793 protein-coding genes, 7 tRNA genes and 18 pseudogenes (1 of these 818 running past the window's edge) are annotated in these 922746 nt (G+C 60.0%); 401 read left to right on the top strand and 417 right to left on the bottom strand.

Annotated features, from left to right (window positions below; all coding sequences use genetic code 11):
* Window positions 1-173 precede the first annotated feature (173 nt).
* Complete coding sequence (locus tag N2A98_RS16350) at window positions 174-839, top strand: peptidase C39 family protein (RefSeq protein WP_069558224.1); 666 nt, start codon at window positions 174-176, stop codon at window positions 837-839.
* Window positions 840-971: 132 nt separating this feature from the next.
* Here N2A98_RS16350 and pbpG read toward each other — a convergent pair whose 3' ends face one another.
* Window positions 972-1895, bottom strand: coding sequence for a D-alanyl-D-alanine endopeptidase (gene pbpG, locus N2A98_RS16345; protein WP_078803412.1), 924 nt, complete (start codon window positions 1893-1895; stop codon window positions 972-974).
* A 669-nt stretch (window positions 1896-2564) separates the two neighbouring features.
* On the opposite strand from pbpG, the gene N2A98_RS16340 reads away from it, so the two are divergent.
* Together N2A98_RS16340 and N2A98_RS16335 are read left to right on the top strand one after the other, a co-directional pair.
* Window positions 2565-3452 (top strand): fimbrial protein, encoded by an 888-nt coding sequence (locus tag N2A98_RS16340; RefSeq protein ID WP_161952170.1) that lies wholly within the window; start codon window positions 2565-2567, stop codon window positions 3450-3452.
* 143 nt (window positions 3453-3595) lie between these two features.
* Window positions 3596-4710: pseudogene (locus tag N2A98_RS16335) on the top strand (IS110 family transposase).
* A gap of 309 nt (window positions 4711-5019) precedes the next feature.
* Here N2A98_RS16335 and folD read toward each other — a convergent pair.
* Window positions 5020-5874, bottom strand: coding sequence for a bifunctional methylenetetrahydrofolate dehydrogenase/methenyltetrahydrofolate cyclohydrolase FolD (folD, locus tag N2A98_RS16330; protein ID WP_078803388.1), 855 nt, complete (start codon window positions 5872-5874; stop codon window positions 5020-5022).
* Window positions 5875-6148: 274 nt separating this feature from the next.
* On the opposite strand from folD, the gene N2A98_RS16325 reads away from it, so the two are divergent.
* From N2A98_RS16325 to N2A98_RS16280, 10 genes are all read left to right on the top strand, one after another.
* Window positions 6149-6225, top strand: a tRNA-Arg gene (locus N2A98_RS16325).
* A 32-nt stretch (window positions 6226-6257) separates the two neighbouring features.
* Window positions 6258-6333, top strand: a tRNA-His gene (locus tag N2A98_RS16320).
* 56 nt (window positions 6334-6389) lie between these two features.
* Window positions 6390-6474: transfer RNA gene (locus N2A98_RS16315), tRNA-Leu, on the top strand.
* A 77-nt stretch (window positions 6475-6551) separates the two neighbouring features.
* Window positions 6552-6627: transfer RNA gene (locus N2A98_RS16310), tRNA-His, on the top strand.
* Window positions 6628-7026: 399 nt separating this feature from the next.
* The gene (tig, locus tag N2A98_RS16305; RefSeq protein ID WP_014718988.1) at window positions 7027-8337 is read left to right on the top strand and encodes a trigger factor; all 1311 of its coding nucleotides are present in this window, start codon (window positions 7027-7029) and stop codon (window positions 8335-8337) included.
* A gap of 91 nt (window positions 8338-8428) precedes the next feature.
* Window positions 8429-9064 (top strand): ATP-dependent Clp endopeptidase proteolytic subunit ClpP, encoded by a 636-nt coding sequence (gene clpP, locus N2A98_RS16300; protein WP_003192255.1) that lies wholly within the window; start codon window positions 8429-8431, stop codon window positions 9062-9064.
* A 112-nt stretch (window positions 9065-9176) separates the two neighbouring features.
* On the top strand, window positions 9177-10460 hold the full coding sequence (gene clpX / locus N2A98_RS16295) for an ATP-dependent Clp protease ATP-binding subunit ClpX (protein WP_003192254.1): 1284 nt from the start codon (window positions 9177-9179) through the stop codon (window positions 10458-10460).
* Window positions 10461-10648: 188 nt separating this feature from the next.
* Window positions 10649-13045, top strand: a complete 2397-nt coding sequence (gene lon, locus N2A98_RS16290; RefSeq protein ID WP_003192252.1) for an endopeptidase La — start codon at window positions 10649-10651, stop codon at window positions 13043-13045.
* A 148-nt stretch (window positions 13046-13193) separates the two neighbouring features.
* Entirely contained in the window at window positions 13194-13466 is a 273-nt protein-coding gene (locus tag N2A98_RS16285; RefSeq protein WP_003174819.1) for an HU family DNA-binding protein, read from the top strand.
* 228 nt (window positions 13467-13694) lie between these two features.
* Window positions 13695-15569, top strand: coding sequence for a SurA N-terminal domain-containing protein (locus N2A98_RS16280; protein ID WP_044274626.1), 1875 nt, complete (start codon window positions 13695-13697; stop codon window positions 15567-15569).
* 81 nt (window positions 15570-15650) lie between these two features.
* On the opposite strand, the gene nhaA is transcribed toward N2A98_RS16280, so the two are convergent.
* Window positions 15651-16994: a Na+/H+ antiporter NhaA gene (gene nhaA, locus N2A98_RS16275; RefSeq protein WP_069558216.1), complete on the bottom strand. Its 1344-nt coding sequence runs from the start codon at window positions 16992-16994 to the stop codon at window positions 15651-15653.
* 283 nt (window positions 16995-17277) lie between these two features.
* On the opposite strand from nhaA, the gene N2A98_RS16270 reads away from it, so the two are divergent.
* Window positions 17278-18069: a DUF2242 domain-containing protein gene (locus N2A98_RS16270; protein ID WP_047711202.1), complete on the top strand. Its 792-nt coding sequence runs from the start codon at window positions 17278-17280 to the stop codon at window positions 18067-18069.
* A gap of 875 nt (window positions 18070-18944) precedes the next feature.
* On the opposite strand, the gene N2A98_RS16265 is transcribed toward N2A98_RS16270, so the two are convergent.
* Window positions 18945-19979 carry an AraC family transcriptional regulator gene (locus N2A98_RS16265; RefSeq protein ID WP_078803386.1) on the bottom strand — a complete coding sequence of 345 codons (1035 nt, stop codon included), beginning with the start codon at window positions 19977-19979 and terminating at the stop codon, window positions 18945-18947.
* A 4-nt stretch (window positions 19980-19983) separates the two neighbouring features.
* A complete protein-coding gene (locus N2A98_RS16260) occupies window positions 19984-21114 on the bottom strand; it encodes a carbon-nitrogen hydrolase family protein (protein WP_047711200.1) in 1131 nt (376 codons plus the stop codon).
* Between the two features lie 211 nt (window positions 21115-21325).
* On the opposite strand from N2A98_RS16260, the gene N2A98_RS16255 reads away from it, so the two are divergent.
* The gene (locus N2A98_RS16255; protein WP_044274621.1) at window positions 21326-23365 is read left to right on the top strand and encodes an NADPH-dependent 2,4-dienoyl-CoA reductase; all 2040 of its coding nucleotides are present in this window, start codon (window positions 21326-21328) and stop codon (window positions 23363-23365) included.
* 56 nt (window positions 23366-23421) lie between these two features.
* Complete coding sequence (locus N2A98_RS16250) at window positions 23422-24384, top strand: pyridoxal-phosphate dependent enzyme (RefSeq protein ID WP_275622327.1); 963 nt, start codon at window positions 23422-23424, stop codon at window positions 24382-24384.
* Between the two features lie 620 nt (window positions 24385-25004).
* Here the strand turns inward: N2A98_RS16250 and N2A98_RS16245 are convergent.
* The 3 genes from N2A98_RS16245 to N2A98_RS16235 form a co-directional block, all read right to left on the bottom strand.
* The gene (locus N2A98_RS16245) at window positions 25005-25559 is read right to left on the bottom strand and encodes a cytochrome b (protein ID WP_044274678.1); all 555 of its coding nucleotides are present in this window, start codon (window positions 25557-25559) and stop codon (window positions 25005-25007) included.
* A gap of 114 nt (window positions 25560-25673) precedes the next feature.
* Window positions 25674-26501: a phosphonoacetaldehyde hydrolase gene (gene phnX, locus N2A98_RS16240; RefSeq protein WP_069557973.1), complete on the bottom strand. Its 828-nt coding sequence runs from the start codon at window positions 26499-26501 to the stop codon at window positions 25674-25676.
* Between the two features lie 101 nt (window positions 26502-26602).
* Window positions 26603-27727 carry a 2-aminoethylphosphonate--pyruvate transaminase gene (locus tag N2A98_RS16235; RefSeq protein ID WP_044274676.1) on the bottom strand — a complete coding sequence of 375 codons (1125 nt, stop codon included), beginning with the start codon at window positions 27725-27727 and terminating at the stop codon, window positions 26603-26605.
* A 112-nt stretch (window positions 27728-27839) separates the two neighbouring features.
* Here N2A98_RS16235 and N2A98_RS16230 point away from each other — a divergent pair, with 112 nt between their 5' ends.
* The gene (locus N2A98_RS16230) at window positions 27840-28694 is read left to right on the top strand and encodes a LysR substrate-binding domain-containing protein (protein ID WP_044274675.1); all 855 of its coding nucleotides are present in this window, start codon (window positions 27840-27842) and stop codon (window positions 28692-28694) included.
* Here the strand turns inward: N2A98_RS16230 and N2A98_RS16225 are convergent.
* Window positions 28670-29560, bottom strand: coding sequence for a LysR substrate-binding domain-containing protein (locus N2A98_RS16225; RefSeq protein WP_032896540.1), 891 nt, complete (start codon window positions 29558-29560; stop codon window positions 28670-28672). The genes N2A98_RS16230 and N2A98_RS16225 overlap by 25 nt on opposite strands.
* A gap of 258 nt (window positions 29561-29818) precedes the next feature.
* Here N2A98_RS16225 and N2A98_RS16220 point away from each other — a divergent pair, with 258 nt between their 5' ends.
* Entirely contained in the window at window positions 29819-31144 is a 1326-nt protein-coding gene (locus tag N2A98_RS16220) for an MFS transporter (RefSeq protein WP_032896542.1), read from the top strand.
* Window positions 31145-31253: 109 nt separating this feature from the next.
* A complete protein-coding gene (locus tag N2A98_RS16215; RefSeq protein WP_044274673.1) occupies window positions 31254-31958 on the top strand; it encodes a YebC/PmpR family DNA-binding transcriptional regulator in 705 nt (234 codons plus the stop codon).
* 122 nt (window positions 31959-32080) lie between these two features.
* Here the strand turns inward: N2A98_RS16215 and N2A98_RS16210 are convergent, their stop codons facing one another.
* Together N2A98_RS16210 and zapE are read right to left on the bottom strand one after the other, a co-directional pair.
* Window positions 32081-33379, bottom strand: a complete 1299-nt coding sequence (locus N2A98_RS16210; protein ID WP_275622326.1) for a protein kinase — start codon at window positions 33377-33379, stop codon at window positions 32081-32083.
* A 38-nt stretch (window positions 33380-33417) separates the two neighbouring features.
* Window positions 33418-34512: a cell division protein ZapE gene (zapE, locus tag N2A98_RS16205; RefSeq protein WP_275622325.1), complete on the bottom strand. Its 1095-nt coding sequence runs from the start codon at window positions 34510-34512 to the stop codon at window positions 33418-33420.
* A 190-nt stretch (window positions 34513-34702) separates the two neighbouring features.
* Here zapE and N2A98_RS16200 point away from each other — a divergent pair, with 190 nt between their 5' ends.
* The 7 genes from N2A98_RS16200 to N2A98_RS16170 all read left to right on the top strand — a co-directional run bounded on the left by N2A98_RS16200 (window position 34703) and on the right by N2A98_RS16170 (window position 41019).
* Entirely contained in the window at window positions 34703-35194 is a 492-nt protein-coding gene (locus N2A98_RS16200) for a spore coat U domain-containing protein (RefSeq protein WP_143480635.1), read from the top strand.
* Window positions 35188-35733: a spore coat protein U domain-containing protein gene (locus N2A98_RS16195; RefSeq protein WP_044274670.1), complete on the top strand. Its 546-nt coding sequence runs from the start codon at window positions 35188-35190 to the stop codon at window positions 35731-35733. The genes N2A98_RS16200 and N2A98_RS16195 overlap by 7 nt, the downstream gene beginning before the upstream one ends.
* An 18-nt stretch (window positions 35734-35751) precedes the next feature.
* Window positions 35752-36294, top strand: coding sequence for a spore coat protein U domain-containing protein (locus N2A98_RS16190; RefSeq protein ID WP_003192220.1), 543 nt, complete (start codon window positions 35752-35754; stop codon window positions 36292-36294).
* Between the two features lie 2 nt (window positions 36295-36296).
* The gene (locus N2A98_RS16185; RefSeq protein WP_003192218.1) at window positions 36297-36785 is read left to right on the top strand and encodes a spore coat U domain-containing protein; all 489 of its coding nucleotides are present in this window, start codon (window positions 36297-36299) and stop codon (window positions 36783-36785) included.
* A 26-nt stretch (window positions 36786-36811) separates the two neighbouring features.
* Window positions 36812-37600 (top strand): molecular chaperone, encoded by a 789-nt coding sequence (locus N2A98_RS16180; RefSeq protein ID WP_056787933.1) that lies wholly within the window; start codon window positions 36812-36814, stop codon window positions 37598-37600.
* Between the two features lie 72 nt (window positions 37601-37672).
* Entirely contained in the window at window positions 37673-40021 is a 2349-nt protein-coding gene (locus N2A98_RS16175) for a fimbria/pilus outer membrane usher protein (protein ID WP_275623616.1), read from the top strand.
* A 77-nt stretch (window positions 40022-40098) separates the two neighbouring features.
* Entirely contained in the window at window positions 40099-41019 is a 921-nt protein-coding gene (locus N2A98_RS16170; protein WP_003192215.1) for a spore coat U domain-containing protein, read from the top strand.
* Here the strand turns inward: N2A98_RS16170 and N2A98_RS16165 are convergent.
* Window positions 41016-41753, bottom strand: coding sequence for an anti-sigma factor (locus tag N2A98_RS16165; protein WP_044274668.1), 738 nt, complete (start codon window positions 41751-41753; stop codon window positions 41016-41018). The two genes, N2A98_RS16170 and N2A98_RS16165, sit on opposite strands and share 4 nt — an antisense overlap.
* Window positions 41750-42256, bottom strand: coding sequence for a sigma-70 family RNA polymerase sigma factor (locus tag N2A98_RS16160; RefSeq protein ID WP_078803380.1), 507 nt, complete (start codon window positions 42254-42256; stop codon window positions 41750-41752). Before N2A98_RS16160 ends, N2A98_RS16165 begins: the two co-directional genes overlap by 4 nt.
* A 196-nt stretch (window positions 42257-42452) precedes the next feature.
* Here N2A98_RS16160 and N2A98_RS16155 point away from each other — a divergent pair, with 196 nt between their 5' ends.
* The 5 genes from N2A98_RS16155 to N2A98_RS16135 all read left to right on the top strand — a co-directional run bounded on the left by N2A98_RS16155 (window position 42453) and on the right by N2A98_RS16135 (window position 47889).
* Entirely contained in the window at window positions 42453-44060 is a 1608-nt protein-coding gene (locus N2A98_RS16155) for an amino acid adenylation domain-containing protein (protein ID WP_275622324.1), read from the top strand.
* Window positions 44053-45339: a membrane protein gene (locus N2A98_RS16150; protein ID WP_044274665.1), complete on the top strand. Its 1287-nt coding sequence runs from the start codon at window positions 44053-44055 to the stop codon at window positions 45337-45339. The genes N2A98_RS16155 and N2A98_RS16150 overlap by 8 nt, the downstream gene beginning before the upstream one ends.
* A gap of 47 nt (window positions 45340-45386) precedes the next feature.
* Complete coding sequence (locus N2A98_RS16145; protein WP_032896566.1) at window positions 45387-46151, top strand: enoyl-CoA hydratase-related protein; 765 nt, start codon at window positions 45387-45389, stop codon at window positions 46149-46151.
* A gap of 119 nt (window positions 46152-46270) precedes the next feature.
* Window positions 46271-47353: a catalase family peroxidase gene (locus N2A98_RS16140; protein WP_275622323.1), complete on the top strand. Its 1083-nt coding sequence runs from the start codon at window positions 46271-46273 to the stop codon at window positions 47351-47353.
* A complete protein-coding gene (locus N2A98_RS16135; RefSeq protein ID WP_078803376.1) occupies window positions 47350-47889 on the top strand; it encodes a cytochrome b in 540 nt (179 codons plus the stop codon). The genes N2A98_RS16140 and N2A98_RS16135 overlap by 4 nt, the downstream gene beginning before the upstream one ends.
* Before the next feature lie 52 nt (window positions 47890-47941).
* On the opposite strand, the gene N2A98_RS16130 is transcribed toward N2A98_RS16135, so the two are convergent.
* On the bottom strand, window positions 47942-49093 hold the full coding sequence (locus N2A98_RS16130) for a M14-type cytosolic carboxypeptidase (protein ID WP_044274661.1): 1152 nt from the start codon (window positions 49091-49093) through the stop codon (window positions 47942-47944).
* A gap of 464 nt (window positions 49094-49557) precedes the next feature.
* Complete coding sequence (locus N2A98_RS16125; RefSeq protein WP_171905479.1) at window positions 49558-49908, bottom strand: DUF3077 domain-containing protein; 351 nt, start codon at window positions 49906-49908, stop codon at window positions 49558-49560.
* Between the two features lie 130 nt (window positions 49909-50038).
* Between N2A98_RS16125 and N2A98_RS16120 the strand changes: the two genes are divergently transcribed.
* Complete coding sequence (locus N2A98_RS16120; protein ID WP_044274660.1) at window positions 50039-50674, top strand: S24 family peptidase; 636 nt, start codon at window positions 50039-50041, stop codon at window positions 50672-50674.
* Here the strand turns inward: N2A98_RS16120 and N2A98_RS16115 are convergent.
* From N2A98_RS16115 to N2A98_RS16100, 4 genes are all read right to left on the bottom strand, one after another.
* The gene (locus N2A98_RS16115; RefSeq protein ID WP_275622322.1) at window positions 50671-52596 is read right to left on the bottom strand and encodes an acetyl/propionyl/methylcrotonyl-CoA carboxylase subunit alpha; all 1926 of its coding nucleotides are present in this window, start codon (window positions 52594-52596) and stop codon (window positions 50671-50673) included. The two genes, N2A98_RS16120 and N2A98_RS16115, sit on opposite strands and share 4 nt — an antisense overlap.
* Window positions 52593-53399 carry a gamma-carboxygeranoyl-CoA hydratase gene (locus tag N2A98_RS16110; RefSeq protein ID WP_044274658.1) on the bottom strand — a complete coding sequence of 269 codons (807 nt, stop codon included), beginning with the start codon at window positions 53397-53399 and terminating at the stop codon, window positions 52593-52595. The genes N2A98_RS16115 and N2A98_RS16110 overlap by 4 nt, the downstream gene beginning before the upstream one ends.
* A 133-nt stretch (window positions 53400-53532) precedes the next feature.
* A complete protein-coding gene (locus tag N2A98_RS16105) occupies window positions 53533-55140 on the bottom strand; it encodes a carboxyl transferase domain-containing protein (RefSeq protein ID WP_275622321.1) in 1608 nt (535 codons plus the stop codon).
* Between the two features lie 11 nt (window positions 55141-55151).
* Window positions 55152-56315, bottom strand: a complete 1164-nt coding sequence (locus N2A98_RS16100) for an isovaleryl-CoA dehydrogenase (RefSeq protein WP_032896578.1) — start codon at window positions 56313-56315, stop codon at window positions 55152-55154.
* Between the two features lie 150 nt (window positions 56316-56465).
* On the opposite strand from N2A98_RS16100, the gene N2A98_RS16095 reads away from it, so the two are divergent.
* Together N2A98_RS16095 and N2A98_RS16090 are read left to right on the top strand one after the other, a co-directional pair.
* Window positions 56466-58103, top strand: a complete 1638-nt coding sequence (locus tag N2A98_RS16095) for an AMP-binding protein (RefSeq protein ID WP_275622320.1) — start codon at window positions 56466-56468, stop codon at window positions 58101-58103.
* Window positions 58104-58201: 98 nt separating this feature from the next.
* Window positions 58202-62908: an NEL-type E3 ubiquitin ligase domain-containing protein gene (locus tag N2A98_RS16090; protein ID WP_275622319.1), complete on the top strand. Its 4707-nt coding sequence runs from the start codon at window positions 58202-58204 to the stop codon at window positions 62906-62908.
* Between the two features lie 548 nt (window positions 62909-63456).
* Here N2A98_RS16090 and N2A98_RS16085 read toward each other — a convergent pair.
* From N2A98_RS16085 to N2A98_RS16075, 3 genes are all read right to left on the bottom strand, one after another.
* Window positions 63457-64356, bottom strand: coding sequence for a hydroxymethylglutaryl-CoA lyase (locus N2A98_RS16085; protein WP_044274655.1), 900 nt, complete (start codon window positions 64354-64356; stop codon window positions 63457-63459).
* 16 nt (window positions 64357-64372) lie between these two features.
* Window positions 64373-64765: a MerR family DNA-binding transcriptional regulator gene (locus tag N2A98_RS16080; RefSeq protein WP_032896584.1), complete on the bottom strand. Its 393-nt coding sequence runs from the start codon at window positions 64763-64765 to the stop codon at window positions 64373-64375.
* 710 nt (window positions 64766-65475) lie between these two features.
* A complete protein-coding gene (locus N2A98_RS16075) occupies window positions 65476-66411 on the bottom strand; it encodes a LysR family transcriptional regulator (RefSeq protein WP_032896586.1) in 936 nt (311 codons plus the stop codon).
* A gap of 151 nt (window positions 66412-66562) precedes the next feature.
* Between N2A98_RS16075 and N2A98_RS16070 the strand changes: the two genes are divergently transcribed.
* Window positions 66563-67792 (top strand): acyl-CoA dehydrogenase, encoded by a 1230-nt coding sequence (locus tag N2A98_RS16070; protein WP_032896588.1) that lies wholly within the window; start codon window positions 66563-66565, stop codon window positions 67790-67792.
* Between the two features lie 130 nt (window positions 67793-67922).
* Here the strand turns inward: N2A98_RS16070 and N2A98_RS16065 are convergent, their stop codons facing one another.
* Both N2A98_RS16065 and xthA read right to left on the bottom strand, forming a co-directional pair.
* Window positions 67923-69254, bottom strand: coding sequence for a phosphate ABC transporter substrate-binding/OmpA family protein (locus tag N2A98_RS16065; protein WP_275622318.1), 1332 nt, complete (start codon window positions 69252-69254; stop codon window positions 67923-67925).
* 616 nt (window positions 69255-69870) lie between these two features.
* Window positions 69871-70683 (bottom strand): exodeoxyribonuclease III, encoded by an 813-nt coding sequence (xthA, locus tag N2A98_RS16060; protein WP_044274028.1) that lies wholly within the window; start codon window positions 70681-70683, stop codon window positions 69871-69873.
* A 166-nt stretch (window positions 70684-70849) separates the two neighbouring features.
* Between xthA and N2A98_RS16055 the strand changes: the two genes are divergently transcribed.
* From N2A98_RS16055 to N2A98_RS16045, 3 genes are all read left to right on the top strand, one after another.
* Window positions 70850-71500, top strand: coding sequence for a GNAT family N-acetyltransferase (locus tag N2A98_RS16055; protein ID WP_275622317.1), 651 nt, complete (start codon window positions 70850-70852; stop codon window positions 71498-71500).
* A 64-nt stretch (window positions 71501-71564) separates the two neighbouring features.
* The gene (locus N2A98_RS16050; protein ID WP_044274025.1) at window positions 71565-73292 is read left to right on the top strand and encodes an autotransporter assembly complex family protein; all 1728 of its coding nucleotides are present in this window, start codon (window positions 71565-71567) and stop codon (window positions 73290-73292) included.
* A complete protein-coding gene (locus N2A98_RS16045) occupies window positions 73292-76978 on the top strand; it encodes a translocation/assembly module TamB domain-containing protein (protein ID WP_275622316.1) in 3687 nt (1228 codons plus the stop codon). Before N2A98_RS16050 ends, N2A98_RS16045 begins: the two co-directional genes overlap by 1 nt.
* 410 nt (window positions 76979-77388) lie before the next feature.
* Here N2A98_RS16045 and N2A98_RS16040 read toward each other — a convergent pair whose 3' ends face one another.
* From N2A98_RS16040 to N2A98_RS16005, 8 genes are all read right to left on the bottom strand, one after another.
* On the bottom strand, window positions 77389-79869 hold the full coding sequence (locus N2A98_RS16040) for a fimbria/pilus outer membrane usher protein (RefSeq protein WP_275622315.1): 2481 nt from the start codon (window positions 79867-79869) through the stop codon (window positions 77389-77391).
* Between the two features lie 85 nt (window positions 79870-79954).
* Window positions 79955-80704: a molecular chaperone gene (locus N2A98_RS16035; protein WP_275622314.1), complete on the bottom strand. Its 750-nt coding sequence runs from the start codon at window positions 80702-80704 to the stop codon at window positions 79955-79957.
* A gap of 73 nt (window positions 80705-80777) precedes the next feature.
* Window positions 80778-81368: a fimbrial protein gene (locus N2A98_RS16030; RefSeq protein ID WP_047711176.1), complete on the bottom strand. Its 591-nt coding sequence runs from the start codon at window positions 81366-81368 to the stop codon at window positions 80778-80780.
* Window positions 81369-81476: 108 nt separating this feature from the next.
* Entirely contained in the window at window positions 81477-82124 is a 648-nt protein-coding gene (locus tag N2A98_RS16025; RefSeq protein WP_032896601.1) for a response regulator, read from the bottom strand.
* Between the two features lie 22 nt (window positions 82125-82146).
* Window positions 82147-85296, bottom strand: a complete 3150-nt coding sequence (locus tag N2A98_RS16020; protein WP_275622313.1) for a hybrid sensor histidine kinase/response regulator — start codon at window positions 85294-85296, stop codon at window positions 82147-82149.
* Window positions 85297-85382: 86 nt separating this feature from the next.
* Complete coding sequence (locus N2A98_RS16015; protein ID WP_125970330.1) at window positions 85383-86570, bottom strand: EAL domain-containing response regulator; 1188 nt, start codon at window positions 86568-86570, stop codon at window positions 85383-85385.
* Window positions 86557-89358 carry an ATP-binding protein gene (locus N2A98_RS16010; RefSeq protein ID WP_275622312.1) on the bottom strand — a complete coding sequence of 934 codons (2802 nt, stop codon included), beginning with the start codon at window positions 89356-89358 and terminating at the stop codon, window positions 86557-86559. The genes N2A98_RS16015 and N2A98_RS16010 overlap by 14 nt, the downstream gene beginning before the upstream one ends.
* 104 nt (window positions 89359-89462) lie before the next feature.
* Window positions 89463-89852: a hypothetical protein gene (locus N2A98_RS16005; protein WP_161952171.1), complete on the bottom strand. Its 390-nt coding sequence runs from the start codon at window positions 89850-89852 to the stop codon at window positions 89463-89465.
* A 384-nt stretch (window positions 89853-90236) separates the two neighbouring features.
* On the opposite strand from N2A98_RS16005, the gene N2A98_RS16000 reads away from it, so the two are divergent.
* Genes N2A98_RS16000 through N2A98_RS15985 form a run of 4 tightly spaced genes read left to right on the top strand, consistent with a single transcriptional unit; the run spans window position 90237 to window position 94902 of the window.
* On the top strand, window positions 90237-90710 hold the full coding sequence (locus N2A98_RS16000) for a MarR family transcriptional regulator (protein ID WP_014718945.1): 474 nt from the start codon (window positions 90237-90239) through the stop codon (window positions 90708-90710).
* Window positions 90707-92158 (top strand): efflux transporter outer membrane subunit, encoded by a 1452-nt coding sequence (locus N2A98_RS15995; RefSeq protein WP_275622311.1) that lies wholly within the window; start codon window positions 90707-90709, stop codon window positions 92156-92158. Before N2A98_RS16000 ends, N2A98_RS15995 begins: the two co-directional genes overlap by 4 nt.
* Window positions 92159-92173: 15 nt before the next feature.
* Window positions 92174-93373, top strand: coding sequence for an HlyD family efflux transporter periplasmic adaptor subunit (locus tag N2A98_RS15990; RefSeq protein WP_014718943.1), 1200 nt, complete (start codon window positions 92174-92176; stop codon window positions 93371-93373).
* Window positions 93373-94902, top strand: coding sequence for a DHA2 family efflux MFS transporter permease subunit (locus tag N2A98_RS15985; RefSeq protein WP_003192178.1), 1530 nt, complete (start codon window positions 93373-93375; stop codon window positions 94900-94902). The genes N2A98_RS15990 and N2A98_RS15985 overlap by 1 nt, the downstream gene beginning before the upstream one ends.
* A gap of 151 nt (window positions 94903-95053) precedes the next feature.
* Here the strand turns inward: N2A98_RS15985 and lpxH are convergent, their stop codons facing one another.
* On the bottom strand, window positions 95054-95803 hold the full coding sequence (gene lpxH, locus N2A98_RS15980) for a UDP-2,3-diacylglucosamine diphosphatase (protein WP_034133801.1): 750 nt from the start codon (window positions 95801-95803) through the stop codon (window positions 95054-95056).
* Entirely contained in the window at window positions 95800-96306 is a 507-nt protein-coding gene (locus tag N2A98_RS15975) for a peptidylprolyl isomerase (RefSeq protein WP_014718940.1), read from the bottom strand. The genes lpxH and N2A98_RS15975 overlap by 4 nt, the downstream gene beginning before the upstream one ends.
* A gap of 237 nt (window positions 96307-96543) precedes the next feature.
* Here N2A98_RS15975 and N2A98_RS15970 point away from each other — a divergent pair, with 237 nt between their 5' ends.
* Window positions 96544-98244, top strand: a complete 1701-nt coding sequence (locus N2A98_RS15970; RefSeq protein ID WP_047711167.1) for a glutamine--tRNA ligase/YqeY domain fusion protein — start codon at window positions 96544-96546, stop codon at window positions 98242-98244.
* 15 nt (window positions 98245-98259) lie between these two features.
* Window positions 98260-99642 carry a cysteine--tRNA ligase gene (cysS, locus tag N2A98_RS15965; protein WP_275622310.1) on the top strand — a complete coding sequence of 461 codons (1383 nt, stop codon included), beginning with the start codon at window positions 98260-98262 and terminating at the stop codon, window positions 99640-99642.
* A gap of 218 nt (window positions 99643-99860) precedes the next feature.
* Here the strand turns inward: cysS and N2A98_RS15960 are convergent, their stop codons facing one another.
* The 8 genes from N2A98_RS15960 to N2A98_RS15925 all read right to left on the bottom strand — a co-directional run bounded on the left by N2A98_RS15960 (window position 99861) and on the right by N2A98_RS15925 (window position 109113).
* Complete coding sequence (locus tag N2A98_RS15960; protein ID WP_044274005.1) at window positions 99861-100196, bottom strand: DUF6124 family protein; 336 nt, start codon at window positions 100194-100196, stop codon at window positions 99861-99863.
* Between the two features lie 1087 nt (window positions 100197-101283).
* Window positions 101284-101622 (bottom strand): Na+/H+ antiporter subunit G, encoded by a 339-nt coding sequence (locus N2A98_RS15955; RefSeq protein WP_014718935.1) that lies wholly within the window; start codon window positions 101620-101622, stop codon window positions 101284-101286.
* Entirely contained in the window at window positions 101619-101897 is a 279-nt protein-coding gene (locus N2A98_RS15950; RefSeq protein ID WP_003192168.1) for a K+/H+ antiporter subunit F, read from the bottom strand. The genes N2A98_RS15955 and N2A98_RS15950 overlap by 4 nt, the downstream gene beginning before the upstream one ends.
* Window positions 101894-102382, bottom strand: a complete 489-nt coding sequence (locus N2A98_RS15945; RefSeq protein ID WP_275622309.1) for a Na+/H+ antiporter subunit E — start codon at window positions 102380-102382, stop codon at window positions 101894-101896. The genes N2A98_RS15950 and N2A98_RS15945 overlap by 4 nt, the downstream gene beginning before the upstream one ends.
* Window positions 102379-104061, bottom strand: a complete 1683-nt coding sequence (locus N2A98_RS15940) for a monovalent cation/H+ antiporter subunit D (RefSeq protein WP_275622308.1) — start codon at window positions 104059-104061, stop codon at window positions 102379-102381. Before N2A98_RS15940 ends, N2A98_RS15945 begins: the two co-directional genes overlap by 4 nt.
* Complete coding sequence (locus tag N2A98_RS15935; RefSeq protein WP_003192163.1) at window positions 104058-104402, bottom strand: Na+/H+ antiporter subunit C; 345 nt, start codon at window positions 104400-104402, stop codon at window positions 104058-104060. The genes N2A98_RS15940 and N2A98_RS15935 overlap by 4 nt, the downstream gene beginning before the upstream one ends.
* Window positions 104402-107323, bottom strand: a complete 2922-nt coding sequence (locus N2A98_RS15930; protein WP_044267887.1) for a monovalent cation/H+ antiporter subunit A — start codon at window positions 107321-107323, stop codon at window positions 104402-104404. The genes N2A98_RS15935 and N2A98_RS15930 overlap by 1 nt, the downstream gene beginning before the upstream one ends.
* 860 nt (window positions 107324-108183) lie before the next feature.
* A complete protein-coding gene (locus tag N2A98_RS15925; RefSeq protein ID WP_044274620.1) occupies window positions 108184-109113 on the bottom strand; it encodes a DMT family transporter in 930 nt (309 codons plus the stop codon).
* A 92-nt stretch (window positions 109114-109205) separates the two neighbouring features.
* On the opposite strand from N2A98_RS15925, the gene N2A98_RS15920 reads away from it, so the two are divergent.
* Window positions 109206-109769: an XRE family transcriptional regulator gene (locus tag N2A98_RS15920; protein ID WP_044274619.1), complete on the top strand. Its 564-nt coding sequence runs from the start codon at window positions 109206-109208 to the stop codon at window positions 109767-109769.
* A 23-nt stretch (window positions 109770-109792) separates the two neighbouring features.
* Window positions 109793-111187, top strand: coding sequence for an FAD/NAD(P)-binding protein (locus N2A98_RS15915; RefSeq protein ID WP_078803361.1), 1395 nt, complete (start codon window positions 109793-109795; stop codon window positions 111185-111187).
* Window positions 111188-111290: 103 nt separating this feature from the next.
* On the opposite strand, the gene N2A98_RS15910 is transcribed toward N2A98_RS15915, so the two are convergent.
* Genes N2A98_RS15910 through N2A98_RS15895 form a run of 4 tightly spaced genes read right to left on the bottom strand, consistent with a single transcriptional unit; the run spans window position 111291 to window position 115914 of the window.
* The gene (locus N2A98_RS15910) at window positions 111291-112544 is read right to left on the bottom strand and encodes an HlyD family efflux transporter periplasmic adaptor subunit (RefSeq protein ID WP_275622307.1); all 1254 of its coding nucleotides are present in this window, start codon (window positions 112542-112544) and stop codon (window positions 111291-111293) included.
* On the bottom strand, window positions 112534-114018 hold the full coding sequence (locus N2A98_RS15905) for a TolC family protein (RefSeq protein WP_275622306.1): 1485 nt from the start codon (window positions 114016-114018) through the stop codon (window positions 112534-112536). The genes N2A98_RS15910 and N2A98_RS15905 overlap by 11 nt, the downstream gene beginning before the upstream one ends.
* Window positions 114011-115210, bottom strand: coding sequence for an ABC transporter permease (locus tag N2A98_RS15900; RefSeq protein WP_275622305.1), 1200 nt, complete (start codon window positions 115208-115210; stop codon window positions 114011-114013). Before N2A98_RS15900 ends, N2A98_RS15905 begins: the two co-directional genes overlap by 8 nt.
* Entirely contained in the window at window positions 115207-115914 is a 708-nt protein-coding gene (locus N2A98_RS15895; protein WP_275622304.1) for an ABC transporter ATP-binding protein, read from the bottom strand. Before N2A98_RS15895 ends, N2A98_RS15900 begins: the two co-directional genes overlap by 4 nt.
* A gap of 355 nt (window positions 115915-116269) precedes the next feature.
* On the opposite strand from N2A98_RS15895, the gene N2A98_RS15890 reads away from it, so the two are divergent.
* Together N2A98_RS15890 and N2A98_RS15885 are read left to right on the top strand one after the other, a co-directional pair.
* The gene (locus N2A98_RS15890) at window positions 116270-117001 is read left to right on the top strand and encodes a TetR/AcrR family transcriptional regulator (RefSeq protein WP_032880606.1); all 732 of its coding nucleotides are present in this window, start codon (window positions 116270-116272) and stop codon (window positions 116999-117001) included.
* A 327-nt stretch (window positions 117002-117328) separates the two neighbouring features.
* Window positions 117329-121231: a hypothetical protein gene (locus tag N2A98_RS15885; protein ID WP_275622303.1), complete on the top strand. Its 3903-nt coding sequence runs from the start codon at window positions 117329-117331 to the stop codon at window positions 121229-121231.
* 81 nt (window positions 121232-121312) lie between these two features.
* Here the strand turns inward: N2A98_RS15885 and N2A98_RS15880 are convergent, their stop codons facing one another.
* Complete coding sequence (locus tag N2A98_RS15880) at window positions 121313-122374, bottom strand: FUSC family protein (protein ID WP_275622302.1); 1062 nt, start codon at window positions 122372-122374, stop codon at window positions 121313-121315.
* Between the two features lie 152 nt (window positions 122375-122526).
* Entirely contained in the window at window positions 122527-124143 is a 1617-nt protein-coding gene (locus tag N2A98_RS15875; RefSeq protein ID WP_078803356.1) for an NADP-dependent glyceraldehyde-3-phosphate dehydrogenase, read from the bottom strand.
* A gap of 138 nt (window positions 124144-124281) precedes the next feature.
* On the opposite strand from N2A98_RS15875, the gene N2A98_RS15870 reads away from it, so the two are divergent.
* The gene (locus N2A98_RS15870) at window positions 124282-125160 is read left to right on the top strand and encodes a Dyp-type peroxidase (protein WP_275622301.1); all 879 of its coding nucleotides are present in this window, start codon (window positions 124282-124284) and stop codon (window positions 125158-125160) included.
* Window positions 125161-125281: 121 nt separating this feature from the next.
* On the opposite strand, the gene N2A98_RS15860 is transcribed toward N2A98_RS15870, so the two are convergent.
* Together N2A98_RS15860 and N2A98_RS15855 are read right to left on the bottom strand one after the other, a co-directional pair.
* Window positions 125282-125995 carry a carbonic anhydrase gene (locus N2A98_RS15860; protein ID WP_228391104.1) on the bottom strand — a complete coding sequence of 238 codons (714 nt, stop codon included), beginning with the start codon at window positions 125993-125995 and terminating at the stop codon, window positions 125282-125284.
* 129 nt (window positions 125996-126124) lie between these two features.
* The gene (locus tag N2A98_RS15855; RefSeq protein WP_044274609.1) at window positions 126125-126646 is read right to left on the bottom strand and encodes a DUF3087 family protein; all 522 of its coding nucleotides are present in this window, start codon (window positions 126644-126646) and stop codon (window positions 126125-126127) included.
* A 114-nt stretch (window positions 126647-126760) separates the two neighbouring features.
* Between N2A98_RS15855 and N2A98_RS15850 the strand changes: the two genes are divergently transcribed.
* Complete coding sequence (locus N2A98_RS15850) at window positions 126761-126940, top strand: hypothetical protein (RefSeq protein ID WP_044274608.1); 180 nt, start codon at window positions 126761-126763, stop codon at window positions 126938-126940.
* A gap of 12 nt (window positions 126941-126952) precedes the next feature.
* On the top strand, window positions 126953-127153 hold the full coding sequence (locus tag N2A98_RS15845) for a DUF6021 family protein (RefSeq protein WP_044274607.1): 201 nt from the start codon (window positions 126953-126955) through the stop codon (window positions 127151-127153).
* Window positions 127154-127183: 30 nt separating this feature from the next.
* Here the strand turns inward: N2A98_RS15845 and N2A98_RS15840 are convergent, their stop codons facing one another.
* Window positions 127184-127420: a DUF6555 family protein gene (locus N2A98_RS15840; RefSeq protein WP_003192128.1), complete on the bottom strand. Its 237-nt coding sequence runs from the start codon at window positions 127418-127420 to the stop codon at window positions 127184-127186.
* Window positions 127421-127540: 120 nt separating this feature from the next.
* Between N2A98_RS15840 and N2A98_RS15835 the strand changes: the two genes are divergently transcribed.
* The gene (locus N2A98_RS15835) at window positions 127541-128374 is read left to right on the top strand and encodes an arylamine N-acetyltransferase (protein WP_044274606.1); all 834 of its coding nucleotides are present in this window, start codon (window positions 127541-127543) and stop codon (window positions 128372-128374) included.
* Window positions 128375-128499: 125 nt separating this feature from the next.
* Window positions 128500-129252 (top strand): outer membrane beta-barrel protein, encoded by a 753-nt coding sequence (locus tag N2A98_RS15830; RefSeq protein WP_044274605.1) that lies wholly within the window; start codon window positions 128500-128502, stop codon window positions 129250-129252.
* 61 nt (window positions 129253-129313) lie between these two features.
* On the opposite strand, the gene N2A98_RS15825 is transcribed toward N2A98_RS15830, so the two are convergent.
* The 24 genes from N2A98_RS15825 to N2A98_RS15710 all read right to left on the bottom strand — a co-directional run bounded on the left by N2A98_RS15825 (window position 129314) and on the right by N2A98_RS15710 (window position 156447).
* Window positions 129314-129628: a hypothetical protein gene (locus N2A98_RS15825; protein ID WP_044274604.1), complete on the bottom strand. Its 315-nt coding sequence runs from the start codon at window positions 129626-129628 to the stop codon at window positions 129314-129316.
* Window positions 129618-129968: a toxin gene (locus N2A98_RS15820; protein ID WP_003192123.1), complete on the bottom strand. Its 351-nt coding sequence runs from the start codon at window positions 129966-129968 to the stop codon at window positions 129618-129620. The genes N2A98_RS15825 and N2A98_RS15820 overlap by 11 nt, the downstream gene beginning before the upstream one ends.
* A 238-nt stretch (window positions 129969-130206) precedes the next feature.
* On the bottom strand, window positions 130207-131670 hold the full coding sequence (gene nuoN / locus N2A98_RS15815; RefSeq protein ID WP_003192122.1) for an NADH-quinone oxidoreductase subunit NuoN: 1464 nt from the start codon (window positions 131668-131670) through the stop codon (window positions 130207-130209).
* Between the two features lie 7 nt (window positions 131671-131677).
* Window positions 131678-133210 (bottom strand): NADH-quinone oxidoreductase subunit M, encoded by a 1533-nt coding sequence (nuoM, locus tag N2A98_RS15810; RefSeq protein WP_014718913.1) that lies wholly within the window; start codon window positions 133208-133210, stop codon window positions 131678-131680.
* 55 nt (window positions 133211-133265) lie between these two features.
* Window positions 133266-135119: an NADH-quinone oxidoreductase subunit L gene (gene nuoL / locus N2A98_RS15805; protein WP_044274602.1), complete on the bottom strand. Its 1854-nt coding sequence runs from the start codon at window positions 135117-135119 to the stop codon at window positions 133266-133268.
* Complete coding sequence (gene nuoK / locus N2A98_RS15800; protein WP_003174727.1) at window positions 135116-135424, bottom strand: NADH-quinone oxidoreductase subunit NuoK; 309 nt, start codon at window positions 135422-135424, stop codon at window positions 135116-135118. The genes nuoL and nuoK overlap by 4 nt, the downstream gene beginning before the upstream one ends.
* Before the next feature lie 2 nt (window positions 135425-135426).
* Window positions 135427-135930, bottom strand: coding sequence for an NADH-quinone oxidoreductase subunit J (nuoJ, locus tag N2A98_RS15795; protein ID WP_003174726.1), 504 nt, complete (start codon window positions 135928-135930; stop codon window positions 135427-135429).
* A 9-nt stretch (window positions 135931-135939) separates the two neighbouring features.
* Window positions 135940-136488, bottom strand: a complete 549-nt coding sequence (gene nuoI, locus N2A98_RS15790; protein ID WP_003174725.1) for an NADH-quinone oxidoreductase subunit NuoI — start codon at window positions 136486-136488, stop codon at window positions 135940-135942.
* Between the two features lie 11 nt (window positions 136489-136499).
* On the bottom strand, window positions 136500-137507 hold the full coding sequence (gene nuoH, locus N2A98_RS15785; RefSeq protein WP_003174724.1) for an NADH-quinone oxidoreductase subunit NuoH: 1008 nt from the start codon (window positions 137505-137507) through the stop codon (window positions 136500-136502).
* Window positions 137504-140218 carry an NADH-quinone oxidoreductase subunit NuoG gene (gene nuoG, locus N2A98_RS15780; RefSeq protein ID WP_044274601.1) on the bottom strand — a complete coding sequence of 905 codons (2715 nt, stop codon included), beginning with the start codon at window positions 140216-140218 and terminating at the stop codon, window positions 137504-137506. Before nuoG ends, nuoH begins: the two co-directional genes overlap by 4 nt.
* Before the next feature lie 135 nt (window positions 140219-140353).
* Window positions 140354-141709, bottom strand: a complete 1356-nt coding sequence (nuoF, locus tag N2A98_RS15775; protein WP_032896666.1) for an NADH-quinone oxidoreductase subunit NuoF — start codon at window positions 141707-141709, stop codon at window positions 140354-140356.
* Window positions 141706-142203: an NADH-quinone oxidoreductase subunit NuoE gene (gene nuoE, locus N2A98_RS15770; protein WP_003174721.1), complete on the bottom strand. Its 498-nt coding sequence runs from the start codon at window positions 142201-142203 to the stop codon at window positions 141706-141708. Before nuoE ends, nuoF begins: the two co-directional genes overlap by 4 nt.
* A 2-nt stretch (window positions 142204-142205) precedes the next feature.
* Window positions 142206-143990 (bottom strand): NADH-quinone oxidoreductase subunit C/D, encoded by a 1785-nt coding sequence (gene nuoC / locus N2A98_RS15765; protein WP_003192111.1) that lies wholly within the window; start codon window positions 143988-143990, stop codon window positions 142206-142208.
* A gap of 71 nt (window positions 143991-144061) precedes the next feature.
* Entirely contained in the window at window positions 144062-144736 is a 675-nt protein-coding gene (locus N2A98_RS15760) for an NADH-quinone oxidoreductase subunit B (protein WP_003174719.1), read from the bottom strand.
* A gap of 10 nt (window positions 144737-144746) precedes the next feature.
* Window positions 144747-145160 (bottom strand): NADH-quinone oxidoreductase subunit A, encoded by a 414-nt coding sequence (locus N2A98_RS15755; RefSeq protein WP_003192109.1) that lies wholly within the window; start codon window positions 145158-145160, stop codon window positions 144747-144749.
* Between the two features lie 659 nt (window positions 145161-145819).
* A complete protein-coding gene (gene aceA, locus N2A98_RS15750) occupies window positions 145820-147145 on the bottom strand; it encodes an isocitrate lyase (protein ID WP_003174717.1) in 1326 nt (441 codons plus the stop codon).
* A 494-nt stretch (window positions 147146-147639) separates the two neighbouring features.
* Window positions 147640-148377: a secretin N-terminal domain-containing protein gene (locus N2A98_RS15745; RefSeq protein WP_275622300.1), complete on the bottom strand. Its 738-nt coding sequence runs from the start codon at window positions 148375-148377 to the stop codon at window positions 147640-147642.
* Window positions 148378-148604: 227 nt separating this feature from the next.
* Window positions 148605-149027: a GNAT family N-acetyltransferase gene (locus tag N2A98_RS15740; protein ID WP_044274599.1), complete on the bottom strand. Its 423-nt coding sequence runs from the start codon at window positions 149025-149027 to the stop codon at window positions 148605-148607.
* Complete coding sequence (locus N2A98_RS15735; protein ID WP_275622299.1) at window positions 149020-150186, bottom strand: cupin domain-containing protein; 1167 nt, start codon at window positions 150184-150186, stop codon at window positions 149020-149022. Before N2A98_RS15735 ends, N2A98_RS15740 begins: the two co-directional genes overlap by 8 nt.
* An 84-nt stretch (window positions 150187-150270) precedes the next feature.
* The gene (gene purB, locus N2A98_RS15730) at window positions 150271-151641 is read right to left on the bottom strand and encodes an adenylosuccinate lyase (protein ID WP_044274597.1); all 1371 of its coding nucleotides are present in this window, start codon (window positions 151639-151641) and stop codon (window positions 150271-150273) included.
* Window positions 151642-151766: 125 nt separating this feature from the next.
* Entirely contained in the window at window positions 151767-152390 is a 624-nt protein-coding gene (hflD, locus tag N2A98_RS15725; protein ID WP_003192101.1) for a high frequency lysogenization protein HflD, read from the bottom strand.
* Window positions 152387-153511 (bottom strand): tRNA 2-thiouridine(34) synthase MnmA, encoded by a 1125-nt coding sequence (gene mnmA / locus N2A98_RS15720; protein WP_275622298.1) that lies wholly within the window; start codon window positions 153509-153511, stop codon window positions 152387-152389. The genes hflD and mnmA overlap by 4 nt, the downstream gene beginning before the upstream one ends.
* A gap of 59 nt (window positions 153512-153570) precedes the next feature.
* Window positions 153571-154017, bottom strand: coding sequence for an NUDIX hydrolase (locus N2A98_RS15715; RefSeq protein ID WP_275622297.1), 447 nt, complete (start codon window positions 154015-154017; stop codon window positions 153571-153573).
* Between the two features lie 204 nt (window positions 154018-154221).
* Window positions 154222-156447, bottom strand: coding sequence for an NADP-dependent isocitrate dehydrogenase (locus tag N2A98_RS15710; protein ID WP_275622296.1), 2226 nt, complete (start codon window positions 156445-156447; stop codon window positions 154222-154224).
* 483 nt (window positions 156448-156930) lie between these two features.
* Here N2A98_RS15710 and icd point away from each other — a divergent pair, with 483 nt between their 5' ends.
* Entirely contained in the window at window positions 156931-158187 is a 1257-nt protein-coding gene (gene icd / locus N2A98_RS15705) for an NADP-dependent isocitrate dehydrogenase (protein ID WP_005789095.1), read from the top strand.
* Window positions 158188-158262: 75 nt separating this feature from the next.
* Here the strand turns inward: icd and cspD are convergent, their stop codons facing one another.
* Complete coding sequence (cspD, locus tag N2A98_RS15700) at window positions 158263-158523, bottom strand: cold shock domain-containing protein CspD (protein WP_080751168.1); 261 nt, start codon at window positions 158521-158523, stop codon at window positions 158263-158265.
* A gap of 225 nt (window positions 158524-158748) precedes the next feature.
* On the opposite strand from cspD, the gene clpS reads away from it, so the two are divergent.
* Window positions 158749-159117: an ATP-dependent Clp protease adapter ClpS gene (gene clpS / locus N2A98_RS15695; protein ID WP_005789091.1), complete on the top strand. Its 369-nt coding sequence runs from the start codon at window positions 158749-158751 to the stop codon at window positions 159115-159117.
* 29 nt (window positions 159118-159146) lie between these two features.
* Entirely contained in the window at window positions 159147-161417 is a 2271-nt protein-coding gene (clpA, locus tag N2A98_RS15690; protein ID WP_003192090.1) for an ATP-dependent Clp protease ATP-binding subunit ClpA, read from the top strand.
* 840 nt (window positions 161418-162257) lie between these two features.
* Here clpA and infA read toward each other — a convergent pair.
* The 3 genes from infA to aat form a co-directional block, all read right to left on the bottom strand.
* The gene (infA, locus tag N2A98_RS15685) at window positions 162258-162476 is read right to left on the bottom strand and encodes a translation initiation factor IF-1 (protein WP_002553999.1); all 219 of its coding nucleotides are present in this window, start codon (window positions 162474-162476) and stop codon (window positions 162258-162260) included.
* A gap of 100 nt (window positions 162477-162576) precedes the next feature.
* Window positions 162577-163284 (bottom strand): arginyltransferase, encoded by a 708-nt coding sequence (locus N2A98_RS15680; protein ID WP_044274593.1) that lies wholly within the window; start codon window positions 163282-163284, stop codon window positions 162577-162579.
* 56 nt (window positions 163285-163340) lie between these two features.
* Entirely contained in the window at window positions 163341-164021 is a 681-nt protein-coding gene (gene aat / locus N2A98_RS15675) for a leucyl/phenylalanyl-tRNA--protein transferase (RefSeq protein WP_047711149.1), read from the bottom strand.
* Window positions 164022-164497: 476 nt separating this feature from the next.
* On the opposite strand from aat, the gene ftsK reads away from it, so the two are divergent.
* The 6 genes from ftsK to cysG are packed head-to-tail and all read left to right on the top strand — an operon-like array spanning window position 164498 to window position 171999.
* Window positions 164498-166906, top strand: coding sequence for a DNA translocase FtsK (gene ftsK / locus N2A98_RS15670; RefSeq protein ID WP_044274591.1), 2409 nt, complete (start codon window positions 164498-164500; stop codon window positions 166904-166906).
* Window positions 166907-166960: 54 nt separating this feature from the next.
* On the top strand, window positions 166961-167584 hold the full coding sequence (gene lolA, locus N2A98_RS15665) for an outer membrane lipoprotein chaperone LolA (protein WP_032896679.1): 624 nt from the start codon (window positions 166961-166963) through the stop codon (window positions 167582-167584).
* A gap of 27 nt (window positions 167585-167611) precedes the next feature.
* On the top strand, window positions 167612-168937 hold the full coding sequence (locus tag N2A98_RS15660) for a replication-associated recombination protein A (protein WP_044274590.1): 1326 nt from the start codon (window positions 167612-167614) through the stop codon (window positions 168935-168937).
* Entirely contained in the window at window positions 168934-169308 is a 375-nt protein-coding gene (gene crcB, locus N2A98_RS15655) for a fluoride efflux transporter CrcB (RefSeq protein WP_003192080.1), read from the top strand. The genes N2A98_RS15660 and crcB overlap by 4 nt, the downstream gene beginning before the upstream one ends.
* Before the next feature lie 15 nt (window positions 169309-169323).
* Window positions 169324-170604: a serine--tRNA ligase gene (gene serS / locus N2A98_RS15650; protein ID WP_047711147.1), complete on the top strand. Its 1281-nt coding sequence runs from the start codon at window positions 169324-169326 to the stop codon at window positions 170602-170604.
* Entirely contained in the window at window positions 170605-171999 is a 1395-nt protein-coding gene (gene cysG, locus N2A98_RS15645; protein ID WP_003192077.1) for a siroheme synthase CysG, read from the top strand.
* Window positions 172000-172124: 125 nt separating this feature from the next.
* Here the strand turns inward: cysG and N2A98_RS15640 are convergent, their stop codons facing one another.
* The 6 genes from N2A98_RS15640 to tusD form a co-directional block, all read right to left on the bottom strand.
* Entirely contained in the window at window positions 172125-173120 is a 996-nt protein-coding gene (locus N2A98_RS15640; RefSeq protein ID WP_275622295.1) for a glutathione S-transferase family protein, read from the bottom strand.
* An 88-nt stretch (window positions 173121-173208) separates the two neighbouring features.
* On the bottom strand, window positions 173209-174210 hold the full coding sequence (locus tag N2A98_RS15635; protein ID WP_275622294.1) for a glycosyl transferase family protein: 1002 nt from the start codon (window positions 174208-174210) through the stop codon (window positions 173209-173211).
* The gene (locus N2A98_RS15630) at window positions 174207-174542 is read right to left on the bottom strand and encodes a TusE/DsrC/DsvC family sulfur relay protein (protein ID WP_014718893.1); all 336 of its coding nucleotides are present in this window, start codon (window positions 174540-174542) and stop codon (window positions 174207-174209) included. Before N2A98_RS15630 ends, N2A98_RS15635 begins: the two co-directional genes overlap by 4 nt.
* On the bottom strand, window positions 174539-174817 hold the full coding sequence (gene tusB, locus N2A98_RS15625; RefSeq protein WP_044274586.1) for a sulfurtransferase complex subunit TusB: 279 nt from the start codon (window positions 174815-174817) through the stop codon (window positions 174539-174541). The genes N2A98_RS15630 and tusB overlap by 4 nt, the downstream gene beginning before the upstream one ends.
* On the bottom strand, window positions 174817-175167 hold the full coding sequence (gene tusC / locus N2A98_RS15620) for a sulfurtransferase complex subunit TusC (RefSeq protein ID WP_078803341.1): 351 nt from the start codon (window positions 175165-175167) through the stop codon (window positions 174817-174819). The genes tusB and tusC overlap by 1 nt, the downstream gene beginning before the upstream one ends.
* Before the next feature lies 1 nt (window position 175168).
* The gene (gene tusD, locus N2A98_RS15615) at window positions 175169-175561 is read right to left on the bottom strand and encodes a sulfurtransferase complex subunit TusD (RefSeq protein WP_032896695.1); all 393 of its coding nucleotides are present in this window, start codon (window positions 175559-175561) and stop codon (window positions 175169-175171) included.
* Window positions 175562-175718: 157 nt separating this feature from the next.
* Between tusD and N2A98_RS15610 the strand changes: the two genes are divergently transcribed.
* Window positions 175719-176894 carry a CaiB/BaiF CoA-transferase family protein gene (locus N2A98_RS15610; RefSeq protein ID WP_032896697.1) on the top strand — a complete coding sequence of 392 codons (1176 nt, stop codon included), beginning with the start codon at window positions 175719-175721 and terminating at the stop codon, window positions 176892-176894.
* 629 nt (window positions 176895-177523) lie between these two features.
* Here the strand turns inward: N2A98_RS15610 and N2A98_RS15605 are convergent.
* Window positions 177524-178018, bottom strand: coding sequence for a SprT family zinc-dependent metalloprotease (locus N2A98_RS15605; protein ID WP_003192067.1), 495 nt, complete (start codon window positions 178016-178018; stop codon window positions 177524-177526).
* A gap of 128 nt (window positions 178019-178146) precedes the next feature.
* Window positions 178147-178749: a Yip1 family protein gene (locus tag N2A98_RS15600; RefSeq protein ID WP_003192065.1), complete on the bottom strand. Its 603-nt coding sequence runs from the start codon at window positions 178747-178749 to the stop codon at window positions 178147-178149.
* Between the two features lie 390 nt (window positions 178750-179139).
* On the opposite strand from N2A98_RS15600, the gene ttcA reads away from it, so the two are divergent.
* Window positions 179140-179964: a tRNA 2-thiocytidine(32) synthetase TtcA gene (gene ttcA / locus N2A98_RS15595; protein WP_047711140.1), complete on the top strand. Its 825-nt coding sequence runs from the start codon at window positions 179140-179142 to the stop codon at window positions 179962-179964.
* 67 nt (window positions 179965-180031) lie between these two features.
* Window positions 180032-180703 carry a DNA-3-methyladenine glycosylase I gene (locus N2A98_RS15590; RefSeq protein WP_034127867.1) on the top strand — a complete coding sequence of 224 codons (672 nt, stop codon included), beginning with the start codon at window positions 180032-180034 and terminating at the stop codon, window positions 180701-180703.
* 89 nt (window positions 180704-180792) lie between these two features.
* On the opposite strand, the gene N2A98_RS15585 is transcribed toward N2A98_RS15590, so the two are convergent.
* The 3 genes from N2A98_RS15585 to arsC are packed head-to-tail and all read right to left on the bottom strand — an operon-like array spanning window position 180793 to window position 182157.
* Window positions 180793-181209: a DUF2069 domain-containing protein gene (locus N2A98_RS15585; protein ID WP_044274584.1), complete on the bottom strand. Its 417-nt coding sequence runs from the start codon at window positions 181207-181209 to the stop codon at window positions 180793-180795.
* The gene (gene wrbA, locus N2A98_RS15580; RefSeq protein WP_003192060.1) at window positions 181193-181807 is read right to left on the bottom strand and encodes an NAD(P)H:quinone oxidoreductase; all 615 of its coding nucleotides are present in this window, start codon (window positions 181805-181807) and stop codon (window positions 181193-181195) included. The genes N2A98_RS15585 and wrbA overlap by 17 nt, the downstream gene beginning before the upstream one ends.
* A complete protein-coding gene (gene arsC / locus N2A98_RS15575; protein WP_047711139.1) occupies window positions 181804-182157 on the bottom strand; it encodes an arsenate reductase (glutaredoxin) in 354 nt (117 codons plus the stop codon). Before arsC ends, wrbA begins: the two co-directional genes overlap by 4 nt.
* A gap of 115 nt (window positions 182158-182272) precedes the next feature.
* On the opposite strand from arsC, the gene N2A98_RS15570 reads away from it, so the two are divergent.
* Window positions 182273-182734 carry a TlpA disulfide reductase family protein gene (locus N2A98_RS15570; RefSeq protein ID WP_003192057.1) on the top strand — a complete coding sequence of 154 codons (462 nt, stop codon included), beginning with the start codon at window positions 182273-182275 and terminating at the stop codon, window positions 182732-182734.
* Between the two features lie 657 nt (window positions 182735-183391).
* On the opposite strand, the gene N2A98_RS15565 is transcribed toward N2A98_RS15570, so the two are convergent.
* From N2A98_RS15565 to N2A98_RS15550, 4 genes are all read right to left on the bottom strand, one after another.
* Window positions 183392-183796: an META domain-containing protein gene (locus tag N2A98_RS15565; protein ID WP_032896704.1), complete on the bottom strand. Its 405-nt coding sequence runs from the start codon at window positions 183794-183796 to the stop codon at window positions 183392-183394.
* The gene (locus N2A98_RS15560) at window positions 183793-184233 is read right to left on the bottom strand and encodes a hypothetical protein (protein WP_003192054.1); all 441 of its coding nucleotides are present in this window, start codon (window positions 184231-184233) and stop codon (window positions 183793-183795) included. The genes N2A98_RS15565 and N2A98_RS15560 overlap by 4 nt, the downstream gene beginning before the upstream one ends.
* 71 nt (window positions 184234-184304) lie before the next feature.
* Window positions 184305-185294, bottom strand: coding sequence for a 2-hydroxyacid dehydrogenase (locus N2A98_RS15555; RefSeq protein ID WP_069557865.1), 990 nt, complete (start codon window positions 185292-185294; stop codon window positions 184305-184307).
* Between the two features lie 147 nt (window positions 185295-185441).
* Window positions 185442-188195: a response regulator gene (locus tag N2A98_RS15550; RefSeq protein WP_047711137.1), complete on the bottom strand. Its 2754-nt coding sequence runs from the start codon at window positions 188193-188195 to the stop codon at window positions 185442-185444.
* Between the two features lie 205 nt (window positions 188196-188400).
* Between N2A98_RS15550 and N2A98_RS15545 the strand changes: the two genes are divergently transcribed.
* Together N2A98_RS15545 and N2A98_RS15540 are read left to right on the top strand one after the other, a co-directional pair.
* Window positions 188401-189129, top strand: coding sequence for a response regulator transcription factor (locus tag N2A98_RS15545; protein ID WP_078803337.1), 729 nt, complete (start codon window positions 188401-188403; stop codon window positions 189127-189129).
* Entirely contained in the window at window positions 189116-190474 is a 1359-nt protein-coding gene (locus N2A98_RS15540) for a sensor histidine kinase (protein WP_275622293.1), read from the top strand. The genes N2A98_RS15545 and N2A98_RS15540 overlap by 14 nt, the downstream gene beginning before the upstream one ends.
* 3 nt (window positions 190475-190477) lie before the next feature.
* Here N2A98_RS15540 and N2A98_RS15535 read toward each other — a convergent pair whose 3' ends face one another.
* Window positions 190478-190993, bottom strand: a complete 516-nt coding sequence (locus tag N2A98_RS15535) for a DUF2062 domain-containing protein (protein WP_003192045.1) — start codon at window positions 190991-190993, stop codon at window positions 190478-190480.
* A gap of 135 nt (window positions 190994-191128) precedes the next feature.
* Here N2A98_RS15535 and N2A98_RS15530 point away from each other — a divergent pair, with 135 nt between their 5' ends.
* From N2A98_RS15530 to murB, 8 genes are all read left to right on the top strand, one after another.
* Window positions 191129-193354, top strand: a complete 2226-nt coding sequence (locus tag N2A98_RS15530) for a DNA internalization-related competence protein ComEC/Rec2 (RefSeq protein ID WP_275622292.1) — start codon at window positions 191129-191131, stop codon at window positions 193352-193354.
* 108 nt (window positions 193355-193462) lie between these two features.
* Complete coding sequence (locus N2A98_RS15525) at window positions 193463-194098, top strand: MotA/TolQ/ExbB proton channel family protein (RefSeq protein ID WP_003192043.1); 636 nt, start codon at window positions 193463-193465, stop codon at window positions 194096-194098.
* The gene (locus N2A98_RS15520) at window positions 194095-194523 is read left to right on the top strand and encodes a biopolymer transporter ExbD (RefSeq protein ID WP_014718877.1); all 429 of its coding nucleotides are present in this window, start codon (window positions 194095-194097) and stop codon (window positions 194521-194523) included. The genes N2A98_RS15525 and N2A98_RS15520 overlap by 4 nt, the downstream gene beginning before the upstream one ends.
* The gene (lpxK, locus tag N2A98_RS15515) at window positions 194523-195533 is read left to right on the top strand and encodes a tetraacyldisaccharide 4'-kinase (protein ID WP_275622291.1); all 1011 of its coding nucleotides are present in this window, start codon (window positions 194523-194525) and stop codon (window positions 195531-195533) included. The genes N2A98_RS15520 and lpxK overlap by 1 nt, the downstream gene beginning before the upstream one ends.
* Before the next feature lie 24 nt (window positions 195534-195557).
* On the top strand, window positions 195558-195743 hold the full coding sequence (locus N2A98_RS15510) for a Trm112 family protein (protein ID WP_003174668.1): 186 nt from the start codon (window positions 195558-195560) through the stop codon (window positions 195741-195743).
* Window positions 195740-196504: a 3-deoxy-manno-octulosonate cytidylyltransferase gene (gene kdsB / locus N2A98_RS15505; protein WP_044273961.1), complete on the top strand. Its 765-nt coding sequence runs from the start codon at window positions 195740-195742 to the stop codon at window positions 196502-196504. The genes N2A98_RS15510 and kdsB overlap by 4 nt, the downstream gene beginning before the upstream one ends.
* Window positions 196504-196968, top strand: a complete 465-nt coding sequence (locus N2A98_RS15500; protein WP_044273962.1) for a low molecular weight protein-tyrosine-phosphatase — start codon at window positions 196504-196506, stop codon at window positions 196966-196968. Before kdsB ends, N2A98_RS15500 begins: the two co-directional genes overlap by 1 nt.
* Window positions 196965-197984, top strand: coding sequence for a UDP-N-acetylmuramate dehydrogenase (gene murB, locus N2A98_RS15495; protein WP_044273963.1), 1020 nt, complete (start codon window positions 196965-196967; stop codon window positions 197982-197984). The genes N2A98_RS15500 and murB overlap by 4 nt, the downstream gene beginning before the upstream one ends.
* A 71-nt stretch (window positions 197985-198055) precedes the next feature.
* On the opposite strand, the gene N2A98_RS15490 is transcribed toward murB, so the two are convergent.
* The gene (locus N2A98_RS15490) at window positions 198056-198727 is read right to left on the bottom strand and encodes a Bax inhibitor-1/YccA family protein (RefSeq protein WP_003192030.1); all 672 of its coding nucleotides are present in this window, start codon (window positions 198725-198727) and stop codon (window positions 198056-198058) included.
* Window positions 198728-198879: 152 nt separating this feature from the next.
* On the opposite strand from N2A98_RS15490, the gene N2A98_RS15485 reads away from it, so the two are divergent.
* Window positions 198880-198970, top strand: a tRNA-Ser gene (locus tag N2A98_RS15485).
* A gap of 127 nt (window positions 198971-199097) precedes the next feature.
* Here N2A98_RS15485 and N2A98_RS15480 read toward each other — a convergent pair.
* The 3 genes from N2A98_RS15480 to N2A98_RS15470 are packed head-to-tail and all read right to left on the bottom strand — an operon-like array spanning window position 199098 to window position 200645.
* Window positions 199098-200162 carry a tyrosine-type recombinase/integrase gene (locus tag N2A98_RS15480; protein WP_275622290.1) on the bottom strand — a complete coding sequence of 355 codons (1065 nt, stop codon included), beginning with the start codon at window positions 200160-200162 and terminating at the stop codon, window positions 199098-199100.
* A gap of 4 nt (window positions 200163-200166) precedes the next feature.
* Entirely contained in the window at window positions 200167-200403 is a 237-nt protein-coding gene (locus tag N2A98_RS15475) for a DUF4224 domain-containing protein (RefSeq protein WP_275622289.1), read from the bottom strand.
* A gap of 11 nt (window positions 200404-200414) precedes the next feature.
* Window positions 200415-200645 (bottom strand): hypothetical protein, encoded by a 231-nt coding sequence (locus tag N2A98_RS15470; protein ID WP_275622288.1) that lies wholly within the window; start codon window positions 200643-200645, stop codon window positions 200415-200417.
* A gap of 174 nt (window positions 200646-200819) precedes the next feature.
* On the opposite strand from N2A98_RS15470, the gene N2A98_RS15465 reads away from it, so the two are divergent.
* A complete protein-coding gene (locus N2A98_RS15465) occupies window positions 200820-201011 on the top strand; it encodes a hypothetical protein (RefSeq protein ID WP_275622287.1) in 192 nt (63 codons plus the stop codon).
* 35 nt (window positions 201012-201046) lie between these two features.
* On the opposite strand, the gene N2A98_RS15460 is transcribed toward N2A98_RS15465, so the two are convergent.
* Together N2A98_RS15460 and N2A98_RS15455 are read right to left on the bottom strand one after the other, a co-directional pair.
* Window positions 201047-201367, bottom strand: coding sequence for a hypothetical protein (locus N2A98_RS15460; RefSeq protein WP_275622286.1), 321 nt, complete (start codon window positions 201365-201367; stop codon window positions 201047-201049).
* Window positions 201364-201765, bottom strand: coding sequence for an HNH endonuclease (locus N2A98_RS15455; protein ID WP_034117614.1), 402 nt, complete (start codon window positions 201763-201765; stop codon window positions 201364-201366). Before N2A98_RS15455 ends, N2A98_RS15460 begins: the two co-directional genes overlap by 4 nt.
* A gap of 128 nt (window positions 201766-201893) precedes the next feature.
* Here N2A98_RS15455 and N2A98_RS15450 point away from each other — a divergent pair, with 128 nt between their 5' ends.
* The 3 genes from N2A98_RS15450 (at window position 201894) to N2A98_RS15440 (ending at window position 204394) form a co-directional block, all read left to right on the top strand.
* Entirely contained in the window at window positions 201894-203066 is a 1173-nt protein-coding gene (locus N2A98_RS15450) for a hypothetical protein (RefSeq protein ID WP_275622285.1), read from the top strand.
* Between the two features lie 387 nt (window positions 203067-203453).
* On the top strand, window positions 203454-203687 hold the full coding sequence (locus N2A98_RS15445; protein ID WP_275622284.1) for a hypothetical protein: 234 nt from the start codon (window positions 203454-203456) through the stop codon (window positions 203685-203687).
* 59 nt (window positions 203688-203746) lie between these two features.
* Window positions 203747-204394 carry a hypothetical protein gene (locus N2A98_RS15440; protein WP_275622283.1) on the top strand — a complete coding sequence of 216 codons (648 nt, stop codon included), beginning with the start codon at window positions 203747-203749 and terminating at the stop codon, window positions 204392-204394.
* A 44-nt stretch (window positions 204395-204438) separates the two neighbouring features.
* On the opposite strand, the gene N2A98_RS15435 is transcribed toward N2A98_RS15440, so the two are convergent.
* Window positions 204439-204828: a hypothetical protein gene (locus N2A98_RS15435; RefSeq protein ID WP_275622282.1), complete on the bottom strand. Its 390-nt coding sequence runs from the start codon at window positions 204826-204828 to the stop codon at window positions 204439-204441.
* A gap of 74 nt (window positions 204829-204902) precedes the next feature.
* On the opposite strand from N2A98_RS15435, the gene N2A98_RS15430 reads away from it, so the two are divergent.
* Window positions 204903-205556 carry a hypothetical protein gene (locus N2A98_RS15430; protein ID WP_275622281.1) on the top strand — a complete coding sequence of 218 codons (654 nt, stop codon included), beginning with the start codon at window positions 204903-204905 and terminating at the stop codon, window positions 205554-205556.
* On the opposite strand, the gene N2A98_RS15425 is transcribed toward N2A98_RS15430, so the two are convergent.
* Both N2A98_RS15425 and N2A98_RS15420 read right to left on the bottom strand, forming a co-directional pair.
* Entirely contained in the window at window positions 205553-205927 is a 375-nt protein-coding gene (locus tag N2A98_RS15425) for a hypothetical protein (RefSeq protein WP_275622280.1), read from the bottom strand. The genes N2A98_RS15430 and N2A98_RS15425 overlap by 4 nt on opposite strands.
* An 81-nt stretch (window positions 205928-206008) precedes the next feature.
* The gene (locus N2A98_RS15420) at window positions 206009-206131 is read right to left on the bottom strand and encodes a hypothetical protein (RefSeq protein ID WP_275622279.1); all 123 of its coding nucleotides are present in this window, start codon (window positions 206129-206131) and stop codon (window positions 206009-206011) included.
* Window positions 206132-206314: 183 nt separating this feature from the next.
* On the opposite strand from N2A98_RS15420, the gene N2A98_RS15415 reads away from it, so the two are divergent.
* Complete coding sequence (locus N2A98_RS15415) at window positions 206315-206968, top strand: hypothetical protein (RefSeq protein ID WP_275622278.1); 654 nt, start codon at window positions 206315-206317, stop codon at window positions 206966-206968.
* Window positions 206969-207129: 161 nt separating this feature from the next.
* On the opposite strand, the gene N2A98_RS15410 is transcribed toward N2A98_RS15415, so the two are convergent.
* Window positions 207130-207729, bottom strand: a complete 600-nt coding sequence (locus N2A98_RS15410) for a hypothetical protein (RefSeq protein ID WP_275622277.1) — start codon at window positions 207727-207729, stop codon at window positions 207130-207132.
* A gap of 156 nt (window positions 207730-207885) precedes the next feature.
* Between N2A98_RS15410 and N2A98_RS15405 the strand changes: the two genes are divergently transcribed.
* Window positions 207886-208665 carry a TIR domain-containing protein gene (locus N2A98_RS15405; protein ID WP_186931863.1) on the top strand — a complete coding sequence of 260 codons (780 nt, stop codon included), beginning with the start codon at window positions 207886-207888 and terminating at the stop codon, window positions 208663-208665.
* A 102-nt stretch (window positions 208666-208767) separates the two neighbouring features.
* Here N2A98_RS15405 and N2A98_RS15400 read toward each other — a convergent pair whose 3' ends face one another.
* The 4 genes from N2A98_RS15400 to bet form a co-directional block, all read right to left on the bottom strand.
* Window positions 208768-209256 carry a hypothetical protein gene (locus tag N2A98_RS15400; RefSeq protein ID WP_186931864.1) on the bottom strand — a complete coding sequence of 163 codons (489 nt, stop codon included), beginning with the start codon at window positions 209254-209256 and terminating at the stop codon, window positions 208768-208770.
* Window positions 209257-209337: 81 nt separating this feature from the next.
* A complete protein-coding gene (locus N2A98_RS15395) occupies window positions 209338-209691 on the bottom strand; it encodes a hypothetical protein (RefSeq protein WP_186931865.1) in 354 nt (117 codons plus the stop codon).
* Window positions 209692-210033: 342 nt separating this feature from the next.
* Entirely contained in the window at window positions 210034-211662 is a 1629-nt protein-coding gene (locus N2A98_RS15390) for a YqaJ viral recombinase family protein (protein WP_275622276.1), read from the bottom strand.
* Complete coding sequence (gene bet, locus N2A98_RS15385) at window positions 211659-212465, bottom strand: phage recombination protein Bet (RefSeq protein WP_275623615.1); 807 nt, start codon at window positions 212463-212465, stop codon at window positions 211659-211661. The genes N2A98_RS15390 and bet overlap by 4 nt, the downstream gene beginning before the upstream one ends.
* A 135-nt stretch (window positions 212466-212600) precedes the next feature.
* On the opposite strand from bet, the gene ykgO reads away from it, so the two are divergent.
* Window positions 212601-212756, top strand: a complete 156-nt coding sequence (ykgO, locus tag N2A98_RS15380; protein ID WP_019816741.1) for a type B 50S ribosomal protein L36 — start codon at window positions 212601-212603, stop codon at window positions 212754-212756.
* On the opposite strand, the gene N2A98_RS15375 is transcribed toward ykgO, so the two are convergent.
* The 6 genes from N2A98_RS15375 to N2A98_RS15350 form a co-directional block, all read right to left on the bottom strand.
* Window positions 212757-212960: a hypothetical protein gene (locus tag N2A98_RS15375; RefSeq protein WP_275622275.1), complete on the bottom strand. Its 204-nt coding sequence runs from the start codon at window positions 212958-212960 to the stop codon at window positions 212757-212759.
* Complete coding sequence (locus N2A98_RS15370; protein WP_034136250.1) at window positions 212957-213148, bottom strand: hypothetical protein; 192 nt, start codon at window positions 213146-213148, stop codon at window positions 212957-212959. The genes N2A98_RS15375 and N2A98_RS15370 overlap by 4 nt, the downstream gene beginning before the upstream one ends.
* Window positions 213145-213567 (bottom strand): hypothetical protein, encoded by a 423-nt coding sequence (locus N2A98_RS15365; RefSeq protein ID WP_275622274.1) that lies wholly within the window; start codon window positions 213565-213567, stop codon window positions 213145-213147. The genes N2A98_RS15370 and N2A98_RS15365 overlap by 4 nt, the downstream gene beginning before the upstream one ends.
* 145 nt (window positions 213568-213712) lie before the next feature.
* Window positions 213713-214477 carry a hypothetical protein gene (locus N2A98_RS15360; protein WP_275622273.1) on the bottom strand — a complete coding sequence of 255 codons (765 nt, stop codon included), beginning with the start codon at window positions 214475-214477 and terminating at the stop codon, window positions 213713-213715.
* Window positions 214478-214549: 72 nt separating this feature from the next.
* The gene (locus N2A98_RS15355; protein ID WP_275622272.1) at window positions 214550-214804 is read right to left on the bottom strand and encodes a hypothetical protein; all 255 of its coding nucleotides are present in this window, start codon (window positions 214802-214804) and stop codon (window positions 214550-214552) included.
* A gap of 585 nt (window positions 214805-215389) precedes the next feature.
* The gene (locus tag N2A98_RS15350) at window positions 215390-215641 is read right to left on the bottom strand and encodes a DUF1654 domain-containing protein (protein WP_275622271.1); all 252 of its coding nucleotides are present in this window, start codon (window positions 215639-215641) and stop codon (window positions 215390-215392) included.
* A 243-nt stretch (window positions 215642-215884) separates the two neighbouring features.
* Here N2A98_RS15350 and N2A98_RS15345 point away from each other — a divergent pair, with 243 nt between their 5' ends.
* Window positions 215885-216373: a DUF2846 domain-containing protein gene (locus tag N2A98_RS15345; protein WP_275622270.1), complete on the top strand. Its 489-nt coding sequence runs from the start codon at window positions 215885-215887 to the stop codon at window positions 216371-216373.
* 142 nt (window positions 216374-216515) lie between these two features.
* Here N2A98_RS15345 and N2A98_RS15340 read toward each other — a convergent pair whose 3' ends face one another.
* From N2A98_RS15340 to N2A98_RS15320, 5 genes are all read right to left on the bottom strand, one after another.
* Entirely contained in the window at window positions 216516-216842 is a 327-nt protein-coding gene (locus tag N2A98_RS15340) for a DUF2388 domain-containing protein (protein ID WP_275622269.1), read from the bottom strand.
* Between the two features lie 149 nt (window positions 216843-216991).
* Window positions 216992-217336 carry a hypothetical protein gene (locus N2A98_RS15335; protein ID WP_275622268.1) on the bottom strand — a complete coding sequence of 115 codons (345 nt, stop codon included), beginning with the start codon at window positions 217334-217336 and terminating at the stop codon, window positions 216992-216994.
* An 85-nt stretch (window positions 217337-217421) separates the two neighbouring features.
* Entirely contained in the window at window positions 217422-218339 is a 918-nt protein-coding gene (locus N2A98_RS15330) for a hypothetical protein (RefSeq protein WP_275622267.1), read from the bottom strand.
* Between the two features lie 126 nt (window positions 218340-218465).
* Window positions 218466-218702 carry a hypothetical protein gene (locus tag N2A98_RS15325; protein WP_275622266.1) on the bottom strand — a complete coding sequence of 79 codons (237 nt, stop codon included), beginning with the start codon at window positions 218700-218702 and terminating at the stop codon, window positions 218466-218468.
* Complete coding sequence (locus tag N2A98_RS15320) at window positions 218702-219370, bottom strand: LexA family transcriptional regulator (protein ID WP_275623614.1); 669 nt, start codon at window positions 219368-219370, stop codon at window positions 218702-218704. Before N2A98_RS15320 ends, N2A98_RS15325 begins: the two co-directional genes overlap by 1 nt.
* A gap of 82 nt (window positions 219371-219452) precedes the next feature.
* Between N2A98_RS15320 and N2A98_RS15315 the strand changes: the two genes are divergently transcribed.
* From N2A98_RS15315 to N2A98_RS15280, 8 genes are all read left to right on the top strand, one after another.
* The gene (locus N2A98_RS15315; RefSeq protein WP_019816752.1) at window positions 219453-219665 is read left to right on the top strand and encodes a Cro/CI family transcriptional regulator; all 213 of its coding nucleotides are present in this window, start codon (window positions 219453-219455) and stop codon (window positions 219663-219665) included.
* Window positions 219666-219715: 50 nt separating this feature from the next.
* Complete coding sequence (locus N2A98_RS15310) at window positions 219716-220333, top strand: hypothetical protein (RefSeq protein ID WP_275622265.1); 618 nt, start codon at window positions 219716-219718, stop codon at window positions 220331-220333.
* Window positions 220334-220443: 110 nt separating this feature from the next.
* Complete coding sequence (locus N2A98_RS15305) at window positions 220444-221244, top strand: replication protein (RefSeq protein ID WP_275622264.1); 801 nt, start codon at window positions 220444-220446, stop codon at window positions 221242-221244.
* A complete protein-coding gene (locus N2A98_RS15300; protein ID WP_275622263.1) occupies window positions 221234-222040 on the top strand; it encodes an ATP-binding protein in 807 nt (268 codons plus the stop codon). The genes N2A98_RS15305 and N2A98_RS15300 overlap by 11 nt, the downstream gene beginning before the upstream one ends.
* 1 nt (window position 222041) lies before the next feature.
* Window positions 222042-222557, top strand: a complete 516-nt coding sequence (locus N2A98_RS15295) for a hypothetical protein (protein WP_275622262.1) — start codon at window positions 222042-222044, stop codon at window positions 222555-222557.
* Entirely contained in the window at window positions 222554-222736 is a 183-nt protein-coding gene (locus tag N2A98_RS15290; RefSeq protein WP_072433970.1) for a hypothetical protein, read from the top strand. Before N2A98_RS15295 ends, N2A98_RS15290 begins: the two co-directional genes overlap by 4 nt.
* Window positions 222733-223404 carry a recombination protein NinG gene (locus tag N2A98_RS15285; RefSeq protein ID WP_275622261.1) on the top strand — a complete coding sequence of 224 codons (672 nt, stop codon included), beginning with the start codon at window positions 222733-222735 and terminating at the stop codon, window positions 223402-223404. The genes N2A98_RS15290 and N2A98_RS15285 overlap by 4 nt, the downstream gene beginning before the upstream one ends.
* Window positions 223401-223946 carry a hypothetical protein gene (locus tag N2A98_RS15280; RefSeq protein ID WP_275622260.1) on the top strand — a complete coding sequence of 182 codons (546 nt, stop codon included), beginning with the start codon at window positions 223401-223403 and terminating at the stop codon, window positions 223944-223946. The genes N2A98_RS15285 and N2A98_RS15280 overlap by 4 nt, the downstream gene beginning before the upstream one ends.
* A gap of 593 nt (window positions 223947-224539) precedes the next feature.
* Here N2A98_RS15280 and N2A98_RS15275 read toward each other — a convergent pair.
* A complete protein-coding gene (locus N2A98_RS15275) occupies window positions 224540-224782 on the bottom strand; it encodes a hypothetical protein (RefSeq protein WP_275622259.1) in 243 nt (80 codons plus the stop codon).
* Between the two features lie 131 nt (window positions 224783-224913).
* On the opposite strand from N2A98_RS15275, the gene N2A98_RS15270 reads away from it, so the two are divergent.
* Genes N2A98_RS15270 through N2A98_RS15260 form a run of 3 tightly spaced genes read left to right on the top strand, consistent with a single transcriptional unit; the run spans window position 224914 to window position 226123 of the window.
* Window positions 224914-225252 (top strand): hypothetical protein, encoded by a 339-nt coding sequence (locus N2A98_RS15270; RefSeq protein ID WP_003175039.1) that lies wholly within the window; start codon window positions 224914-224916, stop codon window positions 225250-225252.
* Window positions 225249-225593 (top strand): hypothetical protein, encoded by a 345-nt coding sequence (locus N2A98_RS15265; protein ID WP_275622258.1) that lies wholly within the window; start codon window positions 225249-225251, stop codon window positions 225591-225593. Before N2A98_RS15270 ends, N2A98_RS15265 begins: the two co-directional genes overlap by 4 nt.
* A gap of 56 nt (window positions 225594-225649) precedes the next feature.
* Window positions 225650-226123 (top strand): proteasome subunit beta, encoded by a 474-nt coding sequence (locus N2A98_RS15260; protein ID WP_275622257.1) that lies wholly within the window; start codon window positions 225650-225652, stop codon window positions 226121-226123.
* A 214-nt stretch (window positions 226124-226337) separates the two neighbouring features.
* Here N2A98_RS15260 and N2A98_RS15255 read toward each other — a convergent pair whose 3' ends face one another.
* Window positions 226338-226664 carry a hypothetical protein gene (locus N2A98_RS15255; RefSeq protein WP_212614238.1) on the bottom strand — a complete coding sequence of 109 codons (327 nt, stop codon included), beginning with the start codon at window positions 226662-226664 and terminating at the stop codon, window positions 226338-226340.
* Between the two features lie 74 nt (window positions 226665-226738).
* On the opposite strand from N2A98_RS15255, the gene N2A98_RS15250 reads away from it, so the two are divergent.
* The 28 genes from N2A98_RS15250 to N2A98_RS15115 all read left to right on the top strand — a co-directional run bounded on the left by N2A98_RS15250 (window position 226739) and on the right by N2A98_RS15115 (window position 252360).
* Window positions 226739-227362 (top strand): putative metallopeptidase, encoded by a 624-nt coding sequence (locus N2A98_RS15250; protein WP_275622256.1) that lies wholly within the window; start codon window positions 226739-226741, stop codon window positions 227360-227362.
* A gap of 31 nt (window positions 227363-227393) precedes the next feature.
* On the top strand, window positions 227394-227855 hold the full coding sequence (locus N2A98_RS15245; RefSeq protein WP_275622255.1) for a DUF2280 domain-containing protein: 462 nt from the start codon (window positions 227394-227396) through the stop codon (window positions 227853-227855).
* Window positions 227842-229143, top strand: a complete 1302-nt coding sequence (locus N2A98_RS15240) for a terminase family protein (protein ID WP_275622254.1) — start codon at window positions 227842-227844, stop codon at window positions 229141-229143. The genes N2A98_RS15245 and N2A98_RS15240 overlap by 14 nt, the downstream gene beginning before the upstream one ends.
* Entirely contained in the window at window positions 229140-230558 is a 1419-nt protein-coding gene (locus N2A98_RS15235) for a DUF4055 domain-containing protein (RefSeq protein ID WP_275622253.1), read from the top strand. The genes N2A98_RS15240 and N2A98_RS15235 overlap by 4 nt, the downstream gene beginning before the upstream one ends.
* On the top strand, window positions 230533-231618 hold the full coding sequence (locus N2A98_RS15230; protein ID WP_275622252.1) for a minor capsid protein: 1086 nt from the start codon (window positions 230533-230535) through the stop codon (window positions 231616-231618). The genes N2A98_RS15235 and N2A98_RS15230 overlap by 26 nt, the downstream gene beginning before the upstream one ends.
* Before the next feature lie 430 nt (window positions 231619-232048).
* Window positions 232049-232777 (top strand): hypothetical protein, encoded by a 729-nt coding sequence (locus N2A98_RS15225; protein WP_073842713.1) that lies wholly within the window; start codon window positions 232049-232051, stop codon window positions 232775-232777.
* Between the two features lie 12 nt (window positions 232778-232789).
* Window positions 232790-233752: a major capsid protein gene (locus N2A98_RS15220; protein WP_169918319.1), complete on the top strand. Its 963-nt coding sequence runs from the start codon at window positions 232790-232792 to the stop codon at window positions 233750-233752.
* 46 nt (window positions 233753-233798) lie between these two features.
* The gene (locus tag N2A98_RS15215; RefSeq protein ID WP_275622251.1) at window positions 233799-234392 is read left to right on the top strand and encodes a hypothetical protein; all 594 of its coding nucleotides are present in this window, start codon (window positions 233799-233801) and stop codon (window positions 234390-234392) included.
* A 55-nt stretch (window positions 234393-234447) separates the two neighbouring features.
* On the top strand, window positions 234448-234951 hold the full coding sequence (locus N2A98_RS15210) for a DnaT-like ssDNA-binding protein (RefSeq protein WP_275622250.1): 504 nt from the start codon (window positions 234448-234450) through the stop codon (window positions 234949-234951).
* Window positions 234952-235034: 83 nt separating this feature from the next.
* Window positions 235035-235358 (top strand): helix-turn-helix transcriptional regulator, encoded by a 324-nt coding sequence (locus N2A98_RS15205; protein ID WP_236530949.1) that lies wholly within the window; start codon window positions 235035-235037, stop codon window positions 235356-235358.
* A 48-nt stretch (window positions 235359-235406) separates the two neighbouring features.
* Window positions 235407-235775, top strand: a complete 369-nt coding sequence (locus tag N2A98_RS15200; RefSeq protein WP_275622249.1) for a hypothetical protein — start codon at window positions 235407-235409, stop codon at window positions 235773-235775.
* Complete coding sequence (locus N2A98_RS15195; protein ID WP_275622248.1) at window positions 235772-236428, top strand: hypothetical protein; 657 nt, start codon at window positions 235772-235774, stop codon at window positions 236426-236428. Before N2A98_RS15200 ends, N2A98_RS15195 begins: the two co-directional genes overlap by 4 nt.
* Window positions 236425-236841 (top strand): phage tail terminator-like protein, encoded by a 417-nt coding sequence (locus N2A98_RS15190; RefSeq protein WP_275622247.1) that lies wholly within the window; start codon window positions 236425-236427, stop codon window positions 236839-236841. Before N2A98_RS15195 ends, N2A98_RS15190 begins: the two co-directional genes overlap by 4 nt.
* Before the next feature lie 503 nt (window positions 236842-237344).
* Window positions 237345-238001, top strand: a complete 657-nt coding sequence (locus N2A98_RS15185) for a phage tail protein (protein ID WP_275622246.1) — start codon at window positions 237345-237347, stop codon at window positions 237999-238001.
* 3 nt (window positions 238002-238004) lie between these two features.
* On the top strand, window positions 238005-238385 hold the full coding sequence (locus tag N2A98_RS15180; protein ID WP_068931883.1) for a phage tail assembly chaperone: 381 nt from the start codon (window positions 238005-238007) through the stop codon (window positions 238383-238385).
* A gap of 47 nt (window positions 238386-238432) precedes the next feature.
* The gene (locus tag N2A98_RS15175) at window positions 238433-238702 is read left to right on the top strand and encodes a DUF1799 domain-containing protein (protein ID WP_275622245.1); all 270 of its coding nucleotides are present in this window, start codon (window positions 238433-238435) and stop codon (window positions 238700-238702) included.
* A complete protein-coding gene (locus N2A98_RS15170; RefSeq protein WP_275622244.1) occupies window positions 238699-242031 on the top strand; it encodes a phage tail tape measure protein in 3333 nt (1110 codons plus the stop codon). Before N2A98_RS15175 ends, N2A98_RS15170 begins: the two co-directional genes overlap by 4 nt.
* Complete coding sequence (locus N2A98_RS15165) at window positions 242031-242369, top strand: phage tail protein (protein WP_275622243.1); 339 nt, start codon at window positions 242031-242033, stop codon at window positions 242367-242369. The genes N2A98_RS15170 and N2A98_RS15165 overlap by 1 nt, the downstream gene beginning before the upstream one ends.
* Window positions 242370-242380: 11 nt before the next feature.
* Window positions 242381-243133 (top strand): phage minor tail protein L, encoded by a 753-nt coding sequence (locus N2A98_RS15160; RefSeq protein ID WP_275622242.1) that lies wholly within the window; start codon window positions 242381-242383, stop codon window positions 243131-243133.
* 2 nt (window positions 243134-243135) lie between these two features.
* Window positions 243136-243891: a C40 family peptidase gene (locus N2A98_RS15155; protein ID WP_275622241.1), complete on the top strand. Its 756-nt coding sequence runs from the start codon at window positions 243136-243138 to the stop codon at window positions 243889-243891.
* Window positions 243892-243923: 32 nt separating this feature from the next.
* A complete protein-coding gene (locus N2A98_RS15150; protein ID WP_275622240.1) occupies window positions 243924-244310 on the top strand; it encodes a hypothetical protein in 387 nt (128 codons plus the stop codon).
* A 19-nt stretch (window positions 244311-244329) separates the two neighbouring features.
* Entirely contained in the window at window positions 244330-244749 is a 420-nt protein-coding gene (locus N2A98_RS15145) for a hypothetical protein (protein ID WP_275622239.1), read from the top strand.
* A 97-nt stretch (window positions 244750-244846) separates the two neighbouring features.
* On the top strand, window positions 244847-245269 hold the full coding sequence (locus tag N2A98_RS15140; protein WP_232103950.1) for a hypothetical protein: 423 nt from the start codon (window positions 244847-244849) through the stop codon (window positions 245267-245269).
* 54 nt (window positions 245270-245323) lie between these two features.
* The gene (locus N2A98_RS15135) at window positions 245324-245917 is read left to right on the top strand and encodes a tail assembly protein (protein ID WP_275622238.1); all 594 of its coding nucleotides are present in this window, start codon (window positions 245324-245326) and stop codon (window positions 245915-245917) included.
* 59 nt (window positions 245918-245976) lie between these two features.
* Window positions 245977-249837, top strand: a complete 3861-nt coding sequence (locus N2A98_RS15130) for a phage tail protein (RefSeq protein ID WP_275622237.1) — start codon at window positions 245977-245979, stop codon at window positions 249835-249837.
* A 306-nt stretch (window positions 249838-250143) separates the two neighbouring features.
* Entirely contained in the window at window positions 250144-251013 is an 870-nt protein-coding gene (locus N2A98_RS15125) for a hypothetical protein (protein WP_138761596.1), read from the top strand.
* A gap of 40 nt (window positions 251014-251053) precedes the next feature.
* A complete protein-coding gene (locus N2A98_RS15120; RefSeq protein WP_275622236.1) occupies window positions 251054-251797 on the top strand; it encodes a hypothetical protein in 744 nt (247 codons plus the stop codon).
* A 2-nt stretch (window positions 251798-251799) separates the two neighbouring features.
* Complete coding sequence (locus tag N2A98_RS15115) at window positions 251800-252360, top strand: tail fiber assembly protein (RefSeq protein WP_275622235.1); 561 nt, start codon at window positions 251800-251802, stop codon at window positions 252358-252360.
* A gap of 93 nt (window positions 252361-252453) precedes the next feature.
* Here the strand turns inward: N2A98_RS15115 and N2A98_RS15110 are convergent, their stop codons facing one another.
* A complete protein-coding gene (locus tag N2A98_RS15110; RefSeq protein ID WP_170876021.1) occupies window positions 252454-252615 on the bottom strand; it encodes a hypothetical protein in 162 nt (53 codons plus the stop codon).
* Between the two features lie 204 nt (window positions 252616-252819).
* Here N2A98_RS15110 and N2A98_RS15105 point away from each other — a divergent pair, with 204 nt between their 5' ends.
* From N2A98_RS15105 to N2A98_RS15095, 3 genes are read left to right on the top strand one after another with little or no spacing between them, the layout of a single operon-like run.
* A complete protein-coding gene (locus N2A98_RS15105; RefSeq protein WP_065936687.1) occupies window positions 252820-253560 on the top strand; it encodes an SGNH/GDSL hydrolase family protein in 741 nt (246 codons plus the stop codon).
* Window positions 253561-253619: 59 nt separating this feature from the next.
* A complete protein-coding gene (locus tag N2A98_RS15100) occupies window positions 253620-254045 on the top strand; it encodes a structural protein (RefSeq protein WP_275622234.1) in 426 nt (141 codons plus the stop codon).
* A complete protein-coding gene (locus N2A98_RS15095; protein ID WP_275622233.1) occupies window positions 254042-254566 on the top strand; it encodes a lysis system i-spanin subunit Rz in 525 nt (174 codons plus the stop codon). Before N2A98_RS15100 ends, N2A98_RS15095 begins: the two co-directional genes overlap by 4 nt.
* Here N2A98_RS15095 and N2A98_RS15090 read toward each other — a convergent pair.
* The 3 genes from N2A98_RS15090 to N2A98_RS15080 all read right to left on the bottom strand — a co-directional run bounded on the left by N2A98_RS15090 (window position 254553) and on the right by N2A98_RS15080 (window position 256175).
* Window positions 254553-255239, bottom strand: a complete 687-nt coding sequence (locus tag N2A98_RS15090) for an SOS response-associated peptidase family protein (RefSeq protein ID WP_275622232.1) — start codon at window positions 255237-255239, stop codon at window positions 254553-254555. The genes N2A98_RS15095 and N2A98_RS15090 overlap by 14 nt on opposite strands.
* A 284-nt stretch (window positions 255240-255523) precedes the next feature.
* On the bottom strand, window positions 255524-255877 hold the full coding sequence (locus N2A98_RS15085; protein ID WP_275622231.1) for a hypothetical protein: 354 nt from the start codon (window positions 255875-255877) through the stop codon (window positions 255524-255526).
* 88 nt (window positions 255878-255965) lie between these two features.
* A complete protein-coding gene (locus N2A98_RS15080; protein ID WP_019816802.1) occupies window positions 255966-256175 on the bottom strand; it encodes a hypothetical protein in 210 nt (69 codons plus the stop codon).
* 462 nt (window positions 256176-256637) lie between these two features.
* Here N2A98_RS15080 and N2A98_RS15075 point away from each other — a divergent pair, with 462 nt between their 5' ends.
* The 5 genes from N2A98_RS15075 to N2A98_RS15055 all read left to right on the top strand — a co-directional run bounded on the left by N2A98_RS15075 (window position 256638) and on the right by N2A98_RS15055 (window position 261059).
* Window positions 256638-256835: a hypothetical protein gene (locus N2A98_RS15075; protein WP_069558233.1), complete on the top strand. Its 198-nt coding sequence runs from the start codon at window positions 256638-256640 to the stop codon at window positions 256833-256835.
* A gap of 350 nt (window positions 256836-257185) precedes the next feature.
* The gene (locus tag N2A98_RS15070; protein WP_069558232.1) at window positions 257186-257503 is read left to right on the top strand and encodes a hypothetical protein; all 318 of its coding nucleotides are present in this window, start codon (window positions 257186-257188) and stop codon (window positions 257501-257503) included.
* A gap of 151 nt (window positions 257504-257654) precedes the next feature.
* Complete coding sequence (locus N2A98_RS15065) at window positions 257655-258395, top strand: hypothetical protein (RefSeq protein ID WP_275622230.1); 741 nt, start codon at window positions 257655-257657, stop codon at window positions 258393-258395.
* 133 nt (window positions 258396-258528) lie between these two features.
* Window positions 258529-258798, top strand: a complete 270-nt coding sequence (locus N2A98_RS15060; protein ID WP_044273968.1) for a hypothetical protein — start codon at window positions 258529-258531, stop codon at window positions 258796-258798.
* 143 nt (window positions 258799-258941) lie between these two features.
* Window positions 258942-261059, top strand: a complete 2118-nt coding sequence (locus N2A98_RS15055; RefSeq protein ID WP_078803329.1) for a TonB-dependent receptor — start codon at window positions 258942-258944, stop codon at window positions 261057-261059.
* Window position 261060: 1 nt separating this feature from the next.
* Here the strand turns inward: N2A98_RS15055 and N2A98_RS15050 are convergent, their stop codons facing one another.
* On the bottom strand, window positions 261061-262878 hold the full coding sequence (locus N2A98_RS15050; protein ID WP_044273970.1) for a sigma-54-dependent Fis family transcriptional regulator: 1818 nt from the start codon (window positions 262876-262878) through the stop codon (window positions 261061-261063).
* 352 nt (window positions 262879-263230) lie between these two features.
* Here N2A98_RS15050 and N2A98_RS15045 point away from each other — a divergent pair, with 352 nt between their 5' ends.
* From N2A98_RS15045 to N2A98_RS14990, 12 genes are all read left to right on the top strand, one after another.
* Complete coding sequence (locus N2A98_RS15045; protein ID WP_003192018.1) at window positions 263231-264325, top strand: ABC transporter ATP-binding protein; 1095 nt, start codon at window positions 263231-263233, stop codon at window positions 264323-264325.
* Window positions 264325-265422, top strand: coding sequence for an ABC transporter ATP-binding protein (locus N2A98_RS15040; RefSeq protein ID WP_186608015.1), 1098 nt, complete (start codon window positions 264325-264327; stop codon window positions 265420-265422). Before N2A98_RS15045 ends, N2A98_RS15040 begins: the two co-directional genes overlap by 1 nt.
* Window positions 265419-266285 (top strand): sugar ABC transporter permease, encoded by an 867-nt coding sequence (locus N2A98_RS15035; protein ID WP_005789024.1) that lies wholly within the window; start codon window positions 265419-265421, stop codon window positions 266283-266285. The genes N2A98_RS15040 and N2A98_RS15035 overlap by 4 nt, the downstream gene beginning before the upstream one ends.
* Before the next feature lie 10 nt (window positions 266286-266295).
* Complete coding sequence (locus N2A98_RS15030; RefSeq protein ID WP_044273973.1) at window positions 266296-267096, top strand: carbohydrate ABC transporter permease; 801 nt, start codon at window positions 266296-266298, stop codon at window positions 267094-267096.
* Between the two features lie 11 nt (window positions 267097-267107).
* The gene (locus N2A98_RS15025) at window positions 267108-267380 is read left to right on the top strand and encodes a DUF2160 domain-containing protein (protein ID WP_014718862.1); all 273 of its coding nucleotides are present in this window, start codon (window positions 267108-267110) and stop codon (window positions 267378-267380) included.
* Between the two features lie 158 nt (window positions 267381-267538).
* Window positions 267539-269281, top strand: a complete 1743-nt coding sequence (locus N2A98_RS15020) for an ABC transporter substrate-binding protein (protein WP_003192009.1) — start codon at window positions 267539-267541, stop codon at window positions 269279-269281.
* Window positions 269282-269428: 147 nt separating this feature from the next.
* A complete protein-coding gene (locus tag N2A98_RS15015) occupies window positions 269429-269623 on the top strand; it encodes a hypothetical protein (protein ID WP_044273976.1) in 195 nt (64 codons plus the stop codon).
* Entirely contained in the window at window positions 269623-269898 is a 276-nt protein-coding gene (locus N2A98_RS15010; RefSeq protein ID WP_044273978.1) for a type II toxin-antitoxin system RelE/ParE family toxin, read from the top strand. The genes N2A98_RS15015 and N2A98_RS15010 overlap by 1 nt, the downstream gene beginning before the upstream one ends.
* 208 nt (window positions 269899-270106) lie before the next feature.
* A complete protein-coding gene (locus N2A98_RS15005) occupies window positions 270107-271486 on the top strand; it encodes an iron-containing redox enzyme family protein (RefSeq protein ID WP_275622229.1) in 1380 nt (459 codons plus the stop codon).
* Window positions 271487-271497: 11 nt separating this feature from the next.
* The gene (locus tag N2A98_RS15000) at window positions 271498-272442 is read left to right on the top strand and encodes a class I SAM-dependent methyltransferase (RefSeq protein WP_047711124.1); all 945 of its coding nucleotides are present in this window, start codon (window positions 271498-271500) and stop codon (window positions 272440-272442) included.
* Window positions 272443-272448: 6 nt separating this feature from the next.
* Window positions 272449-273567, top strand: a complete 1119-nt coding sequence (locus N2A98_RS14995) for a carboxylate-amine ligase (protein WP_275623613.1) — start codon at window positions 272449-272451, stop codon at window positions 273565-273567.
* Between the two features lie 84 nt (window positions 273568-273651).
* The gene (locus tag N2A98_RS14990) at window positions 273652-274896 is read left to right on the top strand and encodes a zinc-dependent alcohol dehydrogenase (protein ID WP_137204451.1); all 1245 of its coding nucleotides are present in this window, start codon (window positions 273652-273654) and stop codon (window positions 274894-274896) included.
* 544 nt (window positions 274897-275440) lie between these two features.
* Here the strand turns inward: N2A98_RS14990 and N2A98_RS14985 are convergent.
* Window positions 275441-275872, bottom strand: coding sequence for a hypothetical protein (locus tag N2A98_RS14985; protein WP_034134520.1), 432 nt, complete (start codon window positions 275870-275872; stop codon window positions 275441-275443).
* Window positions 275873-275966: 94 nt separating this feature from the next.
* Window positions 275967-276755: a helix-turn-helix transcriptional regulator gene (locus N2A98_RS14980; RefSeq protein ID WP_078803322.1), complete on the bottom strand. Its 789-nt coding sequence runs from the start codon at window positions 276753-276755 to the stop codon at window positions 275967-275969.
* Between the two features lie 85 nt (window positions 276756-276840).
* Between N2A98_RS14980 and N2A98_RS14975 the strand changes: the two genes are divergently transcribed.
* From N2A98_RS14975 to N2A98_RS14965, 3 genes are all read left to right on the top strand, one after another.
* Window positions 276841-277839, top strand: a complete 999-nt coding sequence (locus N2A98_RS14975) for a bile acid:sodium symporter family protein (RefSeq protein ID WP_078467623.1) — start codon at window positions 276841-276843, stop codon at window positions 277837-277839.
* Window positions 277840-277926: 87 nt separating this feature from the next.
* The gene (locus tag N2A98_RS14970) at window positions 277927-278289 is read left to right on the top strand and encodes a type 1 fimbrial protein (RefSeq protein WP_275622228.1); all 363 of its coding nucleotides are present in this window, start codon (window positions 277927-277929) and stop codon (window positions 278287-278289) included.
* A gap of 112 nt (window positions 278290-278401) precedes the next feature.
* Window positions 278402-279592, top strand: a complete 1191-nt coding sequence (locus tag N2A98_RS14965; RefSeq protein WP_078467624.1) for a sugar transporter — start codon at window positions 278402-278404, stop codon at window positions 279590-279592.
* A gap of 644 nt (window positions 279593-280236) precedes the next feature.
* Here N2A98_RS14965 and N2A98_RS14960 read toward each other — a convergent pair.
* Both N2A98_RS14960 and N2A98_RS14955 read right to left on the bottom strand, forming a co-directional pair.
* A complete protein-coding gene (locus tag N2A98_RS14960) occupies window positions 280237-281436 on the bottom strand; it encodes an NAD(P)/FAD-dependent oxidoreductase (protein ID WP_275622227.1) in 1200 nt (399 codons plus the stop codon).
* 111 nt (window positions 281437-281547) lie between these two features.
* A complete protein-coding gene (locus N2A98_RS14955; RefSeq protein ID WP_275622226.1) occupies window positions 281548-282543 on the bottom strand; it encodes a helix-turn-helix domain-containing protein in 996 nt (331 codons plus the stop codon).
* A 286-nt stretch (window positions 282544-282829) separates the two neighbouring features.
* Here N2A98_RS14955 and N2A98_RS14950 point away from each other — a divergent pair, with 286 nt between their 5' ends.
* Both N2A98_RS14950 and N2A98_RS14945 read left to right on the top strand, forming a co-directional pair.
* A complete protein-coding gene (locus N2A98_RS14950) occupies window positions 282830-284383 on the top strand; it encodes a DUF726 domain-containing protein (protein ID WP_069558752.1) in 1554 nt (517 codons plus the stop codon).
* Window positions 284384-284425: 42 nt separating this feature from the next.
* Complete coding sequence (locus N2A98_RS14945) at window positions 284426-285745, top strand: Nramp family divalent metal transporter (RefSeq protein WP_003191984.1); 1320 nt, start codon at window positions 284426-284428, stop codon at window positions 285743-285745.
* 25 nt (window positions 285746-285770) lie between these two features.
* Here N2A98_RS14945 and N2A98_RS14940 read toward each other — a convergent pair whose 3' ends face one another.
* The 3 genes from N2A98_RS14940 to N2A98_RS14930 form a co-directional block, all read right to left on the bottom strand.
* The gene (locus tag N2A98_RS14940; RefSeq protein WP_044274539.1) at window positions 285771-286148 is read right to left on the bottom strand and encodes a type II toxin-antitoxin system VapC family toxin; all 378 of its coding nucleotides are present in this window, start codon (window positions 286146-286148) and stop codon (window positions 285771-285773) included.
* The gene (locus N2A98_RS14935) at window positions 286145-286504 is read right to left on the bottom strand and encodes a type II toxin-antitoxin system Phd/YefM family antitoxin (RefSeq protein ID WP_223816927.1); all 360 of its coding nucleotides are present in this window, start codon (window positions 286502-286504) and stop codon (window positions 286145-286147) included. The genes N2A98_RS14940 and N2A98_RS14935 overlap by 4 nt, the downstream gene beginning before the upstream one ends.
* Window positions 286505-286644: 140 nt before the next feature.
* Window positions 286645-287577: a LysR family transcriptional regulator gene (locus N2A98_RS14930; protein ID WP_275622225.1), complete on the bottom strand. Its 933-nt coding sequence runs from the start codon at window positions 287575-287577 to the stop codon at window positions 286645-286647.
* Between the two features lie 118 nt (window positions 287578-287695).
* Between N2A98_RS14930 and N2A98_RS14925 the strand changes: the two genes are divergently transcribed.
* The 6 genes from N2A98_RS14925 (at window position 287696) to N2A98_RS14900 (ending at window position 291026) form a co-directional block, all read left to right on the top strand.
* The gene (locus tag N2A98_RS14925; protein ID WP_044274536.1) at window positions 287696-288184 is read left to right on the top strand and encodes a DMT family transporter; all 489 of its coding nucleotides are present in this window, start codon (window positions 287696-287698) and stop codon (window positions 288182-288184) included.
* Between the two features lie 4 nt (window positions 288185-288188).
* A complete protein-coding gene (locus tag N2A98_RS14920) occupies window positions 288189-288644 on the top strand; it encodes a DMT family transporter (protein WP_044274535.1) in 456 nt (151 codons plus the stop codon).
* Between the two features lie 88 nt (window positions 288645-288732).
* Window positions 288733-288903: a putative metallothionein gene (locus N2A98_RS14915; RefSeq protein WP_019816816.1), complete on the top strand. Its 171-nt coding sequence runs from the start codon at window positions 288733-288735 to the stop codon at window positions 288901-288903.
* 115 nt (window positions 288904-289018) lie between these two features.
* On the top strand, window positions 289019-289795 hold the full coding sequence (locus tag N2A98_RS14910) for a helix-turn-helix transcriptional regulator (protein ID WP_275622224.1): 777 nt from the start codon (window positions 289019-289021) through the stop codon (window positions 289793-289795).
* A 69-nt stretch (window positions 289796-289864) separates the two neighbouring features.
* Window positions 289865-290038 (top strand): DUF1427 family protein, encoded by a 174-nt coding sequence (locus N2A98_RS14905; RefSeq protein ID WP_078467628.1) that lies wholly within the window; start codon window positions 289865-289867, stop codon window positions 290036-290038.
* A 28-nt stretch (window positions 290039-290066) separates the two neighbouring features.
* Complete coding sequence (locus tag N2A98_RS14900) at window positions 290067-291026, top strand: zinc-binding alcohol dehydrogenase family protein (protein ID WP_044274531.1); 960 nt, start codon at window positions 290067-290069, stop codon at window positions 291024-291026.
* 112 nt (window positions 291027-291138) lie between these two features.
* Here the strand turns inward: N2A98_RS14900 and N2A98_RS14895 are convergent, their stop codons facing one another.
* From N2A98_RS14895 to N2A98_RS14885, 3 genes are all read right to left on the bottom strand, one after another.
* A complete protein-coding gene (locus N2A98_RS14895; RefSeq protein WP_275622223.1) occupies window positions 291139-292170 on the bottom strand; it encodes a purine nucleoside permease in 1032 nt (343 codons plus the stop codon).
* A gap of 14 nt (window positions 292171-292184) precedes the next feature.
* Window positions 292185-293135: a nucleoside-specific channel-forming protein Tsx gene (locus tag N2A98_RS14890; RefSeq protein ID WP_275622222.1), complete on the bottom strand. Its 951-nt coding sequence runs from the start codon at window positions 293133-293135 to the stop codon at window positions 292185-292187.
* A 178-nt stretch (window positions 293136-293313) separates the two neighbouring features.
* Window positions 293314-294240, bottom strand: coding sequence for an AraC family transcriptional regulator (locus N2A98_RS14885; RefSeq protein ID WP_275622221.1), 927 nt, complete (start codon window positions 294238-294240; stop codon window positions 293314-293316).
* Between the two features lie 254 nt (window positions 294241-294494).
* Between N2A98_RS14885 and N2A98_RS14880 the strand changes: the two genes are divergently transcribed.
* Together N2A98_RS14880 and N2A98_RS14875 are read left to right on the top strand one after the other, a co-directional pair.
* Window positions 294495-295268, top strand: a complete 774-nt coding sequence (locus N2A98_RS14880; protein ID WP_275622220.1) for an L-iditol 2-dehydrogenase — start codon at window positions 294495-294497, stop codon at window positions 295266-295268.
* 638 nt (window positions 295269-295906) lie between these two features.
* Window positions 295907-296554 (top strand): isochorismatase family protein, encoded by a 648-nt coding sequence (locus N2A98_RS14875; RefSeq protein ID WP_078803299.1) that lies wholly within the window; start codon window positions 295907-295909, stop codon window positions 296552-296554.
* A gap of 3 nt (window positions 296555-296557) precedes the next feature.
* Here N2A98_RS14875 and N2A98_RS14870 read toward each other — a convergent pair whose 3' ends face one another.
* The 7 genes from N2A98_RS14870 to N2A98_RS14840 are packed head-to-tail and all read right to left on the bottom strand — an operon-like array spanning window position 296558 to window position 302996.
* Complete coding sequence (locus tag N2A98_RS14870; protein ID WP_044274518.1) at window positions 296558-297589, bottom strand: ABC transporter substrate-binding protein; 1032 nt, start codon at window positions 297587-297589, stop codon at window positions 296558-296560.
* Window positions 297590-297602: 13 nt separating this feature from the next.
* Window positions 297603-298700, bottom strand: a complete 1098-nt coding sequence (locus N2A98_RS14865; protein ID WP_275622219.1) for an FAD-dependent oxidoreductase — start codon at window positions 298698-298700, stop codon at window positions 297603-297605.
* Entirely contained in the window at window positions 298697-300040 is a 1344-nt protein-coding gene (locus tag N2A98_RS14860; protein WP_275622218.1) for an FAD-dependent oxidoreductase, read from the bottom strand. The genes N2A98_RS14865 and N2A98_RS14860 overlap by 4 nt, the downstream gene beginning before the upstream one ends.
* Window positions 300037-300327 carry a (2Fe-2S)-binding protein gene (locus tag N2A98_RS14855; protein ID WP_275622217.1) on the bottom strand — a complete coding sequence of 97 codons (291 nt, stop codon included), beginning with the start codon at window positions 300325-300327 and terminating at the stop codon, window positions 300037-300039. The genes N2A98_RS14860 and N2A98_RS14855 overlap by 4 nt, the downstream gene beginning before the upstream one ends.
* Window positions 300327-301121 (bottom strand): ABC transporter permease, encoded by a 795-nt coding sequence (locus N2A98_RS14850; protein WP_044274510.1) that lies wholly within the window; start codon window positions 301119-301121, stop codon window positions 300327-300329. The genes N2A98_RS14855 and N2A98_RS14850 overlap by 1 nt, the downstream gene beginning before the upstream one ends.
* Window positions 301122-301125: 4 nt before the next feature.
* Entirely contained in the window at window positions 301126-301971 is an 846-nt protein-coding gene (locus N2A98_RS14845; RefSeq protein WP_275622216.1) for an ABC transporter permease, read from the bottom strand.
* Complete coding sequence (locus N2A98_RS14840; protein ID WP_069558403.1) at window positions 301968-302996, bottom strand: ABC transporter ATP-binding protein; 1029 nt, start codon at window positions 302994-302996, stop codon at window positions 301968-301970. Before N2A98_RS14840 ends, N2A98_RS14845 begins: the two co-directional genes overlap by 4 nt.
* Window positions 302997-303237: 241 nt before the next feature.
* Here N2A98_RS14840 and N2A98_RS14835 point away from each other — a divergent pair, with 241 nt between their 5' ends.
* The 3 genes from N2A98_RS14835 to N2A98_RS14825 all read left to right on the top strand — a co-directional run bounded on the left by N2A98_RS14835 (window position 303238) and on the right by N2A98_RS14825 (window position 306718).
* On the top strand, window positions 303238-304068 hold the full coding sequence (locus tag N2A98_RS14835; RefSeq protein WP_044274504.1) for an IclR family transcriptional regulator: 831 nt from the start codon (window positions 303238-303240) through the stop codon (window positions 304066-304068).
* A gap of 80 nt (window positions 304069-304148) precedes the next feature.
* On the top strand, window positions 304149-305504 hold the full coding sequence (locus tag N2A98_RS14830; RefSeq protein ID WP_275622215.1) for an MATE family efflux transporter: 1356 nt from the start codon (window positions 304149-304151) through the stop codon (window positions 305502-305504).
* Between the two features lie 41 nt (window positions 305505-305545).
* On the top strand, window positions 305546-306718 hold the full coding sequence (locus tag N2A98_RS14825) for an MFS transporter (RefSeq protein ID WP_275622214.1): 1173 nt from the start codon (window positions 305546-305548) through the stop codon (window positions 306716-306718).
* 6 nt (window positions 306719-306724) lie between these two features.
* Here the strand turns inward: N2A98_RS14825 and N2A98_RS14820 are convergent.
* Window positions 306725-306910: pseudogene (locus N2A98_RS14820) on the bottom strand (type II toxin-antitoxin system HicB family antitoxin); the annotation flags it as partial.
* Window positions 306911-307143: 233 nt separating this feature from the next.
* Here N2A98_RS14820 and N2A98_RS14815 point away from each other — a divergent pair.
* Both N2A98_RS14815 and N2A98_RS14810 read left to right on the top strand, forming a co-directional pair.
* On the top strand, window positions 307144-321177 hold the full coding sequence (locus tag N2A98_RS14815) for a non-ribosomal peptide synthase/polyketide synthase (RefSeq protein ID WP_275622213.1): 14034 nt from the start codon (window positions 307144-307146) through the stop codon (window positions 321175-321177).
* A gap of 3 nt (window positions 321178-321180) precedes the next feature.
* Window positions 321181-333036, top strand: coding sequence for a non-ribosomal peptide synthetase (locus tag N2A98_RS14810; protein ID WP_275622212.1), 11856 nt, complete (start codon window positions 321181-321183; stop codon window positions 333034-333036).
* Window positions 333037-333181: 145 nt separating this feature from the next.
* Here the strand turns inward: N2A98_RS14810 and N2A98_RS14805 are convergent, their stop codons facing one another.
* Both N2A98_RS14805 and N2A98_RS14800 read right to left on the bottom strand, forming a co-directional pair.
* Window positions 333182-335623 carry a TonB-dependent siderophore receptor gene (locus tag N2A98_RS14805; protein WP_275622211.1) on the bottom strand — a complete coding sequence of 814 codons (2442 nt, stop codon included), beginning with the start codon at window positions 335621-335623 and terminating at the stop codon, window positions 333182-333184.
* Between the two features lie 118 nt (window positions 335624-335741).
* Window positions 335742-337394, bottom strand: coding sequence for a cyclic peptide export ABC transporter (locus N2A98_RS14800; protein ID WP_275622210.1), 1653 nt, complete (start codon window positions 337392-337394; stop codon window positions 335742-335744).
* 202 nt (window positions 337395-337596) lie between these two features.
* Here N2A98_RS14800 and N2A98_RS14795 point away from each other — a divergent pair, with 202 nt between their 5' ends.
* Window positions 337597-338424, top strand: coding sequence for a N(5)-hydroxyornithine transformylase PvdF (locus N2A98_RS14795; protein ID WP_044274493.1), 828 nt, complete (start codon window positions 337597-337599; stop codon window positions 338422-338424).
* A gap of 109 nt (window positions 338425-338533) precedes the next feature.
* Here the strand turns inward: N2A98_RS14795 and N2A98_RS14790 are convergent, their stop codons facing one another.
* Genes N2A98_RS14790 through pvdM form a run of 3 tightly spaced genes read right to left on the bottom strand, consistent with a single transcriptional unit; the run spans window position 338534 to window position 342072 of the window.
* Window positions 338534-339406: a formylglycine-generating enzyme family protein gene (locus tag N2A98_RS14790; RefSeq protein ID WP_275622209.1), complete on the bottom strand. Its 873-nt coding sequence runs from the start codon at window positions 339404-339406 to the stop codon at window positions 338534-338536.
* 29 nt (window positions 339407-339435) lie between these two features.
* Window positions 339436-340704, bottom strand: a complete 1269-nt coding sequence (locus N2A98_RS14785) for an aminotransferase class V-fold PLP-dependent enzyme (protein WP_047711094.1) — start codon at window positions 340702-340704, stop codon at window positions 339436-339438.
* Between the two features lie 18 nt (window positions 340705-340722).
* Entirely contained in the window at window positions 340723-342072 is a 1350-nt protein-coding gene (pvdM, locus tag N2A98_RS14780) for a pyoverdine-tailoring dipeptidase-like protein PvdM (RefSeq protein WP_275622208.1), read from the bottom strand.
* A gap of 142 nt (window positions 342073-342214) precedes the next feature.
* Here pvdM and N2A98_RS14775 point away from each other — a divergent pair, with 142 nt between their 5' ends.
* The gene (locus N2A98_RS14775) at window positions 342215-343843 is read left to right on the top strand and encodes a PvdJ/PvdD/PvdP-like protein (RefSeq protein ID WP_275622207.1); all 1629 of its coding nucleotides are present in this window, start codon (window positions 342215-342217) and stop codon (window positions 343841-343843) included.
* Between the two features lie 9 nt (window positions 343844-343852).
* Here the strand turns inward: N2A98_RS14775 and N2A98_RS14770 are convergent, their stop codons facing one another.
* Window positions 343853-344395 (bottom strand): thioesterase family protein, encoded by a 543-nt coding sequence (locus N2A98_RS14770; protein ID WP_044274483.1) that lies wholly within the window; start codon window positions 344393-344395, stop codon window positions 343853-343855.
* Between the two features lie 109 nt (window positions 344396-344504).
* Between N2A98_RS14770 and N2A98_RS14765 the strand changes: the two genes are divergently transcribed.
* Both N2A98_RS14765 and N2A98_RS14760 read left to right on the top strand, forming a co-directional pair.
* On the top strand, window positions 344505-345461 hold the full coding sequence (locus N2A98_RS14765) for a helix-turn-helix domain-containing protein (RefSeq protein ID WP_275622206.1): 957 nt from the start codon (window positions 344505-344507) through the stop codon (window positions 345459-345461).
* Between the two features lie 589 nt (window positions 345462-346050).
* Window positions 346051-346416, top strand: coding sequence for a hypothetical protein (locus tag N2A98_RS14760; protein WP_275622205.1), 366 nt, complete (start codon window positions 346051-346053; stop codon window positions 346414-346416).
* Between the two features lie 121 nt (window positions 346417-346537).
* On the opposite strand, the gene N2A98_RS14755 is transcribed toward N2A98_RS14760, so the two are convergent.
* Window positions 346538-347260 carry a pirin family protein gene (locus N2A98_RS14755; RefSeq protein WP_078803283.1) on the bottom strand — a complete coding sequence of 241 codons (723 nt, stop codon included), beginning with the start codon at window positions 347258-347260 and terminating at the stop codon, window positions 346538-346540.
* A gap of 181 nt (window positions 347261-347441) precedes the next feature.
* Here N2A98_RS14755 and N2A98_RS14750 point away from each other — a divergent pair, with 181 nt between their 5' ends.
* Both N2A98_RS14750 and N2A98_RS14745 read left to right on the top strand, forming a co-directional pair.
* Complete coding sequence (locus N2A98_RS14750) at window positions 347442-348392, top strand: GlxA family transcriptional regulator (RefSeq protein ID WP_038450439.1); 951 nt, start codon at window positions 347442-347444, stop codon at window positions 348390-348392.
* Between the two features lie 150 nt (window positions 348393-348542).
* Window positions 348543-349991, top strand: coding sequence for a winged helix-turn-helix domain-containing protein (locus N2A98_RS14745; protein ID WP_044269572.1), 1449 nt, complete (start codon window positions 348543-348545; stop codon window positions 349989-349991).
* On the opposite strand, the gene N2A98_RS14740 is transcribed toward N2A98_RS14745, so the two are convergent.
* Together N2A98_RS14740 and N2A98_RS14735 are read right to left on the bottom strand one after the other, a co-directional pair.
* Window positions 349938-352700 (bottom strand): winged helix-turn-helix domain-containing protein, encoded by a 2763-nt coding sequence (locus N2A98_RS14740; RefSeq protein WP_275622204.1) that lies wholly within the window; start codon window positions 352698-352700, stop codon window positions 349938-349940. The genes N2A98_RS14745 and N2A98_RS14740 overlap by 54 nt on opposite strands.
* Window positions 352701-352758: 58 nt before the next feature.
* On the bottom strand, window positions 352759-353157 hold the full coding sequence (locus N2A98_RS14735) for an AraC family transcriptional regulator (protein ID WP_003191911.1): 399 nt from the start codon (window positions 353155-353157) through the stop codon (window positions 352759-352761).
* A gap of 205 nt (window positions 353158-353362) precedes the next feature.
* Between N2A98_RS14735 and N2A98_RS14730 the strand changes: the two genes are divergently transcribed.
* The 5 genes from N2A98_RS14730 (at window position 353363) to N2A98_RS14710 (ending at window position 358639) form a co-directional block, all read left to right on the top strand.
* Window positions 353363-354271 carry a LysR family transcriptional regulator gene (locus N2A98_RS14730; protein ID WP_003191909.1) on the top strand — a complete coding sequence of 303 codons (909 nt, stop codon included), beginning with the start codon at window positions 353363-353365 and terminating at the stop codon, window positions 354269-354271.
* A gap of 217 nt (window positions 354272-354488) precedes the next feature.
* Window positions 354489-355079, top strand: a complete 591-nt coding sequence (locus N2A98_RS14725) for an antibiotic biosynthesis monooxygenase (RefSeq protein ID WP_034134487.1) — start codon at window positions 354489-354491, stop codon at window positions 355077-355079.
* Complete coding sequence (locus N2A98_RS14720) at window positions 355076-356914, top strand: amidohydrolase (protein ID WP_034134486.1); 1839 nt, start codon at window positions 355076-355078, stop codon at window positions 356912-356914. The genes N2A98_RS14725 and N2A98_RS14720 overlap by 4 nt, the downstream gene beginning before the upstream one ends.
* A 29-nt stretch (window positions 356915-356943) precedes the next feature.
* Window positions 356944-357561 carry an isochorismate family cysteine hydrolase YcaC gene (gene ycaC / locus N2A98_RS14715; protein ID WP_003191905.1) on the top strand — a complete coding sequence of 206 codons (618 nt, stop codon included), beginning with the start codon at window positions 356944-356946 and terminating at the stop codon, window positions 357559-357561.
* A 196-nt stretch (window positions 357562-357757) separates the two neighbouring features.
* Entirely contained in the window at window positions 357758-358639 is an 882-nt protein-coding gene (locus N2A98_RS14710; protein ID WP_078803279.1) for a LysR family transcriptional regulator, read from the top strand.
* On the opposite strand, the gene N2A98_RS14705 is transcribed toward N2A98_RS14710, so the two are convergent.
* Both N2A98_RS14705 and N2A98_RS14700 read right to left on the bottom strand, forming a co-directional pair.
* The gene (locus tag N2A98_RS14705) at window positions 358626-359663 is read right to left on the bottom strand and encodes an AraC family transcriptional regulator (RefSeq protein ID WP_069557765.1); all 1038 of its coding nucleotides are present in this window, start codon (window positions 359661-359663) and stop codon (window positions 358626-358628) included. The genes N2A98_RS14710 and N2A98_RS14705 overlap by 14 nt on opposite strands.
* 1 nt (window position 359664) lies before the next feature.
* The gene (locus N2A98_RS14700) at window positions 359665-360579 is read right to left on the bottom strand and encodes a GGDEF domain-containing protein (RefSeq protein ID WP_044269586.1); all 915 of its coding nucleotides are present in this window, start codon (window positions 360577-360579) and stop codon (window positions 359665-359667) included.
* 854 nt (window positions 360580-361433) lie between these two features.
* Between N2A98_RS14700 and N2A98_RS14695 the strand changes: the two genes are divergently transcribed.
* The 5 genes from N2A98_RS14695 to N2A98_RS14675 all read left to right on the top strand — a co-directional run bounded on the left by N2A98_RS14695 (window position 361434) and on the right by N2A98_RS14675 (window position 367938).
* On the top strand, window positions 361434-363947 hold the full coding sequence (locus N2A98_RS14695; RefSeq protein ID WP_275622203.1) for a TonB-dependent receptor: 2514 nt from the start codon (window positions 361434-361436) through the stop codon (window positions 363945-363947).
* Window positions 363948-364118: 171 nt separating this feature from the next.
* Window positions 364119-365984, top strand: coding sequence for a phytase (locus N2A98_RS14690; protein WP_275622202.1), 1866 nt, complete (start codon window positions 364119-364121; stop codon window positions 365982-365984).
* 47 nt (window positions 365985-366031) lie between these two features.
* Entirely contained in the window at window positions 366032-366724 is a 693-nt protein-coding gene (gene tolQ, locus N2A98_RS14685) for a protein TolQ (protein ID WP_047711082.1), read from the top strand.
* 15 nt (window positions 366725-366739) lie between these two features.
* The gene (tolR, locus tag N2A98_RS14680) at window positions 366740-367186 is read left to right on the top strand and encodes a protein TolR (RefSeq protein WP_275622201.1); all 447 of its coding nucleotides are present in this window, start codon (window positions 366740-366742) and stop codon (window positions 367184-367186) included.
* Window positions 367183-367938, top strand: coding sequence for an energy transducer TonB (locus N2A98_RS14675; protein ID WP_047711080.1), 756 nt, complete (start codon window positions 367183-367185; stop codon window positions 367936-367938). Before tolR ends, N2A98_RS14675 begins: the two co-directional genes overlap by 4 nt.
* Before the next feature lie 869 nt (window positions 367939-368807).
* Here N2A98_RS14675 and N2A98_RS14670 read toward each other — a convergent pair.
* From N2A98_RS14670 to N2A98_RS14645, 6 genes are all read right to left on the bottom strand, one after another.
* Window positions 368808-369755: a D-isomer specific 2-hydroxyacid dehydrogenase family protein gene (locus N2A98_RS14670; RefSeq protein ID WP_044270765.1), complete on the bottom strand. Its 948-nt coding sequence runs from the start codon at window positions 369753-369755 to the stop codon at window positions 368808-368810.
* Window positions 369752-370921: an acyl-CoA dehydrogenase family protein gene (locus N2A98_RS14665; protein ID WP_047711078.1), complete on the bottom strand. Its 1170-nt coding sequence runs from the start codon at window positions 370919-370921 to the stop codon at window positions 369752-369754. The genes N2A98_RS14670 and N2A98_RS14665 overlap by 4 nt, the downstream gene beginning before the upstream one ends.
* A gap of 160 nt (window positions 370922-371081) precedes the next feature.
* On the bottom strand, window positions 371082-372422 hold the full coding sequence (locus N2A98_RS14660) for an LLM class flavin-dependent oxidoreductase (RefSeq protein ID WP_275622200.1): 1341 nt from the start codon (window positions 372420-372422) through the stop codon (window positions 371082-371084).
* A gap of 10 nt (window positions 372423-372432) precedes the next feature.
* A complete protein-coding gene (locus N2A98_RS14655) occupies window positions 372433-373407 on the bottom strand; it encodes an ABC transporter substrate-binding protein (RefSeq protein WP_275622199.1) in 975 nt (324 codons plus the stop codon).
* A gap of 82 nt (window positions 373408-373489) precedes the next feature.
* Complete coding sequence (locus tag N2A98_RS14650) at window positions 373490-375073, bottom strand: rhodanese-related sulfurtransferase (RefSeq protein ID WP_275622198.1); 1584 nt, start codon at window positions 375071-375073, stop codon at window positions 373490-373492.
* Window positions 375070-375681 (bottom strand): cysteine dioxygenase, encoded by a 612-nt coding sequence (locus N2A98_RS14645; protein WP_044270771.1) that lies wholly within the window; start codon window positions 375679-375681, stop codon window positions 375070-375072. The genes N2A98_RS14650 and N2A98_RS14645 overlap by 4 nt, the downstream gene beginning before the upstream one ends.
* Window positions 375682-375894: 213 nt before the next feature.
* Here N2A98_RS14645 and N2A98_RS14640 point away from each other — a divergent pair, with 213 nt between their 5' ends.
* The gene (locus N2A98_RS14640; protein WP_032896831.1) at window positions 375895-376800 is read left to right on the top strand and encodes a LysR family transcriptional regulator; all 906 of its coding nucleotides are present in this window, start codon (window positions 375895-375897) and stop codon (window positions 376798-376800) included.
* A 617-nt stretch (window positions 376801-377417) separates the two neighbouring features.
* Here N2A98_RS14640 and N2A98_RS14635 read toward each other — a convergent pair.
* The gene (locus tag N2A98_RS14635; RefSeq protein ID WP_044270773.1) at window positions 377418-378203 is read right to left on the bottom strand and encodes a DeoR/GlpR family DNA-binding transcription regulator; all 786 of its coding nucleotides are present in this window, start codon (window positions 378201-378203) and stop codon (window positions 377418-377420) included.
* A gap of 120 nt (window positions 378204-378323) precedes the next feature.
* On the opposite strand from N2A98_RS14635, the gene N2A98_RS14630 reads away from it, so the two are divergent.
* A complete protein-coding gene (locus N2A98_RS14630; RefSeq protein ID WP_069559003.1) occupies window positions 378324-379484 on the top strand; it encodes an alpha-hydroxy acid oxidase in 1161 nt (386 codons plus the stop codon).
* 192 nt (window positions 379485-379676) lie between these two features.
* Here the strand turns inward: N2A98_RS14630 and N2A98_RS14625 are convergent, their stop codons facing one another.
* Window positions 379677-380603, bottom strand: coding sequence for an alpha/beta hydrolase (locus N2A98_RS14625; protein WP_275622197.1), 927 nt, complete (start codon window positions 380601-380603; stop codon window positions 379677-379679).
* Between the two features lie 165 nt (window positions 380604-380768).
* Here N2A98_RS14625 and N2A98_RS14620 point away from each other — a divergent pair, with 165 nt between their 5' ends.
* From N2A98_RS14620 to uvrA, 8 genes and pseudogenes are all read left to right on the top strand, one after another.
* The gene (locus N2A98_RS14620) at window positions 380769-381356 is read left to right on the top strand and encodes an NUDIX domain-containing protein (RefSeq protein WP_034135859.1); all 588 of its coding nucleotides are present in this window, start codon (window positions 380769-380771) and stop codon (window positions 381354-381356) included.
* A 548-nt stretch (window positions 381357-381904) separates the two neighbouring features.
* Window positions 381905-382522: a transcriptional repressor LexA gene (gene lexA / locus N2A98_RS14615; RefSeq protein WP_044274343.1), complete on the top strand. Its 618-nt coding sequence runs from the start codon at window positions 381905-381907 to the stop codon at window positions 382520-382522.
* The gene (imuA, locus tag N2A98_RS14610; RefSeq protein ID WP_003191873.1) at window positions 382522-383136 is read left to right on the top strand and encodes a translesion DNA synthesis-associated protein ImuA; all 615 of its coding nucleotides are present in this window, start codon (window positions 382522-382524) and stop codon (window positions 383134-383136) included. Before lexA ends, imuA begins: the two co-directional genes overlap by 1 nt.
* A 7-nt stretch (window positions 383137-383143) precedes the next feature.
* Window positions 383144-384559, top strand: coding sequence for a DNA polymerase Y family protein (locus N2A98_RS14605; protein WP_275622196.1), 1416 nt, complete (start codon window positions 383144-383146; stop codon window positions 384557-384559).
* Window positions 384556-384678, top strand: a pseudogene (locus N2A98_RS14600) (outer membrane lipoprotein carrier protein LolA); the annotation flags it as partial. The gene N2A98_RS14605 and the pseudogene N2A98_RS14600, both read left to right, overlap by 4 nt.
* A 14-nt stretch (window positions 384679-384692) precedes the next feature.
* Window positions 384693-387764: an error-prone DNA polymerase gene (locus N2A98_RS14595; protein WP_275622195.1), complete on the top strand. Its 3072-nt coding sequence runs from the start codon at window positions 384693-384695 to the stop codon at window positions 387762-387764.
* 100 nt (window positions 387765-387864) lie between these two features.
* A complete protein-coding gene (locus N2A98_RS14590) occupies window positions 387865-389577 on the top strand; it encodes an ATP-binding protein (RefSeq protein ID WP_044274337.1) in 1713 nt (570 codons plus the stop codon).
* Window positions 389574-392093 carry an excinuclease ABC subunit UvrA gene (gene uvrA, locus N2A98_RS14585; RefSeq protein ID WP_275622194.1) on the top strand — a complete coding sequence of 840 codons (2520 nt, stop codon included), beginning with the start codon at window positions 389574-389576 and terminating at the stop codon, window positions 392091-392093. Before N2A98_RS14590 ends, uvrA begins: the two co-directional genes overlap by 4 nt.
* Window positions 392094-392242: 149 nt before the next feature.
* On the opposite strand, the gene tkt is transcribed toward uvrA, so the two are convergent.
* Window positions 392243-394300: a transketolase gene (gene tkt, locus N2A98_RS14580; protein ID WP_275622193.1), complete on the bottom strand. Its 2058-nt coding sequence runs from the start codon at window positions 394298-394300 to the stop codon at window positions 392243-392245.
* A gap of 175 nt (window positions 394301-394475) precedes the next feature.
* Between tkt and N2A98_RS14575 the strand changes: the two genes are divergently transcribed.
* Window positions 394476-394700, top strand: coding sequence for a DUF465 domain-containing protein (locus N2A98_RS14575; protein WP_003191862.1), 225 nt, complete (start codon window positions 394476-394478; stop codon window positions 394698-394700).
* A gap of 755 nt (window positions 394701-395455) precedes the next feature.
* Here the strand turns inward: N2A98_RS14575 and N2A98_RS14570 are convergent.
* The gene (locus N2A98_RS14570) at window positions 395456-396832 is read right to left on the bottom strand and encodes a VOC family protein (protein ID WP_044274332.1); all 1377 of its coding nucleotides are present in this window, start codon (window positions 396830-396832) and stop codon (window positions 395456-395458) included.
* Between the two features lie 198 nt (window positions 396833-397030).
* On the opposite strand from N2A98_RS14570, the gene N2A98_RS14565 reads away from it, so the two are divergent.
* On the top strand, window positions 397031-399667 hold the full coding sequence (locus tag N2A98_RS14565; protein ID WP_275622192.1) for a glucosidase: 2637 nt from the start codon (window positions 397031-397033) through the stop codon (window positions 399665-399667).
* Between the two features lie 128 nt (window positions 399668-399795).
* Here the strand turns inward: N2A98_RS14565 and N2A98_RS14560 are convergent, their stop codons facing one another.
* On the bottom strand, window positions 399796-400110 hold the full coding sequence (locus N2A98_RS14560; RefSeq protein ID WP_275622191.1) for an SCP2 sterol-binding domain-containing protein: 315 nt from the start codon (window positions 400108-400110) through the stop codon (window positions 399796-399798).
* 56 nt (window positions 400111-400166) lie between these two features.
* Entirely contained in the window at window positions 400167-400877 is a 711-nt protein-coding gene (locus N2A98_RS14555; RefSeq protein ID WP_044274326.1) for a histidine phosphatase family protein, read from the bottom strand.
* A gap of 194 nt (window positions 400878-401071) precedes the next feature.
* On the opposite strand from N2A98_RS14555, the gene sohB reads away from it, so the two are divergent.
* Window positions 401072-402097 (top strand): protease SohB, encoded by a 1026-nt coding sequence (gene sohB, locus N2A98_RS14550; protein WP_032896860.1) that lies wholly within the window; start codon window positions 401072-401074, stop codon window positions 402095-402097.
* Between the two features lie 133 nt (window positions 402098-402230).
* Here sohB and dhaL read toward each other — a convergent pair whose 3' ends face one another.
* The 7 genes from dhaL to N2A98_RS14515 all read right to left on the bottom strand — a co-directional run bounded on the left by dhaL (window position 402231) and on the right by N2A98_RS14515 (window position 409593).
* The gene (gene dhaL, locus N2A98_RS14545; RefSeq protein ID WP_044274324.1) at window positions 402231-402875 is read right to left on the bottom strand and encodes a dihydroxyacetone kinase subunit DhaL; all 645 of its coding nucleotides are present in this window, start codon (window positions 402873-402875) and stop codon (window positions 402231-402233) included.
* Window positions 402876-402878: 3 nt separating this feature from the next.
* On the bottom strand, window positions 402879-403880 hold the full coding sequence (locus N2A98_RS14540) for a dihydroxyacetone kinase subunit DhaK (RefSeq protein ID WP_275622190.1): 1002 nt from the start codon (window positions 403878-403880) through the stop codon (window positions 402879-402881).
* A gap of 157 nt (window positions 403881-404037) precedes the next feature.
* Window positions 404038-405153: an alcohol dehydrogenase catalytic domain-containing protein gene (locus N2A98_RS14535; RefSeq protein WP_032876099.1), complete on the bottom strand. Its 1116-nt coding sequence runs from the start codon at window positions 405151-405153 to the stop codon at window positions 404038-404040.
* Between the two features lie 27 nt (window positions 405154-405180).
* The gene (locus N2A98_RS14530) at window positions 405181-405936 is read right to left on the bottom strand and encodes an SDR family oxidoreductase (protein ID WP_125970192.1); all 756 of its coding nucleotides are present in this window, start codon (window positions 405934-405936) and stop codon (window positions 405181-405183) included.
* Between the two features lie 153 nt (window positions 405937-406089).
* Window positions 406090-407097: a substrate-binding domain-containing protein gene (locus N2A98_RS14525; protein ID WP_056788110.1), complete on the bottom strand. Its 1008-nt coding sequence runs from the start codon at window positions 407095-407097 to the stop codon at window positions 406090-406092.
* A gap of 34 nt (window positions 407098-407131) precedes the next feature.
* Window positions 407132-408109: an ABC transporter permease gene (locus tag N2A98_RS14520; protein WP_003191840.1), complete on the bottom strand. Its 978-nt coding sequence runs from the start codon at window positions 408107-408109 to the stop codon at window positions 407132-407134.
* Window positions 408106-409593, bottom strand: coding sequence for a sugar ABC transporter ATP-binding protein (locus tag N2A98_RS14515; RefSeq protein WP_044274314.1), 1488 nt, complete (start codon window positions 409591-409593; stop codon window positions 408106-408108). The genes N2A98_RS14520 and N2A98_RS14515 overlap by 4 nt, the downstream gene beginning before the upstream one ends.
* Before the next feature lie 262 nt (window positions 409594-409855).
* Between N2A98_RS14515 and rpiB the strand changes: the two genes are divergently transcribed.
* The 3 genes from rpiB (at window position 409856) to N2A98_RS14500 (ending at window position 413336) form a co-directional block, all read left to right on the top strand.
* Window positions 409856-410317 carry a ribose 5-phosphate isomerase B gene (gene rpiB / locus N2A98_RS14510; RefSeq protein WP_044274312.1) on the top strand — a complete coding sequence of 154 codons (462 nt, stop codon included), beginning with the start codon at window positions 409856-409858 and terminating at the stop codon, window positions 410315-410317.
* A 63-nt stretch (window positions 410318-410380) separates the two neighbouring features.
* Window positions 410381-411361 carry a sugar-binding transcriptional regulator gene (locus N2A98_RS14505; protein WP_005788844.1) on the top strand — a complete coding sequence of 327 codons (981 nt, stop codon included), beginning with the start codon at window positions 410381-410383 and terminating at the stop codon, window positions 411359-411361.
* Window positions 411362-411767: 406 nt separating this feature from the next.
* Window positions 411768-413336 (top strand): TerC family protein, encoded by a 1569-nt coding sequence (locus N2A98_RS14500; protein WP_275622189.1) that lies wholly within the window; start codon window positions 411768-411770, stop codon window positions 413334-413336.
* Between the two features lie 85 nt (window positions 413337-413421).
* Here the strand turns inward: N2A98_RS14500 and N2A98_RS14495 are convergent.
* Window positions 413422-413646 (bottom strand): annotated as a pseudogene (locus N2A98_RS14495) (thioredoxin family protein); the annotation flags it as partial.
* A gap of 326 nt (window positions 413647-413972) precedes the next feature.
* Here N2A98_RS14495 and N2A98_RS14490 point away from each other — a divergent pair.
* From N2A98_RS14490 to N2A98_RS14455, 8 genes are all read left to right on the top strand, one after another.
* Window positions 413973-414821 (top strand): transporter substrate-binding domain-containing protein, encoded by an 849-nt coding sequence (locus N2A98_RS14490; protein WP_034125742.1) that lies wholly within the window; start codon window positions 413973-413975, stop codon window positions 414819-414821.
* A gap of 52 nt (window positions 414822-414873) precedes the next feature.
* On the top strand, window positions 414874-415536 hold the full coding sequence (locus N2A98_RS14485) for an amino acid ABC transporter permease (protein ID WP_044274307.1): 663 nt from the start codon (window positions 414874-414876) through the stop codon (window positions 415534-415536).
* Window positions 415537-415548: 12 nt separating this feature from the next.
* On the top strand, window positions 415549-416211 hold the full coding sequence (locus N2A98_RS14480) for an amino acid ABC transporter permease (protein ID WP_003191826.1): 663 nt from the start codon (window positions 415549-415551) through the stop codon (window positions 416209-416211).
* A complete protein-coding gene (locus tag N2A98_RS14475; protein ID WP_044274305.1) occupies window positions 416208-416990 on the top strand; it encodes an amino acid ABC transporter ATP-binding protein in 783 nt (260 codons plus the stop codon). Before N2A98_RS14480 ends, N2A98_RS14475 begins: the two co-directional genes overlap by 4 nt.
* A 14-nt stretch (window positions 416991-417004) precedes the next feature.
* On the top strand, window positions 417005-417394 hold the full coding sequence (locus N2A98_RS14470) for a RidA family protein (protein WP_032896881.1): 390 nt from the start codon (window positions 417005-417007) through the stop codon (window positions 417392-417394).
* Window positions 417395-417558: 164 nt separating this feature from the next.
* Window positions 417559-418323, top strand: coding sequence for an IclR family transcriptional regulator (locus N2A98_RS14465; RefSeq protein ID WP_275622188.1), 765 nt, complete (start codon window positions 417559-417561; stop codon window positions 418321-418323).
* A 9-nt stretch (window positions 418324-418332) separates the two neighbouring features.
* Complete coding sequence (locus tag N2A98_RS14460; protein ID WP_275622187.1) at window positions 418333-419541, top strand: amino acid deaminase; 1209 nt, start codon at window positions 418333-418335, stop codon at window positions 419539-419541.
* A 128-nt stretch (window positions 419542-419669) separates the two neighbouring features.
* A complete protein-coding gene (locus N2A98_RS14455) occupies window positions 419670-420575 on the top strand; it encodes a sugar kinase (RefSeq protein ID WP_275622186.1) in 906 nt (301 codons plus the stop codon).
* Between the two features lie 120 nt (window positions 420576-420695).
* Here the strand turns inward: N2A98_RS14455 and N2A98_RS14450 are convergent, their stop codons facing one another.
* The 13 genes from N2A98_RS14450 to N2A98_RS14390 form a co-directional block, all read right to left on the bottom strand.
* A complete protein-coding gene (locus N2A98_RS14450; RefSeq protein WP_003174397.1) occupies window positions 420696-420971 on the bottom strand; it encodes a peptidylprolyl isomerase in 276 nt (91 codons plus the stop codon).
* Between the two features lie 43 nt (window positions 420972-421014).
* Window positions 421015-423552 (bottom strand): PAS domain-containing protein, encoded by a 2538-nt coding sequence (locus N2A98_RS14445; RefSeq protein WP_275622185.1) that lies wholly within the window; start codon window positions 423550-423552, stop codon window positions 421015-421017.
* A 138-nt stretch (window positions 423553-423690) separates the two neighbouring features.
* Window positions 423691-425646, bottom strand: coding sequence for an acetoacetate--CoA ligase (locus N2A98_RS14440; RefSeq protein ID WP_275622184.1), 1956 nt, complete (start codon window positions 425644-425646; stop codon window positions 423691-423693).
* Window positions 425647-425775: 129 nt separating this feature from the next.
* Complete coding sequence (locus N2A98_RS14435) at window positions 425776-426549, bottom strand: 3-hydroxybutyrate dehydrogenase (RefSeq protein ID WP_003191811.1); 774 nt, start codon at window positions 426547-426549, stop codon at window positions 425776-425778.
* Window positions 426550-426556: 7 nt separating this feature from the next.
* On the bottom strand, window positions 426557-427948 hold the full coding sequence (locus tag N2A98_RS14430) for a GntP family permease (RefSeq protein ID WP_003191810.1): 1392 nt from the start codon (window positions 427946-427948) through the stop codon (window positions 426557-426559).
* A 281-nt stretch (window positions 427949-428229) separates the two neighbouring features.
* Window positions 428230-429639 (bottom strand): sigma 54-interacting transcriptional regulator, encoded by a 1410-nt coding sequence (locus N2A98_RS14425; RefSeq protein ID WP_275622183.1) that lies wholly within the window; start codon window positions 429637-429639, stop codon window positions 428230-428232.
* 153 nt (window positions 429640-429792) lie between these two features.
* Entirely contained in the window at window positions 429793-431364 is a 1572-nt protein-coding gene (locus N2A98_RS14420) for an ABC transporter ATP-binding protein (protein WP_047711053.1), read from the bottom strand.
* Between the two features lie 10 nt (window positions 431365-431374).
* Window positions 431375-432397: an ABC transporter permease gene (locus N2A98_RS14415; protein ID WP_003191804.1), complete on the bottom strand. Its 1023-nt coding sequence runs from the start codon at window positions 432395-432397 to the stop codon at window positions 431375-431377.
* Entirely contained in the window at window positions 432397-433455 is a 1059-nt protein-coding gene (gene yejB / locus N2A98_RS14410) for a microcin C ABC transporter permease YejB (protein ID WP_005788805.1), read from the bottom strand. The genes N2A98_RS14415 and yejB overlap by 1 nt, the downstream gene beginning before the upstream one ends.
* Window positions 433455-435314: an extracellular solute-binding protein gene (locus N2A98_RS14405; RefSeq protein ID WP_275622182.1), complete on the bottom strand. Its 1860-nt coding sequence runs from the start codon at window positions 435312-435314 to the stop codon at window positions 433455-433457. Before N2A98_RS14405 ends, yejB begins: the two co-directional genes overlap by 1 nt.
* Before the next feature lie 130 nt (window positions 435315-435444).
* Window positions 435445-435726 (bottom strand): peptidylprolyl isomerase, encoded by a 282-nt coding sequence (locus N2A98_RS14400; protein WP_003208024.1) that lies wholly within the window; start codon window positions 435724-435726, stop codon window positions 435445-435447.
* 108 nt (window positions 435727-435834) lie between these two features.
* On the bottom strand, window positions 435835-436329 hold the full coding sequence (locus tag N2A98_RS14395; protein ID WP_056788147.1) for a DUF1543 domain-containing protein: 495 nt from the start codon (window positions 436327-436329) through the stop codon (window positions 435835-435837).
* A gap of 619 nt (window positions 436330-436948) precedes the next feature.
* A complete protein-coding gene (locus tag N2A98_RS14390) occupies window positions 436949-437464 on the bottom strand; it encodes an Hcp family type VI secretion system effector (RefSeq protein WP_014718214.1) in 516 nt (171 codons plus the stop codon).
* 468 nt (window positions 437465-437932) lie between these two features.
* On the opposite strand from N2A98_RS14390, the gene tssA reads away from it, so the two are divergent.
* Genes tssA through N2A98_RS14315 form a run of 15 tightly spaced genes read left to right on the top strand, consistent with a single transcriptional unit; the run spans window position 437933 to window position 455201 of the window.
* On the top strand, window positions 437933-439477 hold the full coding sequence (gene tssA / locus N2A98_RS14385; protein WP_275622181.1) for a type VI secretion system protein TssA: 1545 nt from the start codon (window positions 437933-437935) through the stop codon (window positions 439475-439477).
* 25 nt (window positions 439478-439502) lie between these two features.
* A complete protein-coding gene (gene tssB / locus N2A98_RS14380; RefSeq protein WP_069558577.1) occupies window positions 439503-440000 on the top strand; it encodes a type VI secretion system contractile sheath small subunit in 498 nt (165 codons plus the stop codon).
* Between the two features lie 27 nt (window positions 440001-440027).
* The gene (gene tssC / locus N2A98_RS14375) at window positions 440028-441506 is read left to right on the top strand and encodes a type VI secretion system contractile sheath large subunit (RefSeq protein ID WP_044274274.1); all 1479 of its coding nucleotides are present in this window, start codon (window positions 440028-440030) and stop codon (window positions 441504-441506) included.
* Between the two features lie 14 nt (window positions 441507-441520).
* Window positions 441521-441922, top strand: coding sequence for a type VI secretion system baseplate subunit TssE (gene tssE, locus N2A98_RS14370; protein ID WP_044274272.1), 402 nt, complete (start codon window positions 441521-441523; stop codon window positions 441920-441922).
* Window positions 441912-443699, top strand: a complete 1788-nt coding sequence (gene tssF, locus N2A98_RS14365) for a type VI secretion system baseplate subunit TssF (RefSeq protein WP_275622180.1) — start codon at window positions 441912-441914, stop codon at window positions 443697-443699. The genes tssE and tssF overlap by 11 nt, the downstream gene beginning before the upstream one ends.
* Window positions 443663-444685 carry a type VI secretion system baseplate subunit TssG gene (gene tssG, locus N2A98_RS14360; RefSeq protein ID WP_044274269.1) on the top strand — a complete coding sequence of 341 codons (1023 nt, stop codon included), beginning with the start codon at window positions 443663-443665 and terminating at the stop codon, window positions 444683-444685. Before tssF ends, tssG begins: the two co-directional genes overlap by 37 nt.
* Window positions 444682-446193: a sigma 54-interacting transcriptional regulator gene (locus N2A98_RS14355; RefSeq protein ID WP_275622179.1), complete on the top strand. Its 1512-nt coding sequence runs from the start codon at window positions 444682-444684 to the stop codon at window positions 446191-446193. The genes tssG and N2A98_RS14355 overlap by 4 nt, the downstream gene beginning before the upstream one ends.
* 35 nt (window positions 446194-446228) lie before the next feature.
* The gene (locus N2A98_RS14350) at window positions 446229-446360 is read left to right on the top strand and encodes a hypothetical protein (protein ID WP_003191783.1); all 132 of its coding nucleotides are present in this window, start codon (window positions 446229-446231) and stop codon (window positions 446358-446360) included.
* A gap of 11 nt (window positions 446361-446371) precedes the next feature.
* Window positions 446372-447568, top strand: coding sequence for a type VI secretion system-associated FHA domain protein TagH (gene tagH / locus N2A98_RS14345; protein WP_275622178.1), 1197 nt, complete (start codon window positions 446372-446374; stop codon window positions 447566-447568).
* A gap of 5 nt (window positions 447569-447573) precedes the next feature.
* Window positions 447574-448059 carry a type VI secretion system lipoprotein TssJ gene (gene tssJ, locus N2A98_RS14340; RefSeq protein ID WP_044274263.1) on the top strand — a complete coding sequence of 162 codons (486 nt, stop codon included), beginning with the start codon at window positions 447574-447576 and terminating at the stop codon, window positions 448057-448059.
* A gap of 1 nt (window position 448060) precedes the next feature.
* Complete coding sequence (gene tssK, locus N2A98_RS14335) at window positions 448061-449389, top strand: type VI secretion system baseplate subunit TssK (RefSeq protein WP_044274261.1); 1329 nt, start codon at window positions 448061-448063, stop codon at window positions 449387-449389.
* Between the two features lie 5 nt (window positions 449390-449394).
* Window positions 449395-450255 (top strand): type IVB secretion system protein IcmH/DotU, encoded by an 861-nt coding sequence (gene icmH / locus N2A98_RS14330; protein ID WP_069558582.1) that lies wholly within the window; start codon window positions 449395-449397, stop codon window positions 450253-450255.
* A gap of 16 nt (window positions 450256-450271) precedes the next feature.
* Window positions 450272-453637: a type VI secretion system membrane subunit TssM gene (tssM, locus tag N2A98_RS14325; protein WP_275622177.1), complete on the top strand. Its 3366-nt coding sequence runs from the start codon at window positions 450272-450274 to the stop codon at window positions 453635-453637.
* 5 nt (window positions 453638-453642) lie between these two features.
* Window positions 453643-454365: a PP2C family serine/threonine-protein phosphatase gene (locus tag N2A98_RS14320; RefSeq protein WP_044274255.1), complete on the top strand. Its 723-nt coding sequence runs from the start codon at window positions 453643-453645 to the stop codon at window positions 454363-454365.
* Window positions 454362-455201 carry a serine/threonine-protein kinase gene (locus N2A98_RS14315; RefSeq protein WP_078803257.1) on the top strand — a complete coding sequence of 280 codons (840 nt, stop codon included), beginning with the start codon at window positions 454362-454364 and terminating at the stop codon, window positions 455199-455201. The genes N2A98_RS14320 and N2A98_RS14315 overlap by 4 nt, the downstream gene beginning before the upstream one ends.
* Before the next feature lie 8 nt (window positions 455202-455209).
* On the opposite strand, the gene N2A98_RS14310 is transcribed toward N2A98_RS14315, so the two are convergent.
* A complete protein-coding gene (locus N2A98_RS14310) occupies window positions 455210-455539 on the bottom strand; it encodes a DUF6388 family protein (protein WP_003191771.1) in 330 nt (109 codons plus the stop codon).
* Window positions 455540-455550: 11 nt separating this feature from the next.
* Window positions 455551-455805 (bottom strand): hypothetical protein, encoded by a 255-nt coding sequence (locus N2A98_RS14305; protein ID WP_228391207.1) that lies wholly within the window; start codon window positions 455803-455805, stop codon window positions 455551-455553.
* A 345-nt stretch (window positions 455806-456150) separates the two neighbouring features.
* Between N2A98_RS14305 and N2A98_RS14300 the strand changes: the two genes are divergently transcribed.
* From N2A98_RS14300 to N2A98_RS14255, 10 genes are all read left to right on the top strand, one after another.
* Entirely contained in the window at window positions 456151-458220 is a 2070-nt protein-coding gene (locus tag N2A98_RS14300; protein WP_044274251.1) for an EAL domain-containing protein, read from the top strand.
* A 647-nt stretch (window positions 458221-458867) separates the two neighbouring features.
* Window positions 458868-459863 (top strand): HOASN domain-containing protein, encoded by a 996-nt coding sequence (locus tag N2A98_RS14295; protein ID WP_047711040.1) that lies wholly within the window; start codon window positions 458868-458870, stop codon window positions 459861-459863.
* 39 nt (window positions 459864-459902) lie between these two features.
* Window positions 459903-460889, top strand: a complete 987-nt coding sequence (locus N2A98_RS14290) for an HOASN domain-containing protein (RefSeq protein WP_078803256.1) — start codon at window positions 459903-459905, stop codon at window positions 460887-460889.
* Window positions 460890-460919: 30 nt separating this feature from the next.
* On the top strand, window positions 460920-462353 hold the full coding sequence (gene purB / locus N2A98_RS14285; protein ID WP_275622176.1) for an adenylosuccinate lyase: 1434 nt from the start codon (window positions 460920-460922) through the stop codon (window positions 462351-462353).
* Entirely contained in the window at window positions 462353-463801 is a 1449-nt protein-coding gene (locus tag N2A98_RS14280; protein WP_275622175.1) for an adenylosuccinate lyase family protein, read from the top strand. Before purB (N2A98_RS14285) ends, N2A98_RS14280 begins: the two co-directional genes overlap by 1 nt.
* A gap of 45 nt (window positions 463802-463846) precedes the next feature.
* Window positions 463847-464920, top strand: a complete 1074-nt coding sequence (locus N2A98_RS14275) for a class I SAM-dependent methyltransferase (protein ID WP_044273072.1) — start codon at window positions 463847-463849, stop codon at window positions 464918-464920.
* A 110-nt stretch (window positions 464921-465030) separates the two neighbouring features.
* Window positions 465031-465360, top strand: a complete 330-nt coding sequence (locus N2A98_RS14270) for a hypothetical protein (protein WP_003191756.1) — start codon at window positions 465031-465033, stop codon at window positions 465358-465360.
* A gap of 97 nt (window positions 465361-465457) precedes the next feature.
* On the top strand, window positions 465458-465904 hold the full coding sequence (locus tag N2A98_RS14265) for a GNAT family N-acetyltransferase (RefSeq protein ID WP_078803253.1): 447 nt from the start codon (window positions 465458-465460) through the stop codon (window positions 465902-465904).
* A gap of 4 nt (window positions 465905-465908) precedes the next feature.
* Window positions 465909-466169 carry a hypothetical protein gene (locus N2A98_RS14260; RefSeq protein ID WP_044273073.1) on the top strand — a complete coding sequence of 87 codons (261 nt, stop codon included), beginning with the start codon at window positions 465909-465911 and terminating at the stop codon, window positions 466167-466169.
* Window positions 466170-466569: 400 nt separating this feature from the next.
* A complete protein-coding gene (locus N2A98_RS14255; RefSeq protein ID WP_044273074.1) occupies window positions 466570-466854 on the top strand; it encodes a DUF1652 domain-containing protein in 285 nt (94 codons plus the stop codon).
* Here the strand turns inward: N2A98_RS14255 and N2A98_RS14250 are convergent.
* Window positions 466829-467191: an NUDIX domain-containing protein gene (locus N2A98_RS14250; protein ID WP_032896941.1), complete on the bottom strand. Its 363-nt coding sequence runs from the start codon at window positions 467189-467191 to the stop codon at window positions 466829-466831. The genes N2A98_RS14255 and N2A98_RS14250 overlap by 26 nt on opposite strands.
* Window positions 467192-467317: 126 nt before the next feature.
* Between N2A98_RS14250 and N2A98_RS14245 the strand changes: the two genes are divergently transcribed.
* Together N2A98_RS14245 and N2A98_RS14240 are read left to right on the top strand one after the other, a co-directional pair.
* Window positions 467318-468295, top strand: a complete 978-nt coding sequence (locus tag N2A98_RS14245; protein WP_044273078.1) for a Gfo/Idh/MocA family oxidoreductase — start codon at window positions 467318-467320, stop codon at window positions 468293-468295.
* Window positions 468296-468340: 45 nt separating this feature from the next.
* On the top strand, window positions 468341-468970 hold the full coding sequence (locus N2A98_RS14240) for a ribonuclease T2 (RefSeq protein ID WP_044273079.1): 630 nt from the start codon (window positions 468341-468343) through the stop codon (window positions 468968-468970).
* A 13-nt stretch (window positions 468971-468983) separates the two neighbouring features.
* Here N2A98_RS14240 and N2A98_RS14235 read toward each other — a convergent pair.
* Window positions 468984-469587, bottom strand: a pseudogene (locus N2A98_RS14235) (response regulator transcription factor).
* A gap of 182 nt (window positions 469588-469769) precedes the next feature.
* On the opposite strand from N2A98_RS14235, the gene N2A98_RS14230 reads away from it, so the two are divergent.
* A complete protein-coding gene (locus tag N2A98_RS14230; protein ID WP_275622174.1) occupies window positions 469770-471383 on the top strand; it encodes a hybrid sensor histidine kinase/response regulator in 1614 nt (537 codons plus the stop codon).
* On the opposite strand, the gene N2A98_RS14225 is transcribed toward N2A98_RS14230, so the two are convergent.
* Window positions 471373-471708, bottom strand: a complete 336-nt coding sequence (locus tag N2A98_RS14225; protein ID WP_044273082.1) for a hypothetical protein — start codon at window positions 471706-471708, stop codon at window positions 471373-471375. The two genes, N2A98_RS14230 and N2A98_RS14225, sit on opposite strands and share 11 nt — an antisense overlap.
* Before the next feature lie 176 nt (window positions 471709-471884).
* Here N2A98_RS14225 and N2A98_RS14220 point away from each other — a divergent pair, with 176 nt between their 5' ends.
* Entirely contained in the window at window positions 471885-472367 is a 483-nt protein-coding gene (locus N2A98_RS14220) for a GNAT family N-acetyltransferase (protein WP_275622173.1), read from the top strand.
* Window positions 472368-472992: 625 nt separating this feature from the next.
* Here the strand turns inward: N2A98_RS14220 and N2A98_RS14215 are convergent.
* Both N2A98_RS14215 and N2A98_RS14210 read right to left on the bottom strand, forming a co-directional pair.
* Window positions 472993-473460: a copper chaperone PCu(A)C gene (locus N2A98_RS14215; RefSeq protein ID WP_275622172.1), complete on the bottom strand. Its 468-nt coding sequence runs from the start codon at window positions 473458-473460 to the stop codon at window positions 472993-472995.
* The gene (locus N2A98_RS14210) at window positions 473460-474068 is read right to left on the bottom strand and encodes an SCO family protein (RefSeq protein ID WP_003191741.1); all 609 of its coding nucleotides are present in this window, start codon (window positions 474066-474068) and stop codon (window positions 473460-473462) included. The genes N2A98_RS14215 and N2A98_RS14210 overlap by 1 nt, the downstream gene beginning before the upstream one ends.
* A gap of 181 nt (window positions 474069-474249) precedes the next feature.
* On the opposite strand from N2A98_RS14210, the gene N2A98_RS14205 reads away from it, so the two are divergent.
* Entirely contained in the window at window positions 474250-474633 is a 384-nt protein-coding gene (locus N2A98_RS14205; RefSeq protein WP_275622171.1) for a DUF2946 domain-containing protein, read from the top strand.
* A gap of 62 nt (window positions 474634-474695) precedes the next feature.
* On the top strand, window positions 474696-475241 hold the full coding sequence (locus tag N2A98_RS14200; protein WP_275622170.1) for a putative natural product biosynthesis protein: 546 nt from the start codon (window positions 474696-474698) through the stop codon (window positions 475239-475241).
* A gap of 31 nt (window positions 475242-475272) precedes the next feature.
* Here the strand turns inward: N2A98_RS14200 and N2A98_RS14195 are convergent, their stop codons facing one another.
* Window positions 475273-475749: a hemerythrin domain-containing protein gene (locus N2A98_RS14195; RefSeq protein WP_044274139.1), complete on the bottom strand. Its 477-nt coding sequence runs from the start codon at window positions 475747-475749 to the stop codon at window positions 475273-475275.
* 298 nt (window positions 475750-476047) lie between these two features.
* On the opposite strand from N2A98_RS14195, the gene N2A98_RS14190 reads away from it, so the two are divergent.
* Window positions 476048-476254 carry a hypothetical protein gene (locus N2A98_RS14190; RefSeq protein WP_032896961.1) on the top strand — a complete coding sequence of 69 codons (207 nt, stop codon included), beginning with the start codon at window positions 476048-476050 and terminating at the stop codon, window positions 476252-476254.
* A 60-nt stretch (window positions 476255-476314) separates the two neighbouring features.
* Here the strand turns inward: N2A98_RS14190 and N2A98_RS14185 are convergent, their stop codons facing one another.
* Together N2A98_RS14185 and N2A98_RS14180 are read right to left on the bottom strand one after the other, a co-directional pair.
* On the bottom strand, window positions 476315-476875 hold the full coding sequence (locus tag N2A98_RS14185) for a type 1 glutamine amidotransferase domain-containing protein (RefSeq protein WP_275622169.1): 561 nt from the start codon (window positions 476873-476875) through the stop codon (window positions 476315-476317).
* 30 nt (window positions 476876-476905) lie between these two features.
* Window positions 476906-477409, bottom strand: a complete 504-nt coding sequence (locus N2A98_RS14180; RefSeq protein ID WP_047711030.1) for a DUF4142 domain-containing protein — start codon at window positions 477407-477409, stop codon at window positions 476906-476908.
* A 256-nt stretch (window positions 477410-477665) separates the two neighbouring features.
* Between N2A98_RS14180 and acpP the strand changes: the two genes are divergently transcribed.
* Both acpP and N2A98_RS14170 read left to right on the top strand, forming a co-directional pair.
* A complete protein-coding gene (gene acpP / locus N2A98_RS14175; protein ID WP_275622168.1) occupies window positions 477666-477902 on the top strand; it encodes an acyl carrier protein in 237 nt (78 codons plus the stop codon).
* Between the two features lie 161 nt (window positions 477903-478063).
* The gene (locus tag N2A98_RS14170; protein ID WP_275622167.1) at window positions 478064-478858 is read left to right on the top strand and encodes a class II aldolase/adducin family protein; all 795 of its coding nucleotides are present in this window, start codon (window positions 478064-478066) and stop codon (window positions 478856-478858) included.
* 33 nt (window positions 478859-478891) lie between these two features.
* Here N2A98_RS14170 and N2A98_RS14165 read toward each other — a convergent pair whose 3' ends face one another.
* Window positions 478892-479746 (bottom strand): helix-turn-helix transcriptional regulator, encoded by an 855-nt coding sequence (locus N2A98_RS14165; protein ID WP_275622166.1) that lies wholly within the window; start codon window positions 479744-479746, stop codon window positions 478892-478894.
* A 109-nt stretch (window positions 479747-479855) separates the two neighbouring features.
* Between N2A98_RS14165 and N2A98_RS14160 the strand changes: the two genes are divergently transcribed.
* The 3 genes from N2A98_RS14160 to glsB all read left to right on the top strand — a co-directional run bounded on the left by N2A98_RS14160 (window position 479856) and on the right by glsB (window position 481648).
* Window positions 479856-480266, top strand: coding sequence for a hypothetical protein (locus tag N2A98_RS14160; RefSeq protein ID WP_044274127.1), 411 nt, complete (start codon window positions 479856-479858; stop codon window positions 480264-480266).
* 73 nt (window positions 480267-480339) lie between these two features.
* Window positions 480340-480684: a hypothetical protein gene (locus N2A98_RS14155; protein ID WP_275622165.1), complete on the top strand. Its 345-nt coding sequence runs from the start codon at window positions 480340-480342 to the stop codon at window positions 480682-480684.
* A 55-nt stretch (window positions 480685-480739) separates the two neighbouring features.
* The gene (gene glsB / locus N2A98_RS14150; protein ID WP_056787397.1) at window positions 480740-481648 is read left to right on the top strand and encodes a glutaminase B; all 909 of its coding nucleotides are present in this window, start codon (window positions 480740-480742) and stop codon (window positions 481646-481648) included.
* A 59-nt stretch (window positions 481649-481707) separates the two neighbouring features.
* Here glsB and N2A98_RS14145 read toward each other — a convergent pair.
* The 8 genes and pseudogenes from N2A98_RS14145 to N2A98_RS14110 all read right to left on the bottom strand — a co-directional run.
* Window positions 481708-481794, bottom strand: a pseudogene (locus N2A98_RS14145) (outer membrane lipoprotein carrier protein LolA); the annotation flags it as partial.
* Between the two features lie 42 nt (window positions 481795-481836).
* Window positions 481837-482076 (bottom strand): DUF6124 family protein, encoded by a 240-nt coding sequence (locus N2A98_RS14140; protein WP_032896978.1) that lies wholly within the window; start codon window positions 482074-482076, stop codon window positions 481837-481839.
* Between the two features lie 426 nt (window positions 482077-482502).
* Window positions 482503-482592: pseudogene (locus N2A98_RS14135) on the bottom strand (outer membrane lipoprotein carrier protein LolA); the annotation flags it as partial.
* A gap of 166 nt (window positions 482593-482758) precedes the next feature.
* Window positions 482759-483568 (bottom strand): PDZ domain-containing protein, encoded by an 810-nt coding sequence (locus N2A98_RS14130; RefSeq protein ID WP_052439807.1) that lies wholly within the window; start codon window positions 483566-483568, stop codon window positions 482759-482761.
* Between the two features lie 189 nt (window positions 483569-483757).
* Window positions 483758-483907 (bottom strand): annotated as a pseudogene (locus N2A98_RS14125) (saccharopine dehydrogenase); the annotation flags it as partial.
* A gap of 63 nt (window positions 483908-483970) precedes the next feature.
* Window positions 483971-484738 carry a methanethiol S-methyltransferase gene (gene mddA / locus N2A98_RS14120; protein ID WP_275622164.1) on the bottom strand — a complete coding sequence of 256 codons (768 nt, stop codon included), beginning with the start codon at window positions 484736-484738 and terminating at the stop codon, window positions 483971-483973.
* Between the two features lie 720 nt (window positions 484739-485458).
* Entirely contained in the window at window positions 485459-486703 is a 1245-nt protein-coding gene (locus N2A98_RS14115) for a saccharopine dehydrogenase family protein (protein ID WP_047711026.1), read from the bottom strand.
* A 28-nt stretch (window positions 486704-486731) separates the two neighbouring features.
* Window positions 486732-487829, bottom strand: coding sequence for a carboxynorspermidine decarboxylase (locus N2A98_RS14110; RefSeq protein WP_032896982.1), 1098 nt, complete (start codon window positions 487827-487829; stop codon window positions 486732-486734).
* 345 nt (window positions 487830-488174) lie between these two features.
* On the opposite strand from N2A98_RS14110, the gene metE reads away from it, so the two are divergent.
* Window positions 488175-490463 (top strand): 5-methyltetrahydropteroyltriglutamate--homocysteine S-methyltransferase, encoded by a 2289-nt coding sequence (gene metE, locus N2A98_RS14105; protein ID WP_275622163.1) that lies wholly within the window; start codon window positions 488175-488177, stop codon window positions 490461-490463.
* Between the two features lie 126 nt (window positions 490464-490589).
* Here metE and N2A98_RS14100 read toward each other — a convergent pair whose 3' ends face one another.
* The gene (locus N2A98_RS14100; protein ID WP_275622162.1) at window positions 490590-491744 is read right to left on the bottom strand and encodes a DUF1624 domain-containing protein; all 1155 of its coding nucleotides are present in this window, start codon (window positions 491742-491744) and stop codon (window positions 490590-490592) included.
* A 62-nt stretch (window positions 491745-491806) separates the two neighbouring features.
* Here N2A98_RS14100 and N2A98_RS14095 point away from each other — a divergent pair, with 62 nt between their 5' ends.
* A complete protein-coding gene (locus tag N2A98_RS14095; protein ID WP_120248136.1) occupies window positions 491807-492349 on the top strand; it encodes a DUF924 family protein in 543 nt (180 codons plus the stop codon).
* Here the strand turns inward: N2A98_RS14095 and N2A98_RS14090 are convergent.
* Complete coding sequence (locus tag N2A98_RS14090) at window positions 492346-493785, bottom strand: hypothetical protein (RefSeq protein ID WP_275622161.1); 1440 nt, start codon at window positions 493783-493785, stop codon at window positions 492346-492348. The genes N2A98_RS14095 and N2A98_RS14090 overlap by 4 nt on opposite strands.
* 146 nt (window positions 493786-493931) lie before the next feature.
* On the opposite strand from N2A98_RS14090, the gene yfcF reads away from it, so the two are divergent.
* Window positions 493932-494564 carry a glutathione transferase gene (gene yfcF, locus N2A98_RS14085; protein ID WP_044274110.1) on the top strand — a complete coding sequence of 211 codons (633 nt, stop codon included), beginning with the start codon at window positions 493932-493934 and terminating at the stop codon, window positions 494562-494564.
* On the opposite strand, the gene N2A98_RS14080 is transcribed toward yfcF, so the two are convergent.
* Window positions 494544-494810 carry a hypothetical protein gene (locus tag N2A98_RS14080; RefSeq protein ID WP_044274108.1) on the bottom strand — a complete coding sequence of 89 codons (267 nt, stop codon included), beginning with the start codon at window positions 494808-494810 and terminating at the stop codon, window positions 494544-494546. The genes yfcF and N2A98_RS14080 overlap by 21 nt on opposite strands.
* Before the next feature lie 138 nt (window positions 494811-494948).
* Between N2A98_RS14080 and N2A98_RS14075 the strand changes: the two genes are divergently transcribed.
* On the top strand, window positions 494949-495593 hold the full coding sequence (locus N2A98_RS14075; RefSeq protein WP_275622160.1) for an ATPase: 645 nt from the start codon (window positions 494949-494951) through the stop codon (window positions 495591-495593).
* 45 nt (window positions 495594-495638) lie between these two features.
* Window positions 495639-495980 (top strand): hypothetical protein, encoded by a 342-nt coding sequence (locus tag N2A98_RS14070; RefSeq protein ID WP_032896991.1) that lies wholly within the window; start codon window positions 495639-495641, stop codon window positions 495978-495980.
* Window positions 495981-496125: 145 nt separating this feature from the next.
* Here N2A98_RS14070 and N2A98_RS14065 read toward each other — a convergent pair whose 3' ends face one another.
* Complete coding sequence (locus tag N2A98_RS14065; RefSeq protein WP_275622159.1) at window positions 496126-496872, bottom strand: creatininase family protein; 747 nt, start codon at window positions 496870-496872, stop codon at window positions 496126-496128.
* 30 nt (window positions 496873-496902) lie between these two features.
* Window positions 496903-497631, bottom strand: coding sequence for a murein L,D-transpeptidase catalytic domain family protein (locus N2A98_RS14060; protein WP_032896994.1), 729 nt, complete (start codon window positions 497629-497631; stop codon window positions 496903-496905).
* Between the two features lie 39 nt (window positions 497632-497670).
* Here N2A98_RS14060 and N2A98_RS14055 point away from each other — a divergent pair, with 39 nt between their 5' ends.
* The gene (locus tag N2A98_RS14055) at window positions 497671-499272 is read left to right on the top strand and encodes a L,D-transpeptidase family protein (protein ID WP_275622158.1); all 1602 of its coding nucleotides are present in this window, start codon (window positions 497671-497673) and stop codon (window positions 499270-499272) included.
* Between the two features lie 134 nt (window positions 499273-499406).
* Here N2A98_RS14055 and N2A98_RS14050 read toward each other — a convergent pair whose 3' ends face one another.
* A complete protein-coding gene (locus tag N2A98_RS14050) occupies window positions 499407-500798 on the bottom strand; it encodes a HAMP domain-containing sensor histidine kinase (RefSeq protein ID WP_047711019.1) in 1392 nt (463 codons plus the stop codon).
* A complete protein-coding gene (locus tag N2A98_RS14045) occupies window positions 500776-501459 on the bottom strand; it encodes a response regulator transcription factor (RefSeq protein ID WP_003191687.1) in 684 nt (227 codons plus the stop codon). Before N2A98_RS14045 ends, N2A98_RS14050 begins: the two co-directional genes overlap by 23 nt.
* Before the next feature lie 807 nt (window positions 501460-502266).
* Here N2A98_RS14045 and N2A98_RS14040 point away from each other — a divergent pair.
* On the top strand, window positions 502267-503172 hold the full coding sequence (locus tag N2A98_RS14040) for a hypothetical protein (protein WP_014718774.1): 906 nt from the start codon (window positions 502267-502269) through the stop codon (window positions 503170-503172).
* A 237-nt stretch (window positions 503173-503409) separates the two neighbouring features.
* Here the strand turns inward: N2A98_RS14040 and N2A98_RS14035 are convergent, their stop codons facing one another.
* The gene (locus tag N2A98_RS14035) at window positions 503410-504318 is read right to left on the bottom strand and encodes a MurR/RpiR family transcriptional regulator (protein WP_003191682.1); all 909 of its coding nucleotides are present in this window, start codon (window positions 504316-504318) and stop codon (window positions 503410-503412) included.
* A 284-nt stretch (window positions 504319-504602) separates the two neighbouring features.
* On the opposite strand from N2A98_RS14035, the gene iolC reads away from it, so the two are divergent.
* The 13 genes from iolC (at window position 504603) to N2A98_RS13970 (ending at window position 518641) form a co-directional block, all read left to right on the top strand.
* The gene (iolC, locus tag N2A98_RS14030) at window positions 504603-506540 is read left to right on the top strand and encodes a 5-dehydro-2-deoxygluconokinase (RefSeq protein WP_275622157.1); all 1938 of its coding nucleotides are present in this window, start codon (window positions 504603-504605) and stop codon (window positions 506538-506540) included.
* A 149-nt stretch (window positions 506541-506689) separates the two neighbouring features.
* The gene (gene iolE, locus N2A98_RS14025) at window positions 506690-507577 is read left to right on the top strand and encodes a myo-inosose-2 dehydratase (RefSeq protein ID WP_047711017.1); all 888 of its coding nucleotides are present in this window, start codon (window positions 506690-506692) and stop codon (window positions 507575-507577) included.
* Window positions 507578-507580: 3 nt separating this feature from the next.
* The gene (gene iolB, locus N2A98_RS14020) at window positions 507581-508369 is read left to right on the top strand and encodes a 5-deoxy-glucuronate isomerase (protein ID WP_044274097.1); all 789 of its coding nucleotides are present in this window, start codon (window positions 507581-507583) and stop codon (window positions 508367-508369) included.
* Between the two features lie 26 nt (window positions 508370-508395).
* On the top strand, window positions 508396-509217 hold the full coding sequence (locus N2A98_RS14015) for a TIM barrel protein (RefSeq protein WP_047711016.1): 822 nt from the start codon (window positions 508396-508398) through the stop codon (window positions 509215-509217).
* 148 nt (window positions 509218-509365) lie between these two features.
* Window positions 509366-511297 carry a 3D-(3,5/4)-trihydroxycyclohexane-1,2-dione acylhydrolase (decyclizing) gene (gene iolD / locus N2A98_RS14010; RefSeq protein ID WP_275622156.1) on the top strand — a complete coding sequence of 644 codons (1932 nt, stop codon included), beginning with the start codon at window positions 509366-509368 and terminating at the stop codon, window positions 511295-511297.
* 19 nt (window positions 511298-511316) lie between these two features.
* Window positions 511317-512327, top strand: coding sequence for a Gfo/Idh/MocA family oxidoreductase (locus N2A98_RS14005; RefSeq protein WP_044274092.1), 1011 nt, complete (start codon window positions 511317-511319; stop codon window positions 512325-512327).
* A 153-nt stretch (window positions 512328-512480) separates the two neighbouring features.
* Window positions 512481-513509: a Gfo/Idh/MocA family oxidoreductase gene (locus N2A98_RS14000; protein WP_069558263.1), complete on the top strand. Its 1029-nt coding sequence runs from the start codon at window positions 512481-512483 to the stop codon at window positions 513507-513509.
* Between the two features lie 126 nt (window positions 513510-513635).
* On the top strand, window positions 513636-513812 hold the full coding sequence (locus N2A98_RS13995) for a hypothetical protein (protein ID WP_200888201.1): 177 nt from the start codon (window positions 513636-513638) through the stop codon (window positions 513810-513812).
* A gap of 49 nt (window positions 513813-513861) precedes the next feature.
* Window positions 513862-514797, top strand: coding sequence for a sugar ABC transporter substrate-binding protein (locus N2A98_RS13990; protein ID WP_003191671.1), 936 nt, complete (start codon window positions 513862-513864; stop codon window positions 514795-514797).
* A gap of 64 nt (window positions 514798-514861) precedes the next feature.
* A complete protein-coding gene (locus N2A98_RS13985) occupies window positions 514862-516415 on the top strand; it encodes a sugar ABC transporter ATP-binding protein (protein WP_275622155.1) in 1554 nt (517 codons plus the stop codon).
* 26 nt (window positions 516416-516441) lie between these two features.
* On the top strand, window positions 516442-517464 hold the full coding sequence (locus N2A98_RS13980) for an ABC transporter permease (protein WP_003191668.1): 1023 nt from the start codon (window positions 516442-516444) through the stop codon (window positions 517462-517464).
* A 410-nt stretch (window positions 517465-517874) separates the two neighbouring features.
* Window positions 517875-518279, top strand: coding sequence for a TraR/DksA C4-type zinc finger protein (locus N2A98_RS13975; protein WP_003191666.1), 405 nt, complete (start codon window positions 517875-517877; stop codon window positions 518277-518279).
* A 158-nt stretch (window positions 518280-518437) separates the two neighbouring features.
* Window positions 518438-518641, top strand: coding sequence for a hypothetical protein (locus N2A98_RS13970; protein ID WP_044274085.1), 204 nt, complete (start codon window positions 518438-518440; stop codon window positions 518639-518641).
* Here the strand turns inward: N2A98_RS13970 and N2A98_RS13965 are convergent, their stop codons facing one another.
* The 3 genes from N2A98_RS13965 to N2A98_RS13955 form a co-directional block, all read right to left on the bottom strand.
* Complete coding sequence (locus N2A98_RS13965; RefSeq protein WP_044274083.1) at window positions 518642-518884, bottom strand: DUF2789 domain-containing protein; 243 nt, start codon at window positions 518882-518884, stop codon at window positions 518642-518644.
* A 68-nt stretch (window positions 518885-518952) separates the two neighbouring features.
* On the bottom strand, window positions 518953-519183 hold the full coding sequence (locus tag N2A98_RS13960) for a hypothetical protein (protein ID WP_003191661.1): 231 nt from the start codon (window positions 519181-519183) through the stop codon (window positions 518953-518955).
* Between the two features lie 110 nt (window positions 519184-519293).
* Window positions 519294-519569, bottom strand: a complete 276-nt coding sequence (locus N2A98_RS13955) for a hypothetical protein (RefSeq protein WP_078467545.1) — start codon at window positions 519567-519569, stop codon at window positions 519294-519296.
* Window positions 519570-519967: 398 nt separating this feature from the next.
* On the opposite strand from N2A98_RS13955, the gene N2A98_RS13950 reads away from it, so the two are divergent.
* Both N2A98_RS13950 and N2A98_RS13945 read left to right on the top strand, forming a co-directional pair.
* A complete protein-coding gene (locus tag N2A98_RS13950) occupies window positions 519968-520417 on the top strand; it encodes a hypothetical protein (protein WP_275623612.1) in 450 nt (149 codons plus the stop codon).
* A gap of 131 nt (window positions 520418-520548) precedes the next feature.
* Window positions 520549-521556 (top strand): ABC transporter substrate-binding protein, encoded by a 1008-nt coding sequence (locus N2A98_RS13945; RefSeq protein ID WP_044274079.1) that lies wholly within the window; start codon window positions 520549-520551, stop codon window positions 521554-521556.
* A 141-nt stretch (window positions 521557-521697) separates the two neighbouring features.
* Here N2A98_RS13945 and N2A98_RS13940 read toward each other — a convergent pair whose 3' ends face one another.
* The gene (locus N2A98_RS13940; RefSeq protein WP_275622154.1) at window positions 521698-523824 is read right to left on the bottom strand and encodes a TonB-dependent receptor; all 2127 of its coding nucleotides are present in this window, start codon (window positions 523822-523824) and stop codon (window positions 521698-521700) included.
* A 91-nt stretch (window positions 523825-523915) separates the two neighbouring features.
* Window positions 523916-524305: a DUF2946 domain-containing protein gene (locus tag N2A98_RS13935; protein ID WP_044274076.1), complete on the bottom strand. Its 390-nt coding sequence runs from the start codon at window positions 524303-524305 to the stop codon at window positions 523916-523918.
* A gap of 93 nt (window positions 524306-524398) precedes the next feature.
* On the opposite strand from N2A98_RS13935, the gene N2A98_RS13930 reads away from it, so the two are divergent.
* The 4 genes from N2A98_RS13930 to N2A98_RS13915 all read left to right on the top strand — a co-directional run bounded on the left by N2A98_RS13930 (window position 524399) and on the right by N2A98_RS13915 (window position 530935).
* Window positions 524399-524836, top strand: a complete 438-nt coding sequence (locus tag N2A98_RS13930) for a DUF3995 domain-containing protein (RefSeq protein ID WP_014718756.1) — start codon at window positions 524399-524401, stop codon at window positions 524834-524836.
* Between the two features lie 308 nt (window positions 524837-525144).
* Window positions 525145-526311: an efflux RND transporter periplasmic adaptor subunit gene (locus tag N2A98_RS13925; protein ID WP_078467543.1), complete on the top strand. Its 1167-nt coding sequence runs from the start codon at window positions 525145-525147 to the stop codon at window positions 526309-526311.
* Entirely contained in the window at window positions 526308-529484 is a 3177-nt protein-coding gene (locus tag N2A98_RS13920; RefSeq protein WP_275622153.1) for an efflux RND transporter permease subunit, read from the top strand. Before N2A98_RS13925 ends, N2A98_RS13920 begins: the two co-directional genes overlap by 4 nt.
* The gene (locus tag N2A98_RS13915) at window positions 529481-530935 is read left to right on the top strand and encodes an efflux transporter outer membrane subunit (RefSeq protein WP_275622152.1); all 1455 of its coding nucleotides are present in this window, start codon (window positions 529481-529483) and stop codon (window positions 530933-530935) included. Before N2A98_RS13920 ends, N2A98_RS13915 begins: the two co-directional genes overlap by 4 nt.
* Before the next feature lie 659 nt (window positions 530936-531594).
* On the opposite strand, the gene N2A98_RS13910 is transcribed toward N2A98_RS13915, so the two are convergent.
* Both N2A98_RS13910 and N2A98_RS13905 read right to left on the bottom strand, forming a co-directional pair.
* Window positions 531595-532887: a sorbosone dehydrogenase family protein gene (locus N2A98_RS13910; protein ID WP_275622151.1), complete on the bottom strand. Its 1293-nt coding sequence runs from the start codon at window positions 532885-532887 to the stop codon at window positions 531595-531597.
* Complete coding sequence (locus tag N2A98_RS13905; protein ID WP_044274068.1) at window positions 532884-533309, bottom strand: DUF2231 domain-containing protein; 426 nt, start codon at window positions 533307-533309, stop codon at window positions 532884-532886. The genes N2A98_RS13910 and N2A98_RS13905 overlap by 4 nt, the downstream gene beginning before the upstream one ends.
* Window positions 533310-534075: 766 nt before the next feature.
* Here N2A98_RS13905 and N2A98_RS13900 point away from each other — a divergent pair.
* Both N2A98_RS13900 and N2A98_RS13895 read left to right on the top strand, forming a co-directional pair.
* The gene (locus N2A98_RS13900) at window positions 534076-534873 is read left to right on the top strand and encodes a nucleotidyltransferase domain-containing protein (protein WP_275622150.1); all 798 of its coding nucleotides are present in this window, start codon (window positions 534076-534078) and stop codon (window positions 534871-534873) included.
* Window positions 534866-535315 (top strand): NUDIX domain-containing protein, encoded by a 450-nt coding sequence (locus N2A98_RS13895; RefSeq protein ID WP_275622149.1) that lies wholly within the window; start codon window positions 534866-534868, stop codon window positions 535313-535315. Before N2A98_RS13900 ends, N2A98_RS13895 begins: the two co-directional genes overlap by 8 nt.
* A 58-nt stretch (window positions 535316-535373) precedes the next feature.
* Here the strand turns inward: N2A98_RS13895 and N2A98_RS13890 are convergent, their stop codons facing one another.
* Window positions 535374-535934, bottom strand: a complete 561-nt coding sequence (locus N2A98_RS13890) for a cysteine hydrolase family protein (protein WP_275622148.1) — start codon at window positions 535932-535934, stop codon at window positions 535374-535376.
* Between the two features lie 145 nt (window positions 535935-536079).
* Between N2A98_RS13890 and N2A98_RS13885 the strand changes: the two genes are divergently transcribed.
* Entirely contained in the window at window positions 536080-538278 is a 2199-nt protein-coding gene (locus N2A98_RS13885; protein WP_275622147.1) for an OsmC domain/YcaO domain-containing protein, read from the top strand.
* A 116-nt stretch (window positions 538279-538394) separates the two neighbouring features.
* Here N2A98_RS13885 and N2A98_RS13880 read toward each other — a convergent pair whose 3' ends face one another.
* The 4 genes from N2A98_RS13880 to N2A98_RS13865 all read right to left on the bottom strand — a co-directional run bounded on the left by N2A98_RS13880 (window position 538395) and on the right by N2A98_RS13865 (window position 543226).
* On the bottom strand, window positions 538395-539561 hold the full coding sequence (locus tag N2A98_RS13880) for a cystathionine gamma-synthase (protein ID WP_275622146.1): 1167 nt from the start codon (window positions 539559-539561) through the stop codon (window positions 538395-538397).
* Entirely contained in the window at window positions 539558-540934 is a 1377-nt protein-coding gene (locus N2A98_RS13875) for a cystathionine beta-synthase (RefSeq protein ID WP_153474815.1), read from the bottom strand. The genes N2A98_RS13880 and N2A98_RS13875 overlap by 4 nt, the downstream gene beginning before the upstream one ends.
* Before the next feature lie 565 nt (window positions 540935-541499).
* The gene (locus N2A98_RS13870; RefSeq protein ID WP_044270776.1) at window positions 541500-541982 is read right to left on the bottom strand and encodes a VOC family protein; all 483 of its coding nucleotides are present in this window, start codon (window positions 541980-541982) and stop codon (window positions 541500-541502) included.
* A gap of 59 nt (window positions 541983-542041) precedes the next feature.
* The gene (locus N2A98_RS13865; protein WP_078803225.1) at window positions 542042-543226 is read right to left on the bottom strand and encodes an MFS transporter; all 1185 of its coding nucleotides are present in this window, start codon (window positions 543224-543226) and stop codon (window positions 542042-542044) included.
* Window positions 543227-543320: 94 nt separating this feature from the next.
* Between N2A98_RS13865 and N2A98_RS13860 the strand changes: the two genes are divergently transcribed.
* The gene (locus N2A98_RS13860) at window positions 543321-544229 is read left to right on the top strand and encodes a LysR family transcriptional regulator (protein WP_275622145.1); all 909 of its coding nucleotides are present in this window, start codon (window positions 543321-543323) and stop codon (window positions 544227-544229) included.
* Between the two features lie 143 nt (window positions 544230-544372).
* Here N2A98_RS13860 and N2A98_RS13855 read toward each other — a convergent pair whose 3' ends face one another.
* Both N2A98_RS13855 and N2A98_RS13850 read right to left on the bottom strand, forming a co-directional pair.
* Window positions 544373-545176 (bottom strand): hypothetical protein, encoded by an 804-nt coding sequence (locus N2A98_RS13855; RefSeq protein WP_153474818.1) that lies wholly within the window; start codon window positions 545174-545176, stop codon window positions 544373-544375.
* On the bottom strand, window positions 545169-547499 hold the full coding sequence (locus N2A98_RS13850) for an AAA family ATPase (protein ID WP_275622144.1): 2331 nt from the start codon (window positions 547497-547499) through the stop codon (window positions 545169-545171). Before N2A98_RS13850 ends, N2A98_RS13855 begins: the two co-directional genes overlap by 8 nt.
* Window positions 547500-548088: 589 nt before the next feature.
* Here N2A98_RS13850 and N2A98_RS13845 point away from each other — a divergent pair.
* Window positions 548089-548487, top strand: a pseudogene (locus N2A98_RS13845) (transposase); the annotation flags it as partial.
* 246 nt (window positions 548488-548733) lie between these two features.
* On the opposite strand, the gene N2A98_RS13840 reads toward N2A98_RS13845, so the two are convergent.
* The 3 genes from N2A98_RS13840 to N2A98_RS13830 all read right to left on the bottom strand — a co-directional run bounded on the left by N2A98_RS13840 (window position 548734) and on the right by N2A98_RS13830 (window position 551278).
* Window positions 548734-549741, bottom strand: coding sequence for a hypothetical protein (locus tag N2A98_RS13840; protein WP_153474820.1), 1008 nt, complete (start codon window positions 549739-549741; stop codon window positions 548734-548736).
* Window positions 549732-550703 (bottom strand): hypothetical protein, encoded by a 972-nt coding sequence (locus N2A98_RS13835; protein WP_153474821.1) that lies wholly within the window; start codon window positions 550701-550703, stop codon window positions 549732-549734. Before N2A98_RS13835 ends, N2A98_RS13840 begins: the two co-directional genes overlap by 10 nt.
* A 272-nt stretch (window positions 550704-550975) precedes the next feature.
* Complete coding sequence (locus N2A98_RS13830) at window positions 550976-551278, bottom strand: hypothetical protein (RefSeq protein ID WP_153474822.1); 303 nt, start codon at window positions 551276-551278, stop codon at window positions 550976-550978.
* Between the two features lie 498 nt (window positions 551279-551776).
* Here N2A98_RS13830 and N2A98_RS13825 point away from each other — a divergent pair, with 498 nt between their 5' ends.
* The gene (locus N2A98_RS13825) at window positions 551777-552991 is read left to right on the top strand and encodes an aldose 1-epimerase family protein (RefSeq protein ID WP_275622143.1); all 1215 of its coding nucleotides are present in this window, start codon (window positions 551777-551779) and stop codon (window positions 552989-552991) included.
* Between the two features lie 259 nt (window positions 552992-553250).
* Window positions 553251-553766 carry a GNAT family N-acetyltransferase gene (locus N2A98_RS13820; protein ID WP_044270790.1) on the top strand — a complete coding sequence of 172 codons (516 nt, stop codon included), beginning with the start codon at window positions 553251-553253 and terminating at the stop codon, window positions 553764-553766.
* A 603-nt stretch (window positions 553767-554369) separates the two neighbouring features.
* Here N2A98_RS13820 and N2A98_RS13815 read toward each other — a convergent pair.
* Both N2A98_RS13815 and N2A98_RS13810 read right to left on the bottom strand, forming a co-directional pair.
* Window positions 554370-554990: a LysE family translocator gene (locus N2A98_RS13815; RefSeq protein ID WP_275622142.1), complete on the bottom strand. Its 621-nt coding sequence runs from the start codon at window positions 554988-554990 to the stop codon at window positions 554370-554372.
* Window positions 554991-555147: 157 nt separating this feature from the next.
* Complete coding sequence (locus N2A98_RS13810; RefSeq protein WP_275622141.1) at window positions 555148-555345, bottom strand: DUF6429 family protein; 198 nt, start codon at window positions 555343-555345, stop codon at window positions 555148-555150.
* A 66-nt stretch (window positions 555346-555411) separates the two neighbouring features.
* On the opposite strand from N2A98_RS13810, the gene N2A98_RS13805 reads away from it, so the two are divergent.
* Window positions 555412-555933 carry a DUF2867 domain-containing protein gene (locus tag N2A98_RS13805; protein WP_275622140.1) on the top strand — a complete coding sequence of 174 codons (522 nt, stop codon included), beginning with the start codon at window positions 555412-555414 and terminating at the stop codon, window positions 555931-555933.
* Window positions 555934-556011: 78 nt separating this feature from the next.
* On the opposite strand, the gene N2A98_RS13800 is transcribed toward N2A98_RS13805, so the two are convergent.
* The 22 genes from N2A98_RS13800 to N2A98_RS13695 all read right to left on the bottom strand — a co-directional run bounded on the left by N2A98_RS13800 (window position 556012) and on the right by N2A98_RS13695 (window position 585552).
* Window positions 556012-556368, bottom strand: a complete 357-nt coding sequence (locus N2A98_RS13800) for a VOC family protein (protein WP_044272990.1) — start codon at window positions 556366-556368, stop codon at window positions 556012-556014.
* 69 nt (window positions 556369-556437) lie between these two features.
* Window positions 556438-557925: a methyl-accepting chemotaxis protein gene (locus N2A98_RS13795; protein WP_275622139.1), complete on the bottom strand. Its 1488-nt coding sequence runs from the start codon at window positions 557923-557925 to the stop codon at window positions 556438-556440.
* Between the two features lie 183 nt (window positions 557926-558108).
* Window positions 558109-560262, bottom strand: coding sequence for a TonB-dependent siderophore receptor (locus tag N2A98_RS13790; RefSeq protein ID WP_275622138.1), 2154 nt, complete (start codon window positions 560260-560262; stop codon window positions 558109-558111).
* Window positions 560263-560473: 211 nt separating this feature from the next.
* Window positions 560474-561235 (bottom strand): PIG-L family deacetylase, encoded by a 762-nt coding sequence (locus N2A98_RS13785; protein WP_044272987.1) that lies wholly within the window; start codon window positions 561233-561235, stop codon window positions 560474-560476.
* 484 nt (window positions 561236-561719) lie between these two features.
* Window positions 561720-562379, bottom strand: coding sequence for a glycosyltransferase (locus N2A98_RS13780; protein ID WP_275622137.1), 660 nt, complete (start codon window positions 562377-562379; stop codon window positions 561720-561722).
* On the bottom strand, window positions 562376-562975 hold the full coding sequence (locus N2A98_RS13775) for an SAM-dependent methyltransferase (RefSeq protein WP_275622136.1): 600 nt from the start codon (window positions 562973-562975) through the stop codon (window positions 562376-562378). Before N2A98_RS13775 ends, N2A98_RS13780 begins: the two co-directional genes overlap by 4 nt.
* Complete coding sequence (locus tag N2A98_RS13770) at window positions 562972-563730, bottom strand: PIG-L family deacetylase (RefSeq protein ID WP_047710992.1); 759 nt, start codon at window positions 563728-563730, stop codon at window positions 562972-562974. The genes N2A98_RS13775 and N2A98_RS13770 overlap by 4 nt, the downstream gene beginning before the upstream one ends.
* Complete coding sequence (locus tag N2A98_RS13765; RefSeq protein WP_275622135.1) at window positions 563727-564725, bottom strand: acyl-CoA dehydrogenase family protein; 999 nt, start codon at window positions 564723-564725, stop codon at window positions 563727-563729. The genes N2A98_RS13770 and N2A98_RS13765 overlap by 4 nt, the downstream gene beginning before the upstream one ends.
* A 1-nt stretch (window position 564726) precedes the next feature.
* On the bottom strand, window positions 564727-566886 hold the full coding sequence (gene glgX, locus N2A98_RS13760; protein WP_153474829.1) for a glycogen debranching protein GlgX: 2160 nt from the start codon (window positions 566884-566886) through the stop codon (window positions 564727-564729).
* Between the two features lie 121 nt (window positions 566887-567007).
* The gene (locus N2A98_RS13755) at window positions 567008-567277 is read right to left on the bottom strand and encodes a DUF2934 domain-containing protein (protein ID WP_003191595.1); all 270 of its coding nucleotides are present in this window, start codon (window positions 567275-567277) and stop codon (window positions 567008-567010) included.
* 23 nt (window positions 567278-567300) lie between these two features.
* Entirely contained in the window at window positions 567301-570051 is a 2751-nt protein-coding gene (locus N2A98_RS13750) for a malto-oligosyltrehalose synthase (RefSeq protein ID WP_275622134.1), read from the bottom strand.
* Complete coding sequence (gene malQ, locus N2A98_RS13745; protein ID WP_275622133.1) at window positions 570048-572132, bottom strand: 4-alpha-glucanotransferase; 2085 nt, start codon at window positions 572130-572132, stop codon at window positions 570048-570050. The genes N2A98_RS13750 and malQ overlap by 4 nt, the downstream gene beginning before the upstream one ends.
* The gene (gene treZ / locus N2A98_RS13740; RefSeq protein WP_275622132.1) at window positions 572129-573874 is read right to left on the bottom strand and encodes a malto-oligosyltrehalose trehalohydrolase; all 1746 of its coding nucleotides are present in this window, start codon (window positions 573872-573874) and stop codon (window positions 572129-572131) included. The genes malQ and treZ overlap by 4 nt, the downstream gene beginning before the upstream one ends.
* A gap of 31 nt (window positions 573875-573905) precedes the next feature.
* A complete protein-coding gene (gene glgA / locus N2A98_RS13735; RefSeq protein WP_078467083.1) occupies window positions 573906-575462 on the bottom strand; it encodes a glycogen synthase GlgA in 1557 nt (518 codons plus the stop codon).
* A gap of 455 nt (window positions 575463-575917) precedes the next feature.
* Entirely contained in the window at window positions 575918-576871 is a 954-nt protein-coding gene (locus tag N2A98_RS13730; RefSeq protein WP_275622131.1) for a D-2-hydroxyacid dehydrogenase family protein, read from the bottom strand.
* 25 nt (window positions 576872-576896) lie between these two features.
* On the bottom strand, window positions 576897-577910 hold the full coding sequence (locus N2A98_RS13725) for an alpha/beta hydrolase (RefSeq protein WP_044274196.1): 1014 nt from the start codon (window positions 577908-577910) through the stop codon (window positions 576897-576899).
* Between the two features lie 196 nt (window positions 577911-578106).
* Window positions 578107-581949, bottom strand: a complete 3843-nt coding sequence (locus tag N2A98_RS13720; RefSeq protein WP_275622130.1) for a hypothetical protein — start codon at window positions 581947-581949, stop codon at window positions 578107-578109.
* A 110-nt stretch (window positions 581950-582059) separates the two neighbouring features.
* Window positions 582060-582482: a YqaA family protein gene (locus tag N2A98_RS13715; protein WP_275622129.1), complete on the bottom strand. Its 423-nt coding sequence runs from the start codon at window positions 582480-582482 to the stop codon at window positions 582060-582062.
* Between the two features lie 3 nt (window positions 582483-582485).
* Window positions 582486-582932: a DUF411 domain-containing protein gene (locus N2A98_RS13710; RefSeq protein ID WP_275622128.1), complete on the bottom strand. Its 447-nt coding sequence runs from the start codon at window positions 582930-582932 to the stop codon at window positions 582486-582488.
* Between the two features lie 93 nt (window positions 582933-583025).
* Window positions 583026-583484, bottom strand: coding sequence for an SRPBCC family protein (locus N2A98_RS13705; RefSeq protein ID WP_044274188.1), 459 nt, complete (start codon window positions 583482-583484; stop codon window positions 583026-583028).
* A gap of 128 nt (window positions 583485-583612) precedes the next feature.
* The gene (locus N2A98_RS13700; RefSeq protein WP_275622127.1) at window positions 583613-584467 is read right to left on the bottom strand and encodes a calcium-binding protein; all 855 of its coding nucleotides are present in this window, start codon (window positions 584465-584467) and stop codon (window positions 583613-583615) included.
* A 152-nt stretch (window positions 584468-584619) separates the two neighbouring features.
* On the bottom strand, window positions 584620-585552 hold the full coding sequence (locus tag N2A98_RS13695) for an AraC family transcriptional regulator (RefSeq protein WP_275622126.1): 933 nt from the start codon (window positions 585550-585552) through the stop codon (window positions 584620-584622).
* A gap of 103 nt (window positions 585553-585655) precedes the next feature.
* Between N2A98_RS13695 and N2A98_RS13690 the strand changes: the two genes are divergently transcribed.
* The 5 genes from N2A98_RS13690 to N2A98_RS13670 are packed head-to-tail and all read left to right on the top strand — an operon-like array spanning window position 585656 to window position 590061.
* On the top strand, window positions 585656-586216 hold the full coding sequence (locus N2A98_RS13690; RefSeq protein ID WP_275622125.1) for a carboxymuconolactone decarboxylase family protein: 561 nt from the start codon (window positions 585656-585658) through the stop codon (window positions 586214-586216).
* Window positions 586217-586255: 39 nt separating this feature from the next.
* Window positions 586256-587317, top strand: a complete 1062-nt coding sequence (locus N2A98_RS13685) for an acyl-CoA dehydrogenase family protein (RefSeq protein ID WP_275622124.1) — start codon at window positions 586256-586258, stop codon at window positions 587315-587317.
* Window positions 587314-588117: an ABC transporter ATP-binding protein gene (locus N2A98_RS13680; RefSeq protein ID WP_069557672.1), complete on the top strand. Its 804-nt coding sequence runs from the start codon at window positions 587314-587316 to the stop codon at window positions 588115-588117. The genes N2A98_RS13685 and N2A98_RS13680 overlap by 4 nt, the downstream gene beginning before the upstream one ends.
* Window positions 588104-589303, top strand: a complete 1200-nt coding sequence (locus N2A98_RS13675) for an ABC transporter substrate-binding protein (protein ID WP_275622123.1) — start codon at window positions 588104-588106, stop codon at window positions 589301-589303. Before N2A98_RS13680 ends, N2A98_RS13675 begins: the two co-directional genes overlap by 14 nt.
* Window positions 589300-590061, top strand: coding sequence for an ABC transporter permease (locus N2A98_RS13670; RefSeq protein ID WP_044274176.1), 762 nt, complete (start codon window positions 589300-589302; stop codon window positions 590059-590061). Before N2A98_RS13675 ends, N2A98_RS13670 begins: the two co-directional genes overlap by 4 nt.
* A gap of 76 nt (window positions 590062-590137) precedes the next feature.
* Here N2A98_RS13670 and N2A98_RS13665 read toward each other — a convergent pair whose 3' ends face one another.
* Together N2A98_RS13665 and N2A98_RS13660 are read right to left on the bottom strand one after the other, a co-directional pair.
* A complete protein-coding gene (locus N2A98_RS13665; protein WP_275622122.1) occupies window positions 590138-594967 on the bottom strand; it encodes a hypothetical protein in 4830 nt (1609 codons plus the stop codon).
* Window positions 594968-595191: 224 nt separating this feature from the next.
* Window positions 595192-595323, bottom strand: coding sequence for a hypothetical protein (locus tag N2A98_RS13660; protein ID WP_256557817.1), 132 nt, complete (start codon window positions 595321-595323; stop codon window positions 595192-595194).
* Between the two features lie 172 nt (window positions 595324-595495).
* On the opposite strand from N2A98_RS13660, the gene N2A98_RS13655 reads away from it, so the two are divergent.
* Window positions 595496-595690 carry a hypothetical protein gene (locus N2A98_RS13655; RefSeq protein ID WP_014718591.1) on the top strand — a complete coding sequence of 65 codons (195 nt, stop codon included), beginning with the start codon at window positions 595496-595498 and terminating at the stop codon, window positions 595688-595690.
* A 10-nt stretch (window positions 595691-595700) separates the two neighbouring features.
* Here the strand turns inward: N2A98_RS13655 and N2A98_RS13650 are convergent, their stop codons facing one another.
* Window positions 595701-596081 (bottom strand): hypothetical protein, encoded by a 381-nt coding sequence (locus N2A98_RS13650; protein ID WP_003191568.1) that lies wholly within the window; start codon window positions 596079-596081, stop codon window positions 595701-595703.
* Between the two features lie 238 nt (window positions 596082-596319).
* Between N2A98_RS13650 and N2A98_RS13645 the strand changes: the two genes are divergently transcribed.
* The 3 genes from N2A98_RS13645 (at window position 596320) to N2A98_RS13635 (ending at window position 601706) form a co-directional block, all read left to right on the top strand.
* Window positions 596320-598599 (top strand): acylase, encoded by a 2280-nt coding sequence (locus tag N2A98_RS13645; RefSeq protein ID WP_275622121.1) that lies wholly within the window; start codon window positions 596320-596322, stop codon window positions 598597-598599.
* A 214-nt stretch (window positions 598600-598813) separates the two neighbouring features.
* Window positions 598814-598887, top strand: a tRNA-Cys gene (locus N2A98_RS13640).
* 392 nt (window positions 598888-599279) lie between these two features.
* Window positions 599280-601706, top strand: a complete 2427-nt coding sequence (locus tag N2A98_RS13635; RefSeq protein ID WP_275622120.1) for a DUF4062 domain-containing protein — start codon at window positions 599280-599282, stop codon at window positions 601704-601706.
* Window positions 601707-601794: 88 nt separating this feature from the next.
* On the opposite strand, the gene N2A98_RS13630 is transcribed toward N2A98_RS13635, so the two are convergent.
* The 4 genes from N2A98_RS13630 to N2A98_RS13615 form a co-directional block, all read right to left on the bottom strand.
* Window positions 601795-602859 carry a tyrosine-type recombinase/integrase gene (locus tag N2A98_RS13630; protein WP_275623611.1) on the bottom strand — a complete coding sequence of 355 codons (1065 nt, stop codon included), beginning with the start codon at window positions 602857-602859 and terminating at the stop codon, window positions 601795-601797.
* Window positions 602860-604371: 1512 nt separating this feature from the next.
* Window positions 604372-605259: a DUF2971 domain-containing protein gene (locus N2A98_RS13625; RefSeq protein WP_275622119.1), complete on the bottom strand. Its 888-nt coding sequence runs from the start codon at window positions 605257-605259 to the stop codon at window positions 604372-604374.
* A 70-nt stretch (window positions 605260-605329) separates the two neighbouring features.
* The gene (locus tag N2A98_RS13620; protein ID WP_275622118.1) at window positions 605330-605956 is read right to left on the bottom strand and encodes a hypothetical protein; all 627 of its coding nucleotides are present in this window, start codon (window positions 605954-605956) and stop codon (window positions 605330-605332) included.
* A gap of 510 nt (window positions 605957-606466) precedes the next feature.
* Window positions 606467-607480, bottom strand: a complete 1014-nt coding sequence (locus N2A98_RS13615) for a hypothetical protein (protein ID WP_275622117.1) — start codon at window positions 607478-607480, stop codon at window positions 606467-606469.
* A gap of 912 nt (window positions 607481-608392) precedes the next feature.
* On the opposite strand from N2A98_RS13615, the gene N2A98_RS13610 reads away from it, so the two are divergent.
* Window positions 608393-609112 (top strand): META and DUF4377 domain-containing protein, encoded by a 720-nt coding sequence (locus N2A98_RS13610; protein WP_275622116.1) that lies wholly within the window; start codon window positions 608393-608395, stop codon window positions 609110-609112.
* 216 nt (window positions 609113-609328) lie between these two features.
* Window positions 609329-609496 carry a hypothetical protein gene (locus tag N2A98_RS13605; RefSeq protein ID WP_177327566.1) on the top strand — a complete coding sequence of 56 codons (168 nt, stop codon included), beginning with the start codon at window positions 609329-609331 and terminating at the stop codon, window positions 609494-609496.
* Window positions 609497-609546: 50 nt separating this feature from the next.
* On the opposite strand, the gene N2A98_RS13600 is transcribed toward N2A98_RS13605, so the two are convergent.
* On the bottom strand, window positions 609547-610488 hold the full coding sequence (locus N2A98_RS13600; protein ID WP_275622115.1) for an aromatic alcohol reductase: 942 nt from the start codon (window positions 610486-610488) through the stop codon (window positions 609547-609549).
* A gap of 96 nt (window positions 610489-610584) precedes the next feature.
* Here N2A98_RS13600 and N2A98_RS13595 point away from each other — a divergent pair, with 96 nt between their 5' ends.
* The 4 genes from N2A98_RS13595 (at window position 610585) to N2A98_RS13580 (ending at window position 613647) form a co-directional block, all read left to right on the top strand.
* The gene (locus tag N2A98_RS13595) at window positions 610585-611034 is read left to right on the top strand and encodes a helix-turn-helix domain-containing protein (protein WP_275622114.1); all 450 of its coding nucleotides are present in this window, start codon (window positions 610585-610587) and stop codon (window positions 611032-611034) included.
* A 122-nt stretch (window positions 611035-611156) separates the two neighbouring features.
* Entirely contained in the window at window positions 611157-611765 is a 609-nt protein-coding gene (locus N2A98_RS13590) for a LysE family translocator (RefSeq protein ID WP_275622113.1), read from the top strand.
* Window positions 611766-612312: 547 nt separating this feature from the next.
* Window positions 612313-612570, top strand: coding sequence for a hypothetical protein (locus N2A98_RS13585; RefSeq protein ID WP_275622112.1), 258 nt, complete (start codon window positions 612313-612315; stop codon window positions 612568-612570).
* A 93-nt stretch (window positions 612571-612663) separates the two neighbouring features.
* Window positions 612664-613647, top strand: coding sequence for a GlxA family transcriptional regulator (locus N2A98_RS13580; protein WP_044274164.1), 984 nt, complete (start codon window positions 612664-612666; stop codon window positions 613645-613647).
* 23 nt (window positions 613648-613670) lie between these two features.
* Here N2A98_RS13580 and N2A98_RS13575 read toward each other — a convergent pair whose 3' ends face one another.
* The 5 genes from N2A98_RS13575 to N2A98_RS13555 all read right to left on the bottom strand — a co-directional run bounded on the left by N2A98_RS13575 (window position 613671) and on the right by N2A98_RS13555 (window position 620172).
* Window positions 613671-614918, bottom strand: a complete 1248-nt coding sequence (locus N2A98_RS13575) for an FAD-dependent oxidoreductase (RefSeq protein WP_275622111.1) — start codon at window positions 614916-614918, stop codon at window positions 613671-613673.
* A 2-nt stretch (window positions 614919-614920) separates the two neighbouring features.
* Window positions 614921-616492 (bottom strand): aldehyde dehydrogenase (NADP(+)), encoded by a 1572-nt coding sequence (locus tag N2A98_RS13570; RefSeq protein WP_275622110.1) that lies wholly within the window; start codon window positions 616490-616492, stop codon window positions 614921-614923.
* 131 nt (window positions 616493-616623) lie between these two features.
* A complete protein-coding gene (locus N2A98_RS13565) occupies window positions 616624-617571 on the bottom strand; it encodes a dihydrodipicolinate synthase family protein (protein WP_275622109.1) in 948 nt (315 codons plus the stop codon).
* A gap of 37 nt (window positions 617572-617608) precedes the next feature.
* Window positions 617609-618535, bottom strand: a complete 927-nt coding sequence (locus tag N2A98_RS13560; protein ID WP_275622108.1) for a 4-hydroxyproline epimerase — start codon at window positions 618533-618535, stop codon at window positions 617609-617611.
* 11 nt (window positions 618536-618546) lie between these two features.
* Window positions 618547-620172 carry an APC family permease gene (locus N2A98_RS13555; RefSeq protein ID WP_078803133.1) on the bottom strand — a complete coding sequence of 542 codons (1626 nt, stop codon included), beginning with the start codon at window positions 620170-620172 and terminating at the stop codon, window positions 618547-618549.
* Between the two features lie 188 nt (window positions 620173-620360).
* Between N2A98_RS13555 and N2A98_RS13550 the strand changes: the two genes are divergently transcribed.
* Window positions 620361-621152, top strand: a complete 792-nt coding sequence (locus N2A98_RS13550) for an AraC family transcriptional regulator (protein ID WP_153474841.1) — start codon at window positions 620361-620363, stop codon at window positions 621150-621152.
* Window positions 621153-621350: 198 nt separating this feature from the next.
* On the top strand, window positions 621351-623414 hold the full coding sequence (treS, locus tag N2A98_RS13545; RefSeq protein WP_047710965.1) for a maltose alpha-D-glucosyltransferase: 2064 nt from the start codon (window positions 621351-621353) through the stop codon (window positions 623412-623414).
* A 121-nt stretch (window positions 623415-623535) separates the two neighbouring features.
* Here treS and N2A98_RS13540 read toward each other — a convergent pair whose 3' ends face one another.
* The gene (locus N2A98_RS13540) at window positions 623536-623964 is read right to left on the bottom strand and encodes a glycine zipper domain-containing protein (RefSeq protein ID WP_034135058.1); all 429 of its coding nucleotides are present in this window, start codon (window positions 623962-623964) and stop codon (window positions 623536-623538) included.
* Window positions 623965-624188: 224 nt separating this feature from the next.
* Between N2A98_RS13540 and N2A98_RS13535 the strand changes: the two genes are divergently transcribed.
* Entirely contained in the window at window positions 624189-624647 is a 459-nt protein-coding gene (locus N2A98_RS13535; RefSeq protein WP_003191546.1) for an Hsp20 family protein, read from the top strand.
* 65 nt (window positions 624648-624712) lie between these two features.
* On the opposite strand, the gene N2A98_RS13530 is transcribed toward N2A98_RS13535, so the two are convergent.
* Window positions 624713-625609, bottom strand: a complete 897-nt coding sequence (locus N2A98_RS13530; RefSeq protein ID WP_047710963.1) for a LysR family transcriptional regulator — start codon at window positions 625607-625609, stop codon at window positions 624713-624715.
* Window positions 625610-625779: 170 nt separating this feature from the next.
* On the opposite strand from N2A98_RS13530, the pseudogene N2A98_RS13525 reads away from it, so the two are divergent.
* The 15 genes and pseudogenes from N2A98_RS13525 to N2A98_RS13455 all read left to right on the top strand — a co-directional run.
* Window positions 625780-625893 (top strand): annotated as a pseudogene (locus tag N2A98_RS13525) (hydrolase); the annotation flags it as partial.
* Between the two features lie 65 nt (window positions 625894-625958).
* Entirely contained in the window at window positions 625959-626585 is a 627-nt protein-coding gene (gene ycaC / locus N2A98_RS13520; RefSeq protein ID WP_003191542.1) for an isochorismate family cysteine hydrolase YcaC, read from the top strand.
* An 841-nt stretch (window positions 626586-627426) separates the two neighbouring features.
* Complete coding sequence (pstS, locus tag N2A98_RS13515; RefSeq protein WP_044274067.1) at window positions 627427-628458, top strand: phosphate ABC transporter substrate-binding protein PstS; 1032 nt, start codon at window positions 627427-627429, stop codon at window positions 628456-628458.
* Between the two features lie 74 nt (window positions 628459-628532).
* Entirely contained in the window at window positions 628533-629498 is a 966-nt protein-coding gene (gene pstC, locus N2A98_RS13510) for a phosphate ABC transporter permease subunit PstC (protein ID WP_003191517.1), read from the top strand.
* Window positions 629498-630391 carry a phosphate ABC transporter permease PstA gene (gene pstA, locus N2A98_RS13505; RefSeq protein ID WP_003191515.1) on the top strand — a complete coding sequence of 298 codons (894 nt, stop codon included), beginning with the start codon at window positions 629498-629500 and terminating at the stop codon, window positions 630389-630391. Before pstC ends, pstA begins: the two co-directional genes overlap by 1 nt.
* Before the next feature lie 76 nt (window positions 630392-630467).
* Window positions 630468-631229 (top strand): phosphate ABC transporter ATP-binding protein PstB, encoded by a 762-nt coding sequence (gene pstB, locus N2A98_RS13500; RefSeq protein ID WP_019817112.1) that lies wholly within the window; start codon window positions 630468-630470, stop codon window positions 631227-631229.
* 54 nt (window positions 631230-631283) lie between these two features.
* A complete protein-coding gene (locus N2A98_RS13495) occupies window positions 631284-631982 on the top strand; it encodes a hypothetical protein (RefSeq protein ID WP_032897161.1) in 699 nt (232 codons plus the stop codon).
* Window positions 631982-632599, top strand: coding sequence for a hypothetical protein (locus tag N2A98_RS13490; RefSeq protein WP_069557752.1), 618 nt, complete (start codon window positions 631982-631984; stop codon window positions 632597-632599). Before N2A98_RS13495 ends, N2A98_RS13490 begins: the two co-directional genes overlap by 1 nt.
* A 369-nt stretch (window positions 632600-632968) precedes the next feature.
* Complete coding sequence (locus N2A98_RS13485) at window positions 632969-634828, top strand: calcium-binding protein (RefSeq protein WP_044274062.1); 1860 nt, start codon at window positions 632969-632971, stop codon at window positions 634826-634828.
* A 324-nt stretch (window positions 634829-635152) separates the two neighbouring features.
* Window positions 635153-636820 carry a ShlB/FhaC/HecB family hemolysin secretion/activation protein gene (locus tag N2A98_RS13480; protein WP_275623610.1) on the top strand — a complete coding sequence of 556 codons (1668 nt, stop codon included), beginning with the start codon at window positions 635153-635155 and terminating at the stop codon, window positions 636818-636820.
* A 33-nt stretch (window positions 636821-636853) separates the two neighbouring features.
* Window positions 636854-653776 (top strand): hemagglutinin repeat-containing protein, encoded by a 16923-nt coding sequence (locus tag N2A98_RS13475; protein ID WP_275622107.1) that lies wholly within the window; start codon window positions 636854-636856, stop codon window positions 653774-653776.
* Window positions 653769-654092 (top strand): hypothetical protein, encoded by a 324-nt coding sequence (locus N2A98_RS13470; RefSeq protein WP_275622106.1) that lies wholly within the window; start codon window positions 653769-653771, stop codon window positions 654090-654092. The genes N2A98_RS13475 and N2A98_RS13470 overlap by 8 nt, the downstream gene beginning before the upstream one ends.
* A gap of 467 nt (window positions 654093-654559) precedes the next feature.
* Complete coding sequence (locus tag N2A98_RS13465) at window positions 654560-654874, top strand: hypothetical protein (RefSeq protein ID WP_275622105.1); 315 nt, start codon at window positions 654560-654562, stop codon at window positions 654872-654874.
* Window positions 654875-655118: 244 nt separating this feature from the next.
* On the top strand, window positions 655119-655490 hold the full coding sequence (locus N2A98_RS13460) for a hypothetical protein (RefSeq protein WP_122993389.1): 372 nt from the start codon (window positions 655119-655121) through the stop codon (window positions 655488-655490).
* A gap of 175 nt (window positions 655491-655665) precedes the next feature.
* Window positions 655666-655872 (top strand): hypothetical protein, encoded by a 207-nt coding sequence (locus N2A98_RS13455; protein WP_275622104.1) that lies wholly within the window; start codon window positions 655666-655668, stop codon window positions 655870-655872.
* 118 nt (window positions 655873-655990) lie between these two features.
* Here the strand turns inward: N2A98_RS13455 and N2A98_RS13450 are convergent, their stop codons facing one another.
* Window positions 655991-656167, bottom strand: coding sequence for a DUF3606 domain-containing protein (locus N2A98_RS13450; protein ID WP_275622103.1), 177 nt, complete (start codon window positions 656165-656167; stop codon window positions 655991-655993).
* A 185-nt stretch (window positions 656168-656352) separates the two neighbouring features.
* Window positions 656353-656439: transfer RNA gene (locus N2A98_RS13445), tRNA-Leu, on the bottom strand.
* A gap of 239 nt (window positions 656440-656678) precedes the next feature.
* Here N2A98_RS13445 and N2A98_RS13440 point away from each other — a divergent pair.
* Window positions 656679-657155, top strand: coding sequence for a hypothetical protein (locus N2A98_RS13440; RefSeq protein WP_275622102.1), 477 nt, complete (start codon window positions 656679-656681; stop codon window positions 657153-657155).
* 527 nt (window positions 657156-657682) lie between these two features.
* On the opposite strand, the gene N2A98_RS13435 is transcribed toward N2A98_RS13440, so the two are convergent.
* The gene (locus N2A98_RS13435; protein ID WP_275622101.1) at window positions 657683-658210 is read right to left on the bottom strand and encodes a DinB family protein; all 528 of its coding nucleotides are present in this window, start codon (window positions 658208-658210) and stop codon (window positions 657683-657685) included.
* Between the two features lie 124 nt (window positions 658211-658334).
* On the opposite strand from N2A98_RS13435, the gene N2A98_RS13430 reads away from it, so the two are divergent.
* On the top strand, window positions 658335-659033 hold the full coding sequence (locus N2A98_RS13430) for a tellurite resistance TerB family protein (RefSeq protein WP_047710926.1): 699 nt from the start codon (window positions 658335-658337) through the stop codon (window positions 659031-659033).
* Here N2A98_RS13430 and N2A98_RS13425 read toward each other — a convergent pair.
* The 8 genes from N2A98_RS13425 to N2A98_RS13390 all read right to left on the bottom strand — a co-directional run bounded on the left by N2A98_RS13425 (window position 659030) and on the right by N2A98_RS13390 (window position 667279).
* Window positions 659030-659842, bottom strand: coding sequence for a hypothetical protein (locus N2A98_RS13425; RefSeq protein WP_078467055.1), 813 nt, complete (start codon window positions 659840-659842; stop codon window positions 659030-659032). The genes N2A98_RS13430 and N2A98_RS13425 overlap by 4 nt on opposite strands.
* Before the next feature lie 18 nt (window positions 659843-659860).
* Entirely contained in the window at window positions 659861-660208 is a 348-nt protein-coding gene (locus N2A98_RS13420) for a DUF2493 domain-containing protein (protein WP_005788155.1), read from the bottom strand.
* A 64-nt stretch (window positions 660209-660272) separates the two neighbouring features.
* Window positions 660273-662987, bottom strand: coding sequence for a magnesium-translocating P-type ATPase (mgtA, locus tag N2A98_RS13415; RefSeq protein ID WP_044273943.1), 2715 nt, complete (start codon window positions 662985-662987; stop codon window positions 660273-660275).
* Window positions 662988-663223: 236 nt separating this feature from the next.
* The gene (locus tag N2A98_RS13410) at window positions 663224-663517 is read right to left on the bottom strand and encodes a hypothetical protein (protein ID WP_078803127.1); all 294 of its coding nucleotides are present in this window, start codon (window positions 663515-663517) and stop codon (window positions 663224-663226) included.
* 318 nt (window positions 663518-663835) lie between these two features.
* The gene (locus N2A98_RS13405; RefSeq protein WP_275622100.1) at window positions 663836-664447 is read right to left on the bottom strand and encodes a LysE family transporter; all 612 of its coding nucleotides are present in this window, start codon (window positions 664445-664447) and stop codon (window positions 663836-663838) included.
* Window positions 664448-665125: 678 nt separating this feature from the next.
* Window positions 665126-665608, bottom strand: coding sequence for an arsenate reductase ArsC (locus N2A98_RS13400; RefSeq protein ID WP_044273938.1), 483 nt, complete (start codon window positions 665606-665608; stop codon window positions 665126-665128).
* Between the two features lie 11 nt (window positions 665609-665619).
* Window positions 665620-666903 carry an arsenic transporter gene (locus N2A98_RS13395; RefSeq protein ID WP_044273936.1) on the bottom strand — a complete coding sequence of 428 codons (1284 nt, stop codon included), beginning with the start codon at window positions 666901-666903 and terminating at the stop codon, window positions 665620-665622.
* A gap of 19 nt (window positions 666904-666922) precedes the next feature.
* Complete coding sequence (locus N2A98_RS13390; RefSeq protein ID WP_044274039.1) at window positions 666923-667279, bottom strand: metalloregulator ArsR/SmtB family transcription factor; 357 nt, start codon at window positions 667277-667279, stop codon at window positions 666923-666925.
* Window positions 667280-667456: 177 nt separating this feature from the next.
* Between N2A98_RS13390 and N2A98_RS13385 the strand changes: the two genes are divergently transcribed.
* From N2A98_RS13385 to N2A98_RS13370, 4 genes are all read left to right on the top strand, one after another.
* Entirely contained in the window at window positions 667457-667672 is a 216-nt protein-coding gene (locus N2A98_RS13385; protein WP_003191339.1) for a hypothetical protein, read from the top strand.
* A gap of 71 nt (window positions 667673-667743) precedes the next feature.
* A complete protein-coding gene (locus N2A98_RS13380; RefSeq protein ID WP_275622099.1) occupies window positions 667744-668439 on the top strand; it encodes an AzlC family ABC transporter permease in 696 nt (231 codons plus the stop codon).
* Window positions 668436-668747, top strand: a complete 312-nt coding sequence (locus N2A98_RS13375) for an AzlD domain-containing protein (RefSeq protein WP_047710921.1) — start codon at window positions 668436-668438, stop codon at window positions 668745-668747. The genes N2A98_RS13380 and N2A98_RS13375 overlap by 4 nt, the downstream gene beginning before the upstream one ends.
* Before the next feature lie 172 nt (window positions 668748-668919).
* A complete protein-coding gene (locus tag N2A98_RS13370) occupies window positions 668920-669273 on the top strand; it encodes a hypothetical protein (RefSeq protein WP_069557747.1) in 354 nt (117 codons plus the stop codon).
* A 148-nt stretch (window positions 669274-669421) separates the two neighbouring features.
* Here the strand turns inward: N2A98_RS13370 and N2A98_RS13365 are convergent, their stop codons facing one another.
* The 11 genes from N2A98_RS13365 to N2A98_RS13315 form a co-directional block, all read right to left on the bottom strand.
* Entirely contained in the window at window positions 669422-670126 is a 705-nt protein-coding gene (locus N2A98_RS13365) for a YoaK family protein (protein ID WP_275622098.1), read from the bottom strand.
* A gap of 69 nt (window positions 670127-670195) precedes the next feature.
* Entirely contained in the window at window positions 670196-671830 is a 1635-nt protein-coding gene (locus N2A98_RS13360; RefSeq protein WP_153474872.1) for an ABC-F family ATP-binding cassette domain-containing protein, read from the bottom strand.
* A 124-nt stretch (window positions 671831-671954) separates the two neighbouring features.
* Window positions 671955-673004, bottom strand: coding sequence for a DNA topoisomerase IB (locus tag N2A98_RS13355; protein WP_275622097.1), 1050 nt, complete (start codon window positions 673002-673004; stop codon window positions 671955-671957).
* 74 nt (window positions 673005-673078) lie between these two features.
* On the bottom strand, window positions 673079-674158 hold the full coding sequence (gene modC, locus N2A98_RS13350) for a molybdenum ABC transporter ATP-binding protein (RefSeq protein WP_275622096.1): 1080 nt from the start codon (window positions 674156-674158) through the stop codon (window positions 673079-673081).
* A 5-nt stretch (window positions 674159-674163) separates the two neighbouring features.
* Window positions 674164-674844 (bottom strand): molybdate ABC transporter permease subunit, encoded by a 681-nt coding sequence (modB, locus tag N2A98_RS13345; protein ID WP_044273925.1) that lies wholly within the window; start codon window positions 674842-674844, stop codon window positions 674164-674166.
* On the bottom strand, window positions 674845-675597 hold the full coding sequence (gene modA, locus N2A98_RS13340; RefSeq protein WP_069557743.1) for a molybdate ABC transporter substrate-binding protein: 753 nt from the start codon (window positions 675595-675597) through the stop codon (window positions 674845-674847).
* Window positions 675598-675708: 111 nt separating this feature from the next.
* Window positions 675709-676773, bottom strand: coding sequence for a nitronate monooxygenase (locus N2A98_RS13335; RefSeq protein ID WP_047710914.1), 1065 nt, complete (start codon window positions 676771-676773; stop codon window positions 675709-675711).
* A 71-nt stretch (window positions 676774-676844) separates the two neighbouring features.
* Window positions 676845-677918 carry a bifunctional DNA-binding transcriptional regulator/O6-methylguanine-DNA methyltransferase Ada gene (ada, locus tag N2A98_RS13330; RefSeq protein ID WP_044273922.1) on the bottom strand — a complete coding sequence of 358 codons (1074 nt, stop codon included), beginning with the start codon at window positions 677916-677918 and terminating at the stop codon, window positions 676845-676847.
* A 75-nt stretch (window positions 677919-677993) separates the two neighbouring features.
* Entirely contained in the window at window positions 677994-678659 is a 666-nt protein-coding gene (gene alkB, locus N2A98_RS13325) for a DNA oxidative demethylase AlkB (RefSeq protein WP_275622095.1), read from the bottom strand.
* Between the two features lie 3 nt (window positions 678660-678662).
* A complete protein-coding gene (locus N2A98_RS13320) occupies window positions 678663-678830 on the bottom strand; it encodes a hypothetical protein (RefSeq protein ID WP_098951408.1) in 168 nt (55 codons plus the stop codon).
* Between the two features lie 26 nt (window positions 678831-678856).
* Window positions 678857-679159: a DUF1883 domain-containing protein gene (locus N2A98_RS13315; RefSeq protein WP_003191319.1), complete on the bottom strand. Its 303-nt coding sequence runs from the start codon at window positions 679157-679159 to the stop codon at window positions 678857-678859.
* Window positions 679160-679371: 212 nt separating this feature from the next.
* Between N2A98_RS13315 and N2A98_RS13310 the strand changes: the two genes are divergently transcribed.
* On the top strand, window positions 679372-679722 hold the full coding sequence (locus tag N2A98_RS13310) for a hypothetical protein (protein WP_003191317.1): 351 nt from the start codon (window positions 679372-679374) through the stop codon (window positions 679720-679722).
* Between the two features lie 145 nt (window positions 679723-679867).
* Window positions 679868-680098 carry a hypothetical protein gene (locus N2A98_RS13305; protein WP_032897196.1) on the top strand — a complete coding sequence of 77 codons (231 nt, stop codon included), beginning with the start codon at window positions 679868-679870 and terminating at the stop codon, window positions 680096-680098.
* 5 nt (window positions 680099-680103) lie between these two features.
* On the opposite strand, the gene N2A98_RS13300 is transcribed toward N2A98_RS13305, so the two are convergent.
* The 11 genes from N2A98_RS13300 to N2A98_RS13250 all read right to left on the bottom strand — a co-directional run bounded on the left by N2A98_RS13300 (window position 680104) and on the right by N2A98_RS13250 (window position 688927).
* Window positions 680104-680385 carry a hypothetical protein gene (locus N2A98_RS13300; RefSeq protein WP_032897198.1) on the bottom strand — a complete coding sequence of 94 codons (282 nt, stop codon included), beginning with the start codon at window positions 680383-680385 and terminating at the stop codon, window positions 680104-680106.
* A gap of 141 nt (window positions 680386-680526) precedes the next feature.
* The gene (locus N2A98_RS13295; protein ID WP_044273919.1) at window positions 680527-681495 is read right to left on the bottom strand and encodes a fimbrial protein; all 969 of its coding nucleotides are present in this window, start codon (window positions 681493-681495) and stop codon (window positions 680527-680529) included.
* Window positions 681496-681591: 96 nt separating this feature from the next.
* Window positions 681592-682116: a fimbrial protein gene (locus N2A98_RS13290; RefSeq protein WP_032897202.1), complete on the bottom strand. Its 525-nt coding sequence runs from the start codon at window positions 682114-682116 to the stop codon at window positions 681592-681594.
* Window positions 682117-682127: 11 nt separating this feature from the next.
* On the bottom strand, window positions 682128-682607 hold the full coding sequence (locus N2A98_RS13285) for a fimbrial protein (RefSeq protein ID WP_044273918.1): 480 nt from the start codon (window positions 682605-682607) through the stop codon (window positions 682128-682130).
* A gap of 13 nt (window positions 682608-682620) precedes the next feature.
* On the bottom strand, window positions 682621-683115 hold the full coding sequence (locus N2A98_RS13280) for a fimbrial protein (RefSeq protein ID WP_275622094.1): 495 nt from the start codon (window positions 683113-683115) through the stop codon (window positions 682621-682623).
* 10 nt (window positions 683116-683125) lie between these two features.
* Entirely contained in the window at window positions 683126-683698 is a 573-nt protein-coding gene (locus N2A98_RS13275; protein ID WP_044273917.1) for a fimbrial protein, read from the bottom strand.
* Between the two features lie 20 nt (window positions 683699-683718).
* Window positions 683719-684480 carry a fimbria/pilus periplasmic chaperone gene (locus N2A98_RS13270; protein ID WP_069557738.1) on the bottom strand — a complete coding sequence of 254 codons (762 nt, stop codon included), beginning with the start codon at window positions 684478-684480 and terminating at the stop codon, window positions 683719-683721.
* Window positions 684477-687089 (bottom strand): outer membrane usher protein, encoded by a 2613-nt coding sequence (locus N2A98_RS13265; protein ID WP_275622093.1) that lies wholly within the window; start codon window positions 687087-687089, stop codon window positions 684477-684479. Before N2A98_RS13265 ends, N2A98_RS13270 begins: the two co-directional genes overlap by 4 nt.
* Before the next feature lie 19 nt (window positions 687090-687108).
* Window positions 687109-687669, bottom strand: a complete 561-nt coding sequence (locus N2A98_RS13260; protein ID WP_069557737.1) for a fimbrial protein — start codon at window positions 687667-687669, stop codon at window positions 687109-687111.
* 51 nt (window positions 687670-687720) lie between these two features.
* Window positions 687721-688242, bottom strand: coding sequence for a fimbrial protein (locus N2A98_RS13255; RefSeq protein ID WP_032897213.1), 522 nt, complete (start codon window positions 688240-688242; stop codon window positions 687721-687723).
* Between the two features lie 499 nt (window positions 688243-688741).
* Window positions 688742-688927, bottom strand: coding sequence for a hypothetical protein (locus tag N2A98_RS13250; RefSeq protein ID WP_003191311.1), 186 nt, complete (start codon window positions 688925-688927; stop codon window positions 688742-688744).
* A gap of 309 nt (window positions 688928-689236) precedes the next feature.
* Here N2A98_RS13250 and galU point away from each other — a divergent pair, with 309 nt between their 5' ends.
* Window positions 689237-690076, top strand: coding sequence for a UTP--glucose-1-phosphate uridylyltransferase GalU (galU, locus tag N2A98_RS13245; protein ID WP_003173830.1), 840 nt, complete (start codon window positions 689237-689239; stop codon window positions 690074-690076).
* A gap of 150 nt (window positions 690077-690226) precedes the next feature.
* On the opposite strand, the gene N2A98_RS13240 is transcribed toward galU, so the two are convergent.
* Window positions 690227-691819, bottom strand: a complete 1593-nt coding sequence (locus tag N2A98_RS13240) for a hypothetical protein (RefSeq protein WP_044273909.1) — start codon at window positions 691817-691819, stop codon at window positions 690227-690229.
* A gap of 249 nt (window positions 691820-692068) precedes the next feature.
* On the opposite strand from N2A98_RS13240, the gene gorA reads away from it, so the two are divergent.
* Complete coding sequence (gene gorA / locus N2A98_RS13235; protein ID WP_044273907.1) at window positions 692069-693427, top strand: glutathione-disulfide reductase; 1359 nt, start codon at window positions 692069-692071, stop codon at window positions 693425-693427.
* Here the strand turns inward: gorA and N2A98_RS13230 are convergent, their stop codons facing one another.
* The gene (locus tag N2A98_RS13230; protein ID WP_044273905.1) at window positions 693428-694435 is read right to left on the bottom strand and encodes a DNA-binding protein; all 1008 of its coding nucleotides are present in this window, start codon (window positions 694433-694435) and stop codon (window positions 693428-693430) included.
* A gap of 169 nt (window positions 694436-694604) precedes the next feature.
* On the opposite strand from N2A98_RS13230, the gene N2A98_RS13225 reads away from it, so the two are divergent.
* The 3 genes from N2A98_RS13225 (at window position 694605) to ahpF (ending at window position 697930) form a co-directional block, all read left to right on the top strand.
* Entirely contained in the window at window positions 694605-695537 is a 933-nt protein-coding gene (locus tag N2A98_RS13225) for a site-specific integrase (RefSeq protein ID WP_078467039.1), read from the top strand.
* Between the two features lie 133 nt (window positions 695538-695670).
* Entirely contained in the window at window positions 695671-696234 is a 564-nt protein-coding gene (ahpC, locus tag N2A98_RS13220; RefSeq protein WP_003191303.1) for an alkyl hydroperoxide reductase subunit C, read from the top strand.
* A gap of 130 nt (window positions 696235-696364) precedes the next feature.
* Window positions 696365-697930, top strand: coding sequence for an alkyl hydroperoxide reductase subunit F (gene ahpF, locus N2A98_RS13215; RefSeq protein ID WP_125970096.1), 1566 nt, complete (start codon window positions 696365-696367; stop codon window positions 697928-697930).
* 62 nt (window positions 697931-697992) lie between these two features.
* On the opposite strand, the gene gloA is transcribed toward ahpF, so the two are convergent.
* Window positions 697993-698514, bottom strand: a complete 522-nt coding sequence (gene gloA, locus N2A98_RS13210; RefSeq protein ID WP_003191301.1) for a lactoylglutathione lyase — start codon at window positions 698512-698514, stop codon at window positions 697993-697995.
* A 179-nt stretch (window positions 698515-698693) separates the two neighbouring features.
* Here gloA and N2A98_RS13205 point away from each other — a divergent pair, with 179 nt between their 5' ends.
* Entirely contained in the window at window positions 698694-699230 is a 537-nt protein-coding gene (locus tag N2A98_RS13205) for a DUF4946 domain-containing protein (RefSeq protein WP_153474904.1), read from the top strand.
* Window positions 699231-699341: 111 nt separating this feature from the next.
* Here the strand turns inward: N2A98_RS13205 and N2A98_RS13200 are convergent, their stop codons facing one another.
* Both N2A98_RS13200 and N2A98_RS13195 read right to left on the bottom strand, forming a co-directional pair.
* Window positions 699342-699707: a histone-like nucleoid-structuring protein, MvaT/MvaU family gene (locus tag N2A98_RS13200; RefSeq protein WP_275623584.1), complete on the bottom strand. Its 366-nt coding sequence runs from the start codon at window positions 699705-699707 to the stop codon at window positions 699342-699344.
* Window positions 699708-699901: 194 nt separating this feature from the next.
* The gene (locus N2A98_RS13195; RefSeq protein WP_275623583.1) at window positions 699902-701446 is read right to left on the bottom strand and encodes an EAL domain-containing protein; all 1545 of its coding nucleotides are present in this window, start codon (window positions 701444-701446) and stop codon (window positions 699902-699904) included.
* A gap of 290 nt (window positions 701447-701736) precedes the next feature.
* Here N2A98_RS13195 and N2A98_RS13190 point away from each other — a divergent pair, with 290 nt between their 5' ends.
* The 6 genes and pseudogenes from N2A98_RS13190 to N2A98_RS13165 all read left to right on the top strand — a co-directional run bounded on the left by N2A98_RS13190 (window position 701737) and on the right by N2A98_RS13165 (window position 707528).
* Complete coding sequence (locus N2A98_RS13190) at window positions 701737-702297, top strand: fimbrial protein (protein WP_032897223.1); 561 nt, start codon at window positions 701737-701739, stop codon at window positions 702295-702297.
* A gap of 53 nt (window positions 702298-702350) precedes the next feature.
* Window positions 702351-703124, top strand: a complete 774-nt coding sequence (locus tag N2A98_RS13185; RefSeq protein WP_052439805.1) for a fimbria/pilus periplasmic chaperone — start codon at window positions 702351-702353, stop codon at window positions 703122-703124.
* Between the two features lie 2 nt (window positions 703125-703126).
* Window positions 703127-705748: a fimbria/pilus outer membrane usher protein gene (locus N2A98_RS13180; RefSeq protein WP_275623582.1), complete on the top strand. Its 2622-nt coding sequence runs from the start codon at window positions 703127-703129 to the stop codon at window positions 705746-705748.
* A gap of 35 nt (window positions 705749-705783) precedes the next feature.
* Window positions 705784-706788 carry a fimbrial protein gene (locus N2A98_RS13175; RefSeq protein WP_275623581.1) on the top strand — a complete coding sequence of 335 codons (1005 nt, stop codon included), beginning with the start codon at window positions 705784-705786 and terminating at the stop codon, window positions 706786-706788.
* Window positions 706789-706796: 8 nt separating this feature from the next.
* Window positions 706797-707174: pseudogene (locus tag N2A98_RS13170) on the top strand (fimbria/pilus periplasmic chaperone); the annotation flags it as partial.
* A gap of 81 nt (window positions 707175-707255) precedes the next feature.
* Complete coding sequence (locus tag N2A98_RS13165) at window positions 707256-707528, top strand: hypothetical protein (protein WP_345774702.1); 273 nt, start codon at window positions 707256-707258, stop codon at window positions 707526-707528.
* On the opposite strand, the pseudogene N2A98_RS13160 reads toward N2A98_RS13165, so the two are convergent.
* Window positions 707529-707819, bottom strand: a pseudogene (locus N2A98_RS13160) (LysR family transcriptional regulator substrate-binding protein); the annotation flags it as partial.
* A 489-nt stretch (window positions 707820-708308) separates the two neighbouring features.
* Here N2A98_RS13160 and N2A98_RS13155 point away from each other — a divergent pair.
* From N2A98_RS13155 to N2A98_RS13145, 3 genes and pseudogenes are all read left to right on the top strand, one after another.
* Window positions 708309-708503: pseudogene (locus tag N2A98_RS13155) on the top strand (EamA family transporter); the annotation flags it as partial.
* 246 nt (window positions 708504-708749) lie between these two features.
* A complete protein-coding gene (gene hppD / locus N2A98_RS13150) occupies window positions 708750-709826 on the top strand; it encodes a 4-hydroxyphenylpyruvate dioxygenase (RefSeq protein ID WP_032897233.1) in 1077 nt (358 codons plus the stop codon).
* A gap of 164 nt (window positions 709827-709990) precedes the next feature.
* Entirely contained in the window at window positions 709991-711193 is a 1203-nt protein-coding gene (locus N2A98_RS13145; protein WP_275623580.1) for a DUF6543 domain-containing protein, read from the top strand.
* A 68-nt stretch (window positions 711194-711261) separates the two neighbouring features.
* Here the strand turns inward: N2A98_RS13145 and rarD are convergent, their stop codons facing one another.
* The 3 genes from rarD to N2A98_RS13130 all read right to left on the bottom strand — a co-directional run bounded on the left by rarD (window position 711262) and on the right by N2A98_RS13130 (window position 714175).
* Window positions 711262-712143, bottom strand: coding sequence for an EamA family transporter RarD (gene rarD, locus N2A98_RS13140; protein WP_032897236.1), 882 nt, complete (start codon window positions 712141-712143; stop codon window positions 711262-711264).
* A 36-nt stretch (window positions 712144-712179) separates the two neighbouring features.
* On the bottom strand, window positions 712180-713190 hold the full coding sequence (locus tag N2A98_RS13135; RefSeq protein WP_275623579.1) for an aldo/keto reductase: 1011 nt from the start codon (window positions 713188-713190) through the stop codon (window positions 712180-712182).
* An 82-nt stretch (window positions 713191-713272) separates the two neighbouring features.
* Window positions 713273-714175: a LysR family transcriptional regulator gene (locus N2A98_RS13130; RefSeq protein ID WP_078467033.1), complete on the bottom strand. Its 903-nt coding sequence runs from the start codon at window positions 714173-714175 to the stop codon at window positions 713273-713275.
* 101 nt (window positions 714176-714276) lie between these two features.
* Here N2A98_RS13130 and N2A98_RS13125 point away from each other — a divergent pair, with 101 nt between their 5' ends.
* A complete protein-coding gene (locus tag N2A98_RS13125; protein WP_275623578.1) occupies window positions 714277-714981 on the top strand; it encodes an SDR family oxidoreductase in 705 nt (234 codons plus the stop codon).
* Between the two features lie 60 nt (window positions 714982-715041).
* Here the strand turns inward: N2A98_RS13125 and N2A98_RS13120 are convergent, their stop codons facing one another.
* The gene (locus N2A98_RS13120; RefSeq protein ID WP_275623577.1) at window positions 715042-715260 is read right to left on the bottom strand and encodes a hypothetical protein; all 219 of its coding nucleotides are present in this window, start codon (window positions 715258-715260) and stop codon (window positions 715042-715044) included.
* Between the two features lie 277 nt (window positions 715261-715537).
* Between N2A98_RS13120 and N2A98_RS13115 the strand changes: the two genes are divergently transcribed.
* A complete protein-coding gene (locus N2A98_RS13115) occupies window positions 715538-716365 on the top strand; it encodes a hypothetical protein (protein WP_152641168.1) in 828 nt (275 codons plus the stop codon).
* Between the two features lie 96 nt (window positions 716366-716461).
* Here N2A98_RS13115 and N2A98_RS13110 read toward each other — a convergent pair whose 3' ends face one another.
* Window positions 716462-717772 carry an MFS transporter gene (locus tag N2A98_RS13110; RefSeq protein ID WP_275623576.1) on the bottom strand — a complete coding sequence of 437 codons (1311 nt, stop codon included), beginning with the start codon at window positions 717770-717772 and terminating at the stop codon, window positions 716462-716464.
* 157 nt (window positions 717773-717929) lie between these two features.
* Between N2A98_RS13110 and N2A98_RS13105 the strand changes: the two genes are divergently transcribed.
* Complete coding sequence (locus tag N2A98_RS13105; RefSeq protein ID WP_078803105.1) at window positions 717930-719033, top strand: sugar diacid recognition domain-containing protein; 1104 nt, start codon at window positions 717930-717932, stop codon at window positions 719031-719033.
* Between the two features lie 29 nt (window positions 719034-719062).
* Here the strand turns inward: N2A98_RS13105 and N2A98_RS13100 are convergent, their stop codons facing one another.
* Entirely contained in the window at window positions 719063-720295 is a 1233-nt protein-coding gene (locus N2A98_RS13100; RefSeq protein WP_275623575.1) for a T6SS immunity protein Tli4 family protein, read from the bottom strand.
* Window positions 720283-722079 (bottom strand): alpha/beta fold hydrolase, encoded by a 1797-nt coding sequence (locus N2A98_RS13095; protein ID WP_275623574.1) that lies wholly within the window; start codon window positions 722077-722079, stop codon window positions 720283-720285. The genes N2A98_RS13100 and N2A98_RS13095 overlap by 13 nt, the downstream gene beginning before the upstream one ends.
* A 325-nt stretch (window positions 722080-722404) precedes the next feature.
* Here N2A98_RS13095 and N2A98_RS13090 point away from each other — a divergent pair, with 325 nt between their 5' ends.
* A complete protein-coding gene (locus tag N2A98_RS13090) occupies window positions 722405-723544 on the top strand; it encodes a glycerate kinase (RefSeq protein WP_275623573.1) in 1140 nt (379 codons plus the stop codon).
* Here the strand turns inward: N2A98_RS13090 and N2A98_RS13085 are convergent.
* The 4 genes and pseudogenes from N2A98_RS13085 to N2A98_RS13070 form a co-directional block, all read right to left on the bottom strand.
* Entirely contained in the window at window positions 723534-724646 is a 1113-nt protein-coding gene (locus N2A98_RS13085; protein ID WP_275623572.1) for a class II histone deacetylase, read from the bottom strand. The genes N2A98_RS13090 and N2A98_RS13085 overlap by 11 nt on opposite strands.
* Window positions 724643-725795 (bottom strand): annotated as a pseudogene (locus N2A98_RS13080) (MFS transporter). Before N2A98_RS13080 ends, N2A98_RS13085 begins: the two are co-directional and overlap by 4 nt.
* Before the next feature lie 21 nt (window positions 725796-725816).
* A complete protein-coding gene (locus N2A98_RS13075) occupies window positions 725817-726689 on the bottom strand; it encodes a transporter (protein ID WP_044273882.1) in 873 nt (290 codons plus the stop codon).
* Between the two features lie 97 nt (window positions 726690-726786).
* Window positions 726787-727758: a helix-turn-helix transcriptional regulator gene (locus N2A98_RS13070; RefSeq protein ID WP_078803098.1), complete on the bottom strand. Its 972-nt coding sequence runs from the start codon at window positions 727756-727758 to the stop codon at window positions 726787-726789.
* 227 nt (window positions 727759-727985) lie between these two features.
* On the opposite strand from N2A98_RS13070, the gene N2A98_RS13065 reads away from it, so the two are divergent.
* Window positions 727986-728498, top strand: coding sequence for a GNAT family N-acetyltransferase (locus N2A98_RS13065; RefSeq protein WP_275623571.1), 513 nt, complete (start codon window positions 727986-727988; stop codon window positions 728496-728498).
* 480 nt (window positions 728499-728978) lie between these two features.
* Here the strand turns inward: N2A98_RS13065 and N2A98_RS13060 are convergent, their stop codons facing one another.
* Window positions 728979-729692 (bottom strand): aspartate/glutamate racemase family protein, encoded by a 714-nt coding sequence (locus N2A98_RS13060; protein WP_044273878.1) that lies wholly within the window; start codon window positions 729690-729692, stop codon window positions 728979-728981.
* A gap of 222 nt (window positions 729693-729914) precedes the next feature.
* On the opposite strand from N2A98_RS13060, the gene N2A98_RS13055 reads away from it, so the two are divergent.
* Window positions 729915-731270 carry a M10 family metallopeptidase C-terminal domain-containing protein gene (locus tag N2A98_RS13055; RefSeq protein WP_275623570.1) on the top strand — a complete coding sequence of 452 codons (1356 nt, stop codon included), beginning with the start codon at window positions 729915-729917 and terminating at the stop codon, window positions 731268-731270.
* A 115-nt stretch (window positions 731271-731385) separates the two neighbouring features.
* Entirely contained in the window at window positions 731386-732057 is a 672-nt protein-coding gene (locus tag N2A98_RS13050; RefSeq protein WP_032897258.1) for a DUF3313 domain-containing protein, read from the top strand.
* 54 nt (window positions 732058-732111) lie between these two features.
* On the opposite strand, the gene N2A98_RS13045 is transcribed toward N2A98_RS13050, so the two are convergent.
* Entirely contained in the window at window positions 732112-733512 is a 1401-nt protein-coding gene (locus tag N2A98_RS13045) for a DUF1254 domain-containing protein (RefSeq protein WP_275623569.1), read from the bottom strand.
* 113 nt (window positions 733513-733625) lie between these two features.
* Window positions 733626-733979 carry a response regulator gene (locus N2A98_RS13040; protein WP_032897262.1) on the bottom strand — a complete coding sequence of 118 codons (354 nt, stop codon included), beginning with the start codon at window positions 733977-733979 and terminating at the stop codon, window positions 733626-733628.
* Between the two features lie 262 nt (window positions 733980-734241).
* On the opposite strand from N2A98_RS13040, the gene N2A98_RS13035 reads away from it, so the two are divergent.
* The 6 genes from N2A98_RS13035 (at window position 734242) to N2A98_RS13010 (ending at window position 745008) form a co-directional block, all read left to right on the top strand.
* Window positions 734242-737739, top strand: coding sequence for a response regulator (locus N2A98_RS13035; RefSeq protein ID WP_069558457.1), 3498 nt, complete (start codon window positions 734242-734244; stop codon window positions 737737-737739).
* A 15-nt stretch (window positions 737740-737754) separates the two neighbouring features.
* A complete protein-coding gene (locus N2A98_RS13030) occupies window positions 737755-738570 on the top strand; it encodes a protein-glutamate O-methyltransferase CheR (RefSeq protein WP_005788281.1) in 816 nt (271 codons plus the stop codon).
* Window positions 738567-739166 (top strand): chemotaxis protein CheB, encoded by a 600-nt coding sequence (locus tag N2A98_RS13025; RefSeq protein ID WP_044273872.1) that lies wholly within the window; start codon window positions 738567-738569, stop codon window positions 739164-739166. The genes N2A98_RS13030 and N2A98_RS13025 overlap by 4 nt, the downstream gene beginning before the upstream one ends.
* Window positions 739160-740353, top strand: coding sequence for a hybrid sensor histidine kinase/response regulator (locus N2A98_RS13020; protein WP_047710888.1), 1194 nt, complete (start codon window positions 739160-739162; stop codon window positions 740351-740353). Before N2A98_RS13025 ends, N2A98_RS13020 begins: the two co-directional genes overlap by 7 nt.
* 78 nt (window positions 740354-740431) lie before the next feature.
* Complete coding sequence (locus tag N2A98_RS13015; protein ID WP_003217591.1) at window positions 740432-740809, top strand: response regulator; 378 nt, start codon at window positions 740432-740434, stop codon at window positions 740807-740809.
* 359 nt (window positions 740810-741168) lie between these two features.
* Window positions 741169-745008 carry a hypothetical protein gene (locus N2A98_RS13010; protein WP_044273868.1) on the top strand — a complete coding sequence of 1280 codons (3840 nt, stop codon included), beginning with the start codon at window positions 741169-741171 and terminating at the stop codon, window positions 745006-745008.
* A 56-nt stretch (window positions 745009-745064) separates the two neighbouring features.
* On the opposite strand, the gene N2A98_RS13005 is transcribed toward N2A98_RS13010, so the two are convergent.
* From N2A98_RS13005 to N2A98_RS12990, 4 genes are all read right to left on the bottom strand, one after another.
* Entirely contained in the window at window positions 745065-746735 is a 1671-nt protein-coding gene (locus N2A98_RS13005) for an ATP-binding protein (RefSeq protein WP_047710886.1), read from the bottom strand.
* Window positions 746735-748234: an ATPase domain-containing protein gene (locus tag N2A98_RS13000; RefSeq protein ID WP_032897276.1), complete on the bottom strand. Its 1500-nt coding sequence runs from the start codon at window positions 748232-748234 to the stop codon at window positions 746735-746737. The genes N2A98_RS13005 and N2A98_RS13000 overlap by 1 nt, the downstream gene beginning before the upstream one ends.
* 102 nt (window positions 748235-748336) lie before the next feature.
* Window positions 748337-749395, bottom strand: coding sequence for a tetratricopeptide repeat protein (locus tag N2A98_RS12995; protein WP_069558455.1), 1059 nt, complete (start codon window positions 749393-749395; stop codon window positions 748337-748339).
* A gap of 70 nt (window positions 749396-749465) precedes the next feature.
* The gene (locus tag N2A98_RS12990; protein ID WP_047710884.1) at window positions 749466-750359 is read right to left on the bottom strand and encodes a bestrophin family protein; all 894 of its coding nucleotides are present in this window, start codon (window positions 750357-750359) and stop codon (window positions 749466-749468) included.
* Window positions 750360-750738: 379 nt separating this feature from the next.
* On the opposite strand from N2A98_RS12990, the gene N2A98_RS12985 reads away from it, so the two are divergent.
* From N2A98_RS12985 to N2A98_RS12965, 5 genes are read left to right on the top strand one after another with little or no spacing between them, the layout of a single operon-like run.
* Window positions 750739-752388, top strand: a complete 1650-nt coding sequence (locus N2A98_RS12985) for an AMP-binding protein (RefSeq protein ID WP_275623568.1) — start codon at window positions 750739-750741, stop codon at window positions 752386-752388.
* Between the two features lie 21 nt (window positions 752389-752409).
* Window positions 752410-753177, top strand: coding sequence for an SDR family NAD(P)-dependent oxidoreductase (locus tag N2A98_RS12980; protein ID WP_078803090.1), 768 nt, complete (start codon window positions 752410-752412; stop codon window positions 753175-753177).
* 12 nt (window positions 753178-753189) lie between these two features.
* Window positions 753190-754374, top strand: a complete 1185-nt coding sequence (locus N2A98_RS12975; RefSeq protein WP_047710882.1) for an acetyl-CoA C-acyltransferase — start codon at window positions 753190-753192, stop codon at window positions 754372-754374.
* A 9-nt stretch (window positions 754375-754383) separates the two neighbouring features.
* The gene (locus tag N2A98_RS12970) at window positions 754384-755511 is read left to right on the top strand and encodes an acyl-CoA dehydrogenase (RefSeq protein ID WP_078803089.1); all 1128 of its coding nucleotides are present in this window, start codon (window positions 754384-754386) and stop codon (window positions 755509-755511) included.
* 11 nt (window positions 755512-755522) lie between these two features.
* Window positions 755523-756296 carry an enoyl-CoA hydratase gene (locus N2A98_RS12965; protein WP_044273861.1) on the top strand — a complete coding sequence of 258 codons (774 nt, stop codon included), beginning with the start codon at window positions 755523-755525 and terminating at the stop codon, window positions 756294-756296.
* Window positions 756297-756990: 694 nt separating this feature from the next.
* On the opposite strand, the gene N2A98_RS12960 is transcribed toward N2A98_RS12965, so the two are convergent.
* The 12 genes from N2A98_RS12960 to arnC all read right to left on the bottom strand — a co-directional run bounded on the left by N2A98_RS12960 (window position 756991) and on the right by arnC (window position 770079).
* Window positions 756991-758142: an acyl-CoA dehydrogenase family protein gene (locus N2A98_RS12960; RefSeq protein ID WP_275623567.1), complete on the bottom strand. Its 1152-nt coding sequence runs from the start codon at window positions 758140-758142 to the stop codon at window positions 756991-756993.
* A 3-nt stretch (window positions 758143-758145) separates the two neighbouring features.
* A complete protein-coding gene (locus N2A98_RS12955; RefSeq protein ID WP_044273855.1) occupies window positions 758146-759249 on the bottom strand; it encodes an enoyl-CoA hydratase/isomerase family protein in 1104 nt (367 codons plus the stop codon).
* Window positions 759250-759379: 130 nt separating this feature from the next.
* Window positions 759380-760090 carry an HPP family protein gene (locus N2A98_RS12950; protein ID WP_003191232.1) on the bottom strand — a complete coding sequence of 237 codons (711 nt, stop codon included), beginning with the start codon at window positions 760088-760090 and terminating at the stop codon, window positions 759380-759382.
* 165 nt (window positions 760091-760255) lie between these two features.
* On the bottom strand, window positions 760256-760432 hold the full coding sequence (locus N2A98_RS12945) for a hypothetical protein (RefSeq protein ID WP_275623566.1): 177 nt from the start codon (window positions 760430-760432) through the stop codon (window positions 760256-760258).
* Window positions 760433-760764: 332 nt separating this feature from the next.
* Entirely contained in the window at window positions 760765-762387 is a 1623-nt protein-coding gene (locus N2A98_RS12940; protein ID WP_275623565.1) for a glycosyltransferase, read from the bottom strand.
* Window positions 762388-763770 (bottom strand): UDP-glucose/GDP-mannose dehydrogenase family protein, encoded by a 1383-nt coding sequence (locus N2A98_RS12935; protein ID WP_044273850.1) that lies wholly within the window; start codon window positions 763768-763770, stop codon window positions 762388-762390.
* Window positions 763767-764180 carry a 4-amino-4-deoxy-L-arabinose-phosphoundecaprenol flippase subunit ArnF gene (gene arnF, locus N2A98_RS12930; protein ID WP_275623564.1) on the bottom strand — a complete coding sequence of 138 codons (414 nt, stop codon included), beginning with the start codon at window positions 764178-764180 and terminating at the stop codon, window positions 763767-763769. Before arnF ends, N2A98_RS12935 begins: the two co-directional genes overlap by 4 nt.
* Window positions 764177-764524, bottom strand: a complete 348-nt coding sequence (arnE, locus tag N2A98_RS12925; RefSeq protein ID WP_044273847.1) for a 4-amino-4-deoxy-L-arabinose-phosphoundecaprenol flippase subunit ArnE — start codon at window positions 764522-764524, stop codon at window positions 764177-764179. The genes arnF and arnE overlap by 4 nt, the downstream gene beginning before the upstream one ends.
* Window positions 764521-766176: a lipid IV(A) 4-amino-4-deoxy-L-arabinosyltransferase gene (arnT, locus tag N2A98_RS12920; RefSeq protein ID WP_275623563.1), complete on the bottom strand. Its 1656-nt coding sequence runs from the start codon at window positions 766174-766176 to the stop codon at window positions 764521-764523. Before arnT ends, arnE begins: the two co-directional genes overlap by 4 nt.
* The gene (gene arnD, locus N2A98_RS12915) at window positions 766173-767057 is read right to left on the bottom strand and encodes a 4-deoxy-4-formamido-L-arabinose-phosphoundecaprenol deformylase (protein WP_275623562.1); all 885 of its coding nucleotides are present in this window, start codon (window positions 767055-767057) and stop codon (window positions 766173-766175) included. The genes arnT and arnD overlap by 4 nt, the downstream gene beginning before the upstream one ends.
* A complete protein-coding gene (gene arnA / locus N2A98_RS12910) occupies window positions 767057-769048 on the bottom strand; it encodes a bifunctional UDP-4-amino-4-deoxy-L-arabinose formyltransferase/UDP-glucuronic acid oxidase ArnA (RefSeq protein WP_044273842.1) in 1992 nt (663 codons plus the stop codon). Before arnA ends, arnD begins: the two co-directional genes overlap by 1 nt.
* A complete protein-coding gene (gene arnC, locus N2A98_RS12905) occupies window positions 769045-770079 on the bottom strand; it encodes an undecaprenyl-phosphate 4-deoxy-4-formamido-L-arabinose transferase (RefSeq protein ID WP_003191219.1) in 1035 nt (344 codons plus the stop codon). Before arnC ends, arnA begins: the two co-directional genes overlap by 4 nt.
* Window positions 770080-770490: 411 nt before the next feature.
* Between arnC and N2A98_RS12900 the strand changes: the two genes are divergently transcribed.
* A complete protein-coding gene (locus tag N2A98_RS12900; protein WP_275623561.1) occupies window positions 770491-771303 on the top strand; it encodes a hypothetical protein in 813 nt (270 codons plus the stop codon).
* Between the two features lie 108 nt (window positions 771304-771411).
* The gene (locus N2A98_RS12895) at window positions 771412-772326 is read left to right on the top strand and encodes a tyrosine-type recombinase/integrase (protein WP_078467350.1); all 915 of its coding nucleotides are present in this window, start codon (window positions 771412-771414) and stop codon (window positions 772324-772326) included.
* A gap of 556 nt (window positions 772327-772882) precedes the next feature.
* Here N2A98_RS12895 and N2A98_RS12890 read toward each other — a convergent pair.
* Window positions 772883-774094 carry a multidrug effflux MFS transporter gene (locus N2A98_RS12890; protein ID WP_044273838.1) on the bottom strand — a complete coding sequence of 404 codons (1212 nt, stop codon included), beginning with the start codon at window positions 774092-774094 and terminating at the stop codon, window positions 772883-772885.
* A gap of 157 nt (window positions 774095-774251) precedes the next feature.
* On the opposite strand from N2A98_RS12890, the gene N2A98_RS12885 reads away from it, so the two are divergent.
* Entirely contained in the window at window positions 774252-775865 is a 1614-nt protein-coding gene (locus N2A98_RS12885) for a methyl-accepting chemotaxis protein (RefSeq protein WP_275623560.1), read from the top strand.
* A 119-nt stretch (window positions 775866-775984) separates the two neighbouring features.
* On the opposite strand, the gene N2A98_RS12880 is transcribed toward N2A98_RS12885, so the two are convergent.
* A complete protein-coding gene (locus N2A98_RS12880) occupies window positions 775985-776539 on the bottom strand; it encodes a hypothetical protein (RefSeq protein WP_275623559.1) in 555 nt (184 codons plus the stop codon).
* Window positions 776540-777234: 695 nt separating this feature from the next.
* Here N2A98_RS12880 and N2A98_RS12875 point away from each other — a divergent pair.
* The 5 genes from N2A98_RS12875 to N2A98_RS12855 all read left to right on the top strand — a co-directional run bounded on the left by N2A98_RS12875 (window position 777235) and on the right by N2A98_RS12855 (window position 781573).
* Window positions 777235-778068 (top strand): phytanoyl-CoA dioxygenase family protein, encoded by an 834-nt coding sequence (locus tag N2A98_RS12875; RefSeq protein ID WP_275623558.1) that lies wholly within the window; start codon window positions 777235-777237, stop codon window positions 778066-778068.
* A gap of 13 nt (window positions 778069-778081) precedes the next feature.
* Window positions 778082-778498 (top strand): RidA family protein, encoded by a 417-nt coding sequence (locus N2A98_RS12870; protein ID WP_044273831.1) that lies wholly within the window; start codon window positions 778082-778084, stop codon window positions 778496-778498.
* Between the two features lie 90 nt (window positions 778499-778588).
* Window positions 778589-779251, top strand: coding sequence for a TetR/AcrR family transcriptional regulator (locus N2A98_RS12865; RefSeq protein WP_044273829.1), 663 nt, complete (start codon window positions 778589-778591; stop codon window positions 779249-779251).
* 181 nt (window positions 779252-779432) lie between these two features.
* Window positions 779433-780917, top strand: coding sequence for an FAD-dependent oxidoreductase (locus tag N2A98_RS12860; RefSeq protein ID WP_275623557.1), 1485 nt, complete (start codon window positions 779433-779435; stop codon window positions 780915-780917).
* Window positions 780917-781573, top strand: a complete 657-nt coding sequence (locus N2A98_RS12855) for a c-type cytochrome (protein ID WP_275623556.1) — start codon at window positions 780917-780919, stop codon at window positions 781571-781573. The genes N2A98_RS12860 and N2A98_RS12855 overlap by 1 nt, the downstream gene beginning before the upstream one ends.
* 89 nt (window positions 781574-781662) lie before the next feature.
* On the opposite strand, the gene N2A98_RS12850 is transcribed toward N2A98_RS12855, so the two are convergent.
* The 12 genes from N2A98_RS12850 to N2A98_RS12795 form a co-directional block, all read right to left on the bottom strand.
* Window positions 781663-782325, bottom strand: a complete 663-nt coding sequence (locus N2A98_RS12850; RefSeq protein WP_044273826.1) for a hypothetical protein — start codon at window positions 782323-782325, stop codon at window positions 781663-781665.
* Between the two features lie 39 nt (window positions 782326-782364).
* Complete coding sequence (locus tag N2A98_RS12845; protein WP_047710867.1) at window positions 782365-783021, bottom strand: c-type cytochrome; 657 nt, start codon at window positions 783019-783021, stop codon at window positions 782365-782367.
* A 9-nt stretch (window positions 783022-783030) separates the two neighbouring features.
* The gene (locus N2A98_RS12840; protein WP_044273823.1) at window positions 783031-784509 is read right to left on the bottom strand and encodes an FAD-dependent oxidoreductase; all 1479 of its coding nucleotides are present in this window, start codon (window positions 784507-784509) and stop codon (window positions 783031-783033) included.
* Between the two features lie 185 nt (window positions 784510-784694).
* Window positions 784695-786062: an FAD-dependent oxidoreductase gene (locus tag N2A98_RS12835; RefSeq protein ID WP_044273822.1), complete on the bottom strand. Its 1368-nt coding sequence runs from the start codon at window positions 786060-786062 to the stop codon at window positions 784695-784697.
* A gap of 11 nt (window positions 786063-786073) precedes the next feature.
* The gene (locus N2A98_RS12830) at window positions 786074-787312 is read right to left on the bottom strand and encodes a thiolase family protein (protein ID WP_047710865.1); all 1239 of its coding nucleotides are present in this window, start codon (window positions 787310-787312) and stop codon (window positions 786074-786076) included.
* Between the two features lie 13 nt (window positions 787313-787325).
* Entirely contained in the window at window positions 787326-788885 is a 1560-nt protein-coding gene (locus tag N2A98_RS12825; RefSeq protein WP_044273819.1) for an AMP-binding protein, read from the bottom strand.
* Between the two features lie 10 nt (window positions 788886-788895).
* Entirely contained in the window at window positions 788896-790029 is a 1134-nt protein-coding gene (locus N2A98_RS12820; protein WP_044273818.1) for a DUF5938 domain-containing protein, read from the bottom strand.
* A gap of 54 nt (window positions 790030-790083) precedes the next feature.
* Entirely contained in the window at window positions 790084-791367 is a 1284-nt protein-coding gene (locus N2A98_RS12815; protein ID WP_275623555.1) for an acyl-CoA dehydrogenase family protein, read from the bottom strand.
* A 242-nt stretch (window positions 791368-791609) separates the two neighbouring features.
* Window positions 791610-792554, bottom strand: a complete 945-nt coding sequence (locus N2A98_RS12810; RefSeq protein WP_044273816.1) for a YCF48-related protein — start codon at window positions 792552-792554, stop codon at window positions 791610-791612.
* Window positions 792555-792564: 10 nt separating this feature from the next.
* A complete protein-coding gene (locus N2A98_RS12805; protein WP_044273815.1) occupies window positions 792565-794967 on the bottom strand; it encodes an efflux RND transporter permease subunit in 2403 nt (800 codons plus the stop codon).
* 8 nt (window positions 794968-794975) lie between these two features.
* Complete coding sequence (locus N2A98_RS12800; RefSeq protein ID WP_080751083.1) at window positions 794976-796559, bottom strand: DUF1302 domain-containing protein; 1584 nt, start codon at window positions 796557-796559, stop codon at window positions 794976-794978.
* A gap of 81 nt (window positions 796560-796640) precedes the next feature.
* On the bottom strand, window positions 796641-798065 hold the full coding sequence (locus tag N2A98_RS12795; protein ID WP_044273812.1) for a DUF1329 domain-containing protein: 1425 nt from the start codon (window positions 798063-798065) through the stop codon (window positions 796641-796643).
* A gap of 403 nt (window positions 798066-798468) precedes the next feature.
* Here N2A98_RS12795 and N2A98_RS12790 point away from each other — a divergent pair, with 403 nt between their 5' ends.
* Together N2A98_RS12790 and N2A98_RS12785 are read left to right on the top strand one after the other, a co-directional pair.
* Entirely contained in the window at window positions 798469-799050 is a 582-nt protein-coding gene (locus N2A98_RS12790; RefSeq protein WP_199520597.1) for a TetR/AcrR family transcriptional regulator, read from the top strand.
* 207 nt (window positions 799051-799257) lie between these two features.
* Window positions 799258-799824 carry a helix-turn-helix domain-containing protein gene (locus tag N2A98_RS12785; RefSeq protein WP_044273809.1) on the top strand — a complete coding sequence of 189 codons (567 nt, stop codon included), beginning with the start codon at window positions 799258-799260 and terminating at the stop codon, window positions 799822-799824.
* Window positions 799825-799922: 98 nt separating this feature from the next.
* On the opposite strand, the gene N2A98_RS12780 is transcribed toward N2A98_RS12785, so the two are convergent.
* Genes N2A98_RS12780 through N2A98_RS12770 form a run of 3 tightly spaced genes read right to left on the bottom strand, consistent with a single transcriptional unit; the run spans window position 799923 to window position 805652 of the window.
* Window positions 799923-801332: an efflux transporter outer membrane subunit gene (locus N2A98_RS12780; protein WP_275623554.1), complete on the bottom strand. Its 1410-nt coding sequence runs from the start codon at window positions 801330-801332 to the stop codon at window positions 799923-799925.
* 3 nt (window positions 801333-801335) lie between these two features.
* On the bottom strand, window positions 801336-804467 hold the full coding sequence (locus tag N2A98_RS12775) for an efflux RND transporter permease subunit (RefSeq protein ID WP_044273807.1): 3132 nt from the start codon (window positions 804465-804467) through the stop codon (window positions 801336-801338).
* A 27-nt stretch (window positions 804468-804494) separates the two neighbouring features.
* A complete protein-coding gene (locus N2A98_RS12770; protein WP_047710859.1) occupies window positions 804495-805652 on the bottom strand; it encodes a MexC family multidrug efflux RND transporter periplasmic adaptor subunit in 1158 nt (385 codons plus the stop codon).
* A 119-nt stretch (window positions 805653-805771) separates the two neighbouring features.
* On the opposite strand from N2A98_RS12770, the gene N2A98_RS12765 reads away from it, so the two are divergent.
* The gene (locus tag N2A98_RS12765; protein ID WP_044273804.1) at window positions 805772-806383 is read left to right on the top strand and encodes a helix-turn-helix domain-containing protein; all 612 of its coding nucleotides are present in this window, start codon (window positions 805772-805774) and stop codon (window positions 806381-806383) included.
* Here N2A98_RS12765 and N2A98_RS12760 read toward each other — a convergent pair.
* The gene (locus N2A98_RS12760) at window positions 806370-806516 is read right to left on the bottom strand and encodes a hypothetical protein (RefSeq protein ID WP_169918921.1); all 147 of its coding nucleotides are present in this window, start codon (window positions 806514-806516) and stop codon (window positions 806370-806372) included. The two genes, N2A98_RS12765 and N2A98_RS12760, sit on opposite strands and share 14 nt — an antisense overlap.
* Window positions 806517-806683: 167 nt before the next feature.
* On the opposite strand from N2A98_RS12760, the gene N2A98_RS12755 reads away from it, so the two are divergent.
* Together N2A98_RS12755 and N2A98_RS12750 are read left to right on the top strand one after the other, a co-directional pair.
* Entirely contained in the window at window positions 806684-807685 is a 1002-nt protein-coding gene (locus N2A98_RS12755; RefSeq protein ID WP_044273803.1) for an AraC family transcriptional regulator, read from the top strand.
* 2 nt (window positions 807686-807687) lie between these two features.
* On the top strand, window positions 807688-808740 hold the full coding sequence (locus N2A98_RS12750) for an AraC family transcriptional regulator ligand-binding domain-containing protein (RefSeq protein ID WP_345774698.1): 1053 nt from the start codon (window positions 807688-807690) through the stop codon (window positions 808738-808740).
* Between the two features lie 2 nt (window positions 808741-808742).
* On the opposite strand, the pseudogene N2A98_RS12745 reads toward N2A98_RS12750, so the two are convergent.
* The 3 genes and pseudogenes from N2A98_RS12745 to N2A98_RS12735 all read right to left on the bottom strand — a co-directional run.
* Window positions 808743-808886 (bottom strand): annotated as a pseudogene (locus tag N2A98_RS12745) (DUF1810 family protein); the annotation flags it as partial.
* 12 nt (window positions 808887-808898) lie between these two features.
* Window positions 808899-810206 (bottom strand): HAMP domain-containing sensor histidine kinase, encoded by a 1308-nt coding sequence (locus N2A98_RS12740; RefSeq protein ID WP_044273800.1) that lies wholly within the window; start codon window positions 810204-810206, stop codon window positions 808899-808901.
* On the bottom strand, window positions 810203-810943 hold the full coding sequence (locus N2A98_RS12735; RefSeq protein ID WP_275623552.1) for a response regulator: 741 nt from the start codon (window positions 810941-810943) through the stop codon (window positions 810203-810205). The genes N2A98_RS12740 and N2A98_RS12735 overlap by 4 nt, the downstream gene beginning before the upstream one ends.
* A 304-nt stretch (window positions 810944-811247) precedes the next feature.
* Here N2A98_RS12735 and N2A98_RS12730 point away from each other — a divergent pair, with 304 nt between their 5' ends.
* Both N2A98_RS12730 and N2A98_RS12725 read left to right on the top strand, forming a co-directional pair.
* Window positions 811248-811508, top strand: coding sequence for a DUF2790 domain-containing protein (locus N2A98_RS12730; protein WP_275623551.1), 261 nt, complete (start codon window positions 811248-811250; stop codon window positions 811506-811508).
* Between the two features lie 30 nt (window positions 811509-811538).
* Entirely contained in the window at window positions 811539-812750 is a 1212-nt protein-coding gene (locus tag N2A98_RS12725) for a cytochrome c biogenesis protein DipZ (RefSeq protein ID WP_275623550.1), read from the top strand.
* A 201-nt stretch (window positions 812751-812951) separates the two neighbouring features.
* On the opposite strand, the gene N2A98_RS12720 is transcribed toward N2A98_RS12725, so the two are convergent.
* The 5 genes from N2A98_RS12720 to N2A98_RS12700 form a co-directional block, all read right to left on the bottom strand.
* Window positions 812952-813728 carry an alpha/beta hydrolase gene (locus tag N2A98_RS12720; RefSeq protein WP_275623549.1) on the bottom strand — a complete coding sequence of 259 codons (777 nt, stop codon included), beginning with the start codon at window positions 813726-813728 and terminating at the stop codon, window positions 812952-812954.
* A 25-nt stretch (window positions 813729-813753) separates the two neighbouring features.
* Window positions 813754-814263, bottom strand: coding sequence for a cytochrome P460 family protein (locus N2A98_RS12715; protein WP_275623548.1), 510 nt, complete (start codon window positions 814261-814263; stop codon window positions 813754-813756).
* Between the two features lie 24 nt (window positions 814264-814287).
* Window positions 814288-815361 (bottom strand): alpha/beta hydrolase, encoded by a 1074-nt coding sequence (locus N2A98_RS12710; protein ID WP_275623547.1) that lies wholly within the window; start codon window positions 815359-815361, stop codon window positions 814288-814290.
* A gap of 62 nt (window positions 815362-815423) precedes the next feature.
* The gene (locus N2A98_RS12705) at window positions 815424-816791 is read right to left on the bottom strand and encodes an epoxide hydrolase family protein (protein ID WP_044273789.1); all 1368 of its coding nucleotides are present in this window, start codon (window positions 816789-816791) and stop codon (window positions 815424-815426) included.
* 258 nt (window positions 816792-817049) lie between these two features.
* Window positions 817050-817550, bottom strand: coding sequence for an Lrp/AsnC family transcriptional regulator (locus tag N2A98_RS12700; protein ID WP_047710852.1), 501 nt, complete (start codon window positions 817548-817550; stop codon window positions 817050-817052).
* Window positions 817551-817669: 119 nt separating this feature from the next.
* Here N2A98_RS12700 and N2A98_RS12695 point away from each other — a divergent pair, with 119 nt between their 5' ends.
* Both N2A98_RS12695 and N2A98_RS12690 read left to right on the top strand, forming a co-directional pair.
* Window positions 817670-818704 (top strand): histone deacetylase family protein, encoded by a 1035-nt coding sequence (locus N2A98_RS12695; protein WP_275623546.1) that lies wholly within the window; start codon window positions 817670-817672, stop codon window positions 818702-818704.
* 105 nt (window positions 818705-818809) lie between these two features.
* Window positions 818810-820240 (top strand): amino acid permease, encoded by a 1431-nt coding sequence (locus N2A98_RS12690; RefSeq protein ID WP_044273784.1) that lies wholly within the window; start codon window positions 818810-818812, stop codon window positions 820238-820240.
* Between the two features lie 72 nt (window positions 820241-820312).
* On the opposite strand, the gene N2A98_RS12685 is transcribed toward N2A98_RS12690, so the two are convergent.
* The 7 genes and pseudogenes from N2A98_RS12685 to N2A98_RS12655 all read right to left on the bottom strand — a co-directional run.
* On the bottom strand, window positions 820313-820561 hold the full coding sequence (locus tag N2A98_RS12685; RefSeq protein WP_014718439.1) for a CsbD family protein: 249 nt from the start codon (window positions 820559-820561) through the stop codon (window positions 820313-820315).
* A 135-nt stretch (window positions 820562-820696) separates the two neighbouring features.
* Window positions 820697-821305, bottom strand: coding sequence for a dTMP kinase (locus tag N2A98_RS12680; protein WP_047710850.1), 609 nt, complete (start codon window positions 821303-821305; stop codon window positions 820697-820699).
* A gap of 143 nt (window positions 821306-821448) precedes the next feature.
* Window positions 821449-823176: a hydrogenase maturation protein gene (locus tag N2A98_RS12675; RefSeq protein ID WP_275623545.1), complete on the bottom strand. Its 1728-nt coding sequence runs from the start codon at window positions 823174-823176 to the stop codon at window positions 821449-821451.
* A gap of 470 nt (window positions 823177-823646) precedes the next feature.
* On the bottom strand, window positions 823647-824630 hold the full coding sequence (locus tag N2A98_RS12670) for a hypothetical protein (protein ID WP_275623544.1): 984 nt from the start codon (window positions 824628-824630) through the stop codon (window positions 823647-823649).
* A 172-nt stretch (window positions 824631-824802) separates the two neighbouring features.
* Window positions 824803-825795 carry an alpha-xenorhabdolysin family binary toxin subunit B gene (locus N2A98_RS12665; RefSeq protein ID WP_078803078.1) on the bottom strand — a complete coding sequence of 331 codons (993 nt, stop codon included), beginning with the start codon at window positions 825793-825795 and terminating at the stop codon, window positions 824803-824805.
* A gap of 17 nt (window positions 825796-825812) precedes the next feature.
* Window positions 825813-826913, bottom strand: coding sequence for an alpha-xenorhabdolysin family binary toxin subunit A (locus tag N2A98_RS12660; protein ID WP_275623543.1), 1101 nt, complete (start codon window positions 826911-826913; stop codon window positions 825813-825815).
* A gap of 245 nt (window positions 826914-827158) precedes the next feature.
* A pseudogene (locus N2A98_RS12655) lies at window positions 827159-827260 on the bottom strand (IS5/IS1182 family transposase); the annotation flags it as partial.
* 218 nt (window positions 827261-827478) lie between these two features.
* On the opposite strand from N2A98_RS12655, the gene N2A98_RS12650 reads away from it, so the two are divergent.
* A complete protein-coding gene (locus N2A98_RS12650; RefSeq protein ID WP_275623542.1) occupies window positions 827479-828384 on the top strand; it encodes a LysR family transcriptional regulator in 906 nt (301 codons plus the stop codon).
* Window position 828385: 1 nt separating this feature from the next.
* Here N2A98_RS12650 and N2A98_RS12645 read toward each other — a convergent pair whose 3' ends face one another.
* The 5 genes from N2A98_RS12645 to N2A98_RS12625 all read right to left on the bottom strand — a co-directional run bounded on the left by N2A98_RS12645 (window position 828386) and on the right by N2A98_RS12625 (window position 833985).
* The gene (locus tag N2A98_RS12645; RefSeq protein WP_044273778.1) at window positions 828386-829318 is read right to left on the bottom strand and encodes a cupin; all 933 of its coding nucleotides are present in this window, start codon (window positions 829316-829318) and stop codon (window positions 828386-828388) included.
* A gap of 158 nt (window positions 829319-829476) precedes the next feature.
* Window positions 829477-830808, bottom strand: coding sequence for an LLM class flavin-dependent oxidoreductase (locus tag N2A98_RS12640; protein WP_047710843.1), 1332 nt, complete (start codon window positions 830806-830808; stop codon window positions 829477-829479).
* 22 nt (window positions 830809-830830) lie between these two features.
* Window positions 830831-831784 (bottom strand): ABC transporter substrate-binding protein, encoded by a 954-nt coding sequence (locus N2A98_RS12635; protein WP_069557521.1) that lies wholly within the window; start codon window positions 831782-831784, stop codon window positions 830831-830833.
* 165 nt (window positions 831785-831949) lie between these two features.
* Window positions 831950-833278, bottom strand: coding sequence for an ATP-binding protein (locus N2A98_RS12630; protein WP_275623541.1), 1329 nt, complete (start codon window positions 833276-833278; stop codon window positions 831950-831952).
* Entirely contained in the window at window positions 833275-833985 is a 711-nt protein-coding gene (locus N2A98_RS12625; protein WP_275623540.1) for a response regulator, read from the bottom strand. Before N2A98_RS12625 ends, N2A98_RS12630 begins: the two co-directional genes overlap by 4 nt.
* Before the next feature lie 163 nt (window positions 833986-834148).
* Here N2A98_RS12625 and N2A98_RS12620 point away from each other — a divergent pair, with 163 nt between their 5' ends.
* Window positions 834149-834481, top strand: a complete 333-nt coding sequence (locus tag N2A98_RS12620; protein ID WP_044273771.1) for a hypothetical protein — start codon at window positions 834149-834151, stop codon at window positions 834479-834481.
* Between the two features lie 107 nt (window positions 834482-834588).
* Window positions 834589-835458: an oxaloacetate decarboxylase gene (locus N2A98_RS12615; RefSeq protein WP_044273770.1), complete on the top strand. Its 870-nt coding sequence runs from the start codon at window positions 834589-834591 to the stop codon at window positions 835456-835458.
* 97 nt (window positions 835459-835555) lie between these two features.
* Here N2A98_RS12615 and N2A98_RS12610 read toward each other — a convergent pair whose 3' ends face one another.
* Window positions 835556-836362 carry a hypothetical protein gene (locus tag N2A98_RS12610; protein WP_275623539.1) on the bottom strand — a complete coding sequence of 269 codons (807 nt, stop codon included), beginning with the start codon at window positions 836360-836362 and terminating at the stop codon, window positions 835556-835558.
* 148 nt (window positions 836363-836510) lie between these two features.
* Between N2A98_RS12610 and N2A98_RS12605 the strand changes: the two genes are divergently transcribed.
* Together N2A98_RS12605 and N2A98_RS12600 are read left to right on the top strand one after the other, a co-directional pair.
* Window positions 836511-836891 (top strand): RidA family protein, encoded by a 381-nt coding sequence (locus N2A98_RS12605; protein ID WP_275623538.1) that lies wholly within the window; start codon window positions 836511-836513, stop codon window positions 836889-836891.
* A 769-nt stretch (window positions 836892-837660) separates the two neighbouring features.
* Window positions 837661-839640, top strand: coding sequence for a U32 family peptidase (locus N2A98_RS12600; protein WP_275623537.1), 1980 nt, complete (start codon window positions 837661-837663; stop codon window positions 839638-839640).
* Between the two features lie 44 nt (window positions 839641-839684).
* Here the strand turns inward: N2A98_RS12600 and N2A98_RS12595 are convergent, their stop codons facing one another.
* Entirely contained in the window at window positions 839685-840593 is a 909-nt protein-coding gene (locus N2A98_RS12595; protein WP_275623536.1) for a DMT family transporter, read from the bottom strand.
* A 108-nt stretch (window positions 840594-840701) separates the two neighbouring features.
* Here N2A98_RS12595 and N2A98_RS12590 point away from each other — a divergent pair, with 108 nt between their 5' ends.
* From N2A98_RS12590 to N2A98_RS12575, 4 genes are all read left to right on the top strand, one after another.
* Window positions 840702-841145 (top strand): Lrp/AsnC family transcriptional regulator, encoded by a 444-nt coding sequence (locus tag N2A98_RS12590; RefSeq protein ID WP_032897385.1) that lies wholly within the window; start codon window positions 840702-840704, stop codon window positions 841143-841145.
* A gap of 211 nt (window positions 841146-841356) precedes the next feature.
* Window positions 841357-841680 carry a thioredoxin domain-containing protein gene (locus N2A98_RS12585; RefSeq protein ID WP_275623535.1) on the top strand — a complete coding sequence of 108 codons (324 nt, stop codon included), beginning with the start codon at window positions 841357-841359 and terminating at the stop codon, window positions 841678-841680.
* 344 nt (window positions 841681-842024) lie between these two features.
* The gene (locus tag N2A98_RS12580; protein WP_275623534.1) at window positions 842025-843371 is read left to right on the top strand and encodes a cation:proton antiporter; all 1347 of its coding nucleotides are present in this window, start codon (window positions 842025-842027) and stop codon (window positions 843369-843371) included.
* 55 nt (window positions 843372-843426) lie between these two features.
* The gene (locus N2A98_RS12575; RefSeq protein WP_047710833.1) at window positions 843427-843774 is read left to right on the top strand and encodes a helix-turn-helix domain-containing protein; all 348 of its coding nucleotides are present in this window, start codon (window positions 843427-843429) and stop codon (window positions 843772-843774) included.
* Here the strand turns inward: N2A98_RS12575 and N2A98_RS12570 are convergent.
* The 3 genes from N2A98_RS12570 to N2A98_RS12560 all read right to left on the bottom strand — a co-directional run bounded on the left by N2A98_RS12570 (window position 843765) and on the right by N2A98_RS12560 (window position 844754).
* Complete coding sequence (locus N2A98_RS12570) at window positions 843765-843899, bottom strand: hypothetical protein (RefSeq protein ID WP_003191171.1); 135 nt, start codon at window positions 843897-843899, stop codon at window positions 843765-843767. The two genes, N2A98_RS12575 and N2A98_RS12570, sit on opposite strands and share 10 nt — an antisense overlap.
* Before the next feature lie 11 nt (window positions 843900-843910).
* Window positions 843911-844123, bottom strand: a complete 213-nt coding sequence (locus N2A98_RS12565) for a hypothetical protein (RefSeq protein ID WP_047710832.1) — start codon at window positions 844121-844123, stop codon at window positions 843911-843913.
* A gap of 85 nt (window positions 844124-844208) precedes the next feature.
* Window positions 844209-844754: a hypothetical protein gene (locus tag N2A98_RS12560; RefSeq protein WP_014718415.1), complete on the bottom strand. Its 546-nt coding sequence runs from the start codon at window positions 844752-844754 to the stop codon at window positions 844209-844211.
* A gap of 407 nt (window positions 844755-845161) precedes the next feature.
* Here N2A98_RS12560 and N2A98_RS12555 point away from each other — a divergent pair, with 407 nt between their 5' ends.
* Together N2A98_RS12555 and N2A98_RS12550 are read left to right on the top strand one after the other, a co-directional pair.
* Window positions 845162-846571, top strand: a complete 1410-nt coding sequence (locus tag N2A98_RS12555) for a circularly permuted type 2 ATP-grasp protein (protein WP_032897394.1) — start codon at window positions 845162-845164, stop codon at window positions 846569-846571.
* 2 nt (window positions 846572-846573) lie between these two features.
* Window positions 846574-847524 (top strand): alpha-E domain-containing protein, encoded by a 951-nt coding sequence (locus N2A98_RS12550; RefSeq protein WP_044273752.1) that lies wholly within the window; start codon window positions 846574-846576, stop codon window positions 847522-847524.
* A gap of 103 nt (window positions 847525-847627) precedes the next feature.
* Here the strand turns inward: N2A98_RS12550 and N2A98_RS12545 are convergent, their stop codons facing one another.
* Window positions 847628-849889: an ATP-dependent DNA helicase gene (locus N2A98_RS12545; protein ID WP_275623533.1), complete on the bottom strand. Its 2262-nt coding sequence runs from the start codon at window positions 849887-849889 to the stop codon at window positions 847628-847630.
* Entirely contained in the window at window positions 849886-851532 is a 1647-nt protein-coding gene (locus N2A98_RS12540) for a VRR-NUC domain-containing protein (RefSeq protein ID WP_275623532.1), read from the bottom strand. The genes N2A98_RS12545 and N2A98_RS12540 overlap by 4 nt, the downstream gene beginning before the upstream one ends.
* A 189-nt stretch (window positions 851533-851721) precedes the next feature.
* On the opposite strand from N2A98_RS12540, the gene N2A98_RS12535 reads away from it, so the two are divergent.
* On the top strand, window positions 851722-851946 hold the full coding sequence (locus tag N2A98_RS12535; protein ID WP_003191162.1) for a YgdI/YgdR family lipoprotein: 225 nt from the start codon (window positions 851722-851724) through the stop codon (window positions 851944-851946).
* A gap of 121 nt (window positions 851947-852067) precedes the next feature.
* Here the strand turns inward: N2A98_RS12535 and N2A98_RS12530 are convergent, their stop codons facing one another.
* The 10 genes from N2A98_RS12530 to N2A98_RS12485 all read right to left on the bottom strand — a co-directional run bounded on the left by N2A98_RS12530 (window position 852068) and on the right by N2A98_RS12485 (window position 869248).
* Entirely contained in the window at window positions 852068-853492 is a 1425-nt protein-coding gene (locus tag N2A98_RS12530) for a lipase (RefSeq protein ID WP_275623531.1), read from the bottom strand.
* Between the two features lie 180 nt (window positions 853493-853672).
* Window positions 853673-856780, bottom strand: coding sequence for an autotransporter serine protease (locus tag N2A98_RS12525; protein ID WP_275623530.1), 3108 nt, complete (start codon window positions 856778-856780; stop codon window positions 853673-853675).
* Window positions 856781-856962: 182 nt separating this feature from the next.
* A complete protein-coding gene (locus tag N2A98_RS12520; RefSeq protein ID WP_275623529.1) occupies window positions 856963-859920 on the bottom strand; it encodes an autotransporter serine protease in 2958 nt (985 codons plus the stop codon).
* A 125-nt stretch (window positions 859921-860045) separates the two neighbouring features.
* Window positions 860046-861386, bottom strand: a complete 1341-nt coding sequence (locus N2A98_RS12515; protein WP_003191155.1) for a TolC family outer membrane protein — start codon at window positions 861384-861386, stop codon at window positions 860046-860048.
* Window positions 861387-861388: 2 nt separating this feature from the next.
* Entirely contained in the window at window positions 861389-862702 is a 1314-nt protein-coding gene (locus N2A98_RS12510; protein ID WP_044273740.1) for an HlyD family type I secretion periplasmic adaptor subunit, read from the bottom strand.
* A complete protein-coding gene (locus tag N2A98_RS12505) occupies window positions 862699-864450 on the bottom strand; it encodes a type I secretion system permease/ATPase (RefSeq protein WP_047710824.1) in 1752 nt (583 codons plus the stop codon). The genes N2A98_RS12510 and N2A98_RS12505 overlap by 4 nt, the downstream gene beginning before the upstream one ends.
* A gap of 100 nt (window positions 864451-864550) precedes the next feature.
* On the bottom strand, window positions 864551-864919 hold the full coding sequence (locus N2A98_RS12500) for a protease inhibitor Inh/omp19 family protein (protein ID WP_003191151.1): 369 nt from the start codon (window positions 864917-864919) through the stop codon (window positions 864551-864553).
* A 48-nt stretch (window positions 864920-864967) separates the two neighbouring features.
* Entirely contained in the window at window positions 864968-866401 is a 1434-nt protein-coding gene (locus tag N2A98_RS12495) for a serralysin family metalloprotease (RefSeq protein WP_044273737.1), read from the bottom strand.
* Window positions 866402-866770: 369 nt separating this feature from the next.
* Window positions 866771-867874, bottom strand: coding sequence for a P1 family peptidase (locus tag N2A98_RS12490; protein ID WP_044273734.1), 1104 nt, complete (start codon window positions 867872-867874; stop codon window positions 866771-866773).
* A 9-nt stretch (window positions 867875-867883) separates the two neighbouring features.
* A complete protein-coding gene (locus N2A98_RS12485; RefSeq protein ID WP_032897426.1) occupies window positions 867884-869248 on the bottom strand; it encodes an APC family permease in 1365 nt (454 codons plus the stop codon).
* Window positions 869249-869446: 198 nt separating this feature from the next.
* Here N2A98_RS12485 and N2A98_RS12480 point away from each other — a divergent pair, with 198 nt between their 5' ends.
* Entirely contained in the window at window positions 869447-870232 is a 786-nt protein-coding gene (locus N2A98_RS12480; RefSeq protein ID WP_003191146.1) for a helix-turn-helix transcriptional regulator, read from the top strand.
* Between the two features lie 2 nt (window positions 870233-870234).
* On the opposite strand, the gene N2A98_RS12475 is transcribed toward N2A98_RS12480, so the two are convergent.
* The 6 genes from N2A98_RS12475 to N2A98_RS12450 form a co-directional block, all read right to left on the bottom strand.
* Window positions 870235-870702, bottom strand: coding sequence for a M10 family metallopeptidase C-terminal domain-containing protein (locus N2A98_RS12475; protein WP_047710822.1), 468 nt, complete (start codon window positions 870700-870702; stop codon window positions 870235-870237).
* A 325-nt stretch (window positions 870703-871027) separates the two neighbouring features.
* Window positions 871028-871498 carry a M10 family metallopeptidase C-terminal domain-containing protein gene (locus N2A98_RS12470; RefSeq protein WP_275623528.1) on the bottom strand — a complete coding sequence of 157 codons (471 nt, stop codon included), beginning with the start codon at window positions 871496-871498 and terminating at the stop codon, window positions 871028-871030.
* A 312-nt stretch (window positions 871499-871810) separates the two neighbouring features.
* Window positions 871811-872890, bottom strand: coding sequence for a polyamine ABC transporter substrate-binding protein (locus N2A98_RS12465; protein ID WP_069558124.1), 1080 nt, complete (start codon window positions 872888-872890; stop codon window positions 871811-871813).
* 60 nt (window positions 872891-872950) lie between these two features.
* The gene (locus N2A98_RS12460; RefSeq protein ID WP_003191142.1) at window positions 872951-873292 is read right to left on the bottom strand and encodes a cupin domain-containing protein; all 342 of its coding nucleotides are present in this window, start codon (window positions 873290-873292) and stop codon (window positions 872951-872953) included.
* A gap of 26 nt (window positions 873293-873318) precedes the next feature.
* Window positions 873319-874725 (bottom strand): FAD-dependent oxidoreductase, encoded by a 1407-nt coding sequence (locus N2A98_RS12455; protein WP_275623527.1) that lies wholly within the window; start codon window positions 874723-874725, stop codon window positions 873319-873321.
* Window positions 874726-874774: 49 nt separating this feature from the next.
* Window positions 874775-875584, bottom strand: a complete 810-nt coding sequence (locus N2A98_RS12450) for a helix-turn-helix domain-containing protein (protein WP_003191139.1) — start codon at window positions 875582-875584, stop codon at window positions 874775-874777.
* A gap of 257 nt (window positions 875585-875841) precedes the next feature.
* Here N2A98_RS12450 and N2A98_RS12445 point away from each other — a divergent pair, with 257 nt between their 5' ends.
* A complete protein-coding gene (locus N2A98_RS12445; protein ID WP_275623526.1) occupies window positions 875842-876114 on the top strand; it encodes a DUF1652 domain-containing protein in 273 nt (90 codons plus the stop codon).
* A 542-nt stretch (window positions 876115-876656) separates the two neighbouring features.
* Here the strand turns inward: N2A98_RS12445 and N2A98_RS12440 are convergent.
* Complete coding sequence (locus N2A98_RS12440; protein ID WP_275623525.1) at window positions 876657-879119, bottom strand: UvrD-helicase domain-containing protein; 2463 nt, start codon at window positions 879117-879119, stop codon at window positions 876657-876659.
* A 217-nt stretch (window positions 879120-879336) separates the two neighbouring features.
* On the opposite strand from N2A98_RS12440, the gene N2A98_RS12435 reads away from it, so the two are divergent.
* On the top strand, window positions 879337-880032 hold the full coding sequence (locus N2A98_RS12435) for a pirin family protein (RefSeq protein WP_044273697.1): 696 nt from the start codon (window positions 879337-879339) through the stop codon (window positions 880030-880032).
* Window positions 880033-880166: 134 nt separating this feature from the next.
* On the opposite strand, the gene pgm is transcribed toward N2A98_RS12435, so the two are convergent.
* From pgm to N2A98_RS12415, 4 genes are all read right to left on the bottom strand, one after another.
* On the bottom strand, window positions 880167-881810 hold the full coding sequence (gene pgm / locus N2A98_RS12430) for a phosphoglucomutase (alpha-D-glucose-1,6-bisphosphate-dependent) (RefSeq protein WP_044273695.1): 1644 nt from the start codon (window positions 881808-881810) through the stop codon (window positions 880167-880169).
* Between the two features lie 398 nt (window positions 881811-882208).
* On the bottom strand, window positions 882209-883612 hold the full coding sequence (locus tag N2A98_RS12425; protein ID WP_078468111.1) for a PLP-dependent aminotransferase family protein: 1404 nt from the start codon (window positions 883610-883612) through the stop codon (window positions 882209-882211).
* Between the two features lie 36 nt (window positions 883613-883648).
* On the bottom strand, window positions 883649-885073 hold the full coding sequence (locus N2A98_RS12420) for a hypothetical protein (RefSeq protein ID WP_275623524.1): 1425 nt from the start codon (window positions 885071-885073) through the stop codon (window positions 883649-883651).
* Window positions 885074-885778: 705 nt separating this feature from the next.
* Window positions 885779-886801 (bottom strand): zinc-dependent alcohol dehydrogenase family protein, encoded by a 1023-nt coding sequence (locus tag N2A98_RS12415; RefSeq protein ID WP_032891964.1) that lies wholly within the window; start codon window positions 886799-886801, stop codon window positions 885779-885781.
* A gap of 268 nt (window positions 886802-887069) precedes the next feature.
* Here N2A98_RS12415 and N2A98_RS12410 point away from each other — a divergent pair, with 268 nt between their 5' ends.
* Window positions 887070-887984, top strand: a complete 915-nt coding sequence (locus tag N2A98_RS12410; protein WP_020301481.1) for a LysR substrate-binding domain-containing protein — start codon at window positions 887070-887072, stop codon at window positions 887982-887984.
* A 154-nt stretch (window positions 887985-888138) separates the two neighbouring features.
* Here the strand turns inward: N2A98_RS12410 and N2A98_RS12405 are convergent, their stop codons facing one another.
* The 6 genes from N2A98_RS12405 to N2A98_RS12380 form a co-directional block, all read right to left on the bottom strand.
* Window positions 888139-888900: a 1,6-dihydroxycyclohexa-2,4-diene-1-carboxylate dehydrogenase gene (locus N2A98_RS12405; protein WP_044273691.1), complete on the bottom strand. Its 762-nt coding sequence runs from the start codon at window positions 888898-888900 to the stop codon at window positions 888139-888141.
* Between the two features lie 10 nt (window positions 888901-888910).
* The gene (gene benC / locus N2A98_RS12400; protein ID WP_275623523.1) at window positions 888911-889933 is read right to left on the bottom strand and encodes a benzoate 1,2-dioxygenase electron transfer component BenC; all 1023 of its coding nucleotides are present in this window, start codon (window positions 889931-889933) and stop codon (window positions 888911-888913) included.
* A gap of 10 nt (window positions 889934-889943) precedes the next feature.
* Window positions 889944-890432, bottom strand: a complete 489-nt coding sequence (gene benB / locus N2A98_RS12395) for a benzoate 1,2-dioxygenase small subunit (protein ID WP_034135573.1) — start codon at window positions 890430-890432, stop codon at window positions 889944-889946.
* Window positions 890429-891805 carry a Rieske 2Fe-2S domain-containing protein gene (locus N2A98_RS12390; protein ID WP_153475358.1) on the bottom strand — a complete coding sequence of 459 codons (1377 nt, stop codon included), beginning with the start codon at window positions 891803-891805 and terminating at the stop codon, window positions 890429-890431. Before N2A98_RS12390 ends, benB begins: the two co-directional genes overlap by 4 nt.
* A gap of 107 nt (window positions 891806-891912) precedes the next feature.
* The gene (locus tag N2A98_RS12385) at window positions 891913-892860 is read right to left on the bottom strand and encodes an AraC family transcriptional regulator (RefSeq protein ID WP_275623522.1); all 948 of its coding nucleotides are present in this window, start codon (window positions 892858-892860) and stop codon (window positions 891913-891915) included.
* A gap of 117 nt (window positions 892861-892977) precedes the next feature.
* Complete coding sequence (locus N2A98_RS12380) at window positions 892978-894786, bottom strand: ABC transporter ATP-binding protein (RefSeq protein WP_275623608.1); 1809 nt, start codon at window positions 894784-894786, stop codon at window positions 892978-892980.
* A gap of 499 nt (window positions 894787-895285) precedes the next feature.
* On the opposite strand from N2A98_RS12380, the gene N2A98_RS12375 reads away from it, so the two are divergent.
* The 4 genes from N2A98_RS12375 to N2A98_RS12360 are packed head-to-tail and all read left to right on the top strand — an operon-like array spanning window position 895286 to window position 900344.
* Window positions 895286-896899: an ABC transporter substrate-binding protein gene (locus N2A98_RS12375; protein WP_044273714.1), complete on the top strand. Its 1614-nt coding sequence runs from the start codon at window positions 895286-895288 to the stop codon at window positions 896897-896899.
* A complete protein-coding gene (locus tag N2A98_RS12370) occupies window positions 896896-897846 on the top strand; it encodes an ABC transporter permease (RefSeq protein WP_078803052.1) in 951 nt (316 codons plus the stop codon). Before N2A98_RS12375 ends, N2A98_RS12370 begins: the two co-directional genes overlap by 4 nt.
* 3 nt (window positions 897847-897849) lie before the next feature.
* The gene (locus N2A98_RS12365) at window positions 897850-898734 is read left to right on the top strand and encodes an ABC transporter permease (RefSeq protein WP_044273680.1); all 885 of its coding nucleotides are present in this window, start codon (window positions 897850-897852) and stop codon (window positions 898732-898734) included.
* Window positions 898731-900344, top strand: a complete 1614-nt coding sequence (locus N2A98_RS12360; RefSeq protein WP_275623521.1) for an ABC transporter ATP-binding protein — start codon at window positions 898731-898733, stop codon at window positions 900342-900344. Before N2A98_RS12365 ends, N2A98_RS12360 begins: the two co-directional genes overlap by 4 nt.
* Window positions 900345-900368: 24 nt before the next feature.
* Here N2A98_RS12360 and N2A98_RS12355 read toward each other — a convergent pair whose 3' ends face one another.
* Together N2A98_RS12355 and N2A98_RS12350 are read right to left on the bottom strand one after the other, a co-directional pair.
* Complete coding sequence (locus N2A98_RS12355; RefSeq protein ID WP_158497495.1) at window positions 900369-900545, bottom strand: hypothetical protein; 177 nt, start codon at window positions 900543-900545, stop codon at window positions 900369-900371.
* A 138-nt stretch (window positions 900546-900683) separates the two neighbouring features.
* Window positions 900684-901667: a 5'-nucleotidase gene (locus tag N2A98_RS12350; protein ID WP_275623607.1), complete on the bottom strand. Its 984-nt coding sequence runs from the start codon at window positions 901665-901667 to the stop codon at window positions 900684-900686.
* A gap of 151 nt (window positions 901668-901818) precedes the next feature.
* Between N2A98_RS12350 and N2A98_RS12345 the strand changes: the two are divergent.
* A pseudogene (locus N2A98_RS12345) lies at window positions 901819-901881 on the top strand (type II toxin-antitoxin system ParD family antitoxin); the annotation flags it as partial.
* A pseudogene (locus tag N2A98_RS12340) lies at window positions 901880-902118 on the top strand (hypothetical protein); the annotation flags it as partial. The pseudogenes N2A98_RS12345 and N2A98_RS12340, both read left to right, overlap by 2 nt.
* Here the strand turns inward: N2A98_RS12340 and N2A98_RS12335 are convergent.
* The gene (locus N2A98_RS12335; protein ID WP_003191111.1) at window positions 902057-902992 is read right to left on the bottom strand and encodes a helix-turn-helix domain-containing protein; all 936 of its coding nucleotides are present in this window, start codon (window positions 902990-902992) and stop codon (window positions 902057-902059) included. The pseudogene N2A98_RS12340 and the gene N2A98_RS12335 sit on opposite strands and share 62 nt — an antisense overlap.
* Before the next feature lie 918 nt (window positions 902993-903910).
* On the opposite strand from N2A98_RS12335, the gene N2A98_RS12330 reads away from it, so the two are divergent.
* From N2A98_RS12330 to N2A98_RS12290, 9 genes are all read left to right on the top strand, one after another.
* Window positions 903911-904969 carry a phenylacetaldoxime dehydratase family protein gene (locus N2A98_RS12330; protein ID WP_078803033.1) on the top strand — a complete coding sequence of 353 codons (1059 nt, stop codon included), beginning with the start codon at window positions 903911-903913 and terminating at the stop codon, window positions 904967-904969.
* Window positions 904970-905051: 82 nt separating this feature from the next.
* Window positions 905052-905918 carry a transporter gene (locus N2A98_RS12325; protein WP_275623520.1) on the top strand — a complete coding sequence of 289 codons (867 nt, stop codon included), beginning with the start codon at window positions 905052-905054 and terminating at the stop codon, window positions 905916-905918.
* 169 nt (window positions 905919-906087) lie between these two features.
* A complete protein-coding gene (locus N2A98_RS12320; RefSeq protein WP_275623519.1) occupies window positions 906088-907602 on the top strand; it encodes an amidase in 1515 nt (504 codons plus the stop codon).
* A gap of 75 nt (window positions 907603-907677) precedes the next feature.
* Window positions 907678-908271 carry a nitrile hydratase subunit alpha gene (gene nthA, locus N2A98_RS12315; RefSeq protein ID WP_044273674.1) on the top strand — a complete coding sequence of 198 codons (594 nt, stop codon included), beginning with the start codon at window positions 907678-907680 and terminating at the stop codon, window positions 908269-908271.
* A 41-nt stretch (window positions 908272-908312) separates the two neighbouring features.
* Window positions 908313-908969 (top strand): nitrile hydratase subunit beta, encoded by a 657-nt coding sequence (gene nthB / locus N2A98_RS12310; protein ID WP_044273673.1) that lies wholly within the window; start codon window positions 908313-908315, stop codon window positions 908967-908969.
* Complete coding sequence (locus tag N2A98_RS12305) at window positions 908966-910210, top strand: GTP-binding protein (RefSeq protein ID WP_044273672.1); 1245 nt, start codon at window positions 908966-908968, stop codon at window positions 910208-910210. The genes nthB and N2A98_RS12305 overlap by 4 nt, the downstream gene beginning before the upstream one ends.
* A gap of 19 nt (window positions 910211-910229) precedes the next feature.
* A complete protein-coding gene (locus N2A98_RS12300; RefSeq protein WP_275623518.1) occupies window positions 910230-911522 on the top strand; it encodes a methyl-accepting chemotaxis protein in 1293 nt (430 codons plus the stop codon).
* Between the two features lie 69 nt (window positions 911523-911591).
* Window positions 911592-913232: an AMP-binding protein gene (locus N2A98_RS12295; protein ID WP_047710796.1), complete on the top strand. Its 1641-nt coding sequence runs from the start codon at window positions 911592-911594 to the stop codon at window positions 913230-913232.
* Window positions 913229-913810: a TetR/AcrR family transcriptional regulator gene (locus tag N2A98_RS12290; protein ID WP_275623517.1), complete on the top strand. Its 582-nt coding sequence runs from the start codon at window positions 913229-913231 to the stop codon at window positions 913808-913810. The genes N2A98_RS12295 and N2A98_RS12290 overlap by 4 nt, the downstream gene beginning before the upstream one ends.
* 99 nt (window positions 913811-913909) lie before the next feature.
* Here the strand turns inward: N2A98_RS12290 and N2A98_RS12285 are convergent, their stop codons facing one another.
* Window positions 913910-915187: a DUF2254 domain-containing protein gene (locus N2A98_RS12285; protein WP_078466846.1), complete on the bottom strand. Its 1278-nt coding sequence runs from the start codon at window positions 915185-915187 to the stop codon at window positions 913910-913912.
* A 103-nt stretch (window positions 915188-915290) separates the two neighbouring features.
* Here N2A98_RS12285 and N2A98_RS12280 point away from each other — a divergent pair, with 103 nt between their 5' ends.
* The 5 genes from N2A98_RS12280 to N2A98_RS12260 form a co-directional block, all read left to right on the top strand.
* Window positions 915291-916187, top strand: a complete 897-nt coding sequence (locus N2A98_RS12280; RefSeq protein WP_275623516.1) for a LysR substrate-binding domain-containing protein — start codon at window positions 915291-915293, stop codon at window positions 916185-916187.
* Between the two features lie 217 nt (window positions 916188-916404).
* The gene (gene mexE, locus N2A98_RS12275; protein WP_034135660.1) at window positions 916405-917646 is read left to right on the top strand and encodes a multidrug efflux RND transporter periplasmic adaptor subunit MexE; all 1242 of its coding nucleotides are present in this window, start codon (window positions 916405-916407) and stop codon (window positions 917644-917646) included.
* A gap of 15 nt (window positions 917647-917661) precedes the next feature.
* Window positions 917662-920841, top strand: coding sequence for an efflux RND transporter permease subunit (locus N2A98_RS12270; protein ID WP_044273664.1), 3180 nt, complete (start codon window positions 917662-917664; stop codon window positions 920839-920841).
* On the top strand, window positions 920838-922253 hold the full coding sequence (locus tag N2A98_RS12265; protein ID WP_153475376.1) for a TolC family protein: 1416 nt from the start codon (window positions 920838-920840) through the stop codon (window positions 922251-922253). The genes N2A98_RS12270 and N2A98_RS12265 overlap by 4 nt, the downstream gene beginning before the upstream one ends.
* A 209-nt stretch (window positions 922254-922462) precedes the next feature.
* A protein-coding gene (locus N2A98_RS12260; RefSeq protein ID WP_078466848.1) for a hypothetical protein crosses the window boundary here: on the top strand, window positions 922463-922746 show its 5' portion. It continues 241 nt past the right edge of the window; only the first 284 of its 525 coding nucleotides appear in the window; its start codon is at window positions 922463-922465; its stop codon lies off the right edge, out of view.

The raw sequence follows: 922746 nt of genomic DNA, 5'->3' as shown, positions 1-922746 counted from the left end.
CCCCCTGTAGGCGCGAGCTTGCTCGCGAAAAACGTCAACGATGACGCAGGCTTCCTGAATAAACGCGGCGCCTGTAAGTTTTTCGCGAGCAAGCTCGCTCCTACGGGATAGAGAAAGCGCGATTGGGCTATGATCGGGGCCTTTACCGGCAGTTGATCAAGAGAGTGAAAAAATTGCGCTTACGGTCGAACCTTAAAACTTCCTTGCTACTGGCCGTTGCCCTTGGGTTGGCGGCCTGTTCCAGCAACACTCCATCCAAACTGCCTGGCTTGCCCGAGCGCGTCGAACTCAATGGCGTGCCGACCTTTCGCAGTGAGGCTTATCAGAGCGGTCCTACGGCACTTGCCAGCATGCTGTCGCAACAAGGCATTGTCATGACACCGGGTTTGCTTGATAAGCCGCTGCGCCTGCCCGGCGCCGAGGCGGACCTTGAGCGCAACATGCAGGTGCTGGCGCGTGAGTACGGGCTGATGGTGTACCCATTGGACGCCAAGCTGACCGCCGTGCTGGCGCAGGTGGCGGCGGGTTACCCGGTGATGGCGCGGATCAACGCCAGCTATTGGTCCGGGGCGCGTTATGTTGTGGTGGTGGGGTTCAACCAGCAGAAGAGTACGGTGCTGTTGCGCTCAGGCAATGAGCGCCGCTTGAGCATGAGCTTCAGCGACTTTGAGTCGGCGTGGAAGGGCGCGGGCCATTGGGCCATCCTGACCCAGCGCCCGAGCCAGTTGCCCGCCAATGTGGACGCGCAACGCTGGCGCGATGCGGCCAATGCCACCGCGCAGGCGGGGCAGGAGCAGGCAGCGGCGCAGGCACTCAAGGTGCTGGCAGAAAAGAAGTGAAGCTCAAATAATGTGGGAGCGGGCTGTGGGAGCGGGCTTGCTCGCGAAGGCGCCGTACCAGTCGCTGAATGCTTAGGCTGACCCACCGCATTCGCGAGCAAGCCCGCTCCCACACTAAAAACGCATCGTTGCTTATCGACGTACTTCCGTAGCGGTCGCTCGATTCTTGAGGTTTTTATCGGCCTTGTAACGCAGCGCCACATCCGGCACTGCGCCGCCTTTGCCAGTTTCGACCCAGCTACGAATACGGCTGGCATCGGCAAAGTGGGTGAACTTGCCAAAGGCATCCAGGATCACTAGCGACACCGGGCGATTGCCCATGCTCGTCACCAGCACCAGGCAGTGGCCGGCCTGGTTGGTGAAGCCGGTCTTGGTCAGCTTGATATCCCAGTTGGCGCGGTTGATCAGGTGGTCGGTGTTGGAGAAGCCCAGGGTGTAGTTGGGCTTGCGGAACGACACGGTCTTTTCCTTGGTGGTGCTCAACTGGCTCAGCATCGGGAATTTGCGCGCATAGGCCAACAGCTTGCTCAGGTCGCGGGCGGTCGACACGTTATGGATCGACAGGCCGGTGGGCTCCACGTAGTGGGTGCTGGTCATACCCAGGGATTTGGCCTTGGCGTTCATCGCCGCGATAAAGGCTGCGTAACCGCCAGGATAATGGTGGGCCAGGCTCGCAGCCGCGCGGTTTTCCGAGGACATCAGCGCGATCAGCAGCATTTCCTTGCGCGGCATCTGGCTGCCGATTTTCACCCGTGAGAACACGCCTTTCATCTCGGGAGTGTCGGTGATGTTGATGTCGATGTATTCGTCCATATTCTGCTTGGCCTCGAGGACGATCAGGCCGGTCATCAGCTTGCTCACCGAAGCGATGGGCACCACCACGTCGGGGTTGCTGGAATAGATGACCTTATTGGTCTGCAAATCCACCAACATGGCGCTGCCGGAGGCAATCTGCAGCTTGGAGGCGTCACGCGGAGCCAGGGTGGTTTCGGCGGCGTGGGCGAAGGTGCCTGCAAAAGCAAAAAACAGGCTGACAATAGAAAGACGAATTTTCACGCGGATGAACTCGCTAAAAAGTAAGGAAATGCCGTTGTAGAACGGATCTTGTGACAAATGACGTTACATTTTAGGAGTATGGATCAGAAAGCGATAGAGAGCCTTTAAATAAAGGCTCTAAGCCGATGATTGGTTGAGGTTGTAGCGATTTTGTACCCATCACTGCGCGCTCAAGCTTTCCAACTTCTGATGGCCCGTGGTTGCCGAAAGCCATTTTGCATCTGGCCTCAACCGAGGAGCTCAGACATTGGCAAGGCCCAAGCGTTCGCCATCACCACCTGCGGCGATCCCGCTGCTGCCCAGCGAAGCGCGTCAGTCACCCGCGCCGCTATGGTGCTCTCCGAGACGCCTTTAGCTTAGGGCGCGAATAAAGCCTATGCATTGTAGCCGCAGGCTAGCATCGAGGAGAGCGAAAAAAAGGTGCAGATTGTATAGCTGGATCTAGAAAGGGCTGCAAATTTAAGGATCATCTTATGTCGCAGGTGAAATTATCGTGGTGATATGCGCGACTGAAATGTAAGTGGAGTTATTATGAAGAAGTGCGAGTGGTTTGTAAGCTCTATGTTTAGGGGGGTAGGCGCACGGGTATCAAATATAATGTTGGTGTCGTTGCTAGTGTTATCTGATTTGTCATTTGGGGGCGAAACTCCTAGGTGTGGAAATAACCCAGTGAGCGTGCCGTTGGAATTGGCATTTAATGGTCCAAACAATCTTCAGGTAGGCAGAGATGTACCTTTGGGGACAGTTATCTATGAGGAAACGATTTCTGCCGGAGAGGTTCTTTTTCTATGTAAAAACATAACTCATTCAATCGGGATTCAGGATGGTCCTGCGTCTATGCATGGGAACGAAAACACCTTCCCTCTATTGGGGAGCAAAAGTTTATCATGGAGAATTCGTTTGTCCGGCTCTCCGGAGGTTGAAGGCATTGCAACTCGCCCTTATGGCCCAGGCTTGATGTCAAATACTATCTACTCGCTGGGGCCTGGGGTATTTACTCTATACTTGGTCAAGGCTGGAGAGTTTACTAATGATACTGTTGTGCCGACAGGCATTATTGGTACGGTGCGCGGTGGCTCTGGGTATGGGAATACGCTCGGATTGCTCGCCAATATTAAAATTAGAAATGGAAGTCGCCCTATTGTTTCGTCTTGCAGCACTCCAGAGTTTATAGCGGTGAATATGGGGACGTATGTTTCATCGGATTTTGACAGTGGAGAAAGTAAAGCAGTTCCGTTTAGTATTAAGTTGAGTGAGTGTGATGATAGTGTGGCTATTGTTAAATACAGTTTTTTGCCAGCTACCCCAGTGCTCGATCAAAGTAAAGGCGTGGTTTCACTTAATCGAGGATCTACTGCCCGAGGAGTTGGACTAAGGATTACACGGGAGAATGGCGGTGCTGTTATTTTTGGCAACAGCTATCGTGTAGATGGCTTTACTTCTGGTCTTACAAATTTCGATATCCCGTTTCATGCGACGTATTCTCGATTAATAGGTGAGACATTAATATCGGGTACGGCTGATACTGAGTTGACATTTGTCATGACGTATCTATGAAAGTATGAATTCTTGGCTCGGACGGTGGGAGGGGGCGCCCTCTGTAATTGGATGGACTCGCCCAAGCCGAGGCGTCTATGCGCCACGGTGGCATTCTTATAGAAGCCAACGACAGCGAGGGCGAGCCCATGAAAAAGCATACGATGATCAATCAGTCTTTGTCAGCCGATGTATCTACTTGCGTAAACGTCGCGGTAGACCTTGCCAAAAAGGTCTTCCAAGTGGCCGGTGAGAATGCGCTCGGCCAGGTCATATTCGAGGATCGGATTAAGTCACGAGAGGCCTTTCAAACCTTTTTTCTTAAGCTTCCAGCAAACGTGACGGTGCTGGTGGAAACCGGGCCAGGTGCTCAGGCATGGACGCGATTACTGCAAGCACAGGGCAATTCTGTTCGCATCCTACCCTCTCAGCATGTGGCCAATCATCGCAGCGGCCCGAAAAATGATCGCAACGATGCATTGGCGATCCTGCGCGCCGGACGCGACTGTGCGATATCAGCCGTACCGGTCAAAAGGCCTGCGGCGCTTGCAATGCAAGCGTTGCATCGGGCTCGGCAGGGATATATAGGGCGACGTACGGCGGTCGGTAATCAGATGCGTGGCTTACTCCTGGAGCAGGAAGTTTCCATGCCCCAAGGCGAAATGGCCATCAGCCAACGTATCCTCGAATACTGGAAGACGCCACTCAGCCATTACCCGATTTACTGCGCGAACTAATCGCCGAACTGTTAGTTGAATGTGGTCATTTGGGCGAACGCGTCAACGTGTTGACCGGTCGGCTCGAAACAGCGGCGAAGAACGATGAGACAGCCAAGCGATTGATGACGGTGCGCGGAGTTGGCCCGATCATGGTCACAGCACTGTTGGCCAAGCAGGCTGAGCCTGAACGCTTCGCAAATGCTCGACAGTTCGCTGCCTACTTCGGGCTGGTGCCCAGCCAGCACAGCAGCGGAGAAAAAATCCGGCTCGGCAAGATGGGCAAGAACGGTGATGCGTATTTGCGCAGCCTGGCGGTCCAGGGAGCCCGCGCCGTGTTAAGACAGGTGCGACCGGATTCAGAGCAGTCCGACGACCAGCGGCTACAGCGTTGGGTATCTCGCCTAGGGCGCAAGGAGGTGGCGGTGCGTTTGGCCAACCGCAACCTGCGTATCCTCTGGCGGCTCTTGCAAAACGACCAGACTTTTCGACGTCAGCCAGGTAATAGTCAGGAGGCTGAGATGAGCCACGGATTTACAGAGTTCTGCCACCGGGGCGTTTAGCCGCTCCAACCCGTGCTGACGAACATTGACCCCTGGTCAGACCGGCGTGAATTGATGCCTGCGCTCCTACCGGCCCTTGAGGCCTTTTTGTAATGGGCAGATCGCGAGCTGATCCAATGTTGGCCAGAAGCTGTTTGGAGCTTCCTCGGATAGGCCTGATACATAGAAGCAACCGGGTACCAATGTTTTAAAAGCGGGTTGAAAGTGGGGGCGAGTCCATACATAGGAGCGAGCTTGCTCGCTCCTACAAAAAGCCTTAACTGAACGGCATTATGCGCTAAGGCAGGGCTTTTTCATTACGCCTGGTTATTAACCGTGCAGGGTTTCCGCTGCATATAAGGTGTTTTCCAGCAGGCAGGCCCGGGTCATCGGCCCGACACCGCCTGGAACCGGCGTGATCCAGCCGGCACGGGGCAGGGCGGTTTCATACACCACGTCACCCACCAACTTGCCGTCTTCCTGGCGGTTGATGCCCACGTCGATGACGATGGCGCCTTCCTTGATCCACTCACCCTTGACCAGGCCCGGCTTGCCGGCGGCGACTACCACCAGGTCAGCGCGGCCGACGTGGCCGGCCAGGTCCTTGGTGAAGCGGTGGGTGACGGTCACGGTGCAGCCGGCCAGCAGCAGTTCCATGGCCATCGGGCGACCGACGATGTTCGATGCGCCTACCACGACAGCGTCCAGACCATATAGATCGACACCGGTGCTTTCCAGCAGCGTCATGATGCCTTTGGGGGTGCATGGGCGCAGCAGGGGAATGCGTTGGGCCAGGCGGCCGACGTTATAAGGGTGGAAACCGTCGACGTCTTTGTCCGGGCGGATGCGTTCCAGCAGCTTGGAGGCGTCCAGGTGCTCGGGCAGTGGCAGCTGCAGCAGGATGCCGTCCATCTGCGGATCATCGTTGAGGCTGTCAATCAGGTCGGTCAGGGCCTGTTGAGTAGTGTCCGAAGGCAAGTCGTAGGCCTTGGAAATAAAGCCGACCTCTTCACAGTCTTTACGCTTGTGCGAGACATAAACCTGAGAGGCAGGATCGCTGCCGACCAGGATCACCGCGAGGCCAGGCGTGCGCAGGCCTTGCTGGCTGCGCTCGGTGACTCGTTTGGCGATCTGCTGGCGCAGGCTGGCGGCGATTGATTTGCCGTCGATAAGTTGTGCAGTCATTACGCGTGATTAACCATCGAGAGGGGGAAGAAAAGTGCGCGCATTCTCGCATGCCAAGGCGCGAGGGCAAAGGCGCTTGGTCTGCAAATTGCCCTAACCCCTTAAATAAAATCAGTTTTTTTCAAAAAAGATTTGACGGGTATCAGGACGCTCTATACTATTCGTCGCACTTGTCGGGCACAGCCTAGCACTGGTTAGAAGGTCGAGCAGAATTGTTGTCCTGCAAGGCTGGAAACACTTAGTTTGTAATCCTCCAAGAGTACAGATTAATCAGGCGCCCGTAGCTCAGCTGGATAGAGCATCCGCCTTCTAAGCGGATGGTCGCAGGTTCGAGTCCTGCCGGGTGCGCCATTAGGCAGCTTTGGCACAAGTAGCGCTATATGGTGGGCGTAGCTCAGTTGGTAGAGCACGGGATTGTGACTCCCGTTGTCGAGGGTTCGATCCCCTTCGTCCACCCCATATTTTGAAAGGCGCCAGATTAATCGTCTGGCGCCTTTGCTTTAAGAGCTTCAAGCGCGGATGTGGTGGAATTGGTAGACACACTGGATTTAGGTTCCAGCGCCGCGAGGCGTAAGAGTTCGAGTCTCTTCATCCGCACCAATTAAAGCTTTGCTGTGCCGTCAGGCGGGGTAGAGCTCAACAAAGAAGTAGTTTGGTTTCTTTGTTAACGCAATATGGTGGGCGTAGCTCAGTTGGTAGAGCACGGGATTGTGACTCCCGTTGTCGAGGGTTCGATCCCCTTCGTCCACCCCATATTCGAAAGGCGCCAGATTTAACAGTCTGGCGCCTTTTTTGGTTTTGGCGGTTTGAGATTGGGTGGTCGCAGGTGCTGGGCTGCCCCGGCAGGGCGTGTCGTCGTATTTGTGTATCTCGATGATGCTGCGTTGCTTGCCTGTTCTGTTCGCAGGGCGGGCCGTCAGGGAGATGAATGGTTGTTCCTTCTATATATAGAGGGGCGGCGCAGAGCCCTGGCGCAATTTGGCTGTATTTGTCACCGGGGCGAGGTGCATCCGTGCCTTCGTACCGATAAATTGCCGGCTGTTTTCCGCTGTATTTTCAGTAGGGTGACTTCTTGAGTTTGACCCACTAGAATGCATGCCCTTGATTGGGGTCGGAAATGGCCGGCTAACGTCTGTGCAACGAGGAATATCCATGCAAGTTTCTGTTGAAAATACTACTGCTCTCGAGCGCCGCCTGAGCATCACCGTGCCGGCAGAGCGTATCGAGACTGCGGTCAACAAGCGTCTGCAGCAGACTGCCCAGAAGGCCAAGATCGCTGGTTTCCGTCCAGGCAAAGTGCCGATGAGCGAAATCAAGCGTCGTTTTGGTGCCGATGCGCGCCAGGAAGCTGTAGGTGACGTGATCCAGGCTTCTTTCTACGAAGCCGTTGTCGAGCAAAAGCTGAACCCGGCTGGCTCGCCTTCGATTGAGCCCAAGTCCCTGGAAGCGGGCAAGGACCTGGAATACGTTGCCGTATTCGAAGTGTTCCCGGAATTTGAAGTGGCCGGTTTCGACGGTATCGAAATCGAGCGTCTGAGCGCCGAAGTGGCTGATTCGGACCTGGACAACATGCTGGAAATCCTGCGCAAGCAGAACACTCGTTTCGAAGTGGCCGACCGTGCCGCCCAGAACGAAGATCAACTGAACATCGATTTCGTTGGCAAGGTTGACGGCGAAGTCTTCGCTGGCGGCTCCGCCAAGGGCACTCAGCTGGTGCTGGGTTCCAACCGTATGATCCCTGGTTTCGAAGACGGCCTGGTTGGCGCCAAAGCCGGCGAAGAGCGCGTTCTGAACCTGACGTTCCCTGCTGACTACCAGAACCTGGACCTGGCTGGCAAAGCCGCCGAGTTCACCGTGACCGTCAACAGCGTTTCCGAGCCTAAGCTGCCAGAGCTGAACGAAGAGTTCTTCGCCCAGTTCGGCATCAAGGAAACCGGCATCGAAGGCTTCCGCACCGAAGTTCGCAAGAACATGGAGCGTGAGCTGCGTCAGGCCATCAAGTCCAAGGTCAAGAACCAGGTCATGGACGGTCTGCTGGCCGCCAACCCGATCGAAGTGCCTAAGGCCCTGCTGTCCAACGAAGTGGATCGCCTGCGCGTTCAAGCGGTTCAGCAGTTTGGTGGCAACATCAAGCCTGACCAGCTGCCGGCCGAGCTGTTCGAAGAGCAAGCCAAGCGCCGCGTTGTGCTGGGCCTGATCGTGGCTGAAGTGGTCAAGCAGTTCGACCTCAAGCCAGACGAAGACCGCGTTCGCGAAATGATCCAGGAAATGGCTTCGGCCTACCAGGAGCCTGAGCAGGTCGTGGCTTGGTACTACAAGAATGAGCAGCAGATGAACGAAGTACGTTCGGTTGTGCTGGAAGAACAAGTTGTGGATACTGTTCTGCAGAAGGCTAAGGTGACCGATAAAGCGGTCTCTTACGAAGAAGCAGTCAAACCGGCGGAAGCAGCACAAGCCGACTGATTGTCCAACTCGTTGGAAATTCAACCATAAGCCAGCCTCGCGCTGGCTTATGCGTTTTCAAGACATGACTATTTGGGAGTAAATGCAGAGCATGTTCCGTAATTCCTATATTCAGCAGAACTCTGATATCCAGGCCGCAGGCGGCCTGGTCCCGATGGTTGTCGAGCAGTCCGCTCGTGGCGAACGCGCCTACGACATCTACTCGCGCCTGCTCAAGGAGCGAGTGATCTTTCTGGTTGGCCCGGTAGAGGACTACATGGCCAACCTGATCTGTGCGCAGCTGCTGTTCCTTGAAGCGGAAAACCCGGACAAGGACATCCATCTCTACATCAACTCGCCGGGTGGTTCGGTGACTGCGGGCATGTCGATCTACGACACCATGCAGTTCATCAAGCCAAACGTGTCGACCACCTGTATTGGCCAGGCGTGCAGCATGGGCGCCTTCCTGCTGACCGCGGGTGCCGAAGGCAAGCGTTTCTGCCTGCCGAACTCGCGCGTGATGATTCACCAGCCACTGGGCGGTTTCCAGGGCCAGGCGTCGGACATCGAAATCCACGCCAAGGAAATCCTCTTCATTCGTGAGCGTCTCAACACGCTGATGGCCAAGCACAGCGGGCGCACCCTGGAAGAAATCGAGCGCGATACCAACCGTGACAATTTCATGAGCGCTGAAGCCGCCAAGGAATACGGGTTGATCGACGCAGTGATCGACAAGCGCCCCGCATAATATAAGCCGCTCAAAATAGGGCTGGTCGGCATGTCCGACCACTGGCGGGCTTGAAAAAGCCCGCATAAGCCTTCATCTTGTGTTGCAAGCCTATCGGATTTGGATCGAACGAATGACTGACACCCGCAACGGCGAGGACAACGGCAAGCTGCTCTATTGCTCCTTCTGTGGCAAAAGCCAGCATGAAGTACGCAAATTGATTGCCGGCCCCTCGGTGTTTATCTGCGACGAATGCGTCGACCTGTGCAATGACATCATCCGTGAGGAGGTGCAGGAAGCCCAGGCCGAGAGCAGTGCGCATAAATTACCTTCGCCTAAAGAAATCAGCGGCATCCTTGACCAATACGTCATTGGTCAAGAGCGTGCAAAAAAGGTTCTGGCCGTAGCGGTGTACAACCACTACAAGCGCCTGAACCAGCGTGACAAGAAAGGTGACGAGGTTGAACTGGGCAAGAGCAACATCTTGCTGATCGGTCCTACAGGCTCGGGTAAAACCCTGCTTGCAGAAACCCTCGCTCGCCTGCTGAACGTTCCGTTCACCATCGCCGACGCCACCACCCTCACCGAGGCTGGCTACGTGGGTGAAGATGTCGAGAACATCATTCAGAAACTGCTGCAGAAGTGCGACTACGACGTAGAGAAAGCCCAGATGGGTATTGTCTACATCGACGAGATCGACAAGATCTCGCGCAAGTCGGACAACCCGTCGATCACTCGGGATGTTTCCGGTGAAGGCGTGCAGCAGGCCCTGTTGAAACTGATCGAAGGCACGGTTGCGTCCGTACCGCCGCAAGGTGGTCGCAAGCACCCGCAGCAGGAATTCCTTCAGGTTGATACGCGCAACATCCTGTTCATTTGTGGCGGTGCGTTCTCGGGTCTCGAGAAGGTGATTCAGCAGCGTTCCACCCGTGGCGGCATTGGTTTCAGTGCGGAAGTGCGTAGCAAGGAAGAAGGCAAGAAGGTGGGCGAGTCCCTGCGTGAAGTCGAGCCTGACGATTTGGTCAAGTTCGGTCTGATCCCGGAATTCGTTGGCCGTCTGCCGGTCCTGGCCACGTTGGACGAGTTGGATGAGGCGGCTTTGATCCAGATCCTCACCGAGCCGAAAAACGCCCTGACCAAGCAATACGGCAAATTGTTCGAGATGGAAGGTGTAGACCTGGAGTTCCGTACCGACGCGCTGAAATCGGTGGCCAAGCGGGCACTGGAGCGCAAGACCGGTGCACGTGGACTGCGTTCTATCCTCGAAGGCGTATTGCTCGACACCATGTACGAAATCCCCTCGCAGTCCGAGGTGAGTAAAGTGGTGATCGACGAAAGCGTTATCGAAGGCAAGTCCAAGCCGCTGTATATCTATGAAAACAGTGAGCCGGCTGCCAAGGCTGCACCCGACGCGTAAGCGTTCAGCAGTTGCGGTACAAGCAAGGGGCCTCTAGGGGCCCCTTGTTTTTTGGGGCGTTTTTTCGAGACGGTGGTTAAATTCGCGTGTATTCATGCGTTTAACTGCTGGCATTGAGCTTGTTTTTTTTGCATGCAACCCCCATCTTGGTTTCAAGCTTATTTTTGAACTGTCATAGAGGCGAAATCATGAAGACAACCATCGAATTGCCTCTCCTGCCGTTGCGTGATGTCGTCGTCTATCCGCACATGGTTATCCCGCTGTTCGTGGGGCGCGAGAAGTCTATCGAAGCCCTCGAGGCCGCGATGACGGGCGACAAGCAAATCCTGCTGTTGGCCCAGAAGAATCCTGCTGATGATGATCCGGGCGAAGATGCCCTGTATCGCGTCGGCACCATTGCCACTGTCCTGCAATTGCTCAAGCTGCCCGATGGCACCGTCAAGGTGCTGGTCGAAGGCGAGCAGCGCGGTGCCGTAGAGCGCTTCATGGAGGTGGACGGCCACCTGCGCGCGGAAGTGGCGCTGATCGAAGAAGTCGAAGCCCCGGAGCGTGAATCCGAGGTGTTCGTACGCAGCCTGCTGTCGCAGTTCGAGCAGTATGTGCAGTTGGGCAAGAAAGTCCCGGCTGAAGTCCTGTCGTCCCTCAACAGCATTGATGAGCCAAGCCGCCTGGTCGACACCATGGCCGCGCACATGGCGCTGAAGATCGAGCAGAAGCAAGACATCCTCGAAATCATCGACCTGTCGGCGCGTGTCGAACACGTATTGGCGATGCTGGATGGCGAAATCGACCTGTTGCAGGTTGAAAAACGCATCCGTGGCCGCGTGAAGAAGCAGATGGAGCGCAGTCAGCGTGAGTACTACCTGAATGAGCAGATGAAGGCCATTCAGAAGGAACTCGGCGACGGCGAGGAAGGCCACAACGAAATCGAAGAGCTGAAAAAGCGTATCGATGCCGCTGGCCTGCCCAAAGACGCCCTGACCAAGGCCACCGCCGAGCTGAACAAGCTCAAGCAGATGTCGCCGATGTCGGCTGAAGCCACCGTGGTGCGCTCGTATATCGACTGGCTGGTGCAAGTGCCGTGGAAGGCCCAGACCAAGGTGCGCCTGGACCTGGCTCGTGCTGAAGAGATTCTCGACGCTGACCATTACGGCCTGGAAGAGGTCAAGGAGCGCATCCTTGAGTACCTCGCTGTACAAAAACGCGTGAAGAAAATCCGCGGTCCGGTGTTGTGCCTGGTCGGGCCTCCGGGTGTGGGTAAAACCTCCCTGGCGGAATCGATTGCCAGCGCAACCAATCGCAAATTCGTGCGCATGGCCTTGGGTGGCGTGCGTGACGAAGCGGAAATTCGCGGTCATCGCCGTACCTACATCGGTTCGATGCCGGGAAGATTGATTCAAAAGATGACAAAGGTGGGTGTACGCAACCCGCTGTTCCTGCTCGATGAAATCGACAAAATGGGCAGCGACATGCGTGGCGATCCTGCCTCGGCGCTGCTTGAAGTGCTAGATCCCGAGCAGAACCACAACTTCAACGACCATTACCTGGAAGTCGACTACGACTTGTCTGACGTAATGTTCCTGTGCACCTCCAACTCCATGAACATTCCGCCAGCCTTGCTGGACCGGATGGAGGTGATTCGTCTGCCGGGCTACACCGAAGACGAGAAGATCAACATCGCGGTCAAGTACCTGGCGCCCAAGCAGATTTCGGCCAACGGCCTGAAGAAGGGCGAGATCGAATTCGAGGTCGAGGCGATCCGCGACATCGTGCGTTACTACACCCGTGAGGCCGGTGTACGGGGCCTTGAGCGCCAGATCGCGAAGATCTGCCGCAAAGCGGTGAAGGAACACGCGTTGGAAAAACGCTTCTCGGTGAAAGTGGTTGCCGACTCCCTGGAGCACTTCCTGGGCGTGAAGAAATTCCGCTACGGCCTGGCCGAGCAACAGGACCAGGTCGGCCAGGTGACTGGTTTGGCGTGGACCCAGGTGGGTGGCGAATTGCTCACCATCGAAGCTGCGGTGATTCCGGGCAAAGGTCAATTGATCAAGACCGGCTCTCTGGGTGACGTGATGGTCGAATCCATTACCGCCGCGCAGACGGTAGTGCGCAGCCGCGCCCGCAGCCTGGGCATCCCGCTGGACTTCCACGAGAAGCACGACACCCATATCCACATGCCGGAAGGGGCGACCCCCAAAGACGGCCCTAGCGCTGGCGTAGGCATGTGCACGGCTCTGGTATCGGCCTTGACCGGCATTCCTGTGCGCGCCGATGTGGCGATGACCGGGGAAATCACCCTGCGTGGCCAGGTATTGGCGATCGGTGGTCTGAAAGAGAAATTGCTCGCCGCCCACCGGGGTGGAATCAAGACCGTGATCATTCCTGAAGAGAATGTTCGCGACTTGAAGGAAATTCCTGACAACATCAAGCAGGATCTTCAGATTAAACCGGTTAAATGGATTGACGAGGTCCTGCAAATTGCGCTGCAATACGCGCCGGAGCCCTTGCCGGATGTGGCCCCGGAGATTGTCGCGAAGGACGAAAAACGCGAGTCCGATTCCAAGGAAAGAATTAGCACGCATTAATGTGTTGGAGCCTGGGGGCTTCCTTGACAGCTTTTTAGAGCCCTTGTTATAAAGCGGCTCTTAAGTGTCTGTAGGCCATTCAGCACTGGTTTTGCTTTTTACCAAAAAACTTAGAATCATACTCAATAGATATATAAGGGGACTTAGAGTGAACAAGTCGGAACTGATTGATGCTATCGCTGCATCCGCTGATATCCCGAAAGCTGCTGCTGGCCGTGCGCTGGACGCAGTAATCGAATCCGTCACTGGCGCTCTGAAGGCCGGCGACTCCGTGGTACTGGTAGGCTTCGGTACTTTTTCTGTGACTGACCGCCCAGCTCGCACTGGCCGTAACCCACAGACCGGCAAAGCACTGCAAATCGCTGCTGCCAAGAAACCAGGTTTCAAAGCCGGTAAAGCCCTGAAAGAAGCCGTTAACTAAGCTTCGTTCAAGCCTTTGCTTACCCGGGTCGGACGCAGGTCTGGCCTGGCAGCGGAGCGGTAGCTGACCCACGTATCGGGTCGCCACGCCGGGGGTGCAGATTCGAACCCCCGTCCGCTCCGCCAGTTACGAGAAGGCGCATCCTCGGATGCGCCTTTCTTCTATCCGGACTCTACCCACGCTCCACGGTTGCCTAATTTTTGAAGTTCAACCGTTTCTGGGGGACGCATGCTGCAAAATATCAGGGACAATTCACAAGGCTGGATTGCCAAGACCATCATCGGGATCATCGTCGCTTTGATGGCGTTCACCGGTATCGAAGCCATTTTCCAGGCTTCGGGTAATAACAAGCAGGACGTGGCCAAGGTCAACGGTGAAGAAATCACCCAGACCGAGCTGAGCCAGGCTGTCGACATGCAACGGCGCCAGCTGATGCAACAGCTGGGCAAGGATTTCGACGCTTCCCTGCTGGACGAAAAGCTGCTGCGCGATGCTGCCCTCAAGGGCCTGATCGACCGTAAGCTGCTGCTGCAAGGCGCTGCTGATTCCAAGTTTGGCTTCTCGGAAGCTGCGCTGGACCAGGTGATCCTGCAGACGCCGGAATTCCAGGTAGACGGCAAGTTCAACGCCGAACGCTTTGACCAGGTGGTCCGTCAGTTGGGCTACAGCCGCATGCAATTCCGTCAGATGCTGACCCAGGAAATGCTGATCGGCCAGGTTCGCGCAGGCATCGCTGGCAGTGGTTTCGTGACTGACGCCGAGGTGCTGGCATTCGCCCGCCTGGAAAAACAGACCCGCGATTTCGCCACCGTCAACATCAAGGCTGACCCTGCGGCGGTGAAACTCACCGACGACGAGGTCAAGGCCTACTACGACCAGCACGCCAAAGAGTTCATGACCCCGGACCAGGTGGTCATCGACTATCTGGAATTGAAGAAGTCGTCCTTCTTCGACCAGGTTACGGTCAAGGACGATGAGCTGCAGGCTGCCTACGAGAAGGAAACCGCCAACCTCGCTGAACAGCGTCGTGCCGCGCACATCCTGATTGAAGTCAACGACAAGGTCACCGAGGCGCAAGCCAAGGCCAAGATCGAAGACATCCAGGCGCGCCTGGCCAAGGGTGAGAAGTTCGAAGCCCTGGCCAAGGAGTTCTCCCAGGATCCAGGTTCGGCCAACAATGGCGGCGACCTCGGTTTTGCCGGCCCTGGTGTTTACGACCCGGACTTCGAAACCGCGCTGTACGGCTTGAAGCAAGACCAGGTGTCGACGCCGGTGCGTACTACCTTCGGTTGGCACCTGATCAAGTTGCTGGGCGTTGAAGCGCCTGAGGTGCCATCGTTCGCCAGCCTGAAAGACAAGCTGACCCGCGAGCTCAAGGCCCAGCAGGTTGAACAGCGTTTTGTCGAAGCGACCAAGCAATTGGAAGATGCGGCATTCGAAGCCTCTGACCTGGCCCAGCCAGCGTCTGACTTGAAGCTGACCGTCCACACCTCCGCGCCGTTTGGCCGTGAAGGTGGCGAAGGTGTTGCGGCCAACCGTGCCGTGGTCACTGCAGCCTTCAGCCCGGAAGTGCTGGATGAAGGCGCCAACAGCAGCGCCATCGAGCTGGACCCGGAAACCATCATCGTGCTGCGTGCCAAAGAGCATCTCAAGCCGGCCCAATTGCCGCTGGAGAACGTCGCTGCGGCTATTCGCACCCAGATGACCAAGGAGCGCGCGAGCGCTGCCGCCAAAGCCCGTGCCGACGAGTTGATCGCCAGCCTGCGTGATGGCAAGACCGCGCTGGACCAGCCGGTTGACGGTCAGGCCTGGAAGGTGACTGAGGCGGCTACCCGTGGTCAGGAGTCTATCGACCCGGCCGTGCTGCAAGCCTTGTTCCGCATGCCCAAGCCTGCGGCCAAGGACAAGCCGACCTTCACCACCGTGACCCTGCGCGATGGCAGCCTGATGATCGTGCGCTTGAACGGCGTGAACGAAGCGGCGGCCCCTACGGACGAAGAAAAGGCGCAATACCGCCGCTTCCTCGCTTCCCGTATTGGCCAGCAGGACTTCGCGGCCTACCGCAAGCAGCTGGAAACCCAGGCAGACATCAAGAAGTACTGATGCCGGCCTGAATAAAAAGACCCCGACCTGAAAAGGCCGGGGTCTTTTTTTGCCTTTGATAAAGTGAGTGCTGAATGCGCTTTAGGCGTTCTTACCTGCAAACTTGAGCTTGCCCCACGTCAACCCGATCACTGCCGCCAGGGTTGAAGCCGCCAACACGCTCAGCTTGGCAGCCGACAGCAGAGCAGGGTCTGAAAATGCCAGGGACGAGATAAAGATCGACATGGTAAAACCGATCCCCGCCAACAGACCGACCAGGCCAACGCCCGTCCACGTCACACCGTCCGGCAGCTTGCAGATGTTCAGCTTGACCAGCGCGAGGCTCGCCAGCATCACGCCCAGAGGCTTGCCGAGCACCAGGGCGAAGATGACGCCCATGAACACACCGTGGGCCAGCGGGTCATCCAGATTGAAGCCGTCCAGGCTCACGCCGGCGTTGGCCAAGGCAAACAGCGGCATCACGCCGAAGGCTACCCAGGGGTGCAGCGCTGATTGAACCCGCTGCACCGGCGGCAATATTTCCCGCTGGGCTTCGCGCAATTGCTTGAGGGGCGTGGCGACTTGCTGGGCTCCTTCGGCTGGCTGCGAGAACCGGTCCATCAGTTCGTTGAAGGTGCGTTCGATGGTTTCCAGCGGGCGTTCCCGGGTGGGCTTGGAATTGACCGGGGTCATCAAGCCAAGGATCACCCCGGCGAGCGTTGGGTGCACGCCGGTCTTGAGCAGGCCAAACCAAACGATAGCGCCAGGCAGCAGGTAGATCGCCGCCTTGCTGATACCCATGCGTTGGAACACCAGCACCAGGGCCAGCCCGCCTGCAGCAATCACCAAGCCCATGTAGTCGAGGCTGGCGGTGAAAAAGATCGCGATGATCAGGATCGCCACAATGTCATCGATGATCGCCAGGGCCAGCAGCAGGATACGCACGCCACTGGGGATCGACTTGCCCAGCAGCGCGAGCACGCCCACGGCAAAGGCGATGTCGGTCGCGGTGGGCACCGCCCAGCCACTCGCGGCGGCGGTACCGTGGTTGAGCAGGGTGTAGATGAGTGCCGGCATCAGCACGCCGCCCAACGCCGCGCCTAACGGCAGCGTGGCCAGCTTCAGGTTGGCGAGGGCACCGTCTTTGATTTCCTGGCGGATCTCGGCACCGACCACCAGGAAGAAGATGGTCATCAGCCCGTCATTGACCAGAAAATGCAGGGAGCGCGACACGCTGTAGTCGCCCAGCCCGAGGGTGATGGGCGTGTTCCAGAAATGCTCGTAGGTCGCGGCGGCGGGGCTGTTGGCCCACACCAGCGCGACGATGGCGGCCAGCAGCAGCACGATACCGCTGACGGCTTCGATATGTGAAAAGCGCTCGAGGGCGGACAGCGCGCCCTCAGTCAAACGCTGGGGGCGGGGGATGGCGGGGTGTTTATCAGGCACGACAACTCTCCATTGGCGGCCCGACCAATGCTTGGCTTTTAACCTGCGCCGTACTTTATGCAGCAACGCACCCAGGGGCGATGATAGAAAGGTGAGGAATAAGTTGTAAACAAACTTGTCATAGAACCGCGCACATTACGGCTCTTTATCGATCCTATGTGCGCCAGGCTTTTTCCTACTGACGCTGCTGTCTTAGCCTGAGATGTTTTACCGACAGGAATCGCGCTTCAGTGTCGTGTTCTGTTGCACAATACCGTCCGGACCGTTTTCTTCAGGATTTTCAATGTCGACATCATTTCACTTGCGCACTCTCGGGTTGGCGCTGGTGCTGGCGGGCGCTGCGGGCTGCTCGTCACCCAAGACCGCTATCTACGAACATGAGAATTTCGACGACTCCGGTACGTTTTCCCGCGATTACCCGGTCAGCGATGTGGCGGCCTGTGAAGCGGCGCGCCGTGCCCTGCTGAGTCAGGGTTACATCATTACCAGTAGCGATCCGAAGTTGGTGGCCGGCAACAAGAGCTTCCAGCAGACCGGCGAGACCCACCTGCAGATCAGTTTCAATGTGGTGTGCGCCGCTGATGGCAAGGGCAGCAATCACTCGACGATGTTTGCCAACGCCTTGCAGGACCGCTATGCGTTGAAGAAGGTCAACAACTCCGCGAGCCTCGGCGTGGGCGTGCTGGGCTCGGTGTCGATGCCGATTGGCTCCACCGACGACTCGATGGTGAAAGTGGCCAGCGAGACCGTCTCGGCACCCAAGTTCTACGAGCGTTACTTCGCGCTGGTGGACGTGTTCTTGCCGCAGGAAGTGAAACAGGCCGAGCATATCCCCGAGCAGCCCAAGGCCGACCTGGGCGTGCCCGAGCCCAAGGCCGCTCCGGCAGCCGAGAAGGTCGAGGCACCGAAGGAGGTGCCTGTTGCGCCCGCCGCTGCAGAGCCGCTCGCGCCACCACCTGAGGCTGCACCGATTGCACCGGTGACAGAGCCTGCTCCGGTGGCGCCGACGCCGACTGATCCGGCCTTGCCTGCGCCGACAGAAGCGATTCCACCGCTGCCGATGCCTGCGCAATAACGCAATGCTCGAATGTGGGAGCGGGGTGTCAGGTAGAGAAGCGTCGGCTGACAGGTCGCTATCGCAGCATAGGTATCTACACAACTTCGGTACGACGCTGACCCTGTGGCGAGGGAGCTTGCTCCCGTGACGGCCTGCCAGCCGACACTTATCTCCCTGATACCCCGCGGTCAAACTGTGGGAGCGGGCTTGCTCGCGAAGGCGTCCCTGGCAGTCACCACAGTTGGATTGTGTACATATCCATTCCTGCGGTAATGGCCACTTAGGGTTCCGCCCTGACGGCGGCTCACTTTTGAAAAGCGCAAAAGTAAGCAAAACGCTCTTGCCCCACCACTCGGCACCTCGCTTAGGCTCGGTGTGCCCGTAATCCGCCAGTGATTTGGGGGGCCGCCGCCACGCGCCATCCATGGCGCGGGGCGGCTAAACCGGCATCCCTGCCGGTTTACCCCCCAAATCACTGTCGAATTCCGGCCAGCGTGGTTTAACGGGGCGCCTAAGATCAAAAGCAGAGCAAGATCAAGAGCGGCTCGCTTCGCATCGTGGTTACCGTCTGCTGCTACAGCCCATAAGTTGTGTAGATACCTATGGCCATCGCAGGCAAGCCAGCTCCCACATGTTGACCGAGGTTGCGGTTAAGTTAAATCCAGTGATCGCCGCTACGTTTAATCCTGAAGAGCAGGAATGTCACGACGTCGACTTTTTTTCGTCATGACGGCACTTTAGGCTGGGTTCGCAGGTCATTAATCTGCAACCGCTTTCAACATGAAGAAGGAGTCCACCATGGACGATTACCAGGAAGAACTGCTGGAGTACCAGGCATTCGAGCTAGACCCACTGGACCCAGCCGACGATGCTACCGAGCTGTAACACCGACTTCAGGCGGAGTGTCGCTGACTGCGGCGAAATTCCCCTGGGGTCTGGTTGTTCCAGCGCCTGAAGGCCCTTTGGAAGGCTTGGGCCGAAGCAAAACCGAGCAAGTAGGCGATCTCGCCGAACGCCAGTTCCGTGTCGCGAATGTAGGTCATGGCCAGGTCGCGACGGGTGTCATTGAGAATCGCGCGAAACTGCGTGCCTTCCTCGGCCAGTTTGCGCCGCAATGTCCAGGTGGGCAGCTTCAAGCGTGCCGCCACTTCTTCCAGGTCGGGTTCCCGGCCGCCATTGAGCATCGGCCCGAGCAAACGGGTAATGCGCTCGCGCAGGCTGCGGGTGCGGGTCAACTGCTCTAATTCCCTTTCACACAGCTGTAGCAACAGGTGCCAGGTGCTTGGGCAGTGCTGTGGGTTGCGCAGCGCCAGGGTGGGTTGGTTGAGGCGCAGTTGATTGACCTCGGCGCCGAAGTGCACCACGCCCTCTCCCAGTACCCTGTAGTGATCGTGGTAGTCCGGCGCGTCGAATTCGATTTCAATTCGTTGTGCCTGCACCGGCTGTTGCGCCAGGCCCGAGAGTTGCTGCAGCCAGCCGGCGATGATCGAATCCACCACAAAGCGGTTGTAGGCGTTATAGGGGCTGATGGAATAAAACCGCAGCCACGCGCCTTCGGCGTCTTCATGAAAGCTTGATTGCCCGCGATAGTTGGAACCGTACAGCGCTTCAAAGCGTGTGAGCGTCCTTGCGGCTTCGCGCACCGTGGGCGCTTGTGCGGCGGTGACGCCGGCAAGGCCGGCCTGGCTCAAGCGGCTGAGCTGGCCCATGCGCAGGCCCAGGCCAGGGTTGCCGGTCAGTTGGATGGCCGCGTGGCCCAGGCGCATGTAGCGCGGGATCGACAAGCGTGCGCCGGCCTCAGCCAGGCGAGCTGGATCGAGGCCGTATTGCAGCAGCAGGGGTTGCGCGTCCAGGCCGTGGCTGTGGATGGCGTCGGCCAGGGTGTGCACGAAGCCCACCGACAGATCCCCCAGGCGCACCGGCTTCAAGGCGCTACAGCCAGATATTCAGCAGGCGCGCACCACGGGCGTCGCCATCGGCGAAGACTTGCCCATTGCGGCTGAGGAAACTCTGGCCGGCGCTGCCCAGGTCCCAGAACTGCCCGCGCAGAAAGACGCTCATGCCTGCGGTGGCTTGGCTGACGGGTGGCTGGCTGATCAGCGTGAGGCGACGCCAGGCTGCGCCCTCGCTGGTTTCTTCAGGCTTGAGGCTCACTTCTGACGGCGTGGATACGCTCTTGAAGCCACGCCACGGACGCTCCCAGGTGTCGCGGCCGGTGACAAAAGCCGGCACCGCGATCAATTGCGCGCCTTGCTCGTTGAGCTTGCGGTAGTTGTCCGGGTACCAGCTGTCACTGCCCACCAGGATGCCCAGGCGCCCGGCGGGAGTATCGACAACGTTGACGACATGCTCATCACCCGGCTCGATAAAGCCCCGCTCATCGTAGATCGGGTAAAGCTGGCGCTGCGGCTGGCCCAGCGGCAAACCGTCGGCGGCAAACACCACGCTGGCGTTGTACAGCGCGCCGTGGCCGATCTCCAGTTGCCCCTGAATCACGCTTGGGTTGGGCAAGGCAATGGAACCGGCCACCAGGGTCACGCCAAATTCTTTGGCGAGGCCGCCAAACAACACTTGATAGTCGCGGGCCATGGCCGGGGCTTTCATGCGCAGGTACGCATCATCCATGCGGTTGTCGCCGGTGGCGCTGATCCAGGCTTTGGCAAATTGCAGCGGGTTGCTGATCGACAGCCAGTTCATGGCGTCCTTGAGATGAGCGGCCTGGTACAGCTCATTCTTTTCGCCGCCGAGCATCAGCCAGGTGCCGATATGCTCCGGCAGCACCACCACGGTTTTGGCGTTGATCAGCCCCAGGTCCCGAGCGTTTTGCAGGTACGCCGACAGCTTCAGGTGCAGGCGTTCCAGGCTCTGGTAATCGGCAGGGAACAGCTCCGGCTGGATGCCCAGCAGGTTGCCCCGGTCGGCCGGTTCGCCCTCATTGACGGCGAGGGTGATGCGCAGGTCGGACAGGTAATGCGCCACGGGGCGCTCCTGGGTCCAGACCAGATACGCGGCGAGGGAGGCAACCAGGGCCATGATGACGGTGAACGCTAGAAGTTTACGCATGGGGCAACAGACAACAGACCAGGTGCAGGGTTCGCGACTAGGGTAGGGCCCATGGCGTGGCTTGCCAAGGGGCGCTGTGCATTTGGATCAATAACTTGTCAGTTTCAGTCATTGAGCCGTGGTCCACCGCCTCTTAGTCTGTGGGACATAAACCGATGGCACGCCGTTCGAGTGCGCCACGTCCCGTGATGATCCGTTGTGGAGCTGTACCATGACCGCTGCTGCCTACCCGCACCTGCTGGCCCCGTTGGACCTGGGTTTTACCACCTTGCGCAACCGTACCCTGATGGGCTCGATGCACACTGGCCTGGAAGAAAAGCCCGGCGGTTTCGAGCGCATGGCCGCTTACTTTGCCGAGCGCGCCCGTGGCGGCGTGGGCCTGATGGTCACCGGCGGCATTGGCCCCAATGATGAAGGCGGCGTGTATGCCGGTGCGGCCAAGCTGACCACCGAAGAAGAGGCGCGCAAGCACAAGATCGTCACCCAGGCCGTGCACGACGCGGGTGGCAAGATCTGCATGCAGATCCTTCACGCCGGGCGTTACGCCTACAGCCCCAAGCAGGTGGCGCCGAGCGCTATCCAGGCACCGATCAACCCGTTCAAGCCCAAGGAATTGGATGAAGAGGGCATCGAAAAGCAGATCCAGGATTTTGTCACCTGCTCGCTGCTGGCCCAGGTCGCCGAATACGACGGCGTCGAAATCATGGGTTCCGAAGGCTACTTCATCAACCAGTTCCTCGCCGCCCATACCAACCATCGCACCGACCGTTGGGGCGGCAGCTTTGAAAATCGGATGCGCCTGGCGGTTGAAATCGTGCGCCGTGTACGCGAAGCCGTAGGCCCGAACTTCATTATCATCTTCCGCCTGTCGATGCTCGACCTGGTGGAGGGCGGCAGTGTCTGGGAAGAGATCGTGCAGTTGGCCAAGGCCATCGAACAGGCCGGCGCGACGATCATCAACACCGGTATCGGCTGGCATGAAGCCCGTATCCCGACCATCGCCACCAAAGTGCCCCGCGGTGCGTTCAGTAAAGTCACGGCCAAATTGCGCGGTTCGGTACAGATTCCGCTGATCACCACCAACCGTATCAACACCCCGGAAATCGCCGAGCAGATCCTGGCTGAAGGCGACGCCGATATGGTCTCGATGGCGCGGCCGTTTCTGGCCGACCCCGAGTTCGTCAACAAGGCCGCCGCCGGGCGTGCCGATGAGATCAATACCTGCATTGGCTGCAACCAGGCCTGCCTGGACCACACCTTTGGCGGCAAGCTGACCACCTGCCTGGTCAACCCGCGGGCGTGCTACGAAACCGAACTCAATTACCTGCCGGTCAAGCAGATCAAAAAAGTCGCGGTGGTCGGCGCCGGCCCTGCGGGTCTGGCCGCTGCTACCGTGGCCGCCGAGCGCGGGCATCAGGTGACTTTGTTCGACTCCGCCAGCGAGATCGGCGGCCAGTTCAATATCGCCAAGCGCGTGCCGGGCAAGGAAGAGTTCTTCGAGACCCTGCGTTATTTCAAGCGCAAATTGCAGACCACCCACGTCGAGCTGTGCCTCAACACCCGTGTAGACGTTGCGCAACTGGTAGCGGGCGGTTATGACGAGGTGATCCTGGCCACCGGCATCGCACCGCGTACCCCGGCGATTCCGGGTGTCGACAACGCCAAGGTGTTGAGTTACCTGGATGTGATCCTTGAGCGCAAGCCGGTGGGCAAGCGCGTGGCGGTGATCGGCGCCGGAGGCATCGGCTTTGACGTGTCTGAATTCCTCGTGCACCAAGGCGTCTCCACCAGCCTGGATCGCGAGGCGTTCTGGAAAGAGTGGGGCATCGACACTCAGCTGCAAGCCCGTGGTGGCGTGGCCGGGATCAAACCCGAGCGCCATGCGCCGGCCCGTGAAGTGTTCCTGCTGCAACGCAAGGCTTCCAAGGTGGGCGATGGCCTGGGCAAGACCACGGGCTGGATCCACCGCACCGGCTTGAAGAACAAGCAGGTGCAGATGCTCAACAGTGTCGAGTACCTGAAGATCGACGATGAAGGCTTGCATATCCGCATCGGCGCCGAGGGCGAGCCGCAAGTCCTGGCGGTGGACAATATCGTCATCTGCGCCGGCCAGGACCCGCTGCGCGAATTGCACGACGGCCTGGTGGCTGCCGGCCAGAACGTGCACCTGATCGGCGGCGCCGATGTGGCGGCCGAACTGGACGCCAAGCGCGCCATCAACCAGGGCTCGCGCCTGGCTGCAGAGCTGTAATACGCCAAGAGGGGCGGTGTTAGACTACCGCCCCTTTTTCATTCAGATACCTGCCGATGGGCCCTTTCGATTGGCTGCCTCATGCGCCCCTTGAACCCTTGCACCTGGACTGGCTGAACGGAGTCGAGTTGGCCGTGCTGCGCCTGGACCGTATCGACCCGCTGATCAGCGGCAACAAGTGGTTCAAGCTCACCGAGCACCTGGCCCAGGCCCGACATGCTGGGGCCACGGGGGTGATCAGTCTCGGCGGTGCCTACTCCAACCATCTGCATGCACTGGCGGCGGCGGGCAAGCGCTTTGATTTCCCCACCGTCGGCCTGTTGCGCGGCCATCCTCAAGACACACCCACGGTTCTCGACCTCAAAGCACTTGGCATGCAACTGCATTGGCTCGGTTATGGCGGTTATCGGGCGCGGCATGAAGCGGGTTTCTGGCTGCCTTGGCGCGAGCAGTATCCTGGCTTTCATCCGATACCCGAAGGCGGCGGGGGGCTGGCTGGTGCTCGGGGCTGTGGCGTGTTGGTCGAGCAGGCGCGGGCGCAGTTGGGTAACCTCGGTTGGAGCGATTACGACGCCTGGTGGCTGGCGGCAGGTACCGGCACGACGGTGGCGGGGCTGGCGCTGGCGGAGGCGGGTGCGCATTGGGTGTATGGCGCTGTGGCGGTGCCGGATGACCACGGTGTGGCGCAGAACGTGAGTGCTATCGTGCGGGACGGTTATACAGTGCTGGACGCCTGTCGCGGTGGCTTTGCCAAGGTCGATCCGCTGTTGCTGGACTTCATTGAGCGCACCGAACAAGCGTGCGGCCTACCGCTGGAGCCGCTCTACACCGGCAAGGCGCTGTTGGCGTTGAAACAGCAGGTCGAGGCCGGACGCTTCACCCCCGGCACGCGCCTGATCTTCATCCACACCGGCGGCCTGCAAGGCCGCCGAGGCTTCAGCGACGGGCGCAAACCCCTTGTGGGAGCTGGCTTGCCTGTGAAAGCCATAGGTATCTACACAACTTCGGTACGACGCTGAACCTGTGGCGAGGGAGCTTGCTCCCGTGACGGCCTGACAGCCGACGCTGATCTGGCTGAGGCACGGCGATCCAAATGTGGGAGCTGGCTTGCCTGCGAAGGCGGCCTGACAGTCAACGCAGTTGGACCGTGTACATATCCATTGCTGCGGTAACGGCCACTTAGGGTTCCGCTCTGACAGCGGGTCACTTTTGGAAGGACCGGAATGCCGGCCCAGCCAAAAGTAACCAAAAGGTCCTCGCCCCACCACTCGGCACCTCGCTTAGGCTCGGTGTGCCCGTAATCCGCCAGTGATTTGGGGGGCCGCCGCCACGCGCCATCCATGGCGCGTGGCGGCTAAACCGGCATCCCTGCCGGTTTACCCCCAAATCACTGTCGAATTCCGGCCAGCGTGGTTTAACGGGGCGCCTGAGATCAAAAGCAGATCAAGATCAAGAGCGGCTCGCTTCGCATCGTGGTTAGCGTCTGCTGCTACAGCCTACAAAGTTGTATAGATACCTATGCTGCGAAAGCGGGAGTGCAGTAAGAGATACTGTGACTGACACACCGCCTTCGCGGGCAAGCCCGCTCCCACAGGGGAGTTGCGCTTAACTGATGGCCTAAGTTCAGTCCATGAATGGGTTAAAGCCTCCTTCCAGCCGGCATCATGCGCAGCGCCGTGTTATCGCGCATCACGTAGTGATGAAAGATCCCCGCCAACGCGTGCAGCCCAATCAGCCAGTAACCGACCTGGGCGAACAGCACATGCCAGCCTTCAATCTCTTTGGCCAGTGCCTTGTTCTCAGCGATCAATGGCGGCAATTCCATCCCATAAAACATCACCGAATGCCCTTTGGCACTGACGATCAACCAACCGGCAATCGGCAACCCGATCATCAACGCATACAGCGCCCAGTGCATCAGCTTCGCCAGCAGGCTCTGCCATGGCGGCGGTGCCGGCACGATCTTCGGCGCCACCCCCAGGCTGCGGGCAAACAGGCGCAGCCACACCAGCACAAACACGGTAAGGCCGAGCATAAAGTGCATTTCAACAATCAAGGTGCGCGCACCGCTGCCTTTGGGGAATTGGCCGCGCAGTTCAATGCAGGCGTAAACCACCGCCAGCAGCACCACCATCAACCAGTGCAACGCAATCGACATGGTGCTGTAGCGTGTATCGGAATTTTTCCACGGCATCGCTGTGTTCCTCACTCATCAGGGCATACCTCCATTCTTTAGCGATGGAGTGCATTAACTCTATGCCTGTTTTGAGCGCTGCGCTTGTTGCCAATGCCGTTGTCTTGACCTCGGTCAGTAGGCCTGCGGCATTTCCCCGCGGGCCAGGCGCTGGTTGATGTCGCTGATGACCCGCGGCAGGTCGGTAATGGTGTCGATCAGATAATGCGGGCGCGACCCTTCGAACATCGCTTCGATGCGCTGGCGCTCGCTGGCCAGTGTGTCGCTGTCCAGGACGCGGAACTGCTCGTAGGTAAGGCCCAGCGCGTTGCCCGAGCAGGTCAGGGCCACCGTCCACATGCCGGCACGTCGGCCTTCGAGAATGCCCGGCACGGTGTCATCGACCTTCACGCAGGCCGCCACATCATCGATGCCCAGGGCGATCACGTTGGCCAGCGCCTGGGCCGGCCATGGTCGGCCGTTGGGCACTTCGTCAGTGGCCACGACGTGGTCGGCGACGTAGCCGTTGGTGGCAGCCAGGGCCACGACCTTGTCCATCACCTGCTTGGGGTAGCCGGAGCAGGAACCGATCTTGATACCTTGGCCGCGCAGGGCGGCGATGGTGTCGAGGGCACCGGGGATCAGGGCCGAGTGTTCGGCGATCTTCTCGATCTGCAGCGGCATGAAGCGCTGGTAGATGGCGGTCACGTCGTCGTCGGTGGGCGTGCGGCCGAACGCCTGGCGGTAGCGTTCGGCAACCTGCGGCTGGTCGCAGAGGGTGCGGATATGGTCCCACTTGCCCATGCCCATCGGGCCACGGGCCTCCTCGATAGACACCTGCACGTCGAACTCGGCGAAGGCCTCGACAAAGATCTGCGTAGGGGCGAAGGAGCCAAAATCGACCACCGTGCCGGCCCAGTCGAGGATGACGGCCTGGAGGGTGTTGGGGTTTTGATAGTTCATGGTTCAGATCCTGTGGGGTAATAACATTCATCTATGTAGGAGCGAGCTTGCTCGCGAAAAACATCCAGGCACCGCGTTGACTCAGGATGCCCGCGCTATCGTTAACGTGCTTCGCGAGCAAGCTCGCTCCTACACATTTCTTGCAGCACCTCGGCGATGGCCTTGACCGCTGCGCGCATGCCATCGGCGTCGACATGGCCGATGCAGCCCACGCGGAAGGTTTCCACCTGGGTCAATTTGCCCGGGTACAGAATGAAGCCCTTGGCCTTGACCCGTTCGTAGAACGCTTTGAACTGGTAGCGCGGGTCGTCGGGGGCGTGGAAGGTGGCGATGATCGGCGCCTGGATCGCCGCCGGTAGAAAGCTGCGCAGGCCCAATTCGGCCATGCCGTCCAGCAATGCCTGGCAGTTATGCGCATAGCGCTGGTGACGGGCGGGCAGGCCGCCTTCCTCGGCGTATTGCAACAGTGCTTCATGCAGGGCGGCGACCACGTGGGTAGGCGGGGTGAAGCGCCATTGTCCGGTCTTGGCCATATAGCTGTGCTGGTCGAACAGGTCCATCGCCAGGGAATGGCAGTTGCCCTGGGCGGCGGCCAGCGCGGCTTTTTCGGCAAAGACAAAGCCCATGCCCGGTACGCCTTCCAGGCATTTGCCCGAGGCGGCGATCAGCGCGTCGAAGGGGACTTCGCGGGCATCAATCGGCAGCGCGCCGAAGGAACTCATGGCGTCGATGATCAGGCGCTTGCCGTGGCGTTTGACCACCTCGGCAATCTGCGCCAACGGGTTGAGAATACCGGTGCTGGTTTCGCAATGAATCAGCGCGACGTGGGTGATGGCGCTGTCGGCGTGTAACAGGCGATCCACATCGGCGGCAGTGGTGGGCTCGTCTTCGGCGGTTTCAAAGGTGCTGAATTCGCGGCCAAGCACCTCACAGATTTTCGCCAGGCGCTTGCCGTAGGCGCCGTTGATCAACACCAGCACCTTGCCATTGCGGGGGACCAAGGTGCCGATCGCAGCTTCGACGGCGAAGGTGCCGCTGCCTTGCAACGGCACGCAGTGGTGGCTGTCGGCGCCGTTGAGGATTGCCAGCAACTGCGTGCACACGCTGGCGGTGAGCTGGTTGAAGCGGTCGTCCCATGAGCCCCAGTCCACCATCATCGCCTGGCGGGTACGGTTCGATGTGGTGAGGGGGCCGGGGGTCAACAGGATCGGCGCGGCAGGGGTCATGTCAAATCCTCGCAAGGTGTCGGGGGTCAAGCTACGGCGCCTAAATTGCAGTTTGGCTTGTCATCAATCAAATTGTTTGTTGTTATGCGAGCTATCAGTGAGGCCGATAGCTATGAACCTGTTTCAACTGCGCGCATTCGATGCCGTGGCCCGTGAGGGCAGTTTTACCCGTGCGGCGGCTCGGCTGTTTATCAGCCAGCCGGCGGTGACCGGGCATATCAAGGCGCTTGAGGAGCACTACCAGATCCCTCTGTTGCGTCGCACCGCACGCCGGGTGGAGTTGACCGAGGAAGGCGCGCGCCTGGCGGCCATCACCCGCGCTATCTTCGGCTTGGTCGACGAGGCGCAAACCATGTTGGAGGCCAACCGCCAGTTGCTCACCGGGCGCCTGGAAGTGGCGGCGGATGGCCCTCACTTGGTCATGCCGATGATCGCCAGCCTGCGCGCACGCTACCCCGGCATTACCGTGAATCTGCGTTTGGGTAATGCTCAGGAAACTCTGGCGGCGCTGCTGTCCGAACATGCGGATGTGGCGGTGCTCACCGAGGTGGAACCGCGCAATGGCCTGCACTTGCAACCCTTGGACGAGTCACGGATTTGCGCCTTGGTGCCGGCCGCGCACCCGTGGGCCAAGCAGCGCGAGGGTATTGAACTGGCGCAGTTGCATGAGGTGATCATGGTGCTGCGCGAGCCCAGTTCCATCACCCGCCGTACCTTTGATGACGCGTGCCTGGCGGCGAATGTGCAACCCAAAGTGCTGTTGGAACTCGACAGTCGTGAAGCCGTGACCGAAGCGGTGGCGGCAGAGTTGGGGGTGGGTGTGGTGTCGTCGATGGAGGTCAGCCCGGACCCGCGTGTACAGGCGGTGCCGATCCTCGGCGATGGCCTGCTGAACCAGCACATGCTCGGCTGCATGGAGCGCCGCCGCTCGCTGCGCTTGATTCAGGCGTTTTTCGAGTTGGCGTGAAGGCTTTCACGTACGATCTCCAGGAAGGTCGCGACCACGCGGCGTGAACTCTGTTCTTTCAGGCACACCAGGGTTTCTTTCATGCGTTGGGTGCAATCGCGGATGGGCATGGCGTACACCCGCGCGTCGGCGCCGAACTCTGCCGCCGACACCACGCCGACGCCAATCCCGACCACCACAGCTTCGCGGGCGGCCTCGCGGCCTTCCACCTGGATGGCCGGGCGAATGCGCAGGCCGGCCTGGCGCATTTCCTGCTCCAGGGTCTGGCGGGTGACCGAGCCGGTTTCCCGCAGTACCAGCGGGGTGTCATCCAGATCGGCCAGGCAGATTGATTCGCGCCCGGCCCAGGCATGATCCCGTGCGACAAAAGCCAACAGTTGGTCGTCGGGCAGCGGCACTGACAACAGGCGCGCATCATCGACATCGCGCCCCAACAGCGCCAGGTCGGCCTGATAGTTGTAAAGACGCGACAGCGACTCGTCGGTATTGCCGGTTTCGATTTTCACGCTGATCCCAGGGTAGCGTTGGCAGAAGCGCGCGATCTGCGGCAATACGTGCACGGGCGCATCCACCGCCAGGGTGAGAGTTCCGGTGAGCAGGGCACGCGAATCCTGCAGCAATTCTTCGGCTTCGGCCTCGATCACAAACAGGCGTTGGGTAATGGCCAGCAGGCGTTCACCCAGATCGGTCAGGCGCACCGAACGCTTGTTGCGGTGAAACAGCAATACGCCGAAGCGCTCTTCCAGTTTGCGCACCTGGTCGGAAATCGCAGGTTGGGTCAGGAACAGGCGTTCGGCGGCCCCGGTAAAACTGCCGTGAATGGCCACCGCATGGAAGGCTTTGAGCTGGGCATGGGAAACCGACATGGCACATCCTCTTAAAAGCTGAACTTATATTTGAAATACGATAAATCGATTTTACCTATGAGTCAGCCATTGCTTTGATGCTCCTCAGTCGCCGTAGGTTGAGTCCTACAACCACGGCGATCATGGGCGCAGGCACACCGCACCCATCTGACCAATGCCGCGCTATTCAAGGCCCGGTATTGCAGTGCTCAACCATAAAAACAACAGGCGTTTTCTTTCGATTCTGCCGGCACACTCACACCTGAGGTCAGAACCACCATGAATATCCCTATGGGTAGCATCAAGCGTTGGCGCGTGCAGATTTTCGCGATTACCTGGCTGGCGTACGCCGCTTTCTATTTCACCCGCAAAGCCTTTTCGGTGGCAAAGCTGGGGATTGGCGACGACCCGAGTTTTACCCTCGACAAAATGACGATGGCCAACCTGGATGGCCTCTACCTCGCCGCGTATGCCGTGGGCCAGTTCACCTGGGGCATGCTTGCCGACCGCTTCGGGCCACGGGTGGTGGTGCTCGGTGGCTTGCTGATTTCTGCGGCTGCGGCGCTGGTGATGGGCACCTTTGCCACGTTGCCGATCTTTGTTACCTGCATGTTGATACAGGGCTTGGCCCAGTCCACTGGCTGGTCGGGGCTGTGCAAGAACCTCGGCAGTTTCTTCCCGGCCCAGCAGCGGGGACGGGTGCTGGGGCTGTGGAGTTCGTGTTATGCGTTTGGCGGGTTGGTTGCGTCACCGTTTGCCGGTTGGTGGGCTTATACGCTGATCGGCAGCTGGCATGCGGCATTTATTTCCAGTGCCGCAGTGGTGGCCGTGGTGGCCGTGCTGTTCTTTATGTTCCAGCGCAATACTCCACAGGATGTGGGTTTGCCGGCAGTCGAACCCGAGCCGGTGTTGAGTGCCGAGCAGTTGGCCGCCGAGCAGCGCGTCAGCGTACTCGAACCCCTGCGCGCGATCCTGCGCAATCGCACGGTATTGACCCTGGGACTGGCGTACTTCCTGCTCAAGCCGGCGCGCTATGCGATTCTGTTGTGGGGCCCGGTGATCGTCTACGAGCAGATGCCGTCGGTGGGCAAGGTCGGGGCCGCCATCGTGCCCACCGCGTTTGAGTTGGCCGGTTTGCTCGGGCCGGTGTTGATCGGCCTGGCCTCCGACAAGCTGTTCGGCGCGCGGCGCATGCCCGCCTGTGTGCTGAGCCTGTTGGCGCTGACGGTTGCCCTGGCGTTGTTTATGGGCGCGCTGCACACCGGCAGTGTGGTGCTGGTGATGACGTTGCTGTTTGTCATGGGGCTGACGCTGTATGGGCCGGACTCGATGATCAGCAGCACGGCGGCCATCGACTTCGGCACCGCCAAGGCCGGCGCTACCGCAGCGGGCTTTGTCAACGGCTGCGGTTCGGTGGGGGCGATCCTGGGTGGTTTGCTGCCAGGCTATTTCGATACCGTCACGGTTTTTATCGTGTTTGCCGGCGCGGCACTGTTTTCGTCGCTGGTGCTGATGCCCTACTGGAATGCCAGGCCCGCCGTACTGGCCCAGGCCGGGGATTTTGTACCGGACCGCAATGCAGTGATTAAACCCTTGCGCACCTGAGGGCCTTGGCCGGTTTTTTGGTGGAACGAAGCGTTCTCGCGCTATAAACTCTGCCCCCAAAGCGCCGGCCAGTAGACGTTTGGGCGCGATGGAAATAAGAGAGTGAGTCATGGGCGCACAGTGGAAAGTCAAACATAAAGAAGCGGCAGCCAATGCCAAGGGCAAGATTTTCGGCAAGCTGGTGAAAGAAATCACCATCGCCGCCCGCAACGGCGCCGATACCTCCACCAACGCGCACCTGCGCCTGGTGGTGGAACAGGCCAAAAAGGCCTCGATGCCCAAGGAGACCCTGGACCGCGCGATCAAGAAGGGCGCCGGTTTGCTCGGTGAAACCGTGCAATACCACCGCGTGACCTACGAAGGTTTCGCGCCGCACCAGGTACCTCTGATCGTCGAGTGCGTGACCGACAACATCAACCGCACCGTGGCGGAAATCCGCGTGGCCTTCCGCAAGGGCCAACTGGGCGCTTCCGGTTCGGTGGCGTGGGATTTCAACCATGTCGGCCTGATCGAAGCATCGCCGGACACCCCGGACGCCGATCCGGAAATGGCCGCCATCGAAGCAGGCGCCCAGGACTTTGAAGAGGGTGAAGAAGGCGCCACCTTGTTCATCACCGAAACCACCGACCTGGATGCCGTGCAGAAGGCCTTGCCGGAGCAGGGCTTCACCGTGCTGTCGGCCAAGCTGGGTTATATCTCCAAGAACCCGGTCAGCGGTTTGACCGATGAGCAGATGGCAGAAGTCGAGGCGTTCCTGGAAGGCCTGGACAACCATGATGATGTGCAGGATATGTTTGTCGGCCTGGCGGGCTGATGTTTATCTGAGTACACGCGGTCAACCTGTGGGAGCGGGCTTGCTCGCGAATGCGGTAGAACAGCCAATACATCTGTTGACTGTCACACCGCATTCGCGAGCAAGCCCGCTCCCACATTGGTTTAGTGGTGTTGCATAGATTCGAGCAAGACCTCAATTTCTTCAAAGCCCGGCCGCGCCAGCACATCCGGCTGGCAGCAGCGTTGTTGCAGTGCCTGCAAGCTTTCGTCACTGGCCTCAGCCCGCTCCAACAACTCCCCCAGCAACACCCCGAACGCGCGCACTTCAATACGCTGCAGCGCACGGGTTTCCAACGTGTCCGCCGTGGCATGGAAGGACGCCGCGCCAAAGTCTCCCAGCAAGCAATCACCCTCTGCGTTCCACAAAATATTGTGGCCATACAGGTCACCATGGGTAATGCCTTGGCGATGCAGGTGCGCCGCCACCGAAGCGATGCCCCGTGCCATGCGCAGTGCCACCTCCAGGCTGAAACGGGTGGTGGGTGCGTAGACATCCCGCGTGCACGACGCCAGGCTTGGCAGGGCCGCGAGGTTGCGGTAACTCGGGTCGATCAGGTCCATCACCAGGGCGGCCTGGTTGTCGGGGTGGCCGATGACGCGTCCTTCAACCTTGATCAGGTTGGGGTGCAGCCCGGCGGCGATGCAGGCTTGCATTTCATGCAGCGGTGAACCGTCGCTGGTGATGGTGCCCTTGTACAGCTTGACCGCAACCGGCAACGCCCGGGGTTTCCACAGCGCCTTGCGAATGATCCCCGAGGCACCTTCGCCCAGGACTTCGCCCATTTCCAGTTCCTGCCAGGCAATGTTCGGCGTCGCGTCATCACTGCTCACCTGCACGGCCATTTCCACCGGGTTGCCGGCGTAGGCCAGCCAGGTCAGGCTCGGCAGGGACAGCAGCCATTGCGGCAGTTGGGTGAGGCGGTTGGAGGCGATGCGGATCAACTCCAGGTTTTGGCATTGGGCCAGGCTTGGCGGCAGGTCGGTCAACTGGTTACCGGCCAGCATCAACTTTTGCAGCAAGGGACGTTGGCCCAGCTCATCGGGCAACTGGCTGATGCAGTTATCGGTGAGGATCAGCCAGCGCAACAGCGGCGGCAGGGCGGCGGCGGGTACCTGGCTGATCTGGTTGGCCTTGAAGCCGATCATGCTCAGCTTGGCGCACTGGCCCAGGCATTGCGGCAGTTCGGTAAAGGCGTTGTCCGAACAGAACAGCACGCGCAGGTGCGTCAGGCGGTGCAGGTCGTCGGGCAGGCTGCTCAGGGCGTTGCCGGTGAGGTTGAGGATTTCCAGCGAGTCGGCCAGATCGAAAATTTCCCGGGGGAACTCGGTCAGCCCGCAGGCCAGGTCCAGGCGCGTAGCGCCGGCCAATTGGCCAGCCTTGAGTTGGGCGAGGGTATTCATGCAGGGCGCGGTGCTCGGAAAGGGGGCGTAAAAGGCGCTCATGATAGCGGCTCGGGTGCGGTTTGCGGGCACAGGGTGTGCAATTGGCGCAGGCGACTGGCGGTGCGGGCGAGGTCGATGGCCTGGCCTTCCAGGCATGTATCCAGGGGCTGGTGGCCGATCAGCGTCAGTTGCTTGTCCTGGTCGTAGAGCACGTCTACCAGGTTGATAAAGCGCTGCTGCACGGCGATAGGGCATTCGGCCAACTGCGGCAGGCCGTCGATGATCCAGTGGTCGAAGTCCTGGCACAACAACAGGTAGTCCATGACCGCCGTGAGTTGTTCGCACAGGTCGTTGAAGGTGAACGCGATGGTTCGCGCCTGATGGCCTCGGCACTTTAACTGCCGAGTGCCGACCTTCAGGGTTTGCGCCGGGCAATCTGTGGCAGGCAGGCCCAGGCTTTCACGCTGGCCAGCCGTACCTGGCCAGACGTACTGGCCGCCCGTGAAGCGCTGTTGCGCGTGGGCCTGGGCCAGGCTGCGAAAGTCCTGGGGCGCACTGACTTCCAGCACCTCCATGCGCGCGGCGATCAGCTCGATCACCGGTTTGAAGCGTTCGTGGTACAGCGGGTTGGGCAGCAATCCTTCCGGCGGGTAGTTGGAAGTCACCAGCACCAGCACACCGCGCTGGAACAGGGCCTTGAACAAGCGGCTGATGAGCATCGCATCGCCGATATCGTGCACATGGAATTCGTCAAAACACAGCACTCGGCAGCCGGCCAGCAGCTCGTCCAGCGTGACGCCCAGGGCATCGTCATGCCCGCGGTGCAAGAACATGCCCTGGTGCAGCCGGGCGAAGAAGGTGTGGAAATGCACGCGCTGCTTCTCGGCGATGGGCAGCGCCTGGAAAAACCCGTCCAGCAGCCAGCTTTTGCCACGCCCCACCGGGCCATGCAGGTACAGGCTGCGCGTGGCCTGGCCGTTGAGCAGGTGCTGGGCCTCGCGATTCAGGGCGCTAATCGCCCGGATTTGCCCATCACTGAGGGTATAACCCTGTTGTTCGGCCTTTTGTTGAAAATATGCCGGGATAGGCGAGGCGTCCGAGGCGTCGGTTTTTTTACCCAGCAGGCGCTGGAGCAGGGCAAGCACGGCCAAGAATAAACACTCTGTATTGCGGTGGTCGCTCACTGTAAGACGCTCGATGCCATTTGACCAATAGCGAACGGCCCCAAGCCTTGCAAACTGGCACTTTCGGGTTAACTGGCTAACCTCATACACAGTTGTCACCCCTGTATAAGGAATTGGGGCTGTGAAGGGACCGGCGGTATTGGCAGTCATGGGCACGATGCTCTGCAACGCGGCGATTGCTGCGCAACTCCAGGTGCAGGTGCGTATCGACGTGCAACGGGGTTGCCAGTTGGTGGGCACCACCCGTAGTGCGGGCATCGAGCAACTTGGCGTATTGGATTTCGGCAGCGGCCCGCGTCTGGATGACCCGGCCGGCCCCCTGAGTGCGGCCCTGATCAGCCAGCGCCAGCCGCGCCTGGAATGTAACCCCGACACGCCTTACCAGGTGCGCGTTGACGGCGGCCTGCATGGCGGTGTGGGCGAAGTGCGTTATCTCGCCACTGCGACGCCCTCCAGCCGGCCCATCCCCTATCGCATCTATGCCGACGCCGCGCGGCTGATCCCCTTGCCGGTGGACGTGCCCGTCAGTGGCCGCGTGCCGGACACCGGCTCTGTGGAGCTGCCGCTGTATGGGCGCATCGAACCGCTCAAGGACATCCCTGCCGTCGGCCGTTATTCCGACCTGCTCAAGGTCACGGTCACATGGTAAGCCGCTACCTGGCCGTGACGGCCCTGGGCGGCCTGCTGTTGCTGGCGGATGACGCGCAGGCGGCGGTGGTCAACGGCCAGGTCCACGCACGGTTGGTGATCACCGCCAGTTGCGAAGTGAGCAAGGGCGTGGAAACCGCGCCGGTCACCCCCGAAGGCGGCACCGCGCTGTTGGACTTTGGCAGCCAGGGGCCGACCTGGAACGAGACCTTGGACGCGGCGATTTCCGATGGCGACAAGGCGCCGCTTTCGGTGTCCTGCAACCCCTCGGTGGTCAGCAGTTTCACGGTGACCATCGACGGCGGCGCCAACGGCGACGGCACCACACGGCGCCTGAGCAATGGCCGCCAGACCATTCCCTATCGACTCTCGGCCGACCCCCAGGGGCGCAGTGCCTACAGCATCGGCCAGCAACGCAATTTCGTCGTGACCCAGGGCACCCAGGTACCAATCCCGGTATTCGGCTCCGTGGTGGCGAATACCAGGGCCCTACCGGCCGGCATCTACACAGACACCCTGACGGTGACTCTGGATTGGTAAACCATGAGGATGGATATCATGCATGTACTTGTATCGCGAATCGGCCTCTGCGCCCTGGGCCTGGGGCTGGCGTCCAGCCTGAACGCGGCGACCACGGTGACCGGGCAGATCAGCTCCAGCCTGACTTTGATCGCCAGTTGCCAGGTCAACGGCTCCGGAGCGGCCACCGGGCTGAATTTCGGTAGCTTGAATTTCGGCACCACCAACAGCCTGTTTACCAATGCCGACGCCCAGTTGCTCGGCGGCACCGGTACCGGCGGCGCGTTGTCGATCCTGTGTTCGGCTGGCACCGCGCCAACGATCAAGGTGCGTGCAGGCGCCCACGATGGCGCTTCCCCCGGTGGTACCCGAGCGCTGGCCGATGGCGTGGGTAACTTCGTGCCCTACGATTTTTACACCGACAGTGGGCGTTCCGCGCTGTTGGCAATTGACGGCGTGGTGACACTCGCCACCAGTACCGGCGTGGCGCAGACCGTCAACCTTTACGGTCGGGCGGTGGGCAAAGCGGGGCTGCCAGCGGGCACCTACACCGACACGGTGGCCGTGGAACTGACGTTCTAACGATGTGGCCCAGGGTGTTGCTCGCCATCGGCCTGGCGATGCCGTTGCCGCTGTCGGCGGTGGTCAACCAGAGCTTCCAGGTGAGCGCGACCATCACGCCAGGTTGCCTGATCGTGGGCGGCGGCTCCAACTACGGCACGTTGGCCTACGGCAGCTATTCGGCCCTGGCCACCAGCACGGTGACGGCGGCCCTCACTGGCGGTGTAACCCTGCAATGCACGCCGGGCGTGGCCCTGAGCATGAGCGTCGATGGCGGCCTGCACAGCAGCACCGGGCGCAACTTGCAGCTCAACAGTGGCAGCGCGCGAGTGGCATACCAATTGTTTCGCGATGCGGCGTTCAGCCAGAGCCTGGGTATCAGCCAGAGCGTGAGCGTGACGTACAGCGATGCGAGCAACATCAGCCTGCCGATTTACGGGCGGGTGGTTTTACCGGGCAATCAGCCTGGGGGAACGTACAGCGACACGCTGCAGGTGCAGCTGACGTGGTAGGGCTAACGGTTTTAAGGAGGGGTGTTATGGGGTGTGCTTTGCGACGGTTATGGACAGCGGGTTTCGCTTTGGGGGCGTTGTGCTCCGCCGGTTTTGTACAGGCGGCCAGTTCGGTGCTGATCTGGCCCATCGACCCAGTGCTGGAGGCCGACCAACAGGCCAGCGCGCTGTGGCTGGAGAACCGTGGCACCGAGACCGCCAACCTGCAGATCCGCGTGTTTGCCTGGAGCCAGAATGGCTTTGACGAGCAGTACCAGAACCAGCGCGATGTGATCGGCAGCCCGCCGGTGGCCAAAATCGAGCCGGGCCAGAAGCAACTGGTGCGCCTGACCCGCACCCGGGAAGTGCCGCCGGGGCAGGAGTTGGCCTATCGCATCATCATTGACGAAATCCCCTCGGCGCTGCAGGTGCCCACGCCGCCGGAGGGCAAGAACACAGCGGCGGCGATTCGCTTCCAGATGCGTTATTCGGTGCCGTTGTTTGCCTACGGCGCCGGCTTGTGGAGCAAGGACGACGCTACCCGCCAGCGCGACCCCAAGGGCGCGGGCAAGCCGCAGTTGAGCTGGCAAAAGGTCAACGTGGCAGGGCGCAACTACATCGAGGTGCGCAACCAGGGCGCCGTGCATGCGCGGCTCACCGATGCATCATTCAAACAGGGCGGGCAGACGCGGCCGTTGGTGGACGGTTTGCTCGGCTATGTGCTGCCGGGCGCGAGCATGCGTTGGCCGGTGCCGGATGCCGTATCGGCCGACCAGCCGTTGCAGGTACGCGTCAACGGCGCGCCGCAACTGGAGAGCCTGGCGCCCAAGCGATAGCCGTTATGTAGCGCAACGGGCACGCGCCCGGGTTTTAACAGGATGGAGATGTCCATTGAAGGACACAACGCCATGGTGAGTCGTGGTTGGGCTCGGGTTTTATGGCCGTCGGTGGCAGTAGCAAGCGGGCTGTGGGGCGCAGCGATGGCAGGCGACTTGCCGCCGCCGCCCGGCAGCATGGAGGCAGTTGCCAATGCACAGCTGTTTCTGGAACTGGTGGTCAACCAGATGGACACCGGCCGCGTCATTGCGGTCGAGCAGCGCGCTGGCCAGTTGTTTGTGCCGGCCAGTGCGTTGCAGGACGTGGGCATGAAACTGCCCGGTGAGCCGGTCGGCAGCGTAGCCCTGGACCAACTGCCGGGCCTGCACAGCGACTACGACAGCAACGGCCAGCGCCTGTTGCTGGATGTGCCGCCCTCGTGGTTGCAGGAACAGTTCATCGGCAACCGCAATACCTATCCGCGCACCCAGGCCATGAGCAGCTTCGGCGCCTTGCTCAACTATGACGTGTATTTCAATGATACCGACGACGGCGGCAGTTACCTCGCGGCCTGGAACGAAGTGCGGCTGTTCGACACCTGGGGCACCTTGTCCACCACCGGGCAACTGCGCCAGACCCTGTCCGATGGAATCAGCGGCAGCACCCTCAACAATGGTTACCGACGTTACGACACCACCTGGCGTTTTTCCGATGATGAGCGCCTGCTGACCTACGAGGCCGGCGACGTGATCAGCGGTGCGCTGCCCTGGAGCAGTTCGGTGCGCCTGGGCGGGGTGCAACTGTCTCGGGATTTTGCCGTGCGCCCCGACCTAGTCACGTACCCCTTACCGCAATTCGCCGGTGAGGCGGCGGTGCCGTCGTCGGTGGACCTGTTTATCAACGGCTACAAATCAGACACCGCGCAACTGCAACCCGGCCCCTACACCTTGACCAACATCCCGTTCATCAACGGTGCCGGCGAGGCCGTGGTGGTCACCACCGATGCCCTGGGCCGCCAGGTGTCGACCACGGTACCGTTCTACGTCACCAGCACCTTGCTGCAACAAGGCTTGACGGATTTTTCGCTGGCCGCCGGTACCTTGCGCCGTGACTACACCCTGCGGGATTTCGGCTACGGCCCGGGCGTGGCCAGTGGCACGTTCCGCTATGGATATTCCGATAACCTGACCCTGGAGAGCCACGCCGAAGCCTCCAGCGACCTGACCCTCGGCGGGCTCGGCGGTAACCTGCGCCTGGGCAACTTCGGCGTGCTCAATACCGCCCTCAGCCAGAGCCAGTTCGACAGCCGCACGGGCCAGCAACTGAGCCTCGGTTACCAGTACAACAGCACGCGCTACAGCTTTATGTACCAACGGGTGGAGCGCCGCGACGACTACGCCGACCTGACCCTGGTCGATACCCCTTACGCCAGCCTCAGCAAGCGCAGCGAGCAGGTGACCCTGAGCCTCAATCTCCAACGTTTCGGCAGCCTGGGCTTGGGCTATTTCGACGTGCAGGCCGCGGACGACTCGCGCACACGCCTGCTTAACCTGAGTTGGAGCAAACCGCTGTGGCGCAACACCAGCTTTTATCTGTCGGCCAACCGCGAAATCGGCGACAGCAACTGGGCCATGCAGGCGCAACTGGTCATCCCGTTCGACCTCAACGCCAGCCTGGCCTTGAGCGCCGAGCGCAGCAAGGACGGCGCCAGTCGCCAGCGCATCAACTACAGCCGCGCGGTGCCCAGCGAAGGCGGGGTGGGCTACAACCTCGGCTATGCCCAGGGCGATGCCCCCAGCTATCGGCAGGCCGACCTGACCTGGCGCTTGCAGTCGGTGCAGTTGCAGGCTGGTGTGTACGGCAGCAGCGAGGCCATGACGCGTTGGGCGGACGCCAGCGGCTCGCTGGTATGGATGGGCGGCGAAACCTTTGCCGCCAACCGTATCAATGACGCGTTTGTGGTGGTGAGCACCCAGGGTTTCGCCGGCATTCCGGTGCGCTACGAAAACCAGCTGGTGGGCCAGACCGACCGCAACGGCCATTTGCTGGTGCCGTGGAGCAGTGCCTATTACCGCGGCAAATACGAGATCGACCCGTTGAACCTGCCGGCGAATGTGCAAAGCCCCAATGTGGAACAGCGCGTGTCGGTACGCCGGGGCAGTGGTTACTTGCTGGAATTCCCCCTGCGCCGGGTGCTCGCCGCAAGCATCACCCTGGTGGACCGCCAGCACCAGGAATTGGCGCTGGGCAGCCTGGTAATGCACGAGCAAAGCAACACTCAGGCGGTGGTCGGCTGGGATGGCCTGGTGTATCTGGAAAACCTCAGCGCCCATAACACCTTGCAGGTCACGCTCGGTGAGGGCCGCATCTGCCAGGCAACCTTCGATATTGATGAGCAGCAACAGGATGTGCCCTTGATCGGGCCGTTAGTGTGCCAATGAGGGATTGAACAGGGAGTGTTCAGGTGAGGGGCAGCGTAGGGCTATATGGCGTAGGTTTGTTGTTTTGCGGGCAGGCCATGGCGGCGTGTTCGGTGGTGTCCACCGTGCCGGCCAGTTTTGGTTCGATCAGTTCGATGACGGTGCGCACCGCCGCGCAAACCAGCTCTACGGCCAACTCAGGGTTGAGTTGCACCTCGGCGCTGATATCGCTGCTGGTGTCCACCGACCACTTTTACGCCACGATCACCTCGCCCCAGACCGGTTTGGTCGGGCCGACCGGTGATGTGATCAGCTACACGATTTATGGCAATAACAGCACCAGCTATCCCATCACCCGTGGCAGCCAATTCGATTTCGGCGGCGCTGGCGGCATCGCCCAGAGCATCGGCCTGATCGCCGGGCCCGGCGCGAAAACTGTGCCGTTGTACCTGAGCAGCATCACTGGCAGCAACGTCGCCGCCGGGGTGTACACCGAGACATTGAGCATCGCCTGGGTGTGGAATTATTGCTCGGGGATCGGCCTTGGCGGCATTTGCCTGGGACGTGACATTGGCAGCGGCACGGCGTCCCTGACCGTCAACATGACCGTGACCAATGACTGCCAGATCACTGCCCCGAATATCAGCTTTGGCAGCGCGCCGGTGGTCAGTGGGTTTACTGCGGTGACCGGGCAGACCATCAACATCGCCTGCACCAAGGGCAGCGCCTATACCGTGGGCTTGAGCGATGGACAGAACCCGGTGAGTGTCGGCGGCCGGCGGCGCATGATTTCCGGCAGCAACTACCTGGCCTATGACATTTTCCAAAGCGCCGGCACCACACGTTGGGGCAGCGTCGGCGCGGCACGGCGGGCCAGTTCCACGGCCGAGGTCAACCCTGGCAACGGGTTGGGCGTCGGTAGCCAGGTGTACAACTACAACGCCAAGGTCTACACCGACCAGCCCACGCCGCCGGCTGGCACCTATCTGGATAATGTGGTGTTGGACGTCGGTTTTTAGAATGGCGTCTGCAGCGCGGCGGCCTGGTCTACCGGGCTGACCATTGCATAGTTGTAGCCGCCGCCCGACCAATAGTCGGCCTGCAAGCCATCGGCACTGCGGCTGCCGCGAGGCAGGAAACCGTTGTTCGGGCCCGGCGGGCGGATGTAGAAGCTGATGCGCCGGCCTTGGGCGTCCTGGTACAGCACCATGGCCGCCGCGCCTTGGTCGGTGGTGAGCAGGCGCCCGCTGACCGGCTTGAAACCGGCTTGGCTGAGGTCGGGCAGGCGATGGGCCTGGTTGAAATAACGGTCGAGCCAGGCCTGCATGGTGCTGCGGTCCTGGGCGTTGTAGTCGGCGGGCATGATGCCGTCCTGGGCAAACAGGCGGTAGGCCTGCATGGCGTCGGTCATCGGCAGCAGCGGCGGCTGGGTGGCTTCGCGGGCGTGCCAACCGCCAAACCCGCCGAGGCTCACGGCGATCAGCAACAACGCCGCCGTGGCCAAGTGCCGACGGGACTGTTTCTTGATGCGCTGGCGAATCAGAGCCGGGTCTAATGCCGGGTTGTGCGGCTGTTGCAGGGCGCCGCTCAGCGACGCACGCAGCAACTGTGCATCCTGTTGCCAGGCCTGTACCTGGGCCGCCACTTCGGGGTGGCTGGCCAGCCAGGTTTCAAGCACACGGCGATCGCTGTCCAGCAATTGGTGATCGACGTAGGCGTGTAAATCGCGTTCGCTGGGGGGCAGGCTGATCATTTGAGTCTCCGCAGGGAAGGGCCGGTCATTTCGCCATCGCTGAGTTGACGCAACGCTTGGCGCGCGCGGGACAGGCGTGACATCACGGTACCGATGGGCACCTTGAGAATCTCGGCCACCTCCCTGTAGCTCAAGCCTTCGACAGACACCCACAGCAACAGGGCGCGCTGTTCGGTGTTCAGTTGGTCGAAGGCTTGCAGGGTGGATTGGGCCAGCACCGTGCGTTCTACCGAAGGTTGCACGTCATCGCGGCCGGTGAAGAATTCGAGCATGCGCGCATAGCGGCGGTTGCGGCGGTGGGCGTCGAGGAACTGGCGGTAGAGGATTGAAAACAGCCACGCACGCAGGTCGCCCTCGATACGTTTATCGGCCCAGGCGACGATGGCGCGCTCCAGGGTCGATTGCACCAGGTCATCGGCGCTGCTGCTATTGCGCGTCAGGGACACGGCAAAACGCCGCAACCTGGGGATGAGTTCACGTAACTGTTCGTCGAGTTCATGCATGGGATGAGTCTACTCACTTGTGTTGAGGTAGACGTCGGTCTGTGTAGGTTATTCCATGAGCTGTGCAAAGAAACTTCCCCAGGTATGAGTGGGAAGCTTCTGCATAGCTTGAGAGTCTGTAATCTCGTGCGGCGTCCTCTATCCACCCTTGTATCTGTCGGTATTCAGCCGGCAGGCCAACAGAGAGAGGGTGCTCATGACGTATTCACCGAGCGTTAAACAGTTTTTTTCCAACGCCTCGCTGGCTCATTTGCCTGCCGCGCAGCGAGTTCTATTTGAGCAATGGGGATGCGGCCCTTCAGCGCTGACCGCCTACGCCAACGTACACCACGCCATCGAAGCACAAGCGAAGTTGGCGCCACACGCCACAGCGGCGGTGTGCGCGGGCCAACGTATCAGCTATGAACAGCTCAACCGACAAGCCAACCGTTTGGCTGTGTACCTGCTTGCAAAGGGTGTGAAGCGGGGTGACACGGTGGGGTTGTTCGTCGAACGTTCAATTCCCATGCTGGTCGGGCTTCTGGCGGTGTTGAAGGTGGGGGCCGCGTATGTGCCACAGGACGCCAGAATCGTGCCTACCCTGCAGTTGGGCATGGTTCTGGAGTCGTTGTCCAGTCCGGTCATTCTGACGTTGTCGAACTTGCTGGAGCACATTCCGGCAGACGCGGCCTCCCGCTGCTTGTGTCTGGACACGTTCATTGCGCAAACCCCTTGGGTGGCTGAGAACAATGATGGCGTGTCCGCCGAGGTCAATCCCGATGGCCTGTGCTTTGTGCTGTTCACATCCGGAACCACTGGGCGTCCCAACGGCGTGTGTGTCAGCCACCGCAACGTGTGCAACATTCTGTTGACCCAACCTGGGCAGATGGGAATGGCGCCGGGTCGCACTGTTGGGCAGATTCTCAATATCGGTTTTGATATGGCTGCCTGGGAAATACTCGGTTGCCTGGCGCATGGCGCGACCTTACTGATTCGCGGCAAAGATATCGCGCAGACAGCGGCCCAGTGCAACGTGTTGATCGCAACGCCATCGATACTGGCCACCCTGGACCCTTTGCAATGTCCCGACCTCAAGTACGTTGCGGTGGCCGGAGAGGCCTGTTCCCAAGCGCTTGCAGACCGTTGGGCCGAACACTGTACGTTCTACAACGGGTGCGGGCCCACCGAAACCACCATCGTTAACACCTTGCACCTGCACGTACCAGGCACGCCATTGACTATCGGCAGGCCAACACCGAACAACACCGTCTATGTGCTCGATTACCAGGGGCGTGCCTGCGCGATAGGCGAGATGGGTGAGATGTGGGCCGGTGGTACGGGGGTAACGGCGGGCTATCTGAACAACAAGGCATTGACGTTGGACCGGTACCGACCGGATCCCTTTCGCGGCGGCGATGCGGTGATGTTTCGTACGCGAGACCTTGGGCGCTGGGTAGCTGACGGCCGACTCGAACATTTAGGTCGTGTGGATGACCAGGTGAAGGTTCGCGGTTTTCGCGTAGAGCTGGACGCGGTGTCGGCAGCTTTGGAGGCCGGTGCGCACTGCATGCGCGCGGTCACGTTGAAGCTGGACAATCGTACGTTGGTGGCCTTTGTCTCCCCAGCCAACGCTGACATAGAGGCTTGCCGGTTGGCCTGTCAACAGCGCCTGGCCTACTACTGCGTGCCGCAGTTCATCTACGCGGTGGAGGATTTTCCCCTGACCGCCAGGGGCAAGATCGACAAGGCACTGTTGCTGCAAGTGGCCCGAGAGTCGCAGGTGGCGGCGCAAGCGGTTTTGACCCAGGAGCCTGGTCATGATTGATGCGCTGACCCGTACCGTTGTGCCGCCCAAGCCAGCGCTTTGGCGACGCTGGGCTTCACTGCCGATGTTTTCTTATTACAACCGCCTGGCTTCAGGGGTTTTGATTGGCAACGCTGTGTTTGTGCTGTTGGCTCTGGACCTGCAAGCCATTGCGGTGCAGACGCTGTCGGACATGGTGCTGATTAACCTGTCGATCGCCATCCTGATTCGCCAGCAATACCTGATCAATGGCCTGTTTTGGCTGGCGACGCGGATACCGCGTACATGGCCGCTCGGTGTGCGGCGAAGCGCAGCCAAGGTGTACCACTTCGGCGGGCTGCACAGCGGCGCAGCCTTGGCGGCCACGGGATGGTTTGCGGGCTTGGTCGGTGTGCAGGTCACGCAGTATCTGCAGCAACCGGACAGTGTTTCGGCAGGTTCGCTCGGGGTCAGCGTTTTGCTGCTCAGCGTGTTGCTGTTCATGGTGGTTATGGCTCAACCACGTATTCGAAGCCGCTTTCACAACGGGTTTGAACGGGTTCATCGGTTTGCCGGTTGGAGCGCGTTGCTGTTGTTCTGGTGGCAAACGTTATCGACCACATCGAACCTGTTGCACAGCCTTTCGTTCTGGATGCTGGTCCTGCTGACCCTGAGCATCCTGCTGCCCTGGTTGCGGCTGCGCAAGGTTGCCGTTGAACACACGCGGCCGTCCACACATGCCGTGATTACGCGCTTGAGCCACACCTCGCCATTCGCCGGCTCATCCAGCGCAATCAGTCGCAGCCCGCTGTTGGAATGGCACTCCTTTGCCAATATTTGCGCGCCAGGCGAGGCGGGGTTTCGCCTGATCATTTCCCGCGCAGGCGATTGGACCGGGGAGTTTATCGAGGACTTGCCCCGCTACGTATGGGTCAAGGGCATTACCACCGCCGGCGTTGCCAATGTAGAAACCCTGTTCAGGTCTGTGGTGTACATCGCCACAGGCAGCGGGATTGGGCCTGTCATGCCGCATTTGCTCGCAGCGAAGGTTCCTATTCAATTGATCTGGTCCACGCGTAGCCCGAGGAAGACCTACGGCGATGAACTGGTGGAGGAGATTCTGCGGGCCCAGCCACATGCAGTGATCTGGGACACCGATGAGCGCGGTAAGCCTGACCTGGTGCAGTTGGCCTATGGTGCGGTGCAAGCCTGCGGTGCCGAAGCGGTGATTTGTATTGCCAACCAGGCGCTGACTCAACGCGTGGTGCAAGAGTTGGAAGCGCGCGGAATACCCGCCCAGGGTGCCATCTGGGATTCCTGAGACAGCCTGAAGTGTGAGCGATATCAATCAAATCGTTGGAGATGCCTATGAATGTTTTAATGGAACGTCATGACCGCGTAGTCCTGATCAAGCTCAACCGCCCTGAGGCCAAGAATGCGCTGAGTTCGGCGATGATGAAGGAGTTGATCGGCCATTTGGCTGCAGTGGACCAAGACCTTGGGGTCGGGTGTGTGGTGATTACGGGAACCCGCGAGTTTTTTGCGGCAGGGGCCGATATCAAAGAAATGAGCGGCAAATCCTATCTGGACATGCTCAACGAAGACTACTTCGCCGGCTGGGAGGGTTTCACCCGTTTGCGCACCCCCACGATTGCCGCAGTGACAGGCTATGCGTATGGCGGCGGCTGCGAACTGGCGATGATGTGCGACATGATTTTCGCCGCTGATACCGCCACTTTTGCCCAACCAGAAATCAAGCTGGGGGTTATTCCGGGGATGGGGGCGACCCAACGTTTGACAGGGTTGATTGGCAAGGCCAAGACGATGGACCTGGTATTGACGGGGCGGCCAATGACCGCCCAGGAAGCCGAGCAGGCGGGGTTGGTGTCTCGCGTTTACCCGGCCGCGAACTTACTGGATGAAGTACTGGCAGTGGCGGCACAAATTGCCTCCTTTTCTCGAACGGCCACCCGCGCAGCACGACAGGCGGTGGAGCAATCCCTGGAGGTCGGCTTGCACGAAGGTGTGCGTCAGGAGCGTAGGTTGTTTCATGGCCTGTTCGCCACGCCTGATCAGCAAGAAGGCATGCAGGCGTTTCTTCGCAAACGACAGCCATTGTTTAACCAGCGCTAGAACGGAGTGGATCTACCAGCGCGTCTACTACAAAAAAACTACAGTGAACGGGGAATAAGCCTACGTGAGATTCGTCTCATAACACTTTTCCCCTGCGGCCACTGGCCCTGGAGTTTTTTATGGTTGATCACTCTTTACCGCCGCGTCCGCCTCTTAGTACCGCCAGCCTGCTGGTCAGGCTGGCGTGTATTGGGGGCTTAGTGGCGGTGGTGGTAGGGGCATTTGCCTACGTCAATGGCACGCTCGACCCACAACGTCTGCGGCCAAAGACCTTGGTCAATGCCCTGGAAACCAATAACGGCGTGCATCCGGGCTTTCGCCGTAACCATGCCAAGGGCGTGTGCGTGGCAGGGTATTTCCAGAGCAGTACCGAGGCCCGTGCGTATTCCAGTGCTCAGGTGTTCAGCGAGGCCAAGACCCCGATCATTGGCCGCTTTGCCTTGCCCAGCGGCAACCCCTACGCGCCGGACAGCAGTGTGCCGATTCGCAGCTTTGCCGTGCAATTCAGCCAGGCCAACGGCCAGCAATGGCGTACAGGGATGAACAGCATGCCGGTGTTCCCGGTAGGCACGCCCGAGGCGTTCTACCAGTTGCTCAAGGCCGGTGCGCCAGACCCGGCCACGGGCAAGCCGAACCCCTCGAGCATGCCGGCGTTTTTTGCCGCACACCCCGAGACCGCGCCGTTCCTGGCCTGGGTCAAGACCGCCAAGCCATCGGCCAGTTACGCGACTGAAACCTATAACGGCATCAACGCGTTTTACTTGGTGGCTGCCGATGGCACACGCCAGGCCGTGCGTTGGGAGGTGATGCCCCAGAGCCAGGACGCGGCGGGTGATACCGCCCCTGCGGGCAGTGACTTCCTGGAGCAGGATTTGGTACGACGCCTGGCTGCCGGGCCGTTGCGTTGGCAGTTGAACATGACCCTGGCCAACCCAGGCGACCCATTGGATGACGCGAGCAAAACCTGGAGCGGCGCACACAAGGTGCTCAACGCTGGCACCCTTGTGCTGCAAAGCAGCCAGCCCCAGGCAGACGGCGATTGCCGCGATATCAACTTTGACCCGCTGATTCTGCCCAGTGGTATCCAAGCCTCCAACGACCCCTTGCTGGCCGCACGTTCGGCCGCGTATGCCAGTTCGTACCTGCGCCGGGCCGGTGAAGTCAGCCCGTTGCACAGCGCCCCTCAGGAGTCGAAGCCATGAATGCTCAACCACGGTTCTTTGCGCCCCTGGCGCGCGTGCTGCACTGGCTGATGGCGTTGATGATCATCGCCATGCTGTTTATCGGTGCGGGCTTGGCGGCGTCAGTGTCGGAGCGTCATGAGTGGCTGATCCACCTGCACAAGCCGCTGGGCATTGCGATTCTGGCGCTGGTGATCGTGCGCCTGGCGGTACGTTTCTCGACGCGCCAGCCGCCGTTGCCAGCGGATTTGCCGGTGTGGCAAAGGCTGGCAGCCAAGGCTTCCCATGTGCTGTTGTACGCCTTGATGCTGGTGTTGCCGCTGCTGGGTTGGGCGATGATTTCAGCGGCCGGTGACCCGGTGATGCTCAGCAGTAACCTGCAACTGCCCGCGCTGGTGGGGGCGAATGCGCCGTTGTTTGCGTTGTTGCGCAAGGCTCACGGTTATTTAGCCTATCTACTGTTTATCACTGTGCTGGTGCATCTGGCGGCCGCGTTGTTCCACGGTCTGATCCGCCGCGACGGCGTCTTGCAAAGCATGACCGGCAGTAAGGATTGACCGCTTTTTGTGGCGAGCAAGCTCGCTCGCCACAAAGAGCTTGTCACAGGGGTTAGCGCAAACGCTCGACGATATCAGCGACGCTGCTCAACACGTCCTTGCCCAACTGTTTCGAACGATCGCCTGACCAGCCAGTTCGCAGGTTGGGTGCGTCGTCGTTGTCCTTGAAGGGCATTTCCAGGGTCAGGGACAGGCAGTCGTACTTTTCTCCCACCGCGTTGCAGGCCAGGGTCATGTTGGCTTGGCCGGGCAGGTCGCGGGTGTAGCCGTGGGTGGTCTGGAAGTCCCGGGTCAGGTGGCTCAAATGGCTGCGGAAGTGTTTTTCCAAAGCTTCGATACGCGGGGTATAGCCCGGGTTGCCTTCGCAGCCGGCGGTGAACACGTAGGGGATTTCTTCATCGCCGTGGATGTCGAGGAACATATCCACGCCGTATTTTTCCATCTGTTGCTGGACGAACAGGACTTCGGGGCTGAGTTCCTGGCTGGCGCTTTGCCAGGCGCGGTTGAGGTCCTGGCCCATGGCATTGGTGCGCAGGTGGCCATGGAAGGCGCCGTCCGGGTTCATGTTCGGAACCAGATACAGATCAGCGACGGCCAGCAGTTTTTTCAGTTCGTCGTCGCCGTCCTTTTGCAGGCGCTCAATCACGCCCTCCATAAACCATTCGGCCATGTGTTCGCCGGGGTGCTGCTGGGCGATGATCCACACCTTGCGCCGGCCTTCGATCCCTTTGCCACGGCGCAGCAGTTGGATATCGCGGCCTTCAGCGCTCTTGCCGGTGGCCAGCAGGGTGACCCCGGCGTACTTCAGAGCTTGCTCGATCAACCAGTCATGGCGTTCACGGCTGTAGGGTTCGAAGTAGGCAAACCAGACGTGCTTTTGCCGGGTCTGGAGGGTGATGTGCAGGATCTCGCCATCAAAGCGCGTCGGTACCCGGAACCAGTTGATATGGTCGTAGGACGCCACGGCGTTGTAGCCGCTCCAGGCATTTTTGTAAGACGAGCGCCCGGCGTTGCTCAAGCGAAAGGTATGGGTGTGCCCCACATGCATGCCTTCGGCCTTGAAGTGGAACCATTGGTAGTGATCGCTGCGGGTGTCGGGTTTGATTGCCAGCAACAACTGATAGGCGTCACTGGCATCCAGGACCTGGATGTTGCCGCTGTCGAAGTCGGTGCTGATCTTGATGGAGGTCAAGGCCACGGTCATAGTCTGGTTGCCTGAATATGAGTGATGTGGCGGCTATCTTACACAGGGGTTCGGTAAAACCTGGATGCAAAAATTGTTGCAGGGGAGGGGGCGTCATCCGTGACGCCGCGGCAGCTTAGAGTCTATGAGATTGATTCTCAAGCGCTAATTCGCAGATATACGGGCTAGAGCGTTCGGACGACTTTCTTTGAGCGATAGTCTTTTGCTACCATGCGCGCCATCAAGCAACACACAGTCTTCATTAGCCTGAAGCCACGCCAGGGAAACTGGCAAAAAAAAGACCCGGCCAAAGAGCCGGGTCAAAAACCGTGATTAGCCTGATGAGGAGATATTCCAAGAGTCCGACCTAAGGTCTCTTGGTCTATCGACTGATCTCGCGATCAGCTGAGCCCAATAATAATCATTATCATTTGCAAGTCAAATGTTTTTATCCGTGGGATAGAAATATTTTTCTTTCGTGCCTGCTACGCGTTTGCCGCCGCCCCTGGCGCCTGCAACGACCGCTCCACCATCGCTTTCGCCATATCGATCAAATACACCACCGAAAACGCCAGATCACGCTGGTTGCCTTGATGGCTGCACGCCGATTCGTAGGCGGTAGCCGCTGCACTGCGCAACAAGTCCGAGGCGTGTATCAGGGCTTCCTCCTGGCTCACTTCGGGTTTGATCGCGAACATGGCCCCGTCCGAGGCCGGCGTCGACCGATTTTCTTTCAAGTAGTAGTCCAGTGCGCGCTGGGCCGCGCCACTGCTGCACATGTCGTTTACTTCAGTCAGTTCGGATGTTTCGGGCGTTGGGTGCGTGCGGGTCGTCATAAGCGGCAGTACTCCGGTGGGTGTCGAAATCCTTGGGCTTGATGATAGTACGTATCGTATTCCTGTCGTTTTATGGATTACTACAAACTGTTTATTGCCCGCAAAAATGGGCGCCGTATTGTGATGCGCCATGGATAACTGGATAGCGTTGGTCAAAGCCAACATGAAAGACCGCAAGGTCACGCAGGATGAACTGGCGCAGCGCCTGGGCATGTCCCAGGGCGGCATCGGCCATTGGCTCAATAAACGCCGTGTGCCGAGCCTGGCGGACATGAACCGCGTACTGGCCGAACTGGGGTTGGGGTATTTGGAGGTGGCGCTGGAGATTCGTGAACGGGCCACGCAAGCGCCTGAACTGCAAGCGCACTACAACCCGTATTTCCGCTACCCGGTCAGCGACTGGAAGCAGGCCTGCGAGCTGCGTGAAGAGCGGGCACCTTATAGAACCGAGCGCTACGAATTGACCGATTACCACGCTCAAGGTGAGGCATTCTGGTTGCCGGTGACAGGGGACGCCATGACTGCGCCCACGGGCATGAGCATTGCGGCTGGCATGATGATCCTGGTTGACCCGGCCATACCGCCCGAGCCCGGCAAACTGGTGGTGGCCCAATGGGCCGGTAACCCCCACGCCACCTTTCGCCAATTGCAGGAAGAGAGCGGCCAGCACTACCTGGTGCCGCTCAATCCCACTTACCCCAAGGTGTTGCTTACCGACGGTTGTCGCCTCCTGGGGGTGGTGGTGCAGGCCACGGCGAAGTTCTAGTCGGCCGTTTCAAGCTCCACCAACGCGCTGCCTTCGGCCACCATTTCACCTTCCTGGCAGAACAGCGCCTTGACCACCCCGGCGTGGGCCGCACGGATGCTGTGTTCCATCTTCATGGCTTCGAGTACCACCAGTTGAGTACCAGCCTCAACGGTTTGACCCACTTCTACGAGTACTCGCACAATGCTGCCGTTCATGGGGGCGGTGAGGCCGCCTTGATGAGATTGATTGGCCCCGACCGCCGCAATCGGATCGAACAGGCTGACGGCATGCATCTCGCCTTCCCAGCGCAGGTACAGGCTACCTTCATTGCGCACCGCCAGATGGGCACGGCGCACGCCCTGGTGTTCAGTCAGCAATTGTTCGCCGCATAACTGCGCTGAGTGGTCGGCCAGTGTCATCAGCCGATCCTGTCCATTGCAGCTCAGGTGCAGCGACACCTCGGCAGGCAAGCCCGCACGAAAGCCCTGGTTATTTGCCCAAGGCCCATCACCCACCGGCAAGCTCTGCATAAACGCCGCGCCCGCCGCCTGCCAGAACTCATCGTTCAAGGCCCCTGGCGTCGGCAACAGCTCATCCTGATAGCGCGGAATAAACCCGGTGTCCAACTCGGCCGCGGCAAACGCAGGGTGCCCGATGATGCGGCGCAAAAAGCCCAGGTTGGTCTTGAGCCCGCCGACTGCAAACTCATCCAGCATGCTCAATAAGCGCAGGCGCGCCTGTTCGCGGTCTTCGCCCCAGGCAATCAACTTGCCGAGCATCGGGTCGTAGAAGGGCGACACGCTGTCGCCTTGCTCGACGCCGCTGTCCACGCGGCGCCCAGCGCCAGGGCGGCACTCGCGGTACAGCGCCAGGTGCCCGGTGGCCGGCAGAAAGTCATTGGCCGGGTCTTCGGCATACAGCCGCACTTCAATCGCATGACCGTTCAACGCGACCTGTTCTTGCGTGATCGGCAGCGCCTCGCCCTGGGCCACCCGAATCTGCCAGGCCACCAGGTCGAGGCCGGTAATCGCTTCGGTCACCGGGTGCTCGACTTGCAGCCGCGTGTTCATCTCCATGAAGAAAAACTCGCCACGGGCATCCAGCAAAAACTCCACCGTGCCCGCGCCGACATACCCGATGGCCTGGGCAGCGCGCACGGCTGCTTCGCCCATGGCCTTGCGCTGCTCCACACTCAAGCCGGGCGCCGGGGCTTCTTCCACGACCTTTTGATGGCGCCGCTGGATCGAGCAGTCGCGTTCATTGAGGTACAGGCAATGGCCATGTTGGTCGGCAAACACCTGAATCTCCACATGCCGCGGCTTGAGCAGGTATTTCTCCACCAGCATCTGCCCGTTGCCGAAGGACGACAACGCCTCACGCTGGGCGGAAGCCAGGGCTTCAGCCAGCTGGCTGACGTCCTCGACCACCTTCATGCCCTTGCCACCGCCACCCGCCGTGGCCTTGAGCAGCACCGGGTAGCCGATACGGTCACAGGCGGCGCGGAAGGTCTCCAGGTCCTGGGCCTCGCCGTGATAACCCGGCACAAGGGGTACGCCAGCCGTTTCCATCAGGGCCTTGGCCGCGGATTTGCTGCCCATGGCGTCGATGGCCGAGGCGGGCGGGCCGAGGAAGATCAGGCCTGCCGCCTCGATGGCCCGGGCAAAGCCGGCGTTTTCTGAAAGGAAGCCGTAGCCGGGGTGAATCGCCTGGGCGCCGCTGGCGTGGGCGGCGGCAATCAGTTTGTCGATTTGCAGGTAACTGTCGGTGGCTTTGCTGCCGCCCAGGTCGACGCGGATATCGGCTTCACGGCTATGGCGGGCATCGCGGTCGATGGCGCTGTGCACGGCTACGGTGGTCAACCCCATGGCCTTGGCGGTGCGCATGACCCGGCAGGCGATCTCGCCACGGTTGGCCACCAGAACGGTGGTGAGTGTGCTCATGAACGCGGCTCCTGGTCTTGCCAACTTGGCGCACGCTTTTGCAGAAACGCGCGCAAACCTTCCTGGCCCTCGGCGCTCACCCGAATGCGCGCAATGGCGTTTTCGCAATAGCGGCGCAGCGCGGGGGTGAGGGCACCGTTGCCCACTTCACGCAATAAATCCTTACTGGCACGCATGGCCGCCGGGCTGTTTTGCAGCAGGTTGGCGACCCACTGGTCCACCTGTTGATCCAGAGTCTCGGCCGGATAACTTTCCGCCAGCAAGCCGATCTCCCGTGCGCGTTGGCCGCCGAACCGCTCGGCCGTCAGTGCATAGCGACGGGCAGCGCGTTCGCCGATGGCCTGCACCACGAACGGGCTGATCACCGCCGGTGCCAGGCCGATACGCACTTCCGACAGGCAGAACTGCGCATCATCGGCGCCGATGGCCATGTCACAACAACTGATCAGGCCCAGCGCGCCACCGTAGGCGGCGCCTTGTACCACCGCCAGCGTGGGGATTTTCAGCTTGGACAGGTTGTACATCAGCTCTGCCAGTTCCCGGGCGTCGTCCAGGTTGGTGTGGTAGTCCAGCTCGGCCGACTGCTGCATCCAGGCCAGGTCGGCACCGGCGCTGAAGTGCTTGCCACGCCCGCGCAGTACCAGGAAACGCAGGGACGGGTCGCCTTGTACGCGGTCAAGGGCCAGGATCAGCTCGCGGATCATCTGGGCGTTGAACGCGTTGTTCTTGGCTTCACGGCTGAGCCACAGCGTGGCAAAGCCACGGCGGTCGGTGATCAGTTCGAGGGTGTTGAAGTCGCTCATGCAAGGAGCTCCATGATAATGAGAGGCCTCCTGTAGGAGCGAGCTTGCTCGCGAAGATCGTCAACGATAACGCGGGGCTTGAGAATGACCGCGTTGCCCTGAGGTTCTTCGCGAGCAAGCTCGCTCCTACAGGTTACATGCGGAACACGCCGAAGCGGCTCGGCTCGATGGGGGCGTTCAGTGCGGCAGACAAGGCCAGGGCCAGCACGTCGCGGGTCTGCAGCGGGTCGATCACGCCGTCATCCCACAAGCGCGCGCTGGAGTAGTAGGGGTGGCCCTGGGTTTCATACTGGTCGAGGATCGGCTGCTTGATCGCGGCTTCCTCCTCGGCACTGAAACCGTTGCCGGCGCGCTCAGCCTGTTCGCGCTTGACCTGCCCCAGTACCCCGGCGGCCTGTTCGGCCCCCATCACGCCAATCCGTGCGTTGGGCCACATCCACAAAAAACGCGGGTCGTAGGCGCGGCCACACATCCCATAGTTCCCCGCACCAAAGCTGCCACCGATGATCACGGTGAATTTCGGCACCTTGGCGCACGCCACGGCGGTGACCAGCTTGGCGCCATGCTTGGCAATGCCGCCGGCCTCGTACTTCTGACCGACCATGAAACCAGTGATGTTTTGCAGGAACAGCAGGGGAATTCCGCGTTGGCAGGCCAGTTCGATAAAGTGCGCGCCTTTTTGCGCGGCTTCGGCGAACAGGATGCCGTTGTTGGCCAGGATCGCAATCGGGTAGCCATGCAAATGCGCAAAGCCACACACCAAGGTGGTACCGAACAAGGCCTTGAATTCATCGAACACCGAGCCGTCCACCAGCCGTGCGATGACTTCGCGCACATCAAAGGGTTGCTTGGCATCCGCCGGGATCACGCCGTACAGCTCGTCGCTGCTGTACAACGGCGCCACCGGTGGGCGTTGCAGCAGCTCACCTTGCTTGCGCCAATTGAGGTTGGCCACGCTGCGCCGCGCCAGGGCCAGGGCGTGTTCATCGCTGTCGGCATAGTGGTCGGCCACGCCGGAGACCTTGCAATGCACATCGGCACCGCCCAGGTCTTCGGCGCTCACCACTTCACCGGTGGCGGCCTTCACCAGTGGCGGGCCGGCGAGGAAGATGGTGGCTTGCTGGCGCACCATGATCGCTTCGTCGGCCATGGCCGGCACGTAGGCGCCGCCGGCGGTGCACGAGCCCATCACCACGGCGATTTGTGGAATGCCCTGGGCGCTCATGTTGGCCTGGTTGAAGAAGATCCGCCCGAAGTGCTCGCGGTCGGGGAACACCTCGTCTTGGCGTGGCAGGTTGGCGCCGCCGGAGTCCACCAGGTAGATACACGGCAGGCGGTTCTGCTCGGCGATGGTCTGGGCGCGCAGGTGTTTTTTAACGGTCAGCGGGTAATAGGAGCCGCCTTTGACCGTGGCATCGTTGGCCACGATCATGCATTCGACGCCTTCCACGCGGCCGATGCCGACAATCACTCCGGCCGCCGGGACGTCTTCGCCATACACTTGGTGAGCGGCCAGTTGGCTCAGCTCCAGAAACGGCGAGCCCGGGTCGAGCAGACGGTTGATGCGCTCGCGGGGCAACAGCTTGCCGCGAGAGGTGTGGCGCTCCTGGGCCTTGGCGCCGCCACCTTGGTGGACGTGGGCGAGCAGGCTGTGCAGGGCGTCGACCTGTTCAAGCATCGCCGCGCGGTTAGCGGCGAATTCCGCCGAGCGCGGGTTGAGCTGGGTGTGCAGGGTGGCCATGGTGCACTCCTTCAGCGGGTTTCGTTGAACAGTTCGCGACCGATCAACATCCGCCGAATCTCACTGGTGCCCGCACCAATTTCGTAGAGCTTGGCGTCACGCAGCAGGCGCCCGGCGGGGAATTCATTGATATAGCCATTGCCGCCCAGAATCTGGATCGCATCCAGGGCCATTTGCGTGGCGCGCTCGGCGCTGTAAAGAATCACGCCCGCGGCGTCCTTGCGTGTGGTCTCGCCGCGCTCGCATGCCTGGGCCACCGCGTAGAGGTAGGCACGGCTGGCGTTGAGTTGGGTGTACATATCGGCGACCTTGCCCTGGATCAGCTGGAACTCGCCGATGCTCTGGCCGAACTGCTTGCGGTCGTGGATGTAGGGCACGATCAAGTCCATGCATGCCTGCATGATCCCGGTAGGCCCACCGGAGAGCACCACGCGTTCGTAATCCAGGCCGCTCATCAACACTTTCACGCCGCCATTGAGCACGCCGAGGATGTTTTCTTCGGGTACCTCGACATCGTCGAAAAACAGCTCGCAGGTGTTGGAGCCGCGCATGCCCAACTTGTCGAATTTGTTGCTGCGGCTGAAGCCTTTCCAGTCGCGCTCGACAATGAAGGCGGTGATGCCGTGGGGGCCTTTTTCCAGGTCGGTCTTGGCGTAGATCACGTAAGTATTGGCGTCCGGGCCGTTGGTGATCCAGGTCTTGCTGCCATTGAGTACGTAGTGGTCGCCGCGCTTGTCGGCGCGCAGTTTCATCGACACCACGTCAGAACCGGCATTCGGTTCGCTCATGGCCAGGGCGCCGATGTGCTCGCCGCTGATCAGCTTGGGCAGGTACTTGAGTTTTTGTGCGTGGTTGCCGTTGCGGTTGATCTGGTTGACGCACAGGTTGGAGTGCGCGCCGTAGGACAACGCCACCGAAGCCGAGCCACGGCTGATTTCTTCCATGCTCACCACATGCGCCAGGTAACCCAGGCCGGCACCGCCGTACTCCTCGGGCACGGTGATGCCCAGCAGGCCCATGTCGCCGAACTTGCGCCACAGGTCAGCGGGGAACAGGTTGTCGATGTCGATCTGGGCCGCGCGCGGTGCGATCTCCTTGGCCACGAAGGACTGCACCTGGTCGCGCAGCATGTCGATGGTCTCGCCGAGGGCGAAGTTCAGGGACGGGTAACTCATGGACAGGCACCTTAATGTGAGCTTTGTTGTTGTGTGGGCGGGGCGCGGGAGGAGGGCGCTCACCTTTACGTTAACGTAAGCTTGCGTTACGACGCTGTCAATCGTAGTTTACGTATACGTCAACCTACAAAAAAGATAACAGGGGTCGTTATGGATCAACCGCACCCGAGCTACAGCCGTGGCTCCCAGGACAAGACTTTGCTGGCCATGACCATTGGCCAGGCATTCGATCACACCGTCGCGCAGCATCCACAGGGCGAAGCCTTGGTGGTGCGCCACCAGCAGCGGCGCTACACCTGGCGGCAACTGGCCGAGACGGTTGAGCTGCACGCCCGCGCATTCCTCGCCCTGGGTATGCAAACCGGTGACCGCCTGGGTATCTGGGCGCCTAACTGTGCCGAGTGGCTGATCTGCCAGGTGGCGAGCGCCAAGCTCGGGGTGATCCTGGTCAATATCAACCCGGCTTATCGCAGCAGCGAGTTGGATTACGTGCTCAAGCAGTCGGGCTGCCAATGGCTGGTATGCGCCGGTTCGTTCAAGACCTCTGATTACCACGCCATGCTCCAGGCGCTGGAGCCCCAGCTGCGCGGCCTCATCAGCCTCGACCCCAGCCCGCCGCCGGAATTCATGCCCTGGTCGCAGTTGGCGGCCCTTGGCGCCGGCGTGTCGCCCGAGCAACTGCACAGCCGCCAGGCCAGCCTGCATTTCGATCAACCTGTGAATATCCAGTACACCTCCGGCACCACCGGCTTCCCCAAGGGCGCCACCCTCAGTCACCACAACATCCTCAATAACGGTTACATGGTCGGTGAAAGCCTGGGCCTGACGGCAGGGGATCGTCTGGTGATCCCGGTGCCGCTGTATCACTGCTTCGGCATGGTCATGGGCAACCTCGGTTGCATCACCCACGGCACTACCATGATCTACCCCAATGACGGTTTCGACCCGCTGCTGACGCTGAGCGCCGTCGCCGAAGAAAATGCCACCGGCTTATACGGCGTGCCGACCATGTTCATCGCACTGCTCGATCACCCGCGCCGGGCCGAGTTCGACCTGTCCAGCCTGCGCACCGGCATCATGGCTGGGGCGACATGTCCGATCGAGGTGATGCGTCGGGTCATTCATGAGCTGCACATGAGTGAAGTGCAGATCGCCTACGGCATGACCGAAACCAGCCCGGTGTCGCTGCAGACCGGCGCGGATGACGATATCGAACGGCGTGTCACCACCGTGGGCCGCACCCAACCGCAACTGGAAACCAAGATTGTCGACGAGGCTGGTAACACCGTGGCGCGCGGCATGATCGGTGAGCTGTGCACCCGGGGTTACAGTGTGATGCTCGGTTACTGGAACAACCCTGAGGGCACCCGTGAAGCCATCGACGACGCCGGCTGGATGCGCACTGGCGATCTGGCGACCATGGATGATCAGGGTTACGTGTGCATCGCCGGGCGTAACAAAGACATGATTATTCGCGGGGGGGAGAACGTTTACCCCCGGGAGCTGGAAGAATTTTTCTTTACTCATCCGGCCGTAGCGGACGTGCAGATCATCGGTGTTCCAGATGAGCGTTACGGCGAAGAGATTGTTGCCTGGATCAAGTTCCATCCCGGGCAGGTGGCCAACGAGCTGGAGCTATTGAGCTGGTGCAAGGACCGTATCGCCCATTTCAAGACGCCCAGGCATTTCAAATTCGTGGATGAGTTTCCGATGACGGTAACGGGCAAGATCCAGAAATTTCGCATGCGGGAGATCAGCATAGAGGAGTTGGCGTCTACTCGTGGCTGAGGGAGGGTTTAATCGCGGTGTGGGGTATGTGGATACCCCTCTTTGATGGAGCAATGATCGGATATTGATTGTTTGTTCTGTCAAATGGAATTCGGTAAATGAGCGATCTTGATCAACGCGATAGCAGTCAGTCGGGGGCGGCGCAGAGTGTGCACGCGAATGTCATACTGGATCGGGTGCCATCTTGGTATGACGGCGCTACTGCCAAGCACAAAAAGGCATTCGCTGAAACACAGTTAGTCGTGCCGCAGTGGTATACAAATTTATCGCCGCAGAGAAAGTTGGTCGTGACGACGGCCTATACGCGTAGTTTTAGAGCACTGAACAAGCTGGATGCAAAGTTCAGTAAAATGCAAGGTGCTGTGACGTTCTGCGAGCCTCTTCTAGTGGCGGCAATGAAAGAGGAGTTTGGTGAGGATTATGATGTCAGGCGGCTGTTTTTTGCGCGCAAGGTATTTGTGCCTGCTGATCGCTCAAAAGTCTTTGGTCTGGAGGCCACTGGATATTGCCGCTATGAAGGCGTCAGTTTAATCGAGGCCGCGTTAAATAACTTCGCGACCGAAGAGACGCTTGAAGTGGCTGACAAGGATGCCAGTATCATCACACGGTACGATTTTCACGAGCGGTCTCTTGCATTTAATGAGGCCGAGGTCCTCGCTCGTAAAACTCCGATAAAACCCTCCTTGTTTGCAAGTCTGTGCAGAACGTTGGATTTAGGCGCGCAATACTTGAGGTATGTTGAGTCGTTTGTCAGCCCCGTCGATACACCCAACTTAGCTGCGGGTACCTCGGCAAGAGCCCTTCGTCACCTGATGATTGGCGCGACCATGCAGCAGTTGACGTTCGCCGCCGAAGTGGCGCTTGAGCGCCGGCACATCAAGAAAGAGGCCTACCAACTGATACAACAGTTGGTGTGGCATCAGAAGGAGCTGATGTGGCTGGGAAAAACAGTCAGTTGTTCATGTTTGAACGTGTTGGGGCAGCCGTTGGCGAAAATTATTGTTATCGGTCATTTGAATATTTACCCCGTGCACGGTGTATTTGTGTACAAACGCGAACCCTGTTTAGTATTCATTCCGGGAGATCCTGTTTGCATGCTAAAGGAGTACGAAGGCTTAAATGACTTCAAAGTCGATTTGGTGGAGCGATTATGCCAAGCGGATTACCGGCTCTTTTTCAGTCAGTTCGTTCCGCACGCGAGCCGGTCACAATTTTTTACCAAACTGAAGCGGCACCTTGATCCCACTGACCAATTTTCTGAACTTAAAAATTTTGATGCCAACAAGAAAGACATAAAAACATTCACCATGGGTTACGGGCTGCGTCTTTCGTTGTTGTGGCAAGACTATGCTCGGCAAAACGTCGATCTCATGCTCAATAACGCCCAGGCGATCGCCGTTTCCACCGATGCGGCAGAGGTGCGTGCGCGTAACGCGTGGCTGCTTAAGTTAGGCAGCACGGCTCTGAATGTTTTGAACGTGGCAGTCCTTGTCTTTCCAGAACTGGCGCCCGTCATGTTGCTGGTTGGCGCGGTGCAAATGTTGCATGAGATCGGCTCAGGTATAGAGGCGTGGGAAGAGGGGGATAAAAAAGCCGCATGGGCCCACGTTTCAGCCATCGTCTTCAATGCGGCAACAACGTATGTGGGCGCCAAGTTGTTACCGCTTGTCAAGACAGCATTTGTCGAGAGCCTGGCCCACGTGCGTTGCCCTGACGGCAATATCCGGCTGTATTCTCCTGACCTCAAACCCTACCAGCGACAGGTCACACTGCCCGATGGGCTCTCAGCCAATGAGCATGGCTTATATGAACATGAAGACGGCTTATACCTGCGGGAAAACCATACGTATTACCGGGTGGAGAGGGTAGGGACCAGCAATGACTATAAAATCCTGCACCCGGACAACGCGGCAGCTTACACCCCAAAGGTAAGCCGTACGAGCGCTGGCGCTTGGGCCCATGAGCATGAAAGCCCGCTGACACTGACCGATTCGCAGTTGATGCAGCGGCTTGGCCCGACAGCAGAGCGTTTTGCAAATGAACCCCTCAAGCTTGAACGCATTGTGCAAATGTCTGAAACCAATATGGACGCTCTGCGCAAAATGCATGCAGATCAGTCACCACTGCCTGCCCTCCTGGCCGATACCTTGAAGCGATTGGAAATGGACAGTGCAGTGGCGCAGGAACCCAACACGGTCAGCGCCTCACAAAGGGCGGCGCACCTGTCTGAGCTTTTCGCTCAACGCTATGCCGCTGCCGAGAGCGCAGGCAGCGAGGCCGCAAGGTTGATCAAGCGTGTGTTTCCCTCGCTTCCCCAATCCGTTATTGAAGAACTGTTGAACGCTGCCAACTCTGCAGAAATGAGGAGTCTCACCGAACACAATCGCGTGCCGTTGCGCCTGGCGGAAGAGGCTCGCCATTATCAACAGCAAGTGCGTTTGGCGCGGGCTTACGAAGGGCTGTACCGCAAGACCCTGGGTAATGACGATACACAACGCATGGTGCTGCACAGCCTGAGTAAGCTGCCTGGTTGGCCCAGCGACCTGCGCATCGATATCGTCGAGCGGCTGCCCGTAGGGGAGCGTCTGCTGGATTCATTGGGACCTGCGCATGCGGCCGTCAAGCGTCGCTTTATCAAGTTTGGCTCCCAAAATCTTTATGAAGTCCAAGACGATAAGTTTGCGATATTGAGTTCGCAGGCGGATATCTATGGGGCTGTCCAGTCGGCGGTTTCGCCCGAAGATTGGAGGGCGATGAAATTGACCGCTCATGATCGTGGCGCGAGCCTGAAACAGGCGCTGGAGCACATGTCGCTGATGCCGCGCGATGAACTGCGCAGGCTGTTAGGGATGCAGCCTGTCAAACCACGCTACAAACCGCCAATGCGTCTTGCCGATGGCCGCATGGGTTACCCGTTGAGTCCGGTAGTTGGCGCGGGGCGTCGGCCTTATGCGTGTGAAAGGGCAGCGATAGATCTTTATCCGTCACAGTCCATTGAGGAGGTGGAGCAAATGTTGGGGTTGCAAGGCGTCAGCGATATTGCGTTCCTGGCAAAAATGGAAGCACTCAATCGCGAGTTTACGCAACTCAAGACCGACCTGGACGCTTGGCGCGACGCAGGAGAGCAGCAACAACGCAGGGCCCGAGGTCGGGTCGCCAATACACTCAAAGACGCATGGCAGCGTAGGTCATCGCAACAAGCCCAGGCTTCCGAGCAGGAGGGGATGAAATACATCCTGCGCTTGGCCGATGAGCAAATTGGTGAGTTACCTCCGATTACGGCGAACATGGATCATGTGGACTGTCTTGATTTATCGAGAATGTATCTTTCGGACGCATCCTTGCCCTTTTTGAATGGGTTTGGCGGTTTGCGCTGGTTGGATATCAGCTACAGCAACTTCACGCGTTTGCCGGAGTTCGCCAAGGGTGGCGCGGGTCTGACCACGCTCAATTTGAGCGACAATGACATACGGCTGACGGGGCAAAGCCAGGCACGCCTCCAGGGCATGCGGAGTTTGACCACACTGAATCTCTCCCACAACCGTCATTTGGGATGGGCCGCCGACCTGAGCAACATGCATGATTTGAACCGGCTCAATCTGGCGAATACCGGAACGACAACGTTCCCCAGAGGCGTCGAACATCTGAATAACTTGGCCTGGATCGATCTGCATACAAACGCGATGACTGAATTGCCTCAGTACGCCCTCGATCATCCAAGTCGAATCAGTGTGCATGATAATCCTATATCGCAAGAGCGCTTTCCCGATGACCACGTCACCCTCGTCGAGGGGCGCAGGTTATGGCTGCACGATTCTCCCGCAGACATGCAAACCAGTCGCGGCGATATGTGGGACCAGCTCAGCTCCAGTCCTCAGGCTGAGGCGTTTTTCGCCGTGGTGGCGGACACGACACGTTGCGCAGAGTACGTATCCGGCGCCACTCGACCGCAGTTGGCCGAGCGCGTCTGGGACATGATTAAAGCGGTCTATGAGAATCAAAAGACCCGTGACGTATTGTTTAAGTCCGCTGATGGCCGCGCTACCTGTGGTGACGGAAGCGTACTTGAGTTCATGAAGCTGGAAACTGAGCTGTTAGTAGAACAGTCGCGTGAGAGGGTTGGGGAGCATGAAGTAGAAGCGACCTTTATCAGCACTGGCGAGCGGCTTTTTCGCCTGAGGTTGGTGGATATCATCGCTCAGCGTGATGTCGAGGCGCGAGGGCCCGACTTTGCGGAGGAGACCGAAGTTGTTCTTGCGTATCGCACCGGCTTGGCACAGCGGCTGAATTTGCCGATCAAAACCTTCGAAATGCTCTATCGCCAAACCGCGGGTGTGAGCTCAGAGACACTTGATGCTGCTTATCTAAAAGTGCTTGAGGACGAAAAAAACATGAGCGAAAAGAGTCGTTTTTTTGTAGACATGGCGTTTTGGAGGAAGCAGCTTCGCACCCAATATACACAGGAACTCAACGCCCTGACGGCCACCGATTTTGAGTTGATAACTGAAACGCGAGAGGCGTTGGAAGAGGTGACGGAACTGCAAAAAAGCCAGGGTCGTCCTGTAGATCAAGAGGCAAAGCGGGTGTGGCAGCGGGACTACGACGAAGCGATTGACAGCGTTGCTAACCTGCTGGGTAAGAACCGGGATGAGATTCTGACCGACGGTTCCATGACCGATGCTTTTTATAACCAGCAAATGAGACAACTGGGGGCGCAGCGACAAGCCAAGGAGACAGCGGCGATGCTGGCCCTGACGGTCACAGTGCTTAACAATTTCTCAGCGAAGAAGGTGGCATCCGCGTAAGTCAAAAAGTGCGAGCAGCACAAAGGGGACCCGAAGGTCCCCTTTAATTTGTCGTTGCGTGCTCTTTTTTTATTATTGAGGGGCGGCCTGTTGTTGTTTTTGGTAGCCGTGGCCCGTACCGCTTTTTTTTGCGACCCCCATCCGGGGTCAAGAGCAAACGTATTTTTTTGAACGCTGACCTGCTTCTTCGTAAACGATCCAACCAGTGGGTAGCTACCTGAGGTAGTTTTATTTTTCTCTATCCGGTTGCGGGTTGCGGCATGCCGTACCCTGGGAAGCACATCTTCTCCAAAAAAATCTGTTAGCTGCGTCTCTGCCGTGTTGTTTTTGTTATGTCAGAGTCGTTTCGTCTTATTTTTATTAGGTTTGGCGCTTTTTATTCTTGTTATGCCATAGAGATAGCAGAAGGCGTGCCAACTTTTTAAAAGCCTTTGAAATCAATGGTTTGGTTTTTTGGTCGGCATTTTCGTTCAGTCGGTGCGGCCGATTTTGTTCCCGCGTTACCCGTTATGCAGGGGCGCGGTAACACATTGTCACAGCTGTGCTACTTACCCGGCGTTACGTACCTTCGCCACGCGGGACCCGGTTGGCCGTCCCAGCACCTGGCTGATCTGCTGGCCGGCGCCAATCAAGCGTTCCAGGTCGATGCCCGTGTCGATACCCAGGCCGTTGAGCAGGTACAACACGTCCTCGGTGGCGACGTTACCGCTGGCGCCTTTGGCGTAAGGGCAGCCGCCCAGGCCGGCGATAGAGCTGTCGAACACCGTGATGCCCTCCAGCAGGCTGGCATAGATGTTGGCGATGGCCTGGCCGTAGGTGTCGTGGAAATGCCCGGCCAGCTTGTCCCGTGGCACATGCGCGCCGACCACTTCGAACAGGCGCCGGGTAGCGCCCGCCGTGCCAGTGCCGATGGTGTCGCCCAGGGACACTTCATAGCAGCCCATGGCATACAACTCGCGGGCGACCGCCGCCACTTGCTCCGGGGCGATCTCGCCTTCATAGGGGCAACCCAGCACACAGGACACGTAACCGCGTACGCTCACGCCGTGCTGCTTGGCCGAGGCCATGATCGGCGCGAAGCGCTCCAGGCTTTCGCTGATCGAGCAATTGATATTGCGCTGGGAAAACGCCTCGGAGGCCGCCGCAAACACCGCGACTTCCTTGACCCCGGCCGCCAGCGCATCCTCGAAGCCGCGCAGGTTCGGTGCCAGGGCGCCATAGGTCACACCGGGCTTGCGCTGGATCTGCGCAAAGACCTCGGCGGAGCCGGCCATTTGCGGCACCCACTTGGGTGAGACAAAACTGCCGACTTCGATGTAGCTCAAACCGGCGGCGCTCAAGGCGTCTACCAGTTGGACCTTATCCGCCACGCTGATGGGCTGGGCTTCGTTCTGCAAACCGTCGCGCGGGCCGACTTCAACCAGGCGTACGTGGGAGGGGAGAGACATGGCAGTTACCTTCTGGTCAATGGCCGGCTTGGCTGATGGTCTGCGCCAGGGCCTGGGTGCAACGCTCTTCAGCGGTGTCCAGTTCCAGCTTCATCTGTTCGATATCCAGCAGTTGCTGTTCCAACTGCTCACGGCGTTCGGCAATCTTGGCCAGCATGCTGTTAAGTTGGATCTGATTGCCGCCGGTGGGGTCGTAGAGTTCGATCAACTCGCGGCATTCTGCCAGGGAGAAGCCGATGCGCTTGCCACGCAGGATCAGCTTGAGGCTGACCTTGTCGCGCCCCGAGTAAATGCGCTCCTGGCCCCGACGCTCCGGGGCCAGCAAGCCTTGCTCTTCATAGAAACGAATGGCGCGGGTGGTGATGTCGAGCTCGCGGGCGAGGTCGGAGATGCTGTAGGTGGTGCTCATGGCAGTGCTCAAGAAAGTCTTGGCGCTAAGCTAATTACAGGTTGACGTAAACGTCAAGGGCCGCTGCGCAGCCCATCGGAAGCAAGCCCACAGACATAGGTATCTACACAACTTCTGGGCTGTAGCAGCAGACGGCAACCACGATGCGAAGCGAGCCGCTCTTGATCTTGCTCTGCTTTTGATCTTAGGCGCCCCGTCAAACCACGCTGGCCGGAATTCGACAGGGATTTGGGGGGTAAACCGGCAGGGATGCCGGTTTAGCCGCCCCGCGCCATGGATGGCGCGTGGCGGCGGCCCCCCAAATCACTGGCGGATTACGGGCACACCGAGCCCAAGCGAGGTGCCGAGTGGTGGGGCAAGAGCGTTTTGCTTACTTTTGCGCTTTTCAAAAGTGAGCCGCTGTCAGAGCGGAACCCTAAGTGGCCGTTACCTAAATAACGGATATGTACCCAATCCAACTATGTGGACTGTCAGGCCGCCTTCGCGAGCAAGCCCGCTCCCACAGTTGGATCGTGCGGTGTCAGCTAGATTGGCGTCGGCTGGCAGGCCGTTATCGCAGGCAAGCCAGCTCCCACATTTGGATCACGGTGCTTCAGCTAGATCAGCGTCGGCTGGCAGGCCGTCACGAGAGCAAGCTCCCTCGCCACGGGTTCGGCGTCATACCGAAGTTGTGTAGATACCTAGGCGCTCACAGGGGGAGCCCTTCAACTTCAAGCCTGTTGTTTATCCAACTTCTTTTCCTGAGCCGTCACCTGCTGGCACAACTCGATCATCTGTTCACGCATCCAGCGGTTCGCCGGGTCCTGGTCGGTGCTTTCGTGCCAGTACAAATGGGTTTCCACCGGCGGCACGTTGTTGACCGGCAGATGGAACCAGTGCAGTTCATGACGGCGGGCGAAACGCTCGGGCACGGTCATCACCATGTCAGTCTGTTGCAGCACCTGAGAGGCCATCAGGTAATGCTGGGAACGCAGGGCAATCTTGCGCTGGATGCCCATCTTGCCCAGGGCCAGGTCCACATAACCCAAGCCGTTGCGACGGCTGGAGATATGGATATGGGTCAGCGACAGGTAATCATCCAGCGTGAATTTGTCCTTGCCTGCCATCGGATGGCCCTTGCGCATGGCACACACGTAGCGGTCTTCCATCAGCTTGACGTGACGCACCTGCGGGTCGGTGTTGAGCGGCGCATCCACGGCAAAATCCAGGCGCCCGGCCGCGAGTTCCTTGGTGGTTTCGCGGCGTTTGGACAGGAAGCTCTCGATCACCACCGTCGGCGCCAGGCGACGCAGGCGCTGGAACAGCAGCGGCAGGATCACGGCTTCGGTCAGGTCGGTCATGCTGATGCGGTAGGTCTTGGCCGCCTGCTGCGGGTTGAAGATGCGGCTTTCCTGCACCGACACGCGCAGCAACGACAACGCATTGCGTACCGGGCCGATGATGTTCTGCGCCATCGGCGTAGGCACCATGCCTTGGGCAGTACGCACGAACAGCGGGTCGTTGAAGGTCTCGCGCAACCGCGCCAGGGCGTTGGACACCGCCGGCTGGGTGATACCGACAATCTGCCCGGCGCGGGTCAGGTTGGCTTCGGTGTAGATCGCATCGAAGACGATGAAGAGGTTGAGATCGACCTTGCTCAGATTCATTTCGTTGCGCTCTTATTGTTAGGTGCTCATACGCCGATCATATATCGGTGATGAATGTTAATACACGCCGAGAATAGGCTAGGTAAATTATCAGCGCTGTTCTAGCATCGAATGCATGACCTAAACAACCTCTCAGAGAAGGGAGCTGCTCATGGATTTCGCCTATTCGCCCAAGGTTCAGGAACTGCGTGAACGCGTCACTGCGTTCATGGACGCTTATGTCTATCCGGCCGAACCGGTGTTCGAACGCCAGGTCAGCGAAGGTGATCGCTGGCAGCCCACGGCGATCATGGAAGAACTCAAGGCCAAGGCGAAGGCCGAGGGTTTGTGGAACCTGTTCCTGCCGGAATCCGAGTTGGGTGCCGGCCTGAGCAACCTTGAATACGCACCGTTGGCGGAAATCATGGGCCGCTCGTTGCTGGGCCCGGAGCCATTCAACTGCTCCGCCCCGGACACCGGCAATATGGAAGTGCTGGTGCGCTACGCCAACGAAGAGCAGAAGCAGCGCTGGCTCGAACCCCTGCTGCGCGGCGAGATCCGCTCGGCCTTTGCCATGACCGAACCGGATGTGGCGTCCTCGGACGCCACCAACATGGCCGCCCGCGCCGAACGCCAGGGCGACGAGTGGGTGATCAACGGCAAGAAGTGGTGGACCTCCGGCGCCTGCGACCCGCGCTGCAAGATCCTGATCTTCATGGGCCTGAGCAACCCCGATGCACCGCGCCATCAGCAGCACTCGATGATCCTGGTGCCGGTCGATACCCCCGGCGTGAAAATCCTGCGGCCGCTGCCGGTATTCGGCTACGACGATGCGCCCCATGGCCATGCCGAAGTGCTGTTCGATAATGTGCGTGTGCCGTATGAAAACGTATTGCTGGGCGAGGGTCGTGGTTTCGAGATCGCCCAGGGCCGCCTTGGTCCAGGCCGCATCCACCACTGCATGCGTTCGATCGGCATGGCCGAACGCGCATTGGAGTTGATGTGCAAACGCTCGGTCAGCCGCACCGCGTTCGGCAAGCCCTTGGCGCGGTTGGGCGGCAATATCGACAAGATCGCTGACTCACGCATGGAAATTGACATGGCCCGCCTGTTGACCTTGAAGGCTGCGTACATGATGGACACCGTGGGCAACAAAGTGGCGAAAAGCGAAATCGCCCAGATCAAGGTGGTGGCGCCGAATGTGGCCTTGAAGGTTATCGACCGCGCGATCCAGATGCACGGCGGCGCCGGGGTCTCCAACGACTTCCCGCTGGCCTATATGTATGCCATGCAACGCACCCTGCGCCTGGCCGACGGCCCGGACGAAGTGCACCGCGCGGCGATTGGCAAGTTTGAGATCGGCAAGTATGTGCCGCGGGAATTGATGCGCGGCGGGCAGTAACACCGCGTCGCCTGTATTCGCGAGCAAGCCCGCTCCCACACTGGACCGCATTCTCATGGTGGAAATCGGCCAAGTGTGGGAGCGGGCTTGCTCGCGAAGAGGCCAGTGCCCACCACGCAAAACTCAAGCCTCAGTACACCCAAACCTCCACCCGCCGATTCTTGATCCGGCCCTCATCCGCCGTATTGGCCGCCACCGGCATCTGCGCGCCAAACCCGCGAATATCCTTGAGCACCACGCCGCTCTTGACCAGCTCCCGGCGCACTGACATCGCCCGCAATTTCGACAACAAAGCTGCACGTTGTGGGTCATTCTTGGTGTCGCCAAACCCCACCAGCGTCACCTGTTTATCCAGCTTGCCGTGGCTTCTGATATAGGCCACCACCCGCTGCACATCCTGGCGCGCCTTGTTGTCGAGGCTGGCGCTGCCCTCGTCGAAGCGAAAATTCACTGTCAGGCGCTGAGCGTCACGGGCGATGGCCTGGTAGTCGTCGGGCATCGACGGGCGCGGCGCCACGCCAATCGCTTGCACCTGCTGGGCGATAAAGCCATTGGCGGCCACAATCGCCTGGCCCTGGCTGCCTTGGGTAAAGTCCACCAACGCCTTGGCCCACGGGTTGGGGGAAGAGGGCGGCAAGTAGAAGAGCAGTCGGCGTGACAGCGGGTAGTCTTCGGTGGCGATCAGGCTGGTCAGCGGCAACATGGGTTGGGAGTCGCCATCGACAATCGCCACCGCCTTGGCCTGGCGCACAGAGGGCAGGCCGATAAAGCCAATGCCTTGCGGGTCCTTGCTCACCGCATCGGACAGCTGTTCGCTGGATTCAAAGCGCTTGGCCGACGGCGCGAGGGGTTGGCCGCGGCGGCTCAGCACCAATTCCCGGAAGGTGTCGAAGGTGCCGGATTGATCATCCCGGGCATATAAATGAATGGCCCCGCCTGTACCGCCCAGTGCCTCCCAGGTGCTGACTTCGCCGTTGAAGATCTGCGCCAATTGTTCGGTGTTCAGGGTACTGAGCGGGTTACGCGGGTTGACGATAATTGCCAGGCCATCGATGGCGATCACATGCTCGGCGCCTGGGCTTTTCAAGTCACCTAAGGGGGCGAGGTCCACCAGCTCGTTGTCTTTGATCGGGCGGGACGCTGCGGCGAGGTCGGCGCGGTTGTTTTTCAGCGCCGTAAAGCCGGTGCTGGAACCGTGGGCCGCGACCTCGATGGTGACCGTCTGGCCTTGGCGTGTCTTGCCGACCACGCGCTGTTCATTGGCCCCCGCACCCGCTTCAGCGTGTACGTCCTGCAAGCCCTGATGCTCCATCAAACCCTTGACCAGCGCCGGGCCGAGTGCCGCGCCGATGGTGTTGGAGCCCTGGATGCGCAGGGCCGAGCCTTGGTCGGGAATGGGCAGAGGGGCGGCCACGGCGGGGAGGGCGATTGCAAAACACAGGAACAGAACGCGCAGCATCATGCCGGCACCTTCTCAAGCCAAAGGGAGTGCCGCAAGATTAAGTCAGTTGGATTGCAGCCATATGACCGACACAACACGGTTCAAGCTGTGGGAGCTGGCTTGCCTGCGATAGCGGCCTGGCAGCCGACACCTATCTACCTGACACCCCCGCGATCCAATTGTGGGAGCGGGCTTGCTCGCGAAGGCGGCCTGGCAGGTAACACAGTTGGATGGTGTACATATCCATTGCTGCGGTAACGGCCGCTTAGGGTTCCGCCCTGACGGCGGCTCACTTTTGAAAAGCCGGAATGCCGGCCCAGTCAAAAGTAAGCAAAACGCTCTTGCCCCACCACTCGGCACCTCGCTTAGGCTCGGTGTGCCCGAACACAGGCTTGAATCCGTGGGCCGCCGCCACGCGCCATCCCTGGCGCGGGGCGGCTAACCCGGCGTCCTGCCGGGTTACCCACGAATTCAAGCCTGCGTTCGGCCAGCGTGGTTTGACGGGGCGCCTAAGATCAAAAGCAGATCAAGATCAAGAGCGGCTCGCTTCGCATCGTGGTTACCGTTGAGCGCTACAGAGCTGTGTAGATACCTATGGCAATCGCAGGCAAGCCAGCTCCCACATTGGGCCGTATTGTCAGCTCAGTTCCAGCCAGATCGGCGCATGGTCCGACGGCTTCTCCAACCCACGCAGCTCGTAATCCACCCCCGCATCCTTGACCCGTGGCACCAATCCAGTGGACGCCATTATCACGTCGATGCGCAGCCCGCGCTTGGGCTCGTCCTCAAAGCCACGGCTGCGGTAATCGAACCAGCTGAAGCGGTCGGTCACGTCCGGGTTGAGGTGGCGGAAGCTGTCCACCAGGCCCCAGTTCTTCAGGCGCTCCATCCACTCGCGCTCTTCCGGCAGGAAGCTGCACTTGCCGGTTTTCAGCCAGCGTTTGGCATTGTCGGCGCCGATGCCGATGTCGCAGTCTTGCGGGGAAATGTTCACGTCGCCCATCACCACCAGTGCCTGGTCGTTGCTGAACTGGGTTTCCAGCAGGTGCTGCAAGTCTGCGTAGAAGCGCTGCTTGGCCGGGAACTTGGTCGGATGGTCGCGGCTTTCGCCCTGGGGGAAGTAGCCGTTCATGATGGTCACCGGCTGGCCATTTTCGTCGGCGAAGGTGCCCCAGATAAAACGGCGCTGGGCGTCTTCTTCATCGCTGGCAAAGCCTTTGTGCACGCTCAACGCTTCTTTGCGCGAGAGCAGGGCCACGCCGTAGTGGCCTTTCTGCCCGTGGTAGTACACGTGGTAACCCAGGGCCTGCACTTCGGCCAAGGGGAACTGATCATCGTGGACCTTGGTTTCCTGCAGGCCGATCACGTCCGGTTGATGCTTTTCAATCAGCGCCGCCAACTGATGAGGGCGAGCACGCAGCCCGTTGATATTGAAGGAGACGATTTTCATGGTCGGCAGTCCAGTCTGGCAAAAGGGCGATGCTAGCCGACAAGTCGGACGGGGGCCAGCGTGGCGGTAGAGTGAATGCGCTGCTAATGTGGGAACGACTGGAGCTGTGCAGGTTCGTACCCATAAGAACGCCATGTTTGAGTGGCGCCCAGGGAGATTGATTGTTATGCCAGACACTTCGACGGCCACTGCCGAAATCCGCCTGCTCAATAGCGGTTACTCCCGCGAAGCGCGATCCCTGCTGTACCAGGCGTATCGCCATGAGCCGACCTTCGCTTACATCTTCGAAGCCGAGCGGTCGGGCTATGAGCAGCGAGTACGTGCCACTGTGCGCGAACTGGTCAAGCAGCACTTCTTTCAGAAACTCCCGGCCATCGGCCTGTTCGTCAATGACCGGCTGATCGGCATCGCCTTGATTGCACCGCCCCAGCGGCGCTTGGGCATCACCGAAAGCTGGGCCTGGCAAATCCGTATGTGGCTGAGCACCGGGGTGCGCGGTACGCGGCGTTACCTGGAATACCATCATGCCGTCATGGCGTGCCTGCCCACCGAGTCTGTGCATGTGTTGCCGCTGCTGGGCATTCACCCGCAGTTCCAGGGCAAGCACCATGGTGAGCAGTTGCTGGAAGCGGTACACAATTGGTGTGCCGACGATCCGCATTCATCCGGCGTGGTGCTCGACACCGGCAACTCCCGTTACCTGGATTTCTACAAGCGCCAGGGCTATGAGGAAATCGGCGAAGTCGCCTTAGGGCCGGTGCGCGAGCATGTGTTTTTCCATCCCAATCCCCAGGCGTTACATCCTGCAACGGCTTAGAACAGAATTATTCAGACTAATCCGGGTTCATAGTTCCTCCCTCGCTCGTGTAGCATCCGCGCCTATGAAGTTTCCAGGAAGATTTACCAGCGGCTTGATTCTGCTGTTCACAAGCTGCGGCGCATTGGCGCAAAGCGAACTGGACGTGCGGATCAAACCCTCAAACGACGCGCTGAAAGCCAACATCGAAGGCTATATCGGCGGGGTGGGCGATCGTGATGAAGAAGCCTTGCTGCGGTTCAGCCGTGGCGCCGAGGAGCAGGCGCGTAAAGCCGCGCAGGCCCTGGGCTACTATCAGCCACAGATCGCCAGCGATGTGAAAGGCGGCAAAAACCCGCGCCTGACCCTCACCATCGACCCCGGCGAACCGGTGCATTTGCGCAACGTGACTCTGCGGGTCGATGGCCCGGCTGCGAGCCTCAAGGCCTTTCGCGTGCCCGCCAGCGACGACCTCAAATCCGGCGCCGTGCTCAACCACGGCCATTACGAAGACGCCAAGCGCCTGATTCAGAACCAGGCCTCGCGCTACGGCTTTTTCAGCGGTCGCTTCACTAGCCAGAAACTTGCCGTGGACCCTCAAGCGGGCGTGGCCGACATCGAGCTCATTTACGACAGCGGCCCGCGCTACAGCATGGGCAAGGTCAGCTTTACCGGCGACACGCCCTTTGATGAAGAGCTGTTGCAGCGCATGGTGCCGTTCAAACCCGGCACGCCCTATGACTCCGAACTGGTCGCCGAACTCAATCAGAACCTGCAAGCCAGCGGTTTTTTTGAAGGCGTGCGCGTCGACGCCAGCCCCACCGCCGCCACCGATGACGTGATTCCGGTGGCGGTGCAACTGGACACCCGCAAGCCGCGCACCATGGGCCTGGGCCTGGGTTACTCCACCGACGTCGGCCCACGGGGCAAAGCCAACTGGACGCGCCATTGGGTCAACCCCCAGGGCCACAGTTATGGCTGGGAAGCCGAACTGTCGGCGCCGCGGCAGAACGTCGGGTTGTGGTACGACATCCCGCTCGACCCGCCGCTCACCGACAAACTGCGCTTTGCCGGCGGCTACCAGAATGAAGAGATCGCCAACACCGATACCCTGAGCAAGCTGCTCACCATCGGCCCCGAATGGCACAGCAAATTGCCCAGTGGCTGGACGCGGGTGATCTCCCTCAAGTACCAGCGCGAAGAATATCGCCTGGGTAATGACTCGGGCCTGAGTAACCTGCTGATGCCGGGCGTGAGTTATTCCTACCTGCGCAGTGACAACCGCATCGACCCGCACCATGGTTACCGGCTGATGTTCGACACCAAGGTCGCCAAGGAGGGCGCGGGGTCCGACACCAACCTGCTTTACGGCACAGCGACGGTCAAGGGCTTGACCACCTTGTGGGACAACCACCGCTTCCTGGGCCGTGCGCAGTTTGGTGGCAGTGCCACCAACGGCTACAAATCCGTGCCGCCTTCCTTGCGTTTCTTTGCCGGTGGCGACCAGAGCGTGCGCGGCTACGAGTACCAGACGCTGTCGCCCGAGAACGATCGCGGCGACCGCATCGGTGGCCGCTACATGGTGGCCTTGAGCGCCGAGTATCAATATTCCATCACCGATAAATGGCGTATCGCGACCTTTGTCGATCAGGGCAACTCCTTTAACAACCTGGACTTGCCCAGCCTGAAAACCGGTGTTGGCGTCGGCGTGCGCTGGGTGTCGCCGGTGGGGCCGATTCGCCTCGACCTGGCCCATGCCCTCGAAGATCCGGGCGGCGTTCGCTTGCACTTTTCCATGGGGCCTGAGCTGTGATGCGTGGTTTGAAAATAGCGGGGCTGGCGCTGGTCGCCATCCTCGCCTTGCTGTTAGTGGCGCTGTGGTCGGTGCTCGGCACCCAGGCGGGCAGTCGCTGGGCCCTGGGCCAGGTGCCAGGGTTGAGCGTGGAAAATTTCCAGGGGCGTCTGGGCGGGCAATGGAGCGCCGATCATTTGCTGTGGCAGCAGGACGGCAGCCGGGTCGAGCTGAATGCGCCGATATTTGACTGGTCGCCCGGCTGCCTGCTGCGCATGACCCTGTGCATCAACCGACTGGATGTGGAACAGGTCAGCCTGGAGTTCGCCCCCAGTGCTGAAGAGAGCGACAGCGGGCCGATTCAACTGCCCGACCTGAAGCTGCCGGTTGCCCTGCAGTTGGGCGATGTGCGCATTGGCAGCCTGCTGTTCAATGGCAGTGAAGAACTCAAGGGCCTGCAATTGGCCGCGCACTGGACCGCCGCCGGCTTGCAGATCGACTCGGTGCACCTGCAGCGCGACGATCTGGTGCTGGACCTTGCGGGCCTGCTGCAACCTACCGGCGATTGGCCGCTGAATGCCACCGGCAACCTGAGCTTGCCCTATGCCCCAGGCGGTGCCCCCTGGACGGTCGCGCTCAAGATCGACGGCGACCTGCTCAAAACCCTCAAGCTCGACGCCAACAGTAGCGGCTACCTGCCGGCCAAGCTCACTGGCGAGCTGCAACCCCTGGCGGAAAACCTGCCGGCGCAGGTGCACATCACCTCCGAGTCGTTCAAACCCAGCGCAGACCTGCCCGATACCCTGCAACTCAACCAACTGGACCTGAGCGCCAAAGGCGACCTGAGCAATGGCTACCAGTTGCTGGGCAAGGCCGTGCTACCGGCCGAAAAAGGCCCGGTGGATTTACTGCTCAAGGGCAAGGTCGACGCCAAGGGCGCGCAGATTGCCGGCCTGGACCTGACGGCCGGCGACAAGCAAAGCCTCAAGCTCAGTGCCAACCTGGACTGGCAACAAGGCTTCAGCGCTGACGCCAAGATCGACTGGCTGGATTTTCCCTGGCATCGCCTCTATCCGGTCATCGACGAACCGCAAGTGGCCTTGCGCACCTTCAACGGCGAAGTCTCCTATAAGGACGGCAACTATCTGGGCAATCTCAAGGCCGACCTCGACGGCCCGGCGGGCAAGTTCAATGTGGTCACGCCGTTCAGTGGCGACCTCAAGCAAGTCTTCCTGCCTGAGCTGAAGCTGAGCGCCGGCCAGGGCAAGGCCGAAGGCCACCTGAACCTGCAATTTGCCGACGGCATTGCCTGGGACACCGCCCTGGATCTGTCGGCGCTGAACCCGGCCTATTGGGTTGCGGAGCTGCCCGGCACCCTGGCCGGACCGCTGCGCAGCAAAGGCGAGTTCAAGAATGAACAGCTCAAGCTCAACGCCGACCTGGACCTCAAGGGTCGCCTGCGCGGCCAAACCGCCGTGCTCGCGGCCAAGGCCGAAGGCGCTGGCGAACAATGGACCCTCGCCAACCTGGACATCCGCCTGGGCGACAACCGCATCAACGGCAGCGGCAGCCTGCAACAGCGCCTGGCCGGGCAGATCGACATCAAGCTGGCACGCCTGGCCCAGCTCTGGCCGCAACTGCGCGGGCAAGTCAACGGGCGTGTCGAGGTGGCCGGCACCTTGAAAGCCCCTCAAGGCAAGCTCGACCTCAAGGGCCAGCAACTGGCCTTTGCCGACAACCGTCTGCAAAGCCTCAACCTGGACGCCAACCTCGACAGCGCCCAACGCGCCAAGCTCGACCTCAAGGCCAACGGCATTCAAAGCGGCGAGACGCAAGTCGGCAACCTCACCGCCAGCGCCCAGGGCGATATCAAGAACCAGAAAGTCCAACTGGCCCTGACTGGCCCGCTGGTCAAACTGGCCCTGGCCCTGGACGGCAACCTCGACAAAGACAACTGGCGCGGGCGCCTGGCCAGCGGCGACGTGCAAGCCGGTGGCCAGGACTGGCGGCTGCAAGCCCCGGCGAAGATCGAACGCCTGGCCGATGGCAAGCTGACCTTCGGCGCGCACTGCTGGGTCTCCGGCGGCGCCAGCCTGTGTGGCGAAGACCAGCGCCTGATGCCCGAGCCGAAGCTGCGTTACCACCTCAAGCAATTCCCCCTCGACAGCCTCGCGGCGTTCTTGCCCAAAGACTTCGCCTGGCAGGGCAGGCTCAACGCTGATGTGCAACTCGACCTGCCCCAGAGCGGCCCAAAGGGTGTGGTTGCGGTGGACGCCAGTGGCGGCACCTTGCGCGTGCGCGACAAGGGCCAGTGGCTGGATTTCCCCTACGACACCCTGAAACTGGAAACCACCCTCAACCCCAAGCGCATCGACACCCAGCTGAATTTCCGTGGCGGCAAGCTCGGCGAGTTGTTGTTGCAGGCGCAGATCAACCCGCTGCCGAACAACAAACCGATCACTGGCACCTTCAGCCTCGCCGGCCTGGACCTTTCCGTCGCGCGGCCCTTTGTGCCGATGGTGGAAAAACTCACCGGCAAGCTCAACGGCAATGGCCGCATCTCCGGCGGCTTGCTTGCGCCTTTGGTCAACGGCAACCTGAACCTGGTGGGCGGCGAAGTCTCCGGGCCCGAACTGCCCATCAGCCTCGAGGGCCTGAACCTGCAGGCGCAGATCGCCGGCGAAAGCGTGCAGCTCAACGGCGCCTGGCACAGCGGCAAGGCCGGGCAGGGCAGCCTTACGGGCCAGATCGACTGGGGCCGCGCCCTGGTGGTCGACCTCAGCCTCAAAGGCTCGCAACTGCCGGTGACGGTGGAACCCTACGCCAAGCTGGAAGTGGCCCCCGACCTGAAAATCAGCCTCAAGGACGACAAACTGGCGATTGCCGGCAAAGTCCACATTCCCCGTGGCGACATCACCGTGCGCGAACTGCCGCCTTCGACGGTCAAGGTCTCCGACGACACCGTGATCATCGGCAGCCAGACCGAAGAGGGCAAACCGCCGATGGCCATGGCGATGGATATCGACGTGGAAGTAGGCGAAGACCAGCTCAACTTCGCCGGCTTCGGCCTCACCGCCAAGGTCCAGGGCCATGTGCACATCGGCGACAACATGGACACCCGCGGCGAGCTGTGGCTCAACGACGGCCGCTACCGCGCCTACGGCCAGCGCCTCAACGTGCGTCGCGCACGGCTGCTGTTTGCCGGGCCGCTGGACCAGCCCTTCCTGGACATCGAAGCCGTGCGCGTGGTGGTCGAACCGTCCCGCACCGTGACCGCCGGTATACGCCTGAGCGGCAGCGCCGAACAGCCCACCACGCAGATCTTCTCCGAGCCGACCATGGCCCAGGAAGATGCGCTGTCGTACCTGGTACTGGGCCGTTCGCGCACCAACACCGGCGAAGACAACAACATGCTCGCCGAAGCCGCCCTGGGCCTGGGCTTGATGGGCAGCGCCGGGGTGACCACGGATATCGCCAATAAGCTGGGGATTCAGGATTTTGATCTTGACACCCAGGGTACGGGTAACAGCACCGCGGTGGTGGCCAGCGGAAAAATCAACGAGAAGCTCAGCCTGCGTTATGGGGTAGGGGTGTTCGAACCGGCTAACACCATTGCCTTGCGTTATTTGTTGAGCAAGAAGGTGTACCTTGAAGTGGCGACGGGTGTGGCCAGCTCTCTGGATATCTTTTACAAGCGCGATTTCTGACCGGTACGCTGTAAAAAAATGTGGGAGCGGGCTTGCCCGCGAAGGCGGCGTGTCAGTCACCGAACCTGCAACTGAACCACCGCTATCGCAGGCAAGCCAGCTCCCACACTGGTTATGGATTGCCCACAGAATCAGCGCCGGGCACAGATCCCTGTGGGAGCGGGCTTGCCCGCGAAGGCGGCGTGTCAGTCACCGAACCTGCAATTGAACCACCGCTATCGCAGGCAAGCCAGCTCCCATACTGGTTATGGAATACCCACAGAATCAGCGCCGGGCACAGATCCCTGTGGGAGCGGGCTTGCCCGCGAAGGCGGCGTGTCAACCACTGAATCTGTAACTGAACCACCGCTATCGCAGGCAAGCCATCTCCCACATTTTGTTCTGTATGCATCAGTTAAATAGCGGCCCCTCTAAGGACGGCAACTCAACTCCACTCGCTCATAGTTCAGCGCCTTATCACGTTGTGGCAACGCATAAGCCGCCTCGCACCGCCGCCCTTGCCAACTAATCACCAGGGTGCCCGTGTCGGCCTCAACCAACGCCAGCGCCTTGCCGCCAGGGTCGGCAATTGCGATCTGCTTGCCCGCGCTGTCTTCCAGCGCCGCGCCAAACGGAATCGGCTGGTGCTGGGCATCGAACAAGGCAAACTGTACACGCCGCCCAGTCTTGCTGGCATAGCGCGCCAGCACCACTGCACCGCGTCGCGGCACCACTTGCTGGGTGGCGTTGTCGATCTCGATATCGGTGCCCAGGTCACGGGTGTCCAGGCTGATCCAATTGACGCGATAGGGTTGCGCGTTGGGCACTACGGCAAAGCCATTGCTGCCGGTCTTGGCGCCGGAGTAACTGCCGATCTTCGCGCCTTTTACCCCTTCGACCTGCGCCAACGCAAAGGTCTCACCCACGGTTTGCCCAAGGTTGATGCCGCCCGCGTGGCCTACCACGGAACCGGCCAGGTTGAGGTTCTGCGAGTTATACCCACGGCCCTGGCTGTAACCGGCACTGATGTCCATCATCGAGGTGCGAGTGCTGAGGTTGGCCGAGCCGGTGCTGCCGCCGGTGCTGCTGTTACCGCCTTGTACCGAGTAATAGGTGTCGCTGTCTTCCGACAGGTAGCCGTTGATGCCCACTTGCGTGGTGTCGCTGGCTTTCTGCGTGCTTGCGGAGACAAAGGCTCGCGGCGCGCGGGGTTTTGAGCCCAGAGGGAAGGACAGCGACAGGTTGACCAGCGTGTCGTTGTTCGCTGGCCCATAGTTGCCGACATCCTTGGTGTAGGTTGCGCCAAGGTTGTAACTCACCTCGCCCCAATAGTTGCTGTAGCCCGCCGACAGGCTTTGCGATCCCCCACGCCCCCAGTAACGCTGGTCACTAGCGTTCACGTAAATAGTGCCATATTGCTGGTTGCGGCCAAGGCTCTGGTTGATAGTCAGATCGGTGCGGGTTTTCGAGTTGCCCGTGCGTTTCCGGCCTTCATGGCTCAGCTCTTCGACGTGATCGCTGAGGGTGCGGTAGCCCTCGGTGGAATAGCGATAAGCGGCGAGGGTGAAGCTGGTATCGGTGCCGGCAAACGTCTTGGCATACAAGGCCCGTACACTGTTGCCCGTCACCGCCTGGCCAAAGGTGCGGCTGACCGAGTGGGTCAGGTCCAGGGACACCGCACCGATGGAGGTATTACGGCCAGCGCCGACGGACATGGCCTGGAAATTTTCCGTCGCCTGGGCGCCGATAATCCCGGACAGGTTGCTGCTGATGCCGTAGGCCAGGGTGCTGCTGACGAACTGCGGCGACTTTTGATCATCGCTGTTGCTGTTGTACTGCCCGGCCGACACGCTGTATTTGAGCTGACCCTGGCGCACCATGATTGGCAAGCTGGAAAACGCCTGCACCGTGACCCGGCGTCGGCCATCAGCTTCGATAATCGTCACTTCCAGGTCGCCGTTGGAGCCGCTGGGGTAAATGTCGCTGATCTCGAATGGGCCCGGCGGCACGTTGGCTGTGTAGAGGATGTAGTTATTCTGGCGAATCTCCACGGTCGCGCTGGACTGGGCGATACCGCGAATGATGGGCGCATAACCGCGCTCGCTGTCGGCGCGCATGCCGTCGTCGGAGGCCAGCTTCAAACCGCGATAGCGCACGCTGTCGAACAGGTCGGCGTCAGAGAAAATATCCCCGGCACTGAACTGGCCCTTCAACGCCGTGACGTCATGTTGCAGGTAGCTGCGGTTGCTCTTGAACGTATTGGGGCGGCCAGTGCTGCTGCTGAAGTTCGATTCGTTGCGCAGCCGCCAGCCGCCCAGGTTGATGCCATTGCGCAGGCCGATGTTGTTGGAGAGCGTGGTCTCACCCAGGTTGCTGTTGCGGCTGCTGCTCAACTGGTAGTTGATGAACGCGGCGGGCACACCATCGTCCCATAAGGCCGGGTCTACATAGCCGCGCCGGCCGCGCTCCATGGCGCTTTGGGGCACACTGACCAGCAAGCGCAGGCGCGGCACGTCGTAGCGCACGCTGGCCTGGTCGATCAGGGCGGGCAGGTTGATGCAGGCGTTGGGGTCATCGCCGGCCAGTTTGCCGGCCGCTTGCAGCCTGGCGATATCGACCCCCAATTGCTGCACCGTCTCAAGGGTCAGGCACGCCTCGGTTTTGCCCGTGGCCGGGTTGTGAAGAAAGTCGATATCGCGACGGCCCACCAGGGTGTCGTTGCCGTACAGGTCGACCCGGTAGTTGCCGGGCAGCACAGTGCTGCTGGCGAGCAGCGCTTGTACGTCGACGGCGGAGGCTGCTCCCTGCAGGAACGAGGTATTGAAGTGTTCTTCGTCGTCGGCCAGGCAGGCGTTGCTGAAGATCAGGGCCACCGACAGCGGTGCCAATCCTTGGTACTTGAATACAAACATGCAGGAACCCTATATCACCTCCGATACGAACTAACGGAGCGAAGATAAATACAGTGAAAGTGCGACCGCTGGATAAACGGGCGTATTAAGAAGCGTCTTTTATTGCACTGGCCTGCACAGCGGCCGAGTGGGAAAGTTGCACGCTATAACGGTCTTGTGCGCCGTAGTCGTTAATGCTGCGAAACAACAAGTTGGGTGACTGCCCGGGCGTGAAGTGTTTCAGGGTGAACTCTTTTTGTTCGCCGGGCGCAATCATCAATGAATCAAATGGTTGCTCGCGCAGTGCACCCGAGGTCAGGGTGATTTCGGCAATGGACACGTGATACAGACCAGGGTTGTTCACCACCAGCAGACTTTTGCCGCCACGCTCAACCAGACGCCATTTCAATGTGGCGGGTGCCAGGTAAGCCTCGGCCTTGAGCCCGGCAGGGCGGAAGAACACCTTGATGCGCTGGCGTACCGCGAGCTGCAAGGTGTTCTGGGTCTTCGAAGCCTTGGGAATCTCCTGCACGTTGAGCCACATCACCGACTCGCGGTCGGTGGGCATGCCCGTGCCCTCATAGATCACCCGCAACAGTTGCTGTTCGTCGTTGCTCACCCGCACCAAGGGCGGGGTGACGGCAAAGGGTACCGAGGTGGCCTCGCTGCTGTCGGCGTCGATCCAGGACTGGATCAGCACGTCTTCACCGCTGTTACGCACGGTGATGCCGGCTTCCTTGTGCTTGCCGTCGAACACCAGGCGCGTGCTGCTCAACGAAATACCGGCTACGGCCTGGTTGACCATCAGCAGGCCCAACAGGCCGACGCAGAAGGACAATGATTGACGATAAAACATGATGACTACCGCGCAAAATGAATGAATGTGCAGGGCCGCCTGGCCCTGCACGGACCCGTAAAGCTCGTGCGGGTTATTCGTATTGCAGGGTGAACGGCAGGGTCGCGTCGCCACGACCGGCTACAGCCAGTTTCGGATCGGTACCGGTGGTGACATAGGCGGCCGAGAATTTCAGCGAGGCGTTGCTGTCCTGCAGGTTGCTTTCGATTTTCGCGGTGGCGGGTGAGCTCAGGTCGATCAGGGCGCCATTGCCATCCAGCAAGGCAATACCGATATTCTTGGCGGCGCCCAGGCCGTCGATGACTTTCAACACGCCAGTGCCAGTCACAAGGCCGCTGCCTTTGCCAGAAGTCGGTTGGAAGAGCATGGCCACCTTGGTACCGGCGTTGCAGTTGACCTTCATCTCGAAGTTCTCGGCGCTCAGCGTGCCGCTACCTTTTGGCGCGGTGGAGGTGCCCATGTCCTTGATCGACACTTCACCCATGTTCACCGAAATGGTCTTGTTGGTGCCGGCGCCTTCAACGGAGCAGGCATCGTTGTTGATGGTGCCGGTGAAGTTGATGGTGCCGCTGCCGGCCTTGGTCGGAACAGGGTCGGCTGCCAGGACATTGCCTGCTGCGGCGAAAATCGACAGGGCCAGAAGTGCTCGAGAGAACGTTTTCATGTTGCTTATCCATAATTGGGGTTGAAGCAACACAATAAAGCGTCAGCACTTAGTGGAGAATCAGACGATCCTTAGAAAATAGAAAGTACAATTGTGCCCGAAGTGTTTTTAGTTGAACAAGTTGCGCTCTATGCAATAAGTCAACAGGTCTTGATCACTGCTTACTTCAAGCTTTCGCATCGCCGACACCTTTTGGGTACTGATAGTCTTTGCACTTCTGTTCAACCCGCGCGCAATCTCGTTGACACTTTGTCCCGAAACAAACAACCGCAAAATTTCATGCTCCTTGGGAGACAACCGCGTGAAGCGTTCATCCAGACCCGCACCGTCATCCACGACTGAGATCGGCTGTGGCCAGTTATGGCGAACCGGGTTGCCACGGGCAATAGCTTGGAGCGCGGCCTGGATTTCGTCATGCAGCTGGTTTTTCTGAATCACGGCCAACACCCCGAGCTCTTGCAGGCGCGTCAGGATCAATGGGTTGGAAATCATCGTCAGCACCACCACCCGTATGCTGGGAAAGTGTCGAGTCAGGTACTCCACCAACTTGAGGCCATCACCATAGGGCGAATCGCCGGGCATGTTGAAGTCGGTGACCACCAGGTCCACCGGACCGGACGCCAGCAAGTTGACCAGTTCATTGGAACACACGGCCTCGCCCACCACGCGAAAGCGTGGGTCACGCTCGATCAGTTCGCGCACCCCGACCAGTACGATGGGGTGATCATCGGCAATGACAACGTTGAGGGTATCCATGGGTTGATATTCCAAAGTGAAATTATTCAAGGGTATCGAGCAAAGCGTTCAATCGTGCGAGGTTCTGTTGCACGTCCAGCGCGAGGGCGGGCGTGATGGCCATTCCGGTCAGGCGACATTCCAGTTCGACAAACGCGCTGGCCATCGCCTGAAGCTGTACCGAGCCCACGGCCCCGGCCATGCTGTGCAGTTGCTGCGCCACGGCATTGGCATCACCGCTTCCTAAGGCCGCCAAGGTGGTCTGCACATCCTGGCGCAGGGTGGTGACAAACAGCGCGCGCATTTTTGGTGACAGCGTGGGGTGTTCGACCACTGGCGGCAGGACGATCTGGCAATGTTTCTCCAGTTCGGCGCGCAAGGTCGCCAGGTTCAGCGGCTTGACCAGCCACGCCTGCATGCCGACAGCGGCGCAGCGTTCGCCTTCCTCGCGAAGGGCGTTGGCGGTGATGCCGATGATCGGCAGCGTTTTATCCTGCTGGCGCAGCGCTTCGGCCAACTGGTAGCCGTTCATGAGTGGCATATTCACATCGGTCAACACCAAGTCGTAACGCCCGGGCAGCCACTGCGCCAGGGCTTGTTCGCCATTCGCCGCCACCACCACCGAGCAACCCAGCGCTTCGAGTTGTTCCTTGATCACCGCCGAGTTGATCACATTGTCTTCGGCCACCAATACGCGCAGGTTCAACTGACGGGGTTTTGCCGGGCGCGTGGGTGGGCTGTGCGCGTCGGCATCGTGGTGTGCCAGGACAATTGCGTTGGCAATCGCGCGCACATCGTGGGCATCGACGGCCCAGGCCGAACCTGACAATTGTGGCGGGTTGGGCCCGCCGGGTGTCGCGATGACGTGAGGCCCGAGCCAGGCGGGGGGATTGGCGAGTGGCGCAAGGTCAACCAGCAGCGCCGAGGGCGGCGGCACGTCAGCGGTGACAGCGCGGCTGTCCAGGCCAAACCGCGCCAGCCAGTCGATCAGGTGTTGCGCCAGTTCAGCTACCGGCGCACGTACATACACCGCCGGGGTGCCGGGTGCGAAGGTGGGGCAATCGGCCAGGCTGCCGAGCACAGTTTTCAGGGCCAGGTGCAGGGTAAAGCTGCTGCCCAATCCGGGCTCGCTGACCACCCTCAACTGGCCTTGCATCAGCTCGCACAACCATTTGCAGATGGCCAGGCCCAATCCCGCACCTGCTTGGCTGGTGGCATCGTTGACCTGGTAGAAAGGGTCGAACAAGCGCTGTTGCTGGGCCTGGGAAATTCCCACGCCGGTGTCGCTGACTTGCCACTGCACCTGCGCGTTTTCCAACACCCGCACCCGTAGCACCACTCGACCGTTATCGGTGAACTTGATTGCATTGCTCAACAGGTTATTGAGGATCTGGCGAATGCGCAGCGGGTCGCCGCGCAGCCTGTCCGGCAAGGTTGCGTCGATGCAGGCGTACAGTTGCAAGCCCCTGGCCTGGGCGAAGGCGCTGTAGGTACGCACGCTGTCTTCGGTCAGCTCCAGCGGGCAGAAGTCCTGGTGTTCCAGGATCATTTGCCCGGCTTCGATCTTCGACACGTCCAGCACGTCGCTGATCAACTGGAACAAGGTGGCGGACGAGCGCTGGATAGTGTGCAGGTAATCCTGCTGGCGTGGGGCGAGGGCGGTCAGGCCGAGCAGTTCCAGGGTGCCCAGCACGCCATACAGCGGTGTGCGGATCTCATGGCTCATGGTCGCGAGGAAGCGGCTCTTGGCCTGGTTGGCCGAGTCGGCGGCTTCGCGGGCAGATTCCAGGGCGGCGGCATCTTCGATGTGCCGGGTTACGTCATGCAGCGCGCATAGCCAGGCATCCTGACCCTGGTAGCGCGTAGGCACGAAATCGACGTGCAGGTGACGCCCGTTGATTTCAAGATCGGTCTGCCCGGCCTCGCTGTGCAACTTGAGCAGGCTTATCAATCGTTGGCTGTCATGCCAGGCTTGAGAGCGCTGATTTTGCAGAAGCACTTGGTGATCACTGCGGCGGATCACACACAGCCCGGCGGGTGCCGTGTCGATCACCGTGCGGCTGAACGCCTCGCTTTCAGCGGTGCTGGCATGGGCGCGTTGCGCGGGCAGGATCACCCGTGCGGTGTACCAGCGATTGGCTGCCCGACTGCAGCCGAGCACTGCCAGCACCAGCGCAACCAGGCACAGCAACGGCCACAGCGCGTACTTGAGAAAGCGGTGCAGGCTAATGACGTAGATAGCCGTCCAGTGTTGTTCGCCAGGACTGGTGAGCTTGAACACCAGCCCGTCGCGGCTGAAATTCAAGCCCTTGGCCAGCATTTGTCCGTCTTTCAGAGTGCCTGTTAACACTTGGCCTGCGGGAGTGACCAGGGTGAAGTCATCGTAGATCGACCATTGCAGCAACCGCTCGATGTTATTGATCTGCGCCAGGTTCAACAGCGAGCCCAGCACCACCCGAGTACTGGCCCCCGCGATGGTTGAAAACTCGCCAGGCAGATTGATCTCCACGTAAGCCAGCAGTATCGGTGCAACGTCACCGGGGGCCGCCGGGTAGGGCGCCCAATGCACCTGATTGTCCCTCTGCGAGGTTTTTTTTGTTTCCAGGCGCTGATTCAGTTGGGTCATCACCTCGACCAACGCGTTCACCCGTGTCGGTCCTGCCCCGCGCAGTCGGCCGGCTGAGGGCACCGTCACGTCAAAATTGCCAGGGCCATTGAGCAGCATCACTTGGGGCGACTGATAGTGCGAAGTTGCCCAGAACGCACTGTAATAGGCGGCCAGATAGGTGCCCAGAGCAAAGATGTTGGGGGATTGATCGGCGGTGATCTTGTCCGGATTGATCTTCAAGCTATACGGTAAGGAGAATGGCAGGGCGCGACCTTCATACACGTTCGGCCCCTCTTCGGGCAGTGGTCTTTGCATAGGGGGCGGCAGGGAAGTCGAGGGCTTGATCTCACCTTTGACGCTTTCCAGTGCCGCATTGCGCAGAAAAACCTCGTGCTCGTGGATATTTTCCATCAAGCGGGCGAAGTGGAAGTCCAAGGTATCGCGCTGTTCATCAAGCATGCGCAGCACACCCAGGTAGCTGATGCCCAGCAACAGCGGCACCAGGGCGCCGAGCACCAGCAGGCCTTTATTCAGGCGCGAGGAACTGCTGGCGAGTTTTTCCAGGAAGGCGTTGGGCGGGTGCATTACTGCGCCTGGACGAAGGTGAGGGAGCTGCTTGTGAACACAATGACCTCTATAGCAAGCGACGTTCGGCCACACGCTTGCGCGGATCAATACACGTTCGCCGGCCCGTCATGGGTCAGCAATTGCTGGAACTGATCCGAAGACACGGCGTGGGAAATCAGGAAGCCTTGTACCTGAGTGCAGTCGATCTTACGCAACAGTGCAAGTTCTTGCGCGGTTTCTACGCCTTCGGCCACTACCGTCAGGCCCAATTGGCGGCCCAGGCTGACAATGCTGGTCAGCGCCTGGGCCAGTTCTTCGTTGGCGTTGCAGCCCTGCACCAGCGCTCGGTCGATTTTCAACTCGGTGAAGGGCGCGGACACCAGGTTCATGTACGAGCTGTAGCCCTTGCCAAAATCATCCTGGGACAGGCCGAAACCCTTGATCCGCAAGCGGCAGGCGCCGGCGTAGAAGTTGCTGATGTCATCCGGGACCGAGCATTCCATCAACTCAAAGCAGATGCGCGCGGGCAAACCTTGGTGTGCCAGTACGAAAGCGAGGATGCGATCGGGCAGGTCGTGGCTGTTGAGCAGGTGAGTGGGCAGGTTGATCGACACAGGAATGTCATAGCCGTGTTGGCGCCACTGGGCCTGGGCCACCATCGCCTGTTCCAGCACCCGCCACAACAGGCGTTCTTCGAGGCCGAAGGCAATCAACGCCGGCAGGAACGCGCCGGGCAGCAAGGTGCCGTGGTCGGGGTGAATCCAGCGCACCAGAGCTTCGGCGGCGACGATGCGGCCGTTGTCCAGGGCCTTCTTGGGTTGGAACCAGGCTTGCAGTTCGTGATTGTCCAGGGCATTGACCAGGCTCTGGCGGTCGATGCCGGGTTGGGTTTCGGCGAGCAGGGTGTGGCGCAGCCCCTGCAGTTGATCAATCAGGCAGCGCAGGGCGGCGGCATTGACCGGCTTGGAAATCAGCCCTATGACCTTCACTTGCAGGTTGCTCGCCACCAGGCTGGCGCCCATCAGCATACGGCGCGACGCCGCACTCATGATCGCCAGTGCCGGTCGCGAGGTTTGCGCGGCCAGGCCCTGGATAAATTGCACACCGTCCATGCCGGGCATCAGCAGGTCCGTCAGCACCAGGTCGAAGTCGCGGTTTTTCAGGCAGGCCAGGGCGGCTTCACCGTCCCTGGCAAACGCCAGGTCAAACTCGCCCAAGGTGTTGAACAGGTTCTGCAAGTACAGGTGCTGGAAGGGGTGATCTTCAACAATCAGAATGCTACAGGGTTTCATGGGCAGCTCGTTCGTAGGGAGCCAGGGCGGTGAACAAGGCTCGCAGCGTAAAAGGTTTGATCAGGCAGTGATTCATGCCGGCGGCCAGACACAGGGCGTCTTCACCACGCATGGCGTTGGCGGTGGCGCCGATGATGGGGGTTGTACAACCCAGCTCGCGCAGGGCCTTGGCCAGGTCGTAGCCATTGAGCTTGGGCATATTGACGTCGGTGAGCACAATGTCGAAGCCGCCGTCGTGCCAGAGCGACAAGGCTTCTTCACCATCTCGGGTCAAGGTCACGCTGCACCCAAGCTCTTCGAGCTGGTCGCGCAGGATCAGTTGGTTGATGACGTTGTCTTCTGCCACCAGGATATGCAGGCCCAGCGGGCTCAGCTCGCGCGGTTCGCAGGTTGGTTGGGGCAGGGCTGGTCGGCCGCCCTGGGCATGGCGCACCGCTTGCTGGATCGCCTTCAGGTCATTGAGGTTGACACTCCAGCCATCGCCGCGAAATTGCGGCTCGTAGGCACCGTCGCAACGGGCGATGACCCTTGGCCCCTGCCAGGGCAGGCGTGGGCGGGAGTCCGGCGGATCGGGGTACAGCTCAAGCAACACGCCAGCGGCGTCCGACTCCATCCCCACCGGCACGCCGATTTGCGGCCGGGCGCCCCAGAGGCGCAGCCAACCGCTGATGTTTTGCGCCAGTTCATGCACGGGCGAGACCACGTATACCCTCTCCGCCGTCAGTGTCTGTGGCATGGCCGACAGCAGCCTGGATGAACGTTGTTCCAACGGCGCCGCCAGGGAAAAACTGCTGCCCAGGCCCGGTTCGCTGACCATGCGCAGGGTGCCATTCATCAAGTGGGTCAGGCGCAGGCAAATGGGCAGGCCCAGGCCGGTTCCGGCCATCACATTGTTGTTGCCTGTGGTCTGGTAGAACGGTTCGAAAATAAACGCCTGGTCTTGATGGGCTATCCCCTTGCCGGTGTCCGAGACCTGCCATTGCAGACACACCCGCTCGCCTTCGCGGCTGAGCACCTGGACCCGCAACACCACGCGCCCGGCGTCGGTGAACTTGACGGCATTGCTCAGCAGGTTGTTGAGGATCTGCCGCAGTCGGCTGATATCCCCCAGCAACGGCTCCGGCAGTTGCGGGTCGAGGCAGGCGTACAGTTGCAAGCCTTTGCTCTGCGCTGCGGCGGCGTAGCCCTGCACCACCTCTTGCACCAGGGCCTGCACAGAGAATTCGCTCAGTTCCAAGGCCAGTTGCCCGGCCTCGATTTTCGACACGTCCAGCACATCGCAGATCAACTGCAGCAAGGTGGCGGAAGAACCCTCAATGGTGCGCAGGTAGCTTTTCTGCTGGGCATCCAGATGCGTGCGACCGAGCAACTCCAGGGTTCCAAGCACGCCGTACAGCGGCGTGCGGATTTCGTGGCTCATGGTGGCCAGGAACAGGGTCTTGGCTTCGTTGGCGGCGTCCGCAGATTGGCGCGCCTGTTGCAACGCTGCTTCGATCTGAGTGCGCGCACTGATGTCGCTGAACGCACATAACAGCACATCTTCACCTTTGTAACGGGTGGGGGCGCAGCTCAGGTATAAGTGACGGCCGTCGGCGGTCTCGAAGTAATCCGTGAGGCAGGGCGCCGTGGGGTCGAAGGCATTGCGTATCCAGCCCGGGCCCAATTGCTCGCCGCACTCACCCAGCCATTGTCGGGCTAGGGTGTTATCCAGCACCACCTGGCCATCGGTGCGGCGCAATACGCACAGCGCCACGGGCGCAGTCTGGATCACGTCGCGGCTGAACAGCTCACTTTCCACCAGCGCCTGGAGACGGTGCAGCGCCGGAGTAATGAAGCGGTGCTCCAGGCGGCGGGTCAGCAGGCACACCAGGCTGATACTCAGCAGGCAGAACGCCAGCGCGCCGAAGATTTGCGGCCATAGCGCCTGCACCACGGCGAGCAAATCAATGGAGTAGGTGAGTTGCCAATCCGAGGACTTCAACTGCTTGCGCAACACCAACTGTTCGGGAAACCAGCCAGCGCCGACAAACCCGAAGAAGTCCTGTTGCCGCAGCAGTGGCAAGTTCTGCCCAGGCGGAGGTGTATGGCTATTGCTGAACAGCGCCATGCCCTCGGCGTTGAACATCGTGAACTCGCCGGCACTGTGGTCGTTCAAGGCACTGGAGACTTCGTGGTCGTCCATTTCCAGGCCGAGCCAGCCGGAGTTCACGTCCCGCTCGTCCAGGCGAATAATGATATACAACCGTGAATGCCCATTGGACGCATGGGTCAGCCATAACTCTTGAAGAGTTTTCGACGTCTTGAGGGCGGTCAGTTGATTGAGCATGCCCTGGGAAAACACGGTGGTGACCGGTGCGGTGCTGTACAGCCGCAGCACACAGCCCTCGGTGTCGACATACAGCAGGTTGAGCTGCTTGGCCTTCAGGTAGTCACGCATGCGCTGGGTCAGCCAGATGCTCCATTGCTGGCCCGGTGTTTGCCCCAGCAACAGGCGGATCTCCTCATCGGATACCGGCGCGTTCAGTTCGGTTTTACGCGTGGCTGATAAGCTCAGACTCTCCAACAGCGCTTCACGGGTGGTGAAAAAGGTATGCGCTTCAGCTATGGCGCTGCTCATGTAGCTGCGCCGCTGGGAGATTTCATTGTTGAAGGTAAACAGCAAAAAGCTGTACACGCCACCGAGAATCCCTACCAGCAGTACCAGCGCAAAAACGCGCAACAGCCGGCGCGCGGCGTTGGGGTTGGAAAGGACCGGGCTGATCTGGTGGAGGTAGTTCTTTAATCTCATCCCGGCACTTTAGGGAAGGCCAGGTGTAGGGAAAATCAGACGATCCTTAGATTGTTACAGGTAGTTCACGATGAAGGTCACATCCGTGTTGGCGCTGCCCGCCTTCAGGGTGCCGGTGGGCAAGCGGTAATACGCCGCCGACAGGGGGATCTGGAAATGGGTGCCAGTGGGGCTGAAGGCATTGAACGGGTAGGTGGTGTCCAGTGCGCTGTGCTGCTCCGGCTTTTTTCGAAGTCCTTAAGCTGATAGTCGTCGCCCATGGCGACCGGGACGGCGGGTGTCTGGCAGGAGGCTTTATTGACTACGATCGGGTTGCTCAGGTTGAATATTTTCAGTATCAGGTAATCGTTGCTCAGGGTGGCCAGGTTGCCTGCATCAATCTTGGCTTTTTCCGCCAGTGGGCCGGTCTTCAAGATTTCCAGCCTCACCCCCCCCCGCGCTGCCGATGGCATAGGTTCTGTCCGCAGATGGGATGGGTTGATATCCTGGTTCATAGCGATCTGTACCCGTCATCCAGATACGGAAGGAAAGCCCAGATTTGCCAAGCGGGAAAGTCGTCTGCTTGGCGAACGTGTCGCCCGGGACGGGATTGATCAAAATGCCATACCTCGAGTTATCCCTGCAGTACCAGGTGTGACCGGTGCTTTGCAGCGTCTCAGTAGACGCGCTTTTAAGTACTTCATGGGCAGGGCTATACGAGTTGTTCCAGAATCTCCTACCTTAACTAGCACAGATACCGTAGCCCATCAGGCAATCCTTAGACCTCATGCTCATCCCTCAACTACCAAGCAACCTAATTATTCCATTTGACATTCGCTGCCTAAGCAGTAACATCTCGTCACACATTCACTGCCTAGGCAGTAATAAGGTGACTTTCGATGCCTCACTTCACCCCTGACAACTTCCACAACTGCCACCTCGGCCTGTTGCTGGGCCGCGCTGCCATCCTCAAGGACCGCATCATCGACACCCATATGGAACCCCACGGCATCACCGCCGCGCAGTTCAAGGTGTTGATCATCATGGCCCAGTTCGGCGTCGATACCCCGGCGGAGCTGTGCCGCAACCTGTCCCTGGACAGCGGCTCGATGACGCGCATGCTCGACCGGCTGGAGCAAAAAGACCTGCTCAGCCGCAAGCGTTCCGAGCTGGATCGTCGCCAGGTGCAGTTGGTATTGACCGCCGAAGGCCAGCGCCTGGCGGACATGCTGCCGCACATTGGCGCCAAGGCCCTCAACCAGTTGGCCGGCGTGCTTGAGCCGGGCGAGCTGGAAACCCTGGAGCGGATCCTGAAGAAAATGCTGATCGCTGCGGGTGACCCCATCACGATCCAGCGGGTAGGTCGATCATGAACACACGCGCACTCAGCTTGGTGCTGGCGGCGATGACGTTGGCCGGTTGTGCCAACTACAGCGGCCTCGATACCCAGGGCCAGCGCCTCGACGCCAATACCCTGCACACCGGCAAGTCCCTGAGCGGCGTGACGCTGTCTAGCGCCGCCTGGCCGGCTGCTGACTGGTGGAAAAGCTTGGGCGACCCACAGCTTGACGGCCTGATCCAGGAAGCCCTGCAGAACAGCCCCGACATGCAAGTCGCCGACGCCCGCGCCCACCAGGCCGAAGCGGCTGCCTATGCCGCCAACGCGGCGCGCATGCCGACCCTGGATGCCAGCGCCGGCGTGAGCCGCTCGCGCCTGGCCAAGGACCAAGACCCACGCGGGCAGGGCGATGCCTATTCGACGGTGCGCAACATCGGCGCCAGCTTCAATTACAACTTCGACCTCTGGGGTGGCCAGCGCGCCGCCTGGGAAGCCGTGTTGGGCGAGGCCCGTGCTGCCGAAGTCGATCAGCAGGCTGCGCGCCTGACCCTGGCCGCCAACGTGGCCAAGGCCTACAGCGACCTGGGCCAGGCCCATATCGTGCGTGACCTGGCCGTCGATGACCTCAAGCGCACCCGCCAGATGCTCGACCTGAGCAAGCGCCGCCTGAGTTCCGGTATCGACAGCGAGTACCAGTACCAGCAGACCGAGAGCCTAGAAGCCAGTTCTCAGTCGCAACTGATTGACGCGGAAAAACAACTGCAAAGCGCCAAGATCGCCCTCGCCGTATTGCTCGGCAAAGGCCCGGACCGCGGTGACGAGTTGGCCCGCCCAGTGGTGCTCAAACCCAGCGCCGTCGCGGTGCCCGCGGTATTGCCTGCCGAGCTGCTCGGTCGTCGCCCGGACCTGGTCGCCGCACGCTGGCGAGTGGAGGCGGCGAGCAAGAACATCGACGCCAGCAAAACCCGCTTCTACCCCAACCTCAACCTGAGCGCGAGCGCAGGTGCCGAGTCGTTGCTGGGGGATGCGATGTTCGGTTCGGCCAGCCGCTTCTTCAATATCGCACCGACGATTTCGCTGCCGATTTTTGATGGCGGCCGCCTGCGCGCCGACCTCGATGCCCGGGATGCCGACTACGACCTGGCCGTGGCCCAGTACAACAAAACCCTGGTGCAAGCCTTGGGTGATATCGGCAACAGCCTGTCCCAACTGCGCGACACCGGGCGGCAGATCCAGGCCCAGCAACACGCGGCCGACATCGCGCAGCAGTCCTACGACACCGGGGTGCAACGCTACAGCTCAGGCATCGGTAACTACCTGGATGTGCTCAGCATCGAGCAGCAGTTGCTACAGGCCCAGCGTCAGCTGGCCACCCTGAATGCGGCGCAGATCGACCTGTCGATTCAATTGATGCAGGCCCTGGGTGGCGGGTACCACGCCAACAGCGTGGCCGCGACCACCCCAGCTACACGCACGGAATAATTTGAGGTATTTGTCATGGCCACTGCCGAAAGCACCAACGCAACCGAACAACCCAAAGACACCAACCCGCGCAAACGCAAAGTGATGCTGATCGGCCTGGCGCTGATCGTCATCCTCAGCGTGGTCGGCGTGTGGGCCTGGTATGAATTCTACGGGCGCTTCAATGAAAGCACCGACGACGCCTATGTGAACGGCAACGTGGTGGAAATCACCCCGCTGGTCACCGGCACCGTGGTCAGCATTGGCGCCGACGATGGCGACCTGGTGCACGAAGGCCAAGTGTTGATCAACTTCGACCCCAACGACGCCGCCGTCGGCCTGCAAAGTGCCCAGGCCAACCTGGCCCGCACCGTGCGCCAGGTACGCGGTTTGTACAGCAACGTCGATGGTATGAAAGCCCAGGTCAATGCGCAGAAAGCCGATGTGCAAACCGCCCAGGACAACTACAACCGCCGTAAGACCCTGGCCCAGGGTGGCGCGATTTCCCAGGAAGAACTGTCTCACGCTCGCGACAGCCTGACCGCCGCCAAGAACGCCTTGACCAACCTTGAGCAACAACTCAAAACCACCAATGCCCTGGTGGATGACACGGTGATTTCGTCCCACCCCGATGTGCAAGCGGCCGCCGCGCAACTGCGCCAGGCGTACCTGACCAATGCGCGCAGCACCTTGATCGCGCCGGTCACCGGCTATGTGGCCAAGCGCACCGTGCAACTGGGCCAGCGCGTGCAGCCGGGTACCGCGTTGATGGCGGTGATCCCGCTGGACCAGCTGTGGATCGATGCCAACTTCAAGGAAACCCAACTGCGCGATATGCGCATCGGCCAGCCGGTGGATATCGAGTCGGACATCTACGGCAGCGACGTGAAGTACAGCGGCACCGTCGACAGCCTCGGCGCCGGCACCGGCAGCGCGTTCGCCTTGCTGCCTGCACAGAACGCCACCGGCAACTGGATCAAGATCGTGCAGCGGGTACCGGTGCGCATCCATATCAACGCCGAAGAGCTGGCCAAGCACCCGCTGCGGGTGGGCTTGAGCACCGTGGTCAACGTCGACCTGCACGACCAGAGCGGCCCGGTGCTGGCGCAACAGGCGCCGCAAAAAGCTTCGTTCACCACCAACGTGTATGACCGCCAATTGGCCGAAGCCGATGCCATGATCAACCAGTTGATCCATGACAACAGCGTCGCCGCTCCCAAGGCTGCGCAACGCTGATGAGCAATAACGCCTCGTTCACGCCACCCAGCCTGTTGATGGCCACTATTGGCCTGTCGCTGGCGACCTTTATGCAGGTGCTCGACACCACCATCGCCAACGTGGCGTTGCCGACCATCTCCGGCAACCTGGGGGTGAGTTCGGAGCAGGGCACCTGGGTGATCACCTCGTTTGCGGTGAGCAACGCCATCGCCTTGCCGCTCACCGGTTGGTTGAGCCGGCGCTTTGGCGAGGTGAAGCTGTTTTTGTGGGCGACCCTGCTGTTTGTGCTGGCGTCGTTCCTGTGCGGTATTTCCACCTCGATGCCTGAGTTGATCGGCTTTCGGGTCCTGCAAGGCTTGGTGGCGGGGCCGCTGTACCCCATGACCCAGACCTTGTTGATTGCGGTCTACCCACCCGCCAAGCGCGGCATGGCCCTGGCGTTATTGGCGATGGTCACGGTGGTAGCGCCGATTGCCGGGCCGATCCTCGGTGGCTGGATCACCGACAGCTACAGTTGGCCGTGGATCTTTTTCATCAACGTGCCCATCGGGATCTTCGCGGTGATGGTGGTGCGTGCGCAGCTGAAAAAACGCCCGGTGGTCACCAGCTACCAGCCGATGGACTACGTAGGGCTGCTGAGCCTGATCGTCGGGGTTGGCGCCTTGCAGATCATCCTCGACAAGGGCAATGACCTGGACTGGTTTGAGTCCAACTTCATCATCATCGGTGCGGCCATTTCGGTGATCGCCCTGGCGGTGTTCGTCATCTGGGAGATGACCGACAAGCACCCGGTGGTCAACCTGCGGCTGTTCGCGCACCGTAACTTCCGGATCGGCACCATTGTGTTGATCCTCGGTTATGCGGGCTTTTTCGGCATCAACCTGATCCTGCCGCAGTGGCTGCAAACCCAGATGGGCTACACCGCCACCTGGGCCGGGCTGGCGGTGGCGCCCATCGGCATTTTGCCGGTGCTGATGTCGCCGTTCGTGGGCAAGTACGCGCACAAGTTCGACCTGCGCCTGCTGGCGGGCCTGGCGTTCCTGGCGATTGGCTTGAGCTGCTTCATGCGCGCCGGTTTCACCAACGAAGTGGACTTTACCCACATCGCCATGGTGCAGTTGTTCATGGGCATCGGCGTGGCGCTGTTCTTCATGCCGACCTTGAGCATCCTGATGTCCGACCTGCCGCCGCACCAGATTGCCGATGGCGCGGGGCTGGCGACCTTCCTGCGTACCTTGGGCGGCAGCTTCGCGGCGTCGCTGACCACCTGGATCTGGATCCGCCGGGCCGACCAGCACCATGCCTACATGAGCGAGAACATGACCGTCTACGACTCGACCACCCGCGATGCGTTGCAGGCGCTGGGCGGGGCAGGGCAGAAGGCCTATACCCAACTGGACCAGATCCTCACCAGCCAGGCGTACATGATGTCCACCGTGGATTACTTCACGTTGCTGGGGTGGATGTTCATGGGCTTGATGTTGCTGGTGTGGCTGGCCAAGCCGCCGTTTACGGCGAAGGCCGGGCCGGCGGCTTCAGGGCACTGACTTGAGGTTGTACTCAGTCAAGAATGTGGGAGCGGGCTTGCTCGCGAATGCTGAGTGTCAGTCGATATGGCTGTGACTGATACACCGCATTCGCGAGCAAGCCCGCTCCCACAGTTGGATCTCTGTTCACATTGACCGGTGTTGTGCTTGATCAGGCGCCAGGCAATGCTAACTGCGGGTTGACGAAGTCAAACGCCGCCAGTTGAAAGCCTTGCTCATCCACCTGCAATGCCCAGCCTTGCTTGTCCCAGTCCCCCAGCACAATGCGCTTGGCCGCCTGGTCGCCGATCTGCAACTTATGGATGGCGGGGCGGTGGGTATGGCCGTGGACCAGGGTGCGCACGCCAAACTGCTGCATCACCCGTGGCACTTCTTCAGGCGTGACATCGACAATGTCATTGGCCTTCATACGCACCTGCGCGCTGCTCTCACTGCGCAGCTTGCGCGCCAGTTTGTGGCGTGTGCCCAAGGGCAGGTGGCGCAGGATAAACAGCACAATCGGGTTACGCAGGATGCGCCGCAGCTTCATATAGCCGAGGTCGCGGGTGCAGAGGCTGTCGCCGTGCATCAACAGCACAGGCTCGCCATACAACTGCACGACCGTCGGGTCCTTGAGCAAGGTAGCGCCTGCCGCTTTGCAGAACGCCTTGCCGATCAGGAAATCGCGGTTGCCGTGCATGATGAAAATCGGGGTGCCGCTGTCGCTCAGCTCGCGTAGAGCCGCGCAGATGGAACGCTGGAAGGGGGTCATGCCATCGTCGCCAATCCAGGCTTCGAAGAAGTCCCCCAGAATGTACAACGCCTGGGCGCCACGGGCGCGGCCGTGGAGCAGATCCAGAAACGCCCGGGTGATGTCCGGGCGCTCCTCTTCCAGATGCAAGTCTGAAATCAGCAATATCACGCTTCGATGATCTCGGCTTTCTCGACGATCACGTCTTCGGCTGGAACGTCCTGGTGACCGGCCTTGGAGGTGGTCGATACGCCTTTGATCTTGTCGACAACGTCAGTGCCTTGGGTGACTTTACCGAACACTGCGTAGCCCCAACCCTGCACGTTCTTGCCGCTGTGGTTCAGGAAGGCGTTGTCGGCGACGTTGATGAAGAACTGCGCGGAGGCCGAATGCGGCTCCATGGTACGGGCCATGGCGACGGTGTACTTGTCGTTGGAAAGGCCGTTGTCCGCTTCGTTCTGGATGCTTGGACGCTTGTCTTTCTTCTCTTTCATGCCAGGCTCGAAACCGCCGCCCTGGATCATGAAGTTGCCGATGACACGGTGGAAAACGGTGTTTTCGTAGTGGCCGGCTTTGACGTATTCGATGAAGTTGGCGACGGTGATCGGCGCTTTCTCGGCGTTCAGCTCGATGACGATGTCACCGTGGTTGGTGGTCAGTTTGACTTGAGTCATGTTCGCTACTCTTTTCAGGGAATTCGTGGGTGTGGGCGCCTGGGCACCTTACCTGTCTGGCTAAACGACGGCCAAGGCGCGCAGTTTAGCGTGCCCTGCGGGAATTTCGAGGTGGTTTTTTACCGCCCGGGCAATTAATTGGCCGCGCTCTGTATGTGTCTTGACTGCTTCGGCTATTATGAGCCCTTTGTTTTATCTGGCCCCACCTGGCCACGCACCTGTCTGTTCAAGGATCCTATGAGCAAGCCCACTGTCGACCCTACCTCGAATACCAAGGCCGGACCTGCCGTCCCGGTCAATTTCCTGCGCCCGATCATCCAGGCGGACCTGGATTCGGGCAAGCACACGCAGATCGTCACCCGTTTCCCGCCTGAGCCCAACGGCTACCTGCACATCGGCCACGCCAAGTCGATCTGTGTGAACTTCGGCCTGGCCCAGGAGTTCGGTGGCGTCACGCACCTGCGTTTCGACGACACCAACCCGGCCAAGGAAGACCAGGAATACATCGACGCCATCGAAAGCGACATCAAGTGGCTGGGCTTCGAATGGTCCGGTGAAGTGCGCTATGCCTCCAAGTATTTCGACCAGTTGTTCGACTGGGCTGTCGAGCTGATCAAGGCCGGCAAGGCCTATGTGGACGACCTGACCCCGGAGCAGGCCAAGGAGTACCGTGGCACGCTGACCGAACCGGGCAAGAACAGCCCGTTCCGCGACCGTTCGGTGGAAGAGAACCTGGACTGGTTCAACCGTATGCGCGCCGGCGAATTCGCGGACGGCGCCCGCGTGTTGCGCGCCAAGATCGACATGGCCTCGCCGAACATGAACCTGCGCGACCCGATCATGTACCGCATCCGCCATGCCCATCACCACCAGACCGGTGACAAATGGTGCATCTACCCGAACTACGACTTTACCCACGGTCAGTCGGACGCCATCGAAGGCATCACCCACTCCATCTGCACCCTGGAGTTCGAAAGCCATCGCCCGCTGTACGAATGGTTCCTGGACAGCCTGCCGGTACCGGCGCACCCGCGTCAGTACGAGTTCAGCCGTCTGAACCTGAACTACACCATCACCAGCAAGCGCAAGCTCAAGCAACTGGTCGATGAAAAACACGTACATGGCTGGGATGACCCGCGCATGTCCACCCTGTCGGGCTTCCGTCGTCGTGGCTACACCCCGGCGTCGATCCGCAACTTCTGCGACATGGTTGGCACCAACCGTTCCGACGGTGTGGTCGATTTCGGCATGCTGGAATTCAGCATCCGCCAGGACCTGGATGCCAACGCCCCGCGCGCCATGTGCGTGCTGCGCCCGTTGAAAGTTGTGATCACCAACTACCCGGAAGGCCAGGTCGAGAACCTCGAACTGCCGCGTCACCCGCAGAAAGAAGAGCTGGGCGTGCGCAAATTGCCGTTCGCCCGCGAAATCTACATCGACCGTGATGACTTCATGGAAGAGCCGCCAAAAGGCTACAAGCGCCTGGAGCCGAACGGCGAAGTGCGCCTGCGCGGCAGCTACGTGATCCGTGCGGACGAAGCGATCAAGGACGCCGATGGCAACATCGTCGAGCTGCGTTGCTCGTACGACCCGGACACCCTGGGCAAGAACCCTGAAGGCCGCAAGGTCAAGGGCGTGGTCCACTGGGTGCCGGCCGCTGCCAGCATCGAGTGCGAAGTGCGCCTGTACGATCGTCTGTTCCGCTCGCCAAACCCTGAAAAGGCCGAAGACAGCGCCAGTTTCCTCGACAACATCAACCCTGACTCCTTGCAAGTACTCACTGGTTGTCGTGCAGAGCCATCGCTTGGCGACGCACAGCCGGAAGACCGTTTCCAGTTCGAGCGCGAAGGTTACTTCTGCGCAGATATCAAGGACTCGAAACCTGGTGCTCCGGTATTCAACCGTACCGTGACCTTGCGAGATTCGTGGGGCCAGTGATTTAAGGGAAACATCGTGCTAACGATCTACAACACGCTCAGCAAGACCAAAGAAGTCTTCAAGCCGCTGGATGGCAACAAGGTGCGCATGTACGTGTGCGGCATGACCGTGTACGACTACTGCCACATCGGCCACGGCCGCAGCATGGTTGCCTTCGACCTGGTGACCCGCTGGTTGCGTTTCAGCGGCTATGACTTGACGTACGTGCGCAACATCACCGACATCGACGACAAGATCATCAACCGTGCCAACGAAAACGGCGAGTCGTTTGATGCGCTGACCGAACGCATGATCGCCGCCATGCACGAGGACGAGGCGCGCCTCAACATCCTCAAGCCGGACATGGAACCGCGTGCCACGGACCACATTCCTGGCATGCACGCGATGATCCAGACCTTGATCGACAAGGGCTACGCCTACGCCCCGGGCAACGGCGACGTGTACTACCGCGTCGCCAAGTTCATGGGTTACGGCAAGCTGTCGCGCAAGAAGATCGAAGACCTGCGCATCGGCGCACGTATCGAAGTCGACGAAGCCAAGCAGGACCCGCTCGACTTCGTGCTGTGGAAAGCCACCAAGCCGGGCGAGCCGAGCTGGGAGTCGCCGTGGGGCCCTGGGCGTCCGGGCTGGCACATCGAATGCTCGGTGATGTCCACCTGCTGCTTGGGCGAGACCTTCGACATTCATGGCGGCGGCAGCGACCTGGAGTTCCCGCACCACGAAAACGAAATCGCCCAGAGCGAAGCTGCCACTGGCAAGACCTACGCCAATGCCTGGATGCACTGCGGCATGATCCGCATCAATGGCGAGAAGATGTCCAAGTCCTTGAACAACTTCTTCACCATCCGCGACGTGCTGGAAAAGTACCACCCGGAAGTGGTGCGCTACCTGCTGGTGTCCAGCCATTACCGCAGCGCCATCAACTACTCCGAAGACAACCTCAAGGACGCCAAGGGCGCCCTGGAGCGTTTCTACCACGCGTTGAAAGGCCTGCCCGCGGTTGCACCGGCTGGCGGCGAAGCCTTCGTGGCACGCTTCACCGAAGTGATGAACGACGACTTCGGCACCCCGGAAGCCTGCGCCGTGCTGTTTGAGATGGTGCGCGAGATCAACCGCCTGCGCGAGACCGATATCGACGCAGCGGCAGGCCTGGCGGCGCGCCTGAAAGAGCTGGCCAGCGTGTTGGGCGTGTTGCAGATGGAAGCGGATGACTTCCTGCAAGCGGGCGCTGAAGGGCGTGTGGATGCCGCTGAGGTAGATGCACTGATCCAAGCGCGTCTGGCGGCTCGCAGCAATAAAGACTGGGCGGAATCCGACCGTATCCGCGACCAACTGACCGCGATGGGTGTGGTGTTGGAAGACGGCAAGGGTGGGACGACGTGGCGGTTGGCTGACTGACCGTTGATAGCTGCACGCTGAATAAAAAACGCCCCGACTGGTTCGGGGCGTTTTTTTGCACACTGTTTAACGTTTCACTCGATCCACTGTGGGAGCTGGCTTGCCTGCGATGACGTAGTGTCAGTTACCGAAGATGTTGGCTGACCCGCTGCAATCGCAGGCAAGCCAGCTCCCACATTTTTTACCGTGCCCACTTTGCGAACTCTTCCGTTTCAGATTTATGTGTGAGTTGGATGGTCTTTGAGGCTTAGTGTTTTATCCACCATTAACTGGATCCCCTCCAGCATCCGACAAATCCCCAGAGCCACGCTGCGAGGATTGCCGTCGATCTCAAAAGCCAAGTGGCTTGCCAGTGCATGAACCGACGCTAGATCCTCCGATGCGTTGACCAGCAGCGTCTCGACGTCTAGTCCTTCGCGCACGGTAAACAAGCCATGGCCCTCAGCAGACGGCTCTGGTTTCTCAGACGGATTCAGATAGTGGTTGATTGCTCGATGAGCAGCAGGGTGACGCGTGATTGAATCTGAAGGTGGATTAGGACTGTCTTTAATCATGGCGAAGCTCCTAGAGTATTGGAGTCACCACCCCTCGCTGCGAAACGATATTGGGGTGGCAGCTGTACGCAGGTTCGCAGACCGGGACTCTAGGCACCCGGCATACCCGAAGGTATCCCGCGCACAGCCGCCATAACATCAGGCATAAAAAAGCGCCCGCTATCTTGAGGTGGACGCTGTGCGTCTAGAGTTTAACCGAGCTGCGAAACCCGGTCGCTGAATTTGCAGCGACCGCCGAAGATTAGGCAGGCATCTTCCGAGGGGCAACCCTAAAACGCTGTCGGAAATTTCTGGCTGGGCGTCGATGCTTAGATGGATCAGGTGCCAGCTGAGGTAATGGTTACCGCCAAGAACCGCTTTGCTGATCGACCGGGCGCTTCCCGGTGTGGCGCGTAGCGCGATGATGCTGAGCTGGCGCAATGGGCGGCGCGTATCTGCTCGATTGCCTGGCGCCAAACCAAATGTGGGAGCTGGCTTGCCTGCGATGGCCATAGGTATCTACACAACTGAGTGGACTGTAGCAGCGGACGGTAACCACGATGCGAAGCGAGCCGCTCTTGATCTGGCTCTTGATCTGGCTCTTGATCTGCTGTTGATCTTGATCTTAGGCGCCCCGTTAAACCACGCTGGCCGGAATTCGACAGGGATTTGGGGGGTAAACCGGCAGGGATGCCGGTTTAGCCGCCCCGCGCCATGGATGGCGCGTGGCGGCGGCCCCCAAATCACTGGCGGATTACGGGCACACCGAGCCTAGGCGAGGTGCCGAGTGGTGGGGCAAGAGCGTTTTGCTTACTTTTGCGCTTTTCAAAAGTGAGCCGCTGTCAGAGCGGAACCCTAGGTGGCCGTTACCTAAATAACGGATATGTACTCAGTCTGATCCTAAATCCCGGTAGGCTGTCAGGCCGTCTTCGCGAGCAAGCCCGCTCCCACAGGTTGATCGCGGGGTGCCAGGTAGATGGGCGCCGGCTGTCAGGCCGTCACGGGAGCAAGCTCCCTCACCACAGGTTCAGCGTCGCACCAAAGTTGTGTAGATACCTATGGCTATCGCAAGCCAGCTCCCACATTTTTACTGCGTTCGCCTGATGAATCAGCGGCGGCTGCTGACTTCGGCGGGGACGTCATCACCGGCCATGCGTTTGCGGAACAGGGCGGTTCGCGCCAACAGCAGTGTGGTGACCGGCACGGTGATCGCGAGCAAAATCGGAATCAACCAGCCGTGCAACACCGGCCCGGATTTGAGCGTTGAAAAGTAGATGATCGACGCCAACGCCACGCTCCAGGCCCCCAACGTCGAGGCGAGTGCCGGCGGGTGCATGCGTTGAAAAAATTCTTTCATCCGCAGCAAGCCAATCGCGCCAATCAAGGCAAACAGGCTGCTGAGCAACAGCAACGCCGCCACGATAATTTCAACCCATAACGGCATCATTCAATCACCTCGCCACGCAGCAGGAATTTGGCCAGGGCGAACGAGCCGACGAAGCCGAACAGCGCGATCAAAAGCGCCGCTTCAAAGTAAGTGTCGCTGGCATAGCGAATACCCAGGGTCAGCATCATCAGCATCGCCAGGATGTACAGGTAGTCCAGCGCCAGTACCCGGTCCTGGGCCGAGGGGCCTTTGAACAGGCGCACCAGGGTCAGCACCATGGCCAGGGAGAACAGGAACAGGCTGAACAGGATCGCATTGGCGAGCAGGGCGCTCATTCGAAGATCTCCATCAGGGGCCGTTCGTAGGCGTGCTTGAATTGCTGGATAAACGAGGCTTCGTCACCCAGGTCGAAAACGTGCAGCAGCAGGATGCTGCGGTCCAGGGCCAGTTCCGACCAGACGGTGCCGGGGGTCACGCTGGTGATCATCGCCAGCACGGCCAGGCCGTTGGCGTCGCGCAGGTCCAGGGGGATCTTGATAAAGCGCGAGCGCGGTGGGCGGGAGCCGCAGGTGAGTACGCCCCAGGCCACGTGCAGGTTGGAGATGATCACGTCGAGGCCGACCCGGAAAAACAGGCGGATGATCACCCCAGGGCGGCGGATGCGAATCGGCAGCGGGCGCAGCGGCGCCATCAGCAGCGGGGCAAGAAAGCCCAGCAGTGCGCCCAGCAACAGGTTGCCGGGGCTGATCGACAGGTTCAGCACCAGCCACAACACCCACAACGCCAACGACAACCAGGGAGCCGGGAACAGACGCTTCATGGTTGCACCTCCAGGGCGGCGGCCTTGGCTTCAGGGCTGGGCACTGGCCGGGTCGCGAGCACTGCCATCACGTAGTGTTCCGGGTTGTTCAGGCTGTCGGCGGTGGCTTGGGTGTAGCGCATCAGCGCCTCGGCCTTGAAGGTCAGCGCGATGCTCAACCCCAGCAGCAGGAAGATCGGCACACATTCGTAGCGGCGCAGCAGCGGTGATGGGCGTTCTTCCGGGGTCCAGAAGCGCTGGATACCGAGGCGGGCGAACGCGATGAGCGAGGCCAGGCCAGAGAGAATCAGCAGCGCCACCAAGCCCCAGGCCGCTGGGCGGATGGTCTCATCCACGGCGTTGCCCAGGCCCAGTGGGTTGATCAGCGCGCTCAACAGGCTGAGCTTGCCGATAAACCCGGACAGTGGCGGCATGCCGATAATCAGCAGCGCACAGGCGATAAAGCTCAAGCCGAGAAAGGCCATGGTCCAAGGGATGACCTGGCCGATCACCGCTTTTTGCTCATCGTCCAGGTTCACGCCCGGGCGCGGATGCAGCGATTCCATGGCTTTGGGCAGCGCATCGATCTCTTCATCCAGTGGCAGATCGTTGGCCGAACGCGAACGCTCGATCAATTCCGCCAGCAAAAACAGCGCACTCAGTGCCAGGGTGGAGCTGACCAGATAGAACAGCGCCCCAGCGGTCAGGCTCGGCTGGGCAAACCCGACGGCCGACAGCAGGATCCCGGCCGACACCAGGATGCTCAGGCTGGCCATGCGCTCCAGGCGCTGCGCCGCCACCATCGCCAGTGCCGCGCAAATGATGGTCGCCATGCCGCCGTACACCAGCCAGTCGCCGCCAAACAGCGCCGAGGCGCCGGCCTGGCCGGAGAACAGCAGGGTCCACAGGCGCAGCACGGTGTACACGCCAACCTTGGTCATGATCGCGAACATCGCCGCCACCGGCGCGCTGGCCGAGGAGTAGGCGGGCGCCAGCCAGAAGTTCAGCGGCCACATGCCAGCCTTGGCCAGGAACGCCGTCGCCAGGATCGCCGCACCGGCATGCAACAGGCCGCGATCGGCCTCTGGCACCAGCGGGATCTTCAATGCCAGGTCAGCGAAATTCAGCGTACCGGTGACGCCGTAGATCATCGCCGCGCCAATCAGGAACAGCGACGACGCCAGCAGGTTGATCGCAATGTAATGCAGCCCCGACGACACCCGCGCGCGGCCGGAACCGTGCAGCATCAGACCGTAGGAGGCGGCCAGCAGCACCTCGAAGAACACGAACAGGTTGAACAGATCGGCGGTGAGGAAGGCGCCATACAGCCCCATCAGCTGGATCTGGAACAGGGCATGGAAGCTGGTGCCCGCACGGTCCCAGCGCGCCATGGCGAACAGCAGCGCACTCACGCCGATCACCCCGGTAAGCACCAGCATCATCGCCGACAGTTGATCCACCACCAACACGATGCCGAACGGTACCTGCCAGTTGCCCGGCAGGTACACGCCGATAGAGCCGGGGCCGCCTTGTTGCGTCCAGTACAACAGCAGCACGGCAACGCCCAGGCCGACGATGCTGGAGCACAGATTGATCTGGGCTTTGAGCGGGCGGCGTTTCTCGCCCAGCATCAGCATCAGCCCGGCGGTGAGCAGCGGCAGCAGGATCGGCGCGACGATCAGTTGATTCATCCACGTCATTCCTTGGGCTCCCGGCCGTCTACATGGTCAGTGCCGGTCAGGCCCCGGGATGCCAGCAGCACCACCAGGAACAACGCGGTCATGGCGAAGCTGATGACGATGGCCGTGAGCACCAGGGCCTGAGGCAGTGGGTCGGTGTAGTTGAGCAGGTCTTGGGGCACGCCGTCCTTGATGATCGGCTCCTTGCCGATAAACAGGCTGCCCATGCTGAAGATGAACAGGTTGACGCCGTAGGACAGCAGGCACAAACCCATGACCACTTGGAACGTCCGTGGCCGCAGGATCAACCAGACGCCGGAGGCCGCCAGGACCCCAATGGCTATTGCGATGACTTCTTCCATCAGGCGGCTCCTTCGGTTGCAGCAACCACTTTGGGCTGGTTGCTCGGTTTATGCGCGCGCACCGACTGGTGGCCGAGGGCGGTAAGCATCAACAGGGTCGAGCCCACGACCATGGCGTACACGCCGACGTCAAAGAACAGCGCACTGGCGATATGAATGTCGCCCAGTAACGGCAGGCTCAAATGCCAGGTATGCGTGGTGAGGAACGGGTACCCGGCGAACAGCGCACCCAGCCCGGTCAAGGTGGCCGACAGCAGGCCGAAGCCCATCCAACGCATCGGCCGCAGGCTCATCTGCGCCTCGACCCACTGGGTACCGGCGACCATGTATTGCAGGATAAACGCCACCGACATCACCAGCCCGGCGACGAAACCACCACCCGGTTGATTGTGGCCACGCATGAACAGGTAGAACGACACCACCAGCGCAATCGGCAGCAGCAGGCGCACCAGCACCGCCGGCACCATCATAAAGCCCAGGGCGGTGTCGCTGGCCTGGCGCGGGTTGACCAGATCGGTCGCCACGTCCGGCGCCAGTTGGCGTTGTTGGGGCGGTAACTCCATGCTTTCCTTGGAAGGGCGGAAGCGGCGCAGCAAGGCGTACACGGTCAAGGCCACGGCGCCGAGTACGGTGATTTCGCCCAACGTGTCGAAGCCACGGAAGTCCACCAGCATCACATTCACCACATTGCTGCCGCCGCCTTCGGGCAGGGCGCGGCTGAGGTAAAACGAGGAGATATCGTTGGGCGTCTGGCGGGTCAGCATCGCGTAGGACAACAGCGCCATGCCGCCGCCGACCGCGGTGGACAGCAGCAAGTCACGCAGGCGACGGATACGCGCCTTGCGCAGCGAACTGGGCAGTGGCGAGACTTCTTCGATCCGCCGTGGCAGCCAGCGCAGGCCCAGCAGGATCAGCACGGTGGTGACCACTTCCACCACCAGTTGGGTGAGGGCCAGGTCCGGTGCCGAGAACCATACGAAGGTGACGCAGGTCATCAGGCCGCACACGCTGACCATGGTCAGGGCCGCCAGCCGGTGGTACTTGGCTTGCCAGGCGGCGCCAAGAGCGCAGGCAATCGCCAGCAACCACAGGGTGACGAAGACGATGGAACCCGGGATTTTCGGGCGGTCGCCCCAGCTGAGGCCACTGTTGATCATCGGGATCATCGCGCCGATCACTGCCAGCAGCACCAACAGGAACAACTGGGTTTGCAGGCGCTTGGTGCTGATGCGCTTCTCGATGCGGCGCACGCCGCGCATCATCACCACCAGGCAGCGCTCGAAACCGCGCTTGCCGTTGAAGTAGCCGATCAGCGGTGGGTATTCGAAGCGGCCACGCTTGAGTTGCTTGCGCAGCAACAGGTACAGCACCACGCCGCCGGTCATCGCCACCAGGCTCATGATCATCGGCGCGTTCCAGCCGTGCCAGATCGCCAGGCTATATTCGGGCAAGGTACCGCCCACCACCGGCAGGGCGGCAGCGGCGAGGATCGAGCCGACCACCTGGGCCGGGAAAATCCCCACCAGCAGGCAGGTGAACACCAGCAGCTCGACCGGTGCGCGCATCCAGCGCGGCGGCTCGTGGGGCGTGTGCGGCAAGTCGGTGGCGGGCGGGCCGAAGAACACGTCCACGGTAAAGCGCAAGGCATAGGCCACGCTGAACGTACCGGCGATGGTCGCGATCAGCGGCAGGGCGATTTCCACCCATTGGGTCGACGAGATAAACACGGTTTCGGCAAAGAACATCTCTTTGGACAGGAAACCATTGAGCAACGGCACCCCGGCCATGGACGCACTGGCGACCATCGCCAGGGTCGCGGTAAACGGGATCAGGCGCACCAGGCCACTGAGCTTGCGGATATCCCGCGTGCCGCTTTCGTGGTCGATGATGCCCGCGGCCATGAACAGCGAAGCCTTGAAGGTGGCGTGGTTGAGAATGTGGAAGACGGCGGCAACAGCGGCCAGCGGGCTGTTAAGGCCCAGCAGCAGGGTGATCAGCCCGAGATGGCTGATGGTGGAATAGGCCAGCAGGCCTTTGAGATCGTTTTGAAACATGGCGCAGTAAGCGCCGAGGAGGAGAGTGAGGGCGCCGGCACCGCCGACGATCCAGAACCATTCTTCGCTGCCGGACAGCGATGGCCACAGGCGGGCCAGCAGGAACACGCCGGCCTTCACCATCGTCGCCGAATGCAGGTAGGCCGAAACCGGTGTCGGTGCCGCCATGGCGTGGGGCAGCCAGAAATGAAAGGGGAACTGCGCGCTTTTGCTCAAGGCGCCGATCAGCACCAGGGCGAGCATGACCGGGTACAGCGAATGCGCGCGAATCTGATCGCCCGCCGCCAGCACCTGGTCCAGGTCATAGCTGCCGACGATATGCCCCAGCAGCATCACCCCCGCCAACAGGCACAAACCGCCTGCGCCAGTGACCATCAGCGCCATATACGCACCACGGCGCGCATCGGCACGGTGGTGCCAATAGCCGATCAGCAGGAACGAAAACAGGCTGGTCAGTTCCCAGAAGAATACGATCTGGATCAGGTTGCCGGAGATCACCAGGCCAAGCATGGCGCCCATGAACGCCAGGAAAAACGCAAAGAAACGCGGCACCGGGTCGTCCGGTGACATGTAGTAGCGCGCATACAGCGACACCAGCGTGCCGATGCCCAGCACCAGCATCGAGAACAGCCAGGCGAACCCATCCATGCGCAACACGAAGTTCAGCCCCAGGCTGGGCAACCACATAAATTCTTCGCGGATCACACCACCGTGGGCGATCTGGGGGTAGAGCAGGGCGACTTGAATAGTACCGACCAATGCCACAAGGCCGGCCAACAGGGATTCGGTGTTACGTGCGTTATGCGGCAGCAAGGCCGCCAGACAGCTGCCGATAAAAGGCAGAAGCAGTAGAACTATCAGGGACATAGGCTTCTAATCTGCGGGAGTTTGGGATGCATCATACGTGCCGCTTTCACGATCACCAAACGCCAAGATGTGGCAGGATCCTACAAGGTAGGCTGAAACTTCCCATTTGGCACTGTTTGAACCTGCGCTTGAATTAAAAAGCCGACCTCTGTGGGAGCCGTTATCTGCAGCGACGCCGTACCTGTGGCGAGGGAGCTTGCTCCCGTGACGGGCTGACAGTCGACGCTTATCTCCCTGACATCCCACGATCCAATTGTGGGAGCGGGCTTGCCTGCGATGGCGGCCTATCAGCCGACACTTCTCTACCTGGCACCCCACGATCCAATTGTGGGAGCTGGCTTGCCTGCGATGGCGGCCTATCAGCCGACACTTCTCTACCTGACACCCCACGATCCAATTGTGGGAGCTGGCTTGCCTGCGATGGCGGCCTATCAGCCGACACTTCTCTACCTGACACCCCACAATCCAACTGTGGGAGCGGGCTTGCTCGCGAAGGCGGCCTGGCAGTCAACACAGTTGGAGCGTGTACATATCCATTCCTGCGGTAACGGCCACCTAGGGTTCCGCTCTGACAGCGGGTCACTTTTGGAAGGACCCAAAAGTAACCAAAAGGTCCTCGCCCCACCACTCGGCACCTCGCTTAGGCTCGGTGTGCCCGTAATCCGCCAGTGATTTGGGGGGCCGCCGCCACGCGCCATCCATGGCGCGGGGCGGCTAAACCGGCATCCCTGCCGGTTTACCCCCCAAATCACTGTCGAATTCCGGCCAGCGTGGTTTGACGGGGCGCCTGAGATCAAGATCACAAGCAGATCAAGATCAAGAGCGGCTCGCTTCGCATCGTGGTTACTGTTGATCGCAAACTACCCCTGCCGCTCCTGCTCCAACGCCTCTGCCAGCTCAACGGCCTTCTGCCCCTTGGTCTTCAACTCGCTCACAATCACCGCCACCACAATCAGCACCGCCCCCAACATCGCAATCGGCGGGAACCGCTCCCCGGCGATTCGCCCAACAACGCCTGCCCACACGGGCTCACCGGCATAAATCAACGTTGCCCGGGTTGGCGACACACTTTGCTGGGCCCAGTTCATCGCCACTTGGATCACCGCACTGGTCAAGCCCAGGCCCACGGCACTGAACAGCAGCAGCCAGGAAAAGCCCGGCAACGCCTCGCCCATGGGCACCACCATCATGAATGACAGCACCGAAGCGGTGGCCAGTTGCACCACGGTCACCCGGCGAATATCCACCTGGCCGGCAAATGCGCTGATCAAGATGATCTCGGCCGCTATTGCCACTGCACCGACCAGCGTGGCGATTTCACCTGGGCTGAAGTTCAACGAAGCCCCCGCCGGGCCGGTCAACAGCATCAACCCGGCAAACGCCAGCATGATGCCGATGCTGGGCATCAACCCGGGGCGACGGCCCAATACCAGCCACTGCAACAGCGGCACGAAGGGTACATACAAGGCGGTGATAAACGCCGACTGGCTGCTCAAGATGGTTTGCAGGCCGATGGTCTGCAAGCCATAGCCGAACATGATTGCCACACCGATAAACACCCCGGCCTTTAGTTCGAACAGGGTCAGGTCGCGCAGGGTGCGCAAGGAAAAGAGCCCCACCACAATCGTCGCCGCCGCGAAGCGCAGGCCGACAAAGAACATTGGCCCGCTGACGGCCATGGCGTGCTGCACCAGCAAAAAGGTGCCGCCCCAGATCATGGTGATCACCACCAGGATGCATTCGGCTTTACTGAAACGGTTGAAACGCGAAGGGGAGTTCGGGGCGGTCATGGCGGCTCGGTCTTGCAAGGGGAAAGCACGGACCGCACAATGCGCCGCACGCTGGGCAGTATACTGCGCACACCTACTCATTGAGCAATATAGTGCACAAAGAAAATCCGCAACGGGCCTCGGTCCTGCAGCACGTCAGCCACAACGTTCGTCGCCTGCGCCATGCCGCCGACCTGAGCCAGACCGCGCTCTCGGAAAAATCCGGTGTCAGCCGGCGCATGCTGGTGGCGATTGAAGCGGGGGAGAAGAACGTCAGCTTGTCGACCCTGGACCGTGTCGCCGAAGCGTTGGATGTGGCATTCAGTGACCTGATCCAGGCGCCGGATGTGCGCGATCATAGCCGTATCAACGAGTTGGCCTGGGCGGGCGAAATTGCCGGTAGTAAGGCGGTGTTGCTGGCCAAGGCCACGGCACGGCGTGAGGTCGAATTATGGGAGTGGCGGCTTGAGCCCGGTGATCGCTATTGCCCGGACCCTGACTTGGAAGGGTGGAGCGAACAGCTGTTTGTGTTCGAGGGCAGACTGACGCTGGTGATAGGTGATCAGGAAAATGTGATCGAAGCTGGAGAGTTCTTTATGTTCGCCAGCCACCAGCCCCATGCTTATCGCAATGATGGGGACGCGGCGGTGCGATTTGTTCGAAATGTGGTGATTTGAACAACACTCAGGGGTGAGCCAGCATGAGTCAATCAACCCGCAATGCTGATGTACTGATCATCGGCGGCGGCCTGAGCGGTACGATGCTGGCCGTGCAACTGCTGCGCCTACCGGGCACGCGGCGCATCCTGATAGTCGAACCCCGTGCTGAACTGGGGCGAGGCGAAGCCTACAGCGCGGTCGAATTGGGCCATACGCTGAACGGCAATGCCGCCCGCATGAGCGTTGACCCGGACAATACCGACGACCTCACTCAGTGGCTCACCGACTACATCAGCGCCGGGGGATGGCCCGAGTCGTATCAACAGCATGTGCCCATCAGCGAACTGTTCCCGCCGCGGGGGATTTTTGGACTGTATGCCCAGCAGCGCTTGGCTGAAGCCAAGGCGCGGTCCACCTCGACCGTCGAGCACATCCGTGCCGAAGCGGTGGACCTGCAAGTCGATGCAACCTCGGCGCTGTTGACGCTCGATAATGGCGAGCAACTGCGGGGCGCCTTTGCGGTAGTGGCCACCGGCATGTTCCCGGCGGCGCGTACCCCGCAAACCGAATCCACAGGTTTGAACGCCGCTGCGCTGGATCCTTGGGATGTACGCGCAATGACCCAATTGGACCCCCAATCGACGGTACTGGTCATCGGCTCCGGCCTGACCATGGTCGATGCCGTGGTCTCCCTGGAACAGGCCGGGCATCGCGGGCCTATCGAGGTTTTTTCGCGCCACGGCTTGTTGCCCCATGTACGCCGGCAACCGCCGAGCTGGAACGACTTCCTCGCCGCCGACCACAGCCTGAGCAGCCCCCGACAGTTGCTGCGTGAGGTGCGACGCCAATGCCAGCTCGCGTTGGGGCAAGGCACAGACTGGCAGGCGCCGTTGGACACGGTGCGCGGGCATATCGCGCGGCTGTGGAGCCAGGCCAGTGAGGCTCAGAAACGCCAGTTCGTGCGGCATGTGCGGCCTTGGTGGGAAAGCCATCATCACCGTTCGCCGCCAATGAGTGCGCAACTGGTGGAGCGCTTGCAGGGGGAAGGGCGGTTGCGGATCCGTGCGGCGTCGTTCAAGGGCTTGATGCCGTCGCAAGAGGGGGTCGCCATTACGGTGCGCTACCGTGGCGAGGATGTGATCACCCAGGTGTGGGGCGCTGCGCTGATCAATTCCAGCGGCATCGAATACGACTGGCGCCGGGTGGCCCGGCCTTTGCCGCAGCAATTGCTCAAGCGCGGGTTGGTCCAGCCTGGGCCGTTGGCGCTGGGGATTGCGGCGGATGCGTGCGGCGCAGTGCTGGATGCTCGCGGCCAGGTCAGCCCGCGACTGTTCGCCATGGGGCCGCCGTTGCGGGGCATGTGGTGGGAGAGCACGGCGGTGACCGATGTGGCGCTGCAGGCCAAGGCGCTGGCCGCCAGGCTGGCACAGGCTTGAATGTGGGAGCTGGCTTGCCTGCGAAAGCGGTAGTGCAGTAACGGATGCAATGGCTGACACACCGCCTTCGCGAGCAAGCCCGCTCCCACATCTTGATCTCCTTTTATCGTGAGATTTTCACAAACCCGGATTTCAGCCCAAACACCTCAACCCCCTGGGGCGTCGATTGCCCAGTGGTCACTTTTACCCGCTGCACCGGCTGATCCATCGCCGCCCGATACTCCACGGTCATGTCCGCCTGGATCGCCTGGCTGGGAATCACGATCGCCTGGTCATTGTTATAAGTGACGATGGTCAACCGCGCACTCATGCCCAGGCGCACCCGCTGCAACTGTTGGGGCGTCAGCTTGGGGATCGACAAGGTCACCGGAAACTGCGCGCTGCCCTGGCTGTCGCTGGCGATGGCCAAGCCGCTGACCACGCTGACCGAACCCGTCAGCCGTTCGCCGTCAAAGCCATCGCCCATCACTTCAACGGCCTGGCCCTGACGCAACTGGTTGATATCCAGCTCTGAGACCTTGGCGACGATTTTCAACTGTTCGATATTGGCCAGGCCGAACAGCACCTGGCCCTGGCTGACCTTGCTGCCGGCCTGCACCGGCGCGTTGTTGTTGCCGCCACCTTGAGCCGTGTTGGTGCTGCCGGGGGCCGGTACCACAATGCCGGAGAAGGGCGCCTTGACCTCCTTGCCTTCGAGCAGTGTTTGCAAGGCTTCGTACTTCACTGTTGCATTGGTCAGCTCCATCTCTGCGATCTGCCGGTATTCGCCCTGGCCTTGGTCCAGGGCTTGTTGCAGCTCACTGCGCGCCGCCGCCAGGTCCAGTTGCTGCTGTTGAGTCTGCTGCTTGAGGTCGTCCAGTTCGTTGCGGGGGATGATGCCGCGCTTGAACAGGTTTTCGCTCTCGGTGAGTTTGCGTTGGGTGTTACTCGCGGTCATTTCAGCGGTGCGTAAACTGCGACGGGCACGGCTGACGGTGGGGCTGCTGCCCCAGTCCTGCATTTCCTGCACCGTGCGCCGGGCCTTGAGTTGCGCGGAGAGCGCATCGCGCAGTTGTACTTCAAGCGTCGCCGGGTCCATGCGCAACAGGACCTGGCCGGCCTCGACGCGCTGGCCTTGTTCGACCAGGTTGGCCAGCACATTGCCGTCGAATGGTGCCGTCAGGACGACGGTGGTGTCCGGCTCGATCTTGCCCACCAGGCCGATTTGGTGCACCAGTGGGTCGGGCTTTACGGCCAGCCACTGTTCGCCTGTACCCGCCTGCTCAGCCCCGCTGCGTTGACTGAGCAGGCCGGCGGCCGCGCCGGCCAACAGCAGGATCAAGGCAACGGCCAGCAGCGATTTTTTATTAATAGTCATTGAGGGCAATTTCCCAACTTTCCAGCGTCATGCCCAGGGTCAGATCGAGCTGAGTCTGGGCGTTCAAATAAGCGATCAGCGCATTGAGCTGGGCATTTTCGGCGTTGCGCAGGTCGGTTTCAAAGCTCAGCACCTGGAAGTTGGTGGAGCGCCCGGCACTGAGTTTTTCCCGCTCGATCTCGATCTTGCGCCGCGACAACTCCACGGCGCGCTTGGAGATTTCATATTGGCGCCAGCGGGTGCCGAGGTCACGCACCACATTGTTGACGTTGCGCTCCAGTTCCTGGCGAGCGTCGGTAATGCGGATTTCCTGGTCTTCTACGTTCACCCGTGCACGCACTTCGGCCTGGCGCGTGCTGATATCGCCAATAGGGATCTGCACTTGCACCCCGGCGTAACTGTCCCAGGTGCGGTTATTGTTATGGCCGTCGTCGTTATCGGTGGCGGCGCGTATCTGGTTGGCGCCGGCCACCAGGTCCACCTGCCAGCGCCCGGAATCCTTGGCGATGACCAGGTTAAGATCGGCCTGCTGGCTGCCGAGCAGGGCGGCGAGGTATTCCGGTTGCTGGTTTTGCGCGAGGTTGAAGGCCTGGCGTTTGTCGATCTCCATGGGGCTGGCTTCCAGGGCCTCGGTGGCGCGCACCGGTGTCGACAGGTCCAGGGCCAGCAGGCGCAGCAAGGCCAGGCGGCTGGTGTCGAGTTGGTTGCGGGCTTCTTCCACGCCTAGTTGTTGGGTGGCGATATCGGCCTCGGTCTGCACGATCTCGAACTCGGCCATGCGCCCGGCGCTGATCAGCGCCTTGTTCACCTCCAGCAAGGTCGTGGAGCGCTTGAGGGCTTCCTGCACGATCACCAGTTGTTCCTGGGCGCGCAGCAATTCTCGGTAGGTGGCGATGATCTGGCTGATGGTCTGCGCCACGGTGGCCTTGAGGTTCAGGCGGTTGGCCTGCTCGGCCAGGCGCGACAGGCGCAGCGGTGCGGTGGTGGCATCCCAGCCGGCGCCACGCATCAGCGGTTGGATGATCGCCAGGTCCAGGCCGTCGCTGCGGTAGCGACCGGCGCGGTTGGCGTTGTTCAACTGCTGGGTCCAGGCCATGCTCAAGCGCGTGCCGTATTCACCCAACAGGCTGCTGGTGGGCGCGACGTTGGCGTTGCGCGCGTTGTCCTGGGAGCCGCGGGTGCTGCGGTAATAGCTGTTGAGGGTGAGCTTGGGGTTGAACACGTCTTCGGCCACGCGCAGGTCGAACTTCTGCGCCACCCGTTGCAGGTAGGCGCTGCGGATCGCCGGGTTATTGCGCAGGCCCAGATACACCGCGTCGCCGAGGGTCATGGTGGTGGCTTGGGCATTCAGCGAGACGCTACGCTCGTAGCCGCTGCGGGTGGTGCTCGGTGCCTGGGGGTTGATGACCACGTCGGCGGCCATGCCCGGCAGGCTGATCAGCATCAGCATCAGCACTAGCAGGTACTTATTCATCGCGCAGGGCCTCGACCGGCTGCAAGCGTGAGGCCGACACCGCCGGGTAAATGCCAAAGAACAAACCCACCAGCAACGTGCTGCCCACGCCCAGGGGTAGGGCAGCCACTGCCAAGGCAAAGGCCCAGCCCGACAACCACGCATACAGCCAGGCAGCGGTCATGCCCAGCACCGCGCCGCACAGCGCACCCACGGCGGTGAGGGTGACCGCTTCGAGCAAAAACAGGTTGCGGATGTCTCGCTGGCGCGCGCCCAGGGCCATGCGGATGCCAATCTCGCGGCGGCGTTCCGAGACGTTCATCAGCATCACGTTCATCACCCCCACACCGCCGCCCACCAGGGAGATCGCGCCGAGGGCCAGCAGCAGGTAGGCGAAGGTGCGGCTTTGGCGGGTCATGCCATCGATCATTTGCTGGGGCACCGTGATGTCGACGTCATGGTCGGTGAGTTGGGGCTGCAGCGCGGCGGTGGCGTCCCTGGCGATACGTTCCATGTCCTGCCTCGGCGCCGCGCGGATGATCAGGTTGTTGATCTGTGGGGTAGCGTAGATGCGGCGCATGCCCTCGGCGGGGATAAACAATGATTCGTTGGCTTGCACCGGCATCAGCATGGCCCGGGGCTGGTTGTGCAGGATGCCCACCACCAGAAACAGGTAGTCGTTGATACGTACACGGTCGCCCAGTTGCAGCGGGTCACCCGGCGCGCCGAGGGCCTGGGCGAGTTGGTCGCCGATCACCCCGTAGGTTTCGTTGGCATCGAAGGGTGACAGGAAGCGCCCCTCACGCAACGCTAGTCGCATGGCGTCCTGGATACCGGCAGTACTGCCGACAAAGCTGGCATTGGTGGTGCGCCCATGAAACACGATGGGCCCGCTGAACAGGCTGAGCGCGCCAATATGGGCAATGCCTGGCACTGCCTGGCGCACCGCGTCGAGGTCCAGCTGTGTGCGCATCGGCACGTTGCTGCTGCCCTTGGGCGGGAACTGGGCGATGAGGGTGTCGGTGCCCATGTCCTTGAAAATCATCGCCGCATCTACCGCCGCGTTGTGGCCGATATTGATCAACGCCACCACGGAGGAGCTGCCGATGACGATCCCCAGGAGCGCCAGGATCGAACGCTTGCCCAGGGTGCGCAGGCTGATAAAGGCTTCGTGCAGCAACTGGCTGAGGCTCTGCTCGACCCGCAGGCTCATGGGCGCCCGGCCTCATGCACCACACCATTGCGCACCAGGATCTTGCGCTCCAGGCGCTCGGCAATGTGGGGGTCGTGGGTGACGATGATCAGCGTCACCTGTTGTGCACGGTTGAGGTTCAACAGCAGGTCCATGATCTCTTGGGCGGTGGTGCTGTCGAGGTTGCCGGTGGGTTCGTCGGCCAGAATCACCGAGGGGTTGCCAACCAGGGCGCGGGCAATGGCCACGCGCTGGCGCTGGCCGCCGGAGAGGTCGGCAGGGCGATGGTGGGCGCGTTCGGCGAGGCCGACCTGTGCGAGCATACGTTGGGCGTGTTCCACCGATTCATGCCGCGACACGCCGCGATAACTCAAGGGCAGCGCGACGTTGTCCAGGGCACTCAGGCGGGGCAGCAGGTTGAAGCTCTGGAACACGAAACCGATCTGCTGGTTGCGGATCGCCGCCAGCTCATCGGGGGTGGCGTTGAAAATATCGTGGCCGGCAAAGTGATATTGGCCGCAGTTGGGCAGGTCCAGCAGGCCGAGGATGTTGAGCAGGGTGCTTTTGCCGGATCCAGAGGCACCGAGAATGCCGCAGCTGTCACCGCTGGCGATGGACAGGCACACGTCATTGAGAATGCTCAATTCTTGCCCGGCGAGCTGATAGCGCTTGCCGATGCCTTGCAGGGAAATCAAGCCGGGTTGCGCGGGGGTCTGTGTCATCATGACTACGCCTGCAGTCTCGACGGTGCCGCCTTGCTCCCGGAAAACCCTTGTAACAAGTTCGGAAGCTGCGTGTACGCGTCACGGACTGATTTTATTTCTTGTTTTTAAAATATTGTTTGAATAGTAACTGCCTTCCTGAGGCTTCGCCAGCCATGGAGGTAGAGCGGTTTTACCGGTTGAAACGATTTTTTCGCCGTGTCTCAGGGGCGGGTAAATATCCATCGGCTAGCCTCAAAAGCCCGGTTATACAGGCTTTGCAAGATATGGCGGAGTGTCACTACTTGCTTTCGACGGGCCGCCCCGGTATAAAAAATCAAATTATTTTTTAAAACAATATTTCCGCCGTGGAATCCATATGGTCGCGAAGAAACTCAGCGCTCCAAACGTTACCAAGACTCGACTGCTGGATGCGACAGAGGCTCTCTTCATCAAGTACGGCTATGACGCCGTGTTGTTACGGCAGATCACCGAACGTGCCCAGGTCAACCTGGCGGCGGTGAACTACCACTTCGGGGACAAGGACTCCCTGATGAAAACCCTGCTGATGCAACGCCTGGAGCCGCTCAACGAGCAGCGCCTGGAACTGCTGGCCCGCTGTGAAGCCGAATCCGACGGCCCGCTGGATTGCGACACGCTCCTGGGCGTGCTGTTTGCCCCGGCCATGGGCCTGGAGCGCAGCGACCCGGCCAGCGGGGAAGGGCGTTCGTTCATCCGCTTCCTGGGCCGGGTCTACAGCGACACCTCGCCGTTCATCCAGGAATACCTCAAGGTGCATTACCAGCCGGTGTTCCAGCGCTTCTTCGAAGCCTTCGCCCTGGCCCTGCCGGACCTGCCACGCAATGAGCTGGGCGTACGCCTGCAATTTGCCCTCAAGGCGATTTCCGGGGTAATGGCCGGCACCGAACTGCGCCTGCTGATGAACTCCATGAGCCTGGGCCGACCGGCCACGGATGCCGAGGTGATGGCCAAGTTGATCACGCTGGTGTCGGCAGCGATTCGCGTGCCGCAGCAGAGTGCCGAGGCTGAAACGGCGTTGGCCAAGGTGCTGGAGACCCAGCGCGCCATTCGCGAACAGGCCACACGCTGAAACCCATCCCCAACCCCTGTAGGAGCGAGCAAGCTCGCTCCTACAGGGTGAGGCCGTTTCTTGACCAAAACCCAGGCAAAAAAAAGCCCGCTGGGGCGGCGGGCTTGATATGCAACGTTTGTAACGGATGAGGCTTCACACTACGTCTCGGCTTGTGAATAAAACGTGAAAAATATGTAAGAAGAAGTGTGAATTTGCTTTACGGCTTACATGCATGTGAACGAGCAGGGTTATTACCGCTGGTCAGAACTGTCAATTCTCACAGGTGACGGGTTGTAGTTGAAGGGGCTTTTATTTCCACAGCGATCCCCGCTCAGGAGAAAAAAGATGCCGACCAAGCCTGCGAGTAAAAAAAATAGCGTTGCAGCCAGCCCCAGCCCCAAGAAAAAATCTGCCGGCACGCATAAAACGACGGCCGCAGAACAGCCGTCGGTTTCCGTCCTTCCTGTAGCGAATAAAAAAAAGACCCCGCCGAAAAAAAAAGCATCGCTGCCTAAAGGCCCGGCACAACCCACAGTCGTTCAAGATCTCGACTCCCCCTACCCTGTGCCCAACCAAGTCATTCCGGTTCTGGGAGCGGCCTACGGGATTGGTTATCGTCATATCAAAGATGGTTTGACCTATGTCTTTGAGCGTTGGTCCGACTGTAAAGAGGGCGATACATATCATATATGGATGAACGGGATACACATGCAAGAGGGTAAAGTTAATTCCGTCAATAAAGATGATCCACGTTTTTTTCTGGTAATTCCCAGAACGACCCTGCTGCACTATTTTGTCAATAATGTATATGGAGAAGTCATCCGGGGCGGCCCGGGAACACCAAGTACTTCAGTACCGCAACGTATTCTGATACTGCACACGTTGCCCGGTGGGGATGGCAATTGCGACGGTTCCTACCACCGTGGATTGACGTTTACGCTCTCCGATGTCTATGTCGACTCCGTGGTTGCGGCTCGAGGTGTGACATGCACCATCCACAAGTGGGTGAACATGCGGGTCAATGACCTGGTTATGTTCTACTGGGGAGAGCACCGCTATGAGTTACCCCCTTTGCGTAATGATCAAGTCGGTTCCGACCTTACGTTCACTATCGAACCTACTTTTTTAAATGCAGCGGGCAGCGGCCATTTTGTCGTGCAGTTCTATTTGTACGACGAGGTCTTGGATGTGTCTGGACCTTGCCACCGATGGAGCAAGCCGACTCCTGTCAACGTTGACCTTAACCTGACGTTGCTGGATGAGCCTGAGATTGTCGAGGCGGATGCGGCAACACTGCTCTTGGAAGCTGATGAGTTACATGGTCAACCTGCCACAGGTTCAGTACTGATTCGCAGAAATGATCCGAACTTTATCAGGGGGGATTTCCTTATTTGGAAGGTGGAAGGCAACACGGTGGATGGCGAGAATGTTTCCTATGGGTTTCGCTTGGAAGTTGAACTGGCGAATTACAACGACATTGCAATTCCCAACGCGTTTATCCGTTCTCTGATCCAAAGCACCTTGAAGATCTCCTATGTTCGTGAACGAGGCATGCTGGCATCCAGATCAACCATCTATGCGGTCGCTGGAGTCCTTTATACCTTGCCTCAGCCCGACGTCGTCCAGGCGCATGGTCCATTTGTGGAGCCGGACTTGCCATACATCACTGCGGCAATGCCTGACTACACCCCACCCGGTAATGCAGGGGATAGCCTGCGAGTCAATATTATGGGGGATAACAAGGATGGCAGTGTCGAGCACGAATTCAGCGATCGCGCCGCCGGAACTCATCCCCGTTTCCGGGACTTCCTGAACGCCGCCTATGCACGATTCGAAGGACTGCTTCGTACCCGCGTCTATTATGGTGTCACGGGGCCAGTAAACATACGCGAGTCCGAACGTCGATATATCCAGATCGGGCGTCCGGCGCGCAGTTTAATCGCGCCGCTTATTCAGGAGGCAGACGCCACCAACAATGTTAATCCGGACAGCATCGGCAGCGTCGCGACGTTTGAGGCCCGTGCAGAGTTCAGGGCCGGCGATGAAGTTATTATCAAATTCGTGGGATCGGTAACGGGAACAATCTCATCCTCCTATGTACTGGCTGTGAATTCCAACCCTTTTCTTGCTGATATTCCTAAACAGCTGATAGACGGCAATAAAAATGGCACGCTCACTATCAGTTATGTGCGCAGGCGGTTTGCCGTGGATGAGTTGTCCGAAGAGGCGACCTATACCATTGGCAGGGCATTGGGCTTGCTGTCCCTGCCCGAGGTCCTCGAGGCGACAACAGGGCCGGATGAACTCGACCCGTGGCTGGTAGTAAATACCGGAGCCACAGTACGTTGCCGCTATGATGAACCCAAGGACGGCGATACCGTCGAAGTCTGTTGGCTAGGGCTGGTCGGCGGCGGCGTACACTTTGAAGTCAAGGATGCGCAAAGCGGAGATGCTTATGTCGATGTGATCGTTCCGCCGGAAGCGATTGGCTTCAGTATTCATCCGTCTGGGCGTGATATCGACGTATCGTTTAAGGTGGTGCGTAATGGTTTTCCCACAGACTCACCAACCCTCACCTTGAACTTGCTGACCTTGAGCCATGTGCCTGGCGCAACGATTGATAGCATCGGCGAAAGCGCCGTTCTCGAAATACCCAAGTTACAAGACCTTGACCAGACCCGTGTGCTTCCCTGGCCATACATTGCACTTAAACAGAAGATGTATAAACGCTACATCGGAACCTTTAACAATGATGACGCCTATTACGAGGAGACATTTGCAGGTCGTGAAGTCTCATTCAACGATGTGAACGATGGACCCGCGTCTTACACGCCTGTTGGCAGATTGCGCAATCTGCAAGAGTGGACGCCCTTAGCCATTGAATTTGGTGTGACGTTTAATCACAGTAGCAACGCTGGTGACATTGTATGGTTCGAGACTCGCCATTATATGGTTCAGACCGAGTCCAATGTCTTCCCTCATCCGCAAATCAGGTATTCTTCTCCTCCGGACGGGCCTGAAGTTGTTATCAGTCCCATCACCGTTGAAAATAAATGTCAGATGTTGGTGACCTACCCGAACATGAACCAAGGGGGAGAGGATCTGATTACGCTGTATTTGATCGACTCACAGGGAACGTCGATTGAAGTGGGTACGCTGCCTGGGCTTGACGGCGGCACGGTGACGTTCAATATCAGCAATGAGCTGGTTGGGGCGGCAATTAATACTACAATCCAGTTTCAGTATGAGGTGATATTGGGGCGTGGTGGGCAAGGCTCTTCGGAAGTTCAGATAGTGCATGTCCAGGCGATCCCTCTGGGCAGTCTGCCAAGAGCCTTTATCAATAATATTGGCAATGGAGGCACCATAAATCCTGCCAGTCTGACTGGTAATGCTGTGTTGAGGATGGGCAAGTGGCCGTATAGTCAGGAAGGCCATATTGCCTGGTTAATAGTGTCTGCCCCAGGAGCGAGCACGCAGGAATTGCTGGTAGCGCACAGCGTTACCGCTAGTGAGGCTGCCAATGGCTTTATAAACATCACGGTGTTGCGCAGTTGGCTGATGTCTGTGCCAAATAATGGAACCGTTACTATAACGCCGCATGTGAACTTCAATAAGCAGAATGATAAGCCAAAAGCGGTGGCCTTCCCGCAGACGCAGTACCGAATCATGCATACTACAGCATTGGTGTTCAATCAGGTGACGGTGTATTTGAACAGGAAAACGTACCTAATAGACGGATATCCAAATGTTTTGCCAGCTTTTGGTGCGGGTAATCAGGTCCAATATATGGCATCCGGCGGAACTCCTCCGTATATCTATTCTACCTCCAATGCCAATGTCGCCAATGTCACTAGCAATTCAGGATTAGTCACCGTGCGAGGTAATGGCACTGCATATATCAGCGTGCGTGACTCGTCATTCCCCGCACAGACGCGAAGTTACGCCGTTGTTGTCAGTAATGTGGTTCGCTGCCTTGATTTGGGTAATGGTACTGTTCCCACAAATCGGTCGGTCGCTGCCAACGCTGGCAGGCGCCTGCCCAGCCTGACAGAGGCTCGAGAAATTCATGCGGCGTATGGCGCTCGTTGGCCGATAGGGGGCGGCTACTTTGATTGCACGTCGACGTTCTCCCATTCTGAATGGTTTAGTAATTACTACTATGTAATCAACGTCAAAAACGGTGATACAGGGACAGCCAAGGATCACTTTCTTGGTGGTTACAGCAATGCTATCGGGCTGCTCTGAACAGGACTTGTTGTCATGAAATAGTAACGGGAGGGCTCACGATGAAGCTCTCCCGTACTTATTCACTGAGTTGCGTTAGCTTCAGATGCGCCAGCGTGCTGAGGTCGTCGCAAGCCGCTCGCGCATTCCCTCCACATTCTGCGCCAACTGCACTGTCAATAATCGATACCCATCCAGAGCACTGTAAACCGGTTCACCCAGCGTGGACTCACGGGCAGTGGTGTGTCCGCTACGCTCCAACCGCTCCGTCACCCCCGACTTCAGCGCCCGAGCCATCCCCACCAGTTGCACCCGAATCTGCCGATGCTCGGCCTTCAACATCACCCGCATCCTTGCCGTGGCCTGCTCATCGCGCGGGTCCGGCCGGGTATTGCCCAGAATCTCCAGAGTGCTGATGCACATACGTAAGTGACGCTGGATCGCGTCCAGTTCAGTCATGGAAATCCGCACTTCCTTGGACACCGAAGGCATCAGCGAACGCAGTTGCACCATCGCCCCGTTCAAGCGGTTGAGCAGCTTGAGGTGTTCGTCGTCGGTTACCGATTGGCCATTGATGATCCGGCTATAAATCTGCGCGCAGTCACGCAGGGCGCTGGCCAGGTTGTAGCGCCACGAATACACGGCGTACAACGGCAAGGCAAAGGAAAACGCCAGGGCCAGCACGATGCCAATGAGGATATCGACGGTGCGCCACAGGCCATCGGAGATCGGGTTGTCGCCGTGGCCGGCGACGATAAATACCGTGATCGCCGACAGCAGCGCGATGTAACCGCCCTTGCCGATGGCGTGATAGGAAAAGAACCCGCACACCACCGACATCAGCAGGTAGGTGAGCAATGGCAGGCCGAAGTATGCCTGTTGCACCACCAGCAGCAAGCCGACGCTGGCGCCGATCAAGGTGCCGTAGGCGCGCTCGACGGCTTTCTTGCCGATATTGCCGTGGTGCTGCAACCCACCGATCACGATCAGCATGGTCACCGACGCCCATTCACCGTGGGGCAGGTTGAGGCCGGTGGTCAGCAGGATGGTTGCCAGCAAACCCACTGATACGCGCGCGGCATGGATCAGCTTGGCATGGCGAAAGCGGCGGTAGGGGTCAAGCAAGGGGCGCAGCAGGCGCCGGGCAAAGAAGGGCAGGTTCATCAGTATTAAAGTGGCCTCGATAAGTAGGGCTGGCTCGGTCTGAATGGTGGGAGCGGGCTTGCTCGCGAAAGCGATGTATCAGTTAAAAGTTTGTTGACTGACACTCCGCTTTCGCGAGCAAGCCCGCTCCCACATTTTGTTCGGCGGCGTTCTTAAAAGATGTAGTCGGTAGTCAGGAAACTCGAATCGCGGTTGCGCAAAATGTCGCTGACCAACGCCTTGTTACTGTCCTGGAACTTGGTCGCCACCAAGGTGCGGATCGAGAACACGCGCAAGGCGTCATGTACCGACAACGTGCCCTCGGCCGAGTTCTTGCGCCCATTGAACGGGAAGGTGTCCGGCCCACGCTGGCATTGGGCATTGATGTTGATGCGGCCCACCTGGTTGGCGAAGGTGTCCACCAGGCGCCCGACTTCCACGGGATCGGTGCCGAAGAGGCTCAACTGCTGGCCGAAATCCGAGTCCAGCACGTAGTCGATCACGGTTTCCAGGTCACGGTAGGGCACGATCGGCACCACCGGGCCGAATTGCTCTTCGTGGTAGACGCGCATCTGTGGGTTCACCGGGTACAGCACCGCCGGGTAGAAAAACGAACCACGGCTGCTGCCGCCCTCGGCATTCATCACCTTGGCACCATGGCGCGCCGCGTCGGCCACCAGCTCGTTGAGGTAATCGACCTTGCCCACTTCCGGCAGTGGCGTCAGCGCCACGCCGTCTTCCCAAGGCATGCCGGGCTTGAGCGTCGCCAGCTTGGCGTTGAATTTCTCGATAAAACGTTCCACCACGTCTTCATGCACGAACAGGATCTTCAACGCGGTGCAACGCTGGCCGTTGAACGACAGCGAGCCGGTGACGGCTTCACTCACTGCGTTGTCCAGGTCCACTTCGGGCAGCACGATCCCCGGGTTTTTGGCGTCCAGGCCGAGCGCAGCGCGCAAACGGTGCGGTTTGGGGTGCAGCTTTTTCAAATCACTGGCGGCCTTGTTGGTGCCGATGAACGCAAAGATGTCGATCTTGCCGCTCGCCATCAGTGCGCTCACCGTCTCGCGGCCGCTGCCGTAGATCACGTTGATTACCCCGGCCGGGAAGCTGTCGCGGAAGGCTTCCAGCAAGGGACGGATCAACAGCACACCCAGCTTGGCCGGCTTGAATACCACGGTATTGCCCATGATCAAGGCCGGGATCAGCGTGGTGAAGGTCTCGTTCAACGGGTAGTTGTAAGGCCCCATGCACAACGCCACACCCAGAGGCACGCGGCGGATCTGGCCGAGGGTGTCTTGCTCCAGTTCAAAGCGGCTGCTGCGGCGGTCGAGTTCCTTGAGGGCATTGATGGTGTCGGTGATGTAGTCGCAGGTGCGGTCGAATTCTTTCTGCGAGTCCTTGAGGTTTTTGCCGATCTCCCACATCAGCAGCTTGACCACCGCATCGCGCTGTTCGCGCATGCGCCGCAGGAACGCCTCGACGTGCTGGATACGCTCTACCACGCGCATCGTCGGCCATGCACCTTGGCCACGGTCGTAGGCGCGCACGGCAGCATCCAGGGCGGTGAGGGCGGTGTCGGCATCCAGCAACGGCGTGCTGCCGATGTGCACGCGCTCATCACCCAGTTGCACCGGGCTTTGCACGCGGGCAAGCGGGCCGTTCCACACCTGCAACTGGCCATCGACCAGGTATTCACGTTGTTCAATGGGCGCCGCCAGGCGAAATTGCTCGGGAATCTGCGCGGTGGAGGTGGGAAACAGCTGGGCGAGCAGGTTGCTGGTGGTCATGTCGCTACCCCTGGAATAGTTGCAAAACATGACTAGAGAGTCACCCAACAAGCGGCTCTAACGCAAGGCTTGCGCGCATTCTTGTTCGCAGCGCGGTGTCCGCCGGGTAAACTGCGCGGCTTTTCAGAAGGAGTTCACATGAGTCAGTACCAGCCGGGCATTCTTGCCGCACCGGTGCCTTTGCAGGCCCGCCATCTGTTTTTCGCCCTCGACTCGCTGCAAGCCGTGCCCGCTGCGCTGGACGCACTGGTGCAGTTGACGGATGCGGCGGCTGTGGTGGGGTTCGGTGAGCCGCTGGTAAAGGCGCTGGGTGCCCAGATCCCAGGGCTGCGCTCATTCCCGGCCGTTAGCGGCCCTGGCGCTCACAACCCCTCGACTCAACAGGCGCTGTGGGTATGGCTGCATGGGGTGGATCGCGGTGAGTTGCTGCTGCGCAGCCGGGCCGTGGAAAAAGCCCTGGCCCCGGCGTTTCGCCGGGTGCAATCGACTGAAGGCTTCCGCTACAAGACCGGCTTTGACCTGACCGACTACGAAGACGGCACCGAAAACCCCCACGACGATGCCGCCGTGGAAGCCGCGCTGACCGACAGCGGCGCCAGCTTCGCTGCTATCCAGCAATGGCAGCACGACCTTGAAGGTTTCGCCGCGTTGCCTGCCCAGGAGCGTGACCACATCATTGGCCGCCGCCATGGCGATAACGAAGAGCTCGACGATGCCCCCGAGTCGGCCCACACCAAGCGCACCGCCCAGGAAAGCTTCACACCGGAAGCCTTCGTGGTGCGCCGCTCCATGCCCTGGGCCGAAAATGGCCAGGCGGGGCTGATGTTCCTCGCATTTGGTCATTCTTTCGATGCGTTCGAAGCGCAGTTGCGACGCATGAGTGGGTTGGAAGATGGGATTGTCGATGGCCTGTATCGCATCAGCAAGCCGTTGACGGGGGGCTATTACTGGTGCCCGCCGCTGAAGGACGGGCGCCTGGACCTGGGCGTGGTTTTTGAGACGCGCCGCTTGCCTTGAGCGATCATTGCCTCCTGTAGGAGCGAGCTTGCTCGCGAAAAGCGTCAACGATAACGCGCGCCGCCTGAATCAACACGGCGCCTTCGCGTTTTTCGCGAGCAAGCTCGCTCCTACAGAAAGCTTAACCGAGCATTTTCACCTTGCCGCTGTGCAGCTTGTACACGCCGCCCACTATCAGCAGTTTTCCCGCCGCGACCGCATCGGCCAGCAGGCTTGATTCAGCCATGAGCCGCGCCATGGTGTCGGCGACATTTTGTGCAATGGCGTTTTCCAGCAGGTCGCCGGGCGCTTTCAATACCTTGTTCACCGAGGGTTTGAAAGTATCGGCCAAGCCCTGGATCTTGCCGGGGAAGCGGGCGTTATCCTTGACCACCTTGACCCCTGCTGCGACGGCGCCGCACTGGTCGTGCCCCAATACCATGATCAACGGCGTACCCAATACGGCCACGGCATATTCGAGGCTGGCAAGCCCGTTATCGGTGACGAAATTGCCCGCGACCCGTACCGCGAAGAGGTCGCCCCGGGCGGTGTCGAAGGCGTACTCCGGAGCGATCCGCGAATCGGCGCAGCTCAACACCGCGACAAACGGATTTTGCCCGCCCACCAACGCTTCGCGTTCGCTCATAAAATCATGACGCTTGGTCACGCCATCGGCGTAACGCCGGTTGCCTTCCATCAGCCGCTGCAGGGCAAGCTGTGGGCTGAGGTCGTTGGTGGGCTTGGGCAAACTCGCGGGTGTCGGGGCTGCGTGCACCAGGGAGGGCATTGCGGCGGCAAGCAGGCTTGCACCTGCGCTGACGGCAGCCAGCTGCAGGAAGTGTCGTCGGTCTTTCATAGAGGGGTGGCGATCGCACATAGGCAAGGTTCTCAAACGGGTTTAGAGAGGGAGGTGCCTAGAGTGGGAATGACCGCCTTGAAAGGATGTAAGAATTGTCTTGTTTTTTAGTCCAGGCGCTGACCGGCCTTATGCATTTTTCAGACTGTCCAGCCAGGCTGGGTCCAGCCGGGTTTGCGCAATATCGATGCCCAGCGCCTGCATCTTTGCCTTGTGGGCCTCGATCTCGCCCACCAGTTGCGCCTGGGCGCTGGAGTTGGCGTCCAGCTCGTGCATCTGCGTCAGCCCCAGGTGATAGAAGCGCAACAGCTTGATGGCTGCCGGGTCGTTGGCCTGCACCCGCTCGCTGACCTTGTGCATCACATTGGTCACGCTCATCAGGCTGCGCTTGAGCTGCCAGCCATACACCGCCGACGCCATCCAGGGTTGGGTCCAGAACGGGCCACGCACCAGCGCGACCGTGATCAGCACGCCGGCGAATACGCCGCCGACGTTGAAGCGAAAATTATCACCGCCAGGCTCACCGAACAGCATCACTGCCAGGCTCGATAACAGCATGGCCAAGGCCAGGAACAGCACGGCAATGACCAGTGTGCTGCGGCGGGTCTGTTGGCGATAGGTGGCGGGGTCGCAGGGTTTGAGCTCAAACATCCGGGGCAGGTCTCCAGAAAGGGCGCTCATCTTCTCATGCTTGCAGCAATGAAGTTGAACGATAGCCGAGGGCGATTTCTCTAAAACGGTGAACCCTTCATGAGGTCAGCCGTCATGCCCGACTATAAACAGCCACCGCCTGGTACACCCGACCCGCACCGCACTCCCGGTGAAGAGGAGCGCGACAACGATGCGTTGCGCCCCAATGACCCGAAAGAACGAGGCCCGGAAGACGATGTGCAGCGCGTCGAAGAAGACCTGGAAAACCTCCACGACAAAGCCCGCCCGCTTTAACAGGAGAACCTGATGAACAAGCGTACCGATGGCCCCCATTCCAACGAACATGCCAGTGGCAAGGATGAACTGGGCTTCGACCCGGACTCGCCGGACCTGGCCGACCCGCAGGTCGATCCAATCGGCCCGGCAATTGCGCCGCTGGACAAAAAGGACGAGGAGACAGCGAAAAAAAAGCCGCCCTACGATCCGTTGGGCGACTTGAAGCAGTGAACCAAGCCCCGCCTGTGTGCGGGGCTTTGTTTATCTGGGCGGGGACCAACTGACGTCGCTGATACCGTATTTTTCCGCCCAGGGCCGGGTGGTCTTTTTCACCTGCTCGTGGCCCACGCGGCCGATGCGGCTGACATGGGCAATGTCGGCATCGACGGCCGCCCAATGCCAGGCCTCGGCGTTGTTCATCACCTCGGCGCGCACCACGAAAGACTTGGGTTTACCGTGTAGCTGATAGTGGACGGTGTAGATTTTTGCGGTACTCATGTTGCCTCCCAATCTTGTTATAGATGGATAGGCTGGCGCTCCAAAAGGTTCATTCAAAATGACAACGCACACACAGGCGCGGCATAGTGACGCTCTCGCCCTGCGCCCAAGGATCGCGCCATGTACACACTCGCCAATAGCCGCCTGTACCTGCAACGCCTGGGCTATGCCGCGCCACCGCCGCCCACCCTGCAAACCCTGCGGGACCTGCAACTGCGCCATGTGTGCACCTTCGCCTTTGAAAGCCTGTCGACCCTGATGCATGCACCGGTGCCGATCGACCTGCCCAGCGTCGAGCGTAAGGTGCTGCATGAGGGGCGTGGCGGCTATTGCTACGAGTTGAACCAGCTGTTCCTGGCGCTGTTGCTGGAACTGGGCTTTGAGGCCCGTGGGATCACCGGGCGCGTTGTGATCGGCGGCCCACCGGACGCCCACACCGGGCGTACCCATCGCTTGAGCCTGGTGACCCTCGACGGCGTGCGCTATATCACCGATGTCGGTTTTGGCGGCATGGTGCCCAGCAGTCCGTTGCACCTGGACACCGAAGCGCCCCAGGCCACCGCTCATGAACCTTATCGACTGACGCTCAATCAAGGCAGCTACACGCTATGGGCCCAGGTGGGCGAGGAGTGGCGTGGCCTGTACGTGTTCGACCTGCAAACCCAGGCCGACATCGACTATGAAATCGGCAACTGGTACGTCTCCACGCACCCTGGCTCACCGTTCGTAGGGCAGTTGAAAGCCGCGCTGCTTGCGCCCGGTAAACGTCATACCTTGGCCAACGCCCGCTATGCCCTTCATTATCTGGGTCAACCCAGCGAAAAGCGCACGCTCAAGAGTGCCGATGAGTTACTGGGACTGTTGCGCGACACCTTCGGCATTCGGCTGCCGGAGCAGCCTCAACTTCGCGAAGCCGTTGAACACCTGATTCGCATGAATCCTGAAGAGTCTTGAAATAGAGCCTTCGCTGAACCGTTTTTTCTCCATTTTGGTGCAAATCAGTTCGAACTTTTCGCAAACGCCAGGGTTCGAACCGATTCCTGAATACTTTGCCCACCTTAAAATGGAGATGTAAAACGATGTCCAAACTATTCGGAAAACTCCTCAAGAACACCTCGTTGCTGGCCCTGGTGGCTGCGCCTGGCGTGGTGTTCGCAGCACCTTCCACCGACCCGATTTCCACGTTCGGGATCATGGGCAGCTACAACGACTTCAAACTTGAAGGCGGTAGCGAAAGCGACAAAGACCACATGCCTGAAGCCGGCCTGTTCTACAACTTCGGCAACAAGCTCACTGCCGAGTCGGGCTTTATCTACCAGGCCGGTATCGAAGCCAAGTACGGCGAAAAAAGCGATAACAAACTCAAGGAAGGCCAGGCCGACCTAGACCTCGGCTGGCGTGCCGCGCTGGATGCGCGCAATTTTGTCGACGTGATCGTGGGTGGTGGCTACAGCTGGACCCGCTACGAGCCGGACACCAATGGCTACGACATGAAGCTCACCAACAAGTCGCCGTTTGCCAAGGCCGCTTTGGGCTACAACCACCAGTTCGATGACATGACCCTGCGCGTTGAAGCCGGCGCCCGTCACACCATCGACGGCCGCGCCAAGCTCAAGGTCGACGGCGTCGGCAGCGACACTGTGGACCTCAAGGACCGCACCAACCCTTACGCCGAAGTCAGCCTGCTGATGAACCAGAAGGGCGACCTGCCAGTGATGGCGGGCCTGTACTACACCCGCACCGAGTACAAGCTCGATAACGATTCCTATGTGGCCGACAACACCAAGCTCAAGCGTGATGAGTATGGTTTCAAGGTGGGTATCGCGTTCTAACGCTGTTTACGCTGTAAAAACGCCCCGAATGCTCGGGGCGTTTTTTTTCGGCTATTGCAGGTCAGCCCAATGCGGCAAGTTGCGCCACGGTTTCCGGAAAGCGCGCCACCAGTCGTATCAACGTGACAGCCTGCGCATTCGGCTTGGCCCGGCCTTGCTCCCAGTTCTCCAAGGTGCGGGTGTTGGTGCGCAGGTACATGGCGAATACCGAGCGGGACAGGTTGAGTTGCTGGCGTACGGCGATTACCTCGTCAGCGCGCAGTGGCGCCAGCTTGTTGAGGTGCGCTTTGTGGGTGCGCAGGGTGATTTTGCCCTGGCGTTCATCGGCCAGGGCGTCGAAGCCTTCGACCAGTTCGGAAAAGATTTCACGTTTCATGGTGTGTTCTCGCTTTGATTTCCCTGTCTAGCATGTGTTTAAGGGCTTTCTTGTGTTGGGGTGTCAGGTCGTTCTGTTCGTGTTTGCCGTACAAAGTGAATAACCAGAATTGCGTACCGCCTGACCACCAGTAGTAAATGACCCGCAGGCCACCGCGCTTGCCTTTGTTTCGTCGCTCATCGACGAACCGAACCTTTCTCAACCCGCCCGTTCCTTCGATCACGTCTCCCGCTTCTGGGTTTTTCATCAACTCCTGCTGAAAACCGTGAAAAAGCTCATCACTCAGATAGTCCCTGCGATGCCGTTCGAATGCCGGCAGTTCGATAAATAGAGCATCCATGTTCTGTACGTAGCCTGCGTATAGTTTGGTGGCCCACTCGCGACGGGTCAAGTGCCCGAGCTGTGGGAACTTTCTTAAAACGCAAACACCTTAAGGCCGCATCCAGCGGGGAAGATGCCGGATGAGGAGGCAGATTGAAGAGGAAATTTCAGCGAGTAGAGAAGGGAAAAAGCCAAGCTACAGAAACGCAAAACGGCGCCCAAAGGCGCCGTTCTGTTTACTGCATCAACCTAAGCGATCAAACGCCCAGCACCGCGTGCTGCACCAGGGTGAGCAACGGTTGTGGGTACACGCCCAGGAAGAAGGCGAGCAGGGCGATAGCCAGCAGCATCACGCCACCGGCTTTCTGTTCCCAGTGCAGCTCGGCATCCACCCGGCGCAGGTTTGGCTCGATCAGGTACAGGGTGACCATCACGCGCAGGTAGTAGAACACGCCGATGGCGCTGCCCAGTACCAACGAGGCTACCAGCCACCATTCGTGGGCCTCAACACCGGTCGCGACGATGTAGAACTTGCCGATAAAGCCCGCGGTCAGCGGAATACCGGCCAGGGACAGCATCATCACGGTGAGCACGGCGGTCAGGTACGGACGGCGCCAGAACAGGCCGCGGTATTCGTACAGCGCGTCGGCGTCACGGCCTTTGTACGGCGACGACATCAAGGTGATGACGCCGAAAGCACCCAGGCTTGTGATCACGTAGGTGACCAGGTACACGCCGATGGCTTCCACGGCCAGGCCTTTGCTCGCCACCAGGGCGATCAGCAGGTAGCCGAAGTGGGCGATGGACGAATAACCCAGCAGACGCTTGAGGTTGTTCTGGGTCAGGGCCAGCAGGTTACCGAACAGGATCGACGCGATGGCGATCACGGTCAGCACGTTGCTCAGCACGCCGGTGTTGGCGGCGGGGGAGATCTGGAACAGACGCACCATCACCGCAAACACCGCCACTTTCGACGCAGTGGCCAGGAACGCCGCCACCGGCGCCGGGGCGCCTTCGTACACGTCCGGGGTCCACAGGTGGAACGGCACCAGCGACAGCTTGAACGCCAGGCCGATCAGCATCATCGCCAGGCCCAGTTGGGCAATCGGCGCCGGGCTGTTGGTGGCGGCCAGGGCGTGGCCGATACCGGTGAAGCTCAGGCTGCCGGCTTCGGCGTAGAGCAGGGCCATACCGAACAACAGGAACGCGGAACCGGCAGCCGACAGCACCATGTACTTGATGCCGGCTTCCAGGGAGCGCTTGTTGAAGAAGGCGTAGGCCACCAGGCCGTAGGTCGGGATCGACAGCAGTTCCAGGCCGATGAACAGGCCCGCCAGGTGCTGCGCGCTGACCAGCACGATACCGCCGGCCGCAGCCAGCAGGATCAGCAGGTACAGCTCTTCCTTGTTGCCCGGGTAGCCGGTGCCGCCTTCGCCGAGGTAGGCGTGGGCGAGGGTGACGCAGGCCAGGGTCGCCACCAGGATCAGGGCGATGTACAGCAACGCGAAGTCATCGACCATCATCAATGGCGTGACCGCCAGTGGCGCGACCTTGAGGGCCGGGATGATCGACAGCAGGGCCAGGTTCAACCCGGCGCAGGACAGCAGGAACGTTTGCGAGTGATTGCGGCGCCAGGCGATTGCCAGCATCACCACCACGATGGTGAGGCTGGTAATCAGCAGCGGCGCAAGCGCGATAAAGTGTTGGATCGTGAATTCCATAGCGCTCTTACCGGGCCGAAGCGAGTTGGGAGAAGGCGGTGCCGAACCACTGCTGCACGCCATGCATCGTTGCGGCAGAAGTGTCCAGGAACGGTTGCGGGTACACGCCGATGAAGATCAGCAATACCGCAAGGCCGAGCACCATGATCAGTTCGCGCGCATCCATCCCTTGCAGGACGGTGTCGGACTTGGCCGGGCCGAAATAGGCGCGGTGGATCATGATCAGCGAGTAGACCGAACCGAACACCAGGCCGGAGGTGGCGATGGCGCTGATCCACGGCGTCTGCACAAAGGCACCCATCAGGATCAGGAACTCGCCGATGAAGTTACCGGTACCCGGCAAGCCCAGCGACGCGGCGGCAAAGAACAGGCTGATAGCCGGCAGGTACGCGATGCGCGACCACACGCCACCCATTTCCCGCATGTCACGGGTATGCAGACGCTCGTACAACTGGCCACTCAGGATAAAGAGGGCAGCGGCCGAAACACCATGGGCCAACATCTGGATCACTGCGCCCTGCAGCGCCAGTTGGCTGCCGGAGTAGATGCCGATCAGTACGAAACCCATGTGGGAAACGGACGAGAAGGCAATCAGACGCTTGATGTCGGTTTGGGCGAAGGCCAGGAACGCACCGTAGAAGATCCCGATCAGACCCAGGGTCATGGCGATCGGCGCGAATTCGGCCGAAGCATTCGGGAACAGCGGCAGGGCGAAACGCAGCAGGCCGTAGGCGGCGGTCTTCAACAGGATACCGGCCAGGTCCACGGAACCGGCAGTCGGCGCTTGGGCGTGGGCGTCAGGCAACCAAGAGTGGAACGGCACCACCGGCAGCTTCACCGCGAAGGCGATGAAGAAGCCCAGCATCAGCACGTACTCGGTGGTCAGCGACATCTTGGTCTTCAACAGGTCGGCGTAGTTGAAGGTAATCACGCCGGTGTTGTTGAAGTTGACCAGTACCAGGCCCAGGATCGCCACCAACATGATCAGGCCGGAAGCCTGGGTGAAGATGAAGAACTTGGTCGCCGCGTAGATTCGGGTTTTCTTGCCGTCCGAAGAACTGTGACCCCAGAGCGCGATGAGGAAGTACATCGGCACCAGCATCATTTCCCAGAAGAAGAAGAACATGAACAGGTCCAGCGCCAGGAACACGCCGACAACACCGCCCAGGATCCACATCAGGTTCAGGTGGAAGAAGCCCACGTGACGCTGGATCTCTTTCCAGGAGCAGAGTACCGAGAGGATACCCAGCAGGCCGGTCAGCAGGATCATCAACAGCGACAGGCCGTCGAGGGCCAAGTGCACGTTGATGCCGAAGCGCTGGATCCACACGTGCTTGAATTCAAGCGCGAAGGTGGGGTCGACACCCGGTGCCGGAGCGAATGAATAGTCACCATGGGCCCACAGCCAGAGGCCGAGCGCGAGTTCCAGGGACATGGTCAGCAACGCAATCCAGCGGGGGAGGGTGGCGCCGAAGCGTTCACCCATCCAGCAGAGCAGGCCGCCGATAAAGGGGATCAGGATTAGCCAGGGCAGAATCATGACGGGCTCGTTTCCTTTCGCAAGTTCGCAAAGTACGCAGTGCACTTAAACATAGTCAGACCGCTACCACGACGATGGCGCCGATCACCAGAACGGCACCCGCCGCCATGGACGCTGCATACCAACGCAATTGGCCGGTCTCGCTGCGGCTCAGGGCGGTGTGACCGGCCTTGGCGGCACGCGGGATCAAACCGATGGTCTGGTCGAGCGGGTCTTTGCGCAGCACGTGGCTGATCGCAAGGTAAGGTTTGACGAACAGTTTGTCGTAGATCCAATCGAAGCCCCAGGCGGCGAACCACCAGGCCGACAGGAAGCGACCAATGCCACTGTTGGCCACGGCGGTCACGAAGCGACGCTTGCCGAGGAACAGCAGGGCCGCCAGCAGGATACCGGCGATGGCGATGGCGCCCGAGGCGATTTCCAGGCTGTGCTGGGCTTCGCCGCCGGCATGGCCGACGCTTTGTGGCAACACACCGTGCAGCGGCGGGGTGATCATCGCGCCGACGAAGGTCGACAGTACGATCAGCACAGACAGCGGCAACCAGTGGGAGATGCCGTGGCCTGCGTGCGCTTCGGTCTTGGCTTCACCGTGGAAGGTGATGAAGATCAGGCGGAAGGTGTACAGCGAGGTCATGAACGCACCCACCAGGCCTGCGTACAGCAGGTTCTGGTTACCGCTGGCAAAGGCTTCCCAGAGGATTTCGTCCTTGGAGTAGAAACCGGCGGTCACCAACGGCAGGGCGGCCAGGGCGGCACCACCGACGATGAAGCTGGCGTAGGCCAGTGGCAGTTTCTTCCACAGGCCGCCCATCTTGAAGATGTTCTGCTCGTGGTGGCAGGCCACGATCACCGCACCGGAGGCGAGGAACAGCAGGGCCTTGAAGAACGCGTGGGTCATCAGGTGGAAGATCGCCGCGTCCCAGGCGCCAACGCCCAGGGCCAGGAACATGTAGCCGATCTGGCTCATGGTCGAGTAGGCGAGGATACGCTTGATGTCGGTCTGCACCAGCGCGGCGAAGCCGGCCAGTACCAGGGTTACGCCGCCGACGATGCCCACCAGGTGCAGGATGTCCGGCGCCAGGGTGAACAGGCCGTGGGTACGGGCGATCAGGTAGACACCGGCGGTCACCATGGTGGCGGCGTGGATCAATGCCGATACCGGGGTAGGGCCGGCCATCGCATCCGCCAGCCAGGTTTGCAGCGGCAGTTGCGCAGATTTACCCACGGCGCCGCCCAGCAACATCAGGGTCGCCAGGGTGATCCAGAAGTCACCGACCTGGAATTTCTGCGGAGCCAGCACCAGCAGTTCCTGGATGTTCAGCGTGCCCACCTGTTGGAACAGGATGAACAGGCCGATGGCCATGAACACGTCGCCGATGCGGGTGACGATAAACGCCTTGAGTGCTGCGTTACCGTTGTTGCGGTTGCTGTAGTAGAAACCGATCAACAGGTACGAGCACAGGCCCACGCCTTCCCAGCCGAAGTACAGGAACAACAGGTTATCGCCCAGCACCAGGAACAGCATGCTGGCGATAAACAGGTTGGTGTACGAGAAGAAGCGCGAGTAACCCGCTTCACCGCGCATGTACCAGGACGCGAACAGGTGGATCAGGAAGCCCACACCCACCACCACGCCGAGCATGGTGATCGACAGGCCGTCGATGTAGAGGGCGAAGTTGGGCTTGAAGCCCTCAACCGCCATCCACTGCCACAGCACCAGGGTGTAGTGGCCGCCTTCAGGCGGGGCCACGTTGAATTGCCAGATGACGTAGGCGGCCACGATGGCCGACAGGCCGATGGAGCCCACGCCGATCAGGGCCGAGAGGTTTTCCGACCAGCGCCCGCGAGAGAACGACAGCAGCAGGAAACCGATCAGGGGGAATACGAAAGTCAGAAAGATCATGTTCATCCGCGCATCTCACTGGCAGCGTCGATATCAAGCGTGTGGAAGCGACGATACAGCTGCAGCAGGATCGCCAGGCCAATACTGGCTTCGGCGGCTGCCAGGCTGATCACCAGGATGAACATCACTTGCCCATCCGGCTGGCCCCAACGCGCGCCTGCCACGATGAACGCCAGTGCCGCGGCGTTCATCATGATTTCCAGGCTCATCAACACGAACAGAATGTTACGGCGAACCATCAGGCCGACCAGGCCAAGGCAGAACAGGATGCCGGCGACCGCCAGACCATGCTCCAAAGGGATAGCAGGCATCGTCATTGCTCCTTGGCTTCGTTGCGGCCCAAGTGGAAGGCAGTGATGGCTGCGGCGAGCAGCAGCATCGAAGCCAGTTCGACCACCAGCAGGTACGGGCCGAACAGGCTGATGCCCACGGCTTTCGCGTCTACGGTGGTGTGGCCGATGGCCTGGCCGCTCTGGTGAGCGAACAGCACATACAGCAGTTCACCCAGCAGCAGGGCTGCGAGGACAACCGGGCCGAGCCAGATGCCGGGCTTGAGCCAGACGCGCTCCTGGGCGACCGAAGCCGGCCCCAGGTTGAGCATCATCACCACAAACACGAACAGCACCATGATGGCGCCGGCGTAGGCGATCACTTCCAGCACACCGGCGAACGGTGCGCCGAGGCTGAAGAAGGTCATGGCCACGGCGATCAGCGAAATGATCAGGTAGAGCAGGGCGTGCACAGGGTTAGTGTTGGTGATCACGCGAAGCGTGGACACCACTGCAATACCCGATGCGAAATAGAAAGCGAATTCCATCTTTCTTCCTTAAGGCAGCAAGCTCTTCACGTTGATCGGCTCGGCTTCGTTTTGTGCGGCGCCTTTTGGCTTACCGGCAACGGCCATACCTGCAACACGATAGAAGTTGTAATCAGGGTTTTTACCGGGACCAGAGATCAAAAGATCTTCTTTCTCGTACACCAGGTCCTGACGTTTGAACTCGGCCATCTCGAAATCCGGGGTGAGCTGGATCGCGGTGGTCGGGCAAGCTTCCTCGCAGAGGCCACAGAAAATGCAGCGCGAGAAGTTGATGCGGAAGAAGTCCGGGTACCAGCGACCGTCTTCGGTTTCAGCTTTCTGCAGGGAAATGCAACCCACCGGGCACGCCACGGCGCACAGGTTGCAGGCTACGCAACGCTCTTCGCCGTCGGGGTCGCGGGTCAGTACGATGCGGCCGCGATAGCGCGGCGGCAGGTACACCGCTTCTTCGGGGTATTGCAGGGTGTCGCGTTTGCGAAAGCCGTGACCGAACACCATCACCAGGCTTCGCAACTGGGTACCGGTACCCTTAACGATGTCGCCAATATATTTGAACATGGGTCAAATCCTCACTGAACCGCGGCAGCGGGCGTGTTCAACAACACGACGGCAGCCGTCACCAGCAAATTGATCAGGGTCAGCGGCAGGCAGAATCTCCAGCTGAAATCCATCACCTGGTCATAACGCGGGCGCGGAATCGAGGCGCGCAGCAGGATGAACAGCATGATGAAGAACGCGGTCTTCAGGAAGAACCAGAAGAAGGCCAACTGCGGCAGGATGCCAAACGGACCGTGCCAGCCGCCGAAGAACAGCGTGACCAGCAGGGCCGAGATCAAGATGATGCCGATGTACTCACCGACGAAGAACATGCCCCACTTCATGCCGGCATATTCAATGTGGTAACCGTCGGCCAGTTCCTGTTCCGCTTCCGGCTGGTCGAACGGGTGACGGTGAGTCACGGCCACGCCAGCGATGAAGAAGGTGCAGAAGCCGAAGAACTGCGGAATGATGAACCACAGGTTCTGTGCCTGGTACTCGACGATGTCGCGCATGTTGAACGAGCCAACCTGCACCACGATGCCCATCAGTGCCAACCCCATGAACACTTCATAGGATACGGTTTGCGCCGAGGCACGCAAGCTGCCCAGCAGGGCGAACTTGTTGTTGCTTGACCAACCGGCGAACAGCACCGCGTATACCGACAAACCGGCCATGGCGAAGAAGAACAGCAAGCCGATGTTCAGGTCCGCCACGCCCCAAGTTGGGGTGATCGGGATGATCGCGAACGCAATCAGCAAGGCGCTCATGGCGACCACCGGTGCCAGGGTGAAGATCACCTTGTCGGCAAACGGCGGAGTCCAGTCTTCCTTGAAGAACATTTTCAGCATGTCGGCAGCGATCTGGAACATACCGAACGGGCCAACGCGGTTCGGACCGTAACGGTCCTGCCACCAGCCCAGCAGGCGACGTTCGACGAAGCTGAGCAGGGCGCCCGCGACGACCACGGCCAACAGGATCACGATGGCCTTGACCACCGAGATGATCACGTCAATTACTTCCGGCGTGAACCAAGTCATTGCGCTGCCTCCTGCAGACCGTCAACGGTTTTGCCGAAAATGGCAGGCGGAATACCGGCGATGCCTTTAGGCAGTGCAACCAGGCCGGCACCCAGCTCGTCATTGATACGCAGCGGCAGACGCAGGGTCTGGCCGGCCACGTTGAGGCTGAGCAGGGCACCGTCGTTGACGCCCAGGCGGTCGGCTTCGGACTTGGCCACGGACACGTAGGCGGCAGGAATGCGCTCTTGCACCGGCGCGGCTTTTGAAGAAGTTTCTTCGCTGCCGAACAGGTGGAAGAACGGCACGACCTGCCAGGTGCCCGGCGCCGGGTTGAACGGACGCGGTACCGCAGCGAACCAGTTCAGCGAGTCACCGCTGGTTTCGATCAGGCGGGTGCCCGGGTCGCCAGCGCGGATATGACCACCGACTTCGTCCTGGAACTTGTTCCAGGCCTGCGGCGAGTTCCAGCCCGGCGACCAGGCAAACGGCACCTGCTGACGCGGTTCGGCCGAACCCGAGTAACCTTCCATGGAGAAGGCAAACGCGGTGTCGTTGTCCTGCGGGGTGCGCGGTTCGTGCACGCTGATGTCAGCACGCATGGCGGTGCGGCCGGAGTAACGCAGCGGCTCACGGGCCAGTTTCAGGCCCTTGATGCGGAACGCAGCGGACGGCGCGGCATCGACAATACGAGCAAGCTGCGGCGCGCTGGCGGCGGTGGCAGCGGTCACGTGGTCGAGTTGGGTCCAGTCGATCGGCTGGTTCAGCAGGGTGGCGCGCAGGGCATGCAGCCAGCGCCAGCCTTCGTGCACCAGGATGCTGGCGTCCATGTACTTCGGATCGAACACCTGGAAGAAGCGCTGGGCGCGGCCTTCCTGGCTGACCAGAGTACCGTCGCCTTCGGCGAAGGTGGCGGCTGGCAGTACCAGGTCGGCGCGGTCGCTGGTGGCGGTCTTCTGGTGGTCGGCGACGATCAGCACCTTGGCAGCGTTGAGCGCAGCGTCAACCTTGGCCGCAGCGGTGCGGGTGTACAGGTCGTTTTCCAGTACCACGATGGCGTCGGCGTTGCCGTCGATCACCGCTTGCAGCGCAGCGTCCACGGACTCGCCACCGAGCATGGCCAGGCCCAGACTGTTGGCTTCCGGCACTACCAGGCTGATGGAACCGTTTTTGTCGCGCAGCTTCAGGGCCTTGGCGATGTTGGCGGCGGCTTCGATCAGCGCCTTGGAACCCAACGAGGTACCGGCAATGATCAACGGACGCTTGGCCGCCAGCAGGGCGTCGGCGATGCGCTGGGCCAGTTCGACGGCTTCAGTATCCAGGCCTTCAACGGCAGGCGCGCTGGCGTCGAGGGCGTGGGCCACGGCGAAACCGAGGCGGGCCAGGTCGTCCGGCGCAGCGTGCACGCATTCTTCGGCGATGTCGTCGAGCTTGGTTTCAGCCAGGGAAGCGATAAACAGCGGGTTCAGCGCGTGCTGGCCGATGTTTTTCACCGCGGCGTCGAGCCACGGCTGTACGCGCATGGCGTCGGCCATTTCCTCGGCCTTGCCTTTGACCGATTGACGCAGGGACAGCGCGATACGCGCGGCGGTCTGGGTCAGGTCTTCGCCGAGCACGAAGATCGCATCGTGGTCTTCGATGTCGCGCATGTTCGGCACGGGCAGCGGGCTGTCGTTCAGCACTTGCAGGACCAGGCGAATACGCTCCAGCTCGCCGGCTTCGATACCGCAGTAGAAGTGCTCGGCACCTACCAGCTCGCGCAACGCGAAGTTGCTTTCGAGGCTGGCGCGTGGCGAACCGATACCCACGATAGTGCGGCCGCGCAACAGGTCGGCGGCTTTATCCAGCGCGGCGTCCAGGCTCAGCTTGGCGCCATCGGCCAGCAGGGGCTGGCGTGGGCGGTCTTCGCGGTTGACGTAGCCATAGCCGAAACGGCCACGGTCGCACAGGAAGTACTGGTTGACCGAACCGTTGAAGCGGTTTTCGATACGACGCAGTTCACCGTAGCGCTCGCCAGGGGAGATGTTGCAACCGCTGGAGCAGCCATGGCAGATGCTCGGTGCGAATTGCATGTCCCACTTACGGTTGTAGCGCTCGGAGTGGGTCTTGTCGGTGAACACACCGGTGGGGCAGACCTCGGTGAGGTTGCCGGAGAACTCGCTCTCGAGCACGCCGTCTTCAACGCGACCGAAGTACACGTTGTCGTGGGCGCCGAACACGCCCAGGTCGGTGCCGCCGGCGTAGTCTTTATAAAAGCGCACGCAGCGGTAGCAGGCGATGCAGCGGTTCATTTCGTGGGAAATGAACGGGCCGAGGTCCTGGTTCTGGTGGGTACGCTTGGTGAAGCGATAACGGCGCTCGTTGTGGCCGGTCATCACCGTCATGTCTTGCAGGTGGCAGTGACCGCCTTCCTCACAGACCGGGCAGTCGTGGGGGTGGTTGGTCATCAGCCACTCGACAACGCTGGCGCGGAACGCCTTGGATTCTTCATCGTCGATGGAGATCCAGGTGTTGTCGGTGGCTGGGGTCATGCAGGACATGACGATACGACCACGGGTGTCGTTCTCGTCGGTGTATTGCTTGACCGCACACTGGCGACAGGCACCGACGCTACCAAGTGCGGGGTGCCAGCAGAAATACGGGATGTCGAGGCCGAGTGACAGACACGCCTGTAACAGGTTGTCCGCCCCATCGACTTCGAGCGCTTTGCCGTCTACGTGGATAGTGGCCATGGTTCAAAGTTCTTCGTTGGCCCGTTGTCAGCGGGCGTGGCTAATGGAATCTTGTTATTCATGTGCATCTACACAGCCTTGAAGGCGTCAGCACATGAGCAGGCGAAGGGCACGGACCCTTCGCCTGTTTAAGCGTTACGCGCCGACTACGATCGGCTTTGCCAGAGGCGGGACGGCGGCGCTGGTGGGCGCGATGCCGGCTTCGAACTCCGAGCGGAAGTATTTGATTGCGCTGCCCAATGGCTCCACGGCGCCCGGTGCGTGAGCACAGAAGGTCTTGCCTGGGCCGAGGAAACCGACCAGGCCGAGCAGGGTTTCGATATCACCCTCGCGGCCTTCGCCATTTTCCAGGGCCATCAGCAGCTTGACGCTCCACGGCAGACCGTCGCGGCATGGGGTGCAGAAACCGCACGATTCACGGGCAAAGAACTGCTCCATGTTGCGCAGCAACGAGACCATGTTCACCGTGTTGTCGACTGCCATCGCCAGGCCAGTACCCATCCGGGTACCCACCTTGCCAATGCCGCCGGCATACATCTGTGCATCGAGGTGCTCAGGGAGCAGGAAGCCGGTACCGGCGCCGCCTGGCTGCCAGGCTTTCAAGGTGTAGCCGTCACGCATGCCGCCGGCGTAGTCCTCGAACAGCTCGCGCGCGGTCACGCCGAACGGCAGCTCCCACAGGCCAGGATTCTTGACCTTGCCGGAGAAGCCCATGAGCTTGGTGCCCATGTCTTCGCTGCCTTCGCGCGCCAAGGATTTGTACCAGTCCACGCCGTCGGCGATGATCGCCGGCACGTTGCACAGGGTCTCGACGTTGTTCACGCAGGTCGGCTTGCCCCACACGCCCACGGCGGCAGGGAAGGGCGGCTTGGAGCGCGGGTTGGCGCGGCGGCCTTCGAGGGAGTTGATCAGTGCGGTTTCTTCACCGCAGATATAACGCCCGGCGCCGGTGTGCACGAACAGTTCGAAGTCGAAACCGGAACCGAGGATGTTCTTGCCCAGCAAGCCTGCGGCCTTGGCTTCTTCCACGGCACGGTTCAGGTGCTTGGCGGCGGTGGTGTACTCGCCACGCAGGAAGATGTAGCCACGGTAGGTCTTGAGCGCACGGGCACTGATCAGCATGCCTTCGATCAGCAGATGGGGCAGTTGCTCCATCAGCATGCGGTCTTTCCAGGTGTTGGGCTCCATTTCATCCGCGTTGCACAGCAGGTAACGGATGTTGATGGATTCGTCTTTGGGCATCAGGCCCCACTTCACGCCGGTGGGGAAGCCCGCACCGCCGCGGCCTTTGAGGCCGGCGTCCTTCACGGTCTGGACGATATCGTCCTGGGCCATGTCGGCGAAGGCTTTGCGCGCCGCCGCGTAACCGTTCTTGGCCTGGTACTCGTCGAGCCATACCGGCTCGCCGTCGTCACGCAGGCGCCAGGTGAGGGGGTGAGTCTCGGCCGAACGCTTGATCAGGTTGGCCGGGCCGAAGGAAGTCAGGGTCATGGGTAGCCCTCGAGCAATTGGGTGACGCCAGCGGGCTGTACGTCACCGAATGTGTCGTCGTCGATCATCAACGCCGGCGCCTTGTCACAGTTGCCCAGGCAGCACACCGGCAGCAGCGTGAAGCGGCCGTCCGGGGTGGTCTGGCCGAGGCCGATGCCCAGCTTGTTCTGGATCTCGCTGACCACGGACTCATGGCCGCCGATGTAGCAGACCATGCTGTCGCACACACGAATGATGTGGCGACCCACCGGCTGGCGGAAGATCTGGCTGTAGAACGTGGCCACGCCTTCAACGTCGCTGGCGGGGATGCCGAGGATCTCGCCGATGGCGTAGAGGGCGCCGTCGGGCACCCAGCCACGTTCCTTCTGGACGATCTTCAGGGCTTCGATAGACGCCGCGCGCGGGTCTTCGTAGTGATGCAGCTCGTGCTCGATGGCCGAGCGCTCGGTTTCACTCAAGGTGAAACGGTCTGTCTGGATAAGCGTGCTGTTCATGCTTAGCGGTCCACGTCGGCCATAACGAAATCGATACTACCCAGGTACGCAATCAAGTCCGCGACCATCTCGCCTTTGATCACCGAAGGGATCTGCTGCAAGTGGGCAAAGCTTGGGGTACGAATCCGGGTGCGGTAGCTCATGGTGCCGCCATCGCTCGTCAGGTAATAACTGTTGATACCCTTGGTCGCTTCGATCATCTGGAAGGATTCGTTGGCCGGCATGACCGGGCCCCACGAAACCTGCAGGAAGTGCGTGATCAGGGTTTCGATGTGCTGCAGCGTGCGCTCTTTTGGCGGCGGCGTGGTCAGCGGGTGATCCGCCTTGTACGGGCCGGCCGGCATGTTGCGCATGCACTGCTCGATGATCTTCAGGCTCTGGCGCATTTCTTCGACGCGCACGATGCAACGGTCGTAGGCATCGCCATTGGCCGCCAGCGGTACTTCGAACTCGAAGTTCTCGTAGCCGGAGTATGGGCGCGCCTTACGCAGGTCGAAGTCGCAACCGGTGGAACGCAGGCCGGCACCGGTGACGCCCCATTCCAGGGCCTCTTTGGTGTTGTACTGCGCGACGCCGATGGTGCGGCCTTTGAGAATGCTGTTGTCCAGGGCGGCTTTCTGGTACTCGTCCAGACGCTTGGGCATCCAGTCGATGAATTCCTTGACCAGGCGCTCCCAGCCGTTCGGCAGGTCGTGGGCCACACCGCCAATGCGGTACCAGGCCGGGTGCAGGCGGAAACCGGTGATGGCTTCGATAACCTTGTAGGCACGCTGACGGTCGGTGAAGGTGAAGAACACCGGGGTCATGGCGCCGACGTCCTGGATATAGGTGCCCAGGAACAGCAGGTGGCTGGTGATCCGGAAGAACTCGGCCATCATGATGCGGATGGTGTCGACGCGGTCCGGTACCTTGATGCCGGCGAGCTTCTCGACCGAGAGCACGTACGGCAGGTTGTTCATCACGCCGCCGAGGTAGTCGATACGGTCGGTGTACGGGATGAAGCTGTGCCAGGACTGGCGCTCGGCCATCTTCTCGGCGCCACGGTGGTGGTAGCCGATGTCCGGGACGCAGTCGACGATCTCTTCGCCGTCCAGTTGCAGGATGATCCGGAAGGCACCGTGGGCCGAAGGGTGGTTCGGGCCCAGGTTGAGGAACATGTAGTCCTCGTTGGTGCCGGAGCGCTTCATGCCCCAGTCTTCGGGGCGGAAGCGTGCGGCTTCTTCTTCCAGTTGCTGCTTGGCCAGGTTGAGGCTGAACGGGTCGAATTCGGTGGCGCGGGCAGGGAAGTCCTTGCGCAGCGGGTGACCTTCCCAGGTCGGCGGCATCATGATGCGCGTCAGGTGCGGGTGGCCGGGGAAGTCGATACCGAACATGTCCCAGACTTCACGCTCGTACCAGCTGGCGTTCGGCCAGATACCGGTCACGGTCGGGATGCTCAGGTCGCTCTCGCTCAGGGCAACCTTGATCATCACGTCGCTGTTACGTTCCAGCGACATCAGGTGGTAGAACACGGTGAAATCGGCGCCGCTCGGCAGCCCCTGGCGCTTGGTGCGCAGACGCTCGTCCACGCCATGCAGGTCATAGAGCATGACGTACGGCTTGGGCAGGTTGCGCAGGAAGGTCAGGACTTCGACGAGCCTGGCACGCGCCACCCACAGCACCGGCATACCGGTGCGTGTGGCCTGGGCGGTGAAGGCGTCAGGGCCAAAACGGTTATTGAGTTCGACAACCACATCCTGGTCGTCTGCCTTATAAGGCGGGATGTACAGAGCACTGCCTGTAGTCATGGTTTTTTATCGCTTTCGGTCAACGTAAAGAATGAAGCCAGGTTTTCGTTCTATAAAAGAAGCGGGCTGGATCAGACTTCGTCGGGGCTGCGCAGGTTGGTGACTGCGATTCGCTGTTCGCGGCGCTGTTCCTTTTGAGACGGCATCTCGGCGCGATAAACGCCTTGATCACCGACCACCCAGGACAGTGGGCGACGCTCCTTGCCAATCGATTCCTGCAACAGCATCAAGCCTTGCAGGAACGCTTCGGGACGGGGCGGGCAGCCAGGCACGTAGACGTCCACGGGCAGGAACTTGTCCACCCCTTGAACGACCGAGTAGATGTCGTACATGCCACCGGAGTTGGCGCACGAACCCATGGAGATAACCCATTTTGGTTCGAGCATTTGCTCATAGAGACGCTGGATGATCGGCGCCATCTTGATGAAGCAGGTACCGGCGATAACCATGAAATCCGCCTGGCGCGGCGAGGCCCGGATCACTTCGGCGCCAAAGCGCGCGATGTCGTGGGGCGCCGTGAAGGCGGTGGTCATTTCCACGTAGCAGCACGAAAGGCCGAAGTTGTACGGCCACAGGGAGTTTTTACGCCCCCAGTTGACCGCGCCACTCAGCACGTCTTCCAGCTTGCCCATGTAGATGTTTTTGTGGACTTGGTCTTCTAACGGGTCGGAAACGGTTTCCCGTTCGCCGATGGGGTACTGCTCGTTAGGAGCATCCGGGTCGATCCTGGTGAGATTGTATTGCATTGCCAAAGCCTCATTGTTTCAGCTTCGCCTGCCGCTTGCGACGAGCTTCCGGAGCCCAGTCAAGGGCGCCCACTCGGAACAGGTAGACAAGACCTGCCAACAGAATTGCTATGAAAACGAGAGCTTCGACGAATCCGGTCCAGCCGCTTTCGCGGACGGACACAGACCATGCAAAGAGAAAGAGGGCTTCGATATCGAAGATCACGAACAACATCGCGACCAGATAGAATTTGGCTGAGAGCCGCAAGCGGGCGCCACCTGTAGGCAGCATGCCGGATTCGAACGGTTCGTTTTTGCTGCGGCCCCAGGCTTTTGACCCGAGGAGGCTGGACACGCCGAGCATGAAGGCGCAAAGGCCTACAACACCGAGAAGGAAAATGGCAAAGCCCCAGTTGTGGGCCATGAGTCCTGTCGCGTCGGTCATGCTGGAAATCCTTAACAGAGAGCAAAGGTCTCTGAGCTCGAAAAAGTAACGATGCAGTGACGATATGTCGCACTGCAATCAATCGCGGTGATTTTATGGCTAAACACCGGGCAAGTAAAATTCCCAGGGCGAAATTATTCGGTGGAATAAGCACATAGTGCACCTTCTTGGGGCTGTAGCCCTTGTGGTGTGGGCATTAGCGGGCTTTTCATCAAATATGTTTTGTTTAAGCTGTAACGAAGTTTTCAAGCGCCAAATGATAATGAATATTGTTTGCGCGGGGTTTAAGCGAGTGTTTCTCATGTGGCGCGGGAAGTTAGCGTTACTTGCTTGAGTGTCGCTTAGTTGTCGCAACGGCTCTTTTACCCGATTGGGCTTGTGCGGATACCGCTCTGGATCAATGTTTTGCGCAAAATCTTCAAGCTACCTCGATTCCCCTGTGGGAGCGGGCTTGCTCGCGAATGCGGTCTGTCAGCTTAAAGGTGTGCTGGCTGAACCGGCGCATTCGCGAGCAAGCCCGCTCCCACATTTTGATTCGCGTAGTGTCAGCCAGATTTTCAGTCGTGCAAAAAAAACGCCCCGAACCAGTCGGGGCGTGATTGTTGCGCGGCACTGCGGTTAGGTCTTCCGTGGGGCCGCAGTGGCCGTGTACGCGGTACTTAGTGGAACTGTTCTTCTTCGGTCGAACCGGTCAGCGCAGTCACGGACGAGGTGCCGCCCTGGATCACGGTGGTCATGTCGTCGAAGTAGCCGGTGCCCACTTCCTGCTGGTGCGCCACAAAGGTGTAGCCTTTGGCGGCGTCAGCGAATTCCTGCTCCTGCAGCTTCACGTAGGCCGTCATGTCGTTGCGGGCGTAGTCGTGCGCCAGGTTGAACATGCTGTGCCACATGTTGTGGATACCCGCCAGGGTAATGAACTGGTGCTTGTAGCCCATGGCCGACAGTTCGCGCTGGAACTTGGCGATGGTCGCGTCATCCAGGTTCTTCTTCCAGTTGAAGGAAGGCGAGCAGTTGTAGGACAGCAGTTGGTCCGGGTATTCCTTCTTGATCGCTTCGGCAAAGCGGCGTGCTTCGTCCAGGTCCGGCTTGGCGGTTTCGCACCAGATCAGGTCGGCGTACGGGGCGTAGGCCAGGCCGCGGGCGATGGCCTGGTCGAGACCGGCGCGCACTTTATAGAAGCCTTCCTGGGTGCGTTCGCCGGTGACGAACGGCTGGTCGTACGGGTCGCAGTCCGAGGTCAGCAGGTCTGCTGCGTTAGCGTCGGTACGCGCCAGGATGATGGTCGGCGTACCGGCCACGTCAGCAGCCAGGCGAGCAGCGGTCAGCTTCTGTACGGCTTCCTGGGTCGGTACCAGTACCTTGCCGCCCATGTGGCCGCATTTTTTCACCGAAGCCAACTGGTCTTCGAAGTGCACGCCGGCAGCGCCTGCCTCGATCATGCTCTTCATCAGCTCGTAGGCGTTGAGTACGCCGCCGAAACCGGCTTCGGCGTCGGCCACGATTGGCGCGAAGTAGTCGATGTAGCCTTCATCGCCCGGGTTCTTGCCGGCTTTCCATTGGATCTGGTCGGCACGACGGAACGAATTGTTGATGCGCTTGACCACGGTTGGCACCGAGTCCACCGGGTACAGCGATTGGTCGGGGTACATGGATTCAGCGGAGTTGTTGTCCGCTGCCACTTGCCAGCCGGACAGGTAGATCGCCTGGATACCGGCTTTTACCTGCTGGACTGCCTGGCCGCCAGTGAGGGCGCCCATGCAGTTGACGAAATCTTTGTCGGGACGGAAGGACGGCTTGGCGCCTTGGGTGACCAGGTTCCACAGCTTCTCGGCGCCGAGTTTTGCAAAGGTGTGCTCAGGTTGAACCGAGCCACGCAGGCGGACGACGTCAGCAGCGGAATAAGCGCGGGTTACGCCTTTCCAGCGTGGGTTTTCAGCCCAGTCTTTTTCAAGGGCTGCAATTTGCTGTTCGCGTGTCAGTGCCATGGGGAAAAACCTCGTCGCGTCTTGTTTGAAGTATCCGTTTGCCAGCCCGGCATTCGTTGCCTGGGTAGGGTTGCTCGCTGACCAGAAGCTTTGGTGTTCAAGTCAAATCTGACGGAGGGAGGCGACGGGATGAACGATGGGGCTCAAAGGGGGAGTTGAGCAGGTAAGGGCAAACTGCGAACAGTCTTCGGGCGTCGTGGGCCTTTGTACGATCCATCAGTGTGTAGCCGGGTTACCTGGTTAGCTTCCGTCCCTCGGGACAACTTCGTTCCAGTCGCAACCAACGTCAAACACACCTTGTGGGCGGTACAGACACGAATCGGCTCAGGTGGGTAGCTTAGAGCGACGATCCGAAGGCCCTTGCCAGGGCCTCTGATTAGCGGGAGCGAGGCCATCATGCCCATGCTTTTTTGGCTCGTCAAATGTTTTGTAGTGCTTTTTTTCAAGCACTACATCTTTAGTCTAATGCGACTTGCCAGTCAGTTTTCGGTGCTTCAGTTCAGGGTGTCGACCTTGACCCGTAAAGTCAGGTCGTCGCGGCCCCGAGTAGAGTAGCTGCGGGTTGTAGAGGATTTGTCCGCCTGTGTTTCACGATTGATGCCGGCCAGGGGGATCCACTCGCCCAGGCGGCCGCTGACAGTTGTGTCGGTGCTTTGCACGTTCACTACATCGGGACGTTCCTGGCTCATGCGGTCACGGTTGGTACTGATGGCCAGGTGCACGGTCTCGCCAGTGACGCTGGCGGTCACGTAAAAGCCTTGGGTGACGTTGCGATACTGGGTCTGGTTTTGCAGGCGGCCATAGCTGTCCTGCTGCGTGGTGGTCAGCGGCACGCTCTGGCCGACCTGTATGAGCGCGGGCACGCCTTCGCTGGCCTGAATCTGCTGCACGCCACCGTCGCGGCTGGCAGTGCCGTAGCTGATGATGCGGGTCTGGCTGTCGCCGCTGTTCTGCTGGTTGTTCTCGTTGGTGTCGACGGTGATCAGCAAGCGTTTGGCTGGTGTATCCAATTGGCCGAGCAGTGCGCGCAAGCCCTCGATCTTGGCGGGCTCGGCGTTAACGATAAGCTGGTTGCCGTAGGCGCTGACGGTGCCGTCCTTGCCGATGAAGTTTTGCGCGACCGGCAACAGGTCGGCACTGGTGCGGTTGTTCAGGTTGACGACTTCGGTGGCGGCCATGGCGCAAGCGCTGACGGTCATCAGGAGGGCGGTGAGCAGGGTGCGTAGGGACATGTCCGTTATCTCTGCGAGTCATTTGCTTGATAGTGCCAGTTTGTCGGCCTGGCAGGGTGCAAGTTGAATCGTAGACGGCAAAATGCCCTGGCAGGCAGGGCATTTAGGGTGTTGCTGAGATAGTCTTCGCGAGCAAGCCCGCTCCCACATTTGACCGAGTACATCCTTTGGAATGCGGTTGAATGTGGGAGCGGGCTTGCTCGCGAAGGGCGCGACTGGGTCTCGAATCAGCCCCCGCGCACCATATCCACATGCGGAATCCCGACTTCAAGAAACTCATCGCTGACAATCTTGAAACCCAGCCGCTCATAGAACGGCGCCGCATACACCTGCGCACTCAGGAACTGCCGGGTCTGGCCACGTTGCTCGGCCACGCCAATCACCGTTTCCATCAGCTTGTCGCCGACTTTCAGCCCGCGCCAGTCCTTGAGTACCGATACACGGCCAATCTCGCCGCTGGGCAGCAGTCGAGCAGTCCCAATCGGGAAATCGCCTTCGAATGCCAGAAAATGCACCGCATCGGCATCGTCCGCGTCCCACTCCAGTTCAGGCGGGACCGATTGTTCGGCGATAAATACCGCTTCACGAATGCGCCGAATCTCGTCGATATCCTTTCGCCAGTCCGCGACACTTACGTGAATTTTATTCATCCGCGAACCCCAGGCTGCCTTGCTTGACCAGTTCGCACAGCAGGTCGCGACCGTCTCCGTCGGCCAGCCACTCGCCCAGGTTTTCGCTGTGCAGTGCATCGGCCGAGCACACCAGCTTCAACAGTTCACGCAGTTTGCCCGGCAGGTAACGGCTCTGGCCGCTGGCGAACAGCAGTACGTCGTCGTCCACTTCGGACCAGGCCAGGCGCGCGCTCGGGTTGCGCACCAGGATCGCGCCGTCTTGCAGGCTGTTGATGAAGTCTTCTTCGTCCAACTCTTCGCCGGCTACCAGTTCCGGGTAGCGTGGTTCGGTCATGAACTGGCCGAACCAGGTCAGCAGCATGCGCTCATCGCTCATGTGCTCGGCGAGCAGGCCCTTGAGGCGGTCCAGTGCGTCGCCCTGGATCTGGTGCGGGTCGCTGACTGGCTGGGCGTCGGCGTCGGTGTAGCGCTCTTCGTCGGTCAGGTACTGGCTGAGGAAGTCGGTGAAGTGGGTCAGCACTTCAGCGGCGCTCGGTGCGCGGAAACCTACGGAATAGGTCATGCAGTCGTCTTCAGCAATACCGAAATGCGCCAGGCGCGGCGGCAGGTAGAGCATGTCGCCCGGCTCCAGCACCCATTCGGCGCTTTCTTCGAATTCGGCGAGGATGCGCAGGTCTGCGTGTTGCAGCAATGGGCTTTCGGAATTGCACATCTGGCCGATCTTCCAGTTGCGCTTGCCTTGGGCTTGCAGCAGGAACACATCGTAGTTATCGAAATGCGGACCGACGCTGCCACCCGGTGCGGCGAAGCTGATCATCACATCATCGATACGCCAGCTCGGCAGGAAGCGGAAGTGCTCCAGCAGCTCAGCCACTTCCGGCACGAACTGGTCGACCGCCTGCACCAGCAGGGTCCACTCGCGCTCGGGCAGGGTGCTGAAAGCGTCTTCGGCGAACGGGCCGCGGCGCAGTTCCCACGGGCGCTCGCCGTGTTCGATCACCAGGCGCGACTCGACTTCTTCTTCCAGGGCCAGGCCTGCCAGTTCGTCGGCGTCGATCGGGCTTTCGAAGTCAGGGATGGCCTGGCGGATCAGCAGCGGTTTTTTCTGCCAGTAGTCGCGCAGGAATTCCCGTGCCGTGATGCCGCCCAGAAGTTGAAGAGGGATATCAGGATTCATGTGTAACCTATTGAAAAAAAGCACTTTTAAGACAGGAATAAAAACGCCCGGCGCGGCCGGGCGTCTCAAAGGAGCTTGCTTGGATCAGATGCGCTTGGCTTGCTCTACAGCGTTGCCGATGTAGTTGGCCGGGGTGAGCAGCTTCAGCTCGGCCTTGGCCGCGGCTGGCATGTCCAGGCCGTCGATGAAAGTTTGCAGCGCCTCAGGGCTGATACCCTTGCCGCGCGTCAATTCTTTCAGCTTCTCGTAGGGGTTTTCGATGTTGTAGCGGCGCATCACGGTCTGGATCGGCTCGGCCAGTACTTCCCAGCACGCGTCCAGGTCAGCGGCAATCTTCTGCTCGTTGAGCTCCAGCTTGCTGATGCCTTTGAGGCTGGCTTCGTACGCGATCACACTGTGGGCAAAGCCCACGCCGAGGTTGCGCAGTACGGTGGAGTCGGTCAGGTCGCGCTGCCAGCGGGAGATCGGCAACTTGCTGGCCAGGTGCTGGAACAGGGCATTGGCGATACCCAGGTTGCCTTCGGAGTTCTCGAAGTCGATCGGGTTGACCTTGTGCGGCATGGTCGAAGAACCGATTTCGCCGGCAATGGTGCGCTGCTTGAAGTAGCCCAGGGAGATGTAGCCCCAGATATCGCGATCGAAGTCGATCAGGATGGTGTTGAAGCGTGCAATCGCGTCGAACAGTTCGGCGATGTAGTCGTGCGGTTCGATCTGCGTGGTGTAGGGGTTGAAGCCCAGGCCCAGCTCGTCTTCGATGAAGGCGCGGGCGTTGGCTTCCCAGTCGATCTCAGGGTAGGCCGACAGGTGGGCGTTGTAGTTGCCTACGGCGCCGTTGATCTTGCCCAGCAATGGCACGGCGGCGACTTGGGCGATCTGGCGCTCCAGGCGGTACACCACGTTGGCCAGTTCTTTGCCCAGGGTCGTCGGCGAGGCCGGCTGGCCGTGGGTGCGCGACAGCATCGGCACGGCAGCGAAACGGATCGCCAGCTCGCGGATGGCTTCGGCGGTCTGGCGCATCAGCGGCAGCATCACGTCATCACGGCCTTCACGCAGCATCAGGGCGTGGGACAGGTTGTTGATGTCCTCGCTGGTGCAGGCAAAGTGGATGAACTCGCTGACCTGGGCCAGTTCCGGCAGTTGGGCCGCTTGCTCTTTGAGCAGGTATTCGATGGCTTTTACATCGTGGTTGGTGGTGCGCTCGATCTCTTTCACACGCTCGGCGTGCTCCAGGGAGAAGTTTTCCGCCAGGGTGTTCAATACAGCGTTGGCCTCGGCGGAAAACGCCGGCACTTCGCTGATGGCGGAGTGAGCGGCCAGGCGCTGGAGCCAGCGCACTTCAACCAGGACACGGGCACGGATCAGGCCGTACTCGCTGAAAATAGGGCGCAGGGCCTGGGTTTTGCCGGCGTAGCGGCCGTCAACAGGGGAAACCGCAGTGAGCGAAGAGAGCTGCATGGGGTGTTCTCGGACAGTCGGGCAACGAAATGGGGCGCGTATCATACATGAAAAAATCCGCCGGTCCGTCGCCAACTGACCGGCGTATTACGCGTAATGGCTTGAAAACAGCCTGTTGGTGCGACTTATTCGTTGCGCATCAACGGGTAAAGCTCTTTGAGCAATTTGCGCCGGCTGATCACCAACTGCCAGCGATGACCGCCCAGCTGGCGCCATAGGCGTGCCGAACGAATACCGGCCAGGAGCAGGGCACGGATTTTTGACGCGTTGTTGGGTTGCTGCAGGTTGCGCATGTCGCCGTGCACCTGGATGCGCTGGCGCAGGGTGCTCAAGGTGTCCTGGTACAGCGCACCACAGGCTGCGATCACGTTTTCGTGAGCCGGGCCGAAGTGTTCTACCTGGGACTGGATCTGCGGCAGGCGCTTGCCGATGGTGTCCAGCAGGTCGTCGCGCTTGGCCAGCTGGCGCTCAAGGCCAAGCATCGACAGGGCGTAGCGCAACGGTTCACGCTGCAAGGTGCTAGGGTCGCGCTCCAGGGCGCCGATCAGGGCGCGATAGCCTTCGCGCAGGGCCAGGTCGTCGCCGCCGTAAACCTCAAGGGTGTCCTTGGGGTCGCGGATCAGCAGACTGCCGAGCATGCAGGTCAGGCCGGCTTCCGTGACCTGGCCGGTCTTGGCGATCTTGTCCACCAGTACCGCAGCGAGAAACACACCGCCAAGGGCCGTCAATTGCTCCTGGGTCGGGCTCATGCCGGGTTGCTCCAGGCTTGCGCGACTTCAATCACGCCGCCGCCCAGGCAGATTTCGCCGTCATAGAACACCACGGACTGGCCAGGGGTGACCGCGCGTTGCGGGTCATCGAAGGTGGCGCGGTAGCCGGTGGCGGTCTTTTCCAGGGTGCAGGGCTGGTCGCTCTGGCGATAACGCACTTTGGCGGTCAGGCGGCGCGGGCTGCTCAAGTCGATAGGGTTGACCCAATAAATTTCGGAAGCGAGCAGGGCGCCGGAGAACAGCAGCGGGTGCTCGTTGCCCTGGCCGACCACCAGCACGTTGTTCTCCAGGTCTTTGACCAGTACGTACCATGGCTCTTCACCGGCGTCCTTCAAGCCGCCGATGCCCAAGCCCTGGCGTTGACCGATGGTGTGGTACATCAGGCCGTGGTGGCGGCCGATCACTTCACCGTCGGTGGTCTTGATCTCGCCCGGTTGCGCCGGTAGGTATTGCTTGAGGAAATCGCTGAAGCGCCGCTCGCCGATAAAGCAAATGCCGGTGGAGTCTTTCTTCTTGGCGGTGGCCAGGCCGTGTTTCTCGGCAATCTTGCGCACTTCGGGTTTTTCCAGCTCGCCGACCGGGAACAGAGTCTTGGCGATCTGTTCACCGCCCACGGCGTGCAGGAAGTAGCTCTGGTCCTTGTTCGGGTCCAGGCCCTTGAGCAATTCGGTGCGGCCATCGATATCGCGACGGCGCACGTAGTGGCCGGTAGCTATTAGGTCGGCGCCGAGCATCATGGCGTAGTCGAGGAACGCCTTGAACTTGATTTCGCGGTTACACAGGATATCCGGGTTCGGCGTGCGGCCGGCCTTGTATTCGGCCAGGAAGTGCTCGAACACGTTGTCCCAGTACTCGGCGGCGAAGTTGGCGGTGTGCAGCTTGATACCGATCTTGTCGCACACGGCCTGGGCGTCCGCCAGGTCGTCCATGGCGGTGCAGTATTCCGTTCCATCGTCTTCTTCCCAGTTCTTCATGAACAGGCCTTCCACCTCATAACCCTGCTCCATGAGCAGAACGGCGGAAACGGAAGAGTCCACGCCGCCGGACATGCCGACGATGACGCGCTTCTTTTGTGTGTCAGAAGGGGCTGTATCACGCATAGGGTTTCAACGGGTGTCTTGAAAAAGGACGCGATTCTAGCAGGCCTGGGCCCGCAAGGCTAAAGAGAAGGGCGGATCAATTCGAGACTGTGGCGCTGGCCGGCCAGGTAATCATCGATGCAGCGGATAATCAGCTCGCTGCGCCAGTCGTCGCGCACCGCCATCAGCTCGTCACGGGTCAACCAGCGGGCGCGCAGGATGCCTTCGTCGAGTTGATAGTCCGGGTGGTGTTTCACTGCCTTGGCGATAAAGCAGACCCGCTGGTAGGTCACGCCATTGCTCGGTGCGGTATACAGGTAGATGCCGACGATGCCGGTGGCTTCCACGTCCCAGCCGGTTTCTTCCAGGGTTTCACGCACGGCGGCTTCGGTAAGGGTTTCATCCGGGTCGAGGTGGCCTGCCGGCTGATTGAGCACGGCGCGGCCACCCTTGAGCTCTTCGACCATCAGGAAACGGCCGTTGTCTTCAACGATGGTAGCGACGGTGATGTGGGGGAGCCAGGTCATTGCGAACCTCGGTATCTGGAAGGTGGCATGCTCAATGTGGGAGCTGGCTTGCCTGCGATGGCGGTGTGTCAGCTACGCCTGTATGAACTGACAGACTGCAATCGCAGGCAAGCCAGCTCCCACATTTGATTGGGTTTCTTCAATGAAGTCCCTACAAACAGAAACCCCGGCACTTGGCCGGGGCTTCTTTGCATCCTTACAACCTTACTTCAACTTGGCAATTGCCGCATTGAGGGTGTTGCTTGGGCGCATGGCTTTGCTGGTCAGCTCTGGGTTCGGCGCGTAGTAGCCGCCGATGTCCACTGGCTTGCCCTGTACGGCGTTGAGCTCGGCAACGATGGTTGCTTCGTTCTCGGCCAGGGTTTTGGCCAGTTCGCCAAATTGCGCTTGCAGTGCAGTGTCTTCGGTCTGGGCGGCCAGGGCTTGTGCCCAGTACAGCGCCAGGTAGAAGTGGCTGCCGCGGTTGTCGATGTTGCCGACTTTGCGCGATGGCGACTTGTTGTTGTCCAGAAACTGGCCGGTGGCCTGGTCCAGGGTCTTGGACAGCACCAGGGCTTTCGGGTTGTTGTATGTCACACCCAAATGCTCAAGGGACGCGGCCAGGGCCAGGAACTCGCCCAGGGAATCCCAGCGCAGGAAGTTTTCTTCCAGCAGTTGCTGCACGTGCTTTGGAGCCGAACCGCCAGCGCCGGTTTCGAACAGGCCGCCACCGTTCATCAGTGGCACGATCGACAGCATCTTGGCGCTGGTGCCCAGTTCCATGATCGGGAACAGGTCGGTCAGGTAGTCGCGCAATACGTTGCCGGTCACCGAGATGGTGTCCAGGCCCTTGCGGGTGCGCTCCAGGGTGAACTTCATCGCGTCGACCGGGGCCATGATGCGGATGTCCAGGCCTTCGGTGTTGTGGTCTTTCAGGTATGCCTGAACTTTCTCGACGACTACACCATCGTGGGCGCGCTTAGGGTCCAGCCAGAAGATGGCCGGGGTGTTGCTGGCGCGGGCACGGTTGACGGCGAGCTTGACCCAGTCCTGGATCGGCGCGTCTTTGGTCTGGCACATGCGGAAGATGTCGCCAGCTTCGACGTTCTGTTCCATCAGCAGGTTGCCCTGGCTGTCGGTGACGCGGACAACGCCGTCAGCCTTGATCTGGAAGGTCTTGTCGTGGGAACCGTACTCTTCGGCTTTCTTTGCCATCAGGCCAACGTTTGGCACGCTGCCCATGGTGGTTGGGTCGAAGGCGCCATTGGCCTTGCAGTCTTCGATGACCGCCTGGTAGATGGTGGCGTAGCAGCGATCCGGGATCACGGCCTTGGTGTCGTGCAGTTGGCCGTCGGTGCCCCACATCTTGCCGGAGTCACGGATCATCGCTGGCATCGAGGCGTCGACGATCACGTCGCTCGGCACGTGCAGGTTGGTGATGCCTTTGTCGGAGTTGACCATCGCCAGGGCAGGGCGCGCGGCGTAGACCGCCTGGATGTCGGCTTCGATCTGCGCCTGCTGGTCGGCCGGCAGGGCCTTGATGCGGGCGTACAGGTCGCCGATGCCGTTGTTCAGGTTGAAGCCGATCTGCGCAAGCAACGGGGCGTGCTTGGTCAGGGCGTCTTTATAGAACTCGGCAACGATCTGGCCGAACATGATCGGGTCGGAGACCTTCATCATGGTGGCTTTCAAGTGAACCGACAGCAGCACGCCTTGCTTCTTGGCGTCTTCGATTTCAGCGGCGATGAAGCTGCGCAGGGCTTTCTTGCTCAGCACGGCGGTGTCGATGATTTCGCCGGCCTGTACGTTGGTCTTTTCCTTCAGGACGGTGGTGGTGCCGTCCTTTGCAACCAGCGCAATTTTGACAGCGTCATCGGCTTCGATCTGCACGGCTTTTTCGCTGCCGTAGAAGTCGCCGTTGTTCATGTGGGCAATGTGCGACTTGGAGTCGGCAGCCCAGGCGCCCATCTTGTGCGGGTGCTTGCGTGCGTAGTTCTTGACCGACAGCGGTGCGCGACGGTCGGAGTTGCCTTCGCGCAGGACCGGGTTCACGGCGCTGCCCTTGACCTTGTCGTAACGTGCACGGGTTTCTTTTTCCGCGTCGGTGGTTACGGTTTCAGGGTAGTCCGGCAGGGCATAGCCCTGGGCCTGCAGTTCCTTGATCGCGGCTTGCAGCTGCGGGGTCGAGGCGCTGATGTTGGGAAGCTTGATGATGTTGGCTTCAGGCGTAACGGCCAGGTCGCCCAGTTCGGCGAGGTGGTCCGGGATGGCCTTGGTGCCCAGTTGCTCGGGGAAGCTTGCGAGGATGCGCCCGGCGAGGGAAATGTCGCGGGTTTCCACGGCAATATCAGCGGAAGCGGTGAAGGCCTCTACGATAGGCAGCAGTGAATAGGTGGCGAGGGCTGGGGCTTCGTCGGTGAAGGTGTAGATGATCTTCGAGCGGGTGGGCATATTCGGATTAACTCTCTTCTTTGCTGAAAGCGTGCGCAGAAACTCGAGATGCGCCGGGTAGAGCGCGTTCGTTCAAAGTCATCCATGAGCGAAATGTCGAGGTTTCTTCGCGGTGATGTTGGTTTGCATCAGTCGAGCGTCAAGCGGGTGGGCTATGGTAATAGTCCGGCTTTCTGGCGAAAGGCTACGTTCTAGAGCGGTCCGCCGTCGTGACTCTTTGGTCAGCGGCGGCATTATACATAGGTCGCTATGCTTACGCTGAGCCTTCATGAAAAAGGAGGCTCGTCCATTGGTCTAAAGGTCGCAGGCGCACAGGGTAGTGGGATGTGCTCAAGATTGGCGCTTTTCCCTTTGCTTTCAGGCTTGTAGGCCACCAAATGTGCTGTTTTCGATGCAAATGAGCATGGCGTGAGGTTTCAGTCGCCATTTATCTGGAGTAGGCTCGAACGCAGCCAGATGTTCAATCCATAGATGGAGTTCAGCATGGGATACAAGAAGATTCAGGTTCCGGCAGTCGGCGACAAAATCACCGTCAATGCAGACCATTCTCTCAATGTTCCTGACCAACCGATCATCCCCTACATCGAAGGTGACGGTATTGGCGTCGACATCAGCCCGGTGATGATCAAGGTGGTCGACGCCGCTGTTGAAAAGGCTTACGGCGGCAAGCGCAAAATCTCCTGGATGGAGGTGTACGCTGGCGAAAAGGCCACGCAAGTCTACGACCAGGACACCTGGCTGCCCCAGGAAACCCTGGATGCGGTCAAGGATTACGTGGTGTCCATCAAGGGTCCGCTGACCACGCCAGTCGGTGGCGGTATCCGTTCGCTGAACGTGGCCCTGCGTCAGCAACTCGACCTGTATGTATGCCTGCGCCCGGTGCGCTGGTTCGAAGGCGTCCCCAGCCCGGTGAAAAAGCCTGGCGACGTGGACATGACCATCTTCCGTGAGAACTCCGAGGATATTTACGCAGGCATCGAGTGGAAGGCCGGTTCGCCGGAAGCGATCAAGGTGATCAAGTTCCTCAAGGAAGAAATGGGCGTTACCAAGATCCGTTTCGACCAGGATTGCGGGATTGGCGTCAAGCCGGTCTCCAAGGAGGGCACCAAGCGCCTGGCGCGCAAGGCCTTGCAGTATGTGGTGGATAACGACCGCGACTCGCTGACCATCGTGCACAAAGGCAACATCATGAAGTTCACCGAAGGGGCCTTCAAGGAGTGGGCCTACGAGGTGGCGGCTGAAGAGTTCGGCGCGACCCTGCTCGACGGCGGGCCGTGGATGCAGTTCAAGAACCCCAAGACCGGCAAGAATGTAGTGGTCAAGGATGCCATTGCCGACGCCATGCTCCAGCAGATCCTGCTGCGCCCGGCTGAATATGACGTGATCGCCACGCTCAACCTCAATGGCGACTACCTGTCCGACGCCCTAGCAGCGGAAGTGGGCGGCATCGGCATTGCACCGGGGGCCAACCTGTCGGACACCGTGGCAATGTTCGAAGCTACCCACGGTACTGCGCCTAAATACGCGGGCAAGGATCAGGTCAACCCTGGGTCATTGATCCTGTCGGCGGAAATGATGCTGCGGCATATGGGCTGGGTCGAGGCGGCGGATCTGATCATCAAGGGCACCAACGGCGCGATTTCGGCCAAGACCGTGACCTATGATTTCGAGCGTCTGATGGATGGCGCTACGCTGGTGTCGTCGTCGGGCTTTGGTGATGCGTTGATCAAGCATATGTAAACAGGCAGAAAAAACCGGCCGCCCTGATGAATCGGGGTGGCCGGTTTGCTTTGAGTGCTTAATTTCAGTGGCGGGTCAGGCCTGTTGCTTCTCTGATTTTTCTACCTTTGTTTCTTTCACGCCTGTAGTGGCAGGCGCATCTACAATATTTACGGCATGCGTGCCTTTTGGCCCTTGAATGATTTCAAAGTTGACACGCTGTCCCGCTTTCAGTGTTTTGTAGCCATCCATCTTGATCGCTGAGAAATGCGCAAAAAGGTCTTCATCCTTGCCGTCTTCAATAATGAATCCGTAACCCTTGGCATTGTTGAACCACTTGACCTTACCACTTAGCATCGCCATATCCCTCTGCACCAGACTCCATCACTGGAGTATCATCCTGTCTATCCGTCCTAACCCGAATAAATAAGGTTGACTGCGCGGACCTTTTTTACCCACTGTGGGCTCTATTCGTTGTAACACCGTTTCGCCGATAGTCAAGGTGACCAAAGGGTCAGAGTTGAAATTCTGACAGGTCGCCCCCACCACTGTAATTGAACCACTGACGAACCTTTCTTTCCCATGCATGCAAACAGCCAGATTCGACTAACATTCAATCAGGATCGCCCGGATCAGGAACATGACGACGACGGTTCTGCAGGCATTGCTGTTCAGGAGGCGAAGCCTGCTTTACAGGCGCCGCCGATGTACAAGGTGGTTTTGTTTAATGATGACTACACACCGATGGATTTCGTCGTCGAAGTGCTCGAGGTGTTTTTCAACCTGAACCGCGAGTTGGCGACCAAGGTAATGCTGGCCGTTCACACAGAAGGACGGGCAGTATGTGGAGTGTTTACCCGCGACATCGCCGAGACAAAGGCCATGCAGGTCAACCAGTACGCCAGGGAAAGCCAGCATCCGCTACTCTGTGAAATCGAGAAGGACGGTTAACGCCGACCACTTGGGTATGAGGTGAAGCTATGTTAAACCGCGAGCTCGAAGTCACCCTCAATCTTGCCTTCAAGGAGGCTCGTTCGAAGCGTCATGAATTCATGACCGTCGAACACCTTTTGCTGGCACTTTTGGATAACGAAGCTGCCGCCACCGTTCTACGTGCGTGCGGCGCCAACCTTGACAAGCTCAAGCATGACCTGCAGGAGTTTATCGACTCCACCACGCCACTGATCCCCGTGCATGACGAGGACCGCGAAACCCAGCCAACCCTGGGCTTCCAGCGGGTATTGCAACGTGCTGTGTTCCACGTACAGAGCTCCGGTAAGCGTGAGGTCACAGGCGCGAACGTGCTGGTGGCGATTTTCAGCGAACAGGAAAGCCAGGCCGTGTTCCTGCTCAAGCAGCAGAGCGTTGCCCGTATTGATGTGGTCAATTACATCGCCCACGGTATCTCCAAGGTGCCTGGGCACGGCGATCATTCCGAGGGTGAGCAGGACATGCAGGACGAGGAGGGCGGTGAGTCTTCTTCTTCCAGCAACCCGCTGGATGCCTATGCCAGCAACCTCAATGAAATGGCGCGCCAGGGGCGGATCGATCCGCTGGTGGGGCGTGAGCATGAGGTTGAGCGTGTAGCGCAGATCCTGGCGCGTCGTCGCAAGAACAACCCCTTGCTGGTGGGCGAGGCGGGCGTGGGTAAAACCGCGATTGCCGAAGGCCTGGCCAAGCGCATTGTCGACAACCAGGTGCCAGACCTGTTGGCCAGCAGTGTCGTCTACTCCCTTGACCTGGGCGCGTTGCTCGCCGGGACCAAGTACCGGGGCGATTTCGAGAAGCGCTTCAAGGCGTTGCTCGGCGAGCTGAAAAAACGCCCTCAGGCCATCCTGTTTATCGACGAGATCCACACTATCATTGGCGCCGGTGCGGCTTCCGGTGGGGTGATGGACGCTTCCAATCTGCTCAAGCCGCTGCTGTCCTCCGGTGATATCCGCTGCATTGGTTCGACCACGTTCCAGGAGTTTCGCGGCATCTTCGAAAAAGACCGTGCCCTGGCGCGTCGCTTCCAGAAAGTCGACGTGTCCGAGCCCTCGGTTGAAGACACCATCGGCATCCTGCGCGGGCTCAAGGGGCGTTTTGAAGCGCACCATGGCATCGAGTACACCGATGAGGCCTTGCGTGCGGCGGCTGAGCTGGCGTCGCGCTACATCAACGACCGGCACATGCCAGACAAAGCCATCGATGTGATCGACGAGGCGGGTGCCTACCAGCGCCTGCAGCCAGTCGAGAAGCGCGTGAAGCGCATCGACGTGCCTCAGGTCGAGGATATCGTGGCCAAGATCGCGCGGATTCCGCCAAAACACGTCACCAGTTCCGACAAAGAGCTGCTGCGTAACCTGGAGCGCGACCTCAAGCTCACCGTGTTTGGTCAGGATGCGGCCATCGACTCGTTGTCCACGGCGATCAAGTTGTCCCGTGCGGGCCTCAAGTCGCCGGACAAGCCAGTCGGTTCGTTCCTGTTCGCAGGCCCGACCGGCGTCGGCAAGACCGAGGCGGCTCGCCAGTTGGCCAAGGCCATGGGTATCGAGCTGGTCCGTTTCGACATGTCCGAGTACATGGAGCGCCACACTGTGTCGCGCTTGATCGGCGCGCCTCCGGGCTATGTCGGCTTCGACCAGGGCGGCCTGTTGACCGAGGCGATCACCAAGCAGCCACATTGCGTATTGTTGCTCGATGAAATCGAAAAGGCGCATCCGGAAGTCTTCAACCTGCTATTGCAGGTCATGGACCACGGCACCCTGACCGACAACAACGGGCGCAAGGCGGATTTCCGCAACGTCATCGTGATCATGACCACCAACGCCGGTGCTGAAACCGCGGCGCGGGCTTCGATCGGCTTTACGCATCAGGATCACTCGTCTGATGCCATGGAAGTGATCAAGAAGAGCTTCACGCCGGAGTTCCGCAACCGCCTGGACACCATTATCCAGTTTGGTCGCCTCAGCCATGAGGTCATCAAAAGCGTGGTGGACAAGTTCCTCACCGAGCTTCAAGCGCAGTTGGAAGACAAGCGCGTGCAGCTGGATGTGACGGAAGCGGCCCGCAGTTGGATCGCAGAGGGCGGCTACGATGCGGCAATGGGTGCACGCCCAATGGCGCGTCTGATCCAGGACAAGATCAAACGGCCATTGGCCGAAGAGATCCTGTTCGGCGAACTCTCCGACCATGGCGGCGTGGTGCACATCGACCTCAAGGACGGCGAGCTGACCTTCGAGTTCGAGACCACCGCGGAAATGGCCTGATAGCAGGCTGCAACACACCAAAAAGGCGCCGAAAGGCGCCTTTTTGCTGCCTGCAATACGATTTGCGAGACAATGACGGTCAACTGTGGCTTGCCTGCGATAGCGGTGGTTCAGTTAACGATGCAGTGACTGACACACCGCTTTCGCGGGCAAGCCCGCTCCCACAGGGGGCCTGTGCCAGGCGCTGATTCTTTGGGCAATACATAACCAGTGTGGGAGCTGGCTTGCCTGCGATGACAATCCTTCAGTAGCACAGCTTTAGCTGGCCCGCCGCTATCGCAGTATCTGTATCTACACAGCTTTGTGGGTTTGTAACCGTCAACGGTAACCACGATGCGAAGCGAGCCGCTCTTGCTCTTGATCTGCTTTTGATCTTAAGCGCCCCGTCAAACCACGCTGGCCGGAATTCGACAGGGATTTGGGGGGTAAACCGGCAGGGATGCCGGTTTAGCCGCCCCGCGCCATGGATGGCGCGTGGCGGCGGCCCCCCAAATCACTGGCGAATTACGGGCACACCGAGCCCAAGCGAGGTGCCGAGTGGTGGGGCAAGAGCGTTTTGCTTACTTTTGCGCTTTTCAAAAGTGAGCCGCCGTCAGGGCGGAACCCTAAGCGGCCGTTACCGCAGCAATGGATATGTACACCATCCAACTGTGTTGACTGCCAGGCCGCCTTCGCGAGCAAGCCCGCTCCCACAGTTGGGTCGTGGGGTGTCAGATAGATATGGGCCGGCTGTCAGGCGGCCATCGCAGGCAAGCCAGCTCCCACAGAGTCAAGTGGTGACTGTTAAATCCTGCGCACACAAAAACGCCCGGCATAACCGGGCGTTTTGTATTGACTTGCTTAGCGAGCGCGGTAAGTGATGCGCCCTTTGCTCAAGTCATAGGGCGTCAGCTCGACGCGCACTTTGTCACCGGTAAGAATACGAATGTAGTTCTTGCGCATCTTGCCGGAGATATGCGCGGTTACGACGTGCCCATTTTCCAACTCCACACGAAACATGGTGTTGGGCAGGGTGTCGACGACAGTGCCTTCCATTTCGAAGCTGTCTTCTTTCGACATGCAGTAAAGCCCTCGGTATCCAGTGAATGGCCCGGTGCAACTGCGCCAGGCAAAAGCGGCGTGCATTGTGCCCGAAAAAGGGTGTTCAAGCCAAGGGGTTCTAGTTAAGCGTGACCCATCTTTGATTAATCAGCAGCTCAATGGGCCGATATTGGGTCTTGTAGTTCATCTTTTTGCAGTTCTTGATCCAGTATCCGAGGTACACCGCTTCCAGCTCCAGGCGCAGCGCTTCGCCTATTTGCCACAGGATGGCGAAGCGCCCGAGGCTACGGCGTTCTTCGGTCGGTTCATAGAAGGTGTACACCGCCGAGAGGCCATTGGGCAGCAGGTCGGTGACCGCCACGGCCAGCAGGCGGCCGTCGAGGCGGAACTCGTAGAAGCGCGAGAAGGGCAGGTCACGCACCAGGAACGTGGAAAACTGGTCGCGGCTGGGCGGAAACATATCGCCGTCGGCGTGTCGCTGTTCGATATAACGTTGGTAGAGATCGAAATATTCTTCGCTGTATTGGGGTTTAGTGGCGTGTACGGTCAAGTCGGCGTTGCGCTTGAGAATGCGTTTCTGGTTACGGTCGGGCGAAAACTGCGCCACCGGGATGCGCGCAGGCACACACGCATTACAGTTCTGGCAATGGGGGCGGTACAGGTGGTCGCCGCTGCGCCGAAAGCCCATCTCGGACAGGTCGGCATACACATGCACGTCCATGGGCTGGCTGGGATCGAGGAACAGCGTGGTGGCCTGCTCGTCGGGCAGATAGCTGCATGAGTGGGCTTGAGTGGCATAGAACTTCAAGCGCGCCAGCTCGGTCATGATCAACCCTCGGGATAAGCTTTGAAATAAGTGTAAGCCACGTGCGCGAAAGTCGCCTAGGAAACCCACGGCCCAGCGTTGGGTTGGTCCAGATGTTTGTGCAGGAATTCAGCGAAGGCGCTGCGCGGTATGCCGCGGGCACCCAGGCTGTGCAGGTGATCGTTGGGCATCTGGCAGTCGATCAGCACAAACCCCCAGGCTTGCAGTTGCCGGGTCAGCGTGGCGAAACCGAATTTGGAGGCGTTGTCGGCGCGGCTGAACATGGACTCGCCAAAAAACAACTGGCCCATCGCCAGGCCGTACAGGCCGCCCACCAGTTCGCCCTGGTCCCAGACCTCGACGGAGTGCGCATAGCCGCGTTGGTGCAGCTCCAGGTAGGCCTGCTGGATGCCTTCGGTGATCCAGGTGCCATCGGCGTAGGCGCGGGGCGCCGCGCAGGCTTGGATGACGGCGGCGAAATCCTGGTCGAAGGTCACGGTATAGCGCTGCTGGCGCAGTAATTTGCCCAGGCTGCGGGAAACATGCAGCTCGTCGGGGAAAATCACCGTGCGCGGGTCGGGTGACCACCAGAGGATAGGCTGGCCTTCGGAGAACCAGGGGAAGCAACCATGGCGGTAGGCCTGGATCAATCGTTCGGCCGACAGGTCGCCACCGGCGGCGAGCAGGCCGTTGGGTTCGCGCATGGCCTTGGCCAAGGGAGGGAATGTCAGGGTATCGCGTTGTAACCAGGTCAGCATGGCATCCAGGCTTACGGAAGGGGAGGGGAGTGGCAGGTCATTCGCCTGCGCCGCAAGCGTTGATTATTGACGACCCGGCGCCATGGGGCCAGCCCGAATAGGCTATTGGACAGGATTAGCATAAGCGGGTGTTTCTGCAACTCTGCACACAGGGTGTGGTCGTAATCGGGTCTGGCGCATGCCGGCCCTTTGCCAAGCTTGCCTGGATTGCTAAATACAGCTCATAAGCCTTTGTCAGCAAAGGCAATGCATGCTCAAATTGTGCCTGCAGCCAGGTGAGCGGCAAGTGTGTGGCATCGCGCACGCAAACCCGTACAATGCGGCCATTGTGGCGTTATCGCCATTTCACCTATCCGTCACCGGGTGTTAAAAGTAGATTCAGCAACATTCGTTCATTTTTCAGCTGCTCCGGATAGAGCAGTCGTGTGTAGTCATTCAACAGATGGACGCGCTAAAGGCGCAGGAATAGACCCGTTTTGAAGAAATCCGCCGCAGCACCTAAAGCAGCAGTCGTACCGGCCTGGCGCCAGCACCTGCATTACCGACTCAAGGAAGGCGCACTGATTGCCATCGGTGCGCTGTGCCTGTTCCTGATGATGGCCTTGCTCACCTATGGCAAGGACGATCCGGGCTGGAGCCATAACAGCAAGATCGATGATGTGCAGAATTTCGGCGGCCCGGTAGGTTCCTACAGCGCCGATATCCTGTTCATGATCCTGGGTTACTTCGCCTACATTTTCCCGCTGTTGCTGGCGATCAAGACCTGGCAGATCTTCCGCCAGCGTCACGAGCCGTGGCAGTGGAGCGGCTGGCTGTTTTCCTGGCGCCTGATCGGCCTGGTGTTCCTGGTGCTGTCGGGCGCGGCGCTGGCGCATATCCACTTCCATGCACCGACCGGCTTGCCGGCGGGCGCGGGCGGGGCCCTGGGCGAAAGCCTTGGCGACCTGGCGCGCAGGACCCTGAATATCCAGGGCAGCACCCTGATGTTCATCGCGCTGTTCCTGTTCGGCCTCACGGTATTCACCGACCTGTCATGGTTCAAGGTGATGGACGTGACCGGCAAGATCACCCTCGACCTGTTCGAGTTGTTCCAGGGCGCCGCCAACCGCTGGTGGGCCGCCCGTGTCGAGCGCAAGCAAATGGTGGCGCAGCTGCGTGAAGTGGACACCCGTGTCCACGAGGTGGTGGCCCCAAGTACGCCGGATCGACGCGAGCAAGCCAAGGTCAAGGAGCGCTTGATCGAACGCGAGCAGGCCCTGAGCAAGCACATGTCGGACCGTGAAAAGCAGGTGCCGCCGGTGATCGCCCCGGCTCCGCCCAAGGCGCCGGAGCCCAGCCATCGCGTGCAAAAAGAGAAGCAGGCACCGCTGTTTATCGACAGCGCCGTCGAAGGCACCTTGCCGCCGATCTCGATTCTGGACCCGGCCGAAAAGAAACAACTCAACTATTCCCCCGAATCCCTGGCGGCCGTCGGCCACCTGCTGGAAATCAAGCTCAAGGAATTCGGCGTCGAAGTGTCGGTGGACTCGATCCATCCGGGCCCGGTGATTACCCGTTACGAAATCCAACCGGCCGCCGGGGTAAAAGTCAGCCGCATTTCCAACCTGGCCAAAGACTTGGCGCGTTCCCTGGCCGTCACCAGCGTGCGCGTGGTGGAAGTGATCCCGGGCAAGACCACCGTGGGTATCGAGATCCCCAACGAAGACCGCCAGATCGTGCGCTTCTCCGAAGTGCTGTCGACGCCGGAATACGACAACTTCAAATCGCCGGTCACCCTGGCGCTCGGCCATGACATCGGCGGCAAGCCGGTGATTACCGACCTGGCGAAAATGCCGCACCTGCTGGTAGCCGGTACTACCGGTTCCGGTAAGTCGGTGGGTGTGAACGCCATGATCCTGTCGATCCTGTTCAAGTCCGGGCCGGATGACGCCAAGCTGATCATGATCGACCCGAAGATGTTGGAACTGTCGATCTACGAAGGCATCCCGCACCTGCTGTGCCCGGTGGTCACCGACATGAAGGACGCCGCCAACGCCCTGCGCTGGAGCGTTGCCGAGATGGAGCGCCGCTACAAGCTGATGGCGAAGATGGGCGTGCGTAACCTGTCGGGCTTCAATGCCAAGGTCAAGGAAGCCCAGGACGCCGGCACACCGCTGACCGACCCGCTGTACAAGCGCGAAAGCATTCACGATGAAGCACCGCTGCTGACCAAGCTGCCGACTATCGTGGTGGTGGTCGATGAATTTGCCGACATGATGATGATCGTCGGCAAGAAGGTTGAAGAGCTGATCGCCCGTATCGCCCAGAAGGCGCGGGCGGCGGGTATCCACTTGATCCTCGCGACCCAGCGGCCGTCGGTGGACGTAATCACCGGTCTGATCAAGGCCAACATCCCGACGCGCATGGCGTTCCAGGTCTCCAGCAAGATCGACTCGCGTACCATCATCGACCAGGGTGGCGCCGAGCAACTGCTGGGCCACGGTGACATGCTGTACATGCCGCCGGGGACCAGCCTGCCGATTCGCGTTCATGGCGCCTTTGTTTCCGATGACGAAGTGCACCGCGTGGTTGAAGCCTGGAAACTGCGCGGGGCGCCAGAATATAACGACGACATTCTCGCTGGCGTGGAAGAGGCCGGCAGCGGCTTTGACGGTGGCAGCAGCGGTGGCGACGATGATGCTGAAACCGACGCGCTCTACGACGAAGCCGTGGCTTTCGTACTGGAAAGCCGCCGCGCCTCGATTTCGGCAGTGCAGCGCAAGCTGAAAATCGGCTACAACCGCGCCGCCCGCATGATCGAAGCCATGGAAATGGCTGGCGTCGTGACCGCAATGAACACCAATGGCTCGCGTGAAGTCATCGCCCCCGGGCAGATGCGCGACTGATTCCGCGCCGCGTGGCAACACGCGGCGTGCCCTGACTACTCAATGAGGACTCCCATGCGCTTTATCCGCATGCTGTTGTTGCCGGCCCTGGCCCTGACCGCTGTTTCGGCTCACGCTGACCCGGCCTCCGTCGCCAGCCTGAAGAACCTGTTGGACAAATCCCAGACCCTCACCGCGCGCTTCTCCCAGCTGACCCTGGATGCCGGCGGCACCCAGTTGCAGGAAACCGCCGGTGAAATGGCCGTGCAGCGCCCAGGGCTGTTCTACTGGCATACCGAAGGCAAGGCGGAGCAGACCATCGTTTCCGACGGTAAGAAAGTCACGCTGTGGGACCCGGACCTGGAACAGGCCACCATCAAGAAGCTCGATCCACGCCTGAACCAGACCCCGGCGCTGCTGTTGTCGGGTGATGTGTCGAAAATCAACGACAGCTTCGACATCACCTCCAAGCAGACCAGCAACGTCATCGAGTTCACCCTCAAGCCAAAATCCAAGGACACGCTGTTTGACACGCTGTCGCTGTCGTTCGGCAACGGCGTGATCAACAACATGCGCCTGGTCGACAGCGTCGGCCAGCGCACCGATATCCTGTTCTCCGGGGTCAAGGCTAACCAGCCGGTGCCCGCGTCCAAGTTCAAGTTCGACATCCCCAAGGGTGCCGACGTGATCCAGGAATAAACTGCCCAGAGGTTTCAAACGCTGCCCATGGATCTGTTTCGAAGTGACCCGATTGCCCAGCCATTGGCCGCGCGCTTGCGTTCGACCAACCTGGATGAGTACGTCGGTCAGGAACACCTGCTCGCTCGCGGTAAGCCCCTGCGCGAAGCCCTGGAGCAGGGTGCGCTGCATTCGATGATTTTCTGGGGCCCGCCGGGCGTGGGCAAGACCACCCTGGCGCGGTTGCTGGCGAAAGTCTCGGACGCGCACTTTGAAACGGTCTCGGCGGTGCTCGCCGGGGTCAAGGAGATCCGCCAGGCGGTGGAAGTCGCCAAGCAGCAGGCCGGGCAATACGGCAAGCGCACTATCCTGTTCGTCGACGAAGTGCATCGCTTCAACAAGTCGCAGCAGGATGCGTTCCTGCCTTATGTCGAGGACGGTACGCTGATCTTTATCGGCGCCACCACCGAAAACCCATCCTTTGAATTGAACAACGCGTTGCTGTCACGGGCGCGGGTCTATGTGCTCAAGAGCCTGGATGAAGCGGCGATGCACAAGTTGCTGCACCGCGCCTTGAGCGAAGACAAGGGCCTGGGCAAGCGTCAACTGAGCCTCAGCGATGAAGGCTTCAAGATTTTACTGACCGCCGCTGATGGCGACGGGCGGCGCTTTCTCAACCTGCTGGAGAACGCCTCCGACCTGGCCGAAGACGGCGGCGAGATTGGTGTCGATCTGTTGCAAAGCCTGCTGGGTGACACGCGCCGGCGTTTCGACAAGGGCGGCGAAGCCTTCTACGACCAGATTTCCGCGCTGCACAAATCCGTACGAGGTTCCAACCCTGACGGCGCGCTGTATTGGTTTGCGCGCATGATCGACGGCGGTTGCGACCCGCTGTACCTGGCGCGCCGTGTGGTGCGCATGGCCAGCGAAGACATCGGCAATGCCGACCCACGCGCCCTGAGCCTGTGCCTGGCCGCCTGGGAGGTGCAGGAGCGCCTCGGCAGCCCGGAAGGCGAGTTGGCGGTGGCCCAGGCCATCACTTACCTGGCCTGCGCGCCCAAAAGCAACGCGGTGTACATGGGCTTCAAGTCGGCCCTGCGTGCGGCCGCCGAACATGGCTCCCTCGAAGTGCCGCTGCACCTGCGCAACGCGCCGACCAAGTTGATGAAGCAACTGGGGTATGGCGACGAATACCGTTATGCCCACGATGAGCCGGACGCCTATGCGGCCGGCGAAGACTACTTCCCGGATGAGCTGGCGCCGCAGCCGTTCTATCAGCCGGTGCCCCGTGGCCTGGAGCTGAAGATCGGTGAAAAGCTCAATCATCTGGCCACCCTCGACCGTCTGAGCCCCCGGCAGCGGAGAAAATCATGATTCCATTGGTGGTCGCGGTTTCGGCGGGAGGTATCGCCGGTACACTGCTGCGCTTTGCTACCGGCAATTGGATCAACGCCAATTGGCCGAAACACTTCTATACGGCGACGCTCGCCGTTAATATCGTGGGCTGCCTGTTGATCGGCGTGTTATACGGCCTGTTTTTGTTACGCCCGGAAGTGCCTGTCGAGGTACGTGCCGGCCTGATGGTTGGCTTTCTTGGCGGCCTGACGACTTTTTCATCCTTTTCACTGGATACCGTGCGCCTGCTGGAAAGCGGGCAAGTGCCGCTGGCGATTGGCTATGCGGCCATCAGCGTATTCGGCGGGCTGCTCGCCACCTGGGCTGGCCTGTCCTTGACCAAACTTTGATAACGAGAGACCGACATGCTCGATTCCAAACTGTTACGTAGCAACCTTCAGGACGTAGCGGACCGCCTGGCATCCCGTGGCTTTGCCTTGGATGTTGCGCGCATCGAAGCGCTGGAAGAACAGCGCAAGACCGTCCAGACCCGCACCGAAGCACTGCAGGCTGAACGTAATGCGCGCTCCAAGTCCATCGGCCAGGCCAAGCAGCGCGGCGAAGACATCGCGCCGTTGATGGCGGATGTCGAGCGCATGGGCACTGAGCTGTCCGACGGCAAAATCGAGCTGGAAGGCATTCAGACCCAATTGGACTCGATCCTGCTGGGCATTCCGAACCTGCCCCACGAATCCGTGCCGGTCGGCGAAGACGAAGACGGCAACGTCGAAGTGCGCCGCTGGGGCACGCCGAAAACCTTCGATTTCGAGATCAAGGACCACGTCGCCCTGGGCGAATTGACCGGTGGCCTGGACTTTGAAACCGCAGCAAAAATGTCCGGCGCACGCTTTGCCTTGCTGCGCGGCCCGATTGCGCGCATGCACCGTGCCCTGGCGCAGTTCATGATCAACCTGCACACCGGCGAACACGGTTACGAAGAAGCCTACACCCCGTACCTGGTTCAGGCGCCGGCGTTGATGGGCACCAGCCAACTGCCGAAATTCGAAGAAGACCTGTTCAAGATCAGCCGCGACGGCGAAGCCGACCTGTACCTGATCCCGACGGCCGAAGTGTCGCTGACCAATATCGTCGCCGGCGAAATCCTCGACGCCAAGCAACTGCCGTTGAAGCTGGTGGCCCACAGCCCGTGCTTCCGTAGCGAAGCCGGCGCGTCGGGTCGCGACACCCGTGGCATGATCCGCCAGCATCAGTTCGACAAGGTTGAGATGGTGCAGGTAGTAGAGCCGTCGACCTCCATGGACGCCCTGGAAGGCCTGACTGCCAACGCCGAGCGCGTGCTGCAGCTGCTGGAGCTGCCTTACCGCGTACTGGCCCTGTGCACGGGCGACATGGGCTTCAGTGCCGTGAAAACCTACGACCTGGAAGTGTGGGTGCCGAGCCAGGACAAATACCGCGAGATTTCGTCGTGCTCCAACTGCGGTGACTTCCAGGCCCGTCGCATGCAGGCGCGTTTCCGCAACCCGGAAACCGGCAAGCCGGAGCTGGTGCACACCCTCAACGGTTCGGGCCTGGCCGTAGGCCGTACCCTGGTGGCCGTGCTGGAAAACTACCAGCAGGCCGACGGTTCGATCCGTGTACCTGAGGTGCTCAAGCCGTACATGGCGGGCGTTGAGGTCATCCGCTAAATGGAATTTCTGCCGCTGTTTCATAACCTGCGCGGCAGTCGTGTGTTGGTCGTCGGTGGTGGGGAGATTGCCTTGCGCAAATCCCGGCTGCTGGCCGACGCCGGCGCGGTGTTGCGGGTGGTTGCTCCCCAGATCGAAAGCCAGTTGCGTGAGCTGGTACTGGGCAGTGGCGGGGAACTGATGTTGCGCGGTTATCAGGAGGCCGACCTGGACGGCTGCACCCTGATTATCGCGGCCACCGACGATGAGCCACTGAATGCGCAGGTGTCCAGTGATGCCAAGCGTCGCTGCGTGCCGGTCAATGTGGTGGACGCGCCAGCGTTGTGCAGCGTGATCTTCCCGGCGATTGTCGACCGTTCACCCTTGGTGATTGCCGTCTCCAGCGGCGGTGACGCGCCGGTACTGGCACGCCTGATTCGTGCCAAGCTGGAAACCTGGATTCCCTCCACCTACGGGCAATTGGCTGGGCTGGCCGCGCGTTTTCGGGCTCAGGTCAAAGGTTTGTACCCGGATGTGCAGCAACGCCGGGCGTTCTGGGAAGAAGTGTTCCAGGGCCCGATTGCCGACCGCCAGTTGGCCGGGCAGGGTGAGGAGGCCGAGCGCCTGTTGATCGAAAAGGTCAATGGCGCGCCGCCTTATGCGCCCGGTGAGGTGTACTTGGTGGGCGCGGGCCCAGGTGACCCGGATTTGCTGACCTTCCGTGCATTGCGCCTGATGCAGCAAGCCGACGTGGTGCTGTACGACCGTTTGGTGGCGCCGGCGATTTTGGAACTGTGCCGTCGGGATGCCGAGCGCGTGTACGTCGGCAAGCGTCGTGCCGATCACGCGGTGCCTCAGGACCAGATCAACCAGCAACTGGTCGACCTGGCCAAGCAAGGCAAGCGCGTGCTGCGCCTTAAAGGTGGCGACCCGTTCATCTTTGGCCGTGGTGGCGAAGAGATCGAAGAATTGGCGGCCCACGGCATCCCGTTCCAGGTGGTGCCGGGCATCACCGCAGCCAGTGGTTGCGCGGCTTATGCCGGGATTCCGCTGACGCATCGCGACTATGCCCAATCGGTGCGCTTCATCACCGGCCACCTGAAGAACAATACCTCGGACTTGCCCTGGCAGGACTTGGTCGGGCCGTCGCAGACCCTGGTGTTCTACATGGGCCTGATTGGCTTGCCGATCATTTGCGAGCAGTTGATCAAACACGGGCGTGCCGCAGATACCCCAGCAGCGCTGATCCAGCAGGGCACCACGTCCAACCAGCGCGTGTTCACCGGCACCCTGGCCGACTTGCCGCGCATGGTGGCGGAGCATGAAGTGCATGCGCCGACATTGGTGATCGTGGGTGAGGTGGTGGTACTGCGTGAGAAGCTCAAGTGGTTCGAGGGCGCCCAGTCCCAAGTCTGAACGACTGACCCACTGTAGGAGCGAGCTTGCTCGCGAAAAACTCAAAGACGCCAAGGGCTACCTGATAGCGCTGCGTTATCGTTGGCGTTCTTCGCGAGCAAGCTCGCTCCTACAGGCGGTTTATGTCAGCTCCATACACCTTTGCCGTGCAATGCATGGCGATCATGCTCGGTATCAAACCCCTGCAACGGCCCCTTCGGCACAATTCCCGTCGGGTTGATCGTGCGATGGCTGGCATAGTAATGCCCCTTGATATGCTCGAAATTTACCGTCTCGGCCACCCCTGGCCACTGATACATCTCCCTTAGCCAGTTCGACAAGTTCGCATAGTCGGCAATCCGCCGCAGGTTGCATTTGAAGTGGCTGTAATACACCGCATCAAAACGAATCAGCGTGGTGAACAGCCGCACATCGGCTTCGGTCAGGTACTCACCGGCCAGATAACGATGGCTGCCCAGGTGCTGTTCCAGATGATCCAGCTCGGCAAACACATCATCAAACGCGCTTTCATACGCCTGTTGTGAGGTGGCGAAGCCTGCGCGGTACACACCGTTGTTCACGGCGGGGTAGATGCGTTCGTTGAGGGTGTCGATGGTCGGGCGCAGGGCTTGGGGGTAGAAATCCAGGGTATTGCCGGTCAGCTCATTGAACGCACTGTTAAACATGCGGATGATCTCCGCCGATTCATTGCTGACGATGCGCTTGAGCCGTTTGTCCCACAGCACCGGCACGGTGACGCGCCCGGTGTAGTCGGCGGTATCGGCGGTGTAGCGTTGGTGCATGAAGTTGAAACCGTCGAGGTTGTCGCCGCTGGAGCCGTGGGCCTTGTCGAAGGTCCAGCCGTTTTCCAGCATCAGCCAGCTGACCACCGAGACGTCGATCAGGCTTTCCAGGCCTTTGAGCTTGCGCAGGATCAAGGTGCGGTGCGCCCACGGGCAGGCGAGAGACACATAGAGGTGATAGCGACCGGCCTCGGCCTTGAAGCCGCCTTCGCCACTCGGGCCTGGCGCGCCATCGGCGGTCACCCAGTTGCGGCGTTGCGCCTGTTCCCGTTGGAAAGCGCCGTCTGCGCTACTTTCGTACCACTGGTCCTTCCACTGTCCGTCGATCAATAAACCCATGACTGGCTCCTTGGCTGATAAGCGTTGGAGCCCAGTCTAAAGGGATGAGTTCGAACTAAAAGCGCAAAGAACCGGCGTGAATGATCGATTAAATCGATTTATCCCGCGCGTCCCAGTACTGCTGGGCCAATTCGAACGCCTGTTGCCGTGGGTGGCCAAGGCCGCGCAGGGCCAACGCCATGGTGGCGATCAACGCCAGTTGCGGGTAGCTGTCTTCAACGTCGCCGCGCCACAGCGCTTTGAGGTGCTCGGGCTCAAGCGTTGCCGGCTTGATGTGGCGCTGGTCGGAGAGGGCGGGCCACTCTTCGTCCCAGCTCTGGCCGCCAGTGGTGCCATACAAGTGACTGAGGGTGTCGGGGTTGATCTCGATCTCACCGCCGTCGCCCTTGACCACAATCACGTTGTCACCCAGCAGGCCGCTGGCATCACGATGCACGCCCTGGTAACCGGGGTGGAAAATGCTTTGCAGGCCACAGCGCGCATTCAGTGGGTTGAGCAGGCGCGCCAAGGAATGGATAGGCGAACGCAGGCCCAGGGTGTTACGCAGGTCGATCATGCGTTGCAACTGTGGCGCCCAATCACCCAGCGGGATAAACGCCAGGTTGCCGTGGGCAAAGGCGCTCTCGACCTGTTGCCAATCGCGGCACAGCGGGATGTTCAAGCTGTCCAGCAATTGTTCGGTGTACAAGCGCCCCGCGGTGTGGGCGCCGCCGCCGTGCATCAGGATGCGCACGCCGTTCTGTGCCAGGCATTTGGCTGCCAGCAGGAACCACGGCAGGTGGCGCTTTTTACCGGCGTAGGTTGGCCAGTCGATATCCACGTTCAACGCAGGTGCGTGCAGGCGCTCACGGACCGCTTCGGTGAAACCGGCGAGTTCTTCCGGGCTTTCTTCCTTGTGGCGCAGCAGCATCAGGAAGGCGCCGAGCTGGGTGTCCTCGACCTTTTCGTCGAGCAGCATGCCCATGGCCTCCCGCGCTTCCTCACGGGTGAGGTTGCGCGCGCCGCGCTTGCCTTTGCCGAGGATGCGCACGAACTGCGCAAAGGGATGCTCTTGGGGTGTTACGAGAGTCAGGGGGGCAAAGTCGGTCATAAGCAATTCGTCGGCCTGGGCAGGCCCGCCAGCTTGGCGGCGAGTTTGGCGGGAGTGCCGTTGAACAGTTTGTTGAGGTGCAGGCTGTTGCCCTTTTCCGGGCCCAGCTTCAAGGCGGTGTACTTGATCAGCGGGCGCGTGGCGGGAGACAGCTGGAATTCGGTGTAGAACTGGCGCAGCAGGGTGAGGATTTCCCAGTGTGCCGGGGTCAGCTCCAAGGCTTCGGCAGCGGCCAGGGCATTGGCCACTTCATCGGACCAGTCGTTGAGGTCGACGAGGTAGCCGTCCTTGTCCAGTTCCAGGGTGCGTGCGCCGACGGTCAGGGTGTTCATAGCCAGGTGTTGACCTTGTCGTAGTCGATGGACAGTTGCACGAAGCCTGGGTAATCGACACTGTCAGCCCAGTCGGGCAGCGGCAGGTTGCGCGCCTGCATGTCTTCGGCCAGCACAAACACCTTCACGCCTTTGGTTTGCAGGGCGGGCGTGTGCAGGCCGTAGGCACCGTCACCACACAGCAGAATTGCGTCCTCGGCCCCACAGAGGCGCAGGCAACTGTCGAGGCGGCTGTCAGTAAACGGGGAATGAGACACCACATGTAGAGTCGACATCAGAGGGTAATCACCTGGTCGTAACGGTCAATCAGCTGGGAAATGGCTTGGCTGTCGAGCGACTGCGCGTTGGCGGGTGGCGGCAGCCCGCGAGCGGACAGGCTATGGCTGCACGCGAACACGTCGTCAATGCCGAACAAGCCCAGGGCCTGCAGATTGGCACTCAGGTCTTTCTGTTGCACGGCTTTGGCGGCTTGGTTCGGCGCCAGTTGGAACACACCGTCATCCAGAAACAGCAGGCCAATGGGCAGATCGAACGCGCCACCGGCCAGCACGATATCCAGCGCTTCCCGCGCACTCGGCCCGGACCACGGGGCCTGGCGGCTGATCACCAGCAAGGATTTGGACATGTTACGGCCCTCCAAAACAGATCAGTCGGTCGGCGTCCTGGATCGCGTCATGCAATTGGCCCAGGCCCGACAACGCCCAGGGGGCTTCCAGGTTGACCGCGCTGCGTTGATAGCGCGCAGCTTCCTCGGCATTCAGCACACCCCGGCGCAGAGCAGCGGCGATGCACACCACGCCGTCGAGCTGGTGCTGGCTGACAAACTCGCGCCATTGGCGCGCAGTGTCTTGCTCATCCTGGGGCGCGACAATGTTGTTGGACGCGCTGTACACGCCGTCCTGGTAGAAAAACAGCCGCACAATCTCATGCCCGCCGGCCAGCGCTGCCTGCGCGAACAACAGGGCGCGGCGCGAAGAGGGCGCGTGGGCGGCGCTATACAGTGCAATCGCGAACTTCATGGAAGACTCTGCCAACAAACGTCGGCCAATGATAAAGCCGCCGCCGCGAAAAAGCCCGCCGTGATCAAAACGGTCACTGTGGTTGATTGTTCTGACGATTGCCGGCAGGCGCCCGGCTGCCTAGTCTGTGGGTATTCGCAACCCAACTGGAGTCTCTATGTCAGGTCCCTTGGCGTCCCTCAAAGTGTTGGATTTTTCCACCTTGCTGCCCGGCCCATTTGCCTCCTTGATGCTGGCGGACATGGGCGCCGAGGTGCTGCGCATCGAATCGCCCACGCGGATGGATCTGTTGCGTGTGTTGCCGCCCCATGATCGTGGCACCTCGGCCAGCCACGCCTACCTCAACCGCAACAAGCGCAGCCTGGCCCTGGACCTCAAGCAGGCCGAGGCGATCGAGATCGTGCGTGAGTTGGTCAAGGGCTATGACATCCTGCTCGAACAGTTCCGCCCCGGCGTCATGGAGCGCCTGGGCCTGGGCTATGAGGCGCTGAAGGCGATCAACCCGCGGCTGATCTACGTGTCGATCACCGGCTACGGCCAGACCGGCCCCTATAAGGACCGCGCCGGGCACGATATCAACTACCTGGCGCTGGCCGGCGTGGCCAGCCATACCGGGCGCCAGGACACCGGCCCGTTGCCCCTGGGCGTACAACTGGCGGATGTGGCGGGCGGTTCGCTGCATGCCGTGGTGGGCTTGCTGGCGGCGGTGATTGCCAGGCAGCAAAGCGGGGTGGGGCAATACCTGGATGTGAGCATGACCGATTGCTCGTTCAGCCTGAACGCCATGGCTGGGGCCGGTTACCTGGCTTGCGGGGTCGAGCCTGGGTGGGAGAACCATGTGCTCAATGGCGGGAGTTTCTATGACTATTACCGCACACGCGATGGGCGCTGGATGTCGGTGGGCAGTCTGGAACCGGGGTTTATGCAGCAGCTGTGCGAGGCATTGGGGCGGCCGGAACTGGCGGCACACAGCGTGACGCCCGAACGCCAGGCCGTGCTTAAGCAGGCGTTGCAGGTGGAGTTCGAGAAGCGCAGTTTTGACCAGTTGTGTGAGTTGTTTGCCGGGGTGGATGCGTGTGTGGAGCCGGTGTTGAGTCTGAGTGAGGCGGTGGAGCATCCACAGTTGAAGGCGCGGGAGCTGGTCAGCCAGGTGCCCCGGGGGGACGGCTCGACACAAGCGCAATTGGCCTGCCCGCTGAAGTTCTCCGAGGGGTTGCCGGCGCCCAGGCATATTGGGGTGGCGGTGGGGGCGCACAGTGATGAGGTATTGGTGGCGTTGGGGTTCGGTGTTGAGCGGATAGAGCAATTGCGCCAGGCCAAGGTTGTGGGTTGACTGAAAGGGCGCTTTCGCAGGCAAGCCAGCTCCCACATTTTGATTGCGTTCACAGATCCAAATGTGGGAGCTGGCTTGCCTGCGATGAGCATAGGTATCTACACAACTGTGTAGTTCGCAGCAGCCTCCTGTAACCACGATGCGAAGCGAGTCGCTCTTGATCTTGATCTGCTTGTGATCTTGATCTCAGGTGCCCCGTCAAACCACGCTGGCCGGAATTCGACAGGGATTTGGGGGGTAAACCGGCAGGGATGCCGGTTTAGCCGCCCCGCGCCATGGATGGCGCGTGGCGGCGGCCCCCCAAATCACTGGCGGATTACGGGCACACCGAGCCTAAGCGAGGTGCCGAGTGGTGGGGCAAGAGCGCTTTGCTTACTTTCGCGCTTTTCGAAAGTGAGCCGCCGTCAGGGCGGAACCCTAGGCGGCCGTTACCGCAGCAATGGATATGCACTCGGTATAACGGTGTCGACTGTCAGGCCGCCTTCGCGAGCAAGCCCGCTCCCACAGTTGGGTCGTGGGGCGTCAGGTAAATAGGCGTCGGCTATCCGGCCGTCACGGGAGCAAGCTCCCTCGCCACAGGTTTAGCGTCGTACCGAAGTTGTGTAGATACCTATGCTGCGAAGAGGCCCTCATTCCACCCGAGTTTCTCCAGTGAACACCAGAGTCTGCCGACACCGCCGACACAAATACCGCCGCCCCTGGTTCACCAGCCCATGGCGCTGCGGTGAAAACGGAAAGTCACTGTCCGCACACGGGCAGCGGTAAATATAGCGAGTCACCTGCCGGCGCTTGACCTCGTAGGTGTGGCAACGGTCGGGCGGCAGTTCGTAAACCCCGCGCATGATCAGCTGCCATTCCTCGCCATGGGGCTGGATGCGCTCGCCAAACAACTGGTGGGCAATCAGGTGCGCCACTTCGTGGGCCACGGTCTGCTTGAGAAAGTGTTGGCTGTTTTCACGGTACAACTGAGGGTTGAAGCGCAGCAGGTTCTCGTGCAAATGCGCGACACCGGCTTTCTGGCCCCGCAGCTTGAGGCTGACCTGGGGGCGTTTGAAGCTTCGTTTGAAAAAGGATTCGGCTTGCAGGAAACAATCTTCGACGCGGGTATTGAGTTGCTCGGGCATGCTGTACATATCTCCAGAGACGCCCAGTATGCCGCAAAGCAGGGGGTTTCCGAATCTGTCAGGCGCCGAATGGTCATGCATAACGCACAAAGCCACCTTGCGGTGGCCTTGCCTGCGGTTTTTTTTGGTCAACTGGTGTAGATCGGCCCGACGCCCAGGCCCCAGACGATCACGGTAAAGGCCATGATCGCCACCAGCACCACCAGGCCGACGGCCAGTACCGAACTGGAAAACAGGAAGCCTTCATCCGGGTCGATACTCATGAAGGTCGGCAGCCCTACATACAACAGGTACACCGTGTAGCAGATCGCCGCCGTGCCCACCACCATGCCCAGCCACATATGCGGGTAGAGCGCCGCCAGCCCGCCGATAAACAAGGGCGTGGCGGTGTAGGTGGCAAACGCCACGCAGCGGGCCATGCTTGGGCTGGCGTCGTAGGTGCGAGCCATCCAGTGAATGAACGCGCCCATCACCGCCACGCCGCACAGCATGGCCGCGTAAGACATGAGGGTCATCCACAGCGCGCTTTCCTGGGTCAGCATCACCGGAGCGCGGTTGCCGATAACCCAGCCGACCTGGGTGGTGCCAATAAAGGCGGAAATGGCGGGAATCGCCGCGAGAATCAGGGTATGAGTGAGGTACATGTGGCCGATGCTTTCTTCTTTATCGCCACGGATTTCCCGCCATTCCTGGTCGGGATGGGTAAACAGCCCCACGACGTGATGGATCATGCCAGTCACTCCTGTCGTTATTACCATCGCCCCCCATCGGAGCGCCCACGGGCCAAATGGCCTGAAAGGTCTGGATAGAATGTGCGACCTCAAGTCGCAGTATAGGAAGGGATGACCGGAATAACCGTAGGGCCTTTAGAGCAAATTGCGCTGTAAAAAGTGGGCTTAATCGCGTTAGGGTCTGGCAGCTTGATTTACTGTGAAAGCGTTTTAGGTGGGAGCGGGCTTGCTCGCGAAAGCGGTGGATCAGTCGATATGTCAGGTGACTGATCCACCGCTTTCGCGAGCAAGCCCGCTCCCACACAAGCCCAACTCCCACATTGGAACTTGGCCGCTCATATAGCTAAAATACCCGGCTTTTCGTCACACACCTTTGCGGATCCAAGCGCCATGGGCACTCTTACAGTCAACCAGAACAAACTGCAAAAACGCCTGCGTCGCCTGGCCGGTGAAGCAGTCGCCGATTTCAATATGATCGAGGACGGCGACAAGGTCATGGTCTGCCTCTCGGGCGGCAAAGACAGCTACACCATGCTCGACGTGTTGTTGCACCTGCAAAAGGTCGCACCGATCAAGTTCGAGATCGTGGCGGTCAACATGGACCAGAAGCAACCCGGTTTCCCTGAGCATGTGCTGCCGGCCTACCTGAAAGAACTGGGCGTCGAGTACCACATCGTCGAGAAAGACACCTACTCGGTGGTCAAGGAGCTGATTCCGGAAGGCAAGACCACCTGCTCGCTGTGCTCGCGCCTGCGCCGTGGCACGCTCTATACCTTTGCCGATGAGATCGGCGCGACCAAGATGGCCCTGGGTCATCACCGCGATGACATCGTCGAGACCTTCTTCCTCAATATGTTCTTCAACGGCTCGCTCAAGGCCATGCCGCCCAAGCTGCGCGCCGATGATGGGCGCAACGTGGTGATCCGCCCGCTGGCGTATTGCAACGAGAAGGACATCCAGGCTTACTCCGACTTCAAGCAATTCCCGATCATCCCGTGCAACCTGTGCGGCTCCCAGGAAAACCTGCAGCGCCAGGTGGTCAAGGAGATGCTGGTGGACTGGGAGCGCAAGACCCCAGGGCGTACCGAAAGTATCTTCCGCAGCCTGCAAAACGTGATCCCGTCGCAGTTGGCCGACCGCAACCTGTTCGACTTCACCAGCCTGAAAATCGATGAGACCGCCGTATCGCGTTTCGTCAATGTAGTGAACCTCTGAGTCTTCCCAAGGCTCTAGTACACGGCGCTTGCGGGCGCCGTTTTCAATTCGACTGACAGGAGAGGGCATGCGCGATTACAAGTGGCTGCACGAATATTGTCTGAACCGTTTCGGTTCGGCGGCCAAGCTGGAAGCCCATCTGCCGGTGCCCAAGACTCCGGCGCAATTGCGCAAGATCACCGATGACCGTTACCTGTCGACCTTGGCGCTGCGAGTGTTCCGCGCCGGTTTGAAGCACAGCGTGGTCGATGCCAAATGGCCGGCGTTCGAGCAGGTGTTCTTTGGCTTCGATCCGGAAAAAGTCGTGCTGATGGGCGCCGAGCACCTGGAACGGCTGATGCAAGACACCCGCATCATCCGTCACCTGGGCAAGCTCAAGAGTGTGCCGCGCAATGCGCAGATGATCCTGGATATCGAGCAGGAAAAAGGCAGCTTCGGCGCATTTATCGCCGATTGGCCGGTGACGGATATCGTCGGGCTGTGGAAGTACCTGAGCAAGCACGGCCACCAGCTGGGTGGGCTGTCGGCGCCGCGATTTTTGCGCATGGTCGGCAAGGACACTTTCGTGCCGAGCGATGACGTGGTGGCGGCGCTGAATGCGCAGAAGATCGTCGACAAGGCCCCGACCAGCCTGCGCGATTTGGCGACGGTGCAGGGTGCCTTCAACCAGTGGCATGCCGAGAGTGGGCGGCCGATGTGTCAGCTGTCGATGATGTTGGCCTATACCGTCAACCATTGAAACCGCGGTGATGCCTTCGCGAGCAAGCCCGCTCCCACAGGGGAACGCATTCCACCTGTGGGAGCGGGCTTGCTCGCGAAGGCTGACTTTCAGGCGCCCGGGGCTTCGGCCAGTCGCCGGTTCAGTTGATGCCGCCAACGCACATACAGCAACGCCGTGCAAAACACCGCCAGGCTCGCGAGCATCTCCAGCACACCGAACCACTGGCGGTTCGGGTCATACGCCGCCAGCGCGCCCTTGATGAAATACAGGTTCACCACAAAACACATCCACGAATGCCCGCGTGCGCTGCCCATCAGCATGCCTGGCGCAAGTATCAGCAACGGCACCAGTTCGATCAGCAGGATGACCCACGGGCGCGCCCCATGCAGGTCGGCGACCAACAGGTAGTACACGCACAACAAGCCCACCAGGCCCAAAAACGCCAGCAGGCTCAGCGCGCGTGCCACCTTGACCCGTGGCTCCAGCCACTCTCGTGGCGGCAGGACCTTAGGCTTCCTGGCCACGGCCGTTCTCCAGCAGCGTGGCGGTCTTGGCCAGGCGCAGGCCCAGGGCCCGGCACAGGGTGATTTCATGTTGGTCGAGCATGCGCTTGCCATCTGGCCCGGAATGGTGGCTGGCGCCATATGGCGTGCCGCCGCCCTGGGTGTCGAGCAGTGCCTGTTCGCTGTAGGGCAGGCCGGTGATCAGCATGCCGTGGTGCAGCAGCGGCAGCAGCATCGACATCAGCGTGGTTTCCTGGCCGCCATGCAGGCTGGCGGTGGAGGTGAACACGCCGGCTGGCTTGCCCACCAACGCGCCGGTAAGCCACAGGTTGCTGGTGCCATCGAGGAAGTACTTGAGCGGCGCGGCCATGTTGCCGAACCGGGTCGGGCTGCCCAGGGCCAGGCCCGAGCAGTGCTTCAGGTCATCCAGGCTGGCATACAGCGCGCCTTCGTCGGGAATGCTTGGTGCCACCGCTTCGCACTCGGTGGAAATCGCCGGCACCGTGCGCAACCGCGCCTCCATTCCGCCTTGCTCGATACCCCGGGCAATCTGCCGGGCCATCTCGCTCACCGAGCCGTTGCGGCTGTAATACAACACCAGCACATAGGGCGTACTCACGGCAGAATCTCCAGCACGTTCTCGGGCGGGCGGCCGATGATGGCTTTATCGGCGGTTTCCAGGATCGGGCGTTCCATCAGCTTGGGATGGGCGGCGATGGCGGCGATCAACTGTGCTTCGTTCACGCTGGCATCGGCCAGGTTCAGGGTTTTGTATTCGTCTTCACCGGTGCGCAGCAGTTGGCGTGCGCTGATGCCAAGCTTTTTGAGCAGGGCCTTGATTTGCGCGGCATCCAGCGGGGTTTCCAGGTAGCGCACGACGGTCGGGGTGAGGCCGCGGGCTTCCAGCAGTTCCAGCGCACCGCGCGATTTCGAGCAGCGCGGGTTGTGATAAAGCGTCAGATCGGTCATGTGCGGGTCGCATCTTGCGTAAGGTGGCGGGTATTCTACCTGCGCTGGCGCCTGTCCTTAAACCGTAAGAGGCGATAGGCCGCAGCCAACGTTCATTTTTGCGAAGGAATACCCCATGACAAGGCGACTGATCGGTGCATTGGCGATCATCACAACCCTGCTGCTCAGCGGCTGCGGTAACGATTACGGCGTTGACCAATATGGCCAGAAAGTGGCGGCCGAACGCCTGGACAAACAGTGGCTGGTGGTCAACTACTGGGCCGAATGGTGTGGCCCGTGCCGCACGGAAATCCCCGAGCTCAATGCCCTGGCAGAACAATTGAAAGGCCAGAATGTCGGGGTGTTCGGCGTCAACTTCGACAATGTGCAGGGTGAAGAACTGAAGGCCGCCAGCGACAAGCTGGGGATCAAGTTCACGGTACTGGCCCAGAACCCGGACGGGATTTTCGAGATTCCGCGCAGCGAGGCTTTGCCGGTGACCTACATCATCGACGATAAGGGCAAGGTGCGTGAGCAGTTGATGGGGGAGCAGACGGCGGAAGGGGTGTTGGCCAAGCTCAAGGCCCTCAAAGGCTAGAACTGTGGGAGCTGGCTTGCCTGCGATGGCCATAGGTATCTACACAACTTTGTGAGATGTAACAGCAGACGGTAACCACGATGCGAAGCGAGTCGCTCTTGATCTGCTTTTGATCTTAGGCGCCCCGTTAAACCACGCTGGCCGGAATTCGCCAGGGATTTGGGGGGTAAACCGGCAGGGATGCCGGTTTAGCCGCCCCGCGCCATGGATGGCGCGTGGCGGCGGCCCCCCAAATCACTGGCGGATTACGGGCACACCGAGCCTAAGCGAGGTGCCGAGTGGTGGGGCAAGAGCGTTTTGCTTACTTTTGCGCTTTTCAAAAGTGAGCCGCCGTCAGGGCGGAACCCTAAGTGGCCGTTACCGCAGGAATGGATATGTACACAACACAACTGTGTTGACTGCCAGGCCGCCTTCGCGAGCAAGCCCGCTCCCACAGGTTGATCGCGGGGTGTCAGGGTAGATTGGCATCGGCTGGCAGGCCGTCACGGGAGCAAGCTCCCTCGCCACAGGTCCAGCGTCGCCTCGAAGTTGTGTAGATACCGATGCTGCGATGGCATCGCTGCGGTGTACCTGATACACCGCGTCGTCCGCATCGCAGGCAAGCCAGCTCCCACAGAACCAGAGGACACCGCGTTAATACAGGCGCGTGCGCCTAGGTCAGCCTTCTTCGAGCCATAAGCGGATTGGCTTGCCTTCGGCCGGCCAGAACCGCGTCTGTTCGATCGGCGAGATGTCCCAGCGCTGCACGCTTTGCAGGGCCTGGAAGAAGCGATGCTCTTGCTCCATCAGGGCTTCGGCGCACATTTTTCGGGTGCTGCCGACCGGGCCGAAGCTGAGCTTGTTGCCTTCGACGGTGTACGGTGCAAACCAGTGGTTGCAGCCGCCATTGCCATAGGCCCGGCCATCGGCACCCAGGGTGACGGTCAGGTGCGCGTAGTCCATCAACGGCCGCTCACCGATCCATTCCACTACGTAGCTGTGGTCGCGCTCGAGCTTGGCGCCATCGGCGGCGCAGCCTGCCAGGCTCATGCCGATTGCGGCGAGCAGCAGCCGGCCTTTCATTGCGCGGCCTGCTGGCATTTCGGGCAACGGTGCTTATCGCCTTCGCTGGCCCAGCCCAGTTCTTTGATACGCGCGTTGGCGGCCGGTTGCAGGGGGGCCTTGGTCAGCTTGGTTTCTACCGCGAATTCAAACTCCAGCACGGCGTCGCAGCTGTCGCAGTTGACCTTCCAGGTGTGAATTTCCAGTTCGCCGAACTTCGGCCCTTGGGCCATGGCGACCCACTGGCCCGCCGGGCGGATGGAGTAGCGCGCGTCACCTTCGACGGTCAGTCGCATCGACAGGGTTTTACTGCCGCGCAGGCTGACGATCAGGACGTCGCCATGTTTGATCGAACCACCGTTGCCGGTGACCTGGTAACGGCCCGGCACCAGGGCGCGGCATTCGATCAGGGTGTGTTGCGGGCTCAGCAAGCTGAAGCGGAAATCGTGTTCGGCCATGGATCCTCCAAATAGGCGCGGCATCCTATCACGGGTGCCGGCCTATCATGAGCCTGGTATGTGACCGCTGATCATCCCTCGACCAGGTTCTGCGCCCGACCATCGGCCCACGCGGCAATGTTGGCCAATGTGGTGCCGGCAATCGCCGCCAGGGCTTCACGGGTGAGGAAGGCCTGGTGCGCGGTGATGATCACGTTGGGGAAGGTCAGCAGGCGCGCGAGCACGTCGTCTTGCAGGGGCAGGTCCGAGCGGTCTTCGAAAAACAACTGCGCTTCTTCTTCGTATACGTCCAGCCCGAGGTAGCCCAACTGGCCAACCTTGAGTGCTTCGATCAGTGCTGGCGTATCGACCAGGCCACCGCGCCCGGTGTTGATCAGCATCGCGCCGGGTTGCATCTGCGCGAGCGAGCGGGTATTGATCAGGTGTTTGCTGTCGGCGGTCAATGGGCAATGCAGGCTGATGATCTGCGCCTCGGCCAACAGTTCAGGCAGGCTTACGTAGCGGGCCCCGAGGTCCTGCACCTGTGGGTTGGGGAAGGGATCGTAGGCCAGCAACTGGCAGCCGAAGCCGGCCATGATCTTGGCGAAGGTCGCGCCGATTTGCCCGGTGCCAACCACGCCGACCGTTTTGCCGACCAGATCGAAACCGGTGAGCCCGTGCAGGCTGAAATCACCGTCGCGGGTGCGGTTGTAAGCACGGTGCAGACGGCGGTTGAGCGCCAGAATCAGCGCGACGGCGTGCTCAGCCACCGCGTGGGGCGAATAGGCGGGTACGCGCACGATGCTCAGGCCCAGGCGTTGGGCGGCCGGCAAGTCGACATGGTTGTAGCCCGCCGAGCGCAGGGCAATCAGGCGCGTACCGCCCTTGGCCAGTTGCTCCAGCACGGGGGCGCTGAGGTCGTCGTTGATAAAGGCGCAGACCACCTCGTGGTGTTCGGCCAGGGCCACGGTATCGAGGTTCAGGCGTGCCGGTTGGAATTGCAGTTCCAGGCCGGCCGGCAGCGGTTCGCCGAGGAAACTCTCGCGGTCGTAGGTTTGGCTGCTGAAGAGAATGACGCGCATTAAAAAGGCTCCCTGCAATGACAGAATAGATGCGTACCTGTAGGAGCGAGCTTGCTCGCGAAAAACGTCAACGATAACGCGTTCATTCTGGTTTAACGCGGTGTTCTCTGGTTTTTCGCGAGCAAGCTCGCTCCTACAGTCGGACGGTCAGGCACTCACTCTGGCTTCACTGGCCAACCGCGCAATCGCCATGTCCAGTTCGTCCAGCGCGGCCATGGCCTTGGCGTCATCCTGTTTGAGCAGGGTTTCGGCGCGCTGGCAGGCCGCCCGCAATTGCGGTACGCCACAGTAGCGGGTGGCGCCGTGCAGGCGGTGAACGCGTTCGATCAAGGCATGGTTGTCATTGGCTTCGCGGGCGACGGTAATCGCCAGGCGATCAGCCTCCAGGGAGGCCAGCAGCATGGCGAGCATATCGGCGGCCAGGTCGGCCTTGTTGGCGGCTAGGCGCAGGCCTTCTTCGTGGTCGAGTACCAAGAGTTGCACGCCCTGGGCCGCACCTTCGTGGGTGCGCTCCGGGCCTTGGTTACGCAGCGCCAGGCCGGTCCATTTCAAGACCACCTGGGCCAATTGCCGCTCGCTGATGGGCTTGGTCAAGTAGTCGTCCATGCCGCTTTGCAGCAGGGCGCGTTTTTCGTTGGCCATGGCGTGAGCCGTGAGGGCCACCACCGGCAGCGGCGTGCCGTGGCGCTCGCTTTCCCACTGGCGGATCGCCTCGGTGCTCTGGCGGCCGTCCATGCCGGGCATTTGCACGTCCATCAGCACTAAATCGAAAGTTTCCTGCTTCACGGCGTCGACGGCCGCGTAACCGCTTTCCACCGCCTGCACCTTGGCGCCCATGTCTTCCAGCAGGGTTTGCACCAGCAACAGGTTGGCCGGGTTGTCGTCCACGCACAGCACCCGTGGCGCACGGCTGGACAACGGCTCACCGGGTTCGCTGCGCGAAGGGCGCGGGCTGATCAGGTCGGCCAGGGAGCGGCGCAGCTTGCGCGTACAGGCGGGCTTGGCCTGCAATTGGCTGTTGGGGTTGGGCACCGATTGGTTGAACAGCATCTGCTCGGTGGTCGGGCACAGCACCAGCACCTTGCAGCCTAGGTGTTCAAGGTCCCACAGGTGTTGGTTGAGGCGCTCGGGCGGAATGTCATTGGCCGTGACACCGAGCACCGCCAGGCTGATGGCCTGTTCGGTCTGGTGGGCACTGGTGATGCCGTTGGTCAGGCTTTCCAGGGTATTGAAAGGCGTGACTTCCAGGCCGCAGTCTTCCAACTGATGTTGCAGGGCCTGGCGCGCCAGTTCGTGGTTTTCCAGCACGGCCACACGCCGCCCCAGCAGCGGCGCGGCGGGCAGGTCTTCGACGTCGTCGCGGGTTTTGGGCAGGTTCAGGCTGATCCAGAATTCGGAGCCTTCTCCCGGCGTGCTGTCGACGCCGATTTCGCCGCCCATCTGCTCGATCAACCGCTTGGAAATCACCAGGCCCAAACCGGTGCCGCCGGGCTGGCGCGACAGCGAGTTGTCGGCCTGGCTGAATGCCTGGAATAGGGCGCGCACATCCTGGTTGGACAGGCCGATGCCGGTGTCTTGCACACTGATGCGCAATTGCACGCTGTCTTCCTGCTCATCCTCGATCATCGCTCGGGCCACAATGGTGCCTTCGCGGGTGAACTTGATCGCATTGCTGATCAGGTTGGTCAAAATCTGCTTGAGCCGCAGCGGGTCACCCACCAACGCCAGGGGCGTGTCGCGGTACACCAGGCTCACCAGTTCGAGCTGCTTGGCATGGGCGGCGGGGGCGAGGATGGTCAAGGTGTCTTGCAGCAAGTCGCGAAGATTGAAAGGCACGCTGTCGAGCACCAGTTTGCCGGCTTCAATCTTCGAGAAATCGAGGATTTCGTTGATGATGCCCAGCAGGTTATCCGCAGATTTTTCGATAGTGCCCAGGTAGTCCAACTGGCGCGGCGACAGCTCGCTTTTTTGCAACAGGTGAGTAAAGCCGAGGATGCCGTTGAGCGGCGTGCGGATTTCATGGCTCATGTTGGCCAGGAATTCCGACTTGATGCGACTGGCTTCCAGGGCTTCCTTGCGTGCCAGGTCCAGCTCGATGTTCTGGATCTCGATGGTTTCCAGGTTCTGGCGCACGTCTTCGGTGGCCTGGTCGATGCTGTGTTGCAGCTCTTCCTGGGCATTTTGCAGGGTTTCGGCCATGCGGTTGATGCCGGATGCGAGTTGGTCCAGTTCCTGGCTGCCCAAGGGTGGCAAACGTGTTTCCAGGTTGCCGTCCTTGAGCTGGGCCACCGCTTGCTTGATCTGGCCAATCGGCGAATTGATGGTGCGGCTGATACGCAGGGCGAGGGCGGCGGTGCACATCAGGCCGATGGCGATCAGTAGCAGGCTGGCGAACAGGCTGCGATAGCCACGCAGCAACATGCCATTGTGAGACAGCTCCACTTCGACCCAACCCAGCAGGCGGTCTGCCTCATCCGGAATCAACTCGCCCGCCAGGTTGCGATGGCGGCCAAACACCGGCAGTAAATAGCGAGTGGCATCGTTGCCGGTGCGCTGCAACAGGTGCGAGCTGTTGCCGGTGGGCGGCAGGTTGAGCATGGTCGGGCCAGCGTGGGCCAGGGAAGAGCGGTCTGGCGCCAGGAACGACACCGCGCGCACATCCGGCTGCTCCAGGGACTGGGTCGCGATGCGCTCCAGCAGGTCGGTGTTGTTGTGGCCCAGGGCAGGTGCCACCAAGGGTGCCAATTGCTCGGCGATCATTTCGCCGCGTTGCAGCAACTGGGTCTGCAGCTCCGAGAGCTGCATCCAGGTGAAATAGCCGCCCAACAACAGCGCCATCAGGCTGGTCGGTAATAAGGTCAGCAACAGTACGCGGCCTTTTATCCCCATTCTTCTAAGCACGCCACTCTCCTGCTACCACGTTGTTATCAATCATCCACGCCGGCATCCGGCCCGCGCCACCTGCGCAGTGTAGCCATTTGCGCGGCCTGGAATCTTGCAAATTAATGACATGCGGCAATCTTCGGGCCATTCGGCGCCGGGTGGCGATTGCCTGTGAACGTTTAATCTTGAATAATCAGTGATTGAGAATGACTTGCAGACGCTAATGACTCCCGCAGCAGTTGGCCTACCCAGTATCCTGACCATCGAAGACGACCCGGTGTTGGGCGCCTATGTGCACGAGCAGCTTGGCCGCAGTGGCTTCCAGGTGACCTGGTGCCGGAACGGTCAGCAGGGCCTGCAACTGGCCCGTGCCCAGGCCTTCGACCTGGTGCTGATGGACATTCTGCTGCCGGGGCTGGACGGTTTGTCGATCCTCACCCATTTGCGCCAGAGCCACGCCATGCCGGTGATCCTGATGTCGGCCCTGGGCGCTGAAGCCGATCGTATCAGCGGTTTTCGCCTGGGCGCGGACGACTATCTGCCCAAACCGTTCAGCATGGTTGAACTGTGCGTGCGTATTGAAGCGATTCTGCGCCGCGTTGCCCTGGACCGCCGACCCGAGCCGCCGCGTGCCCCGGCACCCGAAGATGCCCGCATGCTGCACTTCGATGATGAGCGCTGCGATGTGTCCTGCCAGGACCAGTGGGCCGGGCTCACGCGCAGCGAATACCGCCTGCTGGAAACCCTGCACCGCAATACCGAAGAAGTCCTCAGCAAAGCCTTCCTGTATCAGCAGGTGTTGCAGCGCGGTTATGCGCCCCATGACCGCAGCCTCGACATGCACGTCAGCCAGATCCGCCGCAAGCTCAAGGCCATCGGTTACATCGAGCGTGAAGTGCGCACCGTGTGGGGCAAGGGCTACGTGCTGAGTGGTCACGATGAAGGGCTTTGAGCGACTGCCCGGCAAACACTCGTTGTTCTGGAAGCTGGCCTGCCTGTTGATCGCCTTCTGTTTGCTGATGATTTGGCTCAGTTGGTCGTGGGGCCGCTACATGGAACAGCAGAGCGCGTACCTGTCCGACAAGTCGCGGGAGATTCTCACTGGTTATGCTGCGGGCGCCGAACTGGCGTGGAGCACACAAGGCAGCGCGGGCGTAGATGCCTGGCTGCAGCGGATGGCCGAGCGTGAAAGCACTTGGGTCGGGGTGATCGGTAATGACCTGCAGTCCCTGAGCAGCACGCCCTTGAGTGATAAGGAAAGCCAGCGCCTGACGTTCTTGCGTGGATTGGATTGGCCGGTCAGCCGGCATGTCATCGGTTTGCCCTGGATGAAGGTGCCGTTTCCGGTCGACCCTGGCGCGGGATCGCTGGTGATCGAGTTGCCGCAGCGTTTTATGCCAGGGCGCTATCAACTGTTCTGGCGAGTGGTCACCAATGGTGTGATTCCCGGTCTATTTACCCTGTTGCTGTGCATCGGCCTCTATCGGCTGCTGATCATGCCCCTCAATCAATTGCGCGAGCAGGCCAATGCCTGGCGTGCCGACCAACTCAATACGCGAATGTCCCGTGATGCCACCAGCCGCCAGGATGAACTGGGCGAGCTGGGCCGCGCCTTTGACCATATGTCCGAACGCTTGCAGGGCACGGTGCGTTTGCAGCAGCAGTTGCTGCGCGATATGTCCCATGAACTGCGCACACCCTTGAGCCGCTTGCGGGTGGCCTGTGACAGTGAGCAAGACCTGGCCAAACTGCGCGAACGCCTGGGCCGGGAAATCGACGCCATGCAGCGCCTGGTGGAAGACAGCCTGCAACTGGCCTGGCTCGACAGCGAAACAACGCCGCTGCCCCAGGAAGATATTCAGCTCCAGGCCTTGTGGGATATGTTGCGCGAGAATGCGTGTTTTGAAAGCCACTGGCCGGCCTCGCGCTTGCCATGCCTGTTACCGGCGGACAGTTGGGTGCGCGGCAACCTGAATGCACTGGCCCAGGCCCTGGAAAATATCCTGCGCAACGCCATACGCCACTCGCCCAAGGGCGGCTGCGTGCAACTCGACGGCTGTCGTGAGGGCGACTATTGGCATATCTGGCTGCAGGATCAGGGCCCGGGGATTGCCGAGGGTGACTTGGAGCGCATCTTCGCGCCCTTTACCCGCCTGGACGGCTCGCGGCCCGGCGATGGCGGTTTCGGCCTGGGCCTGAGCATTGCCCGCAACGCCGTGCAGCGCCAGGGCGGTCGCTTATGGGCAGAAAACACCGGGCAGGGGCTGCGGGTGCATTTGCACTTGCTGGCCCGTTAGCGCTCAGCGCCTACGCAGTTTGCGTTTTTTCCACTGGTGCGCCACCCACCAGCGCCAGTACGCCATGGTCAGGCAATAGGCCAGGGCGCCCAAAACTACCCCCAATACCACCGAACCCAGCAAGAATGGCTGCCACAGTGTGCTCAACTGGCCGCTGATCCATTCCCACGTCAGGTTATCGGGCAAGCTGCGTGGCGGCACGTTCATCAGCCAGGCGCCGGTCATGTAGGTGCAGATGAACACCACCGGCATGGTGATGGGGTTGGTCAACCACACCAGGCTGATGGCGATAGGCATATTGCCGCGCACCGAGATCGCGAGCACTGCGGCGAGCAACATCTGCAACGGAATCGGGATAAACGCCGCAAATAAACCCACCGCCATGGCGCGCGCCACGGAGTGCCGGTTCAGGTGCCAGAGGTTGGGGTCATGCAGCAGCGTGCCAAGAAACTGTAATGACTTGTGTTCCCTGATACTGCTGGGATCGGGCATGTACCGTTTGAATAAGCGCCGGGGCATAAGGGGTCCACGTCAATTCGAGGGGCAAGTATGCCCGGATTCTATAAACAGAAAATTCAGACTTTGTGACAAAACATCATAGGCGCTGTCGTTCAGCCGGCTAAGACTGAGTGGATCACGGAGAAAGGATGATCCATGAAGACAGGGATGTTGGCGTTGGCGCTGGGGTTGCTGACGTTGCGTTGGTTGCCGGCGCTGCCGCCCGGCGCCGTGCTATTGGCCATGCTGGTGCTGGCCTTGATGCTGTTGCCTTTTCGGTCCTATCCCTTGGCGTTCTTCCTGGTGGGGTTGAGCTGGGCTTGCTTCAGCGCGCAGCGGGCGCTGGATGATCGATTGCAGCCAGCTCTGGACGGACAGACTCGCTGGGTGGAGGGGCGTGTGGTCGGCTTGCCTCAGCAGACGGGTACGGGCGTGCGCTTTGAACTGGCCGACGGCCGGTCGCGCAAGGGTCGGCTGCCCAAACGTATTCGCGTGTCCTGGCACGGCGCGCCAGTGGTGAACAGCGGCGAACGCTGGCGCCTGGCGTTGACGCTCAAGCGGCCTGCGGGCCTGCTCAATTTCCATGGGGTTGACCATGAAGCCTGGCTGCTGGCCCAGCGTATCGGTGCCACTGCAACGGTAAAAGACGGTGAACGTCTCGCACCGGCCCGCAATGCCTGGCGCGATGCTGTTCGCCAGCGCCTGATGGCGGTGGATGCCCAAGGCCGCGAGGCAGGGCTGGCGGCGCTGGTGTTGGGCGATGGTTCCGGTCTGGCGCCTGAGGATTGGCAGGTGTTGCAGGACACGGGCACGGTGCATCTGCTGGTGATTTCCGGGCAGCACATCGGCTTGTTGGCGGGCTTGATCTACGGCTTGGTCGCGGTATTAGCGCGCTATGGTTGCTGGCCCCGAACCTGGCCGTGGCTGCCGTGGGCGTGCGGCCTGGCATTTGGCGCAGCACTGGGTTATGGCCTGCTGGCAGGGTTTGGCGTGCCGGTGCAGCGGGCTTGTGTGATGGTCGGCCTGGTGTTGCTGTGGCGTCTGCGGTTCCGCCATTTGGGGCTATGGTGGCCGTTGTTGCTGGCGCTGAACGGCGTGCTGGTGCTGGAGCCCTTGGCCAGCCTGCAGGTGGGGTTCTGGCTGTCGTTTGCGGCGGTCGCGGTGTTGCTGTTGGCGTTCGGCGGGCGCCTGGGACCGTGGAGCGTCTGGCAGGCGTGGACCCGGCCCCAGTGGTTGATTGCCATTGGCTTGTTTCCGGTGTTGCTGGTGCTGGGTTTGCCCATCAGCCTCAGCGCACCGGTGGCCAATCTGTTTGCCGTGCCGTGGATCAGCCTGGTGGTGCTGCCCTTGGCGCTGCTGGGCACGGCGTTGTTGTGGGTGCCGCTGGCGGGGGTAGGTGTGCTGTGGCTGGCCGGCGGCGCGCTGGACGGATTGTTCAAGGGCCTGGCGCTGCTGGCCGGGCAATTGCCGGCTTGGGTGCCACCCGAGGTGCCGCTGGGGTATTGGCTGGTCAGCCTGATGGGCACGGTGATGTTACTGCTGCCCAAAGGGGTGCCGTTCCGAGTGCTGGGCTGGCCCATGTTGTTGATGGCCGTTTTCCCGCCCAGGGAGTGGGTGCCCCACGGACAGGTCGAGGTGCTGCAACTGGATGTCGGCCAGGGGCAGGCACTGATCCTGCGTACCCGCCACCACACGTTGCTCTACGATGCCGGGCCGCGCTCGGGGCCTGTCGACCTCGGGGCGCGCGTCGTGTTGCCGTCGTTGAAAAAACTCGGGGTAGGGCAGTTGGACATGATGCTGCTCAGCCATGCCGACGCTGATCACGCCGGTGGTGCGGCAGCAGTGGCTCGGGGGCTGCCCGTCAAACGCGTGGTGGGCGGCGAAACCGAGGGCTTGCCAGCCTTTTTCGCCACCCAGCCCTGTACCAGCGGCGAGCGCTGGGAATGGGACGGTGTGTCGTTTGAACTGTGGCAGTGGGCGGGTGGGCTTGAGGGCAATCCGAGGTCGTGCGTGCTGCACGTCCAGGCCAATGGCGAACGCCTGCTGCTCACCGGCGACATTGATCGCGCCGCCGAACAGGCATTTCTGGCATCGCCGCTGGCGGTTCCGACCGACTGGCTGCAGGCCCCGCACCATGGCAGCCGCAGTTCTTCGTCCTGGTCTTTCGTGCAGCGGTTGGCGCCCACCTCGGTGTTGATTTCCCGCGGGCGCAGCAATACGTTCGGCCATCCTCATCCGCAGGTCCTGGAACGCTACCAAGCACTGGGCAGCCGGGTGTATGACAGCGCCGAACAGGGCGCCGTGCGCATACGCCTGGGGGCGTTTGTGCCTGCGACCGTTGCGCGCAGCCAGCGTCGTTTCTGGCGCGAACCGTTACCGTAATCAGGTGTTACCAACGTCTCGAACCGCGACAGACGGACCTGTAGCCGGTGAACCCCTCTGTTGACCCTATATGGTAAAGTGGCGCACTTTTTCGAGGGGACATTCACTGTGTGGGAATTGGTCAAATCCGGCGGCTGGATGATGTTGCCGATCATTCTGAGCTCCATCGTCGCACTCGGCATCGTCGCCGAACGCCTGTGGACCCTGCGCGCCAGTCGCGTCACCCCCGAGCACTTGCTGGGGCAAGTCTGGGGCTGGATCAAGAACAAGCAGCTCGACAAGCAAAAACTCAAGGAACTGCGTGCCAATTCGCCACTGGGTGAAATCCTCGCCGCCGGCCTGGCCAATTCCAAGCATGGTCGCGAGATCATGAAAGAGTGCATTGAAGAAGCGGCCGCCCGGGTTATCCATGAGCTGGAGCGCTATATCAACGCCCTCGGCACTATCGCCGCCATGGCGCCGTTGCTCGGTTTGCTCGGCACGGTCCTGGGCATGATCGATATCTTCAGCGCGTTCACGGGCTCGGGCATGACCACCAATGCGTCGGTACTGGCCGGGGGGATCTCCAAGGCCCTGATCACCACTGCCGCGGGCTTGATGGTGGGTATCCCTTCGGTGTTCTTCCACCGTTTCCTGCAGCGGCGCATTGATGAGCTGGTGGTCGGTATGGAACAGGAAGCCATCAAGCTGGTAGAAGTGGTGCAGGGCGACCGTGATGTGGACCTGGTCGAGGGCAAAGCGTGAAATTTCGCCGCAAGCAACGGGAAAATGTCGATATCAACCTCGCGTCGTTGATCGACGTGGTGTTTATCCTGCTGCTGTTTTTTGTCGTGACCACCACCTTCACCCGCGAAACCCAGCTGCGTGTCGACTTGCCTGAAGCGGTAAGCGGGTCGCCTGCCGAAGACCAGCAGGTCAAGCAACTGGACATCGCCATCAGCGCCGAAGGGGTGTTTTCGGTGAATAACCAGTTGCTGGAGAAAAACGACCTTGCCAGCCTGATGGAGGCCTTGCAGAAGGAATCCGGCGGCGACACCCAGTTGCCGCTGTCCATCAGCGCCGATGGCAAGACCCCGCATCAAGCCGTGATCACCGCCATGGACGCTGCCGGCAAGCTCGGTTTCAGCCATTTGCGCATGACCACCGTCGAGGCGGCGAGCCCGCCCTGATGGCCATGTCCGAGCGCTTACTCAAGGCCTGGTACGAGGGCCACCCGGCACTGACATTGTTGCGGCCACTGGAATCGCTGTATCGCCGCGTGGTGCAACGTAAGCGTGCGCGCTTCGTGGCGGGCGAGGGCGAGATTTATCAAGCGCCGGTGCCAGTGGTCGTGGTGGGCAATATCACTGTAGGCGGCACCGGCAAGACGCCGTTGATCCTGTGGTTGATCGAGCACTGCCGCCGCAGCGGTTTGCGCGTGGGCGTGGTCAGTCGAGGCTACGGTGCCAAGCCGCCGCAGTTGCCGTGGCGGGTCGAGGCCGGCCACAGTGCCGAGGTGGCCGGTGATGAACCCTTGCTGATCGTGCAGCGCAGTGGCGTCCCTTTGATGATCGACCCCGATCGCAGTCGCGCGGTAAAGGCCCTGCTGGCCAGTGAACCTCTGGACCTGATCCTCTCCGATGACGGCCTGCAGCATTACCGCCTGGCCCGCGATCTTGAACTGGTGCTGATCGATGCCGCCCGCGGCCTCGGCAACCGCCGCTGTCTGCCTGCCGGGCCGTTGCGCGAACCGGTGGAGCGCCTGCACAGTGTGGATGCGGTGCTTTATAACGGTGCCGTCTCGGACCGTGAAGAGGGTTTTGCCTTCCGCCTGCAGCCCACAGCGCTGGTCAACCTGCACAGCGGCGAGCGCCAGCCGGTCACCTATTTCCCGCAGGGCCAGCAGGTGCATGCGGTGGCCGGTATCGGTAACCCGCAACGTTTCTTCAATACCCTTGAAACGCTACACTGGCAGCCGCTGCCCCATGCTTTTGCCGACCACGCGCCCTACAGCGCCGAGGTCTTGAGTTTTACTCCGTCATTGCCGCTGGTCATGACCGAAAAGGACGCGGTGAAGTGCCGCGCCTTTACCCAGCCCGACTGGTGGTACCTTGCGGTGGATGCGGTACCGTCGCCGGCGTTCGTCGCCTGGTTCGACACGCAGCTGATGCGTCTGCTGACCAACCGTCTCTTGCCTTAAAACGCTTCTTTCCAGGAAACACTCATGGACACCAAACTGCTCGATATCCTCGCTTGCCCGATCTGCAAAGGCCCGCTCAAGCTCAGCGCCGACAAAACCGAGCTGATCAGCAAAGGTGCCGGCCTGGCTTACCCTATCCGTGATGGCATCCCGGTGATGCTCGAAAGCGAAGCCCGTACCCTGACCACCGATGAGCGCCTGGATAAATGACCACCGCCTTTACCGTTGTCATCCCCTCGCGCTATGCCTCGACGCGCCTGCCGGGCAAACCGTTGCAAATGATCGGCGATAAGCCGATGGTTCAGCTGGTGTGGGAGCAAGCGTGCAAAAGCAGCGCCGAGCGCGTGGTTGTGGCCACCGATGACCCGCGTATTATCGAGGCGTGCAAGGGTTTTGGTGCCGAAGCGGTCCTGACCCGCGAAGACCATAATTCCGGCACTGACCGCCTGGCCGAAGTGGCGACCAAGCTTGGTCTGGCCCCCGACGCTATCGTGGTGAACGTGCAGGGTGACGAGCCGTTGATCCCGCCAAGCATCATTGACCAGGTCGCAGCCAACCTGGCTGCCGACGCCGAAGCGCGCATGGCGACCCTGGCCGAGCCGATCGAAGACCTTGAGACGCTGCTCAACCCGAGCGTGGTGAAGGTCGTCAGCGATATCAACGGCCTGGCCTTGACGTTCAGTCGTTCAGTGCTGCCCTGGGCGCGCGATGCCTTCGCCAAGCGCCCTGATGTGTTGCCGGAAGGTGTGCCGTATCGCCGCCATATCGGCATTTACGCTTACCGCGCCGGTTTCCTGCATGACTTCGTCAGCTGGGGCCCGTGCTGGCTGGAGAATACCGAGTCCCTGGAGCAACTGCGTGCGCTCTGGCACGGCGTGCGTATCCACGTGGGCGATGCCTTGGAAGCACCGCCAGCCGGTGTCGACACTCAGGAAGACCTCGAACGCGTCCGTCGCCTGCTGGGCGCCTGATGGAAGTTCTGTTTGTATGCCTGGGCAATATCTGCCGCTCGCCAACCGCTGAAGGCATCTTGCGCCATAAATTGCGCGAAGCCGGCTTGGCGGGCCAGGTTGAGGTGGCGTCTGCTGGTACCGGCGAATGGCATGTCGGCAACCCGCCGGACCAGCGCAGCCAACGTGCGGCGCTGGCGCGTGGCTATGACTTGTCGAGCCAGCGTGCCCAGCAGGTTTCCCGCGCGGACTTTGCCCGCTATGACCTGATCCTGGCCATGGACAACAGCAACCTGCGCAACCTCAAGGCCATGCAGCCGGGGCAGGGCAAGGCGGAGCTGGATCTATTCCTGCGTCGCTTTGATGGCGAAGTGGACGAGGTGCCAGACCCTTACTATGAAGGTGAGCAAGGTTTCGAACGGGTCCTGGACCTGATCGAACGCGCCTGTGATTTATTGGTGATCGAATTGAAGGGGCGGCTATGACCTTGCAAGTGCTTGCGCAGGTATCGCTCAAGCCATTCAACAGCTTTGGCATCGATGTGAGCGCGCAATTGTTCGCGGAAGCCCACAGTGATGCTGACGTGCGCGAGGCCATCGCCTATGCCTCGGCACACGCGGTGCCGTTGCTGGTGATCGGTGGCGGCAGCAATTTACTGTTGACCCAGGATATTCCGGCGCTGGTGTTGCGTATGGCGACCCAAGGCATTCGCGTGCTGAGCGACGATGGCACGCACGTGGTGGTCGAAGCCGAAGCGGGTGAAGCCTGGCATCCGTTTGTGCTGTGGACGCTTGAACACGGCTTTTGCGGCCTGGAAAACCTCAGCCTGATCCCCGGCACTGTCGGTGCCGCGCCGATGCAGAACATCGGTGCCTATGGCGTAGAGATCAAGGATGTCTTCGCCGGCCTAACCGCGCTGGATCGCCAGACGGGTGAACTGCGGGACTTCAGCCTCGACGAATGCAACTTTGCTTACCGTGACAGCCTGTTCAAGCACGAAGTCGGGCGTTGGCTGATCCTGCGGGTACGCTTTGCCCTCAGCCGCGCCACTCACCTGAAACTCGACTACGGCCCGGTGCAACAGCGCCTGACCGCGCAGGGCGTCACCCACGCCACGCCAAGCGATGTGAGCCGCGCGATCTGCAGCATTCGCCGCGAGAAACTGCCAGACCCGGCAGAGCTGGGCAATGCGGGCAGCTTCTTCAAGAATCCGCTGGTGCCCCAAGCCCTGGCTGTGGAGCTGCAAAGCCAGTATCCAGACATGGTGGCCTATCCTCAGGCCGACGGCCAGATGAAACTCGCCGCCGGCTGGCTGATCGACAAGGCCGGTTGGAAGGGCTTCCGGGAGGGCGATGCGGGCGTGCACAAGCTGCAAGCGCTGGTGCTGGTCAACTACGGCACCGCCACCGGGCAGGAGATTGCCCAGCTGGCGCTACGCATCCAGCAAGATATCTTCACGCGCTTCAAGGTCGAGCTGGAAATGGAACCCAATCAGTACTGAGCTTTATCGGGCCTGAAAATGAAAATGCCCCGTATCTTGCGATACGGGGCATTTTTTATGGCGCTGGCTGATCAGTCATCGCGGCTCATGATGCCGAAGATCTGCAACAGGCTGATGAACAGGTTGTAGATCGACACATACAGGCTGATGGTCGCCATGATGTAGTTACGCTCACCGCCATGGATGATGGCGCTGGTCTGGAACAGGATGCACACCGAGGAAAACAGCACAAAACCCGCGCTGATCGCCAGTTGCAGGCCGCTGATCTGGAAGAACATGCTGGCCACCACGGCCGCCAGCAACACGAAGAAACCTGCGGTGATGAAGCCACCCAGGAAGCTCATGTCCTTACGGCTGATCAGCACGTAGGCCGACAGACCACCAAACACCAGGGCGGTCATGGCAAATGCCGAACTGACCACTTCCGCACCGCCGGCCATGCCCAGGTAACGGTTGAGGATCGGGCCGAGGATAAAGCCCATGAAACCGGTCAAGGCAAACGCCGACACCAGGCCCCAGGCCGAGTCACGCAGCTTGTTGGTCAGGAAGAACAGACCGTAGAAGCCGATCAACACGACAAAGATATTCGGGTAACCGACGCGCATCTGCTGGGCCACGTAAGCCATCACGCCGCTGAATGCGAGGGTAAGGGCGAGCAAGCCGTAGGTGTTGCGCAACACGCGGCTGACTTCAAGCTGCTCAGCCTGCGCGTTGCCATTCACTGCGTAATTCTGTTCGCGCATGGCGACACTCCTTCAGTTTTGAAACGTTCAGTCGCAAAGATCATAACAGACGCCCTGTAACAAGCGATGCAGAGAGTTTGACAGTGTGTTTCATTCGGGTATTATGGCGCCCGCTGACACGGGATGGGCTACTATAATCCTGTGATGCACAAGGGAAATTGGCAGAGTGGTTGAATGCACCGGTCTTGAAAACCGGCGGACGTTAATAGCGTCTCCAGGGTTCGAATCCCTGGTTTCCCGCCAAGATTCACACGAAAGCCCCGCGAATGCGGGGCTTTTGCGTTTCTGGGGTTTGGTTCGGCAGAAAACCTAAAGCCTCATCGTTTCCGCATCATTTCAGGCAGTTTCCGCAACTTGTGGCGTATCTCGGTCAGCGTGTCGGCTTCACGATCTCCCCGACACGTCGGTAAACCGTCTCGGTTATCCGCTTGTCCGTATGCCCCAGGAGGCGGCTGGCGTCGCCTAAATCAAGGATCTCACTGGCAGCTTTTGGCCGTATGTCACGGAACTGAAACTGTCGAATACTCGTCGCAAGAACGCCGTCGCCTGCCTCTCTGGCGATGGCTATTGCTTTGTCGCGAGCGTCGTCAAAGCGTAGGCGGAGCATGTGCTTGGTCACCTGCCTGCCGTCTTCGGTGATTATAAGGTAGGGGTTTCGTACGCCACGCGAGCGCCTTTGCTCTATCAGTCTTGCAACCAGGGCGCCCAAATCGTTGAGTGCACCAGCAGCGGTCAGGCGAATTCGCAACTTCTTAGATGTCTTGCCCTGGGACACCTGCAGGAATTCGCTAACGGCGTCAGCCTCCCGCATCGACAGCGTGTCCGCCGGGCGCTGGGCGGTCAGGTAGGCCAGGTCCATCGCGTCACGTAGCTCTGAAGCCGCGACTGCGTACACGGCCCCCCAGATTTCCTCTGTGGCATAGAAGTCTCGAGGCACCTCTTTGTTCTTGCGTACGCCGGCGGCAGGGTTATTCTCGGTTAGCCCCCACTCCCGCGCTATGTTGTAGATGTGGGAAAGCAGGGATATCTCCCTATTGGCCCGAACTTTGGCAGTCCGGCTGTCCCGGTACTGCGCGATGATCTGTGGCGAAACTGCATCAATAGGAGCGTCGTTGAAAGCCTTGCGAAGCTGTTTAAGGCTCAGCAGGTTGTCGCTCTGCGTCTTGGGCTTCTTGCCTGGGATGATCTCCCGCTCGTAACGGTCAAACACCTGGGTCAACAGGGCGTTCTTTTTCGGTACCGGCTTGCAATCAAGCTTTGCCCATTCAGCCTTGGCGACATCCAAATCACCCCCGAGCGGGATTTCCACCCGCTTCCCGTCTTCATTCCTCCCGTCGTAGTAGTAGCCCACCCATTCTTTACCGCCTTTCAGCGTGCGTACGCGCCGAATCATTCGCGGCGGCAGGTCCCTGTTTGCCGCCTTTTTCGCTCGCATCGTTTTATCCTACCCGTGACAAGTCCAACGACCAGGCTTCGGCCGCAACGTTTTCTGCTGACGGTTTTACGCCTGCCAGCTTCATCCGGGCGTATACCCGGCCCACAACTGGCCTGCGCGCCCGGGTGAGCACGTACTTCCATCCATGCAGGTTGAGCCACGCGATCTGGCGCGAGGGGATCATATAGCCAGTGATTGCCGCAATCTCTTCTTCGGCGAGGGTTTCGCTTTGCATTTCCATTGTGTGCACCTCTATACCTCTGGTTTGTCGAGAGGGCTCGCGGGGCGTGCCGTCTTGATGATGTGGATGGCCAAGCCAAATGTGATCAGCAGCCAGGCGCAGGTGCCCACGAAGGCGTAGAGCAGTGCCTCGGTGGTGCCGGTGTCTAGCAGGTCGAGCCCGAGCCAGCCGAACCAGCCGAGTGTTCCCACCAGGTACAGCAAAGCGCCCAGCAGTATCAGGGTGAGTTTCATAGCGAACATGGGGTGTCCTTGCCGCGCTGGGCGGCATATACGGGAATTGAGTGATAGCTTTCTGCCTATCTTTCAAACAGGTCCGAAGCGGTGTACAAAAGGGTTCAATTAAGTTCGTGATGAGGCATGGACGTGTCACACAACTTCGATGCTCCGATAGCGCACGCTTACCGGGGCCACGTAATGTTTCTCAAGTTTGTCTGGAACCGCCCGAATGACGAGGCCCCTATTGGTGCCAGGATCATTGAGCCGGTGCATATTGATGGTCTGGGGGAAGTTGCAGCAGAGTTGGAAGGCCCTTGGCCTGATTACCCGACTGCGCTGGATGAGGCGATGGTTGCGGCCGAGCGTTGGATCGATAGCCAGCTGCCTTAGGTCGGCTCACCGGCAGGCATGTAGGGGGATTGGGGTTAGGCTTGTTTGGGGCGGAGGTAGCGCTGGCACTGACACTGCAAATCGTCGCAGTGCAGCTCGCCAACCCATTCAGGGAATTGGTCGCCCTCGTAACGCTCAATGAGGGAGTGAACGAGCCCGGTGCGCTTCACGTCTCTAACAAAGCGATGCAGGTCTTTGGTGTTGTCATCGCGATCTGGGCTATCCCAGCGGCTCATTACCAGAAGACCGCAATTTGTCTTTCCGTGGTCCATCCAGCCGAGACTCTTCGGTGTATCGTTCATGGCCTTGGCCCCTTGTAGATGAAGACGTAGGCGAACCAGAGGGGGGGCGATCATGGCTGCTGCTCCTTTTCGAAGTGGAACACCACCGGCGCGCCTGTCTCGGCGATCAGGCCATATGCCTTGGCCAGGCGGTAGATTGGGGTGTAGTTGTTCAGCGACTCGACGTGTCTTGAGATCCAGCTGCGCCAACCTTCCAGCGTCTGACCGCCCTTGCTGATGTTGCAGGGCGCGCAGGCAGGCATCATGTTCTCCAGCACGTCATGCTCGGGTCGCAGTGGCTTGCCCGATACCAGTTTCCAGGTGCCGGCAGCGGTCTGCTTGGACAGCAGCTCACGCACGACAGGCGCCAGGTGGTCGGCGTGCCACCGATCACCCAGCAGAACACCGCAGTAGGCGCAGTGACCGCCGTATTTCAGGCGCACTTGCTCGCGCTCAGCTTTCTTCAGGCGCATAGGTATCCTTGCCGCTATAGCGGCTGACTTTGAAGGGGGAGGGGGGTAGCATCGTTATGAGATATGCTGGTTAAAGTTAGCTATTTTTCTGTTGTTCGAACGTGGTGCGTGTGACGGAGTGGTGAGTGATGAGTAATTTGTTTTGTCGATCACAGAATGATTTTGCACGGAAGTACTTATTTAAAAGCGTGCCCGTGAGTAAGGTTGATGCTGATAACTTTCATGTGGCACATCAAAATTTAAAATCATCTCTTTTTGAAAACTTGATGTTGTTTGATAAAGTGTCTCATAAGGTATACGGGGAGAATGTGCCGCTTACTCTGATGTTGACTTTTATGGAGGTTAAGCAGGTGGAGGAGTTGATTGAGCAAAATGCGTTAGAATTCGTACTTTGGACGCCATTTATTGCTCATTGGGATAGTGGTATATCTGGTTTAAATCCGCTGGTTTCAGGGGTTCAAACAGAACCAGTGTATTCCGATCCTGAAGCATCTTTAGAGGCGGGCTTAAGGTTTTATACTAAGCCAATGAAGCGTCGTGAGCGGCGAACTTTATTAAGAAAGGCACGAGACTGTTATAAGGTACCGAAGCCGGAGCTCAGCCATAGCGCAGTTCAACTTGCTCAATCTGCTTATAGAAGCTCAAAGCTAGACGTGTATGGATTCAACTCTATGGATGTTGACTTGATGGAGTTGAAAAAACCGCAGAGAGAGCTACTAGGAAGATGCGCAGAAGATCTGCTTCAGTTTTCTTTTCTCCTTGAGAGCGGAATGGTGTCGTTTGGAGAAAAGGAGTTTTATAGTTTTTTTGAGAGTTCTGTTGCAAAGTTGGAACAAGCTTATCCAGTTGTTAAGAGTTATTCTGAGTTGGCTAGGATTGAAAATTTACCAAACTTCGCCGAGGCCTTCTCAAAAATTAATGATCCATTTTCAAATCTGATAAAACTTAGAGGCAAAGGGAAGAGCAAGAAGTTTCGAGCGTGGTTGGCGCAGGTGTCCGCCGATGAACGACTTACTGATCAGATAGCTGCTGAGTATTTGAACGCTGTTGCGAATGCAAAGGGCTTTTTTCAGACCTTCAAAGGAAAGATGGTCAAAAATGTGGCAATGACTTCGATTGGTATGGGGGTGGGTACCCTCATCGCCGGCCCACTCGGTACTCTTGTTGGACCTGCCGCAGTAAAAATATTGGAGCCAGTCGCCGACGTTGGGCTTGATTTAATGGATGAGTTTTTGATTTCCGGACTGACTAAAGGTTGGACCCCCAAGATGTTCATCGAGGATTTTCGTAAGCTTGTATGACCCGCTACCCTTAGTGAGGGCAATCTTAATATGCATGCAATATTGCCCTGTACCGCCCTCTATATTTAGTTCAGCGGGGTGGGTGACGTTGCGCTTCATATGGTGCGCTTTTTGGTGTAATCCATGTCCAGCCTGCAAGCGATGCGGCGGGCCTCGAAAAATGATGATGGCGACAGCAGTGCAGTAGTCTAAAGCCCGCTCACTGTTGAAGTCATAGCGCAGGTGTCGTACGAAATCGGACCAAGTTGCTGGATTTAGGTTGGCCCCGGCTGCCAAGCTCGGAAGCTGTTCTTGCCGATGTGTTTCTGTAGGCATGGGGAGTCCTTGCCGGGCCATGCCCGGGCGGTGTGGTGCTACGATGGCCCCTTCCTCTAAATGGGCTGGACCATGACAAAGCACGATATTTACGATGAGATCGAAGGCTTTCAGGTTTGGAACTACATGGAGTGCGACAAGGACGATGAGGGCCGGGAGACCTGGCGAATCAACGTCGAGGTGAAGCGCGGTAGTGAAGTGGTGGTGCCGGTTGTCGCCGGTGACCGAACCTATGTTGACCGTGGCCTGGCGCAGGTTGCTGGGCGTGAGGTCGGGGCCAGGCTTATTGCTGAGAACGGAGTATAGGTAATGTGTGTAGATGGTTAAATCTCGTTTACATATTTTTAAATTAAAGGAGGCAGTAAGTGAAGCTTGGTAAAATTTTTGGCTTAGTGGTGAGTTTTTGGTTTGCCTCCGTTTTCGTTGTGCTGATAGCTTTTGCATTTGCTATATATTTTTATAAGGGCAGCTTTGGCGGCGGGTTCTCTAGCACTTCGGCAGACTGGTCTAATTTTGGTGGATATATTGGTGGGACACTTGGGCCGTTAGTGTCTTTTATTACGCTGTTGGCAGTTTTGAAAACTGTCTATCTTCAGCGCGAACTTCTGGATACTCAGCGCGCCGAGTTTAAATCCATGCAGGCGCTCCAGCGCGAGACTTTTGACTCTCAACAAGAGCAAATTAAGCAAGCCTCGGAAGCAACGAGGCTTGGCCAATACGATCGAGTTGTTGATCACTTGCTAAGCATGGTTGATCGCCACTCCGCCTTATACGAGAGCTTAGTTTCTAGAGCCACACAGGGCGCCCAAACTCTTTTGGAGTGGTCTCTTAAGGGGCAGCCAGTTAAGCAGGAGCAGATGCAGAAGTTATACAAGGAAATTGAAGCGAACAAAGCAACTATTACAAAGCTAGCCGCTCTTTCGATTGATTTGTCAATGAAGCGCTACGAAACCATAGAAGATCTGCGGGAGTTCTACCGCTCAGAAATGTTTAAAATATTAGATGACGCCTAAGGTTGCATCAAAGCCAAAGGTTGAGCACCTAAAACAAAGACTGATTAGGCAGCATTGCTCTCTTGGCTTAGCGGCCATTCAGTAAACCCAACCTTTGGCGCCTTTGTCTTCGGGTTGATTATCAGTTTGCCCTGGGCGTCGACCAGCGTGCGCTTGGCCTTTATCCGCATGTCGCGGCACTTACTGCCCTTGCGCGCAAGCTCAATGAAGTGCTCTGCATACTGCGGTGCGTCGAAGAGCGGGCTTAGCTGTTTTACCCTGACCCCCCCCATGATCTGTTCGGCCTTCTGGGCGACCTTGTACAGCCAGTCATCAACCGACAGTTCGATCTTGTGGCCGGGGCGCTTTGGGTCGGGCCGGGTGGTTTTGACGGTCTTTCTGGCCTCGGCCATGGCGACATCAAGGGTCATTCCAAACACTGCAAAGGTGCTCATGGGTTATCTCCAAGCGTGCGCCTGCCTCGCCGGCTGGCGTGATTCGTTGATATGGGGTATTACGGGTGACCAAAATGGAGTCAGTAGGTGAATCTGTGGGAATTGAAAATTTGATGGTCACGCTTTATCGCGTGCCTGAAATCAAGGCGATAGTCGATACAGGCACAGACTGGGTCACCTTGTTTGGCTTTCTATTAACTGCCATCGCAGTTGTTGCAGGTTCGATATACAACAGCTCGACATTTCAGCGGACGATTTCAAGTCAAGAAAAGTTAGCAGAACGCAATGCGGTAGCGTTGCGGTATCAGAGTAAAACTGAGGCATTAGCGAAAAGCAGACAGGAATGGATCAATACGCTCCGAGAGGAGGTCGCCGGCATTCTTTCTATCGGAAACGACGTTCATACGCTGTCACAGGCAATCGTCGATACGTCCTGGGTGGAAGGCGCAACCGTAGAAGAGTTCAGAAGGAATCAAGATATTTACGAAACAAAGTACGCTGAGTTCTCATCCAAGCTTTCTCGGGCACGATTTCATTTTGCTAAAATTGAACTGCTGATCAATCCTAATGAAGTTGAGTCAAAAGAGTTACTTGCTGCCTTAAACAATTACGTTCAAGCTGCGGCTACTTATTCAAAAATTATTGATATTGGCGGTGTTGTAGTCGCGAAAGCACAAATTATTTTGAAAAGTGAATGGGAAAAAGTTAAGCGTATGGAAGATGCCTAACTAGGAGTATCTGCCAAAAATATCTCATCTTCTGGTTCTGGCGGATCGTCGGCGAGCGACTTCAGCCCGGCTGCCCTGATGATCTGCGACACCTTTTCAGTAACGACAAAAGGTGTCGTGACACACTTGAGCATCTGCGCCTGAGTTTCGAAGTCGGCGGCGATTAGGTTTATGAGGAGCCGCTGGTGGATATCCTGCTGGTTGTTGATGCCGTGGGCCTTCATCACCTTGCGAAGATCGCCCTTGAACACCCCGGCCACTTCAACCGTAAACTTCTCGACGCCCAATGCAGCGTCCTTCGCTGCTGCCTTCTCGCGCTTGCGTCGCTGCTTCAAGGCTTCCGCCGTCGGCTGCTGTTCTTCCTCGGCCATGGCCTACCTCTTCGATTTCATGTGCTGGCAAATCAAGCCATGCCTGGCGCCTGCGTTGTCGCACCTGGTTGTTGATCCGCCTCATGGGGTGTCGGCGAACTTGAAGCCGTTCTCCTGGGCGATCAGCGTCACGCGCTTGATGTGCATGCCCAGGTTCTTCGCTGTCACGCTGGCCACGACGCCCTTGGCTGCTTCGGCACGCACGGAAGGTGCAAGCTTGTCGCGTTCTTTGCGCAGGCGTTCGTGGTGCGCTGTGGTGCCGTTGAATGGCCCGTCGACGCCGACGCGGCGCCACAGCTAAACTGACAGACAATTCTGCTGGTTTCTGTAGGCATTGGTACTCCTCGCTGACATACTTGCTGTCATTAGGTGCTTACTAGGGAAGTTATGAATATCTGTCTTGCTATCACTGATGTTGATTGGTCACTAACCAAGGATGTTTTTAGTCTGGTCGGAACCGCTGTTTCACTCGTTGGTGTGAGTGCCGCTATTTATTTCGGATCCCAGGGCTTATCTGCTTGGAGAAAACAGCTCAAGGGCAGTTCAGACCACAGCTTGGCAATGGAGGCATTGGTCGAATTGTTTACATTTAGAGACGCATTATTTGCTGCGCGCGCATTCGTTTTTCTCCCCAATGCCTTCGACTTCGGTGTTTCTTCAATATCGCTAGAGGCACAAGTTGCGCGATACGTAGTATTCTCGGATGCTATGAAAGACAAGCATGCTGCGGTGCTTTCAGCGAAAGCTCGTCTCGAAGCTGCGACGCTTGGATGCGAAGCAGCCTGGGGAAGGGGTGTAGTAGAGCCGTTAAACAGGTTAAAAGAGTTGTACCGCGAATTGGAGGCGGCTGTAAAAAAACTCCTTGTCAATGCTAATCCTGAAATGACTGAGCAAGCTAAAGAATTTTATTGTGGGTTATTTCAGGCAGATAAAGTTATCGCTTTCGAAACGGCGGAGCAGGCATCCGCGGCTTTTACGACTGACCTCATTCAGGCATTGGCTGATATGGAAGTGTTTTTGAAGTCCAAGCTGTCTAGCTAAGTAGCTCTGCATTAATTAGAACTTGTGTCGGGGATTTCGTACTGCTATTTAATGCGTGGGGTTATTTATGCCAATAGGCGCTAGTAATTGAAAAGCCTTTTCCTCGCGGGGCCGGCGTTATCTTTGTATAAGGGAAGGCGCTGGCGGGCAGCGCCGTAGGGTCAGGCGGCAGGTCGTTCTGCGATGAAGTAGTCCCATGCGGCCTTGTCGCCCTGGGCCACATACCATTTCAGCTCTGCGCCTTCTTCCGTGTCAGTGACCGAGCCGCCGTACTGGGCGCCGGGGAAAGTGAACAGTCCTTTGTTGCCGCACCAGGGGTAACCGCCGGTGAACTCGGTGAAGGTGACCCCAGGCCCGGTGGCCACCACCCTGATCTTGAACTCTTCGAATCTTGCATTGCGTGCCGCGACCTCGGCTTCATGTCTGGATTTGCACTCCGTAGAGCAGTAGACCACGCGGGCATCGAACACCAGGTCCAGTGCGATATCGGTTTCGGTTTCTTCATCCCAGTAGCTGGCATCACTATCGCACTTGGCGCCGCAATGGTTGCAGCCGAACCACCAGCCTGCGTCGATGTAGGCTTTTGCCGGGATAAAGCGCTGGCCCGCATATTGGTCGGCCCAATGCGCTCGCCGGCATGACACTGCGCTGAAGTCCGTGCCAATCTCATCCGCACTCTGGCGCCTGGCCGCCGCGTTCGAGGTGGCAAATTGAATGTTGGATTCTTCAGGGTCGTTGGTCTCTACGGAGTAGGCCAGCACGTTGCGTGACGCTTGATTGACTTATGGCTTTTTCTCATGGTGTTCCTCAATGCACATGCTTCCATCCGTGATCGGATGCAACGGGGGTGGTGGATTTATTAATGCTGGCTATGAGACATTAGCGTCTCGTAATTATTAGACGTCTAGGGACAGGTCATGAAGGTTTTCATCAGTTGGTCAGGCACTCGCAGTCAAGCAGTCGCCGAATTAATGAATGAATGGATTAAGTGTGTTCTTCAGGCGTCAAATCCCTGGATATCTACCCGAGGGATTGATAAGGGCTCTATCTGGTTTTCAGAAATATCTGACCAATTGAAGGATACGGCTGCTGGTATCGTCTGCCTCACCCAGGAGAATAAAGATAAGCCTTGGATACTTTTTGAAACTGGTGCCTTGGCAAAGGGGCTTAATACCAATCGGGTTTGCACTTTTTTGATCGATCTAGAGCCCAAAGATATTGAAGATCCACTCGCTCAGTTTAACCACACGACTGCTGATTCAGACAGCATGTGGGGTTTAATTAGCTCTCTAAATAGCTGTTTAGACGTACAGCGGCTTAGTGATAAAGTCTTAAGGCAGGTGTTTGATACCTATTGGCCGCAATTTGATGCAAAATTTAAAGATATATTGGAAACTTTTCCTGCTAAAGCAAATATCCCTCCTAGAACTGATAAGAGTATTCTTTCAGAGATTCTAAATAATACTAGAGTGCTTTCTAATCGTATCCGGGAATTAGAAGTTCGAGGTGAGGACGCTGGTGCTAAAAGAGATATGTCGAGGACGCCAATATTCGTATTTAGTGAGCTGGTGTCTAAGGTTTTGAAGTGGCGAGCCGAGGGCGTAAGTGAAGAGGGTTGTGCTGAGCGATTAGCTAGCATGGGTGTTCATCGCGCGGGTATAGAGCATGTAATATCAAACACTATGAAGGGTGATTGATGAGGTGCTCTGTCGAGGTGTCTTTACGCTGTTCCAAATTAGTATTGTTTATCTCGGTAAGGCGCCATATTCGTGACCGGACGCAGCGAGTAGGGTGGGTTGTCAGTCGTTCTCGCCGTCGTCTTCGGCGTTCATTTGGAGCGATTCGGCGAAGCCTGCTTGCCGTAATTTACGCGCCACGTTTTCAGATACAGTCATAACGTGGCGCGGAATTACGAGCAGGTAAGCGGACTTCTCGGCGCCCAGCGAGTGGGCGTGCGCGATCAGTCGCCAGATAGTGGCTCGATCCTTTGTCTCGCCCAGGTCGGCGGTGAGCGCCGCCAGTCGTTCGCGCATCCTTTCGCGGAAGTAGTGGCGGATGATGTCGGACGGCCCTTTGACTTTCGGCGGCGCCGGCGGCAGATCCTCGGCCTGACCATTCAGCACTAGCAGCTGCACCGCCTCGCTGACTTCCTCTATCTCATGCCGGCGCATCAACTCGCCGAGCATCTGCCGGGTACCGTACGGGACTGTGTGCCGCAATTCGTGCTCGCCCAGTTCCTGCCGTTTCTCGGCAAGTTTGGCTGTACGTTCCTTCTGTTCGGCAGCCATGGCCTACCTCTTCTATTCCGCTGGCCGGCAGGGCGAGCCAGGTTTGACGTTTGCGTTGCTGTGGTCTAGATACGCGACGCATCAGCCAGCCTTTGGGAAGTCGAGCGAGTGATCAGCAATCAGGCGCCGACAAAGCGTCTCGCTGATGCCGACGTGCTTGCTGGCCTTGTACCGGGTCATGCCTGATTTCTTGCATTCCAAAAGCTGGGCGCAGATCACCACTTCGTCGTCCGCCGTGATAACTCGGCCGCGCTTCGTTTTCGGGGCAATTCGCGCGTAGCCGTAAGGCCGCATCGGTTCGTGCGAAATCCTCGGGCTGTCTTTGCCTACACCTGGCCGGATGAATTGAGCTGTTCCGCCAGATGCGAAGAAGGCAGCTTTCGCCGCCTCCAGGTTCGCTTGTTCCTGATTGTGTACTTCAAGTGTCGGATGCATTCCGGGCACCTCTTGAGCGATTGTCGATATTGATGTGATTGATCTCGGCGATCTCGCGCAGTGCGGCACGGGTGATACCTAAGGCAGAACAGATCTCTGCCTGGTGGGTGCGTGATTCGGCTAGCGCTTTGACCTGAGTGACCAACGAGGCCCTGGCCCTCCGTCGCGCTTCCATCGTCTTGGCTGTGCAGGTTGAGAACTCGACACCATGCTCTGCGGCGATCCGGTTAAGTGCGCGAGTGGACCTGCCGAGGGCCTTAGACGCGGCAAGAATGCCCGCGTCGACGTAACGGGGCAGGGCGGCGGCTACCTCTGGATCAGCAGCCTTGTGGGCGTCCCATCTCATGCTGCCGCCTTGCTGAGTGTCACTCCGGCCATGCTGAAGGCTGAACCCTGGACTGCGACCATTGCGTCGAGCGCTTCCCAGTTCACCAAAAGCAGCGTGATCGGTGCCTGACCATATGCCACCGCTTTGATCAGTGCCTCGAAGTCCGTCACGTTGGCCTGCAGCGCTACCTGCTCGACCGCGTGGCTCGTTACTGGCTTAGCAGCTTGGGCTACGGGGACCGCTGCCTGGACCGGAGCAGTGCGGACAGGCTCTGGTGTTGCCACCTTCTCCATGACCGGCTCTGGCTTGATGGTCGCCAGGTGCTGGGCTTCCTGCTCTTCAGCAATGCGCTTCGCGTCGGCCTTTTCCTTCTCCGCCTTCTGGTGTTCGGAGATTCGGAATTTGATCAGCGTCACCAGGTCATCGTTGGCTTTGGTGACCAGCTGCTGCACGTCGCTGAACAGGAAAGCGTGATCAACGGCGAGCTCCGCCAGGCTGGTCAGGTTCAAGCGAATACTGTCCGCTGCCTGACTTGCATCGATCTTCGCCCGGGCCAGCTCGGTATCTACTGCGTCCTGGAGGCTGGCGATGGTGCGCTTGTTCTTCATGGCGCCGGCGAAATCAGAAACGACATGAGGCAGTGTGACTTTGCCCAGCGTCTTGTTGATTGCGGCGATGTGATCCGCCAGCGCCAGTTCGGCTTTTTGCTTGATGTTGGTCTTCACCAGAAGCTCTTGAGCCTTCACCAACTTGTCGACCTTCAGGCGGGTCTCGCGGGCATGCGCACCGATGCGATCCAGCGACGAAAACAGCTCGTCGATACTTTGGGTCTGCGACAGGGCTTGCTTCTTGGCGACAGCGACAGCTTCCTCGACATCGCCACACCATTTGACCGCCTTCTTTGCGTCGGCGAAGTCCTGGTCCGTAGAGAGCGTAGTTTTCACCGAGTCGATGACAGCCAGCGCCGAGTCTTCGAACACCTTCAGGTTGCTGGCGGTAACCATGCCGGTCAGCTCGATGTGCAGGGCTGGCAGCTCGTCAGGTGCCTTGCCGACGACGATTGAAGGCGCGTCGGCCATCTCGAAGTTGGCCAGGTCTGCCTCGAACTGTTTCCAGCCTTCGATCAACTGGGCCGCGCGCCCGGCGACGGGCCGGTACTCCATGTGCACGAAGTTTTCCGACGTGCCATCCGAGCAAACAAAGATCACTCGCTCGGCGCCGCTCACCAGCAGTTGCTGCTCAAGCTGCCAGTAGTAGTGCGGGGCCAGGTCGCCGGCCCTCACCTGAGCCACGACCGACTCATTCCAAAGCTTGTGCTCGAACAGCGTCTCGCCGAGCATTGTGGCGCCGTCCATGGAGGCGAGCAGATTGCCCTCGGTAGCGACGATCGGATAAAGCTCTTCGCCGATCAATGCCTCGGTCAGTGGGCGCGCCAGGGCTTCGGTTGCGTGTCCCTTGTCGAAGACAAACTGCTGAGAAGGTGTGACGTCCGGCGTGATGCCCGTCTTCTTGGCGATCAGCAGGTCGGTGCGGGATTGATACTTAGAGGCGCCCATCATTGCCGGAGCTTCGGAGGCGGTGCGGAACTTGGCGCGGAGGGCAAGCCACTCGGCAGAGCCTTGAGCTACGTTGTGAATTTTCATGCTGCGTCTCCATCGAGGGCTTTGAGGTTGGTGATGGTTTCGATCTGGTCATCGCGCAACGAGTACTTGCTGATGACGTTGGAAATAATGTGTTCTGGACTAGTGCGACCGGCGTCGATCAGTGGCTGCCACTTCTCGATGTTTTCAGCCAGCAGCTCGTCGGGATAGGCAGGCTTGGCGTCCGGTTCCGGTGGGGGCTGCCGCGCCGGCGAAACGTCTTTGGCGGCGTCCTCGAATGTCTTTCCTTCCATCTCGTCAGCCGTTGGCGCAGATCCGACTTCGGGGAATGCTTTGCGCAGAGCCTGGGCCTCGGCGCATTTGGCGAGCTGGGCAAATGCTCGACGCTTCCACATGGCGTTGGGCGCCGCGGTGTCCTTGCTTGATGTTGCGTAGTTTTCAAGCCAGCGCTCATTGGCCGTGTATTCGGCAACCAAGCCGTTGCTCATCTGCCGCTTGACGGTCACGCGGCACCATTCGGGATAAGTGACCTCTACACCGCTCAGCTTCGCAGTTACTGGCGGGCCGTATTCCGGCTCGCTGATTCCGGCGTACTGGCCGGTGCGTGCCGCCTGGATGCGGTAAAGGCCGATGCCGGGCATCACCGTGTCCTGCATCTTTTTCGTCTTGGAGTTCCAGATCGGAACGATGTGCACCGGCTTCAACATCGGGTCCAGGAGTGCGGCCTGGCAGTAGGCCAGGACCATCACAACCGAGTTCTTTTCAGCGCCGGGGTAGAGGCTGCTGCTCAGCACTTCAACGAGCGCGGCCTCCGACATTGGAGGTGTGTTGTCGTCCTGCTTCATTACTGCGGACATGGGGAATCCTTGCCGCGATGCTCGCAGCGATAAAAGGGGAAGGGGAAATAAGAGTTGATAAACGTTCTTATTCGTATTTAAGATACGTAATAACATTTCAACTCAACGCAAGGAGCCTCACCTATGAAAGTGCTGTCCTCACTCAAAGAAGCGAAAAACCGTCACCGCGACTGCCAGATCGTTATGCGCCGTGGCCGGATCTACGTGATCTGTAAATCCAATCCAAAATTCAAAGCGCGGCAGGGCAGTGCGAAGAACAAGAACAAGGGGAAAGGCTGATCAGTCTGCTTGCTGATCCTGCTGCTGAACCCGGTAGCGCAGGACCTGGAGCACTCGACCGCCGTAGCCTGGTTCTGCGAATTGCTCAACCGGTGGACCGAAGAAACCACGTCGTTCGGCCAGGCTGTAGGCCTCGCGCAGGTTGTGAGCGCTGATGTCTTCAAGCTGCTCGTCGATCAGGGATCTAACCGGTGTGGTACTCATTGAATCTCCTTACGCCGCCGGCTGACATCCAGTAGACGGGCGCTATACCAGTGGAATTCTTCTGCGTTGATGGCGCCGGAAGTAAAGTGTCGGACGATCAAACCCTCGGCTAGGATCTCGTCGAGCGCTGGCTTGTCTGGATCTTCAAGAGCGAAAAGCGCTTTATCGATCTCAACGTATGGGCTCACAGTTCGTTGTCCTCGGCCTGGGCGATAAGAGCGTCATCAACCAAAGGCTGAAGTAGGCGTTCGGCAATCTCGCCAAGCTTCCCAAGTGAGTGGTCACTCTGGCCGAGCAGCTCCAATGCTTCCGATTTCACCCTTGAGCCCGCCATCCCAGCGATCAGTAAGTAGCCCAGGGCTGGAGCATCGACGCCGCAGTCGGCAAGTAGGTCGTTGGCGTACTCATCGACAGCCAGTGCGAACTGGTAGGCCGTGACGCCTTGTTGGGGGTGCGAGTGGCGCTTGAAGATCACGCTGCCACCTCTGGCAAGCTCTTCGGCTGCGTTGTACAGCCATTCGCTGCGAGCCAATTGCTGAGAGGTTTCGCTCACCGGAGGCTGCATTTGTTCGTCGTGCTCAAACTGAGGTTTGCGTAGTGCTGACATGGTCGCCTCCAAAGTGGCGGGTTTTTCACCTGTATTCGTCAACACTCATGCCTCCCGCTGGTTGCCGATGGGCGCGGGGTGAGTGCTGACGTAATAGAGGTGGGGAAGGGTGCCGGTCTTTCCCGGCTGTCATAGCGTTGGTTGTTCAGTCGTAGATGCCGTAGCTGAACTCATCCTCATCGCAGTCGACAATGATCTTCGAAGAGCCGAAGTAGAGCGCTGCGACCATCTTCTCGAATGGAGAGCGGAATCGCAGGGTCTGGCTGATCTTCTCGCCGTCAATTTTGGCGGAGTACACAGTGCCAACCTCACGCCCCTTTTCGTCACGATCCTTGCCGTTACGGTCGAAGCTAATGTGGATGGCGTTGTCGAGCATGTATTCGCTGCGCTCAGAGCTTCTGGAGTAGCTCGAAGCACTGTGGTCTTTGGGCTTCTTATCGAAGTAGATATGCAGGCCGCCATAGTCAGACGGCTGGAAACGAATGTCTGGATGCTCCCAGTGCTCCTCTGCGGCGGACTCTTTATGGTCCTCGACGAAGGCTTCCATCAGGGCCTCCAGGCTGATCACCTCAGGCATCGCGTCCTTGTCTAACACCTCGTCGATTTGCTGCTGCGCCAGGCGCACCATGTCGGCCTCGACGCCGCTGTTTTCCCACTTCTCTTTAAGAGCGGCCGCAATCATGGCGTTGTAGCGCGTCAGTTCAAAAATGGTGGTCAGGTTGGCCGGAAGCGCAGCCTTGATCGCCTCCTCAACTTGCTTGCCCATGTCGCCATAACGGCCGAAGCAGTTGTCGACCACACTGGTGAACATCTTTTTGACGTGCTCGTCGATGATTTCGACTGGCTTGTCGCTGTTTGCAAAAGCGGTGACTCGCTCGGCCAGCAGCGCTTGAAGTGTTTGTTCGCTCATTTGAGGCTCCGTGCTTGATCGGTTGTTTTCCCAATGCCCACCGCTCTAGATGGGCATCAGTGAAAAGGTCCGTCATGCTGCGAACAGCTCTTGCTGGTGTGGTTGAGGCGAACAGCGCTGGAGTCCGGCGCGTATTGCTGACTCCAGCAGTTGGGCGTCTTGCTCAAGCTCAGGGAATTGCCCGGCAAATTCGCTAACCGCGCTGCGCAGCCCGGCTGCCTCACGCTGCAGAGTTGGAATCACGATGCTGATCATGTTGCCGATCGTGCGCAGATCCAGGCTGCACTCCCGGCAGAGCCAGATGTAATCGAGCATGTACTTGGGCATGTGCTTCTCCTTCTATCGGGACACTGCTCGGATGGTCGACAACGGCACTTTGGCTTCGATCATTCGAGACAGACTGTAAGGAACCGTGCTGCCGCTCTGCTTAGCAAGTCGGCATTGTTTGCGGCATTCCTTGTCGGCGGCTTCCTGGTTGTTTGCGCATCCGAACTTCGGCATTTCGTTTACTCCGTTGATTTTCCGGATGACCCTGTCGCCAAGGTCATCGAGGAAATCTGTTTGCCGTGACCCGCTACTGGCGTCGGTCCCCGGCTTGAATCAAATGTTCTTCCAGCCGCGGGCCTTTCGGCTTGTTCTCCCGCTGGATAACTGTTCTTGGCGCTTTACGCTGCACGCCCGGGTCAGTTGCCAACCCTCTGAACCGTTTAGGCCGGTTCATCGCTGCCTTTGAATCTGGGCCGGTGGTGATCCGGCAAGGGATGTAACCAAAGAGCGGCGGGCGGAGGCCCTTTGCAGTGGCTGTGTGTCGCTGCGATGGACTAAATATAAGCTAGCTTATTTTGTGCGTCAATAAGGATGCTTATATATTTTCATGCGAGCGATAAAAAGCCCGCTCAACGGCGGGCTCTTTTATGAGTCGCAGTACTCGCGCCAGCCGATCCTGACGGCGCCATCATCTAGATGCTCGATCCTTATGCCGGCTGTGTCGCCAATATCCTGGATGACCCGGTGCCAGGCTTCAGGGCTTTCGTCGTCGCGCCTGGAAACCTCGACCAACTGAACCCGCTGGACACGGTGAGAGGCGATCAATCCTTGAAGGCGGCGACCCACAAGCTCGTAGGAATTTCTCGGTTTGGGTGTGGGGTATGGTGCCTGGTTCATGCTTCGCTCCTTGCGAACACTGTATGTATACACAGTATTGATGCTGTCATGTGTTGGCAAGAGGGCGGTAAGAAGTTTCATGCACAAATGCATAGGTTGTTCCCTGCCTGTCGCCTGTGCAGATTCTGCGAATGAGGAGCAGCAAGGAAGCAAGCGAAGCAAATACTGCTGTGACCCAACAAAGGATTTGATTGATAGCCCATCAGTGTTGATCATCAGTCGCTTAATTAGGATGGAGCGGTTATGACTCAAGCAAGGAAGATCTCAGTATTCGTCTTATTGGGGCTCCTCAGCTCCTGCACGATAACAGGACCAAAATTCACGCCACTTGAAAACGTAGATTCTCAGCGCGGTGTTATCTATGTCTACAGGCCCAGTAACTACGATATGGGCCTAATGTCCGCCTTGATTTCCTTGGATGGAAAGCAGGTAGCATCTCTAGAGAACGGTGGCTACGTAGCCGTGCCTGTAGCGCCAGGTCAGCACACTATCACTCAGAAATGGAAAGCGGGAATTCTGGGGAACTCCAATCTTGAGAGCGGCACCACCACCACTATGGTTGAAGTGCAAAGCTCGGGTGCCTCATACGTCAGCCTCACATCCAGCGGCAAGAGAGTGGAGGCACACCGATTCAATGCGGTTGCGGTTGAGCTGAAATGGCAACTGAATCAAGTCTCTGCCGATCAAGCATTGCCCGAGATTTCTCAATGTAGAAAGGTTGAGGCGATCTAGCTCTAATCGGAGCGCAATAAGTAAAGGCAAATTGCAGACAAAGAAAAGCCCGCGATGGGGAGTAGCGGGCTTAAAGGGATGTTCTCTAGGAGCTGTGGTAACCATAAGCGCCCGACTGTGAAAGGGATGTGAAAGGTTGCGCTCAGTAGGACGTCGCGATTGCCTTGGCGAGTTGCATATCGGACATGAGGGGCGATCTATAGCTCAATCGGTAGTGTCGTGATGCTTGCTCAAACTGTGCACCGCGAATCTCGCCGTCCGAACCGATGAACGCCAGAGCGTCGGTCTTGGCTGACTTGTAAACTTTTGGCGGCTCGGTCGTGAGAGATGTGGTCGCCCCAAATAAAATTGTTGGCGCGGAAATTGTGAGAAATATCGCGGCAGCGATAGGGTTGGCGCCATCACCTGATACGGCCTGTGTGCTGACCGATGCCAGTAGGGCTATCGCCAGGGTCTTCCATGAGTCCATGCTTCGTTGCGTCCGTTGCGTTCAGAGGGCGCCACCATAGCAGAGCAGGACGCTAGCCAGATACAAGAAGCCCGGCGCAGGGCCGGGCTCGATGATGGCTGCTTATGCTGCTACCGCCAGGGTATCGGCTCTCACAAGCACCAGGATATTCACAAGGCGGCCTTCAGAAGGACTTTGCATTCGGCGTCGTATTTTTCACGCAGCTTGGCAGTGCTAGCTGGCGTCATCGGCCCTGGTGTCTCTTTGTGCAATTCCACCATTTTTTGCGCAACTTCTTCCTGGGCCTGCGGGGTGTAGCCAGCGTGCACCAATAGTACATAGGAGGCTCTTGAGGACTGACTGCGGCTTATGTCTGGCTGGTCACCAGCTACTGAAAGCACTTCGTAGTAGGCTGCGCAGTGGATGTCTCTTTCTTTTTTGGTGTCGGCTTGGGCTGTTAAGGAAGTGCAGGTGAAGATGGCGCATAAGGCCATTGGCATCGAGGATAGGCGCATGAAAACGAGTCCATTCGAGAGGGGAGCAGATTTTATCAGCACAAGGAGGAGAAACAAGAAGCCCGGCGCTGGGCCGGGCTTCGATTCAATCGGAGTGTTGAATTGGAAGCTTTAGCTGAGCGCCAGAGCGGCGATGGTCAAGCACTTCCAAAACTTGGTGCTCAGCCTTCAGCTGATCGCCTACGAGGGTTTTTATCTCCTTTAGGCGAACCTTCAAGATATCGCCCTTGCCAAATCGCAGATCGCCGCTCTCAATCATCGAAAGGAAACTTGGATCAACAATTGATGCGTAGAACGTGGACGCACCATCGTGGAATCTCCATTTATTTTCGTCGCGGAAGGCGATGTTCACCAACTGAAGGCTGGCCACTCGCTCGCTTTCATCAAGTCGTTCCTCTTCCTGCTCGGGAGCGATGAAGTTTTCGGCTTCCGTTTCTGATGCCGCTACGAAATCGCCATCAGGCTCGCGAATGGCGAAGTAATCAACTCCGGGGCGCTGGAGTGGTTTGTGCACTACGTCTTGGAAAGCCTTGCGTAGCTTCCAATTTCGGAACAGCGCTAACACCTTTTCCTCGGTGTCGAAATGCTCCTGATCGCAGAAAACCCTGACAACCCCGTCGCTAAGGATTTCAACTTTTGTGATATCTCGATTGCGCACCCACTTGATGAGCTGAAAAACACCCCTCGTTGTTAGGCTCGTAAAGCCGAGCAGGGCGATCAGATTCGCCGCTGCGGTAACCGGGCTACCGGCAAAAAGATCCTGGGCTTGCTGAATCAGACTCTGCGTTACGCCAAGATCAATTCCAAAACTGCCAGTTTTAAAAGATCCTTTGACGCTGACTGAGAGCTTGGTTCGGCCATCGTTGAGCGTGGCATTTGCCTCTTCGAAAAGCTCCCCGAGAGCCAGAAGGGCGGGCGCAAGATCCCGCACCTCCATCTCGCTGGATTGAAGGGCTGGTCCGTCATATACGATTTGCAACGATGCTTTGCTCATGTCTTCCATTGTTGCTTCCATGCGTGATTCTGTCTATTTCAGCCTACGGCTATCGGTCCGAAACCAAAACTCTTTACAGATCCCCGTCGCCCCACTTAGTCACACCGCGCCCGCACAATCCTCCCCGCCTTCACCTCATCCGCTTCTATAGAAGTGATTCAGCGCTATCAGCTCAACCACTGCCACGAAAACGCAGAGCACAACGAAACCTGGGCTGAAGACTCGCTTGCGATGGGATGAACTGCCGTCCGGCCAAATGCCAGCTTCGGCTGTGAAAACCAGCATGAGCGCCAGCAGAGCATAGGTCCACACCTTGCTCCAGAAGCTCTGCTCTCGCCATGAGCTCGACGGTTTTCCAAGGGCGGAGGGCATCAGTAAAACTTCTGCAGCGCCTGCACAACCACGCCCACGATCCGACAGTTCTCGTCGACCGCCTCGATCGGGTAGCTCGGGTTCAACGGTTTCAGGAACAACCGGCCGCCATCGCTGACCAGCTTCTTGAACGTCGCCTCATTGCTATCCGGTAGCTTGGCGACCACGAGCTTACCTGGTGCAACTTCAGCCTCAGTGTCCACAAGGATCAGCGTGCCTTCGGTGATGCTCTGGCCGGCGGGCGCCGTCATCGAGTCGCCTTTGACTGTCAACCAGAAAGCGGGGCCTTTGGCGTCGTACTCCGAAAACTCATACGTGTCCGAGATTCCGGTCGGGTAGGGCTCAACCGCCTCGGCCCAGGATCCGGCAGACACCCAACTGATCACTGGATAGCGGAAGCTCTGAGGATTCTGGGCAGTCAGCGATACGTTCGACTCTTCCTTTTTTGAGTCAATGACCATGGGGCCAATATCGTCCGACAGCCAAATAGCACTCACGCCACATATGTGGGCGAATTTTGGAAGGTGTGCGCTTTGAAGGTTCTTGCCTGTCTCCAGCTGGGAGATCAGGGGCTGCTCAACACCGGAAACCGTCGCCAGTTTTGCCTGGGTCAGCTTCGCGTGTTTCCGCGCTTCTTTTAGACGTTCTGCAAGTGTGCTCATGCACATGAATTTATAAGTTCCCTTATTGGCTTGCAAATAAGCCTGCTTCTACATAGGATATAAGCAGGCTTATTAGGAGGGTTCTCATATGACCCCTATCGAAAGGCTCGTCGACTTCTTCGGCGGGCAAACCAAAACCGCTTTAGCGCTCGACGTATCCCAGGCGGCAGTTTCGTACTGGGTCGCGGGAATTCACCCAATGCGCGCAGAAAAAGCTTTCAGGGCTGAAGAGTTGACCGGCGGAAAGATCACAGCCCGTGAGCTGTGCATGCCCCAAAAGGGATCCCGATCCGCCGCATGACATCCCTGTCCCCCGTTCCATTGAAGCCAGATTAGAAGAGAGTAGTCCCCATGCATACGTCCAGTTCCAGACACACCGTACAAACCCGTGATCAGGTGCTGGTCGCCCACGCTGCAAACCAGATCGCACGCACCAGCTTGAGCCAGGACGACTTCGCTCAGGCGCTGAGCCGCGAGCTTCACCTTTCGTGCCCGGAGAAGGCCGTCGCCAAAGAGGTGCCGGACTTCGCCGCACTGACCACACAGAACGATGTTGCCGAGTTCGTTAAGGCGACCGGCCGCTGGCTCAAGCGTGTTCAGCGCTGGCTGTCCGGCGATCAGGAAATGCCGTCCTGGCTGGAAGAGTCGTGGGTCAACGCCCTTGAGCCTGAGTTCCGCGACCACTGTGTGAACGAACTGGCGAGCCGCCATGGCCTCACCGGTGCCCGCCAGATGACTAGCGACCAATGCGCGAACAAGAGCTTCGGCGCGCTGATCCGGGCGCTGGGCGATGTGATCGACACCGGCAGCGAAGTGTTTGACGACCAGGTGATGTGCGAGCAAGACCTGCCGCACTTGCCCGCGTTCGCCAAGCAGTGCCGTCAGGTCGAAGCGAAGGCGGGGGAGCTGGGGCGCAAGGCTGAGCAGTTGATGAAGGACGCCCGGCCGGATTTGAAATCCATCGCCTGAATTACAGGCACAAAAAAGCCGACGGTCGAGGTCGGCTTCTTCTACAGCGGTAAGCGAGAGAAATCATGCCAAACATTGTTCCGATACACAACCCTCGGGGGTTCACCCGAATGGACAACCAGATGATGGATGGCTTGATGGCCATCGATTTGTCGGCGCGCGAGATGAAGATCGTTTTGTACGTGGCAAAGGCCACCTTGAACTTCAGCACGGGTGCCCATCGCATCCCAGCGGTCGATATCGCTAAGGCAACCCACATCCACCCTGACACGGTGTCGAAGGCAATCTCCGGCCTGCTGCGCCGTCGCGTGCTGTATCGAGAGGGCGGTGCACGCGGTGATATCGGCGTTTGCGACCCAAAAGAGTGGATCTTCGTCGTAGAGCCGAAACAGACCATATCGTCTGATTCGGCTCAAGTGGTCCGAATCGGCTCAGCCGCGAAACAGACCAAAACCGACGACTCCCTTCTTTATACAAAGAAAGAACCCCTATTAACTCTTTCTACGAAAGAGATTAATCCGCCCCAGGAGCCAGCCGAACCTCCAAAGCCTGATCGCAAGGCTCCGTTCGGCATGGCCCAGTTGCTGGCCGACAACCCGCACAGCGTTCCGGAGCAACTGCTGGCCGACTGGCTGACCCAGCGCAAGACTAAGCGCGCAGCGGTGACCTCCACCGTCTGGTCAACCGTGAACGCCGAGTTGGCCAAGTGCGCCGAGGCTGGTATCACCGCAGACGTTGCAATTACCGAAGCGCTAAATTCTGGCTGGCAGGGCTTCAAGGCGTCTTGGGTGATTAAGCGTTTGGCGGAGTCCGCACCGGTGACGGCCCCTCAGTCGCGCCACACCGGATTTGCTGAACGCAACTACACCGATGGCCTGATCCAGCGTGAGGATGGTTCCTATGCGATCTGAGCCAATTCCCCCAGCGCCTGAGCTACCGCCGGGCACCCGCATTCAGCCCGCTGAGTGCGAGACCCACGGCCAGTACGAACAGAAGGTCTTCCCAGTACTCGGCAAAGAGCTGAGAAGTGGTTGCCCTGAGTGCAGTCGGATCATTCGCGAGAAGGCTGAAGCTGCTGAGCTCGCCAACAAGGCGATGGAGCTACGCATGGCCATGGAGCGAAAGCTCGGCGCCGCGCTGATCCCCAAGCGATTTGCCGGGAAAACCCTCGATGGTTACGTCGCCGCCACGTCAGAGCAGCGCAAAGCGCTGAACACCTGCCGCCGGTATGCCGCTGAGTTCAAGCAGATCGCCGAGGTTGGCCGCTGCCTGCTGCTCCTGGGCAAGCCCGGTACCGGCAAGACGCATCTGTCCGTGGCCATCGCCAACGAGATCATGGCCAAGTCGAGCGCCACGGCGGTGTACCGCACCATCGGTTCCGTGCTGCAGGCGATCCGTGCCACGTACGACCGCACCAGCGAACTGAGTGAAAGCCAAATCCTGTCGAGCCTGATCAGCCCCTCGCTGCTCATCCTCGACGAGATAGGAGTGAGCAAGGAAAAGCCCAGCGACTTCGAGCTGACCACACTTTTCGCAATCATCAACGGTCGGTACGAGCAAATGCGACCGACTGTGGTCGTCTCGAACCTTGATGCGAAGGCGCTGCCAGATGCACTCGGTGAGCGCTGCATTGATCGGTTGCGGGAGGGTGGGGTAATCGTCATCCCGTTCGAGTGGGAATCGCAGCGCGGCAAGGAGGGGGTTTGACATGACCAAGCTGGCAAAGCCTCGCCCAATGCCTGTGTACCTGGTGCTGCGCCGCCTGGTAGATCCTGCCACCGGCAAGGAGGTGGCAGCGTTCGTGCCGTCCTCCGACGCCGACCGATCGATCCTGCGCGAGCGTGAATTCAAGATGAACGCGAAGATCCGTGCCGACCTCAAGCAGCCACGTAATCCACGGTTCAATGGCTTGGTCCATGGCCTGGGCCGAGTGTTGAGCCAGAACATCGATAGGTTCTCTGGCAAGCAGTCACACGACGCCATCAAGGCGTTGCAACTGGAGTCTGGCGTGTACTGCGACGAGGAACTGTTCGACATTCCCGGCCTGGGCCAGCTCACCCGCAAGACACCCCGCAGCCTTTCCTACGATTCGATGGGGGAGGAGACATTCCAAGATTTCTGGCGCCAGTGCTGTGCGTACCTGGTACTGCATGATTGGCCGACTCTCACGGAAGAGCGCCTTACCGAGATGGCGGAATTTGAAGCATTCAAGGAGGTTGCATGAGTCACGACAACGGATACGGAAAGCCTTGCCCTAATTGCGGCGAGCCTATGAGCAACATGCCAAGCCTGAACAAGCGCCAGTGCGCTACAGGCTGCAAGGAGAAGTTCGACTGGAAGCTGGCCCAGGGTCAGGCGCCATTGTTCGGTAACAACCGGCAGACAGCCAAGGAGGCTGTATGAAGCGCACCCCGCTGCAACGCAAAACCCCGCTCAAGTCTGGTGCATCACGCCGCAAGCGCTGCCCAGAGTGCCGAGTGATGTTCGCGCCTACCCGTGACTCGCAGGCGGTTTGCGGTGAGATCGAATGCGCGATTGCTCATGGACAGTCCGAGAGGGGGAAAGCGACGGCTCGCAAGGCGCTGGCAGAGGTAGGGCGCCGGGAGATCAAGGTCCGCAAGGAGGCCTTGAAGAGTCGTGCCGACCACATGAAAGATGCTGAGAAGGCCGTACGCGACTACCGACGCACCTATGAACTGAGTATTGGCAGTGGCTGCATCAGCTGTGGCGAGTCGCAGGAATCAATCCTTCATGCCCAGGGCTGGAAGACTGGCGGGGCATTCGATGCGGGCCACTTCCTTGGCAAGGGCGCCCGACCTGAGTTAAGGCTGGTGCCCACCAATATCTGGCTCCAGTGCAAAAGCTGTAACGCGGGTTCATCCAAGTTCGCCCGAAAAGGCGAAACGGTTTCCCAGGGCTTCCGTGCTGGGCTGATCGCCCGAATCGGCCTGGATGCGGTAGAGGCGCTGGAAGCTGACCACACGCCACGCAAAGAAACCGTAGAGCAACTGAAAGCCATCACCGCCGAATACCGGGCAAAGACCAGAGAACTCAAGAGGGCTGCAGCATGACCTATCGCAACGTTGTTTCAGCAGTAGTTCGAGCCCTTGCGGCCGAAACCATTAACTCCGCCGGCGGCTGCGACTTCGAGCCCAAGGTGCAGTGCGCCAAGCAAAAGGGCGAGATCGTCGGCAAGGAGGCTGCTTTCCTGACTGACTGCTGGGTGTTCGGGCGTCTGCACAAGGCGCTCACCCCTGCGCACTGGCGCGCGCTGGTGGCGAAGTACTCCACTCATGAAGAGCGCAAGCACGGCGCCATACTGGAGCTGCTGAGCTCTGTGAAGACGCCAGCGCCGAAACGCTTCCGGGAATGCGCGGTGCTGACCTGGGCCATTCCACCAGTTGCCGGTGCCGAAGGCAAGCGCTCCGCCGCGGTGCTGCCAGCCGCCTGGTACGACATCACCAATTGGGACAACGACGGCAAGCCAGAATCAACTCGGTACCGGTGGCGCTCAGGTATCCGCAAGACGCTGGATGACCAAGTAAACGAGGCACTCACCGCTGCTCAGGAACTCCTCGACGCAGAAGGGCTTATCGAAAGTTGTGCAGCGTAGCAAAAAGCCATTGCAATGAATGAGAAAGTGAGAGAGTATTTATCCATCCTGTCGATCTTGCGCGTTAACGGATCGATGAACCGAGTCCCTACCATAGGATCACCGGCAATTTTGACAGAGTGTTTGCTCGTAGCTGGCGCTGTTTTGTACCTGATTCTTGTAGTACTGAAGTATCTCGCTCAAAAACTGCAGCAGCCAAACGTAGTGGTTACGTCTACGAAGGAGGTTAGTGAAATGGCTAATATCGACACCGCGTTCCTCGACACCAGCATCAATGTTGGCGCCGGATTCGTAGCAAGCACCCTGTTCGCCGCTCTGATTTGAGTCCGAAAGGACTCCACAAACCCCGTCTAAACGACGGGGTTTTTTTATGACTGAAATTTACCTATAGCCAGGACAGTCTTTGGGAGGCTTGGACGTCGATAGCGGGTAGTGCACATACGAGAACAACACCGGCAGCCCGCGCAACCCGACCTCACTGTGCTTTCAAGGTGGTGAGAGATGTATCATTGGGCGTCGACGCTGGGATCGTCTTGGGCAGACAGCGCGGAAAAACGCGCCCACCTACCGCGGCGCGCACTGAGCAAGATCTTTTATTCCTGAATGTCCAGCTCCTGGAAGCCAGACGAGTACCTAGTCGCGAAATATCCTCGCGCTTGCAGTGACTGAAGGACGGCTGCGCGATCGAGCCCTGTTGGAATATTGGACAAATCAACCTGGCGCTGGAAAACCATCCCTTCTAGAAACTTTGAACCCTCCCCAGATATGCGGGGGATACCTTTTCCATCTTCAACGATTAGGGTGCGGTCTTGCACCTGAAAAATATCAACAAGCATTGTTGTGCCTCTTTCCATGGTGACGCCCTATGGCGCTTACCTGAAGTGCTTTGTTATCACGATTCTTTCAGTTTTTACAGGCTCGGCACTGGAAGATCCTTCTCATTCAGCATGCCCACGGAGTAGAGCGCATGGAGTATCTACAGCGCCTGCTCGACAAGATCGACAGGTTCGAATTGTTGATTGCGGGCCTGATTGGGGCTGTTGTTGCGAGCTGGTGGCATAAGGATGATTTGTCCGACTGGCGCGCCTGGATGGTGTTCTTGGTCACCGGCGTCGCCTGTTCGCTGTACCTGACGAGCATGGTAAGCGCGTACCTGAATGTCACTGAGCCGAAGATCGTCGCCGGGATTGGTTTCCTCCTGGGCACCTTCGGTGGCTCGCTCCTGGCAGCAATCAACCGAGCCATCAAAGCCGCTGACCTCTGGGCGCTTATTCGCCAGCGGTTCGGGGGAGGCAATCCACCATGAATCTTGAACTGATCAACTCCATCGCCTGCGGCCTGATCGCCTTCTGGGCGACCTGGTGCGTACTGAGCGGTAAGGTGAGGGACGGCATTCTCGGGAAGCTGATCTACACCGTGATCGCCATCACGGGTTTCGTCGTGTCGGTGCGGAGCCAGAACATCTTCTTCGGCCCGACCACCGCAGGCCTGACGCTTCATGTGTCCCTGGCCATGGCCGGTGCCCGCCACATATTCATGGTCACGTACTGGCAGACGGTGAAGGCTTGGTTGTGCCGGACATTGAACTGCGAGCATTGCATGAGCTGTCCGAAAGCGCCGGAAGTTATCGAGCGGCGCAAACAGTAATCCGCGCCACGATTTCGAATGCGCCAAATCGTGGCGCGCAATCATGAGGGATGCAGATGACGACCATTGCCTACAAAGACGGCGTGATTGCCTATGACTCCCAGGTAACCCGTGGTGATGTGATCACCTACGACGATTACGAAAAATGCCTTGAGCGCAACGGGGTGAAGTTCTTCTGCTCCGGCGCCGTCTCTGACTATCAGCGCCTGGTTGATGCTTACTTCGGCGCAAAGCCTGAAGGCAACATCGACGTTACGGCCATCGTGTTGGATGGTGAGCAGTTGATGCTGGTTGCAGTGGATGATGCTACTGGTCTGTGGAGGTCGCCGATAATGCTGGATCGCCCCTACGCCATTGGTAGCGGCACGCCCTACGCGTTCGCCGCAATGGACATGGGCGCGACTGCTTATCAGGCGGTAGAGATGGCTGCCAAGCGCGACACCAGCACCGGCGGCACGATCCGTACTGTAGTGCTGGCCGAGATTCTAGAGCCAGGTAACGCGGACGTTGGTCAGGCGCATACGCTCTAAAGATTCTTCGAGACTCTTGGTCCCGACGATTTGGTTACCTTTACCCCCAAGCTTCACGTTCATCAGCAACTCATGAGCATCCACCCGTTCAGGAGCCTCGCCTTGAATTGTCTGCGGTGCATTCATGTGCTCATAGGTCAATTCGTACTTGTGCATTATTTATCTCGGTAAGGGCTAATGGTAGGTGTGCCGCAGGTGAGTGCGGCACTGATGATCAGCTTCGGAAGGGTTCTACTTTCTGGGGCATAGCTGGGAACCACAGCCAGTCGCCCTCTTGCACTGGGTTGTTGAAGTTGCGCTTCACCTCGAACACCCGATCATCCCCGTTGCTTCCGGTTACCGAAAGGATGTGCGCCGATTGCCAGCCCTTGAATGGTTCGGTCTTCAGACCAAGCCAGCCTGCGCGCAGCACCACGGCGCTGGTATTGTCTGCGCCGGTGTAAATGGTCCGTTCGCCTGGGTTAAAGGTGAACGGAACACCGATCAATCGAACCGTTTCATGATCTGAATAGACCTCAACATCTGCAGTAGCTAAGCCCATGTTGCTTTCCTTGCTGACGGAATGATCTTCACCAATACCGGCAACGCGCCACTATTTCAAGCCTAAGGTGAATCATGGATAGGCCATGCCCTCCAGCGTCACTGCTCGAGCTGTCCGATCTATCCGACTTTGGCATCCGCCTGACCCCAGCACCTGAGGTGTGGGAATGGCTCCAGGCAGAGATCCTCGCCGACACCGGCACCATTCACAACGAAGACCATGCTCACCTACTGGATGCAGACATCCGTGTGATGTGGGCGACTTCGAGCTTCGCCAAGCAGGGCCGCACAGTCCTGGGCCAGGCCGAACAGGTAGCGTTCCGCGCGGGTGGATGGCAGAAAGCCCGGATGGAGCAACAGATGCGTGATTGGTTCGGCGATGTGCCGGCCTTCATCATCACCTTGGCTGCGGACTACTGCGCCCAGTGCAGCGACCTTGCGTTCTGCGCGCTGATCGAACATGAGCTGTATCACCTAGCTCACGCGACCGACAAGTACGGTCAACCAGCATTCACCCAAGACGGTGCACCGAAGATCAAGCTGCAGGGCCACGACGTCGAGGAGTTCGTGGGTGTCGTCCGCCGCTATGGTGCAAGCCCTGACGTGCAAGCGTTGGTGGATGCTGCAAACAGTCCTGCTGAGGTGGGGAAATTGAACATTGCGAGGGCCTGCGGAACCTGTCTGCTGAGATCGGCCTGATTTTTGACAGGCTCTAGACGGATGAGAATTTATGGCAGCCCTGAAAAATGAGGTGAAGAGCTTCATCGTTCAGGCGCTGGCGTGCTTTGACACCCCCTCCCAGGTGGTGGAAGCCGTCAAGAACGAATACGGGCTTGTGGTGAGCCGCCAGCAAGTGGAGACGCACGACCCAACCAAGTCTGCAGGGAAGGGGCTGGCGGTGAAGTGGGTGACCCTGTTCCACGATACCCGGAAGCGGTTTCGCGAAGAAACGGCAGACATCCCGATTGCCAACCGTGCCTTCCGTCTCCGTGCCATGAACCGGTTTGTTGAAAAGGCCGAGTCGATGAAGAACATCGGCCTGGCCATGCAGATCCTGGAGCAGGCCGCTAAGGAAACCGGTGACATCTACGTAAACCGGGCCAGGAAGGAAGAAGCCGGCGACGAACCAGTGATCCCGACCCGAATTCAGGTCGACGTGGTGGATGCGAGGAAGCCGAATGCCGAGCCTTAACGTTCCGCAGGCTCAGTTCCTCACGCTGCCCCACAAATTCCGCGCGTTCGTTGCCGGGTTCGGATCAGGCAAGACCTGGGTAGGCTGCTCAGCACTGAGCAGGCACTTCATGGAGTGGCCTGGCGTAAACGCTGGTTACTTCGCACCGACTTACCCGCAGATCCGGGACATCTTCTATCCGACCATGGACGAGGTGGCCTACGACTGGGGGCTGAAGACCAAGATCAACCAGGCAAACCACGAAGTTCACATCTACAGCGGCCGGCAATGCCGCGGCACTGTGATTTGCAGGTCGATGGAGAAGCCGCAGACGATTGTCGGTTTCAAGATTGGCCATGCCCTGGTGGATGAGCTGGACGTGCTGACCGCGGTCAAGGCGCAGCAGGCCTGGCGCAAGATTATTGCCCGGATGCGCTACAACTTGCCTGGGCTGAAGAACGGGGTGGACGTCACCACGACGCCGGAAGGCTTCAAGTTCGTCTTCCTGCAGTTCGTGAAGCAGCTGCGCGACAAGCCATCGCTGAAGGAGATGTACGGCTTAGTCCAGGCAAGCACGTTCGACAACGAGCTGAACCTGCCGGATGACTACATCGCCTCCCTGATGGAGTCGTATCCGCCGCAGCTGATCATGGCGTACCTCAAGGGCCAGTTCGTCAACTTGACGTCCGGCACGATCTACACAGCCTACGACCGCAAGCTCAACGGTTGCTTCGACACCGTGCAGCCCGGCGAGCCTCTGTTCATCGGCATGGACTTCAACGTCGGCAAGATGGCGGCGATTACCCACGTTAAGCGCGACCAAGGGTTGCCCAGGGCCGTGGATGAGTTGATCGACGGCTACGACACACCCGACATGATCCGGCGCATCAAAGAACGCTATTGGCAGCACGATGGGAATGACTTCAAGAAGACGTGCGAGATCAGGATCTACCCGGATGCCTCGGGCGACTCGCGCAAGTCTGTGAACGCCAGTATCACAGACCTGGCCATGCTCAAGCAGGCCGGGTTCGCGGTCATTGCTCCAGCGGCAAACCCGCCGGTGAAAGACCGAATCAACGCAATGAACGCCGTCTTCTGCAATGCGCAGGGCGAGCGCCGCTACCTAGTTAACCCGTTCACCTGTCCAACCTACGCCGACGGCCTGGAGCAGCAGGTGTGGGGCGCAAACGGGGAGCCAGACAAAACCGCCGGTATCGATCACGCGAACGACGCCGGCGGCTACTTCATCCACCGCGAGTACCCGATCATCAAACCGGTCACCGCTATCAAAATGGGATACGCCCGATGAGCAACGACGTCTCCTTCAAGCGGACGGAATACACGGCAGTATTGGACCGATGGGCGACCGTTCGCGACGTGTGCGCGGGCCAGCACCGGGTTGTCGATCGATTGCCGTACATCAACGCACACGATAAGTCGCCGGAGAACGAAGATCGGAACCGGGCTTACCGCGAGCGAGCGGTGTTCAAGAACGCCACCGGGCACACCCGAAACGGGCTGCTGGGCCTGGCCTTCCACAAGGATCCAACGCTGACGGTCCCGAAGAAGCTGGAATACCTGCAGGACAATGCCAACGGCTCCGGGGTGAGCATTTACCAGCACTCACAGGGCACGCTTGAGAAGGTGCTTGAAGCTGGTCGCCACGGCCTATACGTCGATTATCACCAAGACGATGGTATAGGCGGGCACTCGGTGATCCTGTCCTATTGCGCTGAAGACATCATCAACTGGCGCACGGGCATGGTGAACGGCCATAGCGTGTTGACGCTGGTAGTGCTGCACGAATCTCCAGAGATTCGTGACGGATTCGGCTACAAGACGGCTGAACAGTACCGGGAATTGGCGCTGGAGGATGACGGCTTTGTTTGCCGCGTCTGGCGCCGGTCCGGGCCGAAAGGTGGCGGGCCGCTGACTGTCATCGAAGAATTCAAGCCGGAAGGCGTTACGGGGCGCCTCAAAGAGATTCCGTTCACCTTCGTCGGCGCTCAGAACAACGACCCAAGCATTGATGAGTCGCCGCTCTACGACATCGCCATGATCAACCTGGGCCACTTCCGGAACAGCGCCGACTATGAAGACAGTGTGTTCTGGTGCGGGCAGGCTCAGCCGTGGATCAGTGGGCTCGACGAGTCCTGGCGCGACTGGATGGAGAAGAACGGCATCTATGTCGGTTCCAGAGCCCCGATGATGTTGCCGGTCGGAGGCGCTTTCGGCTACGCCCAGCCTGCACCGAATACGCTGGTCAAGGAGGCCATGGCTGACAAGAACCAGATGATGATCGAACTGGGTGCGCGGATGGTGGTGGCGTCACTTGCCACCAAGACCGCTACCGAGTCACGCGGTGATCAGTCGGCCTCCACATCAGTCCTGGCTGGCTGTGTTGCCAACGTCAGCGAGGCCTACACGCGAGCCATTATGTGGTGCTGCGCCTACATGGGCATCGCTGACAAGAAGGTCGCCTACCAGGTGAATCAGGAGTTCGTCGAGCTGACGGCGGATCCGCAGATGATCACGGCCTTGGTTGGCTTGTGGCAGAACGGCGGCTTCGCGAAAGCTGACCTGCGGGCGTACTTGCGCAAGCTGGGGCTAATCGCGCCAGAGCGGACTGACGAGCAGATCGACGGCGAGCTGGAAGAGCAGGGCGATGGTCTGGGCCTAGACGACGAGGACATTGTAGATGGCGGCAAACCAAGCAATCCTTGATGCCACGATTCGCCACGCGGTCTTCCTCGAAAAGCTAAAGGCCGGAGAGGTGGGCAAGTTCGCTCCCTTTCTCAAGGAGATTGACCGCTCGATCCGTGACCGGCTCACCCAGTCGGACCTGACCGAGTACAACGTAAAACGTCTGGAAGCGCTGCTGAAGGAGGTGGATAGCCTGCTGCTGGGCATCTTCGATCGCTATAGCGCGCAACTGAACCTCGACCTGGTGGACATCGCCAATTACGAGGCCGAGTTCGAGGCGACCAGTCTTGCCAGGTCGGCACCGGTTGGCGTGTCGCTCGACGTCGTGGCACCGACGGCCGCTGCAATCCGTACCGCAGTGCTGACGAACCCGCTCAGTGTGCGCGGCACCGGTGGCGGAAAGCTGCTTAAGGCGTTCATTAAGGGCTGGACCAGTGCGGAGCGTGAGCGCGTTACGGGCACGATCCGGCAGGGCTTCTTTGAAGGGCAGACGAACTTCCAGATTATCCGCAACATTCGCGGCACCAAAGCAGCAGGGTACAAAGACGGCATCCTGGCCACCACCAACCGCAATGCCAGCACGGTGGTGCACACCGCTATTCAGCATGTGTCGTCCCAGGCTCGTATGGAGGTGGCAAAGGCCAACACGGATATCGTCGAAGAAATCCAGATGGTGGCGACGCTGGACAGCAAGACAAGCCAGCAATGCCGCTCGATGGATAAGCGCAAGTTTCCGGTGGATTCCGGGCCGAGGCCTCCATTCCACCCGAATTGCCGTACGACCTTCATCCTGCTGACCAAGCTCAGTGCCATGTTCGCCAAGGGCGCTACCCGTGCCTCAGTAGGTGCCAATGGCGGCCAGCAGGTAAGTGCCGACCTCGATTATTACCACTGGCTCCAGCAGCAGCCGGCTGCGTTCCAGGACGTTGCTATCGGCCCAGTCCGGGCCAAGCTGTTCCGGGAGGGAGGATTGACGGTGGAGCGCTTCGCCGAACTGCAGCTTGATCGCAACTTTGCGCCGCTGACCTTGTTGCAAATGAAGGGGCTGGAGCCGCTGGCGTTCGAGCGTGCGGGAATCTAAAAAAACCATGCAAACCCCGCCCAAGTGGTGTGTTTTTTAGGTGGTAGCCTTCTGATGAACTATCAAACGAAGGGCAGCACACATGGAAACAGCATTAGAACGAAGCACCAGGCTTGCAATTGAACTGACTATCAACAGTCTTCGAGCAATGTCAGAGACACTTTGGATTACGGGAGATATCCCGGTGGACGATTGTGCACTGGAATATCCAGACGAACTGATACAGAAGGTCAGAGACGCAGCTGAAGCATCCGGTTTCGGGTGGGTGCAGCTTGACCTGGCGCTGAGCATTAAATGCATACGGATCAATGGACCAAAAGAGTGGGCCAGGCAATAACCAGTTTGGGCCAGCCTGAATGACAGCCTCGGTATATCCGGGGCTTTTTTACGCCTGCAAAGCGGGCAACACATACCCAAGGGGTACATCAACGTGGCAGAAGAGAACGAAATCGACCTGGAAAACCCGGCAATCAAGGCCGCTATCGCGACTGCCGTTGAAGCATCCGTTTCGGGTTTGAAAACCAAGAACTCAGAGCTGCTGGGCAAGCTGAAGGAAACCTCCGGCAAGCTGACCCAGTTCGAAACCCAGTTTGAAGGCATCGACATTGACGCAGTCAAAGGCCTGCTCAGTCGCGCCGGGCAGGACGAAGAAACCAAGCTGCTGACCGAGGGCAAGGTGGACGAGGTATTCAATAAGCGCACCGAGCGCCTGCGTGGCGAGCACGACAAGCAGCTGAAGACGCTCGCCGGTCGCGCTGAGAAGGCTGAAGCGTTCGCCGCCAAGTTCCAGGGCAAAGTCCTGGGCGACTCGGTACGTGGTGCAGCACTGAAAGCCGGCGCATTGCCGGAAGCAACCGACGACATCATCTTGCGCGCCAAAGGCGTGTTCTCACTGAACGAAGAGGGCGAAGCGGTCGCTGTTGACGAGAATGGCCAAACCATCCTCGGTAAAGACGGCAAGACCCCTCTGACTCCGCTCGAATGGGCCGAGTCTTTGCGCGAAAGCGCACCCCACCTGTGGCCAAGGGCTTCAGGGACACATGCCCCGGGCGGGGGCGGCGGCCAGGCTGCATCCAAGCGCTCCGAAATGACCTCCGAGCAGAAGCGCGACTTCCAGCGCAAGCACGGCCAAACCGCATATCTCGCATTGCCCAAGTAAGGGGAAAAAACTATGCCAACGACTGTAAACAGCGACCTGATCATCTACAACGATGAGGCGCAAACCGCATACCTGGAGCGCATCCAGGATAACCTGGACGTGTTCAACGCCTCGTCCAACGGCGCGATCGTCCTCGACAACGAACTGATCCAAGGCGACTTTCGCAAGCGTGCTTTCTACAAGCTCGGCGGCGGTCTGGAACACCGCGATGTCAACTCCGACGGCAAGGTCACCGCGAAGAAAATCGGCGCCGGCGAAGCTGTAGGCGTCAAGGCTCCGTGGAAATACGGCCCGTACCAGACCACCGAAGAGGCGTTCAAGCGTCGCGGTCGTGCAGTAGATGAGTTCTCCCAGATCATCGGCGCCGACGTAGCTGATGCGACCATCGAGGGCTTCATCGAGTACGCCACCGGCGCTCTCAAGGCTGCCATCGGCTCGAACGCTGCCATGGTGGTGTCGGCCAACATCGAAACCGACGGAAAGAAGACCTTGACCCGCGGTATGCGCAAATTCGGCGACAAGTTCGGCCGTATTGCGCTGTGGGTCATGCACTCTTCGGCCTACTTCGACATCGTTGATGAAGCGATTGCGAACAAGGTTTACGAAGAAGCTGGCGTAGTGATCTATGGCGGCCTGCCTGGCACCCTGGGCAAGCCTGTACTGGTGACCGACAAGGCGCCGGTGGATGCGATCTTCGGCCTGCTGCCGAATGCCGTGGTCATCACCGAATCCCAGGCCCCGGGTTTCCGTTCGTACGACGTGAACGACGAGGAAAACCTGGCTATCGGCTACCGCGCCGAGGGTACCGTCAACATCGATGTGCTGGGTTACAGCTGGAAGGAAACCACCGGCGGCACCAACCCAACCCTGGCAGCCGTCGGCTCCGCTGCGAACTGGGTCAAGCACTCGGACAGCAACAAGGTCACCGCCGGCGTGATGATCAATCTCACCACTACGCCACCAGTCGGCGGCTGATAATCACCCCAGGAAGCGGCCAGCAATGGCCGCTACGGAGATTCCGATGGAACTCGTTTACACGAACCAGCTTGACGGCTTTCAGCCGAACAAGCGCTACCGCGTCCCAGGGCTATTCCGTAGCGTTGAGCGCGATGCGACCGCAGTAGCCGTGGTAGGTGACTATCCCGAGATCGTCACGGCGTACGAAGATGCCGGTGTCGACGTTGAGGTTGTTGAGTTGCCGGCGCCTGTTGCTGTCGGCACACAGGTGATCGCATCTGGCGAACTGTCCAAGCTGCTTGCCGATCTGCAAGGCGAGAGTGATGCAATGGTTCTGCTGGTCGACGGCCTGGAGGCTGGCGAAATCCACCGTCCAGAGGCTGGCGCACTGGCATTGCGCTTGTTTGAAGTGCTGGGCACCATCCACGCCTCGGCTGGAGAGCTGACCGCTGAGCGTGACGACCTGGTCCTGACTGTTGACGCACTGCGCGAAGAGATAGAGGCGCTGAAGAAGGCCTCGATCACGCCGCTGGCTGATGAGGCCGGTGAAATCGCGGTGCTGAAAGCGAAGCTCGATGAAGCCAAGATCCAGTATCGGGCCAACGCCTCCAAAGAATCCCTGGAAAAGCTCGTCGCCGAGCTGCCCAAGGCTCGATAATGCTGGCTGCCGGTGGCCCGGCGGCCGATCTCAAACCATTCCAGCGAGTTGACGCATGACACTCATCATCGAGGACGGCACCGGCAAGCCTGACGCCGAAAGCTACGCGAGCGCCGAGGATCTGGCCATTTATGCCGTGAAGTTCGGCACGGTCATCCCCGCAGGCTTTCCTGAGCAGGAAGCGTTGCTGCGCCGGGCCGCCTTGGCGATGGATAGCATGACCTGGAAGGGGCGCAAGATGAGCAGCGAGCAGGCCTTGTCCTGGCCTCGCCGGGAAGTGCTGCTGGATCGTGAGATCAAGCCGAACAACTACCTGCCGGCTCGCATTCAGTATGGTCAGATGGCCTTGGCCGCTGAGATCCATCAGGACGATATCGACCCGGTCGAGCAGCGCAAAGGTGCTGTGCTGCTGGATCGTGTAGAAGGGGCGGTGACGCGGCAGTATGCGGCGATCCCCTCCAGTAGCAGCCGGTTGCTACCGGCTGCGCCGGATCGGCCCAGCGCGACGCAGTTTGCTGATTACCTCCAGAAACGAGGATTGTTTTCTGTGAGGGTATAAAAGAATACTGGCAATGATACAAAAATATCTTGATGGGGTTTGTTTTGATGTATATCTTGGCGCCTCATTTCAGGAGTTAAGCCATGCTACCAAATCCAAAAAGCAGTAATTTCCGTTCAGCTCTCCGTAATGCTCGAAAAGATGCAGGCCTAACTCTCACCGAACTCGCTGATGCCGCAGGTATCTCCAAGGTAATGCCGGGCCGCTATGAGCGTGGCGAGTCCCAACCAACGATGTATACCTGGCAAGAATTGAACAAAGCTCTTTTTGAAGTTGATGACGAAGAAGTTGAAGCGGAAGCCAAGAAGCAGGACGTGGGCGAGTCTCTCTCTGAGTCGACGCTGGAGCAGATTCTAGAAGAGCTCAAAAGCCGTGGTTTTGGCACAGTGACATTGTCATATAGCTGATTTAACGAGCCCAGCCATCGCGCTGGGTTTTTCACATCTGGAGCCCCTATGGCCTTCTACGACGAAATGGCCGTGATGGCTCTGGAGATGATCACAGAGTTCGGCCAGCATGTGACCATCAGCAAAACTGAGCCGGGGGAGTACGACCCGGAGACGGGTGGCGAAGCGCCGGGCGCGACCGTCGAGCAAACTGCCCAGGGCATCCTGCTCGACTTCACCGGCATCGAATTCCAGAACAACAGCCTCATCAAGCAGGGCGACAAGAAGCTCAAGATCGCCGCGCAAGGGTTGACTTGGGTACCGGGTCTGCTCGACAAAGTCGTAGCCCAAGGCCGCACCTGGTCAATCGTGCCACCGCTGAAAGAGGTCAACCCGGCCGGGACGCCGATCCTGTATGAGCTGCAGGTGCGATCATGACGAATAAATACGCGAGCATGAACGGTAGCTTTGCCGAGAATATCCGCGACTTCGCCGAGCGCGCTCAAGCCGGTATTGATGCAACCATCCGGGAGATCGTCATCGAGATCGGCAGCAGCGTTATCCGCATGTCACCGGTGGGCAATCCAGAGATTTGGGCTGCGAACGTCGTTCACCGGCAGGCGAACAAGCGGGCCGCCGATGACTACGACTTCAAGGTCGCGGTCCGCAACACGATCATCAACCTCAGCGAATCGAACTTCACCAAAGCTGGCAAGCTGCGACGCGGCGTGAAATATGCCAAACCCCTGACCAAGACCGAGCGCGGCCAGAACTTCAACGTGAACGGCTTGGTGGCAGGCAAGGACTACGTTGGCGGCCGGTTTCGGGGGAACTGGCAGTTTTCCATCGGCACGCCGGCGGAGGGCACGCTTGACCAGGTCGATCCGGCTGGTGGCGTGACGCTGGCTAAGCTGCGACTTCAGGTCCAGGCACTGACGGCTGGCGAGACGGCCTACATCGTCAACAACCTGCCGTACTCTATTCCTTTGGAGTATGGACACTCCAAGCAAGCCCCAGGCGGTATGGTCCGGATCACCCTGGCCCGCTTCCAACAGATCGTCGACGAAGCCACAAGGAATAACCAGGTATGAGCCACGCCATCATTGCGTCTATTTACGAGGCCAAGCTGATTGCCTGGAGCAAGGCCCGGACGGAGCCGATCAAGGTTGTGTTTGAGAATATCCAGTATGACCCTGCGGACGGCGAGACTTACCTTCGTGCATTCGCGCTACCAGGCGATACCGCCAGTAGCACGCTTGCTGGCGACCATCGTGCGTTCATCGGCATCTACCAAGTCAGCATTGTGGCCCCGGCCGGCACCGGCAAGGCCAAGACGAACCCGCTTGTGGCTGAACTGACCGTGCTGTTCCCGCTGTATGCACGGGACACAAGGTCAGGCGTTACCGTGGTGAGCATGTCGCCTGTTGATCCTGGCCCGGGCATCACAGACCCACCAACATACACCGTGCCGGTTTCGTTCGATTATCGAGCAGACGTCATTTAGGCAGGATCCAGCGGGTGGGTAGGCGTCCCTTGATGGAATAGCATTTGCCACTTGCCAGCCTCAAGTTTCCAGATTGAGGATCTCCGCGCGTATTGCCTTGGTTCACCGTTACGGCTGGATTGGGAGGCTTCGTATACCAGTAGACAAGCGTCCTTGGAGATCACGGTCAGTTTGAAATTACGCGCCAAGATATCAACGCGAGACCTTTGAAGCGGCAAGCTTTCAACGGTATCAGCTTTTGAATAGAAGGCCCCTGAACGACCAATTTCATGGAAGTCTTTGTGCAATAGACGATTGAGTTGCTCAGGGTCATTTCGGACACTTGCTTGATGCAAGCTGATCTCCATGTCTTGAAGCAGGTTGAGTAGCGAGACCTCTGTCACCTTGGTTTTCCCCTTTGCTCCATTCCAGATTTACCTGATTAGCACTTCCACCGCCCATAGGGCAAACCCACTAACCCGCCTCTGTGCGGGTTTTGTCATTTCTGAAAAGAGGAAATACCCATGGCCGGCATCCAAATGCCCAACGGCGCCACCCTTGAGATTGCATCGACTTACGGCACGGCGATCCCTTTCACCGCCCTGACAAACGCCCATCCAGCCGTCGCGACCGCTGCGGCGCACAGCCTGGCCGAGGGCGACATCATTGCCGTAAATTCTGGCTGGACCCGCCTGGAAGGTCGCGGCGTTCGAGTCGGGGAGATCGCCAGCGGCACCTTCGCGCTGGAGAGCGTCAATACGACCAGCATTCAACAGTATCCCGCGGGCTCGGGGATTGGTTCCGTTCGTGAGGTGACGGCCTTCACCGAGATCTCGCAGATTACTGAAATGAATTCCAGTGGTGGTGATCAACAGTTCCTAACCTTCGGCTTCCTGGCTGACGATGATGATCGCCAGATGCCGACCACAAAGAACCCGATCACGCTGACCTTCACCGTCGCCGACGATCCGTCCAAGCCGTATGTGGCTGTCTGTGAGGCGGCGGACGATGATAAGCAGGCTCGCTTGCTTCGCCTGAACCTGCCGGGCGGTAGCAGCATTATCTACAACGGCTACGTGTCGATCACTTCGACCCCGACAATGTCCCGCAACAACCTGATGACCCGTGTGATCAGCCTGGCGCTGACCGGTCGCCCAACTCGCTACGCGGCCACGGTGTAATCCATGGCCAAGTTCAAATTGATCCAGAAACCGACCTTCAAGGCGCCGGTGATGATCCAGCGCGCGGGCTACAACGCTGAAAAGGTGGAGTTCGAGTTCAAGTATCTGGATCGCACCGCGCTGGCCGAGTTGTACACCGGATGGAACGAGCGGCACGACGAACTGGGCAAGCAGGTCGGCGACATGGACCTCAAAGCTTTCACCGCCGCCCAGATCGCCCTGCAAGCCGACCAACTGCTGGATGTGGTTGTGGGCTGGGACATCGAAGAGGAGTTCACGCCTGAAAATGTGCGCATCCTCGTCAACTCGATCAACTCGGCGCCTAAGGCCGTTCTGAACGCTTACGCCGATGCCTTCAGTGAGGCCCGCCTGGGAAACTCCTAAGCGCCTCCCGCGCGCTGTATGAGCCCGGGCCGTCAGATGCAGATTTGATGGCCTTCGGCTTGTCTCGCCAGGACATTCCCGACAAGGAAGTAGGCATCTGGCCCGACAACTGGGACGCCTTCAGAGTCTTCGAGGCCATGAGCACCCAGTGGCGCACAGGCGCGTGCGGTGCTACAGGCATGGACTACAGCGTTCTCTCCGGTGTGATTCGGATGTGTGGCGTACCGCTCAGCCAGCGACAAACCATTTTCAGCGACTTCCGCCGTATGGAAGCTGAAGCCCTGCAGGTGATGGCGGAACAGAGAGAAAACAAATGAGCACCAACTTCGCTACCCTGGGTATTGCGGTCGAGTCTTCGCAGGCCGCAAAGGCTGCTACTGATCTGGATAAGCTGGTCGATTCTGCTGAAGGCGCCCAGAAGGCCATTGATGACCTGGACAAAACAGGCGAAGGCCTGGCCAACACCGGCAAAAAGGTGTCCCAGGCAGAAGCGGATGTTGCGCAAAGTATCGATAAATCGACGGCGGCCAGGGATCGTCAAGCTGGAGCAAGTCGCAAAGCAACTGACAGCGCAGTAGCGGAAATCTCCGTCATCAGTCAGCTCGACAAGGCGATGACGGGCAATATCTCGAGCATGGAATCGCTGGTTCAGGCTGAGGGCTTACTGGAGCGCGCCCGCAAGGGCGGCTTGGTCACCATTGAAGAGCAGGCGAAGTACCAGGATCAGTTGGGAAAGGCCTACGACAAGATTGAAAAGGCAGAAGCCAAAGAGCTGGCGCAGAAGCAGAAGCTGATCGAAGCGGAAAATCGTCAGATTGAGGCGCTGAAGCGTACCGTCAACGGGATTGACCCGGTTACCGCCAAGTTGGCGAAGCTTGAGGCTCAGGAGAAGGCGCTCAACGACCTGCATAAAACTGGTCAAATCGACGCTGAGCGCTACAACGAGGCTCTGGCTAAGATCGGGAAGGACCGGGCGGGGCTGACTGAAGCCACTAGCGCTTTCGACAAGCTGAAGCTCGGTACCCGCCAGGCTCAAGAAAACGTCATGCAGCTGGCTAACGCAATCCAGGCAGGCGATCTGGGCAGTGGGGCGCGCGCGATTGCTCAGTTGGGTGCTGGCGCCGGTGAATCGGCGAAAAGCCTGGCAGGGATGCTGATTCCGGCCGGCCTGCTGATCGCTGTACTCGGCTCTCTTGGCTATGCCTACTTCGATGCGATGAAGCAGGCGCGAGAGTTCAACGCTGCGATCAACGGCGGCACGAATGGCGCGGGGCAAACTATTGCCAGCCTGAAGGATATGTCCGACGGCGCTGGGCGTGTCACCGGGAATCTGTCTGGTGCGCGAGAGGCCGTTGTTTCGCTTGCGTTTGGCGCGGCCACCAGCGGCACCCAGATGCGCAATCTGGCTGAAGCTGCAGCCGCAGTCAGCGAAGTTACCGGTCAGGGGTCGGGCGAACTCGCCAAGTCCTTCGCCACCGCTGGCGATACAGCAACTGAAGCCGCCAGCAAGATCAGCAGTCAGTACGGATTGATCACCCTTGAGCAGTACCAGGTGATCAAGGGGCTGGATGATCAGGGCGACAGCCAGCGTGCCCTGGATGTGCTCAGCGAAGATTTGAATCAGGCCGCCTTGACGCGCCTGAAGACCTACCGCGAGTCGCTATCCGACGTAGAGCGCGACTGGGACAGGATCAAGAACGCCATCAAAGGAGCGTACGCAGAAGTCCGGTCGGAGATATTCCCAGACCTGGCCAAGCAGATCGAGATCACCCAGCGGGTTCTGGATACCCGCAAGGGCGGCGGAATTTCGGGCGCCATCTCTAACGGGCTGAGCTCTTTGAATTCGGCTCTTGGTCTAGGCACCGGTGAGCATGACGACTCAACTGAGGCGCTTGAGAAAAAACTTGCCGACCTGAAGGCCAGGCAGACTGCCAGCGCTAACCTGGCAACCGTCACCGGTGAAAACGCCGACGCAAACCAGAAGGCAATCGAGGCTCAGAAAGCGCTGGATGCGCAACTCGACAACGTCAACCCTCTGAACAAGCGCAAAGCCGGGCTGGAAAAGCTTAATAACCAGTTCAAAGCTCTTTACGAGAATGCAGAAAAGGCAGGGCAGAAGTCGCCACTGCTTGATGGTGTGAGCTACGACGGCAAAACGTTTTCCGGTGGCGCGTACGACATTCTGTTGAAAGGCCTTCAGGATAAAAACAAGGACCCGAAAGCAGCCGGATCCCAGGTCGACTTGACCGGCTTCAACAGCGCCAAGAACGACCTGGCGGCGATCACCGACACCTACAAGAACTACCAGAAGGAACTGGAGGCAGCACAGAAGGCCGGCCTGCTATCTGAGGAAGACTACCTGCTGAGGCGCCAGGCGCTGATCGGGAATCAGCTCGACCAGACAACGGCAGCCTACAAGGTAGAGATTGCAGCGCTTGAGGCCGCCAAGGGCAAGAAAACCACCTCAGCCGCGCAAAGCATCCAGCTAGACCAGAAGATCGCCGACGCACGCGCAGGCATGGTCAAGGCGCAGAAGGACGCTGATAGCCAGCTTGAAGTGCTGGCGACCAATGAGACAGGGCGCCTAGCCAAACAGGAACGTGCCATCAGCACCTACGTGCAGGCGCTTGGGCAGCAGCAGCGAGCCTTGGAGCTTGCCGGGCAGCGCGCCGTACTTGGCGTGGGGCAGGGTGATCGGCAAAACGCGCTCAGTGGCGAACTGAACAGCCAGCAAGACCGGTTTGCTCAGCAGTCGCTGGAGCTGGCCAACCAGAAGTCTGACCCATCGCGCAACATGTCTGAGGAAGAGTTCAAGCGTAAGTCGCAGGCGCTCGCAGACGCGAACAAGGCCGCCACTGACCAGATCCGGCAGAACTATGCGGATGTGGAGGCAGCCCAGGGTGACTGGACGAAGGGTGCTACCTCGGCCTGGGCCAACTACCTGGATTCGGCGCAGAACGTAGCAGGGCAGACCAAAAGTCTATTCGGCAATGCGTTCAGCTCGATGGAGGACTCAATCGTCAACTTCGCTGTGACTGGGAAGCTCTCGTTTGCAGACTTCACCAAGTCAATTCTGGCCGACATGGCGCGCATTGCTACTCGGCAAGCAGCTTCTGGGCTTCTCGGCTCGCTTGTAGGGCTCGGTATATCTGCCGCCGGCTCGTACTTCGGCGGCGGGACTACCACGTCCGCAGGCTCTACAGCGGCAGGGTACAGCCCTGATGTATTGGCGGGCTGGTCTGGCGTGACCCAGGCCAATGGCGGCGCCTGGTCGGGCGGCGTACAGATGTTCGCCGATGGCGGCGCATTCACGAACTCCATCGTCAGCAAGCCTACGGCTTTCGGCATGGCCAACGGTAAAACCGGTGTAATGGGTGAGGCTGGGGAAGAGGCGATCATGCCGCTGACCCGGACGTCGAGCGGCAAGCTGGGCGTTATGGCGATGGGCGGCGGGGCCGGTGGCACGCAGATCAATGTCGAGGTGAATATCGATGGTGACGGTAACGCCTCGTCAACGGCTGACGCCCCTGGCTATGACCTGTTCGGCAAGGAACTAGCGACCTTCGTAGAGCAGAAGTATCAAGAACTGCGCTCGAAGGATATGCGCCAGGGCGGCGTCATCAACAAAGCAATCAAGGGGCGCTGATGGCAATCGAACGATTTACGTGGGCAACAGAGAAGGGCGCGGAGGGTGAAATAACTCAGCGTGTCCGGACCAAGCAGTTTGGCGATGGATACACCCAGTCGGTGGTGGATGGCATTAACAACCGGTCGCAGTCCTGGCCGGTGACCTTTACCGGGCTCAAGCCCCGCATCAAGGACATCATGGCGTTTCTCGATCGACACAAAGGGGCAAGGGGCTTCCTGTGGGAGCCACCCTTAGGAGATCTGGGTCTCTATAAGTGCAACGGCTATAAGCCGGTGCACCGCGGCGGCCAGGTCTACGCCATCACCGCTACCTTCGAACAAACCTTTCATCCTTGAGATAATCGCCCATGGCACTGATCACGGACATCCAGAAACTGGAGCCTGGCGGCGAGATTCGCCTGTTCGAAATTGACGGAACCGAGTACGGCGCGGATTACCTGCGTTTTCACGGTCACGCCATCCCTCACTCAGCCGAGGAACTGCTGGCATATGAAGGCTCGGAAGCGGATCTGCCGGCCAAGTCGATTTGGTGGCAGGGCGCGGAATACGCGGCCTGGCCGGTCCGGATCGAAGGGATTTCTTCCAGTAGCGACGGCACCGCCTCTCGCCCGACGTTCTCAGCCGGCAACATCAACGGTCGCGTCACCGCGCTGTGCCTGGCTTTCGAGGACCTGCTGAAGTTCAAGCTGACAGTTCGCGAGACCCTGGCCCAGTACTTGGATGCGGTTAACTTTCCAGAAGGTAATCCAACTGCCGACCCTACCCAAGAGGCGCTAGAGATCTGGTACATCGACCAGAAAACCAGCGAAGACGGCGAGGCGGTGGTCTGGGAGCTGTCCTCACCGGGCGAGATCGATAACCACGGCCTGCCCGGGCGCCAGATGACCACGTTCTGCCACTGGGCCATGACCAATGGCTACCATGGGCCTGATTGCGGCTACACCGGTGCGGCGATGTTCGATGACGAGGACAACCCCACAGACGACCCGGCCCTGGACCAGTGCAAGGGCTGCTTGTCGTCTTGCAAGTTGCGTTTCGGCGAGAACAACGAACTGTCCTTCGGTGGATTCCCCGCCGTGTCCCTGATTGCCCGGAGCTGACCATGCGAAAACACATCGTTGCGGCGATCCAGGCGCATGCCGCCGCCGAGTACCCGAGAGAGTGTTGCGGTCTGTTGCTTGCCATGGGCCGCGCGCAGAAGTACTTCCCCTGCAAGAACATCGCCACGGAGCCGCACGAGGAGTTCAGGCTTGATCCCGAGGACTACGCCGCAGCGGAAGACCTAGGCGAGGTGATCGGCATCGTCCACTCCCACCCGGACGCCACCAGCCGGCCTTCACCTCATGACTTGGCCATGTGCGAGGCCACGGCGCTGCCCTGGCACATTCTATCCTGGCCCGAAGGAGACCTCAGGACGATCACGCCGTCTGGCGCCGTGCCGCTGCTCAAGCGCCCGTTCGTACACGGCGCATGGGACTGCTGGCAGGTCTGCGCAGATTGGTATCAGCGCGAGTGGGGTCTAGAGTTCGAAGCGTTCCAGCGCACTGACGGCTGGTGGGAGCGAGCGGAAAACGCCAGTCTTTACGAAGAGCAATACGAGGCTGCCGGCTTCGTGCGCGCAGACAACCCTCAGCGCGGTGACATGATTGTTATGCAGGTTGGCCGGACGGTGCACCCGAACCACGCGGGCATATACCTGGGTACCGATCCGGCGCTACCTGGTGAAGACTCAGGCACGTTCGGCCCAGGGCCGTTCCTGTTGCACCACCTTTACGGTAGGCCGTCCGAGATCGTCGTCTACGGCGGGCCATGGCATGACCGTGCACGCCTGATTCTTCGCCACCGCGATGCACGGTGATACAGTCGGCACTTTCAGGACGAGGATCAATCATGCGGATTTTGATAGCGGCGGTGGCAGCGGTGGTGCTGGCGGGGTGCGAAAACACCCCAATATCAGCCGACAAGGCTGACCCTATACCCGCAAACCGAATTTACGCCTTCACACAGAAAGGTGATTCTGAACTAGTCGTTACTCGTGATAGCGGGATGAATCAAGGAGGGTTGAAGTTAAAATTTTATATAGACGGAACGCTGGCAGCAGCTTTCGGTCAAGGTGAAGTTGGTAGGTTTGGTTTGACTCAAGGAACGCATATTCTTGCTATAAGTGATGGCTCGGCTCTAGTCGAATCAGAGGTAGAATTGGCGCCTGGGCAGACGGTAAGGCGTAGGATTTCTGTATCTATGCAAGGTTTCGAGCTCTCACCGACATCACTGTAAACATGCTTTGGAGTGGTTGATGCTGAATGTAAAGCTAAAAGCGCTATTCACGCTGATATGTGTTGTTGTGTTAGCAAATATTTTGGTTGGGTGTTCAATGAAGCCGGTCACCGCACAGGAGGCAAAACCAATATCTTCGGATCGACAATATGCATATAGTGCCGAGGATGAAGCGTCATTGGTGGTTACCCGAGACAAAGGCTTGATCGAGGGTGACGGCGGCATCCGTATGGATGTTCTGATTGATGGAAAGTTAGCGGCAAAAATAAAGGCGGGTGAAGTTGTGCGGTTTGGATTAAAGGCCGGGACGCACATCGTCGCGGTCACTATCGGTAGTACATTGGTGGAGCGTGAGGTAAATCTGAAAGCTGGAGATACAGTTAGGCGTCGCATAACCTATTACAATAATCTTGATATCACGCCGACTGCATTTAAGTGAATGGGCTACAACTCTATTTATATGGGGCTGCTTGGCTATTTATGTCGTTGGTTATTTTTGCTTTAGCCATAATGTAGGAATTTGCCGTAGGGATGATATGCGAATAGTTATAGCAGTGGTAGCGATGGCGATGCTGGCGGGATGCGCCTCATCGGCGATATCGGTTAGGGATGCGAAGCCGGTCCCCACGGATGAGCTTTACGCCTTTCAGTCAAAGCCCTCCGGTGAAAGCGGAAAAGTCACAGTTGTGCGCGACTCCGGCGCGGTTGGCTCGGGATGCGATATCGTAGTGTATGTAGATGGACGCAAAGCGGCGAAAATAGGTACGGGTCAACGGGCTACCTTCTTCCTTCCCCCTGGCTCACCGAGCCTCGGCGCGGGTCTAGCAGGTTCTGGCCTATGTGCTGGCGCGGCCATCCGTACCATCGCAGCAACCGTGCTACCTGGAAAGGAAAGCCTCTACAGGATTAGCGGCGATATTGGCGGTTTCTACATTGGCCCCTATGTCGACTACAACTGAAAGCGAAATAGATGAAACCGCCCCCGGGCGGTTTTTTTACGCCAGGAGAAAGCTATGCGGGCCTCAGCAATCAATTACCAACCAATGACAACCATTCGCTTGCACGGGCAACTCCGGCAGTTCGGGAAGTCGTTCAGACTCGCCGTAAGGTCGCCGGCCGAAGCCATTAAGGCGCTGTGCGTCCAGATCCCTGGTTTTGAGCGCTTTCTGTCGAACGCTAAGTCGCGCGGGTTAGAGTTCGCAGTCTTTCGCGACAAACGAAACATCGGAGAAAAGGAACTGACCTACAACGGTGCCGGTGACATCCGAATTGCCCCGGTAGTAGTGGGCAGCAAGCGCGGCGGCATTCTTCAAACGATTGTTGGCGCAATTCTAATTGTGGTCGGGGTGATCTTCTCGGCCACACCTTTCGGCACACCACTCATAGGTGCAGGCCTCGGGCTTGTCGCTGGGGGCGTCATTCAAATGCTCAGCCCCCAGGCTGGCGGACTCAAGACCAGCGCCGCGCCCGAGAACACACCGGGCTACGCCTTCGGCAGCGCCAAGAACACCACGGCATCCGGCAACCCGGTACCGCTCTGCTACGGCAAGCGGCGAGTGGGCGGTGCGATCATCAGCGCCGCGATCTACGCCGAAGACCAGATGTAACCGACATTCGCAGCAACGCAGCCGCCCACGAGGCGGTTTTTTATTGCCTGGAGAAAAAGATGGGCGACGACAGCAAGATCGACATCCACGGCGCCAAGGGCGGCGAAGAAAAAACAAAAACGCCGACAGAAGCCCCGGACAGTTTGCGATCGGTCGCCGTCGCCAAAATGCTGATCGCCGTGGGCGAGGGTGAATTCGAAGGCACGCCAACGGCCCGTGACATCTACCTCGACAACACCCCCCTTCAAGACCCGCAGGGGAACATGAACTTCCCGAACGTGAAGTGGGAGTGGCGCACCGGCGCAGTGGACCAGACCTATATCCAGGGGATTCCATCGGTCGAGAACGAGACCACTATCAGCACCGAGCTGCGGAGCGGCACCCCATGGGTTAGGGCGATCAACAACACCCAGCTTTCCGCTGTTCGCGTACGCTTCGCCTGGCCGGCGCTCCAGTCCGTGGACACGGGCGGCAACATCAACGGGTACCGGATTGAATACAAGGTTGAACTGGCCACTGATGGTGGAGCCTATCAGCAGGTACTGAGCGAGGCTGTCGACGGCAAGACCACCAGCGTGTACGAGCGCACCCGTCGCATAGATCTGCCCAAGGCAACTACCGGCTGGCTGATGCGCATCACCAGGATCACGGTCAATCAAAACAACAACAAAATCTCCGACAACATGCAGATCGCCGGCTTCACTGAAGTTATCGACGCAAAGATCCGCTACCCGAACACGGCGCTGCTCTACATCGAGTTTTCCGCCGAGCAGTTCCGCAGCATCCCGGCCGTGACGGTCGAGACCAAGCTGAAGAAGATGCAGGTTCCGAGCAACTACGATCCTGTGTCGCGTTCGTACAGTGGCGTTTGGGACGGTACCTTCAAGCAGGCCTGGACCGACAATCCTGTCTGGATGACCTACGACATCACCACCGCTGACCGCTTCGGCCTTGGCCGCCGCATCAAGCCGTGGATGGTGGACAAGTGGGAGCTGTACCGAATCTCGCAATACTGCGACCAACTGGTGCCGGACGGGAAGGGCGGCCAGGAGCCGCGCTTCATCTGCAACTTGAACCTGCAGAGCAAGGCCGATGCTTGGTCACTGCTGCGCGACATCTCGGCGATCTACCGGGGGATGACCTACTGGGCCCAGGGCCAGGTCTTCACCCTCTCGGATATGCCGCGTGCCACTGACTTCGACTTCGCCTACACCCGGGCAAACGTCATCGACGGCAAGTTCACCTATTCCAGCGCGTCGGAGCGCACACGCTACACCCGGGCACTGGTCAGCTACGACAACCCGCTGAACAACTACGACACCGATGTCACCGCGGTGACCGACCAGAAGCTGCAGCGGCGCTACGGCGATAACCCGCTGGAGATCAGCGCTATCGGGTGCACCCGCGAATCCGAGGCCCAGCGCCGCGGTAAGTGGGCGCTGCTGACCAACTCCAAGGATCGGGCCGTAACCTTCAAGGTTGGTTTGGATGGCCGTATTCCGTTGCCTGGCTACGTAATCCCGATTGCTGACGAGCTGTTGGCTGGCCGCGCCATTGGCGGGCGCATCTCGGCTGTGAACGGCAAGGTCATCACCCTGGATCGCGACACCCAGGCCAAGCTCGGCGACCGGCTGATCCTCAACCTGCCAGACGGTAAGTGCGAGGGGCGCACAGTGCAGCTAGTCAGCGGGCGGCAGGTTACGGTCACCGTGGCTTATTCCGTCGTGCCTGAGCCGGAGTTGGTGTGGGCGCTCGATGCTGACGACCTGGCAGTCCCGCTTTATCGTGTGGTCAGCGTAGCCAGACCAGAGCCTGGCGTGTTCGAAATCTCGGCGGTGCAGTACGACCCAAGTAAATTTGCGCACATCGACACAGGCGCTCGCCTGGAAGAGCGCCCGATCAGCGTTATCCCGATCACTGTGGTACCGCCGCCGGCCAGCGTCACGCTGACGTCGAGCTACGCGGTGAACCAGGGCATTGCCATCAGTACCATGAACATCTCGTGGCCAGCCGTCGCTGGCGCCGTCGCCTATGACGTGGAGTGGCGTAAGGACAGCGGCAACTGGATCAAGGTGCAGCGTACGGGCTCGACGAGCGTGGACGTGACAGGCATTTACTCGGGCGCCTACCTGGCTCGGGTGCGTGCGGTGAGCGCCTTCGAAATCTCGTCGATCTGGAAAAACTCCAGCCTAACCAATCTTGAAGGCAAGACGGGCTTGCCGCCGGCGGTGTCGTTCCTGACCACCACCAGCCTGATCTATGGCATCGGCATTCAATGGGGATTCCCACCAGGCTCCGAGGACACCCAGCGGACGGAGATCTGGTACAACCAGTCAGCCGATTTGACGACGGCGGTCAAGCTGAGCGACTTCAGCTACCCGCAGGCCTCGCACGAGATGCACAGCCTGTTGGCCGGGGCGAGTCTGTTCTTCTGGGCGCGCCTGGTTGACCGGACTGGCAACGTCGGCCCGTTCTTCCCTGTGCCCGGCGCCGTCAACGGTCAGGCCAGCAGCAAGCAGAGCGATTATGAGGCGTACTACGCCGAGAAGATCGGTAAGGGCGCCCTGTACCAGAGCCTGCGCGAAGAGATAGAGCTCATCACCGGCGACGGCCCTGGCTCAGTAAATGAACGCCTCGAGGAAGCCAAGCAGGAGCTGGAAGATCTGATCAAGCAAGTGAGCGATGCCCTCGCTTACGACCCGGAAAAGCCCTATCTGAAGGGCGACATCGTGCGGCTGGATCAACGTCTCTACCAAGCGAAAGGCCCTGTGCCTGTGGGCGCAACGCCGCCTGACGCTACGTACTGGATAGATATCGGCACCATCCTTGAGACCACTGATGCACTGGTGTCCCAAGTCCAGATCATCGAAACGAAGATCGAGGAAATCGACGGCAAGGTGTTGGCCACCGCCACCTCAGTTGAGGCGTTACGCTCAGCTGCCCGTGGTGATGATGGCGCCGGCGATCTAGCCGACGCCATCAAAGGCTGGACTTCGACGGCAGATCTGGCGGTCGAGCGTAAAACCCGAGCCAGCGAAAACGATGCGATGGCTCAGCAGCTGCTCACCCTGGGCGCCCAGGTCGGTGACAACAAGTCGTCGCTGACCGTCCTGGAACAGGTGGTTGCCAGTAATCGCGAGACGTCCGCAGCGCAGATCAACCAGCTTAAGAGCGATCTATCTGCGGTCGATCAAAAGGCGACCGGCAATGCACAGGCGCTCACCAGCCTAGACACAAAAGTCACCAACCTGGACGGGAAGATCACATCCCAGTCGTCGAGCAATGAGGCGCTGCGGGCTTCGGTCCGGGGTGACGATGGCTCTGGTGATCTGGCCGGGGCGATCAAGGCGTGGGAGTCCACCGCGGCAATCAGCACCGAGAAGAAGGTGCGTGCATCTGAAATCGAGGCCCAGGCCAAGGTTTCGGAAACGCTCCAGTCGAGCATCGGAGAAACGAGTGCATCCGTAAGATCGGTGAGCGAGACAGTGGTTGGTCTCGACAATAAGGTTTCTGCCCAGGTCACGCTACAGGCGCAGACCATTGTCGGCGGCAAGCGAGTTACTACCGGTCTCGCCTTCGGCTCAAATGGGTCGCAGTCGGAGTTCCTTATCATGGCTCAACGGATGGCGGTCGTGAACGAGATCGACGGCAAGGTTGATCCGATGTTTGTCATTGAAAACGGCCAAGCCATATTTAATACGGCGATTATCAGCAAGGCATTTATTGAGCAGATAGTTCTCGGTATGAGTCTGCGCTCAGCTGCTGTAGACGCTTATGGCAATCCGCTGATTGAGCTGAATATGGCAACAGGCGCATTCGCTCTACGCGGCGCCAAGGATGGCAATACATCGGTGCTTAATAGCAGCGGTATAAAATTCACTTATGCCAATGGCGTCGACGGCATCGACTTGAGTCTTTGATATGGTCGGACTTGTAATTAGGGACAAAAGCACCGGCGCTGTCAGAATTGACATGACAACGTTCATAAGCCAAACGACAGGATTCGTAGAGACGAACGGGCAGAACGGGCAAATCCAAATCCCAGCACCGCCAGCGGGTCGGACATTGTTCTTTACAGTGTCGCCGCTTGTGGATTTGCAGATGGATAAAGGGAAACGGCCCGGTGTTGTTTTAAGTGGCACAGCCTTGTCCTGGGTCTATTCGTATAATACGGCGGGGTGGGGTTTCTTTTCTGCGAACTGTCGGATTTACTATGGGTATTACTGATGTCTAATGCCAAGCTTGTCGTAAGGAAACCTGATGGTTCGTTGCTCTATGATACGGGGAATATCAGTTACGGGTTGGTGAAGAGCGGGTACCTATCTCTCAACTCCAACTGGAGAAGGTGGGTGCTCAGGGCCATAAACGTTGATCCCAACCTCGCCAGTAGCTGGAAAGAGGCTGGCGTTCCTGGGGATGATCAGTATGGGTTTACAGTTGACAATCCTCGATCACCCATCGTGTTTCTAGTCGGCAGAGGCACAGCCACAGGGGTTACCGTAACTGGTAACTCGAAAACCTATTTATATGCCGGAGCAAGTTCTGCGACGAAGTATTATTGTTTCGACTTGATGGGAGATGATGGCTTGCCCGGGCCTTGGTTAAAAACCCGAGACAGGGAGTCAAACGCAATTACATTTAACTCCAATCAGAATCCACTTAATGTCGTTGCCTCAGTGCGTGCGCCAGATCCAGGCCCGCTGGATAGATACGGGAGGCCAGTATTCACTTATATGGGCGGACGTAATGAGCGCATTGCCTTTCAATCGACGTCTGGCTCGGCCATTGTTCACAGTATTGTGGATATCGAAATTCACCCTGGAGTTGAATATGCGGCATTTCTTCCTTGGAATAGGTCGTGCGGTATAATTGATCCAGAAACCATTGCCTCCGGTTATACAACTACGTACGGGATGACAGAAGGGGCGTTTGGCAGGGTGGGCGGTATTTCTTTCTTCTTTGCCCCGCCGGGAAGAACGACTTGGCAGGATTGGCCGGCAGGCAGCGCAGGGTATTCCTACCATAGTTTGCCGATAGAAAGATTTCCTTCCGCCCTCGTTATCAAAACTGCGGGACTTCCTTTTCCTTTTAATTGAATTCAGTAGATGACCTGCATCTACTGATTTGGAGAGTACTATGGCTTCTTGGTTTTCAGAAGGGACCGTAACTGTTACAAACGGTAATGCCGTTGTAAATGGCGTCGGTACAAAGTTTTCAAACTCCCGGGCCGGTGACATGTTTGTTGGCCCAGATAACGGCATCTATCAGGTGATCAACCCATCGAGCGATACCGCTGTCTCGATCTCTCCGGCGTATCGGGGCGCCACTTCAGCGGGTGCCACCTACGGCATCGTACCGGTGAACGGCTACCCCAAGGCCCTGGCTGATGCGGTCAACTTGATGGTTCAGCAGTGGGGCGCAACCCTGGCAGGCCTTGGCCCGGTCGCAAGTATGACCACTGTGCCGGTGGCAAACGGTGGTACCGGAGCTACGAATGCGGCAACTGCCCGAACTAACCTGGGTCTGGGTTCGGCAGCCACACGTTCAGTGGGCGTCGTAACGGGCAACCTGCTTGAGGTTGCGGCAGCGCCGGCTGTGGTAGGCAACTCATCCTTTGCAGTCGAGGGCAGCCGGTTCATCTCCCATCTGGACGGCACTACTACAGGCGGCGCACCTGGCGCACCTAACGCGGTTGGGTTTCGCTCAAGGTTTGCGGATAACAGCCTTTGGGCTGTTGACATCGTTGCTGGCGTTTACCAGACCGCCGCCGGTCTGTACTGGCGTCAGGTGAACGCAAGCGGTGTGTCTCTGGGCTGGCGGCAGATATACGACACCACGAACACCACCCGTGCCCAAGACGGCACCCTCAAGGCGATCTAATCATGGCAAGAGCAGCAATCAACATCGTGGGCGAAACCGGTGCCCTGTTTGACATCACATCGCTCGGTGGCAAGGATGTGGACAGCTACCGGTCCGGTGTGGGCGTGTACTGCGTCACCGGCACCCTGGGCATGGTTCCATTTCCGCCATTGGACCAGGGCTGGGGATACTCGCTGCATCCTTCGGAGAACACCGCGAAGGTCGATATCGTTTTCGCTGAAGGCCTTTTGACCGTGACCGTCACCATGGATGGCGAGCCCTACGATCTGAAAACGATGGTCACGCTTCATATTCTCGTTCCCGATATTCCGCTGGAGGAAGTACCGCCGCTGCCACCAGTCGTGGTGGATCCAGTGGAGGTCGCCCAGGCAGAGATCGTGCGCCTGCGGGCCATCGCGGATTACTCCATCGCGTCGCTCCAGGATGCGGTTGATGTCGACGAAGCCACCGATGCAGGCATGGCCGCCCTGAAGGCGTGGAAGAAATACCGCGTGGCGCTGAGCCGAGTTCCCGAACAACCGGATTACCCTCAAACGATTGAGTGGCCGCACGTCCCCGCGTAAACCCTGGAGCAGATCACCAGCCGCCTTGTGCGGTTTTCTCGCCTGGAGAGAGCAATGGCAGGCGCACCGGCCCAGACTTCGGGGCTTTAGACTTTATTCGAACAGACCGCCGAAGTAGCATGCAGTGACGCCTGCCGCCACCAAACAAATAAAAATTAATCCGACCCTCAGAGTCATGGGTTTTTCGTTGCCGTCAAGGTTGAACATTTCTTCCATTGCTTCAGCTTCTTCCGAGTCTGTGGGCTGGTGCCTCATGGTAAATGCATCCTTTTCTGTTTGATTGAGCGGAGGCTACGAGCGAGCCTAGCCCACGCCTATGACGACACATAAATCATTATTGGCGCCATTCGCCGAGATGAACAGAGGAAAACGGCAGTAATCTGCTGAGGTGGCTCGCAAGCGAGCAGTGATTTGTGAGGCGAGCTATGTACAATGCATGCCTCGAATACGGAGGTTCCGATGCGCAACGCAGTTTTGATGCTTATGATGCTTATGTCTACTGTGGCCCTGGCTGAAAAGAGCCAGCTTGATGAGAACGTGTATTGCCCTAAGCCAGTCAAAGGAACCTACCGGGTTTTATTTGTCGGTGACAGCATTACTCGCCACGCTGTTAACCCATCGACTGTGAAAGATTTGAATTGGACGCATGTCTCAGGCATGGCCTCGTCTTCGCCAAAGTCCGATTTTGTCACCCTGTTGTCGGCAAAAATATCAAAAGACAGAAAACAAAAAGTGGTTGCGTGCTTTCATACCTATGGCGGTGGCGGATCAGTTGCAAGCCGTGTCGCAGGAATGCCGATGGTTCAAACCACAAGTCCTGACTTGGTTGTGATCCAAATCGGGGAGCATGACAGCGCTCTAAGCGATCCTGTCTTGTTTCATCGCCAGTTCGCCACGCTCGTTAGAATGTCTAGGGCCTTGCCCAGCAAGCCAAAGGTAATCGCTGTTGGCCCATGGGCATTAGTACCGCTTAATAAAAATGGGGAATACTCGGACCCAGATGCTGCCGCGGTTGATCGAGAGATGTATAACGTCGCCATTGAAGAGTCGCTTGAATACCTGTCGGTCCGGGATATCGCACAAATTCCAGAGGCGCATGGATACGGTACTGATGTCGGTGTGCAGTGGCACCCGAACGACCTGGGGCACGCAATGTACGCCGCTCGCTTGTTCAGACTATATAAAGCAGTCGAGCAGTAACTAAACGAAAGCACCGAGCCCGGCCACTGCGCCGGGCTTTTTTTCGCCTGGAGAAAAGCATGCCTACCACTGAAACCCGCGGGGTACGTAACAAAAACCCCGGCAACATCGATTACACCCCGGCCAACCAGTGGCAGGGTCAGCTCAATCCTGACCCTGAAGTCGAGAAGCGCTTCGCCAGGTTCGACACCCCGGAGAATGGTATCCGCGCCCTAGGCAAGCTGTTACTGACCTACCAGCGAAAGCATGGGCTGAAGACCGTGAAGGCGATCATCAGCCGGTGGGCGCCGTCGGTAGAGAACGACACCGCGGCATATGTACGCGCCGTTGAGGCGAACACCGGAACGCAGCCTGGTGCCGAGGTCGATCTGACCCGCCCTACGGTTATGGCTGGCTTCGTCAAGGCGATCATCCATCACGAGAATGCAGGATATGCCTACCCTGATGCGGTGTTGGCCGAAGGCGTGCGGAGGGCGCTGGCATGACGCCTGTACAGAAGCTGGCAGGCCTGGCGGTGCTGATCCTGCTGATGATGGCAGGTGCCGCGGGCGTTACCTGGCAGGTTCAAGACTGGCGGCTGGGCAAACAACTGTCCGAACAGCTATCCACGCAGAGCGCCGCGCACCAGGGTCAGCTCGACGCCATCACCAACGAGGTCTGGCGTCAGCAGAAGGCCGAGCAGGACAAGCGCCTGGCCACCGAGCAGCAGCTCGCCACCCTGGACCAACAACACACCAAGGAATTATCCGATGCCCAGCGCAATCAGGCTCGCCTGCGTGATCAGCTTGCTACTGCTGATGTCCGGCTGTCAGTCCTCATCGAGGATTCAGCCAGTAGCTACAACGTGCCTACCGCCACCGGCGCCGTCGGCGTGGTTCATGCAGCCCGTCGAGCCCAACTTGACCCAGCGCATGCGCAACGAATTATCGCCATCACCGACGACGGGGATAACGCCATAATCGCGCTGCGCGCATGCCAGGCGTACGTCAGGGCTATTGCTCGCTGATCGGTTGAATCAGCTCGGGCCCCTTATTGCGCACGTTGCCCACAGCCGTATCGACCTTGAACCATTCGAACACTTCGGACTGCTCGCCCTGGTGCAGAACCATTTGCTCGGCGCGCTCCTTGGGTGTGGCCGGGTCCAACCATTCCCGGGCCAGGTCGGGCGTCAGCACCACGGGCCGCCGGTCGTGGATGTCCACCATGCCCCCGGCGCTGTCGGCGGTGATGATCACGAAGCCATCATGCTCGCTTGGGCCTTCATCAGCGTCAGGTAGCTGGCCAATGGCAGCGCAGAGTATCGGTGCACCATCCCGCCGGCGGATGAGGTACGGCTGCTTCTTGGGTCCACCTTCGTCTACCCACTCAAACCAGTTGTCGATAGGCGTGATCGCCCGGTGAGGCCAGATCGCCCGGAAGAACGGGCCATGGGCTACCTTCTCCACTCGGGCATTTATCGGCGCTGCCCGGTCTTTCGCCCAATGCGGCCGCCATCCCCAGCGAACTGGATCGGCGTGGAGCAAATCGCCCTGCAGATGCAGCAATGCAACCGCAGTTGATGGCGCCACGTTGTACCGCTCAATCGGCTGATCGCCCACGGAGTTCACCAGAGCATTGGGCATACTCAGCGCTGCAACGAAGTCGTGGATTCCCCGGTACTGCGAAAGTCTCCCGCACATAAGCATCTCCGCTTGTCGGGCTCTCTGAACTGCCGCGCACCGACGCTTTTCTAGAGTCTAGACAATGGGCGGGGAGTTTCGTTATGGCGGGATATATTCTGAAAATTAAAGAAATAGACGTCTCTGGTGCACATCGCAAAAAATCTTCGTTTTTTTTGGCAGCGCCGGAGGAAAGGCTCGAGTTTCGTATACTTGTTGCCGATTACCTAAAGCGGAGACGTCTTATTAGAGATGGAGAGTGGCGAGAACTGATCGAGGAAGCAGTTGCGGCCTATGCCGACGAGCTAGGCTAATGGCTGCTTGTAAACGCTAAGCTCGAGCAGCAGTCGCTGATTCTCCCTGAGAAGATGGTCGCGCTGCCCGGTAATGATTTTCACGCTTTGCACTGAGGCAAACGAGTACTGCTGTTCCAGCGTTCTGATCTTTTCCTCAGCCGCAGCGAGCTTTGCCTCTGTCTCGGCCTTTCCCGTCATCAGCAGATCATTCATCTGCACCAGGCCGGCGATATTCGCCCGCGCTCGACGCAGCATGCGCTCGGTCTCCACCAGCTCATCTACGAGAATTGAGCATTGGTGCTGGTACATCTCAAGTGGAGTGGGGCAACCGAGCCAATCATCGGTGTCCATTTCAACGTTCATAGCGTGAATCTCAAATACTGTATGTGCGTACAGTAATCGAGGTTTGGGCGCGGTGCGATTTGAGCCGACGAGCTGTAGGGGCTTACGACTATTCCGATTCCATCAGCACGGCGAGAGTCATTTTGATGAACTCTTCGTTGTGTCCGATCGTGAAGAGGGCGCCTCGCACGTTGTCTGCCACCTCGGCGGAGCCACGCTGCTCCACCCAATTGGACAACTCCAGGATGGATGCTTCGAGGGCAAGTTGGTTTTCGTAGAGTTTGGAAAGCAGGGAAGGGATTAGGTCTGAGTTCGGCATCGTTGTTCCTCCGTGGAGCGAACAGCGTAGCAGGCAAATTATTGAGTGGGGAGATCGTTCGGCAGGACGCCGGAGGAGGGGGAAATCATTTCCGCAACCCAATGCACGCCCCTTGATATATGCGGGCTGTAGGCTTGGTAAAAACTCTGAGTTGCGGAAACGATAAATAGCTAAGGTGTTGATTATTATAGTTAACTCGGCAGTCTTGAAAACCGGCGGACGTTAATAGCGTCTCCAGGGTTCGAATCCCTGGTTTCCCGCCAAGATTTACACGAAAGCCTCGCGAAAGCGGGGCTTTTGCGTTTCTGGGGTTTGGGTGTGCTGATAATCAAAAAAATGCTGTTTTTCGCATTCATACCTTTCAAAGACGAACCACCATTCGTCTAACATCCGGCACTCTCCATCCGTTGCTACCTCTCAATCTTAAGCGCGGATATCCCGAGCGATACACGGAGAGCCAGCATGGAAATCAACGAGAAAGCCCCAGGCAACATTTCCCAGCAAGCGGTTACTCGTAACACCGATAATGAGACGGGGCATGACCCACGGCGCGATGAGGACAATATCCCGCTACCCCCGGATGACGAGGCCCCGATCGAGGAGGACATGTCGGATGTAGACGCGGCGGATTCCGTGGCAAGTGAGCACCCTGCTACCTGAAGACCTCCCGATCAATAAACCCGACCCAGCGCCGGGTTTTTATTGCGGTTTTCGGCGCATTTAATTAACCGTAATCCTTAAGTATTGGCATCGCATAATTGTGAATGGCTTCACGATGCCTCTATGATCAGCACGCACTGTATTGGATCGCTGAGCCTCAACCCTTTGAAGGACATGAGCATGGACAAGCACTTCGGTAATTCAGGCCTTTTCAAAACCACTTCGTATCAAGGCAACGACGCTCACGACGGCTGCAGCACTGCCGACTGGGAGCTGAAAAACAGTGCGCTGAATACGAAGGAGTTTTTGATATGTCCAAAGAACTACTCGGAGTTTTTGCTCTAGGGTTGATGGTGGTCGGTGAGTTTTGTGCAATCTACAGTGAGGTGGTGACCGCCAAGTTGGCCCAGACCGGCAGTGGTTCCTGGGAGGTCTTTGTACTTCCTGTGGTCTTGATGTGTTTTGCAGGGCTGTGCCTGCTGGGTGCCTATTGGCTGGGGTATATGGTTGTCGGTGATATCTGGATTGTCACGGTAGTCTCGGTCACTTCGTTATTGCTTCTGGAGCCTGTGGTGGTCTGGGCGCTGTTTCATGAAGCACCAGGGCGCGGCGCGTTGATCGGGTTCTGCCTGGGCGCCTTGGGGATGCTTGCGACGGTAGTGCTCTAGCACCCCGGGGAATCAAGTGCCGGGTCAGATCAGCATCTGTAGTCCGATGCTTATCTGGCCCGCACCACTGCACTTTTTTCCATTCTGCTGATCTACCCTGTCCCAGCCACCCGACTCACACGGGTGGCCAACAGAATCAGACCCGGTGCCGATGGATCGAACGTCAACTGTTTCCACTTCCCGATGGCCGCTGCTGCTGGCTGCGATATTGATGCTCTGTGCCGCAGGTTGCAGCCAACAACAGGGCCGCGATATCGCCAGGCAGTTCAGCGATGGCAAGCCCGATGAATTCTTCCAGACCAGCGTCGACCGCATGGCCACCCTGGGCATGCGTGACAACCTGCAAAGCCTCTACTTACTGATGAGCAAGCTCTACCTGCGCAACCCCAACCAGTGGCGTCAATCGGGCTATCCGGATGCGGTGACCGCCGCCCGGCAAATCCGCCAGGCCATCGAAAATCGCCAACCCTTGCCCGCACTGGGTGACCGGCGTGACCTGGCTGCCCTGAGCTATTCCCTGAGCCCCGACTTTCGCGGCGACCGCGTCGGCGCGTTCATCTATGCGATTGGCAGCATGCTCGTGACCGCTCACGGCGGGCGCACGCAGTTTTATGTGACCGACTCGATCAACCCGCAGTTTGTCAGCAATGCCGCGCGCAATATCGAAAAGGCCACCTGGTTGCTCAGCCAGCGTCAGGATGCCAACGGCGTGTTGCTGTTGTTTTCCAATGAAATATCGGAGGAGGGCAGTAACCTCAGTTTTGCCGTTGAGTTCGGCAAGATCGTCGCGCGTTTGGACCTGCTTACCCAGATCCTTGATGAGCGCTACCGGCGCATTGGCCTCAATTACGCACAAAGCCTGTTGCTGATGAATTTCCTGCCGGTGCAATAAGGCCCATCGCATCGACCAATCGGTGCGGTGTTTCCCTTTCCGCTGTAGGAAGCGGCCTATCTTGCATCTCGCGGCTTGAAACGCTTGCCTGCGGGCAATAGCCTCGGATTTTTCTTAAACACGAGGCCCTCCCTTGGGTAAACGAAAAACGGTTTGGCCCACGGATCGCGAAATACGCTTGCGGTTTATCCTCTATGCGGTGATCGACGCCGCGACGGCCCAGGGCGTGTCTGCCGAGTTGTTGCTGCCGGCGCATAAGTTATTGCGTGACTCGCCCACGGAAGCCCAGTTGCGCGACACCTTGGGGGAGATTCTCGCCACTGACGAAATGTATGGCTTTCGCTTTGCGCCGGGGTCGGATGCAGATGATCTGCTGCGGGCATTGTCGGCGCCCGATGGCTGAACCTGCCACCGGGTTCGCCGCTGTTTTTAAATCGTCCTTGTCCGTCATTAAGGAGTGACCTGAGGGGCGTGCCTGCCTTCCCATCACTGTTCGCGTGGTGGGCTTGGCCTGGCACGTTCCCGGATTCCAAGGACCTGCCCCCAATGCTGCTGCGCCACCCCCCGTTTATTTTTGCCGCCTTGACCCTCAGTTCGCTGGTACAGGCCGAAGGCCTGCAATTGGCGCCGGTTGAAGTCACCACGGCTGAGGCCAGCGCCGCAGAAATCGCCCAAGCGCAGCTCAAGAGCGTGCCCGGCGGCACCAATTACATCGATATGGACAGCGTGCAACAGGGGCGGGTCAGCAGTAACGAAGACGTTTTCAAATATCAGGCCGGTGTGTACGCCAAGGCGGCCAATAACGAAGGGGTGAAGGTGTCCATTCGTGGCTCGGGCCTGAACCGCGCCCCCGGTGCCCACGCCTCCGGCCTGTATGAAATGTTCGACGGTCTGCCGCTTACCGGCCCAGGTGGTACGCCTTATGAGCTGAAGGACCCGCTGTGGCAAAGCCGGGTAGAGGTGCTGCGTGGCGCCAACGGGTTCGATCAGGGCGCGTTGGCCTTGGGCGGCGCGGTCAATTACGTCACCCGCACCGGCTTGGACGCGCCCAAGCTGCAAGTGCGCTATGAGGTCGGCAGTCGCGGCTATGCCCAGCGCGAAGTCAGTTCCGGGCAAGTGCTGGGGGACGCCGACTATTACATCAGCCTCACCGATTCGGAGTCCGACGGTTATCAGCACCAGAGCGCCGGCAGCGGTAAGGGCATCGCTGCCAATTTCGGCTATCGCTTTAACCCGGACCTGGAAACGCGCTTCTATTTGCGTTATCGCGAAACCACCAACGATTCTCCCGGCAGGCTCACGCGTGACCAGATCAGCCATGATCCGCGTGCCGCCAACAGCCTCAATGCCGCCCGCGATTCAAAGCGCCTGCAACCGGGCTCTACCTGGATTGCCAACAAGACCACCTTGCGGTTGGACGATAATTCACGGGTCGAGGTCGGGCTGGCCTATCACGATTACCCCATGGACCTGCGCGAAGGCACCAACCGCCTCAAGGTCGCCTACACCGATATCAGCGGCACCCTGAATTACATCCGCCAGGACAGCCTGTTCGGCCACGCCAGCACCACCACGCTCGGCCTGCGTACCACCCAGGCGATGCCGAACAATGGAGCGTCGGAATACGTCCGCATCCCTGCGGGCAATACCGCCACTTATGCCCCCGGCACCAGGACCCGCGACTACAGCTACCTGGGTTCCGATACCGTGCTGCATGTAGGCAATGAGCTGGAACTGGTGGAGGATCTGTGGCTGACCACCGGCCTCGCCGCGATCTATACGCGCCGCGAAACCCAGGTCACTTACCCCGACGGCCAGGCGCCGATCAGTCAGCATGATTGGGATTATGCGCCGCGCATTGGCTTGCGTTACGACTTCACCCCGCAGTTGCAGATTTACAGCAACCTGAGCCGCTCGGTAGAGCCACCGCACGCGTGGTCGATGATCTGGGGTTCGAACAAATATTTCGGCCCGGGCAGTGGGGCGGCCACGGGGTTGCAACGCGAAGGTGTGAAGCTGCGCAATCAGACCGCTACCACCCTGGAAATCGGCGGGCGCGGTGAAGCCTGGCTCGGCCAATGGGACCTGGCGCTCTATCGTTCGGAGGTTCGCCACGAGCTGCTTTCGGTGGAGACCCAGGCCCAGACCGCCACCAGCAATGCCATCATCGCCGAGTCCAACGCCAGTCCCACCGTGCACCAGGGTGTGGAACTGAGCCTGCTCAGCCCGCTGTGGGACGGCGGGCGCAGCGGTAAGCTCGACCTGCGCCAGGCCTACACGTTCAGCGACTTCCATTACCGCGACGACGACCGTTTCGGCGACAACACCTTGCCCGGCATTCCCAAGCACTACTACCAGGCGCAATTGCGCTACAGTCACCCGACGGGTTTCTACACCAGCCTCAACACCGAGCATGCATCACGGGTAGCGGTGGACTACGCCAATTCCTACTACGCGGCGGCCTACACCACCCTTGGCGCCACCTTCGGCTACGACGCGCCCAAGCAGGACTGGCAAGCCTGGGTCGACCTGCGCAACCTCACCAACCGCCGTTACGCCAATACCGTCACGCCGGGCTACGACGACAAAGGCATGGACGCTGCACGTTCCACCCCCGCTGATGGGCGGGGTATCTACACCGGCGTTTCCTGGAGCTGGCGTTAAATCAGCCTTCGTGCTGGCGCAGGCGCTTGTACAGGGTGTTGCGACTCACCCCCAGCTCCCGCGCCAGGTGGGAAATATTCCCGCCCACGGCTTCCAGGCGCTGGTTCAGGTCAAGGCGTTCATCCAGGTGTTCGGGTTTGGACTGCGGTACCGTCGCCTGCAAATCCACGAAAAAATCATCAGGCAGATGCTCTGCGCGGATCGGCTGCTCTTCGGCCATTGCCAGCGCCACCTGCAACACGCTACTCACCTGGCGTAAATTCCCCGGCCACGGGTGTTGCTCGAATAACCTCAGCACCTCGGCGCTCAGCCCGGCCCATTGAGTCGGTTCGCGGTGTTGCTGCCACAGTTGCTGGAACAGCGCCTGTTTGTCGGTACGCTCGCGCAATGGCGGCAGTTCCAGGGTCAGCCCGCCGATGCGGTAGTACAAGTCTTCGCGAAAGCGCCCAGCCTGCACCAGCTCGCGCAAGGCGCGGTTGGTCGCCGAGATGATGCGCAAATCCACCGGGAACACCTCGCTGCTGCCCACCGGTTGCACGCAGCGTTCTTGCAGCACCCGTAACAGGCGGGCCTGGGTCGGCAGCGGCATATCGCCGATCTCGTCGAGAAACAGCGTGCCCTTGTCCGCCTTGCGGATCAGGCCGATGCTGCCTTTCTGGTTGGCGCCGGTGAAGGCGCCTTTTTCGTAGCCGAACAGTTCCGATTCCACCAGTTCTGCAGGAATCGCCGCACAGTTCACCGCGATCAACGCCTGGCGGCTGCGGGAACTGGCCTGGTGCAGGGCTTTGACGAACACCTCTTTGCCCACGCCGGTCTCGCCGTGAATCAACAACGGAATGTCTTTTTCCAGCAGGCGCTCGGCCTGGCGCACGGCTTTTTCCACGCGCACATCGCCAAAATGCAGGGTCTGGAGGTTGATCGACGTCGGTGCTGGCGGCGGCGGTTGGCTGAACACCCGGGCTTGCACCGGCATCTGCTTGGGCCGCTTCAACAGGCACTGGAACCGATTGCGTCCCGCCGCCTGCAAGGCGAAGGGCAGCCCTTCCGGTTGGTTGAGCAGCTCCAGCAGCGACACTTTGAACAGGCTGTCGATCATCACCCGCGAGAGGCTGATGCCCAGCAGGTTATCCGCACGCCGGTTGGCCGACAGCACCTGGCCGCTTTCATCAAAGATCAGCAGGCCGGCCCATTGGCTGTCGAGGTTGCTCAGGCCGGTGTTGAAGGTCAGTTGGAAGTGTTCGCCGCGAAACAGGTTGAGGATCAGCCGGTTTTCCACGGTCTGGCTCATCATCTTGACCATGCCCAGGGTGTGGGAGGGCGGCAGGTAACTGTCGCTGGACACATCCAGCACCGCGATGATTTCGCGCTGAGCGTCGAAAATCGGCGCTGCGGAGCCGGTCATGAAGCGGTTGGCCTTGAGGAAGTGTTCATCGTGTTCAATATGCACGGCCTGGGCGCAAGCCAGCGCGGTGCCGATGGCATTGGTGCCGCTGGCGCGTTCCATCCAACTGGCGCCGGGGCTGAAGCCTCGGGCCAGCGTGGGTTCGATAAACCGCTGGGTGCCCCACGAGGTCAGCACCTGGCCCTGATTGTCGGCCAGCATGATCAGGCAATTGGAATTGCTGAGAATGTTTTCGTAGTAGGGCAATACTTCCTGGTGGGTGGTCTGTACCAGGGAATGCTGGCTTTCCAAAAGTTGGCGAATGCCCTCGGCGGGCAGTTGGTCAAAGCTGGGGGCGCTCTGGTGGTCCAGGCCGTAGGCGCGGCAACGGCGCCAGGATTCCTGGATAAGGGTGTCGTGGGTCAAGGGTTCGGCCATCGTGCGACCTTCATTTTTATTGTTATTGTTTTTGCATATCTAACTGAAGAAACCGATTCAAACTGTGGGAGCGGGCTTGCTCGCGAATGCGGTGTATCAGTCGACCGATGATTGACTGACCCACTGCATTCGCGAGCAAGCCCGCTCCCACATTTAGTCTGTGTTGGTTATGAGAGTGTTGTTCACAACTGTTCATTGTCAACCCCGGCAGTGTTCAGTTGTTCAGCCGGATTGTTCACTCCTGAACATCATGATTCACCCATTTCCTTGCACATCAAGCGCTTGCGGTTTTGGCACGAAACTCGCTCTGACAACGGACCCGATTCATTCCAATAATAAAAAAGGTCGTGTCATGTCATTGACCCTGGAACATGTCTCCCGCGTTGTCGACGGCCAAACCTGGATCGACGACGCCAACCTGCGGTTCGAAGCCGGTTCTTTCAACGTCTTGCTCGGTCGCACCCTGTCGGGCAAGACCAGCCTGATGCGCCTGATGGCCGGCCTGGACAAACCCGACAGCGGTCGCATCCTGATGAACGGCGTGGACGTCACGCAAAAGCCGGTGCGCCTGCGCAATGTGTCGATGGTCTACCAGCAGTTCATCAACTACCCGACCATGACCGTGTTCGAGAACATCGCCTCGCCGTTGCGCCAGGCCGGTGTGTCCAATGAGGTGATCCAGAGCAAGGTGCTGGAAACCGCCAAGATGCTGCGCATCGAGAAATTCCTGCAGCGCCACCCCCTGGAGCTGTCCGGTGGCCAGCAGCAACGCACCGCCATGGCCCGCGCCCTGGTGAAAGACGCCGAACTGATTCTGTTCGATGAGCCGCTGGTCAACCTGGACTACAAACTGCGCGAAGAGCTGCGTCAGGAAATGCGCGAACTGTTCAAGGCGCGCCACACCATCGCGATATATGCCACCACCGAGCCCAACGAAGCCCTGGCCTTGGGTGGCACCACCACTATTCTTCACGAGGGGCGAGTGATTCAGAGCGGCAAGGCCGCCGAGGTCTACCATCAGCCGCAAACCGTGCTCGCCGCTGAGCTGTTCTCCGAGCCGCCGATTAACCTGATGCCAGGGCGCATCAGCGGCAACGAAGTGAGCTTTGCCAATTTCGTGCATTTCCCACTCAACGTTGACCTGCGGCCCATTGGCGAAGGCGATTTCCGCTTTGGCGTGCGCCCCAGCCATATCAGCCTGGTGCCCAGCAACGATGATGACCTGGAGCTGGCGGTGACCGTGGAAGTCGCCGAGATCAGCGGCTCGGAAACCTTCCTGCATGTGCGCAGTGAGCACTTCCTGCTGGTGCTGCACCTGCCTGGGGTGCATGAATACGATGTCGACGCGCCGATCCGCGTGTATATCCCCACCCATAAACTGTTTGTGTTCGATGGTCAGGGCCGCTTGGTCCAGGCCCCCGGGCGCCGTGTCGCGAGGGTTGCCTGATGGCCGAGATCCATTTGCGCAACCTGGCCCATAGCTACAGCCCTACGCCTACAGGGCCAGAAGACTACGCCATTCGGGAAATGAACCATGTGTGGGAGCAGGGCGGTGCCTACGCCTTGCTCGGGCCGTCGGGCTGCGGCAAGTCCACGCTGCTCAATATCATTTCCGGCCTGCTCAGCCCGTCCGAAGGCCAGGTGCTGTTTGATACTCAGGTGGTCAACGAGCTCACCCCGGAAAAACGCAATATCGCCCAGGTGTTCCAGTTTCCGGTGGTGTACGACACCATGACGGTATTCGACAACCTGGCGTTCCCGCTGCGTAACCAGGGCATGGCCGAAGCGAAAATCCATAGCAAGGTGCAGGAGATCGCCGAAGTCCTCGACCTGCAAAACCTGCTCAGCAAAAAAGCCCGCAACCTCACCGCCGACGAAAAACAGAAAGTCTCCATGGGCCGTGGCCTGGTGCGCGATGACGTGTCGGCCATTCTTTTTGATGAGCCGCTGACGGTGATCGACCCGCACCTGAAGTGGAAGCTGCGGCGCAAGCTCAAGCAGATTCACGAGCAGTTCAATATCACCATGGTCTACGTCACCCACGATCAACTGGAAGCCTCCACCTTCGCCGACAAGATCGCGGTGATGTATGGCGGGCAGATCGTGCAGTTCGGTACGCCGCGTGAATTGTTCGAGCGGCCCAGCCACACCTTTGTCGGTTACTTCATCGGTAGCCCTGGGATGAATCTGATCGAGGTGCAGGCCAAGGCTGGCGGTGTAGGGTTCGCCAATACCCTGTTGCCGCTGTCCGAAGCGTTGCAGCAACGTCTCAACACCACCGACTACAAAAAGCTCCAGGTCGGCATTCGTCCGGAATTTATCCACGTATGGGACGAGTACAACCCTGACGCCCTGCAAGCCGACGTCGTCCATGTGGAAGACCTCGGCACCTACAAGATCATGACCCTCAACCTCGACGGTGCCACGCTAAAAGTGCGCTTGGCCGAGGACAAGCCGGTGCCGGAAGGGAAGGCCTCCATCAGCTTCCCCGCGCAATGGCTGATGCTCTACGCCGACGATTACCTGCTGGAGGTGGCGCCATGAACAAGGTGCAGAACAACAAGGCCTGGTGGCTGGTGTTGCCGGTGTTCTTGCTGGTGGCGTTCAGTGCGGTGATCCCGATGATGACGGTGGTCAACTATTCGGTGCAGGACATTTTCGACCAGTCCAGCCGCTATTTTGTCGGGGCCGACTGGTACAAGCAGGTGCTGCTCGACCCACGCCTGCACGATTCGCTGCTGCGCCAGTTCATCTACTCGGCCTGCGTGCTGCTGATCGAGATCCCGCTGGGCATCGCCATCGCCCTGACCATGCCCACCAAGGGCCGTTGGTCCTCGCTGGTGCTGATCATTCTCGCCATTCCGTTGCTGATTCCGTGGAACGTGGTCGGCACCATCTGGCAGATTTTTGGCCGTGCCGACATCGGCCTGCTGGGCTCGACCCTCAACGCCATGGGCATCAGCTACAACTACGCGGCCAATACCATGGACGCTTGGGTCACCGTGTTGGTGATGGATGTGTGGCACTGGACCTCATTGGTGGCGCTGCTGTGCTACTCAGGTTTAAGGGCCATTCCGGACGTGTACTACCAGGCCGCACGGATTGATCGTGCATCGGCCTGGGCTGTGTTCCGACATATCCAGTTGCCGAAGATGAAAAGCGTGCTGCTGATTGCGGTGATGCTGCGCTTCATGGACAGCTTCATGATTTACACCGAACCCTTCGTGCTCACCGGCGGCGGGCCGGGTAATGCCACCACTTTCCTGAGCCAGACGCTTACTCAAATGGCCGTCGGCCAATTCGACCTGGGCCCGGCGGCGGCGTTTTCCCTGGTGTACTTCCTGATCATCCTGTTGGTGTCCTGGCTGTTCTACACCGCCATGACCCATTCCGACGCCAACCGCTGAGGCCGCCAACATGAGCAAACGCAAGCTGATTCCATTACTGCTTTACATCCTGTTCCTGCTGGTGCCGATCTACTGGCTGCTGAACATGTCCTTCAAGAGCAACACCGAAATCCTCGGCGGCCTGACTCTGTTTCCGCAGGATTTCACCCTGGCCAACTACAAGGTGATCTTCACCGACCCGAGCTGGTACACCGGCTACCTCAACTCGCTGTACTACGTGAGCCTGAACACGGTGATCTCCCTGAGCGTGGCGCTGCCAGCGGCCTATGCGTTCTCGCGCTACCGCTTCCTGGGTGACAAGCACCTGTTCTTCTGGCTGCTCACCAACCGTATGGCGCCCCCGGCAGTGTTCCTGCTGCCGTTCTTCCAGCTGTATTCATCCATTGGCCTGTTCGACACGCACATCGCCGTGGCCTTGGCCCATTGCCTGTTCAACGTGCCGTTGGCGGTATGGATCCTGGAAGGCTTCATGTCCGGTGTGCCCAAGGAAATCGACGAAACTGCCTACATCGACGGCTATAGTTTTCCTAAGTTTTTCGTGAAGATTTTTATCCCGCTGATTGGCTCCGGTATCGGCGTCACGGCGTTTTTCTGTTTCATGTTTTCCTGGGTCGAGCTGCTGCTGGCGCGCACGCTGACCTCGGTCAACGCCAAGCCCATCGCAGCGGTGATGACCCGTACGGTGTCGGCTTCCGGCATTGATTGGGGCGTGCTGGCAGCGGCGGGGGTGTTGACCATCCTGCCGGGCATGCTGGTGATCTGGTTTGTTCGCAACCACGTGGCCAAGGGCTTTGCCCTGGGCCGGGTCTAGAGGAGTCGATGATGGAATGGATGGCCTGGACCACCCCCACAGCGCTGTTCTTTGGCGGTATTGCCCTGATTCTGGCGGGCATGACCACTTGGGAATTGCGTTCCCCGAGCATCCCGCGGCGCGGTTTGCTGCCGATCAGCACCACCCGTGGCGATCGCTTGTTTATCGGTCTGCTCGGCAGCGCCTACCTGCATTTGCTGGTCATTGGCGTTACCGACTGGAGCATCTGGGTGGCGTCCGCGCTCTCCCTGGTATGGCTGTTGAGTGTGATGCGTTGGGGCTAGCTGTGCGCAACCCTGTAGGAGCGAGCTTGCTCGCGAAAATCGTCAACGATAACGCAGTGCTCCTGGTAGCCCGCGGTGTCTTTGAGTTTTTCGCGAGCAAGAACTAGGCGTCCCCCTCGCTCCTACAAGCCCCGTTTGAAACTAACCTGGAGGTCTCTATGTTGAATAAAAACAATAAGCTGCGACATAGCATTTCATTGGCCGCCGTACTGGCCCTCAGTGGTTTGAGCGCTTCGGCCTGGGCCGATGCGTATGAAGATGCCGCAAAAAAATGGATCGGCAGCGAGTTCAAACCCTCGACCCTTACCGAAGCCCAACAGCTGGAGGAGTTGAAGTGGTTTATCAAGGCGTCGGAGCCGTTCCGTGGGATGAAGATCAACGTGGTGTCGGAAACCCTCACCACCCACGAGTACGAGTCCAAGGTGCTGGCCAAGGCCTTCAGTGAAATCACCGGCATCAAGCTGACCCATGACCTGCTGCAGGAAGGCGACGTGGTGGAGAAGCTGCAAACCCAGATGCAATCCGACAAGAACATCTATGACGGCTGGGTCAACGATTCCGACTTGATCGGTACGCACTTTCGCTATGGCAAGACCGAATCCATCACCGACCTGATGGCCAACGAAGGCAAGGATTTCACCTCGCCCACCCTGGACCTCAAAGACTTTATCGGCCTGTCGTTCACCACCGCGCCGGACGGCAAGATCTACCAGTTGCCCGACCAGCAGTTCGCCAACCTCTATTGGTTCCGCGCCGACTGGTTCGAGCGGCCGGAGCTGAAGGCCAAGTTCAAGGAGAAATACGGCTACGATCTGGGCGTGCCGGTGAATTGGTCGGCGTATGAAGACATCGCCAAGTTCTTCAGCGAAGACGTCAAGGAAATCGACGGCAAGCGCATTTATGGGCACATGGACTACGGCAAGAAAGATCCGTCCCTGGGCTGGCGTTTCACCGATGCCTGGTTCTCCATGGCCGGCGGCGGCGACAAGGGCTTGCCCAACGGCCTGCCGGTGGACGAGTGGGGCATTCGTGTGGAGGACTGCCACCCGGTGGGCTCCAGCGTCACCCGTGGCGGCGACACCAACGGCCCGGCAGCCGTATTCGCCACGCAGAAATACGTGGACTGGATGAAAGCCTACGCGCCACCGGAAGCGGCGGGCATGACCTTCTCTGAATCCGGCCCGGTGCCGTCCCAGGGCAACATTGCTCAGCAGATCTTCTGGTACACCGCGTTTACCGCCGACATGGTCAAGCCGGGCCTGCCGGTGGTGAATGCCGACGGTACGCCGAAGTGGCGCATGGCGCCGTCCCCAGTCGGGCCGTATTGGGAAAAAGGCATGAAGAAGGGCTATCAGGACGTAGGCTCCTGGACCTTCCTCAAGTCCACCCCCGAAAAGCAGAAACTCGCGGCCTGGCTCTACGCGCAGTTCGTGACCTCCAAAACCGTGTCGTTGAAGAAAACCATCGTTGGCCTGACGCCGATTCGTGAGTCCGATATCAACTCCCAGGCCATGACCGACATGGCGCCCAAACTCGGTGGCCTCGTGGAGTTCTACCGTAGCCCGGCGCGCACCGAGTGGTCGCCGACGGGCACCAACGTGCCGGACTACCCGCGCCTGGCGCAACTGTGGTGGAGCAACATCGCCGCAGCGGCCAGCGGCGAGAAAACCCCGCAACAGGCGCTGGACAACCTGGCCAAGGAGCAGGACGCGATCATGACGCGCCTGGAACGCTCCAAGGTGCAACCGGTGTGCGGCCCGAAAATGAACCCCGAGCGTGACGCGCAATACTGGTTCGACCAGCCGGGCGCGCCGAAGCCGAAACTGGCCAACGAGAAGCCCAAGGGCGAAACCGTGAACTACAACGACCTGCTCAAGCAGTGGGAGGCTGCACGTAAGTAATTTCGCTGAATGAGCTGAACACAACGGCACGCTTGCGTGCCGTTGTTTTTTTGTTTGTGGGTGGGCCTCCTGCATTTCATCTGGTGGTCCGAGACAGCCTGCTAGCTTGGGACTAAACTGCTGAGCATTCATACAGGAGGTCATCTCATGGGTGTTCCACTTTCCCCAATTGTTTCCGAATTTGAAACTGAAGAGCAGGCAAGTAGCCATGATCTTTGGTTTCGCGCCAAAGTAGAAAAAAGCCTGGCCAACCCCGGACCTGGTGTGCCCCATGACGAAGTCATGGCGAGGGTTGAGGCGATTATTCTTGAAGCAGAACGCAAGCAGAGGGTCAAAGCCTGATGTTGAGTGTCGTTTGGCTTGATGAGGCTATCAGCGACCTGATTGACATCGTTACTTTCATTGCAGCAGAGAATCCTGGGGCTGCGCGTCGTATTAAGACACGTCTTGAAGGTGCGCCTCTGCCATTGACCGAGCATCCTTACCTGTATCCGAACGGCCGCGTGCCCGGCACTCGGGAAGTCGTCGTTCACCCCAATTATGTCCTGGTGTATCGAGTAACAGCAGAGCGCATCGAGATAGTCAACGTGTTGCACGCTCGGCAGGAGTATCCCTGATTTCCCCTCATATCGCGTTGGGCACGACTATTGACCCAATGCCCCCATCGCAATAACACCGCGACCGCTTGTCTCCAGGTTAACAATCCCATCTGAATTTTCCGCACCTCTCAAGGTTCTGCATCTTAGAAGCGCATGTTTTTCAAGCGCTCTTGCGGGGCCACCTTGTGGGAGGCCCGTTGTAACGGACTTTGCGGAAACTGCCATCATGACACTCCTTACAGCGCTGTCAGGCCAGCCGGCCTCTCTCACCGACTCGGCCCAGGGCCGCCATCAACGGGTGTACCAACAACTGCACGGCGAAACCCAAGATGCCGCCGAATTGGCGCGTGAATACCTGCAGGATCAATTGGCCCTGGTAGAAGCCACCGATTGCGACTTGCCAGAGGCCCCCGAACAGCTGCTGGCCTGGGTAGAGCAGCGCTGCGCCGAGGTGGCCCAGGCCTATGCCGACTATCTGGAACAGCGCCGAAACGGTGGGCCACGGCGGTATTTCCAGAACAAGGCCCATGCGTTGTACTTTCTGCAGTGCGTGGCGCCGACCAAACAGGTCGACGGCGCCTGGCTCTACGGCTTGCTGCGCTATTGGCAAGACCAGCGCTTCGACGGCCTGCTCACCACTTACCTGGAAGAATTGGGCGACGGTGAAGCCGCGCAGAACCATGTGGTGATCTACCGCAAGTTGCTCAGCGAACACGATGCCGACAGCGAAGCCGGCCTTGAGGATGACCATTACCTGCAAGGCGCGCTGCAACTGGCGCTGGGTGTGTGTGCCGACGAGTTCCTGCCGGAGGTCATTGGCTTCAACCTGGGTTACGAGCAACTGCCGCTGCACCTGTTGATCACCGCCTATGAACTCAGTGAGTTGGGCATCGACCCTTATTATTTCACGCTGCATGTCACCATCGACAACGCCAGCAGTGGCCACGCCTGCAAGGCGGCGCAATCGGTGCTGAACCTGTTGCCGCTGGGTGAGGGCAAGGCAGGCTTCTATCGCCGGGTGGCCGCAGGCTACCGCCTGAATGATCTGGGCCTGGGTACCACGTCTATCATCAAACACTTCAACTTGCAGGACGAGGTGGTGGCGATGCTCGAGCGCAAGCGCGCCTTCGGCCAGCACATGCATTCGGACTATTGCCGCTTCGAAGGCCAGACCGTCAACCAATGGCTGGCCCAGCCTGGACAGATCGGCGCGTTCCTCAAGGCCCTGGAAGACAAGGGCTGGATCCAGCACAACCAAGACCCCGCCAACAGCCGCTTCTGGCAACTCATCGAGGGTGCTGGCGCCGCGATGTTCGGGGTGTTCAGCGGTTATGAAAAACAACTGATCCATGACTGGATTGCGGGTGAATGGGTTGCCAGCGAACGCGTGGCGCCCGTGCGGCCGGGACGCGGCAGCCGGTTTTCCCGCGAGCAGCATCGACCAGCGGACCCGGATACCCAGGCCCTGGCGGAGTCGTTGTGCAACCTGCCCGATGTGCAACAGCTCAATGCGCTGATCCCATGGCTGTCGGCACGCCGTCATTGCACGCCTGCCGGGCTGTATGCCACTCGCCGCTTTATCCAACTGCGTGCGCGCCTGCGCTAAGGAATGTGCCTATGTCTGCGCAACAACTGGCTGATCGTGCCTTGTTGAACCTGGGCCGTGGGTTGAAGGAGGGCGGTTATCGCTTTATCACGCCGACGCCCTTGACCCATGAGCGTGTCTATCGGCGGCTGGCGACGCCCCTGGCAATGACGCTGCGCGATGTGTTCGGGTGGTCGATGCCGTTTGATCAAGGCCTGTTGCCCGAGGCGTTGCGTGAGGAGTTGCAGCAAGCGGATGTGATCGAAAAACATGGCGCCCTATGGCGCAGCACGGTGCGTTGGTCGAGCCTCGATGAGCTGTTGTTCGCTCATTCGCCTTATCCCACCGACCAGGCGGACGCGGTGTTTTTCGGCCCCGACAGCTACCGCTTTGCCCAGGTAATCGAAGCCTACCTGCAACAGCGTTTCGAGCCCCTCAAGCGCGCCGTGGACATCGGCTGTGGCGCCGGTGTCGGCGCGCTGGTGATTGCTAAAGCCCGACATGACGCCCAGGTGCTGGCGGTGGATATCAACCCCCGTGCCCTGCGCATGACGGCAGTGAATGCCGAACTGGCCGGGCTGAATAACCTCAGCGTTTACCACAGTGACGTGCTGGCCAGTGTGGAGGGCGAGTTCGACCTGATCGTCGCCAACCCGCCGTACATGAAAGATGACCGCCAGCGCGCCTATCGCCATGGTGGTGGCGCCCTGGGGGAGCAGTTGTCGCTGCGCATCGTCAGTGAGTCCATCGGGCGCCTGGCCCTGGGCGGGAGCCTGCTGTTGTACACCGGGGTGGCGATGGTGGCCGGCAGCGATCCCTTCCTGGAGGCGGTCAAGCCGCTGCTGGGCAGCGATGCCTACGGCTGGACCTACCGCGAACTGGACCCGGACGTTTTTGGTGAAGAACTGGAAAAGCCAGGCTATGAGCAGGTGGAGCGCATTGCCGTGGTCGCGCTGACTGTCACCCGATTGCGCTGAATGCCGATGCTCACCTTTGGTATTGAAGAGGAATACTTCATCACCGACCTGCACAGCCGTCAGATGGTCGGCGAGCCGTCTGCGGCGGTGCTGGCGGCCTGCCGCGAAGCGATTGGCGCGGGCTTCTCCTTTGAGATGTTCCAGGGCCAGATCGAGGCGGCCTCTCCGGTGTTCACCTCCAGCGCCGAAGCGAAGAACTACTTCCGAGCAGTACGCGGCAACCTGGCGCAATCCCTGGCTGAGTTCGGCCTCGGTGTGGTGTGCGCCGGCAGCCACCCCCTGGCCGATTGGCGTGGGCAACGGCCGACCGATCAGGCGCATTTCCGGCAACTGTTCGACGATATTCAATACGTAGCGCGGCGCAGTGTGTTGTGCGGGCTGCATGTGCATGTGCAGGTGCCGCAGGCGTTGGACCGCATCGCGGTGATGAACCAGGTGTCGCCGTGGTTGCCGTTGTTGCTGCTGCTCAGTTGCTCGTCCCCTTTCTGGGACGGCGCGCCCAGCGGCTTTATGAGCTACCGTCAGGCCGCTTGCGACGAGTGGCCCCGCATGGGCGTGCCGGAACATTTCAGCGATTGGGCCGAGTACCAGCGCTACCTGGCCCTGTTGCAACGCCTCGGCGCGATCAAGGCCGATGGCAATGGCTGGTGGGGCATTCGCCCGGCGGCGCGTTACCCCACCCTGGAACTGCGCATGACCGACGCCTGCCCACGGCTGGCGGACTCCTTGGCCCTCGCCACGTTGTTTCGAGTGATGGTCACCCATGCCTGCGCGATGCAGCGTCCTGGCGCTGGTTTCAGTGCCGAGGCGCGCTGGCTGCTCAAGGAGAATCGCTGGCAGGCCAAGCGGTATGGAGCCGCTGGTACCTTTGCGCTGGACGACACCGGCACCCTGGGCAGCGCTGAGCAATGGCTGCAATGTGCCCGACAGACGTTTGCCGCCACCGCAGAGGCCATGGGCGAGCCGCTGTTGTTCGATACCTTGAATGCCTTGCTGCTACGCGGCAACAGCGCGACCGAGCAGTTGCGTTGGCACGCCCAGGCCCAGGCCAGCGGCGCCGATGCGCTTGCCAGCGTGCGCCACGTAGTCGACCTGCTGTTGGCCCAGACGCGCGGCGACCATTGATCGGGTGTCGCTCTACGTCGAAGGAACACTGATGGGGCTGCTGCGCCCTTAATGAGTAACCCCTCAACGGCAGGAGCGCAGAGCATGCGAGCGATGACTTACCAGGGCGCACACAAGGTGCAGGTGGATACCGTGCCCGATCCGATCATAGAACAACCCGACGACATCATTCTGCGGGTCACCGCCACCGCAATCTGCGGTTCGGACCTGCACCTGTATCGCGGCAAGATCCCGACCGTGGAGCACGGCGATATCTTCGGCCATGAGTTCATGGGCATCGTCGAAGAAACCGGCCCGGCCGTCACCGCGGTGCAAGCTGGCGACCGTGTGGTGATTCCGTTTGTGATTGCCTGTGGCGATTGTTTTTTCTGCCAGCTCCAGCAATTCGCCGCCTGCGAAACCACCAACGATGGGCGCGGTGCGATCCTGAATAAAAAAGCCATCCCACCGGGGGCCGCGCTGTTTGGCTACAGCCGCCTGTATGGCGGCATTCCCGGCGGCCAGGCGGAGTGGGTGAGGGTGCCCAAGGCCAACACCGGGCCGTTCAAGGTGCCCGGCACCCTGGCGGATGAGAAGGTGCTGTTCCTCTCCGATATTCTGCCCACCGCTTGGCAGGCAGTGACCAATGCCGGCATTGGCAAAGGCTCTAGTGTGGCGATTTATGGTGCCGGGCCCGTGGGCCTGCTCAGTGCGGCGTGCGCGCAGATGCTGGGCGCCGAGCAGATCTTCATGGTCGACGATCATCCGTATCGTTTGGCCTATGCGCAGAAAATGTACGGCGTGATCCCGATCAACTTCGAAGAAGACGAGGACCCGGCTGACACCATCATCCGCCAGACCGCCGGCATGCGCGGCGTCGATGGCGTGGTGGACGCGGTGGGTTTCGAGGCCAAGGGCAGTACCACGGAAACCCTGCTCACGGCCCTGAAGATCGAGGGCAGCAGCGGCAAGGCCCTGCGCCAGTGCATCGCTGCCGTACGCCGCGGTGGAGTGGTCAGCGTCGCCGGGGTGTATGCCGGGTTTATCCATGGCTTTATGTTTGGCGATGCCTTTGACAAGGGCCTGACCTTCAAGATGGGCCAGACCCATGTGCAGCGGTTCTTACCGGAGCTGTTGGAGCATATCGAGCTGGGGCATCTGCACCCGGAGGCGATCATCACTCACAGGCTGCCCCTGGAGCAGGCGGCGCGGGGGTATGAGCTGTTTGATAAAGCCGAGGAGGAATGCCGCAAGGTGATCCTGCTGCCGGGTGGGAACGACCGGCCGCTGACCGAACCGCTGGACGAACTGACGCCTGAGTTGCGCGTACAAGGGGTTCCCGGGTTCTAGGCCAATACCCGGGAAAATATGGGAGCTTGCCTGCGATAGCGGTGGTTCAGTTGAATATTCAGTGACTGACACGCCGCCTTCGCGGGCAAGCCCGCTCCCACAGGGGATCTGCGCCGGGCGCTGATTTTGTGGGCAATGCATGACCAGTGTGGGAGCTGGCTTGCCTGCGATAGCGGCCTGACAGCCGACACCTATCTACCTGACACCCCACAATCCAACTGTGGGAGCGGGCTTGCTCGCGAAGGCGGCCCAGGCCAAAGTAAGCAAAGCGCTCTTGCCCCACCACTCGGCACCTCGCCTGGGCTCGGTGTGCCCGTAATCCGCCCGCGTGGTTTGACGGGGCGCCTAAGATCACAAGCAGATCAAGATCAAGAGCGGCTCGCTTCGCATCGTGGTTACCGACTGCGCCTACAGCCCACAGAGTTGTATGCTGCGATGGCGGTGTGGCAGTCACTGCATCTGTTACTGCGCTACCGCTTTCGCAGGCAAGCCCCCACTTGGTTCTTCTATGCTTCGAAAGTAGTGTTTCTCACATTAGCCGGTGTCAGGCTGCGGCCTGCGGCTGGATGCGCAGTTCGCCGTCCACATCCTTGACCAGCCCACTGGCGACAAACAGCGGCGCCAGGCGTTTGTGCAGCTGCGGCTCGACAAACTCCTTCACCGTATCCAGCGCCAACACACCACTGAGCGGCAGCTCGGCCTTGGTGTACGACAACCAGGCCTTTTTCAACGCCATCAACACATCACTACCCGCCGTCGAAGCGAAGCGGCGGTGCACGGGCTTACCCTCGAAGGTGAAGGTGTGTTGGAACTCGTAGCCGCTTTCATCGCCGCCGTTGGCCGTGCAGCGCACGCAGGTGCAAGGGCCGTCGCCGAAGGCGCTGCGCAGGTAGGCGTTGAAGTCCACCACGGGCTTGAGTGACAGGCGCTTATCAACCTCGAACAGGTCCCCGGTCATTTTTTCGTCAGTGTTCAACGTCCATTTCCTCGCAGTCGGTTGCTGTGTTTCAAAGCGCGGCACAATACCAGCCGAGCGTGGGTTTGGGGATTATTTGCATCGTGGGAAAGGGTCAGCGGAAGAATTCACCGGGGGTGGAATCAAACTGCTGACGAAACGCGTTGATAAAGGCTGAGGTCGATTCATAGCCACAGCCCAATGCCACATCCGTCACCCGCTCGCCTTGTTCCAGGGCAGGCAGGGCGCTTAACAGGCGCAGGCGCTGGCGCCACGCGCGAAATGTCAGCCCGGTGTCACTCAGGAACACCCGACTGAGGGTTTTTTCGCTGACTCCCAGCTTGCGGCTCCACTCGCCCAACGTCGTCTGTTGCTCGGGGTGCAGGTTGAGGCTGCGGTAGATCTGCCGCAGCCGCGGGTCGTGAGGCAGCGGCAACATCAAATCCACCTGGGGCGCGGCGGCGAGCTGGTCGAGCAGCACTTGGGCCAGGCGTCCGTCCGGCCCGTCCTCGGTATATTCGACCGGCAATTGGCTGAAGTTGCGGATCAACTCGCGTAACAAACTGCTCACCTCCAGCACCTGGCAACGCTCGGCGGCCCAGGCGGTGACGCTGCAATCAAGATACAAACTGCGCATTTCCGTAAGGGGCGAACTGAACACCCGATGGGGCATGCCGGCCGGGATCCACACCGCGCGCTGGGGTGGCGCGACGAAACGGCCGACGCTGGTCTGGATCTCCAATACCCCGGAAATCGCGTAGGACAACTGCACCCACGGGTGGCTGTGGCGTCGCGTCAGCGCCCGATTGGGCAAGGATTCAGTGCGCCCGTACACCGGCCTAGGCAGGCTGGAAAGCCCAGGAACACTACGGCGCACGGCTTTTTCATGTCCTTTAGGCGGCATTTACTGGCTCATTGGCGTTAGTCGGTAACAGGTGGTTACGTTAGAGTCGTCGCGACGCTCTTGGCAACCCCTGGAAGAATTGCTTATGACCCGGCCCCGGTTTCTCCCCGACAACTTCACCCTCACCCTGATCGCCACCGTGATCCTCGCCTCACTGCTGCCCGCCAGCGGCCAGACCGCCGTGGCGTTCGGCTGGGTCACCAACCTGGCCATCGCGCTGCTGTTTTTCCTGCACGGCGCCAAGCTGTCGCGCAAGGCCATCGTCGCCGGTGCCGGCCACTGGCGTTTGCATTTGCTGGTGTTCAGCCTGACCTTCGTACTGTTTCCGTTGCTGGGCCTGGCGCTCAAGCCAGTGCTGTCGCCGCTGATCGGCACCGAGCTGTACATGGGCATGCTCTACCTCTGCGCCTTGCCGGCCACCGTGCAATCGGCGATTGCCTTTACCTCCCTGGCCCGCGGCAACATCCCGGCGGCCATCTGCAGCGCGGCGGCGTCCAGCCTGTTCGGCATCTTCCTGACGCCGCTGCTGGTAGCGCTGCTGCTCAACGTGCATGGGGATGGCGGCTCCACAGTCGATGCGATTGTCAAAATCAGCGTGCAGTTGTTGCTGCCGTTCATTGCCGGGCAAGTCGCCAGCCGCTGGATTGGGGGCTGGGTCGGGCGTAACAAAGCCTGGCTGAAATTCGTCGACCAGGGCTCGATTCTGTTGGTGGTCTACGGGGCTTTCAGCGAGGCGGTCAACGAAGGCATCTGGCACCAGATCCCGCTGTGGGAATTGGGCGGCTTGGTGGTGGCCTGCTGCGTGTTGCTGGCCCTGGTGCTGGTGGCGTCTACGCTGCTGGGCAAGGCGTTTGGCTTTAATCAGGAGGACCGCATCACCATCTTGTTCTGTGGTTCGAAGAAAAGCCTGGCGACCGGTGTGCCGATGGCGCAGGTGCTGTTTGCCGGGGCGAGTATGGGGGTGTTGATTTTGCCGTTGATGCTGTTTCACCAGATCCAGTTGATGGTTTGTGCGGCGTTGGCCCAACGCTATGCCCAGCGGCCGGAGAGCATTCCTGAATTGATGGGGCAGGTGGATCCGTGACGCACCTCTCATTGGCGGGTAAATAAGCTCAAGTTAACCGGCGTGCCGACGACTTACTTCTTAACTAACCCAAGAAGGAGTGTCGGCATGAACGTTCATCGTGTAGCGGTAATGACTGGCCTTCTGGGGCTGTGGGCAAGTACCTGCGGCGCCGCACAAACCGTGGGGCAGGGCACCATCAGGTTCAGCGGCGCCATTGTCGAGTCAGGGTGTGCGACAAATGCGCGCAGCGGTGCGGTGATGGAACTGCGCGGCTGTGCCCAATCCAGTCGTGGCAGCCGAATCGAGGTGCGCAGTGTCGCGCCGGTGGTCAGTGTCGACGCACCCCATGTGCGGCTGGTGGCGGACAGCGGCGAGGGGCGCTATTACGATCAGCGTTACGTGTTGGTAGACCGCGCCGGTAAGCTCATCCAGTCAGGCAACTACATCATTACCATGACTTCGCCTTAGGTCGTCGGGCGACGATCCGCAGCAACAGCGGTGCGAGAAACCTATAGAATGCTCGGCGGCGGCGCTTGTCCTGGGTGGCCGCTTGATCATCGTCAGAGTACCGCGCCCGTCAATGAGCCTTTCAGCCGCAACCCCTCAAGCCAACTGGCAACCGGTCATCGCCCTCGCGCTGGCCGCGTTTGTGTTCAATACCACCGAATTCGTCCCGGTCGGGCTGCTCAGCGCCATTGGCGCCAGCTTTGACATGCCCGTGGCCAGCGTCGGCCTGATGCTCACCATTTATGCGTGGATCGTGTCGCTGACCTCGTTGCCGGTGATGCTGCTGACCCGCAACGTCGAACGGCGCAAATTGCTGATCGTGCTGTTCGGCCTGTTTATCGCCAGCCATATTCTTTCCAGCGTGGCCACCAGCTTCGGCTTGCTGATGGTCAGTCGGGTCGGCATCGCCCTGGCCCATGCGTTGTTCTGGTCGATCACGGCTTCACTGGCCGTACGCCTGGCGCCAGAAGGCAAGCAGGTGCAGGCCCTTGGCTTGCTGGCCACCGGCACATCCCTGGCGATGGTGTTGGGCATTCCCTTGGGCCGTCTGTTGGGCGAGGCCATGGGCTGGCGCACTACCTTTTTGGTGATCGCCGCGTTCGCCGCCGCGCTGGTGTTCTGGCTGGCGCGCACCTTGCCGTTGCTGCCCAGCCAGAACTCCGGCTCCCTGCGCAGCCTGCCGCTATTGTTCAAGCGTCCGGCGCTGGTGGCGCTGTACGTGCTGACGGCGATGACCGTCACCGCCCAATTCACCGCCTACAGCTACATCGAACCTTTCGTCGAGGGCGTCGCCGGCCTGGGCGGCAGTGCCGTGACCCTGATCCTGCTGGTGTTCGGTGGTGCTGGCATCATCGGCTCGTTGTTGTTCAGCCTGGTGCATCGCTTCAACCCCCACCTGTTCGTGATCGGCGCGGTGTCTATCCTCGCCGCGTGCCTGGCGCTGATGCTGCCGTTGAGCGGCGCCGAGTCTTACCTGGTGGGGCTAAGTATTTTCTGGGGCATGGCGATCATGGGGTTTGGCCTGGCCATGCAGTCCAAGGTGCTGGTGCTGGCACCGGATGCCACGGATGTGGCCATGGCGATGTTTTCCGGGATCTACAACATCGGCATCGGCGGTGGTGCGTTGATGGGCAGTTGGGTCGGCAGCCACTTCGGCTTCGCCTGGATCGGCGCGGCGGGCGGTTTGCTGGCGGGGTTGGCGTTGGTGGGGTATTGCCTGGCGATTCGGCGGTTTGGGCAGGGTGGTGCCCCGACGCCAAGCTGATCGGCCCGTATCCAACGGATAACTGCAGGCTATATGTGGGAGCTGGCTTGTCGGGTCGCCGCATCGCTGCGATGGCGGCCTGACAGCCGACACAGTCCTACTGAGTACATATCCATTCCTGCGGTAACGGCCACCTAGGGTTCCGCCCTGACGGCGGCTCACTTTTGAAAAGCGCAAAAGTAAGCAAAACGCTCTTGCCCCACCACTCGGCACCTCGCCTGGGCTCGGTGTGCCCGTAATCCGCCAGTGATTTGGGGGGCCGCCGCCACGCGCCATCCATGGCGCGGGGCGGCTAAACCGGCATCCCTGCCGGTTTACCCCCCAAATCCCTGTCGAATTCCGGCCAGCGTGGTTTGACGGGGCGCCTAAGATCAAAAGCAGATCAAGAGCGACTCGCTGCGCATCGTGGTTACCGTCTGCTGCTACAGCCCACAAAGTTGTGTAGATACCTATGCTGCGATGGCGGCCCGATAAACGACACATTCCCACCTGACACGCCGCGATCAAACTGTGGGAGCGGGCTTGCTCGCGAAAGCGGAGTGTCAGTCACTGCGTCTGTTACTGCACGACCGCTTTCGCAGGCAAGCCAGCTCCCACATTTGACCTTCACTGCCTTGAGCATTGCGTTCGCTTGACTGACTGTTCTACGCCACCGGAATCAACGGATCGGCCGCTGCCAGCGCCACCGCTCTATCCGCCGCCGGTGGGTAGATCCACACGCTATTGATCTGCTGTTTGAGTTCCTTGGCTTCCTGGCCCACCAGCTTAAGCTGACGGTCCCAGCCTTCGGTGTACACCGCGCCCCAGGCGCCGAGGTCGAGGCAGGTGACGTATTTGGGTTGGCTGTAGGTCATGGGGGCTACGCCGATCAGATCGGCGGCGACGTTGTTGCCGGCGTAGCGGCCCAGGGCGATGGCGTGCTGGCAGGACATGGCAGCGACGTTGCCCAGCTCGTCTGTGGCGGCGTAGGCCACGTCGCCAGCGGCGAAGATGGCAGCCTGGCCCTTGACCTTGAGGGTGGCGTCCACGTGCAGGCGGCCCTGGGGATCGCGGGTGCCCTCAACCTGTTCGGCCAGCGGGTTGGCGCGAAAGCCGATGGTCCAGATCACGGTGCTTGATTCAATCCGCTGCCCATCCGCCAGGGTCACGCCACCGGCGTCCACCGAGGCGACCGAGGTGTTCAGTACCCATTCAAGCCCCAGTGCCTGGCTGGCTTCGATGATCGAGGGGCGTATGCCATCGCCCATCGACGCGGCAATCTGCGGCCCGCGGTCTACCACGATCACACGGATGTTGGCCGTTTCACCCAGTGCCGCACGCAGGCGCGCCGGCATTTCGGTGGCGGTCTCGATACCGGTAAAGCCGCCGCCGGCCACCACCACGGTATTGCGGGCCGGACTGTCGGACAGATTTTTGAGGGCCTTGATATGGGCCTCAAGGCGCGCGGCGTCTTCGATCTGATCCACATCGAACACGTGCGCGATGCCGTCCATGTCTGGGCGGTTCAAGCGGCTGCCGGCAGCCACTACCAGGCGGTCGTAGCTGAGGGTGGCCGGTATGCCGGCCGCGTTGCGATAGGTCACTTGCTTATTAGGGGCGTCGATGCTGTCGGCGGCGCCTTGCACAAAGGTCACGCCCACAGCGTCGAACAGCGCATCAAGCGGGGCCAGCATGGTATGCACATCGGGCTCGTAGAACCGCGGGCGAATACGCAGCTCCGCTTGGGGGGCTAGCAGGCTGATGCGCACATCGTTGCGTTCGTGCTTGTCCAGCAGCCGAGCGGCGCTCAAGGCGCTCCACACGCCACCAAACCCGGCGCCGATGATCAGAATATGTTGTTTCATGGGGTTGCTCCAGAGACCAGGTAAGCCGCAAGGCATTGCCGGATCACTGTAAAAGCAGCAGGGTCTGTCCGAAAGGACAGATAACCCTGGATGACTGCCAGGTCAGTCGGCCTAGCGGGAAAAACGCTCGCGGTAGTCGCGCGGTGAGATGGCCAGGTGGCGGTGGAAGGTGCAGCGCATGCGTTCTTCGTCGCCAAACCCGCACAGCCCGGCGATCTGCTCGATGCTGCGCTGGGAGTCTTCAAGCATGCGGCGCGCCGCTTCCATGCGAAACAGCTCAATGGCCTTGGCCGGGGTGCGACCGGTTTTTTGCTTATAGACCCGGGCAAAATTGCGTGGGCTCATATGGCTCTGCGCGGCCAAGCGTTCGACGCTGAGGTCGCTGTCGCGCAGGTTGTCGCTGATCCAGGCATGCAGCGCATCAAAGCCGGCGCTGTCGGCGGTTTGCGCTTGCAGCACCTGGCTGAACTGCGCCTGGCCACCGGGGCGCTTGAGGAACACCACCAGTTCGCGTGCCACTTGCAGCGCCACTTCGCGCCCGCAGTCGGCCTCCACCAGCGCGAGCGCCAGGTCGATCCCGGCGCTGACGCCCGCCGAGGTCCACACCTGGCCTTGCTGTACGAAGATCGCGTCCACGTCCACCTCGATGCTCGGGAAGCGTTGCTTGAGCAGCTCGCACATTGCCCAATGCGTTGCCGCGCGGCGCCCCTCCAGCAAGCCCGCCAGCGCCAGCAAAAAAGTGCCGCTGCACACCGAGGCGGTACGTCGCGCCTGACCGGAGGCGTTGCGCAACCAGTCCACCAGCGCAGTATTGTCCAGCATGGCTTGCTCAATGGCCGGCGCGCCGGGTACCACCAGAGTGTCGATGGCGGCTGGGTCCAACTGCGCCAAAGCCACAGTGTGGACGCTCAAGCCTTCGGCGGTTGGCATCAGCCCGCCCGCCAGGCTGGCGTTGTGCAGCACATAACCTTGCAAGCCGCGTTCGGCCATGGCTTTGGTCGCGGCCCAGAACACCGTCTGCGCGCCGGTCAGGTCGAGCAGGCCCATGTGCGGGTAGGTCAGGAACACCAGAGTGCGGGGTTGGCCAAGCGGGGAGAGTGCGGTCATGCGCTGGTCAGTTGCTCAATTTGGCTCAAGGTGCAGAAGTTTGCGCCCATGACCACCCTCAATTGCTCGGGGTGTTCAAGTTTGCCTGTCATGGTGGCGGTCTCCGGTGAAGGGGCTGGGCCCTGTTTTACCATGTCCCGCCAGTCAGTTTAAGCAGTCGCGCAGCGTTTGGTCTTGGTTGAATACTGTTTTGGCCAGGCCCTTCTGCAAACGTCGGTCAGGATTCACCGTTCTGATCGCCTCTGTTTGTTACTATCGCCATCCCGTCACCCGGAGTCGCCGCTCTATGCAACACCAGTGGGATGAAATGCACCGCACCCGCAAGCCCACGTTCGTCCTGTGTGGCGAGCCCCAGGGGGATGTGCTCAATCTCTATGTTCACGGTTACTCGGCGTTCTTCAACCGCCAGCAACTGGGCAATTTCAAGCAACAGTTGGCGGCTATCGAAGGCTCGACCAACCTGATGCTGTTCTGGCCAGCGGGGCATTTTCTGGAAAACCTGTTTGCACCGTTCAAGGACGTGCTCGCCTCATTGCTCGGCGGTGGCGGCCTGGGCGCGGCGACGGTGGGCGTGGGCAAGGCCATTGCCTATTTCCTTGATCATTACAAAAGCGTCGAGGCGCGGGTGGATGAAGTGGCCAAGACCTTGTTGCCCGAACTGGCCGGCTACCTGCACGACCAGTCGCTGCCGGTACGGCGCATCAACCTGATCGGCCATTCCCTGGGCGCGCGCATTCTGGTCAAGAGCCTGCTGGCCAGCCCCGAGATCGCTCGCGAACTGCCGTTGAATAACCTGTTGTTGATGGGCGGGGCGATCTGTACCTCGAGCCCTTGGGACGAGGTGTCGGCGCCGCTGAAGGGGCGGTTGATCAACTGCCATTCGAGCAAGGACTGGGCGCTGGCCATGAAGCCCGATACCGAGCGTTGCATTGGCCGCTATGCGATTGACGTGACGCCCGCGCTCAAGGCCAAGGTGACCAATGTGCACCTGGCCAGCTTCGATCATGCCGCCTATTGGCCGCAGTTGAAGACGGTGGTGCAGTACACCGATTTGCTGCAGGAGCGGCGCGGCATGATCCGTGTGGACTCGCGCAGCAGTGACGTGCGGTTTGCCGAAGCGGACGGGGACCTGTACCCGGCATTGGTGCAAGCGCGGCCGGAGGAGCTGAAGTTTCTTGCCGAACTGATGGCGCAAAAGCGCAGTGCCGCGATTGATGCCAGTGTGCGCGAACCGTTGAAACTGGCCATTGAGTTGCAGCGCATGGGCGGCGACAGCTTTATGAACCTGGCTCGTGGCCATGGCGTGGGCTATCGCCAGATTGCCGAAGACGTGGCGCAACGCCTGGGCATCAAGTTCGACCAACCACTTGAACACGTGGCGCTGGCAGAGATCGAAGGGCAGGTCGCAGAAACACTGATCGAGCAGTACAAGGACAAACTCAGCCGCGCTGATCGTCAGGCGTTCGAGGCCGAGCTCCAGGCGGCTGCGCAAAAAGAGCAGGGGTTGTTCAACCGCTTGGATGTGGGCCGTTCGGCTACCGCAGCCTTGAGCGGCACGGCGTTGGCCGGGCTGACCGGGTTTATCCTGCGGCGCGGTGCGGCGACGGCGATCCCGGTGGTGGGCCAGGCGCTGGCTGCGGCGATGTTGCTGGTCAGCGGTGTTCGGGCGTTTTCCGGCCCGGCGTATTCGATCACGACCTTGGCGGTACTGGTGGTCGGCGTGATCCGCCAACGCATGGAGCGCGAGGCGCTTAACCAGGAACTGGACCTGGTGGTGCAAGTGGTGGAAGCGTTTGACCTGCCACGGGACACGGTGATGCGCACGGTCGCGTCTGACTGATAAGCTGCTGCCCAAGTCTTGTGTATTTGCCTGGAATACCGCGTGAAATTCAGCCTGCCAAAAATCGCTACCGCTCCGTTTTGCCCGCCGGAAGTGGCCGGCTCTGTCGCTGTTGATCCCAAGGCCTCGTTTTTTAAACGGGTGTTGATGTTCGCTGGCCCCGGCCTGTTGATCTCCATCGGCTACATGGACCCCGGCAACTGGGCAACGGCCATTGAAGCCGGTTCACGCTACGGCTACAGCCTGCTGTTTGTGGTGCTGCTGGCCAGCCTGGCGGGGATGGCGGTGCAATGCCTGTGTTCAAGGCTGGGCATCGCCACCGGCAAGGACCTGGCGCAACTGTGCCGTGAGCGCTACAGCCAGCGCTCTGCTCGTACCCAGTGGGTGTTGGCGGAAATCTCCATCATCGCCACAGACCTTGCCGAAGTGCTCGGCTGCGCCCTGGCGTTTCACCTGTTGCTCGGCGTGTCACTGACCACCGGCATTGTCATCACGGCATTCGACACGCTGTTGATCCTGGCCCTGCAAAATCGTGGTTTTCGCCGCCTGGAAGCGATCATGCTGGCGCTGGTCGCCACCATCGGCGTGTGCTTTTTCATCGAACTGGTGCTGATCAAACCCTATTGGCCCGACGTGCTCAGCGGGTTCACCCCGTCACTGTCGGCCATCAGCGATGCGGCGCCATTGTACCTGGCCATCGGCATCCTCGGCGCGACGGTCATGCCCCATAACCTCTACTTGCACACCTCTATCGTGCAGACCCGCCTGATCGGCAAGGACCTGGCGAGCAAGCAGGACGCGGTCAAGCTGGCGCGTATCGACACCATCGGCTCCCTGGCCTTGGCGCTGTTGGTCAATGCCGCGATCCTGGTGCTGGCGGCTGCGGCCTTCTATAAGACCGGCCATACCGATGTGGTGGAAATCCAGGACGCCTATCACCTGCTCGACCCCCTGGTCGGCGGTGCTTTCGCCAGCATCCTGTTCGGTATCGCCTTGCTGGCTTCGGGCCAGAGTTCGACCTTTACCGGCACCATTGCCGGGCAAGTGATCATGGAGGGTTACCTGAACCTGCGCATACCCTGCTGGCAGCGCCGCCTGATCACCCGTGGGCTGGCGCTGATCCCGGCGTTCCTGGGGGTATGGCTGATGGGCGACGATGCTATCGGCAAGCTGCTGATTCTCAGCCAGGTGGTACTGAGCCTGCAGTTGCCCTTTGCGTTGTACCCGCTGATCCGCATGACCGGCGACAAGCAACTGATGGGGCCGTTCGTCAATCGGCTGCCCACGCGGCTGCTGGCGTGGTTTCTGTTCGCGGTGATCAGTGGGGCGAATGCTTGGTTGATTGGGCAGTGGTTGTTTTGACCTGAGGCTTATTGCGAGGCAGTGCCTACACCAAGATGGCTAAGGATGTGTATTGGGCAACTTCTGGGTCAGCAGTCAATAGCTTCATCGGCTCAGTCATGGCTGTTGCAATGATCAGTCGATCGAAGGGATCCTTGTGATGATGTTCAAGATCCCTGACGGCAATGGCATGCTCCAGGTTGATGGGTAATTCGACGAAGCCACTTTCCAGGCAGTATTCGCGAATTTTATCCAGGTCCACAACGAGCTTTCCCAAGCTAACCTTGATTGCCATTTCCCAAAATGTTGCCGCACTGACGTAAATTTCCGCGGCGTTTTCTATCAGCTTGCGGGCTTTACCGGACAGTTTGGAGTCATCGTTGAGTGCCCATAGCAGGATATGGGTATCCAACAGTAGCCTCATGAATGACTGCCCTCAAAGGCATCCAAAAGATCGCTGGGGAGTGGGGCGTCGAAGTCTTCAGGAATGGTCAACTCGCCCTTCATTGCGCCAATTCGCCGGCCCTTGGACTTACCAAGCGGGACGAGCTGCGCCATTGCGCGACCATGTTTGGCGATAGTGATGATTTTGCCAGCGGCGGCTTCATCGACCAGTTTGGACAGGTTGTTTTTTGCCTCACCGAGGGCAACGGTAATCATGAGGTCTTCTCCGTGTTTTGGCCAAATATAGCCAAAACTACGACCGCTATCAAAGATGGCACGACCACTGGCGGCGGCCGCTCGTTCAGCGCGGGATGGTGTGTGGTACGTAGTGACCATGACGTCTCTCCAAATAAACTTGGCTAAAGTCTGCGCCAGCGCACCGTCCCCAGAAATACTGGCCCCCAAAATCAGAACGAGCCTACTTTTCCTACTAGGAATATTCCTTCACTGGCGCCGTTCAGCAGCGCCAACATCCGTCACCGATCCCAATACGGCACCGTCCCAAAACACTCCACGAAATAGTCGATCACCGTGCGCACCTTCAGCGAGAGCCTGCGGCTGCCCGGCCACAACGCGGCGATCTGTTGGGGCTCCAGGGTTGTCGCCACTTCGTATTCGCCGAGCACCGCCTGCAAGGTACCGGCGCGCAGGCTTTCGCCAATCAGCCAAGACGGGAACACCACCAGGCCCAAGCCTTGTTCGGCGGCGTGGGTGAGGGTGTCGGCGTGGTTGCCGGTGATGGGGCCGCTGACGCTGTAGGCTGTCCAGTCGCCTTGGCCGTGGCGGAAGAACCAGCGCTGCTGGCCTGTGATGCCTTTGTAGGCCAGGCAGTGGTGGTGGGCCAGTTCGTCGGGGTGGCGCGGCGTGCCGTGCTGGGCCAGGTAGGCAGGGCTGGCCGCGATACGAAAGCGTTGCGGCGCGAAGATGCGCGCCTGCATGCCCGAATCATTGAGCACGCCGATACGAAACAGCAGGTCGGTGCCATCTTGCAGCGGGTCGACGAAGGTGTCGGTCTGCTGGATATCCAGCTGCAACTTCGGGTAGCGCCGGCACAGCGCTCCCAGCCAGGGTGAAAGGTGGCGCTGGCCGAACACCATGGGCGCGTTGATACGCACCAGGCCGCTGGGTTCGCTGTCTTGCTCTTGCAGGGCTTGGTTCGCCGTCTCCAACTGCTCCAGTAGCACGCGCGCGTGGCGGCCCAGCAGGCGGCCGGCTTCGGTGGGGCTGACGGCGCGCGTATGGCGATAGAGCAATTGCTGGCCGACGGCCTGTTCCATCAGGTGGATCTGCCGCGAAATGGAGGAGGGCGCCAGGCCTTCGCGGCGGGCCACTTCAGAAAAGCTGCTCTGGTCCAGCACGGCCACAAACAGGCGTAGCGCCTTGAAACTCAGTTCATTCAAGCCCTGCATCATCTCTCCAGGCTGTGCGTTTTGCGCAAAGGTGTTGTCCGCATGCTCCCATTTATCGCACAGGACGGCCACCGGATAATGCGCGCCATGTTTTTCTTTCTTGATACACGGGTGATGTATGCAGGCACGTTCTACCGAGGGGCTGGCGCAGGCCAGGCCGAGCAATAACCTTTTACGGCTGCTGCTGTTGCCGTTGGTGATTCTGGCGGGCATGGGCCTGTCGGTGGAGGCCGGCTTGCTTGGGCCATTGGGCGCGCAGGTCGGGCATTTGTGGGCGACGTTGAGCATCTTTGGTGTTGGCACGGCGATTCTGTTCTTACTGCTGCTGTTCAGCGGCCCGCAAAAGGGCCCGGCATTTACGCAATTGCCGCGCTGGCAGTTGATCGGCGGGGTTCTGGGGCCGATGTACGTGGTGGTGCTAACCCTGGCCACACCGCACATCGGCATCGCGATGACCATGATCGCGATCCTCTCGGGCCAGGTGGGCAAGAGTGTGTTGATCGACCACTTCGGCTGGTTCGGCACGGCGCGCAAACGGGTCAATAGTGAGCGCTGGATCGCGTTGGCGTTGATTGTGGCGGCATTGATTCTGATTGCACGAGGTTAAGGCGATGAATCTGTTTATGTTGTTGGTGCTGGTGATTGCAGCGGGTGCGGTGTTGAGTGTGCAGGCCGCTATCAACGGGCGTCTGGGCCAGACTGTGGGGGTATTGCGCAGCAGTTTGTTGACCTTCGCGGTGGGCGCGCTGACCACGGCGCTGTTGATATTTTTCTTCGAGCCGGCCCAGGCCGTCAGCCTGCTGGAGGTGCCCAAGTGGCAATTGACCGGTGCCCTGTTTGGCGTGGTGTACATGATGGTGATGGTCGGCGCGGTACCTGTGGTCGGCACGGCCGTCGCCACGGTGGCGGTGATCGTCGGGCAATTAGGCATGGGCATGTTGATCGACAACTTTGGCTGGCTGGGCAACCCGGCGATCGAGCTGTCGGGCAGCCGTATCCTCGCCATGCTGTTGCTCGCCCTGGCGTTGGTGTTCATGTACCGCAGCAATAGCCGCCGGGCCGACTGACGGCGCTGAACCATGCTTGCTTGCCCAGGGTCACTGCTTAAGGTGCGGCGCTCGCTGCATCGGACGACCATGAAAAAGGAGTCTGACCATGCCAGATCAAACCTGTGCTTGCCCTCACTGCAAATGTGTATTGGGCGCTGACGCAATCATGAAAGACGGCAAGGGCTATTGCTGCCAGGGCTGTGCCGAGCACCATGCTCACGGTGAACCCTGCGCCGCCGCAACGGGTTGCGAATGTGCCAAGTCGGCCCACGGTTGACAGCATTGACCTGCGGGCCCGGATACCCGGTGCCTGCAGGGTGAGTAAAAACAGTTCGCTTGCCCGCGGCCAGTCTTTACCATGGCGGCCCATCCTTGATTGATGTGTACCCGCCATGGCCCTGGCCGCGCCTCCCGACCTCACTGATCACGCCGTTCCCGTGCAACCGTTGGCGCGTACCTACCCGCGTGGGTTGTACGTAGAGCCGCACAGCCATGATTGGGGCCAGTTGCTTTACGCCATGAGCGGAGTGATGTGGGTCGAGACGCCCCGCGAAGCCCTGGTGGTGCCGCCCCAGCGCGCGGTGTGGTTGCCGCCGGGGGTGGAGCACGGGATCCGCGTGGTCTCCGATTTGCAAATGCGCAATATCTACCTGCGCCCGGCATTGGCGTCGACGCTGGACAGCCAGGTGCAGGTCATCGAAGTGGGTCGCTTGTTGCGGGAGTTGATCGTGACCTTGGTGGAGCAGGGCGATCACGGCGATGCGGCCTACTACGAGGCTGTCGTAGGCCTGGCTCTGCTGGAGTTGCAACGCGCACGTCGCTCGTCTATTCGCATTGCCATGCCGGTGGCGGCGGATCGTCGGCTGATCAATGCGTGCCAGGCGGTCATGGCTGCGCCTTCCCTGGACATCCCGTTCGAACAGCACGCCGAGGCAGCGGGCGCCAGCGTGCGCACTTTAGCGCGGCTGTTCCAGCAGCACCTGGGCATTGGGTTTGCCCAGTGGCGCCGTCAGGTGCAGTTGGCCACGGCGGCTGCGGAGTTGATCCAAGGCCAGCCGGTGAGCGGCATAGCGCGCACCCTGGGTTACTCGCCCAGCAGCTTCAGCGACATGTTCCGACGCGAACTGGGCGTGTCGCCGTCCCAGTACCGGAGTTGGCCGAAATCCTGAAGCACTTGGCCGATACCCACGGTAGGCGCGCCCTAGACTGAGCCCATCAATCCACCGGGCGCAGCCTTCATGAGCTATTTGATTTCCTTGGCCATCGGCCTGTTTGTCGGCGTGATCTACGGCGCGCTGGACTTCCGTTCACCGGCACCGCCCGCTATCGCACTGGTCGGCCTGATGGGCATGCTGCTCGGCGAAAAGCTCTGGCCCATGGCGCGACAGTTGGTCGGTGGTTGGTTGTCCTGATCTCTTTTCCCTTCGACGGATGCCCTCGATGAACGCACTGCAATTTACCGCCACCGGCGACCTCGCCCACCTGAGCCTGGTGGAGGTGCCCGTGCCGGTGCCGTCTGCCGGCGAAGTGCTGGTGCAGATTAACGCTGCGGGCCTGAACCCCAGCGACGTGAAAAACGTGCTTGGCCGCTTCCCCTACACCACGCTGCCACGCATCCCAGGGCGTGATTTTGCCGGCGTGGTGGTGGAGGGGCCGCAAGCATTGCTCGGCCAGGCAGTCTGGGGCACCGGCCGCGACCTGGGTTTTTTCGCTGACGGTTCCCATGCCCAATACCTGCGCGTATCCGCCAAGGGCGTGGCGCACAAACCCGCGCATTTGAGCTTTGCGCAGGCGGCCAGCCTCGGCGTGCCCTACACCACCGCCTGGGATGCCCTGGAACGCAGCGGCGTTGGCCAGGGCACGCGCTTGCTGGTGATTGGCGCCAACGGTGCGGTCGGCAGTGCGGCGCTGGCGCTGGCGAAGATACGCGGCGCGCAGGTGCTGGCGGCTGTGCGCAAGGCCGATCAGCTCGAGTTGTTGCAGGCTCAAGGGTTGGACGCGATTGCCTTGGGCAAGCCAGAGGCGCTGGGCGCGCAAGTGCAGGCTGTGTTCAAGGGCGGCGCAGACGTGATCTTTGACACCACCGGTTTCTGGCTGCCTGCCGCGGTGGCAGGGCTGGCACCGTTCGGCCGCATTGCGATCATCGCCGCCCCGGTTGACGGCCACGTGCAGTTACCGGCCCTGGCGCTGTACCGCAAGGGTGGTTCGGTGGTGGGGGTTAACTCGTTGCTCTATAGCTGCGAACAATGCGCGGTGATGCTGGAGGCGTTTGGGCGCTTCTTTGATGAAGGCCTGTTGCCGCTGCCTACGGGGTTGCGTGAAATGGCGTTGGTGGACGGTGTTCAGTGCTATGCAGAAGTGAACAATGGCAGCCCAGACAAAATCATCTTCCTGCCTTGATGGGATCAAAATGTGGGAGCGGGCTTGCTCGCGAATGCGGCGTATCAGTCACCTATATATCGACTGACACTCTGCATTCGCGAGCAAGCCCGCTCCCACATTTTTTTGATCTTTATTCGGTTTCGGGAACGCCTTTTTCCCACGCCGACCAGTTCTGCACAATCGCCTGGACCAACGGATTACCCGTGCGGTACAGGTTTTCCAGCGCCGGTACAAACCCACCCTGGTCCGCATACTTGAGCAGGTTGTCTACCTCGCTGTAGCCCGGATAAGGCCGGTCAAAGTCGGAGCCGGCGCGCACCACGGCCAGGCGCTGGATATCCACCAAACCTTCGCGGCTGGCGCGCAGCAGTGCTTCGTAGGTGGAGTTGTCCTCTTGCTGGGTGGTGCAGTATTCGCCTTTGTTGTCGGTGAGCAACTGGGTCCAGACCTCGGCACGTTCGCTCAACCGCGTGCCGGAAAACCAGGTGTTGCCCGCCAGGGTGTCGCAGCGGGTGACTTGTGGCGGTTGGTTGGCCGGGGCGGCGGGGTAGTGTTTGCGCCAAGCGGCGGACTCTGTGCTTTCTGTCAGCTCCACCTTGTGCGACAAGGCAAACGCCTTGGCTTGCAGCTTGGGGTTGAGCTCAAACACTTCGGTCTTGTAGTCCAACGGGGGTTTTTCGTTGGGGCCCTTGGTGTTGATCCCGATATAGCCCGTCGGCCAGTCCTTGGGGGCATCCCGTGAATCCAGCTCCCACTGCGTGCCGAACTCCACCAGGTAATGAGCCCAGGCAGCGGTGCCGATGGTGCCGTGCTTGGGGTTGATGCCGGCGATCCCGGCGACCAGGAAGTAACTCTGGCGCAGGTCGAACTTGGGCGACAAGGCCAGGGCCAGGGTAGACGCGGCCGCGTTGGTCTGGCCCATGCCGGTCACCAGCAGGCACACGTCCTGGGCGTTGCAGCGAATTACCGGGTATTCGGCGGACAAGCCCGGTACGCGCACTTCTTGTTTGAGGGCCAGACGGTCGATCCAGGTTTGCGCCTCGGGGGCGAACATGGTGATCAGCATCACCTTGGGTTTGATCGGCGCCGGGTTATCCGCCAGCACCACGTGGGGCAATAGGGCCAGGCCTGCGGCCAGCGAGATACGGGTCAATGCGTTCATCTACAGCTCCTTGATCAGAATTGGTAGCCCACGCCGGCGTAGTAACCCCAGCCGTCGGAGCGTGCGCGGAAGTTGCCTTCGCCGAAATTCAACTCGCTGCCGTCCTCCCAGTTGCCGCCGTTGTGAAAGTAACGGCCGACCAGGGTAAAGCGCAGGTGGGTAAACGAGTACAGCAACACGTTGGTGGCCACCAGGGAATTGGCGGTGCGCGCCGGGTTGTCCTTGTGCAGGTCCGAGCCGAAATCGTAGTTGGTAAAACCGATGTAGGTCAGCGAGGCGCCGTTGTCGAACTTGCCGATGGGCACGATGTACTTCATCTGCGCCCGGTAGCCGTCCCAGGAATACTCATTGCTGGCGCCATAGTTTTCCCACTGGTAGCGCCCATAGAAGTTGGCCGACAGGTTGACCCGCGAGTGGGTGTCGATATCGGTGCCCAGGCCGCTGTACAGGGTGTTGGCGCGGTTTTCCTTGCGGCTGCCGTGATCGTAGATCCAGTCAAAGGCCACATACCATTCCTTGAACGGGCCGAACGCCAGGCTGCGTCCTGCGAGGTAGTCGATGGAGATCCGCGGTTCATGCTCCATGAACACCGGCGAGCCATGGTCCCACACGCCTTTGTCATTGCTGTTACCGATGGTGAGGATCTTCGGCACATCGATATAGCCGTACAACTCAAAGGGGCCCTTGCGGCCGAAGTACTCGTATTCCAAGTAGATGTCATCTTGAGGCTTGGGGCCGAAACTGATGTCTTTGCTTCCGATCAGCGTGAGGTCCTGGTTGAACCACTCGGACAAATAGACGCCTTTTTTCGCCGGGGGGTTGGCTTCAGGGCTGAGGGTTTCGCCCTGTGCTGAGTCATCCACGGGCTTTTGCTGCGCCAAAATGGGTGCACTGAGTACTCCCGTAACGGCGGCCAGTAGCAACGAAACGCCAAGACAAGCGCGAGGCTTTGAGGTGGGGTGCATTGAAAGTCCTTATTCTTACGCGGTTTAAACCCGATCAGACGGGTAGGAGTGAACTTGGCGGTCAAGTTCGTTCCGCAAACGTTTGCACAGGCTGTACCAACTTGGGTCAATGGCTTGAACTGTTTAGAAAAAAGACGAATTTGCCGACGCTTTGGTCAGGAAAACAGCGGGGCTTCTATTATCCCGGAGGGGCGATGGGGTGGAATATCGGCAGTGCGGCCTGCCGCCGATATTCACTCGGCGTCTGGTGCATTTCGATACGAAAGTGGCGATTGAAATTCGACAGGTTGGCGTAGCCCACCTCAAAGCAGATGTCCGCCACTGACATCTGGCTGTGCAACAGCAAGCGGCAGGCACGCTGCACGCGGAACTTGCGCATCAGGTCGATAAAACCGTGACCGGTGTTGCGTTTGAAAAACCGCGAAAAGCCCGGTTCGCTCATGTCCAGTTGCCGGGCGATGTCCGACAGGCGTACATCGCCGGTCAGCTCCCGCATCAGGTAGTCAAACGCCTTGTTGATGCGCTGGGCACTGCGCGCGTCCAAAGTGGGTGCGTAGCAAGGGCTGGCCAGGGACTTGGCCTGTGAAGGCGGGGCATTCTTCAGGGTGTCGAGCAGTTGCAGGAACAGGGTCAGGCGTTGCAAGCCCTGGGCGCTGCCGATGGCCTCCATCAGCCGTGCCGCGCCCGTTGCGGTCTCGCCGGTGAATTCGATGCCCCGGCGCGCCCGTTCAAACAGTGGCTGTAAATCACCGAGCTCAGGCAGGGTGGTGCGCAGGGCGAGGAGGGTGGCGCCGTCGAATTGCAGCACCACATCGCGCCCGTGCAGGTGTTCGCCGGGGGCCAGGTCGCCGATCCAGTCGTGGGGCAGGTCAGGGCCGATCAGTGCCACATGCCCGGCGCCGAACGCACCGATATAGTCGCCCGCCACCAGCTTGCCGCTGCCTTGGCGGATCAGGTGGATTTCGAATTCAGGATGATGGTTCCAGCGCGCCAATTCATAGGGATAGTCATGTTCGAACCAGCGAAAGCCATGTTCCGGTTCGGGCAGGATCACCTCAAGCTCCGCAGGGCGGTGCTCGAACAGGGTGGCGGGGCTGATGGGCATGGTGCTGCCTCTTGTGGGGTGCAATCGCCCCAAAATACCCGCACTGGCAATCGGTGCGCTAGCCCCGGTTTCGCCTGAGGCTGATACTTTTTTGATCCTATGCCTGCGGTTAAAAAAGTATCAGCCGAGCCTTCGCCAGTCGTTTGTGAGCTGGCAGGCCAAGCTGCTGTAATCGAGGCTCAACAACAAAGGTCGGCAAGCTGTTCTCGGCGGCGCTCACCGGCTACCGGCAATAACCTTTACAGGACCCTCCCATGAAACGACTCGAAGGCAAAAGCGCGCTGATCACCGGATCGGCGCGGGGCATTGGCCGTGCGTTCGCCCAGGCTTACATCGCAGAAGGCGCCACCGTAGCCATCGCCGACATCAACCTGCAAAGGGCCCAGGCCACCGCCGCTGAGCTGGGCCCCCAGGCTTACGCCGTAGCGATGGACGTCACCGACCAAGCCTCCATCGACGCGGCCATCGCCACCGTGGTGAGCCACGCCGGCAAGCTCGATATCCTGATCAATAACGCGGCCCTGTTCGACCTGGCCCCCATCGTTGACATCACCCGCGACAGCTTTGAACGGCTGTTCTCGATCAACGTTGCCGGCACCTTGTTCACCCTGCAGGCCGCAGCCCGACAGATGATCAGCCAGGGGCATGGCGGCAAGATCATCAATATGGCCAGCCAGGCCGGGCGGCGGGGTGAGCCGTTGGTGGCGGTCTACTGCGCGACCAAGGCAGCGGTGATCAGCCTGACCCAATCGGCGGGGTTGAACCTGATCAAGCAGGGTATCAACGTCAACGCTATCGCTCCTGGTGTGGTGGATGGCGAGCATTGGGATGGGGTGGATGCGTTGTTCGCCCGGCATGAAGGGCTGGCGCCTGGCGAGAAGAAAAAGCGCGTAGGCGATGAGGTGCCGTTTGGGCGGATGGGCACGGCGCAAGACCTGACCGGCATGGCGATCTTCCTGGCGTCGGCGGAGGCCGACTATGTGGTGGCCCAGACCTATAACGTTGATGGCGGGAATTGGATGAACTAGCGGTTGACGCTGATCCAACTGTGGGAGCTGGCTTGCCTGCGAAGACGGCCTGCCAGCCGACACCTATCTAGCTGACGCCCCGCGATCAAATTGTGGGAGCGGGCTTGCTCGCGAAGGCGTCCTGGCAGTCAACACAGTTGGATTGTGTACATATCCCTTGCTGCGGTAAAGGCCACTTAGGGTTCCGCCCTGACGGCGGCTCACTTTGCAAAAGCGGCAAAGTAAGCAAAACGCCCTTGCCCCACCACTCGGCACCTCGCTTGGGCTCGGTGTGCCCGAACACAGGCTTGAATCCGTGGGCCGCCGCCACGCGCCATCCATGGCGCGGGGCGGCTAACCCGGCGTCCTGCCGGGTTACCCACGAATTCAAGCCTGCGTTCGGCCAGCGTGGTTTAACGGGGCGCCTAAGATCAAAAGCAGATCAAGAGCGACTCGCTTCGCATCGTGGTTACCGTCCACCGTTACAGCGTTGTGTAGATACTTATGGTCATCGCAGGCAAGCCCACCTTTGAACTTCAGCGTTCTTGAGAATAGGGTGAGTCAGCAACGCATCGATCCACGCAGTAAACTACCCCATACTTCACCTTTTCTACGCTCGCCCTGAGGCGGTCGTACGTGCAGACCACCAGAGAACGACCATGAGCCTTTCGAAAGCCGCCATCGCTTCATTCGACGTCGACGCCCAGAAGAGCTTCACACCTTTATGCCCCAACGAATTGCCGGTAGTCGGTGGCGATCACATTGGTGCCGAACTCAACTACATGGCCAGCCTCGCCGGCCACCGCATCGGTAGCAAGGACGCCCACACCCCGCACGCGCCCTGGGTGGTCGCGCAGCACAGCGAGATGCTGCAACCCACCGGCCTGGTCCATGCCGATGTGACGTGGGTCAGCCACTGCGTGCCGGGCACCGAGGGGTTCACCCTGCTCGATGAGTTGCCCGCGCCCTATGACTACGACTACTTCATCTGGAAAGGTGTCGAACCCGACCTGCACCCCTACGGCGCCTGTTACCACGACCTGCACGACAAGCTGTCCACCGGCGTCATCGAGTACCTCAAGGCCCACGGCGTGGCTCGCGTGATCGTCGGCGGCCTGGCGCTGGATTACTGCGTCAAGACCACCGCGTTGCAATTGCTCAAGGCCGGCCTGCACGTCGTTCTGCATTTGCCGGCGTGCCGCAGCATCAGCGAGGAGGGCGGTGTACAGGCCGTCGACGAATTGCTCAAGGCCGGTGCACACATCAGCCGCACCCGCGAAGAACTGGCCCTGATTGCGCAGGGCTAAGCCTCAACGTTCAATCGAGCGACTCCACCGCGCATTCCACTCTGGCCGTGCCTGGTTGACCTGGTCCCAATCAATCGAAATGGCCGTTTGCAGATAACCCTGCATGGCTTCCACCCGCGCACGGGTTTTATCGGTGGTGGGGGTGCTCGGGTTCGACGGGATCTGGTCACCTTCTTCCAACGCCGGCGCCTGGGCCTCGGCGGTCAGCAAGAACGCTGCGAGCTTCTGCGCCAGTTCCGGCTGGTCATTGCGGGCGATCACGCATTCGGCCACGTTGAGTACCACCGCACCTTCTTTGGGCTGCGCGTACTCCATCGGTATGCCGAGCAGCTTTTGCGTGGCGACCTGGGTCGGGGTCAGGGGGAAGATCGCCGCCTCGTCGGTCTGCACCATCTCGGAGATCTTCGCGGAGCTGGCGATGTATTCCAGCACATTGGGGCCAACGGTCTTAGGCCAGGCCTTGAAGCCCGGTTCCACATTGGTTTCATCGCCACCCTGGATGCGGTTGAACATCAGGAAGCCATGCAGGCCAAAGGTGGAGGAGGCCAGGGATTGGAACACCACTTTGTCCTTGAAGCGCGGGTCGGCCAGGTCCATCCATGAGGTGGGCGCGGCCCAACCTTTGTCCTTGAACATCTTGGCGTTGTAGCCAAGGCCAGTGACGCCCAGGGTCACGGCCACGGCTTCGTCCTTGATTCGGGCCTTGACCGGGATCTGTTCCAGCGGCGGGCTCGGCGCGAGCTTGTCGCACAGGCCCATGGAGATGGCGCGGTACATGATGCCGTCGTCGAGGAACATCACATGCATCTGTGGGTTGGCCTTGTTGGCCTGAACCTTGGCGAGGATGTCCGAGGAAGTGCCAGGTACGATCACGACCTTGACGTTATTGGCCTTTTCGAAGGCGGGCAGCACCTTGTCGGCGTACACCCGTTCCATGGTGCCGCCGTTCATGCCCAGGTACAGCGTGGGGGCGGCATGGGCCGTGCCGGTGAGCAAGGCGAGGGACAAGCAGGACAACGCGAGACGTGATTGCATGGGGTTTTTCTTCTCAGGCTTGGAAACGACGGATGGAAAACGCTTCGATGGGTTGGCGGCTGGCGCCGTCGCAGACGATCTCTGCCAAGGCTTCACCGACGGCGGGGCCGAGCTGGAACCCGGCACCGGCAAAGCCGAAACCGTGGAGCAGCCCAGGTTGGGTACTGCTGGGGCCGATCACCGGTTCGTGGTCGGGCAGGTAACCTTCGGTGCCACTCCAGGTGCGAATGGCCTGGGCACCCTGGAGAAACGGGTAGAGTTCGCCGGCGTTGCGCAGAATCTCCAGCACCGCCGCCTGGCCCGGCCTGGCCTGCTGCGGGCTGAGTGCAAAGCCGCGCCCGCCGCCGAGGATGCAATTGCCACGGGCGACTTGCCGCGCATAGATGCCGCCACCCTCGACGCCGGTGCTGACGGTCATCACCCCCGGCAGCGGCTCGGTGACCAGCATCGCCGGGTGCGCCGAGATGATCGGCACCGGCTCGCCCAATTGCGCGGCGACCTTGCCGGCCCAGGCGCCCGCGCAGTTGAGCAGCCACGGCGCTTGCAAGTGCAGGCCGTTGGCGCAGTGCACCTGGAACAGCCGGCTGTCGTGCTCGATGCCGATTACTTCGGCTTGCTCGTACACCGCAGCGCCATGGCGCTGGGCGGCACGGGCAAAGGCCGGGGCCACTAGGCGCGGGTTGGCATGCCCGTCATCGGGGCACAACGAGGCGCCCACTGCCACGTCGCCCACCCAGGGGAAACGCCTGCGTAACTCGCTGCGGTCCAGCAGCTGCAGGCCCAGGTCGAAGCCACGGGTCTGCTCGGCGTAGGCTTGCAGTGCGGCAAAATCCCCAAGGCTGCGTGCCAGCTTCAAATGCCCGGAGCGCACGTATTCACCCTCGATACCAATCAACCCGGGCAGGTCGGCCCACAGTTGATGGGCGCGTTGCGACAGCGGCAACTGATGCAAGGGCCGCCCCTGGCGCCGCACGCCGCCGTAATTGACGCCGCTTGCATGCGAGCCACAAAAATCCCGTTCTACCAGGGCCACACGCTGGCCTTTCTGGGCGAGTATCAAGGCCGCCGAAGCCCCGACGATGCCTCCCCCCAAGACGATGACGTCGATCATGGCTGCACCTGCACGCCAAACGGCAGCGGCTTGATCGGTGCCTGGCCACGCAAGCGCCCAACTTGGGGGAGGTCACGCCCGCTACGCTCGGCCACGATTTCCGCCGCCGCCAACCCGCACATTCGCCCCTGGCAGCGGCCCATGCCGACGCGGCAATGGGCTTTGACCCGGTTGATTTCCCAGTGGCCTTCATCCACCACGGCGCGCACCTCGCCGACGCTGACCTCTTCGCAGCGGCACAGGATCAGGTCATCGGGCGCCTGCGCGGCCCAGTGTTCGGGGAAGGGGAAGGCGGTTTCCAGGCCCTGGCGAAAGCGCTGGATACGCGCCAACTGCCGTTCCAGCGCGACGCGGCGGCGCTGATCGACCACGACACCGGTGTCCTCCAGCAGCGCCAGCGCAGCACACTCGCCGGCCATTTGCGCAGCATCGGCGCCCATTATTCCGGCGCCGTCGCCTGCCAGGTACACCCCTTCGACACTGCTGCGCCCGGCGCTGTCACGTTGCGGCAGCCAGGCGCGGTTGAGGGGGTTCCAGGCAAACTCACAGCCGAGCAGATCGGCCAATTGCGTTTCGCTGCGCAGGGCATGGGCGAAGGCCACCGCATCGCATGGCAGGGTCTGGTCGCCCCAGCGAATGCCGCGTACCCGTTGGTCGCCATCGATCTGCTTGAGCATTGCGCCCTGATGCACGGGAATCCCGTGGGCGGTCAGCCAGGCGCGGTAATACATGCCCTTGGCCAGGGTCGCCGGTTGCCTGAGCAGCGCCGGCAAGGCACGGCATTGGGCGCTCAGCGGTGCACTGTCGAGCACCGCCAGCACCTTGGCACCGGCCTTTGCGTATTGGTAAGCGACCAAATAGAGCAACGGCCCGGAGCCGCAAAACACCACACGTTCGCCAATCGCGCAGCCTTGGTACTTCAAGGCGATTTGCGCCGCGCCCAGGCTGTAGACACCGGGTAACGTCCAGCCTGGCACCGGCAGGATGCGGTCGGTGGCGCCGGTAGCGACGATGACCTGCGCGTATTCGAGGCTGTCGGCGCGCCCGTTATTGAGCATGTCCAAGCGACCGTCCTCGGCATTCCACACCAAGGTGTCCGGCCGGTAGTCGATCAGCGCTGCCAGTTCATCCATGGTTTGGTGCACGGCTTGGGCCTTGCGCGCTTCAAACCCGTAGATCTGCGGGGCGGTGCGTTGGAACCCTGGGGGTTGGCGCCGATAAATCTGCCCGCCACCGCGCGGGCTCTCATCCACCAGGCACGGTGTGATGCCATGGTCGAGCAAGGTGCGCGCCGCGCTGATCCCCGCCGGGCCTGCACCCACTATCACTACCGGCTTCATGGCTGGCGCCCCGGATCACGGCTGATCGCCTGGCCTTCTTCCAGCAGGGTCGAACAGGCGCGCACCCGTCGCCCATCGGCCAGGCGCACCCAACAATCCTGGCACGCGCCCATCAGGCAAAACCCGGCGCGGCGCTCGGCACTGAAATCGCTGCTGCGCAGGTGCTCGGTACAGGTCAGTATGGCGGTCAGCAGGGTATCGCCGAGCAATCCCGTGGCGGGCTGGCCGTCGAGGGTGAAGGCCAGGGCAGGGCGTTGGGTTTCGCTCAGTCGCTTGAACAAGGCCATCAGTGTTTCCCCACCAGCACGCGGTCCAGGCCGTAGACCCGGTCGAGCACAATCATGGTCGCTGCCGTCAGTGCGATCACCAGCGCCGAAACGGCCGCCATCATCGGGTCGATGGACTCGGTGGCGTACACGTACATGCGCACCGGCAGGGTTTGCGTGGCCGGCGAGCTGACGAAAATCGACAGGGTCACTTCATCGAAACTGTTGATGAACGCCAGCAACCACCCACCGGCCACACCGGGCAAAATCATTGGCAAGGTGATCTGCCGGAACAGCGTAAAACGCCCGGCGCCGAGGGATTCGGCGGCCTGCTCGGCACTGCGATCAATGCCAATGGCCGCCGCCAATACCAGGCGCAACACATAGGGGGTGATGATCACCACGTGTGCGAGCATCAGCCAGGTAAAGCTGCCGTTCACGCCCATCAGCGCAAACAGGCGCAGCATCGCCACCCCCAGCACCAGGTGCGGAATGATGATGGGCGACAGGAACAGCGCACTGAAGAAGTTGCGCCCCGCAAACGAGTAGCGACTGATCGCCAGGGCCGCCGGCACCGCGATCAGGGTCGCCAGGGTGGCGGCGGTGAAGGCCAGGATCAGGCTGTTATAGAACGCCTGGATAAAGTCGGCGCGTTCGAACACCGCGCGAAACCAGCGCAGGGAGAAGCCCGACGTGGGCAGGCTCAAGGTGTTCTCTGGCGTGAACGCCACCAGGCACACCACCACCAACGGCGCCATCATGAACAGCACCACCATGGCATGGAAACCGAGGGCCAAAGGACCGTTTCTAGACATGCGCTTAAACCCCCAGGGACTTTTTGTAGCGGCCTTCGACCATGCGGTTCCAGCTCAGCATGATCAGCAGATTGACCAACAGCAGCGCCACCGCGAGGGTCGCGCCCATGGGCCAGTTGAGTTCCGAGAGGTACTGGTCGTACACCACGGTGGCGACCATCTTCAGGCGCCGCCCACCCAGCAGGCCGGGGATCGCAAAGGAGCTGGCAGCCAAACCGAACACGATCAAGGTGCCGGACAGCACACCGGGCATCACTTGGGGCAGCACGATCTTGCGTATCACCGTGGCCTGGCTGGCGCCCAGGGACAACGCCGCCTGTTCGGCCGACGGGTCGAGTTTTTGCAGTGAGGTCCACACCGGGATAATCATGAACGGCAGCATCACGTGCACCAACGCGATGATCACCGCGAATGGCGTATACAGCAGCTTCACCGGACTGCCGCCGAGGGCCTGGATCATTTGGTTAATCAGCCCGTCGGCACCCAGCAGCAGGCTCCAGCCAAACGCGCGCACCACCACCGAAATCAGCAGCGGCGTGAGGATCACGATCAGGAAGATCGAGCGCCATGGCGTGCCCATGCGGCTGAGAATGTAGGCCTCCGGTACGCCGATCACCACGCACAGCAGTGTCACCAGGGCGCTGATCCAGAAGGTGCGCCAGAAAATCTCGTAGAAGTAGGCGTCGCTCAACAGCGCCCCGTAATGGGCCAAGGTCCACTCATCGGCCTTTACGCCCACTTGGTAGTCGAACACATTGAACGACAGCACCAGGGTCAGGCCCAGCGGTATGATCAAAAGCCCGGCAAACAGCACCAGCGCCGGCAGCGAGAGCAGGTAGCCGCGACTCATGGGTGCACCTCATCGGCCGCCAGTACGCGCAGCAAATCGGCCTGCCATTGCAGGCCCACCACCGCGCCGTTAGCCAAGGGCGCGCTACCGTCGTTACTGCGCACCACGGTAATTTCGCCCAGGGCGGTGTGCACGCGGTACAGCCATTGGCTGCCGAAAAAGTAGCGGTCCAGCACTGCGCCTTGCATGCGCCCGGTGCCCGCGTCCACCAGTTGGATTTTTTCCGGGCGCAGGCTCAGGGTCAGTTCACCTGCGCCGCCGTCGTGGCGCACTTGAGGGATGCCGAGTGCGTCGTAGTCGCCGGCCAGCAGATTGGCCTTGCCGACGAAGTCCGAGATAAAGCGCGTGCGCGGGTGTTCATAGAGCTTGTAGGGCGCGTCGATCTGGGTCACACGCCCGGCCTGCATCACCACCACGCGGTCGCTGATGGACAGGGCTTCGGCCTGGTCATGAGTCACCATCAAGGTGGTGATGCCCACCGCGCACTGGATACGCCGGATTTCAAACTGCATCTCTTCACGCAGGTTGGCGTCGAGGTTGGACAGCGGCTCATCGAGCAACAACACCGGCGGTTCGATCACCAGCGCACGGGCCAGGGCCACGCGCTGACGCTGGCCACCGGACAGCTCACGGGGGTAGCGCTCGGCATGTTGAGCCAGGCGCACCAGCTCCAGCACGCTGTTGACGCGGGTGGCGATGTCGGCCGCTGGCACCTTGCGCATCTTCAGGCCGAAGGCGACGTTGTCGCGCACGCTCATATGCGGGAACAGCGCGTAGCTCTGAAACACCACGCCCAGGCCACGGCTGGCGGGTTTGGCGTGGGTAATGTCGCGACCGTCGAGCAGGATCTGGCCACCGCTGACGTCGACGAAACCGGCGATCATTTGCAGGGTGGTGGTCTTGCCACAGCCTGAAGGGCCGAGCAGGGAAACGAACTCGCCTTGTTCCACCGCCAGATCAGTGGCGACCACCGCGTCGACGGCGCCATAGCGTTTGCTCAAGGCCTTGAGTTGGAGAAATGCCATGTCTGCTTTCCACCTTTATTCAGTCGCGTCAAATACGCGCTTTCTTGTTTTGGGCAGATGCGAAAAGTGGTGCCGGTGCGTTGGCGCTCGATCTCAAGTCGGCTGCCGGTTGTTGTTCATTTCGCCCCTGTGGACGCAGATTAGGACGAAGACTAGGATGGGTGGAAGATAGAATTTCACTCAGCGGACTACTATTTTAAGATTTATTCATTGAGCAGAATTATTAGCGAGATTAGGTGTGATGAATTCCACTGAGCGGAATAACGACGGTAAGGATATCGGTGCGGGCAGCGTGTCCCGGCTGTTTGCCGTGCTGCGAGCGCTGGGGGAGGTACCGGAGGGTGGCGAGCGGGTTACCCAGCTCGCCCAACAGGTGGGCTTGTCCCAACCCACCACCCATCGCCTGCTGCGTAGCCTGATGGACGAAGGCATGGTTGAGCAGGATGCGCGCAGCAAACGCTATCGCCTGAGCCTGGAGTTCTTCGCGTTGGCGGCCAACGCAGGCAAGACCGGCAACCTGCGTGACCTGGTGCGCCCCAGCCTGTTGCGCCTGAGCGCGTCGCTGGGGGACTCGCTGTTTCTGCTGGCGCGCTCAGGCTTTGACGCCATTTGTCTGGACCGCAGCGAGGGCCCGTACCCGATCCGTACCTTCACCGGCGATATCGGTGGGCGCGTGGCCCTGGGCGTGGGGCAGGGCAGCCTGGCGATCCTGGCGTTTTTGCCGGAAGAAGAGCGCGAGACGGTGATCCGCTACAACCTGCCACGGCTCAAGGACTTCCACCTGTATGACGAAGTGCTGCTGCGCTCCGAAGTGGAGAGCGTGCGCAACCTGGGTTATGCGGCACGCAACACTGGTGTGCTGGAAGGCATGGCGGGGCTGGCGGTGCCCATCCTCAACCGCGACGGGTACGCGGTCGCGGCATTGAGCGTGGCGACCATCAGCGCCCGCCTGGGGCCGAGCCGCTTGCCGATGGTGGTGGAGTTGCTCAAACGTGAGGCGGCGGCCATCGGACCGCGGCTCAACCCGTTTGATCCGACATTGCACAGGCCTTCGCAAACCTTTGGTGGTTAAGTCAAGCCTTCACAACAGCATATTGGATCCAGTTACGGTATAACCCTGAGACGCTTTCGTCATTCGAGGCCCCGTTTTTCATGCAAAACCCTTTGCAACGTCCGCTGTGGCAAATCTACCTGTTGTTCCTGGCACCGATGGTGCTGTCCAATTTTCTGCAGAGCTTTTCCGGTACCCTCAACGGCATTTACGTTGGGCAAATGCTTGGGACCCAGGCGTTGGCTGCGGTGTCGGGGATGTTTCCCATCGTGTTTTTCTTCATCGCTCTGGTGATCGGCCTGGGGGCGGGCGCCTCGGTACTGATCGGCCAGGCATGGGGCGCCCAGGAGACCGGGATGGTCAAGGCGATCACCGGTGCCACCCTGACCCTGGGCGCATTGGTGGGCCTGGTGGCCGCCGTGCTGGGCAGCCTGTTTGCGCGCCCGGCGTTGCAAGCGTTGGGCACCCCGTTGGACGTGCTCGACGACGCGGTGGGCTACGCCCAGATGATGATGTTGATCATGCCGTTGCTGCTGGTGTTCATCCTCTATACCCAACTGCTGCGCGGGGTCAGCGACACGATTTCGCCGTTGCTGGCATTGATGGTCTCCACCCTGGTGGGCTTGCTGCTGACGCCTGCGCTGATTCGTGGCTGGATCGGCCTGCCGCCCATGGGCATCCAGAGTGCGGTGTATGCCGGGCTGGTGGGTAACGCCTTGGCGATGCTGTTTTTGATCCTGCGCCTGCGGCACAAAAACCACGTGATGGCGCCAGACCGCGAGCTGCTTGCCGCCTTGCGCCTGGACCGCGTCATCCTCGGCAAAGTCCTGCGCATCGGCCTGCCGACGGGCTTGCAGATGGTGGTGCTATCGCTGTCGGAGCTGGTCATCCTGGCCCTCGTCAACGGCCACGGCTCCCAGGCCACGGCGGCCTATGGCGCGGTGACGCAGATCGTCAACTATGTGCAGTTCCCGGCGCTGTCGATTGCCATCACCGCCTCGATCCTCGGCGCCCAGGCGATTGGCGCCGGGCGCCTGGAGCGCATCGGGCCGATCCTGCGCACTGGGCTGGTGATCAACCTGTGCCTCACCGGTGGCTTGATCGTGCTCGGCTATGGGCTATCCCACTGGTTGCTGGGCCTGTTCATCACCGACGACAGCGCACGGGTGCGGGCCGAACACCTGCTGCACATCATGCTCTGGAGCATTCTGGTATTCGGCTTCCAGGCGGTGATCGGCGGCATCATGCGCGCCAGCGGCGTGGTGCTGATGCCGGTGGCGATCTCGATCTTCTGCGTGCTTTGCGTGGAACTGCCAATGGCCTATCTGTTCAACGCCCACTTCGGGTTGGAAGGGGTGTGGATGGCATTTCCGGTGACCTACCTGGCGATGCTGGTGTTGCAGATTGCCTATTACCGCTTGGTGTGGCGGCATAAGCAGATCAAGCGGTTGGTGTGATAAAAAGCTGCGCAACTTGAAGGAAAGAAGGCATTAACGTCATGGCGAACCCCTACGCCGAATTATTCCAGGTCCCCGGTGCCCGGGCCTTTGTGCTCGCGGGCATGCTGGCACGCATGCCGATATCCATGACTGGCATCGGCCTGATCACCATGCTGTCCCAGGTGCATGGCGGCTATGGCCTGGCCGGTTCGGTGGCGGCGGTGTTTGCCCTGGCCACGGCGATTTGCGCGCCGCAAGTGTCACGTTGGGTGGACCGCTACAGCCAGGGCAGGGTGCTGCCAATTGCCGCGCTGATCGGCGGCGGGGCGCTACTGATGTTGCTGCTGTGTACGCGGTTGCAGGCGCCGAATTGGACGCTGTTTCTGTTCGCCGCGCTGGCGGGCTGCATGCCCAATATGTCAGCCATGGTGCGAGCGCGCTGGACCGAGTTGTACCGTGGCCAGCCCAGGCTGCAAACCGCGTTTGCCCTGGAGTCGGTACTCGATGAGGTGTGCTTCATCATCGGCCCGCCCGTATCGGTGGGGTTGAGCGTGGCGGTGTTTCCAGAAGCCGGGCCCTTGGTGGCGGCGCTGTTGCTGGCGGTGGGCGTCACCACCTTTGTGCTGCAACGGCAAACCGAGCCACCGGTACACGCGCATCAGGGCGCGCACGGTCGCTGGCTGATTGCTTCGCCGTCGGTATTGATCCTGATGATTCTGCTGCTGGCCATGGGCGTGATTGTCGGCGTGGTGGATGTGGTCAGCGTGGCCTTCGCCCAGCATCAGGGCCAGCCGGCGGCGGCGAGTATCGTGCTGTCGGTGTATGCCATTGGTTCGTGCCTGGCCGGGTTGGCCTTCGGTGCCCTCAAACTCAAGGCACCGTTGCCACGCCAGTTCCTGTACTGCGGCGTAGCCACGGCGTTGACCACCTTGCCCTTGCTGCTGGTGAGCAATATTCCCGGCTTGGCCGCTGCCATCTTTATCTCCGGGTTGTTCTTCGCGCCCACCTTGATTGTGTCGATGGCCATGGTGGAGCAGATCGTCCCGGCCAGCCGCCTGACCGAAGGCATGACCTGGCTGATCACCGGCCTGAGCATCGGCGTGGCCATTGGCGCCGCCAGTTCGGGGTGGATGATCGACCATTTTGGTGCCACCAGCGGGTTCTGGGTGGCGCTGGCAGCGGGGGCGGTGGTAGCGGGCTCGGCGGTATTGGGTTACCGGCGGTTAGGGTAAAGGGCTGGCCTTGCAGGTTTGGTTGAGCAGGTCATTCACGGCTTCGCGAAAGGCCACTTCCAACGCGTGTTCGGTTTGGCCCTCATAACTCACCAGTGCGCTGATGTACAAAAGCCTGCCAAACAGGCAATTGTCGTCAGCGCTGTATTCAATTGAGCCGTTATAGCCTTTGTATTGCAGTTGGCGAGTCATTGCACTGATTTCCCTCGTGTAGACGTCTGGATAACCTGACCTCGGCAAGCCTAGAGCGTACGCATGGCTAACAATAGCGGTGGCGTACTGATTTTGCGTAGGACGCTTCCCGCCAGCCCGCATTCCCCGCGGGCAACCGTCACTAACGCCCCCGCTAATTTTTCCCCGCCCGGTTCGTTTTATAGGGACGACGTGCCTTTGTGCTTCCCGCCTATTGCCCCGGATTCCAAGAAATGAATGCTGAAGACTCCTTGAAACTTGCTCGCCGGTTTATCGGGCTGCCCCTGGAAAAACGCCAACTGTTCCTGCAAGCCTTGCAGAAAGAAGGCGTGGATTTTTCAAGGTTTCCGATTCCGGCAGGGGTGGAGGTGGAGGACCGCCAGGCGCTGTCCTACGCGCAGCAGCGCATGTGGTTTCTATGGCAGTTGGACCCGGCCAGCGGCGCCTACAATTTGCCCGGCGCGGTGCGTTTAAGTGGCGTGTTGAGCCTGCCAGCGCTGGAGCAAGCGTTCGCCAGCCTGGTGGGGCGTCACGAAACCCTGCGCACAGTGTTCCAGCGTCAGGCCGATGAGCGGCTGGCGCAGGTGGCGGTGGAACCGTCGGTGACCGTCGAGCACCTGGACTTCACCGCCTTGGCCTTTGATGCACGGGAGCAGGCCGTCAACGCCGCCGCCACCCGTCAATCGCTGTTGCCGTTCGACCTGGAACACGGGCCACTGCTGCGCGTGCAACTGCTCAAGCTTGCCGAGCAGGAGCACGTGTTGCTGCTGACCCTGCACCACATCGTCTCCGACGGTTGGTCGATGAATGTGCTGATCGACGAGTTTATCCGTTGCTATGACGCCCATGAGCGCAACGAAGCGCCCCAACTGCCGGCGCTGCCCATCCAATACAGCGACTACGCCCTGTGGCAGCGCCGCTGGCTGGAAGCGGGCGAGCAGGCGCGCCAATTGGAATATTGGCAGGCCCGCCTGGGTGATGAGCATCCGGTACTGGAACTGCCCATCGACCACCCGCGCCCGGCCATGCCCAGCTACCAGGGCACACGGCATAACTTCGCGATTGAGCCGGCGCTGGCCGCGCAACTGCGCAGTTGCGCGCAAAAACACAACGTCACCCTGTTCATGCTGCTGCTCGGCGCCTTCAATGTGCTGCTGCACCGCTATACCGGCCAGGGCGATATCCGCGTCGGTGTGCCGATTGCCAATCGCAATCGCACCGAAGTCGAGGGGCTGATCGGGTTCTTCGTCAACACCCAGGTGTTGCGCACCGAACTGAGCGGGCAAACCCGGGTTGCCGAGTTGCTGCAAGGGATCAAGGAGCATGCCCTGGGCGCCCAGGCTCATCAGGAATTGCCCTTCGAACGTCTGGTGGAAGCGCTGAAAATCGAGCGCAGCCTGAGCCACACGCCGCTGTTCCAGGTGATGTATAACCATCAGCCGGTAGTCGCCGACATCGCCTCGGTCAGTACCGCATCGGGGCTGGAATTGGCCCTGGTGGAATGGCAAGGGCGCACCACCCAGTTCGACCTGACCCTGGACACCTATGAAAAGTCCGGCACCCTGCATGCCGCGCTGACCTACGCCAATGACTTGTTCGATACGCCCACCATCGAGCGCATGGCCCGGCACTGGACCCGCCTGCTGCAGGCCCTGGTGCTCGATGGCGAACAGCGCATCGGCGAATTGCCCATGCTCGATGCGGGTGAACAGCAACGGCTGGTTCACACCTGGAACCAGACCGCCGAGGCCTACCCGACCGAGCGCGGCATTCATCACCTGATCGAAGACCAGGCGCGGCGCAGCCCTGATGCACCGGCGCTGGTGTTCGGCACCACCACCTTGACCTACGCGCAGCTGGATGCACGCGCCAACCAGTTGGCCCATGCCTTGGGCGAGCAGGGCGTAGGGCCGGACGTGCTGGTGGGGATCTGCATCGAGCGCTCCATCGAAATGGTGGTTGGCCTGCTGGCGATTCTCAAGGCCGGTGGCGCCTACGTGCCTCTCGACCCTGAGTATCCCCAGGAACGCCTGGCCTACATGATCGAAGACAGCGGCATACAACTGCTGCTCAGCCAGCAGAGCCTGCTGGCGTCGCTGCCCGTCGCCGGTATCCAGGTGATTGCTCTGGACCAGCCGGCGCTATGGCTCGACGGCTACAGCAGCGAGTCGCCGAACGTGGCCTTGCATGCCCTGAACCTGGCCTACGTGATCTACACCTCGGGCTCCACCGGCAAGCCCAAAGGCGCCGGCAACAGCCATCGCGCCTTGGTCAACCGCTTGAGCTGGATGCAGCAGGCGTATGGCCTGGGTGCCAATGACGCCGTGTTGCAGAAAACCCCGTTCAGCTTCGACGTGTCGGTGTGGGAGTTCTTCTGGCCGCTGATGACCGGCGCACGCCTGGTGGTGGCGGCGCCTGGGGAGCACCGTGAACCGGCGCGCCTGATTGACACCATTGGCCGGTACGCCATCACCACTTTGCACTTTGTACCCTCGATGCTGCAGGCGTTCATCCATGAACCGGGCGTACAGGCGTGCGCAAGCCTTACGCGTATCGTCTGCAGCGGCGAAGCCTTGCCCCTGGATGCGCAACAGCAAGTGTTCGCCAAGTTGCCCGCTGCGGCGCTGTACAACCTCTATGGCCCGACCGAGGCGGCCATCGACGTCACGCACTGGACCTGCATCGACGAAGGCGCCGACAGCGTGCCCATCGGCCGCCCGATCGCCAACCTCGGCACCTACGTGCTGGACGCACAACTCAACCCGGTGCCGGCTGGCGTCAGCGGCGAACTCTACCTGGGCGGCGTCGGCCTGGCGCGCAGTTACCACCGGCGCCCGGCGCTGACCGCCGAACGTTTTGTGCCCAACCCGTTCGTGACGGGCGAACGCCTGTATCGCACCGGTGACCGCGTGCGCCAACGCGCCGATGGGGTGATCGAATACCTCGGCCGTCTCGATCATCAGGTCAAGTTGCGCGGCTTGCGTATCGAACTGGGCGAAATCGAAGCACGCCTGATGCAGCATCCACACGTGCGCGAAGCCGTGGTGCTGGTACATGGCGGCAAGCAGTTGGTCGCCTATCTGGTGCACGAAGGCGAGGCGCCAACAGATCTCAAGGCCTGGTTGCTCAGCAGCTTGCCGGAATACATGGTGCCAACCCACTTCATTACGCTGGCCAAGTTGCCGGTGACCGCCAACGGCAAGCTCGATCGCAAGGCGTTACCACTGCCGGATGCGGCGCAGCAGCAGGCATTTATCGCCCCCCAAGGCGACCTGCAAACAGCCCTGGCTGCCATCTGGAGCGACGTGCTGGGCGTTGAGCAGGTCGGCCAGGACGATAACTTCTTCGAGCTGGGCGGCGATTCGATCATCTCCATCCAGGTGGTCAGCCGCGCCCGTCAGGCCGGCATTCGCCTGAGCCCGCGTGACCTGTTCCAGTACCAGAGCATCCGCAGCCTGGCGCTGGTGGCCAGCTTCGAGCAGGCCAGCCTGATCGACCAGGGCCCGGTCAGCGGCGAGGTCATGCTGACGCCCGTCCAACACAGTTTTTTCGAGCAGCCGATCCCGGCGCGGCATCACTGGAATCAATCCTTGTTGCTGGTGCCCGGCGAGGTGCTTGAGCCTGCACGCCTCGCGGCAGCGCTGGCGCAATTGATCCAGCATCACGACGCCTTGCGCCTGCGTTTTGTGCAGCAGGCTGACGGCTGGCAGCAGAGCCATACCGCCTATGTCAGCGAACCACTGTTGTGGCAATGCCAGGCCAGCACTGACGCCGAGTTGGCGGCGCTGTGTGATGAAGCCCAGCGCAGCCTTGACCTTGCGCAAGGTCCACTGCTGCGCGCCGCGTTGGTGAACATGGCCGATGGCAGCCAGCGTGTGCTGCTGGTGATCCATCACCTGGTGGTGGATGGCGTGTCGTGGCGCATCCTGCTTGAAGACCTGCAACAGGCCTACCGCGAACAGGCACTGCCGGCGAAAACCAGTGCCTACCAGCACTGGGCGCAACAGTTGCACAGCCATGCGCAGACCCTCGATGAGCAACTGCCGTACTGGCAAGCCCAATCCATCGACGCCGAGCTGCCGTGCGATCACCCCGAGGGCGGCCTGCAAAACCGCCTGGGCGCCAAGCTGGAAACGCGCCTCGACGCCGAGCACACCCGCCGATTGCTGCAAGACGCGCCAGCGGCCTACCGCACCCAGGTCAACGACTTGCTGTTGACCGCCCTGGCACGGGTGATCAGCCGTTGGAGCGAGCAACCTGCCGCGCTTATCCAATTGGAAGGTCATGGTCGGGAAGACCTGTTTGACGACATCGACCTGAGCCGCACCGTCGGCTGGTTCACCAGCCTGTACCCGGTGCGCCTGCACGCCGAAGGGGAACTGTCGGCGGCGATCAAGTCGGTGAAGGAGCAACTGCGCGCCGTGCCGAACAAAGGCATTGGCTACGGCCTGTTGCGTTACCTCGGCACGCCTGACACCCGCGAAGCGTTGTCGACCCTGGCCGCGCCGCGCATCACCTTCAACTACCTGGGCCAGTTTGATCGCCAGTTCAATGAGTCGGCGCTGTTAGTTCCTGCCACCCAGGGCAGTGGGCAGGCCCAGGACCCGGAAGCACCGCTGGCCAACTGGTTGACGGTGGAAGGGCAGGTGTATGGCGGTGAGCTGGCGTTGCAATGGGGCTTCAGTCGAGAGATGTTCGAGGCGGCAACTGTGCAGCGTCTGGCGGATGAGTACGCAGCCGAACTCAAGGCGCTGATCGAGCATTGCTGTGCCACGCCGGCAGGCCAGGTGAGCCCGTCGGATTTCCCGCTGGCACGCCTCACCCAGCCGCAACTGGATGCCTTGCCCGTGGCCGGGCCGGCCATTGCCGACCTCTACCCGCTGTCGCCGATGCAGCAAGGCATGCTGTTCCACACCCTGTTGGAACCCGAGGCCCAGGCCTACATCAACCAGTTGCGCCTCGACATCGACGGCCTTGATTTGCTCGCTTTCGGGCGTGCCTGGCAGGCCGCACTGGATCGCCACGACATCCTGCGTAGCAGCTTCCATTGGCTGGGCCTGGACAGTGCTCATCAGCTGATCCAGCGCCAGGTCGACCTGCAATTGCAAGTGATCGAAGACCCCGACGCCGATTTCGACACCCTGGCCCAGGCCGAACGCGAACGTGGTTTTGCCCTGAATGCCGCACCGCTGTTTCGCCTGACGCTGGTGCGCGGTGCCGGTGCGGCCTGGCACTTTATCTTCACCAGCCACCACATCCTCATGGATGGCTGGAGTAACGCGCAGTTGCTCGGTGAAGTCATCGCCCACTATGCGGGGCAGGCAGTGCCGGCGCCGCTCGGGCAGTTCCGCGATTACCTCGCCTGGCTGCAACAACAATCCTCGGGCGAAGCGTTCTGGAAAACCGCCCTGGCGGCATTGCCGGCGCCGACCCTGCTGGCGCAAGCGCTGCGCACGCCGATAGACGGGGCGGGCATGGCGGACCACCACGTGGCACTGGAGAGCGACTTTACCCGCCGCCTCGGCGAGTTCGCACGCCAGCACAAAGTCACCCTCAATACCCTGCTGCAAGGGGCTTGGAGCCTGTTGCTGCAACGCTACACCGGCCAGAACTGCGTCGCTTTCGGTGCCACGGTGGCCGGGCGTTCCGCGCCGCTGCCGGGGATCGAGCAGCAATTGGGCCTGTTCATCAACACCTTGCCGATCATCAGCGTAGCCTCGCCAGCCCAGTCGGCCGCGACGTGGCTCAGCGAACTGCAAGCGCTCAACCTCAGCCTGCGCGACCATGAACATGTGCCGCTCTACGACATCCAGGGCTGGGCCGGCCAGCAAGGCGCGCTGTTCGACACCTTGCTGGTGTTCGAAAACTTCCCGGTCGCCGAGGCGCTCAAGCAAGGCGCGCCGGCCGGCCTGACCTTCGGTCGCCTGCACAACCATGAGCGCACGCACTATCCATTAACCCTGGGCATCGAACTGGGCGCCAGCCTACGCCTGGAATTCAGCTATGACCGTGCCCAGTTCAGCGAGGCGCAAGTGGCGCAGCTGAGCGCCAACCTGCACCACCTGCTGGCGCAATTGCTCGCAGACGCTCACATGCCGCTGGGCAACCTGCGCCTTCTCGACGCTCCCACGCAACGGCAGATGCTCGCCCTGAGCCGCTCGGCCGCAGCGCCCCAGGCCAACGAACGCGTGCATCAGCGTATCGCTGCCCGGGCCGAGGCGACGCCAGACGCCCTGGCTGTTCAGGCCGGTGACGCCAGCTTGAGCTACGCCCAGTTGAACCAGCGCGCCAACCGCCTGGCCCATCGCCTGTTGGCGCTGGGTGTCGGCCCCGGCCAACGGGTGGGCCTGGCTTCGCGGCGTGGCCCGCAGTTGATCGTCAGCCTGCTGGCAGTGCTCAAAAGCGGGGCGGCCTACGTACCGCTGGACCCTAAATACCCGGTTGAGCGTTTGGCCTATATGCTCGCCGACAGCCGCCTGGACCTGCTGCTCAGCGAAACCGGCTTGCTCGCCGACCTGCCTTTACCCCAAGGCCTGACCCACGTGGATTTCAGCGCCAGTGGCGACGAACTCACCGGCTACCCGGCGACCAATCCGCCTAATCACGCGGCGGCGGCTGACCTGGCCTATGTGATCTACACCTCCGGCTCCACCGGCCAGCCCAAGGGCGTGGCCATCGACCATGCCGCCCTCGGCCAGTTCTGCGACAGTGCCACGCTGTACAGCCGACTGAGCGCCGAGGACCGCGTGTTGCAGTTTGCGACCTTCAGTTTTGATGGCTTTGTCGAACAGTGCTTCCCGCCCTTGTGTGCAGGTGCCGCGCTGATCATGCGCGGCGATGAACTTTGGGACGCCGGGCAACTGGCGCGAGAAATCGTCAAGCAGGGCGTGACCCTGGCCGATTTGCCCGCCGCCTATTGGTACCTGTTGGCGCAGGAATGCGCCGAGCACCGTCGCTCCCTGGGAAAGCTGCGCCAGGTGCATGTGGGCGGTGAAGCCATGTCGGTGGAAGGGATACGTGCCTGGCATGCCGCGGGCTTGGGCAATGTGCGCCTGGTCAACACCTACGGGCCCACCGAAGCCACGGTGGTCTCCAGCGTGCATGACTGCCAATTGGCCGATGCCACCGACGCCTACGGCGTGCCGATTGGGCAGGCGATTGCCGGGCGCGGCCTGTATGTGCTCGACAGCGGTTTCGAACTGTTGGCCACCGATGGTGTGGGCGAGCTGTGCATTGGTGCCGAGGTGGGCTTGGCGCAACGCTACTTTGACCGCCCGGCGCTGACCGCCGAACGCTTCTTGCCGGACCCGTTTTCCGCCACGCCCGGTGCGCGGCTTTATCGCAGTGGCGACCTGGCCCGTTACAACCCGGCGGGTGCGCTGGAGTACGTCGGGCGTATCGACCATCAAGTGAAGATTCGTGGTCTGCGTATCGAAATGGGCGAAATCGAAGCCAGCCTGCAAGCCTTGCCCAACGTACGAGAAGCCGCCGTGCTTGCGCAGCCTAGCGCCACCGGCGCGCAGTTGGTGGCGTACGTGGTGCCCGCCGAAGGCCAAGCGCTGGAGCCCCAGGCACTGGCGACATGCTTGCGCCAGACATTGCCGGACTACATGGTGCCCGGCCATTGGGTGGTCCTCGATGCCTTGCCGTTGAACCACAACGGCAAGCTCGACCGCCGCGCACTGCCCACCCCCGACCTGAATCAGGCCAGCGCCGCCTACGTGGCACCGCAAAGCCCATTGCAAATCCAGTTGGCGGCGATCTGGCAAGCAGTGTTGCAGGTCGAGCAGGTTGGCCTGGAAGATCACTTCTTCGAACGCGGCGGCCATTCCTTGCTAGCCACCCAAGTCATCTCCCGGGTGCGCCATGACCTCAAGCTGGAAGTGCCGTTGCGGGCCCTGTTCGAACAGCCGACGCTGGCAGCCTTTGCTGCGGCTTGCGCAGGCGTGCAGGTCGATACGGCGCCCGTGATCCAGGCAGTTGGCCGTGACCAGCCGCTGGCGTTGTCCTTTGCTCAGGAACGGCAGTGGTTTCTTTGGCAATTGGACCCCACCAGCGCGGCCTATCATGTGCCCACCGCCTTGCACCTGCGCGGTGGACTCGACATCGCGGCGCTGGAGCGCGCCGTCGAGGCCCTGGTGCAGCGCCATGAACCGCTGCGCACCACCTTTGTGGAGTCGGGCGAGCACACTGTGCAAATCATCCACCCAAGCCTGGCAGTGCCGGTTGAACAACAAAAGGTCGACGCCGGCGCTATCGAGCAGGCAGTCACTGAAGAGATCCAGCGCCCGTTCGACCTGCGCAACGGCCCGCTGATGCGCGTCAAGTTGCTGATCGTCGCGCCTGATCACCATGTGCTGGTCATCACCCAGCACCACATCATCTCTGACGGCTGGTCGATGCAAGTGATGATCGACGAGTGGGTGGCGCTGTACCAAGGCGACGCAGGCTTGCCGGGCTTGCCGATCCAGTACGCCGACTATGCCCAGTGGCAGCGCGACTGGATGGCGGCTGGGGAACAACAACGCCAGCTCGATTACTGGTGCGCTCGTCTGGGTCACGAACATTCGCTGCTGGACCTGCCCCTGGACCATCCACGCCCGGCGGTGCAGAGCCATCGTGGCGCGCGCCGCCAGATTCATCTGGAGCGTGCGCTGCTGACTGAACTCAAGGCCCTGGCCCAGCGTCAGGACGTGACGCTGTTCATGCTGTTGCTGGCTTCATTCCAGACCTTGCTGCACCGCTACAGCGGCCAGTCACAGCTACGTGTCGGCGTACCGGTCGCCAACCGTAATCGCTTCGAAACCGAGCGACTGCTGGGCTTTTTCGTCAACACCCAGGTGCTGCAAGCTGACGTGCACGGGCAGATGCCGTTCGAACAGTTGCTGGCCCAGGTCAAGCTGCGTGCCCTGGAGGCGCAGGCCCATCAGGACCTGCCGTTCGAGCAGCTCGTGCAAGTGTTGCAGCCCGAGCGCAGCCTGAGCCATAACCCGCTGTTCCAAGTAATGTTCAACCACCAGGACAGCCTGCGTTCAGCCCCGGTGCAATTGCCCGGCCTGGCTTTGCAGCCAGTGGATTGGGCCGGTCACAGCACGCAGTTCGACCTGAACCTGGAAACCGAGGAATCGGTGGACGGTCTCTGGGCCTCGCTGACTTACGCCACGGATCTGTTTGACGCGGCGACCGCGGAACGCCTGGCCGAGCATTGGCAAAACCTGCTGCGTGCGGTCCTGCAGGATGCCTCGGTGGCCTTGGACGACCTGGCGATGCTCAGCCCGTCGCAATCGCAGCAAATGGTGCACGACTGGAACCGCAGCGACACCGACTACCCACGCGAACGCTGCGTACACCAGTTGTTTGAGGCCCAGGCCGCGGCGCAACCCGACGCCATTGCGCTGCACTTCAATGACGAGCGCCTGAGCTACGGCGAACTCAACCGCCGCGCCAATCGGCTGGCCCATCGTCTGATCGACATGGGCGTCGGCCCGGACGTGCTGGTGGCGGTGCACGTGGAGCGTTCCTTGGACATGGCGGTCGGTTTGCTCGCGACCCTCAAGGCCGGTGGCGCTTATGTGCCGCTCGACCCGCAGTTTCCGGCAGAGCGCCTGGCCTACATGCTTGAAGACAGCGGCGCCCGGGTATTGCTGACGCAACCGCACCTGCTGGGGCACCTGGCTCAGCCGCACGGCGTGCAGGTGCTGATGGTGGCGGAGGCCGGCACAGCGCAGCACAATCCTCAGGTTGCCGTGACACCGGAGCATCTGGCCTACGTGATTTACACCTCTGGCTCCACCGGCAAGCCCAAAGGGGTGATGGTGCGCCACAAGGCGCTGTGCAGCTTTACCAGCGGCATGGCCGACACGTTGAGTATTGGCCAAGACACGCGGCTGTTGTCGCTGACCACCTTCTCGTTCGACATCTTCGCCCTGGAGCTGTATGTGCCGCTGAGTGTCGGCGGTACCGTGTTGCTGAGCACCCAGGCAACGGCCCTCGACCCCGAGGCGATCCTCGATCTGGCCCAGCGTCAGGCGGCGAATGTGCTGCAAGCCACGCCTTCGACCTGGCGCATGTTGCTCGACAGCCCACGGGCTCATTCACTGCGTGGCATCGCCTGCCTGTGCGGTGGCGAAGCGCTGCCCGTCGATTTGGCCCAGCGCATGCTCGACCTGCAAGGCCCGTTGTGGAACCTCTATGGCCCGACGGAAACCACCATCTGGTCGGCGGCTCATCGTTTGCACCAGGCATTGCCGTTCGTGGGACGGCCCATTGCCAATACCGGCTTGTTCATCCTCAATGCCGGTCTCACGCCGTGCCCCCAAGGCGTGTCCGGTGAGCTGCTGATCGGCGGTGTCGGCCTGGCGCGCGGTTACCACGGGCAGCCGGCGCTGACCGCCGAACGCTTCGTGCCCAACCCGTTTGGGGCACCGGGCGAGCGCTTGTACCGTACCGGCGACCTGGCACGCTATCGCGCCGACGGCGTGGTGGAATACATCGGACGTGTCGACCATCAGGTCAAGGTCCGGGGTTTCCGTATCGAACTGGGTGAAATCGAAGCTTGCCTGCGTGAGTGCGATGGCGTACGCGAAGCCGTGGTGCTGGCCGATAACGACCGGCTGATCGCTTACCTGGTCAGCGCCGCACCGCAGGCGCCGCAGGTCTATAAAACCGCGCTGCGCGAGCGCCTGCCGGACTACATGGTGCCCGCGCACTGGATGTTCCTCGACCGCCTGCCGCTGACCCCCAACGGCAAGCTCGACCGCAAGGCACTGCCCAAACCGGATGCCAGCCTGTCGCTCAAGGATCATGTGGCGCCCGTCACCCAGCGCGAGCAGCAGGTGGCGGCGATCTGGGCCGAGGTACTGGAATTACCCCAGGTGGGCCTCGACGATCATTTCTTCGAGTTGGGCGGGCATTCATTGCTGGCCACGCGGGTGGTGTCACGGGTGCGTCAGGCCCTGGGGCTGGAAGTCCCACTCAAGTCCTTGTTCGAACAGCCGCTGCTGGGTGATTTCGTGCGGGCCTTGGGCGAGGAGGGCGTCACCGCGCCTGCGCTGATCAAGGCCGACCGCACGCAACCTCTACCGCTGTCTTATGCCCAGGAGCGCCAGTGGTTCCTTTGGCAACTGGACCCGGCCGGCGCCGCGTATCACATCCCCAGCGCCTTGCGTTTGCAGGGGCCGTTGGACCTGACCGCGCTGCAAGAGAGCTTCGATAGCTTGATGGCTCGCCATGAAAGCCTGCGCACGTATTTCCGTCAGGACGCCACCGGCGCGGTTCAAGTCATTGACGCCCAGGGCCGGGTCGATATCGAGCAGGTGGACAGCGATTATGCCGGCCTCAAGGCGCGGGTCGCGCAGGTGGTCGCCCAGCCTTTCGACCTGCTGCGTGGGCCGCTGCTGCGGGTTACCTTGCTGCGCCTGGCCGAGGACGACCATGTGCTGGTGCTGGTGCAGCATCACATCGTCTCTGACGGCTGGTCGATGCAGTTGATGGTCGAGGAACTGGTGCAGGCGTATGCCGCTAACAGCCAAGGCCAGGACGTGCAATTGCCGGCGCTGCCGATCCAGTACGCCGATTATGCCGTGTGGCAGCGCGGTTGGATGGAAGCCGGTGAGCAGGCGCGTCAACTGGCCTACTGGCGCGAGCAGTTGAGCGGCGAGCAACCGGTGCTGGAGTTGCCGTTCGACCACCCACGCCCAGCACAGCCAAGCCATCGCGGCGCACGCTTGGGTGTCGAGTTGCATCCTGAGTTGTTGGGCAGTTTGCGCGCACTGGCGCAGCACGCTGGCGTCACGCTGCCGATGCTGCTGCTGGCGTCTTACCAGGCGTTGCTGCATCGCTACAGCGGCCAGGAGGATGTGCGGGTGGGCGTGCCGATTGCCAACCGCAATCGCCTGGAAACCGAGGGGTTGATCGGCTTCTTCGTCAACACCCAAGTGCTCAAGGCCGATATTCACGGGCAAATGAGCACCGAGCAATTGCTGCATCAGGTGCGTCAGCGTTCCCTGGAGGCCCAGGCTCACCAGGACCTGCCGTTCGAACAGCTTGTGCAGGCATTGCAGCCGGAGCGCAGCCTGAGCCTGAGCCCGTTGTTCCAAGTGTTGTTCAACCACCGTGTGAGCGCTGCCGACAGCCATCTGCATCGCCTGGCCGACCTGCACGTCGAAGTCCTGGATCTGGACGAAGGCGTGGCCCAGTTCGACCTGGCGCTGGATGTGGAAGAAAGCCAGACGGCCCTGCGTGCCTCCCTGAGTTATGCCACCGACCTGTTCGCCGTGGCGACCATCGAACGCATGGCCGGGCATTGGCAGAACCTGTTGCGGGCAATGGTGGTCGACCCACAGCAGCCTATCAGCCAATTGAGCCTGCTGGGCGAGGATGAGCAACAGCAGATTCTTGAGCTGTGGAACCAGACCGACGCCGGTTTTTCAGCCGAGCGCCTGGTGCACGAATTGGTCGGTGATCGCGCCCGGGAAACCCCGGACGCGGTGGCGGTGAAATTCGATGCTCAAACCCTGAGTTACGGCGAGCTGGATCGCCAGGCCAACTGCCTGGCCCATGCCTTGATCGCTCGTGGTGTTGGCCCGGAAGTGCGGGTGGCTATTGCCATGCCGCGCAGTGCCGAGAGCATGGTAGCGTTCCTGGCGGTGATGAAAGCCGGTGGCGTGTATGTGCCGCTGGATATCGAATACCCACGTGATCGCCTGCTGTACATGATGCAAGACAGCCGTGCGCAACTGCTGCTGACTCACAGCCGGGCGTTGCAGCAACTGCCGGTCCCCGAGGGCCTGGATACCCTGGCGCTTGATCGCACCGAAGAATGGGCCGGTTACAGCGATACGGCACCGGATGTGGTGCTGGACGGCGACAACCTCGCCTACGTGATTTACACCTCCGGTTCCACCGGTTTGCCCAAGGGCGTGGCGGTGTCACATGGGCCGTTGGTGGCGCATATCATCGCCACTGGCGAGCGTTATGAGACCTCACCGGCCGATTGCGAATTGCACTTCATGTCATTTGCTTTCGACGGCTCCCATGAAGGCTGGATGCACCCACTGATCAACGGCGCCAGCGTGTTGATCCGTGACGACAGCCTGTGGTTGCCGGAATACACCTATGAGCAGATGCATCGCCACAACGTGACCATGGCCGTGTTCCCACCGGTGTACCTGCAACAGTTGGCCGAACATGCCGAGCGCGACGGCAACCCACCGGCGGTGCGGGTGTATTGCTTTGGCGGTGATGCCGTTGCTCAAGCCAGCTATGACCTGGCGTGGCGCGCGCTGAAACCTAAATACCTGTTCAACGGCTACGGCCCGACCGAAACCGTGGTAACGCCGTTGCTGTGGAAGGCACACAAGGGCGACCCCTGTGGCGCCGTCTACGCGCCCATCGGTACCTTGCTGGGCAACCGCAGCGGTTATGTATTGGACGCGCAACTAAACCTGCAACCCATCGGCGTAGCCGGCGAGTTGTACCTGGGCGGCGAGGGCGTGGCCCGGGGTTATCTGGAGCGTCCAGCGTTAACCGCCGAACGCTTCGTGCCGGACCCGTTCGGCAAGCCGGGCAGCCGGGTGTATCGCAGCGGCGACCTGACCCGTGGGCGTCCGGATGGCGTGGTGGATTACCTGGGGCGTGTGGACCATCAGGTGAAGGTCCGGGGTTTCCGTATCGAACTGGGGGAAATCGAAGCGCGCTTGCGTGAGCAAGCCAGTGTCGGTGAAACCGTGGTGGTGGCCCAGGAGGGGCCGACCGGTAAACAACTGGTGGCCTATGTGGTACCGGCCGACGCCAGCCTGGCCGACCAGGTTGAGTTCCGTGACGCCCTGCGTCGCGCCCTGAAAGCCGACCTGCCGGACTACATGGTGCCCAGCCACTTCGTATTCCTGGCGCAGATGCCGCTGACCCCCAACGGCAAGCTCGACCGCAAGGGCCTGCCGCTGCCGGATGCGAGCCAGATGCAGCAACAGTACCTGGCTCCGCAAACCGAGCTTGAGCAGCAGATCGCCACGATCTGGGCCGACATCCTGCACCTGCCGCAAGTGGGCCTGAACGACAACTTCTTTGATGTCGGTGGCCACTCCTTGCTGGCGATCCAGATTACCTCGCGGGTGCAGGCCGAGCTCGGCCTGGACGTACCGTTGATGGAACTGTTCCAGACCGAATCGCTGCGCGCCTACGTGCAGGCCGCAGCCACTTTCCGCGCCGGCAGCGTGGAAGATTTTGATGACCTTCGTGACTTTTTGAGCGAACTAGAGGCGATTTGAACCATGCTTTCCAACCCTAATATCGACCTGGTGTCGCGCTTTCTTCGCTTGCCTCTGGAGCAGCGCCAGCAGTTTTACCAGCGCTTGCAAAGCCGGGGCATGAGTTTCGCTCAATTGCCGATTGCTCCCACCCGCCACGACAGCGACACACCGACGTTGTCTTACGCCCAGGAACGCCAGTGGTTCCTCTGGCAACTGGACAAGGACAGCACCGCCTATCACATCCCTGGCGCGCTGCGTTTGCACGGGCACTTGGACCTGGCCGCGTTGCAACGCAGTTTCGACAGCCTGCTGGCCCGGCATGAAAGCTTGCGCACGCAACTGGTCGAGGACGGTGAACGCCTGTGGCAGGCAGTGATGCCGCAGGCGCGGGTGCAGATCGAGCAGGCGCACATCGACGAAGCACAGTTGATGGCGCGGGTGGAAGAGGAGGTGGCGCGGCCGTTCGATTTGCACCAGGCGCCGTTGTTGCGTGTGACGCTGCTGCAACTGGCCGAGGATGAGCATGTGCTGGTGATGGTGCAGCACCATATCGTCTCCGATGGCTGGTCGATGCAGGTGATGGTAGAGGAACTGGTGCAGCTCTACGCGGCCCATAGCCAGGGCCATGACCTGCAACTGCCGGAACTGCCGATCCAGTACGCCGACTACGCGCTGTGGCAACGCGGCTGGATGGAAGCCGGAGAACAGGCGCGCCAACTCGCGTATTGGCAGGCCCAGCTGGGCGGCGAGCAACCGGTGCTGGAATTGCCGCTGGACCGTCCGCGCCCGGCGCAGCAAAGCCATCGCGGTGCAAGCCTGCAGGTGCATCTGCAACCGACGCTGGTGGCGGGTCTCAAGCGCCTGGCGCAGCAAGAGGGCGTGACCCCGTTCATGTTGCTGCTGGCGTCGTTCCAAGCCCTGTTGTATCGCTACAGCGGGCAGTCGGATATCCGCATTGGCGTGCCGAATGCCAACCGTAACCGCGTCGAAACCGAGCGGTTGATCGGCTTCTTCGTCAACACCCAGGTACTCAAGGCTGACCTTGAGGGGCAGATGAGCTTTGCCGAGCTGCTGCAACAAACCAAACGCCGCGCCCTGGAGGCCCAGGCTCATCAGGACCTGCCGTTCGAGCAACTGGTGGTGGCATTGCAGCCTGAACGCAGCTTGAGCCATAACCCGTTGTTCCAGGTGATGTTCAACCACCAGACCGAGGCCCAGGGCGGCCGTGAAGGCCAACAGTTGCCGGGCCTGCGTGTGGTGGAATTGGACTGGGACAGCCAGACCACCCATTTTGACCTGAGCCTGGACACCCATGAATCCGCCGACGGGCTTTGGGCCGCGCTGACGTACGCCACCGACCTGTTCGATGTCGCCACCATCGAGCGCCTGGCGCAACACTGGCAGCACCTGCTGCAGTCGGTGGTGAGCGCACCCCGCAGCCGCCTCTGCGAACTGCCGATAGTGGGCGCCGCTGAGCAACAGATGATGCTCCAGGACTGGAACGCCCCGGCTGGTGTCACCCCCTTTGAGGCTGTGCACCGGCTGTTTGAAGCCCAGGCTGATCAGCAGCCGGAACGTCAGGCCCTGGCCCTGAATGAGCAGGCCCTCAGCTATGGGGAACTGAACCGTCAGGCCAACCGTCTGGCGCATTACCTGCTGGCCCAGGGCGTAGGCCCTCAAGGGCTGGTGGGGATCGCCGTGGAGCGCTCCTTTGCCATGGTGGTCAGCTTGCTCGCGGTGCTCAAGACAGGAGCGGCGTATGTGCCGCTGGACCCTGAGTACCCCCGCGAACGCCTGGTGCATATGCTTGAGGACAGTGGTGTGGGCCTGGTGTTGACCCAATCCCACCTGCATGGGCGCCTGCCATTGCCGGCCCAGGTGCTGGCGGTGGACATCGACCTGGTCCAGGCGCAGTTGGCGTTGTGTGCCGACGATAATTTACCGGTTGAAGTCGAGCCCCAGAGCTTGGCGTATGTGATCTACACCTCTGGCTCCACAGGCAAGCCCAAGGGGGTTGCCATCAGTCATGCTGCACTGAGTGAGTTCGCTGGCATCGCGGCGGATTACTCGCAGTTGGTTGCCCAGGACCGAGTGTTGCAGTTTGCCACCTTGAACTTCGACGGTTTCGTCGAGCAGCTATACCCAGCCCTTACCCTTGGCGCCACCGTGGTACTGCGTGGCCCGCAGTTGTGGGACGGTGCCGAGCTGTACCGACAGATCATCGCCCAGGGCATTACCTTGGCCGACTTGCCCACCGCCTACTGGAAGCTGTTCCTGCAAGATTGCCTGGCAGCAGGCCCAAGGACCTATGGTGCCTTGCGCCAGATCCATATCGGCGGCGAAGCCATGCCGTTGGATGGCCCGCTGTTGTGGCAGCGCGCGGGGCTCTGCCATGTGCGCTTGCTCAACACCTACGGGCCTACCGAGGCCACGGTGGTTTCCAGCGTGCTGGACTGCACTGACCCGAGCGCCGTCAGCGCCGTCGGTGCCAGCCCCATTGGCCGGGCGCTGCCAGGGCGTGGCCTGTATGTGCTGGACCGAGACCTGAACCTGCTGCCGCTGGGCGCCGTGGGTGAACTCTATATCGCCAGCGCCAGTGGCTTGGCCCGTGCGTATTTGCAGCGGCCAGGCCTGACCGCCGAGCGCTTTGTCGCTGACCCGTTCAGCACATCCGGCGAGCGCCTGTACCGCACCGGCGACCTGGCGCGTTATCGCGCCGATGGCGTGGTGGAATATGTCGGGCGGGTCGATCACCAGGTCAAGGTCCGTGGTTTTCGCATAGAACTGGGTGAGATCGAAACTGTGCTGCTGGCCCAGAACAGCGTGCGTGAAGCGCTGTTGCTGGCTGCCGATAACCAACTGCTGGCCTACCTGGTACCTGCGCAGACGCTGTCTGAAACCGAGCGCGCCGAGGTTGCTGAACAGTTGATGGCCACCTTGCGCGACCACCTACCCGACTACATGGTGCCGGCGCACCTGATCTTCCTCGACCGCATGCCGCTCAACCCCAACGGCAAGCTGGATCGCCTGGCCCTGCCCAAGCCAGATGCCAGCGTGGAACAACAGGATTGGCGGGCGCCGGTCACCCCGTTGCAACAACAGGTGGCGGCGATCTGGGCGGCTATTCTTGGAGCCGAACGCGTGGGCTTGAACCAGCACTTCTTCGAACTGGGAGGGCATTCCCTGTTGGCGATGCAGGTGGTGTCACGCATCCGCCAGACCCTGAGCCTGGAAGTGCCGCTCAAAGCCGTGTTTGAGCACCCGCGGCTGGGGGCGTTTGTCGCGGCCTTGCAAGCCCAGGAGAGCCCATTGCCAACGGCGCCTGCCCTGCAGCCGGCCGGGCGCGTGCAGCCGTTGCCACTGTCTTACGCCCAGGAGCGACAGTGGTTTCTCTGGCAACTGGAACCCCACAGCGCGGCGTATCACATTCCCAGCGCGTTGCGCCTGAAAGGGCAATTGGACCTGGCTGCGTTGCAACACAGTTTCGATAGCTTGCTGGCGCGTCATGAAAGCCTGCGTACCCATATCCGCCAGGATCACGACGGCGCGGTGCAAGTGATTGAGCCGCCAATGTCCTTGCCGATCACCCAGGCCGATGTCGATGACGCCCAGCTCAAAGCCAGGGTGCAAGCCCTGATCGCCCAGCCGTTCGACCTGCAACAGGGCCCGTTGCTGCGCGTCACGCTGTTGCGCCTGGCCGCCGACGAGCATGTGTTGGTGTTGGTGCAGCATCACATCGTCTCCGATGGCTGGTCGATGCAGTTGGTGGTCGAGGAACTGGTGCAGTTGTATGCCGGTTACAGCCAGGGCCAGAACGTGCAGTTGCCGGCGCTGCCGATCCAGTATGCCGACTATGCCGTATGGCAGCGCAGCTGGATGGACGCCGGTGAGAAGCAACGTCAACTGGCCTACTGGCGTGAACTGTTGGGCGGTGAGCAGAGCCTGCTGGAGTTGCCGTTCGATCACCAGCGCCCGGCTGTGCAGAGCCACCGCGGCGCACGCCTGGCGTTCGAGCTGGCGCCGGAACTTACTCAGGGGCTCAAGGCGTTGGCCCACCAGCAGGGCGTGACCCTGTTCATGTTGTTGCTGGCATCGTTCCAGACCTTGTTGTACCGCTACAGCGGCCAGGAAGAAATACGCGTCGGCGTGCCGATTGCCAACCGCAATCGCAGCGAGACCGAGCGCTTGATTGGCTTCTTCGTCAACACCCAGGTGCTCAAGGCGGATGTGCATGGGCAGATGAGTGTCGAGCAGTTGCTGCAGCACGTTCGGCAACGCGCCCTGCAAGCCCAGGCCCACCAGGATTTGCCGTTCGAACAACTGGTGGAGGCCCTGCAACCTGAGCGTAGCCTGAGCCACAACCCGCTGTTCCAGGTCATGTTCAACCATCAGACTGACGTTGGCCAGGCTCAGGTTCAGCACCAATTGCCAGGGCTGCGGGTAGAAGGCCTGGACTGGGACAGCAAGACCGCACATTTCGACCTGGACCTGGATATTCAGGAGTCCACCGAAGGTATATGGGCCACTTTGGGTTATGCGCAGGACCTGTTCGAAGCCAGCACGGTGCAACGCATGGCGCGCCACTGGCAGAACCTGCTGCAGGGTATGGTCGCCAACCCGCGACAGCAGCTCAGCCAGTTAAGCTTGCTGGACGCGACCGAGCAACAACAGATCCTGCAACTGTGGGATCGCACGGAGTCTGGCTTTTCGGCCGAGCGCCTGGTGCATGAACGGTTTGCCGATCGCGCCCGGGCAAACCCGACGGCGGTGGCGGTGAAGTTCGACGCGCAAACCCTGAGCTACGGCGAACTGGATCGCCAGGCCAACCGCTTGGCCCGTGCCCTGATCGCCCGTGGCGTGGGCCCGGAAGTGCGGGTGGCCATCGCCATGCCGCGCAGTGCCGAGATCATGGTGGCGTTCCTGGCGGTGATGAAAGCCGGTGGCGTCTATGTGCCGCTGGATATCGAATACCCACGTGATCGCCTCCTGTACATGATGCAAGACAGTCGTTCGAAATTGCTGTTGACCCATTCGGCCGTGCAACACCGGTTGCCGATCCCGGACGGCCTCGAAGCCTTGGCGGTGGATCAGGTGCAAGCCTGGTCGGATTACAGCGATACGGCCCCGAATGTGGCGTTGGACGGCGACAACCTCGCCTACGTGATCTACACCTCCGGCTCCACCGGTTTGCCCAAGGGCGTGGCGGTGTCACACGGGCCGTTGGTGGCGCATATCATCGCCACCGGCGAGCGCTATGAAACTTCGCCGGCCGATTGCGAGCTGCACTTCATGTCGTTCGCTTTCGACGGCTCCCACGAAGGCTGGATGCACCCGCTGATCAACGGCGCCAGCGTGTTGATCCGTGATGACAGCCTATGGCTGCCGGAATACACCTACGAGCAGATGCATCGCCACAACGTGACCATGGCGGTGTTCCCACCGGTGTACCTGCAACAGTTGGCTGAACATGCCGAGCGCGACGGCAACCCACCGCCGGTGCGGGTGTACTGCTTCGGTGGTGATGCGGTGGCCCAGGCCAGCTATGACCTGGCCTGGCGCGCGCTGAAGCCCAAATACCTGTTCAACGGCTACGGCCCGACCGAAACCGTGGTCACACCGCTGTTGTGGAAGGCTCGTAAAGGCGACCCCTGCGGCGCCGTCTACGCGCCCATCGGTACCTTGCTGGGCAACCGCAGCGGTTATGTATTGGACGCGCAACTAAACCTGCAACCCATCGGCGTGGCCGGCGAGTTGTACCTGGGCGGCGAGGGCGTGGCGCGGGGTTATCTGGAGCGCCCGGCACTGACTGCCGAGCGTTTCGTGCCAGACCCGTTCGGCAAGCCGGGCAGCCGGGTGTATCGCAGCGGCGACCTGACCCGTGGGCGTCCGGATGGTGTGGTGGATTACCTGGGGCGTGTGGACCATCAGGTGAAGGTCCGGGGTTTCCGTATCGAACTGGGGGAAATCGAAGCTCGTTTGCGTGAGCAAGCCAGTGTCGGTGAAACCGTGGTGGTCGCACAGGAGGGGCCGACCGGCAAACAACTAGTGGCCTATGTAGTACCACTGGACCCGACGCTCCTGGATGATGCTGTCGCTCAATCCACCGGTCGCGAAACCTTGCGGCGCGCCTTGAAAACCCGCTTGCCGGATTACATGGTGCCGACGCACTTGATGTTCCTTGAGCGTATGCCACTGACCCCTAACGGCAAGCTCGACCGCAAGGGCTTGCCGCTGCCGGATGTGAGCCAGATGCAGCAGGTGTATGTGGCGCCCCAGAGCGAGTTGGAGCAGAAGATCGCCGCGATCTGGTCCGATGTGCTACGCCTGCCACAGGTGGGCCTGCATGATAATTTCTTCGAGCTGGGCGGCGATTCGATCATTTCGATTCAACTGGTCAGCCGCGCCCGCCAGGCCGGTGTACGTTTCACGCCCAAAGAGTTGTTCCAGCATCAGACCGTGCAGAGCCTGGCGACGGTCGCGAGGGAAGGCGACGGTGTGGTGCAGATGGATCAGTCGCCGCTGACTGGCGATTTGCTGCTGTTGCCAGTGCAACACAGTTTTTTTGCCGATGAGATTCCCCAGCGTCATCACTGGAACCAATCTGCGGTGCTGCAACCGCACCAGCCGTTGCAGGTACCACTGTTGTTGGCCGCACTGCAGGCATTGATCGTGCATCACGATGCCTTGCGCAGCACCTTTGTCGAGGGCGCACAGGGCTGGAGTGCGGCCTACCGTGGTCCGGATCAGCACCAGGCTGAAAAAGTGCTATGGCTAACCACATTGAACAGCGTCGAAGAACTTGAAGCCTTGGGCGAAGAGGCCCAGCGCAGCCTCGACCTAGGCGCAGGCCCGTTATTGCGTGCGGTGTTGGCGCAGTTGGCCGACGGTTCACAGCGCTTGTTGCTGGTGATCCATCACTTGGTGGTGGACGGCGTGTCGTGGCGCATCCTGCTTGAAGACTTGCAAAGTACGTATCAGCAACTGGCCCAAGGCGCCCCTGTGACGCTGCCAGCCAAGACCAGCGCCACCCGCACCTGGGCTGCTCGCCTGCAGACCTACGCCCACAGCCTGGCGTTACAACACGAGCTGGCTTGGTGGCAGACGCAATTGCAGGGCAGCCCGGTCGGTTTGCCGGGCGCCGATCCACAGGCGAGCCTGAGCAATCAACTGGCCCTGAGTGTGAGCACTCACCTGGATGCCACGTATACTCGGCGCTTGCTGCACGACGCGCCGAGTGCCTATCGCACCCAGATCAATGACCTGCTGTTGACTGCCCTGGCGCGAGTTATTACGCGCTGGAGCGGCGAGGCTTCGATGTTGATCCGGCTTGAAGGTCATGGCCGCGAAGATCTGTTCGATGACATCGACCTGACTCGCACTGTCGGTTGGTTCACCAGCCTTTACCCTGTGCAACTGGTACCGGCCGATTCCCTGGCTGCCTCCCTCAAGCGCATCAAGGAGCAGCTGCGAGCCGTGCCCGACAAGGGCCTGGGGTTCGGTGCCCTGCGTTACCTGGGTAATGCCGCAACGCAACAGGCGTTGGCGGCCTTGCCGCAGCCACGTATCACTTTCAACTATCTGGGGCAGTTCGATGCCAGCTTCGACAGCGGCGAACAGCCAGGACTGTTCACGCCGACCGCTGATGCCAGCGGTGCCGAGCAAAGCCCGCAGGCACCTTTGGGCAACTGGTTGGAAATCAACGGTCAGGTCTATGGTGGCGAGCTGAAGTTGAACTGGAGTTTCAGCCAGGCGATGTTCGGTGAAGCAACCGTCAAATGCTTGGCCGACGACTATGCCTTGGAACTCAAGGCTCTGATTGATCATTGTTGTGAGTCGGCGCATCAGGGCGTGACGCCGTCGGACTTCCCGTTGGCGCGGTTGTCCCAGGACCAGTTGGATGGCTTGGCACTGAACGTGGCTGAGGTCGAAGACCTGTACCCATTGTCACCCATGCAGCAAGGCATGCTGTTCCAATCGCTGTACGGCGAAGGTTCGGGTGACTACATCAACCAGATGCGCATTGATGTGCAGGGCCTGGATGTGGCGCGCTTCCACCAGGCCTGGCAGGTGGCGGTGCAACGCCACGAGATCCTGCGTAGCGGTTTTGTCTGGCAGGCGGAGCTTGAACAGCCTTTGCAGGTGGTCTACAAGCAGGTGCGCCTGCCGTTTATGGCGTTGGATTGGCAGACCCGTAAGGACTGCAACCGGGCCCTGGATGAGCTGGCCGAGTCGGCACGCACCCAGGGTTTTGTCCTGGAGCAGGCACCGCTGTTGAGCTTGACGCTAGTACGCACGGGGGCGACGAGCTACCACCTGATCTACACCAATCACCACATTTTGATGGATGGCTGGAGTGCTTCGCAGCTGTTCGGCGAGGTGTTGCAACAGTATGCCGGTGAGCCGCTGCCAGCGCCGACCGGGCGGTACCGCGACTACATCGCCTGGCTGCAGGCACAGGACAAAGCCGTCAGCCAGGCGTTCTGGCAGGCGCAACTGGTCAACTTGCAGGCGCCCACGCGCCTGGCCGATGCCGTAGAGACTGAAGTGGATGCGGCCCAGGCGGTCAATGGCGAGCATCGCTTGAGCCTGGATGCTGCGCAAACCGAACACCTCAAAGCCTTCGCCCAACGTCACAAGGTGACCCTCAATACTCTGGTGCAAGGCGCCTGGTTGTTGCTGTTGCATCACCACACTGGGCAAGCCACCGTAGTATTCGGCGCCACGGTAGCAGGGCGTCCGGCGGAACTGCGTGGGATTGAACAGCAGGTCGGCTTATTCATTAACACGCTGCCGGTGGTGGCGACGCTGGATGCGCAAATGTCGGTCAGCCATTGGCTGGAGCAACTTCAGCAACAGAACGTTGGCTTGCGTGAGCATGAACACACGCCGCTGTTCGAGATCCAGCGTTGGGCCGGGCTGGGTGGAGAGGCGCTGTTCGACAGTATCCTGGTGTTCGAGAACTACCCGGTGTCCGAGGCGCTGGAGCAGGGCGCACCGTCGGGGCTGCGTTTTGGCGCAGTGCACAGCCTGGAACAGACCCACTATCCATTGACCGTGTTGTTGGCTATAGGCCAGACACTGGGCTTGGAGTTCAACTACTCCCGCCAGGCTTTCAGCGGCGCGCATATCCAGCGCTTGGCCGAGCACTTCCAGCAGTTGCTGCTGGCCTTGGCTAGCGACGGCAGTCAACGCCTTGGCACGTTGCCCTCAGTGGCGCAGGCCGAGCGGCAGTGGGTATTGCATGATTGGAATGCCACTGCGGTGGATTACCCGCTGGATCAAGCGGTCCACACGCTGATCGAGGCTCAGGTGCTGCGTACACCGGATGCACCTGCCTTGATTTTCGCGGGGCAAGCCTTGAGTTACAGCGCGTTGAACGCCCGGGCCAATCGCCTGGCACATCGCTTGATGGCGGCCGGGGTTGGCCCGGATGTGCTGGTGGGGCTGGCGGCAGAGCGCTCGGTGGAGATGGTGGTTGGCCTGTTGGCGGTGCTCAAGGCCGGTGGCGCTTATGTGCCTCTGGACCCCGAGTATCCTCGTGATCGCCTGGCCTACATGCTACAAGACAGTGGTGTGCAACTGCTGTTGACCCAGGCTCATCTACTGGCGCAACTGCCGGTTCCTGCCGGTGTGCAAACCCTGGTGCTGGAACATGGCGATACCTGGCTGGAAACCTTCAGCAGCCACAACCCGAATATCCCGGTGCACGGCGAAAACCTTGCCTATGTGATCTACACCTCCGGCTCCACCGGTCAGCCCAAGGGCGCTGGCAACCGCCATATCGCGCTGACCAACCGCCTGTGCTGGATGCAACAGGCATATGGGCTCACGCCGCACGACAGCGTGTTGCAGAAAACTCCGTTCAGCTTTGACGTGTCGGTGTGGGAGTTTTTCTGGCCGCTGATGACCGGCGCGCGTCTGGTAGTGGCGGCACCGGGCGATCATCGTGATCCAGCCATGCTGGTACGGCTGATCAACGAGCAACAGGTCACCACGTTGCATTTCGTGCCTTCCATGTTGCAAGCGTTCTTGCAAGACGCGGCGGTTACTTCATGCCAGAGCCTGCAACACATCGTTTGCAGTGGGGAGGCGTTGCCTGCGGATGCCCAGCTACAGGTGTTCGCCAAATTGCCCCACGCCGGCTTGTACAACCTGTACGGCCCTACCGAAGCCGCTATCGACGTAACCCATTGGACCTGTGTCGAGGAAGGTCGCGACGCCGTACCCATAGGCCGACCCATTGCCAACCTGGGCTGCTACGTGCTGGACGACAACCTGGAACCTGCGCCAGTGGGTGTGCTGGGCGAACTGTATTTGGGCGGTATTGGCTTGGCGCGGGGTTATCACCGCCGTGCGACACTTACCGCCGAGCGGTTTGTGACCGACCCGTTCGGCAGCGGCACGCGTCTGTATCGCACCGGTGACCTGGCGCGTTATCGCGACGATGGCGTGATTGAATATGCCGGGCGCATCGATCACCAGGTCAAACTGCGCGGCCTGCGCATAGAGTTGGGCGAAATCGAAGCGCGCCTGCTGGAGCTCGACAATGTCCGCGAAGCTGCGGTGCTGGCGGTGGACGGTACCCACCTGGTGGGTTACCTAGTGCTGCAACAGCCCCTTGAAGAGTGGAAGGCAGGGGTGGTTGCACACCTGGCCGAGCAGTTGCCCGACTACATGGTCCCGGCGCAGTGGGTGGTACTGGCGCAGATGCCGTTGAGCCCGAACGGCAAGCTGGACCGTAAGGCGTTGCCCAAGCCAGAGGCTCACGGTACGGCGCAATACCAGGCGCCCGTGAGCGAGATGGAGCAGCAAATCGCGGCGGTCTGGCGCGAGGTGCTGGAGGTGGAGCGCGTAGGGCTCAACGACAACTTCTTCGAACTCGGTGGCCATTCATTGCGAGTGCTGATGCTCAAGGAGCGAATTCGCAAGGTCAGCGGCGTGAACCTGTCTGTCAGCCAATTGATGCTTAACCCCACCGTGGCGGGGCAGGTCAAATGCCTGCAGGGCAATGGCCGGTCTTCGTTGATCGTCAAGCTCAACCAGCAGACGCAAGGCACGCCGTTGTTCCTGTTCCACCCAAGCTTCGGCTCGGTGCATTGCTACACCGCGATTGCCCTGGCCTTGCGCGAGCAGCGCCCGGTGTTCGGGGTCATGTGTCGTGCCTTGGCCGAAGAGGGCGCCACGGTGCCGCAATGGCAGGTAATGGTCGAGGACTACACCGCGCAATTGTTGGTGGCCCAACCCCAAGGCGCGTTCCGCGTGGGTGGCTGGTCATTGGGCGGCAACCTGGCGATGGAGGTAGCCTACGGCCTGGAGCAAGCCGGCCGAGAAGTGGAGTTTGTCGGCTGGATCGACGCTGCGCCGCCGCAATGGGTCAAACCCTATTGGGACGCAGTGGTGGTCGAGGACGCTCGCGAGATCTCAGCCAATGAGCGCCGCGCAGCGTTGCTGGGGGTTATGTTTCCTGAGTTCGCCGAGTCCATCCAACACGCCTGGCAGCAATGCCAACGGGGTAGCGAGGATGAAACGGGACAATGGCAGGAATTTGTGAGTTGGGCTGAACAGTCTTTGGGCGAAGCCTTCACGGTGATCAAGGATGAACTACTGCGTGGCAATGAGGCGCAGATTTCCTGGGACGTTGACCGGGCACTCAGTGAGCGTTTGCTGCAAGCTGACTTCAAGCCGATCAAGGCGCCCGTCACTTGTTGGTGGGCGTCCATGAGCCGGGCAGGGCGCTTTAAGGACCTGATCGAGCAGCAAATGGCAACGGTGATCAGCCAAGGGCGCATCGAGCGCTCAGTGATGATCGAGACCGATCATGACGGCATTATCGACAGCGCGGTGTTTATCAGCAGTTTGGTAGAGGCGTTGAGGTAAGCCGCCGCTCAACCACAAAAACCCGGATCCAGTGTCCGGGTTTTTTTATGCTCCAATCCCTCTTCGCCAGTATCTCTACACGCGCAAAAAAAAGCCCGGTGAGCATGGGGTGCTCACCGGGCGTTTGATCGATTGACGCGTGGAATCAGAAGTCCCAGCGCGTGCTGACCATCACATTACGTGGCTCACCGTAGGCGGCCGAGTTATAGAAGCCCACGTTGGTGTAGTAAGACTTGTCGAAGATGTTGTTGAAGTTGACGGTAGCCGACAGGTTCTTGGTGACCTGGTAGCGGGTCATCAAGTCCACCAGCCAGTAGGACTCCTGGGTGATGTCCTGGTTTTTCTCAAGTGGCCCGTTCCAGATCTCGTTCCAACCTTTGGTCTGCCAGCGTACACCGCCACCGATGGTGAACTTGTCCAGGTCGCCCTTGAGTTTGTAGGTGGTGTTCAGGTTGACCTGATGCTCGGGTTCGAAGGTGGAGAGTTTCTTGTCGTCTTCGTCTCGTACGATCTTGTGGGTGTAGCCACCTTGAAGTTGCCAGCCTGGGCTCAATTCACCGGAAATTTCCGCTTCGTAGCCTTTGGTGACGGCCTTGGAGCTCTTGAACGCCCAGTTGTTCGGGGCAGGTGTCTGGTTGTTGTAGGCGTCATCCGAGATGGGGCGATTAGTCTCATGCACTTCGAAGTAAGCGATGCTGGTGTTGAGGCGGCCATCGAAAAACTCGCCCTTGAGGCCCAACTCGTAGTTCTGCCCTTCGTCTGGCTCGAGCAGCTTCTCGTTACGGTCCTTATAGGTGCTTTCCTGAGGTTGGAAGATATCGGTGTAGCTGGCGTATACCGAGAAGTTGTCGTTGAGGTCGTAGATCACACCGGCGTAAGGAATGAACCGCCCTGTTTCCTTGTAGGAAGGGTTGTTGCCAGTCACGTGATAGTTGGCCACGCGCCCACCCAGGATCACGTTCAGGTCGTCAATCACGTTGAAACGCGCGGTCAGGTAATACCCGGTTTGACGGATAGTGTCGTCGATGTGCTGTTGGGCAGGACCGTAGATAGGCTTGGCGATATGGCCGTTCCAGTTATAGAAATCGACCTTGTTACCGCCAGGCCATTCCGGCGACCAGTACCCCTTGCCTTGCCAGCGTGAAGTGCCGATCGAGCCGCCCACCACCAGTTCATGCTCGCGGCCAAACAGGCTGAAAGGGCCGGTGGCGTAGAGGTCGGCCGAGGTGCTCTTGGTCTCGCCGGTGTATTTCTGCCCGTTGATCTCGGCGGTGCCATCGGCTGCCGGCTGGACGAATTGGATCGAACCCAGGTCGGCGTGGTAGCTGTTGATCTTGTGGTCGAGCTGGAATTTGGTCACCCAGCCGTCGCCCAGGTCATGCTCGAGCATGGCAAAGGCGGTACGCGTGTTTTGCTCCCACGAACTCCAGGTGGTGCCGTTGTTGTAGGAACGCGGCATTTTGTTGATGCTGCCATTGGAGTTGACCAGCGGGAAGGAGCCGGACCAACTGGAACCCTGCGGAATGTTGTCCTGGTAATCGAAGCCCACCGTCAGCATGGTATCGGGAGACAGGTCGAACTCGGTGATGCCGTAGTAGGTTTCGGTCTTGCGCGAGTAGTGGTCCATAAAGGACTTTTTGTCCTGATACGCAGCGACCGCACGGCCACGGATATTGCCGCTGTCGGTCAAGGGGCCACTGACATCCACTTCGCTGCGGTAGTTGTCCCAGGAACCCGCCCCCAATTGCACATGGCCCTTGAATTCCGCGGTTGGCTTCTTGCGGATCAAGTTGATGGTCGCACCCAGGGAACCGGCACCGTTGAGCAGGCCGGTAGCGCCCTTGAGGACTTCAACACGGTCGTAGATCGCCATGTCGCTCAGGGTGTTGCCCGCCGAATAGCCGACGTTACGCACAGTCGATGGAATACCGTCGTACTGGAAACTATTGACCGAAAAACCACGGGAATAGTAGTTGGTGCGGTCGGAGTCGTAGGCGGAAACGGTGATGCCCGGCGTATGGCGCATCACGTCATCCATGTTGTTGAGGCCAAAATCCTCGATGTGCTGGCGAGTCACCACGGTGATCGACTGCGGAGTTTGCCGTGGGGTCAACGTCAAACGTGTAGCCGTGGCAATCGTGCCAGGCGTGTAGGAACCAGAACCTTCGGTGACGTTGCCCAAGTAGTTGGCGGTCACTTGCGTCGGGCTCAGCTCGAGTCCACCACCGCTACCAGCAGCAGTAACGGTCAAGGTGTTGCCGTTGAGGTTATAGGTAGTCTGGCTACCGGCCAGCAATGCAGCTATGGCCTGCTGCGGCTGCATCTTGCCCTTGACGGATGGGCTGTTCTTGCCCTGCACATCGCCCGGGCTGTAGAGCACTTGCACATTGGTCTGGCGGCCAAATTCCTGCAGTGCGCTCCCCAGCGACTGCGCAGGAATATTCAACTCGATCTCCTGGGCCTGTACATAGCCTGCAATCGGCATCGACACAGCCAACGCCAGGGCACTGGGCAAGAGGTTGATGTTCAGGGCCCGGCGCATGGATAGCGCTTTGCTCAGGGGGCTGAGAACGAGTCGTGCTGGCATGGATGCTTTCTCTTCTATGTTTTAAGTGGGCAATTCTAAGTGTTTATTGAGGTTAGTTCTCATTACCACTAGTGAGACGTTCCTACTTCGCAAAACCGGAAAAAATTATTCCGGTACTTCATGCAGGCTCCATCTCGTGCACCACCTGGCCGGCGCGCAGGCGCACCAAATGATCGGCGATGTCGAAATAACGGTCGTCGTGGCTGATTACGATGATGGTCTTGCCCAGGCGTTTGAGGTCCGGCAGCAGCTCGGTGTAGAAGATGCGGCGAAAGGCCGGGTCCTGGTCGGCGGCCCATTCGTCGAACACCAGCACCGGGCGCTCTTCCAGCCAGGCATTGACCAGGGCCAGGCGCTTGCGTTGGCCGGTGGACAGGTCAGTGGTGCTGAACACGCCGTCCTTGACGCTGACCTTGTGTGCGATTTCCAGGCGCTCAAGGTATTGGGTGGCGCTGTCCAGGGACTGGGTGGCGCTGCCTTGTACCAAGTCATCGAACAGGTAATAGTCGGAAAATACCGTGGTGAACAACTGACGATAATCGTCGCGCTCTGGGTCGGTCACCGCTGTACCGTTGAGCAGGATCTCACCCGACTGAGGCGGATACAGGCCCAGCAGTAATTTGATCAGCGTGGTCTTGCCACTACCATTCTCGCCGACGACAAACACGATATCGCCTTGCTTGATGCTCAGGTTGATCGGCCCCAGGTGGAAAGGTTGGCTGCCTTCAACCGCTGGCGGGCTGTAGCTGACGCCGCGCAGTTCAAGGCTGTTGACCAGCGGTTTCGGCGCCTCACTGTCGTCCATCAACAAGTGGGGCTCGGGCGAAGAAAAACGCTCCGACAGTTCGCTGATGCGCCCAAAGGCAATCTTCGCCTTGCCAACGACGGGCAGGTAACCCAGCAGGTGTTCCAGCGGGCCTTTCATATACAGCAGTACCAGCACGAAGCCGGTAATCACGGTGGGATCGGGGTTGGGGTTGTAGGCCTGCATCGCCAGGGCCAGGCCGATGACCACGAAGAACAGCATCGAGCCAAAGGTCTTGGCCAGGATATAGATGTTGACTGAACGCACCTGGATATCGCTGATGCGGTCTGCGGTTTCCTGGATACGATGGGTGTTCATGCGAAACCGCCGCGGGCGGTGCATGCGCAGTTCCTTGGCCCCCGAAGCAATTGCATTGTAGTAACGCTGCAATTCATCTTCGTGGCTGCGGGCCAGATCGAAGCCCTGGATGCCTTTGCCGCCCGCGATGAATTGCACGGCGCTGCCGATGATGATTGCGACCACCATCATCAGGAACATCGGCACGGACAGGTAAGCCAGGTAACCTAGGCATCCCAGGGTAACGGTGGCGGCGATGGCCAGGGGCGTGAAGGCAAAGGAAAAATCGCTGATGGTGTCCACGTCGTGGGTCAGCACTGGGATCAGGCGGTGAGAGCGATATTGCTCGATCTGCCCGATGGGCGCTGACAGCACCTTTTCACCCAGATCCTTGCGCAGGGCGGCAATGATTCGTTGTCCGACGTAGTTGGTGCCGATGTCGGAAATAATCGAGCTGACCAGCGCCATTACACACAACGCGGCGAAGGTCAATACCACACCCTGAGTCATCCCCCCCGCCGAATGCAGGGCATTATTAATCGTCGCCAACAGCAAGGTAATGGCCAGGCCGCCCGCCATGCCAAGGGCGACGGAGACCGTCACGATAGTGCGAAAGGGCCTGAGCAATGCGAGCAAACCTTTGAAGGCGCCGCGCTTGGGGTCGGTCATAAATACTTCCCGGAAAGTGAAAAAGAGGGGGCTGGGCACACAGACCCTTACCCATGACAAACGAAGCTGTGGCGTGACTATTTAGCGCGGCGTGCCGGGCGGTGGCCGTGGGCGATAAATTGCCCGGGGCCTGGTTCGTTCTTGTTCTGTAGGCGCACGTGTATCAATGCCGTGCGTGGCCCTTTGAGCGAGAGCGAAACACATGACGAAAAAGAACCTGGTGTATGTCTGGTCCCTGAGAAACGCCGCCGCCGACAAGGCGGGGCAGCCGGTGGCCTATAAAGACCACGAGCGCTATATGAAATCGGTGCTGGAGTTTCTGGTGGGCTCGCTCAACGACACGCCGCTGGGCGAGGCTTACAACCTGGTGGGCGTGGTGTATGACGACGATGAGCAAAACCCGCGGGACCAGCAGTTGGTGGCGGACTATGGCTTTGCTTACCAGCCGGGTCGCCAGTGGCTGTACCCGGCGGATTTGCGTGTGCAGGGCACGTTGGTCAATGACCTGCTGCTGAGCGTGCCGTCGACCTATCGCCGCCTGCCACGGGGCAGCGCCGAACATGTCGCCGGCAAGCAGGATTTCGAGCGTCGCCTGCATGACACCCTGGTGGAGTTGAAGGCTGACATCGTGGTGCTGGATGGTTTGCTGGTGATCCTCGACGAGCTGGTGCGCCCGGGTGCGCCGTTTGCGCGGCGCATCATGAACATTCATCCGGGCATCACCCGCCTCGAGTCGCCGTACGAACGCCGTGGGGCGTACGCCACCTGGAATGCGCTGTACGGCGCACGTGGGCAGGCGATCACCGACTGGGCGAGCAAAGCGACGCAGGCGTGCGAACCGTTGTATTGGACGGGTGCGTCATTCCACTACGTGGATAACGGCATCGATTCGGGAGAGGTGTTCCACGACGTGCTCAAGACCGAGATTTCGCCCGAGGACACCATCCTTGAGCTGCGCTGGAACAATTTCAACAACAGCCTGTTCCCGGCACTGCATGAAGGCTTGGAGCTGTTGGCCAAGCAAGGCTGAACCCTGTAGGAGCGAGCTTGCTCGCGAAAAACGTCAACGATTACTTGCGTTTCCTGAATAAGCGCAGCGTCTGTGAGTTTTTCGCGAGCAAGCTCGCTCCTACAAGGTATTAGAGTTCGCGCACGACCCGAAAACCGATCCAATCCCCGCGCGTTTGCGGGTAGATGTTGTTGCGATTGCCCGAGCGTGAGAACACCGGCGCCTCGCCCCAGTCATTGCCGCGAATCTGGTAGGCCTCGCAGTTGGGCTCCACCCAAGCACTGCCATCCGTCGGTGCGCCGACGTAGTTCGGGTGCTCGCAATCAGCCACCCGCTCATACACGTTGCCGTGCATGTCATACATGCCAAAGGCATTCGGTGGGTAGCTGCCCACGGGCGACGAATAGCTGTAGCCGTCCGCCGGGCCGTAGGTGTTGGCGTGCTGGGCGATGCTGTAGCCCTTGCCTTCGTCGAACGGGAAGGGGAACGGGCCGCTGGTGCCGGCGCGGGCGGCGTATTCGCGTTGGGCTTCGCTGACCATCTGGTAGGTGTGCCCGGTCTTCTTCGACAACCAGCTCACGTACTGCTTGATGTCGTCCATGTCCATGCACACCGCCGGCTGACGTGGCCCCTGGGGGGAGCGCGGCTTGCTGGCGATGCATTCACGGCCGGGGCGGTCGTCGCCATTGGCGATCTTGACGCCGGTCTGGCGCACGTAGCTGTCCCATTCGCCGGCGGTGATATGGAAGCGGCTCATGGCGAACGGTTTGGCGAAGGTCACCTCATGCATCGGGCCTTCGTCGGGCTCGCGGCCGACTTCGTCTTCGGGCGTGCCCATGGTGAAGGTGCCGGCGGGCAGCACCACCATTTCCGGGCAGTCCTTGCAGTCTTTGAACACCTTGCCCGGTTGTGGGGCGGCGGCCTGGGCCATCCCAGGCAGCAGGGCGCCGCACAGGGCGGTGAGTGCCAGTGCGGTGAGGGGTTTGAGTTGGGATGGAATCATGGAAGCATCTCGTTCAAAGGGAAAAGGGGTCATAACCGCTGGCTCAGCAGGGTCATGAAGCGCTGGATCTCATCGGAGTTGTTAAGCAGGCCCGGTGAGGTGCGAATCACCGGGCCAACGTCACGGTCCACTGCGTCCACCACCACGCGGTTTTTCATCAGGTAGGCCGCGACGGCATCGCTGTCCTGATCCTTGACTCGGAAAAAGGTGAAACCCGCTGACAGCTCGGGGCTGCGCGGTGTCACCAGTTCGATCTGCGGGTGGGCCAGCAGTTGGTCCTTGAGTTCGGTGTTGAGGGCATGGATACGTGCCTGCACCGGCGCCTTGCCCAGTTGCAGGTGCAACTTGAAGGCTTCATCGGCGGCCCAGCGATGCTCGAAGGCGTGGTAGCCACCGGGCGTCATGGTCGTGGCGAAGTCCTTGTCTTCGGAGAAGGTCGGAATCATTGGTGTGACGTATTTGTTTTCGGTCTCGCGGGCGCACACCAGGCCAGTGCCGCGCGGGCCGAACATCCACTTGTGAGTACCGGCGATGAAGAAGTCGCACTGCATGCTTGGGAAGTCGAGGTCTTCCACGCCGAACCCGTGCACGCCATCGACGATATAGAGCAGGCGATCTGGCTCGTCACGGTTGCGATTGTGTTCGTCCACCAGCTTGCCGATCTCACCGATGGGCAGTTTCACGCCGCTGCCGGACTGCACCCAGGTCATGCCCAGCACGCGGGTGTTGGGGCGAATGTTACGCTGGATGTTGCCCAGCACTTCATCGGCCGAGACCTGATTGGGGGTTTTGAACAGGCGTATTTTACGTACCTGGGTCCGCTCCTTGCGCACCCTGAAATCCAGGCTGAACGCGGTGGCGTAGTGCTCATGCACCGTGGTGAGGATTTCCTGGTCGGCGCGCACCTTGATTCCACCATAGATCATCGCCAGCCCTTCGGATGTGCTGCCGGTGAGGGCGATCTGCGCCGGTTTGGCGTTCAGGTAACGGCCGGCCCACTCGCGAACCTGGCCTTCACGCTTCCAGGTTTCCTGCAAGTCCCAGTCCATGGCCAGGCCGGGGTTGCGGTCGATCTGCTGGCGGTAGCGCTCGATGGCTTCGCGCACGGGCCTGGGGTGCGAGGCCACCAGGAAGTTGGAAAAGTGCAGGTAGCTCGGGTCCTGGTTGAACAGCTGTTTCAATCCCGTCCATGGGTCGTTCGTAACGGCGGCCACTGCCTGAGGCAGCAACGCGGTGCCCAGCGGCAGGCTCGCGGCAAAGACGCCGGCCTGCTTGAGAAATGTGCGGCGGTCGGTCATGGACTTACTTCATGGTAGTTAGCGATTGGCCAATGGCTTGGCGGATTTTTGTACCTGCTCCCACACCCGCAGGAAGTTGCCTCCCCACAGCTTGGCGATATCGGCTTCGGAGTAGCCGCGTTGGATCAGTTCGGCGGTGACGTTGCGCACCTCGCCGACGTTCTCCCAGCCCTGGAGGCCGCCGCCGTCGTTGAAGTCCGAGGCAATACCGACATGATCGATGCCGATCTTGCGCACGGTGTAGTCGATGGCATCGCCCAGGTCCTTGAGGGTGGCCTTGGGTTCTTCCTCGAGAATGCCGTACAGCGCGCTGGCGTACTGGCCGAAGCGTTGCTCGGGCCAGGCGGCAATGATTGCATCGCCGGGCATCAAGGCCATGGCCAAGTTGGGCAGTGGCGGCAGGTCGAAGCGTGCGCGCAGGACGTTGAGCTTGTCCTGGGTCGGCTGGCTCAAGGGGCGCAGGTAGGCGGGGAAGCCCACCACTTGCACCACGCCACCGCTGTTCTTGATCAGTTGCAGTTCCTTGTCACTGAGGTTGCGCGGGATGTCCACCGATGCCCGTGGCGCCGAGTGGGACGCCACCATCGGCGTGCGGCTCAACTGCGCGACCTGTTCCAGGGCCTTGGTCGACATCTGCGACACGTCGATGATCACCCCCAGGTCATTGAGGCGATGCACCGCTTGCTGGCCTATAGGCGACAGGCCCTCGAGGGCGTCGGTGGAGTCATTGAAAAACGGCAGCGGTCGCGACGAGTCGGACCAGGCGTTATTGCCGATGTAGCTGAAGCCGAACATGCGCATGCCGCGTGCGGCCCATAAGTCCAGCTGGTTCAGGTCATTGCCCAGGGGGTAGGCGTTGAGCATGCTGATAAAGATCGCGAACTTGCCTTCGCCCTGCAGGCGCCGCATATCGTCCGGGGTATAGGCGATGCCCACCTGGTTGGGAAAGTCACGCACCATGCCGGAGATGATCTTGTAGCGCACCTCCTGTTCGTGGCGGGCCTCCTCGACAAAACCATCGGTGGGCTTGTGCGGGGCGTTGGCGCCGTTCCAGATTTCCGGCCAGCCGAAGATCGTCAGCGCGGCACCCGACAATCGGCCGCGGGCAGCCTTGGCCAGGTCGAACTGGCCGCTGCCATCCTTGTCGGCCTCATTGCCCGCCGTGCCGAAATCCAGGGGCAGGGTGATGTGGCTGTCGAATGACAACAGGCGATCCTGCATTTCATTGGCCTGCTTGATCACTTCCAGCGGGTAGCCGGCGTTGCCCTTGAACCACTGATCCCAGACCAGCAAGCCCGCCCCGGCGCCGATAGCCAGGGCCAGCGGCAGGCCGATATACAGCGCCTTTTTCGAACGTGATTTTGTCATTGCCATCTCAGTCAGTTGAGGCCTTTGCTATCAGGGAGGAACGAGCGATGGCGGGGAAAATTTAGGTGGCGGGGGCAGGGCGGTAAATTTCGTCGGGCTGCAAACGTTCTAGCTCTGATCAAGCCGTTTCCTAAGGTAGCCAATGACAATCTCTCGACGTGGGTTCATCGCAGGCCTGGCGCTGACCGGTGCAGCCGTGCCCGCGGCCTTTTATGCCCATCGCGAGTTGACACGGGAAGAAGCGTTTCCCATCACCCCCGGCGAAGCCACGGTCGACCTCGCCGACACCCAAGGCCAGCACCTGGCGAACACCCTGCGGGGCGTTTGGAGCCTGCGCCTGGAAGGCCGCGATGCCGGCCTTGCGGGCCTGCCGCTGCAAGGCCTGGAGTTGCTGCTGGACATCGCCCCCCGTGGCCGTGGCCTGCGCGGTTACCTGGACACCGCCGAGCAGCTGCGCGCTGAAGGCGAGCCGCGCTACCGCGTCTTGGGCGACCTGCTGACGGGCGAGGGCACCGTGCTCTATTGGCGCTTGATCGACCGTGATTCCGCCGGCGCCGTGCCGGCCTATGAATTCAAGATGACCCTGGATCAAGTCTGGGCCGATTTCGGCAATGCCGGCAGCGCCACCCTCAGCGGGCACATCCTCGACCTTGAGCGGCCCCTGGCGCTGACCGAACGCGACAACCGTTTTATCGCCCACAAACAACTGTTTCCCGAAGCCCGCCAGCGCATCGGCCTCGACCCGACCTTGCTGGCCTGGCTGATTTCTCCCGAGCACCGGCTGTTTCACCAACTCTGGCACGCCACCCGTGACCAATGGCACAAACTCTCCGAAGAAAAACGCGAGGCCCTGCGCGGCATCGGCTGGCAGCCCGGGCCCCGTGGCCAAGAGCGCGACGCCCGTGGCAAGCGCAAGGACCGCAATGGTTCTGGCATCGACTTCTTCTTCATGCACCGCCACATGCTCGGCACCGCACGTTCCATGCAGGACTTGCCGTCCTGGCCGCAATTCCCCGAGCCGCAACCGCCGTTGGAGCGCGATCGCCTGGGCTTTGTGCGCTACTTTGACAACCACGACGGTTTCGCGCTGCCGCCCTGTTGGTCGGCGCCAGATGACGCCGACTACACCCAGTGGGTCAGCGATATCAAGGCGGCCGAGACCTACCACAGCAACTTTCAGGTGTGGGAATCCCAGTACCGCGATCCGCGCTACCTGGCCAAGTTGAGCCTGGGCCAACTGGGCTCGGAAATGGAACTGGGCCTGCACGATTGGCTGCATATGCGCTGGGCCTCGGTGCCCCGCGACCCGTCCAACGGCGCCCCGGTACCCTTCGCCCGTGACCCCGCAGACTTTGCCGCACGTTGGTATGCGCCGGAGAACGACTTCCTGGGCGACCCGTTTTCATCCCATGTAAACCCGGTGTTCTGGCATTTTCACGGCTGGATCGATGACCGCATCGAAGACTGGTTTCGTGCCCACGAGCGCTTCAACCCAGGTGAGGTGAGCCGACTGGAAGTCAACGGCGTGGCCTGGTTCGCGCCAGGCCGCTGGGTCGAAATAGGTGACCCGTGGCTGGGCCCGGACACCCACGGCTGCAGCACCACGCCGGGGCTGCAGCAGGGGCGTTCGATGGAAATGGATCCGGAGATCATGAAGCTGGCCCTGCGCATTACCTTCGGTGCCGATGAAGAGCTGCTCAAGGGCCTGTTCAAACGTGTACCGCAGCGGCCATGGTATGCGCGGCATTTGAAGCTCAAACGCGAGGCTTAGCCGGGGTTTTTAAACCTGCTCTTCCTCGCGCAATTGCGCACTCATCTCATCGCAACTGCGTGCCCAGTCGCTCAACCATTGCGGCATCGGCGGTGAAGTGTCGTCCAAGCCCAGTTCGCGAATAAATTCAGCCGGGGGCAGGGTGCCCTTGGCGGAGCGAAACAGCCCGCGCATCACCACCACGCCGACCACCCGCCCATTGCTGACAAAGCGGTGCTCCATCAGGTTCCACTTGTGGTCCCAGCCGAGAATGCGGGTGTGCACGTCGAATGCCTCAAACAGCTTCAATTCCCGACGGAACTTGCCCCAGGTATCGCCGACTATCGGCATAGCCTTGTGACGCAGCGCCACGCGAAAGGCGCCCGTGCGCAGCACAAAATCCATGCGTGCCACATCGGCCAGGGTGAAATACCGGCCATTGGTGACATGCCGGTTCAGGTCCAGGTCCAGCGGCCAGACGCGCATGCGCACCACCGTGGTGGCCAGGCCGTGAACCGGTTTGCGCCAGGGGCGGCGCAACAGCATGAGCAGTAATCGAAACCAGAGATTCATAAAAACGCCAGACAGTTGATTAATGGCCGCACTGTACGGGGGCGGAATCGGCTAAGGTAGATGCGTAAATGACTTATTACATGCGAAAAGTGCAAGCCGGAGTTTTTACATGCATGTCACCTTGCTCCTGGCGGATCAGTGTTCCGCTGCCAGTGCCACCCTGGCCATGGAAATGCTCAGTGCGGCCAATCTGTTCGCGCAAAGCCCACCCTTCGAGGTGACGCTCGCGTCTCTGGACGGCCAGCCGGTGACGGTATGGGGTGGGCAATGCCTGCAGGTGCACGGTTCACTGGCGCAGATCGCGCACACCGACCTGGTGCTGATTCCCGGGTTTCTCTTTACCCTCAAGGAAGCCCTGCCGACGTTCGCCGCCTACGGCCCCTGGTTGCGTGAGCAACATGGGCAGGGCGCTGTGTTGGCTTCGATGTGCACGGCGGCCTTCATGCTGGCCGAGACGGGGTTATTGCACGGCTTGCGTGCGACGACTCACTGGGCATTTGCCGGGTTTTTCCGGCGTCGATATGCCCAGGTCAGCCTGGATGAGGGGCAGATCCTCTGCGAAGACAATCGCCTGATCACCTGTGGCGGCGCTACGGCGGCGATGGATTTGATGCTGCAGCTGGTCCGCCGTTTCGGTTCGCCGGAGCTGGCTCATACCTGCGGCAAGTATTTGCTGATCGATGCTGGGCGCACTGAGCAGTCGGCCTACGCGATGTGGTCGCTGCCCAAGAGCCACGGTGATGCGCAGATCCTGCGTGTGCAGCATTGGTTGGAGCAGCACTTTGCGCAGTCCTTGGTGATCGACGAGGTTGCCCAGCGCTTTGGCTTTGGGGTGCGTAATTTCAAGCGGCGCTTCAAGGAAGCCACGGGGTGTACGCCGATTGGTTATCTGCAGAGCCTGCGTCTGGAGCGTGCCAAGCAGATGCTTGAGTCGACACGGATGACGCTCGATAGCATTACGTATGCGGTGGGTTATGAGGACAGTAATTCGTTTAGGCGGTTGTTTCAGCAGCGGGTGGGGATGCTGCCGGCAGCGTATCGCAAGAAGTTTCTGACTGCCCCGTGATTAAACGGTGGGAGCCTGTCAGCCGACACCTCTCTACCTGACACCCCGCAGTCCAAATGTGGGAGCTGGCTTGCCTGCGATGACGGCCTACCAGCCGACACCCCTCTACCTGACACCCCAAGATCCAACTGTGGGAGCGGGCTTGCTCGCGAAGGCGGCCTGGCAGTCAACACAGTTGGATGGTGTACATATCGATTGCTGCGGTAACGGCCACCTAGGGTTCCGCTCTGACAGCGGGTCACTTTTGGAAGGACCCAAAAGTAACCAAAAGGTCCTCGCCCCACCACTCGGCACCTCGCTTGGGCTCGGTGTGCCCGCAATCCGCCAGTGATTTGGGGGGCCGCCGCCACGCGCCATCCATGGCGCGGGGCGGCTAAACCGGCATCCCTGCCGGTTTACCCCCCAAATCCCTGTCGAATTCCGGCCAGCGTGGTTTAACGGGGCGCCTGAGATCAAAAGCAGATCAAGATCAAGAGCGGCTCGCTTCGCATCGTGGTTACGGGGGGGCAGTGTGATAGAAATTGAAGACGAAAAAAAACCGGCTGATCAGGCCGGTTTGGGGTGTCCCGCCAACAGTGCGGGGTTATACGTGGGTGCTCAGCAAGCGCTCGGCACCGCCTTCAGCCAGGCCACGTTCTTGCAGGCGATCAGCACCGCCTTCAGCCAGACCGCGTTCTTGCAGGCGATCAGCACCGCCTTCAGCCAGACCACGTTCCTGCAAGCGATCCGCACCGCCTTCAGCCAGGCCACGTTCTTGCAGGCGATCAGCACCGCCTTCAGCCAAACCGCGTTCTTGCAGGCGATCCGCGCCACCTTCGGCAACGCGGGTTTCTATCAGGCGATCCGCGCCGCCTTCAGCGACAACCGGGTGGGCAAAAGCGTTTGCAGCGAGTACCGAGAAAGCGAGGCTAAGCAAGAGTTGGCGTTTCATGAGGGTGTGCTCCGAGTGTTTTAGTTGGGTGCCGTTTGGCATGGGTTTGATGTTACGCGTTGCATTTTTTAAGAGAACTTCATTGCGCTGATGGTGACTATCGACGCCAACGATGGTCCCGTTGGCGGGACCATCACTGCGGCCGTCATGGCATTTGCGGCAGTTCGTTGGGGCGCAGGTCAAACACCAGCACTTCGGCGTCTTCGCCATGGCTCAGGCGGATCTGGCGTTCGTCCCGTACACGTACACCGTCGCCTTCCTGCAAGCGCTGGCCGTTGAGTTCAATGCTGCCGCGCGCCACATGGACGTAGGCGTAGCGATCTGGCGCCAGTTCCAGGCGGGTACTTTCGTCAGCGTCGAACAGTCCGGCATACACCCGTGCGTCCTGGCGCACTTTCAGCGAACCGTTGGCGCCCTCCGGCGAGATGATCAACTGCAAGCGCCCACGTTTTTGCGCTTCAGTGAAATGCTCTTGCTGATAGCGCGGTTTGGCGCCGGCTTCGTTGGGCACGATCCAGATTTGCAGGAAGTGCACGCCATGACGCTGGCTATGGTTGAACTCGCTGTGGGCCACGCCGCTGCCGGCACTCATCAGTTGCACATCGCCGGGGCGGATCACTGAGCCGGTGCCCAGGGTGTCCTTGTGCTCCAGCGCGCCTTCGAGCACGTAGGAGAAGATTTCCATGTCGCGGTGCGGGTGCTGGCCGAAGCCTTTGCCTGCGGCGACGCGGTCATCGTTGATCACCAGCAGGTCGGAAAAACCCTGTTCCTTGGGGTTCCAGTAGTTGGCGAAAGAGAAGGTGTGGAACGACTTCAACCAACCGTGATTGGCGGCGCCGCGTTCGGAAGCTTTGCGAAGGGTCAGCATGGTCCAGTCCTCAAGTGAGCGCGGGCTGCGAGATGCAGGGCGCTTGCGTTGAGAAGAAGGTTAATGGTTAACAAATGATTGATTAAGAAGATGAAAATAGAATAACTGTCTCTTTCAGGTTGACAGTTAAAGTCGTGCCATAATGCCCGCCGCACTCCTTCTCGATGGACATTTCCCGCTTATGAAAACCGTGGCCATGGCGCTGTTCCCGGACTTCCTGCTGCTCGACATGGCCGGGCCGCTGGAAGTGTTTTCGATTGCCAACCGCTATCTGCCGGCGGCCGATCACTACCAGATCCTGACCATCGGCACCGAGCCCGGCCCGTTGCAGGCCTCCAATGGCGTGAGCGTGCAGACCGACCTGCTGTTGGAGCAGGCCCAGGCAGCTTATGACCTGCTGTTGGTGCCGGGCGGCCCCGGCGCCTATAACGAATGCCACCCCGCGTTGTTGCCCTGGCTCAAAGCGGCGGCGCCACGGGCTCGGCGTTTTGGCTCGATCTGCACCGGCGCTTTTGTGCTCGGCCACGCAGGTTTGCTCGACGGGCACCGCGTGACCACCCATTGGCACTACACCGAGCGGTTGATCAAGGCGTTTCCCAACGCCATTGTCGAGACCGATCGCATCTATTTGCAGGACGGGCGCCTGATCACCTCTGGCGGCGTCACCGCAGGTATCGACCTGGCCCTGTCGGTCGTGGCCCAGGACCACGGCAAGCAAGTGGCGGTGGATGTGGCCAAGGTGCTGCTGGTGGTGATGAAACGCCAGGGCGGCCAGGCCCAGTTCAGCCCGATGACTGCTGCCGTGGCGCCGCAAGAGACCCCGATCACCCGCGTGCAGAACCACGTGCTGGCGCATCTGGATCAACCCTTTACCATCGAGTCCATGGCCGAGCTGGCAGGCATGAGCGCGCGCCACTTTGCGCGGCTGTTCGCCAAGGACGTGCAGATGACGCCCATGGCGTTCCTGCAAGGCGCGCGTATCGACCGGGCCCGGCACCTGCTGGAAACCACCGACCTGCCGCTCAAGACCGTGGCCTTCCACGCAGGCTTTGGCAGCGTGCGGCATATGCGCTTTCTGTTCAGCGAAAAGCTCGGTTTGAACCCTACCCAATACCGACAACAGTTCAGTTAACGACAGCATGTCCGTCTCAGGCACCCGATTGTCCGTATCGCTCCCCGTGCCAGCATTGTCCTGTCATCGCCAACTGGCAAGATAGCGTCGAGCCCATGGAAAAAGGATGCGCAGGCACTCAAGCACGGGTGTTTCAGCGCTGTGACGGACATGCAAAATGCTACGGCGGTGAGCTTTGGCCCCTACACCTTTCATCGGCAGCAGCGCCTGGTCAGTAAGGCCGGCTGGCCGGTACCGCTGGGCGGGCGAGCCTTGGATATTCTTGCGGTACTGCTCGAAGCGCCCGGGCATTTCATCAGCAAGGCGACCTTGATCGAGCGGGTGTGGCCCAACAGCGTCGTCGAAGAGAGCAACCTGCGCGTGCACATTGCCGCATTGCGTCGCGCCCTGGACGGCCAACGCTGGATCCTCAATCACCCCCAGCGCGGTTACTGCTTCGCTGCGCCTGCGCAGGACGCGCTGCCGACGCTGCTGCCTCAGCACAACCTGGCGGCGCGGCTGAGCCCGGTGTGGGGGCGCGATGAACTGGTGGGCGTGCTGGCGCGGCGTTTGGCCGTGCAGCGGTTGTTGACCCTCACCGGCGTGGCCGGCATTGGCAAGAGCACACTCGCCCTGGCCCTGGCCGAGCGGGCATTGCCGCGTTATCGCGACGGGATATGGTGGCTCGACATGGCCGTTGTGCAAGCGCCGAGCGAACTGCTCGGCAGCCTCGCCAGGGTACTGCAGTTGCATTCGACGCCCGACAGTTTCAACGAACTGGGCCGGCGCCTGGCCTCGCGCCAGTTGCTGCTGATACTCGACGGCGCCGACCTGCTGCTGGGCGCGTGCCGGCAGCTGCTGCGTGCGCTGCGCGCGACGGCGCCTGGCATCAGCGTGCTGATCACCAGCCGCGAAGCCTTGCTGGCCCCTGGCGAGTGGGTGCTGCGCGTGCCTCGGCTGGCGGTGCCGTCGCCGTCGGCCAATGTCGAACAGGCGATGGCCTGTCCTGCGGTGCAACTGTTCGTGGCGCGCGCGCGTGCCAATCAGCAGGGGTTTAATTTGCGGCCCCAGGATTTGGCGCCGCTGCGCGACCTGTGTCGGCGCCTGGACGGCCTGCCGCTGGCCCTGGAATTGGCGGCCGCCCAGGTGGATGCGTTGGGCATCGGCGGTGTGCAAATGCAAGTGCGCACGGGCTTGCAAGTGCTGGCCCGAGGTCGGCGCACGGCGGTGGAACGTCATCGCTCACTCACCGCGGCCCTGGATTGGAGCTACGAGCGCCTGAGCCTGCCGGAGTGCTGGCTGTTTCTGCAATTGAGCCTGTTCAAGATGGCGGTCACCTTACCTGGCCTGAGTGACATGGTGGCCGGTACCGAGCTTGAACATGCCGACCTGTCTTACCTGCTGGCACGCCTGGTCAACGTCTCGTTGCTGAGCGTCGAGCCCGGCCTGGGCCCAGCGCGCTATCGGCTGCTCAACTGTGTGCGCAGCTACGCTTTGGGGCAACTGCGCGACCCGCGTCAGGTCGAGCGTTTGCAGCAAGGCTACGCGCCTTGCCTGGGCGCGTTCTCAGGCCGGCCGTTTGTCCTGCAACTCGTCGAGCAGGCAGCGCACGCGCAGTAGATCCTGGGTGTCGAAGCCTTCGCTGAAGCGTGCATGGATTGAACCGAGCAAATCCCTGGCGAGCTGAATGCGCCCCTGCTGTTGCCACAATTGCGCCAGGGATTCGCCGCAGCGCAGCTCCCAGGCCAGGGCACCTTGCTGGTGCGCCAGGCCTAGCGCTTCCAGCAGCAGGGCTTCGGCGGCGTGCTCATCCTCTAGCTGCAAGGCGTACACCCGCACAATCTCCGGGGCGCACCAGCCCGCCGCGCCACTGCGCGCGCGCTCCAGGGTGGGCGCATCCACCGCATGGGTACCGAAGGTGATCAAGGTGTCCTGGATCAGGCCCAGGCCTTGCCAATCCGGGTGGCCAAGAATACCGGCGTAATGCCCGGCCCAGGTCTGGAACAACTGCACCGAATGCTGGTGCGACTGCTCCAGCAGCAGCCGTTGCAGGGCTTGGGCATCGTCTTCGGCGCCGTTGTAGCGGGCGATCACCACCCCGGCCAGGGCCAGGGTGTAGCAGATCGAGGTGCCGTGGTTGATCTGCAGCGCCAACTCCAATGCCTGGCTGGCGGTGCGCCAGGCGCGATCGGCAAAGCCTTGCAACCACAGGATTCGCGCCAGCACGGTCAAGGAGGCGACGCTCTGGTCGTATTGCACGCCTACCCCGAGGGCAAAGCGGTTCACGTGACCGCTTTGGGACATACGCTGCAGCACCTGCTCGGCGTGGTGCCGGGCAAGGGCTTGGTTACCGGTGTAATGCTGGCCCAGCGCACGCAGCCGCTGGGCGCTCAGGTCCAGCAACGGCTCGTTGCGTGGGTCGAGGCGTTCGAACTGCACGCTCAGCTCCTGCGCTGGGCCATAGCGCCCGGCACACAGGTTCACCGCCATCAGCCCGGAGACCGCACGCAACTGGCCGGCACGATCCTGGCGCGCCTCGGCCAGACGTGCGGCCCCCTCGAATGCTGCAATGGTCCGAGGCGCAGCGCCCATGGCGTGATAGGAGAGGCTGCCCAGGGCCAATTGCAGTTGCAGGGTCAATTGCGCGCAAGGCGCGGTGACCTGATCGATCAGCGCCAGCGCCTGATCCACATAGCCGCCGTGTTCACGCAGCAACGACAGTTCTTGCCACAGGGGCATTGCGCTGACCGTCAGGCGGATAGCCAGCAACTGCGCACCGCTATCGGCAAAGCCCCAGTCGAGAGCGGCGCGCACGTCTTCGCGCAGCGGTGCATAGCGGTCGATCCACGGCTGCGTGGCGATCAAGTCCCAGTCGCCCTGGGCCTGTTCCATCAGCGCCAGGCAGCGTGCAGCGTGGCGCTCTCGCGTGGCATGCAGCTCGCAGGCCTGGCTGAGCTTTTCCAGGGCATAGGTGCGGGTGATGTCCAGCAGGCGATAGACCATTTCGTCATCGCTGGCCTCCACATTCAACAACGACTTGGCCACCAGTTGCGTGATGGAGCCCAGCACTTCGGCGGGGGCCACTTGCTCCCCGGCGATCACCGCCGCTGCGCTGACCAGGCTGAAGCCGCCACGGAAGACCGCCAGGCGGCGCAGGCAGATTTGTTCGCACTCGGTGAGCAGGTCAAAGCTCCAGTCGAGCGTGGCGCGCAGGGTCTGCTGGCGGGGCAGGGCAGTGCGTCGCCCGCGGGTCAGCAGGCGAAAGTTGTCTTCCATCTGCACCAACAGGCCCGGCAAGCCAAACCGTTCGATTTGCGCGGCCACCAGTTCGATGGCCAAAGGAATGCCGTCCAGGCGCTGGCAGATATCAATCGCCAGGGGTAGTTCAGCGTCGCTCAGGGCAAAGCTCTCCTGGTGGGACATGGCGCGCTCGATCAGCAATTGCATGGCCGGGTAACCCAGGGCCTGGGCGCGGTTGCCGGTGGCGGGCGGGCAGGCCAGTGGTTCAAGGCGCTGCACATACTCACCTTCGGCGCGCAGGGCTTCGCGGCTGGTGGTAAGGATGTGCAGGTGCGGTGCATGGCGCAGCAGGGTTTCACTGATCAGGGCGATGTCGTCGAGCAGGTGCTCGCAGTTGTCGATCACCAGCAGCATCTGGCGTGCCTGCAGGCTTCGGGCGAGGCTGGCCAGGGCCGTATTTTCGCCCGGTGTCAGGCCGAGCAGGGCGGCCAGGTTGGGCAGGATCATGGACGCTGCACTGAGCGGCGCCAGGTCCAGCAGGTGAATACCGTCGCGGTAATGCCCGATCAGCAATTCGGCGACGCGCAAGGCCACGGTGGTCTTGCCGATGCCACCGGCGCCGGTCAGGGTGATGAAACGTTGCTGCGGCAGTTGTTGCACCAGGGCGTCGATCAGCGCTTGGCGGCCGATCATGCGTGTGCGGCGCAGGGGCAGGTTATGGCTGGGGCGTTGGGGCGCACCGTCGGTGGGCAGCGTCATGGGTTCGATGCTCAGTGGCGCAACAAAACTGTAGCCGCGCTGGGCGACCGTGACGATATAGCGCTGCCCGGCCTGGCCGTCACCCAGTGCCTTGCGCAACGCCGCCATGTGCACCCGCAGGTTGCCGTCTTCCACCACGCTTTTGGGCCAGACCCGTGCGATCAACTCCTGCTTGCTCACCACATTGCCGGCGTGCTCCAGCAGGATCAGCAGGATGTCCACCGCCCGCCGCCCCAGGCGCAGCGGGCGGCCGGCCTCCAGCACCAGGCGCTGGCGCGGGTGGATGCGGTAGGGGCCGAAATGCACGGCCTGGTCGCTCAAGTCATTCATGGCTGCCCAGGTTCTGGAGGAAGAGAGCGGCCAGCATATTCCAGGTGCGCGCAGACCACTAGGCAGCGATCACATCAGGTTTGCTGCGCGAGTGGTGGTTTCGCCAGGTCATCGGGTTGACGCCTTCGCTGCGGGTGAACATATGACAAAAGTGCGCCTGGTCGCAAAAGCCGCATTCCAGGCTGATCTGCGTGAGGCTCAGGGACGAGCCGGTAATCAATTCCTTGGCGCGTTGGATGCGTTGCTGGCGAATCCATTCCTGGGGCGACAGCCCGGTGGTGCACTTGAAGGCGCGGGAAAAGTGGCTGCGCGACAAGGCGCAGGCCTGGGCCAGGTCGGCGATCGCCAGGCTTTCGCCGAGGTTGGCAAGGATCAGTTGCTTGGCGATGCGCTCACGCCGGGGGCACAGGCCACCGGTGGCGGGCAACCGGGGGGCATATTGCTCGAGTCGGGCCATGACAAATATCCGCAGTCGATGGGAACGTTCCCGGTGGATGGGTGCAGTGTAGACGCGCTTCATCTTGTTGCCGGGCTGCCTGGCTGACGAGTTAATCGTTGTTAATTTCGCCAGGTGCGGTGCTGGAAAAGACAGCACAGCTATGCAATCCCTGGCGTGCGGTGCATGCTTCCCTGGCCCCCTGGAAAACGTTTGGATAGCGCCCATGAACCGCAACGATCTGCGCCGTGTCGATATGAACCTGCTGGTGATTTTCGAAGCCTTGATGTTCGAGAAAAACCTGACCCGGGTCGCCGAAAAACTGTTTATCGGCCAACCGGCCGTGAGCGCCGCGTTGGGCCGTTTGCGCGATTTGTTCGACGACCCGTTGCTGCTGCGCAACGGCCGTGCCATGGAACCCACCGCGCGTGCACTGGCGATACTCAAGGAGCTGCAACCGGCCATGGACACCATCTCGGGCGCCGTCAGCCGTGCCAAGGATTTCGACCCTTCCACCAGCTGCGCGGTGTTCCGCATCGGCCTGTCCGATGATGCGGAGTTCGGGCTGTTTCCGTCGTTACTCAGCCGCCTGCGCGAAGAAGCGCCGGGCATCATCGTGGTGGTGCGCCGCGCCAATTACCTGTTGATGCCCTCGCTGCTGGCCAGCGGTGAAATCTCCGTGGGGGTCAGCTACACCACCGATTTGCCGGCCAATGCCAAGCGCAAGAAACTGCGCGATATCCCCTGCAAGGTCCTGCGCGGGGATGACGGCGAGGCGCCGCTGACCCTGGATGACTACTGCGCCAGGCCCCATGCGATGGTGTCGTTCTCCGGCGACCTGAGCGGCAATATCGACCTGGACCTGGCCCGCATCGGCCGCTCGCGCCGCGTGGTGCTGGCGGTGCCGCAGTTCAGTGGGTTACGGGCGTTGCTGGCGGGCACGCAAATTATCGCGACCGTGCCCGATTACGCCGCGTGCGCGTTGACCGAAGGCACACGCCTGCGCGCCGAGGACCCGCCGTTTGCGATTGATGCGGCGGAGCTGTCGATGGTGTGGAGCGGGGTGCATGACAACGACCCGGCGGAGCGATGGCTGAGGGGCAGGATTGCGGAACACATGGCCCGGGCGACGTAGCTTTGCCGGTAATTGTAGGAGCGAGCTTGCTCGCGAAAAACCTGAGGGCGCCACGTTGAACCAGTAAGCCCGCGTTATCGTTGAGGTTCTTCGCGAGCAAGAACTAGGCGTCCCCCTCGCTCCTGCAACAAGCCAAACAGCACATACATCCAATTCTCCCCACCGCTCAACGGCCAGACTCTCCCCATCGTTCAATACCCCGGGGAAGCACTCAGCCATGGATTCAACCGTCAACACCAGCCCCGACGAAGTCGTCACCCTGGTCGTCAAGCACCGGGTCAAACCCGGCTTTGAAGTCGAGTACGAAGCCTGGTTGCGCCGCATCGTGCGCATCGCGGGCGAACGCCCTGGGCACCTGGGTGTTGACGTGGTGCGCAGCCAGCAAAACGGCATGGCGCTGTTCACTTGCGTGCTGCGCTATAGCTCCACCAGCGCCCTTGAGCTGTGGCTCGGCTCCCCGCAACGCCAGGCCCTGATCGACGAAGCCGCGCCGATGCTGGCGGACGGCGACCAGACGGAAATCGGCGCGGCCAACGAATTCTGGTTCACGCCCCAGGCCGAGGGCGGTGCCAAACCGCCGCGCTGGAAGCAGGCGGTGGTCAGCCTGTTTGTGATCCTGCCGCAAACCTTGCTGCTGCCGTTTATCTGGGGGCCGATCCTGCGGTTGCACCCGTTTTTGTCCAATTACGTGGTCTCCACCTTCCTGGTCACCCTGACCATCGTGTTGCTGGTGGTGTACCTGCTGATGCCGGCGGCCACCCGCCTGTTCGCTCCCTGGCTTGAAGCCTCTGTAAAGGAAACCCTATGAACGCCGATCTGATTCTGTTCAATGGCCAGTTCCACACCGTGGACCGGGAAAACCCACGCGCCACCGCCGTGGCCATCCACCAAGGGCGCTTTGTCGCCGTGGGGACCGACGGCGAAGCCATGGCCCTGCGTGGTAGCGGCACCCAGGTCATCGACCTCAAGGGCCGCACCGTGATTCCCGGCCTCAACGACTCGCACTTGCACCTGATTCGTGGCGGGTTGAACTACAACCTTGAACTGCGTTGGGAAGGCGTGCCGTCCCTGGCCGATGCCTTGCGCATGCTCAAGGACCAGGCCGACCGCACGCCCACGCCGCAATGGGTGCGCGTGGTGGGCGGCTGGAACGAATTCCAGTTCGCTGAAAAGCGCATGCCCACCCTGGAAGAACTCAACCAGGCCGCCCCGGACACCCCGGTGTTCGTGCTGCACCTGTACGACCGCGCCTTGCTCAACCGCGCAGCCCTGCGGGTGGCGGGCTACACCAAGGACACGCCGAACCCGCCGGGCGGTGAGATCGTGCGCGACAGCAACGGTAACCCCACCGGCATGCTGGTGGCACGGCCTAACGCGATGATTTTGTACTCGACCTTGGCCAAAGGCCCGAAATTGCCCCTGGAATACCAGGTCAACTCCACCCGCCAATTCATGCGTGAACTCAATCGCCTCGGCCTGACCAGTGCCATCGATGCCGGCGGCGGTTTCCAGAACTACCCCGATGACTACGCGGTGATCGAGCAACTGGCCAAGGATCAACAGTTGACGGTGCGCATCGCCTACAACCTGTTCACCCAGAAGCCCAAGGAAGAACTCAGCGACTTCAAGAACTGGACCGGCAGCGTCACCCTGCACCAGGGCGATGACTACCTGCGCCACAACGGTGCCGGCGAGATGCTGGTGTTCTCGGCGGCCGATTTCGAAGACTTCCTCGAACCCCGCCCGGACCTGCCGCTGACCATGGAGCAGGAGCTGGAACCGGTGGTACGCCACCTGGTAGAACAGCGCTGGCCGTTCCGCTTGCACGCTACTTACGACGAGTCCATCTCGCGCATGCTCGACGTGTTCGAGAAGGTCAACCGCGACATCCCGTTCAATGGCTTGCCGTGGTTCTTCGACCACGCCGAAACCATCACCCCGAAAAACATCGAACGCGTGCGTGCCCTCGGTGGCGGTATTGCGATCCAGGATCGCATGGCGTTCCAGGGCGAATACTTTGTCGAGCGCTACGGCGCCAAAGCCGCCGAAGCCACGCCGCCGATCAAGCGCATGCTGGCCGAAGGCGTGCCGGTAGGGGCGGGCACCGATGCCACCCGGGTGTCGAGCTACAACCCCTGGACCTCGCTGTACTGGATGGTCAGCGGCCGTACCGTCGGCGGCCTGGAGCTGCACGCCGAGGGTTTGCCGCGCCTTACCGCGTTGGAGTTGTTCACCCACGGCAGCGCCTGGTTCTCGTCCGAGCAGGGCAAGAAAGGCCAGATCAAGGTCGGCCAACTGGCGGATGTCGCCGCGTTGTCGGCGGACTTTTTCAGTGTCGAGGAAGAAGCCATCAAATGGATCGAGTCGGTGCTGACAGTGGTCGGCGGCAAGGTCGTGTACGGCGCTGGCGACTTCGAAGACTTCGCACCGCCACGGGTACCGGTGCTGCCCGACTGGTCGCCGGTGGTCAAGGTGCCAGGGCACTGGCGCCCGACGTCGCCGATGCAGGCCCAGGTTCACCAGTGCAGCGGCCCTTGTGGCGTGCATGCCCACAGCCATGAAAAAGCGCGCCTTTCCAGCGTGCCGGTCAGCGACTTCCAGGGTTTCTGGGGGGCGTTCGGCTGCTCCTGCTTTGCTTTTTGAAAAACACCCCATCCCCAAAGGAGTTACCCATGACTTACAAGCGCTTGAACAAAGACGATGCTGTTGTGCTGTTGGTTGATCACCAGACCGGCCTGATCTCCCTGGTGCAGGATTTCTCCCCCAACGAGTTCAAGAACAACGTGCTGGCCCTGGCCGACGTGGCGAAGTTCTTCAACCTGCCGACCATCCTGACCACCAGCTTTGAAAGCGGCCCCAACGGCCCGCTGGTGCCTGAGCTCAAAGAACTGTTCCCCGACGCGCCGTACATCCCGCGCCCTGGCCAGATCAACGCGTGGGACAACGAAGATTTCGTCAAGGCCGTCAAGGCCACCGGCCGCAAGCAGATCATCATTGCTGGTGTGGTGACCGACGTGTGCGTGGCGTTCCCGACCCTGTGTGCCCTTGACGAAGGCTTTGAGGTTTTCGTGGTCACCGACGCTTCTGGCACCTTCAACGAAACCGTGCAACAAGCCGCCTGGGCACGCATGACCGCCGCCGGTGCACAACTGGTCAACTGGTTCTCGGTGGCCTGCGAGCTGCAAGTGGACTGGCGCAACGACATGGAAGGCCTGGCCAACCTGCTCTCGCCGCGCATTCCCAACTACCGCAACCTGATGAACAGCTACTCGGCGTTCGCTGCCAAGTAACCTGCTCTGTAAAACACCGCAAGACCCTGTGGGAGCTGGCTTGCCTGCGATGGCGGTATACCAGTCAACAGCATTGCTGGCTGATACACCGCTATCGCAGGCAAGCCAGCTCCCACATTTGATTGGGTTCACATTTGGTTTGTGGTGTGACCACTGACAGGCTATAAAACAGCCCATCGTCCCCTGAGAAGCGACAATGAACCCTTTCGAAGACATGCGCCTGTTCTGCCAGGTCATGGAATCCGGCAGTTTTACCGCCGCCGCCGAGCAATTGGGCTTGTCCAAGCAATTCGTCAGCCGCCGCCTGATCCAACTGGAAGACCGCCTGGGCGTGCGCCTGCTCAACCGCTCCACTCGGCGCCTGGACGTCACGCCGCTGGGCCAGAGTTACTACGAGTCGGCCTTGCGCCTGCTCGGTGAGGTGGAGCAAGTGGAGCAGGGCATCGCCGGCCAGAACAGCGAGCCGCGCGGCACCATTCGCCTCAGTGCGCCCTTGTCGTTCGCCATGGCGCACCTGGGTTGCCTGTTGCCGTTGTTCCTGCGCCAGCATCCGCAGGTCTGCGTTGAAGTCGACCTGAGCGACCGCCCGGTGGACTTGATCGGCGAGGGCTATGACCTGGTGCTGCGCATCGGCACCCTGGAAGATTCCACCCTGATCGCCCGGCGGATTGCGGCTATCGAACGGGTGTATTGCGCCAGCCCCGACTACCTGGCGCTGCGGGGTACGCCATTGAAACCCGAGGACTTAACGGCGCACGACTGCCTGCCTTACGGCCACGGCCGCCAGGTGCAATGGCGTTTCAAAGGCAAGTTGCAAGCCTTGAGCGTCAGCGGGCGCATGCGCGTCAATAACGGTGACCTGCTGCGCGATACCGCGATTGCCGGTTTGGGCGTTACCTATCTACCAACGTTCATTGTCAGCGAGGCCTTGAAGGACGGTCGTTTGGTCAAGGTATTGGAAGACTTTGCCCCTGAGGCCTTGACCCTGTCGGCGGTGTACCCGCAGCACCGCCAGAGTTCACGCCCGGTGCAAGCGCTGGTGGAGTTCCTGCGCGAACGCCTGGCTAGCGGCTGCTGAACAGTTGGCGGATCAGGTTGGGCGTGCTGCCCGTCCACCGCTTGAACGAGCGCCGAAAATTCGCCGCATCGTTGAAGTTCAGGTACGCCGCCACTTCCTCGTTACTCAAGCCCTTGGCCTGGTACAGGTGCAACGCCACGTGCTTGCGCACCCGGTCGACCTGTTGCTGAAATCCCGTGTCGTGCCGTTGCAACTTGCGCTTTAGCGTGGCCGGGCTCATGGCGAAGGTGTGCGCGGCCTGTTCCAGGCTCGGTGGCTGGCGCACGTGTTCGCGCAGGTAGCCGTAGAGGCAGTCCAGAAAGCTTGTGGCAAAGCCCAGTTGTTCGATTTGTTCAAGCGCTTGCTGGCGCGCAACCTGGCCCGCGGTGGCCGAAGCACCGGGCCAGTTGTGGGTGAGGTATTCACGGGGGAGGCACATCATGTCCAGCGGGCGTTCGAAGCGCGTGTGTTCGCCCAGATGCACCCAGTATTGCTCGACGTACCGGGGTTCGGCATGGCTGAAACTGCACACCCACGGCAAGCGCTGGCCGCTGAGCCAGTGGCTCATGGCGACCAGCGAAGTCATGCTGGCTTCCAGCAGAAAGCGCCAGTGTTCGCCAGCGCCGCAACTGTCCAACCAATACAGGTAAGCGTGATGCTCATCCAGCTCCAGTTGCAGCGTGGCCAGCGGGCTGAGCAGTACTTGTTGCTGGATCAGGATCTCCAGCGCCTGATGCAGGTTCTGTGCATGCCCCAGCGCATGACTGGCGGCGCCGTAGTAGCCGGGCAGCAGGCGCTGGCCAAACAGGAAACTGCTGTCATCGGCGTCCAGTAGTTTGCGGCTGTTGCCGATCAATCCCAGGAACTGCTGCGGGCTCAACCGCGCGTTGCCGGCCAGGATGTCTTCGTGGAACAGGCCGGTGCCGCGCAGCAGGCGATGGCTGTCGATGTCCCGGGACAAGCCCAGGTCGATCAACGTGGCGGGTTGATAATGACCGGGGATGAAGCGGCTGTCGTTTTCATACCAACGGGTTTTCACGGCCATTTCAGGCGCTTTTCGCAAGGGGCTGCTTGGCCCGGGCCAGGCCCAGGTTCAGGCGCTTGAGCAGCTCAAGGGGTGACTCTTGCAAGGCCATCACCACCGCTGTGGTGGCCGCCAGTTGCAAGCGTTCGCCCTGTTGCCGGGTCTTGTGGGCCAGGCTCTGCACCGCGTGTTGCAACTCCAGCGCCAGGCCCTGGGCCTGGCGCTCGCCGGTGTTGGGCAGCAGCACCACAAAACGATCGCCTGCCAGGCGGCACAACAGGTCCTGGCGGCGCAGGTTGAGCAACAGCACATGGCTGACCGCCTGTAGCACCGCATCACCCTCGGCATGCCCGTAGGCCTGGTTGATGGCGGCGAAGTTGTCCAGGTCCAGGGCCAGCAGCGACAACGGTTGTTGCTGCTCTTGGCTGTCGCGCAGGCTGTCGGCGAGTTGGCGCTTGAGGTAGTCGGCTCCGGCCAGGGGCGTGAGCTTGTCGAACAGCCGGTGCTCGCGAAACAACCGCTCGCGTTTTTCCATCTGCGCGCTGATCGCCAGTTGTTCGTGGTGCCAGTGGTAGATACCGATCGTCAGCAGGATCATGCCCACCGGCATGGGCCCTGACTCCAGCCAGTGATCCCAGGAGATGCTGTCAGGCAGGCGGATGAATTCGTCGAGGCTGTCGATCCACCAGGAAAAAAAGATGCACGACAGCCCCAGTGCCAGGTATTGGGTGACCCGTCCGGCGGGGCGGCTTTTCAACACCAGGCCCAGCCAGATCAGCGCGAGCAGCGCCGAACCGCCTTCGCCGATGATATCCAGCCACACCCATTCGCTGACGCTTTTGAGCTCGCCGCAGGCCAGGTGCAGGAGCAGTCCGAGGTTGGCGGCGATCAGTAGCAACGCGAGTTTCCAGCGGTGGGGTTTGAGCACGGAAAACATGGCCACGGGTCCTTGGGCGAATGAGTAATGGGCGCCAGCACAGCAGATGGATGTGACGGTTGGATGACGGGGTGGGAGGGTCGAATCAGCTCATGCCCTCGGTGCATTTTTCAGCTGAACACGGACCCCATGTGGGAGCTGGCTTGCCTGCGATGACGGCCTCTCAGCCGCCCCATATCTACCTGACACCCCGCAATCAAACTGTGGGAGCTGGCTTGCCTGCGATGACGGCCTCTCAGCCGACACCTATCCACCTGACCCCCACCATCCAACTGTGGGAGCGGGCTTGCTCGCGAAGGCGGCCTGGCAGTCAGCACAGTTGGATTGTGTACATATCCATTGCTGCGGTAACGGCCACTTAGGGTTCCGCTCTGACAGCGGGTCACTTTTGGAAGGACCCAAAAGTAACCAAAAGGTCCTCGCCCCACCACTCGGCACCTCGCTTAGGCTCGGTGTGCCCGTAATCCGTCAGTGATTTAGGGGGCCGCCGCCACGCGCCATCCATGGTGCGGGGCGGCTAAACCGGCATCCCTGCCGGTTTACCCCCCAAATCACTGTCGAATTCCGGCCAGCGTGGTTTAACGGGGCGCCTGAGATCAAAAGCAGATCAAGAGCAAGATCAAGAGCGGCTCGCTTCGCATCGTAGTTACCGTCGACCGCCTTCGCAGGCAAGCCAGCTCCCACCTCTGACCGAGGTCATTTCAGCTCATTTGAACCCTCCACACGCTTGTAAACTCCGCTTTGGCGGGCTCTGCCCGCAACCCTGTCACAGAACCGTCACGCCCCACCCCTAGCGTGCCCTCCCAGTTGCCGGGCCTCTTGCCTGGCGCCAACGGATTCTTGGGGAGGGTTTCATGTACAAGCGCACCGGGCTCGTCAGCTTTACGCTTACCGCCTTGGCCCTGGCGATAGCCTGCGAGCGGGTCAATGCCGCCGAAGCGGCCACCACCGAGCATGTCGATGTGGTCGGCCAAGCCGCTGCGATCGACAGCGCCCTCAAGGAGCAGCGTTCTTCCGATAGCATCAAGAGCGTGGTGCATGCCGATGGCGTCGCGCAGTTGCCGGATGAGAACGTTGCCGAGGCGGTGCAGCGCTTGCCGGGCATCAGTGTTGAGCGTGACCAGGGCGAGGGGCGCTTTGTGAGCGTGCGCGGCCTGGGCCCGGATCTCAACAGCGTGACCATCAACGGCACCCTGGTGCCCTCGCCCGAGAGCGAGCGCCGTGCCGTGGCCCTGGATGTTCTGCCTTCGGAGCTGGTGCAGTCGTTGTCGGTGATCAAGACGCTCACACCGGACATGGACGCCAACTCCCTGGGCGGCACTGTTGATGTGAAGAGCCTGTCGGCGTTCGATCACAAGGGCCTGTTCTACACCGGCAGCACTGAGGCCAGCTACGACAAGAACACGCACCAGACCAGCCCGAAATTCTCCGGCGCCGCCAGTAACCGGTTCAGCCTCGGCGACGGTATCGACAACTTTGGCGTGGCGGCGGCGCTCAGTTGGCAGAAGCGTGATTTTGGCTCGGACAATGTCGAAACTGGCGGCGCCTGGGACTTCACTAACGGCGCCCGGCTCAACGAATTCGAGCAGCGCGACTATGACATCAGTCGTGAACGCGCCGGTGGCGGCCTTAACTTCGATTACAAGCCCGATGACGTGAGCAGCTACTACCTGCGCACGCTCTACAGTCGCTACAAAGACACCGAAACCCGCAACGCCGCCAGCCTAGAGTTCGCTGACCCGCAAGCGCCCGGCGAATTGGGCGAAGCCGAGGGCAAACGCAAGCTCAAGAACCGCGAGGAAACCCAGCAAATCCAGTCCTACGTATTGGGCGGTGAACGTATGCTCGGCCTGTGGACCCTGAGCGGCCAGGCCGGGTACAGCCGTTCCAGCGAAGACAGCCCGGGGCATATTGCCGGTGCGACTTTCGATGGCGGTGACTTTGCCGACAGCGGCTTCTACGACAAGTCCATGCCGCGCCCGATCGTTGGCAGTGGTTTTTACGACCCCGCCAATTTCAGCCTCGACAAAGTCGACTGGGAAAAACAGCACACCCAGGACACCGAGAAGAACCTGCGCCTGGACCTGGCCCGCGACTATGACCTGCGCGGTTACGCATCCCAGTTCAAGTTCGGCGGCAAGGTCAGCCGGCGCCACAAGGACAATGACCTGGAGGCCTGGGTCTACAAGGACCTGGATGAACAGGGCTTGAGCGACGAACAACTCAACCTTACGCAGTTCCAGAAGGGCAACGTCGACTACCGTCTCGGCCGCTTTGGCCCAGGCATCAGCGCAGGCAATATCCGCCAGTTGATCGGTGGCCTCAATCGCGATGACTTCTATGACCCGACCGAATCCAGGGTCAACGACTTCACGATCCGCGAAGACATCAACGCCGGCTACCTGATGAACACCGTCGATATTGACGACTGGCGCTTCATCGCCGGCATGCGTTACGAGGGTACTGAGTTCGAAGCCAAGGGCACCGGCGCCACGGACGGCCAGTTCAGCGCCACCGAGACCAAACGCCGTTATCACCATTGGCTGCCGAGCTTGCATGCGCGCTACCAGATTGACAAGAACACCCAAGTGCGCGCCGCCTGGACCAAATCGGTGGTGCGTCCGACCTTTGGCCAACTGGCCCCAGGTTTTGTGATCGACGATGACGAAGCCACCTTCGGCAACCCGGACCTCAAGCCGCTGGAATCGAGCAACCTGGACCTGGGCATTGAGCATTTCATGGGCCGCGCCGGTACCGTCTCGGCCTTCGTGTTCTACAAAGACATCCAGAACTTCGTCTACAACACCGACGTGGCCGGTACCGGTGCCTGGGCCAACTTCGCCGAGGCGCACACCTTTGCCAACGGTGACAGCGCCAAACTCTATGGCCTGGAGTTGGCCTATTCACAGAAGTTCGACTGGCTGCCTGCGCCATGGAACGGCTTGATGATCGGCGCCAACAGCACCTTCAGCCGTTCCAGCGCGGACATCGAGGGCTTCGACAGCGCCAGCGGGCGCAATCGCAAGCGCAACATCAGCCTGCCCAACCAGTCAGACACGGTCGGCAACCTGATGCTCGGTTGGGAGGACGACACACTCAGCCTGCGCCTGTCGGCCAATTACAAATCGGCCTATTTGTACGAGTTGGCGTCGATCAATGACAAGGCCCATGACCTGCACGTCGACGCGCAAACCTTCGTCGATTTCAGCGCGCGCTACTCACTGACCAAAAACCTGCAGGTCAGCTTCGAGGCACAGAACCTCACCGACGAGTCGTACTTCGTCTACACCGGCCACCGTAGCTACAACGGCCAGTACGAAGAGTACGGCCCCACCTACAAGCTGGGCCTGACCTTCACCCATTTCTAACCCCAACCCCCTGTAGGAGCGAGCTTGCTCGCGAAAAACCTCAGCGATAACGCGGGTCGCCTGAATGAACGCGGCGCCTGTGCGTTTTTCGCGAGCAAGCTCGCTCCTACAGGGCATCAGGGCAAGCCGTCCCAAACGGGATCTCTATTGTTTTCGAAGGATTGTCTGTTCATGAGAATTTCCAAGCTGTGCCTGCTGGTTGCGTTGATAACCAGCGGCAATGCGTTCGCGACCGAGCTGGCGTTGACCCCTTGGGCACCCAGCCTGAATGCCCAAGCCGTGGCCTTCCTGCCCGGCGGCACCCAGCGCGTGGCCGCCAGCGCCCGCGACGGCCTGTTGTTGCTCGACGCTAAAGGCGCCGAACTGGCCCGGTTCAAGGGCCGTTTCAGTAGCCTCGACACCCGCGCTGCCGGCACTCAATCGCTGATCGCCAGCCTCGACAACGACCGCCAGCAGGCCTTGCTGATCGGTCTGGATGGCGCCGGCAAAACCTGGGGGGCGCCGCTGTACCTGCCGACCCGCGACTTTGCGGTAAATAGCCTGTGCCTCTATCGCGATGCGGCGGCCAACCTGTTTGTGTTCCTGGTCGGTGAAGAGGGCAAGGGCGAGCAGTGGCTGGTGGGCAATGGTTCGACCCTGCTGGCCCAGGCGCAGCGTGTTCGCAGCCTGCCACTGCCGCCATCGGCGCAGTACTGCCAAGTGGATGATGCGGCCGAACGATTGGTGGTGAACGAGCAAAACGTCGGCTGGTGGGCCTACCCGGCGCACCCGGAAGCGGAGGTGAAGCGCACGCCCATGGCGCTGTTCGACGACCCCGCGCGCGAAGCAGGCGCCATGGCGCTGGTGCCGGGGGGGATGCTCGCGCTGGACCCGAAAACCGCGCAGTTGCAGCTGTTCCAGCAAGTCGGGGAGCGTTGGGTGGGGCAATCCAGCCTGGCCTTGCCGGGGCTCAAAGAACCGGAGCAACTGGTGATCCAGGGCCGGCAGGTGCTGGTGCGGGACGACGACAGCGGCCAGCTGTATCAGGCCCGCCTCGACTGGCAGGCCACGCCGGCGCCGGTTGCCCCGGTGCTGGCGCAAGTCGCCGCACTGCGCCAGACCGAACCCGTGGGTCGCCAAGGCGACGCGGCGGATGACCCGGCCATCTGGATTCACCCTGAAACGCCGGCCAAGAGTCGTGTGCTGGGGACCAACAAGAAACAGGGCCTGCTGGCCTACGATCTCGACGGCAAGTTGCTGCAGGAGCTGGCAGTGGGGCGTCTGAACAATGTCGACCTACGCCCAGGCTTCAAACTGGGTACGCACACCGTCGACCTGGCCGTGGCGAGTAACCGCGACCGCAACAGCCTGAGCCTCTTCAGCATCGACCGTCAGAGCGGCGAGCTGCGTGAAGCCGGTGAGGTTCCCACGCCACTCAAGGACATCTATGGCATCTGCCTGTTTCAGCCCGCCAGCGGCGAGCTTTACGCGTTTGCCAATGACAAGGACGGCACCTTCTTGCAATACCGCCTGAGTGCACCGGCTGGCCGTGTGCAGGGCGAGTTGGTTCGCCAGTTCAAGGTCGATAGCCAACCCGAGGGCTGTGTGGCCGATGACCAGCGCCAACGCTTGTTCATCGGTGAGGAAGATGTCGGCGTGTGGGCGCTGGATGCCCGTGCCGAGCAACCGGCCACGCTCACTTCGGTGATCAAGGTCGGCGCGCAACTGCATGCGGACGTCGAAGGCCTGGCGCTGTATCAAAGCCCCGCACGGGATTACCTGTTGGTCTCCAGCCAAGGCAATGACAGCTACCTGGTGCTGGACGCCGAGCCACCATTCGCTGTGCGCGGCGCCTTGCGCGTTGGCCTCAATGCGGCCGCCGGCATTGATGGCGCCTCGGAAACCGATGGCCTGGAGGTCACTGCCGTCAACCTCGGCGGGCCCTGGAGCCAGGGCATGCTGGTGGTGCAGGACGGGCGCAAGCGCATGCCCGAGCAAGCCCAGAACTTCAAGTTCGTGCCCTGGGCCGAGGTGAGCCGCGCGTTGAAATTACCTTGAGCTGTCATCACGCAGTCATCCGTTTTTAATCGAATAGGAGCTTCACCATGCACGCGACGATGGAACATATGACGATCTGGAGTTTGATCAGCGACGCCAGCCTGTTGGTCAAGGCCGTGATGGTCACTTTGCTGTTGGCGTCCTTGCTCAGCTGGTACCTGATCATTCAGCGCAGCGGTGTGCTGCGTGGCCTGGAGCGGCAGCTCAACGGCTTCCTGGCGCGCTTTCGCGTGGCGTCGGACCTGCAGCCCTTGTATCGCGAAACCGTGCAGGCAGGCGAGGGCGGTGTGGCGCCGATCTTTATTGCCGGCATGCAGGAATACCAGCATCTGCACCACCACGATCCGGCCGTGATCGAGGGTGTGGAGCGCGCCTTGCAGGTAGCGATCACCGAGCAGGAACTGGAGCTGGAAAAGGGCCTGCAATTTCTGGCGACGGTGGGGTCGGTCAGCCCCTATATCGGTCTGTTCGGGACTGTGTGGGGCATCATGAATTCATTCCTCGGCTTGTCCCAGGTACAACAGGCCACGCTGTCGACCGTGGCACCGGGTATTGCCGAAGCCTTGATTGCCACCGCCATTGGCCTGTTTGCGGCGATTCCGGCAGTGATCGCCTATAACCGTTTCGCGGCACGCAGCCAGACCTTGCTCACGCGCTACTACGCTTTTGGCAATGAGCTGCAAGTGCACCTGCACCGCACGCTATGCGGTACCTCGAACAATCTGGCCGTGGCCGCCTGAATAAGGAGCAAAGCGATGTTGACCAGGCCGCAACGCAAGCACGGGCCCAAGGCCGAGATGAATGTGGTGCCCTACATCGACGTGATGCTGGTGCTGCTGGTGATCTTCATGGTCACCGCGCCCATGCTCACCCAGGGTGTGAAGATCGAACTGCCCAAGGTCGCCGCCGAGGCGCTGGCCACCGATACGCGCCAGCAGATCCTGACGTTATCGGTGAAGGCCGACGGTGGCTACTACTGGAACCTGGGGGGCGAGCTGAATACCCGCCAGCAGACCGACAGTGCGGTGACGCTGGAAGAAATGAGCGTCAAGGTCATGCAGGTGGTGGCGGCGCGCAGCGATACCCAGGTGTATATCCGTGCTGACGACACTGCCGGTTACGGCCGTGTGGTGGCGGCCATGGCGGTACTGCAGAAGGGCGGTGTCAGCAACCTTGGGCTCGTCACCGAGGCCCCACAATGACAGCGATGAGCATGCGCAGTCCGGCACTGGCCTTGGCGCCCAACGGCGATGGTTTCTGGCGCAAAAGCCTGGCAGCGAGTCTGGCCGTGGCGCTGCATGGTGCGGTGGCAGTGGCGTTGATGCTGGGCTGGTCAACGGAGCGACCAGGGGTGGATGCGCCACGGGTGATGCACACGCAGTTGGTGGTTTTACCAGCGCCGGCACCGGCGCCGACGCCTGAACCCGTCGCTGCCGCGCTGCCAGAACCTGTTGCGATTCCGGTACCGACCAAACCGGTGGTCGATCCGCAGGTCCAGGCGCAAAAGCTCGAGAAAGCCGCCCTGGCGCGCAAGCGGGTGGAAGAAAAGAAACTCGAGCAACAACAGCAGCGCATGGCGACCGAGCAGCGCAATCGTGAGTTGGAACAGCAACGCCTGAGCCAGGCGCGTGCCGCTGCGGAAAAAGCCCGAGCCGCCGTGCCTGCGCCTACCCCAGCATTCGACAGCCGCCAGTACCAGCCCTTGAGCAAGGCCGCCCCGGACTACCCCGAACGCGCCCTGGACAAGAACATCGAAGGCGACTGTTCAGTGGAGTACACCGTCAACACCCAGGGGCACGTGGAAAACCCCAAGGTGCTGGACGGCTGCCATCCGTTGTTCATTCGGCCGTCATTGGCCGCGGCCAATACTTTTCGCTACCAGCCGAGAATCGTTGATGGCAAGGCTGTTGCCGTACCGGCGGTGCGCAATACCTTCCACTACCGCATCAAATGAGTTTCTCCTGGCGGTGGTTCAGTTAAAGATGCAGTGACTGACACACCGCCTTCGCGAGCAAGCTCGCTCCCACAGGGGATCTGCGCCGGGCGCTGATTTTGTGGGCAATACATGATTAATGTGGGAGCTGGCTTGCCTGCGAAAGCGGTGGTTCAGTTGAAGATTCAGTGACTGACACACCGCCTTCGCGAGCAAGCCCGCTCCCACAGGGGATTGGTGCCAGGCGCTGATTTTGTGGGCAATACATGATTAATGTGGGAGCTGGCTTGCCTGCGAAAGCGGTGGTTCAGTTAAAGATGCAGTGGCTGACACACCGCCTTCGCGAGCAAGCCCGCTCCCACAGGAGATCTGTGCCAGGCGCTGATTCTGTGGGCAATACATAGCCAATGTGGGAGCTGGCTTGCCTGCGAAAGCGGTGGTTCAGTTGAAGATTCAGTGACTGACACACCGCCTTCGCGAGCAAGCCCGCTCCCACAGGGGATTGGTGCCAGGCGCTGATTTTGTGGGCAATACATGATTAATGTGGGAGCTGGCTTGCCTGCGAAAGCGGTGGTTCAGTTAAAGATGCAGTGACTGACACACCGCCTTCGCGAGCAAGCCCGTTCCCACAGGAGATCTGTGCCAGGCGCTGATTCTGTGGGCAATACATAACCAATGTGGGAGCTGGCTTGTCTGCGAAAGCGGTGGTTCAGTTGAAGATTCAGTGACTGACACACCGCCTTCGCGAGCAAGCCCGCTCCCACAGGGGATTGGTGCCGGGCGCTGATTTTGTGGGCAATACATAACCAATGTGGGAGCTGGCTTGCCTGCGAAAGCGGTGGTTCAGTTGAAAATTCAGTGACTGACACACCGCCTTCGCGAGCAAGCCCTCAAGCATTCGCTAGGTTACTTAACTCAAGGCCCGCCACATACCGTTCCAGATTAGCCAGGAATGTGTCTGCAACTTCCTCCTTGCTGCGGGTCGAAATAGCCGAAGTATGCGGCGACAGCCGTACCCTCGGATGGCTGTACAGCGGGTGCCCTTCGGGCAGGGGCTCTGGCTCGGTGACGTCGAGGGACGCCAGGCCGATCTGGCCGTTATCCAGCGCGTGCAACAGCGCTTGCTGATCAAGCAGGCCACCGCGGGCGATATTGATCAGGTGCAGCCCCGGCTTGGCGCTGGCCAGTACCTTACGATCGATGATATGCCGCGTTGCTTCCGTCAGGGGGGCCGCCACCACCAGGTGATCGGCGCGGGCAAACAGGTCGTGGATGTTGTTGGCCGCTTCCACGCCATCGAGGCCGAACGGCGTTGTGCTTTGACGCAGCGCCACGACCTTGAGCCCCAGTGCCAGGGCCTTTTGCGCCAGGCTTGCGCCAATCGCGCCAAAGCCCAAAAGGCCCAGTGTGGTGCCTTTGAGCGGGCGCAGCGCGGTGAACTGCCATTGGGCATCCTTTACCCAGATATCCGGCAAATGCTTGGACGCGGCAAAGATCGCCGCCAGGGCGAACTCGGCCAGGTTATCGGCGGCGCTGCCGCGGGAAGTGGTCACGGGTGGGCCGTTGAACAGCCACCGAGGATAGAAGTCGATACCCGACGACACCAGGTGCACCCACTGTGCGCCGTAGGGCCAGCCCGGTGGCGGGGTGTCGGGGGCGATGTAGCCACGCACATTGATCGGGCGCAGCAGCAGGATATTGGCGTGGGGCGGCAAGTCACTGGGCACACCGACCGGCACGCCGATTACCTGGGCGTGGGGGTGCAGTGGCGCAAGACGCTCACGGATCACCTGGTTGAAGTCTTCGTCCAGTTGGCTGGCAATAATCACCTGGCTCATGTGCGTTCCTGTTGGCGCTGGTTGAACACCGCTTTGCCGACGCCTTGCAGTACGGCGTCATTTTGCGGAGTGTGGACGCGGCTGCACAGCACATCGCGGTAATGCCGTTGCAGTGGGCTATGGCGTGACAGGCCAGGGTTGCCCGAGGCTTCGATGGCCAGCTCGACCGCACGGATTGCATTGCCGGTCACCAGGTACTTCACCTGTGCGGCATTGGCCGTTGGCGTGTGGCCCGCGGCGGCAGTGTCGAGCAGGCTGCGGTTGGCAAACAGCAACGTGTCGATATGGCCGACGGTCTCCTGAAAACGCGGCAGGGTGGACAATGCAGCGCCGAGATTTGACGGCTTGCGCTCGTCCAGCCAGTGCACCAGCCAGTCCCGTGCCGCCTGAGCCACGGCGTCGTACACCGACGACAGCAACACCGACATCCACAGGAAACCTTCGCCATCCAGCTCCGCTTGCGGGGCGCTCCAGGGGCTGACACTGACCGCATGGTCCTGGGGCACCAGAACGTTGTCGAGCACCACCTCATGGCTACAGGTGGCGCGCATGCCCAAGTGATCCCAGGTGTCGATGATGCTGACGCCGGGGCTGGCCTTGGGCACCAGCCAGGCGCCTACCAGCGGGTCGGCGTCGTCGCTGCGCGCCCACACGCTGAACCAGCTCAGGCCATGGCTGCCGGTGGAGTAGAGCTTGCGCCCACTGATACGCCAGCCGTCGGCGGTGCGCACCGCGGTGGTGGCCGGCAAACCGCCACGGGCCGGGGTGCCCAGGTCGGGTTCGACACGCAGGGCATTGATCAGCGCGCCGTTTTGCACCGCCTCTTGCGCGACCTGCACGCGCAGGTGTGCGGGCCAACTCTGGCTGTCTTGCAGGCGTGCGTGTTGCAGGTACTGCATCACCAGGATCAATGCCGTGGACGGTTCGCCCTTGGCGATGGCGCTGATGACCTTGCGCGCCTGGACCAGGCTGGCGCCACCGCCGCCAAGTTTCTTCGGCACGGTCAGGGCGATGAGGTGGTGTTGGTGTAGAAGTTTGAAATTGGCGTGGGGGAAGGCGCCGCTTTCGTCATAGAGGTGCGCGGTACTGGCCAGCTCGGCGCTGAGGTGGTCAAGCAGGGCGTCGAAATCGACGGCTTCCACAGCCTTGAGAGACGGTTGAGTCATAAGTCTGTACTCGGTCAAAAGTGTGGCAGGGCGGCAAGCCCTGAACACCTGTAGGAGCGAGCTTGCTCGCGAAAAACTCAAAGGCGTCGCGTGTATTCAGGAAGTACGCGTTATCGTTGGCATTTTTCGCGAGCAAGCTCGCTCCTACAGGGGAGGGCCTTCAGGCCAGGGCTTGTTCGGTGGCTTCAATCACGCTGTAGCGGTTCGCTGGCACCTCCAGGCCGAGGTTGTCGCGCAACGTATGGCCGCTGTACTCGGTACGGAACAACCCCCGCTGTTGAAGCACCGGCACCACCAGCTCAGTGAAATACTGCAAGCCATCCGGCAGCACCGAATTGATGATGAAACCATCGCTGGCGCCGCGCTCGAACCAGGTCTGGATCGCGTCCGCGACCTGTTCCGGGGTGCCGACAAAGTCGCGCTGGGGCCGCGAGAAACGCAGGGCCACTTCGCGCAGGGTCAGGCCTTCGTCACGGGCCAGTTGCTTGATACGCTCGGAGCCACCTTTCTGGCTGTTGGCGCCCAGGTCGCCCAGTTCGGGGAAGGGCGCATTCAGCGGGTACTGGCTGAAATCATGGTCGTTGAACGGCCGGCCGAGGGCGACGATGGCGTCTTCCACCGTGACCAGCGCCACGGCTTGCTGGTAGCGGCTTTCCACTTCGGCCGCATCACGCCCGACAATCGGGCGAATGCCAGGCAAAATCGACAGGCTGTCCGGGGCGCGGCCAAAGCGCTTGGCGCGGCGTTTCAAGTCGGCGCTGTAGGCCTTGCCCTCGTCGATAGTGTCCACATGCACGAAAATCGCATCGGCGTTTTCAGCGGCAAAGTTACGCCCATCCTCCGAAGTGCCCGCCTGGAAAATCGCCGGTTGGCCCTGGCGCGAACGCGCGATGTTCAGCGGGCCTTTGACCGAGAAGAATTCGCCCTTGTGGTTAAGCGCATGCAACTTGCCTGGGGTGAAGAATTCGCCGCTGTGTTTGTTATAGGCAAAGGCATCGTCCTCCCAGGAATCCCACAGACCCTTGACCACATTCAGGTGTTCCTTGGCGATGCGGTAGCGCACGGCATGGGGCGGGTGCTCGGCCTTGCCGAAGTTATCGGCGGTGCCACTCAGCCATGAGGTGACCACGTTCCAGCCAGCGCGGCCGCCGCTGATATGGTCCAGCGAAGCGAACTGGCGTGCCACCTGGTAAGGCTCGGTGTAGCTGACGGTCACGGTGGCGACCAGGCCGATGTGAGTTGTCAGCGCGGCCAGGGCCGAGAGGATCGTCAGCGGCTCAAAGCGGTTGAGGTAATGGGGGCTGGACTTGGGGTGGATATGCAGGCTGTCGGCGATGAACACGAAGTCGAACCGGGCGGCTTCGGCCAGTGCGGTCTGCTGCTTGTAGAAGCCGAAATTGGTGCTGGCGTCGGGTTGTGCCTGCGGGTGGCGCCATTCGCCCCAACCGTGGCCGACGCCGTGCACCATGGCACCGAGTTTCAATTGACGTGGCTTGCTCATGTTCTGCTCCTTAGCGCGAGGCTTGTTCGAGGGGGATACGCTGGGCGTTGAAGCTGGAATCGAAGCCCTGGGAGACGTCGATGTGTTGGCTCAGCAGGCCTTCTTTTACATAGGTGTCGGCGGTGGCTTGCAGGCCGTGGATCACCGTATCGTCAATCGTGACGGGCGACAGATGAGTGTCCTTGGCCACTTCGATATGCACGGCCAGTGGCAGGCCAGTGATCTTGGCCTGGGCAGCGGCGTATTGTTCGGGATGGGTATTGGCCCAGGCGTAGGCGCGATCAATGCGGGCGACAAAGTCGTCCAGTTGCACGCGCTTGTCGGCAATGGCTTGGCCTGTGGCGGCGAAGTACAGGTGATTGCTCAGCAGGTGCTTGCCGCTGACCAACACACGAGCATCGCTTTGTGAGGTGACCACGGTGGTGTAAGGGTCCCATGTCGCCCAGGCATCGGCGGTGCCGTTGTCGAGTACCAGCCGGGATTCGGCGGGCAGCAGGAAGATGAACTGCACATCCTGGGTGGTCAGCCCGGCATCGTTCAGGGCCTTGATCGCCAGGTAATGCCCGATGGAGCCGCGCCCGGTGACGATTTTCTTGCCCTTGAGATCGGCCGCGGTCTTGATCGGTGAATCCTTGGGCACCAGCAGCGCGGTGGTATTACGGCCTTCGGCATGGATGATGCTGATCACCTTGATCGAGGCACCGGCGCCGAGGGCGAACACATAAGGGGCATCGCCCAGGGCGCCGACATCCACGGCACCGGCATTCAGCGCTTCGCCCAGGGGCGAGGCCGAGGGGAATTCCGACCATTTGATCTCGTAGGGCACGTTCTGGCTTTCGCCCGAGGCTTCCAGCAGCGCCTTGATCGTGGATTTCTGGTTGGCCACGCGCAGCGGTTGCAGGTCGCTAGCCTGGACGGTAGAAAGCAGGCCCAAGGCGAGGGCAGCGCCCAGCAATAGGCGTTTGAATGGAATGGCGTACAGCATGGGCAAAACTCCAGGCGTTAGGTAAAGGAAAGTACCTCCGCCTGGAGAAGGGGTCGGTTGAGCGAAACGGTGCGGCGGTGAATCAGATCACGTAGAAACCATGGGTGCCGTCGCGGGCCAGTTGTTCCACGAGGCCGAACTCCCAATCCAGGTAAGCCTGCATGGCTTCCCGTGGGTTGTCGGTGCCTTCGTAAGGGCGGCGGTAGCGGTCAATACGCGGGGACGCCAGGTGGCTTTCGCCTGACTCAAGGGGCAGTTGCGCCTGGATCCAGCCGGCCGTGCCGTCCTGCAGCAAAAAGACCGGCTTGCCGGTGAGCGCCTCGACTTCCGGCACCGCCAGGCGCGCCAGTTGGCTGCTGCCGCAGGTCAACACATAGCGCTGGGCGCTCGGTACCTTGGCCAGAGCCTCTGGCAGTTGCGCGCGCAGCACCCACCAGGCGCCGGGGATATGACGTTTCACGTAGTTGGCGCTGGCGGTGAAGTCCAGCACCAGGGTGTCGCCATGGCCGAGCCAGTCGGCAAGGGTGTGGGGGCTGATCAGTTCGGCCTGGGGCGGTTGCGGTACTGGCGCGACCCATGCCCCGCGCTCGCTGAAGTGCTCCGCTTGCAGGTCATCCAATACGTACACCTGCCAGCCCAATTGGGCCAGCCATGACGCGGACATATTGGCGCGCACGCCGTCGTCATCCACCAGTACCAGGCGCGCACCGCGCACACTGGCAACGTGGTCGGTTTCCTGCACCAGTTGCCCGCCCGGGGTGGCGCGGGCGCCCGGCAGGTGGCCGGCTTCGAATTCTTCTACGGTGCGCACATCGAACAGGTAAGTGGTGCGTGTCGCGTCCTGTTGCCAGCGCTGCAGATCATTGAGGGTGGCACGTTTTACCGAGGCTTTGTCGGCAACACCACGGGCCTCTTGGGCGGCGAGCTGGCGATGGTTTTCCGAGGTCGGCGCAAAGCGGCGCGCCTGCCCATGGGCGAGGGTCTGCCCGGCCAAGGTCCAACCGATGGTGCCGTTGCGCAGGGCCGCCACCGGGTTGGGGAGGCCGGCATTGATCAACGACTGGGTGCCGATAATGCTGCGAGTGCGCCCGGCGCAATTGACGATGATGCGCGTGGCCGGATCGGGCGCCAGCTCACGGGCGCGCAACACCAACTCGGCCCCCGGCACGCTGATGCCCGTGGGGATGCTCATGGTCTGGTATTCGTCGAAACGCCGTGCATCGAGCACCACCACATCGGCCTGGCTGTCGAGCAAGGCCTGGACCTCTTCGGCGGCCAGGGACGGCGTGTGGCGCTGGCTCTCCACCAGTTCGCCAAACGCCTTGCTCGGTACATTGACGTCGATAAACAGCTCGCCACCGGCCCGGCGCCAACCGTCCAGCCCACCCTCCAGCAGGCTGACCTGGGTGTAGCCCAGTGCAACCAGGCGTTCGGCGGCGCGGTGGGCCAGCCCTTCGCCGTTGTCGTACAGGGTGACCTGGGTATCGCGGCGTGGAATGCGCGCGTACACCTCCAGTTCCAGCTTGGACAAGGGGATATTCGCGGCGAACAGCGGGTGGGCCTCGGCAAAAGGGGCTTCCTCACGCACGTCGATCAGGGCGACTTCTTCGCGTGCCAACAGGGCCTGGCGAAGCTGCGCAAAGCTGCGGGTCGATAGGGTGGTCATAGGGCAGGGCTCTTTTCTTTGGACAGGTCCCAGATGTTCGGGAGATAGGCGTTGGAATAACCGGAGATAAACAGTTTTTCGCTGCCGTCGGGTTGATACACCGCCCGGCGCACCGCGCCGATATTGGCGCCGTATACGTGGATGCTGATGGACACCTGGTCGTCGTGGGCATTGCTGACCTGATGGATATCGCCGACCTTGGGCGACACCGCCTCGACCTGGCCGGGCAGCAATTGCACGGGTTCGCCTTGCGCTACCAGGCTGCCGCCCGACGCCCGGGCAAACCCCTGGGAAAACTCCGCCCCGCGCAACATGCCGATCAGTCCCCACACCCTGTGGTCATGAATCGGCGTGCGTTGCCCCGGCCCCCACACAAAGCTGACCACGCTGAAGCGCTGGCGCGAATCGGCATGCAGCAAAAATTGCTGGTAGCGCTCGGGGTCGGGCTGGGCGAATTCGTCGGGCAGCCAATCATCGTGGCTGACCAGTTGCGCCAGCAGCTTGCCGCCACGGTGCAGCAGGTCGCCTTCACGCGGGTTGCCGTCGATCAATTCCGCCAGGGCGCCTATGAAGGCTCTGAGTCTCTCGGGGTGTCGGGCCTGGGTCATGACCATTCCATCGGGCTGTTGGTGTTCCTTTATCTAAGCATAATGTTTATTTTTAATATGCTATTTTTTAATGATTAGCTTATAGCTGAAGGTAATTTAGAACCGGTTTGAATAGCGTTAGACGTTATTGATTGCAGGGTGGGCTATCCAGACCTGTGTGCGGCCACTATGCTTCACGCACATCTTAATGACTGATCTGTATGTGCGGCCCAAATGAAAATTGACGATATCGATGCCTTTGTCGAAGTGATTCGTTGCCAGTCCATCAGCCATGCCGCCGCGTCGTTGCAGCTGACCCAGCCAGCCATCACCCGCCGCGTGCAGAACTTCGAGCAGGCCCTGGGGGTGGAGTTGTTCGACCGCAACACCAAGCCCCTCAAGCCGACGCTGATCGGTACCCGTGTCTATGAGCAATGCCGGTTGATCCTGCGCGAGATGGATGCCCTGCGCGAACTGGTGGCCACCGATGCTCCGCCCACCGGCGTGCTGCGCCTGGGTGTACCGCAGACCATCGGCGATGTGGTGCTGCTGGACGCGCTCAAGCACCTGCGCAGCGAATACGCCGACTTGCGCGCCCAGGTTGCCACCGGTTGGGGCAGCCAATTGGTCGGCAAGATCGAACGCGGCGAACTGGATGCGGCGGTGGCGTTGTTCCCTGCGGGCAAGATCTTCCCGGACAACCTGGTGGGTGAGTCCATCGGCAAGATGGAGTTGGTGGTGGTGTGTGCCAAGGCGCAGTTGCCGAAGAAACCGTGCAAGCTGGCGGACGTGTACCAGAGCGGTTGGATCCTCAACCCGGACGGCTGCGGGTTTCGTGCGGGGTTGCAGCGCACCTTGTCTGACCAGGGCCTGGCGCTGCGGGTGAACCTGGAAACCTTTGGCACTGAACTGCAACTGGGGCTGGTGGCTGATGGCCTCGGCCTTGGCCTGGTGCCACGTCCGTTGCTGGAACGCAGTGCTCATCGCGAGCACCTGGCGGCGATGCCTCTCAAGGACTTCAAACCGGTGATGGATTTGTGGCTGATCTATCCGCATTTTCTCGGCAACCTGCAAGGGCCGGTGGATGCGTTTGGTCAATGGGTGGCGGATGCTTTGCACAAGATTCGCAGCGCTGCCTGACGTCCTCCCAGCCGACGCCTATCTACCTGACACCCCGCGAATCAAATGTGGGAGCTGGCTTGCCTGCGATGACGGCCTCCCAGCCGACACCTATCTACCTGACGCCCCACAATCCAACTGTGTGGGCTTGCTCGCGAAGGCGGCCTGACAGTCAACACAGTTGGATGGTGTACATATCCATTGCTGCGGTAACGGCCACTTAGGGTTCCGCCCTGACGGCGGCTCACTTTTGAACAGCGCAAAAGTAAGCAAAACGCTCTTGCCCCACCACTCGGCACCTCGCTTAGGCTCGGTGTGCCCGTAATCCGCCAGTGATTTGGGGGGCCGCCGCCACGCGCCATCCATGGCGCGGGGCGGCTAAACCGGCATCCCTGCCGGTTTACCCCCCAAATCCCTGTCGAATTCCGGCCAGCGTGGTTTGACGGGGCGCCTGAGATCAAAAGCAAGATCAAGAGCGGCTCGCTTCGCATCGTGGTTACCGACTCCAGATGGCCGGCTTGCCCTTTTTGTAGGAGCGAGCTTGCTCGCGAAAAAACGCTCAGGCGCCGCGTTCATTCAGGAAGACCGCGTTATCGTTGACGTTTTCGCGAGCAAGCTCGCTCCTACACAGGGTTGCATCACTGCACGTCCACTCGCTGCACCTGCAGCCCTAACTGTTCATACGCCTGCACATCCGGCGCGTCCCACTCGGTAATCAACGTATGAATACGGCTGCACGGCGCAACCACAAAGGGTTCCACTGCGCCGAGCTTGTCTGAGGTGGTCACGGCGATGACGTGGGACGCGCTGTCGAGCAAGGCTTGCTTGACGGCCACTTCACCAAAGTGCAGCGAGGTGATGCCCACTTGCGGGTGCAGTGCGCAAACCCCTGTGAATAACAAGTCGGCCTTCACGCTCTGGATCAGGCGCACCGCTTCATGGCCGCCGGTGGAGAGGGTGGCTGGGTTGAGTTGGCCGCCGGCCAGGATGATCTTCACGTGCGGATGGTCGGCCAGGGCGATGGCGATCATCGGTGAGGGGGTGACCACGGTAAGGTGCAGTGCAGGGGGCAAGCACTGCGCGATCTGCAAGGTGGTGGAGCCGGAATCGAACAGCACGATCTGGCCGTCTTCAACCCGGCCAGCGGCCACGCGTGCGAGGTGGCGCTTGACCTCGTTGGTCTCGCCGACACGGGTAAAGAAATCCTTGCCGGTATCCTTGGGCCGGGGCAGGGCGCCGCCGTGTACGCGTTGCAACAGGCCGGCGGCGGCGAGTTCGCCGAGGTCGCGGCGGATGGTGTCCTGGGACACGGCGAAATGCTCGACCAACTCGGAGGCGGTGACCTTGCCGTCGCGTTCCAGCAACAACAGAATCTTCTGCTTGCGCAGGGAAGGCAGGTCGATGGCTTGATGGGTGTTTTGCATGTTTATGCGCTTTATTGCGGGTTTGTGCGAGATTAATCGCCAGCTCATCTAAACGCAACGGCTGGTTGCCCACGCGCCGGCCGGTTACTCTCTGTGTTCAGTTCAGGGAGAGGTGACCCGATGCCGTTGATCACAACCATCGAAGACTTACGCAAGCTGGCGCAAAAGCGTGTGCCCCGCATGTTCTACGACTACGCCGATTCCGGCTCCTGGACTGAGAGCACTTACCGCGCCAACGAAACGGATTTTGCACGTATCAAATTCCGCCAACGGGTGGCGCGCAATATCGACGAGCGTTCGATCCGCGCCAGCATGATCGGCCAGGACATGGCCATGCCCGTAGCGTTGGCGCCGACTGGCCTGGCGGGCATGCAGCATGCCGATGGCGAAATCCTCACTGCCCGTGCCGCTGCTGCGTTCGGGCTGCGCTACACCTTGTCGACCATGAGTATCTGTTCGCTGGAAGACATCGCCGAGCATGTCGGCCAGCCGTTCTGGTTCCAGCTATATGTGATGCGCGACCGCAGTTTTATCGAGCAGTTGATCGAGCGCGCCAAGGCTGCCGGGGTGGATGCATTGGTGCTGACCCTGGATTTGCAGATTCTGGGGCAGCGCCACAAGGACTTGATCAACGGCCTGTCCGCGCCGCCCAAGCTGACCCTGCCGAACATTCTCAACATGATGACCAAGCCGCGCTGGGTGATGGGCATGCTGGGTACTCAGCGGCGCGGCTTTGGCAATATTGTCGGGCATGTGAAGGGCGTGGCCGACATGAGTTCGCTGTCGTCGTGGACCGCCCAGCAGTTTGACCCGCGCCTGAGTTGGGACGATGTGGCGTGGATCAAAAAGTGTTGGGGCGGCAAGCTGATCATCAAGGGCATTCTCGATGTGGAGGATGCACGCTTGGCGGCCGATTGCGGTGCCGATGCGTTGGTGGTGAGCAACCACGGTGGCCGTCAGCTCGATGGCGCGCCGTCGAGCATCAGCCAATTGCCGGCGATTGTCGAAGCCGTGGGCAACCGCATTGAAGTGTGGCTCGATGGGGGGATCCGTTCCGGCCAGGACGTGCTCAAGGCCGTGGCACTGGGCGCCAAGGGCACCATGATCGGCCGCCCGCATTTGTATGGGTTGGGGGCGATGGGCGAGGCGGGCGTGACCAAGGCGCTTGATATCATCGCCCGCGAACTGGACGTGTCCATGGCGCTCTGTGGCTATAAGGATATACGCGAGGTGAATCGCGAAATCCTGTTGCCCGGTACCTTTCCTGGAAGCACGGCTTGAGCAAAAAAAACGCAAAAATATAAAAAGAGTTGTCCACGAAAACCGTGGGTATCTCTGTGGATAACTTTGCGAAGGCCCGACAGCGTTGGAGATTTCCGCGAAGATCATTATTTGATCAACTTGCATTTCGGGCCAACATGGCCAGGGTTTGCGCTTGACAGCCAAGCGCGAACCCAGTGCCGAAAAGCGAATTTATGAGGCGTTATCGCGGCCTGTGGAGTGTGTCACCACCTGGGCGGGCATCTTTGTGCGCATCAGGTTTTCCAGCGCCTGGCCGTAACTGCGCCCGGCCAGGTTCATGCTGTTGTTGTGGCTGGCGCCTGGCACCAGCAACAGGTGCTTGGGTTGCTGGGCGGCTTCGAACAACTGCTGGCTGAAACGCGGCGGTACGTAGCGGTCGTCGAGGCCGTGGACCACCAGCAGCGGCATGTGGATGTCGGCAATCTTGTCGATGGAATCGAACTTCTGCGACAGCAACCAGCGCACCGGCAATGAGGTGTTGGCAACGGCCGTGGCGACATCCGCCAGGGAGGTGAACGTGGACTCGATCACCAGCCCACGCACCGGCAATGGCACCTGCTTGCCCAACTCGGCAGCGAGGTCGATGGCGACCGCGCCACCCAGGGAGTGCCCGTAGATCAGACGTTTGCCGGGGTCTGGTTGCAGGGTCTGGAAACGTTCCCAGGCAATGCGCGCGTCCTCGTACACCGTGGCTTCCGAGGGCAGGTCGCCCTGGCTTTGGCCAAAGCCGCGATAGTCGATGGCCAGGACCGAAAAGCCCAGGGCATGCAATTGCTCGATGCGAAACAATTGGCCCGTGAGGTTCCAGCGTACTCCGTGCAAGTAGAGGATAGCGGGCGCGTCTTTGTTGGCTGCCGGGTACCACCAGCCATGAATGTTTTGCCCTGCTTTGAAACTGGCGGGCTTGAGTTCAAATTCCTGCACCGCCTTGGGCAGGCCGGTGTACCAGCCGGCGGTTCCCGGCTCGATGCGAAACACAAGTTCGCGCTCCTTGTGTTGCAACACGGCGCAGCCGACCGGCAGGCCGACAATCAACACGGCCATGCACAGCCAGACAAGCCAGCGCAGGCCCCGGCGGGGCATAGAAACAGAAGACATGAAGGTTCCAGAGCAAAGATGAAGCACGGGTTTTACCAGATGGCCTGGGCGGGTAGGCATTAATGCGACGGCCGTGACGGATGAAAGTGTTACAGCATTGAACAATCCTCGCGCGGGTTGATAGGGTGGACGGCTCGAACCTGCCCTACCTGCAAAGGCCCACACATGAACAACAGCCCCGTGCGCATCACCGCCGAAGAAACCCTCTCGGACAACTGGTACCTGCTGAAGAAATACAGCTTCGACCTGCGCCGTCGCGACGGCAGTTGGCAAGCCCAGACCCGCGAGGTGTATGACCGGGGCAACGGTGCCACCATCCTGTTGTACAACCGCGAACAACGCACGGTGTTGCTGATTCGCCAGTTCCGCATGCCCACGTTCGTCAACGACTACCCCGGCTACCTGATTGAAGCGGCAGCCGGTTTGCTCGACAACGCCAGCGCCGAAGAGCGCATCCGCCTGGAGGCCGAGGAAGAGACCGGCTATCGCGTGGGGCATGTGGAAAAGATCTATGCGGCGTTCATGAGCCCGGGATCGGTGACGGAGCGGATTCACTTTTTTATCGGTGAATACCAGCCAGGCGACCGAGTGGGGGCGGGTGGTGGCCTCGAAGAAGAGGGCGAGGATATCGAGGTACTGGAGCTGGGCTTCGAGCAGGCGCTGGCGATGGTGCAGAGTGGGGAGATTGTGGATGGCAAGACGATTATGTTGTTGCAGCATCTGGAGGTGCGGATGTTGAAAGAGGGGTGGTGAGGCGCCTACACAACTTTGTGGGCTGTAGCAGCAGACGGTAACCACGATGCGAAGCGAGCCGCTCTTGATCTTGATCTGCTTGTGATCTTGATCTTAGGCGCCCCGTTAAACCACGCTGGCCGGAATTCGACAGGGATTTGGGGGGTAAACCGGCAGGGATGCCGGTTTAGCCGCCCCGCGCCATGGATGGCGCGTGGCGGCGGCCCCCCAAATCACTGGCGGATTACGGGCACACCGAGCCTAAGCGAGGTGCCGAGTGGTGGGGCAAGAGCCCTTTTGGTTACTTTTGGGGCTCTTTTCCAAAAGTGACCCGCTGTCAGAGCGGAACCCTAAGTGGCCGTTACCGCAGGAATGGATATGTACACAATCCAGCTGTGTTGACTGTCAGTCCGCCATCGCAGGCAAGCCAGCTCCCACAGTTGGATCGTTGGGTGTCAGGTAGATAGGCGTCGGCTGTCAGGGCGTCATCGCAGGCAAGCCAGCTCCCACAGGTGTAACACCCAGCGCCGACTGACGGTTATTGTCAGAAATTTCCCACAGGAGTACAAATGTACTCCATGACAAACCTGACTCCCCGCCGCACCGCCATCCTGACCTTCATCCGCGAGCGCATCGCGCAACAAGGCCAGCCTCCCAGCCTCGCCGAGATCGCCGAGGCGTTCGGTTTCGCCTCGCGCAGCGTCGCCCGCAAGCATGTGGTGGCGCTGACCGAAGCCGGGTTTATAGAGGTCAACCCCAACCAGGCCCGTGGCATTCGCTTGCTCAATCAACCGGCGCGTCCCGAGTGGCTGGATGTGCCGGTGCTCGGCCGCGTGGCGGCCGGTCGGCCGATTGGCGCCGATGCCGAGGTGCACAGCCGCTTGCAACTGGACCCCGCCACCTTCGCCAAAACCCCCGACTACTTGCTGCGAGTGCAGGGCGATTCGATGATTGAAGATGGCATTCTCGATGGCGACCTGGTGGGCGTACGCCGCACTGTCGAAGCCTTGAACGGGCAGATTGTGGTGGCGCGCCTGGACGGTGACGTCACCATCAAGCGTTTCGAGCGCCACGGCGACAGGGTTCGCCTGTTGCCGCGCAACCCGGCGTATCAACCCATCGTGGTCGGGCCCGAGCAGGACCTGGCCATCGAAGGCGTGTTCTGCGGCCTGGTGAGGCAAGGCTGATGGGCGCCGTGGTTGCCCTGGACTCGCTGTTCAATGGCGGGCGAGTCTGGAAGGGCCGGCCCGCCGCGCCACCGGCCAGCGTACATCCCACGGGGCTGGCGGCGCTGGATGCGGTGCTGCCCAGTGGCGGCTGGCCGGAATCGGCCTTGAGTGAAATCCTGATGGCCCAGGACGGGGTGGGCGAGTTGCAACTGGTGCTGCCCACACTGGCGCGCTTGTCGGCCCTGGGCGAGCGCATTGTGCTGGTGGCGCCGCCCTATACCCCCTATCCCCATGCATGGCAGAACGCCGGGGTGGATGTGCGCCAGTTATCCATTATCCGGGCCGAGGAGCGCGACGCACTGTGGGCGGTGGAGCAATGCCTGCGTTCGGGCAGTTGCGGTGCGGTGTTGTGCTGGCCGCGCAAGGCCGATGATCGCGCCTTGCGGCGTTTGCAGGTGGCGGCGGAAACCGGGCAGACCCTGGCGTTTGCCTGGCGCTCACTGAGCGAGGCGATCAATGCCTCGCCCGCCGCCCTGCGCCTGGCGGTCGAGGCCAGGCCCGCGCAAGTGCGGGTGCTCAAGTGCCGTGGCGGGCTGGCCCATCCGGCGCCGATTGCCCTGGCGGGGCATTGAGGTTGCCATGCGTTGGGTGTGTATTGTCCTCCCGCAATTGGCGCTGGACGGGGCACAGCGTGTGCACCCCGAACCCGAGCAGCCGCTGGCTTTGCTGGCCGGCACGCCGCAGCGTCGCGTGTTGCAAGCCGTCAACGCCGCCGCCCGCGCCTTGGGCCTGCGCCCCGGGCAATCGTTGACGGCAGCCCATGCCCTGGCCAAGCAGTTTGCCTGTGTCGAATACGACCCGTTGGAGATTGAGCGGTTGCAGCAGTTTCTGGCCGCCTGGGCCTATCGCTTCAGCTCCCAGGTCAGCCTGTATTACCCACGGGCCTTGTTATTCGAGATCGAATCGAGCCTGGGCCTGTTCGGGCCCTGGCCGCACCTCGAGGCGCGTTTGCGCAAAGAGCTGACCGAGCTTGGCTTTCGTCACCGCATCGTCGCTGCGCCCAACCCGGCGGCGGCGCGGGTATTGGCAAACGGCTACGACGGCCTGGCCGTGGCCGATGACAGCGCCTTGATGCAGGCCCTGGCGTCGCTGCCTATCGACCGGGCGGGCCTTGAACCCCAGGCCGCCACCGCCTTGTCGCGCATGGGCCTGCGCAGCCTGGCTCAGGTGCAGGCCTTGCCCCGGCATACCCTGGCGCGACGCTTTGACGCCAGCCTGCTCAAGCACCTCGACGCCCTGAGTGGGCAGCGGCCATTGGCCCTGGATTTTTATCAACCGCCGGACCAGTTCGATGCACGCATCGAGTTGAATTTCGACGTGCAATCCCACCAGGCGCTGTTGTTCCCCTTGCGGCGCTTGACCGGCGACCTGTCGGCGTTCCTGTGCGGCCGCGACAGTGGCGTGCAGCGCTTTGACCTGCACCTGGAACATGCACAGACACACGACAGCGTGATCAAGGTGGGCCTGCTCAGCGCCGAGCGCGAGCCTTCGATGTTGTTCGAACTGGCCCGTGGGCGCCTGGAGCAGGTACAGGTCACCGCGCCGGTGCGGGGCGTGCGCCTGGTGGCCGAGGACTTGCCGGTGTTCGTGCCGCAACGCCAGGACCTGTTCGACGACCGCCCGCAACAAACCCTGCCGTGGGAACAATTGCGCGAGCGCCTGCGTGCGCGCCTGGGGGATGAGGCGGTGCAGGGCCTGCGTTTTCAGGCCGACCACCGCCCCGAATGCGCCTGGCAGGCCGCGACCGACAGCCAGCCGTGCCCGAGCTTGAACAAGGTCCGGCGCCCAGGCTGGTTATTGCCGCAACCGACCTTGCTGGCCGAACACGGCGTACAGATCCTGATGGGCCCGGAGCGCATCGAATCCGGCTGGTGGGATGGTGCCGATGTGCGCCGCGACTATTACCTGGTCCAGACCCGCGCCGGCCAGCAGGGTTGGGCCTATCGCACGGTGGGGCAAGGCGATGGGCTGTGGTTGCAAGGGTGGTTTGCATGAGCCTTGGGCCGTCACCTACTGTAGGAGCGAGCTTGCTCGCGAAGGTCGTCAACGATAACGCGGGAAACCAGGATGAACGCGGTGCCCTCGGGTTTTTCGCGAGCAAGCTCGCTCCTACAAGGGAGGGCGGTGCATGAGTTATGCCGAGCTGCACTGCCTGTCCAATTTCAGCTTCCAGCGCGGCGCCTCCAGTGCGCTGGAACTTTTCGAGCGCGCAAAACGCCAAGGCTACAGCGCCCTGGCGATCACCGATGAATGCACGCTGTCGGGCATCGTGCGGGCCTGGCAAGCTGCCAAAGCCGTTGACTTGCCGTTGATTATCGGCAGCGAAATGCACATTGAAAACGGCCCGAAACTGGTGCTGCTGGTGGAGAACCTGAGCGGTTATCAGCACCTGTGCCGGCTGATCACCCTCGCTCGGCGACGGGCTGAAAAGGGCAGTTATCGTCTGCTACAGGAAGATTTCGAGCAACCGCTGCCCGGCCTGTTGGCGTTGTGGGTGGCGCAAGACAGCGACACCCAGGCCAGCCTCGACTGGCTGCGCCGCACCTTCGACCAACGCCTGTGGCTGGCGGTGCACCTGCATTGTGGCCAGGACGATGCGCGCCATCTGCAACAGCGCTTGCAACTGGCCCACAGCCTGCAAATCCCTGCCGTGGCCTGCGGCGATGTGCATATGCATGCGCGGGGCCGCCGGGCCCTGCAAGACACCATGACCGCCATCCGCCACCACGTGCCGGTGGCCGAAGCCGGCACGCGCCTGCACCCCAATGGCGAACGCCACCTGCGCAGCCTGGATGCCCTGGCGGCGCTGTACCCCCAGGCCTTGCTGGACGAAACCCTCGCCATCGCGCGGCGCTGCACTTTCGACCTCGGCCAGCTGCGCTATCACTATCCACGCGAGCTGGTGCCCGCAGGCCATGATGCCCAATCCTGGCTGCGCACCCTCACCGAAGAAGGCATCGCCCAGCGTTGGCCCGAAGGCATCGACGACAAGACCTTGCAGCAAATCCAGCGTGAACTGCAGCTGATCAGCGAACTGGGTTACGAAAGCTATTTCCTCACCGTGCATGACATTGTGCGCTTCGCCCGCAGCCGTTCGATCCTGTGCCAGGGCCGAGGTTCGGCGGCTAACTCGGCGGTGTGTTTTGCCCTGGGCATCACCGAAATCAACCCGAGCCTGACCAACCTGCTGTTCGAGCGCTTCCTGTCCAAAGAGCGCAACGAGCCGCCGGATATCGACGTGGACTTTGAGCACGAACGCCGCGAAGAGGTGCTGCAATACGTGTTCCAGCGCTATGGCCGCACCCGTGCAGCCTTGACGGCGGTGGTCAGCAGTTACCACGCCACAGGCGCAGTACGCGATGTGGCCAAGGCCCTCGGGCTGCCGGCGGACCAGATCAACGCCTTGGCCGATTGCTGCGGGCGCTGGAGCGATGAGGCGCCGCCGTTGGAGCGCCTGCGTGAAACCGGCTTCGACCCGGACAGCCCACTGCTGCGCCGCGTCTTGACGCTTACCCAGCAACTGATCGGTTTTCCCCGGCACTTGTCCCAACACCCTGGCGGCTTTGTGATCAGCGAATACCCGCTGGACACCCTGGTGCCGGTGGAAAATGCGGCCATGGCCGAGCGCACCATTATCCAGTGGGACAAGGACGACCTCGACGCCGTCGGTTTGCTCAAGGTGGACATCCTCGCCCTGGGCATGCTCAGCGCGATCCGCCGCTGCTTCGATTTGCTGCGCCGGCATCGTCACCGGGACTTGAGCCTGGCCACGATTCCCAAGGAAGACCCGGCCACCTACGCCATGATCAGCAAGGCCGACACCATCGGTGTGTTCCAGATCGAGTCGCGGGCGCAGATGTCGATGTTGCCCAGGCTCAAGCCGCAGACGTTTTATGACCTGGTGATCGAGGTTGCCATTGTGCGCCCCGGGCCGATCCAGGGCGGCATGGTGCATCCGTATTTGCGGCGGCGGAACAATGAAGAGCCCACGACCTATCCGTCGCCGCAATTGAAAGCCGTGCTGGAGCGCACCCTGGGCATCCCGCTGTTCCAGGAACAGGTGATGCAAATCGCCATGGTCGCCGCCGACTACAGCCCCGGCGAAGCCGACCAGTTGCGCCGTTCCATGGCCGCCTGGAAACGCCACGGCGGCCTGGAGCCCCATCAGCAGCGCCTGCGCACCGGCATGCTCAAAAACGGCTACACCGAAGCCTTTGCCGCGCAGATTTTCGAGCAGATCAAGGGCTTTGGCAGCTATGGTTTTCCTGAGTCCCACGCCGCCAGTTTCGCCTTGCTGACCTATGCCAGTTGCTGGCTCAAATGCCATGAACCGGCGGCCTTCGCCTGCGCCCTGATCAACAGCTGGCCCATGGGCTTCTACAGCCCGGACCAGATCCTGCAGGACGCGCGGCGCCATCGCTTGCAGATCCGCCCCGTGGATGTGCAGGCCAGTGACTGGGACTGCAGCCTGGAGCCCATCGACGGCCAGCAACCGGCGATTCGCCTGGGTCTGCGCATGATCTCGGGGTTTCGCGAGGACGATGGGCGGCGTATCGAAGCGGTGCGTCAGCGTCGACAATTCAGCGACATCGCTGACCTGGACGCCCGCGCCGGCCTGGATGCACGTGCCCAGGCGCTGCTCGCGGACGCCGGGGCCTTGCGCGCCCTGGCCGGCAACCGCCATCAGGCGCGCTGGGACGTGGCCGGTGTGCATCAGCAACTGGGCTTGTTTGCCGGCCTGCCGAGCCCCGATGAAACGCGGGTGGCATTGCCCGAGCCCACGGTAGGCGAAGATTTGCACGCCGATTACGCTAGCCTCGGTACCACCCTGGGGCCCCATCCCCTGGCGTTGTTGCGCGCCGAGTTACGCCGGCGCCGCTGCCGCAGTTCCCAGGAGTTGCTGGCGGTGGAGCATGGACGCAACGTGAGCATCGCCGGGCTGGTCACCGGCCGCCAACGCCCAGGCACGGCGAGCGGCGTGACCTTTGTTACCCTGGAAGATGAGTTCGGCAACCTCAATGTGGTGGTCTGGCGCGACCTGGCCGAGCGTCAGCGCCAGGCGCTGGTAGGCTCGCGTTTGCTCAAGGTGGACGGCCGTTGGGAGGCGGTGGGTGAGGTGCGGCATTTGATCGCGGGACGCCTTACCGATTTGACGCCGCTGCTGGAGGGGATTGTGGTGCGCAGCCGGGATTTTCATTGAGTTCAGTAGTTTCTGCATTCCTGTGTATTCAAGATGAAACCATCCATCGCCGGCGCGCTCCAAAACTTGCGACTGTCTTGTCCCCGCACAGAGCCCAATCATGCAATTTTTATCCAACCCCCACGGCTGTGAAGGCTGGGCCGGCGAAATGGCCCAGCGGATTCGCACATTTGACTGGTCCAGCACCGACCTTGGCCCCTTGGATCAGTGGTCCACGAGCCTGGCGTGCACCGTGCAAATGATGCTGGCCTCACCCGTGCCGATGGTGATGCTGTGGGGGCGGGCGGGGTACATGATCTACAACGACAGCTATTCGGCATTTGCCGGCGGGCGCCATCCCTACCTGTTGGGTACACCGGTGGAACTGGGCTGGCCGGAAGTGGCCGAGTTCAATCGGCATGTGGTGGATACGTGCCTGGCGGGCGGCACCTTGTCGTTCAATAACAAGGAGCTGGTGCTATCGCGTCACGGCCAACCGGAAAGCGTATGGCTGGACCTGTATTACAGCCCCGTGGCCGGGGACAACCAACAGCCGGCCGGGGTGCTGGCGATTGTGGTGGAAACCACCGAACTGGTGAAGTCCGAGCGGGTGCGCCAGGAGCTCACCCATAATCTGGAGCAACGCGTGGCCGCTGAAGTGCAGGCGCGGTCGGCCGCCGAAGACCAGTTGCGCCAGTCACAGAAGCTGGAAGCGATTGGCGGCCTGACCGGTGGCGTGGCCCATGACTTCAATAACCTGCTGCAAGTGATCGCCGGCAACCTGCATTTGCTTGCCCGGCATGAACCGGACAACCCACAGGTGCAACGTCGCGTCACCGCCGCCATCGCCGCCGTGGAACGTGGGGCCAAGCTGTCCTCGCAACTGCTGGCCTTTGCCCGTCGCCAGCCCTTGTCGCCGGCGGTGTACAACCCGCAGCGCATCTACGCCGGCCTGGGCGAGCTGTTGCAACGGGCGTTGGGGGAAACCATTCATATCGACGTGCAATTGCCCCAGGATTCCTGGTGCATCAATGTCGACCGCAACCAGCTGGAAAACGCGTTGCTCAACCTGGCGATCAACGCCCGGGATGCCATGCAGGGCGAGGGCGTGATTCGTATCACCGGGGAAAACGTCATCCTCAACCCGGACGATTGCGTCGGTAAAAGCATCAAGCCCGGCGAATACGTGCGCCTGGCGGTGGCCGACACCGGCGTGGGCATGTCCGAGGCGACCCTCAAACGCGCATTCGAACCCTTCTTCACCACCAAGCGCGAAGGCCACGGCACCGGCCTGGGCCTGAGCATGGTGTTCGGTTTTGTGCGTCAAAGCGGCGGGCATGTGGACATGTGGAGCGAGGAGGGCAAGGGCTCGGTGGTACAGATGTATTTTCCCCACTGCCTGGAGCCTGAATGCTTCGACGACGACAGTGATGCGGATCCGCAAGGCAGCGGCCAGGAAACCATCCTAGTGGTCGAGGACAACGAAGGCGTACGCCTGACGGTGGTCGAGTTGCTGCAGCAGTCGGGCTATACCGTACTGACCGCCGAGGATGGTGACCGCGCGATGCAAGTGTTGCAGCGCGGCGTGTCGCCGGACCTGATCTTTACCGACGTGGTGATGCCCGGCCGGGTCAAGAGCACCGACCTGGCCACTTGGGCCCGCGCACAGAACCCGCCGGTGCCGGTGCTGTTTACCTCCGGCCACACCCGCGACATTCTGTCTTCCAATCATCTGCTCAGCGCCGATATTCACCTGCTGAGCAAACCCTACAGCCCCGATGCCCTGACCCAACGCGTGCGCAGGGTGCTAAGCGCAAGACAAGGTTGCCCATGACATCACCGCGCAACATCCCGCCGCTCACCGCCCAGCAAACGGGCTTCGTCAGGGTGCGTGGCGCCCGTGAACATAACTTGCGTAATGTCGATGTGGATATTCCCCGGGACGCCCTGGTGGTGTTTACCGGCGTGTCTGGCTCCGGCAAGTCGTCCCTGGCGTTTTCTACCGTGTATGCCGAGGCCCAGCGCCGCTATTTCGAATCGGTGGCGCCCTATGCGCGGCGCCTGATCGACCAGGTCGGCGTGCCGGATGTAGACAGCATCGAAGGCTTGCCGCCTGCTGTGGCCCTGCAACAGCAACGCGGTACACCCAGTGCGCGCTCGTCGGTGGGCAGTGTCACCACCTTGTCGAGCTTGATCCGCATGCTCTACTCCCGCGCCGGCCGTTATCCGAAAGGGCAGGCCATGTTGTACGCCGAGGACTTCTCGCCGAACCTGCCCCAGGGCGCGTGCCCGCAATGCCACGGCCTGGGCCGCGTGTATGAAGTGACCGAAGCGTTGATGGTGCCCGATCCGTCCTTGACCATCCGCCAGCGCGCAGTGGCGTCCTGGCCGTTGGCGTGGCAGGGCCAGAACCTGCGCGACATCCTCGTGACCCTGGGCTATGACGTGGACATCCCGTGGCGCGAGCTGCCCAAAAAGCAGCGCGACTGGATTCTGTTCACCGAAGAAACCCCCACCGTACCGGTGTACGCCGGCTTCACCCCGCAGCAGACCCGCGAGGCGTTGAAACGCAAGTTGGAGCCCAGTTACCAAGGCACCTTCAGCGGCGCTCGGCGCTATATCCTGCACACCTTCGCCCACACCCAAAGCGCGCTGATGAAAAAGCGTGTATCGCAGTTCATGCAAGGCAGTGCCTGCCCATTGTGCGAGGGCAAACGCCTGAACCAGGCGGCGCTGTCGGTGAAGTTTGCCGGGGTGGATATCGGCGAGTTGTCGCAACTGTCCCTGGCCCAATTGGCTGACTTGCTGCGGCCGGTGGCAGCGGGACAAGACACCATGAAGCTGTCGGTGGAAAAACGCCTGGCGGCCCAACGCATTGCCCAGGACCTGCTCGAGCGGGTCAATACGTTGATCGAGCTGGGCCTGGGTTATCTGTCCTTGGAGCGCAGCACGCCGACCTTGTCGTCCGGGGAGCTGCAGCGTCTGCGCCTGGCTACCCAATTGGGCTCGCAGTTGTTCGGCGTTATTTATGTGCTCGATGAGCCGTCGGCGGGTCTGCACCCGGCAGATGGCGAAGCGTTGTTCACTGCGCTTGATCGCTTGAAAGCCGCAGGCAATTCCCTGTTTGTAGTGGAACATGACCTGGAAACCATGCGCCGCGCCGACTGGCTGATCGACGTGGGCCCGGCTGCCGGTGAGCATGGCGGGCAAGTGCTGTACAGCGGGCCACCCGCAGGGTTGGCGGATGTCGAGGCCTCGCAGACCCGCGAATACCTGTTTGCCCAACCTCGCCCGACCAATGCGCCAAGCCGCGAGCCGGCCGGGTGGCTGACGCTCACAGGCGTGACGCGAAATAACCTTAAAGATTTGAACGTGGATTTCCCGCTGGGCTGTTTCACCGCGGTGACGGGTATTTCCGGCTCGGGCAAATCCAGCCTGGTCAGCCAGGCGCTGTTGGAGTTGGTGGGCACGGGCCTGGGGCGCGTGCTGGAAAGCGACGACGAACCGAGCCTGGAGGATGCCGCACCGCAAGCCAGTGGCGGGCGCATCAGCGCCGGGCTGGAACACATCCAGCGCCTGGTGCAGGTGGACCAGAAGCCCATCGGCCGCACGCCGCGCTCCAACCTGGCGACCTACACCGGGCTGTTCGACAACGTACGCAAGCTGTTCGCCGCCACGCCAGCGGCCAGGAAGCGCGACTACGATGCCGGGCAGTTCTCCTTCAACGTCGCCAAGGGCCGTTGCCCGAACTGTGAGGGTGAAGGTTTTGTCAGCGTCGAGTTGCTGTTCATGCCCAGCGTGTACGCGCCATGCCCGACCTGCCACGGCGCGCGCTATAACCCCGACACCCTGGCAATCAAATGGCAGGGTTTGAACATCGCCCAGGTGCTGGGGCTGACGGTGGAGCAGGCGGTGCAGGTGTTTGCCGAGCAGCCGGGCATCCTGCGTTCGTTAGTCGTGCTGCGCGATATCGGCCTGGGTTATCTGCGCCTGGGGCAGCCGGCTACCGAGCTGTCCGGCGGTGAAGCCCAACGCATCAAGCTCGCCACCGAACTGCAACGTAACGCCCGGGGCGCCACCTTGTATGTCTTGGACGAACCCACCACCGGCTTGCACCCCAAGGACGTCGATCGTTTGCTCAGCCAGTTGAATCATTTGGTGGAGGCAGGGCATACGGTGGTTGTGGTGGAGCACGAAATGCGCGTGGTGGCCCAAAGTGATTGGGTGATTGATATCGGCCCGGGGGCAGGGGACCTGGGCGGGAAGGTGGTGGCGTGCGGTACGCCCCACAAGGTTGCCAAGAGCAAACACAGCCGCACTGCACCTTATCTGGCCCAATCACTGATCTAACGGGTGCTGGTGTCCAAAATGTGGGAGGGGCAAACCCTGATGCCAGTCCTGTGGGAGCGGGCTTGCTCGCGAAAGCGGCAGGTCAGTCAACATCAATGTGTGCTGTGCCGACGTCTTCGCGAGCAAGCCCGCTCCCACATTAAGCAGTGTTAGTCAGTGAGGTTGTGCTGGATCTGCTCTTTGGCCAGCTTCACCACATTCTTCAGGGTAAACCCGAACTTCTCCTGCAACTTGGCCAGCGGTGCCGAGGCGCCGAAGCTGTTCATCACCACTTTGGCGCCGGTCTGCCCGACGTAGCGGTCCCACCCCAAGGGCCCTGCCTGCTCCACCACTACACGGGCTTTAACCGCAGGCGGCAGGACGCTGTCGCGGTAGGCTTGCTCTTGGTCTTCAAACAACTCCCAACTGGGCATCGACACCACGCGAGCGCCAATGCCTTGCTCTTTGAGCTGCTCATACGCGGCCACCGCCAGGCTGACTTCGCTGCCGGTGGCGATCAGGATGACCTCAGGTTGATCCGCGCCGGCCAACACATAGGCACCTTTGGCCGCACCTGAGGCGGCGGCATAGTGGTTGCGGTCGAGGGTCGGCAGTGCCTGGCGCGATAACACCATACAGCTGGGCCGATGGGTTTGTGCCAGTGCCACCTTCCACAGTTCCAGGGTTTCATTGGCATCGCCTGGGCGCAGGGTCAACAGCCCCGGGGTGGCGCGCAATTGGGTCAGGTGTTCGATAGGTTGGTGTGTCGGCCCATCTTCGCCGACGCCGATGGAGTCATGGGTAAACACGAAGATCACCGGCAACTCCATGATCGCCGCCAGGCGGATCGGCGGTTTCATGTAGTCGCTGAACACCAGGAAGGTCGAGGTGTACGGGCGTAGGTAGGACAGCGCCATGCCATTGGCAATCGCGCCCATGGCGTGTTCGCGGATACCGAAGTGCAGGTTGCGCCCGCTGTAGTCATCGGCGCTGAAACGCCCGGCACCGTCGAAGGTGAGGTTGGTCTTGGTCGAGGGCGACAGGTCTGCCGAACCGCCCAGCAGCCAGGGGATCTGTTGGGCGAAGGCATTCAATACCTCGCCGCCCGAGGCACGGCTGGCGACGCCTTTGGCATCGGCGGCAAAGTCTGGCAGGTGCGCTTGCCATTGTTCGGGCATTTCCCCGGCGCGCATGCGTTGCAGTTCATCGGCCCGTTGCGGGTCGAGGGCGGCCAGAGTCTGGTTCCATTCGGCAAACAGCGGTTCGGCACGTTCGTAAAGAGCATCGCGCAGCAGTGTGCGGGCCTCTTCGGGCACCAGAAAACTTGAATCCTGCGGCCAGCCATAGGCGGCCTTGGTCAGGCGAATTTCGTCCTCGCCCAGTGGCTCGCCATGGGCCGCAGCGGTGTTGTGTTTGTGCGGTGAGCCGTAGCCGATCACGCTGTCCACCACGATCAGGGTGGGAGCGCCGGTATTAGCCTTGAAGGTTTCCAGCGCCACGCTCAACGCCTGCAAGTCATTGGCATCGGTGACATGCACGGTGTGCCAGCCATAGGCCCGGAAGCGTTGGATCACGTCTTCACTGAACGCCAGCTCAGTGTGGCCCTCGATGCTGATGGTGTTGTTGTCGTAGATCCAGCACAGGTTATCGAGCTTCAAATGCCCGGCCAGGGACGCGGCTTCGCTGCTGATGCCTTCCATCATGTCGCCGTCACCGCACAGGGTGTAGACGTCGTAGTCAAACAGCACCTGGCCGTCGCGGTTGAAGCGCTCAGCCAGCCAGCGCTCGGCCATGGCCATGCCCACGCTGTTGGCGCAGCCCTGGCCCAACGGGCCGGTGGTGGTTTCCACGCCGGTGGTCATGCGGTACTCGGGATGGCCAGGGGTCTTGGAGCCGATCTGCCGGAACTGCTTGATATCGTCCAGGCTGACAGCCGGCTGGCCCGAGCGCTGGCCATGGGCATCGATCTCCACCACACCGGCCAGGTGCAACAGCGAATACAGCAGCATCGAGGCATGCCCCACCGACAATACAAAACGGTCACGGTTGGGCCAGTCGGGATGCTCGGGGTGATAACGCAGGAAGCGACTCCACAACGTATAACCCACCGGCGCCAGGCCCATGGGCGTGCCCGGATGGCCCGAGTTGGCCTTCTGCACGGCATCCATGGCCAGGGTGCGCAGGGTGTTGATGCATTGGGTGTCGGCAGCAGTGGCAACGTGATTCATAAAACCGTTCTCCCTGGGGTGGCGATCTACAGTTGAGGGCAGGGTGGGGCAAAGGTTTGATCCCATCGCATGCGCCGCGACGAACGGGATGCGATTGATCTCAAACATGACAAGACCGGTTGGAATGGGCTAGCTTCAAGGGCGTAGACCATCGATCAATCTGTGGAGGTACGCCATGCCAGTGAAACACGACCTGTATCAGGACTTGGGGTTGAGCAAGGAAGTTGTTCACGAACGCAGGGCGCAGGACAAACGGTTGGATTCGTTGCTCACCCAATATGATGCTGCCGACGGGGAGGTGCTGGCGGCGGAAAAAGCCAGTGCCAGCGATGAGGAGGTGGAAAAGCTTAAGAAGAAACGGCTATTGGTCAAAGACGAAATTGTGGGGCGGCTGGGTTGAGCAATCCCTCGCCACACATTTGGAATGTGCACATTTGTTCAGAATTGTTTGGAGGACAAGTGCCGTTTCACTCCTTATGATGCGCCCCGTCCACTCGGCTCTGGGGCTTGTTGCGGCGCAAGGATTGCGTTGTTGAGCCGGGTGGGCATCCTCAGAATTCATGCAACACAGGGCTGAATCGGTCGGGATGGAAATGCTGCCTGTGGGAGCTGGCTTGCCTGCGATGGCGGCCTCCCAGCCGACGCCTATCCACCTGACACCCCATAATCCAAATGTGGGAGCTGGCTTGCCTGCGATAGCGGCCTGTCAGCCAACACCTATCTACCTGACACTCAGAGATCAAACTGTGGGAGCGGGCTTGCTCGCGAAGGCGGCCTTGCAGGCAACACAGTTGGATGGTGTACATATCCATTGCTACGGTAACGGCCACTTAGGGTTCCGCCCTGACGGCGGCTCACTTTTGAACAGCGCAAAAGTAAGCAAAACGCTCTTGCCCCACCACTCGGCACCTCGCTTGGGCTCGGTGTGCCCGTAATCCGCCAGTGATTTGGGGGGCCGCCGCCACGCGCCATCCATGGCGCGGGGCGGCTAAACCGGCATCCCTGCCGGTTTACCCCCCAAATCCCTGTCGAATTCCGGCCAGCGTGGTTTAACGGGGCGCCTGAGATCAAGATCACAAGCAGATCAAGAGCCAGATCAAGAGCGACTCGCTTCGCATCGTGGTTACCATTAAGGCCGTGGCGCCTGGCGTTCAGTCATTTCAACAGCGTTTCAACGCATATATCCATAGAGCGCTGCTGCGTCTGCTGATACAACTGCAACTCATCAATCGTCCTGCGCCCCAGCGCCTGTTCGAAGGCCGCTCGGTTGGAGTTGCCCGCGTAGTGACTCTGCGCCCCATCCCCCAGGTTTGACTGGAAAATCCCCGCCGCACTGACCGGCAGAAAATCCTCGTACACCAGCGGTTCCACCGCCACATGGCCGGCGTTGACCAGCCCCTCCAATGTGCGGGGCTGGTCGGCCTGGCTGCGTGCTGCCAGGCCTTTATCGGTGACGAAGTAGCGAAAATACGCCAAGCCCTGTTCGCGCATGTGCGGGTAGTTATCGGGGAAGGCGTGAAAGTGCTGCTCCATCAAGTGCACATAGCGTTCGGCGTTGGCTTCATTGGGGAAGGTGCCGAGTTCGTCGCGGGCGGCGTTCAGCAGTTGGTCGTACAGGGCGCGGCCTTTGGGCGTGAGCGCGACGCCGCGTTGTTCGATTTCGCCGAAGCGCGCACTGTGGCTGCCGTGGGCGTCGGTGAAGGCGATGGGTTCGTCCAGGGCCTTGAAGCTGGTCTGGCGCAGCAGGATCGGGCACTGGCGCCGGGGTGGGCCTTCGATCACGGCTTTGGGGGTGATGCCTTTGCCGGGCATGGCGGCCTGCACCTGGTCGATGTCCAGGGTGCGTGGGGTGAGGTGGTTGATGTGCGGGCCCTTGAAGGCGACGACGTCGGCGATCAGGCGGTGCTGGTCGCTGAGTTGCTGGTACTGGGCGCCGGTGACCGTGGCTGTGTGGTGCCAGCGGAACGTCTCCAGGGCCTGGCGGATAAAGGCCTCGGCGTCGCTGGCATTCAAGCCGCCTTGGGTTTCTGCTTGTTCGATCAAGGCCAAGGCCTCGGCGGTAAAGATCGAGCGCTTGGCCAGGGCGCTTTCGGCGAAGGCGCGCAGGTCGGGGTTTTCGATCAGTTCCAGGCGCAGCAATGAGGTGAACACGCGAAACGGGCTGGTTTGCAGCGCGTGTTCATGTACGGCGCGAAAGGCGGTGGAGTGCACGGGCACGCCGGCGGGGGTGAGGTCGTAGTAGCCCACCGGTTGCATGCCCATCACCGCGAATAAACGGCTGATGGTTGCCAGTTCCGCAGCGGTGCCCAGGCGGATGGCGCCGTGGCGTTCCATGTCCAGGCGCTGGATTTCGCCGGTACGTTGCAGGTGGTGCGCCAGGGCCGGTTCGCTGTCGAGCACGCGGGCATTGGTCTCGGCCACCAACTCCAGCAGCGCGCCATACAAGGGCACTTCATCTCGATACATGTCGGACATGGCCTTTGAAAAGCCCTTGCGGATCTCATCGGGGCTGACATGGGCGGTGGCGTGCATAGAAAAATTCCTGATGACTGGAGCGATGAACGTGGCCTTTGCCTGATTTTGTTGAGCCGCCGGCTGGCTTGCAAACGAAGATTCCTCTGGACTTCATTCTGCAAATGAATGAGTTGACCCTGCGTCCAAGTCTTCATGTGCAAGCGGGCGTCATTGCGCTCTACACTGCGCCTCACTGTGTAGGTGAAGGAGGACCCGATGACGGCCAAACCCGCAACCAACCTGCTGGGCACCATTGAAGGCCAGCGCCTGGCAACGCAACACGCCGAGCGGTGGCGCGAGTGGGGCCCGTACTTGAGTGAACGCCAATGGGGCACGGTGCGCGAAGACTACAGCGCCGACGGCGACGCCTGGGCCTACTTCCCCCATGAGCATGCACGCAGCCGCGCCTATCGGTGGGGCGAGGACGGCTTGGCCGGTTTCAGTGACAAGGCCCAACGCTGGTGCCTGGGCCTTGCGTTGTGGAACGAGCGCGACGCAATCCTCAAGGAGCGCCTGTTCGGCCTCAACAACGCCGAAGGCAACCACGGTGAAGACGTCAAGGAACTGTACTTTTTCGTCGATGGCGTGCCGAGCCATGCCTACATGCGCATGCTCTACAAATACCCCCATGCGGCCTTTCCGTACGCCGACCTGATCGCCGAAAACGCCCGTCGTGGGTTGACGGATACCGAGTATGAAATCCTCGATACCGGTGTGTTTGCAGACAACCACTACTGCGACATCTGCGTCGAATATGCCAAGCATCAGCCCGACGATATCTTCATGCGCATCACCGTGCATAACCGTTCGGACCAACCCACACGCCTGCAGGTACTGCCCCAGCTCTGGGCGCGCAATGACTGGAGCTGGACGCTCGATGCACCCAAGCCCAGCTTGACGCTGGACGGTGAGCGAGTGCTGGCTCGTCATCATGAACTCGATGATCGCCACCTCAGCGCCTGGGGCCAGGAGGGGGGGCAATGGCTGTTCTGTGAAAACCAGACCAACCGACCCAAACTGGACGGGCAACCGGCGCCGGGGCCGTTCAAGGATGGCATTAACGATTACGTGGTGGGCGGGGTTGAGTCGGCCATTCGCCGGGACGCGGGCACCAAAGTGGCCGCGCATTTCACCCTTGAACTGGCGGGCCAGGAAAGCAAAACCCTTTACCTGCGCTTTGCGCCTGTGGACTCGCCCGATGTCAATGCGCGCAAGCTGTTCGAACAGCGCCGCCAGGAGGCCGATGTCTTCTACGCGGTCTTGCAACAGGGCCTTACCGATGACGATGCGCGCAATGTGCAACGCCAGGCCCTGGCAGGCCTGCTGTGGTCCAAGCAGTTGTACTATTTTGACGTGAACCAGTGGCTCGACGGTGACCCGGCCCAGCCGGCGCCACCGCCCGAGCGCTTGCACATCCGCAATACCCATTGGCGGCACCTGTCCAACTTCGACATCCTCTCCATGCCCGACACTTGGGAGTACCCGTGGTACGCCTCCTGGGATCAAGGTTTCCAGGCAGTGGCCATCGCGCTGATCGATCCTGGTTACGCCAAGCAACAGCTGTTGTTGCTGGTAAAGGACCGCTTCATGCACCCCAACGGCCAATTGCCGGCCTATGAATGGCGCTTTGACGACGCCAACCCGCCCGTGCATGCCTGGGCCAGCTGGCGCGTGTATCAGCAGGACAAGGCGCTGACCGGCGTGGGTGACATGGATTTTCTGGAGCGGATCTTTCACAAACTGTTGTTGAATTTTTCCTGGTGGGTCAACCGCAAGGACGCCGAGGGCCGCAACCTGTTCCAGGGCGGTTTCCTGGGCCTGGACAACATCGCCTTGTTCGACCGTTCGGCCACGTTGCCGCCGGGCTACCAGTTGGACCAGGCCGACGGCACCGCCTGGGTGGCGGCCTATGCCCTGGACCTGATGCGCATCGGCCTGGAGCTGGCCAAGCGTAATGCGGTGTACGTGGACATTGCTGTGAAGTTTTTCGAGCACTTTCTCTACATCGCAGGCGCCATCAACCGCGTCGATGACAGCGCCGAAGGCTTGTGGGATGAGCAGGACCAGTTTTTCTACGACGTGCTGCACCGCCCTGATGGCCAGAGCGAACCGGTGCGCCTGCGCTCCATCGTCGGGTTAATGCCGCTGTTCGCGGTGCTGGTGCTGGAACAGCGCGAGCACGAAGGCCTGGAAGGGCTGCGCGAGCGCCTGCTGGGTTTTATGCATCATCGGCCAGACCTGGCCAGGCTGGTTTCGCGCTGGACCGAGCCGGGGCAGGGTAACCGCCTGTTGCTGGCGCTGCTGCGCGGTGAACGCACCAAGGATTTGCTGCGGCGCATGTTGGATGATCAGGAGTTCTTGTCGGCCTTTGGCGTGCGCGCCCTGTCCAAGGCCTTCGCTGAGCAGCCCCTGGCGCTGAAGATGAATGGCGACACCCTGTGTGCCAGTTACCAACCCGGTGAATCCGACTCACGCTTGTACGGCGGCAACTCCAATTGGCGCGGGCCGCTGTGGATGCCGGTGAACTACATGTTGATTGAATCGTTGCGCGAGTTTCATCGCTATTACGCGGAGCATTTTTCCGTGGAGTACCCGACGGGCAGTGGGTATCTGGCGTCACTGGAGGAGGTGGCTGACAGCCTCAGCGAGCGGCTGACGCGGTTGTTTCTCAGGGATGAAAACGGGGTGCGGCCGTCGATGGCGGGGTATGCGCAGTTGCAGGAGGACCCGGCCAGCCGTGACCTGGTGTTGTTCCATGAGTATTTTCATGGGGAGACAGGGCGAGGGTTGGGGGCTTCACACCAGACCGGCTGGAGTGCATTGGTGGCGTTACTGCTGCAACCAAAACCCTGAGCAATCCACAAACCAAATGTGGGAGCGGGCTTGCTCGCGAATGCGGTGGTTAAGTGCCTGATGCATTAGCTGACACTGCGCATTCGCGAGCAAGCCCGCTCCCACAGGGATTCAGGGTTGCCCGTGAATCAGGAAGGGAACAGCTCGCTCAGCTTCATCGCCAGCATCATGTCGCCTTCGGTGCGCAGCTTGCCGCCCATGAAGGCCTGCATGCCGTCGGTGGAACCGCTGACGATGCCTTCCAGGGTCTCGCTGTCCATCACCAGGGTGACCTGAGCGTCAGGGTTTTCACCTTCTTTAAGCTCGCAGGTCTGGTCCTTGACCACCAGCGAGAAATTCTTGGTGTCGTCGATACGGAAACCGAATACCAGGTCCAAGCCTACGGAAGCGCCTGGGTTGAATTTGGCTTTCATTGCTTCTACTGCTTGAGCTACGTCAGTCATGGTTTCGATCCTTAAGGGTAGAGTCCAGTGACCTTGGGGTCACGGTTGGCCGCAGTTCATCGGAAAGTGATGAGCTGCGGCGCCTTCAACAGTTGCAAGTGGGCGTGACTGTTGAAGGAAGCCAGTGCCACCTCGCGACCACGGAACTTCAATTGGTTGAGCGAGGTGTTAACAATTTGCCAGTTCATGTCGAAGGCCTGGGCGGCAGGCATTCGGGTAATCAGGTGGAGCAGGGCGGTGATGGTGCCGCCGGAGGTGAATACGGCGATTTTGTCGGTGTGGTTCGCGGCGTCAAGGATGCGCTGCAAGCCACCCTGGACCCGCTCGACAAACCCCAGCCAGCTTTCCAGCCCCGGTGGATCATAGGTGCCGGCCAGCCAGCGTTCGATGATGAGGGCGAAAATGCGCTGGAACTCGCTGCGGTTCTGCGGGCCATTGCGCAGGATGTGCACGGCATCCGGTTCACTGCCGAGCAGGTCGGGCAACAGGCCGCGAATAATCGCTTCGCCGTCGAACTCGTTGAACGCGCTGTCTGTTTCCAATGCTGGCACCGGCAAGCCCAGGGCGCGGTACTGATCGAACGTGGCGCTGGCGGTGTGCTGCTGGCGACGCAGGTCGCCGGCGATGCAGCGGTCAAAGGCAATGCCCAGGTCTGCCAGGTGGCGACCGAGCACTTGCGCTTGTTCCACACCAACGGGCGAGAGGACGTCATAGTCGTCTGCACCGAAGGAGGCCTGGCCATGTCGAATCAGATAAATGCTGCCCACGTCCGTTTTCCCGGTACGTTGAAAGTCTGGCGAGGTTATGAGGATGCCTGCGAGCTGTCAATGAAAAAACATACGCTTGTTTTAAAAGCGCGTTGGAGCCCGCCTGCTGGCGGTTTGATCACTGGCTCCTTCGCGGTGGCGTCGGTATGCTGGGGCCATCCGCGCCTGGCGCAGTGCTTTTTTTAAGGAGACATATGGATTTTCTGGCCGAATACGCGAGCTTTCTGGCGAAGACCGTCACCCTGGTGGTCGCTATTCTGGTGGTACTGATCAGCTTTGCAGCACTGCGCAGCAAAGGTCGTCGTAAATCCGCCGGCCAATTGCAGGTCAGCAAGCTGAATGATTTTTACAAGGGCTTGCGCGAGCGCCTGGAGTCGAGCCTGCTCGACAAAGACCAGCTCAAGGCCCTGCGCAAGTCCGAAAGTAAAGCCGAAAAGAAGAAAGACAAGAAGAAGCCCGAGGCCAAGCCACGGGTATTCGTGCTGGATTTCGACGGCGACATCAAGGCCTCGGCCACCGAAAGCCTGCGCCATGAAATCACCGCACTGCTGAGCCTGGCCACGCCCAAGGACGAAGTGGTGCTGCGCCTGGAAAGCGGCGGCGGCATGGTGCACAGCTATGGCCTGGCCTCTTCGCAACTGGCGCGTATTCGCCAGGCCGGCGTGCCATTGACGGTGTGCATCGACAAAGTGGCGGCCAGCGGCGGCTACATGATGGCGTGCATCGGCGAGAAAATCATCAGCGCACCGTTCGCCATTCTCGGCTCCATTGGCGTGGTGGCGCAGTTGCCCAACGTCAATCGCCTGCTGAAAAAGCACGATATCGACTTTGAAGTGCTGACGGCCGGTGAATACAAGCGCACGCTCACCGTGTTCGGCGAAAACACCGAGAAGGGCCGGGAGAAGTTCCAGGAAGACCTGGACATTACCCACCAGTTGTTCAAGAACTTCGTTTCGCGTTACCGCCCACAGTTGGCGATTGACGAGGTGGCGACCGGTGAAGTGTGGCTGGGCGTCGCCGCCCTCGACAAGCAACTGGTCGATGAGCTGCAAACCAGCGACGAATACCTGGCGACCAAGGCAAAAACTGCCGAAGTGTTCCACCTGCACTATGCCGAGCGTAAGAGCCTGCAAGAGCGCGTTGGCCTGGCGGCCAGCGGTTCGGTGGACCGGGTGCTGTTGACTTGGTGGAGCCGCTTGACCCAGCAGCGGTTCTGGTAAGCCAGTACTGAAAACCAGGTAATCCCTTGTGGGAGCGGGCTTGCTCGCGAATGCGGTATATCAGTCAATAGATTTGCTGGCTGACACTCCGCATTCGCGAGCAAGCCCGCTCCCACATTGGTTTTCGGCCATGTCAGGTCAAACGGGGTTTAATCGAGTCCGCCAACTGCGTAAGGATCAGGCAGCACGACACCGCCCCCGCATCCAGCACCCCCAGCGAACGCTCACCCAAACGACTGGCCCGGCCAATCTTGGCCACCAGGTCCTTCGTCGAATCCCGCCCCTGAGAAGCAGCGCTTTTCATCGCTTCGAGCGCATCGTTGAACGACGCTCCCGACGCCTGCGCCCGTTCAAAAGCCTCCACCGCCGGGATCAACGTATCCATCAAGCACTTGTCGCCCACGCCCGCTTCGGTGATGTCCTGCAACGAGGTCAAGCCGCCGCGCAGCAGGTGAGCAAAGGTGGCGGCGTCGATGTCTTCACGGCCGCGCACTTCGTCGGCCATGCCGATAAACAGGCTGCCATACAACGGCCCCATGGAGCCGCCGATGCCTTCCATCAGGCTCAGGGTCAGTTCGTCCAGGGCTTCGGCCAGGGTCAGTTGGCGGCCTTGGATCGTGCGGCCGCAATGGGCAAAGCCCTTGGCCATGTTGATGCCATGGTCGCCGTCGCCTATGGCGCCGTCGACTTCGCTGAGGTACTCACGGTTGGCCACGATCACGCTGACCAGGTCGGCGACGATGGCGCTGCCGTCATGGGTGGAAAAATGCTGGCTCATGGTTCACTCCGCCTGGGTCATGCCGATGGAGCGGCAGGGTTGGTCGATCAGGGTTTTCAGCTCGGCGTCGAGGCCGAGCAGGGTCAAGGTCACGCCCATCATCTCCAGGGACGTGAAGTAGTTGCCCACGTAGCAACGGTGAATCTTCAAACCTTTGGCCTTGAGCTGTTTTTCCACCTCTGCGTAGAAAATATACAACTCCATCACCGGGGTGGCGCCCAGGCCTGAGACCAGCACCACCACGCTGTCGTCCTGGTTGAAATCGCGGTCGGCGAGGATCGGCGCCAGCATGCGCTCGGCCATGGCGGCGGCCGGCTCAATCGGGACGACTTCAATGCCCGGCTCGCCATGATGGCCGATACCCAATTCCATCTGGCCGTCGGGAATCTGAAAGTTGGGCTTGCCCACCGCGGCGATGGTGCACGGTGTAAGGCCGATACCAATCGAGCGGCAGTGGTCGACGGTTTTCTGTGCCACCCGAATCACGCCGTCCAGGTCGTAATGCTGGGCAGCGGCGGCACCGCCGATCTTCCACATGAAGATCTCCCCGGCCACGCCGCGACGCTTGGCGATGTCGGCCTTGGGCGCGGACGCCACGTCGTCGTTGGCGACCACCGTACGGATGCGCATGTCTTTGCTGGCGGCCATTTTCATCGCCAGCTTCACGTTCATGTTGTCGCCCGCGTAGTTGCCATACAGGCAGGCAACGCCTGCACCATGGTCGGCAGCGCGGAAGGCGTCGAAAAAGCTTTTGGCGGTGGGCGAGGAAAAAATCTCGCCGACGGCCACCGCATCCACCAGGCCTGGGCCTACATAACCGAGAAACGCCGGCTCATGCCCGGAGCCGCCGCCGGTGACAATGCCAACGCGGCCTTGGGCGGATGGCCTGGCCTTGACGATGACCCGTGGGTTGGTTTCGTACTGACGCAGTTCAGGGTGCGCGACCAGGATGCCGCGCAGCATGTCTTCGACCACTTGGTCGGGATCGTTGATGACTCGATTCATAACGCGGGTTCCTGTGTTCTTGTTCTAAGGGGCGGCACTATTCCCCTGTGGGAGCTGGCTTGCCTGCGATGGCGGTGTGTCAGTTGGCGCATTTTTACCTGGTGCACCGTCATCGCAGGCAAGCCAGCTCCCACAGGGTTGTGTGTTGTCGCTGCAATCAGGGTTCGAGCACAACCTTCAGCGATTTATCGCCGCGCTCCATCACCGCAAACGCCTCCTTGAAATCCGCCAGCGCAAACTTGTGGGTCACCACGTCGCGCATGTCGATCTTGCGGTTGCCGATAAAGTCGATGGCCCTGGGGTACATATACGGCCCCAGGTGCGAGCCGAGAATATCCAGCTCCTTGCGGTCGCCGATGATCGACCAATCCACCGTAGCCTCGTCATTGAATACGCTGAATTCCACAAAGCGTCCCAGCTTGCGCAGCATTGCCAGGCCCTGGTTCACCGCCTTGTGGTGCCCGGTCGCTTCGATATAGATGTCGCAGCCGTAGCCATCGGTGATCTCGCGGATCTTCGCCAACACATCGACTTCGGCCGGGTTCCACACTTCGTCGGCGCCCATCCGCAGGGCGAGGGCGGCGCGTTCGGGTTTCATGTCCAGCACGATGAGCTTTTTGGGGTTGCGCAACCGCACCGCACCGATGATGCCAAGGCCCAGGGTGCCGGCGCCGGCAACCACCACGATGTCGTCATGGTCGACGTTGGCGCGCTCCGCTGCGTGCAGCGAGCAGGCCAAGGGTTCGATCAGGATCGCTTCATCGGGGGCGATGGATTCCGGCACTTTGTGGATGATGCCTTCCTTGGTGAAGATCATGTATTGGGCCATGGCGCCCTGCACATTGTTCTGGAAGCCATACAGGTCGTGCTTCTGGCACATCCAGTACTGGCCGTGGTTACAGAAGCGGCAGCCCCAGCACGGCACGATCTGCTCGGAGATCACCCGGTCACCCACGGCCACGCCACGCTTCTCGGCGCCTGGTCCAAGGGCGACCACGCGGCACACGAACTCATGGCCGGGGATCATCGGTGGTTTCACGTAGCGCGGTTGCTCGGCATCGCCCCAGAACGACGGCGCGCCGCGATAGGTCTTGATATCGCCCATGCAAATGCCGCACAGCTCGACCTTGGTGAGGATCTCGTCGGGGCCGGGGGTGGGCACGTCGACGGTTTCCAGGCGGTAGTCTTCCGGGCCGTGGCAGACCACGGCCTGCATGGTTTTCGGGATGCTTGGGGCGAGTTGTTCAGGTGTGCGTTCGGTGACGGTGGACATGACAAAACCTCACGACATAACGATGAATTACTGAATGCTGTAGCCGCCGTCGATCACCATGTTGGCACCGGTGATCATCTGCGCGGCATCGCTGAGCAGGTACAGCGCCAGCCCGGCGATTTCTTCCGGCTGGGCAAAGCGCCCCGCCGGGATCTGCAATTTGGCCCGTTCACCCACCTCGCCGGCCCAGGCTTTTTTGCCCAGGGCGGTTTCGACGATGGTGGGGGAGATGGCGTTGACGTTCACCTGCGGCGCCCACTCCATGGCCAACACTTTGGTCATGCCGACGATCGCGGCTTTGCTGGCGCAGTAGGCGACGTGACGGTCCAGGCCAATCACGGCGGCCTGGGACGCCAGGTTGACGATGCGCCCGCTGCCTTGGGCGAGCATATGTCTGGCACAGGCCTGGGCCACGAAGAAACTGGCCTTGAGGTTGATGTCCAGGGTGGTGTCCCAGGCGCTTTCGCTGACCTCGATGGCCTTGTCCAGCAGCACTACACCGGCACTGTTGATCAGGTAATCCAGGCGTTGGAAATTCGCGAATACACGGTCGATGGTGGGTTGTATCTGGCCGACCTGGCCGAGGTCGACGGCAATGCCCAGGTGCCCGGCACCCAGGCTAGCGGCCACCTCGACCACGGCCGCGTCGCGGTCCAGCAGCGCCACCCGGGCGCCGCGTTCCGCCAGCAAGGTGGCGCAGGCCAGGCCGATGCCGGCGGCGCCACCAGTGATCACCGCGCAACGACCGCTGAGGTCGAAGGCTTGGTTCCAGAAACCAGACATGAGTAACTCCCGTTACAGATCAAAAGGTAGAACGCGGTCCAATGTGGGAGCTGGCTTGCCTGCGATTGCATCGACCCGGTCTACCTGATGTACCGAGGTGCCCGCATCGCAGGCAAGCCAGCTCCCACAGTTGACTGTGTTTCAAGCCACTGACTACTTACCGCCGCTGACTTGCTTGTACAGCGCATCCGCATTGGCATTGGTCACCGGCACCCAGGGCAGGATGTAGTTCTTGGCCGTGCCGTCGGCCCATTTCACATCCTTGGCATAGCGCTCCCAAATCACCGATTGCGGCTTGTAGTCCTTGCCGGCCAGGGCGCGCAGTGCCACGTCCAGCGCGCCTTGGGACTGGGCCTGGGCGTCCTGCAGGAAGGTGGTGACTTCGTCCTTTTTCGCCGCCTGGATCGCATCCGGCATGCCGTCGATGGAGGTGACGGGCACGTCCTTGGACGTAAGGCCATGGGACTTGAGGGCCTGTACGGCGCCCAGGGCCATGTCGTCGTTCTGAGCGATCACACCGTTGATGCCTTTGGGGTGGGCGTTGAGCCAGTCTTCGGTGAGGGTCATGGCCTGGGCGCGGTCCCAGTTGGCGGTTTTCTTTTCGATGATCTTGATGTCCGGGTGTTTGCCCAGCACTTCCAGCTCGCCTTTTTCCCGGTCGATCTGGGCTGACTGGCCAATCGGGCCCTGGATGATCACCACGTTGCCCTTGCCATTGAGTTTGTCGACCATGGCCTGGGCCTGCAGGCGGCCACCTTCCACGTCGTCGTTACCCACATACGGCACGCTGGCATCGGCTACTTTCGTATTGGAGGCGATGACCACCACGTCGTTGCTCATGGCGGCCTTGACGGTGCCAACGCCGGCCTTGGTATCAATCGGCACGAACAGGATCGCGTCGTAGCGTTGGGTCACCATGTTTTCGATCTGGTTGTTCTGGGTCAGGGCGTCGTAGTTGCCGTCGAACACGGTCAACTGCACGGTGCCATCCTTGACCGCCGGGTGTTCTTTGAGCTCGCGGACCCAGTTCTGCATGAACTGGCCCTTGAGGCCATAGACGGCTGCGCCGATCTTGTAGGGCTTGCCATCGGCGGCCAGGGCGATGCTGCTGGCGAGCAGGGAGAGGGCCGCCGCGGCGGCCAGGGTGGTACCCAGTTTCATAAGTAGAACTCCGGTTATTGTTATGGGTCGTTCTTCAGCGTTTCTTCTTGCGCCACACGTCGATCAGGACTGCGAACACGATGATCAGGCCCTTGGCGACCTGCTGGTAATAGGAGGACACGCCGAGCAGGTTCAGGCCGTTGTTGATCACGCCGATCAACAGTGCCCCGAACAAGGTGCCGACAATGCTGCCGGTACCGCCCGACAGGCTGGTGCCGCCGATCACCACTGCGGCAATCGCGTCCAGCTCATAGGAAACCCCGGCCTGGGGCAGGGCTGAGGTGGTGCGTGCCGACAGCACCACGCCGGCCAACCCGGCGAGCAGGCCCGAGACCACGTACACCGAGAACATCACTTTGCGCACGCCAATGCCGGAGGTGCGCGCGCTTTTTTCATTGCCGCCCACCGCGTACACATAACGGCCATAGGTTGTGTAGCGCAGCACCATCCAGAAAATCAGCGCGACCACGGCGAAGATAATGATCGGCACGCCCACCGGGCCGACCTTGCCGATGCCCAGGGCCAGGTAGGTGTCGGGCAGGTCGGTGATCGGGCTGCCGTCGTTGAGAATAAAGGTCATGCCCCGGGCGATGCTGAGCATGCCGAGGGTGGCCACAAACGGCGGGATCGACAGGTTGGCGATCATAAAACCATTGACCACCCCGAGCATCGCGCCGGCAAACATCCCCGCGCTGACCGCCGCCAACAGGCCGTAACCCTGGGTGGCGACCATGGCGCTGCACAAACCGGCGAACGCCAGAATCGACCCCACCGACAGGTCGATGCCCTTGGTCAGGATCACGTAGGTCATGCCAACGGCGAGAATGCCGTTGATGGAGGTCTGGCGCAGGATGTCCATCCAGTTGCGCCAGGTCATGAAATATTCGCTGGAAAACGCCATCACCACGCACAGCAGGATAAACACCAGCGGCAGGCCGAAGCGGTCGAGGGACAGGCGCAGGCGGTTGCGCGGCGCGGCGGTAACGGGGGCGACGATGGTTTTGGCATTCATGAGGCAAGACTCAACAAGGCTTCCTGGGAAAGGGCGGTGTCGGTGCTGACGGTGACCAGCCGGCCGCCTTTGAAGACGGCGATGCGATCGCTCAAGTGCAGCAGCTCCGGGGCTTCCGACGACACCACGATGGCTGCGCCGCCGGCGCGCACGAACTGGTCGAGCAGGTGGTAGATCTCCTGTTTGGCGCCTTCGTCGATGCCGCGGGTGGGTTCATCGCAGAGCAGGCACACCGGCTCGGTGGACAGGCATTTGGCGAGCACCACCTTTTGCTGGTTGCCGCCGCTCATGGACGCCACCGGCAGCTCCAGGGAGCTGGTCTTGATCTGCAGGCGCTTGACCATGTCTTCGGCCAGTTGCGCTTCCTTGCGTGCGTTGATCAGCGACCAACTCGACAGGCGCTTATAGGCCGACAGTGCAATGTTGGACAGGATGCTGCCGGTCAGCACCAGGCCGCTGTCCTTGCGGTCTTCGGTGACCAGCGACATGCCGGCGTCGATGGTTGCCTTGGGCTGGCCGATGGGCATGGGTTTGCCTTGCAAGGTAACGCTGCCGGAATCCGCCACGGTCAGGCCGTAGATGCAATTGAGGAATTCACTGCGCCCGGAACCCATCAGCCCATAAATGCCGAGGATCTCGCCACGGCGCAGTTGCAGGCTGATGTCGTGGAACTCGCCGTTGCGGCTCAGGTTATCGACTTGCAGGCAGGTGCTGGCCGCACATTCGCGGCCGACCTTGTGGTCGATGCGCGTCAGTTCCTGGCCGACAATGCCGCGCACCAGGTGGTCGCGGTCGATATCGGCCATGCGCCCGCTTTCCACAAAGGCGCCATCGCGGAAGATGCTGTAGTCATCGGCGATCTGCGCCAGTTCGCTCAGTCGATGGGACACGTACACGATGCCGGCACCGCGCGCGGTAAGGCGGCGAATGGCCTTGAACAGGGTTTCGGCCTCGCGCTCGCCGATGGCCGAGGTGGGCTCGTCCATGATCATCACCTGGCAGTCATGGCTGAACGCCTTGGCGATTTCCACCAGTTGCATCTGCGCCACGCTCAGGCGGTGCATGGGGCTGGTGGCGTCGACGTCGAACTCCAGGCTTTCGAGCAGTTCGCGGGTGCGGCGGTTGAGGGCCTTGCTGTCGACGATGCAACCGGCGCGGCGCGGTTCGCGGCCCAGCCAGATGTTTTCGGCGACGGTCATGTAGGGGATGGGTTCGAGCTCCTGGGTGATCATCGCGATCCCCGCCGCCAAGGCTTCACTTGGGCGATTGAACTGCACCGGTGCGCCGTTGAGCAGGATGCTGCCAGCGTCACGCTGGGTGATGCCCATCAGGATGCTCAGGAAAGTCGACTTGCCGGCGCCATTGCCGCCGCACAGGGCGTGGACGCTACCGGCGCGCAGGGCAAGGCGCCCGTCACGCAGGGCGGGCACCCCGGCATAAGCCTTGGCGACATGTTCAGCCTGGAGCAGTAATGGCGTGGCCATCGGCGTGTCCTCGTGCTGTGAATTCTTATTAGGTCGCACAGTCATGTTTCGCTGTGATCATATGTGTATCAAATGAAATTCTGATCAGTCAATCTCTTTCATTTAAAAGGTGTGATTCTCATCTTCGAGCCGTTGATTGCCGTTATATAGGGCTTTGACTGGCGGGTCAGCTAAATCTCGCTTGACATGAAGGGGTGAATGCTTGCGAAATGCGTGAGAGTTATTTCACTAAGTGATCATTTGATCAGTGGAGCCAAGCGCTATGAACACACCTTTCCCGGTGGCTATCGGATGTGATGAAGCGGGTTTTGAGCTCAAAGAGCTGTTGAAGCGCCATATCGAGGGGTTGGGATACCCGGTGACCGACTTCGGTACGCATTCCATGGCGCCGGTGCTGTACCCGGACATCGCCCTGGCCGTGGCCACGGCCATCAATGCCGGGCAACAGCGCCTCGGTGTGCTGGTGTGCGGCACCGGGATTGGCATGGCCATCTCGGCCAATAAGGTGCTGGGCATTCGTGCGGCCCAGGCCCATGACACCTATTCGGCGGAGCGCGCGCGCAAGAGCAACGATGCGCAAATCCTCTCCATCGGTGCGCGGGTCATCGGCGCGGAGTTGGCCAAAAGTATCGTCAGTGCGTTTTTGGCCTCGGAGTTCGAAGCGGCGCGGTCCGGGGCCAAGGTCGAGCGCATCAATGCGATCGAGCGTGATGGGCATCAGTAGTGGACGGCGCAGGGCAAGAGTCGGGAGAATGCGCCTTTGACGCCGAAACGGAAGCCCGTCCCCATGAGTGACAGTACCCAGCGCATGGCCAGTGATATCGATCAGATGACCGAAGTGGCGATGCTCTATTACCTTGAGAACGTCACTCAGGAGGCCATTGCCAAGCGCTTTGACCTGTCGCGGGCCAAAGTCAGCCGCCTGCTCAAGCGTGCGCGCGATGAAGGGATTGTCGAGGTGCGCGTGTTGCAGCATCCGGCGATGAACAACGAGCTGGAGCGGGCGTTGGTAGAGCGCTTCAAGCTTGACCGCGCCTTGATCGCCGTCGACCACAGCGACCCCGACACCCAGCGCTCGGCGGTCGCCAGCCTGGTGGCCAACTACCTCAACAAGACCCTGGGCGACGGCATGATCGTGGCCGTGGGCATGGGCCGTAACGTCGGCGCGGTGGCCGACAACGTGTTTCTGCCGGTGACCCGCAACTGCACCTTCGTGTGCGCCATCGGCGGTTCGCTCAAGGCTGGCGAGTACATGAACCCTGACCACATCTGCCGACGCCTGGCCCTGCGCTTTGGTGGCGAGAGTGAAAGCCTCTACGCCCCGGCGCTGGTGGCCAACCCGGAGCTGCGTGGGGTGCTGATCAACAACGATACGGTGCGTTCGACCCTTGACCGCGCCCGGCGTGCCGATATTGCCCTGATCGGCATCGGCGACATGAGCGAGAACAGCAACATGGTGCGCATGGGCTGGTTCTCGCCCCAGGAAATCGCCCAGGCGCGTTTGTCTGGCACCGTGGGCGACATGATGGGCTATGACTTTATCGACATTCACGGCCAGCCGGCGGTCAACGCCATTCAAGGGCGCGTGATTGGGTTGACGGTGCAGGAGCTGTTTCGCATCCCGGATGTGGTGGCGATTGCCAGTGAGAACACCAAGGCGGCGGCGACTTTGGGGGCGTTGCGCTCGGGAGTGATCAATACGCTGGCGACCACGGTCACTAATGCCCACACCATCCTGGCGCTGGATGATGCCACTCGTAAATCCTGACTCAACAGAGATCAGAATGTGGGAGGGGGTTGTGTGGGAGCGGGCTTGCTCGCGAAAGCGGAGTGTCAGTCACTGAATCTTTGACTGGACCACCGCATTCGCGAGCAAGCCCGCTCCCACACAAGCCCGCCCCACAGGAGTTTTATCTCAGCCTGAAATACAGGTTTTGTAATAGTTTTGCGCTGTGGGAAATTTGTATTTCGAATGTAGGATTCAAGTCCTTTTGTCATCTCAGGACTTGCATGAACACCCTCTCGGAGCCTCCCAGTCGTCTTTCCCCAAGACCACCGCTGTCGCTGTTCCCGCTCAAGCACCCCGTATTCCGTCAACTAACCTTGTCCCGGTCTTCTGACCGCACTTTGCCGTGCCCGGCGTTCTGAACCCTTTAAAGACAGAGAATTTATAAATGGAATGGTTAGCGGATCCCACGGCCTGGCTTGGCCTTGCGACCTTGATTGTGCTGGAACTGGTGCTGGGTATCGACAACCTGGTGTTTATCGCGATCCTGGCGGACAAGTTGCCACCGGAGCAGCGTGACCGTGCGCGGTTGATCGGCTTGTCCCTGGCGTTGTTGATGCGCCTGGGCCTGTTGGCGAGTATTTCCTGGCTGGTGACCCTGACCCAGCCGCTGTTCGAGGTGTTCGACAAGAGCTTCTCCGGCCGTGACCTGATCATGCTGTTCGGCGGTATATTCCTGCTGTTCAAGGCCACCATGGAGTTGCATGAACGCCTTGAAGGCCATGTGGCGCAGCACAAGGGCAACGTGGCTTACGCAATGTTCTGGCCGATCGTCGCGCAGATCGTGGTGCTGGATGCGGTGTTCTCCCTCGACGCGGTGATCACCGCCGTGGGCATGGTCGACGAGCTGGCGGTGATGATGATCGCGGTGATCGTGTCCATCGGCCTGATGATCGTGGCGAGCAAGCCGCTGACCCGTTTCGTCAATGCGCACCCGACCGTGATCATGCTGTGCCTGGGCTTCTTGATGATGATCGGTTTCGCCCTGACCGCCGAAGGCCTGGGCTTCCATATTCCCAAAGGCTACCTGTACGCGGCCATTGGTTTCTCGATTCTGATCGAGGTGTTCAACCAGATCGCCCGCGCCCGTCGCAAGAAATCGGCCCAGGGTGTGTTGCCAGTGCGTGAGCGTACCGCCCATGCGGTGATGCGCTTGTTGGGTGGCCGTAGCCTGGCGGTGGAAGAGGTGGGTGAAGAAGTGGCTGACCTGTTGGGCGAGCCGGATGCTGCCCAGGGCCCGCTGTTTGACCGACGTGAACGGGTGATGATCAGCGGCGTGCTGCAACTGGCCGAGCGGCCGATTCGCACCCTGATGACCCCAAGGGCCAAGGTTGACTGCATCGACCTGGCGGACGACCCCGAGACAATCCGTCTGAAACTGATGCATTCGTCCTACTCGCGTCTGCCGTTGATCCGTAACGGTGCAGTGGATGAGCCCCTGGGTTTTGTGCACAAGAAGGAACTGCTCAAGGAGTACCTGTCCGGCAACGAGCCGAACCTGGAACACCTGGCGCGTCGTGCGATCAACCTGCTGGACAGTTTTTCGATCCTCAATGCCTTGGAGCAGATGCGCCAGGAGTCCACCCACATCGCCTTCGTGATCAACGAATTCGGTGACTTCATGGGCGTGTTGAGCATGACGGATATCCTGGAATCCATCGCCGGTGAATTGCCCGATGCCAGCGAAATCGAAGGGCCGGACATTGTCGAGGACGGCGACGGTTTCCGTGCCAATGGTGCCTTGAACCTTAACCTGGTGCGTCAGCGCACGGGCTTCAAGGCGATGGCGACTGAGGATTATCAGACCTTGGCGGGTTTGGTGATGAGCCTGCTCGATCGCCTGCCGGTGGTGGGCGATAGCCTGGAGCATGAAGGCTGGCGTTTGACGGTGGCTGAGGTAGAGGAGCGTCGAGTGACGCAGGTGCATTTGCGCCCTGGCGCGGGTCATAACGACTGAAAATGTCCTGCACAAACGGCGCTTGCTCTTCCAGAGGGCCGAAGCCTTTGAATTTTTCTACCCGGGCGCCATTCAGGTAGATCAGCAGCGTCGGGGTGCCTGTTACGTCAGGGTGCCTCGGCGTGTGCGCGCAATCGACTACCAGGCTCACGACTCTGGGATGCTTCCAGGCGTGCAGTTCGAACAAGGGCCCTGCCTGCACGCAGGCAGGGCAGTGTTCGGAAACAAACAGAATGAATACCGGGCGTGGTGTGTTCAGTAACCGTTCGAACGCCTTGGCGCTGGAAATTCTGCTCGTTGCAACTCCCATGATGATCCCCCTTTCAAGCCGCAGTCGTTTTTCCCAACGCTAAGCCCGCAGATGTGTAGCGTCTACTGTCAACCTTCACAGGTCTGCCGTACCGCTGCGACCCATGAGAGTGCGCAGTAACAGCGTTGTGGGGCCTTGAGTAGCAAGCCGTGGCAAAGACGCTGCCATGCCCTGGAAGCATTCCAATCGTTATCTTGCTGATCTCTAACGACTTTCACCCCGGCATATTTTTCCTTCAGGACCTGTGGCACACTTTCTGCTGTCTATTCCGTTGTTACATACCAAGTTCCGGTATAGCGGAATACACAATCCCTGGAGTGCTTGTCATGCATCACCGACCTTCCGTATTCAAAGCGTGTGTTTTTCTTGTCGCCGCATCGGCTTCCCTCGCCAGCGTGGTGCAGGCGGCGGACAGCAAGCTTGATGATGTGCTCAAACGCGGGCACTTGATCGTAGGTACAGGCAGTACCAATGCGCCGTGGCACTTCCAGGGAGCGGATGGCAAGTTGCAGGGATTTGATATCGACATCGGCCGCATCGTGGCCAAAGGGTTGTTCAATGACCCGAGCAAGGTGGAGTTTGTGGTGCAGTCGTCTGATGCACGTATTCCCAACCTGCTCACCGACAAGGTCGACATGAGCTGCCAGTTCATCACCGTTACCGCCAGCCGTGCGCAGCAAGTGGCCTTTACCCTGCCATACTACCGCGAAGGCGTCGGCCTGCTGCTGCCCAACAACAGCAAGTACAAGGAAATCGAAGATCTCCAAGCCGCAGGCGATGACGTTACCGTGGCCGTGCTGCAGAACGTGTATGCCGAAGAGCTGGTGCATCAGGCACTGCCCAAGGCCAAGGTCGATCAGTACGACAGCGTTGACCTGATGTACCAGGCCGTGAACTCAGGCCGCGCCGATGCCGCCGCCACCGACCAATCCTCGGTCAAGTACCTGATGGTGCAGAACCCCGGTCGTTATCGCAGCCCCACTTATGCCTGGAGCCCGCAAACCTACGCCTGCGCGGTCAAGCGCGGCGACCAGGACTGGCTGAACTTCGTCAATACCGCGCTGCACGAAGCCATGACCGGTGTGGAATTTCCCACCTACAAAGCCTCGTTCAAGCAGTGGTTCGGCGTGGACCTGCCAGAACCGGCGATTGGTTTTCCCGTGGAATTCAAGTGACCCGCAACAGCAGGGGCGTGCCTGAACGCGCCCCATACAGGTACTGCTGACCATGAACTATCAGTTGAACTTTGCCGCCGTCTGGCGTGATTTCGACACCTTGCTGGCGGGGCTCGGCCTGGGCCTGCAGTTGGCGGTGCTGTCGATCGCCATCGGCTGCGTGATCGGCCTGTTGATGGCGTTTGCCATGCTCTCCAGGCACCGCGCGTTGCGTATTTTTGCCTCGGTGTATGTGACGGTGGTGCGCAATACCCCGATCCTAGTGTTGATCCTGTTGATCTACTTTGCCTTGCCCTCCCTGGGTATTCGCCTGGATAAGATCCCCTCGTTCATCATCACCCTGTCGCTGTATGCCGGTGCCTACCTCACCGAAGTGTTCCGCGCAGGCCTGGTGAATATTCCCAAGGGCTTGCGTGAAGCCGGCCTGGCCATCGGGCTGGGCGAGTGGCGGATCCGCGCTTACATCACCGTGCCGGTGATGCTGCGCAACGTGTTGCCGGCACTCTCGAATAACTTCATCTCGCTGTTCAAAGACACCTCCCTGGCCGCTGCGATCGCGGTGCCGGAGCTGACCTATTACGCCCGCAAGATCAACGTCGAAAGCTACCGGGTGATTGAAACCTGGCTGGTCACGACCGCGCTCTACGTGGCTGCCTGTTACCTGATTGCCATGCTGCTCCGTTACCTGGAACAGCGTTTGGCTATCCGTCGCTGAGGAAGGGTCCCCATGTACGAATCCCCCAGTTGGCTGCATGAATTGTGGATCGCCCGCGAGACCCTTTGGGCCGGCTTCCAGGCCAGTGTGGCGGTCTCGGCGCTGGCGATTATCTTTGGCACCTTGATCGGCATCGTCGCCGGCTTGATCCTCACCTACGGCAAATTCTGGATGCGCGCGCCGTTCCGTCTGTACGTCGATTTGATCCGTGGCACGCCGGTGTTTGTGCTGGTGTTGGCGTGTTTCTACATGCTGCCGGCCCTTGGCTGGCAAATCAGTGCGTTTCAGGCCGGTGCGGTCGGGCTGACCTTGTTCTGTGGCTCCCATGTATCGGAGATCGTGCGTGGTGCGCTGCAAGCCATTCCCCGTGGGCAGTTGGAAGCGGGCAAGGCCATTGGGCTGACGTTTTATCAGTCCCTGGGCTACGTACTGTTGCCCCAGGCGCTGCGGCAGATCTTGCCGACCTGGGTCAATTCCTCCACGGAAATCGTCAAGGCTTCCACCTTGCTGTCGGTGATTGGCGTAGCCGAATTGCTGCTCAGTACCCAGCAGGTGATCGCGCGCACCTTCATGACCCTGGAGTTCTACCTGTTCGCCGGTTTTCTGTTCTTTGTCATCAACTACGCCATCGAATTATTCGGGCGCTACATTGAAAAGCGGGTGGCCTTGCCATGAACCAAGCTCAAACCAACCCAGCGCTGCTGGACATTCGTGGCCTGCGTAAACAATACGGCCAGGTGGAAGTGCTCAAGGGCGTCGACCTGTCCATGCAGCGCGGCAATGTGGTGACGTTGATCGGCTCCAGCGGCTCGGGCAAGACCACTTTGCTGCGCTGTGTGAACCTGCTGGAAGAGTTCCAGGGCGGGCAGATCACCCTGGACGGCGAGTCCATCGGCTACAGCGATGTTGGCGGCAAGCGTGTACGCCACCCGGAGCGGGTGATCGCCCAGCACCGCGCAATGACCGGCATGGCGTTCCAGCAATTCAATCTGTTCCCGCACCTGACCGCGCTGCAAAACGTTACCCTCGGCTTGCTCAAGGTCAAGAAGATGAGCAAGGATGAAGCGGTAGCCCTGGCCGAAAAATGGTTGGACCGTGTCGGCCTGCTGGAACGCCGCAATCACTTTCCCGGCCAATTGTCCGGTGGTCAGCAGCAACGCGTGGCCATTGCCCGGGCCATTGCCATGAACCCCAGCCTGATGCTGTTCGATGAAGTCACCTCGGCCCTCGACCCCGAGTTGGTGGGCGAAGTGCTCAGCGTGATCAAGGGGCTGGCGGAAGAGGGCATGACCATGTTGTTGGTCACCCACGAAATGCGCTTTGCCTATGAGGTCTCGGACCAGATCGTGTTCATGAACCAGGGCCGCATTGAAGAGCAGGGCAGCGCGAAGGATATCTTCGAACGGCCGCAGTCGCCGCGACTGGCGGAATTTCTCAAGAACATTCGTTTTTAACAAGGAGCAACTTTATGAGCATTACTCGTTACGGCACCGGCAGCACCGCAGGTGGCGGCCAGCCACGTCCGTTCGCCCGCGCCGTGGAAGCCGATGGCTGGCTGTATGTGTCGGGCCAGGTGCCTGCGGTGGACGGTGAAATCATCAATGGTGGCATCATTGAGCAAACCCGCCAGACGATGCGCAACGTGGTGGCGATCCTTGAAGAAGCCGGCTACGAGCTCAAGGACGTGGTGCGGGTGGGCGTATGGCTGGAAGACCCACGGGACTTCTGGAGTTTCAATAAGGTGTTCGGTGAATACTTCACCCCGGAACACGCCCCGGCGCGCGCCTGCGTGCAGGCCAACATGATGGTCGATTGCAAGGTCGAGATCGATTGCGTGGCCTACAAGAAAAAGGGCTGAATACCCACTTTAAACCCACGACAAATCAATTGTGGGAGGGGGCTTGCCCCCGATAGCGGTGTGTCAGTCAAAAATGTATTCACTGACACTCCCTCATCGGGGGCAAGCCCCCTCCCACAGGGGAATTGTGTCGTACCCAACAACTTGACGGGGCCAGAACCGCCATGACCGAAGACACCATCAAACGCCGCGCCAAAGGCTTGGACCGTGCGTTCGATATCCTCGATTTTCTCAAGGAAATCGGCCAGCCCCTGCGCCCGAATGATATTGCCAGTGGCATTGGCAGCCCCAAATCCACGGTCTATGAACTGGTCGCCTCGTTGCTGGAGCGGCGCATCCTGGAGACTGTGGGCAAGGACGGCCACGTGTACCTGGGTCGGCAGCTGTATTTCCTCGGCCAGGCACACCTGCGCCACTTCGACCTGACCCGCGAGGCCGACCACGCCTTGCAGGAGATTGTCAGCCAGACCCACGAAACCGCGCAGATGTGCCTGCTCAACGGGCGCAAATACACGGTGGCGCTGATGCGCGAAGGCCAGCGGCATTTCCGTATATCTTCGGATATCGGTGAAAACGCGCCCATCCCGTGGACGGCCTCGGGGCGCTTGTTGCTAGGGCATTTGAGCGACCAGCAGATCGTCGACCTGATCGACCCCGACGATTTCATCCTGCCGGACGGCCTGCGCCTGCCGCTGGACACTTTCCTGGCGCAGATCCGCCAGGCCAGCCTGGATGGGTTCTTCTCCTTCGACAGTGTGGCCGACACCTTCACCCATTGCTTTGCCGCCCCGGTGTGCGATGCCCAGGGCATCAGCATCGCGACCCTGTGCATCGTCGCCCCCCGGGCCGATGCCAGCAAAAACTACCACGACTATCGCCGGGTACTGATTGACAGCGCCAACAGCCTGGCCCGGCGCATCAACGAATAGGAGTTTTCCATGTCTGCCCTCAATGCCGTTGAAAAAGGTGCCGCCGCCGTCGGTGCTCATTTGGTTCGCGATGTCAGCCTGCCGGCCCTGGTGCTTCACCGTGATGCCCTGGAACATAACATTCGCTGGATGCAGGACTTTGTCCGCAGCAGCGGCGCCGAGCTGGCGCCCCACGGCAAGACCAGCATGATGCCCGCGCTGTTCGAGCGCCAGATCGCTGCCGGTGCCTGGGGCATCACCCTGGCTACCGCCGTGCAGACCCGTGCAGCCTACGCCAGCGGCGTGCGTCGCGTGCTGATGGCCAACCAGTTGGTGGGCGCGCCGAACATGGCCTTGATCGCCGACCTGCTGGCCGATAAGGATTTTGACTTCCATTGCATGGTCGACCATCCGGACAACGTCGCCGACCTGGGCCTGTTCTTCGCCGCCCGTGGCCAGCGCCTTAACGTGATGATCGAGTACGGCGTGGTTGGCGGCCGCTGCGGTTGTCGCAGCGAGCAAGAAGTGCGTGAGCTGGCCAAGGCGATCCAGGCCCAGCCGGCATTGGCCCTCACCGGTATCGAGGGTTACGAAGGCGTGATCCACGGCGAGCATGCCATCAGTGGCATTCGCAACTTTGCCGCCAGCCTGGTGAGCCTGGCGGTCGAGCTGCAAGACAGCGGCCTGTTCGACCTGCCCAAGCCGATTATCACCGCATCGGGCTCGGCCTGGTACGACCTGATCGCCGAGTCGTTCGAGACGCAGAACGCCGCCGGCCGCTTCCTCAGCGTGTTACGCCCTGGCAGTTACGTGGCCCACGACCATGGCATCTACAAAGAAGCGCAGTGCTGCGTACTCGAACGCCGCAGCGACCTCAACGAGGGCCTGCGCCCGGCAATGGAAGTCTGGGCACACGTGCAGTCGCTGCCGGAGCCTGGTTTTGCGGTGGTTGCCCTGGGCAAGCGCGACGTGGCCTACGACGCCGGTTTGCCGGTTCCGCTCAAGCGCTACAGGGCCGGGATCGTGCCTGCGCAAGGGGATGATGTGAGCGGGTGCAAGGTCACGGCGGTGATGGACCAGCATGCGTTCATGACCGTGGCGCCGGGAGTGGAATTGCGCATTGGCGACATTATTTCGTTTGGTACGTCCCACCCTTGCCTGACCTTTGACAAGTGGCAGGTGGGGTGCCTGGTGGATGAGCAGTTGCAGGTGGTTGAGTCTCTGCGTACCTGCTTCTAGACCGCGTCGCGTCCTTCGCGAGCAAGCCCGCTCCCACATTCAACTGCATTCCTTCAGTTGAGATACGGTCAACTGTGGGAGCGGGCTTGCTCGCGAAGAGGCCATCAGCCACACCAGAGAGCCAAGGCATGAACACCCACCCCCGCATCGCCCTCATCGGCGAATGCATGATCGAACTGCAACACCGCGCCGACGGCAGCCTGCACCAGAGCTTCGGCGGCGATACCCTGAATACCGCGGTGTACCTGCGCCGCGAGCTGGGCGAGGTCGGCAGCGTTGACTACGTCACCGCCCTGGGCGATGACAGCTTCAGCGATGCCATGTGTGAGCATTGGCACGCCGAAGGCCTTGGCCTGGGGATGGTCCAGCGCCTGCCTGGGCGCCTGCCGGGCTTGTACTGCATCCAGACTGATGCCCAGGGCGAACGTAAATTCCTCTACTGGCGCAACGAAGCGGCCGTGCGCGACTGCTTTACCACACCGGCTGCCGAGCCGGTCCTGGCGGCCTTGCCGGGCTATGACGTGGTGTATTTGAGCGGCATTACCCTGGCGGTGCTGGGAGATATCGGACGTGAGCGCTTACTGCAGGCGCTGAGCGAAGCCCGTCGGCGCGGCGCCAAGGTGGTGTTCGATAACAACTACCGGCCGCGGCTGTGGGCCGATGTGCAAACGGCCCGTGAGGCGTATCGCAGGGTGTTGGTCGAGGTGGACATTGCCTTGCTCACCGAGGATGACGAACGCGCGTTGTTTGGCTATGAGAATAGCGAGCAGGTATTTGCGGCGTACCCGTCGATTGCAGAAGTGGTGCTTAAGCGCGGAGCGGATGCCTGCCTGATTCGTTGCGCGGGCGAGCGCTTTGCGGTGCCGGCGTTGAAGGTGGAGAAGGTGGTGGACACCACGGCGGCGGGGGATTCGTTCAGTGCGGCGTATTTGGCCAGTCGGCTCAAGGGTGGCTCACCGCAAGAGGCTGCATTGGCGGGGCATCGGTTGGCGAGCCGGGTGATTCAGGTGCCGGGGGCGCTGATACCGAGATGAATGGCCGCCTGCGGCGGTTCGCGAGCAAGCCCGCTCCCACAGTTGATCGTGTTTTAACTGAAGGAGCGCGGTCGAATGTGGGAGCGGGCTTGCTCGCGAAAGCGGTCTGGAGCCAAATGCTCAATCGCGGTAAAACACCTGCACCAGGTGATAGCCAAACTTGCTCTTGATCGGCCCGTGCACCACCTTCACCGGTTTCTTGAAGATCACCGCATCAATGGCCCCCACCATCTGCCCGGGCCGCACTTCGCCCAGGTCACCGCCGCGTTTGCCTGACGGGCAGGTGGAGTACTTCTTGGCCAGCACATCAAAGGCTTCGCCCTTGGCAATGCGCTGCTTGAGTTGTTCGGCTTCTTCGCTGGTTTTCACCAGGATATGACGGGCTTGGGCTTTCATGGGGCTCTACCAGCTGTGCGACGGCGCGCGATTATGCCTGAACTCAGGCCTCGACGCCGATCATGCTACGGATTTTGTTGGCCAACAGGTCAATGGAAAAGGGCTTGGCGACCATGTCCATGCCGTCTTCCAGGAACCCCTGGCGCTCGGCGGCTTTCTCGGCATAACCGGTCATGAACAGCACGCGCAGGCCGGGGCGATGCTGGCGGGCGATTTCCGCCAGTTGCCGGCCGTTCATGCCGGGCAGGCCAACGTCGGTCACCAGCAAGTCCACACGCAAATCCGACTCCAGCAACGGCAGCGCCGCACGGGCATCCGCCGCCTGGTGCGCGGTGTAGCCCAGTTCGTCGAGCACATTGACCACCAGCATACGCACCGCCGGGTCGTCCTCGACCACCACCACCGCTTCACCGGCCAGGGCCACGGGTGCTTCGGTCAGACTGGTGGGCAGGCTGATTTCCAGCGCCGTGCCATACAAACGCGGCAGGTACAGGCGCACGCAGGTGCCCTGGCCGGGCTCGCTCTGGATGGTTACGTGGCCGCCGGACTGCTGGGCAAAGCCGTAGATCATCGACAACCCAAGGCCAGTGCCTTGGCCGATGGGCTTGGTGGTGAAGAACGGGTCGAAGGCCTTGGCGAGGATTTTCGGCGCCATGCCACTGCCGTTGTCGCTCACGCCAAGCATCACATAGTCGCCAGCCTTGACCGGTTCCAGAGTGGTGATGTCGGTGCCGTCCAGGTAACTGTTGGCGGTTTCGATCAGCAGCTCACCGCCGTCAGGCATGGCGTCGCGGGCGTTGATCACCAGATTGAGCAGGGCGTTTTCCAATTGGCTGGCGTCGGTATTCACCGGCCAGATGTCCTTGCCCAGTTGGACCTTGAGTTCGATATGCGCGCCCTTGGTGCGCCGGAACAGGTCTTCCAGGGATGCCACCAGTTGGTTGGGGTCGGTAGGGCGACGGTCCAGCGACTGGCGCCGCGAGAACGCCAGCAGCCGGTGGGTAAGGGCGGCGGCACGATGGGCGGAGGACACGGCGGCATCGGCAAAGCGGCCGATATCGTCGCTGCGCCCGGCGGCAATGTAACGCTGCATCAGGTCCAGGCTGCCGATGATGCCGGTGAGCATGTTGTTGAAGTCATGGGCGATACCGCCGGTGAGCTGGCCGACCGCTTCCATCTTCTGGGCATGGCGCAGGGCATCTTCGGCACGTTCGCGCTCGAACATCTCGTTTTGCAGGCGCTGGTTGGCCTCGGCCAGCGCCTGGGTGCGCTGGGCCACGCGTTCTTCGAGGTTCTCGTTGAGGTGGCGCAGGGCTTCTTCGGTAAGCTTGCGTTCGGTCTCGTCGATCACAAAGATGTAGAAACCATTCACCGAGCCGTCATTGCTAAAGCGCGGCAGGTACTTCATCAACGCATGGCGCGGGCGGCCATCGCGATGAGGCGTCACCGTCATGAAGCTGCACGCCTTGCCCTTGAGCGCGGCGGCGATCTTGTCTGCGCGCCCGGCATACACCTCGTCGCCGAGCACTTCGCGGATGGTCTTGCCGTACAGTTCCTGGGGCGTCTTGCCGTACCACTCCAGGTAAGCGCTGTTGTTGAGGCGAAAGCGCTGGTCGTGGTCGACGTAGCCGATCAACACGGGCATGGCGTTGATGATCAGTTGCAGCTCGGTCTGGCTCTGGCGCAAGGCCTGCTCGGTGTTTTTGCGCTCGGTGAGGTCCAGTGCGGCGCCGAGGAACCGCGCCGGCCGGCCGTGATGATCCTTGTAGCAGCGGCCACGGGCGAATACCCAGCGCACCTGGCCATCGGCTTGCTGCAGGCGGTACTCCTCGGCGTATTCGGTGCCGTGGGTGATGCAATGCTTGATGCTGCGCGTCACCGTGCCCCGGTCTTCAGGATGCACGCCGTGCAGGTAAGCGCTGATAGGCAGCAGGCTTGAATCATTGGGGTCGACGCCATGCAGATAGGCGAAATGGGCGTCGGCGATGAAGCGGTCTTCACCGATATCCCAGTCCCAGGTGCCCACCGCGTCGGTGGCTGCCAATGCGAGTTGCAGGCGTTGCTCGGTGTTGTGCTGGGCCTTGAGGCTGGCTTCGGAGCGCTGTTGCAGTTCGAGGGTTTTACTGCGCCGCTCATTGGTTTCAATGGCCGTGACCAGGATGCCGGCCACCTGGCAGCTTTCATCGCGCACCGGGCTGTAGGTCAGGTCCAGCCAGATTTCGGTATCGCAGCCCTGGCGGTGCAGCACAAAGCGTTGCTCGCTGAAGGTGCGCACCTGGCCGCCGAGCACGGCGTCGTAGACCGGCGCGGCGAAGCTTTCAAGCTCCGGCCAAGTGTGGTGCGCCGGCTGGCCCAGGGCGCCGGGGTGTTTGCTGCCAATCAGGTGGGCAAAGCCATCGTTATAGAGTTGCGTGAGTTGCGGGCCCCACAGCAGCACCATCGGCATGGGTGAATGCACGACAATATCGACGGCAGTGCGCAGGCTTTGCGGCCACTCACTGGCCTCACCGAGTGGGCTTTGTGCCCAGTCCAGCCGCTTGATCAACGCAGCGGCTTCGCTACCGGTGGATGTTCCATTCATAAAAAGCCCTGAGCATGACGCTTTGAAAAATGACAACACCCATTGTCCCAAGGAAAGACAACGGGTGACTACCCCCGAAAAATAGCATGCCTTGAGGGCTTTTCTCCAAAACGCTGCATCAGCGCTGAAACCTTTCATCTAGTCGGCCAGCTCAGCCCTGTCGCGAAATTGCTCCAGTGCCTGGGGGTTGGCCAGGGCATCGGTGTTTTTAACCGGCTCGCCATGCACCACATTGCGCACCGCCAATTCGACGATTTTGCCGCTGATGGTGCGGGGGATATCCGTGACAGCGAGGATCTTCGCCGGCACGTGGCGCGGTGTGGTGTTGGCGCGAATCACCTGGCGGATCTGCTGTTGCAGCGCCTCGTCCAATTCGATCCCGTCCTCCAGGCGTACAAACAGCACCACGCGCACGTCGTCCTGCCAACGTTGACCAATGGCGAGGCTCTCCAGCACCTGCGGGATTTTTTCTACCTGGCGATAAATCTCGGCGGTGCCAATGCGCACGCCGCCGGGGTTGAGCACCGCGTCGGAACGCCCATGAATCAACAGGCTGCCGTTGGCGCGTTGCTCGGCATAGTCGCCCTGCGCCCACACGCCGGGGAACTGGCTGAAATACGAGGCGCGCAGTTTTTGCTGCTGCGGGTCGTTCCACAACCCGATGGGCATGGCAGGGAAATGCCGGGTGCACACCAGTTCGCCTTTCTCTCCGATCAGGGGCCGGCCCTGGTCGTCCCACACTTCGATGGCCATGGCCAGGCTCTTGCACTGCATCTCACCGCGCCGCACGGGCAGCACAGGGTTGCCGATCACAAAGCAGGAGACAATGTCGGTGCCTCCCGACATCGAGGACAGGCACAGCTCGGATTTGATCTCGCGGTACACGTAGTCGTAACTCTGGGGCGACAGCGGCGAGCCGGTGGAAATCAGGCCCTTGAGGCTGCCCAGATCGTGGCTCAAGCGCGGCTGCAACCCGGATTTTTCCAGGGTGGCGAGGAATTTGGGGCTGGTGCCGAACACGCTGATTTTTTCCGCATCGATCAGGTCGAGCAAGCGTTCGGGGCCCGGGTGGAACGGCGAGCCGTCGTACAGCACCGCGGTGGCGCCGATCGCCAGCACCGACACCAGCCAGTTCCACATCATCCAGCCGCAGGTGGTGTAGTAGAACAGGCAGTCCTCGCGGTTAAGGTCGGCATGCAGGCCGTGTTCCTTGAGGTGCGTCAGCAATACGCCGCCCGTGCCGTGGATGATGCACTTGGGGATGCCGGTGGTGCCGCTGGAATAAAGGATATACAGCGGGTGATCGAACGGCACCGCGACAAATTCGGGTTCGCCGCCGGCTTGATAGAAGTCGTCCCACAGTGCGACGTGGGCGTGGGTGGTGTAGTCCCCAGCCTGAGCCTCGGGCTTGGCGTAAGGCACGATGATCAGCTGTTGCAGGGAGGGCAGGCGCTCAAGGATTTCATTGAGCTTGGCGCTCTGGTCGATGCGCTTGCCGGCATAGCGGTAGCCTGCGCAGGTGATCAGCACCTTGGGCTCGATCTGGCCGAAGCGGTCGATGACGCCCTGGGTGCCGAAGTCTGGCGAGGAGCACGACCAGATCGCACCGAGGCTGGTGGTGGCGAGCATGCCCACCAGGGTTTGCCAGGTGTTGGGCATGCAGGCGGCCACCCGATCCCCCATGCCGACCCCGGCCGCCCGCAGGCTTTTTTGCACGCCGGCCACGTGTTCCGCCAGTTGCGCATAGCTCAACTGTTCACGTTGGCCGTCTTCGCTGATGGCAACCACTGCAGGATGATCGTCGCGGCGGCGCAACAAGTGTTCGGCAAAGTTCAGGGTGGCGCCGGGAAACCATTGGGCGCTGGGCATCTCGATGTCTTCGATCAGGGTGACGCTGGGCGGGCTGCGAAACTGCACGTCAAAGAACGCGACAATCGCCTGCCAGAAGTCCGGGCGCTGGTCGATGCTCCATTGGTGCAGGGCGGGGTAATCGTTGAGTTGCACGCCGTGGCGTTGGTTGATGAAGCGGCGGAACTGGTCCATGCGCGTGTTGGCGATGCGTTCCGGGGAGGGTTGCCAGAGGATGTCGGACATAAGCTGCCTCTTGTTAAAATTGTGGGAGCTGGCTTGCCTGCGATAGCGGTGTATCAGTGATAGATCGGGCAACTGACCCAATGCTATCGCAGGCAAGCCAGCTCCCACATTAGATAGGCTGTGTGTGAATTACTGGGCCAGCCAGCCGCCATCGATGTTCCAGGCCGCGCCGCGCACTTGGGCGCCGGCTTCGCTGCACAAAAACAACACCAGCTCGCCCAACTGCGACGGCGTCACAAACTCCAGCGACGGCTGTTTCTCCGCCAGCAGATCCTGTTGTGCCTGCTGTGGGTCGACCCCGGTGGCCACACGATCATCAATCTGCTTCTGCACCAGTGGCGTCAGTACCCAGCCCGGGCAGATGGCGTTGCAGGTCACATTGCTGGTGGCGGTTTCCAGGCCCACCACCTTGGTGAGGCCGATCACCCCATGCTTGGCCGCCACATACGCCGCCTTGCCCACTGAGCCGACTTGGCCGTGCACCGAAGCGATATTGACGATGCGCCCCCAGCCCTTGGCCTTCATGCCCGGCAAGCTCAGGCGGGTGCTGTGGAACACCGAGGACAGGTTGATGGCGATGATCGAATCCCAGCGTTCCACCGGAAAGTCCTCCACCGCTGCCACATGCTGAATGCCGGCATTGTTGACCAGGATGTCCACGCCACCGAACTCGCGCTCGGCGTAGGCGAGCATGTCGGCGATCTGCGCGGGGTCGCTGACGTCGGCCGGGTGATGCCCGACCTTACCGCCAAACGCCTGCACCTGGGCGATCACCGCGCTGGCGTCGCCAAAGCCGTTGAGAATCAGGTTGGCGCCAGCCTTGGCCAGGCTCAGGGCAATGCCTAAGCCGATGCCGCTGGTGGAACCGGTGACCAGGGCGGTCTTGCCATTCAAAGTCGTCATGAAAACCTCACACAATGCCGGTGGCGTAGAAAGTGCCGATCACCACGAACACCGCAAGGGTCTTGATGATCGTGATACCAAAAATGTCCTTGTAGGCTTCGCGGTGGGTCAGCCCGGTGACCGCCAGCAAGGTGATCACCGCGCCGTTGTGGGGCAGGGTGTCCATGCCGCCGCTGGCCATGGCCGCGACCCGGTGCAGCACCTCAAGGGGGATATTGGCCGCGTGGGCGGCTGCAATAAAGCTCTCGGACATCGCGGCGAGGGCGATGCTCATGCCGCCGGAAGCAGAGCCGGTGATACCGGCCAGCAAGGTCACGGTGATCGCTTCGTTGACCAGCGGGTTGGGGATGCCCTTGAGCCAGTCCGCCAGTACCAGAAAGCCCGGCAGCGAGGCGATCACCGCGCCAAACCCATATTCCGAGGCGGTGTTCATCGCCGCCAGCAATGCACCGCTGACCGCGCTTTTACTGCCTTCGGCCAGCTTGCTCTTGATCGCCGAAAAGCCGAACACCAGCACCACGATAATCCCCACCAGCAACGCTGCCTGCACCGCCCAGATCGCGGTGAGCTTGGCGATTTCGGTGGTCACCGGCGCGCTCATGCCCGGCAGGCTGAGGCTGTGGGTCTTGCCGTACCACTGCGGGATCCAGTGGGTGAACAACAGGTTCATCACCCCCACCAGGATCAGCGGCGACAACGCGAGCCACGGGTTGGGCAAGCTCAGGTTGTCGGCGGTTTCCGGCTCATTGCGCAACTCGGTGCCATAGCCTTCACCGGCACGCTGGGCCTTGTTGCGCTGGCGTGCGAGGTAGAGCATGCCAGCGCAGAACACGAAGATCGTACCGATCAGCCCCAGCCACGGCGCCGCCCAGGCGGTGGTGTTAAAGAAGGTGCTGGGGATGATGTTCTGGATCTGCGGGGTGCCGGGCAGGGCGTCCATGGTGAACGAAAACGCGCCGAGGGCGATGGTCGCCGGGATCAGGCGCTTGGGGATATTGCTCTGGCGGAACATCTCGGCGGCGAACGGGTACACCGCAAACACCACCACGAACAGCGACACGCCGCCATAGGTGAGCAGGGCGCAGACCAGCACAATCACCAGCATCGCCTGGCGCGTGCCGAGCAAGCGGATCGCAGCGGCCACGATCGAACGCGAAAAGCCTGACAGCTCAATGAGCTTGCCGAACACCGCACCGAGCAGAAATACCGGGAAATACAGCTTGATAAAACCGACCATCTTTTCCATGAACACCCCGGTAAAGGCAGGGGCGACGGCGGACGGGTCGGTGAGCAGCACCGCGCCAAGGGCGGCGATGGGGGCAAACAGGATAACGCTATAGCCACGGTAGGCGGCCAGCATCAGCAGCGCGAGCGCAGCCAGGGCAATGATCACACTCATGGTGTGTCTCCATCGGATTGTTATTGTTGTGGGTGAGGCGTTGGGTGGGAGCTATAGCGAGATGTGTGCCATCTTATTAACCTGTTGATAAATAAAGATAAAATATTTTATTTCATGGGCGATTACGAAATTTGTCTCATTTTTGAGATCAATGAACGGCAAATGTGGGAGCGGGCTTGCTCGCGAATGCAGTGTGTCAGTCAAATCATCCTTGCTGACACACTGCATTCGCGAGCAAGCCCGCTCCCACATGGGAATGTCTTTGTATGTAGAATTGTGTCTCAAATCAGGGACTGGGTGAGTCCAAGCGCCAGCATTTTCTTGTACAACGTCGACCGCCCAAGCCCCAGCCGCTTGGCCGCCTCTATCACATTCCCCTCACAGGCCTTGAGCGCCCCCGCAATCACCTGCCGATCAAACCGCTCCCGCGCCGCTGCAAAGGTTTTACCCTCGACCGCCGCCACCGCGCCCCGTTGTACCGGGCTGAACGTGCCAATTGCTGCGCGAAGGTCGCTGGCATTGAGCATCAGGTCATCACTCAACAGCGCCGCCCGCTCCAGCACATTGCGAAGCTCGCGGATATTGCCCGGCCAGGCATGTTGGGCCAACAGCGCCAGCGCATCGCGGTCCAGTTCGTGCTGGCTGCGCAACTCCTCGAGGATCGCCTCGCTCAACGCCGGAATATCCTCCAGGCGTTCACGCAACGGCGGCACCTGGATCGGCAGCACGTTCAGTCGGTAATACAAATCCGCACGAAACTCGCCACGTTTGATCGCCGCCTCCAGGTCCATGGACGTTGCGGCAATCACCCGCACATCACTGTGCAGCATCTCGTTGGAGCCCACCGGTTCGAATTCCTTTTCCTGCAACACCCGCAGCAATTTGCTTTGCAGTGGCAGCGGCATGTCGCCGATTTCGTCGAGAAACAACGTGCCGCCCTGGGCGATCTGGAACTTGCCGGGGCGACCCTTGCGGTCGGCACCCGTAAACGCACCGGGTGCAGTGCCGAAGAATTCGGCTTCAAGCAGGTCATGGGGAATCGCCGCGCTGTTGATGCTCACAAAGGCTTTGTGCGCCCGCGGCGATGCGCCGTGGATGGCCTGGGCGAGCAGCTCCTTGCCGGTGCCGGTTTCCCCGAGCAGCAACACCGGCGACTCGGCACTCGCACTGCGCCGCGCCCGGCGCTTGACCTCAAGGCTGGCGGCGCTGGTGCCGATAAAGTGCGCGAAGTTGTATTTGCTTTGCCGCGAGCGCAGCAGTGAGCGCGTGGAGGCCAGCTCCTGCTGCATGCTCAGGTAGCGCTCGATCAGCGGCGACAGGTTGCGCAGTTCATCGAACAGCGCAAACCCAATCGCGCCGATCACCGCCCCGGCCTCGTCGTGGATCGGCAGGCGCATCACCACCAGCGGGCCTTTGGGGGTGTCCTGGATGTCCAGCAGGATCGGCCGGTCATTGCGCACCACCTGGCGCAGCAGGCTGTTGGAAATCACCTGCTCGCACGGCTGGCCGATGGCTTGGTCGGCGCTCTTGAGGCCAAAACGCTTGGCGTAACGCTCGTTCATCCACACGATATTCGCATCGCGGTCGACGATGACCGTGCCCTCGCTGGACTGCTCGATGATCTCGAACAGCGACTGGATGGCCAGGCCGCGAACCTGTTGGTAGTCCTTGAGGCTGTCGGTGATGTTCATGTTTAAGCCGTCAACGCAAAAAATTGGGGTGAAATCGAGACCCTGTGGGAGCGGGCTTGCTCGCGAATGCGATATGCCAGTGCCGGATAGACTACCTGGCCCGCCGCTTTCGCGAGCAAGCCCGCTCCCACAGAGGGAAATGTGTGCTCACGTTTATAACGGGATGTGCGCTGCAGCCAGCAGTTCTTTGGTGTACGGGTGTTGGGGCGATTCGAACACATCATGGCTGGCGCCACGCTCCACCACCTTGCCATCCTTGACCACGATCATGTCATGGGCCATGGCGCGCACCACCGCCAGGTCGTGGCTGATAAACAGGTAGGTCAGGCCGTATTTGTCCTGCAGTTCGCGCAGCAGCGCCACCACTTGTTTCTGCACCGTACGGTCCAGGGCCGAGGTGGGTTCGTCGAGCAGCATCAGCGCTGGCTTGAGCACCAGGGCGCGGGCAATGGCGATGCGTTGGCGCTGGCCACCGGAAAACTCATGGGGGTAGCGATGTCGGCTGGCGGGGTCCAGGCCCACGTCCTTGAGCACCTGGACCACTTGCGCTTCGCGGTCGGCCAGGCTGCACGGCGCGTGCACTTCCAGGCCCTCGCTGATGATCTGCTGCACCGACATGCGCGGGCTGAGGCTGCCATAGGGGTCCTGGAACACCACCTGCATCTGCTTGCGCCACGGGCGCATCTGCTGATGGTTGAGCGGGTCCAGAGCCTCACCCTGAAAGCGAATGCTGCCGCTGGAGTCGAGCAAGCGCAGGATCGCCTGGCCCAGGGTGGACTTGCCGGAACCGGACTCGCCGACAATCCCCAGGGTCTTGCCGCGCTGCACGCTGAGGCTGATGCCGTCCACCGCACGCAGGTAGGTCTTGGCGCGGAACAGCCCGCCGCCGAGCGGGAATTGCACGCTCAGGTCATTCACTTCCAATACCGTCTCACGCGGCTCGCTGCACAGCACATCGCCCGAGGGCTCGGCGTCCAGCAGCAAACGGCTGTAGGGATGCTGGGGGGCGGTGAACAAGGTCTGGCAGTCGGCCTGCTCGACGATTTCCCCGGCACGCATCACGCAGACCCGCTGGGCGATACTGCGCACCAGGTTGAGGTCATGGCTGATCAGCAGCAGCGACATGCCCAGGCGTTGTTGCAAGGACTTGAGCAGCAGCAGGATCTTGCGCTGCACCGTCACGTCCAGCGCTGTGGTGGGCTCGTCGGCAATCAGCAGTTCGGGCTCGCAGGCCAGGGCCATGGCGATCATCACCCGCTGGCGCTGGCCGCCGGACAGTTGATGGGGGTAGGCCTTGAGCCGTTCCTGGGGTTTCTGGATGCCCACCAGTTCCAACAGTTCGAGAATGCGCGCCTGCGCCGCCTTGCCGCCCAGGCCCTTGTGCAGCAGCAGAGTTTCGCCGATCTGCTTTTCGATGCTGTGCAGCGGGTTCAGCGAGGTCATCGGCTCCTGGAAAATCATGGCAATGCGGTTGCCGCGCAATTTTTGCAGGGTGCTTGGTGAGGCGCCGATCAGTTCCTGGCCGCGATACTTGATGGACCCCAGGGTTTCGGTGCCGGCTTGCGGCAGCAGTTGCAGGATCGAATGGGCCGTCACCGACTTGCCCGAGCCCGACTCGCCCACCAGCGCCAGACACTCGCCGGGGCGCACGTCCAGGCTCAGGTTGCGCACGACGGTCTGGCCGTTGAAGGCGACGCACAGGTCGCGGATTTCGATCAGGTTCATACGCAGTCACTCATGAGCGGGGGTCGAAGGCATCACGCAGTGCCTCGCCGATAAACACCAGCAACGACAGAATCAGCGCCAGGGTGAAAAACGCTGTCAGCCCCAGCCACGGCGCTTGCAGGTTCTGCTTGCCCTGGCCGATCAGCTCGCCCAGGGACGCGCTGCCGGCGGGCATGCCAAAGCCAAGGAAATCCAGGGCGCTCAAGGTGGAGATCGCCCCGGTCAAAATGAACGGCAAATAGCTGAGGGTCGCGGTCATGGCGTTGGGCAGGATGTGCCGACGAATGATCTTGGCATCGCCCAGGCCCAGGGCGCGCGCGGCCTTGACGTATTCCAGGTTGCGCCCACGCAGGAACTCGGCGCGCACCACGTCCACCAGGGCCAGCCAGGAAAACAGCGCCATGATCCCCAGCAACCACCAGAAATTCGGCTCGACAAACCCCGACAGGATAATCAGCAGGTACAGCACCGGCAGGCCAGACCACACCTCCAGGATGCGTTGCCCGAGCAAGTCCACCCAGCCGCCGTAGTACCCCTGCAGCGCGCCGGCGGCAATCCCGATGACGGCGCTGATGGCAGTCAGGGCCAGGGCAAACAGGATTGACACCCGTGCGCCAAAGATCACCCGCGCCAACACATCGCGGGACTGGTCATCGGTGCCCAGCCAGTTCACCGCCGACGGCGGGCTCGGGGCAGGGCGGGTGAGTTCGTAGTTGGGGGTGTCATCGCTGAACGGAATGGGTGGGAACAGCATCCAACCGCCCTCCTGCTTGATCAGCTTTTGCACATAGTCACTGCGGTAATCCGCCTGGAACGGCAATTGCCCGCCGAACTGCTGCTCGGTGTAGCGCTTGAACACCGGGAAATACAGCTCGTTCTTGAAACTGAGCACCAGCGGTTTGTCATTGGCGATCAACTCGCCGCCCAGGGTCAGGATGAACAGGCCGATAAACAGCCACAGCGACCACCAGCCACGCCTGTTTTTCTTGAAGCGCTCGAAGCGCCGGCGGGCCACGGGAGACAGGTTGAGCATTAGGCGTTCCTCGCGGCGAAGTCGATACGCGGGTCCACCAGGGTGTAGCAGAGGTCACCGATGAGTTTTATCAAGAGGCCGAACAGGGTGAAGATAAACAGCGAGCCAAACACCACCGGGTAGTCCCGGGACACCGCCGCCTCGTAGCTCATGCGGCCCAGGCCATCGAGGGAGAAGATCACCTCGATCAGCAGCGAGCCGGCAAAGAACACACTGATAAACGCCTGGGGAATCCCCGAGATCACCAGCAGCATGGCATTGCGGAACACGTGACCGTACAGCACCCGGCGTTCGCTCAAGCCCTTGGCGCGGGCGGTGACCACGTACTGGCGGGTGATTTCATTGAGGAACGAGTTCTTGGTGAGGATGGTCAAGGTGGCGAAGCCGCCGATCACCAGTGCCGTGACCGGTAGTACCAAGTGCCAGAAGTAGTCGGCGATCTTGCCCACGGTGCTCAGTTCGGCAAAGTTTTCCGAGACCAGCCCGCGTACCGGGAACCAGTTCAGCGAGGTACCGCCGGCGAACACTACGATCAGGAACATCGCGAACAGGAACGCCGGCATCGCGTAACCGATGACGATGGCCGTGCTGCTCCACATATCAAAGCTGCTGCCATGGCGCACGGCCTTGCGTATGCCCAACGGGATCGACACCAAGTAGGTGATCAGCGTGGCCCACAGGCCGAGGGAAATGGTGACGGGCATCTTTTCCAGGATCAGGTCAGTTACCGTTGCGCCGCGAAAGAAGCTGTTGCCGAAGTCCAGTTGGGCGTAGTTCTTGAGCATCAGCCACAGGCGTTCCGGCGCGGATTTGTCGAAGCCGTATTGTTTTTCGATGTCCTTGATCAGCTTGGGGTCCAGGCCGCGGCTGGCCCGCGAGCCGCTGATGCCTTCGCCGGAGGCGCCCGCCACACCACCGCCGCCAATGCCTTGCAAGTGCGCGATGGCTTGCTCCACTGGCCCGCCGGGCGCGGCCTGCACGATCACGAAGTTCACCAACAGGATGATCACCAGCGTCGGGATGATCAGCAGCAGGCGCCGTACGATATAGGCAAACATCAGTGGGCCTCTCCGCGTTTTTTCAACTCAGCCCGCATTTGTTCGTTCGTCAGCGGGGTGGGGCTGACTTCCCACCAGGTTTCCAGGGCTTCGTCGTTTTTTGCCTCGATGGCCGGGCGCCCGAAACGGTTCCACCAAGCGGCGGAGGTGCCCGGTGGGTAATAGTTGGGGATCCACAGGTAATTCCATTGCAGCACGCGGTCCAGGGCGTGGGCATAGGTGAGCATCTTCGTTTGGGTGTCGGCCTTGACCAGGCCATGGATCAGCGTATCGACGGCCGGGTCCTGGAGCACGATGTAGTTGTTGGCGCCCGAATCGAACGCGGCGGCAGAGCCGAAATAGTTGTACAGCTCCATGCCGGGCGAGGTGGTGACCGGGAAACCCGTGACGATCATGTCGTAGTCGCGGGCCATCAGGCGGTTGACGTACTGCGAGGAGTCGATGCGGCGGATATTCAGGGTGATGCCGATCTGCGCCAGATTGCGCTTGTAGGGCAGCAACAGGCGCTCAAGGCCGTTCTGGACATTCAGAAAGGTGAATTCCAGCGGCTCGCCCTGGGCATTGACGAGTTTGTCGCCCACAGGTTTCCAGCCGGCGTCTTCCAGCAGGGCCAAGGCTTGCAGCTGTTTATCGCGGATCATGCCACTGCCATCGGTGACCGGGGCCTTGAACACCTGAGTAAACACCTCGTCGGGAACCTGCCCGCGCAGAGGTTCGAGGATCGCCAGTTCTTCCGGAGTGGGTAACTGGCTGGCGGCCAATGGACTATTGGAGAAATAGCTCTGCTGGCGGATGTACAGGTTGCGCATCATCTGGCGGTTGGCCCATTCGAAATCCCACAGCATCGCCAGGGCCTGGCGCACGCGCCGGTCCTTGAACATCGGTTTTTGCACATTGAACACATAGCCCTGGGCCGGCTGCGGCATCTCCTTGGCCAGGTGCGCGCGCTGCAGGCGGCCATCGTCCAGGGCCGGGCCGTTGTAGCCGATGGAGTAGCCAGTGGCAGAGAATTCTCGGTTGAAGTCGTAGGCACCGCCGCGCAGCACTTGGCGCGCCACTTCGGTGTCGCCGAAGTATTCCAGGCTCAGGTGATCGAAATTGTACAGGCCACGGCTGACCGGCAAGTCCTTGCCCCACCAGTCGGGGTCGCGTGTGAAGGTGATGGTGCTGCCGGAGTCGATCTTGCTGACCTTATAAGGGCCGCTGCCCAGCGGGGCTTCGTAACCGCCGCCGTTTGCAAAGTCGCGGGTCTTCCACCAGTGCTCGGGGAACACCGGCAAGGTGGCGATATCCAGGGGCAGGGTGCGGTTTTCGTTGCTGGAAAAGTCAAAGCGCACCTGGCGTTCGCCTTCGACTTCGACGTGTTTGACGTCGGCAAACAACGTGCGATAGCGCAGGCTGCCTTGGGTCATCAACACGTCAAAGCTGTAGCGTACGTCTTGCGCGGTAATGGGCGTGCCATCGGCAAAACGCGCCTTGGGGTTCAGGTAGAAGCGCAGCGACAGGCCGTCGTCGGCGCGTTCCATCTTTTGCGCCACCAGGCCATAGACAGTGTAAGGCTCATCCAACGAGCGCAACGCCAAGGGCGCGTACACCCAGCCGTCGACCTGGGACACGCCGATGCCTTTGTCGATATAGGGCAGCACATGGTCAAAGCGCCCCACCTCCAGCGCCGAACGCCGCAGGCTGCCGCCCTTGGGGGCGTTGGGGTTGGCGTAGTCGAAATGGCTGAAACCTTCGGCGTACTTGGCCGGCTCGCCGTATACCGTCAAGTAGGTTTGCGGGGCCGCGATCACCGCAGTGCTGGCCATTAGCAAGGCCAGGGTGGAACAGAGCAGAGATGAAAAAGCCAATCGCATTATCAGCCTTGAGCGCCGGGTAAAGAATAATAAGGATTTGTACGCTAACGGCCTGGGCATCGCCAGTCATCAGATGCACAACGGCCCACCAGAGGGCGGGCCGTTGTTTATAGCATCAGCGCAGATTGAATCAATCCTGGCGGCTGGTGACTTCCAACAGGTGGTAGCCGAACTGAGTCTTTACCGGGCCTTGCACGGTGTTGACCGGGGCGCTGAAGACCACGGTGTCGAATTCCTTGACCATCTGGCCTGGGCCGAACGAACCGAGATCACCGCCTTGGCGGCTGGATGGGCAGCTGGAGTTGGCTTTAGCGACTTCTGCGAAATCAGCGCCGCCTTCGATTTGGGCTTTGAGTTCGTTGCACTTGTCTTCAGTGGCAACGAGGATGTGACGGGCGGTGGCTTTGGCCATGGTGAGTAACTCCTAGAGTAAAAAACGGTGAGCGTACCGGATTCAGGCGGTTATTTCTCGGCAAAGTTCCACTGGGTTTTAAGTCGCCACTGTTTAGGCCCTGCCGGTTCAAGGCAGCACGAGATAGTCATTGCGCTGCACGATCGGTCGGTGCGCCGCTTGCACCAGGTGAATATAGCGGCCGTCCACCAGGTCGATGGGCAGGCAATCGTCGATATCCAGCACCGCGTCGGTGTGGGCCTGGGACCAGTGGCTCAGCATCTGTTGCTTGCCTTTGCGCATGGCCTCCTGTTTGTGATGGGCGACCACCAGCAGGTAGTGATGGGCTTCGCCGAAGCTATTGGCCTCGTAGCCGCCGAGGTTGATGAAGTACAGGCGCGGCGCATCGCCGTGGGGCGCCAGGTGGCTAAGTTCAACCTTCCAGCCGTCGACGCCATCGACGGCCATCCATGAATCGATGTGTACGCCTTTGGGGCTGCCAAACCAGGCGTCGCGTAATTGCGGGTAGGTGGCTTGCAGGGTATCGGCCACTGCGAATACCACATCGTGTACTTCGATCCTGGCCCGCGGGTGCTTGCCCCCGAGCATGACGACAAACAGCATTACCGGTGTTTCCTGGGGAGTGGTGAGAGGGCAACCATACTGCGATTGAGCTGGTTTGTCCGGTTGGGATGGGGTCTTTGTGTCGCGACGCTGAACCTGTGGGAGCTGGCTTGCCTGCGATGACGGCCTCCCAGCCGACGCCTATCTACCTGGCACCCCACAGTCCAAATGTGGGGGGGGTGCCTGCGATGACGGCCTCCCAGCCGACGCCTATCCACCTGACACCCCACAATCAAACTGTGGGAGCGGGCTTGCTCGCGAAGGCGGCCTGCCAGTCAACACAGTTGGATTGTGTACATATCCATTGCTGCGGTAACGGCCACTTAGGGTTCCGCCCTGACGGCGGGTCACTTTCGAAAAGCGCGAAAGTAACCAAAGCGCTCTTGCCCCACCACTCGGCACCTCGCTTGGGCTCGGTGTGCCCGAACGCAGGCTTGAATCCGTGGGCCGCCGCCACGCGCCATCCATGGCGCGGGGCGGCTAACCCGGCGTCCTGCCGGGTTACCCACGAATTCAAGCCTGCGTTCGGCCAGCGTGGTTTAACGGGGCGCCTGAGATCAAGATCACAAGCAGATCAAGAGCAAGGTCAAGAGCGGCTCGCTTCGCATCGTGGTTACCGTTAACCCGTCACTGGGCTACGCCAGTCATCCGAGCCGGACGTTCCGGCGACTTCGTGAGTCCAGATGATTTTGCGATAGGTGAAGTGCACATCCTCTAGATGGGTGAAGTGGGCGTTGTCTGGGTCTTGGCAGTTGGGCATGCGCGATTGGATGTCGACGATGGTGGCGCCTTCCAGTTCAATCGTGAAGTAATGCTCCTGGGTTCCGGCCGAGGAGGTGCGTAGCCATTCGAGGCGGCAGGACACTTCTTCGCCGGTGGTCAGGGCGCTGAACAGCAAGGGTGAGGATTTATCGAAAACCTTGCTGATCATCAGCGGTTTATGCACGCGCTGACCGGTCGGCTGGCCCGACTGCGGGTCGCGGGGAATGATTACCTGATGAGCAAACGCCTGCACCAGAATCTGGTCCTCATGGCCTTCCTGATAAATGTTGCCTACCGAGTCCTGGGTAAATGTGCCTGCCGTAATCAAACCTTGTTTGACACCGGTGATGGAGAGGTACGCGGGTGTGGGCATGACGGGTTTCCTTGCCTGATTGAGTAGGTATTGCCGGGCAGCGAGAGCGCTGACCGGGCAGGTTCCTATAACAAGAAGCGTGCCTGAAAGTGTGAGGCTCAATGAAATAAGGGCGAAAAATACTCGGCATCCTTTATTGAGCGTTTGCTGTAGTGCTGTGGGTGGTTTTTAGTGTCATTAGTTGCACAGATATGCGCATTTAGTTGCTCATGTCATATGTTTGGTAAATGCATGGTTTTAGGCTGTGGATGATGGGTTTCGCTTGGGTGAGCTGCGCAAATAGCTGCGCAGGCCTTTATTTTCAGGTGGTGTAGGATGTTTCTTAAGTTCCGTTCTGTTACTTGCTGATTGTTTTTTTCGTGGCTAAGGTTCGCTCACTTCAATGTGTTTTGAGCGGAAGTTCAAGGGCGGTTTAACAGTGATGTTAATTTTGCCTACTTTGCCTTGGATGGTTGTGTGCAGCCCAAAATGGTTTATTCAGAAAAGCAATATGCCTATTACTTAGAACTTGCACGGACAGCGTGTTCGCCAAGCAGTTTTGTTGGCAGTGATATGCGCTATTCAAGTGAGTTTGAAGTGCTGGAAGCCGAGCTGGGCAAGGCGCACTCCATTCATGGGGCAGGCCTGCCGGATTGGCAGAAGATCAGCGAAATCAGTGAGTGCATTCTGCGTGAGCATTCCAAGGATCTGCGCGTCGCCGCCTGGTTGGCCTGGGCCCTGTACCAGCGTGATTCATTTGCTGGGTTGCTGGCGGGGCTCGGAGTGTTGCGTGAACTCTGCGAGCGTCATTGGGCGCAGGTCTATCCCGTTAAGCTGCGTACCCGCATTGCGGTGTTTGGCTGGTTGGTGTCGCGCCTTGAACAAGTGTGTGCGCACAACGTCCCGCTCGAGGATCAACGACCTTTATGTCAGGCGCTGCTGGAACACCTGGAATGTCTTGATCGGCTATGGGGCGAACAGCTTGGCAGCGAGGCGCCGTTACTGTTGCCGGTTCGCCGGCAGCTGTCGGCGCGTTTGGCCCAGGCTACAGCCGAACCTGGCGGCGTCGCGGGCATCATTGCCCAGGTCAAGCCAGCGCCAACTCCACTGCTACAGGCCGAGCAACCGCTCAATAACGAAAAAGACGCGCACAAACGGCTGCGCGCCTTGCAGGAGCAGGCTCGACCTTTATGTGCCTGGTGGTTGCGTCAGGATGCCACCGACCCGCGTGCCTTGCGCCTGGCCCGAACCTTGGCGTGGCTGATGCTCGTCAATTATCCCGACGCCAATAGTGAGCGGGTGACGGCGCTGCGCCCATTGGCTGGCGACAAGCGCAAGCGCTATCAAGACCGCTTCAGCCAAGGCCATTACACCGATCTGTTGCTTGAACTTGAGGTCAGCCTGGCCGGTGCGATGTTCTGGTTCGACGGGTTGCGCATGGTCTGGGAGTGCCTGGGGGCCTTGCACGCAGAGCTGGCCATGACCGAACTGGAAATGCAATTCGCTCTGCTGCTGCATCGCCTGCCGAACCTGCCTGAGTATCGGTTCGAGGACGGCACGCCCTTTGCCGACCCCGCGACAGGTGAGTGGATCGCGCTTCACGTGATGCGTCACGTACACAAGCCCGAGCCCTCCAGTGTGGTCGTCGACAGCGTCGCACAGCCTTGGGACGCGGCGTTGCAAGCCGTGATGCCCTGCCTGCGCAAGGACGGCCTCAAGGCTGCGGTGGGGGGGCTCAAGCAAGGGCTGCGGGCGGCGTGCGGTGATCGAGCGCGCTTTCATTGGCACCTGGCGCTGGCCAGGTTGTGTGTGGCGGCCGGCAAGCATGACCTGGCCAGGATCCAGCTGGAACAACTCGACCTGCAGTTACAGCGCACGGGCCTGGAAAATTGGGAGCCGCAGCTGGCCGTGCAAGTCGGCCAGCTGCTGTATCGCTGCTACGACCTGTTGCCACAAAACCAATCCGTACAAGACGCAAAAGACACCCTGCATCGCCGGTTGTGCCATTTCGACCTGGAAGCAGTACTTGAATAGTGCCTCATCAAAAAGGAAAAGCACCATGGCCAAAGACGGTTCGGTAGCCCCAAAGGAACGCATCAACATTACCTTCAAACCCGCCGTCGGTGGCGCTCAGGAAGACGTCGAGCTGCCGTTGAAGCTGCTGGTGCTGGGGGATTTTTCCCTGCGCGCGGACCCGCGCAAACTTGAAGATCGCAAGCCCATCGGCATCGACAAGCACACCTTTGACGAGGTGTTGGCCAAGCAAGCATTGAGCCTGACGCTGAGCGTGCCCAACCGCCTCCAGGAGGCAACCGACATGGAAGAGTTGCCGGTCCAGGTGCGGATCAGCGCGATGAAGGACTTCAACCCCGCGAACCTGGTGGAACAGATTCCGCAATTGCAAAAGCTGATGGCTTTGCGTGAGGCGTTGGTGGCGCTCAAGGGCCCGCTGGGTAATACGCCCAGCTTTCGCAACGCTATCGAGCGGACGCTGGCCAATGGCGACTCGCGCGCACGAGTGCTCGCCGAATTGGGGCTGGATAGGCCCCAAGCCTGACATTTTCAGTAAAAGGACACTGACACCATGACCACGATTCAACACGGCCCGCAACCCGTACAGGTTATCGAAGGCGGTAGCATCCTCGATAACATCATTTCCCAGACATTGCTCAGCGCCGACGACGAGGCTTATGGCATCGCCAAGCGCGGGGTCTCGGCGTTTATCGCAGAGCTGGTCAAGCCACATAATTGTGACGAGCCGGTAAAAAAACGCCTGGTCGACCGGATGATCGCCGAGATCGATACCAAGCTCAGCGAGCAAATGGATGAGATTCTTCACCACCCGGAGTTCCAGGCTCTGGAGGCTTCGTGGCGAGGCTTGCAGTTGCTGGTTGAGCGCACCGATTTTCGCGAGAACATCAAGATCGAGCTGTTGAATGTCTCGCGCCAGGACCTGCTGGATGATTTTGAAGACTCCTCGGAAATTACCCAGTCCGGGTTGTACAAACACGTCTATAGCGCCGAATACGGCCAGTTTGGCGGCCAGCCGGTGGGCGCGATCATTGCCAACTACTTTCTTTCGCCCAGTGCACCCGATGTGAAACTGATGCAATACGCATCCAGCGTCGCCGGCATGGCCCACGCACCCTTTATCGCTGCGGCGGGGCCGAGTTTCTTCGGCTTGGAAAGCTTCAGCGGGTTGCCCGACCTGAAGGATCTGCGGGACCATTTCGAAGGCCCGCAGTTTGCCAAATGGCAAAGTTTCCGGCAGAGCGAAGACGCCCGATATATTGGCCTCACCGTACCGCGCTTTCTGCTGCGCACCCCTTATGACCCCCTTGAGTGCCCGGTCAAGACCTTCGCCTACCAGGAGAATGTGGTTAACAGCCACGAGCATTACTTGTGGGGCAATACCGCCTACGCCTTCGCCACTCGCCTGACCGATAGCTTTGCGCGCTTTCGCTGGTGCCCCAACATCATTGGCCCGCAAAGCGGCGGGGCGGTCGAAGACCTTCCGCTGCATCACTTCCAGAGCATGGGCGAGATCGAAACCAAGATTCCTACGGAGGTACTGATTTCGGACCGGCGTGAGTACGAACTGGCACAAGAAGGTTTCATCGCCTTGACCATGCGCAAGGGCAGTGACAACGCAGCGTTTTTTTCCGCCAGCTCCGTGCAGAAGCCCAAATCTTTTGGCATCAGTGAGGAGGGCCGGGCGGCAGAGCTGAATTACCGTTTGGGCACTCAATTGCCCTACATGATGGTGGTCAACCGCCTGGCTCATTACCTCAAGGTGCTGCAACGGGAGCAGTTGGGCGCATGGAAAGAGCGCACGGACCTGGAGTTGGAACTCAACAAATGGGTTCGCCAATACGTCGCGGACCAGGAAAACCCCAGTGCCGAGGTGCGTGGGCGTCGCCCCTTGCGTGCCGCGCGCATTGTGGTCAGCGATGTCGAGGGAGAGCCTGGCTGGTATCGGGTCAACGTCACGGTACGCCCGCATTTCAAATACATGGGGGCAGACTTCACGTTGTCCCTGGTCGGCAAGCTCGATAAAGAATGAGCGGAGGCCAGGGCATGCTTGAGCACAACAGCCTTTTCGAACGCCTTGAGCGTGGTGCGTCTAACCCGGGCGCCGCCGTGGCGTCCATCGCCGCACATTTGGGGAAAATGCTCAGCACTCGTGCGGGCAGTGTCCGGACGCTGCCTGATTATGGCTTGCCTGACCTCAATGACATGCGGCTCAGCTTGCATGAATCCTTGAGTCAGTCGCGCCTGCATATCGAACGGTTTATCCAGGCTTATGAGCCGCGGCTGACGAATGTCCGTGTCAGGCTGCTGCCGGTTGTGCGTGACTCCTTGTCCCTGGCATTCGCCATTGAGGCTGAGCGGATGATCGAGGGTGCCCTGCATCCTGTGGTGTTCCACGCGCGCCTTACAGATACCGGGCGGGTTGAGGTCTTTGCCGATGGCGCTTGACCGTTATTTCCAAAGCGAACTCAGCGCGCTGCGCCAACTGGGGCGGCGTTTTTCCGAGCGTAATCCCGCCCTGGCGCCGTTTCTTGGCGAAGCCGGCCAGGACCCGGATGTCGAGCGCTTGCTGGAGGGCTTTGCATTCCTGACCGGGCGCCTGCGCCAGAAGCTGGATGACGAACTACCGGAGTTGACCCACTCATTGATGCACTTGCTGTGGCCCCATTACATGCGGCCGATACCGGCCTTCAGCATCCTGCAATTCGACCCGTTGAAACGTGCCGGCCCTAGCGTTCGGGTGGCTCGGGACACCGCTGTGCAAAGCGCCCCCATCCAAGGAGAGCGTTGCCGGTTCCGCACCTGCTATGCCACCGACGTCATGCCGTTGCAGCTCAATGGCCTGGAATACAGATGCCAGGGCGAAGAGGCCTGGTTGGACTTGCGCCTGCGCATGAGTGTCGACGGCAGCTTCAGTGAGTTGATATTCGATTCGCTGCGACTGCACCTGGCCGGTGACCATTACATCAGTCAGGGCCTGTATCTGAGCCTATTGCGTCACCTGGAGGGCATCAGCCTGCAGCTCGTGGATCACGACGGTCTGCCGATCAACGCCGGCGATGGCCAACCCGTGACGCTGCGGCTCAATGCCAACCAGGTCCGGCCGGTGGGGTTTGCCCCGGACCAGGCGTTGATTCCTTATCCGCAGAACACCCTGGAGGGTTATCGGCACCTGCAGGAGTACTTCGCGTTTCCCGAGAAGTACCTGTTTGTCGATGTCGAAGGCCTGGAGGTGTTGCACACGTTGTCTCACGAGTTGCTCCGGCAGGCGCACGGCCTGGTGATGCGTTTCGAACTTCGCACCCAGGGCCGTGAGCCCCTGCGTCCTACCCTGGATAACGTGAAGCTGTATTGCACGCCCATCGTCAACCTGTTTACCCAGGATGCCGTTCCCATTCGCCTGGACGGTAAACAGGACGAGTACCTCCTGGTGCCTGGGGAATACACGCCGGGCAATGCCAGCGTGTTTTCCGTGGATAAGGTCACCGGCTGGCGCCCCGGTGGTTTGGGCTATCAAACCTACGTGCCGTTCGAGTCGTTTGAACATGATTGCAACAGTGAGCCTCTGGCGGCACCGCCCAGCTACAGCATTCGCCAACGTTCGTCGGTCCAACATGCCGGGCTCGACACCTGGATGGGGTTCGGCAATCGCCGCGAACAGGGCCAGGAAACCCTGTCGGTCGAACTGACCTGTACCAATTGCAACCTGCCACGGCAATTACGTGCAGGCGAGATCAACCAGCCCGGCGAACAGACACCGGAGTCGTTGACGTTCGGCAATATCACCGCGCCAACGGCGAGCTACTCGCCGCCCCTGGACCAGAATTTTCTGTGGAAGCTCATCAGCAACATGTCGCTCAACTATTTGTCGTTGACCGATATCAACGCCTTGAAAGTGATTCTCGAAACCTACGACCTGCCGCGTTATTACGATCGCCAGGCGCTGAAGGTCAGCCAGAAAAGACTGGGGGCCTTGCGCGCCATCCGTCATGAGGCGATTGATCGCCTGCATCGTGGGTTGCCCGTGCGAGGTGTGCGGGTTGATCTGACCGTCGATTCCCAGGGCTTTGTCGGTCAGGGCGACTTGTTTGTATTCGCTTCGGTCCTCAATCAGTTCTTTGCGCTTTATGCCAGCCTCAATTCCCATCACGAGTTGCGTGTCATCAGCACACAAGGAGACGTGTATCTATGGCCATCCCGGATCGGGCAGCAACCCCTGCTCTGAATCAACTTTGCCGGGGTATCCGTGAATACACGCTGTTCCAGGCGGTTTTGCAGGTCACCGAGCGATTGCGTGAGGCTCATCCGCTGCTGGATGAGGACGCGCTGTACGACCAGTTGGAGTTCCAGGCCAACCCTGGCTTGGGGTTTGCCGCGCACGATATTGACCGAGTGGAGTTCTTTATGGAGCACGGACATTTGCGCGCACGCCTGCGCCTCAATGTGCTGGGGTTATTTGGCGCCGGGTCCCCACTGCCTGCGTTTTATGGTGAGCAGGCATTTGCCGAACAGCCGGGCGGCAACCCGACTCGAGACTTCCTCGATCTGTTCCATCATCGCCTGCACCGGCTGATGCTCCCGATCTGGCGCAAATACCGCTATCGGGCGTGTTTCCGGGCAGGCGCCAATGATGGTTTTTCCGAGCAGATGTTTGCCTTGACGGGGCTGGGTGGTGCTGCGATCCGTGGCGCTTGCCAGCTCGATTGCAAGCGCTTGCTGCCCTACCTGGGCCTGCTGAGTGTGCGTGTGCACTCGGCGGCGTTGATCGAATCGGTCCTGCGTTACTACTTCAAGCACGACGCGTTGTTTATCGAGCAGTGGGTTGAACGCCAGGTCGAGGTCAGCCAGGTACAGCGCAACGACCTGGGACGAACCAACAGTGTGCTGGGCGAGGACCTGGTGCTGGGGCGCCGCGTCGCTGACCGCAGTGGCAAGTTCAGGGTGCATGTCCGCGCGTTGGGGTGGCAGCGCTTTCACGACTTCCTGCCCACGGGAAAGGCCTGTGAGCCGCTGCGCTCGCTGGTGCGCCTGACCCTGCGCGATCCATTGGAATACGACCTGCGTCTGGTAATGGCACAGGGTCAGATCAGAGCCCTGCACATTGGCGAAAACACGGTTTGCCGCTTGGGCTGGACCACCTGGTTGGGGCGCGAGCGGGCCGATGGCGTCGTCACGCTAACCGGCAATTTCATTAGGGATGAATGGACATGATGAACAGGGATTTTCAACACATGATCGACGCACTGTCTGCCTGTTTCGCACGCTTGGGGTTCGAGCGTGATGAACGCGCGTTACCTGACGTATGTGTCAGCGCGGCGGCCCGGCTGAGCCAGTGCGACGTCAGCCAGTTGTACCTGCTCGATGAAGTGACCGGCGGGCTTGAACTGATCGCCCAGCATCTTGCCCAGGTGCCGTCGCTCGCGGTAGTGCCTTCACGGCCTGGTCAGCATTCCCAACAGTTGCTGCACGACACCTTGACCCAGGGCACAGCGTTGAGCCTGGAGGATGTGCAAGGCAGCGGCCATGACACGGATTTCCTGCCAGCATTGGCGACACCTTGGCGGGCACTGTTAAGCGTGCCGCTGTTCAATCGATGCGAACGCATGACTGGTGTGCTGGTATGTGCCCGCCAACACCCGGCCCAGCTGCAAGGCTACGCTCCCTCCTTGGGGCATTTGGGCAACTTCGCCGTCAACCAGTTGCGCGTACTGCGCGATGGGCAGCCCAACGTTGGGACGCAGCCCGAATGCAACACACCCTTGGCTGGCGCATACGGCCTGATTGGCACCAGTGCGGCGATGGAGCAGGCGTGCCGGCTGATCAGTAAAGTCTTGAACACCCCTTACACCGTGCTACTGCAGGGCGAGACCGGCACGGGCAAGGAAGTGGTGGCCCGGGCCATTCACACGGCCGGGCCGCGCAAGGCCAAGGCGTTTGTCGTGCAAAACTGCGCGGCGTTCCCGGAAGGGTTGCTTGAAAGCGAGCTGTTCGGTTACCGCAAAGGCGCGTTCACGGGTGCCGAACGCAATCACGCGGGGCTGTTCGACACCGCACATGGCGGTACGTTGCTGTTGGATGAGATCGGCGATATGCCGCTGCCCTTGCAAGCCAAATTGCTACGCGTATTGCAGGAGGGTGAGGTTCGCCCGCTGGGTGCCAGTGCGGCACACAAGGTCGACGTGCGCATCATTGCCGCGACCCACCGCGACCTCGCGGCGATGGTCGCCGAAGGGCGCTTTCGTGAAGACCTCTATTACCGACTGGCTCAGTTCCCCATCACCTTGCCGGCTCTGCGCGAGCGAGACGGCGATGTGCTGCAACTGGCGCGCCATTTCACGGCCAAGGTGTGCGCAGCATTGGGCAGGCCACCTGTCGAGTGGTCGAATACCGCCCTTGATCAACTGTCCAGCCACGGTTTTCCCGGCAACGTGCGCGAGCTCAAATGCCTGGTGGAGCGCGCCGTGTTGTTGTGTGACGACCGCGTGATTCGGCCCGAGCACCTGGCGCTGCCCCTGGCATTTAAGCCGGCCACTCCCGATGACGTGACGCTGCGCCAACGTATGGAGCGAGTGGAGCGCACGTTCCTGCTCGACTGCCTGCACAAGAACCACGGCAATCGTACCCGTACCGCGCGGGAGCTTGGGGTCGCCCGGCGTACCCTGCTTTACCGTCTGGCCCGTTTGAATATTCCCTTTGGTGATGCCCGGGAGGAACGCTGAATGACGCACTCGATTTTTACTGGGGGAGACGCCTGATGCCTGATCGTGCGTGGCACGTCGTCGTGCTGGTGATGTGTTTGTTGGGAGGCTGTAACGCCAACTATGTGTTCGATGATGCCGAGTACCACCCCTTGGGTGATCCGCAGGCGATCATTCGTGGCCGCTGAAAGGAGAGGGCATGAAGCTGCAGCTTGTGTTTGAGGTCTGCGCGTGCGAAAGCGACAAGAGCCTACTTTTGGCCCGCAAAGTATTTGACGGTGCAGGCGGCGTGTTCGGGCGCGGCCCTGGATGTGACTGGGTGATCCCTGACGCCAGTCGCGTACTCTCCAGCCATCATGGGTTGATCGGTTACCGTGAAGGCCGTTATTTCCTCACGGATATCAGCCGCAACGGTATAGGACTGGCCAGCAGTCCTGAGCGCCTGCGCAAGGGGCAGGCGCGATTGATCAGTGACGGTGACGTCTTCGAGCTGGGGGTATTGACGATACGTGCGCGCCTGCTGGAATCGACGCGACCTTCCGACGAGTTGCTGACGCCCGCGGCAGTACCGATCCCCGATGACGCTTTCCTGTCGCTGGACCCGCTGCACGGCTTGGAGCTTGATCGCCAGATGCAGGCCACCTCCGATGATCTGGAGGCCTTGAACAAGAGCGCCGATGAGCAAGCGATATGGGCAGATCACTTTGGGGCCGATAGCGAGCACGTGGCCTTGCCGCGTCGGCAAGCCCCTTCGATAGAGGTTGCCGCCGTACCCGCTGTTGCGATGACCCCATCGACCGACGAGGTGTTCTGGTCACAATTTGCAGCGGTCCTGGGCGTTGACCTTACGGCCCTCGACACGCTGGCCCGGGAGGCACTGGCGATCAAGGTGGCACGCTTGTTTCGGGTGACGATCGAAGGGCTGCAACACGGTTTGCGCACTCGGGAAGAACTGAATAACGAATTGGGTACGGCGGCGTTCGCCAGTCAGGGCATGGGCCAGAACCCCTTGAAAGTGTATCGCGACACCGATGCTGCGTTGGCCGCGATGCTCGATACCCGGGAGTTGGGGCAACTGCCTGCCGTGCGCGCCATTGCCCAGGTGCACCGAGAACTGCAGGTGCATCAGATTGCGCTGCTGGCCGCTTGTCGAAGCGCCATACGTAACGCCCGCGCGGCCTTTGAGCCGAGCCACCTGTTGGGGTGCTTTGAGTCCCAGGGCAAATCGGCCGGGTTTTTCTCCGATGGCGGGCATTGGCGGGCCTACCAGCGTCACTACCAGCGTGTGGTGGCGCAAGACCAGCTGAATGATCGCCCGTTGGGCGGCGACTTCGCCAAAGCCTATGAGGAGCAGTTGCGCCTGCTCTCCAGCCTGCACATGGATTTTCCAGGATGATAGTCATGTATCGAGCCACCCTTGTTTCGCTGTTGCTCTTGTGCGGGCTGTTGGCGGGCTGCAGTGCCGTCTCACCATTTTCCAGGCTGACCAAGCTGGATGTGGTGCTGACCGCCAGCGAGCACGTCAACCCGGACCTGCACGGTCGTCCTTCTCCCGTGGTGGTGCAGTTGATCGAACTGCGCCATGGCGTCGCCTTTGAACATGCCGACTTCTTCAGCCTGTATGGCAATGCGCAGCAGGCGCTGCCCAAGGACTGGGTCGGCAGCGAGGAGGTTGAACTGCGTCCGGGTGACGGGCTGGCGCTCAAACTGCGCATCGCTCCTGAGAGCCGTTTTGTGGGAGTGCTGGCCGCTTATCGAGACTTGCCCCATGTGCAATGGCGGCTGCTGGTGCCCTTGACGGTGCAGCAACGCAACCGTGCCGAGTTGGTGCTGGACGAGGGCGGTATACGTGTTGCCGAGCCGCTCGCTGCTGTGGAGACGCAATAACATGCAGGTTCATAAAGTTATCTGGCAGGAAGGCATGTTGTTGCGGCCACAGCACTTGCAGCACAACGACCGTTATTACCAGCAGCAGCTCAATCAGACCCGCCTGCTGGGCAGTGACACCTGGGGTTTGCTCACGCTCGAACTCAATACGCAGTACCTCAAGCTGGGCAAGCTGGTGGTCAACCAGGCCAGTGGCGTGTTACCGGACGGCAGCCTGTTTGAACTGAATGCCGCCATGGAGCCGCTGGTGCTGCAGGTGCCAAAGGATGCAGGCACGCAAGGGGTTTACCTGGCGCTGCCGCTGGCCAGCGGCAGTCACCTTGAGGTCCGCCAGCCTGCGCAAAGCGAGGTGTTGGCGCGCTACCTCAGCTGTGAAGTGGAAGTGGGAGACTCCAACGTGGGCGTGGATACGCGTTGCCGAATCCACTGCGCGCGCCCGGATTTACGTCTTGTGCTGGGTGAACAGCCGGGTGACCAGCACTTCGTCAAGCTCAAGGTGGCCCAGGTACTGGACGCCAGCAGTGAAGGCGGCGTGAATCTGGATACGGCGTTCATCCCGACGTTTATCTTCGTGCAGGAGCACGGGTACGTGGCGTCGTGCCTCAAGGAGGTAATTGGCCTGCTTGCCAGCCGGGGCGATGCCATCGCGGCGCGCATTCGTGGCGAGAGCACAGCCGCAGGCACGCACATCGCCGATTTCCTGATGCTGCAAGTGATCAATCGTAGCGAGTTGGAGCTGCGCCACTGCCTGAGCCAGGCGCGGGTGCGGCCCGAAGCGGTGTTCCGTGCGCTGGTGTCGCTGCTTGGGGAGCTATCAACCTTCACCACTGACAGCAAACGCGTGCAGTTGGATGTTCATTACCAACACGGTGATCAGGGCGCCAGTTTTCGCGCTCTGATGGTGCAGTTGCGTATGGCGCTGTCGGTGGTGCTGGAGCAACAGGCGATCGAGTTGACATTGCAGCCACGCCAATACGGCGTTCTGGTATGCCCGGTCAGCGAGTTGAAATTGCTGGGCACCGCCACCTTCATCCTGGCAGCCACTGCGCAGTGTGAGGCGCAGGAACTACGCCAGCGCCTGCCAGCACACCTGAAAGTCGCGCCGGTTGAGCGCATACGTGAGTTGGTCAACCTGCATTTGGCCGGAATCAAGGTCAAGCCCCTGCCAGTGGCGCCGCGACAGATTCCGTTCCATGCCGGCAAGACCTATTTCATGCTCGATATGAGCCCCCGTGATATCGCGCAGCTAGAGCAGTCGGGTGGTTTCGCTTTCCACGTAGGGGGTGAATTCACCGGGCTTGAACTCGACTTCTGGGCCATCAGGAACTGAATGCCATGGACAGTGAATACACCCAGGATGAAAAAACCGTCCTGCTCGACCGGGAGACTCATGAGCCTGCCCAGGGGCCGTTGACGGATTTCCCGTCGCCGCCGCGCTACGAACAGCTGCAAGACCGCATGATCTACGCCGGCCACAGGCTCGATATCCAGAGCTTTCAGGCAGGGCTCAACCCGCTGGTTGCCGCAGCCTGGGCGGTATTGTTTGAAGTTATAGGGCTCAGGGTCTGCTCCGGCCGTGAAAACCTGGGCACGCTCAACGATCGGTTAGCGTTGGCGGTGACTCAGTTCGAAACCCGCGCCTTGCAGGGCGGCGTGGAGAACAGCCAGGTCATGTCGGCGCGCTATGTGTTGTGCAGCGTGATCGATGAGGCGGTGGTGACGACCCCGTGGGGGGCGCAAAGCGAATGGTCGAAGATGAGCCTGTTGAGCCGCTTTCATAACGAAACCTTTGGCGGCGAAAAAGTGTTCCAGTTGCTGGAGCGCCTCACGCGCGACCCGGTGAAGCACCTGGCGATGCTGGAGTTGCTGTACCTGTGCCTGTCCCTGGGGTTCGAAGGCAAATACCGGGTGATGGAGCGGGGTGTGGCGCAACTGGAGGCGGTGCGCGATGCGTTGTATCGCCAGATCAGGCATGTACGGGGGGAACCGGCGGCGGTAGCGCTACTGCCTGCCCAGCCAAAGGCCGAACGGCGCAAGCTGGTGCGTGTCATCCCTGCCACCTGGTGGGTCGGCCTCACCTTGGTGTGTGTGCTGGCGATGTACGCAGGGTTTGCCTGGGTACTGAGCAACGAGCGTACGCACGCGCTGCAACCCCTTCAACTGTCGGCGTCGGATCTGCTCCGCACGCCTTTGTAAACGCTGGGAGCATTGAATGATCGCATTCTTCAAGGGGATGGGCACCGTGCTGGGCAGGATTTGGGTGTGGAGCCTGTTGCTGGTGCTGTCCTGTGCGGCAATGGTGTGGTTTTTGGGGCCGCTGCTGGCGGTGGATGACCACCGTATCTGGGCCGGAGCGACTGCGCGGCTGGTCACCATCAGCAGTGTGTTCTTGCTATGGGGACTGGCGATGGCGGTTGCGGGGCCCGGTTTTGCCGCCTGGCGCCAAAGGCCTGAACGCGAGGCGCGTCAGCAGCCGATGACGGGGGTGGAGGACGAACGCCGACACCTGCGCAGTCGGTTCAAGAAAGCCGTGCACCTGCTCAAGACGTCCCGCCATTATGGAGAACGTAACGCGCGTTGGCGTCATGAGTTGCCCTGGTACCTGTTGATCGGCGAGCCGGGCAGTGGCAAGACGCAATTGCTGGCGGCAGCGGGCTTACCGCTGGCGCTGGACCACGGGCAAGCGCGGCCGACAGGTACTAGTGCCCATTGTGACTGGTATTTCGGCGACGAAGGCGTCCTGGTCGACACCCCGGGGCGCTACCTTACCCAGCCCGACCGTTCAGTGGACGCCGCAGGCTGGGCTACCTTGCTGCAACTGCTTAGGCGGCGTCGCCGAGTGCGCCCGCTCAGCGGTGTGGTGGTGACGTTGTCTGCCGATACGCTGGCGAGCGCCACTGAATACGACCTGGATCATCATGCCCGCCGTGTACATTCGCGCTTGCAGGAGATCCAACAGACGCTGCATGTGGATGTGCCGATTTACCTGGTGTTGACCCACGCCGACCAGTTGCCGGGATTCGCACAATACTTCGACTCACCCCTTGGAGAAAGTGCCGACAGCGTGCTTGGGCAGCACCTGCATGCCTGCGCCGAGGGGACTGACACGACGCAGGTTCGTCAAGCGGTCGAGCGATTATTGCAACGCTTGAACAGTGAGCTGATTGGGCGATTGCATCAGGAGCGCAATGTCGAGCGGCGTGGACAGATGCTCGAGTTTCCCCAACAAGCAGCACGAGTGGGGGAGCAGGTTAGTCTGTTCGTTGACATGGCGTTTTGCGCTCATCGCTACCAACCCATCAACGGTTTGCGAGGGTTCTTCTTGACCTGCGCCGATGGCAGGCACCCGCGCTTTGTGCAGGGCCTGTTCAGCCAGGTGATCTTCGCCGAGGCCGACCTGGCGGGCTTGCAAGCCCACGAACAGCAACGTTTGCGTTGGCGCCAGGGCGCGCAGGCGATGGCTGCGGCGCTGGTTATTGTCGGTGTCGGCGGGCTGTGGGGGCACAGTTACTCCGTCAACCATCAACGCCTGGCCCAATTGTCGGCGCTGACCTCACACCCGCCGCTAGCCCTTGCGGCCGACGATGAAAGCGCGGCGCTGTTGGCGCTGTTGGACGCGCGACTGGCGGCGACCCAGGTTTTTCCAGGGCCGGCAGATGTACGCCTGGTGGAGCGCACCGGGCTGTATCAGGGGGAACTGAGCCGTCCCCGCGTCGATCAAGCCTATGAACAGGCGCTGCAACAGCTATTGCTGGCCTGGATAGCCGCCCAGTTGGAAGAACAGGTACTCGCTAGCCTGGGGGACCGGGAGCGGCTGCTCGACGACCTGCGTGCCTACCTGATGCTCAATCTGCGCGAGCGCCGTGACACGACCTGGCTGGCGGAACATATCGCAAGCCTTTGGTCGGTGCGGTTTGCCGGGGATATGCCGACACAGAAGCGCCTTAATACGCACCTCGCCCGGCTGCTGGAGCAACCGTTTGTGGCGCCGCTCAACGAAGAGCGGGTGGCGCAGGCCCGTGAAGCGCTGAGGGGCGAATCGTTGGCCGATGGGGTCTATCGGGTATTGCGCGAACAAGCGCGCAGCCTGGAGCCGTTGCGGCTGGCCGAGGGTAAGGTGTTCGCCGCTATCGACCCGCCTGTGCCGGGGTTCTATACCAAACGCTATGTGCAGTACTTCGAGGCGCAGGGCCCGCGGTTGGTAAACGCCATCACCCAGGACAACTGGGTGCTAGGGCAGGGCGCCGACTTGAGCCCCCAGGACTTGCGGCGCCTGATGGCTGAACTGCAGCAACGCTATTTCAGCGAGTATGCCGATGCCTGGAGCGATGCGCTTGGCCGAGTCAGGCTGCAGGAGACCGACAACCTGCGCCAGGATGCCGAGCAACTGATGAACCTGACGTCGGCGCAATCGCCCTTGATTCGTCTGTTGCAACAGGTGCGTGAAAACACGCGTCTGTTGCCAGTCCATGGGCTGCTGGACAAAGTGGCCCAGCAGTCGGCAGACCTGGGCGAGATGGCCAAGCCGCGGTTGACGGCAGGGCAGACGGCTATTGTCGAGGCGTCGCGGCGCGCCTTGCAGCGCCGCTTTGAGCCTTTGCATCAATTGCTGGATGAGCAGCACAACCCTGGCGTAGAGCTGACTCAGGCGTTGCGCCTGCTGGATGAAGTACACCTGCAACTGACGGCATTGAACCGTGACAGCGCACCCGAGCAGGCGGCTTTCCTGCGTGCCAGGCAGCGCATGGAGGGCCAGCAGGATGCATTGGGCAATCTGCGTGACGCCGCCGCGCGCCTGCCGCTGCCCGTTGCCGGCTGGCTCGAAGGTGTGGCCGATGACAGTTGGCGGCATCTGCTGGAGCAGGCCTATGTGCACGTCAACCAACGTTATCGGAGCGAGGTGCATAGCCTTTACGCCAAGGCCATTGGCCGACGTTACCCATTCAATGCGCACGCCAGCAGTGAGGTCGCCCTTCACGACTTTCAGGAGTTCTTCAAGCCACGCGGGGTAATGGCGCGCTTTTATGAGGGCTACCTGCGGCCTTTTATCAGCGTCGACGGCAGCCGCTATCGACTGCGTGGGCTGGATGGCCAGAGTTTGCCGGTTTCGCGTGCGCTGCTGGAGCAACTGATGAAAACTCAGGTCATCCGCCGTGGCTTTTTTACCGAAGACGCGGGGGAGCTATCTGTGCGATTCACCTTGGCGCCCTACAGCCTGGACCCATCGGTCAGCCGTGCGATCCTGCGGTTTGGCGACCAGCAATTGGAGTATCGCCACGGTCCGATCGTACCCATGGCGTTCCATTGGCCCACCGATGCAGACAATGGGCGCAGCAGCCTCGTTCTGGAGAGAGGCACGCAGCAGCGACCCTTGGGTATCGAAAAGAACACCGGGGCGTGGTCGTTGTTCCGGTTTCTGGATCTGCTGCAGAAAGAGCCCGCCAGTGGCCGAAATATACAGCTACTCAAGGCAGACCTCGCCGGCCTGCGCGCCAATTACCGGCTCACCAGCCAGCGCACGCCTGGCCCGTTTGACATGGACTCATGGCGTACCTTTCGCCTGCCGGAGCAACTGTGAATCCGATGGAGGCGCCGTGGCGCAGCGCCGGGCGCACGCAGCGAGGCCAGGCGCGGTTGCGCAATGAGGATGCGTTCCTGGACAACCCGCGCGCGGGTTGCTGGGCGGTGGCGGACGGCATGGGCGGGTATCGGCACGGGGATGTCGCTAGCCAGTGGGTGGTCAGCCAGTTGGCGTCAGTGTCGGCGGACGGCAACCTTGACCAACGTATCCAGGCGGTTCGCCACAGGTTGCAGGACGTCAACCAAGGGGTGAGGCGCGCATGGACAGAGCCTGGCGCAAGCGGTGACGTGACGATGGGCAGCACCGTGGTTGCCCTGTTGCTGGAGAAGGACCGGGCGGCCTGTCTATGGGCGGGAGACAGCCGTTGCTATTTATGGCGCGACCAGAGCCTTTATCAGTTGTCCAAGGACCACTCGCTGCTGCAGCGCCTCATGGACGAGCGTCAGTTGAGTGTGGCGCAAGCCCAGGCCTACCCGGGTGCCAGGGCCTTGACCCGGGCCGTTGGCGCGCGTTCGCGTTTGCACCTTGAAGTACTGGAACTGCGCACCCGCCCAGGGGACGTGTTTTTGTTGTGCAGTGACGGCTTGTATCAGGCCCTCAGCCACGTTGACCTGGGGCGGGCGTTGAGCATGGGCACGCCTCAACGGGCAGTGGAACGGCTATTTGCAGGGGCGTTGCGCAGGCCGGTACGTGATGACCTGACCGCGGTCGTGGTGCAGCCTTGAACTCGACAGCTTCATCTTCCCGTTTATTGGCTGGGCGTTATCACCTTGAACGTGTCTTGGGCAGCGGTGGCATGGGCAGGGTGTACCGCGCGCGCGACCTGTTGCACGAGCAGTTGGGCGAACCCTGTTCCAAGGTAGCGATCAAGCTACTCGACGAACCCATTTCCCAGTGCCCCGACGCGCATGTGTTGTTGTACCGCGAGTTTGCCTTGGCCCGCAGCCTTCGGCATGAACGCGTGGTACGGGTGTTTTCGTTTGAGGTTGATACACACAGCCACGTCGCGTTTTTCACCATGGAGTTGCTACAAGGGATGACGCTGGACCGCCTGCTGCTGGAGTGCCCCCAGGGCTTGCCCTGGCGGGAGTTGCGCCCTATCGCCTTGCAGTTACTGGATGCGCTGGTTTACACCCACCAGCAAGATGTTCTGCACGGTGACGTCAAACCCGCCAATGTCATGGTGGGCGAGGAGGGCGTGCGCTTGTTCGATTTTGGCCTGGGCCATGCTCAAGCAGAGGCTGCGGTGGGTTTGCCGAGTGTCAGCCGCAGTCGTTTCAATGCCTGGACACCTGGCTACGCCGCCCCGGAACTGTTGGCCGGCGGTGCGCTGACCGCTGCCGCCGACCTGTACGGCGTGGCCTGCATCCTGTACGAACTGGCCCACGGCAGTCGCGTTGGCAAGCGCGCCTCAGACCGGTTGCCCCGACCCGCGCAGTTGCCCAGGCATTGCTGGGCAGCGTTACAGGCCGCGTTGGCGATAGACCCGCAGCACCGAAGCATAACGGTGGCCGAGTTGCGTCACGTCATGGGGCGCAACCGAGCACGCTGGTGCTTGTAAGGCAAAGGTCAAACGGCCAAGCCGTGCAACTGGCAGTACTGCGCCCAGTCCATGCCCGCCATTTGCGCGACTTCTTTATGCACTTCGCGGCGCTGAGCCTCGAAGGTTTCGGTGGAGTCGGCCGTCAGCTTGAGGGTCAATTCCCAGGCGAACAGCTTTTGCTGTTCAGCGTACGCTTCGAAAGCCTCATGCAGCCGTTCGGCGCGATACTGCGCCAGGGTTTCGCCCCTGGCCTGGGCTACCAGCGGGTTAAGGCTGTCCAGCTCGGCAGCGACCTGCGGTTGTTCGCGCAGGAATCTGTCCAGTGCAAGCTGGTGCGTATCGTTGGGTGCCGACATAGGTAGACACCTTAATGAGAAGGGTGGGAGCCGCTATCGGACGTGCGTGTGTTGAGGTGATGGCGAGCACGCTTGCGCGACCTGCGCCGCATCCAGTTCTGCAACGGCGCGAGCAAGAAAAACATCAGGTAGGCGACCAGCACCAGGGCCAGATCTACCCAGGTTTCAGCCACAGGCCCGGTAAACAATTCAATGACGTTCTTGATCACAAACAGCAACACCACGCTGCACAACCACAGCAGGATGGTGACAAATAGAGGACGCATGTTACTTGAGCGCTTGTCTTGCATAGTGAGGTTCTCTCCTTTGGCCTGTTGTCGTTCCAGGCAAGATTCCCTGAGTGCGTACCCATTATCAGACAGGTTGTAACATCGTATAACACGCACAAAACGTGCGGATGATACCGACTCAGACAGCCTTAGGGGATGATTCAAGTCAGAAAGTTCGATAAATCTGTAAGGATTTAGTCTAGCAACCCGGCATTGACTGGCAAAAAAGCCGGGCGGGGACGGGTATAAAGGCTTTCGCTTCGGCTATCAGGGCGTGTAGCGTTAGCGGGTGTTTCCGGCCCTGATCTTCAGCGGCAGTCGGTGACAGGCAGAGGACGGCCCATGGCGCACACCCTGTTCAAACTTTTCCTGACCCAGCGCCTGGCAGTCCTGGCCAGCACGGAGTCGTTGCGTGCGATTCGGGAGGGACTGCTGTGGATCCTGCCGTGCCTGTTGGTGTCCGCCGGTTTCCTGATTCTGTCCGAATGCGCCCTGGCGCTGGGTTTCGATCCGCAGGTGGTGAGTTTCCTGGCGGGGTTGCATAAACAGATCAGTTCGGTGATCCCACTGCTGGTCGCGGCCTCCATCGGTTATATGTTGGCGATTCAACACCGTCTGCCACAGCTGCCGGTCGCGTTTCTGTGCCTGGCCCATGTGGTGGTCGCCACCTTCGTGCTGCGTGACTACCCACGTGCTTCGGCCACGTTTTTATTGTTTATTGCCATTGCTTCGCCCTTGATCAATGTGCCGGCCATTGCCTGGCTGCATCGCTTTCGCTGGACGCGCCTGGTCAACCAAGACCTGGTCGGCCATAACCTCAAGGGCACCATCAACATGGTGGTGCCTGGCGCACTCACAGCCTTGGCGTTGGTGGCGGTGTTGTCGTTGCTGCTGTTGATCCCCCATGTGGCGCAAATCCAGGGGCCGCAGGTGCTTGATGCGTTGCAGGCGCCTTACGGCAGTGGGCTGTTTGTCACCCTGATGAATTCGCTGCTGTGGTTCTTCGGCATTCATGGCGTGTATGCCATGCAGCCGTTATTCGATGCCTTGGACCAGGCGGTGGCGCTCAATGGCGCAGCGTTGGCGGCGGGAGAGCCGGTGCTGTACCTGCTCAACAACGGCTTGCTGGGCAGTTTTGCCTTTATCGGTGGCTCGGGCGCAACCTTATGCTTGTTGTTGGCGATCCTGCTGTTTTCCAAGAGCCAGTCCATGCGCTTGCTGGCGGTGGCCAGTTTGCCGTTGTCGTTATTCAATGTCAGCGAGGTGTTGTTGTTCGGTTTGCCGATCATTCTCAACCCGCGTCTGTTTATACCGTTTCTACTGGTACCGGCGTTCAACGCGATGGTGGCGTTGATGGTCGTGCAATTGGGCTGGGTGTCGCCGGCGGTGGCCAGCGTGCCGTTTACCGCCCCGGTCCTGCTCAATGCCTACCTCAGCACCCACGGCGACGTGGCGGCGGTGGTGTTGCAGATCGTTCTGCTGGGGGCCGGTACGCTGGTGTATGCACCCTACGTCAGGGCCATTCATCGCCAGTCCAGCGATGGCGGCACGGTGTACCTCAAATCCCTGGACATGACGTTTCGCGGCCTTGAAGAGAAAGGCCGCCTGCTGGAGTTCGACCCGGTGCTGGCCACTCACCAGACATTGGCCCGCCAGGCAGCGGAGTTGAACCGCATCCAGCAGATCAGTGATTACGAGTTCTACCTTGAGTTTCAACCCCAGGTCTCCACCCGCACCGGTTTGTGCACCGGCTGCGAGGCGCTGATGCGCGCCCGGGACAGCCAGGGCACGGTGCATTCGCCCTGGGAGTTCCTGCAATGGCTGGCGCACGCCAGGCTGATGCCGGACGTGGATGTGTGGGTGGCGTCCCAGGCCGTGCGTCAGTATCAGAAATGGCAGAAGGTGGGTTTTGAACTGCCGATGACCATCAATATTTCCAGCACTACGCTCAAGGACGCGGCCTACGGCGATCGGCTGGTGGAAATTCTTGCCCAGGCCCGAGGGCGGGTGTCAGTGGAAATTACCGAAGACGCGCTGGTCAGTGATATCCCGGCCACTCGCCAGACCATCCAGAAGCTGCAGGCCATGGGGGCCAAGGTCTATCTGGATGATTTTGGCACTGGGTTTTCTGCGCTGAGTTACTTGCACCAGTTTCCTGTGGATTTCATCAAGATCGACCGCAGTTTTGTGGTGGCTCAGCGTGACCCTAAAGGCGCTCAGGTGCTGACCGGTATGTTGCGCTTCTGCGAGGCCTTGGATCTGGGGGTGGTGGTGGAGGGGGTTGAGACGGCTGAGCAGTTGGCGTTTTTGAGTCATGGGCCTGAGTTGTTTATTCAGGGCTGGTATTTCAGCAAGGCACTGCCTGGGGATCAGATGCCACGCTTTGTGCGGGAGCGCAGGGCGTTGGTGTGATGGCCGACGCTTATCTAACTGATACCCCGCGATCTCTCTGTGGGAGCTGGCTTGCCTGCGATGGCGGCCTACCAGCCGACACTTCTCTACCTGAAACCCAACGATCCAACTGTGGGAGCGGGCTTGCTCGCGAAGGCGGCCTGGCAGTCAACACAGTTGGATGGTGTACATATCCATTGCTGCGGTAACGGCCGCTTAGGGTTCCGCCCTGACGGCGGCTCACTTTTGAACAGCGCAAAAGTAAGCAAAACGCTCTTGCCCCACCACTCGGCACCTCGCCTAGGCTCGGTGTGCCCGTAATCCGCCAGTGATTTGGGGGGCCGCCGCCACGCGCCATCCATGGCGCGGGGCGGCTAAACCGGCGTCCCTGCCGGTTTACCCCCCAAATCCCTGTCGAATTCCGGCCAGCGTGGTTTAACGGGGCGCCTGAGATCAAAAGCAGATCAAGATCAAGAGCGGCTCGCTTCGCATCGTGGGTACCGTTGGCTGCTACGGAGTTGTGTAATACCTATCGTTTGGTGGCGCCCACCCCCCATCTCCAATCCTTCGAAAGAATTTTCCTACAGGTGTTGACCTTGCCACTACGGGAACCTTTAGGCTTTTTTCCGAGTACGCCTAACCACAAAAACAAGATTCAGGGGTTATCAATGGATACTGCTGCCCTGCAACAACGCTCGGATTCCGATCTCTTCACCAACGCCTCGCGGCTGATGGCGAATGCCTTGGAACCTGGCGCCAATTACACCCAGGTCACCCGCGCGCTGGAAGCGCTGCTCGCACAGGCTCGGCAAGGCCTGGCGGGAGACGCTGGCGCCTACGCGCATTACCAGTCTGCCTTGCTGCAACTGCACATTCCCGGTGACCCGCGCACCGAACCGACCCGACGCTGGATGGCCAGCGAGGTCTACCGCGTCGAAGATGAGTTCGCCGCCGATGTGCCGGGCTTCACCGCGTTGCCGGTGGAGGAGTTCCGTCAGCAGGTCGACGCTGAAATCGCTGCACGCAGCCGGGTCAATCACCCGATGTCGGTGCATCTGTTCCAAGGGACGCCCCCGGTGCAGGATGTGCGCTTCTTCCTGGAGCATCACTGGACCCGTTCCTACAACTTCTACAGCCTGCTGGCCGAACTGGCCTTTCGTTTCGAAGCCATCGAAGATGCCTCGGTGTTTTACCGCAACCTGTACGGTGAAGCAGGGGCTGAGACACCGGAGCGTTCGCACCCGGCGATGCTCGCCCATCTGATGGAGTATTTCGATATTCCGCTGGCCATCGACTTCCCCGCGCTGCATCCGCTGGAAAAGGCCTATCTCAATAATCGCATTCGCTGTGTGCGCCACACGGATGTCGCCTGGGGCCTTGCGCTGCTCTATGCGGTGGAGTCTGTCAGTTGCGTCAACCATCGGCGCATCTACGAGCTGTTGCAGCGCCTCGACGTTCCAGAGCAGCCCAGCGAATTCCACCGCTTGCATGGCACCCAGGATGAGATTGATACCGAGGAAATGTGGGCCCTGATTGCCAAGTTCGCCAGCGAGGAGGGCTTTCAACGCACGTTCATGCGTGCCCTCAAGCGCCACTTCGAAATCAACAAGGCCTACTTCGACAGCCTGTGGCAACAGATGCAGGCCCAACGCCTGTCTGCCTGAACGACCTGCGATCCCAGAACAAAAATAATGGAGCACATGATGAGCCCACGTAATTTTTCCCTGCCGCAATTGCAGAATATCCACACGGCCGAAGCCCGTCTGTTGGCGGAGGCCCTGAAGCCGGACGCGACGTTCAATCGCATCGAAATTGCCGCCAACATGCTGCGCGCCCTGTGCGAGAGCGGCCAACGCGGTGACGCCGCGAATGCAGCGCAGTGCCAGCAGTTGCTGTACATCCTGTCGCTGAGCGATGACGTGGCCACCGCCTCGACCCGGCGCTGGCTGGCCAATGCTGTCTATAGCGTGCAAGAGCGTTTCATGCCGTCTGTCGACCTGGCATCGCCCTTGTCCGAGGCCGGTTTCCAGCAACGCCTGGAAGAGCAGATTGCCGCGCAGTCGCGGGAAAACCACCCGATGTCGCAGTATGTGTTTGAAGGCAAAGCCTCTCGCGAGCAATTGCAGGTGTTTTTGCGCCACCAATGGTTCCGTACTTACCGCCTGTACCGGGACGCCGCCGACCTGCTGGTCAACCTGACCGACGTGGACGAAGCGGCTGCCCTGGCGCGTTATCTCTACGGCGAGTTGGGCGAAGAGGATGAGCAGCGTTCCCACCCGAAGCTGTTGGCCAAGCTGCTTGCCGCCGTGGGCCTGAATGCCGATTTCGAGGCTCTTTCGACGATGCCCGAGGAAATCGCCTACCTCAACAACCGCGCACGTTGCTTCCGCAACCCCGATGTAGGCTGGGGCCTGGCGGTGTTCTACATCACCGAACTGGTGGTGCCGGGCAACCACGGCAAGCTGTACAACGCCCTGCGCAACGCAGGCTTGAGCCAGGATGACGCGGAGTACTACGAAGTGCATATCAGCCTGGTGCCGCCACGGGCCAAGCGTGAATGGGTGCTGATCTCACGGCGTATTCCGGACCTCGGGTTCCAGAATGCGTTTCTCACGTCCCTGGCCGAGCACTTCCGGCTGGAGCGGGCTTACTACGATGCAGTCTGGGAACAAGTGCAACGCGTGAAGTAGCCCTCCTTAGGACAACGCGAGTAACTCGACATGCCAAGTCATATCACTGAATCCCGTATCCACGGGGGCGCTTACTCGTCCCCGGAATTTGCCGCGATCTTCTCTGATGCCAATCAGGTGCAGAAGTGGCTCGATGTTGAAACTGCGCTGGCGGCGACCCAGGCGCAGATGGGCATCATCCCCCACGAGGCCGCCCGGGAAATTGCCCGGGTGGCCAGCGTGGAACTGCTGGACCTCGACGCGTTGGGGCGCGAGAGCCTGGAAACCGGACACATCCTGGTGCCGACCCTGCGCGCCTTGCAGGGGTTATGCGCCGATGGGCTGGGTGAATACGTGCATTACGGCGTCACCACCCAGGACATCCTCGACACCGGCCTCATCCTGCAAATCCGCGATGCCTGGGGCCTGGTGGTGCAGCGTTTGCGCGGGATCCGTGGGCATTTGCTCACGCTCGCGCTGCGCCACAAGCACACGCCGATGGTCGCCAGGACCCATGGGCAGCAGGCATTGCCCACCACGTTTGGCTACAAGGTGGCGGTGTGGGTCGATGAGCTCGATCGGCACCTTGAACGTTTTGACGAAGCCTACGCCCGGGTGATGGTCGGTAACCTGACCGGCGCCGTGGGCACCCTGGCCGGGCTGGGCCCGCAGGGTTTGGATGTGCAGCGCTGCACCCTGGAACGCCTCGGCCTGGCGGCGCCATTGAGCAGTTGGCACAGCGCCCGCGACCGCATTCTGGAGGCGGCGTGGTTGCTGGTGCAGGCGTCGGCAACCTTGGGCCGTGTCGCCAATGAGGTCTACCACCTGCAGCGCACCGAGATCGACGAAGTGCGCGAAGGCCGGCGGGCAGGGCAGGTGGGGAGCAGCACCATGCCCCACAAGCAAAACCCGTCGACGGTGGACCTGATCAGCGCGCTGTCGCGGCTGGTGCGCGCGCAGATGGTTGCGCTGACCGACGCGGCGTTCCAGTTGCACGAGCGTGACGGCACCACCTGGCGCATCGAATGGGCGGCCTTGCCCGAGCTGTTCATTTATGCCGGCGCCTTGCTCGCCCGTATGGAAGGCTTGCTGCTGGCTGGGCTGGAGGTGCGTGAAGCGCGCATGCGCAGCAACCTAGATTTACTGGGCGGGCTGATCCTGTCGGAGCGGGTGATGCTTGCGCTGGCGCCTCGGTGTGGCAAGCAGACGGCCCATCACCTGGTGCACGAAATCGCCCTGCAAGCCCAAGACACAGGCGTCTGCTTTCGTGACGCACTGCTTGGCGACTCGCGGCTGCAGGGTTGTTTCAGCCCGCAAACGCTCGATGACCTGCTTGACCCGACGACCTACACGGGGCTGGCGGCCGAGATGGTCGATTTGGTGGCAACTAAAGTACTGCCTCGCGCTTGCGGCCATGGCCTTGAAGCGACGCAGGCAACCCCAGGCAATACCAGTCAGTCCCAGTACGCGATGGAGGGTATGTGATGGATGCGCAAACGTTGGAAGTGACCGCCCGTGCATCTTGCACCGCACAGTCGGACCGAGCGGGCTTTGATCATGACGGCGAGCAATGCCGCCACGAACACAGCCATATCCTTGACTCGAAAACCCACGGTTCGGGTTATGCCGGCCCGCAGAGCCGCAAGATCTTCTGCAGTCATTGTCGCCTGCAACGCTGGCTGGACGTGGAAGCCGCGCTGGCCATGGCCCAGGCCGACGTCAACATCATCCCGCGCGAGGCGGCCCTGGAGATCGAAAAGGCCGCATTGCTGTCGGGCATCAATGTGCGCCAACTGGCCGAGGGCGTGGCGGCCACTGGGCATTCGCTGATGCCATTGCTGAGCGCCCTGCAAAAAAACTGCAGCCCCACTGCCCGTGAATACGTGCATTACGGCGCCACCACCCAGGACATCCAGGACACCGCTCAGTCCCTGGAAATGCGCGATGTGCTTGATGCCATGGACCAGGCCCTAGAGACTCTGCTGGGCAAGTTGTCGACCCTGGCCGATGCGCACCGTGACTCGCTGATGGTCGCCAGGACTCACTCGATTCCCGCGTTGCCAACCACCTTCGGGCTGAAGGTCGCCGGCTGGATCGATGAGCTGTTGCGCCACCGTCAGCGCCTGGCCGAGGCGCGCCAGCGGGTGCTGGTGGTGCAGTTGTTCGGCGGGGTCGGCACCATGGCCGCGTTCGGCCCGGACGCCATGCCGATGCTGGAGCGTTTTGCCCAGCGCTTGTCGCTGCAAGTGCCCCTTACGGGCTGGCATGTGTCCCGTGACCGCGTTGCCGAGTTCGTCAGCACCCTGGCCATGGTCACCGCCTCGTTGGCCCGCATAGCCGATGAAATCCGTACGCTCAATCGCTGGGAAATCGCTGAAGTGGAGGTGGGCTGGAGCGACCAGCAGATCGGCAGCAGCACCATGCCGCACAAACGCAACCCTGAAGGTTGCGAGCAGGTGGTGGTGTTGGCGCGGCTGGCCAAGGCCCAGGTCATGCTCGCGCTGGACGCAATGATTCTTGAGCATGAGCGCGATTACCGGGGTACCCGGCTGGAGTGGTGCGCGGTCGCGGACGTTTCCCACTATGCGCTGATGGCGCTCTCGATTCTGACCGAGACCATCGACGGGCTCACCGTGAATGTGCAGAAGATGGAAGGCACCGCCCAGGCCTATGGTGATGCCATCTGTACTGAAGCCGTGGTGTTCGAAATGGCGCGCAAGCTGGGCAAGAGCAGCGCCTACCAGATCATCTTCGAAGTGTCCCAGGCCAGCCAGCGCAATCACGTGTCGATCCGCGAGGCGATCGAGGCCGATGCGCGGGTGCTTGCGGTCATGAATGACGGCGCCCTGGCCCGGCTGTTCGAGCCCCGGACGCACCTGGGCATGTCCGAACGCATCGTTGACAACGTGCTGGCCAGGCTCGCCGGCCACTGATCATTGATCTCTGAACAGACTTGCAAATTCATCAAGGAGCGACAGATGTCTAACGTTATGGAAGTTGATAAAGCCAAGGTCCAGCAATTTTCGGCGCGCATCATGGAGGATTACGGCAACACGCTGCGCGGTGCCATGCTCTACATTGGCGACCAACTCGGCTTGTTCAAGGCATTGGCCGACGGCCACGCGGTGACCCTGGAGGAGTTGGCGCACAAGACCGGCTACAACGCGCGTTACCTGCGCGAATGGCTGGGCAGCATGGCCACCGGTAATTACGTGACCTACGACGCGCAAACCCGCCGCTACCAGATGCCCGCCGAGTTTGTGCCAGTGCTGGCCGATGAAGACTCGCCGTATTTCGCCGGTGGCATTATCCAATTGAGCGTGCCGTTCGTGAGCATGGCGCCCAAGGTCATCGAGGCCTTCCGCCACGGCGGGGGTTGCGCTGAAGAGGCGTTCCCGCTGGAAACCTGGAAAGGCATGGAGCGCATGACCATGCCTTGGTACAAGCACTACCTGGTCCAGCACTGGATTCCGTCCCTGGACGGCGTCGAAGAGAAGCTCAAGACCGGCGGCAGTGTGCTGGATTTCGGCTGCGGCGCGGGCCTGGCGGCGATCACCATGGCCAAGGCCTATCCTGAGGCGCGCATTGTCGGATGCGACTTCCACCTGCCTTCCATCGAGTTGGCGCGGGCCAACGCCGAGGCGGCTGGTGTGGGTGATCGGGTGCAATTTGAGGTGAACGACTCCGATGCCTTGCGCGGCCAGCAATTCGACTTCGTGACCACTTTTGTGGTGATCCACGATGCCACCGACCCTCAGCAGATGCTCAAGGATTTACGCGCAGCAACGGCCGAAGACGGCACTTACCTGATGGTGGAGCTCAACCTGTCCGAAGAGCTGCACGAGAACATGAACCTGTTCGGGCGCGTCATGTACCCGCAGAGCACCCTCTATTGCATGACCTGTTCACTGTCCCACGGTGGGGCGGGGCTGGGGGCGTTCATGGGCGAGAAGCGTGCCCGCCAGATGGCGCAAGCGGCCGGTTTCAGCCGCTTTCGCAAAGTGCCCTCGGAGTGGCCGCCAATGCCGGCGCTGTTCGAACTCAAGCCTTGATATGAGCCATCCGGCCATTGCGTTGCGCAGTAAGGCAATTTAATGGCCCCTTTGTAACAAAATCCTCGCCAAAATCACTTTTATTTTCAGGTGGTTAGGTGAGGATGCAAATGCGCTCTGTGGGAATGATGCTGATTGCCTGCTCCCTGGCCGGCGGCGCGACTGTCGCGCAGGCCAGGGAATTGCGCGAAGGTGACAAGTACATGTGCAGTTGGGGCGCCGGCACGGCCGCTAGGGCCCAGGAGCTCAAGTTATCCGGTGTTTCGCTGTACGCCGCCCGGCAGAAGATCCAGACCCTCAAGTTCAGCAAATCGTGGATGCGCATGATGGCCATGGGTATCACCGAGCAGACTTATGACAGTCGTTCAAGGCTCAAGCCGGAGGCGATTCGTCAGAGCTTTTATCAGGATTGCCTGCGCTACAAGGTCGCGCGCAAGTAATTCGTAGCCCCGCACCCGCTGTGAGGCCTTTACAAATCCACGACAAACCCTATGTAAGTATTTGCATACAATAGCGCACTTCTTCATGGAGGCCTGTATGCAAGTGCTGATTCGAGCGGCGACACCCGATGACGTCGACGCGCTGTGCGCGATTCGCACCGCGGTGGTGCAAAACCACCTGAGCCTTGAACAGATGGCTGACCTGGGGATTACCCCGCAGGTATTGAGCGATACGTTGCGCGCAGCCCCTTGCGGCTGGATCGCGGAAGTGGACGGCCAGGCGGCGGGGTTTTCCATGGTCGATCTGGATGAAGGCGAAGTATTCGCGATGTTCGTGTTGCCCACGCACGAGAAGCTTGGCCTGGGCCGTCAACTGATGGCAGTGGCCGAGGCGGCCCTGTTTGCGCGCCACGACACGCTGTACCTGGTAACTGATGGGCGGGATGAAATCCGCGCCAATGGGTTCTATCAGCGCCTGGGCTGGTCCGTCGTGGGGCCGGTCGATGGCGATGATGTGCGTTATGAAAAGAGCAGGGCGCCTTAAGGCCATGAATGCCCCAGAGCCTCCATCGTCCAACAGCTTGCGCTACTTCGCAGTGGGGGTGCTGGTTGTCGCCGTGTTACTGGGGTTCTATTTTGTTCAGCTCAACGCCAAGGTCGACCGCCAACGTGCGGAGGCGGCTGAACGCCTGACGCTGTGTCGTCACCTAGAGGCCGTGGTAGGTGCCACCGCTTCCAGTCGTGAGGCGCTTGAAGAAACGTGCAAGCAGTTAAGTGAACAGTTACTTGAAAGTGCTGCACCGGATTAATAACCCTTTTTTATACGGGGGCATATAGCCGTTACTTGCACCAAAAAGTAGCACGATTATTGCCTTCTACCTTAAAAAACATGTGGTTATTGAATGACTTACGGCGCTTTCAATCCGACGAAAGGATTAAAATAACGTTGTTACATGTTTTTACAATCGCTACTATAGCCGGGCGTTCACCTCCCACGGTTTATGCATTTTTAAATCCCAAGTTTCCATCAGCTACTTGGGATTTTTTTTGCCCGCGATTTAATCTCGGCCTGCCATTCATGGCGGGTTACGCCCGACAAAATGAGGGCTGGCTAACACTTTTGCATTAATTGTCCGGCGGCCCGCAAAACCTTATCTATGCTGCTTGCATCACCTCAATCGGGTAGAACCCAGGGACGGGGGGCTGATCATGATTTCCATCACCGAATTCAATCGCATCATGGCCTCAGGCTTCCTGCCGCTTGCGTGTGAGTGCTGCCTTAACAGCGACGGCTCACTGCGCATCAGCGTGTTCGAGCCCACGTCCGGTCGTGTCGACTTGCTGCTGACCTGCGTATCGCCCGAGGGCCTGGACAGCATCCGTGCCATCGCCAACCTGATTGGTGAGTTGCGTACCGAGATAAAGGCCGGGCGCCGTGGGTTTGCTGCGGTGGGTTCTGTCCAGGGCGTCAGAGGCGCCGCAGGAAGGATTTGACGATGTGGCGCGTGGCGTCTGTGGTGTCCAGCTCATCCAGGGCGCTGTAGGCATACCATTGGCAATCGACAATCTCGTTGCACGGCCGTGCCTCGTCGATATTGACTACCGAGGCCTCAAACACATGGTGGACGGTGTCGCGGGCCTTGAGCTCCTGCAGGTACAGCAAGCCGTCCACGTTTAATCCGGTTTCTTCTTCCAGCTCGCGTTCCGCCGCGCCTACCGGGCGCTCGTCTGCTTCCACTTTCCCGCCGGGCAATGCCCATTTTGATCTGGCCTTGCGCACGAAGAGGATATGCCCCTCATGTTCGCAAATGACGGTTGCCCTAATTTTCATCGAATGTGCCCCCGCGCCGAACGAATGTCATAAAAGTGTAATGCAATTGTCATGCTAAGTGGTTATGGCGCGCCAGGGCCGGTATGTGGATACTGCCCGATTGACGAATACGACCGAGGACATTAGATGAAGACCATACGCTGGGGCATGATCGGCTGTGGCAGTGTCACTGAGTTAAAGAGTGGACCGGCTTTCTATAAAGCGCCAGGTTCGGCATTGGTCGCCGTGATGGGGCGGCGTGCCGAGGCGGTGCGCGATTATGCGGCGCGCCATGGCATTGCCCGCTGCTATACCGACGCCCAGGCCTTGATCGATGACCCCGAGGTGGAGGCGGTCTACATCGCCACCCCGCCCGACAGTCACCTTGAGTACGCCCTGAGGGTGGCCGCGGCGGGCAAGCATTGTTGCGTCGAAAAGCCGATGTCGCTGAATGCTGAACAGAGCGCGTTGATGCAGCGCACCTTTGAGCGCGCCGGGCTGCACCTGTTTGTTTCTTACTACCGGCGTTCATTGCCGCGCTTTGAGCAAGTGCGCACCTGGCTGCAGGAAGGCCGTATCGGTGAGCTGCGCCACCTGACCTGGACCTTGTGCAAGCCAGCTGCCGCAACAGACACCGACGCCGCCAATTGGCGTACCGACCCGGCCATTGCCGGTGGCGGCTACTTTGCCGACCTGGCCAGCCATGGGTTTGACCTGTTCCAGTACCTGGCTGGCGATATCGTTGAGGTCTCAGGCTTTTCGGCGCGACAGGCGGGACGCTACGCGGCAGAAGACGCAGTGACAGCCTGTTGGACATTCGCCAGCGGTGCGCTGGGCATGGGCTGCTGGAACTTTGTGGCAGACCGCCGCGAAGACCGTGTCGAACTGATCGGCAGTCGCGGCCGTATTCAATTTTCGGTGTTCGACGACCAGCCGCTGCGGCTTGAAGGCGAGACCACTGAAGTGTTGGAAGTGCCGTGTCACACCCATATTCAATGGCACCATGTGCTGAACATGAACGCGCATATTCGTGGCGAGGCCGAGCATCCGTCGTTGGCCATCGAGGCGCTGAAGACCGATATCATCCTGGACAAGGTGCTACACCGTTACTCCCAGCATCCCTAGTCGTGGCGATAGCGTAAGGCTTCACTCTTTTAAAGGAATACCGGGATGAAATACTGGATGGTGCTGTGGCTGCTAATCGCCACCGCGGCAACGGCGGCGCCACGCAGCCAAGGGCAGTCGGGCGAGTTTGATTTCTATGTGCTGTCGCTATCGTGGTCACCCACGTTTTGCCTGACGCACCCAGGCAACGAGCAATGTTCGGGCAAGGGCTACGGCTTTGTGCTGCACGGTTTGTGGCCGCAATACGCGCGCGGAGGGTGGCCGGCGTCCTGTGCGCCGCAGATGCACTTGAGCGAGGCAGAAATGGACAAGGGCGCGGCGCTGTTTCCCACCCGTGCACTGCTCAAGCATGAGTGGGCCAAGCATGGCACCTGCAGTGGGCTGCCGCCGTTGGAGTACCTGGAGAAGACCGATGTGGCGCTTGGTGCGGTGGTGATCCCGCCACAGTTGCAGCCGTTCAACACGCCGCCGTCATTGCAGGCCAAAGAGATCGAGGCGCTGTTTCGCGAGAGCAACCCACGCATGGGCAACCACGGGATGGCGGTGATCTGCAAGGGTCAGGTGCTGTCGGAAGTGCGGGTGTGCCTGACCAAGGATTTGGCGTTTGCAGGCTGCCCGCGCAGTGTGAAAAGCCAATGCCGTGGAGGCGATATTCGTATTCCCACGCAGCGTTGAGCAGCGCAGGCGCCTAGAACTCGCCGGAATACTTCACCGCAGCTGCAGCGCGTGAGGGGACATTCAGGCTGCGCAACAATGACGACACATGGATACGCACGGTAAACGGCGAGATATTCAGGGCCTTTGGCAATTTCCTTGTTGGTCTTGCCCTGGGCAATCAGGCGCAGCACTTCCTGCTGACGTGGGGTGAGGGTGTGGGTGTCGAGGGGCAGCAGGCCTGAAGGGGCGAACTTGACCAACACTTCGCCCTCGCGGATCGCCAGCAGGGCCTGGCCGATCTCATCCGGGGCGATGTTCTTGCCGATAAAACCGTCGGCGCCCAGGGCCATGACCTGTTCGATTAGCGCGGGGTCGTCGACCATCGACACCAGGACCAAGGTGGTGCGTTTCAGTTGCTGGCGCAGTTCGGCCAGTTGGCTGATACAGGTCAGGCCGGGAAAGCGCAAATCCAGGATCAAGGTATCGACCTCGCCCGCTTCGCACAGCAACGCATTCACCGTGGCCAGGTCGCCGGCCTCCTGCACCACCGCGCCCGGTAGCAGGCGCTGCACGGTGCGCGTCATGCCTTCGCGAAACATGGGGTGGTCGTCGGCGATGATGATTCGGCCGGTCATTGTGTGCTCCTTCCTGGGGCAAGGCCTACGTCCAGGCATGCTAATTTATTTACCGTCGGTGTAGGAGCGAGCTTGCTCGCGAAGCACGCACAGGCACCGCGTACTTGCAGGTCAAACGCGTTATCGTTGACGTTTTTCGCGAGCAAGCTCGCTCCTACAGATAATAGGTCAGGGATATGACGATGAGTCTTGAGACCAATTCTGAACTCGATCAGGCTAACCTGCGCATCGTGGTGGCCACCATCGCCATTGTGTATATAAGCCTACTGGGTTTCCTACCTGGGCAATCGCTGGACACCTACCTGCCGGTGATCCTGTATATCTTTGTGTTCCTGCTGGCGTCCATCGTGCTTCGCCAGGTGATCGCACGCTGGCCCGGGCATTACCCGGCGCGGCGGATCTTCGGCATGATCCACGATTACACCGGTACTTCGTTCGGCCTGGTGGTGGGGGGTGAAGCGGCATTGCCGCTGTATGCGGTGATGGTTTGGGTGAACCTGGGCAATGGCATGCGCTACGGTTCGCGCTACCTGGCGATTGCCACGGCGCTGGCGTTGCTGGCGTTGTTGATCGTGTACCAGCTTACGCCGCTGTGGCAGGCGCAGCCGTTCATGGTGCTGATGCTGATGATCACCAGCACGGTGATCCCGGTGTATGCGCATATTCTGCTGGAGCGCACACGCAAGGCCTCTGAGCAAGCGATCGCTGCCAACCTGGAAAAATCCCGCTTTCTCGCCCAGGCCAGTCATGACCTGCGCCAGCCGATCCACTCCATTGGCCTGTTCACCGCCTGCCTGCGCGAAGCCCGCTTGGGGGAGGACGAACAGCGCTTGGTGGACAATATCGACCGTTCGCTGCTTAACGTGTCGCAATTGTTCCGTTCGATTCTCGACCTTTACACCCTCGACAACGGTCGCCTGTTGCCCAAGTACCAAGTGCTCCACCTGGGCGAATTTCTCGCCGACCTGGTGCGCCAGAACGCCGAGGCCGCACGCTGGGCGGGTGTGGAGTTGCGCTTGCGCCCCTGCGCCCATTGGGTGTTGGTCGATCCAGGCATGCTGGCGACCATGGTGCAGAACCTGCTCTCCAATTGCTTCAAATACGGCGCGCAGCGACCGGTGCTGATCGGCGTGCGTGTGCGCGATAACGGCTTGGTAGTAGAGGTACACGACCAGGGGAGGGGGATTGCCAGGGAGCATCTTTCAAAAGTCTTCGAAGAGTTCTATCGCGTGCGTCAACTGCGTGACAAGGACGTTGAAGGCGTGGGCCTGGGGCTGTCCATCGTCAAGCGCCTGGGGCAATTGATGGGGTTGCAGGTGAGCCTGCGCTCGCGCGTTGGCCATGGCACTTCTGTCAGCTTGCATGGCTTGGCCCTGGCGGCCGCGCCGCGCCAACCGACGCTGCGCGACGATGCACGCCAAGCCGGCCTGCTCACCGGGCTGAAAGTCTGCCTGGTAGAGGATGACTACAACGTGCTGCTCGCCACCCAGGCCCTGCTTGAGCGCTGGGGGTGCCAAGTGCAGGCCGAGTCCACGGGGCAGGGTTTGGTCAGCGACTGTGACATCATCGTCGCCGACTATGACCTGGGCAACCACGCCACCGGCATCGAATGCATCGACCAGCTACGCGAGCAACGTGGCTGGGCGGTGCCAGCGCTGATCCTCACCGGGCACGACGTGGAGAAAATCCAGGCGGCGTTGCACGACCGTCAGATTGCTATCCTGTCCAAACCGGTACGCCCTGCGGAACTGCGCGGCACCCTGCGTGAGCTCAGCCAGGAAAAAATTACTGCATGAATGGTGTTAATCCATTGCCTTTGGCACCCTTGGGCATGCAGTAGGCCGCTGGCTTCATCAGGCCGAAGCTGGCAATCGCGAACGCGCCGCCGCTGGCACCACTGGGCACGGAACAGTTGTACTCGCCGGAGGCCGTATTAGCCACGTAGTAGGTGGTCATGGAGTCGCTGCGCACATTGGAGATACGTTTTACCGGCTCGCCCAGATTGGTTTCCGACAGCTTCTTGAGATGGTCTTCGGTAGGCTTGATATTGCTGCAACCGGCGACGCCGATGATCAGGGCGCCCAACAGGGCAAGGCGAGTGACAGGGGAGTGGAGTTTCATGGTGCTTCTTCCTTGGGGTTGTTTTGGTTTTTCCAACGCGCAACAAACCCACGCGCACTGAATGCGCGGTGTTGGTGAGAACGTTGGAAGTGCCGCGGAATATAGCGCCGCGGTGAGGTAGGGTCGATTAGCACAAATGGGCTAATGGCAGTTTGAGGTCATGGAAGGAGCTTGCGATGCTGGAGATAAAACGTGCCACGCCGGACGACGCCGAGCGTGCGTTTGAGATTCGTCGTGAGGCCATTCTCGGCCAATGCATTGGCGCTTATAGCGCTGAACAAATGGCGCTTTGGACCAGAGGTCGGGCCAGTGATGGTTACGGCGCGCTGATGGAAAAACAGTTCTACATGGGATGGTTCAATGGCGAACCTGTTGCCACTGGCATGCTGGATCTTGCCAACCATGAACTCGGCGCCTTGTTTGTATTGCCCGTATTCAGCGGGCGAGGGTTTGGCAAGGCGATGCTTGCTCACTTGGAGCACGTGGCGCAGCAGCAGGCGATTGAGCAGGTTGTGCTGGATGCGACACTGAACGCGGTGAGTTTTTATATCGCGTGCGGGTATGTAGGCGATGAGCAGGCGGTGTATCGCTCCCCGTCCGGGTTGGTGCTGGCGTGTGTACCGATGGTGAAGCGGTTGCGGGTTATGAATCGCGCTTGAATGCAGCGCGCACTTGGGTCAGTTCAGCGCCATCGGTCAAGGGGTCGAGGGATTGCGTACCGAAAGCGTTCAACCCCACGATCCATCTGTGGGAGCTGGCCTGCGATGAAGGCCTGCCAGCCGACACCAATCTACCTGATACCGCACGATCCCATTGTGGGAGCTGGCTTGCCTGCGATAGCGGCCTCGCATCCTACACCTATCTAACTGACACCCCGCGATCCAACTGTGGGAGCGGGCTTGCTCGCGAAGGCGTCCTGGCAGTCAACACAGTTGGATTGTGTACATATCCATTGCTGCGGTAACGGCTACTTAGGGTTCCGCCTGACGGCGGGTCACTTTGGAAAAGAGCCCCAAAGTAACCAAAGGGCTCTTGCCCCACCACTCGGCACCTCGCTTAGGCTCGGTGTGCCCGTAATCCGCCAGTGATTTGGGGGGGCGCCGCCACGCGCCATCCATGGCGCGGGGCGGCTAAACCGGCATCCCTGCCGGTTTACCCCCCAAATCCCTGTCGAATTCCGGCCAGCGTGGTTTAACGGGGCGCCTGAGATCAAGATCACAAGCAGAGCAAGATCAAGAGCGGCTCGCTTCGCATCGTGGTGACGTGGGAGAAAAAGCGGCCTACTCAATGCATCTTGCTATGGTCCATGCCATCCAGCCCACGGGCCGTTGCCTTCACTTCGACAGCCTGCTTTTCACCCTTGGCATCTTGCACCGTCAGGGTCAGCGGCACTTGGTCGCCTTCCTTGATCTGGCCAGTCAGGCCCATCAGCATCACGTGGTAGCCGTTCGGGTCGAGCTTGACGGCTTTTCCTGCTGGCAGGGCCACCGCATCCACCGGTCCCATGCGCATCACGTCGTCCTTCATGCTCATCTCATGAATCTGCACGTCCTTGGCCACAGGCGATGCCACGCTCAGCAGTTTGCTGTCGCTGTCGGCGGTGAGGGTCATGAAGGCACCGCTGGATGGCTGACCCGGTACGGAGGCGCGCACCCAGGCGTCGGTCACTTGTACTTGGGCGCTGGCGTGGGCGGCGAGGCCCAGCAGGGTGAGGCCGAGGGTGAGACGCTTGAGGTGTTGAACGGCAGTCATTAGCAGACCTCCATGACGGTGAGCAGGTCTTCTGCGCACTCTTGAGCGGTAAGGGATGCCTGCAAGCCAAGGCGCAGGTTGCCACGGGTGTCGAACACGAAACTGGTGGCGGTGTGGGAGAGGGTGTAGGTGTCGCCGGCGGGGATCTTTTCATAAAAGATCCCGAACTCCTTGGCGGCCACGGCGATTTCTTCCGGGGTGCCGTAGAGCGCTTCGAAGCTGGGATCGAAGGCCTTGACGTAATTGTTGAGAATCTCGGGGGTGTCGCGCTCGGGGTCCAAGGTGATGAACACCACCTGCATGATCTTGCCATCGCGGCCCATCAGTTTCTTGGCCTGGGCGGCGCGGGCCAGGGCGGTCGGGCAGACGGCCGGGCACTGGGTGAAGCCGAAGAACACCACCGGCATCAGGCCGCGGTACGAGCTCAAGGTGACGGTTTCGCCGTCGGTGTTCTTGAGCTTGAAGGTGCGGCCCATGATCTTGTCACTGAGGTCCTTGCCGTACTTGAAGTTCAGCTTGGGGCTGTAGTCACAGCCGCCCAGCAGGCTGCCCAGGCCCAACAGGCCCATGCCGGTCAGCACTTTGCGGCGGGTGAATAACGTACTCATCAACTGTGCATCCTGTGAAACGCCTGCAAGGCAGTAGAGCTGCCCCACCAAGCTTTGAAAAGGAGTAACGAGAAGGGGGCAGAGTCTAGCAACCCTGGCCCGTGCGCGTAATCTGCGACGTTCTGCCACAGGGGCGCGGCGCATTTCGTGCTTTTGTGGCTTCGGTGGTAGAGTCGCCGCCATGAAATTGCGCCACTCTGACCGCTCACTGATCGCCTGGGCCCTGTACTTCTGCGTGCTGATGAACCTGTTCGCCTGCGGTTTGGGGCATGGCCAGATGATGGGCCAGCAGCTCAACGGCATCGGTGGGCTGTTCTGTTCGGTGGACGGCGGCCAGTCGCCCATTTCCGACAAAGGGTTGGCAAACCCGACTTCCAGCAACATCTCGAACTACTTTGCCTGCCCGGTGTGCAACGCGGTTACCGTCGCCCTGGTGTTCCTGATCGGCCTGGCCTGGCTGCTCGGTCTTACGCAAACCCCACGTGTCGCCCATGAACGGCGCAACAAGGCGCCTCCGCGTTATTCCTGGCCTTCGGCCAACCCTCGCGCTTCTCCCGCATCCTGACGTGTGCCTTGGGCTTCCTGTCATCAGGAGGCATTCTCTCGTCACGATGGTGAGTACGTTTTATGAACCCTCAATTGCCTGCCGGCGCCAGCCGCCTGGTCAGCAAGGCGTCGCGGCGCCTGCGTGCGCAGCCGGCGCTGCCTGATTACCCGAGCAATTCGCGCTGTTTCGTGCACCTGGACGCGCGCCTGCTGCCTCATTGGCATAGCTTGTTTGATATCTGCCCGGCGCTGCTCAAGCTCGACCCACCGGAGGGCTTGAACCTGTTTCGCGCCTTCATGACCTGGGCCTATCGCAACCAGCCGCCGCTGGACTGGACCTACCATCTGAACGTATGCCGCTGGTTACTGAGTTCGGCGTACCGCACGCAGATCGATGACGAACCGATCGAAGCCTTCATGGCCGCCGCCGCTGCGCGTTGGGTGCTCACGGACGACAGCCCGGCGGCAGGCATTGTTCTGAGCTGGCGCGATTGCACCCTGTTCGATTGGAAGGGCCACCCTTCGATAGCCACGCAGCAGCCGGCATTGCCGGCGCCCGCCTGGGATTTCGCCTGGTGCCCATTGAATACGCAAGGCACCTTCAGCGGCTGGCTGCCGGTGCCATGAAGCGCCGAACCTGATAGCGAGCCGAAGGCCATCACGCCGCCAGGGGTTTTCTCGCCATGGTTTTTTTGTGCGCGGCCTTCATCGCTTCCATTTCAGCCCCCAGCTCCTCGAGAAGGGCTTTACCCAAGAGCTTTTTAGCTTGTGGGAACATCTCGGTTTCTTCCTCTTCGATATGGTGTTCAAGCAGCTCCTTGACCACTTTGACGCGACCGGAAAACTCGGTGGACGATGGGTCGGTTTTCTTCAAGTCCGGCAGTACCAGCGAGTCGACGGTACGGTGCTCCTCCTTGGCTTCGTGGTACATGATGTCCTGTTCCTTGCCCCCGGCTTTTCTGAACGCGGGGTAGAGAATCTCTTCTTCGAGCTGGGTGTGCAGGGTGATTTCCATTTCGAGTTTGGCCAGTAACTCGGTACGTTTTTTTACTCCGCGTTCAGTGGATTCGCTCAACTGGGTCAGCAGGGTCTTGACGCGTTCATGGTCGGCTTTGAGAAGGTCGATGGCATTCATATAAAACCTCACGGATGGTGTTCGGGCGTGTCGAAGCGCACGCCTCGTGGTGAGGGGTGTTGCATCAGGCGTACCAATTTTTAGGATATAAAAAAATGTTTAAAATCAATTGGTTGAGTTTGCTTGTGCGCTTTGCTGTCGTGCAGCTTGCATGGTCGGGTTGCGGCGACATTGCACAACGCCCAACCGGCGCTGACGCTCCAGCGCAACGGCGCAGGCCTTAAAGCGTGGCTTGAAAATCCAATGGAACCCTTGGCGCATCCGCTTGACCTAACGCATAGACTTCAGGAGGTGAATCATGCAAATAGAATATATCTGGATCGTATTGGCGGTGATTCTGCTGCTCTTGGAACTCTGGGCGATCAACATCGTTTTGCGCAGCACTGGCGGATGGGAGACCAAGGGGTTGTGGGTGGTGGTGCTGGTGTTCGTGCCGCTGCTGGGGCTGATTGCGTGGGCGATGTTCGGGCCCAAGCGTGAGATGGCGCAGCAGCGTAAAAGCTGAAGCGGTGAGTGATAAAAAACAGGCGCCCATGGGGCGCCTGTTTTCATTGCGCTAAACCGATCAACCGCCGACGGCGTTGGCAATCGCCTCATTGAACGCCGGCAGATCGTCTGGCGTGCGCGAGGTGATCAAGGTCCAGCCATTGGCCTGGCACTCTTTAACCTCGGCATCCACCACGCTGGCAGCGCCGGCGTTTTCAAGGTCGATGCGCACGCTTTTATAGGCGGTCAGGGTTTTGCCCTTGACCACTCCGGCGTCAATCAGCGTCCATGGCCCGTGGCAGATCGCCGCGATGGTCTTGCCGGCCTGCACGAATTCATTGATCAAGCGCAGCGCGGCGGCATCCTGGCGCAGTGTATCGGCATTCACCGTGCCGCCCGGGATGACCAGCGCATCGAAATCGGCGCTGACCACATCCGACAGTTGCACGTCTGATTCCACGGTCTGGTCTTTTTCCGTGTCGCCGACAAATGTCTGGGTAGTGCCGCCTTTGCTGGAGGCGTGCGTCAAGGTCGCGCCGTAGCCACGCAGTGTCTCCAGCGGCTTGAGCAGCTCGTCGCGCTCAATGCCTGTGTTGGAGGTGATGACGAGGATGTGCTTGCCGTTGAGTTGCGAGCTCATGGTCGAGTGTCTCCTTGGGTCATGGATCGATTAATGGGCGTATTTGGTTTGCAGTTCCTTGGCCATTTTCAGGTGGGCTTCAAGGGTAGGCAGGGTCTTGGTGGCGAAGGCTTTCAGCTCGGGATTGTCCGAGGAGGCCGCTTCTTTCTTGAACAGTTCGACGGTTTTTTCATGGGCCGCTACCTGGTTGTTGGCGTAGGCCTTGTCGAACGATTCATCGCGCATTTCCAGAATGGCTTTCTTGGCCTGGTCGGTAAGCGCGGCGTCATCGGGGACTTCGATATCGAGTTTTTTCGCCAGGGCCATCAATTCCTGATTGGCTTTGGTGTGGTCGGTAACCATATGCTGGGCAAAGGTCTTCACGTCCGCCGAGCTGCTTTTTTCCAGGGCCAGTTTGCCTGCTTCCACCTCGGTGATACCGCCCTCGGCGGCGCTGTCGACGAAGTCGTTGGAGGTCGCCGCCATCGCGGTGGACATCGAGCCTGCGATCAGCATGAAGGTAAGGCCCATCGGTTTCATCAGTCGAGTTTTCATGGTGTCTCTCCTTGGAAATGGCGGGATGCCGTTACCTGACTGTTGAATGGAAAGGCCTGTAAAAGGTTTAAATTTTTTTGCGCTTTTTTGCCCAGTGGTGAGGGGGCAATGGAGCGATCAAAGCGCCGCGCCTTATCATTTAATGATCTAGGTACCTGTTAGTTCTGACAGTAGAGCCTTTTGTACGAGTGCGTATATTCAAGGGTAACGGAAGCGAAACGCTTATCCGCCGTAAAAGCGAAGAGAGGATATTCACATGAGTGATATAGCGGATCGCGTCAGAAGAATAGTGTCTGAACAACTCGGCGTTGCTGAAGAGATGATTCTGGGTGACAAATCCTTTGTTGATGACCTGGGCGCCGAGTCCGTGGATCTTATGGAACTCGTCATAACGATCGAGGATGAATTTGGCATCGAAATGCCCAATGACATGGCAAGTCATCTCATCACCGTCGCAGACGCAATCACGTTTGTGACGCATGCAGTCCAGTAAAGGAGTGGCCGCCTCGCCTCCAGCCAAAACGGCTCATACTCGTAGGTATTGTTTATAAATAAAAATAATAATTAGCTTAGATTAAAATGTGCTTTTTATTATTTATGACCATCCCCTAGTCTTGCCTGTAAGCCCCCTTAGGCCATCCAGGAAGATTTGCCATGAGCAGCGTCACGCCGATTTCCAGTGTTTCCAGCAATGTGCGCCAGCGGGTCACACCGCAAGAGTGGGAGGTACGGGTCAAGCTGGCCGCAGCCTACCGACTGGCGGCGTTACACAAGTGGACCGATCATATCTACACGCATTTCTCGGCGCGGGTGCCAGGGCCCGAGGCGCATTTCCTGATCAATGCTTTCGGGCTGTTGTTCGACGAAATCAGCGCTTCCAACCTGGTCAAGGTCGATCTGGACGGCACCATTGTCGATGACCCCATGGGCCTGGGGATCAACTACGCCGGTTACGTGATCCATAGCGCCATCCACGGCGCACGCCATGACTTGCAAGCGGTGCTGCACACCCACACCCGCGATGGTATTGCGGTGTCGGCGCAAAAGCAGGGGCTGTTGCCCATCTCCCAGCACGCTATCGCGTTCTCGGGGCGTGTGGCTTACCACGGTTATGAGGGCGTGGCCCTGGACCTGGATGAGCGTGAACGGCTGGTGGCGGATCTGGGCGACAAGAGTGTGATGATCCTGCGTAACCACGGCTTGTTGACGGGCGGCGTCAGCGTCGAGCATGCCTTCCAGCAACTACAAAGCCTGGAGCGGGCCTGCAATATCCAGATCGCGGCACAGGCGGCGGGGAATGCCGAGTTGATCTTCCCACCGGCAGAGGTGGTGGCCAAAGTTGAGCAGCAGGCCAAGGTATTCAGCAACGGTGAAGGCCCAGGCGTGGCGCGACATTGGAATGCGCTGGTGCGTCAGCTTGAGCGAACAGACACCGACTACAAAAACTGAGTGGTGTAGGAGGGGGCTTGCTCCAAATAATATTTAATTAACAGCCTCGCGCATCGCAATGCTAGGTTGCGCTGCCGGGCTCGGCGCGCCCGTGCGGTCCGCCAGGTAACGCGCTGGCGGTTGACCCATGGCCTTGCGGAACATGGTGATAAACCCGCTGGCATTTTCATAACCCAAATCCAGCGCCACGTTCTGCACACTCTCGCCGTTGGCCAGGCGTTGCAGTGAAAGGATCACATGCAACTGGCGGCGCCAGCGACCGAAGCTCAGGCCGATTTCTTCCAGCAGCAGGCGAGTCATGCTGCGTTCGCTCATGCCGATGCGCATGGCCCATTCGCCCAAGGTGGATTTGTCGCCGGGGTTGGCCAATAAGCAGTTGGCCAGCCGATGCAAGCGAGGGTCTTGGGGCATGGGCAAATGCAGCGCTTCGATGGGGGCCTGGGCCAACTCATCGAGTAACGTCGCCACCAGCCGGCCCTGTGCGCCGTCTTCGTCGTAGAGCTGCGGGAAACTCACCGCCTTGCCGATCAATTCGTGCAGTAATGGCGACACCGACAGCGTGCAACATTGCCGGGGCAGGGCGCTGGCAGCGTCCGGGTTGATCAACAGGCAATACACGTCTGCTTCGCCAGCGCCACGGGCCGCGTGGGTCACACCGCCGGGAATCCACAACGCGCATTGCGGCGGCACGATCCAGATACCCGCCTCGATCACACAATGCACCACGCCGCGCAAGGTGTAGATCAATTGCCCGTGTTGATGGTGGTGAGGGGTATGTTCCCAGCGCTCGGAGGTACTCGAGGCGCCCACGGCCACTATCGAGCGAGGGATGGCGGCGGCGTCGCGAACCCGGCAGGGGTCGTACTGGTCGAGGCGGTGATGAACCATGGTGGCAACTGCCTTGGCTGGATTGCGAAACATTCTGGCTATTGTGTGCAATGCTGTCCAGCGTCCCGCGCTCTATGATGAGAACCAATCTCATCCAGGGAGCTTTGCCATGCGACTCGACAGTTCAACTTTCCCCGTGGTGAAAATCTTTTTCGACGCGCCTGACGACGGCGGGCCGGAAGATCCCTTACTGACCTTCGAGCATTTGTTGGCCCGTGAGCAGCCCTTCTTGCTGCTGCACGAAAAAGCCGTGGATGAAAACAATCACGAACACGCCCACGAAGAGCGCAAGCGCGCCTCTATCTGGATGAAGAAAAACAAAGCGGCCTTGCGCGCCTATGTCAAAGGCATGATCCAGGTGGAGCCCAGCGCCGCCAAGCGCCTGGCTCTCAAGCCCTTCGCCGTGACGTTCGGCAAGGCCTGGGGCTACCCGCTGCTGGTGGTGGAGTCCGAGAACCGCGCCTGGGCGCTGGCCGAGGATGTGCTGGACCCAGAAGTGTCGGATGTGGCGCATTTCTAAGCCTGGCCAGAGCTCGACAGCGTCCACAATTGAACTACCTTGATTGACGAGCCTTCCCACTCGGTACTCAAGCATGCGCACGTTATGGACGCGGTATCTGGCATTGCTGGAAAACGATTTGAGCGCGCAGATTTTCGACAACGTCAAGAACGTGTTGGTCTGCGCGCTGTTGTTTGCGGCGGGGACCAACGCGCTGGTGGGGCCGCACGATTTGCTGATCGGTCTGTTTGCTTCCAGCGTCGCGGGGTGGGGCTTGATTGTGCTGTCGACGCTGCTGATGTTGTTGAACGTCAGCGACGGCATTCGCCGGCTGGCCAAGTTGCGTTATCACTTGGCGTTGCAGCTGTTATTGATCCTGATCTACGTGGTGGTTGCCGAGCGGGTGGTAGAGATTGTGTGGGTGTTGCGCGCCCACTGAAGTATCCTCCGCGCCTCGTTTATCACTGATTCAAACAAAGATGACAGGACAAGCTATGCAGGCGCTGCTGGAGTCGATCCTCGACGAAGTGCGCCCCTTGATCGGCCTCGGCAAAGTTGCCGATTACATTCCCGCGCTGGCCGACGTGCCCGCCCACCAACTTGGCATTGCGGTCTACGGCAACGACGGCACGGCCTACTGCGCCGGGGATGCCGACACGCTGTTTTCGGTGCAGAGCATTTCCAAGGTCTTCAGCCTGGTGCAGGCTATCGACCATGGTGGCGAAACCATCTGGGAACGCCTGGGCCATGAGCCCTCGGGGCAGCCGTTCAACTCCATGGTGCAACTGGAGTTCGAGCGTGGACGCCCGCGCAATCCCTTTATCAATGCTGGCGCGCTGGTGATCTGCGACATCAACCAGTCACGCTTCGCCGTGCCGATTCTGTCGATGCGCGATTTTGTGCGGCGCCTGTCGGGCAACCCGCAGATCCTGGTCAACAGCGTCGTGGCCGAATCGGAAGCCCAGCACGGTGCGCGCAATGCGGCCATGGCCTACCTGATGAAGTCGTTCGGCAATTTTCATAACGATGTGGACGCAGTGCTGCACAGCTACTTCAACTATTGCGCGTTGCAGATGAGCTGCCTGGACCTGGCCCGAGCGTTCAGCTTTCTGGCCAACGAAGGCGTGAGTGCCCACAGTGGCGAGCAAGTGCTGACGGCGCGCCAGACCAAGCAAGTGAACTCGATCATGGCCACCAGCGGGCTGTATGACGAAGCGGGCAATTTTGCCTACCGCGTGGGCCTGCCGGGCAAGAGCGGGGTCGGCGGCGGGATCGTCGCGGTAGTGCCGGGGCAGTTCACAGTGTGCGTGTGGTCGCCGGAGCTGAACGCAGCGGGTAATTCACTGGCGGGGATGAAGGCGTTGGAATTGTTGAGTGAGCGGATTGGGTGGTCGGTGTTTTGAGATTGTTCTTGTGGGAGCTGGCTTGCCTGCGATAGCGGTTTTTCAGTGCCATAGATCACTGTAGGAGCGAGCTTGCTCGCGAAAAACGCCCAGGCCCTGCGGTCATCCAGGTTGCCCGTGTCATCGTTGACGATCTTCGCGAGCAAGCTCGCTCCTACAGTGGTTAAGGGCGCGGCGCGAGCATCAGGTCAAGTGGCTGGGTGGGTGTCATCCAATGCCTTGTCCACGAGCAACTGCACACCTTCGAGCATGCGGCAGATGCCCAGCGCTACGTTGCGTTGGGTACCGTCGATTTCAAAGGCTAGATGAGCAGCGATGTCACTGATGGAGGCTAGATCCTGGGATGCATTGACCAACAATGTTTCTGTGCCTAGCTCGGGGCGTACGGTGAAGAGCGTTTCTGGGGGATTTGGGGTGTCTTTGATCATGGTGAAGCTCCGTCGACAAGTGGAGCCGCCAGCGTTCGCGGTCAAGCGAAGAGGGTGGCAGCTGTACGCGGGTTGACCGACCGGTTGTCAACGAACCCGGCATACCCGAAGGTATCCCGCGCACAACTGCCGCGACACAATACCTCAGGCACAAAAAAAACGCCTGAAGAGGTGCAGGGCGTAGCAGTTCGTTAACAAGGTCGGACGGTCAAATCCGGCCGCTGAATTGGCAGCGACGGCCCAGAGGTTAGTCAGTGAAGTTCCGAGCGACAACCTGAAACAACTGTGGGAAATATCCTAACGCCGCAAATCGTCTGTGGGAGCTGGCTTGCCTGCGATAGCGGTTTTTCAGTGCTGTATGTGCTGGCTGACATAGCGCCATCGCAGGCAAGCCAGCTCCCACATTTTGATCTTCATTGTTCGTTGAACTGTAGGAGCGAGCTTGCTCGCGAAAAACGCCCAGGCTCTGCGGTCATCCAGGTTGCCCGCGTCATCGTTGACGATCTTCGCGAGCAAGCTAAGGTTGGCTATGGGCTTGTTCAGCCGCGGCACAGTCGTTCTACCGATAGCGTTCACCACAGCGCCACGCCTTGCGGGGCGCACTTTTTGGTGCCAATGCAGAGCTTGGAAGTGATCACTGCCTAGGCCGATGGGTAGGCGCTATCTGACTGGTGATCAAGCGTCAATTGTTGAGTTGGATTGATTTCTCGAAAGCCTTACCCTTGCGGGTTAGGGACAAATTGATGACTTGACCTTTCTTCGCATTAATCAAGCTCGATAGATGAGCCGCACTGCTGATGCGCTGGCCATCAAGCTTCTCGATAGTATCTCCGATCAGTAAGTCGGCTTTGAAAGCGGGTGAGTCATCGGAAACCATCGTGATTTTCACGCCATAGTTCGTCTGACGAGACTGACGTTCTGCTTCATCCAGTTCAATAGTGGCTGCGCCAAGGATGATATGTGCTTTGACAAAGTAGAGTGCGCCATAGGCTACTTGCTTCTGGGTAATCGGCACGTAATCCGTTGTAGTACCGTATGTCGAGGTGGTTGCCGAACCGTTCAGTTTGCCTGCCGTGACTGACGTAACAGAAGTGCTGGATGTAGGTCTGGATACTTTCGTCGTGGTAGTCGTGGTGCCTTGGTATTGCGGTTCGATAATGATTACTAGATCAGCCTTAATGGCCTTTGCCTGATCAAGAGCTTGTTGTTCAGGAACCGGCATGGACGAATTGAATTCGGATTTACCAACAGCTGCGTATCCACGACGGAACCAAGTTCTTGCGACGTTTTCGTAGGTGCTTAGTGTGGCATGGTCGATTATCGGCACAGCGGGGGGCGGCCCTGAGCGCTCTGCCGCGATGATTTCTGGTGTGAATCCATTTGCCGACTGGTAATACTGCGTATAGCCATTTAGAGGTGGCGCCATTTTACAGCCTGCTAAACCTATAAAAAGAGCAGCAAGCGCCAGGGGCTTGAATGGGCGAGGAGTCATTGATCAACATCCTTGTTTATGTGGTGGGTTGATGGCGAATATCCGATGATACCAAAATAGTATCTCGGATTATCAAATCGCTTTTTTTTACCTTCGTTGATTTCGAGGTCGATGCTCGCCCAAACTAAAAGTGTGCCCCTTCAGATGCATTTTTTGCTCTGTCAGCTATCGCTTGCAGGCGATTGCATCCTAAGCCCGATCGCCATTTCTGTTTCTAATTCGAGTCGGCAAGCCCGTCACATCCAGCGTTGGGAGGAGTGGCTCGGCCGGCAGCTCTTTGACGTTGGACATGTACTTCGTGTTCCACTCGTTACACGCAACCAGCAGCGCAGCAGCTACCGATGAAATATATGCCCTGGATTTGAGTGCATTCCCACGCAGAGCGTGCGACACACTCGAGCGCTAACGACGGGGCCTGTTGAGACGCGGCACGATCATGCCCACCTCACGCTGATAACGCCGGTACCGCTCACCAAACAGCGCCACCAAATCCCGTTCTTCGAAACGGGCGCCGATGAAGAGATACACCGACATCCCCAGCGCAAGCAGCAGATGCCCCACGGTCATATGCGGCGTTGCCCAAAAGGCGATCAGGAAGCCCAGGTACAGCGGATGACGCACGACTTTGTAGAGCAGCGGCGTCCGGAATGTCAGGCCCGACGGTGGGGCGTTGCGCCACCGATCAATGGCCTGCTTCAGCCCGAACAACTCGAAGTGACTGATCAAACAGGTTGCCAGCACCACAATGCCCCAGCCCAGCCAGAACAGGCAGCTAAGCAATGCCTTGGCCCAGGCGGCGTCAACTTCCCAAACGGTGTGCGTAATAGGCCGCCACTGCCAGAACAGCAGCGCGAGCATCAGGCTGGAGAGCAACACATAGGTGGAGCGCTCCACCGCTGCCAGGGCGAAGACTGCCAGCCAGTGCTTGAAACGTTTACGCGCCATGGTGCTGTGCTGGACGCCAAACACAATGATCAGTGACGCATTGATCATGAGTGCCAGCGCCCAGTCGATGCGCGCGCCGGAGTCGATGTGTTTGGGCACGACCACAGCCCCTACGAAGCCCATCATGTACAGCAGGGTGAATAAGAACACCAGGTAGCAGCAGGTGCTGTAGACCAGGCCAGCCAAGCGTGCCGTGAGGGTGTTTGAAGAGGTTTGCCGTTGCATGGACGATTCCTTTCGCACATGGTGAATGGGTGAGCCAATCGATGACTGGCTCGCTCAGACTAACGGCATTCACCTAGGCGGTAACCTGTTGGAGTTGACAGTTGTAAGAGTGATTGGCGATTTAACTGAGGTTCAACCGATCTAACAAGCTATACCAGGCTACGCCAGCGCCAATTTGAGCCCCGGTGCTGTTGCAGTGCTCAAGGGCGCTGAATAGTCCGGCGCGGAACCTGGAATGAACCGAAGCCCCAGATACACCGGCGACTCATTGTGGGAGCTGGCTTGCCTGCGATGGCGGTGGCTCAGTGGAAAAATCATTGACTGACACACCGCCTTCGCGGGCAAGCCCGCTCCCACAGGGGATCGGTGCCAGGCGCTGATTCTGTGGGCAATACAAAACGAGTGTGGGAGCTGGCTTGCCTGCGATAGCGGTGGTTCAGTTGGAGACTCAGAGACTGACACACCGCCTTCGCGGGCAAGCCCGCTCCCACAGGGGATCGGTGCCAGGCGCTGATTCTGTGGGCAATACAAAACGAGTGTGGGAGCTGGCTTGCCTGCGAAAGCGGTGGTTCAGTTGAAAACTCAGTGACTGACACACCGCCTTCGCGAGCAAGCCCGCTCCCACATTTTGAATCTGTATTGTTCTTTGAACTGTGGGTGAGCCCAAACAAAAAATGCGCCCCTGGGGGCGCATTCTTTTGCTCGGTCAGCTATGGCCTATCAGGCCGTCGCATCCCAGGCCCGATCACCGTGCTCGTCTTTGATCCGAGTCGGCAAGCCCATCACATCCAGCGCCTTGAGGAACGGCTCAGCCGGCAGTTCCTCGACGTTGGCCATGTGCTTGACATCCCACTCGCCACGCGCAACCAGCAGCGCAGCGGCTACCGGTGGTACGCCTGCGGTGTAGGAGATGCCCTGGCTGTCGGTCTCGGCATAGGCCTCTTCGTGATCAGCCACGTTATAGATGAACATCTCACGCGGCTGGCCATTCTTGGTGCCTTTGACCAGGTCACCGATGCAGGTCTTGCCGGTGTAGCCAGGCGCAAGCGAAGACGGGTCGGGCAGCACGGCCTTGACCACTTTCAACGGCACCACTTCCAGGCCTTCGGCGGTCTTGACCGGCTGTTCGGAGAGCAGGCCGAGGTTTTTCAGCACGGTGAACACGTTGATGTAGTGTTCGCCGAAGCTCATCCAGAAACGCACGTTGGGCACGTCGAGGTTTTTCGACAGCGAGTGCACTTCATCGTGGCCGGTGAGGTAGAGGTTCTGCGAGCCAACTACCGGCAGGTCGTCGGTGCGTTTGACTTCGAACATGGTGTTGCTGGTCCACTGGCTGTTCTGCCAGCTCCACACCTGCCCGGTGAATTCGCGGAAGTTGATTTCCGGATCGAAATTGGTGGCGAAGTATTTGCCATGGGAGCCGGCATTGACGTCGAGAATGTCGATCGAATCAATGCGGTCGAAATGCTGTTGCTGCGCCAGCGCGGCATACGCGTTGACGACACCTGGGTCGAAGCCCACGCCAAGGATGGCGGTGATGTTCTTCTGTTTGCACTCTTGCAGGTGGTTCCACTCGTAGTTGCCGTACCACGGCGGGGTCTCGCAGACCTTGCCCGGCTCTTCGTGGATGGCAGTGTCGAGGTAAGCCACGCCCGTGTCGATGCAGGCACGCAATACCGACATGTTGAGGAACGCGGAGCCGACGTTGATGACGATCTGCGATTCGGTCTCGCGGATCAGGGCCTTGGTCGCTTCCACGTCCAGGGCGTTCAGCGCGAAGGCTTGGATATCGGCGGGAACCTTGAGGCTACCCTTGGCCTTGACGCTGTCGATGATGGCCTGGCATTTGGAGATGTTGCGCGACGCGATAGCAATACGACCGAGTTCGTCGTTGTGCTGCGCGCACTTGTGGGCCACCACCTTGGCGACACCTCCTGCACCAATGATAAGAACGTTCTTTTTCAATTGCTTTATCTCTCCTTTATCCGCCAGCTCAGGACAGGCTGGACAGGTAGTCGTCGTAACCAAATTCACGAACCACCTCGACTGTACCGTCGAGTTGTTTCACTACGATGGACGGCATTTTCAGGCCGTTGAACCAGTTTTTCTTGACCATGGTGTAGCCTGCGGTGTCGATGAACGACAGCCGATCGCCGATGGCCAGCGGACGATCAAATTGATACTCGCCGAAGATGTCCCCGGCCAGGCAGGATTTGCCGCACACCATGTAGGTGTGTTCACCCTCGCTCGGCGCCAGTTTGGCGTTGAGGCGGTAGATCAGCAGGTCCAGCAGGTGGGCTTCGATGGAGCTGTCTACCACGGCGAGATTCTTGCCGTTGTAGAGGGTGTCGAGCACGGTGACTTCCAGGGAGGCGCTGTTGGTGATCGCCGCTTCGCCGGGTTCCAGGTAGACCTGCACGCCGTACTTCTCGGAGAAGGCTTTGAGCCGTGCGCAGAACGCGTCCAACGCATAGCCTTCACCGGTGAAATGGATGCCGCCGCCGAGGCTGACCCACTTGACCTTGTGCAACAGCGCACCGAAGCGTTCTTCGATGGTGCCGAGCATCTTGTCGAACAGGCTGAAGTCGCCGTTCTCGCAGTTGTTGTGGAACATGAAGCCGGAAATCTGATCGATCACGCCATCGATCTTCACCGGATCCCATTCGCCCAGGCGGCTGAAGGGGCGCGCCGGGTCGGCCAGCAGGTAGTCAGAGCTGCTCACCTGCGGGTTCACACGCAGGCCGCGGGTCTTGCCTTCGCTGCGTTCGGCAAAACGCTGCAGTTGGCTGATGGAGTTGAAGATGATCTTGTCGCAGTTCTCCAGCATCTCTTCGATTTCATCGTCGGCCCAGGCCACGCTGTAGGCGTGCGCTTCACCTTCGAACTTCTGGCGACCGAGCTTGAGTTCATACAGCGACGACGAGGTGGTGCCGTCCATGTATTGCTGCATCAAGTCGAACACCGACCAGGTGGCAAAGCACTTGAGCGCCAGCAGAGCCTTGGCGCCAGACTGTTCGCGCACGTAGGCAATCTTCTGCATGTTGACCAGAAGCTTCTGTTTATCGATGAGGTAGTACGGCGTTTTGATCATTTTTGAGAGCCTGCGGCGGTGCCTGCCAAAAAAGGACACGCATTGTGCCCGCACTTGGAACAGATCGAAAGGTTAGCCGGCGGATTTTGCGCGCCACGTTAAGCATAGGGCGTAAGTATGACCGTTCATAAGAATCACCCCGCCCAAACTGTGGGAGCGCTCGAGCCTAAGCGAGGCCGCGATGACGGCCGCCCTGGCAACACAAACCCCACAGTAGCGCCGCCAATATCAAGCCCACCTAAACATGAGTAAATCTTGTGATGATCTAGAACAAAATGAGTTTGTCTCAAGACACCCCTCTGCCGACAATGACCGCCATCAATCAGACCATTGGAGTTGTAAGTCATGGCAGTCGCTCATTCCCTCGGGTTTCCACGCATTGGACGCGATCGTGAACTGAAAAAAGCGCAGGAAGCGTTCTGGAAGGGTGAGCTCGACGAAGCCGGCCTGCGCGCTGTTGGCCGTGATTTGCGCAGCACCCACTGGGCGCTTCAACAGCAAGCCGGCATCGAACTGTTGCCGGTGGGTGATTTTGCCTGGTACGACCAGGTGCTGACCCACTCGCTGATGTTCGGCGTGGTCCCTGAGCGGTTCCGCCCGGCCGATGGCCAGGCCACTCTGCATACCTTGTTCGCCATGGCCCGTGGCGTCAGCGACAGCTGCTGCGGCGGTGCCCATGCCCAGGAGATGACCAAGTGGTTCGATACCAACTATCACTATCTGGTGCCGGAGTTCAGCGTCGATCAGCAATTCCACCTGGCGTGGGACCAACTGTTCGAAGAGGTCCAGGAAGCCCTCGATTTGGGGCACCGCGTCAAGCCCGTGGTGATCGGCCCGCTGACCTACTTGTGGCTGGGCAAGGCCAAGGGCGCTGACTTCGACAAGCTCGACCTGCTCGAACGACTGCTGCCGTTGTATGGCCAGATCTTCCAGCGCCTGGCCGAATTGGGCGTGGAGTGGGTGCAGATCGACGAGCCGATCCTGGCGCTTGATCTGCCCCAGGAGTGGAAGAACGCTTTTGAGCGCGCCTATAACCTGATCCAGCGCGACCCGCTGAAAAAATTGGTGGCCACTTACTTCGGTGGCCTGGAAGAAAACCTCGGCCTGGCCGCGAACCTGCCGGTGGATGGCTTGCATATCGACCTGGTGCGTGCGCCGGACCAGTACCCGACGATCCTCGACCGCCTGCCAGCGTACAAGGTGCTGTCCCTGGGTGTGGTCAACGGCCGAAACGTGTGGCGCTGCGACCTGGAAAAAGCCCTGGCTACCTTGCAGCATGCCCATGAGAAATTGGGCGATCGCCTGTGGGTCGCGCCGTCCTGCTCGCTGCTGCACAGCCCGGTGGATCTTGAGCGGGAAGATCAGTTGGATGCCGAACTGAAAAGCTGGCTGGCCTTTGCCGTACAAAAGTGCGCGGAAGTGGCGCTACTGGCCAAGGCGGTTGACCAGCCGTCAGCACCTGACGTACTCGCCGCCCTGGCCGAAAGCCGCGCCGTGCAGGGGGCTCGTGCTGCATCGTCACGTATCCATAAGCCCGCTGTTCAGGCCCGTGTCGCCGCCATCACTGCCCAGGATAGCCAGCGTCAGTCGCCATTTGCCCAGCGCATCGAAAAACAGCGGGCCGGGCTTAACCTGCCACTGTTCCCGACCACCACCATCGGCTCGTTCCCACAGACCGCGTCGATCCGCCTGGCGCGCCAGTCGTATAAGGCTGGCAAGTTGAGCCAAGCCGAATACATCGAAGCCATGCACAGTGAGATCAAGCATGCGGTTGAGGTGCAGGAAAATCTTGGGCTGGATGTGCTGGTGCATGGTGAAGCCGAGCGTAACGACATGGTCGAGTACTTTGCCGAGCAACTGGATGGCTACGTGTTTACCCGGTTTGGCTGGGTGCAGAGCTATGGTTCGCGCTGTGTGAAACCCGCGGTGATTGTCGGCGACTTGAGCCGCCCGAACGCCATGACCGTGGAGTGGATTCGTTATGCGCAAGGCCTCACCGACAAAGTGATGAAGGGTATGCTGACAGGCCCGGTGACCATGCTGATGTGGTCGTTTCCACGGGAAGACCTGAGCCGCGAAATGCAGGCCCGGCAACTGGCCCTGGCGATTCGTGACGAAGTGGTGGATCTGGAAGCGGCCGGCATCAAGATCGTGCAGATCGACGAAGCGGCCTTTCGTGAAGGCTTGCCGTTGCGCCAGGCGCAGTGGCAGCACTACCTGGACTGGGCCACCGAAGTGTTCCGCCTGTGCGCCAGTGGCGTGGGCGATGAAACCCAGATCCACACCCACATGTGCTACAGCGAATTCAACGACGTGATCGAGTCCATCGCCGCCATGGATGCCGACGTGATCACCATCGAAACCTCACGCTCGGACATGGAGCTGCTCGACGCGTTCGAAGCCTTCGCCTACCCGAATGAGATCGGCCCGGGGGTCTACGACATCCACTCGCCACGGGTGCCGGATGCCTCGGAAATGGCCAATTTGCTGCGCAAGGCCGCCAAGCGGATTCCGGCAGAGCGTCTATGGGTGAACCCTGATTGCGGCTTGAAGACGCGCGGCTGGCCGGAGACCGAGGCGGCGCTCATTCATATGGTCACCGCCGCTCGCCAACTGCGTGCCGAACTGGCCTGATTCCTGAGCCCGGCGCGGTTAAAAACTGTGTGGGCTTGCTCGCGAAGGCGGTCTTTCAGTCACAGCAGCAGTGGCTGACGCACCGCCTTCGCGAGCAAGCCCGCTCCCACAGTTGCCAGCATCAGGTCAGAGGTATTTGAGCCACGCCAGGTCGCGCCGCCGGGCTTTCAGGCCGGCGAACCAACGCACCGGCAAGTACAGGGCAATCGGCAACAGCAGCGCTGCCAACCACACCGCACCGATCCCGTCGAAGCCAAAATAATTGCCATGGTTGAGGCCAAACAGCGCGACGCAGGCGACATAGAGGATTTTCAATACATAGAGGTGCAACAGATAAAAGAACATTGGCGCCGCGCCGAACACCGCCAGCACCCCGATCCAGCGCTTATGCCCGGCGCGTTCAAACGCCAGCAGCAACAGCAAGCCAATCCCCAGGGTCAACGCCAGGAACAACAGCGAAGGCGGGTACTTGGTGATGTTGAAAAAGCTCATCAGCGTCAGCACGCCGCTGTCATACACCTGCCAGGGCTGCTCGCCGTAGCCATTAAGCGCGCGCAACAGCCCAAAACCCACCAACGCGCCCACCCCCGCGATCAGCAAATAACGCTGCCGCACAGCCGGCAGCGTGGCATTGGCAAACCATGGCCCGAGGCCGTAACCCAGGGCAATCACACCGATCCATGGCAGCACCGGATAGGTGGTGCGCAGGCGCAGGTTGTCAGACACTTCAATCCAGTTGCGTTCATGCAAGATCGTCCACGGCACATGCCACATCGAACCCGCTGCAAAGTGCAGCCCATCCAACAGGTTGTGCCCGGCGATAATCACCAGCGCCAATCCGATCAGCCAGGCACGCGGCAGCCAGACCAACGCGGCAAGGGCGATCATGCTGATTCCGATGGCCCAGATCACTTGCATATAGATCACGCTGGGCGGCAGTTGGAAGGTCCACGCGAAGTTGACCAGAGTGAACTCCAGCACCACCAGGAACAGCCCGCGCTTGAACAAGAATGCCGACACGTCGCGACGGCCCTGATATTTCTGGCCATACAGCCACGCCGACAATCCGGTAAGCAGCACAAACACCGGCGCACACAGGTGGGCGAGGGTGCGGCTGAAAAACAACGCTGGCTCGGTGCTGTCAATGCTCATGGGGTCGCTGACCTGGCGGTGCAGCAAGAAGGTTTCCCGCACGTGGTCCAGCAACATGAACAGGATCACCAGCCCGCGCAGGGCATCGATGGACAAGAGGCGTTTGCGTAAAGTCATAGCGTCAGTCATAAGTTGAGGATCACACGCAGGCACAATATTGACGTTATTCTATAACATTAAGCGAGGTAAGCATGACTTCACAATCGGCCGAAGCCGTAATCGCGTTCTGGAAACAGGCGGGGCCCAAGCGTTGGTTTGCCAAGGACGAGGCGTTCGATACAGCCTTTCGTGACAGCTTCCACGCCACCCATATGCAGGCGGCGCGGCGTGAACTCGAAGACTGGTTGACCACGGCGGATGGCGCGCTGGCGCTACTGATCCTGCTGGACCAGTACCCGCGCAACGCCTTTCGCGGCACGGCGCACATGTTCGCCACCGACCCGCTGGCCCGGTTGTATGCGCGAAAGATGGTGGACGCGGGGTTGGATCAACAGGTTGAACCTCAATTGCGTGCGTTCTGCTATTTGCCTTTTGAACATTCGGAAGATCCGCAGGACCAGCAACGGTCTCTGGCCCTGAACCGGCAGCTGGATGACAGCACCTATCACTGGGCCAAGGAGCATGCCGATATCATTGAGCGGTTCGGGCGGTTTCCGCATCGCAATGGGGTGTTGGGCAGGGCGAGCACCGATGAAGAGCTCGCCTTCCTCAAGGCCGGTGGCTTCGCCGGTTAGGCATGTTCTGGCGCCAGGTTTTGCTGGGCGCCAACACGTCGAAACCGCCGTACCCCCTTAAGGTCAATCGCCCACCGCAACGCTTCAGTGGCCGAAGGGGGCGGGCCTTGGGTGATCGCCTGTTCATCCTTGCCCAGTGCACTGAGGTAACCCTGTGTACCGCCTCGTTCGCTCCAGTAATGGGTGTGGCTGAGCCAGGATCTGGCCAGCCAGCCTTTGCCATTGCCCACGGTCACCGGCAAGTCCAGCACGCCACCGCCCATCACCGGCTTGACCGGGCCGCCGACGATGTCGCCGAATACGCCGAAGGGGGCAGGGAAGTACAGGTTGGTCCAGCGCGTGACGGCAAAGGCTGCGGCGTGGTGCAGGTAGTGCGGGGTGAAGGGCTTTTGGCCGAGCATCAGCGGTTGGCGGGCGTTGTAGCCGTAGCCTTGGGCGTCTGGGGTAGGCGGGCAGGCTGGGGCTTCGCGGCGCTCCATGCGCTGCTGGAAGTCACTGACGCTGCGGCCCAGCAACAGGCTGGCGTGGGCCATCGGGCTGCCGACGGTGACCAGGTCGGTGATGCGCCAGGGGTTGCCCAGGCCGCGCTGTTCAACGAACGCCTCGGCCTGTTGCTGACGAAAATTCAACAGGCTGCCCAGGCTGCCGTCCAGCAAGGCGCCGGCTGCGGGCAGGGCTTCCTTGACCACCGGTTGCAGCGGTTCGCGGTTGGCATAACGGGCCGCCAGCTCACGGTTGCTGGGGTTCAGTTGGGTCAATTGGTCGTGGTATTCATGCCAGAGGTAGCCGACGATGTCGTAGGCAATCACGCTGCCCAAGCTGTGGCCCACGACGATGATGCGCTCGTAGTCACCCTGATTGTGCAGGGCGCGCAGCAGGTCTACACCATCAGCACGGATCTGCTCGCGCACCATTACGTTCTGCGGGTTGGGGCTTAAGTAGCGCGCGGCGTCTCCCAGGTACGCCAGCGCCGAATAGCGCAGCCCCAGTCCCATGGCCGCGAGCAGCAGGGGGATCAGCGCGAAGGGGTTGTCGTTGGCGGGCAACTGACCCCAGGCTGCGGCCAGTGCGCCGCTGGCAATCAATATCAGTAACGCCAACACCGTCCAGCGCGTGCTGCGCCAGATCGGCACGATGGCGTCGGGAATGTCGCGACGCGGGCGCTTAAAGATGTCCCACAGCCAGCCCAGCAGATGGCCGAGCTTGGTGCCCTGCATCTTGTGGGCCCAGTAGTACTCATAGAAATCTGTCGAGGTGCGGCCCGAGGACTTCAGTACGCGCAGGTCGAAGTTGCGCGACAGCCGATCCGGCTTGCTCCAGTACAGAGGTTTGCCATCGGGGGTGTCCGTGGGGATCATCGCTTCGACAAAGCCGCGCAAGGTGTCCATTGGGCGCTGCTCACCGATGCCGTGGATAACCACAACTGCTTGTTTCATGTGCTGTTCCTTCCTTGAAAATCAGCGGTAGCCATAATATTGCCACTACCCGCGCTATTCCCGCCAGGAATGCCCCCATAAAAACCCTGCATTGTCTTTATCGGCCCGGATCTCGTAGCGTTATTGCTCACCCCAGGAGATTGCCCATGAGCCAAGGCCCGCTGCACCTCTACGTTGATTCGCTGTTTACCAGCCCTTATGCCATGTCGGTGTTTGTCGCCTTGCGCGAAAAAGGCCTGGCGTTCGAGACCCTCACCCTGGACCTCGATGCCGGGCAGAACCAAGCGGCAGATTTCGCCCAACGCTCCCTGACCCAGCGAGTGCCGACCCTGGTAGACGGTGATTTTGCACTGTCGGAATCTTCGGCCATCACCGAGTACCTGGACCAGGCCTACCCCGAGACCAGCGTGTACCCGGCGGATGTACAGCAGCGGGCGAGGGCGCGACAGGTCCAGGCGTGGCTGCGCAGCGACCTGCTGCCGATTCGCCAGGAGCGCTCGACGCTGGTGGTGTTCTGTGGGCAGAAGAGGCCGCCATTGTCAGCAGAGGCTCAAGCCGCCGCGACCAAGTTGATCAGCGCCGCGCAAGCCTTGCTGGCGGATAACCGCGAGTACCTGTGCGGCCAGTGGTCGATTGCCGATGTGGACCTGGCGGTGATGCTCAATCGCCTGATCCTCAACGGTGACGCCGTACCCGCGCAGTTGGTGGCCTACGCGCAGCGCCAGTGGCAGCGGCCGTCAGTGCGCGAGTGGGTTGAGCTACGACGGCCCGCGCTCTAGCTGGGGCTGATGCTGGGCAACCCGCCGGTCGAGGTCTTCCCAATCGGCCATGCCCAGCACGCGCATGGTGTTCAAGCCGCGCAAGTAGCCGCGCAGTTGATGGGCGCTGGCGCTGCTTTGCGCGGCGTCGGCGTGTGAGTCCAGCAACACGGTTTCGTACTCGACCAGGTAGTCGGCGACTCGCTCGCGAAACTCTGGCAGTACTGCCTCGCGGATACGATCGAAGATTTTCTGGTAGGGCTTCATGGCGGGGTCCTTATAGATTTTATGGGCGGCCTGACACTATCGGTTCAAATGATAGTCACCATCAAGGATCACAAGTTCTGTTTTTTCGCCAAACGCGCAGAATCTGCACATCGAGACGCAGCCCAAGGAAAATGCGCGATGAGGACGATTATCCAGTTGGCTTTGATGGCCCTGATGCTGGGCACCGCGGTCATGACCACCCCGGCGATGGCCGATGAAGTGCGTACAGGCCATTTGCTGCCACTGTTGGGTAGCGTAGACTCCCTGCAGCGTGGCCAGTCGGTGGGGGTGTTGTTCAGTGAAAACACCCGCGACAACCTCAGCTACCTTGAACGCTACCACGCCATGGCGCTGAACGGCGCCAAGGATGCCCTGGATGGGCGGATTCGCGAGGCGTTCGTCAACAGCTCCGACCCGGAACTGGCGATTGACTGGTTGATGCACTCGTTGCAGGGCACTTTTTTCTCGGTGACGGTTTATAGCAGCCTGGATGCCCTGGTGCAGGCGCACCCGGATGTGGTGGTGGTGCTCGATACCCATAACCAATTGCTGACCCAGCGTAATGACCGGGTCGAAGCACGCTTTGTCGCACGCTTCTTTGATGCGAACCTGCAGTTTATCGCCAAGGCCGAAGGCTCGGTGGACAAGCACGTGCCGTCCGTGTGGGTGCACGACAAGGCGGCCCCGGAGATTGCTGCACTGATCGAGCAACAGCGCGATGTACAGCAAGATGCCCTGAAGCAGTTCGATGCGTCGCTCAAGGCCCTGGTTCGCGCAGGTTGACCCGCGAATGATTGTGAACCCTATTGGTTATTTTCAGGAATGTATATGCGCTCTTTCTTCGCCCCGGCCCTGGCTTGTGCTTCGTTATTGCTGACCGGCTGTATCACGGCGCCCAATGCCCCATCGCTGACCCTGCAAACCGATAAAACCCCCGACGGCTATGTGCAATGCGTATTGCCCAAGCTGGAAAAGCACGGCATCACTTCGACCGTCACCCAGAACTCGCGCCACGCCAAGGTGCTGTTGACCAGCAAGATTGCCGCCGATGATGTGCTGGAGGCCTACAAGTCCCAGGACGGCACCAAGGTGTTCCTGTACGAGCGCAAGCCGTTGGCTTCGGCGATCAAGCCGTCACGGCTTGAGCAGGCCGCGCAGGATTGCAAATAAACCCAGGCACAACGCAAACCCACCCTGTAGGAGCGAGCTTGCTCGCGAAAAACTCATAGGCGCCGCGTTTATTCAGGGAGCGCGCGTTATGGTTGACGTCTTTCGCGAGCAAGCTCGCTCCTACAGGGTATTGGCCCTATTTGGATCAGGGTTTGGCTTCGTTGCTGAAGCTGTCGACGGTCTTGACCAGCCCTTGCGCCGCCAACGCCACCAACTCACCGCCTTTCTCCACGGTAGCCAACGCCGGGTCCGAGCCCATGCGGCCGTCAGGGAAGCGCGCACGGAAGTCCAGGGCTTCGCGAATCGGGCCGGTATTGGCGATTTGCGGTGAGTACTCGGCAGACTTGATCGAGTCCGGATACGCCCACTGCGTCACGGCAATTTCCGACGGCGTGGCGTGGCTGCCATGCCCGACCGGGAATTGACGCTGCGCCAGGTCCGTGACGCCTTCCAGGTCCCACCAGTTCACCAGCTTAAGCGCGAACCCGGCCGGGCGGCGGGAGAAGCTGGCTTCGGCGTACAGCTCTGAGAATGCCGCTTCAATCGTGGCGATATTGCCGCCGTGGCCGTTGAGGAAGAGGATCTTTTCGAAACCATGCCCGGCCAGCGAGCGCACCCAGTCGCCAATCGCGGCGATAAAGGTGGAAGGGCGCAGGGAGATGGTGCCGGGAAAGCCCAGGTGGTGTTGGGCCATGCCGATATTGAAGGTCGGGCCGACGAGGATGTCGGCGTGCTTCTGGGCGTGGTGGGCGATGATCTCCGGGCACATCCAGTCAGTGCCCAACAGGCCGGTGGGGCCATGTTGCTCGTTGGAGCCGATGGGAATCACTACCGTGCGGCTGCGTTCCAGGAACTGCCCGATTTCGATCCAGGTGGAGGTGTGTAGAAGCATGCGACGCTCTCTTTTATCTATGGGGACAGGCTATCCGCCACGGATTGTACGACTACTCGCCACCTGTTGGGGTTTGCAATTGAGGTAGGTCGATGACTTCAGCCAGCGCTGGTCGGGGTACCACGAAAACATGAACTGCCCGTCCTTGAGCTTGTCCACCACTTGGCGGGCGACCTGCGGGCGCACGGCTGGGCAACCCTGGCTGCGGCCGATGCGGCCTTCGCGCTTGCTCCATAACGGGCTGACGTAGTCGGCGGCATGAATCACGATGGCGCGGTCGCGGGCCTGGTCATTGAAGCCAGGTTCCAGACCGTCCATGCGCAACGAGTAACCATGGGCGCCCAGGTAGCTTTCCTGGGTGCGGAACAACCCCAGGCTCGACTGATGGCTGCCTTCAAGGTTGGAGAACTGGGTGGCGAAGTTTTCACCGGACTTGGCACCGTGGGCCACCAGGTCGCGCAAAACGAGGGTCTTTTTGCGCAGGTCGAAGATCCACAGGCGACGGGCGGTCGAGGGCTGGGAGTAGTCAATAACCGCTAGGCGATCGGAACGTTCCTCGCCGTTATTGACCGCGCACTGCACGGCGCTCAGGGCGCTTTTGAGGACGGTGGGATTGAGTTCTGGAGCAGAGCGCGCCAGGCTGCTATACAGGGAAGGAGAGGGGCCATTGGCGGCGAGCGCAACATTGCTCAATAAAGCCAGGCACCCGGTGATCAAGCCCAGGCTGGTTAGCCTGCGCCTGCGTATAAAAGTCAGCATCTACAGTCGAGTCCCCGCTGTGGAGTGGAGCTAAGTCAATTGTTCAAAAAACACGCATGTTACTTGAGCATTTGCCTGCTCGTTGCACCATTGGTCGCTACAGCCCAAACGCTGCCGGTTGAACCCTTGCCCGTCACCACCCCCGCACCGGTCGCGTTGGCGCCGCTGCAACAGGCCTTGGCGCAGTTGACCAGTGTCTGCCCGCAGCTTGCGCCGCGTATCGATGCCGCCGCGTTGGCGCGCCTGCAAGCCTTTTACCAGCAGCAGGGCGATGCCCCGCTATGGGCGGCTGACGAACGCCGGCAAGCCTTGCATGCCCAGTTGCTGATGCTTGCCGACGATGGCCTGGACCCCACCCACTATAGCTTGCCTGCGGCGGATGCAACGGCCAACGTACTGTGCAGCGATATCGCCAACAGCCAGCAGTACCTGCAAGCTCTGCAGGATTTGCACTACGGGCGCCTGCAGCAATCGCGTTTTGAGCCCCTCTGGCATTCCCAGCCACCCAGTGGCGACCCGAATGCCGAGGTACTGGCGTTCGCCGCCACCGGCCTGCACGACATGGCCCAAGCTTTCGATCAGGCGCGGCCCAGCGCCGATTTGTACCGCAGCCTGCGCAATGCCTACGCTGGCGTGCGCCAGCAACCGCTGCCCCAGTGGGACCCGGTCGCCGAGGGCGCGCTGTTGCGCCCGGGGATGAACGACCCCCGCGTGCCGGAGTTGGCGCGGCGCCTGCACAGCGGTGGCTACCTGGCCCAGTTGCCCAGCGGCAACGGCAAGCAATATCAGGGCGAACTGGTTAAAGCGGTGAAGGCCTTCCAGCTCAGTCACTCGTTGCAGGCCGACGGCGTGATCGGCGCCGGCACCGTGGCCGAACTCAATATCAGCCCGACGATGCGTCGTGAACAGCTGCGCATCAACCTGGAGCGTTTCCGTTGGCTGGCCCAGGACCTGGAGCCTGAAGGCGTCGTGGTCAATGTGGCCGCCGCGCAGCTGAGCGTGTACCAGAGCGGCATCCCGGTGTGGCAAACCCGCCTGCAAGTAGGCCGTGCCGAACGCCAGACGCCGTTGCTCAAGTCGCGCATCACCCGGCTGACCCTCAACCCCACCTGGACCATCCCGCCGACCATCATGCGCGAGGACAAGCTGCCGGCCATCCGTCTCAACCCTGAATACCTGCGCCAGCAAAACCTGCAAGTGCTCGACGCCGAAGGTCACCCGTTGACCCCCGACCAGGTCGACTGGGCACGCCCGGGCAATATCCTGCTGCGCCAGCAGGCCGGCCCGCGTAACCCGTTGGGCAAGATTGTGATGCGCTTTCCCAACCCGTATTCGGTGTACCTGCACGACACCCCCAGCCAACCCTTGTTCACCAAGGGCCCGCGGGCGTTCAGTTCCGGATGCGTGCGGGTCGAGCAACCGTTGTTATTGCGCGACCTGCTGGTAACGCCGGCCGAACGCACCCGCACCGACGAGCTGCTGGCGACCGGCGAAACCCATGAGTTCAGGCTGGCCACGCCGGTCCCGGTGCTGTTGGGGTATTGGACCGTGGAAGTGGATCGCCAGGGCGAGTTGGTGTACGCGCCGGATATTTATGCGCGTGACCCGGCGTTGATCAAGGCCATGGGCAGCGTGTTATAGCGCCCATGGTCTTGATACGCATGTAGGAGCGAGCTTGCTCGCGAAAAACGCCAACGATAACGCGCGCTTCCTGAATAAACGCGGCGCCCGTGAGTTTTTCGCGAGCAAGCTCGCTCCTACATTGCGTTAGGGTTCTATTCCGGCATCAGTTGCTGGCGGCATTCGAGCACCAAGCAGGCGCCGCCCAACTCACTGGTGCCGACCTCCAGCTTGAAGCCATGCAAGTTGATGATCGCCGCCACAATCGACAGTCCCAAACCAAACCCGCCTTGCTGATCACTCTCATCGACCCGATAGAAGCGCTGGAACACCGACGCGCGCTCGGCGGCCGGAATGCCTGGCCCGGAGTCGAGCACTTCGATGCGCGTACTGCCCAGGTCGTTGACTGCCCGCAGGATCACCTTGCCCTTGGGCGGGGTGAACTTGATCGAGTTACTCAGCAGGTTGGCCAGGGCTTCAAACAACAGCGCACGGTCACCGGTAATCCACGGCAGTGAGTCGGGCGCCTGTAACACCAATTCCAGTTCGCCTTCTTCGGCCAGGGGTAGGTAGAAGTCATGCAGCTCGCGCAGCAACGGCAGCGGGTCCAGCACCAGGAAGCCCGAGCGGCGCTGGTGGTCTTCCAGTTCCGAGATGCGCAGCAGTCCGCGAAAGCGCGCCATCAGCGTGTCGGTTTCGGCGATGGCGTCATCGAGTTTTACCGCGTGGGCCGAGTCTTCCTCGGCTTGTTGCTTGATGCGGTAAAGCTGGGCGCGCAAGCGGGTGAGCGGGGTGCGCAGGTCGTGGGCGATGTTGTCGCACACGCCCTTGACCTCGTTCATCAGTTTTTCGATGCGGTCGAGCATGGCGTTGACGATGGCGGCGAGCATGTCCAGCTCGTCGCGCCGGTCGGACAGCGGCAGGCGGTGCGTGAGGTCGCCGGCGACGATGGCCTCGGCGCTTGCCTGGATCCCGCGAATGCGCCGCAACGGGCGACGGCGCAGCAGGTGCCAGCCGGCAGCGCCGGGGATGATGGTCAAGGACAGCGCCCACAGCAGGGCGTGCCAGATAATCCGTGTGACCCCGAACAACGAGCCGTTGGCGCGCACCAACACCAGCCAGCGGCCGTCTTCGGTGTGGGTGGCCACCGCGTCGCAACTGTCCTTGGGCAGTTTGGGGTCATCGGATTGCACGCAATTGGTCAGGGCGTGGATCTTGCCGTCCAGCGGCAGGTCGGGTGGTACGGCGCGGATCGGCCCGCTCAGTGGGCGAAATTGCTCATCGAACAGGCCATAGGCGTCCACGCCCTTCATGTCGAAGGTCATGCTGGTGGTGAGCGCTTCCACCAGCTCTTCGCCGTCAAAACGCTGGAACAGGTGCTGGCGTTGCAGCAGGGAGTGGCGCGACAAGTCGCTGAGGTAGCCCGACACCTCGTAGTACAGCACCCCCATGAGGATGCAGCTCCAGGCCACGAACAACGAACTGTACAGCGCCAGCAAGCGGCTGCTGGAAGAGCGCCAGCCTTTAGAGGGGTTCAGCAATGACATAACCCGAGCCTCGTACCGTGCGGATCAGCGGCGTGAGGCCCGGTGGGTCGATTTTTTTGCGCAGACGGCCAATGTGCACGTCGATCAGGTTGGTGCCGGGGTCGAAGTGATAGCCCCAGACTTCCTCGAAAATCATCATCCGCGACAGGATCTGCCCGGTGTTGCGCATCAGGAATTCAAGCAGTTTGTATTCGGTGGGCAGCAGGGTCAGCGGCTGGTCGGCACGGCTGGCTTCGCGGCTGATCAGGTTCAGTTCCAGGTCGGCCACGCGCAGGGCGGTTTCGAACTCCTGGACCGTGCTTTTGCGCCGCAGCAGCACTTCGACACGGGCGGCCATTTCATCCGAGGCGAACGGCTTGGTCAGGTAGTCATCGCCGCCAGCACGCAGGCCACGCACGCGCTCGTCGACATCGGAGAGGGCGCTGATCATCAGGATCGGCGTAGACACCCCAATGGTGCGCAACGTGGTGACGATGGCCAGGCCATCGAGTTCGGGCAGCATGCGGTCGAGGGTGATCAGGTCGTAATCACCACTCACAGCGCGGACCAGGCCCTCGCGGCCGTTGTCCACCCAATCTACGTCCAGTCCATGGCTACTCAGCTCGGCGACAATCTCGCGGGCCGTTACGGCGTCATCCTCGATGGTCAAAATGCGGGTCATAGGATTACCTGGTGAGCGTTCACACTAGAAGTGGCGACATTTTGCCAAGAAGTTGCTGAATGTTTCCTAAATAAAACTTCATCTTCCTGAAACTGACACTACATCGAACGCTGTGGGAGCTGGCTTGCCTGCGATGGCGGCCTACCAGCCGACACTTCTCTACCTGACACCCCACAATCCAACTGTGGGAGCGGGCTTGCTCGCGAAGGCGGCCTGGCAGTCAACACAGTTGGACCGGGTACATATCCGTTATTTAGGTAACGGCCACCTAGGGTTCCGCCCTGACGGCGGCTCACTTTCGAAAAGCGCGAAAGTAAGCAAAGCGCTCTTGCCCCACCACTCGGCACCTCGCCCAGGCTCGGTGTGCCCGTAATCCGCCAGTGATTTGGGGGGCCGCCGCCACGCGCCATCCATGGCGCGGGGCGGCTAAACCGGCATCCCTGCCGGTTTACCCCCCCAAATCCCTGTCGAATTCCGGCCAGCGTGGTTTAACGGGGCGCCTGAAATCAAGATCAAAAGCAGATCAAGATCAAGAGCGGCTCGCTTCGCATCGTGGTTACCGTTGGCTGCTACAGGCTACAAAGTTGTGTAGAGACCTATGGCTATCGTAGGCAAGCCAGCCCACAGGGGAGTGCATTACGCCCGCCTGATATCGTCGTTTATTGCAACCTGCATGATCTGGCTAAGTTCAATTTAAATAAACCATTGAAGTTAAAGGAATTTAATTTCATTCGCAGCTGGCACGCTGCCTGCACTGTCCGTTTTGAGACTTGTAACATCATTTTTCGTGCCTGGAGCAAAACAACAATGATCACATCCTCATCCACGCTGCAAGAGTCAAGCACGCTCTCCGGGGTTTCCTGGGGGGCGATTTTTGCCGGGGCCGCTGCGGCGGCTGCCTTGTCATTGATCCTGGTGTTGCTGGGTTTCGGCCTGGGCTTCTCGGCGGTGTCGCCGTGGGCGGACAGCGGTATCAGCGCCAAGGGCCTTGGCATTTCCACGATTGTCTGGCTGGCGTTCACCCAGATTGTCGCTTCTGGCCTGGGCGGTTACATCGCCGGTCGGTTGCGGGTGAAGTGGGCCAATATGCACGGCGACGAGGTGTACTTTCGCGATACCGCCCATGGCTTCCTGGCGTGGGCAGTGGCCACCTTGATCACGGCGATGCTGGTGGTCGGTTCGGTCAGCAGTGTGGTCAGCGGCGGCGTGAAAGCGGGTGCAAGTGTGGCATCGGGCGCCGCCAGCGGCCTCACCCAGGCGGCGGGCAGTGCGGCCAAGGGCGCCGACAGCGGTGACTTCGGTTATTACGTCGACAGCCTGTTCCGCGATGATCGCCCCGCGGCGGTCAGCGATGATGCAGCCCACGCCGTAGTCGGTCGCATCCTGACGCGTACGTTGAGCAACGACGGCCAACTGGCAGCGGAAGATCGTGCCTACCTGGCCCAACTGATCAGCCAACGTACCAACCTGAGCCAGGCCGATGCCGAAGCCCGCATCGACAAGGTCTATGGCGATGCGCGCAAAGCCGTCGAAGACGCCAAGCTCAAAGCCAAGCAAGCTGCTGAAACCGCAGCGAAAGTGGCGGCCTACACCTCGCTGTGGACCTTTGTAGCGCTGCTCATCGGGGCGTTCTTCGCCAGCTTCGCCGCTACCTTCGGCGGTCGCCGCCGGGATGCCGTGGTGTACGTCGAAACCGAAAACTACGTTCGTTAATTCAAGGAGAACATGATGCGCTCATTACTGCTGTGGTTCCTCGGCGTGCCGATTCCAGTGATCATCCTGATCGCGATCTTCATGCACTAAACCCACTCCTGGCTCGCTCCCCCTTGTAGGAGCGAGCTTGCTCGCGAAAAACTCACAGGCGCCACGTTCCCTCAGGGAGTACCCGTTATCGTTGTGGTTTTTCGCGAGCAAGCTCGCTCCTACAGAGGGCAAATAGAGCAAGCCTTGTCAGTCGTCGAATCCTACCTGCTCATGGATTTCATCCACCTTCAATTCCAACCGATACGCCACCGCAATAAACAACGCCTGGCACAGGCACAGGGTGGCGCTCAACGAGCGGAAAGCAAACGAAGAGCCTTCATTGACCAACAGCACCGCGTTCGCCCGCTTGGCCAGGGGCGACAGGTTGCTGTCGGTAATGATCAGGGTCTTGGCCTGGTGATGCTGCGCGATGCGCAGGCAGTGCTGGGTCTCTTTGCCGTAGGGCGTGAAACTGATCGCGATCACCAGGTCATTGGCGCGCACGCTGCGCATCTGCTCGCGATAACTGCCGCCTAGCCCCGAGATCAAGTGGATGCGCTTGTTGGTGTGCTGCAGGTTGTAGACCAGGTAGTCGGCCACTGCAAAAGAGCGGCGCACGCCAACCACGTAAATGTTGTCGGCATTGACCACCAGGTCCACGGCTTTCTCGAAGGCAGCGTCGTCCAACTCCAACCCCAGGCGTTCGATGCCCGACAAGGTGGCGTTGACGCACTCACGCGCCAGGTCGCCGCCGCTGGCCTTCTGCGACTTGTTGGCGATCATGCTGCGGATGCGCTGCTGGTAGTTCTGCACCGGCGTGGTCTTGTGGGTATACGCCTCGCGAAACAGCGCCTGCATCTCACTGAACCCACTGAAGCCGAAACGCTGGGAAAACCGCACGATGGCCGAGGGGTGCACTTCGCATTCCCGGGCGATGTCGCTGATGCGGTCGACCATGATCCGGTCGCTCTGCTGGCTCATGTAACTGGCGATGCGTTTGAGCTGACGCGGCAGGCTCTCGTATTCGTCGGTGATCAGCTGCAACAGGCGTTCGGCATTGACCGGAGGGCTGGCGACAGTTTCTTCCAGGGTGGTCTCGGGATCGGTGCGGGACATGGGCAATCCTTCTGGCGTGTTCGTCTGATGCGCTGATAGGTGGCGCAAGTCTACAGGGTAGGCGCAAAAAAATACCCCGGCATCACGGGCCGCGTGGCCTGCTGAAACGATGCATGGGCGCTGGCGTGCCACTATCCTGGGTTATTGGAAAAAATATTCCACTAAAAATAAATATGGAATAAATATTGATTGCTGCCTGCGTACGTTCTAGTCTGCTCCCACCAAGAGCGTTTGCCGTCGCCCCGGCGGCACAACGCAGGCTGATAAAAATAACAGGAGCCAGCATGGGCCAGACTCGTTTTGCCAGTGGGCGTCAATTGGATCTGATTTGCCTCGGGCGCCTGGGCGTCGATCTCTATGCGCAGCAAGTCGGTGCGCGGCTTGAAGATGTGTCCAGCTTCGCCAAGTACCTCGGCGGTTCCTCCGCCAATATCGCTTTCGGCACGGCCAGGCTTGGGCTCAAGTCGGCAATGCTGAGCCGGGTGGGCGATGACCATATGGGCCGTTTCCTGGTGGAATCCCTGGCCCGCGAAGGCTGTGATGTCAGCGGCATCAAGGTCGACCCGGAGCGCCTCACCGCCTTGGTCCTGCTGGGCCTCAAGGACCGCGAAACCTTCCCCCTGGTGTTCTACCGCGAAAACTGCGCCGACATGGCCCTGCGCGCCGAAGACATTAGCGAAGCCTTTATTGCCTCCAGCAAGGCGCTGTTGATCACCGGTACGCATTTCTCCACCGACGACGTGTACAAAGCCAGCCTCCAGGCCTTGGATTATGCGGCCAAGCACAACGTCAAGCGCGTGCTGGACATCGACTATCGCCCCGTGTTGTGGGGCCTGGCCGGCAAGGCCGATGGCGAAACTCGTTTTGTTGCCGACCAGAATGTCAGCCAGCATGTGCAGAAGATCCTGCCGCGCTTTGACCTGATCGTCGGCACCGAAGAAGAATTCCTCATCGCCGGAGGCAGCGAAGACCTGCTCACGGCCCTGCGCACCGTGCGTGAACTGACACCGGCGACCCTGGTGGTCAAGCTCGGCCCCCAGGGCTGCACGGTGATCCACGGCGCGATTCCCGCGCGCCTGGAAGACGGGGCGATCTACCCCGGTGTACGGGTTGAAGTGCTCAACGTGCTGGGCGCCGGTGATGCCTTTATGTCGGGCTTTCTCAGCGGCTGGATCAAGGATGCCAGCGATGAGCGTTGCAGCCAGTTGGCCAATGCCTGTGGCGGCCTGGTGGTGTCTCGCCACGCCTGCGCGCCAGCGATGCCGACACCTGCCGAACTCGATTACCTGTTCAACAGCCCCGTGCCCATCACCCGGCCGGACCAGGACGTGACCCTGCAACGCCTGCACCGTGTCACGGTGCCGCGCAAGGCCTGGAAGCAACTGTTCGTGTTTGCCTTCGACCACCGCTGGCAATTGGTGGAACTGGCGCAAAAAGGCGGCCAGGCCCCTGAGCGTATCAGCGACATCAAGCAGTTGTTTATCCAGGCCATCGAACGCGTGGAGCGCAAACTCAGCGAGCAGGGCGTCGAGGCCGATGTGGGCCTGCTCGCCGACCAACGCTTTGGCCAGGATGCACTCAACGCCGCCAGCGGTCGCGGCTGGTGGATCGCCCGCCCGGTGGAAGTGCAGAACTCGCGGCCCCTGGCGTTCGAGCACGGGCGCTCGATTGGCAGCAACCTGATTGCCTGGCCCCAGGAACACATCATCAAGTGCCTGGTGCAATTTCACCCCGATGACGAGCCGATGCTGCGCCTGGAGCAGGAAGCGCAACTCAAGGCGGTGTACGAGGCTTCGCTGGTCAGTGGCCACGAACTGCTGCTGGAAGTCATCCCGCCCAAGGATCACCCGTCCACCTACCCGGACGTGCTCTACCGCAGCCTCAAGCGCCTCTACAACCTGGGCATCTACCCGGCCTGGTGGAAGATCGAAACCCAGTCGGCCGCAGACTGGAAAAAGCTCGACGAACTGATCCAGGAACGCGACCCCTACTGCCGTGGTGTGGTGTTGCTGGGCCTGAATGCGTCCCCCGAATTTCTCGCCGATGGCTTCAAGCAGGCCAGCCAGAGCAGCACCTGCCGTGGGTTTGCCGTGGGCCGCACGATCTTCCACGAGCCGAGCCGGGCGTGGATGGCCGGGGAGATTGATGACGAAACGCTGATCCAGCAGGTGCAAGCGACCTTCGAACAACTCATCAACGCCTGGCTCAACGCCCGAACCTGATACATGACCGATATCTGTAGGAGCGAGCTTGCTCGCGAAGATCGTTAACGATTACACGGGCATTCTGGCGAAACGCGCTGCCCTTGCGTTTTTCGCAAGCAAGCTCGCTCCTACAGTTGAGACGCGACTTGAATAATAAAGGTGCAGCCATGCCCGCAATCCGAATTGGCATCAACCCGATCTCCTGGAGCAACGACGACCTCCCGGCCCTCGGCGGTGAGACCCCGCTGAGCACGGCCCTGAGCGAAGGCAAGGACATCGGCTACGAAGGTTTTGAACTCAACGGCAAGTTCCCCAAGGATGCCCAGGGCGTCGCTGACGTGTTGCGCCCCTATGACCTGGCGCTGGTGTCCGGTTGGTACTCCAGCCGCCTGGCCCGCCGCTCGGTGGCTGAAGAAATCGAGGCCATTGCCGGCCATGTCGAACTGCTCAAACACAACGGCGCCTCGGTGCTGGTATACGGCGAAGTGGCCGACTCGATCCAGGGCTCGCGCATCCGCCTGATCGAGCGCCCGCGTTTTCACAGTGAACAGGCCTGGCAGGCTTACGCCGACAAGCTCACTGAACTGGCGCGCTTCACCTTGTCCCAGGGCGTGCGTCTGGCCTACCACCACCATATGGGCGCCTACGTCGAATCCCCCGACGACATCGACCAGTTGATCAAACGCACGGGCCCGGAAGTCGGCTTGCTGTTCGATTCGGGCCACTGCTACATGGGCGGCGGTGAACCCCTCGAGGTGCTGCGCAAGCATATCGACCGCGTCTGCCATGTGCATTTCAAGGACGTACGCAAACCCGTGGTGCAACTGGCGCGTAACCAGATGTGGAGCTTCCCGGACTGCATCGTCAACGGCACCTTTACCGTGCCCGGCGATGGAGATATCGACTTCGCACCGTTGCTGGATGTGTTGCTTGCAGCGAACTACGAGGGCTGGCTGGTGGTAGAGGCCGAGCAGGACCCGGCCGTGGCGCCCAGCTATATCTACGCCAAGAAGGGTTACGACACCCTGCGTGCGCTTCTCAACCAGAGGACTTGAGTGATGAGCTTGTTGGTCAAAAGCAGCAAACGCGGGCAAACCATGGTGGCGCTGGAAGCGGGGCGCCTAGAGTATGTGGGCTTTGCCGCCTACCGTTTGAGCCTGGGCGAAACCCTGCCGGTCAGCGCAGGTGATCAGGAGCTGTGCCTGGTGTTGCTCAGCGGTCGGGTGACGATCGAAGGCCAAGGCTTCAGTTGGCAGAACCTCGGTGATCGCCAGTCGGTGTTCGAGGACAAATCGCCGTTCGCCGCCTACCTGCCGCCGGGCACCGATGCGCAGATCAGCGCCTTGAGCGATGTGCAGATCGCTGTCTGCGCCGCCCCGGGCGCCGAGGGTTTCGCTCCGCGCCTGATCCGTCCGGAACAGTGCAAACGCAGTGTGCGCGGCAAGGGCGCCAATACCCGTTACGTGTGCGACATCCTGCCCGACAGCGAGCCGGCCCATTCGCTGCTGGTGGTGGAAGTGCGCACGCCGTCGGGGCATTCCTCCAGCTACCCACCGCACAAGCACGACACCGACGACCTGCCGCACCAGAGCTTCCTGGAAGAGACCTACTACCACCAGATCAACCCGCCCCAGGGCTTTGTATTCCAGCGCGTGTACACCGACGATCGCAGCATCGACCAGGCCATGGCCGTGGAAAACAGCGACCTGGTGGTGGTGCCCAAGGGCTATCACCCGGTCAGCGTGCCGTACGGCTACGAGTCTTATTACCTGAACGTGATGGCCGGCCCCAAGCGCGCCTGGCATTTCCATAACGACCCGCAGCACAGCTGGCTGCTGGACCTCTAAACGGTGTTGGACGGAGAACAAAAACAATGAAGTCGCCGCTACGTTTTGCCCTTAACCGCATGGTCGCCCCCCACCTGTCGTTGCCGGATTTTATTCAGTTGGCGGCGGCCCTCAACTGCGAGGCCATCGAGATCCGCAACGACCTCAAGAACCGCGAAATCGAATACGGCACACCCGCCAGCCGCGTGCGCGAGTTGTGCGCGGCGCAGGGCATCAAGGTGCTGTCGATCAACGCGCTGTACCCCTTTGATGTGTGGAACGACGAACGCCGTGCCCAGGCAATCGAACTGGCCACCTACGCCCGTGAGTGCGGCGCCCAAGGCTTGGTGATGTGCCCGTTCAATCAGCCTGGCGATACGCGCAACGATGCGCAGCGCGCCGCCGGTTTGCGCACGGCGTTGAGCGAGCTGGCGTTGATCCTGCGCGAGTACGGGATTCTCGGTTTCATCGAGCCCCTGGGCTTCACGGTATCCGCTCTGCGCCGCAAGCGCGTGGCAGTGGATGCCATCAAGGCCATCGGTGGCCTGGATGTATTCCGGGTGGTGCACGACACCTTTCACCATCACCTGGCCGGCGAGCATGAGTTTTTCCCGGAACTGACCGGCCTGGTGCATATCTCCGGAGTGGAAGACCGCGAGGCGCCGCTCGACTCGATCCGCGACGGCCACCGCGTGTTGGTGGGCGAGGACGATATCCTCGGCAATGCGGCGCAGATCGAGACCTTGCTGAGCACCGGCTACAGCGGCTATTTGTCGTTCGAGCCGTTTGCCGAAAGCGTGCATGGGTTGGCGGATATCCGGCAGGCGTTGGGCAGCAGCATGGCGTATTTGCAAAAGCCCCTGCCATAACGCGATCAAAATGTGGGAGCTGGCTTGCCTGCGATAGCGGTGTGTCAGGCAATACCTGTGCAACTGATAGACCGCTATCGCAGGCAAGCCAGCTCCCACAGTGGATCGGTGTAGAACATTCCAATTGCATTCACACAAGGTGCAAGTGATGACCACAACAAGATTGACCATGGCCCAGGCCCTGGTGAAGTTCCTGGATAACCAATACATCGAAGTCGACGGCGTACAGAGCAAGTTTGTCGCCGGGGTATTCACTATTTTCGGGCATGGCAATGTGTTGGGCCTTGGCCAGGCCCTGGAGCAGGACAGCGGCGACCTGGTGGTGCATCAGGGCCGCAATGAGCAAGGCATGGCTCATGCCGCCATCGGGTTTGCCAAGCAACACCTTCGCCGCAAGATCTATGCATGCACGGCCTCGGTCGGGCCGGGTGCGGCCAATATGCTCACCGCCGCAGCCACTGCCACCGCCAACCGCATCCCGTTGCTGTTGCTGCCCGGCGATGTGTATGCCAGCCGCCAGCCCGACCCGGTGTTGCAGCAGATCGAGCAGTTCCACGACCTGAGCATCAGCACCAACGACGCCTTCCGTTCCGTGAGCAAGTACTGGGACCGCATCAACCGCCCCGAGCAACTGATGACCGCGGCGATACACGCGATGCGCGTGCTGACCGACCCGGCCGAAACCGGTGCGGTAACACTGGCCTTGCCCCAGGATGTACAAGCCGAAGCCTGGGACTACCCCGACTACTTCCTGCAAAAACGCGTGCACCGCATCGACCGACGCCCGGCCACCCGCGCCATGCTCGATGACGCGCTGGCGGCGTTTCGCGGCAAGCGCAAGCCGCTGATCATTTGCGGCGGCGGGGTCAAGTACTCCGGCGCCAACCAGGTACTGCAAGCCTTTGCCGAGCGGTTCGATATTCCCTTCGCGGAAACCCAGGCGGGCAAGAGCGCCGTGGTGTCCAGCCATGCGCTGAACGTCGGCGGCATCGGCGAAACCGGCTGCCTGGCGGCCAACCTGCTGGCGCCCGAGGCCGACCTGATTATTGGCATCGGCACCCGTTATACCGACTTCACCACCTCGTCAAAATCGCTGTTCAAGCACCCCGAGGTGAAGTTTCTCAACCTCAATATCAGCCCAGCCGACGCCTTGAAACTGGACGGTGTGCAAATGCTGGCCGATGCAAAAGTGGCCCTTGAAGCACTGGCCACTGCCCTGTGCGATTACCGCTCGGGCTGGGGCGAGCAGATCGCCGACGCCAAGGCGCAACTCGACGCCGAAGTGGACCGCGTGCATCAGGTGCAATACCTGGGGGATGAGTTCGTCCCCGAAGTCGACGACCACCTGGACCGTGCCGTCCTGCGCGAATTCATCGAACTGACCGGTTCGTGCCTGACCCAAAGCGCGGTGCTCGGCGTGCTCAATGCGCGCCTGGCTGATGACGCAATCATCGTGGCCGCCGCCGGCAGCCTGCCCGGCGATTTGCAGCGCGCCTGGCGCAGCAAGGGCGTCAACACCTACCACGTCGAGTATGGCTACTCATGCATGGGCTACGAGATCAACGCCGCCCTGGGCGTGAAGCTGGCCGAGCCAGGCAAGGAGGTGTACGCCCTGGTTGGCGATGGCTCCTACATGATGCTGCACTCGGAGCTGGCCACCTCGATTCAGGAGCGGCGCAAGATCAACGTGGTGCTGTTGGACAACATGGCGTTCGGTTGCATCAACAACTTGCAGATCGGCAATGGCATGGACAGCTTCGGCACCGAGTTCCGCTACCGCAACCTCGAGAGCGGCAAGCTCGACGGTGGCCTGGTGCCGGTGGATTTCGCCATGAGTGCGGCGGCCTATGGCTGCAAGACCTATAAGGTCAGCACGTTGGAACAGCTGGAAGCGGCGTTGGCCGATGCCCGCACGCAAACCGTCTCCACGCTGATCGATATCAAGGTGCTGCCCAAGACCATGGTCCACGGCTACCTGTCGTGGTGGCGGGTGGGGGTGGCGCAAGTGTCCACCAGTGAACGCACGAATGCAGCGGCAAAAAAACTCAATGAACACCTGGCCAAGGCCCGGCAGTACTAACAACAAGAGGAGTGTTTGTATGTCTTTGAAGCTTGGAGTGATCGGTACGGGCGCCATCGGCCGGGACCATATTCGTCGTTGCAGCCAGGCCCTGCTCAACAGCCAGGTGGTGGCCGTCACCGATATCAACCTTGAGCAAGCCGCCCAAGTCGTTGCCGACTTGAAGCTGGACGCCGAGGTGTACCCGGACGGCCATGCGCTGATCAACGCGCCAGAGGTCGAAGCGGTACTGGTGACGTCCTGGGGGCCGAGCCATGAAGAATTTGTGCTGGCCGCGATTGCCGCCGGCAAACCGGTGTTCTGTGAGAAACCCCTGGCGGTGACGGCCGAGGGTTGCCGCAACATTGTCGAGGCCGAAGTGGCCCACGGCAAACGCCTGGTCCAGGTGGGTTTCATGCGCCCGTACGACCAAGGCTACCGCGCCCTCAAGGCGGTGATCGACAGCGGCCAGATTGGCGAGCCGTTGATGCTGCACTGCGCGCACCGCAACCCCACGGTGGGCGAGAACTACAACACCGGCATGGCGATCACCGACACCTTGATCCATGAGCTGGACGTGCTGCGTTGGCTGCTTAATGACGACTACGTGTCCGTGCAGGTGGTGTTCCCGCGCAAGACCAGCAAGGCGCTGGCGCACCTGCGTGACCCGCAGATCGTGCTGCTGGAAACCGCCAAAGGCACGCGTATCGACGTGGAAGTGTTTGTGAACTGCCAATACGGCTACGACATCCAGTGTGAAGTGGTAGGGGAGAGCGGCATCGCCAAGTTGCCGGAGCCGTCCCAGGTGCAACTGCGCAGCGAGGCGAAGCTGTCCAATGCGATCCTGATGGATTGGAAGGATCGCTTTATCGGTGCCTATGACGTGGAGTTGCAGGCGTTTATCGACAGCGTGCTGGCCGGGCAAGTCGGCGGACCGTCGGCCTGGGATGGGTTTGCGGCGGCGGTGGCGGCGGATGCGTGCATTCAAGCCCAGGGCAGTGGGCAGATTGTGAAAGTCAGCCTGCCGGATCGCCCGCGCTTCTACGGCTAACCACTATCCAACATTGGAATGCAGTCTGTGTGGGAGCGGGCTTGCTCGCGAATGCGGTCTATCAGATACAAATGCCTTAGCTGATACACCGCATTCGCGAGCAAGCCCGCTCCCACATTTGGAATGGATTGCACTTCATATAAGGAGTTGAGCATGCGAATCGGACTAGTGGGCTACGGCCACGGTGGGCGCTTTTTTCATGCGCCGCTGATCGCCACCCTGCCTGGCGCCACCTTTGTCGGTGTGGTGACGCGTTCACCCGAACGTCGCCAGCAATTGAGTACTGATCTTCCCGGTGTCAAAGCCTTCGATTCCATCGGGCAGATCGTCGAAGCCGGCGTCGATGCCCTGGTGATTTCCACTACCTTGAAAGGACGCCCGGCCCTGGTGCTGGAAGCCATCGAGCACGGGGTGGCGGTAGTCAGCGATAAACCCTTTGCCGCCAACGCCGAACAAGCCCAGGCCCTGATCACCGCTGCCGAGCGCCAAGGCTCGCTGCTCAGCGTCTACCATAATCGGCGCTGGGATTCGGATTACCTGACCCTGCGCAAACTGATCGACGCCGGCGCCCTGGGCACCATCACCCGCTTTGAATCCCGCGTGGAGCGCTACAGCCCGCAGGCCGTGGGCAATGCCAGCGGTGGCGGATGGCTGCGCGACCTGGGCAGCCACCTGGTCGACCAGGCGCTGCAACTGTTCGGCCCGGTGGACCGGGTATTCGCCCAAGTGCACTACACGCCTGAACATCCCACCGTGGACCACGGCTTCTTTGTCTCCCTCACCCACGCCAACGGCGTGATTTCGCACCTGTGGGGCAACGCGTTGCAGAACAGCCAGGCGCCGCGCTTTCGCGTCAGTGGCAGCCTGGGTTGCTACACCGTCGAGGGCCTGGACGGCCAGGAAGAAGCGCTGCTGGCCGGCAAGTCGCCGAAAACCGAAGGCGAACACTGGGGCGCGGAGGAACACCGACGCTGGGGCTGGTTTGAACAAGGGCCGGAGCGTGAGCGGGTGCCGTCGGAGAAGGGCTGCTGGAACCAGTTCTACCGCCAGTTGCAAGCCGCCGTGATGGGGCAGGGGCCGCTGCCCGTCAACGCCTATGACGCCCTGGAAACCACCCGTATATTAGACGCCGCACGCCTGAGCGCCGAGCGCCAGCAGGTGGTTTCGACAAAAATAGAATAAAATTCTAAAACAGGTTGATATGGAAATTATTTTCTAATACAGTCTTTTCCAGGTTGCATAAAGTACGTCCCGGAACCTACGGACGACTCAACAAAAACAAGATCAAAAACAACCAGGTACCGTCAGATGAAAATCTTCAACGCTGTACTGCGAGTTTTACGCCCCCTCCAAGCGCCACGCGGACTGCCCCGCGCTCGGCCGTTCTACTTCTCCTTCCTGAATGTGCTGTGCGTCGAAAACCAGGGCGCGCTGGTGTGCTGCATTCCTGGCGCGCCAGTGGTGCGACTGTCCGCCGAGTCCTGATCAACGCAACGTCGAACAAAACCAACAAGAAAGTGGAGACAGACCGTTCATGAAGACCCCGATCCGTTTTACCGCCCTGGCCCTGTCCATGCTGCTGGCCAGTGGCGTTGCCGGCGCCGCCGATCTCAAGGTGGGCGTGACGATGTCCGCGTTCGATGACACCTTCCTCACCTACCTGCGCGAGGACATGGACAAACAAGCCAAGTCCTATCCAAAAGGCGATGGCGTGCAACTGCAGTTCGAAGATGCCCGCGCCGATGTGGTCAAGCAGTTGAGCCAGGTCGAGAACTTCATCAGCCAGAAGGTTGACGCGATTATCGTCAACCCGGTTGATACCGCGTCGACCAAGAACATCATCAGTGCCGCCACCAAGGCAGGTATTCCGCTGGTGTTCGTCAACCGCCGCCCCGACCAGAAAGACCTGCCCAAGGACGTGGTGGCCGTGACCTCCGATGACGTCGAGGCCGGCCGCCTGCAAATGCAGTACATCGCCGAAAAGCTCGGCGGCAAGGGCAAGGTCGTGATCCTGTTGGGCGACCTGGCGAACAACTCCACCACCAACCGCACCAAGGGCGTGAAGGAAGTGCTGGCCAAGTACCCGGACATCAAGATCGAGCAGGAGCAAACCGGCATTTGGTTGCGTGACAGGGGCATGACCCTGGTCAACGACTGGCTGACCCAGGGCCGGGAGTTCAATGCGGTGCTGGCCAACAACGATGAGATGGCGATCGGCGCGTCCATGGCCCTGAGATCGGCCGGCAAGGAAAAAGGCAGCGTGTTGATCGCCGGTGTCGACGGCACGCCCGATGGCTTGAACGCGATCACCAAGGGCGACATGACCGTGTCGGCCTTCCAGGACGCCAAGGGCCAGGCGGTAGGTTCGGTGGAAGCGGCGCGCAAGATGGCCAAGAACGAGCCGGTCGAGCAGAACGTGGTGATCCCGTTCCAGTTGATCACCCCGGACAACGTCAAAGACTTCAAGTAGCCCCGACATAACAACAAAAGCTGGCAGGGCGGTCACGGCCGCCCTGCAGATGGAGTACCTCCCTATGCTTGCTCAAGCCGTCACGTCTGAGCCCGCCGCCCACCCGGCGCTGGCGCTGGACGAACCCTACCTGCTGGAAATCCTCAACATCAGCAAAGGCTTTCCCGGTGTCGTGGCCCTGGACGATGTGCAACTGCGGGTACGCCCCGGCACCGTGCTGGCGTTGATGGGCGAGAACGGTGCGGGCAAGTCGACGCTGATGAAGATCATCGCCGGCATCTACCAGCCCGACGCCGGCGAGATTCGCCTGCGTGGCAAGCCGATCACCTTTGAAACGCCGCTGGCCGCGCAAAAGGCCGGGATCGCGATGATCCACCAGGAACTCAACCTGATGCCCCATATGAGCATCGCCGAGAACATCTGGATCGGCCGCGAACAGCTCAACAGCCTGCACATGGTCAACCACCGCGAAATGCACCGCTGCACTGCCGAGTTGCTGGCGCGCCTGCGCATCAACCTCGACCCGGAAGAACAGGTCGGCAACCTGAGCATTGCCGAACGGCAGATGGTCGAGATTGCCAAGGCGGTGTCCTATGACTCCGACATCCTGATCATGGATGAACCCACCTCGGCCATTACCGACAAGGAAGTGGCCCACCTGTTTTCGATCATTGCCGACCTCAAGTCCCAGGGCAAAGGCATCGTCTATATCACCCACAAGATGAACGAAGTGTTCGCCATCGCCGATGAAGTGGCGGTGTTCCGTGACGGCCAATACATCGGTTTGCAACGGGCCGACAGCATGAACAGCGACAGCCTCATCTCGATGATGGTCGGGCGTGAGCTGAGCCAGTTGTTCCCGGTGCGCGAGACGCCGATTGGTGACCTGCTGCTGTCGGTGCGCGACCTGAGCCTGGACGGCGTATTCAAAGACGTATCGTTCGACCTGCACGCCGGGGAGATCCTCGGTATCGCCGGGCTGATGGGCTCCGGGCGCACCAACGTGGCGGAAACCATTTTTGGCATCACCCCAAGCTCCAGCGGGCAAATTACCCTGGACGGCAAGGCGGTGCGCATTACCGACCCGCATATGGCCATCGAGAAAGGCTTTGCGCTGTTGACCGAGGACCGCAAGCTCAGCGGCCTGTTCCCCTGCCTGTCGGTGCTGGAGAACATGGAGATGGCGGTATTGCCGCACTATTCGGGCAACGGTTTTATCCAGCAGAAAGCCTTGCGTGCCCTGTGTGAAGACATGTGCAAGAAGCTGCGGGTGAAAACCCCTTCGCTGGAGCAATGCATCGACACCTTGTCCGGCGGTAATCAGCAAAAGGCCTTGCTGGCGCGTTGGTTGATGACCAACCCACGCTTGCTGATCCTGGATGAACCGACACGCGGCATCGACGTGGGCGCCAAGGCCGAGATCTATCGCTTGATCGCCTTCCTCGCCAGCGAAGGCATGGCGGTGATCATGATTTCCTCCGAACTGCCCGAAGTGCTCGGCATGAGCGACCGGGTGATGGTGATGCACGAAGGTGAGCTGATGGGCACCCTGGACCGCGCCGAGGCGACCCAGGAAAAAGTCATGCAGTTGGCTTCCGGGATGACCGCAGTCCACTGATCTACAGAATAAGAAGGTGATGGGTTATGAACGCAATAACAGACAACAAGCCGGCAACTGCACCGGTCAAGAACCGTCGACGCATGCCCACCGAGCTGAGTATCTTTCTGGTGCTGATCGGTATCGGCCTGGTGTTTGAATTGTTCGGCTGGATCGTGCGCGACCAGAGCTTTCTGATGAACTCCCAGCGCCTGGTGCTGATGATCCTGCAGGTGTCGATCATCGGCCTTCTGGCCATCGGTGTGACCCAGGTAATCATCACCACGGGCATCGATTTGTCGTCCGGCTCGGTGCTGGCCTTGTCAGCGATGATCGCCGCCAGCCTGGCGCAAACCTCCGACTTTTCCCGGGCGGTGTTTCCGTCCCTCACCGATTTGCCGGTGTGGATCCCGGTGGCGATGGGTTTGGGCGTGGGGCTTTTAGCGGGGGCGATCAACGGTAGTATTATCGCGGTCACCGGCATCCCGCCGTTTATCGCAACCCTGGGCATGATGGTCTCGGCCCGTGGCCTGGCGCGCTACTACACCGAAGGCCAGCCGGTGAGCATGCTCTCGGACTCCTATACAGCAATCGGCCATGGCGCCATGCCGGTGATTATCTTCCTGGTGGTGGCGGTGATCTTCCACATTGCCCTGCGTTACACCAAGTATGGCAAGTACACCTATGCCATTGGCGGCAACATGCAGGCGGCGCGTACCTCGGGGATCAACGTCAAGCGCCACCTGATCATTGTCTACAGCATCGCCGGTCTCCTGGCGGGCCTGGCCGGCGTGGTGGCCTCGGCACGTGCCGCGACGGGGCAGGCCGGCATGGGCATGTCCTACGAGCTGGACGCGATTGCCGCCGCAGTGATCGGCGGTACCAGCCTGGCCGGCGGAGTAGGGCGCATCACCGGCACGGTGATCGGCGCGCTGATCCTCGGGGTGATGGCCAGCGGGTTTACCTTTGTCGGGGTGGACGCGTATATCCAGGACATCATCAAGGGCCTGATCATTGTGGTGGCGGTGGTGATCGACCAATACCGCAACAAGCGCAAGCTCAAGCGCTGAGTACCTGCCCCCTGTAGGCGCGAGCTTGCTCGCGAAAGCTGCAAAGATAACGCGGGCTATCTGATTGAACGCGGTGTCCTTGAATGCTTCGCGAGCAAGCTCGCTCCTACAGGGGGGGCAGGCCCTTTCAACCGTTTGTCTTCTATATAGCTCCACTACACTGAATTTCTTGCTATAAACGCACTCCGATGACCATTCGCCAAGCCCGTCCTGGTGCTTTTGGGGGTTGATCGGGAAAAAATGCCTGTCTTTTCAGTTGCTGCGCCCTCAAGTCGGCCTTAGACTGCCGCCCCTCGTAAATTGAGTGCCGGGTGGCGCTTGAAATGGACGGCGCCCTTCCGAGACCTGCACAGGCCTTGCGGAACGCTCCCTTATTCGCCTTAATGCACGTATTTTTTATAGAGAAATCAATGACAAAGGAAAAGTTGCTGGCCATGCCGGCGGATGACTACATGAATGCCGAACAGCACGCTTTTTTCGAGAAGTTGCTGCAAGACATGAAAGTGGAACACCACGAGCGCATTGAGCAGAACCGTATCGCCATTGAAAGCCTGGACACCCCGGCCGACCCGGCTGACGCGGCTTCCGTGGAAGAAGAGCGCACCTGGTTGGTGAACGCCATTGACCGCGACCAGCGCATGCTGCCGCAACTTGAGCGCGCCCTGGAACGCATCAAGGAAGATTCCTTTGGCTGGTGTGACGACAGCGGCGAGCCTATCGGCCTCAAGCGCCTGCTGATCAGCCCTACCACCAAGTACTGCATCGAAGCGCAAGAGCGCCACGAGCAGATCGACAAGCACCAGCGTCAAGCCTGATGCGGTGAATGGGGCGGCTCTCGAGCTGGCCGCCCCGGTCTCTACATTGTTGCTGTTTATGCAATGAAGCTATTCCGAAGATAGCTTTTTCCAACTGGAATAAAACCGTAGCATGGCCAACATTGTTAGCCAGCTAACTAATGCTGCGGAGAAGCTCCATGCAAAACAAAGTCGATGTGGCCGTGATGATCGGCAGTGGTGTACCCGAAACGCTGCGTGCCATGGGCCAGCGAGCTTGCTGGGTGGTGTTGCTCAACGGCGAGCAGCGCGGTACGGCATTCGCCAGCCGGGATGAGGCGCAGGAATGCCAGGCTGCCTGGCAAGCGCTGTTAGGCAGTGAAGCGTCAGACAGCCTGCATTGATCACACGCGGGGAGGCTCATGCAGCAGTGCATTGAGGTCATCCACGGCGGGCGCCCATTCTGCGTCGACGTGCAATTGCTCCCTGAGGAAGTTCGCCTGCTGTTCGCTCCAGAATGGCGCGTCGATGAGTTTTACCTCATCGGGCAGGCGATGTTCAGCGGTGAAACGCTCGATAGCTTCCTGGCTGGAATCCAGGCCCAGTTGTTCGAACAGGGTTTCAAGGGTTGGGGTGGTGGTGTCCATAACGTTCTCCATGCGGGCTTATCGTCATGCATGTGAGGGGTAGGGGACGCCAGAGTTCTATCCGATTGTCAGGAATTGAGCGCGCCGCAATCCACGGCGGCTTTCAGCGCCTGGGCCGCTTCTTTGCCTGCCACGGCAGCTGCGTCGGCGGTTTTGAACCAGCGGTCTTTTTCCACCTGATGCGCGGTGACCTTGTTCAGCGGCGGTTTGGCTCGCATGATGATGACCGCTTGAAACTCGCCGTCTACTTCCCTCGCATCACCGTGGATAATAAATTCGCCAATATCAAATTCCGTCACGTATAGCTTTCCCTTCAAGGTAACTGCGTTGATGAAACCTGACCCGCAGGGGGCAAACTTCAATGGACGGGCCAGTATGGCAGTTGTTGAGGGGCGGTGGCGCAGTAAAGTCAGCCAGGTGACGAAACGACCCGACCGCAACGAGCGTGCAGCTTTGCTTCCAGAGTCTTGGCCAGTTCGCAGGCCTTGTTGTGATCGCTGCGAAAACCCTTGATCCTGCCGCTGGGCACTTCAAGAATATGAAAAAAATTCTTTCCTGCCGGTACAACTTGGTACAGCACTGAATTGGAGTACCCGTCAAGGTTAAACAAGCAGTAGTATTGGCGTTCGTCTGGACATGATGAACGAGTGTGGAAAGACGTAGCGTCGTGTTGACGTCGTTGCATGCTCAGCTCCTGTCGTTCGATCTTATTGGCCTGTGGTTAGCATTTGCGGTGGTTTTGACCCCTGTTGCTGTTTTAGTATTGTCGTCGGCAGTTCGCGACTGGTTCCATGCCTTGCGTATTTTTTTTGTGTTGAGTGTCGGAAAACTGCGTTTTTAATCGGGTTATTCTCTGAAGTTGCTCGACCTGTATTCTCGGGTCGTTGAACCTGTGATTTGCTGTACCACCGGATGACCTTGCATGAGGTCCGCCGCAGATGTCTGTACTAGCCTTACGCGTTCTCTTCAGTTTTTTAATGACTCTGTGATCGTGTCGTAACGGCGATTTTTTTGTGCTGCTCGCTTCGGCGGCCAGCGCTTTTTTGATGTGGGGGCGTTTCCTTGGCAGTCAGTAATCTGGATATGCACGCGTTATTCGTGCTGGGTGATTTGCGCGCTAAGTTGGTCAAGCAGTTTCAATCTCGGTTTGTCTACATCACTGAACAGACGCCGGAAGGTATTTATATCGCCGAGATCGATACCGAAACGGCGCTGGTCGTGGATGACAAGCCACGTCTGGAACTCAAAGTGGGCGACCATTTTCGCGCCTCGGTGTTGCCCAGCCGCGAGGGTGGCAAGTTCGAATTGAGGTTTCGCGATATCAAGTTGACCGTGTACGGCCTCGGCGACTATGCCTTTGTGCCATCGAACGAAGGCCAGGGTATCGTGTTCAAGGAAGGCCACAGCGTGATGCTGGTATTCGCCGCCCATGAGCAATTGCAAGAAGGGTTGACCAAAACCCTGAAGGCCGTGACGGGCAAAGCCGCCAAATGGCGCAAGGGCGAGCTGGTGACCTTCAAGGCCAGCGAGTAGGTACTGAACACGTTGTGCCTCTTTGTCTTTTGGAACCTCTACTACAGTTGAGTTGACTTAACTATTCAGAGGCTTCGCGCATTCGCAGCAAAGCCGTTCGCCATGACTGCGAAAACGCGAGGTGCAAAAGCATGAAAGGATTGAAGTCACTGTTGGCGGCGGGCCTGACAACCCTGAGTCTGTCATTGCCGGTATCGGCTGCCCAGGCACCGGTGCATTTTGCCGACCTGAACTGGGAAAGCGGCAGCCTGATCACAGAAGTCCTGCGTTTTATCGTCGAGAAGGGTTATGACCTGCCCACCGACACCTTGCCGGGCACCACCATCACCCTGGAAACCGCCCTGGCCAAGAATGATATCCAGGTGATCGGCGAGGAGTGGGCAGGCCGCAGCCCGGTGTGGGTCAAGGCTGAAGCCGAAGGCAAGGTGGCGGGCCTGGGCGATATCGTCAAAGGCGCCACCGAAGGGTGGTGGGTGCCGGAATACGTGGTCAAGGGTGACCCGTCAAAAGGGCTCAAACCCCTGGCGCCGGACCTCAAAAGCGTACAGGACCTGGCGCGTTACAAGGACGTGTTCAAAGACCCTGAATCCCCGGGCAAGGGGCGCTTTCTCAACAGTCCCATCGGCTGGACGTCCGAAGTGGTCAACAAACAGAAGCTCAAGGCTTATGGCCTGGACGATAGCTACGTGAACTTCCGCAGCGGGTCGGGCGCAGCGCTGGATGCGGAGATTGCCTCGTCGATTCGCCGGGGCAAACCCGTACTGTTCTACTACTGGTCGCCGACCCCGTTGATGGGGCGCTACAAATTGATCCAGCTGCAAGAGCCGCCGTTTGATGCAGACGCGTGGAAGACCCTGACCGATGCCGACAACCCGAACCCGAAGCCGACACGCTCGTTGGCGTCCAAGTTGAGCATTGGCGTATCGACGCCGTTCCAGCAGGAACATCCACACATTGCCGAGTTCTTCGAGAAGGTCGAGTTTCCCATCGAGCCGCTTAACAAAGCCTTGGCGACGATGAGCGAGCGTCACACGCCTCCTAGGGAAGTGGCCCAGGCGTTTCTCAAGGAACACCCACAGGTGTGGAAGGCCTGGTTGACGGACGATGTGGCGCAGAAGGTCGAGGCAAGCCTCAAGTAAGCGCCAGAGGTGCTGCTGATTGGAGATTAAAATGTGGGAGCGGGCTTGCTCGCGAATGCAGTGTGTCAGTGACAGATCAATTGCCTGACACACCGCTTTCGCGAGCAAGCCCGCTCCCACATTTTTGATTGTATTGCGGGTTTAGAATCGAGTTTGTACAGCCAGCTCAAAGGTCCTCGGTGACCCCAGATAATACGCCGGCGACACATGGGCAAACTCGGCATACACCTCGTTGGTCAGGTTACGCACGCGCCCGGTGACCGAGGTGTTCGCATCCAGCTTATAGCGCAGGAACGTGCCGAACAGCGTATACGCTGGCACGGTCTGGGTGTTGGCATTGTCTGCATACACCTGGGCGACGTAGCGCGCATCCACGCCACCTTGCCAGTCCTCGGCAAAGTCGTAGGTCAGCCACAGGTTGCCCACGCGCTTGGGCACGTTGGTTGGCGTATTGCCCTTGCGTGACACTACGGCGCCGCTGGCGGTTTTTTCGTTGAACTCATCATACTGCGCGTCTACCCAGGCGAAGTTGCCTTCGGCCAATAGCCTCGGCGTGATGCGCAACGAGCTGGCCAGTTCAATGCCCTTGGACGACTGCGCGCCCACCGGGATGCTGTTGGTCGGGTCCAGCGGGTCGGTGACGGCAAAGTCCTTGCGTTCGATCTTGTAGGCCGCGACCGTGGCGGAGCCCCGACCTTCCAGGTAATCGAACTTGCTGCCGATTTCCCATTGCTTGCCGGTGGACACGTCGAACACTTGGGTGGTGGTATTGGGCTGTTCGACGGCGGTGCTGTATTGCACATAGACGTTGGCGGACGGGATGAACTGATAGGTCAGGCCCACCCGGCCCGTTACCGGTTCCCAACTGCGCTTGAAGTGCCGCGGGTTGGTGGCGGTGAGGGTGCGGTGGTTGGTCACGTCCAGGTCGATAGCGTCATAACGTAGACCGGTCAGCAGCGAGAGCTTATCCGTCAGTCCCAGACGGTTTTCCACGAACAGTGCCTTGGTGGTTACCTGGTTGGTTTTGTCCTTGACGAAACCTGGCTGGGTACCGGGAATATCATAGAAGTGCCCTGGGTCGTAGTGGTTCGGGTCCACGCTACTTTTGCCCGGCACGTTCAAGGGGCTGTTGGTGGTGCTGTTGACCTTGTACTCAAAACCGCCAGACCAGGTGGTGGCAAGGCCGAACACGCTCGTGTCATGGCGCAATTCGAACTGGTTGCCGTTCTGCTCGCCCTGATGCCGCACCTGATAGGCCGTTGAGCGGTTCACCGCGCTGTTGTCGGCGTTGTACTGATAGGTCTCCAGGTTGCGATAGTCGCGCTGGCTGTCGAGGTGGTAGAGGGTATTTTTCAGCGTGGTGCTGTCGTTGATCCGGTAGTCGATGATCGACCGTGCCCAGATCGTGCGTTGCTCATAACGACCGTCGGCGACGTTGTAGTTATTGAAGCGGTTGTGCTTGTCGATCTTCAGTTCACCGGCCTTGGGGTTGAGCACCGGCGTGCCCCAATACGGGCTGTCTTCATGTTCGTCCTGATATTCCAAGGCCAGGGTGTGGGACAGGTTCGGGGTGAGGTCGCTGAGCAGGGAAAACGCCACGCTCCAGGCATCGCGCTGGTCGCGGTCGATGTAGCTGTGGTTGGTGTTGCGGCTCACATCCAGGCGGGCGTAGTGCTGCACCTCGGCGCCGGGTTCGGTCAGCGCATGGTTGAGGCCGAACGCCATACCGGCGGTGTCGTAGCTGCCATAGCTCAGTTGGCCTTCGACGGCTTGTTCCTCGCGGGTTGCCAGCTTGGTCACGTAGTTCAGCGAGCCACCCACGGAGCCTGCGCCGTTGATCAAGGAGGAGGGGCCGCCCACCAGTTCGACGCGGTCGTAGATCCACGCATCCACCGGCCGCGCCAGGCCGGTGGCGACATTGATGCCGTTGAACATCTGGGTGATCTGGCTGCTGGTAAACCCTCGGTACGAGACAAACCCGCCAAACCCAGGCGGTGCGCTGGCGTTGACGCCAGGCAGGGTATTGGCCGCATCGCGGAAGGTCTTGGCGCCGTGGCGCTCGATATCGTTGCGGTTGGCGATGGCCACCGACGCCGGGGTTTCCCGCACGCTCAGGCCCAGGCGCGAGGCCATGCCGCTGGATTGGTCCAGGGCCAGGCCTGGCTCGGCACTTTGTTCGCCATCAATGGTGGTCGGCGCCAGTTCAAGGGCCGAGGCGCAAACAGGCAGGCAGCCGAACAGGCCCGCCAACAGGGGTAAATGTTTCATGGTTGAATCCTGAAAACTTGGCTCGAAAACAACGCACAGCTACCCGTACTCCTTACGGCAACGGGGCAATGCAGATCAGAAAGCGCAGGGATCAGGCGAAGGCGGGTGGCGCGCGCGGATTAGCCGCAGGCCAGGTGAAGCGGGCAGGAATGTCAGCGGCAAGCACCACCGCAGCAGGCGGCGCATGGGGTTGTGGCAGTACCGCCACATTCAGGTGGGAGTTGAGCGCCGGGCCCATGCCGCCGGTAGAACACAGCGGGCAACCAAATGCCTTCGACAGCGTGGGCAGGTTCTCGTCCGTCGAGTTGCTGGGCAGCGGCGCCTGGGTGCGTGGGTCGACCGTGCAGAACTGGCCGCTGATGCCGTTGAGCTGCATCCCCACCATCTGCCCATGACCAATGCTGCAGGCGAACACATTGAACAGGACGCAGCAGTAGAGCATCCAGGCAATGAGCGAGCGGTCGGCACGGGCGAGTTTCATGGGGCGGCACTTTATCATCAGCGACCGACGAAATGCCTGCAAAAAATCTCAGGGCGACTATCCTCATTCGCACATTTTTGTGGAGCGCCGACCATGAGCTTTGTGATTGCGCGGTGGATCGTCGGGGTATTTACCTTCATCAGCATGGTGCATTTGTATTGGGCTGCGGGTGGCAAGCTCGGCAGCCTGGCCGCTATCCCGCAACTGCCTGGAGAGTTTGCCAGCGGGCCAAGGCCGGCGTTCAAACCGTCGGCGCTGGGCACCTTCCTGGTCGCGATGGGGCTGGTGGCGATTGCCTTGCTCGTGTGCCTTCGCGCCGGGCTGTATTTCTCGCCGGTGTCCCATGGGGCGTTGCAGTGGGGCATCAGTGCGATTGCCGTGCTGATGTTTGCCCGGGCGATCGGGGATTCGGAGCTGGTGGGTTTTTTCAAAAAGGTCGGCGGGTCGAGGTTTGCTCGCCTGGATACCTATTTCTATTCGCCGTTGTGCCTGGTGTTGGGCGCAGGCTTGTTGGTAGTCGCCTGGACCTGAGCCCACAGATACCTGGCTGACACCGCTCAATCCAAATGTGGGAGCTGGCTTGCCTGCGATGCAGACACCTCGGTCTATCACCCTTCGCAGCGATGCGGCGACCCGACAAGCCAGCTCCCACCTTCAACCGCGTTCGACAGGTAACCCCGAGCGCCACCAAGCCTCGCTGGCCGCCATTTGATTCACCTCCAAGTATTTCCCAGACAAAAACACACCCCCGGTTTTATAGCGCTTGACCTTCCCAGTATGGCAAGCCGGATAAAAACCCCACGTGTCGATTGTCTTGAAAATTCCAAGGAGGGTGAACGATGTACACCAAACCAGTCAGCCTGATTGCCGGGGCGTTGGCCGTAGCGTTAACGCTGGGCGGATGCTCGGACAAAGCGCCGCCAGCCGCAGCCGCCCAACCACCCGGCGTGCCGGTGGCCCAAGTGGTGGCGCGTGCGGTAACGCCGTTTGTGGAGTACACCGGTTCGTTGACCGCCATCGACCAGGTTCAATTGCGCCCGCGAGTCAGTGGCTATCTGCAAAGTGTCAGCGTGCCCGAAGGCCAGTTCGTGGCCAAGGGCAGCCCGTTGTTTGTGATCGATCCGCGCATGTTTCAGGCGGCAGTGAACGCCGCCAAGGCGCGTTTGCGTGAGGCCGAGGCCAATGCATCACTGGCCCAGGCCGAGCATGGCCGCGCCGAGCAGTTGTACGCCAAGAAGGTGGTGGCACGTGATCGCCTCGACACCGCCATTGCCTCGTTGAATGCCGGCAGGGCCCAGGTCGAGGCGGCCAGGGCTGCGCTGGATACGGCCCAGCTGGACCTGAGTTACACCCGCGTCACCGCGCCTATCAGCGGGCGCATCGACCGCGCATTGGTGACGGAAGGCAACTATGTCACCCGTGGGGAAACACCCCTGACCACAATTGTCTCCATCGACCCCTTGCATGTGTACTTCGACGTGGACGAACGCACCTACCTGCATTCGTTGGCTGCGACGCGGCAGCACGCCGGGTCCAAGGGCGAAAACGCCGCCAAGGTCATGGTGGCAATGCTCAACGATACGACCTATGCACGGGCCGGGCGCGTGGACTTTCTGGCCAACTCGGCCGACCGCAAGACCGGCACGGTGCGCGTGCGTGCGGTGGTGGCGAACCCGGATGGGCGCTTGACGCCGGGGCTGTTTGCCAAAGTCAAGCTGGACACTGGCGCGGCGCAACCCCGGGTGTTGATTGCCGACCATTCCATCGGCACCGACCAGGGCCGCCGTTATGTGCTGGTAGTGGGTGAGGGTGAAAAGACCGAGTACCGCCCGGTCGAACTGGGCCCGGTGGTTGACGGCCTGCGGGTCATCGAACAGGGCCTGCAACCGGGCGAGCGCATTGTCGTCAAAGGCCTGGTGCGCCCCGGCATGCAGGTAACGCCACTGGCTGCCAGTATCGAGGGCAAGCCGCTTGAGACGCCGCTGGCGGTGGGGGGCGTGCAATGAGCTTCCCACGCTTTTTCATTGACCGACCGATCTTCGCCATCGTCCTGTCGGTGTTGATGATGATCGGCGGCATCGTGGCCTTCTTCCATCTACCGTTGAGCGAATACCCGGCCGTCACGCCGCCCACGGTGCAAGTGACGGCGTCGTATCCGGGGGCCAACCCGCAGGTGATTGCCGAGACGGTGGCGGCGCCGCTGGAACAGGTGATCACCGGGGTTGAGGGCATGCTTTACATGACCTCGCAGTCGGCCACCGATGGCCGCATGATCCTGACCGCGACCTTCGCCCAGGGCACCAACGCGGACATGGCCCAGATCCAGGTGCAGAACCGTGTGTCGCGAGCTTTGCCGCGCTTGCCCGAAGAGGTGCAGCGCCTGGGCGTGGTCACGCAGAAAACCTCGCCGGACATCCTCATGGTGGTCCACCTGCTGTCCCCGGACCAACGTTATGACCCGCTCTACATCTCCAACTATGCCTACCTGCAGGTGCGCGATGAGTTGTCGCGGCTGCCGGGGATCAACGATGTGCTGGTGTGGGGCGCCGGTGAATACAGCATGCGGCTGTGGCTCGACCCGGACCTGATCGCTGCCCGTGGCTTGACCGCCGGCGATGTGATTGCTGCCGTGCGCGAGCAGAACGTGCAAGTGGCGGCGGGCTCGGTCGGCCAGTCGCCGGATTCCACTGCGGCCTTCCAAGTCACGGTCAATACCCTGGGGCGCTTGACGGACGAAGAGCAGTTTGGCGACATCATCATTCGCACCGGCGATAACGGCCAGGTCACGCGTTTGCGCGATGTGGCCCGTATCGAGATGGGCGCCGATGCCTACGCGCTGCGCAGCCTGTTGGACGGCGAGCCGGCGGTGGCCTTGCAGATCATCCAGAGCCCGGGGGCCAACGCCCTCGATGTGGCGCAGTCGGTGCGCGACACCATGCAGCGCCTGCAAACCAACTTCCCCGAAGGGCTGGTGTCGCGGATTGCCTATGACCCCACCGTGTTTGTACGCGCTTCCCTGGAGTCGGTGGCCATCACGCTGATGGAAGCGATCCTGCTGGTGGTGATCGTGGTGGTGGTGTTCCTGCGCAACTGGCGCGCGTCGCTGATCCCCTTGATGGCCGTGCCGGTGTCGATCATCGGCACCTTTGCGGTCATGCACCTGATGGGCTTCTCCCTCAACACCTTGTCGCTGTTCGGCCTGGTGCTGTCGATTGGCATCGTGGTCGACGATGCCATCGTGGTGGTGGAGAACGTCGAGCGGCATATCGAGAACGGCGAGGAGCCGATGCAGGCTGCGCGCCGGGCCATGGGCGAGGTCACCGGCCCTATCATTGCGATCACCTCGGTACTGGCGGCCGTGTTCATTCCCACTGCGTTTCTCAGTGGCCTGCAAGGTGAGTTCTATCGGCAGTTTGCGCTGACCATCGCGATTTCCACCATCCTCTCGGCGGTCAACTCCTTGACCCTCAGCCCGGCCCTGGCCGGCCTGTTGCTGCGGCCCCGGCATACCGCTGTGGCGCCTGACCCACGCAGCCTGCGCGGTCGCGCCACGCGGCTGCTGGAGGTGCTGGGCCGGCCGTTCCAGCGTGCGCCGCAAGCCTATGGCAATACCGTGCGCAAGGTCGTCGGCCGTCGCGGCGTGGCGCTGTTGGCCTACGGCGGTTTGCTCGCGTTGACCTGGTTTGGCTTCAACGCGGTACCGGCCGGCTTCGTGCCGATGCAAGACAAGTACTACCTGGTCGGCATCGCCCAACTGCCGAACGCGGCCTCGTTGGAGCGTACCGATGCGGTGGTGCGGCAAATGTCGAAAATCGCCTTGGACGAGCCGGGGGTCGAGAGTGTGGTGGCGTTCCCAGGGTTGTCGGTCAACGGTTTCGTCAACGTCCCGAACGCGGCGGTGATGTTCGTGATGCTTGATCCGTTCAAAGAGCGCACCTCGCCAGACATGGCAGCGGTCGCTATCGCCGGGCGCCTGCAAGCCAAGTTTGCGAGCATCCCCGACGGCTTCCTCGGGGTATTCCCACCGCCGCCGGTACCGGGGCTCGGGGTGACCGGGGGATTCAAGTTGCAGGTCGAAGACCGTGGCGGCGTCGGGCTTGAGGCACTGGTGCAGCAGACCCAGGTACTGATGACCAAAGCCACCGAGTCAGGCCAGGTGGCCGGGTTGATGACCAGCCTGGACGTCAATGCGCCGCAACTGAATGTCGACATCGACCGCACCCAGGTCAAGAGCCAGGGCGTGCGCCTGGCGGATGTATTCGAGTCGCTGCAGGTCTATCTGGGGTCGCTGTATGTCAACGACTTCAACCGGTTTGGCCGCACCTACAAAGTCACGGCCCAGGCCGATGCAGACCACCGCATGCAGGCCGAAGCCATTGGCCGTCTGCAGGTGCGCAACGCCGCTGGAGACATGCTGCCGTTGTCGGCGTTTGTCACGGTCACGCCGAGCTCGGGGCCTGACCGGCTGATTCACTACAACGGCTATCCGTCGGCGGATATCTCTGGCGGCGCGATGCCAGGGGTCAGTTCCGGGCAGGCGGTTGCGCTCATGGAGCGTCTGGCCCAGGAGGTACTGCCCGAGGGCGTGACCTATGAATGGACAGACCTGACCTACCAGCAAAAGCTCGCCGGGTCATCGGCCCTGTTTATTTTCCCGCTGTGTGTGTTGCTGGCTTATTTGATCCTCGCCGCGCAGTACAACAGTTGGCTGCTGCCGTTGGCGGTGTTGCTGATCGTGCCCATGTGCCTGCTCAGCGCAATCCTCGGCGTGTGGCTGGTAGACGGCGACAACAACGTGTTCGTGCAGATCGGCTTGGTGGTGCTGGTGGGCCTGGCGGCGAAGAACGCCATCTTGATTGTCGAGTTCGCCCGCAGCCTCGAAGCTGAAGGCGCCAGCCCATTGGAGGCGGTGATCCACGCGTGTCAATTGCGCCTGCGGCCTATTTTGATGACGTCCCTGGCGTTTATCGCCGGCGTAGTCCCGCTGGTGTTTGCCAGTGGCGCCGGTGCCGAGATGCGCCATGCCATGGGGGTTGCGGTGTTTGCCGGGATGTTGGGCGTGACGCTGTTCGGCCTGTTCCTCACGCCGGTGTTTTATGTGGTGATGCGCAGCCTGGCGCTGCGCGTGCAGCGCCAGGGGGCGAGCCCGAAGGTGCAGCTAAAGGAGAGCGCATCATGAAACAGGCGTATCCAGCGTTTGTGTTGTCGTTGACCCTGCTGGCCGGTTGCGGTTCGGTGGGGCCGGACTATTCCGCGCCGGTGCTGCCCGCTGCGCAACGGGCGACGAGCTTTGGCGCGCCCATCGCCGGGCTTGGTCCGGGCGAGGTGGAGGTGCAGTGGTGGCAGGTGTTCGACGAACCGGCACTGAGCCAGTTGATCCAACAGGCACTGGCGGCCAACCACGACATCGGCATCGCCGCCGCACGCCTGGACGAAGCCAAGGCGCTGCTGCGTGAAAGCCGCCAAGGCTTCCTGCCGAGCGGCGGCGCCGCCCTGGGCTACGAGCACCGCAAGCGCAGCGAGGTCCAGACCCCGTTCGGCGAGCAGCGCTCCATTGAAACCACCCGCGCGGCGGTGGATGCGGCCTGGGAAATCGACTTGTTTGGCCGCGTGCGTCGCTCGGTGGAGGCGGCCCAGGCCCAGGCGGGATCGCGTCAGGCGTTATTGCGCAACGTGCAAGCGAGCGTCGCAGCGACTGTCGCGGTCACCTGGTTTGACCTGCAAGGCATCGAAGCTGAGCAGGCCGTGGTTGCGGATATCAGCCAGAGCCAACGCGACAGCCTGGGCCTGGTGGGGCAGATGGTCAGCGTCGGCGCCGCCACCGAATTCGACCGGCTGCGCGCCGAGGCCTTGTTGCGCAATGTGGAGGCGGTAGCGCCTGACCTGGAGCGACGTCGCGCCAGGGCAACCAACGCGCTGGCGGTGCTGCTGGGGCAAGCGCCTCAAGGGTTCAAGCCACCGCAGGCCCGGCCTGGGCGTGAAACCTTGAACCTGCGCACGCTGCAGGTGGGAGACCCAGCTGGCTTGCTGGCGCGCCGCGCCGACATCGCCGCGGCCGAACGCACGCTGGCGGCTGCGACCGCGCAGATTGGCGTGGAAACCGCTGGCTTGTATCCGGACATTCAGGTGCAAGGTTCCATCGGTCTACTGGCCGGAAGCCTCAGCGCCCTGGACGATGCGGGCATGCAGTCGAACTTTATCGCCCCGGTGATTCGCTGGTCGCTGCTGGACACTGGGCGCGTACGTGCGCGGATTGCCGCCAGCGAGGCGCGCACCCAGGCGGCCTTGATCGCTTATGACCAGACCGTGTTGCGGGCCCTGCAGGAAACCGATGATGCGTTCCAGGCCAACCGCGCGGCCGGCAACACCCTGGGCTTGCGGCTGCTGGAGGCGGCCGCCAATCGTGAGGCCGCCAGCTTTGCGCGCGAGCGGTTTGCGCAAGGCGAGGGCGTGTACCTGGATGTGCTTGAGGCCGAACGTGCCGACTTCACCAGCCGCCGCGCATTGACCGCAGCGCGCACGGAACAGCGTTTGGCGGTGGTTGGGATCTATAAGGCGCTGGGGGGGGGCTGGGAGATCTGCGAGCGGGCGGGGCAGGCGTGTAGCGGGGCTGCTGCTGTGTTGCGGTAACGGTTAGGTATCAAATATACGACGGTGGGCTTGTGGGAGCGGGCTTGCTCGCGATGGCGGTGTGTCAGTCACTGAATCTTTAACTGAACCACCGCTTTCGCAGGCAAGCCAGCTCCCACATTGGTTATGTATTGCCCACAAAATCAACGCCTGGCACAGATCCCCTGTGGGAGCGGGCTTGCTCGCGAAGGCGGTGTGTCAGTCAATAATTCTTCAACTGAACCACCGCTATCGCAGGCAAGCCAGCTCCCACATTGGTCATGCATTGCCCACAAAATCAGCGCCTGGCACAGATCCCGTGTGGGAGCGGGCTTGCTCGCGAAGGCGGTTTGTCAGTCACTGAATCTGCGACTGAACCACCGCTTTCGCAGGCAAGCCAGCTCCCACATTGGTCATGCATTGCCCACAGAACCAACGCTTGGCACAGATCCCGTGTGGGAGCGGGCTTGCTCGCGAAGGCGGTGTGTCAGTCACTGAATCTGCGACTGAACCACCGCTTTCGCAGGCAAGCCAGCTCCCACATTGGTTATGTATTGCCCACAAAATCAGCGCCTGGCACAGACCTTGTGTGCCCCCGATGGCAGCCTGACAGCCGAACAGCATGTTGGATCAGACAGCCTATACATCAGTCTCACTACCCCGTTGCGTAGTTCCTCGATTTACTGGTTACGTGTGACTCGCCAAACAGTATTGGCCAAGTCGTCAGCAATGATCAGCGCGCCTTTGGGGTCCACGGTCACTCCAACCGGGCGGCCACGGGTTTTGCCGTCGTCGCCGCGAAAGCCGGTGGCAAAGTCGATGGGCTCGCCCGCCGGTTTGCCGTTGCTGAACGGTACGAAGATCACTTTGTAGCCCACTGGGTTGTCACGGTTCCAACTGCCGTGCTCGCCGACAAACACGCCGTCAGCGAATTTTTCACCCAGGGCGGGGATGGAGAAATCCACGCCCAACGCGGCCACGTGGGAACCCAGGCTGTAATCGGGCTTGATCGCCGCGGCCACCTTGGCCGGGTTTTGCGGTTGTGCGCGGGGGTCGACGTTCTGGCCCCAGTAGCTGTAGGGCCAGCCGTAGAAGGCACCTTCACGCACCGACGTCAGGTAGTCCGGCACCAGGTCGGGGCCCAGTTCATCGCGCTCGTTGACCACCGTCCACAGTTGCCCGGAGCCCGGTTGGATGGTCAGCGCCGTCGGGTTGCGCAGGCCCGTGGCGTAGGGTTTGTGTGCACCGGTGGCCGCGTCGATCTGCCAGACCATTGCGCGGTCGATCTCCACTTCCATGCCGCGTTCGGTGACGTTGCTGTTGGAACCGATGCCCACATACAGCTGACGCCCGTCCTCACTCACGGCCAACGATTTGGTCCAGTGATGGTTGATCTGCGCCGGCAGATCGGTAACTTTGACCGGTGGCGCGCTCGCCTTGGTCTGACCCTCGGCGTAATCAAAGCGCACCAGTGAGTCCTGGTTGGCCACGTACAGTTTGCCGTCGGCGAATGCCAGCCCGTAGGGAGCGTTGAGGTTGTCGGCAAATACCGTCTTGAGTTCATAGGTGCCGTCACCGTCGGCGTCACGCAGCAGCGTAAGGCGGTTGCCGCCCTTGACCTGGGTGTTGCCCTGGGCCTTGATCACACTGGCGATCACGTCCTTGGGCTTGAGCTTGGCCGCGCTGCCGCCACGGCCTTCGGCCACCAGGATATCGCCGTTGGGCAGCACCAGTGTCTGGCGCGGGATCGCCAGGTCAGTGGCGATGGCGGTCACGCTGTAGCCTTCGGGCACCTTGGGCTTTTGCTCGCCCCACGGCGTGGGCTCGGCAATCTTCATGCTCGGCAACAGGCTGCTTTGTTGCTCGGGCAGTTTGGGGTCAGGGCCGCGCGCCTGGGTCTTGTCACCTTCGCCGCCACAGGCACTCAGCAACAGGGCGGCGCTGAGCAGGGTCAGTGTGTTGAGTGGTTTCATCGGGCAGCTCCTGAGCGCAGGTTGGTCAAGCCGATCCAGGTGGCGACAATCGCCAGCACGGTGACGATCGCCGACAGCACCAAGCCGGTGGGCATCATGGCGTAGGCGTCTTTTGCATGCTGGAAGGCATTGACCAACCCAAGCAGCCAAGTGCCCAGCAACAGCAGGAAGTACGCCACCGGGCGCCCGCCCTTGTGTTCGGCACGCACCAGGTTGACCAGCGCAAACAGCAGGGCAAAACCACAGAACACCAAGGCTCCTGCGATCAGCCAGGAGGCGAAATTGGCCCATTGAATCTGGTAGGTCTGGCCGTAGGCGATATCACTGAGCAAGGCCCCGAGAAACAACGGGACGGTGCCGGCGAGCAAAGTCCCGTGCAACGGCCCGGGCCTGACGACGGGATAAGTGGGGAGGGTAGTCATGTCGGTGGCGGCTCCTTATCGTTCTGCACCCTGGACTCAGGGCGCGCTGACTTCGCATAGGAAAGGAGCATGGCGCTTGTAAGAAAGTTCACTGGGAGGGCGTGTCGAGGTGTGTTTCGATCCGGCGTTCCCCTGCATATGCATAGGTATCTACACAATTTTGGTGCGACGCTGAACCTGTGGCGAGGGAGCTTGCTCCCGTGACGGCCAGCCAGCCGACATCTATCTACCTGACACCCCACCATCCAACTGTGGGAGCTGGCTTGCCTGCGAAGGCGGCCTGGCAGTCAACACAGTGGGCCGGGTACATATCCGTTATTTAGGTAACGGCCACCTAGGGTTCCGCCCTGACGGCGGCTCACTTTTGAAAAGCGCAAAAGTAAGCAAAACGCTCTTGCCCCACCACTCGGCACCTCGCCTTGGCTCGGTGTGCCCGTAATCCGCCAGTGATTTGGGGGGCCGCCGCCACGCGCCATCCATGGCGCGGGGCGGCTAAACCGGCATCCCTGCCGGTTTACCCCCCAAATCACTGTCGAATTACGGCCAGCGTGGTTTGACGGGGCGCCTGAGATCAAAAGCAGATCAAGAGCAGATCAAGAGCAGATCAAGAGCGGCTCGCTTCGCATCGTGGTTACCGTTCGTGCCTACAGCCCACAAAGTTATGTAGATACGTTTACCACAGCGGCTATATGACTCATCCTTCCTGGCCCGATATGAGGAATCGCGTTATGCCCACTCTGCATCTGCTCTGCGGCAAGATCGCATCGTGAACACCCAAAAACCTGCAGGCATTGATGTCGACGGCTATATCCTCACCGTTGCCGATGGGCCTATACAACCCGAGTTCCAGCCCCTGCTGATGGACATCTGCGCTACCTTGTCCCGGCCTGAACTGGGGCTGCACGGGATTTACCTGTATGGCAGCATCGCACGGGGCGAAGGTGAGATCGGCATTTCTGATCTTGACCTTTCCCTGATACTGGTCGAGCCACCGGATGCGCCCGTGCTTGAACAATTGGAGTCGGCCCGACTCGCGTTGGAGCTACGGCATCCCCAAGTCACCAAGATCGACTTTGATATCGGCCACCGCGCCCAGGTGTTGGCGCCCGAGAACCGAAACCGTTGGGGCTTCTGGCTCAAACATCATTGCCGCTGTCTCTGGGGCGAAGACCTGTCGCTGCACTTCGAACCGTTTCGCCCGTCTCGCGCCATCGCCCTGGCGGTCAACGGCGATTTTGAACAGGCGCTCACGGGGTATCTGGTAGGTATCGAACAGGCCAGCACTGAGCACGTACGCCATCGCTTGCAGCGGGAAGCATCGCGGGCTTTGATCCGCGCCACCCACACCCTGCGAGCGCAAGATGCGCAAACCTGGCCGCAAACCCTGGAAGACTACGTCGGGCTGTTTGTTCAGCATTACCCGACCATGCGCGTGCAAATCGCCTACTTCCTGTTTGAGGCACGCAACCCGAGCGCAGAGGGCGAGGCATTCACGACACGCCTGCGGGCTTTTTTGAGCTGGATGAATTCGGCAGTCATAGAAAGGAATCAAGCTGATGCGTGAACGCAAAGCCGCACGATTACTGGTCATAAACCCTGCACAGCAAGTGTTGCTGTTTCGCTTCGTGCACAAAGCAGGTGCCTTGGCTGGCCAGGATTACTGGGCCACGCCGGGCGGTGGCGTTGAGGCCGGGGAGACCTTTCACAGCGCCGCGATTCGTGAGTTGCGCGAAGAGACTGGGATCACGGTGAGCAGCGTCGGGGAATGTGTAGCAGAGCGCAACGTGACCTTGATGCTACCCTGCGGCGAAACGGTGCTGGCGGTTGAGCGGTACTTCGTTGTGCATGCATCCAGCGACGCGTTATCCAGGGCCGAGTGGACGGAGCAGGAGGCCCAGGTGATGGCGGACCATCGCTGGTGGTCGGCAGAGGCGCTGCGCGCAACGAGCGATACGGTATGGCCGCAGGCGTTATCGCAAATGCTTGAGGATGCCGGGGTGTTTTAACCGCTCAGGCCTGCAAGCGGCCGCCACCGTGAGTTTGCCCTGATGCATGTCTGCTTTGTTAATGACTGGTCAGGATTTCACGCGTCTGGAACACCCTGGCATAGTCCATCGCCAAGTTACTCAGCGACAACGCATGCACATCTTCAGCGACCCACAGCCGCCCCGACAGGTCGGTTTGATCGAAGGTAAAACACGCATCCGCCGCCACGATCACGTCGAACCCCAGGTTGCCTCCCGAGCGTGCGGTGGATTCCACTGAGTTGTTGGTGATGACGCCAACGATCACCAACTGCTGGATCGAGCGCATGTGCAGCCATCGCTCCAGGCCCGTGGCGCTGAATGCATCCGGTACATTTTTTTCCACCACATGTTCGTGGGCCAGGGGTTGCAACGCCTCCTGGAACTCGCAGCCAGGTTGGCCTGGCCGGAACACCGAAGTGTCAGAGCGGGAGATATGCCGCACATGAATGATCGGGCGTTGTGCCTGGCGCCACGCATTGAGCAAGTGCTGTATGTGCAGCTCAGCGTCTGGGTTGTTGCGGCGCCCAAGGGTGGGATCGGCCATGCCTTTTTGCATATCGATGATCAACAGTGCGGCGTTCGTCGCTATCGGTTCCATGACCTGTCCTGGCAGAGGTGAACATTATCTAGCTAGTTGGAAGTTAGCACCGATCGGCAGCCGATACGCAAAACCCTGAGACTTCCCGGCGAAACGCTTCATAATGGCGGCCAATTTGTTTAGCTCGTTATTCTGGTGTGCCCGCATGGAAATTAAGGTCAACTTTCTCGACAACCTTCGGCTTGAAGCCAAGTTCGATGACTTCACGGTCATTGCCGACCAGCCCATTCGCTACAAGGGCGATGGGTCGGCACCGGGGCCATTCGACTACTTCCTGGCTTCGTCGGCGTTGTGTGCGGCGTACTTTGTGAAGTTGTACTGCCAGACGCGCAATATTCCCACCGAGAATATTCGCCTGTCGCAGAACAACATCGTCGACCCGGAAAACCGATACAACCAGATTTTCAAGATCCAGGTCGAGTTGCCCGCGGACATCTCCGACAAGGACCGCCAAGGCATCCTGCGTTCCATCGACCGCTGCACCGTGAAGAAGGTGGTGCAGGCCGGGCCGGAATTCGTGATTGAGGAAGTCGAGAACCTCGACGCCGATGCCCAGGCGCTGTTGATGCCCAATTCCACGTCCGAGGCGGGCACCTACATTGCCGGCAAGGACCTGCCGCTGGAGCAGACCATCGCCAACATGTCGGCGATTCTCGCCGGCCTGGGCATGAAGATCGAGATCGCTTCGTGGCGCAATATCGTGCCCAACGTGTGGTCGCTGCATATCCGCGACGCCCATTCGCCGATGTGCTTTACCAACGGCAAGGGCGCGACAAAAGAAGGCGCGCTGGCGTCGGCGCTGGGCGAGTTCATCGAGCGCCTGAACTGTAACTTTTTCTACAACGACCAGTTCTGGGGCGAGGATCTGGCCAACGCGCCGTTCGTGCATTACCCGGACGAGCGTTGGTTCCAGCCGGGCCCCAACGATGAGCTGCCGAGTGAAATCCTCGATGCCTACTGCCTGAAAGTCTACAACCGCGACGGCGAGCTGCGCGGTTCGCACCTGTTCGACACCAACTCCGGCAACGAGGCCCGTGGGATTGTCTCGCTGCCGTTCGTGCGCCAGTCCGATGGCGAGGTGGTGTATTTCCCGTCCAACCTGATCGAAAACCTCTACCTGAGCAACGGCATGAGCGCTGGCAACACCTTGGCCGAAGCCCAGGTGCAGTGCCTGTCGGAGATTTTCGAGCGGGCGGTGAAGCGCGAAATCATCGAAGGCGAATTTGCGCTGCCGGACGTACCGGCCGACGTGCTGGCCAAGTACCCGGGCATCCTGGCGGGCATCGAAGGCCTGGAGGCCCAGGGCTTTCCGGTGCTGGTCAAGGATGCGTCCCTGGGCGGTGAGTTCCCGGTGATGTGCGTGACCTTGATGAACCCGCGCACCGGTGGCGTGTTCGCTTCGTTCGGCGCGCACCCCAGCCTGGAAGTGGCGCTGGAACGCAGCCTCACCGAGCTGCTGCAAGGCCGCAGCTTCGAAGGCTTGAACGACCTGCCGCAGCCGACCTTCGAAGGCCAGGCGGTCACCGAGCCGAACAACTTCGTCGAGCACTTTATCGATTCCAGCGGCGTAGTGTCGTGGCGCTTCTTCAGTGCCCAGTCCGATTATGAATTCGTCGAGTGGGACTTCTCTGGCCAGGGCGAAGACTCCAACGCCCAGGAAGCCGCCACGCTGTTCGGCATCCTCGAAGGCATGGGCAAAGAGTCGTACATGGCGGTGTATGAACACCTGGGCGCTACCGCCTGCCGGATCCTGGTGCCGGATTACTCGGAAATCTACCCGGTGGACGACCTGATCTGGGACAACACCAACAAGGCGCTGTTTTTCCGCGAAGACATCCTTAACCTGCACCGCCTCAACGAGGAAGAGTTGCAGGCGTTGGTTGAGCGCCTGATAGAAAGCGAGCTGGACGACTACACCGATATCACCACGCTGATCGGCATCGAGTTCGATGACAACACGGCGTGGGGCCAACTGACCATCCTGGAGCTCAAGCTGCTGATCTTCCTGGCCTTGCAGCAGTATGAAGAGGCCAAGGAGTGCGTGGAGATGTTCCTGCAGTACAACGACAACACGGTTGAGCGCGGCCTGTTTTACCAGGCGATGAACGCGGTGCTGGAGATGGAGTTGGATGACGACTTGGAACTGGCTGACTACGAGGCCAACTTCCGGCGCATGTTCGGTAATGAGCGCATGGACGCGGTGATCGGTTCGGTCAACGGCAGCGTGCGGTTTTACGGGCTGACGCCCACCAGCATGAAGCTGGAAGGCTTGGACCGGCATTTGCGCCTGATTGACAGCTACAAGAAGCTGCATGCGGCGCGGGCCAATATCACCCAAGGCTGAACTTTGTAGGAGCGAGCTTGCTCGCGAAAAACGTCAACGATAACGCGGGATGTCTGGATGCCCGTGTTGTCTTTGCGTTCTTCGCGAGCAAGCTCGCTCCTACAGGTATGTCGGCGTTAGATGTGGGCCAAGGCCTGCGCCAGGTCGGCGCGCAAATCCTCCACATCTTCAACCCCCACCGACAACCGCACCAGCCCATCGCCAATGCCCAATTGCGCGCGCGTCGCCGCCGGGATGCTGGCATGGGTCATGATCGCCGGGTGTTCGATCAGGCTTTCCACGCCCCCCAGGCTCTCGGCCAGGGCGAAGATCCTCACGTTTTCCAGAAAGCGTGTCGCGCCGGCCAGGTCGCTGTTCAAGTCCACTGAAATCATCCCGCCAAACCCGCGCATCTGCTGTTTCGCCAGGTCGTGCTGTGGGTGGGATTCCAAGCCCGGGTAGTGAACCCGCGACACTTGCGGCTGTTGTTCCAGCCAGGTGGCCAGGTCCAGGGCATTGCTGCAATGGCGCTCCATGCGCAGCGCCAGGGTTTTTACCCCGCGCAGGGTCAGGAAGGCATCGAACGGCCCGGCGATGGCGCCGATGGAGTTTTGCAGGAAGCCCAGTCGTTCAGCCAAGTCAGGGTTGTCGCCGACGATGGCGATACCACCGATTACATCGGAATGCCCATTGAGGTATTTGGTGCTGGAGTGCACCACGATGTCGAAGCCCAGCTCCAGCGGGCGCTGGATCCAAGGGCTGGCAAAGGTGTTGTCGGCCACGCAGGTAATCCCGCGGGCACGGCAGATGCGGGCGACTGCGCGCAGGTCGGTCAGGCTCAGCAGCGGGTTGCTTGGGGTTTCGACCCAGACCATGCGCGTGTCGTCCTGCAATGACGCTTCAAAGGCTGACACGTCGCTGAGGTCGACATAGCTGAAGCGGTGCCCGGCACTGCGCTGGCGCACCTTGTCGAACAGCCTGAAGGTGCCGCCGTACAGGTCATTGCCCGAGACGATATGCGCGCCGGCATCCAGCAGTTCCAACACAGTGGAGATCGCCGCCAGCCCCGAGGCAAACGCAAACGCCTGGCTGCCGCCTTCAAGGTCGGCCACGCAGCGTTCCAGGGCAAAACGCGTGGGGTTATGGGAGCGGCCATAGTCAAAGCCCTTGTGCACGCCGGGGCTGTCTTGCAGGTAGGTGGAGTTGGCGTAGATCGGCGGCATCAGCGCGCCCGTGGTCGGGTCGGGTGACTGCCCGGCGTGGATCACACGGGTGGCAAACGCGCTTTTATCGGGCTGGCTCATGCAAGGGATCTCCGTAGGTGGTTAAGCAGGTCGACGCGGGTGATCAGGCCATGAAAGCCTGCGGCGTCGGCAATGATGGCGACCAGGCCGCGATCCAGCTCGGCCTGCAGTTCGGCCAGGCTGGCGCTGGGGGCCAGGGTGTGCAGGGTGTTGGTCATGGCGCTGGCAACGGTCATGGAAAAGTCTGCGGCGTCGTGGTGCAGGCCCAGCAGGATGTCGGACTCGTCGATGACGCCCACCAGGGTCTGGCCATCGACCAGCACCGGCAGTTGCGACACGTCCGCCAGGCGCATGCGCTGGAAGGCGGTGAGCAGGGTGTCGTCGGGGCTCACGCTGATCACCCGGCCGTCTTCGAAGCGGCGGGCGATCAGGTCGCGCAGGTCGCCGTAGTGCTTGTATTGCAACAGGCCGGCGTCGTTCATCCACTGGTCGTTGTAGACCTTGGACAGGTAGCGCGTACCGGTGTCGCAGACAAAGGTCACCACGCGCTTGGGCTCGGTTTGCTCGCGGCAGTAGCGCAGGGCAGCGGCGAGCAGGGTGCCGGTGGATGAGCCGCCGAGAATGCCTTCGGCCTTGAGCAACTGGCGGGCGTGGTCGAAGCTGTCGGCATCGCTGATTGAGTAGGCGTGGCGTACGCTGGACAGGTCAGCGATCGAGGGAATGAAGTCCTCACCGATGCCTTCCACCGCCCAGGAACCGGGGGTTTCCAGCGTGCCGCTGCGGCTGTATTCGGCCATCACCGAACCGACCGGGTCGGCCAGCACCATGGCCAGTTCGGGTTGCACGCGCTTGAAGAAACGCGTCAAACCGGTGAGCGTGCCGGCCGAGCCAACGCCCACCACAATCGCGTCCACATCGTGCTGGGTCTGCGCCCAGATCTCCGGCGCGGTGCTGGTCTCGTGGGCCAACGGGTTGGCCGGGTTGTTGAACTGGTCGGCGAAGAACGAGCCCGGAATATCCTTGGCCAGGCGCGCTGCCACGTCCTGGTAATACTCCGGATGGCCCTTGCCCACGTCGGAACGGGTGATATGCACCTCGGCGCCCATGGCCTTGAGGTGCAGCACCTTTTCCGTGGACATCTTGTCGGGCACCACCAACACCACCCGGTAACCCTTGGCCCGGCCCACCAGCGCGAGGCCCAGGCCGGTATTGCCAGCGGTGGCTTCAATGATGGTACCGCCAGGGCGCAAACGACCGTCGCGTTCGGCAGCGTCGATCATCGCCAGGCCGATGCGGTCCTTGATAGAACCGCCGGGGTTTTGCGATTCCAGTTTGAGAAACAGCGTGCAGGGGCCGGTATCGAAGCGGCTGACCTTGACCAATGGGGTGTTGCCGATCAGCTCAAGTACGGCAGGGCGTGAAGGCGTGGGCATGTCGTCTCCTGGTTACGGGATGGGCGTAGGGCGAGGGACAGCAAAAAAACAGCATGGCTTGGAACATAGGCCGGTATCGCCGGTGTCGCAACCGGGCGTCCGTTGGATGACTTTTTTTGCCGCATGGGGGGAGGGCGCGCAATCAAACGGTGGGAGCGGGCTTGCTCGCGAAGGCGGCCTGACAGCCAACGCTTATCTAGCTGACGCCCCGCGATCCAAATGTGGGAGCTGGCTTGCCTGCGAAGGCGGCCTGACAGCCGACCGGGATCTGAGATCAGACTGAGTACATATCCGTTATGTAGGTAACGGCCACTTAGGGTTCCGCCCTGACGGCGGCTCACTTTTGAAAAGCCGGAATTCCGGCCAGCGTGGTTTGACGGGGCGCCTAAGATCAAAAGCAGATCAAGAGCGACTCGCTTCGCATCGTGGTTACCGTTGAGAGCTGCAGAGTTATGTAGATACCTATGCCTTCATGTGGGAGCGGGCTTGCTCGCGAAAGCGGTGGGTCAGTTTTCACATGTGCTAGCGGATACATCGCCTTCGCGAGCAAGCCCGCTCCCACAGTTCAGTTCCCGGCAATGGCGGCTTCGATGGTCGCGATGTCGATTTTGGTCATGGTCAACATCGCCTCAAACGCACGCTTGGCGACGGCAGGATCTTTACTGGTAACCGCATCGACCAACACCCTCGGTGAGATCTGCCACGACAGCCCCCACTTGTCCTTGCACCAACCGCAAGCGCTTGCCTGCCCACCGTTGTCGATGATGGCATGCCACAAGCGGTCGGTTTCCTCCTGGTCATCCGTGGACACCTGAAAGGAAAACGCCTCACTGTGCTTGAACATGGGGCCGCCATTGAGGCCCACGCAGGGGATACCCAGTACGGTGAATTCCACGGTCAACTCATCACCCTGCTTGCCGGATGGGTAGTCGCCAGGGGCATGGTGCACGGCCTTTACTGCGCTGTCGGGGAAGGTGTTGGCGTAGAAGGTCGCTGCCTCCAGGGCATCGCCGTTGTACCAGAGGCAGATCGTATTCTTGTTGTTCATCGCAAGGCTCCTCGGGTTGGAAGGTGCATGAAGTCTAGACTAACAACCTGCGATGCTGCTCAGGCTTGCACCGCCTCTCTGCCAGAGCGTGAGTCGGCCCGCCGCGCACGCCAGCCCAAACCCAGCACCATCAACAAACCCAGCCCAGCCATGATCGCGCCTGCCAGTGAAATGGCCGGATAGCCCAGCCCCGCGTTGATCACTGCCCCTCCCAACGCCGCACCAATCGCATTCCCAAAATTGAACGCACCGATGTTCATCGCCGAAGCCAGGTTAGGCGCGTCTTTGGCAGCCTCCATCACCCGCATCTGCAACGGCGGCACGAGGGCAAAGCTGGCAGCGCCCCACAGCAGGATCGACAGCGCAGCGGGCAGCGGCCATTGCATGAGCACCGAGAAGGCCAACAGCACGGCAATCAACACCACCAGCGAGATGATCAAGGTGCGGTCCACCGAGCGGTCCGCAGATTTGCCACCCCACACATTGCCCAGGGTGAGCCCGATGCCGAACAGCACCAGCATTCCGGTGACGAAGTTGGTCGAAGCGTGGGTGACGTCTCGCAGAATCGGCGCGATGTAGGTGAATACCGTAAACATCGCACTGGAGCCCACCACGGTCAGCGCCAACGCCGCCAGCACCGGCCCGCGACCCAGCACACGAATTTCCGCCATCAGCCCGCCGCCTTTAGGGGCCGGCGCATTGGGCAGGGCCCACCACAGCGCCGCCATCACCACCGCGCCAAGCCCACTGATGCCCCAGAACGCGGTACGCCAACCAAAGTTCTCGCCAAACCAGGTCGCCAGGGGCACGCCGCCAATGGTTGCCAGGGTTAGCCCCATGAACATCGCCGCCACAGCCCCCGCGCGCTTCTCGGGCGCCACCAGGCTTGCGGCCACAATCGAGCCAATCCCAAAGAACGCCCCGTGATTGAGCGACGTCACCAGCCTGGCGATCATCAGCGTCTGGTAGTTGCTGGCCAACGCCGACAGCAAATTACCCAGGGTAAATATCGCCATCAGCCCAATCAGCAAATAGCGGCGGGGCACCCTGGCCGTCGCCAGGGTCATGATCGGCGCGCCAATCAACACGCCCATGGCGTAGGCGCTCACCAACAGCCCCGCAGCGGGAATGGAGACATCAAGATCAGCGGCGATACCGGGCAACATGCCCATAGGGGCAAACTCTGTGACCCCGATGCCAAAGGCACCGACGGACAATGCTACAAGGGGGGGATTGATACGCATGGGTGACTCCTCATCTGTGAGTCAAATGCTACAATCCTGCCTTTTGCAGCAGTAGCCCTTGGTTGGGAACTACAGCTTTGCGCAGGAGGCACAAATGGACATCGGCGGGCGGTCGGGAGAGATGGAAGTGTTCACCATGGTCGCCGAGCACGGCAGCCTGTCAGGTGCGGCAAGGGCCTTGGGGCTGACCCCATCGGCCATCAGCCGCATCATCACCCGCACTGAACAGCGCATCGGCACCCGCCTGTTGCTGCGCACCACCCGCGCCATCACCTTCACCGCCGAAGGCGAAGCCTACCTGCGCGGCGCCCGGCGCATCCTGGCCGACATGGCCGAAGTCGAAGACGCCATCACCGACCAGGGCGCGCCCCGCGGACGCCTGCGTGTCAGCGCCGCACTGGCCCACGGCCGCATGACCATCGTCCCCCTGATCGCCGCCTTCAGCGCCCGCTATCCCGCTATCGTCGTCGACCTGATGCTCGGCGACGAAGTCGTAGACATCCTCGGCGGCCAGGCCGACGTCGCCATCCGCTTCGGCCCCCTCGCCGACAGCCCCCTGACTGCTCGCCTTATCGGCTCTACCAGGCAGGTTATCGTCGCCTCGCCGGAGTACCTGGCACGGCATGGCACTCCCGTGACGCCGCAGGATTTATTGCAGCACAACTGCCTGCGCTTCAACTTCCGCCGAGCGGCGCCGGATTGGCCATTTCGGGTGGAGGGGCGGGAGTTTTCGCTGAAAGTAGCGGGGACGATTGAGGGGAACAGCGGCGAGGCATTGGCGCAGTTGGCGAAGCTGGGGGCGGGGGTGGCGAGGATTGGGGCGTTTAGTGTGGTGGAGGAGGTGAGACGGGGGGAGTTGGTGGTGTTGCTGGAGGCGTTTAATCCGGGGGATGTGGAGCCGATTCATGCGGTGTTTGTGGGGGGAGGGGCGATGCCGGCGCGGGTTAGGGCGTTTGTGGATTTTTTGGTGGAGAGGTGTGGGGGAGAGGATGCGTCAGTTTAAATTCTGGAGGGAGGCGGGTTTCGCCCACACGCGGTTATTTGGAACTGAGGTGTCGAGTCTTGATCGAACAGAGATAAGCTACTGAAGACTTCGTAACTTCAGAGGGCATTTTTTAAATTGATTAGCCGGCAATTTATAGCAGATTAGATACTCGCAGTGGTGAAGCTTAGCGACGTGGACAGTGCCTCTTCAAATTGCTCAAATTCATCTCTGCAATGCGCAATGGTTTTGTCGTTAACAGACTTTATTTCAGCAATGCTTTCAGCAAGACCAACGTTGTTGGTTAATAGCATTTCTCTAGCTGCTACATGTGAGAGTAAATGTAAGCATAAGTTTTTACCTTGATCGGTGACGCCTAAAAAAGTGACTGAGTGATTTTTGTTGTTTTGCTTGCGATCGAATATGATGTGTTCGTCGTAATAATGAAAGCTAGGATGAAACATTTCTACAAAGGACTCTGGTCGAGGGTAATATTTTTTTCCTGACTTTGAACTATACGCCCAGTTGGTGGCGCTTTTGATGTCATTGCAGCGATAACAGGCTACTGCTAAGTTAAAGAAGTGAAAGGTATACTGGATAAAGTGCTTTCTTGGTAATATATGTTCAATAGGCTTTGCATGTGCGGTCCCCAGCAGAGGTGTTCTGCAATAGCAGCATTTCCCATGTTGTGCCTCTTCAATTACAGAACGAATTTTTTTTGTTATAAATTTTCCAGCTACGCCGGAGGTCGCGGTCTTATTGTAATTTGAAAGCTCGCCCCACAAATCCCGTTTAGATAAGATTTGGCTGTTTGAGCAGGTTTCGAACTCTTCAATGGCCAACCAATACATGTTTTCTAAATATTTAAGTGACGCTTCGCGGTGTTTTTGCACGGGGTGGCAAGTGCTTTTGTAAGACTTCAGTCGATCGCGGAGTTCCTTCCTTGTCCTAACGGTGTAATTAGACATTATGTAATGCTCTTTTCTCAGCTAGTGCCAAGATGGCAGCCATAGCGGTGCTGATCAATTGCTCATCACTTTCTTGACGGGCTTCGGCCTGTTTGTTGCCAGTAAGTTTGATGATCTCTTCTAATCTTTTGAGTTCTCGAATCGAGTTTGGTGCAATTGACTCAATATTTGATGGGACTTCATTTGCTGCACGTATGGCAGAGGCGACAAGCTTGGCGCATTGCTCTTGAACTTGTTTGTTGTACGGCGTATATGTTTCAAAGCCCTCCATTAAAATTGTTTCAACGGACTGTTTGCTCTCAAGAGATATTTCTTTTAATTGTCCATTGTTCATGCCGAAACAAGGGCTTGTGCTTTTGCTGTTTGCAATCAAAATAGGCGAATGAGTGGCAACTATAAAAGAGCAGCTTAGTTCCTCAGAAAGGCGACTCAGCATTTCTGGTAGTCTTTGTTGCCAGCGTACATGCAAGCTATTCTCAGGCTCGTCTATTAGATAGACGGTATCCGGCTTGTGAGAGTCAATAATTTTAGTTGTAAGCATTATGATGCTTTGTTCGCCGGAACTAAGCTCGGAAAAAGTTGTAATTCTATGGGTGTCTTTACTCTTTACTACCCCAAGTTGATATCCTGCAGTACGTATATTAATTAAGGCTTCTTGGTTCTCGCTCGCAGTGCTACTTAAAGGTATTAAATCTTTTCTACGCGATTCATTTTTTGATTGGTTTGGCGCAAGGAAATAGCTAGTCCTGTATTCTAGACAATCCATTGCTCTAAGAAAAGCATCTAGAAGCACTTGATTTTTAAAGATGTTGATAACTGATATGGACGCCTCTCTTTCGATTTTCTCCATGGTTACCGCCTTGTTTGAAGTCTTCAAGCCCTTGTAGACAAAGCTTTTCAAACTAGATGGCATTTCAAAAGGAAAACGGTCATGGATGGAGGTAGATATGCCAACAACAGGATTTTCCACAGTGCTAAGAGAGTTCGCTATGTCTTTTAGTAAAAGGCTTTTGCCAGCGCCGTTATTGCCAATAACGTATATCGTTTGTTTTTTTTGTTTCTTTAAAATTAAAGTTATGGGAGACGAATTTATTGAAATTGAAGGTTGAGAGTCAAAGGGTGCGGATGTGGGGCGTTTTTTTTGAGTCAGAATAAGCAAAAGCTCTGCTTTCGTGTCGTAGTCGAAGGATATGCATAAATTTTCAACATTTTTGAAACCATCTTCAAAAAGATTGTCAGAAATTCGTTTCACGAGATCTGGAATTGGTTGCATAGCTTGCCTTCTGGCTCCAAGCCACTTTTTATATATTAACCCCGCTAGAACGGAACGCTCCAGCGCGTCAAGACCTTCAATGTTTTTGTTTTCTCTGGTGATGTCAATATCCAGAAATTTGTTCTTTTTAGTTATATCGTCTGGCTGAATAAAAAGTGCAATGTACTTCTGGATTTTTTTGTCATAGCCGACGGATGTAAACGAAATTCGAGCCTGGATCGTGAGATTCAAGTTAAGCAAAATGCGCATGTCAGCATTATGCTGTCTTTGAGGTGCGTCTTCAAATTTAACTATGTATATATAAGTACCGCTAGTGCTGTTAGATGCAAACTGTTTTACAGTCAGAAATCCAGAACGATTAGGTTTGATGTTAGAGAGCTCTGTATTCCAGAGTTGCTCGTCTGGAGGGTCAATTAGGTATATGTTGGTCGCGCTAGAGTTTAAGCCAGTATGCTGTAGTCCCAAAAAATTTGCGCTTAGATTAAGCTCTTTAAACTTAAGCTCAAGAAGGGTTTTTTGTGGTTGCGTATTGCCGTGGATCATTGGGAATGAGAAATTATCAGTGGAAATTCCTGGTCTGGTGGCCATGCCTTGTTTGGCTGAAGCCTCACCAGTATTAGGGTAAGTATCAATAAGTTTAGCGCGGCCATCATAAACGATCTCGCCAATGAGGGAGGCTACAATTTTACAATGTGTTGGGTTGATTTTTATAATGTCTGCTATCATATAATCAATGTGCAGAAGCAATGTGCTTGTTATATGGTTGCTGCTGACTTTGTTAAGAAAGCTTGAGGCATGTTGCTCAAAAAGTACAAGCTTAGGGATGTCTTTGCTGCTAAGTTGTTCGATGTGATATGTTTCAGTGAGAAGTCTGATGGTGTCCGCAATTTTAATACTTGGAGATTTGAAGTTTTTTTGATTGTGGGAGTGGATTATGACGAAAAAAGCCCAATTTAACTTTTCCTCGCTCCAGCGTGGAAGCTTTGATTTTATCTTTCGCATCGCTGTTAAAATTGAATTTGCGGTGACTTCTCGTTCGTCATTATACATGTAACAATCCCTGATTCAGGCTCCATAATTCATAAAGTTTAACAAAATAATATACCGTGTGTCTAGATTTGATCGCTGTAACTCATTATTTGTTAAAATGGCTAAAGATTTTACCTGTCGACTTTTGAGTTTGTGAGTCGCTGCGATACGCAGGCTTGCGTCCAAATTGTACGGGTGGTGTTTGGGGATGCAGTACTGATGAATTTTGAGGTCCTGCCGATTAATTAGTTGCTGGAGTGCTATGCTTTAGAGTTTACATAAGCTCTAATAAGTGTTTGATGTCTTTAGAGGAGTACTAAAATTGACGCTTAGAAAACTTCATAAGCTCAGAAACTCTGGCGAGGTTTTCAACCTGATCAATAGTCAGTTCTGTCGCTTTGTAAGTTTTTATAAATTGTCAATAAGGCCAGTGTCGCTGCTCCCGCTCGAAAGCTATCAATCGCTAATCACGGCAACCGGCCAAAAGCCGGCGTTCTATGGTCGAACTGACGCCCCGACGCAACGTTAGCTGTTATAGATCCTAAATTGAGGGGGCGAAGATTTTCAGCGCTAGCTATTTTCCTAGAAATAAATCCGTCCCCTTTCCTTTCCATTGCGCAGCGAATGGCGAGCCTTCAAGAACGAGCGCTCACACGTCACCAAAGCCAACACCATCATCTTCCGATCCCGGCAGACCCACTGCGTTGCCTGTCCGATGAAAGCCAAGTGCTGCCCAAATACATCGTTCCGCAAGATTGCTCGCAGCGTCCATGAAGCCGCTCGTGATGTGGCTCGGCGCATCGCAGCGACGCCGGCATATCAGCGCTCTCGCCACGAGCGTAAGAAGGTCGAAATGTTGTTTGCTCACCTCAAGCGCATCCTGAAACTGGATCGTTTGCGGCTACGTGGCATGAGTGGCGCGACCGACGAGTTCACGCTGGCCCCCGCGGTGCAGAACCTGCGCCGGCTGGCCAAATTTACCTCTCAAGGGCCACCTGCTACGGGATAGGTGTGCCTGCACGAAGCAAAAAACCTCAAACCAACCCACTAACCGAGCTGCAAGGCTCAACGAAGGGCCGAAAAGCCACTCAATGTGGTGAGTAGGTTCTCCGGTGGTGGTCGTGCCTGAGTTCAGGCGAGTTGAAAATCCGACTTTTTCAACAGAATCGGCCGATTTCTGCCCGTCGCGATAGGCAGAAATCGACCGAAAGCAGACGCTCAGCAAGGTTGGCGTTGGCGAGTAACCGGCTAAAGGTTAGAGGCCGCGCTGTGCATCGGCGCCCATATCGTTCCAGTTGCTGACGACATTGGCCAACGCGTCGGGCAGCTCATCGAAGGGCAGCCACTCAACGATAAATACACAACATTGTCGGATAAAATTATCTCTGTAGCTGTGCCAGCTTCTATAGCCCCTGTACATAGCTCTTTTGTTGGCGCAAAAATTAGCCGAAACAGCAAGCAGCAATGGCAGTGCTCCGTCGACTGAACACTCATTAAGGAAACGACGGTCCGCTGCTAGAAAACTCAGCGCGTCCATCATTGTCAGGATCTTCAGAGGCAGTCCAACGGTATGGGCGAAATTCTTCGGTAAGGGCGCCTTAAGGGCGAGTGACAGTCCGTGTCTTTCTTCGCGGATGGGATACCAAAAATCGTCGTTGTCTTGCAGTGGATACAGTGCGCTGGCTATCGCACGTAACCGGTGTTGATTCTGAGAACGAGTTACAGATGTAGGGTTTGCAGCATCTCTAAGTATTTCGCTGGCAGCTTTAAGATCCAAGTTTTGCCGGGCTCGTACTAAGTTATGGAGTTTCCTAGCTCGCTGATCGGCCGCCAGCTCCTGAAGATCAGACATCAACGCTCGGAAGTCAGATTTTTCACCAATCCCTTTTAGGCTCTGCCGATCAACGTCGAGCCCGTCGCCACCATCTCCTCGTCCCGGTGGTAACGGTGGACCATTACCATTGTTACCAGTAGGCCCAGAACCACCACCAAGATAAGTACGGCGAACAAATAGGCCGAGCAACTCCAGTGTATCGAAGCCTGATTCTTGTTTTCCATCTATCGAGAACTGCTCCTGAAATCCACGCTGAGCGGCACCAAAAGCCATTGCACGACTGACGTTCTCCGGTTCAAAGTATGGAGCCGCCATCCTGATGGTTTGGATCCGCTCTACGTCCCACACATCATTACTGCAAGCTCGATGCGACGCAAACACCACACCCTCCAATGGCGCCCAGCTATCGATGTACCATTTCATTTCCATCGATTACTCCTTCCCTGATTACTGACCGACTTATGAGGAATGTCTCTAGACTCAAGGCGAGAGCTAACTGCCTGGCGACGCCCCATCCATAGCAACTCTTCGGGCGTAAGATTCTTGCTCTGATACCATGCTTGCTCTATGCCCAGCTCCGTCAATCTGTCGTCCGGATGTGACCGAACCTCCAAGATTGCTTCACGGTCCACAGGCCCTTCATGCAATGCTTCAACGTAATCCTCATCGACCAAAATACCCTCAGCAATTTGTCCCGGCGTCAACAGTCGCGGCCGCCCTGCATTGTGTTGCAAAACTTTGATCGACAACATCGACTTAAAGTCATCTGAGCGAAAGTCGCACATCATGTTTTGGATGAGGTCGCGCTTCTGGTAGGTAGGCAGAGGACAGAGGAGTGTTTTGAAAGGCTCACTTATGAAGTCATATGAGTTTCTGTCCAGCACCCTTTTCACGAATTTGGCATCATCGGGCGATTTCAGCGCAACGCAATACTCGCCGTAATACCGCACGCCCGTACCTGCCCCTGAAATTGCGCAAAAATAGACTTGTTCTGGGTCGGCGAGCGCCAACATCTCGTCGACTTTCTTCCTATTTTTGGATGCTCCGCGAAGTTTCCCCCCCACCACTGGTTTCTGGTACGCGTTTAGATACTTTCCGGAGTGAAGAAAATTTCCTAAGGCGTCCGCCCCCAAGTTAAAGATGACGTGTACGTAATCCCTTTTACCGTCCGCTGCAAATTCAACTGCATCTACGTTTGCTTTCGTAAATCCGCCTGCGAACCAATCATCGGATTTGGCCAACAAAATCTTCTTACGCTCCTCCCAACTCCGGTTGATGTAGTCAAAGGGAGACGCTGGCAAGGCTGGTGAAACCGTCAACATTGGCGAGGCTGGTACGGTTGTGTTGTCACCTAGGTGCCACCCTAATTTTTTTAAAAGTCTGTTGAGCATCTGATCTCCCTATCCGCGACTGCCCGAGGGCAATGTTCGATCTTGCCAGACGTGCAAGGCGCATTGCCACTGTTAATAGGTGCTTTCGCTGTTCGCGCATTCTTTCGCTGCGGGTATCTTAAGTTACGCCTGAGTTTGATTTACCAAGGTCTGTCGTCCGCTTCTAGTCGATCTCAGCGTGTGCTGAACGGCCGCATAGGGTCGATTGCAGTCAGCGAGGCGACGCACCCCACGCGCTGGCCTGTTCGATTCCAGCGCGCGGAGATCATCCGCTAGCTAACGGCGTCGGCAGGGGTAACTTCTACCTCGGAAGCCTCCTTCTGCAATCGCCGTCCGATAACATCCATCAGGTCACATCCGTCACGCAACGGTATAGCCAACAATTGTGCGAAGTCTGAAAGCACAACGCAGTCAGCGTCTACCTCACCCCGAAAGGCAATGTTCTCCAACACTTGAGTCACGGTGCGAATGCGGTAGTCAGCCATCGCTTGCAGCACATCAAGCGGCGCTTCCGAGTCAATAAGCAGGGACGCTGGAACCAGATCGATTCCGGTGAGGGGGATATATCTTTCCATCGTTGAATCTCCGATAAGTGCAGCGGTTAACCACCACCCAGTCGTCGCCAAACGATCGGGTGGCAGCTGTACGCAGGTTGGCGAACCGGTATCGGAGACCCGGCAGACCCGAAGGTCTCCCGCGCACAGCTGCCATTGAGGCAGCTTTGCGAATGTGCAGCAGCATCTGCAAAAAAGCGCAGTGCTTTTGCATCCGATAGTCAGGTCGCCAAACCTGATCGCCATATGGGCGACGGGACGGACTATAAGTGTCAATGCGTTGGAGGATCAACCTTGAGGTTGTAAACGGCTTTGATACGCTGAAGCTCATGACCACCCAGCGGGGGTACTCACCCCATCCATTTTTCTATCCATCCTGGACGTAATCGCACCGTCTCAATCTCTCGGATATTCCCTTAATCCTTTTTAGCATTTCACTGCACCGATACGCTTTTTAAGCTTGCTGAAACGTTTCATCGAGTTTATAAGTCGCAAACAACTCCAATAAAGGCCACCGCCATGACCCCGCTAAAACTCATCGTTGCCCTCAGCGCATTCTCTGCCGCCTCCCACGCCCTGGCCTGGGACTACGTGCTGCTCGATACCGACAAAGCCGCCCAGAACTGGCAGGTCACCAGCCAGCAGCTCGGCATCCAAACCGACAAGCCCTTCAGCGTTACCTTGCGCACCCTGCACGGTGGCCGACAGGAGGGCGTGAACATCGTGGATATTGATAACGGCACGATGAAGCTCTCGGTGGTGCCGACGCGTGGCATGAACGTGTTGCAGGCGTCGGTTGGCGATGTGCGCATGGGCTGGGATTCGCCGGTCAAGGAAGTGGTGAATCCGTCCTTCATCGAGCTCAATGGCCGTGGTGGTCTGGGTTGGTTGGAAGGTTTCAATGAGCTGGTCACCCGCTGCGGCTACGAATGGGTCGGGCACCCTGGCATCGACAACGGCGAGTTGCTGACCCTGCACGGGCGGGCGGCCAATATTCCTGCGAATAAAGTCACCCTGCATATCGATGAAAAGCCGCCGTACGCCATCACCCTGCGTGGCGAGCTGAAAGAGCAGGCGTTCAAGAAGGTCGATTTCTCTGTTGCGACTGAACTGGTCACCGAGCCTGGCAGTGTGGTATTCGCCCTCAACGACACGCTGACCAACAACGGCGATTATCCGAAGGAATATCAGGCGCTGTATCACAGTAACTTCAGCACCCCGTTCCTGGAGCAGGGCGCGCGTTTCGTTGCGCCGGTGAAGCAGGTGTCGCCGTTCAACGACAAGGCCAAGGGCGAACTGGCCGACTGGCAAACCTATCGCGCACCGACCAAGGACTATGACGAAACGGTTTACAACGTGGTGCCGTATGCCGATGCCAAGGGCGATACCTTGACGGTGTTGCATAACAAGGCCGGCAGCCTGGGGGTTTCGGTGGGTTTCAATACGCAGACACTGCCGGTGTTTTCGCTGTGGAAGAACACCGATACCCAAGGGCAGGGTTATGTGACGGGGCTGGAGCCGGGGACGAGTTTTTCGTACAACCGTCGTTATCAACGGCCACTGAACCTGGTGCCTACGATCGGGGCGAAGGAACACAAGCAGTTCCGGATCAGCTACAGCTTGTTGGCGGATAGGGCGGCTGTTGATAAAGCCTTGAAGCAGGTCAGCGAGATTCAGGGTGGGCGGGAGACTGAGGTGCGGCAGACGCCTTTAGTGGATTTGACCAAAGGGTGATATTGGCTGGATCTATCACGTGGGGCCCGGCGTGCTTCATCGACGCCGGAATCGCACTGCAACTGTAGGAGCGAGCTTGCTCGCGAAAAACCCACAGGCGCCGCGTTCACTCAGGAAGCCCGCGTTATCGTTGAAGTTCTTCGCGAGCAAGCTCGCTCCTACATTGGGGTTGGCATTGATATTGGGCCGTGTTCAGCGCAGGGCTTTCTGTCATCGACGGGCATGCATACTGGAATAACCGTATTTCAGGAGCATCTCCATGATTCGCAGGGCCTTACCCGCCGACGCAAAAGCCATTGCCCAGGTGCATATCAGCAGTTGGCAAGACGCGTACCGTGACCTGATGCCTGCCCAGTTCTTGAGCGGGTTGCAAGCAACGCTGGCTAGGCGCGAAGCCCATTGGGTTCACTCGCTAGCCTTGGGTGAGTCGACCGTATGGGTTGCCGAGGTAGGCCAGCAGGTGGTTGGCTGGATAGCTGTGGGCGCCAGCCGTGATGAAGACGCTGTGCAGACTAATGCAGGTGAGGTCATGGCCATCTACGTGCTCGCCGAGCATTGGCAAACCGGCGTTGGGCTGGCCTTGTGGAAAGCCGGCTTGCAGGATCTATTGGCGCAAGGCTATGAGCGTTTAACGCTGTGGGTGTTGGCCGGTAATGAGCGGGCTATTCGGTTTTATCGCCGGGTGGGATGTGTGGAGGAGGCCGGGACTGAGCGCGATCTTGAGAGGGGCGGTGTTACGCTGGTGGAGGTGAGGTATGGTTTGCCGTTGAGATAGCATAGATATCTACACAACTTATTTGCAGGCCGTAGTAGCCGACGGTAACCACGATGCGAAGCGAGCCGCTCTTGATCTGCTTTTGATCTCAGGCGCCCCGTTAAACCACGCTGGCCGGAATTCGACAGGGATTTGGGGGGTAAACCGGCAGGGATGCCGGTTTAGCCGCCCCGCGCCATGGATGGCGCGTGGCGGCGGCCCCCCAAATCACTGGCGAATTACGGGCACACCGAGCCTAGGCGAGGTGCCGAGTGGTGGGGCAAGAGCGTTTTGCTTACTTTTGCGCTTTTCAAAAGTGAGCCGCCGTCAGGGCGGAACCCTAGGTGGCCGTTACCGCAGCAATGGATATACACACAATCCAACTGCGTTGACTGTCAGGCCGCCTTCGCAGGCAAGCCAGCTCCCACATTTGGATCGCGGTGCGTCAGCTAGATCAGCGTCGGCTATCAGGTCGTCACGGGAGCAAGCTCCCTCGCCACAGATCCACTGTCACCCCCAAATTAGGTAGATGCCTATGGCCATCCCAGGCAAGCCAGCTCCCACATTTAGATCGCGCCGCATCAGTTAGATCGACGTCGGCTGCCAGGGGCACTCCCACCTCACTCATTCCCTGCGCGCAGTCAACAACACCGCCGCCGCCGCTGACAACAAACCTGCGCAGCAGCGATTGAACAGGCGCTTGCCCTTGGGCTCGGCAAACCAGCGGCGCATATGCAGGCCCATATAGGCATAGGCGCTGATGGCGACCCATTCCAAAGCCAGAAACATCACACCCAGCAGGGCAAATTGCGCAGTGACGGGTTGGCCGGGCACCACGAATTGCGGGAGGAAGGCGGTGAAGATCAGGATGGCTTTGGGGTTGCCCGCAGCCACCAGAAACTCCTGCCGCGCCAAGGCCCACAGGCCCACCTTCCTCGTTGCGGTGTCCACCTGCTGCTGCGGGTCTGCGCGCCATAGCTGATACGCCAGGTAAAACAGATACGCAGCGCCGAGCATCTTGATCCCGTAGAACAACAACTCCGAGGTTTGCAGCACCACCGCCAACCCCGCGGAGGCAAGGGCGATCATGCCGGCGAAGGCCAGCAGGCGGCCGAGCCCGGCGAGGCAGGAGGTGCGGTAGCCATAGCGGGTAGCGTTGCTCACGGATAGCAGGTTATTGGGGCCGGGGGCCATGTTCAGGGCGAAGCAGGCGGGGAGGAAGAGGGCGAGGGTGGCGAGGTCCATGGCGGCTCCGGGTTGCAGGTCGGGGAGTCTTGAGGATAAACGGATGAAGCTCGGTTTAACACTCCGTGGCCGGGCTTCTGGCCCCGCGAGCGCTTCAGGTGTCCGGATTGGATGAACGCTTGGCCTCAGGGGGTGCGGCAAATAACCGATCGGCGATTTACCGGCCCCGTTCCAAGCCTTCCTGCGTCAGCCAAATGGACTTGTTTTTGTTCACCGGATTACTGATAAAACCTTGCTCGTGAAGCCGGTTCATTATTTGAAAGTCGTGGCCTTTCCATGAGTTGCCGTTATCAAAGCTGAAGGTGGTCAGCAGGGCAAGTACGGTTTCCTCAATCCGTTTTTCGTCGTATTCCATAATGGGTACTCCGCTTGAATTCCACAGACCCTATCTAGCTTAGCGCAACATTTCGCTTGAACAGTTATGATGCCAATCCCGGTTTTGATCATGGACGAAAAAATCTTGGCGACTCACTCTGTCAGTCACACGTTGGGTACACCGTCTGAACTCAATTATTACGATTGCAGGTCGGTGCCATTGTCGACTGAGATCAGCGCGCTGGATGCCTGGAACATCATGACCGCCGAAACGGGACCGCTGTTAAAATTGGCCTTTCGGATCAGAGATGGGATTTCTTCAAGGTTTGGCGTCAAGCGCATCGGCGGGTTCTCCGGCAATCGGCGCGTGACGGTGCAAGCGGGTGAGCGGCTTGATTTTTTCCTGGTGGAGGACTGCGCGCCGGATAGGCTGGTGCTGACCGAGCGTGACCGGCACCTGGATGTGATGATTTGCCTTTCACTTGCTGATCGTGTGCTTACGATCACTTCATCGGTGATCACCCACAATACCTTTGGGCGCCTCTACATGCTGCCGGTGGGGCCGGCGCACAAGCTGATCGTCAATCGGCTAATGACCCGCTTGCAGCGCAAGCTGCAACAGCTTTGAATCTAGAAAAGACTCCCTCAACACAATTTACTCTCCGTCGGAGCTGTCGCGCTTCAACGATACAGCTAAAGCGCTGGATCACAGCGCAACGCTCCACACCGCCAGTTCATACCCATCTGGATCGGTGAAGTGGAACCTGCGGCCTCCTGGAAACGAAAACGTCTGGCGCGTAATCACCGTGCCCAGCTGTTGAAGCCGCTGCTGCACACTGTCCAAGTCATCGGCATACAAGATAACCAAGGGCCCGCCCGGTCGCACAGGCTCACCGGTGGTGAAACCACCCGTGAGCCGGCCATCGCTGAATTCGCTGTAGGTGGGGCCGTAGTCGACGAACGTCCAGCCGAATGCGGCGCCGTAGAAGGCTTTACTGCGGGCGATGTCGCTTACGTTGAATTCGATATTGTCGATCTGTCGGTCTTTACCGGGTGTGCTCATGGTTGCCTCCGTGGCTCGTAGTCTCGGCCACGAGTGTAGCGTACCCGGGCCTGCCCATTTCCCACACGCTCAAGGATGAAACCTGCGCCCCAACGCATCCAGCCGCACCGCGATCGGTGGCAGGCGTTCGCTGCTGCGCGCGAGTGTCTCGACGTCGTCGGCGGTGTTCTGGGCGATGCTTTGCACCGATTGCAAGCGCTCGACGATCTCCAGGTTGGCCGAAGTCTGCTCGCGGGTGGTGGTGACGATGTGGCCGTTGAGTTGGTCGATGTGCGCGATGTCCTCGCCCACCGCCCGTAGCATGTCCACGGCCTCTTGGCTGTCGGCCACGCAGCGCTCTACGCCTTCGCGGCTGGCGTGCATGGCTTCGACGGCTTGGCGGCTGCCGTGTTGCAGGCCCTCGATGATGCCCTTGATTTCCTGGGTGGAGAGGGCGGTGCGCTGGGCCAGGCTGCGCACTTCATCGGCCACCACGGCAAAGCCACGGCCTTGCTCGCCGGCGCGGGCGGCCTCGATGGCGGCGTTGAGGGCCAGCAGGTTGGTCTGGTTGGCGATGCTGCTGATCACTTCCAGCACCGAGCCGATTTGCTCTGCCTGCACCGCCAGGGATTCTACGGTCGACTCCGTGCCGTTGATGCGCGAAGCCAATTGGCTGATTTCATGCTGGGCGCGGCCGACGCTTTCCTGGCCGCGCACAATCTGCTGGCTGGCCTGGCTCGCGTGTTCCACTGCCTGTTCGACCTGCACCGTAATGTGGCCCATGGCGTCTTCCATGCGCTGCATCGAGCCGGTCATTTCGCCGATCTGTGCCAGTTGATGCCGGGCGCCTTTTTCCAGGGTGCCGCTGGCGCTGGCCAGTTCCTGGCCGAGCTGGCCCAGGCCATGGGAGTCGCGGGCGACGCCGTCGATCAGGTGGGTGAGTTGCTGCAGGAAGTGGTCGAAACGCTTGGCGAGGGACACGTGGGCCTTGCCTTCACCGTGGGCGGTTTCCACGGTGAACTGCGAGGTAACGGCGAGCATCTTCTCCAGCATTTCCTGGCTCTCCACCGCTTCGGCCTGGCTATGGACGGCGAGGTAGAGGAGGGCGACGGTCTCCATCACCACATAGAAGGCATGGACGAACACCATCGTCCAGCCGCCGTGATGCTCCATCACAAACACCGGGAAACCCTGATGCTGCAAGGCATGGAACACCACGTGATGCACCGCTATGGTCAGCGCCGCTACCAGGATCGGCAGCCAGTCACGGTAGAAGGTCAGCACCGCCAGCAGCGCGAAAATGCCGAAGTGGGATTCGATCACCCCGTGCGCCTGGTTGATGTGCAACGCCGCCATCACCATCAAGCCGGCACCCAGTGCACAGCGCATCACGCGGGTGCCGCCGATGACGCGGTACAGCGCCGTGAGCACCACGCCGGTGCCGCCACCGACGATCACGGCCTGCATGAGGGTGTCGTGCCAGAACGCCAGGCCGAGGGAGAACAGCAACATCAGCCAGATCAATGCCAGCATGATGCGGTCGGCCTTGCGATAGTGCTCTAGAAAACGGACAGGCATTCACTCTTACTCCATGAGAGGGGGCGTCGAGGTCAAGCAAGCACGCGGTGTGCCACACAGGCGCGCCGCTGTGGAGTCAAGCAGATGTTCAGGATTGTCGCCGGTTACCCACGCGTTATCGGCACGCGGGCGTGGGACTTTAAGAACGGCTGCCCGAGCGAGCAGCCGAGGTTGCCGTGAGCCTCAGAAGCTGTACTTGGCAGTCAGCATCATGTTGCGGGGGCTGCCATAGGAGTCGCCGCCATAAGTCACTGAGTTGGAGATGGACTGGTAGTAGTGGCGATCAAAGATGTTGTTGGCATTGAGCTGCAGATCCAGGTGCTGATTGACCCGGTAGCCCGCCATCAAGTCAGTGACGGCGTAGCCGCCTTGCTGGAGCCGGTAGTTGCTGCCATCCGCTAGCTTGATGTCGTTGTACATGCGGCTCTGCCAGGAGATATTGCCGCCGACCCGGAGTTTTTCCAGCGGGCCCTGGAAGTTGTAGCGGGTGGTCACTTTGAACAGATGTTCCGGGATGTCGGTATCGAACTGCTTGTTGACCTTCTGCGGGTTGGCGTCGTCCTTGATGGTGTGGGTGCGCGCATAGGTATAGCCGCCGCCGACCTGCCAGTTTTCGGTCAAGGCGCCTTGCAGTTCGAAGTCGATACCCTGGCTGCGGATTTCACCCGAGGCGTCGGCACAGGACGCCTGCGGGCAGTTGGGCACCACCACCGGCACGGCGCGGTTTTCCTGGTCGACGCGGAACAACGCCACGCTGGCATTGAGCGTGCCACCGAAGTATTCGCCTTTGACGCCAACTTCATAATTTTTACCGACGATGGGCTTGAGTGGGGTGCCGGCTGTGCTCTTTTCCTTTTGCGGCGTGAAGATGTCGCTGTAGCTCACGTAGACCGAATGCTGGTCGTCCAGGTCGTAGATCAGGCCGGCGTAGCGGGTGAGGTTGCGGGTGACCTTGTAGTCGCCGGCGGCATCACGGTTGTCGTAGTCGTACCAGTCCAGGCGAGCGCCGAGGATCAGCTTCAGCGGGTCAGCCAGGCTCAGGCGGCTGGTCAGGTAGAAACCGTCCTGGGTGGTGACTTCGCGAACGTTGTTGGTGCGGGTGAAGTTCGGTTTGCCGGCATTGATCGGCCAGTTGAGGTCGTACGGGCTGTAGTTGTGGGTGGTCATGTCGTAGATGCGCTTGCTGGCGCCCACCACCAGTTCATGGGTACGGCCGAACGCCTCGAACGGGCCGCTGGCAAAGGCGTCGAGCCCGGCCTGGTTTTCATCGTAGCTGGCCTGGTACACCGTGCGGGCCAGGGTGCTTTTGGTCCAGCGCGATTGGTAGGAACCGGAGAACAAGGCGTTCTGTTCGGCATAGTTGGCGTTGACCTGCAGGCTCCAGTCGTTGGCCAGGCGCTGGCGCAGCTCAGCGAACAGGGTGTTGATTTCCTGGTCCTTGTTCTCCCAATCGGTGCCTGGGTTATAGGAGCGCGACAGGTCCAGGTGGCGGCCATCCAGGCCGACCATCGAAGCGCCCCAGAAGTAGTTGGTCTTGTCCTTCTGGTTCGAGTAACCGAGGGTCAGGGTGGTGTCTTCGCTCAGGTCGGCTTCGGTGACGGCGTAGAACAGGCCATGATCCTGCTCGGCCTTGTCGATAAAGCTGTTGGCATCGCGGTAAGAGGTGACGACGCGACCGCGCCAGGTGCCGCTGTCATTGAGTGGGCTGGAGGCGTCGAGCTCGCCTCGGTAGTCGTCCCAGCTACCGACGGCGCCGGTGAGGGTGACTTTCTGCTCGTCCAGTGGCCGCTTGCGGATCAGGTTGATCGCGGCCGAAGGGTTGCCCGCGCCGGTCACCAGGCCGGTAGCGCCGCGCACCACTTCGACGCGGTCGAACATTGCCAGGTTCGGCTGCGCGCCTACCGATGCACCGTTGTAGCCGCTGGGTATACCGTCATACATGAGGTTGTCGATGTCGAAACCGCGTGCGGTAAAGCCTTGTCGCCCAGGGCCGTTGGAGTAATTGAGGAACAGCCCCGGCGTGGCGTTGACCACGTCGTTGATGCTGGTCATGGCCTGGTCCTCCATGCGCTGGCGCGTGATCACGGTGACGGCCTGCGGGGTTTCGCGCAGGGTCAGCGGCAGTTTGGTTGCGGTCTTCATCGAGCCGGTGGTGTACGACTCGCTGCCTTCGGTGGTTGCGCCAAGCTGTTGGCCGGAGACCTGGGTGGCGCCCAGCTCAATGGTGGCCGGTGCTTCGGCGTCGGCGGCCATGGCCGCATTGGAGGTTGCTAGAGCGATAGTGATTGCCATCAGACTGGGTGTAAAAACGTTGCCGCCGCGTTGTTGCACAGACATGAAAGTAGGGCTCCCCAAGCGCCGTCCGTGGCGAATAATAAATCTGTTGATAATTATTCGCATCAGTTTGGCAGATTGAGTCTGTAGGGAAAAGCCCGAACGCTGTAGGAGCGAGCTTGCTCGCGAAAGACTCACTGACGCCGCGTTTATTCAGCAAGCACGCATTATCGTTGAGGTTTTTCGCGAGCAAGCTCGCTCCTACAGGGGGTGTTCAGGTGAACAGGATTTCGTAGGGCTCGCGCATGCGTTCCAGCAATATTTGCGCGAGCATCGGCGGTAAGCCGATCTGCGGGTCGCCCACCAACTGGCTGGCGTAGGCGTGGGCGGCGTGCAGCTTGCGTGCGACGGTCCAGGTGTCCAGGCGGACCTTGCGTGCACGTTGCCAGGGCATTACCGCGCTTTCCCGTGCTGGCCAGTGCCAGGCCCAGACCGGCAGTTCATACAACTGCGCACCCACCAGGCTGCACGCCTTGGCACTCGCGCGGCCAACGGCATCGTGGTCGTCATTGCCGTCGTTGCGCCAGGTGGTAAACACCACGTCGCCGGGTTGCAGGTAGCGCGCGATGAATTGGCTCATCGGCTGTTCACGGGCGGCCAGGGCGTCATCACAAAACCCGCCACGAATCCATTTCAGGCTGTGCAAGGGCATGCCCAATCTGCGCAGGGCCTCGGCGCTTTCCTGGGGGCGCACCACGCTCAAGCGGCTGGCCGGCCATACTTGCGAGCCGGGATGGCTGGCGCTGCCATCGGTGATGGAGATCAATTGCAGTGGATGCTCCTGGGTGCTGAGCAGTTGCAGCAAACCGCCGCATGCCAGCACTTCATCGCCCGGGTGCGGGGCGATCACCACCACGCGAGCGCCGCGCGGTACCAGGGTGTTCACGGAGATGATGGGGGTTTGCGCCAACTGCGGCGCACTGTTCCAGATTTGCGCGGGGCCGCGGCGGCCTTCGCTTAAGGAGGCAGGCTTCATGGGTGTCACATCCTTGTCGGTTGATACCGGGTCGTACCCCGTTGACGGGACGACGCTCTTGTCTTCACCCCAGGCTCCGCTGGGGTGAGTGCTGTGCGAGGCGTTAGGAGCATAGACAGGCATGGGTGTCTGCACAACTTTGGATGCGATGCCACATAACAGTCGACGATTAGCCTGCCGTCTCACGATCCAGCTGTGGGAGCGGGCGTGCTCGCGAAAGCGGTGGGTCATTTACCATCAATGTTGGCTGGGCCGCCGTCTTCGCAGGCAAGCCAGCTCCCACACAGGTCATGTGTTGCCCAAAAAATTAGCGCCTGGCACACACCCCTGTGGGAGCTGGCTTGCCTGCGATGGCCATAGGTATCTACACAACTTTGGTGTGACGCTGGACTGGTGGCGAGGGAGCTTGCTCCCGTGGCGGACTGACGGCCGGCGCCTATCTCCCTGACGCCCGAGGATCCTGCGGTTAAACGCTTTTCTGTTTTCACCCAGCCCGCATCAAGCTCTTCAAATAGTCCCCAAACCCACCCTCAGCCCGGCAATCCAGGCGCGCACTGGTCACCACTTGCGGTGCATGGCTCCAGGCGATGGAGGCGCCGCAACGCTCCAGATCACGCACCAGCTGTACATCCTCGTGGCATTCCAGCGGTTCAAATCCTCCGGCCTCTACATAGGCGCGGGCACTCACGCCCAGGTTGGCACCGTGGATATGCCGATGCCCGTCGCGGGCCTGGTAGGCCTGGTGATAGCGGATCTGCGCCGCCGGGTCGAAGCCTTCGCTCCAGGCGTCTACGGTGACTGTGCCGCACACCGCGTCACAACCTTGAGCCAGTTGGGCCACCAGCCAGTCAGGGGCGACGCGGCTGTCGGCGTCGGTACAGGAAATCCACCGCGCGCCTTGCTCCAGCAAGTACCGTGCACCCACGCCGCGGGCATGCCCCACATTGCGAGCCTGCACGGGCAGGCAATGCACCTGGTGGGCCTGGGCAATCGCCGCGCTGGCATCGCTGCAGCTGTCGAGCACCACCAGAATCTGTACCGCTTCACCCAGCAAACCCGGGTGGTCGGCGGCGATCCGCGCAGCCCTCAGGCAATCATCCAACCAGGCTTCTTCGTTATGTGCCGGGATCAGAATACCGATCATCGTAAGCCCTCGTGGCGAGCGACCGAGGTGCCGTCGAGGCTCCACAGGTCGAGCAGGAAGTCCGGGTCCTGGTACTGCACCAACGGTGCTCCACCCAGACGCTGTTGCAGCACGGCGTGCACTTGTTCGGCGGTTTGCGGGCAACCGTCAATGGGCGCTCGCCAGTGGCAGGCCAGGAGTTGCCCATCAGCGGTCAAGGCGGCGAGGGCGCGGTCGAGCAGGCGATTAAAATCATCTGCATCAAGGTAGTAACAAAGCTCACTCAATACGATCAGTTCGAACTGCCCGCTGGGCCATTGCTCCGGCAGGCGGCGCTGCTCCACGCGGGCATGAGCAAAACGCTCCAGCCGCGCCTGTGCCAGCCGCACCGCAGCGCTGGCGGTGTCGCAACACAGCAGGCGGTCGCAACGTGGCGCCAGCTCGGCACTCAGTTCGCCATTGGCACAGCCCGGTTCGAATATCGACGCATAGCGCGGCCGTGTCAGCATGGCCAAGGTCAGGGCGCGCTTGCGTTGTTCGTACCAGCGTTGGCGAAAAGCCCAGGGGTCGTCATTGCCGGCAAACAATTGGTCGAAGTAGGGGGTTGCCACACTCATACGAACACCATTTCAAAAGGTTGCAGCAAGCGTTCCACCACATAGGGCGCCAGCACTGGAGGCAGGCCGATTTGCGGGTCGCCCTCCAATTGGCTGGCAAAGGCGTGGATCGCATGGCGTTTGCGTGCCACTTGCTCGGCGGTCAGCGGGATTTTGCGCGCCCGATGCCAGGGCACTTTGTGGTCTTGGGCGGTGGCCCAGTGCCAGGTCCATACCGGCAGTTCACACAACACTGCGCCGACGGCCTTGGCGGCCTTGGCGCTGGCGCGGCCCACGGCTTCATGATCGCAATGGCCATCCTCGCACCACGTGGCGAACACCACGTCGTTGGGCTTGAGGTGGCGCTGGATAAACTCGCACAGCTGGGTTTCGCGCTCGGCCACATGGCTGTCGGCAAACCCGCCGCGCAACCATTTCAAACTGTGCAGCGGCAAGCCAAGGCGGTGCAGGGCCTGGGCTGATTCCTGCGGGCGCACCACGCTCAAGCGCTCCACCGGCCAGCGCCGGGAGCCAGGGTGGCTGGCGCTGCCGTCGGTGACGGAGATCAACTGGATGGGGCGATCCAATGCAGCCAACCCTTGCAGCAAACCGCCGCTGCCCAGCACTTCATCATCCGGGTGCGGGGCGACGATCACCGCTCGATGCCCTGGCGGCACCAACTGCGCCACGCTGATGTGTGGCAACTCCGCCAGCCGTTCAGAGTTTTGCCAGTGGCTCAACGGTGTGCCCTGGCCAACAATCGGGTTGGGCTTCATAGCGCCCATCTCCCTGAGGGCTCGCCAGCGACGTGTTCGCCCAAAGCGGCCAAGTCGCGTTCGGCATGGCTTTGCCGCACATACACCGGCAAATCCGCCATCAACTGGGCAAAGTGCGGGTCCTTGCAATAAGGCCCGGCGCCGACCGCACGGCCCACATGGTGGATCACTTGCTCCACCGTATCTTCGATACACGCGCGCGTCTGTTGCGCCAGTTGCCGCGCATCGGCGCGTGGCTGGCGGTCGATCTGCGCGGCGCTGGCGCGTAACACGCAGGCGGCGCTGTTCAGGGCGCTGTCGACCGCGCCGAGGTGGGCTAGCGCATGGGGCTCCGAACGCGTGGCACACTGGGCGCGTAGCACTTCGCCCAGGCGTTGCGCCGCGCCGTACCAGCACGCGGCGATGCCAATGCCGCCGTGCCAGAAGCCCGGGCGCGACAGATAGTCGCCCGGGCCACCCACGGCAATCCCCCTGGCGGCGCTGAACAGGATGTCGACACTACCGGTCGCCGCCATGCCCACCGCCTTCCAACCTTCATCCGTCACCGTGATGCCGGGCTGATCCATCGCCACGGCCACCAGTTGCTGGCGGTCCTCTTCGTCCCAGGCCGTCAACAAGCCGTGGCTGACCACCGCCGCACCGGAACACCAGGCTTTGCGCCCCTCGATCAGCAATCGCTGGCCGTCGCGGCGCACGCGCACCTTGGCGGTCGGCGGCTCGGCCGCCCACATGCCCCAGGTGCTGCCCAGCGGCGGCAAGGGGCTGTCGAGTTCGGCAATGATCGCCAGCGCATCGGTATGGCCTTCGAACAACTTGCACAGGCGCAGGTCATGCCCGGCCACCTGAGCCAATTGGCTCAAGCGGGCCAGGGTATCGCCGCTGCCCGGCAACGGCAGTTGATCAAGGCCTTCCTCTTGAAGGGCCCTCAGCGCATTGCCCAGGGCTTGCGTGTCGGCATAGCCCCGGTAGCCCCGAAGGAAACCGTGCAAGGCCATTTCACACCTCGCCTTCGTGCTGCAGTTCAAACAGCAGCAGCGAGCGACCGGTGACCGCGTACTCATGCTCGAAATCAAAGCGTTCCTGGCCACGCACAGCCGGGTCGTTGGTGTCGAGCAGGCAGGTCCAGAACTCACCCTCCGGTACCGGCGGCAGGCGGAAATTGACCAGGTCGTGATGGGCGTTGACCACCAGCAGCAAGGTGGCATCGGCCCCGGCGCGGCGAATCCCGGTTTCCTGGGCGCGGCCATCCATCAGCATGCCCAGGCAGCGGCCCTGGCTGTCTTCCCATTGCTCGGTAGTCATCTCGTTGCCATCCGGCGCCAGCCAGGTGACGTCCTTCACACCGATGTCTTCGTTGTAGTCGCCCACCAGGAAGCGCCCACGCCGCAGGATCGGGTACGCCAGGCGCAACTTGATCAGACGCTTGACGAACTTGAGCAGGGCCTTGCCGTCATCGTCCAGGTCCCAGTTGACCCAGCCGATTTCGCTGTCCTGGCAATAGGCGTTGTTGTTGCCGTGCTGAGTGCGAGCGAACTCGTCCCCGGCGACGATCATCGGCGTGCCCTGGGCCAGCAACAGGGTGGCGAAGAAGTTGCGCATCTGGCGCAGGCGCAGCGCGTTGATCTCCGGGTCGTCGGTAGGGCCTTCGACACCGTGGTTCCAGGACAGGTTGTTATTGCTGCCGTCCTGGTTGTTTTCGTCGTTGGCCTCGTTGTGTTTGTCGTTGTACGACACCAGGTCGTGCAAGGTGAAGCCGTCGTGGGCGGTGATGAAGTTCACCGAGCTGTACGGCCTGCGCCCACGGTGGTTGAACATCTCGCCCGAGGCCGTCATGCGCCCGGCGAAGTCGGCGAGTTGGCCGTCGTCGCCTTTCCAGAACGCCCGCACGGTATCGCGGAAACGGTCGTTCCACTCCACCCAGCCTGGCGGGAAGTTGCCCACTTGGTAGCCGCCGGGGCCGCAGTCCCAAGGCTCGGCGATGAGTTTCAACTGGCGCAGGATCGGGTCCTGGCGGCAAGCCACGAGGAAACTGTGGCGCTCATCGAACCCATCGCGGTAGCGCCCGAGGATGGTCGCCAGGTCAAAGCGGAAGCCGTCCACGTGCATCTCGGTGGCCCAGTAACGCAGGGAGTCGGTGACCATTTGCAGCACGCACGGATGGCTCAAGTCCAGGGTGTTGCCGGTGCCGGAATCGTTGATGTAGAAACGCTTGTCGTCGGGCATCAGCCGATAGTAAGAGGCGTTGTCGATGCCACGCATGGACAGGGTCGGGCCGCGCTCGTTGCCTTCGGCGGTGTGGTTGTAGACCACGTCCAGAATCACTTCCAGCTTTTGCTCGTGCAGGTGCGCGACCATCTCCTTGAACTCGGCGATCTTGCCGCTGGCCAGGTAGCGCGGGTCGGGGGCGAAGAACGCGATGCTGTTGTAGCCCCAGTAGTTGGTCATGCCTTTTTCCAGCAGGTGCTGGTCGTTGACGAAGGCGTGCACGGGCAGCAGCTCGACCGAAGAAATGCCCAACTGACGGATGTGCTTGAGCACGTCATCTTCCATCAAGCCGGCGCAGGTACCCCGCACTGACTCGCCGACCGAAGGATGGCGCATGCTGATGCCGCGCAGGTGGGTTTCATAGATGATCGTGCGGTCCCACGGCACCCGTACCGGTTGGTCGTTGCCCCAGGTGTGCGCCGGGTCGATGACCTTGCACTTGGGCACGAAGGGCGCACTGTCGCGTTCATCGAAACTGAGGTCGTCGTCCGGGTGGCCGATGGTGTAGCCAAACAGCGCTTCGGACCATTTGAGTTCGCCTACCAGTTGCTTGGCGTAGGGGTCGATCAGCAGCTTGTTGTGGTTGAAGCGATGACCATTGGCCGGGTCGTAGGCACCGTATACGCGGTAACCGTAAATCAGCCCGGGGTGTGCGTCGGGCAGGTAGCCGTGAAAGATCTCATCGGTGTATTCGGGCAGTTCAATGCGCTCCAGTTCGACCTCGCCGGTATCGTCGAACAGGCACAGCTCTACTTTGGTGGCGTTGGCGGAAAACAGCGCAAAGTTCACACCCAGGCCATCCCAGGTGGCGCCGAGGGGGAAGGGCAAACCTTCACGGATCCGCGACGGCTCGTGAACCGGCGTCGCTGTGGTGTTGTCGGGTTTGCTCATCGAGTTGCTCCTGCAAGGGGTCTTTTTTCGGGCCGAACGCCGCCGTACTGACGGTGCTTCAGCGCATGGCATGGACGGAAAGGGGCCTGCAGCGCGCAATGCGTGCTGCAGGCCCGAGAAATCATGGGGCGGGCGGTTTGGGCTTCTTCGGGGCGGCGGGTTTCTTTGCCGCAGGCTTGGCGGCGGCAGGCGCAGCCGGCTTGGGCTTGGCCGCAGCCTTGGGCGCGGTTTTTGGCTTGGCGGCCGGTTTGGGCTTGCTCGGCGTCAGCGCCTCGGCTTCGGCCAGCTTGCGCGCCATCTCCCAGTGGCGATCATGGGCGCCATCGGGCTTGCCTTCAGACTCCCAGATCTGATGCGCCAGTTCGCGAATGCGTTTGTCTTCTTTACTCATCACAAACTCCTCACAGAAAATTTTCAGCTTTCTTGATTATCAGGATTGATAAAGACATTGACCGGGAGATCCCCCAGGGCAGCGCTGATCAACAGCTCCTTGTTGGGTGTGACTACGCCCGTTTGAAAAAGTCCCTTCCAGTTTTGTGCAGGGGCGGCGAACGGTAATTTCACCCGCGTATCGCCCCAAACCTGCGCATTGATCTGGGGAAACATCCCGTTTTCAAGCAGCAGATAAGTCCAGCGCGGCACCACCACCAGCAACTGCTTGCCTTGATGTTCACGGTAAAACGCAACCACGCGCTCAGCGTGCTGGCCAACCACTTCCAAGGGTGTATAGCTGCCATGGCGCAGCAGCTCCGGGCAGGCTTTACGCAGGCCCAGCACCTGGGCAATCACTGCCTGTTTGATACGCCCGTCGCGCCAGTTGAACAACAGTTCGCCGATGTCCGGTGGTGCCTGCAATGCACGTTGGCGCGCAGCGAAGTCCACCGGGCGACGGTTGTCCGGGTCGACCAGGCTGAAGTCCCAAAACTCATCGCCCTGGTAAATATCCGGCACACCCGGCACAGTCAGATGAAGCAAGGTTTGCGCCAGCCCATTCAGGGCGCCAGCGGGAGCGATGGCCTGGGCGGCGCTGTCCAGGGCACTGCGCAGCGGCGCACCGGCCTCACTGAGCAGCAGGCGCTTGAGGAACCCGTCCACCGCCTGTTCATACGCGTCGTTGGGCGCGCTCCAACTGCTCTGCAACTTGGCCTCGCGCAGGGCTTTTTGCTGCCACTGCCACAGGCGTTGTTGGTACGCCTCCAGATCGGGGTTGGGTTCCAGCGGCCAACTGCCCAGCAGCACCTGATAAAGAATCAGCTCATCACCCGCCGAGGGGCTCTCGGCGCTCTCGCGCAAAGGCTCGGCCAGGCGGCGCCAGTGCTCGACCTGTTGGGCATACCAGGGGGCACACTCGCTGAGCACCGCCAGGCGCGCACGGGTGTCTTCGCCGCGTTTGTGGTCGTGGGTGGCGGTGGCCAGCAGGTTGCCTGGGAAGTTCTTCAGGCGCTGTTGATTGGCCGCATGGAAATCGGCCAACGGCGCACTGAATTGCTCGGTACTGAAACCCACATCGTTGCGCGACAACAACACCGCCGAGCGGTAGAACGCGGTGTCTTCCACGGCCTTGGCGGCAGCTGGCGAGGTCAGTTGCTGGAAGCGCACGCAGGCATGCTTGAGCATCTTGCGCGCGCGGCCCACCGGGCGATTGCGCCATGGCTGGCCACCGAGCCATTGCTCCAGGTGGTCGAGCACCGGCCAGTCGCCTTCGTTGAGGGTGCTGCGCGCACCCTCCATGGCCTGCTGGAACACCTTGTCGTCGTCCGCACTGCGGCCCTTGGCGCTGATATAGGTGCGGTACACCGGGAAATGCACAATCAGTTCCTGCAAGGCACGGCGAATGGCGCCCAGGGTCAGATCGCGGGTCATTACGTCATCGCGGGCCACTTGCAGCAGGGCCTGGGCCACGCTTTCGAAGTCGCCGCCCAACGAACCATTGAGGATCTGCTGGCGCGCCAGCCGCGCTTCTTCGCCGAAGGCTGAAGGCCGTTCGCTGTAACGCGTCCACATCTGCGCCAGCGGTGCAAAACCTTCGGGATGGTGTTGCAGTAATGACAACTGGTTCATGAACTCGTAGCCGGTGGTGCCATCCACCTGCCAGTCTTCGCGCAGGGTTTCGCCTTCGCCAAGGATCTTTTCGACAAAGATCGGCAAGTGGCGCTGGGGTGACAGCGCGTCCACCCGCCGACGCAATTTGCGGCAATAGCCACGCGGGTCGGCGAGGCCGTCGATATGGTCGATGCGCAGGCCGTCGACCAGCCCCGCGCTGATCAGCTCGAAAATCTTGCCATGGGTGGCTTCGAACACCGCTGCGCGTTCGACCCGCAGGCCGCCCAGTTCATTGACGTCGAAGAAGCGCCGCCAGTTGATGTCGTCTGCGGCGGTGCGCCAACTGGCCAGGCGATAGGTCTGTTGTTCAAGCAGATGATGCAGGCGCTCGAAGCCCTCGGGCTGGCGACTGTCGAATGCGGCCAGGCGTTGTTCAATAGCGGGTAGCAGCTCGCTGGCGCGTTCGGCCAGGGCTTGTTTGAGCGTGACGGCCTCGGCGTAGGCGTCGTGGTGATAGGCGAGGGCGGCGAAGCATTCGGCCAGCGGTTTAAGTAACTCATCGCTGCCCAGGATCAGGCCGTAGTCCCGTGGGCAAATCGGAAAACGGTGTTCGTAATGCTCGACGTAGAAACTCCCCTGTTCGGCATCGAACTTGAGCGCCAAGGTGCCATTCTGCAAGGCTTCGCCGTAATCGCTGCCGAGGAAGGGCATCAGCAACTGGCCCTTGAGCAGTGGGTCGGGAGAGTGCCACTGGATGTCGAAGAACTCACTGTAGGGACTCAGGCGGCCCCACTCCAGCAGGTCCAGCCACCAAGGGTTGTCCGCGCCGCCCACGGCCATATGGTTGGAGACGATATCGAGGATCAAGCCCATGTCGTGCTCACGCAGCTCGGCGACCAGGCGACGCAACGCCGCTTCGCCCCCCAGCTCTGGGTTGACGCGGGTCGGGTCGACCACATCGTAGCCGTGCATGGAGCCGGCGCGGGCGCTTAACAGGGGTGAGGCATACAGGTGGCTGATGCCCAGTTGGGCGAAGTACGGCACCAGCGGCACCGCGTCATCGAGGGTAAAGCCTTTATGAAATTGCAGGCGCTGGGTAGCGCGCAAGGGCAGTGCGTTCATCGGTCACGCTCATAGGCTTGGTTGCGCGCCACGGCCAGCAGTTCGAGGCGACGCGCGGCGCTGTCATTGTCGAGCAGGCTGGCGGCTTCGCCGGGCAAGCGTCGGCGCCAATTGGGGTGGGTGTCGAGGGTGCCCGGCAGGTTGGCTTGTTCCTCGATGCCCAAAGCATCTTCCAGGGGCAACAATACGAGGGGCGCGCGGGTATGGCCCAGGTAACGCACGCTGGCGTCGATCATATGGTCGGTGTCGTTGCGGATCTCATCGATGAAGTTCTGCGGGTCCTGGCTCAAGGCTTGGCGCAGTGCCTGGCGTTCGCGCAGGCGGTGTTCGCTCCACTGGTCCACAGTAGGCGCATCGATCAGGCCGAGCTGGATGTTCCATTCGATATCGCGGCTGTGCCACCAGCCATTGAGGGTGGGCAAGTCGTGGGTACTGGTGGTGGCCAAGGCGTTGTCGGGCCAATCGAGGATGGGCTTGAACTGGCCGTCATGGTTCTGTTCGAACAGCAGCACACGCATGCCCAGGATCGAACGGGCGCTGAGCTTTTCGCGCAGGCCGTCGGGCACGGTGCCCAGGTCTTCACCGAGGACGATGGCCCGGTGGCGATGGGACTCCAGGGCGAGCAAACGCAACAGGTCGTCTACCGGGTAATACAAGTAGGCACCTTCGCGGGGTGATGCGCCCAGGGGGATCACCCATAGGCGTTGCAGGCCCATCACATGGTCGATGCGCAAGCCCCCGGCATGGGCGAAGTTGGCCCGCAGCATTTCGATAAAGGCGCGAAAACCATTGCGCTTGAGACCTTCGGGTGAAAAGGCCGAGATGCCCCAGCCTTGGCCTGCGCGATTGAGAATGTCCGGTGGCGCGCCCACGGTGAGGTCGGCCAGCAGTTCATCCTGGCGGCTCCAGGCCTGGCTGCCGCCACCGTCAGCACCCACCGCCAGGTCAGCGATCAGGCCGATGCCCATGCCGCTGCCACGGGCGGCCTGTTGCGCGCGCTCCAGGCTGCGGGCGATCAGCCACTGGGTGAAGGCGAAATAGCCGATTTCATCGCGGTTGTCTTCGGCGAACTGCGCCAGGGCCGGGCTGTGCGGCGTGCGCCAGGCTTCGGGCCATTGGCGCCAGTCCAGGTCCTCACCGGCGGCGGCACGCTGGGCCTGTATCGCTTCGAAGCGGCAGTGGTTTTCCAGGGCTTCGCCGCCAGCCTGGCGAAAGCTCTGGAAGTCGGCGTGCTGGGGATGCGCGCCGTGGCGGAAGTCTTCATACAGCGTGCGCAGCAGGCGTTGCTTGGCCTTGGCGGCGGCAGGCCAGTCGATCAGCGTGAGCTGTTCCAGGGCATGCAGCTCATCGGCCAAGCCGGCAGCCTCGATGGCGTTACGCACCTCACGTTCACCGAGGATGCACGCCGGCGAAGCATACAGGCTGTTGAGAAACAGGCGGCTGGAGGGTGAATAAGGGCTGAAGCGCTCGGTGTCGGCACTGAACATCGCGTGCATCGGGCTGATTGCCACGGCGTCGGCGCCGCGCTCGGCGGCTGAACGCACCAGGTGTTCCAGAGCCAGGGTGTCGCCAAAACCGCCATCGCCGAGGCGGCGCAAGGCATACAGCTGGGCGCTCAGGCCCCAGGCGCGAGCGGGTTGGCTGTCGACCGCGTCGGCCACGCTATAGCAATGGCTGGGCGCGACGGCCAGGGTGAAGGTTTGCCCGTCGATATGCACCTGGTGGTAGCCGAGGGCAATGACGCCGGGCAGCACGGCTTCGCCGTCCAGGCGCAACTCGAGGGTTTCGCCGCCTTCCAGGCTGACGCGGCACGGCGTGTCCGGGGCGAAATAGCGCGCCAGGTCCAGGCCCGCGCCACTGTCGGTGGTCATCAAGGGTGGCAGGTGGGTGTCTTGCTGCGCCTGCTCAAGTTGCTGCAGGCTGGCGTCGATCTCGGCATCGCTGTCGGCCGGGTGCCCAAGGCCTTTGAGGACGGCGCGCAGGGCGTCAGGCTTTACATGCTGCGGGCGACCGTTGGCATCGATCCAATCGACGGCCAGGCCTGCACGGCTGGCGAGAATTTCCAGGTTCGCTTCGCTCAAAGCATTTCTCCAACAGGGGATAAGCAAACGCGTGCGCTTAAGGGCGGTAAGTGCGCACCTTGCTGGGCAGGCGTTTGGAAAATAATCGGCTGGGGCGCCGGATGGTCCAGGGGCTGCTCACTCAGGTTCAGGTCGATCTGCAGCACACGGCCATTGCCCAGGCGCCAGCGCGCGGTGACGGCGCGGTCGGCCAGCACGTGCGCCCCGAGCGCCACGGTGCCGGGCAAGTGCGGCACCACGTGCGCGTGACGCAGGCTCAGCAGGTGGCGGTAGAGCTGGGTGTGGTCGTTTTCGACGAAGGAGGGCATCGATTGCAAAAAGGTTTGCAGCGCGTTGGGGTCGGGGATGCGCTGGCGTTGCTCGGGGTCATGAAACGCCGCGAAGTCGGCAAACTCACTGCGCCGGCCTTCACGCACGGCCTCGGCCAGTTCGCCATGATGGTCGGTGAAAAACAGGAAGGGCTCGGCGGCATTTACCTCGTCGCCCATGAACAGCATCGGGATCATGGGGCACAGCAACAGCAGGGCGGTCGCCGCTTTCAGCGCCTCGGGCGAACACAGCTGGTGCAGGCGTTCGCCCAAGGCGCGGTTGCCGACCTGGTCGTGGTTTTGCAGGAACGCCACGAAGGCGCTGGGGGGTAAATCCGCACTGGGTTCGCCGCGGGCATGGCCATGGCGGGTGGTCTCGCCCTGATAGATAAACCCCTCGGCCAGGCAGCGCGCCAGCTTGGCGGTGGGCTGTTCGGCAAAGTCGCTGTAATAGGCGTCGGTTTCACCGGTGAGCAACACATGCAGCACGTTATGAAAGTCATCATTCCATTGCGCGTCAAAATCGTGCTGCAACAGGCTGGCCTGGTTCAGTTCGTTTTCCAGCATCAGCCACACGTGGCGCCCGCCGTCCACCTGCTGGCGTACCCGTTGCGCCAGTTCTTGCAGAAACCCGGGGTTGTCGATGGCGTGCACGGCATCCAGGCGCAGGCCGTCGAAGCGGTATTCAAGCAGCCACATCAAGGCGTTATCGAGGAAGAAATCCCGCACTTCACGGCGCTCGAAATCAATGCCAGCGCCCCAGGGCGTGTGCACGTCTTCCTGGAAGAAACCCTGGGCGTACTGGCCCAGGTAATTGCCATCGGGGCCGAAGTGGTTGTAGACCACATCGAGGATCACCGCCAAGCCGTGGCCATGGGCACTGTCGATCAGTTGCTTGAGTTGCTCGGGCGTGCCGTAGGTGGCGTGGGGCGCGTAGGGCAGTACGCCGTCATAGCCCCAATTGCGCTCGCCGGGAAATTGCGCCAGAGGCATCAATTCAATCGCGGTGACGCCCAGCTCGGCCAGGCGCGGCAGGTGTTTCTCGATGCCAGCGTAGCCGCCCATGGCACCGACGTGAAGCTCGTAGATGATCGCCGTGTGCCAGGGGCGGCCTTGCCACTGGCTGTGGCGCCATTCATAGGCGAGGGGGGCGACTACTCGGCTCCAGCCATGCACATCCAGCGCCTGGGCCCTGGAAGCAGGGTCGGGTACCGTGTTTTCGCCATCGATATTAAAGCGGTAGAGCGTGCCGGCAGGGCACGCGACTTCGACTTCGAACCAACCACCGGCCTGGGGCAGCATGACGATGGTTTTACCCTGTTCCAATTCAACGCTGACATAAAATGCGTCTGGCGCCCATAACGCAAAGCGCGTGCGGTGCGCGTCCAGCATGATTGCGCCGTGGGGCCAGGTTTCCAGAGTCCGTAACGGCATCTATGAAGACCTCCCTTAGTTGTTCCAATCGCTATTTGTTCGATTTCCCCAGGGCCTTGGCCACCAGTTGTTCGTAGAGTTCGGCGTAGGGTTCCACGGCCTGGCACCAGTTGAACGGCTGGGTCATGGCACGGCTGCGCATGGCATTGAGCAGACCGGGGAAGGCAAACACCTTGAAGGCGCGGCGCAGCGCCTCTTCGTAGCTTTGCACGGTGGATTCATTGAACAGGAAGCCGGTGACGCCATCCTCAATGGTGTCCGCCAGCCCGCCGGTGTTACGCGCCACTGGCAAAGAGCCGAAGCGTTGCGCATACATCTGGCTCAGGCCGCACGGCTCATAGCGTGACGGCATCAGCAGGAAATCGCTGCCGGCGAACATGCGGCGCGCATCAGTCTCATTGAAGCCGATGCGTACGCCCACCTGGCCTGGGAAGCGCAGTGCCAATTCGCGCATGGCCTGCTCTTCTTCCGGTTCGCCACGGCCGATGATCGCAATCTGGCCGCCGTTCTCGACGATGAAACTGGCGACGGCTTCGGTGAGGTCCAGGCCTTTCTGGTAGACCAGGCGCGAGACCACCGCGAACAGCGGGCCACTGGATGGCTGCAGCTCAAACAGCTCGCGCACATGGGCGGCGTTGATGGCCTTGCCTTCCCAGTCGCCGATATTGAAGTTGTGGATCAGATGCGTGTCGGTGGAGGTTTCCCAGCTTTCGTCGATACCGTTGGGAATGCCGCTGAGCAGCCCCTGTTGAGTCTTGCTGGCAAGGAAACCGTCCAGGCCACACCCGAATTCCGGGGTGGTGATCTCCTGGGCGTAAGTGGCGCTCACGGTGGTGATATGGCTGGAATACGCCATCCCCGCCTTGAGAAACGACATCTTGCCGTAGAACTCCATGCCTTCTTGCTGCAAGGCGTGGGGCGGAATGCCCAGCTCAGGCGTCGAGGCCAGGCTGACCACGCCCTGGTAGGCCAGGTTATGAATGGTGAACAGGGTGGGCGTACGTGACCCACGCCAGTGCATATACGCCGGAGCCAGGCCCGCAGGCCAGTCATGGGCGTGCACCAGGTCTGGGCACCAGTGGATTTGCGCGAGGTTGGCGGCCATGTCGGCGGCAGCCAGGCCCAGGCGGGCGAAGCGAATATGGTTGTCCGGCCAGTCGCGGCCGTTGTTGGCGCCGTATGGCGTGCCTTCGCGCTCATACAGTTCGGGGCAGATCAGCACATAGATGACCAGGCCATCCGCAAGGTCCATGCGCCCGATCTTGCACGGTGGCAACGCAGCGTGGCCGCCCAGTTCACCGACGATATGAATCGGGTTGTCGCTTTCCATCACTTGCGGGTAACCCGGGATCAGCACCCGCACATCATGCAGGTGGGCCATGGCGCGGGGCAGGGCAGCGGAAACGTCGCCCAGGCCACCGGTTTTCACCAGGTCCGCAAACTCGGAGGTGACAAACAAGACTTTCTTTCGATTCGGATTCTGACTCACGACCGGCCGCACAGTGTTGGGCAGGTCGGCCAAAGACTTAGGCCCTCCTGCCGGCTGACTAAAACGCTCTCCCTGAGTATCTACTGCGGCACTGATCATAATGCACTCCCATCTGTTGGTTGGCTAATGGCCCGCTGCCATCAGCTCCGAGTGACCGCATCCTGCGGCCAGGCACACGAGCGCTATACAAGCTGGCAAGGCGTATGCCAGTTGTAACGTCGGCTTAAAAAGATTGGATGAGCGGGCATTCGGCTTGAAGCGCGCGTGCTCGCCCTTACCTAAAACTTGACCAGCGGCAGGTTTCGAAAGTTTAGATTTTTTGCGGGGTTTTTGTTTTGGAACGGACCCATCGGTCATGAGTCTAGGACAGATCCCAGCGCCTGCTGGGTTTTCATGCAGATTTTGTAGGACAAAAAACTTTTAACGATATGCCACCCTGCCTCTGTAGGAGCGAGCTTGCTCGCGAAAAACCAGAGAGCGCCGCGTAAAACCAGAATGCCCGCGTTATCGTCGGCGTTTATCGCGAGCAAGCAAGATTGCACTTTAATGGTGCGTCAGCTGAGCCCGCGAATGGGCACACCGCTGGCCCAAGCCTGGATATCGTCGATCATCTGCTGATAGAACTGCCGGTAATTCTGCTCGCTCACATACCCCACGTGTGGCGTAGCCAGCACATTGGGCAAGCGGCGAAACGGATGGTCAGCCGGCAGCGGTTCCTCGGCATACACATCCAGCGCTGCCCCGGCCAGGCGACCGCTGCGTAACGCGTGCACCAGCGCCTGCTCATCCACAATCGGCCCGCGCGCGGTGTTCACCAGCCGCGCGCTGGGTTTCATCCAGGCCAAGGCTTGCGCATCCACCAGGCCACGGCTGCGCTCGCTGAGCACCAGGTGGATGGTCAGGATATCCGCCTGCTCAAACAGCTCGCGCTTGCTGACCCAGGTCACCCCCGACTCCGCCGCACGTTCAGGCGTGAGGTTCTCACTCCAGGCAATCACCCGCATGCCAAACACCTGGGCGAACTTTGCGACTTTCTGGCCAATACTGCCCAACCCCAGAATGCCCAGGGTCTTGCCGTGCAGGTCGCCGCCCAGGCCGACCTGCCATCCACCTGCGCGCAGCGAGTTGGCTTCGGCGAGCAGGTTGCGCGTAGAGGCCATGATCAAGGCCCAGGTCAGTTCCGGGGCGGCGTACTTATAACTGTCGGTGCCGCACACCTGAATGCCCAGGGCCTTGGCTGCGGAAAGATCGATGGCGGCATTGCGCATGCCGCCGGTCACCAGCAATTTGAGCTTGGGCAGCCCTTGCAGCAGCGCCTTGTCAAAGGTCGAGCGTTCGCGCATCAGGCAAATCACCTCGAACCCTTTCAAACGCTCGATCATGGTGGCGGTATCGGCGGGGTAGTCGTGGAGAAAATGCACCTTGCCTACGCTGTCCAGTGTCGACCAATCCACCACCTCACTGGCCACGCTTTGCCAATCATCCAACACTGCGATCTGTATCGACATGCACGCGGGCCTCGAAAAGGTGGAATTAAAGGGCCTTCAACCCCTGTAACAGGGCTTTATGAAACTGTTCAGGTTCTTCCATCTGCGGTGCATGGCCCAGGCCGGGGAATTCCACCAACGTGGCGCGGGGAATCAGCTTGGCCACCTGCTTGCCCAGCACCTCGTAATGACCGATTTTGGCCTTGACCGCCGGCGGCGCCACATCTTTGCCGATGGCGGTGGTGTCGCTGGTGCCGATCAGCAGCAGGGTGGGCACCTGCAAGTCCTTGAACTCGTAGTACACCGGTTGGGTGAAGATCATGTCGTAAATCAACGCCGAGTTCCAGGCAACCTGCAGATGCCCCGGGCCTTTGTTCAGGCCGGCGAGCATGTCCACCCAGCGCTCGTATTCAGGTTTCCAGCGTCCGCCGTAATAGGTTGTGCGCTCATAGTTGCGTACACCGTCGGCGCTCAGCTTCAGCTCGCGCTGATACCACTGGTCGACGCTCTGGTAAGGCACGCCGAGGGCTTTCCAGTCTTCCAGGCCGATGGGGTTCACCAAACCAAGCTGTTCGGTTTGCTGGGGGTACATCAGCGCATAGCGCGTGGCGAGCATGCCGCCGGTGGAATGGCCGATCACCGTGGCCTTTTGAATGCCGAGCTTTTCCAGCAGTTGATGGGTGTTGGTCGCCAGTTGCTGAAAGCTGTACTGGTAATGGTCGGGCTTGCTGGAGGAGCAAAAACCTATCTGGTCCGGGGCGATGACGCGGTAACCGGCGTCACTCAGCGCCTTGATCGAACCTTCCCAGGTGGCACCGCAGAAGTTCTTGCCGTGCATCAGCACCACGCTGCGACCGTTTGGAGTGCCGGTGGCGGGTACGTCCATGTAGCCCATTTGCAGGGATTTGCCTTGGGATTGGAAGCTGAAATGTTGGAGAGGGTGAGGGTATTGGAAGCCTTGGAGTTCAGGGCCGTAGACGCGACCTTCGCTGGAGGCGAACACGTAGGAGGCGCTGAGGCTCAGTAGGGTAGCGATGGATAGGGCGCGGACTGAAGTCATGGGCGGGGTTCCGAATGGAGTAATCGGATGCTGTCGGGAGGGGATTAAGTGAAAATTAACATCTAGCAGCAGGGCTGTGGACGGGCAAGTCGTTGGCGTCCGCTTTGAGGCGTAACTGCTTTAATGCTCCCGGAATTTATCGGGGCTAGGGACGAACCCATAAATAGAATAGATTCGTCCCTTTTCATCACTCCGGCTAATCTTCGTATTTAAACTGGTCTATAGCTACCGCATTAAAAGTATTGCTGGGAACATTGGCGAACCATGCCGTTACCCCCGAGGCCAGATTGGTCGTCCAAAAGAACTCAATCCCAAATTCTTCACGCTGACGTGAGCGCGACCAATAGTAATTATTTGCCATTGGCCAACGACCAGCATACTGCTCTTGCATTAACTTTTGTTGCTCAAGATAAGGCAATGACATGTTTCTATCAACGGCACTGTTAAACATTTGATCGAACGTTCCCGAGCCATTGTTGTAAACCCAGATCACGTTTTCAATCGAGGCAGTAACTGTCCTGACCTGTGGCGGACTTGACGAGTCGGTAATGCTGATAATCGCTACCCCATTACCCCGTGTTGAGACCGCTCCATTTGCATCGACAGCGGCCACATTACTTTTACTGGACGAGAAACGATAGGGCGCGGTGCCGCCTGATACGTTCACGTGTGTCGTATTGCGTGACGTGCTGGTAGCGACAATGTTGGGGTAATCTCCCAACCTATACATATACGAACTGTGCCTGATTCTGTCTGGCCAGACGATAAGTGTATTACCGAGAGCAAGGGTGTATTGGGTGCTGGGGAAAGCCACTGCACGGCTTTTGTCGTTAATGCGGTTATAAGCCGCCCAGAATTTGACCGTGATCTGGCTGTTATTCGGCACCCTGGCCAACCAACTACGCAGCACTGCTTGATCTTTCAATCCATTCGCAGCCTCCGTGGCGTTAATCGCCTTGCCCTCGAACACGGTTAAATCTTCAATTCCCTCAGCGCTCAACACCATCCACGTCAGTTGATCTTCATCGCTCAAAGGCCATTTACTTACTGACCCCTTGGCGTCGCCAGCAAAACTCGCCAGGTCCAGCGTGTCTCCGTCGTTGACATTGTTGACGAGTGGCTGCGGTAAGTCTGCCGCCGGAATCGCATTGACCCACACCGTCTGCACCTGTGACGGAATCGGGTCAGGCACCCCTGTGCGCGCCACGGAATATGTCAGGCATACCGTACTGTACACGCTGCGATGCAAGACTTTATCAGCGGTGAGATTGAACACCACGGTGCCGCCATCCAACCCAGGCAGACCAGCCGAATGACTGCTGCCGTCGGCAAAAGTCCATACAAGCGTGATGAAATCTCGGCCACTCATACCGGTATACCGTACGGTCACCGTCGTATTGTGTTCAATTGGCAGCGGGTCGACTGTCACATTCGGCCCGGTATCGGTGGTGCCATTGATAAAGGGGTGCGGCAAATCTCCTGATAGTGCCTGAATGGTGTACGTGCGTTGACGGAAGTGCACTGCATTGGTTTTGTTGGTACTACGATCAAAACTGGCCCAGAAATCGATGGTCAGCGTCGATCCATCCTTGAGCCTGCGCAGATCCGGCGGCGTGGGAGGCATGATGCCCAGACTCTCGCCCTCAGGCGTTACTAGGTTCTGGCTGTAGGTATCCTCAATGTAAGTCGTGTCATCGTCGTAGATACCTTCATATCTCATCCATATCCGCTGAAACCGGTGAATGAAGAGCCAGCTATAGATCAGGGTGCGCTCCTGGCCAGTGAGCTGGGAAACCACCAGTACCGGGCTATCATGCCCTTCGATGGTGGGGATCGGTAGGGTGGTCAGGGGCAGTAACAGCAGATCCAGTATGGGCGACGGTATTTTCCGTGTGCCACGCAGCACAAAGTACTGCACGGTAATCAAGCGACCTTCGGAAAGAATGTTAGCGCCTACCACTTCGCGCGGTACGTCAAAGTGCAACGTTCTTGAGGTGTTGCCATCCTGAGTGTCTTCATAAGTGCCAATGCCCGGTATGCCACTGAACAGTGCCATGATACGGTCACTGGGCGACATGTTCAGGAACGATACTTCAATCGTCGCTCCGGTTGTTGCGGCCTCCGGCCTTAGTTGGTCTGGGTGTCGTGAGGCTTCAAGCACTTCCGGCCTCGGCAGTACACCTATTGCTTTACCCACTGTTACGTCAAGTGTCTCAGAGCGCAGTGTTTGGCCGCTGCGTATGAGGGAATAGCTCAAGCGAATGACGCCGTTGTTATTCAAGTCGACATACTTGCGATCTACCGGAAACGAAATCTCTCCTCTTACAACAACGTTAATTGTGTCGCCCGTGCTGCCCTCTGCACCAGAGCCTACCCAGCGCCACACGACAGTGTCACCTGGTAGAAAGGCATAGGGCAGAGTGACATTGGCCTGGAAGATTACATCGGCCGGATTGAGGTTGTCATTTTCATCTACGCCTTCAATCTGCGGCGCGGGCAGGTCGGCGCGACGTTCGCCTATTTCTACTATCAGGTGCTCGGATTCACGCACCGTCAGCACATCGGCTTCCTGTATCGTGTTCACACCATCGTTGACGCGATAAAAGACGTCGATCGGCCCGAGCCCGACGAACTGTGCGAAATTTGCGGGTGTCACAATCCGAAAGCGTGTGGGCGGTGGTGGGGCACCCGCCTGCTGGGTTTGTTCATAAAACACCAGGCCGCCGCCGGGTTGGTGCGCCTCAAAGCGCAAGGTGACGGGATAGTTCGGATTGTAAGGCATGAAGACCGGGAAGTTGACTTTGAGGTAAGGCGCGGCCGGATCGATCAAGCCGCCTTCGTTTTCCTCGATTTCAACCGCAGGCATGTTGGAAACAGTACCAAAAACTGTGACAGACAGACCTGCGGAATAGCCAATCTCAGTGCCCAACGGGAATTGCAGCTTGTAGGAAATTCTCATCGAGCCGTTGATCAGGTCTTCGAGGATGCTGTTCTCGACGGTGGTATATGCCGAACGCCCGGGCCGGGCGGCAAACGCTGGCAATGTGAGGGTGACTTTCGTTTTATCTGCGCGTGTGCCCTCGATGGTGGCTACGATCTGAGCGCCTGCTGGCGTTGGGGCGCCATTCGAGAGTCGTGTGGGCACAATCACTTCGAGTTCGAAGTGACTCTGTGCGTACTGATCGAAATCGACGTTATTATTGTCTACTCCATCCACCAAGAAGTGGGGGCGCATGAATGCGTTTGGATCCAGGTTGCTTTTCAGGTTTACGACCTCAGACCACTGCTGCACTTCCCCTGAGAAGTTCAGCACCAAGTCATAGATCCGGAATCGGATACTCAGCAGGCCGCTACCGCCCAAGGTGATGACATCCGGCGGGACAAACACCTCGATAGGCGTGAGTCCCTCAGCCTGATCTGCGTCCAACGACAGCTCCACCAAATGGCCGTTCCAATACAACTCGATGGTGTCGCCTACAAATGCTTCTGGGTAGTGATCAATGGGAATGAGCACACCCTCTTTTGCGCGGTCGCTGTCGAGTTCGGCATCTGGGCCACTCAGGTCCTCAGGCAGGTGAAGGACCAGCGCCGAATGGTAGGGGAGGCCTGGGTCCTGATCCACGCCACCTGGCCGGGTATCTTTCAAAAACCAGGTTTGTTCCTCCGATGTGATTTCAGTGCCAGACCCGCTACGCCTGACCAGGCCATAGCAGGGGAACACACTACCTAACGGTACATGCTCGCGTAGTACCGACAGTTGGTAGCGTGTCTGCGTTTCCTGACCAGCAAAAATTTCCCCCCAGGAGACCGGAAAACGCCGATCTCCCATATACCATTCGTAAGTATCGCCGACTTGCTTCTGGGTCCAGCTCTCGAAGGTAATCAACAAACGGTTTTCGAGGCTGCGTATACCAACCCCTACATCAGCAAGGAGTTCGGGAAGGGGGCGTACCGTGTTGTCGTTGTAGGGCGGCGGCTCCAGGTCTGCGATGCGTGGTGGGTGCAGGATGGGTGGGCTGGCTGAGCGTTTATCGGACATGGGGGTGACCCTTCAGGCGGATTTGAGAAAACGTGCCAAACAGGGCCAGCAAATATGAGAAGGTGATAACCGTCTAGCTGTGAGAAATGACAGTGGCGACGGGCGGTCAACTACCGAGTAATAAGCGCCAGCACGCCATAACGCACGCCCTTGGCCAGGGTCACCAGCAGCAAGAACCGCCACCACGGCTCACGCATCACCCCAGCCACCAATGTCAACGGGTCACCAATAATCGGCACCCAACTGAGCAACAACGTCCAGTGCCCCCAGCGCGCGTAATGGCCGCGAGCCTTGTCCAACTGCCTGGCGCTGACCGGAAACCAGCGGCGGTCCTTGAAACGTTCCACCGAGCGCCCCAGCAGCCAATTGACCAGCGAGCCCAGCACGTTGCCCAAAGTCGCGATGCCCAGCAGCAGCCATAGGTTGTAATGCCCGCTGAGCAGCAGGCCCACCAACACGGCTTCCGATTGCAAGGGCAATAACGTCGCGGCGCCAAATGCCGCGACGAACAGCCCCAGGTAACCCATCAACACCGGTCAGTGAGCCGGGTAGTCCGCTACCACCACGTCCTTGCCCTCACGGGTAAGGCCTATGACTTGATAGGCCTCGCTGCGTCCGTCCACTTCCATGCCTGGCGAGCCCAAAGGCATGCCCGGTGCGGCAAGGCCCAGCAGGTCGTTGCGCTTGCGCAGGGCCCAGACCTGTTCGGCGGGTACGTGGCCTTCGACGAATTTGCCGTCGATGACCGCGGTGTGGCACGAGCCAAGGCGTGGCGCGACGCCCAGGCGTTGTTTCACCGCGCTCATGTCGGCTTCAACGTGGTCGTTGACCTTGAATCCGTTGCTTTCCAAATGGCTGATCCATTTTTTGCAGCAGCCGCAGTTGGCGTCGCGGTGGACGTCGATGGGGATCAACTCGGCAGCCTGGGCCAGGGTGGTGGTGAACAGGGCACTGAGCAGTGCCAGGCGCAATGGGGTTTTCATCGTGGGTCTCACTGAAGGCGCGGCAATAAGCCGGGCATTCTCCCTGCTTTTGCAGGCATGTTTACAATGTGACGCCGTTGTAATGTTTCTAAATTATACGAAGCCCTGGTTTTCCAGCCTGTGCTTGAGCCGGTCCAGCGCAATCCCCGACAACGCGACCATGCGCTCATGCAAAGACGCCAGTTGCAGTTCGGTCTCGTAAGTCAGCACCCGCTTAAACAACGTACCGCGCGGATGAGCGCGCAAGCAGTAATGGATGCAACCGTCAACCGCCAGGGAGGTGAACACGGTCTTGAACTCGCTGGGGCGGCGGGCGATTTGTACGCGGTAACTCATGGGGACGCGTATGCCCAGCAGGTCGATGATTTCGGTAAAACGCGTGCCGACCGGTAATGAGCCGGTGGTGCCGGTGTCGGCGCTGAGGGAGGTGGGGTGCCACTCGTGCCAGCGGTCCGGCTGGGTGACATAGTCATAAACCGCCTCGATCGGCGCCTGGATGAAGCGCTCCTGACTGATCTGCTCCAAGCGGACCGAATGCTCAGTCGCGTGCATGACACACCTCCTGTGTGGCGGTTTTTACACTAGGAGCTGTGAGAGTAGCCTGACTCCCGCGCTTTGCACGGGAGTATTCAGACCGTTGATCAACACCCCTCAAGGCGACCCTCCACGGTTCTCCTCAGTCAAAACCCTGATGAGGAGGAGGGGCGACCTAGGCGAGTGAAAATACTCTTTTGTGCTGATTGCCCCCCCAGCGCGTGGTGAACTTCGCCGTTATAGAAAGCGGTACGCGCATATCCTGTCAGATGATCACGGCCGTTGCCGCCATTGAGCACGTTGTTACCGGTGCCAGCGTAGAGGCTGTCGTCGCCGTCGCCACCGTCCAGGAAGTTTTGCTTATTCGCGTTGCCAACCCCTGCGTAGAGTCGGTCGTTGCCCTCGTTGCCGAATAGTAACGTGTTGCCCTGACCACCCAAGATCAGGTCGTCTCCGTCATTGCCTTCGGCATAACCGTCGTTGCCGCCCAAGATCAGGTTATCGTTACCCGCTCCACCAAAGAGCGCAGAAATGCCTCCTCCCGCCTGGATGAAGTCGTGGCCGCGGCCGCCATCGACTTGCAGAACATGCTTGACGTCATCATCTACGATCACCCTGTCATCGCCACCGTTGGCTTTGATCCAGAGGCTTTGCTCCGGCCCTTGTGGTGCTTTGGCATCGAGCAGGTAGGACGTGCCATTGATGATGAACTGCAGCTTGTCTCCTGGCCAACTACGCACATGGATGCGATCGGCATCATCACCGGTTTCTACCACAAGCCGGCTGGAGACAATTTTTGGCTTTTCAGCGTCCTTGGTGTTCCACGTAATTTCGCGGCTGAAGGTCACGCCACTTTTCTCCAGCAACCGATGCGTTCGCACGTTTTTGGCCCCTGGCGTCAGGTCGGAGGGCGGATCGTAAGGCGACGGGTCGTTTTTTTTCGGTTCGATGGAAGGCGTGGAATGTCGTGTTACCACTGGGTAAGTGAGAGGAGATAGCATTAGGTGTCCTTCGGTTGATCGTAGAAAGTCTGACGGTGCGTCATGACTACTCTTGCGTGGAAGACCGGCCGAAAGAGTTCCTGGGGGTGAAGGTAGGATGTGATACAAAGCGTTTGTACCGAGCCTGTATCGGCGACCGGCCAGATCCCGTTTTACTGGCCACGGGTAGCAGGCTGACTATGCAGTTGGTCTCTGCGGTAAGCCCCGGGCTGTTGCCCGGTGATCTTGCGAAATGCCCGGGTAAACGCCGCCACCGACTGATACCCGGCCGCCAGCGACACCTCGGCCACGGTCTGGTCCGCCTTGAGCAACCCACAGGCGTGGCGCATGCGGATCATCAGCAGCACTTGCCCGGGTGACTGCCCGCACAATTCGCTGAAGCGCTTGAAAAACGCCGAGCGCGACAACCCCGTGCAGGCCGCCATGCTTTCCAGGCTCCAGGGCTCAGCGGGGCGGGCGATCAATTGCTCCAGCAAATGCGCGAACGCAGGTGCCCGGCCTAGCGCCGCCAGGCCGCCAAGCTCGGTGTTGTCGAGCACTTGCTGGCGCAACACGTATAGGAACAACAGGTGGCACAGGCGCTCAAGCAGCGCGGAAGAGGGCGCTGGCGTGCGTGCGCATTCTTGCAGGATCAGTTCGAACAGGTTGCGTGCAGCCATCAGCGACGGGTCGCCGGCGCGCAGGATGATCCAGCTGGGCAGGGTGTCGACGATCAGTGTCGACAAGCCGGATTGGAAGTGAAAGAAACCGCAGACTAATCCCACACCGTCGGTGGCCGTACTATCGAGGGGCAGCATTGCGCGGCGTGGGCCCTCCTGGGCGCCGGCTGCCGTGGCTTGGCCGGACAGGCGAAAAGCGAAGTCACGCAGCAGAAACACCGCGTCACCATTATTCAGGTGTTGTGGCCTTGGATCGCCGTCGATATGCAGCCAGCATTCGCCCTGCACGATCAAGTGGAAGCTCGCCTGTGCCAGGCCGTGGGTGCTCGCGTGCCAGTCACCGCAATAGCGGCCGACGTGAAACAAGCTGGTGTTGAGTTCGAGGCTATCTAATAACCAATCGACAAGGACGCTGGACGAATTCATCTAATGGAAAGACTCAAGAGCAAGTAATCGCTACTTTAGCCTATTGAGCGCTTTTTTTAGAACCAACAGACTGGGGCATTCGAACCCAACAGGAGTCCACTTCATGTCCCGCGTACCGCTGCTCACCCCCGAAACTGCCCCGCAAGCCGCCAAACCCTTCCTGGAAAACGCGCTCAAAGGCTCGGGTTTTATTCCTAACCTGCTGGGGGTACTGGCCAACGCACCGGCTGCGCTGGAAACCTACATCACCGTCTCCGGCTTGAATGCCAAGGCCGAGCTGGGCCTGGCCGACCGTGAAGTGGTGCAGTTGATTGCCGCCACCAGCCACGGTTGTGATTTCTGCGTCGCCGGGCACACCGCAGTTGCTCGCAACAAAGCCAAGCTGCCGGAGGAGGTGATCGAGGCCCTGCGTCGCCGCGGTGAATTGCCTGACGCACGCTATGAGACACTCGCCGCCTTTACCCGAGAAGTGATCGCCACCCGTGGGGGTGTGAGTGATGCGGGCTTTGAGGCATTCCGCGCTGCCGGCTACACCGACGGCCACGCGCTGGAAGTCATCCTGGGTGTCAGCCTGGCAACCCTGTGCAACTTCGCTAACGTGTTTGCCCGCACCCCGCTGAACCCGGAACTGGCGCAATACCGTTGGGAAAAACCGGCCAACTGATTCGGCGTTGGCCCACCTGCTGTAAAAGGAGAGACATGAATGCTTGACCCAATCTTGAGCCGTTGGCTCGATGTTCAAGCGCAGGCCCTGGACGTGGGCAGTTGCGATCCACAGGAAGTGCTGCCACGGCTGGCAGAAGCCAATATTCTGAAAATCGGCGTGCCCACTCAACTGGGCGGCCTGGGCGGTGATGTGGCGGGGGCGGTCGAGGCGATTGCCAATGTGGCCAGCCATTCCCTGGCGGCGGCGTTTGTGTGTTGGGGCCAGCGCTCGTTTATCGAGTACTTGCTGCAGAGCCCCAATCAGCGCCTGCGCGAGCAACTGATGCCAGACCTGCTCAGCGGCAAGTTGGCCGGGGCCACCGGGCTGTCGAATGCGATGAAGTTTCTGTCGGGTATCGAAACGTTGCAGATCAGCGCCGAGCCCAACGACCACGGTTGGACCCTCAACGGCCGCCTGCATTGGGTGACCAACTTGCGCAAGAATGGCTTTGTCGCTGCAGCGGCCATCGAGCATGCGGGCGGCGGCGCGCCGTTTATCCTGGCGATTCCGGATTCGGTGGCCGGGTTGCAGCGTTCACGCGACCTGGAGCTGCTCGGGCTGCAATCGAGCAACACCGCAGCGCTTAGCCTGGAAGGCGTGGAGCTGAGTCGCGAGTGGTTGCTGCACGAGGATGCGCGCAAGTTCTTGCCAGCGGTACGCCCGGCGTTCCTGGGCTTGCAGTGCGGCATGTCGATTGGCTTGGCCCGGCGTTCGCTAGCCGAAGTGGCTCACCATTTGGGTGCCAGTCGCACCGTACTGCGCGAAGAGTTGGAAGCCCTGCGCGTGACCCTGGATCACCTGGTCAGCAAGCTTAAAAACGGGCTGTTGGCCGGGCGTTTTACCGCCGAGCCTATACCGCTGTTCAAGCTGCGCATCGCCTTGGCCGAAACCGCCGCCAGCGCCGTGCAGCTTGAACTGCAAGCCAGCGGTGGCAAGGCTTATTTGACCGCCCACGGCAGCGGCTTTGCCCGGCGCTGGCGCGAGTCGGCCTTTGTGCCGATCGTAACGCCCAGCCTGGTGCAACTGCGTACCGAGCTGCATCGCCAGGCCAATCTATGAGCCAGGCGGTCTTGACGGCCCAGGGCATTTGCCTGGGGTATGAGAGTGGACCCGTGCTGCAAGGCTTCGACTTGCATTTGCAACCGGGCGAAGTGGTGTCGATCCTGGGCCCTAGCGGCGTGGGCAAATCCAGCCTGCTGCGGGTGCTGGCCGGCTTGCAGGCACCTCAATCTGGCCGTGTGCAGGTATTGGGCGAGCCATTGAGCGGCCCGCATCCGCGCGTGGTGGTGGCTTTTCAAGACCCGAGCCTGCTGCCTTGGCTGACCCTGGAAAAGAACGTTGCCTTCGGCCTGGATTTCGCCCGCCAACCGCACTTGAGTGTTGAAGAGCGCCGCCGGCGTGTCGACCACGCCATTGCGGCGGTAGGGCTGGAACCTGCGCGCCAGCAGTTCCCGGCGCAGTTGTCCGGTGGCATGGCCCAGCGCACGGCATTGGCTCGTTGCCTGGCGCGTCAGCCGCAAGTGTTGCTGCTTGACGAACCCTTCGGCGCGCTGGATGAAGTGACGCGCGCCGATATGCAGCACCTGTTGCTCAAGGTCAATCGTGAGCAAGGTTCGGCGGCCGTATTGATCACCCACGACATCGACGAAGCACTGCTGCTGTCCGATCGCATCCTGCTACTGGGTAACCGCCCGGCGCGGACGCTGGGCGAGTGGGCTATTGATTTGCCGCACCCTCGGGAAGAACAGGTCGAGGCCATCGGCGCGCTGCGTATCGAGATTTTGAAAACCTTACGGCAGGCGAGCCGCCCTCAACCCAACCCCCTTGAACAACAGGAGTTTACCCATGTGTCTGGATGACCTGACCCACTCGCGCCGTGACTTTCTAAAGCTTTCCGCTGTGCTCAGTGCCGCCGGCGCCTTGCCTCTGCTGAGCAGCTTGCAGGCGCGTGCCGCCAACGAGCCCGACGCGCCGGTGCGCATTGGCTATCTACCTATCACTGACGCCACGCCACTGCTGGTGGCCCACAACAACGGCCTGTTCGAAGCCGAAGGCATCAAGGCCGAGCGCCCGGTGTTGTTGCGCAGTTGGGCCCAGGTCATCGAGGCGTTTATCTCCGGCCAGGTCAACGTCATACACCTGTTGTCGCCGATGACCGTATGGGCGCGCTATGGCAGTAAGGTGCCAGCCAAAGTTGTGGCGTGGAACCATGTGGGCGGTTCAGGCTTGACTGTATCGCCAGGCATTACCGACGTGAAGCAACTGGGCGGCAAGTCGGTGGCGATTCCGTTTTGGTACTCGATCCATAACGTGGTGGTGCAGCAACTGTTCCGCGATAACGGCCTCACACCGGTCACTCGCGCCACTGGCAGCTCGATTGCCGCCAATGAGGTCAACTTGATCGTGTTGCCGCCCTCGGACATGCCTCCGGCTTTGGCCAGCAAACGCATCGACGGCTACATTGTCGCCGAACCGTTCAACGCCCTGGCAGAAAACCTCAAGGTCGGTCGCGTGCAGCGCTTCACTGGCGACGTGTGGCGTAACCATGCCTGCTGTGTGGTGTTCATGCACGAGCACGACCTGGCCAACCGTCCGGAGTGGTCGCAGAAGGTGGTGAACGCCATCGTCAAGGCCCAGGTGTGGACCCGCGAGAACCGCGAAGAGGCGGTGAAGCTGCTGTCCAAGGATGGCCCGAACCGTTACACGCCTCATACCCAATCGGTGTTGAGCAAAGTCCTGGCGCCGGCGGCCAGCGATCACGCAGGCTATGTTGCCGACGGCGCGATCCAGCATGCCAAATGGGACGAGCATCGCATCGACTTCCAACCGTACCCTTTCCCCAGCTACACCGAAGAACTGGTGCGGCGCTTGAAGGACACCTTGATCGAAGGCGACAAAAAATTCCTCGCAGACCTGGACCCAGCCTTCGTGGCCAAGGACCTGGTGGACGACCGCTTCGTGCGCAAGGCGATCGAAGCCGTGGGCGGCATGCAGACCTTCGGTTTGCCGGACGGCTATGAGCGGCACGAGGAGATCGGCGTTTGAACAACAGCAGAATCCCCGGCTGGTGGCTGGGGCTGAGTGGCTTGGCGGGGTTGTTGGTGCTGTGGTGGCTGGGCGTGAAAGTCTTTGGCGAGGCCGATGGCTTGTCGGCGCGCTTTTCCCTGGCGGCCACCGCCAGCAGCTTGTGGGAATTGCTCGGGCGCGGTGAGTTGTACCTGCATATCGCCGTGAGCCTGAAGCGTATTTTTGTCGGGTTGTTTCTCGCGTTGTTGGTGGGCGTACCGCTCGGTTTGCTGGTGGGCAGTTCGCGTAACCTGGAGGCGGCGACCACGCCGGCGTTTCAGTTTCTGCGGATGATTTCGCCTCTGTCCTGGATGCCGATCGTGGTGATGCTGATGGGCGTGGGCGACCAGCCAATCTACTTCCTGCTGGCCTTTGCCGCCGTCTGGCCGATCATGCTCAACACCGCGGCGGGCGTACGTCAGCTCGACCCGCGTTGGTTGCAGTTAAGCAAGAGCTTGAGTGCCACGCGTTGGGAGACGTTACGCCGGGTGGTCATTCCAGGCGTGGTGGGGCATGTGCTGACCGGCGTACGCTTGGCCATCGGTATCCTGTGGATCGTGCTGGTGCCGTGCGAAATGCTTGGGGTCAGTGCGGGGCTGGGGTATTACATCCTCGACACCCGTGATCGGCTCGCTTACTCGGAGTTGATGGCGATGGTGGTGGTGATCGGGGTGCTGGGGTTTGCGCTGGACGCGTTTGCGCGTGGGTTGCACCAGCGGTGGGTGCATGGCGGTTGATGGCTTGAACGTCGCCATGTGAAGCAGTCGACGTGCCACGTTGTTGGGGCGCGAGCCCCAACGGTTTACCCGGTGCTTACGCTTTTATGTCAATCTGCAAATCGCCGACAGTGTCATCTCTACCCGATATTCTCACTGAGGTGTCACGGGTAGCGCCCGCTTTACGGCCCCCACTGTGGGCGATATCCGATTTTTGATAGACGCCAATACCGATGCCACCGGTTAACTCCGCGATACCATAAACACCCTCGGCGGTATTCATATGCGAGCGGCCTACCAACACCACGGATTTTCCGCCGAGTTCATTTTTCATTATCTGCCTGGCACCGTAATAGTTCACTTCCTCAAGACGTTGCTTGGACAATGCCAGATACTCGGGGGAATTTTTATCAAGTTTACTCAGGCCTTCGAAATAGCCAGGCGTATCGGAGTGCCTTGTCAAAAACTTGTGCTCAAGCGGCAGTAATTCGATTGCATATTTTTCGGCTTCTGTTATCAGTTCCTCATAGATTTTTTCACCCCCGGGTCGTCGCTTCAGAGCGTGTCGGAACGAACGATCGTCTAGCAGGCCATACGGGTCGAGTGTCGTACCTTCCAGGTAAATGGCGCTGACGCCCTTTTCATGGAATGTTTTCATTCCGTCGCGTAGTGCAATCAGGCCTGCAACTTCAGTGTGATCTTCTCCCAGCACCAGTACATCGGTATTTTCCAACGCCTTTTCAAATGTCTGGTTGGGCGTCAGTGCATCCTCGATATCAGGCACTGTTGCAGCGCGCGGCCTCTCGCCCTTGGCCGCGTCTTGTAAATAACCGTTTTTCTCCAATACGAACTTTTCCCGTGTCTGTTTAATTCTATTGGGTGTGAAATGATCCAGGACCAGATAACCGTTCGTACTGCGGCTCGTCGCGTATTCGTCCTCGGGTAGCGGCACTCTCTTGACGGCCTTGGAGGGGCGAGACGCCCTGCTTAGTGGGTTATGACGTACACCATTGCGGCTGCTCGTAGTCGTATCATGCAGGTTAGGCGAGGGCGGCATCAGTAGATCCGCCGGGGAAAACTCCCTGGCCGCGCCGTAGGGCTTTTGTGTCATCGCATCGTAGGCATACCATTTGCCGTTGTGCTTGATGGCCGAACCTTGCACCTGTTGCTCACCGACTTTGAACAAGCCCGTCGCCGCAGCTTCATAGCGCTTGCTCGCTTTAACCAGCTCACCGCCTGTGGCCATGCCGCGCATTCGTTGAACACCCGTGCGGGCGGCGCTTGCACCTTCCATCAGTACTTTGCCCGCGCCTAACGCCACGTCACCTAGCCCACCCAGCGGGTTGAATGCGCTGAAGGCGGTCGCCCCAATGATTCGGCCGCTGCGGGCGACTTTGGCGACCGCATTGCCGGTTTTGCCGGCGGCTTTTGCCAACTTTCCGACCATGGCCACGCCCGCAGTGAGGAAGCCGAACAAATCGAACGCCAAGTCTATGGCTCCGTCCTTTATGTTGCCGTTGCGAAAATTGGCAATGGCCGATCTGAGGGGGATAAGATCCAGCAAAAATTCGCCTATCGTGGTGAGAGTGTCACGCTGTTGTTCCCTGGCCGTTCTGCCTTCGGCCAGGCGCCTGACGGCGTCACTGTCGATCCCCAGCCCCTTCACGACCGTTTCTGCCACCTCCTGAATTCGATGGTTTTGGAAGTGGTTCTGATTACTGCCGTGATACAGCGGTTTCTCTTGCTCGAAAGAGGTATTGGCTGGATTAGGAGAATACTCCTCGACCCTGATGACTTCGTCCGAGAAAGTGACGGGTTTGTGGTCGGCTGGGTGTGATCCAGTTTTTTGAATGGTGCCTTTCTCGGTGTCAAACAAGTACGACTGCTTTTTCCCATTGAGCTCGGTTTGCACTCGAATCGTGGCGCTCGAATGGAACAGATTTTCACCGACAAATGGAATGTAAGAGACCCTGTAGGAATTTTCTTTGAAGAACCGGATTTTGCCGTAGTTAAGTTGGGTTCGGTCCTCCAGAGGCAAGTGCGTGATAGCGTTCATCACCAGATCTTTCTTGATGTCTTTGTAAAGGTTGGTGACCTCGGTGAATTTTTTGTTGAACTCGCTCACAACGTTATATTGAGCTTTATCACGAGTGAGCGCGACAAAGTCGTCAAATGTTTGCTTGCTGATTGTGGCGCCATCCGTGCGTTGCCAATACTCATCGAGTTTCATCCCCTCCATGGTGAGGTCCAGCAGCGAATGGGCGGGGCCGAATCGAGGGCCGATGGATTCAGGCCCGTAGTTGATGCGCAGGCATTTCTGTTCAAAGTCGATATCATCGCCGAATTTCTCTTTGAGCAGAGCCAATGCCATTGCCCTTCGATTGGGCATCGGTGTTTCAAGCCGTTCGGACATGACTTTCAAAGCATCCAGTTGCCGGTTGAACACGGTACGGGCGTATTCGATGTTCTCTTGGGTGTAATCCCCACTTGGGTCGACATGGGTAATTTGATTGGCGACGGCCCAGTCCATCAGCACCGCTTTCTGTACCGCTTCGCTGGCCGGTGGTGTGTCTTCGGCAGCCAGCATGACTTCACCGAAACTCATCGACGCAACCTTGCCAGGCGTTTGTGCTTCGATGCGGGCGACTGCCAGGCACAGATTCGCCCACGCCATGCTGCCGACAGTGACGGTGGCAGGAATATCTTTGACCAAGAACTGAGGGGCGACACGTCCCAACAGCAAGCGTGCGCCCAATGCAGCTGTCTGCGTGGATGTCTTGCCGTTGGTACTCAGGTGCTCCGCCAGGGCGCTGATAATGTCTGAGGGCGGCTTGTTCCAGAATGTATCGGCAGCGAGATCGAAGCCTGCGACACGGCTTCGGCTGGGGTGGTCGATGGACTCGTGATCGAGCCCCAAATGGATCGCCGCCAATACGTAATCGTTGATACTGCTGTGGGTGGCTATGCCATTGATCTTGTTTTGGATCGCTTCGCCCAAGGCCTTGTAACGGGGCGAGCCGAGCAGTTTTTCCAGCGCTTTCGCGGGCTCTTGCATGTCGGTTGGCGACAACGATACAGCGCTGGCCAGGTAGTCCAATGCGCCCCAGCTGGGATTTTGCAACGGCAAGCCCTCCAGGCCGGCGCTGTTGCATGCGACCACGTTGAACAGTTCGCGTTGGTTTTCAACACTCAGGGGCAGTGGCCATGACAGGGCGCCTGCGAAATTGCCCAAGGGGTGCTGCTGCGCTCGAACGTTCGCGGTTTGCGCCAAGGCCAGTAGGTCGTCGAGGGTCTTGGGCAATGGCAAGCCGTTTTCAGTGAGGAACGCTTCAACGCTTACGGGCATGCCAGGTGCGCGTATATAGGATTGGTAATGGCCGGAGTCTGGCGCAATATTCATCGGCGTTTTTTTCAACATGGCCGATACGTCCCGCGCTGTGGGTTTTTCCGGCAATGTCTGGACGGACTCGTTGAGTGTTTGAGCCAGGTATTGCCAGTTTTTCTGGTTCCCAAGGCTTTGGTCCAGCGCCTGGCGAGCGTCCTGATTGTGTGATCGGCTGTCCAGCCATTGCGTGCGCGTCAACAAGGCGTTATCGCCGTCGAAATGCCATCCGAGGTCGGCGGCTTCATGCAGGCCTCTCTCAGTCAATAGGTGTCGCCAGGGGTCTACTAATATCGGTTCTTGGCTTTGCGAGTCATATAGCGCTTGTAGTTCGTTGCTCACCTGTTGTCGCTGGCGCTCCAACAACTGCGGTACACCTGCTGCAATCACGTCAACCTTCACCGGGGAGAGGTTCTGGCTCAGATGAGTTTGCCAGTCATCTTTCAAGCTCTGCTGAACCTCTATAGGCAGGCTCTGTAGTAATTGCTGCGCGGCATCGGGGTCGTCGTTGATGCGTTGACGCAGTGCCGCAAGTGCCTTGGCGGGGCTGTCGAATGTTTCGTAACCATCGCGGGGCGTGTAGAGCACGGTCAGCCCTTGCTGTTGGCCAGGCAGCAAGGTCCGGTCAGTGTTCGCACTATTGAATGGGCGTGTCGCTGACGACCCATCGCTGCTGGTGATCAGGAAGGCACCCGCCAACAGGCTGCCGGCCGGGCGTGGCACCTCGAGCTTGAGCGGGTAGACGCCAGGCCGTTCTCCATCTTTCATCGCGCGTTCCCGAGCCTCCAGGCTCGGGTATTCGAATGCCTTGTCGATCAAAGATTTGGCTGCGGGCGTCAATGCACCGTCTTCCACTCCCAAGGCCGCCAGAGTGGAGAGCATCTCTCGGTGGATAGCCAGCAACTCGTTTTGGGGGGACTCAGGGTTGGGTTCGCCCGTGCGTGGCTCGGTCCAGAATCGGGCAAGGCTCAGGGGCAGTTGTTTTTCGATGGTTTGTGCAATTGAAAGCAGGGTGTCGCGAGTCTGCAATTGCTGGGTGCTTTCGCTTGGCGAATCGCTGCGGTAAAAGCCGACTTCCATGCCGACGGTACTGGTCGAGGGCTGAACGTCGGGAGATGTCTTGAGCTGGCGCAACGCCTTGAATAGCGCTTCGGTGATGCCTTCCACCGAGACCAACGTGCGCTGGCCCTGCTCATCGGTGTGATAGCGGTGTACATACAGCGACGAGACGTCCACGGGAGGCGTAATGCCTAAACTGCGGGCGAGTTGCTGCTCGATAACGCTGCTGAGCGTCGGCTGGCGTAACAGCAGTGCCTGAATGTCCTGGTTGAGGGCCTGGTATTGATTGAGCAACAGACGTTGATCAGTTATTTGCAGGCCCTTGATCAGGTCAGAGCGAATCGCGCTGGCCGGCGCGATAGCCTCTACCTCAGGAGCAGAAGGTGTTTGGGCCGAGGGTGAGATTTGTGGGGGGTGACAAGCCTGGGTGGTTTCTTCGACGCAGACGTCTCGGCGCAGGCGAGGGTGGGCGATACCTGTAAGCAAGTGAGTTATTCCGATTGCATTGGCCCAGGCGTCCTGATGGTAATTCGAGGGATGATTCTTCCTTAGTTGGGCCTCGGATAATTGGGGTGAAAGCGTCGGAAGGTTCCGAGCAGGCCCGCTGAAATGTTATTTACGAATATGTACCGCCCGTGGCGGCAATGCTGGGCTGCCCAGCTTGCCGCACGCACTGTCTACGCAGGGTCAGGTAAATTTGATGGAGGGGATCAGCGCCGTTCGTAACCGCGGCCGCCGTCATCGTGGTGATCATGCCAACCACCGCCGCGCGGGAAGAAGAAGCAGCCGCTGATGCTCAGCATGATCAGAAGGGGAACTAGCAGCACGAGTCGTCGAAGCATTTAATGATCCTCAAGGGAGCCTTACAGAGTCAGTCAGGCGCCGGACAAGCCAAAACTATTGATCGCCTGTAACATAAGACCCCGCCGACCCCGTGCCATCCCCAGAATTGGGTAGGTGCTTGGCATGCGCGGCGATACACAGTGGATACATTCTCAGGTTCAGGAACTTGTCATGACCCAAAAGCAACGCTTGAAATACTCGCTTCTGATTGCCCTGGCGGTACTGGGCGCGATGTTTGGCCTGTCTTATCTGCAGAACACAGGTGTGATCAGCGAAAAAACCTTCCAGTACCTGGCGATCGCGATTGCCGTGGTCGTCGTGGTGATCAACGGCATCATGCGCCGCAAGGTCAAGCCTAACTTCTGACGGGCGTCAGTCAGGCACGGCTTTCAAGGACCTTGGCAGCCTCTTCATGGAGGCTGTAGCTCTTGTCAGCGTTGAGGGTGATCACGCCCTCGCTGCACAGACGCTTGAGCACCTCGCGCACGCTGAGAAACGACAACGGAATGCCCAGCTCCAGCAAGTGGCTGTGCACGCCGCGGACCCCGAGGGTGCGCTGGTTGTCGGCGGCGGTGAGGAGGGCGTCGATGACCTTCAGCCGGATCAGGCTGGTGCGCAAACCGAAACACTTGAGCAAATGGCGGATGCGCTGGTTGCCCTGCTGTTCGGGCGCGTTGCCGAACGCCTGTGTGCCTTTGCCAAAGTGAGTATCTGTGGCCTTTGAATGTCCATCCGTGGGCACTTGAGGGTTATACATGCAAAAACTCCTTTTCAGAGCCTGATCAGGAAAAAGATGGTGCTCTTGAGTAATAAGACGAACGAGTGACGCAAATCATGAAACGACGGATGTAGAAAATATGTCGGTATCGGGTTTGTCACTTTTCAGGCGCTGACGATATACAGCCGTGTGCGGCTAAATTATTCCGGTCGATGTGCGTTCTTACGGTGGGGTAACCATCCCTTGTGAGGGTGTTCAATTTGACTGTGGAGTCGGCGTGATTATTTCCAACGGGTTGTCCAGAGTGGGCGTGGCAGGGCTGTTGCTGGGGCTGAGCCTGGCCGCATCGGCACGGGAACAAATGACGCAGGCGTCGGCGGATATCCGCCGTACCAGTTATGGCGTGCCGCATATTCGCGCCGTTGATGAGCGTGGCCTGGGGGTGGGTATGGGGTACGCCTATGCCCAGGACAACCTGTGCCTGTTGGCCAATGAGGTGACCACGGTCAATGGCCAGCGCGCCAGGTTTTTGGGGCCGGACCAAGCGACCCTGGAGGAGCGCAACAACCTCGCCAGCGACGTGTTCTTCAACTGGCTGAATACACCCGAGGCCGTGGCGGCCTTCTGGAAAGCCCAGACGCCAGCGATGCAGCAGCGCATCGAAGGGTACGTGGCTGGCTACAATCGTTATCTAAAGGAGCAGGGCGCCCCCGCGCAGTGCCAGGCCGCTTGGGTACGGCCCTTGGTGAAGGAAGACCTGGTCAAGTTGACCCGTAGGCTATTGGTTGAAGGGGGCGTCGGCCAATTCGCCGAAGCCTTGGTCGGGGCAGCACCACCCCAGGCTAGCGCAGGTGTTCAACCCAGCGCCAAAGCCTTTGCAGTGGCCGCAGCCAACCAGCAACGCTTCACCCTGGACCGAGGCAGCAATGCCGTTGCCGTGGGCCGTGACCGCTCCTTCAATGGCCGTGGCATGCTGCTGGCCAACCCGCATTTCCCTTGGGTGGGCGGCATGCGTTTTTACCAGATGCACCTGACCATCCCTGGCCAGTTGGATGTGATGGGCGCCGCACTGCCAGGGTTGCCCGTGGTGAACATCGGCTTCAACCAGCATGTGGCGTGGACCCATACCGTGGACACGTCCAAACATTTCACCCTGTACCGACTGACCCTCGACCCCAAGGACGCCACCCGTTACCTGCTGGACGGCAAGTCCATCCCCCTGGATAAAACGGCGGTAACGGTACAGGTCAAGCAAGCCGACGGCAGCCTCAAGGCCGTGACCCACACCGTCTACAGCTCGCAGTTCGGCCCCGTGGTGCAATGGCCCGGCAAGCTCGACTGGGACAGCCGCTACGCCTTCAGCCTGCGCGACGCCAACCTGGGCAACGACCGGGTGCTGCAACAGTGGTACGCCATGAACCGCGCCGGCAGCCTCAAGGAATTGCAAACCTCGGTGCACACCCTGCAAGGCATCCCCTGGGTCAACACCCTGGCCGCCGATGACCAGGGCCAAAGCCTGTACATGAACCTGTCGGTGGTGCCCAACGTCAGTGCCGCCAAGCTGGCAAAATGCAGCGACCCACGGGCCGGCCTGCAAATGATCGTGCTCGACGGCACCCACAGCGCCTGCGCCTGGGACATCGACCCACGCGCGGCCCAGTCCGGTATCTTCCCGGCCGACCAGTTGCCACAGCTGCAACGCACCGACTACGTGCAGCACTCCAATGATTCTGCCTGGATGGCCAACCCCAAGGCGCCCCTGAGCGGCTTCTCGCCGGTGATCAGCCAGGACAACATCGGCCTCGGCCCGCGCGCGCGCTTCGCGCTCCAGCGCCTGCAAGCCCTTGAGAAGCAGCCGATCAGCGTCACCGACCTGCAAAATATGGTCATGGACAACGAGGTGTACCTGGCAGGCCAAGTCATGCCCGATCTGCTGACGTTCTGCGCCAAACACCTCGGGGCCGACGCCGCTGCACTGCAACCACTTTGCACCAGCCTGAAAAACTGGGACCAGCGCGCCAACCTCGACAGCGGCGTGGGCCTGGTGCACTTCATCAACCTGGTGCAGCACCTGCAGCAAATCCCTGACGCCTGGCGCGTGGCCTTCGACCCGGCCCATCCCCTGACCACCCCTAGCGGCCTCGCCATCGACCGCGCCCCGGTCGCCAAGGCCCTGCGCGCAGCCATGCTGGCCTCCAGCGCTGAGGTCAGCAAACTGGGGCAGACCCGCTGGGGCGATATCCAAGTCTCCGGCCAAACCCCCATCCACGGCGGCCCGCAAGAACTGGGCATCTACAACGCCATGCAAACCGTGCCCCGCGCCGACGGCAAACGCGAAGTCGTCAGCGGCACCAGCTACCTGCAAATCGTCACCTTCGACGACAAAGGCCCCAACGCAGTCGGCGTACTCGCTTTCTCCGAGTCCAGCAACCCGGCGTCCGCCTACTCAAAGGACCAGACCCAAGCCTTCTCCGAGAAAAAACTGCGCCCATTGCCCTTCACCGAGGCCCAGATCAAGGCCGACCCGCACTACCAAATCCACACGGTGAAGGAGTAGGGCAGACGCGCAACCCATTGATGCCAAGGCAGAATATTTTTTGAAATCAAGGGGTTGCAGGCCTAGGCAAATGAGTACATAATGGCGCCCATCGAACGCAATGAAGCATTAAAAACTTCAATGTATTCAATGAGTTAGAGTAGAGGCAAGCTTCCCATAGCCCACTCAAGTTTGTATGCGGTGAATGTCAGCAACAAGGGCATTGATCGTTTGAGGCCGAGTAGCAAAATGGTTATGCAGCGGATTGCAAATCCGCCTACGCCGGTTCGATTCCGACCTCGGCCTCCACTCTTAAAGCCCCGTAGATCAATGGTCTACGGGGTTTTTTATTGCCTGCGATTTAGGATCACTTCCGCAATATTTCCTACCCCTTCCGCAACTAGGCTTTCTTTGTCTGTTATGGCTGGCAGCTTTCCGTTGCCGGTTTATTGGTTGGCATGCGCGCAGAAAGACCTTTGCTACGATCGGTTGCTGGTGGATGGACATGAAAAGCATTATTCACTGATGTTAAAGCGGCTTTCCTGCGTAGCCCTGAGCGCTCATCAGGTTGACGAATCAAAATCCTCACTCATCCCCGTGGACAGCCGGTCTGAAAGTTGTGATTATCCAGCCATGCCGAAACATTAAAATACAAATTTGGATGAGCTTGAGGATAGGTTGTGGCAGGGAACAGAAAGGTCGTGAGCTTTTTTTTAGCGTCTCCAGGAGATTTAATTCCTGAGCGTAAGGTTGCAAAAAAAGTCGTAGATGAATTAAACGCTATGTTTTCACTAAAGCTAAACGTTCATATTGAGCTAGTTGGATGGGAGGACACGGTATCTAGCGCAGGAAGACCTCAAGAAATCATTAATCGTGACTTAGATCGGTGTGATGTCTTTATCGGACTAGTCTGGAAACGATGGGGAAGCGCTCCAGATAATGAAAGTAAATATCAATCGGGTTTTGAGGAAGAGTTTACGATAGCTACAGCCGGTCATGCAGAAAAAAGAAAACCTTTAATAAGTCTATTCTTCAAAAAAGTTGATGCGCCAGCAATGAGTGATCCTGGCGAGCAATTGCAAAGAGTTATAAAGTTCCGAAAAGGAATAATTGCGAATAAGTCATTGTTGTTTCAAGACTTCGAAAGTCTAGAAGATTTTGAAAGTCTAATTCGAAAATGTATTTCAAATTATGTTTTTGAGTATATAGAGTTAAATGATAATCACCTTCAGGCAACACACACACCTGAGGCTGGTGCGGGACATAGTGAAGGCGAAACAAATCAAGAAAATTTTGATCGAGCCCCTATTAGAGGGCAGAGTGCGAACTTTATCCAATCTATCCTGAGGCGTAACGGAGACTCTTCTAATAATGCACGATTGGAACCATTTGAGGTTGCCCGGTTAAGATTGATTTCAATTGGGTTGGGTGACGGACAAAATGACAGTGTTTACCTAGGGCCGCATGATAGTAATTTAATTTACAAAAACAAGAATGGTTGCGTTTTTGATAATCATGAATTGCTTGGCTTGCTTCAATGTGGAACTAAAAGTTTACAATACCAAAATTCTCCTTTGTGGTACTGGCTGAAGCATCCTAAAAGTGAACTATATCATTTGGCATTCTTGACGCTGACGATAAATGAAGATGGTCATTCTATCGTAACGTCAATTCTGGATGTGATGACACTAACGGAAACTGAGATTAAGGAAGATGAATATCTAAAGAAAAAAAATTATCTTAATATATGGTTTTCTGAAAAAAGGAACTCCTCAGTAAAGAACGCTGCCTTACGTTATCTTTGTGTTATGGGGGGCGTGCAGGATTTAGATGTCATACATGACGAGATTGTTAAAAGTGACTCTCAGACTATTGCGATGGCACATGAGGCTTACATAACTATCAAGCTACGTGTTGGCGTTGGTTCTGCTTTGCAGGCAATTAAAGACCTACAGCCAGCTACGTTAAGTGAAGAGCTTGTTGGTCAAGTGTTTTTGAACCATAGTCATATTTCGTCTGAAGAGCTATACGAAGCTATGGGAAACAGAAATAAATTCGTTAGAGAACGATCAATTGAGTTGCTTATATTAAGAGAGCTTCTAACCTCTCCGCTTGTGGAAACTGTTCAGCAAGATCCTGAGCCTATTGTGAGAGGGCTTGCAGTTAAGTGTTTGCTAAAGCAGGGTGCGAGCTTAAGCGAAGATGAAGCGAAAGCGATAATTATGAAGGATCGATCTAAGTCCACCACTGAAGAAGATGGTGTTTGGGAAAAGTATCAGCCGATGGTTCTTGCTACTATTGACAGCGATGAGCTTGAAAGAAAGTCGGTTAGAAGTTTACCTCTGATTCCTGATTCTTATATTGAGCTTTGCCGAAGAAATATTGATGCGTGGCGACCTGAATTAACGAATAATTTATTTGATAAATTTGAACGGTTTTACGCTGAAAAAATTGTTTCTTGGGGAGATGTTGCGAATGGTACTTCGGGCGACTTTATTAAGCAATTCGAATCAATAAAAGTTATCATCATGGAGCGTCTGGTTCGCAAAACTCTTACGGTGATAGTCGAGAAGAAATCTAAGAAGGATATAGCGGTTGTGCGCTTTGCCCTTTCTGATTCAACTGTAATTCCCAAGGTCCAAGATCTTGAGTACTTGTTCTTGTTTGGAGAGTGGCAAGACATTCCACTCGTGATGGAGCTTGTTGATAGGTTTAGATTCTCTGAAAGTAAAACTCTTCTGGGGGGGTATGGGATACCCCGTGAGGCACAAGCCTTAGCTGTTCAAATTATATTGAAGCTCGGAAAGAATAGACTAGCAGATGTATTAAATATGGAGTGTCCTGTGAGGCTTAAGCGACATTTAATTTGTTCTATTAAGGATAAGGAATTTGTCAGTATTGGTAACGACACGATCCTAGGCGTGCTTCAGGATGTTGATGAGGAGGTTCGTAAGAATTGTTCACTAAAGTGTGCTAAAACATATTCAAAGGGCCGGTTATCATTGCTTCTCGAAATGTATAACGAGGAGGAGCAGTCGTTTTATAATGTTATTCATTGGCTTGATTTTGGATTATATGCTTCGAGAGAGCAAATCAGAAACGTATGCAAGAAGACGTTCATAGTGTAGCTTTTTTAATATCAAAAATACATTTGGTGCTAGCGTCCTTCATTGAGCGGGTCAATGAAGGCATACTATAGGTTGTTTAAATGCTAGATTATTTAGTGGGTCGAACTATTTCTCCAACTCTCCGATACACTTTCTTGGTCATCTCTTCGCTTGAGTGACCAAGTAAGCGGCTTGCATGCGTGAGCTCGATTTCGCTTGCGGCTTTAGGGCGAATGTCTTTGAACTGAAACTGGCGAATTAGTACGGCCAAGGCTGAGTCGCCCTCGGCGCCGGCCTTGATAGCGGCTTTTTCTCGGGCTTCGTCCCAGCGGTTGCGCAACATCTGCTGGCTCATCCGTAGGCCACCGGTGTTGGTGATCAGGCGGGACGTTTTGATTCCGCTGAGCGACCTACGTTTTTGTAGGTCGTCGATGAAGGTGCTCAGTCCAGATTGCACGCCATCTTCCTCAAGTCGGAGGCGCAGTTTCTTCGACGATTTTCCTTGTTTCACCGTCAAGAACCCAGCGTTCAAATCGGTGGTGGCAACCTTGAGCACGTCGGCTGGGCGCTGACCAGTCAAATAGGCCAGGTCCATCGCGTCCTTGAGTTCCTGAACGGCTTCTGCATACACCGCGTTCCACACGATATCGCCGGCGTAATAGTCCCGCGGGGTTTCCTTGTTTCGACGTACACCGAAGCAAGGGTTCGCATTGCTGGTCAGGCCCCACTCGCGTGCGATGGTGAACATGCGTGACAGCAGTGCTATTTCCCTGTTGGCCCGGACCTTTGCGGTCCGGGCGTCCCTATATTGCGCCACCACCTGGGGTGTAATCGAATCAATAGGGGCTTGCTCAAACGCTTTTCTGAGTTGCTTGAGTTCTTTCATATTGTCGGATTGAGTGCGCACCCCCTTGGTCGGGATGATCTCTTTCACGTATCTGTCGAATAAAAATCCCAGCAAGTGGCTGGGCTTAGGCGGGGCTCGTCGTTCCAGCCTTGCCCATTCCACTTTGGCCTGGTCGAGGTCACCACCTAAGGGAATTTCTTTGCGTTTGCCGTCGGCGTCCCTGCCGTTGTAGTAGTACCCGACCCAGGTGGTGCCGTTCTTGCGTGGTTGGCATCGGCGGATCATGCGCGGGGGCAAATCCCGGTTGGCTGTGCTTTTCTGGCGCAGAAACTTTATTTGGCCGCTGGTGTGGCGGCAGCATTTGAGTGCAAGACAACTCTCAAGGCGTCTCACATTTCTGACGCTATAAAAAAATGTGCCGAGATCAAAAGCTTCTATCATAGCCGTATCGGGACGCCATATAAAGAACTACATTCCCCTATAGTGTATGGGCTATTAGCGCACTCCCACTCTTGGAAAAAAGAAAATTCGACGCCAGAAGAGAATATCCGGGAGAAACTATATGATTCGGATGCTGCGTCTGTACACCATCCAAGGCAACAACTAGACATATTATGCGTCGCTGATCTCGCAACGTGGACGTCGTCAACAATGACATTCATTGGCCCTCACCAGATTCCTGACTGGGCATCGATGATTCAGATTTACGGCGAAAATGGCTCTGCAACGAGCGCATATGTAGGCCATGCATACTCACATGAGCAGCAGGTCGAACAATTCACCCCTATGGGTGCTCTCATCTCATATATTTCCCAAAAGCTGGCGTGGGAAGATCCCACATTTCGAGATCTGGCTGACTACTACCGAATAACTAACATAGCTGGATCTGGAGATGGGCATATGAGAAACTGGCCTGCTTCCATATATTCTGATGAGATTCGCTCTCGTGTAGAGAGGGGTATGCTATCAAGCGGTCAGTCATGGGATGAATGGAGTATGATCTTTCCATAAGATGGCTAACGCCTGATTCAAAAAGTCCACTATACTCTTTGGAACTGCGTTCTATAGCGTCTTAATTAAACGTTATAAGCCACTTTAGTTCTGGAGGCAAATCGAAATTATAAAGGCCATATTAATAGTTGCAGGTGCAATTTCGGCGCATATCGTGGCTAATCGCATGCAGACTCCAGGCCTGCGAAGAGCTTTAGGTGCAGATAAATTCAATTACAGAACTAAATAATTTCATAGCTAAATCAGTCGGGGAGCTAACTGATATATCTAATCTCACTGCTGGAAAAGCAGAAATGATAGGAAGGCATACAGTCGCTGTAACAAGTGATGATCCGGATTTGTGCTAGTAATATTTATATTATAATAAAAAGTTAAAGTAGAGCAGAAAGTTGTAGACCTAGATGCGTAGCTTTTTTAAGTTTGAATGGTTTATAATTAGTGATTCAAGTCGCTCGCTGGGACGGGCTGAAGTTCCAATATCCCGTTACACGTGTACAGCGGGCCCGGCCCAGGATACAGTCACGGTGCGAGCAAACCACACCACCGATGCGCAAAGCCTATCGAGATTGCTCTGCTGCTTGAGACGTGTTTAAACAGTCCCTGATTTCCTAGACATACCTGACTGGCTGCTTTTGGGCGAAAACAGCTATTCACTAGATTTCATGTTGTCCATCATTAGGTTTGCTTGAGCCAAGCTTGATTCCTCGTATTTGTGGATTTCAGCTTTTGGCCTTAGGTGGGGTGACTCCTCAATATCCAGAGCGGTACTACTGCCCATGATTACCTCTCGGCCGGTAGACCTGGAGCAGCGCGTGAGTGGAGACATAGTCAGCAGGTTAAGTTGACAAACTCAGAGGCTGGATGATCTTTAATGAGCCAACGAGCCATTTCTCCGAATTGCCCAATATCTTCTGAAAAAATATGCGCTGTGCGTGGACTAATACTAGGTGAGCCAGTTAACGGACCCGGATACTTAATAATTTCATTTCGGAATGCGTAATCCCAGTTAGCGACGGCGGCCAAGCGAAGGGAAAGATCAGTATTCTTAACCAGATCCCACATCAATCGCTGATTCACAACTGTCATTCGCTCACCCATTATCACTCCACGAACGCATTCAATAGGGATGTCCATAGTCATTATTCGGTTTCCGTTCTCATCTTTTGCTACCTCGGTACAACTCGATAGTGGTCTTGCGATTCTAATCTCTCTCTCGTACGACCAGACATTTGGCTTAATGCATAAATCTGCGACAGGAAACGGTTGTTCTAGAAAATCGGATAAGTCATAAACTGGGCGATTTTTTCTATAAGTTATTGAGATCTTTCCCTCGAAGAACGGATGTGTTTCATCAAACTCAATGATTGCTCCGCGATATTCATCTCCATAGTGCCCCCACATAAGAAGGCTCTCTGGGTTTTTGCTCAAGCAGAGCAGCCCAATAACGTCATTCAGGGATTTCACAATATTTCGCGCTTGAAAGTCACCTTTATAACGATCCTCCTCCTTGATTCCATTTCGGAGTATTCCTTTTCTGCGTGACCCAACACAACCCACAGACAGAGAGTGTTGAGTCTGCTCAGTAATCGTCTTTGGAGTAATGAACTGAGGCAGTAATTCGAACGGATCGTTGAACGCCCCTGGCTGAGTAAATCGTATGCTTCCGTTTAGAATTTTTACGGCGGTCTTGGCTGTTACGTATTTATAGAGTGGCATAGTCTAATGATTCCATTCAATTATCATTTTCACCGTGGAGCTAATATTCCACGGAAGCGGAGCGGAATTCTCACTGATTTTGAATCGAAGCAAATTTCGTTGGGAAAAGCTCGTTGGAGATTACCATTGCCATTTCCACGTAAAATATCATGGCGAGCTCGGCAACAACTCTAGGTTCTTCGGCACCGGGTCTTTTGTCTCGATAATATTCAATTGGTTTGGAAAGGTGTTTTTTTGGTGGGTTGAAAGTTGTACCTCTATTAGTTACGGGTAGAAGCGGTCTATCATAATGCGACCACGACAAATGTATGCTGCCTATTCCTGGGGTCGCTTTAAGGTTGGGATTCCAATCTTTTATTACGTCAGAAATAGAGTGTTCAGATACGTTTCTAGCTTGTGATATGTATTTTAGTAGAGGATCTTCTTTCCTTATTTTTTCATATTTGGATTTTAATTTTGGCCACTTCTTCTCGTTTTTACATCTTGCTAATATTTTGTTCCATGCTCGATCAATCGATTGCAGAAAATCTCGCCAGGCCATGTCGTATTGATGAAAGCTGCCGACACCCACGCTAATCATTTTTTTATATGCATTTGTAGCGTTTATTAGTTCAGCGAAAGCTGATATAAGGCCAAGGTCATATTTTTTTAGCTCATCAATGGTGATGTTGTATAAATCAAAATTTACTTTATTCACGCTAATGGTCTTCCTTGGTAGATAGTTCGAGACTAGCAAAATGCCATGATTCGGTCCAGCGTAGGGTGTCATGCACCATCTGATTTTAGGATTTTATATTGGTAGTCATCAGGCCTGCCTGAGGCGACCGTGAACTCTGGGCATAGCGGCGGGATAGTAACGATGTGATTGCTTGGAAATTGCTACAAGGGCGGAGTTTCGACGCCTCATGATCAAACTAGCCGGGGCAGTTTCAAATCACTACGTACACTCCATCATCGAACGGATCGTTCCTGTGGAACATCAAGCGCCGAGCATGGGGCAAAATGGGGCAAACCGGGCGCCAATCTATGCCATCCAATGCCAATCATGCATTTATGCAACCGTCTGAATGCGCCCATCACAGCCAACACCTACGGGGCCTATCTCCCAAAATCCACTACATACCCCTACACAATCGGGGTATGGTGCGCCGGTGAGCTTTTAATGGCTCGTTCAACCCAAAACGACGGTCGTTAAAATATCAGCGGATCATGGCGAACTGACGGGTTGAGATGGAGCAGCAGCGGCTCCGGCTGCTGCATCGGCCGCAGCATGGGCCGCCGCGGCCGCAGCCGGAGCCGTCGAATCCATGACAGCTTTATGAATCTCAGGAGATCGTCCAGTAAGTATTTGTGCTGCTTTTGCTTCTGCCGCTGCCTTCGCTGCAGGCTTAGCGGTAGCCTCAGCTGCGACTTTCGCAGCTGCTTGTATCTGCATGAGACTCAGAGAGTCACCCACTACCGCCGCCGCATTCTGGGCAGTCTCTGTTGCTGTAGCGGCTGCAGAGGAAGCCGCTGCCAAAGCGGCAGCGTCCGCCACTTGTCCCCGCAACTTCTCAATGGTTGTTATTTCATTTGGAGTAGCAGTTGCTGCGATCGGAACGTCAGTTGCTAGTAAAGCTGCCGACTTAGCTGCCGTTTTGGCTTTTTCCCCTGCCTCTGCTTTCGTCTCCTCTGGATTGATGGTCGCCGATGGGTTTTCTTTCGGCTTGCCTGCACCCGCTTGAATTTCATTGAGCGCCTGAATGACAGCAACGTCCGCCCGTCCTATTGCCATCTTGCAGTCGTACGCCATGTCGATCGCGGCGAAAACCTGCATTGTAGGATCCTTTTTCTCCCTCGATATTTGATCTCTTGCAGCTGCCCCAGAATTGCCAATTTCAGCTCTGCGTCTCGCGTTGACCGCATTGGAGAAGTTGGTATTGAGTGCGGTTTGGAGAGCATTGGCAGATCCAGAAAGGCCTGACCATGCGGTTTTAGCTCCACCCCCGGCTAGGGGAGAGAAAACAGCTCCAGCAAGCGTACCGATACCGCCGATGGCAAAGGAAGATGAGTTAACGAAGTCCCCTCCATCTTCATAGCTTCTCGATAATTTATGGCAGTATGCTCGAGCTAGCGTGTATGCCTGTAGTGCATCTTTAGTGGTGCAGGTGCCATCCGCAGTCGCCGCATAGCAAGGCAGGTTGTCAGCGTTCCAAGGGAAATCTGGCTCCTTCGTGAACATGGCGCACCCACTGACTAAGATCAGGATGCACGCAGGAAGTAGCATTCGCATTGTCTGATCTCTCAGTGGAAGCTAGAAGATGGCTCTTTGCTATTTATAGATAGTCGTCAGCCAGCCGAAATCAAGGAAGGGGTTAAAAAATAGTGTTACGAACAAACCGGGGCACCAACAGAGTTTCAGATAGGAGCGGCTCGGCCGGCGAGGGTAGATAGGCACCTATATCCATGATAGGTCACCCACAGCGTCAGCTCCATTGCAGGAAAAAGCTTCGTATTTTCTGGCCTTAAGCAGTAAGCAGAGACGCAAGAAGGGATTCGAAGCCCTATCCCAAACCGTTGACCGTAAGGGGGGCCGGGACGAGCCAGAGGGCTACCCGACTGGGCGAGGAAGCATAGAAAATCAATTCCGCAACGGAAATAGAACCTCCTGATTTTAGAGGGCTCCAGCGAGGCAAAAATGTTGGCGATGCGGAATTGATGCTATCATAACATATTGAAAATAAAGAGAATATTTGTGGATTGCAAATCCGCCTACGCCGGTTCGATTCCGACCTCGGCCTCCACTCTTAGAAACCCCGTAGATTAGCGTCTACGGGGTTTTTTATTGCCTGGGATTTAGCAATACCGCCACCGACCTCATTGCGTGAAACTGATCGAAGCAAATGATGTCCGATTGCTATCGGCCAAGGACGAGGTCCGCTAAGCGCGCATTGGGTCTACGCTCATTAAAGCCTCACGCGACCTCAACATGCCGTTTTAGCCGCGCGCTTATCCTGCCAGCGCAGAATAACGCCCGCACTCATCAAAGCTGACAGAGTGACCCATGAAACAAAAAATTCTTCTTGTAGCCGTGTGCGCTGCACTCATCCAAGGCTGTGCCGCCCCTTCCAAAAGCCATGAAGAATCACCTTCAATGCCTACTACCTCAGCCGCTGTAGCCCAGCCAACCTTATCTGCTTACGACTGGAACCTGGTCTCGGCAACGGACGCGTCGGGCAAGCCTCTTGTGGCGATGAACAAAGGCATCGAGCGCAAGTTGCGCGTTGCCTTCGGTGACAAGAATCTGAGCATCAGCGGTGGCTGCAATCGTCAGTTCGGCGGCTATCACTATCAGGACGGGGTTCTGAAGGTTCAGCCACTGGCCTCTACGTTGATGGCCTGTGACAAGAGCCTGATGGACCTTGACGCCCAGGTAGGGCGCCTGTTCAAGGGCGATCTGCGCGCGGTGATCACCGGCGACAACATGGCGCCGATGCTGCAACTGACGACAGCGGACGGCTCGCTGCTCAGGCTGCAAGGCGAGGCCACCCCGCAGACCCGCTACGGTAGCGAGGGTGAGGTCAAGTTTCTGGAAGTGGCGGCCAAGACGGTCAAGTGCAGCCACCCTTTGATCCCGAACTATCAATGCCTGCAAGTGCGCGAGCGTCGCTATGACGACGCGGGCCTGCAACTGGCGACCCAAGACACCTGGCATCCGCTGTACCAGCCTATCGAAGGCTTTGTGCATCATGACGGCGTGCGCACTGTGTTGCGGGTCAAGCAGTACGAATGGAAGAATCCGCCAGCGGATGCGCCTTCGACGGTTTACGTGTTGGATATGGTGGTCGAGCAGGACGCTTCTGGCAGCAAATAAGCTCGCGCAAACCCCGTAGATTAGCGTCTACGGGGTTTTTTATTGCCTGCGATTTACCCGTTTTTCGACAAGTGACACGTCTAGATCAAGGGTTATAGCCTGATCGGGGTTGTCACCTGAGGATTTGCCGACTACCCTGAAAATGTTTGAATTATTACAAACAATTTCGGTGTGGCTGTTTTTTCGGTCACACGGCTTCAGGACGAGGAACGAAAAATGTTTTCACATGAAGGTACTGCACTAGAACTGTTGGTCTTGGTTTTTGGCGTCACTGGGGTGTTGTTGGTCGCCTGGTTTATTCACCATCAATACGAGCTCAGGTCGCGCAAGCATGTAAAAAAACAACATGCCTCTGGCCAGCAGCGTGAAGCTCAAAGCCGCTAACCGTCCCTTCACCTGTGCCAGCCTTTACGGCTGGCCTCAGAATCCGGCTTTCAAAGGTCTGCAAGGTTTTCCCGAGCCCACTGCTCGGCAGTGGTGACCGGAATCGACTGTTGCTCGTTGAAGGTGGCCGCCTTAGGCCAGGCCACACCTTTGCCTTGTGCGAATACGGCACGGTACTTCTTGATGTGGTGTGTGGGGTCTTGCTCCAGTGCCTGCATGAGATAGTCAACCGTCCACACGTTGCGTTTGAACGGGCGATCCAGAACACGCTCCAGCATGCTCGCAACCTGCCCATACGTCACGGTGTCGCCGGCCAGGTAGACAATCTGATTGCGCAGGCGCGGTTCGAAGAACACGATTTGCGCTGTCAGCGTGCCGATGTCGTCTGGCGTGGTGAGCGTCACGCTGTTCTCCAGACTGCCCAGGGCGTTGACTGTGTTGTTGTCAAAGTCGACGACCTCGAACACCGGCTCGAACAGGAAGCTGGTGAACATGCCTGTCGAGATGATGACCCATTCAGTGTTGTCCTGGGCGCGCAGCAACTCGCGCACATCGAGTTGAGCATCGAACAGATCCTGGGGGCTGCCCCGGCCAATCACTTCGAAATCCACGCCGAACTGCCACGGGAAGTAGCGCTTCACGCCGGACTTGAGCGCGGCGGTCGCCAGCTTCATCGGGGTTTCTCGGCCCGCGACCATGCCCGCGCAGCCGATCACGGTATCGAAGCGTGCGAAGACCTTGGCAAGTTGATCGATTGAGTCGTTCACCAGGTCTGCGGCGACCATCTGAATGCCCAGGCCGCGCAGCTCATCGATCTCTACTTTTTTTTCGGGCACTTGCGTGTTGATGGTCGACTCCCTTAGCAACACGCTGAGGGTGGAGCCGGGCGCGCGTTTGGCCTCACGCGCCAGGTTGCGCAAAACCGGCAGGCCGAGCTCGCCGGCACCTAGAACAAGGATCGATTGAGAGGGAAGTGGGGTCATTTCAGGCATGATTTCTCCGCAGACCTGTTGGCGATAAGATGAGCCCATGCTGGCACGATTCGGCAGCGCTCATAAGAAGGCACACGGGTGATACCAGGGGTAGAAATGACCGATCATGAAACGCTCAGCCAGGCAGAAGTTATCTGCCAATCGCTCAGGGAAGAGGACGATGGCGTCAGGCGTGAAGTCCTGGCTCACGCCGGTAGCCGCTGGTCACTGGGCATTCTGCATGCGCTGGGTGTGTACGGTGCGATGCGTCATGCCGAGATAAAACGGCAGATGACAGGTGTGACTCAGCGCATGTTGACCAAGACCCTACGCGCCATGGAGCGCGACGGCCTGTTGGTTCGGCGCGAGTTCGGTGAGATTCCGCCCCGCGTCGAGTACGAGCTGACGCCCGTGGGCCGAGAGCTTTTGATTCGCATGTCGCCTATCTGGACCTGGGTGGTGGAAAACGTGGAGGACTTTCGTAAGGCTCGGCGTGTTTTCGACAGTCAGGAGGGCAAAAAACCGGCATGGCAGGTTCCCACACCGGTTCCGGATGCGCCTCGGTAAGCGCAACTTCTCGATGAAGGCTGTGCAAGTGTATGCCTCGATACACCCCTAGCTGTACGGGGCGCAGCGCGCCATAACCCACTACTGTCGCAGGCACATCACCACCGCTTGGATGCCGCGCCATGTTCATGTCTACCAGCCTGTTATCAGCCTTCGTGCTGTTCGCTTTCGTCTCTTCGATCACCCCAGGGCCCAACAACACCATGTTGCTGGCCTCAGGCGTGAATTTCGGCTTTCGCCGTTCGATGCCCCATGCGCTGGGGATCAGCATCGGCTTTATGCTGTTGGTGATCTGTGTGGGGCTGGGCTTGGGCGAGGTGTTCAAGCTGTTCCCGTGGGCTTACACGTTGTTGCGTTATGTCGGCGCCGCGTATTTGTTGTACCTGGCGTGGAAGATTGCCAATGCGGGCGGCATGTCTGACAACCCGGATGAACAAGGCAAGCCGATGACCTTCCTCGGTGCGGCGGCCTTCCAGTGGGTCAACCCCAAGGCGTGGATCATGGCGCTGGGGGCGATCACCACCTACACGCCGGCCGAGGGTTATGTGACTAATGTACTGGTGATCGCCCTGGTATTTGCAGTGGTCAACCTGCCGAGTGTGTGCGTGTGGGTGGGGTGTGGCAGCGGCTTGCGCAACTTGCTGCGTGAGCCGCGCTGGTTACGGATGTTCAACTGGTCCATGGCCGGGCTGTTGGTGCTGTCGCTGTATCCGATGCTGTTTGTGGGCTGAGCCGGGCGTAGGTAACCACGATGCGAAGCGAGTCGCTCTTGCTCTTGATCTGCTTTTGATCTGAAGCGCCCCGTTAAACCCCGCTGGCCGGAATTCGACAGGGGTTTGGGGGGGTAAACCGGCAGGGATGCCGGTTTAGCCGCCCCGCGCCATGGATGGCGCGTGGCGGCGGCCCCTCAAATCACTGGCGGATTACGGGCACACCGAGCCTAGGCGAGGTGCCGAGGGGTGGGGCAAGAGCGTTTTGCTTACTTTTGCGCTGTTCAAAAGTGAGCCGCCGTCAGGGCGGAACCCTAAGTAGCCGTTACCGCAGCAATGGATATGCCCACAATCCACCTGTGTTGACTGTCAGGCCGCCTTCGCGAGCAAGCCCGCTCCCACAGTTGGATTGTGGGGTGTCAGGTAGAGAAGTGTCGGCTGATAGGCCGCCATCGCAGGCAAGCCAGCTCCCACAGTTGAATCGTGGGGCGTCAGGTGTCAGGCCGTCACGGGAGCAAGCTCCCTCGCTACGCTAATGCGGGCTTAGACCGGCGAGATGGTCGCCAACATGCCGATGCCAATGGTCAACACCAAAAAGCCAAACAGGAAAATTGCCATCTTGGTCATAAGGCCTCCGAGGGGAAGGGGACGACAGGAATGTCGGGATGGGGCTATTGTCCGCCTCAAGCGGTTTTCAATACAGGCGCAGATCGAAAAGAAAAAACCGTATCAGATCACCGCGCAGCGCCTGGGCCGTGGCTTTTCAAGCGAACAGTTTTTATCAAGATCAGCGCCATGGTCGCTACCCGCCTTGAGCGTCACCTGAGACAGCCACTGCATTTGCCCCTAAGATAGCGCCCACTGCACAACAATAAGCGTGGGCCGACCCTCGATGGAAAGACGCCAGTTCAGCGGTGGCATGCAAGGCAAGAACCTGCGCTACCTCAGTGATAACCCCCAGCAATCAACCTCGGTCACCCGTGTCGGTTTCCTGCTGCTCGAACACTTCTCCTTACCGGCGTTTACCCAGACCCTCGATACGCTGGTGACCGCCAACCTGTTGCGCCCCGATCTGTTCGCTACGCGCACCTTCGGTTGGGGTGAGGGCGAAGTCATCAGCGACCTGGGCCTGGTCATTCGCCCGGATGCGAACCTGATGCTGGCGACGTTGCAGGACTTGGACTTGTTGGTGATCTGCGGTGGTTTTCGCACTGAACTCAAGGCCAGCGAGCCATTTATCCAATGGCTGCGCAGCGCGGGTGAAGCGGGCGTGCGCCTCGCCGGCTTGTGGAACGGCTCGTGGTTCCTCGGGCGTGCGGGGCTGTTGCAGGGTTACCGCTGTGCCATCCACCCCGAACATCGCCCGGCATTGGCCGAAGTGTCCAAGGCGGCGCAGGTCACCAGCGAACCCTATGTGATCGACCGCGACCGCCTCACTGCGTCCAGCCCCTCGGGGGCTTTCCATATGGCCCTGGACTGGATCAAGAGCTTGCATGGCAAAGCCTTGGTCGAAGGCATCGAAGATATCCTGGCGTTCGAAGAGTCGCGCTACCGCCGTATCAAACCCACCGAAAATATGTGTGTCAGCGCGCCGCTGCGCGAGGTGGTGAAACTGATGGACGCCAACCTCGAAGAGCCCCTGGAACTCGATCAACTCGCCGTCTACGCCGGCCGTTCCCGCCGCCAGTTGGAGCGCCTGTTCAAAGAACAGCTGGGCACCACGCCGCAGCGCTACTACATGGAACTGCGCGTCACTGAAGCGCGACGCCTGTTGCAGCACACCGAGTTATCCCAGGTGGATGTGCTGGTGGCGTGCGGGTTTGTCTCGCCGAGCCATTTCAGCAAATGCTACAGCGCTTATTTCGGCTATCGCCCCTCCAAGGAGAAGCGGTTGGTCAAGTAGCCCACATTTGGTTTTCGGTGTTTTCAGAAACGATCCAGCCGATAAGGCTGTAGTTCTGGCACCCGCTCACCCGCCGCAAGCTGCCCAACCCACTCGGCCGTCACCGCCGCTTGTGTCAGCCCCAGATGCTGGTGACCGAACGCAAGCAGTACCTTGCCGTCGCACACCCGATCAATGATCGGCAGCGAGTCGGGCAGGGACGGGCGAAACCCCATCCAGGGCGTGGCTTCGCAGTCGCTCAGGTCATGTCGGAACAGCCCTTTGCTCAACCGGTGCAGCTGCCAGGCCCGTTGCATGTTGGCCGGGCGGTCGAGGCCGGCGAATTCGACCGTGCCGGCCAGGCGCAGGCCACCGGTCATGGGCGTCATGATGAATTTTCGCTCCAGCGAAGTGACCGCGAAGGGCAGTCGTTGTTGTTCGTGGGGCAGCATCAGGTGGTAACCGCGTTCGGTGTCCAGTGGCACTTGTTTGCCGGTGAGTGCGGCGGTGAGTTTGGCCGAGTGGGCGCCGCAGGCGATCAGCACGTGCGGTGCTGTCAGTACGCCTTGGTCGGTCATCAGGGAAACGCCGCTGCCCTCCAGGCGCGCATCCAGAACGCGCTGCTGAAGAAATTGCACCCTCTCGGCCTTGGCCGCGTTCACCAGCTCGCCAACCACCGTGTACGGGTCCAGAAAGTGCCCGGTAGCCGGGAAGAACAAACCGCCTTGTATGGCGTCGCTCAGTTGCGGCGCAGCCTTGCGCACCGCATCGCCGCTCCAGGACTCCACGGCGACGCCTTGCTGCCTCATGCGCTGCTGCAACGCATCCAGTGCAGCGCGGGATTCGGCGCGCTCATACACCAATAGCGAACCGTCTTCACGCAGCAATGGCGCTTGCCCAATCGATTGCAGCAAGCGTTGCCACGCGCCCAGGCTGCCTTCGTTCAGCGCGCGAAGGCCGGCCACGGTGCGCTGATAACGCGCTGGCCGCAGGTTCAATAGCAGGCGGATAAACCAGGGCAGGGCGCGGGGCAGGTAGGCCCAGTCCAGGCGCAACGGGCCCATGGGGTCCAGGAGCATGGCGGGCAAGCGCTTGAGGATCGACAGGTCGACGATGGGGAACACCTGTTCTGTCGCCAGGTGGCCGGCGTTGCCGTAGGAGGCGCCCATGCCGGGTGCCTGCGCGTCGAGCACCACGACTTGGCGACCTTGGCGTGCCAACTGCAAGGCACAGGCGACGCCGATAATGCCGGCGCCGACCACGACGATGTCTGCTTGATTGGGATCGGCCATGGTTATGCTTCTCGCTGGCCGTCGAGCAGGCGCCGCAGCTGCAGCGGGTTGTCGTGCTGTAGGGCGGCGGGCAGCAAGGCGTCCGGGAAATCCTGGTAACACACTGGGCGCAGGAAACGCAGAATAGCCGCCGTACCCACCGAGGTGCTGCGTGCATCCGAAGTCGCCGGAAAGGGCCCGCCATGCACCATGGCGTCACACACTTCTACGCCGGTCGGCCAGCCGTTCACCAGCAAGCGCCCAGCCTTGCGCTCCAGTACTGGCAGCAGTGCCCGGGCCTGTGGCAGGTCGTGGTCATCCATGTGCAGGGTGGCGGTGAGTTGACCTTCCAGGTGTTCGGACACCTGGCGCATGCGCTCGACATCGCGGCATGCCACCACCAGCGAGGCGGCGCCGAATACTTCGGCTTGCAGGTGTTGATTGTTCAGGAACGCCTCGGCCTGGGTCACGAACAGATGGGCCTGGCCCTGGTTCGGTCCGTTTGCTGGCAAGCCCTTGGCGGCTATGTTGGCGTGTTGGGCCAGGGTCTTCACACCGGTTTCGTAGGCGTTGAAGATGCCCGGTGTGAGCATGGTCTGGGCCGAGCAACCCGAGAGCCGGTCACTGGCTGACTGAATAAAGCGGTCCAGAGCGGCGCCTTGCAGGGCAATCACCAGGCCAGGGTTGGTGCAGAACTGGCCGGCGCCTTGGGTCAGCGACGCCACGAACCCTTCGGCCAAGGCTTCGCACCTAGTTTCAAGTGCAGCAGGAAACAGGTATACCGGGTTGATCGAGCTCATTTCCGCGTACACCGGGATCGGCTCCGGGCGTGCCTGCGCCGCTTGGCAGAGGGCAATGCCGCCACTGCGCGAACCGGTAAAGCCCACAGCCTTGATGCGCGGGTCGCTCACCAGTGCGATACCCACCTCGTTACCCGCGCCGTAGAGCAGTGAAAACACACCCTCCGGCAAGCCACAATCTTTCACCGCCTGGGCGATGGCGCAGCCCACCAGCTCGCTGGTGCCGGGGTGCGCGTTATGCGCCTTGACGATCACCGGGCAACCGGCGGCGAGTGCCGACGCGGTATCGCCGCCCGCCACGGAGAAGGCCAAAGGGAAGTTGCTGGCACCGAACACCGCGACGGGGCCGAGGGCGATATGGCGCTGGCGCAGGTCGCCACGGGGCAGGGGGTGGCGCTGGGGCTGTGCGGTATCGACGCGCACGTCGAGCCATTCGCCCAGGCGCACGGTGCGGGCAAAAGCGCGCAGTTGCCCGCAGGTACGGCCGCGCTCACCTTCAATGCGTGCGCGAGGCAAGCCGGTTTCGGCGCAGGCGCGTTCGACCAGCTCATCACCCAAGGCTTCGATGTGGGTGGCGATGGTTTCGAGCAACGTGGCGCGATCTGCCAAGGTGGTTTCGCGGTAAGCGTCAAACGCGGCCCAAGCCAGTGCGCAGGCCTGATCCACGTGCTGCTCATCCCCGCCAGCGTAGGCGGGTTCCAGTGGGGTGTTGGTGGCGGGGTTGATCGCGCGGATCGCATCGCGATGGCCGGAGATGGATTGCTGACCGATCAGCAGCTTGCCTGTCAGAGTCATGGGGACATCCTGGAAAACAGAGGAGTGTTGTAGGAGCGAGCTTGCTCGCGAAAAACGTGCCTACAACGCGTTCATTCAGGCTGAGCGCGTTATCGTCAACGACCTTCGCGAGCAAGCTCGCTCCTACATAATCAAGCGACGTTCTGTTCTGCCGACCAGTTGGCATACCACTGGCGGAACAGCGCGTACTGCTGCTCGGCATAGCGGCGCTGGGCCGCGCTGAGCTCGTCGGTTTCGTTGAAGTGCAGGGCGTAACCCTGGTCACCGTTGAGCACCATCAAATGCTTGTAATACAGCACCAGGTCGCAGCCCTCGTCGAACGACGACAATACCGCCAGCGCAGCTTCCAACTCACGTGCCTGGCGCCGCGCCTTGGCATCGCCCTTGGCGGCCTTTTTGCTCAGGGCCACCAGTTGCAGCACTTCGCGGGGCAGTGCATTGCCGATGCCGGTGATGGCGCCGGTGGCGTTGCAGTTGACGAAGCCGTGGACCACTTGGGTATCGACGCCGACCATCAGGGTCACATCGTCATCCTGGGAGGTGATGTTTTCCGCGGCATAACGCAAGTCGACGGCACCGCCAAACTCCTTGAAACCGATCAGGTTCGGGTGTTCGCGGCGCAGTTCGAAGAACAGGTCGGCGCGGGTGGCGAAACCGTAGTAGGGGCTGTTATAGATCACCGCCGGCAGGTTGGGGGCCGCGTTGAGGATCGCTGCAAAGTGGGCCTTTTGCGCAGTGACCGAAGCACCACGGGACAGCACGCGGGGAATGACCATCAAACCATGGGCGCCGACTTTAGCGGCATGGGCTGCATGGGATACGGCTTCACGGCTGTTCACCGCACCGGTGCCGACGATGGTTGGCACACCCGCCGCCACCAGGCGCGCCACGCCTTCCTGGCGCTGGGCCTCGGTGAGCAGCGGCCAGTCGCCCATGGAGCCGCAATACACCACGGCACTCATGCCGATGTCGATCAGCTCGCGACCCTTGGCCACCAGGGCGTCGAAGTCCGGTTGGCGTTCGGCGGTGCAAGGGGTCATCAGGGCGGGCATGCAGCCGGTAAAGATGTTGTCGCTCATGGTGCTAACTCCGGTTTCAGTTGAATTGATCAAGGGCTCAGATGCCCCAGGCAAACGGGTCTTGTTCGTCGATCAGCAGGGTGCTGTCGGCGGTCATGTAGGCGCGGCCGGTGATGAAGGGGCGTACGCGTTCGCCGTCCCACTCATAGCGGCCGAGGAATTGGCTGCCGGTGATGCTGGCTTGTACCCAGGGTTCTCCTGCGGCCAGTTTTGCGTCGGCGGCCAGGCAGGCGAGCTTGGCGCTGGTGCCGGTGCCGCAGGGGGAGCGGTCATAGGCTTTGCCAGGGCACATCACAAAGTTGCGGCTGTCGGCGTGGGCGTCGTCGGCGAACAATTCGATATGGTCGATCAGCGCACCGTCTGCGCCACGGATGCCTTGGGCTTCGAGGGCCTTGAGCATCGCCCAGGTGTAGTCGGTCAGGGCCTCCACGTTATCCATCTGCAACTCATGGCCGTGGTCCGACACCAGAAAGAACCAGTTGCCGCCCCAAGCGATGTCGCCCAGCACCACGCCGTGCCCAGGCACCTCAACAGGCACCTGTTTGCGATAGCGGTAAGCGGGCACATTGCGCAGGGTCACGCTGCCGTCGTCGTGCAAGGTGGCCGCGACCGGGCCGACCGGCGTATCGAGGCTGTGCACGCCCGGTTGGATCAGCCCCAGGTGGTGCAGCGAGGCAATCAGGCCGATGGTGCCGTGGCCGCACATGCCGAGGTAGCCGGCGTTGTTGAAGAAGATCACCCCGCAGGTCGCCCCCGGCGTGACGGGCGCGCAGTACAGCGCGCCCACCAGTACATCGTTGCCCCGTGGCTCCAGCAGGCAGGCGCGGCGCCATTGATCGTGATGGGTGCGCAGGTGCTCCAGTTGGTCGGCGATCGTGTCGCCAACCAGCGCGGGGAAACCGCTCATGACCAGGCGCGTAGGTTCACCGCCGGTGTGTGAGTCAATCACGTGCAGCCGTTTCATAAGGCGCTCCATCAGTGGGTGGTCGGGGACAGTGGGGCGCTGTAGTGCGTGTCGCGGACAGCTTCGCTTTCGTCCTCTTCCTGCTCAAGGCGCACCAAGTGGGCGGGCACGCCGGTGGCGGCGCCCCAGTAGTAGATGCCCAGGGCGCAGGCCGCCACCACCAGGGTGTCAAACGGGTGGCTGATCACGCCGATACCGCCAAAGCTGCCGAGTTTGGAGAGCAGGATGGTCACGGCGTAGAAGCCGATCAGCCAGGCCGATGAGCGAACTTGTTGCTTGAGGTTCAGGTGCGCGGTCGGCACCCAGCGTGCGCAGAGCAGGTACACCACAAACATCAGGATTTGCAGGCCCAGCAGCCAGGACACCGTGCTCCAGCCCGACCAGTACACGATCAGCGCAGCGATGATGAACGACAGCGGGCCCAGCACCGCCATGCCCTTGACCCGAAACGGGCGTGCCATGTCCGGTGCATTGCGGCGCAGGGCGGCGACCGTTACCGGGGCTACGGCATAACTGAGGATCAGGGCAGCGGACACCACGTTGATCAGCGCTTCCCAGGACGGGAACGGCAAGGTCCAGAACACCGACAGGCCAAAGGTCAGCCACAGCGCCGGTCGCGGAATGCCGGACTTTTCATCAATCCGCGTGAAGACCTTGAAGAAGGTGCCGGTCTGCGCCCAGCCATACACCACGCGCGGGGTGGCGTTCATGTAGATATTGCCGCAGCCGCTGGGGGAGATCACCGCATCGGCCACCACCAGGTAGGCCAGCCAGCCCACGCCCAGCGCCAGGGCGATATCGCGATAGGGCAGGGCCAGTTCCTTGCTGATGCCGGCCCAGCCATTGGCGAGCATTTCGGTAGGCACGCCGCCGAGGAACGCGGTTTGCAGCAGCACATAGATGGCCGTAGACAACAGTACTGAGAGGATCAGGGCGATGGGGATGGTGCGCTGTGGATTTTTCACTTCGCTGGCCACCGAAATGATCGGCGTGAGCCCCAGGTAGGCAAAGATCACCCCGCCTGCCGACACCGCCATCTCGATGCCCGACAAGCCGAACGGTGCAAAGCCATGCACCTGGAAGTTCGCAGGCTTGAAGAAGGTGAACAGCACGCCGATCACCAGCAACGGCACGATGAACTTGAACACGCTCACCAGGTTATTGGCGATGGCAAAGGTCTTCACACTGCGGTAGTTGAGCACGAAGAACAGGCACAGCAGGGCAAATTGCACCAGCCAGCCCAGGGTAGTCGGGTCACTGGAGCCGGCCTTGGTCAGCTGGGGAAACCAGGCTGCCGCGTATTGACGCGAGGCGACCACTTCAATCGCCACCAGGCTGGAAAACGCGATCAGCGTGATAAAGCCCATCAGGTAACCCAGCAACGGGCCATGGGAGTACACCGGGTAGCGCACCACGCCGCCAGCGCGGGGCAGGGCGGCGCCGAGTTCGCAGTAGACAATGCCCAGCAACAGCACAGCGAACCCCCCGAGCAACCAGGAAAAAATCCCCGCCGGGCCTGCGATGGCAGACACGTGGCTGGCGGCGAACAACCAACCCGAACCGAAGATGGCCCCCAACCCGATAAAGGTGAGGTCCATCAGTGACAGCTGTTTCTTGAACTTGCCTTGGCCTGACATAGCGGCGCCTTCTTGTGAGTTATTGGATAGGCATGCAGTGGCGCTATCCTGAACCCACAGGCCTGGCTGACGATTGATGTTTTATGCGGCGATGGATGACGAATTCAGCACAATTTGCCGCGCTCGACAGCGCTCGGCCTATGGCGCAATCTGCTGGCTGTCGACGAATAAAAGGGGCAGATAAAGTCATGTTGCAGAGTGCGTTCGCGAGCCTTTTCCAGGGCAGCCGACCCCACAGCATCGAGCAGCTATTGAGCGGGGTAGAGCAGTTGCTGCCGATGCTCGATGTACTGCCCAATGCTGCGATTTTCATCAAGGACATCGACGCCCGCTACGTGCTCGCCAACCGTACCCTGGTGCAACGCTGTGGTCTCAAGCAACTGCAACCGTTGCTGGGCAAGACCAGCGCCGAAGTGTTTCCCGCGCAATTGGGCCCCGGTTATACGGAGCAGGACCGGCGTGTGTTGAAGCAGGGTTTGGTACTGGAAGACCAACTCGAATTGCACCTCTACGGCACCCGCGAACCCGGTTGGTGCCTGACCCACAAGTGGCCGCTGTACAACCGGATCGGCGCGATCATCGGCCTGGCCGGGATCTCGGTAGACCTGCAATCAGCCAGTGAAACCCACCCGGCCTATCAGCGCCTGGCGGCGGTGGACGAACACATTCGCAGCCACTTCAACCGCCGTGTCACCCTGGGTGAACTGACCCGAATCGCCGGGATTTCCGTGGCGCAACTGGAGCGTTACTGCAAGCGCGTGTTTCACCTCACGCCCCGGCAAATGATCCAGAAAGTCCGGCTGGAACATGCCCGGCGGTTGTTGCATACCGAGTTGCCGATTACCGAGGTGGCGCTGCAATGCGGCTACACCGATCACAGCGCGTTTACCCGGCAGTTCAAATCTTCAACCGGCTTCACGCCGAGGCAATACCGGCAGGCGACGCAAGGCTCGGTACCAGACGGCATGCCAGACGCATAACCATTGTGGGAGCGGGCTTGCTCGCGAATGCAGAGTGTCAGTGCCGGATAGGCTAAATGACCCACCGCATTCGCGAGCAAGCCCGCTCCCACATTTTTGGGCCGCCGCCAGCCCCGACGCTATTGCGATGCAACGAATGGCGCGCGCACCCCTCATATGCTTACACCGACATTTTTCACCACCACAGGTACCGAGCTTATGACCGCGGCGAACAACGATCATGTGAACTGGCTGGTGCAACATTCCATGCTCCACGCAGCGCGGCAGCGGGCCAAGCTCTATTCGGGGCAAGGGCGCTTGTGGCAGCAGCCCTATGCACAGACCCGGCCGCGTGACGCTTCAGCCTTGTCGTCCGTGTGGTTCACTGCCTACCCCGCGTCGATTGTCACCCGCGAAGGCGGCACCGTGCTGGAAGCGTTGGGGGACGAAACCCTGTGGCATACCCTGTCGAAGATCGGCATCCAGGGCATTCACAACGGCCCGTTGAAGAAGTCCGGTGGCTTGTCTGGTACCGAGCACACGCCGACCATCGACGGTAATTTCGACCGCATCAGCTTCGACATCGACCCGCAACTGGGCACCGAGGCACAATTGCAGGCGCTGACGCGCATGGCTGCCGCGCACAATGCGGTGATCATCGACGATGTGATCCCGTCCCACACCGGCAAAGGCGCGGATTTTCGCCTGGCGGAAATGGCCTATGAGGACTATCCGGGCCTGTACCACATGGTCGAAATCCGCGAGGAAGACTGGCCGTTGCTGCCCGACGTGGCCGACGGACGCGATGCGCAAAACCTCAGCCCCTCACAGGTAGACGCGCTGCGCGACAAGCACTACATCGTCGGCCAATTGCAGCGGGTGATTTTCTTCGAGCCCGGCGTCAAGGAAACCGACTGGAGCGCCACCCCGGTGGTGCTCGGCGTGGATGGCAAACCGCGGCGCTGGGTCTACCTGCATTACTTCAAGGAAGGCCAGCCGTCGCTCAACTGGCTTGACCCTTCGTTTGCCGCGCAGCAGATGATCATCGGTGATGCGCTGCACGCCATTGATGTGATGGGCGCGAAAATCCTGCGTCTGGATGCCAACGGCTTTCTCGGCGTGGAGCGCAAGCTCGACGGCACGGCCTGGTCCGAAAGCCATCCGCTGTCGATCACCGGCAATCAGTTGCTCGGCGGCGCCATTCGCAAGGCGGGCGGTTTCAGTTTTCAGGAGCTCAACCTCACTGTGGACGACATCGCGTCCATGTCCCATGGCGGCGCCGACCTGTCCTATGACTTCATCACCCGGCCGGCCTACCAGCATGCGTTGCTGATGGGCGACACCGAATTCCTGCGCCTGATGCTGCGCCAGATGCACAGCCTCGGCATCGACCCCGGCTCGCTGATTCACGCGCTACAGAACCACGATGAACTGACCCTGGAGCTGGTGCACTTCTGGACGCTGCACGCCCATGACAGCTTCCTGTTCCAGGGCCAGACCTTCCCCGGCAACATCCTGCGCGAGCATATCCGCGAGCAGATGTACGAACGGCTGACCGGCGAACATGCGCCGTATAACCTCAAGTTCGTCACCAACGGCGTGTCCTGCACCACTGCCAGTATTATCACTGCAGCCCTGGGGATCCGTGACCTGGAGGCGATCACCCCGGCGGATATCCAGCAGATTCGCCAGATCCACTTGCTGCTGGTGATGTACAACGCCATGCAACCTGGGGTGTTTGCCTTATCCGGCTGGGACCTGGTGGGCGCGTTGCCGTTGGCGGCCGAAGACGTGGCGCACCTGATGGCCGATGGCGACACGCGCTGGATCCACCGTGGCGCCTATGATCTGGTAGACCTGAACCCCGACGCTGAACTGTCGGCGGGGCAAATGCCGCGCTCCAAAAGTCTGTATGGCAGCCTGAACAGCCAACTGCAGGACCCAGAGTCCTTTGCCTCCCAACTGCAAAAAATCCTCGCCGTGCGCCGCGCTTACGACATCGCCGCGAGCCGCCAGATCCTGGTGCCAGATGTTGAGCACCCAGGCTTGCTGATCATGGTTCACGAACTGCCGGCGGGTAAGGGCACGCAAATCACTGCGCTGAATTTTGGTGCCACGCCGATCACCGAAACCTTGCACCTGCCCAACATCGCACCGGGGCCGGTGGTGGATATCATCAATGAGCGGGTGGAAGGCGATTTGACCGAGGAGGGCGCGTTCACGATCACGCTGGACGCTTATGAAGGGCTGGCGTTGCGGGTGGTGAGCAGCACGCCGATGTAAATCGCCTGTAGGGGCGAGCTTGCTCGCGAAAAACGTCAACGATAACGCGTGCTTCCTGAATAAACGCGGCGTTTGTGAGTTTTTCGCGAGCAAGCTCGCTCCTAGAGGGTAAACCAGACGATCAGTGGTGCTTGTTCTTGTGCTTATGCTTGTTGCCTTTGTGCTTGCCACCACCGGAACGATGACCGCTCTCGTCATCGGCCAGATTATTACCCAGCGCGCCACCGGCTGCGCCGCCCACGCCCGCGCCAATGGTGGAGCCGGTGCTACCGCCCAGGCGATTACCAATCAGCGAGCCGCCCGCCGAGCCCAAACCGCCGCCAATCGCCGCTTCGGTCTTGTTGCCCTTCTGCGCACCCACCGCACTCCCGGCTGCGCCCCCCACGCCTGCACCGATGGCCGCACCGGTCGAGCCACCCAGCTGTTGGCCGACCACATTGCCCAACACACCGCCGACACCGCCTCCCAGCGCCGCCGTACCATCTCCAGCGGCCAGGGCCCCTTGGGAGATCAGGATGCCCAATGCCAGGGCCGGGAATGTCATTTTCATTTTTTTGTACCTCAAGGGCTGTCTCAGGCGCTCACGGGTTAAAGCACGCCTGGCGGTGTGATTAGAGCACAGGCCACCGCACCAGGGTCTCGGTGATTGCCCGTGCGCAAGAAATTTTTTTCAGCCCTCTTGAATTCTTTTAGCGCGTCCATAAATTTTTGATCACGCGATGCCGAATCCGGGTCGCGTACTAAATCACTTGGAGAAACTCAGGAGATTTTAAAATGGCTACTACTCTGTCGTTGGCCCCACTGTTCCGTCAATCGGTGGGCTTTGATCGCTTCAATGACCTGTTCGAGTCGGCGCTGCGCAGCGAGGCTCCGAATTCCTATCCACCTCACAACGTGGAAAAGCACGGTGACGACGCGTACCGCATTGTCATCGCCGTGGCTGGCCTGACCGAGGAGGATCTGGATATCCAGGTCGAGAGGGGTGTATTGACGGTTTCCGGCGGAAAACGCGAAACCGACGATAAGGTCGCTTACCTGCACCAGGGCATTGCCCAACGTGCGTTCCGGTTGTCGTTCCGCTTGGCCGACCATATCGAAGTACGTGGCGCATCCCTGACCAACGGTTTGCTCAACATCGACCTGCTGCGTGAAGTGCCTGAAGAGGCCAAGCCAAAACGCATCATGATTGGTGGCGAGGCCAAGCCCGAGCTGCGTCAGGTCAGCTTGCAGTAAAACAATCGGCGGTAAAAAGGCGCTCTGCGGAGCGCCTTTTTGTGCGCGCTGCAAACCCAGGCCCGCTAAGCCTGGGTGTTGGGTGCAAACAACTGCCTGGCCTCGGCAAAGCATTTTTCTGCGATGGCCGAGCGCGGTTCGGTCTTGCGCATCACCATGCCCAGGGGCGCTAGGACGCTGGCGTCCGGCAGGTGGATGAACGCCAGGTTCTCAATCGGGCTTTCCAGGCCGCTGTCCAACGGCATGATTGCGCAACAGAAGCCTTCGTGAATGGCCTGGAACAGTTGATAAGTGGAGTCGCTTTCCAGAATCGGCTGGGGATCGAGACCGCGGCTGCGGAAACTCAGGTCGATGGATTTTCGGTAGTGCATGCCATTGCTGATCATCCCCAGGGGCAGTTGGGCGGCTTCTTCCCAGCTCATCTGCGTGCCTTCGAAGTGGAAGTGGCGGGTGTCGTACAGCAGGCCGACACGGGTTTCGCCCAGTTCGAAAAACTCCAGGTAGTTGGGGCTGACGTGGTCCAGGTAGCACACGCCCAGGTCCAACTGGTTGGTGCCCAGGGCTTCGATGATTTTGTCCGAGCTCATGGAGGTGAGGCTGAACTTGAGTTCCGGGAAGCTGTGGGACAGGCCCTGGATGAAGCTGATCGGGTTGAAGCCGCTCAGGGGCACCAGGCCCAGGCGCAGGTTACCGACTAACTGGCCGCGACACGCAGCGGCTTCGGCGAACAGGCCATCGTGGGCGGCGAGTAAAGTCCTGGCCCAGGCCAGCACGCGTTCGCCGGCCTGGGTGAAGCCTTCGAAGCGTTGGCCACGGGTCACCAGTTCCAGGCCCAGTTCCTCCTCCAGGTTGCGCAGGCGCATCGACAGGGTGGGCTGGGTGATGTTGCAGCGGGCAGCGGCCTGGCCGAAATGGCGGGTCTGCTCCAGTGCGATCAGGAATTTAAGTTGTTTGATGTCCATGAAGGCACCTGCCTGGAAATGAGCCGATGATCGCATTGTAACGACTGGCACGTCCAAGTGCCCTTGCCACGGTGCGGCTGCATTGTTCCATTTTTGAGATGGAGCGGCCCGTTTCAGCCACTACCTAACCCCGAACGCGATGACTAAGGTGGTCCCACTGTTTTTTTGGGTGGGCCAACGTCTACACCCAGGCCATGCCGCATTAGCAGTTTCTGATCCAGAGCTACATCAAGGCACACCAAGTGGCAAACAACCACGAAGTACTAGACTCACAGCGCACCTAAATACGCTGGGGCCTTTTGCGGCAAGCCCATGTTGGGCGCTGCCTCTATTTATCAGGAGTATGAAGATGTCTACACCTTACGTTCGTTTGGACAAAGACAACGCCGCGGTGCTGTTGGTCGACCATCAGGCCGGCTTGCTGTCATTGGTTCGTGACATCGACCCGGACAAGTTCAAGAACAACGTGCTGGCCCTGGCTGACCTGGCCAAGTACTTCAAGTTGCCGACCATCCTCACCACCAGTTTCGAAACCGGCCCCAATGGCCCGCTGGTGCCCGAGCTCAAGGCGCTGTTCCCGGATGCGCCGTACATTGCGCGCCCAGGCCAGATCAACGCCTGGGACAACGAAGATTTCGTCAAGGCCATTAAGGCCACGGGCAAGAAGCAATTGATCATTGCCGGCGTCGTGACCGAAGTGTGCGTGGCGTTCCCGGCGCTGTCGGCCCTGGCCGAAGGCTTTGAAGTGTTTGTGGTCACCGACGCCTCCGGCACTTTCAACGAACTGACCCAGCAGTCGGCCTGGGCTCGCATGTCGGCCAACGGCGCGCAACTGATGACCTGGTTTGGCCTGGCCTGCGAGCTGCATCGCGACTGGCGCAACGACATCGAGGGCTTGGGGACGTTGTTCTCCAACCACATTCCGGACTACCGCAACCTGTTCACCAGCTACAACGCGTTGACTGAAGGCAAGTAAGCCTGCTGGCGATCTGGGTCTATACCGATTCGATGCGACACTGGATCTGTGGCCAGAGAGCTTGCTCACGCGAAGGTCTGATAACCAACGCGTGATCCAACTGTGGGAGCTGGCTTGCCTGCGATGACGGCCTGCCAGCCGACATTTACCTACCTGATACCCCGCAATCCAACTGTGCGGGCTTGCTCGCGAAGGCGGCCTGGCAGGCAACACAGTTGGATTGTGTGCATATCCATTGCTGCGGTAACGGCCGCTTAGGGTTCCGCCCTGACGGCGGCTCACTTTTGAACAGCGCAAAAGTAAGCAAAACGCTCTTGCCCCACCACTCGGCACCTCGCTTAGGCTCGGTGTGCCCGTAATTCGCCAGTGATTTGGGGGGCCGCCGCCACGCGCCATCCATGGCGCGGGGCGGCTAAACCGGCATCCCTGCCGGTTTACCCCCCAAATCCCTGTCGAATTCCGGCCAGCGTGGTTTAACGGGGCGCCTGAGATCAAGATCACAAGCAGATCAAGAGCAAGATCAAGAGCGGCTCGCTTCGCATCGTGGTTAGCGTTGAGCGCTACAGAGTTGTGTAGATACCTATGGTCATCGCAGGCAAGCCACACACAGTTGGATCGCGGAGCATCAATGGGATCAGCTTCTACCATCGCGGGAGCAAGATCAGCACCGCTAGAAGGATGACAGCACTTTAGTCGTATTTTGTTACTAACCCATGTCCTAAAAATTCAGCCCTGTGGCGGCAAAGTGGGACAAAACGCCATCTCGCCATTCAATTTTCATAAAAATGTAACAACCCTGCTTCACAGTTCGGGAGCCCGTCACCACAACGAGTTCCTTTTAATGAAAAGCTTGATGAAGTCCGCAGCACTCGCCATTACGGTATCCCTGTGTGCCTCCTCCGTGACCTTCGCCGCCGAGAACGTACGCCTCACCGGCTCCGGCGCCAGCTTCCCTGCACCGATCTACCTCACCTGGTTCAAGGATTTCAGCAAGAAGACCGCTGGGGTCACCGTGGATTATCAATCCAAGGGCAGCGGCGCAGGTGTGCAGGACTTCCTGAATAAAACCGTCGACTTCGCCGCCAGTGACTCGGCCATGAAAGACGAAGACATCGCCAAGGTCGCCGAAGGCGTGCAACTGCTGCCAATGACCGCCGGTGAAATCGTGCTGGCCTATAACCTGCCGGGCAATCCCAAGGGCCTCAAGCTGCCACGCGATGTTTACTCCAACATCTTCCTGGGCAAGATCACCAAGTGGAACGACCCACAGATCGTTGCTGCCAACCCGGACCTGAAACTCACCGACACGCCGATCACCGTGGTGGTGCGCGCAGATTCCAGCGGCACCACAGCGGTATTTACCAAGCACCTGGCCACCATCAACCCTGAATTCAAAACGGCGCTGGGGGAGGGCAACACCGTTAACTGGCCGGCCAGCGACAAATTCATCAAGTCGCCCAAGAACGATGGTGTGACCGCCACCGTACGCCAGACTCCAGGCGCGATTGGCTACATCGAATACGGCTTCGCCAAACTGGCCAAGGTTGACTTCGCCCAATTGCAGAACAAGGCCGGCCAGTACGTGGTACCGAACGCCGAAAGCGGCGCCGAGGCCCTGGCCGCCGTGAAAATGCCGGAAAGCCTGGTGGCCTGGTTGCCGGACCCGGACGGTGCCAAGTCTTACCCGATCACCTCGTACACCTGGATGATCTTCCGCAAGGACAACGGCAACCCTGCCAAGGCCAAGGCCATGCGCGAAATGGTTGAGTACAGCCTGACCGAGGGGCAGAAAATCGCCGACTCCATGGGCTACATCCCGCTGCCGCCATCGGTGGTGGAGCAGGTTCGCAAAGCCTCCGCCAACATTCAGTAACACCCGTGAGGCCGCTCTCGGTGTGGGCTGTTTGCCGCGCCGGGGGCGTTTCCCCCCTGTTCCGGAATTAGCCAATGAACAAACCTTTCGTCGTACCGGTTAACCGGGATTCTGCCTGCCAACCTCCCTCGGCCAAAGACTTCCTGGTCGATCGCACCTTCCGTGGGCTCGCGCGAATCGGGGTGGTACTGATTCTGGCGTTGGTCGCAGCCTTGGTCTTCGAGGTGGGACGCAAGGCCTTGCCGGGCATGGAAAAGCACGGCTTCGATGTGCTTTTTGGCAGTGTCTGGGACGTTAACCAAGGCAAGTACGGGATCCTGCCGGCCATTTGGGGCACGCTCTACAGCGCTTTTATCGCGCTGCTAATCGCCGGCTTTTTCGGTGTCAGCATGGCGATTTTCCTGACTCAGGACTTTCTGCCGGCCAAGCTGGCAGCGGTGTTTCGCACCATCGTTGAATTGCTCGCGGCCATCCCCAGCGTGGTGTATGGCCTGTGGGGCATCTACGTGGTGATCCCAGCGATCCGGCCACTGACCACCTGGTTGAACAGTGAACTGGGTTGGATACCATTTTTCGGCACCTCCTTGAGCGGGCCGGGGTTGCTGCCGGCGGCGCTGGTATTGGCCATCATGATTCTGCCGACGATTGCCGCCGTGTCCCAGGACGCGCTCACCAGCGTGCCGATGAAAACCAAGCAGGCCGCCTATGGCATGGGCACCACCCACTGGGAGGCGATCCTCAAGGTGATGGTGCCGTCTGCCGCCACCGGTATTTTTGGCTCCCTGGTACTCGGCCTCGGCCGTGCGCTGGGCGAAACCATGGCGCTGGCGATGTTGGTGGGCAATGCCAACAACATTTCCCTGTCGCTGTTCGCGCCGGCCAATACCTTGGCAGCCTTGTTGGCGCTGAACTTCCCCGAAGCCGGGCCCAACGAGGTGGAGGTCTTGATGTACGCCGCCCTCGTCTTGATGTTCATTACCCTGCTGGTGAATGTCATCGGTTCCATGATCATGCTCTACGCCCAACGGGGTAATCGATGATGACGAATCTCACATCCCCTATCACCGCTGTACCGAGCTTGCAGCGCAAGTTCGAAGGCCGCGCCTTGCGCAGCCTGGTGTTAACCACATTGGTATGGCTGGGCGCGCTGTTGGCCAGTGTGCCGCTGATTTCAGTGCTCTACATGCTGATCACCCGTGGCGGCGCACGCCTGAGCCTGGAGGTGTTCACCGAACTGCCGCCCACCGGCTTCGAAACGGGCGGCGGTTTCGGCAACGCCATGGCTGGCACCTTTGTGATGGTCGGTATCGCTGCGGCGATTGCGGTGCCGGTCGGCATCATGGCCGCGATCTTCCTGGCTGAACTGGGGCCGGACAGCAAATTGGCCAATGCTGCACGCTTTGCCGCCAAGATGCTCACCGGCTTGCCTTCGATCCTGGCCGGCGTGTTTGCCTATGCCTTGGTGGTGATGACTACCGGCACTTACTCGGCACCGGCAGGCGGCGTGGCCCTGGCGGTATTGATGCTGCCCATCGTGGTGCTGACGGCTGAAGAGTCGATGCGCATGGTGCCCAAGATCATGAAGGACGCCGCCTACGGCATGGGCTGCACCCGCTCGCAGGTGATCTGGAAGATCATCTTGCCGACCGGCCTGCCGGCGATCCTCACCGGCGTGATGCTCGCCGTGGCACGAGCCGCAGGCGAAACCGCGCCGTTGCTGTTTACCGCGCTGTTCAGCAACTACTGGATCTACCACGACGGCGACCTGGCGGTGATGAACCCCACGGCTTCCCTTGCCGTGTTGATCTACAACTTTTCCGGCATGCCCTTCGACAACCAGCTGGAGCTCGCCTGGGCGGCCTCGTTGGTGTTGGTGATGATCGTGCTGGTCGTGAATATTGTGAGCCGTATCTTCGGCAAGCCTAAGTATTAAGAACGGGAGCATCTGAATCTTGAACGTCTCAACTGCGCAAATAGCCGCTCCGTTTGTCACCCAATCGCCTGTGGTCATGGACTGCAAGCTGGACCGGATTTTCTACGGCAATTTCATGGCGGTGCGTGACAGCCATGTGCCGATCGAGAAAAACAAGATCACCGGTTTCATCGGCCCGTCCGGCTGCGGCAAAAGTACGGTACTGCGCAGCCTCAACCGCATGAACGACCTGGTGAAGGGCTTTCGCTTCGAGGGCCACGTGCACTTTCTGGGGCAGGACGTGTACGGCAAGGGCGTGGACCCGGTGGTGGTGCGCCGTTACATCGGCATGGTGTTCCAGCAGCCGAACCCGTTCTCCATGAGCATCTTCGACAACGTCGCCTTCGGCCTGCGCCTAAACCGCTACAAAGGCGACCTGGGCGACCGCGTCAAACACGCCCTGCAAGGCGCGGCGCTGTGGGACGAAGTCAAGGACAAGCTCAAGGTCAGCGGCCTGTCGCTCTCCGGTGGCCAGCAGCAACGGCTGTGTATTGCCCGCGCTATCGCCACTGAGCCAGAAGTGCTGTTGCTCGATGAGCCGTGCTCGGCACTCGACCCGATTGCGACTCGCCGGGTAGAGGAACTGATGGTGGAGCTGAAGAAGGATTACACCATCGCCCTGGTCACCCACAACATGCAGCAGGCCATCCGCGTAGCAGACACCACGGCGTTTTTCTCGGTGGATATTTCCCAGGGCACGCGCACCGGCTACCTGGTGGAAATGGGCCCGACCGCGCAGATTTTCGGCAGCCCACGTGAACAGATGACCGAGGATTACATCAGCGGCAAGTTCAGCTGAGTCCCCATGTTCGATAAAAACCGCACGTGCGCCACCGTCAGCCCAGGAATGCCAATGTCTGCAACGCATCGTCTTGATTTGTCAGCGATTGAACGCGCGCTCCGTAAAGTGCAGAGCCGCTTTGCCGAGCTCAGCACGCAATTTACCGAGCCGCGCGACCCCTTGACCGACGAAGTGCTGCTCAACGTGCTTGAAGGCTATGCGCTGGTTGACGACTATGTCGCACGAGGCGTTGACCTGTTTGACCTTCATCATCTGGACCTGATGCTGGAGATCAACGCCACCGTGCTCTGCGGTAGCGACCCGGCGCGCCGCGTGGAATACGCGCAGCACCTGGCCGCCACCGAGGAGCACTTCTTCAACAACGTTGAAGGCGGTATCAAGGACTTGTTCAACTGGTATTGCGCGTATCGCAGTGAATCGGTATGGAAGCGTGCGGCCGGCGTGTATGTGCGCATCCTCAGCAAGCCGCAGTTGTTCATCGAAGGTAACAACCGCAGTGGCTCGCTGATCGTCAGCTATCTGCTGATGCGTGCCGGGTTGCCACCGTTTGTGCTGACGTTGGAAAATGCCGAGGGTTACTTCAATCCTTCCTCGGTAATCCGCAACTCGGCCAAACATGGGGTCAAGGCGTTGTATGAATTGCCCAAGATCAAGAAAAAGTACGCCGCCTTCCTGGAGGAACAGGCCCCGGATCCCAAGGCGTTTTTCTTGAGCGATACACCACAGCCTATCTATCAGGGAGGCCATTAATGCGCTGGTATCCAACACTCGCCAGCCGAGCCGTGCAAGCCGTCCAGCAAGCGGTCCTCACGCGTGTCGCCAAGCGCCCGCGCGTACGCATCTCCTTTGATATTGACGACACGCTGGCTTGCCAACTTGACCACGCTGATGTCGAGAGCAGTTGGCTGCCGGCCTGCGTTCATCGTTGGTGGGGAGAACCGCTGCGTATCGGTACTCGTTCGTTGACGCGGGAGCTGCGGCGCCAGGGTTGCAGTATCTGGGTCTACACCTCATCTGGCAGGGCGCCTTCCTACATCAGGCGTTGGCTGATGCTGTACGGCATCCGTGTAGACGGCGTGGTCAATAGCGAGCGGCATAACCACGCCCTCACGGTGCATGGGCTGTCGAACACCCCCTCGAAATTTCCGCCGGCCTTCGATATTGATTTGCACGTGGACGATTCCGAGGGCGTGCGCCTTGAGGGCAACGACCACGGCTTTCGCGTGGTGGTGGTTGACCCGCAGGATGAGCATTGGGCGCAAAGAGTGCTTGAAGCGGTCGCGGGCGTGCAGGCACAACTGGCCCGTCAGCAATTGCCCAGGTTCAAGCAGCCTGTATGCCAACGTGCTGAGGTTTATTCTTCCTGAGTTCCAGAAAAACCTGAACTGCTTGAGCCCTTATTGCAGTTCACAACTTGCTATAAGGGCTTAATTGTCTTTGACTCATTAGTCACGAACAACACGAAACTTCACTTCTTGTTCGACAAACAGCGCTTATGGCGCTTTTGTCGTCTATATCCCTAAGTACATACCCTTACCATCCGATAGTCGGTCACTTTAAGGCGGCACTTCTAGGCTAGTGTTGACGAGCTTCCTTAATGGTCAACCTCGATATTAAGCAACGAAGCAGCCTGAACAGAATGCACAACAACAACTTCAATGCATATTGTTTAGCCCGACGCATCAGGTATTACCGTTGACTTTCGGTGTTGATCGCTGGGCTCAAGGAGTACTGACATGGCTATATTCGATTACAAGGGGCAAGACGCCCGGGTCCTGATTTCAGATGCCTGGACCCTCGCCACTTATACCAGCGGCGTTGCCACCGTAGGCGCGCTCTACAACATACCCGGGCTTGTGCTGGGCGAGGGCAACACCTTCGCATTGCCCAAGGGCTGGCGTGAGATCGGCGCGAGCGAACTGCAGGTTGATAGCAGTCACACCGATATCACTGGAAGTTTTACCGGCGACGGCGTGTTCGGTTCCCAGGCCAGAGTGTTTGGTCAATACGATGACAGCGGCCAATTAGTCAAAATGGGTTTTTCCATTGCCGGCACCAACTCGCCAATTGATCTGCTGGGTTGGCCGGCGATGATTGATAACTCTTATATCAACGGCTACGACTACCTGCTCAATTCAATCAAGGATTACGCCACCGACCACAACCTGAGCGGCAAAGATGTTCTGGTAACCGGCTACAGCCAGGGTGGCTCCGTCACCAACAGCATGTATATCGGCAAGGACACTTTGGCAGACGGCTTTTTCAAGGATTCGGACTACTTTGGCATGGAGTCGCCCAAGTCCAGCAACAGCGACGGAATCTTCAACTTCGGTTTTGAAAACGATGTGGTCCACCGCCTCACGGGCCAAGAGACCGACGTGGGCAGCGCCATCATCGACGCGCTTCACGGCAGTGACGCCAGCTACACCTCGACCACCGACAACATCGTGCTGTTCGACACGATCTACGCGCTGCCAACCTGGCCCAATGGTCCGTTCTCGATTGCCAACCTGTCAGGGTGGGCCGCGCACTTGGAAGGCATTTTCATCAACCCTATCCAGCGTATCGCCCAATCGACGTTCTACGATTACATCGAACGCGACAGCACCATCGTTATCAGCAACCTCGACGCCATCAGCCGCAGCTTTACCTGGGTCAGCGACAAACAGACCGCCACCTCCAACCACTACGGCACACCGGCTTTCCTGCTGGGCACCGACAGTGCGGACAAGCTGCAGGACGGGCGCAGCGATGACTTCCTCGACGGGTTCAAGGGCGACGACAGTTTCCGGGTGAGTACCGGTACCGATATCGTCGCCGGCGGTGAAGGCAATGACAAAGTCTTCCTCAAAGGCACCGTGTCTTCCTACGAAGCCGTGAAACTCAGCGATGGCACGTTGTTTCTCAACGACAGCAGCGGCCAATATGGTCTGAAGGAATTGCACGGCGTAGAGCATGTGGAGTTCGAAACCGGCCTGGCCAACAGCCTCGGCCATGTGCCCGTGCTCGGCGGGCTCTTCGGTGGAATCGGCGAGGTCCTCACGCCGGCCTATACGGTGACCAGTGGCAAACTCGACTTCGAAGGCCTGTTCGGCGCCGATAAGGCGTATGCCAAATCCATCGAAGGCAGCCAGTTGGCCGACACCCTCAAAGGCACCGCCGCCCGCGATCTGATATTCGGCCAGAACGGCAATGACCGGCTCGACGGTGGCGCCGGCAATGACCTGCTGCACGGCGGCGACGGCAACGACACGCTATTGGGTGGCAGCGGTAACGATTCGCTGTATGGCGCCAGCGGCAATGACGTCTTGATCGGCGGGCTGGGCAATGACCAACTCAGCGGTGGCGTGGGCAGCGACCTGTTTGTTTTCGATCAACGCGGGTTTGGCCACGACGTGATCAGCGACTTCAACATTCACCAGAACGGGCAAGACCTGCTGGTGTTCGCCAAGTCGCTGTTTGCCAGCGCCGATGCCGTGCTCGGGGCCACTACCCAGCATGGCAGTGACAGCGTGATTCTGGCGGGGGACAGCAGTGTCACCCTGGTGGGGTTCAATGCGGCGCAGTTGAGTGCAGAGATGATCAGCGTGGTTTGACGCGGCACCAGCGAAACGGAAGGTAAAAACCTCACAGGGTCTCTGATGCTGTGGGGTTTTTTATTGCTTGCGGATTAACGCAACGGCTCGATACCACACGCAGCGTCATTGTTTAGCGGTAGGGCTCACCCCCAAAAAATTCTACATTTCAAGCCCGCGCAGCTCTGCATGAAGGATTGAACAAATTTGCACGCTTAATTGACGCCATCAAAATGACATCTTATCATCGCCGCATTGGATGGCATAAAGCCATATAGAGGGATCTATACAGTGTGGCGTTTACCGCGTCGGACCAGGTTAAGCCTGCTGTCCGCTTTTTTTTGCCTGGTCACATCCGGATGGGCGCAAGCGGCCTCGCCGCAGAACGCCCCCGGCATCACCGACCTGATCCGTGACCGCCAAGACCGCCTGCTCGAAGAGCAGCAACGGCGCCTTGAAGAACTCAAAGACCTGCCCGGCAAAGCCGCCGCGCCAGCAACCCCGACAACCCCCGTCGATACGCGCTGCTTTGCGATCAAAACCATTGAGCTGGGCGGTGCGGATGCGCTGAGCGAAGGTGAACGCGATGATCTGATCAAGCCCTACGTCGGCCAATGTCTTGGTGTGCCGCAGCTCAACGCAGTACTCAAGGTGATCACCGACCGTTATCTGGCCAAAGGCCTGGTCACCAGTCGCGCCTACTTGCTGCAGCAGGACCTTTCCAGCGGCAATCTCAAGATTCAAGTGGTTGAAGGTAAGCTGGAGAGCCTGAAAGCTGCCGAAGGCAGCGGCATCACTGACCGCCAACTGACCATGAGTTTCCCCGGCAAGCGGGGCGAACTGCTCAACCTGCGCGAAATCGAGCAGATGGTCGATCAGTTGAATCGTTTGCCATCGAACCAGGCGCAGATGGAGCTCGCGCCGGGCAAGGCCGTGGGGGGCAGTGATGTACTGGTCAAAAACACCGCGCAAAAACCCTGGCGTGTCGGCCTGTCGCGGCATAACGGCGGCCAGCGCAGCACCGGTGAGCAGCAGTGGGGCGTCAGTCTGGACTGGGACAATCCGTTGGGCCTGGCCGACCAACTTTCGCTGCGTGGCGGCCACGATGCCGTCAGTGATCACCAGAAAACCTCGCGCAATTCGATGCTCAGTTATAGCCTGCCTTTCGGTTGGTGGAACCTCTCGTACAGCTATATCGACAGTGAATACCGCTCGCGAGCCGAGGCTAACAATTTCAAGTTCAAGCAGACCGGCGACAGCCAGACTCATCAGTTGCGCCTGGAGCGGGTTATCCATCGTGACGCTTTGAGCAAAACGTCCTTGAACACTGGCATCGCCTATCTTCGCACCAACAACTTTATCGAAGACAGCAAGCTTGCCTTGAGCAGCAACCGCCTCAGCGAAGCGCAAGTAGGTATCAACCATGGTCGGCGTATCGGCGGTTCGTTTCTCAACGTTGACCTCGGTATGCAAAACGGCATCGGCGCATTCGACGCCCAGGCCAATCACGATCCAAAGCCTGGGCAGCCGGATGCGCGCTATCGCAAGTACACCGCTACGGTGAGCTATTTGTATCCATTCAAACTGTGGGGTGAGTCCTTCAGCTTCAGCAGCTTGATGACCGGCCAGCACAGCGAAGACGTGTTGTTCAGCCCCCAGCGCATGAGCCTGGGTGGGCAGTCGTCGATTCGTGGCTACAAAGACCAAATGCTCGCCGGCGACAGCGGCGGCTATTGGCGCAACGACCTGCGCTGGAGCCGGCCAGTGACCTGGGCCTGGATGCAGCGGGTGTTCACTGAATACGGCAGCAGCCTGGGCTACGACCAGGGCGTGATCAGCCATGGTCGCTACAACGCCGAGCAGCATGGGCGCATGAGCAGCAACTCGGTGGAGTTGTTCGCGCGCGGCAAGAACGTCGCGGCCAGCGTGGCCTTTGCACACTCTTTGGAACGACCGGAAGCGATCACGGACCGTGAAGCGCCGATCTATTTCCGCTTGGACTTTTTCCTTTAAATTTTTGACCGCCTTCGGGCTTCGAGACATGACATGGACGTTCGCCAGTACGCATTCCTCGCGCGCCAGCCTTCTGCTGCCGTAAAAAGCTGCTCCCATTTCCTGGGGCTGCCTAAACGTGGGTTGGCGTTGATCCTGGCCAACGCGATGTTCTGGCACCCGTTGCTGGCCCAGGCAGACGGCATTGTGGTGAATGCCCCCGGTACGACGGTCGGGCAAGCGGGGAATGGCGTGCCCATCGTCAACATCGCCACGCCGAATGCCAACGGGCTCTCGCACAACCAATTTCATGATTACAACGTCGGCGCCAACGGGGTCATCCTCAACAACGCCACCGACCGTACCCAGTCCACACAACTGGGCGGCATCATTGTCGGCAACCCCAATCTCCATGGCACCGCGGCCAATATCATTCTCAACGAAGTCAACGGCGGCAGCCCCAGCCAACTGCGCGGCTACACCGAAGTGGCCGGGCAATCGGCCCATGTGATCGTTGCCAACCCCTATGGCATCAGCTGTAACGGTTGCGGTTTTATCAACACCCCGCAAGCGACGCTCACCACCGGTAAAGCCGTGATCGAAAACGGCCAGATCACTCGTTACCAGGTCGACCAGGGCAGTGTTGCCATCGAAGGCGCTGGCCTGAACGCCAGCAACGTCGATCAGTTCGAAATCATCACCCGCGCCACCACCCTCAACGCGCAGATCCAGGCGAAAAAACTCACGGTCGTCGCCGGTCGTAATGATGTGGACGCACGCACCTTGAATGCCACCGCGCGAGCCGCAGATGGCAGCCAGGCGCCGGATCTGGCGATTGACTCGTCGGCGCTGGGCGGCATGTATGTGGGCGCGGTCAAGCTGCTGGGGACTGAGGCGGGTGTCGGCGTGAAGTTGTCGGGGGACATGGTCGCTGGCGGTGATATTCAGATCGATGCCGGTGGTCACGTGGTCATGGGCCCGACAACAGCGGCTGGCGCCATTAACGTGAAGGCCCGCAGCGTGGAAGCCCAGGGCGTGGTCGCGGCGGGCAGTGTGCTTGAGATGAAGACGCAAGGCGACTTGCTCAATCAAAAAAGCCTGGCTGCGCGTGATCGCGTGGCGCTGCAAAGCGGTGGGGTGTTGACCAACAACGGCGTCATCGAAGCGGGTGTCAATGCTGACCAGACGCGCAATGCTCAGGGTGATATCCACGTCACTGCAGCCCAGTTGAATAACATCGGCAAGACCGTCATCGCCAGTCGTGACCTGACCGTGAATGTGGATAGCACTCTGGACAACCGCAGCGGCACCCTTAGCGCGCAAAACCAGCTCAAGGTGACCACCGAAAAACTGGATAACCAACAGCAAGGCCGCTTATTGAGCGACGCGCGCATTGAGTTGAATGCCGCACGGTTGCTCAATGCTGACGCAGGCCTGGTGGTGGGCGACCGAGGGCTCAGTGGCCGCATCGGGCAGTTGGTCAATCGCAAGGGGGAGCTCTCAAGCCTTGCTGAAGTCACTTTGCAGGTCGACAGCCTGGACAACGTCGCCGGCCTGATATCTGCGGGCCAAGCGTTGCGTTTGACTGCCAGCGCGGCGGTTAACAATCAAAGCGGTCGCCTGGTGGCCGGGCAGATGGCGCAGGTCAACGCCGGGCAACTGGACAATAGCCAGTCAGGCATCCTGACCAGCCAGGGCGACCTGGGGCTGAATATTGCCGGCACGTTGGATAATCAACAGCAGGGCCGCATCGAATCGGGTGCCGCTGCACAGGTCAACGCCGGCAACTTCAACAACCAGCAACATGGCGTGCTCTCCAGCGGTGGCACCCTCGCACTGACGGCCGGCCCGGTAATTAACAGCCAAGGTGGATCCATTTCTAGTGCCAAGGCTCTCACTGCCCGTGTCACCCGCCTCGACCAGCATGAACAGGGGCGCCTTTACAGCAATAGCGATGCAGTCCTGGACCTGGGCAACGGCCACCTCGACAACCGCGACGGGGGCTTGATCAACGCCGCTGGCCAACTGACCTTGAACAAGCTCAATAGCGTCGACAACCGCAGCGGCGAAATTTCCAGCGCTCACGGGTTCACGTTCACCGCCAACACCCTGGACAACCGCGCTGGCAAGCTGCTCAGCGACCAGGCCTTGGGCCTGAAAATCGTGCAGACGCTCAACAACGGTGCAGGGCTGATTACAGCCAGTGGCCTGGATATTGACGTTGCCAGTTTGCTCAACGACCAACGCGGTCGAGTTCACAGCCGTGATCGGCTTAACGCCCGGGTGGGCGGTTTGCTCGCCAATCAAAGCGGAAGTTTCAGTGCCGACGCAGGCGCACAGTTGACCGTGGGAGGCCTGGACAACAGCAATGGCGGCCAACTCTTCAGCCAAGGCGATTTGAGCCTGAACCTCAATCGGGGTCACCTTAACAACCAGGGTGGCTTGATCAACTCCCCAGGCCAGTTGTTGCTGACCCAACTTAACAGCGTCGATAACCATGGCGGCGAAATCTCCAGCGCCCAAGCCTTCGATCTGAATGCGGATCAACTCAATAACAGCGCCGGCAAGTTGCTCAGCGAGCAAGCCTTGAGTGTGCGCATTGCCCGCGCCCTGGACAACACCCAAGGTGCGTTGACCGCAAAGGCCTTGGATGTACGGGCTGGGACACTGATTAACCAGTCCGGTCGACTCGCTGCGGTGGATAGCGTCAACTTGCAAGTCGATGGCGAACTCGATAACCGCAGTGCAAAGGTTCTGGGCAAACGCCTTGTGCTTGGCGTTGGGACGCTCAATAACGACCAGGGCCTGGTGCAGGGTGATTCGACGTTGCTGCTCCAAGCGGGCGGCGCGGTCAGCAACCAGGCCGGCACGTTGGCCGCTGGGCACAGCGTGACGCTCAACAGCGCCAGTCTGGATAACCGCACAGGTAACTTGACCAGCGATGGTGCACTGACGGCAGGTATTGCGGGCAGCCTGCTCAACCAAGCGGGGCTTATGAGTGCCGGCACTGATATGCAGGTCAATGCCACCGACCTGAACAACTCGCTCAAGGGTCGCATTGCCGCTCAGCAGGTACTCCTCACGGGGCAAGGGTTGGATAACAGTGCAGGCGGTAGTTTGTATGCCAAAGGTCAATTGGGTGTGGCCCTCGGCGACCAGTTGAACAACGCCCAAGGCACACTGCGCAGCGATGATCGTTTGACCATCAATGCCTCCGGTTTAACCAATGATGACGCAACACTATCCAGTGCCAGCGACCTGAAGATCACGACCGGCAAGCTGAGCAACCAGGGCGGGCGCCTTAGCAGCGCGACCCGGTTGGGTATGACGGTTACCGCACTGGACAACAGCCGTAACGGGCATGTCGCAAGCCAAGCCGATGTAAGCCTGGATATGCAAGGTGGTCACCTCAACAATAACGGTGGTTTGATCAACGCGCCGGGGCAATTGCTGCTCAAGCAACTGGGCAGCGTTGATAACCAGGGCGGTGAAATTTCCAGCGCCCACGCCTTTGAGCTGGCGGCAACCGCCTTGAACACAGCGGACGGCAAGTTACTCAGCCAACAAGCCTTGACCCTGCGAATCGCCCAGGCACTGGATAACACCCGTGGCCTGATTTCCGCGGCAGCCTTGCAGGTCAGCAGCGCCAGCCTGGACAACCAGGGCGGCAAGTTGAGTGCCGTTTCCGACCTGAACCTCGGCGTAGACGGTGTGCTGGACAACCGCAACGGTGAATTGCTGGGTCAGCACTCGACAGTTGAAGTGGCTGCGCTGAACAACAGTCAGGGGCGCATCCAGGGCGATAACCGCTTGACCTTGACCAGCCACGGCGCGGTCAACAATGACAAAGGCACGCTAGCTGCCGGTCAGATGCTGATGGTCAATGCCGTCAGCCTGGACAACCGGTCCAAGGGCCGCCTGACCAGCAAGGGTGACACGCAGCTGGTGGTGGGGAGTGTGGATAACCGCGGTGGCAGCATCACCTCGGTCGGGCAGTTGCGGGTCAAGGGTGACGAGCTGGATAACCGTCAGGCCGGGCTGCTCAACTCGGGCCAGGCCATGAACCTGTCCATTGGCAAAGTGGACAACCGAGGGGGTGAAGTTTCCAGCGTTACCGAACTGACGATGACGGGCCGCGAGCTGGACAACAGCAATGCCGGTCGCGTACTGGCCAATAGCACGCTCCAGTTGACGCTCGACAGGCTGAACAACCAGCTCAAAGGCCTGATTTCTGCGCAACAGGACGTCAACCTCAAAGCGATCAGCCTGGACAACAGCGCCCAAGGCAGTCTCTACGCCAAACGCAACCTCGACATAACCCTCGCCGAACAGGCTGACAACAGCCAAGGCGTGATGCGCAGCGACGCCGTCTTGCAACTGCGCAGCGCCAGCCTGGGTAACAACGGCGGTCGTATCAGCAGCGGCGGGGCGTTACTGTTGAGCGCCGCCAATGCCCTTGCCAATCAGAACGGCGAGGTGCTCAGCGCTGATACGGCGACGTTGAAAGCTGGCAGTGTCGACAACAGCCAAGGGCGCATCGTTGCTGACGGTGCGCTGCAACTGACCACAGGCGTCTTGCTTAACCAGCATCAAGGCCGTGTCACCAGCGCTGATCGCCTCAACCTCACAGCCACTGACGTGGATAACCGTTTCGAAGGCCGCATCGCCAGTGGCCAAGCGCTCAACGCCAGCATCCATCGCCTTGACCAGCGCGGGTCTGGTGAGCTTTACAGCAACAGCGAACTGACCCTGGACATGAACCATGGGCACTTGAATAACGCCGATGGTTTTATCAATGCCCCAGGCCAGTTGTTGCTCAAAAACCTGAACAGCGTCGACAACCGTAACGGTGAAATCTCCAGTACCAAGGCGTTCGCCCTAAGTGCGGCCAGCCTGGATAACAGCGCGGGCAACTTGCTCAGCGACCAGAGTTTGACCCTCACAATCGAACAGGCCCTGCTCAACGTCAAAGGGCTGATTTCAGCCGCCGGTGTCGGGCTTGATGCTGCGCGACTGGACAACAGCGAAGGCAAGGTCAGCAGCTCCCGGGACGCACGACTGGCGATCCGAGAGGACCTACTCAACGACCAGGGCGAAATCGTCAGCACAGGCCAGACGCACTTGGATGCGGCCAATTTGACTAACACTGCAGGCCAAGTACTCGGTGATGTTCGCGTAGACGTCAAGGTCAAGGGCGCGCTGAATAATCAGGCGGGCACACTCGGCGCCGGCACGTCGCTGGACGTGCGTGCAGCCAGCCTGGATAACCGCCAGGGCGGCAAACTGGTCAGTGACGGCCAACTCACGGCCACTGTCGACGGGTTATTGGACAACCAGGCCAAAGGGCAGGTGCTGGCCAAGGGCGCGATGCAGTTGCACATCGGTGGCCTGGATAACCGCGGGGGGCAACTGACCGGCCAGGATCTGTTGACCTTGCACAGTGCCAACGTCGACAACCGCGGCGGCGTGATCCTTGCTCAGAAAGACCTACAGCTCAACGTGGGGCAGTTGGACAATCAGCAAGGCTCACTCGGCAGCAAGGCGGCCCTGGGCTTCGCCGGGCAACTGCTGCGCAACCAGAAGGGCCTGATCAGCGCCGTGGGCCCGCTGCGGCTGACTGCCGACACTGTACAAAACGCGGCTGGCCGCATCGCCAGCCAAAGCGATTTACAGGCAACCATCGGTGTACTGGCCCAGCAAGGCGGTGAACTGGTTGCCCAGCACGAGCTGAGCCTGAGCGGGACCTCCCTGGACAATCGCGACGGCGGTTTGGTAGGGGCCACAAAAGCGCTGAAACTGACGGTCGACGCCGTTGATAACCGTGCGGGCGAAATTTCCAGCCAGAGCAGTGTGGATTTCAAGGGGCAGCGCCTGGATAACAGCGCAGGGAAATTGCTGGCTGGTACCGCATTGCAATTGGCCGTGGCGCAGGTGATCAACCAGGCCCAAGGGCTGGTGTTTGCGCAAAACAACCGTTTTACCGGGGCGCGCCTGGACAACAGCCAAGGCAGGTTCGCGGGCCAGCAGTCGCTGAGCCTGCTGCTGACCGCCATTCCCGGCACAGAACTGGACGGGCGACTGGATAACCAGTTGGGTAAAATCAGCAGCGAAGGCACCCTGCAACTGACCAGCGCGATCCTCGACAACAGCGCGGGCGCGGTCTCTTCGGCGGGTGCGCTTACCCTTGCTGCCAGCGGTGGTATCACCAACCAGGGCGGCATCATGGAGACCGATGCCGCCCTGACGCTCACCAGCGCCAGCCTCAACAACGGCCTCAAAGGCCTGCTCAACAGCCGTGGTGCGCTGAGCCTGACCACCGGCGCGCTTAGCAACAATGGCCGTATCACCAGCGCCGATCGTCTGGACCTGGCAGCCACCCAGGTGGACAACAGCGGACGTATCGCCAGCAGCAAAAACCTTACCGCCACGATGACCGGCCTGGATCAACAGGGCGGTGAGCTGTTCAGTAATACTCAGCTCGAACTTGACCTGAACCACGGCCAACTGAGCAACGTCGGCGGCCTTATCAATAGCCCGCTGCTGATGCTCAAAAACCTGGCTGATGTGAACAACCAGCGTGGTGAGATTTCCAGCCAGCAAGCCTTCGCCCTGGCGGCGCGCAACCTGGATAACGGCGGCGGCAAGCTGATCAGTAACCAAGGCCTGACACTGCAGATTCAAGAAGCCTTGGGCAATGCCAAAGGTGCGATCAGCGCAGCCTCGCTCAACGCCAGCAGCGCCCGCCTGGACAACACTGACGGCCTGATCAACAGTCGTGGCGTGATGGACGTCTCTGCCACACAGGCACTTGATAACCAGCGCGGAACGCTGATTGCCGAGGGCGCCATGCGGCTGTCTTCCGCGCGACTCGACAACCGTGGCGGTGATGTATCGGGCAAGGCAGGGGTGAGCGCTGATATCGATCAGGTCGATAACCGCGGCGGTCAACTCATCAGCACTACAGCAGTGGATATACGCGCTGCGTCCCTGGACAACCGCAAAGGCCTGGTTGGCGCCGATAAAGCGCTGAAACTACGGGTCGATAGCATCGATAACCGTGGCGGCGAACTGTCGACTAACGCCGACCTGACCGTCACCGGGCAAACCCTGGATAACAGCGATGCCGGTCGTGTGCTGGCCGGACAATCGTTGAATCTCACACTTACCAAGCTGCTTAATCGCAACCAGGGACTACTAAATACTCAGCGCCTGATACTCAGTGCTCAGGACCTGGACAACAGCACCGGCAAACTGCTCGCTCAGCAGCTTCTGCAACTTGAGCTCCAAGGTGAGTTGAATAACAGCCAGGGCGTGCTCAACAGTGAGGGGCGCCTGAGCGTCGATGCGGTGAGCGTGCTCAACCGTCAGGGGCGGATGTCCAGCGCCGACGCGTTGGTGCTGAGTTCGCAGGGCGCCCTGGACAACGAGGGCGGTGAGCTTGTGACTGACAGCACCCTGCAACTGCGCAGCGCCAGCCTGGGGAACCAGAAGGGCGTGCTCAGCGGCAAAGAAGCGGTCAGCGTAAGCACTGGCGCGCTGGATAACACGGGGGGCCGTCTCACCAGTGGCGACACCCTGGAACTGAAGGCGGGGCTACTGAATAACAGCGCCGGCAGCATCGGCAGCGCCCAGGCCCTGACGGCCAGCGTCGACGGGCTTGATCAGCCAGGCGGCAAGCTGTTCAGCAACGCCGGGCTGACGCTGGACCTGAACAACGGCCAGCTTAACAACCAGCAAGGTCTGATCAACGCGAATGGGCCGCTGGTGCTCAACCACCTCAACGGCGTGAACAATCAGGCCGGTGAAATCTCCAGCGCTCAGGCGTTCAATATCGTTGCGCGCAACCTGGATAACAGCAATGGTCGCCTGCTCAGCAACCAGGGCCTGACCCTGCGAATCGACCAGGCGCTCGGCAACATCAAGGGTTTGGTCGCGGCGGCGAGCCTGAGTGCTCAGGCGGGTGTCGTCGATAACAGCGGCGGTACGCTGACCAGTCGCGGCGGGCTTGAATTGACCAGCACCGGGCTGCTGACTAACGGGCAACAAGGCTTGATCAATGCCGCTCAAGCACTGACAGTCAATGCGGGCAACCTCAATAACCAGGGCGGCAGCCTGCTTGGCACCAGCGCCCTGACGATCAATGCTTCGGCCTTGGATAACAGCGTCAAAGGCCTGATCAACAGCCAGGGCAGCCTGCAACTCAATGCCCAGGCGCTAGATGCCAGCGACGGCGGCGAGGTGTCGGCCAAGGGCGATATGGACCTTACGCTGACGTCCATGGCCCTGCGTGGCGGCAGGCTGATCGGCGAGCAGGACCTGAGCGTGGACCTGGCCAACGGGGATCTGGATAACCGTAAAGGTCTGATCTTCGCCAAAGGCCCGTTGACCCTCAAACATGTACGTGACTTGCAAAACCAGGGCGGCGAACTGTCCAGCCAAAATGCCCTGAACCTGACGCTGCGTAACCTGGACAACAGCGCCGGTACGCTTATCAGTCAGCAACTGCTGACGCTGAATGCAGGCGACATCGTCAATCGCGGCGGCTTGCTGTCGGGTTGGCAAGGGCTCAACCTGATCGGCACCCAGTTGGACAACCGTGACAAAGGTACGCTGTCCAGTCGCAACGGCGCTCTGGATGTACGCCTTGGTGGTCACTTGCTCAACAGTGGTGAAGGCGCGCTGGCCAGCCAGGGGCGGTTGAATGTCAGCGCCGCCAGCCTGGATAACAGCAACAAAGGTGTTATCTCCAGCGGCGCGCAGCAGACCTTGAGCGTGATTGGCGCATTGAACAACACCCAAGGTGGGTTGATCGACAGCGGCTCGACGCTGGATCTGAGCGCGGCCAACCTCGACAACAGTGCCGGCACTATCACGGCCCTGCGCAACCTGAACTTCCTGGGTGGCAACGTGCTCAACACCGGTGGCTCGCTGATGGGTAACGACCATCTGGTGCTGAACCTGCAAGGTCACCTTGGCAACGTCAACGGCAAGATCGCGGGTACCAGTTCGCTGGTGCTCAAGCAAGCTATTGAAGTGGATAACCGTAGTGGGCAACTCGCTAGCCAGGGCGCTCTGTCATTGGTCATGGGTGGTCTGAACAACAGCGAAGGCGGCACCGTTGCGTCCAAAGGTCGGCTAGCCATTGATGCCAGCGCTATCGTTCAAAACAACGCCGACGGCCTGATTTACAGTCAAGACGGCGACCTGCAAATCAACGCCTTTGGCCTGACCAACGCGCAGGGCAAGATACAGGGGCAGAACGGCCTGCGGGTCGAGGTCAATGGCGATCTCGACAACCAACGCGGCAATATCATCAGCCAGACCGGTGACGTGCACCTCAAGGCCGGCAACCTCGACAACCGCAGCGGCGTGCTCGCCAGTCTCAAGGGTGCCATCGAGGCCGGTGTGGTGGGTGTGCTGCGCAACGGCCATGACCTGAGCGCCAGCCCCAAGGGCGGCTTGATTCAGGGCCAGCGCCTGTTACTCAGTGCCGGTCAGCTCGATAACCAGGGCGGCTATCTTGGCGCGCAAACCAGCGATGCATTGCTCACGGTTGCAACCCTCAATAACCAGCAGGGTGCTTTGTATGCCAAAGGCCTGATGCGCATCAATGGCAGCGCTCTGGATAACAGCGCCGGCCAGATTGCCGGTGACCAGATCGCGCTCGGCCTCAACGGCCAACTGACCAACCACAACGGCCTGATCGAAAGCACCAACAACCTGACTGTGGCCGCCAGCGCCATCGATAACCAGGGCGGCAAATTGCGCGCCCTGGGACGCTCGGGCAAGACAGAGTTCCAGATCGGCGGCGTGTTCGACAACCGTAACGGCGCCATGGAAAGCGCCAACCAGGACCTGACCCTCGCGGCTGCCAGCTTCCAGAACAACGGCGGCCAGTTGCTGCATATGGGAGAAGGCACGTTCGACATCTCGTTGCCCAACGTTACCGGCGCGGGCGGCACTGTTGTCACTCGCGGTGGCCTGACCCTGAACGCGGATACCTGGACCAATACCAGCGTCATTCAGGCGGGGCGTTTGAACGTCAACGTCAATCACTTCACCCAGACGGAAACCGGGCAACTGCTGGCTTCGACGCACCTGGAAGGCAGGGGTGGCAGTTGGGTCAATAATGGGTTGATTGCCAGTGATGGGAGTTTAAATATCGACCTCGCGGGCGCCTATAGCGGTAATGGGCGAATCACCAGTCAGAGTAGTCTCAACCTGCACGCGAGTCGGTTGGATCTGAGCACTAGCGCCAAAATTACTGGCGGTGGCGATACCCAGGTCAACATTGATGGGCAATTGAACAACTATGGACGCTTGACCTCTGCGACCAACCTCGCACTCTCGGCAGGTACGCTGAACAACTACGGAACATTGGGTGGCGCACAGAATGTAACCGTAACCAGTGCAGCCTTGTTGAACGATCATGGTTTGTTGTTCAGCGGCAACGACATGACCTTGCGTAGCGACACAATCATCAACCAGTTCGGCGACATCTATAGCCTGGGCCGACTGGATGTAACCGGTCGAGATGGTGTGAGCAAGGCAGCCAGTCTCGAAAACGTATCCGGCAGCATCGAATCCATTCGCGACATGTCCCTTAAGATTTCCAGCCTGACTAACCGCCGGGACGAGCTCACCACCAAAGACACCGCCGGTAGCGGCGGGTCACTCACCAATATTTGTTGGGACTGCCGAGGCGATCACTTTGTTGTCGACTTTGTCGGCACGGAAAACTATCAAACTGAGTTACTAAAGGCTTCGGCTACTTCGACTATCCAGTCGGGCGGGCGCATGGATATCGCCGCTAATTCGCTGCTCAATGAATATAGTGTTATCGCTTCTGGCGCTGACATGAACATTACTGCGGATACGCTGACCAACAAAGGCGCTGCATCTGGCTCCGGAACGCGTACCCGTACCTGGCGGCTGGAAGCGACTAACGGTACTTACTGGCGCTTCAAACGGGGTGTGATGGACCCCTATAACGCTCAGTCAGGACCCAAAAGTTTGCCGGTCGGTGCGTTGTCAGCGTTCAGGCTGATTGGCGATACCCTGGTATCGACCGCTGGCGCTTCATTGGCTCCAGCGATCATTCAGGCTGCTGGTACCGTGAACATCACCGCCAGCAAGACCTTGATCAACAGCATTGAGACGTCCAACACAGCCTTGGCCGGGCACGCGCCGCGCAATGAGGACACGGGGGTCGCCAGCGGTCCAACAACGGTGGTGGTGCAGCTCGCTCCGCAATTGCCACCGGACCTGGCCCAGCAACAAGTCAACCCGCTGACATTACGCGGCTTCACCTTGCCCTCCGGCACCCACGGTCTGTTCCGCCTCAGTAGCCAAGCGGTTGATGACACTCAAGCCACCCAAGCCTCCAGCGGCCCGCAGAGTTGGACCATGGGCGGTGCGACCCTGGGCCTCGCTCAACGCCAGGACGCACAGCCAGCGGTTGAAACACGCACCTTCGACTTCAAGGGCGTCGCTCAACAGGAGGCGTCTACTCAGCAGCTGGATCCGACCGCACGTCAGGTCAGTGGCATCACCGCCACCAGCAGAACGCTTAACGTTGCAGGTGCCAACGATACGGCCAACGGTAGTGGCTGGACGCCCAGCCAGATCACTACAGGTGAAATCGCGCGGGGCGATGGCATCAACGCCCAAAATCCGTCTACCGGCTCAACTGCACCAGTGCCGATGGTCACCGGGCAGGGCGATCAGCCTGAGCTGGCGCTGATCGAGCGGGATACAAGCATTGAGGTTATTACGCCGAACGAGCCTGCTCGACCGACGGTGAACATTCCTGGCGTGACGCCGATAATGCCAGGTGTGCAGCCAGTTGTGAGCACACCGGCTGCACAAGCTCCGAGCAGCAGCCCCACCCAGATCGCTGCGGTAATTGCCCAGCCGCTGAATGCCGCGGCGCAAACCACGACAGTCGCCAGCCAGACCATCAACCGTGTACAGGGCTTTACGCCCACCACGCCCAAGTCCCAGCCGCATAAATACCTGATCGAAACCAACCCGGTGCTCACCGACCTCAAGCAGTTCATGAGCTCCGACTATTTGCTCGCGGGCCTGGGTTACAACCCGGACGAAAGTGCCAAGCGCCTGGGTGACGGGTTGTATGAACAACGGTTGATCCAGCAGGCTGTGCAGGCACGCACAGGGCAGCGGTTTATCGACGGTCAGAACACCGACGAAAAGCTGTTCAAGTACCTGATGGACAATGCGATCCAGAGCAAGCAGCAACTGAACCTGGCAGTGGGTGTGACCCTGACCTCTCAACAGGTCGCGGCGCTGACCCACGACATCGTCTGGCTCGAACAGCACGAAGTGAACGGTGAGAAAGTGCTGGTGCCCGTGCTTTACATGGCCCAGGCCGACAATCGTCTCGCGCCCAACGGTGCCTTGATCGCCGGTAACGACCTGAACCTGATTGCCGGTGAAAACCTGGAGAACGCCGGGACCCTGCGCGCCACCAACAATCTGTCGGCCAAAGCGGGCAACGACCTGATCAACAGCGGCTTGATCGAAGCCGGCAACCGCCTGGGCCTGCTGGCGGGTAACAACATCGTCAACAAGTCCGGTGGCATCATCGCTGGACGCGACGTGACGCTCACCGCGATCAAGGGTGATGTGATCAACGACCGCGCAGTAACCCGTACCGGCAACGGCACTGCTGAACGCCGCGATTATCTGGACAGTGCGTCCCGCATCGAGGCGGCCAATGACCTGACGATGAATGCAGGTCGGGACATTGCCAATACCGGTGGCGTGCTGAAAAGCGGACGTGACACCACACTGGTCGCTGGCCGCGATGTGCGCATCGAAGCCGTTGAGCAACGCAATGGCTTGGATCTGGGCAACCGTCTGCGCACCGAAACCGTGACGCAAAACGGCGCCAGTGTGGAGACCGGTCGTGACCTCAAGGTCTCGGCAGGGCGTGACTTCACCGCCATTGCCAGCCGCATCGACGCCAAGCGTGACTTGAGCATCACGACGACTGAGAACCTGAGTATTTCTTCGGCCGCCGACGAGCAACATTCATCGAGCAAGTCCAAGAAAGTCACCCAGTCCAAGGACCACATCAGCCAGGTTTCCAGCGTACTGACGGCCGGCGGCGACGTGTCGCTCAATGCCGGTAAAGACCTGGAACTCACCGCCAGCCGAATCGCCGGCGGCGGCAACGTGGCCCTCGATGCACAGCACGATGTGAGCATCCTCTCGGCCCTGGACGAAGACGCTTCGTTCTACTCGAAAAAGAGCAAGGGCTCGTTCGGACGCAGCAAAAGCCAGCAGCGGGAAAGTTACGACAGCACCAACGTGGCCTCTGTCGTCGAAGCCGGTAAAGACCTGACGGTTAACGCCAGCAAGAACGCCGATGGCGGCATGAGCATCGACGGCGGGCGTGACGTCACCGTGATCGGCAGCCAGTTGAAGGCGGGTGGCGACATGTTGCTGGGTGCCACCGGTGACATCGCGGTGCTGTCGGGTGTCGAGGAGCATGGCTCTTACAGCAAGAAGACCAAGTCCGGGTTCCTGGGGCTGTCCAAAAGCGGCAAGAGCCAGTTGAAGACCACTGCCAGCCAAGTGGGCAGTGAGTTGGAGGCGGGCAATGATGTTGTGGTGGCGGCGGGTAATGATGTACGGGTGCGGGCCAGTGAGATCAGTGCCGATAACGACACTGAACTGCGTTCCGGGCTGGTCAATAGCACGGGTGACATCAACCTGATTTCTGCGAATGACACGGCTTATAGTCGCAGTGAAGAACACAAGAAGAAGTTTGGTTATACGGAAAGGCCGACATCAGTCGCCATTTCGTCTGCGAAGAAGGCCGGTCGTGAAGCCCAGAGCAGCACCAGCGTGGGCAGCCATGTTAGCGCCGAGCGCGATGCAACTTTGCAGGCTGAACGCGACATCAACCTGGTTGGCAGCGGCATCACCGCAGGGCGCAATGTCAATCTGGATGCAGGGCGCGACGTCAATGTGGTCGCCGCACAAGACACCAGCAGCGAACGTAGCTGGGAGAAGAAAAAGCAGACGGGTTCAAGCATCTCCAGTAACGGTAATGGCATCAGCATCTTCGCCGGGACCGAGGGCAGTGGGGAGAAGAATCGTGTCGAACACGAGACCGCTTCCAGCAGCCAGATCAGCGCCGGGCAAGATGTGGCGATCAACGCCAAGCGTGATATCAACCAGCGCGGCTCTGATGTGGGCGCTGCCAATGATATCGAGCTGACGGCGGGCAGAAATATCAATATCGATGCTGCGCGTGAAAGCGTGCTCACCGAGCAGATACGCGAGAAAGAGAGCAACGGCCTGGGTGTTTCGATCAACCATAACTATGCCAATACCAAGGATGCCGTCAGCGGAGCAGGAAAAGGCGAGGACAATGTCAGCAAGGGCTCCAGCACACTCAAAGCCGTTGATTCGGTCAGTCAGTTTGTCAGCGGGCCAACGCTGGACGGAAAGTTTGGCAACAGTAAACAAACCAACAGCCAGCAGGTTATCGAGCAAACCAATCGCTCTTCGACGCTGAGCGCCGGTAACGATTTGCACCTCAACGCTGGTAACGATGTGCTGGTGAAGGGAAGCCACCTGGACGCTGGGCGTGACATCAATATCAAAGGACGTGACGTCACGCTGGACGTGGCCAAGGGCGGGATTAGTGAAGAAACCACCCACACCCAAAGTTGGGGCGGCATTCATGGCGGCACCAGCGGCGGGATCAAGTTGGGCGCCGGCGGCAGCTTCGGCACGGCTACGGGCGAGAGCTCTCAAGGCTCGTCTACGGCTTCACAGCTGGAAGCCGGTCGCGATATCAACCTCAAGGCCAGCAATGACCTGAACTTGATTGGAACGCAGGCCAAAGCCCAACGGGATATCGAGCTGAATGCCGGCAACGATTTGAACATTCGTTCGGCGCATAACGACAGCAACAGCGAAAACAACCGCCACAGTGGCGGCGGGGAAGCAGGCCTGACGTTTGGCTCCGAAGGTATTGGCGTCTACGTCAGTGTCAGCATGGGCAAGGGCAACCTGGAGCGAGAAGGCCAACGCCAACAAGAGGCTTACCTCTATGCCGGCGACCGTCTGGGGTTCGCCAGCGGCAAAGACACCATCATCGGCGGAGCGAACCTCAGAGGCGACGAAGTGGTGGGGCGCGTGGGCGGCGACCTCAAGGTCTCGTCGATAGCCGATACGGGCAAGGTCAAGGGCAAAGAGTTCGACATCAGCGTTACGGCCACCATCGGCCCGGGCGCCGGTGTCAGCGGTTCGGTCGGCTTTGGCAAGACCACAGGCAAAACCGACTGGGTCGAAGAGCAAACCCGAATCACCGGCAAAAATGCAGTCGATATCAGAACAGAGAACCATACCCAGATCGACGGAGCCGTCATCGCCGCTGACAACGGCAACCTGAAACTGGACACCGGCACCCTCGGCTTCAGCGATATCGCCGGGCAAGACAAAGAGCATGGGTACTACCTGAACGTAGGTGGCACCTATAAAGCCGGGAGCAGTGAAAGCAAAGGCAACACCGTACAAGACAACAGCCAGGCGGGCAAAGGCAAGGAAGGCCAGACCGGCTGGAGCGTTGAGGGTTGGAACTACGAGAAAGAACGTGAACAGATTGTCCGCGCCACGGTGGGGGCAGGTGAAATCGTTGTACGCAAGGATGCTGAGACGGGCGCTGACTCTACGGCCGGGTTGAACCGGGATGTGGGTAAGGCCTATGAGATCACCAAGGATGATGAAAAACGAACGGATTTGTATGCGAGTAGTTCGTCCATTGATGCTGTGATGGATCCTGAGAAAGCCGCCAAAGATCTGGTTGCAGACGTTGTCAATTTCAAAGACAACCAAAAGAAAAAGATCGAAGCAGTTGCCGGCGCGCTCGAACAGATCAAGGGCGAAATTCAGGCAATTCAGGCTCAGCGCGTCAGCATTGATGATGTTTCAGCGAATATTCGTAAAAAATTCGGCGATGAGCAGGCGCTGACAATTTCGAAGAATCTGGTGCGAAAGGGCATCGCCCCTGAGACTCTGGATGCGCTCCCGGCGGATGTTATAAGCGCATTGAATGATTTTTCGGAAAAGGCAGCAATTTACGATAAGAAAATCAAGGGCTGCATGGATGATGGCAGTTGCCGTGCCACACCTTCCACCCAGCCGAAGACTGGCTCAGCGTACGAGCTACCGGCCGTGCTCATTGATGACTTACCGCGTAACGGGGGTGAAGCAGCGCTCGATGGCATCGTTGATATAGTCAAGCTTTCCCAGAAGCTGCCCGCGGAGCAGTTTCAGGCTGCGATGCTTAGCGTGCAGGCCATGATGGGGCCTATGAAGCTGGTAGTGAGTGTTGTCGCACATGCAGCAGCTGAAGCGGTAGCGGGGGATCAGTACAGAGAGTTCAAAGAATCTAAAGCTATCGAGCTCGCTGCAAAGCTGACAGACCGTACTGTTGAAACTATGAAGGGGTTTCATGCGGAGGCTAAAGCCGACCCTGATAACCTTTTGCATGGAAATGAGTATGTTGTAGCGACTGAGTTTTTGATGGATGCTGTGCTTGGGGAGGTTAAATCCTTAAGCGTAAAAGCTGGAAGTAAAGTTTTTGCCAACGGTCCAAAAGAGATAGCAGGTACTGCTAAGACGGGAGGGCCGGACCTCGTTGAAAAGAAAGGAACTTTTCCAGATGAAGTGTTTACAGGGAAAAAACCGCATCAGACCACGCCTGGAACAGAGACTACAGCACAAGAAAGGTATAACCCTGCGACCGGGAAGCTGGAAAAATCTGTGATCGAGTACGACCAATATGGGCGGCAGGTTAAAAGAACGGATTACACGAATCACGGGTATGGGGACAAAGGAAAGCCTGCGGAATATCATTCCGACCCGCACACGCATACCTACGAATATGGTCCTGGCTATGGTCCCAAGGGCAAGGAAACGAGGGTGAACAATGATTAATGTTCCAGAATTGAATGAGCTGCTTGTTGCTAATAATTGTTTGTATGCAATTAGCATTCAATTGAATATGGATGAGATGACTTATGATTTATTTTTATCAGTTTCGACATCTGAAAAGATTGGGGCTGAGATCGTGCGCATCAGATTCATTGATATCAGTGAGTTTGCGTCCCGTGATTTTGGCGGGGGGCTTACTCAGCTGATGCATATGAGCGTGAATAAGCTGGATTTTGGTTTTGACAGAATGCGCTATGAGTTTAGCGAGCTTGAGGATAAAAAATTGTCATTTTATTTCGCATCGTTTTCGGTTGATTAAATGGAGTGTCCCGTCCTGAATAGGGTTTACACCTTCTGATCTGTTTTTCATGAGGATGTAATGGAGTCAGGAAAAAGGCGTAGCTAGGCGAGACTAAAAAAAGGGGACAGATTTATTTATAGGCTTGACGAGTCATTTTAGATATGACGAATGAGTCTCTGGAAAATAAATCTGTCCCCCTTTTTTGAATACGCTTGGAAAAAGCACGGTGGCGCTTGGGGTGAGAATAAATCTGCGTTCACGATTTCAAAGGACGAATTGAAGATTCGTTCTGCAAACGCCCCAGGTCGTCAAGACACCTGCGTACCAATCACCGACGTCTGGTAATTTTATTCGAACGGTTGATATGGGAAGACACTATTAGTGTTGATGCCAAAACAGGTGGACAGTCCACTAGTTTTATGACGGTAGTTACTGATTCACAAGGCAACTTGGTGAACACATTTCCTGGGAAGACGTTCTGAATTATGTATTACTTAATGATGTGGGATACAGGTTTAGCAGCCGTCGGCCGAGATGGCTGTCTTGATCGTATCGAGATTCCTTTGGATGTGGCGAGTTTTTTCTTTCGGCTGGATGTCGAGCAATTTCCAATGCTTTCCAGCTTGAGTTTTGACGATTATGACCTATTTTTCGGGACGCAGATTAGTGCACTTGCTGATGAGTTGGTTGCTGTGGCGAACATCAATCCTTCGATGTCAGAATTGGTTAAACAGATGCTAGGTTTATTGTTTAAGGCGCAAAGCTTAAGTAAAGCTGTTTTGTTTGACCCGTTTAAGTGAGGGTGTATAAAAAAGGGTGATAAAAGGGGGCGGATTTATTTTAAATCTTTTAGGTTTGACGGGTGTCCCACTCTTTGCGTTTGGCTTCCCAGGCGATTAAGGCGCAAACCACCGCAGGGGCTGGGTCTTGTACATGTAGTTACTCATGGATTATCTCCAGTCAGGCGCCGCACTCCGGTGTCCGATGGTGGTAATTTGGTTTGGGTTGGGGTATTAATGCCGAATTTTTTGAAGGATCAAAACTATGCGTATTTGGATTGGCTCACTGATGCTGCTCACCTCCGCTGTAGCGCTGGGTGATGAGGCACAGCTGAAGCAGTGGGAAAAGATGGATCGCTGCTCTAATGCAGCCTTTATCGCGGTAAAAATCTTGGAAGAAAGTGCAGACACGTCCAAACAAGCACTGGCCCTACACGGAGCCGTAGAAGGGCTAAAAACCAACACAAAATTGAAAGAAGCGACACCGACTGGAAACGAAGTCATTGGCGCCTATAACTTTGCGCTTCGGATCTCTTATGAGATGCCTCGACCCTTCGCAAAGCGTGAGCATGATTGGCTCATTGCTCAGGCAGCGACTGCATGCACTTTATGGGTTCCAAGTGTTGGCGCTCAGTAATCAAAGCCAGTGGATGGCCGGCGTTCATTTATCGATCGAGCAACTGACCTGATCATGCCGCTACTTCGTATTTACGGCCGTTCCAGTCCCGGCGGTGCCCTCCGCTAACGGATGCAGCATGGCGGGCAATAGAGGGTTGAGCTAGGATTTCTACTTTTTTCAAGGACGAGGCGCAATGAACAAGCTCAAGGCGATGAATGCGGCGGTAGAGCGCTTTTTCAGCCGATTTTCTCGTAAACAGTTCTTCGTGGCGTTCGCCGTCATCACTGCGGTCAACTACTGGCTGGCCTATAACGTCGCAGGCTACAAGTCGGTCTATCTGGCCATGCTCGGAGGTTTTTTCTTCGGCCTGATGTTTGCGAAATTCGAGCCAAATAAGTAATCGCCAATTACGCTTTTCAGCCTGACGGATTCACTCATTTTTACCGTAGTCTAGCGGCGTAATAACCACAATGAGGTTCAGTAAACAGCCCCGCTTGCGCGCGGGGCGTCACCACTCTTCACTTACCGAGTTTCTTGCGTACGTCGTCAGCCATCGGACCAACAGCTCTCACTGCATCCTTGAGCTGTTGCTCGGTTACACCGAACTCTTTGGTCCAGTGCTTCACCTCCCAAGCTTCCGAGGTGTTTACTCGAGCGCGATCTTGCGGGCCACGGTTTTTCAAATCGTCAGACATATTTAGCTCCATGCGGGATGACTTGGAAGCGCCCAAGCCTATCTCGATAGAACGTTAGTACAAGACGGTAGTTCGGTCTGAATAAAGAGGTGGGGAATTCGTTCGGCAGGACGCCAGGCGAGGGAATTGCGGAACAGAAAAGATAAGGGCCTGCCCAGGTTTCCCTGGCAAGCCCTTGATATCTATGGTGCCCGAACCCGGAATCGAACCGGGACGCCCTTACGAGCGGGGGATTTTAAGTCCCATGCGTCTACCAGTTTCGCCATTCGGGCGGTAGCGCGGTGTAACAGGGTTGGGAATATATAGATCCAGCCGCTTCAGCGCAACCTCAAAGCCGGTTTTCCCGCATAAAGATGCGCAGGAAAAAGCGTGGCAGATCAGTGATCTACAGGGCCTTTGTGTCAAGTCCTGATGAACGCACGCAACGCAGGAACAAGCCCCATAAATGACAGTCATAGCGATATGCCATTTCGGCATTTCGGCATTTCGGCATTTCGCAAGGAGTCGTTTGATGCTCAGTGTCCGTAAGCAGGCTTGGATCATGGCCCTGGGTGTGGCGGGTTTGTTAAGCACTGCCATGCTCAGCCCGGCGCAGGCGGGGAGTGCGGTGCGGTGGGGTGAGTTTAGTGCGTCGTCTTCAGACAAGTTGACGGCCGGCTCGATGGACGTGGACGGTGCCTATGTGTTGAAGCCGTCGGGTGTTTCCGTGGGTGCTATCGAGGCGCTGCAAGCTGGGCAGAAACAGAGTCAAAGCGAACTGCAAAGCTTGAAAAGCAAAGTGGAGGGCCAGGAGCGTGCGTTTGATGAGTTCAAGCGTAAGGACGGTTCGAGTGCCAGTAGCAGTGACAGCCAGCTGTCGAGTCTCAAGCGGACGGTGGATGAGCAGAAGAGCACGATAGAGCGGCAGAAAGGCGAGATCGACGGGCTCAAGCGTAGCCTGGATGAGTTGAAGCGCAGTGTGGAGAATTTGAGCAGCAAGGTGAAGTGATTAGTGTGGGAGCTGGCTTGCCTGCGATGGCGGCCTGACAGCCGACATCTGTCTTGCTGACACCCCGCGATTCTACTGTGGGAGCGGGCTTGCTCGCGAAGGCGGCCTGGCAGTCAACACAGTTGTGTTGTGTACATATCCATTCCTGCGGTAACGGCCACTTAGGGTTCCGCTCTGACAGCGGGTCACTTTTGGAAAAGAGCCCCAAAAGTAACCAAAAGGGCTCTTGCCCCACCACTCGGCACCTCGCTTAGGCTCGGTGTGCCCGTAATCCGCCAGTGATTTGGGGGGCCGCCGCCACGCGCCATCCATGGCGCGGGGCGGCTAAACCGGCATCCCTGCCGGTTTCCCCCCCAAATCCCTGTCGAATTCCGGCCAGCGTGGTTTAACGGGGCGCCTAAGATCAAAAGCAGATCAAGAGCGACTCGCTTCGCATCGTGGTTGCCGTCTGCTGTTACAACTCACAAAGTTGTGTAGATACCTATGGCCATCGCAGGCAAGCCAGCCCACATTGATCGTGTCTGTATTTAGTCAATCAGTGCCAGCAAGTCGGTAATCCCCACATCCACACCCGCCTGGCTCAGCAGTGTCGTCACCTGGCCGCGGTGATGAGTCTGGTGGTTGAAAAAGTGCACCAGCAAACCGAAGAAGGGCTTCTCGGCGGCCAGGCCGCGCATGTTGTGATAGCGCAGGCGTTGGTCGAGGTGGGGCTCTTGCAGGCTGTGGGCCCAATCGATGATGAGTTGATCCAGCCAGGCGCGATGGGCCGCTAGTTCGGAAAGGCTGGGGAAGGCTACTTGCTCGAGGTCGCTGGGCGTGGCCACCCCGTTCAGCGGCGCCAAGGCCGCAAAGTTGGCCGGGTGTTCGGCAAAGCGTTTGAGCCAGACGGTGTCACCCAGCATCAGGTGGTTCAAGGTGCCGAAGATCGAACCGAAAAACGCTTGGCGGTCCAGAGTCAACTGCGCGTGTGTCAGGGTGCCGGCGGCGTCGTAGACCTTGCGGTTCATCCATTGGTTGTAGGTGGCCATCAACGCAATATGCTCGATGCGGTTCACCGCTGTTCTCCCTTGTCGGCGTGATGGCACCATCATAAAGCTTGCCCGCCCGACGGTCATGGTGTTCCATCAGGGGAGGACTATGTTTGATCAACGCCACTATTGCGCCCCGGAGGGCGACACCATGAATACCAGCGATCTACTGGAACAACTGTTGCGTGCAGGGCAGCAAGGCGGCGGCGCTTCGGGCGGCGGCCTGGGCGGGTTGCTAGGTGGGCTGTTGAAGGGCGCCGGCACCGGCAGTGCATCTTCGGCTGGCGGCGGTTTGGGTGGTTTACTCGGTGGCCTGGGTGGCTTGTTGGGCGGCGCTCCGGCAGGTGGCACCTCCCAGACGCGTAGCGGCGGTGGGATGAACTACGCGGCGCTGGCGTCCCTGGGGATGGCGGCGTTCCAGGCGTACCAAGCCTGGCAACGCCAACAGGCCTCGGCACCGCAGCAAGCTATCCAGACCGTTGATCAGCTTGAAGGGCCTGAAGCCGAAGCCCATAGCCACGGCGTACTGCGGGCGATGATCGCGGCGGCCAAGGCGGATGGCAGGATCGATGAGCAAGAGAAGGAGATGATTTCTGCCGAGATCGGCCGTCATACCGACGACCCACAATTGCAGCAGTGGCTCGACGCCGAAGTCGCCAAGCCATTGGATGCCGGCGATTTTGCCGAGTATGCCGGTAACCCGGCAATCGCTGCGGAGATTTACCTGGCGAGCGTGATGCTGGTCGATGACCAACAGGACGCCGAGCGTAATTACCTCGACGACCTGGCCGGTCAGTTGCAAATCGATCCGCAATTGCAGGTGCATCTGGAGCAGCAGGCCAAAGCCTAGAACCTCAGCGTCGCCCCAGTGGTCAGCCACTGGGCGCGATCGCCAATCAGGCTGCGCCCGACTAGCACGTCCACGTCGACAAATTCGCCGATGTGCAAACGCGGCCCAGCCTGCCAGGCCTGTTCGCCGCCTTCCTGGCCATAGCGCTCGCCAATCAATGTGAGCGCGTCTGCCAACTGATATTCGAACCCCGTGCCCCACGTCAGGCGATGCTGTTGATCACCCTCGTTGTAGGCGTGGCTCCAGCCGGCGTTCAAGTTCAGCCGCAGGGGCGCCAGGGGTTGCCATGTGAGTGGGATGTTCAGGTCTGCGCCATCAAACCCGTGATGGCGATCCAGCGCGACATGCGCCCCGACAGCAACCGCCAGTTCCAAGCCCAAGTCTTGCCGTGACAGCACCTGCACCTTGGCTTGCGGGCTGATCTGCGTCTCGCCTTTGCCTGCATCCGTGGCCCGTGACAACGCGGCGCCCCATTGCACGGCAGGCATGGCGCTGAACGTGCAGGCGGGCGACACGTTGCTGTTGTGGGTACTGCCCGCGTGCCGCTGGGCGCTGTACCAGGCGTCGACGTTGCATTCCCCCGGCGCGTTGATCGCACCGTCATCAACCACATAAGCGCCGCCTGCGGCTTGCGCTTTTGAAATCAACGCGACGACAAAGACCAGGCCCAGCGTTATGCCGATAAAGATCAAGTTGCGCTGCAATGCACGGCGCTTTGCTGGCGGCAGTAACAGCAGGGTGTGGCGAGCGTGGCGTGCGCGATATTTGGTAAACCCGTCGCGGCGCGCCGGCGTGTATTTTTTGTGCATGATGCACCTCGCTTGAATTCAGCTTTCTACGGTCAGCACCGAAATGCCGCTGGCTTTGGCCTGGCAGACCAGCTCCGAGGTATCGTCACCGCCGGGCAGGGCGATGATCAGGTCGGGGCGGCTGTCGGCCAGCATGAAGTGGTTGCGCTGGCGTTCTGCCTGTTTGCCGTGGCGCTGCCAATTGGGCGGGTAACGCACCACGTCGATACCGATTTCACGCGCCCATTCCTCGATCTCGCTGCCGAGAAACTGGTTGCCGCCGTGGATCAATACCTGCACCGGGTGCAGGCGGTGGTAAGCGTCCAGCACGTGGCGGGACTTTTTGGTGTCGGCGTAATGACGACCGGCACAGATCAACACGCGCATGAGCAAATCCTTGTATTGCACGCTGGCGACCGGGCGGCCACCAGCGTTTGAACGGCGAGGAAGGTCAGTACCACTGCTTGAAGCGGCGGATGTAGATGGTCTTCATCAGTTGGGCCACACAGCAGTAAGCCAGCAGGGTGCCTACCAGCCATGGGAAGTACGCCATCGGCAGCGGTTGCAGACCCACCAGGGTGCCCAGCGGCGAGAACGGCACATAGATGCCCAGGGCGATCACGATGCAGGTCATCATCAACACCGGCCAGGCGGCTGTGCTCTGGAAGAACGGGATCTTGCGGGTGCGCAGCATATGCACCACCAGGGTTTGCGAGAGCAGGCCCTCGATAAACCAGCCGGACTGGAACAGCGTCTGCATTTCCACACTGTTGGCCGAGAACACGTACCACATCAGCGCAAAGGTGGTGATGTCGAAGATCGACGAGGTCGGCCCGATCCAGATCATGAAGCGGCCGATGTTTTTTGCATCCCACTTGCGCGGCTTAGCCAGGTATTCCTTGTCCATCTTGTCCCAAGGCAGGGCCAGTTGGGAGATGTCGTACATCAGGTTCTGCAGCAGCAGGTGGATCGCCAGCATCGGCATGAACGGAATGAACGCACTGGCCACCAGCACCGAGAACACGTTGCCGAAGTTGGAGCTGGCGGTCATGTTCAGGTACTTCATGATATTGCCGAAGGTTTCGCGGCCCTTGAGCACGCCTTCTTCCAGCACCATCAGGCTCTTTTCCAGCAGGATGATGTCGGCCGATTCCTTGGCGATGTCGGTACCGCTGTCCACCGAAATACCCACATCGGCATCCCGCAGCGCCGGCGCATCGTTGATACCGTCACCGAGGAATCCGACGGTGTGGCCGTTGGTTTGCAGGGCCTTGAGCACGCGGGATTTTTGCAGTGGCGTGAGTTTGGCGAACACCGTGCGTTCTTCCACGCGACGCAGCAAGGTGGCGTCGTCCATGGCTTCGATTTCCACGCCCAGCAGCGGCTGGCCGGGCTCCAGGCCAACCTGGCGGCAGATCTTGCTGGTGACCACGGCGTTGTCACCGGTCAACACTTTGATCGCCACGCCAATCTGTTGCAGCGCCGCAATGGCTGGGCCTGCGGTTTCCTTCGGTGGGTCCAGGAAGGTCAGGAAGCCCTGGATCACCAGGTTGCGCTCGTCGCTGGTGGTGTACTGCTGGCGTGCCAGTGCTTTGGGGATATTGCGGGTCGCCACTACGAGTACGCGGAAACCGTCTTCGTTGTAGTCATTGGCGAGTGCCAGCAAGGCGTCACGACGGCGGTCATCCAGGGGCAAGGCTTCGCCGGCCTCCATGACATGTGTGGCAATGCTCAGCATCTCTTCCACCGCGCCCTTGCATACCAGCAACTGGTCACCGGCGGCATCCTTGACCACGATCGACAGGCGACGACGAACAAAGTCGAACGGCAATTCATCGACCTTGCTGTAGGCAAACGGCACTTGGAACTTGGGGTTCTGTTCCGAGAACTGCACCACCGCCTGGTCCATCAGGTTTTTCATGCCGCTCTGGTGAAAGCTGTTGAGCCAGGCCAGGGACAGCACGGCGTCATCGCGCTGGCCGAAGGCATTGACGTGATGCTCGAGGATGATCTTGTCCTGGGTGAGGGTGCCGGTCTTGTCGGTGCACAGCACGTCCATCGAACCGAAGTTCTGGATCGCATTGAGGCGCTTGACCACCACCTTGCGCTTGGCCATGGCCGTAGCGCCCTTGGCCAGGTTGGCGCTGACGATCATCGGCAGCATTTCCGGGGTAAGGCCGACGGCTACTGCCAGGGCAAACAGGAAGGCGTCGCCCCAATCGCCCTTGGAGAAGCCATTGAGGAAGAACACGATGGGCACCATCACCAGCATGAAGCGGATCAGCAGCCAGCTGACACTGTTCACGCCCCGGTCGAAGGCGGTTTGCACCCGCGAGCCGACAATCGCCTTGGCCAGGGAACCAAAGTAAGTGCGCGGCCCCGTTGCCACTACCACCGCTTTGGCGCGGCCGCTGACCACGTTGGTGCCCATGAAGCAGATGTTCGGCAGGTCCAGCAGGTTGCCCTGGTCGGCGGCCAGGCTGGACGCGGATTTTTGCGTGACGTCGCCCAGGGTGTCGTACTTCTCCACCGGCAAGGCTTCGCCGGTCAGCACAGCCTGGCTGATAAACAGGTCGCGGGACTCGATCAGGCGGATATCGGCGGGGATCATGTCACCGGCAGACAACTGCACGATATCGCCGGCCACTAGGTCACGCATCGGTACTTCACGCAAGGTGGGCTGAGCACCAACCTGCTCGCGGCGCAGCACGGTGGCGGTGGTGCGTACCATGGCCTTGAGGGCCTCGGCGGATTTGGCCGAGCGGTGTTCCTGCCAGAAACGCAGCAGGCTGCTGAGCAACACCATGGTCATGATGATGACGACCTTGGTCGGGTCGGCTTCTTCGCCTTCCTGCATCGGTAGCCAGCAGTCAGTCACAAAGCTGATGCCGCCCAGGGTCAACAGCACGTAGATGAACGGGTTGTTCAGTGCCTGCAGGAACTGGATGATCGCGTGCGGCGGCTTGTCATGGGCGACTTCGTTATAGCCTTCCCGTTGCAGGCGCGCCGAGGCGTCCAACTCGGTCAGGCCGTCCTGGGTGGCCCGTACATTGGCGAGGGTGGCCGCCAGGCCATTGTGGGCTTCACGGGCGGCACGCATCGACAGCTTGGTGTCGGCGGCGGTGCCATTTTTCTTGTGCAGAGGCGTGTTTTTTACGGCGCTCATTGTCTGTACTCCTGTCGCCAATTCTCGACATAACATACCCGGTACTTACCTGCAGACAGGCGAGCGAAAGCATGCCGAGCCGCAAACTTCGCGATCGGTTTAAATAAGGTGTTCACATAACTTCTGAAGGGCCCGCTAACAGCGCGTTAGTTAACTAACGTGCAGCGGGCTACTACTGGACCTGTTCATAACGAACTCCAGGGTCATCAATAAGAAAGTTGTTGTTTCCAGCCAGCTCAGGCGGCGCGAGCGCTCAGGTAAAGACCGAACAGCAAGCGCGCTTGCGCCAGGCTGAAAACCTGGGGTCTCTGTGGGTCTAGAGGGTCGGCGTGATCCCAGTGCTGCATCAGGTGGCCGCTTTCAGGGCAGATACGCCAGTGCGCCAGCGGCGGGGCCGGGCGTACTTGAGGGGAGGGTATGGCAAAGGTCGAGCGGGTTGGCGAAAAGCCCACGGGTGCTCGGCACAGCTTGGCGCGCAGGGCTGCGGCCAGGGTGCGTGGATCGGGCAAAACAAGGAGTTGGAAGGTCATAACACACCTCGGGACCGGACGGGCGACCGGTGAGGCAGTTACGGTGGAGCATCAAGCTCTAGCGCAGCTTACCGGACCTGGAACGCGAGTCCTGTCATATTCTGGGTTTGGCGCCCGATGCCCGCAGAGGCGGTGCTCGGACAGCGACTAGATACTGTGTCCATTGGCTTCTTTTGTGAGGTTTAAAAAAGGCCCCAGTTGCGGGCACGGGCAATCTACTCAGGGCGTCAGTGAATGTCAACGTATGATTAATTAAATTATCCGGTGTTCAGAGTTCGTTCAGATAAGAGCCGCGCGTAAGTTGTAGGTTGAATAACTTCATATACCTTGCGCGGCGAGTAGCGCCAGATAGATCAATACTAAACCGCAGGCCGCATAACTCACGCGTTGCCAAGTCGGTGATGCGTTTTTGCGCAGCAGGTTTACCAAGGCGGCAGTGAGAAAACACGAGAGCACCGACGCCAACATGAAGCCGGCAAAAAACATCAGGGTCTGCCCGTGGCTGGGAGTGGTACCGACAATCCCCGACAGGGCGCTGCCCAGGGCGCCCCAGTAGACAATATTTTTCGGGTTTGCCAGGGAAATCGCCGCGCCCACCGCCAACGCATTTTTGCCTGAGCTGGCAGGGGCGTTGTCGGTTGCGGGCAACTGCCAGGCATCAATCAGGCTGCGGATGCCCAACCAGGCCAGGTACAGCGCGCAGATGATTGTGAGTGGTATCCGCACTGCATCATGCTGGATCAGCAGTGCGATACCGGTGAGGCCAATCACGGCCCAGACGGCGTCGCCCACCAGCGAGCCGAATTGCACCAGCAAGGCCGGTGTGAAGCCATGGAGCAAGCCGCGGCGCAGGGTCTCTGCCAGAACGGCGCCGGGGGAAAGGCAAAATACGAAGCCGAACACCAGCGCATAAACAAAGATCGACAGCATGCTCAGCTCCTTTCGAGAAAGTGCCAGAGCATACGTCAGTCCGAGAGGGGGATACCACGTCCTCTGTAGGAACGTTCGCGATGGCGGTATGTCAGCCACTCAATCTTCAACTGAACCACCGCTTTCGCAGGCAAGCCAGCTCCCACATTGGCCATGCATTGCCCACAGCATCAGCGCCCGGCGCAGATCCCCTGTGGGAGCTGGCTTGCTCGCGAAGGCGATGTGTCAGCCACTGAATCTTTAACTGAACCACCGCTTTCGCAGGCAAGCCAGCTCCCACATTGGTCATGCATTGCCCACAGAATCAGCGCCCGGCACAGATCCCCTGTGGGAGCGGGCTTGCTCGCGAAGGCGGTGTGTCAGCCACTGAATCTTTAACTGAACCACCGCTTTCGCAGGCAAGCCAGCTCCCACATTGGTCATGCATTGCCCACAGCATCAGCGTCTGGCGCAAATCCCCTGTGGGAGCGGGCTTGCTCGCGAAGGCGGTGCGTCAGTCACTGAATCTTTAACTGAATCACCGCTTTCGCAGGCAAGCCAGCTCCCACATTGGTCATGCATTGCCCACAAAATCAGCGCCCCCTGTAGGAGCGAGCTTGCTCGCGAAAAGCGTCAACGATAACGCGCGTTTCCTGAATGAACGCAGTGCCTATGGGTTTTTCGCGAGCAAGCTCGCTCCTACAAAGGCTGTGGTGTTGAGGCAATGCGGTCGACTTCAGCCTTCAATTCATCCGGCGACAAACTCGCAAAGGGCAGCGCAAAAAATGCCTCGCAGCGTGCAGCGATAATGTCGAGGGTGGCTTTGAATGCCGCCTCTACTTGCGCCTCATCACCCTGTACCACGGAAGGGTCTTCCAAGCCCCAATGCGTCTTCACTGCTGGGCCGAAATACACCGGGCACGCTTCACCGGCCGCTTTATCGCACACGGTGATGACCACATCCGGCGGGCTGTCTTCAAAGGCGTCATTGCCTTTGCTGTACAGGCCGTCAGTGCTGATGCCCGCCGCCTGCAACGTGGTCAGGCTGCGTGGCAACACCTGCCCCTTGGGGAAGCTGCCAGAGCTGACCGCCTCGAAGCCCGACGGTGCCAAGTGGTTGAACATCGCCTCGGACAAGATGCTGCGGCAACTGTTGGCGGTACACATGAACAGGACTTTCATGGGGCGTTCCTTTAGAGGCTCAGGCGCAAGGCGAGGGCGGCGAGGGTGATCAGCAGCACGGGCAAGGTCAGCACGATCCCGACCTTGAAGTAGTAACCCCAGGTGATGGTGATGCCTTTGCGCGCCAGGATATGCAGCCACAGCAAAGTGGCCAAACTGCCGATGGGGGTGATTTTGGGGCCCAGGTCGCTGCCGATCACATTGGCGTAGATCATCGCGTCCTTGACCACGCCCACGGCATGGCTGGACTCGATGGACAACGCGCCAATCAGCACGGTCGGCAGGTTATTCATGGCCGAGGAGAGCAGCGCCGTCAGCACCCCGGTGCCCATGGCCGCGCCCCATATACCGTAGCTGGCGAAGGTGTCGAGCCAGGTCGCCAGATAGTCAGTCAGGCCGGCGTTGCGCAGGCCATAGACCACCAGGTACATGCCCAGGGAAAAAATCACGATCTGCCACGGGGCTTCCTTGAGGACTTTGCGCGTGGAAATCTGATGACCTTTGGCAGCAATCACCAGCAGCAACACCGCACAGGCCGCCGAAATCGCACTGATGGGAATGCCCAGCGGTTCCAGGGCGAAACAGCCAACCAGCAGAATACCCAGCACCCACCAGCCGGCGCGAAAGGTCGCACGGTCATGAATGGCACTGGCGGGGTCATCCAGATCGGCCGGGTCGTAGGTCTGCGGAATATCCCGGCGGAAAAACCACAGCAGCACCGCGAGCGTGGCGGCGACACTGACCAGGTTCACCGGCACCATTACCGCGGCGTATTCATTGAAGCCAATCTTGAAATAGTCCGCCGAGACGATGTTCACCAGGTTCGACACCACCAGCGGCAGGCTCGCCGTGTCGGCGATAAACCCCGCACCCATGACAAAGGCCAGGGTTGCCGCCGGAGAGAAGCGCAAGGCCAGCAGCATCGACATCACGATAGGCGTCAGAATCAACGCCGCACCGTCATTAGCAAACAGCGCCGATACCAGCGCACCCAGCAGCACCATATAAGCAAACAACCGCCGCCCGCGACCACGGCCCCAACGCGCCACATGCAGGGCCGTCCAGGCGAAAAAGCCTGCCTCGTCCAGCAACAGGCTGATGATGATCAACGCGACAAAGGTACCGGTGGCGTTCCAGATGATGTGCCACACCACCGGGATGTCCGCCAGGCTGATCACCCCACACGCCAGCGCCAGGATCGCGCCCAGGGTGGCACTCCAGCCGACGCCAAGGCCCTTGGGTTGCCAGATGACCAGCACGATGGTGACGAGGAAAATCGCAATTGCGACAAGCATGAATAAACGCTCCGATGGCTCAGCAGCAGGTGCTGGCCCGTTGTGGTCGGTCGCCCATTGCATTCAGACGCAGTGCGTCGTCCTGCAACCATGGCTGGTTGGCTTGTAGGGTGGTGTCCAGCACCTGAGTGACCCAGGCGGGCAGTGCCGGATTGATGCGGTAGTAGATCCATTGCCCTTGACGACGGTCCACCAGCAGGCCGCAACTGCGCAATTGCGCGAGATGGCGGGAGATTTTTGGCTGGCTGTCGTCCAAGGCATGGATCAACTCACACACACAAAGTTCGCCCTCGCGCAGGATCAATAAGGTCACCCGTGTACGGGTGGCATCGGCCAGGCACTTGAACAGGGTGGGAGGGGAGAAGAGATCTGACACGGTCAAGGACTTTTCAAGCAGAGATATTCGAATATACGTATTTCCATATATATCGGTCAAATCTTGTTTCAGTTGATATGGATCAAACGCCTGTGAAACCACCACAACTGTTTGAAATTAAAATGAAACACAAATGTCCTAACGTGCCTGCCCATTGCTGATGAAGGAAGACCCCGCGTGACCCGAGCCACCCGCAACCTGCGCAAGACCCTGGATTCCGTCGCGGAAAATAACGAAACTGCGGCGTTTGACCTGATGCGCGCCGTGGAAAAACTCGGCGATGAAGTGCTGCGCCAACGCCTGCTCAATACCATCCACCGGCTGAACCAGGATGCCTACGAGTTGCGCGAGGCCCGGGATTCGGTGGAGCAGGTGTCGGTCAAGCTCGCCTGAGCAAGATCGTTCAAGACACGCCTTCGCTGGTGCTGGCATGCTTGTCGACTGTCTGTCGATGAGCCGTTTCCATGCCCACTGCATTACCTCATTACGCCTTCACCCGCGGCGCCATCGCCGTCATTCCCTTGTCCTTGGCCTGTGCGCCCTGGGGGTTGCTGGCCGGCTCCATGGCCATCGACGCGCAATTTACCCCGCTGCAAGCCCAAGGTTTGTCGGCCATTGTGTTTGCCGGTGCCGCACAATTGGTGGCCATCGGCATGGTCAAGAGCGGTGCCAGCCTGATTTCCATCGTGCTGACCACCTTGCTGCTCACATCCCAGCATCTGCTCTATGGCATGCACATGCGTCCTACACTATCTTCGCTCAACACCCGCTGGCGCATGAGCCTGGGGTTTTTGTTGACCGATGAGTTCTTCGCCCTGGTCAACCACTACGACCGCGAGACCTTCAATCGCTGGTACGCCTTGGGCGTCGGCCTGACGTTTTACCTGATCTGGAACCTCTTCACCCTCGCCGGCATTGTGCTGGGCAAAAGCATCCCCGGCCTTGATCAATTGGGGCTGGAGTTCTCGATTGCCGCGACCTTTATTGCCTTGATCACCCCCGTGGTGCGCGACGTGCCCACGGTGGTATGCGTGGCGGTGGCACTGCTGAGCTCGGTCTGGTTGAGTTATCTGCACTGGGAATCTGCGGTGGTTGTCTCGGGCGTGCTGGGGATGATCGCGGGGCTTGCCTGTAAACGGCTGGGAGTGGGGCAACGATGATTTACCTGATGATTGTGGCCATGGGCCTGGTGGTGTTCTTCAACCGTTACCTGTTTATCGAGCCACGCTTGCCGGTACGGCTCAATCGCGGCGCGCGTGAATTTCTGGGCTTCGCCGTGCCGGGCATGCTCACCGCGATCTGCGGGCCGATTATTTTCCTGGCGGACCATCAGCTCAACCTGAGCCCGACCAACCCTTACCTGCTGGCCGGCATCTGCGCCGTGGCGTTGATGTACTGGACGCGCAGCGTGTTGACCACCGTGCTATTGAGCATGGCGCTGTTCTATCTGCTGCGTTGGTGGTTTTGACACCCGGGCAAAAAAAAGCCCGCGGGGTGGCGGGCAGAAGGGAGACTTCTAAAAAATGAGCCTGGCTACTATAGGCAGCGTGTTTGCTCTTCACAGTGAAACAAAGTTCATGGGCGCGTCAGTTGGCAGACGCACAGTGGTAGAGTCACGGTTTTTCCAAGGAAGCAATGCCATGCACAAAGTGGTAATGGGCGCATTGATACTGGCGGCCCTGGCCGGTTGCGCCGGTTCGAAGATGAAAGAGGCGCGCGCAGGCAGCCCTTACAAAACCCTAGCGTCAGATAAAGCCACCCTGGTAGTTGCCCAGTGCATCCAATTCGGCTGGCAGGATGAAAGCGTGTTCGGCGTCGACGCAGGTGGCTTCAAGGAAGCGACCGAGGCGGGTGGTTTTACGGTGTATACCACCGGTGGCGATTACTTTGTCGATGTACTCAGCACCGGCGCGGGTTCTACGGTCAACTACTATGCAGCACAGGACACTATGCCGGCCAAACGTCGCCTGGCAGCACTGGCCACTTGTCTGTAAGTCGGTTGCCTTAGTCATATTCCGAAATGCCTGGCGGGACAGCCGCTGGGCATTGGCTTATGATTCACTCGCTCGTTCGACGTGATGGCTCTTTACCGGTACACGGATGTCGAGGCTTAAACGTCGAACGAGCTCCTCCACCCCAACCTCACCGAGGCATGAAACCCAAGTGCCAGCGTCGCGGAATCAACAGTGTCACCACCCCTAAAGCCCCGGCCAACGCACCACTGACCCACAGTGCACGCAGGCCCATCTGCTGTTCCAGCAGGGCGCCTATCACCGCGCCGATAAACATCCCGGCCCACGGAATCAGTTGCACGCGCCAACCATTGCGGCGCTCGCCCAATAACCAGCGGCCCAGCCCGCGACCAAAACGTGACAGCGCCCCAGTAACGTAGGTCAGTCCCACCGGCAGCCCGTTCACCTCTTCGACGGCCGCGTTGAGCATGCCCATGGCAATGATAGCCGCGAGCAACGCGGGCAAGGTGTCGGTCGATGGCCACAACGCCGCAGCGCAGAGCAAGGCGCCGATGCACAATAATAAGGGCAACGCATGGCGCTTGCTGATACGGCTGACCAGCACGCCCAAGGCATTGCCGACCACGAAGGTGGCGACCAGCAATACCAGGCGCCCGGTGAGCCCCAGGTCGCCCGCACTGATGGCCACCGCCAAGCGCGTGGTGTTACCGCTCATGAACGAGACGAAATCACCGCTGGCCATAAAGCCGATGGCATCGGTCATGCCCGCCAGCACCGACAGGCAAGCCACCAGCATCAAGCCCACCCGCCCGCGCCAGCGCTGTCGATGGGCGAGCGTGGCATTGGTGTAAGGCTTGCGGGACGAAGGCAGCATGGGGCTGGTTTCCTCGGTGAGATTATCCGGCCACTACCGTAGGGCGCTTTGCTTGTCCGCGCAATGACCTCAGACACGCTCCAGTTGCCAGCCGGTGGCGCGCCACGTCAAATGGTGAGTCGGCTCGATCGCCTGCAAGAATGCCTCGTCGTGTGATACGGCCAGCAGCGCGCCGGTAAACCCCTTCAGTGCCTGCTCAAACGCCAGCACCGATTCCAGGTCCAGGTGATTGGTGGGCTCATCCAACAGGAGCAACTGCGCCGGTGTTTCACGCCACAAGGCTACCGCCATCGCGGCTTTCAAACGCTCGCCGCCGCTGAGTTGCCCTACCGGCTGCGTGACCCGCAGCGCGTCCAGCTGCAACAACGCCAGGCGTGTGCGCAGTTCGGCTTCGGCCAATGGCGTATCGAGCAAGTTGAGTTGTTCGACCAGGCTGCGTCGGTCGTCCAGCAGCGCCAGGTGCTGATCGATATAGGCGCTGGGCACCGCGACGCTGCATTTGCCACTGACCGCCCGCCAATGGCCCGCAAGCAGTTTGAGCAAGGTCGATTTGCCGCAACCGTTCGGCCCACGTACGGCAACGCGAGCCGGGCCTGTCAGGTTGAGCGTCAGGTAGCTGGCGGGTGCCTGGGGATCAAGCCAGGGTAATTGCGCCTGTTCCAGCACCAGCACCTGGCGGCCATTCGGGACGGTTGAGCCTGGTAATGCGAGCAGTGTGGGCGTCTCATCCGCCACGCGCTCGTAAGCTTGGCGCACTTGGGCGTCGAGTTGGTTTTTGTGATCGTGATGGGCACTGCGTACCGTGCTGACAATCTCCTTGGCTGCGCTTTTCCAGCGGGCTTTGGTAAAACGGTCGACGTTGGCGGTCTCGGCCTGTTTACGTGCGCGTGCGGCGTGGCGCTGCAGGTCGTCGTGGTCTTTTTGCAGGCGCCGACGTTCGCGGCTGCGGGCCAGACGCGCCTGTTCCCACGCGGCAATCGCGGCCTGCTGGTGAGTATCGCGTTGTTGGCGATAGGCATCGTAGTTGCCGCCATAGGCTTGAATGCCCAGAGGCGACAGCTCGATGATGCGGCCCATGGCGTTGAGCAGTTGCCGATCATGGCTGACCACCACCAGCCCGCCGCGCCAATCGCGCAACACATGCAACAGCCAATCGCGCCCGGCAGCGTCAAGGTGGTTGCTGGGTTCATCCAGAATCAGCAACTGCGGCGCCGCCAACAACGCCCCGATCAGCGCAACCCTGGCGAGTTGGCCGCCGCTGAGTTGATCGGCCGGGGTACTGGCACTGAGGGTTGGCAAACCCGCTGCATCCAGCGCCTGGCGCAGGCGTTCGGCGAGGTCCCAGCGGTCGTCGATCAGCTCCAGGTCACTGACGCGTGCATCGCCCCGGGCCATACGCTCAAGGGCAGCCAAGGCCGCGGCAGTTGCGGTGATATCGGCGATGGTTTGGCCTGCTTGAACCGCGATGGCCTGGGGCACATAGGCAACATGGGCCGGTTTTTTCAACGTGCCGGAAGAGGGCAGCAGCACGCCGGCCATCAACTTCGCCAGGATACTTTTGCCCCGTCCATTGCGCCCGACGATACCGGTAGGCGTTTGATCAATGGACAGGTTTACGTCGGCCAGCAAGGTTTCGCCATTGGCGAACTGGAAAGACAGGTGTTGCAGGGAAACAAGCGCGGGCAGCCGTTTGACGTCAGTCATGAGCACCTCCAAAAAAATGTCGAACAGGCCAACAAGCGCGCCAGGCGGCTCGTTGCAGATACATTTTGGAAGGCTCAGATGTTCACGTCGGCGGTCATCCCGTGAGTCAGAAGGGAGGCAGAGCCTAACCCACCTTAACTTTTCGCGGCAAGTCTTCGGCGAGTTTTTCCAGGAACATCGCTAGCGCGACTTCTTCGGCTTTCAGGCCTTTGCGCACCCGCGGCTTGGGCAGCTTCGACAATTGGCCGAGGCTGAAATGCTCAAGCACCGCCGGGTGGATATAGCACTTGCGACACACCGCTGGCGTGTTGCCCAACTGCCGGGCGACATCCTTGACCATCGCCACCACATGCCGCTTGGCGTCGGATTCAGGCTGCCACGCCAATTCGCGCAACACCGCCAGCGCCATCGCCGTGCCGGCCCAGGTGCGGTAGTCCTTGGCGGTAAAATCTTCGCCGGTCAGACGGTGCAGGTAGTCGTTGACGTCCTGGGAGCTGACGGTATGCCGCTCACCGTCTTCGTCCAGGTACTGGAACAGGTTTTGCCCCGGCAATTCCATGCAGCGCTTGACCACCCGGGCCAGGCGTCGATCCTTGACGCTGACTTGGTGCTCCACGCCACTCTTGCCACGAAACTGAAACTGGATCTCGCTGCCTTTGATGTCCACATGGCGGTTGCGCAGGGTGGTCAGGCCGTAGGATTTGTTTTCGCGCGCATATTGGGTATTACCGACGCGGATCAGCGTGGCGTCCAGCAACATCACGACCGTGGCCAATACCTTTTCGCGGGTAAACCCGGGCTCGGCGATTTGCGCTTCGAGCTGTTTGCGCAACGTGGGCAAGGCGGCGCCAAAGGCCTGCAAGCGCGAATATTTGTCGCTGTCGCGCACTTCGCGCCAGCGTGGGTGGTAACGGTATTGCTTGCGGCCACGGGCGTCCCGGCCGGTGGCTTGCAGGTGGCCGCGAGGGTCGGCACAGATCCACACGTCGGTGTAGGCGGGCGGCACCGCCAAGGCGTTCAGGCGTTTTATTTCGTCCGCGTCGGTAATGCGCTCGCCCTTGGCGTTCAGATACTGGAACTTGCCCCGCACTTTTTTACGGCGGATGCCGGGCTGGGTGTCATCCACATAATGCAGGTCGCGAGGCAGGTCGGCGGGTAACGAAGAGTCAGGCATGGGGCGGGTTCCTTGGCAACAAATCAGGCCGGTATGTCTGATTGACCGCAGCGCCCTGCGGTCGTGCCAAATGCTTAAGCCAGTACCGCCACCGCCTTAATTTGCGCCCACAGCGTCTGGCCCGGATGCAGTTGCAATTGGTCGCGGGAGAAGCGCGTGATGCGCGCCAGTAACGGCGTGCCGCCAGCGTCCAGGCGCACCAGCACATGGGCGCTGTTGTCCGCGCCGATGGTTTGAGTGACGGTCACCGGCAAGCGGTTGAGGATGCTGCTGTGTTCTTCGGCCTGCAGGCTCAGGCTCACATCCCGCGCCTGGACCTTGACCCGCAGCGGGTTGCCCACCGCCAGCGGGACATGGGCCACGCGCATCTGCAACGGGCAATCGGGCAACTGCAGGGTGAGCAACTGATAGTGCGCATCGTAGGCAACGACGCTGCCGGCGATCACCACGCCGGCATCGTCGCCCAGCGCCAGGGGCAGGTCGAGACGCGCCAGGGTTTCGCCGATAGGGCCGCTGGCCAGGGCCTTACCGTCGCTGAGCAAGACGATATAGTCAGCCAGGCGCGCCACTTCGTCCTGGGCGTGGCTGACGTAGAGCACCGGGATATCCAGCTCGTCGTGCAGGCGTTCCAGGTAAGGCAATATCTCGCTTTTGCGCTGGCTGTCCAGGGCCGCCAGCGGCTCATCCATCAATAACAGCCTGGGGCTGGTAAGCAAGGCGCGGGCGATGCCGATGCGCTGGCGCTCGCCGCCGGACAAGTGTTGCGGATGACGCTCAAGCAAGTGTCCGATGCCCAACAGTTCGGTGGCCTGGGCCATGTCCACGCGCCGTTGCAGACGAGGGATACGTTTGAGGCCGAACTCCAGATTGGCGCGCACCGACAGGTGAGGAAACAAACTCGCCTCCTGGAACACATAGCCCAGGGCGCGTTTATGCGGCGGCACAAACAGCCCTTTGCGGCTGTCTTGCCACACCTCGTCGTTGATTTGCACAAAACCGTGTTCGGCGCGTTCCAATCCGGCGATGCAGCGCAGGCACGTGGTCTTGCCGGAGCCAGAATGCCCGTACAGCGCGCTCACGCCACGGCTGGGCAATTGCAGGTCCACATCCAGCGTGAAGGCGGAGTACTTCAGGTGCAGGCGTATATCCATCATTGCGATCAGCTCCAGCCCATTTTGGTTTTACGGCTGGAGTAGAGCGCCAGCAACACGAGAAACGCGAACACCACCATGGCGCCGGCCAGCCAATGGGCCTGGGCATATTCCATGGCTTCGACATGGTCGTAGATCTGCACCGAGACGACGCGGGTCTTGTCCGGGATATTGCCGCCGATCATCAGTACCACGCCGAACTCACCGACGGTATGGGCAAAGCCCAGGATCGAGGCGGTGATAAACCCAGGGCGTGCCAGCGGCAGGATCACCGTGAAAAACGTGTCCCACGGGTTGGCGCGCAAGGTCGCGGCCACTTCCAGCGGGCGCGTGCCGATGGCCGAAAACGCGTTCTGCAACGGCTGCACCACGAAGGGCATGGAGTAGATCACCGAGCCAATCACCAGCCCGGCGAAACTGAAGGTGAGGGTGCCCAGGCCCAGCCACTGGGTGAACTGGCCGACGTAGCCGTTGGGCCCCATGGCCAGCAGCAAGTAAAAGCCGATGACCGTTGGCGGCAACACCAACGGCAGCGCGACCACTGCGCCGATGGGGCCGCGCCACTTGGAGTGGGTGCGCGACAGCCACAGGGCAATCGGTGTGCCGATGATCAACAGGATCAGGGTGGTCAGTGCGGCCAGCTTGATGGTCAACCAGATCGCAGAAAAATCAGCACTCGACAGGGGCATTTACAGCTCGTAACCATAGGATTTGATAACGGCAGCCGCTTTCGGGCCTTTGAGGTAGTCCACCAGGGCCTTGGCGGCGGCGCTGTCCTTGCCCTTGTTGAGGATCACGGCGTCCTGTTTGATCGGGTCATGCATGGCGGCCGGGACAATCCACGCCGAACCGCTGGTGACTTTGCCGTCCTTGTAGATCTGCGAGAGGGCGACAAAGCCTAGCTCGGCGTTGCCGGTGGAAACAAACTGATAAGCCTGGGTGATGTTCTGGCCCTCGACGAGCTTGTCCCTGACCTTGTCAGTCAAGCCTTCTCTGGCCAGCACTTGGGTGGCGGCTAAGCCGTAGGGTGCAGCCTTGGGGTTGGCGATGGACAAATGCTTGAACTCATTTTTCTTCAGCACCTCGCCCTTGGCATCCACATAGCCGTCTTTGGCCGACCACAGCGCCAAGGTGCCGACCGCGTAGGTAAAGCGTGAACCCTTGACGGTAGCGCCTTCGCTTTCGAGTTTTTGCGGGGTGGTGTCATCGGCGCTGAGGAACACCTCAAATGGCGCACCGTTCTTGATCTGGGTGTAGAACTGCCCGGTAGCACCGTAAGCCGCGACCAGTTTATGGCCGGTGTCTTTCTCGAAGTCGGCGGCAATCGCCTGGATCGGGGCGGTGAAGTTGGCGGCCACGGCCACCTGCACTTCATCGGCATGGGCCGTACCCAAGGCAAAGGCGGCAAGCAGGGGGGCCAGGCGCGAAACGCGGGTCATCATGAAGCAACTCCTTAAAGGTGTACGGCAGGGGTAGGAAAGAGGGCTTACCGCTATGTATGGGAATATATAGCGGTTGGCCATTGCCGGTACAGTGCCAAGTTGCTGCTCAGATCAGCCGCGGGTGAGTTTGCTCAAGCTGTGCTCGGCTAATTGGCGTGTCAGGTCATAGGTGGACAGGTCTTTGCCCAGCCTCAGAGCCTGGCCTGCCCACAGGTTGCTGAAACCGGCTTCATCCTTGGCCTTGAGCGGCATTAACGCGCCACCGGCTTTAGGAAACGCCGGCGCCACCGGGTTGATGGCGCCGAGTTCACGCATCACGCGGTTGACGATGCCCCGCGCAGGGCGGCCGGTAAACAGGTTGGTCAGCGCGGTTTCGCTGGCCTGGGCATGGCGCAGCGCGTGGTGATGGGAAGCGCTTACAGTGGCTTCGGGCGTGAACAGGTAGGCCGTGCCGATCTGCACCGCCGAAGCGCCGAGGGCAAAGGCCGCAACGATGCCACGCGCATCGCCGATTCCGCCCGCGGCAATCACCGGCACGCTGACCGCGTCGACAATCTGTGGCAACAGCGCCATCAAGCCGATCTGGCTGTTGAGGTCATCGCTGAGAAACAGACCACGATGCCCACCGGCTTCAAGGCCCATGGCGATAATCGCGTCACAGCCGTGCTGTTCCAACCACACGGCTTCCTCGACGGTGGTGGCCGATGACAGCACCTTGGCACCGGTGGCTTTTACTCGGTCGAGTAAGGACTTCTCTGGTAGGCCAAAGTGAAAACTCACCACTTCTGGCCGAAATTCTTCCACCACCTGGCAGGCTGCGTCGTTGAACGGCGCGCGGTTGGACAACGGGGTTGGCGCATCGAAGTCGACGCCCAGTTCATGGTAGTAAGGTTGCAGCAAGGCCTTCCAAGCCTGGTCCCGCGCTTCATCGCCATCGGGCGGTTGATGGCAGAAGAAGTTGACGTTGAGCGGCGCGTTGCTGGCCTGGCGAATGAGGGCCAAGGCGTCGCGCAGTTGCTCCAGGCTCAAGGCTGCGGCGGGCATGGAGCCCAGGGCGCCGGCTTGCTGGGCGGCGATGACCATGGCGGTGGGCGTCGCGCCAGCCATCGGCGCCTGAATGATCGGCACCTCAATGCCCAACAGGTCAAGAATGCGGGTGTCTGGCCAGGTGCTCATGGGGTGCGTCTCCAGCGTTAGTCGGGCTTTTCGCTGTTTTAGCAGGGCAATCGGCACCCGGCCAGTCTGTTTTATTCACTGGACGACAGCGGCATTTTGTGGGGCTGGGTTTCGCGCTCAAGCAACTGACGCTTACGTTCCACGCCCCAGCGGTAGCCCGACAGCTCACCATTACTGCGCACCACGCGATGACAGGGAATCGCCACCGCCAGGTGGTTGGCACCACAAGCCTGGGCCACCGCGCGAAAGGAGGTGGGCGCGCCGATACGCTCGGCAATCTGCGCATAACTGGCAGTGCTGCCCGCAGGGATTTCCCGTAACGCCTGCCACACCCGTTCCTGAAAGGCCGTGCCGCGCAGGTCCAGGGGCAAATCCAGGCCCAGGGCAGGGGCCTCGACAAAGCCGACGACGTGGGCGACCAGTTGTTCGAACCCCTGATCCGCGCCAATCAACTCAGCCTTGGGAAACTGGTCTTGCAGGTCGCGCACCAGTTTGCCCGGATCATCGCCCAATAAAATCGCACACACGCCACGTTGGCTTTGCGCCACCAGAATCGCCCCCAGCGAGCACTGCCCAACGGCAAAGCGGATGGTGTTATTGGCGCCGCCGCCTTTGTAGTCTCGCGGTTTCATGCCGAGCACTTGGTCGGCGGCTTCGTAAAAACGGCTATTGGAATTAAAGCCCGCGTCGTACAGGGTGTCTGTCACCGAATGCTGGCCCTTGAGGCCGTCGCGCACTCTGCGCGAACGCAGGGCGCTGGCGTAACCCTTGGGGGTCAACCCGGTGTTGGCTTTGAATACGCGGTGGAAGTGAAACGGACTCAACCCGGCGCATCGGGCAAGCATGTCCAGGCTAGGCGGCGTTTCGGCCTGTTCGATTTGCCGGCAGGCCTCGGCCACTAGCTGTCCATGGTGTGCGGCCAATTGGGTCTGGTCGCCAGCAGCGCGTTTGCTCGGGCGATAACCTGCGGCCTCGGCCTGCGCCGGCGTGTCGAAGAACTCGACATTTTCCGGGCGCGGCAAACGCGAGGCGCTGCTGGGGCGGCAATAAATACCAGTGGTTTTCACGCCGTAGACAAATAGCGCGTCAGCCTTGGCATCCCGGGCAATAATGGCAGCCCAGCGCGGATCGTGTTCGTTGTTCATGGCCTGCACTCTTGACGGTTCAGGAGCAGATTAAGCCTGCTGCGCGCAATCGGCACTCCGAAGCTTGCGGTCAAATTAGCCAGCGGTGCGAAAGGTCAGGTTGATGCGCTGCGGGCCCATGATCGGATGCACGCCGTCCTTGATCGGCATCACGCCATGAAAGCGCAGGCGATCAACGCCGCCCCACACCACCACATCACCATGGAACAACGAGACCTTCTGGGTTTTATCACTGCGCGCATGACCACCGAACAGGAAAATCGCTGGCAGCCCCAGGGACACCGAGACCACGGGCGCGCTGTAGCTGCGCTCGTTCTTGTCCTGGTGCAGGGACATTTTCGCCCCCGGTACGTAACGGTTGATCAGGCAGGCATCGGGTTGAAAACCGCTGAAACCGGCCTCGGTAGCCGCTGCCACCGCTAGTTGGCGCAATGTGTCGGGCATGACGGGCCAGGGTTGCTGGCTGCGTGGGTCGAGTGGGCTGTAGCGATAGCCACGGGCGTCGGTGGTCCAGCCCAGCTCGCCGCAACTGCTCAGCGCCGCCGACATGGTAAAACCGCCGGGGGTGACCATCCGCCGAAACGGTGATTGAGCCAGGACACGCCGCAGTTCAGGCAATAACCGCTCGATCCAGGGCAGGGCATAGCCCTTCAGTACGTAGGATTCTTCGCCAATTTGCTCGCGCCCGGCAGGCTGTTGCAGGGCATCATCGGCAAACAAATCGGCGGTAGGGCCCGGCATGGCTTACAGCGCCTTGCTCACATTGATGTCGGTGATTTCGTCGCTGGCATCATGAATTTTCGCCAAGGCTTGCTTGGCTTCTTCGACGCTGTTGCTGTGCAGCTGGGCAAATTCAAAGCGGCGTTCGCCGTTGAGCTTGTACTTGATGACGTATTTGGTTGTGGTGGTCACAGCTTTTTTCCTGTCAGGTGTTCGGGTCAGCTTAGCTTGCTGCTGGTGCGACGAACGATGCGGATCTTGTGGGACAACGCAGGCTTGCGGGTCACGCTGATGGCGCGACGGGTCACCACATCCAGGGTGATGTTCCAGAAGCCGGTGCTCGGTGCGGTGATCTTGGCCGGGAATTTATCAAATGCGCCGCCGTGGTAGGTATGGCGGCCGCCATTTTTGAAGCTGCGAAAGTTCGCATCACTCATCAGGCGAATATTGCAGGTCTGCGAGCATTCGATGACGACAATGTCTCCCTCGTTGAGGTGCTCACGCTGGTGGATGAATTTCATGGGGTGTCTCCAGAAGGGCTTTTTCTGAAAAATCAGAACGATACGTAGGTTAAGATGGAGTTTATCAGCCCCAGCGCGTTTATTATCGGGCCGTCGTCGACGACTTCGACAATTTAAAACAGTTATTTACCGAGTTATCACAGATAAATCCTACGTTGGCGGGAGAAAATTACCATCCCCGCTGTCGTAGGGTCTTTATCGGAGGTTTTTGTATGAAGTGGAGTGTGTTGGTGCTGGCCTTGGCAATAGGTGGGTGTGCTTCGGTTGCAGATATCAAGCAGACCCCGCCAACATTGGTGGTCATCTCAGGGAAGAAGCCGCAGGAATATGCGGCGTGTGTGGTGCGCAAATTGGAGGCGACCCGTCGGCCGCCGCAGATCGAGCCCCATAAAGACGGCATTCAGGTGATCGTGCCGCAGAAATTCTCGGCAGACCCATCGGCAATTTTTGAAATCGAAGACCGCTCCAGCGGTAGCAGCATCAAGCTTTATGAAAGCATGTCCAATGTGCCCATCCGCCCGGGCGACGTGAAGAAGGCAGGGGAAGAGTGCATTTCCGGTTGAGCCACAGGCCCACCCCTCAACCCCGATAAAAAAAGCCATCACCCTGCAGGGACGGCCTGCATCCGTTAAACTGTCGGGCATTCACTACAAAGATGCCGCTCAAACCCTGGGTTTGAGCGGCATTTGTTTTTCTGGAAAGCCCGTTATGAAACGAGAACACGTCAAAGCCCGCCATGCCGAAGGGCAGATTTCGGCCACCCATGTCATCCAGAACCCCGCCGATTTGGGCGAGTGGATCGTATTTTTCAAGAAGAGCGGCGGGCGCAGCTACTTCCTGGTGGACGAGCAGGATGAGGTCGAATCGTTCGCGCGCCTGGATGACCTGATCGAACTCCTGCGTGGCCTGGGGATCAAGTTCGCTGAAGTGCACCTGTAGCAGCGTTACTTGCAGACCACCACCACGCTGCGGCCTTTGAAGTTGCCCACGTCCTGGCCCAGGGTCTTGTCGCTTTCCTTGAGCGCCGGCGTACCGTTGGTGCCGACGATGCGGTAACCGGTGCCCGCGCAGGATGCGTCCGCTTTCTCGTAGCAACTGGCCCATGAATTGGCCTCGCCCGAGCAATCGATGGTCAAGCCTTGTTCGCCATTTTTAAGCAAGGTGTCGGAAGCGGTGGTGCAGCCGGCGAGTGCCAATACCGCGGTCAGTGCCAGGATTTTGTTCATAAGGGATCTTCGTCGAGAGGGAATAGAGGGCGCTGACACTGTCGTGGGGCGTTGGCGGCGATTATAGCGAACTGCCATCGGGTGTGCAGTGGCAGGTTACCCGTGCTGCGCTTGCACACCCTGTAAGTCAGTGGGTGACAGTCATGGCACGCCCATTACCAGCACGCCACTTCCGCTGATTGCCCCGGCAGCAGGGAAGTCACCTGCTCGTCGTACGAGCGAAAAGGTCACATCATCGCCTCCCATGCTGTTGGTGATGCGGGTGCGGAATGAACCGTTGACCCTCACCGCTGAGCCCGCACGCACGAGGGCGGTGCCCACGTTCGGGTTGCTCATCACCAATAGCCTGTCGTCGAACGATGTCGAAATGCCTTTGTAGGTGATGGTGATGTCGGTGTTGATCCCACCATTGGGGCATGAATAGGTGAGCCTGCGGTTGGCGCGAACCGAGGTGGTAAGGGGATCGGTGCCGATCGCCCGCTGTTGTACATTGCCGAAGTTGATCTCGATGGGGTTGTTATTGTTGATGGTGCAGGTCGACGGCGAGATGCCGAAGTTGTTGGCGGCTTTGTACGTGAGGACGAGCCGCGTGCTTCCAAAGCTGTAATTATTCGTCTGGTGCAGATTCAGCGCGCCCAGAATGTCACCTATTACCACGCTGATCGGGTTGCTGGGGTCGTTGCGCAGCAGGATATAGGGGGTTACATAGATGGGATACGCCACAAAGTTGTTGGGCATGGTCGCGATCCGAATATTAAACGGCACCGGGGTGTTATAAAACGCGCCGTTTATGCGTAGACCGGTGCCTTGATTGTTGAATTTCGGCCCGGGCACCCAGGGGGCGCCGGCTTGCGCGGATGTCCCCCAAAAGTCTATGCGTGTGGGGTGAGCATGGGAGGGCGTAAATCGGCATTCCAGCCACGCGCCTTCGAGAAGGATACGGGTGTTGTCCGAGCCGACACTCACGTTGACGGGGACCTCCAGGTTCAGGATCCCGCCGTCGCCAACATATTGCCAATTTCCGCCATTAACGCGGCAATCCGCTGCTCGCGAGGTGGTCGTCACACTTAGCAGGACGAGAAGCACTATTGCTCCATAGAGTCGTTTCATTTTGATCTCTCATTGCGCCTCTGTCCGAACGTCACTGTGAGTGATCATCCGGAAGATAATTAAGGTTTGCCCAGGCCGTTTTCAGGCCAGCAACGGCTACGGATAGTCCAAAGTAAAAGTCGAGGTCACCCTGTACGCGCCTTGGCCGATGGTCTGGTCGCTGATGGCTTGCGGCTCGCCCTGCACAAAGGCTTTAAGCGCGATCACATTGCTGCCATCTATCAGTACCTGCGCATCGCTGGGCGAATTCAGCGGCAGTGGCTTGTTGCTCGGCGTCTCTATGCCCACCCCGATGCCTGAGGCGCCACTGCCGCCATCCAGCGCTAGCATGCCGGGCAACGCGGTGTTTTCCCTGCCGCCAAAGGTGATGCTGACCGTGGCGCCAATGGTGGTGTCGCAGTTCTCCAGGTGCAGCCTGAAGTCCTTGCCCTGTGAACGGGTGTTGATATACAGGTGCTTGCTGGTAACGTCCCAGAGTTCCAGGGTGACGGCCTCGTCGCCCGGCCGCAGGGTGCAGGCCTCCTGAACCAGGTTGCCCTTGAAACTCAGGTTGTCCGCTGCTTGGGCGTCGGCGGCCAGGCTCAAGGCCAATACCAGCGCTGCACGGTGTAAATGTCCCATTGATTCGACTCCTACTGGTATTCGGCCAACAGCGTGGCCACCGCGCTAAACCTTGCGGGCGCCAGGGTTGCGCCGGGCTGTTTGACCGGCACCACTTCCAATACGGGCGGTGATGACAGGCTGATATCCAGTGGCGTATTGAGTGAAAAAGGCAGGTTGTTCTGGAAAATCCGAATACCCAGCGCCGGTACGCTTGTCTGTACCGCCGCCCCGTCAAAGGTGGTTGGCGTGCCGTTGACACTCAATTTCAACGCCCATGGCAGCGTGTCGGTGCCGCAGTTGATGGTGTAGCCCACGCCTTTTCGGTACTGCACACCGTCGACGCGCTTGATCCCGACATCGCCAAAATCCACCTCGATGGTGTTGCCCGCATCGATCGTGCACGGGGGAGGCTCGTTGAGCGTGCCGCTAAACGTCAGGTTGGCCGATGCAACGCTGCACAGGCCCAGGGAGCACAAGGCGAGCAACGCTCGCTGCGGCCAACAGATCATTGGTCATTCCTCTTCATTGATAATCGACCACGAGGGTGGCGGCCGCATCGAATGCGCCTCCGGTCAGCGTGCTGCCCGGGCGTTTGACGGGTACCGCCTGCACCACCGGCACGTTGGGATAGGTGAAGTTCACCGCCGTGTTCAGCGGCCAATCGGCGCCATTGATGAACAGCTTTACCCCAAGATCAGGCTTGCGGGTGACCAGCACGCGGCTGTCGAATGCGGCACCCGTGCCCCTGAGTTCCAAAGTCAGCGCGTTGCTGAAAGGGGAGCTGCAGGTGACGGTGTACGGCACGCCACGGCGATAATTGACCCCGTCGACTCGCGAGGTCAGCAGGTCATTGCCAAAAGGCACGTCGAGCGTACTGCCGCTGTTGATGACACACGGCGGCGGCGCAATGATCACCGCGCGGATGGTCAGGTTGGTCTCGGCCTGCGCGCCCAGGCTGAGCGCCCAGAGCAAACCGCTGCCCATTAACACGGCACAGGGGCCGTATGACTTAGCCATTGTTCTGCCCTTACTCATAATTGAGCCTGAAATCCACCACGGCCCGGAATGCCCCGCTGGTCAATGGCGCAGCGGTGCGCGTAGGCCGAACGTTCCAGGTCTTGGTGTTACCGCCCAGGGGCAAGAACAGCGGTTCGCCGCGTTGGCCCAGTTGTACGTCCCGCCCCAGGGCGTCGGTCAGTTGCAGCCCCAGGCCGGTGATGCCTTGCACTTTGACCAGGCGCGAATCGTCGTCATCGGCAGGCGCGATAAAGGCCACCGACAGCACCGGTTGAAAGGCGCTCCAGGTCAGGTTGCCGGTGCGTTCACTGCGGATACTGCCGGCGGTGCGGTTGCACTCGGTAAAGCGCAACTGGAAGGCCACCTGGTTGGCCTGATCACCAGGCCGACGTAACTGGCTGGTGGAGACGTCGCCCAGTTCAATGGTCTGATGCAGCGAGGTCATTTCCAGGCTGCACGGGGTTTCGTGCATGGAGCCGGAAATATTCAGCACGCCATTCATGCCCTCGATATCCTCGGCCTGCGCGCTCCCTCCAAAGGCCAGTAACAGGCCGCCCAATGCCGTTATGTAATGAGACTTCATGGCTGACTCCAGCGACAGGCTTACTGTTTGGGCAGTGCTGCTTGCAGGTTGACCTTGCACGTCTCGCCGCTGCAGGTGAAGGCCAGCAGCGGACGGCCGCCGTAATCATTGACGTAGGCCAAGTGAGGGGTAGGGCCCAGGGCCTTGGCGGTCGGGCCGAGGATCAGCGTGCCTTTGGGCGGCACCATCACCGGCTCGAAACCGGCCACGGTCTTGCCCTCTTTGGTGCTGCGCGCATCCACCAGGGTCACGTAGTAGGGCGTCGGGTTATTCACCCGGTAATGCTCGCCTTGCCGGGTCAGGGTCAGCTTTTCCTGCCAGGGGTTGGACAGGTCTTGCTGGCTGGGCGTAATGGCTTGAGGCCGGTAGAACAGTTTGATCCGGGTCTGCAGCGCGATTTGCAGGGTGTTGGCCTTATCGGTGCGTGGCGGAATTTCCCGCAGGTTGAAGTAGTAGACCGTCTCTCGATCCTGGGGCAACGACTTGGCCGCCGGCAGCGCCTGGACTTTTACCTGGCTCTGTTTGCCCGGTTCCAGGCGCTGCACCGGGGGCAGCACGATCAAGGGCGTGGTGAGTTTCTGGCCCTCTTCATTCTCGATCCAGCCCTGGGCCAGGTACGGCAATTGGGTGTTGTTATTGGTGATGTTCACGCTGGCGGCGTCCTTGCTGCCGTCGAAAATCACGCGGGTACGGTCCAGGCCAATTGCAGCGTGGCCGCTGTGGCTCACGGCGAGCGTCAGCAGGGTGAGGGTCGAGAGGGTGATGCGTTTGTACAGGGTCATGAGGATGTGGTCTCCGTGACGGGGTGTTTGCCGGTCAGTTCTGCCGGCGCTGACAAGGGTTGATCGGTGGCTGCGACTCGGCAGTCCAATTGCAGGGCGTTGCTCAGGCCGTCAGCGGGCAAGACATCGGGAAGGGTGAGGGTGCAGCGCTCATTCCCGCCCCAACTGACGACCATCTGTTCACCGGCTTGAATGCCGCTGAGGTAGACATTGCCGCCGTCATTCACGATGCCGGTGTCCTGCTGCTTGGCGTTCTGGACCGTCGCACCGAAGGGCGGCGAGCTGCCATCGGGCAGGCGCAGCACCGCCATGGCTTTTTCACCGGCAATCACGTCCAGGGCGCGATAACCGATGGCGCCTTCGGTGAGGGTCAGTTGAGTGACGGATTGAGTGGCTTCGACATTGCTCGGCAGGCTCTCCAGATCGACGCTGGCTGCCGTACGCTGGTAGCTGCTCAGGTCGGCGATCACCGCTTTACCGAAGGCGTTGCTGCGGGTCGGCGAGCCGTAACCACGCACCGGCACGTCAGGCACGCCGATGGTATCCACCATCAAACGGGTGCCGCCCATGCTGTTGGTGCGATGCAGGGCTGCGCCGTGAGACGTGAGCGTGCCACCGCCGCGGGCTGACAGGCTGAGACTGGTGCGACTGTCTTGTTGCCGGCTGGCGGCGAGTGTCAGGTCCGCTTGATCACCCATGTGGCTCAGATAGCCACTGGCCGAATTATCGCTGGCGGTCAACTGGTAGCTGTTGCGCTCATCGAGGCGGTCGCTGTAACGCGTTGAAAAGCCGTTCTTGCCAGCGGCCCGGCTGGCGTCCAGCGACAGCGTGCCGCTGCGTCCCAACGGCAGGCTGACCGTCAGCGCCATGCCGTTATCCTTGTAGTTGTAATCCAACGTGCGATAAACGTTGAGCGACAAACTCATGTTTTTGACGGTGCCCACATTGAAGTAGCGGGACACCGACAAGTTCCAGCGCTGGGTAGCCGGTCGCGACCAGTAAGTTTGTTTGTTATAACTGGCGTAGACTGTGGCGCCCAAGTCGCGAAATTGTTTGTTAACGGTCGCTGTATACAGCGCTTTGCTGCCACCTATAGGTTTGAATTCACCGGCATATTGACCGAATTCGTCGTATTGTCCGCGGCCCGCCAGTTCCCCGTTCCTGCCGTAATGACGAGCGTCTAAATATTCACTCATGCTCAAGAAGTTCTTATCGGAGAACCGATAACCGGCGAAGGTGACCTGGCTGTCGTATTGTTCAAAGTTCTTCGAATATTGCAGGCGGTAGGATTTACCCGAGAGCGTTTGATTCCATACCTCAGCCCGGGACTGGGTGACATCCAGGGATAACGCGCCCAATGCCAACAGGTCGCGGCCAGCGCCGATAGTGGCGGCCCGGTAGTTGTTGTCGGTGATGGCGCCGCCGAACAACGACCAGCCGTTGCTCACGCCCCAGGAGAACTCCCCCGTGCCAAAAAAGTTGCCGTCAGCGCCATATTGGAGATCCGAAGGCCGCCCGCTCGCCAGCTTGTATCGAACTTGCCCAGGGCGCGTCAGGTAAGGAACGCCTGCGGTGTTGAGCTTGAAGGTCTGTACCGAACCGTCTTGCTCCTCTACCCGCACATCCAGCGTACCGGTGACGGCATCATTGAGGTCCTGGATACGAAAGGGGCCGGCGGCCACCAGGGTTTCATACAGCACGCGCCCTTGCTGGCTGACGATCACCCTGGCGTTGGTCTTGGCCAACCCCACCACTTCAGGTGCGTAACCGCGCAGGTTGGGGGGCAGCTGACTTTCGTCTGACGTCAACGCAGCACCGGTAAAGCGGAAGCTGTCGAACAGGTCCGAATACAGGTAGTTTTCGCCAACTACCAGCCGCGCCCTCAAGGCAGGAATGGCGCGGTAAGCGTAGTAGCGGCTCCACTCCAGCTTCTGTTCCCCGGCGGAACGGTCCCTTGCGCTGTCGACACGGCCCTGCCAGTCGGCCCTCAGGCGCCAGGCCCCGGCATTGGCCCCCAGCGTTCCGTTGCCACTGAGGTGGTTGCGGGTGCGCTCGTTTTTCTGGGCGTTGGACTGCGCCGTCAGGTTGTAGTCGATCAACAGTCCCGGTACGCCTTCATCCCAGCGTGCAGGCGGATCCCAGTTGAGGGCGCTGTACTCAAGGTAGGCGTGGGGCAGGTTGATGCTCAATGTGGAGGTGGCCAGGTCTGCACTTACCTCGGCACCTGCCAAGCCTTGAAGGTCCAGGCACTCGTCGCCTTTCCACCTTGTGAGCCTGGCTGCTTCGATCGCCTTCAGGCCCAGTTGCGCCACGAGCTCTGCGGACAAGCAGGCCTGGCTACCCTTCGGGTCATCATCAGGGGGATAAAACGCCACCGACTGCTCGGAAAGCGCCTGGCCGTTGATCTGCACAAGCATCGTGTAAGTGCCGGGCAGAATGAAACCGCTGCGCGAAAACCGCGACAAATCGATATTGGTGCGATCATTCAGGTCAAGAACGTCGGTATTGAATTCGATATCCCCGGCACCCAAGGCTGTGCCTGCCAGTGACATCAGCCCGCCAACCAACGTGGGGCGCAGCGTATGTTTGATCTTCGACGCATTCAGCATGAAAGCAACCCATCAATGTTCAAAAGTATTCCAACTTGAACCGCACGGCGACGCGGTGAGCGCCCGGCGCCAAGGGCAACCCGTTGCCCACCAGCCGCAACGTGTAGTGAAGTGTCATGTCGCCTTCGGCCAAGGGATGCGGCGCCATCGGCTCGCCCGGCACGCTCTCCTGGCCGGCCGAATCCCAGATGTGAAAGGCAACACCCTGTGAATCGCCGAAGGCAGCAAAAGAGCGACCGTCGCGGTCGCGCGGGCCGTCGAACGTGACCCGCAAATGCTCCCAGTCAGGTAGCGTTGCACCCGGCCGTAAAGGGTCCGGGCGCGTCAATGAGCAGTTGACCAGGCGCAAATCAAAGGGGTGTGGCTCGCCCAACGCATTTCGCAACAGCCGCCCAATGGGCTCGGCGGGCATCTCGATGGTTTGATCGGCACTGGTCAGTTCCAACCCGCACGCGGAGTCAACGACCCTGCCACCGAGCGTGATGACCCCTTCACCTTGCGCAGTCTCCTGCGCGAACACCCAAGGGCTGATGACCACCGCCAGTGACGAGCTCATCGCCAGACTTATGAGTTTTTTCACCGTTTTCTCCCACCCGTTCCCCCCGCCACCCTGAAGTGGCGGGGGGGCTACTTACTGATAAGCCAAGGTGAAATTGGTGACCGCGCTGAAGTCACCCGGCACGATGTCGCCGGTCGCCGCGCCTTGAACAAAGGCGCCGAATTCCAGCGTGTTGTCACCGGTGGAAATGGCCTGGGGCGTGGTTGCCACACCCAGTTGGATAGGGCTGCCGCCATGGGTCATCATGATGCCGACGCGGCCTGCGGTACCGACGGTGCCGATTGCGCCAGGCACGTCAGTTGATGGCGCAGCCGTGAACGTCGTGGTCACGGTGTTATCAGTCAGATTTGTCAGGTCGCAACCTTCCAGTTCAATCAGCACACGGCGAGCTTCGGACTTACCGCCTGCCTGCAATTGATGCTTGGCGATGGCGCCCAGATGAATGGTCTGATCTACCGATTCAGGCTTGATGGAGCAGGCACCCGAGTGGACCGATCCCAGAAAGGTAACCGTTCCATCTGCCGCCTGAGCGCCGGACATGGAACCCGCGAACAGGCCGATGGTTAACAGTGCAGTTTTGAACGTAGTTTTCATTTGCAGATGCCCACATAAAAATGTCATGGAAGAGCCCCGCCACCTGTTGGCGTGGGGCTGACGTTTCACCTCAAGAGTGGCCGGCAGCAAACTCGGCTGATCGCCAGTCGAGTACCAATCAGAAGTTAAAACTTTCCAATTAGTTGTATTGCCATTTGGGCGCACGGTTGAGGCGGAAGCAATTGTGTGATGGCGACTTGAAAAAGTAAGTCGTCACATTCGCTTATTGATGTGGGCAGGCAGTATCGCGACGTATAGGAAGAATATGGCACTTTGCCAAAACTTTGATTTTGGCTGTAAGAAATGAACTACACGCTGCTAAATGAGAATAATTTAGTTGGGGTTATAGCTGTAAGAATGGGATGACATACAGTGAAAATCAATAGACATTAATAGCGCGAAACAACTAACCGGGTTACGGGCGAAGAGGCCGTGAGGCTGGCAGGTCAACAGCCACAAAAAAGCCCCGCTTAACGGGGCTTTCGCAGAGCAACGAGGCTTACTTGGTTTTCGGCCGCTTGCTCGATGCATGGCCTGCCTCATCCACAAACACCTCGGCTACGGCAATCGCCATGCTTTCGGTCTCGAATACGCCGGCAACGCTGTCGCCGTGAAAATTGATCAAGTGCCAGCCGTCTGCTCGCTTCGTGATCAGGTAGCCGTTTACACCTTTGGGTTCTGACATCTGTTGGCAATCTCGTGGTCTTGGTTCAAGGCGCTCATGATAACGCCAATTGCCGGGGCAGGGCGCAAGTTGTTGCAGGTCAGTGCCAGGGGGGCAAAAGCGTGCTAAAACCATTGCAGCCCTTTAAACAAGGGGCCAAGTCGGGTTCTGATCGACCGTTGGTGATGCGCTTTGCAGGATCAGCGGAACTTACGCCGACATTTTTTCTCTATGATGACATCGCAACGCCAGCAGGACCCATTGTAAGGTGACTGCGGCCTGATTAGACTGCGCCGAATTCCGTACGCACAGCCCTTTGTAAGGACTCATATGATCAAGAAATGCTTGTTCCCAGCAGCCGGTTACGGCACTCGCTTCTTGCCAGCGACCAAAGCCATGCCCAAAGAAATGCTGCCAGTGGTGAACAAGCCACTGATTCAGTACGGTGTGGAAGAGGCTCTGGATGCCGGTTTGAACGAGATCTCCATCGTCACGGGTCGTGGTAAGCGCGCGCTGGAAGACCACTTCGACATCAGCTATGAGCTGGAAAACCAGATCAAGGGCACCGACAAGGAAAAATACCTGGTCGGCATCCGTAAATTGCTCGACGAGTGCTCGTTCTCCTACACCCGTCAGACTCAAATGAAAGGCCTCGGCCACGCCATCCTTACCGGCCGCCCGCTGATCGGTGACGAACCGTTCGCCGTGGTCCTGGCTGATGACTTGTGCGTCAACCTGGAAGGCGACGGTGTGCTGACCCAGATGGTCAAGCTCTACCAGAAATACCGTTGCACCATCGTTGCGGTGATGGAAGTCAACCCTACCGAAACCAATAAGTACGGTGTTATCGCCGGTGACGATATTGGCGATGGCCTGATCCGCGTACGTGACATGGTCGAGAAGCCAGCACCGGAAGATGCACCGTCGAACCTGGCGATCATCGGTCGTTACATTCTTACCCCGGACATCTTCAAGCTGATCGAAGAGACCGAGCCAGGCAAGGGCGGCGAGATCCAGATCACCGACGCTCTGCTCAAGCAAGCCAAAGACGGTTGCGTGATTGCCTACAAGTTCAAGGGCCAACGTTTCGACTGCGGCGGTGCTGAGGGCTACATCGAAGCGACCAACTTCTGCTACGAGCATTTCTACAAAACGGGCAAGGCTTACTGATTCATGTAAGCCGTTGCTCCAGCAGGTCGTTTCAGCGACCTAAACAAATGCCCCGATTGTTCGGGGCATTTTGTTTCATGCGTTAGGCGCACGCGTTCTGCTTTTGACCTCTAAAGCGAAGAGTGTTGATGCCAGCAGATGAATGGCGGGTTAATGTTTCGCTGTTTCGATTTTGAGGTCCCTGGTGATAATAAGCGTTTTATTGCCGGCCTCGTCTTTTCCGTAGGCGCAATAACGCCAGTTCCGATCTTTTGGCAGTATGAGCGTCTCTCTCACGAGGGCGTAACCGCTTTCATTCTTGCAGTCAATTGAATCGAGCGCCCCGTATTTATAATACGTCTGGACAATTTCGTTCAGCCGAGAGGCTGTGGTTATTTGCCATTCGTCAGGGCTGTGTTCATACACGTCGACTTCCGGCTTGCTCTGCGGGGCTGTGTCATCCAGCTGGCGTAATTTAACGGTCGCAAACTTCATGGGTTGCCAGGACGTCTGTCCAAAGCGTTTGCCAATGATGCATATCGCCTGAACCCCCTCCCTTTGATCGACGGGGAGTTTAAGCAGGGGTTGATCAACCGCCCTGACTGGCGCCCCATATCCTTTTGGCAGTGCGCATTGAATTGAGCTGGCTGATCCGCTCTTGTAGCGAATCCATTCGAAGCCTTTACTGATCTTCAGGCCCCAAGACGCCGGTTGCAATTGACCGTGCTCGTTGGGGGCTGCGGAGCGGGTCGACCAAGAGCCCACGCGTTCGATAGCTATCCCGGTACCCGGGTCAAGGTTGCTCAGGTCCAAGGTGTTATCTGGTCGAAATGCCGCAAGAATATGATCAACCGAGTGGGTGTATACCGCCTCAGGCCGACTTACCGTGCCGGCAGGCGCGAGTTCGCAGGGCCGGGCGAAGCCACAACCATTCAAGTAAGAGTCGGTCGCTGTAGATAGTATGCCGATTACCCGCTTGCCATCTTTCGCAAAAACCGGGGAGCCGGAGGAGCCGCCGTATACGCCAATACAGTCGTTGGCACGAGCGTCGGACCAATACCAGGGAAGGTCTGGTCGGATAGGCCAGGCGCTTTCGAAAAGAGGCGTGGGCGGCTGCGATTGGCAAACTGAGTGGCGCAGAAAAAATCCGCCAGGAAAAGCGCCCTGGGGTATATGTGCCAGTTCAATGGCGCGGTCGGACGCATCAAAATTCTTTAACAGTAACGGCTTCACGCCTCTTGAGCGAAGTTCGCCGTAGGTTGCAGCCAGTTCCAGCAACCCGACGTCCGACCCTTTCATGCTTGAATAAACTATACGTTTGATGCTGTACCAATGGTGCTCATTAACATTGTCAAAAAAATAGGCGGGGGAAAAAGCAAAGCCAACTGCCATGGGTTTATCAATGACGACGTCATTGTCACCGCTATCAATGCTCAACAAAGGATCAACACTGCAATGCCCCGCAGTGAGAATAAGCGCGGCCTGAGTATCATTGGGTGTTTCGCTGCTAGCCACCAATGTCGCCGTGCATTCCCACGCGAGCCCTTGAGTCTTCTTCATTAAACCTACAGCGAAGAAACGATCTGACCCCGGCGCAGTGGCCGATAACAGCGGAGCCACTCCAGCAGCGGGTGAGGTGTGAGGATTTGGAATTGAGACAAGCATGCTGTCGGCATGGCTGGAAGTGATCCATGCAGCCAGCACAATGAGCGTGAGTCGGCTAAAAAATCTTGAACTAAGCGTAAAGCGATAGCCGAAAATCATAGCGATGCTTCCTCATTTCGGATGCGGTGAGTGTTTACGGCACCGAAGTATCATTACGGATCGTCAATCAGCCTTCTACTGTCAACAATGACAGGTGACGCCTACGGTTTTTAACTAGCCGTTAAAGACCGTCGTGACAATGCGCTCTCTAGGGCCTCGTATTTGAATGTGGCAAGGTATGTCGATTGGCTTTTTCGTTTCTCGTCCCCACCTAAGTCGGTATGCTGGTGTCCTGCCGAGGAGAGTGAAATGGCCTACGATTTTGACCTGTATGTAATTGGCGCCGGTTCCGGCGGTGTTCGCGCGGCGCGCTTTGCCGCTGGCTTTGGCGCCAAGGTGGCTGTGGCGGAGAGCCGTTACTTGGGCGGCACCTGCGTGAACGTCGGCTGTGTCCCAAAGAAGTTGTTGGTGTACGGCGCGCATTTTGCCGAAGATTTTGAACAGGCCAGCGGCTTTGGCTGGTCCCTGGGCGAGGCGAACTTTGACTGGGCGACCTTGATCGCCAACAAGGATCGCGAGATCAACCGCCTCAACGGCATCTATCGCAACCTGTTGGTCAACAGCGGCGTGACATTGCACGAAGGGCATGCACGCCTGGTCGATGCCCATCAGGTGGAGATTAATGGTGAGCGCTTCACTGCCAAGCACATCCTGATCGCCACCGGTGGCTGGCCGCAGATCCCTGAGATTCCGGGGCGCGAGCACGCCATTGGTTCCAATGAGGCATTCTTCCTTAAAGAGCTACCCAAGCGCGTGCTGGTGGTGGGCGGCGGTTATATCGCCGTTGAGTTCGCCGGCATCTTCCACGGCCTGGGTGCACACACTTCCTTGCTGTATCGCGGCGACCTGTTCTTGCGCGGCTTTGATGGTTCGGTGCGCAAACATCTGCAAGAAGAGCTGACCAAGCGCGGCCTGGACTTGCAGTTCAATGCCGACATCGAACGTATCGACAAGCAAGCCGACGGCAGCCTCAAAGCCACCTTGAAGGATGGTCGCGTGCTGGAAGCCGATTGCGTGTTCTACGCCACCGGCCGCCGTCCGATGCTGGATAACCTGGGCCTGGAAAATACCGGGGTCAAACTGGACGAGCGCGGTTTCGTCGCGGTGGATGATCTCTACCAGACCGCCGAGCCGTCGATCCTGGCGATTGGCGATGTGATTGGTCGTGTGCAGCTAACGCCGGTGGCGCTGGCTGAAGGCATGGCCGTGGCGCGGCGGTTGTTCAAGCCCGAGCAATACCGCGCGGTGGATTACGCCAATATCGCGACGGCGGTGTTCAGCCTGCCAAACATTGGCACAGTCGGTCTGACGGAAGAGGATGCACGCAAGAACGGCCACAACGTGCAGGTCTTTGAAAGCCGTTTCCGGCCGATGAAGCTGACCCTCACCGATTGCCAGGAAAAGACCCTGATGAAGCTGGTGGTCGACGCCGACACCGACAAAGTGCTGGGTTGCCATATGGTCGGCCCGGATGCGGGTGAAATCGTGCAAGGGCTGGCGATCGCGCTCAAGGCGGGCGCGACCAAACAGCATTTCGACGAAACCATCGGCGTGCATCCTACGGCGGCGGAAGAATTCGTCACCATGCGCACGCCTGTGGCGGATTGATCAGGTTGGCTCTGCTGCCTCTGGCGCCGTTGCAACGACGGCCGCCAGGCGCAGGGCTTCGATGCTTGCCTGGGCCTTGACCAGGTCCAGCTCAAGCGCCTTGTTGTGCTGCTGGTGTTCCAGCAGTGCCGCCTGGCGTGATTGGCTGTCTTGCACGGCCACGCGCAGGCGTTCCTGGAGCAGGGTGCGCTCGCTGTCGATCTGGCTGAGCTGCTCCTTGAGTTTCAGCTGTAGCGCCTGGTCCTGACGAGTTTGCTCCTGCAGCGCATTCAATTCCTTGGCGGTCACTCGCTGCTCACTCAGCAGACGCTCGTTATCGCGATGCAACTGGGTGATTTCATCTTGGCGCACCAGTGCGCTTTGCTGTGCCTGGCGCAATTCGGCCTGAACCTGCTGCAACTGGCCTTCATGGCGACGCTGTTCCTGCTCGCGCTGTTCCTTGATGGCATTGCGGTAATGCTCAAGCGCATCACGGGCGTGCAGGTGTTTTTCTTCCAGGGAGCGAATCTGCTCGTCCTTGTCATTGAGCCTTAGCTCGTAATCGCTGCACGCCTGGCTCAGCCCGGCGTTACGGGTTTGCTCGGTCTGCAGGCTGGTGCTGGCGGTTTGTAGCGCCGCGCTTTCTTCGGCGAGGGCTGCGGCCTGGATATCAAATTGCTGTTTGAGCTGGGTGTGCGCTTCTTCCAGGGTTTCTACCTGGGCGAGCAGGGCGGCTTTGTGTTGCTCGAATTGCGCCAGGGCCAGGTCGATCGGCTCCTGGGCCTTCTCTTTGAGGCGTTGGGACAGGCGTGCGACCAGTTCGCCAAGCTCATCGTCAATTGGCGCCTGGGTGATGGTTTGCCGCGTTTCGCTTTCGTCCAGCTCTTTCAAATAGCGATGAATCGTGGTTTTCGAGCCGGTATTACCCATTTCGATACGCACTGCATCGATGCTGGGGTTTTCGCCACGGGCGAGGATCGCCAGGCGTGCCGTTTGCACTACTGCTTTGTTTATGCCGCCACGAGCCATGGGGTCTCCGTCGATTTAGTACTGTGGTACATGGTATGTATGTACATACTATAACATGGTTAAAAACTCGTTGAAATTCATGATTTAACAGATGGGATATTGGCGTATTATCCCGTGTCATCTGTGTTTTCCTCCGCCATCCATCTGTCAGCAGTACGAATAGACGCCTATGAGCGACCTGGACCGATATCTCAACGCCGCCACCCGCGACAACACGCGCCGCAGCTACCGTGCGGCCATCGAGCATTTCGAAGTCAGTTGGGGAGGGTTCCTGCCGGCCACCAGCGACAGTGTGGCGCGTTACTTGGTGGCGCATGCGGGAGTGTTGGCAGTGAATACCTTGAAGCTGCGGCTCTCGGCCTTGGCGCAGTGGCATACCAGTCAGGGATTTGCCGACCCGACGAAGGCGCCGGTGGTACGCAAAGTGCTCAAGGGCATCCGCGCCGTGCACCCGGCGCGAGAGCGACAGGCCGAGCCTTTGCAGCTCCAGCATTTGGAGCAAGTAATCGCTGCCCTGGACATTGAAGCCAAACAGGCCAGCGAGCATCACGACCCACCACGCTTGCTGCGGGCCAAGCGCGATGCTGCGCTGATTCTGCTGGGCTTCTGGCGCGGCTTTCGCAGTGATGAGCTGTGCCGATTAAGCATTGAGCATGTGCAAGCCGTGCCGGGCGCTGGCATCAGCCTGTACTTGCCGCGCAGCAAAAGTGATCGCGACAACCTCGGCAAGACTTACCAGACCCCGGCGTTGCTGCGGCTGTGCCCGGTGCAGGCTTATAGCGAGTGGCTCAGTGCCTCGGCCTTGGTGCGCGGGCCGGTATTTCGCGGCATTGACCGCTGGGGCAACCTGGGCGAGGAGGGCTTGCACCCCAACAGCGTGATTCCGTTATTGCGCCAAGCCCTTGAGCGTGCAGGCATACCCGCCGAGCAATACACCAGCCACTCCCTGCGCCGGGGCTTTGCCACTTGGGCGCACCGCAGCGGCTGGGATTTGAAGTCGCTGATGAGTTACGTCGGCTGGAACGACATGAAATCCGCGATGCGCTATGTTGAAGCGACGCCGTTTCTAGGCATGACCCTGGCAACCCAACCGCTGATTTGAGATTTCTTCTATTAATACAGTCACCTGATAGAGAAAGCCAATCGTCAGCATCAGGTTTGCCAATGAGCCATCGACCGAAAGAGCCGGTAGGATTCATCTCATCAACTTCTTAACCCCTGACGGAGAGTCAACGATGCCTATCATCAACAGCCAAGTAAAACCGTTTAAAGCCACCGCTTTCAAAAACGGCAGCTTCGTCGATGTGACCGACGCTGACCTGAAAGGCAAGTGGTCGGTTGTATTCTTCTACCCAGCCGACTTCACCTTCGTTTGCCCAACCGAACTGGAAGACCTGGCTGACAACTACGCCGAATTCCAGAAGCTGGGCGTCGAAATCTACAGCGTTTCCACCGACACCCACTTCGCCCACGCTGCCTGGCACAACACTTCGCCAGCCATTGGCAAAATCCAGTACACCATGATCGGCGACCCAACCCTGACCATCTCCCGCAACTTCGACGTGCTGATCGAAGAAGCTGGCCTGGCAGACCGCGGCACCTTCGTGATCAACCCAGAAGGTCAGATCAAGATCGTTGAGCTGAACGACGGTGGTGTAGGCCGTGACGCTTCCGAGCTGCTGCGCAAGATCAAGGCCGCTCAGTACGTTGCTGCCCACCCAGGTGAAGTCTGCCCAGCCAAGTGGAAAGAAGGCGAGGCCACTCTGGCGCCGTCTTTGGACCTGGTCGGCAAGATCTAAGTCTGTGAACGCGTATCAAGGGCGGGTATCCGCACTTAAGTAAGCTGCATCCGCCCTCAAAACGCCCGGGCGAGATTCGCTCGGGCGTTTTTTTGTCTGCAATAAACCGAATGAACAGGAAATCGCCCGTATGTTGGATGCCAATCTTAAAGCTCAGTTGAAGTCATACCTGGAACGGGTCACCCAGCCGATCGAGATCGTCGCCTCCCTCGACGACGGTGCGAAATCCCAGGAAATGCTTGCTCTTTTGCAGGACGTAACGAGCCTCTCCACGCTGATTACCCTGAACACCGATGGCAATGATGCGCGCAAGCCATCGTTCTCCATCAACCGCCCGGGTGCCGATATCAACCTGCGTTTCGCCGGCATCCCCATGGGCCATGAATTCACTTCGCTGGTGCTGGCCCTGCTGCAAGTCGGTGGCCACCCGTCGAAGGCCAGTGTCGAGGTGATTGAACAGATTCGCGCCCTCAAAGGCGAGTTCAGCTTCGAGACTTACTTCTCGCTGTCGTGCCAGAACTGCCCGGACGTGGTCCAGGCGCTGAACCTGATGGCCGTGCTGAACCCCAACATCCGCCACGTCGCGATTGATGGTGCGCTGTTCCAGGCCGAAGTCGATGAGCGCCAGATCATGGCGGTGCCGAGCGTCTACTTGAACGGGATCAACTTTGGCCAGGGCCGTATGGGCCTCGAAGAGATCCTCGCCAAGCTCGACACCAGCGGTATCGAGAAAGCCGCGGAAAAAATCAGCGCCAAGGACGCCTTCGACGTCCTGGTAGTGGGCGGTGGCCCGGCCGGGTCTTCTGCTGCCATCTACGCGGCACGTAAAGGTATTCGTACTGGCGTGGCGGCTGAACGCTTTGGTGGCCAGGTACTGGACACCATGTCCATCGAGAACTTTATCTCGGTACAGGAAACCGAAGGGCCGAAACTGGCCAGCGCACTGGAAGCCCATGTGCGTCAGTACGATGTCGACATCATGAACCTGCAGCGCGCCAGCAGCCTGGTACCGGCGAAAAATGCCGGTGAGCTTCACGAAATTCGCTTCGAAAGCGGTGCCACCCTCAAGTCCAAGACCGTGATCCTGGCCACAGGCGCCCGCTGGAGAGAGATGGGCGTGCCCGGTGAGCAGGAATACAAGGCCCGCGGCGTGTGCTTCTGCCCGCACTGCGATGGCCCGCTGTTCAAGGGCAAGCGTGTGGCGGTGATCGGCGGCGGTAACTCCGGCGTGGAAGCGGCCATTGACCTGGCCGGTATCGTCAGCCATGTCACCTTGCTTGAATTCGACAGCAAGCTGCGCGCCGATGCTGTCTTGCAACGCAAGCTCTACAGCCTGCCGAACGTGGATGTGATCACCAGCGCATTGACCAGTGAAGTCAAAGGCGATGGTCAGAAAGTCACCGGCCTTGCCTACAAGGACCGCGACAGCGGTGAGTTCAAGACCGTCGAGCTGGAAGGCATCTTTGTGCAGATTGGCTTGCTGCCCAACACGGATTGGCTCAAAGGCACCGTAGAACTGTCGCCGCGTGGCGAGATCATTGTCGATGCCCGTGGCGAGACTTCACTGCCTGGCGTGTTCGCCGCCGGTGACGTAACGACTGTGCCGTACAAGCAGATCGTGATTGCAGTAGGCGAGGGCGCCAAGGCTTCGTTGAGCGCGTTCGATCACCTGATCCGTACCTCTGCTCCGGCGTAAATCCTGAGCTGAAAATGAAAAACCCCATGAGCGATCATGGGGTTTTTTTATGCTCGATACGCTTACATCGGCGCCGGCTGAATGATCTCGACCCAATAAGCATCCGGGTCTTTGATGAACGCGAGGCTCTTCATGCGGCCATCCGTCAGACGCTTCTGGAAATCACAGCCCAAGGCTTCGAAACGTTCGCACGCCGCGACAATGTCCGGCACCGAGATGCAGATATGGCCAAAGCCACGTGGGTCGGTGTTGCCGTTGTGGTAGGCAAAGTCGGCATCGTTTTCGGTGCCGTGGTTGTGGGTCAGTTCGAGGATGCCCGGAATCGACTTCATCCACTGGGTACGCTCGGCGGCGTCGGCCGGGATCTGGGCCTTGTCCACCAGGGCCAGGAAGTACAGGCTGAATTCGGCTTCCGGGAAGTCACGTTTCTCGACCAGGGAGAAACCCAGGATGCGCGTGTAGAAGTCCAGCGACTTGGTGATGTCCTTGACCCGCAACATGGTGTGGTTGAACACGAAGTTCGCCGTGGCGTTGTCGGGTTGGGCGGTGACGCCCGGGAAGGTGTTCAATTCGTGCAGGCTCATGGGCCCTCCAGAAAAAATGTGAGATGAGCGGTCCATTGGCTTGCGGCCTGCCTCCATGCAGGCGGGCCATGATACGCAAGGCGCACCGGCTGCGCCAAATGAAAAAGCGCGCTCAACCCTTGCGGTCAGCGCGCGCCGGGCCGCACACTTTGCCGCTGGAACCTTGGATGTTTTTCGCAATGATCGAGTTTCGTAGGCCGCTGTTGAGTGCTGTGTGCGTGTTGTTGGGCTGCCCGTTTGTGCTGGCCGCCGAGCCGGAAGTCCATTGGCCCAGCGGTTGGCAGGTCGAAGAAGTCGTGCCTGACGGCGAGCCCCCTGCCAAACCCCAAGCCGTGTCCCGGCAGCGAGCGATCAAGAATGATGAAAATGGTGCGACGTTGATGGTCATGGAGTTGACCGGAACGCCAATTGAGGCCGGCCATAAAGTTAATCTTGCTGGCGTGTTGCTGGAGATGCGCAAGTCGATCCAGAAAGACTTTGCCCGTGGCGGTTATCAAAGCGTGTGCAGCAAAATGCACCCCACGACATTGAGTCGGCTTGACGCGTTGGAAACTACCTGCGTGATTACCGAGAACGGTCGACACGTATTGTCGCAAACATTAGTCGGTGCGCTGGATGTCGACAAAGCCTATGTTTTTTCATACGCCGGCCAGGCGCAAGCGTACGAGGCGAGCAAGGAGGAAGTCAGTTTGGTGCGTAACAGTCTGAAACTTTGACCCGCTCAAGCTGAGCGAATTTGAACAACATGAACGCTGATTTAAGTTCGATTTCGAACCGTTAGAGCAAAAAAAGCCCCGCGTATGCGGGGCTATTTTTTAGTACATGTTTCAGCCGCGAAGCCAGGAGTCTACAGTGGCAGCGCCGTACTCTTCTTTCCAGGCTTTGAGGCCGCGGTGGTTGCCACCTTTGGTCTCGATCAGCTCGCCGGTGTGCGGGTTGTGGTAAACCTTGACCACCCGTGCGCGGCGCTGTTTAGGCGCGGCAGCGGCCGGTGCGCCGCCTTTGCGTGGCGCTGGATCGAGGATGGCCTTTATGTCATGCAAGCTTTTGTCGTAGCTGACCATCAACTTCTTGAGCTTTTCTTCGAATTCGATTTCTTTCTTCAGGCCAGCGTCGTTCTTCAAGGATTCCAGCTGTGCAAGCTGCTCTTGAAGGGCTTTTTCTGCTGCGCGAAATTCGGCGAGTCTGGACAAAATCTATACTCCAATAATGTAGTTGCTGATATCAACTGCAGACAAAGCTATAAGCCAAGAACGTTAAGCCACGTCAACGAAAAAGACCCTTCTGCGAGTTCTGCACAGGCAGAAAAAATTGTAGTAGTTAATTCAGCCCGAGTAAATCATGTCTTTTAAAGAAAGACCAATCTTTCATCATCGGTCGCGCAAGGCTATTCCACGATGCCCAACGATTTAATGAATTCATCGCATGGTAATGGTCGGCCAAACAGGTAACCCTGTAGGAAATCCACGCCTTGGGCAACGAGGTATTCACACTGTTGGGCTGTTTCTACGCCTTCGGCAACAATGCCTAGATCCAGCTTGACCGACAACTCTATGATGCTGTCCAGAATATGCCGAGACAGCGCATCCGCACCGATCATGGCGACAAAGCTTTGATCGATCTTCAAGTAGTCGACATTGAAATTGCGCAAATAGCCCAAGCTGGAGTGGCCGGTGCCAAAATCATCAATGGCGATCATGACCCCCATTTGATGCAGCGCCTCGAACAGGCGGCGGGTGGTCTCGGTGGGTTCGATCAACTCCCGCTCGGTCAACTCCAGCACCAGGGTGACCTGGCCGGGTGGGAACGCGGCGAGGAATTCCCGGCAGTCCTGCACAAGCGCCATGTCCTGGCAATGGCGCGCAGTGATATTCACGCCGATATGAAAGCCTGGGCTGAAGCGCGCGGCATGAGGCGCCAGTTGCGCGGCAGTCTGGCGCAGCAGGGCACGGGTCATCGGCACGATCAGGCCGGAGTCTTCAGCCAGGGGAATAAACAGGTCCGGGCGCACCAGCCCTTCTTTGGGATGCTTCCAACGCATCAGCACCTCACACCCGGCCCATTGGCGGGTGTCACCGCGTACCACCGGTTGGAAATAGGGGATGAACTCATTGGCCCCCAAGGCGCGTTGTAACTCGTGGGTTGGCGCTGACGAACGTTTTTGCAGCCAGTGAGCGAGCAGCCCCGCCAATATCCCGAAGAACACCACCAGGCTGAACAGGGCCGGATACCGCGCCTGCATATAGCGCAAGACTTCACCCTCGGGCATTCCGGCCTCGACACTGTATTGATAGCGCTCGGAAGCCAGGCGCTGTGGCGCCACGGCAAATGTCGGCAACGCGCCTTGATGCACTTTGCCGTCGGCACCCAGCCAGTTCGGGCCGACGTGCAATACCAAATACGCGTAACGGCTGATCAAGCGCAAGGCGTTGGTGAGGTGGTAACCGTCAACCGAGGCAAACGCACCTTGATCGCCTTGGACCAGGCGGTACACCAGCAGGGCGGTATCGGGTGTGACGGGGTTGCCTTTCATCAACCACAGGCGCCCATCCACGTAGTCGTCGGGGTTGACGGGCGATTGGTAGCGACCGCCAAACAACGAGCTGCAATAGATGTTTTTCTGCCAGGACAGCGTGGTGGCCCGCACAAACGGCCGGCGCGTGACTTGTTCACGTAGCGCCAACTTGGCGGCGCTGTCACACGGTTTACCGGCCAGCGGCAGCAACGCCTGGGCAGCGATGGCGGTGTTGTCGAGCATCAGGTCGAACTGGCGCACCGCTTCTTGAGCGGTTTGCGCCGTGCTTTGTTCAAGGGTGCGCTCGGCTTGCCAATACAGAATCACAACCCCCAGCAAGATGGGCAACACGCCGCTGGTTGCACTGATGAAATAGCGTGCGGCTCGGCTTCGTGGGCCTTTGACGGTCAGGGGCATAGGGGCGGTCAGTCACGAGAAAAAGAGTGAGATATGCCGATGATAGATGGCAATACGCAGGCCTGCTCAGTTGTTTTGAGCGCGTTGACCTAGCCGTTCGGTCAGTTGTGGCGGGGATTTCATCTAGGCAACATAAACATCGTTGCAAGAAGTAAGAGACTCAGGACCGTACCCCTCCAGCCTCTCTCAGTGCCGTGCTAGCCCAATTTTGGCGGGACGGTCGGCGCGTGCCTTTCGAATCTCGGAAGCCGCCTTGCAGCCTTTTAACGACTCCACAGGAATTTGCAGCAATGAAAAAAATCGCACTGGCCGTTGCCTGGTTGATGGCTAACAGCGTTGTCGCTCTACCGGCGTTCGCGGCGGACGGCACTATCACCCTGACCGGTGAGATCACTGGCACCACCTGCAGCATCAGTGGCGGGGCAGGCGCTGCACCTGGCGCCGGGCCGGACTTTGCCATTGCGCTGCACAAGGTCCAGGCCAGCGCACTCAAGGCAGCCGGGCAGACGGCGGGGGTAAAGCCGTTCTTTATCCAAGTCGGCAGTTGCCCGAAGGACACGGTGGTCGCGGTGTTATTCGAGAGCAGCAGCCCGGCGATCAACCCGGCGACCGGCAACCTGGTCAATCAGGCACCGGCAACGCCGGAACCGGCAAAGTTCGTGGAAGTACAGATTGTGGACGGCGTCACCAACCAGCCCCTGGACCTGCGGCTGGGCCTGAGTTCGAGTACCGCGACAGTGCCTGACGGCGGCGCGGTGACGCTGCCATTTGCGGCTCAGTACTTCGCCACAGGGGCAGCGACCGCCGGCCCGATCAGCACGCAAGTGCTGTATTCCGTGACATTCCCCTGATCAAGGCCAGGGTGCCTGGCAATGCGCCAGGCCCTGTCTTGAAGGATGGACTCATGCTTTCTCGCACATTACTGGCGAGCCTCACCTTTGCGCTCATCGCCGGCTTACCGTCCACGGCCCACGCGGGAGTGGTGATCGATGGCACACGGCACATCTACCCCCAGCAGCGCCGTGAAATCACCCTGCGCCTGAGCAACGACGATAAACGGGCACCGCGCCTGGTCCAGGTGTGGCTGGATCAAGGCGATGCCACTCCAGATCCCGCCCATAGCGACGTGCCATTCAGCCTCTCGCCCCCGGTGTTTCGTCTGGATCCGGGTAGAAGCCAGGGGGTGCGGCTGGTCTACACCCAGGAGCCGCTGCCGTCAGATCGAGAATCATTGTTCTGGCTCAATGCCTTGGAAATCCCCCCTAACGTCAACGCGGCCGAGCTCGACGAGCAAACACCTGAGGGAAACCACCTGCAGTTTGCTTTTCGTATCCGCACCAAAGTGTTTTTTCGCCCCCCTCATTTGCCTGGCAGTGCAGACCAGGCCCCCGCGCAACTGCGCTGGAGTCTGAGGCGCACCGAGCGCGCAGCCGTACTGCGCGTACACAACCCTACGGCCTTTCACGTGACCTTCAACGAGGTGGCACTGGCGCTGGGCCCTCGGCCTGACGCCCACTTGATACCGGTACAAGAAGGCATGGTGCCGCCAGGTGCCAGCCTCGAACTGCCTGTACGCGGCAGCCTGCCGACGATCCCCGCCGACGCCCAGGTGCATTTCAAATACATCAATGATTACGGCGCATTCTCCGCGCCGCAGCGAGCGCCCCTGAAGTTTTGATTATGTCTGTTTACCTGCCATTTACTGGGCATCCCGTGTTTGTCTGGCTGTTGTGCAACTCGCGGCTGATGGTGTCGCTGGGTGTGTTCACAACCTTATGCTTGCCGGCCGAGGCCGCGCCACTGTTGTTTGATATCGAGGCGTTCACCAGTGGCGTTGCCACTGCCGTGGATATTTCGCGTTTCAATACGGGCAATGCATTGGCGCCTGGCGTCTACCGTGTGGATGTGATGCTCAATGGGCAATCCGCGGGGCGCCGTGAAATCAGCTTTGTCTCCCGGAAGGGGCAGGACGATGTCCAGCCTTGCGTGAGCGCGCTGGAACTTGCCCAACTCGGAGTCGTGCTGCCACCTGACAAACGTAGCGCCGACACGCAGTGCCGTGAATTTACCCAATGGATCCCCCTGGCCAGCAGCCAACTCGACACCGAGACCCTGACACTCGACGTCAGTATCCCCCAAGCCCACCTCAGCCGTGCCGCGCGCGGTTACGTTGACCCGGCCCGCTGGGACAGAGGGCTCGACGTTGCGCTGCTCAATTACACCTTCAGCGCCGCAGCGGTGACGTCGGGGGCGGGGGACGGTCGGGGTTACCTGGGCCTCAACGGCGGCGTCAACCTCGGCGACTGGCGCCTGCGCCACCAAGGCGGCCAGGCCTGGACTTCCCGTGGCGGTCTGCTGCCTTATCAACACACCGCCACGTACCTGCAACGGCCCTTGTCGGCCTGGCGTTCGCAACTGACCCTTGGCGACAGCTTCAGTAACGGCCAGGTCCTCGACGGCGTGCGGGTGCGGGGCGTCACTCTGTCGACCGATGACCGCATGCTGGCGCCGTCGCAACAAGGCTATGCACCGCAGATACGCGGCATCGCCGACAGCAACGCCACGGTAACGGTGCGCCAGAACGGCTACACGATCTACGAAACCCAGGTTGCCCCGGGGCCCTTTGTCATCGACGACCTATATCCCACGGGCTACGGTGGCGACCTCAATGTCAGCGTCACCGAGGTGGACGGGCGCCGCACCACCTTTGTCGTGCCGTATTCCGTGGCCCCACAGTTATTGCGCCAGGGCGCCACTCACTACAGCACCACGTTGGGCCAAGTGCAGCAACGCGGGGTCAGCAAGACCCGCCCCATGGTGTTTCAGGGCACATTGCAACATGGCCTTACCGATGGCCTGAGCCTGTACGGCGGCAGCGCGGTTTCCCAGGGATACTTGCAGGGCAAGGCCGGGCTGGCGATGAGTACGCCCATCGGCGCGTTTGCCCTGGACACCACGCATTCGCGCACCCGCATCGAGGGCAACGGGGTGGTTGGCGGACACAGTTGGGGCCTGGCCTACAACAAGAACCTGCCGTTTTCCGGAACCCATTTTGCGCTGGGCGCCTACCGCTTCTCCACGGTCGGCTATCTGAGCCTGCCGGATGCTTTGAATGTGCAGGAACTGGCGCGTCAGCAGGGGAACATCAAGGGCTATGCCCGACAGAAAAGCCGTCTCGATCTGACGATCAGCCAGCAACTGGGCGAAGGCACCTTGAGCCTGTACGGCAGTTCGGTTGACTACTGGGCGAGCCGGCAAGGTCGCCAGACATCCTTCACCCTCAGCTATGGATCACGCTGGAAGCAGCTCAACTGGAACATTTCGGCGCAGCGCTCAAGGGTTAGCGACGCCGACCCACCCAGCGATCGTGACCACAGTGACGCGATCTTTTTCGGCCGCGCGTTGCAACCCGGTCGCGTCGATAATCGTCTGGCGCTGACCCTGTCGATGCCGCTGGGCCAGGGCACATCGGCGCCGACTCTCAGCAGCGCGTTGTCGCGCGACACCGGCGAGTCAAAGGGCAGTCAACAGCAAGTGGGTATCAATGGCTTGCTCGGCGAGGCGTCAGAGGGGCACTACGGCCTGGCCGGCAGCCAGGGCACGGGGAGCCAGGCCGGTTCCAGCTTCAATGCCTACGCCGGGTATCGCAGCAGCACGGCCAACCTGCGCACCGGTTACGGCCAGAGTGGCAACAACGCACAAGTGTCCATGAGCGCCGACGGCGGGCTGATTGCCCATGGCGGTGGCGTGACCCTCTCGCAAAGCCTCGGTGAAGCGTCGGCACTGGTGTATGCACCGGATGCCCAGGGCGCGCAGATCGGTGGGGGTGTACGCATCGACTCACACGGCTATGGCGTGTTGCCGAGCTTGCGGGCCTACCATCCCAATGACGTGGATATCGACCCCGAAGGCATGCCCATGGATGTGGAGCTCAAGGAATCGAATCACTCGGTGGTACCGACAGGAGGCGCAGTGTCGCTGGTCAAGTTCGAGACCGTCAGTGGCCGTGCGGTGGTGATCAAGGCGACCCATCGCAACGGTCAGCCGCTGCCTTTTGCCGCTCAGGTGTTCGACGAGCAGGGCAGGGAAGTCGGGGTGATTGGGCAAGCCGGCAAGGCGTTTGTGCGCGGCGTGGCCGACCAGGGCACGCTGACCGTGCGGTGGACCGAGGCGGCAAGTGACCGCTGCTATATCCCATACCGTCTGCCACCGCGACCACCGGGGCACCGCCAGGAAAATGCCGACCAATTGGTCAGCCGGTGCCACGCCAACACCGCCAACGATGAGGTCAGCAGCCGATGATCAGCCCCGGTAGGCAACGTTTGGCAGGGCTTATAATGGTGACCTGCATCGCCCTTGCCAGCGCGCCCCATGTCCAGGCCAAGGCGACGTGTACGCCCGCGCCGCCGACGGTGCTGTCGGTGCCGCGCATTACGGTGCCCGCCAACCCTGTGGTCGGCCAGGCCCTGGGAAACCCGGATGGCTACCCCGTCGAGGTAGCGCACGGGTTGAGGTGCACATATCCGCCCAACCTTATTGTTCGCTATTGGTCGTCCACGCGGATTGCTCGGGAGATTCCCTGGACGGGACGTAACTTCTTCCACTCAGGGGTCGTCATGCCGATTCATCTGACCGGCGTGCAAGGTGTCGGGTTTGCGTTTATGGCGCAGGACCGTGACGTCGGACCGATGCAAACCGTGACTACCGGGGTCACAGTGTTACGTGGCCCGATCCATCCAGGTTTGCCTACGTGGGGCTTGCGCGGACGCTTGTTCTTGGTAGTAACCGGCCCGATCCAGGGCGGCACCATTGCGCCGCAGACCTTCGCGGGCTTGTACCTGTACACCAGCGAGACGCACCACGCGTTCAACTTCGGCAGTATTGAAGTAGGCCCGCCGAGCAAGCCAACCTGCACGGTCTCCACGCCCTCCGTGGCGATCCCGCTGGGGGCGGTGGAGAGCCGTGCATTCAAGGGCATTGGCAGCGTGGCCGGCAATGCCACCCGCACCATCACCTTGCAATGCGCTGGTGGCGGGGGCGCTGACAGCGATGTGCTGTTGACCTTGACCGACCAGACCCAACCGGCCAATCGCAGTGACCAACTGACATTGACCGCCAATTCCACCGCCAAGGGCGTGGCGCTGCAACTGCTGTTTGGCAATCGCCTGATCAGCTACGGCCCCGACGCCGCCGCTATCGGCACGCCGAATCAATGGTTGGCAGGTAGCATCGGCAACGGCACCTTCCAGATTCCCTTGACCGCGCGCTACATACAAACCGGCGCCATCGTCCGCCCGGGCACGGCCAACGGGTTGGCGACCTTCACTTTGGCCTATCGGTAGTCGGCGTGATGATCCGAGTGTTATTGAACTGCGTGCTCGGTCTGGCACTGTCGGCATCTATGGCGAAAGCGCAGGCCGAAATCGTGATAGATCGTACCCGGCTCATTTACCCGGCCACCGCACGGGGGGTAACTCTCAACCTGCGCAACGAGGCGGACAGCCCGAGGCTGGTGCAAGTCTGGATCGATGAAGGCGACCCTCAGACGTCGCCGGAACTGAGTGACGTACCGTTTACCGTCACGCCACCGATCCTGAGGATGGAGGCGGGCAAATCGCACGCATTGCGAGTGATCTATCATCCGGTTCCGCAGACTGCCACGACCGATCCCCAGGAAGTGGTGTAATGGCTGAATGTGCTGGGGATCCGGCCCACTGACGCGGCGAGCCATCAACTGCAATTGGCGTTTCGCACGCGCATCAAACTGTTCCTGCGCCCCAACGCGTTGCCAGGCAGGGCGGAAGATGCCGTGGCGGCGCTGCAATGGCAACTGGCAGACGACCGCCCGGTGCTGCGGGTGCGCAACCCGAGTGCCTTTCATGTGACCTTGTCCAGCGTGGCGCTCAATCTTGAGGGCGTCGCATACCGCCACGAAAACCCACCGATGCTGGCTCCGCGCTCAACGGTCGAGTTGAGCATGCCGGGTTGGGTTGTACCGTGGCGAGGTACGCCGACGCTGCGTTTCACTACATTGGATGACTATGGCGCGACGCAGGAGAGGACGCAGCGCATAGGCCGGTAACTAAGTAGGCGAGGGGTACAGCCCTTGTGCCAGCGCGATGAATGCCAGGGCAGCCGGGGAAGACTGACGCCGATCCAGCACCGCCAGCCCGATCCGACGCGGTACCCGCGGTGCCAATGGCAACGCCACATAATGCGAGCCGGCATGTTCCGGCAGGGGAGCCTGCGCAACCACACACAAACCATCGCCCCGGCTGACCGCCTCCAACGTGCTGAGCAACACCAGCTCCGACGAGCCGGCTTCAGTCAGGATAAAGGGTTCATCGCAGAGCGCCTGCAAGGTCATGGCCTCATCGGCGCATAGGTATCTACACAACTTGGGTATGACGCTGAACCTGTGGAGAGGGAGCTTGCTCCCGCGACGGCCTGATAGCCGATGCTTATCTACCTGACGCACCGCAGTCCAAATGTGGGAGCTGGCTTGCCTGCGAAGACGGCCTCACAGTCAACGGATTGTGTGCATATCCATTGCTGCGGTAACGGCTGCTTAGGGTTCCGCTCTGACAGCGGCTCACTTTTGAAAAGCGCAAAAGTAAGCAAAACGCTCTTGCCCCACCACTCGGCACCTCGCTTAGGCTCGGTGTGCCCGTAATCCGCCAGTGATTTGGGGGGGCCGCCGCCACGCGCCATCCATGGCGCGGGGCGGCTAAACCGGCATCCCTGCCGGTTTACCCCCCAAATCCCTATCGAATTCCGGCCAGCGTGGTTTAACGGGGCGCTTAAGATCAAAATCAAAAGCAGATCAAGAGCGACTCGCTTCGCATCGTGGATATCGGCTATCGATGGCATTCGTCGCATAGGCGCCACACGCTCCGGGGTGTTCATCGCGCTTAACCCGTTGACGGCAGTCATTTGCGGTACGGTGCTGCTGGACGAACCGCTGACAATGCCGATGTTGCTCGGCGGCGCGATCATCCTGCTGGGTATCTACCTGTGCAACAAACCCCTTGCGCGGGGCAGGGCAATGGGGATTTGATAAGAGTACGGACAAACCTGGTTACGCTGTGTAGAATCAGTTTACGCATACAAGAATATGGACTTGCGCTCACGCAAGCCTCGGCCGTCAGAGACTGATGACACCATGAAGCTACTTGGCTCCCCCCTCATCTTTGGTGACTTCCTCGCCCGCAGCGTGCGGGGCCTCTCTTGTGCGCCACCCTCCAGCCTCATCCTTGCTCGCAACTAATCAATTGCTACCTACAAGAATGATGAGGCACCGAACATGACCGACCAACTCGCAAACCCAATGGGCCTGATGGGCTTTGAATTCATCGAATTCGCCTCGCCCACCCCAGGCACCCTGGAGCCGATCTTCGAGATCATGGGCTTCACCAAAGTGGCGACCCACCGTTCCAAGAACGTGCACCTGTATCGCCAGGGTGAGATCAACCTGATCCTCAACAACGAACCCGACAGCCTCGCTTCCTACTTCGCGGCCGAGCACGGCCCGTCGGTGTGCGGCATGGCGTTCCGCGTCAAGGACTCGCAACAAGCCTACAAGCGTGCCCTGGAGTTGGGGGCCCAGCCGATCCACATCGACACCGGCCCGATGGAATTGAACCTGCCGGCAATCAAAGGCATTGGTGGTTCGCCGTTGTACCTGATCGACCGTTTCGGCGAAGGCAACTCGATCTACGACATTGACTTCGTGTACCTCGAAGGCGTTGATCGCAACCCGGTAGGCGCGGGCCTGAAGGTCATCGACCACCTGACCCACAACGTCTATCGCGGGCGCATGATCTATTGGGCCAACTTCTACGAGAAGCTGTTCAACTTCCGCGAAGCGCGTTATTTCGACATCAAAGGCGAATACACCGGCCTGACCTCCAAGGCCATGAGCGCGCCGGACGGCAAGATCCGTATCCCGTTGAACGAAGAATCGTCCAAGGGCGCCGGGCAGATCGAAGAGTTCCTGATGCAGTTCAACGGCGAGGGCATCCAGCACGTAGCGTTCCTCACCGACGACCTGGTCCAGACCTGGGACGCGCTGAAGAAAATCGGCATGCGCTTCATGACCGCGCCGCCCGACACTTACTACGAAATGCTTGAAGGCCGCCTGCCGAACCACGGTGAGCCGGTGGACCAGTTGCAATCGCGTGGCATCCTGCTGGATGGCTCGTCGGTTGCCGGTGACAAGCGTCTACTGCTGCAGATCTTCTCGGAAACCCTGATGGGCCCGGTGTTCTTCGAATTCATCCAGCGCAAAGGCGACGATGGGTTTGGCGAGGGCAACTTCAAGGCGTTGTTCGAGTCGATCGAGCGCGACCAGGTGCGTCGTGGTGTACTGACCGCCGATTGATGACGGGTTAAAGCAAAAAAGCCCAGTTTTAACTGGGCTTTTTTGTGCGTGATGCATCGTGTTGCAAATGCCATGCGGTTTACTGGGAACAGGTGTTTCTTCAACAATCACACAAAGGGCAGGACGCAGAAAAACCTGCGCTTCCACTATGAAGAGGCTCTCTTATGAATGTGAATTCTCCTGCCCCTCAACGCCCGATCGGGTCACCTATATCCATGGAGCAGTCGGGCCCCGCGCGCAATGTCCGTTCAACCGGTGATGCAGATCCGGTCGATCAAGCGCGTAAAAAGTTTCTCGATGACAATGAAACCGAGTACTTGGGCGGCACACTCAGCGCAGAGGGATATCAGTGGGTGAAGGCAGCAGTCTCTCGCGATAAACCGGGTGTGCAGGTCTCGACATTTGCCGTTGATGGCGTTCAGTCCAACGACATGACGGTGATCAAGCGCGTGCCGCCTACAGAAGAGGGGCCTAATCTCGTCCTGTATATGCCGGAAGAAGACGTGACATCGTTTCATGAGTTCAAAAATGCAGAGGAGATGACTGCCTGGCTCAAGGATGTGGCCAGCGACCCGACCGAGCGCAAGCGATTTACCGAGCATTTTTCCAGTGATAAAGCGCCGAAACAGGAGGATCGGGTTAACAAGAAGTTCGGCGAGTTCGCTGATGGCGACATCAATGCAGTCGTGGGCAGTTTTGGCTATGAGACGGGTGATATTTTCGAACGGTTGAACAAAGACGTTTCAGTGCCACCGGTTCAGATCAGTGGGCTGGTGCGCACGCAGCTTCACAACGTCACGCCAGATGGAAAAGCGACCTATATCGGGTATCCAGAAGATGGTAAGAAATTACTTTATACCTACGACGCTTATGGAAACATGCACGGCAGCAATGGGAAAGAATGGTTTTTCGCTCAAAACGGGTTGAACGACAACAAACCGCTGGAACCGATGACGCTTAACCAATTCACCAAGAAAGTTGCCAGCGTTTCATTGGACAATGCGGGCGCCAATGATATGCGCGGGCTCCTGGATGAGTTCGTGAGGCAACTCAGAAACCCGTTGCGCGGTATTGGAATGGCGCTCAAAGAGCTAGGCGTGCCTGGCGACGTTGCCACCTCCATCGAAGAAATACTGAAGAATCCAGCGAAAGGAACGCTGCTTGAATTGAACCATGACAATCGGATCGGCAAGGTGTTTGGGGTTGATAAGGAACAGATGGATGCCACCCTGGAAAGGGGGGGCAGTCAAGTCCAAAGCAATATTCCCCACTATGGCGCATGGAGGGATAGATTCAACGACGTGGCCTATGTCATCGAGGGGCAGGTCGGCACTTACAAAGAGCCGACCACTCAGGTGAGGACCTGATTCAATCCAGGCTGTAATACAGAGGGGTAAGGATGCCCCCATAACCCCATCCAATCCCAGCCGGCCTTTCAGGCTCGGCGCTGACGCACCAAGTGCTTGAACCCTTCATACACCAGCACCATCACCGCCAGCCAGATCGGGATATAGGTCAGCCATTGCCCACCCTGGATGCCTTCACCCAATAGCAACGCCACCGCCAGCAACAGCACCGGCTCCACGTAGCTCAGCAGCCCGAACAGGCTGAACGCCAGCAAGCGACTGGCAATGATATAGCTCACCAGCGCCGAGGCACTGATAAGGCCCAGCATGGGAATCAATGCATAGAGCTTTGGGTGCCCATCCAGCACAGCAAAGCCTTGTTCGCCGCTTTGTACAAACCACCAGGCCACCGGCAGCATCAACGCCATATCCAGCCACAGCCCACCCAGATGGTCGGTGCTCAGGTACTTACGCACCACGAAGTACACCGGGTAACCGATGATCACCACCAGTGTGGCCCAGGAAAAACCACCGGCCTGATACAGCTCGTTCAACACGCCAAGCGCGGCCAACACCACGGCGATCTGTTGCAGCCGTGAGAGGCGCTCGCCGTAGACCAGGCGCCCGGTGAGCACCATGGTCAACGGCAGCAGGAAATACCCCACCGACACGTCCAGGCTGCGCCCATTGAGCGGCGCCCACATGAACAGCCACAACTGCACGCCGAGCAGGGCAGAAGACACCAGCACGCCGCCAATCAGCCGTGGCTTAGCCGCCAGCATGCGCAGCAGTTCCCACACCCTGCGCCACTCACCGCTGACAATCATGAACACCGTCATGCAGGGCACGGTGAGCAACATGCGCCAGCCGAAAATTTCCAGGCCACTCAAGGGGGTAAGCAGCGATGTGAAGTAATACATCACCGCAAACAACACCGAGGCCAAGACCGATAACACCACACCTTTAGACACACTGTCCTCGCGAAAGCCGATTATTTCGTTGGCAGTCTACAGGCGTGCCAACCGACCGGATACAAAATGCCCGACATCGTTGAACCCCGGCGAGGACGAATGCCCCGGTGTGACCAACGAATCAATGAACGCCTCGTCTTCGGCACTGATCTTCACCGCCAGCGCGCCGGTGTAGGCGTCCCACTGCGCCTCGGTCCGTGGCCCCACAATCGCCGAGCTCACCGCCGCATTGTTCAGCACCCAGGCGATTGCGAACTCGACAATCCCTACGCCACGCCCTTGGGTGTATTGCTGGATCTGCTGGGCAATGCGCAGTGATTCAACCCGCCACTCGGTTTCCAGGATGCGCTTGTCCTGGCGCGCTGCACGGCTGCCGGGTTCAGGCGTGACGTCCGGTGCGTACTTGCCGCTGAGCACCCCTCGGGCCAGCGGGCTGTAAGGCACCACGCCCAGGCCGTAGGCCGTTGCGGCGGTGATCTGCTCGACCTCGGCCTGACGGTTGACGATGTTGTACAGCGGCTGGCTGATGATAGGTTTATCGACCCCCAGGCGTTCAGCCACGCGAATCACTTCAGCGATGCGCCAACCCCGGTAATTGGACAGGCCCCAGTAGCGGACCTTGCCCTGGCGGATCAGGTCACCGATGGCGGACACGGTCACCTCCAACGACGTGTCGTGGTCTTCGCGGTGCAGGTAGTAGATGTCCAGGTAGTCGGTGTCCAGGCGTGCCAGGCTGGCCTCCAGCGCAGTGAACATACGCTTGCGGCTCAAACCGCTGCGGTTGGGCACGCCATCGGCAGGGCCGAAGCCGACCTTGGAGGCCACCACCCAATCGTGGCGGTTGCGTGCAATCGCCTCACCGACGATTTCCTCGGAGCGCCCGCCTGTGTACACGTCAGCGGTGTCGATGAAATTGATGCCCTGGTCCCAAGCCTTGTCGATGATGCGCAGCGAATCTTCGGTGCTGGTCTGTTCGCCAAACATCATGGTGCCGAGGGTCAGAGCGCTGACCTTCAACCCGGAGTGGCCCAATGTGCGGTAAATCATGCAAAGCTCCTCATGGCAGGCAAAATGTAAGTGATGCAATACCAGACCCGAGCGCTCTGGAACAAGCCCTGGGCGCATTTCTTCATGTGCGTAGCAAAGTCACGCAGCGCGCCTGTAAAAAACGGTGCAGCACTTTCACGCGTTCCGACACTTGCAGGCGGTGCGGGCACATCAGGTTGAACGGCGCGGGTTCGCCTTGCCAGTCGGGTAGCAAGGGTACCAACCGCCCAGCCTGGATATCACGGGCCACATCCAGGTTTGCTTTATAGGCAATGCCATGCCCCGCCAGCGCCCAGCGGCGGACAATCTCGCCGTCATCGCTGAGGTAGTCACCGCTCACCTCGACTTCTTGAAGCAACGGCCCCTGGCGGAAATACCAGGTGCTATTGGCCTGGCCCCGGCGCATATAGCGCAGCGTGCTGTGGTGGGCCAGGTCTTCGGGCTTAAGCGGTGTGCCGTGGCGCGCCAGGTAGTCGGGGCTGGCGCAGGCAATGCGATGGTGATCGGGTACGACCGGCAGGGCCACGAGGCTGGAGTCCCTCGGCACGCCAAAGCGCAAGGCAATGTCGACGGTGTCGCGAAACAAGTCGGCATTGCTGTCGTTGAGCAACAGTTGCAAGCGGATATCAGGGTGCTCCAGCTTGAACTCGTCCAGCCAACCCAGCAGCACATTGCGGCCAAAGTCCGAGGGCGCGGCCAACTGCAATAAACCACTGAGGCTCTGGCCTTGTTGCTTGATGGCGTGCTCGCCTTCCGACAACGCCTCCAGCGCCACCCGCACACTGTCCAGGTAGCGCCGGCCTTCTTCAGTCAGGCGCATGCTGCGCGTGGAGCGAGCGAGCAGGCGGATGCCGAGGCGGGTCTCAAGGCGCTTGAGTGCAATACTCGCCGCGGCTGGCGTGAGGCCCAGGCCACGGGCGGCGGCCGTGAGGCTGCCGGTGTCGGCGCTGCGCACGAAGACTTCAAGGTCGAGAATCGAGCTCATTGATAAAAATCCTTTAAAGATCTTGTCGTTTTACCCGGATTTTTCATCGATTACCAAGCTGGGAAGATGAACGCTCACTTTCTGACCCAGGTAGTTTTCTCATGACCTCTTCTCTGAGCGGCAAAACCATCATTGTTATCGGCGGCAGCAGCGGTATCGGCGCGGCAGTGGCCCAGGCAGCCTTGGCGCGCGGCGCGAAGGTGGTCGTGGCTGGGCGCCGCTTGGCGTCAAGTTCCGCCAACGGCCTGCACAGCGAGCCAGTGGACGTCACCGACAGCGCCTCTTTAAAGCAACTGTTCGAAACCGTGGGGCGGTTTGATCATCTGGTCTACACCTCGGGGCCTTCAGTACGGGCCAAGGCTTTGATTGAAACCGACCTGGATGAAGCCCAGGACAACTTCGATGTGAAGCTCTGGGGCGCACTACGCGCCATTCAACACGCGCTGCCCTTTCTGCATGAACAGGGCAGCATCGCCCTGACCTCGGGCCAACTGGGGCGCAAGTTGGCGCCAGGGCAGTTCATCAAGACGGGCATTAACGCTGCGACTGAGGCCTTGGGCAAGCAACTGGCGAAAGAACTGGCGCCGCGTCGAGTCAATGTGATCAGCCCGGGGGTGATAGACACACCGGCCTACGCAGGGCTTGGCGAAGAGCAGCGCTTGGCGATGTTTGCCAAGGCGGGTGGGGCGTTGCCGGTTGGGCGGGTGGGGCAGGCTGAAGAAGTGGCGGCGGGGTATGTGCTGGCCATGGAAAATGGCTTTATGACCGGGGCAGTGGTTGATATCGATGGCGGTGGTCTGCTGTAGACAAAGAGATGGCTTGTCGATGAGACGACAAGCCATCCCTGGCAGTGAAGTATCCTGGATTCAATCGGAAACCTTAACCAGACTGAACAGCCCATCGACAACCTTAAACTCATCACTCTTGTCTTTGTTGAACGTACAGTAAAAAGTGCCTGAGGCCTGATCATCATCAACGGCTTTGTTGAGCTGCATTTCATCGGCATCGCCCTCGAAACTCAGGGTGTGGTGGCCTATTACGTCCACTGTAAAAGCACCTTGAGTGCCCGTTGCTTTAGTGTTCATGCCGGTAGCTCTCTAGACGTAAGTGAATGTCTGAACCATCAGCCTAGGCGCGTAAAATGGGCTTTGGTACTGTTAGAAATAACAGGTCAAAGGCACTTTCATTGGTCGCACGGTTGCGAGGGTAGCGTCGGCAGCAGGTGACATAGTGTCCGTTGAAATAGGCTATTAAAAAAACATCTTTATACCTGTCAATGTTGACAGTTTCACTCACGCTTACAGGCCACTAACATCACGGCGAACTCCTTTATCAACTGATTATTGGCGAGGCATGACTAACATGGATCAATCAGTGCGCGTCCCAATTCTACCCTTGTCAAAAGGTACCTTCACCGCGACGTTGAATGGCTACCTCTCCCTTGATTATGTCGGAGATCCGACCCAGGAGCTGCGCCTTGATCAGCAGGTCTGGACCCTTATCAGTTACGGACGCCCTTCAACCGGCGGTAGTTTGATTGTGTTCACCATTAACGTCCCCAGCAGCCTGTGTGACGATGGTCAACCTCACACGTTCTCGATAGGTAGCCAAAACACCGCCATTTCGCTCTATACACAGCAGCTTGATTTCTCTGCCAAGACAGGCGAGATCACGGTGTCGCTTAAAGATAACCGGATGAGGGCGACGTTCAGTTTCAAAGCACAAGCAGATGCTCATGAAGTCGAGGTTTCCAATGGCATCTTTGAGGTCAGCAACGGGACCGGCTCTATCACAGCAGACTTTAGTGGCGCCGAGCCTCCGTATCCGACTTTTGAAGCCACAACGGTCGAGATAAATCATTTGGACCTGTTTCCGCTGCCCAAGGATGCTGACGCTATAAAAGGGCGCATTCACAACTATGACCCCATCCCGACTCAAGATGATCTCTTGTCTATTGTGGTCAACAAGGGAACGTCGCCAGGCACCTATAAGTTGGGTGGTGACGATCCTGCTGTAAGGGTGTTGTTCACGCAGTTCGCAAAACGTGCCTTATTAGAGGCACGCAGCGGTGAGGTGGTTTTAGAGCATGTACCTGAAACGGGACATGGCAAGGGGCAGTTCAAATGCGAATTCGACGATGAACTCAATAAATTTTCCGCTGTGGGCTCCTTTGATGTCCATCATCCGTAGGTATTGACCCAGTAGGCGCCCATCGGAGGTTATCCAGCACGATGGGCGCCTTGCCGGTGGCAGGCAAGGGCAAGCCTTATGTCCGCAAATTGGTACTCATGCCTTCAACGCACGGGTCATCCGCAACGCCAACACACTCCCACCCACAATCACCGCCGCCAGCAGGTACAACGCCACATCCGTAGACCCGGTGGCATCCTTCACAAAACCCACGATATAGGGGCTGAGAAAACCCGCCATCTGCCCCATGGAGTTGATCAACGCCAAGCCACCCGCCGCCGCACCCGCGCTGAGCATCGCGGTGGGCACCGGCCAGAACATCGGCAGGCCGGTCAGGGCGCCCATGGTGGCGATGGTCAGGCCGAGGATGGCAATGGCCGGCGTGGTGGCGAAGTTCACTGCAATGACCAGGCCGAGGGCGCCCATCAACATCGGCACCACCAAATGCCAGCGGCGCTCCTTGCGCAAGTCGGCGGAGCGGCCCACCAGCAGCATGAACACCGCTGCCAGCAGATACGGAATAGCGCTGAGCCAGCCAATCACCAGGTTATCGCTGAAGCCCATGTTCTTGATGATCGACGGCAGCCAGAAGTTGATCGCATACACGCCACTCTGGATGCAGAAGTAGATCAGGCCGAACGCCCAGATCGCGGGGTTCTTGAACACTTCGGCCAGGGAGTCGCTGGTGGTTTTGGGTTTGTTCGCCAGGTCCGTGGCTTGGTCGGCTTCCAGCACTGCACGCTCATGGGGCTTGAGCCACTTGGCGTTGGCGAAGCTGTCACTGAGCAAGAAATAGGCGAGGGCGCCGAGGATTACAGTCGGGATGCCTTGCAGCAGGAACATCCACTGCCAGCCCGCCAAGCCACCTTGGCCTGCGGCGAAGTGATTGAGAATCCAGCCGGAAAACGGGCTGCCGAGCAAACCGGACACCGGGATCGCTGACATGAACAGTGCCATGATCCGCCCGCGGCGAAAGGTCGGAAACCACTGCGAAAGGTACAACACCACCCCTGGAAAGAAGCCGGCTTCAGCGGCACCCGTAAACAGGCGCAAAGTGTAGAAATGCGTGGGCGTGGTCACAAACAGCAGGCATGTGGAGAGCGTGCCCCACACGATCATCATCAACGCGATCCAGCGCCGTGGGCCGAACCGGGTCAGCGCCAGGTTACTCGGCACGCCGCACAGCACGTAGCCGATAAAGAAAATCCCGGCCCCCAGGCCGTACACGGTTTCACTGAATTTCAACGCATCGAGCATCTGCAACTTGGCAAAGCCAACGTTTACCCGGTCGAGGTAATTGAACAGGTAGCAGATAAAGATGAAGGGGATCAGGCGCAGGGTAACGCGCTTGTAGATGGCGTTTTTATCGTCATCGCTGGCCAGTGCGGCAGTGGCGCTCTGTGACATGGGATTCTCTCTTTATTATGATTTTTCGCGGTGCGAGGGTAACGTTGACCGCCCTGACAGTCTCGGTGACGTGACGGGCAACTGTCTTTGTGCTGGCGCACAGTCAAGCCCTCTTTGCGCTGTGCCGGTGAACAACCTTTTTCAGGAAATTAGCCTCATGTTCGAGCTGGATCATGCCCTGGCGCAGGAGATTGTCGATCGCACCATGGCGATCCTGCCCCATAACGTCAATGTCATGGACAGCCAGGGCTTGATCCTGGGCAGCGGCGAGCCGGAGCGTATCAACACGCGCCATGAAGGTGCGCAACTGGTGCTGGCCAATGGGCGCGTGGTGGAAATCGACGGGCAGACCGCCAAGCATCTCAAGGGCGTACAGCCGGGCATCAACCTGCCGCTGCTGCACGATCAACGCCTGATCGGCGTGCTGGGTATCACCGGCGAGCCGGATGGGCTGCGCACCTATGCCGAACTGGTGCGCATGACCGCTGAAATGCTGGTCAGCCAACGCCACCAGCAAGCCGAGCAACAATGGCGGCGCCAGCGTTGCGATGATCTGCTGGCCCTGCTGTTGGCCGACAGCGGCGACTCCCCGCGCCTGGTGGACGAAGCCCAGCAACTGGGGCTCAAGCCACAACTGGCGCGCACGCCGTACCTGTTTGAACTGGGCCCGGGCCAAACGGCGGAGGCTTTGAGCGCCTGGCTCGCCAGCCGTTACCCGGACAGTTGGTGCGTCAGTTCTGCGCAGTTTTCCTTGCTGTGGTGCCGACCCGCCGCGGTGCAGGTCGATAATCCCCGCTTGCTGGAAAAGCTCGACGGCCTGGGCTGGAACATCCTGCGCGTGGCCATCGGCGGGCAAGCGGAAGGTTTGGCGGGGCTGCGCCGCTGTTACCGACGGGTTGGGGATCTGCTTGCCTACGGCCGCGATATCCTGCCGCAATCACGCCTGTTGACCCTCAACCGTTACCGCCTGCCGGTGATGCTGTGGCGTCATCGCAACGACGACGCCCTGGATGAGCTGCTCAGTCCGTTGCGCAAGGTGTTGGCCAAGGACAGCAACGGGCAACTGCTCGCCACGTTGCGCAGTTGGTGCGAACACGATGGGCAAAGCCAGGCGTGTGCCGACGCCTTGGGCATTCACCGCAACAGCCTGCGCTACCGCATGGAGCGCATCGCTGAACTCAGCGGCGTAGACCCGCTGACGCTCGATGGGATGCTTGCCTTGTACCTGGGCGTCCAACTGCTGCCCCAGAGCGAACGCTAAAATTCGTGTTATTAGCTGTTCTCCCAATGTCACGGCTTACGTTTTTCAAAACTGGCAATGAACTCATCGAGGATGCGTTTGTTTTCGGCAACCTCCTCGGCACTGGGCCCGCGAATGTTGGCCCACGGGTCCGGCTTGGGCACGACCGAACCGTAGCGGAGGCGTACGGATTTGAGGATGGCGTCCCACACGGCCATGGCTTCGTAGTCGGTGAGTGAGGGGTTGACGGGTTCTGGTGACGCGGGTTGTTGCCAGAGAGGCCGTTCGTAGCCTTTGTTGGCGAATTGGGGAAGGGTCCAGCGCACCAGGTCTTCCGGTTCGTTGGGATCAACGGGCTCTCCTTTCATGCCACCCGCCGACAAACGGATGCTCATGCCAGGCCGAGCCAGCGAAGGATTGTCCCGGTAGTTTTCGCTCACAAAGAGTATTTGACGGTGAGTGTCATCGCTGAAGCCGATCAGGGACTCTTCAGCTTGCATGCCGGCCAACGTAATTTTCCTTGCCCGCAAATTTTCGAAATCCCCGGCGAGAAAAATTTGCCCGTCTTTGGGGGTGCGCACGTGCAAGCGTTCTTCATCATCAGGCGACAAAGCGTTGATATAGATACTCAGCGAGACATCTGAGGCTGGTGGGCTAAAGTCGAAACTAGCGATCTCCTGATCGTGATGACTGCGAATGACAATGGAGCCCAGTGCAAAGCCTGCGCCTGCGGCTTCAGGGGTGACTTTGAAGATCTCTTTTGAAAGTTTTAACAGACGATCTTCAACAGGGGCGGTATTACCCTTGAAGGAGTCAGCTCGGAGCATGACGTAGACGTCATCGACCAGCAGGTGGAGTTCGTGAACGAAAGTCTGACGCGGTGTTGGACGCCGGTAGTATTGCAACATGACACTTTGCGGTGTCTGCGCTTTGGCTGACACCAGCATTGATACGTCATCCATCTCATAGTTTTTGACCGCGGCGATCCTGCTGGCCCGTTCCTGCAAGGCCGCGGAAAAGCGTTGCTGTGACACCCCCTCGCCCAACACCCGCACTTCAACGGATGCATGATCGGCCCCCAGCCCGTAATACAACTTCACATCCCCTCCGCCGGTCCAACTGGAAGGCAAGTCGATCAGCCCACGGCCCAGCGCCCAGGTGCGCATGTTGCTGGTCAATTCGTGCACGGTTTGTTTCTCCTGTTCACTGGGTTGTTTGAAGGTGGTGCACCCTGCAACCGATCCAAGCAGCAGGCATGTAAAAAATACGGTCAGCCTGCGCATAGAGGCCTCTTGGCTTTCGCCGCGATCTTGATCAGGGAGTAGAGAGTGAATTGCTGGGTGAGCGGGTTGGCGTAGGAGGCCTCATGATCGAAACCCGGTGCCTGCACTTGCTGGCGGACAGAACCCTGGCGGACCTGCCTGATCGGCGCCCGGCCGGAACTCACCGGTACGGTGCCGTCGCCAGCGCCGTCCTGCATACGGCAATGCAGTTCCCAATAGCTGGTCTGCACGGTCTTCACTGGCGCATCGGGGTCACCCCGTGGGGGCATTATGCTTTCGGCTTGCCCGCCTACGTACAACGGGCTTCGTCCGTCGTCACGCACCTCATGCATTTGCAGGCTGGACACCGTGAAGGCATCCGGGCTTGAGGCATAAGGGCCATTGAGGCGAGACCCACGACGCATTTCCCAGGTGATGGATTCGAAACTGGGGTGCTTATCGTCGTTGCCGTAGTAAACGTAGGTTTGAGGGTGGTAGGAGCCAGCGATTTTCTGATGGAACCGCTTCGCTTCCGACATGTTTTCCTCAAAATCTTCCCACGTAATCGGATCCCCATCCTTCGGTGCCAACCACTCTTCACGCAACAATCCCCACCAACGGTCGCGGCGTAGATAAATCTCTTCATAAGGATCTTTTACCGGTTGACGCGGCATAGCCGGAGCTCCGCGCTCGTCAATCAGCCGCAGCCAGCCCTGGGCATAGTCCTGGGTGGGCAGCAATTGCAAGGCACCAGGTGCCTGCGCAAATACAGCGGTGACCTCCTGACCGGTGGGGCCAATGACCGCACCGGCAATGGGGTCTTCGTCGCGCATGCCGACCTTGCAGCGACGGTAAGCGACCGGCGCCCCGATGGCGGGCATCACGCCGTGCACGACGCCGGCAATTTTGTCGGCCATACCCGGTAGCTGCCCGCATCGACGTGCCACCAGCCCGCCCATGGAGTGGGTAACCAGAATCACCTGTTGGCAGTTGCGACCGTACTGCTGCATGAGTTCATCAATACGCACAGCCAGCCTTGAAGCGGCCTCCTCGTTGGAGTCCAGCCAGTTGTAACCACAGGCATGCACCGGCATACGGTAGCCACCACGCGCCGCCAACTCGTCCGAAATAATCGACGGCAACTGCGCCGCCAGGTTAGCGCCCAACCCGGGCATGGCGATGGGCATTTCAGGTTTCAACTCGGTGACTTGAACTGGGCCGGGCTCGACACTGCGGGTATGCAGATGCTCAGGCCGAATGTCGAATTGCGGCCATTTATGCGGCATGAATTCGCTGTTAAGGGTGTCTTCCAGCCACAGAAGAAACGCGTGGTAGCTGGTTTCGCTGACTTCGCCCCATCCGCGCTCTTCGTAGCGCTTGGTCAGAGCCAGGATGGTTTTTTTCCTGTCCGGCTCTGGCGGCACTATGACCGTGCCGACAGAGCGCTCCGGCACTGCGCCTTTGTTATCGACCTCTACCCTGGCGGGGTGCAATAGTTGCTGTCGTATACCCGCCTTTTTGTTTATCCAGTTCAGGGCCAACCACATATTCTTACCCATGAACCCCGCATCCAACCGCCAGACGGGAGCCGCCTTATTCTTTCCCTTTCCTTTCTCCGGTTTGCTCTTCAAATTCGACCCCATAATCCCCGGCACAAAAATCACCGGCAGCACCCCATCCGGCGGCAATATGCAATGCACCGGGTCGGTGATATGGCTGGGCGTGAGGGTCCAGGTATGTACCGGGTTGCCCCGGGCGTTATAAGAGAGCGGCGCTATGCGTGGCATTTGAGGGGTGTCGGCCATGAAGTTCTCCCTGAGTCGAGGGCGTTGTTGCGGGCCGGCGTGGAGCCCCCGAATTGATATTGTCTGGAATCTTCTGGGCCACACTCTATTAGCGTGCAATTGCGAGCCTCAAGGGAGCGTGCGCATTAAAGATGCGTCCTACACTGCTGCAAGTCGTTACTGACAGATAGATCAAACAAGCGAGCCCATAGGTTTGGCGTTTATTTATCGCGGCGTTTCACTTTGTGGGAATGAACAACAAACCCGCCCCACACTTGTGCATCGGCCCCGCGTCATTGCCCCAGCCAACTGGCAGCATGGGCGTTATAAAAACCGGAGAAAGCCCATGAAAGTCGTGATCGCCCCCGATTCATTCAAAGACAGCCTGAGTGCCGCAGGCGTCGCCCAGACGATTGCCGAGGGGTGGGCCCAGGTCTGGCCGGCTGCGCACGTGCTTCAATGCCCGATGGCCGATGGCGGTGAGGGCACGGTGGATGCGGTGCTCGCTGCGTGTAAGGGTGAGCTGCGTAGGCACACTGTTCGAGGCCCGCTGGGAGACGGCGTCGAAGCGCGTTGGGGCTGGCTGGCCGACAGCCACACGGCGATGATCGAGATGGCCGAGGCCAGCGGCTTGCAACTTGTCGCGCCGGGGCAGCGCGACGCGTGTTCAAGTACCACCTACGGCACCGGTGAGTTGATCCGCGCCGCGCTGGATGCCGGGGCGCAGCGCATTATCCTGGCGATTGGCGGCAGTGCCACCAACGATGGCGGGGCGGGGGCGATGCAGGCCCTTGGCGTGCAGCTATTGGATAGCGAACGCCAGCCACTGCCGGCGGGTGGGGTGGCGTTGGCACGCCTGGCCCATATCAGCCTTGAGCAGCTGGACCCGCGCCTGGCACAGGTGCGTTTTGAAATCGCCGCCGACGTCAACAATCCCCTGTGCGGCCCTCACGGAGCGTCTTCGATTTTTGGCCCGCAAAAAGGCGCGAGCCCCGAGCAAGTGGCACAACTGGACGCTGCCCTTGGCCACTTCGCCGACCATTGCGCCCAGGTGCTGCGCCAGGATGTGCGCGACGAACCCGGCAGCGGCGCCGCCGGTGGTCTGGGCTTTGCCGCCAAGGCGTTCCTCGGTGCACAGTTTCGTCCGGGGGTCGAGGTGGTGGCTGAACTGGTTGGCCTGGATGAAGCGGTGCGTGGCGCCGATCTGGTCATCACCGGCGAAGGCCGCTTCGACGCCCAGACCCTGCGTGGCAAAACCCCGTTTGGCGTGGCGCGCATTGCCCAGCGACATGGCGTGCCGGTGATCGTGATCGCGGGCACCTTGGGCGACGGCTACGAGCAGATGTACGCTCATGGTGTGGATGCAGCGTTCGCCTTGCCGTCGGGGCCGATGTCACTTGAGCAGGCCTGCCATGAGGCCCCGCGCCTGTTGAGTGAGCGGGCCTCGGGCATTGCGCGGGTATGGCGCCTGGCAGCTACTCGCTGACCCCGCGCGCCAGCTGCTCCACCCACTGCTCTTGAAACCCCTGCAGCGCCGCACCGGGTTGCTGCAATTGCACAAACTCAAGCATCGGGTCTTGCACCGCTGTGCGCACGCCGCTCAATTCCTCCAGGGTCGCCAAGCCGCAGAACGGCACATAGGCGTCGCTGTAGCCGCCTTCGTGCACCAGCACCAGGCGGCCCTGACATAAGCGATCGGCTGCCAGACGCAGGGCGCGGGTCATTAACCGGAATGATTCGCTGTGCAGCAACATGCGCGCTAGCGGGTCGACGGCGTTGGCGTCATAACCGCAAGCAACGATGATCAACTCCGGTTCGAAGCGCTCCAGGGCGGGCAGCACGATGCGCTCCATGGCCTGTAGGTAGGTGGCGTGACCACTGCCTGGCGGCAACGGGATATTGATGTTGGCTCCCAGGCCGGCGCCCCGGCCGCGATCCTGCTCGCCGCTGTAACCGGGCGGGTAGCAGCCGTCCTGGTGCAGGGAAATCGTCAACACATCGGCCCGTTCTTCGAAGATCGACTGCGTGCCGTTGCCGTGGTGCACATCCCAGTCGATCACGGCGACTTTGCCCAGCCCGTTGCGGGCCTTGGCGGCCTCGATGGCAATGGCGATGTTGGCGAGAAAGCAAAAGCCCATGGCGCTGTCTGCCAGGCAGTGATGCCCCGGTGGCCGCGACAGCGAATAGGCGTTGTGCGCCTGGCCCTTGAGCACCGCGTCGACGGCGGCCAGGGTCAAACCGGCGGACAGTTGCGCGATCTCATAGCTGCCAGGTCCTATCGGTGCCTGGGGGCCAAGCTCACCGCCGCCGGCATCGCTCAATGCCTTGAAACGCTGCAGGTAAGCGCGGCTGTGGACGCGCAGCAGGTCCTCTTCACTGGCGGGCGGCGCGCTATGCAGGTGCAGGTGGCGGCTCAGTCCGGAGACATCCAACAGGCTTTTCAAGCGGCGCTTGGTCTCCGGTGATTCGGCATGCCCGCTGCCGGCCGGCGGCTGCACCCAGCCGCCCACGGGCAGGGTCAGCGCATGGGCGCCGGCGCTGTGCCACAGGCTCATTTCGTCGAAAAAAAATGCGGTGGTCAGGTTCATACCGGTTCCAGTTCAGTGGGGGAGTGGGGACGGCTGGCGACGATCATCACCAGGGACAGCAAGGTGATAGCGGCTGCACCGAGCAGCAACAGGCTGAACCCGCCGCTGGCTTCGATCAGGCGGCCGGCGAGCGCCGGGCCGATGGCCAGGCCGCCGCCGATGACCAGGTTGGAGGTTCATCAGCTTGCCGCTGTGATCGAGGTCGGCCAGGCAGGCCAGGATCAGCGGCAGGATGAAGGTCCAGGTGAATTTGAACAGCAGGGCGGCCAGGGCGAACCGCAGTAATGCAGGCTGGCCGAGCAACAGGATCACCGCTGTTGCCATTGACGTGTAGCCCAGCAACAACAGCGCGCCACGGGGCAGGCGAGCGCCGATCAGTGAGGCGCTTGCGGCCCCGGCAATGCCCATCACGGTGGCGATGGCGAGGATTTCGCCACTGTGCTGCGCAGAAATCCCGGCACTGGCGCCCAGGGCACCGATAAAGGTCCACACCCCCCCGAGGCTGATGTAAAAGGCCAGAACCGCGCCAACCCCCAGGGCGGCTTTCCAGCGTGAGCCAGGCAATACCGGCTCGCGGTTGGCCGGCAACGCTGGGCTACCGGCGGGAAAAGCCCGCGCCAATGGCAGCAGCAGGGTCATCAACCCCGCCAGGATCAGGTAGCAGGCATTCAAGCCAAACCGTTCGAACAAGCCAGGCAGCGCCACCAGGCCGAGGGCCCCGACGACCAACTGCCCCATCACCCATAAGCCGTACACCCGGCTGGGGTTGGCGGTGGTGGCGGCACTGGCCAGGCAGAGGATCATCAACGAGCCGCCGGCCAGGGCGCTGGCACCGCGCAGCACCAGCAGCACGGCGTAGGTGTCGGCGAGCATCGACAGCAGGTTAGCGGCAATGAACAACAGCGCGGCGACCCGGGCGGCGGTGCGCCAGTCAACCCGCTTGAGCCACCACCAGGCGGGCAAGGTCGCCAGGCTCATGGCGCCCAGTTCCACGGAAAACAAGTCGCCAATGCGCGCCGGGCTCAGCTGCCACTGGCTGGCTAACTGCGCGGCCACGGCCGGAGCGGTCATCAGGATGGTCGGGGTGAGGGCGGCAAACAGCACGATCGCCGCCAGCCGTGCCGTCATTGCAGGGGTGGAAATGGGCATTTTCAAGCTCCAGGAAAGGGGTCAGAACACATGCACCAGGCGTAACAACGCCTCGGTGCCGGCGTAGCCATTGGAAGCCGCAACGTTTTGCGAAAGGCTGACCATCAGTTGGTTTTGCCGGTCGAGCCAATGCCCGAGTTCGAAGCCGACTTGGGTATAGCGTTTGTGGGTGTCGTCGAGGCGGCGGTTGTTGAGGCGCAACGCGCCACCGTCGGCCTGGATCAGGCGCAGAGCGCCGTAAGTGGCGGCACTGAAGTCATACGAGGCGAAGGCCTGCAAGCGATACAGCGGGGCTTGCTTGAGTTCGCTGCCAAAGTAATCGTCATTGCGGCCATAGAGCTGGGCTTCCAGGTTGGCTTCCAGTACCCATTTTTCGCCGATGCCGTGGGTGTAGTTGTAGACAAAGGTGGCGCCCCAGCGATTGGCACCGGGGGACACGTCCGGGTTTTGACTGTGGTACTCACCCACCGGCACGGTGATCAGGCTCAACAGGCCGCTGTAGGTACGCGAGGTTGGGTCATTGACGAAAAACAGCGTGCCGCCCACCTGTGGGTCGCCCAGGCCGCGCTCGCGGCTGCGTTGGCTGGCGCCGGGCAGGCGTGCGTTGATGTCGGCAAAGGGCAGGATGAATTGCGGCGTGCACAGCGTGCCGCAGGCGTCGGTGAAATACACCTGGCGGTAAGCCACGGCGTTGACCCGCAGGTCGGCCTTGCCGGTGCTGTCGGCGGGGCCATGGAAATCCCCGGCACGTGTGGCGGGCAGGTACAACACACCCAGGCTGGTACCCGGTGGGGCGGCGAAAAAGTCGCGGGCGTTGAGGTCGGCCGCCTGGCTGTCGAGGCCGAGCAGGGTGGCGCACAGCGCTGTCAGGTTACGTAAGCATGTGGAAGTCATGAAGAAGCGTCTCGTGTGAGAAGGCCGAAAAAAGGGCAACAGCAGCCCGTGACCGTTAAAAAACGACCGTGGTAAACCGTGGGAGAAACGGGCAGGGTCAGTCGGGCGGGGCGTGCACCAGGTGCGCTATGCGTGCCTTGTCCTTGACGCCGAGCTTGGTGTAGATGGCGCGAATATGGTGGCGCACGGTATTGGGTGAGAGTCCAAGGTCGCGGGCCACTTCCTTGTAGGTCTTGCCCTCGCCAAAGCCTTGGGCCACATCGTTTTCCCGTGGGCTGAGCTGGGGCAGGGCGCGGTTGAGGCGCGCGGCCAGCAGCAATTGGTCGCCCACGGGGGACACCTGGATATGGATGTGCTTGCCGTCATGCCCGCGCTCGTCCAGCGGCACCGGTAGGGTGGGGCCACACCATTGCGGCCATTCGCTGAGCAGCAGGTCGACAAACCCGCGCTCGGCGCATTGCAACACTCCCCGTGGGTCGCATACCGCCAGGGCGAGATTGCGCGGGCTGGTCAGGGTTTCACGCATGGCCACCAAGGTGCGGATCTGGTTCGCCGAGACCGCCGCCACCAGGTGCAGCATCAGGTTATTGAGCAACTGGCAATCCTGCGCGTTGAACGTGGGCGCGGTGGGCTGGCGGTAGAGCGTCAGGTGGTGGCTGAGGTGGGTTTGCGCGTCGATATGGATCACACAGAGCAATTCACCCAAGCCGTGGCGTTGCCCCAACCAGTTCAAGGCGCTGCCGTTGGCGGGGTCGCGCATATCGATGATCACCGCCTCGCCGGGCGAGGCATGCACCCGGGCAACGGTCACGTCCAGATGACGGATCGACTGCCAGTCCGCCAGATAGTCGGGGGGCAACTGGTGGAGGTAGCTGTTGTGTTCGTGCGGCACCCCGTCGATGACCGCCGAGCGCCCCCACCAGGCACTGTCGAAGGCCAGCAAGTGGTTGAGGCGCGCCAGGGCATGGTGTTGAAAGTGTTCGATGTCCTGGTGTTGGGCCAGGCGTTGCAGGTCCAGGGTCAGGGTGCTGAAAGCCTGTAACAGGCTCGCGGGATCGAGACGGTTCATGGGTGTTCCTCTGTGGGACTTTTTTTGTTGTTCTCGTCACAGGGTGAAGGCCAAAGCGTCGGGTTGACGGGGCAGGGCCTGGGCTGAGTATCGGCGCTGCGCGCAGGGATCGCCATCGTTCAGATGCAGGATGGTGCTGGTTGGCCCGTGAGAAAACTCCGGCTCGTCAGGTGGGCGACTTAGCCTCTACACTGGCCGGCCACCTGTCTTTCATAGGATGAAAAGCAATGCACGTGCCTGAAGCATCTATCGTGATCCAGCGTTTTACCGAGGCCCACCTAGAGGGCGTCGCCGCGCTCTACAACGAACCGGCTGTGTGCCGTCAGGTGCTGCAAATGCCTTTTCAGTCGGTTGAGATGTGGCGCAAGCGCCTGGTGATGGATAACGAGCGGCGCCTGCAACTGGTGGCGTTGCAGGGCGCTGAGGTGATTGGCCAATTGGGACTTGAGCAGTACCTGCGCGTACGCCAGAGCCACGTTGGCTCATTGGGTATGGGCGTGGCGCCCGCCTGGCAGGGCAAGGGCGTCGGTTCGCGGCTGTTGGCGGCCGCGCTGGAGGTGGCCGACAACTGGATGAAACTGCGCCGTGTGGAATTGACGGTCTACGCCGACAACGAAGCTGCGCACAACCTGTACCGCAAGTTCGGCTTCGAAGTGGAAGGGCGGTTGCGCGACTATGCCCTGCGTGATGGTGTGTTTGTCGACACCCTCAGCATGGCGCGCCTGCGCACATTGGCTTGATCCGGTAAGCATAGGGATCTATACAACTTCGATGAAAGCGGTGTGTCAGTCCCTGAATCTTTGACTGAACCACCGCCTTCGCAGGCAAGCCAGCTCCCACACGTGTTATGCATCGCCCCTAAAATCAGCGCTTGGCACAGATCCTCTGTGGGAGCGGGCTTGCCCGCGATAGCGGTGTGTCAGCCGCTGAATCTTTAACTGGACCACCGCCTTCGCAGGCAAGCCAGCTCCCACACGGGTCATGCATTGCCCACAAAATCAGCGCCCGGCACAGATCCCCTGTGGGAGCGGGCTTGCCCGCGATAGCGGCGTGTCAGCCGCTGAATCTTTAACTGAACCACCGCCTTCGCAGGCAAGCCAGCTCCCACACGGGTTATGCATTGCCCACAAAATCAGCGCTTGGCACAGATCCCCTGTGGGAGCGGGCTTGCTCGCGAAGGGGGCCTGACAGCCGACCAGGATATTGGGTTTAGGTAGCGGCTAAAAAGTGGTGGCGATACCTGTGCCCTGTAAGGCAAACCCCACCGCGGCCTGCGCATGCAGCGCGGTAGTGTCAAGCAGCGGCAGGGCGCTGTGCTCCGGTTGGATCAGCAAGCAAATTTCCGTGCAGCCGAGGATGATCGCCTGGGCGCCGCGTGCCGCGAGTGCCTGGATCACCCGCTGATACACCTGGCGCGAGGCGTCACTGATGACGCCCACGCACAACTCTTCATAGATGATTCGGTGCACCGCCTTGCGTTCATCCGCGTCTGGCACCAGCACGTTGAGCCCTTGGGCGGCAAGGCGGGACTTGAGGAAATCCTGCTCCATGGTGAACGCGGTACCCAGCAAGCCCACCGTCAAGGTCCCGGCCTCCAGAGCCGCCGTCGCCGTGGCATCAGCAATATGCAGGAAGGGAATCGACACCGCCGCCTCAATGCGCGGAGCCACTAAATGCATGGTGTTGGTACACAGCACCACACAATCAGCACCCCCGGCCTGCAAGCGTCGCGCGGCATCTTCCAGGATCAGCGCGGCATCGTCCCAACGCCCGGCATGCTGAGCCTGTTCCACCGGGCCGAAATCCACGCTGAACATCAACACTTGCGCCGACCGCAGCGGGCCGAGCTGGTCGCGCACGCGCTGGTTGATAAGGCGGTAATACTCGGCGCTGGACTCCCAGCTCATGCCGCCGATAAGGCCGATGGTGCGCATGTAATGCTCCGGATAAGAGGATAAGGCTTCACCTTACACAACGAAGGCGGTTCATTTGAAGGCCGCACGCCCGGGTGAATGTTTGCCAACGCGACTAGGCGAGCCGCGCCTCAATGGTGAGGTCAGTTCGGGAACTGTTTAGCGTAGCAATACCACCTATACGCAGGTCACTGGCCTGCCGCCAGACGAGTAGAAAAATCCCAGTTCCCTTAGGACTACCTCATGAATATTGATCCGAACACTGCTTTGGCAAGGGCATACGCCACCAGCGACGCACACAGGACTGTCGTCGAGATTGCTCATTCAGGCGACCGCGGCAATCAAATTAAACATCGCCAAGTTTCATTGTCCACGGACCAAGTATTAGAGAGGTCACAACGTGCAGACGGATTTGCGGGTTCACTGAGTTCCGGGGACTCCGCAGAGGTGACCTATGACTTCTCCAATCGTCCCGAAACGGGCGCCACAACCAGCCCGTTCACAGAAACACAAAAAGGCGTCATCCGTGAGACCCTGAATAATTTCAGCGATGCTGCAAATATCCGGTTCAAAGAGTCTGCCAATGCACAATCCCATCATATGCAGTTTAAGGTTGATGGCAGCTTTAAGTGGCAAGCCCCTTGGTATGCACCGGTGTCCGATGACGAGCCCGGCAGGGTGCAGGTAACGCTGACCCAGAGCCATGCCGATGGGCTGGAAAAACCCAATAATTTTGGCCGTCACGTCATTGCAAAGGCTGCGGCCTTTAAAGTGGGGCTTCCTGACCCGACGTCCGCAACACCGGAAAATAAGTATGCGGAAAATACGCTGGCTTACACGGTCAGGAGTCCTTTTCTGGAAACCCGCTCAGACCATCGCTTTAATAAATCGCATGGCCAAGACAATCAATATTCAAGTACACCGATGATGGATGATATCGCCGTCATGCAAGATAAATTCGGGGCGAACCTCCAAACGCGTACGGCAGATACGACGTATGGATTCAATTCAAATGCCGATCGTGAAGTATTCAAATTGGAGTCGGCCGATGATTTACCGGTGTTTTGTGTATGGGACGCCGGAGGTAGAGACACATTCGATTTTTCCGCATTCAAGCAAGATCAGGTTATCAATTTGAGATCGGGCAGCTTCTCGAATGTAGGGGGAGGCATAGGCAACGTCTCGATCGCCAACGGCGTCACCATCGAACGGGCTATTGGCGGTGCTGGCAACGACATTCTTATTGGGAATGACTCGGATAACGAACTGGAGGGCGGCAAGGGCGATGACATTCTTTATGTCAAGGCGAACTCTGGCTTCAACAGGCTGTCAGGCGGGCCTGGTAAAAATACCTTCGTTATCGGCGCGAACGACTCATCCGCCAGCTTTGAAAACACAGCTATAACGGACTTTGTCAGCGGCAAGGATAAATTGGATATTTCAGCCCTGCGCGCAGCTCACCCACGACTCACTGTCACCCAGGAATATTATCGCAGCCATCATCTGACCTTGTTGCGTTTCGATTTCGATGGCGACAAAAAAGACGACTTCATGATGAGTATAAGTGGGCGAATCGTGCGTTCCGATTTCCATCCTTGACCTGAATGTGTTGACGCATGTATTGGCGTGCTCCGAGCGAAATTAGGTGCGCTGCCCAAGTATTGGCTATACCTATAACTCATTCTTACGATGATGGTCGCCAGGGAGTTCACTAATGAAGCTAAGGCTAATGATCGGCACACTGTGCGTTGCCTCGCTCGGTTTGGCCGGTTGCGCGAGCAAGGTGGTGCAACCGAATGAATACTCAGGGTTCCTCTCCAACTACAGCCAGCTCAAGGAAGCCAAGTCACCGTCGGGGGCAGAGGTGATGCGCTGGGTTGATCCACAACTGGACTTGAGCCGCTACACGGCGGTGTACATCGAGCCTACCCAGTTCTACCCCAAGCCCCAGGCCACCTCCCGGATTCCCGAGAGCACGTTGCGCGGCATCAACGACTATTACAACCAGGCGCTCAAGCGCGAGCTGGCCCAGTCACTGCCCGTGGCCAATGCCCCAGGCCCAGGGGTGATCGTGGTAAGGGCGGCGATTACCGCCGTGAGCAGCAAGACCGAAAGCCTCAAGCCTTATGAGTTTATTCCCGTCGCCCTGGTAGCCGCGGCAGTGAGCACCGGCACCGGCATTCGCGACCAGGAAACCACCCTGGGCACCGAGGCGCAGTTCCTCGATGGCGCTACCAATAAAGTACTGGCCCAAGTGGTGCGCAAAGGCACCGGCAAGCCGCTGGCCAATGACTCCCAGGTGATGAAGGCCGACGATGTGAAAAGCGTCATCGACGGCTGGGCGTCGGACCTGCACCAGTCTTACGTGAAACTGAAAAAACACTGAGTCAAAAAAAAGCGCGGCGGGTTATCGCCCGCCGCGCTTTTTTATTCGCCGTGATTATTTAAGCGGCGTCAACGCTGGTAGCTTCCACTGGCCGCTAGCGACTTCAGGCTTGGGCAGGTAAATGCGCAATACCGCATAAAACGGGCCGGGCGGGGCCGGCAACCAGTTGCTCTGCTCAGCCTTGGGAGGCTCGTGGTGTTGCAGCGCCAGGGTCAAGCCACCATCGGCGTCAAGCTTGAGGGTTGGCAGCATCTGCGAATTGATCAGGTAGCGCTTCTTGTGGTTGGGCACCAGCGATTTAGTCTTGGCGTCGTACATCGTCAGCGACCAGAACGCATCGGCCGGCGGTAACTGGTCCTTGGCAAAATGCACGGTGTAGCTGTGGCGCGCACCATTGGCTGGCTTGCCCTCGCTGTCGATGACGTAGCTCAAGTGCGCAGCTTCATCACTGGAGTTGCCGAACATTCCCAACTCGGCACCGGCGTAGCGGTACAGGTAGTTGTTTTGCAGGTGGTCGCGGCTGCCGTACAGGTCAGCGCCGGTCACTTGGTGGGTATCGATCTTGGCCTTCTTGAACGCGGCGAATTCGGCGCGGCCATCGGCGATGCCGTCCTCCAGGGCCTTGCGCTGCTCGGCAGTCAACTGGTTTACCTTGAACGGCGCGCCCGGGGCGATACCGATCTTGGCAAAGCGCGTCAGCAGGTCTTTTTCACTGTCCTGGGGCGCGGCAAAGGCCAGCATGAAATTCAGGTAGCGAAACAGTTGCGGGCCTTCGGTCATGGTCGCCATCGGCTTGGGCCATTGGATCTTCGGCACATTAGCGGGCGCGGGTTGCTTCACATAACTGCTCAGCGCCTGGACCTTGTAGCCGCTCTGGATCTGCTTGAGCTTGCCCAAGTCTTTGTCATCAAACAGCTGCGTACGGTAAAGGGCGTAGGCGATGTTGCTTTCGCTGTAGACCACACGGTCGATGTCCACCGGCTGCTGACCTTTCCAGTCAGGCCCGGCGATCATGTAGTGACCGCCGTTATTGCCGGTACTGCGGGTACCCAGGTAAGCGAAATTCTGCGTATAGAGGTCGATCAACTGCACTGAGTAGTAACGGTTGTCTTCAATCTTGGGCAGGGTCAGCACTAAAGGTTCTTTGCGCAGGTCCATCCATACGAACGAGTAGGGCGTGTCGACGTTCGGGGTGGTAACTGCGTTGTCCTTGGGGGTAAGCACCTGGGCGCTGTTGTCGATACGGTTGAAGGGCGCCTTGAAGTGGGCACCGCCTTTATCAACGGCCTGGGTGTAGAGCGTCTTGTACATCTGCACCACGGGGAAGCCGTACAGGTAGGCTTCCTTGGCGATGGCCCGGGCTTCGCTGGGGCTTGCGGTGAAGTCAGCCCAGGCGCCGGAGCTCATGAAAATCGAGAGGCTCGCCAACAGCAGGCGCGTCGGTTTTCCAATCATGTTGTTGCGTCCTTCCTGAATGCTATTTGAGAGCGTGGCGTGAAGGCGCTGAGTTTCCTGTTTTATTGGCCGGACGTCACGTTAATCTCTGCAAAGGACGCGGGGGAGGAGCGTTACAGCATGGATTTGACTTTGTCACGCAATTGATCGATCGAGAACGGCTTGCCAATCACCTGCATACCGGCGGGTACATCAATATTTTCGGCATAGCCGCTGGCAAACAGAATCGGCAGGGTGGCGCGCAGTTCGCGAGCTTTGGTTGCCAGTTGTTTACCGTCCATGTCGGGCAGGCCGACGTCGGTCATCATCAGGTCGATGATCTGGGCAGTATCTTTCACCACTTCCAACGCTTGCTCAGCGTCTGCGGCTTCAAGCACCCTGAACTCCAACTCTTCGAGGACATCGACGATCAGCATGCGCACGATGGCGTCGTCTTCGACTACAAGGATGGTGGAGGCGTGGGACATAGTGAACTTTCCTGAACAGTGAGGGCGCTGGGCTTAAAGGCAACAAGATTGTGAGTGATAACAATGCCAGCAAGTTCCGAAGCAATTGCTGGCATTGTGACCTTAGCGGCGCAAAAAGTCCCGTCAGCTTGCGTACTGACTCACAAAGGTACCGGCGCCACGCGCTTGACCGCATCCGCAGGCAATCAACGCACAAACATAGCTTTTCGCCAGGTTGTTCGGGCAAACTTGCGGCTTTTCCGCATTTGGCCAAGGCATGCCCATGACACCCGCGTCGTCCGTCGATGAAAAAAGCTTTCGTACCCTGCTGAGCCGCAACGTGGCCCTGCCTTTGGGCGTGGGCGTGCTCAGCGCGGTGTTTTTCGTCTGCCTGATTACCTATTTGCTTTCGGTGATCCAGTGGGTGGAGCACACCGACCGCGTCATTAACAACCTCAATGAGACGTCCAAACTGACGGTTGACCTGGAAACAGGTATGCGCGGGTTCCTGATCACGGGTGACGAGCATTTCCTTGACCCGTACGAAGTGGCCAAGCCGCGGATCATTGCCGACCTGCGCAACCTGCAGGACCTGGTAGCCGACAACCCGCAGCAGGTTGACCGGCTCAAGCGCTTGGAAACCTTGCAGACCGAATGGAACAACTACGCGCAATCGATGATTGAATTGCAGCGCAACAGCGGCGATTACCGGGGCGCTGTCAAGGCGGGCCGGGGCAAACGGCTTACCGATGAGATTCGCAAGGAATACGAAGACGCGGTGGCGATGGAACAGCAGTTCCGTATCACCCGTAATGCCGAGGTCACCCGCACGACGGTGATCAGTGTCACGCTGTATTTGCTGTTTGTACTGGGGCTGAGTGGGTTTCTGGCCTACATTGGCCGGAAGAATTTAATCTCGCTTTCAAAGAGTTACAGTGCAAACATCGCGTCACAACAGAAGATTGCACGGCGCCTGGAGCAAACCGCCTGGCTGCGCAATGGCCAGACCGAGCTGGCCGAGCAAGTGCTGGGCCAACTGACCCTGAACATGCTGGGGCGCAATATCCTGCAGTTCTTCGCCCAATACATGGGCTCTGCCGTCGCGGCGCTGTACGTGCGCGAAGAACACGGCGGCCTCAAGCGCGTGGCCACTTATGGCTTTTCACGCGAGCAGGAACAGCTGGAACAGTCGATCTACAGTGATGAGGGCATCGTCGGGCAGGCCGCCCAACTGGATCGCCTGATTCGCCTGGACGATGTGCCGGTGGATTACTTCAAGGTCAGCTCGGGACTGGGCGAGGGCGCCACCCGCAGCGTATTGGTGGTACCCACCAGCGATGACGACCGCGTCAACGGTGTGGTCGAGCTGGGTTTCCTGCGCCCGCTGGATGAGCGTGATATTGAACTGCTGGAACTGATCGCCGGCAATATCGGCACCTCCATCGAAGCCGCGCGCTATCGCCAGCGCTTGCAGGAAGTGCTGGCCGAGACCCAGCAGCTCAACGAAGAACTGCAAGTGCAGCAGGAAGAACTCAAGACCGCCAACGAAGAGTTGGAAGAGCAGTCGCGCATCCTCAAGGAGTCCCAGGCCCACCTGGAAACTCAACAGGCCGAGCTGGAGCAGACCAACGAGCAACTGGCCGAACAGACCCAGACCCTGGCCGAACAGCGCGACGCCATGGACCGCAAGAACATCGAACTGAACCAGGCCCAACTGGAGCTGGAAGACCGCGCCGATGAGCTGCAGCGTTCCAGCAAGTACAAGTCCGAATTCCTGGCCAACATGTCCCACGAGCTGCGCACACCGCTGAACAGCTCGCTGATCCTGGCCAAACTGCTAGCAGATAACCCCCAGGAAAACCTCAGTGCCGAGCAGGTCAAGTTTGCTGAGTCAATCTATTCGGCCGGCAATGATTTGCTCAACCTGATCAACGACATCCTGGATATTTCCAAGGTCGAAGCCGGCAAGCTGGAAGTACGCCCGGAAAACGCCAGCGTCGAGCGCCTGGTGGATGGCCTGCGCGGCATGTTCGAGCCGCTGGCAATGGACCGCAAACTGGGCTTCCAGGTGGACGTGCAGCAAGGCTCGCCAACCCTGCTGTTTACCGATCGCCAGCGTCTGGAGCAGATCCTCAAGAACCTGTTGTCCAACGCCATCAAGTTCACTGAACAGGGCGAGGTCAGCTTGTCGGTGTCCCGTGCGCCGGGGGAGGGCATTGCCTTCACGGTGCGCGATTCCGGCATTGGTATCGCCCCGGACCAACAGGAAAGCATTTTCGAAGCCTTCCGCCAGGCCGACGGCACCACCAATCGCCGTTACGGCGGTACGGGCCTGGGCTTGTCGATCTCCCGTGACCTGGCCACCTTGCTGGGCGGCTATATCAGCGTGACCAGCGAGCCGGGCAAAGGCAGTATTTTCACGCTGGTATTGCCCGAACAGTACGTCGAACGCGACGAGGACGCGGCGCCGATCGAGCCCCCGCGCCAAGTGGTGGTCGCGCCGGCACCGGCGCCCGTCAAGGTGTCGCCATTGCCGGTGGCCGACGCCAAGCTGATCCCACGCTTTGCCGACGACCGCGAAAAGGCGCCGTTCAGCACCCGCTGCATTTTGGTGGTGGAAGATGAGCCGAATTTTGCGCGCATTCTGTTCGACCTTGCCCACGAGCTGGGTTACCACTGCCTGGTCGCCCACGGTGCCGACGAGGGCTACAGCCTTGCCGAGCAGTACATCCCCGACGCCATCCTGCTGGATATGCGCCTGCCCGACCATTCCGGGCTGACCGTGCTGCAGCGCCTCAAGGAACACGCCAACACGCGCCACATCCCGGTGCACGTGATTTCCGTGGAAGACCGCGTCGAAGCCGCCATGCACATGGGCGCCATCGGTTATGCCGTCAAGCCCACCACCCGCGAAGAGCTCAAGGACGTGTTCGCACGCCTGGAAGCCAAGTTGACCCAGAAGGTCAAGCGCATCCTGCTGGTGGAAGACGATGACCTGCAGCGCGATAGCATTGCCCGCCTGATCGGCGACGATGACATCGAGATCACCGCCGTAGGCTTTGCCCAGGAGGCGCTCGACCTGCTGCGCAGCAATATCTACGACTGCATGATCATCGACCTCAAGCTACCGGACATGCTCGGCAACGAGTTGCTCAAGCGCATGGCCACCGAGGATATCTGCTCGTTCCCGCCGGTGATCGTCTACACCGGGCGCAACCTGACCCGGGACGAAGAGGCCGAACTGCGCAAGTATTCACGCTCGATCATCATCAAGGGCGCGCGCTCGCCCGAGCGCCTGCTCGATGAAGTCACGCTGTTTCTGCACAAAGTCGAATCCCAGTTGTCCCATGACCGCCAGAAGATGCTCAAGACCGCCCGCAGCCGCGACAAGGTCTTCGAAGGGCGCAAAATCCTGCTGGTGGACGACGATGTGCGCAATATCTTCGCCCTGACCAGCGCCCTGGAGCACAAAGGTGCCGTGGTGGTGATCGGGCGTAACGGCCAGGAAGCCATCGACAGACTCAATGAAGTGGACGATATCGACCTGGTGCTGATGGACGTGATGATGCCGGAGATGGACGGTTACGAGGCCACGGCCTTGATCCGCCAGGACCCACGCTGGAAAAAACTGCCAATCATTGCCGTGACGGCCAAGGCCATGAAGGACGATCAGGAACGTTGCCTGGCAGCAGGCTCAAACGATTACCTGGCCAAGCCGATTGACCTGGACCGCCTGTTCTCACTGATTCGCGTATGGCTACCGAAGATGGAACGCATTTAAGTGGAGCAGTGTTTCTTGGATAAAAGCAGCGATATTGAGCTGCGCCTGTTGATCGAGGCGATTTACCTCAAGTACAGCTATGACTTTCGCGACTACTCGGGCGCGTCGGTCAAACGCCGTGTGGCCCATGCCTTGCGCCAGTTCGACTGCGCGACCATCTCCGCACTGCAAGAGCGCGTGTTGCACGACCCGGCCGCGTTCATGCAGTTGCTGCAGTTCTTGACCATCCCGGTGAGCGAGATGTTTCGCGACCCGTCGCACTTCCTCGCGATTCGCCAGGAAGTGGTGCCGTTGCTCAAGACCTACCCGTCGATCAAGATCTGGATCGCTGGCTGCAGCACGGGCGAGGAGGTTTACTCCATGGCCATCCTGCTGCGTGAAGAAGGCTTGCTGGAGCGCACCATCATCTACGCCACGGACATCAACCCGGCGTCGCTGGAAAAAGCCAAGCAGGGCATCTTTTCCCTGGAGAACGTGCGCGCCTATACCGCCAATTATCAGCAGGCCGGCGGGCAACGTTCATTTGCCGACTACTACACAGCGGCTTACGATTACGCGATCTTCGACAAGACATTGCGCGAGAACGTGACCTTTGCCGATCACAGCCTGGCGACCGACAGCGTATTTTCAGAAACTCAATTAATTTCATGTCGTAACGTATTGATTTATTTCAATAAAAAATTGCAAGATCGAGCGTTTGGCTTGTTTCATGAGTCGCTGTGTCATCGCGGCTTTCTGGTGCTGGGCAGCAAGGAAACCCTGGATTTTTCCGCCTACAGCAAGCAATTCGAGCCCTTGGTCAAGCAGGAACGGATCTACCGAAAATCATGAGCGACGCGCCAGACACCCCGATTCGCGGGATCGAAGCCATCGTCGTCGGCGCTTCCGCCGGCGGCGTTGAGGCGTTGCTGAGTATTTTCGGCCAGCTGCCGAGTACCTTCGGCCTGCCGATCATTGCCGTGCTGCACCTGCCGGACGAGCGCCGCAGCCAACTGGCGGAAGTCTTTGCGCGGCGCCTGAGCATCCCGGTCAAGGAGGCCCGGGACAAAGAAGCCGTAGAGGCGGGTACCTTGTACTTTGCCGGGCCTGGTTATCACCTGTCGGTCGAGCAGGACCGCAGCCTGTCCCTGAGCCAGGAAGACCGGGTGCACCATTCCCGACCCGCCATCGACTACCTGTTTTCCTCGGCGGCCGATGTGTATGGGCCCCGCCTGCTCGCCATTTTGTTGACCGGCGCCAACCAGGACGGCGCAAGCGGCCTGGCTCACGTCAAGCAATCGGGTGGCATTACCATCGTGCAGGACCCACAAGAGGCACGCATTGCCGTCATGCCCCTGGCGGCCCTGGCCTTGCACACACCGGACTATATTCTTTCCTTGAGCCGAATCGGCTCATTGCTGGCTTCCCTGGAACCTTCCCCATGTTAAGTACTGTCCAGGCCAAACTGCTGATCGTTGATGATCTGCCGGAAAACCTGCTGGCCCTCGAGGCGCTGATCAAGCGTGAGGATCGCCAGGTCTTCAAGGCATTGAGTGCCGACGAGGCGTTGTCCCTGTTGCTGGAACATGAATTCGCCATGGCGATCCTCGACGTGCAGATGCCTGGCATGAACGGTTTCGAACTGGCCGAACTGATGCGCGGCACTGAAAAGACCAAGAACATCCCCATCGTGTTCGTCAGCGCCGCTGGTCGCGAACTCAACTACGCCTTCAAAGGCTACGAAAGCGGCGCCGTGGACTTCCTGCACAAGCCGCTGGATATTCATGCGGTCAAGAGCAAGGTCAACGTGTTCGTCGACCTGTATCGCCAAAGCAAGGCGATGAAGCTGCAAGTCGAGGAGCTGGAGCGCAGCCGTCGCGAGCAGGAGCTGCTGCTCACCCGCCTGCAAGCCACCCAGGCCGAGCTGGAACAAGCGGTGCGCATGCGTGACGACTTCATGTCGATTGTCGCCCACGAAGTGCGTACGCCCCTCAACGGGCTGATCCTGGAGACCCAACTGCGCAAGATGCACCTGGCCCGAGACAATGCGGCGGCGTTTACCCTGGACAAGATGCACGCCATGGTTGACCGCGATGAGCGCCAGATCCAGAGCCTGATCCGCCTGATCGAAGACATGCTCGACGTGTCGCGTATCCGCACCGGCAAACTGTCGATTCGCCCGGCACCCATCGACCTGGCGCAACTGGTGCGCAACCTGGTCGATAACTTCGCGCCGCAAGTGGCCGCCGCCGAGTCGTCCATGCAATTGCAGGCCGAGAGCCCGGTGGAAGGCTGTTGGGATGAGTTCCGCATCGAGCAGGTGATCACCAACCTGTTGACCAACGCCTTGCGCTACGGGGCCAAGAGCCCGGTGCAGGTGCGGGTGTATACCGAGCATGGCGAAGCGCGGGTAGAGGTGCGCGACCACGGCATTGGTATCAGCGAGGAGAACCAGAAGCGTATTTTCCAGCAGTTCGAGCGGGTTTCGGCCAACCATTCCGCCGCCGGTCTGGGCCTGGGCCTGTTTATTTCCGAGCAGATCGTGGCGGCCCATGGCGGCACGATTGAGGTCGAGAGCCAGATAGGTGAGGGCGCCCTGTTCCGGGTGTGCCTGCCCCTGGAAGTGGCCGAGTGAAATCAATCGTCGCCCCAACGCAACCTCTGCGTGACCCCATGGTCGTAACTGCAGCAATTGACCGGACAAAGGCTTCCCATGAGTGAAGATGCACAAGATGTCGTACTGATCGTCGAGGACGACGAATCCATTATGTTTGTGCTGGGCGAGTACCTGGCAGGCTTGGGCTACCGGGTCTTGAAGGCGATCGACGGGGAGCAGGCCTTCGAAATCCTTGCGACCAAGCCGCACCTGGACTTGATGGTCACCGATTATCGCCTGCCGGGTGGGATTTCCGGCGTGCAGATTGCCGAGCCTGCAATCAAGCTGCGTCCGGAACTGAAAGTGATCTTTATCAGCGGTTACCCGCAGGAGATTCTCGACTGCAACAGCCCGATCACGCGCAATGCGCCCATCCTGGCCAAGCCGTTTGATTTGGATACGTTGCAGGAGCATATTCAGCGATTGCTTGCCTAAGTTCTCAACGTCAGCTACCGCGGGGGAAATCCTCGCGGATAAGTCCAACATCAGTCGATGGAGTAAGGGCTTCAGGTTGAGCAACTCTGCTCATCCGAGGAAAGACTGACCAAGCAAGAAGATAGTGGCAACATTCGTATCCATCTTGGTTTTTAGACGAAGAAAGTTGTAACAATTTGGTTAATGTCACGAAAGTATATTTCAGCCAGTTATGAATGCCTTTTGCCAAGGCGGTGTCGAAATATCGTTGCTTTATATGTTCTAGCTGGAACCTTCTGACAGATTCAGCCCATTAATCTCGTCGGTGTTGAGCCACATTCATCACCGACGAGACTAATTGACTTTCAGAAGGTTGACCCATGACCCTATCCAATATTTCCTCAAGCAACCGCCTGTCTGATCCGGTGACGAACTCGCGGCCGCTTTCTATCGAGGCGCCCATACAACAAGCCCAAGCCACCGGAGCAACTGGCGATAAGCGGCTGTTGGAGCTTTATGCGAGCGCTATACGCCAAGCAACGCAGACAAATACGGGCGATGAAACAATTGACGATATTCCTAATGACTCGCGGTTTGGCGCGTGGTGGCAGCAACTGTACAACGCTACACATAGTCCGGCGTTCTTGGAATGGGCGAAATCGAAGAATATCGATACCTCACAAGCCATCACCGTCAACCCTCACAGTGACGTACTGACCGTTACGATCAATGGCGAACGTACTGAATTGCGCGGTTCGGAACAAGGCCCCGGCTGGCGGGAGGCTACGGGGCCGATCATGGTGGCCGTGAAAGCGTTGGGGGCTTCCATCGTCGACGCGCCAACTCGCCCACAGCAGGCTCCGTTGATTCTGATTGCTCGTTTTTACGGTGAGGTACTGCTGCCTTACAGAAAAGAAGAAGTGCTCTCCCGGGCCACGCAGCTTGAACATAACCAGGAATTCGATGTGTTGGGCGCTGATACTTATGTTGATCTTGGCGCTCAATCGCCCGAGATACTGGAACAGCAAAAGCGCGAGCTAGGCGATAGCGTCAACAAATTCGCGTTGCTTGAGAAATTGAAGAAATTTAGCCAGGCCCATCCTGAATTCCTTGCCAGGTATCTGGCCGATACACGGGTCTCGACCCACCCAGACTCAACCTACCAACAAGAAACGCAACAAACCGACGCCAGTCTGCAAGACCTGCTTCATGCAAATGGCTGGCACGTGCCAAACAATGTGGACGAACTGAAAAATCTGATCCATGTTCTGGGCTCCCCTGCATTGCCTCAAACAACCGACGGAAACTTTGCCGGTGCATTGGCATGGCCCATGCCAATGTCCATCGAGGACCAGTCTGAACTTGTGCGCATAGTCATTGACAACCAGCCGCCATTGCCTGGTTTGAGCAGCGACGCTCGGCTTGGCAGTGCTGATGTGTTGGGGGCATTGGTAAAACAGGTCCCCCGGCCCGTACTCAATCAAGGGGATCCAGTCGCCACCGTACAATGGATCCTCAATAGCGGTCTGGGCCAAGAATTAGGCATAGAGCTGAAAAAGCGAATGGGGCAGGTGGCGCAACACTCCACACCACGGGAAGTATTGTTGACGGTGTTGGCTGTGACACTGGACTCACAAAGTCTGGTTGAGGCAAAACCCGATCACATTGCCGGGTTTAATCTCACCGCGCCTGAGTTCAATAACCAGCCCTTGTCCGTCATCAAGCAAGGGCTGATCGATCATCTGTTGCAGACAAACAAAACCACACCAGAGGCCGCTCCAATCGCGGCAATGCTTCTACTGAGTCGTGCCGCTCCAGAGCTATGTGTCAAAGATATTCCCGCCGACGTGACCTACCTCTCAGCTAACTGGCTCAATCTTAAGGCTGCGGTAGGCCGGATTGAAGCAACCAGCCCGGGTGCCGCTATACGAATGAGCTTTAGCGAAATTGTTAATTTCGATGCTATTGACCCTATTACAGACCATGAACAAGAGATTCAAACGCTGACGGCCTGGCCTGGGATTCGCGAATGGGGCAAAGCGCATGGCAAGCTCTCGATAACAAAGGAGCCTACCGCTGAACAGCTGGAAGAAACCCAGAAGGCATTCCGTCAGGAGCAACAGCAGATATTGAGCGCCGCTGACGTATTGACGTCCTCACCCCCGACGCAGCGCTCTATAGCACTGGCCGAACTCAAGGCGCACTTCGGTGAGGGCATACCGTTTGAAGAAAAAAGTATCCGCAGTCATGTTACTCAAACAGATGGCTATAGACTAACCCCATCCCTCACATTAGATCCGGAAGGTAGTTATTCACTGCTGGACCTTTTTTTGGCAAAAAAAGCAGGGTTGACGGTGGGGTGGTACTCTACCAACCCCAAGATTACTGAAACGGTCATCAACCAACTTTTAACGATGCCAGATCCAATAACAAAACACAGCCAAGCGTTCGATCAGTACGCGGAGGATTTGTCGCAGGCCTGGAGTACCGTGACCAAAAAGCTTATTTCCAACTTACCCTTGGAAGATCGGAAAAACATCGAATGGGGCGATTTGGAAATCTATGAAAAAGGTCAGACAACGCGTACGGAAACACTCGCAGGTCGTGGGGGCACTCTACACCATTCCGACGGTTTTTCGCGGCATCAGGAAGACAGGTCACTGATTATTAAAACCGTTCGTAACGGTGTCGAAACTTACTATGAGTTTGATCCTCAGCGCAAAGAGCTACGAAAACGAGACGACTGGAAGAACTCCTTCCATGAGGGGCCTCAAGGTCCGGAGACGGAAATCCAGTACGGCGGTCTTGGAAAAAAATTTACCGTTGATACCATTCAAAAACATCCGGCCTCTGATGACGCCGCCCATGTGCGGGGCGTCCCAGATAACGAAGATTTCCTACCGGATTCATTTTCCAGTGACCGAAGTAATTTTTTGGGTATGTTGCTCTCTAAAAACATTATAGGATCCTACGCCATGGAGGATGTGAAGGCCTCCACTCGCGAAGTAACAACGTTTGATCAAGAAAAAGAAAAACAGGAGTTTTTTCGTAACCTGGTACTGGGTTTAATACCCGGAGGGTCTGCCTTGTGGAATTTGGCACACGGGAATTACAAAGATGCAGCTGCGGATATCATTTTTGATATCGTGCTATACGCTACCACCGCAGGGCTAGGAAAGGCGGGTAGTGGAGCGGCTCGCGCGGGGTCAAGCCGCTTCGGAAAGTACCTCACCGCTGGAAAATCGACAGCCGGCGTGGGTAACTTGTTTCGGTCGACGACGAACGGGGGGGAGGGACTGCTATCCAAAAGCCGTCAGTGGTTTGGCAGGTTGACAGGGGCCTCCGACAGTGTCGATTTACTTAAGCTCTCCAATAGACACGATATTGCAATAGGCACCTATAAACCGGTCAACGGTGCGCCGATATCGAACGTCGCGGCGAAGTTCGATGAGGCGACTGGTAGATGGTTACCTTATGATGTAACCAAGAACAAAGTCTATGGCAACCCCCTTGAAAACTTCACACCTGAAACCGCCAGGTATTTTGAGGACAGCTTGGGCACTGCAGACGATGTCGCAGATGGCGTCGGCGAAGTGGTACGCCGCAGAAAAAAAACCAATCACCTGGAAAAAAGCCTGGCCAATGATAACGCATTACACTTGGGGCGCGAAATCAAGGATTTTAAGGTGCTCGGCGATGGTATTTTTTGCTATGTGGATAAATATAAAGGCGTGGAGAGACTTAATATCTGCGCCCATGGGGTCAATCCGAATTTTAAACAACTGCTCACCGATGAGCCAATGAGTATGTTTTTCAATGGTAAGAAGAACACGCCCGCTGATCTGCTGGAGCATCTTCGCGCTTCGGGCATTAGTCCTGAAAAGTTCAACAATGTACGCTTGTTGATGTGTCACTCAGCCAATGGGTCTGCCAATTCTTTTGGGAGCCATTTTGGGAAATTAATAAAGCGTGATGTCAAGGCGTTTCAAGGGCCTGTTCGTGCGTACGTCGTGCCTGAAGACGTTGGTACTTTAAAAGCCAATATAAATCTGACCAGTCCCGGGGCTTCAGCCGCTGATATTAACCAGAGGATCTACAATCAGCTTCAGCTGAATTTGTCCCTTGGTACAAGTAAAACCGGCCCTAAAGGAATTAGCGGCTCTCGGTCTGGAAAGGAAATACCCTTTTATTATCGCCCAGTAAAGTTTAAGGCAAGCTAAAACATGATCAGCCCCTTCGTCACAGCGAGAGGGCTGTCAGTTCTGATAAAGGCCCCTTACTCCCGAATCATCTCCCGTACTGTGGCCGTTAATAAATCAAACGTAAACGGCTTGGTGATCAACTGCATGCCAGGGTCCAGGAACCCTCCACGCACCGCCGCATGCTCGGCATACCCGGTAATGAACAACACCTTGAGTTCAGGGCGAATTTGCCGGCCGATTTCCGCTAATTGCCGGCCATTCATACCGGGTAACCCGACATCGCTGATCATCAGGTCAATGCGCTGCTCGGACTCAATGATCGGCACCGCCGTATTCGCGTCTGCGGCTTCGACGAACCCATAACCCAGCTCTTTGAGCACGGCGCTGACCAGCACCCGAACCGCGGGGTCATCCTCGACGATCAACACCGTTTCCCCTGCATTGGCAAACGGCAGCAATGTCGGGTTGAGCGGCTCCTGGGCTTGGGGCTCGCCGATAAAACGCGGCAAGAACAAGCTGACCGTGGTGCCTTTGTTGACTTCGCTGTGGATGGTCACATGCCCACGAGACTGACGAGCGAAGCCGTAGATCATTGACAACCCCAGCCCCGTGCCCTGGCCGATGGGTTTAGTGGTGAAAAAAGGATCGAACACGCGGCCCATCAAGTGCTGCGGTATGCCGCAACCGTTGTCGCTGACACTCAGCTCTACGTAATCGCCCGGTGTCAGGGTGCCGTAGGCGGCAGTGAAGACGCTGTCGAGGTGGCGGTTGGTGGTTTCCACCGTGAGCGTGCCACCGGTGGGCATGGCGTCGCGCGCGTTGATCACCAGGTTGAGCAGGGCGCTTTCGAGCTGGTTCGGGTCGGCTTCGGCCGTCCACAAGGCGTCGCTCAAGCGCATGTCCAGGCTGATGCTTTCGTTGATGCTGCGTTGCAACAATTCGCCCATGGCCGCGACCAACTGGTTGATCTGCACGGGTTTGGAGTCCAGCGATTGTCGACGGGAGAACGCCAACAGTCTGTGGGTGAGGCTGGCCGCGCGGTTGGCGGAGGTCACGCCCAGGTCGATCAGGCCGTCCAGGTCATCCAATTTGCCTCGCGCCACACGTCGGCGCAGCAGTTCCAGGCTCCCAATAATGCCGGTGAGCATGTTGTTGAAGTCATGGGCGATACCGCCGGTCAACTGGCCAACGGCTTCCATTTTCTGCGACTGACGCAGGGCTTCTTCGTTGTGGCGCAGTTGGGCGGTGCGTTCTTCCACTTGCTGCTCGAGGGTTTCCAGGGTGCGCTGCAGCCGCAGCTCGCTCTCGCTCAAGTCAATCAAGCGGTCCCGCGCCTCGTACTGGCGCCGCCGACCGCGCAGGGCGGCGCTGACCAGGCTGATCAGGGTGATGGGATGGAATGGCCGCTCCAGAAACGTGACGTTACCCAGCAAGCCGCTCAGTCGGGTCGAACCGTTCTGCTCTTTGCCGCCATGCTGGGTCATCAGCACGATCGGCAGGTCGGACCAGGCCGGCTGCTGATGCAACAACTCAAGTAACGGCTCCAGGTCGACGCCACGCAGCGCCTCAGCCGCAATGATGAGCAGGCCGGCGCCTTGGGTCAGCTCTTCGCACAGGGCGGCCAGGCTATTGGCGACGATCCCGCTGTAGCCGGCTTCGTTTAGCATCATCAGCGCCAATGAGCCGTCGCGGCCCATGGGCGCCAGCACGATGGCGCGCTCGGAGACAGGAGAAAGGGCCGGCACTAGCCCTCATCCTTGAGCAGGGGGGAGCCGGCGCCCATATAGGTCGGAATGCCGCGCAGCACACCCTGGAAGTTATCCAGGGGCACACCCACCGTCATGCCGCGGCTGCCGATGCGGTATTCGCGGATAGTCGACTCATGTGAGCCGGTTCTCTTCTTGATGATCGAAATGGCCCGGCGAACTTTGCCCAGAGCCTCGAAATAACGCAGCAGGATTACGGTGTCAGCCAGGTAGGTGATGTCGACTGGCGTCTGCATGTCGCCGACCAGGCCGTGCTGGGCCACCGTCATGAAGGTGGCAGCCCCGCGGCGGTTGAGGTACAGCAACAGTTCATGCATATGCAGGATCAGCGCGTTCTCTTCGGGCATGGCGGCCTGGTAGCCGTTGATACTGTCGATGACCACCGTCTTGATGCCGCGCTCGTCCACGCAACGGCGCACCCGGTGCGAAAATTCGCCGGGGGAGAGTTCGGCGGCGTCGACCTGCTCGATCAGCAGGTTGCCGGTGTCTCGCAACGCGGCGAGGTCGATGCCCATGTTCTTCATACGCTCGAACAGCAGGCCCAGTTCTTCATCGAAGATAAACAGCGCAGCCTTTTCGCCACGGGCCACGGCAGCAGCGGCGAAGATCATCGAGATCAGCGACTTGCCGGTACCGGCCGGGCCGAGAATCAGGCTGCTGGAGCCGGTCTCGATTCCCCCGCCGAGCAGAGAATCCAATTCCTCGATACCGCTGCTCAAGGTTTGACGGTTGTAACCGCCTCGATGCTCAGCCGCCACCAGGCGCGGGAATACGTGAATGCCGTCGCCCATGATGGTGAAGTCGTGAAAGCCGCCACGGTATTTCTGGCCCCGGTATTTCACCACCCGGATGCGACGACGCTCGGCACCGTAGTTGGGCGTCAGTTCCTCCAGGCGAATTACCCCGTGGGCCACGCTGTGCACGGTCTTATCCAGGGACTCGGTGGTCAGGTCGTCCAGCAGTAATACGGTGGCGTCATAGCGCACGAAGTAGTGCTTGATCGCCAGGATCTGCCGGCGATAGCGCAAGGAGCTTTGCGCCAACAGGCGGATCTCCGACAGGCTGTCGACCACCACGCGGGTCGGCTTGACCCGTTCCACCACTTCAAAGATCTGGCGGGTGGCTTCGCCCAGTTCCAGGTCGGAGGAGTACAGCAGGCTTTGCTGGTGTTCGGCGTTGAGCAAGCTTTCGGGCGGGGTCAGTTCGAAAATATGAATATGGTCATCGAGGTCCCAGCCATGGGATTTGGCGCCCTGGCGCAATTCGTGCTCGGTTTCGGACAGGGTGATATACAAGCAACGTTCGCCGTTTTGCGCGCCGGCCTGCAAAAAGTGCAGGGCCACGGTGGTTTTACCGGTGCCGGGTTCGCCCTCAAGCAAAAACACGTGGCTGCGCGATAGCCCGCCGGCAAGAATGTCATCAAGACCTTCGATGCCGGTGGCCGCCTTTTCACTCAACAGCTGATTGGATGTACTCAAGAAGTGCCCTCAGGTCACGTACAAGTAGAGGGGCGCGCCGACTCGGACGCGCCATATTCACTTGACCGTAGTGGCACGTAGCGGTTCAACGTTTTGTAAGAATTACAGGCCCTGCTGTAACGCCGGATCATCCGGGTTCTGTTGCTCCAGTTGGGCGAGCAGCACCTGGACGTTCTGCAACTGCCCGGTCTCTTTCCAGTAGTTGACCAGCAACACGCGGGCTTTGCGGTTGGCGGGATCACGCTGGACGATTTCTTCCAACTGGCGCTGGGCCGCCTCTACTTCGTCCTGGTCGTGCAGGGTCGTGGCCAGGTCGTAGCGATAATCCGGGTTGTCCGGCTCAAGCTCCACCGCCTTGGAGAGGCCGAGCAGGGCGTAGGGGCGCTCGCCATGGTGCAGCAGCCACATGCCTAATGCATGTTGCAGGTAGGCCGATTCCGGATGAGCCGCCAGTTGCCGGGCCAACAGTTGGCGCGAGTCGTCGGTCTTGCCTTGTTTGTCCAGTAGTTCGATTTGCGATACCACCGCTTGCAGGTTGTCCGGCTGCAAACGCATTGCCTGCTCCAGGGCGTTTTGCGCCTCCGGCAGCAGGGCACTGTGGATGTACAGGCGCGCCAATTGAATCCAGCCTTCGGCGGTTTCGGGTTGGGCCTTGAGGGTTTTCACGAATTCGTCGAGCACCTGCTGCAGCGGGCCAAAGTACAGGCCCAGGGTGTCGGGAGACAGGCCGAGCAAGGCGTTGGCGGCGGCAAAGCGCACCGACTGTTCGGGATCATCCAGCACCGGGCCGAGCAGCAGGGTGCGTTGGCCGGTGGGCACCAGGCCGACGATGCTGTGAATCGCGGCTTCGCGCACCAGCGCCGATTCATTGGCCAGGTCTTTATCGGCCAACTTCAGCGCCTGGGGGCTGGGGTAATTGGGTAATTCAGCATGCAAGGCGGCGCGGCGTTCGGGCGACAGGTCTGGCCGGCCCAGTTGTTGGTACAACACACGTGCGGCGCCGGGCTCGCCGTTATGCGCTTGCTTCAAGGCCTTGGAGTAGCCATGGGCGATGGCCGGGGGTACGGCCACTGTCGGGGTGCGGGAGAAAAACCAGATGATCAGTACGATCAGCAACAGGGCGCACAGGCCGATGATGGAGTAACGGCGTGACTTTGACATGCAGGCGTCCGAAAGCTTGGGCAGCAAAGTTCCAAGCTTCGGTCAGTGCGAGGCGAGTGTCAAACCCGCGTCAGGTCAGCACGTAGTCCGCTGGTTCCAACGCAGGCGGCAGGTTGACTTCACCCAGGGCTGCGAGAATCTCACGCTCCAATGTCCGCAGGATGGCGTCACACGGCAAGTCGTTTTCGTCGAAGCCGAAAGGGTCCTCCAATTCGTCGCCAATCGCATCCAGGCCAAAGAAGGTGTAGCTGACAATCGCAGTGAACACCGGCGTCAACCAGCCCAGTGGCTCGGCCATGGCGAACGGCAGCAGGATGCAGAACAGGTAGATGGTGCGGTGCAACAGCAGGGTGTAGGGGAAGGGCAGTGGCGTGGTCTTGATCCGCTCACACGCCGCCTGCACCTGGCTCAGGCTGACCAACCGGCTTTCCAGCTGGGTGTAGCGCCATTCGCTGATCACACCCTGTTGGGCCAGGACCGAAAAGCGCGCACCGACCGTTTGCAGCACGCTGTCCGACAGGTTGGGGTGGCCCGCTGGCACGCTGATCCAAGGGTGTATCGCCCGGGCTTGATCTTCATGACGCAAATGCGCGACCAAACCATGGGCAAAACCGCATAGGCCGCGCAGCAGGCCAGCACGCTCGGCGTTGTCCCCCAGCACCTGGGTCTCGCGAATCAGCGAACGCACGTCAATGACCATTTGCCCCAGTTGCTTACGCCCCTCCCACCAACGGTCGTAGCAGGCGTTGTTGCGAAAACTCATGAAGATCGACAGCGACAGGCCCAGCAAGGTGAAGGGCGTAGCGTTGACCTTGGAAAAATAGGCGGGGTGCAGGGTTTCCACCAGCACGATGACCGAGGCCAACAGCGTGACCAGCAGGCTGCGCCAGGCAATGCGCTTGGCAATGGAGCCTTTGAGGGAGAACAGGATACCCAGGACGTTGGGTTTGGGGCGAACGATCATGGCGGGCTTCTGTGGCGGTGCAGATCATCAGGGTAGAAGCTGGCACCCGGAGCGTCCAATCACTTGGATCGACCGCCTGATCAGTCGACTCAATGACTGACGTGGGAGCCGGCAGTACATAACCCTGTGGGAGCGGGCTTGCTCGCGAAGGCGGTGGGTCAGTCAGCCTCGATGTTTGCTGGGCCGACGCCTTCGCGAGCAAGCCCGCTCCCACAGAAAAGCGAAAAAGCCCCCCCGCGTTTTACTATGGACTGGCCAAACCAGTCAGCCAAGTTGAAAGCTTTGACCATTGCCGCTGCGCCGCTCTGGAGCGACTATTTCAGCGGTTTTATCGAGTTGAAAATGTCCTGAAAATAAAAACACAGAAGGATAGAAAGCGATGCGTGAGTATTTGGCTGCCACCAACGAGTTTGATTACCAGCACACCGTCGACGCCGCACTGGCCGGCAATCTGCAAGCGCTCAATGCCTGTGTGGAGTGTTGTGACCGTCACGCGCTGCCGGGGCGTATCGCGTTGTTCTGGGAAGGCAAGGACGGGCGTAGCGCTACCTCGACCTTCACCGAACTGCAGGAGCAGGCCGCACGTTTTGCCAACTTCCTGCTGGCCCGAGGCGTCAAGCGCGGTGACAAGGTGGCGGGCCTGCTGCCGCGTACCGCCGAATTGCTGGTGGTGGTGTTGGCGACGTGGCGCATCGGCGCGGTCTATCAGCCACTGTTTACCGCGTTCGGTCCCAAGGCGATTGAACACCGCTTGAACAGTTCCGGCGCAGCGCTGGTGGTCACCGATGCAGTGAACCGCCCCAAGTTGGCTGAGGTCGCCGACTGCCCGACCATCGTCACGGTCGCCGGGGCCAAGGGTGAAGGCATCGTACGTGGCGATTACAGCTTCTGGGCCGAACTGCCCCATTACTCTTCTCACTGCGAGCCGGTGCTACTGGGCGCAGAGGAGCCGTTCCTGCTGATGTTCACCTCGGGCACCACCGGCCCGTCCAAGGCGCTGTCGGTGCCGCTCAAGGCCATCGTCGCGTTCCAGGGCTATATGCGCGACGCCGTGGACTTGCGCCCCGAAGACGCGTTCTGGAACGTCGCTGACCCTGGCTGGGCCTATGGCATCTATTTCGGCGTGACCGGGCCGTTGTCCATGGGGCACCCGATCACCTTCTACGATGGCCCGTTCACCCTGGAAAGCACCTGCCGGGTGATCAATAAATACGCAATCACCAACCTGACCGGTTCGCCCACTGCGTATCGCCTGCTGATTGCCGGTGGCGAACAGTTCGCGCGTTCGATCAAGGGCAAGCTGCGCATCGTCAGCAGCGCCGGCGAGCCGTTGAACCCGGAGGTGATTCGCTGGTTCGCCGACAACCTGGGCGTGACCATCCACGACCATTACGGCCAGACCGAACTGGGTATGGTGCTGTGCAACCACCACGGCCTGGCGCATACGGTGCACGTGGGTTCGGCGGGTTTTGCCTCGCCAGGGCATCGCATCGTGGTGCTGAATGACGACCATCAAGAGCTGCCGGCCGGCCAGCCCGGCATCCTGGCCATCGACCGCGAGCAATCGCCCATGTGCTGGTTCGCCGGATACGACGGCGTGAAAACCAAGGCGTTCGTTGGCAAGTACTACCTCAGCGGCGACACCGTGGAGCTGAACCCGGACGGCAGCATCAGCTTTGTCGGGCGCAGTGACGACGTGATCACTACATCCGGCTATCGCGTGGGCCCCTTCGATGTGGAAAGTGCGTTGGTGGAGCACCCGGCGGTGGTCGAGGCGGCGGTGGTCGGCAAGCCTTGCCCGGAGCGCACCGAGCTGGTCAAAGCCTTTGTGGTGATCAGCGAGCAATACCGCGCCACCCCCGAGCTGGCCGAAGAGCTGCGCCTGCATGTGCGCCAGCGCCTGGCCGCCCATGCGTACCCACGGGAAATCGAATTTGTCAGCGACTTGCCCAAGACCCCGAGCGGCAAGCTGCAACGCTTTATTTTGCGCAATCAGGAAATAGCCAAGGCCCAGGCGGCCGTGGCGTGATCTCTTTAAAAGGAAACAACGATGCAGATTGAAAACAAGGTATTCCTGGTCAGCGGCGGCGCGTCGGGCCTCGGCGCGGCCACCGCTGAAATGCTGATCGCCGCGGGTGCCAAGGTGATGCTGGTGGACTTGAACGCCGACGCCGTGGCCGCCAAGGCCCAGCAACTGGGCGACACTGCCCGCAGTGCCGTGGCGGACATCAGCCAGGAAGCCGCTGCAGAAGCGGCGGTGAAGGCAGCGGTCGAAGCCTTTGGTGGCTTGCATGGCCTGGTCAACTGCGCGGGTGTGGTGCGCGGCGAGAAGATCCTCGGCAAGAATGGCCCGCATGGCCTGGCAAACTTCGCCCAGGTGATCAACGTCAACCTGATCGGCAGCTTCAACCTGCTGCGTCTGGCCGCTGCGGCGATCGCTGAAACCGAGGCGAATGCCGACGGCGAGCGTGGCGTGATCATCAATACCGCCTCGGTGGCGGCGTTCGATGGGCAGATAGGCCAGGCTGCGTATGCCGCCTCCAAGGGCGCGATTGCCAGCCTCACCTTGCCTGCCGCACGGGAACTGGCGCGCTTTGGCATCCGCGTGATGACCATCGCACCGGGCATTTTCGAAACCCCAATGATGGCCGGCATGACCCCAGAGGTGCGTGAGTCCCTGGCTGCCGGCGTGCCGTTCCCGCCGCGCCTGGGCAAACCCGCCGAATATGCCGCGCTGGTACGCCACATCATTGAAAACAGCATGCTCAATGGCGAAGTGATCCGTCTCGACGGTGCCTTGCGCATGGCCGCCAAATAAGGAGCAATGGCTATGAACGACCCTATTGTGATTGTCAGCGCTGTGCGCACGCCCATGGGCGGGTTTCAGGGCGACCTCAAAAGCCTGACCGCGCCGCAACTGGGCGCTGCCGCCATTCGTGCGGCGGTCGAGCGCGCCGGTATCGCCACCGATGCCGTCGACGAAGTGCTGTTTGGCTGCGTGCTGCCCGCCGGGCTTGGGCAAGCGCCTGCTCGCCAGGCCGCCCTGGGAGCCGGGCTGGATAAGGGCACGCGCTGCACCACCCTCAACAAAATGTGCGGCTCCGGCATGGAAGCGACGATTCTGGCCCACGATTCGCTGCGCGCTGGCAGCGTTGATGTGGTGATCGCGGGGGGCATGGAAAGCATGTCCAACGCCCCGTACCTGTTGGACCGCGCGCGCAGCGGCTACCGCATGGGCCACGGCAAGGTGCTTGATCATATGTTCCTCGACGGCCTCGAAGACGCCTACGACAAGGGGCGCCTGATGGGCACCTTTGCCGAGGACTGCGCCGAGCACAATGGTTTTACCCGTGAGGCCCAGGACGCGTTTGCCATCGCCTCCCTGACCCGCGCGCAGGAGGCCATCACCCACGGCAGCTTTGCCAGCGAAATCGTCCCGGTGCAGGTCACCGTGGGCAAGGAGCAAAAAACCATCCTCCATGATGAACAACCGCCGAAAGCCAAGCTGGACAAGATCGCCAGCCTTAAACCGGCGTTCCGTGACGGCGGTACAGTGACAGCAGCCAACTCCAGCTCGATCTCCGATGGCGCGGCGGCGTTGTTGCTAATGCGTGAGTCCGAGGCGCTCAAGCGTGGCCTCAAGCCCTTGGCGGTGATCCATGGGCACGCCGCGTTTGCCGATGAGCCTGGGCTGTTTCCGGTGGCGCCGGTGGGGGCGATCCGTAAGCTGATGAGCAAGACCGGCTGGAGCCTCGACGAGGTGGACCTGTTCGAAATCAACGAAGCCTTCGCCGTGGTCAGCCTGGTGACCATGAGCAAGCTGGAGATTCCCCACGACAAGGTCAACGTGCATGGCGGTGCCTGCGCACTGGGCCACCCCATTGGTGCCTCTGGCGCACGTATCCTGGTGACATTGCTCGCGGCCCTGCGCCAGAAGGGGCTCAAGCGTGGCGTCGCAGCCATTTGCATTGGCGGTGGTGAAGCCACGGCGATGGCCGTTGAATGCCTGTATTGAGGATGACCTATGTTGCCCAATGACGAACAACTGCAAATCAGCGACGCCGCCCGGCAATTTGCCCAGGAACGTTTGAAACCCTTCGCCGCCGAGTGGGACCGCGAGCATCGCTTTCCCAAGGAGGCCATCGCGGAAATGGCCGAACTGGGCTTTTTCGGCATGCTGGTGCCAGAGCAGTGGGGCGGTTGCGACACCGGCTACCTGGCCTACGCCATGGCCCTGGAAGAAATCGCCGCGGGCGACGGTGCGTGCTCCACGATCATGAGCGTGCACAACTCGGTGGGTTGCGTGCCGATCCTCAAATTTGGCAATGACCAGCAGAAAGAGCAGTTCCTCATGCCCTTGGCCAGCGGCGCTATGCTGGGTGCTTTTGCGCTGACCGAACCCCAGGCCGGCTCCGATGCCAGCAGCCTGAAAACCCGTGCACGCCTTGAAGGCGACCACTATGTACTCAACGGCTGCAAACAGTTCATCACCTCCGGGCAAAACGCCGGGATTGTGATTGTGTTTGCAGTCACCGACCCTACTGCGGGCAAGCGTGGGATCAGCGCGTTTATCGTGCCCACCAATTCGCCCGGTTACACCGTGGCGCGGGTGGAAGACAAGCTGGGGCAGCATGCCTCGGACACTTGCCAGATCCTGTTTGAAGACGTGAAAGTGCCGGTGGCCAACCGCCTGGGCGAGGAGGGCGAAGGTTATAAAATTGCCCTGGCCAACCTGGAAGGTGGCCGCGTGGGCATCGCGTCCCAGTCGGTGGGCATGGCCCGCGCCGCCTTCGAAGCGGCCCGCGACTATGCCCGTGAACGTGAAAGCTTTGGCAAGCCGCTGATCGAACACCAAGCCGTCGCCTTTCGCCTGGCCGACATGGCCACCCAGATCGCCGTCGCCCGGCAGATGGTGCATTACGCCGCTGCCCTGCGTGACAGCGGCAAACCAGCGCTGGTGGAGGCGTCCATGGCCAAGCTGTTTGCCTCGGAAATGGCCGAGAAAGTCTGCTCGGCCGCCTTGCAAACCTTGGGCGGTTACGGTTACCTGAACGACTTCCCCCTGGAGCGGATCTACCGTGATGTGCGGGTCTGCCAGATTTACGAAGGCACCAGCGATATTCAACGCATGGTCATCTCACGCAATCTTTAAGGAGCCGAGACATGAGTTACGAAACCATCCTGCTTGACGTTCAGGGCCGTGTCGGGCTGATCACGCTTAACCGCCCCAGCGCACTGAACGCCTTGAATGCACAACTGGTCAGCGAGCTGAACCAGGCGCTGGACAGCCTGGAAGCCAACCCGGAAATTGGCTGCATCGTGCTGACTGGCTCGAAAAAAGCCTTCGCGGCCGGTGCCGACATCAAGGAAATGGCCGAGCTGACCTACCCGCAGATCTATATGGATGACCTGTTCAGCGACAGCGACCGCGTGGCCAACCGCCGCAAACCGATCATTGCCGCCGTGAATGGTTTCGCCCTGGGCGGCGGCTGTGAACTGGCCTTGATGTGCGACTTTATCCTTGCCGGCGACACCGCCAAGTTTGGCCAGCCGGAAATCAACCTGGGCGTGCTGCCGGGCATGGGCGGCACCCAGCGCCTGACCCGTGCGGTGGGCAAGGCCAAGGCCATGGAGATGTGCCTGACCGGGCGTTTTATCGACGCGGTAGAGGCCGAGCGCTGCGGGGTTGTGGCGCGCATCGTGCCCGCCGATGAACTGCTGGAGGAAGCGCTGAAGGTGGCTACCCTGATCGCCGGTAAATCTGTGCCGATCAGCATGATGGTCAAGGAAAGCGTGAACCGTGCGTTTGAAGTCAGCCTGTCTGAAGGCGTGCGTTTTGAGCGTCGGGTGTTTCATGCGGCGTTTGCGACCCAGGACCAGAAGGAAGGCATGGCCGCGTTTGTGGCCAAGCGGGCGCCGGAATTTAAGGATAAGTAACCTGGTGGGGGGGTGGCCTCCCAGCCGGCGCCTATCTACCTGACACCCCAACGATCCAACTGTGGGAGCTGGCTTGCCTGCGATGACGGCCTGCCAGCCGACACCTATCTACCTGATACCCCCGCAATCCAACTGTGGGAGCGGGCTTGCTCGCGAAGGCGGCCTGACAGTCAACACAGTTGGATTGTGTACATATCCATTGCTGCGGTAACGGCTACTTAGGGTTCCGCCCTGACGGCGGCTCACTTTTGAGAAGCGCAAAAGTAAGCAAAACGCTCTTGCCCCACCACTCGGCACCTCGCCTAGGCTCGGTGTGCCCGTAATCCGCCAGTGATTTGGGGGGCCGCCGCCACGCGCCATCCATGGCGCGGGGCGGCTAAACCGGCATCCCTGCCGGTTTACCCCCCAAATCCCTGTCGAATTCCGGCCAGCGTGGTTTGATGGGGCGCCCAAGATCAAGAGCAGATCAAGAGCGGCTCGCTTCGCATCGTGGTTAGCGTTGATCGGTACCCTGATGTACCGAGGTGTCTGCATCGCAGGCAAGCCATAATGCCAGACGGTCAAGGCATTTTTGTAGGAGCGAGCTTGCTCGCGAAAAGCGCACAGACGCCGCGGTCAGTCAGCAAGCACGCGTTATCGCTGACGTTTTTCGCGAGCAAGCTCGCTCCTACAGAAGGCGATGGTGTGGTGTCCGTCAGAGCTGGTAGTTTTTCAACTCCCTGGCAATCACCATCCGCTGAATCTCGCTGGTGCCTTCGTAAATCTGCGTGATCCGTGCATCCCGGTAGTAGCGCTCCACCGGGTAATCCTCCAAATACCCATACCCACCATGGATCTGCATTGCCTTGGAGCAGACCCGTTCGGCCATTTCCGAGGCGAACAGCTTGGCCTGGGAGGCTTCGGACAAGCAGGGTTTGCCGGCGGTGCGCAGGCGTGCGGCGTGGAGGATCAGCAGGCGCGCAGCGTTGAGTTGGGTTTGCATGTCAGCCAGCAGGTTGGCCACGCTCTGGTGTTCGATGATTGCCTTGTCGAACTGCACCCGATCACGGGCGTAGGCCAGCGCGGCTTCAAACGCGGCGCGGGCAATGCCCAGGGCCTGGGCGGCGATGCCGATGCGTCCGCCTTCCAGGTTGGAGAGGGCGATGGCCAGGCCCTTGCCGCGCTCACCCAGCAGGTTGGCTTCAGGAACCTTGCATTGGTTGAGCGTGACGGCGCAGGTGTCTGACGCACGGATGCCCATCTTGTGCTCGGTGCGGTCGACCACGAAACCTGGGGTATCAGTCGGTACCAGGAACGCCGAAATGCCTTTCTTGCCCAGTTCCGGGTCGGTCACGGCGAACACGATGGCCAGCTTGGCGCGCTTGCCATTGCTGACGAACTGCTTGGCGCCATTGATGACCCATTGCCCGTCACGCAACTCGGCACGGGTGCGCAGGTTATGGGCTTCGGAGCCGGCCTGGGGTTCGGTCAGGCAGAAGCAACCGATGGCCTGGCCGCTGGCGAGTTCGGCCAGCCAGGTGTGTTTCTGTTCGGTTGTGCCGTAGTTGAGAATCGGCCCGCAACCCACTGAATTATGGATACTCATGAGCGCGCCCGTAGCAGCGTCGCCGGCGGAGATTTCCTCCACGGCCAGGGCGTAGGCGACGTAATCGACATAGGTGCCGCCCCATTCTTCCGGTACCACCATGCCCAGCAGGCCCAGCTCGCCCATCTTCGCCACCAGGGCGTCGTCGATCCAGCCGGCTTTCTCCCAGGCTTGGGCATGGGGCGCGATTTCGCCCCGGGCAAAATCTCGCGCCATGTCGCGGATCATCACTTGTTCTTCAGTGTATTCAAGATCTTGCATGGTTTATTTCCCAATCTGCACGAAGTCGCGGAAGAAGCTCTCGACATGGCTGGCATTCAGCGCATGGAGGGTGGGTGGGTTCCACTTCGGAGTCTTGTCCTTGTCGATGATCAGGGCGCGAACCCCTTCGATCAGGTCGCCGCGTTCGAACCACTGGCGGTCCAGGTGCAGTTCGAGGGCAAAGCACTGTTCCAGTGGCAAGTGGCGGCCGCGGCGCAGCATCTCCAGGGTCACGGCCATGGCCAGGGGCGAGCGGGTCTGCATGAGGTTGGCGGTGGTCAGCGCCCAGTCATGGCTATCGGCCACGGTCACTTGTTGCAGTTGCTCGACGATGCTGGGCACGTCCGGCAACCCGAAAAAGTGGTCAATGGCCGGGCGCAAGGCCGCCAACGGGGCGTCGGGCAATTGCTGCACGGCGAGCTTGGCGAGTGCGCCTTGCAAGTCCTTGAGCGGCGAGTCGTGCCATTGCAGGCCGTCGAGTTTCTGGTCCAGCTCAACCAGCTTGGCGCTGTCGATGTACCAGTCTGCCAGCCCGCAATACAAGGCATCCGCCGCGCGAATCTGCACCCCGGTCACCCCAAGGTAGGTGCCCAGCTCGCCAGCAATACGCGAGAGAAAATAGCTGCCACCTACATCCGGGAAGTACCCGATGGCCACTTCCGGCATCGCCAGGCGGCTGCGTTCGGTGACCACCCGCAGGTCCGCGCCTTGCACCAGGCCCATGCCACCGCCGAGGACGAAGCCGTCCATCAATGCCAGTACGGGTTTACGGTAGTGGTGAATGGCCAGGTCGAGGGCATATTCCTCGACGAAGAAATCCTGGTGCAGGGTGTCGCCTTGCTTGAAGCTGTCGTACAGCGAACGGATGTCGCCGCCAGCGCAAAAGGCTTTCTCGCCGGCGCCGCGCAGTACCACGGCGTAGATCTCGGGGTCATCGGCCCAGGCCTGCAAGTGCGCGGCCAACTGGCGGACCATGTCCAGGGTGATGGCGTTCAGGCCGGCGGGCCGATTGAGGGTGAGGTGGCCGATGTGGTTACGCACCTGTGCCAGAACAGCGTCCTGCTGGACCTCGGCGTGGCTTGCTTGGGATGAAACCTGAGCAGTCATCTCTAACTCCCTGCTTTTATTGTCTTTATCAAGATGTTCGCGGGTGAACTCTCTTGTGATCGTACCAGTGCAAATTTGCCCCGTACAACCCGGAATCGTGCAGGTCGTTGTTGCATTTATGCAGTGCCGGTCAAACCACCCGGCTGGCCAGAACCTCGCCGATACTGCGACGCCGTGCATGGCCCTCGGCGGCGTGGATCAGTTGCTCCAGCTCTGTCGGTTCGACGTCGTAGAACTGTTCCATCTCGGCCAGCGCCAGCTTGAGGTCAGCTGCCGTGATGCTCGGCTCGCTGACGGCGGTGGCAGTGCCCAGGATAACCGGTGCAGGCTCGGCAAGCCCCTTGGGGTAACGTGTGCGCGTGGCATTGTTATAGGCCAACGCGCAGGCGAGCAGGGCGCCAGCGCCGAGCATCACCGGCGCCAATTCGTACCAGCCAAGGGCGACAGATGCCGGATCGGCCAGCACCAGGGTCATGGCCAGGCCACCGGCCGGCGGGTGCAGGCAGCGTAGCCAGCAGATGAGGACCACGGTCATACCCGCCGCCAGGCACGCGCTGCCCAAGGTGCGCCCCAGGACGCGGGCGACCAGCAACGCGACGACGCCTGCACACAGGTAACTGCCGATGATCGACCAGGGTTGGGCCAGCGCCCCCGAGGACACGGCAAACAACAGCACCGCCGAGGCACCCAGAGGGCCGAGCAGGTGCAGGGCCACCTCCATGCCGAATACTTGGGCACAAGCCCAGACACTCAATAGCGTGCCCAGGGCCATGCCGATGGCTGCACGGCTCCATTCGGCGGGACGGGTGTTGATTGCAGCGGGTAACCAGCGAGCGAGCATTGAAAGACGGTCCATAAACGGCGGGCGAAAAAAAAGGCCTGCCTGGTTTCCCGGAACAGCCCTTTGAAGGTTCCAACATTGGGGGAAGGAACCTGTGCAGTGTGCCGCGCTTGATCCAGGGGCGCTACTGCATATTAATGAAGGTTAAATACAAAAAAAATGCAGTTAAAAGGCGTCGCCGTAGGTGATCGGCCCGCTGGCTGTGGCCGTCGTTGGGTTGATCTTGCCCAGCACGCGACTGTGGGTTTCTTCATTGAACAGGCGCTCTTGCAGGTCTTCGCGCAGCCTGGGATCGTCGGCCAGCGGCCCCTTCAACGCCACCAGTGCGTCACGCAACGCCATCAAACGATCAAGCCTGGGTAAAGGTACGGTTAACAGGTCATCTCGCACGGCATTGTCCTCTCAATGAAGTAAGCCATCGCGCGCGGGCAGCCTACAACGTCCTTGTTGTTGTGAAGTGCCCTGACCCAAGCGCTACAGGTTGGTCCTGACGGTCGGGTGGTAGATAGTGAGTGCACGTGGCAGCGAGTCTACAGTTGGGCTCCGAGCACCGGAAGGGAAAGTGCACCAGCCATTACGCAAACAAATGTAGGCACTTTCTTGGTACCTATGATGAAAGCCGCCCACTCGTTGAGCAGTGGGCGTTCTTTCTTACAATGCAGCCAGAAAAGCACTCAGGGCGTCGAGGTTTTTGCCAAATGCAGCAACACATAGGGGGTTTTGTCGAACGCTGCCGTGAGCGTCGGCGCGATTGAGCGCAGGCGCGGATCGTCCAGCGCCTGGAAGTCGGCCTGGCTCATCACTATCCATGCCGGCGCCTGGACGGGTTTCAATTCGGCGGGCAGTTGAGTAAACAACGGCACCTTGTCGCAATCGAAGTTGACCATGAACTTGATGGCTTTCGCGTCTTTGCCCAGTGCATGCAACACCAGTGGCGCCGGTTGCTGCTGAACGTGCGCCTTGACGGCGAGGCTGAAGGTGCGAGTGTCGTACACCTGACGTTCCAGGGGTTCGACCACCATGATGTAGGTGCTCCACAGGGCGAGTACGGCGGCCAAGGCGGGCCCATAGGTTCGCAGCCGCGAGCGGAACAATGCCAGCAGCGCCAGCACCTGCAGCACACCAAGCACAACGAAGATCAACGCAAGGTCGGCCAGCGGCTCCGGGTAACGCCGCCGCGCCACTACCAGGCCAATGGCCAACAGGGTTGGCAACAGCGTCCAGATGCCCAGCATCAAGGCGCGCAGCCAGGCAAACAGTCGCCCTTGCGTGGCCTGGAAGGGGTACGCGGCAATGATCGCGGCCATCGGCAACATCGGCAGGATATAACGCGCTTTCTTGGCTTGAGGCACCGACAGGCCCAGCATCACCAGCACACCCGCTGCTGCGCAGTAGAGCACCAGCTTCAAGGCTGGGTCCGGCGCGCGTCGACCGCCCATCAGCACCGCCAGCAGCACTAACAATGCCAGTGGATAGGCCAGGGCGTAATTGCCCAGGGAGCTGGTGAAGTAATACAGCACGCCGCCGGAGCCTTCACTGCCATCCATGCGCCCCAGGAACTGCATGCGAATCACGTCATGCATAAAGCCTTCACCACCGCTGAGCTTGGCCAGCAGCAGCAACAGGCCGACGCACGCCGCCAGCAGCGCCAGTGCCAGCAGGCCGAAGCTGAACAGCTGGCGCCACTGGCGGTTGATCAGGTAGTAGCTGCACAACACGCCCGTAGGGATCACCAGGCCAATCGGGCCACGAATGGCAAACCCCAACAGCAGCAGCAAAAACACCCAATGCAGGCGCTTTGCAGCGGCGAAATGGTCATGGGCATAGCCCAGGTAGAACACCGCCAACGCCACGGCGGCGAGCATCTGATCCAGGGAGACTGCGCGGGTTTCGCTGATGAAGGTACTGCTGAGCAGCAGCATCGCAATGCTCAGCAGGCCCCAACGCGGCGAGTAGGGCGCGGTGAGGCGATAGACCAGCACCACGATCAGCGCCGACGCCACCGCCGTGGGCAGCCACGCCGTCAGGCTGGTGACCTGGCCCAAGGGCAACGACAGCAGCCACGTCAGCAGGGTCGACGTCGCCAGGTAATCGGCATACGGCTGGCCATAGGTGGTGGGGAAGAAGCTTGGCCCATGGCGCAGCATTTCCTGGGCAAACACCACGAAGCGCGAATCGAAGCCGATGATCGCCTGGTGCCAGTTGCCGGCGATAAACAGCACCAGCGCCAAGAGCCCAAGCCCCAGGGACTGGTGACGGATCGTTGCACGCTGCGCGGACGGTAAGGCGATGTTCACCTAGCAAGCGTCCTTGGCCTGTTCCACCCAGTTTTGCTGGGGGATCGGCAACTCGCAGGAGTCGCCGCGGCCGATGGGGAAGTACTTGAAGCCTTTGCGCGCCAGGCGTTCGCCGTCGTACAGGTTACGGCCGTCGAAGATCACCGGGGTTTTCAGGCGCTGGTGAATCAGGTCAAAGTCCGGCGCCTTGAATTGCTGCCACTCGGTGCACACGATCAACGCATCGGCGCCGCCCAAGGTGGACTCCGGGGTGCCCATCAGCATCAGGCGCGGGTCATCGCCGTAGATGCGTTGGGTTTCCTGCATGGCTTCCGGGTCGAAGGCGCGCACATTGGCGCCGGCGGCCCACAGCGCTTCCATCAGCACACGGCTGGGGGCGTCACGCATGTCATCGGTGTTGGGCTTGAAGGCCAGGCCCCACAGGGCGAACGTCTTGCCCTTGAGGTTGCCCTGGAAGAACGCGTTGATGCGCTCGAACAGCTTGCTCTTCTGGCGCTGGTTGATGGCTTCCACGGCTTCGAGCAGATCGCTGGAGCAGTTGGCCTGCTTGGCACTGTGGATCAGGGCGCGCATGTCTTTGGGGAAGCACGAGCCGCCATAACCGCAGCCGGGGTAGATAAAGTGGTAGCCGATGCGCGAGTCGGCACCGATGCCCAGGCGCACCGACTCAATGTCGGCGCCCAGGTGTTCGGCCAGCTCGGCGATCTGGTTGATGAAGCTGATCTTGGTGGCCAGCATGCAGTTGGCGGCGTACTTGGTCAGTTCGGCGCTGCGCAGGTCCATGAAGATGATGCGGTCGTGGTTGCGGTTGAAGGGCGCGTACAGGTCGCGCATCACGTCACGTACTTCTTCACGCTCACAGCCGATGATGATCCGGTCCGGGCGGCGGCAGTCGGCAACGGCGGAGCCTTCCTTGAGGAATTCCGGGTTGGAGACGATATCGAACTGCAGCTCACGGCCGGCGGCGCGCAGGTTATTGAGGATGTGGTCGCGCAATGTGTCGCCGGTGCCGACCGGTACCGTGGATTTCTCCACCAGGATCACCGGTGCCATGCGGTGGCGGGCAACCGCATCACCCACCGACAGTACGTATTTCAGGTCGGCCGAACCGTCTTCATCCGACGGCGTGCCCACAGCAATAAACAGCACTTCGCCGTGTTCGACGGCGAGTTTTTCGTCGTGGGTAAAGCGCAGGCGCCCGCTTTCCAGGTTGTCCTTGACCATGGCAGCCAGGCCCGGCTCGAAGATGGTCACATGACCTTTCTGCAGCGATTCGACCTTGTGCTTGTCAACGTCCATGCAAATGACATCGTGACCGACTTCGGCTAATACAGTGGCCTGAACCAGACCAACGTAACCACTACCAAATACACTGATTTTCATGGGGTATTCCTGGGACTTGAGGTGCTAGCACGACGAGAGTTGATAACCAGTACACCGAGGATGACCAAAGCCACCCCCAATGTTTTTGAAAGCGAGAAATTTTCGTTGAACACTGGCAGGCTGGCGGCCAGCAAATACACCAGCGCGTAGCTGATGCTGAGCAGCGAATAAGCGCGGCCCAGGGGTAAGTGCTTCAGTGCGCCGAGCCAGCACAGCATCGACAGTGCATAGGCGATGATCGCCAGGATCACCACGCCAAGGGCACCCAGGTCGATGCGGTTATCAGCAAAAGCGGCCAGCCATTCAGAGGGGAGGGGCAGGCGCGTCATGCTCCAGCGCATGCCCAGTTGGGCACCACTCACCAGGCCGACACTGCCCATGGCCAAGGCGAAACCCCGCACGCGACTCATACCTGACGCCCCAGCAAGACCACGCCGGCAATCACCAGCCCCACGCCCAGCCAGTGACGGCCATCAATGGGCTCGTGGAACACAAAGCGCGCCATCAGCGTGACCAGCACAAAATTCAGGCTGAGCATGGGGTAGGCAATGCCCACTTCCAGGCGCTGCAACACCAGCAGCCACACCAGCAAGCCCAGGCCCAGGCACACCAGCGCCGACCACAACCACGGCGAGCGCAGTTTCGATGCCCAGCCATCCGGCATGCCGCGCCAGCTTTCCACGGCAAACTTTTGCGAGACCTGGCCCATGCAAGTGAACAGGCAGGCCGTGAGCAGTAGCAGCAGGGTGATCATGGCGCGACCTGCGGGAAAATCAGGATCACGATCTTGCCCTGCGCATACCGTTTTCCGTCGGTGGGCAGCAGTGCGAGCTCTTCCTTTTCACCGGTGCTATTGACGCGCATCACCACGCCCACCGCGCCGGTACGACGGGTTTCGGCCATCCATGACTGGATGCGGTTACGGTCGACCAGGCGCGGCGCCGTGTCCTCGTAAGCCAGGCCGTACTTGACCTCACCCGAGGTGTTGTACAGCGTGATATCGGGGCGTTTGAGGCGCCAGGACAACGCCGAGGCGGCGCCCAGGTCGTTGCTCAGCAGGGCAACGCTGGGCTGCAACTCGTCGATGTGATCGATGATGAATTGGTCCGGGGTCTTGTTGTAAACCACCGAGTGGGGCAATGCGGCAGGCACCAGCAGCACCAGTAAGCCACTGCCGATCAGCGGCGCGGCCCACAATTTCAGCGGGCGTGCCGCTTGCAGCAGATTGACCACGATCCAACCGAACAAGAAGATGAACACCAGCACCAGGCTGAGGGTTTCCTCACCCGGTTCGTATACCGGCTTCTTCAACTGGAACCAGCTGAGGGCCAGCAATACCAGCACACCGATCGCCAGGTTCAACCAACCATTGATGCGCAGCACGCGGCCGCGGCCTAGAGCCAGTTTGTCGCTCAGGGCCGAGCCCATCAGCAAGGCCAGGGGCAACATGCACGGCATGATGTAGGAGGGCAGCTTGCCTTTGGCCAGGCTGAAAAAGGCCAGGGGCATCAACAACCACAGCAACAGGAACGCGGTTTTCGGCACGCGTCGTTGCAGCCAGGCCTGCTTAAGCGCGGACGGCAGAACGGCGACCCACGGCAGCGCGAACGCGACCAGCAGCGGCAAGTAATACCAGAAGGGTTCGGCGTGCTGGGCGTCTTCACCGGCAAAGCGTTGAATGTGCTCGTGCCAGAAAAAGAAATGCCAGTAGTCCGGCTCTTGCAGATGCACGGCCAGCGCCCACGGCAGGCTGACGGCAATCGCCACCACCACGGCAACAGGGCCAAACTTGCATAACTCGCCAAAACGTTTTTGCCAGACGGCGTAGGGCAGGGCGACCAGCACCGGCAGCAACCAGGCCAGGAAGCCCTTGGTCATGAAGCCCATGCCGCACGCCAGGCCCAGCAAGGCCCAGGACCACAAGCGCGCACGCCGTGTGGTGCTGTCGAAACAGAACCACAAGGCCACGCCCGTCAGGTTGACCCAGAAGGTGAACTGCGGGTCCAGGTTGGCATAGCCGCCCAGCGCGGCCACGCTGACGAAGCTCATGTAGAGCAGCGTGCTGACCAGGCTCTTTTGCGGGTCGTTCCACAACCGGCGAGACACCAGATACACCAGCAGAATGCTCAAGCCGGTACTCAAGGCCGAGGCAAACCGTACGCCGAACAGGTTCTGCCCGAAGATCGCCTGGCCCAGCGCGATCATCCAATAGCCTGCGGCGGGCTTCTCGAAGTAGCGAATGCCCATGAAGTGCGGCGCGGCCCATTTGCCGGTCAGCAGCATTTCCTGGCTGATTTGCGCATAGCGGGTTTCATCGGGAATCCACAGGCCATGGGTGGCCAACGGCAGCAGGTAGAACACGGCGAACGCCAGCAGGAGCAGGGGCAACGCCCAGCGGCGGATCATGCCTGCTGCACTCCCAGCCAACCCTCGCGGCCGCTCAAGGCGCCGCGCACCAGCTGTTGCTGGGGCAGGGTGGTCACATCCGCAGGCAACAGCTCGCCCAAGGGTTTGAAATCAATGCCGCGCTGCCCGGCCTGGGCGAGCAACTGGCGAAAATCATTGGCCATCAGAATCCCTTCTACTTCTGCGTGGATCGTATAGACGTTCAGCTTTGACGCGCTGAACCGATCAAGAATGAAGCGGTTGAAATCGTTGGCAGCCACCACCGGCCCGACGACTTCGTCGAAGGTCGGCAGGTCTACCGGGATTTGTGGGGTGCCCGCGCTGCCATCGGCCAAGGTTGGTCGAAACAGGCTGGTGCCCCGGCAATCGCTGTTGTAGCGAAAGTTGAAGCTTTGCTTGGCTTGCACCACGCGCTCATCGGCACGCCAGCCGGCGGCCGCTGAACAGCCGACGCGCTCGCCGAGGATGTCGCTCAAGGTGTCTACGCCGCGTCGAATCTGCTCGACCAGCTGTGCCTCGCTCCAGCGCCCGGTGTTGGCCTGCCAGCCATGGTGGTCCCAGGCGTGCAGGCCGACTTCATGCCCGGCGGCCTTGGCCTGGCGCATCAAATGCCCCAGGTCGCGGCCAATCGGCTTGCCTGGCCAGGCGGTGCCGGCCAGCAAGATGTCCCAGCCATACAGGCCGGCAGCGTTGGAGCGCAGCATCTTCCACAGGAACTGCGGGCGGATCAGGCGCCACAAGTGGCGCCCCATGTTGTCCGGCCCGACACTGAAGAAGAACGTCGCTTTGACCCCAGCTTCGGCCAGGGAGTCGAGCAACCGTGGCACACCTTCACGGGTGCCGCGGTAGGTGTCGACGTCGATGCGAAGACCTGCCTGCATTACTTTTTGTCCGCAATTTCAAGCATGGCTTCACGCAGGAAGAAATCCAGGGTGTTGCCGATGGTTTCGCTCATCTGCACGCTCGGCTCCCAGTTCAGCAGGCGCTTGGCGTTTTCGATGCTTGGCTTGCGGTGCGCCACGTCCTGGTAGCCCGTGCCGTAGAACGCCTTGCTCTCGACGTCGCGGAACCCAGCGAACGGCGGGAAGTTGTGGCGCAGCGGGTGGGCCTCGAACTGACGCAGCAGCTCTTCGCCCAACTGGCGGATGCTGGCTTCGTTTTCAGGGTTGCCGATGTTGATGATCTGGCCGTCGCACACGCCATTGTCGTTATCAATGATGCGCGCCAGGGCTTCGATGCCGTCGGCAATGTCGGTGAAGCAACGCTTCTGCTCACCACCGTCGAACAGACGGATCGGTGTGCCTTCCACCAGGTTCAGGATCAGTTGGGTAATGGCGCGGGAGCTGCCGATGCGCGCCGAGTCCAGGCGGTCCAGGCGCGGGCCCATCCAGTTGAACGGACGGAACAGGGTGAACTTCAGGCCCTTGTCGCCGTAGGCCCAGATCACGCGGTCCAGCAGTTGCTTGGAGACGGAGTAGATCCAGCGCTGCTTGTTGACTGGGCCCACCACCAGGTTGGAGGTGTCTTCGTCGAAGTACTGGTCTTGGCACATGCCGTAGACTTCCGAGGTCGACGGGAAAATCACGCGCTTGTTGTACTTGACGCAGTAGCGCACCAGCTTGAGGTTTTCTTCGAAGTCCAGTTCGAACACGCGCAACGGGTTACGGGTGTATTCGATCGGCGTAGCGATAGCCACCAGCGGCAGCACCACGTCGCATTTCTTGATGTGGTATTCGATCCACTCGGTGTGGATGCTGATGTCGCCTTCCACATAATGGAAATTCGGGTGGCTGCGCAGGCGCTCGATGGCGTCGGAGCCGATGTCCAGGCCATAGACTTCGTAGCGGTCGTCACGCAGCAGGCGCTCGGACAAGTGGTTACCGATAAAACCGTTGACGCCCAGAATCAGCACGCGAGTGCGGCGCGGCTTGCGGCCTGACTCGGCGCCGCGCAGTACAGAACCATCCACCAGGCCCAGTTCATCGGCCAGGGACGGGCCCGCCAGGTACAGGCCGTTTTCGTTGCGCTGGCCGAACTTGACCACCAGGGAATCTTCACCGCAGGCAATGCGCAGCGGGTTGACGCTGATCACACGGCCAGGCGCCAGACCTTCGTTGCCCTTGACCACGTCGGCTTGCCACACGATCAGCTTGTGCTCGCCCACGGCGCAGAAGGCGCCCGGGTACGGCTGGGTCACCGCACGCACCAGGTTGAACAGTTGCTCGGCGGGCTGTTTCCAGTCCAGCTTGCCATCGGCGGCGGTGCGACGACCGAAATAGGTGGCTTTGCTTTCGTCCTGGGCGGTTTCGCTCAGCTTGCCTTGGGCCAGCTGTGGCAGGGCATCGCGCAGCAGGGCAGCGGCCGCATCACGCAGCTTGGCATGCAGGCTCAGGCCGGTATCGCTGCGCTCGATGGTGACTTTCTGCTGGGCCAGGATGGCGCCGGCATCGGCACGCTTGACCATACGATGCAGGGTCACGCCGGTTTCGGTTTCGCCTTTGACCAACACCCAGTTGGCCGGGGCGCGGCCACGGTATTTAGGCAGCAACGAGCCGTGCAGGTTGAACGCGCCTTTGCGGGCGGTGGCCAACAGCGGTTCGCTCAGCAGGTTGCGGTAGTAGAACGAGAAGATGTACTCCGGGTTCAGCTTGGCAATGCGTTCGATCCACAGCGGGTGGTTGGCGTCTTCCGGAGCATGTACCGGGATGCCGTTGCGTGCGCAGAGTTGGGCGACGGAACCGTAGAAGTTGTTTTCCTTGGGGTCATCGGCATGGGTGAACACGGCGGCAATGTCGTAACCGGCGCTGAGCAGCGCTTCAATGCCTGCGCAGCCAATATCGTGGTAGGCGAATACAACAGCTTTTGAACTCATGACTGGACCTGATCCGAAGAAGAAGTAGACGTATGGGAAGACACCAGGCCGTCAACCACGACGACTGGAGCCGGTGCTGCCGGTTGGTTGCGCAGCACTTTTTCAATAAAGAAGCGTGGGCGGGCGCGTACATCGCTGTACATGCGGCCCAGGTATTCGCCCAGCAGGCCCATGCCGATGAACTGGCCCCCGGTGAACACGAACAGCACCGCGAACAGCACGAACAGGCCATCACCCGCCCAGTCGGCGCCGAACGCCAGGCGCATGACAATCAGGGCAAAGGCAAACAGCACGCCGAGCGCCGCGAGGCTAAAGCCGACGATGGACAGCAGGCGCAAGGGCGTGGTGGTCATGCACGTCAGCAGGTCGAACATCAGGCTGATCAGGCGCATGGCGCTGTACTTGGATTCGCCGTGCTCACGTTCAGCGTGGTGCACGAGGATTTCCGTGGTGTGGCGGGCAAAGCCGTTGGCCAGGATAGGAATGAACGTGCTGCGCTCGCGGCAGGCGAGCATGGCGTCGACGATGGTGCGGCGGTAGGCGCGCAACATGCAGCCGTAGTCGGTCATGGCCACGCCGGTAGAGCGCTGCACGGCGAGGTTGATCAAGCGCGACGGCCAGCGGCGGAAGGCCGAGTCCTGGCGGTTATTGCGCACGGTGGCGACCACGTCGTAGCCCAATGCGGCTTGCTCGACCAGGCGCGGGATTTCTTCCGGCGGGTTCTGCAGGTCGGCGTCGAGGGTAATCACCACTTCGCCACGGCACTGTTCAAAGCCGGCCATGATCGCCGCGTGCTGGCCGTAGTTGCGGTTAAGGATCACCGCTACCACGTTGCTGCCGTCTTCGGCGGCGGCGTCTTCGAGCAGTTGGGCCGAATTGTCGCGGCTACCGTCATCCACCAGGATGATTTCGTATTCGTAAGCCAGTTGCTTGCAGGCTGCCGTGGTGCGGCGCAGCAACTCAGGCAGGCTTTCTTGTTCGTTGTAGACCGGGATAACGATCGACACGCAATGAATAGGGTAGGGTTTCAAAGATTCATGACCTCGGGCTAAAGCGACTTCAAGCGTGAAAACAGCAGCGTTCATTGGGCAAAACTACAGCCCGCAGGTTACAAAACGGGGCTAAAGATGATGCGTTTTCAATAGGTTAGTCGATAATCCACGGATTGCTCTTAAGTGTTGCCTACAAGGTTAAGCGCAAAAATGTGCAACGAATATGAAAGGCGGATGAAAAACTCGTTTATTTGACAGGCAGACAGCTAGGGTTCAGCTAAGTAATCAAGGCGTTACAGGTAAGCCTCACAGGGCGATATCGGAGCTTCGTGCAGGGCGCTTGGTTCAATTTGAGCGAGGTGATCGGGCCAATGAGCGCCCTTCAACAATCTTCTCTGCATTAGCGCTCAAGTGCCGGTAAAGTAAGCCCTCTCTTGCCAGGGTACTCGGATGAATAGCGTGCAGCTTTTGCGCGGCCCATTGCGGCCCGTGCTGATGGGATTGTTGATGACGGTGGCCTGTGCCACCAGCGTGCGGGCCGAACAGGGCGTCGCGCTGACGCCTCTGGACCAGGTGCCGGAAAGGGTGGAAGTGCGCGGCAAGCAAGTCGCCGCGTATACCTGGGATGACCGCCAGGGCAAAAACCTGCTGGTACTCGCCGAGCAAGTCGGTGAGCGCGATGACGATGGTACCCAATCGGCCTTTGTCTACGCGGCGCAGTACGTGCTGAGTGGCGAGCGCCCCAAGCGCGTCTGGATGCTGTATGACGATGTGCAGCGCTGCGAATTCGACGCCGGGCTGCGCTTTGACCGGGCCGCCACCAAGGTCACCGACCTGCTGGGCGATGGCAATACCCAGACTACCGTCGGCTATTCACGCGCTTGCACCAGTGACGTCAGCCCCAACGAATTCAAGCTGATCATGCATGTCGGCAAGTCCGAGAAGTATCGTCTGCGTGGTCTTGACCGCGTGGGCGCCAGTTGGTGGGATGAAGACGCGGGCGCCTTGCGCGGCATGCCACTACCCACTGACTGCAGCGTCACGGCGCAGCAAGCGTTGGTCAGCCAATACAAGGAGCAGGGCACCGAACTGCCACTGCCGGGTTGCTATGGCGACGAGAAGGACTTTGCCAAGGCGCCGGACAGTTACCTCGCCTTTATGCGCCAGCAGTGGTTCGCGCTGATGCAGCAACAGGACGCCGACTGGAGCCAGTCCCTGGCCCAACCCCAGGCAGCCAGCGAGGACGACGATACAGCCCCGTGATTTTGTGCCAGGGCCGGTCCTGGGTTAGACTCGGCCTTCGCCAACCCACTAAATACATCGATTAATCAAATAGTTGGTCGGTGTATTTAATCCAAAGGCTGATCTACCTTGACCGAGTCCATTTGCAACCCGCTGACCCTTTATCTCACCCGCCTGGCGCCTTCCAGCCAACTGACCATGCGCTACGTGCTGCAGGATGCCGCCGACCGCCTGGGTTTTGAAGACCTCAACCTCGAAGAGATTGACTGGCACCTGCTGCAGCCCGAACACGTTATTGCATTGGTGGCTGCCTTGCGCGAGGACGGCTTTGCGCCGAACACCTCGTCGCTGTATGTGAATGCGGTGCGCGGGGTGATGAACGAGGCGTGGCGCATGAGCTTGATCAGCCAGGACCACCTGTTGAAGATGCGCTCGGTCAAGGCCACACCCGGTACGCGCCTGGGCCAGGGCCGCAACCTGCGCCGCACGTTGATCCGCGAGATGCTCGACGTCTGCGCCGCCGACCCTCGGCCCCAGGGCCTGCGGGATGCCGCGGTGATCGGGCTGTTATATGGCTCGGGCATGCGCAAGTCGGAGTCGGTCAACCTGGACCTGGCGCAGGTCAACTTTGACGAGCGCAGTTTGCGCGTGATCGGCAAGGGCAACAAGGAACTGGTCAAGTACGCGCCGGACTGGGCGTTTGCCAAACTTCAGGCCTGGCTGGCGTTTCGTCGCGAGCAGCTCAAAGAAGGTGAGCAGGACGACAGCTTCCTGTTTAACCGCATCCGTCGAGGCAGCCATATCACCCGGGAACGCATCACCAAGCATGCGATTTACTACATCGCGCGCCAGCGTGGTGATCAGGTGGGGGTCAAGATCATGCCCCATGATTTCCGTCGTTCGTTTATCACGCGGGTGATCGAGGAGCATGATTTGTCGATTGCGCAGAAGCTGGCGCATCACACTAACATCCAGACCACTGCCAGCTATGACGTGCGTGACGACAATGAGCGGCGGCGGGCGGTGGATCGGTTTGATTTGTAGGCGGCGGGGGCATGTGGGAGCTGGCTTGCCTGCGATGACGGCCTGCCAGCCGACGCCTGTCTACCTGAAACCCCAACGATCCAACTGTGGGAGCGGGCTTGCTCGCGAAGACGGCCTGGCAGACGACGCCTATCTACCTGACACACCAGGATCAAACTGTGGGAGCTGGCTTGCCTGCGATGATGGCCTGCAGTCAACACAGTTAGACCGAGTACATATCCGTTATTTAGGTAACGGCCACCTAGGGTTCCGCTCTGACAGCGGCTCACTTTTGAAAAGCGCAAAAGTAAGCAAAACGCTTTTGCCCCACCACTCGGCACCTCGCCTGAGCTCGGTGTGCCCTCACTCCGGCTTGAATCCGTGGGCCGCCGTCATGGGCCATCCTTGGCCCAGGACGGCTAACCCGGCGTCCTGCCGGGTTACCCACGAATTCAAGCCTGCGTTCGGCCAGCGTGGTTTAACGGGGCGCCTGAGATCAAGATCAAAAGCAGAGCAACGGCAAGATCAAGAGCGACTCGCTTCGTATCGTGGTTACCGTTGGCTGCTACAACCATACTCAGGAGGAGGGCGGGGCGCTTGAAGCCAAATGAGCCGGTAAGCGCCGCAGCGTCCACCAGGTGGTCAGCATCGCGGCAAGCGCACACAGCGCGATACCGATCAACATCGGCGCCGGGGTGTGGTCGGCAAATACGCCCACCAAGGTCATCGCAACAGCAGCAGTGACCATCTGGATCGCGCCCAGCAGTGCAGACGCAGAACCGGCCACTGCACCGTGATCCTCTAACGACAACACCCCGGCCGCCGGCAATAGCAGGCCAAGAAAGCCAAAACCGATAAACAACAGCCCCATCATCAGGGCCAGGCTGTCGCCCCACAGCGTAGTCGCCGCCAGCAAGCTCATGACCGCCGCCACGCCCACCACCGACCAGCGAATCAACGGCGCCAGCCCAAAGCGGGCGCTGAGGCGTGCGGTCAGTTGGCTCATGGCAAAAAACGAGGCCGCGTTGAGGGCAAAGCACAGGCTGAACTGGGTAGGCGTCAGGCCGAAATACTCGATGTACACGAAGGGCGCGCTACCGATGAACACAAAGAAGGTAGCCAGGCCAAACCCGCACACCACCGACAATCCCGTAAAAACCGGGTCGCGCAGGAGGGCGCCATAGCTGCCGAACGCCTGGCCCAGGGTCTTGCCCAGGCGGCGCTCGGCCGGGTGGGTTTCTGGTAGTTGTACAGCGGTCATCACCAGACACAGCACGGCCACCACCGCCAACACGGCAAACACTTCGCGCCAGCTCCAGATCGAAATCACCAGGCTACCGGCCAAAGGCGCGAGGATCGGTGAAACACTCATCACCAGCATCAACAAAGCCATCAGGCGCGCCGCTTCATGGCCGGTGTACAGGTCGCGGACGATCGCCCTTGGGATCACCATCCCCGCGCAGGCACCGAACGCTTGTATGGCTCGAAAGCCGATCAGCACTTCGATAGTCGGGGCCAGTGCGCAGCCGACGCTGCCAATGGCAAAGATCACCAAACCCGCATAAATCGGTGGTTTACGCCCGAACACATCGCTGAGGGGGCCGTAGAACAACTGGCACACGCCGATAATCATGAAGAACACCGTCAAACTCATCTGCACCGCCGCCGGCGAGGCCTGGAGGCTGGCGCCCAGGGTGGGCAGCGCTGGCAGGTAGATGTCGATGGCAAAGGGGCCGACGGCGGTGATCAAGCCCAGCAACAAGGCCAGACGGGCGATACGTTGAGGCATTTGGCAGATCCAGGTAGAGCAACGGACGCTCAGCTTAAGGGAACCGCGCAGATCCGCAAACTTAGGCTTCACTAACAAGCAACAGCTGCCGATACAGCTAGCAGCGACACTCAAACGGTTGGGTTCCCAACCGGCAGGCCTGGCACGGGGTACCACTATGACGATCAAATTACGCTTGGTGCTGTTGATTGCGACCGGGTTGCTCACCGCTTTGATCATGAGCCTGGCTGGCTACCTGGGCAATACGCGGATGGCCGATGCGGTACAGGACAACGACGTCAGCATGACGGTACTGCGCAACCACATGGAAGCCGACATGATGCACGACGCCCTGCGTGCGGATGTGCTGTCTGCCATGTTGGTCGGGCTGGGCAAAAGCACCAGTACGCCGGCCGAGGTCAACAGCTCGATCAAGGAGCATGCCGAACATTTCCGCGAGGTGCTGGCGGAAAACCTCAAGCTGCCACTGGACGCCTCGATCAAGGCCGGCCTGGAAAAAATCAAACCCAACCTGGACACCTACATCAGCGCCGGCGAGCGCATCGTCGCCCTGGCCCTGGAGAACCCCGAAGCCGCACGAGGGGAACTGCAGACCTTCAATGCCGCGTTCAGCCAGTTGGAAGAACAAATGGCGGCGTTGAGCGAACTCATCGAAAACAATACCCAACTCACCAGCACCGGTACCCGGCAAACCATCAGTAACGCCAACTGGACCTTGATTATCGTATTGGGCGCGAGCCTGCTGTTGCTGCTGGCACAAGGACGTTGGGTGACCCTGAGCATCATGGGGCCGTTGCGCACCGCCAGCCATATTGCCCAGAGCATTGCCCATGGCAACCTGAGCGAGCCGATTGTCGAACCCAAGAACCAGGACGAAGCCAGTGCACTGATTCGCAGCCTGGCGACGATGCAGCGGGATTTGCGCGGCATGATCGAAGTGGTTCGCAGCAACGCCCATGGCGTCAATGGCATGAGCGAGCGCCTCAGCCAGGGTTGCCATGAAGTGGCAGGCAGCAGCCAGCAACAAAGTGTGGCTGCCAGCACCATGGCCGCCGCGGCGAGCGAAATGACCGCCAGCATCGAAGAAATCACCCGTCACGCCCAACGTGCCCTGGACATGGCCAGTCAGGCTGAAACCCTGGCCAAGGACGGTGGCCGCGTCATTCACCAGGTGGTCAGCGACATGGACGGCATCGCCCGTTCTGCCCAACAGTCAGCCCAAGTGATCCGCACACTGGACAAGGAGTCTGAAGCGATCTACAGCATCATCCAGGTGATCAAGGGGATTGCCGACCAGACCAACCTGCTGGCCCTGAACGCCGCCATCGAAGCCGCCCGCGCCGGTGAGCAAGGGCGCGGCTTCGCGGTCGTGGCCGACGAAGTGCGCAGCCTGGCCGGACGCACCAGCGCCTCCACCCAGGAAATCGCCAGCATGGTCGGGAGCATCCAGCAGAACACCCGAGCAGCGGTGATCAGCATGGAGGAGGGCGTTGCTCAAGTGGACAAGGGCATGGCAGTGACTGCCGAAGTGGAACGCGCCATTCGCGAGATCCTCCAGGCTACGCTGAGTACCACTGAATTGGTCAATGATATTTCCCGCACTATTAGCGAGCAGAGCCTGGCCAGTAATGAGATTGCTCATCAGGTGGAGAGGATTGCGGGGATGTCGGAAAGTAACAGTCGGGTAATCGCGGGGACGGCGTCGACCACCGATGAGCTATCCAGCCTGGCAGGGCAGCTGTCGCAGTCGGTTGATCGGTTTAAGATGTAGGAGCCTAAGAACCTGGCCCGGGTTTCAGTAGAGGCGATAAGCAGTCCGCATATAACTCAACTAAATAGTCGTTTAGTTTAGTTATAATAAAAACACATAACGAGGAAGGGTAGAGAAAATTACCGGCTGGTTCGTCCAACCACTAAAAGAGCCTGAAAAGCAGCTTCAGCAGCTGTCTCAGCCGTTTTGATTTGGTTGAGAACCGTCATTAAGTGAAGGTCAATCACGTCTTGCCGCTCTTTATCTGCCAGGTCACCGAATAAGCCGACGAACTGTTTTAAGCGATTTACTTCAGAAAATGCGTTTGCCAGGCTGCTGTTGACAGCCTCACTGAAGAAATCAGCTTTGTCTAGAAACTGGGATGGAAGCTCAATCGTAATTGCTGATGCCTTTTCGACTAGCTGCTTTCGCGCATTTTTGTCCTGCAGCAAACTGCTGATCAGGGGATCACTGCCAGTTGGAAAAAGATCGCTTTTGAATTTAGAAATCTGGACATGTGCAGCTCCAACAGGTGTCGTCATGATCTGAGCTAGAAGCCTAGCACTGGCTTTGCGTTCGATCCTCCGTTGATGCTTGTCGTAAAGCCAAACGAATAATGCGATGAGTGCGGCTGCGGCAGTAGCCACGGCGCTGATTGCGTTCCAATCAATTTTCCAGTCTGTACAAAGCCACATTCCGTTTCTCCGGCGCCGAGTGGAAGCAACAGCGTTGCTAAAGGCCGGCATTCAATCATGCGGACAAAGCATCGCCAAGCGAAGTCTGTACGAGCTGGAGACGGTGATCGTAGGTTGAGCCTGGCTTGAAATCTGACCGCCAGAGCACCCCAGCCCCGCATAGGACGGTACGCATAATGTATATTATGTTAAATCATGTGCTATGTCAGATACGTTCATAAGCCACGTAAGTCACTGATTCGACGAATTCGTTTTTACGCCTACTCTCTCAACGGGCCATGCCCATGTGCCGTTTCTCTTCAAGTCAACGACTACCGCTGCTCGCGCAAGCTGATGACGTGGCACCTTTGCCCATGCTTGCCCCCTGTATGTACGTCCACCTCAGACTCAGGCACCGCGCTTTCAATACTGCGGCGGCGCATCTACGAGCGATCCAGGCTTTCTATAGCTACGCAAAAAGCCGATACCTGGATAAGGGCTGTGCGCTCAGACAAGGTGATGCTTGGTGTCGAGTGAGGACTGCGCAGCTGAAACCCTCATCTTTGATCGTGACGGCGCCGTTGCTGATATGCACATATCTTCAAGATTATGTCATCGTAATGGCTCTTCATAATTAACATAACTGTCGTTGTGTTTAATTTTGAGGGCTGCTAGCATCGAAATTGCCACGTGGCATTTTCGAGGAGAAAGCTCTCATGCAACTCTCTGTGCGAAAGGCGTTCCTGGAAGACGGGGCCGTCCTGATCAAAGGTTTTCTGAACAAAGATCAATTGGCTGAGTGCCGGGTAGCCTATGACTGGGCAGTCGAGAATCACGGCCCTCATGCAATCCGAATGTTCGACGGGACTGAGCAACAGTCCCATGTTGACAATGCCAACCCCGTCGCCAAAGCCCGTCTTGAAGAACTCGTAACCTCCCTGCCCTTTGGCCAGCTGTTTGCGCAGCTCTGGGGCTCGGAAAACGTGTGGTACTTCGCCGAAGAGGTGTTTCTCAAAGCAGGTGGGCGCGGATCTCGCACGCTTTGGCATCAGGACACGTCTTATCTGCCATGGGCCGGAAGCCACTGGGCCAATGCCTGGATCAGTTTTGAATCAGTGCCGAAGAAAAACGCTTTGGAAATCGTTCGAGGTTCGCACAAAGGACCACGCTACGACGGCACTACGTTTCGCGATCCAAACGATCCGACTCAGCCGCTGCATGGCGGCGACGCATTGCCACGCCTGCCGGATATCGAGGCGCTGCGCCAAAACGATCCCGCATCATTCGACATCATTTCGTGGGCTACCGAGCCCGGCGATATCGTCTTGCTGCATCCGGGTTCACTGCATGGTGGCGCTCCGGTGGACGAAGCTTTCCCGGATCGTCACACCTTCGTTTTCCGTTTCTTTGGCGACGACGCCACCTTCCATCCTTTACCAGAAAACAGCGCGAGCGGTTACCCGCAGCAAGGCGTGCTGTTTACTGAAGAGCTGTCGACCCTGAAAGCGGGAGACGGCTTCCGCCACCCAACGTTCCGCCAATTAATATAAAAGGAGCATTGCCATGAACACTCAAGACCTGCAGCGTCAGTCCTTCAACCCTGGTCACACCCAGGCAATCTACGACAACTTCCACTTTTCCCAGGCAACACGCGTCGGCAACATGATCTGGGTGTCCGGCCAAGTCGGTATCGACGAGGCCATGGTTCCCGCCGAAGGCATCCAGGCGCAATCCCATCTGGCGTTTCAGTCTTTGCGGACCATCCTCGAAGCTGCGGGTGCAAGCCTGGCCGATGTAGTCGAGTTGATGACGTTTCATACCGATCTGCAGGCCGAAGTGCACGCTTTTGGACAGGTAAAGGACGAATACTTCCCTGAACGTTATCCAGCCTGGACCGCTGTCGGCATTTCACAACTGGCAATGCCGGGCTTGCGCGTGGAAGTTCGGGCCGTCGCGGTGATTGGCAGCAGTCGAATCTGAACGATTGCATGATCGCGACGTGCCAAGCCAAAATGGCGTTCGCAGCCGCTGCCGGCTCAACGCCTTCAACCAACGGAATCACTTTCTCTCATGCATGATGCTCAAGCGCCTTCCACGGATAGTCAGCACTCCAAAGACAGTGATTCAGCGCCCGCCCCACGTCGCGGCCGCCCGGTAGGTAATCGTCTGGAAAAACGCGGTGAACTGTTGACTGCAGCGATTGAAGTCATTGCCCAGGAGGGTTATGCCGGGACGTCTCTGCGCAAAGTCGCCAGTCATGCCGGCTGCACCACTGGCGCCGTGACCTATTACTTTGCCAATAAAGAAGAAATGATCACGGCGGCGGCGCAGAGTCTGTTTGACGAGTTCGATCACTTGCTGGATGCCGATCAGGAAAAGGTCGATGTCAGGGCAATGATCGAACAGTGGTTGAACCTGACTCAAGCCAACGATTCGGCGCGTTGGCTGGCCTTGTTTCAGATGCTCGCCCACGCAAGGCACGAACCGGTGTTTGCCGACGTAATCCAGAAACGTTACTCGCGCTTTCGCGAGAATCTCGCAAGCATTCTGGGCAAAGGACAAACCCAGGGCATCATCCGTAAAGACATTGCTGCCGATCTGCTCGCCGATCAGCTCAGCGCGCTGAGTGACGGCTGGATGATGATGTTGCCAATCGAGCCAGAGCGATTTGAAGCCAAACGCAGCAAGACCTTGATGGATGCGGTCATCACGCTGATCAGCCCCGCTCGCTAAACCATACCCTCAGGCATCAATAAGATTCGCTTCATTTGCGCAGCGAATCCTGCTTGATGGCGCCCGCCTTTCGCTCAACCCCTCGGTTAATCGTCATTGCGCCGATTTCACTTTGCTGAATTCCTGTTCCGTCATATATTTGCATAACATCTGTGATTATAAATAAAAGACGGAGGTGAAGATGGATGCGGATCTCGATGAACTGTCGACGCAATCACGACAGCGACGATTGTTATTGCAAGCGCTTGGAGGCGCGGCCCTCGCCGGAGGGCTCGGTGTCACCGGGCGTGCGATGGCGCAAACCCAACCTTTAGACACCTCGATACTGGATGTGGTGATCATTGGCGCAGGCCTGTCCGGGCTTACGTCTGCCAGAGACCTCCAGGCCGCTGGCTGCGAGTCGTTTGTCGTGCTTGAAGCCCGCGATCGCGTCGGAGGTCGAACACTTAACCATGACCTAGGTAATGGCGTGATCTGCGAGGCCGGTGGTCAATGGATCGGCCCCGGTCAAACGTCAATCGCCGATCTGGCCAGACAGCTTGATGTCGCAACCTTCCCTACGTACTACAAGGGCAAGGCGGTCTATCTGATAGACGAGGTAAGAGTCCAAGAGGACGTTAGCGATGGTCCAAATTCCAATACTGACATCGTCGCAAAACTGAACAAACTCGCCGAAGGCGTCCCCAGCAAAGCGCCGTGGAAAGCCAAGGATGCGGGTGAGCTGGACAAACTCTCGATTGGCCAATGGCTGGCCGGGCAAGGCATAAGCAATGTCGACAAGATCGGCTTCAACATGTCCGTGAGCCTCACCTTCGGTACCACGCCGGCCGGCATGGGGCTCCTGCATTACCTGGCGATGATCAACTCCTCTGACTGCCGTCTCGAAAAGCTCGAAGGTGTCCAAGGCGGTGCACAGGAATCACGTTTGGTAGGCGGCTCGCAAATCCTCAGCTTGAAGATGGCACAAGCTCTCGGAGAAAAAGTCCGATTGGCGTGCCCAGTGCGCAAGATTGTCGGTTGGGACCGTGATGTCGTCGAGTTGCATACCGATCAGGGCATCATGCGCACGCGGCAGGTGATTGCCGCGCTGAGCCCGGCGCTGTGCAATCAGATCGTCTTCGATCCACCCCTGCCCTCCGGGCGTGCCGAGCTGCATCGGCATTGGCCGGCCCATGCACCGATGCGCAAGACCGTGCACGTCTATGAGCGCCCGTTCTGGCGCGACCAAGGCCTCAACGGCCAGATCGTGCAAGTGGAAGGTCCGCTGATCTGGGCCTTTGACAATTCGCCGGAGGACGGCAGCCTGGGTGTGCTCAGCGGGTTCGTCAGAACTGGCCAATTACCCCATGACCCCAAAACCGCGCAGGACACCCTGTCGGCGATTTACGCCAGCGCCATGGGCGAACAAGCCCTGCACCCGATTCAGTTTCATGATCTGGACTGGGGCAAGATCGACCCGTGGAGTTTGAGTTGTATTTCCCCCATGCCCCCCGGTTTCTGGACGCAATGGGGCGAGTATCTGACGCCGGCGGTCGGGCGCATGATCTGGTCGGGTACCGAGACTGCGCAGATCTGGGCCGGGGCAATGGACGGTGCAGTCCGCGCCGGACATCGCGCGGCAATGGAAGCGCTGCAGGCGTTGCTTCAACCACGGAGGAACGCCTGATGAAGCGGATTATGATGGTTGGAACCATCGTCGTGAGCGCAGCGTTGGCCGGATCAATTGCGATGTATGGACCGGAACTGTTGGCGGGCTATCGTTTCATGCAGGCCATGGATCAGCACGACGCGGCATACCAGGCCAATGGCGGTGCGTGGCCACAGTTACAGGACACCTGCGCGCTTTGCCATGGCGCAAACGGTCAACCGCGCGACGCTCAATACGCAGCGCTTGCAGGGCAGCCCGCGGCGTACATCGAAAACCAGTTGCGCGCGTTTTCCGAAGGGCGTCGCCACAATGCCCAGATGCAGCCGCTGGCGGCCAATCTGACCGAAGAGCAGATCAAGCGCCTGGCCAGTTATTTTGCCGAACAGCAACCAGGCGTGACTGAAGTCCCGGCGAAGGATGATGCCCTGGACCAGCGCGGTCAGCGTGTGGTCGCCGCCAATGGGTGTGCAGCCTGCCACGGCGAAAAACTCACTGGCGGTCCCCTTGCTCCGCGTATCGCCGCACAAGGGCAGCTTTATCTGAGCGATCAACTGAGCGCTTTCAAGCGTGGCCAACGCACCGACCCGACGCAGGCCATGAATGCCATGGCGAGCACCCTGTCCGATGAAGACATCAAGGCCGTCGCGCATTATCTGGCCAAGCTGAACCGTTGATCCTGCACGGGCAAGGATGCCCCCCCGCCCTCCTCTGCATCACGCAAAAAAGCCGCCAGATCGGCGGCTTCGAACACTTCAACTACCCCCTAGCGCGTTTGCAGAACTGCCATTGCGCCCTTCGCGCGCTCCAGCGCGCAATACGCGTAATACAGGTGCACCAGCAGATAAGCCCAGGTGGTCAGTGCAAGCACGTAGAAGTTCAGCAGCACATTGCTGTCGTCGCCGGGGATCTTGTAAAAATCGTAGATGTAGGCAATGGTCAGTGAGGCGAGCATGCCAAACATCACACCGATCGCGTGCAGTGACTCGCCGACATTTGCAAGGCGTACCGCGAAATACACCAGGTAGACCGAAAACATCCCCCACATCAGCACGTAGAAATACGGCAGAAGCGTGACCACAACCTTGGTCGAGATCAACGCGAGTGTGCCCAGCAGAGCGCCGGCAAACATCATGAGTTCTTTGCCTACGGAAGGCTTGTAGGCATGCGTCACCGCCATCAGCCCGAGCACGGTAATCAGCGGAATTCCGAAGGCTCTGGAGAACGCGTCGCAAAAGTATGAAATCAGGTACGCATGCTCCGATCCCGTCAGGCAAAAGACCAGGAAGTTTGTCGCGGAAAAGGCAACCACAAACCACTCCAGAGCCAGTAACAGGTTTCTCTTCTTCAGAAACCTGATGCCAAAGGTCAGACCGTTGGCAAGCAGCAAGAAACAGGCAAGGCACAGCACAATATTTCTTGGTTCCATAACGATAGCCTCGGTACAGCTGACAGATAATTTGATGGATTAGCGGGGTTGAGGAACGATTGCGGCCAGATAAGCCGCAATCGCTTGGCGCTCCTGCGCTGACAGCGCCGCGGCCATGGCTTGCATGGCACCACTGGGCTCAATGCGCTCGCCGCTGGCAAAAGCGTTAAGCTGGGCCAAAAGGTAGTCCTGCCCTTGTGCAGCCAGGCGTGGGTAGGCTTCGTGGCCCATCAGTTGTGCACCATGGCAGGCGGTGCAGCCTCGGGTTTGCACCAGTTGTTTGCCTCGATCCTTCAGATCCTCGTCAGGGCTGACAGGCCCATGGGTACCGACCGATTGCCGGGCGTAGAACTTCGCCAGCAGATCAATTTCATCCGGGCGGAGGGTCATCGCCAACGGCCCCATGTTGGGCGCAAACCGTTGTCCGCTCGCAAAATTGCGCAACTGGGCAGACAGATACGCGGCGGGTTGCCCTGCCAGGCTCGGATACGTCGAGTTCAGCGAGTTACCATGGCTGCCATGGCAACCGGTGCAGGCATCGGTCAGATGGGGCCAGTTTCCGCGTTCGGCCTGGTAGGTCTCAGTGGAGGTGGTGATGTAACTCTGCAGCCGATACAGATCGAGCAGGTCGCGGCCAAAAATCGCCAACAGCACCGCAATGACCACGATGACGCCAAGCGCTATGATTTTTTTCATTGCCGCCTCCTACACCTTACGTAACGCGTTGAGCACCTGTAAGGCGCTGTGGCGTCCGGCGCGCACGGCGCCGTCCATGTAACCTGCCCAGATGTCAGCGGTTTCGGTGCCCGACCAGAACAGATTGCCGCAGGGCGGACGCAGTGCCTCGCCATGTGTCGACCAGAAACCGGGGGGAATCGGCGACACGCACGTAATGGTCCATGGGTCGGCATGCGCCCAGTCATGATCGTGATAGGAAACCGGCTCGAGCGCTGCGTCCCCCAGGGCACGTGCATAGATTTCGGTCTGCATATGCTTCGCGGCCTCGAGGTCGGTGGGGGCTGCGGCATTCAAAATGAACGCATTGATCACACCGATTTCGCCGTTTGGCGGCGAGTTGTCGTATGCCCAGATGACCGGCCCACCGACCTGAATGATATGGCCGTTCAAGCCTTTGTCGCGCCAGAAAGGCCGCGGGTAGACCATTGCGGTCTTGCGCGCCGGCGAGTGCGCCGGCCAGGCTCGCTGCAGAGCGGCGCGGGCTTCGGGCAGCGCTGGATCGAACTGCAGGCGTTGGCACAGTGCGGGATGAATCGCCATGATCACGCGCCGGGCGCGGATCTCGCCCTGATCCGTTTGCAGTCTGACGATGTCGCCGTTCCAGTCAGCAATTTTGCGCACCGGGCACGACAAGCGAACCTTGTCACCCAGCAACTGCGCCATTTTGCTGCTGAGAACCTGTGAACCGCCGACGATCCGCGTCCCTTGCGCGCTGTCCTTGATTGAATCGAGCCGCATGTATTCGCTGCCGGCCGAATTGATCATCGATAGAAAATGCAAGAAGCCCATCTTCGCCGGCGTGACACCGCAGGTCAGGAGAAAGCTGGCATTCCACCCTGCACGGTCTTCCGGTTTGATGTTTTGCTGGGCCAGCCAGTCGCCTGCCGAGAGCTTGTCCAGTTCGGCCACTCGGTGGGATTTCCATGGCGCGCCGCACGGCACATCACGCGACAGCTCGCTGAGTTTTGCCGAGACGCTTTCGTCGGTACCGAAGGTGCCTTTCAAATCGACGGCGACACGTCCATCGCCACCGAGGATCACGGTTTCCCCCTCATAGAAACTGGGAAAGGTGCCGACCTCAAGCTCACGGGCCAGATCCGCCACCGCGGTTTGTCCAGGGCCGATCCACTGGCCTCCGGCCTCGGAGATGTAGCCGGAACCCAAGTCATGATTGAGGGTGCGGCCACCGACACGATCACGCGCTTCAAGCACCAGTAGCGACTCGCAACCCGCCAGATGCAGATCACGAGCGGCGGTCAAACCAGCCAGGCCGGCACCGATGATCACCACATCAAACACATCGTCCGGGTTGTCTTTGAGCAGCGCATCGGCGGCATTGGCCAGGCCAATGTTCAAACCGATCGATCCCACGGCGGCAGTGGCACCGGCCAGTTTGAGTAGTTGCCTGCGCTTCAAATCAGGAGGGGCGTCAGTGCTCATGTTCATTGCCTCACATCACGTTATTGTTGAATTGAACGCCCGTGGCCGAGCGTGGGTGCGGCAGTAAAAATGGGGTGACGAAAACGCAAACATACGTTTGCCTTTCTGCAGGCGAACGCCTACCGGCCCCAGGACTTCAAGGTCAGCGTCATCATGCAAACTCAGCGTGTTGGTTCTATAAGCCTCAGCCGTCAGGCATGAGGGCGCGCAACTTTGCGGTTGGTGTATTCGTCCAGCAGATGTGCTCCTCCCAGCGCCACATTCACGGCGCACCACTGCAGCGGTTCGGGCAGGGTTTTCGGGGTTTTATGCCGCAACGCGGCGAGCAGCGGATGCTCGATACCGCCGATTCTTTCCGCCAGCAGGTGACCGATCAGCGACTGCGATGCGACGCCGTGTCCGGAGCAACCGGCGGTGTAAAGAATGTTGTGGTGCGACCCGGTTTCGCCCACCACCGGCAACGCGTCGTAGGCCATGCTGACGTAACCACTCCAGCACGCTTGAATGCCAACACCGCGTAACGTCGGGAAGCGCACGCCAAGGTTGTCTTGCAACGCGCGGTAGGTCACCTCATCGGGAATGTTCGGGGTTTTCGAGCCGTAGGCATAACCCAGCCGTTTAGTGGTCATCAGCAGCGTATTGCGTGCGGTGAGGCGATGGCTTTCCATCACCAGGTGCGGCGTGGTCAACCCTTCCCGCCCTGCCCAGCCCAGCGATGCCAACTGCTGTGGTGTCAATGGCTCGGTTTCGACCGCCGACACTCGAAATGGAACGACTTTGTCGCGCAGAAGACCGAGTTGCGGCGTATAGGCATTGGTGGCCAGCACCACTATCGGCGCGCTCGCCTGCCCGCGTGGCGTCCGGCAGGTGATCGTCGACCCGTCGGAGTACGACTCAAGCTTGGTGTTTTCATACAGCCTCACTCCCGCCTGAAGTGCAGCGCGGCGCAGGCCCATCACATATTTGCCAGGGTCCAGCGTACCGCCGTGGCGTTGCAGGCAGCCAAACAGAAAGGCCGGTGGAATCCCCCGCGCGCGCATTTGTGCCTGATCCAGAAACTCGGTTTGCGAACCCAATTCGTGGCCCACGGCCATGCTTTTGCGCAGCCTTTTCTCCTGCGACGGATGGATGCCCGCCCTGATGATGCCCGATGCGTTGTAGTCGCAGTCGATCTCCAATTCGCGTAAGCGACCTTCGACGTAGGCGACAGCTTCGTCATAGAACCTGACGACTTTTTGCGCTTTTTCGTTGCCAACACGTTTCAAGAACAACTCGAACTCAATGCCGACGCTGCCGCCCAGATAGCCGGCATTCCGCCCGCTGGCGCCGAAACCGGCAAACGCCTGCTCCAGCACCACAACCTTGGCCCCCAACGCCGTCAGTTCCAGGGCGGTGGACAGCCCGGCGAAACCGCCACCGATCACGATGACGTCCGCGCTGACATCGCCCTCAAGCTCGGGTTGCAGATCAGCCGGAGTTTCGACCCAGCCACCCAGCCGACGGAAATGCCCTCCGGCGAAGTGGCTTTCCAGCTCTCGTGATTGGTAGGTCATGGACATGTGATGTGCTCCTATCGACTCAGGATGTGAATAGCGACGGCTGCTTCCTCTACACCTTGCAGACCGCCACCGTTTTCCTGGATGGCATGCCGCGCACCGGGTACCTGGCGTGCACCGGCCTCCCCGCGCAACTGGGTGGTCAGCTCGTACAACTGACCGATCCCTGTCGCACCCAGCGGATGGCCCTTGGATTCCAGGCCGCCAGAGGGATTGATCGGCAGGCGACCACCCAGGGTGAAATCGCCGCGTTCGGCACACACCCCACCCTCCCCCAGCGGCGCAAGCCCGAGGTTTTCCGCTTGGATGATTTCGCCCATGGCCGAGGCGTCGTGCACTTCGGCCACGTGCATGTCCTGCGGGCCAAGGCCGGCGATTTCGTAGGCTTCACGCGCTGCCAACAGGCTGACGTGCTTGTGCGGCTCGTCGAGCCCACGCAGGGTGAAGCTGCGGATCACGCTGGCGGCGATCCGCACACAACGTTTCGGGTCGGCACCAATGCGTTTCAATCCCGCCTCGGTACAGAGAATCGCGGCGGCCGCGCCGTCGGATAACGGCGCACACATCGGCAGCGTGATCGGATAAGTGATCGGCGGCGCGGCGAGCACTTCTTCAATGGTGAAGGTCTTGCGAAATTGCGAATACGGGTTGTGCACCGAGTGTTGATGGTTCTTGGCGCACACTGCTGCAATCTGTCGCTGGGTGGTGCCGTAGGTCTGCATGTGCCAGCGACACATGGCGGCATAGATGGCCATGAACTTGCTGTACGGACGATCGGATTCCGAGCCTGGCGGCACCACGATGCCCTCGCCCATTTTCACCAGCGTCGCGTAGTTTTCCTCGGCGGTGGAAACATCCCAGCCGGTTTCGAACAGGGCCAGCGCCCGCGCCTTGTCCGGCACGTTCATTTTTTCCGCGCCCAACGCCAGGGCTACGTCGGTAGCCCCCGAGCGCAAGCTCTGCACTGCCAGATGAACCGCGGTACTGCCCGAGGCGCAGGCGTTTTCGACGTTGTACACCGGCACCCCTTCGAGGCCGATCTTGCTGCACAGCACCTGCCCGGGAATCGACAGTTGCCCTTGCAGATGACCGTTGGTGATCCCGGCGTAGAACACCGCACCGATATCGGCGCGCAAGGCGCCGGAGTCGGCGAGTGCGCCTTGCAAGGCCTCCAGCGCCAGATCCTGAAGGCTTCGGTCCAAGTGGCGACCGAACTCGGTCATGGCAATGCCGGCGATGTAAATAGGTTCCATCAGATCATCCCCCTCAAATACGCCGCTCAACGTTTTGCCAGTAATGGGCACGCAGATCTTTTTTCAGTACTTTGCCGACCGGGCTGCGTGGCAATGCAGCAATGAAATCCACGGTTTTCGGCGACTTGACCGATCCGAGCCGGCTCTTGCACAGCTCGATCAACTCCTCAGCAGTGACGGTATGCCCGGCGCTCAACTCGACCACGGCCTTCACGCCCTCGCCCCATTGCTCATCTGGCACACCGATGACGGCGCAGTCCTGCACCGCCGGATGGCTCCACAGCACTTGCTCGACTTCACTCGGGTAAACGTTGAATCCGCCGGAGATGATCATGTCTTTCTTGCGGTCGGTAATGTGCAGGTAGCCGTGCGCATCGAAATGGCCGATGTCGCCGGTGTGCAGCCAGCCATCGACGATGGTTTCTGCGGTTCTCTGCGGATCCTTGTAGTAACCCTTCATCACCAGATCGCCGCGCACACAGATTTCACCGGTTTGGCCCTGGCCGAGAATGTCTCCGGCGTCGCTGAGAATTTCCACCCGAACCAGCGGATTAGGACGGCCTACCGATGACAAACGCTCGTCCGTTGCAAGACGTCCACCGTGCAAATGCTCGGCGGGCGGCAGGTTGGAAATCGAGGCCGGCGCTTCCGTCTGACCGTAACCGCCGGCCATCACCGGGCCAAAGGTCTCGATGGCTTGCTTGAGTTTGTCCACCGACATCGGTGCCGCGCCGTACAGGAAATACTTCAACGAGCTGAAATCGACCTTCTGCGCCAGATCCGGAACATCCAGCAGTCGATAGATAACCGTCGGCGGTAGAAAGGTCTCGGTGACCTTGTATTTCGGAATCATTGCCAGCATCAGTGCAGGATCCGGCTTAGTAATGATCACCACGGTGCCTCCGCGCGAGGTGCAGGGCAGGGACAGCGTGCCGGCGGTATGCGTCATCGGCGCCGCCGCCAGGTTGACCGGCGGATGCTCATCGGCATATGGGAAATTGATCATAAAGTGCGCGCAGAACGTTTGGATGCTGCGATGAGTGTTCATCACCCCTTTCGGCAGCCCCGTGGTGCCGCCGGTTGGCGAGAGCGCCACGACATCATCGAGTTGATACTCGACCTTCGGTGCCGTGGCCGGCTGATCCGCGATCCAGGACTTGAGCGACGGCGCCCCGGGCAAGTGCTCGTCGATGCAGATCCACAACCGGATTTTTGGCAGGCTCGAACGCAACGCGTCGATGATCGGCGCGAACTCTCGTTGAAAAAACAGCACCTCGCAGTCGAAGGCATCGAGCACGTGACGGTTCTCTTCGGCGCTGTTGCGTGCGCCGACGGGAATCCAGCACAGGTTGGCGCGCCAGAGCCCCAGGGTGCAGGTCCAGGCCACCGCATCGTTGGCCGACCAGACGGCGCCCTTGGTGCCGCCGGGCAGGCCGGCGGCTAACAGCGCGTTGGCGATCCGGCTAGACAGGTTGCGGACTTCGGTGAAGGTGAACACCCGATCGTCCTGGATGTACGCCGCGCCGTGCGGATTGATCCGCCAGCCACGGTCGAAGAAATCAATAATCGCCATGTTAGTCACTTCACAGTGGAGTAACGGTTGCGCGGGCCAGGCCACGCTGTTCAAGGAAGCCCAGCAGGTAGCGATGACCGAAGGCTTTCGAGGCCGAGGCGAAACCGGTTCTGGCGGTGTCGTTATTCAACAGTTTGACCACGGCTGCGGCGTGCAAGGCCCCGGTGGCGATGTAAGGCGTGATGCCATGCACGGTGGCACGCACGGCCGTCAGTTGGCCACGACCGATTGCGAAGTCAACGGTGCGTTGCAGAGTGCTGCGTTCACGCGGTGGCATGCTCGGGGTGGTCGATTGCACGAGGCTCTGGATCACCGCGTCCTGCTGTTCTTTGGGCAGGTGCTTGTATTCGGCTTCCCACTTCTCACCCAGGCCGTGGACCATTTTCATCACCGGGTTGTCGTAGAAGCCGACACAGGACATGCAACTGCGTACCCGGCCATCCTCTTCGTAAAATACCGGTAGTGAAGTGCCGCCCCAAGGCAGGCAGAACACGGCTTCCAGCAGATCAGGACAAACCACGTTGAAGCTTGTGTTCGGCGCATAAGGCACCAGTTCCTTCTCCCACAGGTAGGCCCCGGGGTAACGGACGCCCTCGAAAATGGTCGCCGTTGAACCGACCGTCACCCCAGCGGCACCGGTACGGGGGCCGCGGGTCAGGGTCGCGGTTTCCAGCGAATCGACGCCCGGTGTTTCCAGGGCCAATTCGGCGGCGATCTCGGCGTAGGTGTACATGTACGCCAGCGATGGCGACAGCAGCAGCCCGGCCTGGCGATACAGCTCGCCGAACTGATCACGCAAGGCTCGAATGTGCGCTTGCTCTCCGGCTGGATCCAGATAATGGCAGCCAGCTTTCAAGGCCGCTTCTACGGCAGTCAGGCCAAAATTGATGAACGGGCCGACCGTGTTGCACACCACGCGCGCACCTTTGAAAACCGAGACCAGCGCGTCGACCTCGTGGGCGCATTCAATGATTTCGTAAGTGGCCGACTCCAGGCCGACGACGCGTTGCGCCATCATTTCCTGAGCACGGGCGGCGTTGCGAGCGACGGCGGTGAACGGGATGTGCTGGTCGATCAACCAGTCCATGATCAGCATGCCGGTGTAACCACTGGCGCCATAGACAACGACAGGATATTTGGCCATCGGGATTTACCTCATTTGTTATTGTTGGATGAGTGATGTCGGGTGCATTCAGAATCAGTTGTTAGCCCAGCCTTCGGCGTACAGCTGCTGGGCGAGCAGCCCCAGGCGCATGCTCAGGACCCGGTTTTCGCCGTCCTCGATCAATGACGACTGGGTGTCACGCAAGAGTTTTTCGATCGGGTATTCACGGGTGGTGCCATTGCCACCGAACAGGCGGAAAGCTTCCTGCACAACGGCCATCGCCTCTTCGGTCACCGTGACTTTGGCGGAGGCGGTGGCGTACGGATGGGTTTGCGGCGACAGGCGCGCGAAGCTCAGCGAACGTCGGGCGACCGCACGGGCCGTTTCGACCCGACGCAACATGTCACCCAGGCGCAGACGGGTCATCTGGTGGTCGATCAATGGGTGCCCGCCCTGGCGGCGCTCATGGCAGTACTGCAGGGCCATTTCGAAGGCGGCTCGTGCGACACCGGTAAACACCTGGCCCATGTGGGTGCCAGCGAACGACCAGGAAGAACTGACGGCGCCGTAGTAGTTGTCGCGCTCGGCGATAGCAAAGCGCCGAGGCACGCGTACGCTGTCGAAGTAGATTTCGCCTTGAGGCAAGGATCGCTGCCCGATTTTGTCCAGCGGCTTGCCTTTGGACACGCCCTTCAGGTCGAGCGGAATAATCAGCGCAATCCCGTGCGGCCGGCCGTTCTCATCGTAAAAACCGTCACCGTAATCGGCGCAGATCAAGCCCAGTGCCACCTGGGCAATGACGCCGTTGGAGACCCACGCCGAGCTCTGGCCGTTGAGGATGACTTCATCGCCAACCACTTTGGCGGTCAGGTTGCCGATATTGCCGAGCTTGCCCGCTGGCCAGTCTCGCGCCATGTCGAAGATCTGGTTGTCGCTGCCACGGTCGGGTTGGGTGGCCATCCAGCAGCCGATCCGGCCCTGGCAGAGTTCGACCAGCTCGGCATTGCCGGCGGCAACGGCCATTTGCAGAGGGAAACCGGCGCAGCCCAAAGAGATCGCCAGCCCGGCGTCGCCCCAGCCGAGTTCTTCACCGATCAGCGATTCGATTCGCACCGCCATGTCCGGTGGCAACTGCGCCAACAGCGCCGGGTCGAGGCCGAGCTTGGCGAACTCGGCAAACAGCGAGTAGTAAGGCGAGCCAGGGGCAACCACCTCTTCGGCGGTCATGCGATCCAGCTCGCGACCCAATGGTCGCAACACTTCTTTGGCGAAGCGGTGCACGGAGGCCTGAATTGCAGCCTCCTCTTCCGTCAGCGGGGTTTCGAAACCGGTGAGTCCGGCGGCTGGCAGGGTGAGTGTCGACTTGAGCGAGATCATCAAAGTACCTCCATCGAGAGTGGCAGCCGCTGCGCGTGCAACATGCTGCGTCTTGTTATTTGTCATCGACTCTAACAAGCAAAATTAATTAACGCAACATTCGTTATGTTTATTATTTTGCACCTATAGAAACTCATTCAGGCACGGAAATTCGGCCGGAAATCAGCAGTTCGTTTGAGAAAAAATTGCGCCGACGTGTCGGGAAACGAGCATGGCGTTCGACTCCCGACATACCGCCGGTATCAGTGCCGAGAAACGACGCCTCTACGGGAAAAGACGATCGGCGAGCCATCCCCGTTCAGCAGTGTCGCCGTGAGCGAAACCCCGTCGCCGCTGGATTGTTCATGGAAACTTTGGCCACCGTCGTCGCTGCGCACGATCAAACCGTCCAGACCTACGGCGATGACTGTTTGCCCGGAAACATCGACGGCGGTGACCGAGCTCTTGCTTTGCAGCGGCACGCGCTGCCAGCGTGCGCCATCGGCGGAGCCGTGCAGCAACGTGCCGCGTTGCCCGCCCACCAGCAGCGAGCCGTCGCCCAGCACCGCACCCGTCCACAGCGTGCCGCTGTAACCGGTATCCACATAGCGCCAGTGCTTGCCCTGATCGTCTGAGCGCAATAACTGGCCGCGTTCGGCGGTGGCATACAAGCACCCTTCCCCATCGGCAAACAGCCCCATTAGGTTTAGGTCGGCCCGCTTCGAACCCGGCGGAGCTTCGAGTCGCTGCTCGGTCCAGTGCTTGCCGCCGTCATCGGTGGTCAGCACCAGCGACCACAGCCCCACCGCCACCCCTTGCTGCGGATTGAAAAAGTGCACGGCAAACAGTGGCCGATCTTCTGCACTGGAAAGGCGCTGCACCTGCCAGGTATCGCCGCCGTCAGTAGTGGCCAGAATCGCCCCCCAGTGACCAACGGCCCAACCCTGACGGGCATCGACGAAGGACACCCCCGTCAGAGGGGTGGCCAACGGCACGGATGTCGCTTGACGGAAATGCCCACCGTGATCATCCGACAACAGCACCACGCCGTGATCGCCGACGGCAACGGTTCGCTCCCCGGCCCGGGCAGCGCTCAACAGCGTCGCGGCCGTGGCGCTGGCCGTCACGGTCGCCGGAACCGCCGACAAGGATGACGCCTGCAACAGCGTCGGCAACATCAGAACCAGTAAAGGCATCAGGTTTCGCATGGCTGTCTCCTCAATGCACCAGTGAGCCGATCAAGCGCACTGGGCGCCGCCGCGGGAATGTCCGCTCCAGCCATACGGCAAAGGCCGGGAGAACGGTCATGGCCATGATCATGTTGACCAGAAACATGAAGGCCAACAGTTTGCCCATGTCTGCCTGGAACTTCAGATCGGAAAACGCCCAGGTGGCGACGCCCACCGCCAGGGTGATGGCGGTAAAAATCGTGGCGACGCCGACCTCCAGCAACGCGTGCTCGACAGCTTTGGTGATCGGCTGGCCGAGGGCCTGATGCAGCTGCAAACGGTTATAGATGTAGAACGCGTAATCCACGCCGATGCCGACCGCCAGCACCATGACCGGCAAGGTGGCAATGGTCAGGCCGATCTGCAGCTCCTTCATGAACCAGTAGCCGATGAAGGTGCCCAGGGTCAGCGGCAGGCAGCAGACCAGCACGGCGCGCCAATCGCGGTAGACGACAAACACCAGCAGCGCGATAGCGCCGTAGACGTAAAGCATCATCGGCAACTCGCTGCGTTCCACTTCTTCGTTGATCGCCGCGATCACGCCGGCGTTACCGGACGCCAGACGTACACTCACGCCGGACTGAGTGAACTGGCTGCGCAAAGCCTTGGCCGCGGTGATCACCCGGTGAATGGTGGTTGCCTTGTGATCGGCGAGAAACAAATGCACCGCGGTCATACTGCAATCAGGCCGCATCATGCCGGGCACGCGAGCCACCTCGGCGGCCATCGACGAGTAGTTGGTCGGGTCGATGGGCACCGCGTTCATTTTCGGGTTGCCCTCGTTATAGCCCTCGTTGAACTGGCGCAGGCTGTTGGAAAACGAAGTCACCGAGACCACACCAGGCACCCCTTGCATGGCCCAGACGAAGCGGTCCTGATACTGGCCGAGTGCAACGTTCTCGCAGTCGTTCGCCCCGCCCTCGACCTTGACCTCGAACACCACACTGAGCCAGTCCAGACCGATGTCGTAATGGCTGGCGATCGACAGCGCATCCCGATTGAAGCGCGCATCCTCGCGCAGTTCCGGGGCGCCGGCCTGCAAGGAACCGACCACTCGATCATGGCTTTGCCAGGCGGCCGTGACAAAGATCAGCATCGCCATGCACAGCACCCAGCGCACGTTGTGCCATTCGCTCAAACGCGCGAGACCGTGCAACCAACGAGCGCGGCGCTGGCGAGAAACTTCCTCGGCCGCAGCGTAACCGTCCTGCACGCTGAGCATCGAGGCCACCACCGGCAGCATCACCAGATTGGTGACGATCTTGAACGCGACCCCCAGTGACGCGGTGATTGCCAGTTCCCGTACCATGGGGATCGGGATCAACAGTAACGTCACGAACGATACGAATGCAGTGACCAACGCCAGCGTGCCGGGAATCAGCAACGCACTGAAACTGGCCCGCGCCGCACCCTCCACCGATTTGCCGCAGGCGATCTCGCGAATGATGAAGTTGATCTGCTGCACGCCATGGGATACCCCTATGGCAAATACCAGAAACGGTACCAGCACCGCCAACGGATCGAGGCCATAGCCGAGCAGACGCAAAGCGCCGAACTGCCAGATCAGCGAAACCAGCGAGCAACCCACCGCCAGCAAGGTGAAACGCAGCGAATGGCAGTACCAGAACACCGCAGCCGCTGTCAGCAACAAGGCCAGCAGACAGAACTCGAAAACCGCCGAAGCGCCCACGGCAATGTCTCCGATCTGCTTGGCGAAGCCGATGATCTGGATCTCGAAATCCATGTCCTCGAACTGACTGCGAATCTGCTGCTCCAGGACCTGGTTGTAAGCCACATAGTCCAGGCGCTGGCCGTTAGTATCGAACTCGTTGAGGTCGACCGTGATCATCGCGCTGCTTTGGTCACGAGCCACCAGCGTTCCGATAAAACCACCCTGCGCCGTCGAGTTGGCGATCATGGCTATGCTCGTCTCATCGAGACTTTCCGGCGTTACCGTCCCTGGTACCAGCGGGTCGGCACGGAAGCCCTCTTCGGTGATTTCATTGACGAAGGCGTTGGGCGTCCACAACGAACGCACGCTGCTGCGCGACACGTTGGGCAGAAAGATCAGCGCCTGGGTGACGTCATACAGACGCTTGAGCCCTGCCTGGCTCCAGATCGTCCCTTGGCGAGCCTTGACCACCACCGTCAACCGATTCGCGCCGAGCAAGTCATTGCGATAGGTCTCAAAGGTCTCGATGTATTCATGGCCGATGGGCAACTGCTTTTCAAACCCGGCTTCCATGCGCAACTGCACGGCAAACCAAGCCATGCCCAAGGTGAATAGCGCCAGGCTCGCCAACGTCAGCATGCGGTGCGAGAACAGCCATTGTTCGATGCGCGGCAGGACGCCGCGCACAGGGTTTTGCTTGAGGTTCAGGGAACTGTTCACGGCGCGCCTCACAGGGTTCGGGAAACCACAAGGCCAACGTAATCGCGATCACGCAGCAGTTGATCGTAAGGGGTCTTGCCGCCCATGAACTTTGCGTAGTTGGCCGAGATTTGCCAGCTCGCCGGATTGCGCACGAAGTTGAGGTAGAGGTTCATGCTGCTGGCGTCTTCGGTGAAGGTGGCCGACAGGTTCGGGGTGCGTCCGTTGATCGAGCGCGAGTAGAACACTCCCGGCGTGACCTGCCAGCCAGGAATGAGCGTGTTGTCATAGGTCAGGCTCAAATCGAGGCTGATGCCAGAGGAGGTTTTGTTACCCTTGGCGCTCGGCGCGATGGCCGGGTCCAGTTGCCAGGTATTAAGGCCGGCGGCGATGGGTTCTCCGGCGTAGTCGTTATGCAGGCCCGGGTATTTCACGACCACCAGTTCGCTCAACAAGGTACCGGTGCTGGCACCGGTGAATTCGAGCAAGGTCGGCGAGTTGGACGGCGTCATGCTGTAGATGCCGGTCAGGTGCCATTGCAGTTTCTTTGCGTCTTTCCAGCATTTGCCACCGTTGGCGGCGCAGGCGTCGATGACCGGGTTGAGCGGTACCGCATCCTTGGGACGATAGGACAACTCGGTGCCCAGTGCCCAGTCGCCGACCGGCATATTGGCGCTGATGCCGTACATCATGCGGTCTTCCGGATATTCCCAGGTCGGCGCCGCGGCGAAGGTTTGCGGATCCACCTGCACGCTCAGTGACGGCAGTTTGTCGTGATAACGCATCACGTACAGACCCAGGTTGAGATCGGTGTTGTCAGGCTGCCAGCGCAGCGACACGCCCCATTGGCCGCTGTTGCGCGCCTCTTTTTCATCGTACCCGTAGGTACCCCTGCCCTCACCCAGCGCGTGGGTGGTGGACCAATAGCTCCCTACCGGGGGCAATTCACTTTTGTTCCAATTGAACTGCCAATACGCCTCGATATTCACCCCGGCACCAAGCCCCGACGCCAGGCTCAACATCGGGGCCGGCAGCAAGGCTTCCTTGAGCTGGGTACCGGGACGCGACAATGCCATGACATCGTAAGCGTTGGTGTTGTTGATGCCGCCAGCAGCGAACAGACTCTCGCCCCAGTTGATCACCTGATTACCCAGGCGAGCGCGAACACGTTGGTCACCGACATCGAAACTCTTGCTCACCCACAGATCCAGCAGACGCGCCTTGAACTCCAGATCGTCTCGGGCGCCACTGGTGAGGCCGTCGCTACCGACACCTTCAGGCCGGTTAGCCGATAGCGCACCGCTGGTGTCGGTCGCGGCAAAGTCCCGAATCCAGCTACCGCGCGCCATGAACGTGTAGTCTTCGGGAAACTTCAGCACCAGTTCATGGATGCCTTTTATGTAGTTGGTGAACAGGTCGCCCCGGTCGTAGTTCAAGTCGCCCTGGTCACCAACACCTGCGCTGGGCGCCAGACAGCCGCTGGGTGGATTGTGCCCGCCGGGGCCGCTGGTGATAAGGTTGCAGCCGCGCGATTCGGTGCGCAGTCCCATGCCCACGGCGATGGTGGAGTCGAAAGAGCCGCGAATGTTTTCGGTTTCAAAGGTGAACGCCATGGCAAATGGGGTTGCACACGCGATGACAAGACCTGAGGTTCTACTGATTATTTTTTTCATGTCTGTTCCCGAAAGCCGCTATCAGCGTTCGCTGTTGGCGCGCAGGTTGTCGGAGGTGTAGAAGTCGCGTTTCAGGCGCGGATTGCTCGCCCCGTCGGTCAGCCAGCGATGGTCGTTCTTGCCGGTGCCAATGGAGGTCATGTCGTACAGGTAGCGACCGTCAACCAGGTTGTATTGCGCCTGGGCTTCCATGTCGCAGGTGCCGGTCTCGTACACCGGGATCGTGTAACCCTCGCGGACCTTCCAGATTTGCCCCTGCTTGTCGTAGTCCACCGCCATCAGCGCGTTCCAGCTGTCTTCGTCGATGTAGAACAGACGCTTCGGTGCCTGATGGCGCATGCCTTGGCGGACGGTCGCTTCGACCACCCACACGCGGTGCAGCTCATAGCGACGCGATTCGGGAGCGATGAAGTCGCGCTTGGCCACCTCCTCGATCTTCGCCGAGTTGTCGTAGGCCCCGAATGAGTTGTAGGGCACAAGCATTTCCTGCTTGCCCAGCAGCTTCCAGTCGAAGCGGTCCATGGGGCCGAAGAACACGTTGGATTCATCGATGGTGTATTGATTGTCCAGGCCGATTTGCGGTGCGTCGTAGGAATACGCCGGCATGCGCCGCACGCGGCGCTGGCCCGGGAAGTAATAGAACGTGGTGGCTTGCTCGCCGGCCTTGGTCGTGACCACCCCGGCTTGTCCGGCCAGTGCGGCGGGGTCGGTGTAGCTAAAGTAAGTGGCGACTTCCAGACGATCGAATGACGAGAACAGCGCGCTGCCCTTCACGCCCCATGGTGTGTACATGAACCAGTCGGTGGAGGTTCGCAGCCAATCTTCACTGCCCTTGCGTGGCGAAATTCCGGAAACGGTTTTCGACATATCGAAGCCAACGCCGCGATAGCGCATTTTCATGTTCCACATCACCTCGGCACCCGAGGCTGGAAATGGAAACGGGATGCCCGGCACGTAGGCTTCCTGCAACGCCAGACCGTCGCCGTCGAGCTTGGCGAAACCGACGTTCTTCTTAGTGTTCTGCGCGACGAAATCCGGCACGCCACAGCTGCGTCGTGTCGGGTACACGTCCATCCGGTAGCCGGGAATCTTCTTGAACATTTCCACCTGGCCCGGTGAAAGCTTGCTGGCGTATTTCGCGACGTTGCTCGAGTCGATGCTGAACAGCGGCTTGTCATCCTTGAACGTCCATTGCTGGCCGCGCACCTGACCGTGGCTCCAACTGCCACCTTGAGGACCGGGCGCTGTCCACGCGGGAATCACCCCGTCGGCGCTGGCCGCCGCCTCGCCTCCCAGCGGAGTCAGCTTGGTGCCGAGTAATGCTGGATCCTTGTCTGCTGCCTGTGCTGTACAGAAAAACGCCGAGGCCGCGAGGGCCGCGACCAGATGCCGGATTACGACGCCGGGAGAAAAATTGTTATGGGGGCGCTCAATCACTGTGTTCATGGGAGGGATCCTCGTGGGCCTTGATCAGCAACGGGGTCGCCTAGATGGTGGCAACCCGTTGCCTGCGCTAACCTAATCAACTGACTTGATCAATTGACCAAGTCATGTAATCAAAGCAAGCCCGGTGCCAAGATTCGCAAGGCAGAAATTAGTCGTTTCTTATCAATCGATTGCGCGGTCGCCGTGAACACAGCGCGATAAAACTGCCGGAGGATGTTTCCGTTTGTTTCGCCGAAACGCACCCATTCGGGAAATAACGAAACAGTTGTTACCATTATTGGTGCAGCCGTTTCATGCCCCCTTTCCATTCATGACGTCTGGCGATTTATTGTTGTAGGATCCGCAAGCGTCGACATCGTCCTTGTCGTTGTGGGGCGCCAGGAATAAAGGAGAATGCTGAACTATGGCCAGAATGGGCGCTGAATTACGCCGGCAGGATTTCGTCGAAGCAACGATCAGAGTGATCGCCGAGCATGGCGTAGCCAATGCCACGACCCGCCGTATTGCGGCGCAAGCCGGCTGTCCGTTGGCTTCGTTGCATTACGTGTTCCATACCAAGAACGACCTGTTTTATGCCGTCTACGAATCGCTGTTCAGCCTCCCACCGCAAGCGCTGGAACAGGTACCGGCCGGGGCCACTGCTGCGGCGACGGCAGCCGAAGTTCTGCGGCAATTGATCACCTGGTTCATCAATCACCCGGATGCGGCCAGGGCGCAGACCGAGTTGTTCTTCTGGGCAATGCGCAATGACCCGCAAATGGCCAGCAAGATTTACTCGGTGGCCATTGAAGCCACCGAGCAGGCGCTGCAGCGTGCCATGGGAACTGAGTTGAGCGAAGCGTTTTTAAAGGCGACCAGCCGCTTACTGATCCAACTGGTAGACGGGCTGACCATTGCCTGGTCGGCCCACGGTGATCTGGATCGATTGCGAGCCGAAACCGAGACTGCTTGCACTGCGTTGGCCTTGTTGGTGGCCAGTCACTGAGTCGATCCTTGCCCAGGCGCCGTATGGGGATCAGATCGCGCCAGGCTTTTTACAGTTCATGACATTCGAACGGTGCGCAACGCCGATCCCGTGATGAACAAAAACTGTCTCAGATGAAGTCATTTGCTCTATTTCGGTGGTTTTCGTTGCAGTAATGAGCTTTTCCTGCACAATTCGGCGGATTGAAATTCGATTCGAGACCGACTGATGACCCTGACTCCTCAAGACGAACGACTCATCAAGGCGCTGGCCTTGGCCATCGTTGATCGCCCTCGGGCGACACTCAAGGAACTGGCTGAAGCGGCTGGCGTCAGCAAGGCTACGCTGCATCGCTTTTGCGGCACCCGTGACAACCTGGTGCAGATGATGGAAAGCCACGGTGAGACGGTGCTGAACCAGATCACCACCACCACCGACCTGTTGCACGGCGAGCCGGTACAGGCGTTGCGCAGTTTGATCAACGAGCATCTCGCGCATCGGGAAATGCTGGTTTTCCTGCTCTTTCAGTACCGCCCCGACACGTTTGCGGTCAATGGTGAGGGCGACCGCTGGCAGACTTATGCTGATGCCCTCGATGCTTTTTTTCTGCGTGGCCAGCAACTGGGCGCGTTTCGCATCGATGTCACCGCCGCGGTTTTCACGGAGCTGTTCCTGACCATGATTTTCGGCATGGTTGATGCCGAGCGCCGTGGGCGCGCGGCCAGTGCCAACTCGGCCAATGTGCTGGAACAGATGTTCCTGCATGGCGCGGCCGGCGCAGCGAGTGCGTTGTAAGCCTTACTCGGTTTTCCTGGAAAAAAAAGCCCCGAGACCTTTCGGTCTGCGGGGCAAAGGCGGTTGGATGCGCCAACCAAAGGAGCTCTTGTCAGGCGTTATCTAACGGTTGTCGGCGTGGACCAACCTCCGCCCAGCGAACGGAACAGATCGACCAGAGCAATCTGGCGTTGCGTGCTGACCTCGATAAACGTTGTTTCATTGACGAAACTGGTGCGCTGCGCATCGAGATAACGCAGGTGGCTGTCGATACCGCCTTCATATCGGGCCTTGGCCAGACTCAGGGTTTCAGTGCTGGTATTGGCCAGTGCGCGGCGCGCGGCCTCCTCCCGGCGCAAGGTGTCGGTGGCAGCCAATGCATCGGCGACCTCGCGGAACGCCGTCTGAATCGTGCCTTCGTAGGCCGCCACAGCTGAATCCTTGCGGGCTTCGGCTAGACTCAGCCCGGCACTGTTGCGACCAGCATCGAACAACGGCAGCGAAAGGTTCGGTACGAAACTCCAGGAGCGCGAACCACCGTCGAACAGACCGGACATCTGCGCGCTGGAAGTACCAAAGCTGCCGGTCAGGCTGATACGCGGAAAGAACGCCGCCCGTGCCGCGCCGATATCGGCATTGCGCGCTTGCAGTCGATGCTCGGCCGCAAGAATGTCCGGCCGGCGCTCGATCAGCGTCGACGTGGTGTCCGCAGCGATGTCTTGCACCAGCATCGGCTGCGTCGTCACCCGCTCGGGAATCACCTTGCCCGCGTCCTTTGTGCCCAGCAGCAAAACCAGCGCGTTGAACGCCTGCTGCTTCTCGCGCAGATTGCGTTCCTGTTCGGCCCGCGCCTGTTCCACCAGCCCCAGAGCTTCCTGATAATCCAGCGCTGTCGCCGTGCCGCTGGAGCGGCGCTGACTGATCAGCGCGAACGAGTATTCGCGGCTGCTCAGGGTTTGTTGGGTCAACTCCAGCCGACGCTGGGCGCCGTCGTGAACCAAATAGGCCTGGCTGACTTCGGCGATCAGCGCGATCTGCGCGGCGCGGGCTGCTTCTTCGGTGGCCAGGTATTCCTGCAGCGCAGAGTCACTGAGGCTTTTTACCCGGCCAAACAGATCCAGCTCGTATTCGGGCAGCGACAGACCGACCTGATACTGGCTGGCCACCCCTGCCCGGCCGTCACTGGCCAGGTCCGACGGCAAGCGCTGGCGATTGCCGGACGCGCTTGCGTTCAGCCCGGGAACCCGATCGGCTCGCTGAATGCGGTACTGCGCCCGGGCCTGCTCGATGTCCAAAAGGGTCTGGCGCAACGAGCGGTTGTTAGCCAGCGCAACACCCACCAGACGGCGCAGGTCGGGATCGACGATGAACGACTGCCACGCCAACTGGTTGATCGGAGCGCCCTTTTTCAACGACTCGCCCGCCCAGTTGTCCGCAATCGGTGCGATGGGCCGCTCATAGGTCGGCGCCAACGAGCAACCGGCCAACAACATGGCGATCACCAGCGTAGAAAATCCTGAAATACGCATGTTTCACTCCTGAGCCAAAGCGGGTTGTTCAATGGGAGCCGGTTTACTGCGCAACATCGACAGCACCCACACAAAACAGATCGGTACAAACAACACACCCAGCAGTGTCGCGCTGAGCATGCCGCCGATCACCCCGGTACCGATTGCCCGCTGACTTGCAGCCCCTGCCCCGGTCGCCAGTGCTAGCGGCACCACGCCGAGAATGAAGGCCATGGAGGTCATCACGATTGGCCGGAAGCGCAGCCGTGCGGCCTCGATCGCGGCGTCACGCAGGCTGTAACCTTTCTCCCAGAGTTCCTTGGCGAACTCGACGATCAGAATCGCGTTCTTCGCCGCCAGACCGATGATGGTGATCAAACCGACCTTGAAGTACACGTCGTTAGGCATGCCGGCGACCATCACCGCGAGTACCGCACCGATGGCGCCGATCGGCACAATCAGCATCACGGTCAACGGAATCGCCCAGCTCTCGTACAGCGCCACCAGCAGCAGGAACACCACCAGAATGGCCAGCGCAAACAGTTGCGTGGCCTGACCGCTGGAAACCTTCTCCTGGTAGGACAAACCGGTCCACTCGTAGCTGAAACCGGCCGGCAACTGCGCGGCGATACGCTCCATTTCCGCCATGGCTTCACCGGTGCTGTAGCCCGGCCCGGCATCACCGACGATGCGCACCGACGGATAACCGTTGTAGCGCACTACCTGCACCGGACCTTCCTCCCAATGCGTGGTGACGAAAGCGCTGAGCGGCACCAGATCGCCCGCGCTGTTGTGTACGTACAGTTTGAGCACGCTTTCCGGAGTCATCCGGTCGCCTTGCTCGGCCTGCACCACCACGCGCTGCTGGCGGCCGGCGTTGGTGAAGTCGTTGATCACCTCCGAACCGAAAGCGGCAGACAACGCACTGCTGATCGATTCAAAACTCACCCCCAGGGTGCGCGCCTTGTCACGGTCGATCACCACGCGCAATTGCGGCGACTCCGCCAAGCCTTCCATCATCGCGTAGAGGATTTTCGGGTTGCCGTTGGCTTGACCAAGCACCTGATCACGAGCAGCGAGCAACGCTTCCCGGCCCAGGCCGGCACGATCCTGCAGGCGTAGGGCGAAACCACCAGAGTTGCCCAGACCGTCAATCGGCGGCGGTGGCACAGCCATCACCGCACCGTCGTTGGCCACGGTAAATTGCTCGTTCAGCGCATTGACTTCTGCCATGGCCGATTGATCTTCGCCACGCTCCGACCAGTCCTTGAACACCGGGAATGCCAGCGCTGCGTTATCGCCCATCCCGGAGAAGCTGAAGCCGGACACCAGGAACGTCGACTGAACCGCGTCACGGGTAGCCAGGTAACGCTCCAGTTGTTCGCCAGTCGATTCGGTACGGGTACGGGTCGCGCCCGGCGGCAGCTGGACGTCGACGATCATGTAGCCCTGGTCCTCCACCGGCACAAACGATTCCGGCAGGCGCAGGTAGAAGTAACCGAGCATGGCGATAATGCCCAGGTACACCAACATCATCCGGCCGGAACGCGCCACCAGCCCGTTGTTCAGGACTGAATAGCGATCGGTGAGCTTGGCAAAGCCACGGTTGAAGGCGCCGAAGAAGCCGCGCTTTTCATGGTGCCCTTGTGGAATCGGCTTGAGCAGCGTGGCGCATAGCGCCGGGGTGAACGTCAGCGCGAGGAACCCGGAGAACAGAATCGACACCGCCAGCGATACCGAGAATTGCTGGTAGATCACACCGACCGAGCCGGACATGAATGCCAGCGGCATGAACACCGCCGACAGCACCAGGGTGATACCGATGATCGCGCCTGATACCTGCCCCATCGCTTTCACCGTGGCGTCGACCGGCGACAAGCCCTCCTCGGCCATGATCCGTTCGACGTTCTCCACCACCACAATGGCGTCGTCCACCAGAATGCCGATGGCGAGCACCATGCCGAACATGGTCATCATGTTCACCGAGAAGCCCAGCACGTACATCATCAGCAGCGTGCCCAGCAGACACACCGGTACCACGATCGACGGAATCAAGGTGTAGCGGATGTTCTGGAGGAACAGGAACATCACTAGGAATACCAGGGCCATCGCTTCGATCAGGGTATGAATCACCTTCTCGATCGCGACATCAACGAAACGCGAGGTGTCGTAAGGAACGGAATATTCCACATCATCCGGGAAGTAGGCCGACAGTTCGGCCAGGCGCTGCTTGACCGCAGTTGCGGTCTGGATCGCGTTGGCGCCCGGCGATAACTGGATCGCCGCTGCCACGGCGGGCCTGCCATTCAGGCGCGAGTTGAAGTTGTAACTTTCCTGACCGATTTCCACGCGGGCGACGTCGCCCAGTTTGACCGTCGAACCGTCTTCGTTGGCACGCAGGACAATACGAGAGAATTCTTCCGGATTATCCAGCGTACCTTTCACCGCCAGGGTGGCGGTCAGTTCCTGCTGGCTGCTGGTCGGCGTACTGCCGAAGCTGCCAGCCGGCACTTGCACGTTCTGGCCACGGATGGCCGCGCTGACGTCGTCGATGGATAGCCCATAGCCCACCAGTTTCTGCGGGTCGAGCCAGACGCGCATCGCCGCTTCAGAGGAGAAGAACTGCAGCTTGCCGACGCCCGGAACCCGGCGTAGCTCGTTGTTGATATTGCGCGCGGCGTAGTCGCCCAGTGCGGTGGTGTCACTGTGCTGGGTGCCTTCCTTATAGTTCAGCGCATAGATCAGCAGGAAACCAGCACTGGTCTGCTCCACCTCCAGACCTTGGGTCAGCACGGCTTGCGGCATCCGCGCTTCGGCTTTTTTCAGGCGGTTTTGCACGTCAACCTGAGCGAGCTGCGGATCAGTGCCCGGCTGGAACGTCACCGCAATCTCGGCGATACCGTTGGAGTTGTTGGTCGACTCGAAATACAGCAGGTTCTTCGCACCGTTGAGCGACTCTTCGATCACGCTGGTGACCGAGTCCACCAGCACCTTCGCAGAGGCACCGGGATAGGTCGCCGTCACCTTGATCTGCGGCGGCGCGACGTTGGGGTACTGCGCTACCGGCAGCATCGGAATGACCAGCAGACCGGCCAGAGAAATGAACAGCGCTACCACCCAGGCGAAGTTCGGGCGTTTGATAAAAAACAGAGACATCGGAATATCCTCGCGGCGACGGCGCCCTTACTGGTGCGACTCAGGCAACTGAGCCTGGGCTTGGGGCTGGGCGGGTACGACCTTGGCACCTGGTTGCAAGCCGCTCAGTCCGCTGACTATCACCTGATCGCCAGCCTTCAGGCCTTCACTGATCTGCCAGCGCGAACCCTGCATGGAACCGGTCACCACATTGCGCGCTTCGGCGCGGCCGTCGGCGCCGACGACCATGACCTGCGCGCCGCCATCGCTGCCGCGCTGCACCGAGCGCTGGGGCACGAGAATGGCCTGTTTGTCGGTGCCTTGAGGCGTGCGCACGCGCACGAACATGCCCGGCAGCAACACGCCGTCGCTATTGGCGAACTTGCCGCGTAATGACACCTGCCCGGTGCCGCGATCAACGGCGATATCGGTAAACATCAGTGCGCCCTGACGCTCAAAAGCGGTGCCGTCGACACGAATCGACAACGTTTTACTGTCATCAGCGGAGAGTTTTCCGCCCTTGAGCGATTCGCGCAGGCGCAGCGCGTCGGCGGCCGACTGAGTGAAATCGACATAGACCGGATCAAGCTGTTGAATCCGCGCCATCAACGTCGCGTCCCCCTGACCGACCAACGCACCTTCGGTTACCAGTGCACGGCCGACACGACCGGAAATCGGTGCAGTCACCGAAGCATAACCAAGGTTCAAGCGCGCGCTTTGCAGATCGGCCTGAGCCGAGCGCGTGGCCGCCTGGGCGCTGCGCAGGTCGGCCATGGCACTGTCGAAGTCTTGCTGGCTGACCGCCTCGACCTTCACCAACGGTTCATAGCGCTTGACCCGCGCCTGTGCCTCAAGTGCGACGGCCTGGGTGCGGGCCAATTCACCCTCTGCTCGCGACAAGGCCGCCTTTAGCGGCGCCGGGTCGATCTGGAACAGCAGGTCCCCGGCTTTGACATCCGCGCCCTCTTCAAAACGCTTTTGCATCACGATGCCTGGCACGCGCGCGCGCACCTCGGCGACTCGCATGGGCTCTACCCTGCCCGGCAAATCCGAAGTCAGAGCTAGAGGCTCCGTCTTTACTGCCAGCACCTCTACAGGACGCACCACTTCGGCCACGCCCGCTTGTTCATTCGACGGCCCACACCCGGCCAGCGCAATGGCCGCTGCCAGCGAGCCTGCCATCCCTATCGCACGCAAATTTCCCATCTCTCACCCAAGGCTTGATTGAACTTGGTGCGGATGCTACTTTGCAAACCCTAATGAGTCAACATTGTCTCATATGAGAATATTATGCTTCCTGTATAAACATCGCTAAAGGCGTGGTGATGACACCCAATTCCCATGATGAACAAATGCTCAAGTCGCTGACTATGGCGGTTGTCAATCGCCCCCGGGCGACAATGAAAGAGCTGGCGCAACTGGCGGGCATGAGCAAAGCGACCCTGCACCGCTACTGTGGGACACGGGAAAATCTAGGGCAGAGACTGGAGGAGTACGCCGAACGTACGCTCAATCTGATTATCCGCAGCGCCGGTTTGCAGCATCTGCAGCCCTTGGACGCGCTGCGTCGATTGATCCGCGAGCACTTGGCTCATCGCGAATTGCTTGCCTTTCTTATGGCGCAATACCGCCCAGACTTCCTCGACTTTGAACGGGGTGACACACGCTGGCAGTTTTACCTGGCGGCGCTAGACGAGTTCTTCCTCAGAGGTCAGCAAAGGGGACTGTTTCGCATCGACATTAGCGCAGCAATTTTTACCGAGCTGTTCATCACCCTGGTCTACGGCTTGGTGGATGCCGAACAGCGCGGGCGTGCAGCCAACGCCGAGTCGGCCCGAACGCTGGAGCAAATGTTCCTGCACGGAGCACTTTCTAGTGGCGAGTTCCGCGAGCACGCCTCTGTGCAGGAGCACGCTTCAGTCCTCAAAAATGCGTGAAGGCATCGCTGATGCTGGCAACCGGCGGGTGATTGGCATGATGAACAACATTGTGGTCAGCGGGCCGTGGCTGAACATACAGCGCACCCGAAATCAGCGCGACCACCAGCAAAGCGAACAGAAACCGACGCATCGTATACCTCCATCGTCCAGCCTTGGGCCGAACGCAGGTCTTTTGTTATTGGTTGTTCGAGTGTGGTCTCGGGACAAGGGTGAAAGCTTTGCATATCGCGCCAGAGATTTTGCATATCGTGCCAATACTTCTCAGGCCAAAGGCTGTATTTCATTCGAGAGGCTCAGATGATGTCCACAGTGCGTGGTGTTGCTTTGCTTGGTTTCAAGGCGTTTGCTACCAGTCAGGGGATTGATCCGGTTTCGGCGCTGGCGGAGGTAGACCTGCCCGAAGATCCGCTGAACGCTCAAATATCTGGCGCGCAATTCAATGCGTTGGTCCAGTTATGTGCGTTACGGTCGAGCAATCCCTTGTTCGGCTTACAGTTAGGCTTGCACCAAGGCACACAAAGTCTAGGCACTCTGCCGTACGCCATGCGTAACGCGGCCAATGTGGGCGAGTCGCTGAATCTGCTGACACGCTATTTCCATATACACAGCGACGGCGCACTAGTGCGCCTTGAACGCCGAGGCGGCAGTGCCCTTCTTGTGTACGAAGTCATTGACGGTACGTTGGCCTCAGTACGTCAGACAGTGGAGCTGGCGATGGGAGTTGCCGCATGCTTGCTCCGCGAACTGCTGGGGCACGCCTGGAAACCGAGAGTTCTGATGTTGCGCCACAGTGCTCCAGCCAATCGCATTGCCTACCGCACGCTGCTGGGTGTCCCTCCGCGCTTTGACAGCGCCGTCAATGCCTGGGTTTTCGATGAGTCGTTACTGGCCAGACCTCTCGGAGCTACAGACGTCAGGTGTCAACTATTAGCCCTGCAACAGATCGACGAGTTAGCGCGCGTAACACTGCAAGAACTACCGTCTTATGTGCAAAAAAGGCTACGCAATGAGCTTGCCAATGGTCCGGTCACGCTTCGCGACATGGCCAAGTACATGATGATCAGCCCGCGCACCTTGCAACGCTATCTTCGGGCACAAAACACTCGATTTCAGGAGCTGCTGGACGAAACGCGCCAGACGATGGCCGCACGCTACCTCTGCGACTCATCGATCAGCCTGACACAGGTGGCAGGTATGTTGGGTTATGCCGACCTGAGCACCTTTTCCCGGGCTTTCACGCGCTGGAATGGCGTCAGCCCGCAGAAGTGGAAACAGCGCATGCAACAAACTCTTGGGTAAACATGGCGTCCAATCCATTCATTCGTGCAATCAGTCTGACAGGGTTCGATCAATTTGCCCGGCGTCAGGGTCTGGACCCGAGCCGTATACTGCGACAGGCCCGTGTGCCTACGATGTCGCTGCAGCGCCCGGAAGATATCCTCTCCTTCCAACAATATTGCAGCTTGTTGCAAATGTGCCGGCAGCGTTCGAATAACGCATTGTTCGGCCTGGAATTCGGGCTCCACCAAGGTGTCGACGTCTTCGGTGATATGTTTTTCCTGATCCACAACGCTCGAACCATCGGCGATGCATTGCTCGAACTGCGCGCGAATTTCGGGCTGTACAACGGCGCGGCACAGGTTGATTTGGAGGTTGTCAAAGGCGTCGCGTTGCTGAGTTATCGAACCGATGAGATGTCGATTGTCGGATTGCCTCAAGCAGAAGAACTGGCGTGTGGTGTCGGCTTAAAACTGATGCTCACGTTGGCCGGGGATCGATGGCAACCTGAGGCGGTAATGCTTCGTCATCCGCCCCTTGCCGATGAGTGGGGCTATCGCCAGGCACTGGGTATCACACCAACGTTCTCAGCAGCACATACTGGTCTGCTATTTGACGCATGCGTGCTGACGCAACCACTGGATCGCGCCAGCGAAGCACTACATCAGATTCTCGCTAGACATCTATCAGGTATAGAGCGCTTGTCGACAGACGTGATGCCTGGCTACGTCAGGCAATTGCTGCGTAACTTGTTGCCCAGCGGACGTGCAACGATCGACAAGGTGGCCGATTGCATGGCAGTCACCCCAAGAACCTTGCAGCGCCACTTGGCTCAAGAAAATACGTCTTTTCAGCAGTTGCTGGATGAGACTCGCCAACAACTGGCACGCAATTACCTGCTGGTTCCGACAGTCAGTCTTACACACGTGGCGAATCTGCTGGGTTACGCCGATGTCAGCACTTTTTCGCGGGCGTTTCATCGCTGGTTTGGTATGTCTGCGCTTGAGTGGTGCAGCCAGTCGGGGGTGAGCAGGCAGCCTTTATTGATTACGAGCCGGATGAGAGATCAGCTTTGAGCGGAGCGACCCAGCCCCTGCGTTTGCGGGAAGACGAACCACGTCCAATGGCTCGTCTTGCGGCCCGCGCGCAGCTCGTCCATGACCCGACTGAACACCCGGCGCTGCGCCTCGACGAAACGGGACAGATTGAACGAATCCTGCATGATTCGCTCCTCCTACGATAAGCGCGTCGGTACTCTCAGCTCAGCACACAGTCCGCCGCCTTCGCGATTTCTCAAGGTCAGGGATCCGCCAAGGGCTTGTGCCAGTTGCTGTGCGATAGCCAGGCCCAGGCCCGTGCCGCCGGTGCTGCGGTTGCGCGAATTTTCCACGCGGTAAAATGGCTCAATCACACGGGCCAGCTCCTCTTCGGCAATGCCGGGGCCACGATCCATTACGGTCACCGAGAGGCTGTCGCCCTCCTTCGGCTCGACCCGCAGTTGCGCTGCACCGGCGAATTTGAGCGCGTTATCCGTGAGGTTTACCAGCACTCGGCGCAGCGCATGGGGCCGCGTGTGAATCACTGCGTTGCTTTTGCCGCTGAGCTGCACGTCCTTGCCCATGTCCTGGTAGTCGAACACGAGGCTGTCGAGGAATGAATCAAGATCGGTACGGCGGCTTTCCTCGGTGGCGCCATGCACGCTGCGGGCATAGGCAACGCCTTCACGCACCAGGTGTTCCATCTCGCCGAGGTCATTCCACAATTTGTCTTTGTCGCCGCAGTCGTCCATCAATTCGGCACGCAGCTTCATGCGCGTGATTGGGGTTTGCAGGTCGTGGGAAATCGCCGCCAACAGTTGCATGCGCTCTTTCAGATAGGCCGCAATGCGCGCCTGCATGGCATTGAAGGCGATGGCCGCGTGTGCGACTTCGGTCGGGCCTTGTTCATCCAGATGCACCGGGTGAGTGTTGGGATCAAGGTTTTCCACGGCCTGGGCCAGCCGGGTCAGCGGGCGTATGGCAATACGCACAGCCAGCCACGCGCATAGAATCATCAAGGCCAGTTGGCCCAGCAAAACCACCGGCAGCCACGGCGACAACGGCACCATCGAGGGGCGCACGTCGATGGTCACCGGGCTGCCGTCGGCCAGTTTCAGATGGACCTGGAAATGTTTGATAGGCCCGGGAATGTCTGTCACGGTCATCGGGTAATCCTTGCCGATGGCCTCCTTGATCGAGGTCACTGCAATCGGCGTGTCACGCAGAGCGACGCCTGGCGAGCCTTCGTCGAGCAAATAGCGGTAATTGCGTCGATCCAGTTGTTTCAACCAACTCATGCGTTCCTCGGCGGGCAAGCGGTCAAGGATGGCAATGGACGTCGACACATCGGTTTCCAGGTTACCGAGCATGGTGTTTTTCGCGGTTTCGTAACGCTCGTAATACTGCACGCCGAAGGACAAGGCCTGCGCCAGGGTCAGCCCTACCAGAAAGATCAGCGACAGCCGCGAGATGAGGGTACGAGGCCAATGCAGCGAAGGCTTCATGCCGGTGCTCCAAGCACTTGCACCGGCAGCGAGAAGACATACCCCTCGCTGCGTACGGTTTTGATGTAAGCCGGCTCGCGAGCATCGTCAAGCAGGCGTTGGCGCAGGCGGCTGACCAGCAGATCAATGGAACGGTCGAACAGGTCGGCGTCACGGCCCTGGGTCAGGTTGAGCAACTGGTCGCGATTGAGTACCCGCTGCGGATGGTCGAGGAACACCCGCAGCAGGCGATATTCAGCGCCGCTGAGGGCGACCATGGTGCCGTCTTCATCAAGCAGATGGCGGGCGGAGGTGTCCAGGCGCCAGCGCCCGAACCCCAGCCACCTTCCCGTTTCGGTAACGACCAGGTTGGGCGGCAGCATGCGCGTACGGCGCAGCACAGCGTTGATGCGCGCCAGCAATTCACGGGCGGCGAACGGCTTGACCAGGTAATCGTCAGCGCCCATTTCCAAACCGATGATGCGGTCGGTTTCGTCGTTGCGAGCGGTCAGCATCAGCACCGGCGTGGCCTTGTGTTTGCCGGCGCGAATGTCGCGGCAGAGCACCAGGCCATCGTCGCCGGGCATCATGATGTCAAGCACGATCAGGTCTACCGGCGTGGACTCGAGAAACGAGCGCATCTGGCGGCCATCCGCAACCAAGGTCGTGCGCAGGCCGTTCTTCTTCAGGTAGTTGCCTACCATCTCTCGAATCTCACGGTCATCGTCCACGATGAGGATGTGATCAACGTGTTCCATGGGCCAAGCCTCTGTCAATGGGAATTGCGGCTCAGTCTATAGAGGCTGAGCTCGTTCGCCCGCGGCGGTTTGTATTGCAGTGTATCTGCTGTGGCGAAGGATACATGCAGAGGCAAAAACAACAATTTCCGGGGTTTTGTATGGCTGTGTATCGGGACGGGGTCCTGATACGAACCGATTTATCCGCGCCTGTTTTTGACACAGACGAGATACCTCGCGGGCTTCTAATGAGCCACATCGAGGCCAATCCAAGCGCCTCGGCTCAACTGAACGACCCAACCCTTGAAGCCTTGAGGAAACGACCATGAACACCAATACCCTCTATGCCACTTGCCTGTTTGCCGCCCTGAATATCTGCACCTCCTCGGCCCGCGCCGAAGCCGACGTCACGCCGCAGACCTACACCTACGGCACCCACCTGGACATCCAGAAAGTGGTGGCATTGACACAGGATGCCGGGGCGGCCTGCGGCATTGTCGATGCCCAGCTGACCTACCTGAATTCGCAGGGCAAGACCGAGATCCTGAACTATCGCAAATTTGCCGAGTGCCACAGCGATAACTGAGCCCGGCCCACATTTCATCAGGAGACCCTTATGTTCCTCATCGCATTCCTGGGCGGCTTATTGACCGTCCTCAGCCCTTGTATCCTGCCGGTCGTGCCATTTCTGTTCGCGGGTATCGACCGCACACGCTCGTCGATCCTGCTTACCCTTGGTGGCATGGTCCTGACCTTCGCGCTGATTTCCAGCCTGGCCGTGGTCAGCAGTGAATGGGTGATTCAGGCCAACAACACCGGGCGTCATGTGGCACTGGTGGTGATGGCGCTGTTTGCCTTGTCGTTGATCTCGGCGCGAATCAGTGGCTGGCTGGCCAGCCCGTTCGTGTTACTGGGCAATCGCCTCGACCCCCAGACGCGCAACATGTCCGGGCCGCTGGGTTCGCTGATGATCGGCGTCGCCACTGGCCTGCTCTGGGCGCCGTGCGCCGGGCCTATTCTCGGGGTGATCCTTACCGGCGCCATGCTGCAAGGCGCCAATGCGCAAACCAGCCTGCTGCTGGTGGCCTACGGCCTGGGCAGTGCACTGTCGTTGGGTATGCTGATTTTTGCCGGACGCGGTTTAGTCAATCGCCTGAAGGCCTCGATTCCGGTCACGGGTTGGCTGCGGCGCGCCACCGGTTTTGCGGTCCTGGCCGCAGCGCTGATGATTTCTACCGGTGCCGACAAGACACTGTTGGCCGGGGCGTCGTTCGAAGGCGTCAGCGTGCTGGAAAAAGGCGTGCTGCAAAGCGTCCCCAAAGTCGTCGAGTACCTGGTAAGCAAGGCCAAGGCCGAACCCACCCTCGACAACGCCCAAGGCCCGATGCCGTCGCTGTCCGGCGCGGTGGAATGGCTCAATTCGCCCGCACTGACCAGTGAATCGCTCAGAGGCAAAGTGGTGCTCGTCGATTTCTGGACTTACGACTGCATCAATTGCCAGCACACCCTGCCGTACGTGAAGGACTGGGCGCAGAAGTACGAGAAGGATGGCTTGGTGGTAATCGGCGTCCACACCCCGGAATACGGTTTTGAACGCATCATCAGCAATGTCAGGGATCAGGTGAAAAAGCTCGGCATCACTTACCCGGTAGCCATCGATAACAACTACGCGATCTGGCGAAACTTCGATAACCAGTACTGGCCCGCGCACTACCTGATCGACGCCAAAGGGCAAGTGCGTTTCACCCACTTCGGAGAAGGGCGCTACGAGACGCAGGAAAAGATGATTCAGCAACTGCTGCAGGAGGCGAAAGCTCTAGCCGCGTAACCCTTGAAAATCCATGGCCCACAGGCAACGCGCTGTGGGCCATTAGCTTTTTCTCCTGCGGCCTGGGTTGCGCGACCACACTCTCCCGCCGACACCGGACTGCTTTACCCCGCCGAACGGCGCCAGCAGCTCTGTCGAAATTCTGTTGATCAACACCGAGCCGGCGTAGAGTGCTGGAAACGCCGCTTCGCCTTTGGCGTGTCATTTCGCGGTAGCGGCTTTTTCGATGAGGCGGGCAACCGGTTCCGGGTTCGAAACCATCACGACATGGGAAGCGCCCTTGACCACTTCCACGGCTTTGGCAGCGGCGCGCTTGGCCATGAATGCCATGGCTTGCGGGGGAATGTTCTTGTCCTTGTCGCCGTAGATGTACCAGGACGGAATATGCTTCCAGGCAGGGCTGCCGGCCGCTTCGTTGAGCGCCGCTTCCGTTACCGGGCGTTGGGTGGCGGCCATCAATGCCGCCTCTTTCGCGGGGACGTCAGCGGCGAACTGGTTGTGAAACTTGTCCTGCTGGATGTACAAGTCCTTGCCCCCATCGGCCAGCGGTACAGGCGCAGCCAGCGTTGGGCCCAGCGTGCTGCCCGGGAATTTGCCGGCCAGCCCGGCGACGGTTTCCCCAACCTCAGGTGCAAATGCACTGACGTAAACCAGGGCTTTGACGTTGGCATGATCGTTGGCCGCATCACTGATAACGTTGCCGCCATAGGAATGGCCGACCAACACCACCGGCGAATGAATGCTCGTCAGCAATGCCGAGATTGCCGAACCATCGCTTTTTACACCGCGCAACGGGTTGGCAGCGGCAACCACCGGGTAACCGTCCTTCTCGAGAATCTTCACCACGCCATTCCAACTCGACGCATCGGCAAAGGCGCCATGTACGAGCACAATCGTGGGTTTTTCAGTTTGCGACCAGGCGTGTGTCGCCATGCTCAGGCTGACGGCGACGGCCAGTGCGGTTAATACTTTTTTCATTGTTAACTCCGGGTTTGACGGGAAATCAGGGAGCGAAGCGCGTGAAGACAAAGTCGTGATTACGCACTCGCGCCTGGTGACAGGCGAAGCAGGTTGCGTGTTGGGCTTCATCGGCCGGTTTACCGTTGATAAACCGCCCGAATCCCCAGCCACCGGTTGCTGCATATTTTTTCGAGTCCTTGACCATCACCTGCACGGTCGTGGCCGGCCCCGGGATGGACGCCGGCTCGAATTCCGGGGACTGCACATGTTTCCAGGCCAGCTTTACCAGCACCGTGCCATCAGGGAATGGCAGCGTTGAATCCTGATAAGCCTTGATGGCCAAGTCATTGCCCAGCACGGCTCGCAGTTCGTTCAGGGGAGCCGCTTCCTGCGCAGGCGCAATCAGCGGCCATAGGCGGTAGTTTTCCGGCAATTTCACGCCATAGATCGGTGAGGCGTCGCCCTTACTGGCGTCGCCCGAGGCGACACCGGTAGCGGTCAACGCTGCGATTGCAATGGCAGCCGACATCGCGGCCAGAAATTTCAGCTTCATCATCGCCCTCCTCTCAGCCGGTTTTCAAAGATGATCGGCGTCGATCACCGCCTGGGCGAAGGCTTTCGGCGCTTCCTGCGGCAAGTTGTGGCCTACACCACCGGTGATCAATCGGTACTCATACTTGCCAGTGAAGCGCTTGGCGTACGCTTCGGCAGGTGGGTGCGGTGCGCCGTTGGCATCACCTTCCAGGGTGATGGTCGGCACGCTGATGGATGGAAATGCCGCGAGTTTCTTCTCCAGCGCGTCGTATCTGGCCTCGCCCTTGATCAACCCCAGGCGCCAGCGATAGTTGAAAATCGACACGGCCACGTGATCAGGGTTTTGCAAGGACGCCGCGCTACGCTCATAAGTGGCGTCGTCGAAATTCCACTGTGGTGACGCCAGCTTCCAGATGAGCTTGGCGAAGTCATGGGTGTTTTTCTCGTAGCCCAGACGCCCGCGCTCGGTCGCGAAGTAGAACTGGTACCACCACTGCAGTTCGGCGGCTGGCGGCAATGGCGCCTTGCCCGCCTCTTGGCTGCCTATCAGGTAACCGCTCACAGCGACCAGGGCTTTCACTCTTTCCGGCCACAGTGCGGCAACGATATCTGCAGTGCGAGCGCCCCAGTCAAACCCACCCAGTACCGCGGTCTTGATCTTCAGCGCGTCCATGAAGTCGATCAGGTCAGCCGCTAGCGCAGCGGGTTGACCATTGCGAACTGTCTTGGCCGAGAGAAAATGCGTATCGCCATAACCACGCGCAGAAGGGATCAACACTCGATATCCCTTGTCCGCCAAAGCAGGAGCGACATCAGCGTATGCGTTGATATCGTAGGGCCAGCCGTGCAACAAAATGACCACAGGGCCATCGGCTGGGCCGAGTTCCGCGTAAGAAACGTCCAGCAGCCCCGCTTTCACATGCTTAAGAGCACCGAGAGAGGTGTGAGCTCCCGGGGTGATAGCCCCAATGGTGGACGCGGGCACATCAGCCGCGCTGGCTTGGGAAAAACCGACAGCCAACGCTGCGAATTGCAGCATCCCTGCTGCCAACAACGATGGGGCAAGACCCCGCAGGCGGCTGGATTTATTTTGATTGTTCAGCAAGGTCATCTCCATGGTGTTTCTCCGTAGCGAGCCGCCGAATAGCGGCCCGGTGTGTTGACTGGATTGGGTGTGAGCTACTGGGCTGTCTTGGTTGCGCTCAGCTTGGCGCGCAGCGGCCGGAAGGCCTCCCGCAATTCTTCGCTGAACAATTGAGGTTGCTCCCAGGAAGCGAAGTGGCCGCCCTTGTTAACCTGGCTGTAGTAGGAGAGTGATGGGTAAGCGCGTTGCGCCCAGCTTTTTGGCGCCTGATAGATCTCGTGCGGGAAGACCGTGATCGCCACCGGCACCTTGATGCTTGCGGTGTTCTGCGCGGCAGCGCTGAAATTGTTGTTGTTGTTTTCCCAGTAGAAACGCGATGACGATGCGCCTGCGTTCGTCAGCCAGTACAGGCTGATATCGTCCAGCATCTCGTCACGGGTCAATACCCGTTCAGGCTGGCCATCACTGTCCGTCCACGCGGCGATTTTTTCGTACATCCACGCCGCAGTTCCGGTAGGCGAATCGGCCAGCAGGTAACCGATAGTCTGCGGGCGCGTCACCATCATCGCGCCGTATGCTGCATTGCGCCCGAAGAAGGTGCTCAAGGAATCAAACGCCTTGCGTTCAGGCTCAGTGAGCCCGTCAGGGGCCGGGTCACCACTATTGATCGGCTTGACCAATTCGGGCGGGATGGTGGCCGGCATGTTCAAGTGAATGCCCAACAGCCCCGGCGGATTCAGGCGGCCCAATGCATCCGATATGACCGAACCGTGATCTCCGCCCTGGGAAACATAGTGGGTATAACCCAGACGCTTGATGAGCACATCCCAAGCCTTCGCGACTCGATCCGGCCCCCAACCCAATTCAGTTGGCTTACCGGAAAAGCCGTGTCCCGGAATCGATGGAATGATCACGTCGAACGAATCTTCAACCTTACCGCCGTAAGCAACGGGATCCGTGAGCGGGCCGATCGTCTTCAGGAACTCAAACTGTGAGCCAGGCCATCCGTGTGTCAGAAGCAGCGGCATCGCGTTGGGGTTTGGCGAGCGAACATGGATGAATTGAATATCGACGCCGTCGATAGTCGTGATGAATTCAGGCAGCGCATTGAGCTTCGCTTCAGCCTTGCGCCAGTCATAGCCGCTGCCCCAATACTTCACCAGCGCCTGGACCTGGGCCAACTGCACGCCTTGGGACACGTCATTGACGGTTTCTTTGTCCGGCCAGCGGGTCGCCGCAATGCGCTTTTTCAGATCGGTCAATTGAGCTTCATCGACGTGAACTCGATAAGGTCTAATCGATTCGGGATGGGTCGAGGCCGAGCTGGCAACTGACGCATCGGCGGCCGGGCCAGCAGCCCATGCAGCACCGCTGCCGGCTATCAGGGCCAACCCCAAAGCGCCCATGCTCACGGAAGAAGCCAGACAATGGCGCCAGGTGAAACCGAACGTAGCTGCAGGCATTTTGAATTTCCTATAAGTCATTGGTCGACAACGTCGCGAAACGCGCAGAGATAGCCGCGAGTTAAATGAGTCATCCATTGGAGAAGGTTTGCGCCTTCTCGATGGGTTCATTTAAAGCCCCGCAGGTATCCCGTATGTGTCATCAACCGACTTAAAGGAATCGCTGTGTATCTATCCAAAGCGCAGATACAAAACGATACAAATGCGCCAATCGCTGCTAAAGACAGGGTTCCACTTCGTGATCTAACCCCTGCCCATTCACGCCTTGATCGATTTGGGTATCGCGATACGGCTACTGGTCTTAATTTCGCGTAAAGCCAGACTGGACTGGATGGACGCAATACCCACCTGACGCCTGAGCACCTGCTCGATAAAGTCACTGTAGCTATCAAGATCCTCTGCCAACACTTGCAGCACGTAATCGGCATCCCCAGTGATCTTGTGACAGGCCAACACTTCAGGCAGTTGAGCAATCACTGCCTCAAAAGCATCGGGAGCGTGGTCGGCGTGGGTGGAAAAACGGATGTGCACGAACGCCATGATATCCAGCCCCAGCATTCGTCGATCAAGGTTCGCCTGGTAGCCTTTAATCACGCCCGCCTCCTCCATTCTCTTACGCCGCCTCCAACAAGGTGTCAGGCTTAATGACAAGCGCTCACTGAGCTCAGAGTTGGAAATACTCGCATCCTCCTGCAGCAACGCGAGAATCGCCAGGTCGGTGTCGTCGAGACTGATGCGTTTGGATGTTTTTTTCTGCATTACGTCATTCCTGAGTAAAAACGCCCGAATAATCCAGTAAACCACGAAAACAAAGCAAAGAAAGCGCATCAGAGCCGGAACAGAATATTTGCACTGGCCCATATCAGCGGATGCGCACAATGTTTACAGTTTTCAGTGATTCCCACCGTTTGCACCACGGCACCGAATTGAAAGACGGCGTGCTCAAGCCCTCCTTCGAACAGCCCAGTCGGGCCGATACCGTCCACCATCGGGTCAAACAGGTAGGTCTTGGCCAGATCATCGAACCGCGAGCATTTGATCGGTCGTGCTATGTCAACGCGCACAGCGAGCGCTACGTAACTTTTCTGGAATCTGCCTGGTCTGAATGGTGTGCAACCGGGCGCACCCACGATGCCTTGCCGCTGGTATGGCCAGTGCGTGATCTGGCCAACGAGCAAGTCCCGACGTTCATCGACGGCAAGCTGGGTTTCTTTGCCATGGACGCCGGCTCACCCATTACCGCCACCACCTGGCAAGCGGTAAAAACCAGTGCCGATATCGCGCTGACCGGACTGGCGCTGATCGATGAAGGTCACGACAGTGCCTTTGCCCTATGCCGCCCACCCGGCCATCACGCAGCACGTGAATACATGGGCGGCTATTGCTATCTGAACAACGCAGCCATTGCCGCACAGCAGGCTATTACCCGAGGCGCCAAGCGTGTCGCGGTATTGGATATCGACTTTCATCATGGCAACGGTACCCAGAATATTTTCTACGGGCGCAGTGACGTCATGTTTGTCTCGCTGCACGGCGAACCGACGGTGTCCTATCCGTACTACTCAGGCTACAGCCACGAAGTCGGCGCTGGTCACGGCGAAGGTTACAACCTGAACTATCCGCTGCCGAAGAACACCTCTTGGGAAAGCTACCGCAACGCCTTGCTCCACGCCTGCAAGAAACTCCAGCAATTTGCCCCTGACGTGCTGGTTATTTCACTGGGCGTCGACACCTTCAAGGACGACCCCATCAGCCACTTTTTGCTTGAAAGCGAAGACTTCATCTGCATCGGCGAGCTGATAGCCGGCGTGGGCTGCCCTGCCCTGTTTGTGATGGAGGGTGGCTACATGGTCGATGAAATCGGGATCAATGCAGTCAATGTGCTGCATGGTTACGAGAGCAAACGGGCCTGAAACTCCGCAAACCACTACCGTCAGTAGCCATTACATCTCTATCAAGGTCATCTGATTCCCACTTTTCTACCAAAACTCAAAAACATAAAATCAAGAGGTTTTGTAATGAAATCGACTCCGTCCGAGCGGGTTGAACAGCCCGCGCTGCAGCGCACACTCAGCAATCGTCACATTCAGTTAATGGCCATGGGCGGTGCTATCGGGACAGGCCTGTTCATGGGTTCCGGGAAGATCATCGCCCTCTCCGGCACGTCGATCATCCTCATCTATATGATCATCGGACTGTTCGTCTACTTCGTCATGCGTGCCATGGGCGAAATGTTACTTTCCAATTTGAGCTTCAAAACCTTCGCTGATTTTGCCGGTGCCTATCTTGGCCCACGCGCAGCATTCTTTCTCGGCTGGTCATATTGGCTAAGCTGGAGCGTTGCAGTGATAGGTGATGCAGTCGTGGTGGGTGGATTTTTTCAGTATTGGTTCCCTGATATACCCGCCTGGATACCAGCCATCGGCATGCTGATAACACTGTTCGCCTTGAACGTGCTGACTGTCAGGCTCTTCGGTGAAGTGGAGTTCTGGTTCGCGATCATCAAAATCATTGCCGTCGTTGCCCTGATTGGGGTGAGCATGGTGCTGATTGCCAGCTCCTTTGTCTCACCCAGTGGCGTCACCGCGTCCCTGAACCACTTGCTGGATAAACAGGGCGCATTCCCCAACGGCTTGTTCGGTTTCTTTGCCGGGTTTCAGATGGCGATTTTCTCATTTGCGGGCACCGAGCTGATCGGCACCGCAGCCGCCGAAACGCGCTCCCCCGAAAAGACCCTGCCTAAAGCCATCAACTCGATTCCGCTCAGAATCATCTTGTTTTATGTGCTGGCACTGGCCTGCATTATTGCAGTGACTTCCTGGCAACAGGTTTCGCCCAACAAGAGCCCCTTCGTCGAGCTGTTTCTGGTTGCGGGGTTCCCCGCAGCGGCCGGTATCGTCAACTTTGTGGTGCTGACATCCGCCGCCTCATCGGCCAACAGTGGCGTATTTTCATCCAGCCGGATGCTGTTCGGACTGGCTAATCAGGACAACGCTCCGGGGATTTTCCGGCGTCTGTCGAGCAATAGCGTGCCTCTGCTGAGCTTGGCGTTCACCACCTTGTTGATGCTGCTGGGCGTGTTGTTGCTGTTCATCGTTCCAGAAGTCATGACCGCGTTCACCATCGTCTCTACCGTGTCAGCAATTCTGGTGATTTTCACTTGGTCGACGATCCTCGCGTCGTACATTGCCTATTGCAACAGGCGTCCTGACCTGCATGCAAAATCGACCTACAAGATGCCTGGCGGCGCACCGATGGCCTGGTTCTCTCTGGCATTTCTGGGCTTTGTTCTTTGTCTGCTGGCGTTGAGACCCGACACCCGAATTGCCTTGATGGTCATGCCGGGGTGGTTCATATGGTTGGCAATTGCTTACCAGTTGACCTGTTCCAGAAAACCCAAGCCCGCTGACAGTTCGGCAAATCAATACAAACGCGAAGGCTTGGTTTAAGGGCTATGGCTTACCGCCCTCGTACCTCCTGGCGCGGAACTCCAAGGAGTACGAGGGAAATCTTGCTGAGGTTCAGCGACCAAGCAATCTCTTCAGCACCAGTAGAGCAACAGCCCCGATTGCCAGTGCAGCAACCGGCTTCTCTTTGACGAATGTAGAAACGCTGTCCAGTGCGTCGCCATAAGTTTGCGTCAGTTGACCGGCAGCCTGGCGTCCAGCGCCCTCAGCTTCCAACTTCGAATCACCAAAAAGCTTCCCGACTGCGCTCTGCGCTTTGCCAGCAACCTTTTCTACAACGCCTTCTACCTGTTCGCTCTTCATGATGAACCAAACCTTCGTTTTTAATTGGGTAACCCAGGAGAAACCTGGACTTGAGGCAACGTGCAAAGCGTTAGGTGGACAGGCTTAGCGATTAGTTCAAATTGATGAACCTCACTTGGTCCAGATCAAATTAGATCAAAGGACTTTATATATCTGCGAAACCACCCGCCTCATCGCCTCTTCAATCGTCCCTTCATTGCGACACATCACCCACCCCTGCCCCACAGCCGCTCGCTCAAACGCCTCGGTACACGCAACTTGCTCTTCCAGCTTAGACATCACCGTACTGCTCAGCCCGCGCCGTCGTGCTGCCGCCCGTGCCCAGGATATTTGCGCCGCGGTGACAACCCCCACATGCAGATCCGGCACTTGCACCTGTCGATGAATGTTCAGTTCAAGAATGTCTGCAAAGGGTATCAATCGACGAAACGCTGCATCAGACGGGTACCAGCGATCCATCAGGATGATGCTGTCAGGTGGCTGTGCGGCCAGTACGTGCTGGGTAATCCAACTGCGGCTGTCAGCAAAGCGCTCACACACCTCAAGTTCCAGGTCCCGGCTGGGGTCTCTGGCGAATTTGTTAACCAGCGCCATCGTTTGCGCTCGATAGGGATCGCTCTTGCGCTCGCACAGTCGGACGACCTTTTTATTGTCGGCCCTCAATGCTGTCGTAACGGCCTCCAACAGCGTGGTTTTGCCGGTGCCCTTGGGCCCATCCAACGAAATAAACAGCGCCCGAGTCATACGAGCGCTGCGTTATCGTTCAGGTTGTGCAGTTCCATGGGGCCTCGGGATCTTTGCGGTTGGGCGAGTTGGCCTCCATTATGGGCAACCCTATGACCCAATGCGAGGCTGGACTGGCCGCCGCGCCCTCCCCGCGTCGACGGTCAGTCATTCAGCATCCGGCTTTGCGGCACGCCAGCCTCGTACTTCAACGCCCACGGCGCAATCAACCGCTGCGGGGTCTGGCAGGTTTTGCGTTTAAACACGAAGTTGCGACACTTCTCGGCAAACTGCTGGCGGTTGTCCACCATATCCAAACGCATCTGTGCCAGTTCCTGCTCGCGACAGCGTTCAACTTGCTGAGTATCCAGCGTGGCTTTGCGTGTGCGTGCGTAAAGGTACTTATCATCGGTCAACGCACTGTCGGCCTGTTGCAAAAGCCACAAGCCAAATGCCTGTGGGCAACGCGGGCCGATGGCCTGGACCATGCCGTATTGCTGGGCCTGAATGGCACTGATGGGCAAGCATTCTTCAGTGAGTTTATGCGCGATTTCGCTGCCCACGGCCCGTGGCAGGCTGTACGTCCAGTATTCGGAGCCGTAGAGCCCCATGGTTTTGTAGTGCGGGTTGAGCACCACACCTTCGCGGGCTAATACAATGTCGGCGGCCAGCGCCAGCATCACGCCGCCTGCGCCCGCGCTGCCGGTCAGGCCGCTGATCACCAGTTGCCTGGCGGTGAGCAGCTCCAGGCACACATCGTCGATGGCTTGAATATTGGCCCAGGCTTCCAGCCCCGGCACGTCGGCGGCCTGGATGACGTTGAGATGAACGCCATTGGAAAAGCTACCGCGCCCGCCCTTGATCAGCAACACGTGGGTGTCTCGCGCCTTGGCCCAGCGCAACGCTGCCACCAGCCGCTGGCATTGTTCGGTGCTCATGGCGCCGTTGTAGAACTCGAACGTCAGTTCGCCGACGTGGCCGAACTCTTGGTAGCGAATAGGTTGATAGACCCGCTCGTTGAACGGCTGGCGGGCGACTGAACTGTCCAGCACTGGAACGCCGGCCAGCCGTTGCGCCAGAACATGCCGTGCCGGCAGCTTGAAGGTCTCTGGGCCTTTGGGTTTGAGCGAGCCGATCCACAGGCTGTAATCCCCAGCCGCCACCAGCACGGCGTCGTCCTGTACCGCGAGGATTTCTCCGGGGGTGCCCTGGCGGGCGTCCAAGTGCGCGTCGTAGAGGTAATATTGCCCGCCCAACAGGCTTGCCAACACGCCGGGCTGGCCATCGGCAGCGTCGATGCTGCGCTTGATAAAGGCTGCGCAATCGAACCAACTGAAGGTGCGGTCAGCCTGGGTCATGTTCGGCTGCAAGCGTCCGATGACACTGGGTTGGGTGTAATCGAGCGGTGTCGGCACGAAGCCCTTGGCGAATTTCGCCACGACGTCACGGATGCAAACCATCGCGGCGTCGCTCACCAGGCCGTTGTACAACTCGGATTTTCGCACCTGGTCGGGCATGTCGAACTCACAGGTGGACCAGATCGGCCCGGCGTCCATTTCCTCCACCGCTTGCAAGGCGGTGACGCCCCAACGGCTGGCCTGCTGGGTGATCGCCCAATCCAGCGCACTGGCGCCACGGTCGCCGACGATGCCCGGATGGATGATCACCACCGGGCGCAGGGGATGGCTCCACAGTTGGTGCGGCACACGGTCCTTCAAAAAGGGGCAGATCACCAGGTCGGCGCCGGACGCCTCCACCTGCTGGCACACGGTGGCTTGATCGGTGAATACCACAACGCTGGGGTCGTGACCCGCCTGGCGCAAATCCAGCCAGGCCCGTTGGGTTAAACCGTTGAATGCCGATGATAACAACAGGATCTTCAGTGATCGCATGGCTGACTCTTCCTTGAGAATGTGCGACCAGAGCTGCTCGTTGAGCCGTCCCTGGCCATCGATAAGCGCCCAAGGTTATAGAGCGGGCCAGCGGGGTCACCTGATCGAGATCAATCTTGTGTCAGCAAAGCGCGCTGCCTGTTCGAGTTGACAGCCCCCGCCAAAACTCAACAACCTGCACCTCTCACTGCCCTGCCCTGAGTCGGCCCTTGGACTATTTCACCGCCCTCACCGCCTTCATCGAATAAGCCGCGTTGAAGAGCGCACTATCGCGGTAAGCCGATTTGCTAGCTGTGACAGCCCCATGCTGGCTACTGCGTTTCTCACTCGCGAGCAACGCCCACTTCATCTCTTAAATGGTGAAAAGCCGGATTCAATTCATGTGCTTCTCACTAATTCCTTTACTATTCCAAGCCATCGAGGCCAGATTGATCGTCTCTTGAAGTTGCAGAGACCTAGTTTATAGCGAATCATACGGCTCCTAGCAGGACTTTGACGCTGGCCCAATCGTTCATAATATTTTGCATTGTCACTTTAAAGACTTTAAGCATTTTAATATTTGTGATTTGGTCGGTGTTGCGTTGAGCGTTCTGGATAAAGCTGGAAGTTTCTATCCAAAGTTTTTCAAATTTCACAATGGCTGGATCTATGCGTGCCACACGCTCAGATAATCCTAAATACCAACCACATACTACCAGGGAGATCAAGGGGGACATAATCCTGTTGTGATTCCTCGACGACGCTTCCTCTTCTCTTTGTTCTAATAATATCTTTTCTCGAGACTCAGCCTCTATTAATTTCTCAGTGTTCTCTTCCTTTGTGGCTTGTCGAATCTCTTCACGTACAGCTTCAAGAAGCGGTGCCGTTTTTGGAAAAGCCTGATTTATCGGACCTTCTACATAAGGGCGAAGATCATTCACAACAAAGTGTTTGAATTCGGAGACAGTATTTTGAAATGCACTGACTCGTTTAAAAGCCGTAGACGTTGTGGTTTGCAGTGCTTCCATATGGCTAGAGAGTGAATTGCGTTGGCAAATATCTTCGACGCTGAGTAACGAGGCATCGAATTGGTCAATTTCAAGCTGGCTTAAATGGTCGACTTTTTTGGTTTCAGCTGAGGTGTTGTTGATGATGCTTATAACTGATTCGCCAAAGCGCTGGACATTGTTTGCGATGTCTATAATTTCAGAGCGAACAAGCAAAGACCTTTCAGCTATGGCATCGCCATCTCTATAAAATCTAATGGCATTTTTGATAAAACTGTCAAGCTCTGCACCTTTACCTTTCCAATAGTGAGGCACGTCGCCGTAATTCTCTTCGAAAGCAATATAAGGGTCTTTGATATAAGCAAATTCAATTTGTTCATTATAGTGCACTACGAAATCGGGCTGATTTCTGTTGAATGCAGTGAGCTTGGGGTCTCGGAAGAAAAGGGTTACTGTAGCTGCGTCCATTGTTAATCCTCTCATTGATTGCGAGTGACGCGATAGAAGGCCGCTTGCCATTCGAGAAAATGCAATCTATTTATCGAAATTGCCAACTCTAAAAGATAGAGGTGCAGCCATGCTTAATAATGGGGGGCATAATAGATATATGCGCCGGAAAGCTTAAATCTAAACCGTTGAGTCAGTTAGTGCGGCGCAACCAGTAAAATGCAATAGCATCAATATGCCGAGGGACATCCGGTAAATTTTCAAGGAACTTGTCGCCAATGGAAATCAGGCCATCGGTGGAATTTATATCGTACGGAGAAAAAACTTCGTTGATGAGTCCAGTCAACATTCCGATGATTTTTCGAGCCTCTGCCACGTACAATTCCCGCGGCTCGAAGATATCCTGTATCGCCGTCAATGCGCTTTTTTTATCATCAATTTCGTTTACTTTCTTTTGTTCGTAGTTCATCTGGGATTGCCGAATGGAAATCTCCCCAGCTAATTTATCACGCGCTTCTACTAGGTGGTTATACTTAAGCTGATCGTTCAAGATATTGAGCACTTTTTGCGCAACGTTCAAGCCTGATTCTACAGCTATTGTCGCTTTTTTTGATGGGGAGTTAACGGCTGAAGTCACCGCTGTTTTTACTTCATCAAAAATAGGCTGCCCCCTGTCAATGAATGTTTTTGACTCAAATTCAATAATTGCTTTTTCAAGCGTTTCATATTGCCCTCGCTTTCCACTAAGCTCTTTTTGATCTGCTGGAAGATTGCTTAATAATTTGATGCGCTCTGATTCGAGTGTGGCAATTTCTCCCGAGTTATCAGTAAGTGTCACTGTTTCAAAACCATCCAGTGCCGCAGTCATGCGCCGCGCAAGCTCTTCAAGGTTTGTTTTTACATCTTGAAGGTTCTTTCTCAACTCTAACTTTATTGAGTTGTCGTCATTTTCTTTGACGATTTTCAGATAAGGTCGTATTTGCGTGTCGTTCAGGATGCTCGCCACATTGCTCAAATCCTCATTGAATGTTCTATCAGAACTATCGAGTGAGTGTTTGAGGCTCTGGAGTTCAGAGGCGAGTGCGGGAATATAGAGACTGCTCAGTTTCACGTCTGCGTACTCGCGTATTAAAATCCGAGCTTTATTAATATTTGGCTTGTAGGGGGACACTAGTTCGATAGTCATTTTTATGTCCTCAGGTATCAGTTTCTTTGGCCGAAAGCAGCCGACATGTTATTCATGTTGTCCTGGATATTCTTCCAACGCGATAGTACGTCAGTCATTTTGATAACAAAAATAACAAGAAGGCTAAAATCCCTGGTCCCAGATAGTGCGTTTTTCGCTGCTGTAATTTCAGTAAGTGTATTACTCCACAGTGTTTCGATTTGCATTAGCCCCTCTACTGCTCCTTTGGTGAAAATCTTAAGACTGACCATTCCTGAATGGATGCTATTAAGCACCGATGCCACCTTTTGTAATTCGGCTTGCCGAGCCAATAACGTACTCTCTTGATGGTTCAGCTCGGTAATTTTCGCGTTATAATCCGCGTCGCGGACGCCAAAATAGGCGCCACATACTGGTACGCCGATAACAGGAAGGATTAGAGTGGCAAACATAAACCACTCCCCCACGCTGTACTTGGATTCACTTCGCAGATTGCTGAGCTGATTGTTAACGGTGATAAGCTTTGCTGTGATGTCTCGCAGCTCTTCCAATGTCTTGGAGGCTAATGCGATGTTTGCTTTGTGTCCTACATCCTGTTCGATTCTATCCAGAGTCGCGTCGAAGTCTACTAACTGCGTCTTAACTTCTGCAGCAATATTTTGCTTGTCCTGAATGGAGCCAATAATTAATTTCACGTATTCGTTGATCGTTTCGTAAGTATCATCGACCTGGGGGCCGCTCGTACTCAGTGGAACCTTGAAATTCTGGATTTGTTCAACTGTAAGATCAGTCGTTTTAAGTTTATAGTCGTCATAGCCTTCAATGGCCTGAACTTCGTCAAGTGCCGGCTGAGTGTTTGCTTTAAGGTCGCTCGCAAAGCGCTTCAAAGAACTGGAAACTTTTATTATTTGTGTTTCCAGAGGGGACCATTTTTTTGCATGGTTATGAATATTATCAAAGGTGACCAATAGATCAGACGCAGTAATGCCACCCTCATTAACACTTCCATGGAATTCGCTATTAATAGATTCTAAAGTGAGCGGGAGCGTAAGCCCCGCATTCACATAACGCCTAACTTTTTCCACGTCGTCTGAAGTCACCTTGGCCTTAGGTGGGCTGTATGAAATTTCACTGCTCATAAACTGTTCCCTCTATTTAGGTGTATTTGTGTTTCTTATTGGAAAATTTAGCAAAAAAAATGAAAGGATCTACTGTGACTTTTGACAGTTGACAAGCTTGGGTTGGCGTACCCTTTATCTGGCAGCTAGATAAAACCATAAAGAACAAGAAGTTGTATTTATGGTGGGGTTGGCATGGCGGCGAAATTAGTTAGCCAGTGGATGCCTGGTAGCTTTTTCTTGGATAGTAATGGAATAAAAAATGTCTAGGCTCTGTACGAAAAGTAATGTCGTAAACACCTCATGGCGCAGGCCCGAGAGACCATCGTCGCATAACTTTTCGCGAGTTCGTCGAAGCGCGTAACGATGCTGTTCATTGTTGCCCTGGGCAACGGCGTTCTTTTATCACTGACCACCCTTCGACTGGACGCAGCCGGTGCCTCGGCCACCATGACTGGTATCGTTTCACCAACAGCCCTGATTTATGAAAACGGGGGCTGCATCGTGGTTCTACGGTCGTGCAGTTGACAGCCCCCGGCAAAACTCAACAACCTGCACCTCTCATCGCCCTGCCCTGAGGCTGCCCTTGGACTATTTCACCGCCCTCACCGCCTTCATCGAAGCCGCCGAAGGCAACAACTTCTCCCGCGCCGCCGAGCGCTTGGGCATCAAGGCCTCAACGGTCTCGCGCTACGTGAAGGACCTTGAGCAGGACTTGGGCATCGCGCTGTTCAACCGCTCCACACGCACGCTGCATCTGACCGAAGGCGGCCAGACCTTCCTGATACACGCACGCAGGGTGCTGGATGAGCTGGAACACGCCAAGGCTGCCACGTCTGCGTTGAACCAGCATCCCCGGGGCGTGTTGAAACTTAACCTGCCACCGGCGTTTGCTCGCCATCACATCCTGCCGGCGTTGAATGACTTTCTGGTGCGCTACCCGCAAATCAGCGTGGAACTGGTGCTGGATAACAGCCAGGTCAATTTGATTCATGCCGGCGTCGATTTAGCCATCCGCATTGGCGAGCTGGCCGATTCGACGCTCAAGGCACGCAAGCTCAGCGACGGCCATTACCGCTTGGTGGTCAGCCCGGCGTTTGGCATGCAGCACCCTCCTCCGTCCACGCCCACGGACCTGGCCGTTGTGCCTGCGGTGTTGGGCACGGCTATCACGGGCGATATCAGTTTTGTATCCGCCGGTCGCGCGTTCCCGCTGCTGCATGATGGCGCGATTCGAATCAACGACCTGGACGCGCAACTGATCGCCGTGCGCCAAGGCTTGGGCTTTGCGCTGTTGCCCGACTGGCTGGTGGCGCGAAGTATCGAGGCCGGCGACTTGGTAGTGTGGTTACCGGAATGGCATATCCAGGGCGTGGAGCGGGCGTTTGCGGTGTGGTTTGTCTACCCGCCCAAGCGCATTGTGTCGTCCAAGGTCCGGTGTTTTATCGACTTTATCGTTGAACGACTGGGCGAGACCCCGGACTGGAAATGACTCAACTGAAGCGAATATCCAACGCGCGCAAGTAAGTTTGCAGCCCGGCATCCTGAATCGGGATCAGGAACGCCTCGCTATCTGATTCATTAAAATGCGCATGCCAATAACCCGGTGGTGTGACAAACGCCAGGCCGGGCGACCAGTCGACCCGTTGCGGGTTACGGATTTGCCCATCCGCCTCAAGCTCAGTGCCCACCAGGGAATAACAGCCCTTGGGGCAATCGATAATGAAGTCCAGTGCAATCGACTGATGCCGATGGGGTTTCTGCACCGATCCTGCCGGCAGAATCCCGTACATGGCCCACAATACGTGGGTCACCGTGCGCGTCTGCGGAAAGTGGCGGTTACCCAGCAGGATACTGATGCGGCTGCGGTCCTGGGCCCTGGGATCATCGGCTGCTTCACGCAACTTCGCGTTGGCCAGTGCTGCCGGGTACAGGGTTGGCGCAAAGCGGTCGGCACTGGGTGTCACCCCCAGGTAACGCAGCAACGGCTCATCGTGCACATAGTAAAGACGCGCATCCTCGCGGGCACTGAAGTGCGCCTGCTGTAACCCCGGCAGGGCAATAAAGCAGCCCTTGGACCATTGAATTTCATACTCGCCCTGAACCACGCTGCCCTCCCCGGCGATCACGTAGAACACCTGGGAGGTGGCGTTGGGCTGCAGCGTCAACGTATCGCCACGGTTAAGGCGCATGAAATTCGCGCACAACCCTGGGCCTGTGGCGGGGCCTTCGCAGCCCAAGGCGTCGCTGAGGTCCAGCGGTACCACGCGCGAGGGGCCACTGTCATACAGCGAGGCGGGAAAGCTATGGTAGGGAATGCGGGAAATCAGGTTGGCACTGATGGGGTTCGCCGCCTTGCTGTACTCGAAGTACTCGGCGTCGACTTGGTTGATATCCGTCAGTGCGGGGTCGAATTCACGGTTCATCAGGCTCACCTCAGTCTCGGGCTGGATCGCGCAGCGCCGTTGAACGGGCTGCACGGGGTGAGTGGACTATAGACACAGCTCGCTGGCGGATTAATGCCTGTGACGGCACAGCAGTTATGCGAAATGGGGCAGTTAACGCAACCCCGCAAAACCAGCCCTTAGGATAAGGGGAAGCGCTGGAACCTCGGAATCGCCAAGCCCAGGCTTTCACGCAAGGTCGAGCCCTCGTAGGCCGTGCGATAAACACCGCGCTCTTGCAGCAACGGAATCACCTCCTGAGTAAAACGATCAAATTGCCCAGGGTGCCCGATGTAGATATTGAACCCATCCACGGCCCGGGCCTCGAACCAATCCGCCATTTTGTGCGCCACCGTGGCGGCGCTGCCGACGAACGCGCCTGGGCGCAATTGCCGGCCAAATTCGACAGCCTGGCGCAGGGTAAAGCCCTGTTCCCGCGCCTGGTCGGCAATGCGTTTGGCGGCGGTAAAAAAACTGCTGCGCGCGGCCTCCAGGCTCTCTTGCGGGAACGGCGCGTCCAAGTCGTATTGGCTGAAATCATGCCAGCCAAAATTGCGCCCGAACTCCTTGAGTGCCAACGCAAAACTATGGTCCACCTGATGGTAGTGCTGTTCGATTTCCCGGGCATGGGCATCGGTGTCGCCCACATAGATTTCCGCACCGGGCATGATCAGTAACTGCTCAGGATCACGCCCCCGTTGTACCGCCCTGCCCTTGATATCCCGGTAAAACGCCTGGCCCTGCTCGATACTGGCCGCGTGGGTGAAGATCACATCGGCGGTGGCGGCGCCCAGCTCGCGGCCTTGTTCGGAGTCACCGGCCTGGAAAATCACCGGCTGGCCTTGGGGCGAGCGCTGGATATTCAGCGGGCCCACCACCCGGAAATGTTCGCCCTGGTGATTCAGGCTGTGCAGCTTGCTCGGGTCGAGAAACTGCCCGGTGGCACGGTTGCGCACAAACGCATCGTCTTCATAGGAGTTCCACAACCCCTGTACCACCTGAACGTGTTCGGCGGCGCGACCGTAGCGGGTGGCGTAGTCGTAGTGTTCGTCGCGGCTGTAATTGCCGGCGGTACCGGCATCGCCACTGGTCACCACGTTCCAGCCGGCGCGGCCTTTGCTGATCAGGTCCAGGGAGGCCAGGCGCCGGGCGACGTTATACGGCGAGTTATACGAGGTGGTCAGCGTACCGACCAGGCCGATATGCCGCGTGCTCACGGCCAGTGCCGACAGCAAGGTCAGCGGCTCCAGGCGATTGAGGTAATGGGACGGCGAGCCTTCGGTGATGAACTGGCTGTCGACGATAAACATCAGGTCGAACAACGCCGCCTCGGCCTGGCGGCCTATCTGGATGTACCAGTCGACGTTGACGCTGGCATCGGCCGGCAATTGCGGGTCAAGCCACAGGTTATGGCGGCCCGGCCCACCGCAGCCCATGGTCAGGGCGCCCAGTTTGAGTTGTCTTTTAGTCATTGCGCAGTAGTCCTTCAAGCGGTCAGGGCTGGGTGGTGGCGACGGCGGGCTGCAAAGCGGCGGTGAATGAAGGGTCGAACAACGTGGCGGCCGAGTAAGACTTGACCAGGCCCAGGCCGGCAAAAAAGTCCACGGTCTTTTGCGCCTCGATGGGCGCCTGGGGCGTCAGCGGCTCGACGGTGGTGCGCGCGCGGGCAAACCAGACGCGGGCAATGTCGGCATCCGCGCGGGTGCGCTTGGCCCAGGCATCGGCATACGCGTTGGCGTTGGCCGGGCTTTGGCGGGCCCAGTCGCGGGCTTTTTTCAGGCGCTGGAGAAAGTCGCTGATGGGCTCACGCTTGGCCTCGACAGCACTGGCGTTGGCGGCAATGAAACTCTGGGCCGGGATCAAGTCTTCAGCGGTTGCCAGCACCCGCGCGCCTTGGCGTTCCTGTTGCGTGACATAGGGTTCCCAGGTGGCGATCACGTCAACCGCACCGCCTTCCAGCGCGTGGGAGGCATCCAGGGCGCTGAGGTAGCGCCATTGCAGCGAATCCCGCGCCACCCCGGCCTTGTCCAGCGCGGTCAGCAACAGTTGCTGGCTCCAGGAGCCCTTCCAGATTGCGGCGCGCTTGCCTGCCAGATCAGCCAGGCTGTGGATCGACGAATCCTTTTTCACCAGGATGGCCACACCGTCGAGATTCTGCCGGCTCACGGCGATCACCTTGATCGGTGCACCCAGGGCGCCCAGGAACAACACCGGCGCATCCCCGAGCAGGCCCAGGTCCAGGCTGCCGACATTGAGCGCTTCGGCCACCGGTGAGCCGGCCGTGAACTGCTTCCAGTCCAGCGTGTAGGGCAGGTCATCGAGTACCCCCGCCGCTTCCATCACGGCCTGGGCGTTGTAGCTCTGGTCGCCGACCACCAGGGTTTGCGCCTGCGCCGTCAGGCACAGCAATGAGGCGGCCAATCCAGCCGCCAGGGTTAGGTAACGCACGTTCGTCTCCAGATGCCGTGTGGGGCATTCAAGTCGATCCGCGCGTACGGTCTCGGTTTTATAAGGTCATTTGTTGTCAGGGGTATTTTTGCGGTGATGAAGGCGGGATGTAAAATACTGATAACGCATAACCTAATTCAATAATAATGCGCGTATCGCATCACGCTAGCACGGCAATTCAACCCGGGCCACCAACCCCGAACCACGTCGATTGCTCAGGCTCAGTTCACCGCCCTGCTCGCGCACAATCGCCCGTGCCGCCGAGAGCCCAAGCCCCACCCCACCGGTATTGCGGTTGCGTGAGGTCTCAAGGCGAAAGAACGGATCGAACACACGCTCCAGGTCTGCTTCAGGAATCCCCGGGCCCTCGTCGCTGACCTCGATGCACACCCTCTGGTCATTAACACTCAGTGCAATACTGGGGTGCCGGGCGTACTTGGCAGCATTTTCCAGCAGGTTGACCACCACCCGTTTCAGCCCCAGTGGCCGACCGTGATAGACCAGATGGGGCGGCCCCCGGAAGTCGACCACAAGCTGCTGGTCGCGATAGTCGTCGATGATGGTTTGCAGCAGTTCCGACAGATCGAATGCCGTGCTGTGCTCCAGCACCGTATCGTCGCGGAAAAACGCCAATGCGGCGTTGATCATCGACTGCATTTCCTCGATATCGCGAATCAGCTTGTGTTGATGGTCCAGGTCTTCCATGAACTCACAGCGCAGGCGTATACGCGTCAAGGGCGCGCGCAAGTCATGGGAAATGGCCGCCAGCATCTGGGTGCGCTCGCCGATAAAGTGCTGGATCTGCGCCTGCATGGCGTTGAAGGCGATGGTGGCCTGGCGTATCTCGTCGGGGCCTTCGATGTCGATGGGCGGTGCGCGCAGATCGCCACCGAAGCGTCTGGCAGCGCTGGCGAAACGCTGCAACGGCTGGGCCAATTGCCGGGTGGCGATCCAGGCGACCAGCAAGGTGGCGATCAACCCCAGGATGATGATCACCGCAATCCGCGTGGGTGCGCTCAGGCCCCAACTGCGTTCGGGCGGGATGAAGGACAACCAGCTGCCATCAACTAACTGCACCAGCGCCACATAATGTGCGTCGGGGCTGCCACGCGGCCAATCGTCCGGGCTGTACACCTGAATGGTGCGCCCGGTGCCAAACAACGCCTGTATCCCGGGGACTTCGCCGGCTTGTAGCACGTTGCCGCCGCTGGGCAGGCCGAAATCCACGGGGTTGGTATGCCACGTCACCTGCAACCGGGTATCGCTGGCCGCTGCCGCCAGGTGCGAGCGCAACGGCGCAGGCGCGGCCTCGATCACTTTGAGTGTCGCGGCCATCTGCTCAAGCAACCCCGTGCGGTCGATGGGCGGACGTGCCCACACCCCGGCCACCTGCACGAACAAGGCGTTAAGGGCCAGTGAGGCGAGCATTGCGGCGAGGATGGTCAGGGCGATGCGCCGGTTCAGGGTGTCGCGGCGCAACAGGCGGCGGATCATGAACGGGTCACCGGGGCGGTGAACAGATAGCCGCCATTGCGCACGGTGCGGATCAGGTCCGGGCGCTTGCAGTCGGGCTCGATCTTGCGCCGCAGCCGGCTGACCTGCACATCAATACTGCGGTCGAAGGCGTCGTGGCCCTGGCCGTGGGTCAGGTCGATCAATTGGTCGCGGGTGAGGATGCGCTGGGGGTGTTCGAGAAACACCACCAACAAATCGAACTCACCACCGGACAGCGGGATCATGACGCCCTCGGGCGAGCGCAGTTCGCGACAGGTGATATCCAGATGCCAACCGGCAAAGGCAATCACCGGGCGTGAACGCTCGTCGGCCGCACTGACTGCCTGCCCCGCACGCCGTTGCACGGCACGCAGGCGGGCCAGCAATTCGCGCGGGGCGAAGGGTTTGGTCAGGTAGTCGTCAGCGCCCAGTTCCAAGCCAACAATGCGGTCGCTCAGCTCGCCCATGGCCGTGAGCATGATGATAGGAATGCCGAACTGCGCCCGTACCTTCTGGCAGAGGCTGAGGCCGCCTTCGCCGGGCAACATGAGGTCGAGGATGATCGTGTCTGGCCGCTGCTGCGCGATGGCCGCCCACATGGCCTCGCCGTCGGCGGCCACGTCGACTTCATAGGCGTGCTGGACGAAAAACTTCTTCAGCAATGCCAGCACTTCCACGTCGTCATCGACGATCAGCAGTCTGCTCACGTTCACAGATTCCCAGGCCAAAAAAGAACGACATCTAAAACCATTCCGGCGCCGGGGTCATTTATTTCAATCGAGCAACATTCCTTCGCCACGGACACAACCCGGACATCTTTGGGCAAAACCTGTCGGGCATTCTGCACGCCTACCACTCAAGGAGACGCCTATGAAAGTTTCGAGCAGCAGGTACACCGAGCAGGCAGCGAGCGACGCCCGGCCATTGGTGCTGAGCCAGCGCACCTGCGCCCCCGCTCAGGATAGCCCGTTGCTGTTTCAGGAATCCTGCCTGGGGCTGAACGCGGACCTGGACCGTATCGTGCTGCGTCGCTACTTCGAACACTACAGCCCCGACGCCGGGAGCTGGGTCGAGTACGCCCACTCCATTCCCATCGCCGAGCTTGTCCACTGGATCATGACCCATGGCCAGTTGCACGTCGAATCCTCTTACGACAACCCGAACGCACAGGCCGGCCCGGCATACAGCACCGACGCTCGTTAGCGCGCCTGCTCAAACGTCATAATCACAGGGGCATCTGCGTGGTAATCTCCCGGCACCACGAATAGACATTGATCGTCACTTGACGATGACCAAAGCCAGGAAAAACCATGCCCAAGATTTCTCACTCAGCGCTACGCCGTAACTTCCGTGACCTGCTGGCAACGCCGATCTGCGTTGAAACCGCCTCCGTATTCGACCCCATGTCTGCCCGCATCGCGGCCGACCTGGGGTTTGAAGTGGGAATCCTGGGCGGCTCGGTCGCCTCCCTGCAGGTGCTGGCGGCCCCCGATTTTGCGTTGATTACCCTGAGTGAGTTCGTCGAGCAAGCCACCCGCATCGGCCGTGTGGCCCAGTTGCCGTTCATTGCCGACGCCGACCACGGCTACGGCAACGCCCTGAACGTGATGCGCACCGTCGAAGAACTGGAACGCGCCGGCGTCGCGGCGCTGACCATCGAAGACACGCTCTTGCCCGCGCAATTCGGGCGTAAATCCACGGACCTGATTTCCGTCGAAGAGGGCATCGGCAAGGTCAAAGCCGCCTTAGAGGCGCGTGTCGACCCAGAACTGTCGATCATTGCCCGTACCAATGCCGGTGTATTGCCTACTGCCGACGTGATTGCGCGTACCAAGGCCTACGAAAAGGCCGGCGCTGACGGCATCTGCATGGTCGGCGTCAAGGACTTCGACCACCTGGAGCAGATCGCAGAGAACCTCAGCGTTCCCCTGATGCTGGTGACCTACGGCAACCCGCAACTGCACGACAGCGAGCGCCTGGCCAGCCTGGGCGTGCGCATCGTGGTAGCCGGGCATGGCGCCTACTTCGCCGCGATCAAGGCCACCTACGACAGCCTGCGTGCCCAGCGTCAGCTGACCCACAGCACTTCGAACCTCAGTGCCACGGAATTGACCCACACCTACACCTTGCCTGAGAGCTATGTGGCGTGGGCTGAAGAGTTCATGGATGTAAAAGAGTAATTGCCGTGCCCGTGCTGATGCGCCTTATCAGCACCGGACTCATCCAACCGCCAGGCGCTCACCGCGGGAAAAATAGTGATGACGGCAAACTGTTGTTTTACGTCATCACAATGAATCCCAGGTACTCGCTGATATTCTGCATTTCGAAGTATTTTTGCTGAGCATTGAGTACAGGGGCAGGACCATGCAGAAACAGCCTTACGTGCTGACCTTGGGCCAACTGATTGGCTACGAGATCACTGCGCTTGATTTTTACCCTAATCGGCACTGGTTTGTTTTGTGTATCGAACTTGAGCCAAGTGACGACTAAAACAACGTTATCCAGCAGCGACACCGTCGCCTGAGCATAAGTGATGAGTCGATCACACCCCAGGGACGCAATGCTCTTTTGAGCGGCAGTGAGCTGTGCAAACGCATCGAAATAGGTCAGTTGCTGGCCCGAAATAGATAGTGACGTTTGCTGACGGACGTTTACGGACATAGCAGACCATGCTTCAACAACTTCAGCCAACGTACCGGGGTGTATAACCGGGGCAGTCGACGCTTGGAGCAAAGAAGCCAGAGCTTGCATCTCGGTTACCAATGGCTTGGTGTTTTTGCGCCGCGTGGAAAGTTTGCCCAAGTGGCTTGGGATAAGCGGTGGCGTGGTGTAGGCCGGCCTCGGAGCTGACACTCCTGGAAACGCAGACCCGTGAGACGGTGCTTTTTCGTTTACGCAGCGCGGTTTGTGAGAATTCAGTGCCCTGAAATAGAAGTTGCCCAGAATTGAAATGGCCGCAACGACCTCCTCAAGGCAACAAGGGCAAAAATAAAACAGGTCCTTTGGGGCTGCGTGCGCAAAACTGGCCGACACGTTAGCGTCCATGTCCCAACATACTGCCGTCGTCATTAACTTAACCACCATTCAATCTCCCTATCGTCGCTCACCGACAAGCAGGCGCAAGCTTAACTGTTAGAGGAATTTGCGACTACAGAAGGAGGCACCGTGACCTTCGTGCGGGCAGTGCTTAAACTGCTCGCCAACCTTGTTCCGCACTTCATATGAGACCTACATGACCAACCACGATCTTTCTTTCACTCCCGACCCGGACGCCGATTCCATCTCCTCTGACGTGATCGGCTTCAACGGCATCCTGGTCTCCACCCAGATTCCCACCCGTGCCGATGGCAGCCTGGAGCTGGGCGATATCACCCTGCAAAGCGAGTGCACCCTGCAAGCGCTGAAAGTCGCGCTGGAAAAAGCCGGCAGTTCGATGGACCGGGTTATGCACTTGACTATTTACCTCACCGACATGGCCGACCGTGCGGCGTTCAACGAGGTCTACAAGCGCTTTTTCGCCAAGCCCTGGCCAGTGCGGGCGGCCGTGGGCGTTGCGGCTTTGGCGGTGGAAGGCATGCGGGTTGAAGTAACGGCGATGGCTGCACAGGCTTGAATCTGTGGCGCCGTTAGCGCCGATCTGATCGGAATGTCGAACGCGGTCAAAAAGGTGGGCTTGCCTGCGGTAGCGGTGGTGAATGTTCCATCGCCATCGCAGCATACGTATCTACGCAACGTTGGCGACGCTGGACCTGTGGTGAGGGAGCTTGCTCCCGCGACGGTCTGAGAGCCGATGCTTATCTACCTGACGCACCGCAGTCCAAATGTGGGAGCTGGCTTGCCTGCGAAGACGGCCTGGCAGTCAACTGGGATGTTAGATCAGAGCGCGTACATATCCGTTATTTAGGTAACGGCTACTTAGGGTTCCGCCCTGACGGCGGCTCACTTTTGAACAGCGCAAAAGTAAGCAAAACGCTCTTGCCCCACCACTCGGCACCTCGCTTAGGCTCGGTGTGCCCGTAATCCGCCAGTGATTTGGGGGGCCGCCGCCACGCGCCATCCATGGCGCGGGGCGGCTAAACCGGCATCCCTGCGGGTTTACCCCCCAAATCCCTGTCGAATTCCGGCCAGCGTGGTTTGACGGGGCGCCTAAGATCAAAAGCAGATCAAAAGCAGATCAAGAGCAAGAGCGGCTCGCTTCGCATCGTGGTTACCGGTGGCTGCGGCGAACTGCACAGTTGTGTAGATACCTATGGCCGTCGCAGGCAAGCCAGCTCCCACATTTGGATCGCCGCTGTGGCCCGACAGCCCTGCGGTAGATGCCGCCCAGGCATTTCGCGGCTACAATGCGCGCCTCAACCGTGACAAGCCTGACTAAAAAAACTATGTCCTTGCCCAAGCATCACCTGGAATTGCTCAGCCCTGCCCGCGATGTCGCCATTGCGCGCGAGGCTATCCTGCACGGCGCCGACGCCGTTTATATCGGCGGGCCGAGCTTCGGCGCCCGCCATAATGCGTGTAACGAGGTGAGCGATATCGCTCAACTGGTGGAATTCGCCCGCCGTTACCACGCGCGCGTCTTCACCACCATCAACACCATCCTGCATGACAACGAGCTGGAGCCCGCACGCAAGCTGATCCATCAGCTCTACGATGCCGGTGTCGATGCGTTGATCGTGCAAGACCTGGGCGTGATGGAGCTGGATATTCCGCCGATCGAGCTGCACGCCAGCACCCAGACCGACATCCGCACCCTGGGCCGGGCCAAGTTCCTTGACCAGGCTGGTTTCTCGCAGTTGGTATTGGCCCGCGAGTTGAACTTGCAAGAGATCCGCGCCATTGCCGATGAGACCGATGCGGCCATCGAGTTCTTTATCCACGGCGCCCTGTGCGTAGCCTTCTCCGGCCAGTGCAATATCTCCCACGCGCAAAATGGCCGCAGCGCCAACCGTGGCGACTGCTCCCAGGCCTGCCGCCTGCCCTACACCTTGAAAGATGACCAAGGCCGCGTGGTTGCTTTTGAAAAGCACCTGCTGTCGATGAAAGACAACAACCAGAGCGCCAACCTGCGCGCCCTGGTCGAAGCGGGCGTGCGCTCGTTCAAGATCGAAGGCCGCTACAAGGACATGGGCTATGTGAAGAACATCACCGCCTACTACCGCCAGCGCCTCGACGAGATCCTCGAAGACCGCCCGGACCTGGCCCGCGCTTCCAGCGGCCGTACCGCGCACTTCTTCCTGCCCGACCCGGAAAAAACCTTCCACCGTGGCAGCACCGACTACTTTGTCAGCGACCGCAAGATCGACATCGGCGCCTTTGACACCCCGACCTTCACCGGCCTGCCCGTGGGCACCGTGGAAAAAGCCGGCAAGCGCGACTTGCAGGTGGTCACCCATGAGCCGCTGTCCAACGGCGACGGTCTGAATGTGCTGATCAAGCGTGAAGTGGTGGGCTTTCGCGCCAATATCGCCGAGCCCAAGGGTGAGTTCGAGGAAGACGGTGAGAAGCGCTACCGCTACCGCGTCGAGCCCAACGAAATGCCGGCCGGCCTGCATCAACTGCGCCCCCATCACCCGCTCAACCGCAACCTGGACCACAACTGGCAGCAGGCCCTGCTCAAGACGTCGGCCGAGCGCCGTATCGGCTTGTCATGGGTCGCGCGCCTGCGTGAAGAGCAGCTGCAAATCATCGCGACCAGCGAAGAAGGCATCAGCGCCAGCGTCACCCTGCCCGGCCCGTTTGGCGTGGCCAACAAGCCAGAACAGGCGCTGGACACCCTGCGCGACCTGCTCGGCCAGCTCGGCACCACCGAATACCATGCCACCCGCATCGAGCTGGATGCGCCGCAGGCGTTCTTCATCCCCAACTCGCAGCTCAAGGCCTTGCGCCGTGAAGTGATCGAAGCGCTGACTGCCGCACGCGTCGCCGCGCACCCACGGGGTGGGCGCAAGGCTGAAACCTCGCCGCCGCCGGTTTACCCTGACGCGCATCTGTCGTTCCTGGCCAACGTTTACAACCAGAAGGCCCGGGACTTCTACCATCGTCACGGCGTAAAGCTGATCGACGCGGCCTTCGAAGCCCACGAAGAAACCGGCGAAGTGCCGGTGATGATCACCAAGCACTGCCTGCGTTTCTCATTCAACCTGTGCCCTAAACAGGCCAAGGGCGTGACCGGGGTGAAGACCAAGGTGGCGCCGATGCAGTTGATCCACGGTGACGAAGTGCTGACCCTGAAGTTCGACTGCAAACCTTGCGAGATGCACGTGGTAGGCAAGATCAAGGGGCATATCCTCGGCCTGCCGCAGCCCGGCAGCGCGGTGGAGCATTTCAACCCGGAAAACCTTATCTACCAAGGCACGCACTAACCCTCATCTGACGCCGCGTTTCCCCCCGATGCGCTGCGTCATCGTTAACCTTGTTCGCGAGCAAGCTCGCTCCTACCGAGGTTGCGGGGCCACCACCAGCCCCGCTGCAACCCCGCCGCTGCCAGCAGAATCGCCGCCACGCCCAGCCATTGCAGCCACCCCAGGCGATGCCCGAACGCAATCCAATCCACAAAGATCGCTGCAATCGGGTAGATGAACGACAGTGCGCCGGTAATGGCGGTCGGTAGTTTCTGGATCGCGCCATACAGCAGCACATACATCAACCCGGTATGCACGACCCCCAAGGTCAGCAGCGCAGCCCAGGCATTTGTGGACGCAGGCAAGCCATTCCAGGGTACCAACGGCGCCAGGAGTACCGCGCCAGTGGCCACCTGGATCAACGCCATCAAATGCGGCGGTACTTCCTTGAGGCGCTTGATGATCAACGCAGCGATCGCATACAAAAATGCCGCGCCCAGGGCCAGCGCGATGCCTACCAGATAATCACCGCCACCCGCCTGCTCGCCATGGGCGGTGACAATCGCCAACATGCCCAGGAACGCCACGCTCAACCACGCCAGTTTCTGCACGGTGATCTTCTCACCCAGAAACACCGCCGCCAGCATCACCAACATAAACGGCTGCACGTTGTACACCGCGGTGCTGATAGCGATGGATGCCCGGGAATAGGATTCAAACAGCAGCAGCCAGTTGCCGACAATGGCCACGCCGCTGAGCACGGCCAGCCCCAGTTTTGCCCAACTGAGCAGGTCTACACGCAGGTAACCCAGCCAGGCGCACACCAGCAACAGTGTCAGCGCGCCGATCACGCAGCGCCAGAACACCACTTCGATCACCGACACGCCAGACACCAGCACAAACCAGCCAATACTGCCCGAGATCAGCATGGCGGCGACCATTTCCCACGACCCGCGACGGATGGATGAATCCATGATTGAAGCTCCTCAAGTGAAGCTCCAGTATGGCAATCTGTCCGCGACGGCTACAGCGTCTAAAAAAGGCAAAACCCCGAATTCACCTTTTCTTATTAGGCACAGACCATGATCGACACCATCGACCAGCAATTGATCGCCGCCTTGATGGACGACTCGCGGCTGTCCCTCAAAGCCCTGGCAGGCATCACCGGGCTGTCCTCGCCCAGCGTCAGCGAACGCCTGCGCCGCCTGGAGGAACGCGGCGTGCTGACCCACTACACCGTCGACATCGACCCCAAGCACTTCGGCTACCTGTTGCAAGCCATCGTGCGCATCCGCCCCCTGCCCGGCAAATTGCAGGAAGTGGAGCGCCAGATCCAGGCGATACCCGAGTTCACCGAATGCGACAAGGTCACCGGCGAGGACTGCTTCATCGCCCGCCTGCATGTGCGCACCATGGACCAGTTGGACAGCCTGCTGGACCGGATCAATGGGTATGCCGAAACCAACACGGCGATCGTGAAGAAAACCCCGGTGAAACGGCGCCTGCCGCCGCTGGGGGATCGCTGAGGTTTGTGATTAGCGCCATGCCAAGGGAAGGTCATGGCGGCATGTGAACTCGGCCAGCTCTATCGCCGATCAATCTAAAAAACTGTCAGTTTTCACAGGCGCGTGTGCTTGTGGCAGTTGTTAATTTTAAATGCCTTCCGGTGATGCCTCGCAGTACAAGGCAGGCAAAGTGCCGGTTCTGATGCTCATTAAAGATAAAAGGAAGATTTTCATGAGCTATATTCAAGTTGTTACAGATGATTCATTTGACGCGGATGTTCTCAAAGCAAACGGCCCAGTTCTGGTGTTCTTTTGGCATGAGTTAAGTCAGTCCTGTAAGTTGCTGGAACCTATTCTTGAAGGCTTAGCACCTGACTACGCGGGCAGGTTAACCGTTACCAAGCTGAATACGAACGAAAACACACAAACACCCAATAAATATGGCGTACGTGCCCTACCAACCGTATTTCTTTTCAAGAAGGGGGAACATGACGCAACCAAGGAAGGCATTTTTGCAAAAACCGATCTGAGCGCCTTTCTCGATCGCAACTTGTGACCCTTTACGATCTTCCAGGCCAAACACAGTCAAGTGTGGGAGCGGGCTTGCTCGCGAATACAGGGTGTCAGTCACCGACTATGTTGGCGGGTATACCGCATTCGCGGGCAAGCCCGCTCCCACAGGGGATCTGCGCCGGGCGCTGATTCTGTGGGCAATACATAACCAGTGTGGGAGCTGGCTTGCCTGCGATAGCGATGGTTCAGTTGAATATTCAGTGACTGACACGCCGCATTCGCGGGCAAGCCAGCTCCCACAGAAGCCACTTCAACCCGGTGATTGTTTGAACCCGCACTCGGCCACGGCCCTCCAACCTGAATGAACCACGGCCGGGTACACGCACAATGACGTTCATTTTATGGTTGGCCGTATTGGGCGCGGTGCTGCTGACCCTCGCCCTCACCTCCTCCTACCTGCGCTGGATGCCAGTCACCACCTCGGCGGTGTGCCTGCTGCTGGGTATCGCCATCGGCCCGTTGGGCGTGGACCTGCTGCACCTGGACATCAAGGGTTCGGCGCGCTGGATGGAGCACCTGACCGAAGTGGCGGTGCTGTTTTCGCTGTTCGTCAGCGGCCTGAAACTGCGCCTGCCACTCAGGCATCGCACCTGGCGCATCGCCTTCGGCCTGGCCGGCCCGGTCATGCTGCTGACCATCCTCGGTACCGGCCTGTTGCTGCATTACCTGCTGGATCTGTCGTGGGGCGTGTCATTGCTGGTGGGCGCGATTTTGGCGCCGACCGACCCAGTGCTGGCGGGCCTGGTTCAGGTCAACAATGCCCAGGACTACGACGCGCTGCGCTTCGGCCTGTCCGGCGAAGCGGGGCTCAACGACGGCAGCGCCTTTCCGTTTGTGATCTTCGGCCTGCTGTTCATGCAACACGGCGGCTTCGATGGTGACTGGGTCGGCGGCTGGCTGCTGAAAAACCTGGTGTGGGCGGTGCCGGTCGGGCTATTGATCGGCTACTGGATGGGGCGAGGTATCGGCCGTGTGACGTTGCGCCTGCGCCTGATCAATGCCGACAGCACCCTCTCGCCCAATGATTACCTGACACTGGCATTGATCGCCCTCGCCTATGTGAGCGCCGAAGCCGTGGGCGGCTATGGCTTCCTGTCGGTCTTCGCGGCGGGCCTGGGGTTGCGTCAGGCCGAAGTGAAGTCCACTGGCAACGCCCAGACACCCGCCGAGCACCTGGCGCAACCGGTGGTGGGCCACCTTGAAATCGAGCCCGAACAAGCCTTGCATGGCGACGTCAGCCACCTGAAAGACACCCAGATCGCAGCAGGCGTGATGATGGGCGACATGCTGGCCTTCGGCAGCCTGGTGGAGCGGGCCATGGAGGTGTTCCTGGTAACAGTCTTGGGCATCGTGCTGGTCAGCCACTGGGAGTGGCGCGCGTTGGCGGTAGCGCCGCTGCTGTTCTGTGTGATCCGCCCCGCCAGCGTATTCGCCATGCCGTGGGGCCGCCTGCTGGACCGTCGGCAACGCAGCCTGGTCAGTTGGTTCGGCATTCGTGGGATCGGCAGCATTTACTACCTGTTTTATGCGCTCAACCATGGGCTGGTGGGCACCAGCAGCGAGGTGGCGGTCAACCTGACGCTGTCGGTCATCGCGTTGAGCATCCTGGTCCATGGCCTGAGTACTCAGCCGATGCTGGTGTGGTATGAGCGTCAGGCTGCGCAAAAAAATTGAATCCTGCACCGCGCCGGGGTTTCAAACAGTCAGGACCTACAGTGCGAGTCAGCCAATGAAAAACATCGCCCAACGATTGCTTGAGGAACGCCAACGCCTGGGATATTCGCAGCAATACCTGGCACAGGCAGGCGGCGTGACCACACGCGAGCAACGTCAATATGAACTGGGCGAAGACCTGCCCCATGCCGACTACCTGGCAGCCTTGGCCGAGCATGGGGTGGATGTGGTGTATGTGATCACCGGCAAGCGCAGCACGGTGGTCAATATCAGCCGCGATCAGGCGCAGACGCTGATCGATAACCGCGTGGTGGGTCAGGAGGTGTCGCTGGACGGCGGGGCCGAGGAAGAAGTCTACTTCAAGCTCAGTAACCCCTCGGGCCCGCCGCCGGATCAGTCCTGATTTTCAGTGTTGCCAACGTCCGCCGCTTCATCCAAGTCGTTCAGCGGTACCTCGGCATCGTCCATCAACGACCCCGGGTCTTCGTTGCCGGGGTCGTTGAGTTCTTCGTCCAGTTCTTTTGACATGTGCGTCTCCTCTAACCGCCTTGGGTATCGATATCGGCATCGGTTTCAGGCTTGTGCTCGCGCTCAGGCTTGAAGTCTGGACTGTAGTCGTTTTCCTTGGCCTTTGGGTCGCTCGCAGGCGTTGGATCCTTGGGCGCATCGGCGGCGGTGCCAGGGGCAGGCTCGCCGCCGTCGATCGCGGGGTCATTGCGATTGTTAGTCTGTGGATCATCAGATTGGGTCATGAGGCACCTCTTTGCAGGCCGATAAAAAATCTGTACCGCATAGAGGTAAGGCGTCATGGCCACGGCTGAAGTTCCGTTCGCTTGCTCAGCGCAGCGGGTTGTCCACCTGGATATAGAACGCATAGATGCCCAACACCAGCCAGAACACCATGAACAGCCATGGCGCACGCATGGAAAACAACAGCGACTTGCGATAGCCCTTGTGGCTCGACTCCACCTCGGAAAACAGCGGCGACTCATCGTAGGCCATGCCCATCACCGGCTCGCTGCGCAGCAATTCGCTTTGCTTGTAGTGCCAGTGGTCGATGATTTCATACGCCGCACGGATACCGGGCCAAGCGTTCAGCGAGCTGAGAATACCCAGCGAAACCAGGAAGATCGGCACCACCAGCGTGAACAGCTTGCCCCATTCCGGGTTGAGGTTACCCATGCCGGAAACAAAGGCAATCACCAGGAAGGATTGCGCCGTCAGGTAGGCGTCGGTGCGGTTGGCCAGGATGCTGGTTTCGTACTGGATCTCGCGCCGGTAAAAGTCTAGGCGGTCCTTGGGCGAGCCGAAAATCTTTGCGTTGTGTTCGCTGTGGTCGTTCAGGGCCGCTTCCGGAGTGTGGGGGGAGATGATTCTGGACACGACGGTGCTCCACAAGGTGACGAAACTCCTTAGAAGAATCGGGGCCTGGTGAAGTTCAAGTAGGTTCACGCACCAATTCAGGGCGACCACCGCCCTCTGTAGGAGCGAGCTTGCTCGCGAAAAACGTCAATGCTAACGCGGGCTGCCTGATTAAACGCGGTGCCGGTGAGTTTTTCGCGAGCAAGCTCGCTCCTACAGGGGATTAACGGCATTCCGGCACAGGCATTGCTTTATCCATTCACCACCCCGAAAACAGGAGCATGCGTTACCCCCCGACCCAGAGCCGCCCCCATAAGAAAGTAAGGACCAGGTCTGTTGGCACCTTCAGCCACGGGCTCATAAAAACATGCGTTTTTTTAAGCGGCAGTGCCACCCAAAGCCACACTGGGCACTGACAAGGTACTGGAATGGCTCGATCTTTCTTTGATGAAATGAATGACGCAAACGGCGTATGCCGTGCGCACTATCAGGACTTCTCTCGCTGGCTGGCCAACACGCCGCCGGAACTGCTGGCCCAGCGTCGCCGTGAAGCGGATTTGCTTTTCCATCGCGCCGGGATCACCTTCACCCTGTATGGCGACGAGCAAGACACCGAACGCTTGATTCCCTTCGACATCATTCCCCGCAGCATCCCCGCCAGTGAATGGAGCCTGATCGAGCGCGGCTGTATCCAGCGGGTTAATGCATTGAACATGTTCCTCGCCGACATCTACCACGACCAGCGCATTATCAAGGCCGGCATCATCCCCGCCGACCAGGTCCTGGGCAATGAAGGCTATCAGAAAGCCATGGTCGGTCTTGACCTGCACCGCGGCATCTATTCGCACATCTCCGGCGTCGACCTGGTACGCGACGGCGACGGTACCTACTACGTGCTGGAAGACAACCTGCGCACCCCCAGCGGCGTGAGCTACATGCTCGAAGACCGCAAGATGATGATGCGCCTGTTCCCGGAAGTGTTCGCCAAACAGCGCATTGCGCCAGTGGATCATTACCCTAACCTGCTGCTCAAGACCTTGAAGAGTTCCAGCCGCCTGGACAATCCCAACGTGGTCGTCCTGACTCCAGGGCGCTTCAACAGCGCCTTCTTCGAACACGCGTTCCTTGCCCGGGAAATGGGCGTGGAACTGGTGGAAGGCGCCGATCTGTTCGTGCAGGACCTCAAGGTGTTCATGCGCACCACCGACGGCCCCAAGGCCGTGGACGTGATCTACCGGCGCATCGACGACGCTTTCCTCGACCCCCAGGCGTTTAACCCCGAGTCAATGCTCGGCGTGCCCGGGCTGGTGGCGGCTTACTGCGCCGGCAATGTGGTGCTGGCCAACGCCATCGGCACCGGCGTGGCTGACGACAAGTCGATCTACCCCTACGTACCGGCCATGATCCGCTTCTACCTGGACGAGGAACCGATCCTGCAGAACGTGCCGACCTTCCAATGCCGCAAGCCCGATGAACTGTCCCATGTGTTGGCCAACCTCGAGCAGTTGGTGGTCAAGGAAACCCAGGGCTCCGGCGGCTACGGCATGCTGGTGGGCCCGGCGTCGACGGCCGCCGAGATCGAGGACTTCCGCCAGCGCATCAAGGCGCGTCCCCATGCGTATATCGCCCAACCGACCCTGAGCCTGTCCACCTGCCCGACCTTTGTCGAAAACGGCATCGCACCCCGGCACATCGACCTGCGGCCCTTCGTGCTCTCGGGCAAGGAAACCCGCCTGGTGCCCGGAGGCTTGACCCGCGTGGCGCTGAAGGAAGGCTCGCTGGTCGTCAACTCGTCGCAAGGCGGTGGAACCAAGGACACCTGGGTGGTGGAGGGCTGAGTATGCTGAGTAGAACGGCTGCAGATCTGTATTGGATGTCCCGCTACCTGGAGCGTGCCGAGAACCTGGCACGCATGCTGGAAGTCAGTTATTCGCTGTCCTTGATGCCCCAGGCCGGGCGCAGCGATGGCTTGGACGAATTGGCGATGTCGTTGCTCAGCAGCGGCACCCTGGACAACTACCTGGAACGGCACCAGACCCTGGATGCCGAGCGCATGTTGCACTTCTTTGCCCTCGATGCAGAAAACCCCGCGAGCATTTACAACTGCCTGCGCGCCGCCCGAGGCAATGCCCATGCGGTACGCGGGCGCATTACCGCCGATATGTGGGAAAACCTCAACGCCACCTGGCTGGAAATGCGCAGCATCGCCGCCGGCGGCCTGGCACGGCATGGCATCAGCCACTTCTGTGATTGGGTCAAACAACGCTCACACCTGTTTCGTGGCGCAACCTCGGGCACCATCATGCGCAATGACGCCTACCGCTTCATTCGCCTGGGCACCTTTGTCGAGCGCGCCGATAACACCCTGCGCCTGCTGGATGCACGCTATGAGATGTTCGGCGAAGAGTCGGAAGAAGTCAGCGACCTGTCGGCACGCGGTTATTACCAGTGGAGCGCCCTGCTGCGCGCGTTGTCGTCGTTCGAGGCGTATACCGAGCTGTATCCGAATGCCTTGAATGCACGCTCGGTATCCGAGCTGTTGCTGTTGCGCAGCGATGTGCCCCGTTCGCTGCATGCCTGCATCGAGGAATTGAGCCATATCCTGGCCGACCTGCCCGGCAGTTATGGGCGCACGGCGCAACGCCTGGCGGCGGAGTTCGAGGCGCGGCTGCGGTACACGGGGATTGATGAGATTCTGGAAGATGGGCTGCATACTCGGCTGACAGAATTCATCGACACAGTGCGTGAGTTGGCGCGGGAGATACAAAGCTCCTACCTGGAAGTGGTCTAACACACACCTGTAGGAGCGAGCTCGCTCGCGAAAAACTCACCGGCGCCGCGTTTATTCAGAAAACCCGCGTTATCGTTGACGTTTTTCGCGAGCAAGCTCGCTCCTACAGGGGGTTGATCGCCCACCAACGTGGGAGCAACTGGCGTACCCGCGATTCGCCAAAGCGGTCGTCGATCAGCATCACCACCCCGCGATCCTGCTGGCTGCGGATCACCCTCCCCGCTGCCTGCACCACTTTCTGAATACCGGGATACAGGTAGGTGTAGTCATACCCCGCGCCAAAGACCGCGCCCATGCGTGCCTTGATCTGTTCATTCACCGGGTTGAGCTGCGGCAAACCCAGGGTGGCGATAAAGGCACCGATCAGGCGCGCTCCGGGCAGGTCGATACCTTCGCCAAACGCACCGCCCAGCACCGCAAAGCCAATGCCCTGGCTGTGGTGGGTAAACTGGTCCAAAAACGCTTGGCGCTCGGCCTCGGCCATGCCCCGCGCCTGCAGCCACAACGCAATCTGTGGGTGCCGTTCGGCCATTAACTGGGCCACCTGTTGCAGGTAATCGAAGCTTGAGAAAAACGCCAGGTAGTTACCCGGTTGCGCGGCGAATTGCCGGGCGAGCAGTTCCACAATGGGTTCCAGCGACGCCTGGCGATGCACAAACCGCGTGGAGATGCGGTCAACGATGCTGACCTGCAATTGCTCGGCATTGAACGGTGACGCCACATCAACCCAGGCGGTATCCGCCGGCAGGCCCAGCAAGTCCGCGTAATAATGGCGCGGGCTCAGGGTCGCGGAAAACAGCACACTGCTGCGTGCGGCGGTCAGCCTGGGCCGAATGAACTCGGCCGGCACCACATTGCGCAGGCACAGGGTCGAGCTGCTGCGCTTGGCGCTGAACTGGCGTTTAGTGATATCGAAGATAAAGTGCTCATTGAACAGCTCGGCCACTTTGGCCCATTGCAGCGCGTCGAAGTAGAAGGCTTGCAAGTCACCGCTGAGGGCTTCGGGGTGGTCGTTGAAGTAGTCGCCCATTGCGCTGGTGCACAGGCTCAGGGCCTGGAGCAGTTTGTCTGGTTTGGCCGCGTATGCCTGATACGGCGCGAGTTGGTCCTTGTGCAACGCATTCCACTCGCGGTTCAAGCGCTGCAAGGGCTTCTTCAGTGTCTCGGGCGCGCTCTCGCGCAAGGTCTTGAGGCTGTACTGGTCCAGGCTGGCGCTGTACATCGAGCGCGCCCGGTCGACCAGGTTGTGCGCCTCGTCCACCAGCACCGCGACGCGCCATTGGTTGAGCTGGGCCAGGCCGAACAGCATGGCGCCAAAGTCGAAATAATAGTTATAGTCGGCGACGATCAGGTCGCTCCAGCGCGCCATTTCCTGGCTCAGGTAGTACGGGCATACCTGGTGGGCCAGCGCCACGTTGCGCAGGCTGCGCTGGTCGAGCAAGCGCACCTGGGACGCAGCCTGGCGAGCGGCAGGCAGGCGGTCGTAAAACCCCTTGGCCAACGGGCAGGAGTCACCGTGACAGGCTTTGTCCAGGTGTTCGCACGCTTTGTCCCGTGCCACCAGTTCAAGCACGCGCAGTGACAGCTCGGGGCTGCTGTCGTACAGCACTTGGGCGGCATCCAGGGCCAGCTTGCGCCCGGGCGTCTTGGCGGTGAGGAAGAACAGCTTGTCCAGTTGCTGCGGCGCCAGGGCCTTGAGCAGCGGGAAGATGGTGCCGATGGTCTTGCCAATGCCAGTGGGCGCCTGGGCCATCAGGCACCGGCCCGTAGTCACCGCTTTGTAGACCGACTCGGCCAAGTCGCGTTGCCCGGTACGGAAGTCGGCATGGGGAAACGCCAGGCTCTGCGCAGCGGCGTTACGTGCGTCACGATGCTGCATCTCTTGCCGGGCCCAGTCCAGGAACAGCGCGCATTGCTGATTGAAGAACTGCTCAAGGCCTGGCGCCTCGAATCGCTGGTTCAGTACGGTTTCGCCTTCTCCGACGATATCGAAGTACACCAGCGCAAGGTCAATGTGATCGAGCCCGAGTTTCTGGCACATCAGCCAGCCATACACCTTGACCTGGGCCCAGTGCAGTTGCCGATGGTTGGCGGGCTGGGCGGCGAGGTCGCCACGGTAGGTCTTGACTTCTTCCAGGCGGTTGGCGTCCGGGTCGTAGCCGTCTGCCCTGCCCCGCACCTTGAGCTGCTGGAAGTCGCCCTCCAGGGCGACCTCATGCTGATAATGCGCGCTGCGCCGGGACGCCACCGTACGATGGCCGACAATGCCTTCCTGGGCGCTGGGCGACGGCGTAAAGCGCAGGTCGAGGTCGCCGACCTTGGCGGTGAACTCACACAGCGCCCGCACGGCCACGCTGTAACTCAAGCGGGTTGCTCCGCCCAGCGCACGTAGCAAACGGTGACCGGCATCTGGTATTCACCGCAGAACGCCAGCCAGCGCAACTGGTTGTCCTGCAGGCGGTCGCCGGGGCCCTTGACCTCGATCATGCGATAGGTGTTTTGCGCCGGCCAGAACTGGATAAGGTCCGGCATCCCGGCCCGGTTGGCACGGATATCCTGCAACAGGCGCGTGAACCAATGACGCAAGTGCTCGGCGGGCAGGCAGGCCAGGGCTTGCTCCAGCAGTTCTTCGCTGAGCAGGTTCCAGAACACGAACGGCGACTGAATGCCCCATTTGTCCACATAGCGTTGGCGGATGCTGGCCTTGTAGCGACCGTCCTCCAGTTGTGCAAAACACGCGGCAAACAAGGCTTCACGGCGCTGATAAAAGTCCTCGCTGTGCAAGTCCGCCGGCCCGCGCTGGAACGGGTGGAAGAACGCCCCTGGCAGCGGTGCGAAAATCGCTTCCCAGCACAGCAAGCCAAACAGCGAATTGATCAGGCCATTCTCGACGTAATGCACCGGCGCATCCGGTTCACTCAGGTGCGCCAGCACACAGGACTCCACCGACAGCAGCGGCTCCTGCACCAGCGCCAGGTCCAGGCGCGCCACCGCTTGGGGCTTGGCCCTGGGCAGCGCCGGCCCGCCAAGTTTGCGGCGCAGGCGCGGCACGACGCGCAGCAGGTGTTGTTGTTCCGCTGCGTTGTGGGGGGACTGTTGCGCCTCGGTCGCCAGGGCCATGGCTTGGGCATAATCCTCCTGGCGCTCCAGTACGCGGATCAGCCGCGCCCGCGCACCGGGATGAGTGCAATTGCGGTAGATCTGTTCGGCCAGTGCCAGCTCGGCGCAACGTTCGCAATACTGGCCGATCTGGAACAACAGCTTGGCGCGACGCTTTTCCAGCCAGGGGTTGTCGGTGCACAGCGTGGCGACCTGCGCCAACACCGTATCCAGTGCCTCACCGGCTTCAAAGGCTTGCTGGCACTGGTGCAGGAATAGAAACCCATGCACGTCGTCGCGGCTGCGTAAACCGCGAGACTCAGCGCAGAACTCGACTTTTTCATAGGTGTAGATGCCGAGATCTGCCAACACGAATTCCGACCAGTCCTGGTGCAGGTTGCCGAAGAACATCAGGCGCAGGCGATCACACAACTCCATGACCGTCAGGCTATACAGCACATCGTCCACGTCGGGGCACCACTGGGCAAAGCTGCGCGGTTCGCTAAATTGCGCGGCCAAGGGTTCAAGCCAATCGGCCTTGTTGCCCTTGGGTTGGTCGATCCAGGGTTTGAAGGCGCCGAGCAGTTCACTTTTTTGCAGCAGAGCAAACAGGGTGGCAAACGGCAGCGGGCTTTGATCCTCTACCCATCCCAACTCCCGCAATGGCCCTGCCGCCGCATGAGGGCAACCGATTTCCAGGTAATGGAGCCTGGCAGCGCGAAAATGCACGCCCTTGCGCATCACCATCCGCACCAACAACGCCTGGGAGGCCTGGGGCAACCTGTCAAATTGCTGAATGAAATGCTGTTCGTGCGCATCGAGCAAGTCGGCATAGCGCTGCCCCAACCACACCAGCACTTGGCGGAAGTTATGCAGGTAATACAAGGGGTCTTCGAGGGGATTGGCCATGGCGCGAAGCAATCAAATACTGGTTATGCATACAGAGTGCCGGGGCAAAGCGGTTGTTGCAATCAGTAATAGATAAATGGCGCCTGCAACTTTTTGCAAAAAAACAATCTGATGAGGGGGTTGATCAAGTAATATTTATGGCCGCGCAGCCAGACGCTGCGGGACTTTTCAGGGTTAAAGGTAAGGGTTATGAACATGAAGAATTTGGGTCTGCCACTGGTTGCACTCACTTTTCTGGTATTGGCCGGTTGCTCCACGCAAACCGTAGTGACCTTGCAAAATGGCACGCAATATTTGACCAAGGACACGCCTAACGCCAAAACGGCCGATGGCTTCTACGAGTTCACCGATATTGCCGGCAAGCGTATTCGTATAAAGGCCGATGATGTGGCCACCGTGCGTAAGGAAAAATGATCATCTAGCAACACCCCATCAAATGTGGGAGCTGGCTTGCCTGCGATAGCGATTTGTCAGTCACCGCATGGCTGTCTCGACCGCCGCCATCGCAGGCAAGCCAGCTCCCACACCGAATACGTTAGCTGATGACTATCCCCTCCCCCGACAGACTGCTCACACCCACCAGCGTCACCGAATCCGTACCAAAGCTAATGACGGTATCCCCGCCCACCACTTTGGCGTGATCGCGGTAATCGGTGCTGCCCGCCACGTCGTTGAACACCAGCTTGTCCGTCGCCTGATAGCCAATCACCCGGTCGTTGCCAAACTGCCCGCTGAACAAAAACGTGTTATGCCCGCTGCTGTCGCGGATCGTGTCATTGCCCTTGCCGCCTTCAATAAAGTCCGCGCCCCTGCCGCCTTTGATCAGGTCGTCGCCGTCACTGCCGATGATGAAGGTATTGCCCTTGTGCGCCTCGGCATTGCGGTTGAGGTCTTGCACCCAGGTGGTGGCCCGTGCAGGGTCGGACAGGTTGGCGACGATCACCGTGGAGTCGCGGGTCATCTGCTCGTAGAAGCCCGAGTCGAGGATGCGGGTCATGCCGTCGCCGTAACCGGTGGGCAAGTGCGAGACCCAGGTGGGCAGGTTGAGGATGGAAAACGGCAGCACGTTCCACAGGGATGAGGCGTAGTGGTCGTTGAAGCTGACGATGTTGTCGGTGCTCGATTCGTGGGGTTTGTCGTGCACGCCCAGGGACGACAGGTTGAATGACGAGCCATCCAGGGCGCGGAACACCGGGTCGTTTTCATAGCCGACGTTAAGCACCTTGTCGCCGGCGCTTTGGGTCGGCGAAGCATAGGCCACGTAGTTGGAGTCCTTATAAAACCCTGACCAGGTGCTGTCGCTCAAGTCGGCCATGCTGTTGACCGCCAGGCCGCCCAGGCTGTGGCCGCTGACTACTACGTCATCGCCGCCCAGGCCCTGGGCACTGGCATAGTCCGCCACGTTCTTGAGCAAGCCACCGAAGGCCTCGCCCGCGTAGTTCTTGGCATAATCCTTGGGCCCGAAGGCGGCGAGCAGGTCGCTGATCACGTCGCCGATGGAATCGGTGATCACACTTTCCCGAGGCCCCGAAGTGCCGCGAAAACTGATGCCGAGTTCCAGCAACTTGCCAGCGTCATCGTACTTGCCCAGCACCTCGGCCTGCGCCGTGCCGTAGCCGAATTTTTCGCCAAAGAAGGTGCCGCGCGCATCGACCTTGCCGCTGTAGCCCAGGGTACTGGCGCTGATAGGCGTCCAGCCGGCTTTCTGCACCGCGTCGAGGGCAGCTTTTTCCGAGTCGGGATTCCAGGGGATGCCGGGGATGACCCCTTGGGCGTTGCTGCCGCCAATCAGCGCGCTGACCAGCGTGGCGGGCAAGCCCAGGCCGAGGCCGTTGTTCTGGTAGCCGACGGCAAAGCCGTTATCCAGGTTGTGGTAGGAATACAGCGTGATCGCCATGGCATCGGCGAACAGCGCCTTGGAGTCCTCGGTACCGAGGTTTTTATAGTCAAAGATACCCATTGGTAGTGCCTCTCTGTTGTTGGATTTGTAGAGAAAGCCAAAACACCTGTTATCCGTTACCACCTGTAGGAGCGAGCTTGCTCGCGAAGGTCGTCAACCATGACGCGTTCTACCTGAAGGAACGCGGCGCACTTGAGTTTTTCGCGAGCAAGCTCGCTCCTACAGTGGTTTTTCAAAACTTTAGAACGCCCAGTCCAGGCTCAAGCCGACGCCGTGCACCTTCTCTTTGCTGGCCAGCAGGCCGTTGTAATCGAAGTTCACCCGCGCATCCTTGCTCAAGGCCAGGCTGACCCGGGCCCCGACCAACGCCGCATCGCGCACCATCGGCGCACTTTCCACCGTGAACGACGGGCCGCCCGAGGCAAACGCCAGGTGCTGCTCCGAATCGGTGCTGCTCAGGTTGTGCTGCCAACCCAGGGTGCCGGAGACTTCCAGTTGCTGATGGTCGTTGATAGTGAAGGTCTTCAAGGCGCGCATACCCAGGGTGCTGAGCACCAGGTCACGGCTGTCGTCGCCACTTTTCAGCGCCGCGGCGTCGCCCTTCTCTTTGAAGCTGTCAGTTGCCAGGTGCACGTAGGCCAGGTTGGCGAACGGCTCCAGGGCCAGCGGTTGCAGGTTGATGCGGTACGCAGCTTCGGTGAACACCTGGGTGCTGTGGGCATCGACCTTGGCCTTTTGCTTGCCGCTGACGTCGCCGTATTGCAGGTCGCGTTTGACATCGGCGCGGTGCCAGCTGTAGGTCGCGCCGCCACTCAGGCGCCAGGCGCCGATTTCATGCCCGGCATAGGCGCCGAAATGGTAGCTGTCGACCGAAGCGCGGCTGTGGGTGCCGCTGCCCATGTTCAGCGACGTGTCGCTGTAGCCGGCCACCAGGCCAATGCGTGTGGCCTCATCGAGGGCGCCGTCCACACCGGCTAGCATGCCGCCGATGGAGGTGGTGTAGCCCGCGGTGTCGTTGCGGCTGTCGGTCTTGCCCCATGCGCCCAGTGCCTTGACCCACACGTTGCCACGGCTGTCGATGGCTTGGCTGGCAGCGCCCATTTCACCGTTGCGCAGGCGTTCGCCCACGGCTTCGCGCACGTAGCGGCTGTCATTGACCAGCGCGGTTTCCAGCGCCGGGTAAACCTCGCCGCTCAGTTGCTGGAACGCGCCCTGGGCCGAGGCGGCCGTGGGTGCCAGCAGCAAGCTTTCATACACACCGTTGCCCGCGCCCAATTGCTCGACGGCGGCGGCCACGGCGCGCTGGTTCGGCGTGGCGGCTACACTGGCGAAGCTGTTGGTGCGTGCCACATCCAGTTGCACACCGTTGGCGGCGTAGTTCAAGGTGCCGCCGACAAACAGGTAGTTGGGCACCACTGCCGCGAAGCTGCCGGTGACGCCACCTGCCGCTTGCAGGATGTTGTACTGACGGCCGATCAGGCTTTGGGCCTGGGTGGCACTCAACAAGGTCGGGCTGTTTTCCAGGGCCAGGGTCACGGTGCCGCCGTTGAGGGTGGCCGTGCCGCCGGCGACGATACGATCGCTGCTGGTGGGCGACAGCTCTACCGCGTAGGTCGAGCCCGGTTCAAAGTTGACGTTGCCCGCCACGTTCAAGGTGCCGATAGAATTGCCCGGCGCCACGGTGCCGCCGCTGTTCGCGCTCAGCGAACCGATACGTCCCGAACCACCGACCACGCCGCTCTGGCTCACCGTGACGTCGGAGGTAACCGAACCATTGATCGCCAGCAAGCCCTGGTTGACCCGCGTCGGCCCGCTGTAGGTGTTGGCGCCGGTGAGCACCAAGGTACCGATGCCCTGCTTGGTCAGGCCGCCATGGCCCGAGATGTCGTTGCTCCACACATCCCGGCCGCAGTGCAGGTCATCGCACACACGCTGGGTGGGTTTGCCGGCATCCACCACCGCCCCGACACCCGGCAAATCCGCGACGAACTGGCCGCTGCCGTAGGCACCGTCGATACGGAACTCGGCCGGGATATCTTCGGCGGTGATAAACATCCCTGGGCCGTTGACCGCCTTGCCCAGGTTGATCATGCCCCAGCCGTACAGCGAGTCGATGCCCGGCGCGCCGAGGTCGGTGGCGGTGGTCTTGAGCACGGTGGAGATCTGGTCGCCGCTCATGTATTGGAAGCGTTCCATCAGCACCGCTGCGGCGCCTGCCACGTGGGGTGCGGCCATTGAAGTGCCGTTTTTGTTGGCCCAGTCGGTGGTGAGGTTGCTCGGGTCGGTACCGTTGATGATCGAACTGTAGATCTTGGTGCCGGGTGCCGACACGCAAAAGCTCGCCGCATAGCCACAACGCGAGGAGAAAGTACTGATCACATACGGATCGGGGCTTGCGGTATTCGGGTTCTGCTGCAGGGCCGCGACGGACAGCCAGTTAGGCGCGATCTCTGGCACAAAATACGCAAGGCCGGAAATCGCATCCGGGTTGTTGAGGTTGTAGTCATTGCCTGCGGCAAAGATGGTCAGCACACCGCTGCGGGCCGCGTCGATGGCGCCTTGGTACGCACCACCTGCTAGGGTGCCAAGGATCGGCCGGATGGTATTGAACTGCGCCTGGGCCTCATTGACGGTGAAGTTGGGGAACGCCGGATCACGGCCCCCTTTGGCGTACTGATCACCGATGCCGATGCCCCAACTGTTGTTGATGATGCGTGCGCCACTGGCGACCAGCCCATCCCAACCGGCCTTGTACACGGCGCCATCGTTGCCAAGGATGATCCCGTCTTCCGGCCCCGGGTCACCGTTTTCGGCGGTGAGGATCTGTGCGTTGAACGCCACGCCATGCATCGGCCCGCCATCGCGGTTACCGGCCGCAATGCCGCCGACGTGGGTGCCGTGGTTACCCAGCTTGCCGTTGGAGTCCTTGGACGGCGTGCCGTCGTAGCGGAACGCGTCGCCGGCCTTCACCGGGATATACGGGTCGGTGTATTGGCGAATGCCCTCGGTGACAATCGTCACCACCTTGTCAGGGCTGGCGAACTCCGGGTGCTGGGCGTACACCGGCTGGTCGAAGATCCCCAGCTTGACGCCCTTGCCGGTATAGCCAGCCGCATAGGCGGTGTCGGCGTGCACGGCGCCCAGGCCCCAGTCGGCCTTGAACTCATTGCTGCGCCAGCTGGCGGCGTCGCCCAGTTTGCCGGTTTCCACATAGGGTGCAGCCTGGGCGGTCCCCAGGCTTGCCAGGCAACACAACAACGCGCCATATGGCACGCAGCTCAGCGCCTTGAGCGGATAGCCCGGGCCTGTGTGGATGGCGGTAGTTAACCCTGACTTGCGTTTTTTCACGGTGACCTTCCTTAGTTTTCTTATTGCACGTGTGTAAATCACTTACTCCAGAACAACGCCGCTTCAATGTAGGAGCGAGCTTGCTCGCGAAAAACGTCAACAATAACGCGGGCTTCCTGTATCAACGCGGCGCCTGTGAGTTCTTCGCGAGCAAGCTCGCACCTACAAGTTCGCGGGTGTGCTTAGAACTGCCAGTTCAGGCTCAAGCCAACGCCCTGGGTTTTCGCGCGCCCACCCAGTTGGCCGTTGTAATCCAGGTTGACCCGTGTCGATGCATTCAGCGCCAGGCTGGCCTGCACGCCCACCAAGGCAGCGTCGCGCAGCAATGGCGCACTGCGCACGGCAAATGAAGGGCCGCTTGCGACAAACGCCAGGTGTTCTTCGGACTCCACCGCCGTCAGGCTGTGTTGCCAGCCCAACGAACCGGACAGGTCTAGTTGCTGGTGGTCATTGAGAGCCAGGGTTTTCAGGGCACGTACGCCAAGGGTGCTGAGCACCGCGTCACGCCGGTCGCTACCGCGCTCCAGGGCCGCGGCATCGCCTTTCTCGTGGAAGGACTCGCTGTTCAGATGCACGTAAGCCAGGTTGGCGAACGGCTCTAGGGCAACCGCTTGCAGGCGGATGCGGTACGCAGCTTCGGTGAAGACTTGCGCCGTGGTCGCGTCCAGCTTGGTTTTTTGCTTGCCGCTGACATCACCCCATTGCAGGTCGCGCTTCACATCGCCGCGATGCCAGCTGTAGGCACCGCCGACGCTCAGGCGCCAGTCACCCAGCTCGCGCCCGGCGTACGCGCCAAAGTGGTAGCTGTCGATGGACGCCGATGAATGGGTACCGCTGCCCATATTCAGCGAGCTGTCGCTGTAGCCGGCGACCACACCCACGCGGGTCTGCTCATCCAGCGCGCCGTCCAGACCCGCCAACAGGCCGCCGATGGAGGTGGTGGACCCCGCCGTTTCAGTGCGGCTGTCGGTCTTGCCCCAGGCGCCCAGCACCTTGAACCACAGGTTGCTTTCACCGGTCACTGGCACATGGCGCAGGCGCTCGCCCACGGCGTTACGCAGTTGCAGGCTGTCGTTGATCAGCATCGCACCCACAGCCGGGTAGATTTCCCCGGACAGTTGCTGCATGCCCTGCTGGGCCACGGCAACCGATTGCGACTGCAGCAGGCTTTCATACACCGGGTTGCCGGCGCCCAATTGCTCGGCGGCGGCTGCGACGTTGCGCTGGTTGCGGGTGGCGCCGACGCTGGCGAAGCTGGCGTCGTTGCGCCCCACATTCAGTTGCACGGCATTGGCGGCGTAGTCCAGGGTGCCACCGAGGAACAGGTAGTTGGGCAGCACTTGCCCGAACTGGCCCTGAATGCCGCCCGCCGCCTCGAGAATCGAGTACTGCCGGCCAATCAGGCTTTGGGCCTCGCTCTGGCTGAGCAAGGTGGGGCTGTTTTCCAGCGCCAGCGTGACGGTACCGCCGCCCAGAATCGCCTGGCCGCCGGCGACAATGCGGTCGCTGCTGGTGGGCGTCAGTTCCACGGCATAGGTCGAGCCGGCGCCGAGGTTTACATCCCCCGCCACCTGCAATGTACCCACCGAATTGCCTGGCGCCACACGGCCGCCACTGTTTACCGACAACGCGGCGATACGTCCGGAACCACCCAGGGTGCCGCTGTCATTGACCGTCACTGCCGACGTCAGCGAGCCATTGACGGCCAACAGTCCGCCGTTGACCAGGGTCGCACCGCGATAGGTGCTGTCGCCGCTGAGCACCAGGCTGCCGGCACCGGCCTTGATCAGGCTGCCCTCGTACACGCGGTTGGCGGCGGCCTGGTCGCGGGCATTGCCGATGGCGTAGTCGGTCTGGTCCTGCTGGCTGGCCGTCGCGCCCACGCCGTTTTGCCAGCCCTTGTCGATCAGGGTTTGCTGCCAGGCGCTGTGTTCGGCGCGGTCCTCGGCCTGGCGCTGGATGAGCGCCTGGTCGGAGATGCCGTTGCTCCACACGTCACCCTGCCCGGCGGCCAGGTTGACCTCCATGGGCCCGAGCAGTTGCCCTGGGCCGTGCATCGCCCGGCCCAGGTCAGGTACACCCCAGCCGACGATGGCGTTGGGCGCCTGGGTGATCGAGCCGTCGAGCTGGGTGGCGGTGGTCAGCAGCACCTGCAAGGCTTGCTCGTTGGTCATGTAGGGATAACGTTCCATCACCAGCGCCAACGCGCCAGTGGCATGGGGCGCCGACATCGAAGTGCCGGATTTCACCCCATAACCCCCGTCGGGAATGGTGCTGTTGATCAGCGCGCCGGGGGTAGAAATACACCAGTACTTGGCGACGCCGCACTTGTTGTATTTCTGGTTATTGGCTTTATCCAGCCCGGATACGGCCAGCCAATGGCCTTCCAATCCCGGCTGGAAATACGGCAAGGCCGAGCGCACGCTGGCGTTGGCATAGCCGCTGTTGCCGGCGCTGAACACGTTGATCACACCGGCCTTGGCCACGTCCGCGGCCGCGTCCAGCCAGGTGCCACGGTTGTAATGCTGGGCGTACGCCGCATGCATGTTGTCCAGGGTCTGGTAGCTGACGTCCTTGGGCTGGCTGCCCCAGCTGTTGTTGATGGCACGCACGCCGGAATCCACCAGTGCGGTGTACACGGTCTTGAAGTATTTGGGGTCTGGCGTGGGGCCGAACAGGAAGCTGTCGTTGGCGTTGGTGTTGCCCACAAAGACTTGCGCGTTGTACGCAACCCCATGCATGCCCACGCCGTCGCGGGCGGCGCCCATGGTGCCGGTGACGTGGGTGCCGTGGGAATCGTTGTTCGGGTTGAGCGCGCCGGTGGTGCTGAAGGCGCTGCCATCGACATAGGTGCCCGTGGCGGTGACCGGGTGGAAACGGTCTTTGGCGGCTTCGGGGTGATTGGCATCGAACCCTGAGTCCAGCGCGCCGATTTTCACGCCCTGGCCGCTGATCCCGGCGGCGTAGGCTTCATCGGCTTTCATACGGCCCAGGCCCCAGTCGCTCTGGTACTCGGCCGAGCGCCAACTGGCAGGGTTACCCGGCTGGCCGGTTTCGGTGTATTGCGCCTGTGCCGCAACGGACAGCAGCAGCAAAGAACCTGCGGTGAAGGGTTTGAAACGCGGTGAATCGGTGATCATGTGCACACTCCCTATTATTGTTATTCCCCCTGTAGGAGCGAGCTTGCTCGCGAAGAACTCACTGGCACCGCATATAGCCAGGATGTCCACGTCATCGTTGACGTTTTTCGCGAGCAAGCTCGCTCCTACAGTTTTCCATCCGGGCCGAAGGCTTCGTCCACTTTGGCCAAGTCGGTGTCGCGCAAGTTGCCCGCGTAGTAGTGCAATTTGGTCCAGGCCATCAAGTAGTCATAACGCGCCTGGGCCAGGTCGCGGCGGGTGCTGTACAGCTGCTGTTCGGCGTTCAGCGCGTCGAGGTTGACGCGCTCGCCGCCGAGAATGCTCTGCTTGGTCGACACCACCAGCGCCTCGGCGGATGCCAGGGCTTTCTGATAGGCGCGCAACTTGCTCACACCCGACAGGCACGCACTGAACTGGCGACGCAGTTCGATCAGGGTTTCGCGGGTCTTGCCTTCCAGCTCGTACTCCGCCTGCTCCATGGCGCGGCTGGCCTGGCGGGTGGAGGCCGAGATACCGCCACCGGCATACAGCGGCATGCTCACTTCGACGCCGATGGTGTTGGTGTCGTAGCGCTGGTTATAGGTGTTGCCGCTGTCGGACTCCTGCTTGCGCGAGGTGGCATACGCGGTGATGCGCGGCAAATGCCCGGCGCGGTTGCGTTCCACTTCATAACGCGCCACTTCCAGTGACTGGCGCTGCGAAGCCAGCACCGGGTTGTTGGTCAATGCCAACTCATGCCAGGTGTCGTAGTTGGCCGGGGTCAGGGTGAACGCGGCGAAGCTCTGGTTCAGCGGTGCCAGGTCGTTGATGTTGACGCTTTGCACGCCGATCAACGCGCCCAGTTCCCGAAGCGAGGCGTCCTGCTCATCCAGGGCCTGGATCTCTTCGGCGGTGGCCAACTCGTAGCGCGACTCGGCTTCAAGGATATCGGTGCGGGTGCCCTCGCCTTGCTGGAACAGATGGCGGTTCTGCTGGAACTGTTGCTCGAAGGCCTTCTTCTTGGCCCTGGCGATGTCGATCTGGTCCTGGGCAAACAGCGCCTGGGTGTAATAGCTCAACACCCGCACCAGCAACGCCTGGCTCTTGTCGCGAAAGCTTTCATCGGCAAACAGCGCCTGGGCCACGCCCTTGCGGTAGTTGGCATAGGCTTCGTAGTCGAACAACGGCTGTTGCAGGCTGAAGGTCGAGCCGTAGCTGTTGTAGTTGCGGTCGTCGCGGTAACTGCCGCCGCGCCCGTCAGGCAGGTGCGCTTCGGAGTTGTTGCGGCCCTTGTTGTAGTTGTAGGACAGCCGCGGCAGCAAGCCGGCGCGGCCAATGGTGCGGTTTTCCAGGCCGGCGTCGCGTTCCTTGATGGCGCCGAGGAACACTGGGTCGTTGCGCAGCGCCTGCTCGTACACATCAAAGGGCCCCATGGCCGCCTGGGCACTGCCACACACCAGTAACAGCGAAATGAACACTGGCTTCATGCTCATTCCTCGGTCAACGCAGAGCCGGCGCGGTCCAGCAGCGGCTTGAACAGGTAGTTGAGCAAGGAACGCTCGCCGGTGCGCACGAACATCTCGGCGGGCATGCCGGGCTTGATCACCAGGCCGTTGAGTTTTTCCATCGCCGCCTCGCTGACGCTGGTGCGCAGCACGTAATACGGCGCCCCGGTTTTTTCATCGAGCATCTGGTCGGCGGAGATCAGGCTGACTTCGCCCGGCACCCGTGGCGTGCGGCTTTGGTTGAAGGCGGTGAAGAGGATATCGACCGGCAAGTGCGTGCCGACCTTGTCCACCAGATGCACGGGCAAATGCCCTTCTACTTCCAGGCGCGTGCCCTGGGGCACGATCTCCAACAGGGTTTCACCGGCGCGCACCACCGCACCCTCGGTGTGCACGCTGAGGTTGACGGCGATGCCATCGGCCGGCGCGTTGATTTCGCTGTGCTGCAGGTTGAAGCCGGCGGAGGTCAATTGCTGCTCCAGGGTCAGGCTGCGCAGTTGCGCGTCGGCCAATTGGCTGCGCACCTCTTTTTGATATTCCTCGCTGTGCTGCTGGAGTTTGAGCCGCGATTCGACAATGCCCTGCTCTATCCGGCCGCTTTCACCGGCGTTTTGCGCCAGGTCCTGCTGCACCTGGGACAACTGGCGCTGGTAGTCCATCAGCCGGTTGCGCGGGATGTAGCCGTTGTCGGCCAAGGGTTGCAGGTTGCTCAGTTGCGCGCGCAGGGATTGAGCCTGGGCGGTCAGGTCGCTGCGCGCACGGCGCATGCCGCTCAACTGTGACGTGGCGCCTTCGATGCTGGCGCGGATCCCGGCTTGTTCGCGGGCAAACGCGTCGCGACGGCTGCTGAACAGTTGGCGCTGGCCTTCCAGCACCAGCATCAGGGCTGGATCGGGATTGGCGCTCAGTTCTGCGGGAAAGGTGATGCTGGAGAGGTTGTCACGCTCGCTCTGCCAGCGCGCCACGCTGGCCCAGGCCATGCGGTACTGGGCTTGCAGCGATTGCACATCGGCCTGGTTCTGGGTCTGGTCGAGACGAAACAGTGGCTGGCCTTGTTTGACCAGTTCGCCCTCTTTCACCAGGATGCGGCTGACCACGCCGGGGCTGAAGGTTTGTACCGCCTTGCGCTTACCCGACACCACCACGGTGCCTTGGACCGGGATGCCTTGGTCCAACGGTGCGAGGCTGGCCCAGAGGAAAAACCCGCCGGCACCGACAATGGTCATCACCCAGCCCATTTTTACGAAAAAGCCGGCATCGCGTTCTTTGATTTGAGGTTCAACGGTAAGGCTGCTCATGCGCCTGGATTCCTTCCGGCCTGGTACTGACGACTGAAACTGACACCGGTTTTTTCTTTCGGCGCTTCCTGCTGCCCGGACAATGCGCGCAGCACCTCCTGGCTGGGCCCGAACGCTTGCAGTTGGCCTTCGCCGAGCACCAGCAATTTGTCGGCCTGGGCCAGTGCCGAGGAGCGATGGGTGACCAGCACGACGCTGCTGCCCTGGGCCTTCATCTGCACGATGGCGCTGGCCAATGCGGCTTCGCCGACGGTGTCGAGGTTGGAGTTGGGTTCGTCCAGCACGATCAGGCGCGGTCCGCCGTACAGGGCGCGGGCCAGGGCCACCCGTTGTTTCTGGCCGCCGGACAAGCCACCGCCGTTGTCGCCCAGCACGGTGTCGTAGCCTTGTGGCAGGCGCAGAATCAATTCATGCACACCGGCCTGTTGCGCGGCCTTGACCACCAGCTCCGGGTCGGCCTCGCGAAAGCGCGCGATGTTGTCGGCAATGCTGCCGCTGAACAGCTCGATGTCCTGGGGCAAATAACCGATATGCGGGCCGAGGTCGTCGCGGTTCCAGCGGTGAATATCCGCGCCGTCCAGGCGCACGGTACCGGCCAGGGTCGGCCACACGCCCACCAGCACGCGGGCCAGGGTGGACTTGCCGGAGCCCGACGCGCCGAGCACGCCCAGCACTTCACCGGCGGCCAGGTTGAAGCTGACCTGATGCAGGGTGGCCATGCGTCGCCCCGGTGGGCCGGCGCTGACCTGCTCGAAACTGACCTGGCCGTGGGGCGCCGGCAAGGCCATGTGCTCGACCTCTGGCGGGAATTCGCGCAGCAGCTCGTCGAGGCGCTGGTAGGCCAGCTTGGCCGAGCTCCATTGCTTCCACACCGCAATCAATTGGTCGATGGGGCTGAGTACGCGGCCCATCAAGATGGAGCCTGCGATCATCATCCCGGCGGTCATGTCGCCCTTGATCACCAGGTAGGCGCCCAGGCCCAGCACCAAGGATTGTAGGCACAGGCGCAGGGATTTACTTAAGGAGGTGATGATCGAACCGGTGTCGCTGGCCTGGTTCTGCAAGCCCAGGAACCGCGAATGCACGCCAAACCAGCGTTGGCGCAGCGCGCCGAGCATGCCCATGGCCTGGATGGTTTCGGCGTTGTGCAAATGGCTGGTGGCCAGTTGGGTGGACTGCTGCGAATAACCGCTGGCCTCACCCAATGGCTTTTTAGTCAGGTATTCGTTAAGGCACGCCAGGCCAATCAACAGCACCGCGCCCGCCGTGGCCAGCACGCCGAGCCATACGTTGAAGAGGAAAATCACGAACAGGTAGATCGGGAACCACGGCGCATCGAAAAACGCGAACAGCGCCGGCCCCGTGATGAATTGGCGCAGAGCGGTCAGGTCGCCCAAGGATTGCCCGGCATGCCCCTGGCCGCGCTGCAGGTTGCGCTCGAACGCGGCTTTGTACACGCGCAAGTTGAACCGTCGCTCCAACTGGCTGCCAATGCGGATCACGATAAAGCTGCGCACCACTTCCAGCAGGCCGATAAACGCAAAGAAGCCCACGACCATCAGCGTCAACATCACCAGGGTGGTTTCATTCTGGGAGGACAACACACGGTCATACACTTGCAGCATGTAAATCGAGGGCACCAGCATTAATAGGTTAATCAATGCCGTGAAACAGCCAACGCTGATCAAAATACTCTTGTACTCACCCAGCGCCCTGAATAAGGGCGCCACCCCATGGGACTTCGCCATATTAATTGTTTTTCCTTGCAGCGAATTACGCAAAAGGGTCACCCCTACCCAGTAGGGTACGGCCGCCTAACAAATCGAGTTATATGCTTATAACTTTTAATTAAGGTTTACGTTGCAACGTTACAACTTCGCCAGCTTTAGTGCGAGCTTGATAGTCGCCCTCTTTCTGGCGATTCAAATGGGTGATCCCTGAGCCTTCAGCGTTAAACAGCCAGATACCATCCGGCGTGGGTGACCATGTCTGCGGCTTGTCGCCCAGCCACTGCTCGGCACAAGCGATATCGCCCCCAAGGGCATTGGCTTGCTCCACTAACTTCAGCACGCACACCTGATCCTGCTGCTTCAGCTCCCACTGCCCGGCAAGCTGCGCGGAGGTGGGTAATACAAGACTGCTAGCCATTGCGTGGGCTCCTGCCGACACGAACAACACCTGCACAACACAGGCGATCAAAGGGGAAAAACGTGGCATATCCAACTCCAGCCAGGAGCGCGGCGCCGAAGCGCCGCGCGCTTTACATCAGGCTACGATGTCACTGGCAGCCGCCTGGCCAACGGTGGTGACGAGGAAATCCGCCACGCCGTGCCCGGAAAAGTCCACGGCCAAGGTGCCCAGGTTGGTACCCGAGGCATAGCTCAGTACAGCATCGCCGGCATGCCCGGTAAAGGCGTTGACGAAAGTCACGCCCGCGCCCTTGGTGATACCAGACAGGTCGATCTTGTCCGAACCGGACGTGAAGTCGAAGATCTTGTCCGCAGCCCCTGGCTTGGAGTCGGAACTGGCACCGTACACGAATGTATCGCTGCCCGCGCCGCCCCACAGTTGGTCCGCACCGCCGCCGCCGTAGATGAGGTCGTTGCCGGCCCCGCCCTTGATGGTGTTGGCGACTTGGTTACCAATAATCAGGTCGTTGCCCGCGCCGCCGAACGCGTTCTCGATGGTGACGCCCTTGGCGATGGACACGTTGCCCACCAGGCCGCCCACATCAGAGAACGAGGTGGCCGTGAGGTTGATCTTCTGGTTCTGGGTGAAACCGGAGAAGTCCAGGGTGTCGTTGCCGCCACCGTCCCATACCGAGAACACCAGCTTGTCGGCATTGGACGTGGCGCTAAGGAAATCACGCCCGGTGTTGGAGTTGAACCCGTAGGTGGTGTCCGTGGCGCGGGTGTTGAAGTTGGCACCGTAGAGCTTCTGGATCGCGGCGATGTCATCGATCAGCGGGCCGGAAGCGTAAGCCTCGACGCCGCCTTTGCTGAAGTTCTGGTTGGTGTTGCTCTCGCTCCAGTAACTCATGAGGCTATAACCACGCGTGTCCTGTCCATAGGTTGCGTCGTTATAGGTCGGGTTGCCGTTCCCGGCGTTGTAGTCGCCAGGGTGAGCCAGGCCCAGGGTGTGGCCGATTTCGTGGGTCAGGGTCTGCCGGCCATAGTTGTTCAGGTCCGGGGTCTTGTTCGGCGTGTAGCTGTTGTTGGTCAGGTACCACGAAGTGCCGTCGTAGCCTGCACCGGTACCGGGCAGGTAAGCGAAGGCCGCGGCGCCGTCCTGGCCGCTGCTGTAGTTGCCGAAGGTCATGTGGCCGTCACCGCCGGAAGCCTTTTCGGTAAAGGTCACGTTGGCAACATCCGCCCAGGATTGCATGGCCAGTGCGGCCTGTGCTTTCTGCTGGGTGTTGAATTGGCTGAACCCCGAGATGCCATGTTTGTTCATGGTGCTCTGGGTAGCCGAGGTGAGGAAGGTGTAGGTCAGATCGATCTTGCCGTTGCCATCAAAGTCCCGGTACGCAGCACCATCCCGCAGCAGCTGGGTCGCTGCCTGGTCTACGGTGTAGGACGGTTTGCCATTGACCGTGAGGTTGCCGCCACGGTCATACAAATGGCTGAAGCTATCGATTTGCGAGTAAGCAGTGCTGGCTTGCGCGGCAGATACAATAGCTTTGTCTTTTACTTTTGACATAAACGTACTTCCTTGTTTGCAAGTGCATCAGTCTTTGTTCGATAGGAACCTCGCGGGCGAGGATAGTCCTATCACTCACCTCTTTTGAAGGCGTAAGAAAACTGACACAACTTGAAATCTTTCGTCTACATCTATTTCCATCGCACAATTGTGACGCAGGTTCAAGTTGCAGAAGTCCCACGCAGTGTTTATTGGGGGCCGTTGCGTTTGCGTGGCCGAATCGGCGCACAGCACTATTTAAATATTAAATACAAGTAAAGCCACTCTAAGTGAGCGGCCCACTTGATTAATGGATCCAATATATTGTCACGGTGTCATTAGCAACATTAAAGAGCCACTATCGGCACTATTAAAGTGCGCTGTCCCCCATTACCGGGACATACTCCAGCCACACTGTTTCAACGCCGCCAAGAGGGTTTCGCCAGCCAGGCCCGGCACCTTGACGCCGTCCTGGGTGGTCATGTCTTCACCCGCCAGAATGGCGTTGATGATCGCCTCCTCCACCGCCTCTGCCGCCGCGCTGAACAGCGGCGAAATATGATCATTGTTGACCATCTGCAAGCCGGTGCTGAGCGGCAGGTCCTTGCGCCCATAGTCGGCCGGTGGCAAATCCTGATTACCGGTGGCAAAGGCCAGGAACAGGTCACCGCTGGAATCCTCGGTGCCGCCACCGGTGCGCGCGATGCCGATGGACGCACGCTGTGCCAGGCGCTGGCACTGGTGGGGCAGCAAGGGGGCGTCCGTGGCGATGATCACCACGATGGAGCCCATGCCTGGGGTACCTTGCTCGGCAAAGGGCGAAGCAATGTCCATCAAATGACGGCCCACCGGGTAGCCATCGACCCGCAGCTCCTGGCGCTTGCCATGGTTGGCCTGCACCAGTACGCCGACGGTCCAGCCGCCCTGCTCCGCTGGCAACCTCCGTGACGCGGTGCCGATGCCGCCCTTGAACTCATGACAAATCATGCCGGTGCCACCGCCCACCGCGCCTTCCTGCACCGGCCCGCTTTCAGCCTGCTCCAGGGCCTGGCGCACATGCTCTGGGCGCACGTGCTGGCCCCAGATATCGTTGAGCAGTCCATCGTAGGTTTCCATGACCACCGGCATGCACCAGTACACCGCAGGGTCCGCCAGGCGCTCGCGCTCCAGGGCGATCAGGCTGTCGCGCACCACCCCGATACTGTGGGTGTTGGTAATGGCCATCGGCGTGGTCAACAGCCCTGCCTCGCGGATCCACTCAAGCCCCGTGGCGTCGCCATTGCCGTTGAGCACGTGGTAGCCGGCAAAACACGGTTGATGCCGCGCTTCCCCGGCACGCGGCTGGATCAGCGTAACGCCGGTGCGCACCTGCTTGCCGTCGACCTGTGCCTTGAGCGTGGCATGGCCGACGCGAACCCCGGGAACATCGGTGATGGCATTCAATTCGCCGGGCATGCCCAGCCCCAACGTGATGCCCAATTGACGTGCACGCATACCCACTCCTTACAGTTTCTGAAACGCCGGACTCAACCGGCCACTGATGCAATACAAAATAACCGACAGGGCCAGCAAGCCGATGATGATCATGATGTCGCGTACCGACGCCTCCAGGATCAAGGTCACTAGCAGGTAACCGGCACCGAGCACCGCCAGCAATGCCGGCAGCGGCCATAACGGCATGCGATAGGGATGCTCGCGATCACGTAACAGCACCCGGCTCATCAGCGCGCTCAGCGCCACCACCAGGTACACCAGCATGATCAGCAACACGCTGAACGAGGTCAGGTCGGCCAGGTTGGAGCTGAAGCTCAACAGCGCCGAAGGGATCGCCAGAAACAGCGTCGCCAGCCACGGTGAGTCCCAACGCGGGTGGATACGCGTGAACAGCTTGTTGATACTCGGCGTCCACAGCGCATCGCGACCGCTGCTGAACACCACCCGGCCAATCTGGATCACGATGGCGACGATCGCGTTGAACACCGACAGGAAAATCCCGGCGCTCACCAACCGCGACAGGGTTTCATTGCCATGGCTGGTCAACAGGTAGCCGATCGGGTCGGGGCTGCTGATCATCTCGCTCAGGGACGGCGCGCCGATCAACAGTGCGGTGATCGGCACCAACTCAATCACCACCACCAACCCCAGGGACCAGAGCACCGCCTTGTGCACGCCCTTGCCGCCGCACTTCATGTCTTCGGCCAGCAACACCGCCGGGCCGTAGCCGTTGAACGAGAACAGGCCGATACCGACGGCGCCGATCACCAAGGCCCAGGGTGCCAGGTGCAACACGCCGTTTTCGACGATCTGGGGCTGCAACAACACACTGGCCGGCTGCACCGGGTTACCGAAGCCGATCACCACAATCACCAGCAACGCCGCCACTTCCAACAGCAGGCAAGTGCCGGTAATCCAGGCGTTGAGCTTGATATTGAGGATGCCCAGGGCGTAGCTGCACACCACGATCACCAGGGCGACCGTTTGCGCGTCGAACTGGGTGCCCAGGGCGTTATTCAGATAGGTCGCCGCACCGGTGGCCAATACCGGCGGGATAAACAGCAACATCACCAGCACCGTCAGGAAGGTGGCGTAACCAGCCATGCCGCCAAATACGCGCTTGGCATACACGTACTCGCCACCAGCGCTGTTATGGGCGCGGCCGAGTTCGGCGTAACAGAAGGCGAACATCAACGCGAGCAACGCCGCCATCACAAACGCCAGAAACACGCCACTGCCCGCCTGCTGGATGGCAAACGGGGCGATCACAAAGACGGAACTGGCCGGCGTTACCGCTGAAACGGTAATGGCCACGACATCAAAGACGCTCAGGGTGGGCTTAAGCACGCCATCGGGCGCGGGGGTAGCACTCATATCGTTATCCTCTGTCGTTGTTTTTGGTGTGAGGCAGAAACGAAAAATGATTTTCCTCGGGATATGCTTCCCGTTAGACAGTGACGACGTTATCGGCTGGCGGGCCTGTCGGCCAATTCCCCTATTGGCGTACTCCCCTTGACGGTGCTCGCCAGAAGCCTAACCCTTGGCCGATCATTTTAGGGTGGGGATGGTTGGATGAGCCTGTTCCGGGAAGTGGGTATGCATGCGGGGTTGGGCCGCACCTTGTCTCAGATCGGCACCGAGCGGTTCTGGAAGCAGCTGGTACTGTTGTTGCACCAATGCCTGCCTTTCGATAATGCCCTGGCGATTTTCTACCCGTTGGATGGCCCGCCTCAGGCATTGGAAGAGTACGACGCGCAACCCAGCAGCAAACCGGCATCGATGCTGGTGTACCTCAACGGCCTGTACTTGCTCGACCCGTTCTACCAGGCCTGCCGCGAGCACTATGCCAGCGGCGTATACCGCCTGGAGGAAGTGGCGCCGGACCATTTTCGCCAAAGTGAGTACTTCCTCAATTATTTCCACGACAACGTGCTGGAAGACGAAGTGCAATTGATCCTGCAATTGCCTGGCGCCGGCACACTGTCGCTGTCACTGGGCATGCAGCGGCGCTTCAGCTTTGAAGAAACCGGGCTGTTGACCACGCTGTCGGCCTGGGTGTTGCCGCTCATGCAGCAGCATTGGCAGCAAAGCACCCAGCGGGCACCGGCCATGGACAGCCAGATTCGCGATGCGCTGAGTCATTTCGGCAGCGGTGTGCTGTCGGACCGCGAGCTGGAAATCGCCCGGCTGGTGTTGCGTGGGTTCTCCTCCAAGGCCATGGCCGAACGCCTGAAGATCTCACCGGACACGGTAAAAGTGCACCGCAGGCATTTGTACGCCAAGCTGGACATCTCGTCGCAGCCGGAGTTGTTTTCCCTATTCATTCAGTCGTTGGGCCATGACCTGGAGAATCCATAGGCTTAATCCGAATGAAAGAAATTAATATGCTGCGGCAATAAATTTACGCCATCAACGCGTACAGAAAAATTCGGCCCTTCAGGGGTGACCTTGATATTCAAAGTACTCACGCCAAACTCATGGGTCAGTTGCACATCCCCCACGTCCACGGGCGGGCCAGATTGAATATTAATGGCTGAGATATTGTTGTCTTTTAATACTCCGGACACATCGATTTCATCCTCCTTGGGGTTGAAATTCAAGAGAGTGTCTGGATCATCGCTAAGCGAGTCGGTGCTTTTTTCATATTTGAATATATTCTCACCTTGGCGCCCCACCAACTGGTCGGCACCACCGCCGCCGATGAGCACCGAGGGCTCGCCCCGCTTGGCTTCCAGGCGCTCACGCTGGTCTGTGCCGCGCAAGGTCGGCGGGCTGTTTTCCGGATGGGTCCACGTGCCGCCAGTGGGAAGGCTTTCTATTGAGGACATATAAGTCACCTGTCAGAGAGTGAGTGTATGTAAAAGTGTTACGCGTTGCGGATCGAAATCTCTCACGCAGGCAATAACACTTTTCACTCGAAATACTTGACATTAAATGTCTTAAATATGACGTCATTATTTATCAAGGTTACCGCCAATAGCGCATTTATCATCTGGGCGCCAGGGATGCTGGCTTATACTTCAAGCCAGCGGCTTATAAATGTGACCGCCAGCTGATCATCTCCTCGTTCGGATGGCATTCCCTACCCGAGCACCCACGTGATCGATACTCAGTGGTATGGCTTACCTGATCGACTTGGCATCAACCAAGACTTTAACGACGACTGAAGAAATCGATATGCTCAGGCAACAATTTCATGGCATCAATACGAACAGAGAAGTCCGGCCCATGGGGGCGTACTTTGATTGTTAGTCTACTGTCGCCAAAGGGACTATGTGTAATCTGTACATCACCTATTTTCTCGGGCGGCTCATCCTGAATTCTGACTTCTTTCACCCTGTACTTTTTTAACAGTTTTGATACGTCAATTTTGTCCTCTCCAGGATCAAAATTAAAGATAACATCTTCGTTAGTGCGAGAGGAGTCGGAGAGCTTTTCATACTTGAAGGTATTTGCACCCCACGCTCCCCATAAATGGTCAGCGCCTCCCCGCCCGATAAGCACAGACGCTTCGCCGGGGACGGCGACAAGCCGTTCAGCACCGCTCCCCCCCCGTAATACGGGAGTATGAGAGGCCGATGAGGTCCAGGTTCCACCGATAGGAAGGGGGGCGTATGTCGTCATATTGATAACCCTTTAGTCAGTTTTATGTTGAAGTACTACGCATATTTCAGTACGCAACGCTCTCACATTCCCCCCTCATCTCCCAGCCATTATCTTTAACACATCATTTCAAGAAACTGACACTGTACATATCTCGCAACCGTTCATTCGCCCTATCAACCTGATAGTGACTTAACAATCCCGAAAGAGCTCCCTATTGAGAACATTTATTTCAATGGCAGTGTACTGGCATGGCAGTTTGATTATGCGGACACCTTAATTAAGTCCACACTATTAAAAAAACACTCTATGCCAGCACACGAAAGGTAAGAATTATCGCCCAGTGCGAATAGTGTTCCAAACCCGAGTACGCACCCGGTCGATATTCAACGGCATGGCTTCCAGTGCAAATAACTTGCCCATCATTTCCGCGCTTGGATACACCTTGGTATCGGCCTTGATTGCCGGGTCTACCAAGCTGTCGGCCGCCGCGTTGCCGTTAGCGTAGTGCACGTAGTTGGTGATACTCGCCATCACGTCGGGGCGCAGCAGGTAGTTCATGAAGGCATAGCCGGCTTTTTCGTTCGGCGCGTCGACGGGCATAGCCACCATGTCGAACCAGATTGCCGCGCCTTCCTTGGGAATGTTGTAGCCGATATTCACGCCGTTCTTGGCTTCCTTGGCGCGGCTTTCGGCCTGCAGGATGTCGCCGGAGAAACCGACGGCCACGCAGATATCGCCGTTGGCCAGGTCGGCGGTGTATTTCGAGGAATGGAAATACGCCACGTAAGGTCGCACTTTCATCAGTAGGGCTTCGGCCTTTTTGTAGTCCTCGGCTTTTTTGCTGTGGTGCGGCAAGCCCAGGTAATTCAGCGCGGCAGGCAGCAGTTCGGGGCCGTTATCGAGGATGGCGACGCCGCATTTTTGCAGCTTGGCCATGTTTTCCGGTTTGAAGATCAAGTCCCAGGAATCCACCGGGGCGTTGTCGCCGAGTACCGCCTTGACCTTGTCGATGTTGTAGCCAATGCCAGTGCTACCCCACAGGTACGGGAAGCCGTGGGCATTGCCAGGGTCGTTGTTTTCCAGGGCCTTGAGCAGCACCGGGTTGAGGTTTTTCCAGTTGGGCAACTGGCTCTTGTCGAGCTTTTTAAGGGCGCCGCCCTGGATCTGCCGCGCCATGAAATGGTTGGAGGGGAACACCACGTCGTAGCCCGATTTACCGGTCATCAGCTTGCCGTCGAGGGTCTCGTTGCTGTCGTACACGTCATAGGTGAAACCGATGCCGGTGTCTTTCTGGAAGTTCTTGGTGGTATCCGGTGCAATGTAGTCCGACCAGTTATAGATCTTCACGGTTTCGGCGGCCTGGCTGATAGAGGCCACCAACATCAAGGGCAACAGGGCAATGGCTTTCATGGTTCGATTTCCTGGCGGTTTTAGGGCTGTTTTTATGGCAGGCGATCAAGGATCAAAGCGTTACAGAATCAGGACATAGGTCTTGCGCACGGTTTCCTGGATATCCCAGATACCGGTGCTATTGGCTGGCAACATCAGTGCGTCACCGGCTTGTATGTGCAGGGTTTCCCCGTTATCAGGCGTGAAGGTGCAGCGCCCCTGGATGAAATGGCAGAACTCCTGGGACGTGATCTGCCGACGCCAGCGCCCCGGCGTACAGGCCCAGATGCCGGTCTCGACGCCGTCGTTGCGCTCCACGCTCAGGGTCGAGGCCACGGCGATGGGCTCGCCCAGGGGCGCCGCCACCGGTGATGAATCCGGCAGAGGGGTGTTCAGCGTGTCTTTGAATTGGGTGATGCTCATGGGTTTTCCCCTGTGGGTGGAACGACTTAGTGCATGAAACCTTCCATGAAACCGGCAATGCCGGTCGCCAGCTTGCGACGCCAGGGCGCAGTATTGGGGTTGGCCAAGACTTGGTCTTCATGGACAAAACTGCGAATGATCGCGTTGTAGCCCAGCCAGCGGCACGGCTCCGGCTCCCAGGGTTTGAGTGCTTTGAGGCCACCTTCGCGAATAACCCAAGGTTGTTGAGTCAGCAAGGTGTCGCGCCCCAGGATCAAATCGGCCAGGGTGCGGCCGCCGAGGTTGGTGGCGCCCACGCCCTCCCCGCCATAGCCGCCGGACAGTGCGACGCCGGTGTTGTGGTCACAGAGCATGTGCGGTCGAAAACGGCGCGACATGCCGAGGTTGCCGCCCCAGGAGTGGGTGATCCTGGCCTTCTTCAGCTGTGGGAACAGTTCGCCAAACAGGTAGCGACGCAACTCCACTTCACTGTCCGTCAGGTCGAAGTTGTGCCGTAACTGTCCCGCAAATTGATAGCCACCACGTGCTCCGAATACCAGGCGATTGTCGGCCGTACGCTGGCCGTAGGTGACCTGTCGGCTGCTCTCGCCAAAGGCTTGGCCCTGGTTGAGGCCGATGTCCTCCCAGGTGCTGGCCGGCAGCGGTTCGGTGGCGACGATTAAACTCTGCACCGGTAACTGGTAGCGGCCCAACGGCGGCAAGGTGTTGGCGTAACCCTCGACAGCAGGCACCACCCAGGCCGCGCGCACGCTGGCCTTGGCGGTGCGCAGGCTGCCGGACTGCCAATGGGTCACGGGGCTGTTCTCGTAGATCGCTACACCCAGGTTCTCAACGGCCCGCGCCAGGCCACGCACCAGTTTCGCCGGGTTGATGGTCGCGACGTGGGGGGCATAGATGCCGCCATAAGGCTTGGCAATGCGGACCTGCTCGGCCAACTGCTGCGGGCTGAGCCAGCGGTAATCGTCTTCGGTGAGGCCCTGGGCGTACAGCTTGTCCAGATAGCGGCGCAGGCTGCCTTCCTGCTCGGGGTAGCGTGCGGCGCAATACAAGGCGCCACCTTTGCGGTAATCGCAGTCAATGCCTTCGCGGGCCAGCACCTGGGCCACTTCATCGGGAATACCGTGCAGCAGGTCAAACGAAGCGCGCCGGTGCTGGGGAGCAAGCTCGGCCAGCAGGCGGTCTTCCCCCAAGAGGTTGCCCATCAACCAGCCACCATTGCGACCGGATGCGCCAAAACCGGCAGTCTGCGCCTCGATGATTGCAATTTTCAGCTCGGGGGCCTGGCGCTTCAGGTAATAGGCGGTCCACAGGCCGGTGTAGCCGGCGCCGATGATCGCCACATTGACGTCCAGGTCGTGCTCCAGCGACGGCCGCGCCACCAGCGGGTCGTCCAGTTGGTCCATCCATAAACTGATACTGCGCCATGCCGGCATGCCAGGTTCCCCTACCTCGGTTCGATAGGGTCGATCCTAGAGCGCCGCGTCAGGGACTGTCTTGCGCGCGTGCACGCAGAGAAATTTGTTTGAGGTACGCCTTGGGCGATTGCCCGGTGTGCTGGCGAAAAGCGCTGTAGAACGCCGAAAGTGAATTGAAACCGGCGGCAAAGGCCAGATCATCCACCTTGATGGGCGGTGTGGCGCAGTCTAGCGCGGCCAGCAAATGCTGGAGTCGCGCCTGGTTGACGTAGCGATAGAAGCTCTGCCCCAGCACCTGGTTCAGCAGGTAGGACATCTGGTTGCGACTGTAGCCACAGGCCTTGGCGACCCGCTGCAGGTCCAGCTCCGGGTCCAGGTACGGTTGCTGACGCTCGAAATATTGTTGCAGGTCATTGGCCATATACCCCAATTGCTGGGGCGACAGGCCCAGGCGGCTGACCGTCGGGCGCAGCGCCTGGGTCGGTTGCTCGTGCACCAGGGACGCATATTCATTCACCCGCCAGATCAACCCGTCGCGCACGGTAATAGCCTCACTGGTACGAAACGACACCAGGCCCTGGCCGCCACGCAAGGTAATGCGGTACTGGATAAACGCCGTATCGCCATCGGCGCGGATGCGATCAGTGTGTTCAATCGCCTCGTCTGCCTCACGGGGCATGCTGGCCTGCAAGTACTCACGCAACTCGGCATAGCCCACCACACGGTTCTGGAAGAAATCGTGGTACTGGATCTCGGGGTGATAGTAGGCCATCACTCCATCCAGATCGCGATGGCGCCAGCACAAGTGATGGCGCAGCACCAGCGCGCCGGTAGCGTGGGAATTCTGACACTCATCGTCTGGAGCGATGTCGGGCATATCGGGCTCTACCGCGGAAAAAATACTTGAGACTGCCGAAGTTTACCCGCCTCTTCAAGAGTCAAATCGAGCGCCTGACTAATGGCCTTTTGCCTATTCCTCTGTAGGACATGATCCATATCAAAATTAGGCGAAAGAACCGCTGAACGGGCCCAAAAAAGTCACCTTGCAGTTGCGAACGAATGCTATTTTTAAGCCCTTATCTGTCATGACCAGTGAAGGTCCTGGCCCCTGCCGCGAGCTAAAGGAAGCGCTCAATGAACAAGGTGGGCAACATGAGCAAAGTGACATTCCCCAACGCCTGCCAGCTGATGCGCTGGCACTGTCACCCGATGGGCTTCGAGGGCAGCATGGACGCCCCCGGCAGCATGATCGCCCGCCTGTTCGACCGGGCCAGCGGCGAGACCTTGATCGCCATCGCGGGGATCCCGTGCGCCACGGTGATGAACGCGGCTGATGTGGAGCGCATCATCGAGGCCGTGGAGGATGAATTGGAGAGTTTTGTGCCGCCGATTTCGTTGCGGGCGTGAGGCGGGGCAACAGGCCATAGCGGCCCACTCCAACGGTAACCACGATGCGAAGCGAGCCGCTCTTGATCTTGATCTGCTTGTGATCTTGATCTCAGGCGCCCCGTTAAACCACGCTGGCCGGAATTCGACAGGGATTTGGGGGGTAAACCGGCAGGGATGCCGGTTTAGCCGCCCCGCGCCATGGATGGCGCGTGGCGGCGGCCCCCCAAATCACTGGCGGATTACGGGCACACCGAGCCTAGGCGAGGTGCCGAGTGGTGGGGCAAGAGCGTTTTGCTTACTTTTGCGCTGTTCAAAAGTGAGCCGCCGTCAGGGCGGAACCCTAGGTGGCCGTTACCGCAGCAATGGATATGCACTCGGTATAACGGTGTCGACTGTGAGGCCGTCTTCGCGAGCAAGCCCGCTCCCACATTTTTGATCGTGGGGTTTCAGGTAGATAGGCGCCGGCTGGCAGACCGCAATCGCAGGCAAGCCAGCTCCCACATTTTCGATCGTCGGGGTGTCAGGTAGATAGGCGTCGGCTGGCAGGCCGTCATCGCAGGTCAGCCAGCCCCCTTCACTGAACGCTGATCATCAAAAAACACCTTCCTGCCATCCACCCGCTCAGACGCCCTCGGCACATTCACACCCTGGCCTTCCGGCTTTTCCACATACCAATAACAATGGCTGACCGCCCGGGTAATCCCCACGTAGGCCAGGCGCAACACTTCGTCTCTCTGCGCATTGTCATAAGGCTCGCTGTCCCCATCCTTGCCCAAACCCGCCATGCGATACACCTGGTTCTTGTACGGCGAACTGGTGACATGCTGACAATCACCCAGCAAAAACACCGCATCCGCCTGCAAGCCCTTGGCACTGTGATAAGTCAGCTGTTTAAGCCTGCGCGCCTGAGGCGCCAAGCTAGAATCAACATTAACTACAGACTGAATATGCTCCTGAATCAATAACTTATCGCTACCTTTTCGATAAAGCATCAGGATCGAATCGCCCCGCTGATAGTGCTCGAGCAACCGCTGCCCCAGTGCCGCGTCGTCACGCTCCAACACCGTGACGGGCACCAATGCCTTGGGCTCGCCACTGGCCTTGGCCTTCTTGCCCGGGATGGCCGGCGCGCTGCGTACGATATGTTCGGCGGCGTCGATGATGTGCTGGTGGCTGCGGTAGTTCTCCCCAAGCATCACGCGGGTAGTGCTGGGCGAAACAAACTCCTTGTTGAAGTCCATGAAGTACTTGGGCGAACTGCCGCGCCAGCCATAGATCGATTGCCAGTCATCCCCCACGCACAGCAAGGATGAGCGTTGCGCCCCACGCCCGACGTGCATGGCCGGCCCGCGGCTGCGGATTTCCCGCAGGCTGGCGCGGATCCAGGACACGATCTGCGGCGACACGTCCTGAAATTCATCGATCATCAGGTGCGACATCGGCCGCAACAGCGGATCGCTGAGCAGCTTGAGGTTCTCCGGGGTGTTTTCGCCAAACAGGGAGAACATCCGGTTGTAGGTCATGATCGGCGGCGATTGTTCCAGCAGGTGATCTTCCAGGGCCTTCCAGAAAATGCTCAGAGCCTCGAAGAACAGCCGGTCCGGGTCGTCCTTGGCAAAACTCATCTGGCCAACCGCCGTAGGCACATCCAAACCAAGGTTCTCGATAAACCCGGCTGCCATGACAAAACTGTCCAACAGGGGCGCCGAAGCGAGCTCGCCTTTGACCTTGTAATCAAAGCCCGGCCCGGCCGTGGCATCGCCGCCCAGGCTGCTCAAAAGGCGCTTGGAAGATTCGTAATTATCCAGCCATATCAGCGGCTTATTGCAGAAAGCTTGAAACAACGTGCGCTTCACCGCCCATTCTGCACGCACCGAGAGTTTCGAGTTCGGCCGACTGATCTGCGGGTTTTCGCGCCCATCGAACCCCAGTACCACCCAGGCATCCAGCTCCGGGATGTAGCCGTGGCAATGAAATTGCGCGCCGTTGATTTCAAAGGTCTGACGGCTGGGCTCGATGCCTTTGATCGGCCAGGCACCGGCGCGAAACCACAGGTCTTCGATCACATCACAGAGTTCTTCATCACGCTTGGCGGCCAATTCAGTCACGGCCATGCGCTTTTGCACGTCCGGATGATCGCGCTCCAGCTCCTTGAGCTGAAGGCCATGGCGGGCCAGGGGTGCAATCAACTCGCGAAAACGCTGATGGCGGCCATACAAGCGGTGATAACAGGCGTTCATCTGCTGGCGCTGGGCGTCGCTGATACGCAGGTCGAAGGCGTTGCTGTCGGCGTCTTCAAAACCACCGTTGAGGTTCTCAAAGGCTTGCAGCCGTTCAAATCCCGGCAGGCTGCGCACCATCGGCAGGATGCGCGAATGAAAGGTGCGCACCACCGCCTGGGCGTCTTTGTTGCCAAGGGGTTGGCCCCACAGGCTGAGAATCTCCATGAGTTTGTTGATGAAGTCCTTGCGCGACTCGCGGGTAAACGTCACCACCGTCATGGAACTTAGCTCAAAGCCCAGGTAATGGCTGAGCAGCAGGATGCGCAGCACCAAGGACGTCGACTTGCCGGCGCCTGCGCCCGCAATCACCGAGGTCGAGGGCGTGTCGCTGAAGATCATCTTCCATTGCGCCGCACTTGGCTGCGCATGGGCTGGCAGCAGCCGCGCGACATCGGCCTTCATGCGTTTCTTCACCTCTGCGGTGAGCGGCAATCGCCAATCGTCGAACAGGCTGTCATCTATGCCTGGTGCGCGGTGCTCATCGGGGCGAAAGTCACGAATCAGCAGGACCTGGCGGCCCTCTTCAATGCCATCGGCCTTGCCCTCGCGGTAACCGTATTCAACGCCCGCCTCATGCCCACTGCGAAAGCCGTCCGCCTGGCCATGCAACCAGGAAAACCGATGCTGCGCACGCAAACGGGTGAGCCCATGGCCGAACAGGCGAGCGGCAAGCCGCTTCAACAGCGGCATTTCAGCCAAGGGGCGCAGTTCGGGGGGTAGATCAGGCTGTTGTTGCGACACGCGGACTCCTGCGGTGAGCTTGTTTTGACCAGGCCACCATGGTCGCCGGAAACGCCGCCCAGTTCCAGCCAAATGCTTTGCAGTCATGCAGTTAGGCGATGAAGTGAAAGTGAACACCGGGGTAAAACATCGAACAAATAGATAATAATCCGGTAGTTTTTACGCTTTTTCTCGATCATGCGCTGCTGGATGATAGGCCCATCAACAGGAGACGATCATGCTTGAACTTCGACCTTTCACCAGCCTGGGCGGCGCCCACCATGGCTGGCTTGACGCTCATCACCACTTTTCCTTTGCCGAATACCACGACCCCCAGCGCATGCACTGGGGCAACCTGCGGGTGTGGAACGACGACATCATCGCCCCCGGCAGCGGCTTTCCCCAGCACCCGCACCGCGACATGGAAATCATCACCTATGTGCGCGAAGGCGCCATCAGCCATGCCGACAACCTGGGTAACAAAGGCCGCACCGAAGCCGGCGATGTGCAGGTGATGAGCGCGGGCACCGGCATTGCCCACAGCGAGTACAACCTGGAGGCCACGCCGACCAAGATCTTCCAGATCTGGATCATCCCCAATGAGGCGGGCTTGCCGCCGTCCTGGGGCGCCAAACCGTTTCCGCAAGGCAACCGCGAGGGCTTTGTAACGCTGGCCAGCGGCAAGGCTGGCGACACTGAAAGCTTGCGGATTCGTGCCGATGCACGCTTGGTGGCGGCGAACCTGAAGGCTGGGGAAAGCGCGGAGTACCGGCTGGACAGCGGCCGCCGGGCGTACCTTGTGCCCGCCACGGGCGTGATTGACGTCAATGGTGTGCGGGCACAGGCACGAGACGGTGTGGCGGTTGAGGATGAGCAGGTGTTGCGCGTGACGGCGATTGAAGACAGCGAAATCGTGCTGGTGGACCTCGCCTGATCTCAACGCTTGTTGCTATCTAATGTGGGAGGCGGCTTGCTCCCGAAAGCAGTGAACCAGTCGATATCTTAGTTGACTGACCCACCGCTTTCGGGAGCAAGCCCCCTCCCACACTTCTACCGCATTAGTGTCAGTTATTGGCTGATCGCGCCGTCTACCAACACCTGTGCCTCTTCCACCAGTTGCTTGAGGTGCTCTTCGCCAATGAAGCTCTCGGCGTAGATCTTGTAGATGTCCTCAGTGCCCGAAGGCCGTGCGGCAAACCAGCCGTTTTCGGTCATGACTTTCAGACCGCCAATCGCCTGGTTGTTGCCCGGCGCATGGCTGAGGATCTGCTGGATGCTCTCCCCGGCCAATTGCGTGGACGTGACCTGCTCCGGCGACAGCTTACCCAGCAGGGCTTTTTGCGCTGGAGTGGCCTTGGCATCCACGCGAATGGCGAACGGCTCACCCAGGGCATCGGTCAAGCCACGGTAGATCTGGCTCGGGTCCTGGCCTTTGCGCGAGGTCATTTCTGCGGCCAGCAAGGCCGGGATCAGCCCGTCCTTATCGGTGCTCCACACGCTGCCGTCTTTGCGCAGGAACGAGGCGCCGGCGCTTTCTTCGCCGCCAAACCCCAACGAACCTTCGAACAAGCCATCGGCAAACCACTTGAAGCCCACCGGCACTTCGTACAGGCGACGACCGATGCGCGCCGCGACGCGGTCGATCAGGCCGCTGCTGACCACGGTCTTGCCCACGGCCGCGTCGGCACGCCAGTCCGGACGGTTCTGGAACAGGTAGTCGATGGACACCGCCAGGTAGTTGTTGGGCGCCAGCAAACCACCGGAAGGCGTGACGATGCCGTGGCGGTCGTGGTCCGGGTCACAGGCAAACGCAACGTCGAAGCGTTCCTTGAGCCCGATCAGGCTTTGCATGGCGTAGCTGGAAGACGGGTCCATACGAATCTGGCCATCCCAGTCGACGCTCATGAAGCGGAAGGTTGCGTCGACCTCGGTATTTACCACGTCGAGGTTCAAGCGGTAATGCTCGGCAATCGCCGACCAGTAGCGCACCCCTGCTCCGCCCAATGGATCCACGCCCAAGCGCAGGTCAGCGCTGCGGATCGCGTCCATGTCGATCACATTGATCAGGTCGGCCACATAGCTGTTGAGGTAGTCATGGCGATGGGTGGTGTCTGCCTTGAGCGCCTGGGCGTGCGTGATGCGCTTGACCCCGGCCAGCTTGTTGGCGAGCAGTTCGTTGGCCTTGGCTTCGATCCACTTGGTGACGTGGGTGTCGGCCGGGCCACCGTTAGGCGGGTTGTACTTGTAGCCGCCACTTTGCGGCGGGTTGTGGGACGGTGTAATCACAATGCCGTCCGCCAGGCCGCTGGTACGGCCACGGTTGTAGCAGATGATGGCGTGGGAAATCGCCGGCGTCGGCGTGTACTCATCGCCCTCGGCCAGCATCACATGCACGCCGTTGGCCGCCAGGACTTCCAAGGCACTGGCACCGGCTGGCGTCGACAATGCATGGGTATCCAGGCCGACAAACAATGGGCCAGTAATGCCCTGCGCTTCGCGGTACAGGCAGATGGCCTGGCTGATAGCCAGCACATGCCACTCGTTGAAACTCAGTTCAAACGAGCTGCCGCGGTGCCCGGAGGTACCAAAAGCCACGCGCTGAGTGGAGATCGCTGCATCAGGCTGGCCGGTGTAGTAGGCCGTGACCAGTCGCGGGATATCCACCAGCAACTGGGCTGGCGCCGGTTTGCCCGCAAAAGGACTGATAGTCATGCATAAACCTCGAAAAGAAGGATTCGGAAAAAATGACAGTTTACTGAGAGTTGGACTACTGCGCGACGGTATCGATCCGACAGCCTGAAGAGAAATTTCGGATAATTGAGGTGAGGATATGCACTCGGCATAGGTATCTACACAACTTCGGCACGACGCTAAATCTGTGGCGAGGAAGTTTGCTCCCGTAACGGCCTCAACCGGCGTGATCTAACTGACGCGCCGAGATCTAAATGTGGGAGCTGACCAGCTCCCCCACTGGTTATGTAATGCCCATAGAATCAGCGCCTGCCACAGATCCCCTGTGGGAGCGAGCTTGCTCGCGAAAAACTCACAAGCGCCGCGTTTATTCAGGCAGCGCGCGTTATCGTTGACGTTTTTCGCGAGCAAGCTCGCTCCTACTCAGTCTGCGCCTGCCGTAGTGACTGCGCCAGCGTATCCAGGGCGATGTCGAGGTTGGGATGGCCACTAAAGGTATGGCTCAAGCGCATATGTTGGTGATGCAAACCACTGAGGCTGAACAGCTCGCCCGGGGCAATCACCACCTGTTGGGCGAGCATGCGTTGAAACACCAGGCGCATGTCCACCGGCGCCGTCGACTGCAACCAGAAACTCGCCCCGGCCACGGGCATGCGGTAATGCACACGCCCTTGCAGACGCACATCCAAGCGGTGACTCATGGCATGGGCCTGCTCGTGAAGGCGCTGACGCAGCGTCTGCAGGTGCTGGTCAAACCGCCCACTCTCATAAAGCCGGGCAATGGCGCGTTGTCGGATAGCGGACAGTCGAAATGAACGCAGCAAGAATTGGCGCTGCAATTCACTGCTCATCTGCCGCGCCAACAGGTAACCAAAGGGGGCTTCCGGGCCCAACACCTTTTCGAACGAAGAAAACACGATCAGCCGCTCTGGGTTGACCAGGCTGCGCAAGGCCGGCCCGGGCGGCGCAAAGCTCAGGTCACCGAAGGTATCGTTCTCCAGCAACCAGCAGCCGTGCTGGTCGAGCAGTCGCGCTACGTGCAGCCGCTCGGGTTCGGTCATGGTGTTACCCGAGGGCATGCTGACCACGGATGAGAGCAGCACTAGGTGCACCGGCTCATGGCGCAGCAAGTGCTCCAATGCGGCCAGGTCCGGTCGGCCGTCGGCACGCCAGGGCCATTCAATAACCCGCACGCCAGCGGCCTGTAGCAGGCGCAACACCAGGTAATCGCAGGGCGATTCAACCACCACCACGGTGCCTTTGAGGCCCAGGGCATCAATGAGGATGTCCAGTACGCCTTGAAGGTCGGCCCCCACATACACCTCATCCGCTTGCCAGCAACGGGTGGGCGACGAGGTATAACGAGCGGCCAAGGCGGCGCGCAACTCCCACACACCGCAGGGTTGCGACGGTTGCAGGTGATGGGGATACCGGCGTACCAGTTGGCGCTCCAGCGCCAGCAATGCGCCATCGAGCGACCCCAACAGCGCCGGTTCATCACCACTGAGTACCACCATCGCCGGGCGCCGTGCAGCCGTGTACAAACGCTCGAGCAGATCAGTACCGGCCATAAGGGGCGCGTTTGCAGCCACGGGCCAGGCGAAGTAGCCGGATTTGGCCACCGAGTACACTCGGCCTTCCTTTTCCAGCAACGAATAGGCGTACTGAATCGTCGAGATCGACACATTCATGCGCGTCGATAACTGCCGCAGGGACGGCAGTTTCACCGGCGTTTCCCGGCTGACTTCGTTGATCAGGTTGATCATGTAGCGGTACACCGCCTGATAGGCAAAGTCTACTTGCCGCTCTCCGCGAAGGTTCATCGTTGCTCACCGGCGTTGACTGGCGGACACACGTTGCTAACGCCCCGACACTTGGGCGACGCGCGCCTCGGGCCGCGCGAAAGCTCGTTTGCGCGCCCGCGTGCCGCGTCCTTCCAACAGCGGGCGCTTACGGTACAGGTGCTGCAACAGCGGCAGCGGCAACCCACTGGTATCCACCAGCCACTGGTGCAGGATGTCCGCTGCGGGTTTGCCCTGTAGTGCCTTGTGGAGTTCGGGGAGCGCCACCAGCATGCCGGGATGGCATTGACGCAAGAAACTCTCCAACCGCTCGCCATGCTGAACAAAAGGTGCAAATAACAGGCAGGTCAATTGGCTGTCGTCCAGACCCGAGAACTCCTGGATGTAGGCGGTGGACAGCAACTGCCCTTCCCGCCCGGACGCTTCTTTGATCAGCGCGACCGGCACGTGCCGGCGATGCAGGAAGTCTGCCGCACGACGAACAAACCCCGCGACGCCATGTTCGTAGGAAAGCTCACGCAGGCACTGGGCCTGCACGCCGTGCAAATGCGCCATGAGCAATGGGTTGGGATAGGCAGGATGGCTGAAATGGAACTCGAACGGGTCCCGCTTGTGGACGAGAAACCCGGTGAGCAGTGGCGCATGGCCGACGTCGGCGTCTTTGAGCAAGTCGGCGATGCCGATATAGGCCAAATGACGATGCCCGCCCCGGCCCGGACTTTCGTTGCCCGCATAGTGCTCGCCATAGAGGTCGCGATAGCAACCCACACTCCACTCCTCCATGCGTGCAAACCATGCATTGAGCGACGATGGCTTGGCGGGCGCAAAGGTAAGGCCGGTCGCCAGCGCGCTTTTTTTCAGCCACGCGATGTATTGGCTTTGCTTGCGTGCTGAATCACCGCTGACCAGGGCATGCACGCCGCCGTTCCAGGTAGCGACCCGCTGATAGAAATCGCCCAGGGCCAGGAGCGTGTCGTCGCACAGGGCGGCACGGATATCGCCGGACGTCAGGTGCCCGATCATCAGCTTGTTACGCTGGCTGATTTCCCGAGCGGCACTGGACGCCGGGCGCTGATGGTTGAACGGCAGCACCTCATGGTTTTCCACCATCAACAGCTCTACCCGTGGGTCGTCATGGAAGAACAGCGCTGCGTAGCCTTGATTCAAGGAGTCGAGCGTTGCCTGAGTCATACCGGCATGCCGCAATGTTGCCACCCGTATCTGAAACGTCTTGGGCGAGCGGCCAGCAATGGTCAGTTGCGCCGCACGCAGCAACGCGAGGGTGTAGCTGCTCACTTCGCCGCCACCATGGGCGATCAGTACTTTGTAATTGCCCACTTGTTCCATGCCGCCTGCGGCCACCACGATTCGCTGAACGAGCAATTGAAGTGACGTTCGTTCGGCGCGCGTAAAGTGCCCGATTAAACGTTGCAGAACTTGCTGGTAAACATAGCTCATGGCTTGTTCATGAATAGTGCTCATCGTTCTACTACCTGAGTTGAAATATCAGTTTCAAGCAACTACCAAACAGCGTTGCTCGACCTATTACATCTGTAGGCTTGTCTTCCATTGCGCAGCACAAGTTTGAGTCAACATTAGCACCTTGCAACAAAAGCGCAGGTGAGAGCATTGAGGGCGCCCATGGCCGCCCCGCCGGAGAATCCAGCGCCTGCGCGGGCTCCAGCGAAATAGCTGTTAGCCTTAGGAATATTCCGACAACGTCCTACACTGTTTTAACTAAGAAATTAGAGAAGCGTCCGACGAATATTAATCACCTGCGCACCTTCGCTGCGCGCAAGGCAACAGGGTATTCGTTTTGCACTTTGCGGGAGAAACAATCCGAGCCTCGTTAGTTCTGAAGGTGCGTGACGCAACTGCCGTGTAATCAATCATGGCTCAATCCTTGAGATGACAATGAAGACTCAATTATCGGCACTCAAATAATGATTAACAGATACAGAACAGCGTCAAAAAGCAGTTCAGATGACCTGCCAGCCCAACTTAAATGACGCCCACACAAGAGCGCCGCACTGGATTTCAGGGCGGCGCACGGCAATAACGGTATTGTTTGCGGGGCGCAGCGCCCCTGCGGCGGCTCAACCCCGGTGCGGGTTAAGCCCTGTCAAATGGCGCATTTGCCTCATCAGCTCAGGCGCCGGAGTATTCATTTGCGAATACTCCTACAGCTCAAACAGCTTCAACCTGCAACGCCACCCGTTCGCGACACGGGCATTCATCCATGTATCGGTGCGCTTCGACGAACTGACTGAACGGAAATACCGTGGTTTTCAGTGGGACAAGCACACGGTCGGCCGTCAGTTGGTTGATATCGCGCAACGCACGCTGCAACGCCACTTGGTCCTGGATAATGCCCAGCTCCGGCTTGCCGGTGAAGTTGCCGATACAGTGCACAAAGAACTGAATGTTCTTCTGGAACGCCGCACAGGCCGGGAATGGCGTCTGATTGCCACCTTGCAGGCCATACAGCACCAGGCTGCCACGCGGCGCCAGGACGTCACCGAGCAGCGACATCTGCGGGCCACCCAGGCCATCGAACACCACGTCGACGCCACGGTTGTCGGTGAACTTGTTGATCTGCATCAGCAGGTCTTGTTCTTCAGTCACGATGACCTTTTCCGCCCCGAGGGACAGCAGGTATTCGCGTTCAGCACTGTCTTTGGTGGCGGCAATCACCCGCACACCCAGGGCCTTGCCCAGCTGCACAAACGAAGGGCCGGCACAGTGGCTGGCGTCGGTCACCAGGGCAAACTGGCCGGGTTTGACCCGCGCCAGGTCCATGTAGGCAAAGTACGCAATCAGCAGCGGCGTGTAATGCACGCTGGCTTCAATCGGGCTCAAGACATCCGGATAGCGGGTCAGGGCCGAACGGGGCAAGACGATCTGCTCGCCATACACCGGGTAATCATTGGGGCTCTCGGCCGGAAAACTGGCCACCTTATCGCCCACTGCCAAATCATCCACGCCGTCGCCGAGGGCGACTACGACACCGGCCATTTCATGGCCCAGGCCAGAAGGCAGACGTGCGTGGGAAGACGCCAGGTTCTGGCGCCACAGAATGTCATACCAACTGATACCGATCGCATCGACACGCACCTGCACTTCGCCCGGTGCGGGCTGTGCGGCTGCATGCTCCTCGCATTTGAGCACCTCAGCCGGACCAAACTTGTGAAAACGAATCGTGCGGGACATCGCAAACCTCGTCAAAGTAACCTCTAATGCCATGAACTTTATCTGGGCTTTGGGGGTAAGACCACCGGTCACCATTAATAGTCGACATGCCTGTCATTGATTCCGCGAAGGAGGAACACCCCTCAACTATCGTAGGAAAAATCAATTAGCCGGTGCAGAGTACCAGCCTTTCCCCGTAAGATTCATGCCGGTCATCCTTCTGAATCGAACCTCAGGGGGGGCTACATGACCGCTCACATCAAGTTTGCTGACTCTTCCAGGACACAAGATGAACCGTAACGACCTGCGTCGTGTCGACCTTAACCTCTTGATCGTATTCGAAACCTTGATGCATGAGCGCAGTGTGACCCGCGCCGCCGAGAAATTGTTCCTCGGCCAGCCGGCCATCAGTGCGGCACTGTCACGCCTGCGCGGGCTGTTCGATGACCCTCTGTTCGTGCGCACCGGGCGCAGCATGGAACCCTCGGCCCGCGCCGTGGAAATCTTCGCCCTGCTCTCCCCGGCCCTGGACTCGATCTCCACCGCCGTCAGCCGCGCCGCCGAATTCGACCCGGCCACCAGCACCGCAGTGTTTCGCATTGGCCTGTCCGACGACGTGGAATTCGCCCTGCTCCCGCAACTGCTCAAACGCCTGCGCTCCGAAGCCCCCGGCATCGTGCTGGTGGTACGCCGCGTCAACTACATCCTGATGCCCAGCCTGCTCGCCTCCGGCGAAATCTCCATCGGCGTCAGCTACACCGCCGACCTGCCCGCCAACGCCAAGCGCAAAGTGTTGCGGCGCAGCCTGCCCAAACTGCTGCGCGCCGACAGCGTGCCGGGCTCGCTGAGCCTGGATGACTTCTGCTCACGGCCCCACGCCCTTGTCTCCTTTGCCGGCGACTTGAGCGGGTTTATCGATGAAGAGCTGGAAAAACTCGGCCGCAAGCGTCACGTTGTACTCGCGGTGCCGCAGTTCAACGGCCTGGGTACGTTGCTGGCGGGTACGGACATTCTGGCCACCGTGCCGGATTATGCGGCGGAAGCGCTGACCTCGGCGGGTGGTTTGCGTGCCGAGGATCCGCCGTTGCCGGTGCGCTCGTTTGAGCTGCATATGGCGTGGCGGGGGTCACAGGATAATGATCCGGGGGAGCGGTGGTTGAGGTCGAGGATTCAGATGTTTTTTGGGGATCCTGAGAGTCTCTAGTGGCCGTCTGGCAGCTGTTTATCTGATCATTTCTGCCTTTTCATAGACCATGAAGCCCCATCCATCTCCAGTGGATTGCTCCATTGGGGCACACCTGAGGGCATGCCTTGGATGGTTTGAAAAGGAGAGCCCATGTCATCTGATGGAAAAAGCCTTAGCCGAGGTCGCCGCCGCCCACCGGCAAGGTCACGCCGGTGATGTAGGAGGCCTCGTCGCAGGCCAGGAACAGAATTGCGCCAGCTTGTTCGTCGATGCTGCCGTAGCGTTTCATCGAGCTGCTCTCGAGGGTCTGGTCGACGATCTGCTGGTACCACACACGCTCCTGCTCGCTCTGCGGCTGGCTGTTACGCGGGATGCGCCGTGGCGGTGCCTCGGTGCCGCCGGGCGCGGTGGCGTTGACGCGAATCCCGCTGCCTGCAGTCTCCAGGGCCAGGCAGGCCGTCAAGGCATTCACGCCGCCCTTGGCTGCGCCATAGGGCACGCGATTGACACCACGCGTAGCCACGGAAGACACGTTGACGATCGCGCCCGCGCCCTGCTCCAGCATATAGGGCAGCACGCAATGGCAGCACCACAGCGTAGGGAACAGCGAGCGGCGCACTTCGGCCTCGATTTCAGCTTCGGCGTAATGCTCAAAAGGCTTGGCCCAGATGGTCCCGCCGACGTTATTGACCAGCACGTCGATGCGCCCGAAACGCGCCGTGGCGGCGGCCATCACCCGCGCGCACTCGCTGTATTGTTCCAGGTCGGCGGTCAGCAGTAGCGCTCGCTCATGCTGCAATTCATGCACGAACTCGGAGCGATCCACCGCAACCAGCCAGGCCCCCTCCTCCAGCAAGCGTTCGGCGACACGCCGGCCGATGCCTTGCGCAGCGCCGGTGACCAGCGCGACCTTGTTGTTAAACCGTTGAGTCATGCGGCAGTCCTCAGGCGGCATCGCACGTGGCGACGGCGTTAGGGGTGAATTTCTCGTAATGGAAGCTGGCCGGGGTCACGCTCTGCTGCTTGAAGTGCTCGCGCACCGCATCGACCATCGGCGGCGGGCCGCACAGGTACACGTCGACATCGCCGCCATTGAGGGCTTCGTCGGCCATGTGCTGGGTCACGTAGCCCTGGCGCGGGTGAGTGGTGTGCGGATCAGCCACGCAGGTCACCAGGTTGAAGTCGGGCAAACGCGCGGTAAAAGCCTGCAACGCCTCAATCATCACCAGGTCCTGATCCCGCGTTACGCCGTAGATCAACCGGATCGCGCGGGTTTCCTGGCGCTGCGCGAGCACTTCAAGCATCGACAGGAACGGCGCCAGGCCGGTACCACCGGCCAGTAACAGCAGCGGCCGCGCCACCTCACGCAGGTAGAAACTCCCCAGTGGGCCGGTGATCGCCACGCTGTCGCCCGGCTGGGCGCGCTCGAGCCAACTGCTCATCAACCCGCCGGGCACGTGCTTGATCAGGAAGCTGGCGCGCCGGTCGCCCGGGCGACTGCTGAAGGAGTAAGCACGTGTTTGCCCACTGTCGGGCACGCTGATATTTACGTACTGGCCGGGCAGGAATACCGGCGCTTGGTCCAGTTCGAAACTCACCTCCAGCGCGGCATCGGCATGTCGGGTGATGCCGGCCAGCGTCGCGGCAAAGTGCGTGGTGCCGGTCTTGCAGGCGCTGGACGGCACCGGCACGGCGATCACGCAGTCGGACTGCGGCACCATTTGGCAGGTCAGTACCTGGCGCGCCTGCGCTTCGTCGGCGCTCAGGGCGTCGTCGATAAAGTCGTCGCCCAAGTCGTAGGCGCCGGTTTCACAGCGGCATTTGCACGTACCGCACACGCCGTCCGAGCAGTCCATGGGCAGGTTGATGCGTTGGCGGAAGGCGGCATCGAGCACCTTTTCCCCCGCCTTGCAGTCGATGAAGCGGGTCACTCCATCCTCGAAGTTCAGGGCGATGGCATACGTCATGGCGGTGTCCTCAGATGTGGTAGATGTCGATGACCTGGTGGATGTAATCGTTTTTAAGCACCACTTTCTTGCGGGTTATCAGCGGCTGCTCGGCACGGATGTCGAGGCGATAGAAGGAGGTACCGAAATAACTGTCGGTGGTTTTGTAGCGGTGGCTGAGGGTGTGCCAGTTGAAACGCAGGTCCACCTGCGCGCCGTCGTCGGCCAGCACTTCGAGGTTGCACAGCATGTGCACGGTGCGCGGCTCGGGCGTGCTGGCGCTGGAGCGCTCAGTCTTGATGCGAAAGATGCGGTCTTCCAGGCCGTCACGGTTGGGGTAGTAGATCAGCGAGATTTCGCGCTGCGGGTCTTCGGTGAGGGTGTCGTGATCGTCCCAGGCGGGCATCCAGAACTCGGCCTTGGGCGAATAGCAGGCCAGCCAGTCATCCCATTGGCGGTCGTCGAGCAGGCGCGCCTCACGGTAAAGAAAATCCAGCAGGTGGTCACGGGCAAGGCTCATGGCTGCACCTCACGGTCGCTGGCAATCAGCCCTTGCTGTTCGCGCTCGATCGCACGCTGCAGGCTTTGGGCCCAGTGCGCATGCTGGCGCACAAACAAGCCCTCGTCCTCGGTCTTGACCCCGCTGAGCTGCGGTTTCATACCCATGGCCAAGGCATTTTCGTCCGCGCCCTCGACCCACTGCTTGGCGCCACGGCTCAAGTCATTCCACAGGGTGCTCGCGCCCTGGTAACCGGTCTGGCAGGCACGGAACTCCTCGAGGTCATCCGGGGTGCCCATGCCGCTGACATTGAAGAAGTCTTCGTACTGGCGAATCCGCGTGGCGCGCTCCTCGGCGCTTTCGCCGATGGGCGCCATGCAATAGATTGTCACTTCGGTTTTGTCCACGGCGAGGGGCCGCACCACGCGGATCTGGGTCGAGAACTGGTCCATCAGGTACACATTGGGGTAGAGGCAGAGGTTGCGGGTCTGGTCGACGATAAAGTCGGCGCGCGCTTGGCCCAGGCGTTCGGCCAAGGCCTCGCGGTGAGCGTGCACCGGGCGCACTTCGGGGTTGAGCAGGCGCGTCCACAGCAGGATATGCCCGTGGTCGAAGGCGTAGACGCCGCCCAGGCTTTTCGACCAGCCATTGGCGTCGACGGTGCGCGTGCCTTCGGCGTCGTAGTTGCGCCGGCCCATGGTCGCCGAGTAGTTCCAGTGCACGGAGCTGACGTGGTAACCGTCGGCGCCGTTTTCAATTTGCAGCTTCCAGTTGCCGTCATAGACATAGGATGAGCTGCCGCGCAGCACCTCCAGGCCCAAAGGGGCCTGGTCGACCATCTGGTCGATGATGACGCGGGTTTCTCCCAAGTAATCGCTGAGTTCCGGCACCGCCTCGCTGAGGCTGGCAAACAGGAAACCGCGGTAGTTTTCAAAGCGCGCCAAGCGCTTGAGGTCATGGGAGCCGTCGCAGTCGAAGCTGTCCGGGTAGGCGCCGGTCTTTGCGTCCTTTACCTTGAGCAGCTTGCCGGCGTTGCTGAACGTCCAACCATGGAAGGGGCAAGTGAATGAGCCCTTGTTGCCTTGTTTGCGCCGGCACAACATGGCGCCGCGATGCGCGCAGGCGTTGACCAGACCATGCAGCGCGCCATGCTTGTCACGGGTGATGACCACCGGCTGGCGGCCGATCCAGGTGGTGAAGTAATCGTTGATCTGCGGCACCTGGCTTTCATGGGCCAGGTAGATCCAGCCGCCTTCGAAGATGTGTTTCATCTCCAGGGCAAACAGGTCGGGGTCGGTGAAGATGTCGCGGCGGCAGCGGAATACCCCAGTGGCGGGGTCTTCCTGTACGGACTCGCGCACTTGGCAGGCGAGTCGGTCGAGTGTACTGATCATGGGGCGGGCCCTCCGTTGTTCTTGTATCAGGCGCCCTCACCGTACGTGTTCGCTCTGCCCGTCAATATCCGCTGCCTGCACATCACTATCCGCCAGGCGCACGTCGCTTAACGATGGCGTTTCCAGGTCTGCGACGGCAGTTCGCCGAAGCGTTTGCGATAGGCCTCGGAAAACCGTCCCAAGTGCATGAACCCATGGTCCAAAGCCACCTCGGTCACGCTGCGCGTGCTGCTTAGCTGCAAGCGTGCATGTACGCGTTCGAGTTTGCAGCGGCGTACGTAATCGCGCGGCGACAGCCCCACCTGGCGCTCAAACAGGCTGTACAGCGAACGTTCACTGACGTTGGCCACGGCCATCAACTGCTCGAGGCTGATGTCATCGCCCAAGTGCTGCTGGATAAATTCGTGCACCGCTTCAAACCCACCGCCGTGGGCAGCCCGGGGGGGCACCCGCAACACATTGCTGCCCAGCAATGCCAGCAGCTTGTTGGCCACGATGCGTTCGTACAGGCCTTGCATGTGGGGCTCGGCAGCGTTTTCCGCCTCATGGCAGATCAACCCGAGCAACGGCAGGAAGCCGCCCATTTCACTGAGCGCGTGACGGGCCGTCGTGAAGCGGACCCCCGCCCGCGGCAGGCTCCAGTGCTGCTCCAGGCAGGCGTTTTCCAGCAGGCGCACCGGCAGTTTGATGATGAATTTTTCGCAGTCGGCGGAATAGGTCAAGTCTACCGGGTCGTCCGGGTTGATCAGCAGGATTTCCCCCGGCCCGAACACATCCTCCTCGCCACGGGAGTTGGAGCGGCAATGCCCGCTCAAGAGGATCTGCAGGTGGTAGATGGTCTCCAGCGCCACCGACATGACCCGCACCGGTGCGCCGTAGCTGATGCGGCACAGGTCCAGGCTGGCGAAGGTGCGATGGCTGATACTTGCCCGCGGCCGGCCCCTGGGAGGCAGGCGAATGCAGTGGCTGCCCACATGCTGGTTGACGTAGTCCGACACCGCGTAGGCATCGGCGCCCTGGAAAATCTGGCTGCGCTCACTCAATAGCACGGTCATGGTCGCGACTCTTTTATCGTTATTGGGCTCAGGCTGACGCTTGGGTAGGGGGGCGTCCAATATGGATAAAGTCTGGAGGGATACCCTGGAGGTATCGTCGGGCGTGGCGCTCGCGACCTAGCGATACCCCCGCGCCTGAACATCGAACAACTCGGCATAGCGCCTACCCGCCGCCATCAGTTGATGATGACTGCCCTCCTCCAGGATTCGCCCGCCGTCCAGCACGATGATGTGGTCGGCATTGCGCACGCTGGAGAATCGATGGGAAATCAACAACGTCATGCGGCCCTTGGCGTGTTCGCGAAAGTGCTCGAACACCGCCGCCTCGGCGCCGGCGTCCAGCGCCGCCGTCGGCTCGTCAAGAATCAGCAGATCCGCCTCCTGGCGCATATATGCGCGTGACAAGGCAACCTTCTGCCATTGCCCACCCGACAACTCCTGGCCGCCAAGCCAGCGCCCTAACTGTGTGCCGTAGGTCTTGCTCAGGCGTTCGATGAACTCGGCGGCCACCCCCTGGGTTGCAGCCGTGCGCCAGCGCGGCTCGTCGTTCAACGCATCGACGTCACCCACGCCAAGGTTCTCGCCGACGGTCATCTGGTAGCGGATGTAATCCTGAAAAATCACCCCAATGCGCTGGCGCAGTGTCTGTTCATCCCAGTCTTGCAAGTCGCTGCCATCCAGCAGAATACGCCCCTCGTGCGGGGTATACAGGCGCGTGAGCAGTTTGATCAGGCTGGTTTTGCCCGAGCCATTCTCGCCCACAAGGGCCAGGCTTTGCCCCGGCGCCAAGTGCAGGTTGATGTCAGCCAATGCCGGCCGCTCAGCGCCGGGGTAACTGAACCCCACGTGCTCGCAACGCAGACCGTCGCCGGGAAGCGCGCCCTGGGTAAGCCGGCCACTCGGCACGACCACTGGGGTTAGCAGGTAGTCATAAAGGTCTGAGAGAAACAGACTGTCGTCATACAGGCCGGCAATCGCGCTGAGGCTGGCGGTGATCGCGCTTTGCCCCTGCTTGAACAGCACGATGTACATGGTCATCTGCCCCAGGCTGGTCTGGCCGCGCACGGTGTCCAGCACCACCCAGGCGTAAGCCACATAAAACGCCGCGGTGCCCAGCAGGCCCAGGGCAAAGCCCCAGGCATCGCGGCGCACCGTCAACTGGCGGTCTTCGGCGTACAAGCGCCGGGCGTTGTCGCGGTAGCGCTTGAGGAACAGCGGCGCCAGGCCGAACAGCTTGACCTCTTTGGCGTGGGTCTCATGGGACAGCAGCGATTCCAGGTAATTCTGCTGACGGGTCTCCGGCGCACGCCGGTGGAACAGGCGAAACGCATTGCCCGAGAAATGCGTCTCGGCGAAGAAAACCGGTAAGGCGCCGACCACCAGAATCACCAGCGCCCACGGCGAAAAGTGCACTAACAACACGGCAAAGCTGACCAGCGAGATCAGGTTCTGCACCAGCCCCAGGCCCTTGGTGACCAGGCTCAGCGGCCGTGTCGACGCGCCCTGGCGCACGCGCACCAGCTTGTCGTGGAACTCGGCGTCTTCAAATTGCGTGAGCGAGAGGGTCTGGGCCTTCTCCAGAATCATCAGGTTGACCTTCACCCCCAACTGCACCCGCAGCAACGATTGCTGCATTGACAACGCACGCTGAGCGGCGGCCAGCAGCCCCAACACGCCCGCCTCGGCCAGCACGTATTGCATCACGGGCCACACGGGTGCCTGGCTGCCGGCTGCATGAATCTGCATCGCATGCACCACGCCATCGACAATACGCTGGCCGATCCAGGCAGCCAGCGCAGGCAACAGACCTGCAACGATGGTGGCCAGCAGCAGGCCTATGAATAAGGGGCGGGACGTCCCCCAGACCAGCTTCAGTGCCCTGCGCGCCTGGATGGAAAACGCGCTCAATCGATTGAACAGCACCATCAATGGCATGGCCTCCGTGTGGGGGTTAGGGGTGAGATGGGTAAATTATGACAGGCGATGACGTCGCGCACATCCAACGGCGAGCCGACACGCCTCACCAGCCGGGTAATAAAAATAGGTGATCTTATAAAACCACAAGATAACAATATCTAATAATTAGCTTATTCTAAAAAAGACTTTCCCCGCAGTTTTTTATAGAGATATCTTCACTTCACAGACCGACCCCATGCCTGGCGGAGGACGTACCCCCGACATGGATCTCTCTCGATATGCCCGATATTTCTCACCCCGCCCCGCTGAAAAAATTCCACCTGTCGCTGTTGACCAGTTCGCTGCTGGCGGCGGTACCCGCCCACCGGCCGCGCGGCGGTGCCGGAGGTGTTTCCTGACGGCTACTACCCGCTGAACAACATCAAGGACCGCGACTACACCAAGCTGGCCTACGGCTTCTGATTCACATCGCCAAACGAGGGCACCCCCATTGAACACCTCCAACTTGATGAGCCGTCTGCTGGCCCCCTGCGCCCTGGCGATCAGCCTGGCCGCCTGCTCACCTTCGGATGACCAGGCGCAAGCGAACAAAACCCTGAACATTGCATTTTTTGGCGACAACACCACCCTGGTCAGCGTCGACCCCTTCCAGGTGTACTGGCTGGAACACCGCGTGCTGCTGCGCAATGTCGCCGAGTCGCTCACCGACCAGGACCCGGCCACCGGCAAGATCGTCCCCTGGCTGGCCAAGAGCTGGGAGATCAGTGACGACGCGCTGACCTACACCTTTCACTTGCGCGACAACGTGACATTCAGCAACGGCGAGCGCTTCGACGCAAAAGCGGTAAAAACCGCGTTCGACAGCGACAAGGCGCTGGCCACCCAGCTGCCGGCGACCTTCGGCGCCACCTACCTGGCAGGTTATGACCACGCCGAAGTGGTCGACGACTTCACCGTCAAGCTGGTACTGGCCAAACCCAACGCGGGCTTTTTACAAGCCACTTCTACCACCAACTTGGCAATCCTTGCGCCCGCGTCCTATGCGCTCACGGTCAAGGAACGCTCTCTGGGCAAGATCATCGGTACCGGGCCGTTTGTGCTGGCCAGCTATACCCCGGAAGTCGGCGCGCGCCTGACAAAACGCAAGGGTTACGCGTGGCCTTCGGCAAATATGAAGAACCCGGGTGAGGCACACCTGGACGCCGTCGACATCAGCTACATCCCCGAAGAGAGCGTGCGCAACGGCCTGTTCCTGCAGGGCAAGGCCGACATCCTGTGGCCACGCAACCCGTTTTCGGAGGTCGACCTCAAGCTGTTCCAGTCCAAGGGCGCGACCATCCAGAGCCGCTCGCTGCCGGGCCCGGCGCTGAACCTGTACCCCAACACCCGTGGCGAGCGCATCCTCGCCGATCAACAAGTGCGCCTGGCCGTGCAGAAGTCCATCGACCGCAAGAGTTACGCCAGCACCGTATATAACGCCGAGTTCCCAGTGGTGGATGGCATCTTTGACGTGACCACGCCTTACTTCAAAAGCCAGGGCAGCAAGCTCGGCTACGACCCGGCAGCTGCCGAAAAACTGTTGGATCAAGCCGGCTGGGCCAAGGGCGCGGACGGTTACCGCAGCAAAAACGGCAAGCGTCTGAGCCTGAGCTACAACATCAGCCCGGCCGAAACCGCGGGTGACGTGCTGATCCAGGACCAACTGCGCAAGGTCGGCATCGAGCTGAAGCTCAGCGTGGTGACCCGCGCCGAATGGGTGGCCAACAACTCCGCCGGCAACTACGACCTGACCATCAACTATATGACTCGCGCTGACCCGATCATCCTGCAAACCATCCTCGACCCGCGCAGCGCCAACAGTTCCACCGTGGCCACTAACACCTACGAACCGGCCACCCTGGAAAAAGCCAAGGGCTTGTTCGATGCCGGCATTACGGCCACCCAAGGCGCACAGCGTGCCGCCGCCTATGGCGACCTGCAGGACCTTCTGATCGACGAGAGCTCGGCGTTCCCGGTGTACGAGCGCGTGTGGCAGGCGGCAACGTCGCCGAAGGTGAAGAACTTTCGTTGGACTGCCGAAGGCTTCGCGCTGCTGGGTGATATCGAGATCGGCACACCATGAGCCGCTACCTGATCGGACGCGTCGGCCAGGCTCTGCTGGTGCTGTGGGGGGCCTATAGCATCACCTACTTGATCCTCTATCTGCTGCCGGGCGACACGCTGTCGATCATGCTCAGTGCTTCGGGCATGGAGGCCGATTCACTGTCGGTGGCCGACCTGGCCAAGGCGCGGGCCTATTACGGCCTGGACAAGGGCCTGTTCGAGCAATATGTCGACCTGCTGCTGGGCGCCTTGCACGGCGACTTCGGCCAGTCCCTGTCGCTGAACCGCCCGGTATCCGAGTTACTCGCCGAGCGCCTGCCGCAAACCCTGTCCCTGGCCGGCCTGGCGATTGTGTTGTCGCTGGTCGGCGGCATCGGCCTGGCCTACCTGACCGCCTACATTCGCTGGCAACCGCTGAAAAAAGCCTTGGCGCGCCTGCCTTCCCTGGGGTTTTCGGTGCCGGTGTTCTGGATGGGCCTGTTGCTGATCCAGGTGTTTGCCTTCGGCCTCGGCTGGTTCCCCGCCACCGGCAGCCGAGGCTTTGAAAGCCTGGTACTGCCGGCGATCACCCTGGCGATTCCAAGTGCGGCGGTGTATGCCCAAGTGCTCCAGCGCAGCTTCCAGGGAGTGTGGCAGGAGTCGTATATCGTCACCGCCTACGCCAAGGGCCTGAGCCGTGGCCAGGTCCAGGCGCGCCATGGGTTTCGCAACGCGGCGCTGCCGATTCTTACCCTGATCGGCCTGCAGGTGGGCAACACGGTGTCCGGTGCGGTGCTGGTGGAAACCCTCTTCGCCCGCTCCGGCGTCGGCCGCCTGGCCCAGGAGGCCGTGCTGCGCCAGGACATCCCGGTGGTGCTGGCGATTGTCGCGGTGTCGGCGGCAGCCTTTGTGCTGGTCAACCTGCTGGTGGATTTGCTGTACCCGTGGCTCGACCCGCGCATTTCCCACACGCCAAAGGTGTCCTAGACCATGACGTTCCTTGAGCAAAACCTCGGCCTTACGCCCCCACTCTGGCAACGCCGCACCCGCCGACAACGTGCCACGGCGGCGGTCATGCCCTTGCTGCGGCGACCGGGCTTCAGCCTGGCAGTGTTGATTGTGTTGTTTTCATTGCTGGCCGCCGTGGCGCCGCAGTGGTTGACCAGCTTCGACCCTTATGCCACCGCACCTGCGGTCAAGCTCACGGCGCCGAACCTGACCCACTGGTTCGGCACCGACGAGCTGGGCCGCGACCTGTACACCCGGATGGTCTACGGCTCCAGCCTGTCGGTGCTGGCGGCCTTTCTGGCGGTGGGGATCGCGTTGTTGGGCGGGCTCGGGCTGGGCATTCTGTCCGGTTTTGCCGGTGGGCGTATCGACGCGGTAATCATGCGGATTGTCGACGTGTTGCTCGCCTTGCCCGGCTTGCTGCTGGCTCTGGCGATTGTCACCGCCATCGGCTTCGGCACGGTGCCGGTGGCTATCGCCGTGGGCGTCGGGATTATCCCCGGATTCGCCCGCACCACCCGCGCTGAAGTGCTGCGCGTCAAGACCCTGCCGTACGTGGAAGCCGCACGCCTGGGCGGCGCCAGCTGGGGCCGCACCTTGCTGCGGCACATCCTGCCCAACGCATGGGGCCCCGTGGCGGTACTGGCGACCCTGGATTTCGGCGCAGCCATCCTCGCCACCGCCGGCCTGAGTTTTCTCGGTTTTGGCGCCGCGCCTCCGGCCGCCGAATGGGGCACGTTGATCGCCAACGGTCGGCACTTTCTGATCACCGCCCCCTGGGTGTCGTTGCTGCCCGGCCTGTTCCTGGTCGCGGTGGTGTTCAGCCTCAACCACATTGCCCGCACGTTCGAGGAGGTTCAGCGATGAATGCTTTAGTTGATGTTCGCCAACTGAGTGTCAGCTACCGGCACGGCAACTTGGCGGTAAACCAGCTGTCACTGACCATCGCCCAAGGCGAGACGCTGGCGATTGTCGGCGAGTCCGGCTCGGGTAAATCCACCCTGGCCAACGCGATTCTCGGCCTGTTGCCCGGCAGCGCAACCATCAGCGCCGGCGAGCTGTGGGTGGACGGCAACAACCTCACCCACGCCAGCGAACGCCAGAGACGCGGCCTGCGCGGGCGCACCATCGGCCTGGTGCCCCAGGACCCGATGGTCAGCCTCAACCCGACCCTGCGCATTGGCCAGCAGATTGCCGAGGCGCTGATCCTGGCCAAGGGCAAGCGCTACCCCGGCGTCGATGCGGATATCGTCGAGCTACTGCAGCAGGTCGGTATCGCCAAGCCGGTACTGCGCGCGCGCCAGTACCCGCATGAACTCTCCGGGGGCATGCGCCAGCGCGTGCTGATCGCCATCGCCCTGGCTGGCAACCCACGCTTGATCATCGCCGACGAACCGACCAGTGCCCTCGACGTCACCGTGCAGCGCAAGATCCTCGACCACCTACAACGGCTGGTCAGTGAGCGCGCAATTTCGTTGCTGATCATCACCCATGACCTTGGCGTGGCGCTGGATCGCGCCGACCGCGTTCTGGTGATGCAACAGGGAGAAGTGGTGGAGCAAGGGGCACCACGGCAGATTCTCGGCGCGCCGCAGCACGACTACACCCGCGCCTTGATCGCCGCCGCGCCAGCGTTCGCCACGCGCCGCCAGCCGCTGGCCCGGCCGGCTCCGACGCAGCCGCCGATCCTGCAGTTGCAAAACGTTGGCAAGACGTTCGCGCTGCCCAAGGTCAAGGGCGAAGACGCGACCTTTGTCGCGCTGGAGGACCTCAGCCTGCAGGTCTACCCCGGGCAGACCCTGGCGATTGTCGGCGAGTCCGGCTCAGGCAAAAGCACCGCGCTGCGCATCGCCCTCGGCCTGGAAAAACCCAGCCGCGGGCGGGTGTGGTTCGAGCAACAGGACGTCACCGACCTCAGCTGGCGCGACTTCCGCCCGCTGCGCCAGCGCCTGCAACTGGTGCAACAAAACCCGTTTGCGGCGCTGGACCCACGCTTCACAGTGTTCGACAGCATCGTCGAACCGCTGGTGTCGTTCGGCTTGCTCAAGGGCCCTGCCCTGGAACAGGCCGCGCGCGAGCTGATCAGTCGCGTGCATTTGCCGGTGAGTTTCCTCGATCGCCTGCCGCGCGAGCTTTCCGGCGGCCAGTGCCAACGGGTCGCCATCGCCCGCGCCCTGGCGCTGAAACCGGATCTATTGCTACTGGATGAACCGGTCAGCGCCCTCGACGTGTCCGTGCAGGCGCACATCCTTGAACTGCTGCAAGAGCTGCAACGGGACATGGGCATCGCCTACGTGCTGGTGTCCCACGACTTGTCGGTGGTCGCCAACTTCGCCCATGAGGTGCTGGTGTTGCGCAATGGCCGGGTGGTCGAACAGGGTTCGGTGGAGCGCATCTTCAGCCGCCCGACCAGCGATTACACCCGTGAGCTGATTGGCGCCATCCCTGGCCAACACGCTATCGCGAGCGCCGCCTGAGCGGCGCTTTACTCGGCAGTGCAGTCACGCGCCGTGATGCCCTTCTCCTGGGCATACGCGGTCTGATGTGAAGCAATAGGACAGCCGCACGTTCTTCGTTTCGCCCGTGGCATTGACCGCGTAGAACACTTCCCGGACAGCCAGTCGCCGAGTTTGCAGCTTGAGAAAACCCGTCAGCCAGATTTGCCGATAACGTTTCATTTGGTCTTCAGTCAGCGGTGAACGCTGGCTCCGCGCTTATCGCTTATATCGTTCCGACTGATAACGTGAGTGGCGAGGATTCTTCGCAGCACAGAACCGATACGAACGCCTGTAACACTGCGCGCTCAAGCCTGCGTGTTACACCTCCTGCCGGACCTGATCCGCTTCAGAATCCAGCGCAACCACTGTCGCACCATGGTTGGTAATGCCGAAAGGAATGTGCACAGATGGCGCAACTGCGCTAGTCGATTGTAGGTGCCCAGATTGATCATCAAAGAAGATGTGCGGTTTCAATACACCTAAAATCCTGCCTTTCTCGATGCCACCTAGAAAGAATGCGTCGTTAGCCATGACACCCCAACTTTTGAGTGTATTCATTGCACGCTCATGAGACGGCGCATTGCGGGCTGTGACGATTGAGACACGTATGCGGTTTTCGTAGTCAGGATTGAGCTTTTTATGTTGCTCCTCGACCGACTGGATTTTGGATATCCGCACCATGAACTCCTTCAGCGGCCCCGGGTTATGGGGCTGCATAACGTTCTTCACTTCATGCGCATGGAACTCAGACAATCCAGAGGCCTGCATGATTGTTTCGGACTCATCACCGGCAAGGACGCCGTCAAAGTCGAACGCGATGCGTAGGGTTTTATCCGTTTCGTCGTCTTCGAATTTTGAATCGAGCACCTGGCCAGCCGGGTACCCGGCCCTGATAGCCGCTTCCACGTCTTTTTTGTCACCCGACAAAAATAAAGCGATATTCAGAGCAGGTATGTATTCATAAGGGGATTTTCCCTGCATGAAAATCGCCCGTGTCATCCCAAGGCCGTAGTGCTCGATAGTCTTCAGCACGCGCAGCCCAGTATCAGGATCGTTGCGCGAAAGCAGTATGACCTCAACGAGCGGATCCGTAGGATCGACGCTCAGGTCATTCACTGACAGCAAGCGCTTGATGAAGGGGAACGCTATCCCCTTAGGAAGCGGGACGTGAAGATTTTTTTGCTGAAACTTGCGGTATTCCTCCTCCCCCTGACTCTGAAACACTGCGTCCGATGCCAGCAAATCAAACACAGCGCTGGAAGCGACGCCGATCACCAGGCGATTCTCTAACTCGTAGGGCATTGAAACCTCTCTGGATGCCTCTAAACGCAAATATGGATAGGCATTGAACATGCCGATCGATTTCAAGCACACATCGCGTCTTCTCCCACGCACAGTCAGGTATATCAATCTTCAAATCAATCTGCAGGTTGCTTTATTACGGGTGGATGCAGAAGGTTTACGTTTAGTGGAGCAGCGCGTCGCCGAAGACACCGCCAAAATTGAGGCACTGCGCACCGGGCCTTCGCAGCGATCACCTCGTCTATTCACGCCAGCAGGCCAAACAAACCAAGGAACGGTCAAAAACCCACGCCATATCGTGTTCTATCGTGGGGCTAACGACGACGTGATCGAGGTCGTCAGACTCCTTCATGACGCCATGGAAGCGCAGTTGCACTACCCCGCCAATTTCAATCGCGGCGCAAAAGCGTATTCGGTGCCACGCCAAACGCCTTGCGAAACGCATGGCTGAAATGCGAGAAGTCAGAAAATCCGAAGTCCAGCGCCGCCTCAGACACCGAGCGCACCTGGCCCCGCTCGATCGCTTCTCGGCTGGCATTCAGGCGCTCTTTCCAGATCTCTGCAACGGGGGTTTTTTGGTAGCGGGCGAAGGCCCGCGTAACGGTGCGGGTGGACACGTTGTGGGCTTTGGCGATGGCTTCAATCGACAGGTCCGGCTCGGTCAGGTGGCGTTGGATGTACTGCATGATGCGGCCGTAGAGGTCCATTTCCTGATGGCTGGTTTTCAGGTCCTGGAGTTCCAGGCTGATCACAAGCAGATCAAGCACAGCACTTGAGTAACGATTGGAGATGCGCTCATCCTGCAGCGACGCAGGCGTGCTCGCGGCCTGGTGCAGCATTTCGCGCAAGGGCACTACACCAGGACGCCGGTCGTCGAGGACCATCGCGGTGTATTCTGCAATACGCGGCAGGCGCTCGGTGAGCAACGCTCTGGGAATACGGATCAAGTGGTTTTCGGTACCACCCAGGCTGAAGCGAAACGCCTGGGTTGCGTCATAAAGAAACAAATTTCCCGTGGCCAGGTTGGCTTTTCTTGAGCCTTGTTCGATTTGCCCATGGCCCTTTCGAGCGAAACCCAACCATAAATCTTCAGCCGGGCCGCTGCGCAGGTGCTGTTCGGAACGCTCCCAGTAATGCAGCGGTGAAGACAGCGTACAAATGTCCAGCGCGCCGACTGTATTGAGGGTGAGCGAGCCATCAAAACGGCTCTGGGACAAGGGTTTGCTATCGGCCGCCAGGCAATGGCGACAGACCACTTCTTTCCAATAATCAAACCGACGTGTTGCAGGGACGGCAAGGGTCGAATACTGAGTGTTCGGGTTCATGACGCTGACCTCGACAACGATGCAATAGGCGCGCGAGAAGTTGTAACGAGCGGCCGATTGTCAGCCATCGAAGCAATTAACACGCCAAATGCAGTGGCAGGCCGGCTGTAGCAACGGTAACTACGATGCGAAGCGAGCCGCTCTTGATCTTGATCTGCTTTTGATCTCAAGCGCCCCGTTAAACCACGCTGGCCGTAATTCGACAGGGATTTGGGGGGTAAACCGGCAGGGATGCCGGTTTAGCCGCCCCGCGCCATGGATGGCGCGTGGCGGCGGCCCCCCAAATCACTGGCGGATTACGGGCACACCGAGCCTAAGCGAGGTGCCGAGTGGTGGGGCAAGAGCGTTTTGCTTACTTTTGCCTGGGCCGGCATTCCGGCTTTTCAAAAGTGAGCCGCCGTCAGGGCGGAACCCTAAGTAGCCATTACCGCAGCAATGGATATGTACACAATCCAACTGTGTTGGCTGCCAGGCCGCCTTCGCGAGCAAGCCCGCTCCCACAAGTTTGACCGCGTCGCACCGCAGTCGTGGCCCGTTTAAGGGCACAGCACATCACATAATCACCCCGCGCGCACCAACGCAGACCACCGGTAAACCTCCGTAGCCGGCCTGTCTTTGCCAACCAAGCGGTTGTCTCACCGAACAAAGCGCGCCCTCCTCTGCCGGCCTAATTTCCACCTCACAGCAGCTCATACCCCGCTGATGAGGTACGCCATGCATCGACACTCTTCACCCCGATTGGCTGATTCTTCCTGGCTTCTGCAACGGCGCGATCTCGCACCTGAAGAGTCGGCTTATTGGTTGATTGAATGGGGAACCATGCAGCTGCTGCACCGACGGCAGGTCGCCAAGCGCACCCTGCCGCCGACGCGCTGACGCCCACCCGTAGGCCTGAACCAAAATAACGAGGAGCTCAAGATGGAATCTGCAATCGACACACATCTCAAATGCCCACGCACCCTGTCCCGCCGCGTGCCCGAGGAGTATCAACCGCCGTTCCCGATGTGGGTGGCGCGCGCTGACGAGCAGCTGCAACAAGTGGTGATGGCTTATCTGGGCGTGCAGTATCAAGGCGATGCCCAGCGCAAGGCTGCATTGCAGGCGATGCGTCACATCGTCGGCAGTTTCAGCCAGGCCGACGGCCCGCAGAACTACGATTTGACTCAGCACACCGACAGCAGCGGCTTTGATAATCTGATTGTGGTCGGGTACTGGAAAGACCCTGCCGCCCATTGCCGCTGGTTGCGTTCATCCCAGGTGAATGACTGGTGGAGTTCGCCGGATCGCCTGGGTGAAGGCCTGGGTTACTTCCGCGAAATCACCGCGCCGCGCGCCGAGCAGTTCGAGACGCTGTACGCCTTCCAGGAGAACCTGCCCGGGGTCGGCGCAGTGATGGATGCCACCAGTGGCGAGATCGAAGAGCACGGCTACTGGGGCTCGATGCGCGACCGTTTCCCCATCTCCCAGACCGACTGGATGAAGCCCACGAGCGAGCTGCAAGTGGTCGCGGGCGACCCCGCCAAGGGCGGACGCGTGGTGGTGCTGGGGCACGACAACCTCACACTGATACGTTCCGGCCAGGACTGGGCGGATGCCGAGGCAGAGGAACGCTCGCTCTACCTCGATGAAATTTTACCGACGTTGCAGGATGGCATGGACTTCCTGCGTGACAACGGCCAGCCGCTGGGCTGCTACAGCAACAGGTTCGTGCGCAATATCGACCTGGACGGCAACGTTCTCGACCTGAGCTACAACATCGGTCACTGGCGCTCAGTGGAGAAACTCGAGCGCTGGGCCGAATCCCACCCGACCCACCTGCGTATTTTCGTGACGTTCTTTCGCGTGGCCGCGGGCTTGAAGAAGTTGAGGCTGTACCACGAGGTGTCCGTGTCCGACGCCAAGAGCCAGGTCTTCGAGTACATCAACTGTCACGCGCAAACCGGGATGTTGCGCGACGCCCTGCCGCCCACAGCCTGAGCGCCCTCGGCGTTTAACCCCCAGCTTCTACCGCCTTGCCACCCTTCACGGGTGGCCCGGTCCCCTGTGCGAGGAATAAACGATGAATAAGATCCGCCTGCTGACCCTCTCCACCCTGTTGCCCGCCCTCCACGCGAACGCGGGTGAAGTCGCGCCTGGCGACTACGAGCAATATCCGGTCGGCGCCACTATCGGGGCGATTTATTACCAGCACGCCACTACGGACTCGGCTTACGCCAACGGCCACAAGGCCAGCTCTGACTTCAGGGTGACCTCCGACGTCGGCATCCTGCGTCTGCTCCATGTGTATGCACTCAGCGACACGGTCACCATCGACCCGCAATTTCTTTTGCCTTTCGGCCACGTCTCCGGCGCAGGTGACGCCTCGGCACTGGGCAGTACTCGCGGCGTAGGCGACTTGATCCTCACCGCGCCGGTGAAATGGCGGTTCAACGAAGCCCGCGACACCCTCAGTATCGCCCCCTATGTGTATGTGCCTTCGGGCACGTATGACAAGAACGATGCGCTCAACCTCGGGGAGAATCGCTGGAAATTCGAACTGCAGAGTGCCTACGTCAAGCACTTCACAGAGAAATGGGCGATGGACCTGGTCGGCGGAGCGACCTGGTATGGCGACAACACCGATTACGGTGCAAATGCCGACCGCCTGAAGCAGGACGTGTCCTACGCCGCGCAGATCATGGGCCGCTACATGCCGGAAGCCACCACCACCTTTGCTATTGGCTTTGGGCGTACCTGGGGAGGCGAGACAAACATCGAGCATGTCAATCAGGACAACGAGTTGGGCACCACCAACGTGCGTCTCACCGCCACCAAGTTCGTCACCCCCACCGACCAGGTGCAACTGCAATTGGGCAAAGACCTCTCGGTGGACAACGGCACCCGCGAAGACTTCCGCATGAACCTGCGTTACGCGCACATTTTTTAACGCCAGAAACTGCGAACGCGCGCCCCTGGCGCCAGGGTGTCCCGCTCAGCCAAGTCGATGTCTTTCTCAACCAAGCCACCGGCTGGATGCGCGGACTATCTTGAGCCCCAGGCCCGCTGATAGTGAGCATGCAGTGCTCTTAGGCCATTTACGATAAGGACAGCCAACCATGGCAATCGCTCGCCCCACCCTTGAACAGCTATTGGCTATTTCGAGCAGCCTGCACATGCAGCTCGATGCGCAGCAAGCCGATGAATACCTGGCGCTTATGCAGGCAAGCTTCGATGCCTATGACCTGGTTGACGAGCTGCCAGACTTCATCCCGCCGGTGCGTTATGAACGCAGCTCGGGCTATCGCCCCTCGGCCGCACACAACCCGCTCAACGCCTGGTACTTCCGCACCGAAGTCAACGGTGCACGCGAAGGCAAGCTGGCCGGTAAAACGGTCGCCCTCAAGGACAATATTTCACTGGCTGGCGTGCCCATGATGAATGGTGCCAAGCCGCTTGAGGGCTTCGTCCCCGCCTTCGATGCCACGGTTGTCACGCGTTTGCTGGATGCCGGCGCGACCATTCTGGGCAAGGCAACGTGTGAACACTACTGCCTGTCCGGCGGCAGCCACACCTCCGATCCTGCACCGGTGCACAACCCCTATCGCCAGGGGTTTGCCTCGGGTGGCTCGTCTTCCGGCAGCGCAGCACTGGTTGCCGCCGGCGAGGTCGACCTGGCCGTCGGCGGTGACCAGGGCGGGTCAATCCGCATTCCTTCCGCCTTCTGCGGCACTTACGGCATGAAGCCGACCCACGGCCTGGTGCCCTACACCGGCATCATGGCCATCGAAGCGACTATCGATCACGCCGGCCCCATTACCGCAAACGTGCGTGACAACGCCTTGATGCTGGAAGTGATGGCCGGCGCCGATGGGCTCGATCCGCGACAAGCCGCGCCACAGGTCGACGCTTACAGCGATTACCTGGAGCGCGGTGTCAGCGGACTGAGGATCGGCATCCTGCGCGAAGGTTTTGAACTGGCCAACCAGGACCCACGTGTGGCCGCGTGCGTACGTCAAGCCATTGCAGCGTTTTCGCGGCTGGGCGCGCAGGTCGAGGAGGTGTCGGTGCCTGAGCACAGCATTGCCGGTTCGCTGTGGCACCCCATCGGCTGTGAAGGCTTGATGATGCAGATGATGCACGGCAATGGGGCCGGTTTTAACTGGCAAGGGCTGTATGACCTCGGGTTGCTGGACCAGCAAGCCGGATGGCGCGATCAAGCCAATGACCTGTCCGCCTCTCTCAAGCTGTGCATGTTCGTCGGGCAGTACGGTCTGGAACGCTACAACGGACGTTTCTACGCCAAGGCACAAAACCTCAGGCGCGTGGCACGTGCCGGGTATGACGCCGCGTTGGCGCGGTATGACCTGCTGGTGATGCCCACCGTGCCGATCATCGCCCAGCCCCACCCGCGGCCGGGTTGCTCGGTTACCGAGTACGTGGCCCGTGCACTGGAAATGATCGGCAATGCCTCTGCCCAGGACATCACCGGGCATCCGGCCATGTCGATTCCCTGTGGTCTGGTAGACGGTCTACCTATCGGACTGATGCTGGTCGGCAAGCACTATGCCGAAGGCACGATTTACCAGGCAGCCGCAGCGTTCGAGGCGTCGGTTGACTGGAAAAACTGTTAGCCGGTAATCCCGCGCAGCGCAAAAAGAACAAGCCGCCAGGCGCTGCCCAGAAGCTCAACGATGAGGAGTCAACTTATGAGCGCACACGAAGCAACCACATCAACACCGGGCGAACGCGCGCAAGCGCTACTGCAGGTGCTCAAGCAGAAGGATCTGATTCCCGACGGTTACATCGAACACATGACACAGCTGATGGCGCACCAATGGAGCCCGGAGAACGGGGCTCGGGTGGTGGCCAAGGCCTGGGTAGACCCGCAGTTTCGCGAACTGCTGCTCAAAGACGGCACCGCGGCGTGCGCCCAATTTGGCTATACCGGCCCGCAGGGTGAATACATTGTTGCGCTGCCAGACACGCCCAGCGTGAAAAACGTGATTGTGTGCAGCCTGTGCTCCTGCACCAACTGGCCTGTCCTGGGCTTGCCGCCGGAGTGGTACAAGGGCTTCGAGTTCCGCGCCCGACTGGTGCGCGAAGGGCGCACCGTACTGCGGGAGCTGGGCACCGAGCTGCCGGCCGACGTCATCGTCAAGGTCTGGGACACCAGCGCCGAAACCCGCTATCTGGTGCTGCCTGTACGGCCCAAGGGCAGCGAATCGATGGATGAAGAGGCCCTGCGAAAACTGATCACCAAGGATGTCCTTATCGGCGTGGCGCTGCCTTACGTGGCGTAACCGGTGCCCTTTGTTTTTTGCATTTTTCAGAGGTATTCACAATGGATGGCTTTCACGATCTCGGCGGGTTTCAAGGCTTTGGCAAAGTCCCTCACACCATCAACAGCCTGAGCTACCAACCCGTGTTCAAACAGGACTGGGAGCACCTGGCCTACAGCCTGATGTTTGTCGGCGCCGATCACTTGAAAAAGTTCAGCGTGGACGAAGTGCGCCATGCCGTGGAGCGCCTGGATGTGCGCCAACATGTCGGCACCCAATACTACGAACGCTATGTCATCGCGACCGCCACCCTGCTGGTCGAAACCGGTGTGATCACCCAGGCGGAACTCGATCAGGCCCTGGGGTCGCACTTCAAGCTGGCGAACCCCGCGCATGCCAACGGGCGCCCAGCGATCACCGGCCGCGCGCCCTTTGAGGTTGGCGACCGCGTGGTGGTGCGAGACGAGTATGTGGCCGGGCATACCCGCATGCCGGCCTACGTGCGCGGCAAAGAAGGCGTGGTTGTGCACCGCACCGCGCAAAAGTGGCCGTTCCCTGACGCTATCGGCCACGGTGATCTGAGCGCGGCGCATCAGCCGACCTACCACGTCGAGTTTCGCGTGAAAGATCTCTGGGGCGACGCAGCAGATGAGGGTTTCGTGGTGGTCGACCTGTTCGAAAGCTACCTGGACCACGCCGATAGCACGGTGAACGCATGATGGACGGCGCCCTGACAGGCCGACTGCCGGTGACGGTGCTTTCCGGCTTCCTCGGCGCCGGCAAAACTACCCTGCTCAACCATATCCTGCGCAATCGTGACGGCCTGCGCGTGGCGGTCATCGTCAATGATATGAGTGAGGTCAACATCGATGCCGAGCAGGTGCAGCGCGACGTGGCGCTGCACCGGGGTCGCGATGAGTTGATCGAGATGAGCAATGGCTGCATCTGCTGCACGCTGCGCGCCGATTTGCTCGAGCAGATCAGCGCCCTGGCGCGCCAGCAACGTTTCGACTACTTGCTGATTGAGTCCACGGGGATCTCCGAGCCGATGCCGGTAGCCGAGACGTTCGCCTTCCTCGACGCGCAGGGCTTCAGCCTCAGCGAACTGGCGCGGCTCGACACCTTGGTGACGGTGGTCGATGGCAGTCGCTTTGAAGCATTGCTCCAATCGCCGGGCATCGTGGCCCGCGACGACGCACCCACGCGCCATCTGACCGACCTGCTGATCGAGCAAGTGGAATACGCCAACGTCATTCTCGTCAACAAACTGGACCTGATCGACGAGCCCGGCTACCAGGCCGTGCACGCGATCCTCGCCGGCCTTAACCCGAGCGCGCGGATCATCCCGATGGCTCAGGGTAACGTGGAGTTATCCGCCATCCTCGGTACCCAACTGTTTGATTTGCCCAGCCTTGCGGCCTCGCCCGGCTGGATGAAAAAAATGCAGGCCGACGACGCGCCGGCCTCTGAATCGGACACCTATGGCGTGACCTCCTGGGTGTACCGCGAGCGTGCCCCGTTTCACCCACAGCGATTACTCGATTTTCTCCAGCAGCCCTGGCAAAACGGGCGCCTGTTGCGCAGCAAAGGTTACTTCTGGCTCGCCAGCAGGCACTTGGAAACCGGCCTGCTGGTGCAAAGCGGCAGGCAGTTCCAGTGGGACTACGTCGGGCACTGGTGGAACTTCATCGAGCAGTCGCAATGGCCGCAGGATGAATATCGGTTGCAGAGCATCATGGCCAAGTGGGACAGCATTGTCGGCGATTGCCGGCAGGAGCTGGTCTTTATCGGCCAGGACCTGGACACCCAAGCGCTGCAGCGCGCACTCGACAATTGCCTGCTGAGCGCTCAGGAAATCGCCGCCGGCCCCTCGGCCTGGCGAGCCCTGCCGGGGGCAGCAATCTTTGACTCCCAGGCCTTATCGGCGCCGTTGTCGTCCGTGCAGGCTGACCCTATTTGACCGAGGTAGAGGTGCCCCCATGCTTTTTTTCAGCCGAACCACCCGCTGCGTATTGGCGCCGCTCGCCGACCGACTGGAGCAGCCTGACCAGCCAGGCACACCGCTGTCGTCAAGCCACCCGTTGTTACGCCGCATCCTGGCAAGCGTCGAACAACTGCTGCAAGAACGACGAACCCTCAAGGAGCAGGCCCGCGCACAGACGTTGGAGATCCGCCAACTGGAAGAGCGCCTGGCCCGCCGTGACCAGCTGGTGCGGCAGTGGGAGGCGCGCTGGGCCCTGATCACACAGGGTGCAGGTGAACGGTTCTGGGAGCTGGAACTGGATGGCGTCGCCGCCCTCGCACCGGGTGCTGCGATGACGTGGACGGGGTCTGCGTCGAACCTGGCCCAGGCGATTGACCAATTTGGCGGCTGGAGCGAACAACTGCACCCGGATGACCAGCCCGCGCATCGGGCGGCGCTCGCCCGGCACCTTGCCGATCGCAGCGGGCGTACAGCCTTTGCGCTCGACGTGCGGATGAAGTCGGCATTCGGCAATGACTATCGCTGGTGCCGGATCAGCGGAGCCGCCCGACGCGATGCGCAGGGCACAGCGCTTGCCATGGGGGGAACCGTGCGTGACATTCATGAACAGTACCTGCACCACGAGGCGCTCGAACTGGCGGCCACACGTTTCGACATTTCCCGAGAAATGCTGCACGACGGGCTCTGGGATATCGAGGTGGCGGCCGGCGACCCGGCGAACCCGAACAATACTATTTGGTGGTCTTCGCAGATGCGCCGGCTGCTGGGCTGCAACACGGTGGAAGAGTTCCCCAACACCCTGGAAAGTTGGACCTCGCGCTTGCATCCCGAGGATAGCGCACGGGCCATCGGTGCGTTCGTCGCCCATGTGGACGACCGCAGCGGCAAGACCCCATTCGATGTGGTGTATCGACTCAAACACACCAATGGCACTTACCGTTGGTTTCGCGGCCGGGGGCAAACCCGCCGCGCGCCGGACGGCTCGCCGCAACGGGTGGTGGGTGCCATCACCGATATCCATGCCCACCATGAAGAAAGTGCGATGCGCGAGGCGCAGGCGCAACAACACCAGGTGATGCAGGAAACCCTCACCAAGCTGACGCAGATTGTCGCCACGATCCAGGGCATTGCCAGCCAGACCAACCTGTTGGCATTGAATGCCGCCATTGAAGCGGCGCGAGCTGGCGAAGCCGGTCGCGGGTTTGCGGTGGTTGCCGATGAAGTGCGTAAGCTGGCCACGCGGACCAGCCACGCGACCCAGCAAGCGGCCCAGATGATGGACCACTAGCGACATCCAGGCACCCGCGCAGCCTGCGTGGGCACAGCACAAATTCCAACAATAATAATCAGGTACGTTATGCGCGATTACGACTCAGCAGTCTCTTCCTTCGATTATCTACACCTGGCTGCCCAGGACTTGCACGGCGAACTCGGCGCCTTGAATGCCTGCATTGAATGCTGCGACCGGCACGCCCATGGCAATGCCGTGGCGTTGTATTGCGAAACGCGCGATGGCCGCGCCACGCAGTACACCTTCAGCGAACTGCAGGCGCACGCGGCGCGCTTCGGCAACTTCCTGCGAGCCCATGGCGTGCAGCCGGGGGATCGGGTCGCCGGCCTGATGCCACGCACGGTTGAACTGGTGATCGCCATCCTGGGAACCTGGCGCATCGGGGCGGTCTACCAACCGCTCTTTACCGCATTCGGTCCCAAGGCCATTGAACAGCGACTGGACTGTTCCAAGGCGCGCTGGATCGTGACCGACGCCTACAACCGTCCCAAGCTGGACGAGCTTCTCGACTGCCCCCACGTCATCGTGGCCGACGCCAACCCACAGCGCCCCAGCGACTACGCGTTTTGGGATGTGCTGGAGCATCAACAACCCGACTGCACACCTGAGCTGCTGGACGCCCGTGCGCCGTTCCTGCTGATGTGCACCTCGGGCACCACAGGGCCGGCCAAGCCGCTGGAGGTGCCTTTGAGCGCCATCCTTGCCTTCAAAAGTTATATGCGCGATTCAATCGACCTGCGCGAAGACGACCGTTTCTGGAACCTCGCCGACCCCGGCTGGGCCTATGGCTTGTATTACGCAGTGACCGGGCCACTGGCATGCGGCCGGGCCACGCTGTTCCATGACGGCCCTTTCACCGTGCAAAGCACCAGCCGGATTATCGCCAAGTACGGGATCAGCAACCTGGCCGGCTCACCTACGGCCTTTCGCCTGCTGATTGATGCCGGGGCCGAGTTCGCCGACGCCGTGCGTGGCCAACTGCGTATCGTCAGCAGCGCCGGCGAACCGCTCAACCCGCAAGTCATCCGTTGGTTCGCCGAACAGCTCGGCGTGGTCATTCACGACCATTACGGCCAAACCGAAATCGGCATGGTGCTGTGCAATCACCATGGGTTACGCCATCAGGTACGTGAGGGTTCTGCCGGTTATGCGGTGCCGGGGTGCCGGATTGTCGTGCTGGACGATGCGCAACGGGAATTACCGACAGGCCAGCCGGGCGTCCTGGCGGTGGATCGTGAGCGCTCGCCCCTGTGCTGGTTCAACGGCTACCTTCACATGCCCACCAAGGCGTTTGTGGGCCGTTACTACTTGAGCGGCGATATCGTGGAGCTCAATGAGGACGGCAGTATCAGCTTTGTCGGCCGTAACGACGATGTGATCACCACGTCCGGCTACCGCGTGGGGCCTTTCGATGTAGAGAGCGCGCTTATCGAACATCCGGCGGTGGTCGAAACCGCGGTGATCGGCAAGCCCGACCCGCAACGTACCGAGCTGATCAAAGCGTTTGTCGTGCTCAACCGTGAGTACCTGCCCAGTGTCGAGTTGGCGGAAGTCTTGCGCCTGCATGTCCGACAGCGCCTGGCTGCGCATGCATACCCACGGGAAATCGAGTTCGTAGAGCAACTGCCCAAGACCCCCAGTGGCAAGTTGCAGCGGTTCATCCTGCGCAACCAGGAAATTGCCAAGCAGCAGGCACTCGACACATGAGGACGGCTCCCGCGCTCAGCCGCTCGGAGTTCCAGCGCAGAGCCCTGGAGCTGTTCAAGGAGCGTAGTTTCAGCCAGGTCAGCATGCGCGAATTGGCCGCGCATGTTGGCATCAGCCCGGGTGCGATTTATCACCATGTGGAGAGCAAGGAAGCCATGTTGTATGAGTGGCTGATAGAGCTGTATCAGGCGCTGTTGTCGCACGTCGATTGGATCAACACCCGTAGATTGACGCCTGCGCAACGCCTGGCAAAACTCATCGAAGGCCATCTTCAATTGCATGAACAGATGACCGGGCACTTCAAGTTGGCGGTCATGGACGCCAACTGCCTGGGCGCCCCGATGCAGGCGAGCGTTGAGCGATTGAGGCTAGCCTATGAGTCGCAACTCATGAAGGTGGTCGGCCAGCAGGGCCATCAGCCCGGCGGGCCGTTGCGTGAGGGCGCGCTCACGGCGATTCTGCCCGTGCTGAACAGCCTGCCCACATGGCTGAGCCCGACGATTAATCACTGTCAGCGTCGGCTTATTACAAAGACCATCGCCGATGCGGTCATAAAGGCCATTAATTCCCTACCTTGAGTGCCGCAGCCCAGCTCTGAAATGGCAACAGCAATGCAAAGCCAGGTATTTTGGGGATCCGTATAGCCTCTAAACGGCGCTTGCAGGCCCAATAGCCTCCTACACGCCTATCGCCTTGGCCAAGGCGCTTAGTCGCTCCTTCTCATGCTGCAGTGTCAGTGTTGCATGCGCGCGTGTGATGAGTTGGTCCGCCTGCCTAAGGCACGCCGTTTTGAACAGAACAGGGTTTATTTCGGCAAGGCTGATAAGGGCTTTCAACAGGCGAGCATCCACTTCGAACACACCTGCACCGTCTCTGCTGATCGGGGCGAAGAAATCCTCAAACAGATCATCGACGTTCAGCCCTCGAACAAATACCTGCTCACACTGCTGATCTGTCTGTCGGCCAGACCCGCCGGGCTTACCCCAGCATGTCAACGTTCTCACTCCCCGGCCAATCACATCAATAGCGGTACCTGGATCGTTGACGGCAGGTGACAACGCGCGCGAAGCGATTTCAGAGAGGACGCAGAGCCCGAAACGGGGATCGTGTTCGAATGTGCGACGGTTACCGATGGTCAGCGTAGACAGGATCTTTTCCCTGGTGGCCTGTGTGCCATCGTCTTGCCTGGTGCCCAGGCTGACCACGTGCAACAGTGGCATGCCTTCGTGTACGAAGGTTCCCGGCACCACCTCCAGGTAAATATGCGTGCAGTCGTGCTGCGCGATAGCGCCCAAGGTCAACACGTCGATATGCTGCACATAGCCCGTCTGCTCACTTTCGATGGTCATTGCGCCGGGGGCCAGAGCGTGATCGGTCGGGTAGGCTGCAGCGCCGAGGCAGGGCCATTGGGCGCGTTGTCTGATGGCCGCCATGGCCGCTTTTTCGACGCGGTCGATGGTTTCACCTACCCTGCCGAGCTTGGACAAATGGTCGATCCACCGCAGCAGGGTGTAGACCACCAGTACAACCACGGCGATGGTCACCGCGAACAGCAGCACGCGACCCTGCGCGCCGTAGGCGCCGGTGCTCAGGGCAATGATGCCTACCAGGCTGAAAAGAAATGAGCCAATGAACGTAGCGAGGGCGTTTTGCGTCGTAGTGTCTTCCATCACCAAAGTGGTGGCTCGCGGGGTCACACCACTACTTGCGGCACCGTACGCGGTGACCATCGTGCTCAACGAAAAGGTCGTGACGGCCAGCATGCTGGACGCAATGATGCCCAGAATCTTGTCCACCGCATCTGCACCGATGCGCGTGGGCAGGGACTCGGGAACGAAGTCTTTGAACACAACGGCAAGCAGTGCCGTAGCGACCCCTAGAAGCGAGAACAAGGAGGCTCTGAACCACAATCGCTTAGTGAGACGATGGGTTGCCCAGCGCAAACGGTCGATCATGTGGTGCCCTCGGTGACTGCGTCGATTTGAACGGAGTGTACATGGCTGTCGATACTGGCTAAGTTGAATTAATCCTGGCCATCTCAAAAATGGAACACTGCCCATGTTCGACCTCAACGAACTCTTCCTCTACGCCAAGGTGGTCGAGCACGGCGGCTTTGCGGCGGCGGGCCGTGCGCTGAACCTGCCCAAATCGACCTTGAGCCGCAGAGTCAGCCAGCTTGAAGCCAGGCTGGGGGCGCGGCTGATACAACGTTCGACGCGCCAGTTCCAGGTCACCGATATCGGCCAGGCCTATTATCGCCATTGCGTGGCGATGATTAGCGAGGCCGAGTCAGCCGAAGATGTGATTGCCTTCAACAAATCAGAGCCGCGCGGCGTGGTCCGCTTGAGTTGCACCACTGCGCTGCTCAACTACTGGGTGGCGCCGATGCTCGCCCAATTCATGGCGCAATGCGCCAGCGTCGAACTGAACGTGAAAAGCTTCAACCGCAAGGTCGACATCATCAGCGAAGGCTATGACATGGCCTTGAACCTGTGTTTCCCACCGCTGGAAAGCAGTGAGCTGGTCATGAAGGTACTGGCTAAAAGTCCTCAGGTGCTGGTGGCGAGCGCGGCTTTTTTGCAGGACACTCCCCTGCCCTTGTTACCGGCTGACCTTGGCGGGCTGGCGACTATCCACTGGGGCAACCCGTTGCTTCAGTACCTGTGGGACCTGACCGGGTCGGACGGCGCGACGGCCCAGGTCGCGCACACGCCACGCCTGGTCAGTGATGACATGTCGACCCTGAAAAACGCGGCACTGGCCGGCGTGGGCATCGCCAACCTGCCGCAGGTCGTGGTGAAAGACGAACTGGCCGATGGCCGCCTGATTGCCGTATTGCCTGAATGGCAACCCGCTGAAGGCGTGATCACCGCCGTGTTCCCCTCCAGGCGTGGGCTCATGCCGTCAGTGCGGTCCTTGATCGACTTTCTGGGCGAGGCGTTTGAGGCGCCGTGATGCGCCCTCGCGTTGCTGGGAAAGTTCTTTGCACCCTCAGCAACAGTCTTTTGTCATCAATCACATTGATAGCTCCCTAACAAACCCCCCATGCTAGAGGGCTGACTCCGCGCTTATATCATTCCGAATGATAGTTACCTTTGCTTCATTCGATTCGTGACCTAGCACCTCCCCGCGCATGATCCGCCCATCTCAAATACATTGGCGGATGCACCTCATGGAACAGTCACTCAAACATTTGCGCTTCCCCTTGGCGATCTTGGCCGTGGTGGTGATGAGCGCGTGCGGCAAGTCCCCGGAACAAGCGGCCGCCATGCCTCCTGCCAAGGTCAGTGTGGCCAAGGTGTTGGAACAACCGGTCAACGAATGGGACGAGTTCACCGGGCGCCTTGAAGCGCCGGAAACCGTGCAGATTCGTCCGCGAGTGTCCGGCCAGATTGACCAGGTGGCGTTCACCGAAGGCGCGCTGGTGAAGAAAGGCGACCTGCTGTTCCAGATCGACCCTCGCCCGTTCCAGGCCGAAGTGCGCCGCCTCGAAGCCCAGCTTGCACAGACGAAAGCCGCCGCCACCCGCAGTGAAAACGAAGCGCAACGTGGCGAGCGCCTGCGCCAGAGCAATGCGATCTCCGCCGAACTGGCTGACTCGCGCACCACCGCCGCCCAAGAAGCCCGCGCCGCCATGGCCGGGATCCAGGCGCAGTTGGACCTGGCCAAGCTGAACCTGAGCTTCACCCGCGTGACCTCGCCCATCAGTGGCCGCGTCAGCCGTGCCGAAATCACCGCCGGCAACCTGGTGACCGCCGATACCACGGCGCTCACCAGCGTGGTGTCCACCGACAAGGTCTACGCCTACTTCGACGCCGATGAGCGCGTGTTCCTCAAGTACACCGAACTGGCCCGTGAAGGCCGGCGTGGCGCAACGACCCCTGTGTACCTGGGCCTGTCCAACGAAACCGGCAACCCCCACCTGGGCCAGATGAACTTCGTCGACAACCAGGTCAACCCGGCCACTGGCACCATCCGTGGCCGTGCGGTGTTCGATAACAGCAAGGGCGAATACACCCCTGGCCTGTATGCACGCTTGAAGCTGGTCGGCAGCGGCACCTATTCGGCTGTGTTGATCAATGACGAAGCGGTCGGCACCGACCTGGGCAAGAAGTTCGTGCTGGTGATGGACGGCGACAAGCCGGCTTATCGCGCGGTGGAACTGGGGCCGAAAATCGAAGGTTTGCGCATCGTGCGCAGCGGCCTGACCAAGGACGACACCGTGATCGTCAAGGGCCTGCAACGCGTGCGCCCTGGCTCACCGGTGGCGCCGGAAACCATCCCGATGGCCAGCAAGGAAACCCTCGCCGCCTTGGCCCAACAACGACAAGCGCTTGAAGCCAGCAACCTGGAGCAAGTGGCGCCGGAAAAACCCGCGCCCAAGCTCGCAAGCGTCGCGACTCCACGCGGTTAAGGGATACGACTCAAGATGAATTTTTCCAAGTTCTTCATTTCACGGCCGATCTTCGCAGCGGTGCTGTCGCTGTTGATCCTGATCGCCGGTGCCATTTCGCTGTTCCAACTGCCGATCAGCGAATACCCGGAAGTGGTGCCGCCGACCGTGGTGGTGCGCGCCAACTTCCCGGGCGCCAACCCCAAAGTCATCGGTGAAACCGTGGCGGCGCCGTTGGAGCAAGCCATCACTGGCGTCGAGAACATGCTGTATATGTCTTCGCAGTCCACTGCCGACGGCAAGCTGACCCTGACCATCACCTTCGCCCTGGGCACCGACCTGGACAACGCGCAGGTGCAGGTGCAAAACCGTGTGACGCGCACCCAGCCCAAGCTGCCAGAGGAAGTGACGCGCATCGGTATTACCGTGGACAAGGCCTCCCCAGACCTGACCATGGTGGTGCACTTGACCTCCCCGGATCAGCGTTACGACATGCTGTACCTGTCTAACTACGCGATCCTCAATATCAAGGATGAACTGGCACGCCTGGGCGGCGTCGGTGACGTGCAGTTGTTCGGCATGGGCGATTACTCCTTGCGCGTGTGGCTCGATCCGAACAAAACCGCTTCGCGCAACCTGACGGCGACCGATGTGGTCACGGCAATCCGCGAGCAGAACCGCCAGGTGGCAGCCGGTGCCCTGGGCGCCCAGCCTGCGCCGAGTGACACCAGCTTCCAGTTGTCGGTCAATACCCAGGGCCGCCTGGTCACTGAAGAAGAGTTCGAGAACATCGTGATTCGCGCAGGCGCCAACGGTGAAATCACGCGCCTCAAAGACATCGCCAGGGTCGAACTGGGCTCCAGCCAATACGCGCTGCGCTCGCTGATCGATAACCAGCCCGCTGTCGCGATTCCGATTTTCCAGCGCCCAGGCTCTAATGCCATCGACATCTCCAACGATGTGCGCAGCAAGATGGCCGAGCTGAAGAAGAGCTTTCCGGCGGGCATGGATTACCGCATCGCCTATGACCCAACCATCTTCGTACGCGGTTCCATCGAAGCGGTGGTGCATACGCTGTTTGAAGCACTGATCCTCGTGGTGCTGGTGGTGATCCTGTTCCTGCAGACCTGGCGCGCCTCGATCATCCCCTTGGTGGCGGTGCCGGTATCGTTGATCGGTACGTTTGCGGTGATGCACCTGTTCGGGTTCTCACTCAACGCGCTGTCATTGTTTGGCCTGGTACTGGCCATCGGTATCGTGGTGGACGACGCCATCGTGGTGGTGGAGAACGTCGAGCGCAATATCGAGCTGGGCCTTGAGCCCTTCCCGGCGACCGAAAAGGCGATGAGTGAAGTGACCGGCCCCATCATCGCTACGGCGCTGGTGCTGTGTGCGGTGTTCATTCCGGCCGCCTTTATCAGTGGCTTGACCGGGCAGTTCTACAAGCAGTTCGCCTTGACCATCGCGATCTCAACCGTGATCTCGGCATTCAACTCCCTGACCCTGTCCCCTGCCCTGGCCGCTGTGTTGCTGCGCGGTCACGACGCACCGAAGGACCGTTTTTCCAAGTTCCTCGACAAGGTCTTCGGTGGCTGGCTGTTCCGTCCCTTCAACCGCTTTTTCGAAAAAGCCAGCCATGGCTACGTAGGCACCGTGCGCCGAGTGATTCGCGGCAGCGGTATTGCGTTGTTCGTCTACGCAGGTTTGATGGTGCTGACGTTCTTCGGGTTTGCCCACACGCCGACCGGTTTCGTACCGGCCCAGGACAAGCAATACCTGGTGGCCTTCGCCCAATTGCCCGACGCCGCAAGCCTGGACCGCACCGAAAACGTGATGAAGCGCATGTCGGAGATCGCCCTGAAACAACCCGGCGTGGAAGCTGCGATCGCCTTCCCGGGCCTGTCAATCAACGGGTTCACCAACAGCCCGAACAGCGGCATCGTGTTCGTGACCTTGAAGCCCTTCGATGAGCGTAAAGACCCGAGCATGTCGGCCGGTGCGATTGCCGGTGCACTGAACGGCCAATACGCCAATATCGAAGAAGCCTACATGGCGATCTTTCCGCCGCCGCCGGTACAAGGCCTGGGCACCATCGGTGGCTTCCGCCTGCAGATCGAAGACCGTGGCAACCTCGGCTATGACGAGCTGTACAAAGAAGTGCAGAACGTCATCGCCAAGAGCCACGGCGTGCCTGAGCTGTTCGGCCTGTTTACCAGCTACACGGTGAACGTGCCGCAAGTGGACGCGGCCATCGACCGCGAAAAGGCCAAGACCCACGGCGTGGCGATCAGTGACATCTTCGACACCCTGCAGGTCTACCTGGGCTCGTTGTATGCCAACGACTTCAACCGCTTCGGGCGCACCTATCAGGTCAACGTGCAGGCTGAGCAACAGTTCCGCCAGGACGCCGACCAGATCGGCCAACTGAAAGTGCGCAATAACAGAGGCGAGATGATCCCCCTGGCGACCTTTATCAAGGTCAGCGACACCTCGGGCCCGGACCGCGTGATGCACTACAACGGCTTCATCACCGCAGAAATCAACGGCAACGCAGCGCCGGGCTACAGCTCTGGCCAAGCCCAGGCCGCGATTGAAAAACTGCTTAAAGATGAACTGCCCAACGGCATGACCTACGAGTGGACCGACCTGACCTATCAGCAAATCCTCTCGGGCAATACCGCGCTGTTTGTGTTCCCGCTTTGCGTACTGCTGGCGTTCCTGGTGCTCGCCGCCCAATACGAAAGCTGGAGCCTGCCACTGGCGGTGATCCTGATCGTACCGATGACGCTGCTGTCGGCCATTACCGGGGTGATCATCTCGGGCGGCGACAACAATATCTTCACCCAGATCGGCCTGATCGTACTGGTGGGCCTGGCGTGCAAGAACGCGATCCTGATCGTCGAATTCGCCAAGGATAAACAGCAGGAAGGCCTCGACCCGCTCGCCGCGGTACTGGAAGCCTGCCGCCTGCGTCTGCGGCCGATCCTGATGACTTCGTTCGCATTCATCATGGGTGTGGTGCCACTGGTGCTTTCCAGCGGTGCCGGCGCCGAGATGCGCCATGCCATGGGCGTGGCGGTGTTCTCCGGGATGATCGGTGTGACCTTCTTCGGTCTGTTGCTGACGCCAGTGTTCTACGTACTGATCCGTCGCTATGTCGAGCGCAGTGAAGCGCGCAAAGCGGCCAAGGCCTTGAAGCTGGAGACACAGCAATGAGTGTGAAAATATTCCTGCCGAGCCTGCTGGTGCTGGCGCTCGCCGCCTGTGCCGTAGGCCCGGACTACAAGACCCAGCCACTGGAGGCGGCCAACATCACGGCCGCCGCCGACACCAAGAGCTACGACCACGCCAAGTACGAAGGCATCTGGTGGCAGCAGTTCGACGACCCGACCCTCAACCAGTTGGTGTCCCAGTCCCTGAGCGGCAACCGTGATTTGCGCGTGGCCTTCGCCCGTCTGCGGGCGGCACGGGCCATCCGTGATGATGCGGCCAACGACATCATGCCGGTGGTCACCTCTCGCGCCAGCAGCGATGTGGGCAAGGGCCAGATTCCCGGTCAGACCACCAAACGCGTCAACAGCGAGCGCTACGACCTGGGCCTGGACATGGCCTGGGAAGTGGATTTGTTCGGGCGCATCCGCCGCAACCTGGAGGCCAGTGACGCCGACCAACAAGTGGCCGAAGCCGACCTGTACCAACTACAAGTCACCATGATCGCCGAACTGGTAGATGCCTACGGCCAACTGCGCGGTGCGCAACTGCGTGAGCGCATCGCCCTGGACAACCTGAAGAACCAGCAGGAATCGCGCACCATCACCGTCAGCCTGCGCGATGCCGGCGTGGGTGATCAGCTCGACGTCGAACGCGCCGACGCCCGCCTGGCAGCGGTTGAAGCCAGCGTGCCGCAACTGCAGGCCGAACAAGTGCGTGAGCGCAACCGCATCGCCACCCTCCTCGGCCAGCGCCCCGACAAGCTGAGCGTGGACCTGAGCCCCAAAGACCTGCCAGCGATTGCCAAGGCATTGCCAATTGGCGACCCGGGGCAACTGCTGCAACGGCGCCCGGACATCCTAAGCGCCGAACGCAAACTGGCCGCCGCCACCGCACGTATCGGCGTGGCCAAGGCCGACCTGTTCCCACGGGTGAGCCTCAGCGGTTTCCTCGGTTTCACCGCCGGGCGCGGTTCGCAGATCGGCTCGGCCGCCGCGAATGCCTGGTCCCTTGGCCCGAGCATCACCTGGGCCGCATTTGACCTGGGCAGCGTGCGCGCGCGTTTGCGCGGTGCGAATGCCGAAGCCGATGGCGCCTTGGCAACGTATGAACAGCAAGTGCTGCTGGCGCTGGAAGAGTCCGAGAACGCCTTCAGCGACTACGGCAAGCGCCAGCAACGTTTGGTCTCGCTGATCCGCCAAAGCGAATCCAGCCGCGCCGCCGCCGACCTCGCGGCGATCCGCTACCGCGAAGGCACCGTGGACTTCCTGGTCCTGCTCGACGCCCAACGCGAACGCCTGGCCGCCGAAGATTCCCAGGCCCAAGCCGAAGTGGATCTGTATCGCGGCATTGTGGCGATCTACAAGGCGTTGGGTGGAGGCTGGCAGCCGGATACGGTGGTCGCCAGCAACAAGTGAGGTAAAGAGCTCCTTTGGTTGGTCGCATCCAGCCAATTTTTAGCCCTGCGGTCCATTCGGTCGCGGGGCTTTTTTTGCAGCCGTTGCGGTCAATTTTCTATATTTGTAATCCGAATCTGAAAGAAACTTCCCAAATATTTAGATGAGCTAAATATCCCGTGCAGCACGTCGATAGCAGGGTGAACCGTTCATCCATTAAGGAGACGAGCATGGACATGAGAGTGGTAATGCCTAGTGTGCTTTCAAAGCAGACGGATGCTTTTGTAATTAAAAATCCAGAGAGAACGACGAATACGTTTACTGTTACCGAGGAAGCTCAGGCGGCTGAAGAGTTGCGAATATCGAAGCGAGCGCAGCTCACGGATTTAAAAACGTTTCTAAAAAACTATGATATGACGTCCATCAGCACGGATGAACTTAAGAAGGTAGGAAGACGACTATTCGAAAGCAACATTATCGATGAACAAGCATTTCTTATTTTCATCGCTGGCGA

Origin of the sequence: Pseudomonas sp. FJ2-5-13, assembly GCF_029201605.1 — a bacterium.
In the GTDB taxonomy this organism is placed as follows: domain Bacteria; phylum Pseudomonadota; class Gammaproteobacteria; order Pseudomonadales; family Pseudomonadaceae; genus Aquipseudomonas; species Aquipseudomonas lactis.
The sequence above is the reverse complement of the archived record's forward strand: the minus strand, read 5'-3'. Positions and strand labels throughout refer to the sequence as shown.

Coding starts and splice junctions, on each gene's coding strand:
- folD (WP_078803388.1), bottom strand. CDS start 5,874: ATGACTGCACAACTTATCGACGGCAAATCAATCGCCGCCAGCCTGCGC.
- tig (WP_014718988.1), top strand. CDS start 7,027: ATGCAAGTTTCTGTTGAAAATACTACTGCTCTCGAGCGCCGCCTGAGC.
- clpP (WP_003192255.1), top strand. CDS start 8,429: ATGTTCCGTAATTCCTATATTCAGCAGAACTCTGATATCCAGGCCGCA.
- clpX (WP_003192254.1), top strand. CDS start 9,177: ATGACTGACACCCGCAACGGCGAGGACAACGGCAAGCTGCTCTATTGC.
- lon (WP_003192252.1), top strand. CDS start 10,649: ATGAAGACAACCATCGAATTGCCTCTCCTGCCGTTGCGTGATGTCGTC.
- N2A98_RS16280 (WP_044274626.1), top strand. CDS start 13,695: ATGCTGCAAAATATCAGGGACAATTCACAAGGCTGGATTGCCAAGACC.
- N2A98_RS16270 (WP_047711202.1), top strand. CDS start 17,278: ATGTCGACATCATTTCACTTGCGCACTCTCGGGTTGGCGCTGGTGCTG.
- N2A98_RS16260 (WP_047711200.1), bottom strand. CDS start 21,114: ATGCGTAAACTTCTAGCGTTCACCGTCATCATGGCCCTGGTTGCCTCC.
- N2A98_RS16255 (WP_044274621.1), top strand. CDS start 21,326: ATGACCGCTGCTGCCTACCCGCACCTGCTGGCCCCGTTGGACCTGGGT.
- N2A98_RS16250 (WP_275622327.1), top strand. CDS start 23,422: ATGGGCCCTTTCGATTGGCTGCCTCATGCGCCCCTTGAACCCTTGCAC.
- N2A98_RS16245 (WP_044274678.1), bottom strand. CDS start 25,559: ATGCCGTGGAAAAATTCCGATACACGCTACAGCACCATGTCGATTGCG.
- phnX (WP_069557973.1), bottom strand. CDS start 26,501: ATGAACTATCAAAACCCCAACACCCTCCAGGCCGTCATCCTCGACTGG.
- N2A98_RS16235 (WP_044274676.1), bottom strand. CDS start 27,727: ATGACCCCTGCCGCGCCGATCCTGTTGACCCCCGGCCCCCTCACCACA.
- N2A98_RS16230 (WP_044274675.1), top strand. CDS start 27,840: ATGAACCTGTTTCAACTGCGCGCATTCGATGCCGTGGCCCGTGAGGGC.
- N2A98_RS16225 (WP_032896540.1), bottom strand. CDS start 29,560: ATGTCGGTTTCCCATGCCCAGCTCAAAGCCTTCCATGCGGTGGCCATT.
- N2A98_RS16220 (WP_032896542.1), top strand. CDS start 29,819: ATGAATATCCCTATGGGTAGCATCAAGCGTTGGCGCGTGCAGATTTTC.
- N2A98_RS16215 (WP_044274673.1), top strand. CDS start 31,254: ATGGGCGCACAGTGGAAAGTCAAACATAAAGAAGCGGCAGCCAATGCC.
- N2A98_RS16210 (WP_275622326.1), bottom strand. CDS start 33,379: ATGAATACCCTCGCCCAACTCAAGGCTGGCCAATTGGCCGGCGCTACG.
- N2A98_RS16200 (WP_143480635.1), top strand. CDS start 34,703: ATGCTCTGCAACGCGGCGATTGCTGCGCAACTCCAGGTGCAGGTGCGT.
- N2A98_RS16195 (WP_044274670.1), top strand. CDS start 35,188: ATGGTAAGCCGCTACCTGGCCGTGACGGCCCTGGGCGGCCTGCTGTTG.
- N2A98_RS16190 (WP_003192220.1), top strand. CDS start 35,752: ATGCATGTACTTGTATCGCGAATCGGCCTCTGCGCCCTGGGCCTGGGG.
- N2A98_RS16185 (WP_003192218.1), top strand. CDS start 36,297: ATGTGGCCCAGGGTGTTGCTCGCCATCGGCCTGGCGATGCCGTTGCCG.
- N2A98_RS16180 (WP_056787933.1), top strand. CDS start 36,812: ATGGGGTGTGCTTTGCGACGGTTATGGACAGCGGGTTTCGCTTTGGGG.
- N2A98_RS16175 (WP_275623616.1), top strand. CDS start 37,673: ATGGTGAGTCGTGGTTGGGCTCGGGTTTTATGGCCGTCGGTGGCAGTA.
- N2A98_RS16170 (WP_003192215.1), top strand. CDS start 40,099: ATGGCGGCGTGTTCGGTGGTGTCCACCGTGCCGGCCAGTTTTGGTTCG.
- N2A98_RS16165 (WP_044274668.1), bottom strand. CDS start 41,753: ATGATCAGCCTGCCCCCCAGCGAACGCGATTTACACGCCTACGTCGAT.
- N2A98_RS16160 (WP_078803380.1), bottom strand. CDS start 42,256: ATGCATGAACTCGACGAACAGTTACGTGAACTCATCCCCAGGTTGCGG.
- N2A98_RS16155 (WP_275622324.1), top strand. CDS start 42,453: ATGACGTATTCACCGAGCGTTAAACAGTTTTTTTCCAACGCCTCGCTG.
- N2A98_RS16150 (WP_044274665.1), top strand. CDS start 44,053: ATGATTGATGCGCTGACCCGTACCGTTGTGCCGCCCAAGCCAGCGCTT.
- N2A98_RS16145 (WP_032896566.1), top strand. CDS start 45,387: ATGAATGTTTTAATGGAACGTCATGACCGCGTAGTCCTGATCAAGCTC.
- N2A98_RS16140 (WP_275622323.1), top strand. CDS start 46,271: ATGGTTGATCACTCTTTACCGCCGCGTCCGCCTCTTAGTACCGCCAGC.
- N2A98_RS16135 (WP_078803376.1), top strand. CDS start 47,350: ATGAATGCTCAACCACGGTTCTTTGCGCCCCTGGCGCGCGTGCTGCAC.
- N2A98_RS16130 (WP_044274661.1), bottom strand. CDS start 49,093: ATGACCGTGGCCTTGACCTCCATCAAGATCAGCACCGACTTCGACAGC.
- N2A98_RS16125 (WP_171905479.1), bottom strand. CDS start 49,908: ATGACGACCCGCACGCACCCAACGCCCGAAACATCCGAACTGACTGAA.
- N2A98_RS16120 (WP_044274660.1), top strand. CDS start 50,039: ATGGATAACTGGATAGCGTTGGTCAAAGCCAACATGAAAGACCGCAAG.
- N2A98_RS16115 (WP_275622322.1), bottom strand. CDS start 52,596: ATGAGCACACTCACCACCGTTCTGGTGGCCAACCGTGGCGAGATCGCC.
- N2A98_RS16110 (WP_044274658.1), bottom strand. CDS start 53,399: ATGAGCGACTTCAACACCCTCGAACTGATCACCGACCGCCGTGGCTTT.
- N2A98_RS16105 (WP_275622321.1), bottom strand. CDS start 55,140: ATGGCCACCCTGCACACCCAGCTCAACCCGCGCTCGGCGGAATTCGCC.
- N2A98_RS16100 (WP_032896578.1), bottom strand. CDS start 56,315: ATGAGTTACCCGTCCCTGAACTTCGCCCTCGGCGAGACCATCGACATG.
- N2A98_RS16095 (WP_275622320.1), top strand. CDS start 56,466: ATGGATCAACCGCACCCGAGCTACAGCCGTGGCTCCCAGGACAAGACT.
- N2A98_RS16090 (WP_275622319.1), top strand. CDS start 58,202: ATGAGCGATCTTGATCAACGCGATAGCAGTCAGTCGGGGGCGGCGCAG.
- N2A98_RS16085 (WP_044274655.1), bottom strand. CDS start 64,356: ATGTCTCTCCCCTCCCACGTACGCCTGGTTGAAGTCGGCCCGCGCGAC.
- N2A98_RS16080 (WP_032896584.1), bottom strand. CDS start 64,765: ATGAGCACCACCTACAGCATCTCCGACCTCGCCCGCGAGCTCGACATC.
- N2A98_RS16075 (WP_032896586.1), bottom strand. CDS start 66,411: ATGAATCTGAGCAAGGTCGATCTCAACCTCTTCATCGTCTTCGATGCG.
- N2A98_RS16070 (WP_032896588.1), top strand. CDS start 66,563: ATGGATTTCGCCTATTCGCCCAAGGTTCAGGAACTGCGTGAACGCGTC.
- N2A98_RS16065 (WP_275622318.1), bottom strand. CDS start 69,254: ATGATGCTGCGCGTTCTGTTCCTGTGTTTTGCAATCGCCCTCCCCGCC.
- xthA (WP_044274028.1), bottom strand. CDS start 70,683: ATGAAAATCGTCTCCTTCAATATCAACGGGCTGCGTGCTCGCCCTCAT.
- N2A98_RS16055 (WP_275622317.1), top strand. CDS start 70,850: ATGCCAGACACTTCGACGGCCACTGCCGAAATCCGCCTGCTCAATAGC.
- N2A98_RS16050 (WP_044274025.1), top strand. CDS start 71,565: ATGAAGTTTCCAGGAAGATTTACCAGCGGCTTGATTCTGCTGTTCACA.
- N2A98_RS16045 (WP_275622316.1), top strand. CDS start 73,292: ATGCGTGGTTTGAAAATAGCGGGGCTGGCGCTGGTCGCCATCCTCGCC.
- N2A98_RS16040 (WP_275622315.1), bottom strand. CDS start 79,869: ATGTTTGTATTCAAGTACCAAGGATTGGCACCGCTGTCGGTGGCCCTG.
- N2A98_RS16035 (WP_275622314.1), bottom strand. CDS start 80,704: ATGTTTTATCGTCAATCATTGTCCTTCTGCGTCGGCCTGTTGGGCCTG.
- N2A98_RS16030 (WP_047711176.1), bottom strand. CDS start 81,368: ATGAAAACGTTCTCTCGAGCACTTCTGGCCCTGTCGATTTTCGCCGCA.
- N2A98_RS16025 (WP_032896601.1), bottom strand. CDS start 82,124: ATGGATACCCTCAACGTTGTCATTGCCGATGATCACCCCATCGTACTG.
- N2A98_RS16020 (WP_275622313.1), bottom strand. CDS start 85,296: ATGCACCCGCCCAACGCCTTCCTGGAAAAACTCGCCAGCAGTTCCTCG.
- N2A98_RS16015 (WP_125970330.1), bottom strand. CDS start 86,570: ATGAAACCCTGTAGCATTCTGATTGTTGAAGATCACCCCTTCCAGCAC.
- N2A98_RS16010 (WP_275622312.1), bottom strand. CDS start 89,358: ATGAGATTAAAGAACTACCTCCACCAGATCAGCCCGGTCCTTTCCAAC.
- N2A98_RS16005 (WP_161952171.1), bottom strand. CDS start 89,852: ATGAACCAGGATATCAACCCATCCCATCTGCGGACAGAACCTATGCCA.
- N2A98_RS16000 (WP_014718945.1), top strand. CDS start 90,237: ATGCCTCACTTCACCCCTGACAACTTCCACAACTGCCACCTCGGCCTG.
- N2A98_RS15995 (WP_275622311.1), top strand. CDS start 90,707: ATGAACACACGCGCACTCAGCTTGGTGCTGGCGGCGATGACGTTGGCC.
- N2A98_RS15990 (WP_014718943.1), top strand. CDS start 92,174: ATGGCCACTGCCGAAAGCACCAACGCAACCGAACAACCCAAAGACACC.
- N2A98_RS15985 (WP_003192178.1), top strand. CDS start 93,373: ATGAGCAATAACGCCTCGTTCACGCCACCCAGCCTGTTGATGGCCACT.
- N2A98_RS15975 (WP_014718940.1), bottom strand. CDS start 96,306: ATGACTCAAGTCAAACTGACCACCAACCACGGTGACATCGTCATCGAG.
- N2A98_RS15970 (WP_047711167.1), top strand. CDS start 96,544: ATGAGCAAGCCCACTGTCGACCCTACCTCGAATACCAAGGCCGGACCT.
- N2A98_RS15960 (WP_044274005.1), bottom strand. CDS start 100,196: ATGATTAAAGACAGTCCTAATCCACCTTCAGATTCAATCACGCGTCAC.
- N2A98_RS15955 (WP_014718935.1), bottom strand. CDS start 101,622: ATGATGCCGTTATGGGTTGAAATTATCGTGGCGGCGTTGCTGTTGCTC.
- N2A98_RS15950 (WP_003192168.1), bottom strand. CDS start 101,897: ATGAGCGCCCTGCTCGCCAATGCGATCCTGTTCAGCCTGTTCCTGTTC.
- N2A98_RS15945 (WP_275622309.1), bottom strand. CDS start 102,382: ATGAAGCGTCTGTTCCCGGCTCCCTGGTTGTCGTTGGCGTTGTGGGTG.
- N2A98_RS15940 (WP_275622308.1), bottom strand. CDS start 104,061: ATGACGTGGATGAATCAACTGATCGTCGCGCCGATCCTGCTGCCGCTG.
- N2A98_RS15935 (WP_003192163.1), bottom strand. CDS start 104,402: ATGGAAGAAGTCATCGCAATAGCCATTGGGGTCCTGGCGGCCTCCGGC.
- N2A98_RS15930 (WP_044267887.1), bottom strand. CDS start 107,323: ATGTCCCTGATAGTTCTACTGCTTCTGCCTTTTATCGGCAGCTGTCTG.
- N2A98_RS15925 (WP_044274620.1), bottom strand. CDS start 109,113: ATGACCGCCCCGAACTCCCCTTCGCGTTTCAACCGTTTCAGTAAAGCC.
- N2A98_RS15915 (WP_078803361.1), top strand. CDS start 109,793: ATGAGTCAATCAACCCGCAATGCTGATGTACTGATCATCGGCGGCGGC.
- N2A98_RS15910 (WP_275622307.1), bottom strand. CDS start 112,544: ATGACTATTAATAAAAAATCGCTGCTGGCCGTTGCCTTGATCCTGCTG.
- N2A98_RS15905 (WP_275622306.1), bottom strand. CDS start 114,018: ATGAATAAGTACCTGCTAGTGCTGATGCTGATGCTGATCAGCCTGCCG.
- N2A98_RS15900 (WP_275622305.1), bottom strand. CDS start 115,210: ATGAGCCTGCGGGTCGAGCAGAGCCTCAGCCAGTTGCTGCACGAAGCC.
- N2A98_RS15895 (WP_275622304.1), bottom strand. CDS start 115,914: ATGATGACACAGACCCCCGCGCAACCCGGCTTGATTTCCCTGCAAGGC.
- N2A98_RS15890 (WP_032880606.1), top strand. CDS start 116,270: ATGGTCGCGAAGAAACTCAGCGCTCCAAACGTTACCAAGACTCGACTG.
- N2A98_RS15885 (WP_275622303.1), top strand. CDS start 117,329: ATGCCGACCAAGCCTGCGAGTAAAAAAAATAGCGTTGCAGCCAGCCCC.
- N2A98_RS15880 (WP_275622302.1), bottom strand. CDS start 122,374: ATGAACCTGCCCTTCTTTGCCCGGCGCCTGCTGCGCCCCTTGCTTGAC.
- N2A98_RS15875 (WP_078803356.1), bottom strand. CDS start 124,143: ATGACCACCAGCAACCTGCTCGCCCAGCTGTTTCCCACCTCCACCGCG.
- N2A98_RS15870 (WP_275622301.1), top strand. CDS start 124,282: ATGAGTCAGTACCAGCCGGGCATTCTTGCCGCACCGGTGCCTTTGCAG.
- N2A98_RS15860 (WP_228391104.1), bottom strand. CDS start 125,995: ATGAAAGACCGACGACACTTCCTGCAGCTGGCTGCCGTCAGCGCAGGT.
- N2A98_RS15855 (WP_044274609.1), bottom strand. CDS start 126,646: ATGTTTGAGCTCAAACCCTGCGACCCCGCCACCTATCGCCAACAGACC.
- N2A98_RS15850 (WP_044274608.1), top strand. CDS start 126,761: ATGCCCGACTATAAACAGCCACCGCCTGGTACACCCGACCCGCACCGC.
- N2A98_RS15845 (WP_044274607.1), top strand. CDS start 126,953: ATGAACAAGCGTACCGATGGCCCCCATTCCAACGAACATGCCAGTGGC.
- N2A98_RS15840 (WP_003192128.1), bottom strand. CDS start 127,420: ATGAGTACCGCAAAAATCTACACCGTCCACTATCAGCTACACGGTAAA.
- N2A98_RS15835 (WP_044274606.1), top strand. CDS start 127,541: ATGTACACACTCGCCAATAGCCGCCTGTACCTGCAACGCCTGGGCTAT.
- N2A98_RS15830 (WP_044274605.1), top strand. CDS start 128,500: ATGTCCAAACTATTCGGAAAACTCCTCAAGAACACCTCGTTGCTGGCC.
- N2A98_RS15825 (WP_044274604.1), bottom strand. CDS start 129,628: ATGAAACGTGAAATCTTTTCCGAACTGGTCGAAGGCTTCGACGCCCTG.
- N2A98_RS15820 (WP_003192123.1), bottom strand. CDS start 129,968: ATGGATGCTCTATTTATCGAACTGCCGGCATTCGAACGGCATCGCAGG.
- nuoN (WP_003192122.1), bottom strand. CDS start 131,670: ATGGAATTCACGATCCAACACTTTATCGCGCTTGCGCCGCTGCTGATT.
- nuoM (WP_014718913.1), bottom strand. CDS start 133,210: ATGATTCTGCCCTGGCTAATCCTGATCCCCTTTATCGGCGGCCTGCTC.
- nuoL (WP_044274602.1), bottom strand. CDS start 135,119: ATGAACATGATCTTTCTGACTTTCGTATTCCCCCTGATCGGTTTCCTG.
- nuoK (WP_003174727.1), bottom strand. CDS start 135,424: ATGCCTGCTATCCCTTTGGAGCATGGTCTGGCGGTCGCCGGCATCCTG.
- nuoJ (WP_003174726.1), bottom strand. CDS start 135,930: ATGGAATTCGCTTTCTATTTCGCATCGGGTATTGCAGTGGTGTCCACG.
- nuoI (WP_003174725.1), bottom strand. CDS start 136,488: ATGTTCAAATATATTGGCGACATCGTTAAGGGTACCGGTACCCAGTTG.
- nuoH (WP_003174724.1), bottom strand. CDS start 137,507: ATGACTTGGTTCACGCCGGAAGTAATTGACGTGATCATCTCGGTGGTC.
- nuoG (WP_044274601.1), bottom strand. CDS start 140,218: ATGGCCACTATCCACGTAGACGGCAAAGCGCTCGAAGTCGATGGGGCG.
- nuoF (WP_032896666.1), bottom strand. CDS start 141,709: ATGACCCTGACTTCCTTCGGCCCGGCCAACCTGATCAAGCGTTCGGCC.
- nuoE (WP_003174721.1), bottom strand. CDS start 142,203: ATGAACAGCACGCTTATCCAGACAGACCGTTTCACCTTGAGTGAAACC.
- nuoC (WP_003192111.1), bottom strand. CDS start 143,990: ATGACTACAGGCAGTGCTCTGTACATCCCGCCTTATAAGGCAGACGAC.
- N2A98_RS15760 (WP_003174719.1), bottom strand. CDS start 144,736: ATGCAATACAATCTCACCAGGATCGACCCGGATGCTCCTAACGAGCAG.
- N2A98_RS15755 (WP_003192109.1), bottom strand. CDS start 145,160: ATGACCGACGCGACAGGACTCATGGCCCACAACTGGGGCTTTGCCATT.
- aceA (WP_003174717.1), bottom strand. CDS start 147,145: ATGGCACTGACACGCGAACAGCAAATTGCAGCCCTTGAAAAAGACTGG.
- N2A98_RS15745 (WP_275622300.1), bottom strand. CDS start 148,377: ATGTCCCTACGCACCCTGCTCACCGCCCTCCTGATGACCGTCAGCGCT.
- N2A98_RS15740 (WP_044274599.1), bottom strand. CDS start 149,027: ATGAATAAAATTCACGTAAGTGTCGCGGACTGGCGAAAGGATATCGAC.
- N2A98_RS15735 (WP_275622299.1), bottom strand. CDS start 150,186: ATGAATCCTGATATCCCTCTTCAACTTCTGGGCGGCATCACGGCACGG.
- purB (WP_044274597.1), bottom strand. CDS start 151,641: ATGCAGCTCTCTTCGCTCACTGCGGTTTCCCCTGTTGACGGCCGCTAC.
- hflD (WP_003192101.1), bottom strand. CDS start 152,390: ATGAGCCCGACCCAGGAGCAATTGACGGCCCTTGGCGGTGTGTTTCTC.
- mnmA (WP_275622298.1), bottom strand. CDS start 153,511: ATGCGTGATACAGCCCCTTCTGACACACAAAAGAAGCGCGTCATCGTC.
- N2A98_RS15715 (WP_275622297.1), bottom strand. CDS start 154,017: ATGACCTGGCTCCCCCACATCACCGTCGCTACCATCGTTGAAGACAAC.
- N2A98_RS15710 (WP_275622296.1), bottom strand. CDS start 156,447: ATGCCCACCCGCTCGAAGATCATCTACACCTTCACCGACGAAGCCCCA.
- icd (WP_005789095.1), top strand. CDS start 156,931: ATGGGATACAAGAAGATTCAGGTTCCGGCAGTCGGCGACAAAATCACC.
- cspD (WP_080751168.1), bottom strand. CDS start 158,523: ATGCTAAGTGGTAAGGTCAAGTGGTTCAACAATGCCAAGGGTTACGGA.
- clpS (WP_005789091.1), top strand. CDS start 158,749: ATGCATGCAAACAGCCAGATTCGACTAACATTCAATCAGGATCGCCCG.
- clpA (WP_003192090.1), top strand. CDS start 159,147: ATGTTAAACCGCGAGCTCGAAGTCACCCTCAATCTTGCCTTCAAGGAG.
- infA (WP_002553999.1), bottom strand. CDS start 162,476: ATGTCGAAAGAAGACAGCTTCGAAATGGAAGGCACTGTCGTCGACACC.
- N2A98_RS15680 (WP_044274593.1), bottom strand. CDS start 163,284: ATGACCGAGCTGGCGCGCTTGAAGTTCTATGCCACTCAAGCCCACTCA.
- aat (WP_047711149.1), bottom strand. CDS start 164,021: ATGCTGACCTGGTTACAACGCGATACCCTGACATTCCCTCCCTTGGCC.
- lolA (WP_032896679.1), top strand. CDS start 166,961: ATGCGCTTTATCCGCATGCTGTTGTTGCCGGCCCTGGCCCTGACCGCT.
- N2A98_RS15660 (WP_044274590.1), top strand. CDS start 167,612: ATGGATCTGTTTCGAAGTGACCCGATTGCCCAGCCATTGGCCGCGCGC.
- crcB (WP_003192080.1), top strand. CDS start 168,934: ATGATTCCATTGGTGGTCGCGGTTTCGGCGGGAGGTATCGCCGGTACA.
- serS (WP_047711147.1), top strand. CDS start 169,324: ATGCTCGATTCCAAACTGTTACGTAGCAACCTTCAGGACGTAGCGGAC.
- cysG (WP_003192077.1), top strand. CDS start 170,605: ATGGAATTTCTGCCGCTGTTTCATAACCTGCGCGGCAGTCGTGTGTTG.
- N2A98_RS15640 (WP_275622295.1), bottom strand. CDS start 173,120: ATGGGTTTATTGATCGACGGACAGTGGAAGGACCAGTGGTACGAAAGT.
- N2A98_RS15635 (WP_275622294.1), bottom strand. CDS start 174,210: ATGACCGACTTTGCCCCCCTGACTCTCGTAACACCCCAAGAGCATCCC.
- N2A98_RS15630 (WP_014718893.1), bottom strand. CDS start 174,542: ATGAACACCCTGACCGTCGGCGCACGCACCCTGGAACTGGACAAGGAC.
- tusB (WP_044274586.1), bottom strand. CDS start 174,817: ATGTCGACTCTACATGTGGTGTCTCATTCCCCGTTTACTGACAGCCGC.
- tusC (WP_078803341.1), bottom strand. CDS start 175,167: ATGTCCAAATCCTTGCTGGTGATCAGCCGCCAGGCCCCGTGGTCCGGG.
- tusD (WP_032896695.1), bottom strand. CDS start 175,561: ATGAAGTTCGCGATTGCACTGTATAGCGCCGCCCACGCGCCCTCTTCG.
- N2A98_RS15610 (WP_032896697.1), top strand. CDS start 175,719: ATGTCAGGTCCCTTGGCGTCCCTCAAAGTGTTGGATTTTTCCACCTTG.
- N2A98_RS15605 (WP_003192067.1), bottom strand. CDS start 178,018: ATGCCCGAGCAACTCAATACCCGCGTCGAAGATTGTTTCCTGCAAGCC.
- N2A98_RS15600 (WP_003192065.1), bottom strand. CDS start 178,749: ATGATCCATCACGTCGTGGGGCTGTTTACCCATCCCGACCAGGAATGG.
- ttcA (WP_047711140.1), top strand. CDS start 179,140: ATGGGCACTCTTACAGTCAACCAGAACAAACTGCAAAAACGCCTGCGT.
- N2A98_RS15590 (WP_034127867.1), top strand. CDS start 180,032: ATGCGCGATTACAAGTGGCTGCACGAATATTGTCTGAACCGTTTCGGT.
- arsC (WP_047711139.1), bottom strand. CDS start 182,157: ATGACCGATCTGACGCTTTATCACAACCCGCGCTGCTCGAAATCGCGC.
- N2A98_RS15570 (WP_003192057.1), top strand. CDS start 182,273: ATGACAAGGCGACTGATCGGTGCATTGGCGATCATCACAACCCTGCTG.
- N2A98_RS15565 (WP_032896704.1), bottom strand. CDS start 183,796: ATGAAAGGCCGGCTGCTGCTCGCCGCAATCGGCATGAGCCTGGCAGGC.
- N2A98_RS15560 (WP_003192054.1), bottom strand. CDS start 184,233: ATGGCCGAACACGATTTCCGCTTCAGCTTGCTGAGCCCGCAACACACC.
- N2A98_RS15555 (WP_069557865.1), bottom strand. CDS start 185,294: ATGCGCGTCATTCTCTTCAGCAGCCAAACCTACGACCGCGAGAGTTTC.
- N2A98_RS15545 (WP_078803337.1), top strand. CDS start 188,401: ATGACTCCCGCAGCAGTTGGCCTACCCAGTATCCTGACCATCGAAGAC.
- N2A98_RS15540 (WP_275622293.1), top strand. CDS start 189,116: ATGAAGGGCTTTGAGCGACTGCCCGGCAAACACTCGTTGTTCTGGAAG.
- N2A98_RS15535 (WP_003192045.1), bottom strand. CDS start 190,993: ATGCCCCGGCGCTTATTCAAACGGTACATGCCCGATCCCAGCAGTATC.
- N2A98_RS15530 (WP_275622292.1), top strand. CDS start 191,129: ATGAAGACAGGGATGTTGGCGTTGGCGCTGGGGTTGCTGACGTTGCGT.
- lpxK (WP_275622291.1), top strand. CDS start 194,523: ATGGCCATGTCCGAGCGCTTACTCAAGGCCTGGTACGAGGGCCACCCG.
- N2A98_RS15510 (WP_003174668.1), top strand. CDS start 195,558: ATGGACACCAAACTGCTCGATATCCTCGCTTGCCCGATCTGCAAAGGC.
- kdsB (WP_044273961.1), top strand. CDS start 195,740: ATGACCACCGCCTTTACCGTTGTCATCCCCTCGCGCTATGCCTCGACG.
- N2A98_RS15500 (WP_044273962.1), top strand. CDS start 196,504: ATGGAAGTTCTGTTTGTATGCCTGGGCAATATCTGCCGCTCGCCAACC.
- murB (WP_044273963.1), top strand. CDS start 196,965: ATGACCTTGCAAGTGCTTGCGCAGGTATCGCTCAAGCCATTCAACAGC.
- N2A98_RS15490 (WP_003192030.1), bottom strand. CDS start 198,727: ATGCGCGAACAGAATTACGCAGTGAATGGCAACGCGCAGGCTGAGCAG.
- N2A98_RS15480 (WP_275622290.1), bottom strand. CDS start 200,162: ATGCGAGCGAAAAAGGCGGCAAACAGGGACCTGCCGCCGCGAATGATT.
- N2A98_RS15475 (WP_275622289.1), bottom strand. CDS start 200,403: ATGGAAATGCAAAGCGAAACCCTCGCCGAAGAAGAGATTGCGGCAATC.
- N2A98_RS15470 (WP_275622288.1), bottom strand. CDS start 200,645: ATGTTCGCTATGAAACTCACCCTGATACTGCTGGGCGCTTTGCTGTAC.
- N2A98_RS15465 (WP_275622287.1), top strand. CDS start 200,820: ATGTTTCTCAAGTTTGTCTGGAACCGCCCGAATGACGAGGCCCCTATT.
- N2A98_RS15460 (WP_275622286.1), bottom strand. CDS start 201,367: ATGATCGCCCCCCCTCTGGTTCGCCTACGTCTTCATCTACAAGGGGCC.
- N2A98_RS15455 (WP_034117614.1), bottom strand. CDS start 201,765: ATGCGCCTGAAGAAAGCTGAGCGCGAGCAAGTGCGCCTGAAATACGGC.
- N2A98_RS15450 (WP_275622285.1), top strand. CDS start 201,894: ATGAGTAATTTGTTTTGTCGATCACAGAATGATTTTGCACGGAAGTAC.
- N2A98_RS15445 (WP_275622284.1), top strand. CDS start 203,454: ATGACAAAGCACGATATTTACGATGAGATCGAAGGCTTTCAGGTTTGG.
- N2A98_RS15435 (WP_275622282.1), bottom strand. CDS start 204,828: ATGAGCACCTTTGCAGTGTTTGGAATGACCCTTGATGTCGCCATGGCC.
- N2A98_RS15430 (WP_275622281.1), top strand. CDS start 204,903: ATGGAGTCAGTAGGTGAATCTGTGGGAATTGAAAATTTGATGGTCACG.
- N2A98_RS15425 (WP_275622280.1), bottom strand. CDS start 205,927: ATGGCCGAGGAAGAACAGCAGCCGACGGCGGAAGCCTTGAAGCAGCGA.
- N2A98_RS15415 (WP_275622278.1), top strand. CDS start 206,315: ATGAATATCTGTCTTGCTATCACTGATGTTGATTGGTCACTAACCAAG.
- N2A98_RS15405 (WP_186931863.1), top strand. CDS start 207,886: ATGAAGGTTTTCATCAGTTGGTCAGGCACTCGCAGTCAAGCAGTCGCC.
- N2A98_RS15400 (WP_186931864.1), bottom strand. CDS start 209,256: ATGGCTGCCGAACAGAAGGAACGTACAGCCAAACTTGCCGAGAAACGG.
- N2A98_RS15395 (WP_186931865.1), bottom strand. CDS start 209,691: ATGCATCCGACACTTGAAGTACACAATCAGGAACAAGCGAACCTGGAG.
- N2A98_RS15390 (WP_275622276.1), bottom strand. CDS start 211,662: ATGAAAATTCACAACGTAGCTCAAGGCTCTGCCGAGTGGCTTGCCCTC.
- bet (WP_275623615.1), bottom strand. CDS start 212,465: ATGAAGCAGGACGACAACACACCTCCAATGTCGGAGGCCGCGCTCGTT.
- ykgO (WP_019816741.1), top strand. CDS start 212,601: ATGAAAGTGCTGTCCTCACTCAAAGAAGCGAAAAACCGTCACCGCGAC.
- N2A98_RS15375 (WP_275622275.1), bottom strand. CDS start 212,960: ATGAGTACCACACCGGTTAGATCCCTGATCGACGAGCAGCTTGAAGAC.
- N2A98_RS15365 (WP_275622274.1), bottom strand. CDS start 213,567: ATGTCAGCACTACGCAAACCTCAGTTTGAGCACGACGAACAAATGCAG.
- N2A98_RS15360 (WP_275622273.1), bottom strand. CDS start 214,477: ATGAGCGAACAAACACTTCAAGCGCTGCTGGCCGAGCGAGTCACCGCT.
- N2A98_RS15355 (WP_275622272.1), bottom strand. CDS start 214,804: ATGCCCAAGTACATGCTCGATTACATCTGGCTCTGCCGGGAGTGCAGC.
- N2A98_RS15350 (WP_275622271.1), bottom strand. CDS start 215,641: ATGAACCAGGCACCATACCCCACACCCAAACCGAGAAATTCCTACGAG.
- N2A98_RS15345 (WP_275622270.1), top strand. CDS start 215,885: ATGACTCAAGCAAGGAAGATCTCAGTATTCGTCTTATTGGGGCTCCTC.
- N2A98_RS15340 (WP_275622269.1), bottom strand. CDS start 216,842: ATGGACTCATGGAAGACCCTGGCGATAGCCCTACTGGCATCGGTCAGC.
- N2A98_RS15335 (WP_275622268.1), bottom strand. CDS start 217,336: ATGCGCCTATCCTCGATGCCAATGGCCTTATGCGCCATCTTCACCTGC.
- N2A98_RS15330 (WP_275622267.1), bottom strand. CDS start 218,339: ATGGAAGACATGAGCAAAGCATCGTTGCAAATCGTATATGACGGACCA.
- N2A98_RS15325 (WP_275622266.1), bottom strand. CDS start 218,702: ATGCCCTCCGCCCTTGGAAAACCGTCGAGCTCATGGCGAGAGCAGAGC.
- N2A98_RS15320 (WP_275623614.1), bottom strand. CDS start 219,370: ATGTGCATGAGCACACTTGCAGAACGTCTAAAAGAAGCGCGGAAACAC.
- N2A98_RS15315 (WP_019816752.1), top strand. CDS start 219,453: ATGACCCCTATCGAAAGGCTCGTCGACTTCTTCGGCGGGCAAACCAAA.
- N2A98_RS15310 (WP_275622265.1), top strand. CDS start 219,716: ATGCATACGTCCAGTTCCAGACACACCGTACAAACCCGTGATCAGGTG.
- N2A98_RS15305 (WP_275622264.1), top strand. CDS start 220,444: ATGGACAACCAGATGATGGATGGCTTGATGGCCATCGATTTGTCGGCG.
- N2A98_RS15300 (WP_275622263.1), top strand. CDS start 221,234: ATGCGATCTGAGCCAATTCCCCCAGCGCCTGAGCTACCGCCGGGCACC.
- N2A98_RS15295 (WP_275622262.1), top strand. CDS start 222,042: ATGACCAAGCTGGCAAAGCCTCGCCCAATGCCTGTGTACCTGGTGCTG.
- N2A98_RS15290 (WP_072433970.1), top strand. CDS start 222,554: ATGAGTCACGACAACGGATACGGAAAGCCTTGCCCTAATTGCGGCGAG.
- N2A98_RS15285 (WP_275622261.1), top strand. CDS start 222,733: ATGAAGCGCACCCCGCTGCAACGCAAAACCCCGCTCAAGTCTGGTGCA.
- N2A98_RS15280 (WP_275622260.1), top strand. CDS start 223,401: ATGACCTATCGCAACGTTGTTTCAGCAGTAGTTCGAGCCCTTGCGGCC.
- N2A98_RS15275 (WP_275622259.1), bottom strand. CDS start 224,782: ATGCTTGTTGATATTTTTCAGGTGCAAGACCGCACCCTAATCGTTGAA.
- N2A98_RS15270 (WP_003175039.1), top strand. CDS start 224,914: ATGGAGTATCTACAGCGCCTGCTCGACAAGATCGACAGGTTCGAATTG.
- N2A98_RS15265 (WP_275622258.1), top strand. CDS start 225,249: ATGAATCTTGAACTGATCAACTCCATCGCCTGCGGCCTGATCGCCTTC.
- N2A98_RS15260 (WP_275622257.1), top strand. CDS start 225,650: ATGACGACCATTGCCTACAAAGACGGCGTGATTGCCTATGACTCCCAG.
- N2A98_RS15255 (WP_212614238.1), bottom strand. CDS start 226,664: ATGGGCTTAGCTACTGCAGATGTTGAGGTCTATTCAGATCATGAAACG.
- N2A98_RS15250 (WP_275622256.1), top strand. CDS start 226,739: ATGGATAGGCCATGCCCTCCAGCGTCACTGCTCGAGCTGTCCGATCTA.
- N2A98_RS15245 (WP_275622255.1), top strand. CDS start 227,394: ATGGCAGCCCTGAAAAATGAGGTGAAGAGCTTCATCGTTCAGGCGCTG.
- N2A98_RS15240 (WP_275622254.1), top strand. CDS start 227,842: ATGCCGAGCCTTAACGTTCCGCAGGCTCAGTTCCTCACGCTGCCCCAC.
- N2A98_RS15235 (WP_275622253.1), top strand. CDS start 229,140: ATGAGCAACGACGTCTCCTTCAAGCGGACGGAATACACGGCAGTATTG.
- N2A98_RS15230 (WP_275622252.1), top strand. CDS start 230,533: ATGGCGGCAAACCAAGCAATCCTTGATGCCACGATTCGCCACGCGGTC.
- N2A98_RS15220 (WP_169918319.1), top strand. CDS start 232,790: ATGCCAACGACTGTAAACAGCGACCTGATCATCTACAACGATGAGGCG.
- N2A98_RS15215 (WP_275622251.1), top strand. CDS start 233,799: ATGGAACTCGTTTACACGAACCAGCTTGACGGCTTTCAGCCGAACAAG.
- N2A98_RS15210 (WP_275622250.1), top strand. CDS start 234,448: ATGACACTCATCATCGAGGACGGCACCGGCAAGCCTGACGCCGAAAGC.
- N2A98_RS15205 (WP_236530949.1), top strand. CDS start 235,035: ATGCTACCAAATCCAAAAAGCAGTAATTTCCGTTCAGCTCTCCGTAAT.
- N2A98_RS15200 (WP_275622249.1), top strand. CDS start 235,407: ATGGCCTTCTACGACGAAATGGCCGTGATGGCTCTGGAGATGATCACA.
- N2A98_RS15195 (WP_275622248.1), top strand. CDS start 235,772: ATGACGAATAAATACGCGAGCATGAACGGTAGCTTTGCCGAGAATATC.
- N2A98_RS15190 (WP_275622247.1), top strand. CDS start 236,425: ATGAGCCACGCCATCATTGCGTCTATTTACGAGGCCAAGCTGATTGCC.
- N2A98_RS15185 (WP_275622246.1), top strand. CDS start 237,345: ATGGCCGGCATCCAAATGCCCAACGGCGCCACCCTTGAGATTGCATCG.
- N2A98_RS15180 (WP_068931883.1), top strand. CDS start 238,005: ATGGCCAAGTTCAAATTGATCCAGAAACCGACCTTCAAGGCGCCGGTG.
- N2A98_RS15175 (WP_275622245.1), top strand. CDS start 238,433: ATGGCCTTCGGCTTGTCTCGCCAGGACATTCCCGACAAGGAAGTAGGC.
- N2A98_RS15170 (WP_275622244.1), top strand. CDS start 238,699: ATGAGCACCAACTTCGCTACCCTGGGTATTGCGGTCGAGTCTTCGCAG.
- N2A98_RS15165 (WP_275622243.1), top strand. CDS start 242,031: ATGGCAATCGAACGATTTACGTGGGCAACAGAGAAGGGCGCGGAGGGT.
- N2A98_RS15160 (WP_275622242.1), top strand. CDS start 242,381: ATGGCACTGATCACGGACATCCAGAAACTGGAGCCTGGCGGCGAGATT.
- N2A98_RS15155 (WP_275622241.1), top strand. CDS start 243,136: ATGCGAAAACACATCGTTGCGGCGATCCAGGCGCATGCCGCCGCCGAG.
- N2A98_RS15150 (WP_275622240.1), top strand. CDS start 243,924: ATGCGGATTTTGATAGCGGCGGTGGCAGCGGTGGTGCTGGCGGGGTGC.
- N2A98_RS15145 (WP_275622239.1), top strand. CDS start 244,330: ATGCTGAATGTAAAGCTAAAAGCGCTATTCACGCTGATATGTGTTGTT.
- N2A98_RS15140 (WP_232103950.1), top strand. CDS start 244,847: ATGCGAATAGTTATAGCAGTGGTAGCGATGGCGATGCTGGCGGGATGC.
- N2A98_RS15135 (WP_275622238.1), top strand. CDS start 245,324: ATGCGGGCCTCAGCAATCAATTACCAACCAATGACAACCATTCGCTTG.
- N2A98_RS15130 (WP_275622237.1), top strand. CDS start 245,977: ATGGGCGACGACAGCAAGATCGACATCCACGGCGCCAAGGGCGGCGAA.
- N2A98_RS15125 (WP_138761596.1), top strand. CDS start 250,144: ATGTCTAATGCCAAGCTTGTCGTAAGGAAACCTGATGGTTCGTTGCTC.
- N2A98_RS15120 (WP_275622236.1), top strand. CDS start 251,054: ATGGCTTCTTGGTTTTCAGAAGGGACCGTAACTGTTACAAACGGTAAT.
- N2A98_RS15115 (WP_275622235.1), top strand. CDS start 251,800: ATGGCAAGAGCAGCAATCAACATCGTGGGCGAAACCGGTGCCCTGTTT.
- N2A98_RS15110 (WP_170876021.1), bottom strand. CDS start 252,615: ATGAGGCACCAGCCCACAGACTCGGAAGAAGCTGAAGCAATGGAAGAA.
- N2A98_RS15105 (WP_065936687.1), top strand. CDS start 252,820: ATGCGCAACGCAGTTTTGATGCTTATGATGCTTATGTCTACTGTGGCC.
- N2A98_RS15100 (WP_275622234.1), top strand. CDS start 253,620: ATGCCTACCACTGAAACCCGCGGGGTACGTAACAAAAACCCCGGCAAC.
- N2A98_RS15095 (WP_275622233.1), top strand. CDS start 254,042: ATGACGCCTGTACAGAAGCTGGCAGGCCTGGCGGTGCTGATCCTGCTG.
- N2A98_RS15090 (WP_275622232.1), bottom strand. CDS start 255,239: ATGTGCGGGAGACTTTCGCAGTACCGGGGAATCCACGACTTCGTTGCA.
- N2A98_RS15085 (WP_275622231.1), bottom strand. CDS start 255,877: ATGAACGTTGAAATGGACACCGATGATTGGCTCGGTTGCCCCACTCCA.
- N2A98_RS15080 (WP_019816802.1), bottom strand. CDS start 256,175: ATGCCGAACTCAGACCTAATCCCTTCCCTGCTTTCCAAACTCTACGAA.
- N2A98_RS15075 (WP_069558233.1), top strand. CDS start 256,638: ATGGAAATCAACGAGAAAGCCCCAGGCAACATTTCCCAGCAAGCGGTT.
- N2A98_RS15070 (WP_069558232.1), top strand. CDS start 257,186: ATGGTGGTCGGTGAGTTTTGTGCAATCTACAGTGAGGTGGTGACCGCC.
- N2A98_RS15065 (WP_275622230.1), top strand. CDS start 257,655: ATGGATCGAACGTCAACTGTTTCCACTTCCCGATGGCCGCTGCTGCTG.
- N2A98_RS15055 (WP_078803329.1), top strand. CDS start 258,942: ATGCTGCTGCGCCACCCCCCGTTTATTTTTGCCGCCTTGACCCTCAGT.
- N2A98_RS15050 (WP_044273970.1), bottom strand. CDS start 262,878: ATGGCCGAACCCTTGACCCACGACACCCTTATCCAGGAATCCTGGCGC.
- N2A98_RS15045 (WP_003192018.1), top strand. CDS start 263,231: ATGTCATTGACCCTGGAACATGTCTCCCGCGTTGTCGACGGCCAAACC.
- N2A98_RS15040 (WP_186608015.1), top strand. CDS start 264,325: ATGGCCGAGATCCATTTGCGCAACCTGGCCCATAGCTACAGCCCTACG.
- N2A98_RS15035 (WP_005789024.1), top strand. CDS start 265,419: ATGAACAAGGTGCAGAACAACAAGGCCTGGTGGCTGGTGTTGCCGGTG.
- N2A98_RS15030 (WP_044273973.1), top strand. CDS start 266,296: ATGAGCAAACGCAAGCTGATTCCATTACTGCTTTACATCCTGTTCCTG.
- N2A98_RS15025 (WP_014718862.1), top strand. CDS start 267,108: ATGGAATGGATGGCCTGGACCACCCCCACAGCGCTGTTCTTTGGCGGT.
- N2A98_RS15020 (WP_003192009.1), top strand. CDS start 267,539: ATGTTGAATAAAAACAATAAGCTGCGACATAGCATTTCATTGGCCGCC.
- N2A98_RS15015 (WP_044273976.1), top strand. CDS start 269,429: ATGGGTGTTCCACTTTCCCCAATTGTTTCCGAATTTGAAACTGAAGAG.
- N2A98_RS15010 (WP_044273978.1), top strand. CDS start 269,623: ATGTTGAGTGTCGTTTGGCTTGATGAGGCTATCAGCGACCTGATTGAC.
- N2A98_RS15005 (WP_275622229.1), top strand. CDS start 270,107: ATGACACTCCTTACAGCGCTGTCAGGCCAGCCGGCCTCTCTCACCGAC.
- N2A98_RS15000 (WP_047711124.1), top strand. CDS start 271,498: ATGTCTGCGCAACAACTGGCTGATCGTGCCTTGTTGAACCTGGGCCGT.
- N2A98_RS14995 (WP_275623613.1), top strand. CDS start 272,449: ATGCTCACCTTTGGTATTGAAGAGGAATACTTCATCACCGACCTGCAC.
- N2A98_RS14990 (WP_137204451.1), top strand. CDS start 273,652: ATGCGAGCGATGACTTACCAGGGCGCACACAAGGTGCAGGTGGATACC.
- N2A98_RS14980 (WP_078803322.1), bottom strand. CDS start 276,755: ATGCCGCCTAAAGGACATGAAAAAGCCGTGCGCCGTAGTGTTCCTGGG.
- N2A98_RS14975 (WP_078467623.1), top strand. CDS start 276,841: ATGACCCGGCCCCGGTTTCTCCCCGACAACTTCACCCTCACCCTGATC.
- N2A98_RS14970 (WP_275622228.1), top strand. CDS start 277,927: ATGAACGTTCATCGTGTAGCGGTAATGACTGGCCTTCTGGGGCTGTGG.
- N2A98_RS14965 (WP_078467624.1), top strand. CDS start 278,402: ATGAGCCTTTCAGCCGCAACCCCTCAAGCCAACTGGCAACCGGTCATC.
- N2A98_RS14960 (WP_275622227.1), bottom strand. CDS start 281,436: ATGAAACAACATATTCTGATCATCGGCGCCGGGTTTGGTGGCGTGTGG.
- N2A98_RS14955 (WP_275622226.1), bottom strand. CDS start 282,543: ATGACCGCACTCTCCCCGCTTGGCCAACCCCGCACTCTGGTGTTCCTG.
- N2A98_RS14950 (WP_069558752.1), top strand. CDS start 282,830: ATGCAACACCAGTGGGATGAAATGCACCGCACCCGCAAGCCCACGTTC.
- N2A98_RS14940 (WP_044274539.1), bottom strand. CDS start 286,148: ATGAGGCTACTGTTGGATACCCATATCCTGCTATGGGCACTCAACGAT.
- N2A98_RS14935 (WP_223816927.1), bottom strand. CDS start 286,504: ATGGTCACTACGTACCACACACCATCCCGCGCTGAACGAGCGGCCGCC.
- N2A98_RS14930 (WP_275622225.1), bottom strand. CDS start 287,577: ATGCAGGGCTTGAATGAACTGAGTTTCAAGGCGCTACGCCTGTTTGTG.
- N2A98_RS14925 (WP_044274536.1), top strand. CDS start 287,696: ATGCAGGCACGTTCTACCGAGGGGCTGGCGCAGGCCAGGCCGAGCAAT.
- N2A98_RS14920 (WP_044274535.1), top strand. CDS start 288,189: ATGAATCTGTTTATGTTGTTGGTGCTGGTGATTGCAGCGGGTGCGGTG.
- N2A98_RS14915 (WP_019816816.1), top strand. CDS start 288,733: ATGCCAGATCAAACCTGTGCTTGCCCTCACTGCAAATGTGTATTGGGC.
- N2A98_RS14910 (WP_275622224.1), top strand. CDS start 289,019: ATGGCCCTGGCCGCGCCTCCCGACCTCACTGATCACGCCGTTCCCGTG.
- N2A98_RS14905 (WP_078467628.1), top strand. CDS start 289,865: ATGAGCTATTTGATTTCCTTGGCCATCGGCCTGTTTGTCGGCGTGATC.
- N2A98_RS14900 (WP_044274531.1), top strand. CDS start 290,067: ATGAACGCACTGCAATTTACCGCCACCGGCGACCTCGCCCACCTGAGC.
- N2A98_RS14895 (WP_275622223.1), bottom strand. CDS start 292,170: ATGAACGCATTGACCCGTATCTCGCTGGCCGCAGGCCTGGCCCTATTG.
- N2A98_RS14890 (WP_275622222.1), bottom strand. CDS start 293,135: ATGCACCCCACCTCAAAGCCTCGCGCTTGTCTTGGCGTTTCGTTGCTA.
- N2A98_RS14885 (WP_275622221.1), bottom strand. CDS start 294,240: ATGCCCATCAGCCCCGCCACCCTGTTCGAGCACCGCCCTGCGGAGCTT.
- N2A98_RS14880 (WP_275622220.1), top strand. CDS start 294,495: ATGAAACGACTCGAAGGCAAAAGCGCGCTGATCACCGGATCGGCGCGG.
- N2A98_RS14875 (WP_078803299.1), top strand. CDS start 295,907: ATGAGCCTTTCGAAAGCCGCCATCGCTTCATTCGACGTCGACGCCCAG.
- N2A98_RS14870 (WP_044274518.1), bottom strand. CDS start 297,589: ATGCAATCACGTCTCGCGTTGTCCTGCTTGTCCCTCGCCTTGCTCACC.
- N2A98_RS14865 (WP_275622219.1), bottom strand. CDS start 298,700: ATGATCGACGTCATCGTCTTGGGGGGAGGCATCGTCGGGGCTTCGGCG.
- N2A98_RS14860 (WP_275622218.1), bottom strand. CDS start 300,040: ATGAAGCCGGTAGTGATAGTGGGTGCAGGCCCGGCGGGGATCAGCGCG.
- N2A98_RS14855 (WP_275622217.1), bottom strand. CDS start 300,327: ATGGCCTTGTTCAAGCGACTGAGCGAAACCCAACGCCCTGCCCTGGCC.
- N2A98_RS14850 (WP_044274510.1), bottom strand. CDS start 301,121: ATGTCTAGAAACGGTCCTTTGGCCCTCGGTTTCCATGCCATGGTGGTG.
- N2A98_RS14845 (WP_275622216.1), bottom strand. CDS start 301,971: ATGAGTCGCGGCTACCTGCTCTCGCTGCCGGCGCTGGTGCTGTTTGCC.
- N2A98_RS14840 (WP_069558403.1), bottom strand. CDS start 302,996: ATGGCATTTCTCCAACTCAAGGCCTTGAGCAAACGCTATGGCGCCGTC.
- N2A98_RS14835 (WP_044274504.1), top strand. CDS start 303,238: ATGAATTCCACTGAGCGGAATAACGACGGTAAGGATATCGGTGCGGGC.
- N2A98_RS14830 (WP_275622215.1), top strand. CDS start 304,149: ATGCAAAACCCTTTGCAACGTCCGCTGTGGCAAATCTACCTGTTGTTC.
- N2A98_RS14825 (WP_275622214.1), top strand. CDS start 305,546: ATGGCGAACCCCTACGCCGAATTATTCCAGGTCCCCGGTGCCCGGGCC.
- N2A98_RS14815 (WP_275622213.1), top strand. CDS start 307,144: ATGAATGCTGAAGACTCCTTGAAACTTGCTCGCCGGTTTATCGGGCTG.
- N2A98_RS14810 (WP_275622212.1), top strand. CDS start 321,181: ATGCTTTCCAACCCTAATATCGACCTGGTGTCGCGCTTTCTTCGCTTG.
- N2A98_RS14805 (WP_275622211.1), bottom strand. CDS start 335,623: ATGCCAGCACGACTCGTTCTCAGCCCCCTGAGCAAAGCGCTATCCATG.
- N2A98_RS14800 (WP_275622210.1), bottom strand. CDS start 337,394: ATGACCGACCCCAAGCGCGGCGCCTTCAAAGGTTTGCTCGCATTGCTC.
- N2A98_RS14795 (WP_044274493.1), top strand. CDS start 337,597: ATGACGAAAAAGAACCTGGTGTATGTCTGGTCCCTGAGAAACGCCGCC.
- N2A98_RS14790 (WP_275622209.1), bottom strand. CDS start 339,406: ATGATTCCATCCCAACTCAAACCCCTCACCGCACTGGCACTCACCGCC.
- N2A98_RS14785 (WP_047711094.1), bottom strand. CDS start 340,704: ATGACCGACCGCCGCACATTTCTCAAGCAGGCCGGCGTCTTTGCCGCG.
- pvdM (WP_275622208.1), bottom strand. CDS start 342,072: ATGACAAAATCACGTTCGAAAAAGGCGCTGTATATCGGCCTGCCGCTG.
- N2A98_RS14775 (WP_275622207.1), top strand. CDS start 342,215: ATGACAATCTCTCGACGTGGGTTCATCGCAGGCCTGGCGCTGACCGGT.
- N2A98_RS14770 (WP_044274483.1), bottom strand. CDS start 344,395: ATGAATCTCTGGTTTCGATTACTGCTCATGCTGTTGCGCCGCCCCTGG.
- N2A98_RS14765 (WP_275622206.1), top strand. CDS start 344,505: ATGCATGTCACCTTGCTCCTGGCGGATCAGTGTTCCGCTGCCAGTGCC.
- N2A98_RS14755 (WP_078803283.1), bottom strand. CDS start 347,260: ATGCTGACCCTTCGCAAAGCTTCCGAACGCGGCGCCGCCAATCACGGT.
- N2A98_RS14750 (WP_038450439.1), top strand. CDS start 347,442: ATGAAAACCGTGGCCATGGCGCTGTTCCCGGACTTCCTGCTGCTCGAC.
- N2A98_RS14745 (WP_044269572.1), top strand. CDS start 348,543: ATGCAAAATGCTACGGCGGTGAGCTTTGGCCCCTACACCTTTCATCGG.
- N2A98_RS14740 (WP_275622204.1), bottom strand. CDS start 352,700: ATGAATGACTTGAGCGACCAGGCCGTGCATTTCGGCCCCTACCGCATC.
- N2A98_RS14735 (WP_003191911.1), bottom strand. CDS start 353,157: ATGGCCCGACTCGAGCAATATGCCCCCCGGTTGCCCGCCACCGGTGGC.
- N2A98_RS14730 (WP_003191909.1), top strand. CDS start 353,363: ATGAACCGCAACGATCTGCGCCGTGTCGATATGAACCTGCTGGTGATT.
- N2A98_RS14725 (WP_034134487.1), top strand. CDS start 354,489: ATGGATTCAACCGTCAACACCAGCCCCGACGAAGTCGTCACCCTGGTC.
- N2A98_RS14720 (WP_034134486.1), top strand. CDS start 355,076: ATGAACGCCGATCTGATTCTGTTCAATGGCCAGTTCCACACCGTGGAC.
- ycaC (WP_003191905.1), top strand. CDS start 356,944: ATGACTTACAAGCGCTTGAACAAAGACGATGCTGTTGTGCTGTTGGTT.
- N2A98_RS14710 (WP_078803279.1), top strand. CDS start 357,758: ATGAACCCTTTCGAAGACATGCGCCTGTTCTGCCAGGTCATGGAATCC.
- N2A98_RS14705 (WP_069557765.1), bottom strand. CDS start 359,663: ATGGCCGTGAAAACCCGTTGGTATGAAAACGACAGCCGCTTCATCCCC.
- N2A98_RS14700 (WP_044269586.1), bottom strand. CDS start 360,579: ATGTTTTCCGTGCTCAAACCCCACCGCTGGAAACTCGCGTTGCTACTG.
- N2A98_RS14695 (WP_275622203.1), top strand. CDS start 361,434: ATGTACAAGCGCACCGGGCTCGTCAGCTTTACGCTTACCGCCTTGGCC.
- N2A98_RS14690 (WP_275622202.1), top strand. CDS start 364,119: ATGAGAATTTCCAAGCTGTGCCTGCTGGTTGCGTTGATAACCAGCGGC.
- tolQ (WP_047711082.1), top strand. CDS start 366,032: ATGCACGCGACGATGGAACATATGACGATCTGGAGTTTGATCAGCGAC.
- tolR (WP_275622201.1), top strand. CDS start 366,740: ATGTTGACCAGGCCGCAACGCAAGCACGGGCCCAAGGCCGAGATGAAT.
- N2A98_RS14675 (WP_047711080.1), top strand. CDS start 367,183: ATGACAGCGATGAGCATGCGCAGTCCGGCACTGGCCTTGGCGCCCAAC.
- N2A98_RS14670 (WP_044270765.1), bottom strand. CDS start 369,755: ATGAGCCAGGTGATTATTGCCAGCCAACTGGACGAAGACTTCAACCAG.
- N2A98_RS14665 (WP_047711078.1), bottom strand. CDS start 370,921: ATGACTCAACCGTCTCTCAAGGCTGTGGAAGCCGTCGATTTCGACGCC.
- N2A98_RS14660 (WP_275622200.1), bottom strand. CDS start 372,422: ATGAGCAAGCCACGTCAATTGAAACTCGGTGCCATGGTGCACGGCGTC.
- N2A98_RS14655 (WP_275622199.1), bottom strand. CDS start 373,407: ATGCTGTACGCCATTCCATTCAAACGCCTATTGCTGGGCGCTGCCCTC.
- N2A98_RS14650 (WP_275622198.1), bottom strand. CDS start 375,073: ATGACCACCCTATCGACCCGCAGCTTTGCGCAGCTTCGCCAGGCCCTG.
- N2A98_RS14645 (WP_044270771.1), bottom strand. CDS start 375,681: ATGACCCAGGCCCGACACCCCGAGAGACTCAGAGCCTTCATAGGCGCC.
- N2A98_RS14640 (WP_032896831.1), top strand. CDS start 375,895: ATGAAAATTGACGATATCGATGCCTTTGTCGAAGTGATTCGTTGCCAG.
- N2A98_RS14635 (WP_044270773.1), bottom strand. CDS start 378,203: ATGCAAAACACCCATCAAGCCATCGACCTGCCTTCCCTGCGCAAGCAG.
- N2A98_RS14630 (WP_069559003.1), top strand. CDS start 378,324: ATGCCGTTGATCACAACCATCGAAGACTTACGCAAGCTGGCGCAAAAG.
- N2A98_RS14625 (WP_275622197.1), bottom strand. CDS start 380,603: ATGTCTTCTGTTTCTATGCCCCGCCGGGGCCTGCGCTGGCTTGTCTGG.
- N2A98_RS14620 (WP_034135859.1), top strand. CDS start 380,769: ATGAACAACAGCCCCGTGCGCATCACCGCCGAAGAAACCCTCTCGGAC.
- lexA (WP_044274343.1), top strand. CDS start 381,905: ATGTACTCCATGACAAACCTGACTCCCCGCCGCACCGCCATCCTGACC.
- imuA (WP_003191873.1), top strand. CDS start 382,522: ATGGGCGCCGTGGTTGCCCTGGACTCGCTGTTCAATGGCGGGCGAGTC.
- N2A98_RS14605 (WP_275622196.1), top strand. CDS start 383,144: ATGCGTTGGGTGTGTATTGTCCTCCCGCAATTGGCGCTGGACGGGGCA.
- N2A98_RS14595 (WP_275622195.1), top strand. CDS start 384,693: ATGAGTTATGCCGAGCTGCACTGCCTGTCCAATTTCAGCTTCCAGCGC.
- N2A98_RS14590 (WP_044274337.1), top strand. CDS start 387,865: ATGCAATTTTTATCCAACCCCCACGGCTGTGAAGGCTGGGCCGGCGAA.
- uvrA (WP_275622194.1), top strand. CDS start 389,574: ATGACATCACCGCGCAACATCCCGCCGCTCACCGCCCAGCAAACGGGC.
- tkt (WP_275622193.1), bottom strand. CDS start 394,300: ATGAATCACGTTGCCACTGCTGCCGACACCCAATGCATCAACACCCTG.
- N2A98_RS14575 (WP_003191862.1), top strand. CDS start 394,476: ATGCCAGTGAAACACGACCTGTATCAGGACTTGGGGTTGAGCAAGGAA.
- N2A98_RS14570 (WP_044274332.1), bottom strand. CDS start 396,832: ATGCACGCCACCGCCCATGTCAGCCCCGATGAGATCCGCAAGGGCTTT.
- N2A98_RS14565 (WP_275622192.1), top strand. CDS start 397,031: ATGACGGCCAAACCCGCAACCAACCTGCTGGGCACCATTGAAGGCCAG.
- N2A98_RS14560 (WP_275622191.1), bottom strand. CDS start 400,110: ATGACTGACGTAGCTCAAGCAGTAGAAGCAATGAAAGCCAAATTCAAC.
- sohB (WP_032896860.1), top strand. CDS start 401,072: ATGGATTTTCTGGCCGAATACGCGAGCTTTCTGGCGAAGACCGTCACC.
- dhaL (WP_044274324.1), bottom strand. CDS start 402,875: ATGAGCCAGCATTTTTCCACCCATGACGGCAGCGCCATCGTCGCCGAC.
- N2A98_RS14540 (WP_275622190.1), bottom strand. CDS start 403,880: ATGAATCGAGTCATCAACGATCCCGACCAAGTGGTCGAAGACATGCTG.
- N2A98_RS14535 (WP_032876099.1), bottom strand. CDS start 405,153: ATGTCCACCGTCACCGAACGCACACCTGAACAACTCGCCCCAAGCATC.
- N2A98_RS14530 (WP_125970192.1), bottom strand. CDS start 405,936: ATGTCTGGTTTCTGGAACCAAGCCTTCGACCTCAGCGGTCGTTGCGCG.
- N2A98_RS14525 (WP_056788110.1), bottom strand. CDS start 407,097: ATGAAACTGGGTACCACCCTGGCCGCCGCGGCGGCCCTCTCCCTGCTC.
- N2A98_RS14520 (WP_003191840.1), bottom strand. CDS start 408,109: ATGAATGCCAAAACCATCGTCGCCCCCGTTACCGCCGCGCCGCGCAAC.
- N2A98_RS14515 (WP_044274314.1), bottom strand. CDS start 409,593: ATGGCCACGCCATTACTGCTCCAGGCTGAACATGTCGCCAAGGCTTAT.
- rpiB (WP_044274312.1), top strand. CDS start 409,856: ATGAACACACCTTTCCCGGTGGCTATCGGATGTGATGAAGCGGGTTTT.
- N2A98_RS14505 (WP_005788844.1), top strand. CDS start 410,381: ATGAGTGACAGTACCCAGCGCATGGCCAGTGATATCGATCAGATGACC.
- N2A98_RS14500 (WP_275622189.1), top strand. CDS start 411,768: ATGGAATGGTTAGCGGATCCCACGGCCTGGCTTGGCCTTGCGACCTTG.
- N2A98_RS14490 (WP_034125742.1), top strand. CDS start 413,973: ATGCATCACCGACCTTCCGTATTCAAAGCGTGTGTTTTTCTTGTCGCC.
- N2A98_RS14485 (WP_044274307.1), top strand. CDS start 414,874: ATGAACTATCAGTTGAACTTTGCCGCCGTCTGGCGTGATTTCGACACC.
- N2A98_RS14480 (WP_003191826.1), top strand. CDS start 415,549: ATGTACGAATCCCCCAGTTGGCTGCATGAATTGTGGATCGCCCGCGAG.
- N2A98_RS14475 (WP_044274305.1), top strand. CDS start 416,208: ATGAACCAAGCTCAAACCAACCCAGCGCTGCTGGACATTCGTGGCCTG.
- N2A98_RS14470 (WP_032896881.1), top strand. CDS start 417,005: ATGAGCATTACTCGTTACGGCACCGGCAGCACCGCAGGTGGCGGCCAG.
- N2A98_RS14465 (WP_275622188.1), top strand. CDS start 417,559: ATGACCGAAGACACCATCAAACGCCGCGCCAAAGGCTTGGACCGTGCG.
- N2A98_RS14460 (WP_275622187.1), top strand. CDS start 418,333: ATGTCTGCCCTCAATGCCGTTGAAAAAGGTGCCGCCGCCGTCGGTGCT.
- N2A98_RS14455 (WP_275622186.1), top strand. CDS start 419,670: ATGAACACCCACCCCCGCATCGCCCTCATCGGCGAATGCATGATCGAA.
- N2A98_RS14450 (WP_003174397.1), bottom strand. CDS start 420,971: ATGAAAGCCCAAGCCCGTCATATCCTGGTGAAAACCAGCGAAGAAGCC.
- N2A98_RS14445 (WP_275622185.1), bottom strand. CDS start 423,552: ATGAATGGAACATCCACCGGTAGCGAAGCCGCTGCGTTGATCAAGCGG.
- N2A98_RS14440 (WP_275622184.1), bottom strand. CDS start 425,646: ATGTCCGACATCCTCTGGCAACCCTCCCCGGAACGCATCGCCAACACG.
- N2A98_RS14435 (WP_003191811.1), bottom strand. CDS start 426,549: ATGACGACTTTGAATGGCAAGACCGCCCTGGTCACCGGTTCCACCAGC.
- N2A98_RS14430 (WP_003191810.1), bottom strand. CDS start 427,948: ATGAGTGTGATCATTGCCCTGGCTGCGCTCGCGCTGCTGATGCTGGCC.
- N2A98_RS14425 (WP_275622183.1), bottom strand. CDS start 429,639: ATGAACATCACCGACAGCCTCAAGGACTACCAACAGGTTCGCGGCCTG.
- N2A98_RS14420 (WP_047711053.1), bottom strand. CDS start 431,364: ATGAACCTGATCGAAATCCGCGACCTGTGCGTCGCCTTCAACGGCCAG.
- N2A98_RS14415 (WP_003191804.1), bottom strand. CDS start 432,397: ATGCTCAACCTGTCTCCCGTGGCCCGCCGGCGCTTCGAGCGCTTCAAG.
- yejB (WP_005788805.1), bottom strand. CDS start 433,455: ATGTTTGCCTATATCGTACGGCGCCTGCTGCTGATCATCCCGACGCTG.
- N2A98_RS14405 (WP_275622182.1), bottom strand. CDS start 435,314: ATGCGATTGGCTTTTTCATCTCTGCTCTGTTCCACCCTGGCCTTGCTA.
- N2A98_RS14400 (WP_003208024.1), bottom strand. CDS start 435,726: ATGGCCAAAGCCACCGCCCGTCACATCCTCGTTGCCACTGAAGACAAG.
- N2A98_RS14395 (WP_056788147.1), bottom strand. CDS start 436,329: ATGCTGTTTGTCGTCATGCTCGGGGGCAAGCACCCGCGGGCCAGGATC.
- N2A98_RS14390 (WP_014718214.1), bottom strand. CDS start 437,464: ATGCCCACACCCGCGTACCTCTCCATCACCGGTGTCAAACAAGGTTTG.
- tssA (WP_275622181.1), top strand. CDS start 437,933: ATGGTTTATTCAGAAAAGCAATATGCCTATTACTTAGAACTTGCACGG.
- tssB (WP_069558577.1), top strand. CDS start 439,503: ATGGCCAAAGACGGTTCGGTAGCCCCAAAGGAACGCATCAACATTACC.
- tssC (WP_044274274.1), top strand. CDS start 440,028: ATGACCACGATTCAACACGGCCCGCAACCCGTACAGGTTATCGAAGGC.
- tssE (WP_044274272.1), top strand. CDS start 441,521: ATGCTTGAGCACAACAGCCTTTTCGAACGCCTTGAGCGTGGTGCGTCT.
- tssF (WP_275622180.1), top strand. CDS start 441,912: ATGGCGCTTGACCGTTATTTCCAAAGCGAACTCAGCGCGCTGCGCCAA.
- tssG (WP_044274269.1), top strand. CDS start 443,663: ATGGCCATCCCGGATCGGGCAGCAACCCCTGCTCTGAATCAACTTTGC.
- N2A98_RS14355 (WP_275622179.1), top strand. CDS start 444,682: ATGATGAACAGGGATTTTCAACACATGATCGACGCACTGTCTGCCTGT.
- N2A98_RS14350 (WP_003191783.1), top strand. CDS start 446,229: ATGCCTGATCGTGCGTGGCACGTCGTCGTGCTGGTGATGTGTTTGTTG.
- tagH (WP_275622178.1), top strand. CDS start 446,372: ATGAAGCTGCAGCTTGTGTTTGAGGTCTGCGCGTGCGAAAGCGACAAG.
- tssJ (WP_044274263.1), top strand. CDS start 447,574: ATGTATCGAGCCACCCTTGTTTCGCTGTTGCTCTTGTGCGGGCTGTTG.
- tssK (WP_044274261.1), top strand. CDS start 448,061: ATGCAGGTTCATAAAGTTATCTGGCAGGAAGGCATGTTGTTGCGGCCA.
- icmH (WP_069558582.1), top strand. CDS start 449,395: ATGGACAGTGAATACACCCAGGATGAAAAAACCGTCCTGCTCGACCGG.
- tssM (WP_275622177.1), top strand. CDS start 450,272: ATGATCGCATTCTTCAAGGGGATGGGCACCGTGCTGGGCAGGATTTGG.
- N2A98_RS14320 (WP_044274255.1), top strand. CDS start 453,643: ATGGAGGCGCCGTGGCGCAGCGCCGGGCGCACGCAGCGAGGCCAGGCG.
- N2A98_RS14310 (WP_003191771.1), bottom strand. CDS start 455,539: ATGTCGGCACCCAACGATACGCACCAGCTTGCACTGGACAGATTCCTG.
- N2A98_RS14305 (WP_228391207.1), bottom strand. CDS start 455,805: ATGCGTCCTCTATTTGTCACCATCCTGCTGTGGTTGTGCAGCGTGGTG.
- N2A98_RS14300 (WP_044274251.1), top strand. CDS start 456,151: ATGGCGCACACCCTGTTCAAACTTTTCCTGACCCAGCGCCTGGCAGTC.
- N2A98_RS14295 (WP_047711040.1), top strand. CDS start 458,868: ATGGATACTGCTGCCCTGCAACAACGCTCGGATTCCGATCTCTTCACC.
- N2A98_RS14290 (WP_078803256.1), top strand. CDS start 459,903: ATGAGCCCACGTAATTTTTCCCTGCCGCAATTGCAGAATATCCACACG.
- purB (WP_275622176.1), top strand. CDS start 460,920: ATGCCAAGTCATATCACTGAATCCCGTATCCACGGGGGCGCTTACTCG.
- N2A98_RS14280 (WP_275622175.1), top strand. CDS start 462,353: ATGGATGCGCAAACGTTGGAAGTGACCGCCCGTGCATCTTGCACCGCA.
- N2A98_RS14275 (WP_044273072.1), top strand. CDS start 463,847: ATGTCTAACGTTATGGAAGTTGATAAAGCCAAGGTCCAGCAATTTTCG.
- N2A98_RS14270 (WP_003191756.1), top strand. CDS start 465,031: ATGCGCTCTGTGGGAATGATGCTGATTGCCTGCTCCCTGGCCGGCGGC.
- N2A98_RS14265 (WP_078803253.1), top strand. CDS start 465,458: ATGCAAGTGCTGATTCGAGCGGCGACACCCGATGACGTCGACGCGCTG.
- N2A98_RS14260 (WP_044273073.1), top strand. CDS start 465,909: ATGAATGCCCCAGAGCCTCCATCGTCCAACAGCTTGCGCTACTTCGCA.
- N2A98_RS14255 (WP_044273074.1), top strand. CDS start 466,570: ATGATTTCCATCACCGAATTCAATCGCATCATGGCCTCAGGCTTCCTG.
- N2A98_RS14250 (WP_032896941.1), bottom strand. CDS start 467,191: ATGAAAATTAGGGCAACCGTCATTTGCGAACATGAGGGGCATATCCTC.
- N2A98_RS14245 (WP_044273078.1), top strand. CDS start 467,318: ATGAAGACCATACGCTGGGGCATGATCGGCTGTGGCAGTGTCACTGAG.
- N2A98_RS14240 (WP_044273079.1), top strand. CDS start 468,341: ATGAAATACTGGATGGTGCTGTGGCTGCTAATCGCCACCGCGGCAACG.
- N2A98_RS14230 (WP_275622174.1), top strand. CDS start 469,770: ATGAGTCTTGAGACCAATTCTGAACTCGATCAGGCTAACCTGCGCATC.
- N2A98_RS14225 (WP_044273082.1), bottom strand. CDS start 471,708: ATGAAACTCCACTCCCCTGTCACTCGCCTTGCCCTGTTGGGCGCCCTG.
- N2A98_RS14220 (WP_275622173.1), top strand. CDS start 471,885: ATGCTGGAGATAAAACGTGCCACGCCGGACGACGCCGAGCGTGCGTTT.
- N2A98_RS14215 (WP_275622172.1), bottom strand. CDS start 473,460: ATGACTGCCGTTCAACACCTCAAGCGTCTCACCCTCGGCCTCACCCTG.
- N2A98_RS14210 (WP_003191741.1), bottom strand. CDS start 474,068: ATGAGTACGTTATTCACCCGCCGCAAAGTGCTGACCGGCATGGGCCTG.
- N2A98_RS14205 (WP_275622171.1), top strand. CDS start 474,250: ATGAAATTGCGCCACTCTGACCGCTCACTGATCGCCTGGGCCCTGTAC.
- N2A98_RS14200 (WP_275622170.1), top strand. CDS start 474,696: ATGAACCCTCAATTGCCTGCCGGCGCCAGCCGCCTGGTCAGCAAGGCG.
- N2A98_RS14195 (WP_044274139.1), bottom strand. CDS start 475,749: ATGAATGCCATCGACCTTCTCAAAGCCGACCATGAACGCGTCAAGACC.
- N2A98_RS14190 (WP_032896961.1), top strand. CDS start 476,048: ATGCAAATAGAATATATCTGGATCGTATTGGCGGTGATTCTGCTGCTC.
- N2A98_RS14185 (WP_275622169.1), bottom strand. CDS start 476,875: ATGAGCTCGCAACTCAACGGCAAGCACATCCTCGTCATCACCTCCAAC.
- N2A98_RS14180 (WP_047711030.1), bottom strand. CDS start 477,409: ATGAAAACTCGACTGATGAAACCGATGGGCCTTACCTTCATGCTGATC.
- acpP (WP_275622168.1), top strand. CDS start 477,666: ATGAGTGATATAGCGGATCGCGTCAGAAGAATAGTGTCTGAACAACTC.
- N2A98_RS14170 (WP_275622167.1), top strand. CDS start 478,064: ATGAGCAGCGTCACGCCGATTTCCAGTGTTTCCAGCAATGTGCGCCAG.
- N2A98_RS14165 (WP_275622166.1), bottom strand. CDS start 479,746: ATGGTTCATCACCGCCTCGACCAGTACGACCCCTGCCGGGTTCGCGAC.
- N2A98_RS14160 (WP_044274127.1), top strand. CDS start 479,856: ATGCGACTCGACAGTTCAACTTTCCCCGTGGTGAAAATCTTTTTCGAC.
- N2A98_RS14155 (WP_275622165.1), top strand. CDS start 480,340: ATGCGCACGTTATGGACGCGGTATCTGGCATTGCTGGAAAACGATTTG.
- glsB (WP_056787397.1), top strand. CDS start 480,740: ATGCAGGCGCTGCTGGAGTCGATCCTCGACGAAGTGCGCCCCTTGATC.
- N2A98_RS14140 (WP_032896978.1), bottom strand. CDS start 482,076: ATGATCAAAGACACCCCAAATCCCCCAGAAACGCTCTTCACCGTACGC.
- N2A98_RS14130 (WP_052439807.1), bottom strand. CDS start 483,568: ATGACTCCTCGCCCATTCAAGCCCCTGGCGCTTGCTGCTCTTTTTATA.
- mddA (WP_275622164.1), bottom strand. CDS start 484,738: ATGCAACGGCAAACCTCTTCAAACACCCTCACGGCACGCTTGGCTGGC.
- N2A98_RS14110 (WP_032896982.1), bottom strand. CDS start 487,829: ATGATCAAAACGCCGTACTACCTCATCGATAAACAGAAGCTTCTGGTC.
- metE (WP_275622163.1), top strand. CDS start 488,175: ATGGCAGTCGCTCATTCCCTCGGGTTTCCACGCATTGGACGCGATCGT.
- N2A98_RS14100 (WP_275622162.1), bottom strand. CDS start 491,744: ATGACTGACGCTATGACTTTACGCAAACGCCTCTTGTCCATCGATGCC.
- N2A98_RS14095 (WP_120248136.1), top strand. CDS start 491,807: ATGACTTCACAATCGGCCGAAGCCGTAATCGCGTTCTGGAAACAGGCG.
- N2A98_RS14090 (WP_275622161.1), bottom strand. CDS start 493,785: ATGAAACAAGCAGTTGTGGTTATCCACGGCATCGGTGAGCAGCGCCCA.
- yfcF (WP_044274110.1), top strand. CDS start 493,932: ATGAGCCAAGGCCCGCTGCACCTCTACGTTGATTCGCTGTTTACCAGC.
- N2A98_RS14080 (WP_044274108.1), bottom strand. CDS start 494,810: ATGAAGCCCTACCAGAAAATCTTCGATCGTATCCGCGAGGCAGTACTG.
- N2A98_RS14075 (WP_275622160.1), top strand. CDS start 494,949: ATGAGGACGATTATCCAGTTGGCTTTGATGGCCCTGATGCTGGGCACC.
- N2A98_RS14070 (WP_032896991.1), top strand. CDS start 495,639: ATGCGCTCTTTCTTCGCCCCGGCCCTGGCTTGTGCTTCGTTATTGCTG.
- N2A98_RS14065 (WP_275622159.1), bottom strand. CDS start 496,872: ATGCTTCTACACACCTCCACCTGGATCGAAATCGGGCAGTTCCTGGAA.
- N2A98_RS14060 (WP_032896994.1), bottom strand. CDS start 497,631: ATGCTGACTTTTATACGCAGGCGCAGGCTAACCAGCCTGGGCTTGATC.
- N2A98_RS14050 (WP_047711019.1), bottom strand. CDS start 500,798: ATGTCATTGCTGAACCCCTCTAAAGGCTGGCGCTCTTCCAGCAGCCGC.
- N2A98_RS14045 (WP_003191687.1), bottom strand. CDS start 501,459: ATGACCCGCATTTTGACCATCGAGGATGACGCCGTAACGGCCCGCGAG.
- N2A98_RS14040 (WP_014718774.1), top strand. CDS start 502,267: ATGATCACATCCTCATCCACGCTGCAAGAGTCAAGCACGCTCTCCGGG.
- N2A98_RS14035 (WP_003191682.1), bottom strand. CDS start 504,318: ATGTCCCGCACCGATCCCGAGACCACCCTGGAAGAAACTGTCGCCAGC.
- iolC (WP_275622157.1), top strand. CDS start 504,603: ATGGGCCAGACTCGTTTTGCCAGTGGGCGTCAATTGGATCTGATTTGC.
- iolE (WP_047711017.1), top strand. CDS start 506,690: ATGCCCGCAATCCGAATTGGCATCAACCCGATCTCCTGGAGCAACGAC.
- iolB (WP_044274097.1), top strand. CDS start 507,581: ATGAGCTTGTTGGTCAAAAGCAGCAAACGCGGGCAAACCATGGTGGCG.
- N2A98_RS14015 (WP_047711016.1), top strand. CDS start 508,396: ATGAAGTCGCCGCTACGTTTTGCCCTTAACCGCATGGTCGCCCCCCAC.
- iolD (WP_275622156.1), top strand. CDS start 509,366: ATGACCACAACAAGATTGACCATGGCCCAGGCCCTGGTGAAGTTCCTG.
- N2A98_RS14005 (WP_044274092.1), top strand. CDS start 511,317: ATGTCTTTGAAGCTTGGAGTGATCGGTACGGGCGCCATCGGCCGGGAC.
- N2A98_RS14000 (WP_069558263.1), top strand. CDS start 512,481: ATGCGAATCGGACTAGTGGGCTACGGCCACGGTGGGCGCTTTTTTCAT.
- N2A98_RS13995 (WP_200888201.1), top strand. CDS start 513,636: ATGAAAATCTTCAACGCTGTACTGCGAGTTTTACGCCCCCTCCAAGCG.
- N2A98_RS13990 (WP_003191671.1), top strand. CDS start 513,862: ATGAAGACCCCGATCCGTTTTACCGCCCTGGCCCTGTCCATGCTGCTG.
- N2A98_RS13985 (WP_275622155.1), top strand. CDS start 514,862: ATGCTTGCTCAAGCCGTCACGTCTGAGCCCGCCGCCCACCCGGCGCTG.
- N2A98_RS13980 (WP_003191668.1), top strand. CDS start 516,442: ATGAACGCAATAACAGACAACAAGCCGGCAACTGCACCGGTCAAGAAC.
- N2A98_RS13975 (WP_003191666.1), top strand. CDS start 517,875: ATGACAAAGGAAAAGTTGCTGGCCATGCCGGCGGATGACTACATGAAT.
- N2A98_RS13970 (WP_044274085.1), top strand. CDS start 518,438: ATGCAAAACAAAGTCGATGTGGCCGTGATGATCGGCAGTGGTGTACCC.
- N2A98_RS13965 (WP_044274083.1), bottom strand. CDS start 518,884: ATGGACACCACCACCCCAACCCTTGAAACCCTGTTCGAACAACTGGGC.
- N2A98_RS13955 (WP_078467545.1), bottom strand. CDS start 519,569: ATGCAACGACGTCAACACGACGCTACGTCTTTCCACACTCGTTCATCA.
- N2A98_RS13950 (WP_275623612.1), top strand. CDS start 519,968: ATGCACGCGTTATTCGTGCTGGGTGATTTGCGCGCTAAGTTGGTCAAG.
- N2A98_RS13945 (WP_044274079.1), top strand. CDS start 520,549: ATGAAAGGATTGAAGTCACTGTTGGCGGCGGGCCTGACAACCCTGAGT.
- N2A98_RS13940 (WP_275622154.1), bottom strand. CDS start 523,824: ATGAAACATTTACCCCTGTTGGCGGGCCTGTTCGGCTGCCTGCCTGTT.
- N2A98_RS13935 (WP_044274076.1), bottom strand. CDS start 524,305: ATGAAACTCGCCCGTGCCGACCGCTCGCTCATTGCCTGGATGCTCTAC.
- N2A98_RS13930 (WP_014718756.1), top strand. CDS start 524,399: ATGAGCTTTGTGATTGCGCGGTGGATCGTCGGGGTATTTACCTTCATC.
- N2A98_RS13925 (WP_078467543.1), top strand. CDS start 525,145: ATGTACACCAAACCAGTCAGCCTGATTGCCGGGGCGTTGGCCGTAGCG.
- N2A98_RS13920 (WP_275622153.1), top strand. CDS start 526,308: ATGAGCTTCCCACGCTTTTTCATTGACCGACCGATCTTCGCCATCGTC.
- N2A98_RS13915 (WP_275622152.1), top strand. CDS start 529,481: ATGAAACAGGCGTATCCAGCGTTTGTGTTGTCGTTGACCCTGCTGGCC.
- N2A98_RS13910 (WP_275622151.1), bottom strand. CDS start 532,887: ATGAAACCACTCAACACACTGACCCTGCTCAGCGCCGCCCTGTTGCTG.
- N2A98_RS13905 (WP_044274068.1), bottom strand. CDS start 533,309: ATGACTACCCTCCCCACTTATCCCGTCGTCAGGCCCGGGCCGTTGCAC.
- N2A98_RS13895 (WP_275622149.1), top strand. CDS start 534,866: ATGCGTGAACGCAAAGCCGCACGATTACTGGTCATAAACCCTGCACAG.
- N2A98_RS13890 (WP_275622148.1), bottom strand. CDS start 535,934: ATGGAACCGATAGCGACGAACGCCGCACTGTTGATCATCGATATGCAA.
- N2A98_RS13885 (WP_275622147.1), top strand. CDS start 536,080: ATGGAAATTAAGGTCAACTTTCTCGACAACCTTCGGCTTGAAGCCAAG.
- N2A98_RS13880 (WP_275622146.1), bottom strand. CDS start 539,561: ATGAGCCAGCCCGATAAAAGCGCGTTTGCCACCCGTGTGATCCACGCC.
- N2A98_RS13875 (WP_153474815.1), bottom strand. CDS start 540,934: ATGCCCACGCCTTCACGCCCTGCCGTACTTGAGCTGATCGGCAACACC.
- N2A98_RS13870 (WP_044270776.1), bottom strand. CDS start 541,982: ATGAACAACAAGAATACGATCTGCCTCTGGTACAACGGCGATGCCCTG.
- N2A98_RS13865 (WP_078803225.1), bottom strand. CDS start 543,226: ATGCGTATCAATCCCCCCCTTGTAGCATTGTCCGTCGGTGCCTTTGGC.
- N2A98_RS13860 (WP_275622145.1), top strand. CDS start 543,321: ATGGACATCGGCGGGCGGTCGGGAGAGATGGAAGTGTTCACCATGGTC.
- N2A98_RS13855 (WP_153474818.1), bottom strand. CDS start 545,176: ATGTCTAATTACACCGTTAGGACAAGGAAGGAACTCCGCGATCGACTG.
- N2A98_RS13850 (WP_275622144.1), bottom strand. CDS start 547,499: ATGTATAATGACGAACGAGAAGTCACCGCAAATTCAATTTTAACAGCG.
- N2A98_RS13840 (WP_153474820.1), bottom strand. CDS start 549,741: ATGGAAATGAAATGGTACATCGATAGCTGGGCGCCATTGGAGGGTGTG.
- N2A98_RS13835 (WP_153474821.1), bottom strand. CDS start 550,703: ATGCTCAACAGACTTTTAAAAAAATTAGGGTGGCACCTAGGTGACAAC.
- N2A98_RS13830 (WP_153474822.1), bottom strand. CDS start 551,278: ATGGAAAGATATATCCCCCTCACCGGAATCGATCTGGTTCCAGCGTCC.
- N2A98_RS13825 (WP_275622143.1), top strand. CDS start 551,777: ATGACCCCGCTAAAACTCATCGTTGCCCTCAGCGCATTCTCTGCCGCC.
- N2A98_RS13820 (WP_044270790.1), top strand. CDS start 553,251: ATGATTCGCAGGGCCTTACCCGCCGACGCAAAAGCCATTGCCCAGGTG.
- N2A98_RS13815 (WP_275622142.1), bottom strand. CDS start 554,990: ATGGACCTCGCCACCCTCGCCCTCTTCCTCCCCGCCTGCTTCGCCCTG.
- N2A98_RS13810 (WP_275622141.1), bottom strand. CDS start 555,345: ATGGAATACGACGAAAAACGGATTGAGGAAACCGTACTTGCCCTGCTG.
- N2A98_RS13805 (WP_275622140.1), top strand. CDS start 555,412: ATGATGCCAATCCCGGTTTTGATCATGGACGAAAAAATCTTGGCGACT.
- N2A98_RS13800 (WP_044272990.1), bottom strand. CDS start 556,368: ATGAGCACACCCGGTAAAGACCGACAGATCGACAATATCGAATTCAAC.
- N2A98_RS13795 (WP_275622139.1), bottom strand. CDS start 557,925: ATGCCTGTCCGTTTTCTAGAGCACTATCGCAAGGCCGACCGCATCATG.
- N2A98_RS13790 (WP_275622138.1), bottom strand. CDS start 560,262: ATGTCTGTGCAACAACGCGGCGGCAACGTTTTTACACCCAGTCTGATG.
- N2A98_RS13785 (WP_044272987.1), bottom strand. CDS start 561,235: ATGAAGCCTGCCTCCTTAAGCGAAGGCCGCCGCGGCCCCGCGCAAATC.
- N2A98_RS13780 (WP_275622137.1), bottom strand. CDS start 562,379: ATGATCGGTATTCTGATCCCGGCACATAACGAAGAAGCCTGGTTGGAT.
- N2A98_RS13775 (WP_275622136.1), bottom strand. CDS start 562,975: ATGAGTGTGGCAACCCCCTACTTCGACCAATTGTTTGCCGGCAATGAC.
- N2A98_RS13770 (WP_047710992.1), bottom strand. CDS start 563,730: ATGAAGCCCAACCCGATTGTTGGCCAGGGCACACCGTTGAGCCACTGG.
- N2A98_RS13765 (WP_275622135.1), bottom strand. CDS start 564,725: ATGGCCTTGCACGGTTTCCTTCGGGGCTACCGGGGCTATGCCGACACG.
- glgX (WP_153474829.1), bottom strand. CDS start 566,886: ATGAGCAAACCCGACAACACCACAGCGACGCCGGTTCACGAGCCGTCG.
- N2A98_RS13755 (WP_003191595.1), bottom strand. CDS start 567,277: ATGAGTAAAGAAGACAAACGCATTCGCGAACTGGCGCATCAGATCTGG.
- N2A98_RS13750 (WP_275622134.1), bottom strand. CDS start 570,051: ATGAACGCACTGCCCTTGCGCGCTACCCAGCGCCTGCAATTTCATAAA.
- treZ (WP_275622132.1), bottom strand. CDS start 573,874: ATGCCGTTACGGACTCTGGAAACCTGGCCCCACGGCGCAATCATGCTG.
- glgA (WP_078467083.1), bottom strand. CDS start 575,462: ATGATCAGTGCCGCAGTAGATACTCAGGGAGAGCGTTTTAGTCAGCCG.
- N2A98_RS13730 (WP_275622131.1), bottom strand. CDS start 576,871: ATGTCGATACAGATCGCAGTGTTGGATGATTGGCAAAGCGTGGCCAGT.
- N2A98_RS13725 (WP_044274196.1), bottom strand. CDS start 577,910: ATGACTTCAGTCCGCGCCCTATCCATCGCTACCCTACTGAGCCTCAGC.
- N2A98_RS13720 (WP_275622130.1), bottom strand. CDS start 581,949: ATGTCCGATAAACGCTCAGCCAGCCCACCCATCCTGCACCCACCACGC.
- N2A98_RS13710 (WP_275622128.1), bottom strand. CDS start 582,932: ATGAAAACCCCATTGCGCCTGGCACTGCTCAGTGCCCTGTTCACCACC.
- N2A98_RS13705 (WP_044274188.1), bottom strand. CDS start 583,484: ATGCACGCGACTGAGCATTCGGTCCGCTTGGAGCAGATCAGTCAGGAG.
- N2A98_RS13700 (WP_275622127.1), bottom strand. CDS start 584,467: ATGCTATCTCCTCTCACTTACCCAGTGGTAACACGACATTCCACGCCT.
- N2A98_RS13695 (WP_275622126.1), bottom strand. CDS start 585,552: ATGAATTCGTCCAGCGTCCTTGTCGATTGGTTATTAGATAGCCTCGAA.
- N2A98_RS13690 (WP_275622125.1), top strand. CDS start 585,656: ATGTCCCGCGTACCGCTGCTCACCCCCGAAACTGCCCCGCAAGCCGCC.
- N2A98_RS13685 (WP_275622124.1), top strand. CDS start 586,256: ATGCTTGACCCAATCTTGAGCCGTTGGCTCGATGTTCAAGCGCAGGCC.
- N2A98_RS13680 (WP_069557672.1), top strand. CDS start 587,314: ATGAGCCAGGCGGTCTTGACGGCCCAGGGCATTTGCCTGGGGTATGAG.
- N2A98_RS13675 (WP_275622123.1), top strand. CDS start 588,104: ATGTGTCTGGATGACCTGACCCACTCGCGCCGTGACTTTCTAAAGCTT.
- N2A98_RS13660 (WP_256557817.1), bottom strand. CDS start 595,323: ATGCTTCGACGACTCGTGCTGCTAGTTCCCCTTCTGATCATGCTGAGC.
- N2A98_RS13655 (WP_014718591.1), top strand. CDS start 595,496: ATGACCCAAAAGCAACGCTTGAAATACTCGCTTCTGATTGCCCTGGCG.
- N2A98_RS13650 (WP_003191568.1), bottom strand. CDS start 596,081: ATGTATAACCCTCAAGTGCCCACGGATGGACATTCAAAGGCCACAGAT.
- N2A98_RS13625 (WP_275622119.1), bottom strand. CDS start 605,259: ATGCCACTCTATAAATACGTAACAGCCAAGACCGCCGTAAAAATTCTA.
- N2A98_RS13615 (WP_275622117.1), bottom strand. CDS start 607,480: ATGTTCACGAAGGAGCCAGATTTCCCTTGGAACGCTGACAACCTGCCT.
- N2A98_RS13610 (WP_275622116.1), top strand. CDS start 608,393: ATGCCTACTACCTCAGCCGCTGTAGCCCAGCCAACCTTATCTGCTTAC.
- N2A98_RS13605 (WP_177327566.1), top strand. CDS start 609,329: ATGTTTTCACATGAAGGTACTGCACTAGAACTGTTGGTCTTGGTTTTT.
- N2A98_RS13600 (WP_275622115.1), bottom strand. CDS start 610,488: ATGCCTGAAATGACCCCACTTCCCTCTCAATCGATCCTTGTTCTAGGT.
- N2A98_RS13595 (WP_275622114.1), top strand. CDS start 610,585: ATGACCGATCATGAAACGCTCAGCCAGGCAGAAGTTATCTGCCAATCG.
- N2A98_RS13590 (WP_275622113.1), top strand. CDS start 611,157: ATGTTCATGTCTACCAGCCTGTTATCAGCCTTCGTGCTGTTCGCTTTC.
- N2A98_RS13585 (WP_275622112.1), top strand. CDS start 612,313: ATGCCGATGCCAATGGTCAACACCAAAAAGCCAAACAGGAAAATTGCC.
- N2A98_RS13580 (WP_044274164.1), top strand. CDS start 612,664: ATGCAAGGCAAGAACCTGCGCTACCTCAGTGATAACCCCCAGCAATCA.
- N2A98_RS13575 (WP_275622111.1), bottom strand. CDS start 614,918: ATGGCCGATCCCAATCAAGCAGACATCGTCGTGGTCGGCGCCGGCATT.
- N2A98_RS13570 (WP_275622110.1), bottom strand. CDS start 616,492: ATGACTCTGACAGGCAAGCTGCTGATCGGTCAGCAATCCATCTCCGGC.
- N2A98_RS13565 (WP_275622109.1), bottom strand. CDS start 617,571: ATGAGCGACAACATCTTTACCGGCTGCATGCCCGCCCTGATGACCCCT.
- N2A98_RS13560 (WP_275622108.1), bottom strand. CDS start 618,535: ATGAAACGGCTGCACGTGATTGACTCACACACCGGCGGTGAACCTACG.
- N2A98_RS13555 (WP_078803133.1), bottom strand. CDS start 620,172: ATGTCAGGCCAAGGCAAGTTCAAGAAACAGCTGTCACTGATGGACCTC.
- N2A98_RS13550 (WP_153474841.1), top strand. CDS start 620,361: ATGTTGCAGAGTGCGTTCGCGAGCCTTTTCCAGGGCAGCCGACCCCAC.
- treS (WP_047710965.1), top strand. CDS start 621,351: ATGACCGCGGCGAACAACGATCATGTGAACTGGCTGGTGCAACATTCC.
- N2A98_RS13540 (WP_034135058.1), bottom strand. CDS start 623,964: ATGAAAATGACATTCCCGGCCCTGGCATTGGGCATCCTGATCTCCCAA.
- N2A98_RS13535 (WP_003191546.1), top strand. CDS start 624,189: ATGGCTACTACTCTGTCGTTGGCCCCACTGTTCCGTCAATCGGTGGGC.
- N2A98_RS13530 (WP_047710963.1), bottom strand. CDS start 625,609: ATGGACATCAAACAACTTAAATTCCTGATCGCACTGGAGCAGACCCGC.
- ycaC (WP_003191542.1), top strand. CDS start 625,959: ATGTCTACACCTTACGTTCGTTTGGACAAAGACAACGCCGCGGTGCTG.
- pstS (WP_044274067.1), top strand. CDS start 627,427: ATGAAAAGCTTGATGAAGTCCGCAGCACTCGCCATTACGGTATCCCTG.
- pstC (WP_003191517.1), top strand. CDS start 628,533: ATGAACAAACCTTTCGTCGTACCGGTTAACCGGGATTCTGCCTGCCAA.
- pstA (WP_003191515.1), top strand. CDS start 629,498: ATGACGAATCTCACATCCCCTATCACCGCTGTACCGAGCTTGCAGCGC.
- pstB (WP_019817112.1), top strand. CDS start 630,468: ATGGACTGCAAGCTGGACCGGATTTTCTACGGCAATTTCATGGCGGTG.
- N2A98_RS13495 (WP_032897161.1), top strand. CDS start 631,284: ATGTCTGCAACGCATCGTCTTGATTTGTCAGCGATTGAACGCGCGCTC.
- N2A98_RS13490 (WP_069557752.1), top strand. CDS start 631,982: ATGCGCTGGTATCCAACACTCGCCAGCCGAGCCGTGCAAGCCGTCCAG.
- N2A98_RS13485 (WP_044274062.1), top strand. CDS start 632,969: ATGGCTATATTCGATTACAAGGGGCAAGACGCCCGGGTCCTGATTTCA.
- N2A98_RS13475 (WP_275622107.1), top strand. CDS start 636,854: ATGGACGTTCGCCAGTACGCATTCCTCGCGCGCCAGCCTTCTGCTGCC.
- N2A98_RS13470 (WP_275622106.1), top strand. CDS start 653,769: ATGATTAATGTTCCAGAATTGAATGAGCTGCTTGTTGCTAATAATTGT.
- N2A98_RS13465 (WP_275622105.1), top strand. CDS start 654,560: ATGTATTACTTAATGATGTGGGATACAGGTTTAGCAGCCGTCGGCCGA.
- N2A98_RS13460 (WP_122993389.1), top strand. CDS start 655,119: ATGCGTATTTGGATTGGCTCACTGATGCTGCTCACCTCCGCTGTAGCG.
- N2A98_RS13455 (WP_275622104.1), top strand. CDS start 655,666: ATGAACAAGCTCAAGGCGATGAATGCGGCGGTAGAGCGCTTTTTCAGC.
- N2A98_RS13450 (WP_275622103.1), bottom strand. CDS start 656,167: ATGTCTGACGATTTGAAAAACCGTGGCCCGCAAGATCGCGCTCGAGTA.
- N2A98_RS13440 (WP_275622102.1), top strand. CDS start 656,679: ATGCTCAGTGTCCGTAAGCAGGCTTGGATCATGGCCCTGGGTGTGGCG.
- N2A98_RS13430 (WP_047710926.1), top strand. CDS start 658,335: ATGAATACCAGCGATCTACTGGAACAACTGTTGCGTGCAGGGCAGCAA.
- N2A98_RS13425 (WP_078467055.1), bottom strand. CDS start 659,842: ATGCACAAAAAATACACGCCGGCGCGCCGCGACGGGTTTACCAAATAT.
- N2A98_RS13420 (WP_005788155.1), bottom strand. CDS start 660,208: ATGCGCGTGTTGATCTGTGCCGGTCGTCATTACGCCGACACCAAAAAG.
- mgtA (WP_044273943.1), bottom strand. CDS start 662,987: ATGAGCGCCGTAAAAAACACGCCTCTGCACAAGAAAAATGGCACCGCC.
- N2A98_RS13410 (WP_078803127.1), bottom strand. CDS start 663,517: ATGACCTTCCAACTCCTTGTTTTGCCCGATCCACGCACCCTGGCCGCA.
- N2A98_RS13405 (WP_275622100.1), bottom strand. CDS start 664,447: ATGCTGTCGATCTTTGTTTATGCGCTGGTGTTCGGCTTCGTATTTTGC.
- N2A98_RS13400 (WP_044273938.1), bottom strand. CDS start 665,608: ATGAAAGTCCTGTTCATGTGTACCGCCAACAGTTGCCGCAGCATCTTG.
- N2A98_RS13395 (WP_044273936.1), bottom strand. CDS start 666,903: ATGCTTGTCGCAATTGCGATTTTCCTCGTCACCATCGTGCTGGTCATC.
- N2A98_RS13380 (WP_275622099.1), top strand. CDS start 667,744: ATGCCCACTGCATTACCTCATTACGCCTTCACCCGCGGCGCCATCGCC.
- N2A98_RS13375 (WP_047710921.1), top strand. CDS start 668,436: ATGATTTACCTGATGATTGTGGCCATGGGCCTGGTGGTGTTCTTCAAC.
- N2A98_RS13370 (WP_069557747.1), top strand. CDS start 668,920: ATGCACAAAGTGGTAATGGGCGCATTGATACTGGCGGCCCTGGCCGGT.
- N2A98_RS13365 (WP_275622098.1), bottom strand. CDS start 670,126: ATGCTGCCTTCGTCCCGCAAGCCTTACACCAATGCCACGCTCGCCCAT.
- N2A98_RS13360 (WP_153474872.1), bottom strand. CDS start 671,830: ATGACTGACGTCAAACGGCTGCCCGCGCTTGTTTCCCTGCAACACCTG.
- N2A98_RS13355 (WP_275622097.1), bottom strand. CDS start 673,004: ATGCCTGACTCTTCGTTACCCGCCGACCTGCCTCGCGACCTGCATTAT.
- modC (WP_275622096.1), bottom strand. CDS start 674,158: ATGATGGATATACGCCTGCACCTGAAGTACTCCGCCTTCACGCTGGAT.
- modB (WP_044273925.1), bottom strand. CDS start 674,844: ATGCCCCTGTCGAGTGCTGATTTTTCTGCGATCTGGTTGACCATCAAG.
- modA (WP_069557743.1), bottom strand. CDS start 675,597: ATGATGACCCGCGTTTCGCGCCTGGCCCCCCTGCTTGCCGCCTTTGCC.
- N2A98_RS13335 (WP_047710914.1), bottom strand. CDS start 676,773: ATGAGCACCTGGCCAGACACCCGCATTCTTGACCTGTTGGGCATTGAG.
- ada (WP_044273922.1), bottom strand. CDS start 677,918: ATGAACAACGAACACGATCCGCGCTGGGCTGCCATTATTGCCCGGGAT.
- alkB (WP_275622095.1), bottom strand. CDS start 678,659: ATGCCGGGCCCTACCGCCGATTTGTTTGCCGATGATGCCCTGCAACAG.
- N2A98_RS13315 (WP_003191319.1), bottom strand. CDS start 679,159: ATGAAATTCATCCACCAGCGTGAGCACCTCAACGAGGGAGACATTGTC.
- N2A98_RS13310 (WP_003191317.1), top strand. CDS start 679,372: ATGAAGTGGAGTGTGTTGGTGCTGGCCTTGGCAATAGGTGGGTGTGCT.
- N2A98_RS13305 (WP_032897196.1), top strand. CDS start 679,868: ATGAAACGAGAACACGTCAAAGCCCGCCATGCCGAAGGGCAGATTTCG.
- N2A98_RS13300 (WP_032897198.1), bottom strand. CDS start 680,385: ATGAACAAAATCCTGGCACTGACCGCGGTATTGGCACTCGCCGGCTGC.
- N2A98_RS13295 (WP_044273919.1), bottom strand. CDS start 681,495: ATGAAACGACTCTATGGAGCAATAGTGCTTCTCGTCCTGCTAAGTGTG.
- N2A98_RS13290 (WP_032897202.1), bottom strand. CDS start 682,116: ATGGGACATTTACACCGTGCAGCGCTGGTATTGGCCTTGAGCCTGGCC.
- N2A98_RS13285 (WP_044273918.1), bottom strand. CDS start 682,607: ATGATCTGTTGGCCGCAGCGAGCGTTGCTCGCCTTGTGCTCCCTGGGC.
- N2A98_RS13280 (WP_275622094.1), bottom strand. CDS start 683,115: ATGGCTAAGTCATACGGCCCCTGTGCCGTGTTAATGGGCAGCGGTTTG.
- N2A98_RS13275 (WP_044273917.1), bottom strand. CDS start 683,698: ATGAAGTCTCATTACATAACGGCATTGGGCGGCCTGTTACTGGCCTTT.
- N2A98_RS13270 (WP_069557738.1), bottom strand. CDS start 684,480: ATGACCCTGTACAAACGCATCACCCTCTCGACCCTCACCCTGCTGACG.
- N2A98_RS13265 (WP_275622093.1), bottom strand. CDS start 687,089: ATGCTGAATGCGTCGAAGATCAAACATACGCTGCGCCCCACGTTGGTT.
- N2A98_RS13255 (WP_032897213.1), bottom strand. CDS start 688,242: ATGAAAACTACGTTCAAAACTGCACTGTTAACCATCGGCCTGTTCGCG.
- N2A98_RS13250 (WP_003191311.1), bottom strand. CDS start 688,927: ATGTCAGAACCCAAAGGTGTAAACGGCTACCTGATCACGAAGCGAGCA.
- galU (WP_003173830.1), top strand. CDS start 689,237: ATGATCAAGAAATGCTTGTTCCCAGCAGCCGGTTACGGCACTCGCTTC.
- N2A98_RS13240 (WP_044273909.1), bottom strand. CDS start 691,819: ATGATTTTCGGCTATCGCTTTACGCTTAGTTCAAGATTTTTTAGCCGA.
- gorA (WP_044273907.1), top strand. CDS start 692,069: ATGGCCTACGATTTTGACCTGTATGTAATTGGCGCCGGTTCCGGCGGT.
- N2A98_RS13230 (WP_044273905.1), bottom strand. CDS start 694,435: ATGGCTCGTGGCGGCATAAACAAAGCAGTAGTGCAAACGGCACGCCTG.
- N2A98_RS13225 (WP_078467039.1), top strand. CDS start 694,605: ATGAGCGACCTGGACCGATATCTCAACGCCGCCACCCGCGACAACACG.
- ahpC (WP_003191303.1), top strand. CDS start 695,671: ATGCCTATCATCAACAGCCAAGTAAAACCGTTTAAAGCCACCGCTTTC.
- ahpF (WP_125970096.1), top strand. CDS start 696,365: ATGTTGGATGCCAATCTTAAAGCTCAGTTGAAGTCATACCTGGAACGG.
- gloA (WP_003191301.1), bottom strand. CDS start 698,514: ATGAGCCTGCACGAATTGAACACCTTCCCGGGCGTCACCGCCCAACCC.
- N2A98_RS13205 (WP_153474904.1), top strand. CDS start 698,694: ATGATCGAGTTTCGTAGGCCGCTGTTGAGTGCTGTGTGCGTGTTGTTG.
- N2A98_RS13195 (WP_275623583.1), bottom strand. CDS start 701,446: ATGCCCCTGACCGTCAAAGGCCCACGAAGCCGAGCCGCACGCTATTTC.
- N2A98_RS13190 (WP_032897223.1), top strand. CDS start 701,737: ATGAAAAAAATCGCACTGGCCGTTGCCTGGTTGATGGCTAACAGCGTT.
- N2A98_RS13185 (WP_052439805.1), top strand. CDS start 702,351: ATGCTTTCTCGCACATTACTGGCGAGCCTCACCTTTGCGCTCATCGCC.
- N2A98_RS13180 (WP_275623582.1), top strand. CDS start 703,127: ATGTCTGTTTACCTGCCATTTACTGGGCATCCCGTGTTTGTCTGGCTG.
- N2A98_RS13175 (WP_275623581.1), top strand. CDS start 705,784: ATGGTGACCTGCATCGCCCTTGCCAGCGCGCCCCATGTCCAGGCCAAG.
- hppD (WP_032897233.1), top strand. CDS start 708,750: ATGACCGACCAACTCGCAAACCCAATGGGCCTGATGGGCTTTGAATTC.
- N2A98_RS13145 (WP_275623580.1), top strand. CDS start 709,991: ATGAATGTGAATTCTCCTGCCCCTCAACGCCCGATCGGGTCACCTATA.
- N2A98_RS13135 (WP_275623579.1), bottom strand. CDS start 713,190: ATGATTTACCGCACATTGGGCCACTCCGGGTTGAAGGTCAGCGCTCTG.
- N2A98_RS13130 (WP_078467033.1), bottom strand. CDS start 714,175: ATGAGCTCGATTCTCGACCTTGAAGTCTTCGTGCGCAGCGCCGACACC.
- N2A98_RS13125 (WP_275623578.1), top strand. CDS start 714,277: ATGACCTCTTCTCTGAGCGGCAAAACCATCATTGTTATCGGCGGCAGC.
- N2A98_RS13120 (WP_275623577.1), bottom strand. CDS start 715,260: ATGAACACTAAAGCAACGGGCACTCAAGGTGCTTTTACAGTGGACGTA.
- N2A98_RS13115 (WP_152641168.1), top strand. CDS start 715,538: ATGGATCAATCAGTGCGCGTCCCAATTCTACCCTTGTCAAAAGGTACC.
- N2A98_RS13110 (WP_275623576.1), bottom strand. CDS start 717,772: ATGTCACAGAGCGCCACTGCCGCACTGGCCAGCGATGACGATAAAAAC.
- N2A98_RS13105 (WP_078803105.1), top strand. CDS start 717,930: ATGTTCGAGCTGGATCATGCCCTGGCGCAGGAGATTGTCGATCGCACC.
- N2A98_RS13100 (WP_275623575.1), bottom strand. CDS start 720,295: ATGCGCAGGCTGACCGTATTTTTTACATGCCTGCTGCTTGGATCGGTT.
- N2A98_RS13095 (WP_275623574.1), bottom strand. CDS start 722,079: ATGGCCGACACCCCTCAAATGCCACGCATAGCGCCGCTCTCTTATAAC.
- N2A98_RS13090 (WP_275623573.1), top strand. CDS start 722,405: ATGAAAGTCGTGATCGCCCCCGATTCATTCAAAGACAGCCTGAGTGCC.
- N2A98_RS13085 (WP_275623572.1), bottom strand. CDS start 724,646: ATGAACCTGACCACCGCATTTTTTTTCGACGAAATGAGCCTGTGGCAC.
- N2A98_RS13075 (WP_044273882.1), bottom strand. CDS start 726,689: ATGACTTCCACATGCTTACGTAACCTGACAGCGCTGTGCGCCACCCTG.
- N2A98_RS13070 (WP_078803098.1), bottom strand. CDS start 727,758: ATGAACCGTCTCGATCCCGCGAGCCTGTTACAGGCTTTCAGCACCCTG.
- N2A98_RS13065 (WP_275623571.1), top strand. CDS start 727,986: ATGCACGTGCCTGAAGCATCTATCGTGATCCAGCGTTTTACCGAGGCC.
- N2A98_RS13060 (WP_044273878.1), bottom strand. CDS start 729,692: ATGCGCACCATCGGCCTTATCGGCGGCATGAGCTGGGAGTCCAGCGCC.
- N2A98_RS13055 (WP_275623570.1), top strand. CDS start 729,915: ATGAATATTGATCCGAACACTGCTTTGGCAAGGGCATACGCCACCAGC.
- N2A98_RS13050 (WP_032897258.1), top strand. CDS start 731,386: ATGAAGCTAAGGCTAATGATCGGCACACTGTGCGTTGCCTCGCTCGGT.
- N2A98_RS13045 (WP_275623569.1), bottom strand. CDS start 733,512: ATGATTGGAAAACCGACGCGCCTGCTGTTGGCGAGCCTCTCGATTTTC.
- N2A98_RS13040 (WP_032897262.1), bottom strand. CDS start 733,979: ATGTCCCACGCCTCCACCATCCTTGTAGTCGAAGACGACGCCATCGTG.
- N2A98_RS13035 (WP_069558457.1), top strand. CDS start 734,242: ATGACACCCGCGTCGTCCGTCGATGAAAAAAGCTTTCGTACCCTGCTG.
- N2A98_RS13025 (WP_044273872.1), top strand. CDS start 738,567: ATGAGCGACGCGCCAGACACCCCGATTCGCGGGATCGAAGCCATCGTC.
- N2A98_RS13020 (WP_047710888.1), top strand. CDS start 739,160: ATGTTAAGTACTGTCCAGGCCAAACTGCTGATCGTTGATGATCTGCCG.
- N2A98_RS13015 (WP_003217591.1), top strand. CDS start 740,432: ATGAGTGAAGATGCACAAGATGTCGTACTGATCGTCGAGGACGACGAA.
- N2A98_RS13010 (WP_044273868.1), top strand. CDS start 741,169: ATGACCCTATCCAATATTTCCTCAAGCAACCGCCTGTCTGATCCGGTG.
- N2A98_RS12995 (WP_069558455.1), bottom strand. CDS start 749,395: ATGTCAAAGTCACGCCGTTACTCCATCATCGGCCTGTGCGCCCTGTTG.
- N2A98_RS12990 (WP_047710884.1), bottom strand. CDS start 750,359: ATGATCGTTCGCCCCAAACCCAACGTCCTGGGTATCCTGTTCTCCCTC.
- N2A98_RS12985 (WP_275623568.1), top strand. CDS start 750,739: ATGCGTGAGTATTTGGCTGCCACCAACGAGTTTGATTACCAGCACACC.
- N2A98_RS12980 (WP_078803090.1), top strand. CDS start 752,410: ATGCAGATTGAAAACAAGGTATTCCTGGTCAGCGGCGGCGCGTCGGGC.
- N2A98_RS12975 (WP_047710882.1), top strand. CDS start 753,190: ATGAACGACCCTATTGTGATTGTCAGCGCTGTGCGCACGCCCATGGGC.
- N2A98_RS12970 (WP_078803089.1), top strand. CDS start 754,384: ATGTTGCCCAATGACGAACAACTGCAAATCAGCGACGCCGCCCGGCAA.
- N2A98_RS12965 (WP_044273861.1), top strand. CDS start 755,523: ATGAGTTACGAAACCATCCTGCTTGACGTTCAGGGCCGTGTCGGGCTG.
- N2A98_RS12960 (WP_275623567.1), bottom strand. CDS start 758,142: ATGCAAGATCTTGAATACACTGAAGAACAAGTGATGATCCGCGACATG.
- N2A98_RS12955 (WP_044273855.1), bottom strand. CDS start 759,249: ATGACTGCTCAGGTTTCATCCCAAGCAAGCCACGCCGAGGTCCAGCAG.
- N2A98_RS12950 (WP_003191232.1), bottom strand. CDS start 760,090: ATGCTCGCTCGCTGGTTACCCGCTGCAATCAACACCCGTCCCGCCGAA.
- N2A98_RS12945 (WP_275623566.1), bottom strand. CDS start 760,432: ATGGCGTTGCGTGACGCACTGGTGGCGTTGAAGGGGCCGCTGGCCGAC.
- N2A98_RS12935 (WP_044273850.1), bottom strand. CDS start 763,770: ATGAAAATCAGTGTATTTGGTAGTGGTTACGTTGGTCTGGTTCAGGCC.
- arnF (WP_275623564.1), bottom strand. CDS start 764,180: ATGAGTCGCGTGCGGGGTTTCGCCTTGGCCATGGGCAGTGTCGGCCTG.
- arnE (WP_044273847.1), bottom strand. CDS start 764,524: ATGATCACCCTGCTGCTACTGCTCACGGCCTGCCTGTTCACTTGCATG.
- arnT (WP_275623563.1), bottom strand. CDS start 766,176: ATGATCCGCCGCTGGGCGTTGCCCCTGCTCCTGCTGGCGTTCGCCGTG.
- arnD (WP_275623562.1), bottom strand. CDS start 767,057: ATGCAGGCAGGTCTTCGCATCGACGTCGACACCTACCGCGGCACCCGT.
- arnA (WP_044273842.1), bottom strand. CDS start 769,048: ATGAGTTCAAAAGCTGTTGTATTCGCCTACCACGATATTGGCTGCGCA.
- N2A98_RS12900 (WP_275623561.1), top strand. CDS start 770,491: ATGAATAGCGTGCAGCTTTTGCGCGGCCCATTGCGGCCCGTGCTGATG.
- N2A98_RS12890 (WP_044273838.1), bottom strand. CDS start 774,094: ATGCCTCAACGTATCGCCCGTCTGGCCTTGTTGCTGGGCTTGATCACC.
- N2A98_RS12885 (WP_275623560.1), top strand. CDS start 774,252: ATGACGATCAAATTACGCTTGGTGCTGTTGATTGCGACCGGGTTGCTC.
- N2A98_RS12880 (WP_275623559.1), bottom strand. CDS start 776,539: ATGTGGCTTTGTACAGACTGGAAAATTGATTGGAACGCAATCAGCGCC.
- N2A98_RS12875 (WP_275623558.1), top strand. CDS start 777,235: ATGCAACTCTCTGTGCGAAAGGCGTTCCTGGAAGACGGGGCCGTCCTG.
- N2A98_RS12870 (WP_044273831.1), top strand. CDS start 778,082: ATGAACACTCAAGACCTGCAGCGTCAGTCCTTCAACCCTGGTCACACC.
- N2A98_RS12865 (WP_044273829.1), top strand. CDS start 778,589: ATGCATGATGCTCAAGCGCCTTCCACGGATAGTCAGCACTCCAAAGAC.
- N2A98_RS12860 (WP_275623557.1), top strand. CDS start 779,433: ATGGATGCGGATCTCGATGAACTGTCGACGCAATCACGACAGCGACGA.
- N2A98_RS12855 (WP_275623556.1), top strand. CDS start 780,917: ATGAAGCGGATTATGATGGTTGGAACCATCGTCGTGAGCGCAGCGTTG.
- N2A98_RS12850 (WP_044273826.1), bottom strand. CDS start 782,325: ATGGAACCAAGAAATATTGTGCTGTGCCTTGCCTGTTTCTTGCTGCTT.
- N2A98_RS12845 (WP_047710867.1), bottom strand. CDS start 783,021: ATGAAAAAAATCATAGCGCTTGGCGTCATCGTGGTCATTGCGGTGCTG.
- N2A98_RS12840 (WP_044273823.1), bottom strand. CDS start 784,509: ATGAACATGAGCACTGACGCCCCTCCTGATTTGAAGCGCAGGCAACTA.
- N2A98_RS12835 (WP_044273822.1), bottom strand. CDS start 786,062: ATGTCCATGACCTACCAATCACGAGAGCTGGAAAGCCACTTCGCCGGA.
- N2A98_RS12830 (WP_047710865.1), bottom strand. CDS start 787,312: ATGGAACCTATTTACATCGCCGGCATTGCCATGACCGAGTTCGGTCGC.
- N2A98_RS12825 (WP_044273819.1), bottom strand. CDS start 788,885: ATGGCGATTATTGATTTCTTCGACCGTGGCTGGCGGATCAATCCGCAC.
- N2A98_RS12820 (WP_044273818.1), bottom strand. CDS start 790,029: ATGGCCAAATATCCTGTCGTTGTCTATGGCGCCAGTGGTTACACCGGC.
- N2A98_RS12815 (WP_275623555.1), bottom strand. CDS start 791,367: ATGATCTCGCTCAAGTCGACACTCACCCTGCCAGCCGCCGGACTCACC.
- N2A98_RS12810 (WP_044273816.1), bottom strand. CDS start 792,554: ATGCGAAACCTGATGCCTTTACTGGTTCTGATGTTGCCGACGCTGTTG.
- N2A98_RS12800 (WP_080751083.1), bottom strand. CDS start 796,559: ATGGCGTTCACCTTTGAAACCGAAAACATTCGCGGCTCTTTCGACTCC.
- N2A98_RS12795 (WP_044273812.1), bottom strand. CDS start 798,065: ATGAACACAGTGATTGAGCGCCCCCATAACAATTTTTCTCCCGGCGTC.
- N2A98_RS12790 (WP_199520597.1), top strand. CDS start 798,469: ATGGCCAGAATGGGCGCTGAATTACGCCGGCAGGATTTCGTCGAAGCA.
- N2A98_RS12785 (WP_044273809.1), top strand. CDS start 799,258: ATGACCCTGACTCCTCAAGACGAACGACTCATCAAGGCGCTGGCCTTG.
- N2A98_RS12780 (WP_275623554.1), bottom strand. CDS start 801,332: ATGCGTATTTCAGGATTTTCTACGCTGGTGATCGCCATGTTGTTGGCC.
- N2A98_RS12775 (WP_044273807.1), bottom strand. CDS start 804,467: ATGTCTCTGTTTTTTATCAAACGCCCGAACTTCGCCTGGGTGGTAGCG.
- N2A98_RS12770 (WP_047710859.1), bottom strand. CDS start 805,652: ATGGGAAATTTGCGTGCGATAGGGATGGCAGGCTCGCTGGCAGCGGCC.
- N2A98_RS12765 (WP_044273804.1), top strand. CDS start 805,772: ATGACACCCAATTCCCATGATGAACAAATGCTCAAGTCGCTGACTATG.
- N2A98_RS12760 (WP_169918921.1), bottom strand. CDS start 806,516: ATGCGTCGGTTTCTGTTCGCTTTGCTGGTGGTCGCGCTGATTTCGGGT.
- N2A98_RS12755 (WP_044273803.1), top strand. CDS start 806,684: ATGATGTCCACAGTGCGTGGTGTTGCTTTGCTTGGTTTCAAGGCGTTT.
- N2A98_RS12750 (WP_345774698.1), top strand. CDS start 807,688: ATGGCGTCCAATCCATTCATTCGTGCAATCAGTCTGACAGGGTTCGAT.
- N2A98_RS12740 (WP_044273800.1), bottom strand. CDS start 810,206: ATGAAGCCTTCGCTGCATTGGCCTCGTACCCTCATCTCGCGGCTGTCG.
- N2A98_RS12735 (WP_275623552.1), bottom strand. CDS start 810,943: ATGGAACACGTTGATCACATCCTCATCGTGGACGATGACCGTGAGATT.
- N2A98_RS12730 (WP_275623551.1), top strand. CDS start 811,248: ATGAACACCAATACCCTCTATGCCACTTGCCTGTTTGCCGCCCTGAAT.
- N2A98_RS12725 (WP_275623550.1), top strand. CDS start 811,539: ATGTTCCTCATCGCATTCCTGGGCGGCTTATTGACCGTCCTCAGCCCT.
- N2A98_RS12720 (WP_275623549.1), bottom strand. CDS start 813,728: ATGAAAAAAGTATTAACCGCACTGGCCGTCGCCGTCAGCCTGAGCATG.
- N2A98_RS12715 (WP_275623548.1), bottom strand. CDS start 814,263: ATGAAGCTGAAATTTCTGGCCGCGATGTCGGCTGCCATTGCAATCGCA.
- N2A98_RS12710 (WP_275623547.1), bottom strand. CDS start 815,361: ATGGAGATGACCTTGCTGAACAATCAAAATAAATCCAGCCGCCTGCGG.
- N2A98_RS12705 (WP_044273789.1), bottom strand. CDS start 816,791: ATGCCTGCAGCTACGTTCGGTTTCACCTGGCGCCATTGTCTGGCTTCT.
- N2A98_RS12700 (WP_047710852.1), bottom strand. CDS start 817,550: ATGCAGAAAAAAACATCCAAACGCATCAGTCTCGACGACACCGACCTG.
- N2A98_RS12695 (WP_275623546.1), top strand. CDS start 817,670: ATGTTTACAGTTTTCAGTGATTCCCACCGTTTGCACCACGGCACCGAA.
- N2A98_RS12690 (WP_044273784.1), top strand. CDS start 818,810: ATGAAATCGACTCCGTCCGAGCGGGTTGAACAGCCCGCGCTGCAGCGC.
- N2A98_RS12685 (WP_014718439.1), bottom strand. CDS start 820,561: ATGAAGAGCGAACAGGTAGAAGGCGTTGTAGAAAAGGTTGCTGGCAAA.
- N2A98_RS12680 (WP_047710850.1), bottom strand. CDS start 821,305: ATGACTCGGGCGCTGTTTATTTCGTTGGATGGGCCCAAGGGCACCGGC.
- N2A98_RS12675 (WP_275623545.1), bottom strand. CDS start 823,176: ATGCGATCACTGAAGATCCTGTTGTTATCATCGGCATTCAACGGTTTA.
- N2A98_RS12670 (WP_275623544.1), bottom strand. CDS start 824,630: ATGGACGCAGCTACAGTAACCCTTTTCTTCCGAGACCCCAAGCTCACT.
- N2A98_RS12665 (WP_078803078.1), bottom strand. CDS start 825,795: ATGACTATCGAACTAGTGTCCCCCTACAAGCCAAATATTAATAAAGCT.
- N2A98_RS12660 (WP_275623543.1), bottom strand. CDS start 826,913: ATGAGCAGTGAAATTTCATACAGCCCACCTAAGGCCAAGGTGACTTCA.
- N2A98_RS12645 (WP_044273778.1), bottom strand. CDS start 829,318: ATGAACCGTGAATTCGACCCCGCACTGACGGATATCAACCAAGTCGAC.
- N2A98_RS12640 (WP_047710843.1), bottom strand. CDS start 830,808: ATGACTAAAAGACAACTCAAACTGGGCGCCCTGACCATGGGCTGCGGT.
- N2A98_RS12630 (WP_275623541.1), bottom strand. CDS start 833,278: ATGATCCGCCGCCTGTTGCGCCGCGACACCCTGAACCGGCGCATCGCC.
- N2A98_RS12620 (WP_044273771.1), top strand. CDS start 834,149: ATGAAAGTTTCGAGCAGCAGGTACACCGAGCAGGCAGCGAGCGACGCC.
- N2A98_RS12615 (WP_044273770.1), top strand. CDS start 834,589: ATGCCCAAGATTTCTCACTCAGCGCTACGCCGTAACTTCCGTGACCTG.
- N2A98_RS12610 (WP_275623539.1), bottom strand. CDS start 836,362: ATGGTGGTTAAGTTAATGACGACGGCAGTATGTTGGGACATGGACGCT.
- N2A98_RS12605 (WP_275623538.1), top strand. CDS start 836,511: ATGACCAACCACGATCTTTCTTTCACTCCCGACCCGGACGCCGATTCC.
- N2A98_RS12600 (WP_275623537.1), top strand. CDS start 837,661: ATGTCCTTGCCCAAGCATCACCTGGAATTGCTCAGCCCTGCCCGCGAT.
- N2A98_RS12595 (WP_275623536.1), bottom strand. CDS start 840,593: ATGGATTCATCCATCCGTCGCGGGTCGTGGGAAATGGTCGCCGCCATG.
- N2A98_RS12590 (WP_032897385.1), top strand. CDS start 840,702: ATGATCGACACCATCGACCAGCAATTGATCGCCGCCTTGATGGACGAC.
- N2A98_RS12585 (WP_275623535.1), top strand. CDS start 841,357: ATGAGCTATATTCAAGTTGTTACAGATGATTCATTTGACGCGGATGTT.
- N2A98_RS12580 (WP_275623534.1), top strand. CDS start 842,025: ATGACGTTCATTTTATGGTTGGCCGTATTGGGCGCGGTGCTGCTGACC.
- N2A98_RS12575 (WP_047710833.1), top strand. CDS start 843,427: ATGAAAAACATCGCCCAACGATTGCTTGAGGAACGCCAACGCCTGGGA.
- N2A98_RS12570 (WP_003191171.1), bottom strand. CDS start 843,899: ATGTCAAAAGAACTGGACGAAGAACTCAACGACCCCGGCAACGAAGAC.
- N2A98_RS12565 (WP_047710832.1), bottom strand. CDS start 844,123: ATGACCCAATCTGATGATCCACAGACTAACAATCGCAATGACCCCGCG.
- N2A98_RS12555 (WP_032897394.1), top strand. CDS start 845,162: ATGGCTCGATCTTTCTTTGATGAAATGAATGACGCAAACGGCGTATGC.
- N2A98_RS12550 (WP_044273752.1), top strand. CDS start 846,574: ATGCTGAGTAGAACGGCTGCAGATCTGTATTGGATGTCCCGCTACCTG.
- N2A98_RS12540 (WP_275623532.1), bottom strand. CDS start 851,532: ATGGCCAATCCCCTCGAAGACCCCTTGTATTACCTGCATAACTTCCGC.
- N2A98_RS12535 (WP_003191162.1), top strand. CDS start 851,722: ATGAACATGAAGAATTTGGGTCTGCCACTGGTTGCACTCACTTTTCTG.
- N2A98_RS12530 (WP_275623531.1), bottom strand. CDS start 853,492: ATGGGTATCTTTGACTATAAAAACCTCGGTACCGAGGACTCCAAGGCG.
- N2A98_RS12520 (WP_275623529.1), bottom strand. CDS start 859,920: ATGATCACCGATTCACCGCGTTTCAAACCCTTCACCGCAGGTTCTTTG.
- N2A98_RS12515 (WP_003191155.1), bottom strand. CDS start 861,386: ATGAAGCCAGTGTTCATTTCGCTGTTACTGGTGTGTGGCAGTGCCCAG.
- N2A98_RS12510 (WP_044273740.1), bottom strand. CDS start 862,702: ATGAGCAGCCTTACCGTTGAACCTCAAATCAAAGAACGCGATGCCGGC.
- N2A98_RS12505 (WP_047710824.1), bottom strand. CDS start 864,450: ATGGCGAAGTCCCATGGGGTGGCGCCCTTATTCAGGGCGCTGGGTGAG.
- N2A98_RS12500 (WP_003191151.1), bottom strand. CDS start 864,919: ATGCCACGTTTTTCCCCTTTGATCGCCTGTGTTGTGCAGGTGTTGTTC.
- N2A98_RS12495 (WP_044273737.1), bottom strand. CDS start 866,401: ATGTCAAAAGTAAAAGACAAAGCTATTGTATCTGCCGCGCAAGCCAGC.
- N2A98_RS12490 (WP_044273734.1), bottom strand. CDS start 867,874: ATGCGTGCACGTCAATTGGGCATCACGTTGGGGCTGGGCATGCCCGGC.
- N2A98_RS12485 (WP_032897426.1), bottom strand. CDS start 869,248: ATGAGTGCTACCCCCGCGCCCGATGGCGTGCTTAAGCCCACCCTGAGC.
- N2A98_RS12480 (WP_003191146.1), top strand. CDS start 869,447: ATGAGCCTGTTCCGGGAAGTGGGTATGCATGCGGGGTTGGGCCGCACC.
- N2A98_RS12475 (WP_047710822.1), bottom strand. CDS start 870,702: ATGTCCTCAATAGAAAGCCTTCCCACTGGCGGCACGTGGACCCATCCG.
- N2A98_RS12470 (WP_275623528.1), bottom strand. CDS start 871,498: ATGACGACATACGCCCCCCTTCCTATCGGTGGAACCTGGACCTCATCG.
- N2A98_RS12465 (WP_069558124.1), bottom strand. CDS start 872,890: ATGAAAGCCATTGCCCTGTTGCCCTTGATGTTGGTGGCCTCTATCAGC.
- N2A98_RS12460 (WP_003191142.1), bottom strand. CDS start 873,292: ATGAGCATCACCCAATTCAAAGACACGCTGAACACCCCTCTGCCGGAT.
- N2A98_RS12455 (WP_275623527.1), bottom strand. CDS start 874,725: ATGCCGGCATGGCGCAGTATCAGTTTATGGATGGACCAACTGGACGAC.
- N2A98_RS12450 (WP_003191139.1), bottom strand. CDS start 875,584: ATGCCCGACATCGCTCCAGACGATGAGTGTCAGAATTCCCACGCTACC.
- N2A98_RS12445 (WP_275623526.1), top strand. CDS start 875,842: ATGAACAAGGTGGGCAACATGAGCAAAGTGACATTCCCCAACGCCTGC.
- N2A98_RS12435 (WP_044273697.1), top strand. CDS start 879,337: ATGCTTGAACTTCGACCTTTCACCAGCCTGGGCGGCGCCCACCATGGC.
- pgm (WP_044273695.1), bottom strand. CDS start 881,810: ATGACTATCAGTCCTTTTGCGGGCAAACCGGCGCCAGCCCAGTTGCTG.
- N2A98_RS12425 (WP_078468111.1), bottom strand. CDS start 883,612: ATGAACCTTCGCGGAGAGCGGCAAGTAGACTTTGCCTATCAGGCGGTG.
- N2A98_RS12420 (WP_275623524.1), bottom strand. CDS start 885,073: ATGAGCACTATTCATGAACAAGCCATGAGCTATGTTTACCAGCAAGTT.
- N2A98_RS12415 (WP_032891964.1), bottom strand. CDS start 886,801: ATGTCCCGCACGATTCGTTTTCACAAGTTTGGTCCGGCTGAGGTGCTC.
- N2A98_RS12410 (WP_020301481.1), top strand. CDS start 887,070: ATGAACCGTAACGACCTGCGTCGTGTCGACCTTAACCTCTTGATCGTA.
- N2A98_RS12405 (WP_044273691.1), bottom strand. CDS start 888,900: ATGACTCAACGGTTTAACAACAAGGTCGCGCTGGTCACCGGCGCTGCG.
- benC (WP_275623523.1), bottom strand. CDS start 889,933: ATGACGTATGCCATCGCCCTGAACTTCGAGGATGGAGTGACCCGCTTC.
- benB (WP_034135573.1), bottom strand. CDS start 890,432: ATGAGCCTTGCCCGTGACCACCTGCTGGATTTTCTTTACCGTGAGGCG.
- N2A98_RS12390 (WP_153475358.1), bottom strand. CDS start 891,805: ATGATCAGTACACTCGACCGACTCGCCTGCCAAGTGCGCGAGTCCGTA.
- N2A98_RS12385 (WP_275623522.1), bottom strand. CDS start 892,860: ATGACCGTGCTATTGAGTGAGCGCAGCCAGATTTTCCAGGGCGCCGAT.
- N2A98_RS12380 (WP_275623608.1), bottom strand. CDS start 894,786: ATGGTGCTGTTCAATCGATTGAGCGCGTTTTCCATCCAGGCGCGCAGG.
- N2A98_RS12375 (WP_044273714.1), top strand. CDS start 895,286: ATGAGCCGTCTGCTGGCCCCCTGCGCCCTGGCGATCAGCCTGGCCGCC.
- N2A98_RS12370 (WP_078803052.1), top strand. CDS start 896,896: ATGAGCCGCTACCTGATCGGACGCGTCGGCCAGGCTCTGCTGGTGCTG.
- N2A98_RS12365 (WP_044273680.1), top strand. CDS start 897,850: ATGACGTTCCTTGAGCAAAACCTCGGCCTTACGCCCCCACTCTGGCAA.
- N2A98_RS12360 (WP_275623521.1), top strand. CDS start 898,731: ATGAATGCTTTAGTTGATGTTCGCCAACTGAGTGTCAGCTACCGGCAC.
- N2A98_RS12355 (WP_158497495.1), bottom strand. CDS start 900,545: ATGAAACGTTATCGGCAAATCTGGCTGACGGGTTTTCTCAAGCTGCAA.
- N2A98_RS12350 (WP_275623607.1), bottom strand. CDS start 901,667: ATGCCCTACGAGTTAGAGAATCGCCTGGTGATCGGCGTCGCTTCCAGC.
- N2A98_RS12335 (WP_003191111.1), bottom strand. CDS start 902,992: ATGAACCCGAACACTCAGTATTCGACCCTTGCCGTCCCTGCAACACGT.
- N2A98_RS12330 (WP_078803033.1), top strand. CDS start 903,911: ATGGAATCTGCAATCGACACACATCTCAAATGCCCACGCACCCTGTCC.
- N2A98_RS12325 (WP_275623520.1), top strand. CDS start 905,052: ATGAATAAGATCCGCCTGCTGACCCTCTCCACCCTGTTGCCCGCCCTC.
- N2A98_RS12320 (WP_275623519.1), top strand. CDS start 906,088: ATGGCAATCGCTCGCCCCACCCTTGAACAGCTATTGGCTATTTCGAGC.
- nthA (WP_044273674.1), top strand. CDS start 907,678: ATGAGCGCACACGAAGCAACCACATCAACACCGGGCGAACGCGCGCAA.
- nthB (WP_044273673.1), top strand. CDS start 908,313: ATGGATGGCTTTCACGATCTCGGCGGGTTTCAAGGCTTTGGCAAAGTC.
- N2A98_RS12305 (WP_044273672.1), top strand. CDS start 908,966: ATGATGGACGGCGCCCTGACAGGCCGACTGCCGGTGACGGTGCTTTCC.
- N2A98_RS12300 (WP_275623518.1), top strand. CDS start 910,230: ATGCTTTTTTTCAGCCGAACCACCCGCTGCGTATTGGCGCCGCTCGCC.
- N2A98_RS12295 (WP_047710796.1), top strand. CDS start 911,592: ATGCGCGATTACGACTCAGCAGTCTCTTCCTTCGATTATCTACACCTG.
- N2A98_RS12290 (WP_275623517.1), top strand. CDS start 913,229: ATGAGGACGGCTCCCGCGCTCAGCCGCTCGGAGTTCCAGCGCAGAGCC.
- N2A98_RS12285 (WP_078466846.1), bottom strand. CDS start 915,187: ATGATCGACCGTTTGCGCTGGGCAACCCATCGTCTCACTAAGCGATTG.
- N2A98_RS12280 (WP_275623516.1), top strand. CDS start 915,291: ATGTTCGACCTCAACGAACTCTTCCTCTACGCCAAGGTGGTCGAGCAC.
- mexE (WP_034135660.1), top strand. CDS start 916,405: ATGGAACAGTCACTCAAACATTTGCGCTTCCCCTTGGCGATCTTGGCC.
- N2A98_RS12270 (WP_044273664.1), top strand. CDS start 917,662: ATGAATTTTTCCAAGTTCTTCATTTCACGGCCGATCTTCGCAGCGGTG.
- N2A98_RS12265 (WP_153475376.1), top strand. CDS start 920,838: ATGAGTGTGAAAATATTCCTGCCGAGCCTGCTGGTGCTGGCGCTCGCC.